General features: G+C 67.7%; 792 protein-coding genes, 14 tRNA genes, 1 other RNA gene, 12 pseudogenes and 2 riboswitches (2 of these 821 only partly in view). Of the genes and pseudogenes, 576 read left to right on the top strand and 243 right to left on the bottom strand.

Annotation, left to right across the window (positions count from 1 at the left end; all coding sequences use genetic code 11):
- From BQ7391_RS04205 to BQ7391_RS04250, 10 genes are all read right to left on the bottom strand, one after another.
- Positions 1-253 carry the start of a VirB4-like conjugal transfer ATPase, CD1110 family gene (locus tag BQ7391_RS04205; RefSeq protein ID WP_235858616.1) on the bottom strand. 2,141 nt of this gene lie to the left of the window's left edge, so only the first 253 of its 2,394 coding nucleotides appear in the window; the start codon lies at positions 251-253; its stop codon lies beyond the left edge, outside the window.
- 40 nt (positions 254-293) lie between these two features.
- Positions 294-704 (bottom strand): PrgI family protein, encoded by a 411-nt coding sequence (locus BQ7391_RS04210; protein ID WP_075279436.1) that lies wholly within the window; start codon positions 702-704, stop codon positions 294-296.
- 9 nt (positions 705-713) lie between these two features.
- Positions 714-929, bottom strand: coding sequence for a hypothetical protein (locus BQ7391_RS04215; protein WP_075279437.1), 216 nt, complete (start codon positions 927-929; stop codon positions 714-716).
- Positions 930-1,086: 157 nt separating this feature from the next.
- The gene (locus BQ7391_RS04220; RefSeq protein ID WP_075279438.1) at positions 1,087-2,862 is read right to left on the bottom strand and encodes a VirD4-like conjugal transfer protein, CD1115 family; all 1,776 of its coding nucleotides are present in this window, start codon (positions 2,860-2,862) and stop codon (positions 1,087-1,089) included.
- A complete protein-coding gene (locus BQ7391_RS04225) occupies positions 2,859-3,401 on the bottom strand; it encodes a hypothetical protein (protein ID WP_075279439.1) in 543 nt (180 codons plus the stop codon). Before BQ7391_RS04225 ends, BQ7391_RS04220 begins: the two co-directional genes overlap by 4 nt.
- A gap of 212 nt (positions 3,402-3,613) precedes the next feature.
- A complete protein-coding gene (locus tag BQ7391_RS04230; RefSeq protein ID WP_075279440.1) occupies positions 3,614-4,360 on the bottom strand; it encodes an ATP-binding protein in 747 nt (248 codons plus the stop codon).
- A gap of 115 nt (positions 4,361-4,475) precedes the next feature.
- Positions 4,476-4,808 carry a helix-turn-helix domain-containing protein gene (locus BQ7391_RS04235; RefSeq protein ID WP_075279441.1) on the bottom strand — a complete coding sequence of 111 codons (333 nt, stop codon included), beginning with the start codon at positions 4,806-4,808 and terminating at the stop codon, positions 4,476-4,478.
- On the bottom strand, positions 4,805-5,050 hold the full coding sequence (locus BQ7391_RS04240) for a helix-turn-helix domain-containing protein (RefSeq protein WP_075279442.1): 246 nt from the start codon (positions 5,048-5,050) through the stop codon (positions 4,805-4,807). The genes BQ7391_RS04235 and BQ7391_RS04240 overlap by 4 nt, the downstream gene beginning before the upstream one ends.
- Before the next feature lie 91 nt (positions 5,051-5,141).
- The gene (locus BQ7391_RS12325) at positions 5,142-5,396 is read right to left on the bottom strand and encodes a helix-turn-helix domain-containing protein (RefSeq protein WP_075279443.1); all 255 of its coding nucleotides are present in this window, start codon (positions 5,394-5,396) and stop codon (positions 5,142-5,144) included.
- A 416-nt stretch (positions 5,397-5,812) separates the two neighbouring features.
- Positions 5,813-5,889, bottom strand: a tRNA-Met gene (locus tag BQ7391_RS04250).
- Positions 5,890-6,196: 307 nt separating this feature from the next.
- Between BQ7391_RS04250 and BQ7391_RS04255 the strand changes: the two genes are divergently transcribed.
- Complete coding sequence (locus tag BQ7391_RS04255) at positions 6,197-7,711, top strand: ATP-binding protein (protein WP_075279444.1); 1,515 nt, start codon at positions 6,197-6,199, stop codon at positions 7,709-7,711.
- A 1,056-nt stretch (positions 7,712-8,767) separates the two neighbouring features.
- Here BQ7391_RS04255 and BQ7391_RS04260 read toward each other — a convergent pair.
- Positions 8,768-8,844 (bottom strand) — tRNA-Met (locus BQ7391_RS04260).
- A gap of 284 nt (positions 8,845-9,128) precedes the next feature.
- Here BQ7391_RS04260 and BQ7391_RS04265 point away from each other — a divergent pair.
- The gene (locus BQ7391_RS04265) at positions 9,129-9,887 is read left to right on the top strand and encodes an SDR family NAD(P)-dependent oxidoreductase (RefSeq protein ID WP_075279445.1); all 759 of its coding nucleotides are present in this window, start codon (positions 9,129-9,131) and stop codon (positions 9,885-9,887) included.
- Between the two features lie 105 nt (positions 9,888-9,992).
- Here BQ7391_RS04265 and BQ7391_RS12660 read toward each other — a convergent pair whose 3' ends face one another.
- Positions 9,993-11,669 (bottom strand): LPXTG cell wall anchor domain-containing protein, encoded by a 1,677-nt coding sequence (locus tag BQ7391_RS12660; RefSeq protein ID WP_075279446.1) that lies wholly within the window; start codon positions 11,667-11,669, stop codon positions 9,993-9,995.
- A 589-nt stretch (positions 11,670-12,258) separates the two neighbouring features.
- On the opposite strand from BQ7391_RS12660, the gene BQ7391_RS04275 reads away from it, so the two are divergent.
- Positions 12,259-13,536, top strand: coding sequence for an ammonium transporter (locus tag BQ7391_RS04275; protein ID WP_075279447.1), 1,278 nt, complete (start codon positions 12,259-12,261; stop codon positions 13,534-13,536).
- A gap of 13 nt (positions 13,537-13,549) precedes the next feature.
- Positions 13,550-13,888 (top strand): P-II family nitrogen regulator, encoded by a 339-nt coding sequence (locus BQ7391_RS04280; protein ID WP_075279448.1) that lies wholly within the window; start codon positions 13,550-13,552, stop codon positions 13,886-13,888.
- Between the two features lie 237 nt (positions 13,889-14,125).
- On the opposite strand, the gene BQ7391_RS04285 is transcribed toward BQ7391_RS04280, so the two are convergent.
- Entirely contained in the window at positions 14,126-15,205 is a 1,080-nt protein-coding gene (locus tag BQ7391_RS04285; RefSeq protein ID WP_075279449.1) for a hypothetical protein, read from the bottom strand.
- 512 nt (positions 15,206-15,717) lie between these two features.
- Entirely contained in the window at positions 15,718-16,980 is a 1,263-nt protein-coding gene (locus tag BQ7391_RS04290; protein WP_235858617.1) for a Wadjet anti-phage system protein JetD domain-containing protein, read from the bottom strand.
- Positions 16,981-17,141: 161 nt separating this feature from the next.
- Here BQ7391_RS04290 and BQ7391_RS04295 point away from each other — a divergent pair, with 161 nt between their 5' ends.
- The 3 genes from BQ7391_RS04295 to BQ7391_RS04305 all read left to right on the top strand — a co-directional run bounded on the left by BQ7391_RS04295 (position 17,142) and on the right by BQ7391_RS04305 (position 19,718).
- Positions 17,142-17,894 carry a DUF4190 domain-containing protein gene (locus tag BQ7391_RS04295; RefSeq protein ID WP_075279450.1) on the top strand — a complete coding sequence of 251 codons (753 nt, stop codon included), beginning with the start codon at positions 17,142-17,144 and terminating at the stop codon, positions 17,892-17,894.
- Between the two features lie 8 nt (positions 17,895-17,902).
- Entirely contained in the window at positions 17,903-18,322 is a 420-nt protein-coding gene (locus tag BQ7391_RS04300) for a transcriptional regulator (protein WP_075279451.1), read from the top strand.
- A 127-nt stretch (positions 18,323-18,449) separates the two neighbouring features.
- A complete protein-coding gene (locus BQ7391_RS04305; protein WP_075279452.1) occupies positions 18,450-19,718 on the top strand; it encodes a protein kinase domain-containing protein in 1,269 nt (422 codons plus the stop codon).
- A 22-nt stretch (positions 19,719-19,740) separates the two neighbouring features.
- Here BQ7391_RS04305 and BQ7391_RS04310 read toward each other — a convergent pair whose 3' ends face one another.
- Together BQ7391_RS04310 and BQ7391_RS04315 are read right to left on the bottom strand one after the other, a co-directional pair.
- Positions 19,741-20,880 (bottom strand): hypothetical protein, encoded by a 1,140-nt coding sequence (locus tag BQ7391_RS04310; RefSeq protein WP_075279453.1) that lies wholly within the window; start codon positions 20,878-20,880, stop codon positions 19,741-19,743.
- A 31-nt stretch (positions 20,881-20,911) separates the two neighbouring features.
- On the bottom strand, positions 20,912-21,526 hold the full coding sequence (locus BQ7391_RS04315) for an HAD family hydrolase (RefSeq protein WP_075279454.1): 615 nt from the start codon (positions 21,524-21,526) through the stop codon (positions 20,912-20,914).
- A 363-nt stretch (positions 21,527-21,889) separates the two neighbouring features.
- On the opposite strand from BQ7391_RS04315, the gene BQ7391_RS04320 reads away from it, so the two are divergent.
- The 6 genes from BQ7391_RS04320 (at position 21,890) to BQ7391_RS04345 (ending at position 27,155) form a co-directional block, all read left to right on the top strand.
- Entirely contained in the window at positions 21,890-23,419 is a 1,530-nt protein-coding gene (locus BQ7391_RS04320) for a MutH/Sau3AI family endonuclease (protein WP_159437348.1), read from the top strand.
- A 72-nt stretch (positions 23,420-23,491) separates the two neighbouring features.
- On the top strand, positions 23,492-24,769 hold the full coding sequence (gene dcm / locus BQ7391_RS04325) for a DNA (cytosine-5-)-methyltransferase (protein WP_075279455.1): 1,278 nt from the start codon (positions 23,492-23,494) through the stop codon (positions 24,767-24,769).
- A 56-nt stretch (positions 24,770-24,825) separates the two neighbouring features.
- Complete coding sequence (locus tag BQ7391_RS04330) at positions 24,826-25,188, top strand: arsenate reductase family protein (protein ID WP_075279456.1); 363 nt, start codon at positions 24,826-24,828, stop codon at positions 25,186-25,188.
- Positions 25,189-25,402: 214 nt separating this feature from the next.
- Entirely contained in the window at positions 25,403-26,065 is a 663-nt protein-coding gene (locus BQ7391_RS04335; protein ID WP_328586761.1) for a copper homeostasis protein CutC, read from the top strand.
- Positions 26,066-26,067: 2 nt separating this feature from the next.
- Complete coding sequence (locus BQ7391_RS04340) at positions 26,068-26,748, top strand: pentapeptide repeat-containing protein (RefSeq protein ID WP_235858618.1); 681 nt, start codon at positions 26,068-26,070, stop codon at positions 26,746-26,748.
- Entirely contained in the window at positions 26,739-27,155 is a 417-nt protein-coding gene (locus BQ7391_RS04345) for a PaaI family thioesterase (RefSeq protein WP_075279457.1), read from the top strand. Before BQ7391_RS04340 ends, BQ7391_RS04345 begins: the two co-directional genes overlap by 10 nt.
- Before the next feature lie 36 nt (positions 27,156-27,191).
- Here the strand turns inward: BQ7391_RS04345 and BQ7391_RS04350 are convergent, their stop codons facing one another.
- From BQ7391_RS04350 to BQ7391_RS04360, 3 genes are all read right to left on the bottom strand, one after another.
- Positions 27,192-28,385, bottom strand: coding sequence for a diphosphate--fructose-6-phosphate 1-phosphotransferase (locus BQ7391_RS04350; RefSeq protein ID WP_075279458.1), 1,194 nt, complete (start codon positions 28,383-28,385; stop codon positions 27,192-27,194).
- Positions 28,386-28,750: 365 nt separating this feature from the next.
- Positions 28,751-30,040, bottom strand: a complete 1,290-nt coding sequence (gene eno / locus BQ7391_RS04355) for a phosphopyruvate hydratase (RefSeq protein WP_075279459.1) — start codon at positions 30,038-30,040, stop codon at positions 28,751-28,753.
- 128 nt (positions 30,041-30,168) lie between these two features.
- A complete protein-coding gene (locus BQ7391_RS04360; protein ID WP_075279460.1) occupies positions 30,169-31,107 on the bottom strand; it encodes a 3-hydroxyacyl-CoA dehydrogenase in 939 nt (312 codons plus the stop codon).
- Positions 31,108-31,293: 186 nt separating this feature from the next.
- On the opposite strand from BQ7391_RS04360, the gene BQ7391_RS04365 reads away from it, so the two are divergent.
- Positions 31,294-32,715 (top strand): amidophosphoribosyltransferase, encoded by a 1,422-nt coding sequence (locus BQ7391_RS04365; RefSeq protein ID WP_075279461.1) that lies wholly within the window; start codon positions 31,294-31,296, stop codon positions 32,713-32,715.
- 125 nt (positions 32,716-32,840) lie between these two features.
- Complete coding sequence (locus BQ7391_RS04370) at positions 32,841-33,437, top strand: nitroreductase family protein (RefSeq protein WP_075279462.1); 597 nt, start codon at positions 32,841-32,843, stop codon at positions 33,435-33,437.
- Positions 33,438-33,450: 13 nt separating this feature from the next.
- Here BQ7391_RS04370 and amrS read toward each other — a convergent pair whose 3' ends face one another.
- Both amrS and amrA read right to left on the bottom strand, forming a co-directional pair.
- Positions 33,451-34,335 (bottom strand): AmmeMemoRadiSam system radical SAM enzyme, encoded by an 885-nt coding sequence (gene amrS / locus BQ7391_RS04375; protein ID WP_075279463.1) that lies wholly within the window; start codon positions 34,333-34,335, stop codon positions 33,451-33,453.
- A complete protein-coding gene (gene amrA, locus BQ7391_RS04380) occupies positions 34,332-35,762 on the bottom strand; it encodes an AmmeMemoRadiSam system protein A (RefSeq protein ID WP_075279464.1) in 1,431 nt (476 codons plus the stop codon). Before amrA ends, amrS begins: the two co-directional genes overlap by 4 nt.
- Before the next feature lie 123 nt (positions 35,763-35,885).
- Between amrA and BQ7391_RS04385 the strand changes: the two genes are divergently transcribed.
- Positions 35,886-36,593: a YdcF family protein gene (locus BQ7391_RS04385; RefSeq protein ID WP_075279465.1), complete on the top strand. Its 708-nt coding sequence runs from the start codon at positions 35,886-35,888 to the stop codon at positions 36,591-36,593.
- Between the two features lie 108 nt (positions 36,594-36,701).
- Here BQ7391_RS04385 and BQ7391_RS04390 read toward each other — a convergent pair whose 3' ends face one another.
- Positions 36,702-37,910 carry an NADP-dependent isocitrate dehydrogenase gene (locus tag BQ7391_RS04390; RefSeq protein ID WP_075279466.1) on the bottom strand — a complete coding sequence of 403 codons (1,209 nt, stop codon included), beginning with the start codon at positions 37,908-37,910 and terminating at the stop codon, positions 36,702-36,704.
- 124 nt (positions 37,911-38,034) lie between these two features.
- Positions 38,035-39,810, bottom strand: a complete 1,776-nt coding sequence (locus BQ7391_RS04395; protein ID WP_075279467.1) for a DUF3825 domain-containing protein — start codon at positions 39,808-39,810, stop codon at positions 38,035-38,037.
- 187 nt (positions 39,811-39,997) lie between these two features.
- On the opposite strand from BQ7391_RS04395, the gene BQ7391_RS04400 reads away from it, so the two are divergent.
- A complete protein-coding gene (locus BQ7391_RS04400) occupies positions 39,998-40,900 on the top strand; it encodes a glycerophosphodiester phosphodiesterase family protein (protein WP_083662094.1) in 903 nt (300 codons plus the stop codon).
- Here the strand turns inward: BQ7391_RS04400 and trmB are convergent.
- The 3 genes from trmB to BQ7391_RS04415 all read right to left on the bottom strand — a co-directional run bounded on the left by trmB (position 40,897) and on the right by BQ7391_RS04415 (position 44,181).
- On the bottom strand, positions 40,897-41,748 hold the full coding sequence (gene trmB / locus BQ7391_RS04405; RefSeq protein ID WP_075279468.1) for a tRNA (guanine(46)-N(7))-methyltransferase TrmB: 852 nt from the start codon (positions 41,746-41,748) through the stop codon (positions 40,897-40,899). The genes BQ7391_RS04400 and trmB overlap by 4 nt on opposite strands.
- Positions 41,749-41,798: 50 nt before the next feature.
- A complete protein-coding gene (gene yfbR / locus BQ7391_RS04410; RefSeq protein WP_075279469.1) occupies positions 41,799-42,401 on the bottom strand; it encodes a 5'-deoxynucleotidase in 603 nt (200 codons plus the stop codon).
- A 112-nt stretch (positions 42,402-42,513) separates the two neighbouring features.
- Entirely contained in the window at positions 42,514-44,181 is a 1,668-nt protein-coding gene (locus BQ7391_RS04415) for a putative manganese-dependent inorganic diphosphatase (protein WP_075279470.1), read from the bottom strand.
- Between the two features lie 359 nt (positions 44,182-44,540).
- Between BQ7391_RS04415 and ettA the strand changes: the two genes are divergently transcribed.
- The 6 genes from ettA to BQ7391_RS04445 all read left to right on the top strand — a co-directional run bounded on the left by ettA (position 44,541) and on the right by BQ7391_RS04445 (position 51,931).
- Positions 44,541-46,220 carry an energy-dependent translational throttle protein EttA gene (gene ettA / locus BQ7391_RS04420; protein WP_075279471.1) on the top strand — a complete coding sequence of 560 codons (1,680 nt, stop codon included), beginning with the start codon at positions 44,541-44,543 and terminating at the stop codon, positions 46,218-46,220.
- Positions 46,221-46,327: 107 nt separating this feature from the next.
- Positions 46,328-47,020 (top strand): hypothetical protein, encoded by a 693-nt coding sequence (locus BQ7391_RS04425; protein ID WP_075279472.1) that lies wholly within the window; start codon positions 46,328-46,330, stop codon positions 47,018-47,020.
- 235 nt (positions 47,021-47,255) lie between these two features.
- Positions 47,256-48,224: an L-lactate dehydrogenase gene (locus BQ7391_RS04430; protein ID WP_075279473.1), complete on the top strand. Its 969-nt coding sequence runs from the start codon at positions 47,256-47,258 to the stop codon at positions 48,222-48,224.
- Positions 48,225-48,455: 231 nt separating this feature from the next.
- Positions 48,456-49,208 (top strand): ABC transporter ATP-binding protein, encoded by a 753-nt coding sequence (locus tag BQ7391_RS04435; RefSeq protein WP_075279474.1) that lies wholly within the window; start codon positions 48,456-48,458, stop codon positions 49,206-49,208.
- Positions 49,208-51,007 (top strand): putative ABC transporter permease subunit, encoded by a 1,800-nt coding sequence (locus BQ7391_RS04440; protein ID WP_075279475.1) that lies wholly within the window; start codon positions 49,208-49,210, stop codon positions 51,005-51,007. Before BQ7391_RS04435 ends, BQ7391_RS04440 begins: the two co-directional genes overlap by 1 nt.
- Before the next feature lie 51 nt (positions 51,008-51,058).
- The gene (locus BQ7391_RS04445) at positions 51,059-51,931 is read left to right on the top strand and encodes a CPBP family intramembrane glutamic endopeptidase (protein WP_075279476.1); all 873 of its coding nucleotides are present in this window, start codon (positions 51,059-51,061) and stop codon (positions 51,929-51,931) included.
- Between the two features lie 3 nt (positions 51,932-51,934).
- Here the strand turns inward: BQ7391_RS04445 and BQ7391_RS04450 are convergent, their stop codons facing one another.
- Positions 51,935-52,939, bottom strand: a complete 1,005-nt coding sequence (locus tag BQ7391_RS04450) for an asparaginase (protein WP_075279477.1) — start codon at positions 52,937-52,939, stop codon at positions 51,935-51,937.
- Positions 52,940-52,942: 3 nt separating this feature from the next.
- Positions 52,943-53,776: a Cof-type HAD-IIB family hydrolase gene (locus BQ7391_RS12330; RefSeq protein ID WP_075279478.1), complete on the bottom strand. Its 834-nt coding sequence runs from the start codon at positions 53,774-53,776 to the stop codon at positions 52,943-52,945.
- A 276-nt stretch (positions 53,777-54,052) separates the two neighbouring features.
- Here BQ7391_RS12330 and BQ7391_RS12335 point away from each other — a divergent pair, with 276 nt between their 5' ends.
- Positions 54,053-54,979, top strand: a complete 927-nt coding sequence (locus tag BQ7391_RS12335; RefSeq protein ID WP_075279479.1) for a hypothetical protein — start codon at positions 54,053-54,055, stop codon at positions 54,977-54,979.
- An 80-nt stretch (positions 54,980-55,059) separates the two neighbouring features.
- On the opposite strand, the gene BQ7391_RS04465 is transcribed toward BQ7391_RS12335, so the two are convergent.
- Together BQ7391_RS04465 and BQ7391_RS04470 are read right to left on the bottom strand one after the other, a co-directional pair.
- Complete coding sequence (locus BQ7391_RS04465; RefSeq protein WP_075279480.1) at positions 55,060-56,541, bottom strand: DUF1846 domain-containing protein; 1,482 nt, start codon at positions 56,539-56,541, stop codon at positions 55,060-55,062.
- An 82-nt stretch (positions 56,542-56,623) separates the two neighbouring features.
- Entirely contained in the window at positions 56,624-57,001 is a 378-nt protein-coding gene (locus BQ7391_RS04470) for a hypothetical protein (protein ID WP_075279481.1), read from the bottom strand.
- A 203-nt stretch (positions 57,002-57,204) separates the two neighbouring features.
- Between BQ7391_RS04470 and BQ7391_RS04475 the strand changes: the two genes are divergently transcribed.
- From BQ7391_RS04475 to BQ7391_RS04490, 4 genes are read left to right on the top strand one after another with little or no spacing between them, the layout of a single operon-like run.
- Entirely contained in the window at positions 57,205-58,593 is a 1,389-nt protein-coding gene (locus BQ7391_RS04475; protein ID WP_075279482.1) for an alpha/beta hydrolase-fold protein, read from the top strand.
- Entirely contained in the window at positions 58,594-59,820 is a 1,227-nt protein-coding gene (locus tag BQ7391_RS04480; RefSeq protein WP_075279483.1) for an ATP-grasp domain-containing protein, read from the top strand.
- Positions 59,795-60,274 (top strand): GNAT family N-acetyltransferase, encoded by a 480-nt coding sequence (locus BQ7391_RS04485; protein WP_075279484.1) that lies wholly within the window; start codon positions 59,795-59,797, stop codon positions 60,272-60,274. The genes BQ7391_RS04480 and BQ7391_RS04485 overlap by 26 nt, the downstream gene beginning before the upstream one ends.
- A complete protein-coding gene (locus BQ7391_RS04490; RefSeq protein ID WP_235858619.1) occupies positions 60,271-60,780 on the top strand; it encodes a pyridoxamine 5'-phosphate oxidase family protein in 510 nt (169 codons plus the stop codon). The genes BQ7391_RS04485 and BQ7391_RS04490 overlap by 4 nt, the downstream gene beginning before the upstream one ends.
- 115 nt (positions 60,781-60,895) lie before the next feature.
- On the opposite strand, the gene epsC is transcribed toward BQ7391_RS04490, so the two are convergent.
- The 5 genes from epsC to BQ7391_RS04515 all read right to left on the bottom strand — a co-directional run bounded on the left by epsC (position 60,896) and on the right by BQ7391_RS04515 (position 65,449).
- Positions 60,896-61,546 (bottom strand): serine O-acetyltransferase EpsC, encoded by a 651-nt coding sequence (gene epsC / locus BQ7391_RS04495; protein WP_075279485.1) that lies wholly within the window; start codon positions 61,544-61,546, stop codon positions 60,896-60,898.
- Positions 61,546-62,457 (bottom strand): cysteine synthase A, encoded by a 912-nt coding sequence (gene cysK, locus BQ7391_RS04500; protein WP_075279486.1) that lies wholly within the window; start codon positions 62,455-62,457, stop codon positions 61,546-61,548. Before cysK ends, epsC begins: the two co-directional genes overlap by 1 nt.
- 177 nt (positions 62,458-62,634) lie before the next feature.
- The gene (pth2, locus tag BQ7391_RS04505; protein ID WP_075279487.1) at positions 62,635-63,069 is read right to left on the bottom strand and encodes an aminoacyl-tRNA hydrolase; all 435 of its coding nucleotides are present in this window, start codon (positions 63,067-63,069) and stop codon (positions 62,635-62,637) included.
- Between the two features lie 51 nt (positions 63,070-63,120).
- A complete protein-coding gene (locus BQ7391_RS04510) occupies positions 63,121-64,299 on the bottom strand; it encodes a cation diffusion facilitator family transporter (RefSeq protein ID WP_075279488.1) in 1,179 nt (392 codons plus the stop codon).
- A gap of 49 nt (positions 64,300-64,348) precedes the next feature.
- Positions 64,349-65,449 (bottom strand): acyltransferase family protein, encoded by a 1,101-nt coding sequence (locus BQ7391_RS04515; RefSeq protein ID WP_075279489.1) that lies wholly within the window; start codon positions 65,447-65,449, stop codon positions 64,349-64,351.
- A gap of 214 nt (positions 65,450-65,663) precedes the next feature.
- Here BQ7391_RS04515 and BQ7391_RS04520 point away from each other — a divergent pair, with 214 nt between their 5' ends.
- The 4 genes from BQ7391_RS04520 (at position 65,664) to BQ7391_RS04535 (ending at position 70,903) form a co-directional block, all read left to right on the top strand.
- Positions 65,664-66,104: a prepilin peptidase gene (locus BQ7391_RS04520; RefSeq protein ID WP_075279490.1), complete on the top strand. Its 441-nt coding sequence runs from the start codon at positions 65,664-65,666 to the stop codon at positions 66,102-66,104.
- A 454-nt stretch (positions 66,105-66,558) separates the two neighbouring features.
- Complete coding sequence (locus BQ7391_RS04525) at positions 66,559-67,428, top strand: methylenetetrahydrofolate reductase (protein WP_075279491.1); 870 nt, start codon at positions 66,559-66,561, stop codon at positions 67,426-67,428.
- A 3-nt stretch (positions 67,429-67,431) separates the two neighbouring features.
- Positions 67,432-68,142 (top strand): vitamin B12 dependent-methionine synthase activation domain-containing protein, encoded by a 711-nt coding sequence (locus BQ7391_RS04530; RefSeq protein ID WP_075279492.1) that lies wholly within the window; start codon positions 67,432-67,434, stop codon positions 68,140-68,142.
- Positions 68,143-68,467: 325 nt separating this feature from the next.
- Positions 68,468-70,903: a homocysteine S-methyltransferase family protein gene (locus tag BQ7391_RS04535; protein WP_075279493.1), complete on the top strand. Its 2,436-nt coding sequence runs from the start codon at positions 68,468-68,470 to the stop codon at positions 70,901-70,903.
- Positions 70,904-70,937: 34 nt separating this feature from the next.
- Here BQ7391_RS04535 and BQ7391_RS04540 read toward each other — a convergent pair whose 3' ends face one another.
- Positions 70,938-71,483, bottom strand: a complete 546-nt coding sequence (locus BQ7391_RS04540; RefSeq protein ID WP_075279494.1) for a TetR/AcrR family transcriptional regulator — start codon at positions 71,481-71,483, stop codon at positions 70,938-70,940.
- 185 nt (positions 71,484-71,668) lie between these two features.
- Here BQ7391_RS04540 and BQ7391_RS04545 point away from each other — a divergent pair, with 185 nt between their 5' ends.
- A complete protein-coding gene (locus BQ7391_RS04545) occupies positions 71,669-72,370 on the top strand; it encodes an ABC transporter ATP-binding protein (protein WP_075279495.1) in 702 nt (233 codons plus the stop codon).
- 15 nt (positions 72,371-72,385) lie between these two features.
- Positions 72,386-76,363 (top strand): FtsX-like permease family protein, encoded by a 3,978-nt coding sequence (locus tag BQ7391_RS04550; protein ID WP_235858620.1) that lies wholly within the window; start codon positions 72,386-72,388, stop codon positions 76,361-76,363.
- Between the two features lie 72 nt (positions 76,364-76,435).
- On the opposite strand, the gene BQ7391_RS04555 is transcribed toward BQ7391_RS04550, so the two are convergent.
- From BQ7391_RS04555 to BQ7391_RS04565, 3 genes are all read right to left on the bottom strand, one after another.
- The gene (locus BQ7391_RS04555; RefSeq protein WP_075279496.1) at positions 76,436-77,209 is read right to left on the bottom strand and encodes an amino acid ABC transporter ATP-binding protein; all 774 of its coding nucleotides are present in this window, start codon (positions 77,207-77,209) and stop codon (positions 76,436-76,438) included.
- Positions 77,202-77,855: an amino acid ABC transporter permease gene (locus tag BQ7391_RS04560; protein ID WP_075279497.1), complete on the bottom strand. Its 654-nt coding sequence runs from the start codon at positions 77,853-77,855 to the stop codon at positions 77,202-77,204. The genes BQ7391_RS04555 and BQ7391_RS04560 overlap by 8 nt, the downstream gene beginning before the upstream one ends.
- 75 nt (positions 77,856-77,930) lie before the next feature.
- A complete protein-coding gene (locus BQ7391_RS04565) occupies positions 77,931-78,794 on the bottom strand; it encodes a transporter substrate-binding domain-containing protein (protein ID WP_328586764.1) in 864 nt (287 codons plus the stop codon).
- Positions 78,795-79,098: 304 nt separating this feature from the next.
- Between BQ7391_RS04565 and BQ7391_RS04570 the strand changes: the two genes are divergently transcribed.
- The 9 genes from BQ7391_RS04570 (at position 79,099) to BQ7391_RS04610 (ending at position 87,570) form a co-directional block, all read left to right on the top strand.
- A complete protein-coding gene (locus tag BQ7391_RS04570; protein ID WP_075279498.1) occupies positions 79,099-79,671 on the top strand; it encodes a manganese efflux pump MntP in 573 nt (190 codons plus the stop codon).
- A 237-nt stretch (positions 79,672-79,908) separates the two neighbouring features.
- Positions 79,909-80,823 (top strand): GntR family transcriptional regulator YhfZ, encoded by a 915-nt coding sequence (gene yhfZ, locus BQ7391_RS04575; protein WP_075279499.1) that lies wholly within the window; start codon positions 79,909-79,911, stop codon positions 80,821-80,823.
- Between the two features lie 45 nt (positions 80,824-80,868).
- Entirely contained in the window at positions 80,869-81,243 is a 375-nt protein-coding gene (locus tag BQ7391_RS04580; protein WP_075279500.1) for a PRD domain-containing protein, read from the top strand.
- Between the two features lie 18 nt (positions 81,244-81,261).
- A complete protein-coding gene (locus BQ7391_RS04585) occupies positions 81,262-81,615 on the top strand; it encodes a DUF2620 family protein (protein ID WP_075279501.1) in 354 nt (117 codons plus the stop codon).
- A 62-nt stretch (positions 81,616-81,677) separates the two neighbouring features.
- Positions 81,678-83,009, top strand: coding sequence for a YhfT family protein (locus tag BQ7391_RS04590; RefSeq protein WP_075279502.1), 1,332 nt, complete (start codon positions 81,678-81,680; stop codon positions 83,007-83,009).
- A 91-nt stretch (positions 83,010-83,100) separates the two neighbouring features.
- The gene (locus BQ7391_RS04595) at positions 83,101-84,021 is read left to right on the top strand and encodes a phosphotriesterase family protein (RefSeq protein ID WP_075279503.1); all 921 of its coding nucleotides are present in this window, start codon (positions 83,101-83,103) and stop codon (positions 84,019-84,021) included.
- Complete coding sequence (locus tag BQ7391_RS04600; protein ID WP_075279504.1) at positions 84,018-85,124, top strand: aminotransferase class V-fold PLP-dependent enzyme; 1,107 nt, start codon at positions 84,018-84,020, stop codon at positions 85,122-85,124. Before BQ7391_RS04595 ends, BQ7391_RS04600 begins: the two co-directional genes overlap by 4 nt.
- Positions 85,125-85,159: 35 nt before the next feature.
- On the top strand, positions 85,160-86,320 hold the full coding sequence (locus BQ7391_RS04605; protein ID WP_075279505.1) for an alanine racemase: 1,161 nt from the start codon (positions 85,160-85,162) through the stop codon (positions 86,318-86,320).
- A gap of 20 nt (positions 86,321-86,340) precedes the next feature.
- On the top strand, positions 86,341-87,570 hold the full coding sequence (locus tag BQ7391_RS04610) for a phosphopentomutase (protein WP_200799577.1): 1,230 nt from the start codon (positions 86,341-86,343) through the stop codon (positions 87,568-87,570).
- 162 nt (positions 87,571-87,732) lie between these two features.
- Here BQ7391_RS04610 and yihA read toward each other — a convergent pair whose 3' ends face one another.
- Positions 87,733-88,323: a ribosome biogenesis GTP-binding protein YihA/YsxC gene (gene yihA / locus BQ7391_RS04615; protein WP_075279507.1), complete on the bottom strand. Its 591-nt coding sequence runs from the start codon at positions 88,321-88,323 to the stop codon at positions 87,733-87,735.
- Between the two features lie 307 nt (positions 88,324-88,630).
- Between yihA and BQ7391_RS04620 the strand changes: the two genes are divergently transcribed.
- Positions 88,631-89,446 carry a fructosamine kinase family protein gene (locus BQ7391_RS04620; RefSeq protein ID WP_075279508.1) on the top strand — a complete coding sequence of 272 codons (816 nt, stop codon included), beginning with the start codon at positions 88,631-88,633 and terminating at the stop codon, positions 89,444-89,446.
- A 100-nt stretch (positions 89,447-89,546) separates the two neighbouring features.
- On the opposite strand, the gene BQ7391_RS04625 is transcribed toward BQ7391_RS04620, so the two are convergent.
- The 3 genes from BQ7391_RS04625 to BQ7391_RS04635 all read right to left on the bottom strand — a co-directional run bounded on the left by BQ7391_RS04625 (position 89,547) and on the right by BQ7391_RS04635 (position 94,374).
- Positions 89,547-90,743: an MFS transporter gene (locus tag BQ7391_RS04625; protein WP_075279509.1), complete on the bottom strand. Its 1,197-nt coding sequence runs from the start codon at positions 90,741-90,743 to the stop codon at positions 89,547-89,549.
- 71 nt (positions 90,744-90,814) lie between these two features.
- Positions 90,815-92,059 (bottom strand): ATP-binding protein, encoded by a 1,245-nt coding sequence (locus BQ7391_RS04630; protein WP_075279510.1) that lies wholly within the window; start codon positions 92,057-92,059, stop codon positions 90,815-90,817.
- 194 nt (positions 92,060-92,253) lie between these two features.
- Positions 92,254-94,374, bottom strand: coding sequence for a HelD family protein (locus BQ7391_RS04635; protein WP_075279511.1), 2,121 nt, complete (start codon positions 94,372-94,374; stop codon positions 92,254-92,256).
- A gap of 302 nt (positions 94,375-94,676) precedes the next feature.
- On the opposite strand from BQ7391_RS04635, the gene BQ7391_RS04640 reads away from it, so the two are divergent.
- Complete coding sequence (locus tag BQ7391_RS04640) at positions 94,677-96,470, top strand: DUF2264 domain-containing protein (protein ID WP_075279512.1); 1,794 nt, start codon at positions 94,677-94,679, stop codon at positions 96,468-96,470.
- Positions 96,471-96,593: 123 nt separating this feature from the next.
- Here the strand turns inward: BQ7391_RS04640 and BQ7391_RS04645 are convergent, their stop codons facing one another.
- Both BQ7391_RS04645 and BQ7391_RS04650 read right to left on the bottom strand, forming a co-directional pair.
- Positions 96,594-97,604: a LacI family DNA-binding transcriptional regulator gene (locus tag BQ7391_RS04645; RefSeq protein WP_075279513.1), complete on the bottom strand. Its 1,011-nt coding sequence runs from the start codon at positions 97,602-97,604 to the stop codon at positions 96,594-96,596.
- 239 nt (positions 97,605-97,843) lie between these two features.
- Positions 97,844-98,485: an RpiB/LacA/LacB family sugar-phosphate isomerase gene (locus tag BQ7391_RS04650; RefSeq protein ID WP_075279514.1), complete on the bottom strand. Its 642-nt coding sequence runs from the start codon at positions 98,483-98,485 to the stop codon at positions 97,844-97,846.
- A gap of 268 nt (positions 98,486-98,753) precedes the next feature.
- Here BQ7391_RS04650 and BQ7391_RS04655 point away from each other — a divergent pair, with 268 nt between their 5' ends.
- The 6 genes from BQ7391_RS04655 to BQ7391_RS04680 all read left to right on the top strand — a co-directional run bounded on the left by BQ7391_RS04655 (position 98,754) and on the right by BQ7391_RS04680 (position 107,394).
- Positions 98,754-99,941, top strand: a complete 1,188-nt coding sequence (locus BQ7391_RS04655; protein WP_075279515.1) for a glycoside hydrolase family 88 protein — start codon at positions 98,754-98,756, stop codon at positions 99,939-99,941.
- 9 nt (positions 99,942-99,950) lie between these two features.
- Complete coding sequence (locus tag BQ7391_RS04660; RefSeq protein ID WP_075279516.1) at positions 99,951-100,445, top strand: PTS sugar transporter subunit IIB; 495 nt, start codon at positions 99,951-99,953, stop codon at positions 100,443-100,445.
- A gap of 70 nt (positions 100,446-100,515) precedes the next feature.
- Positions 100,516-101,304 carry a PTS mannose/fructose/sorbose/N-acetylgalactosamine transporter subunit IIC gene (locus BQ7391_RS04665; RefSeq protein ID WP_075279517.1) on the top strand — a complete coding sequence of 263 codons (789 nt, stop codon included), beginning with the start codon at positions 100,516-100,518 and terminating at the stop codon, positions 101,302-101,304.
- Positions 101,291-102,115, top strand: a complete 825-nt coding sequence (locus tag BQ7391_RS04670) for a PTS system mannose/fructose/sorbose family transporter subunit IID (RefSeq protein WP_075279518.1) — start codon at positions 101,291-101,293, stop codon at positions 102,113-102,115. Before BQ7391_RS04665 ends, BQ7391_RS04670 begins: the two co-directional genes overlap by 14 nt.
- A 245-nt stretch (positions 102,116-102,360) precedes the next feature.
- Entirely contained in the window at positions 102,361-105,402 is a 3,042-nt protein-coding gene (locus BQ7391_RS04675) for a polysaccharide lyase family 8 super-sandwich domain-containing protein (RefSeq protein ID WP_075279519.1), read from the top strand.
- A gap of 12 nt (positions 105,403-105,414) precedes the next feature.
- Positions 105,415-107,394, top strand: a complete 1,980-nt coding sequence (locus BQ7391_RS04680; RefSeq protein WP_075279520.1) for a heparinase II/III domain-containing protein — start codon at positions 105,415-105,417, stop codon at positions 107,392-107,394.
- A 248-nt stretch (positions 107,395-107,642) separates the two neighbouring features.
- Here the strand turns inward: BQ7391_RS04680 and BQ7391_RS04685 are convergent, their stop codons facing one another.
- Positions 107,643-108,443: a hypothetical protein gene (locus BQ7391_RS04685; RefSeq protein WP_075279521.1), complete on the bottom strand. Its 801-nt coding sequence runs from the start codon at positions 108,441-108,443 to the stop codon at positions 107,643-107,645.
- Positions 108,444-108,527: 84 nt separating this feature from the next.
- Positions 108,528-109,361 carry a gluconate 5-dehydrogenase gene (locus BQ7391_RS04690; RefSeq protein WP_083662102.1) on the bottom strand — a complete coding sequence of 278 codons (834 nt, stop codon included), beginning with the start codon at positions 109,359-109,361 and terminating at the stop codon, positions 108,528-108,530.
- Between the two features lie 275 nt (positions 109,362-109,636).
- Between BQ7391_RS04690 and BQ7391_RS04695 the strand changes: the two genes are divergently transcribed.
- Positions 109,637-110,638, top strand: coding sequence for a DUF362 domain-containing protein (locus BQ7391_RS04695; RefSeq protein ID WP_075279522.1), 1,002 nt, complete (start codon positions 109,637-109,639; stop codon positions 110,636-110,638).
- Positions 110,639-110,767: 129 nt separating this feature from the next.
- Here BQ7391_RS04695 and BQ7391_RS04700 read toward each other — a convergent pair whose 3' ends face one another.
- On the bottom strand, positions 110,768-113,359 hold the full coding sequence (locus BQ7391_RS04700; RefSeq protein ID WP_075279523.1) for a DEAD/DEAH box helicase: 2,592 nt from the start codon (positions 113,357-113,359) through the stop codon (positions 110,768-110,770).
- Positions 113,360-113,556: 197 nt separating this feature from the next.
- On the opposite strand from BQ7391_RS04700, the gene BQ7391_RS04705 reads away from it, so the two are divergent.
- Genes BQ7391_RS04705 through BQ7391_RS04740 form a run of 8 tightly spaced genes read left to right on the top strand, consistent with a single transcriptional unit; the run spans position 113,557 to position 119,479 of the window.
- Positions 113,557-113,961 carry a PTS sugar transporter subunit IIA gene (locus tag BQ7391_RS04705; RefSeq protein ID WP_075279524.1) on the top strand — a complete coding sequence of 135 codons (405 nt, stop codon included), beginning with the start codon at positions 113,557-113,559 and terminating at the stop codon, positions 113,959-113,961.
- Between the two features lie 3 nt (positions 113,962-113,964).
- Entirely contained in the window at positions 113,965-114,837 is an 873-nt protein-coding gene (locus BQ7391_RS04710; protein ID WP_075279525.1) for a sugar phosphate isomerase/epimerase family protein, read from the top strand.
- 3 nt (positions 114,838-114,840) lie between these two features.
- Positions 114,841-115,314 (top strand): PTS sugar transporter subunit IIB, encoded by a 474-nt coding sequence (locus BQ7391_RS04715; RefSeq protein WP_075279526.1) that lies wholly within the window; start codon positions 114,841-114,843, stop codon positions 115,312-115,314.
- A gap of 52 nt (positions 115,315-115,366) precedes the next feature.
- On the top strand, positions 115,367-116,146 hold the full coding sequence (locus BQ7391_RS04720; RefSeq protein ID WP_075279527.1) for a PTS mannose/fructose/sorbose/N-acetylgalactosamine transporter subunit IIC: 780 nt from the start codon (positions 115,367-115,369) through the stop codon (positions 116,144-116,146).
- Positions 116,127-116,951, top strand: a complete 825-nt coding sequence (locus BQ7391_RS04725; protein WP_200799579.1) for a PTS system mannose/fructose/sorbose family transporter subunit IID — start codon at positions 116,127-116,129, stop codon at positions 116,949-116,951. The genes BQ7391_RS04720 and BQ7391_RS04725 overlap by 20 nt, the downstream gene beginning before the upstream one ends.
- A gap of 10 nt (positions 116,952-116,961) precedes the next feature.
- Positions 116,962-117,660 (top strand): transaldolase family protein, encoded by a 699-nt coding sequence (locus BQ7391_RS04730; RefSeq protein ID WP_075279529.1) that lies wholly within the window; start codon positions 116,962-116,964, stop codon positions 117,658-117,660.
- Between the two features lie 60 nt (positions 117,661-117,720).
- On the top strand, positions 117,721-118,341 hold the full coding sequence (locus BQ7391_RS04735; protein ID WP_075279530.1) for a transaldolase family protein: 621 nt from the start codon (positions 117,721-117,723) through the stop codon (positions 118,339-118,341).
- 34 nt (positions 118,342-118,375) lie between these two features.
- A complete protein-coding gene (locus BQ7391_RS04740; protein WP_075279531.1) occupies positions 118,376-119,479 on the top strand; it encodes a glycerol dehydrogenase in 1,104 nt (367 codons plus the stop codon).
- A 49-nt stretch (positions 119,480-119,528) separates the two neighbouring features.
- On the opposite strand, the gene BQ7391_RS04745 is transcribed toward BQ7391_RS04740, so the two are convergent.
- Positions 119,529-120,284: a GntR family transcriptional regulator gene (locus tag BQ7391_RS04745; protein WP_129583912.1), complete on the bottom strand. Its 756-nt coding sequence runs from the start codon at positions 120,282-120,284 to the stop codon at positions 119,529-119,531.
- A gap of 395 nt (positions 120,285-120,679) precedes the next feature.
- Between BQ7391_RS04745 and BQ7391_RS04750 the strand changes: the two genes are divergently transcribed.
- Together BQ7391_RS04750 and BQ7391_RS04755 are read left to right on the top strand one after the other, a co-directional pair.
- The gene (locus tag BQ7391_RS04750; protein WP_075279533.1) at positions 120,680-121,195 is read left to right on the top strand and encodes a nitroreductase family protein; all 516 of its coding nucleotides are present in this window, start codon (positions 120,680-120,682) and stop codon (positions 121,193-121,195) included.
- Between the two features lie 220 nt (positions 121,196-121,415).
- The gene (locus BQ7391_RS04755) at positions 121,416-122,954 is read left to right on the top strand and encodes a polysaccharide deacetylase family protein (protein WP_083662105.1); all 1,539 of its coding nucleotides are present in this window, start codon (positions 121,416-121,418) and stop codon (positions 122,952-122,954) included.
- Between the two features lie 143 nt (positions 122,955-123,097).
- Here BQ7391_RS04755 and pyrE read toward each other — a convergent pair whose 3' ends face one another.
- Complete coding sequence (pyrE, locus tag BQ7391_RS04760) at positions 123,098-123,760, bottom strand: orotate phosphoribosyltransferase (RefSeq protein WP_075279534.1); 663 nt, start codon at positions 123,758-123,760, stop codon at positions 123,098-123,100.
- 122 nt (positions 123,761-123,882) lie between these two features.
- Between pyrE and asnS the strand changes: the two genes are divergently transcribed.
- On the top strand, positions 123,883-125,286 hold the full coding sequence (gene asnS / locus BQ7391_RS04765; protein ID WP_075279535.1) for an asparagine--tRNA ligase: 1,404 nt from the start codon (positions 123,883-123,885) through the stop codon (positions 125,284-125,286).
- 139 nt (positions 125,287-125,425) lie between these two features.
- Positions 125,426-126,625, top strand: a complete 1,200-nt coding sequence (locus tag BQ7391_RS04770) for a CapA family protein (protein WP_075279536.1) — start codon at positions 125,426-125,428, stop codon at positions 126,623-126,625.
- Between the two features lie 91 nt (positions 126,626-126,716).
- Here the strand turns inward: BQ7391_RS04770 and glpK are convergent, their stop codons facing one another.
- On the bottom strand, positions 126,717-128,213 hold the full coding sequence (gene glpK / locus BQ7391_RS04775) for a glycerol kinase GlpK (RefSeq protein WP_075279537.1): 1,497 nt from the start codon (positions 128,211-128,213) through the stop codon (positions 126,717-126,719).
- 148 nt (positions 128,214-128,361) lie between these two features.
- Between glpK and BQ7391_RS04780 the strand changes: the two genes are divergently transcribed.
- The 4 genes from BQ7391_RS04780 (at position 128,362) to BQ7391_RS04795 (ending at position 131,498) form a co-directional block, all read left to right on the top strand.
- Positions 128,362-128,616, top strand: a complete 255-nt coding sequence (locus BQ7391_RS04780) for a hypothetical protein (protein WP_075279538.1) — start codon at positions 128,362-128,364, stop codon at positions 128,614-128,616.
- A gap of 112 nt (positions 128,617-128,728) precedes the next feature.
- Entirely contained in the window at positions 128,729-129,346 is a 618-nt protein-coding gene (locus tag BQ7391_RS04785) for a TetR/AcrR family transcriptional regulator (RefSeq protein WP_075279539.1), read from the top strand.
- Between the two features lie 125 nt (positions 129,347-129,471).
- Complete coding sequence (locus BQ7391_RS04790; protein WP_129583913.1) at positions 129,472-130,398, top strand: lipocalin family protein; 927 nt, start codon at positions 129,472-129,474, stop codon at positions 130,396-130,398.
- A 131-nt stretch (positions 130,399-130,529) separates the two neighbouring features.
- Positions 130,530-131,498 carry a type I phosphomannose isomerase catalytic subunit gene (locus tag BQ7391_RS04795; RefSeq protein WP_075279541.1) on the top strand — a complete coding sequence of 323 codons (969 nt, stop codon included), beginning with the start codon at positions 130,530-130,532 and terminating at the stop codon, positions 131,496-131,498.
- Positions 131,499-131,604: 106 nt separating this feature from the next.
- Here BQ7391_RS04795 and mscL read toward each other — a convergent pair whose 3' ends face one another.
- From mscL to BQ7391_RS04810, 3 genes are all read right to left on the bottom strand, one after another.
- Positions 131,605-132,081: a large conductance mechanosensitive channel protein MscL gene (gene mscL / locus BQ7391_RS04800; protein ID WP_075279542.1), complete on the bottom strand. Its 477-nt coding sequence runs from the start codon at positions 132,079-132,081 to the stop codon at positions 131,605-131,607.
- A 60-nt stretch (positions 132,082-132,141) separates the two neighbouring features.
- Entirely contained in the window at positions 132,142-132,615 is a 474-nt protein-coding gene (dtd, locus tag BQ7391_RS04805; RefSeq protein WP_075279543.1) for a D-aminoacyl-tRNA deacylase, read from the bottom strand.
- A 93-nt stretch (positions 132,616-132,708) separates the two neighbouring features.
- Positions 132,709-134,253: a carboxypeptidase M32 gene (locus BQ7391_RS04810; protein ID WP_075279544.1), complete on the bottom strand. Its 1,545-nt coding sequence runs from the start codon at positions 134,251-134,253 to the stop codon at positions 132,709-132,711.
- A 180-nt stretch (positions 134,254-134,433) separates the two neighbouring features.
- On the opposite strand from BQ7391_RS04810, the gene BQ7391_RS04815 reads away from it, so the two are divergent.
- Together BQ7391_RS04815 and BQ7391_RS04820 are read left to right on the top strand one after the other, a co-directional pair.
- Positions 134,434-135,405 (top strand): ROK family protein, encoded by a 972-nt coding sequence (locus BQ7391_RS04815; protein WP_075279545.1) that lies wholly within the window; start codon positions 134,434-134,436, stop codon positions 135,403-135,405.
- 127 nt (positions 135,406-135,532) lie between these two features.
- Positions 135,533-135,991: a PTS sugar transporter subunit IIA gene (locus BQ7391_RS04820; protein ID WP_075279546.1), complete on the top strand. Its 459-nt coding sequence runs from the start codon at positions 135,533-135,535 to the stop codon at positions 135,989-135,991.
- Between the two features lie 145 nt (positions 135,992-136,136).
- Here BQ7391_RS04820 and BQ7391_RS04825 read toward each other — a convergent pair whose 3' ends face one another.
- On the bottom strand, positions 136,137-136,988 hold the full coding sequence (locus BQ7391_RS04825) for a class II fructose-bisphosphate aldolase (RefSeq protein WP_075279547.1): 852 nt from the start codon (positions 136,986-136,988) through the stop codon (positions 136,137-136,139).
- 423 nt (positions 136,989-137,411) lie between these two features.
- On the opposite strand from BQ7391_RS04825, the gene BQ7391_RS04830 reads away from it, so the two are divergent.
- The 7 genes from BQ7391_RS04830 (at position 137,412) to BQ7391_RS04860 (ending at position 143,545) form a co-directional block, all read left to right on the top strand.
- Entirely contained in the window at positions 137,412-138,179 is a 768-nt protein-coding gene (locus BQ7391_RS04830) for a DeoR/GlpR family DNA-binding transcription regulator (protein WP_075279548.1), read from the top strand.
- A 44-nt stretch (positions 138,180-138,223) separates the two neighbouring features.
- Positions 138,224-139,039: an HAD family hydrolase gene (locus tag BQ7391_RS04835; RefSeq protein ID WP_075279549.1), complete on the top strand. Its 816-nt coding sequence runs from the start codon at positions 138,224-138,226 to the stop codon at positions 139,037-139,039.
- A 207-nt stretch (positions 139,040-139,246) separates the two neighbouring features.
- The gene (locus BQ7391_RS04840) at positions 139,247-139,969 is read left to right on the top strand and encodes a response regulator transcription factor (protein WP_075279550.1); all 723 of its coding nucleotides are present in this window, start codon (positions 139,247-139,249) and stop codon (positions 139,967-139,969) included.
- Positions 139,970-140,141: 172 nt separating this feature from the next.
- A complete protein-coding gene (locus BQ7391_RS04845) occupies positions 140,142-141,116 on the top strand; it encodes an ABC transporter ATP-binding protein (protein ID WP_075279551.1) in 975 nt (324 codons plus the stop codon).
- Positions 141,113-141,886, top strand: coding sequence for a hypothetical protein (locus tag BQ7391_RS04850; protein WP_075279552.1), 774 nt, complete (start codon positions 141,113-141,115; stop codon positions 141,884-141,886). Before BQ7391_RS04845 ends, BQ7391_RS04850 begins: the two co-directional genes overlap by 4 nt.
- A gap of 20 nt (positions 141,887-141,906) precedes the next feature.
- Positions 141,907-142,671, top strand: coding sequence for a hypothetical protein (locus BQ7391_RS04855; protein WP_075279553.1), 765 nt, complete (start codon positions 141,907-141,909; stop codon positions 142,669-142,671).
- Positions 142,672-142,699: 28 nt separating this feature from the next.
- Positions 142,700-143,545: a sensor histidine kinase gene (locus BQ7391_RS04860; protein ID WP_075279554.1), complete on the top strand. Its 846-nt coding sequence runs from the start codon at positions 142,700-142,702 to the stop codon at positions 143,543-143,545.
- 202 nt (positions 143,546-143,747) lie between these two features.
- Here the strand turns inward: BQ7391_RS04860 and BQ7391_RS04865 are convergent, their stop codons facing one another.
- Positions 143,748-144,683: a 1-phosphofructokinase family hexose kinase gene (locus BQ7391_RS04865; protein WP_075279555.1), complete on the bottom strand. Its 936-nt coding sequence runs from the start codon at positions 144,681-144,683 to the stop codon at positions 143,748-143,750.
- A 106-nt stretch (positions 144,684-144,789) separates the two neighbouring features.
- Between BQ7391_RS04865 and BQ7391_RS04870 the strand changes: the two genes are divergently transcribed.
- A complete protein-coding gene (locus BQ7391_RS04870; RefSeq protein ID WP_075279556.1) occupies positions 144,790-145,263 on the top strand; it encodes a PTS sugar transporter subunit IIB in 474 nt (157 codons plus the stop codon).
- A 150-nt stretch (positions 145,264-145,413) separates the two neighbouring features.
- On the opposite strand, the gene lacB is transcribed toward BQ7391_RS04870, so the two are convergent.
- From lacB to BQ7391_RS04885, 3 genes are all read right to left on the bottom strand, one after another.
- Positions 145,414-145,935, bottom strand: coding sequence for a galactose-6-phosphate isomerase subunit LacB (gene lacB / locus BQ7391_RS04875; protein ID WP_075279557.1), 522 nt, complete (start codon positions 145,933-145,935; stop codon positions 145,414-145,416).
- A 36-nt stretch (positions 145,936-145,971) separates the two neighbouring features.
- On the bottom strand, positions 145,972-146,400 hold the full coding sequence (lacA, locus tag BQ7391_RS04880) for a galactose-6-phosphate isomerase subunit LacA (protein ID WP_075279558.1): 429 nt from the start codon (positions 146,398-146,400) through the stop codon (positions 145,972-145,974).
- A 256-nt stretch (positions 146,401-146,656) separates the two neighbouring features.
- Entirely contained in the window at positions 146,657-147,421 is a 765-nt protein-coding gene (locus BQ7391_RS04885) for a DeoR/GlpR family DNA-binding transcription regulator (RefSeq protein WP_075279559.1), read from the bottom strand.
- Between the two features lie 303 nt (positions 147,422-147,724).
- Here BQ7391_RS04885 and BQ7391_RS04890 point away from each other — a divergent pair, with 303 nt between their 5' ends.
- The 20 genes from BQ7391_RS04890 (at position 147,725) to BQ7391_RS04985 (ending at position 170,008) form a co-directional block, all read left to right on the top strand.
- On the top strand, positions 147,725-148,165 hold the full coding sequence (locus BQ7391_RS04890) for a PTS sugar transporter subunit IIA (RefSeq protein ID WP_075279560.1): 441 nt from the start codon (positions 147,725-147,727) through the stop codon (positions 148,163-148,165).
- Between the two features lie 86 nt (positions 148,166-148,251).
- Positions 148,252-148,740, top strand: a complete 489-nt coding sequence (locus BQ7391_RS04895; RefSeq protein WP_075279561.1) for a PTS sugar transporter subunit IIB — start codon at positions 148,252-148,254, stop codon at positions 148,738-148,740.
- Between the two features lie 69 nt (positions 148,741-148,809).
- Complete coding sequence (locus BQ7391_RS04900; RefSeq protein ID WP_075279562.1) at positions 148,810-149,619, top strand: PTS mannose/fructose/sorbose/N-acetylgalactosamine transporter subunit IIC; 810 nt, start codon at positions 148,810-148,812, stop codon at positions 149,617-149,619.
- Positions 149,619-150,452, top strand: a complete 834-nt coding sequence (locus BQ7391_RS04905; RefSeq protein ID WP_075279563.1) for a PTS system mannose/fructose/sorbose family transporter subunit IID — start codon at positions 149,619-149,621, stop codon at positions 150,450-150,452. Before BQ7391_RS04900 ends, BQ7391_RS04905 begins: the two co-directional genes overlap by 1 nt.
- Positions 150,453-150,522: 70 nt before the next feature.
- Positions 150,523-152,022, top strand: coding sequence for a sulfatase (locus BQ7391_RS04910; RefSeq protein WP_075279564.1), 1,500 nt, complete (start codon positions 150,523-150,525; stop codon positions 152,020-152,022).
- 64 nt (positions 152,023-152,086) lie between these two features.
- Positions 152,087-153,208 (top strand): radical SAM/SPASM domain-containing protein, encoded by a 1,122-nt coding sequence (locus tag BQ7391_RS04915; RefSeq protein WP_075279565.1) that lies wholly within the window; start codon positions 152,087-152,089, stop codon positions 153,206-153,208.
- A 51-nt stretch (positions 153,209-153,259) separates the two neighbouring features.
- Positions 153,260-154,747, top strand: coding sequence for an arylsulfatase (locus BQ7391_RS04920; RefSeq protein WP_075279566.1), 1,488 nt, complete (start codon positions 153,260-153,262; stop codon positions 154,745-154,747).
- Between the two features lie 30 nt (positions 154,748-154,777).
- Entirely contained in the window at positions 154,778-155,416 is a 639-nt protein-coding gene (locus BQ7391_RS04925) for a hypothetical protein (protein WP_075279567.1), read from the top strand.
- Positions 155,417-155,458: 42 nt separating this feature from the next.
- Positions 155,459-156,247, top strand: coding sequence for a sulfite exporter TauE/SafE family protein (locus BQ7391_RS04930; protein WP_075279568.1), 789 nt, complete (start codon positions 155,459-155,461; stop codon positions 156,245-156,247).
- Between the two features lie 90 nt (positions 156,248-156,337).
- Positions 156,338-157,144, top strand: coding sequence for a MurR/RpiR family transcriptional regulator (locus BQ7391_RS04935; RefSeq protein WP_075279569.1), 807 nt, complete (start codon positions 156,338-156,340; stop codon positions 157,142-157,144).
- Positions 157,145-157,313: 169 nt separating this feature from the next.
- Positions 157,314-158,702, top strand: coding sequence for a sulfatase family protein (locus tag BQ7391_RS04940; RefSeq protein ID WP_075279570.1), 1,389 nt, complete (start codon positions 157,314-157,316; stop codon positions 158,700-158,702).
- 54 nt (positions 158,703-158,756) lie between these two features.
- Positions 158,757-159,683, top strand: coding sequence for a PTS sugar transporter subunit IIAB (locus BQ7391_RS04945; protein WP_075279571.1), 927 nt, complete (start codon positions 158,757-158,759; stop codon positions 159,681-159,683).
- Positions 159,684-159,696: 13 nt separating this feature from the next.
- Positions 159,697-160,521 (top strand): PTS mannose/fructose/sorbose/N-acetylgalactosamine transporter subunit IIC, encoded by an 825-nt coding sequence (locus BQ7391_RS04950; RefSeq protein WP_075279572.1) that lies wholly within the window; start codon positions 159,697-159,699, stop codon positions 160,519-160,521.
- 1 nt (position 160,522) lies between these two features.
- Complete coding sequence (locus BQ7391_RS04955; protein ID WP_075279573.1) at positions 160,523-161,374, top strand: PTS system mannose/fructose/sorbose family transporter subunit IID; 852 nt, start codon at positions 160,523-160,525, stop codon at positions 161,372-161,374.
- A gap of 8 nt (positions 161,375-161,382) precedes the next feature.
- Positions 161,383-162,921 (top strand): DUF3604 domain-containing protein, encoded by a 1,539-nt coding sequence (locus tag BQ7391_RS04960; RefSeq protein ID WP_075279574.1) that lies wholly within the window; start codon positions 161,383-161,385, stop codon positions 162,919-162,921.
- A gap of 147 nt (positions 162,922-163,068) precedes the next feature.
- A complete protein-coding gene (locus tag BQ7391_RS04965) occupies positions 163,069-164,373 on the top strand; it encodes a lipase family protein (RefSeq protein WP_083662109.1) in 1,305 nt (434 codons plus the stop codon).
- 393 nt (positions 164,374-164,766) lie between these two features.
- Entirely contained in the window at positions 164,767-165,846 is a 1,080-nt protein-coding gene (gene pheS, locus BQ7391_RS04970) for a phenylalanine--tRNA ligase subunit alpha (protein WP_075279575.1), read from the top strand.
- A gap of 151 nt (positions 165,847-165,997) precedes the next feature.
- Positions 165,998-168,466, top strand: coding sequence for a phenylalanine--tRNA ligase subunit beta (gene pheT, locus BQ7391_RS04975; protein ID WP_075279576.1), 2,469 nt, complete (start codon positions 165,998-166,000; stop codon positions 168,464-168,466).
- A 138-nt stretch (positions 168,467-168,604) separates the two neighbouring features.
- Positions 168,605-169,327: a YARHG domain-containing protein gene (locus BQ7391_RS04980; protein WP_075279577.1), complete on the top strand. Its 723-nt coding sequence runs from the start codon at positions 168,605-168,607 to the stop codon at positions 169,325-169,327.
- A gap of 15 nt (positions 169,328-169,342) precedes the next feature.
- On the top strand, positions 169,343-170,008 hold the full coding sequence (locus BQ7391_RS04985; protein WP_075279578.1) for a hypothetical protein: 666 nt from the start codon (positions 169,343-169,345) through the stop codon (positions 170,006-170,008).
- A gap of 141 nt (positions 170,009-170,149) precedes the next feature.
- On the opposite strand, the gene BQ7391_RS04990 is transcribed toward BQ7391_RS04985, so the two are convergent.
- The 12 genes from BQ7391_RS04990 to BQ7391_RS05045 all read right to left on the bottom strand — a co-directional run bounded on the left by BQ7391_RS04990 (position 170,150) and on the right by BQ7391_RS05045 (position 187,997).
- Positions 170,150-171,625, bottom strand: coding sequence for a sulfatase (locus tag BQ7391_RS04990; protein WP_075279579.1), 1,476 nt, complete (start codon positions 171,623-171,625; stop codon positions 170,150-170,152).
- 33 nt (positions 171,626-171,658) lie between these two features.
- Positions 171,659-173,452 carry a sulfatase gene (locus BQ7391_RS04995; RefSeq protein WP_075279580.1) on the bottom strand — a complete coding sequence of 598 codons (1,794 nt, stop codon included), beginning with the start codon at positions 173,450-173,452 and terminating at the stop codon, positions 171,659-171,661.
- A gap of 41 nt (positions 173,453-173,493) precedes the next feature.
- Complete coding sequence (locus BQ7391_RS05000) at positions 173,494-174,978, bottom strand: sulfatase family protein (protein WP_075279581.1); 1,485 nt, start codon at positions 174,976-174,978, stop codon at positions 173,494-173,496.
- Between the two features lie 105 nt (positions 174,979-175,083).
- Complete coding sequence (locus BQ7391_RS05005) at positions 175,084-176,478, bottom strand: MFS transporter (protein WP_075279582.1); 1,395 nt, start codon at positions 176,476-176,478, stop codon at positions 175,084-175,086.
- Positions 176,479-176,518: 40 nt separating this feature from the next.
- A complete protein-coding gene (locus tag BQ7391_RS05010; protein WP_075279583.1) occupies positions 176,519-178,990 on the bottom strand; it encodes a glycoside hydrolase family 3 N-terminal domain-containing protein in 2,472 nt (823 codons plus the stop codon).
- A 192-nt stretch (positions 178,991-179,182) separates the two neighbouring features.
- On the bottom strand, positions 179,183-180,238 hold the full coding sequence (locus tag BQ7391_RS05015; protein ID WP_075279584.1) for a LacI family DNA-binding transcriptional regulator: 1,056 nt from the start codon (positions 180,236-180,238) through the stop codon (positions 179,183-179,185).
- Positions 180,239-180,568: 330 nt separating this feature from the next.
- A complete protein-coding gene (locus tag BQ7391_RS05020) occupies positions 180,569-181,834 on the bottom strand; it encodes a glucose-6-phosphate isomerase (RefSeq protein WP_075279585.1) in 1,266 nt (421 codons plus the stop codon).
- Between the two features lie 218 nt (positions 181,835-182,052).
- The gene (locus BQ7391_RS05025) at positions 182,053-183,549 is read right to left on the bottom strand and encodes a lactate racemase domain-containing protein (RefSeq protein WP_075279586.1); all 1,497 of its coding nucleotides are present in this window, start codon (positions 183,547-183,549) and stop codon (positions 182,053-182,055) included.
- Positions 183,550-183,621: 72 nt separating this feature from the next.
- Positions 183,622-184,458, bottom strand: a complete 837-nt coding sequence (locus tag BQ7391_RS05030) for a triose-phosphate isomerase (RefSeq protein WP_075279587.1) — start codon at positions 184,456-184,458, stop codon at positions 183,622-183,624.
- Between the two features lie 37 nt (positions 184,459-184,495).
- On the bottom strand, positions 184,496-185,662 hold the full coding sequence (locus tag BQ7391_RS05035) for a diphosphate--fructose-6-phosphate 1-phosphotransferase (protein ID WP_075279588.1): 1,167 nt from the start codon (positions 185,660-185,662) through the stop codon (positions 184,496-184,498).
- A gap of 2 nt (positions 185,663-185,664) precedes the next feature.
- Positions 185,665-186,822 (bottom strand): class II fructose-bisphosphate aldolase, encoded by a 1,158-nt coding sequence (locus BQ7391_RS05040; protein WP_075279589.1) that lies wholly within the window; start codon positions 186,820-186,822, stop codon positions 185,665-185,667.
- A gap of 116 nt (positions 186,823-186,938) precedes the next feature.
- On the bottom strand, positions 186,939-187,997 hold the full coding sequence (locus BQ7391_RS05045) for a LacI family DNA-binding transcriptional regulator (protein ID WP_075279590.1): 1,059 nt from the start codon (positions 187,995-187,997) through the stop codon (positions 186,939-186,941).
- Between the two features lie 407 nt (positions 187,998-188,404).
- Here BQ7391_RS05045 and BQ7391_RS05050 point away from each other — a divergent pair, with 407 nt between their 5' ends.
- From BQ7391_RS05050 to BQ7391_RS05075, 6 genes are all read left to right on the top strand, one after another.
- Positions 188,405-189,184 carry an ABC transporter permease gene (locus BQ7391_RS05050; protein WP_075279591.1) on the top strand — a complete coding sequence of 260 codons (780 nt, stop codon included), beginning with the start codon at positions 188,405-188,407 and terminating at the stop codon, positions 189,182-189,184.
- On the top strand, positions 189,160-189,951 hold the full coding sequence (locus BQ7391_RS05055; RefSeq protein WP_075279592.1) for an ABC transporter ATP-binding protein: 792 nt from the start codon (positions 189,160-189,162) through the stop codon (positions 189,949-189,951). The genes BQ7391_RS05050 and BQ7391_RS05055 overlap by 25 nt, the downstream gene beginning before the upstream one ends.
- A gap of 103 nt (positions 189,952-190,054) precedes the next feature.
- Positions 190,055-191,149, top strand: coding sequence for an ABC transporter substrate-binding protein (locus BQ7391_RS05060; protein ID WP_083662112.1), 1,095 nt, complete (start codon positions 190,055-190,057; stop codon positions 191,147-191,149).
- Positions 191,150-191,277: 128 nt separating this feature from the next.
- Entirely contained in the window at positions 191,278-192,093 is an 816-nt protein-coding gene (locus BQ7391_RS05065; protein WP_075279593.1) for a sugar phosphate isomerase family, read from the top strand.
- Positions 192,094-192,105: 12 nt separating this feature from the next.
- The gene (nagA, locus tag BQ7391_RS05070) at positions 192,106-193,269 is read left to right on the top strand and encodes an N-acetylglucosamine-6-phosphate deacetylase (RefSeq protein ID WP_075279594.1); all 1,164 of its coding nucleotides are present in this window, start codon (positions 192,106-192,108) and stop codon (positions 193,267-193,269) included.
- Positions 193,270-193,412: 143 nt separating this feature from the next.
- On the top strand, positions 193,413-194,744 hold the full coding sequence (locus tag BQ7391_RS05075; RefSeq protein ID WP_075279595.1) for an alpha-amylase family glycosyl hydrolase: 1,332 nt from the start codon (positions 193,413-193,415) through the stop codon (positions 194,742-194,744).
- Positions 194,745-194,876: 132 nt separating this feature from the next.
- Here BQ7391_RS05075 and ucpA read toward each other — a convergent pair whose 3' ends face one another.
- A complete protein-coding gene (gene ucpA / locus BQ7391_RS05080; protein WP_075279596.1) occupies positions 194,877-195,668 on the bottom strand; it encodes an SDR family oxidoreductase UcpA in 792 nt (263 codons plus the stop codon).
- 185 nt (positions 195,669-195,853) lie between these two features.
- Between ucpA and BQ7391_RS12735 the strand changes: the two are divergent.
- Together BQ7391_RS12735 and BQ7391_RS05085 are read left to right on the top strand one after the other, a co-directional pair.
- Positions 195,854-195,919, top strand: a pseudogene (locus BQ7391_RS12735) (zinc-ribbon domain-containing protein); the annotation flags it as partial.
- Between the two features lie 102 nt (positions 195,920-196,021).
- The gene (locus BQ7391_RS05085; RefSeq protein WP_235858621.1) at positions 196,022-196,969 is read left to right on the top strand and encodes a tetratricopeptide repeat protein; all 948 of its coding nucleotides are present in this window, start codon (positions 196,022-196,024) and stop codon (positions 196,967-196,969) included.
- A gap of 473 nt (positions 196,970-197,442) precedes the next feature.
- On the opposite strand, the gene pyk is transcribed toward BQ7391_RS05085, so the two are convergent.
- The 3 genes from pyk to BQ7391_RS05100 all read right to left on the bottom strand — a co-directional run bounded on the left by pyk (position 197,443) and on the right by BQ7391_RS05100 (position 201,865).
- The gene (gene pyk, locus BQ7391_RS05090) at positions 197,443-198,891 is read right to left on the bottom strand and encodes a pyruvate kinase (protein ID WP_075279598.1); all 1,449 of its coding nucleotides are present in this window, start codon (positions 198,889-198,891) and stop codon (positions 197,443-197,445) included.
- A gap of 48 nt (positions 198,892-198,939) precedes the next feature.
- Entirely contained in the window at positions 198,940-199,941 is a 1,002-nt protein-coding gene (locus BQ7391_RS05095; protein ID WP_075279599.1) for a 2-hydroxyacid dehydrogenase, read from the bottom strand.
- Positions 199,942-200,083: 142 nt separating this feature from the next.
- Complete coding sequence (locus BQ7391_RS05100) at positions 200,084-201,865, bottom strand: sigma-54-dependent transcriptional regulator (protein WP_159437349.1); 1,782 nt, start codon at positions 201,863-201,865, stop codon at positions 200,084-200,086.
- A gap of 131 nt (positions 201,866-201,996) precedes the next feature.
- Between BQ7391_RS05100 and BQ7391_RS05105 the strand changes: the two genes are divergently transcribed.
- The 11 genes from BQ7391_RS05105 to BQ7391_RS05155 all read left to right on the top strand — a co-directional run bounded on the left by BQ7391_RS05105 (position 201,997) and on the right by BQ7391_RS05155 (position 215,777).
- Positions 201,997-203,244: a four-carbon acid sugar kinase family protein gene (locus BQ7391_RS05105; RefSeq protein ID WP_075279601.1), complete on the top strand. Its 1,248-nt coding sequence runs from the start codon at positions 201,997-201,999 to the stop codon at positions 203,242-203,244.
- Complete coding sequence (locus BQ7391_RS05110; protein ID WP_075279602.1) at positions 203,237-204,391, top strand: iron-containing alcohol dehydrogenase; 1,155 nt, start codon at positions 203,237-203,239, stop codon at positions 204,389-204,391. The genes BQ7391_RS05105 and BQ7391_RS05110 overlap by 8 nt, the downstream gene beginning before the upstream one ends.
- A gap of 27 nt (positions 204,392-204,418) precedes the next feature.
- On the top strand, positions 204,419-205,315 hold the full coding sequence (gene dapA, locus BQ7391_RS05115; RefSeq protein WP_200799580.1) for a 4-hydroxy-tetrahydrodipicolinate synthase: 897 nt from the start codon (positions 204,419-204,421) through the stop codon (positions 205,313-205,315).
- Positions 205,316-206,371 carry a 4-hydroxythreonine-4-phosphate dehydrogenase PdxA gene (gene pdxA, locus BQ7391_RS05120; protein WP_075279604.1) on the top strand — a complete coding sequence of 352 codons (1,056 nt, stop codon included), beginning with the start codon at positions 205,316-205,318 and terminating at the stop codon, positions 206,369-206,371.
- A 150-nt stretch (positions 206,372-206,521) separates the two neighbouring features.
- Positions 206,522-207,781, top strand: a complete 1,260-nt coding sequence (locus tag BQ7391_RS05125) for an SLC13 family permease (RefSeq protein ID WP_200799581.1) — start codon at positions 206,522-206,524, stop codon at positions 207,779-207,781.
- Positions 207,782-207,904: 123 nt separating this feature from the next.
- Positions 207,905-208,660: an SDR family NAD(P)-dependent oxidoreductase gene (locus BQ7391_RS05130; RefSeq protein WP_200799582.1), complete on the top strand. Its 756-nt coding sequence runs from the start codon at positions 207,905-207,907 to the stop codon at positions 208,658-208,660.
- A gap of 12 nt (positions 208,661-208,672) precedes the next feature.
- Complete coding sequence (locus tag BQ7391_RS05135) at positions 208,673-209,860, top strand: sialidase family protein (RefSeq protein WP_075279613.1); 1,188 nt, start codon at positions 208,673-208,675, stop codon at positions 209,858-209,860.
- On the top strand, positions 209,857-210,345 hold the full coding sequence (locus BQ7391_RS05140; protein WP_075279615.1) for a NanQ anomerase/TabA/YiaL family protein: 489 nt from the start codon (positions 209,857-209,859) through the stop codon (positions 210,343-210,345). The genes BQ7391_RS05135 and BQ7391_RS05140 overlap by 4 nt, the downstream gene beginning before the upstream one ends.
- Positions 210,346-210,419: 74 nt before the next feature.
- Positions 210,420-211,607 carry an MFS transporter gene (locus BQ7391_RS05145; RefSeq protein WP_075279617.1) on the top strand — a complete coding sequence of 396 codons (1,188 nt, stop codon included), beginning with the start codon at positions 210,420-210,422 and terminating at the stop codon, positions 211,605-211,607.
- A gap of 140 nt (positions 211,608-211,747) precedes the next feature.
- A complete protein-coding gene (locus BQ7391_RS05150) occupies positions 211,748-214,423 on the top strand; it encodes a cation-translocating P-type ATPase (RefSeq protein ID WP_075279618.1) in 2,676 nt (891 codons plus the stop codon).
- A 337-nt stretch (positions 214,424-214,760) separates the two neighbouring features.
- Positions 214,761-215,777, top strand: a complete 1,017-nt coding sequence (locus BQ7391_RS05155; protein WP_075279619.1) for a hypothetical protein — start codon at positions 214,761-214,763, stop codon at positions 215,775-215,777.
- A 74-nt stretch (positions 215,778-215,851) separates the two neighbouring features.
- Here the strand turns inward: BQ7391_RS05155 and BQ7391_RS05160 are convergent, their stop codons facing one another.
- Entirely contained in the window at positions 215,852-217,162 is a 1,311-nt protein-coding gene (locus BQ7391_RS05160) for a GntP family permease (protein ID WP_075279620.1), read from the bottom strand.
- 184 nt (positions 217,163-217,346) lie between these two features.
- Between BQ7391_RS05160 and rsgA the strand changes: the two genes are divergently transcribed.
- From rsgA to BQ7391_RS05245, 17 genes are all read left to right on the top strand, one after another.
- Positions 217,347-218,546: a ribosome small subunit-dependent GTPase A gene (gene rsgA, locus BQ7391_RS05165; RefSeq protein WP_083662114.1), complete on the top strand. Its 1,200-nt coding sequence runs from the start codon at positions 217,347-217,349 to the stop codon at positions 218,544-218,546.
- A 338-nt stretch (positions 218,547-218,884) separates the two neighbouring features.
- Positions 218,885-219,595: a CpaB family protein gene (locus BQ7391_RS05170; RefSeq protein ID WP_200799583.1), complete on the top strand. Its 711-nt coding sequence runs from the start codon at positions 218,885-218,887 to the stop codon at positions 219,593-219,595.
- On the top strand, positions 219,592-220,842 hold the full coding sequence (locus BQ7391_RS05175; RefSeq protein WP_075279623.1) for a nucleotide-binding protein: 1,251 nt from the start codon (positions 219,592-219,594) through the stop codon (positions 220,840-220,842). Before BQ7391_RS05170 ends, BQ7391_RS05175 begins: the two co-directional genes overlap by 4 nt.
- A complete protein-coding gene (locus BQ7391_RS05180) occupies positions 220,843-222,177 on the top strand; it encodes a TadA family conjugal transfer-associated ATPase (RefSeq protein ID WP_075279625.1) in 1,335 nt (444 codons plus the stop codon).
- Positions 222,144-223,085, top strand: a complete 942-nt coding sequence (locus BQ7391_RS05185; protein WP_075279626.1) for a type II secretion system F family protein — start codon at positions 222,144-222,146, stop codon at positions 223,083-223,085. Before BQ7391_RS05180 ends, BQ7391_RS05185 begins: the two co-directional genes overlap by 34 nt.
- A gap of 196 nt (positions 223,086-223,281) precedes the next feature.
- Positions 223,282-223,728 (top strand): type II secretion system F family protein, encoded by a 447-nt coding sequence (locus BQ7391_RS05190; protein WP_235858623.1) that lies wholly within the window; start codon positions 223,282-223,284, stop codon positions 223,726-223,728.
- 29 nt (positions 223,729-223,757) lie between these two features.
- Positions 223,758-223,955, top strand: a complete 198-nt coding sequence (locus BQ7391_RS05195; protein ID WP_075279627.1) for a Flp family type IVb pilin — start codon at positions 223,758-223,760, stop codon at positions 223,953-223,955.
- Positions 223,952-224,383 carry a hypothetical protein gene (locus BQ7391_RS12340; RefSeq protein ID WP_075279628.1) on the top strand — a complete coding sequence of 144 codons (432 nt, stop codon included), beginning with the start codon at positions 223,952-223,954 and terminating at the stop codon, positions 224,381-224,383. The genes BQ7391_RS05195 and BQ7391_RS12340 overlap by 4 nt, the downstream gene beginning before the upstream one ends.
- Positions 224,383-224,577, top strand: a complete 195-nt coding sequence (locus BQ7391_RS05205) for a hypothetical protein (RefSeq protein ID WP_129583917.1) — start codon at positions 224,383-224,385, stop codon at positions 224,575-224,577. Before BQ7391_RS12340 ends, BQ7391_RS05205 begins: the two co-directional genes overlap by 1 nt.
- 1 nt (position 224,578) lies before the next feature.
- On the top strand, positions 224,579-225,097 hold the full coding sequence (locus BQ7391_RS05210) for a TadE/TadG family type IV pilus assembly protein (protein WP_075279629.1): 519 nt from the start codon (positions 224,579-224,581) through the stop codon (positions 225,095-225,097).
- 25 nt (positions 225,098-225,122) lie between these two features.
- Entirely contained in the window at positions 225,123-227,084 is a 1,962-nt protein-coding gene (locus BQ7391_RS05215) for a hypothetical protein (protein ID WP_235858624.1), read from the top strand.
- Positions 227,084-227,560 carry a hypothetical protein gene (locus BQ7391_RS12345; protein ID WP_075279631.1) on the top strand — a complete coding sequence of 159 codons (477 nt, stop codon included), beginning with the start codon at positions 227,084-227,086 and terminating at the stop codon, positions 227,558-227,560. Before BQ7391_RS05215 ends, BQ7391_RS12345 begins: the two co-directional genes overlap by 1 nt.
- A complete protein-coding gene (locus BQ7391_RS05225; RefSeq protein ID WP_200799584.1) occupies positions 227,561-227,917 on the top strand; it encodes a DUF192 domain-containing protein in 357 nt (118 codons plus the stop codon).
- A gap of 14 nt (positions 227,918-227,931) precedes the next feature.
- Positions 227,932-228,468 carry an FHA domain-containing protein gene (locus BQ7391_RS05230; RefSeq protein WP_075279632.1) on the top strand — a complete coding sequence of 179 codons (537 nt, stop codon included), beginning with the start codon at positions 227,932-227,934 and terminating at the stop codon, positions 228,466-228,468.
- A 4-nt stretch (positions 228,469-228,472) separates the two neighbouring features.
- Positions 228,473-229,048 carry an MPN domain-containing protein gene (locus BQ7391_RS05235; protein ID WP_075279633.1) on the top strand — a complete coding sequence of 192 codons (576 nt, stop codon included), beginning with the start codon at positions 228,473-228,475 and terminating at the stop codon, positions 229,046-229,048.
- Positions 229,032-229,283: a hypothetical protein gene (locus BQ7391_RS05240; RefSeq protein ID WP_075279634.1), complete on the top strand. Its 252-nt coding sequence runs from the start codon at positions 229,032-229,034 to the stop codon at positions 229,281-229,283. The genes BQ7391_RS05235 and BQ7391_RS05240 overlap by 17 nt, the downstream gene beginning before the upstream one ends.
- A gap of 97 nt (positions 229,284-229,380) precedes the next feature.
- Positions 229,381-229,456, top strand: a tRNA-Phe gene (locus BQ7391_RS05245).
- 78 nt (positions 229,457-229,534) lie between these two features.
- Here the strand turns inward: BQ7391_RS05245 and BQ7391_RS05250 are convergent.
- Positions 229,535-229,879 carry an acylphosphatase gene (locus tag BQ7391_RS05250; protein ID WP_083662116.1) on the bottom strand — a complete coding sequence of 115 codons (345 nt, stop codon included), beginning with the start codon at positions 229,877-229,879 and terminating at the stop codon, positions 229,535-229,537.
- A gap of 120 nt (positions 229,880-229,999) precedes the next feature.
- On the opposite strand from BQ7391_RS05250, the gene BQ7391_RS05255 reads away from it, so the two are divergent.
- The 7 genes and pseudogenes from BQ7391_RS05255 (at position 230,000) to BQ7391_RS05280 (ending at position 236,869) form a co-directional block, all read left to right on the top strand.
- Positions 230,000-232,009, top strand: coding sequence for a subtype A tannase (locus BQ7391_RS05255; RefSeq protein WP_075279635.1), 2,010 nt, complete (start codon positions 230,000-230,002; stop codon positions 232,007-232,009).
- 119 nt (positions 232,010-232,128) lie between these two features.
- Positions 232,129-232,527 (top strand): annotated as a pseudogene (locus tag BQ7391_RS12665) (branched-chain amino acid transport system II carrier protein); the annotation flags it as partial.
- 157 nt (positions 232,528-232,684) lie between these two features.
- Positions 232,685-233,440: a branched-chain amino acid transport system II carrier protein gene (locus tag BQ7391_RS12670; RefSeq protein ID WP_268874297.1), complete on the top strand. Its 756-nt coding sequence runs from the start codon at positions 232,685-232,687 to the stop codon at positions 233,438-233,440.
- Positions 233,441-233,465: 25 nt separating this feature from the next.
- Positions 233,466-234,167 (top strand): peptidylprolyl isomerase, encoded by a 702-nt coding sequence (locus BQ7391_RS05265; RefSeq protein WP_075279636.1) that lies wholly within the window; start codon positions 233,466-233,468, stop codon positions 234,165-234,167.
- Between the two features lie 244 nt (positions 234,168-234,411).
- Positions 234,412-234,912, top strand: coding sequence for a CarD family transcriptional regulator (locus tag BQ7391_RS05270; protein ID WP_075279637.1), 501 nt, complete (start codon positions 234,412-234,414; stop codon positions 234,910-234,912).
- Positions 234,913-235,051: 139 nt separating this feature from the next.
- The gene (locus BQ7391_RS05275; RefSeq protein WP_075279638.1) at positions 235,052-235,354 is read left to right on the top strand and encodes an ACT domain-containing protein; all 303 of its coding nucleotides are present in this window, start codon (positions 235,052-235,054) and stop codon (positions 235,352-235,354) included.
- A 60-nt stretch (positions 235,355-235,414) separates the two neighbouring features.
- The gene (locus BQ7391_RS05280) at positions 235,415-236,869 is read left to right on the top strand and encodes a citrate synthase (protein WP_075279639.1); all 1,455 of its coding nucleotides are present in this window, start codon (positions 235,415-235,417) and stop codon (positions 236,867-236,869) included.
- A 101-nt stretch (positions 236,870-236,970) separates the two neighbouring features.
- Here the strand turns inward: BQ7391_RS05280 and BQ7391_RS05285 are convergent, their stop codons facing one another.
- Positions 236,971-239,223: a KUP/HAK/KT family potassium transporter gene (locus BQ7391_RS05285; protein ID WP_075279640.1), complete on the bottom strand. Its 2,253-nt coding sequence runs from the start codon at positions 239,221-239,223 to the stop codon at positions 236,971-236,973.
- 114 nt (positions 239,224-239,337) lie between these two features.
- Here BQ7391_RS05285 and BQ7391_RS05290 point away from each other — a divergent pair, with 114 nt between their 5' ends.
- Both BQ7391_RS05290 and BQ7391_RS05295 read left to right on the top strand, forming a co-directional pair.
- Positions 239,338-240,867, top strand: coding sequence for a S10 family peptidase (locus BQ7391_RS05290; RefSeq protein ID WP_075279641.1), 1,530 nt, complete (start codon positions 239,338-239,340; stop codon positions 240,865-240,867).
- A gap of 313 nt (positions 240,868-241,180) precedes the next feature.
- Positions 241,181-243,352 (top strand): THUMP domain-containing protein, encoded by a 2,172-nt coding sequence (locus BQ7391_RS05295; RefSeq protein ID WP_075279642.1) that lies wholly within the window; start codon positions 241,181-241,183, stop codon positions 243,350-243,352.
- 185 nt (positions 243,353-243,537) lie between these two features.
- Here the strand turns inward: BQ7391_RS05295 and BQ7391_RS05300 are convergent, their stop codons facing one another.
- Positions 243,538-244,812: an ISL3 family transposase gene (locus BQ7391_RS05300; protein ID WP_075279643.1), complete on the bottom strand. Its 1,275-nt coding sequence runs from the start codon at positions 244,810-244,812 to the stop codon at positions 243,538-243,540.
- Between the two features lie 279 nt (positions 244,813-245,091).
- On the opposite strand from BQ7391_RS05300, the gene BQ7391_RS05305 reads away from it, so the two are divergent.
- The 6 genes from BQ7391_RS05305 (at position 245,092) to BQ7391_RS05335 (ending at position 252,485) form a co-directional block, all read left to right on the top strand.
- The gene (locus tag BQ7391_RS05305) at positions 245,092-246,813 is read left to right on the top strand and encodes a phospho-sugar mutase (RefSeq protein WP_075279644.1); all 1,722 of its coding nucleotides are present in this window, start codon (positions 245,092-245,094) and stop codon (positions 246,811-246,813) included.
- Positions 246,814-247,460: 647 nt separating this feature from the next.
- Complete coding sequence (locus BQ7391_RS12155; RefSeq protein WP_075279646.1) at positions 247,461-248,297, top strand: DUF8171 family membrane protein; 837 nt, start codon at positions 247,461-247,463, stop codon at positions 248,295-248,297.
- A 10-nt stretch (positions 248,298-248,307) separates the two neighbouring features.
- Entirely contained in the window at positions 248,308-250,032 is a 1,725-nt protein-coding gene (locus tag BQ7391_RS05320) for an ABC transporter ATP-binding protein (protein WP_075279647.1), read from the top strand.
- The gene (locus BQ7391_RS05325; protein ID WP_075280895.1) at positions 250,029-250,862 is read left to right on the top strand and encodes an energy-coupling factor transporter transmembrane component T family protein; all 834 of its coding nucleotides are present in this window, start codon (positions 250,029-250,031) and stop codon (positions 250,860-250,862) included. The genes BQ7391_RS05320 and BQ7391_RS05325 overlap by 4 nt, the downstream gene beginning before the upstream one ends.
- Positions 250,863-251,657 (top strand): PHP-associated domain-containing protein, encoded by a 795-nt coding sequence (locus BQ7391_RS05330; protein ID WP_075279648.1) that lies wholly within the window; start codon positions 250,863-250,865, stop codon positions 251,655-251,657.
- 9 nt (positions 251,658-251,666) lie between these two features.
- Positions 251,667-252,485, top strand: a complete 819-nt coding sequence (locus tag BQ7391_RS05335; protein ID WP_075279649.1) for a MurR/RpiR family transcriptional regulator — start codon at positions 251,667-251,669, stop codon at positions 252,483-252,485.
- An 11-nt stretch (positions 252,486-252,496) separates the two neighbouring features.
- Here the strand turns inward: BQ7391_RS05335 and BQ7391_RS05340 are convergent, their stop codons facing one another.
- Together BQ7391_RS05340 and BQ7391_RS05345 are read right to left on the bottom strand one after the other, a co-directional pair.
- Positions 252,497-253,654, bottom strand: coding sequence for a cysteine peptidase family C39 domain-containing protein (locus tag BQ7391_RS05340; RefSeq protein ID WP_235858625.1), 1,158 nt, complete (start codon positions 253,652-253,654; stop codon positions 252,497-252,499).
- A gap of 208 nt (positions 253,655-253,862) precedes the next feature.
- Positions 253,863-256,112 (bottom strand): transglycosylase domain-containing protein, encoded by a 2,250-nt coding sequence (locus tag BQ7391_RS05345; RefSeq protein ID WP_075279650.1) that lies wholly within the window; start codon positions 256,110-256,112, stop codon positions 253,863-253,865.
- 260 nt (positions 256,113-256,372) lie between these two features.
- Between BQ7391_RS05345 and tyrS the strand changes: the two genes are divergently transcribed.
- The 4 genes from tyrS to lgt all read left to right on the top strand — a co-directional run bounded on the left by tyrS (position 256,373) and on the right by lgt (position 261,466).
- Positions 256,373-257,590, top strand: a complete 1,218-nt coding sequence (gene tyrS, locus BQ7391_RS05350) for a tyrosine--tRNA ligase (protein WP_075279651.1) — start codon at positions 256,373-256,375, stop codon at positions 257,588-257,590.
- A 190-nt stretch (positions 257,591-257,780) separates the two neighbouring features.
- A complete protein-coding gene (locus BQ7391_RS05355) occupies positions 257,781-260,315 on the top strand; it encodes a U32 family peptidase (protein WP_075279652.1) in 2,535 nt (844 codons plus the stop codon).
- A 75-nt stretch (positions 260,316-260,390) separates the two neighbouring features.
- Complete coding sequence (locus BQ7391_RS05360; RefSeq protein ID WP_075279653.1) at positions 260,391-260,627, top strand: NifU family protein; 237 nt, start codon at positions 260,391-260,393, stop codon at positions 260,625-260,627.
- A 17-nt stretch (positions 260,628-260,644) separates the two neighbouring features.
- Positions 260,645-261,466, top strand: coding sequence for a prolipoprotein diacylglyceryl transferase (gene lgt, locus BQ7391_RS05365; RefSeq protein ID WP_075279654.1), 822 nt, complete (start codon positions 260,645-260,647; stop codon positions 261,464-261,466).
- A 90-nt stretch (positions 261,467-261,556) separates the two neighbouring features.
- Here the strand turns inward: lgt and BQ7391_RS05370 are convergent, their stop codons facing one another.
- The 4 genes from BQ7391_RS05370 to BQ7391_RS05385 form a co-directional block, all read right to left on the bottom strand.
- Positions 261,557-262,762 carry a putative ABC transporter permease gene (locus tag BQ7391_RS05370; protein ID WP_075279655.1) on the bottom strand — a complete coding sequence of 402 codons (1,206 nt, stop codon included), beginning with the start codon at positions 262,760-262,762 and terminating at the stop codon, positions 261,557-261,559.
- Between the two features lie 145 nt (positions 262,763-262,907).
- Positions 262,908-263,660: a polyphosphate--glucose phosphotransferase gene (gene ppgK, locus BQ7391_RS05375; RefSeq protein ID WP_075279656.1), complete on the bottom strand. Its 753-nt coding sequence runs from the start codon at positions 263,658-263,660 to the stop codon at positions 262,908-262,910.
- Between the two features lie 146 nt (positions 263,661-263,806).
- Positions 263,807-264,205: a pyridoxamine 5'-phosphate oxidase family protein gene (locus tag BQ7391_RS05380; RefSeq protein ID WP_075279657.1), complete on the bottom strand. Its 399-nt coding sequence runs from the start codon at positions 264,203-264,205 to the stop codon at positions 263,807-263,809.
- Between the two features lie 200 nt (positions 264,206-264,405).
- Complete coding sequence (locus BQ7391_RS05385) at positions 264,406-264,678, bottom strand: GNAT family N-acetyltransferase (protein WP_075279658.1); 273 nt, start codon at positions 264,676-264,678, stop codon at positions 264,406-264,408.
- Positions 264,679-264,775: 97 nt separating this feature from the next.
- Here BQ7391_RS05385 and BQ7391_RS05390 point away from each other — a divergent pair, with 97 nt between their 5' ends.
- Positions 264,776-265,762: a CorA family divalent cation transporter gene (locus tag BQ7391_RS05390; RefSeq protein ID WP_075279659.1), complete on the top strand. Its 987-nt coding sequence runs from the start codon at positions 264,776-264,778 to the stop codon at positions 265,760-265,762.
- A 61-nt stretch (positions 265,763-265,823) separates the two neighbouring features.
- Positions 265,824-266,138, top strand: coding sequence for a DUF1648 domain-containing protein (locus BQ7391_RS05395; RefSeq protein WP_075279660.1), 315 nt, complete (start codon positions 265,824-265,826; stop codon positions 266,136-266,138).
- Between the two features lie 57 nt (positions 266,139-266,195).
- On the opposite strand, the gene BQ7391_RS05400 is transcribed toward BQ7391_RS05395, so the two are convergent.
- Positions 266,196-267,698: an ATP-binding cassette domain-containing protein gene (locus BQ7391_RS05400; protein ID WP_328586765.1), complete on the bottom strand. Its 1,503-nt coding sequence runs from the start codon at positions 267,696-267,698 to the stop codon at positions 266,196-266,198.
- A 517-nt stretch (positions 267,699-268,215) separates the two neighbouring features.
- Here BQ7391_RS05400 and BQ7391_RS05405 point away from each other — a divergent pair.
- Positions 268,216-270,219, top strand: a complete 2,004-nt coding sequence (locus BQ7391_RS05405; protein WP_075279662.1) for an elongation factor G — start codon at positions 268,216-268,218, stop codon at positions 270,217-270,219.
- Positions 270,220-270,234: 15 nt separating this feature from the next.
- The gene (locus BQ7391_RS05410; protein ID WP_075279663.1) at positions 270,235-270,714 is read left to right on the top strand and encodes a GNAT family N-acetyltransferase; all 480 of its coding nucleotides are present in this window, start codon (positions 270,235-270,237) and stop codon (positions 270,712-270,714) included.
- 69 nt (positions 270,715-270,783) lie between these two features.
- Here the strand turns inward: BQ7391_RS05410 and BQ7391_RS05415 are convergent, their stop codons facing one another.
- A complete protein-coding gene (locus tag BQ7391_RS05415) occupies positions 270,784-271,779 on the bottom strand; it encodes a VanZ family protein (RefSeq protein ID WP_075279664.1) in 996 nt (331 codons plus the stop codon).
- Between the two features lie 251 nt (positions 271,780-272,030).
- Between BQ7391_RS05415 and BQ7391_RS05420 the strand changes: the two genes are divergently transcribed.
- A complete protein-coding gene (locus BQ7391_RS05420) occupies positions 272,031-273,230 on the top strand; it encodes an MFS transporter (protein WP_075279665.1) in 1,200 nt (399 codons plus the stop codon).
- A gap of 317 nt (positions 273,231-273,547) precedes the next feature.
- Here the strand turns inward: BQ7391_RS05420 and BQ7391_RS05425 are convergent, their stop codons facing one another.
- A complete protein-coding gene (locus BQ7391_RS05425) occupies positions 273,548-274,633 on the bottom strand; it encodes an IS110 family RNA-guided transposase (RefSeq protein ID WP_075278793.1) in 1,086 nt (361 codons plus the stop codon).
- Positions 274,634-274,947: 314 nt separating this feature from the next.
- Here BQ7391_RS05425 and BQ7391_RS05430 point away from each other — a divergent pair, with 314 nt between their 5' ends.
- The 4 genes from BQ7391_RS05430 (at position 274,948) to BQ7391_RS05445 (ending at position 278,168) form a co-directional block, all read left to right on the top strand.
- Complete coding sequence (locus tag BQ7391_RS05430) at positions 274,948-275,391, top strand: hypothetical protein (RefSeq protein WP_075279666.1); 444 nt, start codon at positions 274,948-274,950, stop codon at positions 275,389-275,391.
- Positions 275,388-276,338, top strand: a complete 951-nt coding sequence (locus tag BQ7391_RS05435; RefSeq protein WP_083662120.1) for a GNAT family N-acetyltransferase — start codon at positions 275,388-275,390, stop codon at positions 276,336-276,338. The genes BQ7391_RS05430 and BQ7391_RS05435 overlap by 4 nt, the downstream gene beginning before the upstream one ends.
- Before the next feature lie 48 nt (positions 276,339-276,386).
- Positions 276,387-276,950, top strand: coding sequence for a GNAT family N-acetyltransferase (locus BQ7391_RS05440; RefSeq protein WP_200799586.1), 564 nt, complete (start codon positions 276,387-276,389; stop codon positions 276,948-276,950).
- A 72-nt stretch (positions 276,951-277,022) separates the two neighbouring features.
- Positions 277,023-278,168, top strand: a complete 1,146-nt coding sequence (locus BQ7391_RS05445) for a winged helix DNA-binding domain-containing protein (protein WP_075279669.1) — start codon at positions 277,023-277,025, stop codon at positions 278,166-278,168.
- Positions 278,169-278,172: 4 nt separating this feature from the next.
- Here the strand turns inward: BQ7391_RS05445 and BQ7391_RS05450 are convergent, their stop codons facing one another.
- Together BQ7391_RS05450 and BQ7391_RS05455 are read right to left on the bottom strand one after the other, a co-directional pair.
- Complete coding sequence (locus BQ7391_RS05450) at positions 278,173-278,709, bottom strand: hypothetical protein (RefSeq protein WP_075279670.1); 537 nt, start codon at positions 278,707-278,709, stop codon at positions 278,173-278,175.
- A 2-nt stretch (positions 278,710-278,711) separates the two neighbouring features.
- Positions 278,712-279,335, bottom strand: a complete 624-nt coding sequence (locus BQ7391_RS05455) for a TetR/AcrR family transcriptional regulator (RefSeq protein ID WP_075279671.1) — start codon at positions 279,333-279,335, stop codon at positions 278,712-278,714.
- Positions 279,336-279,476: 141 nt separating this feature from the next.
- Here BQ7391_RS05455 and BQ7391_RS05460 point away from each other — a divergent pair, with 141 nt between their 5' ends.
- On the top strand, positions 279,477-280,079 hold the full coding sequence (locus BQ7391_RS05460; protein WP_075279672.1) for a TetR/AcrR family transcriptional regulator: 603 nt from the start codon (positions 279,477-279,479) through the stop codon (positions 280,077-280,079).
- A gap of 75 nt (positions 280,080-280,154) precedes the next feature.
- A complete protein-coding gene (locus BQ7391_RS05465; protein ID WP_075279673.1) occupies positions 280,155-280,796 on the top strand; it encodes a class I SAM-dependent methyltransferase in 642 nt (213 codons plus the stop codon).
- Here the strand turns inward: BQ7391_RS05465 and BQ7391_RS12740 are convergent.
- On the bottom strand, positions 280,759-281,007 hold the full coding sequence (locus tag BQ7391_RS12740; protein WP_075279674.1) for a type II toxin-antitoxin system RelB/DinJ family antitoxin: 249 nt from the start codon (positions 281,005-281,007) through the stop codon (positions 280,759-280,761). The genes BQ7391_RS05465 and BQ7391_RS12740 overlap by 38 nt on opposite strands.
- A gap of 444 nt (positions 281,008-281,451) precedes the next feature.
- Between BQ7391_RS12740 and BQ7391_RS05475 the strand changes: the two genes are divergently transcribed.
- Positions 281,452-281,868 (top strand): TipAS antibiotic-recognition domain-containing protein, encoded by a 417-nt coding sequence (locus BQ7391_RS05475; protein WP_075279675.1) that lies wholly within the window; start codon positions 281,452-281,454, stop codon positions 281,866-281,868.
- A gap of 17 nt (positions 281,869-281,885) precedes the next feature.
- Positions 281,886-282,389, top strand: coding sequence for a GNAT family N-acetyltransferase (locus BQ7391_RS05480; protein WP_075279676.1), 504 nt, complete (start codon positions 281,886-281,888; stop codon positions 282,387-282,389).
- A 21-nt stretch (positions 282,390-282,410) separates the two neighbouring features.
- Here the strand turns inward: BQ7391_RS05480 and BQ7391_RS05485 are convergent, their stop codons facing one another.
- Together BQ7391_RS05485 and BQ7391_RS05490 are read right to left on the bottom strand one after the other, a co-directional pair.
- Positions 282,411-283,196: a helix-turn-helix domain-containing protein gene (locus BQ7391_RS05485; RefSeq protein ID WP_075279677.1), complete on the bottom strand. Its 786-nt coding sequence runs from the start codon at positions 283,194-283,196 to the stop codon at positions 282,411-282,413.
- A 110-nt stretch (positions 283,197-283,306) separates the two neighbouring features.
- Positions 283,307-283,657: a DUF2200 domain-containing protein gene (locus BQ7391_RS05490; RefSeq protein WP_075279678.1), complete on the bottom strand. Its 351-nt coding sequence runs from the start codon at positions 283,655-283,657 to the stop codon at positions 283,307-283,309.
- 143 nt (positions 283,658-283,800) lie between these two features.
- Between BQ7391_RS05490 and BQ7391_RS05495 the strand changes: the two genes are divergently transcribed.
- A complete protein-coding gene (locus BQ7391_RS05495; protein WP_075279679.1) occupies positions 283,801-284,721 on the top strand; it encodes a GrpB family protein in 921 nt (306 codons plus the stop codon).
- Here BQ7391_RS05495 and BQ7391_RS05500 read toward each other — a convergent pair.
- From BQ7391_RS05500 to BQ7391_RS05515, 4 genes are all read right to left on the bottom strand, one after another.
- Positions 284,718-285,254, bottom strand: coding sequence for an AAA family ATPase (locus BQ7391_RS05500; RefSeq protein WP_075279680.1), 537 nt, complete (start codon positions 285,252-285,254; stop codon positions 284,718-284,720). The genes BQ7391_RS05495 and BQ7391_RS05500 overlap by 4 nt on opposite strands.
- 12 nt (positions 285,255-285,266) lie before the next feature.
- Complete coding sequence (locus BQ7391_RS05505; RefSeq protein ID WP_075279681.1) at positions 285,267-285,716, bottom strand: zinc ribbon domain-containing protein; 450 nt, start codon at positions 285,714-285,716, stop codon at positions 285,267-285,269.
- Between the two features lie 193 nt (positions 285,717-285,909).
- Entirely contained in the window at positions 285,910-286,482 is a 573-nt protein-coding gene (locus BQ7391_RS05510) for a hypothetical protein (protein ID WP_129583918.1), read from the bottom strand.
- Positions 286,483-286,487: 5 nt separating this feature from the next.
- Complete coding sequence (locus BQ7391_RS05515) at positions 286,488-286,697, bottom strand: helix-turn-helix transcriptional regulator (RefSeq protein WP_075279683.1); 210 nt, start codon at positions 286,695-286,697, stop codon at positions 286,488-286,490.
- Between the two features lie 196 nt (positions 286,698-286,893).
- Here BQ7391_RS05515 and BQ7391_RS05520 point away from each other — a divergent pair, with 196 nt between their 5' ends.
- The 3 genes from BQ7391_RS05520 to BQ7391_RS05530 all read left to right on the top strand — a co-directional run bounded on the left by BQ7391_RS05520 (position 286,894) and on the right by BQ7391_RS05530 (position 288,797).
- Positions 286,894-287,397, top strand: coding sequence for a GyrI-like domain-containing protein (locus BQ7391_RS05520; RefSeq protein WP_075279684.1), 504 nt, complete (start codon positions 286,894-286,896; stop codon positions 287,395-287,397).
- A 56-nt stretch (positions 287,398-287,453) separates the two neighbouring features.
- Entirely contained in the window at positions 287,454-287,981 is a 528-nt protein-coding gene (locus BQ7391_RS05525; RefSeq protein ID WP_075279685.1) for a YcxB family protein, read from the top strand.
- 126 nt (positions 287,982-288,107) lie between these two features.
- Positions 288,108-288,797 carry a hypothetical protein gene (locus BQ7391_RS05530; protein ID WP_075279686.1) on the top strand — a complete coding sequence of 230 codons (690 nt, stop codon included), beginning with the start codon at positions 288,108-288,110 and terminating at the stop codon, positions 288,795-288,797.
- A gap of 103 nt (positions 288,798-288,900) precedes the next feature.
- Here BQ7391_RS05530 and BQ7391_RS05535 read toward each other — a convergent pair whose 3' ends face one another.
- Positions 288,901-289,869: a calcium/sodium antiporter gene (locus BQ7391_RS05535; protein WP_083662123.1), complete on the bottom strand. Its 969-nt coding sequence runs from the start codon at positions 289,867-289,869 to the stop codon at positions 288,901-288,903.
- A gap of 172 nt (positions 289,870-290,041) precedes the next feature.
- Positions 290,042-290,102, top strand: a riboswitch (guanidine-III (ykkC-III) riboswitch).
- Between the two features lie 17 nt (positions 290,103-290,119).
- Between BQ7391_RS05535 and BQ7391_RS05540 the strand changes: the two genes are divergently transcribed.
- Positions 290,120-290,443, top strand: coding sequence for a DMT family transporter (locus tag BQ7391_RS05540; RefSeq protein WP_075279687.1), 324 nt, complete (start codon positions 290,120-290,122; stop codon positions 290,441-290,443).
- A gap of 104 nt (positions 290,444-290,547) precedes the next feature.
- Positions 290,548-291,462 (top strand): ketopantoate reductase family protein, encoded by a 915-nt coding sequence (locus BQ7391_RS05545; protein WP_075279688.1) that lies wholly within the window; start codon positions 290,548-290,550, stop codon positions 291,460-291,462.
- 268 nt (positions 291,463-291,730) lie between these two features.
- On the opposite strand, the gene BQ7391_RS05550 is transcribed toward BQ7391_RS05545, so the two are convergent.
- From BQ7391_RS05550 to BQ7391_RS05560, 3 genes are all read right to left on the bottom strand, one after another.
- Positions 291,731-292,459, bottom strand: a complete 729-nt coding sequence (locus BQ7391_RS05550) for a nitroreductase family protein (RefSeq protein WP_075279689.1) — start codon at positions 292,457-292,459, stop codon at positions 291,731-291,733.
- Complete coding sequence (locus BQ7391_RS05555) at positions 292,440-292,871, bottom strand: ArsR/SmtB family transcription factor (protein WP_075279690.1); 432 nt, start codon at positions 292,869-292,871, stop codon at positions 292,440-292,442. The genes BQ7391_RS05550 and BQ7391_RS05555 overlap by 20 nt, the downstream gene beginning before the upstream one ends.
- A gap of 116 nt (positions 292,872-292,987) precedes the next feature.
- Positions 292,988-296,746: a DUF7601 domain-containing protein gene (locus tag BQ7391_RS05560; RefSeq protein ID WP_075279691.1), complete on the bottom strand. Its 3,759-nt coding sequence runs from the start codon at positions 296,744-296,746 to the stop codon at positions 292,988-292,990.
- Between the two features lie 204 nt (positions 296,747-296,950).
- On the opposite strand from BQ7391_RS05560, the gene BQ7391_RS05565 reads away from it, so the two are divergent.
- The 4 genes from BQ7391_RS05565 to BQ7391_RS05580 all read left to right on the top strand — a co-directional run bounded on the left by BQ7391_RS05565 (position 296,951) and on the right by BQ7391_RS05580 (position 300,356).
- A complete protein-coding gene (locus BQ7391_RS05565; RefSeq protein ID WP_075279692.1) occupies positions 296,951-297,280 on the top strand; it encodes a winged helix-turn-helix domain-containing protein in 330 nt (109 codons plus the stop codon).
- Positions 297,281-297,502: 222 nt separating this feature from the next.
- Positions 297,503-297,976, top strand: a complete 474-nt coding sequence (locus tag BQ7391_RS05570) for a DUF4430 domain-containing protein (RefSeq protein ID WP_075279693.1) — start codon at positions 297,503-297,505, stop codon at positions 297,974-297,976.
- An 8-nt stretch (positions 297,977-297,984) separates the two neighbouring features.
- Complete coding sequence (locus tag BQ7391_RS05575; protein ID WP_075279694.1) at positions 297,985-298,860, top strand: energy-coupling factor transporter transmembrane component T family protein; 876 nt, start codon at positions 297,985-297,987, stop codon at positions 298,858-298,860.
- Positions 298,857-300,356: an ABC transporter ATP-binding protein gene (locus BQ7391_RS05580; protein ID WP_075279695.1), complete on the top strand. Its 1,500-nt coding sequence runs from the start codon at positions 298,857-298,859 to the stop codon at positions 300,354-300,356. Before BQ7391_RS05575 ends, BQ7391_RS05580 begins: the two co-directional genes overlap by 4 nt.
- Before the next feature lie 14 nt (positions 300,357-300,370).
- Here BQ7391_RS05580 and BQ7391_RS05585 read toward each other — a convergent pair whose 3' ends face one another.
- On the bottom strand, positions 300,371-300,808 hold the full coding sequence (locus BQ7391_RS05585; RefSeq protein WP_075279696.1) for a hypothetical protein: 438 nt from the start codon (positions 300,806-300,808) through the stop codon (positions 300,371-300,373).
- A gap of 57 nt (positions 300,809-300,865) precedes the next feature.
- Between BQ7391_RS05585 and BQ7391_RS05590 the strand changes: the two genes are divergently transcribed.
- A complete protein-coding gene (locus tag BQ7391_RS05590; protein WP_235858627.1) occupies positions 300,866-301,576 on the top strand; it encodes an ECF transporter S component in 711 nt (236 codons plus the stop codon).
- A gap of 240 nt (positions 301,577-301,816) precedes the next feature.
- A complete protein-coding gene (locus tag BQ7391_RS05595) occupies positions 301,817-302,614 on the top strand; it encodes a YebC/PmpR family DNA-binding transcriptional regulator (protein ID WP_075279697.1) in 798 nt (265 codons plus the stop codon).
- Between the two features lie 159 nt (positions 302,615-302,773).
- Here BQ7391_RS05595 and BQ7391_RS05600 read toward each other — a convergent pair whose 3' ends face one another.
- Positions 302,774-303,034: a hypothetical protein gene (locus BQ7391_RS05600; protein WP_075279698.1), complete on the bottom strand. Its 261-nt coding sequence runs from the start codon at positions 303,032-303,034 to the stop codon at positions 302,774-302,776.
- A 99-nt stretch (positions 303,035-303,133) separates the two neighbouring features.
- Between BQ7391_RS05600 and BQ7391_RS05605 the strand changes: the two genes are divergently transcribed.
- The 11 genes from BQ7391_RS05605 (at position 303,134) to BQ7391_RS05655 (ending at position 316,179) form a co-directional block, all read left to right on the top strand.
- A complete protein-coding gene (locus tag BQ7391_RS05605) occupies positions 303,134-304,420 on the top strand; it encodes an aspartate aminotransferase type Ic (RefSeq protein WP_075279699.1) in 1,287 nt (428 codons plus the stop codon).
- A gap of 279 nt (positions 304,421-304,699) precedes the next feature.
- On the top strand, positions 304,700-305,509 hold the full coding sequence (locus BQ7391_RS05610) for a tetratricopeptide repeat protein (protein ID WP_075279700.1): 810 nt from the start codon (positions 304,700-304,702) through the stop codon (positions 305,507-305,509).
- Between the two features lie 23 nt (positions 305,510-305,532).
- On the top strand, positions 305,533-305,859 hold the full coding sequence (locus tag BQ7391_RS05615) for an STAS domain-containing protein (RefSeq protein WP_075279701.1): 327 nt from the start codon (positions 305,533-305,535) through the stop codon (positions 305,857-305,859).
- Positions 305,860-305,895: 36 nt separating this feature from the next.
- Positions 305,896-306,561, top strand: coding sequence for a Sec-independent protein translocase subunit TatA/TatB (locus BQ7391_RS12675; RefSeq protein WP_075279702.1), 666 nt, complete (start codon positions 305,896-305,898; stop codon positions 306,559-306,561).
- 4 nt (positions 306,562-306,565) lie between these two features.
- A complete protein-coding gene (gene tatC / locus BQ7391_RS05625; RefSeq protein ID WP_075279703.1) occupies positions 306,566-307,354 on the top strand; it encodes a twin-arginine translocase subunit TatC in 789 nt (262 codons plus the stop codon).
- Positions 307,355-307,363: 9 nt separating this feature from the next.
- Positions 307,364-309,868, top strand: a complete 2,505-nt coding sequence (locus BQ7391_RS05630) for a DNA topoisomerase I (protein WP_075279704.1) — start codon at positions 307,364-307,366, stop codon at positions 309,866-309,868.
- 164 nt (positions 309,869-310,032) lie between these two features.
- The gene (locus BQ7391_RS05635) at positions 310,033-311,865 is read left to right on the top strand and encodes a glycoside hydrolase family 2 protein (RefSeq protein ID WP_075279705.1); all 1,833 of its coding nucleotides are present in this window, start codon (positions 310,033-310,035) and stop codon (positions 311,863-311,865) included.
- Between the two features lie 73 nt (positions 311,866-311,938).
- On the top strand, positions 311,939-312,562 hold the full coding sequence (locus BQ7391_RS05640) for a flavodoxin family protein (RefSeq protein WP_075279706.1): 624 nt from the start codon (positions 311,939-311,941) through the stop codon (positions 312,560-312,562).
- A 343-nt stretch (positions 312,563-312,905) separates the two neighbouring features.
- Positions 312,906-313,523, top strand: a complete 618-nt coding sequence (tmk, locus tag BQ7391_RS05645; RefSeq protein ID WP_075279707.1) for a dTMP kinase — start codon at positions 312,906-312,908, stop codon at positions 313,521-313,523.
- A complete protein-coding gene (locus BQ7391_RS05650) occupies positions 313,520-314,683 on the top strand; it encodes a DNA polymerase III subunit (protein WP_075279708.1) in 1,164 nt (387 codons plus the stop codon). The genes tmk and BQ7391_RS05650 overlap by 4 nt, the downstream gene beginning before the upstream one ends.
- Positions 314,662-316,179, top strand: coding sequence for a PSP1 domain-containing protein (locus tag BQ7391_RS05655; RefSeq protein ID WP_075279709.1), 1,518 nt, complete (start codon positions 314,662-314,664; stop codon positions 316,177-316,179). The genes BQ7391_RS05650 and BQ7391_RS05655 overlap by 22 nt, the downstream gene beginning before the upstream one ends.
- A gap of 218 nt (positions 316,180-316,397) precedes the next feature.
- Here the strand turns inward: BQ7391_RS05655 and BQ7391_RS05660 are convergent, their stop codons facing one another.
- On the bottom strand, positions 316,398-316,850 hold the full coding sequence (locus BQ7391_RS05660; protein WP_075279710.1) for a hypothetical protein: 453 nt from the start codon (positions 316,848-316,850) through the stop codon (positions 316,398-316,400).
- A 78-nt stretch (positions 316,851-316,928) separates the two neighbouring features.
- The gene (locus tag BQ7391_RS05665; RefSeq protein ID WP_075279711.1) at positions 316,929-318,212 is read right to left on the bottom strand and encodes a PASTA domain-containing protein; all 1,284 of its coding nucleotides are present in this window, start codon (positions 318,210-318,212) and stop codon (positions 316,929-316,931) included.
- An 86-nt stretch (positions 318,213-318,298) separates the two neighbouring features.
- On the opposite strand from BQ7391_RS05665, the gene BQ7391_RS12350 reads away from it, so the two are divergent.
- Complete coding sequence (locus BQ7391_RS12350) at positions 318,299-318,436, top strand: hypothetical protein (protein WP_159437350.1); 138 nt, start codon at positions 318,299-318,301, stop codon at positions 318,434-318,436.
- A 113-nt stretch (positions 318,437-318,549) separates the two neighbouring features.
- On the opposite strand, the gene BQ7391_RS05670 is transcribed toward BQ7391_RS12350, so the two are convergent.
- On the bottom strand, positions 318,550-321,135 hold the full coding sequence (locus BQ7391_RS05670; protein ID WP_075279712.1) for a transglutaminase domain-containing protein: 2,586 nt from the start codon (positions 321,133-321,135) through the stop codon (positions 318,550-318,552).
- Between the two features lie 236 nt (positions 321,136-321,371).
- Between BQ7391_RS05670 and BQ7391_RS05675 the strand changes: the two genes are divergently transcribed.
- The 9 genes from BQ7391_RS05675 to BQ7391_RS05715 all read left to right on the top strand — a co-directional run bounded on the left by BQ7391_RS05675 (position 321,372) and on the right by BQ7391_RS05715 (position 328,635).
- The gene (locus tag BQ7391_RS05675) at positions 321,372-321,800 is read left to right on the top strand and encodes a 6-pyruvoyl trahydropterin synthase family protein (RefSeq protein WP_075279713.1); all 429 of its coding nucleotides are present in this window, start codon (positions 321,372-321,374) and stop codon (positions 321,798-321,800) included.
- Positions 321,801-321,877: 77 nt separating this feature from the next.
- Complete coding sequence (locus BQ7391_RS05680) at positions 321,878-322,921, top strand: glycoside hydrolase family 5 protein (RefSeq protein WP_075279714.1); 1,044 nt, start codon at positions 321,878-321,880, stop codon at positions 322,919-322,921.
- Positions 322,921-323,778 carry a 16S rRNA (cytidine(1402)-2'-O)-methyltransferase gene (gene rsmI / locus BQ7391_RS05685; RefSeq protein WP_075279715.1) on the top strand — a complete coding sequence of 286 codons (858 nt, stop codon included), beginning with the start codon at positions 322,921-322,923 and terminating at the stop codon, positions 323,776-323,778. The genes BQ7391_RS05680 and rsmI overlap by 1 nt, the downstream gene beginning before the upstream one ends.
- Before the next feature lie 103 nt (positions 323,779-323,881).
- Positions 323,882-324,154, top strand: coding sequence for an AbrB/MazE/SpoVT family DNA-binding domain-containing protein (locus BQ7391_RS05690; RefSeq protein WP_075279716.1), 273 nt, complete (start codon positions 323,882-323,884; stop codon positions 324,152-324,154).
- Positions 324,147-324,575 carry a PIN domain-containing protein gene (locus BQ7391_RS05695; RefSeq protein ID WP_083662125.1) on the top strand — a complete coding sequence of 143 codons (429 nt, stop codon included), beginning with the start codon at positions 324,147-324,149 and terminating at the stop codon, positions 324,573-324,575. Before BQ7391_RS05690 ends, BQ7391_RS05695 begins: the two co-directional genes overlap by 8 nt.
- Positions 324,576-324,709: 134 nt before the next feature.
- Complete coding sequence (gene metG / locus BQ7391_RS05700) at positions 324,710-326,317, top strand: methionine--tRNA ligase (protein WP_075279718.1); 1,608 nt, start codon at positions 324,710-324,712, stop codon at positions 326,315-326,317.
- A 6-nt stretch (positions 326,318-326,323) separates the two neighbouring features.
- Positions 326,324-327,184 (top strand): 16S rRNA (adenine(1518)-N(6)/adenine(1519)-N(6))-dimethyltransferase RsmA, encoded by an 861-nt coding sequence (rsmA, locus tag BQ7391_RS05705; protein ID WP_075279719.1) that lies wholly within the window; start codon positions 326,324-326,326, stop codon positions 327,182-327,184.
- A gap of 3 nt (positions 327,185-327,187) precedes the next feature.
- Positions 327,188-328,198: a TatD family hydrolase gene (locus tag BQ7391_RS05710; RefSeq protein WP_075279720.1), complete on the top strand. Its 1,011-nt coding sequence runs from the start codon at positions 327,188-327,190 to the stop codon at positions 328,196-328,198.
- A gap of 5 nt (positions 328,199-328,203) precedes the next feature.
- The gene (locus BQ7391_RS05715; RefSeq protein ID WP_075279721.1) at positions 328,204-328,635 is read left to right on the top strand and encodes a hypothetical protein; all 432 of its coding nucleotides are present in this window, start codon (positions 328,204-328,206) and stop codon (positions 328,633-328,635) included.
- 37 nt (positions 328,636-328,672) lie between these two features.
- Here the strand turns inward: BQ7391_RS05715 and BQ7391_RS05720 are convergent, their stop codons facing one another.
- Positions 328,673-329,317 (bottom strand): hypothetical protein, encoded by a 645-nt coding sequence (locus tag BQ7391_RS05720; protein ID WP_075279722.1) that lies wholly within the window; start codon positions 329,315-329,317, stop codon positions 328,673-328,675.
- Positions 329,318-329,588: 271 nt separating this feature from the next.
- Between BQ7391_RS05720 and BQ7391_RS05725 the strand changes: the two genes are divergently transcribed.
- From BQ7391_RS05725 to BQ7391_RS12745, 15 genes are all read left to right on the top strand, one after another.
- Entirely contained in the window at positions 329,589-330,320 is a 732-nt protein-coding gene (locus BQ7391_RS05725; protein WP_075279723.1) for a ComF family protein, read from the top strand.
- A gap of 499 nt (positions 330,321-330,819) precedes the next feature.
- The gene (locus BQ7391_RS05730; protein WP_075279724.1) at positions 330,820-331,776 is read left to right on the top strand and encodes a substrate-binding periplasmic protein; all 957 of its coding nucleotides are present in this window, start codon (positions 330,820-330,822) and stop codon (positions 331,774-331,776) included.
- A 128-nt stretch (positions 331,777-331,904) separates the two neighbouring features.
- Positions 331,905-332,498 carry a ribosome hibernation-promoting factor, HPF/YfiA family gene (hpf, locus tag BQ7391_RS05735; RefSeq protein ID WP_075279725.1) on the top strand — a complete coding sequence of 198 codons (594 nt, stop codon included), beginning with the start codon at positions 331,905-331,907 and terminating at the stop codon, positions 332,496-332,498.
- Complete coding sequence (locus BQ7391_RS05740) at positions 332,488-333,534, top strand: DegV family protein (RefSeq protein ID WP_075279726.1); 1,047 nt, start codon at positions 332,488-332,490, stop codon at positions 333,532-333,534. The genes hpf and BQ7391_RS05740 overlap by 11 nt, the downstream gene beginning before the upstream one ends.
- 102 nt (positions 333,535-333,636) lie before the next feature.
- On the top strand, positions 333,637-334,698 hold the full coding sequence (locus tag BQ7391_RS05745; protein WP_075279727.1) for an NAD(P)-dependent oxidoreductase: 1,062 nt from the start codon (positions 333,637-333,639) through the stop codon (positions 334,696-334,698).
- Positions 334,699-334,758: 60 nt separating this feature from the next.
- A complete protein-coding gene (locus BQ7391_RS05750) occupies positions 334,759-335,541 on the top strand; it encodes an NYN domain-containing protein (protein ID WP_075279728.1) in 783 nt (260 codons plus the stop codon).
- Positions 335,542-335,572: 31 nt separating this feature from the next.
- Positions 335,573-336,136: a hypothetical protein gene (locus BQ7391_RS05755; protein ID WP_075279729.1), complete on the top strand. Its 564-nt coding sequence runs from the start codon at positions 335,573-335,575 to the stop codon at positions 336,134-336,136.
- A gap of 102 nt (positions 336,137-336,238) precedes the next feature.
- Positions 336,239-337,150, top strand: coding sequence for a hypothetical protein (locus BQ7391_RS05760; protein WP_083662126.1), 912 nt, complete (start codon positions 336,239-336,241; stop codon positions 337,148-337,150).
- A gap of 10 nt (positions 337,151-337,160) precedes the next feature.
- Entirely contained in the window at positions 337,161-338,351 is a 1,191-nt protein-coding gene (locus tag BQ7391_RS05765; RefSeq protein ID WP_075279730.1) for a purine-nucleoside phosphorylase, read from the top strand.
- A gap of 118 nt (positions 338,352-338,469) precedes the next feature.
- Positions 338,470-338,545, top strand: a tRNA-Thr gene (locus BQ7391_RS05770).
- Positions 338,546-338,742: 197 nt separating this feature from the next.
- Positions 338,743-338,949 (top strand): helix-turn-helix domain-containing protein, encoded by a 207-nt coding sequence (locus tag BQ7391_RS05775; protein ID WP_075279731.1) that lies wholly within the window; start codon positions 338,743-338,745, stop codon positions 338,947-338,949.
- Between the two features lie 216 nt (positions 338,950-339,165).
- Positions 339,166-340,215 (top strand): inorganic phosphate transporter, encoded by a 1,050-nt coding sequence (locus BQ7391_RS05780; RefSeq protein WP_075279732.1) that lies wholly within the window; start codon positions 339,166-339,168, stop codon positions 340,213-340,215.
- A 43-nt stretch (positions 340,216-340,258) separates the two neighbouring features.
- A complete protein-coding gene (locus BQ7391_RS05785) occupies positions 340,259-340,885 on the top strand; it encodes a DUF47 domain-containing protein (RefSeq protein ID WP_075279733.1) in 627 nt (208 codons plus the stop codon).
- A 127-nt stretch (positions 340,886-341,012) separates the two neighbouring features.
- Positions 341,013-341,147: a 4Fe-4S binding protein gene (locus tag BQ7391_RS05790; protein WP_083662255.1), complete on the top strand. Its 135-nt coding sequence runs from the start codon at positions 341,013-341,015 to the stop codon at positions 341,145-341,147.
- Between the two features lie 259 nt (positions 341,148-341,406).
- Positions 341,407-341,595, top strand: coding sequence for a hypothetical protein (locus BQ7391_RS12745; protein ID WP_408033462.1), 189 nt, complete (start codon positions 341,407-341,409; stop codon positions 341,593-341,595).
- On the opposite strand, the pseudogene BQ7391_RS12680 reads toward BQ7391_RS12745, so the two are convergent.
- Positions 341,502-341,753 (bottom strand): annotated as a pseudogene (locus tag BQ7391_RS12680) (helix-turn-helix transcriptional regulator); the annotation flags it as partial. The gene BQ7391_RS12745 and the pseudogene BQ7391_RS12680 sit on opposite strands and share 94 nt — an antisense overlap.
- Positions 341,754-341,812: 59 nt before the next feature.
- Between BQ7391_RS12680 and BQ7391_RS05800 the strand changes: the two are divergent.
- Positions 341,813-342,442: an HAD family hydrolase gene (locus BQ7391_RS05800; RefSeq protein WP_075279734.1), complete on the top strand. Its 630-nt coding sequence runs from the start codon at positions 341,813-341,815 to the stop codon at positions 342,440-342,442.
- 88 nt (positions 342,443-342,530) lie between these two features.
- On the opposite strand, the gene BQ7391_RS05805 is transcribed toward BQ7391_RS05800, so the two are convergent.
- Complete coding sequence (locus tag BQ7391_RS05805) at positions 342,531-343,586, bottom strand: threonine aldolase family protein (RefSeq protein WP_075279735.1); 1,056 nt, start codon at positions 343,584-343,586, stop codon at positions 342,531-342,533.
- Between the two features lie 131 nt (positions 343,587-343,717).
- Here BQ7391_RS05805 and BQ7391_RS05810 point away from each other — a divergent pair, with 131 nt between their 5' ends.
- On the top strand, positions 343,718-344,764 hold the full coding sequence (locus BQ7391_RS05810; protein WP_075279736.1) for a branched-chain amino acid aminotransferase: 1,047 nt from the start codon (positions 343,718-343,720) through the stop codon (positions 344,762-344,764).
- Between the two features lie 282 nt (positions 344,765-345,046).
- On the opposite strand, the gene BQ7391_RS05815 is transcribed toward BQ7391_RS05810, so the two are convergent.
- Complete coding sequence (locus tag BQ7391_RS05815) at positions 345,047-346,291, bottom strand: hypothetical protein (RefSeq protein ID WP_075279737.1); 1,245 nt, start codon at positions 346,289-346,291, stop codon at positions 345,047-345,049.
- A 377-nt stretch (positions 346,292-346,668) separates the two neighbouring features.
- Here BQ7391_RS05815 and hisS point away from each other — a divergent pair, with 377 nt between their 5' ends.
- Entirely contained in the window at positions 346,669-347,985 is a 1,317-nt protein-coding gene (gene hisS / locus BQ7391_RS05820) for a histidine--tRNA ligase (protein ID WP_075279738.1), read from the top strand.
- Positions 347,986-348,196: 211 nt separating this feature from the next.
- Here the strand turns inward: hisS and BQ7391_RS05825 are convergent, their stop codons facing one another.
- From BQ7391_RS05825 to BQ7391_RS05835, 3 genes are read right to left on the bottom strand one after another with little or no spacing between them, the layout of a single operon-like run.
- The gene (locus tag BQ7391_RS05825) at positions 348,197-349,450 is read right to left on the bottom strand and encodes an ABC transporter permease (RefSeq protein WP_075279739.1); all 1,254 of its coding nucleotides are present in this window, start codon (positions 349,448-349,450) and stop codon (positions 348,197-348,199) included.
- Positions 349,447-350,247 carry an ABC transporter ATP-binding protein gene (locus BQ7391_RS05830; RefSeq protein ID WP_083662128.1) on the bottom strand — a complete coding sequence of 267 codons (801 nt, stop codon included), beginning with the start codon at positions 350,245-350,247 and terminating at the stop codon, positions 349,447-349,449. Before BQ7391_RS05830 ends, BQ7391_RS05825 begins: the two co-directional genes overlap by 4 nt.
- A 2-nt stretch (positions 350,248-350,249) precedes the next feature.
- A complete protein-coding gene (locus BQ7391_RS05835) occupies positions 350,250-351,581 on the bottom strand; it encodes an efflux RND transporter periplasmic adaptor subunit (protein WP_075279740.1) in 1,332 nt (443 codons plus the stop codon).
- 252 nt (positions 351,582-351,833) lie between these two features.
- Here BQ7391_RS05835 and BQ7391_RS05840 point away from each other — a divergent pair, with 252 nt between their 5' ends.
- The 5 genes from BQ7391_RS05840 (at position 351,834) to BQ7391_RS05860 (ending at position 358,199) form a co-directional block, all read left to right on the top strand.
- Positions 351,834-352,517 (top strand): RluA family pseudouridine synthase, encoded by a 684-nt coding sequence (locus BQ7391_RS05840; protein ID WP_235858628.1) that lies wholly within the window; start codon positions 351,834-351,836, stop codon positions 352,515-352,517.
- 267 nt (positions 352,518-352,784) lie between these two features.
- Positions 352,785-354,404 carry a 4Fe-4S dicluster domain-containing protein gene (locus BQ7391_RS05845; RefSeq protein WP_075279741.1) on the top strand — a complete coding sequence of 540 codons (1,620 nt, stop codon included), beginning with the start codon at positions 352,785-352,787 and terminating at the stop codon, positions 354,402-354,404.
- A gap of 89 nt (positions 354,405-354,493) precedes the next feature.
- Entirely contained in the window at positions 354,494-355,549 is a 1,056-nt protein-coding gene (locus tag BQ7391_RS05850; RefSeq protein WP_075279742.1) for a nucleoid-associated protein, read from the top strand.
- A gap of 357 nt (positions 355,550-355,906) precedes the next feature.
- Positions 355,907-357,124 (top strand): coiled-coil domain-containing protein, encoded by a 1,218-nt coding sequence (locus BQ7391_RS05855; protein ID WP_129583919.1) that lies wholly within the window; start codon positions 355,907-355,909, stop codon positions 357,122-357,124.
- Positions 357,125-357,251: 127 nt separating this feature from the next.
- Positions 357,252-358,199 (top strand): polysaccharide deacetylase family protein, encoded by a 948-nt coding sequence (locus BQ7391_RS05860; RefSeq protein WP_075279744.1) that lies wholly within the window; start codon positions 357,252-357,254, stop codon positions 358,197-358,199.
- Positions 358,200-358,469: 270 nt separating this feature from the next.
- On the opposite strand, the gene BQ7391_RS05865 is transcribed toward BQ7391_RS05860, so the two are convergent.
- The 3 genes from BQ7391_RS05865 to BQ7391_RS05875 are packed head-to-tail and all read right to left on the bottom strand — an operon-like array spanning position 358,470 to position 362,988.
- Positions 358,470-360,275: an ABC transporter ATP-binding protein gene (locus BQ7391_RS05865; RefSeq protein ID WP_075279745.1), complete on the bottom strand. Its 1,806-nt coding sequence runs from the start codon at positions 360,273-360,275 to the stop codon at positions 358,470-358,472.
- Positions 360,275-362,524, bottom strand: a complete 2,250-nt coding sequence (locus tag BQ7391_RS05870) for an ABC transporter ATP-binding protein (protein ID WP_075279746.1) — start codon at positions 362,522-362,524, stop codon at positions 360,275-360,277. The genes BQ7391_RS05865 and BQ7391_RS05870 overlap by 1 nt, the downstream gene beginning before the upstream one ends.
- Positions 362,521-362,988: a MarR family transcriptional regulator gene (locus tag BQ7391_RS05875; protein ID WP_075279747.1), complete on the bottom strand. Its 468-nt coding sequence runs from the start codon at positions 362,986-362,988 to the stop codon at positions 362,521-362,523. Before BQ7391_RS05875 ends, BQ7391_RS05870 begins: the two co-directional genes overlap by 4 nt.
- A 429-nt stretch (positions 362,989-363,417) precedes the next feature.
- On the opposite strand from BQ7391_RS05875, the gene nadA reads away from it, so the two are divergent.
- The 6 genes from nadA (at position 363,418) to BQ7391_RS05905 (ending at position 369,856) form a co-directional block, all read left to right on the top strand.
- Positions 363,418-364,347 carry a quinolinate synthase NadA gene (nadA, locus tag BQ7391_RS05880; RefSeq protein WP_075279748.1) on the top strand — a complete coding sequence of 310 codons (930 nt, stop codon included), beginning with the start codon at positions 363,418-363,420 and terminating at the stop codon, positions 364,345-364,347.
- On the top strand, positions 364,347-365,690 hold the full coding sequence (locus tag BQ7391_RS05885; RefSeq protein WP_083662129.1) for an L-aspartate oxidase: 1,344 nt from the start codon (positions 364,347-364,349) through the stop codon (positions 365,688-365,690). Before nadA ends, BQ7391_RS05885 begins: the two co-directional genes overlap by 1 nt.
- Before the next feature lie 12 nt (positions 365,691-365,702).
- Entirely contained in the window at positions 365,703-366,557 is an 855-nt protein-coding gene (nadC, locus tag BQ7391_RS05890; RefSeq protein WP_075279750.1) for a carboxylating nicotinate-nucleotide diphosphorylase, read from the top strand.
- A complete protein-coding gene (locus tag BQ7391_RS05895; protein ID WP_235858629.1) occupies positions 366,554-367,108 on the top strand; it encodes a transcription repressor NadR in 555 nt (184 codons plus the stop codon). Before nadC ends, BQ7391_RS05895 begins: the two co-directional genes overlap by 4 nt.
- Before the next feature lie 246 nt (positions 367,109-367,354).
- Positions 367,355-368,293 carry a hypothetical protein gene (locus tag BQ7391_RS05900; RefSeq protein ID WP_075279751.1) on the top strand — a complete coding sequence of 313 codons (939 nt, stop codon included), beginning with the start codon at positions 367,355-367,357 and terminating at the stop codon, positions 368,291-368,293.
- 39 nt (positions 368,294-368,332) lie between these two features.
- Positions 368,333-369,856 (top strand): alpha-amylase, encoded by a 1,524-nt coding sequence (locus BQ7391_RS05905; protein WP_075279752.1) that lies wholly within the window; start codon positions 368,333-368,335, stop codon positions 369,854-369,856.
- Between the two features lie 176 nt (positions 369,857-370,032).
- On the opposite strand, the gene BQ7391_RS05910 is transcribed toward BQ7391_RS05905, so the two are convergent.
- The 3 genes from BQ7391_RS05910 to BQ7391_RS05920 all read right to left on the bottom strand — a co-directional run bounded on the left by BQ7391_RS05910 (position 370,033) and on the right by BQ7391_RS05920 (position 373,494).
- On the bottom strand, positions 370,033-371,454 hold the full coding sequence (locus BQ7391_RS05910; RefSeq protein ID WP_075279753.1) for a Sapep family Mn(2+)-dependent dipeptidase: 1,422 nt from the start codon (positions 371,452-371,454) through the stop codon (positions 370,033-370,035).
- 236 nt (positions 371,455-371,690) lie between these two features.
- The gene (gene trhA / locus BQ7391_RS05915) at positions 371,691-372,377 is read right to left on the bottom strand and encodes a PAQR family membrane homeostasis protein TrhA (protein WP_075279754.1); all 687 of its coding nucleotides are present in this window, start codon (positions 372,375-372,377) and stop codon (positions 371,691-371,693) included.
- A 241-nt stretch (positions 372,378-372,618) separates the two neighbouring features.
- Positions 372,619-373,494: an ROK family protein gene (locus tag BQ7391_RS05920; protein ID WP_075279755.1), complete on the bottom strand. Its 876-nt coding sequence runs from the start codon at positions 373,492-373,494 to the stop codon at positions 372,619-372,621.
- 438 nt (positions 373,495-373,932) lie between these two features.
- Between BQ7391_RS05920 and BQ7391_RS05925 the strand changes: the two genes are divergently transcribed.
- Entirely contained in the window at positions 373,933-374,490 is a 558-nt protein-coding gene (locus BQ7391_RS05925; RefSeq protein WP_075279756.1) for a hypothetical protein, read from the top strand.
- Between the two features lie 17 nt (positions 374,491-374,507).
- On the opposite strand, the gene BQ7391_RS05930 is transcribed toward BQ7391_RS05925, so the two are convergent.
- Positions 374,508-375,275 carry a GntR family transcriptional regulator gene (locus BQ7391_RS05930; RefSeq protein WP_075279757.1) on the bottom strand — a complete coding sequence of 256 codons (768 nt, stop codon included), beginning with the start codon at positions 375,273-375,275 and terminating at the stop codon, positions 374,508-374,510.
- A gap of 317 nt (positions 375,276-375,592) precedes the next feature.
- Here BQ7391_RS05930 and BQ7391_RS05935 point away from each other — a divergent pair, with 317 nt between their 5' ends.
- The 7 genes from BQ7391_RS05935 (at position 375,593) to BQ7391_RS05965 (ending at position 382,252) form a co-directional block, all read left to right on the top strand.
- Positions 375,593-376,993 carry a glycoside hydrolase family 1 protein gene (locus BQ7391_RS05935; RefSeq protein ID WP_075279758.1) on the top strand — a complete coding sequence of 467 codons (1,401 nt, stop codon included), beginning with the start codon at positions 375,593-375,595 and terminating at the stop codon, positions 376,991-376,993.
- A gap of 132 nt (positions 376,994-377,125) precedes the next feature.
- Positions 377,126-378,508, top strand: a complete 1,383-nt coding sequence (locus BQ7391_RS05940) for a PTS sugar transporter subunit IIC (RefSeq protein WP_075279759.1) — start codon at positions 377,126-377,128, stop codon at positions 378,506-378,508.
- Between the two features lie 151 nt (positions 378,509-378,659).
- The gene (locus BQ7391_RS05945) at positions 378,660-378,959 is read left to right on the top strand and encodes a PTS sugar transporter subunit IIB (RefSeq protein WP_408033463.1); all 300 of its coding nucleotides are present in this window, start codon (positions 378,660-378,662) and stop codon (positions 378,957-378,959) included.
- Between the two features lie 34 nt (positions 378,960-378,993).
- The gene (locus BQ7391_RS05950) at positions 378,994-379,329 is read left to right on the top strand and encodes a PTS sugar transporter subunit IIA (RefSeq protein ID WP_075279760.1); all 336 of its coding nucleotides are present in this window, start codon (positions 378,994-378,996) and stop codon (positions 379,327-379,329) included.
- A gap of 125 nt (positions 379,330-379,454) precedes the next feature.
- Positions 379,455-380,858 carry a 6-phospho-beta-glucosidase gene (locus BQ7391_RS05955; protein WP_075279761.1) on the top strand — a complete coding sequence of 468 codons (1,404 nt, stop codon included), beginning with the start codon at positions 379,455-379,457 and terminating at the stop codon, positions 380,856-380,858.
- 150 nt (positions 380,859-381,008) lie between these two features.
- Positions 381,009-381,494 carry a hypothetical protein gene (locus tag BQ7391_RS05960; protein ID WP_075279762.1) on the top strand — a complete coding sequence of 162 codons (486 nt, stop codon included), beginning with the start codon at positions 381,009-381,011 and terminating at the stop codon, positions 381,492-381,494.
- 149 nt (positions 381,495-381,643) lie between these two features.
- Complete coding sequence (locus BQ7391_RS05965; RefSeq protein WP_075279763.1) at positions 381,644-382,252, top strand: hypothetical protein; 609 nt, start codon at positions 381,644-381,646, stop codon at positions 382,250-382,252.
- Positions 382,253-382,434: 182 nt separating this feature from the next.
- On the opposite strand, the gene BQ7391_RS12685 is transcribed toward BQ7391_RS05965, so the two are convergent.
- The gene (locus tag BQ7391_RS12685; RefSeq protein WP_075279764.1) at positions 382,435-386,034 is read right to left on the bottom strand and encodes a LamG-like jellyroll fold domain-containing protein; all 3,600 of its coding nucleotides are present in this window, start codon (positions 386,032-386,034) and stop codon (positions 382,435-382,437) included.
- 258 nt (positions 386,035-386,292) lie between these two features.
- Here BQ7391_RS12685 and BQ7391_RS05975 point away from each other — a divergent pair, with 258 nt between their 5' ends.
- From BQ7391_RS05975 to BQ7391_RS06005, 7 genes are all read left to right on the top strand, one after another.
- Complete coding sequence (locus BQ7391_RS05975; protein ID WP_075279765.1) at positions 386,293-387,318, top strand: macro domain-containing protein; 1,026 nt, start codon at positions 386,293-386,295, stop codon at positions 387,316-387,318.
- Positions 387,319-387,432: 114 nt separating this feature from the next.
- Complete coding sequence (locus tag BQ7391_RS05980) at positions 387,433-388,077, top strand: vWA domain-containing protein (RefSeq protein WP_075279766.1); 645 nt, start codon at positions 387,433-387,435, stop codon at positions 388,075-388,077.
- A 203-nt stretch (positions 388,078-388,280) separates the two neighbouring features.
- Positions 388,281-388,649: a YccF domain-containing protein gene (locus tag BQ7391_RS05985; RefSeq protein ID WP_075279767.1), complete on the top strand. Its 369-nt coding sequence runs from the start codon at positions 388,281-388,283 to the stop codon at positions 388,647-388,649.
- A gap of 272 nt (positions 388,650-388,921) precedes the next feature.
- Positions 388,922-389,671, top strand: a complete 750-nt coding sequence (locus BQ7391_RS05990; protein WP_075279768.1) for a methionine ABC transporter ATP-binding protein — start codon at positions 388,922-388,924, stop codon at positions 389,669-389,671.
- The gene (locus BQ7391_RS05995; protein ID WP_075279769.1) at positions 389,664-390,344 is read left to right on the top strand and encodes a methionine ABC transporter permease; all 681 of its coding nucleotides are present in this window, start codon (positions 389,664-389,666) and stop codon (positions 390,342-390,344) included. Before BQ7391_RS05990 ends, BQ7391_RS05995 begins: the two co-directional genes overlap by 8 nt.
- A 61-nt stretch (positions 390,345-390,405) precedes the next feature.
- Positions 390,406-391,245: a MetQ/NlpA family ABC transporter substrate-binding protein gene (locus tag BQ7391_RS06000; protein ID WP_075279770.1), complete on the top strand. Its 840-nt coding sequence runs from the start codon at positions 390,406-390,408 to the stop codon at positions 391,243-391,245.
- A gap of 135 nt (positions 391,246-391,380) precedes the next feature.
- Entirely contained in the window at positions 391,381-391,995 is a 615-nt protein-coding gene (locus tag BQ7391_RS06005; protein WP_235858630.1) for a DUF1349 domain-containing protein, read from the top strand.
- Between the two features lie 125 nt (positions 391,996-392,120).
- Here the strand turns inward: BQ7391_RS06005 and BQ7391_RS06010 are convergent, their stop codons facing one another.
- A complete protein-coding gene (locus tag BQ7391_RS06010; RefSeq protein ID WP_075279771.1) occupies positions 392,121-392,636 on the bottom strand; it encodes a nitroreductase family protein in 516 nt (171 codons plus the stop codon).
- Positions 392,637-392,817: 181 nt separating this feature from the next.
- Here BQ7391_RS06010 and BQ7391_RS12820 point away from each other — a divergent pair.
- The 4 genes and pseudogenes from BQ7391_RS12820 to BQ7391_RS06025 all read left to right on the top strand — a co-directional run.
- Positions 392,818-392,916: pseudogene (locus tag BQ7391_RS12820) on the top strand (maltose acetyltransferase domain-containing protein); the annotation flags it as partial.
- 240 nt (positions 392,917-393,156) lie between these two features.
- Positions 393,157-393,262 (top strand): annotated as a pseudogene (locus BQ7391_RS12825) (DapH/DapD/GlmU-related protein); the annotation flags it as partial.
- Between the two features lie 113 nt (positions 393,263-393,375).
- Complete coding sequence (locus tag BQ7391_RS06020) at positions 393,376-394,062, top strand: HAD family hydrolase (protein ID WP_075279773.1); 687 nt, start codon at positions 393,376-393,378, stop codon at positions 394,060-394,062.
- A gap of 298 nt (positions 394,063-394,360) precedes the next feature.
- Positions 394,361-395,419, top strand: coding sequence for a hypothetical protein (locus BQ7391_RS06025; protein WP_075279774.1), 1,059 nt, complete (start codon positions 394,361-394,363; stop codon positions 395,417-395,419).
- A gap of 168 nt (positions 395,420-395,587) precedes the next feature.
- Here BQ7391_RS06025 and BQ7391_RS06030 read toward each other — a convergent pair whose 3' ends face one another.
- Positions 395,588-396,154 (bottom strand): TetR/AcrR family transcriptional regulator, encoded by a 567-nt coding sequence (locus BQ7391_RS06030; protein ID WP_075279775.1) that lies wholly within the window; start codon positions 396,152-396,154, stop codon positions 395,588-395,590.
- A 223-nt stretch (positions 396,155-396,377) separates the two neighbouring features.
- Here BQ7391_RS06030 and BQ7391_RS06035 point away from each other — a divergent pair, with 223 nt between their 5' ends.
- The gene (locus tag BQ7391_RS06035; protein ID WP_075279776.1) at positions 396,378-398,306 is read left to right on the top strand and encodes an oxidoreductase; all 1,929 of its coding nucleotides are present in this window, start codon (positions 396,378-396,380) and stop codon (positions 398,304-398,306) included.
- 98 nt (positions 398,307-398,404) lie between these two features.
- Here the strand turns inward: BQ7391_RS06035 and BQ7391_RS06040 are convergent, their stop codons facing one another.
- Positions 398,405-399,853, bottom strand: a complete 1,449-nt coding sequence (locus tag BQ7391_RS06040) for a C69 family dipeptidase (protein ID WP_075279777.1) — start codon at positions 399,851-399,853, stop codon at positions 398,405-398,407.
- A gap of 431 nt (positions 399,854-400,284) precedes the next feature.
- On the opposite strand from BQ7391_RS06040, the gene BQ7391_RS06045 reads away from it, so the two are divergent.
- The 3 genes from BQ7391_RS06045 (at position 400,285) to BQ7391_RS06055 (ending at position 403,089) form a co-directional block, all read left to right on the top strand.
- The gene (locus BQ7391_RS06045; RefSeq protein ID WP_075279778.1) at positions 400,285-401,313 is read left to right on the top strand and encodes a 3-deoxy-7-phosphoheptulonate synthase; all 1,029 of its coding nucleotides are present in this window, start codon (positions 400,285-400,287) and stop codon (positions 401,311-401,313) included.
- A gap of 172 nt (positions 401,314-401,485) precedes the next feature.
- Positions 401,486-401,986: an RNA polymerase sigma factor gene (locus BQ7391_RS06050; protein WP_075279779.1), complete on the top strand. Its 501-nt coding sequence runs from the start codon at positions 401,486-401,488 to the stop codon at positions 401,984-401,986.
- A complete protein-coding gene (locus BQ7391_RS06055) occupies positions 401,983-403,089 on the top strand; it encodes a DUF4179 domain-containing protein (protein ID WP_075279780.1) in 1,107 nt (368 codons plus the stop codon). The genes BQ7391_RS06050 and BQ7391_RS06055 overlap by 4 nt, the downstream gene beginning before the upstream one ends.
- A gap of 9 nt (positions 403,090-403,098) precedes the next feature.
- Here the strand turns inward: BQ7391_RS06055 and pflA are convergent, their stop codons facing one another.
- From pflA to BQ7391_RS06100, 9 genes are all read right to left on the bottom strand, one after another.
- On the bottom strand, positions 403,099-403,941 hold the full coding sequence (gene pflA / locus BQ7391_RS06060; RefSeq protein WP_075279781.1) for a pyruvate formate-lyase-activating protein: 843 nt from the start codon (positions 403,939-403,941) through the stop codon (positions 403,099-403,101).
- A gap of 149 nt (positions 403,942-404,090) precedes the next feature.
- Positions 404,091-404,339, bottom strand: a complete 249-nt coding sequence (grcA3, locus tag BQ7391_RS06065) for an autonomous glycyl radical cofactor GrcA3 (RefSeq protein ID WP_075279782.1) — start codon at positions 404,337-404,339, stop codon at positions 404,091-404,093.
- 150 nt (positions 404,340-404,489) lie between these two features.
- Positions 404,490-406,580: a formate C-acetyltransferase gene (gene pflB, locus BQ7391_RS06070; protein ID WP_075279783.1), complete on the bottom strand. Its 2,091-nt coding sequence runs from the start codon at positions 406,578-406,580 to the stop codon at positions 404,490-404,492.
- A 517-nt stretch (positions 406,581-407,097) separates the two neighbouring features.
- A complete protein-coding gene (locus tag BQ7391_RS06075) occupies positions 407,098-407,598 on the bottom strand; it encodes a GtrA family protein (protein ID WP_075279784.1) in 501 nt (166 codons plus the stop codon).
- Between the two features lie 42 nt (positions 407,599-407,640).
- Positions 407,641-410,145 (bottom strand): glycoside hydrolase family 3 C-terminal domain-containing protein, encoded by a 2,505-nt coding sequence (locus BQ7391_RS06080; protein ID WP_083662130.1) that lies wholly within the window; start codon positions 410,143-410,145, stop codon positions 407,641-407,643.
- Positions 410,146-410,387: 242 nt separating this feature from the next.
- A complete protein-coding gene (locus BQ7391_RS06085; RefSeq protein WP_075279786.1) occupies positions 410,388-411,323 on the bottom strand; it encodes a PNPOx family protein in 936 nt (311 codons plus the stop codon).
- Positions 411,324-411,506: 183 nt separating this feature from the next.
- Complete coding sequence (locus BQ7391_RS06090) at positions 411,507-412,157, bottom strand: DedA family protein (protein WP_075279787.1); 651 nt, start codon at positions 412,155-412,157, stop codon at positions 411,507-411,509.
- Between the two features lie 141 nt (positions 412,158-412,298).
- On the bottom strand, positions 412,299-414,779 hold the full coding sequence (locus BQ7391_RS06095; protein ID WP_075279788.1) for a thioester domain-containing protein: 2,481 nt from the start codon (positions 414,777-414,779) through the stop codon (positions 412,299-412,301).
- A 303-nt stretch (positions 414,780-415,082) separates the two neighbouring features.
- Complete coding sequence (locus tag BQ7391_RS06100; RefSeq protein WP_075279789.1) at positions 415,083-416,318, bottom strand: iron-containing alcohol dehydrogenase; 1,236 nt, start codon at positions 416,316-416,318, stop codon at positions 415,083-415,085.
- Positions 416,319-416,472: 154 nt separating this feature from the next.
- On the opposite strand from BQ7391_RS06100, the gene BQ7391_RS06105 reads away from it, so the two are divergent.
- On the top strand, positions 416,473-416,676 hold the full coding sequence (locus BQ7391_RS06105; protein WP_075279790.1) for a hypothetical protein: 204 nt from the start codon (positions 416,473-416,475) through the stop codon (positions 416,674-416,676).
- A 42-nt stretch (positions 416,677-416,718) separates the two neighbouring features.
- Here BQ7391_RS06105 and BQ7391_RS06110 read toward each other — a convergent pair whose 3' ends face one another.
- Both BQ7391_RS06110 and BQ7391_RS12750 read right to left on the bottom strand, forming a co-directional pair.
- On the bottom strand, positions 416,719-417,804 hold the full coding sequence (locus tag BQ7391_RS06110; RefSeq protein WP_075279791.1) for a GNAT family N-acetyltransferase: 1,086 nt from the start codon (positions 417,802-417,804) through the stop codon (positions 416,719-416,721).
- A 373-nt stretch (positions 417,805-418,177) separates the two neighbouring features.
- Positions 418,178-419,137, bottom strand: a pseudogene (locus tag BQ7391_RS12750) (IS1096 element passenger TnpR family protein); the annotation flags it as partial.
- 309 nt (positions 419,138-419,446) lie between these two features.
- On the opposite strand from BQ7391_RS12750, the gene BQ7391_RS06125 reads away from it, so the two are divergent.
- The 3 genes from BQ7391_RS06125 (at position 419,447) to BQ7391_RS06135 (ending at position 424,093) form a co-directional block, all read left to right on the top strand.
- Entirely contained in the window at positions 419,447-419,782 is a 336-nt protein-coding gene (locus BQ7391_RS06125; protein WP_075279793.1) for a metal-sensing transcriptional repressor, read from the top strand.
- A 90-nt stretch (positions 419,783-419,872) separates the two neighbouring features.
- Positions 419,873-422,458: a heavy metal translocating P-type ATPase gene (locus tag BQ7391_RS06130; RefSeq protein WP_075279794.1), complete on the top strand. Its 2,586-nt coding sequence runs from the start codon at positions 419,873-419,875 to the stop codon at positions 422,456-422,458.
- Positions 422,459-422,851: 393 nt separating this feature from the next.
- Positions 422,852-424,093, top strand: coding sequence for an MFS transporter (locus BQ7391_RS06135; protein ID WP_075279795.1), 1,242 nt, complete (start codon positions 422,852-422,854; stop codon positions 424,091-424,093).
- Here the strand turns inward: BQ7391_RS06135 and BQ7391_RS11965 are convergent.
- Positions 423,985-424,563, bottom strand: a complete 579-nt coding sequence (locus tag BQ7391_RS11965; protein ID WP_200799587.1) for a P-loop NTPase family protein — start codon at positions 424,561-424,563, stop codon at positions 423,985-423,987. The genes BQ7391_RS06135 and BQ7391_RS11965 overlap by 109 nt on opposite strands.
- A gap of 81 nt (positions 424,564-424,644) precedes the next feature.
- Here BQ7391_RS11965 and BQ7391_RS06145 point away from each other — a divergent pair, with 81 nt between their 5' ends.
- Together BQ7391_RS06145 and BQ7391_RS06150 are read left to right on the top strand one after the other, a co-directional pair.
- Positions 424,645-424,926 carry a type II toxin-antitoxin system RelB/DinJ family antitoxin gene (locus tag BQ7391_RS06145; protein ID WP_075279797.1) on the top strand — a complete coding sequence of 94 codons (282 nt, stop codon included), beginning with the start codon at positions 424,645-424,647 and terminating at the stop codon, positions 424,924-424,926.
- Positions 424,919-425,350 (top strand): type II toxin-antitoxin system VapC family toxin, encoded by a 432-nt coding sequence (locus BQ7391_RS06150; RefSeq protein WP_075279798.1) that lies wholly within the window; start codon positions 424,919-424,921, stop codon positions 425,348-425,350. The genes BQ7391_RS06145 and BQ7391_RS06150 overlap by 8 nt, the downstream gene beginning before the upstream one ends.
- A gap of 139 nt (positions 425,351-425,489) precedes the next feature.
- Here BQ7391_RS06150 and BQ7391_RS06155 read toward each other — a convergent pair whose 3' ends face one another.
- From BQ7391_RS06155 to BQ7391_RS06165, 3 genes are read right to left on the bottom strand one after another with little or no spacing between them, the layout of a single operon-like run.
- Positions 425,490-426,218, bottom strand: a complete 729-nt coding sequence (locus BQ7391_RS06155) for an ABC-2 transporter permease (RefSeq protein ID WP_075279799.1) — start codon at positions 426,216-426,218, stop codon at positions 425,490-425,492.
- Positions 426,218-427,135, bottom strand: a complete 918-nt coding sequence (locus tag BQ7391_RS06160) for an ABC transporter ATP-binding protein (RefSeq protein WP_075279800.1) — start codon at positions 427,133-427,135, stop codon at positions 426,218-426,220. Before BQ7391_RS06160 ends, BQ7391_RS06155 begins: the two co-directional genes overlap by 1 nt.
- Positions 427,135-427,512, bottom strand: coding sequence for a GntR family transcriptional regulator (locus BQ7391_RS06165; protein ID WP_075279801.1), 378 nt, complete (start codon positions 427,510-427,512; stop codon positions 427,135-427,137). The genes BQ7391_RS06160 and BQ7391_RS06165 overlap by 1 nt, the downstream gene beginning before the upstream one ends.
- 309 nt (positions 427,513-427,821) lie before the next feature.
- Here BQ7391_RS06165 and BQ7391_RS06170 point away from each other — a divergent pair, with 309 nt between their 5' ends.
- The 3 genes from BQ7391_RS06170 to BQ7391_RS06180 all read left to right on the top strand — a co-directional run bounded on the left by BQ7391_RS06170 (position 427,822) and on the right by BQ7391_RS06180 (position 430,633).
- Complete coding sequence (locus tag BQ7391_RS06170; RefSeq protein WP_075279802.1) at positions 427,822-428,115, top strand: DUF6796 family protein; 294 nt, start codon at positions 427,822-427,824, stop codon at positions 428,113-428,115.
- A 207-nt stretch (positions 428,116-428,322) separates the two neighbouring features.
- Positions 428,323-428,886, top strand: a complete 564-nt coding sequence (ahpC, locus tag BQ7391_RS06175; protein ID WP_075279803.1) for an alkyl hydroperoxide reductase subunit C — start codon at positions 428,323-428,325, stop codon at positions 428,884-428,886.
- Between the two features lie 64 nt (positions 428,887-428,950).
- Positions 428,951-430,633 (top strand): FAD-dependent oxidoreductase, encoded by a 1,683-nt coding sequence (locus BQ7391_RS06180; protein ID WP_075279804.1) that lies wholly within the window; start codon positions 428,951-428,953, stop codon positions 430,631-430,633.
- A 208-nt stretch (positions 430,634-430,841) separates the two neighbouring features.
- Here the strand turns inward: BQ7391_RS06180 and BQ7391_RS06185 are convergent, their stop codons facing one another.
- On the bottom strand, positions 430,842-432,116 hold the full coding sequence (locus BQ7391_RS06185; protein ID WP_075279805.1) for an ATP-binding protein: 1,275 nt from the start codon (positions 432,114-432,116) through the stop codon (positions 430,842-430,844).
- A gap of 244 nt (positions 432,117-432,360) precedes the next feature.
- Positions 432,361-433,329, bottom strand: coding sequence for a helix-turn-helix domain-containing protein (locus tag BQ7391_RS06190; RefSeq protein WP_075279806.1), 969 nt, complete (start codon positions 433,327-433,329; stop codon positions 432,361-432,363).
- Between the two features lie 118 nt (positions 433,330-433,447).
- Here BQ7391_RS06190 and BQ7391_RS06195 point away from each other — a divergent pair, with 118 nt between their 5' ends.
- The 5 genes from BQ7391_RS06195 (at position 433,448) to BQ7391_RS06215 (ending at position 439,209) form a co-directional block, all read left to right on the top strand.
- Positions 433,448-435,340, top strand: a complete 1,893-nt coding sequence (locus BQ7391_RS06195; protein ID WP_075279807.1) for an ABC transporter ATP-binding protein — start codon at positions 433,448-433,450, stop codon at positions 435,338-435,340.
- Position 435,341: 1 nt separating this feature from the next.
- Positions 435,342-437,108, top strand: coding sequence for an ABC transporter ATP-binding protein (locus BQ7391_RS06200; RefSeq protein ID WP_200799588.1), 1,767 nt, complete (start codon positions 435,342-435,344; stop codon positions 437,106-437,108).
- 171 nt (positions 437,109-437,279) lie between these two features.
- Positions 437,280-437,477 (top strand): hypothetical protein, encoded by a 198-nt coding sequence (locus BQ7391_RS06205; protein ID WP_075279808.1) that lies wholly within the window; start codon positions 437,280-437,282, stop codon positions 437,475-437,477.
- Positions 437,478-437,485: 8 nt separating this feature from the next.
- Complete coding sequence (locus BQ7391_RS06210; protein WP_075279809.1) at positions 437,486-437,989, top strand: NUDIX hydrolase; 504 nt, start codon at positions 437,486-437,488, stop codon at positions 437,987-437,989.
- 68 nt (positions 437,990-438,057) lie between these two features.
- On the top strand, positions 438,058-439,209 hold the full coding sequence (locus BQ7391_RS06215; RefSeq protein ID WP_075279810.1) for an aldo/keto reductase: 1,152 nt from the start codon (positions 438,058-438,060) through the stop codon (positions 439,207-439,209).
- A gap of 28 nt (positions 439,210-439,237) precedes the next feature.
- Here BQ7391_RS06215 and BQ7391_RS06220 read toward each other — a convergent pair whose 3' ends face one another.
- On the bottom strand, positions 439,238-439,879 hold the full coding sequence (locus BQ7391_RS06220) for a TetR/AcrR family transcriptional regulator (protein ID WP_075279811.1): 642 nt from the start codon (positions 439,877-439,879) through the stop codon (positions 439,238-439,240).
- A gap of 165 nt (positions 439,880-440,044) precedes the next feature.
- Between BQ7391_RS06220 and BQ7391_RS06225 the strand changes: the two genes are divergently transcribed.
- Genes BQ7391_RS06225 through BQ7391_RS06240 form a run of 4 tightly spaced genes read left to right on the top strand, consistent with a single transcriptional unit; the run spans position 440,045 to position 442,261 of the window.
- Positions 440,045-441,226: an iron-containing alcohol dehydrogenase gene (locus BQ7391_RS06225; RefSeq protein ID WP_075279812.1), complete on the top strand. Its 1,182-nt coding sequence runs from the start codon at positions 440,045-440,047 to the stop codon at positions 441,224-441,226.
- Positions 441,227-441,235: 9 nt separating this feature from the next.
- Positions 441,236-441,406 (top strand): hypothetical protein, encoded by a 171-nt coding sequence (locus BQ7391_RS12355; protein WP_159437351.1) that lies wholly within the window; start codon positions 441,236-441,238, stop codon positions 441,404-441,406.
- On the top strand, positions 441,403-441,900 hold the full coding sequence (locus BQ7391_RS06235) for a cyclophilin-like fold protein (protein WP_083662131.1): 498 nt from the start codon (positions 441,403-441,405) through the stop codon (positions 441,898-441,900). The genes BQ7391_RS12355 and BQ7391_RS06235 overlap by 4 nt, the downstream gene beginning before the upstream one ends.
- Positions 441,901-441,937: 37 nt before the next feature.
- Positions 441,938-442,261, top strand: coding sequence for a twin-arginine translocation signal domain-containing protein (locus BQ7391_RS06240; RefSeq protein WP_075279813.1), 324 nt, complete (start codon positions 441,938-441,940; stop codon positions 442,259-442,261).
- Positions 442,262-442,307: 46 nt separating this feature from the next.
- On the opposite strand, the gene BQ7391_RS06245 is transcribed toward BQ7391_RS06240, so the two are convergent.
- Positions 442,308-443,192, bottom strand: coding sequence for a LysR family transcriptional regulator (locus BQ7391_RS06245; RefSeq protein WP_075279814.1), 885 nt, complete (start codon positions 443,190-443,192; stop codon positions 442,308-442,310).
- Positions 443,193-443,321: 129 nt separating this feature from the next.
- On the opposite strand from BQ7391_RS06245, the gene BQ7391_RS06250 reads away from it, so the two are divergent.
- The 8 genes from BQ7391_RS06250 (at position 443,322) to BQ7391_RS06285 (ending at position 452,822) form a co-directional block, all read left to right on the top strand.
- The gene (locus tag BQ7391_RS06250; RefSeq protein ID WP_075279815.1) at positions 443,322-443,699 is read left to right on the top strand and encodes a cyclophilin-like fold protein; all 378 of its coding nucleotides are present in this window, start codon (positions 443,322-443,324) and stop codon (positions 443,697-443,699) included.
- 9 nt (positions 443,700-443,708) lie between these two features.
- A complete protein-coding gene (locus tag BQ7391_RS06255; RefSeq protein ID WP_075279816.1) occupies positions 443,709-444,725 on the top strand; it encodes an aldo/keto reductase in 1,017 nt (338 codons plus the stop codon).
- A gap of 61 nt (positions 444,726-444,786) precedes the next feature.
- Positions 444,787-445,515, top strand: coding sequence for a carboxymuconolactone decarboxylase family protein (locus tag BQ7391_RS06260; protein ID WP_075279817.1), 729 nt, complete (start codon positions 444,787-444,789; stop codon positions 445,513-445,515).
- Between the two features lie 27 nt (positions 445,516-445,542).
- On the top strand, positions 445,543-445,965 hold the full coding sequence (locus BQ7391_RS06265; protein ID WP_075279818.1) for a cupin domain-containing protein: 423 nt from the start codon (positions 445,543-445,545) through the stop codon (positions 445,963-445,965).
- Positions 445,966-446,731: 766 nt separating this feature from the next.
- Positions 446,732-448,063 carry an InlB B-repeat-containing protein gene (locus BQ7391_RS06270; protein WP_075279819.1) on the top strand — a complete coding sequence of 444 codons (1,332 nt, stop codon included), beginning with the start codon at positions 446,732-446,734 and terminating at the stop codon, positions 448,061-448,063.
- Positions 448,064-448,149: 86 nt separating this feature from the next.
- Complete coding sequence (locus BQ7391_RS06275) at positions 448,150-449,211, top strand: InlB B-repeat-containing protein (protein WP_075279820.1); 1,062 nt, start codon at positions 448,150-448,152, stop codon at positions 449,209-449,211.
- A gap of 206 nt (positions 449,212-449,417) precedes the next feature.
- Positions 449,418-451,511 carry an NAD-dependent DNA ligase LigA gene (gene ligA / locus BQ7391_RS06280; RefSeq protein WP_129583989.1) on the top strand — a complete coding sequence of 698 codons (2,094 nt, stop codon included), beginning with the start codon at positions 449,418-449,420 and terminating at the stop codon, positions 451,509-451,511.
- 123 nt (positions 451,512-451,634) lie between these two features.
- Positions 451,635-452,822, top strand: a complete 1,188-nt coding sequence (locus BQ7391_RS06285; RefSeq protein WP_075279822.1) for a MurR/RpiR family transcriptional regulator — start codon at positions 451,635-451,637, stop codon at positions 452,820-452,822.
- Positions 452,823-452,890: 68 nt separating this feature from the next.
- Here BQ7391_RS06285 and BQ7391_RS12755 read toward each other — a convergent pair.
- Positions 452,891-453,247 (bottom strand): annotated as a pseudogene (locus BQ7391_RS12755) (transposase); the annotation flags it as partial.
- A 229-nt stretch (positions 453,248-453,476) separates the two neighbouring features.
- Here BQ7391_RS12755 and BQ7391_RS06295 point away from each other — a divergent pair.
- Positions 453,477-454,316 (top strand): histidinol-phosphatase HisJ family protein, encoded by an 840-nt coding sequence (locus BQ7391_RS06295; protein WP_075279824.1) that lies wholly within the window; start codon positions 453,477-453,479, stop codon positions 454,314-454,316.
- 63 nt (positions 454,317-454,379) lie between these two features.
- On the opposite strand, the gene BQ7391_RS06300 is transcribed toward BQ7391_RS06295, so the two are convergent.
- Complete coding sequence (locus BQ7391_RS06300) at positions 454,380-455,282, bottom strand: AraC family transcriptional regulator (protein ID WP_235858632.1); 903 nt, start codon at positions 455,280-455,282, stop codon at positions 454,380-454,382.
- Positions 455,283-455,662: 380 nt separating this feature from the next.
- Here BQ7391_RS06300 and BQ7391_RS06305 point away from each other — a divergent pair, with 380 nt between their 5' ends.
- The 5 genes from BQ7391_RS06305 to BQ7391_RS06325 all read left to right on the top strand — a co-directional run bounded on the left by BQ7391_RS06305 (position 455,663) and on the right by BQ7391_RS06325 (position 462,171).
- Complete coding sequence (locus BQ7391_RS06305) at positions 455,663-456,778, top strand: ABC transporter ATP-binding protein (RefSeq protein WP_075279825.1); 1,116 nt, start codon at positions 455,663-455,665, stop codon at positions 456,776-456,778.
- An 18-nt stretch (positions 456,779-456,796) separates the two neighbouring features.
- Positions 456,797-458,086: an ABC transporter substrate-binding protein gene (locus tag BQ7391_RS06310; protein ID WP_075279826.1), complete on the top strand. Its 1,290-nt coding sequence runs from the start codon at positions 456,797-456,799 to the stop codon at positions 458,084-458,086.
- Positions 458,087-458,098: 12 nt separating this feature from the next.
- Complete coding sequence (locus tag BQ7391_RS06315) at positions 458,099-458,968, top strand: carbohydrate ABC transporter permease (RefSeq protein WP_075279827.1); 870 nt, start codon at positions 458,099-458,101, stop codon at positions 458,966-458,968.
- Positions 458,968-459,825, top strand: a complete 858-nt coding sequence (locus BQ7391_RS06320) for a carbohydrate ABC transporter permease (RefSeq protein WP_075279828.1) — start codon at positions 458,968-458,970, stop codon at positions 459,823-459,825. Before BQ7391_RS06315 ends, BQ7391_RS06320 begins: the two co-directional genes overlap by 1 nt.
- Before the next feature lie 153 nt (positions 459,826-459,978).
- Positions 459,979-462,171: an alpha-galactosidase gene (locus BQ7391_RS06325; RefSeq protein WP_075279829.1), complete on the top strand. Its 2,193-nt coding sequence runs from the start codon at positions 459,979-459,981 to the stop codon at positions 462,169-462,171.
- Positions 462,172-462,392: 221 nt separating this feature from the next.
- Here BQ7391_RS06325 and BQ7391_RS06330 read toward each other — a convergent pair whose 3' ends face one another.
- The 4 genes from BQ7391_RS06330 to BQ7391_RS06345 form a co-directional block, all read right to left on the bottom strand.
- On the bottom strand, positions 462,393-464,084 hold the full coding sequence (locus tag BQ7391_RS06330) for a glycoside hydrolase family 13 protein (RefSeq protein ID WP_075279830.1): 1,692 nt from the start codon (positions 464,082-464,084) through the stop codon (positions 462,393-462,395).
- A 130-nt stretch (positions 464,085-464,214) separates the two neighbouring features.
- Positions 464,215-466,479: a glycogen/starch/alpha-glucan phosphorylase gene (locus BQ7391_RS06335; protein ID WP_075279831.1), complete on the bottom strand. Its 2,265-nt coding sequence runs from the start codon at positions 466,477-466,479 to the stop codon at positions 464,215-464,217.
- Between the two features lie 71 nt (positions 466,480-466,550).
- Entirely contained in the window at positions 466,551-468,107 is a 1,557-nt protein-coding gene (malQ, locus tag BQ7391_RS06340; RefSeq protein WP_083662132.1) for a 4-alpha-glucanotransferase, read from the bottom strand.
- Positions 468,108-468,151: 44 nt separating this feature from the next.
- Positions 468,152-469,156, bottom strand: coding sequence for a LacI family DNA-binding transcriptional regulator (locus BQ7391_RS06345; protein ID WP_075279832.1), 1,005 nt, complete (start codon positions 469,154-469,156; stop codon positions 468,152-468,154).
- Between the two features lie 531 nt (positions 469,157-469,687).
- On the opposite strand from BQ7391_RS06345, the gene BQ7391_RS06350 reads away from it, so the two are divergent.
- Entirely contained in the window at positions 469,688-471,259 is a 1,572-nt protein-coding gene (locus BQ7391_RS06350; RefSeq protein WP_075279833.1) for a UDP-glucose--hexose-1-phosphate uridylyltransferase, read from the top strand.
- A gap of 46 nt (positions 471,260-471,305) precedes the next feature.
- Positions 471,306-472,553 carry a galactokinase gene (locus tag BQ7391_RS06355; protein WP_075279834.1) on the top strand — a complete coding sequence of 416 codons (1,248 nt, stop codon included), beginning with the start codon at positions 471,306-471,308 and terminating at the stop codon, positions 472,551-472,553.
- A gap of 135 nt (positions 472,554-472,688) precedes the next feature.
- Here BQ7391_RS06355 and BQ7391_RS06360 read toward each other — a convergent pair whose 3' ends face one another.
- Together BQ7391_RS06360 and BQ7391_RS06365 are read right to left on the bottom strand one after the other, a co-directional pair.
- Positions 472,689-473,330: a metallophosphoesterase family protein gene (locus BQ7391_RS06360; RefSeq protein WP_075279835.1), complete on the bottom strand. Its 642-nt coding sequence runs from the start codon at positions 473,328-473,330 to the stop codon at positions 472,689-472,691.
- Between the two features lie 10 nt (positions 473,331-473,340).
- Complete coding sequence (locus BQ7391_RS06365; protein WP_075279836.1) at positions 473,341-475,302, bottom strand: BMP family ABC transporter substrate-binding protein; 1,962 nt, start codon at positions 475,300-475,302, stop codon at positions 473,341-473,343.
- A gap of 439 nt (positions 475,303-475,741) precedes the next feature.
- On the opposite strand from BQ7391_RS06365, the gene gltB reads away from it, so the two are divergent.
- From gltB to BQ7391_RS06380, 3 genes are read left to right on the top strand one after another with little or no spacing between them, the layout of a single operon-like run.
- Entirely contained in the window at positions 475,742-480,334 is a 4,593-nt protein-coding gene (gltB, locus tag BQ7391_RS06370) for a glutamate synthase large subunit (RefSeq protein ID WP_075279837.1), read from the top strand.
- Between the two features lies 1 nt (position 480,335).
- A complete protein-coding gene (locus BQ7391_RS06375; protein ID WP_075279838.1) occupies positions 480,336-481,805 on the top strand; it encodes a glutamate synthase subunit beta in 1,470 nt (489 codons plus the stop codon).
- Between the two features lie 2 nt (positions 481,806-481,807).
- Entirely contained in the window at positions 481,808-482,077 is a 270-nt protein-coding gene (locus tag BQ7391_RS06380) for a hypothetical protein (RefSeq protein ID WP_075279839.1), read from the top strand.
- 210 nt (positions 482,078-482,287) lie between these two features.
- Here BQ7391_RS06380 and BQ7391_RS06385 read toward each other — a convergent pair whose 3' ends face one another.
- Positions 482,288-483,220, bottom strand: a complete 933-nt coding sequence (locus BQ7391_RS06385) for a zinc dependent phospholipase C family protein (RefSeq protein ID WP_075279840.1) — start codon at positions 483,218-483,220, stop codon at positions 482,288-482,290.
- Positions 483,221-483,361: 141 nt separating this feature from the next.
- Here BQ7391_RS06385 and BQ7391_RS06390 point away from each other — a divergent pair, with 141 nt between their 5' ends.
- Positions 483,362-483,880, top strand: a complete 519-nt coding sequence (locus BQ7391_RS06390) for an HdeD family acid-resistance protein (RefSeq protein WP_075279841.1) — start codon at positions 483,362-483,364, stop codon at positions 483,878-483,880.
- An 8-nt stretch (positions 483,881-483,888) separates the two neighbouring features.
- On the opposite strand, the gene rnhA is transcribed toward BQ7391_RS06390, so the two are convergent.
- Both rnhA and polA read right to left on the bottom strand, forming a co-directional pair.
- The gene (gene rnhA, locus BQ7391_RS06395) at positions 483,889-484,365 is read right to left on the bottom strand and encodes a ribonuclease HI (RefSeq protein WP_075280912.1); all 477 of its coding nucleotides are present in this window, start codon (positions 484,363-484,365) and stop codon (positions 483,889-483,891) included.
- A gap of 89 nt (positions 484,366-484,454) precedes the next feature.
- Positions 484,455-487,145 (bottom strand): DNA polymerase I, encoded by a 2,691-nt coding sequence (gene polA, locus BQ7391_RS06400; protein ID WP_075279842.1) that lies wholly within the window; start codon positions 487,143-487,145, stop codon positions 484,455-484,457.
- A gap of 327 nt (positions 487,146-487,472) precedes the next feature.
- Here polA and BQ7391_RS06405 point away from each other — a divergent pair, with 327 nt between their 5' ends.
- Entirely contained in the window at positions 487,473-489,563 is a 2,091-nt protein-coding gene (locus BQ7391_RS06405) for a glutamine synthetase III family protein (protein ID WP_075279843.1), read from the top strand.
- Between the two features lie 242 nt (positions 489,564-489,805).
- On the opposite strand, the gene BQ7391_RS06410 is transcribed toward BQ7391_RS06405, so the two are convergent.
- The gene (locus BQ7391_RS06410) at positions 489,806-490,540 is read right to left on the bottom strand and encodes an HAD family hydrolase (RefSeq protein WP_075279844.1); all 735 of its coding nucleotides are present in this window, start codon (positions 490,538-490,540) and stop codon (positions 489,806-489,808) included.
- Positions 490,541-490,819: 279 nt separating this feature from the next.
- Here BQ7391_RS06410 and rpsA point away from each other — a divergent pair, with 279 nt between their 5' ends.
- The 15 genes from rpsA (at position 490,820) to BQ7391_RS06485 (ending at position 506,244) form a co-directional block, all read left to right on the top strand.
- A complete protein-coding gene (rpsA, locus tag BQ7391_RS06415) occupies positions 490,820-491,992 on the top strand; it encodes a 30S ribosomal protein S1 (RefSeq protein ID WP_075279845.1) in 1,173 nt (390 codons plus the stop codon).
- 510 nt (positions 491,993-492,502) lie between these two features.
- Positions 492,503-494,146 carry an ABC transporter substrate-binding protein gene (locus BQ7391_RS06420; RefSeq protein WP_075279846.1) on the top strand — a complete coding sequence of 548 codons (1,644 nt, stop codon included), beginning with the start codon at positions 492,503-492,505 and terminating at the stop codon, positions 494,144-494,146.
- Between the two features lie 123 nt (positions 494,147-494,269).
- Entirely contained in the window at positions 494,270-495,205 is a 936-nt protein-coding gene (locus BQ7391_RS06425) for an ABC transporter permease (protein WP_075279847.1), read from the top strand.
- On the top strand, positions 495,205-496,173 hold the full coding sequence (locus BQ7391_RS06430; protein ID WP_083662134.1) for an ABC transporter permease: 969 nt from the start codon (positions 495,205-495,207) through the stop codon (positions 496,171-496,173). Before BQ7391_RS06425 ends, BQ7391_RS06430 begins: the two co-directional genes overlap by 1 nt.
- A gap of 13 nt (positions 496,174-496,186) precedes the next feature.
- Entirely contained in the window at positions 496,187-497,266 is a 1,080-nt protein-coding gene (locus BQ7391_RS06435) for an ABC transporter ATP-binding protein (RefSeq protein WP_075279848.1), read from the top strand.
- 19 nt (positions 497,267-497,285) lie between these two features.
- Positions 497,286-498,341, top strand: a complete 1,056-nt coding sequence (locus BQ7391_RS06440; protein ID WP_075280914.1) for an ABC transporter ATP-binding protein — start codon at positions 497,286-497,288, stop codon at positions 498,339-498,341.
- A 168-nt stretch (positions 498,342-498,509) separates the two neighbouring features.
- Complete coding sequence (gene pepT, locus BQ7391_RS06445; RefSeq protein WP_075279849.1) at positions 498,510-499,760, top strand: peptidase T; 1,251 nt, start codon at positions 498,510-498,512, stop codon at positions 499,758-499,760.
- 57 nt (positions 499,761-499,817) lie between these two features.
- A complete protein-coding gene (locus BQ7391_RS06450; RefSeq protein ID WP_075279850.1) occupies positions 499,818-500,873 on the top strand; it encodes a M20/M25/M40 family metallo-hydrolase in 1,056 nt (351 codons plus the stop codon).
- A gap of 269 nt (positions 500,874-501,142) precedes the next feature.
- Complete coding sequence (locus BQ7391_RS06455) at positions 501,143-501,553, top strand: hypothetical protein (protein WP_075279851.1); 411 nt, start codon at positions 501,143-501,145, stop codon at positions 501,551-501,553.
- A gap of 284 nt (positions 501,554-501,837) precedes the next feature.
- The gene (locus BQ7391_RS06460) at positions 501,838-502,884 is read left to right on the top strand and encodes an ABC transporter substrate-binding protein (RefSeq protein WP_075279852.1); all 1,047 of its coding nucleotides are present in this window, start codon (positions 501,838-501,840) and stop codon (positions 502,882-502,884) included.
- A gap of 6 nt (positions 502,885-502,890) precedes the next feature.
- Complete coding sequence (locus BQ7391_RS06465) at positions 502,891-503,682, top strand: ABC transporter permease (protein ID WP_075279853.1); 792 nt, start codon at positions 502,891-502,893, stop codon at positions 503,680-503,682.
- Positions 503,679-504,296 (top strand): ATP-binding cassette domain-containing protein, encoded by a 618-nt coding sequence (locus BQ7391_RS06470; RefSeq protein WP_075279854.1) that lies wholly within the window; start codon positions 503,679-503,681, stop codon positions 504,294-504,296. Before BQ7391_RS06465 ends, BQ7391_RS06470 begins: the two co-directional genes overlap by 4 nt.
- A 283-nt stretch (positions 504,297-504,579) precedes the next feature.
- Complete coding sequence (locus BQ7391_RS12360) at positions 504,580-504,762, top strand: hypothetical protein (RefSeq protein ID WP_075279855.1); 183 nt, start codon at positions 504,580-504,582, stop codon at positions 504,760-504,762.
- Between the two features lie 110 nt (positions 504,763-504,872).
- On the top strand, positions 504,873-505,562 hold the full coding sequence (gene coaE, locus BQ7391_RS06480; protein ID WP_075279856.1) for a dephospho-CoA kinase: 690 nt from the start codon (positions 504,873-504,875) through the stop codon (positions 505,560-505,562).
- Positions 505,546-506,244 (top strand): lytic transglycosylase domain-containing protein, encoded by a 699-nt coding sequence (locus BQ7391_RS06485; protein WP_235858633.1) that lies wholly within the window; start codon positions 505,546-505,548, stop codon positions 506,242-506,244. Before coaE ends, BQ7391_RS06485 begins: the two co-directional genes overlap by 17 nt.
- 35 nt (positions 506,245-506,279) lie before the next feature.
- On the opposite strand, the gene BQ7391_RS06490 is transcribed toward BQ7391_RS06485, so the two are convergent.
- Positions 506,280-508,625: a tetratricopeptide repeat protein gene (locus BQ7391_RS06490; protein WP_075279858.1), complete on the bottom strand. Its 2,346-nt coding sequence runs from the start codon at positions 508,623-508,625 to the stop codon at positions 506,280-506,282.
- Positions 508,626-508,785: 160 nt separating this feature from the next.
- Between BQ7391_RS06490 and uvrB the strand changes: the two genes are divergently transcribed.
- From uvrB to BQ7391_RS06505, 3 genes are read left to right on the top strand one after another with little or no spacing between them, the layout of a single operon-like run.
- The gene (uvrB, locus tag BQ7391_RS06495) at positions 508,786-511,020 is read left to right on the top strand and encodes an excinuclease ABC subunit UvrB (protein WP_075279859.1); all 2,235 of its coding nucleotides are present in this window, start codon (positions 508,786-508,788) and stop codon (positions 511,018-511,020) included.
- Positions 511,021-511,059: 39 nt separating this feature from the next.
- Positions 511,060-512,271, top strand: coding sequence for an Mbeg1-like protein (locus BQ7391_RS06500; protein WP_075279860.1), 1,212 nt, complete (start codon positions 511,060-511,062; stop codon positions 512,269-512,271).
- A 1-nt stretch (position 512,272) separates the two neighbouring features.
- Complete coding sequence (locus BQ7391_RS06505) at positions 512,273-512,557, top strand: PTS sugar transporter subunit IIB (RefSeq protein WP_075279861.1); 285 nt, start codon at positions 512,273-512,275, stop codon at positions 512,555-512,557.
- A gap of 5 nt (positions 512,558-512,562) precedes the next feature.
- Here BQ7391_RS06505 and BQ7391_RS12365 read toward each other — a convergent pair whose 3' ends face one another.
- The 4 genes from BQ7391_RS12365 to BQ7391_RS06520 form a co-directional block, all read right to left on the bottom strand.
- Positions 512,563-512,715, bottom strand: a complete 153-nt coding sequence (locus BQ7391_RS12365) for a hypothetical protein (protein WP_159437352.1) — start codon at positions 512,713-512,715, stop codon at positions 512,563-512,565.
- 164 nt (positions 512,716-512,879) lie between these two features.
- On the bottom strand, positions 512,880-514,541 hold the full coding sequence (locus tag BQ7391_RS06510; protein ID WP_075279862.1) for an NAD(P)/FAD-dependent oxidoreductase: 1,662 nt from the start codon (positions 514,539-514,541) through the stop codon (positions 512,880-512,882).
- A gap of 195 nt (positions 514,542-514,736) precedes the next feature.
- Positions 514,737-515,969 (bottom strand): FAD-dependent oxidoreductase, encoded by a 1,233-nt coding sequence (locus tag BQ7391_RS06515; protein WP_075279863.1) that lies wholly within the window; start codon positions 515,967-515,969, stop codon positions 514,737-514,739.
- Position 515,970: 1 nt separating this feature from the next.
- Entirely contained in the window at positions 515,971-516,852 is an 882-nt protein-coding gene (locus BQ7391_RS06520) for an Mrp/NBP35 family ATP-binding protein (RefSeq protein ID WP_075279864.1), read from the bottom strand.
- Positions 516,853-516,989: 137 nt separating this feature from the next.
- On the opposite strand from BQ7391_RS06520, the gene BQ7391_RS06525 reads away from it, so the two are divergent.
- The 4 genes from BQ7391_RS06525 to ybaK all read left to right on the top strand — a co-directional run bounded on the left by BQ7391_RS06525 (position 516,990) and on the right by ybaK (position 522,057).
- A complete protein-coding gene (locus tag BQ7391_RS06525) occupies positions 516,990-517,454 on the top strand; it encodes a NanQ anomerase/TabA/YiaL family protein (protein WP_075279865.1) in 465 nt (154 codons plus the stop codon).
- Positions 517,447-518,547, top strand: a complete 1,101-nt coding sequence (locus tag BQ7391_RS06530; protein WP_075279866.1) for an MBL fold metallo-hydrolase — start codon at positions 517,447-517,449, stop codon at positions 518,545-518,547. Before BQ7391_RS06525 ends, BQ7391_RS06530 begins: the two co-directional genes overlap by 8 nt.
- 128 nt (positions 518,548-518,675) lie before the next feature.
- Positions 518,676-521,549, top strand: coding sequence for an excinuclease ABC subunit UvrA (gene uvrA, locus BQ7391_RS06535; RefSeq protein WP_075279867.1), 2,874 nt, complete (start codon positions 518,676-518,678; stop codon positions 521,547-521,549).
- Positions 521,550-521,556: 7 nt separating this feature from the next.
- Positions 521,557-522,057, top strand: coding sequence for a Cys-tRNA(Pro) deacylase (gene ybaK, locus BQ7391_RS06540; RefSeq protein ID WP_075279868.1), 501 nt, complete (start codon positions 521,557-521,559; stop codon positions 522,055-522,057).
- A gap of 41 nt (positions 522,058-522,098) precedes the next feature.
- Here ybaK and BQ7391_RS06545 read toward each other — a convergent pair whose 3' ends face one another.
- On the bottom strand, positions 522,099-522,545 hold the full coding sequence (locus BQ7391_RS06545) for a hypothetical protein (RefSeq protein WP_075279869.1): 447 nt from the start codon (positions 522,543-522,545) through the stop codon (positions 522,099-522,101).
- Between the two features lie 417 nt (positions 522,546-522,962).
- Here BQ7391_RS06545 and hisG point away from each other — a divergent pair, with 417 nt between their 5' ends.
- The 8 genes from hisG to hisF all read left to right on the top strand — a co-directional run bounded on the left by hisG (position 522,963) and on the right by hisF (position 531,477).
- Entirely contained in the window at positions 522,963-524,633 is a 1,671-nt protein-coding gene (gene hisG, locus BQ7391_RS06550; protein WP_075279870.1) for an ATP phosphoribosyltransferase, read from the top strand.
- Entirely contained in the window at positions 524,630-526,003 is a 1,374-nt protein-coding gene (gene hisD, locus BQ7391_RS06555; protein WP_075279871.1) for a histidinol dehydrogenase, read from the top strand. Before hisG ends, hisD begins: the two co-directional genes overlap by 4 nt.
- Position 526,004: 1 nt before the next feature.
- On the top strand, positions 526,005-527,096 hold the full coding sequence (hisC, locus tag BQ7391_RS06560; protein WP_075279872.1) for a histidinol-phosphate transaminase: 1,092 nt from the start codon (positions 526,005-526,007) through the stop codon (positions 527,094-527,096).
- Positions 527,093-527,680 carry an imidazoleglycerol-phosphate dehydratase HisB gene (gene hisB / locus BQ7391_RS06565; RefSeq protein ID WP_075279873.1) on the top strand — a complete coding sequence of 196 codons (588 nt, stop codon included), beginning with the start codon at positions 527,093-527,095 and terminating at the stop codon, positions 527,678-527,680. Before hisC ends, hisB begins: the two co-directional genes overlap by 4 nt.
- A complete protein-coding gene (hisH, locus tag BQ7391_RS06570; RefSeq protein WP_075279874.1) occupies positions 527,680-528,327 on the top strand; it encodes an imidazole glycerol phosphate synthase subunit HisH in 648 nt (215 codons plus the stop codon). The genes hisB and hisH overlap by 1 nt, the downstream gene beginning before the upstream one ends.
- The gene (locus BQ7391_RS06575) at positions 528,324-529,073 is read left to right on the top strand and encodes a 1-(5-phosphoribosyl)-5-[(5-phosphoribosylamino)methylideneamino]imidazole-4-carboxamide isomerase (protein WP_075279875.1); all 750 of its coding nucleotides are present in this window, start codon (positions 528,324-528,326) and stop codon (positions 529,071-529,073) included. The genes hisH and BQ7391_RS06575 overlap by 4 nt, the downstream gene beginning before the upstream one ends.
- 86 nt (positions 529,074-529,159) lie before the next feature.
- Positions 529,160-530,347, top strand: coding sequence for an aldo/keto reductase (locus BQ7391_RS06580; protein WP_075279876.1), 1,188 nt, complete (start codon positions 529,160-529,162; stop codon positions 530,345-530,347).
- A gap of 362 nt (positions 530,348-530,709) precedes the next feature.
- On the top strand, positions 530,710-531,477 hold the full coding sequence (gene hisF, locus BQ7391_RS06585; RefSeq protein WP_075279877.1) for an imidazole glycerol phosphate synthase subunit HisF: 768 nt from the start codon (positions 530,710-530,712) through the stop codon (positions 531,475-531,477).
- Here the strand turns inward: hisF and BQ7391_RS06590 are convergent.
- Complete coding sequence (locus tag BQ7391_RS06590; protein ID WP_075279878.1) at positions 531,474-533,027, bottom strand: FAD-binding protein; 1,554 nt, start codon at positions 533,025-533,027, stop codon at positions 531,474-531,476. The two genes, hisF and BQ7391_RS06590, sit on opposite strands and share 4 nt — an antisense overlap.
- Before the next feature lie 53 nt (positions 533,028-533,080).
- Between BQ7391_RS06590 and hisI the strand changes: the two genes are divergently transcribed.
- From hisI to BQ7391_RS06775, 37 genes are all read left to right on the top strand, one after another.
- Positions 533,081-533,455: a phosphoribosyl-AMP cyclohydrolase gene (gene hisI / locus BQ7391_RS06595; RefSeq protein ID WP_317416467.1), complete on the top strand. Its 375-nt coding sequence runs from the start codon at positions 533,081-533,083 to the stop codon at positions 533,453-533,455.
- Positions 533,456-533,524: 69 nt separating this feature from the next.
- On the top strand, positions 533,525-533,842 hold the full coding sequence (gene hisE, locus BQ7391_RS06600) for a phosphoribosyl-ATP diphosphatase (RefSeq protein WP_075279879.1): 318 nt from the start codon (positions 533,525-533,527) through the stop codon (positions 533,840-533,842).
- A gap of 152 nt (positions 533,843-533,994) precedes the next feature.
- Positions 533,995-535,263 (top strand): coiled-coil domain-containing protein, encoded by a 1,269-nt coding sequence (locus BQ7391_RS06605; RefSeq protein WP_075279880.1) that lies wholly within the window; start codon positions 533,995-533,997, stop codon positions 535,261-535,263.
- Positions 535,264-535,381: 118 nt separating this feature from the next.
- Positions 535,382-537,316, top strand: a complete 1,935-nt coding sequence (gene murJ, locus BQ7391_RS06610; RefSeq protein WP_235858634.1) for a murein biosynthesis integral membrane protein MurJ — start codon at positions 535,382-535,384, stop codon at positions 537,314-537,316.
- 27 nt (positions 537,317-537,343) lie between these two features.
- On the top strand, positions 537,344-538,537 hold the full coding sequence (locus BQ7391_RS06615; RefSeq protein ID WP_075279881.1) for a DegT/DnrJ/EryC1/StrS family aminotransferase: 1,194 nt from the start codon (positions 537,344-537,346) through the stop codon (positions 538,535-538,537).
- Positions 538,538-538,712: 175 nt separating this feature from the next.
- Entirely contained in the window at positions 538,713-539,960 is a 1,248-nt protein-coding gene (locus BQ7391_RS06620; RefSeq protein WP_075279882.1) for a carboxylate--amine ligase, read from the top strand.
- 125 nt (positions 539,961-540,085) lie between these two features.
- Positions 540,086-541,096, top strand: coding sequence for a lipid II:glycine glycyltransferase FemX (locus tag BQ7391_RS06625; RefSeq protein WP_075279883.1), 1,011 nt, complete (start codon positions 540,086-540,088; stop codon positions 541,094-541,096).
- 2 nt (positions 541,097-541,098) lie between these two features.
- Positions 541,099-543,027 (top strand): excinuclease ABC subunit UvrC, encoded by a 1,929-nt coding sequence (uvrC, locus tag BQ7391_RS06630; protein WP_075279884.1) that lies wholly within the window; start codon positions 541,099-541,101, stop codon positions 543,025-543,027.
- Between the two features lie 1,021 nt (positions 543,028-544,048).
- Positions 544,049-545,659, top strand: a complete 1,611-nt coding sequence (locus tag BQ7391_RS06635) for an ABC transporter substrate-binding protein (protein ID WP_075279885.1) — start codon at positions 544,049-544,051, stop codon at positions 545,657-545,659.
- A 116-nt stretch (positions 545,660-545,775) separates the two neighbouring features.
- Positions 545,776-546,741 (top strand): ABC transporter permease, encoded by a 966-nt coding sequence (locus BQ7391_RS06640; RefSeq protein ID WP_075279886.1) that lies wholly within the window; start codon positions 545,776-545,778, stop codon positions 546,739-546,741.
- Positions 546,742-546,746: 5 nt separating this feature from the next.
- Positions 546,747-548,768: a dipeptide/oligopeptide/nickel ABC transporter permease/ATP-binding protein gene (locus BQ7391_RS06645; RefSeq protein WP_075279887.1), complete on the top strand. Its 2,022-nt coding sequence runs from the start codon at positions 546,747-546,749 to the stop codon at positions 548,766-548,768.
- Entirely contained in the window at positions 548,769-549,593 is an 825-nt protein-coding gene (locus tag BQ7391_RS06650) for an ABC transporter ATP-binding protein (protein ID WP_075279888.1), read from the top strand.
- A 150-nt stretch (positions 549,594-549,743) separates the two neighbouring features.
- Positions 549,744-550,670: a dihydrodipicolinate synthase family protein gene (locus BQ7391_RS06655; protein WP_075279889.1), complete on the top strand. Its 927-nt coding sequence runs from the start codon at positions 549,744-549,746 to the stop codon at positions 550,668-550,670.
- A gap of 11 nt (positions 550,671-550,681) precedes the next feature.
- Positions 550,682-551,641, top strand: coding sequence for an ROK family protein (locus BQ7391_RS06660; RefSeq protein ID WP_075279890.1), 960 nt, complete (start codon positions 550,682-550,684; stop codon positions 551,639-551,641).
- A 104-nt stretch (positions 551,642-551,745) separates the two neighbouring features.
- Complete coding sequence (locus BQ7391_RS06665) at positions 551,746-552,432, top strand: N-acetylmannosamine-6-phosphate 2-epimerase (RefSeq protein ID WP_075279891.1); 687 nt, start codon at positions 551,746-551,748, stop codon at positions 552,430-552,432.
- A 500-nt stretch (positions 552,433-552,932) separates the two neighbouring features.
- Complete coding sequence (locus BQ7391_RS06670; RefSeq protein WP_083662138.1) at positions 552,933-554,015, top strand: Gfo/Idh/MocA family protein; 1,083 nt, start codon at positions 552,933-552,935, stop codon at positions 554,013-554,015.
- A 2-nt stretch (positions 554,016-554,017) separates the two neighbouring features.
- On the top strand, positions 554,018-554,767 hold the full coding sequence (locus BQ7391_RS06675; protein WP_075279892.1) for a DeoR/GlpR family DNA-binding transcription regulator: 750 nt from the start codon (positions 554,018-554,020) through the stop codon (positions 554,765-554,767).
- Positions 554,764-555,666 (top strand): 1-phosphofructokinase, encoded by a 903-nt coding sequence (gene pfkB / locus BQ7391_RS06680; RefSeq protein WP_075279893.1) that lies wholly within the window; start codon positions 554,764-554,766, stop codon positions 555,664-555,666. Before BQ7391_RS06675 ends, pfkB begins: the two co-directional genes overlap by 4 nt.
- 274 nt (positions 555,667-555,940) lie before the next feature.
- Positions 555,941-557,917 (top strand): PTS fructose transporter subunit IIABC, encoded by a 1,977-nt coding sequence (locus BQ7391_RS06685; RefSeq protein ID WP_075279894.1) that lies wholly within the window; start codon positions 555,941-555,943, stop codon positions 557,915-557,917.
- A 416-nt stretch (positions 557,918-558,333) separates the two neighbouring features.
- Positions 558,334-559,260: an RNase adapter RapZ gene (gene rapZ / locus BQ7391_RS06690; protein WP_075279895.1), complete on the top strand. Its 927-nt coding sequence runs from the start codon at positions 558,334-558,336 to the stop codon at positions 559,258-559,260.
- Position 559,261: 1 nt separating this feature from the next.
- Positions 559,262-560,248 carry a DNA-binding protein WhiA gene (whiA, locus tag BQ7391_RS06695; protein WP_075279896.1) on the top strand — a complete coding sequence of 329 codons (987 nt, stop codon included), beginning with the start codon at positions 559,262-559,264 and terminating at the stop codon, positions 560,246-560,248.
- A gap of 158 nt (positions 560,249-560,406) precedes the next feature.
- The gene (gene gap, locus BQ7391_RS06700; protein WP_075279897.1) at positions 560,407-561,432 is read left to right on the top strand and encodes a type I glyceraldehyde-3-phosphate dehydrogenase; all 1,026 of its coding nucleotides are present in this window, start codon (positions 560,407-560,409) and stop codon (positions 561,430-561,432) included.
- A 97-nt stretch (positions 561,433-561,529) separates the two neighbouring features.
- Positions 561,530-562,720 carry a phosphoglycerate kinase gene (locus tag BQ7391_RS06705; protein ID WP_075279898.1) on the top strand — a complete coding sequence of 397 codons (1,191 nt, stop codon included), beginning with the start codon at positions 561,530-561,532 and terminating at the stop codon, positions 562,718-562,720.
- Positions 562,713-563,480: a triose-phosphate isomerase gene (gene tpiA / locus BQ7391_RS06710; RefSeq protein WP_075279899.1), complete on the top strand. Its 768-nt coding sequence runs from the start codon at positions 562,713-562,715 to the stop codon at positions 563,478-563,480. Before BQ7391_RS06705 ends, tpiA begins: the two co-directional genes overlap by 8 nt.
- Positions 563,481-563,585: 105 nt before the next feature.
- Positions 563,586-563,837 carry a preprotein translocase subunit SecG gene (secG, locus tag BQ7391_RS06715; RefSeq protein WP_075279900.1) on the top strand — a complete coding sequence of 84 codons (252 nt, stop codon included), beginning with the start codon at positions 563,586-563,588 and terminating at the stop codon, positions 563,835-563,837.
- 339 nt (positions 563,838-564,176) lie between these two features.
- Positions 564,177-564,267 (top strand) — tRNA-Leu (locus BQ7391_RS06720).
- Positions 564,268-564,367: 100 nt separating this feature from the next.
- Positions 564,368-566,656: a SpoIIE family protein phosphatase gene (locus BQ7391_RS06725; protein ID WP_075279901.1), complete on the top strand. Its 2,289-nt coding sequence runs from the start codon at positions 564,368-564,370 to the stop codon at positions 566,654-566,656.
- A 41-nt stretch (positions 566,657-566,697) separates the two neighbouring features.
- Positions 566,698-567,459 (top strand): anti-sigma factor antagonist, encoded by a 762-nt coding sequence (locus tag BQ7391_RS06730; protein WP_235858635.1) that lies wholly within the window; start codon positions 566,698-566,700, stop codon positions 567,457-567,459.
- Between the two features lie 102 nt (positions 567,460-567,561).
- Positions 567,562-567,637: transfer RNA gene (locus tag BQ7391_RS06735), tRNA-Gly, on the top strand.
- 41 nt (positions 567,638-567,678) lie between these two features.
- A tRNA-Cys gene (locus BQ7391_RS06740) sits at positions 567,679-567,752 on the top strand.
- 150 nt (positions 567,753-567,902) lie between these two features.
- A tRNA-Gly gene (locus BQ7391_RS06745) sits at positions 567,903-567,978 on the top strand.
- 81 nt (positions 567,979-568,059) lie between these two features.
- Entirely contained in the window at positions 568,060-569,040 is a 981-nt protein-coding gene (locus BQ7391_RS06750) for a putative ABC transporter permease (protein WP_075279903.1), read from the top strand.
- Complete coding sequence (locus BQ7391_RS06755; RefSeq protein WP_075279904.1) at positions 569,037-570,272, top strand: cysteine desulfurase family protein; 1,236 nt, start codon at positions 569,037-569,039, stop codon at positions 570,270-570,272. The genes BQ7391_RS06750 and BQ7391_RS06755 overlap by 4 nt, the downstream gene beginning before the upstream one ends.
- Positions 570,272-571,348 (top strand): tRNA 2-thiouridine(34) synthase MnmA, encoded by a 1,077-nt coding sequence (gene mnmA / locus BQ7391_RS06760; protein ID WP_075279905.1) that lies wholly within the window; start codon positions 570,272-570,274, stop codon positions 571,346-571,348. The genes BQ7391_RS06755 and mnmA overlap by 1 nt, the downstream gene beginning before the upstream one ends.
- An 84-nt stretch (positions 571,349-571,432) precedes the next feature.
- Complete coding sequence (locus BQ7391_RS06765; RefSeq protein ID WP_075279906.1) at positions 571,433-571,912, top strand: YbaK/EbsC family protein; 480 nt, start codon at positions 571,433-571,435, stop codon at positions 571,910-571,912.
- A gap of 128 nt (positions 571,913-572,040) precedes the next feature.
- Positions 572,041-573,534 (top strand): lysylphosphatidylglycerol synthase transmembrane domain-containing protein, encoded by a 1,494-nt coding sequence (locus BQ7391_RS06770; protein WP_075279907.1) that lies wholly within the window; start codon positions 572,041-572,043, stop codon positions 573,532-573,534.
- A gap of 156 nt (positions 573,535-573,690) precedes the next feature.
- Positions 573,691-573,765, top strand: a tRNA-Val gene (locus BQ7391_RS06775).
- A 399-nt stretch (positions 573,766-574,164) separates the two neighbouring features.
- On the opposite strand, the gene BQ7391_RS06780 is transcribed toward BQ7391_RS06775, so the two are convergent.
- A complete protein-coding gene (locus tag BQ7391_RS06780) occupies positions 574,165-576,279 on the bottom strand; it encodes an LTA synthase family protein (RefSeq protein WP_075279908.1) in 2,115 nt (704 codons plus the stop codon).
- Positions 576,280-576,447: 168 nt separating this feature from the next.
- Here BQ7391_RS06780 and BQ7391_RS06785 point away from each other — a divergent pair.
- A pseudogene (locus tag BQ7391_RS06785) lies at positions 576,448-576,753 on the top strand (peptide chain release factor-like protein); the annotation flags it as partial.
- A 49-nt stretch (positions 576,754-576,802) separates the two neighbouring features.
- Here BQ7391_RS06785 and BQ7391_RS06790 read toward each other — a convergent pair.
- Positions 576,803-577,129, bottom strand: coding sequence for an HIRAN domain-containing protein (locus BQ7391_RS06790; protein ID WP_075279910.1), 327 nt, complete (start codon positions 577,127-577,129; stop codon positions 576,803-576,805).
- A gap of 103 nt (positions 577,130-577,232) precedes the next feature.
- The gene (locus BQ7391_RS12370) at positions 577,233-577,697 is read right to left on the bottom strand and encodes a hypothetical protein (RefSeq protein WP_075279911.1); all 465 of its coding nucleotides are present in this window, start codon (positions 577,695-577,697) and stop codon (positions 577,233-577,235) included.
- Between the two features lie 309 nt (positions 577,698-578,006).
- On the opposite strand from BQ7391_RS12370, the gene BQ7391_RS06800 reads away from it, so the two are divergent.
- The 9 genes from BQ7391_RS06800 to BQ7391_RS06840 all read left to right on the top strand — a co-directional run bounded on the left by BQ7391_RS06800 (position 578,007) and on the right by BQ7391_RS06840 (position 586,802).
- Positions 578,007-578,369 carry an Asp23/Gls24 family envelope stress response protein gene (locus tag BQ7391_RS06800; RefSeq protein WP_075279912.1) on the top strand — a complete coding sequence of 121 codons (363 nt, stop codon included), beginning with the start codon at positions 578,007-578,009 and terminating at the stop codon, positions 578,367-578,369.
- Position 578,370: 1 nt separating this feature from the next.
- Positions 578,371-578,973 (top strand): transcription antitermination factor NusB, encoded by a 603-nt coding sequence (nusB, locus tag BQ7391_RS06805; protein WP_075279913.1) that lies wholly within the window; start codon positions 578,371-578,373, stop codon positions 578,971-578,973.
- A complete protein-coding gene (locus tag BQ7391_RS06810; RefSeq protein ID WP_075279914.1) occupies positions 578,973-579,281 on the top strand; it encodes an exodeoxyribonuclease VII small subunit in 309 nt (102 codons plus the stop codon). Before nusB ends, BQ7391_RS06810 begins: the two co-directional genes overlap by 1 nt.
- A 1-nt stretch (position 579,282) precedes the next feature.
- Positions 579,283-580,056, top strand: coding sequence for a TlyA family RNA methyltransferase (locus BQ7391_RS06815; protein WP_075279915.1), 774 nt, complete (start codon positions 579,283-579,285; stop codon positions 580,054-580,056).
- A gap of 30 nt (positions 580,057-580,086) precedes the next feature.
- Complete coding sequence (locus BQ7391_RS06820) at positions 580,087-580,944, top strand: NAD(+)/NADH kinase (protein WP_075279916.1); 858 nt, start codon at positions 580,087-580,089, stop codon at positions 580,942-580,944.
- Positions 580,945-580,996: 52 nt separating this feature from the next.
- Entirely contained in the window at positions 580,997-582,646 is a 1,650-nt protein-coding gene (gene recN, locus BQ7391_RS06825; RefSeq protein ID WP_075279917.1) for a DNA repair protein RecN, read from the top strand.
- 184 nt (positions 582,647-582,830) lie between these two features.
- Positions 582,831-583,745, top strand: a complete 915-nt coding sequence (locus BQ7391_RS06830) for a TIGR02452 family protein (RefSeq protein ID WP_075279918.1) — start codon at positions 582,831-582,833, stop codon at positions 583,743-583,745.
- A 490-nt stretch (positions 583,746-584,235) separates the two neighbouring features.
- Positions 584,236-585,885 (top strand): CTP synthase, encoded by a 1,650-nt coding sequence (locus BQ7391_RS06835; protein ID WP_075279919.1) that lies wholly within the window; start codon positions 584,236-584,238, stop codon positions 585,883-585,885.
- A gap of 20 nt (positions 585,886-585,905) precedes the next feature.
- The gene (locus tag BQ7391_RS06840) at positions 585,906-586,802 is read left to right on the top strand and encodes a site-specific tyrosine recombinase (protein ID WP_075279920.1); all 897 of its coding nucleotides are present in this window, start codon (positions 585,906-585,908) and stop codon (positions 586,800-586,802) included.
- Between the two features lie 83 nt (positions 586,803-586,885).
- Here BQ7391_RS06840 and BQ7391_RS12375 read toward each other — a convergent pair whose 3' ends face one another.
- On the bottom strand, positions 586,886-587,548 hold the full coding sequence (locus BQ7391_RS12375) for a hypothetical protein (RefSeq protein ID WP_075279921.1): 663 nt from the start codon (positions 587,546-587,548) through the stop codon (positions 586,886-586,888).
- Positions 587,549-587,633: 85 nt separating this feature from the next.
- Here BQ7391_RS12375 and BQ7391_RS06850 point away from each other — a divergent pair, with 85 nt between their 5' ends.
- Entirely contained in the window at positions 587,634-590,078 is a 2,445-nt protein-coding gene (locus tag BQ7391_RS06850; protein ID WP_129583922.1) for a tetratricopeptide repeat protein, read from the top strand.
- Here the strand turns inward: BQ7391_RS06850 and BQ7391_RS12170 are convergent.
- Positions 590,075-590,704 carry a hypothetical protein gene (locus BQ7391_RS12170; protein ID WP_075279923.1) on the bottom strand — a complete coding sequence of 210 codons (630 nt, stop codon included), beginning with the start codon at positions 590,702-590,704 and terminating at the stop codon, positions 590,075-590,077. The genes BQ7391_RS06850 and BQ7391_RS12170 overlap by 4 nt on opposite strands.
- Positions 590,705-591,234: 530 nt before the next feature.
- Here BQ7391_RS12170 and BQ7391_RS06860 point away from each other — a divergent pair.
- The 20 genes from BQ7391_RS06860 (at position 591,235) to BQ7391_RS06955 (ending at position 612,959) form a co-directional block, all read left to right on the top strand.
- Positions 591,235-591,696: a division/cell wall cluster transcriptional repressor MraZ gene (locus tag BQ7391_RS06860; protein WP_075279924.1), complete on the top strand. Its 462-nt coding sequence runs from the start codon at positions 591,235-591,237 to the stop codon at positions 591,694-591,696.
- 19 nt (positions 591,697-591,715) lie between these two features.
- Positions 591,716-592,678: a 16S rRNA (cytosine(1402)-N(4))-methyltransferase RsmH gene (gene rsmH, locus BQ7391_RS06865; protein WP_075279925.1), complete on the top strand. Its 963-nt coding sequence runs from the start codon at positions 591,716-591,718 to the stop codon at positions 592,676-592,678.
- A gap of 246 nt (positions 592,679-592,924) precedes the next feature.
- Complete coding sequence (locus tag BQ7391_RS06870; protein ID WP_075279926.1) at positions 592,925-593,443, top strand: cell division protein FtsL; 519 nt, start codon at positions 592,925-592,927, stop codon at positions 593,441-593,443.
- 11 nt (positions 593,444-593,454) lie between these two features.
- Positions 593,455-595,239, top strand: coding sequence for a peptidoglycan D,D-transpeptidase FtsI family protein (locus BQ7391_RS06875; protein WP_075279927.1), 1,785 nt, complete (start codon positions 593,455-593,457; stop codon positions 595,237-595,239).
- A gap of 48 nt (positions 595,240-595,287) precedes the next feature.
- Positions 595,288-596,727 (top strand): UDP-N-acetylmuramoyl-tripeptide--D-alanyl-D-alanine ligase, encoded by a 1,440-nt coding sequence (locus BQ7391_RS06880; protein WP_075279928.1) that lies wholly within the window; start codon positions 595,288-595,290, stop codon positions 596,725-596,727.
- Positions 596,724-597,755, top strand: a complete 1,032-nt coding sequence (gene mraY, locus BQ7391_RS06885) for a phospho-N-acetylmuramoyl-pentapeptide-transferase (protein ID WP_075279929.1) — start codon at positions 596,724-596,726, stop codon at positions 597,753-597,755. Before BQ7391_RS06880 ends, mraY begins: the two co-directional genes overlap by 4 nt.
- A gap of 3 nt (positions 597,756-597,758) precedes the next feature.
- Positions 597,759-599,204, top strand: coding sequence for a UDP-N-acetylmuramoyl-L-alanine--D-glutamate ligase (gene murD / locus BQ7391_RS06890; RefSeq protein ID WP_235858636.1), 1,446 nt, complete (start codon positions 597,759-597,761; stop codon positions 599,202-599,204).
- 1 nt (position 599,205) lies between these two features.
- A complete protein-coding gene (locus BQ7391_RS06895; RefSeq protein ID WP_075279930.1) occupies positions 599,206-600,684 on the top strand; it encodes an FtsW/RodA/SpoVE family cell cycle protein in 1,479 nt (492 codons plus the stop codon).
- A gap of 8 nt (positions 600,685-600,692) precedes the next feature.
- A complete protein-coding gene (locus tag BQ7391_RS06900; protein ID WP_075279931.1) occupies positions 600,693-601,820 on the top strand; it encodes a UDP-N-acetylglucosamine--N-acetylmuramyl-(pentapeptide) pyrophosphoryl-undecaprenol N-acetylglucosamine transferase in 1,128 nt (375 codons plus the stop codon).
- 341 nt (positions 601,821-602,161) lie between these two features.
- Complete coding sequence (gene murC / locus BQ7391_RS06905; RefSeq protein WP_075279932.1) at positions 602,162-603,574, top strand: UDP-N-acetylmuramate--L-alanine ligase; 1,413 nt, start codon at positions 602,162-602,164, stop codon at positions 603,572-603,574.
- Positions 603,571-604,485 (top strand): UDP-N-acetylmuramate dehydrogenase, encoded by a 915-nt coding sequence (murB, locus tag BQ7391_RS06910; protein WP_075279933.1) that lies wholly within the window; start codon positions 603,571-603,573, stop codon positions 604,483-604,485. Before murC ends, murB begins: the two co-directional genes overlap by 4 nt.
- A gap of 225 nt (positions 604,486-604,710) precedes the next feature.
- Positions 604,711-605,787 (top strand): cell division protein FtsQ/DivIB, encoded by a 1,077-nt coding sequence (locus BQ7391_RS06915; RefSeq protein ID WP_075279934.1) that lies wholly within the window; start codon positions 604,711-604,713, stop codon positions 605,785-605,787.
- A gap of 227 nt (positions 605,788-606,014) precedes the next feature.
- A complete protein-coding gene (gene ftsZ / locus BQ7391_RS06920) occupies positions 606,015-607,142 on the top strand; it encodes a cell division protein FtsZ (RefSeq protein WP_200799591.1) in 1,128 nt (375 codons plus the stop codon).
- 35 nt (positions 607,143-607,177) lie between these two features.
- A complete protein-coding gene (locus BQ7391_RS06925; RefSeq protein WP_328586766.1) occupies positions 607,178-607,993 on the top strand; it encodes a purine nucleoside phosphorylase YfiH/LACC1 family protein in 816 nt (271 codons plus the stop codon).
- A complete protein-coding gene (locus BQ7391_RS06930; protein WP_075280922.1) occupies positions 607,990-608,721 on the top strand; it encodes a YggS family pyridoxal phosphate-dependent enzyme in 732 nt (243 codons plus the stop codon). Before BQ7391_RS06925 ends, BQ7391_RS06930 begins: the two co-directional genes overlap by 4 nt.
- A gap of 48 nt (positions 608,722-608,769) precedes the next feature.
- Positions 608,770-609,447, top strand: a complete 678-nt coding sequence (locus BQ7391_RS06935) for a cell division protein SepF (RefSeq protein WP_075279936.1) — start codon at positions 608,770-608,772, stop codon at positions 609,445-609,447.
- Positions 609,448-609,457: 10 nt separating this feature from the next.
- On the top strand, positions 609,458-610,270 hold the full coding sequence (proC, locus tag BQ7391_RS06940; RefSeq protein ID WP_075279937.1) for a pyrroline-5-carboxylate reductase: 813 nt from the start codon (positions 609,458-609,460) through the stop codon (positions 610,268-610,270).
- A gap of 58 nt (positions 610,271-610,328) precedes the next feature.
- Positions 610,329-610,598: a YggT family protein gene (locus BQ7391_RS06945; protein ID WP_075279938.1), complete on the top strand. Its 270-nt coding sequence runs from the start codon at positions 610,329-610,331 to the stop codon at positions 610,596-610,598.
- Between the two features lie 58 nt (positions 610,599-610,656).
- Entirely contained in the window at positions 610,657-611,322 is a 666-nt protein-coding gene (locus tag BQ7391_RS06950; protein WP_075279939.1) for a DivIVA domain-containing protein, read from the top strand.
- 533 nt (positions 611,323-611,855) lie between these two features.
- Positions 611,856-612,959: a hypothetical protein gene (locus BQ7391_RS06955; RefSeq protein WP_075279940.1), complete on the top strand. Its 1,104-nt coding sequence runs from the start codon at positions 611,856-611,858 to the stop codon at positions 612,957-612,959.
- Between the two features lie 235 nt (positions 612,960-613,194).
- Here BQ7391_RS06955 and BQ7391_RS06960 read toward each other — a convergent pair whose 3' ends face one another.
- The 3 genes from BQ7391_RS06960 to rnpB form a co-directional block, all read right to left on the bottom strand.
- Positions 613,195-614,142, bottom strand: coding sequence for a TIGR03915 family putative DNA repair protein (locus BQ7391_RS06960; protein ID WP_075279941.1), 948 nt, complete (start codon positions 614,140-614,142; stop codon positions 613,195-613,197).
- A gap of 10 nt (positions 614,143-614,152) precedes the next feature.
- Positions 614,153-615,580, bottom strand: a complete 1,428-nt coding sequence (locus BQ7391_RS06965; protein ID WP_075279942.1) for a putative DNA modification/repair radical SAM protein — start codon at positions 615,578-615,580, stop codon at positions 614,153-614,155.
- Positions 615,581-615,696: 116 nt separating this feature from the next.
- Positions 615,697-616,059: RNase P RNA component class A (gene rnpB, locus BQ7391_RS06970), an RNA gene on the bottom strand.
- Between the two features lie 127 nt (positions 616,060-616,186).
- Here rnpB and BQ7391_RS06975 point away from each other — a divergent pair.
- Both BQ7391_RS06975 and BQ7391_RS06980 read left to right on the top strand, forming a co-directional pair.
- Positions 616,187-616,726, top strand: coding sequence for a PTS sugar transporter subunit IIA (locus BQ7391_RS06975; RefSeq protein WP_075280923.1), 540 nt, complete (start codon positions 616,187-616,189; stop codon positions 616,724-616,726).
- Positions 616,723-617,382, top strand: coding sequence for an IMPACT family protein (locus BQ7391_RS06980; RefSeq protein ID WP_075279943.1), 660 nt, complete (start codon positions 616,723-616,725; stop codon positions 617,380-617,382). Before BQ7391_RS06975 ends, BQ7391_RS06980 begins: the two co-directional genes overlap by 4 nt.
- A gap of 138 nt (positions 617,383-617,520) precedes the next feature.
- On the opposite strand, the gene BQ7391_RS06985 is transcribed toward BQ7391_RS06980, so the two are convergent.
- Positions 617,521-618,963: a C1 family peptidase gene (locus BQ7391_RS06985; RefSeq protein ID WP_075279944.1), complete on the bottom strand. Its 1,443-nt coding sequence runs from the start codon at positions 618,961-618,963 to the stop codon at positions 617,521-617,523.
- An 11-nt stretch (positions 618,964-618,974) separates the two neighbouring features.
- On the bottom strand, positions 618,975-620,333 hold the full coding sequence (locus BQ7391_RS06990) for a C1 family peptidase (RefSeq protein ID WP_075279945.1): 1,359 nt from the start codon (positions 620,331-620,333) through the stop codon (positions 618,975-618,977).
- A gap of 275 nt (positions 620,334-620,608) precedes the next feature.
- Between BQ7391_RS06990 and BQ7391_RS06995 the strand changes: the two genes are divergently transcribed.
- From BQ7391_RS06995 to BQ7391_RS07010, 4 genes are all read left to right on the top strand, one after another.
- Positions 620,609-622,003 carry a CCA tRNA nucleotidyltransferase gene (locus tag BQ7391_RS06995; RefSeq protein WP_075279946.1) on the top strand — a complete coding sequence of 465 codons (1,395 nt, stop codon included), beginning with the start codon at positions 620,609-620,611 and terminating at the stop codon, positions 622,001-622,003.
- 128 nt (positions 622,004-622,131) lie between these two features.
- A tRNA-Gln gene (locus tag BQ7391_RS07000) sits at positions 622,132-622,205 on the top strand.
- A 29-nt stretch (positions 622,206-622,234) separates the two neighbouring features.
- Positions 622,235-622,311, top strand: a tRNA-Glu gene (locus BQ7391_RS07005).
- 3 nt (positions 622,312-622,314) lie between these two features.
- A tRNA-Glu gene (locus BQ7391_RS07010) sits at positions 622,315-622,391 on the top strand.
- 153 nt (positions 622,392-622,544) lie between these two features.
- Here BQ7391_RS07010 and BQ7391_RS07015 read toward each other — a convergent pair.
- Positions 622,545-624,494, bottom strand: a complete 1,950-nt coding sequence (locus BQ7391_RS07015) for a BglG family transcription antiterminator (protein ID WP_159437353.1) — start codon at positions 624,492-624,494, stop codon at positions 622,545-622,547.
- A 138-nt stretch (positions 624,495-624,632) separates the two neighbouring features.
- Between BQ7391_RS07015 and BQ7391_RS07020 the strand changes: the two genes are divergently transcribed.
- Genes BQ7391_RS07020 through BQ7391_RS07040 form a run of 5 tightly spaced genes read left to right on the top strand, consistent with a single transcriptional unit; the run spans position 624,633 to position 627,932 of the window.
- Positions 624,633-625,097 carry a PTS sugar transporter subunit IIA gene (locus tag BQ7391_RS07020; protein WP_159437354.1) on the top strand — a complete coding sequence of 155 codons (465 nt, stop codon included), beginning with the start codon at positions 624,633-624,635 and terminating at the stop codon, positions 625,095-625,097.
- A 28-nt stretch (positions 625,098-625,125) separates the two neighbouring features.
- Positions 625,126-626,460 (top strand): PTS galactitol transporter subunit IIC, encoded by a 1,335-nt coding sequence (locus tag BQ7391_RS07025; protein WP_075279948.1) that lies wholly within the window; start codon positions 625,126-625,128, stop codon positions 626,458-626,460.
- 56 nt (positions 626,461-626,516) lie between these two features.
- Positions 626,517-626,807: a PTS sugar transporter subunit IIB gene (locus BQ7391_RS07030; RefSeq protein ID WP_075279949.1), complete on the top strand. Its 291-nt coding sequence runs from the start codon at positions 626,517-626,519 to the stop codon at positions 626,805-626,807.
- Positions 626,808-626,814: 7 nt separating this feature from the next.
- Positions 626,815-627,339: a YjbQ family protein gene (locus tag BQ7391_RS07035; RefSeq protein WP_075279950.1), complete on the top strand. Its 525-nt coding sequence runs from the start codon at positions 626,815-626,817 to the stop codon at positions 627,337-627,339.
- Positions 627,336-627,932, top strand: coding sequence for a KpsF/GutQ family sugar-phosphate isomerase (locus tag BQ7391_RS07040; RefSeq protein WP_075279951.1), 597 nt, complete (start codon positions 627,336-627,338; stop codon positions 627,930-627,932). Before BQ7391_RS07035 ends, BQ7391_RS07040 begins: the two co-directional genes overlap by 4 nt.
- A gap of 401 nt (positions 627,933-628,333) precedes the next feature.
- Here BQ7391_RS07040 and sdaAA read toward each other — a convergent pair whose 3' ends face one another.
- On the bottom strand, positions 628,334-629,941 hold the full coding sequence (gene sdaAA, locus BQ7391_RS07045; protein ID WP_075279952.1) for an L-serine ammonia-lyase, iron-sulfur-dependent, subunit alpha: 1,608 nt from the start codon (positions 629,939-629,941) through the stop codon (positions 628,334-628,336).
- A 250-nt stretch (positions 629,942-630,191) separates the two neighbouring features.
- Between sdaAA and BQ7391_RS07050 the strand changes: the two genes are divergently transcribed.
- The 3 genes from BQ7391_RS07050 (at position 630,192) to pcp (ending at position 632,685) form a co-directional block, all read left to right on the top strand.
- Positions 630,192-630,983 (top strand): DUF969 domain-containing protein, encoded by a 792-nt coding sequence (locus BQ7391_RS07050; RefSeq protein ID WP_075279953.1) that lies wholly within the window; start codon positions 630,192-630,194, stop codon positions 630,981-630,983.
- Complete coding sequence (locus BQ7391_RS07055; RefSeq protein ID WP_200799592.1) at positions 630,980-631,942, top strand: DUF979 domain-containing protein; 963 nt, start codon at positions 630,980-630,982, stop codon at positions 631,940-631,942. Before BQ7391_RS07050 ends, BQ7391_RS07055 begins: the two co-directional genes overlap by 4 nt.
- Before the next feature lie 98 nt (positions 631,943-632,040).
- Positions 632,041-632,685: a pyroglutamyl-peptidase I gene (gene pcp, locus BQ7391_RS07060; RefSeq protein WP_075279954.1), complete on the top strand. Its 645-nt coding sequence runs from the start codon at positions 632,041-632,043 to the stop codon at positions 632,683-632,685.
- Positions 632,686-632,963: 278 nt separating this feature from the next.
- On the opposite strand, the gene gltX is transcribed toward pcp, so the two are convergent.
- The 3 genes from gltX to BQ7391_RS07075 all read right to left on the bottom strand — a co-directional run bounded on the left by gltX (position 632,964) and on the right by BQ7391_RS07075 (position 639,747).
- The gene (gene gltX / locus BQ7391_RS07065; RefSeq protein WP_075279955.1) at positions 632,964-634,442 is read right to left on the bottom strand and encodes a glutamate--tRNA ligase; all 1,479 of its coding nucleotides are present in this window, start codon (positions 634,440-634,442) and stop codon (positions 632,964-632,966) included.
- A gap of 488 nt (positions 634,443-634,930) precedes the next feature.
- Positions 634,931-637,156, bottom strand: coding sequence for a YhgE/Pip domain-containing protein (locus BQ7391_RS07070; RefSeq protein ID WP_075279956.1), 2,226 nt, complete (start codon positions 637,154-637,156; stop codon positions 634,931-634,933).
- Positions 637,153-639,747 carry a YhgE/Pip domain-containing protein gene (locus BQ7391_RS07075; RefSeq protein ID WP_075279957.1) on the bottom strand — a complete coding sequence of 865 codons (2,595 nt, stop codon included), beginning with the start codon at positions 639,745-639,747 and terminating at the stop codon, positions 637,153-637,155. The genes BQ7391_RS07070 and BQ7391_RS07075 overlap by 4 nt, the downstream gene beginning before the upstream one ends.
- A 284-nt stretch (positions 639,748-640,031) precedes the next feature.
- Between BQ7391_RS07075 and BQ7391_RS07080 the strand changes: the two genes are divergently transcribed.
- The 3 genes from BQ7391_RS07080 to BQ7391_RS07090 all read left to right on the top strand — a co-directional run bounded on the left by BQ7391_RS07080 (position 640,032) and on the right by BQ7391_RS07090 (position 642,998).
- Positions 640,032-640,667, top strand: coding sequence for a TetR/AcrR family transcriptional regulator (locus BQ7391_RS07080; RefSeq protein ID WP_075279958.1), 636 nt, complete (start codon positions 640,032-640,034; stop codon positions 640,665-640,667).
- Positions 640,668-641,036: 369 nt separating this feature from the next.
- Complete coding sequence (gene metK / locus BQ7391_RS07085) at positions 641,037-642,320, top strand: methionine adenosyltransferase (protein ID WP_075279959.1); 1,284 nt, start codon at positions 641,037-641,039, stop codon at positions 642,318-642,320.
- 150 nt (positions 642,321-642,470) lie between these two features.
- The gene (locus BQ7391_RS07090) at positions 642,471-642,998 is read left to right on the top strand and encodes a hypothetical protein (RefSeq protein WP_075279960.1); all 528 of its coding nucleotides are present in this window, start codon (positions 642,471-642,473) and stop codon (positions 642,996-642,998) included.
- Between the two features lie 95 nt (positions 642,999-643,093).
- On the opposite strand, the gene BQ7391_RS07095 is transcribed toward BQ7391_RS07090, so the two are convergent.
- Entirely contained in the window at positions 643,094-645,337 is a 2,244-nt protein-coding gene (locus BQ7391_RS07095) for an endolysin-like domain-containing protein (RefSeq protein ID WP_075279961.1), read from the bottom strand.
- Between the two features lie 170 nt (positions 645,338-645,507).
- On the opposite strand from BQ7391_RS07095, the gene BQ7391_RS07100 reads away from it, so the two are divergent.
- From BQ7391_RS07100 to BQ7391_RS07165, 14 genes are all read left to right on the top strand, one after another.
- Positions 645,508-646,608, top strand: coding sequence for a glycosyltransferase family 2 protein (locus BQ7391_RS07100; protein WP_075279962.1), 1,101 nt, complete (start codon positions 645,508-645,510; stop codon positions 646,606-646,608).
- A gap of 18 nt (positions 646,609-646,626) precedes the next feature.
- Positions 646,627-647,763: a glycosyltransferase family 2 protein gene (locus BQ7391_RS07105; protein WP_075279963.1), complete on the top strand. Its 1,137-nt coding sequence runs from the start codon at positions 646,627-646,629 to the stop codon at positions 647,761-647,763.
- On the top strand, positions 647,760-648,857 hold the full coding sequence (locus BQ7391_RS07110; RefSeq protein WP_075279964.1) for a glycosyltransferase family 2 protein: 1,098 nt from the start codon (positions 647,760-647,762) through the stop codon (positions 648,855-648,857). The genes BQ7391_RS07105 and BQ7391_RS07110 overlap by 4 nt, the downstream gene beginning before the upstream one ends.
- A gap of 130 nt (positions 648,858-648,987) precedes the next feature.
- Complete coding sequence (locus tag BQ7391_RS07115) at positions 648,988-649,191, top strand: cold-shock protein (RefSeq protein WP_075279965.1); 204 nt, start codon at positions 648,988-648,990, stop codon at positions 649,189-649,191.
- A gap of 262 nt (positions 649,192-649,453) precedes the next feature.
- Complete coding sequence (locus tag BQ7391_RS07120; protein WP_075279029.1) at positions 649,454-650,572, top strand: IS1249 family transposase; 1,119 nt, start codon at positions 649,454-649,456, stop codon at positions 650,570-650,572.
- A 119-nt stretch (positions 650,573-650,691) separates the two neighbouring features.
- The gene (locus BQ7391_RS07125; protein ID WP_075279966.1) at positions 650,692-651,093 is read left to right on the top strand and encodes a GtrA family protein; all 402 of its coding nucleotides are present in this window, start codon (positions 650,692-650,694) and stop codon (positions 651,091-651,093) included.
- A 67-nt stretch (positions 651,094-651,160) separates the two neighbouring features.
- Positions 651,161-652,063, top strand: coding sequence for a glucose-1-phosphate thymidylyltransferase RfbA (gene rfbA, locus BQ7391_RS07130; protein WP_075279967.1), 903 nt, complete (start codon positions 651,161-651,163; stop codon positions 652,061-652,063).
- 9 nt (positions 652,064-652,072) lie between these two features.
- On the top strand, positions 652,073-653,020 hold the full coding sequence (locus BQ7391_RS07135; protein WP_075279968.1) for a glycosyltransferase family 2 protein: 948 nt from the start codon (positions 652,073-652,075) through the stop codon (positions 653,018-653,020).
- Entirely contained in the window at positions 653,017-654,852 is a 1,836-nt protein-coding gene (locus BQ7391_RS07140) for a hypothetical protein (RefSeq protein WP_075279969.1), read from the top strand. The genes BQ7391_RS07135 and BQ7391_RS07140 overlap by 4 nt, the downstream gene beginning before the upstream one ends.
- A 52-nt stretch (positions 654,853-654,904) precedes the next feature.
- Complete coding sequence (rfbB, locus tag BQ7391_RS07145) at positions 654,905-655,924, top strand: dTDP-glucose 4,6-dehydratase (protein ID WP_075279970.1); 1,020 nt, start codon at positions 654,905-654,907, stop codon at positions 655,922-655,924.
- An 8-nt stretch (positions 655,925-655,932) separates the two neighbouring features.
- Positions 655,933-657,393: a sugar nucleotide-binding protein gene (locus tag BQ7391_RS07150; protein WP_075279971.1), complete on the top strand. Its 1,461-nt coding sequence runs from the start codon at positions 655,933-655,935 to the stop codon at positions 657,391-657,393.
- Positions 657,393-657,809 (top strand): DMT family transporter, encoded by a 417-nt coding sequence (locus BQ7391_RS07155; protein ID WP_235858638.1) that lies wholly within the window; start codon positions 657,393-657,395, stop codon positions 657,807-657,809. The genes BQ7391_RS07150 and BQ7391_RS07155 overlap by 1 nt, the downstream gene beginning before the upstream one ends.
- Positions 657,806-658,159 carry a DMT family transporter gene (locus BQ7391_RS07160; protein ID WP_075279972.1) on the top strand — a complete coding sequence of 118 codons (354 nt, stop codon included), beginning with the start codon at positions 657,806-657,808 and terminating at the stop codon, positions 658,157-658,159. Before BQ7391_RS07155 ends, BQ7391_RS07160 begins: the two co-directional genes overlap by 4 nt.
- A 26-nt stretch (positions 658,160-658,185) precedes the next feature.
- On the top strand, positions 658,186-659,121 hold the full coding sequence (locus BQ7391_RS07165; RefSeq protein WP_075279973.1) for a glycosyltransferase family 2 protein: 936 nt from the start codon (positions 658,186-658,188) through the stop codon (positions 659,119-659,121).
- Positions 659,122-659,301: 180 nt separating this feature from the next.
- Here BQ7391_RS07165 and BQ7391_RS07170 read toward each other — a convergent pair whose 3' ends face one another.
- Positions 659,302-660,450, bottom strand: a complete 1,149-nt coding sequence (locus tag BQ7391_RS07170; protein WP_075279974.1) for a sugar-transfer associated ATP-grasp domain-containing protein — start codon at positions 660,448-660,450, stop codon at positions 659,302-659,304.
- Positions 660,451-660,574: 124 nt separating this feature from the next.
- Here BQ7391_RS07170 and BQ7391_RS07175 point away from each other — a divergent pair, with 124 nt between their 5' ends.
- Entirely contained in the window at positions 660,575-662,029 is a 1,455-nt protein-coding gene (locus BQ7391_RS07175) for a lipopolysaccharide biosynthesis protein (RefSeq protein ID WP_159437355.1), read from the top strand.
- Here the strand turns inward: BQ7391_RS07175 and BQ7391_RS07180 are convergent.
- The gene (locus tag BQ7391_RS07180) at positions 662,026-664,515 is read right to left on the bottom strand and encodes a YfhO family protein (RefSeq protein ID WP_075279975.1); all 2,490 of its coding nucleotides are present in this window, start codon (positions 664,513-664,515) and stop codon (positions 662,026-662,028) included. The genes BQ7391_RS07175 and BQ7391_RS07180 overlap by 4 nt on opposite strands.
- Before the next feature lie 113 nt (positions 664,516-664,628).
- Between BQ7391_RS07180 and BQ7391_RS07185 the strand changes: the two genes are divergently transcribed.
- Positions 664,629-665,741 carry a DegT/DnrJ/EryC1/StrS family aminotransferase gene (locus tag BQ7391_RS07185; protein ID WP_075279976.1) on the top strand — a complete coding sequence of 371 codons (1,113 nt, stop codon included), beginning with the start codon at positions 664,629-664,631 and terminating at the stop codon, positions 665,739-665,741.
- A gap of 7 nt (positions 665,742-665,748) precedes the next feature.
- Positions 665,749-666,717, top strand: coding sequence for a glycosyltransferase family 2 protein (locus BQ7391_RS07190; RefSeq protein ID WP_075279977.1), 969 nt, complete (start codon positions 665,749-665,751; stop codon positions 666,715-666,717).
- A 13-nt stretch (positions 666,718-666,730) separates the two neighbouring features.
- Here the strand turns inward: BQ7391_RS07190 and BQ7391_RS07195 are convergent, their stop codons facing one another.
- A complete protein-coding gene (locus BQ7391_RS07195; protein ID WP_075279978.1) occupies positions 666,731-667,753 on the bottom strand; it encodes a glycosyltransferase family 2 protein in 1,023 nt (340 codons plus the stop codon).
- A 110-nt stretch (positions 667,754-667,863) separates the two neighbouring features.
- Here BQ7391_RS07195 and BQ7391_RS07200 point away from each other — a divergent pair, with 110 nt between their 5' ends.
- Complete coding sequence (locus BQ7391_RS07200) at positions 667,864-668,769, top strand: glycosyltransferase family 2 protein (protein ID WP_075279979.1); 906 nt, start codon at positions 667,864-667,866, stop codon at positions 668,767-668,769.
- Positions 668,770-668,781: 12 nt separating this feature from the next.
- On the opposite strand, the gene BQ7391_RS07205 is transcribed toward BQ7391_RS07200, so the two are convergent.
- Positions 668,782-669,126 (bottom strand): DUF2304 domain-containing protein, encoded by a 345-nt coding sequence (locus tag BQ7391_RS07205; RefSeq protein ID WP_075279980.1) that lies wholly within the window; start codon positions 669,124-669,126, stop codon positions 668,782-668,784.
- A gap of 5 nt (positions 669,127-669,131) precedes the next feature.
- Positions 669,132-669,812, bottom strand: coding sequence for a glycosyltransferase family 2 protein (locus BQ7391_RS07210; RefSeq protein WP_075279981.1), 681 nt, complete (start codon positions 669,810-669,812; stop codon positions 669,132-669,134).
- 193 nt (positions 669,813-670,005) lie between these two features.
- Between BQ7391_RS07210 and BQ7391_RS07215 the strand changes: the two genes are divergently transcribed.
- The 13 genes from BQ7391_RS07215 (at position 670,006) to BQ7391_RS07275 (ending at position 686,980) form a co-directional block, all read left to right on the top strand.
- Positions 670,006-671,358 carry a coiled-coil domain-containing protein gene (locus tag BQ7391_RS07215; protein WP_075279982.1) on the top strand — a complete coding sequence of 451 codons (1,353 nt, stop codon included), beginning with the start codon at positions 670,006-670,008 and terminating at the stop codon, positions 671,356-671,358.
- 362 nt (positions 671,359-671,720) lie between these two features.
- Positions 671,721-674,297: a L,D-transpeptidase gene (locus tag BQ7391_RS07220; protein WP_129583927.1), complete on the top strand. Its 2,577-nt coding sequence runs from the start codon at positions 671,721-671,723 to the stop codon at positions 674,295-674,297.
- Positions 674,298-674,420: 123 nt separating this feature from the next.
- Complete coding sequence (locus tag BQ7391_RS07225) at positions 674,421-675,401, top strand: ATP-grasp domain-containing protein (protein WP_075279984.1); 981 nt, start codon at positions 674,421-674,423, stop codon at positions 675,399-675,401.
- Positions 675,402-675,409: 8 nt separating this feature from the next.
- Positions 675,410-676,768 carry a sodium/glutamate symporter gene (locus BQ7391_RS07230; protein ID WP_075279985.1) on the top strand — a complete coding sequence of 453 codons (1,359 nt, stop codon included), beginning with the start codon at positions 675,410-675,412 and terminating at the stop codon, positions 676,766-676,768.
- 22 nt (positions 676,769-676,790) lie between these two features.
- Positions 676,791-678,068: an ATP-grasp domain-containing protein gene (locus BQ7391_RS07235; protein WP_075279986.1), complete on the top strand. Its 1,278-nt coding sequence runs from the start codon at positions 676,791-676,793 to the stop codon at positions 678,066-678,068.
- 1 nt (position 678,069) lies between these two features.
- A complete protein-coding gene (gene rffA / locus BQ7391_RS07240) occupies positions 678,070-679,203 on the top strand; it encodes a dTDP-4-amino-4,6-dideoxygalactose transaminase (protein ID WP_075279987.1) in 1,134 nt (377 codons plus the stop codon).
- 675 nt (positions 679,204-679,878) lie between these two features.
- Positions 679,879-681,657: a phosphotransferase gene (locus tag BQ7391_RS07245; RefSeq protein ID WP_075279988.1), complete on the top strand. Its 1,779-nt coding sequence runs from the start codon at positions 679,879-679,881 to the stop codon at positions 681,655-681,657.
- Positions 681,654-682,595, top strand: coding sequence for a DMT family transporter (locus tag BQ7391_RS07250; protein WP_075279989.1), 942 nt, complete (start codon positions 681,654-681,656; stop codon positions 682,593-682,595). Before BQ7391_RS07245 ends, BQ7391_RS07250 begins: the two co-directional genes overlap by 4 nt.
- Positions 682,596-682,647: 52 nt before the next feature.
- Positions 682,648-683,559, top strand: a complete 912-nt coding sequence (locus BQ7391_RS07255; RefSeq protein ID WP_235858639.1) for a glycosyltransferase family A protein — start codon at positions 682,648-682,650, stop codon at positions 683,557-683,559.
- A 108-nt stretch (positions 683,560-683,667) separates the two neighbouring features.
- Complete coding sequence (locus tag BQ7391_RS07260; RefSeq protein ID WP_235858640.1) at positions 683,668-684,399, top strand: glycosyltransferase family 2 protein; 732 nt, start codon at positions 683,668-683,670, stop codon at positions 684,397-684,399.
- Between the two features lie 5 nt (positions 684,400-684,404).
- Complete coding sequence (locus tag BQ7391_RS07265) at positions 684,405-684,767, top strand: DUF2304 domain-containing protein (RefSeq protein WP_075279992.1); 363 nt, start codon at positions 684,405-684,407, stop codon at positions 684,765-684,767.
- The gene (locus BQ7391_RS07270; protein WP_075279993.1) at positions 684,764-685,933 is read left to right on the top strand and encodes a glycosyltransferase; all 1,170 of its coding nucleotides are present in this window, start codon (positions 684,764-684,766) and stop codon (positions 685,931-685,933) included. The genes BQ7391_RS07265 and BQ7391_RS07270 overlap by 4 nt, the downstream gene beginning before the upstream one ends.
- Before the next feature lie 30 nt (positions 685,934-685,963).
- The gene (locus BQ7391_RS07275) at positions 685,964-686,980 is read left to right on the top strand and encodes a glycosyltransferase family 2 protein (protein WP_075279994.1); all 1,017 of its coding nucleotides are present in this window, start codon (positions 685,964-685,966) and stop codon (positions 686,978-686,980) included.
- A 30-nt stretch (positions 686,981-687,010) separates the two neighbouring features.
- On the opposite strand, the gene BQ7391_RS07280 is transcribed toward BQ7391_RS07275, so the two are convergent.
- Genes BQ7391_RS07280 through BQ7391_RS07295 form a run of 4 tightly spaced genes read right to left on the bottom strand, consistent with a single transcriptional unit; the run spans position 687,011 to position 691,457 of the window.
- Positions 687,011-688,057: a hypothetical protein gene (locus BQ7391_RS07280; RefSeq protein WP_129583928.1), complete on the bottom strand. Its 1,047-nt coding sequence runs from the start codon at positions 688,055-688,057 to the stop codon at positions 687,011-687,013.
- On the bottom strand, positions 688,050-689,483 hold the full coding sequence (locus tag BQ7391_RS07285; RefSeq protein ID WP_075279996.1) for an oligosaccharide flippase family protein: 1,434 nt from the start codon (positions 689,481-689,483) through the stop codon (positions 688,050-688,052). The genes BQ7391_RS07280 and BQ7391_RS07285 overlap by 8 nt, the downstream gene beginning before the upstream one ends.
- Before the next feature lie 53 nt (positions 689,484-689,536).
- Positions 689,537-690,517 carry a glycosyltransferase family 2 protein gene (locus BQ7391_RS07290; protein WP_075279997.1) on the bottom strand — a complete coding sequence of 327 codons (981 nt, stop codon included), beginning with the start codon at positions 690,515-690,517 and terminating at the stop codon, positions 689,537-689,539.
- A 25-nt stretch (positions 690,518-690,542) separates the two neighbouring features.
- Complete coding sequence (locus tag BQ7391_RS07295) at positions 690,543-691,457, bottom strand: hypothetical protein (protein ID WP_075279998.1); 915 nt, start codon at positions 691,455-691,457, stop codon at positions 690,543-690,545.
- 402 nt (positions 691,458-691,859) lie between these two features.
- Here BQ7391_RS07295 and BQ7391_RS07300 point away from each other — a divergent pair, with 402 nt between their 5' ends.
- From BQ7391_RS07300 to BQ7391_RS07310, 3 genes are all read left to right on the top strand, one after another.
- Complete coding sequence (locus tag BQ7391_RS07300; protein WP_075279999.1) at positions 691,860-692,468, top strand: hypothetical protein; 609 nt, start codon at positions 691,860-691,862, stop codon at positions 692,466-692,468.
- The gene (locus BQ7391_RS12760) at positions 692,404-692,976 is read left to right on the top strand and encodes a DDE-type integrase/transposase/recombinase (RefSeq protein WP_083662151.1); all 573 of its coding nucleotides are present in this window, start codon (positions 692,404-692,406) and stop codon (positions 692,974-692,976) included. The genes BQ7391_RS07300 and BQ7391_RS12760 overlap by 65 nt, the downstream gene beginning before the upstream one ends.
- Before the next feature lie 200 nt (positions 692,977-693,176).
- Positions 693,177-693,932: an ATP-binding protein gene (locus BQ7391_RS07310; protein WP_075280001.1), complete on the top strand. Its 756-nt coding sequence runs from the start codon at positions 693,177-693,179 to the stop codon at positions 693,930-693,932.
- On the opposite strand, the gene BQ7391_RS07315 is transcribed toward BQ7391_RS07310, so the two are convergent.
- A complete protein-coding gene (locus BQ7391_RS07315; RefSeq protein ID WP_075280002.1) occupies positions 693,907-695,046 on the bottom strand; it encodes an ISL3 family transposase in 1,140 nt (379 codons plus the stop codon). The genes BQ7391_RS07310 and BQ7391_RS07315 overlap by 26 nt on opposite strands.
- A gap of 313 nt (positions 695,047-695,359) precedes the next feature.
- On the opposite strand from BQ7391_RS07315, the gene BQ7391_RS07320 reads away from it, so the two are divergent.
- Positions 695,360-697,810, top strand: a complete 2,451-nt coding sequence (locus BQ7391_RS07320; RefSeq protein WP_083662152.1) for a glycosyltransferase family 2 protein — start codon at positions 695,360-695,362, stop codon at positions 697,808-697,810.
- 218 nt (positions 697,811-698,028) lie between these two features.
- Here BQ7391_RS07320 and istA (BQ7391_RS07325) read toward each other — a convergent pair whose 3' ends face one another.
- Positions 698,029-700,338, bottom strand: coding sequence for an IS21 family transposase (istA, locus tag BQ7391_RS07325; RefSeq protein ID WP_075280004.1), 2,310 nt, complete (start codon positions 700,336-700,338; stop codon positions 698,029-698,031).
- A 150-nt stretch (positions 700,339-700,488) separates the two neighbouring features.
- Positions 700,489-702,561 (bottom strand): DUF2142 domain-containing protein, encoded by a 2,073-nt coding sequence (locus BQ7391_RS07330; RefSeq protein ID WP_075280005.1) that lies wholly within the window; start codon positions 702,559-702,561, stop codon positions 700,489-700,491.
- Positions 702,562-702,823: 262 nt separating this feature from the next.
- On the opposite strand from BQ7391_RS07330, the gene BQ7391_RS07335 reads away from it, so the two are divergent.
- The 5 genes from BQ7391_RS07335 to BQ7391_RS12765 all read left to right on the top strand — a co-directional run bounded on the left by BQ7391_RS07335 (position 702,824) and on the right by BQ7391_RS12765 (position 713,886).
- The gene (locus tag BQ7391_RS07335; RefSeq protein ID WP_075280006.1) at positions 702,824-706,537 is read left to right on the top strand and encodes a CotH kinase family protein; all 3,714 of its coding nucleotides are present in this window, start codon (positions 702,824-702,826) and stop codon (positions 706,535-706,537) included.
- A gap of 312 nt (positions 706,538-706,849) precedes the next feature.
- Positions 706,850-708,679: a glucosaminidase domain-containing protein gene (locus BQ7391_RS12490; RefSeq protein WP_075280007.1), complete on the top strand. Its 1,830-nt coding sequence runs from the start codon at positions 706,850-706,852 to the stop codon at positions 708,677-708,679.
- 40 nt (positions 708,680-708,719) lie between these two features.
- The gene (locus tag BQ7391_RS07345) at positions 708,720-711,248 is read left to right on the top strand and encodes an N-acetylmuramoyl-L-alanine amidase (protein ID WP_129583929.1); all 2,529 of its coding nucleotides are present in this window, start codon (positions 708,720-708,722) and stop codon (positions 711,246-711,248) included.
- 208 nt (positions 711,249-711,456) lie between these two features.
- A complete protein-coding gene (locus BQ7391_RS07350) occupies positions 711,457-713,319 on the top strand; it encodes a glycosyltransferase (protein ID WP_075280009.1) in 1,863 nt (620 codons plus the stop codon).
- A gap of 108 nt (positions 713,320-713,427) precedes the next feature.
- Positions 713,428-713,886: a leucine zipper domain-containing protein gene (locus BQ7391_RS12765; protein WP_075280010.1), complete on the top strand. Its 459-nt coding sequence runs from the start codon at positions 713,428-713,430 to the stop codon at positions 713,884-713,886.
- Here the strand turns inward: BQ7391_RS12765 and BQ7391_RS07360 are convergent.
- Together BQ7391_RS07360 and istB (BQ7391_RS07365) are read right to left on the bottom strand one after the other, a co-directional pair.
- Positions 713,798-714,112: pseudogene (locus tag BQ7391_RS07360) on the bottom strand (transposase); the annotation flags it as partial. The gene BQ7391_RS12765 and the pseudogene BQ7391_RS07360 sit on opposite strands and share 89 nt — an antisense overlap.
- Positions 714,113-714,386: 274 nt before the next feature.
- Positions 714,387-715,127: an IS21-like element helper ATPase IstB gene (istB, locus tag BQ7391_RS07365; RefSeq protein ID WP_075280011.1), complete on the bottom strand. Its 741-nt coding sequence runs from the start codon at positions 715,125-715,127 to the stop codon at positions 714,387-714,389.
- A gap of 1,035 nt (positions 715,128-716,162) precedes the next feature.
- Here istB (BQ7391_RS07365) and istA (BQ7391_RS12770) point away from each other — a divergent pair.
- Positions 716,163-717,278, top strand: a pseudogene (gene istA / locus BQ7391_RS12770) (IS21 family transposase); the annotation flags it as partial.
- A gap of 379 nt (positions 717,279-717,657) precedes the next feature.
- Positions 717,658-718,422 carry an IS21-like element helper ATPase IstB gene (gene istB / locus BQ7391_RS07380; protein ID WP_075280013.1) on the top strand — a complete coding sequence of 255 codons (765 nt, stop codon included), beginning with the start codon at positions 717,658-717,660 and terminating at the stop codon, positions 718,420-718,422.
- 89 nt (positions 718,423-718,511) lie between these two features.
- On the opposite strand, the gene BQ7391_RS12175 is transcribed toward istB (BQ7391_RS07380), so the two are convergent.
- Positions 718,512-719,120: a transposase gene (locus BQ7391_RS12175; protein WP_129583930.1), complete on the bottom strand. Its 609-nt coding sequence runs from the start codon at positions 719,118-719,120 to the stop codon at positions 718,512-718,514.
- 158 nt (positions 719,121-719,278) lie between these two features.
- On the opposite strand from BQ7391_RS12175, the pseudogene BQ7391_RS12775 reads away from it, so the two are divergent.
- Positions 719,279-719,491 (top strand): annotated as a pseudogene (locus BQ7391_RS12775) (integrase core domain-containing protein); the annotation flags it as partial.
- Here the strand turns inward: BQ7391_RS12775 and BQ7391_RS07400 are convergent.
- The 3 genes from BQ7391_RS07400 to BQ7391_RS07410 form a co-directional block, all read right to left on the bottom strand.
- A complete protein-coding gene (locus BQ7391_RS07400; protein ID WP_075280017.1) occupies positions 719,488-721,374 on the bottom strand; it encodes a glycosyltransferase family 2 protein in 1,887 nt (628 codons plus the stop codon). The pseudogene BQ7391_RS12775 and the gene BQ7391_RS07400 sit on opposite strands and share 4 nt — an antisense overlap.
- 285 nt (positions 721,375-721,659) lie before the next feature.
- Positions 721,660-723,756, bottom strand: a complete 2,097-nt coding sequence (locus tag BQ7391_RS07405) for a DUF6541 family protein (protein ID WP_075280018.1) — start codon at positions 723,754-723,756, stop codon at positions 721,660-721,662.
- 273 nt (positions 723,757-724,029) lie between these two features.
- Positions 724,030-725,223, bottom strand: coding sequence for a hypothetical protein (locus BQ7391_RS07410; RefSeq protein ID WP_075280019.1), 1,194 nt, complete (start codon positions 725,221-725,223; stop codon positions 724,030-724,032).
- Positions 725,224-725,366: 143 nt separating this feature from the next.
- Here BQ7391_RS07410 and BQ7391_RS07415 point away from each other — a divergent pair, with 143 nt between their 5' ends.
- From BQ7391_RS07415 to BQ7391_RS07440, 6 genes are all read left to right on the top strand, one after another.
- Positions 725,367-726,320: a hypothetical protein gene (locus BQ7391_RS07415; RefSeq protein WP_075280020.1), complete on the top strand. Its 954-nt coding sequence runs from the start codon at positions 725,367-725,369 to the stop codon at positions 726,318-726,320.
- A gap of 105 nt (positions 726,321-726,425) precedes the next feature.
- On the top strand, positions 726,426-726,992 hold the full coding sequence (locus tag BQ7391_RS07420; RefSeq protein ID WP_075280021.1) for a DUF4869 domain-containing protein: 567 nt from the start codon (positions 726,426-726,428) through the stop codon (positions 726,990-726,992).
- Between the two features lie 35 nt (positions 726,993-727,027).
- Positions 727,028-727,966 carry a hypothetical protein gene (locus BQ7391_RS07425; RefSeq protein ID WP_200799593.1) on the top strand — a complete coding sequence of 313 codons (939 nt, stop codon included), beginning with the start codon at positions 727,028-727,030 and terminating at the stop codon, positions 727,964-727,966.
- Positions 727,967-728,155: 189 nt separating this feature from the next.
- A complete protein-coding gene (locus BQ7391_RS07430) occupies positions 728,156-728,626 on the top strand; it encodes a MarR family winged helix-turn-helix transcriptional regulator (RefSeq protein WP_075280023.1) in 471 nt (156 codons plus the stop codon).
- Positions 728,623-730,416 (top strand): ABC transporter ATP-binding protein, encoded by a 1,794-nt coding sequence (locus BQ7391_RS07435; RefSeq protein WP_075280024.1) that lies wholly within the window; start codon positions 728,623-728,625, stop codon positions 730,414-730,416. The genes BQ7391_RS07430 and BQ7391_RS07435 overlap by 4 nt, the downstream gene beginning before the upstream one ends.
- Entirely contained in the window at positions 730,409-732,292 is a 1,884-nt protein-coding gene (locus BQ7391_RS07440) for an ABC transporter ATP-binding protein (protein ID WP_083662156.1), read from the top strand. Before BQ7391_RS07435 ends, BQ7391_RS07440 begins: the two co-directional genes overlap by 8 nt.
- Positions 732,293-732,340: 48 nt before the next feature.
- On the opposite strand, the gene BQ7391_RS07445 is transcribed toward BQ7391_RS07440, so the two are convergent.
- The 3 genes from BQ7391_RS07445 to BQ7391_RS07455 all read right to left on the bottom strand — a co-directional run bounded on the left by BQ7391_RS07445 (position 732,341) and on the right by BQ7391_RS07455 (position 733,771).
- On the bottom strand, positions 732,341-732,811 hold the full coding sequence (locus BQ7391_RS07445) for a type II TA system antitoxin MqsA family protein (protein WP_075280025.1): 471 nt from the start codon (positions 732,809-732,811) through the stop codon (positions 732,341-732,343).
- Positions 732,812-732,822: 11 nt separating this feature from the next.
- A complete protein-coding gene (locus tag BQ7391_RS07450; RefSeq protein WP_075280026.1) occupies positions 732,823-733,161 on the bottom strand; it encodes a type II toxin-antitoxin system MqsR family toxin in 339 nt (112 codons plus the stop codon).
- 379 nt (positions 733,162-733,540) lie between these two features.
- Positions 733,541-733,771 carry an FmdB family zinc ribbon protein gene (locus BQ7391_RS07455; RefSeq protein ID WP_075280027.1) on the bottom strand — a complete coding sequence of 77 codons (231 nt, stop codon included), beginning with the start codon at positions 733,769-733,771 and terminating at the stop codon, positions 733,541-733,543.
- A 447-nt stretch (positions 733,772-734,218) separates the two neighbouring features.
- On the opposite strand from BQ7391_RS07455, the gene BQ7391_RS07460 reads away from it, so the two are divergent.
- The gene (locus BQ7391_RS07460) at positions 734,219-735,577 is read left to right on the top strand and encodes a thiamine diphosphokinase (RefSeq protein WP_075280028.1); all 1,359 of its coding nucleotides are present in this window, start codon (positions 734,219-734,221) and stop codon (positions 735,575-735,577) included.
- Between the two features lie 101 nt (positions 735,578-735,678).
- Positions 735,679-735,867 (top strand): 50S ribosomal protein L28, encoded by a 189-nt coding sequence (rpmB, locus tag BQ7391_RS07465; RefSeq protein ID WP_072371255.1) that lies wholly within the window; start codon positions 735,679-735,681, stop codon positions 735,865-735,867.
- Positions 735,868-736,211: 344 nt separating this feature from the next.
- On the opposite strand, the gene BQ7391_RS07470 is transcribed toward rpmB, so the two are convergent.
- The gene (locus BQ7391_RS07470; protein ID WP_075280029.1) at positions 736,212-737,363 is read right to left on the bottom strand and encodes an amidohydrolase; all 1,152 of its coding nucleotides are present in this window, start codon (positions 737,361-737,363) and stop codon (positions 736,212-736,214) included.
- Between the two features lie 77 nt (positions 737,364-737,440).
- Positions 737,441-737,611, top strand: a riboswitch (Lysine riboswitch).
- A gap of 6 nt (positions 737,612-737,617) precedes the next feature.
- Here BQ7391_RS07470 and BQ7391_RS07475 point away from each other — a divergent pair.
- The 18 genes from BQ7391_RS07475 (at position 737,618) to ffh (ending at position 757,204) form a co-directional block, all read left to right on the top strand.
- Positions 737,618-738,922 carry a diaminopimelate decarboxylase family protein gene (locus BQ7391_RS07475; RefSeq protein WP_075280030.1) on the top strand — a complete coding sequence of 435 codons (1,305 nt, stop codon included), beginning with the start codon at positions 737,618-737,620 and terminating at the stop codon, positions 738,920-738,922.
- On the top strand, positions 738,913-739,803 hold the full coding sequence (gene dapA / locus BQ7391_RS07480; protein ID WP_075280031.1) for a 4-hydroxy-tetrahydrodipicolinate synthase: 891 nt from the start codon (positions 738,913-738,915) through the stop codon (positions 739,801-739,803). The genes BQ7391_RS07475 and dapA (BQ7391_RS07480) overlap by 10 nt, the downstream gene beginning before the upstream one ends.
- Complete coding sequence (gene dapB / locus BQ7391_RS07485; protein WP_075280032.1) at positions 739,796-740,515, top strand: 4-hydroxy-tetrahydrodipicolinate reductase; 720 nt, start codon at positions 739,796-739,798, stop codon at positions 740,513-740,515. The genes dapA (BQ7391_RS07480) and dapB overlap by 8 nt, the downstream gene beginning before the upstream one ends.
- Before the next feature lie 499 nt (positions 740,516-741,014).
- A complete protein-coding gene (gene dapD / locus BQ7391_RS07490; RefSeq protein WP_075280033.1) occupies positions 741,015-741,716 on the top strand; it encodes a 2,3,4,5-tetrahydropyridine-2,6-dicarboxylate N-acetyltransferase in 702 nt (233 codons plus the stop codon).
- Between the two features lie 305 nt (positions 741,717-742,021).
- Complete coding sequence (locus tag BQ7391_RS07495) at positions 742,022-742,369, top strand: Asp23/Gls24 family envelope stress response protein (protein WP_075280034.1); 348 nt, start codon at positions 742,022-742,024, stop codon at positions 742,367-742,369.
- Positions 742,370-742,403: 34 nt separating this feature from the next.
- Positions 742,404-744,074: a DAK2 domain-containing protein gene (locus BQ7391_RS07500; protein ID WP_075280035.1), complete on the top strand. Its 1,671-nt coding sequence runs from the start codon at positions 742,404-742,406 to the stop codon at positions 744,072-744,074.
- 5 nt (positions 744,075-744,079) lie between these two features.
- Positions 744,080-746,242: an ATP-dependent DNA helicase RecG gene (locus tag BQ7391_RS07505; protein WP_075280036.1), complete on the top strand. Its 2,163-nt coding sequence runs from the start codon at positions 744,080-744,082 to the stop codon at positions 746,240-746,242.
- Entirely contained in the window at positions 746,239-746,856 is a 618-nt protein-coding gene (locus BQ7391_RS07510) for an RsmD family RNA methyltransferase (RefSeq protein ID WP_075280037.1), read from the top strand. The genes BQ7391_RS07505 and BQ7391_RS07510 overlap by 4 nt, the downstream gene beginning before the upstream one ends.
- Before the next feature lie 2 nt (positions 746,857-746,858).
- Positions 746,859-747,368 (top strand): pantetheine-phosphate adenylyltransferase, encoded by a 510-nt coding sequence (gene coaD / locus BQ7391_RS07515; RefSeq protein WP_075280038.1) that lies wholly within the window; start codon positions 746,859-746,861, stop codon positions 747,366-747,368.
- A 142-nt stretch (positions 747,369-747,510) separates the two neighbouring features.
- Complete coding sequence (locus BQ7391_RS07520) at positions 747,511-748,008, top strand: ATP synthase subunit B family protein (RefSeq protein WP_075280039.1); 498 nt, start codon at positions 747,511-747,513, stop codon at positions 748,006-748,008.
- Between the two features lie 2 nt (positions 748,009-748,010).
- The gene (locus BQ7391_RS07525; protein WP_075280040.1) at positions 748,011-748,601 is read left to right on the top strand and encodes a YceD family protein; all 591 of its coding nucleotides are present in this window, start codon (positions 748,011-748,013) and stop codon (positions 748,599-748,601) included.
- A gap of 123 nt (positions 748,602-748,724) precedes the next feature.
- The gene (gene rpmF, locus BQ7391_RS07530; RefSeq protein ID WP_075280041.1) at positions 748,725-748,904 is read left to right on the top strand and encodes a 50S ribosomal protein L32; all 180 of its coding nucleotides are present in this window, start codon (positions 748,725-748,727) and stop codon (positions 748,902-748,904) included.
- A gap of 404 nt (positions 748,905-749,308) precedes the next feature.
- Entirely contained in the window at positions 749,309-750,298 is a 990-nt protein-coding gene (plsX, locus tag BQ7391_RS07535; RefSeq protein ID WP_075280042.1) for a phosphate acyltransferase PlsX, read from the top strand.
- 68 nt (positions 750,299-750,366) lie between these two features.
- Complete coding sequence (locus BQ7391_RS07540; protein WP_075280043.1) at positions 750,367-750,606, top strand: acyl carrier protein; 240 nt, start codon at positions 750,367-750,369, stop codon at positions 750,604-750,606.
- A 12-nt stretch (positions 750,607-750,618) separates the two neighbouring features.
- Positions 750,619-751,347 (top strand): ribonuclease III, encoded by a 729-nt coding sequence (gene rnc, locus BQ7391_RS07545; RefSeq protein WP_075280044.1) that lies wholly within the window; start codon positions 750,619-750,621, stop codon positions 751,345-751,347.
- A gap of 16 nt (positions 751,348-751,363) precedes the next feature.
- Positions 751,364-754,903: a chromosome segregation protein SMC gene (gene smc, locus BQ7391_RS07550; RefSeq protein WP_075280045.1), complete on the top strand. Its 3,540-nt coding sequence runs from the start codon at positions 751,364-751,366 to the stop codon at positions 754,901-754,903.
- Positions 754,904-755,803: a signal recognition particle-docking protein FtsY gene (gene ftsY, locus BQ7391_RS07555; protein WP_075280046.1), complete on the top strand. Its 900-nt coding sequence runs from the start codon at positions 754,904-754,906 to the stop codon at positions 755,801-755,803.
- A gap of 9 nt (positions 755,804-755,812) precedes the next feature.
- Positions 755,813-757,204 (top strand): signal recognition particle protein, encoded by a 1,392-nt coding sequence (gene ffh / locus BQ7391_RS07560; protein WP_075280929.1) that lies wholly within the window; start codon positions 755,813-755,815, stop codon positions 757,202-757,204.
- Between the two features lie 96 nt (positions 757,205-757,300).
- On the opposite strand, the gene BQ7391_RS07565 is transcribed toward ffh, so the two are convergent.
- Positions 757,301-758,830 (bottom strand): L,D-transpeptidase family protein, encoded by a 1,530-nt coding sequence (locus tag BQ7391_RS07565; protein ID WP_083662157.1) that lies wholly within the window; start codon positions 758,828-758,830, stop codon positions 757,301-757,303.
- Between the two features lie 123 nt (positions 758,831-758,953).
- On the opposite strand from BQ7391_RS07565, the gene BQ7391_RS07570 reads away from it, so the two are divergent.
- Positions 758,954-759,769 (top strand): TrmH family RNA methyltransferase, encoded by an 816-nt coding sequence (locus tag BQ7391_RS07570; protein ID WP_075280048.1) that lies wholly within the window; start codon positions 758,954-758,956, stop codon positions 759,767-759,769.
- Positions 759,770-760,183: 414 nt separating this feature from the next.
- On the opposite strand, the gene BQ7391_RS07575 is transcribed toward BQ7391_RS07570, so the two are convergent.
- The 3 genes from BQ7391_RS07575 to BQ7391_RS07585 form a co-directional block, all read right to left on the bottom strand.
- Complete coding sequence (locus BQ7391_RS07575; RefSeq protein WP_075280049.1) at positions 760,184-761,164, bottom strand: hypothetical protein; 981 nt, start codon at positions 761,162-761,164, stop codon at positions 760,184-760,186.
- Between the two features lie 860 nt (positions 761,165-762,024).
- Positions 762,025-763,929 carry an ATP-dependent zinc metalloprotease FtsH gene (gene ftsH, locus BQ7391_RS07580; RefSeq protein ID WP_075280050.1) on the bottom strand — a complete coding sequence of 635 codons (1,905 nt, stop codon included), beginning with the start codon at positions 763,927-763,929 and terminating at the stop codon, positions 762,025-762,027.
- A gap of 148 nt (positions 763,930-764,077) precedes the next feature.
- Positions 764,078-765,970, bottom strand: coding sequence for a fructose-1,6-bisphosphatase (locus BQ7391_RS07585; protein WP_075280051.1), 1,893 nt, complete (start codon positions 765,968-765,970; stop codon positions 764,078-764,080).
- 846 nt (positions 765,971-766,816) lie between these two features.
- Here BQ7391_RS07585 and ileS point away from each other — a divergent pair.
- The 4 genes from ileS (at position 766,817) to BQ7391_RS07605 (ending at position 772,586) form a co-directional block, all read left to right on the top strand.
- Positions 766,817-769,594: an isoleucine--tRNA ligase gene (gene ileS / locus BQ7391_RS07590; protein ID WP_216628542.1), complete on the top strand. Its 2,778-nt coding sequence runs from the start codon at positions 766,817-766,819 to the stop codon at positions 769,592-769,594.
- Between the two features lie 3 nt (positions 769,595-769,597).
- Positions 769,598-770,098, top strand: coding sequence for a signal peptidase II (lspA, locus tag BQ7391_RS07595; protein ID WP_075280053.1), 501 nt, complete (start codon positions 769,598-769,600; stop codon positions 770,096-770,098).
- A 112-nt stretch (positions 770,099-770,210) separates the two neighbouring features.
- Positions 770,211-771,239, top strand: coding sequence for an RluA family pseudouridine synthase (locus BQ7391_RS07600; RefSeq protein ID WP_075280054.1), 1,029 nt, complete (start codon positions 770,211-770,213; stop codon positions 771,237-771,239).
- Between the two features lie 51 nt (positions 771,240-771,290).
- On the top strand, positions 771,291-772,586 hold the full coding sequence (locus BQ7391_RS07605) for a glycosyltransferase family 2 protein (RefSeq protein ID WP_075280930.1): 1,296 nt from the start codon (positions 771,291-771,293) through the stop codon (positions 772,584-772,586).
- 110 nt (positions 772,587-772,696) lie between these two features.
- Here the strand turns inward: BQ7391_RS07605 and BQ7391_RS07610 are convergent, their stop codons facing one another.
- Positions 772,697-773,971: an ISL3 family transposase gene (locus BQ7391_RS07610; protein ID WP_075279643.1), complete on the bottom strand. Its 1,275-nt coding sequence runs from the start codon at positions 773,969-773,971 to the stop codon at positions 772,697-772,699.
- 337 nt (positions 773,972-774,308) lie between these two features.
- Between BQ7391_RS07610 and BQ7391_RS07615 the strand changes: the two genes are divergently transcribed.
- Both BQ7391_RS07615 and BQ7391_RS07620 read left to right on the top strand, forming a co-directional pair.
- Positions 774,309-775,346: an ABC transporter transmembrane domain-containing protein gene (locus BQ7391_RS07615; protein ID WP_075280055.1), complete on the top strand. Its 1,038-nt coding sequence runs from the start codon at positions 774,309-774,311 to the stop codon at positions 775,344-775,346.
- Entirely contained in the window at positions 775,339-776,946 is a 1,608-nt protein-coding gene (locus BQ7391_RS07620) for an ATP-binding cassette domain-containing protein (protein ID WP_075280056.1), read from the top strand. The genes BQ7391_RS07615 and BQ7391_RS07620 overlap by 8 nt, the downstream gene beginning before the upstream one ends.
- Positions 776,947-777,130: 184 nt before the next feature.
- On the opposite strand, the gene BQ7391_RS07625 is transcribed toward BQ7391_RS07620, so the two are convergent.
- The gene (locus tag BQ7391_RS07625; protein WP_075280057.1) at positions 777,131-777,952 is read right to left on the bottom strand and encodes a helix-turn-helix transcriptional regulator; all 822 of its coding nucleotides are present in this window, start codon (positions 777,950-777,952) and stop codon (positions 777,131-777,133) included.
- Positions 777,953-778,121: 169 nt separating this feature from the next.
- Here BQ7391_RS07625 and BQ7391_RS07630 point away from each other — a divergent pair, with 169 nt between their 5' ends.
- The 26 genes from BQ7391_RS07630 to holA all read left to right on the top strand — a co-directional run bounded on the left by BQ7391_RS07630 (position 778,122) and on the right by holA (position 808,660).
- Positions 778,122-779,633, top strand: a complete 1,512-nt coding sequence (locus BQ7391_RS07630) for an IMP dehydrogenase (protein WP_075280058.1) — start codon at positions 778,122-778,124, stop codon at positions 779,631-779,633.
- A gap of 154 nt (positions 779,634-779,787) precedes the next feature.
- Complete coding sequence (gene leuS, locus BQ7391_RS07635; protein ID WP_075280059.1) at positions 779,788-782,349, top strand: leucine--tRNA ligase; 2,562 nt, start codon at positions 779,788-779,790, stop codon at positions 782,347-782,349.
- Positions 782,350-782,550: 201 nt separating this feature from the next.
- Entirely contained in the window at positions 782,551-783,057 is a 507-nt protein-coding gene (locus tag BQ7391_RS07640) for a ribosome maturation factor RimP (RefSeq protein WP_075280060.1), read from the top strand.
- Positions 783,058-783,067: 10 nt separating this feature from the next.
- Positions 783,068-784,312: a transcription termination factor NusA gene (gene nusA / locus BQ7391_RS07645; RefSeq protein ID WP_075280061.1), complete on the top strand. Its 1,245-nt coding sequence runs from the start codon at positions 783,068-783,070 to the stop codon at positions 784,310-784,312.
- Between the two features lie 58 nt (positions 784,313-784,370).
- Positions 784,371-787,001, top strand: coding sequence for a translation initiation factor IF-2 (gene infB, locus BQ7391_RS07650; protein WP_075280062.1), 2,631 nt, complete (start codon positions 784,371-784,373; stop codon positions 786,999-787,001).
- Between the two features lie 51 nt (positions 787,002-787,052).
- Positions 787,053-787,466, top strand: coding sequence for a 30S ribosome-binding factor RbfA (gene rbfA, locus BQ7391_RS07655; protein WP_075280063.1), 414 nt, complete (start codon positions 787,053-787,055; stop codon positions 787,464-787,466).
- A 9-nt stretch (positions 787,467-787,475) separates the two neighbouring features.
- A complete protein-coding gene (locus BQ7391_RS07660; RefSeq protein ID WP_083662160.1) occupies positions 787,476-788,522 on the top strand; it encodes a DHH family phosphoesterase in 1,047 nt (348 codons plus the stop codon).
- A 2-nt stretch (positions 788,523-788,524) separates the two neighbouring features.
- Complete coding sequence (gene truB, locus BQ7391_RS12710) at positions 788,525-790,696, top strand: tRNA pseudouridine(55) synthase TruB (protein ID WP_075280064.1); 2,172 nt, start codon at positions 788,525-788,527, stop codon at positions 790,694-790,696.
- Positions 790,693-792,534 (top strand): DNA primase, encoded by a 1,842-nt coding sequence (dnaG, locus tag BQ7391_RS07670; RefSeq protein WP_075280065.1) that lies wholly within the window; start codon positions 790,693-790,695, stop codon positions 792,532-792,534. The genes truB and dnaG overlap by 4 nt, the downstream gene beginning before the upstream one ends.
- A gap of 44 nt (positions 792,535-792,578) precedes the next feature.
- A complete protein-coding gene (gene rpoD / locus BQ7391_RS07675; RefSeq protein WP_075280066.1) occupies positions 792,579-793,934 on the top strand; it encodes an RNA polymerase sigma factor RpoD in 1,356 nt (451 codons plus the stop codon).
- Positions 793,935-794,464: 530 nt separating this feature from the next.
- Positions 794,465-794,539, top strand: a tRNA-Asn gene (locus BQ7391_RS07680).
- 131 nt (positions 794,540-794,670) lie between these two features.
- Positions 794,671-795,495 carry an ABC transporter permease gene (locus tag BQ7391_RS07685; protein ID WP_235858643.1) on the top strand — a complete coding sequence of 275 codons (825 nt, stop codon included), beginning with the start codon at positions 794,671-794,673 and terminating at the stop codon, positions 795,493-795,495.
- 12 nt (positions 795,496-795,507) lie between these two features.
- Positions 795,508-796,263, top strand: coding sequence for an ABC transporter ATP-binding protein (locus tag BQ7391_RS07690; RefSeq protein WP_075280068.1), 756 nt, complete (start codon positions 795,508-795,510; stop codon positions 796,261-796,263).
- Positions 796,264-796,435: 172 nt separating this feature from the next.
- Positions 796,436-796,987 carry a bifunctional pyr operon transcriptional regulator/uracil phosphoribosyltransferase PyrR gene (pyrR, locus tag BQ7391_RS07695; RefSeq protein WP_075280069.1) on the top strand — a complete coding sequence of 184 codons (552 nt, stop codon included), beginning with the start codon at positions 796,436-796,438 and terminating at the stop codon, positions 796,985-796,987.
- 19 nt (positions 796,988-797,006) lie between these two features.
- Positions 797,007-797,942, top strand: a complete 936-nt coding sequence (locus tag BQ7391_RS07700; RefSeq protein WP_075280070.1) for an aspartate carbamoyltransferase catalytic subunit — start codon at positions 797,007-797,009, stop codon at positions 797,940-797,942.
- Positions 797,926-799,239, top strand: a complete 1,314-nt coding sequence (locus BQ7391_RS07705; protein ID WP_075280071.1) for a dihydroorotase — start codon at positions 797,926-797,928, stop codon at positions 799,237-799,239. Before BQ7391_RS07700 ends, BQ7391_RS07705 begins: the two co-directional genes overlap by 17 nt.
- Entirely contained in the window at positions 799,236-800,024 is a 789-nt protein-coding gene (locus tag BQ7391_RS07710; protein ID WP_075280072.1) for a dihydroorotate dehydrogenase electron transfer subunit, read from the top strand. Before BQ7391_RS07705 ends, BQ7391_RS07710 begins: the two co-directional genes overlap by 4 nt.
- Complete coding sequence (locus tag BQ7391_RS07715) at positions 800,024-800,968, top strand: dihydroorotate dehydrogenase (protein ID WP_235858644.1); 945 nt, start codon at positions 800,024-800,026, stop codon at positions 800,966-800,968. The genes BQ7391_RS07710 and BQ7391_RS07715 overlap by 1 nt, the downstream gene beginning before the upstream one ends.
- Positions 800,962-801,684, top strand: coding sequence for an orotidine-5'-phosphate decarboxylase (gene pyrF, locus BQ7391_RS07720; protein ID WP_075280073.1), 723 nt, complete (start codon positions 800,962-800,964; stop codon positions 801,682-801,684). Before BQ7391_RS07715 ends, pyrF begins: the two co-directional genes overlap by 7 nt.
- 196 nt (positions 801,685-801,880) lie before the next feature.
- Positions 801,881-802,189: an integration host factor, actinobacterial type gene (gene mihF, locus BQ7391_RS07725; protein ID WP_075280074.1), complete on the top strand. Its 309-nt coding sequence runs from the start codon at positions 801,881-801,883 to the stop codon at positions 802,187-802,189.
- Entirely contained in the window at positions 802,190-802,795 is a 606-nt protein-coding gene (gmk, locus tag BQ7391_RS07730; protein ID WP_075280075.1) for a guanylate kinase, read from the top strand.
- Positions 802,770-803,054, top strand: coding sequence for a DNA-directed RNA polymerase subunit omega (locus tag BQ7391_RS07735; protein ID WP_075280076.1), 285 nt, complete (start codon positions 802,770-802,772; stop codon positions 803,052-803,054). Before gmk ends, BQ7391_RS07735 begins: the two co-directional genes overlap by 26 nt.
- A 7-nt stretch (positions 803,055-803,061) precedes the next feature.
- The gene (gene thiI / locus BQ7391_RS07740; RefSeq protein WP_075280077.1) at positions 803,062-804,309 is read left to right on the top strand and encodes a tRNA uracil 4-sulfurtransferase ThiI; all 1,248 of its coding nucleotides are present in this window, start codon (positions 803,062-803,064) and stop codon (positions 804,307-804,309) included.
- Positions 804,310-804,506: 197 nt separating this feature from the next.
- Entirely contained in the window at positions 804,507-805,211 is a 705-nt protein-coding gene (locus tag BQ7391_RS07745; RefSeq protein ID WP_075280078.1) for a ComEA family DNA-binding protein, read from the top strand.
- Positions 805,204-807,543 carry a ComEC/Rec2 family competence protein gene (locus tag BQ7391_RS07750; protein ID WP_075280079.1) on the top strand — a complete coding sequence of 780 codons (2,340 nt, stop codon included), beginning with the start codon at positions 805,204-805,206 and terminating at the stop codon, positions 807,541-807,543. Before BQ7391_RS07745 ends, BQ7391_RS07750 begins: the two co-directional genes overlap by 8 nt.
- Positions 807,544-807,697: 154 nt before the next feature.
- A complete protein-coding gene (gene holA, locus BQ7391_RS07755; RefSeq protein WP_075280080.1) occupies positions 807,698-808,660 on the top strand; it encodes a DNA polymerase III subunit delta in 963 nt (320 codons plus the stop codon).
- Between the two features lie 158 nt (positions 808,661-808,818).
- On the opposite strand, the gene BQ7391_RS07760 is transcribed toward holA, so the two are convergent.
- Positions 808,819-809,496 carry a GntR family transcriptional regulator gene (locus BQ7391_RS07760; RefSeq protein ID WP_075280081.1) on the bottom strand — a complete coding sequence of 226 codons (678 nt, stop codon included), beginning with the start codon at positions 809,494-809,496 and terminating at the stop codon, positions 808,819-808,821.
- 279 nt (positions 809,497-809,775) lie between these two features.
- Between BQ7391_RS07760 and BQ7391_RS07765 the strand changes: the two genes are divergently transcribed.
- From BQ7391_RS07765 to BQ7391_RS07795, 7 genes are all read left to right on the top strand, one after another.
- Positions 809,776-811,389 (top strand): mannitol dehydrogenase family protein, encoded by a 1,614-nt coding sequence (locus tag BQ7391_RS07765; RefSeq protein WP_075280082.1) that lies wholly within the window; start codon positions 809,776-809,778, stop codon positions 811,387-811,389.
- 45 nt (positions 811,390-811,434) lie between these two features.
- Entirely contained in the window at positions 811,435-812,517 is a 1,083-nt protein-coding gene (uxuA, locus tag BQ7391_RS07770) for a mannonate dehydratase (protein WP_075280083.1), read from the top strand.
- 166 nt (positions 812,518-812,683) lie between these two features.
- Entirely contained in the window at positions 812,684-814,099 is a 1,416-nt protein-coding gene (gene uxaC / locus BQ7391_RS07775) for a glucuronate isomerase (RefSeq protein ID WP_075280084.1), read from the top strand.
- A gap of 203 nt (positions 814,100-814,302) precedes the next feature.
- On the top strand, positions 814,303-815,343 hold the full coding sequence (locus BQ7391_RS07780; RefSeq protein ID WP_075280085.1) for a sugar kinase: 1,041 nt from the start codon (positions 814,303-814,305) through the stop codon (positions 815,341-815,343).
- Positions 815,344-815,444: 101 nt separating this feature from the next.
- Positions 815,445-816,086, top strand: coding sequence for a bifunctional 4-hydroxy-2-oxoglutarate aldolase/2-dehydro-3-deoxy-phosphogluconate aldolase (gene eda, locus BQ7391_RS07785; protein ID WP_235858645.1), 642 nt, complete (start codon positions 815,445-815,447; stop codon positions 816,084-816,086).
- A gap of 297 nt (positions 816,087-816,383) precedes the next feature.
- On the top strand, positions 816,384-818,348 hold the full coding sequence (locus tag BQ7391_RS07790; RefSeq protein WP_075280086.1) for a glycoside hydrolase family 2 protein: 1,965 nt from the start codon (positions 816,384-816,386) through the stop codon (positions 818,346-818,348).
- 558 nt (positions 818,349-818,906) lie between these two features.
- Positions 818,907-819,860 carry a hypothetical protein gene (locus BQ7391_RS07795; RefSeq protein WP_129583934.1) on the top strand — a complete coding sequence of 318 codons (954 nt, stop codon included), beginning with the start codon at positions 818,907-818,909 and terminating at the stop codon, positions 819,858-819,860.
- A gap of 183 nt (positions 819,861-820,043) precedes the next feature.
- On the opposite strand, the gene BQ7391_RS07800 is transcribed toward BQ7391_RS07795, so the two are convergent.
- On the bottom strand, positions 820,044-820,613 hold the full coding sequence (locus BQ7391_RS07800) for a TetR/AcrR family transcriptional regulator (RefSeq protein WP_075280088.1): 570 nt from the start codon (positions 820,611-820,613) through the stop codon (positions 820,044-820,046).
- Between the two features lie 161 nt (positions 820,614-820,774).
- Between BQ7391_RS07800 and BQ7391_RS07805 the strand changes: the two genes are divergently transcribed.
- From BQ7391_RS07805 to BQ7391_RS07820, 4 genes are all read left to right on the top strand, one after another.
- Complete coding sequence (locus BQ7391_RS07805) at positions 820,775-823,726, top strand: glycoside hydrolase family 3 N-terminal domain-containing protein (protein ID WP_075280089.1); 2,952 nt, start codon at positions 820,775-820,777, stop codon at positions 823,724-823,726.
- A 514-nt stretch (positions 823,727-824,240) separates the two neighbouring features.
- The gene (locus BQ7391_RS07810; protein WP_083662161.1) at positions 824,241-827,486 is read left to right on the top strand and encodes a glycoside hydrolase family 3 C-terminal domain-containing protein; all 3,246 of its coding nucleotides are present in this window, start codon (positions 824,241-824,243) and stop codon (positions 827,484-827,486) included.
- A gap of 4 nt (positions 827,487-827,490) precedes the next feature.
- Positions 827,491-827,940 carry a hypothetical protein gene (locus BQ7391_RS07815; RefSeq protein ID WP_075280090.1) on the top strand — a complete coding sequence of 150 codons (450 nt, stop codon included), beginning with the start codon at positions 827,491-827,493 and terminating at the stop codon, positions 827,938-827,940.
- 387 nt (positions 827,941-828,327) lie between these two features.
- Entirely contained in the window at positions 828,328-829,932 is a 1,605-nt protein-coding gene (locus BQ7391_RS07820; RefSeq protein ID WP_075280091.1) for an MFS transporter, read from the top strand.
- A 263-nt stretch (positions 829,933-830,195) separates the two neighbouring features.
- Here the strand turns inward: BQ7391_RS07820 and BQ7391_RS07825 are convergent, their stop codons facing one another.
- Positions 830,196-831,227: a type IV toxin-antitoxin system AbiEi family antitoxin domain-containing protein gene (locus tag BQ7391_RS07825; RefSeq protein ID WP_075280092.1), complete on the bottom strand. Its 1,032-nt coding sequence runs from the start codon at positions 831,225-831,227 to the stop codon at positions 830,196-830,198.
- 384 nt (positions 831,228-831,611) lie between these two features.
- Positions 831,612-831,875, bottom strand: coding sequence for a 30S ribosomal protein S20 (gene rpsT / locus BQ7391_RS07830; protein ID WP_075280093.1), 264 nt, complete (start codon positions 831,873-831,875; stop codon positions 831,612-831,614).
- Positions 831,876-831,983: 108 nt separating this feature from the next.
- Between rpsT and lepA the strand changes: the two genes are divergently transcribed.
- From lepA to BQ7391_RS07910, 17 genes and pseudogenes are all read left to right on the top strand, one after another.
- Complete coding sequence (gene lepA / locus BQ7391_RS07835; RefSeq protein WP_075280094.1) at positions 831,984-833,795, top strand: translation elongation factor 4; 1,812 nt, start codon at positions 831,984-831,986, stop codon at positions 833,793-833,795.
- Complete coding sequence (locus tag BQ7391_RS07840) at positions 833,792-834,805, top strand: tRNA dihydrouridine synthase (protein WP_235858646.1); 1,014 nt, start codon at positions 833,792-833,794, stop codon at positions 834,803-834,805. The genes lepA and BQ7391_RS07840 overlap by 4 nt, the downstream gene beginning before the upstream one ends.
- A 19-nt stretch (positions 834,806-834,824) precedes the next feature.
- Complete coding sequence (locus tag BQ7391_RS07845; RefSeq protein ID WP_235858647.1) at positions 834,825-836,072, top strand: coproporphyrinogen-III oxidase family protein; 1,248 nt, start codon at positions 834,825-834,827, stop codon at positions 836,070-836,072.
- A 785-nt stretch (positions 836,073-836,857) separates the two neighbouring features.
- Complete coding sequence (locus tag BQ7391_RS07850) at positions 836,858-837,472, top strand: transcription termination/antitermination NusG family protein (protein WP_159437357.1); 615 nt, start codon at positions 836,858-836,860, stop codon at positions 837,470-837,472.
- On the top strand, positions 837,473-838,159 hold the full coding sequence (locus tag BQ7391_RS07855; protein ID WP_075280097.1) for a sugar transferase: 687 nt from the start codon (positions 837,473-837,475) through the stop codon (positions 838,157-838,159).
- Complete coding sequence (locus BQ7391_RS07860) at positions 838,160-838,948, top strand: sugar transferase (protein ID WP_075280098.1); 789 nt, start codon at positions 838,160-838,162, stop codon at positions 838,946-838,948.
- Entirely contained in the window at positions 838,945-840,060 is a 1,116-nt protein-coding gene (locus BQ7391_RS07865; RefSeq protein ID WP_075280099.1) for a glycosyltransferase, read from the top strand. The genes BQ7391_RS07860 and BQ7391_RS07865 overlap by 4 nt, the downstream gene beginning before the upstream one ends.
- Positions 840,060-841,166 carry a glycosyltransferase family 1 protein gene (locus BQ7391_RS07870; protein ID WP_075280100.1) on the top strand — a complete coding sequence of 369 codons (1,107 nt, stop codon included), beginning with the start codon at positions 840,060-840,062 and terminating at the stop codon, positions 841,164-841,166. Before BQ7391_RS07865 ends, BQ7391_RS07870 begins: the two co-directional genes overlap by 1 nt.
- Entirely contained in the window at positions 841,167-842,198 is a 1,032-nt protein-coding gene (locus tag BQ7391_RS07875; protein ID WP_075280101.1) for a glycosyltransferase family 2 protein, read from the top strand. It begins immediately after the preceding gene.
- Positions 842,188-843,588 (top strand): hypothetical protein, encoded by a 1,401-nt coding sequence (locus BQ7391_RS07880; RefSeq protein ID WP_129583935.1) that lies wholly within the window; start codon positions 842,188-842,190, stop codon positions 843,586-843,588. Before BQ7391_RS07875 ends, BQ7391_RS07880 begins: the two co-directional genes overlap by 11 nt.
- Before the next feature lie 5 nt (positions 843,589-843,593).
- Positions 843,594-844,712, top strand: a complete 1,119-nt coding sequence (locus BQ7391_RS07885; RefSeq protein WP_075280103.1) for a polysaccharide pyruvyl transferase family protein — start codon at positions 843,594-843,596, stop codon at positions 844,710-844,712.
- A 50-nt stretch (positions 844,713-844,762) separates the two neighbouring features.
- Positions 844,763-846,256, top strand: a complete 1,494-nt coding sequence (locus BQ7391_RS07890) for a lipopolysaccharide biosynthesis protein (protein WP_129583936.1) — start codon at positions 844,763-844,765, stop codon at positions 846,254-846,256.
- 9 nt (positions 846,257-846,265) lie between these two features.
- Positions 846,266-847,330 carry a Coenzyme F420 hydrogenase/dehydrogenase, beta subunit C-terminal domain gene (locus BQ7391_RS07895; RefSeq protein WP_075280105.1) on the top strand — a complete coding sequence of 355 codons (1,065 nt, stop codon included), beginning with the start codon at positions 846,266-846,268 and terminating at the stop codon, positions 847,328-847,330.
- Positions 847,320-847,658, top strand: a pseudogene (locus BQ7391_RS12780) (Coenzyme F420 hydrogenase/dehydrogenase, beta subunit C-terminal domain); the annotation flags it as partial. The gene BQ7391_RS07895 and the pseudogene BQ7391_RS12780, both read left to right, overlap by 11 nt.
- Positions 847,659-847,776: 118 nt before the next feature.
- Positions 847,777-847,944: a hypothetical protein gene (locus tag BQ7391_RS12630; RefSeq protein WP_235858648.1), complete on the top strand. Its 168-nt coding sequence runs from the start codon at positions 847,777-847,779 to the stop codon at positions 847,942-847,944.
- 4 nt (positions 847,945-847,948) lie between these two features.
- Positions 847,949-848,335, top strand: a complete 387-nt coding sequence (locus tag BQ7391_RS12000; RefSeq protein ID WP_083662163.1) for a 4Fe-4S binding protein — start codon at positions 847,949-847,951, stop codon at positions 848,333-848,335.
- Between the two features lie 700 nt (positions 848,336-849,035).
- The gene (locus tag BQ7391_RS07910) at positions 849,036-849,584 is read left to right on the top strand and encodes a hypothetical protein (RefSeq protein WP_200799594.1); all 549 of its coding nucleotides are present in this window, start codon (positions 849,036-849,038) and stop codon (positions 849,582-849,584) included.
- 259 nt (positions 849,585-849,843) lie between these two features.
- Here BQ7391_RS07910 and BQ7391_RS07915 read toward each other — a convergent pair whose 3' ends face one another.
- Complete coding sequence (locus tag BQ7391_RS07915; RefSeq protein ID WP_075280108.1) at positions 849,844-852,048, bottom strand: leucine-rich repeat domain-containing protein; 2,205 nt, start codon at positions 852,046-852,048, stop codon at positions 849,844-849,846.
- A 229-nt stretch (positions 852,049-852,277) separates the two neighbouring features.
- On the opposite strand from BQ7391_RS07915, the gene BQ7391_RS07920 reads away from it, so the two are divergent.
- The 4 genes from BQ7391_RS07920 (at position 852,278) to BQ7391_RS12785 (ending at position 855,254) form a co-directional block, all read left to right on the top strand.
- A complete protein-coding gene (locus BQ7391_RS07920) occupies positions 852,278-852,583 on the top strand; it encodes a hypothetical protein (protein ID WP_075280109.1) in 306 nt (101 codons plus the stop codon).
- Positions 852,584-852,642: 59 nt separating this feature from the next.
- Positions 852,643-853,203 carry a Panacea domain-containing protein gene (locus tag BQ7391_RS07925; RefSeq protein ID WP_083662164.1) on the top strand — a complete coding sequence of 187 codons (561 nt, stop codon included), beginning with the start codon at positions 852,643-852,645 and terminating at the stop codon, positions 853,201-853,203.
- 1,046 nt (positions 853,204-854,249) lie between these two features.
- Positions 854,250-854,810 carry a VanZ family protein gene (locus tag BQ7391_RS07940; protein ID WP_075280113.1) on the top strand — a complete coding sequence of 187 codons (561 nt, stop codon included), beginning with the start codon at positions 854,250-854,252 and terminating at the stop codon, positions 854,808-854,810.
- A gap of 93 nt (positions 854,811-854,903) precedes the next feature.
- A complete protein-coding gene (locus tag BQ7391_RS12785) occupies positions 854,904-855,254 on the top strand; it encodes an AAA family ATPase (protein ID WP_075280114.1) in 351 nt (116 codons plus the stop codon).
- 371 nt (positions 855,255-855,625) lie between these two features.
- Here the strand turns inward: BQ7391_RS12785 and BQ7391_RS07950 are convergent, their stop codons facing one another.
- The 3 genes from BQ7391_RS07950 to BQ7391_RS07960 form a co-directional block, all read right to left on the bottom strand.
- The gene (locus tag BQ7391_RS07950; protein WP_075280115.1) at positions 855,626-855,862 is read right to left on the bottom strand and encodes a DUF2442 domain-containing protein; all 237 of its coding nucleotides are present in this window, start codon (positions 855,860-855,862) and stop codon (positions 855,626-855,628) included.
- Positions 855,863-855,872: 10 nt separating this feature from the next.
- Positions 855,873-856,070, bottom strand: a complete 198-nt coding sequence (locus BQ7391_RS07955) for a DUF4160 domain-containing protein (protein ID WP_200799595.1) — start codon at positions 856,068-856,070, stop codon at positions 855,873-855,875.
- A 239-nt stretch (positions 856,071-856,309) separates the two neighbouring features.
- Positions 856,310-856,858, bottom strand: coding sequence for an NADPH-dependent FMN reductase (locus BQ7391_RS07960; protein WP_075280116.1), 549 nt, complete (start codon positions 856,856-856,858; stop codon positions 856,310-856,312).
- Positions 856,859-857,292: 434 nt separating this feature from the next.
- Between BQ7391_RS07960 and BQ7391_RS07965 the strand changes: the two genes are divergently transcribed.
- The 26 genes from BQ7391_RS07965 to hflX all read left to right on the top strand — a co-directional run bounded on the left by BQ7391_RS07965 (position 857,293) and on the right by hflX (position 884,440).
- Positions 857,293-857,763 (top strand): deoxycytidylate deaminase, encoded by a 471-nt coding sequence (locus BQ7391_RS07965; protein ID WP_075280117.1) that lies wholly within the window; start codon positions 857,293-857,295, stop codon positions 857,761-857,763.
- 206 nt (positions 857,764-857,969) lie between these two features.
- Positions 857,970-859,073: a DnaJ domain-containing protein gene (locus BQ7391_RS07970; RefSeq protein ID WP_075280118.1), complete on the top strand. Its 1,104-nt coding sequence runs from the start codon at positions 857,970-857,972 to the stop codon at positions 859,071-859,073.
- A 102-nt stretch (positions 859,074-859,175) separates the two neighbouring features.
- The gene (gene dnaJ / locus BQ7391_RS07975; RefSeq protein WP_129583937.1) at positions 859,176-860,390 is read left to right on the top strand and encodes a molecular chaperone DnaJ; all 1,215 of its coding nucleotides are present in this window, start codon (positions 859,176-859,178) and stop codon (positions 860,388-860,390) included.
- Positions 860,387-861,682 carry a MiaB/RimO family radical SAM methylthiotransferase gene (locus BQ7391_RS07980; RefSeq protein WP_075280120.1) on the top strand — a complete coding sequence of 432 codons (1,296 nt, stop codon included), beginning with the start codon at positions 860,387-860,389 and terminating at the stop codon, positions 861,680-861,682. The genes dnaJ and BQ7391_RS07980 overlap by 4 nt, the downstream gene beginning before the upstream one ends.
- Positions 861,683-861,747: 65 nt before the next feature.
- Entirely contained in the window at positions 861,748-862,722 is a 975-nt protein-coding gene (locus BQ7391_RS07985; RefSeq protein WP_075280121.1) for a PhoH family protein, read from the top strand.
- Positions 862,712-863,224 carry an rRNA maturation RNase YbeY gene (ybeY, locus tag BQ7391_RS07990; RefSeq protein WP_075280122.1) on the top strand — a complete coding sequence of 171 codons (513 nt, stop codon included), beginning with the start codon at positions 862,712-862,714 and terminating at the stop codon, positions 863,222-863,224. The genes BQ7391_RS07985 and ybeY overlap by 11 nt, the downstream gene beginning before the upstream one ends.
- Positions 863,221-863,598, top strand: coding sequence for a diacylglycerol kinase family protein (locus BQ7391_RS07995; protein WP_075280123.1), 378 nt, complete (start codon positions 863,221-863,223; stop codon positions 863,596-863,598). The genes ybeY and BQ7391_RS07995 overlap by 4 nt, the downstream gene beginning before the upstream one ends.
- Before the next feature lie 32 nt (positions 863,599-863,630).
- Complete coding sequence (gene era / locus BQ7391_RS08000) at positions 863,631-864,554, top strand: GTPase Era (protein WP_075280124.1); 924 nt, start codon at positions 863,631-863,633, stop codon at positions 864,552-864,554.
- 2 nt (positions 864,555-864,556) lie between these two features.
- A complete protein-coding gene (gene recO / locus BQ7391_RS08005; protein WP_075280125.1) occupies positions 864,557-865,309 on the top strand; it encodes a DNA repair protein RecO in 753 nt (250 codons plus the stop codon).
- Positions 865,310-865,433: 124 nt separating this feature from the next.
- A complete protein-coding gene (locus tag BQ7391_RS08010; protein ID WP_129583938.1) occupies positions 865,434-866,162 on the top strand; it encodes a gamma-glutamyl-gamma-aminobutyrate hydrolase family protein in 729 nt (242 codons plus the stop codon).
- 774 nt (positions 866,163-866,936) lie between these two features.
- Positions 866,937-867,215: a 30S ribosomal protein S15 gene (rpsO, locus tag BQ7391_RS08015; protein ID WP_075280126.1), complete on the top strand. Its 279-nt coding sequence runs from the start codon at positions 866,937-866,939 to the stop codon at positions 867,213-867,215.
- Positions 867,216-867,345: 130 nt separating this feature from the next.
- A complete protein-coding gene (locus BQ7391_RS08020; protein WP_075280127.1) occupies positions 867,346-869,574 on the top strand; it encodes a polyribonucleotide nucleotidyltransferase in 2,229 nt (742 codons plus the stop codon).
- 316 nt (positions 869,575-869,890) lie between these two features.
- Positions 869,891-871,555 carry a ribonuclease J gene (locus BQ7391_RS08025; RefSeq protein WP_075280128.1) on the top strand — a complete coding sequence of 555 codons (1,665 nt, stop codon included), beginning with the start codon at positions 869,891-869,893 and terminating at the stop codon, positions 871,553-871,555.
- Between the two features lie 4 nt (positions 871,556-871,559).
- Positions 871,560-872,462 (top strand): DNA translocase FtsK 4TM domain-containing protein, encoded by a 903-nt coding sequence (locus BQ7391_RS08030; protein WP_075280129.1) that lies wholly within the window; start codon positions 871,560-871,562, stop codon positions 872,460-872,462.
- A gap of 46 nt (positions 872,463-872,508) precedes the next feature.
- Positions 872,509-873,006 carry a YajQ family cyclic di-GMP-binding protein gene (locus BQ7391_RS08035; RefSeq protein ID WP_075280130.1) on the top strand — a complete coding sequence of 166 codons (498 nt, stop codon included), beginning with the start codon at positions 872,509-872,511 and terminating at the stop codon, positions 873,004-873,006.
- 13 nt (positions 873,007-873,019) lie between these two features.
- Positions 873,020-874,342, top strand: coding sequence for a 30S ribosomal protein S12 methylthiotransferase RimO (rimO, locus tag BQ7391_RS08040; protein ID WP_075280131.1), 1,323 nt, complete (start codon positions 873,020-873,022; stop codon positions 874,340-874,342).
- Positions 874,343-874,345: 3 nt separating this feature from the next.
- On the top strand, positions 874,346-874,942 hold the full coding sequence (gene pgsA / locus BQ7391_RS08045; RefSeq protein WP_075280132.1) for a CDP-diacylglycerol--glycerol-3-phosphate 3-phosphatidyltransferase: 597 nt from the start codon (positions 874,346-874,348) through the stop codon (positions 874,940-874,942).
- The gene (locus BQ7391_RS08050; protein ID WP_083662165.1) at positions 874,939-875,469 is read left to right on the top strand and encodes a CinA family protein; all 531 of its coding nucleotides are present in this window, start codon (positions 874,939-874,941) and stop codon (positions 875,467-875,469) included. Before pgsA ends, BQ7391_RS08050 begins: the two co-directional genes overlap by 4 nt.
- A 208-nt stretch (positions 875,470-875,677) precedes the next feature.
- Positions 875,678-876,784, top strand: coding sequence for a recombinase RecA (recA, locus tag BQ7391_RS08055; protein ID WP_075280133.1), 1,107 nt, complete (start codon positions 875,678-875,680; stop codon positions 876,782-876,784).
- On the top strand, positions 876,781-877,440 hold the full coding sequence (locus BQ7391_RS08060; RefSeq protein WP_075280134.1) for a regulatory protein RecX: 660 nt from the start codon (positions 876,781-876,783) through the stop codon (positions 877,438-877,440). The genes recA and BQ7391_RS08060 overlap by 4 nt, the downstream gene beginning before the upstream one ends.
- A gap of 259 nt (positions 877,441-877,699) precedes the next feature.
- On the top strand, positions 877,700-879,250 hold the full coding sequence (gene rny / locus BQ7391_RS08065) for a ribonuclease Y (protein WP_075280135.1): 1,551 nt from the start codon (positions 877,700-877,702) through the stop codon (positions 879,248-879,250).
- A 3-nt stretch (positions 879,251-879,253) separates the two neighbouring features.
- Positions 879,254-880,348, top strand: a complete 1,095-nt coding sequence (locus BQ7391_RS08070) for an ATP-binding protein (protein WP_075280136.1) — start codon at positions 879,254-879,256, stop codon at positions 880,346-880,348.
- A 97-nt stretch (positions 880,349-880,445) separates the two neighbouring features.
- Positions 880,446-880,751, top strand: coding sequence for a stage V sporulation protein S (locus BQ7391_RS08075; protein WP_075280137.1), 306 nt, complete (start codon positions 880,446-880,448; stop codon positions 880,749-880,751).
- A complete protein-coding gene (gene miaB / locus BQ7391_RS08080; protein ID WP_075280138.1) occupies positions 880,748-882,118 on the top strand; it encodes a tRNA (N6-isopentenyl adenosine(37)-C2)-methylthiotransferase MiaB in 1,371 nt (456 codons plus the stop codon). Before BQ7391_RS08075 ends, miaB begins: the two co-directional genes overlap by 4 nt.
- The gene (gene miaA / locus BQ7391_RS08085; protein ID WP_075280139.1) at positions 882,115-883,059 is read left to right on the top strand and encodes a tRNA (adenosine(37)-N6)-dimethylallyltransferase MiaA; all 945 of its coding nucleotides are present in this window, start codon (positions 882,115-882,117) and stop codon (positions 883,057-883,059) included. Before miaB ends, miaA begins: the two co-directional genes overlap by 4 nt.
- Positions 883,046-884,440 carry a GTPase HflX gene (gene hflX / locus BQ7391_RS08090; RefSeq protein WP_083662267.1) on the top strand — a complete coding sequence of 465 codons (1,395 nt, stop codon included), beginning with the start codon at positions 883,046-883,048 and terminating at the stop codon, positions 884,438-884,440. The genes miaA and hflX overlap by 14 nt, the downstream gene beginning before the upstream one ends.
- Here the strand turns inward: hflX and BQ7391_RS08095 are convergent.
- Entirely contained in the window at positions 884,330-885,091 is a 762-nt protein-coding gene (locus BQ7391_RS08095; RefSeq protein ID WP_075280140.1) for a heparan-alpha-glucosaminide N-acetyltransferase, read from the bottom strand. The two genes, hflX and BQ7391_RS08095, sit on opposite strands and share 111 nt — an antisense overlap.
- Positions 885,092-885,748, bottom strand: coding sequence for a transcriptional repressor LexA (lexA, locus tag BQ7391_RS08100; RefSeq protein WP_075280141.1), 657 nt, complete (start codon positions 885,746-885,748; stop codon positions 885,092-885,094).
- A 196-nt stretch (positions 885,749-885,944) separates the two neighbouring features.
- On the opposite strand from lexA, the gene BQ7391_RS08105 reads away from it, so the two are divergent.
- From BQ7391_RS08105 to BQ7391_RS08130, 6 genes are all read left to right on the top strand, one after another.
- Positions 885,945-886,382 carry a LysM peptidoglycan-binding domain-containing protein gene (locus BQ7391_RS08105; protein ID WP_075280142.1) on the top strand — a complete coding sequence of 146 codons (438 nt, stop codon included), beginning with the start codon at positions 885,945-885,947 and terminating at the stop codon, positions 886,380-886,382.
- Positions 886,383-886,480: 98 nt separating this feature from the next.
- Positions 886,481-886,930: a transcriptional regulator NrdR gene (gene nrdR / locus BQ7391_RS08110; protein WP_075280143.1), complete on the top strand. Its 450-nt coding sequence runs from the start codon at positions 886,481-886,483 to the stop codon at positions 886,928-886,930.
- A complete protein-coding gene (gene dut, locus BQ7391_RS08115) occupies positions 886,923-887,369 on the top strand; it encodes a dUTP diphosphatase (RefSeq protein WP_075280144.1) in 447 nt (148 codons plus the stop codon). The genes nrdR and dut overlap by 8 nt, the downstream gene beginning before the upstream one ends.
- A gap of 81 nt (positions 887,370-887,450) precedes the next feature.
- Positions 887,451-888,764, top strand: coding sequence for an NCS2 family permease (locus tag BQ7391_RS08120; protein WP_075280145.1), 1,314 nt, complete (start codon positions 887,451-887,453; stop codon positions 888,762-888,764).
- Between the two features lie 76 nt (positions 888,765-888,840).
- On the top strand, positions 888,841-890,115 hold the full coding sequence (locus tag BQ7391_RS08125; protein WP_075280146.1) for a uracil-xanthine permease family protein: 1,275 nt from the start codon (positions 888,841-888,843) through the stop codon (positions 890,113-890,115).
- 139 nt (positions 890,116-890,254) lie between these two features.
- The gene (locus BQ7391_RS08130; protein ID WP_075280147.1) at positions 890,255-891,202 is read left to right on the top strand and encodes an NAD(P)/FAD-dependent oxidoreductase; all 948 of its coding nucleotides are present in this window, start codon (positions 890,255-890,257) and stop codon (positions 891,200-891,202) included.
- Between the two features lie 141 nt (positions 891,203-891,343).
- On the opposite strand, the gene BQ7391_RS08135 is transcribed toward BQ7391_RS08130, so the two are convergent.
- From BQ7391_RS08135 to serC, 9 genes are all read right to left on the bottom strand, one after another.
- Complete coding sequence (locus tag BQ7391_RS08135) at positions 891,344-892,924, bottom strand: ClC family H(+)/Cl(-) exchange transporter (protein WP_075280148.1); 1,581 nt, start codon at positions 892,922-892,924, stop codon at positions 891,344-891,346.
- Positions 892,925-892,931: 7 nt separating this feature from the next.
- On the bottom strand, positions 892,932-893,465 hold the full coding sequence (locus tag BQ7391_RS08140; RefSeq protein ID WP_075280149.1) for an adenine phosphoribosyltransferase: 534 nt from the start codon (positions 893,463-893,465) through the stop codon (positions 892,932-892,934).
- A 31-nt stretch (positions 893,466-893,496) separates the two neighbouring features.
- The gene (ftsR, locus tag BQ7391_RS08145; protein ID WP_075280150.1) at positions 893,497-894,237 is read right to left on the bottom strand and encodes a transcriptional regulator FtsR; all 741 of its coding nucleotides are present in this window, start codon (positions 894,235-894,237) and stop codon (positions 893,497-893,499) included.
- Between the two features lie 6 nt (positions 894,238-894,243).
- The gene (locus BQ7391_RS08150) at positions 894,244-894,669 is read right to left on the bottom strand and encodes an FHA domain-containing protein (RefSeq protein ID WP_075280151.1); all 426 of its coding nucleotides are present in this window, start codon (positions 894,667-894,669) and stop codon (positions 894,244-894,246) included.
- 43 nt (positions 894,670-894,712) lie between these two features.
- Entirely contained in the window at positions 894,713-895,093 is a 381-nt protein-coding gene (locus tag BQ7391_RS08155) for a Rid family detoxifying hydrolase (RefSeq protein WP_075280152.1), read from the bottom strand.
- A gap of 48 nt (positions 895,094-895,141) precedes the next feature.
- Positions 895,142-895,972: a hypothetical protein gene (locus BQ7391_RS08160; RefSeq protein WP_159437358.1), complete on the bottom strand. Its 831-nt coding sequence runs from the start codon at positions 895,970-895,972 to the stop codon at positions 895,142-895,144.
- A gap of 11 nt (positions 895,973-895,983) precedes the next feature.
- Positions 895,984-896,706, bottom strand: coding sequence for a CDP-alcohol phosphatidyltransferase family protein (locus BQ7391_RS08165; protein WP_235858649.1), 723 nt, complete (start codon positions 896,704-896,706; stop codon positions 895,984-895,986).
- A 109-nt stretch (positions 896,707-896,815) separates the two neighbouring features.
- Positions 896,816-897,988 carry a 3-phosphoglycerate dehydrogenase family protein gene (locus tag BQ7391_RS08170; RefSeq protein ID WP_075280155.1) on the bottom strand — a complete coding sequence of 391 codons (1,173 nt, stop codon included), beginning with the start codon at positions 897,986-897,988 and terminating at the stop codon, positions 896,816-896,818.
- Between the two features lie 141 nt (positions 897,989-898,129).
- Positions 898,130-899,206 (bottom strand): 3-phosphoserine/phosphohydroxythreonine transaminase, encoded by a 1,077-nt coding sequence (gene serC, locus BQ7391_RS08175; protein WP_075280939.1) that lies wholly within the window; start codon positions 899,204-899,206, stop codon positions 898,130-898,132.
- Positions 899,207-899,462: 256 nt separating this feature from the next.
- Here serC and BQ7391_RS08180 point away from each other — a divergent pair, with 256 nt between their 5' ends.
- Together BQ7391_RS08180 and BQ7391_RS12385 are read left to right on the top strand one after the other, a co-directional pair.
- Positions 899,463-901,061 carry a BCCT family transporter gene (locus tag BQ7391_RS08180; protein ID WP_216628540.1) on the top strand — a complete coding sequence of 533 codons (1,599 nt, stop codon included), beginning with the start codon at positions 899,463-899,465 and terminating at the stop codon, positions 901,059-901,061.
- A 124-nt stretch (positions 901,062-901,185) separates the two neighbouring features.
- Positions 901,186-903,240, top strand: coding sequence for a hypothetical protein (locus BQ7391_RS12385; protein ID WP_075280157.1), 2,055 nt, complete (start codon positions 901,186-901,188; stop codon positions 903,238-903,240).
- A gap of 382 nt (positions 903,241-903,622) precedes the next feature.
- Here the strand turns inward: BQ7391_RS12385 and BQ7391_RS08190 are convergent.
- Positions 903,623-903,699 (bottom strand) — tRNA-Pro (locus tag BQ7391_RS08190).
- Positions 903,700-903,857: 158 nt separating this feature from the next.
- On the opposite strand from BQ7391_RS08190, the gene BQ7391_RS08195 reads away from it, so the two are divergent.
- Positions 903,858-904,616, top strand: coding sequence for an SDR family NAD(P)-dependent oxidoreductase (locus BQ7391_RS08195; protein WP_075280158.1), 759 nt, complete (start codon positions 903,858-903,860; stop codon positions 904,614-904,616).
- A gap of 74 nt (positions 904,617-904,690) precedes the next feature.
- Here BQ7391_RS08195 and BQ7391_RS08200 read toward each other — a convergent pair whose 3' ends face one another.
- Positions 904,691-905,539, bottom strand: coding sequence for a DUF3737 family protein (locus tag BQ7391_RS08200; RefSeq protein ID WP_075280159.1), 849 nt, complete (start codon positions 905,537-905,539; stop codon positions 904,691-904,693).
- A gap of 312 nt (positions 905,540-905,851) precedes the next feature.
- The gene (locus BQ7391_RS08205; RefSeq protein ID WP_129583939.1) at positions 905,852-906,409 is read right to left on the bottom strand and encodes a cysteine hydrolase family protein; all 558 of its coding nucleotides are present in this window, start codon (positions 906,407-906,409) and stop codon (positions 905,852-905,854) included.
- 53 nt (positions 906,410-906,462) lie between these two features.
- Here BQ7391_RS08205 and BQ7391_RS08210 point away from each other — a divergent pair, with 53 nt between their 5' ends.
- Together BQ7391_RS08210 and bilS are read left to right on the top strand one after the other, a co-directional pair.
- Positions 906,463-906,777, top strand: coding sequence for an MGMT family protein (locus BQ7391_RS08210; protein WP_075280161.1), 315 nt, complete (start codon positions 906,463-906,465; stop codon positions 906,775-906,777).
- Between the two features lie 46 nt (positions 906,778-906,823).
- The gene (gene bilS / locus BQ7391_RS08215) at positions 906,824-907,297 is read left to right on the top strand and encodes a flavodoxin family protein BilS (protein ID WP_075280162.1); all 474 of its coding nucleotides are present in this window, start codon (positions 906,824-906,826) and stop codon (positions 907,295-907,297) included.
- 3 nt (positions 907,298-907,300) lie between these two features.
- On the opposite strand, the gene BQ7391_RS08220 is transcribed toward bilS, so the two are convergent.
- The 15 genes from BQ7391_RS08220 to BQ7391_RS08295 all read right to left on the bottom strand — a co-directional run.
- The gene (locus BQ7391_RS08220; protein WP_075280163.1) at positions 907,301-909,109 is read right to left on the bottom strand and encodes an ABC-F family ATP-binding cassette domain-containing protein; all 1,809 of its coding nucleotides are present in this window, start codon (positions 909,107-909,109) and stop codon (positions 907,301-907,303) included.
- Positions 909,110-909,422: 313 nt separating this feature from the next.
- Positions 909,423-910,259 carry a deoxyribonuclease IV gene (locus tag BQ7391_RS08225; RefSeq protein WP_075280164.1) on the bottom strand — a complete coding sequence of 279 codons (837 nt, stop codon included), beginning with the start codon at positions 910,257-910,259 and terminating at the stop codon, positions 909,423-909,425.
- A 37-nt stretch (positions 910,260-910,296) separates the two neighbouring features.
- Entirely contained in the window at positions 910,297-911,502 is a 1,206-nt protein-coding gene (gene coaBC / locus BQ7391_RS08230) for a bifunctional phosphopantothenoylcysteine decarboxylase/phosphopantothenate--cysteine ligase CoaBC (protein WP_075280165.1), read from the bottom strand.
- Complete coding sequence (locus tag BQ7391_RS08235) at positions 911,499-912,221, bottom strand: zinc ribbon domain-containing protein (RefSeq protein WP_075280166.1); 723 nt, start codon at positions 912,219-912,221, stop codon at positions 911,499-911,501. The genes coaBC and BQ7391_RS08235 overlap by 4 nt, the downstream gene beginning before the upstream one ends.
- 12 nt (positions 912,222-912,233) lie before the next feature.
- On the bottom strand, positions 912,234-913,424 hold the full coding sequence (locus tag BQ7391_RS08240) for a cysteine desulfurase family protein (protein ID WP_075280167.1): 1,191 nt from the start codon (positions 913,422-913,424) through the stop codon (positions 912,234-912,236).
- A gap of 5 nt (positions 913,425-913,429) precedes the next feature.
- The gene (gene rpe, locus BQ7391_RS08245; protein ID WP_075280168.1) at positions 913,430-914,110 is read right to left on the bottom strand and encodes a ribulose-phosphate 3-epimerase; all 681 of its coding nucleotides are present in this window, start codon (positions 914,108-914,110) and stop codon (positions 913,430-913,432) included.
- Entirely contained in the window at positions 914,107-915,147 is a 1,041-nt protein-coding gene (locus BQ7391_RS08250) for an NAD(P)H-dependent glycerol-3-phosphate dehydrogenase (RefSeq protein ID WP_075280169.1), read from the bottom strand. The genes rpe and BQ7391_RS08250 overlap by 4 nt, the downstream gene beginning before the upstream one ends.
- On the bottom strand, positions 915,144-915,845 hold the full coding sequence (locus BQ7391_RS08255) for a glycerol-3-phosphate acyltransferase (protein ID WP_075280170.1): 702 nt from the start codon (positions 915,843-915,845) through the stop codon (positions 915,144-915,146). Before BQ7391_RS08255 ends, BQ7391_RS08250 begins: the two co-directional genes overlap by 4 nt.
- On the bottom strand, positions 915,845-917,176 hold the full coding sequence (gene der, locus BQ7391_RS08260) for a ribosome biogenesis GTPase Der (protein ID WP_075280171.1): 1,332 nt from the start codon (positions 917,174-917,176) through the stop codon (positions 915,845-915,847). Before der ends, BQ7391_RS08255 begins: the two co-directional genes overlap by 1 nt.
- A 155-nt stretch (positions 917,177-917,331) precedes the next feature.
- The gene (locus tag BQ7391_RS08265; RefSeq protein WP_075280172.1) at positions 917,332-918,717 is read right to left on the bottom strand and encodes a DUF512 domain-containing protein; all 1,386 of its coding nucleotides are present in this window, start codon (positions 918,715-918,717) and stop codon (positions 917,332-917,334) included.
- Positions 918,718-918,861: 144 nt separating this feature from the next.
- Positions 918,862-919,707: a 4-hydroxy-3-methylbut-2-enyl diphosphate reductase gene (ispH, locus tag BQ7391_RS08270; RefSeq protein ID WP_075280173.1), complete on the bottom strand. Its 846-nt coding sequence runs from the start codon at positions 919,705-919,707 to the stop codon at positions 918,862-918,864.
- Entirely contained in the window at positions 919,707-920,444 is a 738-nt protein-coding gene (locus BQ7391_RS12500) for a lysophospholipid acyltransferase family protein (RefSeq protein WP_200799596.1), read from the bottom strand. The genes ispH and BQ7391_RS12500 overlap by 1 nt, the downstream gene beginning before the upstream one ends.
- Entirely contained in the window at positions 920,441-922,000 is a 1,560-nt protein-coding gene (cmk, locus tag BQ7391_RS12635) for a (d)CMP kinase (RefSeq protein WP_235858650.1), read from the bottom strand. The genes BQ7391_RS12500 and cmk overlap by 4 nt, the downstream gene beginning before the upstream one ends.
- The gene (gene scpB / locus BQ7391_RS08290) at positions 921,993-922,664 is read right to left on the bottom strand and encodes an SMC-Scp complex subunit ScpB (protein WP_200799631.1); all 672 of its coding nucleotides are present in this window, start codon (positions 922,662-922,664) and stop codon (positions 921,993-921,995) included. The genes cmk and scpB overlap by 8 nt, the downstream gene beginning before the upstream one ends.
- Before the next feature lie 60 nt (positions 922,665-922,724).
- A protein-coding gene (locus BQ7391_RS08295; protein ID WP_075280176.1) for a segregation and condensation protein A crosses the window boundary here: on the bottom strand, positions 922,725-922,746 show its end. 785 nt of this gene lie beyond the right edge of the window; 22 of the gene's 807 nt are visible here — the last part of the coding sequence; the start codon falls outside the window, past its right edge — the gene reads right to left on this strand; its stop codon occupies positions 922,725-922,727.

The raw sequence follows: 922,746 nt of genomic DNA on the forward strand, positions 1-922,746 counted from the left end.
CGAAGTAGTCCCAGAGCTGGCAGTAGGCGGAGAACATCGCCCGCTGCGTCTCCTCGCGCGCGGACTGGTAGCTGATGTCGGGCAGCTCCAGGCTCATCGAGAACAGCCCCTCCTCGACCTCGCAGATGCCGTCGGGGAACATGGCCTCGTACCCGATGGCCGAGTACACGTCCCTGGCGGCCGCGCGGGCGCGGCGGCGGTCCTCCCCGGCGCGCGAGAGCTCGCGCTCCTGGCGGCGGACGCGCCGGCCCACCGACTCCCTCGACGGCCGGCGCGGCGTCGGCCTGCTGTGCTTACCCCTCGGTTCCCTGGCTCGGCGCATGCGCCTCGGCCCCCTTCCTTCCCATCCTCCGCGCGTAGGCGCGGTCCCTCCGCTCGGGCGCGGGGCCCGAGGCCGGCAGCGCGACCGGCCGGTAGAGCAGCGGCCCCCGCCTGCGGGCGTGCGCCGCCCACAGCGGGACGAACCGCTCCGGCGGCAGCCCGTGCGGCCGCCAGAACCCCAGCAGCCAGAAGGGCAGCGAGCACGCCATGACCGGCAGGGTCGCGTCCGAGGGCGCCACCCCCAGCAGCAGGTTCAGCGCCGCCGCGGAGGCAACCGAGGCGGCGAGGCCCCCGGACACGCACGCGAGCGTGCGGGCGCTCATCTTCCCGGCGATCTTCTCGTGGTACTCGGTGATGTCCTTGTGGACCGACACGCTCAGCACGGCCGCCCCCTACGCCGGGAGCCAGCTCGTGTCGAGCATGCCGAAGTAGACGGCGGCCGCGACGATGATCGCGCCGCCCGCGATGGTGGAGATCGCGCTCGCGATCTGGGCGCCGCCCTGCTGCTCGCGGATGGCGAGGCCGAGCGACACGGCGCCCCACACGATGAGGAACCCGCCGAGGAACGTTACGCACCCCGACACGAGCCCGATGATCTCGTTGAGCATGTGCCCCCTCTCTGCGCGCCGGCGGGGCGGGCCGCCCGCGCGCGTGGTAGAATCCGCCCGGGAGCGCCCGCCGCTCCCGAGTGCTCTGGCGGCGGCCGCACCGGGGAGGGTGGAAGCTCCCCGGTGCCCAGGCGCCCAGGCGCGGCCGCCGCGCCCCTCACCCGCGCCCCCCGCGCCGGCGCCGCCCGTCGCGCGCGGGGTCGTACTTGTCGTCCAGGAAGGGCCGCGCGCCCGCGATCAGCACGACGGCGCGCCGCCGGTCGAGCCGGGCGACCTCCGCGGCCTGGATCAGGTCGCGCTCCGCTATCTGGTAGTTGCTCGTCGAGCTCCTCGAGGCGCCGTGCGTCTCGTTGAGCGTGAGCGCAGTAACCGTCTCCTTGCCGACCGACTCCGCGATCTCGCGGGCGGTCTCGGTGGACTTGCCGCCGAGGAACAGCAGCGTGTCGCAGCAGTCGACGATGGTCTGGGCGGCGTCGCCGTAGGCGGCCTTGAGCTGGGACATGGACTGGACGACGGGCGATATGGACATGTTGCGGCTGCGCACCACGGCGATGGACTTCTCCACGTCGGGCATGCGGCCGATGTTGGCGAACTCGTCGAGCAGGAAGCTCACCGGCGTCGGGAGCGAGCCCCCGTGCGCCTCGAGCGCGCGGTCGCACAGCAGGTCGACCGCCTGCCACATCATCACCGCGTGCAGGAACGAGTAGGTCCGGTTGGTGTCGGACATGACGCAGAAGACCGCCCGGCGCGCGCCGGGCTCGCCCATGAGGCGCAGCGACATGTCGTCGGCGGAGAGCAGGGCGCGCATCTCGTCCACCGCCAGCGGCGCGAGCCGCGCGTTGCACGAGACGATGATCGACTTGAGGGTCTTGCCCGCCGCGGCGCGGAACGCCCGGTAGCGCCCGAGCGCGAAGTCGGCCTCGGGCGGCACGGGGTCGGCGACCCTGACCCAGGAGACCCCGCCGTCGGCGAAGTCGCGCGGCGAGCGCGCGGCGCCCCCGCGGGGCCCGACGCAGCGCAGCCCGGTCTCGATCTCGCGGAACAGCAGGTCGAGCGGGCTCAGGTAGGCCTCGTCGTCGTCGCGCGCCTCGGCGAGCGACAGCAGCGTGAGCACGCCCGGGAGGCTGCGGTCGCGCTCCGGGCAGTGGTAGACGAGGTAGGCGACGAGCGCCGTGTAGAGCAGCTTCTCCGCCGCGGGCCAGAACGGGTCCGAGGCGCGCTCGCGGTCGCCGGTGGTGTTCTCCACGAGGCAGTCGGCGAAGCGCACGATGTCGGCCTCGCGCTCGAGGTAGGCGATGGGGTTGTAGCGGTCGCTGCGCGAGGGGTCCACGGTGTCGAAGACCCTAACCTCGTAGCCCTCCGCCTCGAGCGCCGCGCGGGAGCCCGCCGCGACCGTCCCCTTGGGGTCGGTGACGAAGTAGGACCCGTGGGCCTGCATCACGTTCGGGGCTATGAAGCCGCGGCTCTTGCCCGAGCCGCTGCCGCCCACGACGAGCACGTTGCGGTTGCGCTCCCAGCGCGGGTCGTGGTCGGGCCGCTCGAAGGCGAGCGAGCAGCGCCTGGTGAGTATCACGTTGGCGCGCGGGTCCCTCGCGTCGGCGAAGCGCCTCATCTCGGCGGGCGTCGCCCAGCGGGCGCTGCCGTGCTCCTCGCCCCTGCGGTAGTTGCCGCGCCTGGCCTGGCGCCACGCCCACGCGGACCAGACCCCGCACGCGGCGGCGACGCCGGCCGCGACGGGCCCGGCCGAGGGGTCGGGCGAGAGGCCGCGGGACAGGAGGTGCCCGGGCAGCTGCGAGAGCGCCGCGGAGGCGGCGCCGACGGGGTCCCCGCCCGCGGAGGCGAGGCACGAGGCGTACGCGTTCGTCGCGAGGAAGGCGGCGGCGGAGAGGGCCGCCGCGGCGGCGACGCCCGCCCCGGAGACGGGGCGCGTCATCGGGCCACCGTCCTCTCGGCGACCTCGAGCGCGCGCTCGCGCTGCCCGCGCGAGGCCTCGATGGCCGCCGCGGCGTCGCGGGCCTGGGCGGCGCGCTCCTCGAGCGGGCGCGCGTCGCGGGAGCCCCCTCCGGTGCCGCCCCCGCCGATCTCGCGCGCCTTGGCGGCGAGCTCGTCGAAGGCGCGCGACACGCGGCCGGCGTCGGCGACGGGGAACAGCAGGTACTCCCTGCCGGCCTCGCCGTCGGAGAAGAACTCGTGGCGGACCTGGGCGGCGGTGAGCTTCGCGTCGATCGCGGCCCTCACCTGCCCGTACCCCTCGAGCTCCCTGAAGTCCTCCATGTCGAGGCGCGCCCAGGGGGCGCCGGCCGCCTCGCCGGGGGCCTCGGGGCCTCCCGACGCGCGGTCACGCGCGCGCTCCAGGGACGCGGCGAGGCGCAGGGCCATGCGGCGCGCAGCGACGTCGCCCGACAGCCCGGCGACGCGCGACGCCCACTCGACCAGGACCTCGCCGCTCTCGTCCCCGAAGTCGCTCGGCATGCCCGACCCCCTCTCGTCACGGCGGCGCCGGCGGCGCCGCACCCTCGCGGGGCGCGGCGCGCCTTCCCGGCCCGGCACGCATCTCGTAGGGTTTAGCCGCCTCGCGCGCCGCGTCCCCGACCGGATTTATACGGCCGGGCCCGGTGCCGCGGGGCGGCCGCGGGAGGGCGTCGCGTCTCCAGGGGACCCTAGGGGACCGTGTCGCGGAACCTTCACGCGCGCGAGCGGCGGTCGGGCCCGCGCAGGGCCACGACGGCGCACGTCTCGCGGATGCGCGACACGACGGCCTCGGCGGTCTCCGCCTCGCCGCAGCGTGACAGGCGGGCCTCGAGGGAGGCGAGGGCGTACTGGGAGGTGAAGACCGTGGGCCTGAGCGAGCCGTAGCGGTCGTTGACGATGCGGTAGAGCGTCATGGCGGACCACTGCGACGCCGACTCCTTGCCCAGGTCGTCGAGGACGAGCAGGTCGCAGCCCGTGTAGCGGCGTATGGCCGCGTCCGTGGAGCCGGAGCCGCCGTAGGTCTCCTGGATCGCCGAGAACATCTCGATCGCCGTCGTCATGACCACGCGGCCGCCCGCCTCGGCGACCGAGCGCGCCACGGCGCTCGCCAGGTAGGTCTTGCCCGTGCCGGTCCTGCCCTGGATGTAGAGCCCGTCGCCCCCGGCGGGGAACGACGCCGCGAACCGGGCGGCGCGGGGCTCGGAGAGCTCGGCGGCGAGGTAGCGCGGCGGTATGCCGGAGTGCAGGATCTTGGAGCGCATCGCTGCGGCCGCGGCCTCCTCGACCTCGCGCCTCGCCTCGGCCTCCGCGCGCCTCTCGCCCTCGCACCCGCAGGGCTCGTGCCCCACGACGAGCTCCCTCGACCCGACCCTCACGCGCTTCGGCGCGAGCTCCCGCCCGCACCACGCGCACCTGAAGGTCCTCGGCTCGGGCCTCGCGCCCCTCGATCCAGCGCCCACGGCCGCCCCTTTCCTCTCAGCCCCTTTGCCTATCCCTTTGGTATCGGGTGACGTCCCGTCAGGGGTCTCCCTGCCGCCCCGTCACCCCGCGGGCCCGCCCCGCCCTGACGTCCCGTCAGGGCAGCCCGGCCCTGCGCTCCGCTATCCGGGCGGCGTCGACGCGGTAGCGCTTCGCGCCCCTGCGCGTCCTGCCGACCTCGACGACGTAGCCCCGCCCCGTGAGCGCGGCGAACGACCGGTAGACCTCGCGCTCGCTCACGCCCAGCACCTCGGCGGTCCGGGCCTTGCTCTCGTAGAACTCCCCGGACCCCTCGCGGCAGAACGACCAGACGCGGGCGAAGACCAGAAGCGCCACGCCCGCGAGGTCGAGCTCCCGCCACATCCACCTCCTCACCACCACGAAGACCTCGGACTCGTCGAGGTCGGCGTACGACGGCGGCCGGCTCACCTGCCTCCCGCGATCCCCTCGGTGTTGCGCTCCAGCCATGTACGCAAGTCCTCCCGGTGAATGAACGCCCCGCGCTGCTGCCCGGGGAACCGGCGGAAGGGGAGCGGGTCCTCCCTCCTCGTCGCGAGCTCGCGGATCCTCCTCACGTGGACGTGCAGCAGGCGGGCCGTCTCGGCCAGGCTGTAGTACTCCTTGGGCGGGACGCTCGAGCTCGAGGCCATCCGGCATTGTTCGCACATCATCTGCGCCTCTTTCCTGCGCGCGCGTGCCCTCGGCACGCTCGGCGCGCCGTCTGAGGCCTTTCCCTCCCCACTAGGTCCGGCCCGGTCACGACTAGTTTGACCGAGGCCCCAGGGCCTCCAGGGCCCTGTCCAGCGCGGCGCGGCTCACGCGGATGGCGCGGCCGAGGTGGACCGCCGGGATCGTGCCCTCGCGGATGAGGCGGTACACGAGCGGCCGCGAGATCCCGAGGTACCTCTGGACGTCGGAGACGCTCAGCCACGTGGGCGACGCCCCCTCGGTCTCGCCGGGCCGCGTGCCCTCGTCTCCGGGGCGCGCCTGGGCGCCCTGCTGCTGCAATCCCTTCATGCGGGACCTCCCGTCAATCTCGTGCCTGCTGGGGCAACGCCGTGGTCTTTCGCGCCGCCCCGTCACGGCACGAGTTATACGGGCGGCCGCGCCGCCCGGCAATCGGGCGCGGGCGCCCATCGGTCCGCAGGGGACCCTAGGGGACCGAGTCGCGAAACGGACACGGCGCGGCGGGTTGGCCCCTCGGGGAGCCCCCGTGCCGCGCCGTGCGCTCGCGTGCGCCCTCGGTAAGCCGAGCATGCTGGAGATTCCCCCCTGATTCCCCCCGGCGGGCCGGTCGGGGAGACGTCTGGAGGTTGCGTTTCGAATGTGGGAGGGAGGCCCCGCCCGCCGTTCCGCGGGACGCGCGATGGGAGGGCGGCGGAGCCGAGATAACAAAAAAGGTCAGAAGCGATTAGGCTTCTGACCTGGGCTTTTGGTCGCGGGGGCCGGATTCGAACCGACGACCTTCGGGTTATGAGCCCGACGAGCTACCAGACTGCTCCACCCCGCAATGTATGTAGTTCACATGTATTTTAGTGCCTGTGAACTTGGCACTTCCGCAGGGTTATGAGCCCGACGCAACATTGTCGGGTTTGAAGGTTCGGAAAGTGGATGGTGGACTCATGGTGCGTTGCGGTGCAAGCTTTAGGCCTCTTCTGTCCCTCGTCCCTCTGAGCTTGTTCAAGATGTAGAATACTGTGGAAGTTGCTCAAGATACTTGGGAAGTTACTGTGTAAGTCTAACTTCCTAAGTTCCACAGTAGCCCAAGTTGAGTTATCTGGCTGGAACGGTATTTGCGAAGCCATTGGAGATGAGATATGCCGGCTATAACAAGCGACGAGGAGCTGGCCCGCGCGATAGACCGCATGAGGGCGGCGGGTACAGACGTCGCAGAGTACGAGCTCAAGGCATCAGTTGACGATCTGCCCAAAAGTACCGCGGAGACAATGTCGGCGTTCGCAAACACCGCGGGCGGGACGATAATCTTGGGCGTGCGCGAGTCTCGTGGGTTCCACCCGGCAAAGGGGTTCGTTCCAAAAACCATCCAGGCCAAGTGCGCGCAGACGGCTCGCGAAGAGGTCTCACCGCCCATCGCGTCCGATATTCGCGTCCTGATGTTTGAGGGCGCGCCCGTAGTCGTTGCGAACATCCCTGAGGCATCCGCCAGACAAAAGCCCTGCTACGTCCGCAGACTGGGCCAGCGCAACGGCTCGTACATCCGCACCGGAGACGGTGACCACAAGATGACACCATACGAGATAGACCGCTTCATCGAAAATCAGCTCAGGAGCGCTCGAAACGACGTAGCAATAGTGCGCGAGGCAACCATTGACGACCTCGACGCCGAGCTTCTCTCCAGCTGGCTGGCAGCGGAGCGCAGCTCCTCGTTTGGGAGGGCGGATGCGGTCGACGATTGCACGCTGCTTGCTAACCGCCGAGTGATTGCCGCCGATGAGGACGGGACGCTTCGGCCTACGCTCGCGGGACTCATGGCGCTCGGAAACTTTCCCCAAAAGTACTTCCCAAGGATGAACGTCGTGTTCTCGTGCTACCCGCAAAGCGAGAAGGGCGTCCTGTCACCGCAGGGGAAGCGGTTCGAAGACATCGCCAATCTCGATGGACCCATACCCCAGATGATCGTTGACGCTTTGCGGGCGGTCTCTCGCAACATCAAGCACGGGGCCATCGTCAAGGGCGCTCTCAGGGAGGACGTCCCCGATTATCCGCTCGATGCCATACGTGAGGCCGTGGCGAACGCGCTCATGCATCGGGACTACTCTTTCGACGGCCAGGGCGAGCCCGTTATGATTGACCTTTACCCGGACCGTCTTGAGATCAGCAACCCCGGTGGCCTCTACGGGTCGCTCACGGTTGACCAGCTCGGACAACGTGGCGGAACTGCGTCGCGCAACCAGGCCCTGTCGCGAATACTCGAAGAGGTCCCGTATACCGACATAGACGGTCGGCGCGGGCACGTCGTCGAGAACCGGGGTACGGGGTATCCCATCATCCGCAGTGCGCTCGCTGATGCCCTCATGGACAAGCCCATCATAGACAACGGGCTCGACGGGTTCCGCATCATCTTCCGACACCGCAGCATGACAGAGCAGGAGAGTACAAGTTACACCAGGGGCAACGTTCGTGAGGCGGTCCTCGACTTCATCTCGGCGAGGGAGAGCGTGAGCACCTCCGAGATTGCGCGTGCGGCCGGTGTTTCTAACAAGACGGCGCGCGGTTACATCAACGAACTCATTGCTGAGGGCATCGTGGAAGGTCTCGGCTCTCAGAACAGCCCCAAGAGGAGATATCGTCTGGCGGGCAAGAGGGGCTGACTATAACAGTTAGAGGGCAGTGGCTACTGTGGAAGCTACTTAGGAAGCCTGCTTCCACACTTCCACAGTAGCCCGGGTATTCCTCCAGCGGTCGAACCGCGTGTCAAGCCGTTCGCCACGTGGTTGTCCTTGATTTGGGGCTAAAGGACAAAATGCGTGCCCAGTCAGTCCCTGTCCGTGCGGTATGGCTCGGCATGATGAAGCCCTGACCACACGATGGCGTCTCCCCATCGAGGAACGGTTCCTTCGAGTTTCTCTTGGGGGCAAGCCTCTCATAGACGGCCTTGGTTGAGGTGTCCGTGGGCATCGTGCGCAGCATCTCCGAAGTGGGCAGCGCCTTCGCGAGGCCGTCTCCCCGTTGGACATCACGACCTCAGGGGCCGCCATGCGGCCCATTGGCGATGCCCGTGCACGAGAGTTCTCGGAGCGCGTGAGGTGCCACCCCAGGACGTGATCGTCGTCCGAGGCGATGAGCACCGCCGCCCTTCTTCCGAGATGAATGCCGTCTACATAGATGACCCTTCTGGGGCGCTCCGCCTTGGGCGGCATCGGCCAAGTCTCCCAGAAGCGGGCGGCCTTCCTCCTGAAGGCTCTCCCGCTGCCAGGATGTCGGTCTGGCACCTGCATGTGAGGGGCCGGCCGAGGAGGGCTTCCAGCAGCTTCGCCGCGTTGTCTATCCTCCGTATCGAGCTCGCGCCGCACGAGGCGCGCCTCCACTGCGCCCCGCCCGCGCCCGTCTTGCCGATCTTGGCCATCTTTTTGCCACATGCGGGACAGTGTGGTGCAGCCATGCGGGACCTCGCTGTTTCGGCAGCTCGTATGCCGAAAGCAGGATGCTCTGGCTGCTCAAACGCAGGGAACGTTACACACATTCTGCCCAGGTGGAAAGTTGGGGGGCACTACTTGGGACGCTTGTAATCGGGGTTCTACCCGCATGGATGTTGCGGGGGCTCACACACTTTTTGTCCTATAAGCCTTCTTGTCCCATGGGCCCGAATGTTTCGCGGGCGCGAACAAAAAGCCCGGAGATCGCATGACCTCCGGGCTGACTTCGCATGGTCGCGGGGGCAGGATTTGAACCTACGACCTTCGGGTTATGAGCCCGACGAGCTACCAGACTGCTCCACCCCGCAATTGGGTGCACCGCGTGTGTGCAAGAAATAACTATATCGACCACCTATCCATGCCGCAAGGAGCAAACGGAATTGTGTCTGTATCTCCACAACTACTCCACCGAAGAGAATCGACGATGGATGGGGGCGGGGAGATCAACGCTCTTTGGACTGGATGCAAATTGCGGCCAACCCTGACACGTTCACCGATTGCGTCGTCGCCTTACGGCGAAAGGGCGCGGCTCCGGGGCATCGGGCTGGATATGGTGCTCAACGCCATGTATAAGCTCAGCGAAAGGAGCGCAATGAACCGTCTCGCAGACAAGGTTGCCATTGTCACCGGGGCAAACTCTGGCGTGGGGGCCGCCGTTTCTAGGCTCTTTGCCGCAGAGGGCGCCAAGGTGGTCATGAGCGCGCGTCGCGCCGAAGCCCTTGAGGAGGTCGCCGCGCAGATTGCCGAGTTCGGCGGCGAGACCCTCGTCGTTCCCACGGACATCTCCAAGCCGGATGATCCCGAGAGCCTCATGTCCGCTGCGATGGAGAGGTACGGGAGGATTGACGTTCTGGTCAACAACGCAGGCGTGCTCGAGAGCGGCCTCAAGCCCATCGATCGCTACACCGACGAGGACCTCGACCGCATCGTCGAGACCAACCAGAAGGGAACCATGCGCTGCATGCGTGCGGCTACCAGGCGCATGACGGCCGGCGCCTCCATCGTCAACGTGGCCTCCATTGCGGGGGAGCGCGGCTGCGGCGGAGCGGCGTACGTAAGCTCCAAGGCGGCCGTCATCGGGGTTACCAAGCACACCGCGCTGCGCTTCCAGGTGGCGGGCATCCGGTGCAACGCGGTGTGCCCGGGCAACATCACGACGCCCATGACCGCGGGTCTGGACCCAGCAACGCTCGACCAGGACATGATCGGAGCAATGGCGCTGCATTCCAACATGCGGACTCAGTCCTGCACGCCCGAGGACGTGGCGAACATCGTGCTCTTTCTCGCGAGTGACGAGTCGCGCGCCATCACCGGGCAGATCATCGTGAGCGACTTCGGGAGCATGCTCTAGGAATCTTTTTATGACAGTTGACCCTGTCACCTTTGTCATAACAAAGCACTGGGCGCCTCGCGGCGGAGAGGCCGCGAGGCGCCCGAGGGGGCCGTGCGATCGGGGCTAGGAGCGGCGGCGACGGAGCGCTGTGGCCGCGATCGTGGCGAGAATCCCGGAGCCGCCGAGCAGGGCGGGAGCCACGAGGGTGGCATCCCCGGTCTTCGGGAGCGCGCTCTTTGCGCGAGCGGGACGTGAGGCCGAGGCGCTCTTGCCCCCGTCGTTCCCCGAGCTCTTGTCGACGACCTTCGACGGGTCATCGCCCGAGCCCTTGCCGGTTCCGGGGTTGTCTCCGGTGCCGGGGTTGTCGGGCTTGGCCGGGGGCTCGCCGGGGTTGTCGGGCTTGTTCGGCTCGCCGGGGCTATCGGGTTCGTCCGGCTTTCCCGGCTCGTCAGTTCCGCCTCCACCCGGCTCGTTCGTGTCGGGCTTTGCCTCCCAGAGGGCGGTGAGGGTCTCGTCCGGCCGGTCCGTGGTGAGCGTCACCGTGTCTCCGGGCTGGTGGACGGTTCCGTCCGTGGCCCTCCAGCCCCTGAACGCGTACCCCTCGCGCACGGGCGCGGCCGCGGCGACGAGGTCCTTCTCGGTGTGCGACCTACCGGTGCCCCAGTCGATGCCGAACGTCGAGCGCTCGGTCTCGGGCGTGGTCGCCCCGCCGGCCGCGTCGTAAGAGAGCGAGCAGGTCTTGTCCCAGACGGCGTAGAGCGTGGGGTCCGAACAGGTCGAGTCCCCCTCGTCGTCTTGCAGCTCATAGGCGTTCACGTATCGTCCGGACTCGCCTAGGGGGGACTCGTCCTGCGAGGGGGTGCTGGCAGATCCGCGATACATCGCGCGCCGGTCTCCTCCGGCGAAGAAAGAGGCGTCTCTCCAGAAGAGGAACGCATATCCCTCGCGCACGGGGATGGTGTCCGTGACGTCGAAGTTGACGCTGGTGGGAGGGTCGACGCTTCCGTCCACCCAGACGCGGTCCGGACCGACCACCTTGGTCGCGACGGAGGTGGGCTGGCCGTCGATGGTGCCGCCCGCGGCGTCGTAGCGCATCGTGGCGAGATAGCGATAGGGGGGCTCGGGGATGACGGTGACCTTGTATCCCACGTTCATCACGGTGGTTGCGGTGTCGCCGTCATCTGCCCTGCCCGTGAGGGTGATCTTGAAGTAGGCGTAGACCGGCGTGTCGTCGGGCGTGACCTTTACGCCCTCAAAGCTGAAGGAGATGTTGCCGCTGGGGTTGGGAGAGCTCGCCCTGGTGAAGAGGTAGCCGGAGCCGGGGTAGCTTCCCGCGGGATAGTACGTGGATCTGACCGACTGTCCATAGGGCGCCGCCGACACGTTGGTCACCCGATAGGTCTTGGTGAGCGCCTTGCCCCCCAGGCCACCATAGTTCTGCTTCGTGAATCGCGTGATGGCCGGGATTGACTTGTCAGATATCTCGGAATCCTCGACGACGACGATCTCGCCGTAGTCCCCTGGCCTCGGGTAGGTGTTGCCGGGGGAGTCGAGGCTCCCGTCAGCAGAGTCGTTGGGGTTGATGCGCAGGATGCTATCGGCATTGCCGTCCGCGGGAAAGATACTCGCGGGGACGTGCGACCATTCGGAGTCCTCGGGCTCCAGCTCGACGATGTTCTCGCACTCTTCTTTCTCCCCATCCTCCATCTTTGCAATCGCAGGGGCGGCGGGGAGCGCCGCCGCGAGCAAGAGCGCTAGAGTCAGGGTGGTCGCTCCGAAGCGGGGCGGTATACGAGCCATCTGTGCTCCTTCCTGGTTGGGGTAAGCCCCCACAGGTTAGGGGATGACGCAGCGTCCCCGGCAAGGGGGTCTCGTCGAGATGGGTGAGGCGGAAAAGAGTGCCGCCCCCGCATGTGAGCGATGCGGGGGCGGCTGGGCGCCCCTCCGAGGGAGCTACTCGGTCGAGGTGGGGCGCCAGGACGATGCGGCTGTCGTCACGCTACCCGTGGGGGTGAGGAGACGCGAGACGACCGGGGAGTTGCCGCGTGTCCGATGGAGAGTCGGAGGTGCCTCTGCCATGCCGGGCGCATGGGGACGAGCCCCATCCAGCCACGTCCGACGGCAACCACCCTATCTCGTGACGCTGCGTCTCCGTCAAGGGGGATTCAAGAAAAGGGCGCGAGAGGCCGTGAGCGGTGTGGAGGCGCGCGTCGGCGCGCACCGCGTTGGGTTTCGGCCGGGTTTCGGGCGGTCGACCCCGCGTTTCTCGGCGGCTACCAACGTTTCCTTTTCGGCGCCGCATCGTTAATGACGCGGCCTCCCTCCCCGTGCGCCTCCTCCGGGATGGCAACATCTGCCGGGTAGCGTCCGCACGACTGAGGAGGCCGTTATGTACGATACGGGATCTACCGCCTTTATGCTCGTCTGCACCATGCTCGTCCTGTTCATGACCCCGGGTCTCGCATTCTTCTACGGGGGGCTCGCTCGTCGCAAGAACGTCGTGAACACGATGCTCATGTGCTTCGTCGTGATTGGCGTCGTTGGAATCGCCTGGGTTCTCGCGGGCTGGTCGTTTGCCTATGGGGGAGACGGCTCACTCTCGTGGTTCGGTGGGTTCGACCAGATGGGGCTTGCAGGCCTCGTCACCAACATGCTCGCGGAGGCAGGGTCCGTGCCCGCTGACACGGTCTATCCCACGCTCCTGGACGTCTGCTTTCAGATGGCGTTTGCCATGATCACCGCGGCGATCGTCACGGGGTCCGTCGCCGGACGCATGCGGTTCGGCGCGATCGTTGCCTTCATCGCCGTCTGGTCCCTCGTGGTGTACGCGCCGCTCGCGCACATGGTCTGGGGCGGGGAGGGCTCGCTTATCGGCGACGTCATCGGCGCGCTGGACTTTGCCGGCGGCGACGTGGTCCACATCAGCTCCGGCGTGACGGGGCTCATCCTGTGCCTCTTCCTCGGAGGGCGGAAGGGATTCGGCCTCAAGAGCTACCGGCCGCACAACGTGCCGTTCGTCGCGCTGGGGGCGGGCCTTCTTTGGCTCGGGTGGTTTGGCTTCAACGGCGGCTCCGAGTTCGCCGCGGATGAGGTCGCGGCGCTGGCGATTCTCAACACCGTTGTCTCCAGCGCGGCAGGCCTTGTCTCCTGGCTCGTGACCGAGCGCGTTGCAACCGGCAAGCCGACGCTCGTGGGTGCCTGCACTGGCCTTGTGGCCGGTCTTGTGGTGGTGACGCCGGGAGCCGGCTTTGTGGAGCCGTGGGCGGCGGTCGTGATGGGCATCATTGTCGCACCTGTCTGCTACCTGGCAATCTCCAAGCTGAAGGCACGCATCGGCTATGATGACGCGCTCGACGCCTTTGGCTGCCACGGAGTGGGTGGCATCCTCGGCGGCGTCCTCACGGGCCTCTTCTGCGTGCCGGAGCTCTCCTGGACTGAGGCGGGAGGCCTGCTCTACACCGGTGACGCCTCGCTGCTCGTGAGCCAGGTGGTTGGAATCCTGGTCACGCTTGCGATCGTCATCGTGCTCGACCTCGTGCTCGTGGCCGTTGTCCGTGCGGCGTTTGGCGGCAGCCTGCGCGTGAGCGAGCACGACGAGGCGCTTGGACTCGATGTGTCCGCGCACGGCGAGAGCGCCTACCCCGCCTTCACTGGACTCGACGCATAGGGAGCGTGCAAACATGAAGAAGGTAACGGCCATCATCCGTCCCGAGAAGCTCGAGGAGCTCAAGGACGCGCTAAACGAGAAGGGCATCCACGGCATGACCGTCTACGAGGTCATGGGCTGCGGAAGCCAGCACGGCTGGACCGAGTACTATCGCGGCAAGGAGGTCATGCTCAACATGATCCCCAAGGTGAAGGTTGAGCTCGTTGTCAATAACGCGCAGGTCGAGGACCTGATTGGGCTCGTCTGTGACGTTGCCCGCACCGGCGAGGTGGGCGACGGCAAGATCTTCGTCTACCCGGTTGAGGAGTGCGTGCGCATCCGCACCGGCGAGCGCGGCGTCAAGGCCGTGTAGGGCGCGCAGCGGGTCCGGCGCGCTGCGTAAATCCGGGTCGTGGCAATTTCCCCGCCGCCGGCGTTGCGCGGATGGGGGTTATGGCAGCCCGCACTTCTCGCCGCCTGCGGTTCTTCTCGCCAGCGTTGTCCAAAGTAGGGTTGTGGCAGCGAGATTTCTGCCACAACCCCAATCTGGACAACGCCCCGCGGCGCCAGATTGCCATAACCCCGATTCCCGCAACGCGCCGAGTTGACCCTACCCAAGGCCGTATGCCTCGACGGGCACGACGTCCCATCCACCGTCGGAGGTCTTGGGTGCGGCGGCGGGGGAGTCCTTCTCTCCGTGCGCACGCTCGCGGGCGCGGCCGTCCCAGCGGACGCCGTCGATGTGCTCGAGCTCCTCGTAGAGCGCGGCCCGCCGCGCCCGCCGCCACTCTGTCACCTTGCGGGTCACGCGGTGTCGGGGCAGCCCGAGCTCTTGTCGGAGGATTTCTGCGAGCCCGTCCATGTAGTCGAGGTCACGATACTGAACCTTCGTTACCACGTGCTCCGAGAGTCCGATGGCCGTGAGCTCGGTGCTCCGCGCCGCGTCGCGCGCGTGCGCCTGCTCGGTCGCGTGGTCTCGGCCGTCGTACTCGACTGCGGCGATGCGCGGCGCGCCTCCCGCCTCGTCCGCGCGCCCGCGGAGCAGGATGTCGGGCTTTCTTACCCCCGATTCCATCCGGTCGTGTATGCGCCGCACCTCGAGGGGCTCGTTCATCGAAAGCACCTCGAGCCCGTATCCCCCAAGCGACGGCCTCAGGCCCAGGCGGAGTGAAAGCTTGGTCTCGCGGGGCGAGCCCGAGCGCACGCAGGCGTGACGCAGCGCGCGGCGCACCCGCTGGGTTCCGTGCTCCGGCCCGAGGGCTCCGAGGTGCTCGAGGATGCGCTCGGGGGTGGTGAGGGGAGACTTCCGCTGGAACATGCCCTTCTCTGACGTGGGGTCGATGGCGTAGATGCCAAGGAACTCAGAGAGCAGGTAGATGAGCTCGAGGTCCGTGAGCCGTGGCGCCATCGCCACGGGGAGGTGCTCGGGCGAGATGCACCGCACTCCCGGGGCGAGCTCAAAGGCCGATCCGGACGGGAGGTCGGGGGAGGCGTGGGTGTGGACCAGCGACCTTCTCATGCGTGGCGCCTCGCGCGAGACGAGCAGGTGAAGGGGCTTGCTCGCGCGGGCCAGCTCTGGGATGGCGTCGATGAGCCGCTCGATTTCCGCGTTGTCCGGTACCCGCTCGGGAACGTTGCCGTCACAGCGTTCCCCCTTTTCGAGACGCCAGCGCAGTCGTCTGCTGCGCATCGCCTCAAGGGCCGTGGTATGTGTCAGTAGGATGCTCATGGCTCGAGGCTAGGGCATCGCATCTGGGATGGGCTCGAGATCCGAAGAAAGTTGTTCCCGCTTCTGACGGGATGCTGTCGCGATGCTGACGAGAAGGACTGTTTGTGCAGGTCAGTTAACTTGACATAAGTGATAAGCATGAAAAAGTGAACTATATTTTATGGAGGGGATGTGCGGAGGGCGCTGGGGCGGGCGGGTCGTTTGCGATATCGGGGCTATGGCAATCTGACGCCGCGGGGCGTTGTCCAGATTGGGGTTGTGGCAGAAAACGCGCTGCCATGACCCCGTTTTCCGCAACAGTGCCGAGAAGAACCGCAGGTGGCGAGAAGTGCGGGCTGCCATAACCCCCATCCGCGCAACGTCAGCGGCGGGGAAACTGCCACGACCCGGATTTACGCAGCGGGTCCGGCCGGCGCGCCCAACCCGCAGCGGATCCAACCCGCGGCGCGCCCAACCCGCAGCGCGCCAAGCGCCTACAGATCCGCTGCCGTGACGATCTCCTGCGGGATGAGGCGGGCGCCCTCTATCACGGCTCGCAGATAGGAGGTCTCCTTCGGCTTGAGGGCGGGTTCCAGAAGCTCGAGCCCCTCAACGCGCACGCCTCCCTGGTCCGTCTCCTCGTTCTCCAGCGGATCGGGGAAGCGCTTCATCGCGCGCCTCAGCATGAGGCGGTATGCGGGGACGAACGGCTCGACCTCAAAGCACCCGTCGGCCACTGAGGCGAGCTTGGCCAGGATGGAGAGGCCGGCGCGGTCTATGTCGCCCCAGTAGAGCACGCGCACGTCCTCGGCGCCGAGCGAGGCGATAAGGTCGGGCAGTTTGTGCGGGTCATCAACGATGTACCCGTTGCCGAAGACCACGCCGTGGACCCGCTCGTCGAGGATGCGCTTTCGCCCGTCCAAGAACATCGCGTTTCTCATGTTGACCCAGGGGTCAAGGTTCTCGGAGACAACGAGTCGCAGGTGGCGGTGGTGCTTGGGGATGTGGTGCATGAGCTCGAGCTTGGTCTGCGGGCGCGTGACCACCGCGTCCGAGAGGCCCATGAGGTGCAGCAGCTTGCGGCCGTCCGAGTCGAGCGCCAGGAACTTCTCATCACCGAAGAGGTGGTACGAGAGCTCGCGCGTGCTGAGGGTGCCGTCGCCGATGGAGGCGGACCCGGCAAGCGCGGCGTCGAGCGCGCGGAGCTCGCGCTCGAAGCGGACGTATGCCTCGGGGGTGCTGAGCAGCCAGCCGTTGATCCACAGGCGAGGGTCGAGGTCGATGATCTTCCGGCGGATGTCCTCGAGCTCGGGAGTCTGCTTGCGCACGGTGTCAAGCCCCGCAAGGCTGCGGGCGGGGCGCCGCGCGGGAGGCCTGGGCCGCTCCGCGCGGGCTATGGCCTGTGGCCGGCTTTCCGGCCGCGTCTCCGGTCGCGCGTTCTTCTCGTCCTTGCTGTTCGCGTGCTTGGCCGGGCCGAGTGTCGGCGTGCCGCCGGCAAGAAGAACATAGCCCTCGCCGCCCTTCTCCCGCTCGAGCACGTGAAGGTCGAGCAGGTCCTTGAGCGTGGGCTCGCCCGCCCCGTACTTGGTGAGAACGCCCATTACGTCCTCCCTGCCCAGTGGGTTCTTGCGCAGGCGGACGAGACCGCTCGCGATGCCGCCCGAGACGCTGCGCTGCTGGACGGGCAGCTCTTTGCTGAGGAGCTTTGCCAGGGAGACGATCGCGTCATGCTCCTGCTCGGTGAGTTTCTGTGCCATCGGTGCCTCTCTTCGGGGGTTGCTCAGTACAGCATACCGTTACGGGCGGCATGGGCGTGCGGGCGGCTATTAGCTCGCAGCTAATGAATTTGCCGAGGCCCTTTCCAATAATGGACGCGTCGAACGTCGATTGCGCCTCAGGGCGCGGAAAGGGGCAAGACATGAGTGAGCAGAGGACGGGTCTCCCCACGTCAGGGACGGCCATTGCGGGGTTGGTCATCGGCATTCTGGCCGTGGTTTCCTCCTGGATGCCCATCATCAACAATCTCTCTTTCGTGCTGGCCGTCATCGGCCTGGTTCTTGCCGTCGTGGGACTGGTGGCCACCATGCGCGGAAAGAAGGCGGGCAAGGGCCTTGCCGTTGCGGCGCTTGTCACCAACCTGGTTGCGGCAGGCATGGTGCTCGCCACGCAGAGCGCCATGAGTGCGGCCATCGATGAGGCAACGAGCGCGCCCGAGGTCTCCTCCGTGTCATCTTCGGGGGGCGCGTCTGAGGATCAGGCCGCGCCGTCCGATGATGCCGCGGGGGCCCAGGACGAGGCGCAGCCCGCGACTGACCTTGAGCCGGGCGCTTCCGTCGAGCTGGCGAACGGGCTCTCCGTCTCCGTGGACTCCGTTGAGGCGGGCCTTGCCAACTATGACGGTTCCGAGGTTGTGGCCGTGCGCGTGACCTATGTCAACAATGGCAGCGAGCAGACAAGCTACAACACCTATGACTGGAAGGGCGAGGATGCTAGCGGCGCGCAGGAGTATGCCACCTACTACAGCGAGGCGGAGGACGACCTTGGGTCCGGCACGCTCGCCGCAGGTGGCACCAAGTCCGGTACCATCTATTTTGAGGGCGGCACGGTGAAGGCGCTCTACTTTGGGAACATGCTGAGCGACGAGCCCTCGGCAAGCTGGACCATAGGGTAAGAGGAATCATGGCGGAACGACTGACGGAGGAGCTGCTCGACGAGCTCCTCTCCACCTCCGACCTCGAGGGCTATCTCGAGGAGCGCGCGCCGAGCGGCCGCACGCTCTCCGAGTACCTCACGCAGCTTCTTGCCGAGAAGGGGCTCGAGCGCTCGCGCGTCGTGCGCATGGCCAACCTCAACGACACCTTCGGCTACCAGATCTTCCAGGGCACGCGCCACCCGAGCAGGGACAAGGTCCTGCAGATCGCCTTCGCCATGGCCCTCACGCTGCGCGAGACCAACCGCGCGCTCAAGGCTGCGGGGGCGAACGAGCTCTACTGCAAGGATCGCCGCGACGCGATCATCATCTTCTGCCTCGATCGTGGCTGCTCGCTTCAGAAGGTGAACGAGGAGCTGTACCGCTTTGGGGAGCGGACCATCTGCTAGGGGCTGTGATTCGGAGGCGTTGTCGATTGGGGGCCGTGGCGGGATTCGGGCTGCCACGACCCCTGATTGCGCGGCGGCCCCGCGAGGCGGACGCCGATTCGTCCGGGCCCTCTGCTAGGATTGCCACATGGAGACATGCGAAGACACCCTTGAAGACGACCTGGCCCGCTACCTCGATTCACTCGAGCGCGAGGACTCGTATCGTGTCGACGCCGTGCTCAAGGAGGGGCCGCTCGAGGTCACGGAGCGCGTCTTCTTTGTGGGGAGGAGCGGTGCCGAGCTGGGCCCTTTCGTGCGAAAGTACCTGAGCGCCGAGTGTGGTCTAGGTAGTGCGTACGCGGCGCTGCACGCGGCGCAGCGTCGCGGCGTGAGCCTGCCGCACCTCCCGCGCATTGTGGAATGCTATCGCCATGGCGAGAAGAACGTGGTGGTGATGGAGTGCGTGCGCGGGGAGACGCTCTCCGAGCGCGTTGTCCGGGCGCGGACCCCCGGCGAGCGGCTGGACCTTCTTTCCTGCATCTTCCCGGACCTGTGCGACGCCGTGAGCGAGCTTCACGAGCGGCTTGACCCTCCGGTAATCCATCGCGACCTCAAGCCGGAGAACGTCATGGTGTCAGGCTCCGGGGTCACCCTCATCGACCTAGGGATTGCCCGCTTGTTCAGGAAGGATGGAGAGCAGGATACCACGCACTTTGGCACGCGTGCCTACGCGCCGCCCGAGCAGTTCGGCTTTGGGCAGACGGACGTGCGGAGCGACGTGTACGCCCTCGGCATGCTGCTTTTCTTCTGCCTCGTGGGCCGTGAGCCCATGCCACGCGACCGCGAGGATGGCTTCGTCGCGGCGGGCGTGCCGGAGGCTCTGCGCGCGGTGGTCCGCCATGCGACGGAGCTCGACCCGGCGGCGCGCTACGGCAGCGCCCGCGAGCTCGGGGACGCCTTTCTCGCCGCGCTGTCCCAAGTGGGGGACACGTCAACGGGCGAGAGGGACGCCCTCCCGCCGACCTCCTTCGACTATCCGCGCGAGGCGCGCCTACGTGCGCCCTCTGGTCTCGCGAGCCTGCTCGTGCGCGTGCCGAGATGGGCCGGCGTGGTCTGGAACACGGCGGTGCTTCTCGTCTGCGCGGTGTTCGTCATGGGCTGCGTGATGGCGGTTGTCGAGCCCACGCCGGAGAACGCCGCCTGGCCCGCGTGGTACCTGCTGTGGAGCTACTTCGCCTTTATGGTCCCGGAGCTCGTCATCGTGGCCTACCTGCTGCTGGACCGCCGGCCGGTGCGCAGGGCCATCCCACCGCTGGCGCGCCTCACCGTGGGCCGCGAGCTGCGCGTGGCGCTCATCGCCATGCTGGCGCTTCTCGCCGCGTGGATCGTTGCCACGGCGGTGATGCAGGCCGGGTAGCAGCCCGCCGCCGTCTCGCCCGCTAGCTCGCCTCAAAGGTGAGGTAGACGTACGAGCTGCTGTACTCGTCGTACTCCTCCTCCGGGTCTGTCTCGTAGCTCACGGTGCCGGAGAGGCCGCCCGCCGCGTCAAAGCGCACGATGAGGTCGTCGTAGTACGAGCCGGCGCTAAACTGCTCCACGAACTCCTCGGGGAAGGCGGGCTCGGCCGCAAGCAGGCCGTCCGCGGCAAGCGGCACGTCGAGGTCGGCGACCATCCCCGAGAGGCTCGCGAAGTCACGCTCCGCCCGCGCGAGGTTCTCCTCCGGCGTAAGCGAGAGGTCGAAGTCCGTGTGATAGTCCAGCGTCTCCACCACGCCGTCCTCGTTCACGCTCACGCACAGGCTGGACGTCTCCGGGTCGCCGATGTCAAGCGTGTAGCCAAAGATGCGGTAGCCGTAGCTCTGGTAGCCCTCCTGAGGGTCGTCCGCGGAGACGTAGCCGCAGCCCCCGTCCTCAAACGCGGCCGCGACGGCATCGATGGTTTCTGCGGCGGCCTGCTGCGCCTCGGACATGGCCGACGCCGACGCGAAGAAGCGCGGGACAAACACAATCACGAGCGCAATCACCGGGGCGAGAAACACCGCGAGGCGTCGCGGCGCGAGCCTGGGCATGGGCAGGCGGTAGCCCTCCGCGATGCGCCGGGCTGCCTCGTGCAGGGTGTGCATGAGGTGCCAGATGCCGAAGAGCCCGAGCGCGCCGGCGGCCACTTGTGCGGTCTCGCCGATGCCCTCGAGGTTCCTGTCGCCCCGCCCCTCGCCAACTGCCTGCGCCACGCGGCCCGCCGAGGCGAGGCCGAGGGCGGCGTTGAGCTCGCCGGGCGTGCTCGCGTCCACGTGCGGGGTGAGCGCCGCGCGCTCGACGGCGGCCCACTCGTCGGAGCCGGCGAGCGAGCGCGAGCGCACCAGCAAGACCATGGAGATGACCAGGTAGACGACAACGATGGGAAGCAGCGCGAAGATGCCTGCGTCGTAGGTGCCCCGCGACTCCAGGGCGATGTCGTCGATCATGATGAGTACCACCCACGCCGCGAGCGTGGGGAAGATCGCGAGGAGGAAGTAGCCTCCCAGCTTGGGCCAGAGGTAGAGGCGCCGGATGAGGCGTACGTCTGAGTCGGTGAACATGGGGCTCCCTGGTCCTTCTTGCCGAGCGCGCCTAGCTGAGCAGGCGCACGTTGGCCTCGAGCTCGGCGATGTTGTCCTGGTAGTGGAACGCGTGCATGCCCGCCGCCCGTGCGCCCTCGCAGTTGTCCGCGTTGTCGTCAACGAAGAGGCACTCCGCCGGGTCGAGCCGATAGCGGAGGCAGAGCAGGCGGAAGATCGCCGGGTCCGGCTTCATGATGCGCTCCTTGGCCGAGACCACGCAGCCGTCGAGGTATGGCGTGACGGGCGCGTGCCCGAGCTGGTCCATGATGCGGGTGTTAGCGTTGGAGAGCACGTAGATGCCGTAGCCCTCGCGCTTGAGGCGGATGCCGAGCTCGTTGGTGGCGGCAATGGGCTCGGAGTGCTCCGGCCAATGGTCGAAGCACTCGTTGAGGTTGGGGTGCAGGCGCTCGGGCAGGTGGGCGAGCGCGTAGCGTCGCATGGTCTCGTGGCTGATGGTGCCGGAATCCAAAAGCGACCACATCGTGGTGCCAAAAAGCGCGCCGTCGAGCAGCTCCGCGTCCTCGGGCGTGTCCGTAAAAAGGCCTGCGAAGCGCGGCCCGTCAAAGGTCATGAGCACGTTGCCCATGTCAAAGATGATGTTTCTGATGGGTCTGCCGCTGGCCATGGGCGCCTCCCGTCGGTCGGTTGCAGAAAGTATAGCGCTGGGCGGGACGGGGGCGGATGGGCGCTCCGCAATCGGCGCCGTTGTGGCCCCGTGGGGCCCTCTCATTGGTCGCCGGACCAAACAATTCTGCGGCCCTCGCACGAGGGGTCATTTTGGGCGCGTTTCCGACGCGCAACCCCGTCCTTTTGCGAGCCTTTTCTCCCAAACCCATTCAACCCCGCCGTATGCGGGGCGCTGGCGCTGAAAATAATCGCTATGAATCGACGGGAGAGCTCGCTTGGAATCTCGCATGTAGGCGCGTTCGAGTAAACTTTCTCCGTCTGCAAGTTCCTGTTGCGCCCACATGGATTTGGGGTGAGCTCCGTGGAGAAGAACGCAAACAGCAAGCACTGTTTTTCTCGCGAGGAAATAGTTCGAAAGTTTGAGAGCTGTAGGGGCAAGACCCTTGGAGAGATTGACAAGACTGGCGTCTTTACGGGAAAGCCCAAGAACAAGGGCGTGGCAGGAGCGGTCATTGAACAGTCGGTGCTGGGCTACCCGCCTGACGTTCGGCAGGAGCCTGATATAAAAATTGATGGTATTCCGTACGAGGTGAAGACAACGGGTCTCGTTTTTGGCGCAAAGAGCGAAGGCGGGGGCCGGCAGCGTCGTTCAAAGCCCGGGCCTTCCGGGTTGGACAAGTGCGAGCTGAGAGACCTTGAGGCCAAGGAGCCCATGTCTGTTACAGCGGTCTCGGTTGACGAGATTTGGAAAGAGGAGTTCACTAGCTCGGCGTTTTGGCATAAGCTCGAGCACATGCTCATTGCCTATTATCTCTATAACGATGGAAAAGCAAAGAAAGTTGATGACGCTCTTGAGTACGAGCGCTTCCCGTTTATTGACTATGAGCTGCACGACTGGAACGACGACGACCGTGAGGTTCTCAGGTCAGACTGGCAGATCGTGCGGGACTTTGTGGCGCGCGTTCATCAGGAGGGGCTTGACCCAGACGAGGAGTACCCCAAGATAAGCCATGAGCTCAACAGAAAGCTTATGTATACGGACACATCTCCGAAATGGCCCAACAAGCCGCGCTGGAGACTCAAGCGCTCCACTGTGACGTCAATGGTCAAGGAGCACTTTGCCCACGCGGAGCTAGAGCGGCTTCCGGTGCTCCTTTCCAGCTATGCCGACATTGAGCGCGTGTGCCAGGACATTCGCCGTGACTACGGTGGGACGACCGTGGCGGAGCTTGCGAGGGAACTTCACTTTGGGGGTTCGCTTGCGGGCAAGAGCGTAAACGAAGGCCTGCTTGTCCGCATGTTTGGCGGCAGTGAGAAGAAGATTTCGCGCATCGACACCTTTGCCAAGGCGGGCATTCAGTGCAAGAGCATGACGCTGGCCAGCGGCGCCGTGCGGCTTTCCGAGGATATGAAGTTTGCAAGGATTGACTTCGATGAAGTGATGAACGAGGACGTTTCCTGGGAGGATTCTGCCGCCAAGGAGTGCTTTGAGGGCAGGTTTCTCTGCGCCGTCTTTTCCGAGCCTTCTCGGGAGGCCCCACTCTCTGAGAATGTCTTCGAAGGCTTCAAGTGGCTCGTCCTTGACGACGAGGTGGTCGACGAGGCCCGTATGGTGTGGGAAGAGGTACGTCGCCTCATAGTCGAAGACGAGCTTAAAGACATCCCCGTTCTAAGGAAAGATGGCGCGCAGATAGTGAACCAGAACGGTGTCCCGAGGTCGGCGCCCAATTTTCCCAAGTCAAAGGATGCAAAGGCGGTCTTTGTGAGGGGAGACAGCTCCGACTCGTCAAGAAAGCCGCTTGTCATTAATGACGTGAGGATGTATCTCCAGTACTTCTGGTTGAGGAAGCAGTGGGTGGCGGACCGCCTGGCACAGGAGCAATACCTCTAGAGATCTTGATCTTGTCGCCTCGATCGGCTATGATGATCTGGCAACAGCGACACAGAAAGCGAATGGAGAAACGTGTCGTCACAGAAGACTATTAGAGTGGCCGAGCTCTTTGCGGGTGTCGGCGGGTTCAGGCTGGGCCTTGAGGGATACCATAACCCCAACGAGCCGCAAATGGAGCTGCCTGCGGCGGGCCCCTACGAAACTGTCTGGGCGAATCAATGGGAGCCTCCCGGAACCGAGGCCAAGCAGTTCGCGGCGCGTTGCTATCGCGCACGTTTTGGCGAAGACGCCGTGGTAAACGAGGATATTCACGTTGTTCTCGACAAATTCGAGCACGGGGAAATCGAGATTCCCGACGTGGACATGGTGGTGGGAGGCTTTCCCTGCCAGGACTACTCCGTCGCCAAGCCGCTTTCCCAAGCGGGCGGTATCGAGGGCAAGAAAGGCGTGCTCTGGTGGGACATCTACAGGTTCCTTCAGCACAAGCGACCCCGATACGTGCTGCTCGAGAATGTCGATCGCCTGCTCAAGAGCCCGGCATCTCAGCGTGGGCGTGATTTCGCAATTATCCTCTCCTGCTTCAATGACCTGGGCTACTCCGTTGAGTGGCGTGTGGTGAACAGCGCAGAGTACGGTTTTCCGCAGCGCCGCAAGCGCACCTATATCCTCGCTCGATTCGTGGGGGAGGAGTGGGACCTTGGGCAACAGATTGCGCGAGGGCTCATGGCGCGGGCTTTTCCCATTGAGGAGCCAAATTCGTCCGTGATTTCTTACGTTGAGATTCCGGATGATCCCTACATTGCCACGCGAGACTTCAACAAGGGTGGCAAGCTGTCCCCGTTCATGGACGCGGGTGTCATGCAGGATGGCCGTGCGGCAAGCTGCAAGATTGTGGAGGCATACGAGGGGCCACGTCGTACGCTTGGTGACGTGCTTGTTCCCGATGCAGAGGTGCCCGAGGAGTTCTATATCGAGCTGGACAAGCTGTCTCAATGGGAGTATCTCAAGGGCGCAAAACGCGAGAAGCGCGTCAACAAGAAGACGGGTTTCGAATACATGTACTCTGAGGGGTCCATGGCGTTCCCGGACGCGCTTGATCGTCCTTCTCGCACGATTCTGACGGGCGAGGGAGGGCGTGGTGCCTCTCGGTTTAAGCATGTGATTAAGACGGCGGATGGTCGGTATCGCCGCCTGGTGCCTGACGAGCTTGACCAGCTCCAGGGGTTCCCGCGCGGGTGGACCAATACGGGTATGACTGACGGGCACCGGGCCTTCTGCATGGGCAACGCACTTGTGGTAGGAATTCCCCACGCAATTGGTCAGGTGCTTGCCGAGCTCGATGGGGCGTAAATCCGCCCTCTGCGCGTGCTACACTGGCGCCACGGCAACGGACGGGAGGAAACACCATGGCTGACGTGCTCTTTGTTGAGTATCCCAAGTGCAGCACCTGCAAGCGGGCCAAGGCGTGGCTGGACGCGCACGGCGTGAGCTACGCGGACCGGCACATCGTCGAGGACAACCCCACGGCAGACGAGCTCGCCGCCTGGCAGGCTCGCTCGGGCCTTCCCGTTCGCCGCTTCTTCAACACGAGCGGTCGGCTCTACCGCGAGCGCAACGTGAAGGCGCTGCTCGACGCGGGCATGGCGGACGCCGACGCCTTTGCGCTTCTCGCCGAGGACGGCATGATGGTCAAGCGCCCCATCGTGGTGGGGGAGGACTTCGTGCTCGTGGGCTTTCGCGAGGCGGAGTGGGAGGCCGCGCTGCTGTAGCAGCCTCGTTCGAACACCCGACTTCTGGTTGCGCCAGAATCACAAACCAGGGCCCCGGGAAGGGTCCTGGCTTCTTATCTGGGCTGTTTGCCTACGGTTCTTCTGGGCGGTCCTCGGGAATTCCGGTTACCTCTTAGCTATCAAAGAGAGGCGGAGCCAGTTTTGTCGGGTGTTCGTGGCATACTGGCGAGAAGGGCAACGAGGGGAGAAACCCATGCTGACAAGGGAGTTCTGCGCCGAGAACATGGAGCACGTTCCGGTTGCGGTCGCCGCGGGTGCGGCGCGCATTGAACTGTGCGACAACCTCGCCGTGGGCGGCACCACGCCGAGCTACGGCGTTATTCGCGCGGCCGTCGCGTTCGCGCGCGAGAAGAGCGTTGACGTCATGTGCATGATTCGCCCGCGCGGCGGCAGCTTCGAGCACACTCCCGCCGAGGCCGTCATGATGCGCGAGGACCTTATCATGGCCAAGAGCCTAGGGATCACCGGTGTGGTCTTCGGCTGCCTGCGCGGCGGCCGTTTGGACACCGAGCTTACTTCAGAGCTGATTCGTCTTGCCCACGAGGACACCCCCGAGGCCCCTGGCCGTGTGGCCGTGACCTTCCACATGGCCTTTGACGCACTGGCGCCGGAGGATCAGCTCCCCGTTATAGACTGGCTCGCCGCACGGGGCGTGGAGCGCATCCTCACGCACGGCGGTGCTGCCGGCACGCCCATCGCGGACAACCTTGACCGCCTGCGCGCCTACGTGGACCGCGCGGCCGGGCGCATCATCATTCTCCCGGGTGGTGGCATCACCTGGGAGAACGCCGAGGAAGTCGCCGCCGCGCTGGGCGTCTCCGAGGTGCATGGGACCAAGATCGTCAAGGTGGGCTGACCGTGGCTCGACCGAGGCAGGTGAAGGGCTTCGCTCAGGTCACGCCGGACCTTGGCGAGCATATGGGGCATGACGTCCTTCTCGCCAGCTTGGCGTCCGGTGAGGCGCGCGTGCGGGGAACGGCGTTTTCCGGGCTACAGCTTGACGGCGTCTCCGCCGTCGGCGCCGCCTTTGAGAACGTGGCGTTTCGCGGCTGCGTCATTGAGGGCGTGGACTTCTCAGGCTGCACGTTCACGGACGTTCAGTTTCTGAGTTGCCGCTTCATCTCCTGCACGATGGCGCGCTCGTGGCTCAACCGGGTGGACTTCCGGTCGTGCTCGGCACCGGGCATGAGCTTTGGCAAGGGTCGGCTCACCGGTGTCCTCATGGCGGACTCCCAGTTTGACTACTGTGACCTCTCGGAGGCCTCCGTGAGCCACCTGCGCGCGGGAGCAACGAGCCTTTCCGAGCTCAACCTGTTCCTCACCAAGCTCTCTCACGTGGAGCTCGGTGACTGCGACCTCACGTGGGCGACGGTCTATCGCTCGAGTCTCTCGGGCATCGACCTCTCCACGTGCGACATATCGGGAATACGCGTGTCCGGGGACTTTCGCGATCTGCGCGGCGTCGTGGTGAGCGCCCCGCAGGCGGTGCAGCTGGCAGGGCTTCTGGGCGTGACGGTGAAGGAGGAAGAATGGCTTTGATTGGTGAGGATGCCTCACTCGAGGAAGTGCAGCGGGTCTTCAGAAACGACCGCTTTGCGACGGACGCGTGTGGCTGCCGCGTGGTTGAGGCCTCGCGGGGGCATGCGGTGTGCGAGTTCGACATCACGCCCGGCCACCGAAACGAGAAGGGCGGCGTCATGGGCGGCGCCATCTTCACGGTGGCGGACCTCGCCCTTGCCGTGGCGTCCAACGTGGGCGAGCCGGTGACGGTGTCCGTGAGCAGCTCGATTGAGTTCATGAGCGCCGCAAAGGGCGAGAGGCTCATCGCCACGGCGGACGTGGACAAGAACGGGCGCACGCTGGGGTTCTACAACTGCCTCGTCACGGACGAGCTGGGCACGCCCGTGGCGCGCGTGACCCAGACGGCGATGCACCTGCGCCAGTAGGGGCTGCCGGGGGGCGCGGGGCGCCCCCCGACGGGCCTAGTCGAGCGAGGCGAGCTGGGCGGGGAGCTCGCCGATGAGCGGGCGAATGTAGGCGCGCAGCTCGTCGCCGATGCCCATGCCGTCGGCAGAGATCCACTCGCTCGGGATGTTGCGCACCTGGTTGGCCACGGCGGCAACGTCGATGAGCTTGGTGCGGGACTCGTACGGGTCGTTGGAGACGCGCTCGATGGCGCACATCTTTGCGGTCTCGCCGGCAAAGGCGGCCTCGACGGCGGCATAGCCCACGTCGTAGGCCTCGTTGAGGTCGGTCCTGCTGGCGACGTAGCTCGCGCAGCGCTGGAGCGTGGAGAGCTCGACGGCGCGGGTCTTGCAGCCGATGCGCTCCTTGGTGAGGGCGGCGAGGTAGCGGCTGGCGCCCGAGAGCATGGCGAGGTGCCCGAACTCATCGGTCCCCACTCCCGGCGCGGCCGCACGCTCGCAGATGAGCTTGCCGTCTGGCGTGCGGACGCCCTCGCTCACGCCCACCATCACGGTGTTCTTCTTCTCGAGCGCCTGGATGAGGCGCTCGATGAGGGCATCCTCGTCGAGCGGGACCTCGGGAAGGAGCACGAGGTCGGGCTCGACGAAGGCAAGGGCGCTCGAGGCGGTGAGCCAGCCGGCGTCGCGCCCCATGATCTCGACGAAGGTGACGCTCTTGAGGTTGTAGACGTCGGCGTCGTAGGCAAGCTCGTTCATGGCGGTCGCCACGAAGCGCGCGGCGCTGCCGTAGCCGGGGGTGTGGTCGGTTCCCACGAGGTCGTTGTCGATGGTCTTGGGCACGCCGATGAAGCGGATGTCGCTCCCGGTGCTCTGGCCATAGGCGGCGAGCTTGGAGATGGTGTCCATGGAGTCGTTGCCGCCGATGTAGAGGACCGCGGAGGCCCCTAGCTGCTCAAAGCGCTCGAAGAGCTGCTGGTAGACGACATCATCCGTTCCGGGCGCGGGGAGCTTGAAGCGGCAGCTCCCGAGCCAGCTCGCCGGGGTGTTACGAAGAAGCTCGAGGTCGACCCTGCTGACGAATGCCTCGTCGAGGCGCACGGAGCGGCCGTCGAGGAATCCCTGGATGCCATAGCGCATGCCCTCGACGCGCGCTCCCTCGAGGATGCCTGCGGCAATCACGCCGGCGAGGCTCGCGTTGATGGCGGCGGTGGGCCCGCCCGACTGTCCTACCAGCACGCATCTCTCGGCCATTTGGGGTGCTCCCTTCGTCGTTTGCGCTGCTGTAAGCATACCTCAGGGTTCGGGTGGGGCAGGCCGGTGTGCAAAAGAGCGGATAGTGCGAAAATCGACGGCAGTCTCATGCAGTCAGCGGCATAGTGTGAAGCTCTGCGGGGACCTCCGTGGGTAGAGGCCTGACGATGACCTGCGGTTATGTGATGTCAAACCGTTTGCTCCGCTGGAAATCCCAGGATATGGGCGAGAGGGGCTTCACACTAAGCCGCTGATTGCAGGGGAAGACGGGATTATTTCACACTATCCGCTTGATTGCAGAAGGGCGCGCCCTCGGATGGTCCGAGGGCGCGCCCAGAGTTTGACGGTCTGTTCCCGCTCGGCGTTTATGCGAGGTTGTAGAATGCCGCCTTCTGCAGGTACTCGGCGCTCGCGCCGAGGGAGTCCTCGATACGGAGCAGCTGGTTGTACTTGGCCACGCGGTCGGTGCGGGCGGGGGCCCCGGTCTTGATCTGGCCGGCGTTGGTGGCTACCGCGAGGTCGGCAATCGTGGTGTCCTCGGTCTCGCCGGAGCGATGGGAGACCACGGCGGTATAGCCGGCGCGCTTGGCCATCTCGATGGCGTCGAGCGTCTCCGTGAGGCTGCCGATCTGGTTGACCTTGATGAGGATGGCGTTGGCGGCGCCCACCTCGATGCCCTTCTTGAGGCGCTCGGTGTTGGTGACGAAGAGGTCGTCGCCCACGAGCTGGACCTTCTTGCCGAGGCGCTCCGTGAGCTTGACCCAGCCGTCCCAGTCCTCCTCGGCCAGGCCGTCCTCGATGGAGATGATGGGATACTTCTCGACGAGCTCGGCCCAGTAGTCGACCATCTCGTCGGACGTGAGCGTGCGGCCCTCGCCCTTGAGCTCGTACATGCCGGTCTCCTTGTTGTAGCACTCGGAGGTGGCGGGGTCCATGGCGAACATGAAGTCCTCGCCCGGCTTGAAGCCGGCTGCCTCAACGGCCTCCATCAGGTAGACGAAGGGCTCGGCGTTGGTCTTGAGGTCGGGGGCAAAGCCGCCCTCGTCGCCCACGCCGGTGGAGAGTCCGGCCGTCTTGAGGGTGTCCTTGAGCGTGTGGTAGACCTGCGCGCACCAGCGAAGGCCGGTCGCGAAGTCCGGGGCGCCCACGGGCATGATCATGAACTCCTGGAAGTCGACGTTGTTGTCCGCGTGGACACCGCCGTTCAGGATGTTCATCATCGGGACGGGGAGGGTGTGCGCGTTGGGGCCGCCCAGGTAGGCGTAGAGCGGCAGCCCCGCGGAGGCCGCGGCGGCACGCGCGATGGCAAGCGAGCAGCCGAGGATTGCGTTGGCACCCAGGCGACCCTTGTTGGGGGTACCGTCGGCGGCGATCATGGCCTCGTCGGCGCCGCGCTGGTCGGTGGCCTCGCGGCCCACAAGCACGGCGGCGAGCTCGTCGTTGACGTGTGCCACCGCCTGGGTGACGCCCTTGCCCAGATAGCGGTCCTTGTCTCCGTCGCGCAGCTCGACGGCCTCGAACTCGCCGGTGGACGCACCGGACGGGACGATGGCGCGTCCGAGGGAGCCGTCCTCGAGCGTGACCTCCACCTCGACGGTGGGGTTGCCGCGGGAGTCGAGCACCTCGCGACCATATACCTTTGCGATCTTGCTCATGGCGAACCTTTCTGTTTGACTGAGCTAACTTGTTTTGAAGTATACCCAATCTAACAATTGGCATACCGAGACGAAGAAGGCTCATGAAAAAGGGACGACACGTCGTGACGCGCCGCCCCCGGACCGTGCTAGCGATAGTCGTAGAAGCCCTTGCCGGCGGCGCGACCGGTCTCGCCGCGGTCGATCTTCTCCTTCAGCAGCGCGGCGATGCGGCCCTTGATGGTGGTGGGGTCGGCTGCCGCAGGGTCGAGCAGCGTGATGTTGTAGGCGGTGGTCAGCCCGACGATGTCGAGGATCTGGAACGGGCCCGCCGGCGCGCCGGTGCCGAGCCTCCAGGCGAGGTCGATGTCCTCGACCGAGCCCACCTCACCGGCCCAGAGCGCCTGTGCGGCGGTGAGGAAGGGCACGAGCATGCTGTTCAGCAGGTAGCCGGGCTGCTCCTTCATGACCTTGAGGGGCACCATGCGGATGCCCGCGGCAAACTCGACCACCTCGTCGAAGTGCGCCATGTCCGTTCCGGGGTGCGGCATGACCTCGGCGGTGGGGTTCTTCCAGATCTCATTGGCAAAGTGCAGCGCGAGGTACTTGTCGGGACGGCCGGTGTGCTCGGCAAAGGCGCTCGGAAGGAGCGTGGAGGAGTTGGTCACCACGATGGTCCGCTCGGGCATGATGGGGGCAACGGCGGTGTAGAACTCGATCTTCTGCTGGGGGTTCTCGGCGATGCACTCGATCACGAGGTCGGCGTCGGAGAAGGCCTCCTCATAGCTCGTGGTGAGGCGGATCCCCTCGTAGGCGGCCTCGACGCGCGCCTTGGCGGTCTCGCAGGTCTCGGGCGTGACGTCCTCGCGGGGGAGAAGGCCGTAGGCGTAGGCGGCGGGGTTGGTCTTCATGGCCTCGAGCGTGGCGAGGTAGACCTCGCGCAGGTGGTCGAGCTTGGGTTGGCAGCGCTCGATGGAGCCCTCCGAGCGGAGCCAGATGGTGACGTCACACCCGCTGTACGCGCACTGGAAGGCGATCTGGCTTCCGAGCACGCCGCCTCCGGCGACGACGACCTTGGTGAACTTCATGGGAGAGTCCTTTCCGTTGGGCGCGGCGGGGGTCGCCGCGCGGATGCCTTCCTCCTACCCAGAAGCCTGTAACTATTTCACGCACGTTCTTCTCGCGTTCCTCGTCGGCGCGTGCCGGACGATATACTGTGACAGTTGGCAGGACGCGGGCTGCGCGGGGGCGGCGCCGCAGACGGGGAGGTACTCATGGGAGCGTTCTTTGGCGCGGTCTCGCATCGCGACGTTGCACTCGACGTGTTCTTTGGCGTCGACTATCACTCGCACCTCGGCACGCGTCGTGCCGGCATGGTGTCGTGCCGCGAGGGGGGCGGCTTCAACCGGCAGATCCACTCGATTGAGAACACGCCGTTCCGCACCAAGTTCGAGCATGACCTGCCCGACCTCTCGGGCACCTGCGCCATGGGCTGCATTTCGGACAACGACCCGCAGCCGCTGCTCGTCCGCTCCCACCTTGGCGTCTACGCCATCTCCACGGTGGGCGCCGTCGCCAATCAGGATGCGCTCGTGGCGCGCTTCGAGGAGGCCGGCCACCAGTTCGGCGCCATGGGGTCGGGCGCGGTCAACGTCAACGAGCTCGTGGCCGCGCTCATTAACTCGCAGGGGAGCATCGTCGAGGGCATCCGCTACGCGCAGGACGAGATCGAGGGCTCGCTCACGCTGCTCGTCATGACCGAGGACGGCACGCTCATCGCCGCGCGCGACAAGATGGGCCGCCTGCCGGTGCTCATCGGCAAGGACGAAGACGGCTACTGCGTGACCTTCGAGTCCTTCGCCTACGGCAAGCTCGGCTATGTCGATGCGTACGAGCTCGGCTCGGCCGAGATCGTACGCATCACGGCGGACGGCTACGAGACGCTCTCCGAGCCGCGCGACGAGATGCGCATCTGCGCGTTCCTCTGGGTCTACTACGGCTATCCCAACTCAAACTACGAGGGCGTCAACGTCGAGTGCATGCGCTATCGCAACGGCGCCATCATGGCCCGCGACGAGCGCGAGGCGGGCCTGCTCCCCGAGGTCGACTATGTCGCCGGCATGCCCGACTCGGGCCTGCCGCACGGCATCGGCTACGCCAACGAGTCCGGCGTTCCGCTCGCGCGCCCCTTCGTCAAGTACACGCCCACCTGGCCGCGCTCCTTCATGCCCGCAAACCAGGAGGTCCGCAACCGCGTGGCAAAGATGAAGCAGATCCCGGTGCCCGAGCTCATCCGCGACAAGCGCCTGCTGCTCGTGGACGACTCCATCGTCCGCGGCACCCAGATGCGCGAGACGATCGACTTCCTGCGCGACACGGGGGCCTCCGAGGTCCACATGCGCTCGGCCTGCCCGCCCATCATGTACGGCTGCAAGTACCTCTCGTTCTCCCGCAGCCGCTCCGAGTACGAGCTCATCGCGCGCCGCAAGGTCCGCGAGCTCGAGGGGGACGAGGGCGAGAAGCACCTCGACGAGTACGCGGACGGCCGCTCCGAGCGCGGGCGCTGCCTGCTGCGCTCCATCTGCGAGGAGATGGGCTTCGACTCGCTGGAGTACCAGAGCCTCGACGGCATGCTCGAGGCCATCGGCATCGACCGCAAGAAGGTCTGCACCTACTGCTGGAACGGCAAGGAATAGGCTTCGAGGGATGGCCCGAGCCCGAACGCTGGACCCGGGCCTCTTCTCTCGAGCTATATGTGATTAGATTGGTAGCAATTTGGGAACGAGAGGGATAACGACACCCCGTGACCCTAAGGAGCCCCATGAGCTACCTTGACATCATCAACCGTCGCCGCAGCGTCTACGCGCTGAGCGATCGGCTTCCCATCTCCGAGGACGAGCTCGTCCGCACCGTGGAGGACGTCGTCGTGGCGACGCCCTCTCCCTTCAACGTGCAGAGCGGCCGCGCGGTGGTCCTTCTCGGCGCGCAGCATCGCGCGCTCTGGGATGAGATAGTGCGCCCAACCCTCGAGGCCATCGTGCCTGCGGAGTCCTTCGCCCCGACGGCCGAGAAGCTCGCCGGCTTTGCCGCCGGTGCGGGCACGGTGCTCTTCTTTGAGAACCGCCCCGCCGTCGAGGACCTCAAGGTTCGGTTCCCCACCTACGCCGCCGCCTTTGACGGCTTTGCCGAGCACGCGCTGGGCATGATCGAGGTCAACGTCTGGAACGCGCTTGCCGAGAAGGGCGTTGGCGCAAGCCTCCAACACTACAACCCGCTCATCGACGATGCGGTCAAGGCCCGCTGGGGCATCCCCGCGCAGTGGGCGCTCGCCTCGCAGATGGTCTTCGGCGGTATTGCCGCGCCGATGGCCCCGATCGATAAGCTCCCCGCGTCCGAGCGAGTCCGCGTGATTCGCTAGCGCCGACGAGACGCTAGCAGTTGCCCACGTAGACGTGGGCGAGATGGCGGCGTGAGACGTCGGCCAGCCTCCGCACGGTCGAGACGGGGGTGGGCCCTCGGTCCGTGAGCCGCCAGCACGGGAAGAAGCGCGTGACGTGGTGGGTCACCGTCTCCCGCCCGTGGCCACCGTCGAGGCTGGAAAGCCAGCAAGAGAGCTCGTCCATCTCGTCGTCCCCGTCGTTCATGCCGGGGATGACGAGCGTGGTCACCTCCAGGTGACAGGCGGGGTCCGCTGCGAGCCGCTCGATTGTGGCCCGGACGCACGAGAGCGAGCCCGGCACTGCCCCGCAGGCATCGTAGAAGGCGTCCGAGAATCCCTTGAGGTCGATGTTCGCCGCGTCGACGAGCCCCTCGAGCTCGTCGAGCACGCGTCGCCCCACGCATCCGTTGGAGACGACCACGTTGACGAGGCCCGCCTCGTGCGCCAGCCGGGCGCAGTCGCGGACGTACTCCCAACAGACGAGCGGCTCGTTGTAGGTGTAGGCGATGCCGGAGACGCGCGGGTCGCGTCGGCGGGCCTCGACGGCGAGCGCAACCAGCTCGCTCGGCATGACCTCGCGCCAGCCCACGTCCTTCTCGCCCGCCTGGGAGATCTCCCAGTTCTGGCAGAAGGGGCAGCGCAGGTTACAGCCGTAGCCCCCGACGGAGACCACGTACGTTCCCGGCCTGAAGCGCGCGAGCGGCTTCTTCTCGATGGGATCGAGCGCAATGGAGGTCAAGCGCCCGTAGCCCTCCGGCGCGACCGTGCCGCCGCGGTTGCGCCGCGCGCGGCACGCGCCGAGCGCCCCCGGGGCCAGGCGGCAGCGGCGCGGGCAGGCGGTGCAGACGAGCGCCCCGCCCTTCTCGCCCGCGCTCACCGGTGGCGCTCCACGACGAAGCGCTCTATGGAGACGCCCTCCTCCGAGAGCGCGATCCCGCCCTTGCGCGCGGCAATGCGCAGCTGCTCCTCGACCGTGTCCACACCGTCGAGGTCTGGGAGGAGAAGGCCGCGCCTCCCGCCCGGCGCGCTCACGATCACGCCATAGCGGCGCGGATCCAGCCCCGTGCGGCCCTCAACGGGCTCCGGGTCCCCGAGGACGTCGACGTCGTAGACGAGATCGGGGAGCTCCTCGGCCGTGACGGGCGGGAAGCGGGGGTCGTGGAGGCCGGCCGAGACCGCGTTGGCCACGATTTCCTCCGCGAGGCTCGCACGCGTGGGGGCAATGGTGCCGATGCAGCCTCTTAGCCGACCGCTCTTGGTGAGGGAGACGAAGGCCCCGGCGCGGCGCGAGAGCAGCTCCGGGGGAAGGCCGTCCGGGACGGGCAGGCTCCGCCCCGTGCCAACGCGGTGTTCGAGCGAGGCGCGGGCGAGCGCCACGTACGCGTCCTCCCCGGCTCGACGGCGCTCCATGTCGGCGGCATGCCAGGCCTCGTACGCCTTTCCGAAGGCGCGGTCGGGGTCGGACCCCTCGGGTCCAGAGGGCAGGAGGCACGCGACGCCGTACCCCACGCCGAAGGGCCCCTCGTACGAGAGCAGCTCGGCGGTGACGGGCGTGCCGTCGAGCGCGCCGGCCATGATCTGGAAGGAGCGTAGGCCGCACTCGGCAGCGCGCTCGCACAGGCCCGGGTCCGCCGTCATCAGCGAGAGGAAGTCCCCGTTCCCGAGGGCCTTGCAGACGAGCTTGTCGAAGACGGGGCCGTCCGGCGAGAAGCCGTATGGGCCGTCCGCCGTCAGCTTGTGCGAGAGGTCGCCGGAGGCCACGTAGGCCACGCGGCGGCCCAGACGACCCGCCGCCCGTGCGATCAGCTGTCCCATGCGGTAGTGCTGCAACGGCGAGAGGCCGGAGATGCCCATGCGGACGACGCGGTAGGAGGAGGGCTCTTGGCCTGTGGCCCGCAGGTCGTCGTATGCGGCCTGGATGAAGTGGAGCGGAACGAGGACGCCCCAGTCGAGGTCCCGCTCGCGCTCTCCGGCGGTGCCGGCGGGCAGCTCCTCCTCCCGCGCGAGGCGACAGAGCTCGGTGACGAGCTCCTCGTCATAGTTGACGCGCGAGCCATCTGCGCTGTCCCCGAACTGCGAGAACGTCCCCCGTGCGCCAGGACCGGGAGCGATGTGGAGGTAGTCGAGGTACATGCTCGTATGCGGGCTCGAGATGACGATTGTGTCCGGCCCAAGGGCGGCGACGCGCCGAGCGACCTCGCGATAGGCATCCACGGTGGGCTGGATCTCCCGCTCGCGCCCGTGCCCCACGCCGGGGACGATGAGGGGCGGGTGCGGTACGGCTACGGCGATGACGACGGGCATGTGGGCCCCCTCTCGTCAGGTGACAGTAACGTCAGGTTTGTTTGCCGCGGGCTGAGCCTAGTACCATTGTGCCCATGGATGCCCGGACGGCGGGCACCAATGGGCGAGCGGGGGTGAAGCGGCATGGTTGTGGCGCTGACGGCGCTGGGAATCATCTTTCTGGCATACGGGGCGCTCATGGCGGCGCTCTATCCGGCGGGAGGGTTCTTTCTGGTGTGGGTGGCGCTGGGAGCCGCCCTGCTCGTCGCCTCCCGGGTGGAGCGGGCTCGCTTTGCGATCTGCGCCACGTTTGTGGTGGGCGCGATCGTCGTGGGCGGGCTCTCGGCGCTCATAGCCACCACGGCGGCAGTGACGCCGCCCGCGGGGGTGGACTGTCTCGTGGTGCTGGGCGCCGGGCTCAGGCCCGACGGCTATCCCAGCGAGACCCTGCGATTTCGGCTTGAGGCGGCGCTCGCGTATCTGGACGAGAACCCCGGGACCTCCTGCATCGTCTCTGGCGGGCAGGGCTTTGGAGAGCCCCTGACCGAGGCGGACGCCATGGCGGAGTATCTGGAGGCGCGCGGACTGGATGGTGCGCGCATCACGAAGGAGGGGCGGTCGGGCACCACGGTGGAGAACGTCCGCAACTCCTCCGCTCTTCTTGCCCCGGACGCGACGGTCGCGATTGTCACCAACGACTTTCACCTCTACCGCGCGCTGCGCATTGCCAAGAAGAACGGGCTGCCCGATGCCTATGGCCTGGCGGCCCGTACGAACCCGCTCTACCTGCCCCAGGCCACCCTGCGAGAGTGCGCCGCCATCGTGAAGGAGGCGCTCACCGGCAACATGTGATCGGCCCGACGGGACTTGACAAAGGTGACAGGGTCAACTGTCATGAGTTTTCATGACAGTTGACCCTGTCACCTTTGTCAACCTTTGTCAGGACCCGACGGGCCGCCTTTAGGCCTCGGCGTCGAGGGTCTCGCGGATGGCGAGGATGAACTCGCGCGTGCCGAGCGTCTCGGGGCTCTCGAGCGAGGTGATGCGGGCGAGGTCGCCGGTCATGCGGCCGGACTCGATCGTGTGGATCGTGGCTTCCTCGAGGCGGTTGGCAAAGTCCACGAGCTCGGGCAGCTCGTCCAGCTCGCCCCGCTTGCGCAGGGCGCCCGTCCAGGCGAAGATCGTGGCAACGGAGTTGGTGGACGTGGGCTCGCCCTTGAGGTGCTTGTAGTAGTGGCGCTGGACGGTGCCGTGGGCCGCCTCGTACTCAAAGTAGCCGTGCGGCGAGACGAGCACCGAGGTCATCATTGCCAGGCTGCCGAAGGCCGAGGAGAGCATGTCGCTCATGACGTCTCCGTCGTAGTTCTTGCAGGCCCAGATGAAGCCGCCCTCGGACTTGACCACGCGGGCCACGGCGTCGTCGATCAGCGTGTAGAAGTACTCGATGCCCGCGGCCTCGAACTTGGTACGGAACTCGGCCTCGTAGATGTCGGCGAAGATGTCCTTGAAGCGGTGGTCGTAGGTCTTGGAGATCGTGTCCTTGGTGGCAAACCAGAGGTCCTGGCCCGTGGAGAGCGCGTACTCAAAGCAGCTGCGCGCGAAGCTCTCGATGGAGGCGTCGAGGTTGTGCTGGCCCTGGACCACGCCGGGGCCGTCGAAGACGTGGACGAGCTCGCGGCGCTCGGTGCCGTCCTCGGCGGTGTAGACCAGCTCCACCTTGCCCGGGCCGTCGATGCGCATCTCGGAGTTCTTGTAGACGTCGCCATAGGCGTGACGCGCGATGGTGATGGGCTTCTTCCAGCAGCTCACCACGGGGTCGATTCCGCGCACCACGATGGGGGCGCGGAAGACCGTGCCGTCCAGGATGGCGCGAATCGTGCCGTTGGGGCTCTTCCACATCTGCTTCAGGCCGTACTCCTCCACGCGCGCGGCGTTGGGGGTGATGGTGGCGCACTTGACCGCGACGCCCAGGCGCTTGGTGGCCTCGGCGGACTCAACGGTGACCTGGTCGTCGGTCTTGTCGCGGTTCTCAAGGCCGAGGTCGTAGTACTCGGTCTTGAGGTCGACGTACGGGCAGATGAGCTCATCCTTGATGATCTGCCAGATGATGCGGGTCATCTCGTCGCCGTCCATCTCGACGAGCGGGGTCTTCATCTCGATCTTGGCCATGCGTGCCTCCGGGGTCGTGGGTGCTCACGGGGAAGAATGTAGCACGGCGCTTGGGGCCGCCGCCCCAAGCGCCGTCAGTTTGAGACGCGTTGGACACACGAGGGGGACGAAAGGGGCAGCCTCCTCATCCCCTGAGCCATGCCGGCAGCTCTGCGCTGACCACGCGGGCACAGGCATAGCCGTCGGAGAGCGAGAGCGTGGCTATTCGCTCGTAGCCGGATTCCGTCGGGAGCAGGGCGAGCGCGGACCCTCCGTCGGGGACGAGAAGGACGGTCCTGTTCGAGACGGGGTCATAGGCGGGCGTCGCCGCGCGCGGGCAGCGCATGACGAGCGCGGCACCGGAAAAGTCGGGTGCCGGGACGCTCCGGTCGAAGGCGGCCTCCGCGAGGGCGGTGAGGTAGAGCGCCGGCTCGCCCGCTCCCGCGGTGGAAAACTCAGCCAGCTGCCAGGGGATGTCGCCCTCGAGCGGGGAGAGGAGGGCGTAGATGGGCGCCCCGTCGCCCGTGAGCAGGCCCGTGTCAAAGGAGGCGGCCGCGCCGTCAGGGGAGACGGCGACCTTCCCCTCGGAGACGATGCGTGCGACCGTCATCGTGAGGTAGTCCCTGAGGACGGCCAGTCCCTCACCCCAGGGCTCCGGCGCCGCGAGCGCGGCCAGGGCGGAAAGCGCCTCGTCCCAGGGCCCGAGGGCGACGGTCGAGGTGAGGGCCCGCAGCGGGTCCACGCCGTCGGGCGCGGCCTCGGCGAAGGCGCTCCACGGCCCGCAGGCCGCGGCGCTGAGCCCCTCGAGGCCCACCTCCTCCGCCGTCCCGGCCTCGACCTCGGTGAGCGCCCAGCGCTTCCCGGCGACCGGGCGGACGGAGCGGCGCAGCGTGACGCGCACGGGCGTCACGCCGTCGGCCTGCAGGTATCGAAGGGCAAAGGAGACGTTGCTCCGCGTGCCTTCGAGCGCGCCGGTGGAGCGGGCGGCGCGGAAGTCCTCCTCGAGCACGGCGAGCGGGTCCACGTTGGGCGGGAGCACCTGGTAGAGGAGGCTGAGCTGCTCGTCCGAGCAGCGAATGTCCGCATGGAAGTCCCGTGGGAGGTCGGGCCGGACGCGCGGGGCGACGTCGGGCAGGGCGATGGCGTCGGGGGAGGGGGCCTCGGGCACGTAGGTGATGGTGAACGAGATGGGGGGCTCGTGCCCGGGCTCGACGGGCGCCCCCGGCCCGTCGACGTCGGCGCCGGACGCCTCCTCCCCAGACGGTGCCACATCACTCGGGGCTACCTCCGCGGGGCCCTCCTCCGCGCGGGCCGCGCCGGGCTCCGACACGGCCTCTGCCTCGGGCTCCGACGCGGCCTCTGCCCCGGGCTCCGGCGCGGCCTCTGCCTCGGGCTCCGGCGCGGCCTCTGGGGTCTCCCCGACGGAGCTCGTCGGCTTTCCCTCGTGCGCGGCCACCTCCGCGGGCGCGGCCCCGCCCGCGGCCTCCGTGCCGTCGGGCACCACGGCTTCGACGACGGCGTCGCCGTCCTTCTCGTCTTTTTCGTCCTTCTTGGCAGGCGGCTCGATGTGCCGCGGCCTCACGGGTTTGAGCGCCTTCGCGCCACGCTTGCGCTTCCAGGGCTTTCCGCTCGCCGCGGCCTTGTCCCCGGCGTCCTGGGTGCGCTCGAGCGCCCGGTCGTACTCCTCGCACGCGAGGACAGTGGCGTACACGTAGCCCTTCTTGAACACCGTGAGCTTGATGAACTCGGGGAGCTGCTCGCAGAGCTCGCGCATGTCGGCGCAGCCGAGGTCCGCGGGCGCAAGCCCGTCCGCGACGAGCGCCTCCTCGGCGCGTGGCAGGAGCGTCTGGCGGTTCACGCCAAGCTCGCGCGAGAGCAGCTGATATAGGTACACGCGGTTACCGGGGGTTATCTTTGCCATGGTGCCTCCTCGAGTTGCTCGCCGGGTGGCGTGAAGTTGCGAGCACACTACGTTACTACCCATTCAGCCCCCGCGCCCGGCGCGTTTTGCGAGCGGTCCCGCAACGTCGCCCGCCGTCAGCCGAGACGGCGTCCGCCCCCGGTGGTCGGGCTGCTACCATCGGGGGAAAGCGAACGAGGGGGTACCCATGAGGGCACGAGACGTTCTGGGGGCGATGGGAATCGCAGCCGGCGCCGCAGTCGGCGTCGCGGCGGGCGCGTGCGCGCTCGTGGCCCCGCGCCGCAGCGACGAGGGGCTCGAGGAGCGCTGGGCGGAGGTCTGCCGCTATCGCTACGCCCATCGCGGGCTGCACGCGGAGGGCATCCCCGAGAACTCGCTTGCCGCCTTCGCCAAGGCTCGGGAGCTGGGGTTTGGCGTCGAGCTTGACGTCCACCTCACGCTCGACGGGGCGCTCGTCGTGATTCACGACTCGAATCTCGGGCGCGTCTGCGGACGATCGGGCGTGGTCGAGCAGCTGACGCTCTCCGAGCTCGGCGAGTGCCGGCTCATGGGGACGGACGAAGGCATCCCGACCCTTGACGAGGTGCTGAGGCTTTTTGACGCCGCGGGCGACGCCGCCTCGCCCGCGCCCCCGGTGATCGTCGAGCTCAAGACCGCCGACGGCAGCGCGTCCCTTCTCGCCGAGCGCACGATGGCCTGCATCGACTGCTATGACCTCCGCTTTTGCGTGGAGAGCTTCGACCCGCGCGTGCTCGGGTGGCTGCGGGCCCGGCGTCCGGACGTCCTGCGCGGCCAGCTCGCGCGGAGCTTCCTGGACGACAGGGACCTCAGCCTGGCGCGTCGCCTCGGCGCGACGGCGCTTCTTGGAAACGTGACGGCGCGGCCGGACTTCATCGCCTGCCGGTTCCGCGACCGGGGCCTCCCCGCGGTCCGTCTGGCCTGCGGCCGGCTTGGCGCGCATCTCGTCACCTGGACGATTCACTCCGAGCGCGAGATGCTGGAGAGCGAGGCCGAGGGCGCCCCGGTGATCTTCGAGGGGTTCATTCCCGACCCTCGCTCCACGATCGGCGGGGAGGAGCGTCCCGACTAGCGGCCCGCGGAGCGCGATGAGAGCCGCTCGGCGCGGTTCCTGAGGTTGGCGACCGTCGCCTGCATGCCGTGCGGCGCGTAGGAGATCTCCTCGAGCGAGGCGAGGTCTTGGGGGAGGTAGGCGGCAAGCGAGAGCTCCGCCGTCTGCTCGGCATGCTCCGGCGCGGGGCCGGGAACGACGGCGAGCGATAGGACCTTGGCCCCCTGCGCGCTCAGGCGCTCCTCGTACTCGCTCGTGGGCTCGTCGGGGAAGTCCGCCCGTGCGTCGCGCGACTCACGCACGATGCGGTAGCCGGCGAGCGGCACCTGCGTGAGCATGAAGTCGAAGAGCGGCTGGCTGTCGGTCTTGAAGGAGACCTCGCCGCCGGTGACGAGCACGTCGCGGAAGTCCATGAGGCGCTCCATGCTTGCCATGCGAAGGTGCGCGTCGCGCTTTCGGGGGAAGGGTGTGGGGAAGTTGAGGTAAATGCGCGCGAGCTCGCCGGGCGAGAAGAACTCGCGGATGCACATCCCGGTGCCGGGGACCACCACCACGTTTGGGAGGCCGCTCTCGCAGACGCGCTGGGCCGCGTATGCCACGCAGATGGGCTCGGCGTCCATGGCGACGAAGAGCACGTCAGGCTCGCGGCGCGCCGCCTCGACGGCGAACGCCCCCTTCCCGCAGCCGAGGTCGAGGCGGACCTCGCGGTAGCGCCCGGCCTCCGCACCGGCGCCGATGCCGCGCCAGCAGGCCTCGGCCCACCGGCCGCGCCAGCGCTCCGGCGTGAGCTCAATGGCGTCCGAGTAGCGCTCGAGGCGCTCCTCGAGGACGAAGTTCTTGGGAAGCCTCGCGTGAAGGGCGTGGGGCATGGGTTCTCCGTTTCATGAAGCGATGCGAGGGGGCAGGCCCCTCGCGTCATCTACAGCAGCTCGTCGAGGGTGGCCCCGTAGGAGGGAAGGAACTCGGACACGAAGTCCGCGACCTCGGGCAGCTCCGCGGCAATCTCGTCAACGGCGGCTCGGCAGGTGCGCTCCGCGCTCGCGAACTCCATGTTGCCGGCGCGGCGCTCGTCGACGCACTTGATGAGCGCGGAGATCTTGTCGGCGGCCTTCACGAGCCGGCGGAGGTACGTCTCGTCCTCCCCCGCGGTGCCCGGCATCCAGAGGACGTCCTCGAAGTGCGGGCGCAGGTCGTCGGGGAGCGTCTCCAGAAGCTGGCGCTCCGCCCCCCGCTCGACGGCGCCGTATGCGCTTCTGATGGTCCCGTCGTGGTACTTCACGGGAGTGGGCATGTCGCCGGTGATGATTTCGGATGCGTCATGGTAGAGCGCAACGAGGGCGGCTCGCTCGGCGTTGAGGGAGCGGCCGTGGCGCACGTTGGCCAGCACGCAGAGCATGTGCGCTATGAGCGCCACCTCGAGCGTGTGCTCGGAGAGGTTCTCGGGGCGCGAGCTGCGCATGAGGGCCCAGCGCTCGATGTACTTCATGCGCGAGAGCAGCGCGAGGAAGTGGGACTCTGCCATGACGGCTCCTCGGTTCGTCCTTCGTCCTGTGTCGCAGCAATGATATACCGCCCGCCGGACGGGAATCCGACGGGCGGTGGGGCGTGCCGGTGGCACGTGCCTTGGCGGAGCGCTAGTCGGCATCCTCCTGGATGCTCTGGAGCGTGGCCATGAGTGCGGGGATGACCTGCTTCTTGCGGCTGACCACGCCGGGCAGGCGCGCCATGCCGTTCTCGGGGTCGGTGTCAAAGGCGCGCGCGACGATGTTCTCGGCGCCCTCGCCGTACCACAGCATCTCGCTCGACGAGCTCTTGACGTCGGTAAAGAGGTAGAAGACGAGCGGCAGCTCCTCGAGCGCGGCGGCCTCGCGCAGGTAGGGGCCCACGAGCTCCTCGGCCGCCTTGCGGCTCTTCTCGGTCATGTAGCTGCCCTGGCCCACGCCAAACTTGACGTTGCCGCGGCTGAAGATCTTGAAGTCCGCCCCAAAGACCTCCTCCGCCGTGCGCCCGGTGAGGTCGGCGCCCGCCTCGAACATCTCGTCGGCGTAGACGTTGATATCGACGTCAGCGATCTTGGCGAGCGCAGCGGCGGTGTCGCGGTCGATCTGTGTGCAGGTGGGCGAGCGGAAGGCCAGCGTGTCAGAGAGGATGGCCGAGAGCATGAGCCCCGCGACGTCCTTGGGGATCTCCACGCCGTTCTCGCGATACATCATGTAGACGATGGTGCAGGTGCAGCCCACGGGCATGTTGCGGAAGTAGGCCGGGCCCTCGGTCTCGATGGAGCCGATGCGGTGGTGGTCGATGATCTCCATGATCTCAGCCTGCTCGAGGCCCTCGACGGACTGCGACCGCTCGTTGTGGTCCACCAGGATGACGTGCTTCTTCTTGGCGGCAAGGAGGTTCGGCGAGCTCACGAGGCCCACGTAGTGGCCGTTCTCGTCGATGACGGGGAAGTAGCGGTGGCGCGAGTGGGCCATCATCTTGCGCGCGTCGTCGACGGAGGTGTTGACGCTCACCTTGAGGATGCCCTCGGAGAGCATCTTGGCGCGCACGGGGATGGACATGGAGATGATGCGCGCCGCCGCATAGGTGTCGTACGGGGTGGTGATGATGGCGCAGCCGTGGCGCTCGGCGGACGAGATGACCTTGCTCGAGATGTGCGCGCTGCAGCAGACCACAAGGCAGCTCGCCTCGCTCTCGACGGCGAACTGCTGGGTCTCGTACCGGTTGGTCACAAGCACGATGTCGCCGGGCTTGACGGTGTCCTCCATCATCTCGGGCGTGGTGCCCACGCGGACGCAGCCGCTGGCGACGCGGCCCGTGGGGTCGCCGAGGATCATCTCGCCCTTGAGGGTGTCGACGATGTTGGCGTAGCAGGTGCGCGACTCGCCGATCACGCTCATGTCGAAGACGTCCATGTTGGCGTTGGCGATGTCCTTGACGGCGATGAGGCCCTCGAGGTTGTTCTCGTCGTCGGTGACGCAGAGGGTGTCGGTCTTTGCCTCGCGCATGAGGTTCCACGCCGCGAAGAGGCTCATCTCGCCATCGATGCCGCCCTGCCGCTGAATCTCGGTGTCCTTGATCTGCGGGGTGACGGAGGTGATGAGCTCCGGCTCGGCAAAGCCGAAGTGGTTGAGGACGAAGGCCGTCTCGCGGTTGATGGCGCCTGCGCGGCGCGGCTGGTAGATGTCCGTGTGCTCGACGGCATTCTTGAGGTGCGCGTACGCGATGGCCGAGCAGATGCTGTCCGTGTCCGGATGCAGGTGGCCGATGACGTTGACCTTGCGGATACCTTCTGGCATGTGCCTTCCTTCCCCCTGGTGCTTCCTCGTCTGATTGTGCCACGTACGAGGTCGTATATGGGAGCTCGGCTTGCGAACGGCAGAAAAACCGCGTGGCCGGACGTTCTTCTCGGCGCGTCGAGGCCGGTCGTTCGGCCGCCGCGGCCGCCGTCCGTCCCCACCTGCTGCGGATTGGGGGGTGTGGCAACTTCCGTCCGGGGACGTCGCGGCCTATCCGCGTGACGGCTGCCCCCGCGCCGTCCCCCGGGCCTTCCCGTGACGGATTTCTCCTGCAGGGAGTGCGTTCTTCTTCTCGGCGGGAGGGGGCTGGGATAGACTCGATGTGACGTCAGGCCCCGCACAGAGAGGCGAGAAACCCCATGGCAGAGTTTGTGTACCAGCTGATCCGAGCCCGCAAGGCCGTCCACGACAAGGTCATCCTGGACGACGTCACGGTGGGCGTCTACCCTGGCGCCAAGATCGGCGTGGTGGGCCCCAACGGCGCGGGCAAGTCCACGCTGCTCAAGGTCATGGCCGGCCTCGAGGACGTCTCCAACGGCGAGGCCATGCTGAGCCCCGGCTACACCGTGGGCATCCTCCAGCAGGAGCCCCCGCTCGACGAGGACAAGACCGTCCGCGAGAACATAGAGCAGGCCTTCGGCGACCTGCTGGCAAAGATCGAGCGCTTCAACCAGGTGAGCGCCGAGATGGCAGACCCCGACGCGGACTTCGACGCCCTTATGGCCGAGATGGGCCAGCTCCAGGACGAGATTGACGCCGCCAACGGCTGGGACCTGGACTCCCAGCTCTCGCAGGCGATGGACGCCCTGCAGTGCCCGGACCCGGACGCGTCGGTGAGCATCCTCTCCGGCGGCGAGCGCCGCCGCGTGGCGCTGTGCAAGCTGCTGCTTGAGGCCCCTGACCTGCTGCTCCTCGACGAGCCCACCAACCACCTGGACGCCGAGTCCGTGCTCTGGCTCGAGCAGTTCCTGCACCGCTATCCCGGCGCCGTCATGGCCGTCACGCACGACCGCTACTTCCTCGACGACGTGGCCGAGTGGATCTGCGAGGTGGACCGCGGCCAGCTCTACCCCTACGAGGGCAACTACTCCACCTACCTGGAGAAGAAGGCCGCACGCCTGGAGGCGCAGAGCCAGCAGGACGCCCGCCGCGCCAAGAAGATGAAGGCCGAGCTCGAGTGGGTCCGCAGCTCCCCCAAGGCGCGTCAGGCCAAGAGCCGCGCCCGCCTCGAGCGCTACGAGCAGATGGAGGCCGAGGCCCGCGCCTCCAAGCGCGTGGACTTCACCGACATCCACATCCCCGTGGGCCCGCGCCTGGGCGCCAAGGTGCTCGAGGCCGAGCACCTCTGCAAGAGCTTCGGCGACCGCGTGCTCATCGACGACCTCAGCTTCTCGCTCCCGCGCAACGGCATCGTGGGCGTGATCGGCCCCAACGGCGTGGGCAAGTCCACGCTTTTCAAGATGATCGTGGGGCTTGAGGGGCCCACGTCGGGCACCCTCGAGGTGGGGGAGACCGTCAAGCTCTCCTACGTCGACCAGATGCGGCAGGGCCTGGATGCCGAGAAGAGCCTCTGGGAGGTCGTCTCCGACGGCAACGACTACATCCGCGTGGGCGACTCCGAGATTCCGAGCCGCGCCTACGTGGCGGCCTTCGGCTTCAAGGGCGGCGATCAGCAGAAGCGCGCCGGTGTGCTCTCCGGCGGCGAGCGCAACCGCCTCAACCTCGCGCTCACGCTCAAGCAGGGCGGAAACCTCCTGCTCCTGGACGAGCCGACCAACGACCTCGACGTCGAGACGCTGGAGTCCCTGGAGGAGGCGCTCGAGGAGTTCCCCGGCTGCTCCGTGGTGATCTCCCACGACCGCTGGTTCCTCGATCGCGTGGCCACGCACATCCTGGCCTGGGAGGGCGACGACGAGAACCCCGGCCGCTGGCACTGGTTCGAGGGCAACTTCGAGTCCTACCAGGCGGACCGCGAGAAGCGCCTCGGCGCGGACGCCTCCAAGCCGCACCGCCTGCACCGCAAGCTCACGCGCGACTAGGGATTTGTGACCCCTCCCATTTTTTCGAACGGTTCCCTTACGGTCGCCTGACGTGACACGACTACGGTTGTGTCACGTCAGGCGACCGTCTCGTGAAAGGGAACCGTATGCTTGAAGGCGTGTCCTACTCCGTCCACATGGACCTCGAGGGGTTCCGTGACCTCTTCCGCGCCCAGCAGATTCGTTACACCCGAAAGCTCGGGATTCTCTGTGCCGTGCTTTTTGGGTTCATGACCATCGCTTCCGTCTTTGCGTGTCTCTTTGCCCCCTCCGTCGAGATGGTCGGGGGCACGCTGCTCTTCGTGGCGCTTCTCGTGTTTGGCGTCGTGATGGCGGTGCGTCCGCCGCTTCTGCTCGCAACGCGCGCGGGCCTGGTGCGGAGGTGGTTTGCGCAGCGAGGCGCCGCCAGCGCGGGCGACGATCAGCTCGGGCAGCTCGTTGCCGACTATACGGTGACCCTCTCCGCGTTTGGCTTCACGGAGGCCTCGAGGACCGCAACGCTCAACATACCCTGGTTTGCCCTCGACGCTCGCCCGGTTGCGGGCGACAACGGGACCTACTTCGTGCTGGCAAAGGGCAAGGAGGCCTCCCTTGCCTACAACCTCATGGGAATCAACTGGGCCTTCCGCGACGAGGACGCCTCGGGCGTGCTCTTTCTCCCGCGCGAGCTTGTCGAGAAGAACCCGGGGCTCGTGGACGAGGCGTCCTCCGCAATCAAGGACGCCCGCCGGCGCTACCTTGGTCGCGGAAAGCGGGCCATCGAGGACAAGCAGCTCGCCTCGTGGCTGGCGGCGAAGTAGGAGGCCTCGTCTCGGGCCTACGGCGGCCTGTCGGGGCGGAGCGGGGAGGCACCATCGCTGGAGGGCCTGTTCTCGCCGGGCCGTCGCTTGAGCAGGCGCACTTCTTGGTGAACGGCGTCGTTTTTCTGAAACACTAACGTCACAGAACGTCCACAACCGGTTAGAATGGAGGGGCGCCCCAGGGCGCCCCTTTTTTTGAGCAACGGCGCGCCGCGCCAGGACGATAGGAGCATCAATGCACACGGGCGACATCAGGACACGTAAGGCCGTCATCATCGGCGCGGGGCGCGTGGGCAGTCATGTGGCGCTCTGCCTCATGTTCCAGCACCTTGTGAACGAGATCGTCTTTCTCGACGTCAACCGGGATGCCGCGCGCGCCCAGGCGCTCGACCTCGACGACCTGGCCTCCGGCCTCGGAGACTCGTTCACCATCCGCGTGGGCGAGTACGCGGACTGCCGTGACGCCCACTTCGTGATCCTCACCGCCGGCCGCAGCCGCCGTCCCGGCGAGACGCGCCTGCAGATGCTCGACGGCACCATCAAGGTGCTCGACGGCATCGTGGGCCCGCTGCGCGACTCCGGCTTCCATGGCATCCTGATCAGCGTCTCCAACCCGGCCGACATCGTGGTCGAGTACCTCTACCGCAACCTCGGCCTGCCGCGCAACCAGGTCTTTGGCACCGGCACCGCGCTCGACTCGGCACGCCTGCGCCGTGTGCTATCCGAGACCATCGACGTCTCGAACCGCCAGATCCAGGCCATCTGCATGGGCGAGCACGGCGACTCGATGTTCATCCCCACCTCGCGCATCTCCGTCGAGGGCATCGGCCTGCGCGAGTACCTCTCGCTGCGCGACGACGTGGTGGACTCCATCGACTTCGGCGACGTCATGCGCCGCGTGCGCGAGTCCGGCGCCGCGATCATCTCCGGCAAGGGCTGCACGGAGTTTGGCATCGCCTCGATCGTGGCCGACCTCGTGACCTCGATCCTGCACAACGAGAAGCGCGTGGTCCCGCTCTCCGCTCACCTCGACGGCGAGTACGGCGAGTCCGGAATCTCCGCCGGCGTCCCGTGCGTCATCGGAAGCACCGGCGTCGACTCCGTGCTGGAGATTGACCTCTCCTACGACGAGCGCCGCGCGATGCGCAAGTCCTGCGCGGTCATCCGCGACTACTGCGAGAAGGTCATGCCGGCGCAGGAGTAGCCGCCTCAGGGGGCCGGTCCTCGCCCGCCGCTTGCCACTGCGAGCGGCGGGCTTTTGCTGACAAAATCCCCCGGCACCCTGACAAAATCCCCCGGGTCCTTTGTCATTTCTGACATAATCCCCCGGCGCCTTGTCACCTTACTGAAACGTCACGCATGGCTTGCCGGGGGGGGGTTCTCCTAGCGTAGAATTGCGCGCGAGACCGTTTTGTCCCCAAGAGACGGGAGACCCATGATCAGGATCGACCACGTGTCCAAGTCATATGACGGCGGCGCCACCAACGCGGTGCGCGACCTCACCCTCGAGATACAGTCCGGCGAAATCTTCGGCCTGCTCGGCCCCAACGGAGCGGGCAAGTCAACGCTGCTCAACATGCTTGCCGGCGTGCTGGCGCCTAGCTCGGGCACCATCGAGCTCGACGGCGTCAACGTGGCGACAGACCCGCTCGCCGCCAAGCGCAACCTCTGCTACGTGAGCGACTCGCCCGATCACCTGCTGCGCCTCAAGGGCCACGAGTTCCTTCGCTTCATCGCCGACGTCTACGAGGTCCCGGATGCAGAGCGCGGGCCGCGCATCGACGAGCTTGCGCGCGAGTATGGCATGGAGGGGGAGCTGGACAACCAGATCCAGTCCTACTCCCACGGCATGCGCCAGAAGATGATGATCATGGGCGCGCTTCTGCCCGACCCTGCCATCTGGATTCTCGATGAGCCGATGACGGGCCTTGACCCGAAGGCGTCGTGGCTGCTCAAGCAGTCCATGCGCCGCCATGCGGACGCGGGCAAGACCGTGCTCTTCTCCACGCACGTGCTCGACGTGGCCGAGAAGGTCGTGGACCGCGTGGGCGTGATCGCCCACGGCGAGCTGCTCTTCGTGGGCACCGTCGACGAGATGCGCGAGCACTTCAAGAGCAACGGATCGCTCGAGGAGATGTTCCTGGAGCTCACGTCCGACAACTCCCCGCTCTCTGGGGAGGCCGAGTGATGGCGCGCGCGGCGACGGCGGCCCAGGGCTTCTCCTGGCGGCAGTTCCGCGTGATGCTGCGCGTGATCATGCGCGGGGAGCAGCACCTGGACAGCACCGGCATGGGCATCGGCGGCGACGAAGGCTCGGCACGCAAGGGCTTCTGGGGCGGGCTTGGCTCGGGAGTCCGCAAGGTGGCGATGGGCTTTCTCTTCCTGCTGCTCGCCGCAGTGTTCTTCATGATGGGCTACATGATGGGCGAGGTCGGAGTCACGCCGTACGTGGCGTTAAGCCTCTGCGTGGTGTGCCTCGTGGGCCTCACGGTCCTCACGGGCCTCTACCAGGCGGTGAACGTCCTCTACTTTGTTCGCGACCTCGGCTACTACCTCACGCTGCCCATCTCGGCCACCACGGTCATGTGGGCGAAGCTCGCCCACTTCCTGGGGATGTCGCTCCTCGGCGATCTCATCATCCTGCCGGTGGGGCTGGGATGCCTTTTCGCCGTCGGGGCGGCGCCCGTCACGTGGGTCGTCATGACGGTGGCCTTTTTGCTGAGCGCCGTGGCAGTGAACCTTGCGCTTGTGATCATCTGCGTGCCCATCATGCGCTTCTCGCGCCTGGCGCACGACAAGGACCGCTTCTCGCGCGTCTTCGGCGCGCTCATCATCGTGTTTGCGCTTGCGGTCGGCGTGGGCAGCCAGTTTGCTTTCCAGGGTGACGGCCTGGCGTCGCTGGCGTCCGGCTCCGAGAGGCTGCTCTCGGGAGGCGCCCCCGCGGTCGTGATGGGCGTTCTCTGTCCGCCGTCGCTGTTTGCGCGTGCGGCAATCGAGGGGGACGCCCCGGGGGTGGCGGGAGCCCTTCTCGCCATGCTCGCGAGCGTGGCAGTCTACGCCCTCGTGCTCTCCGCTCTTGCGCGTCGCTGGTACTTCGAGGGCGTGCAGGCGCTTCAGGGAGCCGGCGGGAAGCGCGGCCGTCGCGTAGAGGGCGCTGAGCTCGCCCGGGCAACGCGGACGCGGGGGGCACTTGTCGCCAACCTCAGCCGCGACTGGAAGACGATGGCGCGCGTGCCGGTCTTCTTCAACCAGTTTGTTCTGAGCTCGCTGCTCATGCCCCTCTACTTCGTCGTGATCATGGTGGCGAGCGGCGTCGTGGGCTTCTCCCAGGCGTCGGACGCGGGCATTGAGCCGATGGCCGTGCTTGGAATGGCGCGTGAGCTCACGGCGCTTCTCACCTTTGACAACCCGGCGCTCGCATGGTGCGCCGTGGGCGTGCTGGTCTTTGGGCTCTTCCTGGGCTTCTCGTCCTACTCGTTCACGATGGGCGTGAGCCGCGACGGCGAGGACTTCTTCTTCATGCGGGGCCTTCCCATGGACTGGAGCGCGTACCTGGCGTCGAAGTTCGTGGTGCCGTTCGCGCTCTCCACGGTGCCGATGCTGGTGCTCATCGTGGTGGCGCTGGTGGTGCTGGGCGTGCCGGCGGCCGCCGGGCTCTACCTCATCGGCGTCTACCTGGGCGCCACGATCGCCCTCGGCCTGCTGTCGCTTGGCCTGGGCGCGCTCTTCCCTCGTCTCACCTGGGACAACGAGGCGCAGCTCGTCAAGGGCGGCGGTGCCACGCTGATGGTCTTCGCGGGCCTCATCGTGGGCGCGGCCGTCATGGCGCTGCCCGCGCTCACGCTGCTCGGCGCGGTGCTGTGGGGGGTCCTGGCGGTGCCCGTGGCGCTCTGCTTGGCGCTGGCGATTTTCGTTGTGGAGTGCGCCGCCCTCGCGTGGTGGGTGCTCGGCCCCTGCGCGCGCAGCCTCTCTCGCCGTGAGCGATAATGTGACCGTCTGATTCTGCCCCGCTTTCCGCTCGTCCGGAGGAGGCCGCGTATGGAGATCGGTATTCCTGGCGAGGATGGGGAGCCGCCGGCGCCGCGTCACGGTGCGGGATACGTGGCAAGGTGGCTGCTTGCCGCCGCGGCGACGGCCCCTGCCTACCTCCTCGCGCAGGTGCTTGCCTCCCTGGTGGCGGGCATCGCCCTGCTGACGACCGACGTTGACGCGCTGATGCTTGCTGCGACGCTGGCGGGCCTTGCCCTCGCCGTGCCGTGGTGGCTCCACCTGAGGCCGCGCTCGCTCCTGCGTCGCGAGGGGGCGCGTCCCTCTCGCCCTGCGCAAGGAGCTCTGCTCGTCTGCGCGCTGCTTGCGCTTGGCGTGGTCCTGCAGGTGACGATCTCGTGCGTGCTCTCCCTGGTGCTGCCGCTCTTTCCCGGAGTGATGGACGGCTATCTCGAGCTCATGGAGCTCGCTGGAATCTCAGATGCGATGAGCCCCGCGGCGCTCGTCGAAGTCGCCGTAATCGCGCCCATTGCGGAGGAGTCCCTCTGTCGCGGCGTTACCCTCGAGTTCTCGCTGCGTGCGTTCTGCCCGGGGCGGCCGCCCGCATCTCGCGCCGAGGTTCCGGCCGCGCGCTTCTGGGCGGCCAACGTCATCCAGGCGCTGGTTTTTGGCGTCATGCACCTCAACGTCGTGCAGGGCGTCTACGCCTTCGCCCTTGGCCTGCTGCTGGGCTGGGTCTTCCGGCGCACAGGGCGGCTGCGCGCCGCCGTCCTGCTCCACATGGCCGTCAACGCCTCCTCTGCGCTCATGGACTCCCTCGGCCTGCTGTTGGACGGGCTCCTCGTTCCCACGGTTCTGGTCGGCGGGCTCGCGACCGTGGCGCTGGTGCGGGCGGCCGCGCGGCTGACCGGCGACTCCGCCTAGGCGCTAGCGCGGCATGCGATCGTGGTTGACCTCCTGGTAGAAGAGGCGTGAGAGCTCGGCGGGCTCGCGGGTCTGGCCGAGCGCCCACATCGTCTTGGCGACGAGGGCCTCGGTGGTCATGTCGTCGCCCTTGAGGATGCCGTCCTTCTCGGCGTAGGCGTGGCCGACCTCGTAGACGCCGAGGTCGAGGCCCTCCTCCGGCACCTGTGTGGTGACCACGAGGGCGCGTCCGGAGTCGACCCAGTCGAAGATTGCGTCCTGGTAGGACCCGTCGTACGCCGGGATGCCGCCGATGCCAAAGGTCTCGAGGATGACGGCGTCGTAGTCGGGCTTGAGGAGGCCGAAGATCGTGGGCTTGAGCTCCGGAGTGAGCTTGAGCACGATGACGCGCTCGTTGAGGGCGTCGTAGAAGCGCGGGCCTCCGTGGTCGCGGCGCGCCGGCCCCATCCCCGCCGGGCGAACGATGCTGCCGCCGCGGACATACGCGAGTGACGGGAAGTTCATGCTCGAGAACGCGTTGAAGCTCATCGTGCGCTGCTTGCGGGCGCGCGTGCCGCAGATGACCTTGCCGCCGAAGACCACGGACACGTCGCGGGAGGCCGGGTCGCAGGCGTAGAGGACGCTGTGGTAGAGGTTGAGCTTGGCGTCGGTGAAGGGGTTCGCCATCGGCTGCTGGGAGCCGGTGAGGACGATCGGCCTGTCGCTGTCCTGGATGAGGTAGGAGAGGGCGGCGGCGGTGTAGGCCATGGTGTCGGTGCCGTGGAGGATCACGAAGCCGTCATAGCGGTCGTAGCCGTCTCGGATGACCCGGGCGATGCTCAGCCAGTCGCGCGGGCGCATGTTGGTGCTGTCGATGTTCATGGGCTGAACGAAGTCGAGGTCGCAGAGGGTGTCGATGAGCGGCACGCGTGCGGCGAGCTCCTTGCCGGTGAGGGTGGGGGCAAGGCCCGCCCCGTCCTCGGTCGATGCGATCGTGCCGCCGGTGGCGATGATGAGGATGCGCTTCATGGCCTATTCCTCGTTTTCGAGCAGGAACCTGCGGATGGCCTCCGCGCAGCCGTCGTGGTCGTTGTCGGCGACGACGGCATCCGCCACGGCCCGCGCGCTCTCGTTGGCGTTGCCCATTGCGATGCCGAGGCCTGCGGCGCGGAGCATCCCAAGGTCGTTGTCCGCGTCGCCGACGGCGATCGTGGCGTCTCGGGGGATGCCAAGCAGCTCGGCGAGCGCGAGGAGCCCGGTGCCCTTGTTCACGCCGGCGGGGGAGAACTCGAGGCTGGAGACCTCTGAGTTGGCGAGCTCAACCGGGAGGTCGGCCACGCGCTCGCGCACGCTCTGGCGCAGCTCCGGGGTTGCGCAGTGGAAAATGAACTTCTGATAGGTGACGGACGGGTCGAGGAGCTGCGCTCGAATGTCCTTGACCGGCGAGGCGGTGGCTCGGTAGAGCCCCCGATAGATGCCCATGTTGTACCGGTCCATGGAGCTGAGGTGCGAGTCCTGGCAGAAGAACCCGTGACCGGAGAACGCGTCGATCATCGCGTCATCGCCGCCAAGCGCCTCGAGCGCCCGGGCGATGACGTCGTGCTCGAGCGGAGAGGCGGAGAGCACCCGGCGCTCCACGAGGTCGTAGAGGATGGTCCCGTTGCAGCAGATGGCGTAGCGGACGTCGCCGATGCTCTCGAGGTCAAGCTCGACCATCTTGGGGCAGCGGCCCGTGCAGATGGCGACGGCCTTGCCGGCGTCGAGCGCCTCGGCGATGGCCGTGCGTGAGGAGGCGAGGACCTCCTTTTTGCTGCTGAGCAGCGTGCCGTCCATATCGAAGGCTATGAGCTGGTAGTTCACGTCCATCCTCTCTCCATGACCGACCGGACTAGGATACCGCGAGAGATGATGAGGTATGGGGAAGATTGCCTTTGGGCTCCTGGAATCTCGGTTTTTGGAGAAGCTGGATTTAGCCGATGACGCATAACCCGACAAATTTGTCTCATTTTCATCAAAACTGTCGGGTTGTGCGGCGCACGCCCTTCTGCAAAAGAGTGCGTTTTGATGATGCCGCATAACATATAGTAATAGTTTATAATAACCCAATAGATATAGACGAATATATAAAGGACAAACTACACTATGATAACCATTGTTAGTGAGAGCGCTCTTGAAATACTGTCGGACGATGCGATGCTGTCGAGGCTGGGAGATCCATGTCAGGCCTCGAACCTCGAGTGGTCTACCTTCTCCTGGTCGGATGTCAGGGAACTCGGTGGCCTCATCGCGTTTGACCAGAGGCGCCCGATCCACGTGCTCGTGGGTAAGCCTGCTGACCGCGTTCACTCTGATCGAGTGGTGAGTCATGTATGGTCGGGACCCATTCCGCCCGGCTCGCTCTATCACCTGGCTCCGGGGGTGCTCATTGCCTCTCCCGGCTTCTGCTATCTCATGGCGTCGGGATCACTGAGCAAGCCGAGGGCCATCTCGATTGGGATGGAATGCGTGGGGCTCTATGGAAGGCGGCACGATGCCCGCGGCTTCAGCGATCGCAATCAGCTGATGACCAAGGCAGAGCTTGTTGACTATCTCAAGGGTGCGAAAGGATGCTATGGATGTCGAAACGCGCTCAGGTTCTTGCCCTACGTGCTGGAGCGGTCGAGGTCTCCGATGGAGACTGCCATGGTCCTCGTCCTAACGATTCCGAGCAGAGAGGGAGGGTTCGGGCTTCCTCGACCTGAGCTCAACATGACCATCAGGCCTCGTCCCAACGAGTTTTCCCTGAGCCAGCGCTCCCACTATGAGGTTGATGCCTGTTGGGAGAGACAGCGTCTCGTGCTTGAGTACAACAGCTATTCCGACCATCTGTCCAGGGAGGCCTTGGACAGGGACGCCATGAAGGCCAACTCGCTTAGGAGCCTGGGCTGGAAGGTCCTAGTCGTCACGCGCGCGCAGTTAGAGGGCGACGCCCTGAGCGTACTGGCATATCAGGTGGCGCGAGGGCTCGGGATAAAAAGGCGACATCCTAAGGCTGAGGAACGAGACAGGCTGCTCGAAGAGCTCCTCTAGAATGATTCGGGTCGCATAACCCGACAAAATGCACGTAAAGGCGCGGAAAGTGTCAGGGTATGCGACCCGGGGTTACTTCGTTACCGGTGATAGTACGTCTGACGCTCGTACTTGGGCTCGCAGCAGACGTTGATGCCAAGGTTGCGATAGGTGCGCATGTCCGCCTCGGAGATGATGACTGAGAAATAGGCGTCGCAGCCCGCGAGCTGCTCGAGCGCGTCGACGGTGGCTTCCGCCTGGTCGTTGGTCGCCGAGGAGAGCGAGAGGGCGATGAGCATCTCGTCGGAGTGCAGGCGAGGGTTGTGGCTGCGCAGATGATCGGTCTTGAGGTGGCAGATGGGCACGAGCGCCTCCTCGCTCACCACATAGGTCTTCTTGGGGATGCCCGCCATGTGCTTGGCGGCGTTGAGCAACAGCGATGCCGCCGCGCCCATCAGCTCGGACGTCTTGCCGGTCACGAGCTTGCCGTCAGGCAGGACCATCGCTGCGGCGGGGCCTCCCGTCTCCTTCTCCTTGGCAAGTGCCGCCTGGTGGGCGGGCGAGTAGTCGCAGGTGACGTCGACCTGGCGCATGAGCAGTTCAATCTTCTCCAGAGCCTCGGCCCCCTGGCCGGTACGGCGCATCTCCTCGGCGGTTGCGAAGTGGCGGCGCACAATCTCGTTCTTGGCGGCCTCCTGACAGACCTCGTCGTCGGAGATGCACAGGCCCACCATGTTGACGCCCATGTCGGTGGGAGACTGGTAGGGACTCTCACCGGCGATCTTCTCCATCATGGCCTTGAGCACGGGGAAGGTCTCGACGTCGCGGTTGTAGTTGACCGTCACCTCGCCGTAGGCCTCGAGATGCCACGGGTCGATGATGTTGCGGTCGTCGAGGTCCGCCGTGGCGGCCTCGTAGGCGACGTTCACGGGATGTTTGAGCGGAAGGTTCCAGACGGGGAAGGTCTCGTACTTGGCATAGCCGGCGCGCACGCCGCGCTTGTTCTCGTGATAGAGCTGGGAGAGGCAGGTGGCGAGCTTGCCCGAGCCGGGGCCGGGGGCCGTCACCACGACGAGCGGTCGACTGGTCTCGATGTAGTCGTTCTTGCCGAAGCCCTCGTCGGACACGATGTGGTTAACGTCGGAGGGGTAGCCGTCGATGAGGTAGTGGCGCCATACGGATACGCCCATGCCCTCGAGTCGGCTCTGGAACGCCTCGGCATGCGGCTGCCCGGTGAAGTGCGTGATGCAGATGCCGCCCACCATGAGGCCGCGCGCGCGGAATGAGTCCATGAGGCGCAGCGCGTCCTCCTCGTAGGTGATGCCGATGTCGGAGCGGCGCTTGGCGTTCTCGATGTTGTCCGCATTGATGACGATGATCGCCTCGGCCTCGTCGCGCAGGCTCTCGAGCATGCGGATCTTGGAGTCGGGCTCAAAGCCCGGCAGCACGCGGCTCGCGTGATAGTCGTCGAAGAGCTTGCCGCCGAACTCGAGGTAGAGCTTGCCGCCGAACTGCCCGATGCGCTTGCGAATCTTCTCCGCCTGAAGGGAGATGTACTTGTCGTTGTCAAATCCGATGCGCATCTGCGGGGGTCCTTTCTGCTCTTATGGGCGGTGAGCCAACAAGAAAGGGTAGCACGCCTTTCCCCCGCGACCGTCTCAGAACCTACGCGGTGAGAAAAACGAGCATCTCTACCACGGTTCCCACCGCGAGAAAGCTCACGGCGGCCACGCTCACGGCGGCCCCCCAGGGCAGGCCGACCTCGTGCCAGAACGACCGGAAGGTGTCGTCCTCGTGCGGGGTCATGATGCCGTCCGGGCGGTCGCGCCCGGAGACGAGAAGGCCGCAGCCCCCGGTGACGAGGCAGAGCGACCCCACCACAAAGAGCAGCTTTCGGGCCCAGTCGAGCCCCGTGCGCCAGTCGAGGCCGTGGGCGAGGAAGGCAAAGACGAAGGCGACGATCCCGAGCCCAAGCGCGGCGATGGCGCCGAGCCGAAGCGATTTCACGACGCCCGAGAGCGCCTTCCTCTTTCCGTTGCCCATGGGTCCTCCCTCTGCCATATTAGGGTCGCTGCCAGCGAGCCTGCGGGCACGAAGCATTGTGTTCCAGATGTGCGCGGGGCGCAAATCACAGGCCCCATCATTTCCATTTCGTTCAGGCCTTACGCGCGAAATACACAGGCGCGGCCCATAAGCGCTAGAATACGGCTTTGCTTTTGATAGTCCGTACTCATAGGGGAGTAACTATGGACAAGAAGATGGTCGTTCGCCACAGCGAGGTTCTCGGAGAGGATCTCGATGTCATCGTGTATGGTACCGCCGGTCAGCCCGTCATGGCGTTCGCCCCGCTCGGGCAGCGCCCGGAGAGCCTCGAGGAGGTCGGGCTTGTCGACGAGCTCTCCGACTACCTCGACGCCGGCGTGATTCAGCTCTTCAGCGTCAGCAACGTTGACGGCGAGTCCTGGGGCTCCGATGGCTACGCCGTCGAGCGCGCCGCCCGCCAGGAGGCGTACTATCAGGCGGTCTGCGAGGAGATCGTCCCGCTCGTCGCCGAGGTGAGCGGCTCGGGCGCCCGTCCGCTGGCCCTGGGCTTCGACCTGGGCGCCACCCACGCCGCGGTCTTCGCGCTGCGCCGCCCGGACCTCTTCCAGGGCTGCGTCTGCCTGTCGGGCGCCTATGACGCCAGCCGCTACTTCGGCGACTGGATGGATGCCACGCTCTACGACAACACGCCGTGCGCGTTCCTTCCCAACATGCCGACCGACCACCCCTACATCGCGCTCTACAACCAGCGCCAGCTGCTGTTCTGCTGCGGCCAGGAGGGGAGCGAGGCAGACAGCCTGCGCACCACGCGCGAGATAGATGCCCAGCTCCAGCGCCTGGGCGTCGAGGCCTGGTGCGACTACTGGGGCGGCGACGTCTCGCACACCTGGTTCTGGTGGAAGAAGCAGATCCGCTACTTCATGCCGATCGTGCTCGAGGACGTGGAGAAGACCACGGCAGCCGAGAAGGCCGCTGCCAAGAAGAAGGCGCCTGCCCGCAGGCGCGCCGCCGCGAAGAAGCCGGCCGCCAAGAAGGCCGTCGCGAAGGCTGCCGAGAAGGACGATGCGGTGACGGAGGAGAAGCCGGCCGCCAAGAAGCCTGCCGCGAAGAGGGCAGCCACCGCCAAGGCCACGGCTGGTGCCGCCGTCAAGTCCGCCGCGGAGGAGAAGCCGGCCGCAGCCAAGAGGCCGGCAGCGAAGAAGGCTGCGGCTGCGGAGAAGTCCGAGCCCGCCAAGAAGCCGACCGCCGCAAAGGCGGCCAAGGCCGCCGAGCCCGCCGAGCCCGCCGAGGAGAAGCCCGCCGCCAAGCCTGCCGCCAAGAAGACCGCCGCCAAGGCGACGACGAAGGCCGCGGCCGCCAAGGCCACGGCGACCAAGACCGCCGCCAAGGCGACGACGACCGCGAAGGCCGCCACGACCAAGGCGCCGGCCGCGAAGTCCTCCACGGCGACCAAGACCGCCACGACCAAGGCTGCCACGACCAAGGCCGCCGCCACGAAGAAGACCGCCGCCGAGGCGCCCGCGGCCAAGAAGCCGGCCGCCAAGAGGACGACGCGCTCGACCGCGAAGAAGCAGGACACGAGCGCCGAGTAGATGAACTTCGTCTTTGTCTCTCCGCAGTTCCCCGAGGTCTACTGGAAGTTCTGCGCCGCGCTCCGTCGCAACGGGGCGCGCGCCCTCGGGATTGGGGACACGCCCTACGACGCCCTGGCCCCCGAGGTCAGGGCGTCGCTCGATGAGTACTACTGGGTGTCGGACCTCGGCAACTACGACGAGGTCTTTCGTGCCGTGGCGTTCTTCTCGTTCAAGTACGGCAAGGTGGACTGGGTGGAGTCCAACAATGAGCACTGGCTCGCCCAGGACGCGCGCCTGCGCGAGGACTTCAACGTCCGCACGGGACCGCTTCCCGCTCAGGTCGCCACATGGCAGAGCAAGGCCGCCCAGAAGCCGCTCTACGCCGCGGCAGGGGTCCCGACGGCCCGGCAGACGCGTCTCACCACCTTCGACGAGACGCGCTGGTTCATCGGTGAGATGGGGCACTTCCCCGTCTTCGCCAAGCCGGAGGTCGGCGTGGGGTCGGCGGGGGCGCGCCTGCTCGCGAGCGACGGCGACCTACGCGACCTCATAGCCGAGCACGGGGACGTTCCGTACGTGGTCGAGCAGTACGTCGAGGGCGACATCTGCTCCTACGACGCCCTCCTCAACAGTCGGGGCGAGCCCCTGCTCGAGAACCAGGAGGAGTTCCCGCCCTCGATGGCCGACGTCGCCCAGCGTCAGCTCGACCTGAGCTACCGCTCCCTGCCGAGCGTCGACCCCGCGCTCGCCCGTGCGGGCCGCGCGCTCGCTCGATCGTTCGGACTTGCGAGCCGCTTCGTCCACATGGAGTTCTTCCGCCTCTCCCACGATCGCCCCGGCCTGGGCGGCGCCGGGGACTACGTGGGGCTCGAGGTGAACGTCCGGCCGCCCGGGGGCTCGACCCCCGAGATGATCTGCCACGCGCATGGCATCGACGTCTACCAGGCGTGGGCGGACATGGTGTGTCATGACGAGGTGCGCTGCGAGCCGTCGGCAGATCCCGCCGTCTGCGTCTACGCGGGCAGGCGAGACGTCCACCGCTACCTGCGGACGCACGACGAGGTCATGGAGCGATGGGGAGGCGCCATCGTCTCGTGCGGGCGCGTTCCCGCCGCGCTCTCGGATGACCTAGGAGACCAGCAGTACACGGCGCGCTTCGGGACCTCGGAAGAGGCTGACGAGTTCGTCGCGTACGTCCAGGAGAGGAGGCACTTTGGCCATGATGGTCCGAAGGGCGAAAGATGAGGACCTGCCCGGCGTGACGAGACTGCTGCGGCAGGTGCTGGAGGTCCATGCCGCGGGGCGTCCCGACCTCTTTCGAGCGGGCACTCGCAAGTACACGGACGAGGAGCTGCTGGCTATCTTTGCCGACGACGGGCGCCCGGTCTTCGTGGCAGTGGAGGAGGATGCGGCGCCGGGGGAGGTGCTCGGCCACGCGTTCTGCGAGGTCCAGGACTTTCGCTCGAGCAACAACATGCAGCCGATCCTCTCGCTTTACGTGGATGACATCTGCGTGGACGAGCGGGCGCGCGGGAGGCACGTGGGGACGGCGCTCTATCGGCGCGTCGTCGAGCACGCGCGCGAGCTCGGGTGTCACAACCTGACGCTCAACGTGTGGTCGTGCAACCCCGGGGCGCGCGCGTTCTATGACGCGATGGGGCTCGTCCCGCAGAAGACGTGCCTGGAGCAGGTGCTGTGACGGCCCCGCGGGAGATGCGGCGCGCCCGCCGCGAGGTGTCTGACCTGGCGGAGCTGAGGTCGATCGTCGACCGGGCGCGGGTCCTGCGCGTCGGCTCTGCGGACGACGAGGGGCCCTTCGTCGTGCCCATGAGCTTTGGCTACGAGGTGCTGGGCGAGAAGGACGACGGCCCGCGCTGGGTCTTCTGGATGCACTCTGCGGGAGAGGGGCGCAAGGCCGAGGCGTGGGCGGCCGACCCGACGGTCGCGCTCGAGCTCGACGTGCCCGCGGGCGTGATCGAGGGCGACTTCGCCTGCGCGTACTCGTATGCGTACGAGAGCGTCATGGCGGTCGGTGCCATCTCGTGCGTGACGGGGGCGGAGGAGAAGGTCCACGGGCTCGCGCGCATCATGGAGCACATGGCGCCCGGGGCGCCCGTCTCGTTCTCCGAGGCGGCGCTCGAGCGCACCGCCGTTTGGCGTGTCGACGTCTCGCGCCTCACCGGAAAACGCCGCGACATGGCCTGATAGGAGAGCAGCCCTGTAGAGGGGGGCGTGCGAAGGGGACAGGCACTTTTGCACGGTCCTGCCGTGCAAAAGTGCCTGTCCCCTTTGCACGCCCCCTTCGCACGCTGTCGCTGCGCTACTTCTCCACGAGCCAGCTCTTGCCGGAGTCGTCGGTGACGCAGACCACGTCGGCGAAGAGCGGGCACTCGCGCGTGCGCACCACGCGGGCGGGGTTGCCCACGACGGTGGTATGCGGCGGGACGTCGTCCACCACCACCGAGCCGGCACCCACGCGGGCGCCGTCGCCCACCGTGATGGTGCCGAGGAGGATGGACCCGGCCCCGATGAGCACGCCGTCACCCAGGGTGGGGTGGCGCTTGCCGCCGTGCTTGCCGGTCATGCCGAGCGTCGCGCCATGATACATGAGGCAATCGTCACCGATGACGGCGGTCCCGCCGATGACCACGCCGACGCCGTGGTCGATGGTGAATCGTCGGCCTATCCGCGCGGCGGGATGGATGTCGGCGCCGTACTTGATGCGGGAGCGCATGGCGAGCCAGAGCGCGAGCGAGCGATGCCCCCGCTCGTAGAGCCAGTGCTGGATGCGATAGGCGCGCACGATGCGATAGCCCGCCGAGAAGCGCGTGATGTCGGAGACGCTGTCGGCAGACGGGTCGCGCGCGAGGGCCGCCTCGGCGTCCTCTCGGATCGTGGCGCGCAGACCAAGCCGCGCGTCCTTCTCGCCTTGGGCCGGGGTGCTCGCGGTGACCATGGCAACGGCGTCCATCAGAGGTCCATCGAGAGATAGCGCTCGCCCGTGTCGGGCAGGACGGCGACGATCGTCTTGCCCGCCATGTCAGGCCGCTCGGCGAGCGAGAGGGCGGCCGCGACGGCGGCGCCCGAGGAGATGCCCACGAGGACGCCGAGCTCTCGGGCGAGCCGCTTCATCGTGGTGACGGCGTCGTCAGAGGCAACGGGAACGATCTCGTCAACGACCGAGCGGTCGAAGTTGCCGGGGACGAAGTTGGCGCCGATTCCCTGGATCTTGTGGGGGCCTGCCGCGCCGCCGGCGAGCACCTGCGACTCGGCGGGCTCCACCGCGACGGCGCGAAGGCCGGGGTTCTTCTCCTTGAGGAAGCGAGCGGAGCCCGAGATGGTGCCGCCCGTTCCCACGCCGGCAACGAGGACGTCAACGGAGCCCTCCGTATCGGCCCAGATCTCGGGCCCGGTGGCCTCGTAGTGGGCGCGGGGGTTGGCGGGGTTGTCGAACTGCCCCGCGATGATTGAGTTGGGGGTGGCCGCCGCGAGCTCCTCGGCACGGGCGACGGCGCCGGCCATGCCCTCCGGGCCGGGCGTCAGCACGACTTCGGCGCCATAGGCAGCGGCGAGGCGGCGGCGCTCGACGCTCATGGTCTCCGGCATGGTGAGGATGAGGTGATAGCCGCGGGCGGCGGCGACCATGGCGAGGCCGACGCCGGTGTTGCCGCTCGTGGGCTCGATGATGGTGCCCCCGGGCGCGAGGCGTCCCTCGCGCTCCGCGGCGTCGACCATGGCGCGGGCGACGCGGTCCTTCGCGGAGCCGCCGGGATTGGCGGCCTCGAGCTTTCCGAGGATGGTGACGGGGCTGCTGGTGAGGTCGGAGAGGTCCACCAGGGGGGTGGAGCCAACGAGGGCCTCGACGGTGCGTGCGTGACGCATGGGTGCCTCCTTCGCGATATGTGCTGGCTGCGAGGTGCCGCCGGATGGCGATGTGCTCGCACCGCTAAGGGTGGCACGTATAAACCCTCCGCGCAAGTAGGAATTACGCTTCGGAAACATGCCCGCGTCGCGCCACGTCCGCTGGCGCACCCGGTAAACCGTGCGCAGGCGGCGCGATCAGTAGAGAGGGAGCTCGCCGGTCAGGGGGTCGATCGTCTCAGCGGGGAGCGGCTCGAAGGCGAGGCAGGTGTAGGTGGGCTCGCCGTGGAACTCCGTGTGGCCGGCGTCGCGGACGAGCGCGACGGCGAGGCCGAGCTCGCGGCCGCGCGCGGCGAGGTCGAGCAGCTCCTCCTCGGAGTCCACATAGACGCATACCTTGGCAACGCCGGCGTCGAACCAGTCCGTGAGCGGGCTGCGGTCCGCGTCCGCATGCTCGAGCCAGGCCCATCCGTCCGTCGCTCGGAGCTGGCCGGCGCGGCCCTCGCGCACGAGCGCCATGAGGGTCGCCTCGACGCACGCGTGCCCGGCCTGCGCGGCGATCTTCCCCTTGCGCATCTTGAGGTCGCGGCGCATGACGATCATCTGCTTCGAGAGGTAGCTGCTGGATGGCATGTTGGTTCCAATCTGTGGGACCTGACAGACGACCCTGTCACCATTGTCAGGTTACTGGCGGGAGGAGACGTAGGACTCGTCGACGGTGATCTTGCAGACGGCGCGCGGGTAGTGGTCGCGCACGAGCTCGGAGACGCGGGCGCGCAGCTCGGAGGCGCTGAGCGCGCAGTCGGTGGGCCTGACGCAGTCAAAGATCACGTTGGTGTGCGTGGGGCCGGGGACGCAGCGCAGGTCGTGGATCGAGAGCCGCTCGTCGATGTCCTTCACGGCGAGGTCGATCCAGTGGCGCATGTCACGCACCTGCGGGTCGTTGGTGACGATGGGGTCGAAGTGGAGCGTCATCACGAGCCCCTCGTCGTCCTTGAAGTCCTGCTCGATGTTGTCAAGAAGGTCGTGCTGGTCAAGCGGGTTTCCCTCGGCCGCCATCTCCACGTGCGCGCTCGCGAACTGGCGGCCGGGGCCGTAGTCGTGGACCATGAGGTCATGCGTCCCGAGCACTCCGGGATAGCTCATGATCTTGTCGCGGATGTGCTCGACGTAGGCGGGGTCGGGGACCTTGCCCAGAAGCGGGCTCACGGCCTCCCGGACAAGCTGGATGCCGCTCCAGAGGATGAACCCGCCCACGGCCAGGCCCGCCCAGCCGTCGAGGTCGATGCCGACGAGCTGCGAGACGACGGCGGATGCGAGGACCGCCGCCGTGGCGATGACGTCGTTTCTCGAGTCCACGGCCGTGGCCTCGAGGGTCTCCGAGGAGATGGCGCGCCCGAGGCGCCGGTTGAACGTCGCCATCCAGAGCTTGACCGCCATGGAGCCCACGAGCACGATGACCACGGCGGGCCCGAACTCGGTGGGCTCGGGGCTCATGATCTTCTCGACGGAGGAGCCGACCAGGTTGATGCCGATGGCGCACACCAGGACGGCGACGACGAGGCCCGCCAGGTACTCGTAGCGGCCGTGGCCGTAGGGATGGTCCTCGTCTGCGGGGCGACTCGCGAGCTTGAAGCCGAGCAGGCTCACCACGTTGCTCGAGGCGTCGGAGAGGTTGTTGACCGCGTCTGCGACGATGGAGACCGAGCCGGACACAAGCCCGACGGCGCCCTTTCCCATGCAGAGCAGGAGGTTGCAGACGATGCAGGTCATGCTTGCCACGAGCCCGTAGCGCGTGCGCACCGCCGGGTCCCCCGTGTCACCCGCGTTGGGGACAAACGTCCGTATCAGCCAGCTCGTCATGCCAACTCCCCCTGCCATCTTCTTCGGCAAGGGAGAAGTATACCCACATTCAGCGTATGCGAGCTGCCCTGAGCAGGGGAATCCTCACAAGCTGGTCGAAGGCGAGAAGGGCGGCGAGAAGGACGAGGCTCCAGGCGACGCCCGTGGCGAGAAAGGCCGCCTCGCCGTGATCGAGCGCCGCGAGGCAGAGGTCCCAGCCGAAGGAGCGCCAGAGCGGGGAGAGAAGCGCCTGAGCGACGTAGAAGCCGAGGATGGAGGAGGCGAGCCGGCGGAGGAGCGCGGACAGGCGCGGGGGCATGCGATCGTCGGAGCGCGCGGAGGCGACGGCGACCGAGCAGGCGGCGAGCGCGAAGGAGAGGGCCGAGGTCGACTTGAACGAGAGCGCCACGAGAAGGTCCGTGTTGCCCGCGAGGGCCGCCGCGGCCTCCGCGCCGACGGCCAGTGCCGAGCAGCAGGCGAGCGCGGCCCCGGGTCGGGGGAGCCTGCGCTCGGCGAGCGCGCCGCCCACGAGAAACGCCACGAGATAGCTGGCGGCGCTCATGAGCTTGCGCCACTCGAGGAGGTCGCGGACCTCGTCACCCGGGGAGACGAATGCGATGTAGGCGTTGACCGCAAAGACGCAGGCCGCGAGCGCGCAGACGACGGCGATGGGGTGGCGCACGCGCCCCCAGGCCCATCCGATGAGGGGCGTGGCGAGCACGATGACCAGGTAGACCCAGATGAACTCGAGCCAGGAGAAGATCCAGAGCGGGCTCTCGAGCGAGATGCCCTCTATGGGGACGACCCAGGCGTCGATTGCAAGGGCCCCCAGGACGTAGAGGGCGACGGTCAGGAGGATGGCGACCGAGCGCCGCGCGGCCGCCCTCGCCTGCTCGCGCCAGTAGCCTGGCTCTCCCGAGCGCGCCGCCGCGCGCGGCACGAGGAAGAAGCCCGAGATGAGGAAGAAGACATGGTTTCCGTATGAGCCGAGGAGGTTGACGCACCCGAGCGTCGCGAGCGTGCCGGGGCTCGTCACCCAGACGTCCCAGGCGTCCACCGTCGCGGCGGAGAACCATGGCTGGAAGGTGTGAAAGACGGCGATGCCGAGAATTGCCACGAGCCTGAGCGCCTCAATGCGCGCGTTGCGAGGGGCCTGGGCGTTCTCGGTCATGGGGTCCTTTCGTCGTGGTGGGGTCAAGTATACGTCCGCGACCCCGGTTGCACGAATCTGCCACGAATCCGACGGAGGGCGTCGTTTCTGAAAGAGGGGCAGGTGAGAGAGCGAGAAGGGCCGTCTCGCGGGCATCTCGCCCCTCGCGCGGGAGCCCCTCCCGGTCGCCCCGCCCCCTAGAATGCCGCCAGAGACGGCGGAGAGGGGAGAGACGGTGGATCTTGTCGTTGTTGCCACGTGGGTGGTCGCCCGAGCCGCGCTCGCGGTGGCGCTTGGACTGGCGGCGATTGAGGACCTTGCGCGGAGGGTCATCCCGGACGGGTGCTCGGTCGCGGTGGCGGCGTCGGGGGCCGTGGCTGCCGCGGCGCGGGCGGCGGCGGGCGAGGAGGCCGGCGCGCTCGTGGCAGACGCGCTCGCGGGGGCGCTCGCGACGCTCGGCGTGATGCTCGGCGCGGCGCTCGCCTCGTGGCGGGCGCGGGGGACCCCCGGCGTCGGCGGAGGGGACGTCAAGCTGCTCGGCGCGGTCGGGGTGTGGCTCGGGCCTGCGTGGGGGCTCGCCGCCGTCGCGCTCTCCTGCGGGGGGGGCTCTTATATACATCTTACGCCGCCGGCGAAAAGAGAGGGGGGGGTGGTGGGGGGTGGCCCGGTAATTTAAAAAAAAAAAAATATAGTAGAGTGGGCAGACAGGAGGCTAGAAGGGTGAGGACGAAGTGGTGCCCCTCGCGCCGGGAATCGCGGCGGCGACCCTGGGAATCGTCCTTCTCGGCCTGCCGTGGTGAGGCCTTGCCGGCGTCCGCTCGCCGCACGTCTGACGGCAAAGCCCGACGTAGGGGGCCCGCGGACTGCCGTCTGCGACTTTCTGCGCGCACATCGGGCTCGCGAGGGTTATATCTAAGGTGTCACCGCCCGCGCCATCGTGCCGGGCGCGCGACGCATTCGGGCACGACGGCCCCCGACCGTCGTGCCTGGGAGGTCCCCGCGGCGGGGCGGCGCGAATGGCCCGCCCCGCCGCTGAGCGGAGGACCCGCTGGGGCGTCACGGGCGCGGGGCGTCGTCCGAACGCCGCTTCCCGGAGCCGCTAGAATGAGGGGACGAGGAGAGGGGACACCATGAAGATCATCGACAGGCTATCCGCGCGGCAGACGTTCTCGTTCGAGATTTTCCCGCCCAAGGGGGAGCTTTCCCTGGAGACCGCCTACGAGGTGGCGGGCGAGATGGCGCGGGACTGCCCGGACTGGATCTCGGTCACGTACTCCGCCGGCGGCTCGGGCAACTCGGCGAACACCGTGCCCATCGCCGCCTCGATAGAGCGCGACCTCGGCGTCACCGCCCTCGCGCACCTCACCTGCCTCGGCTCGACGAGCGATGACGTGGACGCCTACGTCGACTCGCTCGGGGAGGCCGGGATCGAGAACGTGCTCGCCCTGCGCGGCGACCGCGCCCCCGGGCGCGAGGCGCGCGACTTCGGCCACGCGTCCGACCTTATCGCCTACCTGCGCGACCGCGGGTCCGAGCTCTGCATCGGCGCCGCGTGCTACCCCGAGGGGCACGTCGAGTCCCCCACGGAGGAGGAGAGCTTCCACGCGCTCTGCCTCAAGCAGGAGGCCGGCGCCGACTACTTGGTCTCCCAGCTCTTCTTTGACAACGAGGACTTCTATCGCTTCCGCGAGAAGTGCCTGCGCTACCGCGTGCGCCTTCCCATCGTGGCGGGCATCATGCCGTTCACGAGCGTGAAGCAGATCCAGCGCATGGCGTTCACCTGCGGCGCGTCCATCCCGGCCAAGGTCGTGAAGCGGCTCGTGCTCGCCGGGGACGACCCCGCCGACCAGGCGCGCGCCGGCGTTGAGTACGCCTGCGAGCAGCTGACGGACCTCGCCGCCAACGGGGTGGACGGCCTGCACGTCTACAGCATGAACAAGCCGTCCGTGGCGCACGCGGCCCGCGAGGCGCTCCTCGCCTGCGGCTACCTCGAGGCGTAGCGCGTGGCGACGGTCGAGTCCTACGACGTCAGGTCGGTCGACCGTGGCGAGGTGCTGCGCTACCTCGGCTACGCTGGCCAGCCGATCACGCCCGAGCTGGACGCGCGCATCGACGAGGTCGTCGCGCGCTGCCTCGCCACTTGTCGTCCGCGTGGCGCATGGCGCGTCTTCGACGTCGCGGCGCGCGGAGAGAGGGGCGGCGTCCCCGTCATCTCGCTCGCGGGCACCTCGCTCGAGCTCGCGGGGCACTCCATCGCCGAGCACCTGGACGGGGCCGTGGCGGTGGGTGCGCTCGCCGTGACCGTGGGGATGGGAGTCGAGGCCGAGCTGCGCCGCCTCTCGCTCACGGACCCGCTCGCGCAGGTGGTCTTCGATGCGGCGGGGACGGCCGCCGTGGAGCGCGCGGCCGACGGAGCCGAGGCGGGCGTCGTTGCCGATGCCGCCTCGCGCGGGCTCTTCTGCGGCTCGCGCTTCTCGCCGGGCTACGGCGACCTGCCGCTTGCGACCCAGCCCGTCCTTCTCGCCGCGCTCGACGCCCAGCGCGCCCTGGGCATCACGCTGTCCCGGGAGCTCCTGATGTCACCCACCAAGAGCGTGACCGCGGTGGTGGGGCTCTTCGAGCAGCCGCGCGGCACCGCGCATGCCAGCTGCGCGGGCTGTCCCTGTCGGGACTTCTGCGTGCTGCTGCGCGCCGGGAGCACCTGCCGCGGCTGAGCGCGCGACGTGCGGAGGGGGCGCGTTGCGAGGGGTGGGGTTGTGGCGCCCGCCGGCGCGCGGGGGTTGCGAAAAACGGGGTTATGGCAATCGGTGCGTGGCGTCACCTGGGCGTTCTTATAGGCATGTTGCGGGATTTGGGGTAATGGCAGCGCGATTGCCGCCACAACCCCGATTGGGGCAACGCCCCCGGGCCGTGAATTGCCACGACCCAATTATCCGCAACGGGCGCGCGTTTCCTCACCGGAAACCATCGGCTGCTAGGATGCTGTCGATAAGAACGTGCGATAAGAACGACCGAGAAGAACGTGCGCAAGGAGGCGCCATGACCAACGACGACACCCTCGCGGCGGCTCTCGCCGGGGACGGCTTTCTGCTCTTTGACGGGGCCATGGGCACCCAGCTGCAGGAGCGCGGGCTTGCCGCCGGGGAGCTGCCGGAGCTTCTGTGCCTCGAGCGCCCGGAGGTGGTGACGCAGATCCACGCCGCCTACGTGGCGGCCGGCTCCGACGTGGTGACCACCAACACCTTTGGCGCCAACGTGGAGAAGCTCGGCTCCGCGGCCACGGTCGAGGAGGTCTTCTCGGCGGCCGTCGCCTGCGCCCGCGCGGCGCGCCCGCGCTACGTGGCGGCCGACATCGGCCCCACGGGGCAGCTCCTCGCGCCGATGGGGACCCTCTCCTTCGATGACGCCTACGAGCTCTTTGCCCGCCAGGTGCGCGCCGCCCAGGCGGCGGGCGCGGACCTCTTCATCATAGAGACGATGGCCGACCTCGCCGAGGCCAAGGCCGCCCTGCTCGCCGTGCGGGAGAACTCGGACCTTCCGGCATTTGTCACGATGACCTTCCAGGAGGACGGGCGGACGTTTCTTGGCACCACGCCGGAGGTCGCGGCGCTCACGCTCTCCTCGCTTGGCGCCGCGGCCGTGGGCATCAACTGTTCGCTCGGGCCGGCGGAGGTGGCCCCGCTCGCGTCACGCATGCTGCCGTGGGCGAGCTGCCCCGTGATGGTCCAGGCCAACGCCGGCCTGCCGCGCGTGGTGGACGGCCAGACGGTCTTTGACATCGGTCCGGAGGAGTACGCCGCCGCCGTCGCCGGCATGCTGGACGCGGGCGTCACCATCGTGGGCGGCTGCTGCGGCACCACGCCGGCGCACGTCGCGGCCGAGCGCGCGCTGCTCGCCGCCCGCGTGCCCGCGCGGCGCGAGCTGCCCGACCGCTTTGCGGTGTGCGGGCCCCAGGGCCTCTGCGCGCTCGCGCCCGGCCAGGTGGGCGTCATCGGCGAGCGCATCAACCCCACGGGAAAGCGCAAGATGAAGGAGGCGCTGCGCAGCGGCAACCACGACCACGTGCTCGGCGAGGCCATCGCCCAGGAGGCGGCCGGCGCCCAGATCCTGGACGTCAACGCCGGCCTGCCCGAGATCGACGAGCGCTCCGTCATGCGACGGCTCGTGGACGAGCTCCAGGGGGTGACCACGCTCCCGCTGCAGATCGACTCGGCGGACCCCGCGGTCATCGAGGCCGCCGTGCGCAGCTACCCGGGCAAGCCGCTCATCAACTCCACCAACGGCCGAGCGGACGTGCTCTCCGCCGTGGTGCCCATCGCCGCGCGCTACGGCTGCGCGCTCGTGGGGCTCACCCTGGACGAGGACGGCATCCCGCCCACGGCCGAGGGACGCGTGGCCGTTGCCCGCAAGATCGTGGCCGCCACGGACGCGGCGGGCATCCCGCGCCACGACGTCGCGATCGACTGCCTGGCCATGGCCGCGTCCACCGACCAGTCCGCCCCGCGCGCGATCCTCGATGCCATCCGCGGCGTCAAGGAGGGGCTGCCGGGCGTGCGCTGCGTGCTCGGCGTCTCAAACATAAGCTTCGGCCTGCCGTTCCGCCCGCTCGTCAACGCGACCTTCCTCGCCGCGGCGCTCTCGGCCGGCCTCGACCTTGCGATCATCAACCCGGAGAGCCGGCGCATGATGGATGTCGTGGAATCCTGGCGCGTGCTCTCCGGCGAGGACGAGCAGGCGCGCTTCTATGTGGAGCACTACGCGGGCCGCTCGGACGCCCCCGTCGCCTCGGGGCAGGGCGAGAAGGGCGCCCCGCTCACGGCCGCTCCCGACGCGAGCCTGCCTGACGACCCCGTGGGGCGCGTGCGCGCGCTCGTGCTTGCGGGCCGCGGCGGTCCCGTCCCGGACGCGGTGCGCGAGGTTCTTCTCGCGCATGACGCGCTCTTCGTCATCAACGAGGCCATCATCCCGGCGCTCGACGAGGTGGGGCGGCGCTTTGAGGCGGGGACGTTCTTCCTGCCGCAGCTCATGGCATCGGCCGAGGCGGCCAAGGCGGGCTTTGAGGTGGTGCGCGCGGCAAGCGAGAGGGACGGCGCGCCCGCGGGCGACAAGGGCACCGTGGTGGTGTGCACCGTCAGGGGGGACATCCACGACATCGGCAAGAACATCGTGCGCATGCTGCTCGAGAACTACGGCTTCGACGTCATCGACCTCGGGCGCGATGTAGCGCCCGAGACGGTGGCCGACGTCGTGGTGGAGCGGCATGTGCGCCTGGTGGGGCTCTCCGCGCTCATGACGTCTACGGTGCCGGCCATGGCCGAGACCATCGAGCTCCTGCGCGAGCGCGCCCCGTGGTGCAGGGTCGTCGTGGGCGGCGCGGTGCTCACGCCGGAGTACGCCCAGATGGTGGGCGCCGACTTCTATGCGAAGGACGCCACGGAGACCGCCCGCATCGCCGGAGAGGTCCTCGGCCGCTAGCTCGCGCCGTCCGCGCCCCGGACCACGCGGCCCCTCACGTGACGATGCGTACCACGAGCTGGATGAGCTGGTCGATGGGCATGGGATCGTCCTCCGAGGTCCAGGTGCGTATTGTGGAGACGATCCCCGAGAGGTAGAACTCCCTGACGATTCGCTCCGCCTGCTCGCCGAGGGGTTCCTCCGGCAGGAAGAACCGGTCCACGAGCGGGCTGATGATCTCCTTCAGCCGCTGGGTGAACGCCGGATCGCCGTGGTCTCCCAGGAGGACCCGTGTGTACTCGCGGGACTTCTCGGCAAGGCGGAGGATGAGGCTCATGTGCTGCGAGAAGTCGAGCCGGTCGCCCTGGAGCAGGCGCTTGTTGACCAGATGGTCGATAACGCCGAGCACCTGCCCCTCGATCTCCTCGAGTAGCTCGTAGACGTCGTGATAGTAAAGGTAGAACGTGGCGCGGTTGTAGCCCGCGCGGTCCGTGATCTCCCGCACGGAGATCTTCTCGATGGGGCGCTCGCGGTAGAGCTCCCAGAACGCCTGGCGGAGGTTTGCCCGCGTCTGTTCGGTGACCTGCGGCTGCTTTCTCATGGCATCCCTTCGACGGGTCGGTTGGGGCCGTCCTCCCTCTGGTCCGTTCAGCTTCCCCGATGCTTCGTGGAGGCGCGAAGAAGACTCGACACTTGCGCGGCCGGTGTCGAGCCGAGGTTCTGCTCGCCGACTGCGGCAAGTATACTTCCGTTTAGACAACACGCTGTCGAGTAATCGGAGATGGCATGCCATACATCGAGTTCAGCGACGTCGTGCGCAGCTACGGCGAGGGCGGTGCCAAGATCAACGCCCTCGACGGGGCGAGCTTCGTCGTGGAGAAGGGCGAGCTCGCCGTCATCCTGGGAGCGTCCGGCGCGGGAAAGACCACGGCCCTCAACATCCTGGGCGGCATGGACTCCGCCACGTCCGGGAAGGTCGTGGTGGGAGGGCGCGACATCAGCGCCGCGGGAGAGAACGACCTCGTGATGTACCGGCGCGCCGACGTGGGCTTTGTCTTCCAGTTCTACAACCTCGTGCCCAACCTCACGGCGCTGGAGAACGTGGAGCTGGCGGCGCAGATCTGCCCCGACTCGCTCGACGCGGCGCAGACGCTCGAGAAGGTCGGCCTGGCGGAGCGCCTGGACAACTTCCCGGCCCAGCTCTCCGGCGGAGAGCAGCAGCGCGTCTCCATCGCGCGCGCCATAGCCAAGAACCCCAAGCTCCTGCTCTGCGACGAGCCCACAGGAGCGCTCGACTACGTCACCGGCAAGCAGATCCTGCAGCTCCTGCAGGACACCTGCCGGCGCGACGGCATCACGGTCATCATCGTCACGCACAACGCGGCGCTCGCCGACATGGCCGACCGCCTCATCCGCTTCAAGAGCGGTCGGGTGACGGACATGACCGTGAACCCCGACCCCAGGCCCATCGCCGAGATCGAGTGGTAGCGGGGCGAGAGGGACGTGGCGGCACGGGGCGGCATATCCACTGCGTTTTCCAAGGACGTCCTGCGCACGGTGCGCGGGAGCCTGAAGCGCTTCGTGGCCCTCGCCACGATCACCGCGCTTGGCGTGACCATGCTCGTGGGCCTGCGCGCGGCATGCGTGGACCTACGCAACTCCGCCGACGCCTTCTTTGACGATCAAGGCCTCTTTGACGTGCGGGTGCAGTCGACCCTCGGGCTCACGGACGAGGACGTGGACGCGCTCTCGCGTCTCGACGGCGTGGAGGCCGTCGAGGGGGGCTACGCCGAGACGTGCTACACGACGGTGGGCACCACCTCGGAGAAGGTGGACGTCAAGGCGCTTTCCGCCTCGGGAATGAACGAGCCGCTCGTGCTCGAGGGTCGCCTGCCCGAGTCCGCAGGCGAGGTGGCGGTGACCGCGCGCTACCTCAAGGACTCCGGCCTCTCCGTCGGGGACTCGGTGAGCTTTCACGGCGCCGACGACGGCGAGGAGTCCGGCGAGGATGAGTCCGCGCTCGACTCCGGCTCGACTGAGGTCTTCGAGCGCGGGGACTACACGATCGTGGGGTCCGTGCTCGACCCGATGGAGATCAACGCGGGCGAGGGGACGATGTCCTTCCGCTCGAGTGGAGGCTCGCAGTACTCCTTCTTCGTGACGGGGGACGACGTCGTCGATCCGAGCGTCTATACCGTGGCGTACGTCATGGTCGAGGGAGCCGCCGACCCGCTCTGCTACTCGGCGGAGTACGAGGGCATCGTGGACGAGGTGCTCCAGAGCGTCGAGGATGCGCGCGCCGAGCGCGAGCGCGCCCGCGGGGAGCAGGTTCGCTCCGACGCCGCCGAGGAGGTGGACGACGCGGAGGCCGAGGCCCTCGAGGAGCTGGCCGAAGCCGAGCAGGAGCTCGTGGATGGGCAGGCGGAGCTCGACGAGGGGCGTGCCGAGGTCGCGGACGGCCAGCGCGAGCTCGACGAGCAGCGCGCGGACGCCCTCTCGCAGCTCGAGGACGCCCAGGATACGATCGACGAGAACCTCCGCGCGCTCGAGGAGGGCGCCGCGGAGTACGAGGACGGCCTCGCCGCGTATGAGCAGGGCCTCGCCGCGTACGAGGCGGCGCTTCCGGGCGCTGAGCAGCAGCTTCGAGACGGCCAGGCCCAGCTCGACGCCGTGCGCGCGAACATCTCCGGCGTCGAGGTCGCCGAGGGGGTCACGATAGGCGACCTCGAGGAGCAGCGCGACCAGGCCCAGGCGGCCGTGGACTCGCTCCCAGGGACCATCGCGTCGATTGACGCCACCGCCGAGGGCGTGGCGTCAGGACTCGAGCAGATATCGGAGGCACTCAAGGGCCTTCTGGGAACGGACTTCGGGATCGGGGGGCTTGCGACGGAGGCGCGCGACGCATGGGCGGCCGTGGCGGCCGTCGACCCGAGCGACGACGCGGCCGTCAGCGCCGCCGTGGGCGGGTACGCCGAGGTGCTCTCCCGGGCTTCGAAGACGCTCTCCACCCTCTCGGGGCTCCTCGGGGCCCAGATAGACCAGCTGGGCGTGAAGATCGCCGACCTCGACGGCCAGATCGAGGAGCTCGGCCGTGCCATCGAGGAGAACGAGGGGAAGCTCGCGGACCTCACGAGCAGGATCGAGGAGCTTCAGGAGTCTGACCCCGAGTCTCCCGACCTCGAGGGGCTTCTCAATCAGAAGATGGAGCTCGAGGGGACGCTCGGGGAGCAGCGGAAGAGCCGCGAGGACCTCCAGGGCCAGCGCGACGCCCTCCAGGGCCAGCTCGACTCCTACGTCGGATACCAGACGAGCCTCGACCAGCTCATCTCCTTCGGAAGCGATGAGTCTGCGGACGGCCAGGGCGCCACGGCCCTGGCGAGCGGCCGCGTGCGGGCGCAGGCGGGCCTTGCCCAGGCCCAGGAGGGGCTCGACCGGCTCAACCCCGCGATCGAGCAGGCGAGGAGTGCCGTCGAGGCGGAGCTTGCCGCGCGGCAGGCGGCCATCGACCAGGGCTGGCAGGAGCTCCGGGACGCCTATGGCGAGCTCGAGAGCGCCCGCGTCCTTCTCGTCCAGAGCGCGGAGCAGATAGCCGACGGGCGGGCCCAGCTTGCGGAGGGCCAGGCCGAGCTCGATCGCCAGCGCGCCGATGCCCTGGCACAGCTCGCCGACGCCCAGCGTCAGCTTGACGACGCCCTTGCGGAGATCGCCGATGGCCAGGCCGAGCTCGACGAGGGGCGCGCCACCTTCGAGCAGGAGCGCGACGACGCCCTCGCCGAGATTGCGGACGCCCGCGAGGAGATCGCGGACCTCCCCGACGCCACGTGGTACGTGCAGGACCGCTCGAGCCTCTCGAGCTACGCGAGCGTGGACTCCGACGCCTCCTCGATCGAGGCCATCGGAACCGTCATCCCCATCGTGTTCTTCGTGGTGGCCGTGCTCATCAGCCTCACCACCATGACGCGCATGGTGGAGGAGGAGCGCGGGCTCATCGGCGTCTACAAGGCGCTCGGGTACGGCCGCGGGAGCATCCTCTCGAAGTATGCCCTCTACGCGCTGGCCGCGTGCCTCGTCGGAGGCGTCGTGGGCAACGCGCTCGGCTTCGTGGTGCTGCCGGCCATCATCTTCACGATCTTCTCGACCATGTACGCGCTGCCGGGGTTTGCCTACGGCTTCGACGCCGCATGGGCGCTCGCGGCGTTTGCGCTCTTTGCCGCGGGCATCGTGGGCGCGACGCTTCTCACCTGCTGGCGGGAGCTCCATGAGTCACCCGCCTCGCTCATGCGCCCCAAGGCGCCCAGGGCCGGCTCGCGCATCCTGCTCGAGCATGTGGGGCCCGTGTGGCACCGGCTCGGCTTCCTCAGCAAGGTCACGGCGCGCAACCTCTTCCGCTACAAACGCCGCCTCCTCATGACGGTCTTTGGCATCGCGGGGTGCGTGGCGCTGCTCATCACGGGCTTCGGCATCCGCGACACCGTGCTCTCGCTCTCCCCGCGCCAGTACGGCGACGGCGGCGTGAACCTCTACGACCTCATGGCCGTGACCTCGGCGGACGACCTCGACTCTGCCATGGCCGACCTTGAGGGGAGCCCCGAGGTCGAGGACGTGCTGCGCGTCTACATCGACAGCCTCACCGTGAGCTATGGCGACTCCAAGGAGAGCGTCTCGCTCATCGTGGTCCCGGATGACGTCGACCTGTCGGGCTACGTGCGGCTCGTGGACGAGTCCGGGCAGCCCATGGCGCTCCCGGAGGACGGGGCCGTTATCACCAAGAACGCCGAGCAGGTCATGGGCTTCTCGCTCGGTGACGAGCTTCATCTCCAGGACTCCACTCTCGCCGAGGGGACAGCGCCCGTGAGCGGCATCGCGATGAGCTATCTGGGCAACACGCTCTACATGACCGAGAGCGCCTACGAGGCCGCCTTCGGCGCGCCCTGCGAGCAGAACGGCGTGCTCGCGCACCTCTCAGGGGGCGCCGACGAGCAGATTGCCTTCTCCGAGGGGCTTACCGAGGACGGGCGCTACCTCTCGGTGGTCTCCACGCAGAAGCTCGTGAATGACTTCTCGAGCGCGTTCACGCTCATCAACACCGTGGTCTACGTGGTCATCGTGCTGGCGGCGGCGCTCTCGTTCACGGTGGTCTTCACGCTCTCCAACACCAACATCTCCGAGCGCGAGCGCGAGCTCGCCACCATCAAGGTGCTTGGCTTCAGGCGGCCCGAGGTGCATCGCTACATCAACAAGGAGACGCTCATCCTCACGGGGATCGGCATCGTCTGCGGCATGCCGCTTGGCTACTTCCTCGCGCGGTCCCTCACGTGGATCTTGCGCATGCCGTCGCTCTACTTCGACGTAGTCGTGGACCCGCTCACGTACGTGATCTCCGCGGTGCTGGCGTTCGTGTTCACGCTGCTGGTGAACCTCATCACGGACCGCTCGCTCGACCGCATCGACATGGTTGGCGCCCTCAAGTCCGCCGAGTGACCTAGCGTGCAAAGGGGCCGTGCCAAGGGGGCAGCGTGCGAAAGTGACTGTCCCCTTGGCACGGCTGCCGGGTTACCCCTCTCGCTGGGCGAGAAACGCCTTCGTGCGCTCCTCTCGCGGATGATCGATGACCTGCTCGGCCGGGCCCTGCTCAACGATCACTCCACCGTCCATGAAGACGATGCGATCGGCGACCTCGCGCGCGAAGCCCATCTCGTGCGTGACGATGACCATGGTCATGTTCTCTGCCGCAAGCTCTTTGATGACGCGCAGGACCTCGGCCGTGAGCTCGGGGTCGAGCGCGCTCGTGGGCTCGTCGAAGTAGACGATGTCGGGGTGCATGGCGAGGGCGCGGGCGATGCTCGCGCGCTGCTGCTGGCCGCCGGAGAGCTGGCAGGGCACCTTGTCCTCGTTGCCGGCGAGCCCCATTTTGGCAAGAAGCGCCCGCGCCTCCTCCTCCGCCTCGGATCGGTCGCGCTTCTGCACGCACACGGGCGCGTCCATGACGTTGCGCAGCACCGAGAAGTGCGGAAACAGGTTGTAGTTCTGGAAAACCAGGCCAAAGCGCTGGCGTGCCTGGGCGAGCACGTTCTTGTCGCCATATGCGCCCCCGCGGGCCACGGCGACGTCCTCGTAGGAGAGGTCGCCGTCATCCAGGCGCTCGAGCAGCGTGAGGCAGCGCAGCAGCGTGGACTTTCCGCCACCGGAGGGGCCGATGATGGCCACGACCTCGCCGTGGTTGACGGAGAGCGAGATATCGCGCAGGACCTCCACGTCGCCGAAGCTCTTGCGGGCGTGCTCGAGGGAGACCACCGAGCGCGCCTCGTTCTTCTCGGCTTTAGTCATGGTAGTAGCTCAGCTTTCTCTCGATCTGCCCGGCCACGAAGTCGACGAGCAGGTTAAAGATCCAGTAGAAGGCCGCCGCGATGGCGAAGGGGAGCATGCTCACCTGACTCGCCACGAGCTGCTTGGCCACGGTGAACATCTCGATGACGCCGATCGAGAAGGCGAGCGAGGTGTCCTTGACGAGCGTGATGACCTCGTTGGTCATGGATGGCATGATGCGCTTGATTACCTGGGGAAGCACGATGCGCACGAACGTCTGCGCCTTGGAGTAGCCCAAGACCTGGGCCGCCTCGTGCTGGCCGCGCGGGATGGACTGGATTCCGGAACGGTAGATCTCGGCGAAGTATGCGGCGTAGTTGACGATGAAGGCCACGATCGTGGCATACCACTTGCTGTCGGTGGTGAGGCTGATGCCAAAGACGTAGTACGGAACGAAGTAGATGGCGAACATCTGAAGCATGAGCGGGGTGCCGCGCATGATGGAGATGTAGAAGCGGGCGAGAAGCGCGAGCGGCTTCACGCGGCTCATGCGCGCGAAGGCGACGAGCATGCCGAGGGGCAGCGACCCCAGCAGGGTGAAGGCGAATATCTGAAGGCTGACGAGAAACCCCTCGGCGAGCATCCCTGTCATGGTAAGCGTGTCCACGCTGCTCCTTTCATGGAAATGAGTCAAAAGGGGATAGACCCCTTTTGACTCATTGGGAGGACCTGTCGGGCCGGCCTACTCCAGGCACCAGTTCTCGTAGGAGATACCGTCCTCGCTGTACTTCTCACAGAGCTCCTGGATGAATCCGTCCTCATCCATGGCACGCAGCGACTCGTTGACCGCCTCGGCCGTGGCGTCGTCGCCCTTCTTGAAGCCGACGGCGTAGTGCTCCTCGGAGAGGAACTCGTCGAGCTGGACGTATGCGTCAGGCTTGGCGGCGAGCTGATACGCGGAGATGGAAAGGTCGCAGGCAACGGCGTCGACGGCGCCGGACTCGAGCTGCATGAAGGCCGTGTTGTAGTCCCCGATGGTCTCGAGGCTGGCAAAGGTGGCGGCGAGGTCCGCCTGCGTGGCGTCGTCTCCGGCAAGCACGTTATATGCGGCGGAGTCGACCTGCGTGATCACGGCCTTGCCGGCGAGGTCGTCGAAGCTGGCGATGCCGGAGTCAGCGCGCGCGACGATGACCTGGCCGTTGATCATGTACGGCTCGGAGAAGGTGTAGTCGTCCTCGCGGCCCTCCATGGTGAAGCCGTTCCAGATGCAGTTGATGGCGCCGCTGTCGAGAAGCGTGTCCTTGGCGTCCCAGTCGATGGCCTCGAGCTGGACCTCCCAGCCGTTGCGGCTGGCGACCTCCTGGGCGAGCTCGAGGTCAAAGCCGGTGTACTCGCCGTCGTCGCCGACGTAGCCGTAGGGCGGATAGGAGGAGTCGAAGCCCACGATGAGGGTACCGGTGTCCGCGGCGCCGGTGCCGGCGCCCTCGGCAGAGGGCGACGAAGCGTCATCGGAGCTGGCGGGGGTGCCGCCGCAGCCGGCAAGCGCGGCGAGGGACAGGGCGGAGAGCGAGGTAAGAACGAACGACCTTCTGTTCATGGCAGTCATGGTGATTCCTCCCGGTTTGGTGCTCCCGGCTGGGCCGGTACTTTACCCTACTAAAGCAGAGACGAATATACGCTTTAGCGTGATGGAGTACAAGGACGACGCTCGTCGGTTTTCAGGCTGGTAACAGAGCTGCTGTGGTATGATGGCGCCTCACGAGGGAGTAGTGGCACGTCGTGCGCGGCGTGTGGTGCGTCAACATGCTGGCCGCAGGGCCTGGCGCGCCTTAATCAACGAGACTCGCGACGAGGGTGAGGGGCCCTCGTCGCGAGTCTCTTTCTTTGTCGCTGGGACGAGAGGGGACCTCATGGGAATTGTCGAGCTGCTTCTCATAGCCGTAGGGCTGTCCATGGATGCGTTTGCCGTCTCCATCTGTCGGGGCCTGGGTATGCGAAGGCTCAACCTGCGGACCGCCGCCGTGCTTGCTCTCTTCTTCGGCGGCTTTCAGGCGTTGATGCCGCTCATTGGCTGGGCGCTCGGAAGCCAGTTCATGTGGCTCATCGAGCCGGTGGACCACTGGGTGGCGTTTGTCCTGCTCGCGTTCATTGGCGGCAAGATGCTCTGGGAGGCCTTCCACGAGGAGGACGACTGCTGCGGCTGCGAGGACACGAGTGGGATTGACCTGAAGGAGTTCGTCGTGCTTGCGGTGGCCACCTCGATTGATGCGCTAGCGGCGGGCATCTCGTTCGCGGCGCTTGCCGTGGACATCGTCCCGACGGTCTCCCTTATCGGCGTCATCACGTTTTGCCTCTCGTTTGCCGGCGTCGCGGTTGGTCACTACTTCGGGGCGCGCTACGAGAAGCCCGCGAGCATCGTGGGCGGCGTCGTGCTCATCCTCATCGGTCTCAAGGTCCTCCTCGAGCACCTGGGGATTCTGTAAATTGGGGACAGTCCCCAATTTACAGGTTTGCGAGTTGGGGGGCTGGCATCAACTCGTAGATATCGGAATATGACGGCATCGCGTAATCGCGGGCGCGCAACGTTTACGGTCGGAATACGACCGCTCGCCGCGCACGAAGGAGTTGGACGCATGAACCGACGCCCGAAAGTGAGAGCATAGTCCTAGTCAACGAATATACAAAAAAATGTATATTCAATCAACCGAAAAGAGGAAAAGATGCGGGGGATATACAGCAAGGGCGGCATGGTGACGCAGCGCGTTGCCCTTGAGCTCTGCGGCGTTGCCCCGGGCGAGCGTATCCCCACCGTTTCGGAGCTTGAAAAGAGCTGTGAGGCGTCTCGCGGGAATATTCAGAAGGCCTTGTCTTATCTCAAGGAACAGGGCGTAGTATCGCTTGAGTCGCATGGCCAGAATGGAACCACGCTTACCTCAATAGACTATCTATCCCTTGCCCGCTCCTGCGGTCGAGATCATCTTGTGGGCGTCATGCCGCTTCCCTACACAGCGCGTTATGAAGGTCTTGCAACGAGCCTTTTCACCCTGCTCAACACGCGTGGCCTGCGCGCGTTTATTACCTTTCTGCGTGGCTCGGAAGCCCGCGTCCAAGCCCTGTTCGACGGCTTTGCCAACTATGCGGTCATGAGTCGCATGGCCTTCGATGACTATGCTGCACACGGCTATCCCATTGAGGTGGCCCTCGAGTGCTCTCCGCTGACCTACGTTGGCCGTCACGTGCTCCTGCTGCGTGATGGGGAGCGGACCGATTGGACGGGTGCTCGCGTGGGCATCGATGAATCCTCGGTGGACCAATGCGGACTTACGCGTCGCTACTTTGCCAAGGCTGACGTCGAGTACGTTCCCGTTCAGTACACCCACATCGTCGACATGCTGCGCGCGGGCGTGCTCGATACAGGCATCTGGAATGAGGATGACGTGCACATTCGCGCCTCGGGCTTGTCTATGCGTCCGCTGGACGACGGGAATGTGCGGGATTCTAACACGCGTGCCGTGGTGGTGATAAGGACGGATGACTCGTTGACCCGGAGCCTCATCGCTGACCTCCTGCCTCGCGAGCGTGTTGAAGAGATTCAGCGGGAAGTTATGGACGGCAAACTGATGGCGCGTTACTAGCCATTGAGACATGCAAGGAATGGCCACTGGATCGAGAGGGGAACCGTGGGAACGGATGAGCTAGACGAGAGGATTGAGCTTTTGTACCAGAGCGGATTCTGCGATGAGGCGGGTCGGGACGGCCTTCGTCGGGCCGTTGACGCTCTGGTGCGAGAGTGCGGCGTCAAACGTGATGACGAGGTGCTCGGAATGTTGGTCACGCATGTGGCGGCGGCCCTCAAGCGCGTGCGCGAAGGTGAGGCCATAACGCCGCTTTCGCCCGAGATTGTGGAGGAGGTTCGTTCGAGTCCGGCGTACGCCGAGGCCAAGCGCATCCGGGACGAGCTCATTGATGCTCTGGGCTTTGAGCTTCCGGAGGCCGAGAAGGACTTTGTGTTGGTTCATGTTGGTGGCTTGCTCCTGTTGCAGGCCAACGAGTAGAGAGGTAAGGGAGAGACGATGAGAATTGCGGTTGGGGGGCTCAACAAGAACCAGATGGAGGCGGCCATCAAGGCGGCGGCCCCGGATGCGGAGGTGACGGTCACCAATGACATGACCGGTGCCCAGCTCATCAAACAGGGTAAGGTCGACTACTACTTTGGCGCGTGCGAAAGCGGCGGCGGCGCAGCCATCTCTATTCTCATTGGGTTGGTTGGCTACCCGAAGTGCTGCACCGTATGCAAGAACGGCAGTAAGCCAAACCCGGACGAGATCAAGAAGTTCGTGGACGAGGGCAAGGTGGTTTTTGGGATGACGACCGGGGCCATCGACCGCACGGTCCCGCTACTCATTGACGCGTTGCGCAACAAATAGCGGTCCTTATGCGGGATTGGGGCCCGCCGGACTGAATAGGCAGAAAAGAAGAGGAGTACACAATGGAAATTAGCGTTCTGAGCGTGCTGGTCGTGGGGGCCTTGTGCGCGATTACGGCGCTGCTGTCCAACGTTGGGGCAGCCGTGTTCAATGATGGCGTCAGGCCGTTTGTGCCCGAGTTTCTCGAGGGCCGCATGCCGCGCCCCGAGTATGCGCTTGCGGTCTTTGGTATGTGCATCGGTTTTATTGCTTCGGTGGGTATTGGCAATGCGCTTGCCACAAACCTGCTGAACCCGTGGCTGCTGTTCCTTGCTACTGACATCATCGGCGCGATTTGCCCCAAGAAGTGGCTTGCGGCCGTGGCGGGCGCCGCTTGGGGCGTGCTGTGCCTAGTGGGTATCAGCGGAATCAATGCGGTGCTTACGTTCATGCCCGTCGATCTTATCGGCGCTCTTGGCCAGCTCGGCACCTATATCGTAACTGGTTTCGCGCTTTTCCCGGTGGTGGCCATCATCATGCAGTTCGGCTGGCAGCGCGGTATCATCACGGCGGTCCTCGCCGTTGTCGCCCGCGTTTTTGGCCCCATGCTGACCTTCGGCCCCACGCAGGCTTCAATCAGCGCTGACGCGTGGACGCTGCTCGTGGGCGTCATCATGCTCGTGGCCTTCGCCGTGCAGAAGGACCTCAAGGACAAGGATCGCGCCTCTGACGATCTTGAGGGCAACCTCTTCTCTGAGCGCGTGGGTCGCATTCGAAAGAACGTCCCGTTTCTCATGATTGCCGGAGGCCTGATTGCCGTTGCCTGCAACCTGCACTTCTTCGCCGGTTCCGACGTTTCGATGTTCAGCCTCTCCGAGGCCTATTACTCTGCGGGATCCGGTGCCGAGGCCCTCATCCAGACGGCTGCCGTCAACGAGCTTTTCCGCGGCATCAGCTTCATTCCGCTCATTGCAGTGACCGCTATCACGACGGGCGTCTATGGCGTTGCTGGCTTTACTTTTGTCTATGTTGCGGGCTACCTGTCCCCCAACCCCATTGTCGCTGCCGCCCTGGGAGCTGTCATCATCTTCGTTGAGGTCATGGCACTTGGGGTTATCGGCAAGCAGCTCGGACGCTTCCCGAGCCTTCGTGACGCGGCTGATAACATCCGTTCCGCGATGAGCAGCTGCGTTGAGTTTGCCCTGCTTTTCGGTTCGCTCAACGCCGTGATTGTCATGGGCACCCAGATTGCCAACCCGACGCTTGCCTTCGCCATCGCCGCCGCAATTTACTACGTGAACGAGGTCACCGGACGCAAGATCATGCGCATGGCCATCGGACCCGTATTTGCCGTGGCCACGGGCATCATCCTCAACCTGCTCTACGTGCTCGGCCTCGTGGCCATTGTCGCCTAGCCGACTCCATCCAGCTGGGATTGGGTTCTATCTCACATGTTTCCAGCCCGAGGTTAGTTGATGGCCCCGGGCTGGGAAAGAAGGGCAAGTCATGATTCAGACGGTTCTTGGACCCATTGCGTCCTCAGAGCTTGGCGTTGTCATGTCGCACGAGCACCTCAGCGTTGATTTGAGCAGCGTGCGAGGCGATGACGACTCATCTTTCACCTGCTCAGGTCTTGTGCTGTCGGAAATGGAGCGCCTGCGCTCCGCAGGGGCGAACAGCGTCATTGAAGTGAGCTGCATAGATATGGGCCGCGACGTTTTGGCCCTCCAGGAGATTTCGCGCAGAAGCGGACTGAACATCGTCTGCGCAACGGGATTCTACCTCGAGCAGTATCACCCGTCGTGGCTGGCTGATGCCACGGTGGAGAAGATCGAGGAGGTCCTTGCGAGTGAGTTCTCAGAGGGCGTCGGGGAGACCGGCGTGCGCCCGGGCGTTATCGGAGAGATTGCGGGAGAGCAGAATGAGATTACCGATTCCGAGCGCCGGGTCATGGTTGCCTCCGCGCACGTTGCCGCACAGGTGGGTTGTGCGGTGACGACGCACTGTCAGCTCGGTCAGATGGCCCTCGAGCAGGCTGAGCTGCTCGTGGAGGCTGGTATGAGGCCCGAGAAGGTCGTGCTCGGCCACCTCGACCTGGCTGATGATCTTGATTACTATCGTCGCGTGCTCGCCACTGGAGTCAATATCGGCTTCGACACCTGCGGCAAGGTTGCCTATCTTACGGATGAGAGGAGAGCTGCTAACCTGGCCGTGCTCGCCTCCGAGGGGTATGCGGGGCAGATTGTGCTCTCTGCAGATATTTCTCGCCAGTCATACATGCACGCCAAGGGCGGCTTCGGCTATACCGCCGTGCTGGACCGCGTGCTGCCGATGGCGCGTGAGCTCGGTCTTGCTGACGGGGCGGCTCAAGCGATGCTCGTGGACAACCCTGCGCGCATCTTTGATATCGAGGGAGGCCTGGCGTGAGGACCTACCCCCTGTACTCGAGGACGATTGAGGAGGCCCGTGCACTCCAATTCAAGGTCGTTGATGCCGCGACGCGCACCTTTACGGGTGATGAGCTGCTGAGCCTGGGTGATTTGGGTGTACATGCGGGAACCAACAGACCTTTGCAGACCATCCGGGTCGAGCACGTCTTTGCCAAGGCCTTCGATGCCGAGGACGCGGTGCTCGTTCGTGGTGCGGGAACAGGAGCGCTGCGATGGGCGCTTGCGGCTGCGCTGCGTCCGGGCGAGACGGTGCTTGTGCACGAAGCGCCCGTCTATCCCACCACCAAAGTGACGTTGGACACGATGGGCTGTTCCATCGTGACCGCCGACTTTAACAGCGATGCGGCGATTGAGCTCGTGTGTGCTGAGCGCGTGTCTGACATTCGAGCCGTGCTTGTCCAGCACTCGCGCCAAAAGCCCGATGACTCCTACGATCTCGGTCACGTGATTGAACAGATTCGAGCCGCCCTCGGGGATATCACAATCGTGACGGATGACAACTACGCCGCAGCCAAGGTGCGCGCTATCGGTTGCCAGCTCGGTGCTGACATGGCCACCTTCTCCTGCTTCAAGGTCTTGGGTCCGGAGGGCGTGGGCGTGGTAATCGGCCGTAGGGAGCCCATCGAGCGTATTCGTGAAATGCAGTATTCAGGTGGCAGCCAGGTGCAAGGCTACGAGGCCATGGCGGCTCTGCGCGGGTTGGTTTACGCGCCGGTCGCGTTAGCCATTGCGGGAGCAACGTGTCATGAGGTTGTCGAGCGCCTCTGTTCTGGCGAGCTTGCTCATGTGCGTGGAGCCTACGTGGCAAACGCGGAGAGCAAGGCGGTGTTGGTCGAGTTTGACGAAGACGTGGCGGATCGCATCCTTGCGCTCGCGCCCGCCCACGGCGCGGCGCCCCATCCGGTTGGGTGCGAGAGCCGCTATGAGTTCGCTCCGATGTTCTATCGGATTAGCGCGACCTTCCGCGCTCAGAATCCCTCTTGGCAGCGTCGCATGATTCGCATCAACGTCATGCGTTCGGGACCCGATACCGTGATTCGGATTCTTAGGGAACTGATTGAGGAAGTCTACGCAGCGTAGCGTTCTCTCGCTACGCATCCGGCAAGGGAGATCACATGTTTCTGGACAGACTGCTTGAGACAAATCGGGCACTCGCCGAGCTTGCCCTCTCCTGGGTGGGTGACGGTACCATCCTGCCCGACACCTACCTCATCGATCTTGATGCCCTGCGCGAGAACGCACGGGCGATGAAAGGCGAGGCGGACGCGCGAGGCATCACTCTTTACTTCATGCTCAAGCAGCTGGGGAGAAACCCGGTCGTGGCGCGTTGTCTGGTCGAGCTGGGTTTTGCAGGGGCCGTGTGCGTTGACTTCCGCGAGGCGCTCGTCATGGTCGACAACAAAATCCCCCTCGGCAATGTGGGACATCTTGTTCAGACTCCGCGCTCGGCCCTGCGTCGCATTGTTGGGGCGCATCCCGACATCATGACGGTCTACTCAGTGGAGAAGGCCGCTGAGATTGGCGCCGTAGCCCGCGAGCTGGGGCTTGTTCAGCCCATCATGCTGCGAGTAATCGGCGAGGGGGACCTCCTCTACTCGGGTCAGTACGGTGGCTTCAGGCTGCGTGAGCTTGAGCAAGTCGCCTCGGAGATGGAGGCCATAGAGGGGGTTCGTCTGGCCGGTGTCTGCTCGTTCCCCTGCCTGCTCTATTCCGAGAAGGACGGCGACATCGTGGAACTCTCTAATGCGGGGACAGTTCGTGCCGCGGCATCTCTGCTTGAGGCTCGTGGTCATCGTGGCCTCCAGCTCAACATGCCCTCTGCAAGCTGCTGCCACTCTATTCCCCTCGTTGCGCGTCTCGGGGGCACGCACATGGAGCCTGGTCATGGGCTTACGGGCACGACGCCCTATCATGCCGCTCATCCGGATGCCCAAGAGCGCGTGGCCTACGCGTACACAAGCGAGGTGAGCCACAACTTAGATGGCCGCGCGTACTGCTATGCCGGCGGTCACTACCGGCGCAGCCATCTGGCGAACGCCCTCGTTGGCTCCTCTGTTGATGAGGGGCGTCACGTGCGGGTGACGCCGCCTACCGACGAGAGCATCGACTATCACTTTGAACTTTCAGAACCGTGCCGGGTGAGCGATCCCGTTCTCATGTGCTTCAGAACGCAGCTCTTTGTGACGCGCAGCGAGGTAGCCGTGGTGAGCGGTCTCTCCTCGGGCAGCCCCGTGCTCGAGGGAATCTTCGACACGCAGGGGCACCGGCTGAGGTAGCAGCACAGAGAGGAGGCATGGTGGAGCGCGGAAAGTTTGTCATCATCGTGCTGGACGGCTTTGGCGTGGGGCAGATGCCCGATGTGGCCGAGGTCCGCCCTGAGGACCTGGGGGCCAATACCTGCGCGCACATTTTCGAGCGTATGCCCAGCCTGAGGCTTCCCAACCTGGCGGCACTGGGGCTGGCGAACGCAGTGGGGCAAGAGTTCCCGGGGCTGCCGGCGGCGCCGGACGCGACCTGGGGACGGGCCACCCTCACGCACCAGGGGGCGGACACATTCTACGGGCATCAGGAGATTATGGGGACCAAGCCGCCTGTTCCGCTTACGGAGCCCATACAGGTGGCAGTTGACGACATCGCGCTCGCGCTTGAGCGCGCGGGCTTCTCAACGCGGCTGTACACCTCGGAGACCTCAGGTCTGCGCTTCGTAATCGTCAACGAGTCATGCACCGTTGCCGACAATGTGGAGTGTGACCCGGGGCAGGCATTCAACGTGACGGCCGCCCTCGATGACATGGACTTCGAGACCGAGCTTGCGATCGGTCGCATCGTGCGCGGCATCGCGCGGACGCCAAGGGTCATCACCTTCGGCGGGCGTGGTGTGCATCTGGACAACCTGCTCGCGGCAGTGGAGGAGCACGATGGCTTCATTGGCGTGAACGCGCCGGCCTCCGGGGTCTACAACAACGACTACCACTGCATCCATATGGGTTACGGCGTGGACGAGCGGGTGCAGGTACCCTATATCCTCGGCTCTCGAGGCATAGACGTCCACCTGCTTGGAAAGGTTGCCGACGTCTGCGCCAACCGCTTCGGCGAGTCGGAGTCCATTGTTGACACGCGGGAGGTGCTCGAGCGCACCCTTGACCTCGTACAGGCTCCGGGTTCGGGCTTCATCTGCGCTAATGTGCAGGAGACCGACCTTATGGGGCATCGTGAGAACGTGGCGGGCTATGCCGAGAAGCTTCGTGTGGCCGACGAGCTCATCGGGCGGATTCGCGCGGCGCTCGCGCCCCGGGACGTGCTCGTGGTCATGGCAGACCACGGCAACGATCCTACGATTGGCCATCCACACCATACGCGCGAGTACGTTCCGCTGCTCATAGCGCGCGACGGTGCGCCTTCTGGCAGCGTGGGTACGCGCTCGACGCTTTCGGATGTGGGCGCGACGGCGGCGGACTACTTCGGTGCCCCTGCACCGCAGAACGGCACGAGCTTTCTGGGCCGCGTCATGATTTCTGCGTCATGAGACAAGGGGCGCCCGGCGCGCCATTGGGGGTGGCGCGCCGGACTGAAAAGAAGAGGCGTACCCGAAGAACGCGAGGCTCTGCGGAGACGTCCTGATGCGATAATAGCCAATTTTTGATTTTCTGGCATCTCGGCCTTATGTAAATTGGGGACAGTCCCCAATTTACAGGCAGGCGTCGGCGATGCGGCGACGCAGATCGTCGACGCCCTGGCCGGTCTCCGAGGAGGTCACGACTACCTGGTCGCGCTCGATGTCGAGCTGTCGTGCGATAGAGGCCGCCTGCTGAGCCTGCTTTGATCGTCCGAGCTTGTCGGCCTTGGTGAGCGCTACCACGAAGGGAAGGCCGCTCTCGCGCAGGAAGCCCACCATCTCGTGGTCGAGCCGCTGGGCGTCATGCCTGATGTCAACGAGCGCAATCACGAGGTTGAAGCTGCGCTCCTGCGCAAAGTAACCGGAGATGAGGTCCGCCCAGCGCTGCTTCTCCTTCTGGGACACCTTGGCAAAGCCGTAGCCGGGCAGGTCGACGAACCGGATGCCGTCAACCTCGAAGAAGTTGATGTTCGCCGTCTTTCCCGGCGTGCTTGAGACCTTGACGAGTCCCTTGCGGTTAAAGAGCTTGTTGAGCAGGGAGGACTTGCCTACGTTGGAGCGCCCGGCAACCGCGACCTCGGGGGTGGTCGACTCGGGAAGCTGTGCCACGGTGCCATAGGAGGCCTCGAAGCGCGCGGTCTGATAGTTGATGCTGCCGGCCATGGTGGTCCTTTCTCGATGCGGTGCAATGACCCATTGTACTTTGAGCCAGACGACGTCGGGCTGTGCAGTCAGGGGGATAGTGCGAAGAAACGCGGCTCCCGCATGCAATCAGGGGGATAGTGCGAAGGTGTTTCGCCCTCTCGCGGAGTAGTGGTTGGAGGAGCAACTGGCCTTTTGTGAAGGAGTGCGTCCTCCTCGGATGCCAAATGGGCCGAGAGGCCATAGAATGGCTTCGCACTATCCCGGCGATTGCATGCGGGAGCCGCGTTTCTTCGCACTATCCCCCTGACTGCATGGAGGAGGCCGCATGGGAGATGAAGCCTTTGTCAAGACGGCTGGCTTTGGCGATAACCTGCCGGGTGAGGCAGCCGCCCTACGCTGGCTCGCAGAGGCGGAGCCGCTCGGTGGCCTCCGCGTCGTACGCGTGCTGAGCGTGACGGAGGAAGAGCTCGTTGAGGAGCGCGTCGAGACGGGCGCCCCCTCGGCGTCGGCTGCCCGCAGGATCGGTGCGGCACTCGCGCGGACGCATGCGGCCGGCGCGCCCTGGCTCGGCTGCGCTCCAGCTGGATGGTCGGGCGACCCGTGGTGCGGCCGGGCGCGCACCCCCTACGTTGCGCGCGAGGACGCGTCGGACGCCTGGGGATCGTTCTTTGCCGAACATCGAATTATGAACTATGTGCGTGTCCTCGTCGATCGAGGGGACTTCAACGATGGGGAGGCTGCGGTGCTGGAGCGGGTGGCCGGACGGCTCTTCGCGGGGGAGTTCGATGCTCCGCAACCCGCGCTCGTGCGCTCGTCGGGCCTCCCGTGCGCCCGCCTGCACGGCGACCTCTGGGCGGGAAACGTGCTCTGGGATGCAGTGCGCACCGCCCCCACCGGGGGCGTCCTCATCGATCCGATGGCCTATGGCGGCCATGCCGAGACCGACCTCGCGATGCTCGCGCTCTTCGGCTACCCGTTCCTCGACGAGGTGATCGCGGGATACGACGAGGTGTCGCCCCTCGCGGATGGCTGGCGGGAGCGGGTGGGAATCCACCAGCTCGCACCGCTGCTCCTGCACTGCGTGCTCTTCGGTGGCTGGTATCTCGCCGAGACCATGACGGTGGCGCGACGCTACGCATGATGTCATGGCCGGGGATGGCGCGCGTCCTGCCTGACGGGGACCGCATGCGCCCACCTGGCGAGAAGAGCCTCGCGCAGGGTGAGTGCGGGGCCCGCTTTGCCTATGCGCGCTCGCGCCGCGCGAGCGCGCAGGTGCCGATGACGGTCTGGGCCACGAGCGCGACGCCGGCGCAGGCCCAGAGCGCGAGGTAGCCGCCGGCGCCGATGGCAATCTGCCCGAGCACGGACCCTACGCCGCCGCCCGCAAAGACGCCGAGGCCGATGAGCCCCGTGCAGAGTCCCGTCTGGGATGGGTCGACGTCCATGGAGAGCGAGACGAGCGTGGGCTGGACGAGGATGTATCCGAGTCCCAGGCAGGCCGCGGCACCGAGCGCGGGGGCCCACGATCCGGTCAGCGTGGACGCGGCGAGGAAGATGACGGCGCAGAGCCCCGAGACCTCGCCCGCCTGAATCACGCGGAGCAGCCCTCCGCGCGCGGCGATACGGCCCGAGATGGTCCCGCCCACGAGGCACGCGACGCCATAGAACATCATGAGAAGGCCGGAGGCGGTGGAGGATAGTCCGCAGCGCTCTGAGAGAAACGTCCCCATGAAACCATAGACGCCGAGGTAGATGATGCCGGTCGAACATGCGGTGAGATAGATCGCGCGTCCCTGTCGGAAGAAGAGGCGCGCTGCGCGCTCGAGGAAGTCCCGAGCCTCGCCCAGGGGCGAGCGCTGCTCCTCGACCGCGGGGAGGGCCTCGGAGATTCCGCGCAGGCGCAGCAGGCAGAGCCAGGCGAGCAGGCCGAGCACGCCAAAAGAGGCAAAGGCCGCCCGCCAGCCCACGAGGTCCGTGATGAGGCCGCCAAGTCCCGCGGAGAGCCCCTGCCCAGTAAAGGTGATGCCCATGAGAAGGCCGACGGCGCCGGCGCGCTCCTCGGCTGGGACGACGTCGCCGACGAGCGCCTGCGAGACCGAGATGATGCCGGCGGCAAAGCAGCCGGTGAGGATTCGCGCCGCCACGAGAGCCTCGAGCGTCGGCGCCGCGGCACACACGACCGTGCTTATCGCCAGCCCCAGGACGATGACGCGCAGAAGCCTCTGGCGACCGACGCGGTCCCCGATGGCGCCGCAAACCGGCTGAAGCATTCCGTAGGGAACGAGGTACGCCGTGAGCACCACGGCGGCGACGGACGGCGCTACGGCGAGCGTCTGGGCTATGGCGGGCAGCGCCGGCGAGACGAACCAGTTGTCCGCAGCCGAGACCAGTCCGCAGAATCCCAGCGTGATGACAACACTTCTCTGATTGACCGTCATGGGTGCCCCCTCCCGCGCTCCTTTTTCGACAGTCAACCATAACGCAAGCTGACGCCAGCGGCACATCGCGCTCAGGACGTGCGGAGCAGCGCGTCTACAAGGGCGTTGTCCTCTGGGTCGGGCGACCCCAACGGCAGGCCGCATGCCTCGAAGAAGTGGCTGCCGGCGAACTGCCGCGCGCGGAAGGTGCCGTGCGCGCCGTCGTCGAGATAGCGGACGCGTGAGAGGCAGTCGGTCGTGGCGCAGTAGAGCACGCCATGGCGCTCGGCGTAGGTGAGGTAGGTCTCGTTGTCCGACCAAAGGGTCACGCCAGCCATGTTCTCAAGCTCGTAGGCCACGGCGTATTCGCGCCATGCGATGCCCCGGGCGCGCGCATAGCGGTCGAGCAGCGATGCCATCCTCGTCACGCGGCCGAGGGTCGCGGGCGCGTCGATGAGCTGGGCGTCCACGGCGGGAGGAAAGAGCGCGCGCGACGCCAGCACGTCGAGGGCGGAATCGCGATCCTCCCCGTCGAGGAGGACGGCGGGCACCGATAGCTTGATCGACTCGTCAGGAAAGAGCTCGATGGCGGAGTGTGGGACCACCGTCTCGTCACGTGCCGGGATGCGAAAGACGAGGCTGTCGTGCGCGTGCTGGACGCGGCAGTCGAGCCCCTGGCGCTCAAAGGCGCGGCGCATGGCGCGGGCGTGCTCGCCGTCCCTCTCGCGTGAGAAGGAGTCGCCGGTCATGCGACCCATGCGGAAGAGGTAGAGGTTGAAGAGCGGCAATCCGTCACCGCCCATGGGGTAGTGGACGGTTCGCTTGCAGAACATTCGGACCTCGAGACGCCGGCGCGTGGCCTTGTCGTAGAGGTCGACGAGCGCAGTGCCGGCAGCGGGCCCCGAGGTCGAGCCCTCGCGGATCTCAACGACGCCGTCCGCCACGTAGGGAGGAAAGTCGCCCTCGAAGACCTGAACGAGAATGACCCCCTGCTCAGGTGCGACCGGGTTGGCCACGAAGCGCGCGTCAAAGCGCGGGGCGGGGGAGACGTGGCGCCGGCAGAGTTCGCCGATAATCTGGCTGACGTCTGCCTTGGGGCGCGGTATCGGGCAGACGCCCTTCTCGGCATCCGAGATGCCAATGACGAGCCAGCCTCCTCGCGAGTTGGCGAACGACGCCACCACCTTCGGGACCTTTCGTCGCACGCTTGGCGAGAAGGACTGCTTGAACTCTAGGGCAAAGCCCTCATCGTAGTCCGCGAGCTGCGCGAGGTCGGCGTACTCCACGTCCGCGAGCTCCTTGGGCATGCCCTGCCTATCATGAAACGGGCTGAACATGGGGTCTCCTAGGGGGACGGCGCCATTCCGCTGATGAAGCTGGTTATCGACAGCGTAGCACGTTCTTGGGGATGGCCCCGCAGAGGGCGTGCAAAGGGGGCGGGCGTGCAAAGGGGACAGGCACTTTTGCACGCTGAGTTCATAGCGTGCAAAAGTGCCTGTCCCCTTTGCACGCCCTCTGCGGGGCGCTTCGGCTAGCCGAGCAATGGCGTGAGCGGACCCTGGGCGAGCACGGTCACGCGGTGCATCGCGCGGGAGAGCGCGGTGTAGAGGCGCCGGCGCGCGAGCGGAGTGTCCGGATAGACCTCTGCCTGCGCGTCGGGCACGATCACGTGATCGAACTCCAGCCCCTTGGCTACGCGCAGGGAGAGCAGCACCACGCCCTCGGCAGGCAGGTCGGAGTTTTTGCCCAGCACGCAGACGGCATCGCCGAGCTGCTTCGCAAGCCAGCTCACGCGAGCGTCCGACTCGGCGATGACGGCCGTGAGGCCCTCGGCGGGCTCAGCCACGGCCGCGCGAAGCGCCTCGAGGTAGGCGTCCTTCTCGTCAAACGCCCGGACGTCGGGCTTGACGCCGGCGCGCTGCACGGAGGTGAGGCGCCTGCGCTCGTCTGGCTCCAGAAGGCCGCAGAAGAGCTCCGTGATCTCCGGCGAGGAGCGGTAGCTCGTGAGCAGGCGGCACTCGTCCACGCTGCCATGGCTTTCGCGGAAGATCTCTGCGATCTGCGGGAACGTTGCCGTGCCCTCCATGATGGCCTGGTGCTCGTCCCCCAGAAGCAGGAAGTGCGCGCGCGAGAAGTGCCGCGAGAGCACCATGAGCTGGGCCTCGGTGTAGTCCTGGACCTCGTCCACCATAACGAAGCGCGCGGACTTGTCACCCGTGCCGGTGAAGAGCAGCCGCAGGTAGAGCCACTCGGTCGCGGACAGGGCGCGCTGGTCGAGCAGGCGCATGCCGATACGGTCGAAGCGGATCCACGAGAGGCGCTCGATCTCATCGTGCGCACCCGCGTAGCGCTGCTCCACGAGGCGGCGCGCGTAGGCGGTGACCTCGTCGTCATCGTCGGGGGAGATGGTCTCGCCGAAGACCTCGACCTGCTGCTCGACGTCCATCTCGAGCATCTCCTCCTGGATCTCGTCGCTCTTCGAGAGCTGCGTGAAGCGCCGCTCCAGCCGGTCGTGGAGCTCGTCCTTCACGAGTGCGGTGAAGCGCGGTCCGATGGGGAATTGCGAGAACTTCTCCGCGGCGCCCTGGACCTGGCCCGCCTTGAGGAGAACCTCCCCCGCAAAGCGAATCTCGCGGAGGTCGTCCGGCTCGAGCGCGAGATCGGCCACGGCCTCGTCAAGGCGGCGTAGGGACTCGGGCGCGGTGTCCACCCCGAGGTCGCGCTCGCCCGCGCCCTGCGCCTCGACGAATGCGCGCCAGGTGAACGTTTGCGGGTTGGCCTCGCCCATGGAGGGCAGGACCGTGTCGATGTAGTGCTCGAAGACGTCGTTGGGCGTGAAGAGCCAGACCTGGTCAGGCGAGAGGGTCTTGCGCTCCTGGTAGAGCAGGTATGCGATGCGCTGCAGCAGCACGGACGTCTTTCCGGAGCCCGCGATGCCGTTGACCAGCAGCACGGGCACGTCCTCGTGGCGCACGACCTCGTTCTGCTCGCGTTGGATCGTGGCCGTGATGGCCTGGAGCTTCTCGGTGTGGTGCTTCTTGAGAGCGCCCAGCAGGAGCGAGTCCTGGATCGCGATGGTGGTGTCGAAGTAGGAGTTGAGCTGGTCGCGCACGATGTCGAACTGCCGGCGAAGCGTCAGGTTCACGGTGCGGACCTTGCCGTCCACCTCGTAGCTGGTGGGGCCCATCTCCTGGTTGTAGTAGGTCTCGGCAACGGGGGAGCGCCAGTCCACCACGAGCGGGCGGCTGCGCTCGTCGGTCATGCCCGCGGTGCCGATGTAGACGTCGCGCGGGGGGCGACCCGGGCGCATCTCGAGCGTGACCTTGGCAAAGTAGGGCTGCATGAGCAGCAGCATCACGCGGCGGAGCTTGTCCACGTTGAAGTCGTGGTACTGGTTGTAGGCGTCGATGACGGAGTTCAGCGTCTCGATGGCGGCGAGCGTCTCGATGGTCTCGTCAGCGCCTCCGAAGTCCAGGCGCACCTCCTCGCTCATGGCGATGAGGTCCTGCTTGGCGCCCTGGTGGTTGGACTCCAGGTCCTGGGATATGTCGTCGCGAATCTTGAGGAGCTTGGCGTAGAGATCCGTGAGGTGGGCCTGCTCCTGCTGGAAGATCGGGTCATCGCCGTGGGTGACGTCGACGCTCTCGGGCATTGCGCTCCCTCCGTTGCGCGGAATAACGAGCTATCAATGATACGCCATCGCGCGTGACGCGCGTCAGCCGGCCGTGCAAAGGGGACCGTGCAAAGGGGACAGTCACTTTTGCACGGGCGGACCGTGCAAAAGTGACTGTCCCCTTTGCACGGTCCCCTTTGCACGAGGCTCGGCGAGCGGCGGGCGACAAGGTGCGCGCGGTCCCAGTCGGGCTCCGTCCGGCGGTAAGCGCGCCAGGATGATTCTGTCGTGCTATCGTGTCACTAAACGTTTACGAAAACCGAGACGCGGGAGGAGCAGACATGACGCGGCGCCATCGGGACTTGAGCACGCGCGACGATCTGATCGCATGGCTGCGCGGCCTTCTTCCAGATCCGTATGCCTATCCTGCGACCTCGGGATCGACCTACGACGAGGACGTCCGGCGCTTCGAGTGGGTGGCACGCCCGCTCTGGGCGGTCTTCTCGCTCCTCGCCTCGGGGGAATATGACGAGGAGCTCGTGGAGCCGTACATCCGTCGAGTCAAGGACGGCCTCGACCCCGAGGGCCCGCTTGCCTTCCCGGAGCCCACGCTCCCGCGTCGCCAGATCATCGTGGAGATGGAGGTGTTCGGCTACGGGCTTCTCGTGTGTCCCGAGGGGCTCCTCTCGCGCCTTACCCTCGCGGAGCGTGACCGCCTGGTCGCCTGGCTTAACCTCGCCAACGGGGTGGACCTTCCGTGGGGCGGCTGGTTCTGCTCCCGCGTGCTCGTAAACGCGGGGCTCGCCGCGGCCGGCCTGCCGTACGACGCCGAGCGGCTTGCCCTTGACCTGCGCTCGATCGAGTCGATGTATGCGGGCGACGGGTGGTACGAGAACGGCCGGCCGTTCCAGCGCGATCACTACATCGGCCTCTCCTTCCACTTTGTCCTCCTGCTGCTGCGCCGGTTTGCGCCCGAGGCGTGCCCGCTGCCGGATGAGGAGGCGCGCGCCGCCGCCTTCGAGCGGGACTACGTTTCGTGGTTTGACCAGCAGGGCCGCTCGGTCCCGTTTGGGCGCAGCATCTTCTATCGCTTCGGTCACGGCTGCTTCTGGGCGGCGGAGGCCCTCACGGGGACGCACTCCCTGGACCTCGGCGAGGTGAAGCGCCTGCTCATGCAGCACCTACGCTGGTGGCATGCGCATCTGGTCCCGACGTCCGGCCCGCTTGCGCCCGGATACGGCTACCCCAACCTCTCCCTCGTGGAGAACTACTGCTCGCCCGCCTCCCCCGCGCGAGCCCTTCGCTCGCTCGTGGTGCTGGCGCTCCCGGCCTCAGACGAGTTCTGGTCCATCGCCGAGCGCGAGCCCGTGCGCGAGCCCGTGCGCGCGGAGCCAGGGCCCGGCGTCCTCGCCGTGAGCGGGCCTCACCACAGCTACCTGCTCTCCGCCACGCAGTTTGGCGGGCCCACGGTCTCGGGCGGGATGTCGCGATATGGCAAGCTCTGCTATTCGTCCGCCTTTGGGTGGAACATCTCGCGCGATGTCTGCGGTCTCTCCTACTTTGCCGTCGACTCGTGCCTGGCGCTCTCCATAGCGGGGCTTGACCAATATGTCTCGCGCGATCGCGTTGACATGGGGGAGGTGCGCGAGGGCTTCGCTCACACCCTCTGGCGCTACGCGTCCATCGCACAGGTGGAGACCTGGCTCATCCCGGTGAACGAGTCTACGCACGTGCGCATCCACCATGTTGAGTCGTCAAGCTCTCTTGACGTCTGCGAGGGTGCGTTCCCGCTCTTCGGCTGGAACCCCAAGGAGGATGTTCCCGAGGAGGAGCGCGACGGCGCCGTGCTGCTCTCGCGCGTGTCCGAGGCAGGCCGTCTCTGGCGCTCGGGCATCGTGGACGCGCGAGCGTGTGACGACACCCTCGAGCGCTCCGTCGAGGAGGCTGGGCTTGCCGACATCATGCATGGCGTCCTGTGGAGCGACCGCGACGCGGATGTTGTGCTTCAGGACCCCAACACCAACATCTATAGCTGCGAGCGGAGTGCCGTCCCGGTGCTGAGGGCGCGGATTACCGCAGGGACCACGTGGCTTGCCTGCGTGGTCTGCGGCGAGCCGGGGTATCCGGCTAAGTAGCCGGGGACGGCACCCGGGAACAGCGCGCGCCCAAGGAAATCGTGCGTCTCCTCATCAGGTGGAACGCGTGACTCGACTGGCTTGAGTGCGTTACGGGCCCTTTGACCGTCGAACAACAGCTCGCTACATCGTGGTGGAGCGCCACCGGACGTTGCAGTCAAGCTCCTGGTGGACGGTCTTCTTCTCGTCGCTTTCCAGCAGCTCGAGCAGGATGCGGGCGGCCTCGCGCCCCTCCTCGAAGGCGGGCTGCTCGATGGCGGTGACGCTCGGCGAGGCAACGCTCGTCCAGTCGAAGTTGTCAAAGCCCACGAGGCCCACCTTGTTGGGCATGAGCGGATAGAACTCGCGCATGGCCACGTAGATTTCTGGCAGGGCCCAGCAGTTGGGGGCAAAGACGAGGGTTGGGGTCTCGCCGTCGATGTTGGCGCGAAGGAACTGGAGGAGGGCCTCCGAGTCGATCTCTCCCGGGGCTATCTCGAACTGGGTGAAGCCGGTCCCCTCCTTCTCGAGCGCGTCGACAAAGCCGGAGAAGCGCTCGATGCGCGAGCTCAGGAGCTGCGGGGCGGCGGCGACCAGCAGGAAGCGGCGGTAGCCGCGCTCCACGCAGGACTTCACCGTGCGGTAGGTGGCCTCGTAGTTGTCCGTCTTCACCCAGCTCGAGGTGTAGTCGTAGTACTTGGAGTCAAAGAAGACGAGCTTCTTGCCCGCGGCCTCGATGTCGTCCGCGACGGTCTTGAACTGGGAGGTGGGCTGCACGATGAAGCCGTCCACGCCAAGCGCGAGCAGGCGGTCGATGTAGGCGCGCTCGCCGTCGGCGCTGTAGTTGGACGAGCAGCAGAGCAGGCGGTAGCCGGCCTTGTCCACCACCGAGCCGATTCCCTTGACGATGCGGTTGGAGAACTCGTTGGTCACGTCGCCGATGATGACGCCGATGAGCTTAGAGCTCTTGGCGTTCATGCCGCGCGCGAGGGGGTTGGGCTCGTAGCCGGTCTTCTCAATCGCCCTCTTGATGCGCTTCTGGGTGTCCTCGGACATGCGCTCGGTCTTGCCGTTGAGATAGAACGAGACGGTGGTCTTCGACGTCTCCGCCATCTCGGCGATGTCCTTGATGGTGATGCGTCTCTTCTGCGCCATGATGCTCTTCGCGCTCCCCACTACGTCCGGCCCGGGATGTTTAGTAAACATAGTTTACTCAATTCGCGGCAGCTGGGAACGCAAATATGCCCCCAACAAAACGCTTACATATCAGTTGGCGTGGGCGTGATGCGCGGGGCACAAAAAGGCGGGCGACCCGAGGGCCGCCCGCGGCAGGGCGCAGAAGGGCGAGAAGAACCCGCGTCTTCCGCATGTAAGATCGCGCTTTCGGCGCTGGCCTAGAGACCCAGGATCTCCTTGACCTTGGCGACGATGGCCTCGTCGGTGGCGTTGGCGAAGAAGTACTCCTGGAAGTGCTCGCCGGAGAGGGCGCCCTTCACGAGCTCGGGGTCAAGCGCGTCGAGGATCTCAGTCAGCGGCTTGAAGGCCGCGGCGCGCACGCCGTCAAGGATCTTCTTGTTGCGCTGCTCGGGAACCACGCGGTCGGCGGGGTAGCCGTTGCCGGAGCCAAAGCCAAAGAGCTTCTCGAAGGTGTACTCGAGGTTGAGCTCCTGGCCCCAGCCGTTCTTGAGGGCAAACGGCATGGCCACGGCGTTGCCGTCGTTGACCTGGGCGAAGGTGTAGGCGTCAAGCGGGTCGGCCACGTGGCCGCACAGCACGCCCGGGAAGCTGTTGCAGGCGAGCATGGCGCCCTCGCCGGTGCCGCAGCCGGTGACCACGTAGTCGGCGGCGCCGGAGTTGATGAGGACGGCGGCGAGGATGCCGTTCTGCACGTAGGTGAGGGGGTTGGAGCCCTCCTCGGCATACATGCCGTAGTTGAACACGGTGTGGCCCATGGGCTCGACGACCTTCTTGAGGGCGGCCTCGATCATGGGGTTCTTGGCGTTCTGGCTGTTCTCGTTGATGAGGGCGATTTTCATGGGTCTCAAATCCTTCCTTCCGCGGTCCGGTGCGCTCCCTGAGAGGAAACGTAATCAGAACCAGAGTAAGAGCAAAACTAGTTTTGTCAACAGTTACGGCCGAGAGACCCGCTCACCGAGAAACACGGACCGTTTACGTGATTAAAAACCTGACCGTCTTGTTCCCCTAGCTGCCATCTTCTATAAACGGTGGCGAAATAAACCGGTTTATAATAAACTGGACCGGAAAGAAGCGGGGAGTGGAACGAGGCAGGAAGGGACGGTAGGGATGGCTCACGTGAACACGGAGAAGATTGCCGATCGCGAGCGGTGGCTCTCGGTCGAGCCCCTGACCAAGGAGGAGGTCGATCGCGGCCTGGCCTGCTGCCTCGCCCAGATTGACGCCAACATGGAGGCCTTCGGCACGAGGTTTCCCTGGTCTGCCACCAAGGGCCTCGAGTACCCGGTCATTGACTGCATCGAGTGGACCGACGGCTTCTGGACCGGCCTTCTCTGGCTCGCCTACGAGGTGACGGGGGACGAGAAGTACCGCGACCGCGCCCTCGAGAACGTCCAGAGCTTCAAGCACCGCGTCGAGAACCGCATCGAGCTCGATCACCATGACCTCGGCTTCCTCTATGTGCCCTCCTGCGTGGCGGCCTATCGCCTCACCGGCAGCGAGGACGCCCGCACCGCCGCCCTTCTCGCCGCCGACAAGCTCATGGAGCGCTGGCAGCCCAAGGGCAAGTTCCTGCAGGCCTGGGGTCCCATGGACAGCCCCGAGCACTACCGCTTCATCATTGACTGCATGCTCAACCTGCCGATTCTCTACTTTGCCTCCGAGGAGACCGGCGACACGCACTACCGTGACGTCTCCCGCATGCACTTCGACACGACGGTGAACAACATCATCCGCGAGGACGGCAGCGCCTTCCACACGTTCTATATGAACCCCGAGACCGGCGGCCCCGACCACGGCGCCACCCGTCAGGGCTACTCCGACGACTCCGCGTGGGCCCGTGGCCAAGCCTGGGGCATCTACGGTATCCCGCTGAACATGCGTCACCTGAACGACCGCAAGTACCTCGACACCTGGCGCGCGATGGCGAACTACTTCATCAACCGCCTTCCCGAGGACTCCATCTGCTACTGGGACCTCATCTTCGGCGACGGCTCCGGCCAGTCCCGCGACTCCAGCGCCGCCGCCGCGGCCGCCTGCGGGTTCATGGAGGTCGCGCCCATGCTTCCCGTTGACGACCCCGACGCGCCCGTCTATGCCGGCGTCACCGCGCAGATGATGCGCTCCCTCATCAACTCGTACACCTCCGAGGACCACGCGCCCCTGCGCCCCATCCTCTATCACGGCGTCTACAGCTGGCACTCCGGCAAGGGCGTCGACGAGGGCAACATCTGGGGCGACTACTACTTCATGGAAGCCCTGGTTCGCAGCGCCAAGAGCTGGAACCCGTACTGGTAGGAGGAAGAAATGGCAACACCCAACATCGTTATGACCCGCATCGACGAGCGTCTCGTCCACGGTCAGGGCCAGCTCTGGATCAAGTCCCTGGGAGTCAACACCGTCATCGTGGCCAACGACGAGGCGGCTGGCGACAAGATGGCCCAGACCCTCATGAAGACGGTCATCCCCGGCAACATCGCCATGCGCTTCTTCACGCTGCAGAAGACGATTGACATCATCCACAAGGCCGCTCCCGCGCAGCGCATCTTCCTGCTCGTGAAGAACCCGGCCGACGCGCTCACCCTCGTCGAGGGCGGCGTGCCCGTGACCGAGATCAACGTCGGCAACATCCACAACGCCGACGGCAAGGAGAAGGTCACTCGCTCCATCTTCGTTGGCGCCGAGGACAAGGCCGCCATTCTCGCCATGGCCGACAAGGGCGTCAAGTTCAACACCAAGACCACCCCGTCCGGCGCTGACGGCGCGGCCGAGGTCGACATCGTGGAGTTCTGCAGGAAGTAGCCCCTGCTGAGCATACCGCCCGCCAAGGGGAGGGCGGAACGTAGTGTCAGGTAGGAAAAAAGGAGGGAACGTGGAGATCTCGTTCATCCAGGCCATTCTGATTGGCCTCTGGACAGCAGTCTGCTGGAGCGGCATGCTGTTCGGAATCTACACCAACCGCAGCCTCGTGCTGGCGTTCGGTGTGGGCGTCATCCTCGGCGACATCCCGACGGCGCTTGGCGTCGGCGCGGTGGCCGAGCTCGCATTCATGGGCTTTGGCGTCGGTGCCGGCGGCACCGTCCCGCCCAACGCCATCGGCCCCGGCATCGTGGGCACCCTGATGGCCATCACCACCGAGGGCGTCACCCCGGAGAGCGCGCTTGCCCTCTCCATCCCGTTCGCGGTTGCCATTCAGTTCCTGCAGACCGCCATCTACACGGCCTGCTCCGGTAACCAGGAGGCCGCTGCCCGCGCCCTCGCCGCCAACAAGCTTGGCAAGTACCGCTTCGTCTGCAACATCACCGTGATCCTGTTCGCCGTGGGCGGCTTCCTGCTCGGCTTCTTCGCCGCCTTCGCGATGCCGGCCCTCCAGGTCGTCATCGAGGCCATCCCCGAGTGGCTCACCTCGGGCCTCTCCGTCGCCGGCGGCATGCTGCCCGCCATCGGCTTCGCGATGATCATGAGCGTCATGCTCACCAAGGAGTTCATCCCCTTCGCGCTGCTCGGCTACATCTGCGCCGGCTACCTCGGGATCCCGACGGTCGGCATCGCCATGGTTGGCCTCGTGTTCGCCCTCAAGCACTACTTTGAAGTGAAGAAGCAGGAGGAGCTCGCTCCCGCTGCCGCCACCGAGGAGGTCAGCCACGATGACTGGATCTAACGAGAAGAAGCTCGTCAAGGGCGATTACACCAAGACGATGATTCGTGCCTGGCTGCTGCAGAACGGCTTCAACTACAGCAACTACCAGGGCAATGGCTACTCCTATGTCGTCTATCCCGCTCTCAAGAAGATTCACGGCAGCAACAAGGAGGCCCTGTGCAAGGACCTCGCCGATAACTGCGAGTTCTACAACACGAACCCGAACCTGCTGCCGTTTGTGACGTCGCTTCACCTGGCCATGGCCGACGAGGGCGTCCCCTACAGCGAGATCCGTGGTCTCAAGATGGCTCTCATGGGCCCGCTTGCCGGCATCGGCGACTCGCTCTCCCAGTTCTGCCTTGCCCCGCTCTACTCGACGATCTTCTCGTCGCTTGCCATGCAGGGCATGGCCTTCGCGCCGGTGGGCTTCTTCCTCGCCATCAACGCGACGCTGCTCGCCATCAAGTACGTGATGATGAACCTGGGCCACAAGCTCGGCACCTCCGTCATCGACACGCTGTCCAAGTCCATGGGCCTCATCTCCGAGTGCGCCAGCATGGTCGGCGTCACGGTCATCACCGGCCTCGCCGCCACGTTCGTCAAGATGAACGTGAACATCGAGTTCGCGGCTGGAGCCGCCGAGGAGGGCGTCAAGCAGTCCACCGTGAGCATCCAGGGCATGCTCGACAACATCGCCCCGAAGCTGCTCCCGATGCTGTATCTGCTCCTCATGTACTACCTCATCAAGAAGCGCAACTGGAACACCTACCAGCTCGTCATCCTGACGATCATCGTCGGCGTGGTGCTTTCCGTCTGCGGCATCCTCGTCTAGTCGGCTAGCCGAGAACTTGACAAGGGGGGCGCTTCGCCGCTGGTGCGGGGCGTCCCCCTTGGCATACCGATGAAGTGCCTGTTGACTGTCGGAAAGGGAGCAGAGGAGCCCCTCCGACACGAAATGAAGGGGAGAGTATGGAGCAAGTTCCATTTAGGGTCGGCTGGCGACCCAGCCTATGCCGTGCGGGAGCAGTTGGCCTGCTGACGCTTTCTCTTGCGGGTGCCGGAGTTGCGCTCGCGCCTGTGACCGCCCTTGCCGAGGGAGAGGCGGAGGGCATCGTCGAGACCTACGGAGTCGAGCAGAGCATGTCTCTGACCACGCGTCAGTTCCGCTTTGCTGACGACGGGGGCCAGGATGCGGACTCGCTTGTCTGGGAGAGCTCTGATGAGGCGGTTGCCACGGTAAACGAGGAGGGCCTCGTCACCGCTGTTGCGCCGGGCACGGCGACCATTACCGCCTCTGGCGAGTCGGGGGTTGTTTCCACGACTGAGGTTACCGTTGCCGAGCCTGAATACAGCGCGGATTATGATCTTATGCAGGACCGCTGGCTGCGCCGCATCGTGGGTTCCACGCCGAGCGAGGGTCCGCTCGACATGTCCGATGACGCCCTGGTGAGCTATGCCAACAAGCAGCTTGCCGACGCGCAGGGCAACTGGAACACGGTCGAGAGGGACGAGGACGGTAACGCCACGTGCTGGGAGAGAATCGCCTCTGACAGCGATTCGGCGAACTTCACCTCGCAGCTCAAGAAGCTCCGACCGCTCGTCATCGCCTTTGGCATGAACCTCGAGGGCAACGACCTCTACCAGAATCGTGCGCTCTACGAGGACATCATGAGCGTGCTTGACTACTTTGTGAGCCCGAGTGGAATGGACTACGGCTCTCAGAGTAAGGATTGGACGGAGTTTAACAGCACTGGCGTGGTCAGCAACTGGTGGGACTGGCAGATTGGCTGCCCGGGCCGCCTTGCCGACATGCTCATCGTCATGTCTGACTACTGTGACTACGAGACGATCGATCCGGTCGTTGATGCGGTCGGCAAGTACTGCCAGGAGCCCGAGAAGCAGCTCAATGCGGCGAGCGGCTGGGTCACCTCGACCGGCTCCAACCGCACCGACATCGCCAATGCCATGATGGGCATGGCGATCGTATCTCATGACGGCGCCGAGAAGCTTGTTCTTGTCGACGAGCAGGTTCCCACGGTACTGCAGGAGGTCACCACCGGTGATGGCATCTACGCCGACGGCTCCATCGTGCAGCACACCGCACAGGCCTATACCGGCAGCTATGGCAACGAGCTCATCAAGGGCGTTGCCAAGATCACGGCTATCCTCGCAGACACCGAGTGGGCGTTCGATGATCCGGGAATCTACAACCTCTATAATGCCGTGTCCACGGGTTACATCCCGCTTATGCATGGCTCTGAGATGATGTCGATGGTCAACGGCCGCGCTGCCGCGCGCGTCCAGGACACCGCCCCCTACAGCTCTGAGAAGTACTGGGGCAACGAGACCATCGCTAACCTGCTCAACATCGCTCAGTCCGCCCCGGAGCCCTACAAGACAGAGTTCCTCTCCGTCATTAAGGGCTGGCTGCTCGACGCCGGCGACTTCTACTTCGACAACGCGCGCGACTTCGATGCGATGCTTCTCGCCAAGGACCTCCTCAATGATCCTAGCATCGCGGCGACGACCTACGAGGGAATGCGCGTATTCGGCTCGATGGACCGCGTCGTCCAACAGACTGGCGACTATGCGGCGGGTCTCAGCATGTACTCCACGCGCATCTATAACTACGAGTGCATGAATGGCGAGAACAAGCATGGCTGGCACCAGGGCGATGGCGTGCTCTATGTCTATACTGACGATGACGCTTATGACATCGGCTACTGGGCGACGGTTGACCCCTATCGACTGCCGGGCACCACGGTCGACACCCGAGAGCTTCCGGGCGATTTGGACATCCCCATGTACTCCACCCAGGATTGGGTTGGCGGAGTGACCGATGGCAGCAACGGCGCCGCCGGCATGAGCTTCGACACCTCTAACCTCGTCGATGCGGAGAAGAACAACCTTGGCATGGATCTTGTCGCCAAGAAGTCCTACTTCTTCCTCGACGGCAAGATTGTCGAGCTGGGGGCTGGCATCAACGGAACAACCAACGCCACGATTGAGACCACGGTCGAGAACCGCATGATGGCCTCGGCTGACGCTGCCGTGACCATTGATGGCACCGCTTGGAGTGGCGAGAAGACCGTTGAGCTGGAGGATGGCGGCTACGTGACGCTTGCCGGCACTACCGAGAACTCCGCAATGGGCTATTACTTCATCGACGGCACGACCGTTGAGGTGTCCAAGGAGACCCGGTCGGGCTCCTATGCCGAAATCAACGACTCGTTTCCGTATGACGAGGAGTTCACGCGCTCCTACTTCAAGCTTGGCATCAATCACGGCAAGTCCGTTGAGAACGGCACCTACGGCTTCATCGTGATGCCCGGCGCCTCGACCGACTCCATGGCTGCCTATTCCGCCAACCCCACGGTCGAGGTTCTCTCTAACACGCCTGAGGTGCAGGCGGTTCGTGATAGAGCCACCGGTGCCATCGCTGCCAACGTGTGGGCCGAGGGCGGAGCAACTGTTGGCGGAATCACCGTCAACGGCCCTGCCTCTATCTATGCCGTCGAGCAGGATGGTGTCCTCAAGGTCTACGTGAGCGATCCGACCCACCTCTCCAGCAGCGTGACCGTCAAGGTCGATAACGTTGCCGGCACCGTCTCCCTTGACGATACCGTGACCGATAATCTTGATGGCACCTATACGGCGGGCGTTGGCGGGACGGCCGGTGCCACGCACGCTTTCGAGGTTCGGCTTGCCGAGCGGGTGAGCACCGACGACCTCGAGGCCGCCATTGACCGGGCGAATTCGCTCAACGCGTCCGACTATACCCCTGAGTCTTGGGCCGCCCTCCAGGCCGCCCTCGCTCAGGCAAACGCTGCCCTTGCCTCGGGCGATCAGGCTTCCGTTGACAGCGCCCTCGCAGCGCTGAATAACGCTATCTCCGCCCTCAAGCCCGCGGCGGGCACGGAGCCGGGCGGCAGCGATGACTCCGGAACCAGCAACAGGCCTGCCGGGACGACGGGCTCTGGTAAGAACGATGGCAAGCCGAGCCACGAGAAGGTCCCCGAGACGGGGGACGCGGCCATCTCCGTAGCGCCGGTTGCGGCCGTGGGTGCCGCCGCCCTCGCTACCGCCCTGGTGGCCCGCAAGGCCGGTAAGCGCGAGTAGTAGGGAGAAGCTATGAACCTTGGGGCAATTCGCGAGAGGCTGCGGAAGACCGCTGCGCTCATGCGCGTGGGGGAGATGGGCGAGCGCCTTGCGGGGCGCGACCTCAGCGTTCTTCTCGCCCGCGCTGACGAAGTCATGGCGGACACCTACACCTTCTCAAAGACGTGGGACATGGAGCGCTGCCGCGTGCCCTTCACGCTGCCGGCCGGCGCCTATGACTGGAACGTCGTCAACAACGACGACGAAGAGTGGTGCTTCATGCTCAACCGCATGGATTACCTCGAGGACCTCGCACTCGTCTCGCTGGTGAGGGGTGACGCGTCCTATGCCGAGAAGGCGGCCCGGCTCATTGAGTCCTGGGTGGACGCGCACCCCTCGATCGTGCCCGAGCTCTCCACGCGCACGCTCGACACAGGCATCCGCATCCGCTCGATGGTGTGCGTGCTTCCGGCCCTCGACGCGATGGGCGTTCTCACGGACGAGCTGCTGGAGAAGGCCGTCCGCAGCGTACGCGACCAGATCGCCTCTCTGCGCGAGCGCTACCTTCCCAAATACGAGACCAGCAACTGGGGCAGCATCCAGACGCTCGCGGTCCTCACGGTCCTCGCCACGCTCGAGGACGACCCCACCTCCGACTCCGATTGGGTCTGGGCGCAGGAGCGCGCCGAGTCCCAGATGACAGCGCAGGTCTACCCCGACGGCATCGACTGGGAGCAGTCCACGATGTACCACGTCGAGGTGCTGCTGTACTCGCTGCGTGCCCTTCATGTCCTGGAGGCGCAGGGCGCCCCGGTTCCGCGCGGCCTGCGCTCCGCGGCAGAGCGGCTCTCTCGTGCCCTCGCGGCGCAGATGATGCCCAATGGCTGCATTGATGCACAGGGCGACTCCGACCGCACCGACGTCCGGGGCCTCATGGCCCTGTGCGCGGGCGTGCTCGGTGACGGCGCGCTTGCCGTTGCCTCCGGCCGAACCAGGCTCGACGCGAGCGACGTCTTTGCCTTTGGCTGCGACGTCGAGGACGCCCTCGCCGCATGCGCGGCGCAGGCTGGCGAGACCCTCCCGCTCACCTTTGACGGCGAGGACTCCGGCCTCTTTGTGGCGCGCTCGTCCTGGGGTGCGGACGCCAGCCTCACCGAGTTCTCCTCCGGGCCCCTGGGCTCCGGCCACGGGCACTCGGACAACCTGCACGTGACCGCCGTCTATCACGGCGCGCCCGTGCTCGTTGACGGTGGGCGCTACACCTATCGCGAGGACTCTCCGGAGCGCCCGTACCTCAAGGGGCCGCTCGCCCATAACGTCCCGCTGCTGGACGGTCGCTCGAGCTGCGTGCCCGAGGGCAGCTGGGGGTACTCCGACTTTGGATACCCGCTCAAGACCTACGCGCGCCACGCGGGCGACGCCCACTACTTCGAGGGCGCCCTCGTGGGGCATGGGCCGCTGCACGTCCTCGTGCGCAAGCTCGTGGCGCTGGACTGCGGCATCTGGGTCTGCGCGGACGAGGCCCTGGCGGAAGGGGGGCACGAGCTTGTCTCGCGGTTCCACTTTGATCCTGAGGCGCGCGTGGAGGCTGCGGATGCGGGCTGCCGCGTCATCTGCCCCGCCGGCGAGCTGACGCTCGGCTCAACGGGCGCGCTCTCCTGTGGTCGCGAGGACATCTCGCTCGACTACAACGCCCTGAGCGAGGCGGACCTCGTCGAGGCCCGCTCCGCGCTCTCCGGGAGGGGCGGCCAGCTTTGGTGGCTATCCTCGGCGGACGTGCGCGTGAGCCCCGCCCAGGTGCTCCGCGGCGGCTCCGAGCCCGTCGACCCGGCGCTTGCCGAGGCTGTGCGCTTTGAGCTTCCCGGCGGGGAGTTCTACACCGTGGCCTTCTTCCATGGAGAGGCCTACACCGGCGTGAAGGCGTTCGCCCTCGAGGGCGTCTCCTTCCACGCCAAGACCGTCGTCGTCCACGGCGTCGGTGACGCGCGCGATCTCACCGTCCTCCGCGCCTAGCTGCCAGTTGGTGCTGCCGGTNCAATCCACAAAGGAGAAGAAAGGGCGCGGGGCTTTTTGTGAGACTCCTCCCCCCCCTCGAGTTCAGCCTGTTTTTTTTTTTTAAAGGTAAAAAAGAAGGGGGGGGGGGGGGGGAAAAGGTGGGTTTTGGGACGAGAGGGGGGGGGGGGGGGGGGGAGGCAGGAGAGGGGGGGGCCGGGGGGGGGGCCCGGGGGGGCCCGCCTCTGTTAATTGGGGACTGTCCCCAATTAACAGGTCAGGGTGCCCATGACGATGAGCTGGGTAAGGGCGGGGAACTCCGCTGGGTCATCGGCCTTCACCATGTCGGAGAGACGGATCCACTCGATGTCGCGACCATCCTCGCCAAGTGAGAAGCGCTGCGGCACGCCGGTCTTCTCCAGCTGCACGGTGAGCTCGAGGCCGTCCGAGCAGGTGAGCCTGGCCTGCCGCCACCAGGTGTCGTGCGGGAAGTCCGCGCGCAGGACGAGCACGGCCTCCTCGGCGTGGACCGGACGGCCAAAGTCCACCTGGAGCCAGGCGTCGTCGCGGCCGTTGATGCCCCAGGACTCGTAGGGCCAGCGTCCGTGGTGGATGCTCTGCCAGGTGCCGTCAATCGCGTTGCGCGCGATGAAGCGCGGATTGGTGGCGCCGGAGTTGGTGGTTGCGTGCGGGTAGACGCCCTCGGCGCCCTCGAGGTCATGCGCGTTGAGGGCGAGGTTGCGCCAGCTCTTGCGCTCGCGGGGGTCGAGCACGCGGGCATAGCCCCAGTGGGTGTCGCCGAGGAAGGCGTGGCTGGGGTACGAGTCGCGGGCGGGCCCAAAGGGGACCGGGAACTCGAGGTGCCCTTCGGTCAGATAGACGACGCTTGGGGGCAGGGACTCGTCGAGCATGACCTCGAGCTCGACGTTCTTCTCGTCCGAGGTGAGGACGAGGACGTCACCGGGCTGGTACTCGGCATAGCGGGTGTCGAGCTGCGCGAGGTCGGTGTCGGTCGAGGTCCCGCGCACGGCGCCGTCGGCACCGACGAGACTAAGGGTGAGCTGGGGCATTGCGACTCCTTCCTTAAATCGGGAAGCGCCGCAGGACGCGTTTGCGATCCTGCGGCGCTGGGAGATGACATCGGCTCAAAGCCCTTACTGGGGCTGCTTGCCGATGTAGGCGAGGATGCCGCCGTCGACGTAGATGACCTGGCCGTTGACGAAGCTGGAGGCGTCGGAGGCGAGGAAGACGGCGGTGCCCATGAGGTCGATCGGGGTGCCCCAGCGGGCGGCGGGAGTCTTGGCAACGATGAACTGGTCGAACGGGTGACGAGAGCCGTCGGGCTGGATCTCGCGCAGGGGCGCGGTCTGCGGCGTGGCGATGTAGCCCGGCCCGATGCCGTTGCACTGGATGTTGTGCTCGCCGAACTCGGAGCAGATGTTGCGGGTGAGCATCTTGAGGCCACCCTTGGCGGCGGCGTAGCCCGCGACGGTCTCACGGCCGAGCTCGCTCATCATGGAGCAGATGTTGATGATCTTGCCGTGGCCCTTCTCGATCATGCCGGGCAGCACGGCCTTGGAGACGATGAAGGGTGCGTTGAGGTCGACGTCCACGACCTGGCGGAAGTCCTCGGCGCTCATCTCGAGCATGGGGATGCGCTTGATGATGCCGGCGTTGTTGACGAGGATGTCCGGCGTGGTGCCGAAGTCGGCCTTGATGTCGGCGACGAGCTTCTCGACCTGCTCGACGTTGGTGACGTCGGCAACGTAGCCCTTGGCCTCGATCCCCTCGGCGGCATAGGCCTTCTCGCCCATCTCGGCCTTCTCGGCGTTGATGTCGTTGAAGGCGATCTTGGCGCCGGCCTTGGCGAGCGCGGTGGCGATGGCGAAGCCGATGCCGTAGGAGGCGCCGGTGACCAGGGCGACCTTGCCATCAAGACGGAAGCTGTCCATGCTGAACGTGCTGGGATCTGCATACTGCTCTGCCATGTGTCCTCCTTGTCGGATGGCCTTCTGTTGATTCTCAGTTAAGGACAGTAAACCGGTTTTGTCAACAGTAAAGGAAAAGTAGCTCCCGTGAGCGGTTGAGTTCAAATAATCTCTACAGTTCCCCTGCATTTTTCAAGATAATTGGGTGTGGTCAGTAAGTAAACCGATTTTCTATGGTTACCCAGGCGGCGCCGAGCCTCCCAGCGAATCACAAGTTACGCAACGTTTCCAAATCATATAATGAGAGACAAGGAGTGCTCAAAGAAGGAGGCATCATGTCCGAGAAGAACCCGCGGCCCGGCACCGGCGGCGAGCGCCGCGTCCCCTATGGGGACCGCACCGGGAACGAGTCGATCGTCTACTTCACGCGCGACCTCTCTGCGTCCGGGCTGAGGCGTGCCTACGAGCAGGTGAGCGCGCACATTGGCGGCAGGGTGGCCGTGAAGCTGCACACCGGGGAGCAGCACGGCCCCAACATCATCCCGCGCCCGTGGGTGGCCGAGCTGCTCGAGAGCGACCTCCCGGACGCCACTATCGTGGAGACCAACAGCTACTATGCCGGAGACCGCGACTCCACCGAGAAGCATCGCAGGACGCTCGAGGTCAACGGCTGGACGTTCGCACCGGTTGACATCATGGACGAGGAGGGTGCCGCTCTCTTCCCCGTGGAGGGCGGGAAGTGGTTCGACGAGGTGCACATGGGGTCACACCTCGCCGACTACGATTCCCTGCTCGTGCTCACGCACTTCAAGGGACACACCAAGGGCGGCTTTGGCGGCTCGGCAAAGAACATCGGCATCGGCTGCGCCGACGGCAAGATCGGCAAGCGGGAGATTCACACCACACCCGGCTCGGACGACATGTGGGACATCTCGAACGAGGAGTTCATGGAGCGCATGACGGAGTCCGCCAAGGCGGTCTGCGACCACTTCGGCGACAAGATCGCCTTCGTCAACGTGATGCGCAACATGTCCGTCTCCTGCGACTGCGAGGGCACGGCGGCCGAGCCCGTCGTGACCCCCAACGTGGGCATACTGGCCTCCACGGACATCCTGGCGATTGACCAGGCGTGCGTCGACCTCGTCTATGCGATGGGGGAGGAGGACCGCCACGCCCTGGTGGAGCGCATGGAGACCCGTCATGGGCTGCGCCAGCTCTCCTATATGAAGGAGCTTGGGATGGGCAACTGGCGCTACGTTCTTGTGGACCTCGACAACGGCGGGGCGCGCATCCTGCCCGAGGACGCCGTGGCGCACGTGACGCCGTTCGAGGGGTAGGACGCCGAGGCCCTTTCGTGCCGGGCCCCCGCCGTGCCTGTCTGGGCGCGGCCGGGGCCCGGCTTGTCGTTGGCAGAGATGCCGCTCGTCGGGGTGCCCGTCCGTTGCGTCCGACCGCCAGTTCCGGCCTTACTCGTCGTCCACGAAGCCCACTCGGTAAGCGGAAAAGACCGCGGCGCCCTCGTCCTGCGTGGCGTCGAGGTCCACGTCTCCCCAGATGCCGAAGTCACGCTCGTCGTCAGAGTCGCGGATTATCTGACGCACGTGCCAGACGTGCGCAGACCTCTCGTCCTTCTCGTCAACAAGGAAGTACGCGGAGCTGCGGGCGTCGGCGTCCAGCAGGATCTCCTCGTGCTCCTCGAAGAAGCGGTCAAGCGCGCGCTGCCACACGGGCGCGCGCCAGCCCCACTCGGCGTCGAGCTTGCCGAGCTCGTCCACCGCCTCGTGCGCCGCCAGCCGCACGCGTGCGAAGAGCGCGTTGCGCACGAGCAGCATGAGGCCGCGCCGGTCGCGCACGACCTCGTCCGCCGCGGGCGGTGCGGCGTCGAGTCCCTCCGACGACCCCTCTCCGGCGGCTGCCCACTCGTCCACGAGGGAGGAGTCAACCGTGCGCACCACAAGGCCGAGCCACGCGATGATGTCACGCAGGCGCTCGTCGCGCTTCTCGATCGGCACCGTGCGGTCGAGCGCACGGAACGCCTCGGAGAGATAGCGCAGCAAGAGTCCCTCGGAGCGCGCGACGTTGTAGCGACCCACGTATTCCTTGAAGTCGCTCGCGGTCTCTACCATGTCGCGCAGGACGGACTTGGGGGAGAGCGCAAAGTCGCGCGCCCACGGCACCTGCTCGCAGTACTGCTCGAAGGCGGGCTCCAGCACCTCCTCGAGCGGCTTTGGGTAGGTGACCTCCTGAAGTCGCTCCATGCGCTCGTCGTAGTCTATGCCCTCGGCCTTCATCTCGCTCATCGCGCGGTCGCGCGCAACGCGCTGCTGCGCGCGAAGGATCTGCCACGGGTCCTCAAGCGTGGCCTCGGCCATTGAGATGACGTCGAGCGCGTAGGTCTCAGACTCCGGATCAAGAAGCTCGAGCGCCGCCAGCAGAAATGGCGACAAGGGCTGGTCAAGCGCAAAGTCGTCCGGCAGGTCAACGGTCGTGGACCACGACGCGCTCCCGTCGGGCAGCTCCTCGCGCGTGACCACTCCGGCGTCCTGCAGCGTGGCGAAGATCTCGTCTGCGCGTGTGGCGAGCGCGGCCTTCTCCGCCTCGGGCTGCGCCGACTCCTCCACAAGGCGGTGCACGCGCGCCCAGGCGTCCCCGCCCTGCTCGACCTCGGCGAGCACCATCGAGTGCGTGACCTTCATGCGAGGGCGCAGCGGCTCTGGCACGGCGGCGATCAGGCGCTCGAAGGTCTGCTTGTTCCAGCCCACGAACCCCTCGGGCGGCTTCTTGGTCTTGATCTTGCGCGCCTTCTTGGGGTCGCCCCCGGCCTTGCGCAGGGCCCGCGCGTTCTCTATGTCGTACTCGGTGGCCTCGGCGATGACGTGGCCCTCGGTGTCAAAGCCGGCACGTCCCGCACGGCCCACAATCTGGTGGAACTCGCGCGCGTTGAGGTGGCGCATGCGTCGGCCGTCAAACTTGGAGAGGGCGGTGAGCACCACGGTGTGGATGGGCACGTTGATGCCCACGCCGAGCGTGTCCGTTCCGCAGATGACCGGCAGCAGGCCCTGCTGAGCGAGCCTCTCCACGAGCAGGCGATAGCGCGGCAGCATGCCCGCATGGTGCACGCCCACGCCACAGCCCAGCAGGCGCTGGAGCGTCTTGCCGAAGGTCGTGGTGAAGCGCGTGCCCTTGATGGCCTGCTTCACGGCGTCGCGCTGCTCCTTGGTGGAGACTCCGTAGCTCGCCAGGCTCTGCGCGCTCGCAAGGGCGGCGTCCTGCGAGAAGTGCACGATGTAGAGCGGCGCCTCGCCGGCGCGCAGCGCCAGCTCGACGGTCCCCTCGAGCGCCGTGTCCACGAACTCGTAGGAGAGCGGCACGGGGCGCGGCGCGTCGGCAATCGTGTCAACGGTGCGGCCGCCGGTGTGCTCAGAGAGCGCGCCGGCAATGGCGGTGGTGTCGCCCAGCGTGGCGCTCATGAGCAGGAACTGCGCGTGGGGAAGCGTGAGCAGCGGCACCTGCCATGCCCAGCCGCGGTCGGGGTCCGCGTAGAAGTGGAACTCGTCCATGGCCACGCAGCCCACGTCGCACGCATCTCCTTCGCGAAGCGCTTGGTTGGCCAGGATCTCCGCGGTGCAGCAGATGATGGGCGCGCCCGCGTTAATTGACGCGTCGCCGGTGATCATGCCCACGTTCTCGCGACCGAAGAGCTCGACGAGGTCAAAGAACTTCTCGCTCACCAGCGCCTTGATGGGGGCGGTGTAGTAGGCGCGCCGATCCGTGCACACGCTCATGAAGCACATCCCCAGCGCGACCATTGACTTGCCCGAGCCCGTGGGTGTGCCCAGAATCAGGTGGTCTCCCGCCGCAAGCGACAGCAGGGCCTCCTCCTGGTGGGGCCAGAGCTCGATCCCGCGCGACCCCACCCAGCCCAGGAAGAGGTCGAGCGCCTCCTCGGCGGGGATGTTGGGGTAGGTCTCCTCGTCCGGCCACGGTATGAGGCGTCCCAGCGAACCTGCGGCGTTGGGCCCCTCGTCGACGGACTCGGTTGTGGGGAATGCGGGCATGCGGCCTCCTTGATAGACGGACCACCATTCTAGCGTGCGGCGAAGGTTGCCTTCTCGGCTTGTTCGTCCATTCAAGACCGGTGAAAGGTGGGTATTCCGCGCCAAGCGGTTGGCATTTGTCATAAATCCCATTTGTATTTACAATGTCATGTGACGTTATATCATCACACATAATCAATTCAGGCGAGGAGGTAGAAATGGCGAGAATCGTACTTGCGTCTCACGGCCGTCTGGCGGACGGCATGAGGAACACTCTGAGCTTCATCCTCGGCGATCTTCCCAACGTATCGACAATCTGTGCCTATGTTGACCAGGACGTTTCGCTGCGCAGCCAGATTGACCAAACATTTGCCAAGTTCTCCCCGGAGGACGTAGTCGTTGTGGTGACGGACATCTTCGGCGGGAGCGTGAACAACGAGTTCATGGGGCTGCTCGGAGAGAAGGACTTCATTCTCGTGGCAGGAATGAACATGCCGATGCTCGTCGAGTTGGTCTCCGAGGACGCTCCCACCGTCGAAGGGATTCAAAGAGTTGTCGATCGGGGGAAGCAGTCGATCCTCGTCTGCAACGGGTTGGTCTCCGGCGAGGCCGAGGAGTTCTAGGTCATGGACGTCCAGTCTCTCTATCCCATGAACATCTGCTATCGCTACTTCGACCTCGAGGGGTTCTTTGCCAGCTGCGCGCGTCTTGGTCTGCACTCGGCCGAGTTGTGGCTCTGTCCGCAGCACATTCTGGTCAACGGTCAGTTCTCCGAGGGCCCTGAGCGCCTTCTTCGCCTCATGGACGCCTACGGCGTGCACCTCGAGTGCCTCTGCGGGGAGCAGAACAACCCAAAGCCCAACAACATGGCCGCCCGCGGAGAGCTTCTTGTGAGCAATACGTTGTCCTACTTCGAGAAGGTCATAGACCTCGCGCAGGAGACCGGTTGTCCGAAGGTACTCGTCACCCCGGGGTGGAACTACTATGACGAGCCTGTCGAGCACGCGCGCGAGCGGAGCGTCATCATGCTGCGCCGGCTTGCCGACTATGCCGCCGAGCGAGGAATTGACCTCGTGCTTGAGAGCATTTGGACTAAGTCGTCCGAGATCGGCCCCGACATCTCCTCACTCGCGCTGATCAAGGAATGGGTCAATCGGGACAACCTCCTCGTGACCATTGACTTTGGCGCCATGTCGGCGGCGGGCGAGACGGTGGACGACTGGTTCGAGGCCTTTGGCGACGACGTGGCCCACTGCCACTTCGTCGACGGCACCCCGACCGGCCACATGCCTTGGGGTCACGGGGAGCTCGACATGCTCGAAAGCCTGCGCGCCTTTGAGCGGCACGGGTATCGCGGCGGATTCTCGCTCGAGTACGTCCATCCCATGAGCTTTCGCGACCCCGAGTCCTACGTCCGGGAGACCAGGGAGCTCTATGAGGGCTGCCTTGCCCAGCTAGCACACGAGATAAACAGCCAGCCAGAGAAGGAAGAGAGGTAGCACATGATTAAGCTTTGTCGCGTTGACCATCGGCTCCTGCACGGCCAGGTCGCGTTCTCCTGGTGCCACGCGCTGGGGGCGGACGCCATTCTCGTCGCCTCGGACGCGGCGGCGAGCGACCCCATTCGCATGAAGACCATGCGCTTGGCCAAGCCGGTGGGCATGAAGCTCGTGATCAAGAGTATCGACGATTCCGTTGCAGCCATAAAAAGCGGCGTGACCGACAAGTACAAGCTCCTTGTCGTGACCGGGAGCGTGGCGGATGGCGCCCGCCTCGTCGAGGAGTGTGGCATCCCCTCGCTCAACCTCGGCGGCACCGAGAAGACGGAGCAGACCACCAAGAGCCTGGGAATCGCCGTTCACGTCACCGACCAGGAACGCGAGATTCTGCGAGGACTTGTCGAAAAGGGCGTCGAGGTCGAGGTCAGACAGGTGGCAAAGGACAAGAAGGCGGTGCTGTCCGCGGCCGATCTCTAGTCGCGGGCCAAGAGGATTCTCCGTACGACAAACCAAGCAAGGAGGGAAACACATGGCACTGCAAGCTTTTCTCATTGGCCTCATAGTGTTCGTGGGCAAGGCTGACTACTTTGTTGGCACCGCGATGCTGGGGCGACCGCTCGTTCTCGGCGCGCTCGTCGGACTTGCGCTGGGAGACGTTTCCACGGGGGTCATGATTGGCTTCCAGCTCGAGCTCGTCTTCATGGGCATGCAGGCTATCGGAGCTTCGATTCCGCCTGACATGATTGTGGGCTCGGTGCTTGGCACGGCCTTTGCAATCACGACGGGCAACGGTATCGACACTGCCGTCACCATTGCCATGCCCGCGGCGGTTCTCTCGGCCTTCGTGGTCAACCTCTTCTACGGTGTCATCACCCCGATCATGGCCCGCTCTGCGGACAAGTTCGCAGCCGAGGACAACGACAGGGGAATCTCCGCGGTCTTCCTGGCTAACGGCTTCCTGTTTGACGTGACCTTCGGCGTCATCGGCTTTGTGGCCTTCATGTTCGGAGGGGACGCGGTGTCCGCCTTGGTCAACAGCATTCCCGCTTGGCTTACGACGGGCATAACCATTGCCACGGGCATCCTTCCCGCCCTCGGCTTCGCGCAGCTGGTGACCATGATCGTCTCCAAGGAGACCGCGGTCTTCCTGCTGCTCGGCTTCCTGCTTGCCGCATACCTCGGCGTGCCCGTCCTCGGCATCGTCTGCTTTGCTGTCGTGCTCGTCGGCGTGCTGATGATGGCTCACATTTTCATTCCCAGCCAGGGCTCTGCTCTCGAGACGGAGGTTGATGATGACAACGAGTTCTAGCGAGAAGAAGCTCACCAAGAAGGAGCTCAACAGCCTCTTCTGGAGGTCGTTCACCACTTCTCACGCATGGCACTTCGAGCGTCAGCAGCACATGGCGTTCTGCTGGTCCATGATCCCGGCGATTAAGAAGCTCTACGACAACCGCGAGGACCGCATCGCTGCCTACCAGCGCCACCTCGAGTTCTACAACTGCCAGACCACCATGCAGCCCCTGATCGGTGGCATCGTCGCGGCCATGGAGGAGGAGAACGCCAACAACGAGGGCTTCGACACCTCGTCGATCAGCTCGATGAAGGTTGCGCTCATGGGGCCGCTCGCCGGCATTGGCGACTCCCTTATTGCCGGAACCCTGCGCATAATCGCGACCGGCATCGTCGGCGGCCTCTGCATGAGCGGCTCGATTCTCGGTCCGATTCTGTTCCTGGCGATTTACAACGTGATCACCATCGCCCTGCGCTATCTCGGCGTGAAGTACGGCTACGGCCTTGGCAGCAACATAATCTCCAAGGTCTCCGACACGAGCGTCATGCAGAAGCTCACGACCGCGCTGTCTGTCGTCGGCCTCATGGTCATTGGCGCCATGGTCGCGACGAACGTCGTGGTGAGTACGCCGCTTGCCTTTGATCTCAACGGCACTGCGTTCTCCCTGCAGGAGACCTTCGATTCGATTTTCCCGTGCCTGCTTCCCGCCGCCGCCTTCGCAGGGCTGTATGTCCTGAACAAGAAGGGCGTGAACATCCTCGTGCAGATTATTGGAATCATGGTCCTGGGCGTTGTCCTCGGAGCTCTTGGGATTCTTGGATAAGGGGGAGACGATGCTTGAGTTTTGTCTTGACACTGGCGACTTCGAAATGGTGAAATCTGCCAGCAAGATTTACCCCATCAACTGCTACAGCATGAACCCCTCCATTGCGGTCAGGTGCCTCGAGGGCACCGGGAGGACCTTCATTCAGAACGCCCTCGACATTCGTGGCGTCATCGGGAGCGAGACCCCCTTCTTCCTTGAGGCCATGGGCGATACCGCCGAGGAACTCGTCGAGGACGCCCAGGCAATGGTCAAGGCCGTACCCGGCAACACGTTCGTGAAGATCCCGGCGTGCTCCGAGGGCTTCAGGGCGATCTCCCTGCTGCGCGATCTGGGGATTCGCACATCCTGCACGGCGGTCTATACCTTCAACCAGGCCATGCTCGCAGCCGTCGCGGGCGCCTCCTACGTCGCGGTGTACGTGAGTCGCCTCGACAAGAATGGTGGCGACGGCATTGATGTCGTGAGGCGCATCAAGGAGGCGTTCGTCTCCCACGGCATCGACTGCGTGGTAAGTGCCGCCTCGCTGAAGACCCCGCTCGACCTTCAGAGGGCCATTGAGGCAGGCGCCGAGAACGTTACCGTTGACCTGCCGATGCTTGACGCCATGGCCGTTCACCCCATGACTCAGGGAACGCTTGACACTTTCAAGTCCGACTGGGAGGGACTGTTCGGCAAGGGCGCAAGAATAGCCAACATGGTTGAGTAGCGCGCAGCCTCGGCCTCCGCCGCTTGTCGGCGGGGGCCTCTCTGCCGATTGGAGGTGACCATGATTGAGTTCTGCCTCGTAAGTATGAGTCTGGACGAGGTGAGGGTCGCCACGGAGACCTACCCCTGCAATTGCTTCGCCGACAATCCGACCGTTGCCGTTCAGGGAATCGGGGATTCGGGGGAGGGCTTCCTAGTGCGTTCGCGCGCTCTTCGGGAGCTGGTTGGGCCCGAGGCCAAGCTCTACCTCGAGGTTATGGGCGACACGTGTGAGGAGATGGTTGCCGATGCGCATAGGATTGTTGCCGAGGTCCCCGGGAACACGCTCGTGAAGATTCCGGCGTGCCCAGAGGGCTACCGGGCCATACGTGAGCTCTCCGAGGCTGGCATACGCTCCTCCTGCACGGCGGTCTTTGACGTTGAGCAGGCGCTTCTCGCCGAGGCGGCGGGCGCCGTCTGCGTTGCGGTCTACGTGAGCCGCCTTGACCGGGCGGGGTGCGGCGGCATGGGGGTCGTGCACGACATAGTGACCGCCTTCAGGGAGATTGATGCGCGAGCAATGGTGTGCGCCGCCTCGCTCAAGACGCCACGCGACATTGAGCGTGCGCTGCTTGCCGGGGCCGAGAACGTTACCGTTGACCTCGCGCTTCTCCGCCAGTTGGCGATGAGCTCGCTTGCGTGAGCTGATTTGTTGAATCGAACCGAAGGGAGCCTGCATGAGGGCTTGGGGATCGGTGGGGCACTACCTTCAGGGCCCCGGAATCATAGAGCATGCGGCTCGCTACGCGAGCCTGTTCGGAACGAGGCACCTCTTCGTCGTGGACGCGTTCGTTCGGCAGATGCTGGGAGATGCGCTTTTCTCCGAATACGGGGACCTTGGTGCGTTCTCCTATGACCTCGTGACCTTCGAAGGGGAGATCAGCAGGGGGAACATTGAGCGCGTTCGCCGCAAGGCCGGCGCCGGCCATGACGTGATCGTGGCACTTGGTGGCGGAAAGGTAATCGACGTCGCGAAGATGCTTGCGGCGGACGGAGCGGCGCTAGTGGTGTGCCCGACGATTGCGGCGACTGACGCCCCGACAAGTGCGATGTCGATTCTCTACAGCGACGAGGGCGAGATGAACGATATCGTCATTCACGTCAAAAACCCGGACCTCGTGCTTGTGGACACGCGGGTGATTGCGAATGCCCCCGTCAGGTTCCTTTCTGCGGGTATTGGTGATGCGCTCTCGACGTACTACGAGGGCGTCTCGAACGAGCGGACGGGACACGCGAACTACGTGTGGTGCCACACTGAGAGTGGCGTGGCCACGCTCGCCGGCAGGGCCGTGGCCCGCGCCTGCGTCGAGACGCTGTTTCGAGATGGCCCTGCTGCCGTGAGTGCAAATGCGGTGGGAATTGTCACGCCCGCCCTTGAGAACGTGGTGGAGGCGAACGTTCTTCTCAGTGGCATAGGGTTCGAGAACGTCGGGTGCTCTCTTGCCCACGGGTTGGGCAACGCCATGACCGTGGTGCCGAACGGCGAGAGGTCAATGCACGGCGAGCGCGTGGGCTTCTCGACCCTGAGCCTGCTCATAGCCGAAGACTACCCCTCGGAGGAGATTGAGCGTGTGGCGCGCCTGTGCGTGGATTGTGGTGTTCCGGTGACGTTTGAGGGGCTGCGCCTCGATCCGTCGGAAGACGACCTTGAAAAGATTGCCCGAGCGGCCCTGGAGGCGGAGTCTTGGGGGGCGAGCCCGGTGCGCCTTGGCGTGAGGGATGTCGTGGACGTCCTTCGTGCCACTGATGCCCTTGGACGTCGAATGGGGGACGTCACGTAACACTCTGAACGTGGGCGGGGCTCATTGGGTGATGGGCCCCGTACTCTCTCTACGAAGTGACGACACGACCGTCGGGGGAGATGACGAACCTGAACGAGGCGCGATCCCCTCGCATTACCGACTTGGAGTAGTGGAGGGGCACCCCGTCGGAGTTCCTCGTGATTTTGTGGAGAATGTAAAGTGGTGATCCGACGAAACACGAGAGGAGTCGAGCCTCGTTCTCACGAGCGGTCGAGACGTCGAGAACTAGCTCCTCGTTTCCAAGCACGCACTGGTAAGTGCTGGTGAGAAGGTTGTAGAGACTCATGTCCTCACCAAGGTCCTCGAGGAAGTCGGGGAAGAGCTGGGCGGAGACGTAGACATAGTCGATGGCGATTGGAATGGACTCCTCGTATATGAGGCGCTCGACCATGGAGACGCGCGAGCCTTCGGGAATCTCCAGAGCCTTGGCAAGTCGCCCCGTTGCATTGAGCGCCTTCCTGCTGAGGACTCGCCGGGGGCTTTTCCCCCCGACTTCGGAGAAGGCGTGGTAGCCGAAGTAGTTGGGAGAACCCTTCCTGATTAGGCGCTTAGGGGCGGAGACGAACGTTCCGCGGCCGCGAAGCCGGTAGATAAGGCCCTCGTCGACGAGGTTTTGGACTGCGCGGCGCACGGTTATACGGCTGACGCTGAACTGCTCGCAGAGTTCCTGCTCCGTAGGAAGCCGTCCCCCTATCTCAAGTTCCCCCGAGATTATTTTCTGACGAATGCTGTTCTCCACTTGGGCGTAGAGAAGGTCAGGGCGCACGCTATTATCTACCGACACTTGTTCCCCCGTGGTCAAGCAGGCAATACTTTTACATCAGATTATATGACGACATGATACAAATAAGAATTACTCCAAGAGACTGAGCCGTTTTTCACATTTCGTTTATCAACGCTGCCCAGCCGCGTGAGCGTCTCAGCCTGCCAATCGTGTCGCATAACCGTCCAGTTGCGACGAAGCTGCCGCGGCGTGCGCGCGGCGGCATACCATGAAGCCAACGGGGGTGCCCTCGCCCGCGGACGCAGATGCGATGCGCCGCTCCTCCCCTTCCTTCCCGGCCCCGTTCGGCGAGGGCATCCCTCTCTCCCCGCAGGGGACCGCCGCCGGCCGGCCCCCCCGCGGCGGATTGCCTCGCGCGGCGTATACTTTCCGAGACCACGTGAGGAGGGACCCCCATGACCGACTTCCAGCAGCTCGCGCACGACCGCTACTCCTGCAGGTCCTTCTCGGACCGCCCGGTGGAGGGCGAGAAGATCGACGCGCTCGTCGACGTCGCGCTCGCCGCCCCGACCGCCGTCGACAGGCAGCCCTGGCGCATGTGGGTCGTCGAGACCCCGGAGGCGGTCGCGCGCCTCGCGGCGCACACGCGGTTCGACTTTGGCGCGCGGGTCATCCTCGTTCTCGGCGCGCTGCCGGATGAGGCCTGGGTCCGCAAGTACGACGTCCGCAACTTCGCCGACGTCGACGCCTCCATCGTGGGGACGCACGTCATGCTTGCCGCCCACGACCTCGGCCTCGGCACCACCTGGGTGGGGCACTTCGACGCCCCGGCCGTGAAGGGGGAGTTTCCGGAGATGGAGCCCTACGACCTTGTGGCGCTCTTCCCGCTGGGCTATCCCGCCGAGGACGCGGAGCCCGCGCCGATGCACTTCAAGCGACGCCCCGCGGATGAGCTCGTGATCCGAATCTAAAGCGTGCAAAAGGGACAGTCACTTTTGCACGCATACGGTGCGCTCGCCGGCATGGTGCCCTGAGACGCGCTTCTTGCGAGTTGTGCACCTCTGGTTGCATGACGGTTCCGTCACGGTTGCCCGCGTCGCGAACTGATACCCTTGAGCATGCGCGGAGCCGCATCGGAAGCGGTAAACACAATATAGAGTCGAGACCTTCCCCGCGCAGACGGATGGCATCATGACCAGCAGAAACAACCCCCGGCGTCCGCACCGACGCACGCGCAGCCCGCAGGCGTCCAACCCCTACATGCACCCGATTGACCTTCCCCGCGCGACGCCCTCGCGTTCTGACGAGGACCCGCGCGAAGCGCGGCCCCAGTCCCGCTCGGCACATCAGACGGACTACGATTCCTACGACGACCCCTATGTGGGCTCCTATGCAGGGCAAGACAACGACCCCGATGAATCGGACTACGGCGACCCCTACGGGGACGCTGGGTCCTATCGCCGCACCGGGCACGGCCGGCAGGCGCCCATGCCGCGCCAGCGCGCCCCGCGCAGCCGCTACAAGAAGCGGCGCGAGGGGAGGGGCGTCACCATCGTGGCCCTTCTCGTCGTCGTGGCGATCGTGGGCGGCGGCGTGTGGCTGTGGCTCAACCGGACGGTCAACGTGAGCGTCAACGGCGAGCGCGCCGACGTCCGCGTGGGGTCCACGCTCGAGGAGATCGTGAAGAGCGAGGAGCTCTCGCCCAAGCCGGGCAACCTCGTCTCCGTGAGCGGGAACGTCATCACGGAGGGCGGCGGTGACGCGTTTTCGGCCACGGTCAACGGCGCGCAGCTGGACGCCGCCGGCCGCGACGCGTTCCGTGCGGAGGGCAACGAGGAGATCACCTTCGGGGACGGCGCGGACGTGACCGAGGCCTCGCACGAGGAGGAGCGTGAGATCCAGCCCCTGCTCGAGCCGCCCGACTCGGTGGGCTCGGTGACCTTTGTCTCCCAGTACGGCAAGACGGGCAGGCAGAAGTTCGTGGTTGGCGACACCTCGGGAGAGTCGGTTCCCGGAGACGTCGTCGAGCCCGCGCAGAACGTGAAGCTCATGAGCATCAACCCAAAGGCGGACGACGGCCGCAAGCTCATCGCGCTCACCTTCGATGACGGCCCGAGCAAGTACACCCAGCAATACCTCGACATCCTCACGGAGCACGGCATCCACGCCACGTTCTTCTGCCTCGGCTCCGCGGCGGCCAACAACCCCGACCTCGTCAAGGCGATCAAGGACCAGGGCTCGCAGGTCGCGTCCCACACCATGAACCACCAGCAGCTCACGGCCGTCGATCAGACGACGCTGCAGTCGGAGATCACGGAGGCGTTCTCCGCCATCTCCGGCGCGGGCGGCGGGGACACCTCGGTCATCCGCCCGCCCTACGGCTCCTTTGACACGTCGACGTGGCTGGCCTCGGGCGGCACGCTCTCGGCCTCGGTGATCTGGAACCTGGACAGCCTGGACTGGGAGCTGCCCGGAGCGGACGTCATCGTGAACAACTGCACGAGCGGCGCCTTTTCCGGCAGCATCATCCTCATGCACGACGGTGGCGGCAACCGCGACCAGGACCTCGAGGCGCTGCCCCGCATCATCGAGCAGCTTCAGGGGGAGGGCTACGAGTTCGTGACCGTGGCGGAGCTCATGGCGTCCGACAGCCGCATCCCCGCCGAGGTTGCCGCCGGCAACGCCCACATCCCCGAGGGCTACACCTGGGCGACCGAGCTTGCCGAGTAGCGGGGCGGGCGCCCCGGGCGGGGCATCGAGCAAAAGCCGGGTGGTAAAAACAGGCCCCCTGCCTGCGGAAAGTAAAGAAACCGCAGGCAGGGGGCTCGTTTTTATGCGGGGTCGTCGCGTGCCGGGCCGTGCGCCCGACCGGGCTACTTCACGCCGTACTGCTCGTAGTAGGCGTCGATCGCGGCCTTGAGCTCCGGCGTGATGACGGTGCCGTCAAGGGCCTCGACCACATCGGCCATGGAGACGATGCTCGCCACGGGGAAGCCGTACTTCTCCTGGATCTCCTGCTGGGCGGTCACGACCCCGCCCTTGCCGACCTCCATGCGGTTGAGGCTCACGATGAGGCCCTTGATCTCAACGCTTGCGGCGCCGGTGACCTTGGGATAGGTCTCGTCGATGGACTTGCCCGAGGTGGTGACGTCCTCGATCATGACCACACGGTCGCCGTCGGCGAGCTTGGTGCCGAGCAGTCCGCCCTTGTCGGCGCCGTGGTCCTTCTCCTCCTTGCGGTCCGAGCAGTAGCGGACCTCCTTGCCGTAGAGGTCGTGAAGGGCGATCGCGGTGGTCACGGCCAGCGGGATGCCCTTGTACGCCGGCCCAAAGAGCACGTCGAAGTCCAGGCCAAAGTTGTCGTTGATGGCGTGCGCGTAGTACTCGCCCAGGCGCTTGAGCTGGGAGCCCGTCACGTAGGCGCCCGCGTTCATGAAGAACGGGGACTTCCGGCCGCTCTTGAGGGTGAAGTCGCCGAACTTCAGGACGTTTGACTCCACCATGAAGTCGATGAACTCACGCTTGTAGGCTTCCATGTGTGCTCCTTCCGGGGGCGGTCGTTCTTGTCGTTGCCCTGATTCTAGCCGAGACCACGTCCTCTCGATGCGCTAGAGTTAGGGGCTGGAAAACAGGCGAGAAGAACCTCGGAGGAACGCCCGTGGAACGTACCCACATCTCTCAGCTCTTCGCCGACATGGACGAGCTCGGCGGGACCACCGTCACCGTTGCCGGCTGGGTCCGCTCGGTCCGCGACATGAAGAACTTCGGCTTCGTGATGCTGAACGACGGCTCGTGCTTCAAGGACCTGCAGGTCGTCATGAACCGCGAGAAGCTTGCCAACTACGACGAGATCGCCGCCACGGGCGTGGGCTCGGCCCTCGTGGTCACGGGCACGCTCGCGCTCACGCCGGACCGCCCGCAGCCCTTCGAGCTCCAGGCGGCCGAGATTCGCGTGGAAGGTGCCTCGGCGCCGGACTACCCCATGCAGAAGAAGCGCCAGACCCGCGAGTTCCTGCGCACCCAGCAGCACCTGCGCAGCCGCACCAACCTCTTCCGCGCCGTCTTCCGCGTGCGCTCCGTGGCGGCCTTCGCCATCCACCGCTTCTTCCAGGAGCGCGGCTTCGTCTACGTGAACACGCCGATCATCACCACCTCCGACGCCGAGGGCGCGGGCGAGATGTTCCGCGTGACCACGCTTGACGTGGAGAACCCCCCGCGCACCGAGTCTGGCGCCATCGACTGGTCGCAGGACTTTTTCGGACACGCGGCCAACCTCACCGTCTCCGGCCAGCTCCAGGCCGAGAACTTCGCGCTCTCCTTCGGGGACGTCTACACCTTCGGCCCCACGTTCCGCGCCGAGAACTCCAACACGCGACGTCATGCCGCCGAGTTCTGGATGGTCGAGCCCGAGATGGCCTTCTGCGACCTTGCGGGCGACATGGCGTGCGTCGAGGAGATGCTCAAGTACGTGATCAACTACGTGATGGAGACCTGCCCCGACGAGATGGAGTTCTTCAACAAGTTCGTGGACAAGGGCCTCATCGAGCGTCTCAACCACGTGGCGACCTCGGACTTTGCGCACGTCACCTACACCGAGGCCATCCAGATTCTGCAGGAGGCCGCGGCGGCGGGACACGTCTTCGAGTATCCCGTGGAGTGGGGCTGCGACCTGCAGACCGAGCACGAGCGCTACCTTACCGAGGAGCACTTCAAGCGCCCGACCTTCGTGACGGACTACCCGGCCCAGATCAAGGCGTTCTACATGCGCCTCAACGATGACGGCAAGACCGTGGCGGCCGTGGACTGCCTCGTGCCGGGCATCGGCGAGATCGTGGGCGGCTCACAGCGCGAGGAGCGCCTGGAGGTGCTCGAGCGCCGCATCGCGGAGCTCGGCATGGAGCCCGAGCAGTACAAGTACTACCTCGACCTGCGTCGCTATGGCGGCTGCGAGCACGCCGGCTTTGGCCTGGGCTTCGAGCGCATGGTCATGTACCTCACCGGCGTGGACAACATCCGCGACGTCATCCCGCACCCGCGTACCGTGGGCAACGCCGACTTCTAAGTGGGACTCCGGGGCCGGCCGCGTGCCGGCCCCGTTGCTGTTTTGAGGGCCTGCGCCGACGCGGACCGCTGCGCGGGCACGGGGCCGTCGTCAGGCCCGACCTCGGCTATGCTAGGAGCGGCCGACCTGAGGAGGCACCATGCACGAGCGACGCGCACCCATCGCAGGACGCCTTCTGACACGGCGCGGGTTTCTCGCCGTGTCGGCGGCGGGCGCCGGCATGCTGGCAGGCTGCACAGGAACGCCCGCTGCCTCGCAGGAGGGCGAGCTGCGTCCCGCGCAGACCCTTCTCGACGACCCCGCCCCCGAACGCTCCGAGGTCACCATCCTCATGATCGGCGACGTTCTCGTGCACGAGGGGGTCTGGAGGAGCGGCGAGCGCGAGGACGGCACGCGCGACTACGAGCACCTCTTCGCACACGTCGCCGACCTCGTCGCGGAGGCGGACGTGGCGATCGTGGACCAGGAGACCATCCTCGGCGGAACGGGCCTCGGCCTCTCGAGCTACCCGGCCTTCAACAGCCCTCAGGAGATCGGCTCCGCTGAGGCCGCCGCCGGCTTTGACGTGGTGCTCCACGCCAATAACCACGCTCTTGACAAGGGGATGGGAGGCATCGAGGCCGAGCTTGCGTTCTGGCGCTCGGAGCATCCCGAGGTTGCGGTCACGGGCATGGCGGACAGCGAGGAGGCCGCGGACGAGATTGCCCTCCTCGAGCGGGGCGACCGTCGCATTGCGGTGCTCTCCTACACGTACGGGACGAACGGCATCCCCCTCCCGGCCGACGCGCCCTGGGCGGTGAGGATGCTCGATGAAGCCCAGGTCGAGAAGGACTTCTCCTTGGCATGGGAGCGTGGGGCCGACGCCGTGGTGGTCTGTCCCCACTGGGGGACGGAGTATGCGGCTGGCCCGGATGACGACCAGCGGCGATGGGCGGAGCGCTTCGTGGAGCTGGGGGCGGACGTCATTCTCGGCTGCCATCCGCACGTTCTGCAGCCCGTCGAGGAGCTCGTCGCCCCGGACGGTCGCGTGGTCCCCGTGTTCTGGTCCCTGGGGAACTTCGTCTCCGGCCAGGCGCGCAAGGACACCATGGTCGGCGGCCTCGCGCAGGTGACGCTCGCCTTCGAGGGGGACGCTCGGCGCGTCGCCTCATGGCAGATCACGCCGCTCGTCACGCATCGGGCCTCGGGGGTCGACTACACCACCTACCCGCTCGCCGACTATACCGAGGAGCTTGCGGAGGTCAACCACGTTCGCACCGTGTCCGGGCAGACGGACTTCTCGCGCCAATGGTGCGTCGACTTCTGCGCCGAGCGGCTCGGTGACGCGTTCCAGGCCTGATGCCGGCCCTCCTGACGGCCGGTTCTGACAATGGTGACAGGGTCGTCTGTCATAAAAACATGACATACGACCCTGTCACCACTGTCAGGAGCTACAGCACGCGGCGTACGGCGTCGTGCCAGCCGGCGAGCAGGCTGTCCACGCGTTCGGGGTCCATCGCGCGGCGGAAGACGTCGTCTGCCGCGCGCAGGCCGCGCAGCTCGTCGGTGCCTCCCCAGAAGCCCGTGTAGAGCCCGGCGAGAAATGCGGCGCCGAGCGAGGTGGTCTCGGTGTTTGCGGGGCGACGCAGCTCGCAGCCGAGGAGGTCGGCCTGGAACTGCATGAGGAAGTCGTTCGCCGCCGCGCCGCCGTCCACGTTGAGCACGGAGAGCGGGCCTCCCGCGTCCGCCGCCATGGCGTCCGCGAGGTCGCGAATCTGGTAGGCGAGCGCCTCGAGGGCGGCCCGTGCCAGGTGGGCACGCCCGGTGCCGCGCGTGAGGCCGAGGATGGCGCCTCGGGCCTCCGGCTGCCACCACGGTGCGCCGAGGCCCGTGAAGGCGGGGACCACGTAGACGCCGCCCGTGTCGGGGACGCTTCGGGCGAGCGCCTCGGTCTCGGCGGCGGTGCGAATGATTCCCAGCTCGTCGCGCAGCCACTGAATGAGCGCGCCCGCCACGAAGACCGAGCCCTCGAGGGCGTACTGCGTGCACGGGGCGTCCGGCGCCGCCGCGGCGATGGTGGTCACCAGGCCATGCGCGCTCGAGCGGGCCTGCCCGCCGGTGTTGAGGAGCATGAAGCAGCCGGTCCCGTAGGTGTTCTTTGCCTGGCCAGGCTCGAAGCAGCATTGGCCGAAGAGGGCTGCCTGCTGGTCTCCGGCCACCCCCGTGATGGGGACGCCCGCCGGGAGCCCCGGGTAGCTCGTCTCGCCGAAGAGGCCGGAGCTGGGACGGACCTCCGGCAGCAGGCAGGTGGGGATGTCAAAGAGCGCGAGCAGGTCCTCGTCCCAGCGTCCCTCGTGGATGTTGTAGAGCATCGTGCGTGACGCGTTGGTGGGGTCGGTCGCATGCACGAGCCCGCCGGTGAGCGTCCAGACGAGCCAGGTGTCCACGGTGCCGAAGAGCAGGTCCCCGGACCGCGCGCGGTCCCTCGCGCCTGGCACGTGGTCCAAGATCCACGCTATCTTGCTTGCGGAGAAGTACGGGTCGGGGAGCAGCCCGGTCTTCTCGCGCACCATGGCGCTGACCTCGTCGGACCCACAGATGCGCTCGACCATCTCCGCCGTGCGGCGGCACTGCCAGACGATGGCGTTCGATATCGGGACGCCCGTCGAGCGGTCCCACACGATCGTGGTCTCGCGCTGGTTGTCAATCCCGATGGCGTCGATGTCCTCGGAGGTGAGGCCGTGCCTCGCCACGAGTTCGGAGAGCGTCCCCAGCTGGGAGAAGAGAATCTCCTGCGGGTTGTGCTCCACCCAGCCGGGCCGCGGGTAAATCTGCTGGAACGGCCGCTGGGCGACGTCCACCATGCGGCCGCCGCGGTCGACGAGCGCCGCGCGCGAGGACGTGGTCCCCTGGTCGAGTGCAATGACATAGCTTCTGCCCGTGCCCATGCTGCTCCCCCCCGTCTGCCTCACTCAAGTATCTATCAGTCTGCCAACCTGCGACTTTACGGTCCGCTGACCGGCCCAGCGCAACCGCTCGCGTTGCGCTACCATTCCGGGAGGCATGTTCGCCGCCGCGCCGCCAGAGGAGGGGCCGATGGGATTTCGCTGTGCCGACTGTGTGTTCAGCTCGTTTACGCACCATGAGCGCTCGGGCCTGTACCAGGGGGCCTGCAGCCGCGGCTACACGCTGACCGACCCGCATGTCCACACGAGTCCCGAGGACCACTTCGCCGCTGACCCGCGCGACCTCGTCCCCACCGTCGACCCCTTCGGGGAGGAGTACCTCCGCACCTCCTATGTCTGCGAGCGCTTCGAGCGCCCGGGCATGCCCCACGGCACCCGCCAATAGCTCGCGGTCGCGGGCGGCGACCCATTCGGCAGTTTCCCTCGGGGCCGGCTTATCGGATAATCTGACTCACGGAAACTGGCCGAGCTCGTTTTTCGGGGGAACGGGGGCTGCCATGACACGGGAGCGGGACGAGCGCGCAAGTGCTGGGACGAGGGAGAATCTCATCCGGGCAGCACTGCGGGAGTTTGCTACGAGGGGCTATGACGAGTCGTCGGTGCGGGAGATCTGCGCCGCCGCGGGAGTGACCACGGGCGCCCTCTACTTCTTCTTCAAGAACAAGGAGAACCTCTTCAGGGAGGCGATCTCGCCTGTCATGGAGCCGCTCGAGGACCTCATTCGGAGCGTGGGCTCAGACCGGGTGAGCAAGCTCGTCATCGAGGGGCGGGCGCCCGAGGAGGGGCTTCCTGCCCGCGCGCGGAGGTTCCTCGAGCTCTGCGAGGAGCGGCGCGACGTGATCGACGTGCTCAAGAAGAACCGCACGAGCGCGGTCGCAGAGAAGATGAGGGGCGAGCACATCGCCGCCCTCTCGGAGACGATTCGGTCCTTCCTGCGCACGAGCGGCGCGCCGGAGATGGCGGGGGATGACCTCGTTGTGAAGTGGCTCGCCAACATCGCCCTTCGCTCGATCCTCGTGGTGGTCGAGCAGGAGGAGAGTCCCGAGGAGGCCCTCAAGCACCTCCGCATCGTCTCCGAGTTCATCTCGGCGGGCGTGCTCTCCCTGCGCGGCTGACGTTGCCCCCGTGCCATAACGGCCGGCATCTCCGCCTTCTCGTCATGAAATGCATCCTGATGGGGTAACATTTCAGACGGACTTCAGTTTCCGAACGCGCGAGACGAGGAGGCACTATGCGGCGCATGAGAATCGCCACCCTCGCCATCGCGGCAGCGCTCGCCGCGATGCTCGGGGCCTGTGGCGGAGGGGCGACAGACGGCGTGGACATCCCCTCGCTCGAGTCCCTCGAGGCGGGCTTCGTCGGCACCTGGGAGATCGAGTCGGCCACGTCGACGGACGGAGACATCACTGCGGATGACATCGAGGCCATGAACGACCTCGGCATGAACGTGACCGTTGACCTCGGCGACGACGGGACGATGCTCATCGACGTCTTCGGCGACCAGACCACGGGCACGTGGGAGATCAAGGACGAGAACACCCTCACGCTCTCCGTCGAGGGCGAGCCCCTCGACGCGCCAGTTGAGGACGGCATGCTCACGCTCTCCTACGAGGGCCAGACCATGACCTTCGAGAAGGTTGACGAGGAGCCCAACCTTGACCGCGACCCCTCAGAGAACGCGGGCGGCGTCACGGACATGGAAGACACGGTGGAGAGCCAGATCGAGGACGTCGACGACGTCTCGGACCTGGGCTCGGAGATGGACGAGCTCTTCTCCCCGGAGTCCGACCTCGCGATGACCGCGTACGCGGAGGGCGTCACCGTCGACGCGCCCCTCGACGTGACGGTTGCCGACGACGAGACCGCGCTCATCAAGATCACGGGCGTGGGGACCGACTACGAGGGCGACACGGGCTATCTCGTGACCGTGGAGAACCGTACGGGCGCGAACTTCGTGGCCATGAACTTCGAGACCTCCGTCGACGGCCAGTACGTCGACGACTACGCCACGCTCGTCAGGCCGGTCCCGGCGGGGGAGAGCCGCTCGGCGTTCTTCTTCTTCGACGCCCAGGCCGTGAGCGTCTCGGCGGACTCCTCCTGCACCGCCACGATCGTGCTCTTCGACGAGTCGCTCAATCCCGTAGGGATGTACGACCTCGCCATCTAGGGCCTCTCGTCCTTAGGGGCTTAAGCTGGCGAGGCTGACGGTCTCGTCGTTCGACGAACGGCGGGGTATGATAGGGCCGGGGCGCCGAAAGGGCGTCCCGGCCCAGTCGTGAGCGCGGAAACGGGGGAACCATGCCAGACACCACGAGAGACCTGATCTTCCCGACGCCGATCTTCCACGAGAAGATTTGGGGCGGGCGCAAGCTTGCCGATGACTTCGGCTACGAGATTCCCGACGGCCCCATCGGCGAGTGCTGGGCCATCAGCGCCCACCCCAACGGTGACTGCGCGATCAGCGGGGGCGCCTGGGACGGCATGCGCCTCTCCGAGCTCTGGGACCAGCACCGCGAGCTCTTTGGCGACGTGGGGGGCGATCGCTTCCCGCTGCTTATCAAGATCATCGATGCCAAGGACAACCTCTCCGTCCAGGTGCACCCCGACGACGCCTATGCCGCCGAGCACGAGAACGGCAGCCTCGGCAAGCGCGAGTGCTGGTACGTGCTCGCGGCGGACGAGGGGACCCAGATCGTCATCGGCCAGCGCGCGCACGACCGCGCCGAGCTCGCGGGCATGATTGACGAGGGCCGCTGGGACGACATGCTCAACCTCGTGCCCTGTCACGTGGGCGACTTCTTCCCCATCGAGCCGGGCACCGTCCACGCCATTCAGGGCGGCACGCTCATCCTGGAGACCCAGCAGTCCTCCGACGTCACCTATCGCGTCTACGACTACGACCGCGTGGGCGATGACGGCAAGCCGCGCGAGCTGCACATCCAGCAGAGCCTCGACGTGGTCGACTACGCGGCGCAGGCGCCCGCGTCCGGCGAGGTCACCGCGCCTGAGGTCGACGGCGTGACCGAGCTCATGGAGTGCCCCAACTTCGTCGTGGACCGCGTCCGCGTGGCCGGCGAGAAGGACGTGGCGCAGCCCTGGCCGTTCCTGTGCGTGAGCGTGATCGAGGGCTCCGGCACCGTGTGCGCCTCCGAGGCGGGCGTCACGCACGAGATTGCGCGCGGCACGCACTTCGTGGCCCCCGCCGGCTGCGGCGAGCTGTCCTTCGTGGGCGACATGACCCTCGTGACCTCCCACCTGCCGAAGTAGGCCCGCGACTCCTGACAAAGGTGACGGGGGAAACTGTCAGAAGCGCCGCCCGGCGGAGTGCCGGGCGGCGCTTTTCATGACAGTTTCCCCTGTCACCTTTGTCAGGTTAGGCTTCGATCTTCTCGCCGCAGTGCGGGCAGCGGGTGGCGCCGGCCTTGACCTCCTCGAGGCAGTACGGGCAGTGCGGGGCGGCGGCCTCCTCGGCAGCCTCCTCGTCGGCCTCCTTCTTGGCAAGGGCGTCCATTCGCTCGCGCATGCCGTTAAGTGCTTTGACCAGGCAGAAGACAACGAAGGCGATGATCAGGAAGTTGATTACGGCGGAGATGAAGGCGCCGAGGTCGATGAACTGGTCGGTGCCGGGAACGGCCCAGCGCAGCCCGTTGATGACCTCGGTCGCGCCGTCTGAGGCACCTCCGGTGATGGTGCTCGTGGAGGTGGTCACGAGGGTGATCAGCGGGTTGATGAGGTTGCTTACGAGCGAGTTGACGATGGCGGTGAACGCGCCGCCGACGATGATGCCGACGGCCATGTCCATCACGTTGCCGCGGGCGATGAACTCCTTGAACTCATCAACGATCTTCATAGGGCCCCTTTCTGCCGAGATGGAAACCAAGAAATTGTATCAGCGTGACCCTGCGTCGCATCAATTATTGGTTGAGCCCCACCCGAGCTCGTCAGTGTCGAGAAGAACGGTGAAGGGTCCGTCGTTCACCAGGCTCACGCGCATGTCGGCGCCGAAGACCCCTCGTCCCACTCTGCCGGCCCCGAGGTCCTCCTCCGCGAGCTCGCAGAAGCGCTCATACAGACGCTCTGCGAGGTCGGGCCCCGCGGCTCCCGTGAACGATGGCCGGTTGCCGCGACGGGCGTCGGCGTAGAGCGTGAACTGGCTCACCACGAGGACCGAGCCCGCGGTGTCCGCGAGCGAGCGGTTGGTCTTGCCCGCGTCATCCGCGCAGATGCGCAGTGCGGCGACCTTGCGCCACAGCCTCTCGGCGAGCGTCTCGTCGTCGCTCGGCGCGACGCCCAGAAGTATGAGATATCCGGCTCCGCAGCTGCCCACCACGGACCCTTCAACCTCGACCTGCGCGCACTCGACCCGCTGAATCAGCGCCCTCATTCCCACATCCCCCGTCTGCTAATTGGGGACAGTCCCCAATTAGCACAAGTTCTTGATATCAAACGTATCTGTAAATTGGGGACTGTCCCCAATTTACAGACGGTAGAGCGCGGAGAACTTATCCGTGAGGTAGTCCGTGTAGTAGGCGGGCGAGAAGGGCTCGCCGCACGCGGCCTCGATGAGCTCGCCGGAGTCCTTGGAGCGGCCCCAGCGCCAGATGTTGTCGCGCAGCCACGCGCGGATGGGCGCAAGGTCGCCAGAGGCGCACGCTGCGTCGAAGTCAATGCCGTCGCGTACCATCGCGGCCTTGAGCTGCGAGCCGAAGGCGGACCCGAGAGCGTATGTGGGGAAGTACCCGAACGAGCCGCCCGACCAGTGGGTGTCCTGGAGTGCGCCGCGCGCGTCGTCGGGGACGTCCACGCCAAGGTATGCGCGGTACTTCTCGGCCCAGAGGCCCGGGACGTCCGCGGCGTGGGCCTCGCCCGAGAAGAGCAGCTGCTCGATCTCATAGCGCACGAGGATGTGAAGGGGATAGGTGAGCTCGTCGGCCTCGGTGCGGACGAGGCCCGGCTCGGCGCAGTTCTCGGCAAGGTAGAGCTGGTGCGCTGTCACGCGTCCGAACTGGCCGGGGAAGTGGCGGCGCAGCACCTCGAGGAGCGGCTCGGCAAAGGCCTCGGAGCGCCCCACGAGGTTCTCGAAAAAGCGGCTCTGCGCCTCGTGCATGCCCATCGAGGTGCCGCCCGCAAGCGAGGTCCCGGCGTAGGCGGCGTCGACGTTTTGCTCGTAGAGGGCGTGGCCGCCCTCGTGCAGGATCGAGAACACGTTGGAGAGCACGTTGTCGGCATAGGCATGCCCGGTCACGATGACAAAGTCGCGCGAGAGACCGTTCGTGAAGGGGTGCTCGGTTCGTCCGATCCAGAGCGCGTCCATATCGAGGCCCTCGAGTCGCACGAGGTCGTCGGCGAGGCGCCACTGGCGCTCCTCGTCAAAGGTCCCGTCCACGCAGGCGTGGCTCGGCTTGTGGCGGCTTGCCATGCAGTCGGCAAGAAGCGGCACCACGCAGTCCTTCACCTGGGAGAAGAAGCGGTCGTAGAAGGCGCGGTCGGTCCCGCGCTCGTACTCGTTCAGCCAGACGTCATACGGGTCCTTCTCGGCATCCTTGCAGGCGGCCATGCGCCTGAGCGCGTCGACGATGCGGTCGACGTAGGGCTCGAAGGACGCCCAGTCGTTGGCAGCCTTGGCCCGGCGCCAGACGTCGTTGGCCTCCACGGTGAGTCGGCTGAACGCGGCCTGCTCCTCGACGGGGACGTCCACGAGCGAGGCGCGGTCGCGCTTGAGGACGCGCACCTGCGCCATGCGGGTCTCGCCCAGAAGCTCGGGCTGCTGCTCAAGGCGGTCGAGCAGCGGTCCCACCGCGGGGTCGCAGAGCGCGCGCGTGGCCATCTCCTGAAGCTGCGCCACCGCCTCGGCACGCTGCGCTGTGGCACGCGGAGGGTCGATCACCTGGCCAAGAGAGTCGATCTCGCCCATGGCGTAGCCGAGCGAGAAGAGCGTGCGCTCGAGGGCGTCGAGGGCCTCCATGTCCGCTCGGGGGTTGGGGAGGGCGGCGTTGAGCTGCGTGTTGTCTGTGAGTGCCATAATCGCTCCTCGTGGGTTGTCGCGGGATGTGCGGCCAGCGGCCTCCCCCACAGTCTACCCGTCCTACCGGTCATGTCAGAAGTGGTGCAATCTGCGCCCAAAACGACCATGACACGAGAGGAAGGCCGTATCATCTGTGGTACGGAAAATGACGCGACCCCGTGGGGCAAGGAGGCACCAATGGAAGCGGTTCTTGGTATTGACGTTGGCGGGACGAGCATCAAGGCGGGGCTCTTCACCCCGTCTGGCGAGCTTCTCGAGGAGCGCAAGATCCCCACTCCCGAGCTTGTGACCGAGGAGGCCTACGGGGTCGTGACCAGCGGTATCGAGAAGATCCTCGCTGCCCACGACGCCACGCCGTCCGACGTCGTTGCCTGCGGCCTGGACATTCCCGGCCCTGTGGCCGATGACGGAACGGTGGGCGTGCTCGCCAACATCAAGCTCGACCCCGAGGGCATGGTGGGCGCGCTGACCGCCGCCTTCCCCAACGCGACGGTCGCCTTCATCAACGACGCCAACGCGGCTGCGCTCGGCGAGATGTGGGCGGGCGTGGCGCAGCAGGTCTCGAGCTACGTGCTCATTGCTCTGGGCACGGGCGTGGGGGCGGGCGTCGTCGCAAACGGCAAGCTCGTCGCGGGCGCCTTCGGTGCCGGCGGCGAGATCGGCCACATCACGGTCAATCGCGAGGAGACCCTGACCTGCGGCTGCGGTCGTCGTGGCTGCCTCGAGCAGTACGCCTCCGCAAAGGGCATCGTCCGCCTCTACCTCGAGGAGTGCGAGCGTCGCGGCGTGACGCCCGTGCACGTTGAGCACGCTACCGACACCCTCTCCGTCTTCCGCGCGCTGGCGGGCGGCGACGAGTGCGCCCGCGTGGCGGTACACAAGATGTGCGACTACCTTGCCCAGGCCATGGCGCAGATCTCCTGCGTGGCGGACCCCGCGATGTACCTCATCGGCGGCGGCGTGGCGGGGGCCTTCGCGACCTTTGCGCCCGAGCTGCGCAAGCTCTTCGCCGAGTACGCCTTCCCGGCGAGCAGGGAGGCCCGCATCGAGGCGGCGAGCCTCGGCAACCAGGCGGCCATGTACGGATGCGCGTACGAGGCGCTCCGCCTGCGCCGGGAGGCCCTGCGCCTCGACGTTGACGCGTCGTAGGGGTGGTGCTGACTATAACTGCCTTGACGGTGGTATCCTAGTCTTGTTGCTTTGCATGCGAGCCGCCCCCCGTCGGAAAACGGCGCGAAGGGCGATAAGAACGTTTACTTGCGAGTGAGGAGTCACCATGAGCGATTTTGTCTCTGCGTCTCACGTTGTTCTCGGCTGCTCGGCCTCCACGGTCGACGACGTCCTCAAGCTCCTTTCCGAGCAGGCGGTCTCCTTCGGCATCGCCTCCGACGCCGAGGCGCTCTACGAGGCCTTCAAGGCGCGCGAGGCCGAGGGTACGACGGGCATGATGGGCGGCTTCGCCATCCCGCACGCCAAGAGCGACGCGGTCACGCAGTCCGCCATCATCGTCGACAAGTTCGACGAGGGGGTTGCCTGGCCGTCCATGGACGACATGCCGATCACCTGCGCCATTGCGCTGCTCACCCCCGCCTCCGAGGCGGGCACCACGCACCTCCAGCTCCTTTCCAAGGTCGCCGTGCTCCTCATGAACGAGGACTTCCGCACGAGCGTCCAGGCTGCCGACGACCCCGCCAAGATCGTGGAGCTTATCAGCGCGGGAATCGCCGCCGAGTAGCCACCTGACAAAGGTGACAGGGTAGTTTGTCAGAATCGAGCCCGGCGCCAGTGCGTCGGGCTCTCCATTTTGGATGCCTCATCTAATAGGGCCGCCCTCCGAAGAGGACGGCCCCGACTGAGAGCTGCCTTGTTACCGAGCGACCTTACGCCTTGTTGACGGAGCCGAGGTTGGTCATGCGGACCTTGACGAGGTTGGTGATCTCCTCCATGCCCGGCTTGTTGGCCTTCTTGGGGTCAAAGACGCCGGGGTTCTCGGCCATGAAGCCCATGAAGCCGCGCATGAACGCCTGGCGGAGCTCCGTGGCGTAGTTGACCTTGCAGATGCCGTTCTTGACGGCCTCGGCGACCTGGTCGTCGGGCACGCCGGAGGTGCCATGGAGCACGAGCGGCACGTCCACGACGGAGCGGATGGCCTTGACCACGTCCTGCTCGATGTGCGGGGTCTCGGTATAGACGCCGTGCGCGGTGCCGACGCCGATGGCGAGCGACGTGCAGCCGGTGCGCTCGACGAACTCGCGGGCCTCGTCCGGGTCGGTGTAGGGGTTCTCGCCCTCCACGGCCGGGCCGTCATCCTCCTTGCCGCCAACCTTGCCGAGCTCCGCCTCGACGGGGATGTTGAGGGGCTTGGCAACCTTGGTCACGGAGGCGGTGAGGGCGATGTTGTCCTCGAAGGAATCGTGGCTGCCGTCGATCATGACGGAGGTGTAGCCTGCCTTCATGGCCTGGACAGCGCGGTCGAAGCCGTCGCCGTGATCGAGGTGAATGGCCACGGGGACGCTCGCCTGCTCGGCGGCCACGCGGCACATGGCGGCAAAGTAGTCGAGGTTGGCGTACTTCACGGTGCCCGGGGTGGTCTGCATGATGACGGGGGAGCGCAGCTCCTCGGCGGCCTTCACGACGGCCATGACGAACTCGAGGCTCTCGACGTTGAACGCGCCGACGGCGTAGTGGCCGGCCTGGGCGTCGAGCAGCATCTCCTTGGTGGTGACGAGCATCCGAACTCCCTTCCTTGGAGTGACTGACGCCGATATTGTACGTAGGGATGCGAGCTCGTGTATGGCTAGGCTGCCGCGGGCGGCCGCGCGAGCTCGGCAAAAGGGAAACCAAATGCAAGACCTGAGGCCGCGTTTGTAGTGTATTCCTAGAGGGGGAGCGTGAGTACACTACATTTGCATTTTTGGTAAAGCAGCAGCTCAGAACGTTGTTCGATTCGTAGTGTACTTGGGATGTTCTCCGGAAACCACACTACAAACGAGAGGCGACCTCCCGAGCGGCCCAGTCGGCCGCGCCCATGGCCTCCCTTTTCAAAACGAAAGAAAAAGCAATGTGATAGATTGCCTATAAAGAAAGAATCGGAAACACAATTCGCACATATTCGCGCAAGGTGCGGCACGGGCAACCAAGAAGGGCGAACGACCATGGCGATGTCATCCGAGGAGCGGCGCGCGGCAATCCTCTCCATGCTCGACCGGGCCACTTCCGTACAGGTGACGCAGCTCGCCGAAGCATTCGGTGTCAGTCGCGTGACGGCCCGCGCCGACCTCGACGTCCTGGCGCGCGACGGCAAGCTGCGTCGAACGCATGGCGGGGCCGTCTCGCTCTCCAAGTCGCTCACCGTCTCCGTGCAGGAGCGGCGCATCAACGTGAACGCTGAGGCCAAGCGCGCGATCGCACGGCTCGCCGCGCCGCTGGTGGAAGACGGAGACTCTGTGCTCGTGGATTCGGGCACCACGGCCCTCGAGCTCGTTCGTGCCATCTCGGGCCGCACGGGTGTGACCGTGGTGACCGATGACTTCACGATCGCGGACTACGTGGACCGCTCCGCCCCCTCGCTCGACGTCATCATGCTCGGGGGGAGCCTGCGCAAGGGCCACCGCTACACGGCGGGCCCGCTTGCCATGCGGACCCTCGAGGTGCTTCATCCTCGCAAGGCCTTCGTCACGCCCACCTCCTACGTTCCCGGACGGGGGCTCATGACCAACAACCAGGATATGGCCGAGCTCAAGCGGGCGTTCCTGACCTGCGCGGACAGGACGTTCGTGCTCATGGACCAGAGCAAGGTCGGTGCTCCGGGCCTGCTCTGGTTTGGCACCCTCCGTGGGGTCGAGGCGGTGGTCATGGACGCCGATCCCGATGGCCTGGTCTCCGAGGACGCCGCCGAGCAGGGGTGTCGCGTTCTATACTGACTGCAGTTCCAGACGGGGCAGGCCCCGGGCGAAGGGAGAAGAACGTGGCCGTGAAGCTCATCCTCACTGACATCGACGGGACCATCCTCCCGCGGGGGCGCCGGCGTGTCTCCGAGCGCACCGTCTCGGCCTTCCACGCCGCGCTCGCGGCGGGAATCGCCGTGGGGCCCGCGAGTGGTCGCGGCTACTCGTGGATCCCCGACTTCTTCGGCGGGGACGCCGCCTGCTGCGCCACCGCGCTTGCGACCAACGGCATGCAGGTCTACCTCGGAGCCGAGAAGGCCATGGAGCGGACGCTCGCGGCGGACGCCCTCGAGGCGGTGCGCGCGATCGTGGCGGAGACCCCGCGCGCGGGCCTGGTCTGCTTCGACGACGCGACCCCGCTTCTGGTGGAGGGCTCCGTCGAGGACCTGGCATCTCACTTTCCCGCCTATGCCGAGTGCTGTCGCGTGACCCGCGCGCTGCCGGACTTCCCCGTGATAAAGGCCAACGTCTTCACTGGGGCGGGGGAGCGCGCCGCCGCGGCGTTGGTGGCGCGCCTCAATGCCGAGGTAACGGCTCTCGACGTCGATCGCGCCATGCCGACCTACTCCAACATCATGCCCCGCGGCTGGAACAAGGGCACTGCGGTGGCATGGATGGCCGAGCGCCTGGGCGTGGGCCTTGATGAGGTCGTGGTCTTCGGCGATGCGGACAACGACCTTTCCATGTTCTCCGCGGTGCCCAACTCCGTCGCGGTGTCGGGCGCAACGGGCGAGGCTGCGAACGCCGCGCGCTGGCACATCGGCGCCTGCGAGGACGACTCTGTCGCGGCCGCCATCGAGGGTCTGGCCGCCGGCGAGTGGCCGTTTGTGGGATAGGGCCCTTCGCGCCCCTCGCTTTCTCCGGGTACGTACACCCCCCCTCCGGGTACGTACGAACTTTCTGGTTTGATGTTCTTCCCGACAGCTTCTCCACCTGCGGCGCGTTCATTGCAAGCTGCCAAACAAATAATTGAATCTCGTACGCATCCGGACGAGGAGTGTACGCATCCGAGGAGGGGCGGCTTCCAAGGCTATACTCGTGCCATGGAGACGGGACCTGACACCTTCCGCGTCCTCGTGGTGGAGGACGACGCCGCGCTCTCCGAGGTGGTCTGCACCTTCCTCGGGGACGAGGGCTACGCGTGCACGCCGGCGTTCTCCGGAACGGAGGCGCTCCTGCTGGCAGAGTGCGCAACCGAGAAGGACGAGCGCTTCGACCTGGTCATCTTGGACCTCATGCTGCCCGGCGTCCCCGGGGAGGAGCTCATCGGCCGCCTGCGCGCCGCCGGCGTAGGGGCTCCCGTGATCGTGACCTCGGCGCGCTCTGCCGTGACAGATCGCGTGGGGCTGCTCCGCCTGGGCGCGAGCGACTACCTGACGAAGCCCTTCGACCTCGACGAGCTGCTTGCGCGTGCCGAGGTCCAGCTGCGCGACCGTGCTCGCGCGGCGGGGCGAGAAGGGCGGGCCGTCGCAACCCTGCGCTTCGGCCACTGGGAGCTCGACCCCGTCGCACGGACGTTTGCCGTGGACGGCGAGGCCCTACGCCTCACGCGCACGGAGTTCGACATCCTTGCCGCGATGATGCGCGAGCCGAGTCGTGTCTTCACCAGACAGGCCCTCTTCGAGCTCGTGCGCAACGAGGAGGCCCTGACGGAGGAGCGCACCATCTCCACGCACGTAAGCAACCTGCGCTCCAAACTTCGCCCAACCGGCACCGACTCCTACATCCAGACCGTCTGGGGCATCGGCTTCAAGCTCCAGGCGTAGCCTGCGTCGGCATGCGAGGGGGACAGTCACTTTTGCACGCTGGAAACGCGTGCAAAAGTGACTGTCCCCCTCGCACGCCGACGCAGGTTTCTTGTCAAAGCCTTGTAGGTCTCTGAAGGGTTTCCCCGAACTTCCCGGGTAATCTTTGGATAACCCGAGGAAGGGAGGTCCCATGAACGCCATAGAGACGAGCCGCCTCTCCAAGTCCTTCTCGCACGGGACGGTGCGAGCGGTGCGCGACGTGAGCCTCGCCGTGCCGGCCGGCTCGGTCTTTGGGATCGTGGGCAAGAATGGCGCGGGCAAGTCCACCCTGCTCAAGCTCATCTCCGGACTCATGCGGCAGGAGGCGGGGACCGTGAGCGTGCTCGGCAGACGGCTGCGTCCCTGCGAGTCCGACTCGCGGCTCGGCGTGCTCGTGGAGGCGCCCGCGGTCTATGGCAGGCTCGACGCCTTCGAGAACCTCATGAACCGGGCGCTGGTGCTCGGCCTGCCCGACCCGAAGAAGGCGTGCCGAGAAGTACTTGAGCTCGTGGGCCTCGACGCGCGCGCCGCAGGAGACGGGCGCCGCCGCCTGCTCTGGCCGCGCGGCTCCTACGTGGACGACCTCTCAACCGGGCAGCGCCAGCGCCTCGGCGTCGCCCTCGCGCTCATCGGCCATCCCGAGGTGCTGCTGCTCGACGAGCCGCTCACGGGCATCGACCCCACCGGAGTGGCGGACCTGCGCGCGCTGCTCGTCCGCCTCAACCGAGAGCGGGGCATCACCATCGTGGTGAGCTCGCACGTCCTTGCCGACCTCGAGCGCATGTGCACGCACTACGGCATCATGCGTGACGGAGCCCTCGTGCGCACGCTCACGGCCGAGGGGCTCGCCGACGCCTGCGCCACCTACCTCACGCTGCGCGTCGACGCGCCAGAGCGCGCGGTGGCCGTGCTCGCGGAGGAGCTGCCGGGCCTCACGGTGCGCGTGCTGCCGGACGGCGCCCTGCGCGTGACGGCGCCGGGCGGCGGGGAGCCTGACCGCGCGGTGCTGGCGCAGGTGCTCCTGGCCGCGGGCATCGCCGTGACGGAGCTTGCCGCCAGCACGCCCGACGTCGAGGCGGAGCTCGTTCGCCTCATCGACGATGCGGCTACCGAGAAGGGCAGGTGAGCGCCATGACAGCCCTCGCCAACCAGCTGCGCTCCGCGTTCTTTCTTGCCTCGCGCGATGCCTACGTGAAGGGCGCCTTCGTGCTGCCGGCGTTGCTCGCCGTGTCGACCATCCTGCTGGTGCTGCTCTTCCCTGATGCCAACATGCACGTGATGTTTGAGTCGGGCCTCCTCGGCATCGTCCGCACGGGTGCCCTCTTCGGCACCTGCCTCGCCATGGCGGGGATCGTCACGCACGACGTCTCGTCGGGCGGCCTGCGCGCGGCCGTCCTCGCGGAGCGCGGTCGAGGGGGATACGTGGCCTCCCGGGTGATCCTGGCGCTGGTGCTCGCGGTTCTTCTCGGCGTGTGGTCGGTGCTGCTGGGCATGGCGCCGCTTCTTGGCCCTCGCGTGGTCTTCGAGGGGATGCCTGCGGGCGAGCTGGCGCTCCGCGTGGCGGCCCACGTCCTGGTGGGCTGGACGTACGCCGTCTTTGGCATGCTCCTCCTCTGGCTCGCTCGAAGCCCCCGTGGCTTTGCCTCAGCGTTCTTCGCGGCGGTCATCCTGGGCGCGGGGGTGCTCAACGCGCTGCTCCTCGTGCCGGTGGCGGTGCTCATCCCGCTCTCCCAGGAGCTCGCCTTCGGGGCGATCCAGCTGATCGTGCCCATCTTGCCGAGCAGCCTGCTCGGCGACGCCTTCGTGGCCGACGCCCGCCTCGTCGTGCTGCCCATCGCCTACGTCATCGTCTTCTGGGCGCTCTCGCGCCGCGTGATGGCGCGGGCCCCGCTCTAGACCAAAAAGGAGGTCCCACCATGGCAAACCAGCTTCGCGCCGCGCTCTATGCGCTCGTGCGCAACTACCGGACGTGGGTCGCGCTCGCTCTCGTCGTGCTCGGCAAGGCGTATGCCGCCTGGAGCGTGACGCAGGGGGTGACCTACGGCCTGCAGGACTCGGTCTTCCGCGACAAGGCGCTCCTGCTCGTCGTCCTCTTCGCGGGAGCGGGGGTTGCGGCGTTCGACCAGCGCGGAGGGGCCCTTCGCTCGGCGTGCTGCACAGAGCGTGGCCGCACGGGCTATGTGGCCTCGCGCTTCGTGGCGGTGGCCGCGCTCGCCCTGGGGCTGCTCGCGGCGGCAGTGGCGCTGGACGTCATCGCTGGCGCGCTGGTGCCGGGCGCGTCCGTCATCGCAGCGTCACCGGCCATGGGGGCCCCGATGCGCGTGGTCGCCGGCGTGCTCACGTACCTCACGGTCGCGGAGATCGGCTTCGCCGCAGGGCTCGTCACGAGGGGGTGGAGCGCCATCGCCACGGCAGGGGTTGTGGTCGTGGCATACCTCGCGCTCTGCGTGATCGTGCTGATCGGCGTCGTGCCGGCGGGCTCGCCCACGCCTTTTGGGGTGACGCTCTCCGAGGCCATCGGCTTCGCGCTGCCGCTCGAGGGCCTCAAGGCGGACGTGATGTTCACGCCGACCGCCCTGCTCATCCCGCCCGACCCCCTGCGCGCCATCCTGGTGCCGATCGTGTGGGTTGGCGCGCTCTTCGCGCTGGCGCGCTTTGCGATGGCGAGAAGGACGGTGTGACGTGGAAAGGGGATTGTCCCTTTTCCACATGAGGGGACGTCGGAATCGCGACCTCTCGCGGCTTGCGGAGCTGCTCGACGGCGCGGCGGCAAACCCCGCGCCGCGAGCGCGCCTTGAGTCCTTCGACCCGGCGGTCGCGGCGCTCGCGCGTGCGGTGGACCGCCATCTGGACGCGGACCTCGAGCGCGACCTCGAGCGCCGTCGCGCCGACGAGCGCTTCCGCGAGCAGCTCGCCGCACTCAGCCACGACATCCGCACCCCGCTCGCGGGCGCGCAGGGCTACCTGCAGCTCGCCCGGCGCGCGGAGGACCCCGAGCGTGCCGCTCGCTACCTCGAGGGTGCCGAGAAGCGCCTTGCGGCAATGCGCGTGCTCGTGGACGACCTCTTCTCGTACGCCCGTGCCGCGGACCCGTCCTGGGAGCCTGAGCTCGATGCCTGCGATCTTCCCGCGGCAATGATGGAGGCGCTCGCGGCCCGATACGGGGCCTTTGCCGCTCGTGGCTGGGAGCCTGAGGTTCACGTGGGGGAGTGCGTGCCGGTGCTCGCGGCGCCGGATGCGCTCGCGCGCGTGATGGCCAACCTGCTTGAGAACGCGCTGGCGCACGGCTGCGGGGCTCCGCGCGTCCGAGCGGAGGGCACGGGGCTCACGATAGAGAACCCCGTGGCGCCCGCCGACGCCGCCCGGCTCGACGCCGCCCGGCTCACGGAGCGTTTCTATCAGGGGGACCCTGCGCGCAACTCCGGCGGCACGGGCCTCGGCCTCGCCGTCGCCCGCGCGCTCACGGAGGCGATGGGAGGAACGCTCGCGGTGGGCGTCACCGCCGGCGCGCGCCCCTCCTTCTCGGCACGTCTTGAGCTTCGCCCGGCTCCGTAGCGGCCCGCCTCGCGCAGGGAGCGGCTTTCCGGTGGCTTTCGGGTCGGGAGCGTCCGCGGCTTGGTGGTAACCATGGCGCATCGTGCCATTCTGGCATCGTCTCAACAGAAGATCGCCCGGCGAGAAGAACGATCTGTAGAGACGTTCTTCTCGCCGGGCGGCCAGTGCGGTTCGGATGGATGCCCGTATATCCGGGATTGTCCTACGCGACCTTCTCGACGCTCGTGCCCGCGCGCAGCTCGTCGGCCACGGCCATGTCGAAGTGGCCGGTCGAGGGCGTGAGGCAGTTGGCGCTTGCGCAGGCCATGGCAAACGCGAGCTGATCTTCCACGGCCATCCCGCGCGCCATGGCGACGGCGAAGGCGCCCACCATCGTGTCGCCGGAGCCCACGGGGTTCACCACGTCGATCTTGGGCGCGCGGCCGCGGAAGACGCCCTCGGGGCAGGCCATCACGGAGCCGTCGCCGCCAAGGGAGACCACGACCTTCTCGATGCCGTAGGTCTCGTGCACCTCGCGCGCGGCGGCGTAGATCTCGTCGATAGACTCCGGCTTGCGGCCGAGGATCGCCTGGATCTCGTCCGTGTTGGGCTTGATCATCGCGGGCCGCGCGGGAAGGCTGCCCACGAGAAGCGCTCCCGAGGTGTCTAGGATCGCCGGCTTGCCCGCCGCGCGCACGATCTCCACCAGCTCGCGGTAGATGGCGTCGCCGCATCCCGCGGGCACGGAGCCGTTGAAGGTCACCACGTCGGCGCGCGCCGCGATCTCACCCACCTTTGCGCGCACGGCGATGACCTCGTCGGCCGTCACGGGGCGGCCGGGCTCGAGGAACTCCGTCGAGCGGCCGTCGGGCTCCAGGACGTTGATGCAGCAGCGCGTCTCGGCGGCCACGTGCACGAAGTCGTGCTCGATGCCATCGGCGTCCAGAAGCTCGCAGAGGAGCCGCCCGTTGTTGCCGCCCACAAAGCCCGTGGCCACGATCTTCTCTCCGCAGGTGGCAACCGCGCGGGCGGCGTTCAGGCCCTTGCCGCCGGCGTTGTCTATGCACGTCTCGACGCGCATGACGGTGCCGTCGACGAGCGGGCAGGAGAGCTGGTAGGCCTTGTCGATTGAGCTGTTGAGCGTGACGGTAGAGATCATGGCGTCTCCTTTTGAGTCGATGTGGGGCGTGCGCTCAGTGCATCTTATCCCGTTGCGGGCGAGTAAGATAGAAACCACTGGGGTACCACCGGAAGAAAGGTCGGAAATGTCGGGGGCCGACGGCGCGCTCGTGCGCATTGACAGTCGCCTCGTGCACGGGCAGGTGGTGGCCGCGTGGGTTCGCGCGATCGGAGCGCGCCGCATCGTCGTGGCCAACGACGAGGCCGCCGGAAACCCCATGCGGCAGCGCGTGATGCGCATGGCCGTCCCCCAGGGGGTCGAGGTGCTCTTTGAGACCGTGTCTGAGGCGGCGGACACGCTCCGGGCCCTGGGCTGCGGCCCGACGCTCGCCGTGGTGGAGACTCCCGCGGACGCCCTCGCGCTCGTGGAGGCGGGGGTGCGGCCGACGGTAGTCAACGTGGGCAACCTGCACATGGCCGCGGGAAAGCGGCGGGTCGCCCCGGCCGTGGCCGTGGATGACGGGGACCGCGCCGCACTGCGCGCCCTCCGAGAGCGCGGCGTTGAGGTCGTGGTGCGCCGCACCCCTCTCGCGCCCGAGGGCTCGCTTGACTGGCTCTAGCCCGTCCTGGGAGGTGAGTCGCGCGGGGCGCTCGCCTATGCCCGTCCTTCTCACCTTGCGCCGGTCCATCTGGCCTAGTCTGCCGTAAGGCCGATCGGGCGGCGCGCCGCTGCAGGTACGCCGCCCGATCGGCCGGAATTGCGTCTGGACCTAGTCGTGATACTCGCCGCGGTCCCACTTCTCGAGGAACTCGTCGAAGAAGTGGGGGTCCGCCTGAGCCTCGGCGTCGCAGCCCGCCTCGATGGCGTCGATCTTGGCGACGAGGGCGTCGCGCTCGGGAGTGGGCTGATAGCTCGCGGCGAGGAAGGCGTCGACGATGTCGGCGATGAGGAACTCGCCGGTAATCTTGCCGCCAAAGCCGATGACGTTGGCGTTCAGGCACTCGCGGGCGTGCACGGCGGTGGACATGTCGCGGACGAGCGCGCAGCGGGCGCCCGGGACCTTGTTCACGGCGTTGGTGATGCCCACGCCCGTGCCGCACATGACAACGCCGGCGTCTGCCTCGCCAGAGGCGACCTTCTCGCCCACGGCCTTGCCGTAGATGGGGTAGTGGGTGCGCGCGTGGTCGTAGGTGCCGCAGTCGATGACGGTGTGGCCGCAGGCCTTGAGATGGTCGGAGATGGCCATCTTCTCGTTGGTGACGATGTGATCGCAGCCAATCGCGATGATCATGGTGTCCTCCTTGGGTGTCGGGTTCCGGCGCTGGCGCTAGGCCATCTTGTTGAGCATGTCCACGCGAATCTGGTGACGTCCGCCGGCATAGGGCTCCGAGAGGAACTCGCGCACGATCCCGCGGGCGATCTCGTCGCCCACGACGGCCGACCCCATGGTGATGAGGCGCGCGTTGTTGTGCTGGCGCGTCATGAAGGCGGAGCGCTCGTCGGAGCACTCGCAGGCGACCATGCCCTTGACCTTGCAGGCGGCCATGTATGAGCCGTCGCCGTAGCGGTCGAAGGCAAAGCCGAGGCTGTCGGGGTTCTCAAGGAGGTCGCGCGCGACGGCGAGAGTGGAGTCCACAAGATCTGCCGCGGGCTCCTCGCTCTTGTCCACGACCTCGTGCCCGAGCTCGACGAGGTAGGCCTTGACCGTCTCCTTGAGCGGCATGCCCTCAGCGTCAGATCCGATGACGATTCTCATAGTTGTCCTTTCCCCAGGGTGGCCTGCAAAGGTGAACCTACGAGAAGTGTACTCGATTTGGGGGAATTCAAACAGATTCGAACAAATTGGCACAATGCGCGTACGAGCGCCCGCGCAAGTGGTGTCGCGACGGCCCCGCACGGCGGCCCTGCGGGGGTCTGGCGACGGACGGGGCGAGAAGAACGTCGCGACGGCCCCGCACGGCAGCTCCGCGGGGGCGTCGCGACGGACGCGCCCATCTCGTCATGCGTCGGTGCTAGAGCAACACCCGCGCGTACGTGCGAAGATCCTTGAGCTCCTCGGGGTCAACGCCGTCATCGCAGATCACGGTGTCATTGGGCTTCAGCGAGTAGAAGGAGTAGAACCCGCGGGAGCCGATCTTGCTGCTGTCGGCGAGCACGAAGCACTCCGTGGCGTGGTCAAAGACGGTGCTGTAGAGCCGGCCCGCGTCGAGCGTGCTCGTGAAGAGCTGACCGTCGCGCAGGGCGTCGACGCCGATGAAGGCCTTGTCAAAGCCCAGCGAGGCGAGGGCGTTCTCCGTGATGGGGCCCATGAAGGTGCCCGACCTCGGGCGATAGGTGCCGCCGAGCATGATGATCTCGCGGATGTCCCCGTCGACGAAGAGGTTGAAGATCGGCAGGCTGTTGGTCACGATGCGCAGCGGAATGACGGGCAGGAACTGGGCCGCCATCTCGACCGTGGTGCTCGAGCCGAGAAAGATCGTGTCGTCCTCGCTCACGAGAGACGCCGCCGCCTTGGCGATCTTGGTCTTTTCCTCGATGTGGAGAAGCTGGCGCTCGAGATGGGCGGACTCGCGGATGAGCGCGCGGTCGCGCACGCCCTCGGACGTCTTGGCCCCGCCCCTGAGGCGCTCGATGCGCCCCTCCTCGGAGAGCTCCTCGAGGTCGCGCCGAACGGTCATGTCCGAGACGCCGAGCGTGGTGGCTATCTCGTGTACCGAGACGGTGCCGCGCACGCGACACATCTCAACGATTCGGTCCTGTCGCTCGGCCTTGAGCATGGTTCACCGTCCTCCGCGTCAGCTGTTAATGAACACTATACCCGGCAAATCGCACATCGTTGGGACAGCGTGACAACTCTTGATAACTTGCAACGTTTCTTGCCAAACCACACGTCATGGTGACGGTCACCGACATTTCGCTACCGTCTGCCCCTATTCTTTCAAAGATACAGTAGCTCGAGTACACATTTTCCGAACAAATGGCTAGTATTGTTTCGAACAGAAACGAACAAATTGAATCCAAATCTGTTCTGTTATGAAAAATAGCGGCTGATGCGGCTGCGCCAAGGGAGAGGAATCACCATGAGGGTAGGCGTCATCGTTGCGAGCCACGGCGAGTTTGCGAGGGCGGCACTCGGAAGCGTTGAGATGGTTGCCGGTCCTCAGCAGGACGTGCGTGCGCTCGCGCTGACGGCCGACAAGTCGGCCGAGACGTTCGAGGCGGAGTTCGCTCAGGCGTACGCGGAGCTCAAGGCCGAGTGCGACCTCATCGTCACCATCTGCGACATCCACGGCGGCACGCCGTTCAACGTCATCTCGCGCAGCATCCTCAAGGGCATGGACATGGTCGCCTTTACCGGCCTCAGCCTGCCCGTCCTTATCGAGCTCCTGCTCTCCCGCGACCAGGCCTCCGACGCTGACGAGATTCGCGGGCTCATCGAGGCGGCCCACGCCCAGACCCTCGCCGAGATCCAGGTCGAGATGGCCCAGGGGAGCTCGGACGAGGATGACCTCGACCTCTAGACCTCGGTCAGCTGCCCGCGCGCGGGGATGGGACCGCCCGCGGGCTTCAAGAACGGCACGTTAGGCACAGAGAAAGGGAGAAGAACATGGCACTCAAGCTCGTTGACATCGACGACCGCCTCATCCACGGCCAGCTGGCGTCCACCTGGATTCCGGACAACGGCATCGAGTCCGTGATCATCGTCGACGACAAGGTCGCCAACGACCCGGTGCAGAAGTCCGTCGCCGGTCTTGCCGTCCCCAAGGTCAAGGTCTCGGTCTTCGGCGTCGACAAGTTCATTGACGTCCTCAAGAAGACCACCCTCAAGAAGGTGACGATGGTTCTGTTCACCAACCCCGTCGACGCCCTCAAGATGCACGAGAACGGCCTGCCGTTCGACTATCTCAACGTCTCCGGCATGCGCTACAACGACCAGCGCACGCGCCTGCACAAGAACATGTCCGTGACCCCCGAGGAGCGCGAGGCCTTCGAGAAGCTCATCGCCATGGGCGTTGAGTGCTGGATGCAGCCCACCACGCGCGACCCCAAGGTCTCCGTCTCCGAGCTGCTCGCCGGCGCGCACGCGGAGGCGTAACGAGGCAATGTCGGCGCGGAGAGGGCGCGCCGTCAGCACAAGCGACGACTGTCGTCAGAAGGAGGAGAAATGATCCAAGCACTGCTGCTTGCCATCTGGGCGGGTCTTTGTACCTGGGACCAGTTTGGCCCGCACCTCGGATTCAGAAAGCCGCTGCTCGCCTCGGTGGGCGTCGGCATCATCCTTGGTGACATGCCCACGGCCATCATGATCGGTGCCACGATGGAGCTCATGTGGCTCGGCGTCAACAACATCGGCGCCTACGTGCCGCCCGACGTCATCTCCGGCACGATCGTGGGCGCTGCCCTCGGCATCATGTCCGGCGGCGACACCGCGAGCGCCATCGCCCTGGCCGTTGCCATCGGCATCCCCACCGCCACGCTCGTCCAGCAGCTCAACATCCTCGTGATGACCACCAACATCACGTTCCTGCACGGCGCCGACAAGGCGGCCGAGAGCGGCGAGTTCAAGTCCGTCAACAAGTACTTCTGGGCCGGCGCCGTCTGCTTCTTCCTGACCCGCGCCATCCCGGTGTTCATCGCCACGGGCATCGGCTCGGTCGTGGTCGAGAGCATCATGGGCTTCCTGCAGAACCAGGTGCCCTGGGTCCTCTCCGCCTTCTCGACCGCGGGCGGCATGATGCCCGCCGTCGGCCTCGCGATGCTGCTCACCATGATGATGAAGAAGAACATGTGGATCTTCCTCATCTGCGGCTTTGTGCTCGCGGCCTTCCTCAAGGTCCCGACGATCGGCATCGCCCTCGTGGCCGCCGCTGCCGCGGGCTTCTATGACTTCGTCGTCGAGGGAACCAAGAAGTCCCAGGCCACCGCAGCCGTCGACGCCCCTGTCAGCGACGAGGACGAGGAGTATGATCTCTAATGGGTAAGATTTCCAAGAAGACGCTCAACCGGGTTCTCCTGAGGACCCAGGGCTGCCAGTTCGCCCACAACTACGAGCGCATGCAGTCTCTCTCGCTCACCTACTGCGTCTCCCCGGTCCTCGAGGAGCTCTACAAGGACGCCCCCAAGGAGCAGCGCGTCAAGGCGATGCAGCGCTACCTCGAGTACTTCAACACGCACCCCATCGCGATCCCGTTCATCCTCGGCATCGCCACGGCGGTTGAGGAGAACACCGACGAGGACCACAAGGACACCGTCACCGCGATCAAGACCTCGCTCATGGGCCCCTTCGCCGGCATCGGCGACTCGCTGCTCAACCTCACGTGGTTCCCGATCGCGGGCTCCATCGGCGCCTCCCTGTGCGTCGACAACGGCAGCCTCATCGGCCCGCTCGTGATGTTCCTGCTCATCAACCTCCTGTACTGGCCGCTCAAGTACTTCGGCCTGCACAAGGGCTACGAGTCCGGCATGGCGCTCGTCGACAAGTTCGGCGTCGAGGTCTTCGACCGCCTCGGCGACGCCGCCAACGTCCTCGGCGTCATGGTCACCGGCGGCCTCATCGCCACGACGGTCAAGCTCAAGACCGCCATCGAGTTCTCCTTCGGCGAGGGCGACCCGCTCGTGCTCCAGACCCAGCTCGACTCCGTCCTGCCGTGCCTGCTGCCGATCATCGTGACCTTCATCTGCTACCGACTCCTGAAGAAGGGGCAGGGCAAGAACTCCGCCCAGATCATCCTCGGCATCATCGCCGTGTGCCTGGCGCTCTTCGCCCTCAACTACTACATCCCCGGCTTCCCGAAGATCATCTCGTAGGAAGCGCCCTTTCTCGGCGCCCCGCCCACCCCTCTGGGCGGGGCGCCTCGTATCAATTTTCGGAGGACCCATGAGAACCGTACTCGTCCTGATGGATACGCTGCGCCGGGACGCGCTCGGGTGCTACAACCCCGGAGGCAGCGCGCGAACCCCGAACCTCGACGCCTTCTCGAGCGAGGCGGTCACCTTCGACAACCACTGGATCGGCTCGGCGCCCTGCATGCCGGCCCGACGCGACATCATGTGCGGGCGCTACAACTTCCTCGAGCGTCCCTGGGGCCCGATCGAGCCCTTTGACGTGACGCTCGTGGACTGCCTGCGCGCCGGGGGCGTCCGCACGCACATCTCAACGGACCACTGCCACTACGCGCGCACCGGCGGCGAGGGCTACCTGCAGCTCTTCAACACCTTCGAGTTCTTCCGCGGCCAGGAGGGCGACCCGTGGGTGAGCCGCATCGACGAGCCGGACAACATGCCCGAGACCTTCTATGGCCGCGTGCGCGAGCAGTACCAGAAGAACCGCCTCAGGTGGCCCAGCGAGGAGGACATGCCCTCCCCGAGGACCTTCCGCTCCGCGTGCGAGTTCATCGACCAGAACGAGGGGAAGGACGACTTCTTCCTCATGGTCGAGGCCTTCGACCCGCATGAGCCCTTCGACGTGCCCGACCGCTACATGGACGAGTACGGCGGCTCCGAGGGGCTTGACCGCGACTACTTTGAGATCCCGCCCTACAAGCGCGTCTCCGACACCGACATCCCCGAGAGCGCCGTCGACTACGTGCAGCGCCGCTACAAGGCGCTCGTCACGATGACCGACCACTGGTTCGGAACCCTCGTCGACAAGCTCAAGGAGAAGGGCATGTACGAGGGAACGACCGTCATCGTGACCACGGACCACGGCTACTTCCTCGGGAGCCGCGACTACCTGGGCAAGAACTACATGCACATGTACAACGAGATGGCCCACCTGCCGCTGATCGTGAAGTTCCCCCACGGGGAGCGCGCGGGCGAGCTGGCCCACCAGCTCACCCAGGCCATCGACATCATGCCCACCGTGCTCGAGGCCCACGGACGCCCCGTGCCCGAGACCGTCATGGGAACCTCGCTCATGCCGCTTGCCACGGACGCCGCGGCGCGGACCCGCGAGTACGCCCTCTACGGCGTCCACGCCATGACGGTCAACGTGACCGACGGCCGCCACACCTACTTCCGCGCGCCCGTGCCGGGCAACCAGCCCTGCTACGAGTACGCGGCGATTCCCCACACCATCCGTAAGAAGATGGGCGTCGACTGCGTGGACCAGATCGAGATGGGCCGCTTCCTCTCGTGGACGGACTATCCCGTCTACAGGTTCCCGTGCCGCAAGCCCGCCAACATCGACCAGCGCGAGGACTGCCTCGAGGAGGTCCACGACTCGATGCTGTTCGACCTGAAGGAGGACTACGGCCAGACCCACAATCTCGTGGGGGAGGACGCCGACGCGGAGGCGCGCATGATCGGGCTGCTCAGGCGCGGCCTCGAGGAGCACGGCGCCCCCGCAGAGCAGTTCGCCCGCCTCGGCCTTGCGTAAACCTGACAAAGGTGACAGGGTGTTTTGTCAGGTTTTCTAGTCCGCGGACGGGACGGGGAGAGACGTGAAGTACATCAGCTTCCTCATAAAGCCGGCGTCGAGCGCATGCGACATGCGCTGCTCGTACTGCTTCTACCGTGACGTCGCGGACCATCGCGCGCACGCGGTGAGGGAGCTCATGTCGGAGGAGACCGTGCGCGCGCTCGTGGACCGGGCCCTCGGGCTCGGTTCCGACGCGCAGGTGACCTTCGCCTTCCAGGGCGGCGAGCCCACGCTCGCGGGGCTCGACTTCTTCCGCTCGTTTACCGCCTACGTTGACGAGCGCCGCACCGGACAGACCGTGAGCTACGCGCTTCAGACCAACGGCCACTCCCTCACGCCCGAGTGGGCGGCCTTCTTCCGGGAGCACGGCTTTCTCGTGGGGGTCTCCGTCGACGCCTACCGAGAGCTCCACGACAGCCTTCGGGGCGACATCAGGCTGGAGCCCACGCACGCGCGCGTCATGGAGTCCGTCCGGATGCTCCGCGAGGCGGGCGTCGAGTTCAACGTGCTCACGGTGCTCTCGGCGCAGCTCGCCCGGCACCCGCAGCGGGTGTTCAAGTTCTACCAGCGCGAGAAGATCGACTACGTGCAGCTCATCCCGTGCCTGGCGGGCTTCGACGGGGAGGGGGAGGAGTACGCCCTCACCCCGCGCGCGTTCTTCTCGTTCTACCGCACGTTCTTCGACCTTTGGCTGCGCGAGGCACGCGCCGGGCGCGCCTTCTCGGTGGGGCTCTTCGACAACGTGATGCAGCTCTCGCTGGGCCAGTGGCCCCAGGCCTGCGGGATGCTCGGCCGATGCGCCCCCCAGTTCGTCGTTGAGAGCAACGGCGACGTCTATCCCTGCGACTTCTATGCCCTCGACGAGTACCGCTGCGGCAACATCAGGGAGGACTCGCTCGAGGAGATGGCCTCCTGCGCGGTCATGCGCGGGTTTCTGGCAGAGCCGCGCCGGGAGTGCGCGGCCTGCGCCGACTGCCCGTTCGAGGGGATCTGCCATCGGAACTGCAAGCGCCTCAACGCCTCGTACTATGACGAGACGTACTGCGGCTACCGGGAGTTTCTCGAGCACGCGTACAAGCCTCTCGCCGAGATGGCCCGCGCGCTCGTGCGCCAGCGAATTGGGGACAGTCCCCAATTCACATAAAACGTTTCTGCAAATCGGGGACTGTCCCCAATTCACAGACAGGGAGGACTGATGGCAGGCATTTCTGATGACGGCCTCGAGAGCCGTCGTCCCAACGTCGTCTTGATCATGTGCGACCAGTTCAGGGGGGACTGCCTCGGCTTCGACGGCCATCCTGACGTGAAGACGCCCTATCTTGACACGCTCGCCGCGCAGGGAACCTACTTCGAGAACGCGCACGCGGCGTGCCCGAGCTGCATCCCGGCGCGCGCGTCGCTGCTCACGGGCACCATGCCCGCAACCAACGGTCGCGTTGGCTATCAGGATGGCGTCCCCTGGCGCTACGAGCACATGATGCCGGAGGAGTTCTCGGCCGCCGGGTACCAGACGGCACTGGTGGGCAAGATGCACGTGCACCCTCCGCGCCTGGCGTGCGGCTTCCAGCACCTGCGCCTGCACGACGGCTACATAGGCCACTACCGCAAGGCAAACCTCCCGCACTGGATGCATCAGGACGTCTCTGACGACTACCTGCGCTTCCTCCGCTCCGAGCTGGGCCCCGAGGCGGATGTCAACGGCACGGGCGTGGAGAACAACTCCTGGATCGCGCGCCCTTGGGTCTACGAGGAGCGCCTCCACCCCACCAACTGGGTCGTCGACGAGTCCATCCGCTTCCTCGAGACGCGCGACCGCACCCGCCCGTTCTTCCTCATGGCGAGCTTCGTCCGCCCGCACCCGCCCTTCGACGCCCCTGCGGCCTACTACCAGCCGTACCTCGACCGCGAGCTGCGCGAGCCGGCGCATGGGGACTGGGAGGACGCGGAGGCGACCGCGCGCGACGGCATGGTCATCGACAGCGCGCACGGCTGCCGCGACGCCACGCTGCGCCACGAGGCCATGGCGGGCTACTACGGCTGCATCACGCATCTCGACCACCAGATCGGCCGGCTCATCACGGCGCTCGAGAACGACGAGACCTACGAGAACACCGTGGTGCTCTTCACCGCGGACCACGGCGAGATGCTCTTCGACCACAGCTCGTTCCGCAAGGTGCTGCCCTACGAGGGGAGCACGCGCATCCCCTTCATCGTGCGCGTGGGCTCCAAGGTGCTGCCCGACGGACGGCCCCGGCCCCGACGCTCGGACGCGGTGGTGGAGCTCATGGACGTCATGCCCACCCTGCTCGACCTCGTGGGCGCAGAGGTGCCCGAGACCGTCGAGGGCTCGTCTCTCAGGGGGGAGATCACGGGCGAGAAGAACCTCGAGCGCGCGTACCTCCACGGCGAGCACTCCGGAAGCCACGAGCAGTCCAACCAGTGGATCTTGACCGGTCACGACAAGTACGTCTGGTTCACCCAGACGGGCGTGGAGCGCTACTTCGATCTCAATGCCGATCCGCGCGAGGAGCATGACCTCGCCCACGACCCGGCCCATGCCGAGCGCGTCGCGGAGCTCCGTGCCATACTCATGGACGAGCTGCGCGGCCGCGAGGAGGGCTACGTCGAGAACGGCGAGCTCGTCGTGGGCAGGACGCCCAGGACCGTGCTGGGGAGAGACTAGGGCGCCTGACGGCGTCGGGAGGAGAGGCGCATGGACCTCAGGCTGATAGGAATCATCGTGGTGGCGCTCTGCGTCATTTCGCTCGTCTATACCGAGGTCCAGAAGCGCCTCATCTTCTCGAGGTACGAGAAGCTCTTCGAGAAGGGCGACTTCGACGGCTGCCTGCGCGTTCTCGACGGGCCGGTCGTGAAGATCGTCTACCCGCGCTACAACCAGCTCTACATGCGCCTCAACGCGCAGATGTGCCTCGCTGACGCAGATGCCTCGCGGCGCACCATCGACGAGATGCTCGAGCTGAGCTCGAGCGACAAGCAGCGACTCGTGCTGCTCCTGCGCGCCTTCAACTTCTTCGTCGAGCAGGAGGACTACGAGCGCGCGGGCGAGCTGCTCGAGGAGCTGCGCGAGAAGGCCTCGCCCGAGCAGCTCGCCGGGTGCGAGCGCACCTACGCGATCTTCGCCGAGAAGAGCGCTGCCTACGTCGACCAGATGGAGGCCGAGCTTAAGGACGCCACGGGGCCGGAGCGCACCACGCTGCTCTACCTGCTCTCCGTCCAGTATGAGAACAAGGGTGACGTCAAGCGTGCGAACGAGTATCTTGAGCAGGTCAGAAACGTCTTCGAGGCCGCGGTCGGCCCCGATGCGGGCACGGACGACGGGGGAAGGGGCTAGGCGGCTCCCGTCGTCCGCGTTCCCGTCCTAAGGAGGGCTTCCATGCAGGTGCTCGTTCTTCTCGTCAGCTTCTTCGCATGTACCGTCGGTGCCATCTGCGGCATCGGCGGCGGCATCATCATCAAGCCGGTGCTCGACGCCACGGGCGTGGCGGACGTCGCCACGATCAACTTCCTCTCGGGCTGCACGGTGCTCTCGATGACGCTCTACTCCGTCCTCAAGGCAAAGCTCTCCGGAACCTCCACGATCGATCCCAAGACCGACACGCCGCTCGCCATCGGCGCCGCGGTGGGCGGCCTTGCGGGCAAGGAGCTCTTCTCCCTTGTGGCTGGGCTCTTCCCCGATCCCAACACCGCGGGTGCCGTGCAGGCGGGGGCGCTGCTGGTGATTACGCTGGGAACGCTCGTCTACACCATCTACAAGGAGAAGATTCCCACCCTTCAGGTGACGTCCGCCGTGGCGTGCCTCGCCATCGGCTTCGTCCTGGGCGTGTGCTCCTCGTTCCTCGGCATCGGAGGCGGCCCCATCAACCTGGTGGTGCTCTTCTACTTCTTCACCATGGCGACCAAGCGCGCCGCGTCGAGCTCGCTCTACATCATCCTGTTCTCCCAGGCCACGAGCACCGCGAGCTCCATCGTCACCGGGGGCTACGTGGGCGTGGACCTGGCGCTGCTGGCGGCAATGGTGGTCTGCGGCATCCTCGGCGGCATCGTGGGCCGCAAGGTCAACGCCAAGATCGACGACAAGACCGTGGACAAGCTCTTCATGGGCCTCATGGTGCTGATCATCCTCATCAACGCGTACAACATCTGGAAGTTCGCGCTGGCTTAGTGCGCCCCGCGACGCGCGAGAGCTCGACGTTTGCGCCGCGCCGCCCACCGTGCGACGATACATCTTAGTATCGAATGAGGCGGGGGGCACATGGCAGACGGACCAATCGAGCGGCTCAGGGCGCGCCTTGGGGACTTCACCCCCTCGGAGGAGGCGGCCGCGCGCTACTTCATCGAGCACCCGACCTCGGTGGTCAACAAGACCATCGCCGCGGTGGCCCGCGAGGCGGGCCTCAGCTCGACTGCCATCATGCGCATGTGCCAGCGGATCGGCTATAGCGGCTACGCGGAGTTTCGCTTCTGCATGAACCGTCAGCTCCTCTCGCACGGGGCGGATGCGGACAGGGGCGCGGACGAGGGCAGGGATCTCTCTTCCCACGACAACCTTGCCAACGCCTACTCCGCCTATCTCAGAAAGACGACGGACGGACTGGACAAGGCGCAGCTCGCGCGGTTCGCGCGCCTCATCCTGAACGCGCGCCGCATCAGCATCTGGGGCGCCAACCGCACCTACGAGAGCGTCAAGCAGCTCTCGCTGCGGCTCTTCCGCATCGGCATCTTCAACCAGACCACCTCGGACGAGCAGGTCATGGATGACATCTCGACGATCCTTGGGCCGGGGGACCTCTGCATCGTCATGTCCATGAACGGGCGCGGGAGCAAGTCGTACGGAACGCTCATGTCGTCTCTCGTGGAGCGCGGCTGCGACGTGCTGCTCGTGACGATGAACCCCAAGCTCCCCTTCATCAAGAACGCCTCTGAGGCCGTGGTCCTTCCCTGGATCAGCAGCGACTACGCGGCGGGCCTCCTCGAGGACCAGATCGTCGTGTTCATGTACGTGGAGTGCCTGCTCAACGAGATCGCGCACCTGCTCGACGGGGGAGAGGGCCGGGCATAGGGACGATAGGGCCCTAGTCTGAAATTAATTCCAGATTCACATAACGTTCACGGAATAAATTCTACCATTGAGCGGAATACGTTCCACTCTTGGGTGGAATATGTTCCGAAGCCCCTAACATGGACGCCCAGCGTGCACCATCTCGTCCTGCGCGACCGAAGGAGCCAACGTGAACGTTCTCTACCTGCACACCCATGACACGGGGCGCGTGGTCTCCCCCTACGGCTACGCCGTCGAGACCCCTCGCATCCAGGAGTTCTGCGAGGACGCGATGCTCTTCCAGCGGGCGTTCTGCGTGGCGCCCACGTGCTCCCCGAGTCGTGCGGGGCTGCTCACGGGCACCTACCCGCATCAGAACGGCATGCTCGGCCTCGCGCAGCGCGGGTTTCGCATCGACGGGTCGCGCCATCTTGCGCGCCTGCTCGCGCATGAGGGCTTCCTCAGCGTGCTCTGCGGCGTCCAGCACGAGGTGGGCTACTACACCGACCATCAGCTCGCCCCGGAGGCCCTCGGCTACGAGATGGACCTCACCACCGACGCCTCGGGGTATGCCGAGAAGGACCTCGTGGTGTGGGACCGCAGGAACGCCGAGCGCCTGGCGGGGTGGCTCAGGTCCTACGACGGAGAGCGGCCGTTCTTCGTCTCGTTCGGCCAGCATGCGACGCACCGGGCGTGGCCTGACGCCGACCCCGGCGTCGCAGACTACGCCCAGCCGCCGGTGAACATCCCCAACAACGAGGTTACGCGCGCCGACTACGCGTGCTTCAAGAAGAGCGTCTCCATGGCCGACGCCAACTACGGGCTTGTGCTCGACGCGCTGCGCGAGAGCGGTCGCTTCGAGGACACCATCGTCGTGCTCACCACGGACCACGGGCTTGCCTACCCGTTCGAGAAGTGCACGCTGCTCGACGCGGGCACGGGGGTGCTGCTCGCCATGCGCGTGCCGGGCTCCCGCGCGCAGGGCCGCAGCTTCGACGGCCTCGTCTCGCACATCGACGTGGTGCCGACCCTCCTAGACCTGCTCGGCATCGAGCCGCCCGACTATCTCGAGGGCGCCAGCCACGCGGGCATCTTCCGCGGCGAGCAGGATTCGGGCGACGGCGCGGTATTCGCGGAGATCAACTTCCACACCTCCTACGAGCCCGTGCGCTCCGTTCGCACCGACCGCTACAAGTACCTGCGCTTCTTTGATGCGGAATGGCTGCGCCTCAACCAGTCGAACATCGACGGCTCGATCGTGAAGAACTACTACGAGGAGAATCTCGGCCTCGCCGACGTCACCAAGGACGCCGAGTGCCTCTACGACCTGGCCTACGACGTGTTTGAGACCAACAACGTGGCGGAGGACCCCCGCTACGCGGACGTGCTCGACGAGATGCGCGCGCGGCTCGACGACTTCATGCGCCGCACCGGCGACCCGCTGCTCGAGGGTCCGATTCAGGTTCGTCCCGAGTGGAAGGTGAACCGCCGCGAGTGCGTGGCGGCGGGGTCCAAGGACCCGGCGGACTACGAGAGTCTTGGCGAGCGCTTCTCGGTGCGCGAGCGGGGCATGGCCTAGGGGCCATCGGCTGCCGCGCGGCGGCCGTGTTGGATACGAGAGAGGGAGGACCGCTTGAACGCAATCGTTTTGGTGGGTCACGGAGCGCTGCCCGAGGCAATGAGGGGCTCCGTGGAGATGATCGTGGGGGAGCGTGAGGACATACGCACGGTGTGCCTCTCCCCGGACGACGGCAAGGAGGACCTCGAGCGCAAGCTCGCGGCGCTCGACGAGGAGCTCTCGGGCTGCGAGTCGGTCCGCGTGATCGCCGACCTCATGGGCGGCTCGCCCTGCAACGCCGCGCTCGAGCACTACGCGAGCGACGAGCGCGTGAGCGTGGTGTCGGGCATGAACCTCGCCATGGTGATCTCCGCCGCCATGGAGGAGGCCGACGCGGCGGGCATCGTCTCGACCGGCCACGAGGCCATCCACGACGTCAAGGCGCTCGCCGCGGGGACCGAGAAGCCCTATGCGCCCGCCCGCAGGGTCGCCGCGCCGGCGGTCTCCTCGGACGAGCCCCAGAAGATCGTGGGCGTGCGCGTCGACGCGCGCGGCATCCACGGCCAGGTGGCGACGGCATGGGTGCCGCGCACCGGCGCCACTCGCATCGTGGTGATCGACGACGTGGCGGTGCGCGACGAGACGCAGAAGATGGCCCTCAAGATGGCCAAGCCCGCCTCGGTCAAGCTCTCGATCCTCTCGACCAAGAAGGCCGTGGAGCGCCTGTCCGACGAGCGCTCCTACCCGGGGGACCGCGTGCTCGCGGTGATGATGCGCGTTGAGACCCTGGCCGCCCTCGACGAGCTCGGCTGGCACTTCGACCTCGTCGACCTGGGCAACGTCCCCAACCGCTCGGACACGAGGACCTACGTCAAGTGCGTGAACCTCACCGAGCGCGAGGCGCAGGTCGTGCGCGACCTTGCCAAGAAGGGCACCGCTTTCACGGCACGCCAGGTCCCCGCAGACCCGCAGATCGACTTCGTCGAGATAGTCAGCAAGTAAGCAAGGAGGAAGCATGGAACTTTGGCAGGCGGCCCTCATCGGCCTCTTCGCGTACCTGGGCAGAAACCAGGTGCCCTGGCTCTGTGGCACCACCGGCGGCTGGTACGGCATCGGACGCCCCCTCGTGGCCGGCCTCATCTGCGGCGTCATCCTGGGCGACGTCACGGCGGGCGTGCTGTGCGGCGTTGCCGTGCAGGCCATCTTCATCGGCCAGATCACCCCGGGAGGCGCGGTTCCCTCTGACCTCAACCTCGCGGCCTACATCGGCATCCCGCTCGCCATCGTTGCCGGCGGCAGCGCCGAGATGGCCGTCGCGCTGGCCATTCCCGTGGGCGCCCTCGGCGTGGCGCTTCACAACTTCACGATGACCTTCAACGCCATCTGGCCCCACCGTGCCGACAAGTGCGCCGTCGCCGGCGACGCCCGCGGCATCCGCGTGGCCAACCTCTGCGGCCAGCTCATCGAGTTCGCCGAGCGCTTCTTCATCGTGACCTTGGCCTGCTACCTCGGCTCGGGCTTCGCTGAGGGTCTCTTCGCCGCCCTGCCGCAGGTGGTCATCGACTGGCTCGCCATCGGCGGCAAGATGCTGCCCGCGCTGGGCTTCGCCATCCTGCTTAACCAGATCGTCCAGGAGAAGTGGATGATCGCCCTGTTCGTCCTGGGCTGGGTGCTCGTCTCGTCCTTCTCCCTCACCACGACCTCGCTTGTGTTCATTGCCCTGGCGTTCGCCCTCATCTACGTGATGGCGCGCTACAACGGTGGCGGCGCCCAGGCGGCGTCCGCGCTCGAGGCGACGGCGATCATTGAGGACGAAGACGGAAACTACGAGGAGCGATAACATGACCGAGCAGACTCATTCCGGTGCCGCGGGCGTCAAGCACGAGGTCCACCTCAGCAAGCGTGACGTCTCCACGGCCGCATGGCGCTGGGCGTTCTTCTGCCTTGCGTCCCAGAACTACGAGCGCATGATGGGCACGCCCTTCTGCCACAGCCTCTCCGGCTCGCTCGAGAAGCTCTACGAGGGCGACAGGGAGGGCCTGTCCCGCGCGCTGCAGCGCAACATGACCTTCTTCAACACCGAGCCGCAGCTCGGCGCCATCATCCCGGGCATCTGCCTGGCCCTCGAGGAGGAGAAGGCCAACGACCCCTCCTTCGACGACGAGATTATCCAGAGCACCAAGAACGCCCTTATGGGGCCCTTCGCCGGCATCGGCGACTCCATCCTGGTGGGCACGATCAACCCGATCCTGCTCTCCATCGGCATCGGCCTCTCCGCCGGCGGCAACCCCCTCGGCCCGATCGTCTTTCTCGCCCTGTGGTGCGGCATCGTCATCCCGCTCAAGTACTTCCTCTTCGTCAAGGGCTACGACCTCGGCGCGGACGCGGTGAAGCTGCTCACCAACGTGGAGCTCAAGGACAAGATCACCACCGCCCTCACCATCGTCGGCCTGATCGTCATCGGCGGCGTGGCGGCGACCACCATCAGCGCCCCCGTGGCGTTCACCTACACCTCGGGGGACATGGTCATCAACCTCCAGGAGATTCTGGACAAGATCATGCCCAACCTCGTGCCGCTGGTGATCGCGCTCGTGAGCTACCTGCTCGTCTCCAAGAAGGGGTGGTCCGCCAACAAGCTGATCGTCGCCATCCTGATCTTCGCCGCGGTCATGGTCGTCACCGGAATCATGTAGGGGGCGCGATGAACTACAAGAGCTACATCACCGACCTCCACCTCAACCTCCACCCCGGCCAGATCGACGAGCTCGAGGCGTGGTTCGAGCACTGCGAGCGCGTGAGCGACTTCTTCACGCTGGCCTACTACCCCTACCAGATGGTAGAGCTGCCCGGGGGCTTCGGCACCGAGCGCGAGATGGACCGCGACCTCATGCGCGAGCAGTGGCAGCGCATCCTCGCGTTCCTGGAGCGGCGGGAGCGCGAGGACGGGTTCGTCTGCTTCCCGGGATTCGAGTGGCAGGGAACCGGCGAGGACGGCGACCACAACGTCTACTTCAAGACGTCGGGCCAGATCGAGCTCCCGGCTCGCTACCAGGAGCTCGTCGAGACCTACCGCGGTCAGGACGCAATCGGGATTCCGCACCACCTCGCGTACTCGCTGGGCAACCGCGGCAAGAACTGGGACACCCACGACGAGTCCTTCTCGCCCGTGGCGGAGATCTTCTCCCACCACGGCAGCTCGGAGCGCGATGCCACCTCCGTTCCCATGGAGCGTCACATCCACATGGGCCCGCGCGTGGACGGGACGAGCGTCGTCGCCGGGCTCAAGCGCGGCAAGCACTTCGGCCTCATATGCTCGGGCGACAACCACGAGGTCCCCGCCATGGTCAAGTACGGCCGCGCGGGAGTCTGGGCGGACGAGTACGGCAAGGACGCCATCTGGGACGCGCTGACCTCGCGCCGCACGTTCGGGTTCACGGGCTCGCGCATCGACGTGTGGACGGAGGCGGAGGGCCACCCGCTGGGGTCGGTCTTCTCGACCACATCCGACGAGGTCGAGCTCAAGGTTCGCGCGCACGCCAACTCCAAGGTCGAGCGCATCGAGCTCTACCGCGACGGCGACCTCGACGACGTGCACGTGGTCCGCTGGCGCGCGCCCGAGCCGTCCTCGGACGGCACCGTTCGCTTCAAGTTCCGCGTGGAGTTCGGCTGGGGCCCCAACGTCAGGTACTTCCCCGAGGCGACCGAGAGGACCTGGGAGGGCACGCTCTCCACGACGGGCTCGGTGGTCTCCGTGGAGCCGGTCTTCAGCAGCTTCGACAACCGCCACGAGATCGTCGACGAGAAGAGCGTGAGCTTCGTGGCCAAGTCGCAGAAGGTCGGAGGAACGCACTGGGTGCGCGACAGCTCCATGCGTACCGAGGGCTACGTCTTTGAGATCCAGGCGCCGCTCGACGGCACCGTGACCATGGAGGTCTGCGGAGAGCGCTTCGTATGGCCGGTCGAGAAGATCCTCGCGGGCAGCTTCCTCGAGGTCTTCGAGGACGAGGCCAAGGAGCTGATCCGAGGGACGGCAGGAATCGAGGAGTACTACCGCAGCGACGCGTGGTACCACAACGCCTACAAGGTGAAGGTGTACCAGGGCTTTGCCTCAGACCTCTATGAGGTGGAGGACTCCTTCGCGGTCCGGCCGGGAGCCGAGGAGGCGAGCTGGTTCGTGAAGGTCGTCCAGGCGGACGGCCAGACGGCCTGGGCATCCCCGATCTGGATCTCGCGCGCATAGGCGGGCGGGCTCAGCCCTCATGTCGCGGCGGGGCGTCACCCAGCGGACGCCCCGCCGCCTTTCTAACGGTTTCGTCACGTTGCCCGCCGCGCCTCACCTGCTCCGCGTCGCCGGGTATCATGGTCAAAAGGGCGGACGGAGGTGACGATGCGGCTGCGCGGCGAGGGACGGAGACGCACGAGGCGGCGGCGGAGCCTGCTGTTCGTCCTGCTTGTCACGGTCGTCCTTCTCGACAGCGCGACGCTTGCCGGGGCCGCGGTTCTGCACGCGCGCCGCATCGAGCAGGCAACGGGGACCAACGCGGTCATAGCGCCGGAGGTCAGCGCGGTAGAGCGGCCGCCCTCGTTCACGACGGACATCGAGTACGCCGCCCTGTTCTCGGGCGACGGACACCAGGTCTCCTCCCAGGTCGCCTGGGACGACGAGTGGTTCTTCCAGGACCCGACGGTCTACAACGCCGAGCTCGCGCACACCTGCGCGGTCCTCTCCGCCGTCGCCAACGCCGAGAGCGCCTACTATCAGCAGGGCTCGAGCGTGCCCGCCTTTGCGGAGAACGCGTTTGCGAGCCTGGGCTTCGACGAGGTGTCGACGGCCTCCTACCGATATCGCAGCGAGGTGCTCGACGAGCTGAGGGGGCTTCTCGACGGAACGGACGTCGTGGCCTACACGCTGGCCACGAAGCGCCTGCGCTCGCGGGAGACCGGCGCCGAGAAGGAGCTCTGCGTCGTGGTGGTGCGCGGGTCATATGGATCCGAGTGGCTCTCCAACATCCGCATCGAGGGCACCTCTGACGTGGCGGGCGAGCTGGGGGATGCCGACCACCTGGGCTTCACGCTCGCCGCCGCCGAGATCGTCCTCGACCTCGAGGCGCGTGCCGCCGCGGTGGACCCCGGGGTGGAGCGAAGCTACCTCTTCTGCGGCCACAGCCGCGGGGGCGCCGTGGCAAACCTGCTCGCGAGCTACGCGGACGGTGCCTCGGGCGCGCATGGCGCGATCCCCTCCGCCGGGGACGTTCGCGCGTACACCTTTGCCACCCCCAACTGCACCTCGGCCGAAGACGCGCGGGACGCCACCTACGACAACATCTTCAACGTGCTCAACCCCTCGGACCTGGTCCCTCAGCTGCCGCTCGCGGAGTGGGGCTACCGCCGCTACGGCCGGGACGTGTGGCTTCCCGCTGAGGGGCAGACCGCGTTCGAAAGCTCGTATGACGCCATGCGCGACTCATACGAGCGCAGCATGGGGGCGGAGTGTCCCTACGACCCCTCCGACCGGGGGACGGTGGACGAGATGATCGACGAGCTGGGGGACGAGGTGTCGAGCTTCGACAAGCTCACGTCCCCTGCCGGCCTGCTCACGCTGACCCGTCTCTTCCTCGGCGCTGACGCGGGGCGCCTCCTTGCCAGCCACTATCCCAACACCTACATTGCCTGGCTCGACGCCCTGCGCTGAGATGTGTGCTACCATGTCACGCTAGGCGATGACGGAGAGGTCTGGGCGTCGCGTTGCCAGCGGACAAGAGATGGGGGTCACCGGCTGAGAGCCCCCTCCAAGGCAGAGGCCCGGAGTTCACTCCACCAGCCGCGACCTGAACGGTCGTGCGGCGTGCAGAGGGGACAGTCACTTTTGCACGCTCGGGCGGTCACGCACGGCACGTGCAAAAGTGGCTGTCCCCTCCGCACGCTCAGTAGGGAAGCCGTAGGCCCCACGGAACGGGGCGTGAAGAGCGGGCGCTCGGGGGAGACAACCCGTCGCGCCAACCGAGGTGGTACCGCGGATCATTCCGTCCTTGGGCAGCAGCACGGCTGCCAGAGGGCGGTTTTTTAGTAGAGAAGGGATTGCACGATGTCGATGTCCGACGACCTCAAGGCGATCGAGGCCCAGTTCCAGGAGGGCCTGGCCGCCGCCGAGACCATGGAGGCCCTCGAGGCCCTGCGCGTGAGCTACCTGGGCAAGAAGGGCCAGCTCACGGCCATCATGCGTTCGATGGGCAAGGTGCCGCCCGAGGAGCGCCCGGCCATGGGTCAGCTTGCCAACACCGTCCGCGCCACCGTGGACGCCGCGCTCAAGGCGCGCAGGGAGGAGCTCTCCGCCGCGCTGCTGGAGCAGAAGATGGCCTCCGACGCCGTTGACGTCACGCTGCCGGGACGCCGCCTCTCCCAGGGCACCCAGCACCTCATCAGCCAGATCCGCGAGGAGATCGAGGACATCTTCGTGGGGCTCGGCTACACCGTCGAGGACGGCCCCTACGTGGAGAGCACCTGGTACAACTTCACCGCGCTCAACGCCCCGGAGGACCACCCCAGCCGCTCGGCCAAGGACACCTTCTACGTGGTGGACAACGCGCCCGGCACGATGCTCCACGCCGAGGAGACCAACGTCCAGGGCGAGTCCGACATCCTGCTGCGCACCCAGACCTCAGGTGTCCAGGTGCACGTCATGGAGAGCAAGAAGCCGCCCATCTACATGATCTGCCCGGGCACGGTCTTCCGCCCGGACACCGCCGATGCCAACCACCTCCCGCAGTTCACGCAGGTCGAGGGTCTCGTCGTGGACGAGGGCATCACCTTCGGCGACCTCAAGGGCACGCTTGACTACTTCACGCGCGAGATCTTTGGCAAGGACCGCGCCACGCGCTACCGCCCGCACTTCTTCCCGTTCACCGAGCCCAGCTGCGAGGTCGACGTCTCCTGCGGCGTCTGCGGCGGCAAGGGCTGCCGCTTCTGCAAGAACACCGGCTGGCTGGAGATCCTGGGCGCCGGCATGGTGGACCCCAACGTCTTCGGGTTCTGCGGCATCGACCCCGAGAAGTACACCGGCTTCGCCTTTGGCATCGGCGTCGAGCGCGTGGCCGCCCTGCGCTACGACCTGCCCGACCTGCGCATGCTCATGACCGGCGACATGCGCTTCCTCTCGCAGTTCTAGGGCTTCCTCTGGCACCCCATCTGGCGGCTCATTCGTCGCTTGCGTACCTAAGTACGCGTCGCTCCTCTTTCACCGCCATCTGGGGCACCAGAGAAACCCCTAGAACTACGAGAAAGTGTTTTTACTAAATCGCGCGAGAAGGAGAAGAGAAATGCGCGTCTCATATGAGTGGCTCAAGAGCATGGTCGACGTGCCGGCAGACCCCGCCGAGCTCGTGGCCGAGTTCACCCGCACCGGCACCGAGGTCGAGGCGGTGGAGAAGGTCGGCGCCAACCTCGAGCACGTGGTCACGGCCCAGGTCGTGAGCAAGAAGCCTCACCCCGACTCCGACCACATGTGGCTCTGCCAGGTCAGCGTGGGCGACAAGAACGTGGACGCGAACGGCAACCCCGTCCCCCTGCAGATCGTCTGCGGCGCCCAGAACTTCAACGAGGGCGACCACATCGTGTGCGCCATGATCGGCGCGGTGCTGCCCGGCGACTTCAAGATCAAGAAGAGCAAGCTGCGCGGCGTCGAGTCCTGCGGCATGAACTGCTCGGCCCGTGAGCTGGGCCTGGGCGCTGACCACGAGGGCATCATGATCCTGCCCGAGGACGCGCCGGTGGGCATGGACTTCACCGACTACCTCGGCATGTCCGACACCGTGATCGACTGCGAAATCACGCCCAACCGCCCCGACTGCCTCTCCATGACCGGCATGGCGGTGGAGGTCGCGGCCATCCTCGACGAGGACACCCACATCGAGCTTCCCGCCGTGAAGGCCGAGCAGGGCCCGAATGCCGCCGACCTCGTCGACGTGACGATCGACGACCCCGAGCTCTGCCCGCGCTACACCGCGCGCGTGGTCCGCGGCGTCAAGATTGGCCCCTCGCCCGAGTGGCTCGCCCGGCGCGTGGCCGCCGCCGGCGGGCGTTCGATCAACAACGTCGTGGACGTGACCAACTACGTGATGTACCTCACGGGCCAGCCGCTTCACGCCTTTGACCTGGGCAAGCTCACGGAGCGTGACGGCAAGCGCCACATCGTGGTCCGCGCCGCGGCGGACGGCGAGAAGCTCGTGACGCTCGATGGCCAGGAGCGCGAGCTCACGCACGACATGTGCCTCATCACCGACGACGGCCACACGCCGATCGCGCTCGCCGGCGTCATGGGCGGGCTCGACTCCGAGATCACGGAGGAGACCGTGGACGTCCTTCTCGAGAGCGCGAACTTCTCGAGCGGCCACACCTCCCGCACCTCGCGCAACCTCGACCTCATGAGCGAGGCCTCCATCCGCTACGAGCGCAAGGTCGATGGCTCCAACTGCGCCAACGTCGCCGAGATCGCGGCAGCGCTCTTCGAGGAGTGCTGCGGCGCCGAGGTCTGCCCGGGCATCGTGGACGTCTACCCCGGCGAGGCGGACGACGCCCCGGCGCGCATCGAGTTTCGCCCGTATCGCGCCCGCGCGCTCGCCGGCGCCCCCATCACCAACTCGTTCATGATGTCCCGACTCGAGCGCCTTGGCTGCACGGTCGAGAAGAACGACATCGAGCACTACGTCGTGACCGCTCCCACCAACCGGCCTGACCTGACCCGTGAGGTCGACCTCATCGAGGAGGTCGTGCGCCTCTGGGGCGAGGGCGACATCGAGGCCACCCTGCCCGCCGCCAAGAACCACGCCGGCGGCCTCACCGTCGAGCAGCGCCGCGTCCGCAAGATCGGCGCCGTGCTGCGCGCCTGCGGGCTCTCGGAGACCTCCACGTACAACTTCGCCGCGCCCGATGACCTCGCTCGCCTGGGCATCCCCGAGACCGGCCGCGGCGTGCCCGTGAGAATCATCCGCCCGCTCGTGGCCGAGCAGTCCGAGATGCGCCGCTCCATGCTGCCGGGCCTCCTTCGCTCCGTTGCGTACAACCTCGACCACGGCGTCTCCAACGTCGCGCTCTACGAGATCGGCCGCGTCTTCTTTGGCCACGAGAGCCGGAGCCTCCCCGACGAGCCGAGCTACGTCTGCGGCGTCCTGGCGGGCAAGCGCTCCGACGACGCGTGGAACCAGCGCTTCGACGAGTACGACTTCTTCGACGCCAAGGGCGTGGTCGAGGAGCTGCTCGACGCCCTGCGCCTCACGAAGGTCCGCTTCAAGGTGGCCGATCCCGAGCAGTACCCGTGGCTCCAGCCCGGCCGCGCGGCCGAGGTCACGGCCGGCGGTGGCCAGGTCATCGGCTGGGTCGGCAACGTCCACCCGCGCGGCCTCAAGGCCATGGGCGTGGACGTGCCCGTGGTGGCCTTCGAGCTCTCCCAGGCGGCGCTCCTGCGCCTCGCGGCCGATCAGCTGCCCTACGAGGACGTGCCCACGCTGCCCGGCGTGGACGTGGACCTTGCCATCGTGGTCGACGAGTCCGTGACCTGCGAGACCCTGATGCAGCGCATCTCCTCTGCCGGCGGCAAGCTGCTCTCCGACGTCCGCCTCTTCGACGTCTACCGCGACGACGAGCGCGTGGGCAGGGGCAAGAAGTCCATGGCCTTCTCGCTCACCTACCGCGCGGCCGACCGCACCCTCACCTCCGAGGAGGTGGAGAAGGCCCACTCCAAGCTCGTGACCAAGGTCTGCAAGTCCACCGGAGGCGAGGTCCGCTCCTAGTGCAAAAGGGACAGTCACTTTTGCACGCCTTGACATAGGTGACAGGGTCATCTGTCATGAATGCGGCCGGGCGCATCGCGTCCGGCCGCGCTGCGTTAGGGTTACACTGTCAGGGTGACGCTGTTGCAAGGAGGGCCTATGTTCTGCTCAAACTGCGGCGCCGAGATCTCCGACGGCGCGAAGTTCTGCGACTCGTGCGGCACTCCCGTCGGCACGGGCGATGCCGACAAGACGGCCGTCGTCATGTCGGCGGTCGCCCTCGTTGCGGTGGTCGCGCTCGTCGTGGTGGTGGCGAACCCCTTCGGCGGCTCGCGGAACGAGCCGGCTCAGAGCGCTCAGGAGCAGCCCGTGGACGACTCGGCCCCCGCGGGGGAGGAGTCCGAGGCCTCTGACGAGGGGGCCGAGAAGGACGAGGCGGCCGATGCGGCGGAGGCGGACTCCGAGGACGAGGCGAGCGCCGATGACGCGTCGGAGGACGCCGCCGGCACGCAGCAGAACAACGTGGTCGTGGTTGTCGAGGGCAACGACCGGGCGCCCGCCCCGCCCGCATCGACGGTCGTGCACGTGAGCGACGACTACATCCTCCCGTACAGCGCCACGTACGAGTACTCGACGAGCGAGATCTCCCACCTGAGCGACTGGGAGCTCTACCTCGCGAGGAACGAAATCTATGCCCGCCATGGCCGCGAGTTCAGGAACGACGACCTCGTCCGCTACTTCGGTGACAAGTCCTGGTACACCCCGATCTACTCGCCTGATGACTTCGACGCGCGCGTCGACTCGTTCCTGAGCTACACCGAGCAGCGCAACGCTGCGACGATTCTCGCGCTTGAGCAGGCGCGCGGGTCCGCGTACATCTAGCCCCGGAGGGGACCCATGCCAAGCTGGAACATCCATACGGCGCACGTGGAGCGGCTCCTCCGGGAGGAGGGCGCCGAGTCGCTGGGCGTCCGCGATGCCAACGCGTTTCTCCTGGGCAACCTCGCTCCGGACATCTACGTCGGCTACATGGTCCCCGACACCACGTACCGCATCGACTACAAGCTCACGCACCAGGCCCTGCGCGAGCACATACCCCTGCCCGGCTACGACGAGTTCTGGAACTTCTACGTCGCGCGCCAGGAGCGGGTGAGCGACCTCACGCTCGGCGCGTGGGCGCATCTCGTGACCGACCACGTCTACAATGCCCATACGCGTCGCTATCTTGAGCTCATCGGGGTTAAGCCCGGCGAGCGGGCGCGCATCGGCAAGCAGGCGGACTTCGCGCTCTTTGGCAGCACGCTCGACATCTCGATGGTCCCGAGCGTCGACGAGGCCCTTCTCGCCCAGTGTGCCGCGTTTCCGCCGTACTCGATCCTCGAGCGCGACGCCCGCGCCGCGGCCAACGTCGCACGGCGCATCGTCGAGAAGAACCGCGATGAGCACGTGAGCGGCGTGCCCGTCTATCAGCTGCTCAGCTCGGAGTTCTTCGAAACGGCCCGTCAGGAGGCGCATGACACCATCGTGCGCGGCCTGCGCTCGTTTGCCAGCCATCGAGGCTAGCCCTGGCACAAGGGAGGCGCGCCCCCTGCGTGGTCCTTCTCGCGGCTTCGCAGAGGGCGAGAAGGACGTGAAGCAGGGGGCGCTCCTGAGGGGTATCGACCGATGCCGTTACCCTCATCGGAGCTGTCGCATGGCTGCCGCTCAGCCGCTCAGTCCGAGGCGCTTGAACTCTTCGGGTGGTGCCACGCAGGTGGACATCTCCTCGCGCAGGGCATCAACAAGCCGTGCCTCTAGGACGGGGTCCTCGATCTGGCGCTCGCCTTGGCGAACGTCCCAAAGCGAGCTGCCAAAGGCATGCGAGTTCATGATGGACGAGGCAGGCATCTTGAGATAGGGAATCCCGTGCGAGTGACGATCTCCCGCAACGAGCTTCGCCTGCATGAGCGAGTCCCTGGAGAAGAACTCGCGCATGTGCGTGGGCATGAGCGTGCACTCAACGAGTGGCTCGTTGTCCGGCTCCCGTGCGGCGCGCATATAGACGTAGCTGCCATCTGTGATGCACACGTGGTTCCCATGGGCGCCGAACAGCGCATATGCGCAGGTTGGATTGTCTTTCTCTATGGTCGGCAGCAGGGAGCGCCCGTCCATCTCGGTCTCCGGATCGACCTTGAACCAATCCAGGAGGGTAGGGGCTATGTCGACGGTCCGGCAGAGCGCGGCGCGACGCTCTCCTTCTGCGGCGCCGGGGACATGCATGAAAAACGGCAGGTGAACGATCTCCTGGTGCATCGGCCAGAAGTTCTTGCCCAGGTAGTCGTGCTCGCCGAGAAGGAATCCGTGGTCGGTGTTGACGATAAGCAGCGTGTCCCGCCATAGGTCATGGCGGTCAAAGACGTCAAGGACGCGGCCGAGGCGCTCGTCGCACAGGCTCACCAGGGCAGCGTACTCGCGACGCATCTCGCCGACCTCGTCCTCGTTGCTCGCGGTTTCGACCTGGGCATATGCTGGCCAGTTGGCCTGGACGCGTTTGGGAAGCTGGTAGAGCGAGCGAAGTCTTTCGGGCACATCGAACGGCTCATGCGGGTCGAAGCTCTCGATGTGGAGCAGCCAGTTGTCTCGATCGGCATGCTCCTCGATAAAGGATATGCCGGCATCGAACGTGCGCGTCGATGACATGTCTGTCTCGGATGCCTGACGCCGACGATTTGCCTCGTGCTGGAACAGCGCCTTCTCGGACATCTGATTGACCGGCTGCTTGGAGTGGGACGAGCGCTCTGGGAGGGCGTCTATGATGTCGCGTGCCGCCCATCGGTCTCCCTCCTGGCCGCGAAAGCCCTCCCACGAGCTGTAGCGGTTGTGATAGGTTGCCCCTCCGTCCTCCCAGTAGTGGGAGTGGTCCGTGACGAGGTGCGTGTACACGCCCGCTCGGTCGAGCGCGCGAAAGCACGACCCGTCGAATGGCTCCAAGGGGCCCCAGCTGCGGTGCAAGAAGTTGTACATGCCGGTGTGAAGCTCTCGGCGCGCGGGCATGCAGGGCATCGAGCCGCCGTAGAACCGATCGAACGTGCAGCAGCGTGCGGCAAGTCGGTCAAAGTTGGGTGTCCTGACCCAATCGTTCCCATAGGGGGAGAGGTAGCTTCTCGTCAGCGTGTCGAACATCACCATGACGGCTCTCATAGCGACTCCTTTCTCCAAAAGGCTTCGAAGAACCTAGCGCTGCCGGGCGAGTATCCTGGTGAAGTAGCCCGCCATGCGCCACTGCTCGGGCGTGAGAATCTCGCGCATGTAGGACCGCACGTCCTCGGCACGCACCGCCTTGGTGCCGGCCTCGTGCATCTTTTCCTCGAATCCTGCGCGGACGTCGTCCCGACGCGAGTCGTCCACCATGCCCATCAGCGCATGCATCACGTTCTTCGCCCCCTGCTCCCACTCCCAGCCCTCCATGAACCTGGGATCGCGCTCCTCCTCGAGCGCCGCCCGGGCGTCGAGAATGACCTGAGCCGTCACGTGGGAGGGGTCGGCGGGCAGGCCGAGGCGCTCGTGCTGCTCGGCGGGGGCGTCGTTGGCGTTCATGAGCCGCACCATGGCGGAGGACATGCGCACCTCGAGCGTAACGTCGTCGAGCTCGTGCTCCTGGTCCGGGTCATTCAGCACGTCGAACAGCTTCGAGCCATAGATGCTCGCGTTGAAGTGCGGGGGGTTGGCGGGAATCATCATGACCGGGCAGCCCTTGGTGAACGAGAAGGGCGCGCGCAGCGTCGCGCGGGAAAGCTCACGAGCGCTGAAGAGGCTGCGCATGTGGGCGGGCATGAGGGTGTACTCGAACGTGGGCCCGTTGTCCATGTGGACGGGGGCCCGCAGATAGACGTAGCGACCATCCGTTATGCAGGTATAGTTGCCATGCATTCCAAAGAGTCCGTACTCACGCACCGGCTCGTCGCGCTCGATCACGGGCGTGAGAGGATGGCCTTCCATGCTCTCGGGAAGCGGGAGGCCAAAATAGTCAAGGATTGTTGCCGGAAGGTCGATGGTCTGCACGAGCGCCTTGCGGCGCTGTCCGGCAATCCCGCTGCGGGGGTCCCAGATGAAGAGCGGTGTGTGGGAAATCTCCTCGTAGAGGGGCATGATGCCCTTACCCCACCACCCGTGCTCGCCGAGCAGGAAGCCGTGGTCGGTGTTCACGATGAGCAGGGTGTCGTCCCAGAGGTCGTATTCGTCCATCTTGTCGAGGATGCGGCCGAGGTAGGCATCGCACATCGACACGAGGGCAGCATACTCGCAGCGAACGTGGTTCGCTGTCTTGCCGTCCTCCGTTACAACGTCGTAAGGAGGCCAATCGGCGAGGGGCCCATCGTACTCATGTGGATACAGGTCCTTGTACGCCTTCTGCGTGAAGAACGGCTCATGTGGGTCGAAGGTCTCAATCTGTACGAACCAGTTGTCCTTGTCATGGTTGGCGTCGATGAACTCGATGCCGCCGGAGAAGGTCATCGCCTGGGGCATGCGGTCCTCATGATCGGCGATGTAGGACCGGTTCATGGCGTCGTGGCGCGTCATGCGGCGCTTCAGGGGGACCTGGGGCTGCTTGTCGGCGAACACGGTATCCTCCGCCCTGACGCCCAGAAGGGCCTTCCAGGGATCGCCCTCCTGGCCGCGCACGCACTCCCAGCTCTCGTATCTGGTGTGGTAGGTCGCACCGCCATCCTCCCAGTAGTGCTGGTGGTCGGAGACGAGATGGCTGTAGATGTCGTTCTCGCGCAGAATCTGCGGCATCGAGTCGTCAAAGGGCTCGAGCGGGCCCCAGCTTCGGTGGAGGAAGTTGTAGCGCCCCGTGTGGAGCTCGCGCCGGGCGGGCATGCAGGGCAGGCTGCCAACATAGGAGCTGTCGAACGTTATCGCGTGCCGGGCGAGGCGCGTGAAGTTTGGCGTCTGCACCCAGTCGCAGCCATAGGGCTCGAGGAAGTTCCTCGCCAGCGTGTCGTACATGACCATGATTGCCTTCATGGGGCATCCCTCCAATGTTGGGTTTGTGTTCCAGCCGACGCCTAGAACCTGGAGTCCATCTTCTCGGGCACTCGGTCGCCCGTCTCTATGAGGTGGCGGAGCAGGCGTTCCCGCAGGCGCGTGACGTGGTCGCGGTAGTCGGGATTGGCAATCTGGTTCCTCGTCTCAAGAGGGTCCTTCTCGAGGTCGTAGAGCTCGTCACTCTCTTCCATGCGCCACACGTACTTGAGGTCTCCCATGCGTACCATGTGGGCCTTGAGGTGTGCCGGGCCCTCCTCGTGCTGGATGGACTGGCGGGGCCAGTAGGGGAATGGCGGCTCGTGATAGGGCTCCATCGCCTGAGTCTCGCCCGGGAGCCGGCCTCCCTCGCAGAACACGGCATCATGGGGCGCCTCGCCATGCGAGATCGCGCCGACCAGGGAGACGCCGAACTGGTCGTATGGAAGCTCGATCCCCGCGATCTCCGCGGTGGTGGCGGGGAGGTCGACGAGCTCGACGAGCTCCTTGTGCAGCCCCGCCTGGACCGTGATGTCAGCCGAGGGCTTGACGATGAGCGGCACTCGCGTGAGCGGGTCCTCGAAGGTGTTCTGCGCCTTCTCGACGATGCCGTAGTCCCCAGTGTAGTCGCCGTGGTCGCTAAACACGAAGAGGCTCGTGTCATCGTACAGCCCCCGCTCGCGGAGCTTGTCCACGAGCCGTCCGAGCTGAAGGTCGAAGAAGCCGACCATGCCGAGATATGTCGCGCGGAGCTCGTCCCACTGCGGCTCCCCCCAACCTGAGAGCCCCTGTCGCTCGCGGAGCTTTGACAGCATCTCAGGCTTTCCGTCGAGTGCCTCCACGTCGGGACGACGGGAGGGCATCCGCTCCCTTTTGACCTCCGCGAGGCGGGAGTCCTCGCAGACATAGGGGGGATGCGGGTTCATGAGGGTGCAGTAGATGAAGAGTGGCCGGTCGCCCTCATAGCGATCGAGGAAGTCGATGACGGCGCTCACGCAGTTCGCGTCGTATCCGTGAGCGAGCGACCCATCCGGGAGTGTGCCCAGATAGAACGAGTAGGGAGATTCAAATCCTCGCATGACGGGGGAAGGCTCTGCGGAGGAGCGTCCCGCCCCGAATGCCGCGGGCCCCGGACTCCTCTGGTCGTGGACGTGGTCCTCGAGGTCAATTCCGTTGAAGTAGTGATCGCAGTAGGGCTCCTTGCTCCGGCTCCCGGGGATGAAGTCGTTTCTTCCCGCCCACACGACCTCATACCCTGCGTCCTTCATGGTCTGCAAGATGTCCGGATCATCTGCTCTCATCATGTGCTGCATGGTGCGATGGCCCTGCGTGTGCGGGTACCATCCCGTGAGAAAGCTGCACCGAGAGGGCGTGCAGACGGGATTCTGGCAGTACGCCTCGGAGAATGCCGCGCCCTCCCGTGCCAGGGCGTCCATATGGGGAGTCGAGACTGCCTCATTGCCGAAGCAGCCTACGGAGTCCGCACGAAGCTGATCGGCTACGAACCAGATGATGTGTCGTAGTAACATGCTGTTCTTCTGCACCTCCCACTTATCCAGTGGACATGGGTGTCGATGGCAAAGGAATGCGGGGCGACGTTCGAATGAACGAGACGTCGCCCCGCCCAAGGCGAGTTATTCCGAGCGAGCCTCAATGCGGCGCTCCTGGAGCTTGGCGCCGATTTCGGCGGCCCGTTCATCGGTAAGGCCATAGAAGCGGATAAAGATGAACGAGATAAGGTTGAAGACGCAGGGGACACCCCAGCGGAGTGCCACGATGGCGCCCAGCACCTCCGGGGTCTGCGCCTGGTTGGCGACGTAGCCCAACGCCCCGATGATCATCACGGGAATTGAACCGCCGAGCGCCTGGCCGAGTTGGTTCATCAGCTGGACCGAGGCCTGCGTGAGGCCGTTGGAGCGGACGCCCGTGGTGTACTCGCCATAGTCGACCACGTCGGGGATCATCGACCATGCGAACACGATGACGATTCTCGAGGTGAAGGAGTACGAGGACATCGCGACGGTGATCAGGGCGAGCTCGGGGCTGGGGACGAACAGCATCAGGAGGTTGGGGAGGATGGTAAGGGCGACAAAGACCTGGAAGGAGCGCTTCTTGCCCCAGACCCTCGTGAAGAACGGCACGGTGATGGTGCCGATGATTCCGACTATGACGCCGACGCTCGAGACGGTGGCAACCCAGTCCTTGTGACCGAGCACGTAGGTGAAGTAGTACATGTTCATCGTGTTCTGCAGGGTGAAGCAGGTCATCTCGGTGCAAAACGCGCCGATGAGCAGGAGCATCTCCTTGTTCTTGAAGGTCTTGGCGATGTCTCGGACCACGTCGCCGGCCGACTTCCTCTCGCTCTTGTCGCCCGTCGTCTCTTCGCGGGCAAGCTCGTAAGTGTCGTAGTTCTTGGAGCCCATGGTGCAGATCCAGAACACGACGCACGTCGCAATGCCCATCACGATGCCGTAGTTCGACCAGCCTGCCGTGCCGCCGCCGAGCAGGTCGACGAGGGGCAGTGCCATGGCGGACATGAATTGCGGAATGGCCGCCATGCCCTGCTTGAACGTCTGGACCGTCGCGCGCTGCTTCGGGTCGGCCGACATCAGGTTGGCGATGGAGTTGTTCGGGATGACGACGAACGACGAGGCGACGACGTAGAAGATGTACGCGGCGCACGCATAGAGCACCTTCGCGTTGGGGTCGAGGTCAGGCGTTGAGAAGACCATGAAGATGGAGAGCCCCATGACCGGAGCGCCGAACATCACGAACGGGCGAAACTTGCCGAACTTGGTGACCACGCGGTCAGCGAGCGCCCCGATGAAGGGGTCGATGACCGCGTCGACGATCTTTGAGCCCAGCATGAGGGCGGAGACAATCGCCGGGGCAAGCCCGAAGATGTCCGTGTAGAAGAAGCTGAGGTACGCGCCCATGAAGATGAACGGGATGTTCGCGCCGATGCCGCCGAACCCGTACAAGATCATGTCGACGAGCCGCGCCTTCTTGAGCTGAACCTGTTCTGCCATTACCATTCCTTTCTTTCCTCTTCCCGTTGTTGATGTGCTGCTATTCCGTCGTTGTCGTCGCGCAATATGCGCGCCTGCCCATGACGTCGACTGCCTCGCCAACCAGTTCGACCGCGCCCTCCAGGGGGAGGTCATGGGCACTGGTTCCCACCATGACCCTGAGCCTGCCCGGCTCCACCACGAAGCGCATGTCCTCGTTGTAGTAGGCGAGCTGCGACAGGTCGACCTCGAAGGTCACTCGGCGCTCCGCCCCAGGGGCAAGCTCGAGACGGGCGAACGCGGCGAGCTGCTTGTTTGGACGCGTCACGTGAGCCCCGTCGAATCGGGTGTAGAGCTGCACCACCTCGGCGCCGGGGAGAGACCCCGTGTTCGTCACGCGACAGCTCGCACGGAGCCTCCCGTCACACGGGAGCTCGCTGTCGGAGAGCTCAAGGTCAGACACCTTGAAGGTGGTGTAGGAGAGGCCGTGGCCGAAGGGGTAGAGCGGGCCGTCCTGGCAGTCGACGTAGCCTCCCGAGAAGATCGCGGACAAGACCGTTGCGTCAGCTCCGTCCGTGTAGCCACTTCCCGTCCTGTGGTTGTAGTAGATGGGAACCTGTCCCGTGCGGCGCGGTATGGTCACGGGAAGCTTGCCCGAGGGGTTGAGCTCACCGCAGAGGGCGCGCGCGATGACGTCTCCGGCGTGCTGGCCGGGCATCCAGGCCTCGACTATGGCACCGACGTGCTCGGCCGCCCAGGAGGAGGAGAAGACGCCCGGGCCGTAAAGCACCACGACGACCGGGGTTCCCGTGGCAGCCACCGCCTCGAGCAGCTGCTCCTGGACGCCGGGAAGCTCGAGCGATGAGCGGTCCTTCCCCTCGCCCCCGGTCGTGTTGAACCAGCCGCAGTTTCCTCCGAGCGCCATCACCGCGACGTCGGCGCCCCGCGCCGCCTCGACTGCCTCAGCAAAGCCCTCCGTGCTGCTACCGACGATTGTGCAGCCCTCCGCGTAGGCGACGCTATAGCGTTTGGCGAGCTCCTCGAAAAGCGTCGTCGCCCCCATGCCGCGCAGCACCTGGCCCATGTCCTCGAGGGCATCGAGGGCATCGGGGGAGATGACGCTTGACATGGATGCGAAGGCGCTCGGGGGCCGCTTCTCCGGGCACTTGTCCTCAGACGCTTCGCCCCTGCTCCTTGCCGCCTCGTCGTCGCCGATGCCACCGAACGAGCCGGCGTCGCCACCCTCGAGCCCCTTGAGCATCTCGATGTAGGCCGGATAGGTGTAGCCGCTCACCGGGTAGCGCAGGCTCTTGGCGTGAGGGCCGATGAGTGCGACCTTCGCCGTCTTCTGGATCGGCAAGGTCCCGTCGTTTTTGAGCAGGACGACGGACTTCTCTGCAATCTCACGGCTGAGCGCCTGCTTACCGGAATTGGTCATGGACGCGCGGACTGCATCCACGTCGACATACGGATGGTCGAACAGACCGTAGGCAAACTTGATGGTGAGGATGCGCCGCACGGACTCGTCGATGCACTTCTCATCGAGTTTTCCTGCCCGTACATACTCTGGAAGCTGACGGAAGCCGGCGCCGACGGGGATCTCCGTGTCACAGCCCGCCTTCTTGGCAAGATATGCCGCCTCGCCATGGCTGCTTGCCACATGGTAGAAGTTCCAGAGGCGCATGACCGCGCCGCCGTCGGACGTGAGCATGCCCTTGAAGCCCATGGTCTCACGCAGGAGCGTCTTTGAGATCTTGGGGTTTGCGAGCACGTTCAGCCCGTCGATCTCTCCGTAGTTGGCCATGACGCCACTGACGTCAGCGAGCTTTGCGGCCGCCTCGAAGGGCGTGGCGAACACCTCGTAGAGCTCGCGGTCGTTGATGCGCGCCGCGGCGCAGTTGAGGCCGCCCTGCGTCTCGGAATACCCGAGGAAGTGCTTGGCGATGCAGGCCGTGCCGTCCTTGTCCTCTCCCTGCATGCCCCGAACGTAGCTCACGCCCATCTGGGTGACGAGATAGGGGTCCTCGCCGAAGGTCTCGTAGGTGCGCCCCCAGCGGGGGTCGCGTGACACGTCAATTACCGGACTCATTGAGGAGCTGATGCCCACCGCGCGCGCCTCCTGCCCAATGACGGAGGACATTTTCTCGGCCAGGGCGGGCTCCCATGTGGCTGCCACGTTCATCATCGACGGGAAGAGGGTTCCCCCTGCCGCGGGATAGCCGCAGAGGTCCTCGCTCTGCAGCGCCACCGGGATGCCGAGGCGCGTCTCCTCGACGAAGTAGCGCTGAATCTCGTTTGACAGCTCCGCTATGGCGACGGGGTCGGCGAGGCCCACCATCGAGTACTGCGTGAACCTGCCGTGCCCGTCCGGGAATCGCTTCCTGAGTGCGTCGTGGTCGACCTTGCCCTTGCGAACGACGCTGTAGGGGAGGTCTCCGCACAGCTGCGCGACCTTCTCCTCAAGCGTCATGCGCCCCAGCAGGTCTTCGACGCGCTCCTCGACCGAGGCGTTGGCGTCCTTGTACTTCTCCATCACGCTCCTTTCTGGCGTCGTCGAGCGACGCTCTTGGCGAACGAACCACGGAATTTAATCGATTAAGCTGACGATGCGGGACCACCTTTCCTCTGTGACAGCCTTCCTGGACGCTTTGTGATTCGAAACGAAATTGATGTTGTTTAATCGATTAAACAACGGATGAGACAAAGAAGAAGGAGTGCCAGACGATCAGTTATCGTGCAGATGCAGGAGGTAGGACTGTGCTGCTGGAATCGGCAGCAGCTTCGCCGCGGCGGGGCCGCCATTGATTTGACGTACGAGCTGCTCGACGCAGGCCTTGCCAGCCTGGTAGTTGGGCATTACGCAATAGCAGTTAGCACTGAAAGCGCTGTAGAGATCATTGGCAAGGTCAGCGTAGAGCGACAGCGTGAACCCGGTGGCAACCCTGACGATTCCTGACCATCCTGCCCAGCTGCAGACGATGAGGTCACCGTCATTAACCAATCTTGAGAGGGGCAGCTCAATCAGCCGAGCGTGGGCGGAGGAGGGTTCGCCGACATGATCGTCATAGGGGTCCCTGTCGAAGGATGTCAGCGCCTCGGCGCCAATTGGCGCGACTATTGTCAGGGGTGGCTCGATGCCTGCGTCTCGGCACGCGTCGATGACCCCCTGCTCTCGAAGCGACTCCTGCCTGGATTCGAATGCAGGGCGGATGTACGCAACACGGCCGGAGCGTTTTGAAATGAGAAGCGAGGTGGCCTCGCGCGCCCCGGCTCGATAGTCGAAGTCAACCGAACCGAGGGAAGGATTGTTGAGCTGGCAGTCGAGCGCGACGAATGGAATGCCGTCGCGCTCGACCGTCTCGATATCATCCTGGTTGGGCCCGACGTTGTCTGCTCCAACGTAAATTACGCCGTCGACTTGGCGCTCGAGAAAAACGTTGAGATAGTCAGCCATGCCGTTCTCTCCACTACCCGTGTGGCAGAGGAGAAGACGATATCCCATGCTTGAGGCAGTCTGGGACATGCCCTGAAGCGCCAGGGCGTAGCGCGGCGTGGCGAGGTTCTTGTCGATGGCGACGCCAATGGTCTTGGTCTCGCGCCGACGAAGCGACTTGGCGGTCTTGTCGGGCACGTATCCGAGTTCGCGCGCCGCTAGGAGCACCCGCTCGCGGGTCTCCTTGGACACGCTGCGCTTGGCCGTTCCGGAAAGCACGTAGGAGACGGTCGCGGCGGTCACGCCGGCGCGAGCGGCAACGTCCTTTCCGGTAACGCGCTTTACCATGACCGACTCCGGTTCTGTTGATGAATGGAGGCATGCAGCGCTCGCGCTCAAGGGACAAGGCGAACTAATCGACGAGTGATTAATCGATTAAACACATCGTAGCGAAACCACGAGGGGCGGCAATGGGGGAGGGGCGTCTTTGCCGTGGGCGGTCAAAAAAATGCCGTCAGCGTTATGGCATTTGACGCGCGTCGCAGCGATTCTCAAGAAGCCTTGCGGGGTGCCCACCGGGATGTGCGACGACTCAAAGCGTTCCCGGCATCCGGCCAACCGAGAGCGAAAAACCGGCGCTCGGGCGTGATCTCGTCCTGCCCGAGCGCCGACTTCGCCCTACTTTCCGAGCGCCTCGAACATGAGGCGCTTGTACGCCTCCACGCCGGGCTGGTCGAAGGGGTTCACGCCCAGCAGGCTTCCCGAGGCGTAGCAGGAGAAGGCAAACCAATAGAACAGCATGCCGAAATGCTCCTCGTCAATGCGGTCGAGCTCGAGCGTCAGCACGGGGAGAACCTCGGCGTGCGCTGCCCGCGTCGCGGCAAAGCTCGCCTTGTTGATGTCCCAGAAGTCCTTCCCGCTGAGATAGTCGAAGGAGTCGGCTACGTCGGTGCCTCCGAGCACGAGGCTGTCACCCGCTCCGGGCGTCAAAAGGTCGATGAAGGTCTCGAAGAGCTGATGGGTGCCGTCCTGTGCGTACTGCCCCAGCGAGTGCAGCTCCTCGGAGCACTCGAGCGAGGACGGGAAGATTCCCTTGCCGTCCTTTCCCTCGCTCTCGGCGAACAGCTGCTCCCACCACTTGGAGAACCAGCGGAAGCGAGGCTCGAAGAAGCCGAGGAGCTCGGTGCGATATCCGCGATCCCAGAGCATGTTGCGCAGGCAGGCGTAGCGCCAGGCGGAGTTCGTGGTGACGTCGGAGGTGCCTCGACACACCTCCTGCATTTTCCTGGCTCCGGAGACGAGCGCGCGTATATCGGCCCCCGCGACGGCGAGCGGCAGTAGATGCACCTCAGTGAGCGCGGTATAGCGTCCGCCGACGTTGGTAGCAAACGGCACGAAGGTGTAGCCCTCCGCGCGACAGAGCCTCTCGAGCGAGGAGCCCATGGTTCCCGTGCAGACAATGCGGCGAGACGCCTCCTCGCGCCCGTATCGATTGACGAGATACTGCCGCAAAAGCCGGAATGATGATCCGGGCTCGAGTGTCTCGAAGTTCTTGGCGATGCAGTCGATGACCACGTCGTGCCCCTCAAGGTCTTTGATGACTCGGTTGAGTTCGTGGGCAGACAAGGTATTTCCCGCGTAGACGATGCGAGCGCCATGGGGATGCAAGGCTTCTACGACGGCGCGCGCGGAGTTGTTTGACCCACCGACGCCAATGATGACGAAGGTGTCGCATAGTGCGCGAAGGTGCGTGGCGAGCTGCTCCGTGCGAGCAAGGACCTCGGGGCCGGCCCACTCGTCAACGTCAAGCCAGCCCTGCGAATCGGCATAGCGCCCCTCTCCCGCCTGACAGCGCGCAAGCACTTCTGCGTTCGATTCTGCGTAGGCGGCGAGCTTGTCGGGGGAGACGTACTTCTCGGCAAACCTGGTATTCAGATTGAGCAAAACAGCTCCCGTTCTCTAATGATGCAGCATGTTCCATCGACGCCACGACCCTCTCCGTTCGAGGAGGGGTCGGGTGAGAATGGCGACACGGCAATTCCGAAACGCTTTGTCTTTTTCCAGGAAGGCTCACGTTTTCGGTGGGCGAGCTCATGCGCTCGCCCGTCGAGTGGGACTGCGGCGCCTGGGCAGCATCGATCTTTGCCCAGGCGCCGGGATACCTAGCAGCCGCAGGGGTGCGCGGGGGCGTCGTCGCGGAAGTGGCTGTTCTGGGACGGGTCCTTCATGCAGAGGTGCGGCACGGCGCGGTTGTAGGCGTGCGGCAGCGCCAGGATGTTGGGGTTGCCGTCGGTGAACTTGCGCGTGGCGTCCGCGATGGCCTCTTCGAAGGTCGGGCGGGTCTTGAGGCCCATGGTGCGGGCGATGCCGGGCTTCTGCGCGCCCACGATGTAGGTGGCACTGAGGTACTTCTCGGCAAGGTTTCCGCAGGTCATCATGCTGAAGCCGTGGAACGGGTGGAAGGCGTTGGCAAAGCGGTACTTGCGGATGTACTCCTCGTTGGTGGCGAAGTACTCACCGTACTTGATCATCTCATCGAGGGTGTTCATCTTGTCGGACTGCCAGAGCTCCCACTGCTCGCGCAGGTAGGGCCAGCGCTCGTCGTGGAACCAGCCGTTGCAGTAGCTGGCGATGACAAAGACGCAGTGGTCGGAGAGGATGCGCTTGTGGCGGATGACCTGGGCGGAGACGGCCTGCATCATCTGGATGGGGTTGGTGCCCATGCCGTCGCCGTAGTGGAAGTTGGTGGGCATGCCCATGACCACGATGTCGTACTTCTTCTCGGCCCAGTGCACGTAGGTGCGCTTGTCGGCGAGCTTCCAGGAGACGGGCTGCATCTCGGCGGCGTAGCCGGAGAAGATGGCGATCTGGCGGCTCCAGGTGTCGAGCACGGCGTCGCAGCAGAAGAACTTCTTGCCCATCTTCTCTTCCATGAACATGCCCTGCTGGTCGAACTTGTCGCGCATGAGGGAGGAGGTGGAAACGGGGACGAAGTCCGGGCGGCTCATGACGCGCGGCACGTGGTGGGCGCTGATGGAGCGCCAGTGGGTGATGCCGGTGGCGCAGTGCTTGTAGCCGCCCGAGTAGCCGCCGTAGGGGTTGCCCTGCGTGTGGCCGATGAGGATGGCGATGTCGGCGTCATAGACGTACTTGTTCATGATCACGTGGTCGCCCTGCGGGGTGAAGCCGAGGTCGACGAGGTGGTCATAGTCCTCGGAGTCGTGGCTCGTGATCTGGCCCGTGCCCTCGAACTCGTTGTAGAGGTCCTCGCCCAGGATGAGCTTGGCCTCGGCGGTGGAGGTGCGGGGGTGCAGGCCGTTGGAGAAGAGCAGGAGCACGTCGTCGTGGGAGACGCCGTTGGCGAAGAGCTCGTCGAGGCAGGCGCGGATGGCCACCTTGCGGTGCGCGGTGGGCTGCGTGCCGCCCTTCACGATGTCGGGGATGACGATGACGACCTTGGCGCCGGGGTGCGCGAGGTCGGCGAGCGGCTCCATGCCGATGGGGTTGCGGATGCTCTCGAGCGTGGCGCTGTAGAGGCTGTCCCAGTCCTGCGGCAGGCACTCGGGGTCCTTGACGGTCTCGCCGGTGATGAAGACGTCGGTGCTGTCGGGCAGCTCGGCGCCGAGCATGCCGTTTCCGTACTCAAAGTCCAGATGCATGAGGTTTCCTTTCTGTGGGACGGACGTGAGGGGGCGTGCAAAAGTGACTGTCCCCTTTGCACGCTTTGCACATCACCTGAGGTAGAGGTCGACGATCTGGGCGTACTCGTCGGGGTAGAAGCCGATCTCGCCGGTGAAGCGCGTGAGGGCGATGAGGCCGCCGTCGATCTCGGGGATGCCGGCAAGCATCTCGGCGTTGTCGGCCTTGAGGCCGCCGCCGTAGACCACGTCGACTCCGGGAACGACGTCCTTGATGAGGCGGGCGACCTTGGTGATGTAGGGCGCGTCGGCGGGCGTCTTGCCGGGGCCGATGCTCCAGACGGGCTCGTAGGCGATGCGCACGCCGGAGAGGTCCGCGCCCTCGAGGCCCTGGGTCACCTGCGCGGTGAGGACGGCCTCCCAGTCGTCGACCTCCTCCTCGCGCTCGCCCATGCAGAAGAGCACCTTGAGGCCGGCCGCCTGGGCGGCGCGGACCTCGCGGGAGAGGATGCGGCTCACGGCGGCCTCGACGTCGGCCGCGTCCGCCTCGACCTCGCCCAGGATTGCGCGGAGGTTCATGCGCTCCTCGCAGTGGCCGATGAGGGCCCACCCGCAGCCGAGCTGGGCGACGGAGTTGCCGGTGCGCAGCGTGGTGAAGGCGCCGAAGTTGCCGCCCGGGGCGGTGTCGGCCACGTGGACGCCCTGGCAGCCGATCCCGAGCGGGCTGCCCTCGGCGCCGGCGCAGGCGCCCACGAGGTGTGCCTCCGGGAGAAACGCCGCAAACTCCGCGACGTCGGCGTACTTCTCGGCAACGCCCCTGATGGACGAGGTAACGGTCTCGCCCCAGCGCGCGGGCTCGGCGAGGCGGTTGACGCCGCCGAGCTCGGGGGTGATGTCAAAGCGCTTGAGGTTGAGGAAGATGTGCTTCATGAAGGCTCCAATCTCTTTGCTTCCTGCCCGTCCCGCGTCACACGAAGCTCGCGAAGCAGGGGAGGGCAGGGCCCAGCAGCGGGCGGCACCAGCGCCGGAAGGCGTCGGTCACGCCGTTGCCGCGCTCGTTGATGTACTCGTCGGGCATCGTGCGCTCGTCAAGCATCACCTGCTCGATGGGGATGCGGATGAGGCGCGCCTCGTAGGGCTCGCTGGAGACGCGCTCGATGCCCACCATCTTGCCGGAGTCGCCCTCGAGCACGGCGCGGGTGGCCTCGCGCCCGCAGTCGATGGCCTCCTCCCGGTCGACGGGGCTCTGCCAGGCGATGGAGGCGCGGCCGATGAGGCCGGGCTTCTCGGAGCGCGCCTTGTAGCCCAGCTCGGAGATCACGAGCTTGGCGAGGTGCGCGGAGACGTCGCCGAAGTACGTTGCCCTGCCCACGGTCATGAGTGGCGGGGCAACGGGAGTCCCGTCGGCCGCGTGCAGGCCCTCGCTCACCACCACGACGCCCGAGCCCTTCTCGTCGATGAGACGCTGGGCGTCGTCGAGGAACGCGCGCTCGTCGAAATTGCGTTCGGGCAGGTAGATGAGATCGGGGCCGCCGGTGCCGGACTCGTCGGCAAAGCAGCTCGCGGCTGTGACCCAGCCGGCGTTTCTGCCCATGGCCTCCACGATGACGATGTGGATGGGCAGCCCGCGCACGTCGCAGCAGATGGCCGACGTCGTCGCCGCCATGTAGCGCGCGGCGCTCGCAAAGCCGGGCGCGTGGTCGGTCACCGCGATGTCGTTGTCCATGGTCTTGGGGATGCCCACCACGTCGATGGGCACGCCCTCCTCATGGCAGGCGCGCCAGATCTTGCCGCAGGTGTCCATCGTCCCGTTGCCGCCGGTGCAGAGGAGCCAGCGGATGCCCTGCCGGTCGAGCGCGTGCGCAAGCTCGCGGTAGTCCTCGTCCTCGAGGGGCTTGCGGCTCGTGCCGATGGCCGATGAGGGCGAGAAGGGCAGCAGGTCGAGCTTCTCGCGCGGCACCTGGCCAAAGTCGACGAGGTCGCCGTCGGTGATGCCGCCCACGCCGCCGAGCGCGCCGAGCACCCGGCCGACGCCCGGCGTGCCCAGGGCCTCATCGACGGCGCCGTAGAGCGACGCGTTGATGACGGCGGTGGGGCCGCCGCCGTGGACGACGAGCAGGCCGTCTGCCGCCATGGCTAGATCCCCGCCTTCTCGTAACGCTCGGCCATCTCCTCGAGCGTGACGAGCTCGGTGTCAGGCGCGTGGCCGTAGCTGCCGAACTCGACGATAAGGGTGGCCACGGCCTCCTTCACGCCGGCCTCGATGACCTCGACCAGCGCCGCGCGGTCGTCATCCTCGACCACGCCGTACATGACGGTGTCGTAGACGGCGGGGAGGAAGACGCGCGGGTCCGGGTTTTCGGGGTGCTCCTTGAGCAGCTGGTAGACGCCGCCGATCGACGGGCTCTCCTGGAGCTCCGGGCGCTTGGCGAAGAGCTCGCGCATGTTGCGGGTCACCGCGAGGCGGATGTCGGTGTCCACGTTGATCTTGTTGATGCCGGCGGGGATCGCGGCCTTGAGCTCGTCGAGGCTGATGCCGTAGGCGTTCTGGATGTTGCCGCCGAGGGCATTGATCTCACGCACGATGTAGGCGGGAACGGTCGAGGAGCCGTGGCTCACGAGCGCGCAGTCGAGCCCCTCGTGGGCGAGGCACTCGCGGATGGCGATGGGGATCTCGCGGCGGAGCTTGACGTCTTTGCCCTTGGAGGGGCCGTGCATGGTGCCGTAGCTGATGGCGAGGGCGTCGACCTTGGTGTTGCGGACGAACTCGACCGCGGTGAGCGGGTTGGTGTAGGTGCTCGACGCGGCGAAGACGTGGTCCTCGACGCCGGCGAGCACGCCGAGCTCGCCCTCGACGGAGACGCCGCGCGGGTGCGCGTACTTGACGACCTCGCGCGTGAGCTCCATGTTCTCCTCGAGCGGAAGCGACGAGCCGTCGATCATGACGGAGGTGTAGCCGCCGGCGATGGCCGCCTTCACGCTCTCCATGTCACGGCCGTGGTCGAGGTGCAGGACCACGGGGACGGGGCTGTTCTCGCCGTACTTCTTGACGGCGTCGCCGATGTTCCTGGCGCCGACGATCTTGTCCTCGACCGTGCCGTTGGCAAAGTCCGCGCGCCCTCCCATGAAGGCGTTGGCGAGGTCGGCGCCCTGCAGGATGGCGGCGCTCCTCAGCATCTCGTGGACCTCGATCACGGCCTTTGCCTGGCAGACGGCGTTGACGTTGAACGCGCCCTGGGCGTAGCCGCCCCTGCGCGCGGCGTCCAGGACGGGCTTGAGCGGAACGAGTGCCATGTGACCATCTCCTTGTTCGTGCCCGGGTCTTCCGGGCGCTGACAGATTGCGGTGCTGACAGTGCTTCTCGCGGTGGTGCGTATGTTCTGCGCGCGCCGGCGGCAGCCCTCCTTCCGCTAGTGCCGTCGGGGCTCGATCTTGGGCTCGATGACGTTGGTGAGCTTGATGATGCGTGCGGAGGGGGCCCCGCCGCGCATGAGTGAGATGATCTCTTCCGCGCAGGCGACGCCCGTCTCGTAGTTGGGAAGGCGCGTGTAGAAGTTGGCGGCAAGCCAGTTCTCGCCGTTGTTGGCGAGCTCGGCGTAGACGATGTTGCGGCCGGAGTCGATCTTCCGGAAGAAGTGGGTCCAGGTGGCCCAGCTGGTGATGATCGCGTCGCCGTCACGCGTCTCGGAGAGGATGCCCGAGGCCATCTCGAGGAGCCGGGCGGTGAGCCTGATGCCGTCCTCGGTGTTGCCCACCGTGTAGCGCTCGTCCCAGACGTCGATGTTGCTGAGGTCGATGGGGGCGAAGCGGACCTCGAGCTGCACGCCGGACGCCTGGCAGATGTCGCGCACGCCCTGCTCGCGCAGGCGCTCCTGGGCGGTGTCGATCTGGGGCCTCAGGTAGAGGACGCGACGGCAGCCCCGCTCCACGACGCGCGAGGTGACGAGGCGGGCACCGCCGCGGTAGTCGAGGTCGACGGTGCTGTAGGCGTCCGCCTGGCGCTGGCAGTCAAAGACCACGAGCGGCGCGCGCTCCTCCTGGAGGACCTTGAGGCTCTCCTCGTCGGGCCCCTCGTTCTCGATGCCGATGAAGATGATGCCGCCCACGCGGCCGGCGAGGTAGGCGCTCGCGTAGTCGGCGTGTCCGAGGCGGTCGACCTTGTTGCCGAGGAGAAGGACGTTGTAGTCGTCCTGCTCGAGCCGCGTCTGGATGCCGTAGGCCATCTGGCTGAAGCGGGGGACGGCGAGGTTCCTCCTCAGGACGACGCCCACGCAGGGGATGTTGCGGCTCCTCAGGGTGCGCGCGTGCGCGTTGGGCATGTAGTTGAGCTTGCGCGCCGCCTGGAGCACCCGCTCGCGGGTCTCCAGCCGGATGGACTGGCCGGGGGTGTTGTTGATGACGTAGGAGACGGTTGCCGCCGTAACCCCGGCTTCCTGTGCGACGTCCTTGAGCGTGGTTCGCCTGCCCATCTCGCCTCCTATCGTCATTCTCGCTTTTTCGATTAAGCGAGATACTATCTGTTTACCATGGCCTGCAATGGAAAGCCTCAGAAACTTCGAGAAAAACGTTCGCGGTCAAAAAGCTGCCGTTTACCGAGTTAGAAGCTCGGATAGGTCTTGAACGGTACCAAATTCACTGCAAGCGGTATGCATGAGAACTTAAGTCTAGGAATTCCTGAAAGCCTGTGTTTACATGTCCATAACTTAATCGTTTGAGTAGCAAAACGACTCATTTGCACTTCGTTTCTCCCCGTTCTTCTTGTCTGCAGCTCTTGCTCCGATAGCACCGCCGCGTACGCTCATCTGCCAGATGCTCCCGTCATCCCACGCACTTCGGAAAGGAGGGGGATGGCGGGATCGAACGAAGGAGGCCGTCATTGAAAGAGAAGAAAGTACCCATCTGGAGCAAGGTGCCAAGCTGGGCTTGGGCACTGATCTCCCTGGCGCTGGCCGTGGCCCTGTGGCTTGCCGCATCGGGCACGTGGCCTGCCGTCTTCGCGTCTCCTGAGAAGGTCCTCGCGGCCTTCCTCGAGCGTGCGGAGAGCGGCCTGCTCTGGGAGCACGTCTGGGCGTCGGTCTCCCGCGTCCTCACCGGCTTCGGCATCGCCTTCGTGGTGTCCATCCCGGTGGCGTTCCTCATGGCGTGGTACGACCCGTTCCGCCACGTCGTTGAGCCGTGGATCCAGTTCATCCGCAACATCCCGCCGCTGGCCTACGTCTTCCTGATCATCGCCGCCCTCGGCATCGGCCAGACCTCCAAGATCACGGTCATCTTCATCGCCGCGTTCCTCGTCATGGTCATCACCATCTACCAGGGCGTCAAGGGCGTGGACGTCACGCTCATCAAGGCGGCGCGCGTGCTCGGCGCCACCCAGAAGGACATCTTCTTCAAGGTCACCATCCCCGCCTCCACCCCGTTCATCCTCGTCGCGGCGCGCCTGGGCCTCTCCACCTCGCTCACCACGCTCATGGCGTCCGAGATCGTCGGCGGCGACAAGGGCATCGGCATGATGATCCAGCAGGCGAGCGGCTACTACCAGATGGACGTCGTGCTTCTGGGCATCATCCTGCTCGGCATCATCGGCATCTGCTTCGAGAAGATCGTCCGGTTCCTTGAGAGGAGGTTCACGGGATGGCAGGAAACGATTCAGCAGTAAAGGTCCACATCGAGAACGTGGTCAAGAAGTTCAACACCCGCAAGGGCGAGGTGGTCGCCCTCAACGGCGCCAACTTCGACATCCACGAGAACGAGTTCGTGTGCGTCGTCGGGCCGTCCGGCTGCGGCAAGTCCACGCTCCTGAACATCATCGGTGGCCTCGAGGAGCCCACCGAGGGCCGCGTCCTGGTGGACGGCCAGGAGGTCACGGGCCCCGGTCCCGACCGCGGCATCGTCTTCCAGCAGTACGCGCTCTTCCCCTGGCTCACGGTGCTCGAGAACGTCAAGTTCGGCCTCAAGCTCCAGGGCAAGTCCGACAAGGAGGCCGAGGAGATCGCGCTCAAGTACATCAAGCTCGTCGAGCTCCAGGACTTCGTGCACTCCTATCCCAAGGAGCTCTCGGGCGGCATGAAGCAGCGCGTGGCCATCGCGCGCGCCTATGCGGTCAACCCCAAGGTCCTGCTCATGGACGAGCCCTTCGGCGCCCTTGACGCCCAGACCCGCACCCAGCTCCAGTCCGAGCTGCTCGAGACCTGGGAGAAGGAGCAGAAGACCTGCTTCTTCATCACGCACGACGTCGAGGAGGCCATCATCCTCGCCCAGCGCGTCGTCATCATGTACGCCCGCCCGGGCCGCGTGAAGGAGATCGTGGACATCGACATCCCGTATCCCCGCACGCAGGAGACCAAGATGAGCCCGCGCTTCCTCGAGCTCAAGAACCACATCTGGAGCCAGGTCTACCAGGAGTACCTGTCCGTCCGCAAGTAGCGTTCCAGCAGGCTTTCGTTCCAGCAGGCTTTTCACGGGGGTGCGCCCCCGCAACACGGGAGGGCGGCGAGAAGGACTCGCCGTCGGAAGGAAAGGAAACGCAATGAAGAAGCTCGACATGAACCAGCTCACCCGCCGCTCGTTCCTCAAGGTCGCCGGTGCCGCCGGCGTCGTGGGCTCGGGCCTCGTCCTCGCCGGCTGCAACGGCGGGACAAAGGAGCCCGAGGCCGACAGCACCTCCGACGACGCCTCCGAGGAGCCTGCCGGCAGCGAGTACGAGCCCGTCACCGTGCACGTGGCCTTCATGCCCAACCTGGGCTCCGCCGCCACGCTCTTCTCGGCCATCGACCAGGGCTACTTCGACGAGGTCGGCATCACCGTCGAGACCGAGCAGTTCCAGGCCGGCCCGGCCGAGATCACGGCCATGCAGTCCGGCTCCGTCGACATCTCCCAGATCGGTCACGGCGCCCACTCCCTCTGCATCCAGGGCCAGGCCAAGATCTTCGCCTTCGACCAGCTCTCCCAGGCCGACTGCGTCGTCGCCAACAAGTCCCACGGCATCGAGACGGGCGCCGACCTCGCTGGCAAGACGGTGGGCGTCGCCTCCGGCACTTCCTCTGAGATCATCCTCCAGTACGTGCTCAAGGACGCCGGCCTCACCACCGACGACATCAACACCGTCGAGATGGACGTCTCCGGCATGACGACGGCCCTCATCTCCGGCCAGATCGACGCCGCCGCCACCTGGTCGCCCAACACCGTCACCCTCGAGGAGCAGCTCGGCGACGACTACCTCGTCCTCGGCACCAACACCGACTACTCCGACGAGGTCGCCTTCCCCGGCTCCTACGTCTGCCTGCCCGAGTACGCCGAGGAGAACCACGACGTCCTCGTCCGCTTTGGCGCCGCCCTGGACAAGGGCAAGGTCTACCGCAACGAGCACATCGACGACGTGGCCAAGCTCCTTGCCTCCGAGCTCGGCGTCCCCGAGGACACGCTCCTTCAGTCCACGGGCGAGGGCGACTGGGCCGGCGCGGTCGACGCCATCGGCAACATCGACGTCATCACCGGCTACTACGAGGCCCAGCAGAAGGTCTTCCTGGACGGCGGTCAGATCGAGGTCGAGGTGCCGGTCGAGGACTACGTCCTGGTCGACGTCATCACCGAGTCCGACGAGCTCTATGAGACCATCAAGTAGTACGCTCTGAGGTGATCGGAACCTGAGGGCCCCTACCGGTCCCCCCAACTTACGGCCTCTCCGCAGCGGGGTGTCCCTCCCCATCCGCGCGGGGAGGCCGTTTCGCTCATGCGAGACAAGGAGGAAGCATGGACTACTATCACATCTCCGCCGAGGACCTCGGTCGCGACGCGCGCGTCCCGCTCGTCTGCGCCGCCGACTCCGCCGAGGTGTTCTTCGACCTCGCCCTCGAGATGGTGAGCACCATCCGCGAGCACAACGCCCGTGGCGAGAAGACCGTCTTCATCTGCCCGGTGGGCCCGGTGGGCCACTATCCCTACTTCGTGAAAATGGTCAACGACCAGCGCATCTCCCTCAAGGACTGCTGGTTCATCAACATGGACGAGTACCTGGACGACAACGACGAGTGGATCGACGCCGCAAACCCGCTCTCCTTCCGCGGCTTCATGGCGCGCAACGTCTACGACAGGATCGACCCCGAGCTCGTGATGCCCGAGGAGCAGCGCATCTTCCCCGACCCGCACGACCCCGGCCACATCGGCCGCGTGATCGACGAGCTCGGCGGTGTGGACATCGCCTTCGGCGGCATCGGCATCACGGGGCACCTCGCCTTCAACGAGCCCCAGCCGGAGCTCACCTGCGAGGAGTTCGCCGCGCTCGAGACCCGCGCCCTCGACATCCACCCCGAGACCCGCGCCACCAACTCCGTGGGCGACCTCGGCGGCGCGCTCGAGGACATGCCGCACCGCTGCGTGACCATCGGCATGCGCGAGATCCTGGGCGCCCGCAAGGTCCGCCTCGGCGTGTTCCGCGACTGGCATCGCGGCGTCGTGCGCCGCGCCGCCTACGGCGAGCCCACCGCCGCCTTCCCGGCCACGCTCCTGCAGGGTCACCCCGACGCCAAGATCTACGTGAACGACGTGGCCCGTCACCAGGCGTACTAGGGAGGCGCGCCCATGCTGTCAAGCTGCTACATCACCGGCGCGCGCGTGCTCGCGGGAGACGAGCTCGCACGCCTCAACGTCACCGTCGAGGACGGCGTGGTCACCGACCTCTCCTCGGCCTATGACAACGAGAAGAACCTTCCGGTCGTCGACGCGAGCGGGCTTCTCGCCCTGCCGGGCTTCATCGACGTGCACACGCACGGCGCCGCGGGCTTTGACGTGAACGCCGCAGACGTCGAGGGCCTGCGCACCATCGGCCGCTTCTTCGCCTCCCAGGGCACCACGGGCTGGCTCTGCTCAATCCTCACGGACACGCCGGAGCAGACGCTCTGGTGCATCGAGCAGGCCCGCCAGGTCATCGAGGGCGGTCCCTACGACGGCGCCGCGCTCCTCGGCATCCACTTGGAGGGGCCGTGCCTCTCGAGCGAGTACAAGGGCGCCATGCCCGAGCACCTGCTCATGCACGAGGCCACGGCTGACCTCTTCCGCCAGTACCAGGAGGCCGCCGGCGGGCACGTCCTCTACACCACGCTCGCCCCGGAGGTCCCGGGCGTGCCCGAGCTCATCCCGCAGCTCGAGGCCCTGGGCATCACCTGCGCCATCGGGCACAGCGGGGCGGGCTACGACCTCTCCTGGGCGTGCGTGAACGCGGGTGCCAAGGCCGCCACGCACGTGGGCAACGCGATGCGCCTCTTCCACCAGCACGAGCCCGCGATCTTTGGCGTGGCGCTCGAGAGCGACATCTACGCGGAGACCATCTGCGACGGCCGTCACCTCGTGCCGGGAACGGTGCGCCTCTACGTCAAGACCAAGGGGTGGGACCGCCTGCTCGGCATCACGGACTCCATCATGGCCGCCGGCCTGCCGGACGGCAACTACAAGCTCGGCGTCAACGACGTCGTGGTGGAGGACGGCGACGCCAAGCTTGCCTCCACCGGCGTGCGCGCCGGCTCCACCCTCACGCAGGCCACCGCGCTGCGCAACTTCATGAAGTTCACCGGGGCGCCGGTGGAGAAGGCCGCCAAGCCGCTCTCCGAGAACCCCGCGCGCCTCTTCGGCTGGACGGACCGCGGCCGCATCGCCGTCGGCGCGCATGCCGACCTCGTGCTCATGGACGACGCATACGACGTCGTTCGCACGATCGTGGGCGGACGCACCGTCTACGAGCGCGCGTAGCGCCGGCGTTCATCTGCTGCGTGCGGGGCGGTGCCGGCGATGGCGCCGCCCCGCCGCTTGTCCCAGTCAAAAACAGGCGAATGGAACCTCGCTAGAATGGTGAGGGTCCGCCGGCGACCGCGCCGTTGATGGGAGGAGCCCCTATGAGCTGGTATGAGCCGTCCTTTGTCTATCAGATTTACCCGCTGGGCCTCTGCGGGGCACCGCACGAGAACGACGGCGTGCTCGAGCATCGCCTGCTCAGGCTCATCGACGACGGCTGGGTTGACCACATGGCCAAGCTGGGCGTGACGTGCCTGCTGCTGAACCCCGTCTTCGAGTCGGACGCACACGGCTATGACACGCGTGACTACACCAAGGTAGACTGCCGCCTGGGTACGAACGATGACCTGCGCGCAGTCGTGGATGCCTGCCATGCCGCCGGCATCAAGGTTCTTCTCGACGGCGTTTTCAACCACGTGGGGCGCGGCTTCTGGGCGTTCCAGGACGTGCTCCGGCGCCGTGGCGAAAGCCCGTACGTCGGCTGGTTCGAGATCGACCTCAACGGAAACAACTGCTTCAACGACGGCCTCTCCTATAGCTGCTGGGAGGGCGCGCAGAACCTGGTGAAGCTCAACCACTGGAACGGCGAGCTCAACGACTACCTGGCCGACGTCATCCGCGGCTGGGTGCGCGAGTTTGACATTGACGGCCTGCGTCTGGACGTGGCGTACTGCCTCGACCAGGGCTACCTGCGCTCGCTGCGCAACCTCGCCAACCAGATAGGCCAGGAGCGCGGGCAGAAGTTCCCGCTCGTGGGCGAGACCATGTTTGGCGACTACAACCAGTGGATGGGCGACGACCTCTGCGACTCCGTGACCAACTACGAGGCATACAAGGGCCTGTGGTCCTCCATGAACGCGGCAAACATGCATGAGATCGCCTACGCGCTGGAGCGCCAGAGCGGCAGCCACCCGTGGGACCTCTACACGGGTCGCCACATGCTCGACTTCGTGGACAACCACGACGTGCCGCGCATCGCCACCAAGCTAGGCGACAAGAACCAGCTGGTCCCGCTGTATGGCCTGCTCTTTGCCATGTCCGGCGTTCCGGCGGTCTACTACGGCAGCGAGTGGGGCATCGAGGGCGAGCAGCTCCCCGGCGACCACGAGCTGCGCCCCGCGCTCGACGCGCCGGAGTGGAACGAGCTTACAGACTGGATCGCCGCCCTCGCCAAGGCGCGCGCGGGCTCAGAGGCGCTGGTGTGGGGCGACTACACGCAGCTCCAGTGCCAGCCGCAGCAGCTGGTCTTCCAGCGTCGCAGCGAGGGCGAGCGCGTGATCGTGGCCATCAACGCGAGCGGCGAGCCGGCGACGGTGCACTTCGACGCGCAGTGCGGCCGCGCCGTTGACCTCATCACCGGAGAGGAGCACGACTTCGGCGGCGGCTCCGAGCTCAGGCCCTACTCCGCGTGCTACTGGCGTTGCGAACGGTAGGGGAGTAATCCCCAGCGGTAAGGGCGTCTCAACAGCGTGAGGCCCCGCTGAGTTCCCGAAAGGCGTTTCTCGTAGAGCACGCCTGGAGGGAACTCAGCGGGGCCTCACATCTCGCGGGAGGAGACGCCCGCCCTACTGGCCCATCGACGAGGTCTCGGGCAGGGTGGAGCCGCCGTCGATGACGACCTGCGTGCCCGTGAGGTAGCTCGACTCGCTGGAGGCGAGAAACGCGCAGAGCTCACCGCACTCCTCGGGCGTGCCGAGGCGGCCGAGGGGCACCGCGGAGGCGATGGCCGCGATGGCGCGCTCGGGGTCGTCCGGGTCTGACTGCTGCGCCATGCCATCGACGAGCGGCGTGCGCACGTAGCCGGGGCAGATGCAGTTCACGCGCACGTTCTTGGGCGCGAGCTCGCGCGCGAGGGCCTTGGTGAAGCCGACGAGCGCCGCCTTGGTGGTGGCATAGGCGACCTCGCCGGGATCGGCGACCATGTCGCCGGTGACCGAGCTCGTGATTACGATGGCGCCGCCGCCGGCGTCGATGATGGCGGGCGCCACGGCCTTGCAGGCGTTCCAGACGCCCTTGACGTTGACGTCTATGTGGCTGTCCCGCCAGGAGTCGTCCGCGGAGAGGAAGTCGCCGAGAACGCAGATGCCGGCGTTGCAGTCGAGCACGTCGATATGGCCGTATGCGTCGATCGCCGCCTGGGCGAGGCGCTGGCAGTCCGCGTAGCTGGACACGTCGCAGCGCACCCCGATAGCATCGAAGCCCGCGTCACGCAGCTCCTGGGCGAGCGCCATCACGTCCTCGCCGCGCGCTGCGAGGACCACCTTGGCGCCGTGCCGCGCAAAGATGCGGGCTATCCCCTCGCCGATTCCCTTGGACGCCCCCGTGACAATGGCGACCTTTCCATCAAGCTTGCCCATGCGACCTCCTCGTTCGTTGGGTGATGGCTTGTGCCATGCACCATGGTCACCCACTGGGGCGGCGTTTTCAATGGGGCGCTGCGGCCGAGGCCGATCGAGGAGGTTCGACTTTGCGTCACCCCGTGGGCGCGAATGCTGAATTGGATGCATAATGGATGAAATGACCGAGGGATTGTCGGGCCGATATGTTCTGCACCAATTGCGGGTGTGAGCTTTCCGATGACGTCAAGTTCTGCACCAACTGCGGGGCAGAGGTTCGACAGAGGGGGAGCGACGCCTGCCCGCCCACTCCGGCGGTGCCGCCCGCGCCGCAGCCGCCCGCGCCTGCGCCCGCGAGGAGGCGAAGGAGCGTTGTGCCCGTCGTCGTTGCCGTCATCGTGGCCGTTGCGGTGGGAGGCGTGGGAACGTATGCGCTGCTCACCCATTTGGCCGACCAGACGACAGCGCCCTCCGAGCCCGCCGCCCAGACGGACGAGCCCGAGGCTTCGGCAGAGGAGGGGCCGGCGGAGCGGGAGGGCTTCCCGGAGGAGGGCGAGGACACCTCCGGGTCCAACGCGGGGCCGCAGCCCGAGGAGGCGGCCGTGGATGACCCCGCCGCCCTCGTGGAGGAGGGTGAGGAGCTCCTCGCGCGGTGCGAGCAGGACGGCGACCAGTCCGCCGGCGCCGATGCCGTCGCGGCGTTCGCGAGGGCGTCGATCCTCGGCAACACCGAGGCGGACTACTACCTGGCGTACTGCTACTACTACAGCTGCGGCGTCACGCGCGACTACGGCCGAGCGTACGCTCATGCCCTCGTTGCGGCCGAGGCTGGCGACGCCCGCGCCCAGGCCCTCGTCGCTCGCTGCCTCTATGACGGAAGCGGCGTCGACCAGGATCGCGAGGCATGCTTCCAGTGGGCAAAGCGTGCGGCCGAGCAGGGGGACCCCTCCGGGCAGAGCCTGATGGGCAATTGCTACAAGCACGGCTACGGCGTGGAGAAGGACCTCGACCAGATGATCTACTGGTACAACCTCTCGGCCGAGGCCGACAACGAGGCGGGTCTCGTGAACATGGGAGCCTGCTACCACATGGGCCTCGGCGTCCCCAAGGACGTTCCCCTCGCCGTCGAGTACTACACGCGCTCCGCCGAGAAGGGCAACTCTCTGGCGCAGTTCTACCTTGCCGAGTGCTACTACGACGGGGATGGCGTCGCGCGCGACATCGACCGCGCGAGGGACTACGCCGAGCAGGCGCTCAACAACGTCCGAGATCCCCGCGCCGCCGCCGACGCGAGCGCCTTCCTCGACGAGCACGGCCTGTAGGGGTTCGGGCCAATCGGGTGTCATGCGGCCGCATCGCTCATAGTGCCGCCGCGGGTCCAGTCATGTCATCCGAGCAGGGGGCTTTTCTGCAAGAACGGGGCAGTGGCAGTCTGGGCCACTCTCGGGCGTTGCGCCGATTGGAGTCGTGGTAATCCGGGTCTCTCGGGCGTTGCGCCGATTGGGGTCGTGGCAATCGCCGATTTGCGTCAACAGGGCGTTTCTCGCCATGCGTTGTGGGAACGGGGGTTATGGCAGGCCGATTGCTGCCATAACCCCCTTCTAGGCAACGCCGGAAGCGGCAGGATTGCCACAGCCCCGATTAGCGCAACAGGCGAGAAGAACCTCGAGCCCCAAAACCCCAGCCGACAAGGGCATCTCGACAGCGAGAGGCCCCGGGGGTTCCGGAGAGAAGTTCCGCGCAGCGCACTTCTCGAAGGAACGCCCGGGGCCTCATGGCTCGCGGGAAGAGGTCCCTACTGGACCTGGGCCACCATCGCGACGTTGGTGGAGGTGGTGTAGTCGCCAAGGCGCGGCGAGGTCTGCGGGTCACCGGCGGTGATGACGACGATGTCACCCGTGTCGACGAGGCCGTTCTGCTTCGCCGTGGTCAGCGCGTTGTAGAGCGTGCTCGAGAGCGAGCCCTGCTCGGTGGTGCGGTAGGCGTACACACCCCAGTAGAAGCAGGTGCGACGGATGGTCTGCTCGCGCGGCGAGGTAGCGAACAGCGGCATCTTCGGACGGAACGTGGAGATGAGGCGCGCGGAGCGGCCGGAGTTCGTGGGGGCGAGGATGCACTTCGCGTTCACGCGGTCCGCCATCTCGAGCGCCGCGAAGCCGGTGGCGCCGTTGACGTTGCGAACGCCGCCGCGGTCGTGGTACTCCTTGCGCTCGGGCAGGTACTTCTCGGTCTCCTTGCAGATCTCGGACATGGTCTTCACGGCCTCGATCGGGTACTTGCCCGCGGCGGTCTCGCCGGAGAGCATGACGCAGTCGGTGCCGTCGTAGATGGCGTTGGCGACGTCGGTGATCTCGGCGCGCGTGGGGCGCGGGTTGCGCTGCATGGAGTCGAGCATCTGCGTGGCGGTGATGACCGGCTTGTAGTGCTGGTTGCACTTCTTGATGATGGTCTTCTGGATGTGCGGGACCTGCGCGGCGGGAACCTCGACGCCGAGGTCGCCGCGGGCGACCATGCAGCCGTCGGCCTCGTGGAGGATCTCATCGAAGTTCTTGACGCCGAGGGCGCTCTCGATCTTGGGGAAGACGAGGACGTCGGGCGTGCCCATCTCGACGCAGATCTTGCGAATCTCCTGGACGGCCTTGCCGTCGCGGATGAAGGACGCGGCGATGGCGTCGATGCCAAGCTCGCAGCCGAACATGATGTCGGCGCGGTCCTGCGGGGTGACGGAGGGCAGGTTGATGTTGAGGTTGGGGAAGTTCACGCCCTTGTGCTCGCCCAGCTCGCCGCCGTTGGTGATCTTGCAGGTGATGTCGGTGCCCTCGACGCTCATGACCTCGAGCCCGATGAGGCCGTCGTCGATGAGGATGACCGTGCCCTCCTCGACCTCGGAGGGGAGCGGCTTGTAGTCGAGCGAGAAGCGCTCGGCGGTGCCGACGACGTCGTCATCGGTGGTCACGATGCAGGTCTTGCCCGTCTCGAGGGTGACCTTCTTGCCGTCCTGGAGCAGGCCGGTGCGGACCTCGGGGCCCTTGGTGTCGAGCATGATGGCCACGGGGATGCCGAGCTCGCGGGAGAGGGCACGGACGCGCTCGATGTTCTTGCGGTGGTACTCGTGGCTACCGTGGGAGAAGTTGAAGCGCGCGACGTTCATGCCGTGAAGGATGAGCTGACGCAGCACCTCCTCGTCCTCGGTAGCGGGTCCCATCGTGCAGACGATCTTGGTCTTCTTCTTGTTGAACGCCATGTGTACCTCTCTCTTGTGTGTGCGATGGCCTGAGCCAACTGACCGATGTTAGCAGACGACGCTGCGTTCAACGAAGTCAGTGCCGCTGGCGAATGCGCGCGCGTTGTCGAGCGTGACGCGCGCGATCTCGCCGAGGGCCTCGTGAGTGAAGAACGCCTGATGGCTCGTCATGACGACGTTGGGGAAGGAGCAGAGGCGCGCGGTGATGGAATCAATGACCTGACCAGCGCGGTTCTGGTAGACGTTCGGCCCCTCCTCGTCGTAGACGTCGATGCCCGCGGCGCCGATCTTGCCGGAGAGGATGCCGCGGATGAGCGCCTGAGTGTCCACGAGGCCGCCGCGCCCGGTGTTCACGAAAATCACACCATCCTTCATCTTGGCGATGGACTCGTCGTTGATCATGTGACGGCTCTCGTCGTTGAGGAAGGCGTGGAGCGAGATGAGGTCGCTCCGGCGATAGAGCTCGTCGTAGTCCACGTACTCATCGATGACGCCCGCGTCAACGAGGCCCTGGTTGGGGTAGAGGTCGCTTCCGAGCACCTTCATGCCGAAGCCCTTGCAGATGCGGCAGAGCGCGGCACCGATGCGGCCGGTGCCGATGATGCCGGCGGTCTTGCCGTGGAGCGTCTCGCCGACGAGGCCGTCAAGCGAGAAGTCGTTCTCGCGGACGCGGATGTAGCCCTTGCAGATGCGGCGGTTGGCGGCCAGCGCGAGCGCCATGGCGTGCTCGGCGATGGCCTCGGGGGAGTAGGCGGGGACGCGCGTGACCTTGATTCCCAGCTCCTTGGCCTTGTCCACGTTGACGGCATCGAAGCCCGCGCAGCGCATGAGCAGGAGCTTCACGTCGAGGCCGGCGAGGATCTCGAGGGTCATGGCGCCGCAGTCGGCGTTGACAAAGGCGCAGACGGCGTCATAGCCCTTGGCGAGGGCGGCGGTCATGGGCGTGAGGTTGGTCTCGGTGAAGTCGATCTTGATCTCGGGGTAGTCCTTGAGCTCCCTCGTGAAGGAGTCTCTGTCGTAGCTGGCGGTTCCATAGAAAAGTATGTTCATGGGGAGTCCTTTCACGGCGCGCATGTGCACGCGCGACACGTATCCTACGCCCTCTCAGTTTAGTACAGGCAAGCGTCGCGTAAGCCGTGTGTTTGGCGCTCCAGAGAACGTTCTCATGCAGGTGAAGCCGGATATCGTTGCGTCACGCGCACGGCCCGTCTTTGAGGATTCTCCAGATTGTGGTTCGGCTCACGCCGAGCGTGCGCGCCGCCTCCGTCTGATTGCCGCCGTACTTCTCCACCACCATGCGCACGATGTCGCGCTCTATCTCGCGCAGCGGGCGCAGGAGGTCGATGCTCGAGGTCTCGCTCGGCGTGTCGAGGGACGAGAAGCGCGTGGCGCCCTCTCGGTCGAGAGCCTCGCGCACGTCGCGCGCCCACATGACCCCCTCCTCGGTCGTCGCGCTCGCACGTTGGAGGACCTGTCGGAGCTCGATGTAGTTGCGAGGCCAGGGGTGCCCGAGCAAGAGGTCCATCGCCTCGTCGGTGACGAGGGGAGGGACGGTTCCGGCGTGGCGGGCCTCCGAGTCGAGGAAGAGGCCTATGGCGCGGCGGAGGTCGCGCCGCCTCCTGAGGGGCGGCGCCGTGAGCACGTGGCAGCGAAGATACTCGACGAAGAGCGAGATGACCGACCCCTCGGTGGCGTCCTCGGAGTCGTTTGCGGAGACGATCACCCGGTCGCGCTCGCAGATCCCGGTCTGGCGCATAACGTCGACCAGTCGACGGGCCGCGTCATCGTCGAGGGCGTGGACCGCCTTGACCCAGAGCGTCTCTCCCGAGCCGTAGAGCGGCGAGTTGGGAGAGTCCATGAGGTAGCCCCAGCTCCGATCCGTGAGGAGCGGGCAGTCAATGGTGACGAGAGGGCGTGAGGTCCAGGGGCCGGTGAGATAGACGAGCTCCGCGATGCGAGCCTTGCCCGTCCCGACCTCCCCCTCAAGGGCGATCGGCCTGCCGGCGCGCAGGGCGCCCGAGATCTGCGCGGAGAGCTCTTCGCCCGCCCCCACGGCATGGAAGACGCTCTCGTGATAGGAGCGTTCGACGGCGTCGCGATTCCGGCGCTCGATGCCCGCGAGGCTCTCGTTGCTTGGGGCGCTCGAGGTCATGATGCTGAAGGAAAGATAGGCCTCCCCATCCTGCTCGAAGGTGGACTTGCTGATTCGATACGTCCTTCTCCCGCGTTGGAGCGCCAGGTGCTCGTCCTTCTCCCCGCCAAGGTGCTCCCGGAGATATCCGAGCAGCTCGGGACGGCGCTCGGTGAGGTTGGTGTAGACGAGTCGGCCGGAGCCCGAGAAGAGCGCGACCCTCGGGGGGAGGCTGCGGACGAGCTGCCAGAGCACGTGGTTCTGCGTTCGGACCTCTCGCGTCTGCTGGCAGAGGTCAAGAGCGCGCCTCAGTGCGTCCGAGACGCTGCGAGCCCCTGACGAGAGCAGGTGTGCCGTCATGCCCCGCTCGGCGCAGGCGTCCCGCGAGAAGGAGTCGCAGAGGATGACCTCATAGTCTCCGCTGGCGACGTCTTCGAGAACGATGGGCAGCTCATCCTCGAAGGAGACGCCGTAGACGTCGAGGTCAAAATCCGAGAAGTCGGCCACTTCGCTGACCGCGCGCAGCGCGTTGGAAAAGCCAATCACCGCGGTGCGCCCGCCCTGCGGGTTGTGCCGGGCGAGCGCCTCGAGGAGGTCGGTCGCCGAGACATCGATTTCTATCACGGGCAGGGAGAGCTCGTCCTCGAGCATCTGCGCGGTTCCGCCACGTGAGATGACCACGTCAAAGTCCGAGTCGATGCTGCCGAGCGCTGCGGCAAGCCCCTTTGAGAGATCGCCCTCGTGGACGGTCACCTCGAGCTCCGGATAGTCGGGAGCCACCTCGCGCGCGACGTCGACAAGGTCGTGATAGGGGGAGATCAGGAGCGCTCTGAAGTCAGCCATGACATAACCGTTCATATATGAAACATCACGATAGGAAAAGACGTTTCATATTGTAACGATTCTCCGGCCCAGAGGGGCATGATGCGCGCGGCGAGAAGAACCACCATGGGCGTAGCGAAGGAAGGGGCTCTATGACGCGGGTCATGCTCATAGCGGACGACATGACGGGCGCGCTCGACGCGGGCGCGTGCCTGCTGCCGGCGGACGTTATCGTGGCGACGTCTCCCAAGGGGGCGGAGCCCCTCCTTGCCGAGGTCCGGCCCGCGGTGCTCTGCGTCAATGCCGAGACGAGGCACCTTGACGCCTCGCCGGCTGCAGAGCGCGTGGCATCTCTCGTGGGGCGCGCGAGGCGGGAGGGCGTCCGATGCGTGGTCAAGAAGACGGACTCGGCCCTTCGGGGAAACATCGGGGCGGAGCTTGCCGCCGCGTGGAGGGCGAGCGGGTACGAGCGCCTGCACTTCATTCCCGCCCTTCCCGAGATGGGCCGCGTCACGCGGGGCGGCGTCCATTATGTCGACGGCGTGCCCGTGAGCGAGGGTCGTTTCGGAAAAGACCCCTTTGAGCCCGTTGCGTGCTCGAACGTATCAAGGCTCATTGGCCTGCAGACGGACGTCCCCGTCACAGCCGTCTCCGAGGGGGAGCCCGTTCCAGGGGAGGCGCGGGGCATCGTTGTCTACGACGCTACGTCGCTCGATAGAATGCTCGCGCGCGTCCGAGAGCTTGAGGAGGGAGGCGAGCTTGGCGTCATAGCCGGGTGCTCCGGCGTCATGCGTGCCCTCGCCCGCGTGCTTGACCTACGCCCTCGCCTGGAGAGGGGGCTCCCAAGCTCAGGAAACCTGCTCGTTGTCTGCGGCAGCGTGAACGGGACCTCCCGCGGGCAGTGCGCCTACGCCGCGAGCCGCGGAGCCGCAGTCCTGCCGATCGCCGAGCGCGAGAAGTGCGATGACTCCTGGCTTGAGAGCGACTCGGGTCGCGATTTCGTCTCGCGGGCCGCCCGCAGCTGGGCGACGGCCCCCCTCACGGTGATTGACGGATCGGGCCTTGAGGACCTCACGCGGCTCGTCCCGGATGGCGCCGAGGTCCGCCAGGTGGTTGCCGACCACATTGGCGCGCTCCTCGTCCGCATTTGCGAGTCCGGCGCAGGAGGCCGCGTGCTCGTTACGGGCGGCGACATCCTCGCGAGCTTCCTCGCCCAGGCGCATGCCGACCGCCTGAGGCCGCTCGGCCAGCCCGTTCCCGGCATCGTGTGCTTCGAGCTGGAAATGGCAGGTGGGGAGGTCGTCGTCGCCTCAAAGTCGGGCGGTTTCGGAAGCAGGTCTCTGTTCGTCGACATGGCGGGCCTTCCCAAAGAAGAAGCAAAGGAGTGTGCCCATGCTTAGCAAGTATTCCCTGAGACTCCCCAAGGTTGTCTACGGGGGCGAGAACCCCACCGATGAGCTCGCGGCGGCTCTGCGCCGCGAGGGCGCCAAGAGCGTCGTCGTGTTCACGGACGCGGCTCTGCACAAGCTCGGCCTGGTGAACCCGGTGCTCGAGGCCATCGAGTCCGTCGGCGCAACGTTCGAGATCATCGACGACATCCCCGCCGAGCCCACCTATGGCCAGGTCCAGAACGTGGTCGACCAGGTCAAGAGCGCCTCTGCGGACGCCATCGTGGCGGTGGGCGGCGGCTCGGTCATGGACGCGGCCAAGCTCGCCGCCGTCTGCGCCACGGACGCCTACACCGTGCACGATCTTCTCGCCGACCCCTCCCGTGCCGCCAAGCAGCTCACGACCTTCATGGTCCCCACCACGGCCGGCACCGGCGCCGAGGCCACGCCCAACGCCATTGTGGCTGTGCCCGAGGACGAGCTCAAGGTCGGCATCGTGAACGACGCGATGATCGCCGACTACGTGGTCCTGGACGCCCGCATGATAAAGAATCTTCCGCGCCCGATCGCGGCGTCCACGGGCATCGACGCCCTCTGCCACGCCATCGAGTGCTACACGTCCACGAAGGCCAACCCCTTCTCCGACGTCTTTGCCCTCGAGGCCTTTGACCTCATCATCAACAACATCGAGGCCGCCTGCGACGACCCCGAGGCCATGGACGCCAAGCGCGCCATGCAGATCGCGAGCTTCTACGCCGGCATCGCCATCACGGCCTCCGGCACCACGGCCGTCCACGCCCTGTCCTACCCGCTCGGCGGCAAGTACCACGTGGCGCACGGCGTCTCCAACGCCATCCTGCTGAGCCCCGTGATGCACTTCAACGAGCCGGCAATCCGCGAGCGCCTCGCCGTCGCGTACGACCGCGCCATCCGCGGCGACGCCACCACGGTCGAGGAGAAGTCCGCCGCCGTCATCGAGCGCATGGACGCCATCGTGAGCCACCTCGACATCCCCAAGAAGCTCGACGAGCTCGGCGTGACCGGGGTCGACGTCGACCAGCTTGCGGCCGCGGGCATGACCGTCCAGCGCCTGCTTGTGAACAACATGCGCGAGGTCACGCTCGAGGACGCCAAAGTCATCTACGCGCAGGTCCTCTAGCGGGACAGGACAGGGAGGCACATCAGAATGATTGAGCTCAAGGGAATCGTCGTCCCCATCGTCACCCCGATGAACGAGGACGAGACCATCAACCTCGATGAGCTGCGTCGTCAGGTCGACCGCCAGATCGATGCGGGCATCCACGGCATCTTCCCGTTCGGCACCAACGGCGAGGGCTACATCCTCAACGGCGACGAGAAGAAGCTCGTCCTCGAGACCGTCATCGACCAGGTGGCCGGACGCGCGCCCGTCTACGCCGGAACCGGCTGCATCTCCACCAAGGAGACTATCGAGCAGTGCAAGACGGCGGAGGCCGCGGGTGCCGACATCCTCTCCGTCATCACGCCGTCCTTCGCCAAGGCGAGCCAGCATGAGCTGATCGTCCACTACACCACCGTTGCCGAGGCCGTGCCCAACATGCCGATCGTCCTCTACAACATCCCGGCGCGCACCGGCAACGCGCTCGAGCCCGAGACCATCGTCGAGCTTGCCAAGATCGACAACATCGTGGGCGCCAAGGACTCCTCCGGCAACTGGGACAACCTCTCCGCCTACATCGACCTCACCAAGGACATGGACTTCGGCGTGCTCTCCGGCAACGACGCCCTCATCCTCAAGGCGCTGCGCCGTGGTGCGAGGGGTGCCATCGCCGGCTGCGCCAACGTCTACCCCAAGAACATGGTGGGCATCTACGAGAACTGGGCCAAGGGCGACGACGAGGCTGCCGAGGCCTGCCAGGCCGCCGTGGCGCCGCTGCGCGACTGCTTCAAGTACGGCAACCCCAACACCGTGGTGAAGACCGCCGTCAACCTTCTCGGCTATCCCGTCGGCACGTGCCGCGCGCCCTTCAACTATCTGCCCGACGAAGGTCTCGAGGTGCTGCGCGCGACTCTTGAGTCCGATCACAAGAGGGGAGTGCGCTAGATGAGCGAGAAGAACCGTCCCATCGTCGCCATCACCATGGGCGACCCGGCCGGCAACGGCCCGGAGATCACGGTGAAGGCGCTCTCCGATCCCGCACTCTACGAGCGCTGCCGCCCCATCGTGGTCGGAGACGCAAAGATGATCGAGCAGGCCAAGGGCTTCGTGAACCACCCGGAGATCGAGGTCAATCCCGTCTCGGACGTCGCGGACGCCAAGTTCAGGGCGGGTACGATCGACGTCTACCACCTCGACCTCATCGAGGACGTGGCCTCCTTCAAGTTGGGCGAGGTCTCCGCCGAGGGCGGCAACGCCGCCTTCCAGAGCGTCAGGCGCACGATCGAGCTGGCCATGGAGGGGAAGGTCGACGCCACCGTCACCAACGCCCTCAACAAGGAGTCCATGAACCTGGCTCTCGCGCCCCAGGGCATGCACTTCGATGGCCACACGGAGATCTACGCCACCTACACCGGCACCAAGAAGTACTCGATGATGCTCGCACACCATGACTTCCGTGTGGTGCACGTGTCCACGCACTGCTCGCTTCGCGAGGCGTGCGACCGCGTGAAGACCCCACGTGTCCTCGAGGTCATCAAGCTGGGATGGCAGGCGTGTCGCGACCTCGGCATCGAGAGCCCCAAGGTCGCCGTCGCCGGCCTCAACCCGCACTCCGGCGAGCACGGCCTCTTCGGCACCGAGGAGATCGACGAGATCATCCCCGCCATCGAGCTCGCCCGCGCGGAGGGCATCGACGCCGTGGGCCCCTGCCCGCCCGACAGCGTCTTCTCCGAGATGCATGGCGGCTGGTACGACATCGTCGTCTGCATGTATCACGACCAGGGACACATACCCACCAAGACGCTTGGCTTCGTGTTTGATCGCGAGGCGGGCTCCTGGAAGGCCGTCGAGGGCGTGAACGTCACGCTCGGCCTCCCCATCATCAGGACATCGGTCGATCACGGCACGGGCTTCGCGCTTGCGGGGAAGGGAACCGCCAATGCGCTCTCGCTCGTGAACGCCATCGACTATGCGCTGCGCATGGCAAGGGGAAAGGAGTAGAGAGCCGTACGCGGCTGCGGGGCCTCGGGTTTGGCGACTGTCGGCCCCGCAGGAGGTACGAGGACTGCTGTTTGGCCAACGACAGCCCTCCTGTTTGATTCTTGCACATTCACCCTGGTCTGAAAGGGGCTTGAGAAAATGACTCCGCAAATGATTCTGGCACTGGGGGTGCTCATCTTCATGATCGTTCTGATCATGGCAGACGTGCTCCCGTTTGGAGCGCCGCCGCTGCTCGCAAGCCTTCTGCTGGTCGTCTTCCAGCTCTATCCCGCAGATGCTGATCCCATTGCATATGCGTTCGCCGGATTCACTGATTCCAACGTCTGGATGATCGCGTTTTTCATGGTGGTGTTGGCCGCGTTCCAAAAGACGAGCTTCACCGCGCGCGTCCGAAGCCAGATGTTCAGGCTCGCCGAGCGTGGTGGGTTCAAGGGCTACCTGCTCCTCGTTCTTCTCGTCATGGTTGCCTGCGCGCTGACCGGCGGCCACTCCACGGGATTCTACGTTCTCATCCTTGGTCTGGTGGCGACCATTCCGTATGACAAGAAGCTGCCTACCTCCAAGCTCGTCATGCCCCTTGGATTTGCCTGCTTCCACCCCGTCAACTTTGCGGTGAACTTCGGTTTGTGCGTCGGCATCCTCAACTCCGCGGGCTTTGCGACGGACGGCGTGTCGATGACCCCGTTCATCATCACCACGCTCATCGGATGCGTCGGCTACTTCATCTGGTCCTTCGTTGGTTACCGTCTGCTTCCCGACCATGCGATTGCCGTTCAGCAGGAGCAGTCCGATGAGGTCGTTGCGAGCGATCTTCCCCAATGGAAAGAACTCGTCACGGTTGCCTGCCTCGCTGCTTCCGTCGTCGGCATGATGTTTGCCAAGCAGCTCGGTGATGTGGCGTACATCCTTCCCGGCATCTTCGCTTTCCTGCTCCTTGGCATCAAGGTCGTTGACTGGCAGGAGATGCGCAATAGCCTGTTCTCTCCCGTCGTTCTCATGATGTGCTGTGTCATTCCTGTGGCAAACGCGCTCTCTGACTCCGGTTTCACCGCGCTGGTTGGCAACATGGTCGCCGACGCCGCCTCGAGCATGCCCCCGTTCTGGCTCACCTTCGTGTTCTGCCTGCTGACGAGCGCTTGCGCCACGTTTACTGGCGCCAACTTCGCCTCGGCGTACATCTTCGTCCCCATCGTCATTGCTGCGTGCCTTGCCCTCGGCGTCAACCCCGTTGGTCCCGCTGCCGCTTCGACCATGGCCGCTTTTGCGGGCGGGTTCCTTCCCATTGACGGCCTTCCGGCGCTTGTATACGGCTGGGGTAACTACTCGATGAAGGAGTTCTGGAAGTTCACGATTCCGATGTGGATTATCAACTGCCTGTTCCTTGCCATCGGAGCGATGGTCGCGTTCTAGTTCATCCGGGCAGCATCGATCAGCACGCATTCTGCGCGGTCCTTCTTGCATCGTCGCAGATGGCGAGGGGGACCGCGCGCAGAATGCGTGCAATACGAGTCATCGCCTGTAGAAGGGAGCACCATGAATGAGAAAATGCTTCGGGGAAAAGTCGTTGCCGTGACAGGTGCCTCTCGTGGGATTGGCCGCCAAGTTGCGTTGACGCTCGCTGGTGAGGGCGCGGACCTGGTCATCAACGGCACGAACCTCGATCGTCTGGACGATGTCAGATCTGAGGTCGAAGCATGTGGCCAGAGATGCGTTATTGCAGAGGGAGACGTCTCGCTTCCCGAGACGTCCGAACGGCTCGCCCAGATTGCGAGAGACGAGTACGGGAGGATTGACGTTCTTGTCAATAACGCCGGGATCAACGATCGGACCAAGACGCCTCAGCTAACCAATGAGGGTTGGCTGCGGGTCATCAATGTCAACCTCAACGGAACCTACTATATGTGCCACGCGGTTCTTCCGCAGATGGTCGAGCAGGGGTCTGGCTGCATCGTCAACATCACCTCCGCCAACGGAGTAACCCCGCATCCAAACGCCGCGCCCTCGTATGGCGCATCAAAGGCGGGTATTACCTATCTGACGCGACACTTCGCGCTCGAGTACGCCCCCCACGGTATTCGTGTGAACGCGGTGCAATGCGGACCCATCTCCTCGGAGATGACCGATCAGTGGACGCCGGAGTACCGTGAGCAGGCGCTGGCTAAGGTTCCTCTGCATCGACTTGGCACTCCCGAGGAGGTCGCTTGGGGCGTGCTGTTCTGCTGTAGCGAGATGAGCGGATTCATGACGGGCGCGAGCATCAACATGAGCGGCGGAAAGTTGATGCAGTAAGGTATGGGATCAATGGAATTCAAGACTCTCCCGGGCCTCACGCCCGACGGACAGATCTACTTTGACGAGGAGATGGCGTTCCTTGAGGCCATGCTCCCGCCCGGTCCCTGGGCCACCGCTCATGGGCCGGGGCTCGTCGAGACCCCCGCAGGCACGCTGCTGTGCTGCTGGTTTGCCGGAACCTTCGAGGGCGATACGGACGTCAACATCGTGGTCTCGCGCCTTGAGAAGGGCTCTGACCAGTGGGGCGAGCCTGCGATGATCTCGACCGACAACGAGTTTTCCAATCAGAACCCGTCGCTGTTTCTCGCGGCCAAGAATGAGATCTGGTGTCTGTATACCTCCCAGCGCGGCCGCGAGCCGGGCAAGGACAACATGCAGTACACCTCGGTCATCAAGCGCCAGATCTCCCGCGATGACGGGCGCACCTGGAGCGCTCCCGAGGTCGTGCTTCCCGAGGAGGGCACGTTTGCGCGTCAGCCCATCCAAGTCCTCTCCAACGGGCGCTGGATCTACGGCCTGTGGCTCTGCTCCGATGGCGCGAGCGGACTTGCCGGCGACCCAAGCGCCTTCGCGGTCTCTGATGACGCGGGCGCCACATGGCGGCGCGTCGACGTGCCGGCCTCTTCCGGGCGCGTGCACCCGAGCGTGGTCGAGCTCGAGGACGGGCACCTCGTCGCCTTTATGCGCAGCCGCGAGGCGGACTGGATCTATCGCAGCGAGTCAGCCGACTACGGCGACACCTGGAGCGCGCCTGAGCCCACGCCGCTGCCCAACAACAACTCCGGCATCGCCGTGGCCAAGCTGGCGAGCGGCCGCATCGCCATCGCGTACAACCACAACTCCGCGCCGGGCACCTACGGCAAGACGGGGGCGTGGCCGGCGCTGCGCAACCCCGTCTCCCTCGCGCTCTCCGAGGACGGCGGCCTCACGTTCCCGCTCATCCGCAACGTGGAGCGCGGCGAGGGGTACGTGGGCGAGGAGAACAAGTTCAACAACCGCCAGTACGAGTACCCCTGCATCATGCAGGCGTCTGACGGCATGATTCACGTCGCGTACGCCTACCAGACCCGACGCGGGGTCAAGTGGGTCACGCTCTCCGAGGAGGACGTCATGGGCAGGGTCCGTGGCGCGGGCACCTACAACCCGACCTCGGGCGAGGGCGCCCGCAGGGGCGAGGCGGGAGGCGCGACGCATTGATCTACGACGGACTTGACGCCATCGGGCTCTATCGCGGCCTTACTCGCGGCCTTGACGTGCTCATCGACTGGCTGGGCAAGAACGATCCCGTCGACCTGCCGCTCGGCATCACCCAGATCGACGGCAACCGCGTCTACGCCAACGTCATGGACGCGAGCACCAAGTACGAGAAGGACGCCCGCTTCGAGACGCACCGCAAGTACATGGACGTCCAGATTGACCTCGAGGGCGCCGAGTGCTTCAAGACCACCCCGGGCGCGGTCGTGCCCGCCGGCGTCTTCGACGAGGCCATCGACAAGGGCTACTGCCACGCCGCGGAGGGCAACGACGACCTCTTCGAGGGATGCCTTGCCGGTGGGCGCTTCGTCGTCTTCATGATCGGCGAGCCGCACATGCCCAACCTTGTGCTTCCGGGCGCGGAGCCCGGCCCAGTCAAGAAGGCCTGCTTCAAGGTCGTGGGCGACCAGTTCTGGGACGAGGTCTAGCATGTGACAGGGGGACGGAGCGGTGACATCTCCTCCGTCCCCCTGTCACGCGGTCGGGTTGAGGGGGTAAGGGAATGCTGGTGACGCGCGACGGTGCGGTCCTTCTCGCCGCGACGTTCTGCTACCTCGCGAGCACGATGCTCGCGAACCCGCTCGTCGCGGGCTTTGCGGGGACGCTCGGCGCCACCGCCGCGATGATGGGCGTGCTCACCGCGCTCATGAACGCGTGCTCGCTCGTCGTGCGACCCGTCGCCGGCAACCTCTCTGACCGCCTCCCCAAGCGCCATCTCGCCGCCGCGGGGGCCGCCCTCATGCTCGTGACCGCGCTCGGGCAGGCGCTGGCGCCTAACACCGTGCTTCTCGCCGCCATGCGGCTTGCCAACGGGGCGGGGTACTCGCTCTGCTCGGTGTGCATGTCCACGTGGTTTGCCGAGACGCTCCCACCCGCGCGGCTGGGGCAGGGCATGGGGATCTTCGGCCTCATGAACGCCCTCGGCATGGCGGTGGGACCAGCCCTCGGAATTGCCGTCTCCGACGCGCTGGGCTATCGTCTCGCGCTCGGCCTCTCCGCCATCTTTGCGGCGCTCTCGCTGGCGGGGATTCTCCTCGTCCGCAATGGGGGAGCCGTGCGGGGAGGGCAGGACGCCCATGCCGAGAAGGACGCGCTTCCCCGGGTCCGCCTGCTCGATCGACGTGCGGTTCCGTCGGCTGTCGTGGTGGCGCTCTTCACGGTCCCGTACATGGCCACGCAGGCGTTTCTCGTGAGCTATGCGGAGGCGCGGGGGCTCGACGTCCCCACGGGGGCGTTCTTCACGGTCTACGCCGCGTCGCTCATGGTCCTGCGGGTCCTTCTCGGCCGTGCGTTCGACCGGGTGGGGTTCGTGCCCTTTGTGGTGGCGTCGGGGGTCTCCGCCGCGGCCTCGCTCGTTCTTCTCGCCACCATGACCGATGCCGTCGGGCTGCTGCTCGCTGCCCCCTTCATGGCGGGCGGCTACGGCGTCATGTGCTCGGTCTGTCAGTCCACTGCCGTCCGTGCGGTGGGGCCCGAGCATGTGGGTCTTGCCAACAGCACGTACTACATGGGGTTTGACGTTGGCATGACGCTTGGGCCCGTGATTGGCGGGGCGCTCTTCGGTGCGGTCGACCTCGCGTGGTTCTACCCCGCGCTCATGCTCACGATACCTGCGGCGTGGCTAGTCTGCGCCCTCTCGCAGAGACGCGCGGCAGGTGGAGGTGACGACGGAAGGAAGACTGAATCGTAAGTCCGCCGTCGGGTAGAATAGGCCTCGTGTTTCTTGTCCATGCGTCCGGCATGGCAGCCTTGATGGGCCCTTGCCCCTTCCTGGGGAATTATGATCGGGCATCAATCTGCCGGGCGCCGAATTCCCAGGAGGGGAACTGAATGAAGGAGTACCTAGAGTCCAAGGACAAGGTCCTGGGCGAACTCTCCTCAAACGAGGAGAGCGGTCTCAGTGCGGCGGAGGCCTCGAGCCGCCTGTCGCAGTACGGGCCTAACGAGCTGGAGAAGGAGGAGAAGACCCCGCTCTGGAAGCGCTTCTTCGAGCAGATGGCCGACCCGATGGTCATCATGCTCATCGTGGCGGCCGTCATCTCCGCCGTGACCGGCATGGTCCAGGGCGAGCCCGAGTGGGCGGACGTCATCATCATCATGGCGGTCGTCATCATCAACTCCGTGCTCGGCGTGGTCCAGGAGGCCAAGTCCGAGCAGGCCCTCGAGGCGCTGCAGCAGATGAGCGCCGCGCAGTCCAAGGTCATCCGCGACGGCAAGATGGAGCACCTGCCGTCCGCCGAGCTCGTGCCCGGCGACATCGTGCTCCTTGAGGCCGGCGACTCCGTGCCCGCGGACTGCCGCATCCTCGAGAGCGCCTCGATGAAGATCGAGGAGGCCGCCCTCACCGGCGAGTCCGTCCCGGTGGAGAAGCACGTCGAGGCCATCGCGCTGGCCGCCGACGCCGACGACGTGTCCCTGGGCGACCGCAAGAACATGTGCTACATGGGCTCCACCGTGGTCTACGGCCGCGGCAAGGCCGTCGTGGCGGGCACCGGCATGAAGACCGAGATGGGCAAGATCGCCGGCGCCCTCACCACCGCCAAGAAGGAGCTCACGCCGCTCCAGATGAAGCTCAACGAGCTTTCCGGCATCCTCACCAAGCTGGTCCTGGCCATCTGCGTGATCATCTTTGCGGTGGACATCGTGCGCCACTTCGGCGAGCTGGGCTCCCACCCCGAGATGATCCTCGACACCTTCATGGTGGCCGTCTCCCTGGCCGTGGCCGCCATCCCCGAGGGCCTCGTGGCCGTGGTCACCATCGTGCTCTCCATGGGCGTGACCAAGATGGCCAAGCGCCAGGCCATCATCCGCAAGATGACCGCCGTGGAGACGCTGGGCTGCACGCAGGTCATCTGCTCGGACAAGACCGGTACGCTCACCCAGAACAAGATGACCGTTGTGAAGCACGTGGCCGCCGCGCCCGAGGAGAAGCTGCTCGCCGGCATGGCCCTCTGCTCCGACGCCAAGTGGGATGCCGAGAAGGGCGAGTCCCAGGGCGAGCCCACCGAGGCCGCGCTGGTCAACGACGCCGCCAAGGCGGGCATGACCGGGCTCGACGTGGAGCACCCGCGCGTGGGCGAGGCCCCGTTCGACTCCAGCCGCAAGATGATGTCCGTGGTGGTCGAGGAGGCCGACGGCTCCTACGAGCAGTACACCAAGGGCGCCCCCGACGTGGTCCTGGGCCTGTGCACCAAGGTCTATGACGGCGAGAAGGTCGTCCCGATGACCGAGGCGCGCCGCGCCGAGCTGCTCGCCGCCAACAAGGCGATGGCCGACGAGGCCCTGCGCGTGCTCGCGCTGGCGAGCCGCACCTGGGACGCCGTGCCCGCCGACTGCTCGCCCGAGGCGCTCGAGCACGACCTCACCTTCTGCGGCCTCTCCGGCATGATCGACCCCGAGCGCCCCGAGGTGGCCGCGGCCATCAGCGAGGCCCAGGGCGCCGGCGTGCGCACCGTCATGATCACGGGCGACCACATCGACACCGCCTTCGCCATCGCCAAGAACCTCGGCATCGCGTCCGACCGCAGCCAGGCCATCACCGGCGCCGAGCTCGACAAGATGTCCGAGGACGAGCTCGACCGCAACATCGAGCGCTACTGCGTCTACGCGCGCGTCCAGCCCGAGCACAAGACGCGCATCGTCGAGGCGTGGAAGTCCAAGAACAAGATCGTGGCCATGACCGGTGACGGCGTGAACGACGCGCCCTCCATCAAGCGCGCCGACATCGGCGTGGGCATGGGCATCACCGGCACCGACGTCACCAAGAACGTGGCCGACATGGTCCTTGCGGACGACAACTTCGCCACGATCATCAGCGCGGTCGAGGAGGGCCGCCGGATCTACGACAACATCCGCAAGGTCATCCAGTTCCTGCTCTCGGCCAACATCGCCGAGGTGCTCTCGGTCTTTGTGGCCACCCTCGTGGGCTTCACGATCTTCCAGCCGGTGCAGCTGCTCTGGATCAACCTCATCACGGACTGCTTCCCGGCGCTCGCGCTCGGCATGGAGGACGCCGAGGGTAACGTCATGAAGCGCAAGCCGCGCAACGCCTCCGACGGCGTCTTCGCGGGCGGCATGGGCCTCGACATCGCGGTCCAGGGCGTCATCATCACGGTGCTCGTGCTGGCGAGCTTCTTCGTGGGCGTCTACTTTGACATGGGCTACATCGACATCGCGGACATGATCGCCGGCACCGCCGACGAAGAGGGCGTCACCATGGCGTTCATCACGCTGTCCATGGTGGAGATCTTCCACTGCTTCAACATGCGCAGCCGCCGCGCGTCGCTCTTCTCCATGAAGAAGCAGAACAAGTGGCTGTGGGGCGCCGCCCTGCTGGCCCTCATCCTCACCGTCGTGGTGGTGGAGGTGCCGTTCCTGGCCGAGATGTTCGGCTTCATGGAGCTGCCGATCGAGGCGCTTGCCTGGGCCATCGGCCTGGCGTTCCTGATCATCCCGATCATGGAGGTCTACAAGGCCGTCATGCGTGGCATCGAGAAGAACCAGTAGTCCCTCTCGGCATGCGCGCGTCCGCGGGGACGGGGCTTCGGCCCCGTCCCCGTTTTCTGTGGTCCGGGCCCGGCTCGGGCGGGTCGTCTCCGCGGCCTGATCCGCCCGTTCTTCTCGCCCGGCGGTCTACCTCGGTGATTCAGGTATTTATTACATGGAAAACCATGTAGCAACTCGGGTCAAATGTCGGAAATGGCCCTTCCGAGGCGGGTTGCTACATGGTTTTGAAGTAGGTAAATCATCGAACTACTTTCGTGAGGTCCGGACTGACCGCCAAACCTGTCTGTGATAGAGTGTCATCAGGCGACCCCCATCGCTCCCAAGCGAGGGGAGTGGTATGCCGGTCATCCTTTCTCACAGCTCCGCCCTTGAGCTCCTGCGCGCCGTTCCGCCGCAGGTGAGGATGTATCCGCACGTGGCGGAGCCGCTGCGGCTTGCGGACATCTCAACTGATTCCCGCGAGCTCCGCCCCCTCGACATGCGCTCGTTTGGCATCCGAAGGGACCCCGTCCACGTTCTCGTGTCGAGGTCCGCCCGTGAGATTCAGTCATCCGGCGTGAAGACGCATCACTTCGGCCTCGCCGTCATGCCGGGCGGCCTGCTGCTGGAGCTCTCCCCGGGTGTGTATGCCGCCGGGCCCGAGCTCTGCTTCATTCAGATGGCGCGGAAGTCCTCCCTCGTGGGCGCCGTCGTGCTGGGCTGCGAGCTCTGCGGCCGATACTCGCACTTCTCTGAGATGGTCTCCGGATACTACGAGCGCCCGCCGCTCACGTCCGTCGAGAAGATCGGGGAGGCCGTGAGCGCCCTTCCCGGGCTCTATGGCGTCAGCCGTGCGCGCGAGGCCCTGCGCTGGGTGCGTGACGGCGCCCGCTCGCCGATGGAGACGGCGCTGTCGGCGGAGCTCTTCCTGCCCGGGCGGCACAAGGGCCTCGCCTTCGTGAGGCCCGAGCTCAACTACGAGGTGCAGCTCGACGAGGCCGCGGCGGCCATCACGGGGACGAAGAGCTGCTCGATAGACGTTGCCTGGCCGGGCGTTCGTCGCGGCGTGGAGTACGACAGCCTGGAGTTTCACCTCGATTCCGAGAAGGACCTGCGTCGCAAGGAGGCGCTCGAGCACATGGGATGGACGATAAACACCATCAAGCTCGACCAGATGGCAGACCATGCGGCCCTCATGCGCGCGGTCGCGCTCTTCGAGGGCGCCGTCCCGCGCCAGCCGGGCGGTCCCGCCTCTGAGGAGGAGGTGGCGGAGCTGCACCAGCGGCTCCTGCGCGCAACGCGGTGCGGGATGGGGCTCGAGCGGGCGCTCTTTGGCGTGCCGGTTTCGCGCGACGCGGTGAGGGTGCACGTGTAGGGCCTGGCGGCACGCGGTTGCAGGGAGTCAGAAGGCAGTTCTCCCTGGCGGGGGCTTGACGGAGACCTCCGTCCCTACGCCACGCCCGCGAGACCGAGGGCCATGCCCAGCAGCGACACCGCGATCGGCAGCAGCGCGCACGAGACGAGCACGTAGCGGTACGTGTCACGGACCTCGGTCTTGGCGGCCTGGTTTGCGGCGAGCATCGCCGAGGTGTGGGGCAGCAGCGTGGCCGGCCCCACGGACGCCATGCAGAGCACGCGGTGCATCATCGCCGGGTCGAGTCCGGTGGCCAGCAGCGTCTGCGCCATGCTGCCGAGGTAGATGTTGAGCGCCCCGATGGCCGAGCCCGTGATGCCGGCGATGGCGAAGATCGTGATGAAGCCCTGCCAGAGGGGGTTCAGGCTCGTGGACATAAGCGCCTCGATGATGCCCTGGTAGGCGGGCGATGCCACCACCACACCACCAAAGCCCATGATGGCCGCCACGGAGACGAGCGAGCTCAGGCCGCTCGTGCAGGACTCGCCGATGACACGCTTGACGTTTGCCAGCCGCCTGCGGTAGAGCAGGCACGCGGCGATTACCGAGGCGAGCATCGAGACGGTCACGGCGTCGGTGGCCTGCATGCCCGCCGCACGCTGCAGCACGAAGACCAGCACGACGAGAAGCGCGATCGGCGCGAAGCACGCCCAGACGGGCGGGGTGTCGGCATCGTCCGGACGGGCGAGCGCCTCCCCGGGGCTGGGGGAGAAGTGCTCCCCGCGCCGGCGGCAGCGGCCGATCTCCCGCTGCAGGTAGGCGTAGGAGAGCGCGAACATCACAACGGAGCAGATGACGCCGAGAAGCGCGCCCGCGTAGGCGTCCGTCCCGAGGAAGCTCGCGGGGATGAGGTTCTGCGTGGAGGGGATGCCCGGCATCATGACCATGCCGAGCGTGGCGGGGCAGACCATGATGGCGGCCACGACGAGCTTCTTGGGGATGTCCGCGCGCTCGAAGAGCTCGGCCGCGATGGGGTAGACCGAGAACGCGATGATGAACGCGCTGATGCCGCCGTAGGAGAGCACGAGGCCGGTGACCATGATCACGAGCAGCGCGTGCTTCTCGCCCACGAGGCGCAGCATGCTGCTGGCGATGCCCGCCGAGGCCCCGGAGTCGCCCATGACGCGCCCGAAGACGGACCCGAGGGCGAAGAGCAGGAACCAGCTGCCCACGAAGGCCGCCATGTCGCCCATATAGCTCTCGTTGATGGCGGAAAGGACGTCCATCCCGTTGGCGAGGATGACGATGAGCGAGGCGACGAGCGAGACCACCACCATGTGCCAGCCGCGCCAGATGAGGGCGACGATGGCGATGACGGCGAGGACGAGTCCGGCGATGCCGAGCATGGGGGCTCCAATCCGCTGGGCCTTCCGAGGCGGTGTCAGTGTATGCCGCCCGTGGCGTCAACGCCTCGCCGACGACGTATCGTCGCTGACGCGTTACATGCTGGAAGCGGCGCGATAACAACGGGGGCGTCCCGCGTCAGCCTGGCGCTATACTGGCTGCGGACAGGACGACGGAAGGGCGCGTGTGGCACGACGGTCACCCAAATCACCCAGGAGAAGGCGCGGGGGCGGCGCGACGGCAGGTGCCCCCTCGCTGCCGGCGCTCTCATCCCTGACCGAGCTTCCCGCCTTCGGGGAGCTCTCCTGCTCCGAGCGCCAGCGCTCCGCCTTCGGCGCCGCCCGAGACCGGGCCGTGGCGGCGGGGGCCGAGAAGGACGAGCTCGTCATGGGCTGCGTCGTGCGCCTTGACCGGGGCTTTCCCGCCGTGCTCTGCGAGGACGCCGTCTTTCGCGCCGAGTTCTCGGCGCGGCTCACCAAGGGCGGGCTCGCGGGAAGGGCGGAGTCCCGCGCCGCGGTGGGGGACTGGGTCTGCGCACGACGGCCGCACGGCCACGACATGGGCCTCATCGAGGAGATCCTCCCGCGCGAGAGCGACATCGCCCGCTGGCGCGGCGGCGCGCGGGGCGAGCGCCAGACGCTTGCCGCCAACGTCGACCTCGTGCTGGTGGTGCAGCAGCTCGGCGAGCGACCCGTGTCCTGCGAGCGGCTCGCCCGCTCGGCGGTGATCGCGCGCGACTGCGGCGCCGATGTCGCCGTCGTGCTCACGAAGGCAGACCGTGCCTCGGACGACGTCCTCGCGCGTGACGTCGCGGCCGTGCGCGAGGTGCTCGGGGAGGCGTGCCCGCTCGCGCTCACGTCCTCGGCCGAGCGGGAAGACGAGGTCGGGCGCGTGTCCGCGTGCGCGCGGGCGCTGGGCGTGCCCTGGGGGGTCGACGCCGTGCGGTCGCTCGTTCCGGAGGGCGTGGTGGCGATCGTGCTGGGGGAGTCCGGCGCGGGCAAGTCCACGCTGCTCAACGCCCTTCTCGGCCGCGAGGTGCTGGAGACGGGCGCCGTGCGCGCCGCAGACGACATGGGTCGCCACACCACGGTCGCGCGCCGGATGGTGTCGCTCCCGGGCGCGGGCGTGATCGTCGACGAGCCAGGCCTCAGGAGCCTTCCGATCGTCGGCCACGAGCGCGGACTCGCCATGGTCTTCCCCGAGGTCTCCGAGGCCGCCCGAGGCTGTCGCTTCCGCGACTGCACCCACACCCACGAGCCGGGGTGCGAGGTCCTGGGGAGGCGGGCCTCCGGGGAGATTTCGCCTGCGAGGGCAGACGCCTACGTGGCGCTTGCCTCGGAGATGCGCGAGAGCGCGGCATCGCTCGACCCGGACGTCGTGCTGTAGAGGACCCAGCTGCCCCGAGGGGCTGCCCTTGACGCGATGGGGGAGCTCTCGGCGCGGCCGCCACGTCCCCAAAACACCGCGAGGCGAGAAGAACGACGATGTGGATGAAATCTCGCCAAATTGAGGACGCCGTGTGAAGGCGTCTTTTTGTACGCCGGTTCGAATAACTTATGTCAACCAAACTGCGCTGCGGATTGATGCGCTTCGGTCAGCTGGCCGTCAGCGAATGGTATGACGCCGGACGAGGTATCTCCGAACGAGGGGGTGGGCTGGCCCCATGGGGCGGAGAATCCCCTCACACGCCTTGGCTCGAAGTTGAGGACGGGAAGGGGGTTCGGATGAGGCGACGGTTCAGATTGATGGTCTCGGGTGCCTGCGCGCTCGTTGCGGCGCTGGTTTGCGGGGTCTATGGGCAGCACGTTCGCGACGAGGCGGAGCGCGTGAGAACGGAGGCGCTCGAGCGCTACGGAGGCGAGGTCGTGAGCCTCCTCGTTGCCCCGAACGGCCTCGAGGCGGGGGAGGTTGTCGACAGGCAGAACGTCGTCGAGCGGGACTGGCTCGCCGACCTCGCCCCAGAGGGGGCGGTCGTCGGTATCGACGCGGTGCTGGGCGAGGAGGTGACGGTCCCGGCCGCGGCGGGGGCTCCGCTCACCGAGCTCAACTTCCGCGACAGCGAGGACGCGATCGACGTCCCCTCGGGGCGCGTCGCCCTGTCGATTCCGGTGACGGAGGACCTGGGGCTGCCATCCTCCGCCGCCGAGGGAACGACGCTTGCCGCCTATGAGGTCACCGACTCGGGGGTGAGCCTTCTTGCGGCCGACCTCACCGTGCTTCGCGCGCCCGGCGAGCATGCGTCGGTGGGCTCGCGCGGCGCGGTCACGCTCTCGGTGTCCCCTGACAGCGTGGCGAGCATCCTCGCGGCGAGCGCGGAGGGGAGCCTGCGTCTCGCCCTCCCTGCCGACGACGCGGAGGGGCTCGGGACGGGGGCGGAGGTCGTTCGGCCGGAGGCCGGGGCTGAGCAGGAGAAGTCCGCCGCGGAGGCGGCATGAGCGAGTGGGTCGCCGTGTGCGACGAGAGGGACTACGAGCTGATGGGCCGCGTCGCGCGTTCCTTGGACGCCTCGGCGGAGATGGAGCTCGTCGGAACCCCTGATGCGCTGAGAAGAACGGTGTTCGAGGCGGTCCCCGGCGAGCTGGGCGTGATCGTCGGCCAGGTTGACGGTGGCGTGTCCGACGTGAACCTTGCCGCCGCGATCGCCCACGACGGGAACGCCCGACGGGTCGTGCTCGCGCGCCATGGGGTCTCGGGCTCGCTGCGCTCCCGTGCGGCCCGCGCTGGGATAGACGACGTCGTGGACCTCGACGAGGGCGACGGCGGTCCGGGAGATGGCACGTCTGCGGGCGATGGGGGTCGCTCGGCGCAGAGCTCTGATTGCCCTCCCGGGCCGTCCGCGCGCCTGTCTCCCGGGAGAGGGGGCGCCGCGGTGCTGACGTTTTGCTCGGGTCGCGGCGGTGTCGGGAAGACTTCGATCGTGGCCGCCTTCGCCGCCCAGGCGCAGCGGTGGGGGATGAGGACCCGCATGCTCGACCTCGACCTCTCCTGCGGGAACCTGTTCAGCTGCTTCGGCCTGCCGAGGGGCACCGACCTCTCCCGGCTGGTCGAGGGCGGGGACCTCGAGGGGTCCGGGGCGGGGTCGTGCGTCACGGTGACGCCCCTGCTGGGGCTTGCGGGGCCCTGCGAGAGGCCGGAGTCCGCCGAGCTCGTCTCGCCTCATGTCGCCGAGCTCGTCTCTGGGCTCGCGAGGGGGTGTGACCTCCTGCTCGTTGACACGTCGACGACGCTCACCGATGCGGTGGCACAGGCTGCCCAGCTTGCGGACCGGCTCGTCATCGTCTCTGACGACCGGCCGGGGGGCACGGCGGCGCTCGCGCGCGTGGGCGGCCTTGCGGTGAGGCTTGGCGTCGCCCGAACGCGCATCGCTCGCCTCGAGAACAGGGCGAGCCCGCGGAGGGGGACCGACCTCGCCCTGGGACGTGCCGAGGTCGGCCTTGAGGTCGCGCGGGTGTATCGGGCCTTTGACGGAGGGGGCGAGGCTGCGGACCTCCTTGACGAGGGGCTCGCGCTCGAGCTCCCCGATTCGGGAGGGCCCTTCGCGGAGTCGGTCGCCATCTCGCTCGCGCAGCTGCTTGCGGAGCTTGGGAGGCTGCCGACGTGCGAGGAGGCGGCGCGCGCCGCGGAGGGGTCGACGACGCGCCGTCGGCCGGTCCTGTTTGGTCTGTGGAGGGAGGCGAGATAGATGTCACTCCTTGAGAGGGTTCGTGCCGTCGGGCCCGAAGCCGGCCTAGGGGGTTCCGAGGCAAGGGACCTGAGGGAGGCCCGCCGCGGCCTCAAGGCGGCGCTCGTCGAGCGGCTCGGCCTCGCCGTCATCGCGGGGATGCTCTCGTGGGAGGACCCCGGGAGGGCGCGCGACGAGCTGGGCGTGGCGCTCGACGCGATTCTCAACACGCAGGACTTTGGCTCCCTTGGCCCCGACGAGCACTCCCTGCTCTCGCGGCAGATACTGGACGAGGTCTGCGGGCTTGGGCCCATCCAGCCGCTGCTGGAGGATGACGAGATAACCGAGGTCATGATCAATGGCTGCGACGCGCTGTTCTACGAGCGCGAGGGGGAGCTCCACGCGGCCGACACCGTCTTCGACTCCCCCGAGCAGATCATGATCGTCCTCGATCGCATCCTCGCGCCTCTCGGGAGGCGCCTCGACCGAGCGAGCCCCCTCGTGAGCGCCCGACTCGCCAACGGCGACCGCGTGAACGCCGTGGCGTCCCCCGCCGCGATCGACGGCCCGGCGGTCACCATCCGCAAGTTCTCCGACCGCATCCGCACGCTGGGGCGCCTGGTGGAGCTGGGGTCCGTGCCGGGATGGTATGCGACGCTCCTCTCCTGGGCGGTGAGGGCACGCGCCTCGATCGCCGTTGCCGGCAGCACGGGATCGGGCAAGACGACGCTGCTCAACGCGCTCTCCTGCGAGATACCCCGCGGGGAGAGGATCGTGACGATCGAGGACTCGGCGGAGCTTCGCTTTGACGCCCATCCCAACGTGGTGCGCCTCGAGGCACAGGATGCCTCCATCGAGGGCGTGGGAGAGGTGACGATCAGGGACCTCGTGAAGAACTCCCTGCGCATGAGGCCCGATCGCATCGTCGTGGGGGAGGTGCGCGGCGAGGAGTGCGTTGACATGCTGAACGCCCTCAACACGGGGCATGACGGCTCGCTCACCACGCTCCACGCCGGCAGCGCCGAGGAGGCGGTCCTTCGCCTCATCCTCATGGCCAGGTTTGGGATGGACCTGCCGACGGCCCTCATCGAGGAGCAGATAGCCACCGCCATCGACCTCGTCGTCATGATGAGGCGCCTCGTTGACGGAAGGCGCGTCGTGACGTCGATGACGGAGGTTTCGCGCGGGGAGGACGGGGGCGCCCTGCTTGAGGAGTGCGTTCTCTTCGACCGGTCCGACCACTCGTGGCGCCTCGTTCGGGAGCCGGCGTTCGTGGGAAGGGCAATCGATGACGGGGTGCTGGACGAGGGGGAGGTGAGCAGATGGAGGGAGTGCTTGTCCTCGGGGTCGCGCTGATGACATTCCTGGCGACGCTCGTCCTCGTGCCGGGAGGGGGCGAGGGGGACGTCTGGTCCCCTGGCCGTCTTGCGCGGCGCGCAGGTCACCGCGCGGCACGGCTCATGAGGCGCCTCGGCGAATCGGCGATGGTCTCCCTGCTGGTCGGGACGGACGTTGGACGGAGGCTCGCGCTCGAGGCGAGCTCCTCGCGCGCGGCGATTGCGCTCGGCGTCGGCCCCGAGGGCTCGCTTGCCGCGCTCCTCTGCGCGGGGGCGCTCGTCTGCGCGCTCTTCGGGCTGCTCCTCGCCTCCCCGCTCGCGTGTCCCGTGGCGGGGCTCGCGCTGGTCGGAATGTGCGTGTCGCGCGACGCCGCGAGGGGGAGGCGCCTCAGGCGCGAGGTCCTCGGCGCCATGCCGGGCATCTACCGCACGCTCGCCGTTGCCATGGGCTCTGGCCAGACGCTCGCCCAGGCGGTCGAGTACGTGGGGGCGCACGAGCGCGGCCCGGCCTCGGCGGCGTTTGCCCGCATGTCGCTCCGCCTTCGATGCGGGATGGGTACCGAGGAGGCAGTCGAGGCGCTTTCGGGAGAGCTGGACGTGCCGGGTGCCGAGCTGCTCGCGACGGCCCTCGTCATCTCCCATCGGACGGGCAGTCCCCTTCGAGACCTCCTGGTCAGGTCGGCTCGACTGGCCGAGCGCCAGGGCGAGTTCGAGCGGCTGCTCTCGGTGAAGACCGCCCAGGTGCGGCTCTCCGTGAGAATCGTCTGCCTCCTGCCCGCGATTATGGTCGGGGTGCTGACGCTGCTTTCCCCGGACTTTCAGAGAGGGCTTCTCACGCCCGCCGGAATCGGGTGCACCTGCGCGGCCATGGCGCTCGACGGGCTCGCGCTCGCGATCATCCGCCGGATGATGAGGGGGGTGCTGTGACATGGCCCCCGAAGACCTTGCTGCCCCGGCGGTCGCCGCTGCGCTCTGCGCCGCCGCCGTGTTGGCGCTTCCGGACGGGGCGACGGTCCGGCGGCGAGGGAGACGCCCGGGGTTCCTCGGGCGAGTCGAGGACCTCGTTCGGTCGATTCCTCCTGTGCGCCGCGCCCGGTTGGCGGGCACGAGGGCGCGAAGGAGGGTGGAGTGCCTCGCCGAGCTCCCGGTCCTTCTCGACGTGGTGACGCTCGGCCTCTCGGCAGGGCTCTCCTTCGACTCGTCACTGGAGCTGTACTGCGAGCGGTGCGCGAACGAGCTCGCGCGGTCTCTCGAGGGTGCGATGCTCAGCTGGCGCATCGGCGTCGCGGAGAGGGAAGAGGCGCTGCTCTCGCTTGCGGAGGAGCTCGACCTCGCGCCGCTCGGCCGTTTCGCCGCGGTCGTGGGAGAGTCGCTCGCCTTTGGCGCGCCGCTCGCCGCCGCGCTCGAGCGACAGGCGCGGGCGATGCGCGACGAGCAGCGCTCCCAAGTCGAGGAGGAGATCGAGAAGGTCCCGGTGAAGATGCTCGTCCCTCTGGGGACGCTCATCGTCCCCGCGATGTTCCTGGCGATACTGGGCCCGCTCCTCGGGTCCGCGGTGGTGGTCGGCTAGCGCCGAGCTCTAGGAGAAAGGAGAGGGAAATGATCAGAAGAGGTAGGGAGCGGGGCGTGGTCGCACGCGCGCGTGCGCTCGTGCGAGACGAGGCGGGGCAGGGGACGACCGAGTACGCGATCCTGGTGGGGGTCCTCGTGGTCCTGGCCATCGTCGCGATCATAGCGTTCCGTGACCGGGTGGCAGAGCTATGGGACGCCATCGCAAGTGGGATCAACTCGCTGTGAGGCGTTCCCGCGCCGGCAGGGCGGCGGCCCTCGTGGCCCTGGCGTGCGCGCTGGGGGCGACCGCCCTGCTGTGGGCAGGGGCGGGCGGCCCTTCCGTGGGGGAGGCCGCTCGGGAGAGTGCGTCCGAGGATGCCAAGGGGGCGCTGCCCCCGAGCTCCGACATCCCGGCGGAGGCGCGGGTGACGAGGTATGAGAGCGGGCGGTCCGTCGTGGACGAAGGGGCGAGTGTGCTGGAGGGCTATCGGTCGCGCGGGGACTGCGTCCTCGCCCACGCGGGATACATCGATCTGGCGGGGAGGGTATGGGCATGCGTTGTGCAGGGAGCGGGTTGGGCGGAGGTGTGCGTGGTTCAGGAGGGCGCGCACGGCGGGTGCGAGGTCGTCTCGTGGCGCATGGACGCAGGCGACGTCGATGCCGGGAGTCGCTGATGCGGTCGAGCTCCGGCCAGTCGACCCTCGAGTACATGCTCGTCCTTCTCGCCTTCATGGCCATGGTCTGCGCGCTCGCGCTCGTCTGGCATGCGGCGCGTGACGGGAGGCTGCTCGCGCTCGCCACGGGGGCGGCGTCACATGGGACGGACCAGGGGGCGGTCGCGCTCCTCAAAGACGTGGCGGCGTTCTGAGATGGGGCGCGAGCTCTCGAGAAGCGGCCAGTCGACGGTGGAGGCGGCGCTGCTCATTCCCGTGACGCTCACCGTCGTTGCGCTTCTCGTGCAGCCGGCCTGCGTCCTGTACACGAGGTCGGTGATGTCGGCTGCGGCCTACGAGCTCGCCCGCGTGGTCTCCACGAGCCGAGGGTCTGCCGACGAGGTGCGAGCGTACGCGCTAAGGAGGCTCGCGGCGGTTCCCGAGGTGCCGCTGTTCCACGAGGGCGGTCCCGACGCGTGGGAGGTCGTCGCGGGGGGCCCGGACGACGCGGGGCACGTGAGCGTGTCGGTCGAGGGGCGCGTGAGGCCGCTTCCGATCCTCGGGGCGATTGTGTCCGCGCTGGGAACGGCGGAGGGCGGCACGGTGGTCGTGCGGGTCGAGGTGAGCTGCGACCTGCGGGCGAGCTGGATTGGGGGGAGCTATGACGAATGGGTTGGCATCTGGGGCTGGGCCACGGCCGGGACTCGCGCCCGTCCTCGGTCTCTTCAGGGATGACGAAGGGGGGTTCACGACCGTCGCGGTGGCGGTCTCCCTCGTCCTCAGCCTGTCCCTCGTCTTCGCGGCGGCGAGCGCCACATGGGTGGCCGGGCGTTCCTCGGAGGTGCAGCGCGTGGCGGACGCCTGCGCCCTCGCGGGGGAGAACACGGTCGCGGCCTTCTCGACGGTCGTCCAGGTCATTGACGTGTGCGTGCTTAGCATGGGGCTCGCGGGCGTCATCGTGCTCGGGGCGGGGCTCGTGGTCTCGTGCGTGCCCGGCCTTTCCGCCGCGGGGGCTGAGGTCACGTCTGCGGGTGGGAGGATTTTGGAGGCCCGGAGGTCGTTCGCGTCGAGCGCGGGGGAGGGAATCGAGCGTCTCGAGACGACGCTCCCGCTGCTGATCGTGGCCAACTCGGCGTCATGCGTCGAGGCGAACGAGGCGGGTGGCGTCTCGTACACGGGATGCGCGATTCCGTTTCCCACCGAGTCGCGCTCGGATTTCTCTGCTCTTGAGGCCGATGTCGACGAGGATGAGCTCGTTGAGCTCTCCGGCCAGATGCAGGAGGTCTCCGACGAGGTCGACGTGGCGCAGAGACGCGCCGACGAGGCGAAGGAGCGAGCGTGGCGGGCGGACTGCGTTACCGAGCCCTATTGCCTGTGGGAGCGCGCGGCCTCCCTCGCGGGGCTTGGAATTGGGGAGAACCCTGACTATCCGACGGTGGACGGCTGGACCTTCGGGGTCCCGCTTCTGAGGGCGCGTGCCTACTATGCCGCGCGCTTGGCCTCTGCCCACGTTGGGGGCTCCGGGGCGGAGGAGATGACGGATTCCGCCTGCCGGCGCGCGTTCTACGAGTACGCCCTCGAGGAGGTGCGGTCTGGCTCATATGAGGAGCACGCTGACGGAACGGTGAGCGTCGACCTCCCGAGCCTCCCGAGAAACGCCGAGCAGACGCGCGGGACCAGGCTCTACACCGACGCCATGTGGCCGTGCAGCGTCGAGGGGGGCGTGCGCACGCTGCACTCGTCCACGCTCTGCCCGGGCGCCGGGGGCGCGCCGTCCGGAAGCGCGTCGCTCGCGGACGCTGAGGCGGGGTCTGTCGCCACGTGTGACCAGTGCCGCATGGACATCGGTGACATGGGGCGCGTCGCCTCGGCGTCGACGTCCATTGCCAACGGGTTCGAGCATCACTGGCGCATCATCGTCGAGGCGTCGAGGGACTACGAGGCGGCGCGGCGCGACGAGGCTGCGGCGGAGGCGCGACTGCGGGGTCTTGCTGAGCAGGGGGAGGGAGCGTTCGAGCGCGCGCTCGAGGAGCTCTCCGTCGCCCGGCCCACGCTCTGCCCTCCCGGCGCATGGGGGTGCGTCGCAGTGGTCGCGCGCTCGGGTTCGAGCGTTCCCCCGGAGCTGACCGCGTCGTTCCTCTCGTCCGCGGAGCTTCCCGAAGGCGTCGCCGTGTCCGCGGCAGCGCTCGCCCCGGATGATGCCACGGCGGAGAACAACGTGCTCTCGAGCTTCTTTGACTCCCTTGGGGCGAGCGAATCGGCCCTCGGCGGCGCGCTCGACGGCGTGACGGAGCTCTGGGGGAGACTGCTCGTGGGCTACGGCTCGGCGTACGAGAGCGTGGGGAGCGCCGGGTCGGAGTTCCTCGGCGGGCTCGATGGGGTGCTCGGCGGGAGCGTGGGCTCCTGGCTGCGGGAGCGTCTCGAGCGGGTGCTGCGCGCCGCGGGCTTCGAGCCCGTTGACATGCGCCTGAGAAAGCCTGTGCTCACCAACACGCAGGACGTGCTCGACCAGGCGGGTCTCGAGCGAATCTCGACGGTTCGCTCGCTCGTGAACGCCCTGCCCGACTCGGGGTCCGCCTTCGACCTCGCCCGTGCGGCCGGCCTCTGGCTCGTGGACGCTGTCGGGGAGGACGAGTTCACCCTCGCCGAGATTCCCGTCCCGGGGACCGGCCTCTCCATCCCGCTCACCATAGACCTCTCGAGGATGGGAGGTGGCTCGTGATGCCCGGGCGTGCGCGCCGGGGGCTGGCGGCGCGTGGCCAGATGACCGTAGAGCTTGCGGTCGTCGTGCCCGCGGCCATCGTCGTGGCGCTCATCGTGCTCAACCTCATGTGGTTCGTCGAGGCATGCGCCGCGTTCGACCAGGCCGCGCTCGACGCCGTCGTGGCGCACGGGGTCTCGCCCGCGGGGGAGCAGGAGGGCTCTGCCGCCGTCGCGCAGGTCACGGCCGCGCTCGAGCGGGCGATGGGCAGGGAGGGCACCTGCGAGGTGGAGGTGAGCGCCCAGGTGGTGTCGGGCGGGGGAGAGGCTGCCCCTCTCGTTGTCTCCCCCTTTCTCACGCGCTACACCTGCACGCTCGTCTACCGACCGTGGCCGCGGCTTCTGCGGATGCCCGGCGTGACGTACGAGGCGCCCCTCGCGCTCCGGCATGAGCGGGAGCTCGTCGTCGACCGCTACCGGCCAGGGGTGGTGGTCTGAGTGGGCGTCGTGAGGGTGCGCTCTGACGAGAGGCCTTGGCTCTGCCACGAGCTTGTGGTGCTCTCGACGTGGGCAGAGAGGCTTCGAGGGCTGCTCGGGACGGACGAGGGTGCGGCGCCGGTGATGCTCCTTCGATGCGGCTCCGTCCACACGTTTGGCATGAGCTACCCAATCGATGTCGCGTTTGTCGGCGAGCGGGGGGAGGTTCTCGAGGTCCGCAGAGGGGTCGGCCCGGGGGAGTTCCTGTCGAGCCCCGGCGCCGAGTGCACGATCGAGCGCCCGGCGAATGGGGGACGGTGGGTCGAGGAGGGGGAGCATCTGTGGGTCGTCTCGCTCTCCGTGCCACCCGCCACATAGCGAAGGAGGAGACGATGGGACTGACGAGAGGCGCGCGGGGGAGCTACGAGACCAAGTCGTGCCCCCGCTGTGGCGCCGAGCTCTACGCGGACATGGGCGTCTGCTACGGATGCCTCTATGACTTCACCAGGGACGCGGGGCATGCCCCCGGAGCCCTGCCGTCACTCGCGGGGGCGGCGCCCTCGCCTGACGATCTCGGAGGCGACACGGAGGACCTCTCCGTCGCGGCGTCGCTCGCGCAGCGGAGAGGGGCGGAGGTCGGGGTCGTTGTCCGCACGGCGTCGGTCGACCTCTGGATCCCCGTCTCCGGGTGCGGGACGTCTGTGGGGAGAGACCCGTCGAACGACGTCGTGCTCCATTCGCTCGCCGTCTCGCGACGCCACCTGCACATGGCCCCGACGCCGGATGGCATGGAGGTCGAGGACCTGGGCTCCAAGAACCCCGCCACGTATCGGGGGAGGGACGTCTCCGGTCGCATCGTCGTCCCCTACGGGGACGAGATAGACCTCTGCGGATGCCGCCTCGTCATGACCGGGCCCGAGGCATCGTAGCGACATGTCGGAAGAGGCGCCGTGGCGCGACGAGGGAACACGCAGGGAAGTTGACTTCGGACGAGTCGGCGGCAAGTCGTATCGGGCGCTCGTGAGGCATGCGGTCGGCGAGCGCGCCGCGGATGCCGTCCTCGAGGGCATCAGGAGGATGCTGCGTCATCGCAGCGGAACGCCATACGAGGACCTCTACGTCCACGACATGCGGGACGGCTTGCTCGTGGGAAGCGTCGTAAAGGCCCGGGCGCCAAAGAGGGTCGAGTTCACGGAGGGGCTGGCGAGGGCGACCTCGGCGGCCGTGGACGATGGGGCCAAGATCGTCATCGTCCACAACCATCCCGACAGCTTTCCTCCGTCTGCGGCAGACATACGCAGCCTCATCGCAAACCGCGCGCGGCGCGGCATCATCGCCTGCCACGACGGGAGCCTGTACGTCTTCGAGGTGGTCGGCAATCCCGTGCCCGGGTATAGTATTGATGATGCAACAATTCGGATGCTCTCGCAGCTGCGTGGCGGGAACGAGCCTGATTTGCTGAGGGGTTACGAGGAGAGTCTGGGGGTGCGAGTTGAGCATCTACGCTGAGGTTAACCGCAGGTTCCACGAACTGTATTGCGGTGATGATGACCGCAACGAGTTCATCGAGATTCTCGAGAAGATGCCGCCGGAAGACCAAGGGCTCTGGCGGATGGAGGCGGAGTTCGAATTCTCCTATCGCGCCGGTCGAGGCGGCAGGCCCGGTTATGCAGAGGATGCCGAGCGCGCCATCATGGAGCGCTTCGCCGACGAGGAGGCGGCGCGCTCGGAAAGGGCGGCGTAGCCCCGTTCTTCTCGCCCGCCCCTCTCTCCTGTGGAGGCGCTGGAAAAAAGTCTTTGACATGCCGGGCGAGTTTGGTATAGTAATTCCCGCACCAAATGGCTGGGTAGCTCAGTTGGTAGAGCAGGGGACTGAAAATCCCCGTGTCAGGGGTTCGACTCCCTTCCCCGCCACCAGAACTTTCGCAGGTCGGAGGCCATGTGTCTCCGACCTGCTTTACTATCGGCACAAACCTCGCGCGAGGGGGTCACCCCCTAGTAGCGCACCTCGAAATCGGTCTCGTCGGGGACGAGGGGGATGTCCTCGCGCTCGTCGACCGTGTAGCTGATGGGGTAGCGCCGATACGCCTCGAGCATGCGCGAGAAGAACGCGCCGACGTGCGCGGCGGAGCCCTGGATCTCCGCCGTGACCGACCCGTCGCGCTCGTTTCTCACCCAGCCCGTGAGGGAGAGCTCGCGGGCGACGCCCATCGAGGTCCAGCGGAAGCCCACGCCCTGGACCTGCCCCACGAAGCGCAGGCGCAGCCTGCGGGCGTCATCGGGGAGCGGGGCGGCCGGGGCCTTCTCGGTCTGCTCCGACCTGCGTCTGAAGTTGAACATGACGCCTCCTCCCTGCCGTGGCTGTTCTGAATTGGTGTTCGCCCACGACGCGCGGCCGCGCCGTCGGGCCGTTGCTTACAATAGTAGCCGCGAACGAACGCCCGCGCACAAGGAGGAACGATGGGCTGTACAAGAAGAGAGTTTCTCGCGCTGGCCTCGGCATCTGCCGCCGTTGGCCTTGCCGCCTGCACCCCCGAGGCGCAGCCGTCCGAGCCCGCCGCCCCGGAGGAGCCCGGCGAGAAGAACCCCGACGTCGACCTCTCTAAGTTCGAGTCGCTCTCCATCGACGCCTCGAAGTGGCACTACGACGAGGACAACGACGTCTACTACCAGCTCGGTCTCACCTACTGCCTCTCCCCGGCGACCGAGACCTACGAGTCGCTCGCGATCTTCGTTCCCGGCGCCTACTTCACCGCCGAGAAGAAGGGCGACACCTACGCCTGCGCCGTGAACGAGAAGGCCGTGGTGGGCAGCTTCACCCCCGCGACCGCGCCCATCCTCATGCCCATCAACACCGGCACGCTCTCGGCCCAGATGAGCCCCACGGTGTATGGCTACGAGGGGCTCGCCCCCTACCTTGAGGCCGGCTGCATCTATGTCTACGCGGGCTTCCGCGGCCGCTCCGCCGGGTACGACACCGCCTCGGGCTCCGACGAGCTCTTTCCGGGCGGCTCCCCTTGGCCGGTCGTCGACCTCAAGGCGGCCGTCCGCTACCTGCGCTACAACGCCGGCGCCCTTCCGTGCGACGCGAGCCGCATCTTTGTCTTTGGGTTCTCGGCCGGCGGCGGCGTGAGCGCCGTGCTCGGCTCCTCGGGCGACGCGGCTGAGTTCGCACCCTACCTCGACTCCATCGGCGCCGTCACGCACGACGCCGAGGGCAACGCGGTCTCCGACGCCATCGCGGGAAGCGCCTCGTGGTGCCCCCTCACCTCCTTCGACGTTGCCGACGCCGCCTACGAGTGGGGGGCCGGCCAGTACGCGAGCGCCGACACCCGCGCGGAGGGTACCTGGACCCGCGCCCTCTCCCAGGACCTCGCCGCCGCCTACGGCGCCTGGGTGAACGAGATGGACCTGCGCTCCGCGGAGGACGAGCAGCTCACGCTCGACGAGACGGAGGCGGGCATCTTTGCGATGGGCTCCTACGCGAGCGCCCTTCTCGGCAACATCGACGACGCCGCGACCTACTTCGTGCAGAACACGGCGTTCCCGTACACCTATACCCCGCAGCGCCTCGAGGAGCCCACGTTCCCTGGTGACCCTAACCTCGTGGCGACCCGCGCCTCAGAGGCTGCGGCTCAGTCCGCCACGTCGACGCCACAGGCCGAGGCGCAGGCGGACGGCACGGGAGAGGCCCCTGCGGACGGCGGGGCCGGGTCGGACCCCGAGGCTGAGGCCGAAGCCGGCGCTGACGAGACGGCTGATGCCGCTTCCGCGACGTCGTCCACGAGCGCCGCGAGCGCGCTCACGGGCGTGGCGCAGGTCCAGTCGACGATCTACGACTCTGCCCAGAATTACTTTGCGGCCCTCAACAACGAGGGCTGGTGGATCAACTACAACCACCGCTCCCAGAGCGTCTCGGTGGCGAGCCTGCGCGACTTCTCCGTCAACCTGCGCCCGGCGAGCCTGCAGGCGTCCCCCTTCGACCTTCCCAACCGCAGCTCCCGCACCAACCAGCTCTTTGGCATCGGCGAGGAGTCGACCCTGCACTTCGACGCCATAGCGGCCGAGCTCGTCGCGGCCAACGTCGACGCGTACGCCGCGTGCGAGGGGTGGAGCTCCGAGTACGAGGCCGCTTGGGAGGAGGACCTCGAGAAGGTTGACGCGCTCGAGACCGACATGGCCACGCGCGTGTCGATGATGAACCCGCTCTTCTGGCTGAGCGGCCACTATGCGGGCTACGGCCAGGCGTCCGTCGCCCCGCACTGGCGCGTCAATGAGGGCCTCTTCGACACCGACGCCCCGCTCGGGACCGCCGCTAACATCGTCTTCGCGCTGCGCATGTACGACGGTGTCGCCGACGTCTCCTACACTCCCGTCTGGGGCCAGGGGCACGTCCTCGCCGAGAGGGCGGGCTCTGCGACGTCCAACCTCGTCGAGTGGGTCGTCTCCTGCTGCACGGCAGCGCAGTGATGGCACAGGACTCGCAGGTGGCCTCCACGCCTGTCGTCGCGCGGGGCGAGAGGGACGGTCTGCCCGTTCGCTCGCTTGCCCCGCGTCAGACCCTGTCCGTGGGCATCACGCTCTTCTCGATGTTCTTCGGTGCCGGCAACCTCATCCTGCCGCCGCTCCTCGGTGTCCAGGCGGGCTCGGAGGGGCTGCCGGCGATTCTCGGCTTCTTCGTCACGGGCGTGGGCCTCCCGGTGCTCGGCATCGTTGCCGTCGCGCTCTCCGGCACCCTGCGCGACCTCGCGACACGGGTTCACCCGACCTTCGCCCGGGTCTTCGTCGCCCTCGTCTACCTTTCCATCGGCCCCTGCCTCGCCATCCCGCGCACGGCGTCGACGGCCTTCGAGATGCTCGCCCCGCTGCTTCCCGAGGGGGCGTCGCCAGAGCTTGCCCGCCTGGCGTTCTCCGTGGCGTTCTTCGCCGTCGCGTACGTGCTCGCCCTGCGCCCCGGACGGCTGACGCGCCTGCTCGGGCGCGTCACCGGGCCCGCGCTGATCGCGCTGATCGTCGTGGTGGTGGCAGGTGGCGCAGACGTTCCTGACCTGCGTGTTGCAGATCGGGCAGACCACGAAGTCGCGGTCGATGGGGGCGCCGCACTTGGGGCAGATGCCGTAGTGGGAGAGCTGGTGCGCCCCGGCCGTGGCGGGCTTCCTCACGGGCTACCAGACGATGGACCTTCTCGCCTCGCTCACCTTCGGCATCGTGATAGCGACGAACGTCCGCGCCCTCGGCGTCAGCGCACCTCGCGACGTCACGCGAGCGGTGTGCGGCGCCGGTGTGATAGCTGGCGTCCTCATGATGGCGGTCTACGGAGGTCTCTGCGTGGTGGGATACGAGCTCTCCGCCGATCTCGCGACGGTCACGAACGGCGCCGTCGTCATCACCGCCTCGGCCTCGGCGCACTTTGGCATCGCGGGGACTGCGATCGTGGCGGCCATCTTCCTGCTCGCGTGCCTGAACGTCTGCATTGGCCTCATCAGCTGCTGCGGCTCCTACTTCGCCGAGGAGCTTCCGAGCGTCTCGTACCGGGCGTGCGCGCTCGCCTTCGCGGTCTTCTCGTGCGCGGTCTCAAACCTTGGGCTCGACGCGATCATCTCGTTCTCCGCCACCCTGCTCGGCGCGCTCTACCCGCCCGCCATCGTGCTCGTGGCCATGGGGCTGCTGCGCCGCCGCTGTGACGCCGTGCCGGCGGTCTGGCCCTGGACGGTCGGCGTTACGGTGGCGGTGAGCGTGGCCGAGGCCCTGCGCGACGCCCTCGCGCCTGCCCTCGCGCTTCCGCTCGACGCGCTGCCGCTCGCGGGCATGGGCCTGGGGTGGGTGCTTCCCGCCCTGCTTGCGGCCGCGCTCTCGTCCGCGCTGTCCGTCCTGCTCCGGCGTCGCCATGCGCGCGCCTGACCCGGTCCCTCGTGAAAGGCTGACCATGACAAGACCAAGAAGATGCGTCCCCGTCCTTCTCGCCCTCGTCGCCGCGCTTGCGGTCTGTGCGCTCGTGCTGCTGCCCGGCTGCTCGTCGGGGGACTCCCCCGCGGGGGAGGGAGCCTCCGAGGCCCAGGGCTCAGCCAGCCAGGGGGCCGCAGGCCAGGACGACGCCTCCTCCGACCTCGATCCCGATGACCCCTACGCGACGGGCGTCCATCATGCCACCATCGAAGTCGAGGGCTACGGCACCATAGAGGTCGCCCTCAACGCCAACGTTGCGCCCATCACGGTATCCAACTTCTGCCACCTGGCGGAGCAGGGCTTCTATGACGGGCTCACGTTCCATCGCATCATTGAGGGCTTCATGATCCAGGGAGGCGACCCGTCGGGCGACGGCACGGGCGGCTCCGACGAGACCATCAAGGGCGAGTTCTCGGCCAATGGGGTGGGCAACAACATCCCGCACGTCCGCGGCACCATCTCTATGGCCCGCTCGTCCGACTACGACTCGGCGAGCTCACAGTTCTTCATCGTCCAGGACACCTCAGACTCGCTTGACGGGCAGTATGCCGCCTTCGGCAACGTGACCTCGGGCATGGAGGTCGTCGACGCCATCTGCGCGAACACGCCCGTGGAGGACTCGAACGGGACCGTCGCCCCTGAGAACCAGCCCAAGATCGCCAAGATCTCCATCGTCGACTAGGCAGGTCGTGCCTGGGCGGCGGGCTGTGGGCAGATGATGGCCAACAGGGCCGTTTATCTGGCTAAAGCCCGCCGCCCTCGCTCTTCTCACGCCGTCTATTCCGAGCATAGGCCTCCGGTAAGGAGAGTGTAAAAAATAAACTAATCTACTGATATATACGTAGTAATGCAATAGTATTTCCGCAAACGGTACAAAAAAGCATCTTTTCGTGCTATACTCCTAAGAACACGAAAGGAGCATGCATATGTATGCCGTTGGAGACTACATCGTTCATCCCGGTCAGGGCGTCTGTCAGGTGAAGGATGTGACGGAGAGTCCCAATGCGCTCTACCAGCTGCTGCCTATCGGACAGCGGCATCCCGTCCACATCAGCTTCCCCGTGGCGAGCGAGGACCGTCTGCGCCCGGTGCTCACGCGCGACGAGGCGGAGAAGATCATCGACGACTATCCCCGCATGCAGCTCGATGACTTTGCCGCCCGCAGCATATCCCTCGAGGAGGAGCATTTCAGAAACGAGATTCGCACCGGGACGTGCCGTGACTCGGTGAGGATCGTGAAGACCTTCCGCGCGCGGATCGAGGGCCTCTCGCAGCGCAACAAGAAGCCCCCTGTGGCCTATGAGCGCATTCTCAAGCAGGCGGAGGAGCGCTCCCGACTGGAGATGTCCGTGGCGCTCGGGTGCGCGCCCGAGGACGTTGCCGCCCTCTTCGAGCGTCGCTCGGAGGACGTCGCGGCTCAGAACTAGCCCGCCGGTCGCGGCCCGCCCTTCTCGCCGCGCGCCGCCGCGGAGCGTTTCCGTTTGCGGTCAACCTCATGTGTTCGCTGTGAGGTCCCATGAGTCGCTCCTACAATGAGAGGACGCAACGACGTCTCGAGGAGGACACATGACGACTGACAGCACCGCGACCGACCAGGCCGTCGGTGGGCGCGCCATCATCACCGTTCTTGGCAGCGACCGTCCGGGCATCGTCGCGGCCGTGGCGGGCGCGCTCTCCGAGCGTGAGGCGAACATCTTGGACATCTCGCAGACGATCCTCCAGGGGACCTTCACGATGACGATGCTTGTCGACCTTGCCGGCGCGGAGTTCTCGGAGCTCAAGTCGACCCTCGACGCCCTTGCGGAGCGCCTTGGCGTCCAGATCAACCTCCAGCGCGAGGAGGTCTTCAAGTTCATGTACCGCCTGTAGCGGAAGCCGAGCTAGGGGCAGGCCCTCGTGGCCCCGGCTCACGGAAAGAGAGGTCTGCCCATGATTCGCATTCCCAAGGGGGCCGGATGGCCCGTCCTCACCCCGCGCGAGACGTCCGCCTTCGAGCACGTGGCGGACGTCTACCCCATGCCGTCCGCGGGCGTGGAGCTCACACGCGACTCCGAGCGCCTCTACCACGGATACGAGTCCGTGGACGTGGTCCCCTCCGAGCTCTATGAGAAGTACGACGTCAAGCGTGGCCTGCGCAACGCTGACGGGTCGGGCGTGCTCGTGGGCCTCACGACCATTTCCAACGTGCACGGCTACAACCGGACCGACCATGGCGTCGAGCCCGATGACGGCGACCTGATCTATCGCGGCTACAGCGTGGGCGACCTCGTCGAGGCGGCGCAGCGCGAGGACCGCTTTGGCTACGAGGAAGTTGCGTACCTGCTGCTCACGGGCTCGCTGCCCACCCGTGCCGAGCTCGACGACTTCAGGGCGCGCATTGACTCGCGCAAGCAGCTCCCCGAGGGCTACCTGCACATCTTCCCGCGTGCAACGTACAGCCACAACATCATGAACGTCCTGCAGCGCGCGACGCTGCTCCTCTACGCGTTCGACCCCAACCCGGACGACACCTCGCCCGAGCATGAGATCGACGTCGCGCTCTCGCTGCTCGGTCGTTGGCCGCGCACGGCCGCCGTCGCGCACGCCGCCCATGTGGCCGAGCAGAACGACGAGCGCCTCATGGTCCCGCCCATCCGCGAGGGCTACTCGATGGCCGAGACCGTGCTCGACGTCCTGCGCAGCGACGAGGGCTTCTCGCACGAGGAGGCCATGCTGCTCGACGTCATGCTCATCCTGCACGCCGAGCACGGCGGCGGGAACAACTCCACCTTTACCACGCGCGTGCTCTCGTCCTCGGGGACCGACGCCTATTCCGCCTATGCGGCCGCCATCGGCTCGCTCAAGGGTCCCAAGCACGGCGGTGCCAACTACAAGGCCGGCGACATGATCGAGGACGTTGCGGACCACGTGCGCGACTGGTCCAACGATGACGAGGTGGCGGACTACCTCGCCAAGATCCTGCGCAAGGAGGCCTTCGACGGCGCCGGCCTGCTCTATGGCCTCGGTCACGCGGTCTACACCAAGACCGACCCGCGCGCCGAGATTATCCGCGGCTACGCGCGCCGTCTCGCGGAGGAGAAGGGGCAGGTCGAGAAGCTGGACCTCATCGCCAGCATCGAGCGCCTTGGTCCCGAGGTCATGCGTGACGTCCGCGGCATCAACAAGCCCATCAGCACCAACATCGACATGTACACGGGCTTCGTCTACTCGATGCTCGGCATTCCGCAGGACCTCTTCACGCCGATCTTCGCGATGGCGCGTCTTGCCGGCTGGGCCGCTCACCGCATGGAGGAGCTCTACGGGGCCGGCCGCATCATCCGGCCTGCCTACAACTCCGTCATGCCCAACTCGGGCGAGTACGTGCCGCTTGCGGAGCGCGGCTGAGGCCCTGGCCTTTCCGCAACATGAGAAGGCCCCCGGTCTCGCTGGAGACCGGAGGCCTTCTCGTCAGCTCATGGGGCTGACGCGCTCGTGCCGAAGCACGCTCACTCAGTGCCCTCGGGCTCGTCCTCCTCCTCGTCGAGGCGAAGCGGCTTGAAGGCGGCGGTGTCGCCGCCCACGAGGGCCTTCTCGGCCTCCTCCTGAGTCGCCTCGCGGTCCTTGCGCATCTGGACGGAGAAGATGTCCTCGTCCTCGTCGCTCTCGTCGGAGTCGGGCGCGAGGACGGGCTGCTGGCCGGTGTGGCCAAGCTCGTCACGCTCGATGCGGGTGAGCCTGTGCTGGCGCTTGGTCTTGGAGAAGAGCGGCACGTGCTCGAAGATGAGGCTCGAGTTCTCGAGGCCGTACCAGCGGGCGGGAGAACCGCAGAGGCCGCGGATGAAGTACTTGAGCTCGATGCAGCCGCGGTTGATGCCGGAGAGGTCGGTCTCGGGCGAAAGGGTCTTGCGGATGAGGCAGAACTTGAAGTCGCCCACCACGCTCGGCTCGAGGTAGATCGAGTACTTGTGGTTCTGCGGAGCGAGCTGGCCGCGCTCTACGAGGTTGGCGACGATCTGGTAGAGATACGTGTTCACGCGCTGGTTGACCTTGAAGCCCAGGCGCAGCTGCACCTTGAAGAGGAAGTCGGTGCCAAAGTCGTCGACGATGTACTCGTGCGTGAAGGGCTCGTCGGTCACCTGGACGTTGAGGAAGTAGTAGGCGCGGGCGCGCTTGGGCTGCTTGTCCAGAATCGAGTAGAGGATGTCGCGGTCGAGCTTGTCAAAGGAGGAGTCGTTGGTGAGGAAGACCAGGTTGTCGGCGAGCAGCGGGTACTCGCTGTCGTGGCTGAGGTCGAAGATCTGGTCGAGGTACTTGTTCACGGGCAGGTAGACCGTCTGGGTGCGCTCGATGGCAGTGCCGCGGCGCCACACGTACATGACAAGGAAGATCGCGGCCGCGATGATCACGGTCACGTATCCGCCGTGGAAGAACTTCGTCAGGCTCGAGAAGAAGAACATGAACTCGATGGCGCCGAAGAAGACGGCAAACGGCACGGCGAGCGCCGGCTTGTGGCGGATGCGCGAGAGGTACGTGAAGAGCAGCACCGTGGTCATGAGCATCGTTACGGTGATGGCCAGGCCGTAGGCGGCCTCCATGTGCGCGGAGGTCTGGAAGAGCAGCACGACGCAGATGCAGGCGATCCACATGACGTTGTTGACCATGGGGATGTAGATCTGGCCCTTGGTCTCGGACGGGTAGTTGATGCGCATGTGCGGCATGAGGTCGAGTCGCACCGCCTCGGAGACGATGGAGAAAGACCCCGTGATGAGGGCCTGGGAGGCGATGATCGCCGCAAACGTGGAGAGAACGATCGCGAAGACGCGGAAGTCCTCGGGGAGCATCTGGAAGAAGGGGTTGAGGTCATCGATGGCGGCAAGCTCGGCCGAGCCGTTGCTCGCGAGGATCCAGGCGCCCTGGCCCAGGTAGTTGAGGATGAGGCAGACCTTCACGAACGGCCAGCTGGCATAGATGTTGGGCTTGCCCACGTGGCCCATGTCGGAGTAGAGGGCCTCGGCGCCGGTGGTGCAGAGGAAGACGTTGCCGAGGACCATGACGCCGGCGGCATTGAGGTTGCCGTCAAAGAGGAACGTGATGCCGCGCACCGGGTTGAGCGCGCGCAGCACGCCGAAGTTCTCGAAGATGTGCGGCAGGCCGGCGAGCGCGAGGAACAGGAACCAGAGCGTCATGATCGGGCCGAAGGCCTTTCCGATCTTGGAGGTGCCCGCCTTCTGGAGGAAGAAGAGCACGCACAGGATGCAGATGACCACGGCAACTACGATCTGCTGGTTGTCTCCGATGATGTCATAGAAGAAGTCGACGGTCCTCAGGCCCTCGATGGCGGTGGTGACGGTCACGGCGGGGGTGAGGATGCCGTCGGCGAGAAGTGCCGCCCCGCCGATCATGGCGGGGATGATGAGCCAGCGCCCGCAGCGCTTGACGAGGCTGTAGAGCGCGAAGATGCCGCCCTCGTTGTGGTTGTCCGCCTTCATTGCCACGAGCACGTACTTGACCGTGGTGATGAGGGTGAGCGTCCAGATGATGAGGGAGAGCGCCCCAAGGACGACGTTCTCGGACATGGTGGCGAGTCCGCCGTTGCCGGAGATGATCGCCTTAAGGGTGTACATCGGGCTCGTGCCGATGTCGCCGTAGACGACGCCGAGGGTGACGAGCAGCATGCCGGCCGACAGGGGGATGCCGGCGCCCTTTGTCCTCTGGCGGACCGCGACTGCGGTGTCGGAAGGACTGTGCTTTGCGTTCATGTGACTCCAAACTCAGGGCCGATGATTCGCGGCCTCTCGGCCGTCCCCATAGTGTAGCGCTTGCCAGCGGGGCTAGAATGTCCCCGTCGGTCTACGTTGAAGGAGATGAGGTCCATGGCGGAGGAGAAGAGCGAGGCGGCTGCCCCGGAGCAGCCGACTGGTCAGGGCACGGGTTCGGTGAGGGGCGTGTACGCGAGCATCCCGGCGGACCGCGCGACGGGAGTCCCTGAGCCCGCCTCGGCGCGGCTCACCTGGACGGACGGAGAGCGGAGCATCGACTACGAGGCCCGCGCCTCCCATCTTGACGTGCGCGACGACGCGGGCGTCCTTCTCGGCAGGATGTTCTCGGTCTCCTACGTGGCAGTGGACGGTGAGGGGCGCGCGAATGCCTCGCGCCCGGTGACCTTCGCGTACAACGGTGGGCCGGGGTCGAGCTCGGTGCCCATCAACCTGGGCGGCATCGGCCCGCGTCGCGTGGCGACCGACGGCGTCTCCCACCTGCGCGCGGATGCCCCCATCGAGGACAACCCGCATACGCTGCTCGCCGAGTCCGACGTGGTGTTCCTGGACGCCCTCGGCACCGGATGGTCGGTCCTCGCGGAGGACGCCGACCCCAAGAAGGTCTTCTGCACGGACGGCGATGCCGACGCCTTCGCGCGTGCCATCTGCGCATGGCTCACGGAGAATGGCCGATGGTCGAGCCCGCTCTATCTCTTCGGCGAGTCCTACGGCACCGTGCGCAACTCCGTCCTCATGCGCCTGCTCGGCGAGCGCGGCGTGCAGCTGACGGGCGTGGTCATGCTCTCGGCGGTCTTCAACATAGCCGGGCTCCTCAATCCGGGGGATGACCTCTACTACCTGGGCATGATGCCTACCTTCGCGGCCACCGCGCAGTTCTTTGGCAGGGCCGGTGCGGGCGTGGACGAGGATGAGTGGTTCTCCCGCGCCATGGACTTCACCGAGAGGGAGCTCGCCCCGGCGCTCCTGCGCGGCGACCGCCTCGGCGAGGCCGAGGAGCGCGCCGTGGCCGAGCGCATGGCGGCGTTCATCGGCCTGAGCGCCGAGCACATCCTCGCCCATCACCTGCGCGTCGACCTGCTCGACTTCCGTACGCACCTGCTTGCGGACGAGGGTCGCGTCTGCGGCCGGCTGGACACGCGCTTCTCGAGCGACGCCCCCTCCCCGATGCAGTCCTATGACATGTGGCTTGCCGGCGAGGACCCCGCCGACGACGCGGTCGAGGGCGCCTGGGTGCGCGCGTTCCGCCGCCTCTGCGCGGACGACCTGGGATACGCGGGCCCGGCGCGCTACCTCTCCAATAACTACGACAAGGTGAACGCCGGCTGGGACTGGGGTCACGAGGAGCCCGGCCTGGGCAGGGTCGCCACCCCCAACGTCTCGCTCGACATCGCGGTGGCGATGCGGCGCAACCCCACGCTCAAGCTCGCCATTCTCGGCGGACGCTACGACGCTGCCACCACGTGGTGGAACGTCGTGCATGACATGAGCTGCCAGTTCCTCTCTCCCGCGCTCAAGAGCCGCGTGAGCTGGCACCTCTACGGGTGCGGCCACATGGCCTACGTCGACGAGCCCACGCTTGAGGCGATGGGCCACGACCTGCACGAGTTCTACGAGAGGCGCTAGGTCGTAAGGCCGCGCCGCACGCGTCCGGCGCTCGGGCAGCTTGCCGCCAGGGGCGCGGCAAGAACTCGCGGCGACGCGTGCGGCGCGGTGACCGGCGGCTTCCGCCGTAGGCCGTCAACGACGTGGGGATTGAGGCTCTTCTCGCCCCGTGCGCCAAATCTGGCTGCGCGCTTGGCCGTCACTGCCCCGTCCGGGGTCGAAACGGCCAATGTGCCGCAGCCAGATTTGATGTGGCCGCCGCCCCATCACCGAAGGCGGGGCGCGTTCGTGGGAAAATGGGCGGACATGATGGCGACGGGCGAGAGGTGACCCGATGGAGTTTGTTGCGACGTGCCCCAAGGGCTTCGAGCGGCTGCTGGCCGATGAGCTGATTGAGCTGGGGACCCCCCAGGTCCGGCCCCTGGCGGGCCAGGTGTCCTTTGGAGGGGAGCTCGTCGACGCGTATCGCGCCTGCCTGTGGTCGCGCCTCGCGTCGCGCGTGCTGCTCGTGCTCGCGCGCGTCGGGGCGCGTGATGCGGACGAGCTCTACGAGGGCGTGTCTTCCGTCGCATGGGAGGACCATCTCGCTCCCGGGGCCACCTTCGCGGTGGACGCCCACGGGACCAACGCCGAGCTGAGAAACACCCAGTTCGTCGCGCTTCGCGCCAAGGATGCCGTCGTCGACCGCGTGTTCGCGGCGACGAGCGCGCGCCCGCTGACCGACACGGCTCGCCCGGACCTCACGGTCTCCGTCCGCCTGGGAGGGCAGCGGGCCACCATCTCCCTTGACCTTGCGGGCGATCCGCTCTTCCGGCGCGGGTATGACTCTCGGACCGACGCGCGCGTGGCGCCCCTTCGTCCGGACTATGCCGCGGCCCTGCTTGCCGCCGGGGGGTGGGGGCGTCGCGCCCGCCGCGGGGAGGCGGCGCTCGTCGCGCTCTGGCCGGGGCAGGGGAGCGTGCTCGCGGAGGCGGCGCAGGTGGCGCCGAGCGCCGCCTGGCAGGGCCTGCTCGTCGAGGCGGACGCCCGGGCGGAGAGGGGCGAGAAGAACGCGTGCTCGCTTCTGGCCTGCGATTCCCGTCCGGGCGCGGCCGCGGCGTGCCGCCAGGTTCTCCGCGTCGCCGGCCTCCCCGTCGAGCCCACGCTCTGTTCGCCCTCCGAGGCGGCGTCGCGCTCGGGGGAGGCGCTCGTCGTCTGCGATCTCTCGTGGGTCGCGGATACGGCCCTTGCGACGGAGGCCTCGGCCCTTGCCGACCTCTCCGCGCTCGCCGGACATCCCGTCACGGTGCTCTCGCGCAGGGCCTCGGTCGATGCGGCGCTGCGCCGCGAGCCCGTGGCAGTGGCTGAGGCGATCGTCGGGCGCGACCCGGCAAGCATCCGTGCCTTCGACGTCGCGCCCGGGGTTCGGGGGCCGGCCGAGGTGGAGCTGTCGGGCGGCGAGGGTGTGCCTGTGCTCGTGCCCGCTTCGGAGCAGTTCGCGCGCCGCCTCGCGAAGGTCGCTCGGCTTCGGGCTCGATGGGCGCGGCGCGAGGACGTGACGTGCTACCGTGTCTACGACGCCGACCTGCCCGACTATGCCGTGGCGATCGAGCTCTACGAGGGATCCGAGACGCCTGGCCGGTGGCTCCAGGTATCTGAGTACGCCGCGCCTCGCGGCGTGGACCCCGAGCTCGCCCATCGCCGCCTGCTCGACGTCCTCGCGATCGCGCCCCGCGTGCTCGGCGTGGCGCCGGAGGACGTGAGCGTCCGCGTTCGAACCCGTGCCCGCGGCGGGTCGCAGTACGCCAACGAGTCGCGCCCGTCCGGGCGCGGGCCGCGGCGAGACCGTCCCTCTCGTCGGGCGGGGCGCGTGGAGCTTCCGGCGGGCTCGCACCTCGTGGACGAGGGCGGGCTTACCTTCGAGGTCAACTTCGACGCGCGCCATGACTGCGGCATCTTCCTGGACCACCGCGAGACGCGCTCGCGCATCCGCGAGATGATGAAAGAGACCAAGGGCTCCAAGCGCTTCCTCAACCTGTTCGCCTACACGGGCACCGCGACCTGCTATGCGGCGGACGGCGGCGCCAAGCACACCACGACCGTGGACCTCTCGCGCCCCTCCCTGGACTGGGCGCGGCGCAACATGGCCCGCAACGGCTTCGAGGGGCGAGAGCACGAGTTCGTGCAGGCGGACGTGCTCGCGTGGGTGACGGAGCAGCGCCACACCAAGAACCGCTGGGACCTGATCTTCTGCGACGTGCCCACGTTCTCTAACTCGGCGCGCATGCGCAAGGCGTCCTTCGACGTGCAGCGCGATCACGCGGAGCTCATCATTGGCGTGTCGCGCCTGCTCGTCCGCGGCGGCCGGGCGATTTTCTCGTGCAACCTGCGCAACTTCAGGCCGGACCTGGAGAAGCTCGAGCGTGCGGGCGTAAGGCTCACGGACATCACCTCCGAGACCATCCCCGAGGACTTCTCGCGCAACAGGAAGGTCCATCACGCCTATCTTGTGGAGCGAGCCCAGTAGCCCCGGGAAGCTCCGTTCGTAGTGTGTTTCATGGAGGGCACCCCAAGTATGGCCAAGGGTTAACTTCCGCAAAAGAGCAGGTAGATGGCTCGGTTCGTTTGTAGTGTATTTTGCAGGTGGCTGTCCAAATACACTACAAATCAGGCTGCAGCCACAGCACGCCTCTTTTTGGCTCTTCCGCGTTTCTAGTGGGTAGCACATGCCGACGCGGGCCGGGCCGAGAAATCCAGCCTCCCCAGCCTGAGGAAGATCATCGTTGTGAAGTAGCCGACGTTCCTGAAGCCCCTGGACGCCCTCTTGAGCGACTGTATGATCGAGTTCATGCCCTCCAGGAAGCCGTTCGAGGACCTCGCGGAGAACCAGTTGAGAACGCCCTCCCGCTCGTCGCGGATCGTCCGCGCCGCCGCCTTCATCAGGGGCACGTTCGAGTGCATGATCCAGGAGATCGCCCGGTCGAGCTCGGCTGCGGCCTCCTCCCTGGTCGCGCACGAGTAGACCGCGCGGACCGCCTCCACCATCGCGCAGGCGCGCGCCGTGAGCAGGTGCTCGGAGGCGAGCGACGCCCTCGTCTCGGCCTGCCGCCCGGTGAGGTTCTCCGGGCGCTTGAGCCAGACGTACTTGGTGCCCCTGAGCAGGCGCCTCTTCTCCTCGCAGCTCCTCGCCTCGGCGTTCCTGGTCCTGTCGAGGGCCCTCGTCAGCAGCTGCATGACGTGGAAGCGGTCCACGGTCTGGGCGGCGCCCGGCATGGCGTCGGCGCAGCCCAGCGAGTAGGAGCTCGCCATGTCGCGCGTCACCTCGGAGATCGCGGACCTGTCGCCGCCGCGCTCCTCGAGCTGGTCGCAGAGCCTGCCGGCCGCGCCGCGGTCCCTGCCCTCGGTGACGGCGACCACGCGCCGGCCGTCGACGTCGGCCATCACGGATATGTAGCGCTGGCCGCGGGCGCGGGCCGTGTCGTCGATGCCGACCCTCGTCACGTCCGAGTAGTCGGCGCCGGCCCTCGCCTCGGCGACCGCGCGGCCGAGCATCGCCCATATCCTCGAGTCGGACTCGCGGACCCGGCGCGCGATCTCCGTCACGGTCGCGCCGGACATCGCCATCACGAGCACCTGCGCCTCGAACAGGGCGGTGAAGTGGGAGTTCGGGCGCACCTCCCAGGGCATGCGGACGGTCCTGGGGCCGTGCTCGGGGCAGTCGGCCCGGGGCACGCGGCAGTGCACGACGGTGCGGAACTGCCAGATGTCGAGGTGGCGCCAGGTGCGCTCGCGGGCGTCGTAGACCCCGCAGCGGGCGCCGCACTCGGGGCACCTCACCGCCCTGCCGGGGACCCTGCCCACGCGTATGTGCAGCTCCTCGTCGCCGGACTCGGGCGACTCGAACCAGACGTCCTCGACCCGCCATTCCTCCCCGAGCCCCATCGAGTGCTCGAAGAGCCTCGCCAGCATCACCGCCTGAGCGTCCATGTGGGAGCCCCTCTCCTCCGCCCGTCGGCAGAATGGTACCGCTCGGGGTACCCGCGGTCACGGGGGACGGGGCGTGCTACCCACCAAAAGCTTCGATGAGCCCTCTTTTTGCCCATTGCGGACTCTCGGGCGGGATGCGGACGATGCCATCCGCCGCCCGTCGTCGCCCGCCCGCGTAGAGCCTCCGCATCGCACCCTCTCGCGCGAGTAGAATCTACCTACACGTGTGGGTAAGGCGCGGGTCCTTCCGCGCCCCGATCGAAAGTGGGGGAACACGCTATGGACGCTAGCATCGAGGCCACGGTCAAGGCCTGGCAGGACAACGTCACCGATCCCGACCTCGCGGCCGAGCTCGCCGAGCTCGTCAAGGACGGCAACGAGGACAAGCTCTTCGACGCCTTCTATCGCGACCTCGCCTTCGGCACGGCAGGCCTGCGCGGCACGCTCGGCGTCGGCACCAACCGCATGAACGTCTACGTGGTCGCACAGGCCACCCAGGGCGTCGCCGACTACCTGAACGCCCACTACGAGAACCCCACGCTCGCCCTCGCGCGCGACTCGCGCAACAAGGGCGAGGACTTCCAGAAGGTCGCCGCTGGCGTGCTTGCCGCCAATGGCATCCACGTCTACGTGTACCCGCGCATCGAGCCCGTCCCCACGCTGTCCTTTGCGGTGCGCCACCTCGGCACCTCTGCGGGCATCGTGCTCACGGCCTCCCACAACCCGGCGCCCTATAACGGCTACAAGGTCTACAACGACAACGGTGGCCAGATCACCGACGAGGCGGCGGCGGAGATCTCGGCAAACATCGCCAAGGCCGACCCGTTCAACGTCAAGATCATGGACTTCGACGAGGGCCTCGAGAAGGGCCTCATCGAGTGGACGCCCGAGGAGGTCCTCGACGCCTTCATCGAGAACATCAAGAAGGTCTCCGTGCCCGGCTTCAAGGCCTCCGATGACTACTCCGTGGTCTACACCCCGCTCAACGGCACTGGCATGGAGCTTGTGACCCGCATCCTCAAGGAGATCGGCGTCGAGAAGGTCTCCGTGGTGCCCGAGCAGTCCAAGCCGGACGGCAACTTCCCCACCTGCACCTATCCCAACCCCGAGTTCCGTGAGGCGCTCGAGCTTGCCCTCAAGCTCGCCGAGGAGGTCAAGCCCAACCTCGTCGTGGCCACCGACCCCGACGCCGACCGCATGGGCACCGCCATCCCGCACGACGGCGACTACGTCCTGCTCTCCGGCAACGAAATGGGCGTCCTGCTCATGGACTGGCTCGCCACGATGGCCAAGGACCGCGGCGAGGACGTTGCGGCCAAGGTGGCCGTGTCCACGATCGTCTCCTCCTCCATGCCTGATGCCCTTGCGCGCGACTGGGGCTTTGAGATGAGGCGGGTCCTCACTGGCTTCAAGTACATCGGCGACCAGATTGACCAGCTCAAGGACGAGGGCGAGGAGGACCGCTTCCTCATGGGCTTCGAGGAGTCCTACGGCTACCTCGTGGGCACGCACGCCCGCGACAAGGACGCCATCGTCGCCACGATGCTCTGCGTCGAGATGGCGTCCTACTACGCCGAGAAGGGCATGGACCTGTACGAGGCCATGGACGCCCTGTACCAGAAGTATGGCTACTACCTCAACGGGACGGTCAACGCGTCCTTCCCGGGTGCGGCGGGCGCCGAGAAGATGGCTGGCATCATGGATGGCCTGCGCACCAACCCGCCCGCCGAGATCGCCGGCTACAAGGTCATCGGCGTGACGGACTACGCCACCGGCCCCGAGATGCCGCGCGTCTCGGGCCTCCAGAAGGAGGCCGCGCAGGTGCTGCCGCCCGCAAACGTCATCGAGTTCCGCCTTGAGGACGACAACAAGGTCATCTTCCGCCCGTCCGGCACCGAGCCCAAGGTCAAGGCGTACCTCTTCTCCAAGGGCGCCACGCGTGCGGAGTCCGAGGCCGTGCGCGCTAAGCTCGAGGCCGCGTCCAAGGAGATTCTGTCGTAGGGTCGTTACATACGCTCGTAGCCGAGGAGGCCCTGCCGATCAACGGAGGCGGGGCCTCCTGCCGCTTACAGAGCCCAGGTCCACGAGTTCCTCCCGGCAGTCCTGGCCGCTCGCCTGCGTTGCGGAGATGAGGGTTGTGGCACTCTGACGCCTCACGGCGTTGTCAGACCCGGGGTTATGGCAGAAAAGGGAGTGCCATAACCCCCGATTCGTAAACACGGGCGAGAAGAACCCCAGCTCGCCCTTCTCGCTCATTGCCATAACCCCATATCCGACAACCACTCAAGGCGCCGGATTGTCACAACCCTCATTTCGACAACGTCATCGAACGACAGAGCGCCACAAGCCCCGATTCCCCAGCTCACGCACGTACGGGGGGAGGGGCAAGGGGCGAGAAGAACACGTGTGGGAAGAAAGGCGAAAAGGTCGCTTGCCGAGTTGTAACCGCTGGGTAAAGCCAGTAAGAGGCCGTTTTTCTCGTTGTGTCGCCCGTGGAGGGGTTGGAGCCGGCGAATGTCGTGATTATTTTCATGGATAGAGGATGCGAAAGCTTATTTTCATCTTACAGATGACTAACCGTAGCAGGGGTTTCTCCTCGTTAATGTGCAAGGTGCCGGCGCAGACACCCATTCGAGGAGAGGAAGCCCATGTCTGTCACGAGGGGAAGCTACACCCAATCCCAGAAGCTCATGACCTTTGTGCTGTCAATGTCTCTTTACGGGCTCGCTACGCTCATCTCCGAGCTCATTCCTTCCGTTCAGGTTGGTATCGTAGAGTTTTCCGTCGAGTTCTTCCTGTTCATCCCGCTCGCCATCGCTATGCTGTTCGATCCGCTCTCGGCCGCCCTCGGCGCCGCTACCGGCGAGCTCGTATTCTCGGAGATCATGCTCGGCCAGTTTGGCGGCATCGGAGAGCTCGAGAAGTTCCTCACCGTCACCATCGCCCTTTACGTCGCGGGCACTCTGGTAAAGGATCCGCGCAACATGAAGGCCGTCGCGCTCGTGTCCTTCGGCTGCACCGCGCTCCAGCTCGCCATGAGCGCCGGCGTGGATATCTGCAAGGTCGCCTTTGCCGTCGAGGAGTTCGAGGCCGTTCCGGGCCTTCCCGAGTCCGTCTACTTCACCGAGGGCTTCGCGTTTGCGAACGACCTGCTCTTTTCCGGCATCCTGTTCTGCATGCTACCGACTATGTTCCTCGTCCCGCGCCTTTACGGCAAGATTGAGCCGTTGCTCGGCATGAAGCCGCGCACCCCCGAGAATGCCCCCGCGGCTCCCTCCGCCGGGCTTGTCATCGCCGCTGTTGCGTGCTTCGCCGTGGCCGTGGCCGTGGCTTGCTTCTCCGAGGCAGGCTTCTCCCTTATCGAGTGGGAGGCCGAGTGGGCCGAGAGCGAGACGGCAATCTTCACCGGCATTGTTGTGTCGGCGGTGGTTGCCCTTGTCGCCGCCTTCTGGGCGCACCGCAACGCTCAGCTCAGGTCCGCGTAGGGGGCGTCTCGTGTCCGCAGTCACGCTCAGAGACGTTACCTTCACCTATCCTGGCGCGACCGCACCAACCCTCCGTCACGTCAACCTCGATGTGGCGGAGGGCGAGTTTCTTGCCATCATGGGCGCGAACGGGTGCGGCAAGTCTACGCTGTGCAAGACCATGAACGGGCTTATCCCGCAGTTCATCGTCGGTGACCTCGAGGGGGAGGTCACGGTGGCGGGCGTCGATGCCTCCACGGCAGAGATCGGCGAGCTCGCTCAGCACATCGGCTACGTCTACCAGGACTTTGAGAACCAGCTCGTCCGGCCCATGGCCATAGACGAGGCGTCCTTCTCGTGCCTGAACTTCGCCTATGACGACTACGTCGAGCGCGGCATGCGCGCGCTCGAGCTCTGTGGCCTCGCAGACCGCGCGGAGTCCTACATCTGGCAGCTATCCGGCGGACAGAAGCACCTGCTCGCGCTCGCCGGTGCCATTGCGCTCGAGCCCGACGTCATCGTGCTTGACGAGCCGGTAGCCCAGCTCGATCCCTATCACGCCGAACAGACTTACCGGGTCCTGCGCGAGCTCAACGAGAAGTACGGCAAGACGATCATCGTCATCGAGCACCACACCGACTTCATCGCCGAGTACTGTACGACGGCCTGCCTCATGGCTGACGGCGCTATCGCCTGGAAGCTCCCTGCGCACGAGGCGCTGCGTCGCATTGACGATCTTGCTGCGAGTGACGTCCACCCGCCGCAGATTGCCCTTGCCGCCCGCGAGCTCGTGCGCGCGGGCGCACTTTCTGCGGACATGCCGCTCCCCACTACGGTTGACGAGGGTGCCACGGCGTTCTGGGGCATTCCGTTTGTCCCGCGCGAGCGCGAGCACGCTCCTGTCCTCGCTCCCGAGCCCGCCGTCTCCTTCCGGGGTGTCGACGTGAGCTACCGCAGCGTCAAGGGCGACCCCCACCAGGTGTTCCACGGCCTCGACTTGGACATCCACCGCGGCGAGAAGGTCGCGCTCGTGGGTGCCAACGGCGCCGGCAAGTCTACCCTCATGAAGCTCATGTGCGGTCTTGTCAAGCCCCAGGCAGGCGAGGTCCTGCTCGAGGGCGCGCGCACGCGCGACATCGGCCCCGACGAGCTCTCCGACAGGGTCAGCCTCGTCTACCAGAACCCCGAGCAGATGTTCATCAAGGACTCAATCCGCGCGGACGTGGAGTTTGCCATGCGGGCCCGCGGCGTCGAGGACGCCGCCGAGCGTGCTGCTGCCCTGCTCGAGCGCTTTCGTCTCACCGAGTTCGCCGAGCAGGACGGTCGCCTGCTCTCGGGCGGGCAGATGCGCCGCGCATCACTCGCCGTGGGCATCGCGCTCGACCCGCCGATTCTTCTGCTCGACGAGCCCACCGCCAACCTTGACATCGGCACGCGCCAGGAGATTACGCGCCTCGTTGCGGACCTTTCCGGAGTTACGGATACCGTGGTCATCGCCACGCACGACATGCAGCTCGTCTGCCAGTTCGCTGGGCGTGTCATCGTGCTCACCGGCGGCGAGGTCATCGGCGACGCCGCGCCTGACGAGGTCTTCATGGATGAGGACGTGGTCAAGCGCTCAGGCATCCGTCCGCCGGAGATCTTCCAGATGGGTCGCGCGCTCGACTGCCGCGCCGCCTGCTACACACTTGACGAGTTTCTTGCCTGCTTTCCCGCGTGGTGCGAGAAGAATACGAAAGAGGTGAGGTGCGCATGATCGAGAAGATCTCCGAGAGCGTCCTGGACAAGGTCTCCGTCGACTTTCTGCGCGACCAGGTGCTCAAGAACGCATACGGTAACGATGACACGCCCATAGCGGCGCTCGACCCGCGCGTACTGCTGCTCTGGTACCTCTTCTTCGGCATCGTCCCGTGGTTCCTGAACGACGTCATCGTCCTTCTCGGATTCTTTATCCTGACGGTTGTCACCACGCGCGTGGCCCGCGTGGCGCCACTCGTGCTCTTTGTCTTCGCGCTCGGCATCTTTTCGCAGACGGGCTACACGTTCATCGTGTCGCTCTTCTTTGAGGGCGATCTGGACACGCTGCTCTCGCTGCTCGTTCTGACGCTCAAGGTGGCCACATGCTCGCTCGCGAGCATCACGGTCTTCTCTGGGCTCGACCCGGACAGGCTCTCCAATGGCCTTCTCTGGTTTGGCGTGCCCGAGCGCCTGTCCTTCTCGATTGCCTTCGCCTATCGCGTTCTGCCGATTCTCATGGAGGAGCTGCAGAACATCCTGCTGTCATATCGTCTGCGTGGACGCGCCCCGGCGCACGACACGCTTGCGGGTAAAGTCCGCTGGCTTATCTACCAGGTGAGGATTGTCATCCAGTCGTTCTACCCGCTCATGCTCAATACGGCCAAGCGCTCGCGCACCACGGTGGAGGCCCTTGAGCTCAAGGGGTACCGCTATGCGTCGACCAACCTCAAGGTGCTTAAGATCAAACTCTCCTCGTTGCACGCAGGCAGACGTGAGGCCGTCTTTGTGGCGATCTCGGTCGCCTGGGTCGTCCTTTGCTTCGTCGTTTCAAAGATTGTGGGACTCTAGATGGACATCGACTTTCACACGCACGGCAAGCTTGCAAAGTACCTGGCCTTTTCGCCCGATTACACGGACTGGCTCTTCAGTGAGGCGATAAGCGCGGGGCTCGACGCCCTGTGCCTCACGGAGCACTTCAATACGCAGGGCTTCCACGACGTCTACTCCGATGTTGCCCGTCGCTTCTCGCGAATTGGTGACGCCTATGACGTGAACGGGCTGCTCGTCTTCCCAGGGATGGAGATTGACGTTGCCGAGGGCGGTCACACGCTCGCCCTCGGGTCCATGGAGGAGGTTCTCAGTCTCAACGCTTGGCTCGAGCCGCACAAGGCCAAGGGGCAGTTCCTGCCCTTTGACGAGTTGGCCGATGAGGTGCACCGCCGCGGTATGCGCTTTGGCGCCGCCCACCCCTTCCGCGCGCCGGGCCACCTGCCGGAGCTCTCTGACGAGCAGCTTGCCAAGTTCGACTTCCTCGACCTCAACGGCAAGGACCTCGCGCGTGACCGAGAGCGCTCCGAGCGCCTCACCGGCGCGCTCGGCGAGCGGCTGGGCATCCCCGTGATCTCTGGCAGCGACACGCACCAGGCCTTCCAGTACGGCTGCGTGGTCACGCGCATGGCGCGCCGCTGCACGACCTTCGACGCCCTCTTCGCACAGGTCGAGGCAGGGGAGTACCAGATCGTTCTCGCCGAGGACGCCGCCTTCCGCGTGAAGACCGCGGGCTACCTCAAGCGTGCCCTCAAGGAGATTGACCGCCTCGGCGGCGACTACGTTGCCACGATCCTTGCCGGCCAGGCGCTCTAGGGGGCGGGAATGGCACCGGAGTCGCTCTTTCGACAGGATGTGAGCTACACCGAGGCAGAGCGCCTCATCATGGACTTTGTCTCGGCACGGCCTGCCGAGTTTCTCGTCATGTCAATCCAGCAGGTCTCCTCGCGCCTCAACATCTCGGACGCCACGGTGTCGCGCTTCGCGCGACACGCGGGATTCAGGGACTTCAAGGAGCTCAAGACGGCGGTGGCGTCTGCGACGCTCGGGCCTGCCGAGAAGATTCAGGCGAGTATCGAGGAAGCCGGTTCGCCGCGTGCCTTCTTAGCGGAGCAGCGGAAGAACATCGAGCATACTGCGGAGACGCTTGACGAGGAGGCGTTCGCCGCCGCGGCAAACGCCCTTGCGTCGTCGTCGCGCGTGCTGCTCCTCGGCAAGGGGGCCGCGCGCTCGCTTGCCGAGCTTCTTAGGTTCCGTCTCGCACGCTTTGGGAAGGAGGCGGTTGTGTTGGAGGCGGGCTCGGACGTCATGGAGGGCCTTGTTCGCGCCAACGCCGAGACCGTCCTTCTCGCCTTTGGCTTCGAGCGTGTTCCGGCTGAGGTCGAGGTGGCGCTTGCGCACCTTCGTTCCGTCTCAGGGAGATCGATCCTGTTCACCGGCCGGAGCCTGCGCGAGTCAGGCGCTGACGTCGAGCTCGTGGCGTATCGTGGCGAGCCCCGCGGATATCACTCCATGGCGAGTGCGGTCGCGCTAATCGACGCGCTCGTCGTGGCGGTGGCGGGTCGCATGGGAACGGGGGCGCTTGAGCGGCTCGAGCTGCTCAAGGGCCTTAAGCGAGGAAATGAAGCGAGGCTTCCGCGCTAGGTGCAGGACGGCTACTCGTCCGTGGTCGTGGCGGCGTCCTCGGCGGTGCCGTTTTCGGAGTCGGCGTCGTCATCGGACTTGGGCAGGCTCAGCGCGTGGATGGTGTCGGTGCTGGCGGCGAGGGTTGCCGCGGCCCATGGGTGGGCGCTCACGTCAGGGGAGGTGGGGTCGTAAACGGTGATGGAGCCGTCCTCGTTCTCAGAGACGAGGAGAATCCAGTGGGCAGTGCTGGTGATCGAGCCGGCCTTGGTCTCGAGGAGGACGTAGGTCCCGGCGTCAAGCGCCTGGGACAGGTTGTCGGCGTTTGACGTGTAGCTCCTGTAGGAGAGCCCGAGTCCCTCCGCGGAGCTCTCGAGGAAGCTCGCCGCCATAGCGGAGTCGCCCGTTGCGGCATTGGCTTCGCTCGCCTGCTGCGCGAGGTCGGCGGGGGACTTGTCGTTATTGCCGGTGAGGCCCATGTAGGCCATGGAGAGCGCCGTGGGCCCGGAGCCCGTGATGGCGAGCGCGCGGCCTGCGTAGTCGACGTTGCCCCAGCGAGCGTCCCAGCACCAGAGCTGTGGCGCCTCGCCCTGCGTCACGGTGTCCCCGTAGGGCTGTGCGGTCTTTTCGGCATCGGGGTAGGCGGCAACGAAGTCGATGGCCTCGGGGACGCTGAGTGCGAGCTCGAGCAGGCCCGTGTCCGCGTAGCGGTCGGCGGTGGCGGCGATGCCGGCGAGCTTCTCGTCTCGGTTGAGCTCCGTCGCAAACTGCTGCGTGAGCTCCTCGGAGACTCCGGCGGCGACGCGCGAGTCAACCTGGTTGGCGCTCTGTGCGGGGTCAGACGAGCAGCCGCGGACGCAGCTGGATACGCCCACGATCACCAGGACGAGGAGGACCACGGCAAGCGCGCCCAGGATGAGGAGCTGGCGGTCGATGCCGAAGACGCGGTTCCTGCCGCCCTGGAAGTTGATGCTGCGGGACCTGAGCGGGTAGCCTCCTCGGCCGCCCCGGCCGCGATGCCCCGGCCCCCTCATGCCGCCCCCGCGCGAGCGGGTTCCCGTGGGGCCGTGATAGGCGGTCTGACTGGGGACGCGTGCCCTGCTGTCCCCGGCTCCGGAGTACTGGCGAGAGGAGCCGTTCATAGATGAGCCGCCCGAGCGGGGGCGGCGGTCGCGATCGGTGCGAGTCATTGTCCCTCCAGGGGATGTGCGCATGAGCGAGAGTAACCCTTATCGCATGATAGGCAGGCACGGGCTGCAATCTGTATGCCGGGAGACAACAATTCGGGGAGCGGTATGTGTTACGTGCAGTTTGGTCTGACCTCAAGTTTGAGTTGAGTCGACTGGGACGATCGACCGGGACGAAAAAGGGGACCGGATGGCTCCGGTCCCCTCGTGATTACGCTGGCGGTTCGGGGGATACCCCGCTGCCCCCCTCGCCCGTTTCGCCTCCTCCGCCGGTCTCGCCACCGGTGCCAGAATCACCGCCGCTGCCGGAATTGCCGCCGGTGCCAGAATCGCCGCCGGTGTTAGTGTTTCCGTTTCCGGGGTTGGGATCGGGCGGGGTCGAGGGCGTGTCCGGTGTCGTGGGGACGACGGGCGTCGTGGGAGCGGTCGTCTCGCTCGACTCGTCGTAGCCGGCATCCTCCTCGTACTCCTCTTCCTCCTCGTCCCAGTCCTCCTCGTTGGAGGCCTGGTTGGTTCCGACGAAGGTCCAGGAGCTGTTGTCCTTGTAGGTGGCGTTGTGGTCGGAGGTGGGGAACTCCTCGCGGGCCACGCCCTCGAGGACGGCGTTCATGTACGCGGTCCAGATGGGCAGCGGTAGCGTGGCGGTGGTGCCATTGGCGCCCTGATAGCGAATCGTGCTGTTGTTGTCCTGGTGCCCGCACCAGACGACGGTCGTGAGCTGCGGGGTGTAGCCGCAGAACCAGAGGTCGCCGTAGTTCTCGGTCGTGCCGGTCTTGCCCGCCACCGGCTGGTTGAACGTCGCGTTGTTGCGCACGTAGGTGGCCGAGCCCTTGGTGACGACGCCCTCGAGGACGCCGGTCAGGTCCTCGATGATGGCGGAGTCGACGATCTGCTCGGAGCTGTCCTGGTGCTCGTAGACGACGTTGCCGTTGCGGTCCTCGATGCGCGTGATCGCGATGGCATCGCGGTGCACACCGCCGTTGGCGAAGACGGAGTAGACCTCAGCCATCTCGAGCGGGGTGACCTCCTGGGTGCCGAGCGTGAGCGCGGCCACGGGGCTGATCTGGGAGTCGATGCCGAGCATGTGCGCCGTCTCGATGATCGTGTCGTTCCCGATGGTCTGGGCGACCTGGGCGTAGCCGGTGTTGGACGAGTAGGCCGTGGCGTCGGCGAGGGTAATCGTGCCGAGCTGGTCGTTGTTGATGTTGCTTGGGGCCCAGGTCGGCGTGATCTGGATGGGGGAGTTGCAGTTGATGCGCACGGTGGGGCTCATGCCCTCGAGCATGGCGGCGCACAGGGTGATGGCCTTGAAGCTCGAGCCGGGCTGACGGGGGTTGGTGGCGAGGTTGACCGAGCTCTGGCCGGCCTCGGTGTCGTTGCCGTAGTTCTGGCCGCCGACCATGGCCACGATGTGCCCGTTGGAGTTGTCCACCGAGACGAGGGCGCCCCTCAGCTGCTCGTCCCCGGAGGAGGCGACGCGCTCGCTCACGGCCTGCTCGGCGGCCTGCTGACGGGCGGGCTCGATCGTGGTGTAGACCTTGAGGCCGCCCTGCATGATGGTCTCGGAGGAGAAGTCCTGCAGGAGAAGGTTGCGGACGTAGTCGGTGAAGTAGGGGTAGGTGCCGATGGAGTCGGTCAGCTCGCCGGGGTTCAGGACGAGCGGCTCGGCGCAGGCGGCGTCGTACTCCTCCTGGGAGATGTCGCCCGCCTCGAGCATGCGCGAGAGGACGAGGTTGCGGCGCGAGACGCAGCTGTCGGGCTTGGTGAAGGGGTCGTAGAGCGAGGGGGCGTTGGGCAGGCCCACGAGGACCGCCGCCTCGGAGAGGGTGAGCTCGCTCGCGTGCTTGTTGAAGTAGGTGATGGACGCAGCCTCGATGCCATATGCCCCGTTGCCATAGTAGATGGTGTTGAGGTACATGTTGATGATCTGCTCTTTGGTGTACTCCTTCTCCAGCTGGATGGCGATGTACGCCTCGCGCACCTTGCGCTTGAGCGACTGCTCGAACTGCTCGTCGGAGAGGACGGTGTTTCGGACGAGCTGCTGGGTGATCGTGGAGCCGCCGCCGGCGTCGCCAGACCCCGTGATCTGGCCCACGACGGCGCGCAGGACGCCCTGCGGGTCGACGCCGTTGTGCTCGTAGAAGCGCTTGTCCTCGGTGTCGATGAGGCCCTTGATGACGTAGTCGGAGATCTCGTCCAGCGTGACGGAGCGACGGTTCTGGAGGTAGTACGAGGCTATCTCGTTGCCGTCCGCGTCATAGACGCGCGTCGGCTCGGCGAGAAGGTAGGCGTCGGCAGAGGTGTAGTCGGGCAAGTCCTCGAGCCATGTGCTCACCACGCCACCGAGCGAGAGTGCGAGCGTCACGCAGAGCAGCGCGATGAAGCCGAGTACGCCCGCGATGCCAAACCCCACGAAGTGCGTGCGGGAGTGCGTGCGTGCTCTTCGGGTTCTGATCCCCATCTAGTCCTCCTGTCGGGGAGACCGGTCCATAACTGTCCAACATTATAGGAGGTTGTCGGCATAGGTCTGTCGAGGGCGTTGTTCCATCGCGCGCGAGAGCGGGCGCTCGTCGCCCTTCTCGCCGCGCCGCCCGCTCGGGGCGCCGTCAGGAAAATCGGCCCTGTCCTGCCACTTTTCTGGACCTCTGCGCTATGCTAATACCTTATGCGGCCGTGTTGACGGCCGCTTGGTAAAGCGAAGGACCTATGGAGGACAGAGATTTGCTGCCAGTTGACGAGCAACTCAAGGTGATCACCTCCGGCACGATGCAGATCGTGCCGCTCGACGAGCTCAAGAAGAAGCTCGAGAAGGGCACCCCCCTCAACATCAAGCTGGGCGTTGACCCCACCTCGCCCGACCTGCACCTCGGCCATGCCGTGCCGCTGCGCAAGATGCGACAGTTCCAGGACCTGGGCCACAACGTGACGCTCATCATCGGCAACGGCACCGCCCTCATCGGCGACCCGTCCGGTCGCGACTCCACCCGCCCGCCGCTCACCGAGGAGCAGGTGGAGGCAAACGCCAAGACCTACGTCGAGCAGGCCATGAAGGTGCTCGACCCCGAGAGGACCCAGATTGTCCACAACGGCGACTGGCTGAAGGGCCTCAACCTCGCCGAGATGCTCAAGCTCATGAGCCAGTTCAACGTGGCTCGCATCCTCGAGCGCGAGGACTTCCACAACCGCTACGCCGAGGGCAAGTCCATCGCTCTCCACGAGTTCATCTACCCGGTGCTGCAGGCCTACGACTCGGTTGTCGTCAAGGCCGACCTCGAGATGGGCGGCAACGACCAGATCTTCAACCTGCTCGCCGGCCGCGACCTCATGCGCGCCATGGGCATGGAGCCGCAGGTGGCCCTCACGATGCCGCTTCTGGTGGGCACCGACGGCCACAAGAAGATGTCCAAGAGCTACGGCAACTACGTGGGCCTCACCGACGAGCCGGCGGACATGTACGGCAAGGTCATGTCCATCACCGACGAGCTGGTGCCGCTCTACTGGCGTCTCTGCTCCACCGCGGACATGGACAAGCTCGACGCCATCGATGCCGCCTTCGCGGACGGCTCCGCCGATCCGTACGCGCTCAAGCGCGAGCTGGCCGCAAACATCGTGGACCTCTATCACGGCGAGGGCGCCGGCGCCGCCGCGAGCAACGCCTTTGATGCGCAGTTCAAGCGCGCCGAGGCCCCCGAGGACATGCCGGAGTTCCCCGTGAGCGTGGCCGAGGTCAACGACGAGGGCAAGGTCTACCTGGGCAAGCTGCTCGTCGAGGTGGGCATCGCCAAGTCCGCCGGAGAGGCGCGCCGCCTCGTGGACGGCGGCGGCGTCAAGATCAACGGCGAGGCCGTGGCGCCCAAGTGCTACAACGTCGAGGCGTCGCTCTTCTCGGCCGGAACGACGGTCCAGTCCGGCAAGAAGCGCTGGGCGCGTCTGGTGTAGGGCCCAAGATAGGTGATGCGCGGGCGGGGTCGCGGCTGCGGCTCCGCCCGTGTCTATGAGCCCGGGAAAAATAATCCGCCCCCTGGGCGCGCGGGTCGGCGTTTTCCCAGTTGGCATTCTGGCGAGGGTCCCAGAGGGCGGATTAATTCTGGCGGGTGCGGTCGAGACAACGCGCAAGGACGGGGGGACGATGGCAAAGGGGACCACGTTTCTGGAGGCCCACGGCGTGCCGGAGCTGCTGGCGCCCGCCGGCGGCCCCGAGCCGTTCAACGCCGCGCTCGCCGCGGGGGCGGATGCGATCTACTGCGGACTGGGCAATGACTTCAACGCCCGTCGTGGCGCGCACAACTTCGACGACGAGTCGTTCGCCGCAGCGTGCCGTCGGGCCCACCTCGCCGGGGCGCGCGTCTACGTGACCGTGAACGTTGCCGTTTCCACCGAGGAGATGCCGCGCGTGCTCGAGCTCGTGCGCCGCGCGTGGGGGCTCGGCGCAGACGCCTTCATCATCCAGGACTGGGGCCTCATGGCGGAGATTCGCCGCCGGTGGCCGGAGGTGGAGACCCACGTCTCCACGCAGGCAAACGTGCACGACGCGCGCGGCGTGGCGTGGTGCCGAGACGTCTGGGGGGCAGACCGCGTGACCCTCTCGCGCGAGCTCTCGCTGGCGGAGATCGCGCGTATCGCGGAGGAGGGCGTGGAGCTGGAGTGCTTCGGCCACGGCGCGCTCTGCTTCTGCTACTCGGGCGTGTGCCTCATGAGCTCGCTCAATGGCGGGCGCTCCGCCAACCGGGGCCTCTGCGCCCAGCCCTGCCGCCTGCCGTATGACCTCATCGACGAGGACGGCGGCGTGATGGAGATCCCGGGCGTGGCCACGCAGGGCCTTCCGGAGAAGAGCCGCGGGGTGGGCGGCACGCGCCTGCTCTGCCCCAAGGACTACTGCACCGTGGACCACCTCGCCGGGATGCGCGACGCCGGCGTGGGCTCGCTCAAGGTGGAGGGTCGCATGAAGGCCCCCGACTACGTGCTCTCCGTCGTGGGGGCCTACCGTGACGCGCTCGACGCCCTGGCGGCGGGGGAGGACTCCGAGGCCGCTGCGGCCGCGCGGCATCGCCGCCTCAAGCGGGCCTTCAATCGCGACTTTACGGACAGCTACCTCTGGGGTCGCTCCGACAACGACATGATGAGCTACGAGCGATCCAACAATCGGGGCGAGGTCGTGGGCGAGGTCGTGGGCTCGCGCCAGCTCGAGGACGCGGTGGTGCGCCGCGGGGGCGGGAACGGCGGGCGCGAGCGGATGCGCCGCCTCACGCGCGCGGACGTGGAGGTGCGTCTGACGGCGCCGGTGGACGAGGGCGACCTCCTGGAGCTTCGCCCGGTGGACGACCCCACGCAGTTCCTCACCGCCCCCGCGCCCTCGGATGCCGCGGCGGGGGAGACCATCACCTGCCGCGCGGCGCGCCCCATGCCCGCGGGCTCCGTCGTGCGCCTCATCCGCTCGCAGCGCGCGCTCGACGAGGCGGCTCGCGTGGCGGACAAGGACGTGGTGCGCCGCCGCCCGGTGCGCGTCCGCGTGACGGCGCGACTCGGCGAGCCCTTCTCCGTCGAGCTCTCGTGCGCGGACGGCGCAGCCTCCGCCCGCGCGGAGGGCTTCGTCGTTGAGGCCGCCCGCACGCGCGAGGTCACCGACCAGGAGCTGGTGGAGCACGTCGGCCGTATGGGCCAGAGCCCGTTTGAGCCCGTGGAGTGGGATGTGGTGCTCGACCCCGGCTGCGGCATGTCCTTCTCAGCCGTCCACAAGGTCCGCGCCGAGGCGTGCGCTCTTCTGGAGGAGGCTCTTCTCTCGCCGTATGCGAGCAGGGCGGCGTGCAAAGGGGACAGTCACTTTTGCACGCCCGTGCCGGCGCGTGCAAAAGTGACTGTCCCCTTTGCACGCCCTTGCGTGTGCGCGCTTGTGACCACGCCGGAATGCGCCGAGGCCGCGCGCGCCGGCGGAGCCACGCGCGTCTACGCCCCCGCCGACGACCTCGCTGAGGGCGAATGGCCCGAGGGAGTCATCCCCTGGCTGGACGAGATTTGCCGCGAGGGGGACCACGCGCGCCTCGACCGATGGGTGAGGCCCGGAGACCCCGTGGCGGTGGGCAACGTCTCGGAGCTCGCGCTTGCCGCCGAGCTCGGGTCCGCGCCCGAGATCCGCTCCTGCATCCCGGTGCACAACGAGTCCTGCCTGGCGGCCCTGGAGGATGCGGGCGCAGCGGGAGTCTGGCTCTCCCCGGAGCTCACGCTCGACGAGGTCTGCGCGCTCGCCCGCGCGTCGCGCGTTCCCGTTGGCCTTTCTGTCCTCGGCCGTGAGCGTGTGATGACGAGCGAGCACTGCGTGCTTCAGGCGCTCGGGCGCTGCGTCCACGACTGCCGTCGCTGCGCGCTGCGCCGCCGCAGGCTTTCCCTGCGAGACATCGACGGCCGCGAGCTTCCCGTCCGCACGGACGTCAACGGCCGATCGCGCATCTGGTTTGGCCAGCTGCTCGACGCGACGCCGCAGGTGGACGCTCTTCTCGCCGCCGGCGTGTCGCGCCTGCTGGTGGACGCCCAGCTCATGGATGAGGAGGAGGTCGCCACAGCCGTGCGACGCGTCGTGCGGGCGGCGGAGGCGGCTCGCGCCGGCCGCAAGCCTGCCCGCCGTCTGCCCGGCGCCACTTCCGGGCATCTTTTCTCCGGCATTGGGTAACATGGTCTTCGGACGCAAGCACAAGCTGCCTCCCGGGCCCCAGGCGCCGGGCGAGGCATGAGGAAAGGACACCCCATGGCCGTTGATCGAGCCCTTCTCGACGCAACCCTCGACGTCATCCGCCAGAGCCTCCAGGCCGACGGCGGCGACGTCGCTCTCATCGACTGTACCGACGACGGCGTGGTCACCCTGGAGATGCAGGGCGCCTGTGCCGGCTGCCCGCTCTCCTCGCTCGACATGTCCGAGGGCATCGAGCGCATCCTGCGCGAGCACGTCCCCGGCGTGACGCGCGTCCAGCCCGCCGCATTCTAGTACGGGGCGAGAAGAACGTGTTCCTGAACGACCTTTATCACATGCTGGATCCGGTGGCATTTACGCTGGGTCCGCTCACCGTTCGCTGGTACGGCATCGCGTACCTGCTCGGCTTCATCTGCGCTGGCGTCGTGATGTACCGGACGGCGCGCCGCTGGGGGCTCGGGCTCTCGGTCGATGACGTCTTCTCCATCGTGATCGGGGTGGTCTTCGGCATCATCATCGGAGCGCGCCTGTTCTACGTGATCTTCTACGTCTGGGGCGCTGGGCTCTCGCTCTCGAGCCCCCTCGAGATCTTTGCCACCTGGGAGGGCGGCATGAGCTTTCACGGCGGCCTGGTGGGCGCGGTCGTGGGTGGTGCCTTGGTGTGCCGCCACTACGGCATCTCCGTGCCGACGGTGTGCGACCTCGGCGTGATCGGCGCCCCGATCGGCCTCTTCTTCGGCCGCTGTGCCAACTTCGTGAACGGCGAGCTCTGGGGCAGGGAGACGGACCTCCCCTGGGGCGTCATGTTCGAGACGGGCGGCGGCGTGTATCGCCACCCCTCCCAGCTCTATGAGGCTATCCTCGAGGGGCTTGTGATCTTCCTCGTGCTCTACCTGATGTCGCGCCGCATGCCGCCTCGTCCGCAGGGCACCTTCATGGGGATGTTCCTCGTCCTCTACGGCGTGTTCCGCTTCCTCGTGGAGTTCGTCCGCGTGCCCGACGCGCAGCTCGGCTACCTCTTCGGGCCCATCACGATGGGCCAGCTCCTGAGCCTTCCGCTCGTCCTTCTGGGCATCGTGGTCCTTGTTGCGGCCCATCGCCTCAACCGCCCGCAGGTGGGCTATCTGGCATAAGCAACACGACCTGACAAAGGCGACGGGGCCGTCTGTCATGACAGACGGCCCCGTCGCCTTTGTGCCTTTGTCGGGCTATCAGCGAGGAGGCTATGCCGCGCGGGCGCTGTTCTCCGGCGTGATCTCCATGCTCTGGAAGCGGTGCTGCATGTAGGCGTTGTCATAGTGCTCGGCGTAGAACTCCTCCACGGGAGAGCTCGGCGCAAGGCCGCTCTCGCGCTGGTACCAGCACTCGAGGGACTGCAGCGTCATGACGCCGTTCACCAGCATGAGAACCGCGCAGAGCGTGGTGAAGGAGTAGCGCGCCTGCCAGGGGATGAGGTTGATGAGCTTCAGGAGCCACGGCAGGCAGAACTTGATCCACACAAAGCCGAGCGCGCCCCACATGCACATGAAGAGGGTGCTCGTACGGCCGGCAAAGAGGACCGCGATGGGGTCCGGAAAGAGCCCGAAAATCGTGAAGCCCGAGTAGTCCCATGCCACGGCGCCAAATCCAACCTGCATGAACCAGGAGACCGCCGCCTCGAAGAGCCCGCCGATCACGGCGGACACGAGGAAGATCACGACGGGGTTGGCCTTGTAGAAGCGGTTGAGCGCGATGGTCATGAGCACGGCGCCAAACCCGTAGATGGGGGAGAAGGGCCCATAGAGCATGCCGGCGCGGTCCTGGTAGACTCCGGGGTCCACCACGACCATGTGATACACGGTCTCGATGATGAGCCCGAGCACGCAGCAGACCACGAAGACCCAGAACAGGTTGAAGAAGTCGAGCTCAATGAAGCCGCGGTCGCCCTTGGCGCGTCCGAGCGTGCCGTCCTTGGCGGCCTCCTCGGTCTCCATGTCACGGAGCTTTCGCTGCAGGCGGCGCTCGGTGATGAGCGTGGGGTCGATGGTGGCGGAGATGACGAGAAGGATCACGAGCCGCACCCCGTCGTAGATGAGGTTGTCGCCAAAGCCGTTGAGCATGATCTCGAGGATGAGGTTAACGATGCCCACGCCGATGAGCGCGTAGGCGATTTGCGCCACGTGCCGGCGCCGGTCGCGCAGCACGAGCACGCCAAAGAGGATGTACCCCGCGGCTCCAACGGCGAGCGTCACCACCTGTATGATCGTGAGGGTCATCGTGAGCGTGACGTCGTGGCTCTCGCGGAAGAGGCTGACGCCGTACTGGGCGAGCGGGATGGCGATCAGCGCCACCAGGGCGAGCACCGCTGTCGCCGTGACGAGGCAGTAGATGCCGTAGATCTTGAGCAGCAGGGGTATCTTTCGCTTTTCCACGGGGGTGGCGTCTGGCATGGGGAGTCCCTTTCTGGGAGCCGGGGCGCTGCCCCGGGGCGAGTGGTGCCCACAGTCTACCCGCAGAGAGCGACAAGAAACAACCGGCGAGAAGAACGCCGGGCAGGACGTTCTTCTCGCCGGTCTGGGGCATTGTCGACGACGGCTACCTGCGTTCCGCAGCGAACGATGCCGCGCCGACGATGCCGGCGTCGTTGAGGAGCTTGGCGGGGTAGACGGGCGTATCGACCTCGATGTACGGGAAGTACTTCTCATGCTTCTTGCTCACGCCGCCGCCGATGACGAAGGCCTCGGGGCTGAGGTAGAACTCGAGGAGGCGCAGGTACTTGGTGAGGCGCTTGCCCCACTTCTTCCAGCTGAGGTCCTCGCGCTGGCGGGCGGAGTCGGCCGCCAGCTTCTCGGCGTCCTCTCCGTTCTTGCCCATCGCGATGTGGCCAAGCTCGGAGTTGGGGATGAGCTTGCCGTCCATGACGAGCGCGGTCCCGATGCCGGTGCCCAGTGTGACGGCTATGACGAGGCCCTTGCTGCCGCGCGCGGCGCCGTAGCGCGCCTCGGCGAGGCCGGCGGCGTCGGCGTCGTTGACCACGCGGACGGGACGGTGGCAGGCCTCGGAGAGCTTGGCCGTAATGTCGACGCCGATCCAGGACTTGTCGAGGTTGGCCATGTAGCCGATGGGCCTGCCGGGATGGATCGGGGCGGGGAAGGCCACGCCTACGGGGACGGACGGGTCTACACGGAAGTTGTCGAGCAGCTCGCAGCACACGCGCGCGACGGCATCGGGCGTGGATGCCTCGGGCGTGGGGATGCGCAGGCGCTCCGCCGCGAAGCAGCCCTTCTCAAGGTCGACGGGCGCGCCCTTGATTCCCGACCCGCCGATGTCAATGCCAAATGCGTCCATGATGTCCCCCTTTGCCGAGTTGCCAATATGAAAATGTTAGGCGTATGTAAGAGGGGGGAGGGCCAAGCGCCGGCTATGCGGCCGCATTTGCTCGGGGAGTGTGGCGGGGGCGGAGCGGTGACGACCCCTCCGCCCCCGCCAGGCTGCTACCAGCGGATGACGTAGGGGTCCTTGGTAAACGAGCAGAACGTGGCGATGCCGTTCTCCAGCGCAAAGACCGCGCAGTTGCCGTCGTCGGCAGCGTACATGGGCCGCAGCTCTGGGTACTCGGCGAGCACTGCCTCGCGCGCCTCTAGGCGGTCGTCGAGCACTGCGTCGGCCTCGATGCGCAGCCACGAGCCGTCCTCGCCCATAGCGCAGATCGCCACGCGCGGGTGGGCGAGCATCTGCTCAAAGACCGGCTTCACGCGCCCGGTCTGGACGTAGAGCCTGCCCTCGAACTTGGCGATGGTGCCAAAGGGGCGCACCTGCGGGTTGCCGGCCTCGTCAACGGTTGCCAGATAGTAGGTGGAGCTTGCCTTGAGGTAGGAGAGGACGTCGTCCATGGGTGCTCCCTTCGCTGCGCGGAAACGGTCGTTGGCGCTACTTTACTCCGCTGCGGGGACGGCGAGTCGCCGCTTGCGGCAGATCATCGCGGCAAGCAGGACGAGGGCGAGAAACCGGCGTGACCGCCATGGCGGCCATGGGCTCATGGCCTGCGAGCGCCCCGACGAGAGCGGCGGCCGCAGCGAGGGCGGCGACGGGGCTAGGCGAGAAGCTCGGCGTGCTCCGGGTGCTTCTCGAACCAGCTCACGGCGTAGGAGCACGTGGGGCGCGCGCAGTAGCCGCTCGCGGCGATGCTCGCCACGGCGCGACGCATGAGCTGGCCCGCGAGGCCCTGCCCGCGCAGGCTCTCGTCCACGAAGGTGTGGTTGATCTCCACGATGCCGGGCTCCACCACGGGGAAGGTCACCTCGGCCAGAACGTTCCACTGCTCGTCGAGCACCTGCACGCGGTCGCGCTCCATGATCCAGTTCATGCTTCCTCCTTCAGTTGCGGTCTACGGCCTTATTGTCTCACACGACAACGGGTAGAACCTCCAACGAGAACAGTTGGCGGCAGTGGTCGGAGGCGCAATGGCACGGGCTTGGCACATCGCAAACGGGCATCTCGCGACGGGCGAGAAGGACGGTGGGCACGTCGTCATTCTCCTGCGCCTGGAGGAGGCGCAGGCGCGCGCCCTCTCCCACACGCAGCGCGAGGTGCTCGATCAGCTCGAGCACGCCGCGATGCCGTTTCTTGAGCGCACCTCCACCGGGGCGGCGGGCCTCGTGGTCACGCCCAGCGGGCGGAGGCGCTTCGGCTTCATTCTCAACCCCGATGAGCTGGTGCTCATTGATGATGGGGACGTCTGTGCCATCGCGCTCGGACGTGCTGTGGAAGACCGGGCGCGCGTCGAGGGGCCCGCTGGGGCGTTCTGTGTGCTTCTCCGCGAGCTGCTGCGCGACCACCCCGTGCGCATCTCTCGCATGCATGAGGACTTTGAGCTCATGGAGCAGCGGGTCCTCGAGGGTCGCGAGCGCCCGGATAGGCGCAAGATGATGGCGGACTCGCGCCGCATGCTGGGGCTCGACACGTTCTACCAAGGCATGTCTGATCTCGTTGCGGAGCTTGCCGAGGACGACTCCGGTCTCGTGGCGCCCGCGGACCGCGCGAGACTCCGCTCGCTCGAGCGCCTGTTGGGTAGGCTTGCCACGCGCCTTGAGTCTCTGCAGGACTATAGCCTGCAGGTGCACAGCCTCTACCAGGAGTCCATCGACGTGCGGCAGAACAACGTCATGCAGTGGCTCACCGTGGTGACCACGATCGTGATGCCGCTCACCTTTGTCACCGGGTGGTACGGCATGAACTTCCCGCATATGGCGCTTTTTGACGTGCCATGGGGCTACGCCGCGGCAATCATGGTGTGCGTTGTGATCGTGGTCGTTGAAGTGGCGTTCTTCTGGCATCGCGGCTGGCTGAGCTTTGTCGAGTGGCGTCACGACGACGGCAGCCGCAGCGACCAGCGCGCTGGCCGCATCTCCCGCAGGCGGTGTCGCAAGGGCGGCGAGCAGCGGGGTTGATAGGCGCCCGCGGGAGGGGTATACCATCACGTAACGTGAGGGCGCGTTCGAGGAGGCTGGCATGTCTGGTCTTGACTACGCGGTGCGCGACAAGGTCCTGTGGATGGCGCTTCTCGCCCTGTGCTTGGTGAGTGCGGCCATCTACGTATTCTGGGCGCTCCCGGCGATGCCGGACACGGTGCCCGTGCACTGGGGAGTGGGCGGCGTGGCGGACGGCTGGGACAGCAAGGGCTCCACGGTCTTCATGGGCGTGGTCACGCTCGCGTCGGCGCTCTTCTCGTCCACGTACCCCGCGGTCACGTTGGTGGCGCTTCTGGGCGGCACGGCGCTCGTCGCGCTCTACAGCTTCCTCCTCTGGAAGGGTGCCATCCGCTGACTGTTAATTGGGGACAGTCCCCAATTAACAGTCAGCGAGTTGGTGCCTGTCCCCAGCTCACAGCTCGCGGAGGCGGCCGTCGCGGATCTCCCAGGTGCGCGAGGTGCATGCGGAGAGGAACCGCCGGTCGTGGCTCACCAGCACGAGGGCGCCGGGGTAGGCGGCGAGCGCGCGCTCGAGGGCCTCGGTCGAGTGCAGGTCCAGGTGGTTGGTCGGCTCGTCCATGACGATGAGCGCGGGGTGGCGCAAGATCCCCTCGGCGAGCATGAGCTTGCGAAGCTCCCCCGGACTCGTGCGACCGCCCTCGAGGATGCGGTCCGGGTCCGAGTTGAGCTGCGCCACGCAGGAGAGCACGCGCCCGCGGTCGGCGGGCGTCAGGCTCGCCACGCGTCCCACCATGGCGTCGCGCGCCTCAGCCGGAAGCTCCTGCGGGATGTCCAGCACCTCCACGCCCTGCCCGACGTCCGCCGCCTTGGCGAGAAGAGCGCGCAGATGCGCGAGGAGCGTGGACTTTCCGGCGCCGTTGGGCCCGACGACGCCCACGTGGTCGCGGTTCCCCACCCAGAGCTCGGGAACCCGGAGCGTCCCCTCCGGTCCGCAGGGGATGGTCGTGGCGGGGACGTGCAGCACGGTGCGCCGGCGCGAGGGCTCCGCGTCCACCCAGAGGTCGCCGTCGTAGCGCTTGGCCACGCGCGCTGCGGCCAGGCGCTCCTGCGCGGCGGCCACCCGCGCGTTCATCTGGGATGAGAGGCGTCCGGCCTGCCCGTCCTTGCCGGTGAAGATGGCGAGGTCGATGCGCCCGCGCGCGTCGCGGTCGCGCGGGTCCAGGCCGCGCTTGCTGCGCCGCGCGTCGGCGCGGGCGGCCTCGCGGGCTCGCGCGTCCTTCTCGGCAGTGAGGCGCGCGAGCTCGCGCTTGGCGCTCGCCCGCTCCGCGACGGCCGTCGCGCGTTCGAGCTCCGCCTGACCGTGCGCCGCGCTGTAGCCGCCCGGTCGCACGACGACGCCGGAGGGCTCGAAGGACGCGCAGCGCTCGGCGAGAAGGTCCACGAGGTCGCGGTCGTGGCTCACGAGAATCCCGATGCCGCGGAAGCGCGCGAGGGTGCCCGCAAGCTGCTCGCGCGCGTCGGCGTCGAGGTGGTTGGTGGGCTCGTCGGCAACGAGCACGTCCGGGCGGCCCCAGAGGGCCACGGCCACCTGCAGCTTCTTGCGCTCGCCAAAGGAGAGCTCGTCAAAGCGCCAGGGCATGTCGTCCTCTATCCGGAAGGCCTCGCGGAGCTCCCGGGCAGCTCGTCCGTAGTCGAGCGCAAAGTCCACGAGCCCCTCCGGCGGCTCGTCGGCGTCCTGCGCCACATAGGCGCAGACAAGCCCGCGCGTGACCGAGCCCGCGTCAGGCTCGATGAGTCCGCACGCAATCTTGGCCAGCGTGGTCTTGCCGCAGCCGTTGTCGCCCAGAAGCGCGGTCCAGCCGGTGGGGAAGGTGATGGTGACGTTGTCGAGAACGGCCTCGCGGGCCGCAGGGTAGGCGTAGCGCACGCCGGAGAGCACAAGCTGCATAGACATCTCTTCTCCGTGCAAAAGGGACAGGCACTTTTGCACATCGGGGTTTCTTGGTTGAGGATGTCTAGCGAATGCCCACGCTTCCCGTGCCTCTCTCCGGTCCGATGGCGGCGCCACCCGCGCTGCGAGGCCCATTCCCCGCTCGGCCGATGTCGCCAGTATGCGCCCGGATCGAGAGCCGGTCAAGGCCGACCTGCCATGGTGTCGTAGCGCGTCAGGGCGGCGGGGTACGGACGGGGGTACGGCCCTGCTGTCTGAACAATTCCGGAATTTGGCTGTTCGTTGGGGGTGTCTCGGAGCGTTTTCCCAGCTATTGAATTACTTGCGGACAAAGAATCCCCCCGCTGCGCTCTCTGCACCGCACAATCTCGAGATTGTGCGGAATGGGGGGCGGGCGCGGCAGACGCGGGAAGCCGGACGAGAAGAACGAGGGGGCGAGAAGTGCCTTCCGGTCGGCGCCGCGAGGGCCGCGCGCGCTTGCCGTAAGATGTCGGGGATGGCAGCGTGGGATGGGGGTTGTATGAGGCAGGCGGTCGTGGGACTCCTTGCGCATGTGGACGCGGGCAAGACCACGCTCGCGGAGGCGATGCTTGCGGCATCGGGCGCCATCCGCGTTCCCGGGAGCGTGGACGACGGGAGTACCCACCTCGACACCGACGCGATGGAGCGCGAGCGCGGCATCACGATCTTCTCGGCGACGGCGTCGCTCGAGTGGGACGGTGCGCGCCTCATGCTCGTGGACGCGCCCGGCCACGTTGACTTCTCCGCCGAGGCCGAACGAACCGTCGCCGCGCTCGACGCCGCGATCCTGGTGGTGGGCGCGGGCGACGGCGTCCAGGGTCACACCGAGACGCTCTGGGACCTGCTCGAGCGCAACGCCGTGCCGACCTTCGTGTTCGTGAGCAAGTGCGACCTGGAGAACCCGGGGCGAGGCGCCCTTCTCGCCGAGCTCTCGGCGCGGCTCTCGCCCGGCTGCCTTGATGCCACCGCGCTGCTCGCGGGTGACCCGTCGGTCACGGAGGAGGCTGCCGCGAGCGACGAGGCGGCGCTCGAGGAGTATCTGGCAAGCGGGGAGCTCACAACGGGGACGCTCGCTCGCCTGGTTGCCTCGCGCGCGGTCTTTCCCGTCTTCTTTGGCGCCGCGCCGCGCGGTGCGGGCGTGCCCGAGCTGCTCGACGGGCTCGCGGCGCTGCTGCCGGAGCGCTCCTGGCCCCGGGAGTTCGCTGCGCGCGTGTACCGCGTGTCGCGCTCGGCGCGTGGCGAGCGGCTCGCATGGTTGAAGGTAACGGGCGGCGTCCTGCGCGCGAAGATGCAGCTCTCCGGCAGCGACCGGGGCGTTCCGTGGCAGGAGAAGGTCAACGAGGTCCGCCTCTACCAGGGTGCGAGCTTCGAGACCGTGACCGAGGTGCCTGCGGGGCGCATCTGCGCAGTCACCGGGCTCTCGCACGTCATCCCCGGGAGCCCCCTTGGCGCGGAGCCCGCCGCCGGGCGCCCGCTGCTCGCGCCCGTGCTCTCCTACCAGGTGGTGCCCGAGCCCGGCGCGGACGTCTCCGCCCTGGTGCGGGCGCTGCGCGAGCTCGCGGACGAGGACCCCATGCTCGGTGTGACCTGGCACGAGCGTCTCCAGGAGGTTCACGTCCAGCTCATGGGCGAGGTTCAGCAGGACGTGGTGCGCGAGCTGCTGCGCTCCCGATATGGCTTCGACGTCGGCTTCGGGCCCGGCGGCATCCTCTACAAGGAGACTCTGACGGCGCCCGCAGAGGGCGTGGGCCACTTCGAGCCGCTTCGCCACTACGCTGAGGCGCGCCTCTTGATCGATCCGCTGCCCCGCGGCGCGGGCGTGGAGTTTGGCACGCGCTGCTCCACGGACGACCTCGACCTCAACTGGCAGCGCCTCATCCTCACCAATGCGATGGAGCGTGACCACCTGGGCGTTCTTATCGGCGCCCCGCTTACCGACGTGCGCGTGACCCTGCTTGCCGGCAGGGCTCATCCCAAGCACACCGAGGGCGGGGACTTTCGCCAGGCAACCTACCGCGCCGTCCGCCAGGCGCTCATGGGCGCGCGCGAGCGCGGGGAGTGCCTGCTGCTGGAGCCGTGGTACCGCTTTCGCCTGACGGTGCCGGCCGACCGCGTGGGCCGCGCGCTCACCGACCTTACGCGCATGGCGGCGGAGTTTGGGGCTCCGGAGCCCTCGGGCGACCTGGCGAGAATAACCGGCGAGGTCCCGGCGTCCGAGGTGGGGGAGTACGCGCTCGAGGTCGCGCGCTACACCGGGGGCCGTGGGCGGATTTCGCTCGAGCTCGCCGGGTATCGGCCGTGTCATAACGCAGACGAGGTCATCGCCACCGCATCATATGACCCTGAGGCGGACCTTCCCAACACGCCCGACTCGGTGTTCTGCAGCCACGGCGCCGGTCGCACGGTCAAGTGGCCTGAGGTGCCCGCGCACGCCCACACCGTCGCGGACCCGGCGCGCCTGCGCCCGTATCGGGCCGCCGACGCCGCGTTCTTCTCACGCTGACGAGAAAGGGGCACGATGGAAGACAAGCCGCGGTTCAGGGCCGCCGTCCGTGCGGACGTGCCGCTGATCTTCACGTTCATCCGCGAGCTCGCGGACTACGAGGGCATGCTCGACGAGGTCGTTGCTGACGAGGCGACGCTCGAGGAGTGGCTCTTCGACAGGCGCGCCGCAGAGGTGGTCTTTGCGCTGGAGGAGGGGCGCGAGGTGGGCTTTGCGCTCTTCTTCCACAACTTCTCGACCTTTCTTGGCCGCTCGGGCGTCTACCTGGAGGACCTCTACGTGCGCCCCGAGCACCGCGGCAAGGGCTACGGCAAGGCCCTGCTCAAGCGGCTCGCGCGCATCGCCCTCGAGCGCGGGTGCGGGCGGCTGGAATGGTGGTGCCTGAACTGGAACCGCCCGAGCATCGACTTCTACCTCTCGATGGGCGCCGAGCCCATGAGCGACTGGACGGTCTACCGCGTCGCGGGCGAGGCACTCGCGGAGCTTGCGCGCTGAGACCGGCGGCCGAGGCGCCCCCTGTCACGCCGCGGGCTGACGGGGCGGAGCCCGCCCCCGCCGCGATCCCTAGATGAGGTCGTACGGCATCTCGCGTGCGAAGAGATAGAAGAGGGCGAACGCAGGCCAGAGAATCGGGAGGAAGAAGTACGCCGCCCCGAGGGCGACGACGCGCGCCGCGTAGAACGCCGCGCGCCGCATGCCGGAGCGCTCCTGCGTCTCGGAGCTCATGCGCACGAAGGACCCTCCCGGCGTCGACCCGGCGTGCCGCCACGGCGCCACCAGCTCGACCCAGAGGAACGACGCGTACAGCACGAGGTCCATGGCGTGGGAGCGCACGCCATCGGGGGCGCCGAGCAGCGACAGGGCGAGGCCGATCGCGCCGCCGACCACGAGCGAGAGAAGCGTCACGAGGAGCGTGTCCAGCCAGAACGCGACGCAGCGGCGGATGAAGCCGGGCTCATGCGTGACCTCGCCCTCCTCGGCGAGCGCGCCCGGCGGCAGGACCCGGGCGAGCGCCGCCGCGCAGAGCCAACCGAGCGCTGCGCCGGAGGTGTTATAGATGAGGTCGTCGACGTCGGCCGTGCGGTAGGCGTACGGGTAGATCCCGAAGAGCCCCGTGCCCTGCGCGACCTCGATGCAGAGGGAGGCGAGAAGTCCCACGACGACGGACCGCCAGAACCCCCAGCGCAGCAGGCGTCCCGCGATGAAGCCGAGCGGCATGAAGAGCACCACGTTGAAGGCGATCTGCGGAATCGTGCTGATGCCCTCACGGCGGAAGTCGCCCACAAACGCCAGCGGGTCGAGCTGCCACGCCACGCCGTAGGTGATGCCGAGGCCGCGCTCGCCGCTCGGCAGCGGCCAGAGCGTGAAGCAGCCGAGGCCGAGCACGTAGAGCACCGCGAGATAGGTGGAGACCACCGTGCCGGCGCGCAGCCGCCCGTCGCGGTGGTACACCCAGGCGAGGATCGGCAGCGTCAGCAGGAGCGACGCCAGCGGCCACAGCGTGAGCGCCAGCAGGAAGTTCTCCGTGTAGCCGGAGAGAAAGCGTCTGATGAGGTTCATGTCTTCCGTTCTTCTCGTCTCGTCGGTCGTGCCCGGCCCATTGTGAGGGAAGGGCTCGTGTCGCGCCATCGATGCAACTAACGGTTTCGCAAGGTGCGGCGCGCAGGACGGCGGCGCGGACCTGACAGATTGCCCTGTCACCTTTGTCAGGTCAGCGGGCGTCCCCGCTCCCTTGCCCGGCTCCCGAGCGATGGCTATCATGTCTTGGAAACGTTTCCAAGCCGGACACGCCGAAGGGGGCGGAGCCGTCCATGTCCATCGTGCTTCTCATTGTCATCTACATCGCCTTCGTGGGTCTGGGCATCCCCGACTCGCTCTTCGGCGCGGCATGGCCGGCCATGCACCCCGACCTCGGCGTCCCGGTCTCGTGGGGCAGCGCGGTCACGATGGTCACCTGCTGCGGGACCATCGTCTCCAGCCTCTCCTCCGCGGCGCTCATCGGCCGCTTCGGCACCGGGCGCGTCACGGCGGCCTCCACGGCGCTCACCGCCGCGGCGCTCGCCGGCTTTGCCGTTGCACCGGGCTTTCCGTGGCTCTGCCTGCTGGCGATCCCCCTCGGCCTCGGCGCGGGCGCCATCGATACGGCGCTCAACAACTACGTTGCCCTGCACTACAAGGCAACGCACATGAACTTCCTCCACTGCGCCTACGGCGTGGGCATTACGGTGAGCCCGTTTCTCATGTCGCTCGCGCTCTCGGGCGGCACGTGGCGCGACGGCTACCTCGAGGCGGCGGCCGTCCAGGCTGCGATCATGGCGGCCACGATCGCGATCCTGCCGCTCTGGTCCCGCGTCGGCCATGAGGAGCCGGCGGGCGAGAAGGGCGACGACCCCGCGCCCCGCGCCGCGAGCCCGCTCGCGCTCGTCCGACGCCGCGACATTCGCCTGGCCTGCCTCGTCTTCATGGCGTCCGTCGCCATCGAGGGCGTCTGCAACACCTGGTGCGCGAGCTATCTCGTGAGCGCGCGCGGCATGGCGGCCGGCGCCGCCGCCGGCATGGTGACGGTCTACTACGTGGGCGTGACGGCGGGGCGCTTCCTCTCCGGCGTGCTGGCCAACCGGCTTACCAGCAAGCAGCTCGTGGGGCTGGGGCAGGCGGTCACCTTCGTGGCCGTGCTCGTGCTTCTCGCCCCGCTGCCGCTGGCCGCCGCGCCGGTGGGCCTCTTCCTCGTGGGCTTTGGCAACAGCCCGCTCTACCCCAACATGCTCCACCTCACGCCCCGCCTCTTTGGGCGCGATCTCTCGCAGGCGGCGATCGGCGTGCAGATGGCGGCCTCCTACGTGGGCTCCCTCACGCTGCCGCCGCTCTTTGGCCTTCTCGCGGAGCACGTGGGCTTCTGGCTCTTCCCGGTGGCGCTGCTCGTGCTGTCCGTGGTCGTTCTCGCCGCGTTCCTCGGCCTCATGGCGCTCAAGGGGTGGAGGCCGCGCCGGCCGGGCGACGGGCGCGCGTAGCTGCGGGCGCCTCGCCGGGGCCTCGCTCTGCGCCGCTGATATGTAGATCAACCTGTCAAGAGGCAAGACCGTCCCGGCCCGCGGAGGTGCGGGTTGGGACGGTTTCGCTATGCTCCGATCCGGGGCGGCGGCGCGGCGGAGAGCCGGAAGGCTTCAGCGATCTCCAGTCTGACATCCGCGCGTCGTGGCGCATTCCGATCTGTCCGGCGCGGGGCACCCGCTTTCTAGGATCGCGCGTCGCCAGGGGCTGCGCATAGCGGCATCGCGGTTCTCCCCATCGCCCGCCCGGCGCCTGCGCCCCGGGGGTCGGCGGTTTGTCAGCCCTCGCAGTTGGCGAGGGCCCAGACGAAGCCGGCGAGCTCGCGCGCGACGGCGACGTTGGCCTTCGCGGGGCGCACGCCCCTCCTCCTCAGCCGCTCCGCCTTCGAGTGGAGCCTCCGGTTGGCCTCCGCCGCGACGCGAGCGGCCTCCGGGCCTATCCCCCGGCGCGCGGCGACCTCGGTCGGCAGCAGGGGGCTCCATCTGCGCGCGTGGTGCCAGGCGGCCTCGACGAGCAGCGTCCGGACGTGGGCGTTGCCCGTCCGCGTGATCGGCCCCCGCGCGACCGAGCCGCCCGACGAGCCCTCCGAGGGCACGAGGCCGAGGTAGGACATGAACGAGGGGGCCGTCGGGAAGCGCGAGAAGTCGCCGATCTCGGCGGCCACGGAGAAGGCGGTGACGGTGGAGATGCCGCGCACGGCCGAGAGCCGGGAGACGACGGGGCGCCACTCGTCGGTCGCGGCGAGCGCGGCGATGGCGGCGTCGAGCCGGTCGCGCCGCTGCTCGCAGGCGACGACCTGCTGCAGGTACTCCGAGAGCACGAGCCCCTCGGTCGAAAGCGGCAGCTCGATGGAGCGCAGCCAGTCGCGGTGGGCTGCGGTCCAGGCGCTCTTCCCCGGGTAGACGAGCCCCTTCCTCAGCAGCATCTTGGAGAGCCTGTGGCGTGCCGCCATGAGGTCGTCCCGGGCGTCGGCGCGGGCTCGGGCGAGGTCGCGGGCGGCCTCCTGCCCGGGCGTCGGGCACCACACCTCGACGACGTTGCCGACCGCGAGCATGCGCGCCAGGAACACGGCGTCGCGCCTGTCAGTCTTCACGCGGTCCCCGGCCGGCCGGAGCATCTTGCTCACCGCGCCCACCACGCACGGCAGACCGAGGGCGTCGAGGGAGCGCTTGAGGTCGAAGCCGGTGGGGCCGGACTCGTAGACGGCCCGCGCGGGCTGCGGCAGGGCCGCCGCCCACGCGGCGACGGCGGCCGCGTCGTAGCCGAACGAGCTCTCCTCGACCTCCCCGGTCTCCGGGACGAAGGCCGCCGCGGCGATCGAGCGGGCGTGTACGTCGAGGCCGACGCTGGTACGATAGATCATGGCTGGGACCTCCTATGACTTGTGGCGGGCCTGTCTCACGACTCGAGCCTAACCCACGTCGCCGCTGGCGCGGCCCTTGGTTCATAGAGAGAGGTCCCAGTCGCTCTCTACATATCTTCTAGGCCAAGACGGTCGGCGGGCTCTTCTCGAAGCCGCTTGACCGGACTCGCCCTGGTCCAAAGAATCAAGACAATGCGCGAGCTTGCCGCATCAGTCGCGCTATGCTTCTCGTGAAGGCGGACGGCGAGAAGGACGGTGGGACATGGCCGACATGCGATGCGCTGGGCCGGGCGTCCCGTGCGAGGTGAGCTGACGTGCGCATCTACAAGGGCAATCCCGAGCTTGTCTTTCGCGGGAAGGTGACGCCGTGGTACGGCGCGCTTTCTGGTCTCGTGGCCGCGGCGGCGGCGATTCTGGCGCTGCAGCCCGGGATGCCGGCCGGCGTGCCGGCGGCGCTGCTCGTCGCTGGCGCCGTCGTGCTGTGGCCGGCAGTGGTTCGCAACCGTGTGGAGCTCTATGCCGACAGACTTGAGATCGTCTTTGGCTGGGCGCGCACGATCATCCCGTACGAGCACGTGACGGGCGTGCGCCCCTACACGGGCTCGTCTGAGCAGTTCACCGGCAACAAGTGCACGGCGGCGCTCGACGGCGTCTTCATCAAGGCGCCGCGGGACGGCGACGCCGCGGTCTCGGTGATCGGCAACGACAACCTGATGGGCGAGCTGCGCCGGCGGGCGGGGCTCGGCGAGCAGCCATGAGGTGCACGTCAGTCTATCGCTCCCCGCTGGGGGAGATGCTGCTTGCGAGCGACGGCTCCGCGCTCACCGGGCTCTGGTTCGAGGGGCAGCGCCGCTTCGCCGCGGGCTTGGCGCCAGACGCTCGCGCCCGCGACGGCCTGGCCGTCTTCGATGAGGCGCGCTCATGGCTGGACGCCTACTTCACGGGCGGCCGCCCCGATGCCGTGCCACCGCTCGCGCTCGTGGGCACATCGTTCCAGCGCGCCGTCTGGGACGAGCTGCGCCTCGTGGGGAGCGGCCAGACCGTCACCTACGGGGAGCTGGCGGCTCGCGTGGGCCGGCTTCTGGGCCGCGCCACCTCGCCGCGGGCGGTGGGCTCGGCGGTGGGGCGCAACCCGGTCTCTGTGATCGTGGGCTGCCATCGCGTGCTCGGCGCTCACGGCGCGCTCACCGGCTACGCGGGCGGCCTCTGGCGCAAGCGGGCCCTTCTCGCCCTGGAGCGCGAGGGCCTGGTCGTCGCCGAGGCCCCCGAGCGCCCCGCGGCCCTGGTGCGCGCGCTCGCCGACGTCTGGGAGCGCTCGGTCCGCGCGACGCACGACTTCCTTCTGCCCGGCGAGGTGGGACGGATGCGGCCCATGGTGCCCGACGCAATCGGTCACGCGCCGCTTCTTCTCGTCGCGCGCCGGGCGGACGCGCCGATCGGGTTTCTGGGCATGGACGGGGACTTCGTGGAGATGCTCTTCGTGGACCCCGCGGAGCGTGGGAGCGGCGTGGGGCGGCTGCTCATGGAGCGGGCGGTGGAGCTGCTCGGAGCGCGCGAGGTCTCGGTGAACGAGCAGAACCCGCAGGCGGTGGGGTTCTACGAGCACCTGGGCTTCTCGGCGTATCGCCGCACGTCCACGGACGATGGCGGCCGCCCCTACCCGCTGCTCTACATGAGGCTTGCCCCAGCGGCCCGCGGGAGGTGAGCGCTCGCGGCTCGCCTGGGCCGGGCGGCCGTCGAGAGAGGGGGCATCGTGGAAGAGGGACGGATGGAGACCAAGAGGCTGGTGCTCCGCCGCGTGCGCCCGGAGGACGACGCGCCGGCGCTTCTTGCCATGCTCTCCGACGAGCGGGTGACGCGCTTCCTGCCCCTGTTCTCGCTGCGAGACGAGGGCGAGGCGCGTGAGTTTGCCGACCGTCGCCTGGCCGACCCGCTGAGCCGCGTGGTCTGCCGCCGAGAAGAGCCCGACGAGGTGATCGGCTACGTCACGCTCGCGGAGGACGACGCGCACGACCTGGGATACGCCCTGCGCCGCGACTGCTGGGGGCGTGGGTACGCGCGCGAGGCGGCGTATGCCGCGATAGGGTGCGCCCGGGCGGCGGGCCTCGCCTTCCTCACCGCGACGCACGACGAGCTCAACCCCGCGAGCGGGGCCGTCATGCGCGCGTGCGGGCTCACGTATCGCTACTCGTACCGGGAGCTCTGGCAGCCCAAGAACTACGAGGTCACGTTCAGGATGCATCAGGTGGACCTCGTGCCGGGCGCGCCCGGGTACCGTGGCTACTGGGAGCGCCACCCGCGGCACTGGGTGGGCTGATCCGCGCGCGGGACCGCGCCGTCGCGTCCAGCCGTCGCGCTACCATGGGAGCATGACGAGAGAGGAGGCCCCATGACCGCGCCCGCGCGACCCGACCTCACCCGCGGCGAGCTTCTCGCCGTCACGCTCGACCGCCAGCACCTCCTGCGCCGCGACGCGTCATGCGTGCAGGTGGCATCCGACCTGCTGGGCCTCCAGGCGCAGTTCTCGACCGGCCCGCGCGACGCCCTGCGCGCCCGAGCCAGCGACTTCTCGCCGCAGGGCTGGGACCGCGGCCTGGTCAAGATCTGGTCGCACCGCGGCACCATCCACGTGGTGCCCGCCCGCGAGCTGTGGCTGCACCTCTCCGCGCGCGACAACCGCGGCCCGCTCGCCGACCTCTGGGACGGCTGGGGGATCCCGGTCGGGGAGGCCGAGCGCTGGGCGGACCTCATCCGCGCCGAGGTCTCGTCCGGCCCGCGCGGACGCGAGGAGCTCAAGGAGGCGTGCCGCGCGGCGGGCATGTCTGATTGGCTGCTGGAGCGCGTGTTCAACGGCTGGGGCGGACTGCTCAAGGAGATGTGCGACCGCGGGATGCTCGTCTATGAGGCGGGAACGGCCAAGCGCTTCGCCGCCGTTCCGGAGGCTCCCGAGTGGCCCCCGCGCGACGAGGCGCGCGCCGAGCTCGTGCGCCGCTACTTCGAGCGCTACGGCCCCGCAACCATGCAGGACTGCGCGGCCTTCCTGGGCTACCGCGCCTCGGAGGTGGCGTCGCTCGTCCGTCGCTCGGCGCTGCCGCTGCGCGAGCTCACCTGCCGGGGCGCCACGCTCTCCTACCTCGGCGAGCTGCCCTCCCCGACGGAGGCGCGCGTGCCCGGATGCGTGCTGCTCGCCCCCTTCGACCAGCTCGTGCTCGGGTACCGCGACCGCTCGCGCCTCATCGACGCATCCGACCTGCCGCGCGTCACCAACCGGGCGGGCATCGTCTTCGCGGCGGTCCTCTACCGCGGTCGCGCCCGCGCCCGCTGGAGGAGGGAGGGGAGGCGCGTGACGGTCACGGAGTTCCGCCCGCTCTCGGACACGGCGCGCGCCGCAATCGCGGGTCGCGTGAGGAGGTTCTTCTCGCCGGAGCGTATGGAGGTTAGCTTTAGGGGCGAGAAGGACGTGCCGGCCCCGCGCCCCTTTGACACGGACGGCCTCCCGAGCGAGCTGCGTGCGCGCGGGGGAGCGGAGGGGTAGCGGCTCAGCCCCGCAGGTGCTCGAGCACCGGCTGCAGGTACTCGCGCCGCGTGCCGTCAAAGCCCTCGCGCATGGCGTCGAGCGCGAAGGCGACGCGCGGGTCGGTCCTGGCCGCCTTGGCCTGCATGCGGAAGAACGCCCGCATGGCCAGCCTGTCGAGCGCGCACAGGCGGTCGAAGTCAAAGCCGCCCTGGCAGTAGAAGCGCGCGAGGTCGGGGTAGCGGTCCTGCGGGAACGCCTGGTCGAAGGCGGCGTTAGTCTCGCTCTTTGGCCACTCGTCGCTCGGCATGGGGTAGGCCCCCACGCCCACGACCACGTAGCGGCGCTCGGGGCGCCCGTCCATGAGGTCGCGCAGCCAGCGCGCGCCCTTGAGCCCTCCCGCGTGGAACCAGCTGAGAAAGACGAGCGTCCCCGCGCTGTCCACGGAGGACGAGGCGCGCTCGTCGAACGGGACGGCCCTGGTCCCGAGGGACTCCGCGAGCCAGCGCGCGTACCTCTCGGTGAACCCGGTCTGCGAGCAGTAGACGACGGCGGTGCTCATGCTCACTCCTTCGCTCGGTGCTGGGCGAGAAACGCCTTGAGGTGCCGCTCCACGAGGCCGCGCGCCTGCGGCCAGGGCATGCCCTCGCAGAGCGCGAGGAACACAGGCCCGTGGAACTGGCGGGCCGCGAGGTCGACGTCGCAGGGGGAGAAGAGGCCTGCGTCGACGAGGCGCGAGAAGATCGCGCGCTGCAGCTCGAGCGGCCGCTCCATGAAAACGGTGCGGTAGAGCTCGTCGCAGCGGGGGTCCGCGTGGCGCGCCCCCTCGAGCACGTGGCGCAGGCACGTGATGCCGGCGTCCGCGAAGAGGGGCTCGTAGCTGGCGAGAACCACCTCGGCGAGCGCGGGCCCGTCCGCGAGGTAGGCGCTCGCGTCGTCGGTGGGGTGGGCGAGGGCGCGGCGGGAGCGCAGTGCCTGCGTCAGACGGTCGAGCTGGTGGGCCACCGCCGCGTCGAAGATGGCCTGCTTGCCGGGGAAGTGGCTGTAGAGCGAGGCCTCGCGCAGGCCTACCGCGGCCGAGACGTCGCGCATCGTTGCCGCGGCATAGCCCTTCTCGGCAAACACCTCGAGGGCGCGCTCGCAGATGAGGCGCTTGGTATCGCGCGTTGGCCCGGACGGTCGTCCCATGCTGCCTCCCGTGGTCGTCAAAACCTAGTATACGATAGGTTTACGAGAAGGCAAGGCAACGTGACGGCAGTGACTCCGTCGAGACATCTATTGACCAATGTTCAATAGAGTGCTAGACTCCGAAACGAGGGGGTGGCGCGCATGACAAGAACCGTGAAGGAGCCCGAGGAGCGCAGGCGCGAGCTCTTAGCCTGTGCGATGCGACTCTTCGCCGAGCAGGGCTACGACAACGTGTCCGTGCGCGCGGTGGCGCGGGCTGCGGGAGTGGCGCCCGGCCTCGCGTACCACTACTTCGACTCCAAGCAGGCGCTCTTCTCCGCCGCGATCGAGGACTACGCGCGCCGCTGCGCGGAGCGCGTGTGCGAGGCCCTTGACGAGCGGGGACCCTCGCTCGACGAGAAGCTCGGGCGTGCGCTCGAGGCGGGCGCCGCGCACGGCGGCTTCCCCTACGCCGCCTTCTTCCACGCTGAGGGCGCCGGCGCGCTGCACGACCGGCTCTCGCTCGCCATGTGCGAGGCGGTGCGGCCGCACCTGCGCGCCGCGCTCGAGCTCGACGCGGCGGAGCGGGGGGCGTCTGCCGCGGACGCGGATCAGCTCGCGGCCATCATGACCTATGGGTGCGTGGGGCTCGCGAGCGGTCCGGGCATGCCGGACGAGACCGCGCTCGCCGCAGCGCGTCGCTACCTGCGGGCGCTTCTCGCTGAGTTTCGCGCGACGGGCGCCGCCAGCACCGGCCCAAGATAGGAAAACCGCCCCGGCCTGGTCCGGGGCTCTTTTCGAGACGCTGTATTGAACATTGCTCAACAAGAGGAGACGGAAATGGACGAGAAGAAAGCCGAGCTTCTGCGCGGCCGCTCGCGCGCCGCGTTCGACGCGCAGGCCGCGACCTACGACGAGGGCATGGAAGGCGACCATGCCCGACGTCTCTACCAGCACGTTGTTGGTGAGGTGACGTGCGCCGTGGCGGGCATGCCGGCCCCGCGCGTGCTCGACCTCGGCTGCGGAACGGGCGCCCTGGCAGCGCGCCTGCTCGACGCGATCCCGGGCTGCTCCCTCACGGGGGTGGACCTCTCGCAGCGCATGGTCGAGGTGGCCCGCGCGCGGCTGGCGGGACGAGCCGAGGTCCTTCTCGGCGACGCGGAGCGCCTGCCCTTCCACGACGCCGCGTTTGACGTGGTGGTCTGCAACGACTCGTTCCACCACTACCCGGACCCGGAGAGGGCCGCGTTCCAGGCGTGGCGGGTGCTCGCGGCGGGAGGCGCTCTCGTGATGGGTGACGTCTGGCAGCCCGCGCCGGCCCGCGCGCTCATGAACGCGTGGATGCCGCGCTCGCGCGAGGGCGACGTCCGCATCTACTCCGAGGCAGAGCTGCGCGACGTCCTGGGCACGTGGTTCAGCCGGGTGAGCTGGCGCCGCGTGGGCGTCACCGCCTGCGTGGCGGTGGCACGCAAGGACGCGTGACGCGCGGGCCTAGCATCTCGGCGACGTACTCCGCCTCGGTAGGGGTGCGCTTGCGAACGGCAAAGGGGAAGCAGCTCTCCTTGGCAAGGCGCTTCGTGAAGACGGTGAGCGCCGAGGCGGGCGTGAGCCCGAGCTCCTCCGCGGGTGCGTCGAAGGCGCGCTTGAGGTTGGCATCAACGTGATTGCCAAGAGATGCGGCTGATGCTGTCATAATGCTTGCGATCAAATGACTTGTAAGTTGCGGGATACGGGGTGCACCGCATGCGTCCTCTGCGCAAAGCGTCTGGAGGTCGATTCTTTCGAACGCGCTGCCGGTGAGCCCCGAAGCTGCGACGTGCCCAACGGCTGGGCTGCCGCGGCGATTCCGGCTTGGTCGCGCGTCATAGTGAGCGCGCACACAGGAGCGAGATGGCTCTCATTAAGCGAGCGCGGAAAAATAACCCGCCCTCGGCGGCGGTCGCTCAAATCTCAACTGGGCAAACGTCGCCTTCACAAATCCAAAGGCGGATTAATGTCTGCACTCCATGCCAAGCCCCTCCGTCACGCCAGGCCTCACAATGTCTTCAGGAAGCGCAGCGAGGGCATGGACGAGGCATCAGGGGACGGCGTTCGCCACAAGGAGGCTGCGCTGACCCCAGAAGAAAGGAATGAGGGCATGGGCAAATACGAGGCGCTTAAGCGCAACGCAATCGAGGAGAACGAGCGCATGTACGGCCGCGAGGCACGAGCGCGCTACGGGGACGATGCGGTGGACGCTGCAAACGAGCGGCTGGCCTCGCTCTCCCGCGACGAGTGGGATGAGAGGGATCGGCTCGAGCAGGCCATCAAGGATCAGCTGCGCGCTGCCATGGCGACGGGTGACCCGGCGGGTGACGCTGCCCGTGAGCTTGCGCAGATGCACGAGAGCTGGATTCGCCTGCACTGGGGAGAGGGGCATTACTCGCGCGAGGCGCATTGCGGTCTCGCGCAGATGTATCTTGCGGACGAGCGCTTCCGCGTCTACTACGACACGGCGGCGGGCGAGGGCGCGACGGAGTTCCTGGTCGCCGCGCTCGAGTCCTACCTGGCGTAGCCGGCGGGAGGGGCCTCATGGGCGAGAAGACTACACGTCTCGCGCTTAGGCTCGCGCCGCTCTCCTCGCGCGACGCGGCCGCGGCGGCGGAGCTCTTCCGCGAGACGGTGCACGCGGTCAACGCGCGCGACTACACGTCCGAGCAGCTGGACGCGTGGGCTCCGGGCGGGGCGGTCCCAGCGCATCGCTTGGTCGAGCTCCTGCTCAGGCAGGGCGCGCTCGGCGCCTGGGACGGCAGCGCCCTCGTGGGCCTTGGCAGCCTCGAGGGCGCGGACCTTCTCGACATGCTCTACGTGCACAAGGACTACCAGGGCCGGGGCGTGGCGCGCCTGCTCGCGGGGGCGCTCGAGCGCGAGGCGCGGGACCGCGGCGCACATGCGGTCCGAACCTTCGCGTCCATCACGGCGCGTCCGTTTTTCGAGCGCCGGAGCTACGTCGTGCTGCGCGAGAACGCCGTCGTGCGCGCGGGCATGCAACTTACGAACTTCCTCATGGTGAAGGACCTGCACCTCGAGCGATAGCCCGACCCGATGCTTCTCTCGCTACTCGTTCAGCTTGCCCGCCACGAGGATCGGCACGAAGAAGGCCGCGCAGCCGAGAAGCCCGACCGTGGCGTTGGGCAGGACGTCCCCGAGCGCAAGCTCGATCGCGGGGATCAGCACCGCCGCCGCGGCGGCCGACCAGCGGGCCGCGTGGCAGATGACGGGCCAGTTGCCGTTGTGGACGCGCATGAGGCAGCCGAGGTTCATGCGGAAGGGGCCCTGCGTCACGAAGGAGATGCGGTTCTCGTCGTAGTATCCGGGCAGGGTCTCGTGGCAGAAGAACGAGAACCACGCCAGCGCCACGAGCATGAGGAGGCCTCCGGCGACGGCCGGGTCGGCGAGGCCCGAGAGGAGCTGGTCAAGATTGCGCGAGAAGACCACGCGCGCGGTGAGCAGGCCCCAGACGGCGACCGTCGCCGCAAAGGCGGCGCACCGCAGCGCCCGCTGCCGCCCGGTGAGCGCCGCGCGCGAGAGGTCGAGCGAGGCGGCGATGAGGCGGTCGGCCTCGGCGCGCCCCAGGCGCTCCTCGTGCGGGGCCTCCTCGCAGGCCATGAGCTCGGAGATGGAGAGGCCGAGGGCCCCGGCGAGCGGCACGAGCAGCGGAACGCTCGGCAGGCTGAGGCCGCGCTCCCACTTGCTCACGGTCTTGTCGCTCACGTAGAGGCGCTCGGCGAGCTGTCGCTGCGTGAGGCCGCGCTCGGCGCGGACGCGGGCGACAAACGCGCCGAGGGTGGCGGCGTCGAGCTGCGGGGCCTTTGGCTCGCGCGGTTCCGGGCTGTCTGTCATGTGGTCTCCTTCCAGGGTCGGAACATGGCCACGATGCTGGCCCGAGGCTCGCGACGCGTCAATCGACCGTTGGGCGAGTTGGCGTCTACCTGCGAAAACGCATGCGGCAGCTACGAGCGCAGGATCTTCTCCATGGCGCGCCCGCGGGCGAGCTCGTCGACGAGCTTGTCAAGGTAGCGGGCGTTCTGCTCCACGGGGTTGGCGATGGCGGCAACGTCCACGCCGCAGACCTTGCCGGTGATGAGCGCCCTGTTGGGGTTGAGCGCCGGCGCCTCCGAGAAGAACGTCTCGTAGTCCACGCCCGCGGCAATCTGGCGCTCCAGGCCGTCGGCGTCGTAGCCGGTGAGCCAGCAGGTCACCTCGTCGACCTCCTCGCGCGTGCGGCCCTTGCGCTCGGCCTTCTGGACGAGCAGCGGGTAGACCTTGGCGAGCGACATCTTCGCAATGGGCGTGCGCGGCATGGGGGACTCCTTCGCGTGGCGTGGGAGTGGGCGTGGGACCAGTGTAGCGTGCGGGCGTTGCCGCGGGGGCGGGCGGGGCCTGGAGGAGGCGCATAATTGGCTGCGCGCGGGACTGTGCATCGTCGACAGAGAGAGGTACCCCCATGCCCCAGCACGTCACCGTCGTTGACTACGACCCGTCCTGGCCGCAGCGCTTTTGGGAGGAGCGCGACCGGCTTTGCGGCGCGCTTGGCGAGGCGGCGCTCGCGATCTGGCACATCGGGAGCACGTCGGTGCCGGGCCTTGCCGCCAAGCCGGTCGTGGACGTGCTCGTGGCGGCGCGCAGCCTCGAGGAGGTCGACGCCGTGGAGCCGCGCATGCGCGAGCTGGGCTACGAGTGCCTCGGCGAGTTCGGCATCCCGGGGCGGCGCTACTTTCGCAAGGGCGGCGACGAGCGCACGCACCAGGTCCACGTCTTTGACGCGGGCGACCGAGAGAATATCGCCCGTCACCTTGCGCTCTGCGACTACCTGCGCTCCCACGAGGACGCGCGTGACGAGTACGCTGCCCTCAAGCGCTCCCTCGCGCGACGCTTTCCGTACGACATCGAGGGATACTGCGACGGCAAGGACCGCTTCGTGCGCGCGCTGGAGGCTCGGGCGCTCGCGTGTTACGACGACTCCTGGGACCGCCTCTACCTTGCTGCCCGGCGCGTGCAGCGCCCCCGCGAGATCTCCCCGCTCGTGGAGGCGGGCTCCGTCGCGGCGGCGCTGCTCACGGAGGCCGGCAACGTCTACGTGGGCGTCTGCATCGACACGGCGTGCTCGCTCGGGATGTGCGCGGAGCGCTCGGCGATCGCGGCCATGGTCACGGCGGGGGAGTCGCGGATACGAAGAATCGTCGCCGTCATGCCGGGCGGAGGTGCCGGGACGCCATGCGGGGCGTGCCGAGAGCTCATGATGCAGCTCGACCCCGCGGCTCGGGAGGTCGAGGTGCTTCTCGACTACGAGTCCCGGCGCGTGGCCCGGCTCGGCGAGCTGGTGCCGGGGTGGTGGGCGGACGCGCGCATGGCGCCGGAGGCCTAGCGCCCCCGCCGCGCGACGCCCGCGACGAGCTCCGCCACCTCTCGTGGCGTGCGCCCGGTGGTGTCCACGAGCTCGGAGCCGAGCTCCCGGTAGAGCGGCAGGTAGGCGAGGGCGCGCTCCACGGCGCCCGCGTCGCGCAGCCCGGCGGTCACGTCCCTCTCGACGCGTGCGCGCAGCGCCCCCTCGCCCGCCACGAGCGACGTCCAGCGCACCCGCGCACCGCACTCGGCGAGCGGAAGGCGCCCGAGGATCGTCTCGACGATCGCGCGCTCGTGCATCACCCAGCACAGGATCACGTTCTCGTAGGCGCTGCAGCGCAGGAAGTTGCCGAGCGCGTGACAGATGTTGTCGAGCACCACCGCCTTGGTCTCGGGCGTCACCTGAAAGGGGTCCGCCTGCCAGCACCAGTCCCCGTCGAGAAGGACCGAGCGCGGCAGCATGCGGTTGAGCTCGCGGCAGGCCGTCGACTTGCCGACGCCCATCGGCCCGCCGACGAGGTAGAGGGTCTTGCGCGCGGCGATGAGGTGGCTCATCTTCCGCCCGCCCTACGCGTCGCGCCAGCGCTCGAGGGTGGGCAGCACCGCGCCCAGAAGCGACGCGCTCTCGTCCACGGTCCAGCCCATCGCCTCGGCCATGCGCGGCGCGCAGTCCTCGATCATCTCGTCCATCGTGGTCTCGTAGGTGTAGGCGCCGCCGTCGTAGCACCAGCGGCAGAAGTCGGGGTTCTCGGCGCCGTCCGCGTCGTGGCCGAGCTGGTCGGGGCCGGTGAACATCATGCCGCAGCTCTGGCAGTAGCGCTCGGGCATCTCCAGCAGCTCGGTCACGGGGACGCCCAGCTCGCGCGCGATGAGCTTGGTCATGTCGACCCCGGGCGTGGTCTCACCGCGCTCCCAGCGACTCACCGCCTGGCGGGTGATGTAGAGCCTGCGCGCCAGCTCCTCCTGGGTGAGCCCGCGCTCGCGGCGCAGGCGGGGCAGCACGTCCTTGATGGCCATGGGGCCTCCCTTCGGCTTGGTTGCTGGCACCAGTATCGCCGCACGAAGGCCCCGGTCCAAGCAACGCTCTGTTGCGCGGCGCTCGGATTTGCCTAGCCCGATTTGCCTAGTCCGACTCCTCGCACGGAACGGGGCGCCGAAGCGTGCGAAAGGATCGGGCCAAGGCGCCCCGGGCCAAGCGCCCGCGCCAGCCCTACTCGAGCCCCGCGTCTCCCTCGGCTCCCGCGTGGAAGCGCACCCGGTACGAGAGCTTGATGGCGAGCAGCGCCAGCGAGAGAAACACCAGCGTCGCGGCCACGGCCGCCATCGCCTCGAAGCTCACGAGCGCACCGGCGAAGATCGCCACCACGGCGAGCGCGGGGATGGCCCGCACGAACGTCCGCGCCACCTCGCGCTCCATGTGGGCCGTGAGCTCGTCGTTCTCGCGCGCGTAGTAGCGGCGGAGCTCCCGCTCGTCTGCGAGCGCGCGCCTGAGCGCCGCGACTTGGCGGACGCTGACGACGCCCGCGACGCAGAAGAGGCCCATGAGGGCGCCGCTCAGAAAGCTGGACGAGAGCGTGCTGCCGCGCAGGGCGGGCAGGCTCTCGGTCACCGCGAGGACGCTCAGGGCGACGATCGAGGCGCAGATGACGGCCGCCGAGGCGCTCTCGCGGGCCAAGCGGCGCCGCGCGTCGGCGCGCAGCGCGTCGAGGGAGCGTCCGGGCGCGGGGTCCTTCTCGCCGGGGAAGAGGTCGAGGCCGCGGCGCAGGGTGTCAAGCTTGCTCATGCTGATCACAACTCCTCGTCTATCTCGGAAAAGTCGAAGACCTCCTCGATGGTGAGCCCAAAGTACCGGGCTATCTTGTGGGCGAGCGGCAGCGATGCCGTGTACCTGCCCACCTCGATGGAGGTGATGGTCTGACGCGTGGTGCCCACGGCGTCGGCAAGCTCGGCCTGGGAGAGCCTCCGCTCCCGACGCAGCTCTCTGATCCTCGTTCGCACGGCATCGCCTCCCGGGGTCGTGGATGTGAAGATGACAAGCGCGCTTTGCAAATCAAGCATAGTATGCTTTGCACAAAATGACAAGTATGCTTTGCATACGCCGGCGAACGGTGACAAAAGCGACGCGGGCGAGAAGGACCTGCAACCCGGGGAGCTGCGCTACCATGGGGGACGACGCCCGGAAGGGGGAGGTCCCATGGAGTACCGGATTCAGGAGATGCCGGCGTTCAGGTTCGCCGGCGTGGCGGCGCGGGTGCCCATGCAGTTCGAGGGCGAGAACCCGGCGATCGCGCGGCTGGCGGGGAGCATCACGGAGGAGCAGCGCGCCGAGATGCATCGCCTCATGGACCTTGACCCGCGCGAGGTGGTGAACGTCTCGTGGGACTCCGACACTGACTTCCAGCGCGAGGAGGGCGAGCTCACGCACCTGATCGGCGTGCTCACCACGCGTCCCGCGGCCGAGGTCGGCGCGGGGCTCGCGACGCTCGAGGCGGCGGCTGGCACGTGGGCAGTCTTCCCGAGCGACGGCCCCTTCCCCGAGGCCATGCAGCAGGCGACGGCGGACATCTACGGCACGTGGCTCGCGACGGCACCTTACGAGCTCGACGGCTTCAGGATGTTCTCGTTCAGCCGCATCCGCGACGACGGCACGGCATACAGCGAGGTCTGGGTGCCCGTCAGACCCCGCTCCGGTCAGTAGGCGAGGGGCGTAGAGCCCGTGGGCTAAACTACGGCTATCAGTGTCGGGAGGTGTCTATGGTCTCCTATCAGATGGACCTGAACGACGAGCGGCGAGCCGTGGCGATCGAAGTTGCGCTGGCGAGCCCCGGCAACGTGCGCCGGCGTCGCATCGGCGGGCCCGTCCTCGTCGTCCTGGGGGCGCTGCTCGTCGCGATCGGGGCGCTGCTGCTCGGCTCGGGGTCGGACGTCCTCGGCGTCGCCTACCTCGTCCTCGGGGCCGCGGCGATCGTGCTCGGCGCGCGGGCGCGGGCGTTTCAGCGCTTCGTGCTCAGGCGCGCGGAGACGCTCGTCGACGAGGCCTTCCGCTCGGGGGAGGTTCGCTACTCCTTCGACGAGGACGGCGTGACCGTCGACTCGCAGGTCGGTCACGGCGTGAGCTACTGGCCCTCCTTCACGGAGTGGGGGACCATGGGGGACTACCTCTACCTCAGACGCGGGGACAACAAGCTGGTGCTCGTGGACGGCGGCGAGCTCGCCCCGGAGGAGCTCGAGGAGGTCAGGACGCTCGTTGAGCGCCACGTCGGGAGTCGCCGGGACGCCTGAGGGCAACCCTTTGCGCGCTCGCCGGCAACGGTCCTTGCAGGGGGGTCGCGGGACTATAATCCTTCCACCATATTCGGCCATGGGCGCGCCCTGGAGCGAGGCGCTGTGGTTGGGGGGGGGGTTGTCATGGAGGGCTTCATCGGCATCGCCGTCGCGGGGATCACGGCCCTTCTCGGTGCGTACATGATCGTGACGGGGGACTGTCGCCTTCTGCATGGCTACCACTACGCCACCACCCCCGAGTCGGAGCGGCCCCGCCTTGCGCGAGAGACGGGGGCCTGGATGGTGGTCCTGGCCGTGGCCATCGCGCTCATGATTCCGAGCGCCCTGCCGGACTGGGCAACGGTCGTTGGTGTGGTTCTGCTCGTGGTGGGGATTGCGGGGACGCTGGTGACCATCGCCCGACACAACGGCGGTCTTGTCACCTCGGCCTCTGGGTCGGGCCTGGTCGGCCTGGGACCGCGCGCCTCGATGGCGGTCTGCGTTGCGGTGGGCGCGCTGCTCTCGCTCATGGGCGTCATACCGGGCGCGCATATGATCGTGACCGGGGACGTGAGCCTGCTGCACGGCTACCACTACGCCAACGTGGCGCTGGCGGATGTTCCGGCGCTCGCGACCGGCGAGGGCCTGGCCATGGTGGGCCTTGGGGCGTCGGCTCTGATCTTCATGATCGGGATAGGTGGGCGGAGTGCGCTCCGACCTGCCTCGCGCTGGGCCAAGGTGCTCATGGTCGCGGGCGGCGCGCTCTTTGCCGCGAGCATCGTGGCCATGCTGCTGCTCATCGTCCACTTCAACGGCTCGCTCATGGGAGCATAGCGCGACGTGACCGCCCGCGGGAGCCTTGCGGGTGGGCGGTCCCGTCGCCCACGCCGCCCGGGCTCCCTGTGACGGCGATGCGCCTCACGTCCCTCGGCGCCCGCTACCTCAGCACGGACGCCGCGATGTAGGCGGCGTAGAGCACCACGAAGATCACGCCGTTCACGCGGCTCATCTCGTGGCGCCTGCCCACGTAGCAGAAGCCCACGAGCGCAAGCGAGAACGCCGCCACGAGCGCGAGGTCCAGGTTGTATGCCGCGTCATAGGGGATGGACGAGAAGAGAGCGGGCCCGCCCATCACGAGCAGCAGGTTGGCGATGTTGGAGCCGGTGACGTTGCCCACGGCGATGTCGGAGTTGCCGCGCAGCGCGGCCACGACGCTCGTCACGAGCTCGGGCAGGCAGGTTCCGAGCGCCACCACGGTGATGCCGATGACGCGCTCGGAGATGCCGGCAGCGCTGGCGACGAGCGTGGCGTTGTCAACCACGAGGTCGGCGCCCACCTTGAGCATGACGGCGCCCACGACGACGAGCCACACCGCCCAGGCGACGCTCGGCTTCTTCGCGGGGGCCCCTGCCCCGGCGCCCTCCCGCGAGCCCGCGTCCTTCTCGTCCGCGCCCTCCTTCAGGCCCATCTGCGTGGTCCGCACGAGAAACGCCGCGAAGGCCAGGAGCAGCACGACTCCCTCGAACCGCGTGACCTCGCCTCCGGTGTTGGCGAGCAGCGCGAGCAGCGCGCAGGCCGCCACGCTCACCGGGATCTCGAAGCGAATGGTGCCGCGCGAGAGCGCGACGGGGGCGATGACGGCGGAGAGGCCGAGGATGAGCAGCAGGTTGGCGAGGCAGCTGCCCACAACGTTGCCGAAGGCCATGTCGGCGTGGCCCGCGGCGGCCGAGGTGATGCTCACGACGAGCTCGGGCAGGGAGGTTCCGATGGCGACGACGGTGAGCCCCGCCACGCGCTCGGGCATGCCGAAGCGCGCGGCGAGCCGGCACGCGCCGTCCACGAGGAGGTTGGCGCCGCCCACGAGCAGGCCAAAGCCGACGACAATTGCGAGAAGGCTCAGAAGCACGACGATCCTTTCGGGTCCGGGGATACCACATCTAGTATTCCTGAGGGAAAACCGCCCAAGATGCGGTCGCCCTCCGACTCCCAAGCGAATCCACAGATGCGCGTCTACGCGCGCTCACCCGGCGGGCACCGCCAGGCTGCGCCACCTCCACGCGCGCAGCGTGCTACACTGCCCTGTGGCCTACCGGGCCCCTGACGAGGGCAGCCGTACCAGGAACGCAAAGACGGCGCATCTACCGAAGGAGGCTTTCATGGACTGGGTCGTGCTCGTGTGCTCCGGGATGCTTGAGGCTGTGTGGGCGCTGGCGCTCGACCGCGCGGAGGGCTTCACCAGGCTCCTGCCGTCGGTCGTCTTCGTGGCGGCGCTCGTGGCGAGCATGCTCGGCCTCAGCCATGCCGTGCGCACCATCCCCATCGGGACCGCGTACGCCGTCTGGGTTGGGATCGGGGCGGCGGTCACGGTGGGCTACGGCATCGCCACCGGGGCGGAGCCCTTCTCGTGGGCCAAGGTCCTGCTGCTCGCGGGGCTCGTCGGCTGCGTGGTGGGGCTCAAGCTCGTAGGCGAGTCCCACTAGCTCGGGCAGAGGCCCGAAGACCCTTCTCGCGCTAAACTGTGACAGGGGGACGGAGGTGTGACAAACCCTCCGTCCCCCTGTCACAACGGGGGCGGGAGGCGCACATGGCAATCGAGAGCGTGGCGATCATCGGGCGCGGCGCGGTGGGGATGCTCTACGGCTCCATCGCCGAGAGGAACCTCGGGCCGGGCGCCGTCGAGTTCGTGATGGACGACGAGCGCTTTGCCCGTCACGCGGGGGAGGTGCCGACCGTCAACGGGGAGCCGCTGCGCGTGCACACCCTTGCCGCGAGCGAGGCCGACCCCGTCGACCTGGTGATCCTCGCCACCAAGGCGACCGGCCTCGACCGGGCGCTCGACACCATGGAGCGGCTCGTGGGCCCGCGCACGGCAATCGCCTCGCTGCTCAACGGCATCACGAGCGAGGAGCGCGTGGCGGAGCGCTTTGGCTGGGGGCGCACCGTGCTCTCTGTCGCGCAGGGCATGGACGCCGTCTTCATCGGCGGCGAGATGACCTACACGCATCCCGGCGAGATCCGCTTCGGAGCCGCCCCGGGGACGGACCCGGGCGTGGTGGACGACGTCGCGGACCTCTACGGGCGCGCCGGCATCCCGCACGTGGTCGAGGCGGGCATCCGCCGCCGCATGTGGGTGAAGCTCATGCTCAACGTCGGGATAAACCAGACCTGCATGGCCTTCGGTGGCACGTACGGGACCGCGAGCGAGCCGGGAAGCGAGCAGAACCGCTGCTTCGTCGCCGCCATGCGCGAGGCGCTGGCCGTGGCGCGCGCCGAGGGGGTCGACGTCACGGAGGCCGACCTCGTGCAGATGGCCGACCTCGTCGCGGGCCTCGAGCCCGACGGCCTGCCGTCCATGGCGCAGGACCGCATCAACCGCAAGCCGACCGAGGTGGAGGAGTTCTCCGGCACCGTCATCCGGCTCGCCGAGAGGCACGGCATCCTCGTCCCCACCAACCGCTGGCTCTACGGGCGCATCCACGAGATCGAGGCGGGCTTCTAGCCAGAGGGCCGCCGCGCTCTTCTCGCCAGGCGTTGGCTCGGGTGGGCAACTTCGGCGGCACCTCGAAATTAACGCACACAATTTGTTTTCGTTTCATATATATGCAGTTGGCAAAAAGGCAAAAGTCAAACTTTGCGCGTTATTTCCAGCGAGAAGAGCGAGAAGCGCGAGAAAAGCCGCGCTGCCCGCCAGGGACCCGACGTGTCGCGAAGTGGCACCGATGGGCGTCTGCGGCCCGCGCCCCGGAGGGTCCGTGCGCGGCGCCCCGCTACCGCTCGAACGCCCAGTCACGCGAGACCGCATTGGCGCCCAGCTCGAAGTGCAGGCGGGCGATGCCGAGGTCGACCCTCCCGCAGGAGAGCGCGGGCAGCGCGCGGGCGCGCACCGTGCGTCCGTCCTCGAGCAGCTCGAAGCGGAAGCGCTGCTGGTTCAGGGCCGTCGGGGCCAGGCGGGCGGCCTCGACGCCCGCGGTGAACCACGCGGGCGCCTCGCCGCTCACGCGGCAGAGCCGCTCGACCGGCTTGACCGGGTGCGCGGAGCCCGGCTTCTCGCCGTATCCCAGCGCCACGGCCAGCGCGTACTTCTCGCCCGCCCCCACGCGAGCGGGGCTCCTCCTGCGGTCGTAGGTGAGCGCCACCCAGCAGGAGTCCACGCCCAGGGCGCGCGCCAGCAGCACGACCTTCTCTCCGGCGTAGCCCACGGCCTCGTCCAGCCCGGGGACGGCCGGGCCCACGAGGGCGAGGTGGTTGCGCACGTTGCGGAAGCTGCCGTAGTGGGCGAGCGTGCCGTCGAAGGCGCCCGGGGCGTCGAGGCAGAGCTGCATGCTGAGACCCGCGCGCTCGTTCTCCGCCGCCATCTGGGCCTCCAGGGCCTCGCGCACCGCGCCCTCGATCGGGCGGTCGGTGAAGGCGCGCACGGAGTGGCGGCCGCGCATGAGCTCGGCGAGGGCGCCGGCGTCGAGTGCGGCGACGCGGGCGTCAAAGGGCGTCGTGGTCATCTGGGCGTTCCTCTCGGTCGGATACGTCTTTTCCGTCTCGGCGGGAGCATCCCTCTCCGCGCGCCTCGAGCGCCACCATGGCGCGAACGAAGCGCTCCGCGTCGCTTGTCACGCGCGCGAGCTCGCCCCAGCGGTCGAGCCGGGTGCTCGCGTGGTAGAAGCTGCGCGTCCCCACCCGGTAGCTCTCCGCCAGCCCGGCCTCGCGCAGGACCTTGAGGTGGTGGGAGGTCGCGGGGCGCGAGAGCCCCGCGCGCTCGGCGAGCTCGCCCACGCGGGCGCCGCCGAAGCTCTCGAGTAGCGCCATGAAGATGAGCTGGCGGTTCTCGTTGCCCAACGCCACAAGCAGGTCGCGGCACGAGTCAAACTCGCGCGCGAGCTCGCGCATGGAGCGGGCGATGAGCTCCTGGTCCACGCTGCCCCCCAACGGCTCGCAAGGCCGAACGGATGTCGTGAGGGATTATCCCCGCGGCCGGACCGTGCGTAACCATCGGTAAAGAAAGGCGAGACGAACGGCGCGGGGTGGCGGACTCAGCGCCCTCCGCGTCTTCTGACAATCGCGATGCCGGAGGCCGCAAGCGCCGTCCCGCACGCCCCCGCGGCGAGAAGGACCGCAAGGGAGCTCGTTGCGTCGCCGGACTCGGGGAGGGGCTCGGCGTCCGTCTGGCCGTCGGTCACCTCGCCCGCGGGGGTGGGCGTCGGATCGGGCTCCGGGCCCGGCGTCGGGTCGGGGCCGGGGTCGGGCCCGGGCGCTGGCTCTGAGCCCCTCTCGCGCACGTGAACGAAGTAGGCGGCGCTCACGGCGTCCCCGCCCGCAATGGCGCCCTCGGCGGAGGTCGCCTCCCTGCCCGAGGCCACCTCCTCGGCGCTCCCCGCGTAGATGGCGTATCCGTCGGCAATGAGCGCGTCGGCGTCAACCTCGCTCACCGCGTAGGAGGCCCCCTCGGGGAGCCCGGAGACGAGCACGCCCGAACCGCCCGTGAGCCCCTCGACGCGGGCCACGCCGTCGGTCCCTCCCCCCACGCGCGAGAACACGATTCGCTCCTCGCTGACCTGGTCTCCCGCGTGGCGCGTCGCCTCGAAGGCGAGCGCGTCCTCGTCGGGGTGCGCCGCGAAGAGGCCTCGCACGACCACTTCGAACGAGACCGCGCGGTCGGGCTCGGCGTCGTTGCCGGCCATCACGCTGGCGATCCCCAGGTCGCCCGCGCTCCACGCGTTGGTGAAGGAGGCGAGCGCCTCCCCATCAGCCTCGACCGCTCCCTCGCCGCCCGTTTGCAGGGAGAGGTAGCCGGAGCCCGAGTAGTCGTCCTCCCGCACGAGGTAGCGCGTCCCGGCGGGAAGCCCCTCGACCACGAGCTCCTGGCCGCCAGCGAGCCTTGCCGAGAAGGACCCGCCCCCGTCGAGCGCGGCCGTCGCCGCGGAGTCGCCCACGCGATAGGTGACCTGGCCGGAGAGGGGCTCCCCGTCCTCGTCCCTGAGCGTGACGGAGAAGGAGAAGCTCGCTCCCGCCGGCCCGCCGTCGACGTCCTTGCGAACGCGCAGAGACCCCGTCCTGACCCCAAGGGGCACGACGAGCGCGCCGTTGTTCCCGAGGCTCGACACGAGGTGGACGCCCCCGGACTCGGGGGCCTCCACGGAGAGGCGCTCCACGTAGGGCGCGCTCGCGGTGGCGTTGGGGTCCTTGCCCACGGACCCGAGGGCCTCCGCGGCGATGCGGCGCGGGGTCCCGGCGAGCGCGACGCACTGCCCGTCCCTGACGGCAAAGTGCCTCGGGGCGTCCTCGTCGTCGACCGCCATCACATAGGGGGCGTACGCCCGCTCGACGCGTGCCGGGACCGTGTCGTCGGGGGAGGGGAAGCTCGCCGAGTACACGGTCCTCTCGAAGTAGTACGTCCTGCCGGCCACGGGCATCGTGGTGAGCGGGACGTAGGCGTCGCCCCGGCGCTCGAACAGGGGCGTGTCCCTCGTGAAGGCGTAGTAGGGGTTGGCCTGGGACGCCCAGGCGCCTCCCGTCGCGCCCGCCTCGGCGGAGTCTCCCGACCCAGTGAACGCGCTCGCATAGACGAGACGGCCCGCGAGCCCGTTGCTCGCTGGGCTCTCGCCGAGCGCGCCCTCGAGCTCCGCGTCGCTCACGACCTCGCCGGCCTCCATGCGCTTGAGCAGCGTCGAGAGGGCGGGCGTCGGCTCCACCTGGTAGGCGAGGCGGATCGGGGTGGTCTCGAGCGCGTGGTCGAGACTCATGGTGGCGGAGCCGTCCTCCCGCACGCTCACGTCTGCGCGCAGGGCGGGCACGGCCTCCACGGGGACGGAGAGCAGGAGCTCCTGGCGACCCGTCGCGAGGTCGGTCTCCACCATCACGACGAAGTCGTACAGGGTGACGTCGCCGCCGTCGTACTGGCTTCGGTAGTTGCCGATATAGAAGTAGGTCTCGCAGACCGCGGCGGCACCCGCCGCCTGGGCGGCCTCGATGCGGGCGCGCACGCTCTCGGGGGCGCGATCCTTCCAGTCTCCGTCCGTCGCGGCGTCGACCTCCTCCTGCGTGGCGAAGGTGTACGAGCGGCCCTGCGAGGGGACCATCCCGTGCGCCCCGTTGACGTACCAGGAGGCGTGGTTGGAGAAGTCGTCATCGCTCGCATAGGAGAACTGCCCGTCGGCGAGGGCCTGGTAGAAGAGGTCGTATGTCTCGTTGCCCAGTCCGTAGCGCGCGTTCATGGCCTCCACGAGGTAGCTGAACTCGTGGGTGGCGTCGGGGTGGTAGGGGTCCTCCAGGCTGATCTTCACCGCCTGCGCGGCGAGCGCGCCGCTGAGCAGGTGAGAGCCGTAAACGATGCCGTCAACGCGCGCGACCCGCATGCCCGCGCCTACCCGGTCGGAGAGCTGGACGCGGCTGCCGCCCGGCATGTCCTCGTCCGGCCCTCCCGAGGCAGGAGCGGCGTACGAGATGCCGAGCGAGCGACCCACCGCCGAGCCGAGCGCCCAGGTGAGCGCCCGGGCGCTGCGGGCGGGAAGGTAGTCGTCGACGGGGGAGAGCGCGAGCGGGTCACCTGCCGGGACCAGGCCGTCCTTTGTGGGGAGCGTCACGCTTGCGGCGACGAGCCCGCCCGCGCCCGAGCCAAAGAGGTCGAGCGTCACGCTCTGCTCGCCCGCGGCTGCCGCGTCCGCGTATGCCTGGGCCGCGCCCCTGAGGTTGTCGCGCAGGTCCTGGCCGGCGGCCGCCCCCGAGCCCGGCAGCTCGTGGGCCGCCTGCTCGAGCGGGGTCTCCAGCAGGTAGGCCGCCGTCTCGCTCGTGTCGAGGCCAACGGTGCAGAGGCTGAGCTCGCCTCCGGCGCCGCCCCAGGCATCGCTCACGCGGCCCGCCTCGTAGCGCATGGTGAGCAGCGTGGCGAGGAGCGCGTCGGTGCCGTAGCCGGTCTGCCGGCTCCCGGGGAGGGGCCCGAGAAACCCGGTGCCGTCCCCCTCGTAGGAGGGAGGGTCGAAGAGGCTCGTGCTCGCCATGGGCGGCGTCTCGATCCCCATGGCAACGAGGACCGGCTCGCGCGACCCGGAGCCCTGGTCCACGGCCGCGCCGACGAGCTCGTCCGCGGCGACGTGCACGGCCCGCTGCAGGTAGGATCCGCTGCCGAGCGCGGCGTTCTCGGTGCCCGAGCCGCTCGTCGAGGAGGCGACGACCTCAAGCGACCCGGGGGCGCCGCCCGTCCCCGGGGAGAAGCGCACGTAGTGTCCCTCTGCGTCGGGCTCGTAGACGTCAAGCGGCATGAGGGTGACGACGTCGGAGCTGTATCCGACCACGCCGACGCGCGTCGGGACGGGCGCCCCGTCGTTTTGCCCCATGAGGCGCGCGATGGAGGCGTTGAGCGCGTCGGCGAGGTAGGCCGCCTGGGGCCGCCCGCCGTAGGGCAGGTCGGAGAGGACGCGGTTCGTGCTCACGACGAAGATGACGTCATGGGCGGGACCGCCCTCCTCGCGAACGGAGACGGCTGAAGAGAGCGCAGAGAGTCCCACCACGAATCCGTGCTGCTCGTCCTCGAGCGTGACGTCGAGCCCGGCGTTGCGGGCCTCCTGGGAGCTCGCGTAGACGGACTTGTCGACCCAGATGCGTCCCGCCTGGTCGGTTGAGTAGCCCCCTTCGGATCCGTCCCCGAAGACCGAGGTCCACCGAGAGGAGGTGTCCGGGTCGACGACCTTAGAGACGGGCTGGCCCAGGGCGTGGCGGGGGCCGAGGCAAGCGAGGAGGGCTGCGAGCGCCACGCTGGCGAGAAGGGCTGCGGTGCGGCGGGGGTTGCGCGACATGCGGGCTCGATTCTGTGGGAGGGGGCACAAATGCCCCTTCTCTACCCGCATGGGATGTGGTTCATTCATGAGGAGGGAGACGGGCCCGCCGACGGTGCCGGCGGCTCGGCGGCTCGTCCGCGACCCCTAACCCCGGCGCGCCGGCAGGCGCACCTCGAAGACCGACCCCCTGCCCGGCGAGCTCTGCACGTCGATTGAGCCGCGGTGCAGCTCGATGATGCGCGCGGCGAGCGCCGGCTCGAGGTGGGCCGCGTGGTGCTCGACGCCGATGCGCTCGTGGTGGTGCGCGGCACCGAGGAGGTCTGCCTGCCGCCCAAGGAGTTCCGGCTGCTCCAGTTCCTCCTGCAGGGCCCGGGGCGCACCTACACGCGTATGCAGCTTCTTGACGAGATATGGGGCTGGGACACCGAGGGCGCCGAGCGCACCGTGGACGTGCACGTCAACCGCCTGCGCACGCGCTTCGCGGGCTGGGGGGAGCTCTCCATCGAGACGATCCGCGGCCTGGGGTACCGGGCCGTGGTGCCGGGGGAGTGAGCCCCGCGGCCCGCCGCGCTTCTCGTCGGTCCAAGCTGCTACACTGAGGTCCCCAACCGCATAGAGGGCACGGTTCGAAGAGCTGCTACGCCTAGTAGATGAAAAAAGGATTCCGGTTTGACTCCGGATCAGCACACGGCTGTGTCGAGGAAGGCGACCGCGCGGGTCGTCGGTCCTGCCTTGCCCTCACGACGCCCCCCAAGGGGGAGAGAGCGAGGCATCATGTCCAAGAAGAACAGCACTGTCGAGAAGAACCTGCTCACGCGCCTCGGCGCCGCCTTCGCGGCGCTCGTGCTTGCCGTGGGCCTGGCCGCGTGCGGCGCCGCGCCCGCCACGGACGGCTCCGCGGCCTCCGGCGCAGATGAGTCCCAGGAGCAGCAGGCAACCATCTCCGTCACCGTGGAGATTGACGCCACGGCTGGCGAGGGCGGGTCGACCACCGCTGACGTCGACCTTCCCGAGGGAGCCACGGTCTACGACGCGCTGGTCGCAACCGGCGCCGACGTCAACGCCACCGACTCCGACTACGGCATGTACGTCCAGGGCATCAACGGCCTCGCCGGAGGGGACTTCGGCGACATGAGCGGCTGGATGTTCGAGGTCAACGGTGAGATGGCCGAGGTCGGCTGCTCCCAGTACGAGCTCAAGGCCGGCGACGTGGTGACCTGGACCTACGTGACCGAGTTCACCGAGTAGCCCCTGCGATGGCGCGTCCGCGCTCCACAGCCTTTGACGCCTGCCACGCGGCCGTCCCCGCGATGCTCTTTGCGGGGGTGGCCGCGCTCTCGATGCTGGCGGTCCATCCCGTCCTCGTGACGTTCTCGCTTTCGGGCGCGCTGGCCTTCTCGCTGGTCGCCCGAGGCGCGGCGGCCACGGTGCGCGGGCTCGCCTGGCAGCTGCCGCTGCTCGTGCTCGTGTGCCTGCTCAACCCGTTCTTCTCGGCCTCCGGGTCCACGCTGCTCCTCAAGGTGGGGCCTCGGAGCGTCTACCTGGAGAGCCTTGCGTACGGCGCCACGATGGGGGCCCTTCTGGTCGCGACGGTCCTGTGGTTCGAGGACGCCGCGGCGGTTCTCACGCAGGATCGCCTGCTCGCGCTCGCAGGTAGGCGCGCTCGCTCGGTGCCGCTCGTGGCGTCCATGGCGGCCCAGCTCGTGCCGCAGATGCTGGGCAGGGCTCGCGCGGTGCGCGCGGCGGCGCGCGCCTGCACGGCGGCGGGCCCGCGCCCGCCCGCGCGCGACGAGCTGCTCCGCACGTCGACGATGCTGCTCTCCTGGTCGCTCGAGGACTCCCTCGAGCGGGCTGACGCCATGCGGGCGCGGGGCTGGGAGTCCGGCAGCCCGCGGACGCGCTACCGGCCCGAGCGGTTCCGCGCGCGCGATGCCGTGGCGGCAGCAGGGATCGCGGCCCTTCTCGCCCTGGGCGCGGCGGGCGCGTGGGCGGCCTGCTCCTCCTGGGAGTTCTACCCGAGGATGTCCGGGCTCGCTCCCTGGTGGTGCTACCTGCCGTTTGCCCTGCTCGCCCTGCTGCCCGCCGTCGCGGAGCTCGCGGCGAGGTGGGCCGAGCGAGGGGATGCGGGATGAGCGCGCTCGAGTTCCGCGACGTGACGTTCTCGTACCCCGGCGGCGCGGACGTCCTGCGCGGCATCTCCCTCGATGTGCCCGAGGGCGCCTTTGCCCTGCTCGTGGGCGCAACGGGGTCAGGAAAGTCCACGATGCTGCGTCTCGTCAAGCCTGAGATCGCCCCTGCCGGCGAGCTCTCCGGCGCGGTGCGCGCCTTCGGGGAGGACGTGCGCTCGCTGGGGCCGCTCGCCTCCGCGCGCGCCGTGGGCTACGTCTTCCAGAGCCCGGACGCGCAGGTCGTCTGCGAGACCGTCTGGCACGAGATGGCCTTCGGCCTGGAGAACCTCGGAGTCCCGGAGCCGGAGACGCGCCGGCGCGTGGCGGAGACATGCTCGTTCTTTGGCATGGGGCCGTGGTTCCGCGAGCGCACGGCGGAGCTCTCTGGCGGGCAGCGCCAGCTTCTCGCCCTCGCTTCGACGCTCGCCATGCGGCCGCGCCTGCTTCTGCTTGACGAGCCTACGAGCATGCTCGACCCCCTTGCCGAGAAGGACTTCCTCGCGATGCTCTTCCGCGTGAACCGCGAGCTGGGCGTCACCGTGGTGGTGGCCACCCACGCGCCCGAGGCGATGCTTGACTACGCGACGTGCGCGTTCGAGCTCGCGGAGGGGCGCGTGCGGGAGGTCCCGCTGGAGGAGGTGGCTCGTCCCGAGCCGCTGCGCGCCGCCCAACGTCAAGCCCGCCCACGGGGTCCTGGCGCTCCCGGCGCAGGGTGCGGGGCAGGGAGCGCCAAAAGCCCGCGGGCAGATTCGCTGCAAGGGGGATGCGCGCCCGACGGGCCCTCGGGAGGGCGCTTCGAAGAGAGGGGCCTGATCGTCGCAGACGACCTCTGGTTCCGCTATGACCGCGACGGACGGTGGGTCCTGCGCGAGCTGGACCTCGATCTGGGCGCGGGCGAGGTTCGTGCCGTGGTGGGCGCCAACGGGTGCGGCAAGTCGACGCTGCTTGCGGCGATGGCGGGGGTCGTGCGCCCTCGGCGGGGGCGGGTGCGCAACGCCGCCGCGACGAGCCAGGCGCTGCTGCCGCAAAGCCCCAAGGCGCTCCTCTCCCGCGAGACGGTGCGCGACGAGCTCATGGAGTGGTCGCACGCTGGCGGGTATGGCGCGCGGGAGGTGGGGGCGTCCCTCGCCGAGCTCGGTCTCGACGCTGCCGCCGACCGGCATCCCTACGACCTCTCCGGAGGCCAGCAGCAGCTGCTGGCGCTCGAGAAGCTGCTGCTCGTGCGCCCGCGCCTGCTGCTGCTCGACGAGCCGACCAAGGGGCTCGACCGCTCGGCGCGCGAGCGGGTGGCCGCCCGCGTGGCCCGGGCGCGCAACGAGGGCGCCACGGTCCTTCTCGCCACGCACGACATGGCCTTCGTGCGCGCCGTGGCGGACCGCGTCTCCCTCATGTTTGACGGCGGCATCGCCGTGACCGAACCCACCGAGGAGTTCTTCAAAAACTCCTGGCTGTATCGCTGAATGCTCGGCTCGCCCTAGAACAGCAGGAACGGGTCGCTCTCCACGAGGTCGTCCTCGTCGATGTCCTCGAAGGAGACGTCGTCGTGGTCGCCGTCGTGCTCGTGGTCGTGCTCGTCGTCGCCCCAGGCATAGGCGTTCGCGAAGTCGCTCTCCTCGTCCACGACGGGCAGCGCGCTCGTGACGCTGCACAGTCCGTCCATCGCCGGTACGATCTTCTGCCACTGGCAGATCACGGGCTCCGTCGGCGCCGCCTCGAGCTCCGCGAGGGAGTCGAGATAGATCTCGTGCGCCCCGTCGAGCAGGTCGGAGTTCTTGCGGACCTCGTGGAAGTGCGTGGCGAACTTCTCCATAGCCTCGTCGGCGCTCGCTGCCTCGACGACGCAGGGCATGAGGCAGTAGTTGTCCTTGCTGTCGGCGTCGTCGTTGTAGCTGAAGTTCCCGATGTACAGCATGGTGCCTCCTCGCTCGCGGGCGCCCTCCCGGCGGGTGCCTATGGCACACTGATACCCATGATGGAAGGAAAGCAGACAGCCACGCCCGCCCACCGGCTCCCTGCGGTCGCCGAGGCGCTCGCCCTCGCGGCCGTCCCCGCGACGCTCGTCGCCCTCGCCGCGGCGGGGGTGCGCGCGACGGCCGGTCTCACCCTTCTCGTCGCGCTCGCCGCCCTCGCCGTCGCCCTTGCTGGCTTTGAGGCATCGCGTCCGCCGCTGCGCCAGCTCATGCCCACGGCGGTCCTCGCCGCGCTCGCCGCTGCGGGACGCGTGCTCTTTGCCCCGCTTCCCGACGTCAAGCCCGTCTCGGCCGTCGCCATCGTGGCCGGGGCCGCGCTCGGTCGCAGGAGCGGCTTTGTGGTCGGCGCGCTCGCCGCGCTGCTCTCCAACTTCTTCTTCGGACAGGGCCCGTGGACGCCCTGGCAGATGTATGCGTGGGGCCTCGTTGGCTACATCGGGGGCGTCCTCGGCGAGAGGGGCCTGCTCGCGCACGATGCCGTGCTGTACGGCTGGGGCCTTCTCTCGGGACTGGTCTATGGCCTCATCCTGAACGGATATCACGTGCTTGGCTACGTCCAGCCCCTCACCTGGCCGGCAGCGCTCGCGGCCTGCGTGGCCAGCCTGCCGCTCGACGTCACGCACGGCGTGGCGACGGTCGCGTTTCTCGCTGCGATCTGGCTGCCGTGGGGGAGGGCGATCCGCCGCGTGGTGGCGAAGTACGACCTCTGACGGCCCGGCGTTCTTCTCGCCCATCGTTGCCCCGCGCGATCCCGGCGAGCATGCCTCCGCGCACGGAGTCGCGACCTTGGCGTGAAGAGCCGTGCGCAGAGGCGTGCTCGCGCCAAGTGGGATCGCGCCCCTTTACAACTCACGCCGTCTCCGCTATCGTAGGCACGTTTCATGCCGTGAATCATCGTCGAGGGCTTCGCGCGCGGGGGCAGCCGCCTGCGGGGCAAGAAGGAGATGCACATGTCCGGACACTCTAAGTGGGCAACCACCAAGCACAAGAAGGCCGCCATCGACGCCAAGCGCTCGTCGCTCTTCTCCAAGCTCTCCCGCAACATCACCGTTGCGGCCAAGCTCGGCGGCGACCCCAACCCGGACAACAACGCGACGCTTGCCGCCGCCGTGGCCCGCGCGCGCATGGTCTCAATGCCCAACGCCAAGATCAAGGCCGCCATCGACAAGGCCTTCGGCTCCGGCGCCGACGCCGCCAACTACGCCGAGATCACCTACGAGGGCTACGGTCCCGCCGGCGTTGCCGTCTACGTTGACTGCCTGACCGACAACAAGAACCGCACCGCCGCTGACGTGCGCTCCGCCTTCTCCCACTCCGGCGGCTCGCTCGGCACCTCCGGCTCCGTCGCGTTCCAGTTCGAGCGCAAGGGCTCCATCGCCGTGGAGAAGGTCATCAAGTCCGAGGACAAGAAGGTCGCCGACAAGGAGAACGCCGTCGACGAGGACGAGTTCATGATGGCCGTTGCCGAGGCCGGCGGCGAGGACTACGAGGACGCCGGCGAGGAGTGGATCGTCTGGACCGCGTACGACAAGATGCAGGACGTGGCAAAGGGTCTCGAGGAGCAGGGCATCGAGGTCAAGGGCTCCGAGCTCACCATGGTCCCGACCACCCCGACGCAGGTCTCCGTGGCTGACGCCAAGAAGGTCCAGCGCCTCGTCGACCGCCTGGACGAGCTGGAGGACGTCCAGAACGTCTACCACACCATGGACATGACCGACGAGATCGTCGCCGCCCTCGAGGAGGAGTAGGCGCTCGTCACATACGCACCTGGGGGCGCACCCGTTCTTCTCTCCGGCTCACTGCGCTGCGCGCAGAAATCGCCGGGCGAGAAGAACGGGTGCGCTCGTGCGTGCGGGGCGAATGTCGCCAACCGCAACGATTTGGGCTGTGGGTACGATTCGGGCGCGTCACTCCACGGTGCCGTAGTAGCTGCCCCAGCCGTGGCCGGAGAGGATGGAGTTGATCTGATCGCAGAGTCGGGTGCGCGTGAAGCTGCCAGAGGGGAGGAGCTCGATTACCTCGACGAGGTCGTCATTGAGGTCAAAGGCGTCCGCGCGCACGAGGATGTCGATCTTCGAGACCGCGGCGCGCGCCGAGACGCCCGGCGCAAAAAGCGCGTCAACAAGTCGCTGCAGCTCGCCGTAGTCCTCCGACCGCACCTCGAACATGGCGCCCTCCCTGTAAGCGTTCCCTTTCGTGGAGAACATGGTAGCAGCCCGGGGGCGTTTTGCATCTATACTCTCACTGGACCCTATGGAGGAGGAACCATGCCCAACGCCTATCAGAAAATGACCGACGCCCAGCTCGACGCCGCGATCGCGGAACTCGAGCGCCAGGCGGCCGACCTGCGCGCGCTCAACCTCAAGCTCGACATGGCCCGCGGCAAGCCGAGCCCCGAGCAGACCGCGCTCTCCAAGCCCATGCTCGACCTGCTGAGCGCAGACTCTGACCTCTCCGACCAGGGCGTCGACGCCGACAACTACGGCGCGCCCGACGGCCTGCCCTCGGCGCGCGCCCTCGCGGCCGAGCTCCTCGGCGTGGACGCGGCCAACGTCTCCGTCATGGGGTCCTCGAGCCTGAACATCATGTATGACTGCGTGGAGCACGGCTACGTCCACGGCATCGGCGGCGAGAGGCCCTGGTGCCAGCAGGGCGAGGTCAAGTTCCTCTGCCCGGCGCCCGGCTACGACCGCCACTTCACCGTGACGGAGAGCTTTGGCATCAAGAACGTCCCCGTCCCCATGCGCGAGGACGGCCCCGACATGGACGTCGTCCGCGAGTACGTCGAGAAGGACGCCACGGTCAAGGGCATCTGGTGCGTGCCCAAGTACGCCAACCCCACCGGCATCACCTACTCAGACGACGTGGTGCGCGCCTTTGCCGCGCTCAAGCCCGCCGCGCCCGACTTCCGCATCTTCTGGGACAACGCCTACGTCGTCCACACCTTCGAGGGAGAGGGCGACGAGCTCCTCAACATCTTCGACGCGCTTGCCGAGGCGGGGGCCGAGAACCTCGTCTACGAGTTTGCCTCCACGGCCAAGGTGACCTTCCCCAGCTCCGGCATGGCCTGGGTTACGGCGTCCCCGGCCGACATGGCAGAGCTGCGCCGCGCCTTCGCGGCCATGCGCGTCTCCCCGGAGAAGATCTCCCAGCTCGCGCACGTCCGCTTCCTGAAGGACGCCGCCGGCGTGGCCGAGCACATGAAGAGGCACGCCGCCCTCGTGGCCCCGCGCTTCGCGCTCGTCGAGGAGAAGCTCACTGCCGGCCTTGGCGCGCTCGACTGCGCCGCGTGGACGCACCCCAAGGGCGGCTACTTCGTCTCCTTCGAGGGCCCGGAGGGTTCGGCGAAGGCCGTCGTCTCGCTCGCCAAGGAGCTCGGCGTCACGCTCACGCCCGCCGGCGCCCCCTGGCCCTACGGCAACGACCCGCGCGACACCAACATCCGCATCGCGCCCACGTACCCGACGCTCGACGAGCTCGGCCAGGCGCTCGACGTCTTCGTCGTGGCGGTCAAGCTGGTGTCTGCGCGCCTCGCGCGCTCCGAGCGCGGCTAGGTATCCAGAATTAATCCGCCCTGTGGGGCGCATGCCTGACGTTTTCCCAGTTGGCAAACAGGCGACAGCGCTACAGGGCGGATTAATTTCGAGGGGCGCACTGAGACGCTTGCGTGCGCCCGGAGGCGCACGGCGCCGTGCCCGGCGGAACTCTTGACAAAGTTCTGTTATTATCGCCGCGCATGCGTCGCCTCGTCCTGAGGCGACGCCGCGTGGCCTATGCTAGCAATTTGCGGGCTCGACGCCCGTGCGGACGAGCAGGGGAAAGGTGTCACGATAATGGCGGGAAAGACTGTGGCCAAGGCAGGCAGGCAGGAGGGCCCCAGGCAGGCGCCCAAGAAGCGCGAGCGCAAGCCGGGCGAGCTCTCCCGCTTCCAGAAGGTCGTCATCGTCCTCTTCATCGTCGTCTTCGCCCTTTCCACGCTGGCAGGCGCGCTCGCCTCGGTCTTCCAGGGCCAGCAGACCCAGACCGCCGACCAGAGCCAGGAGGACGTGACCATCGAGTCGCTCGACGAGGACTACCAGCCCGTCATCTCCGACCTCGAGGCCAAGGTCGCCGAGAACGCCGAGGACACCGCATCGCTTCTCGCCCTCGGCCGCTACTACTTCTCGTGGGGCGCGAGCGTGGCCCAGCTCGCCCAGGTCGACTCCGAGACCTCGCACGCCAACGAGCTGCTCGGCAAGGCCGTCGAGTACTACGACAGGTACCTCGAGCTCGAGGACTCGGATGCCGCCCGCGTGGACCGCGCCCTGTGCTTCTACTACGAGGGCGACACCACGACCGCGCTCAACGATCTCGAGGAGATCACCCAGAGCTCCCCGGACTACGCGCCCGCCTGGGCCAACCTCGGCATGCTCTACGAGGTGCGCGGGGACACCGACAGCGCCAAGTCCGCCTACCAGAAGGCGGCCGAGCTCGACCCTGATGACGAGTACAACGCGAAGACCTTCGCCGAGCAGCGCCTCGACGCCATCGCCCAGTCCGAGGCCGACGCCGAGGCGCAGGAGTCGCTCGGCACCGGCGACATCACCTCGACCACCGGCAGCATCGGCGACGACCTCTCGAGCGTCACCGGTACGGGACTCTAGGCCGGGCCAGAAAAGGAGAAGACATGAGCCTTTCGATAACCGTCACCAACGACGTCCGCGACGGCGTCGAGGAGAGCGTCGTCCTCGTGGACGGCGAGGTGGACGTCTCGAACGCCGACCAGCTGCGCGACGCGATTGACGCGCGGCTCGAGGCGGGGACGGCGCGGGTCGTCGTCGACCTCTCGGACGTGCCGTACATCGACTCCACCGGCATCGGCGTCCTCGTGGGCGCCGCCCATCGCGCGGGCGAGAAGAACGTTCGCCTCGAGGTCGCCCGTCCGCAGAGAAACGTCGCTCGCGTGCTCGGCCTGCTGGGCGTGGGTGCCGACCTCAACATCCGCGAGTCGTAGGCCCGCGGCGGGCCTCAGAGGGGAAAGGAACCAAGCGTGTTTGGCATCGGAGAAGGTGAGCTCCTCCTCATCGTCCTCTTTGCGTTCATGATCTTCGGCCCGGACAAGCTCCCGGGCATGGGCAGGACGCTCGGGCGCGCGCTGCGCCAGTTTAGAAACGCCCAGGAGGGATTCACCGAGGTCGTTCAGACCAACATCGTGGACCCCGCCGCCGAGGCGATCAGCGACACCCCCAAGAAGCCCAACCGCAATCGCGCGGCCGAGCTCGAGGAGGACGCCGACATCGAGGCTCCCGAGGGCGAGGGCGCCCCGGCGCCGCGCCGCGCGGAGACCTTCGCCGAGCGCAAGAAGCGCCTCGCCGCCGAGAAGGCCGCCCGCGAGGAGGCCGAGAGGGCAGCGGCGGCAGCACCTGTGGCAGATGACGAGGACTCCGACGCCGTCGAGGGAGCGTCGGCGCAGCCGGCGCCCGACGGCGCAGAGGGCTCCACGGCCCCGACCAAGCCGGCTAGCAAGCCGTCGGCAGCCGACCTCTACGCCATGCACCGTCCTTCTCGCCCCGCGACGCCCGCTGACGGCGGAGCTGGGGTCTCCCCCAGCGCGAGTCACGAAGTGAGCGAGGAGCGCAGCGACGAGCGCCGAGCGGCTGGGGGAGACCCCAGCTCCGCCGTCAGCTCCGTCAACGACGACGAGAAGGAGGCGTAGAGCGATGCCGATCGGTCCCGCACGCATGCCCATCATGGATCACCTGGGCGAGCTGAGGCGCCGCGTCACCATCATCGTGGTCGCGGTCATCGCCTGCGCGCTCATCGTCTACATGGCCACCCCCACGCTGATCGAGCTCATGATGGGCCAGATCGAGGAGGCCATGCGCGGCCAGGAGCTCGTCGTCATCTCGGTGCTCGGCGGCTTCACCATCCGATTCAAGGTCGCCCTGTTCTTCTCGGTGATCATCTGCTGCCCGATCATCATCTGGGAGATCATGGCCTTCTTCCTGCCGGCGCTCAAGCCCAAGGAGCGCAAGTGGGTCGTGCCGACCGTCGCCGCCATGGTGGCGCTCTTCTTCCTGGGCATGATCTTCTGCTTCTTCGTCATCCAGCCGGCAGCCTTCGGATGGCTGCTCGACCAGTCCTTCGAGATCGGCGCCATCATGCCCAACGCCGAGGACTACCTCGACATCTACATGCTGCTGGAGATCGGCTTCGGCATCGCCTTCCAGCTGCCGCTGGTGATCTTCTACCTCTCCGTCTTCCACCTCGTGCCGTACAAGACCTTCCGGGCGCAGTGGCGCTTCGTCTACGTGGGGCTCATGGTGCTCTCCGCCGTGGTCACGCCGGACGCCTCGCCCATGACGATGGTCCTCATGTTCGCCGCCCTCATCGGTCTCTACGAGGTCGCCTTGGCCGTGGCGCGCGTCATCATCGTGGCGCGCGACGGCAGGGAAGCCCTCAAGTGGTCGCGCGACGACTACGAGCAGCACGCCTTTGACAAGCAGTAAGGAATGCCCTTGAAGCTTATCGTCACCGAGAAGAACGACGCCGCCCAGCAGATTGCCCGCCTGCTCTCCGAGTCGGGCAAGCCTACGGCAGACAAGGTCTACAACACCCCGGTATACCGCTTTCGCATGGGCGGGGAGGACTGCGTGACCATCGGCCTGCGCGGGCACATCCTGAAGGTGGACTTTCCGGTGCAGCTGACCTTCAACGAGCAGGACGGCTGGCAGGGCCTCACGGCCGACGGGGAGCTCATCCCCGCCGACGTGCCGGACGGCCTCGCGCGCCCGCCGTACAAGTCGCGCCGCAAGCCCTTCCTCGCGGACGGCGTGGACCTCAAGGGCTGGAAGATCGCCAGCCTTCCGTACCTCGTGTGGGCCCCCATCGAGAAGCTCCCCGCCGAGAAGGAGATCATCCGCGCCCTCAAGAACCTCGCCAAGAAGGCCGACAGCGTGGTCATCGGCACGGATTTCGACCGCGAGGGCGAGCTCATCGGATCGGACGCCCTGCGCCAGGTCCGCGAGGTCGCGCCGGACGTGCCCGTCTCGCGCGCCCGGTACTCCGCCTTCACCAAGGCGGAGATCGACCACGCCTTCGCGAACCTCGTGAGCCTCGACCAGGACCTCGCCGACGCCGGCGAGTCCCGCCAGTACATCGACCTCATATGGGGCGCCGTCCTCACCCGCTATCTCACGGCGGCGCGCTGGAGCGGGCTTGGCAACGTACGCTCGGCCGGCCGCGTCCAGACGCCCACGCTCGCCCTCGTGGTGGAGCGCGAGCGCGAGCGGCTCGCCTTCAAGCCGGAGGACTACTGGCAGATCCAGGGGCAGGGCGAGAAGGACGGCGCGGACTTCCGCATCACGCACGCGACCGGCCGCTTCTGGGAGAAGGACGCCGCCGACGCCGCGTACGGCCGCGTGGCGGACGCCACCGAGGGGCGCGTCACGGCCGTCGAGCGAAAGAGCCGCACGCAGCGCCCTCCCGCGCCGTTCAACACCACCTCGCTCCAGGCTGCCGCCGCGGCCGAGGGCATCAGCCCGGCGCGCACGATGCGCCTTGCCGAGAGCCTCTACATGGACGGCCTCATCTCGTATCCGCGTGTGGACAACACCGTCTACCCATCCTCGCTCGACCTGCGCGACTGCGTGCGCACGCTCTCCAAGGTCCCGCAGTACGCCGGCACCTGCCAGGCGCTGCTCTCCCAGGGCAAGCTCACCGCCACGCGCGGCAAGCAGGAGACCACCGATCACCCGCCGATCTATCCCACGGCGGCCGCCTCGCCGGATGCGCTCCAGCCCGCAGCTTGGAAGCTCTACAACCTCATCGCGCGGCGCTTCCTGGCCACGCTCATGGGCCCGGCCACGATCGAGGGCACCAAGGTCTCGATTGACGTTGCGGGGGAGCCCTTCACGGTCTCGGGCTCCGTGCTCGCAAGCCCCGGATTCCGCGCGATCTACCCCTACGGCCTCAAGAAGGACGACCAGCTCCCGGCCCTTGCCGAGGGCGACGTGGTGGGCGTCTCGCAGATGGAGCTTCTGGCCAAGCAGACCGAACCGCCCGCACGCTACAGCCAGGGCAAGCTCATCCAGGAGATGGAGAAGCGCGGCCTTGGGACCAAGTCCACGCGCGCGAGCATCATCGACACCCTCTACGAGCGCAAGTACTTCCGCGGCGACCCGGTGGAGCCGAGTCAGCTCGGCATGGCGATCATCGATGCCCTGACGCAGTACGCGCCGCGCATCACCTCGCCGGACATGACGGCCGAGCTCGAGGACGACATGACCAAGGTGGCCGACGGCGCCCAGACGCAGGAGCAGGTCGTGAACCACTCGCGGGCGCTTCTCGCCGGCCTCATGGACGCCCTGGTGGAGCACACCGACGATCTCTCCGAGCAGATCGCCGACGCCGTGACGGCCGACGCCAAGATCGGCGTCTGCCCCAAGTGCGGCAAGGACCTCGTGGTGAAGACCTCCGCCAAGACCCGCGGCAGCTTCGTGGGCTGCATGGGCTGGCCAGACTGCGACGTCACCTACCCGCTGCCGCAGGGCAAGATCATCGCCCTCGAGGGCGAGGCGGCCGTGTGCCCGGAGTGCGGCGCGCCGCGCGTGAAGGTGCAGCCGTTCCGCAGCCGCGCCTACGAGGTCTGCGTGAACCCGGCCTGCGCCACCAACCGCGAGCCCGACGTCGACGTGGGCGCGTGCCCCGCGTGCGCCGCAGCCGGCCGCGAGGGGCGCCTGGTGGCGCACAAGTCCGAGAAGAGCGGGAAGCGCTTCATCCGCTGCACCAACTATGACGAGTGTGGGACCAGCTATCCGCTCCCCGCGCGCGGCGCGCTCGAGGCCACGGGCGAGGCCTGCCCGGACTGCGGCGCCCCCATGGTCGTGGTGACCACGGCGCGGGGGCCCTGGAAGCTCTGTCCCAACATGGACTGCCCGGGACGCGAGAAGAAGGCCGCGTCGCCGCGGCGCGGCGGGCGGCGCGCCGGGGGCGCCCGCGGGTCCAGAAAGAAGTCCTCGTGAGCGCGGGGCCGAGGTCCTTCTCGGCCCCGCGTCCTTATCGGCTTGCGCTCGCCTTCACGCGCCGCGGTCGCCCCTCTCTCTGCACTCCCTAGGCATCCCGCGCGGGGACGTCTCGCGCGGACCGGGCCGGCGTGCGAGAATGAGTGGAGTCGAAAGGGGCGAGGATGCTGGACCTGAGGCGCGTGCTTAAGAGCAAGCCCAAGCCGCCGGAGGACGTGAGGCTCACGCCGCTCTGGACGCCGTGGGGCGAGAAGATCGCGGCGGGCGAGGGGGACCTCGAGCCACCGTCCCACCCGCGACCGCTTCTGGCACGCGACGCATGGTCGTCGCTCAACGGCATCTGGGAGTGCGCCTTCGCCCCCGCGGCGAACTCCGCCTCGGCCTGGAGGGCGGCCCCCGTCCCAGACGGGCCCTGGATGCCCATCCGCGTGCCCTTCTCGCCCGAGGCGCCGCTTTCCGGCGTGGGCCGCCAGCTCCGCCCGGACGAGCTCCTCTGGTACCGTCGCGTCTTCGACGCTGCGCCGCTTTGCCCCGAAGATCGCCTCATCCTGCATCTCGACGCTGTCGACTGGGCCTGCGCGGTGTACGTGAACGGCGTCCGCGTGGCCGAGCACACGGGCGGTTACCTGCCCTTCTCCGCAGACGTCACGGACGCGCTGCGCGCCGGCGAGAAGAACGAGCTCCTCGCGTGCGTCCACGACCCGTCCGATGCCGGCACGCAGCTCCGCGGCAAGCAGCGCCTCGCGCGGGGCGGCATCTGGTACACGGCCCAGAGCGGCATATGGCGCGACGTCTGGTACGAGGTCGTTCCCGCCGCGCACGTGACGACGCTCGCCTCGGACGCGCGTCCTGCCGACGGCCGGGTCCTGCTCGCCGTCGGCGTGGTGGGGGAGGGGGCGGTGACGGCCCGCATCCTGGACGGGGGCTCGGAGGTCGCCCGTGCGTCGGCGCCCGCCCGCGACGGTCGCTGCGAGCTCGCCCTCGACGTTCCCGCCCCGCGCCTCTGGAGCCCCGCCGACCCGCACCTCTACGACGTCGAGGTCTCCTTCGGCGCCGACCGCGTCCGCAGCTACTGCGCCTTCCGCTCGGTTGAGGTGCGCGCGGATGCGCGCGGCGTCCCTCGCGTGCACCTCAACGGCGAGCCCCTCTTCCTGCGCGGCGTGCTCGACCAGGGCTACTGGCCGGACGGCCTCATGACGCCACCCTCGGAGGCGGCCCTTGAGCATGACGTCCGCGCGGCCCGCGAGCTGGGCTTCAATCTGCTGCGCATGCACATCAAGGTCGAGCAGCCGCGCTTCTATGCGCTGTGCGACCGGCTTGGCATGCTCGTCTGGCAGGACATGGTCTCCGGCGGCGGACCCTACAGCGCGCTTCACACGAGCTACGTGCCCACGCTCCTGCGCGCGAGCTGGACGCGTCGCACCGACGAGGGGCCGCGCGCCCGCCGGCGCCTCTCCGCGGCGGACCCGGCCTACCGCCGCGAGTGGCTTGACGCCTGCTCCGGCACGGTGGGCCTGCTCGCCGGCCACCCCAGCGTGGTCGGCTGGACGCTCTTCAACGAGGGCTGGGGACAGTTTGACGCGCGCGCCGCGTGCGACGCCGTGCGCGCCCTCGACCCCACGCGTCCCGTGAGCGCCACGAGCGGCTGGTACGACCGCGCCTGCGGCGACCTCTTCAGCGTGCACAACTACTTCCGCCCGCTCGAGGTCTGGCCCGACCGCGCACGTCCCCCGCGCGCCTTCGTGGTCTCCGAGTTCGGCGGCGTGAGCTGGGCCGTCCCCGGGCACGTCTCGCTGGGGACGTCATACGGCTACGAGGCGGCCTCCGGGGCGGCCGACTTCGCGCGCGAGGTGCGCGGGCTCATCTCCCGGGCTGACGCGCTTGAGGCAGAGGGCCTCGCCGGCTACGTCTATACGCAGCTCTCGGACGTGGAGGAGGAGACCAACGGCCTTCTCACCTACGACCGCCGCGTGAACAAGCTCCTCGCCGCAACCTGACAAAGGTGACAGGGTCATCTGTCATAATCGCGCGCCATGCTTTTTGGTGACCAAGACGACGAGAGGGGAAGCCATGAAGGTATTGATGGTAAACGGGAGCCCGCACGAGCACGGCTGCACGGACCGCGCGCTCCAGGAGGTGGCGGGCGCACTCGAGGCCGAGGGCATGCAGACAGAGATCTTCTGGATCGGCCCGCGCCCGGTGGGCGGGTGCACGGCCTGCGGCGCGTGCGGGAAGCTCGGCCGCTGCGCCTTCGGGGACGGCGGCGTCAACGAGTTTGCGGCCAAGGCCGCCGATGCCGACGGGTTCGTCTTCGGCGCGCCGACGCACTACGCGCACGCCGGGGCGTCGCTGCTCGGCTTCATGGACCGGCTCTTCTACTCGGCGGGCGCGGCGTTTGCCCATAAGCCCGCCGCCGCGGTCACCTCTGCCCGACGCGCCGGCACCACCACGGCGCTTGCGGACATAGAGAAGTTCTTCACCATCTCGCAGATGCCCATTGTGAGCAGCCGCTACTGGAACATGGTCCACGGCAACAGCGCCGAGGAGGCCTCGCAGGACGCCGAGGGCCTCTGGACCATGCGCCAGCTCGGACGCAACATGGCATGGCTGCTGAGGTGCATCGAGGCCGGCCGCGAGGCAGGCGTCCCCGCGCCGGCGGGCGAGCCCGGCGTGCGGACGAACTTCATCCGCTAGGCGCGGCGCGCTCACGCCGCGAGGGGGTGGGAGCGCGCCCTGAGCGCCCTCGTCCGTTTGTAGTGTATTTCATCGCGGGGCCCCAGAGTATAAAACGGTTCACAATCTGATTAATCGCAGGTAGATGGGCCGTGCAAAAAGTAGTGTACTTCGAGTTCGTTGAGGGAAGTACACTCAAAGCGGAGCCTCTCGCGCTGAGGGGCGCTCGAGGGCCGTTCCGGGACCCCAAAGGGGGCAAAACGGCCGGACAGGCGCTCCGCGCGTGGTTTTCTCGCGGCCCGAGCGGGGCGCAACCTCCGAGGCGCTACCATGGAAAGGCTAGGCAACCGAGGAGGGGAGGCGCATGGCGCGGGGCATCTTCATCACGCTCGAGGGGGCTGACGGCAGCGGAAAGTCGACGCAGGCAGAGCTGCTGGCGGAGGTCCTTCTTGCCCGCGGGCGAGAGGTCGTGCGCCTGCGCGAGCCGGGTGGCACCCCCATCTCCGAGAAGATTCGCGCGCTCCTCCTGGACCCGGCGAATGCCGAGATGTCCCCGGAGTGCGAGCTCCTGCTCTACGAGGCCAGCCGCGCGCAGCTCACGCGCCAGGTGATTGAGCCGGCGCTCGCACGCGGCGCCGTCGTCCTGTGCGACCGCTACTACGACTCCACCTATGCCTACCAGGCCGGAGGCCGCGGGCTGGACGAGACGCTCGTCCGCCAGGCCAACGTCCTCGGCAGCTGCGGGCGCGTGCCCGACCGCACGCTCGTGCTCGACCTCGACCCTGCGCTCGGCTACGCGCGCGCCACGGCCGCCGGCGCCGACCGCATGGAGGCCGAAGGCCTTGCCTTCCAGGAGCGCGTCCGCGCGGCCTACCTGCGCCTTGCGTTCGAGGAGCCGGCGCGCGTGCGCGTGGTGGACGCCGCGGGCGAGAAGGACGCCGTCACGGCCCGCCTCATCGCCGCGCTCGAGGACCTGCTGTGAGCGCCGCACCCGCACAAGGCGCTGCCGCGCCCCCTCCCGCCGCGCTCGACGCCCTCGCCGACCAGCCGCGCGTGCGCGACCTGCTTGCCACCGCGGTGGCGGAGGGCCGCCTCTCCCACGCCTACCTCTTCGTGGGTGCGCCCGGCTCCGGCAAGCACGAGGCGGCCGAGGCGCTCGCCGAGTGCGTGATCTGCCCCCATGGCGGGGACGCCGCCTGCGACGAGTGCCGCCGTGTGCGCCATCGCACGCACCCGGACGTCCGCTGGCTCAGGCCGGGGAGCGCCACGGGCTACCTCGTGGCCCAGGTCCGCGAGGTCATCGAGGACGCGAGCCTCGCCCCCGTGCGTGCCCGAGCAAAGGTCTACGTGCTCGAGCGCGCCGAGCTCCTGCGCGGAACGGCGGCAAACGCACTGCTCAAGACCCTCGAGGAGCCGCCCGAGGGCGTGATGTTCGTGCTTTGCGCCCGCACGACGGCCTCGATGCTCCCCACCATCGTCTCGCGCTGCCAGCAGGTGCCCTTCCGCGCGGTCTCGCCGGACGAGGGCGTGGACGCCGTCATGCGCTCCTGCGCCGCCACGCGCGAGGAGGCTCGCGTGGCACTCGCCGTGGCGGGCACGCCCGCGCGCGCGACGGAGTTCTTGCAATCGACGGCCCGCCGTCAGGTGCGTCGCCTCGTGGTGAGCACGCTCGACGCGCTTGCCCGCGACGACTCGTGGGACGTGCTCCTGGCTGCTCGCGAGCTCGTGGCCGCGGTGGCCGTGCCGCTTGCCGACGTCAAGGAGGCCCAGGAGGCCGCCCTCCAGGAGACCCAGGACTTCCTCACCGCCGCCGCGCTCAAGCAGGTGGAGGACGCCAACAAGCGCGAGCTCACTGCGCGGGAGCGTTCGGGTATGATGGAGGCCCTAACCGCGGCCGAGTCCGTCCTGCGCGACGTGCTCCTCCGCTGCGAGGGGGTCGGCCAGCCCATCGTCAACGAGGACGCGGCCGCCACCGTGGACCGCATCGCCGCCGGCTGCGACACCGCCGGCGCGCTCAGGGCGCTCGGGGCCGTGGCGCGCGCCGCGGACGACCTCGCCCACAACGTATCGCCGCAGCTGACCCTCGAGGTCATGCTGCTTTCCGTCAAGGAGGCACTCGCATGCCCACCGTCATCCCGGTGAAGTTCACCTATGCCGCCCGCGACCTCTGGTTCAGCCCGGCCGGCACCGGCGCCCAGGAGGGCGACCACGTCATCTGCCAGACCGAGCGCGGCCGCGAGATCGGCCTCGCCACCGCGGACGCCCGCGAGGTGAGCGAGGAGGAGCTCGCCGCCACGATCGGCCACGCCACCCTGCGCGACGTGGTGCGCATCGCCACCGAGGACGACCTCGCGCGCGCCGAGCGCCTAGCCCGGCGCGGCGAGGACTCCATGCCCGCCTTCCGCCGCCACGTCAAGGAGTCCGGGCTGGACATGAAGCCCGTGGGAGTGGAGTACCTCTTCGACGGAGAGAAGGCCGTCTGCTACTTTGCCGCCGAGGAGCGCGTGGACTTCCGCCAGCTCGTGCGCGACCTCTCGCGCGAGTTCCACGTCCGGATTGACATGCGTCAGATTGGCGTGCGCGAGGAGGCCGCCATCGTGGGCGGCTACGGCCACTGCGGCCAAGAGCTCTGCTGCCGCCGCTTTGCCACGGGCTTCGACCCGGTCTCCATCCGCATGGCCAAGGAGCAGGACCTGCCCCTCAACTCCACCAAGATCTCAGGCGCGTGCGGCCGCCTCATGTGCTGCCTGCGCTACGAGTTCGAGGCGTACCGCGACTTCAAGGGGCGCGCGCCCAAGCGCAACGCCGTGATTGACACCCCGCTCGGCAAGGGCAAGATCGTGGAGTACGACACGCCCAAGGAGCAGATCGTCCTGCGCCTGGAGAGCGGCAAGCAGATCCGCGTGGCGCTTGCGGACATGACGGCCTCCGAGGCCGCGCACAAGAAGAGCGAGGAGCTCGGCTGCCCGTGCCGCCCGGACACCGTCACGCGCGAGGTTCTGGACCGCCTGGAGTCCCCGGACGTGCAGATGGCCCTCGCCGAGCTTGACCGAAAGATGGGTGTGCTGCCCGAGCAGGGGCCGGACGCCTCTGACATCTTCGTCGAGCCCAAGCGCAAGCGCCGCCGGCCCTCCAACGGGGCCCCGGCCGGAGAGAAGGGCCCGCAGGGCGATAAGAACGCGCGGCGCGAGGCCTCAGGCGCCCCCTCCGGTGACGAGGCGCCCGCGCGCCGGCGCCGCAAGCGCCGCCCGGGCGATGGTGGGGGAGCGGCGGCCCCGGCCCCCGCGCACATGGCGCCCGAGGCGGGGGCGGGCTCTGCGCCCGCGCGCCGTCGCCGTCACCACCAGGCGGCGGAGGGCGCCGCGGAGGCGGGTGCTTCCGCAGGCGGCCAGCAGCCCGTCAAGCGCACCCGCCGGCCCGGCGACAAGGGCGGCCAGGCCGAGAAGGGCTCGCAGCCGCGCGGCATGCAGCCCTCGCGCAAGAAGCGCGCCCAGCAGCAGGGCAAGGCCGGCGAGCAGCACGGGCCGCAGGCCGCGCGCCCGCAGGGGGGCGATGACGCCTCCAAGCCGCGTCGCCGCCGTCGCCGCGGCGGTCGCGGGCGCGGTGGCGCCGGCGCCGACGGCGGCGCGCCCGCGTAGAGTTGCCGAACTTCTGTACATTGCGGGGCCCCGAGCGCAGATGCACTCGGGGCCCCATCGCGTTTTCGCAGGTAACGGGCTTGCAGGTTCTTCTCGCCCCGTCGAGCTGTGGCGCAATGTACAGAAGTTTAGGCACTGTCTGTCGCGTCGCCGCATCCCATGAGCAGCAGCGACGTGGCGAGCGCAGTCCTGAGGAGCCTCATCAGGACCTCCGCCCCCTATATGAGCCTGAGCATCAAGAGCACAACAATAAGCAGCGGAAGTGCCCAGACAGCTCCGAAGAAGCCGGGGAGCATGTCGCGGTGCTCCTCCTGCACCGACGGGTCGAGGCGCAGCTGGTCTATGAAAAAGAGAACGAGGCTCGCCGCCCAGAGCCCGCAGAAGCCGATTCCCAGCCAGAAAGGCGCTTGGTAGCTCCAGGAGAGCGCGTGCGCGATTCCGTACGTCACGCTAAACGCGAGCGGGGCCAGGATGAGGTTGATGAGGGAGGCGTCTCGCACGAGCCGGTTGACTCCCGGATGGTTCTTGCGGGCGGAGAGCTCCCACAGGAGCACGCCCACGAGGAGGGGGAGGCCATAGAAGGGGGAGAGGACTACGACGACGCCAAAGAAGCTCGACACGAGCTCAAGCGGGCTGGGGCACGTCTCTGGCGAGAGACTGGAGGGGAACATGGGGCCTCCTTGGGGCTGGACCTGGAGCGAGCGCGGGCCAAATGAGGAGCTGATGCGACCAGCTGAGCAATCTGATGGCTAGTTGCCCTCAGAATCTACGGTGTGGGCTGTCCCTTCAACAGGACCCGAGTACTCTACGCGGATAGTAGTTCCAACAGGGACGCTCTCTCCGGGCTGAATTGAGGTTGAGAGTACAGTCGGAGTGTCCCATCCGGCCCGATCAGAAAGCTCCCACCCGTCGACGCGTGGACTCGGAATAAGCCCTGAAAGCGTGATAACACTGCTTGCTTCCACAGGGCCCATACCTATGACGTTTGGCATAATGACCTCATCTGCCACCGTGAGCTCAATGAGCGTGTCGGGTGTAACCCAGGCGCCTGGCGCGGGAGAAACGCCAATGACCCTGTTGTTTTCAAAACCTACTCCGTTGCCGACGGCTGAGACGTTGGTGAAGCCTGCTGCGGCAAGCTTGGATCGCGCTTGCTGCTCAGAGTGGTTGGTCGTTAGTTCGAGCGGTATCTGCAAGACTCCCGTTACGGTGACGATGACCTCCGCCTTCCAGGGGATTGCATCGTATTCATGACGCAGGGCGCCGTTGGGGTCGAGAACCCCTAAGACATTCTTTGTGCGTAGCTCATGGGTGGATTGGTTGATGACTGTTCCCGCTGCTCCACGTGCCGATCCCTGGCGAACGATGGGAAGAAAGTCCGCCTCGACGAGCGCCTCCCACGCCTGCTGCAGGTCCATGCCCACGACGTTGGGCGCCTCGCCGAACTCGGTCTCCACCACGGCGGGCGGCCGCGAGCCGAGATGCGATGCCGCCGTCACCGCTACGGCGATGACCATCGCCGCCGCCAGGAACGCGGCCGCGAGGCGCGCGGCGCGCCGGCGGCGCGGGGCGGCGTCCTCGCGCTCGAGGAGGTCGGCGAGCTCCTCGCGGGAGTGCACGCCGAGCATCCGGTAGCCCGTCGCGCGGGCGGCGCGCACGGTGCCCTCCGCCAGGTGGAGCTCGTCGGCGATCTGCGCGGTTGAGCGCCCGGAGCAAGCGAGCGAGAGCACGGACGCCTGCGTCTCGGAGAGCCCGTGGGAACGAAGCGCGGGCCGCCAGTCCCTCTCGCCCGCGTTCTTGTCGGCGCTCTTCTCGGCGTACTTTCTGACAAGCTCGGCGGCGCCGCTGACGCCGAGCTTCTGGTACGCGCGCTGACGGAGGCTCCCCACGGTGGAGGCGCTGATACCCATCTCGCGCGCGGCGGCCGCCGCCGTCATGCCGGCGAGCGCCGAGCGCGCCGCGTCGGCCTCGCGCTCGGTGAGCCCGCGCTCGCGGAAGTCCCGCTCCGCCTCGTGCGACGCCGTGGGAATCATGCCGCCTCCTCTCCGCAGCCGATTACCGGAAGCGTACACGAGCGCGCGACGACTTCTCCGAGCTGCCGGAGCGCCTCGCGCGCCGCATGTTCGCCAACCCGGAGCTGCTGCCGCTCGCCGTCCTTATTGACGCGCGAGCGGAGACGCCCGTGGGGCTCTTTGCGCGCGGCGGCTACGCCGTGGGCACCGTGGAGCTCGTCCTGCGCCTCGCCGCACTGGCGTAGCAGCGGGGGCAATCAGCGCCGAAGCCCCCTCGCTCCCCGCTCCCGCCCCATCCCCCAAACTTCTGTACATGGAGCGGGGAGCGAGGGGGCTTCGGCGCTGATTGCCCCCGCTGCTACGCCAGTGCGGCGAGGCGCAGGACGAGCTCCACGGTGCCCACGGCGTAGCCGCCGCGCGCAAAGAGCCCCACGGGCGTCTCCGCTCGCGCGTCAATAAGGACGGCGAGCGGCAGCAGCTCCGGGTTGGCGAACATGCGGCGCGCGAGGCGCTCCGGCAGCTCGGAGAAGTCGTCGCGCGCGAGGGTCACGGGCACGCCGGCCGCATCCAGCGCCGCGAGCGCGCGGGCGAGGGTGGGATCGCCCGTCGCGTCCTCGCGGGTCACGAGCGTGAGGGAGAGCCCCGCCGCCGCGACGGCCCCCGCCGCACCCGCGAGCTCGTTCAGCAGGTGCTCCGTCGGCTCCTCCGCCGGCTCCAGGAACGCCAGGAGCGCAAGGCCGTCGCGCTCGCCGAGCAGCGGCGCCGCGTCGGGGAGCGGGATGCGCTGGAGCATGTCCTCGGGGCGGGGCGCACGCCGCCGCGCGCGGACCTCGGTGGGGCCGTCCACGGCAAAGACGAGCTCGGCGGCCTGCTGGTTGCCGTTGGGCAGGCGCGTCGTGGTGGTAAGGCGGTAGGTCCCGGCCGGCACCTCGAGGGCGTCCGGGTCGCAATCCCAGAGGTCGAGCTGGTGGAACCCCCAGAGCTCCTGCCCGCCCACCTGCATGGCGCGTCCCAGGCGCGCGAGGCCCCAATCGGTGCCGTAGACAAGGGGCGTCCCGTCCGCGACCACGCGCAAGGGGCACGTGCGCTCGCTTGCGGCCTCGCCCTCGACGCAGGACCAGCGCCCGTCCGCGAGCACCTCGGCGCGCCCGTCGGCGGGCGCCAGGCGCGCGGGCACCCCGAGGCTGCGGCACGCCGCCACGAAGAGCGTGCGCAGCGTCACCTCGGAGGCCTCGCCGGACGCAAGGGCGCCTGCGGGCGTGCCCACGAGCTTGGCCAGGTGCTCGGCGGGCGAGAAGGACATGCGCTCGCAAAGCCACGCCCACGCGGCGCGCGGGTCGTCAGCAATGAGGCGGGCGAGCTCCTCCGGCAGCGCCTCCGGAAAGGCCGGCCGCCAGGCGCTCAGGTGCTCGAGGCCGATTCGCGGGCAGAGGACGTAGCGCTCCCATGCCTCGCGATCCTGACAAACGACCCGGTCACCTTTGTCATCATGACAAACGCCCCCGGCACCTTTGTCAGGAAGGTGGCCCTCCAGGAGGGCGGGGTCGGCGTCCAGGTAGTCCTTCTCGGCGAGCGTGGCGAGAAGCGCCAGGCGCTCCGGCTCCGCGCCCGCGGTGAGAAACGAGAAGATCTCGCCCGCGTGCCCGCGCGCGGTCTCGAGGATGTGAGCCACGAGCGCGGCGTCATCCGCCGGGCGCAACTCTGCCGCGCGGGCGGCGAGCTCGGCCGAACGCTCACGCATCCGTCCCACGCGCTCGCGGCGGCACTCGTCGGCGGCCGCCTTGCGCGCCCGGCCGCGCTCCGCGGCCTCGGGCGAGAGCGCCTGCGAGGGCGCGGGGTGGTCCTCGGGCGCGCGCACGTCAACGTCACGCCAGGGGCCGTCCGCCGCCCCGCACGGCGCTGGGGCCGGCGCGAGCACGAGCCCCACCTCGGCGACCTCCGCCGTGTCCACGTCCTTCTCGGCCATGAGCGAGCCGGCCGAGGCGTGCACGCGCACGCTCCCCAGACCCAGCTCCACCGAGCAACGGCCCTCGTCGTCCGCCGTGAGCACGGAGAGCGGGCGCCACCCGGCCATGTTGAGCACCTCGAAGGCCACGGTGGCACCGGAGGCCGGCGCGCCTTCGGGGCGCGACACGCGTACGGAGAGGCGCGTGGTGTCGGCGTAGCTCCCGGTCACGTTGACGAGCACGGTGCAGCCCGCGCGGCCCACCACGTCCTCGGGCCTGCAGCCAAAGTCAGAGAAGAGCCGCGTGGCCACCATGGGCGCGCGTCCGGAGGCGGCGGTGAACCAGCCGCGGTCGAGCGCCTCCTCGGGCTCGCAGGCGCCGAGGTAGTGCCAGCGGCCGCCCGCCCAGGCCTCCACCCAGGCGTGGTTGTCGTCGCAGTGCGCCCACCAGGGCACGTAGAGCTGCCGGGCGGGGATGCCCACCGCGCGCAGGGCCGTCACGAGGAGCGTGGACTCCTCGCCGCAGCGCCCGGCCGCGGCCGCGATGACGCCGGGCGCCCCGAGGGTGCGGCCGTCCGTGGTCTGGTAGGTGGCCATCTCGGCGCACCAGTAGTTGACCTCGATGGCGGCGCGCTCGGGATCGAGCCCGGCCACGCGCGGGGCGAGCTCCCCCCAGAGCGCCCCCCGGCAGTCCTGGAGCGGCTCGTTGTTGACGCGCGCCGTGGCAACGTAGTGGACGAAGAGGTCCTCCGGCAGGCCTGCCGCCGGCCCCTCGCGGAGCATGAGGGCGTGGCGCGCGAAGGCGAGAAGGACCTCGAGCGGCGCGTCCACGGCGTCCGTGAGCGGCAGCGTGGCCAGGTGGTAGCGCAGGAGCGTGGCCTCGTCGGGCGAAAGCGTGGGGAAGAGCGCCTCGGCCTCCATGGCCCGCTCTCCCAGAAGGGCGCGGCGGGCGTCGAGGCGGCGGGCGGCATAGGTGGCGAGCTGCTCGGAAAGCGGCATGGGGCCTCCTTGGGTCGGTGCGCGGCGGTGCGACCGACTATGGTACGCCGCCGCCGACGCTGCGTCACGCGGGGGAGGGCCTGGCGGCGCGGACTCCCTGTCGAGTGACGGTTTTTGGACGAAAGATCGCCCTCGGGGGGTCTCGTCCGTCCAAAACCCGTCACTCTGTCTATAGTGCGTGAGGCACGGGGCCGCGGCAGGCCGCCGGCCGCCAGGGACACGACGGGAGGACACCCATGTACGGACTCAAGAGCGAGGCGAGCTTCGACTCCGCCCACTTCCTCGCGGACTACTACGGCAAGTGCGAGAACCTCCACGGGCACCGCTGGCGCGTCGTGGCGTACCTGCGCGCGCCCGAGCTCGGATCGGAGGGGACCCAGCGCGACATGGTCATGGACTTCGGCGTCTTCAAGCGCGCCCTGCGCGAGCTCGCCGAGGAGTTCGACCACACCTTCCTCGTGGAGGAGGGGACGCTGCACCCGGCCACGATCGAGGTGCTCGAGGGCGAGGGCTTCTCGCTCAAGCTGCTGCCCTTCCGCACCACGGCCGAGAACCTCGCCCGGCACTTCTGCGAGCGCCTGTGCGAGCGCGGCCTTCCGTGCGCGCAGGTGGACGTCTACGAGACGCCGCTCAATTGCGCCACATATGTCCGGGACGGGGTGTAGGATTCAGCCTATACTCAGGGAAGGGGGATGCGGAAAGCGCGATGCGGCCCCGCGGCCGCGGGAGGCGAAGGTGTGACATGGGCAATCGTTCCCTGCACGGAGTCAACCTCACCGGATGGCTGACGCTCGAGTCGTGGGTCACCCCCGAGCTCTTCGCCGGCGCCGGCGCGCTGGACGAGGAGTCGCTCGTCACGGCGCTCGGGGAGCGGCGCTACGCCGACTGCGTCCGCGCGCACCGGCGCGAGTTCGTGACGCGCGACGAGTTCGTCAAGATCGCCGCGCGCGGGTTCAACGCTGTGCGCCTCCCCGTCCCCTGGTACGTCTACGGGGACGATGGACCCGAGCCCGGCCCGTACGTCGGCTGCATCGAGCTCGTCGACCAGGCGCTCGACTGGGCGGAGGAGATCGGCCTCAAGGTCATCTTTGCGCTGGCGATAAACCCGGGCGCGCCGCACACGGACAACGGGACCTCCCCCGACAACGCCGACTGCCACATCGCGCGCGAGGAGATGCTCGACGTGGTGTACGCCCTCTCCAGGCGCTACGCCTCGCGCATGGGCTTCTTCGGGATCGAGCTCGCCGACGACCCGGTGGTCCAGGTCCGCCGCGGCCTCATGCTCACCGACGGCGTCCCCATACACCGCCTGCGCAACTACTACCGCGAGGCCTACGAGCTCGTGCGCCACGCCGCGGGCGAGGACCCCGTGGTCATCATGCCCGACGCCGCCTTCCCCGGCGGGTGGGGCCGCTTCATGGCCCAGCGCCACTACAAGAACGTCTGGCTCGACTGCCATCTTGATCGCACGAGCGTCCGCGTGGATGTCTCCGGCCCCGCCGGCGTGCGCCGGCTCGTGGCCGCGCTCGAGAGGCGCGTCCACGACGCCCGCCGCTCCGGCATGCAGGTCATGGTGGGCAAGTGGTCGTCGTCGCTGCCCATCGCCGACTCCCAGATGACGCCCGAGGGCCGCATCGCGCTCGAGCGCGTCTACACCTCTGAGCAGATCGGCGCGTACGAGAAGTGCCCGGCCTGGTTCTTCAACACCTGGAAGACCTCCGGCAAGCTCGCGAGCTGGGACGCTCGCGTGGCGCTCGCCACCTTCGAGCGCGGGATGATCGTCTGATGCCGGGAGTTCTGAGCGTCGTCGGCACCCCCATCGGCAACCTCGAGGACGCGTCGCCCCGCGTGCGGCGGGTGCTCGGGGAGGCAGACGCGGTGCTCTGCGAGGACACGCGCGTGACGGGCCGGCTTATGAGCGCCTTCGGCATCTCCGCGCGCCTCGAGCGCTGCGACGAGAACGTCATGGACGCCCGGATCGCAGGCGTGCTGGAGCGCGTCGCCGCAGGCGAGCGCGTTGCCTTCGTCTCAGACGCCGGCATGCCGGGCGTGTCCGACCCGGGGCAGCGCCTCGTGGACGCCGCGCTCGACGCGGGGCTGCCCGTCGAGGTGATTCCGGGTCCGAGCGCCGTGACCTGTGCGCTCGTTGCGTCGGGCCTCGCGAGCGAGCACTTCTTCTTCGAGGGGTTCCTGCCGCGGAAGCGCGGGGCGCAGCTCGCTCGCCTGGCTGAGCTGGCGCTGGTCCCGGGGACGCTCGTCGTCTACGAGAGCCCGCGCAGGGTCGCGGAGACCCTCGCCAACGTCGCCGAGGCGATGCCGCGCCGGCGCGCGGCGCTCGTGCGCGAGCTCACCAAGCTGCACGAGGAGGTCGTGCGCGGAGAGGCCGCGGAGCTCGCGGAGCTGATCGCGGCGCGCGACGAGCTCCGCGGCGAGTGCGTCATCGTGATCTCGGCCCCAACCGAGGAGGAGCTCGCGGCGCGGCGCGCCGCCGCCGCGGGCTCCGAGCGGACGCTCGCGGAGGAGATCGCCGCCGGACTCGAGGCGGGGGAGCCCAAGAGCGCGCTTGCCAAGCGGCTTGCAAAGTCCTTCTCGCTTCCGCGCGCAGAGGTCTACGACGCCGTGGTGGCCGCCGCGTCCGCGTGACGATGAGGGCGGGTTCCGCCGTCACGCTGGGTCAATACTCCCAGTATGAGAGGGCGTTATAACGGTTATAATCCAAGAAAGACATGAGGAGGGAAGGGGAGTCATGCCAATCGCGACGGTATCCAAGGTGGGCAACGGTCGGGCGGTGTTCATTCCGGCAAGCGTTACCGACGAGGCCTTCGCCCTCGGCAACAAGGTTGAGATCGAGTACGTGGGGGAGGGGACACTCCTCATACGCTCGGCGGTCGATGACAGGAAGCTCCGGCAGGAGGCCCTCGGGCGGCTGCTCGATATTGTGGGGGAGCAGCCCGAGGTTCTCTGGGAAGATGACTCTCGTGCCGCAGACCGGGAGCTGATCGGGGGCAGGTATGCGTAGGGTGATGATTGACACCAACGTGCTCATCGATCTTGTCTCCTCGAGCCGGCCGGCTCATGAGGACACCGTCGATGCCGTTCGGGCGCTGTGCGCCGCGGATGGCTTTGGGGGCTGCGTCCTCTCGTCCTCGCTCAAGGACGTCTACTACGTCTACCGTCGGCACTATGGGGACGAGCCGGCGGCACGCGCGGCCGTTCGCGAGCTGCGTCGCATGTTCGCGCTCGTCAACCTCACGACGGCGGTGGTCGACGGCGCGCTTGATTCTGACGAGCCGGATTTCGAGGACGGCCTCCTGCGGGCCGCCGGCGAGCAGTCCCGGTGCGACTACCTGCTCACGCGGGACGCCCCGGGGTTTTCCGCGGCGTCGTTCGAGAAGGTCGACGCCCCCGGGCTGCTCGAGGTCTTGTCTCGTGCCGTGTAGGCAGGGCCTCGATTCACGTAAGCCGGGCATGGGGGCTGGCACGCCCTCGCCCCATGCGTGGCGAGAAGGACGCGCGGGCCGGCAAAGAGTACAATCGACCCCGCATGCCACATTCCGTCATGAGGAGTCGTCATATGGCAGAGAAGCCGTCCTACTTCGTCACCACCCCCATCTACTACGTCAACGCCGCCCCGCACCTGGGAACCGCCTACTGCACCCTGCTCGCGGACGTCCAGGCGCGCTTCCGCCGCGCGGCAGGCTATGACGTCAAGTTCCTGACCGGCATGGACGAGCACGGCGAGAAGGTCGCCGAGGCCGCCGCCGACCACGGCATGACGCCGCAGGAGTGGTGCGACTCCCAGGCCCCGCTCTTCCAGGACCTCTGGAGCGAGCTCGAGGTCTCCAACGACGACTTCATCCGCACCACCGAGCCCCGCCAGCATCACGCGGTCCAGTACCTGTGGGACCGCATGCTGGAGAGCGGCTACCTCTACAAGGGCTCCTACGACGGCTGGTACTGCGTGCCGGAGGAGACCTACTTCACCGAGACCCAGGTCGAGAAGGCAGACGAGGAGCGCGGCACCAAGGGCGAGCACCTCTGCCCGGACTGCGGCCGCCCGCTCGAGCGCGTCCAGGAGGAGTCCTACTTCTTCAAGCTCTCCGCCTTCCAGGACCGGCTCCTCGCGCTCTATGACGAGCACCCCGACTTCGTGCAGCCGGACTTCCGCATGAACGAGGTCCGCAGCTTCGTAGAGGGCGGGCTCACGGACACCTCGGTCTCCCGCACGACCTTCGACTGGGGCATCAAGGTGCCCTTCGACGACAAGCACGTCACCTACGTGTGGTTCGACGCCCTGCTCAACTACATGACCGCCGTGGGCTACAGCCTGGACGACCCGGAGTCGCGCGCCGAGCTCGCGCGCCGCTGGCCCGCCCAGTGCCACCTCATCGGCAAGGACATCATCCGCTTCCACTGCATCCTCTGGCCCGCCATGCTCATGGCCATCGACGAGGCCCTGCCCGAGCACGTCTTCGTGCACGGCTTCCTCACGGTGCGCAACCCCGAGACCGGCCAGGCCGAGAAGATGTCCAAGTCCCGCGGCAACGCGATCGCCCCGCGCGACGTCATCAACCTGCTGGGCGTGGAGGGCTACCGCTACTACTTCATGACCGACGTCGTCCACGGCGACGACTCCGCCATCTCCTTCGAGCGCATGGAGCAGGTCTACAACGCCGACCTCGCCAACAGCTGGGGCAACCTGGTGAGCCGCGCCCTCAACATGAGCGCCAAGTACTTCGACGGCAAGACGCCGGAGCTGGCCGAGGGCTGGGCCGAGAAGGACGGCGCGCTCCGCGGCGTTGCCGAGGGCATCTACGACCGCTACGCGAGCCGCATGGAGGTCTTCGACTACGCCGGCGCCAAGGACGTGGTCATGGAGCTCGTTCACGCCGCCAACCACTTCATCGAGGACTCCGCGCCCTGGGCCGTGGCCAAGGACCCGGAGCGTGCCGGCGAGCTCGCGGACATCATCGTGAGCCTGCTCGAGTCCATCCGCATCAGCGCGCACCTGCTCGCGCCGTTCATGCCCGAGACCTCGGCCGAGGTCCTGCGCCGCATGTCGCTCGAGGGTGAGGCGGACACCGACGACCTGCGCGCGGCCTGCGCCTGGGGCGGGCTTGCCGGCGGCGTGGCCGTGACCAAGGGCGACGCGCTCTTCCCGCGCCTCGACATCAAGAAGTAGGCTGGCGTGGGCGGATCTCCCCTTGCAAGCCCCGGCGCCACGCGCGCCCTGCTCGAGGCCTATGGGCTTGCGACCAAGCACAGCCTGGGCCAGAACTTCTTGGTCAGCAACCACGTGATCGAGAAGATCATGGGTCTGGCGGAGCTTGGGCGGCAAGATCGCGTGCTCGAGGTGGGCCCCGGCATCGGCACGCTCACGCTGGCGCTCCTCGCCGAGGCCGGGCGCGTGGTCTCCATCGAGATGGACCGCGAGCTCGAGCCGGTGCTCTCCGCGCACGCCGCGGCGCACCCGAACTTCTCGTACCTCATGGGAGACGCGCTGCGCGTGACGCCGGATCAGGTCGCGGCGGCCGCGGGCGGCGAGCCCGACGTTCTTGTCGCCAACCTGCCCTACAACGTGGCGGCCACGGTGATCCTGTGCTACCTGCAGGAGGTGCCGACCCTGCGCCGCCTCGTGGTGATGGTGCAGGCCGAGGTGGCCGACCGCATCTGCGCGGCGCCCGGCAACCGCACCTACGGCGCCTACACGGCCAAGCTCGCGCTTCTCGGCCGGGTGACCGGGCGCTTTGAGGTGGGGCCGGGAAACTTCATGCCGCCCCCGCATGTGGACTCCGCCGTGGTGCGCATCGATCGCCTCGACGAGCGCCTTCCTCCAGAGCGCTACGAGCAGGTAGCGGCCGTGATCGATGCCGCGTTCGCGCAGCGCCGCAAGACCATCCGCAACTCCATGTCCGCCTCGGGCTACTCGCGTGACGCGCTCGACGCCGCCTTCGCCGAGTGCGGAATCGCGCCCACCTGCCGCGCCGAGACCCTCGCGCCGGCGGACTTCGCCCTTCTCGCGTCAGCACTCTCCCAACGTCAGGAGTAACCCATGGCCCAGAACGTCGCGCTCGATGACCTCACGCTCGCCGACGGCGAGCTCTTCCACAACCGCAAGGGGGAGGCGTGCCCGCTGCCGGCCCCGCTCGCCCCGCTCGCGGACACCCACGGCCACCTCACGAGCTTCCGTGCTCACGACCCGGCGATGGCGATCGCGCGCGCCGCGCTCGCTGGCGTGCGGCTGCTCGTGGTGCCGCTTGACCCTATCGATGACGTCCCCGGGAAGTGGGAGAGCGTCCCCGCCCTCCTGTCCTGGATCGACGAGCAGGTGGAGCTTGCGCGCGCGTGCCTTGCGGAGTGCGCGGAGCACGGCTTCGTGCCGCCCGCCTTCGAGGGCTACGACGCCCCCGAGCTCGTCGACAACGTGCGCATCGTGGCCGGCGCGCACCCCTATGGCGCCGCCCAGCTCGACGACGGCGCCATGTCCCGCCTGCGCGAGCTGCTCAAGAGCCCGCGCTGCGCGGGCGTGGGAGAGATCGGCCTCGACTACGGCCCCAACAGCAAGATCGCCTACCCCATCCAGGAGGAGGCATTCCGCCGCCAGCTCCGCGTGGCACACGAGCTGGGCCTGCCCGTCCAGCTCCACATCCGCGACGCCGTGGGTGACATCCGCTGCGGCGCGCACCGCGACGCAGCGCGGATCCTGCGCGAGGAGGGGGTTCCCGAGACGGGCTGCGACCTTCACTGCTTCACCTCGGACCTCAGGGTGATGGAGATGTTCACGAGCCTCGGCTGCCACATCGCCTTCGGCGGCGCGGCCACGTTCTCTCGTTCCGACGAGATACGCAAGGCGGCCACGTTCTGCGCCGAGCGCTTCCTCCTCTCCGAGACCGACAGCCCCTACATGGCTCCGGTGCCCCTGCGCGGCGAGGAGTGCGAGCCCGCCATGGTGGCCTTCACCGCCGCCCTCGTGGCCGACGTGCGCGAGGCGGGCGGGCGCGGCAGCCGCCAGGCGTCCTATGACGCGCTCTGGGGCAACGCCTGCGCCCTCTTCGGGAGGTAGCCGTCATGCCCGCCTCGCTCGTCGTCGTCCTTCTCGTCATCCTGGCGTGCTGCGTCGCCATGGTCGCCCTCTTCGTGGCCGCGTGGCGTCGGACGCTGGCCGAGGTCGATGCCTCGGGGCTCGCCTATCGCATGCGCTGCGAGAGGTGCGGGGCGGAGTTCGACCTCGCCCCGCGTGACTTCGCGCGTCCCGGGATGCGTCGCGCCCGCTCGACCACGCGGACGCGCGCCAAGGGCGTGGCGCTGGTGAGCCAGCCCCGCTACCACTACGTTGCCAAGCGCCTTGCCTGTCCCGCGTGCGGCGAGAAGACCTGGTGCGAGAACCTCAACGCCAACGAGGCCCAGGACGCGGTCACTCCTATTGCGCTGCGTAACTTCGGCGGCGCGCTCCTGATCATGGTGGTCGTGGGGTTCGTGCTGAGGGCGGTCTTCGCGTAGGGCTTCTGGACGCTCGCGCGTCCTGCCCGCGCCCGGCTCATGCGGTGGCCTCCGGCCCCGTGCCGATCCGACGGGCGAGCCGGTAGCCCCACCTCGGCACGGGGGGACGCGCGAGGATGACCCCCGCCTCGGCGCCCGAGAGGATCGCCATGATGAGCCGGTCGACGGCCTCGGACCTCTGGCGTCTCCAGATGCCCATGCGCGGGGTCCCCGCCGTGGGGAGGACTAGCCCGCCGCCGCCCACGGCCACGCCGCCCATCCAGCGCGCACCGCTCGCCGAGCAGGCCTGCCCGATCGCATCGAGGGAGGGGAGCGCTCGCTCGGGCTCGTAGAGCCCCGTGACGGAGAGGGCATAGACGCGCATGCCGGGCGCGAGGCCGCCTCCCGAGCCCTCGAGCAGGTCGATGAGGCACGCGGGCGGCTCGTCCGCGCGGGACTCGCATCCCAGGACGACGGCGCCCTGCCCGGGGCGCGGGGCCTTCGTCACCTCGGGGGGCTCCACGCCCGCCATGCGGGCGTACACGGGAAGGGCCTCGGCGAGGTCCGCGAGCAGGTGGTCCGCAGCGGACCGTGCGCCCCAGGCGCCCGCGTTGACAAGCGCCACCCGGAGCGGAGTCCGAGGGGCGGCAGGCGTCGGCGCGGGGCCGTCGCCCCCATCGCCCCGCACGTCCTTCTCGCGCACGTTCCCTCCCTCCCGCGCGCTGCCGCGCTTGCTCGCGCAAACTCCGCTGGCAGATTCTGCCTCCAGCATAGTCCATTTGCGTTTGCGCAGCTAGGAGGCCCGTGTCCGCAGCGTGCCCCGAGCGAGTCGCTCGAGTTTGCTCGTGCAAACGCGAGGGGGGACGGGCGGGAGAGAAAGGCGTGCGAGAAGGGCGTTCGAGAAGGACGTGCGTGCCCGCGGCGTGCTACACTGCCCCCACCGAGCGACCCCCATCCGACCGGAAGGGGGTCGCATGTTGTTTCTCGCCATGGCCCGCGCGGCCGGCGACGCGGTTGCGGAGCTGGTCAGCCCCACGCGGTGCGTGGGCTGCGAGCAGCCGGGGGAGCTCGTCTGCGAGGAGTGCCGCGCGTCGCTGCCGTGGGTCGAGCAGCGACTGGCGTGCCCGGTCTGCGGCGCGCCGTACGGTTTTCTCACCTGCACGGAGTGCCGGGGGGACTGGCCCGCGCGTGCGACCGTGGCCGCGCTCGGCTTCCGGGGGACGCCCGCGCGCATGGTCACCTGCCTCAAGGACGCGCACGAGCTGCGACTCGCGCCCGTGATGGCGGCCGCCATGCTCTGCGCGCTCGAGGAGGCGTCCGCCTGGCCCGGCGCCGACGGCGCCCCGCGCTTCGACGTCGCGGCGACCGACGCGGTCTGTTTCGTGCCGGCCACCGCGGAGGCGTTCGGGCGGCGCGGCTTCGACCACATGGAGCTCGTCGCGCGGCCCCTCGCGGCCCAGCTGGGGCTGCCGCTCGCCGACGTGCTCGTACGCGGCGCCGCCCGCGACCAGCGCGCGCTCGGCCGGGAGGAGCGCGCGGGCAACCTCGCGGGCACCATGCGGGCGGTGGGCGACGTCTCGGGCGCGCGGCTGCTGCTGCTTGACGACGTGGCGACGACGGGCGCCTCGATCGCCGAGGCGGTGCGCTCGCTCGAGGGTCGGGGCGCGGCGTCGGTCACGGCCTGCGTGCTCGCGCGCGTCTGGTGACCAGGGCGCCCCGTGGGCGGCCTCGAGGCCTGTCGCCTCGCCCCCGCGCGGCGGCCATGAGGGGGAGCCGACGCCCGCGCGCCCCTCCATCACGCCCCCCCGCGTGGGCGGCGCTACCTGCCGTCCGCCCCACTCGGGGTCGCGCCGCTCGCGAGCGGCGGTTATACTGGCAGAGTCTCAACCCAGGTCTGTGGTTGCGGGCGGGCGCCCCCCTGGGGCGGGCGCTGCGGCGCCGGGTCCGCCCAAGTCCATGCCAGACGAGGGCAAAGGGATCCACGTAAGCTCGGGCGTGCGCGCCCGAGCGATCATGGCTCGTCCTAGAGGTAAGTCGCACCGCCCGTTATACGCATGAGGCATCCGGCCTCGCGGGCGAGAGGGGCAACAGTGGAGGCGCCGCGGCGCCGCAAGCGACGTCCCCGGTGCGCGGGTGTGGGGTCAAAGACCAGGTCAGCTGGGTGAGACGATCGAGACCGTACCGAGAGGGACAAGAGGGCAGGCCATGAAGCGCAACCGTACGAACACCATCATCTCCGTCGTGGGCGCGGCGCTCTCGCTCGCCCTTCTCGCCGGGTGCTCCGGCGTTCCCACCGAGGTGACCGACGCCCTCGGCGGGGCGGGGGAGGCGCTCTCGGGCGTGGGGCAGGCAATAGGCGGCGCAGTCGACGGCCTGCTCGACGAGACGTCCGTCGCGGAGGCGCGCGAGCAGCGTCGCGCGGACCTGACGCCTGCCCTGTCCGACGCCGACCTCAAGACCCCCGGCACCCTCACGGTGGGCATCGAGGCAGCGGAGTCCGCCCCGCTCGCCTTCTCGGCGACCGACGGCTCGCTCGTGGGGATTGACGTCGACACTGCGTACGCCCTCGCCGACGAGCTCGGCATGGCAAACGTCGAGATCGTCTCGGTCCAGAACGCCTCCGCGGCACTGGCCTCCAACTGCGACGTGGTCATGGGCGTCGAGGCGGGCAGCGCGACGGACGTGACCGTGCTCGGCAGCTACGCTCAGTCCGCGCTCGGCGTCTTTGCCGCCACCGAGGTGACGGCGCCGATCGCCGCGGCGGACCTCTCGGGCAAGACGGTGGGCGTCCAGGCCAACTCCGTCTCACAGTCCACGCTCGCCTCGCTCGGCCTCGGCGCCGTGGAGCAGACCTTCTCCAACCTCAACGAGGCCTTCGACGCGCTCGCCTCGGGTTCCGTCGACTACGTCGTCTGCGACGCCTATGCGGGAGCGTACCTCTCGTGCACCTACGATGCCGGCTTCTTCGCCGGCACGCTTGACGCGCCCGTCGCCGTGGGCGTGGGCGTCTCGTCGAGCGCCTCGCAGGGGCTCCAGTCCTCCGTCCAGGCCGCGCTCGACGCGATTCAGGGCAACGGTGTGGCAGACATCGCCAAGACCCGCTGGATCGGCGTCTTTCCGGCGCTCACCGAGGCCTCGCGCCTCTCCGGGGTCGCCGTCTAGCGGGCCCGCTCGCCCCGTCCGCGCGTCCGTCGGCGCCCGACGCAACGCGCGCGACGCTTTTGGGTATAGGAGTCGTAAGGACGCCGGCGCCCATCCGCCCCGTCCATGGCAATCGTAAGGAGGCAAGCATGGTTGACATCAAGATCTCTGGTCGCAAGGTAGGTGTCTCCGACTCCCTGCGCGCTCAGGTGGAGGAGAAGGTCGGCAACGCCCTCAAGGTGTTCGACATCAAGCCGATGACCTGCGATGTCGTCCTTCGCGTTGACAAGAACCCCTCCAACCCCGAGCGGAAGACCTGCGAGGTCACCGTCTTCGTCCGTGACAACGTGGTCCGCGTCGTCGCCAGCTCCGACGACATGTACGCCGCCATCGACGAGGCGGCCGACAAGGTCACCCGCCAGCTCCGCAAGTACAAGACGCGCGTCATCGACCGCCGTCAGCGCGTCGCCGCCGCCAAGACGGGCACCGTCACCCAGGAGGACCTCGCCGCCCTCATCGAGCCCACCGAGGACGAGACCGAGGACGACCAGCTCGTCCGCGAGAAGTACGTCGACCTCCTGCCCATGACCGAGGAGGAGGCGCTCGTCCAGACCGACCTCATCGGCCACGATTTCTATGTGTTCACCAATGCCACCACCGGGCTTGTCAACGTCATCTATCATCGAAAGAATGGCGGTTACGGAATCATCAAGCCCAAGATTGAGGAAGAGAATGAGCAGTAGCACTGAGTCCGCGGCGGTCACGGCCGCCGAGAACGAGGTCGACACCAACGCCCAGGCGTCGCGGGAGGCCGCGCGCCTGGGCCGCGCGTATCACGCGCGCGGGAACGTCAACCTCATCGTTGACTCCTGCGCCGACTTTGCGCCCGAGGTGGCGCGTGCCCTCGGCGTGGAGGTCATCCCGTTTCCCTACGTGATGTCGGACGGCGAGCACGCCGACGACCTGTGGGAGACCATGAGCGCGCACGACTTCTACGAGCGCATGCGCGCCGGCGAGCACGTCACCACCTCGGCCGTCACGCCCGGCCACTACCTCGAGGTCTTCGAGCGCGCCGCAGCCGAGGGCACCCCGACGGTCTACCTGGCCTTCACGCGCGGCCTCTCCTCGAGCGTGGACGCCGCGCGCCAGGCGGCGGACATGGTCCGCGAGGCGCACCCGGACTTCCAGATCTACGTCGTCGACAACGTCTGCCCGTCTGCCGCGGCCGAGCTTCTCGCCATCGAGGCCGTGCGACAGGTCGCCAACGGCCTCACCGCGGCCGAGCTGGTGGCCTGGGCCGAGGAGGCGCGCTACTACGTCCACGGCTACTTCACGCTCGACTCCTTCGACGCGCTCGCCCGCGGCGGGCGCATCCCGCCGGCGGCGGCCACGGTGGGCGGCAAGCTCGACATCAAGCCCGAGCTCTCCTATGACACCAACGGCGCCCTCACGCTGCGCGGCATGTGCCGCGGCCGCAAGAAGGCCCTGCGCGCCATCATCGCGGACTTCAGGGCCAACTACCTCGGCGCCGAGGGCGGGGACGAGAAGCTCCCCATGGCCATCGTCTCGGCGGACGCCGAGAAGGACGCGCTCTGGCTCGCCGACCAGGTCCGCAAGGAGCCCGGCTGCTCCGACGTCCCCATCATCTACAGCTCTGTGGGCCCCGTCATCGGCGCCCACGTGGGGCCCGGCATGGTCGCGCTGCTCTTCTGGGGCAAGGACCGCCGCGAGTCCCTCTCGTTTACGGACCGCATCGCCCGCAAGGTCCGCGGGCAGTAGGCAGGCCCCGGGCTGACAAAGGTGACAGGGTCGTTTGTCAGGTTTTCCGACTTGGCAAACCTGACAAACGACCCTGTCACCTTTGTCAGCCCGCCTTGGCGCATGAGGAAAGGAACACCCTTGCAGATCAGGAAGATCGCCTTCATCGGGACCGGCATCATGGGCGCGCCCATCGCCGGCCACATCATGGACGCCGGCTACGACGTCACCGTCCACAACCGCACGCGCGAGAAGGCCGAGGCCCTTCTCGCCCGCGGCGCGCACTGGGCGGACAGCCCCGCCGAGGCCGCGGCAGACGCCGACGTCGTCTTCACGATGCTCGGCTACCCCACGGACGTCGAGGACGTCTACCTCGCCACCGACGGGCTCATCCGCACCGCCAAGAAGGGCGCCTGGCTCATCGACCTCACGACGAGCTCGCCCGAGCTCGCGCGCGACATCCACGACGCTGCCGAGGTCGAGGACAAGCATGCCTTCGACTGCCCCGTCACGGGCGGCGAGCAGGGCGCGATCGACGGCACTCTCACGCTCATCGTCGGCGCTGCAGAGAAGGACGTGGAGGGCGTGCTGCCCGTGCTCGAGTCCTTCTCGTCCCGCCGCTTCTACTTCGACCAGCCGGGCGGCGGCCAGACCGCCAAGCTCTGCAACCAGGTGAGCCTCGTCTCGTGCATGGTCGGCTATGCCGATGCCCTCGCGCTCGCCCAGCAGTCCGGCATCGATCCGGAGCTCATGCTCGAGGTGCTCGCCAACGGCACCGGCGGCTCCGGCGCCTCCAGGACGCTCGCGCCCAAGTCGCTCGCGGGCGACTACAAGCCGGGCTTCCTCGTCGAGCACCTGCGCAAGGACGTCGCGCTGGCGCTGCGCCGCTCGGAGGACCTGGACATCACGCTGCCCGGCGCGGAGACCGCCTTCACGCTGCTCGACATGCTCTGCCAGATCGGCGGGTCGCGCATGGGCACGCAGGCGCTCACGCTGCTCTACCAGGAGGAGGAGACCTGCAAGGCGGCCGGGCTCGATTGGTCGCTCCTTGACCAGGGCGAGGACGAGGGAGACGGCCACGAGTGCTCCTGCGGCCACGACCACGGCGACGGCCACGAGTGCTGCGGCGGGCACCACCACGACCACGGCGACGGCCACGAGTGCCACTGCCATCACCACGAGTAATATCAAACATATCTGCAAATTGGGGACTGTCCCCAATTCACATAAGGAGAACCACTAGTTTTGAGTGCGACTGACACCCCCCAGAGCTCCATCGCGGTGCTCATCGACTACGAGAACCTCGCCCTCGGCACCGGCAGGCGCAAGCGCAACGGCCACCAGGAGCCGGGCCCGCTCCCCGACGTGAAGCTCATACTCGAGCGCCTTGTCGACAAGGGGCGCATCACGGCCAAGCGCGCCTACTGCGACTGGCAGCGCTTCACCGATGCCATCACGCCCCTCCACGAGCTCGGAATCGAGCTCATAGAGATTCCCGACCGCGCCTACACCGGCAAGAACTCCGCTGACATCCGCCTCGCGGTGGACGCGATGGAGATCTGCCTCACCAAGGACCACATCGACACCTTCGCCATCCTGTCCGGCGACTCGGACTTCTCGCCGCTCGTCGCCAAGCTCAAGGAGTTCGGCAAGACCGTGATCGGCGTGGGCATGAAGGAGGCCACGAGCACCCTTCTGGCCGAGGTCTGCGACGAGTTCATCTTCTACGAGGACATCACGCGCGGCCCGGGCATCCCCGACTTCCAGGGCAAGGTCCCCAAGGAGCGGGAGAAGTGCTACCAGCTGCTCTTCGAGACCATCGACGCGCTGCAGCGCGAAAGCGACTCGTTCATCCTCGCCTCGCGCCTCAAGGACACCATGAAGCGCAAGCGCCCGCAGTTCTCGGAGGCGTCGTACGGCTACCGCTCGTTCACGGCGCTTCTGCGCGAGGCGTCCAAGCTCGGGTTCATAGACATCCACCAGGACCCCAAGAGCGGCACGGCCGTGGTCGACGGGTTCAGCGAGTAGGTTCGGCTTTACAAGCAAGGGAGTTGGGAACATGGCAGATACCGCAGCTACCGAGGTCTCCGGCCTCGTTGAGGAGCTCTCCGGCGCGAGCAGGCGCCGCCGCCAGGAGGTCGCACACACGCTCGCGCTCGTGGCGCGCAGCAGGCCCGAGACGCTTCTCCCGCACGTCGACGCGCTCGTGGACGCGCTCTTCCGCCCCGAGGCGCAGACGCGCTGGGAGGTGCTCGACGCCCTCTCCGCCATCGCCGAGAAGGACCCGGACAGCGTGACGGGCGCCTTCGACGGAGCCGAGGCGTCGCTCTTCGACGACGGGTCGGCCACGGTGCGGCTTGCCGCCTTCGTCTTCCTGTGCCGCCTCGGCGCGAGCTCGCCCGAGCGCTCCGACGAGGTGTGGCCCCTCATCGACGAGGCCATCCAGTGCTATCACGGTGACGCCGAGTACCGCGACATGCTCGCCGCGCTGCTCGCCCTCGCCCAGGGGAACGCCTCCGACGCCACGAGAAAGGCGCTCGCCGCGCGCGTGAAGTTCGACTCCGAGAGCGGCTCTGGCTACATCAAGTCCTTCTCGGCGGAGATCGTTCAGGCTCTTTCATAGCTTGTGGGGGCCGCGAGGAGCGCGGCCGCGCGGGAGTAGAATCAGACGAATTGATTGTGGTGGCCGCGCCCGGGCGGGCGCGGCCGAGGTGAGGGGAGACCCATGGCAGACAAGAACAGCACCGCGGGCGAGAAGAACTCGCCGCTCTCGACCGCAGACGGGAAGGGTCGGGGGCTCGGCACGCCGGCGTGGGTGGCCATCTGCGTGGTGGTGCTCGTGGTGGGCGTGCTCTGCGGCCACTTCCTGCTCGGCGGCGCCGGAGCGGGCGCGTCTGCCGGCGTGGCGCTTGCGGGCAAGACGACGCTCTCCGAGCAGGAGCTTGACAGCACCATCGCCACCTATACCTACAACGGCCAGACGACGGGCATCACCGCGCGCGAGGTCATCGAGCAGAACTCGAGCGTCGAGGACGCCGCCAACGAGGACGGCACCTACAACGTGCCCACGGCTAACGACGTCGTGACCTACGCGCAGAACGCGGTGGTCCTGGCCGACGCCGCGGCGCAGGGCGCCACGGTCTCGGACGACGAGGTGTCGGCCTTCGCCGAGCAGATGTTCGGCACGAGCGACTACGCCACCATCGCGAGCAACTACGGCATCGACGAGGAGATCGCCAAGGCGACCATCGCCGACTCCGCGACGATGTCCAAGCTGCGCGACTCGGTGGTCTCCACGCCGCTGCCCGACGCGCCGACGGCGCCTACCGAGCCCGAGGAGGGCGCGGAGGACACCCCGACGGCCGACTATGCGAGCTACATCATCGAGCTTCTCGGCGACGAGTGGGACTCCGAGGCGGGCACCTGGGCACGCCAGGACGGCGACTACTACGCCACGCTCTCGAGCTACGAGATCACCAACGACTCCGCCACCTACGCCGCGGCGGAGGCGGCCTATCAGGTGGCGTCGAACAACTACTCCGAGGTGGCCACGCAGGTGAGCGAGGAGTGGGTCGCCTACACGAGGAACCTGCTTTCCAACGCCACCGTCCAGGTGGGCTCGCTCGTGGCCTCCTAGCGGGGCGCGCGTGCGCGTCTGCGTGAGCGCCTGCCTGCTCGGCGAGCCCGTCCGCTACGATGGGGGAGCCAAGCCGACGGGCGAGGTCATGGAACTTGCGTCAAAGACCGAGGCCTGCCGCGTCTGCCCCGAGCGCGCGGCGGGCCTCCCGTGTCCCCGGCCTCCGGCCGAGCGGGTTGGGGGGCGCGTCCTTCTCGCCACGGGCGAGGACGTGACGGGGGCGTTCGCCCGCGGCGCCGAGGCCTGCGCCGCCTCGGTCGCCCGCTTTGGGGCGACGCTCGCCGTGCTCAAGGCAAAGAGCCCGTCGTGCGGCGTCGGACTCGTCTACGATGGAACCTACTCTGGAAGACTTGTTCCGGGCCGGGGCGTCCTTGCCGACCGGCTCGCGAGGGAGGGGATCTGCATGGTCACCGAGGACACCGTCCGCGCCTGCAAGCCGAGCGTGGAGCATCCCGTCGCCATCGTGCTCGGAAGCGGGCTGGGGCATCTGGGGACGCTCGTGCGCCCGGTCCGGCGCATCGACTACCAGGACATCGACGGCTTCCCGGCCACGGCGCGCCCCGTGCCGGGGCATCGCTTCGAGGCAACGGTGGGCACGATCGACGGCGTCCCCGTGGTGGTCTATCCCGGGCGCATCCACCTCTACCAGGGCTACTCCGCCGCCGAGGTGACCTCGCTCGTGCGCCATGCGCACCATCTGGGCTGCCGCGACATCGTCTTCGCCTGCGCGACGGGCGCCGTGCCCGGCCAGGCGCACGTGGGACTGGGCATCCTCACGGACCAGGTCAACCTCACCGGCCGCAACCCGCTCGCCGAGTGGGACGGCCTGCGCGACGTGGACAGCCCCTTCGTTGACATGAACGACGCGTACTCTCCCTACCTGCGCACCATCGCCCGCGGCGTGGCCGACGACCTCGGCATCGCCGTGGAGGAGGGCGTCTATGCGGGCGTGCTCGGCCCCTGCTTCGAGACTCCGGCCGAGGTGGCGGCGCTGCGCGCGCTCGGCGTCTCCTACGTGGGCATGTCCACGGTGCTCGAGGTCATCATGGCCCGCGCCCTCGGGATGAGCGTGCTTGGCCTCACGCTTGCCGCAAACGAGTCTGGCGCCCCCTCGGTGAGCCACGACAGCGTCCTCGCGACGGCGGGGGAGTATGCCGAGGACTTCGAGCGCCTCGTGCGCGGCGTGCTGCGCCTGCTGTAGGGCCACGCGGCGCCGGGCGGCGGGCCGGGGCGCGGAAGGGGGATGCTGCGTCGCAGGGCGAGAAAAACGGGGGTTGCGCCGCGACCGCGCATCTCGTATAGTACTTATCTGCTGATACGCCAGCTTAGCTCAGTTGGTAGAGCACCGCTCTCGTAAAGCGGGGGTCACCAGTTCGAGTCTGGTAGCTGGCTCCAGCGTAATCTCGCAGCCCGGAGGCCATGTGGCCCCGGGCTGCTTTCTTATCTCAAGGTGGTTCAATGTGAAAAATATTGTTTGAAAATTATCATAGAGAATATTAGTGACTACATGTAATAGAATAAGTACATGACGGATTAGAGTGGAAGAGGACATGAGGGACGGACCCAGGCCGATATGAGAGGACGGGATCGCGATGCCCATCGTGATGAGGCTCGACAGGATGCTCGCGCAGCGAAAGATCACCTCCAAGGAGCTCGCCGCCCGCGTGGGGGTCTCCGAGGTGACCGTGTCCTGCATCAAGCGGGGGAGGGTCCAAGGCATACGGTTTGCGCAGCTCGAGGCATTCTGCCAGGTGCTTCGCTGCAAGCCGGGGGACCTCATCGACTACGTCGAACCCTAGGGCATGCTCGGGCGGCGCTCCGTGTCCGCACGCGTCACGCATGGACGGAGGACCTTCGCGTCGCGTATTGTAAGCTCTCTGTAAGCAACGGCGAACGGAGGCCGCCTTTGGCCGCTTTTCGCGCTATTTGGGACGACCTTACGCTATCCTTATCAAGCGTTAACAAAGCTGTGACAAATGGCCGCCTTGGTGGCCGGTGAGGAAGCGAGCACGCCCTTGATTAGCTTTGAACAGTTTCTCGGCGTCCTGTCGAGCAATCCCTTCCTGATCATCGTCATGGTCCTCGTCATGGGCACTATCTTCGTCAACGGTGCCACTGATGCGGCCAACGCCATCGCCGAGCCCGTCGGAACTCGTTCCATCGACGTGGACTCGGCGATTTTTATGAGCGTCATCTGCAACTTCGTCGGCCTCGTCGCCATGTCGTTCATCTCCACCGCCGTCGCGGACACCATCTCCGGCATGGTCGACTTCGGCGGGGACTCCCATGCGGCGCTGATTGCGCTGGCCGCGGCCACGGTGGGCATCGTTACCTGGGGCCTCGGAGCCTGGGCCTTCGGCATCCCCACCTCGGAGAGCCATGCCCTCATCGCCGGCCTCACGGGCGCCGCACTTGCGGTCTCCGGCGGCCTTGACGGCGTGAACGGCGCCGAGTGGATTAAGGTCGTCTATGGCCTCGCGCTCTCCACCGTGCTCGGCTTTCTCGCCGGCTGGGCGATCTCCAAGATCATCCCCATCGCGTGCAAGAACGCCGACCGGCGGACGGCTAACAACTTCTTCGGTCGCATGCAGGTGCTCGGCGCTGCGGGCGTGGCCCTCATGCACGGCGCGCAGGACGGCCAGAAGTTCATGTCCACCGCCATGCTCGCCATCGCGCTCTCGCTCAACATGACGGTCGGCGACATGGGCGGCTTCCCCCTCTGGATCATGGTCCTCTGTGCCGCGGTCATGGCCATCGGTACGGCCGTCGGCGGCAAAAAGATCATCAAGAAGGTCGGCATGGAGATGGTGCGCCTGGACAAGTACCAGGGGTTTGCCGCCTCCGTCTCGGCCACGGCGAGCCTGCTCATCGCCACGCTGACGGGCCTTCCCGTCTCCACCACGCACACCAAGACCGCCGCGATCATGGGCGCCGGCGCAGCCAAGGACCCCAAGTCCGTCAACTGGGGCGTCGCCAAGGAGATGGTCCTCACCTGGGTGTTCACGTTCCCGGGCTGCGGCATCATCGGCTTCATCCTCGCCAAGCTCTTCCTGGTCCTGTTCTAAGCGCCGAGCGCGCGTTCTTCTCGCCACAGACAAAGGAGTTGCCATGCCCCGCATCAAGAAGGAAGACGAGTTCTACACCATGCTCAAGGAGTTCGCCGCCCTCATCACCGAGGCCGCGAACGCGTACAATGCCATCATCGCGGAGTTCCCCGAGTCGATGAGCAGCATCCCGCAGATGAAGGTCTACGAGTCCACCTGCGACGAGCGCGTGAAGGCCATCATGGCCAAGCTCTACACCTCCTTCATCACGCCGATCGACCGCGAGGACATCTCCTCCCTCGCCCTCGCCATGGACGACGTCGTTGACTCCATGTACGGCGTGGCGGTCCGCCTTGACCTCTTCAACCTCTCCGACCTGCGCCTCGAGGCCAAGCAGATCTCCGAGCTCACCGTGCACGCGGTGACCGAGATGCAGGAGATGATCAACCACCTGCCCGACTACAAGAAGGACCGCATCGTCCTGGAGAAGGCCATCGAGATCGGCACCGTCGAGGACGAGGGCGACACCGTCTATCAGAAAGCGCTGCGCCGCCTCTTCTCCGACGAGGAGGACGCGAGCGGCAAGTACGCGGTCAGCTGGCTGCGCATCTTCGACCGCATGGAGCTCTGCCTCGACGCGTGCGATCGCGTCTCCGGCATCGTTCGCGACATCATCATGAAGGACGCGTAGCGAGAAGAACGTCTCGCGTGTGGGGCCGCCCCGCCTGCCGGCCTCCGGGTTTCACACGAGAGTGCGCTGCGCGGAACTCTCGCTTAGAAACCCGGAGGCCGGCAGGCGGGGCGGCTTCATCCCGAGCATGTTCGTGGGGACGCTGCCCGAGGACAAGCGCCCGAGCGCCTGCATCGGCTGCGGGAGCTGCGCGGCGGTCTGCCCGCAGCAGATCGACATCCCCGGCACGCTGGCCGGGTTCGCGGAGAGGTTCGCGGGCTAGCGGCGTGCGGCGCGCATCGCGCGGCAAGAATGATGACGGGGCGGCGCCGCCCCGCGAGGGGTGCTCGTTGAGATAGCGGAGCAGGTCATAGACGTTGACGAGCTCGAGATGCCTGGTAAGGCGCCAGGAGGCGACGAGGGCGATAAGCCATGCCCCAAAGACGGCGCAATGGAGATACGCCCATCCTTGCGTGGAGAAGACGGGGCTCAGATTCCATGCGCTGCCGGTGACGCTGACTTCGACGAACAGCGAGAAGAGCATGTTGGCCGTGAAGAGCGCGGCCAACGCCCGCGCCCTCTCGTCGGCGCGGCGCCTGATTTCCGGAACGTCGTCGCCGACGAGGGCGTCGACGGTGGTGCCGAGCTCGTTCGCCATGACCTTGAGGCTGACGATGTCGGGCAGCGTCTTGTTGCGCTCCCAGTTTGAGACGGTCTGGCGACTCACGTGACAGAGCTCGGCAAGCTGGTCCTGGCGCATGCCGGCGGCCTCGCGGTGCTCTCGTACGCGCGTGCCCACATCCATGGTCCCTCGCTTTCCTCGGCTGCTGACAGCGTATCCGTTGGGTGGGCGGCGTGGGTGCCGCATCGTGTCAAAATGCTTTGACATGCAGGTCAGCGGGGGTCTGGTACACTGACGGGGACTGCAGCCGTCCCCTTGGAGGAGCAATGCCACGACCCGAGAGCCTCGACGCCGTGCTCTTTGACTTTGACGGAACGCTCTGCAACACCGAGATCGAGAACCTCTACCTGGCGCAGGACATCCTGCGTCAGATGGGCGCGGAGGTCTCGCGCGAGGAGCTCGAGGTGCTCACGGGCGGGGAGGACCGCGTGACGGTTCCGCCCATCCTCGAGCGCCATCACGTGGCGGGGACCATCGACGACTACGAGCGCCTGCGTGACGACTGCTACCGAACGTATGCCGAGGCTTCGCTCTCGGTGGAGCCGGGGGCGACCGAGCTGCTGGACGACCTGCGGGCGCGCGGCGTCAAGGTTGGGCTCGTGTCGATGACGGTCTCGCGCTGCATCCTCACGGCGCTCGCGCGGCTGGGGATCCTGAGCCGCTTCGACGCCATCGTCTGCGGGGACATGGTCGAGAACCGCAAGCCGGCGCCCGACCCGTACCTGCGCGCGATGGAGCTTCTGGGCGTGCGCCCGTCGGCCTGCGTGGCCGTGGAGGACTCGCCGACGGGCATCGCCTCGGCGAAGGCGGCCGGCTGCTATGTCATAGCCTATACCGGATGCGACATCGTCCAAGACGTGAGCGCCGCCGACGAGGTCATCAATTCTTTCTGCTAATCCTGACAAAGGCGACAGGGCAAGTTGTCATGAATTCCTTCATGACAACTTGCCCTGTCGCCTTTGTCAACCTTTGTCAGAAAGACCTCTACAGGGTTGCAGCAAACGCCAGGAGCTCGTCGACGTCCTTCTCGCCGGTGGCCCAGGAGCACACGAAGCGCGTCACCACGCGGCCGTCGCCCAGATCGTAGAAGGTCTCGGCGCCGCACGCCGCCTCGAAGGCGTCGCGCTGCTCGGCGCTCGTGACAAAGAACTGCTGGTTGGAGGGTGCCTCGCCGTAGGGCGTGAAGCCCAGGCGCACGAGCCCGTCGCGCAGGCGCAGCGCACACTCGTTGGCGTTTCTCGCCAGGCGCCAGTAGAGCGCCTCGCCGCCGTCCGCCGGACGGGCGAAGGCCGCCTCGAACTGCACGCCCAGCAGGCGCCCCTTGGCGAGCAGGCCTCCGCGCTCCTTCTGCAGGTAGGGGAAGGCCTCGCGCAGGCGCGGGTGCGAGATGACCATGGCCTCGCCCATGAGCAGGCCGTTCTTGGTGCCTCCGATGTAGAAGGCGCCGCAGCGCGCGGCGATGTGCTCCAGCGTGAGGCCGCCGGCGGCCGGTGAGGTGAGGGCCGACCCCAGGCGCGCCCCGTCGAGAAAGACCGGCAGGCCGCGGTCGTCCGCCCAGTCGCAGATGGCGTCGAAGCGCGCGAGGTCCCACACGCCGCCGAGCTCGGTGGTGTTTGAGATGTAGACGCAGCCGGGGCGCGTCATGTGGCGGCCCGTGGAGGTCTGGAAGCGCCAGACGCGCTCTGCGGCCTCCGGCGTGAGGAAGCCGTCGCGGTCGTCCGTGGGCAGCACGGTGCGCCCGCAGGCGGCCACGGCGCCCGTCTCGTGCACGTTGATGTGGGCGTCCGGCGTGCAGACGGCGCCCTCCCAGTCGCGCAGGAGCCCCGTCACGCCGATCACGTTGGCCGACGTCCCGCCGACGCAGAACTCCACGTCCACGTCGTCGCGCCCGCACGCGGCGCGGACGAGCTCACGGGCGCGCTCGCAGTGGGCGTCTCCCTCCTCGGTGTAGCCGGGCGTCTGCTCGTCGTTGGTGGCCACGAGCGCGGCCAGGACCTCGGGCGCAGCGCCCTCTGAGTAGTCGTTGCGGAACATGCGCATGGTGGGCCTCGGCTCTCTCGGCAAGGGGTTGGTGTCCCCGCAATGTTACAACCTCCGCAACCTGTCGTTCTTCTCGCCCTGAATGGGTTTATCGTTTGCGCAGCACACAATCCCGGCACGAGGGGGCAATCATGGCAGTGGAGAAGAAGGACATCGACTGGGGCAGCCTCGGCTTTGCCTATCAGCCCACCGACTACAGCTACGTCTGCAACTATCACGACGGCACCTGGGAGGAGGGCGGCCTCACCACCGACCACACCCTCACGCTCTCCGAGTGCGCGGGCATCTTCCACTACTGCCAGGAGGTCTTCGAGGGCCTCAAGGCCTACACCACCAAGGACGGTGACATCGTCTGCTTCCGCCCTGACCTCAACGCCTCCCGCATGGCCGACTCCGCTCGCCGCATCGTGATGCCGCCGTTCCCGGAGGACAAGTTCGTCGAGGCGGTCAAGATGGTCGTCAAGGCCAACGAGGCATGGGTGCCGCCCTTTGGCTCGGGCGCCACGCTCTACGTCCGCCCGTTCATGGTCGCCACCGGCAACGTCATCGGCGTCAAGCCGGCCGACGAGTACCAGTTCCGCATCCTCGTGACGCCCGTGGGCCCCTACTACTCCGGCGGCGTCAAGCCGGTCGCCGTGAAGGTCCCCGAGTACGACCGTGCCGCCCCGCACGGCACCGGCGCCATCAAGGCCGGACTCAACTATGCGATGTCCCTCTACCCGAGCGTCCAGGCGCATGCCGAGGGCTTCGCGGACAACATGTTCCTCGACCCGCAGACCCACACCTACGTGGAGGAGTCCGGCGGCGCCAACTTCATGTTCGTGGACCGCGAGGGCACGATCGTGGTGCCGCAGTCCGCCACCGACTCCATCCTGCCCTCCATCACGCGCCGCAGCCTCGTGCAGGTGGCGCGCGAGATGCTCGGCATGACCGTGGTGGAGCGCCCGGTCACCTTCGAGGAGGTCGCGAGCGGCGCCTTCGTGGAGTGCGGCATGTGCGGTACCGCGGCCGTGATCTCCCCGGTGGGCAAGGTCGTCAACGGTGACGTCGAGGTCGTCTTCGGCGAGGGCGGCATGGAGCACGTCGGTCCCGTCATGGCGAAGCTGCGCGAGACGCTCACCGGCATCCAGGCCGGCGAGGTCGAGGGCCCCGAGGGCTGGGTCGTCAAGATCGCCTAGCGCCAGGCGAGAAGAACCTGTCGTCCGTCAGCCGCCCCTGCCCGCCTGGGTGGGGGCGGCCGCTTGCGCCGGCCCTCGCCCCGCCCTGGAGCGGGTCGGCTCCGGGTACGTACACCACCCGCCCGGGTACGTACGCGACTTCCCTGTTGAGGCATTGACCCGTGCGACAAATCCGCAGGTAGGCATGGTGGCGAAAGTGTATCAAACTCACAACTTAGTACGCACCCGGCGTGGGGTTGTACGTACCCGGACGGGAGGTGTACGTACCCGGAGGCTTGTAGCCTACTCCAGGTGAATGACGCCCTCCGCCTCGTCGACGCTGGCCGTGAGGTCGAAGAGGGCCGCGAAGTCCTCGACCGGCATTGCCACGGCGTCAGAGAGGCCCGCCTCCTCGGCGCTGCAGCTCACCGTGCTGATGCGGCCGTTGAGCTCCAGGCGCGCGACCTTCCTGTTGTTCTCCATGCCGACGTATTCCATGTGGCCCCGCACGTCGCCGACCTCCCACGAGAACCCGGTTGCGTCCTTCTCGTAGCTTCCGCCCGCGAGCTGGGCCACCTGCTGGACGAGCCACGAGCCGCTTTCGTCCCGGTCGCGCGGGTCCGTGCCGTCCATGTTGACGCGCACGAGGTAGCAGCCCTGCTCGTCGCTCCAGTGGGCGACGACGCCCCCGCCGGCGGAGATGTGGTCGCGCTGGTAGGGGTTGGTGGCGTCTCCCCAGGAGGTCTCGCCCAGGCCAAACGGGACCTCCTCGCCGCGCACCGCGATGCGGTCGATGGTGGTGCGGTGCAGCGCCTCCAGGAGGCGCTCGGGCAGCGTGGCGTCGGCCGGCGCCACGCCGTCGGCGATGAGCTGGGCATAGGCGCTTGCGAGCGTCTCGAGGTCCTCCTCGGCGTCAAGCTCGCCGTAGAGCGCGACGTCCCCCAGCTGCTTCCAGCCCGTGGGATCGCCGTCCTCCGCCGAGAAAGTGCCGTCGAACCAGCGGATGGCCACGCTCGTGGAGGCGTTCTCGCGGACCCACTCGGCGGGGTTGTACGAAAGCTCGGGCTCGTAGAGGGCGTCGACCTCCTCGAGCAGCGCGAGCGCCTCCTCGAGCTGGGCATAGTTGCGCACGTAGAGCTCTGGCCAGTCGGGCAAGAAGATGATGCCCGACTCGCCCTGACCGGCAATCCGCTCCGAGAGCTCCGTGACGACGTCGTCGTGGTAGAGGTCCCTGACTGCGGAGGGGTAGTCGCAAGACACGCGCGGCTTGGGCCCGGAGGGGAACTTGCCGCTCACGGGCTCGGTTATCTCGCCAGAGGCGGTGAAGGTGAGGTCGCGCTCGGTCGAGCGCAGCGTGTAGACGACCTTCTGCGGAACCTCGCGCACCTCCTCGGACGCCACGACCTCGAAGCCCTCGTTGGGGCACTGGAGCGCGGCGTAGTCAAGCACCTCTGCCTCGCTCGGCGCGGGCGAGTCGATGGGGACGCCGCAGGCGGCAAGGCAGCAGGTGACGAGCAGGGCGAGAAGAGCGGAGCGCGCGCGTCCCATGGGCGCCTCCTTACAGGGCGGTGGCGTGGCCACATTGTAGCAGCGGGGCCGGACGGCACGTCCTTCTCGCGGCGCGTACGGGCTGGGCGCTGCGGTTTTCGGGGTCGTGGCAGTCTGGCGCGACGGGGCGTAGCGGAAAATGGGGTTGTGGCAGGGCTGGGGCTGCCACGACCCCGCTTCTCGCAACGTGACATCACAAAAGCCCAGATGGCTGTTCTGGCGCGCTGCCACAACCCATTTTTAGGCAACGCCCCGCGAGCGGAGATTGCCATAGCCCCGCCCTCTGCAACGCCCTCGGCGGGGCGTGCGAGAAGAACGGGCCGCCCGTGGGGGTATACTGAACGATTGGAAAACCGGCGCGAGAAGGGAATCGCACGATGGCACAGAAGGTTCAGGGTACCGAGGACCTCTACGGCGGCTACATGCGCGCCTGGCAGCGCATGCAGGACGTGGCGCGCGAGCTCTTTGGCGCGTACGGCTTCGACATGATCGAGACGCCGGCCATCGAGCAGGTCGACACCTTCGTGCACGGTATCGGCGAGTCCACGGACGTGGTGCGCAAGGAGATGTTCCGCGTTGTCTCGGGAGCGCTCTTCGGCGACCTGCTGGAGAAGGGCTCCGAGGCTCACCTCAAGCCGCGCCAGCGCATGGCCATGCGCCCCGAGGGCACGGCCGGCGTGGTGCGCTCTGTGGTGGAGAACAACCTCGTGCCGCAGGGCGCGGCACCGGCCAAGCTCTGGTACGCGGAGGCGATGTTCCGCGGCGAGCGTCCGCAGAAGGGGCGCCTGCGCCAGTTCCACCAGGTGGGCGTCGAGTGGCTCGGCGCGAGCGACCCGGCGGCCGATGCCGAGTGCGTCATCATGCTCATGGAGTACTTCGAGCGCCTGGGCTTTGCCCGCGAGAGCCTGCGCCTCGTGATCAACTCGATGGGTGACGCCGCGTGCCGTCCCGCCTACCGCGACAAGGTCCGCGCGTTCATCCTCGACCACGCGGGCGAGATGTGCGAGGACTGCCTCGAGCGCGCCCAGATCAACCCCCTGCGCGCCTTCGACTGCAAGAACGACCACTGCCGCGAGGTCATGAAGGGCGCGCCGCTCGCCCCGGACAACCTCTGCGACGAGTGCGCCGCCCACTACGCCGCCGTGAAGCGTTACCTGGACGCGGCTGGGGTGTCCTACGTGGAGGACCCCACGCTCGTGCGCGGCCTGGACTACTACACCCGCACGGTCTTCGAGGTCGAGGCCGTGGGCGCTGGCGTGGGCGCCATCGGCGGCGGCGGCCGCTATGACGGCCTGGTGGAGCTCGAGGGCGGCAAGCCCACGCCGGGCCTCGGCTTTGCGGTGGGCTTCGAGCGCATCGCGCTCGCCCTCGCGGCGGCCGGCGTCGAGATGGGCGGCGAGGAGCCGAGCTGCGTCTACGTTGCCACGACCGGCGGCGAGGCGGAGCGCCTGGCGGCCTTCGACGCGTGCCTGGCGCTTCGCGCGGCAGGCGTGCGCACCGAGGCCGACTACCAGGGCCGCTCGCTCAAGTCCCAGTTCAAGCAGGCCGACAAGCTGCGCGCGCGCCTGTGCGTGGTGCTCGGCGGCGACGAGGTCGCCGCAGGCGTGGCGACGCTGCGCGACATGTCGACGCACGAGCAGTCCCAGGTGCCCATGGCGGAGCTGGCCGGGGCCGTGAGGGCCCGCCTCGGGTAGGGCGTCGGGCGCCGCGGGTTTGTAGTGTGCTTCCCGGGGGTCACCTTAAGTACGACCTAATTGATAACAATTCTTCTACCAGCGCATTTGCCGATTCCCTTTTTGTAGTGTACTTCGGCTCGTGCCAGGAGACTGCACTACAAAGTCGGGGGGAGGCGTAAAGCCGGGCCGCCGCGCCACATAGGCCTGACGCCAGCGGCATGGCGACGACCTACTGGTAGCGCAGGGCCTCGACGGGGTCCATCCTGGCGCCGCGGCGCGCCGGGTACCAGCCGAAGACGACGCCGATCCCCACGCAGATGACCGTCGCCACAACGACGGTCGCGGGGGAGATGACGGGCACGAGCTCCCCGCTCCCGCCCATCATCGAGCTCAAGGCCGAGCCCGCCACGCTTGCGAGCAGCCACGCCCCGCCGTAGCCCACGCCCACGCCGATGACGCCCCCCACGATGCAGATGGTCACGCTCTCCAGCAGGAACTGCCCCGTGATGTCACCGCGCCGGGCTCCGAGCGCCTTGCGCAGGCCTATCTCCCGGATGCGCTCGGTGACGTTGGTGAGCATCATGTTCATGATGCCGATGCCGCCCACCAGAAGCGAGATGCTCGCCACTGCGAGCGCGAGCATGCGGAAGGTCGCCGTCGTGGCGTCGAGCTGGTCGATGAGCGCCTGCGCCGTCTGGACGTAGACGTAGCCCTCGTCGCTCGAGAAGGAGGTCTGCCCCTCCTCGGGGTAGGGGATGTCGTAGCGCTGGTAGAGATAGCTCTCGGTGTTGGCGGCCACGGCGTACATGTCCGACCCCTCGCGCGCAAAGCCGAGGATCTGCCAGGAGCTGTATCCGCCCTGTCCGATGAGGCGCGTGACGGCGGTCGACGCCGGCATGTAGGCGATGTCGCTCTGGTAGGGCGTGTCGGTCTTGATCGCGCCCACGACGGTGTACTGCGACGACCCGATGCGCACGGTCTTCCCCACGCAGTCCGCGTCGGGGGAGCCGAAGAGGTTCTGCACCGAGGACCCGCCGAGCACGACGACCATCGCGCCGTCCTCCTCTTCCTCCTCGGTGAAGAGCCTGCCCTGCGTGGCGGCAAGCCCCATGCCCTGGAAATAGGCCGGCTCGCATGCGGTGATGTTCAGGTACTCCACCTCGGCGGTGCTCGACGAGGCCGGGCCTCCTGCGTAGGTGTAGCCGGTGACGAACTCGTAGTCACCCGCGAGCGCCTGTCCCATCTCCTCGATGTCGCCCTGGTCGAGCGGCTGGTTGCCGGGAGGCCAGCAGGTGATGCTGACCGTGCGGGACATGTTGAGGCCGAGCTGGCCCACGAGCTGGGCCTTCACGCCGTCGATGAGGGCCGTCATGGCGATGACGGACGCGATGCCGATGACGATGCCCAGGATGGTGAGGAGGCTTCGCGCCCGGTTGGCGAGAAGCGCGGACGAGGTCTCGTAGGCGAGGTCGCGGAACTTCATAGGCAGGGCACCCCCAGGAGCCGTGAGCGGTTCTTCTGAGCGGCGGACGAGGTCGGGGAGGGGCCGGCGGCCGCGCCCTCCTCGACTCGCGCGAGGCCCGCGAGGTAGGCGCGCTCCTCCTCGTCCGAGAAGAGCCTGCCGTCGCGGATGTGCACGGTGCGGTCTGCCCAGGCGGCGACCTCCGGGTCGTGCGTGATGAGGATGATGGTCTTGCCGCGGCGCTGCATGCGCTGGAAGGTGCGCATGACCATCTCTCCGGTGGCGGTGTCGAGGTTGCCGGTCGGCTCGTCGGCGAGGATGATGGCCGGGTCGTTGACGAGCGCCCGCGCGATGGCCACGCGCTGCATCTGGCCGCCGGAGAGCTCGTTGGACCGGTGGAGGTAGTGCTCCTCCGGCAGGCCGACCGAGCGCAGGGCGCGCCAGGCGGCGAGCTCGCGGTCGCGCACGGGGCGGTCGGAGTAGACGAGCGGCAGCATCACGTTGCGCAGCACCGTGGCGCGCGGCAGCAGGTTGAACGATTGGAAGACGAAGCCGAGCCTGCTGGAGCGGACGTGCGCGAGGTCGTCCTCGGAGAGCTCGGAGACCTCCACGCCCTCGAGCCGGTAGGAGCCGGCCGTCGGTCGGTCGAGGCAGCCGAGGGTGTTCATGAGCGTGGACTTGCCGGAGCCCGACGGGCCCATGATGGCGAGGAACTCGCCGCGTGCCACCTGGAGGGAGACGCCGCGCAGTGCGGTGGTATGGCCGGCGGCCGTCTCGTAGATGCGCCAGAGGCCGCGGACGTCGATGACGGCGGACATGGCTAGGCCGCCGGGGCGTCGGCCGTCGCCGCGCCCGCCCCGTCGAGCTCGGAGGCCCCGATCGCCGCGGCGTCCCCGACGGACGTCGGGTCGACGGAGAACGGGTCGAGCACCACGAGGTCGCCCTCGGAAACGTCGCCCTCGATCACGGCCGTGGTGTCGCTCTGCGCGGGCACGCTCACGTCACGCCGCTCCACCGCCTCGGTCTCGGGGTCGCCCATCACGTAGACGTAGTACGAGACGCCGTCGTCGGTCATGAGCGCGGAGACGGGCACGGTGAGCGCGTCGGGCACGCTCTGCATGAGGATCTCCACGCTCGCCGTCATGCCGGGCTTGAGCTCGGGCGCGGGCTCGGGGATGAGAAGCTCGACGTCATAGGTGACCACCCCGCCGGAGCCGCCGTAGGGGTCTGCCGTCGCCGTGGTGGAGATGCGGGTCACCTGCGCGTCGAGCATGGCGCCCGGGAGCGCCGAGAAGGTCACGCGCGCCGCCTGCCCCACGGCGATGCGAGAGATGTCGACCTCGTTCACCTGCACCTTGACGGTCATCTGGGAGAGGTCGGCGATCTGCACGAGCGGGCCCGAGCCGCCGCCCTCGGCGCCGGAAGACGTCGTCCCGCCCGTGCCGACGGACGCGCCCGTGACGGCGTTCAGCGCCACGACGGAGCCGGACGCCGGCGCCTTGACGGTGCGTCCGGCCGCCGTGGCGACGGCGTCGTCGTAGGCGTCCTGGGCGATCTCCAGGTTGAGGCGCGAGGTCTCCAGCTCGATGAGCTTGGCGTTGGCGGCGTCCCACGCCTCGTCCGCGCCCTCCTCGCGGGCGGCGTAGTAGAGCTCGTTGTAGGCCTTCTGCACGGCGTCGTTCTCGGCGCGCTTGGTCCTGAGGTCGAGCTCGGCCTGCTTGACGGCGCGGTCGAGCTCGTCGTTCCTGATGGTGAGAAGGACCTGCCCCTCCGCCACGGCGTCGTCGAGCGCCACGTCCACGGAAGCGATGACGCCGTCGGCCTCGGGCGTCACCACGACGGAGGTGAGCGGCTGGGCCGTTCCCGTGGCCTGCACCGACTCGGAGAACTCCCCGCGCATGAGCGGGATCGTCTGAAGCGGGGCCTCCTCTGCGGGCTGGCTCGACGTCGAGGTCAGGACCGCCCAGGCGATGCCCGCCGCCAGCACGACGCCGCCCACGACGCCCGCCGCTATGGCCTTCTTGCGCCGCCTCGCCCGGCGGTGCCGCTGGAGGCTCTCGAGGGCGAGGCGCTCCTCGACGTCCTCCTCGGCCTCGGGGGCGACATCCGTCTCCGAGTGGGGGAGCTTCATCTTGAGGTCGTCGCGCGTCATGGTGGGGACCGCCTCTCTCGGCAGGCTGAAGGCCGGCTGAACGGATGGGCCGAGCGTAGACCATCGGCGTGCGCCGCGCCATCCCAAACGGGGCGACCGAGGGGACGAGGGGCGGCAAAAGAGCAGGTGAGCGGTAGAGCTTACGATACTGTCACACTTGGGGCGCCCTTGGGCCCCGCGTGCGCCCGCGGGGCGTCACGCCCGCCCGGAGCCCCGCACGGGTATGCTGGTAGGGACGAAGGGGAGGCAGGCGTGGACGGCGTGCGCATCATCTACGAGGACGAGGCCCTCCTCGCCTGCGACAAGCCGGCGGGGATGCTCGTGCACGGGGACGGCACCGGGGCTCGCGCGCTCACGGACGCCGTGGCGGAGCACCTTGCGGCAAGGGGGCGCCCGGAGGCGCGGCCGCAGGCCGTGCAGCGCCTCGACATGGGGACCACGGGGCTCGTGCTCTTCTCGCTCGACCGCGCCACGCAGGCGGAGCTCGACCGTCAGGTGGCGGGCCACGACATGCGCAAGACCTACCTCGCGGTGGTGCGCGGGGCGTTCCCGGGAGGGGAGCGCCTGATAGACCGACCCATCGGGCGTGACCGCCACGACGCCCGGCGCATGCGCGCCTGCCGGCCGGGACAGGGCAAGCCCGCCGAGACGCGCGTGCGGCGCGTGGCGAGCGCGGGCGGCCGCTCGCTGCTCCGGGTGGAGCTCCTCACCGGCAGGCGCCACCAGATTCGCGTGCACCTCGCCTCGATGGGGTTCCCCATTGTGGGCGACGAGCTCTATGGCGGGGCGAGAAGCGCGGAGGGCCTGCTGCTGCACGCCTGGCGCGAGGAGGTGGTCCATCCCGTGACCGGGAGACTCCTGCGCCTCGAGACCGCCTGGCCCGAGCGCCTCTGGCCGGTCCCGCCCCCGGGGGCGCGCGTCTGGCACGCCGTCTGAGCGGAGATGCCGCGAACCCCCGCCCAGGAGAGGCACAGGGGTTCGCGACGGCTCCTCTCGTCAGGCCGCCCCTCGGCTCCGCGCGCCGGCCCCGCGGGGGAGAGGCGACGGTTCGCTCCAGCGCCGGCGCCGCGGCGGCGGGGATCCTCCGCGCCGGCCGCCGCCCCCTTCGGCGAGAAGCCGCCAACGTGTGCGATACTAAACTGCTAGAGGCGCCTCTGAGGGGAAGCGCCGGACAGTGAGAAGAGAGCCGGGAGAGGGGCAACGATGGCCGACACCATGCGTGGCGTGTACACCAACCTGACCGAGATCCGTCGCAAGGTCTTCAGCTCCGTGGCGAGCGTCGCCTACGACATGAAGGATGACGACGAGAAGACCACCCGCCGCAAGATCCGCGACCTGCCGTACGACATCATCCCCGGCGACGTGGCAACGTACCGCGAGTCGGTCTTCCTCGAGCGCGCCATCGTCGAGCAGCGCATCCGCCTGGCCATGGGCCTGCCGCTGCAGAGCGTCGACAAGCGCGAGAGCCTGACGGACGGCCTCGCAGACGCCTCCGTCGCCGAGACCTACTACGAGCCGCCCCTGATCAACGTCATCAAGTTCGCCTGCAACGCCTGCGCTGACAACACCTATCGCGTGACCGACGGCTGCCAGGGCTGCCTCGCGCACCCCTGCCGCGAGATCTGCCCCAAGGGCGCCATCTCCTTCAAGGACAAGAAGGCCTACATCGACCAGGAGAAGTGCATCCACTGCGGCATGTGCTTCAACACCTGCCCCTATCACGCCATCCAGCACCAGGTGCGCCCGTGCGCGGACGCCTGCGGCATGCACGCGATCGGGTCCGACGACAACGGCCGTGCCCAGATCGACTACGAGAAGTGCGTCTCCTGCGGCCAGTGCCTCATCAACTGCCCCTTCGGCGCCATTGCCGACAAGAGCCAGATCTTCCAGGTCATCCAGGCCATCAACCGTGGCGACGAGGTCATCGCCGCCGTCGCCCCCGCCTTCGTCGGCCAGTTCGGCGGCAAGGGCAACGTGGACAAGCTCCGCCAGGCCTTCACGACGCTCGGCTTCTCGGGCATGGAGGAGGTTGCCATCGGCGCCGACCTCTGCACCGTCCAGGAGGCCGAGGACTTCGTCGAGGAGGTGCCCGAGAAGATCCCGTTCATGGGAACCTCGTGCTGCCCGGCCTGGTCGGTCATGGCCAAGACCGAGTTCCCGGACCACGCCGACTGCATCTCGATGGCCCTCACGCCCATGACGCTCACCGCCCGCCTCATCCGCAAGCAGCACCCCGAGGCCAAGATCGTCTTCGTGGGGCCGTGCTCCGCCAAGAAGCTCGAGGCCATGCGCAAGTCCGTCCGCTCCGAGGTCGACTTCGTGCTCACCTTCGAGGAGATGATGGGCATGATGAAGGCGTGCGGCATCGACGAGTACACCAAGCTCGAGGGCGAGGGTAGCTCGGACTTCGGCGTGGCGTCGGCCGACGGCCGCGGCTTCGCCGTCGCTGGCGGCGTCGCCAGCGCGGTGGTCAACGCCATCAAGCGCCGCTACCCGGACCGCGAGGTCAACGTGGTCAACGCTGAGGGCCTCGAGGAGTGCCGCAAGATGATGAAGGACGCCGTCAAGGGAAAGTACCCCGGCTACCTGATCGAGGGCATGGCCTGCCCGGGCGGCTGCGTCGCCGGCGCCGGCACGCTCCAGGCCATCAACCGCACCGCTGCGGCCGTCAAGCGCTATGCGAAGAAGTCGCCGCGCAAGAACGCGACCGAGAACGCCTATCGCATGCTCATACCGGCGCTCGAGCGCGACGCCGACGGCAAGAAGATGACCGGCGAGCAGGCCCTCGCCGAGACCATCGAGGCCAAGCGCCCCAAGGAGTAACCTGACAAAGGTGACAGGGCCAACTGTCATGCTTTCACGCGGCCGCGGCGGGTCACCCGCCGCGGCGCGCTCTTGAACGAGGGGAACACATGCTCAAGGTAGACCGCGCCATACTTCACGTCTTCGACTTCGAGTCCGGGTCGACGTACCTCTCTGAGCGCCCGCTCGACCTCACGGTCCGCGCGACGCGCTCCTACGTCCAGCGCCACCTGCGCAAGATCTCGTCCAACGCGGAGAGCCGCCACGGCGAGTTCGCGCCCGACTCGGGCTTTGCCGGGGAGCTCCAGCGCTACCTCGCCGGCGAGCGGGAGTTCGTGGAGTTCTCGGTCGAGATCGCCCGGTGGTTCTGGGAGGAGCTGCGCCGCACGGAGGACCTCGAGCAGTGCGACCTGCTCGTCGCGGACTTCTGCGACACCGATGCCGGCGGCGTGGACGGCGCCTCAACGGACGCCGAGGTGGACGCCGCCTTCGACGGGCCGGCGGGCCGGCGGTTCTTCTCGATACTGCTGCTGCCGCGCCGGCAGGCCTTCGTGCACGAGGTAGGCGGCGACTCCAACGACATCGCGCGCGTGGACGCCACGCTGCCCAACCCCTCGCAGAAGGTGGCCTCCTACGTGCTGGTGGACGCCGAGACGGGCGCCATCGACTTCCACGACAAGGAGCGCTCCGTGGGCGGGACGAGCGTCTCGCTCATTCCGGAGCGGTTCCTGCAGTGCTCGAGCGAGGCCTCCAGCCACGAGGTGATCGACGAGGTCAACGTCATCGTGCGTGACGTCGCCGAGGAGTTCGGCCTCACGCCGGCCGTCGAGGTCTCGCGCGCGAAGGCCGTCGTGGCGCGCGCCGCCGAGGTCGAGGAGTCCTTCACGCCGGCCGAGGTGGGGCGCGAGGTCTTCCAGGATCGTCCCGACCTGCAGGAGCGCTTCGAGGAGCGCGTCCGAGAGGCGTCCCTGCCCGAGGAGGCGCCCGTGCGTCGGGGCGTGGCCAACCGCCTCACGCGCAGCCACAAGATCCGCACGGACACGGGAGTGGAGATAACCTTCCCCTCCGACCTGGCCACCAAGCCCGGCTACCTGGACTTCTCCACGGACGCCGAGGGCCGCATCACCATCACCGTGGGCAACGTGGCGAGCATCGAGAACCGCTAGGCGAGAAGGGCGAGAAGAACCGCCCACTCGCGGGCCGTTGCGGAACGCGGGCCTGTGGCAATGGCTGCGGTGCCGGCGTTGCGCCGTTTGGGGTCGTGGCAGGAATCGGGCTGCCATGACCCCCTTTCTTGCAACGCGGGCGAGAAGAACCCCAGCTCGTCCTTCTCGCCCGCTGCCACGACCCCGATTTGCGCAACGCATGAGCGGCCGCCGCTGCCAAACCCCCCCCTGCGCAACGCCCCGCATCCCGCCCGCGCGCCCCGCTTTGGCCCCGTGTGCATCTCGTGGCCCCGGGGGATAACGGATAGAATGGTGGAGCGTTCCTCTGCACCTTATTCGTACCCAAGGAGGCACTTCATGCCCCGAACGCATATCAGCATGGGCGACGCCGGCATCACGCCCCGCAGCGTCACGCGCCGGGACGCCCTCAGGCTCTTCATGGGGGCGGGCATCTGCGCCACGTTCTTCCCCGCCGTCGCGCGGGCCGAGACCACCCAGGAGAAGCTCGACGCGGCGCAGATGAGCTTCGAGGACGCCCAGGCCGAGCTCGACCGCATCGGCCAGGAGACCGCCGAGGTCGCCGGGCGCCTCTCCGAGACCCAGGTCCAGATCAGCGAGCTCAACGCGCAGATCGACCAGACGCAGGCCGACATCGAGTCAAAGCAGGGCGAGATCGACGAGCGCCAGGCCCAGATCGAGGAGAAGCAGAAGCGGCTTGGCGAGCGCATGACGTCCGCCTACAAGTCGGGCACGCAGGGCACGCTCGACCTCATCCTCTCGGCGACGAGCTTCGACGAGCTCACGAGCAGCATCTTCTACCTCGACAAGGTGAGCGAGTCCGAGCGCGAGATGATCGATGAGGTCAAGACCCTCAAGGCGGAGCTCGAGACGAGCAAGGCCGAGCTCGAGGGGCAGAAGGCCGAGCTCGAGGCGCAGCGCGCCGACCTCGAGGAGCTTCAGGCCCAGCAGCAGGAGGAGCTCGCGGAGACGCGTGCCAAGCAGCAGGAGGCCCAGAGCCTCGTCGACGGCCTGTCCGCCGAGGTCCAGGAGCTCATGCAGCAGCGCGACGAGGAGATCCTCGCCGCCCAGCGCGCGGCCGAGGAGGCCCGCCGCCAGGAGGAGGAGCGCAGGCGCCAGGAGGAGGAGCTCAACCAGGGCGGCGGCTCCAACTGGGTGGGGGACACTCCCACCAACGGGTCGGGCTCGCTTCAGGCCGTGCTCAACGCCGCCTATGCGGTGGGCTCGCCTGGCACGGGCCTGTGCGCCGCCTGGGTCACCGACGTCTTCCAGTACGCCGGCCTCGGCTCGTTCTGGGGCAACGCCGATGACATGTACTACAGCTGGTGCCACACCGCCACGTCGCAGATCCAGCCCGGCATGATCATCGCCGTGAACTCGTCCCCGGCGAGCGCAGCTGGCCTCATCTACGGGCATATCGGCATCTACATGGGCAATGGCATCGTCCGCCACAACGTGGGCTTCATCCAGAACATGAGCCTCTCGTCCTGGGTGAGCTACTACAGCGCGCTCGCCACGCCGCTGTGCGGCTGGCTCGGTGGCATCGTGCTCTCGTAGGGCAGCCCTGCGTCCCGTGGGGCGGGCCTGCGCGCCGGTGCCCTCAACCGCGGATTCAAAGGTGACCGGCGTCGCGGAGTTCTCGTACAATGACCTGCCGACAAGACGGGCAACTGCGAGGAGAGCCATGGCGGGCAGGGCAGGAAGGCGGCCGAGCGCACAGGACCAGCGGCGTCACGCACGGGGACTCCTCGTGGTGACGATGGCGCTCGTCGTGACGCTTCTCGGCGGCGTGGGCGCGCTGAGCGCGCTCGTGGCGACCGGGGCATCAGGGGAGACCGGCTCCCAGGCGCGGGAGCTCCCCACGGTCGTCGAGCCCGCTGCCCCCGAGCCGGAACCCGAGCCAGAGTCGGAACCCGAGCCCGACGCCGCGGAGGACGACGCGCGCGCCGCGGAGCTCGCGCTCGACCCGGGCCGACAGACGGACTGGAGCTACGAGTCAAACGGCGAGAAGATCGTCTACCTGACCTTCGATGACGGCCCCTCCAAGAACACCGGTCGCGTGCTCGACATCCTCGACCAGTACGGCGCCAAGGCCACGTTCTTCGTGACCGGTCACGAGCCCGACTATCGCGGCTCGATCAAGGACGCCTACGAGCGTGGCCACAGCATCGGCCTGCACTCGATGACGCACGACTACGACAAGATCTACGTCTCCGAGGAGGCGTTCTTCTCGGACCTGGAGCAGGTGGGGGAGGTCGTGAGGGAGCAGATCGGATTCGTGCCCTACCTTACGCGCTTCCCGGGCGGCGCCTCCAACACGATTTCGGCAAACTACTGCACGGGCATCATGTCCGCGCTCGTGGAGGACCTCCCCGCCCGCGGGTACCAGTTCTATGACTGGAACGTGACCTCGGCTGACGCCTCCGGCAACAACGTCCCCGCGGAGACCATCGTGCAGTCCTCCTGCGTGGAGGGATACACCAACGTCATGCTGCTCTTCCACGATGCGGGGACGAAGGCCACCACCGTCGATGCCCTGCCGCAGATCATCGAGTTCTACCGGGATCGCGGCTACGAGTTCCGCGCCATCGACCGCGAGAGCTTCGTCTGCCACCACGGAGTCAACAACTAGGGGTCGCGGGCCTTCTCGCCCGTCCTTCTCGCCCTTCGAGCATGTCCCTGCGCACACTTCGGCCGAGCATGCCCAGGCGCACGGTTCTTGGTCCTCTAGGCAAGAATCTGTGAGCGGAGGCATGCTCGGCCACTCTGTGCGACGGGGCATGCCGGACGCAGGCGGATAACGCCCCCGGGGCGCGACCGCGTGCCGCCGGGCATGCCCCGGCGCTCGGACTCCCGCCTCGGGCGAGAAGGACCGTGCACCTAGGCATGCCCGCGCCCGCCGCTACGCGGCGTGGTCGAACTGAGAGTTGTAGAGCTCCGCGTAGAAGCCGCCGCGGGCGAGCAGCTCCTCGTGGGTGCCCTTCTCCACGACGTCCCCGTCGCGCAGCACCAAGATCACGTCGGCGTTGCGTATGGTCGAGAGACGGTGCGCGATCACAAAGCTCGTGCGCCCGCGCATGAGCTCGTCCATCGCGCGCTGGATGAGCTCCTCGGTGCGCGTGTCCACGTTTGAGGTGGCCTCGTCGAGGATGAGCGCCGGACGGTCGGCCAGCACGGCGCGCGCGATGGTCACGAGCTGGCGCTGCCCCTGGCTGAGGTTGGTGCCCTCCTCGTTGATCACGAAGTCATAGCCGCCCGCGAGCGTGTGGATGAAGTGGTCGCAGCGCGCCGCGCGGGCCGCGGCCTCCACCTCCTCGTCGGTGGCGTCGGGCCGTCCGTAGCGGATGTTCTCGCGGATGGTGCCGTTGAAGAGCCACGTGTCCTGCAGCACCATGGCGAACTCCTCGCGCAGCGCGGCGCGGTCCCACTGGCGCACGTCGACGCCGTCGACGCGCAGCGAGCCCTCGTCCACGTCCCAGAAGCGCTGGAGCAGCTTGATGAGGGTCGTCTTGCCGGCTCCGGTGGGCCCCACGATGGCCACGGTCTGCCCCGGCTCCGCCACGCAGGAGAAGTCGTGGATGACGGTCTGGCCCGGCACGTAGCCAAAGCGCACGTGGTCGAAGACGACGCGGCCCTCGCGACGGGCGGGCACCTGCGGCGCCTCGGGCTCGGTCTCCTCGGGCGCAGAGAGGAACTCGAGGACGCGCTCGGTGGCGGCCGCCATGGACTGCATCGTGTTGGAGACGTTGGCCAGCTGCTGGATCGGCTGCGTGAAGTTGCGCACGTACTGGATGAAGCTCTGGATGTCGCCGGGGCCCGCGGCGCCGTTGAGGCAGAGCCCCGCGCCCACCACCACGACGCCCACGTATCCCATGTTGCCCACGAGGCTCATGAGCGGCATCATCAGGCCGGAGAGGAACTGGCTGCGCCACGCGCTCGTGAACAGGCGGTCGTTCTCCCGCTCGAACTCCTCGACGCAGGCGTCGGCACGGTCGAAGACCTGAATGACGCCCTGTCCCGCGAAGTCCTCCTCCACGATGCCGTTCACCGACCCCAGGACCTGCTGCTGCTCGCGGAAGTAGCGCTGCGAGAAGTGCACGACCACGCCCACGATGAGCACGGAGGCCGGCAGCGTGAGCACCGTCACGCCCGTGAGCGGCAGGCTGATGGAGAACATCATCACGAGCACGCCCACGACCTGCGTGACGGAGGTGATGAGCTGCGTGATGGACTGGTTGAGCGACTGGCCGAGCGTGTCCACGTCGTTGGTGATGCGGCTGAGGACGTCCCCCTTGCTGTGCTCGTTGAAGTAGCCCATGGGGACCACCGCGATCTTCTCGGCAATCTCGGTGCGCATGCGGTGGCAGACCTTCTGGGTGACCCCGGTCATGAGCCAGCCCTGGACGAGGTTGCAGGCGGAGCTCGCCAGGTAGATGCCCAGAAGCCCCAGCAGCGTTGTCCCGATCCAGGCAAAGTCAACGGACCCGGTGCCCTGGACCGTGGCCACGAGGCCCTCGAAGAGCTTGGTGGTCACGGTGCCCAGCACGCGCGGGCCCACGATGTTGAACACCACGGACCCCACGGCGAAGAGCAGGGCGAGAAGGACGGCGAACTTGTGCCTCCCCACGTACCCCAGCAGCCTCAGCATGGTCCCCTTGAAGTCCTTGGGCTTCTCGCCGCTTCCGCGGCCCCTTCCGACGGGCGGCATCAGCGCTCGCCTCCCTTCGTGTCGTCAGCGTGCAAAAGTGACTGTCCCCCTTGCACGTCCAGCCCGAGCTCCTCGGCGGAGAGCTGGCTCTGGGCGATCTCCAGATACTCGGGGCAGCTGCGCAGCAGCTCCTCGTGGGTTCCGCGGCCGACCACGTGTCCCTCGTCGAGCACGAGGATCTCGTCGGCGTGCATGATCGTGGCGATGCGCTGGCCCACCACCACGACAGCCGCGTCCGTGACCGTGCGCGCGAGCTCGGCGCGAAGCCGCGCGTCAGTGGCGTAGTCGAGCGCGGAGAAGGAGTCGTCGAAGACGATGACCTCCGGCCGCTTGGCGAGGGCGCGCGCGATGGCGAGGCGCTGGCGCTGCCCTCCGGAGACGTTGGTGCCGCCCTGGGAGATGGGCGCGTCGTAGCCCTCGGCGCGCTCCTCGATGAACTCCTCGGCCTGGGCGACGCGCGCGGCGGCGCGCATGTCGTCGTCCGTCACCTCGTCCCCCGCGAACTTGAGGTTCGTCTCAACGGTCCCCGAGAAGAGCATGCCCTGCTGCGGGACGTAGCCGATGCGCCGGCGCAGCTCCGAGAGGCCCCAGTCGCGCACGTCAACGCCGTCGAGCAGCACGGCGCCGCCGGTGACGTCGTAGAGGCGCGGGATGAGCTGCACGAGCGTGGACTTGCCCGAGCCCGTGGAGCCGATGATGCCGGTCATGTGGCCGGGGTGCGTGGTGAAGCTCACGCCCTGGATCACGTCCTTGCGGGCGTCGGGGTACTGGAAGCTCACGTTGCGGAAGGTGAGCTCGCCGCGCGGCGCGCCCTCGGCGGGGAGCTTGGGGTTCGCCGGGTCGGTCACGGAGAGCGGGCAGGAGATGACCTCGTCCACGCGCTCGGCGGCCACCTCGGCGCGCGGCAGGATCACCGAGACCATGGTGAGGATCATGAACGCCATGACGATCTGCATGGTGTAGGAGATGAAGGCCATCATGTCGCCCACCTGCATGACGCCGTCGGCCACGCCGTGGGAGCCAAACCACACGATCATCACCGTGACGCAGTTCATGACGAACATCAGCAGGGGCATCATGAAGCTCATCGCGCGGTTGGTGAAGAGCTGCGTGCCCATGAGCTCGGTGCTGGCCGTGTCGAAGCGCGCGAGCTCGTGGCCCTGACGGCCGAAGGCGCGGATGGGCATGATGCCGTCGAGCATCTCGCGCGCCACGAGGTTCACGCGGTCCACGAGCTGCTGCATCCTCTTGAACTTGGGCAGGGTGAGGCCCATGAGCGCGCCGACGACGGCGCAGACGGCGATCACGGCGACGCCGATGGTCCACTCGAGCCCCGTTGAGGTGGCGAGCACGCGCGTGACCGCCACCACGCCCATGATGGGGGCGAGAAGGACGAGGCGCATGAACATCGTCGTGGCCATCTGGATCTGCTGGATGTCGTTGGTGCAGCGCGTGATGAGCGAGGCCTGGGAGAATCGGTTGACCTCCGCGGGGGAGAAGCGCATGACCTGGGCGAAGGTCTGCCGACGCAGGTCGCGTGCGATGGTGGCGGCGGTGTGGGAGGCGACGGCGCCCGTGAGGACCGTGGCCACGAGGCTCACGAGGCACAGGCCGAACATCTCGAGCGCGGTCCTGCCGAGATAGGCGTTCTGGACGTCGGCGGCGGAGATGCCCTGCGCGGCGTACTCGGCGCTCACGTAGGAGATGGCTCGCTGGGTGACGAGCGAGCCGCCCATGCTGCCCATCTGCTCACCGAGCGCCTCGGCGGCGTTCGCGAGCTGGTCGCGAGCAACGAGGCCCGCGTCCACGGCGGCGTGGAGGGAGTCGAGCGTGAGGGTGGCGCCGGCGGGGATGGCGGTGTCGTTCCCGAGCGCGGAGGCGTCAACGCCCTGCTCGAGCGCGAGGGCGGCGACCTCGGGGAGCTCCATCGCCCGCGCGAGGTCCGAGCCCGCGTCCTTCTCGGCGTCCGTTCCCTGGAAGTCGCGGATGCCGGCGTCGTCCGCCGGGGCAAAGGCCGCCTCCACGAGCGCGACGTCCTCGTCGCTCATGAAGAGCTCGAGGTCGTCGAGCGAGCTCGCGCGGATGGCGTCCGGCACGGGGCTCTCGATGCCGCCCTGCTGGATCCCCACGTCGACGATCTCCGACATGAGGGAGGGGAGCGCCAGGTCCGCGTTGGCGGAGACTACGAGCAGCGCCGCCACGGCGGCAAGCGCAAGGAGGTGGTTCTTGAAGAGCCTGAGAATCCTCATTCAGCGACCTCCCCCGTGACCGCCTCGACGAGGATGTCGCGCGAGCGCCGCACGATGCGCACGAGCTCCGCCGCGTCACTCGGCCCGAGGGACTCCAGGTAGCGCGCGACGGCCTGCGTGCGCTCCTGCCTGATGGAGTCCGCGCGCCGGCGCCCCTCGTCGGTGAGCGCCACCCTGACGCAGCGACGGTCCTCGCTCGAGTGCGTGCGCGTGACGAGCCCCTTCTCCTCGAGGGATCGAAGGATGTTGGCCGTGCGCGCGCTCGAGACCTGTGCGAAGGACCCGAGCGAGCCGGGCGTGAGCGGCTCTTCTGAGCGGAAAAGCGTCATGAGCACGGCGGTCTCCCCGCGCGTGGCGTTGAGCGCCTTGGGTCCCACGGCGCGCCCGAGCTGGCCGAGCTCCTGGAGGAGCTCCTGGGCGAGCTCGGCGTAGCTCGGCGCGAAGGAGGGTTCGTAGTCGTCCATCTCACTCCCTACTACTAGAAGATACTTACGGTGTTAGGTGATACCCGCCGAGCGTGCCCTCCGTGCCGCACGTCCTTCTCGCCACGCGTTCTCCACAACGCGACACGGTGAGAAGGGCGCTTGGGGGGCGTCGTCGAGCATGTCGCGGCGCACGGTCCTGGCCTGGTGCCATGGCAACGTGCTAGCTTGCCGCTCAGCATGCCCCCGCGCACGGTTTTGGCCTCCACGAAGGGAAAACCGTGCGCTCAGGCATGCCGGAGCGCTCTGTGCGCGGGAGCATGCTCGGGCCCATCTTGCCGAGCTTCCGGCCGCGCCGGGACCCGCCCGGGCATGCCGGGACGCACGGAACGGCGCGTCTTCCGCCTGGCTGTCTTGTCACCTGTTAAGTAAGCTGTATACTGTCATGGTTTGCCGACGAGGGGAGCGGACATGCTCACAGACGAGCTGCGCGCCGAGGTCGCGAGCCTCAAGGAGAGGCGCGACGCCGTGATTCTGGCCCACTACTACGTTCCGCCCGAGGTCCAGGAGCTGGCCGACCACGTGGGCGACTCCTTCGCCCTCGCCAAGCTCGCGGCCACGCTGCCGTGCGGCACGCTGGTCTTTGCCGGCGTGAGCTTCATGGCCGAGAGCGCCAAGCTTCTCTCGCCGGACAAGACCGTCCTCATGCCGGACCCGGCCGCCGACTGCCCGATGGCCCACATGGTCCGTCGCGAGACGGTGGACGCCGCGCGAGAGCGCTACGGCGACGACCTGGCGGTGGCCTGCTACGTCAACTCCACGGCGGAGGTGAAGTCGTGGTCCGACGTCTGCGTCACCTCCTCAAACGCCGTGAGCATCGTGCGCGCGCTCCCGCAGCGCAACGTCCTCTTTGTGCCCGACCGCCATCTCGGCAGCTACGTGGCGGACCAGGTGGGCGAGAAGAACGTCATATTGAACGACGGCTGCTGCCCCATCCACCGCGACATCGCCGCAAGCGAGGTCCGCGCCCTCAAGGCGGGGTTCCCGAGCGCGCCGGTGCTCGCGCATCCCGAGTGCGGCCCCGAGGCGATGGCGCTCGCGGACTTCGCCGGATCGACCTCGCAGATCATCGAGGCCGCCGTGGCGGGGTCGGCGCGCGACTACATCATCCTCACCGTGGACGGCGTCCGCGGCGAGCTGGAGCGCCGGACGGCCGGCACCGGCAAGCGCTTCCATTTTCCGGCCACGCGCCCGGCCTGCCCGGACATGGACCGCATCACGGCGGAGCGGCTCGTCGCCTGCCTGCGCGACGGCTCCGGCGAGGTGGGCCTTCCGCCCTCCGAGGTGGCCGACGGCGCCCGCGCCGCGCTCACGCGCATGCTCGAGCTGGGGGCCCGCTGATGTCCCCGCGTCTGCAAGTTGGGGACAGTCCCCAATTAGCACAAACATTTGATGAGGTCGTCGACTGCGACGTGGTCATCGTCGGCTGCGGCGTGGCCGGCCTCTACTGCGCGCTCAGCCTCCCGGAGGCGCTCTCGGTGGTCCTGCTCTCCAAGGAGGCGGTGGACCACTGCGACTCCATGCTCGCCCAGGGCGGCATCTGCGTCCTGCACGACCCGGGCGACTACGAGTCCTTCTTCGAGGACACGCTGCGCGCGGGCCACTACGAGAACCGCCTGGAGAGCGTGGACCTCATGATCCGCGCGAGCCGCCCCATCATCGACGACCTCATCAAGCGCGGCGTCCGCTTCGCCCGCAGGCCGGACGGCGAGCTGGACTACACCCGCGAGGGGGCGCACTCCCGCCCGCGCATCGTCTATCACGAGGACGTCACGGGGGAGGAGATCACCACCCGCCTCCTCGCCTGCGTGCGCGGGCTGCCGCACGCCCGCATCCTCGAGCACACCTGCATGACGGACATCCTCGAGGGCTTCGAGGGCAGCGGCACGCGCGTGTGCCGCGGCGTCGTGGCCACGGGGCCGGGAGGCGAGAGGACCGAGATTCGCGCGGACGCCACGGTCTTCGCAACCGGCGGCGTGGGCGGCCTCTACTCGCGCTCCACGAACTTCTCGTGCCTCACGGGGGACGGCTGCCGCATAGCCGCCGAGCACGGGGTCCTCCTGGAGCACATGGACTACGTCCAGATTCACCCGACGACCCTGTGGAGCGAGAAGCCCGGGCGCGCCTTCCTCATCTCCGAGTCGGCGCGCGGGGAGGGCGCGATCCTGCTGAACGACGCCGGGGAACGCTTCACCGACGAGCTGCAGCCGCGCGACGTCGTCTCCGCGGCCATCTTCGCCGAGATGCGCCGGACCGGCGCCGAGCACGTCTGGCTCTCCTTCGAGCGGGTGCCGCGCGATGTCATAGAGGGGCACTTCACGCACATCCTGGAGCGCTGCCTCGAGGAGGGCTACGATATTCGCGAGCGGCCGATTCCGGTGGTGCCCGCCCAGCACTACTTCATGGGCGGCATCCACGTGGACTCGGACTCCCAGTCCACGCTTCCGCACCTCTTTGCCTGCGGCGAGACCTGCTGCAACGGGGTGCACGGCAAGAACCGGCTGGCCTCCAACAGCCTGCTGGAGTCGCTCGTCTTCGCGCAGCGGGCGGCCGACAAGATCATGCGCGACCGCTTTGCCGAGGACACCGCGGCACAGCTCGCCGCGGCGGCTCGCATACGCTCCCGCTTCGTGGCGGGCTCGCGCGACGTGACCGACATGACGCTGCTCACCGGCGCCGTGTGAGAGGAGATCTCCATGACCGACCCGATGATCCAGATGCAGATGGACGACCACATCCGCGCTGCCCTGCGCGAGGACATGCCCTTCGGCGACGTCTCCACCGCCGCGGTGATGCCCGGGCCGCGCCCCGGACGAGTCCGGCTCATCGCCAAGGCGGAGGGCGTGATCGCTGGCCTCGCGGTCTTCTCGCGCGTCTTTGCGCTGCTCGACCCCGCGACGCGCGTCATCGCCGACGTGGCGGACGGGGAGCGCGTGAGCGCGGGCCAGCACGTGGCCACTGTGGAGGGCGACGTGCGCGTGCTTCTGGAGGGCGAGCGCACCGCCCTCAACTACCTGCAGCGCATGAGCGGCATCGCCACCTATACGGCCGGCATCGCCGCCGCGCTCGAGGGCGCGGCCACCACGCTCGTCTGCACGCGCAAGACCACGCCCGGCATGCGCCTCTTCGAGCGCGAGGCGGTGCGCCTGGGCGGCGGCAGCCTGCACCGCTACGGCCTCTCGGACGGCGTGCTGCTCAAGGACAACCACATCGACGCCGCGGGCGGCGTGGCCGAGGCCGTTGCCATGGCCCGCGCCACCGCGCCCTTCGTGGACAAGGTCGAGGTGGAGTGCGAGAGCCTCGAGATGGTCCGCGAGGCCGTGGAGGCGGGCGCCGACATCATCATGCTGGACAACATGTCCCACGACGACATGGCCGCCGCCATCGCCCTCATCGACGGGCGCGTCCAGACCGAGGCCTCGGGCAACGTGGATGCCGCCAACGTGGGGCGCTACGTCGACCTGGGCGTGGACTTCGTCTCCTGCGGCGCGCTCACGCACTCCGCGCCGATCCTCGACCTCTCGCTCAAGCACCTGGAGGTCCTGGGGTGAGCGCCGGCTCCGGGGACGCCCGTCGCGAGAAGATCATGGGGGCCCTGCGCGGGTCCGAGAGCCCGCTCTCCGGGGCGGCGCTCGCCGAGAGGTGCGGCGTGAGCCGCCAGGTGGTGGTCACCGACATCGCGCTCCTGCGAACGCGGGGCGAGAAGATCGTCTCCACCAACCGCGGCTACGTCCTTATCGCCGACGGCGCGCCGCCGCGGCCCGCCCGCCTGTTCAAGTGCCGCCACACCGCGGAGCAGACCGCCGACGAGCTCACCTGCGTCGTGGACCTGGGCGGGCGTGTGGAGGACGTCTTTGTGAATCATCGCGTCTACGGCAAGGTGTCCTCCGAGCTGGGCATCTCCAGCCGTCGCGACGTCGAGCGCTTCATGGCCGAGCTGGCCTCGGGCGTGTCCGCCCCGCTCATGGAGGTCACGAGCGGCTATCACTTCCATCACGTGAGCGCCGGAAGCGAGGAGGCGCTCGACGAGGTCGAGCGCGCCCTCTCCGAGCGCGGCTACCTCGCCGAGCCCACCGACTACGAGGCGGCGACCTTCTCCTGACGTGCCTCGAGCGTCCGGGGCGCGGCGAGCATGCCCTGGCGCACGGATGCGGGCGCCGACGGGCAAAGTCCGTGCCAGCGGGCATGCTCGGCTGACCCGCGCGTCAGTCCGCCCACCTCCCGCGCCCTTCTCGCGCATCCTCCTCCGCCGCTCACAGGCGAGAGGGACCATGGCAGGGCGCGGGGCCCTCCATGACGTTTGGGTATACTCCCTACGTTCAGGCAACCGTCAGAGAGGTGGCAGCGCATGGAGGATCTCGAGCCCTCGATTCCCCGCACGCCGGCGCAGGCCGTGCTTCGCATGGTCTCCATCCTCATGGGCATCATCGGCCTGCTCGTTCTTCTCGGCGGCATCGCGGTGCTCGTGGGGAACGTCATGGGGCTGCTCCCGGGCGGCGACATCTGGACCGCGGCCACCTTCGGCGTCATGATCGTCGTCGCGGCGGGCCTGCTCATCCTCACCGCGGCGCTGGGTATCGTCGCCTCCAACAACTCCGCCCGCGTCGAGCCCTACCGCTTCCTGTGCTACCTCGTCGGGCTCGCCGTGCTGGTTGCCATCGTCTGGGGCTGGGGCGTGGGGTCGTTCATCCTGTTCAACCCCATCGTGCTCACGACCACGATCGTCTACGTGCTCATCTGCTCGCGCCTTGCCGACAGGGTAAAGGAGGAGCACGACAACGGCGTCCGCGGCGAGACCTTCCTGCGCTCGCGCCACCAGCGCGTCCTGCACCTGCTCTCCGAGCTGATCATCCTCAAGGGCGTGGTGACGATCGTGGTGATTGCGGTGCTGGCCGCCGCGCTCGTCGTGTACGGCGAGGGGGAGCGCGCCGTCATCTCGGGCGTTCCGGTGACCGTCTCCGACACGCTCTATGCCCTGCTCGCCGTCGGCGGGCTCTCGTCGGGCGTCAGCGTGCTCGCGGGCGGGCTTGGCATCCGGGGGTCCAACCGGCCGCAGAAGATCGTGCCCTTCCTCGTGCTCGCGTCGATCGTCTGCGCCTTCGGCCTCGTTCGGGTCGTGGGCATGTTCCTCGAGCACGGCATCCTCGGCGTCCCCTTTGACGCCGTCTTTGACCTGCTGTTCATGAGCGTGTGCGTGTACCTGGCCATCCGCGTGCTGCGCCAGCCCACGCCCGAGGAGCTTGCCGCCGCCGCGGGCGTTGCGCTCGTCTCGGGCCAAGAGGAGTGATCGCGCCGATTCTCCGCAGATTTGCCAGAAAGGACTCTCATGACCAACGGGACCATGCTCCAGGGCTTCTCTTGGTACCTTCCCGCCGACGGATCGCACTGGCGTCGTATCGCCGAGCAGGCCGCAGACTTTGCCTACCAGGGCATCACCGCCGTCTGGCTGCCTCCCGCCTACAAGGCAGAGAAGGGCGCCGAGGACGTGGGCTATGGCGTCTATGACACCTATGACCTGGGCGAGTTCGACCAGAAGGGGAGCGTCCGCACCAAGTACGGCACCCGTGCCGAGTACGAGGCCGCCGTGCGCGCGCTGCAGGCAAGCGGCATCCAGGCGCTCGCGGACATTGTGCTCAACCAGCGTCTCGGGGCGGACGGCTGCGAGGACGTGGTCGCTCGCGAGGTGCAGTCCAACAACCGCGAGGTCGTGCTTGGGAACGCGCAGACCATCTCCGCGTGGACGCGCTTCGACTTCCCCGGCCGTGCGGGCGCGTACTCGGACTTCACCTGGGACTGGACGTGCTTCCACGGCGTGGACTGGGACGATCACGCCAAGCGCAAGGCCATCTTCCTCTTTGACGGCAAGCACTGGGACAGCGCCGTGGACCGCACCGAGAACGCCAACTACGACTACCTCATGGGTGCGGACGTGGACGTGAACGACCCGCGCGTCTTCGACGAGCTCGTGCGCTGGGGCTGCTGGTACGTGGACGCCTGCGGGCTGGACGGATTTCGCCTGGACGCGCTCAAGCACATCGACCGCGGCTTCTACCTGCGCTGGCTCGACGCCGTGCGCAAGCACGCCGGCAAGGAGCTCTTCACGGTGGGGGAGTACTGGGGCCGCACGGCGGACGAGCTCGCGGCCTACCTCGGCGAGGAGAAGGCGCTCTCGCTCTTTGACGTGCCGCTGCACTACAACCTCTACGCGGCGTCATGCTCCAACGGCGGCGTGGACCTCTCGAGGATCTTCTCGGGGACGCTCGTGGAGCGCGACCCGGTGCACGCCGTGACCTTCGCCGAGAACCACGACACGCAGCCCGGCCAGGCGCTGCAGTCCTTTGTCCAGACGTGGTTCAAGCCCGCCGCATACGCCCTCATCCTGCTGCGCGAGGCCGGCTATCCCTGCGTCTTCTATGGCGACCTCTACGGCATGCCCAACGACGGCAACATCCCCGCGGTGCTCGAGCTGCCGCTGCTCATGGAGATCCGTCGCCGCTTTGCCTACGGCGCGCAGCACGACTTCCTGGACGCTCCGGACGTGATCGGCTGGACGCGCGAGGGCGATGCCGAGCACGAGGGTAGCGGCGTGGCGGTGGTCCTCACCGACCGCGACGGCGGCGAGAAGCGCATGTTCGTGGGCGCGGGCCACGCCGGCGAGACCTGGGCCTGCGTGGTGGGCGAGCAGGACGACGTCGTGGTGGGCGACGACGGCTGGGCCACCTTCCGCACGCTCGGCGGGCGCCTCTCGGTCTACCTGCCGGAGAAGACGGCCGATGCGCTGGAGAACGACCGCCAGCTCCACCGCATCGGCCGCGAGATCGCGGAGGACACCGAGGAGATGCGCGTGTAGGGACGCGTAGCCCGGGATTTCCGGACATCTCGGTTTACGCGTTCAAAACCTGAAACTATCGGACGCGCAATCCGGGATTTCCCCTCCAAATGATCAAGAATCCCGGCTTGCGCGTCCTTCTCGCCATGCGCAAGCCGGGATTTCCGGAAAACATGAGCTACGCGTTCTCTGCGTGCCTACAGCTCGAGCTCCATCAGGCGGGCGATCGCCACGATGTAGATCTTGAGCGCGCGGCGCAGGGCCTCCTCGGAGACCGCCTCGTCGGGGCCGTGCTCGCTGCCCACCCAGGCGGGTTTGTCGGGGTCGAAGTCGCCGGGCCCGAAGGCGCAGGCGCGGGCGAAGTGGCGGGCGTACGTGCCGCCGCCGATCGTGAACGCCTGGGCGTCCGGCTTCCCGGCGTACTCGGCGTAGGTGGCGAGAAGCGCCTGGATCTCCGGGCTGTCGGGGCTGATGTAGAACGGCGCGTCGCCGGAGGTCTGCTCAAAGGCACAGCCGTGCGCGGCGGCGAGCTCGCTCAGGCGCGCGGTGATGGCCTCGCCGGTCGTGGTGGTGGGGTAGCGCGAGTCCACGGTCTGCACGAAGCGGCCGTCGACGGTGCGGATGGTGCCGGCGACGCAGGTGAGCTCGCCGAACTTGTCGTCGGCGGCGGCGATGCCGGAGGCGCGGCCGTAGGCGTCCTCGGTGAGGGTCACCAGGAGCTCGAGGAAGTCCCGCTCGCCCGCGCCCGCGAGGCCCTGCGCCAGCAGGTAGCGCGCGAGCACGCCGATGGCGTTCACGGTGCCGGCCGGCATCGAGGCGTGGCCGCCGATGCCCGTGGCCGTGATGCGCACGAGCCCCTCGCCGGCCGGCTCGACGGCGATGCGCTCCGCCGCGGGCAGCGACGCCGCGTCCGCGCGCACGAGGGCCGTGGCCTGGCCGCAGATGGCGTTGGGGACGGTGCCGCCGTCGAGCTCCACGATCTTCTCGCCGGCCACCTGGCCTGAGGTGAAGCGTCCCTGGTAGAGGCCCTTCTCGCCGCAGATCAGCGGGAAGTCGGCGTCGGGGGAGAAGCAGAAGAGCGGCTCGGGGTAGCGCTCGAGGTAGTACGGCACGTCGCCCATGCCGGTCTCCTCGTTGTTGCCGATGATGCAGCGCAGCGTGTACGGCAGCTCCTGGCCAGCGTCGACGAGGCGCTGGAAGAAGTGCGCCGCGTAGAGCGAGAGCACGAAGGGGCCCTTGTCGTCCTGCACGCCGCGCCCGACGAGGTAGCCGTCCTTGCGCGTGACCTCGAGCGCGGGGAAGTTCCAGCCAAGGCCCAGCGGCACGATGTCGGTGTGGGCGATCGTGGCGATGTGGCGCTCGGGCCCGGAGGCGCCGGGGACGTCGGCAAAGCCCAGGTAGCCGTCGACGTCCGTGACCGTAAGGCCCAGGCGCTCGGCCATCTGCTCGGCCTCGACGAGCGCGCCGTTGGAGGCGGGGCCCCAGGGCTTGCCAGGCTCGGCGGCGGAGAGGTCCTCCACGGACTCGTGCCGCACGAGGCGGTCGATGTCGGCGACGACGTCCTCCCACACCTCGTCCACGTAGGCGTCCACCTGCTGCTTGAACTGCTCGTCCACCATGTGCCCTCCTTGCGTCCTGCGCCGCGGCGCGTGCGTTCTTCTCGCCGTCCATCTTAGCGCGGGTCTCGCCCGGGAATGACGGCGGGCGTCGGGGACCATCGCGCGCCGAAACAGAGCGTCCGGACAAAAACCTCCCCGCGCGGGGGCGTTTTTGTCCGGACGCTCTGTCTGGGCGAGGGGGGCATGCCGGGGCGTGCCCGGCGAGAAGAACGGGCGAGAAGAACGGGCGGGGCGCCCTACACCACGAAGAGCAGCGCCGAGAGCGTGATGCAGACGCTGCCGGCGAGCGTGAACAGGTGGAAGACGAAGTGCAGGTAGGGGACCTTCTTGACGGCGTAGAAGACCGCCCCCACGGTGTAGCTCAGCCCTCCCGCCAGAAGCAGCCAGAACGCGGGCGGCGGCAGGAGCTCCCAGAGGTCGCCCACGCGAAAGACCACGAGCCAGCCCATGAGCACGTAGACGGCCGCGGTGAGCCAGGCCGGCTGGCGCTCGCGCAGCAGGCACTCGGCAACGATCCCCACTGCAGCCACGACCCACACCGCCACGCACAGCTCGAGCCCGCCGCGACCGGAGAGCGTGATCAGCGAGAAGGGCGCGTAGCTGCCGGCTATGAGCAGGTAGATGCCGCAGTGGTCGAGCACGCGGAAGACCGCCTTGGCCTTCTCGGGCGCGAGCGCGTGGTAGAGCGTGGAGAAGAGGTACTCCACGATGAGCGAGATCCCCATGATGAGGGCCGCCGCCAGCCGCACCCCGCCGCCGTGCGAGACGGAGACCACGATGAGCAGCACGAGTGCCGCGATGGCGAGAAGGACCCCCACGCCGTGGCTCACCGAGTTGGCGATTTCCTCGCCGAGCGAGTAGAGCCGCTTGCGCACGCTTCTCTCGCCTGGCACGTCCTGCCTTGTGTCGGTTGCCTCTGACATGTCTCTCCCTCCGTCGGGGCGCCGGGGTGCCCGCAGGTTGGCGCGGCCGGCCGTCCGCCGGATGCGACGACCCATGCCAACGAAGCATACCCTTCCAGGGGCGGGAAGAGGCCCCTGCGGGGAAATCTACTCCTATCGGTAACCATGCTGAAGCCGCCGCGGGTCCCTTCCCGCACGAAAAAGGCGCCGTCCCGTGCTGGGACGGCGCCCGACGGCAGCCTACGGAACAGGGGCGCAAGGCCTACTCGCCGGCCGCGGCCCGCCGCCCCAGCTCGACGCAGCCGAGCACTCCCTGGTTGTCGTTCAGACTCGGGGCGACGATGTAGGAGTCGATGTCCTCGAGCTCGGGCGCGGTGATGTAGCCGCCCAGGTAGTCGAGGGTCTTCTCGCGCACGAGCGGGTAGAGCTGCTCCTGGTGCATGACTCCGCCGCCCAGGATGATGCGGCGCGGCGAGTAGCACAGCACGAGGTTGTGGCACATCTGGGCGAGATAGCTCGCCTCGAGCTCCCAGACCTCGGGGCGGTCGGCGAGCTCGGTTCCCTTGGCCCCCCAGCGCCGCTCGATGGACGGCCCGGCCGCCAGGCCCTCGAGGCAGCTGTCGTGGCTCGGGCAGACGCAGGGACCCTCGTCGCCCGGCATGCGGTTGAGCAGCATGTGGCCGGCCTCGGGGTGGAGCATGCCGTGCAGGAGGCGTCCGCCGCACATGACCCCGGCGCCGACCCCCGTGCCGATGGTCACGTAGACGAGGTCTGCGATTCCGCGGGACTCGCCGAACGTGGCCTCGCCGAGGCACGCCACGTTGACGTCGGTGTCGTAGCCCACGGGCACCCCGAGCGCGTCGACGAAGGCCGCGCGAAGGGCGTACCCGCGCCAGGGGAGCTTGGGGGTCTCGAGGATCGTGCCGAAGGAGGGGCTCTCGGGGTCCACGCAGGTGGGCCCGAAGGCGCCGATGCCCAGGGCGTCGACCCCACGCTCCCCAAACCAGCTGGTGAGCGAGGGAACGGACTCCTCGGGCGTGGTGGTGGGGAAGGACTCCCGCTCCAAGATCTCGCCCTGCTCGGTGGCCACGGCGCAGACCATCTTGGTCCCGCCCGCTTCGAGTGCTCCGATGCGCATGCTGTCTCCTATCAGTCGCCCGGCCCTCCGGGCGACTGCGGGCCGTTGCCGACGCTCACAATATACCTCTCGGGAGCCGCGCATGTGGCATCGGTCTCACATCGCCCCGCGAGAAGGCCGGGCCAGGGCCGCCGGCGCGCGGGTCTGCGCCGCGAGCGGCGCCTCGAGGCAGCCCGCGCCGCCCGGACTCGAGGCGCCCGTCGAAGGACGTCCCGTCCCCGGGCCCGTGCGGCCCTCAGCAGACGCGTCGGCCGGCCTGCGCCTCGCCCGCGCCTCGCGGTGCCGCGTCGCGCTAAGATGGGAAAAGGACCTATGCCAGTCGCGCCGCGATTTGAGGAGGGGCTCACATGGTGCTTCCGTTTTCGAGGAAGGGCGTCACGTATCCCATGCGTGGCTCGGTGTACTACGCCAACCTTGCCGTCATCTCGGTGCTTCTCTTTGGGCAGCGTCATCCTCTACGCCGTGGGGCAGGGCGGTACCGACGTGCCCACCCAGGTGAGGGCCGCCGGCGCATACGCCCTCCCCGTCTCGATCTATCTGCTCGGCGCGCTCATCGGAATCATCTTCGTGCGTCGCGCCAGCGTGACCGTGCCCTCCGCCGCCCAGGTCGCCAGTCGCGCGGCGAGCGTGGTCAGCCTCGTGACGCTGCTCGCCGCCATGGTCCCCTACCTGATGCCGGAGGTCCCCCAGGGGATGACGCTGCCCGCGACGCTCTTCTGGAGCGTGTTCGGGCTGCCGATCGTGTCGTTTGCGCTCGGCTTCGTCTATGCGTTCGCCTGGGCACCGATCACGGGGAGCGCCGCTGACCTCTTCGCCCGCGAGGCGGAGGAGCGTCGCGTGGCCCGCGAGGCGGAGGAGGAGCGGGCGGCCATGAAGGCCAGCTCCGAGGCTCGCGCCCAGCGTCGGGCCGCTCGGGCCCGCCGCGCGGAGGAGAAGCGCGCCAAGAAGGCAGGCAAGCCGGCGGGCAAGAAGAAGGGCAAGCTGGGCTCCCGCTGACCCCCCCCCGGCGCGCCTCAGAGGACGCTGATGTCTCGAATCTCCCCGCGGCTGCCCTCGTAGCGAGAGACCGAATACTCGAACGGCGTGCCGTCGTCAAGAAACCCCGCCTGCGCAATCTCGAGCATGGGAATGCCCGGCGTTGTGCTGAGCCTCTTGGCCTCCTCCTCGGTTGCGGGCACGGCGCGAATGATTCTGTGGAAGCTCGAGATCTTGAGACCCAGCGCGTTGCGGAGGTAGGCGTAGACCGAACCATAGAGATGGGCGCGCCTGAGCCCGGGGATGAGGTCGAGGGGCATGTAGGTGTACTCGGTGACCATGGGCTCTTCGTCCAGGCAGCGCACGCGGCAGATGCGATAGGTAAAGTCCTCGCGGCTGATGCTCAGGTGTCTGGCAACGTCCTGCGGCGGGTTGACGATCGAGAAGTCGTAGACCACGGAGCTTATCTCCTTTCCCGTGGCCCTGTGCTTCTCGGTGAAGCCGGCGGCTCGGTCCGACTGCGAGAACATGAAGGAGTCGACCTCGGGGTCAGCCCCGGCGTCGACGGGTCCCAGGCCTGTCTGCTCGAGAAGCTCGGTGGTGTTCTTCACGTAGGTTCCCGACCCGCGACGACTGGAGATGAGGCCCCGCTCGGTGAGCAGCTCGATGGCGCGCTTGATGGTGATCTTGCTCACTCCGTAGGCCTCGCAGAGCTCGACCACGGTAGGGAGCTTCGCATTAGGCTTCAGGGCGCCCGATTCGATGCTGCGCTGGATGTCTGACGCGATGGACTGGTACTTCAGCATGGTGGCTCCCTTCTTGGGGTGGAGGGCGGAGAGACTGTCCGTGAACGGTAGAAATCGAGCCGCCAACGGTGCTTCTCGCCGGGTCGTTATTCTATATCTGCCGGCTTTTTGCCGGTTGGTGTTGCGCTGAGGTCAACTAAACCGCAGGTCAACGTGGCTTCTTCCTCAACTTCCCTTTCTTATTTCCTAAGTGTAGCGCGACTATTCACTCAGAAATAATCCTCAACAGAACAATTAGAGCGCTATAATCTAAATAACAAAGCGTGATAAAAAAACCGCATCACGCTTGAATCAGCAGTAGCGAGAACGGAGGGCACATGTCAGGTCCAACTCTGCCCGAGAACTTCTTCTTCGGGGCGGCGATGTCCGGTCCGCAGACGGAGGGAGGATGGAACGTAGGCGGCAAGCTCGAGAACGTGTGGGACACCTGGTCCAACGAGGACATCGAGGCGTTCCACAACCGCGTGGGCTCCTACGTGGGCAACGACTTCATGCACCACTACAAGGAGGACCTTGCCATCCTCAAGGGCCTCGGGCTCGACAGCTTCCGCACGTCGATCCAGTGGAGCCGCCTGCTCGACGCGGACGGCAGCATCAACCCCGAGGGCGCGGCCTGGTACCACGAGCTCTTCCGCGCGGCGCGCGAGGAGGGGCTCGAGCCCTTCGTGACCCTCTACCACTTCGACCTCCCCACCTATCTCTTCCGCCGCGGCGGCTGGGAGAGCCGCGAGACCTGCGAGGCGTACGCGAACTACGTCGAGAAGGCGCTCCACGAGTTCGGCAAGGAGGTCCGGTACTGGTTCACGTTCAACGAGCCGAGCGTCGAGCCCGAGAACCGCTACTGGCACGGCGGCTGGTACCCGCAGCACCACAGCTTCCGCGAGGCCGTGGTGGCGCAGTACAACATCTCGGTCGCGCACGCGCTCGGCGTCGCCCGCTACCGCGCGGCGCGCGAGGAGGGCGCGCTCCGTCCGGACGCGCGGATCGGCATCGTGTGCAACTTCAGCCCCTCCTACACCAAGGAGGACCCGAGCGAGGCCGACCTCGAGGCGCTGCGCATGAACGACGGCCTCACCACGCGCTGGTGGCTCGACCTCGCGACCAAGGGCAGCCTGCCCGCGGACGTGCTCGAGACCCTCGCCCGCCTCGGGACGCCCGTCCCGGCGCGCCCCGGCGACGAGGAGGTCCTGCGCTCGGGCGTCGTGGACTGGCTCGGCTGCAACTACTACCAGCCCTGCCGCGTGCAGGCGCCGAGCCGCGACCGCGACGAGTGGGGCAACCCGCTCTTCGCCGAGCCCTACGTCTGGCCCGAGCGCGTCATGAACGAGAGCCGCGGCTGGGAGATCTACCCCAAGGGCATCTACGACTTCGGCATGAAGTGCCGCGACGAGTACCCCGACCTCGAGTGGTTCGTGTCCGAGAACGGCATCGGCATCGAGGGCGAGTACAAGAACCGCGACGAGAGCGGCCAGATCCAGGACGACTACCGCGTCGACTTCGTGCGCGACCACCTCGCCTGGATCGCCCGCGCGATCGACGACGGCGCCAAGTGCAAGGGCTACCACTACTGGGGCCTCATCGACAACTGGTCCTGGGCGAACGCCTTCAAGAACCGCTATGGCTTCGTCGAGGTCGACCTCATGGAGAACTACGACCGCAGGCCCAAGAAGTCCGCGGCGTGGCTCAGGGAGGTTGTCGCGACACACGTGGTGAAGTAGGTCCTCGGGCCGGACCGGGGGGGAACGGTCCCGGGCTCCCTCCCCTCGGTTCGGCCATCGGATACGCGTCCCCTGGAGAGGGGCGCGATGGCACGGCTGATGTTTCCAACAGTTCAGTTAGGAGTGAAAGACATGGCCAACGGACAAAGCTTCCTCGACAAGTTCGCGGAAGTCTCCGCCAAGGTCGGCAACCAGGTGCACCTGCGCAGCCTGCGCGATGGCTTCGCCACCATCATGCCGATCTTCATCCTCGCCGGCATCGCGGCGCTGCTCAACAACGTTGTCTTCACGTTCCTGTGGAGCGCGGACCCGAGCAGCCCCGGGCTCTTCCCGAACGCCGACGTGCTCGCCACGGCCCAGTACTGGGGCAACTCGCTCACGCAGGGCGCGCTCTCCATCTCGGCCATCCTGCTGTGCGCCATGGTGGGCTACAGCTTCGCGAACAACAAGCGCTTCGACAACCCCGTCTCGTGCGTGGTGGTGGCGCTCGCGGTCTTCTTCATCATGATGCCGCAGACGGTGGCTGCCAACCTTGCTGCGTCATCGCCGCTCTACGTGGCCGAAGAGGTGACCACCGCTCAGGTCTCGAGCGCGTTCATCACCAACTACACGGGCACCAACGGCATGTTCACCGCCATCATCATCGGCCTGTTTGCGCCCACGCTCTTCATCAAGGTCTCGGGCGTCGAGAAGCTGCGCATCAAGATGCCCGAGGGCGTGCCGCCCGCGGTCGAGAAGTCCTTCAACGTCCTGATCCCGATGCTGCTCACCCTGGGCGCCTTCGGCGTGCTCTCGATGGTTCTCCACGCAGGCTTCCAGACTGACGTCACTGCTCTCATCAACACCTTCATCCAGACCCCGCTGCGAGCCCTCACCACCAACCCGATCGGCCTCGTGGTGATCTACTCGCTCGGCGTGTTCCTGTTCACCCTCGGCATCCACCAGTCCACCATCAACGGCGTGCTCGTCGAGCCCGTCCTCACGGTCGTGCTCGTCGAGGCCACGAGCGTGTACAGCTCCGGCGGCATCGACGCCGTGATCGCCCGTCCGGACCTGTGGCTCAACATGAACACCATCAACGTCTACGCGCTCATGGGAGGCTCGGGCTGCACGCTGGCGCTGCTCGTCGCAACGTTCATCTGGGGCAAGTGGCGCCCCTCCCGCGAGGTTGCCAAGCTCGGCATCCTGCCCGCCATCTTCAACATCAACGAGCCGGTCATCTACGGCTACCCGATAGTGTTCAACATCCCGCTCATGGTTCCGTTCGTGCTCAACACCATCATCGGCATCCTCGTCGGCTACTTCGCCACGGTCATCGGCCTCGTCAGCCCCACCTGCATCCAGGTGCCCTGGACCACCCCGATCATCGCCTCGGGCATCCTGTCCACGGGCGGCGACATCCGCGCGGGCATTCTCCAGATCGTGCTGCTGGTAATCTTCACGCTGATCTACCTGCCCTTCATGAAGGCATCGGAGACCGCGCAGCGCAAGCAGTTCGAGATAGCTCAGGAGTAGTCGCGTAGTTCCCCCCGCCCCCTGCGGACGGGCCATGCCAGCTCGTCCGCAGAGGGCGCCCCCCGGAGGGGCCCCATGCCAAGAAGCGGTGACCGTCATCTGGCGGTCGTCGGATGCAACGGACCGGTATGCCGGTCGGAAAGGACAGATCATGAAGATCATGCTGTGCTGCAACGCGGGCATGTCCACGAGCCTGCTCGTCCAGAAGATGCAGAAGGAGGCCGCGAGCCGCGGCGAGGAGGTCGCAATCGAGGCGCGCCCGATGAACGAGGCCATGGACCACATCAGCGAGGCCGACGTCATCCTCCTTGGGCCCCAGATCGGCTACGCGAGGGGCGACTTCGAGAAGGCCGTCGAGGGGCGCATCCCCGTCGCCGTCATCCCGATGGTCGACTACGGCCGCATGAACGCCGCCAAGATTCTCGACGACGTCAAGAAGATGCTCGGCTAGCCGCGAGCACCCGACCGCAGAGAGGAGAGGTCTGATGGACGAAGAGATGGAGATGATCTGCTTCCAGATCATCAGCTGCGTGGGCACCGCCAAGTCCTGCTACGTCAACTCGATCGCCAAGGCCGAGGAGGGTGACTTCGAGGCCGCCGAGGAGCTCATCAAGCAGGGTGACGAGGCATACGCCGCCGGGCATGACGTTCACATGCAGCTTCTGACCTCCGAGGCCAACGGCGAGCGCAAGGGCACCCCGCTGCTGCTCCTGCACGCCGAGGACCAGATGGCGAGCGCCGAGACCTGCAAGCTCATGGCGCAGAACTTCGCCAAGGTCTACCGCGAGCTTCTCGAGCTCAGGGGCGTGGCGAGCGCGTAGCGCGAGGCCGCGCCGGCGCCTGGGAGCCGGGCACAACCGCATGTTCATCGCACGTTGAAGGGCGCTGCCGGAGACGGTGGCGCCCTTCTGAGAAGGGGAGCGTTTCAGACAGAAGGGAGCCAGGCATGGCCAAGAAGAACGAGAGCGCACAGGGAAGCCGCCCGATCAAGATCGCCACCATCGGAGGAGGATCGAGCTACACTCCCGAGCTCGTCGAGGGCTTCATCAAGCGCTACGACTCCTGTCCGGTGCGCGAGCTGTGGCTCGTCGACGTCCCCGAGGGCGAGGAGAAGCTCGAGATCGTGGGAGGGCTCGCCCAGCGCATGGTCGAGGCGGCGGGCCTGCCCATGGAGGTCCACCTCACGCTTGACCGTCGCGAGGCGCTTGTCGGCGCAGACTTCGTGACCACGCAGTTCCGCGTGGGACAGCTCGACGCGCGCATCAAGGACGAGCGCATCGCCCTCAAGCACGGCCTCATCGGCCAGGAGACCAACGGCGCCGCGGGCATGTTCAAGGCCCTGCGCACCATCCCGGTGATCTTCGACATCATCCGTGACATGGAGGAGCTCTGCCCCGACGCCTGGCTCGTCAACTTCACCAACCCGGTGGGCATCGTGACCGAGGCCGTCCTGCGCCACACCAGCTGGAGAAGGATTATCGGCCTGTGCAACTGTCCGATATCCATGCGCTTCGGCATCGCCAGGTGGATGGACGTCGACCCCGACCGCGTGCGCATGGAGCTCTCAGGCCTCAACCACCACTTCTTCGTGACCGACGTCTACATCGACGGGAAGAGCCGCTTCGAGGAGGTGCTCGAGCGCTACTGCGAGCTGCCGGTTGAGGAGCTGGGCACCATGAAGAACATCATGGCCATCCCCTGGTCCAAGCGTCTCATCCGCGGCCTACGCGCCATTCCGGTGAGCTACCTCAACTACTACTTCTCCACGCGTGAGGAGCTCGAGCAGCTCGAGAAGGACTATCAGGCCCACGGCGTGCGCGCAGAGGTGGTCAAGCAGGTCGAAGCCGAGCTCTTCGAGCTCTACAAGGACGCCGAGCTGCACGTCAAGCCCAGGCAGCTCGAGGAGCGCGGCGGCGCCCACTACTCCGACGCGGCCTGCTCCGTGATCGACTCCATCGTGAACGACCGCGGCGACATCCAGTACGTCGACGTCCAGAACAAGGGTGCCGTCACGAGCCTGCCCTACGAGAGCGCCGTGGAGTGCGCGTGCGTCATTACCGGTGACGGTCCCAAACCCATCGCAGTGGGAGAGCTCTCTCCGGCCATCAACGGCACGATTCAGATGATCAAGAGCTTCGAGCGCATGGTCGCCGAGGCCGCAGTGACCGGAAGCAAGGACGTTGCCGTGGCGGCCCTGGTCGCCAACAAGCTCTGCGACTCCGACGCGGTTGCCAACGAGGTCTTTGATGAGCTCTGCGAGGCACACAGGGACTATCTGCCGCAGTTCTACAACGAGGATGGATCGCCAAGGGAGGCTCTACGGCGCAGCCAGGCCTGCGCCCTGGTCTAGCGAGCCGCGCGCTCAGCGCTGGTCGACCTGAGATGGCTCGTGCCGCAGCTTGACGACCGGTCTCATGCGCCGCGGGTATAATGCTCACGTTGCACGCTGTCGTTGCGCCGTGGGGACAGCATAGCCCGACGCGCGTCGAGAGAGGACGTCGTGAAGAAGTCTACGTTCATTGGTAACTTTGTCGCCTGGGTCATCGTGGCGGCGCTGGGCATAGCGTTTCTCGCGTGGTATCACATGACCGACTTCGAGGTCGTCTCTGCGGCCATCGGTGACTCCGCGCTCGTGCAGCTGGGGGTCGTGCTCGCCTCGCCGCTGCTGCTCTATGCGATTGGCGTGCTCATCGGCCTTCTGCTCGTGAGGTTCAAGCGCATCAGGATGGGGGGCGTCGCCCGGACGGTCTGCCTCGTGCTGGCGCTGCTCGCCCTCGCGTTCGTGCTGCTCGCCGGGGTGCCCGCGCTTGCGCCGGACACCGCGGGGACGCTCATGATCCCGACGGTGGTGGTCGTCTACGTCACGATGGTGGCGCCGATCATGGTCATGTTCTTCGGGTTCCTCTACGCGCTGGGCCTCGCGCCGGCAGACGCCTCCAAGCGCGGGCCGCTCTCCCGGCACCTGCCGGACGAGCGCGCGGAGTAGCCGCCGGGCGTTGCGTCGGCGGCCCGCTTGACGAGACCTTCCCTGACGAGGGCGGGTCAAGCGGGCGTTGAGGGGCGCCTCTCTATGCCGGTTATAATTTGAAGTTCTGATTTTCGCCCGTGACCGTCCTTCTCGCGGAGAGGAAACGCATGGAGTTCGTCATTCTCTATCTGCTCGTCAACATCGCTGCCGGCGCCGCGGCGTGCTTCTTCGGAAAGAAGCTCTTCTACGTGCTGCTCGGCGTGCTCGTGTTCATCGGCGTCTTCAACGTGGCGCTGGGCTCCACGGACGCCTCGCCCGTGTCGCTCGCGATCGGCGCGGTGCTCGGCGTGGTGGCCGCGCTGCTCTCCAAGTACGCCTACAAGGCGGGCGTCTTCATCGTCGGTCTGCTGGCCGGCGCGGCGCTCGGCTTCATCGTCACCATGCTGCTGCCCCAGGAGGCGACCGACTACCTCGGCATCATCATGGCCGTGGCGGGCGTCCTGCTCGGTCTTGCGGCCGTGCACTGGGCCGATGCCGCCGTGCGCTTCGGCACCGCCTGGGCGGGCTCGTCCTTCCTCGTGCCCAACGTGCTCGCCACTGTGCTGGCCTTCGGGCAGCTCGCCGCGTGCGCGGTGCCCGGCGACGCGCTCGCGACCTTCGACTCCCTCACGGCCTTCGTTGGCGGGGACTTCGCCGCGGCCTATGCGACCCCCATTCTCGTGGGCACCATCGCGCTCACCATCGTGGGCTCGATCGTCCAGACGCGCACGGAGTAGCGAGCGAGGCGGGGCGGGAAAGCCGTCGCTGCCTCGACCCCGCCGTACCCCAGCACTAGCGAGACAGAGAATCCGGACAGAAATCGCCTCCTAGGAGGTCGATTCTGTCCGGATTCTCTGTCTCGGTGAATCTGGGGAGTGATGCGTGGGGGGCGGGGCCGTCGCCCCGCCCCTGCGTCACGCTAGTCGACGAGGTCGGCGTCGTCCTCGTCGTAGATGATCACGTCGTCGCTGGCATGGCGACGGCTGATGCCCGAGAGGATGCCGGCGCCGCCGAGGGAGAGGGCGCCGAGCGCGCCCACCACGGAGTCGATCATCGACGTGGCGTCGCCGGTGTCGGGGACGGCAGAGCCGGAGCCCGCGCCGGAGCTCGGCCTCTTGCCGGTGCCGCCGGTGGAGCCGGTGCCGCTGCCGGTGCCAGAGCCGTTGCCAGGGCCGGTGCCGCTGCCGGTGCCAGAGCCGGTGCCGGTGCCAGAGTTCCTCACGAGCGCGTTGCGGGCGGCGTCGAGCGCGGCGAGCGCGTCGGAGACGTCCTTCTCGCTGGCGCTCTGGTTGGCGAGAACCGCGTTGGCCTGCGAGAGGGCGGCGGCGAAGGCGGCCCAGGAGCTGGCGGTGTAGTCGCCCTGGCTGAGCGAGGCGGCCTCGCCCACCTTGTTCTGGAGCTCGGTCTTGTCGACCGCCGGGATGACCTCGTCGGCGACAAAGGCCCAGGTGCCGCTCACGATGACGTTGCCCTCCGCGAGGAAGCCGTCCTCGTGGTCCCATCCGCCGAAGGTCCAGGTGCCGGCGACGCCGTCCTTCTCGCCCTTGACGGTCTCGCCCTTGGCGGGGGAGGCGGGAAGGGTCACGGAGGAGCCCTTCTCCACGGTCATGTCCTCGGGCAGCGCGGCGCCCTCGGGGGCGAGGCTGCCGGCCCAGGCGAAGCTCACCGTGACGGTGTCGGGCTCGGCGTTGGGGTCGAGCGGGAAGCCGGCGGCGATGGCCTTGATCTCGTCCTCGGACGGGGCCTTGGAGAGGATGGCCGCGCGGGCGATCTTGGTGCCGGGCTTGGTGAAGAGCTGCGCCCCGCCGCCGGTGTAGACGTCGGCGCCGACGTAGTAGTTCCGGCAGTTCTCGGGCGGGACCTCGAGGCCGCCCTTGGCGTCGGCCTCCTCGCAGAGCCTGCCGTCGATGTACATGCGGACCTTGCCGCAGCTGTAGACGCCGAGGGCGTGGTGCCAGACGTCGGCGGTCACCGCTCCGGCCGGCTTGGGCGTGCCGGAGCCGTTGGAGTTGAACCAGAAGGCCATCTTGCCGTGCGTGTCGCTGTTGCCGGCGATCTCCAGGCCGTCGCCGGAGCTCTGCTGGTTGGAGATGAAGCACTGGTCGGAGTCGAGGTCGTGTGCCATGAAGATGCACTCGAGGGCGTGCTCGTTGCCGAGGTAGGTGTAGTCGTCCTGGTCGAACGCAAAGCCGAAGGCGCTCCTGCCGTCGCACTCGAAGACGTTCTGGCCCATGGCCTCGTCGTAAGCGATGACGGCGGTCGCGGCGAGCTCGGGGTGGACGGCCTCGTGCCCGGCGGCGTCCGCGATGCCGGCGGCGCGCTCGACGGCGGCGAAGTCGACGTCGAGGAGCTTCTCCGGCGCAGGCGGGAGCAGGCGGGCGGCGTAGGCGGTCCTGACCTGCTCGGCCGTCATGGCGTAGGGGAAGAGGCGCGCGAAGGCGACGCGGGTGCCGGCCTTGGCACAGATCTCCGGCATGTTGGAGGTGCTCACGTCGGAGCAGACGTAGTAGCGGTCGGGGCTCGGCACGGTCATCTTGCCGGCGCTCGCCTGGTCGGCTTGCTCGCCGTTGACGTAGAGCGTGACGTTCGTGCCGTCATAGGTGGCGACGGCGTGGACCCACTCGTCGGTGTTGACGGGGGTGCCAAGGATTCGCCTGGCCTGGTCGTTGTTGTACCAGAACTCGATCTTGCCGTTCTCCACCTCGAAGCCGGCGCCGGCGCTCTGCTGGTTGGAGAAGAGGCACTGGTCGGTCTGGCTGTCGACGAGCTTGAAGTAGCACTCGTGCGTGGAGGCGCCGACGAACTGGTCGTAGTCGGTGGCGGAGAGGCGGTAGCCCCAGCCGGTGGAGCCGTTGGCCTCGAGCGCCTTAAAGCCGATCTCCTCGTCCTCTACGAGCCCCATGCCCTGCTCGCGGTTGGGCGTGTGGCCCATGGCGTCCTCGGTCACGCCTTCGCGGTAGTCGATGTCGAGGATCGCGCGCGGGGTCACGGGCGCGGAGCCGGTGGTGAAGGCGGCCGAGACGATGGCCGGGGAGGTGGAGTTGGGCGCCGGCTCGGTGCTGCCGGCCCAGGTGCCGGAGCCCTCGGAGCCCGCCTCCTTGTTCCAGGAGGTCTGGGCGTAGACGCTCATGGTGTAGGTGGTGTCGGCGACGAGCCCCTTGAAGGCGACGGCCCAGGAGTTGCGGATGTACGCGGCGGGACGGTAGTAGTCTCCGAAGATGCGCTTGGTGACGGTCGAGCCGTCCTCGGCCTCGGCGACGAGCTTGTACTCGTGGACCATGTCATCGCCGCGCTCGGAGCCGGGTTGGGCGGCGGGGAAGTGCACCTTGGCGGAGGTGTTGGTGACCTCGTCGACGGTGACCTCGGCGCCCGCGGGCCAGGTGGGGGCGGCGGTGGACTCGCGCGCGGTGGTGTAGGCGGTCATGTCGCTGGGGTCGATGACCCACGGCTCGTACAGGTAGACGACGCCCTCGCCCTCGGCGCGGGAGCGCACGAGCGAGATGCGGTAGGCGCGCACGGTGTCGTCCTCCATGAAGTCGAGAAGGACGACCTGCGACGCCTCCTGACGGCTGGTGCCCGGGGTGAAGACGTCGGCCGTCTGCGGCGGCACGGAGGCGCCGTTGCCGGAGTCGGGGTCGACCTTGCCGGTCTCGTTCTCGTAGTAGGCACCGATCGTGGAGTCCTGGATGGCGGTGAACCCGAGGTCCTGGCTGATGGAGCGCTCGTCCTCCAGCGTGGCGTGGCTGTGTCCGGAGACCTGGATCAGGTTGGGGTACTGGGCCATGAGCTTCTGGAAGTCGTTGGCCTCGCCCTGGCCGAAGTTGCCGTGCCACTCGGGCGAGGTGTAGGAGGACCCGCGCATCTGGTGGTGGGTCAGCACGAGGAACGGCACGCCGTCATCGCAGCCCTGCTCCTCGAGCTGCTGCTTGAACCAGTCGTAGTTGGGGCGGTAGTCGCCGTCGCTCGCACCGATGGGGCCCATCGTGATGACGCGCACGCCGTTCACGTCCACGACCTTGTTCGCCGCCTGGCCGGTGCGGTCCTCAAAGACGGAGCGCGCGAGGGTGACGCCCCAGTTGTACGTCTCGTGGTTGCCCTGGCAGAGGATCATCTGCGTGTGTCCCGTGCCGTCGGCGTAGCCCGCGTTGTGCGCGCCGCCGTCGTTGATGAGGGCCATGAGGCGCTCGTACTGGTCGTTGCTGCCGTTGTCGGTGAGGTCGCCCACCAGACAGAACGCGTCGAGCTGCGGGTCGATCTCATAGATCGTGTCGAAGGCAAACTGCAGCTTCTTGTCGGCGTCGCGTGGCTCGGCACCCGTGTTGTTGTTGACGTGCAGGTCGGACCCAATGAGAAGGCGCGCCCTTACGCCCTCGCGCGAGAGGCCCGTCTCGTCGGCCCATGCGATTCCCGGCTGAGCGGTCCCCGTCGCCACGAGGCCCAGGCCCGCGGTCATCACCAGCCTGAGGAAGCCGCGGCGGGAGACCCCGCCCGTCGTACCCTGCTCCGTGCCCTGTTCCATGCGTCCCCCTTTGGTCGCGTCCCATGGACAAAACTCACCTCATTTTTGAGCGCGTCCGTAAGCTGCCCTTCTCGCCCTGGTCTTCTGTGGGTCAGGGTTCCTCGGCTCTCGTTAGGGCTGGTCCCGCGTGGGCAATCCTTCCGTAAGGACGCTTGACTATTCGCGCCCCTCGCGCACCACCTCGCCCAAGGGGGGCGGGGTATAGTGTCGAGTGAGGGGTCGCGATGCCCAACGCCCGCTCTGCGAGGGAGGACCGCCATGCCGTTTTCCATCGTTCGCGACGATATCGCGCGCGTGAGCGCGGACGTGCTTGTCAACGCTGCCAACGAGCGGCTCATGGAGGGCGGCGGCGTGTGCGGGGCCATCTTTGCCGGCGCGGGGCGTGACCGCATGTCGGAGGCGTGCGCGCGGATCGGCGGCTGCCCCGCGGGCAAGGCCGTGACCACGCCGGGGTTCGACCTTCCCTGTCGTTGGGTCGTCCATGCCGTCGGGCCCGTCTGGCGGGGTGGCGCGCGGGGCGAGAAGGACCTGCTCCGCAGCTGCTACCGGAGCGCCTTCTCCGAGGCTGCGCGTCTTGGCGCCTCCTCCGTCGCGTTCCCGCTCATCTCCGCCGGCGTCTTCGGCTACCCCGTGCACGAGGCCCTCGACGTCGCGCGCGCCGAGGCGCAGGCCTTTCTCGACGCGCATCCTGACGTGGATGCCACGCTCGTCGTCTTCTCGCGCGACGTGGTCGCGGAGAGCGTGGCGCTCATCGGCGAGCTGTGCGAGTTCGTCGACGACGCGTACGTTGACGCGAGCCCCTTCCTGCGCGACCGCCGGAGGGAGCTCGAGGCCCTCGGTGCCCCGCTGCCATCCGCGGCGGCGGGGCGGGAGTGCGTGGCATGCGCGCCCATGGCGTCCGCCCCCGCCTCGGACGAGCTCGCCGAACGGCTGTCGCACCTCGACGCGTCCTTCTCGCAGGCGCTTCTCGCCCTGATTGACGAGCGCGGGCTCACCGACGCCCAGGTCTATCGGCGGGCCAACCTGAGCCGGCAGCTCTTCTCCAAGATCCGGTCCCGAGCGGACTACCGGCCGACCAAGCCCACTGCGGTGGCCCTCGCCCTGGCGCTCGAGCTCACGCTCCCTCAGACGCGGGAGCTTCTCGCCCGCGCCGGCCTCGCGCTCTCGCACAGCAGCAAGTTCGACGTGATCGTGGAGTTCTACCTCATGCGCGGCGTCCATGACGTCATGGCCGTGAACGAGGCCCTCTTCGCCTTCGATCAGCCGCTGCTCGGCTCCCAGTAGGCCGCCGGGGCGTGGGCCGTCGGCGAGCGAATGTCGCCTCGTGGTTTACCTCTCGTGTTGCCGCTGAGCGTAACCTCCCAGTCGTAGGGCATGACCACGACGAAGGAGGTAGCAATGCGTACGGAAATCGTCTTCATCCTGGATGCGAGCGGCTCGATGGCGGGGCTCGAGGCCGATACCGTCGGTGGCTTCAACAGCCTCATCGAGAAGAACCGAGAGGAGCCGGGCGAGGCCACGGTCTCCACGATTCTCTTCTCGGACGGCTCACGCGTCCTGCACGACCGGCTGGACATCCGCGAGGTCCCCGCGCTCACGCGCGCCGACTATCGCTGCTGCGGCTGCACGGCCCTGCTCGACGCCGTGGGTGGCGCCATCGGGCACGTCGACCTTGTCCAGCGCGTGCAGCCAAGGGGTCACGCGGCGAACAGGGTGCTCTTCGTCATCACCACGGACGGCATGGAAAACGCAAGCCGACGCTTCACGTATCCGCAGGTCAAGAAGATGATCGAGCAACATCGTGAGCGGGGTTGGGAGTTCCTCTTCATCGGGGCGAACATCGATGCGGCCGCAGAGGCGTCTCACCTCGGCATTGCGAGCGAGCGCGCGGCGGACTACGTGGCGGACGGGCGCGGCACCGAGGTGCTCTACAGCGCGATGGCGATGGCGGTGGCGAACGTGCGCTCCGGCGCTCCTGGCTCGGCGATGGGCGACTCGTGGCGCGCGGGCCTTGACGCCGACGTGAGGGCGCGGAGGAGATAGCAGCACGCATTCTGCGCGACTCCCCAGACGCCATCTGGGGAGTCGTCCTCGTCCGGTCGCAGAGTGCATGCTGTGACGCCCTCTTGCGGTATCGTCGCCGCGCGGGGGAGCGGTGCGGCGCCGATAATTCGTGGAGGGTGACTGGCGTCGGTGCCTGACGGGTAGGAATTCGAGCATCGAGAAGGACGTTCGATAGGAGCGACATGGGCTGCCTCAGCGTGGTCTTCAACATCATCTGGATCCTCACCGGAGGCTGGGTCACGGCACTCGGGTTCTTCCTCACCGGCGTGATCTGCTACGTCACGATCGTCGGCATCCCGCTCGGTCGGCAGGCGTTCAAGATGGCCTCCCTCACGCTCGCGCCCTTCGGCAGGACGATCGAGTACGGGGGCGGTGCCCCGTCGCTCGTGGCCAACGTGGTCTGGGTGCTGCTCGGCGGCTGGTGGTCGGCGCTCTGCTACCTCGCCGAGGGCGCCCTCTTCTGCGTCACGATCGTGGGCATCCCGTTTGGCCTGCAGCTCTTCAAGATGGCGAAGCTCGTCCTGCTGCCGTTTGGCGCCACGGTGAGGTAGGGGGCTGCGACCTTCGCGCCCGCAATCCCGTAACACTTTTCTAGATTGTTACGTCTTTCTCGCCCCCGCGCGCGGGCTGATAAGGTAACCCGCATGAACATTGCTGCCGCACATATTTCGATGATGGCCATGGTGGTCATGGAGATGCCCAAGCCCGGGCACTCTGACGCGCCGTGCCGCGAGGTCGGGCGCTAGGAGACCGGGCGCCCTCGCGGGCCGCCTCCGGCGGGAGGCCGCCCAGACCCATCCCACTCATCGAGCGGAGCTCTCGCATGATCCAGATCAAGAACCTCTGCAAGTCCTACGGCGCGCAGCCAGATGCGCCGCACGCCCTCGACGACGTCTCCATAGACATTGCCGACGGCGACATCGTGGGCATCATCGGCATGAGCGGCGCCGGCAAGTCCACGCTCGTGCGCTGCATCAACCTGCTCGAGCAGCCCACCTCAGGCCAGATCCTCGTGGACGGCCAGGACGTCACCGGGCTCACCGGCGCGGCGCTTCGCGCGTACCGCCGTCGCGTGGCGATGATCTTCCAGAGCTTCGGGCTTCTGTCCCAGAAGACCGTGCTCGCCAACGCGTGCTTCCCGTACCTGGCCGCAACGGGGCGCGTGACCTCCCAGAACCGCGAGCGCGCCCTCCAGCTCCTGGACCTCGTGGGCATGGCCGACCGCGCCGACTCCTACCCGAGCCAGCTCTCCGGCGGCCAGCAGCAGCGCGTGGCCATCGCCCGCGCCCTCGCGTGCGAGCCGGAGTACATCCTGTGCGACGAGGCCACGAGCGCCCTCGACCCCGCGAGTACCAACACCGTCCTCAAGCTCCTGCGCCAGATCAACCGCGAGACCGGCGTCACCATCATCGTGATCACGCACTCGATGGGCGTGGTCCAGAAGATCTGCAAGAACGTCGTGGTGCTCGAGCGCGGGCATGTCGTGGAGCGGGGGAGCGTCGCCGACGTCTTTGCCACCCCGCAGTCGCAGGCCGCCAAGGTTCTTCTCGAGAGGGTTGATTGGGATGCCTAGCCTTTCAGAGTTCTTTGCCGAGTATGGCGAGCTGCTGCTCCAGGGCACCGGAGAGACGGTCGTCATGCTGCTCGTGCCCACGCTCATCTCGTACGTCCTGGGCATCGCCCTCGGCGTGGTGCTCTACCTCACGGCGCCGGGGTCGCTGCGCCCCGTGCGCGTGCTCAACGCCGTGCTCGGCTGGGCGGTCAACATCTGCCGCTCCTTCCCGTTCATCGTGCTCATGGTGTCGATCATCCCGCTCACGCGCCTCATCATGGGCACGGGCTCGGGCATCCTGGGCACCATCCCGCCGCTCGTGCTCTCCGCCACGCCCTTCATCGCGCGCATGGTCGAGCAGTCGCTCGCCGAGGTCCCGCACGAGAGCGTCGAGGCCGTGGAGGCCTGTGGCGCCTCGGTGCCCCGCGTGGTCTTCTCGGCGCTTCTGCCCGAGGCCCTGCCGTCCCTGGTGCGCGGCGTCGCCGTGGTGCTCATCGCGGTCCTCGGCTACACCGCCATCGCGGGGGCCGTGGGGGCGGGCGGCCTGGGCGACATCGCCATCCGCTACGGCTACTACCGCTACCAGTCCGACGTCATGATCGCCGCGGTGGTCATTCTCGTGGTCATCGTGCAGCTGATCCAGAGCGCGTGCGATTTTCTGGCCCGCCGCGTCGACCATCGCTCCAACGGCTAGTCCATCAATTTTTTGTGTTAATTGGGGACAGTCCCCAATTTACAGAGTGAGGAGAAGAACCATGAAGTTCGCTAGTTCTAACATTTCCCGCCGCTCCCTTCTTGCCACGCTCGCGCTCGCTGCCGCCGGCTCGCTCGCGGCATGCGGCGCCGAGGGGCACGCGCACGAGCACGGGACGCTCCGGATCGGCGCCTCTCCAAGCCCGCATGCGGAGATTCTCAACGACTTTGCCGCCCCGCGCCTCAAGGAGAGGGGGATCGAGCTCGATGTCATCGAGTACACCGACTACCTCAAGCCCAACGAGGACGCGATCTCCGGGGAGCTTGACGCGAACTACTTCCAGCACATCAACTACCTCAACAACTACAACGAGGAGAACGGGTCCGACCTCGTGAACGTCGGGGCCATCCACTACGAGCCGTTCGGCATCTTCCCCGGCCGTTCGAGCGACCTCGATGACATCGCCGAGGGCGCCACGATCTCCGTGCCCAACGACCCGACCAACGAGGGTCGCGCGCTGCTCCTGCTCCAGGACCTTGGCCTCATCACGATCGACGAGGCCGCTGGCGTTACCGCCACGGTGAACGACATCACGGACAACCCCCGCGGCATCAAGATCGCGGAGCAGGAGGCCGCGGTCCTGCCCTCGACGCTCGCGGATGTGGACTTTGCCGTCATCAACGGCAACTACGCCATCGACGCGGGCCTCTCGCTCGCCGACGCCGTGGCGACCGAGAACGCCGACTCCACGGCCGTGCCCGAGCAGTACGTCAACATCATCGCCACGCGTCCCGAGCTGAAGGACGACGAATGCATCGCCGCGCTCGTCGAGGTCCTCAAGGGCGATGACTTCGCGGCGTATCTCCAGGAGGCCTTCGGCGACTCAGTCCAGGCCTTCTAGATGCGTGACAGGGGGGACGTGACAGGGGGACGGAGGTCTTGTCAGCGCTCCGTCCCCCTGTCACCCCATTGCCTCCTGCGAGCGATGCGATCTTTCGTACAATCTTTCTAAAGGCATGAGATTCGGGAGGCGACCATGGCGGCGATGGACCTGAATGACTTCACCTGGACGCGCGAGCCAGCGGCCTGTATGGCGCACGACGGGGCGCTCGAGATCACCACGCTCCCGCACACCGACCTCTGGCAGCGCACCTACTACCACTTCCGCAATGACAACGCGCCCGTCTTCCAGGCGCGCACGGACGAGAGGTACTTCAGCTTCACGGTGGGCACGGACTTCTCGCAGAGCCACCACCGCTTCGACCAGTGCGGGATTGTGATGTACCTGGACTCCGAGAACTGGCTCAAGGCATCCGTCGAGTATGAGAACGAGCGCTTTCAGCACCTCGGGAGCGTGGTCACCAACGGAGGCTGGTCCGACTGGGCAACGACGGAGATCACCGCCGACGAGCGGCGGATGTGGTATCGGCTCTCCCGTCGCGAGGATGACTTCCGCATAGAGTGCTCTCGCGACGGCGTGATCTTCTCGCAGATGCGCGTCTGCCACCTGGCCGCGGCGACGGACGCGGTGAGCTTTGGCGTCTACGCCTGCTCTCCCGAGGACTCGTCGTTCACGGCGCGCTTTGACCGCTTCGACTACGGTCCGTGCGTCTGGGCCGCCCATGATGGCCAGCAGCCGGACGAGGGGTAGGGCCAGATTTCGGCGTCCCGCCGTACCCTCTGGCGCGAGGCGCGCACCGTCTCTCCCGCCCTGCGGTCGCCTTAGACACGTGACATGGGGACGGAGCGCTGACAAGACCTCCGTCCCCATGTCACCTACCGGTACGTCACCGTCTCCGAAAGCGGCCTGCGGCTCTCGTGGTTGGGCAGCGGGCCCGTGCCCTCGGCGGCGTAGCCGAGGTCGAGCAGCATGAGGAGCTCCTCGTTCTCGGGCAGGCAAAGGCGCTCCTTGGCAACCTCAGGGTCAAAGCGGTTGAGCCAGCAGCTGTCGACGCCCGCGTCGCACGCGGCCAAGACCATGTGCGTGGCCACGATCGCGGCGTCCTCGATGCCGGAGTCGCGCGCGTCGCCGGGGTAGAGGTAGACGTTCGTGGTGTCGAAGGCCACGGCCAGGACCGTGGGCGCACCGTAGCGGCAAGGCGTGAGCTCGTCCACGATGGCGAGCGCCTCGGCGCTCTGGAGCACGTAGACGTGCTGCTCCTGCAGGTTCTTGGCGGTGGGGGCAAGACGACCCGCCTCGAGGATCCGCTCGAGCGCCTCGGGCTCCACCTGACGGGTCTCGTCGTACTTCTTGCACGAGTAGCGCTTGGCGATGACGTCCCTGAACTCCATCTCGGTCACTCCTCCTTGGTCGTGGCTCACCTGTCTTCCTGCGCCAATGATACGCCTGCCGTTACGTCGCCCGCAGTGCGCTGTACAATGGCCGCGCCGGACACGCCAAGAAGAACGGACCCCCATGACCGCGCTCGACCTCATGCGCTCAGACGCGCCGTATGCCGTGAGCTACCTCGACATGCCCAACGACCTGCAGCCGCGCGCGCAGCGTCTCTGCTGGCGCTTCAACCAGCTTGACCCGGCGGACACCGAGTCGCGAGCCCAGATCCTGAAGGAGCTCTTTGGCACGTGGCACCCGCGCGCAAACGTCAAGCCCACGTTCCGCTGCGACTACGGCTTCAACATCCACTTCCACGGCTTTGCGCTCGTGAACTACAACTGCGCATTTCTGGACACCTCGCCCATCAACATCGGCGAGGGCACGTTCATCGCGCCCGGCTGCGTGCTCGCGTGCGCGGGGCACGCCGTACACCCCGCCCAGCGTGCGGAGGGCATCCAGACCTCGGCGCCCATCACGCTGGGCAACAACGTCTGGCTGGGCGCCAACGTGACCGTCTGCGGCGGCGTCACCATAGGCGACGGGAGCGTGATCGGGGCGGGAAGCGTGGTCACGCGCGACGTGCCTGCCGGCGTGATCGCGGCCGGCGTGCCCTGCCGCGTGCTGCGCGAGGTGTCGGAGCGCGACCTCGTGGATCCGATATCGCCGGCTGGCGCCGAGGGGGAGGGGAGGTAGGCCGTGGACCTCAGGGTTGACCGCAGGGGCTGCGAGAGCGTGGTTCTGGACTTCGACGGGACGATGTGCCTGCTCTTCCAGAACCATGACCTCGCGGCGACGAGGCACAGGATGCATGAGGAGCTCGGGCGGTTCTCGATTGACTTCGACGAGGCGCTGGATGCGTTCGATGCCTTCGACGCCGTGCTGGCGCAGACCGCTGATCGCCTTGAGACGCGTGCGGAGGCCCTGCTCAAGGCAGATGAGATCCTCTCCGATGCCGAGGTTGCGGCCGCCGGGACGGGCCCTGCGGTCACGGGCGTGGCCGAGGCCGTCGACTTCTGGCGGGGCGCGGGGTATCGGGTCGGCGTGGCAACCAACAACTCCGCCCGCGCGGTCGACGCCTTCCTCAGTCGCATGTCCATCGGACAGCTTCCGGTGGTGGGCCGGGACGACGCGCACCCGGAGCGCCTGAAGCCCAGCACATGGAGCGTCGATCGCGTCCTCGAGCTGATGGGTGGCCGCCCGGAGGCGACCGTCTTCGTGGGTGACACGCGGCGGGACTACGAGACATCGCTGCGGGCGGGCTGCGCTTTTCTCGGCATGGTCCCGACGGAGCGCAAGCGCGTGCGGCTCAGCGCGGCCCTGGACGAGGACCTGATGGCGCGGGACTACCCCGAGCTGCTGAGGCGGTTCTTCGGTCGGTCGTAACCGGGCATGCCCCGGCGTCCAGACAGAGCCAATCGACAGAATGACGCCCCCGAGGGCACGCTTTTGTCGATTGGCTCTGTTTCGGCGAGGAGGGGCCAGCGAGAAGGGACGGCGTCGCGCAAGGCGAGAGGGGCCGACGGCGCGTCGACGGCGGTATGCGTTGCGTCGAGAAAGCGCGCTCGAATTCCCATGCTGTCCGGAAACGTACCAGAGACCCCGCGTTCTTTTTGTCGAGTCGCGGATGCGCCCTCGTCCGGGGGAACAATGGAGGTCCGGTGGCCCGGACGAGGGAGGGACGATGGGCGAGGCAGTGAGACGACGAATCGATGCGCTGCTGGACGCGGCGGAGCGCGGGGAGAGCTCCCTGGTGCCGCCGGGCGAGAAGGACCGCAAGGCGCTCCTGCGCCGCGGGCTCGAGCTGACGCAGCCGCTTTCCGGACAGTTCGTCCGCAGAGGGACCTGGAGACGGCTCAACCCCGCGGAGCGGTCGCTCTGGCTCATGCGGGGGCTTGCCGCGCGCCATCCGGACTGGCGCTTCTGCGAGGCGTCGGCCGCGGTTGCGTATGGCCTTCCGGTGACGTGGGGGCTGCTCACGCACGTGTGGGTGACGGCGGGGCGGGGCTCGCATGACAAGTCCGTTCCGGGCGTCATCCGACGCTGTGTGAGCGATCCCGAGGGTCCTGCGCTCGCCCAAGGGCTTCCCGTGACGTCGTTCTGGAGGACCGTCTTCGACTGTCTCGTGGCGTTTCCTCCTCCTGACGCACTGGCAGTCGTTGATCGGGCGCTCCGATTGAGCCAGGCGTCTGCACACCAGGTCGTCGACTACCTGTGCTCGGCGCACCGTGGCCGACGCGGGGTGCGCGGGGCGACGCGCGTCGCCGCCCTCGCCGACGCGCGCGCCGAGAGCGGAGGGGAGTCAATCGCCCGCTGGACGATGTTCGAGGCCGGTTTTGAGCCTCCTGAGCTGCAGGTGTGGATTGAGGATCCGGTTGAGCCGGGAACGTGGTTCCGCGTCGACTTCCTCTGGCTGCTTCCTGATGGGTCCGTCATCATCGGAGAGATGGACGGCAGGCAGAAGACCGAGCGTCCCGAGCTCATGGGTGGCCGCAGCACGGTACGAGTGCTGCAGGACGAGCGCCTGCGCGAGTCTCACCTCTCGGCGCTTCGCCCCGCGGTCGTGCGATTTGGCTACGACGTGGCGCGCGACCCCGTCCTTCTCGGCTCCCTGCTTGACTCGTTCGGCGTTCCGAGGCGATCGGGCGACCCGACGGACCCGCCCCCGTTCACGACCAGGCGTGCGGAGCTGATGCAGCTTGGCGGCTGGAGGGTGCTGGCGACGGAGCTCGTGGCTGCGTAGGCTGCTCCCGAGCATGCCTTGGCGCCCAGACAGAGCGAATCGACAAAATGACGTCCCCGAGGGCACGCTTTTGTCGATTGGCTCTGTTTCGGCGAGTAGGACGCGCTGGCGAGAAGAGCGTGCTGGCGAGAACGAGAAGGACGCGCGGGCAAGAACGGCGCGCCAGGCCTATCTCACGCGCCACTCCTCGGGGACCTCGAAGATCGCCTCGAGGCTGGCGAGAAGGTCCTCGCGCCAGCTGGTGGCGCCGCGCCGGATGCACCAGAGGAGCTCGTAGCCGCTGAACATGTGCGACGCGGCCTCGTAGAGCCGCTCGGCTGGCGCGAGGTTGCGCACCTGGCCTGCCTCCTGCGCGCGGCGGATGATGTCCACCGCGACCTCGGTGAGGTAGGGGCGCATGTCGAAGGTGTGGCGGTCCTCCTGCAGGTTGGCGATCATGGCCTGGCTGAAAAGGCCTGCCCCCAGCTTGGAGCTCTCCTGGTAGAGGGTGTCAAAGCACGTGACGAGCTGCTCCCAGTAGTTGCCCGACCCCGCCACGGCGAGCAGCCGCTGCGAGAGGCGGATCGTGATGTCGTCGTAGACCTCCAGCACGAGCTCCTCCTTGGAGGGCACGTAGCGATAGAAGGTGGGCTTGGTTATCTCGCACGCGTCGCAGATGTCCTGGACGGTCACGTTCTCGTAGCCGCGCTCCTGGAAGAGCCGGAGCGCCTGAGCGGAGATGATGGTGCGGTTCATGCGTCTTCCTCGCGTCGTGGGGGCCGGTCACGCGGCGGGTCGTTCGACCTACTTTACACCGCGGCCGTTCGCGGCCGCCCTCGAGAAGACGGCCGCGGCGCGAAACGCGACGCCCGCCGAAAAGCCGTCCTCGCCGCGCCCCGCTCGCCCCTCGAGGTGTAGCTTTAACTCGGGTAACGAAAGGCGTTACCGTGGTAAAACCGAGGGGAAAGCGAGAGGACGCATGGCAAACAGGCTGTTCGAGAAGACCCAGATCGGGAACATGCGGCTCAAGAACCGCATCGTCATGGGCCCGATGGGCACGACCGGTGAGGCGGACGGCGCCTACACCATGGACGGCGTCTACTACTTCGAGGAGCGTGCCAAGGGCGGCTGCGGCCTCATCATCACCGGCGCCAACGTGGTCTCCACCAAGTACGAGCCGCGCCCCTGCACCGAGCTCAGCAACTTCCACCACGTGGAGCGCCTCAACATGCTCATCGACCGCTGCCACCACTGGGGCGCCAAGGTGTGCGTGCAGCTCTCCCCGGGCCTCGGCCGCCAGCAGTTCACCGACCCCTTCACGCCGCCGTACTCCGCCGGCGCGTGCCCCTCGTTCTGGTTCCCGAGCCTCATCTGCAAGCCCTTCGCCAAGGAGGACATCGCCTACCTGGTGGAGCGCGTGGGCTACTCCGCCTCGCTGGCCGTGGCCGCCGGCGCCGACGCGCTCGAGCTGCATGCCTACGGCGGCTACCTGCTCGACCAGTTCCAGTCCACGATGTGGAACGACCGCACGGACGAGTACGGCGGCTCGCTCGAGAACCGCATGCGCTTCACGCTCGAGTGCATCGAGGCGATCAAGAAGAACGTCCCGGCGGGCTTCCCCGTCCAGGTGAAGTTCACGCCGTACCACGGCGTTCCCGGTGGCCGAGAGCTCGACGAGGGCGTCGAGATGGCCAAGATCCTCGAGGGCGCAGGCGTGGACGCGCTCCACGTTGACGTGGGCTGCTACGAGGCGTGGTACAAGGCCATCTCCACGGTCTACGCCCCCGAGGGGCACCAGCTGCGCGTGGTCCGCGCCATCAAGGACGCCGTGAGCGTGCCGGTCTTCGGGCAGGGCAAGCTCTTCGATCCGGCCCGCGCCGAGGCCGCCGTGGAGGACGGCACCCTCGACTACGTGGTGCTGGCGCACCAGACGCTCGCCGACCCGGAGTGGGCCAACAAGGTCCGCGAGGGCCGCGTCGACGACATCCGCCCCTGCATCGGCTGCAACGAGTGCCTGCTGGCCGGCTTCTCCGGCAAGCACTACTACTGCGCCGTGAACCCGCAGTGCTACGCCGAGCGCGACTACGCGCTGCCCGCCCCCGTCGAAGACCTCGACGACATGCGCAGCGTCCTCGTGGTCGGCGGCGGCCCCGGTGGCATGGAGGCCGCCATCGCCGCGGCCGAGCGCGGCTACGACGTCGAGCTCTGGGAGAAGAGCTCGCGGCTCGGCGGCAACCTCTGGGCCGCCGGCTCGCCCACGTTCAAGCACGACGTGCTGCGCCTCATCGACTACATGAGGACGCAGGTCAACAAGCTCGGCGTGCGCGTGGTCTACAACAAGGACGCCAGCGCGGCCGAGATCGCGGCCTACGGCGCCGACAAGGTCGTCCTGGCATGCGGCTCCCACTCCGTCGTGCCGCCCATCCCGGGCATCGAGCGCGCCGAGGTCTCCGACGGCTACCTGCTGGGGACGCGCGAGCCCGGCAAGGACGTCGTGGTCATCGGCGGCGGCCTCGTGGGCTGCGAGACCGCGGCGTTCATGGCCGAGAAGGCCGAGAACGTGACCATCGTCGAGATGCTCGACGACGTCCTGCTCACGGCCGGCCACTGCCTGAACAACGACCAGGCGCTCAAGGCTATGCTCGAGGAGCGCGGCGTCAACAAGGCGTGCGGCGCCAAGGTGACGCAGGTCACCGATGACGCCGTCGTCTACGAGAAGGACGGGCAGACCGTGAGCGTCCCGGCCGACACCGTGATCATCGCGGCGGGCTACCGCTCCAACAACGAGCTCGAGGACCAGCTCGATGGCCTCGTCGATGACCTGTCCGTGGTGGGCGATGCCGTGGCGCCGCGCAAGATCCTCACCGCGGTCCACGAGGGCTATCACGCCATCCGCGTGATGGAGTAGGCCCGGGACGCCTCTCGATGCGGCAGGCGGTGGGGCGAGAAGGACCAGCGTCAGGCCCTTCTCGCCCCGCCGCATCTTTCTCCGGGACGGCCTGCCGGCTAGCTGTCGCTGCGGGAGAAGCCGTTTCTCATGCGCATGCTCGCCTCGAAGAGGACCTTGTCGAGAAGGGCCTCGGTCTGCCGGCGGCACTCGTCGGCGATAGCCTGGTTGCATGCGACGAGGTCACCGCCCTCGGCGTCGCACGCGCGCACGAGCGCGGCACAGCGGGAGGTGAGCGCCTGCTGGTAGCGCTCCACGTGCGGGAGGCACGACCCGTAGGCGGCGTCGGCGAGCGCCCCGACGATGCGGTTTGCCCAGTAGAAGTTCTCGCTGGTCACGCGTGTGGTGGTGTCCTCGAGGTAGGCCGGGGTCTCGTCGACGTTGGCGTAGAGCGGCACGAGCGCGTTGAAGGCGTTGCTGCCGTAGGCGACCCACTGCAGCGCCGCGCGCTCCGGAGCCACGTGGGGGCGCAGCTGAAGCACGGCCAGCTGGCTGTTCCGGTTGATGCCGATGGGGCGGTAGAGGCCCGCCCGCTCGCCTCCGGCATAGGGGTCGTATGGCGTGCCCTGGTAGTGGAGCGAGAGCACGTACTTGACGTCCTCGACGGTGAGCTTGCGCTCCGGCTCGCGGCACCAGGGGATGGCGTCGCTCTCGGGGCCGAAGTCGGCGGCCGGCGCGGCGGTGTCCCAGGGGCCGGCGTGCGGGTTGAGGGCGCGCTGGATGGCCCAGGCGCGCGGCGTGTTGTAGACGTGGTCGGAGTCGGAATGGCTGCCGAAGGCGTCGCGCGGGCTGAAGTGCCCGGCCGAGACGCCGATCGTCAGGTCCAGGTGGTTGGCCGCCATCCACTCGCGCAGGTCGGCGGAGCAGAGGTGCTCCTCCTGCCTGCCGAACGCGTCCTCGAGGTCGAAGTCGTCGATGCCGAGCTGGTTGGGCATCGTGACGTAGCAGTCGTCCGGCACGCGGCGGGCGATCCAGTGGTGGCCGCCCACGGTCTCCATCCACCAGATCTCGTCCGCGTCAGAGAACGCGATGCCGTTCATCTCGTAGGTGCCGTATCGCTCGAGCAGCGCGCCCATGCGCAGCACGCCGTCTCGGGCGCTCGTCATGTAGGGGAGGACGAGCGTGACCATGTCCTCCTCGCCGATGCCGCCGGGCGTGCCGGCCTCCTTGTCGTAGCGCACGAGCGGGTCTGCGGCGAGCACGCGCTCGTTGGTGGTGAGGGTCTCAGTTGCGCTCATTCCCACGTTGCGGGCGCTGAAGCCGGCCTCCTCCCAGAGGCCCTCCCTGAGGTCGGCGTTGGGGACGGCGGTGTAGCGGACGCCGTCCTCGGGCAGTTCGATCTCCAGGTGCGAAATCACGCTCCTGTAGACGTCTCCGGCCTTGGGGGCGGGACGGGAGACGAAGCGCTTGGGGCAGAACTCGCCGTTGGGTGAGTCCTCGTTGCGGGCCACGATTGTGGAGCCGTCGTAGCTCGCCTTCTTGCCGATGAGAATGGTGGTGCAGGGCATGGCGCCTCCTCGGGGACGAGTTTCTTCCGGGTCCCATGGTAGCGTCTCGCAGCGCCGAGCCGGCTCTCGGCGTGCAGTTGGGCGGATAGTGTGAAAGAACGCCGCGCTCACCTGCAATCACCGGGATAGTGCGAAGCGATTTTGGCCTCGAATGGCCTTTTTGCTGCGTCGCATCTAATTAGATTCAATATATTTCCTGCTCGTGGGAGATGCGATACGTGACTCATGTGCGAGGGGGCTTCGCACTATCCCGGTGATTGCATGGGCCGGCGGCATTTCTTCGCACTACCCCCCTGATTGCATCTCCGAGGGGCCATGACGACGTCGCGCGAAGGGCATCATTGTGTAACGAACTCGCTCCATGCGTTGCCTTGGGGGCGTCCGAGCGCAATAATTCGTTGGCGTTCGCCCAATCGTGAGAGGAAGCCCGCATGTCGATGAAGTTCAAGCGCCTTCTGCCCATCCCCAAGGACATCCGCGCCGAGATGCCGCTCTCGGCCGAGATGGCCGAGCGAAAGGCGGGCTTCGACGCGGCGGTCTCCGCGATTCTGCGCGGCGAGGACGAGCGCCTGCTGCTCATCATCGGCCCGTGCTCGGCGGACCGCGAGGACTCGGTGCTGGACTACGTCACCCGCCTGGCCAAGCTCGCAGAGACGGTCGAGGACCGCATCCTCGTCATCCCGCGCGTCTACACCAACAAGCCGCGCACCAAGGGCATCGGCTACAAGGGGCTGCTCCACAACCCCGACCCCGAGTCCGGCGACGACCTGCTCGAGGGCGTCAAGGCCATCCGCCGCATGCACGTGCGCGTGGTCGAGGAGACGGGCCTCTTCACCGCCGACGAGATGCTCTATCCCACCAACTACCAGTACCTCATCGACCTTCTGGCCTACATCGCGGTGGGCGCGCGCTCCGTGGAGAACCAGGAGCACCGCCTCGTGGCCTCCGGCGTCCCCATGCCCGTGGGCATGAAGAACCCCACCGGCGGCTCCACCGACGTCATGCTCAACTCCATCTACGCCGCGCAGCAGCGCCAGACCTTCATCTTCCGCAACTGGGAGGTCAACACCACGGGCAACCCCCTCGCGCACGCGGTGCTGCGCGGCTACGTGGGTCTCGACGGCATCAACTACCCCAACTACCACTACGAGTACCTCGAGCGCCTGGCGGAGAAGTACACCGCCGACAAGTTCCAGAACCCGGCTGCCGTCATCGACTGCAACCACGACAACTCGGGCAAGCGGCCCCTGGAGCAGATTCGCATCTGCCACGAGGTGCTCGACTCCATGCACCGCGCGCCCGAGATCCGCCGCCTCGTGCGCGGCTTCATGGTGGAGTCCTATCTCGAGGACGGAAACCAGCCCGTGGGCGGGACCGTCTACGGCAAGTCCATCACCGACGCCTGCCTCGGCTGGGAGAAGACCGAGCGCCTGGTGAAGGAGATCGCGGAGCGCGCGTAGCGCCTCGTGCCCGAATATGCCCGAAGGGGGCGCGGTCGGTCTTGTGGCCGGCCGCGCCCCATCTGTCTGGCTTCGCTTGCCCCGGAAACTTGAGGCAGCCTGAAACAATCCGCCCTCTCCAGGCGTATCTCGTGCGAGGGACCAAGGTGGAAGACACGAGAGAGGGGGATGCGTGCAGGACGATGAGTTTCGACAAGCGGTCGAGAAGAACCGCGACCTCGTGTTCCGCATCGCGTACACCTATCTGCGCGACGCGGCCGACGCGGATGACGTGACGCAGGACGTCTTTATCAAGCTCCTGCGGCATGAGGGTGACTTTGCGAGCGAGGCGCATCAGCGCAACTGGCTCGTGCGGGTGTGCGTGAACGAGTGCCGGTCGCTCTTCCGGCGGCCGTGGCGTCGCGTCGAGGACATCGAGCGGTACGCAAACTCGCTTCAGATGCCGAGCCGCGGGCACGTCGAGCTGCTCACGAGCGTGATGCGTCTGCCCGAGAAGTACCGCGTCCCGCTGGTGCTGCACTACTACGCGGGATTCTCGACCGGCGAAGTTGCGAGCATGCTACGCGTGCCTGCCGCGACGGTGCGCACGAGGCTCGCGCGGGCGCGGGCTCGCCTGCGGAAGATGCTGGAAGCCGACGGTATTCCCCATAGGGAGATGGAGGTCGTGCAATGAGGAAGAATGAGCTGCATGAGGCGATGGAGCGCATGCACGCCGCCGAGGACACCTACGAGCGCGTGATGGAGCGAGCGTCGGCGGGATGTCGGCGAGGCAGGGGGCCGTTGCCCGCGGCTGCGGTGATCGGCGTGGCGGTGGCGGGGGTGCTCGCCACCGGGGGCGTCGCCTATGCCGTGGCCGGCGGAGACTTCTTCGACAGGGTGTGGGGCGATCACGGCACCGACGGGAGGGTCGAGTGGAGCTACATGGGCAACAACTACTCCCAGGAGTATGGCTCGCTCGACCCCGCGGCCGTTTCCGATGACCTTGCCTCCTCCGTGGAGGCCGTGGGGCTCTCCGTCACGGGCAACGGCTACACGCTCACCATAGAGGACATGCTCGTCGACGAGAACGGCTGTGGTGTGGCAAGCTTCACGCTGGAGAACCCGGACGGGCTCCAGAACAACCCGGAGTACGGCCTGCCAGTGGAGTTTGTGCCCGCCGATGACGCCCCCCTCGACTCTCTCGGCATGTTTTCGACCGGCGAGGGCGTCTCCGGGCTCATTGACGCGAGGTGGGTCTATGACCAGGAGCTCTCCACGGATACCGCCGCCCGAGGAACCGTGTACTTCTCGACCTTTGGATCGCTCGACAACGTGCTCTCTGGCGTCTTCTGGTCGCTCTCGTGGCACACGGGTGAGGTTGACGAAAACGGAACCGTGCCTCCCGACTACGCCAACCTGGAGGAGTGCTCGGATGCCTTCGTCCCTAGCAAGGTCGTGGGTGCGCGCGAGTTCGCCGGAGAAGACGGAAGCGTTGCCACGGTGAGCCCCTTCAGCATTCACGTTGACGCCGCGTGGAAGGCGGGAGGGGAGTCTGGCACGGACAAGGTCGTGCTGCACCTGGCAGACGGCAGCACGTATGTGGTCGTGTCCGACGGCGATGAGTCCGCAGACATGAACTACTACACCGCCAACCTACTTGAGGATAGGACCGTAAAGTACACGTTCACACGTCTGGTCAACGTCTCCGACGTCGTGAGCGTCGAGATCTCGGGGGCCGTGGGCGACCCGCTCAGCGGGGAGGAGACCCACGCGGCCACGCTCGTGCCTGCCGCGTAGCTTCCGGGCCTAGCCCCGCCGTTCGGGGCGTCGTCCTCCCCGGCGCTCCGAACGGCGCCGCGCGAAGGCGCGCAGCGCAACCTCGCGCAGCTCCTTTGCACGCGCGGCCTCCATGGCCTTCACGCCCTCGAGCGGGTAGGGGATGCCGAGCTTCTCGTACTTGGACTTGCCGAGCGTGTGGTAGGGGAGGAAGTCGAGCCCCACGACGTTGTCCCACTCGCCGATGATGCGGCCCACGGCGGCGCACTCCTCCTCGGAGTCCGTGAGGCCGGGGACGATGACGTGGCGGACGAGCATGGGTATGCCGCGGCGCGCCAGCTCGTCGCCGAGCTCGAGCGCGTGGCTCGCGGGCATGCCACAGAGCCGCTCGTGCAGGACGGGGTCCGAGGTCTTGATGTCCAGAAGAACCATGTCGGTGGCGTCGAGAAGCCGCGAGAAGCGCTCTGCGTGCGCTGCGGAGAAGGTGGCGGCAGAGGTGTCCAGACAGGTGTGGATGCGCCCCGCAGGCGCCTTGTGCGCCTCCTCGAAGAGGGCGGCCACGAAGTTCGGCTGGGCCATGGGCTCGCCGCCCGTGACGGTGAGGCCGCCCGACCTGTAGAACGGGCGGTTGCGCTCGAAGCGCTCGAGCACCTCCGCCACGGTGACGTCGGTGCCGGGGCCGGTGCCGTCGGCGCGGCCGAACTCCCAGGTGTCGGGGTTGTGGCAGTACTGGCAGCGCATCGGGCAGCCCTGGCAGAACACCACGAGCCGCGTGCCGGGCCCGTCGACGGTCCCGAAGCTCTCGATCGAGTGCAGCCTTCCTGTGACGGCCAGGTTATCCGCGCCGCCCTTCTCGCCGGTTCGAACGCTCACATCCGCACCTTCCACCCAGACACGTTATGAAACCATGATAGACAGAAGCGGGCCGGGAGATTGCGGAGCAGAGTTCCTGAGCGCCGAAAGGCGCGAGGCACTCTGCAGAGCAATCTCCCGGCCCGCCCTACGGACAGGTCAGGTTGACCTTACATCGCCTCGTGGAAGGTTCGGGAGATGACGTCGTCCTGCTGCTTCTTGGTGAGGGAGTTGAACTTCACCGCGTAGCCGGAGACGCGGATGGTCAGCTGCGGGTACTTCTCGGGGTGGGCCTGGGCGTCAAGCAGGGTCTCCTTGGTGAAGACGTTGACGTTGAGGTGGTGGCCGCCCTCCTCGACGTAGCCATCAATCATGCTGACGAGATTGTCGATCTGCTCGGCGGAAGAGATTGCGCTCATGATGGAATCCTTTCTCGTGCGGGTCGCCCCGGAGCGGGGCGACCCTCCTGTAACCACAGTGTACCCGATAACTGACACCTAATCAGTGACATTTATCGAATCCGCCCGCACGAATCTGCGAATTGGGGACTGTCCCCAATTCGCAGGGGCCTAGCAGCAGCCGCAGTCGGGGGCGGGGTTCTCGATCTGGATGTCCACGCCGAGGGCGTCGAGGTCGAGCTCGTCGAACATGACGGCATCGCTCTTGCCGAGGGCGTTCGGCACGATGGAGAACGTGTTGGAGATGCCGTCCTGGGCGTCCTTGAACGGGAGCTTGGCGACGGAGGCGAGCGACGCCACGGCGCCGTGGGTGTCACGACGGTGCATCGGGTTGGCGCCCGGGGCGAAGGGCTCGCCGGCACGACGGCCGTCGGGCGTGTTGCCGGTGGCGTTGCCGTAGACGACGTTCGAGGTGATCGTGAGGATCGAGGTCGTGGGGACGGAGTTGCGGTAGGTGTCGGTCTCGCGCACGAACTTCATGAAGACCTCGACGACGTCGTGGGCGATCCGGTCGACGCGGTCGTCGTCGTTGCCGTACTTGGGGAAGTCGCCCTCGACCTCGTAGTCGGTGACGAGGCCCGTCTCGTCGCGGATGACCTTGACCTTGGCGTACTTGATCGCGGAGAGGGAGTCGGCCACGACGGAGAGGCCGGCGATGCCCGTGGCGAACCAGCGGTGCACGTGCTCGTCGTGCAGGGCCATCTGCAGGCGCTCGTAGCAGTACTTGTCGTGCATGTAGTGGATGATGTTGAGCGCGTTGACGTAGACGCCGGCGAGCCAGCCCATCATGTCGCGGTACTTGGACACGACGTCGTCGTAGTCGAGGTAGTCGCCCTCGACCGGGCGGAACTTCGGGCCAACCTGCTCGCCGGTCTTCTCGTCGCGGCCGCCGTTGATGGCGTAGAGGAGGCACTTGGCGAGGTTGGCGCGGGCGCCGAAGAACTGCATCTCCTTGCCGATGCGCATGGAGGAGACGCAGCAGGCGATCGCGTAGTCGTCGCCGTGGTAGACGCGCATGAGGTCGTCGTTCTCGTACTGGATGGAGCTCGTGGTGATGGAGATCTTTGCGCAGTAGCGCTTGAAGGCCTCGGGAAGGCGCGTGGACCAGAGCACCGTGAGGTTGGGCTCGGGGCTGGTGCCCATGTTCTCGAGGGTGTGGAGGTAGCGGAAGGCGGTCTTGGTGACCATGGAGCGGCCGTCGACGCCCATGCCGCCGAGCGACTCGGTGACCCACTGCGGGTCGCCCGAGAAGAGCTCGTTGTACTCGGGGGTGCGGGCGAACTTCACCATGCGGAGCTTCATGACGAGGTGGTCGATGATCTCCTGGGCCTCGGACTCGGTGATGACGCCGGCCTTGAGGTCACGCTCGGCGTAGATGTCGAGGAACGTGGAGTTGCGGCCGATGGACATTGCGGCGCCGTTCTGCTCCTTGACCGCGGCGAGGTAGCCGAAGTAGAGCCACTGGACGGCCTCCTGGAAGTTCTTGGCCGGCTTGGAGATGTCGAAGCCGTAGATCTTGCCGAGCTGGTTGAGCTCCTGGAGGGCGCGAATCTGCTCCGCGAGCTCCTCGCGGTGGCGGATCGTGGCCTCGTTCATGGTCTTCTGGGTGCCGGCGTGCTCGGCCTTCTTCTCCTCGATGAGGCGGTCGACGCCGTAGAGGGCGACGCGGCGGTAGTCGCCGATGATGCGGCCGCGGCCGTAGGCGTCGGGCAGGCCGGTGATGATGTGGCTGTGGCGGCAGGCACGCATCTCGGGGGTGTACGCGTCAAAGACGCCGGCGTTGTGGGTCTTGCGGTAGTTCGTGTAGATGTTCACGATCTCCGGGTCGACCTCGTAGCCGTTCTGCTTGCAGGCGGCCACGGCCATGCGGATGCCGCCGTTGACCATGAGGGCGCGCTTGAGCGGCTTCTCGGTCTGAAGGCCGACGATCTTCTCGAGGGGCTGGTCGATGTAGCCCGCGGGGTGGGAGATGATCGTGGAGACGAGGTCAGTGTCCATGTCGAGGACGCCGCCCGCCTCGCGCTCCTTGGCGAAGAGGCCCATGACCTCGTCCCAGAGCTTGGTGGTGTTCTCGGTGGGTTCGGCGAGGAAGGACTCGTCGCCGTCGTAGGGGGTGTAGTTCTTCTGGATGAAGTCACGAACGTCGATCTCGTGCTCCCAGTTGCCGCCGACAAAGCCGGCCCAGGCCTCCTGCTGACTCACTGCTCACGCTCCTTTATCTAAGGTTGGGCGCGTTACGCCCGCCGCGGGATAACGGCACTCTTCAAACTACCAGATATGAGAACTTGATGGAGCTGAGAAAAGTTAGGTGAAGGTTACATCTGGCAAAACACACATACGTGCGGAGCGGGCAGGGGACGCGGCGCCGGCCGGTCCAGGCGCCCGGGAATCGGACGAGCCGCAGGGTTTGCCCGTCAAGCGTCCGAGTCTGGATGACTGTCGCCCGCCGCGCGTGGGAGGCTCTTCCGAGCCGCGCCGTCTTGAGGCCAGCGCTCGGGTAAGAAGAGCCCGCGGCGCAGAGAGCCCGTGATGCCGCAAGGGCGGCTCCGCCATCGTGTCGCGGTGGCGGGCCCTTCTCGGTGCGCTGTCGCGGGGATGGCGAGAAGAACGGGCGCTCCCGGCCTCCCGAGGGCGCCCGCCCGTGGCGCCCCGCCACAGAAGAGCGCCCCGACCTCGGGGTGGCCGGGGCGCCGGGATGCGGAGCGCGTCCTTTGCGGGGCTACTTGCTCGGCATGATCCAGAACTTGAGGAGCGGGAAACTCACGATGACGGCGAGCAGCGTGTTCACGACGGAGGCGACGGTGCCGGAGAGGCCGGCGTCCCAGCCGAAGGTGGTCTGGCAGAAGCTCATCACGTAGCCGGGGAGGATGAGGTTCACCACGACGATGACCACGGCGAGGATGGCGTACTTCCACGCGGCGTCCTTGAAGGAGGCGTCGGACTTGAAGACCCACTTCATCTGGACGAAGAAGTTGACGACCTGCGCCACGACCTCGGCGATGAGGAAGGTCACGAAGCCGCCTAGGCCGTTGGAGCTCGGCTCGGTGTAGTTGAAGATGAGGAACTGGAAGGGCTGGGTCATCTGCATCGCGTTGATGAAGATGGCGGTGCCGATCCACGTGAAGACGAAGCGGGAGATAGTGGAGACGTTCGAGAGGATGTTGAACTTGATGAACTCCCAGATTCCCTGGTGCTCCTCGGTCCAAGTCTTGAAGCTCATGGCGGGTCCTTTCTGTGACGTTCTGGCGGTCGTTGACGGGGCTTAGCAGGCGCGCGATGCGGACGCGATCTTCTTGGCGAGCGCGTTGTTGCGCACGAGGTTCATGACGAAGGCGAAGAGGATGGGCGCGAGCACCCACAGCGCCCACAGCAGGATGCCCACGCCGACGCCCCAGCCGAGCGCGACCGAGAGGGCGAGAAGGGCGATGCCCGCCCAGCCGTAGCCCTTGACCTCTCGGACGAGGGCGTCGACGAGGCCCATGTCCACCATGCCGTTGGTCATCTTGGCAAGGGCGCGCAGCGGCATGTTCCAGATGAAGAGCACGTTGAGGTTGGGGTGGCCGGACTTGTCAGCGGCGTTCTTCAGGGTGCGCAGGACGAGCCACACGACCCAGAAGATGAGGGAGCGACCGTGGTTGAGGTCGCGGAAGCACATGTTGCGCTCGATCTTGGCCTCGTTGCTCGGGATGGCATGGCCGAGGAGGGCGGCGAAGTGCGCGTCGTCCACGCGGAGCACGTCGGCGGAGTCGTAGGGCGCCACGTCGACGCCGGCGTAGGGGTTGGGGGCGCCGGTTCCGGCGAGCCGGAGCTCCGCGGTGAGGCGGACGTCATCGGAGGCGGCGGCGACGCGCAGCTCGTAGGTGCCCGCCTCGACCTCCCAGCGGTTGGTCTTGACGTTGAAGTAGCTGAAGGCGCGCTCGGAGAGCGGGATGGTGACGACCTTGGACTCTCCGGGGGCGAGCTCGACCTTGGCGAAGCCCCTGAGCTCCTGCTCCGGCCGGAAGACCTCGTGGTCGGGCTTGGCCACGTAGAGCTGGGCCACCTCGGCGCCTGCCACGGCGCCGGTGTTGGTGACGGTGAAGCTCGCCGCGTCCGCCGTTGCCTTGAGGTCCGAGTAGGCGAAGGAGGTGTACGAGAGGCCGAAGCCGAAGGGGAACGCCACCGGCACCTTGGCGGTGTCAAAGTAGCGATAGCCCACGTAGAGCCCCTCGCGGTACTCGGCGCTCTTATCCTCGGAGGGGAAGTTGGCGGAGGAGGGGACGTCCTCGAGGCGCACCGGCCAGGTCTCGGCGAGCTTGCCGGAGGGGCAGACGGCGCCGGTGACCACGTCGAGCGCGGCGCCCGCGCCCGCCTGGCCGCCGAGCGCGCAGTAGAGCACGGCGCGCGCGTCCTGGACCCAGTCGGTCTCCACGCAGGAGCCGGCGGAGAGCAGCACGACGACGTTGGGGTTGACCTCGGCGACGGCGTGGGCGAGCTCGACCTGGTTCTCGTTCAGGCGCATGGTGAGGCGCTCGGCGCCCTCGGACTCGGCGATCTCGTCGAGGCCGAGGCAGAGCAAGATGACGTCGGCGTGGCGCGCGAGGTCGAGGGCCGCGGCGCGCTTGGAGGCGTTCTCGCCGCCGTGGCGCTCGAAGCCGGGCTCGTAGCCCACGAGGTCGAGGCTGGTCTCGCCGATGAGGTCGAGCAGGCTGTCGACCTTGGTGCAGTTGACGGCGGAGGAGCCGGCGCCCTGGTAGCGCGGGGTCTTGGCGAAGTCGCCGATGAGCGCGACCTTGGCGTGCGCGGGGAGCGGCAGGATGGGGCCGTCGTTCTTGAGCAGGACGCAGCCGGCCGCGGCGGCCTCGCGGGCGAGCGCGTGGTGCGCGTCGGCGTCGAAGGAGGCCGGCGCCGCCTCGACGGCAGGGGTCACCTTGAGCGCGAGGTCGATGACCTCGTCCACGCGCGCGTCGACGTCGGCCTCGGTGATGGTGCCCGCCTCGACGGCGGCGATGAGCTCTCGGGTGGAGCCGAGGCCCGGGGCCGGCATCTCGAAGGTCGAGCCCGCCGCCACGCCGGCGGCGTGGTCGTTGGAGCCGCCCCAGTCGGTGACGACGGAGCCGTCGAAGCCCCACTCGTCGCGCAGGATCTCCTGGAGCAGGTGCTCGTTCTCGTTGGCGTAGACGCCGTTCACGAGGTTGTACGAGCTCATGATGGTCATGGGGTCGGCCTCGCGGACCACGGTCTCAAAGCCGGCGAGGTAGATCTCGCGCAGGGTGCGCTCGTCGAGGATGGAGTCGGACGCCTGGCGGCGCGCCTCCTGGCTGTTGACGGCGTAGTGCTTGGGGCAGGCGCCGATGCCGTTGGACTGGACGCCCCGGACGAAGGCCGCGGCCATCTTGCCGGAGACGAGCGGGTCCTCCGAGAAGTACTCGAAGTTGCGGCCGCAGAGCGGGTTGCGCTTGATGCAGAGGCCGGGGGCGAGCAGCGTCCCCACCTTCTGGACGGCGGCCTCCTGGCCCATCGCGGCGCCGACGCGCTCCTCGAGCTCGGTGTCCCACGTGTTCGCCATCGTCACGGCGGTGGGGAAGCACGTGGCGGGCTCAGAGCCGTTGAGGCCGAGGTGATCGGCTGCGCCGGCCTGGTGACGCACGCCCGAGGGGCCGTCCGAGAACTCGATGGCCGGGATGCCGGCGCGCTCGTTCGGCCAGCTCCCAAAGGTGGTGCCGCCCTGGAGCAGCGCGCACTTCTCGGCGAGCGAGAGCTTCCTGATGATGTCCTCGTGTTTCATGTCTCTCCCCTTCGACAGGCTCGGCATCATCTCAAATATATTGAGGCCGAGCCCTTCCCCGGGCGCACTGACACGATTGGCGCGTCTGCAGACACGATTGGCGCTCGCCCCCACGCCACTAGCGTAGACGCGCGAGGCGAGAAGGGCGGGCGACGTGGCACGAGCGGTCGAATGGGCGGCACAAGCTGCACGCGTGCCAGGGGGACGGAGGGGATGGCACCGCTCCGTCCCCCTGGCGTCCCTCAGCGCCTGTCCTTCTCGGCGCGGCGCTTGTCGTTGATGATCTTGACGTGCTCGTCGGTGATGAGCTCGACGCCGTTCTCCTTGGCCCAGGCCACGCAGCCGTTGAGGACGGTCTTGAGGAACGGGCGCGGCACCTTGACGAAGTTCCTGAGCGCCTCGTCGGTGAACTTGACCGTGTCGTCCGCGCGGTTGGCCGCGTAGCGGATGGACTCGATGTCGACCTCCTTGGGGGCGGGGACGGGCTCGGCGATGGGCTTCGTGAGCTTGGGGAAGCGCGTGTACCAGAAGTTGGTGGAGTCGCGGTAGCCGTAGTCCACGGGCACGGGCGGGAAGCTGCTCTTGCTGACGCCGTTCACGATGGCGTCGTAGTAGCGCTCCTTCATGAGGATCTTGTCGATGTGCAGGATGAAGTGGGCGCCGTACCTGGACGTGATGCCGTTGAAGTCGTTGTAGGGGCCGGGGTGGCCGTCGTCGATGTCCTCGACGCGGAACCTGTCCGCGCCCTCGAGCTCCGCGGCCCAGGTGCACTCGAAGACCTGGAACGCGGTCTTGATCACGGGCGGGCGCAGCGGGTCAGTGGGGTCGGCCTGGCCGGGCTCCATCTCAAACCTGAGCCCTCCCATCTTCTCGGCGGAGGGGCCGGGGAATCCCAGACGCACGGCCTCCTTGAAGCTCTCGCGGTCATCGGGGATGAAGTTCAGGGCGCACTTGTGGGTGCGGAGCAGGTTCGCGCAGGTGTTGGACGTGTTGCGGCACTCCAGGAGCATCGCGTAGCGGTCCTTGCCGGCGATGTAGTACGGGAAGCAGAGCGAGTACGAGCCGATGTTGAGGGAGCCGTCGGGGTTCATCGTGGAGACGCACACCGTTGGCATGGGGAAGAAGGCCGACGTCTGGTAGAAGTTGTCGACGATCCTCAGGTCCTTGAAGCTGCTCACGATCTTGTTCCTCCTTCTGTCTGTGACAGGGGGACGGAGCGGTGACAATGCCTCCGTCCCCCTGTCACAGGTCGTGTCCCGGGGTGGGGAGACGGGGCAGATGAAGACGGCGGCTCCCGGACTGACCTCGTGGGTGCGTCCGGGAGCCGCCCAGGCTTGGCGGTGCGTGCGGGGATGCGGGCTCTACCTCTGCTGGCCCTCGCCGTCCTTCTGCTCGCGCAGGGCAGGGATGATGCGCTTGACGACCCAGAAGATCACGGCCACGACGACGATGGCGATGATCACGTACTTGACGATGTCGGAGACCCACTCCGCCTGGGCGGTCACGGTCTCCCAGGCGCTGCCGGCCGCGGCGCCGAGCGAGCAAAGCACGCTGTTCCAGACGGCAGATCCGACGAGCGTGTAGAGCGAGAAGCGCACGACGCCCATCTTGGCGGTTCCGGCGGGGATGGAGATGAGACTGCGCACGACGGGGATGCAGCGGCAGATGAGCACGGTCACCTGGCCCTTGCGGTCGAACCAGTCGACGGCGCTCGAGATGTCCTCGGGCTTGAAGCCCAGAAGGCGCATCGGACGCGTGCCGAAGAACGTCATGAGGCGCTCGCGAGAGAGGAGGCGCCCGACTCCGTAGAGGATGTAGGCGCCGGTGATCGAGCCGATGGTGGCCGCGATGATGACGCCGGGGAGCGTGAGGTCGGTCGTCGTGGTGAAGAAGCCAGAGAGGGGCAAGATCAGCTCGGACGGGATGGGCGGGAACACGTTCTCGAAGAAGATGAGAAACCAGACGCCGATGTATCCGAACTGGCTGATGAGGTTGGTGAAGACGTCCTCCATGGGGCTCCTTCTGCTCGACGGCACAAACGAGAACATTATCCCAGTCCCCGGGCGGTCCGGTGGAATAATCAGCGATTGCACAGAACTGCGGCGCCCCGGCCGTTCGCCGCGCCCCGGCCGCGGTCGGCCGGGGCGCCGGGGTTACCTCAGGCGAAGGCGCCAACGAAGCAGGGGCATGGCGACGCAGGCCGTGCCGAGAAGGACGACGAGCGCCGCGGGGAACGCGTCCTCGCCGGTGCCGGGCAGGCCCTCCGGGGACTCGGGGGTCGTCGCGGCCGTCTGCGTCACCGCGTCCTCGTCGTGCGCCTCGAGCCCCTCGCCCCCTCCGTTGCGGTAGAGGTCGACGCGCGCGGCGTTGTCGAGAGAGGTCCCCTCGACGTACGACTCCGTGGCGCGCATGCGAACGATGGCGGGGGAGAGGCCGTCGCCATGAGATGCCGCAAGGTCGTCGAGGTCGTCGTGCGCGTCCTTGAGGTCGTCACGGTCCCAGTCGCCCGTCCGGGTGGTGAAGCCCGCCTCGACGCGCCCGTACTCGAGGCGGATGCCGGTCACGACCTCCCCGTCGCCGAGCCCGAGTTCGGAGACCGCGAGCTCAACGGCCTCGTCGGCGGGCACGTCGGCGCGCCAGAGCCTCCATCCCTCGTAGCCGAGCTGCCTTCCCTCGCCCTCGAGCCACGGGTTGTCGTGCCCGTCTGAGCGCGTGGCGTTGGCGCCGCTCGCGTCGACGTGGGCGGGGTCGGTGAGGTTGGTCTGGTACCAGACGTTCATGAGGCCGTCGTAGTCCCCGCTCGCGCGCGGGGTGACGATTGACGAGAGCTCGGCGAGGCCCTCTGCCGCGGCATCAATCCGGTCGGTCACGGTGAGCTCGTCAGCCCAGGTCGAGCTCGTGCTCCTGAAGTCGATCCCGTACTCGTACGACCCGTCATCGGAGACGGTGACCCCGGCCCGGTTGGCCCCGTCGCCGTTGGCCTCCGTGCGCGTCGCGACGGGGTCGGCGATCTCCTGCCGCTTGTCGATCTGCCCGGACACCTCGATGGGGTCGTCCCGCATGACGACGGTCTGCACCTCCCCCGTCTCCTCGACGGTGAAGGTGACGGTCTCCGCCTGGTCATAGTTTCGGGGCGTCATCTCCTCCGTCAGCGTGTAGGTGCCCGGCTCGAGGCGCTCGATGCGGTGCGGCTCGGTTCCCGAGACCCACATCTCGATGAGATTTCCCTCCTCATCGCGCACGGTGAGCGTCGCTCCGGGCACCTCGTCCTCTCCGGTCGCGGAGCGCTTGGAGACGTCGACCCTGGTGTAGTCGTTCTCCAGCCTCGCGGTGGCGTGGGCGCCCCCGACGAGCCAGCTTCCGGATACGAGCCCGGCCTCGTCGACGTGGACGGTCCGCACCGTCTCATCGAGCAGGTGCCCGGGAACGGGCCTGGTCTCCACGAGGTGCCAGTCGCCCGGTGCCAGCCCCTCGACTCTCAGAGTCCCGTCATCGCCCACGACAAGCGTTCGGACGCTCGTCGCCGATGCGGGGTCGTCGCCCTCGTCGGCGTCCCACCAGGCGAACTCGGTCCCGGGGAGGGTCGTCTCCTCGCTTCCCAGCTCCGACTTCGTCACGACGAGCGAGTTCTTCTCGTTCGCCGCCTCGACGGTCACCGTGACGACGGAGGTCTGCTCGCCGCCCGTCGACACCGTGAACTCATGGGGCGTCCCGTCGAGGACGTATCCGTCCGGCGCCTTCGTCTCCACGAAGGCATAGGTGGCGGCGCCCGACCCGAGGGGCAGCCCGCTTGTGCGCGCCGTGCCGTCGGCGCCCGTGGTCACATGCGCCACGACCTGTCCGTCTGCCGCCTGGACGGTCCCGTCGGGGGCGACGACGTCCCCCCTTGCGACGACGTCGAACTCCGCTCCCGCCAGGGCCTCCCCGCTCGCCGCGTCACGCTTGACGAGCGTCGCGGAGGCGCTGCGCTCGATAACGAGCATGTTCTGCACGTTGGCGCGCGGGGCGTGGTAGACGCGGACCGCCTCGTTCCAGGGGCCGTCCTCGCCGGCGCGCGCCTGCGCCTCGAGGTACAGGTCGAGCGCCGCCTGCCTGACCTCGACGCTGGTGGGGCCGCGGTCGGCGAAGCTGTAGCCACCGCCGCCCTCCCAGGCGCCCACCGGGACGTAGCACTCCACGCCGGGCTCGATGTAGCCCTGCTGCATGTACACCGCGAGCGCCGTGGCGGTGCGCGCCCCGAGCTCGCTCAGCTGGTGGCCGGCGATGGCGCTGGTGCCCGGGAAGCCGTGGTAGGCGATGTAGGCGAGCGCGCCGGTGGCGTACTCCCATCCCGCGTCGTAGGAGAGCGTCTCCGGGTTCACTCGCCCGAGGTTCATGCAGTACCCCACGGCGACGGTGGTGCCCGTGCCGTCCATGACGTCGAAGTAGTGGGTGCCGGCGTCAAAGCCGTCTTCGTTGCTGGGCGACGCCACGCTGCGCACGGTTACGGCGTCTCCGATGGCGAGCGCCTCCCGCGGCGCCGCCCCGCACGCAACGCAGAGCAGGAGAAGGAGCGCCGCGACGAGGGTGGCGAGCCTCGCGACGCCCGTCACCCCCTCGCGACGATGTCCGATGGCTGTCCTGAACTGCTCCATGCAGGCTCCTCTCGATCGATTTCCGATGGGTCGGGCGAGCGTACCAAGGGGCGTCGAGAGGTTGTCTTCCCGTCCTCTGACGGGCCGCTGACGGGGCAGGTGAGGGCGCACGCCAACGGAGGTCGGTTTCGGAACCTATCGGCAGGCGCGTCCTTCTCGCCTGCGGGCGGAAGGCGCTCACAGTCTCTGCAGACGGGGGAGTCTTTTTTGCAAGGATTTGTATCGTCACAGCTCAAGGCCATAGAAAAGGGCCCTCCGCCCCGTTTGTCGGGACGGAGGGCCGCGACGCGTCGCCCTTCTTGCCTACAGCGCGGACTCGTAGATCTGCCGCGCGTCCTCCATCGTCAGGCGTCGGAACTCGCCGAAGACGGGGCCCTTGTTCTTCTCCAGGGTGCCGAGGAGCGCAGGAATCTGCCCTCTCGTGACGCCGAGCTCCGAGAGCGTCCTCGGCATGCCGAGCGAGACGAAGAAGCCCTGCAGCTCGTCAATCGTCGCGCCCACGGCGTCGGCGACGGCCTCCTCGGCCGTCACGTCCACGGCGTCCTCGGTGGGGTCGACGGGCTCAATCCCAAAGACGTCGCGGCCGAACGCGAGGAAGCGGTCCGGGTTCTCGCGCCATACGTGGCGCATCCAGGCGGGCACGATGACGGCGAGCCCCGCTCCGTGCGTGATGCGGGCGTCATGGGCGGAGAGCTCGTGCTCGAGGGCGTGGCTCTCCCAGCCGCCCGCGCGGCCGCCGGCGACGCTGCTCCTGCCGAGGCCGGCGATGTCGTTGTGCGCGAGCATGCCCGCCCACATGATGTTGGCGCGGGCGTCGTAGTCGGCGGGGTCGGCGAGCGCGCGCGGCGCCTCCTCCACGAGCGAGCGCACGATCGCGCACGCGATGCCGTCGGTCACCGGGACCGGCCCCGCGGAGGAGAAGTACCGCTCGATGACGTGGGCGATCATGTCGGTGACCCCGGCGGCGGTCTGGTAGGAGGGGAGGGTGAAGGTGAGCTCGGGGTCCATGATCGAGACGGCGGGGCGATGGAGCTCGCTCGAGAGCCCTCGCTTGAGGCGAAGCTCGTCGTTGGTGATGACGCAGCTCGCCGAGGCCTCGGACCCGGCGGCGGGGATGGTGAGGACGCAGGCGACGGGCGGCTTGCCCTCGGCGACGGGCTCGGCGGCCCTCGAGAAGAGGTCCCAGACGTCGCCCTGATAGGGGACGCCGAGCGCGATCGCCTTGGCGGTGTCGATGACCGACCCGCCGCCGACGGCGAGGATGACGTCCGCCCCGATGTCGCGGGCCCGCTCGACGCCCGCGCGCACGAGGCCGACCTCGGGATTGGGCCGGACGCCGGAGAGCTCCTCGTGGGCGATTCCCTCCGCGTCGAGCGAGGCAAGCACTCTGCCGAGCGTGCCGGTGCGCACGGCCGAGCCCTGGCCGTAAACCACGAGCGCGCGGCGTCTTCCGAGGGCCCCGAGCTCCGCACCGACGCGATCGGTGACTCCCCGGCCAAAGACGAACTTGGTGGGGCAGAGGAACGTGAAGTCGTTCATGACGGTCCTTTCGACGGAATGTCGAGAAGAGCTTAGCGCTTGCGCCCCGCTCCCGCCGAGCTTGCCGTTTCCTGCCGCGCGGCTTACGCGCGCGTTACGCGGCGCATCTATCGTAAGGGCAGCGTACAGGTTCCGTAGGAGGAGGCTGAGGGGCATGGCTGAGGCGCTGCTCGGCAGGAACGCGTCGTACCTGCGAAGGCTCGGGGCGCTCACGGCCCTTCTCTGCGGCACCGGAGCGGTGCTGGGGCTCGGGCTGCTTCTTGTCTCGCCGTCCGCCGACGTGCTCGCCGCCACCGCCGCGAGCGCCCTCGTCGCGGGGTGCGGCGCCGCGCTGAGCCGTGCGGAGCGGGGTGCCTGACCCCCCGTCGCCTCCTTCTTGCCGGCCCCCGGGGCGCGCCGCCTAGGAAAGAAGCTCGCGGACGATCCCGCGCGTGATTTCGTAGACCCCGGGCGCCTTGGAGGCGCGGGGGCCCGCCACGTTGAGCGTCAGCTCTCGGCCGATGCCCTCGAGCCATTCCCGCGCCCGCGACACCTCCCCGGCGCCCTCGATCACGAGCACGGGGCGCCCGTACGCGCGGGCGAAGTCGACCGTGGCCTCGGTGCCGCTCTTGGGCTCGAGCCCACCCGGGGATACGATGAGGGTCGCGTGGGAGTCGCGCACGTTCCATGCCGTGCGCTGGATGTACCCGGCGCTCGGCGTCTCCCTGAGCTCGGGGTAGGGGCCGATCAGGCCGGGGGCCTCGGGGCAGTCCTCCGCGAGGCCGCCCGCCGGGCACCAGCCGCACAGGGCGACCCCCATCTCGCGGGCGGCGTCGAGCGCGCCGCGGTCCGCCCCGGTCTGTCCACCCGAGCGGACGAGTGCCACCAGGGACAGGCTCTCCACTATGTCGCGCTTCTCGGCCTGCTGCTCGTCGATGAGGCCGCGGTGAGCGTGGCCCATGCGGGTCCAGCGCTCGCGGCTGAGCACGTTGACGTGGGTGCGCGCAGCGTCGCCGAGGAGCGGCCGGGGCAGCGACTCGATGATGCGGTCGGGGACGAAGCCGAGCTTCTCCTGCACGCGCCGACTCTGCTCGTTGCCCTCGTAGTAGCTTGCCCAGACCGCGTCGAGGCGCAGGTCGGAGAAGGCGTGCTCGAGCAGGGCTGCCGCCGCCTCGGGAACGATGCCCTGCCCCCAGAGGGGCCGGCCGACCCAGTAGCCCAGCTCTGCCTCCCGGCTCGACCGGGCGAGGTCGGACGTCGCGCCAAACATGAGGGCGATCGCGCCGACGGGCAGGTCCCCTGCGCGCCGCTTGAGCACGATGGCGTAGCTCTCCGGCATGGCGAGCACCTCGCGAATCACCCGGCGGCTCTCCTCGACGCTCTCGTGCGCGGCCCATCCGGCGCGCGGGCCGACGTCGGGGTCGCGCGCGTAGCGGAAGAGCGCATCGGCGTCGGACTCCCTCCAAGGTCGCAGGGTCAGGCGCGTGGTCTCGAGGTGCTGTGTCATGGCTGCCTCCAATCGGCTCACCACAGCATCGCACATCTGCCGCCTTCGCGCTCGTAGAGTTGGCCGCCCCGTGCGGGCGCCCTCCTCGTGGGGGCTGGGCCTCAGCCCGAGGGCGGGGCGGCCTCGGGCTGAGGCCCAGCCCCCACGAGGAGGGCTCGCCCTCGGAGCCCCTCGCGTCGAGACGCTCCTGCCAATGCGCGCGATGTTCCTCGAAGCCCATGAGCTTCCTTCGCGCGCTCGAGAGCGCGAAGGGCTCGAAGCCCCGTTCCCCTGCATCCGCGAGCGCCTTGAGCTGGCTCGCCTCGTTCAGGAGGAGCCCCTCCGTGAATTCGACAAGCTCCTCGGCGCTGAGCATCCAGTCGCCAGGAGCGTCGCCGATGCCGTCGAGCAGCTGGGGGCCTGCCGCGGCGAGGCCGTCCACGACGTCGAGGACCTCGATGTCGTGGCGCCATGGGCATCCGGTCCCATAGCAGTACGTCACCGCCTGCCACCTGCGAGTGAGCAGGTCGCCCAGAAGCGTCTCCGAGGCCTCCTCGTGCAGGAACGCGTGACGGCGCGACTCCACCCTCGGCACCTCGCCGAGGACCTCCGGCTCCCCGATGAGGTGGTTCTTTCCCCCGTGCCTGAGCTCGAACCCAAAGGGATGCGTGTCGAGCCAGCAGAAGCAGCGCTGTATCACGATGTGCAGGTCGAGGAAGGTGAGGCCTGCCGGGACGAGGATCTTCCTCCAGCACGCGACACTCCTGCCGTAGGGCCCGCCCGCCCTGAGGGGCAGACGAACCATGAGGAGGAAGGCCCTCCCATCGCCCGCCGCGCGATGATAGGACGCGGGCGGGTCGGCGAGCATGGTCGGGCCCAGGGGCGCGGGATGTCCCGCGGCGGGCCTGCCCGAGAGGGCGTAGGCGATCTCGTCCATCGTGAGGGGTCCGGCGCCGTCGACGATCTCGTGGGCGAGGAGCTCGGGCTCCGCGTCCCGTATGTCGTCGAGGCTCGCCCCGATGTGCGGGCCCAGGGCGATCTGCAGGAACTTGAGCAGCCCCCGCGCCTCCCGCACGCCCTCCTCGGTGAATGAGACGCTCGCGTCGTCGGGGAGGCGGTGGATGAGGCCGCACTCCGCGAGGCGCTGGAGCGAGCCGAACGCGTGGACGCGCTGCGACACCACGGCGTCGCCGCCAGAGCGCTCGTAGTCGGGGTTCAGATAGAGCAGCGCGAGGGTGAAGATGTCGCTCAGGCGGGCGTTCAGCGTCGCGGGCCTGCCGCCGCGAGCGTATTCGGGCGCGCGTCCGTACCCGTAGTCGCCCTCGAAGCCGAAGTCGTCGTAGTGGCAGTGCATCGAAGCTCCCTTCTCCCGTGGGAGACGAGCCTAGCAGCCCTGGTCGCAGCGGTGTCTGCCCGCCTGCGGGCCGGTTGCTGACGGCGCAGGTGGCGGCGTCAGCCCGGCTTGCGACAGGCCGGGCGCAATCGGCGGGCGGCGCCCTTCTCGCCCCGGGCGCGCGGGGGGCGGGGCCTCGGCCGCGTCGCGGCGTCGGATTCGCAACGATTCGCCACCAATCGCCGACCCGCTGTTTGACAGGTACCCCCATGGGGTATAGAGTACATCGAAACGGAAACCCCTAGGGGGTATCTGGCAGGGAGGGAAGACATGACCGAGGGAAGCGTCGAAAAGGGCGTCGAGCGACGCGCCTGCCCACATTGCGGCGAGCTTAAGCACACGCCGCGATCGCCGGAGCTCAAGGCGAGCGTCGCACGGCGCATCAACCGCGCGGTGGGGCAGCTGAACGGCATCCGGGTGATGGTGGAGGAGGACCGCTACTGCGGCGACGTCCTCACGCAGCTCGCCGCCGTCGAGTCGGCGGTGAAGGCCATCTCGCGCGAGGTCATGCGCGACCACCTCGAGACCTGCGTCGTCGAGCGCATCCAGGCTGGCGACACCGAGGTCACCGACGAGGTCATGGACCTCTTCAAGAAGTTCATGTGAGCTGCGAGTTGGGGACAGTCCCCAATTCACATAAAACATTTCTGTCAATTGGGGACTGTCCCCAATTGACACATCAGGGAAGGGGCCTCGATGAGGGAGACCTTTGACATAACGGGCATGACCTGCGCGGCGTGCTCGTCGCGCGTGCAGAAGGCGGCGGGCGAGGTGCCCGGAGTGGCCTGCGCCAACGTGAACCTGCTCAAGAACTCGATGGAGCTCGACTACGACGGCTCTCCCGAGACGGCCGCCGCCGTGGTGGAGGCCATCGAGAAGTCCGGCTACGGGGCCGCCCGTCGCATGCCGGCCGGCGAGAGGCGCGCCGCGCCAGCCGAGCGTCCCGGCGCGGCCGCCGAGAGGGCGACCCGCGAGAAGCGCGACCAGCTGATCGTCTCCGCGGTCTTCTCGGTCCCGCTCTTCTACGTGGCAATGGGCCCGATGTTCGGCTGGCCGCAGCCGCCCGCGCTCGCGGGCGAGGCCAACCTCGTGGCGCTCGGGCTCACGCAGCTCCTGCTGTGCGCTCCGATCCTCCTTGTGAACCGCCACTACTTCATAACCGGCTTCAGGACGCTGGCGCGCCGTGCGCCCAACATGGACTCGCTCATCGCACTGGGCTCGTCGGCGTCTACCGCCTGGAGCATCGCGCAGCTCTACCGTATGGCATGGGCCGCGGGAGCGGGCGACGTGGCCACGCTCCACGACGCCGCCCACAGCCTCTACTTTGACTCCGCGGGCATGATTCTCACCCTCATCACGCTGGGCAAGTTCTTCGAGGCCCGCGCCAAGGGTCGCACCACGGACGCCATCGCCGCGCTCATGGACCTCGCGCCCAGGACCGCCACGGTCGTGCGCGACGGCAAGGAGACGGAGGTCCCCACCGAGGACGTGCGGGTGGGGGAGCGCGTGATCGTTCGCGCCGGCGAGTCCGTGCCGGTGGACGGCGTGGTGGTCGAGGGCTCGGCGGCGGTGGACGAGTCCGCCATCACGGGCGAGAGCGTGCCCGTGGAGAAGGGACTTGGCGACCGCGTGACCGGCGCCACGGTCTCCACGCGCGGCTGGTTCGCGATGGAGGCCCGGGCCGTTGGCGACGACACCACGCTTGCCGGCATCATCCGCCTCGTCGACGAGGCAACGAGCTCCAAGGCCCCCATCGAGCGCATGGCGGACAAGATCGCCGGCGTCTTCGTTCCCGTGGTCATCGCAATAGCGGCGGTGACGTTCGCGGCGTGGCTCGCGCTCGCGGGCGACGTGGCAACGGCGCTCACGCACGCAATCTCGATTCTGGTGATCTCCTGCCCGTGCGCGCTCGGCCTGGCCACGCCCACGGCGATCATGGTGGGCACGGGCCGCGGCGCCGCCAACGGCATCCTCATCAAGTCCGCGGAGGCGCTCGAGACCGCCTGCGGCGTGGACGCCGTCGTGCTGGACAAGACCGGCACCGTGACGGCGGGAAAGCCGCACGTGACGGACGTCCTTCTCGCTTCGGGCGTGTCTGAGGACGAGCTGCTGCGCGTGGCCTCGTGCCTCGAGCGCAAGAGCGAGCACCCGCTGGCCGGCGCCGTCTGCGCCTATGCGGACGAGAAGGGCGCGGATGCCGAGAAGGACGTGCGCGTCGAGAGGTTCGAGCAGGTCGCGGGCGGCGGCCTCTCCGCAACGGTGGACGGCTCGCCCGCGCTCGCCGGCAACGCGCGCCTCATGGCCGCGCATGGCGTGGAGCTCGGCGAGCTCGCGGACGCGGCCGAGGCGCTCGCGGACGGCGGCAAGACCCCGCTGTTCTTCTCGGCGGGGGGACGTGCCCTGGGCATGATCGCCGTGGCCGACCCCGTCAAGCCCACGAGCGCCTCTGCCATCGCGCGCCTCCGCGCGATGGGCGCCCGGACGGTCCTTCTCACCGGCGACCAGGAGCGCACCGCCGCCGCCGTGGGGCGCCAGGTGGGCGTCGACGAGGTCATCGCCGGCGTGCTTCCCGCGCAGAAGGAGGCCAAGGTCCGCGAGCTGCAGGACGCCGGGCGCACCGTCGCCATGGTGGGAGACGGCATCAACGACGCGCCGGCGCTCGCGCGCGCGGACGTGGGCATCGCCATCGGCGCCGGCACGGACGTCGCCATCTCCTCGGCCGACGTGGTGCTCATGCACTCCGACCCGGCCGACGTGGCGACCGCCATGGAGCTCTCCCGCGCCACGATGCGCAACATCAAGCAGAACCTCTTCTGGGCGCTCTTCTACAACGCCATCTGCATCCCCGTGGCGGCGGGCGTGCTCTCGCCCTGGGGCGTGACGCTCAACCCGATGATCGGCGCGGCCGCCATGGGCTTCAGTTCCGTCTTCGTGGTGAGCAACGCGCTGCGCCTGCGCACCTGGAGGCCGAGCGGTCGCGCGGCATCCGAGGCAACCCCGGCCACCCGGGTGGCCGTGTCCGTTGAGAGCGTCGCCGGCGCGCCCGCGCCCGCGACCGAGAGAAGGGAACCAACCATGACCAAGACCCTGAACGTCACCGGCATGATGTGCCAGCACTGCGTCGCGCACGTGAAGAAGGCGCTCGAGGGCGTTGACGGCGTGAGCTCCGTGGACGTGAATCTCGAGGCCGGCACCGCGACCGTCGAGGCTACCGAGGGCGTTGCCGATGGCGCGCTCGTGGCCGCCGTCGTCGACGCCGGCTACGAGGCCGCCGTGGCGTAGCTGGACGGGAGGCGAGGCCTCGGGGCGGGCGCCGGGCTGCGGGGGACGCAGCCCGGCGCCCCACCTAAGCGGCGTGGCGCGCACCGATCGGGGCGGACGCCCCGTCATCCCTCCGGGCGACCGGCAACCTCGCGCGCCGCGGTCTTTTGGACGCCGCCGCGGCAGACGTGAGCGACGTCGGCGTGGGCGTCCCTCTCGGGACAAGGGCAGGGCGCGTCCAAGGCGGCTGGGGCGGGGGAGGAAACCGCTGGTGGCGCACGTGAAATGCAGCCAGGGGTTGGTGGTGGCAACCGCTGGACTCCCGTATCGTGACGTTTGGGCGAAAGGGCCGCCTCGCGCGGCTTTCTTTCAGGACAATATACATACCAACTGCATGTATGAAAGGGGAAGCTGATGACGCAGACGTCGGGCAGGCGGGGTGCGCGCCTCTTCTCGCCGGGGTTCGTGGCCATCATGGTCGCCCAGGTCTTCTCGCTGCTGGGGATGGAGATCCTGCAGTTCGTGATTCCGCTCCACCTGCTCAACCTCACGGGCTCGGGCACGCTCTACGGGACGGTCATCGCGCTCGGCAACGTGCCGTACCTGCTGCTCGCGCCCATCGGCGGCGTGGTTGCCGACCGCACGCGCAAGCGCGCCGTGATGGCGGCGTGCGACCTCGCGCTCGCCGCGGCGCTTCTCGGCTACCTGGCGCTCTCCGGGTCCACGCAGCTCGTCCCCCTCACCGCCGCCGTGCTGATGGTCGCCTTCGCGGCGCAGGCCATCTACCAGCCCTGCGTGCAGTCCTCGGTTCCGCGCGTGGTGGCGCCCGAGCGCCTGGAGCAGGCCGTCGCGGTGACCAACCAGGTGAGCATGCTCACGGGCATCGGAGGGCCGGTGCTCGGCGGGCTCGTCTTCGGGTTCTTTGGGCTGGCGCCCATCGTGGTGGTCTCGGCGGCGTGCTTCGTGGCGGCGGGCGTTCTGGTGCTCGCGTTCGTGCGGGTGCCCTACGAGCCTCCCGAGCGCACGGCGGGGCCCCTCGCCACGGTCCGAAACGACCTCGCGGAGGCCCTGCGTTTCCTGCGCTCGCGTCCCGTGATGTGGCGCATCATCATCGCGGCAACGCTCGTCAACCTGTTCGGGTCCTCCTTCTTCAACGTGGGCTCGTCCTATATCGTCACCGAGACGCTGGGCCTCTCCAACCAGCTGCTCGGGGTTCTCCAGGGCACCCTTGCGGTGGGCGGCCTCGTCGGCGGCGCCGTGGTGGCGCTGCGTCCGGGCGGGCTGGGCATCAAGAGCTCGCCGGCGCTTCTCGGCTGCACGGCAGCGGGCCTCGCTGCCATAGCGGCCGTGCTCGCCGCGCCGCTGCCCGCGCTCGGGGCCTACGCGGGGATGCTCGCTGCCTATCTCGCGTCGATGGCCTTCTGCATGGCGCTCTCCATCGTCGCCATGTCGTACCTGCAGCTCAAGGCGCCAGAGACGCTGGTTGGCAAGGTCATGGCGCTCACGGTCATGCTCGCGAACTTCGCGGCGCCCGCCGGGCAGGTGGTCTACGGGCTGGCCTTCGACCGCGTGCCGGCCTGGTCGGTCGCGCTCGTCGCCGCCGTGGCGACGGCGGCGGTCGCAGCGTGGCTCTCCCGCTCCATCCGCGAGAGGTAGGCGGCTATCTCGGCGCGCGAGCTGAGCTCGCCGAGCTGGCAGGTTGCCGGGCGCCTCTCGAGGGCCTCGCGGACCAGAGGCTCCTTCTTCTCCCGGAACTCCATGACGTAGCGCTCGAACTCCGGGTCGAGCTCCGTCTCCTTCCAGGGGAGGTCCTCTCGCGGCCCTCCGATGCGAGAGCGGACGGCGTCGAGGCACTCCTGCGTGGGCAGGCTGAGGAGAAAGACGGTGTCGGCCCTCTCCAGGCGCTCCGGAAGCGTGCGCAGGTAGGTTCCGTCGATGATCCAGCGTGGCCGAGCTACGAGGCTTGCGTGCGCCGCGTCGAATCCTTCCGGCGCAACGTGGCCGCCGTCGGGCAGGTGCCAGACCATGTCGAGGTAATGCAGGGGGAGGCCGGTTATGTCGCGCAGCGCCCTCCCGAGGGTGGACTTCCCCGCGCCCGAGCTACCAACGATGGCGATGCGCTCCATGTGCCCCTCCCGCCTTGAAACCGAATATGTGTTCTGCTATAGTGTAGACGTGTAGACAGAGAAAAGCAACGGGGGTGGGAAATGGCTACGGCGGTTGTCTCGGGCCGGGTTGATGAGCGGGTGCGGCAGCGCGCGGATGCCTACATAAAGGCCGCGGGACTAACCCCGGCGGACGTCATTCGGGTGGTCTGGGAGAACATCGCGCGGACGGGCGAGGTCCCGGACGAGGGGGAGGCGCAGGGCGAGACCCCCGACGCGTTCGAGGACTTCATGGCGTTCAGGGCAAGCCTGCCCAAGGCAACGTGGCTCGCGGACCTGACGGACGAGCAGATGAAGGACATGATTGCGAGCCGCTATGCGTAGCTACAACAGCAGGCGCCTCCTCTTTGACACCAATGTCGTTCTTGATGCCGTTTGTCCCGAGCGTCCCCAGTCCAAGGAGGCATGTGAGGTTCTTCGCTTCTGCAACGGAGAAGGCGACATGGGAATTGTGGCCGTGAGCTCGCTCAAGGATGCGTACTACATCCTCTGCAGGCAGTATGGGGAGTCCTGCGCGCGGACCTCAATCAAGAAGCTCACGGAGCTGCTGACCATCGCGCCGATAGGCGCGGAGGAGTGTGATCTCTCTCTGCACGGGAACGAGCCCGACTTTGAGGACGGGCTCATCCGAGCCTGTGCGGAGCTCAATGACGTTGACTTCATCCTCACGCGGGACGCCCGCGCCTTCGCAAGGTCAAAGGTGCGGGCGGTCACGTGTGCGGAGTATCTGAAGATCCGGGGATGCTAGCTGGAAGGAGCCCACCCAAAGTTACATGGCGTCAGTCTCGGCGGTCGTGCCACCTCTTGCGGCGCCGGTTGCGCAGCGAGATCGCAACGAGCAGAAGCACGACGACGAAGAGGATCGTGAGGTCCATGGTCGTCACCCCCTAGAGCTCTCGGCGCTCGTAGAGGCGCAGGGAGACCGCGGCGGAGACGGCCAGCACGAGCGCGGACGCCGCGAGAAGGACGCCCATGCTCGCCGCCACGCCCGCCGGCGTCTCGATGAAGGCGAGCAGGCTGGTGAGGGCGTCGGTGCCCACGATTCCGCCGTCGAGCAGGCCGCTGTTTCCGATCAGCGAGACGGGGAGCACGAAGAAGACGAGCACCATGATGAGCGGGAGGTACTGCGTGGCCTTGGACTGCCCGAAGCGGAAGTAGAGCGGCGTGACCACGCCAGCGACGAACGACCCCATGAAGATGCAGAAGAATGAGGAGAAGAGCGTGGCGAGGACGTCCTCGAAGCGGTAAGCGAGCACCGCGGAGAGCCCCATGGGAAGGTCGACGAACGTGGCAAGGGCGGTCACCAGCCCCGCGCCCACGAGCCCCGCCGCGAGGCCCACGAGCCCGAGCGTCACGATCACGCCGTAGCGGGCGAGCACGACGTCGCGGCGGGAGAGCGGCATGGTGAGGCGGAAGAGCCCCCAGTTGTTCTGCTCGTCGTAGCCTGCGGCGCTCATGGCGCCCGTCATGAAGCACATGCAGGTCAGGATCGCGGGGGCGGCGATGATGGACTGCATGCCGCAGCAGACGAACAGGGAGACGAGAAAGCCGAGGAGCAGGAGCTGACGCACGTAGCTTGCGAAGATGGTCATCTCGACGAGGTAGGCGCGCTTCATTATCGGACACCGCCCTTCAGGGTGAGCGTGAGGTAGTCGTCTATGGTCATGCGGTCGCAGGGGATCTCGGGGAACCGGCGGGCAAAGTCGTAGCGGTCGGGGACGAGCACGTCGATGCCGTACTCGTGGCGCAGGTAGCGCAGCTCGCTCTCGGGCACCATCCCGGAGGCGGCCACGCGCTCGAAGTCCGCGACGCGGCAGCGGGCGACGCCCATCTCGTCGGTGATGGCGTCCTTGGGCAGGTCAAAGACGATGCGTCCCTCGTCGATGCAGATCACCCGGTCGGCGATGCGCTCGAGGTCGCTCGTGATGTGGCTGCTCATGAGGACGGCGCGGCCGGGCTCGGCCACGAAGTCGCGCAGGCGGTCGAGGACCTCGTCGCGCGCCATGGGGTCGAGCCCCGCCGTGGCTTCGTCGAGGATCAGGACGTGGGCGTCGTGGCTGAGGGCGCAGGCCAGGCTGAGCTTCATGCCCATGCCGCGAGAGAGGTCCTTAACGCACTTCTCGACGGGGAGGTCGAAGGTGTCGATGAGCCTTGAGAAGCGGTGGGCGTTCCAGCGGTCGTAGGCGCGCGCGTAGATCGTGCCCACGTCGCGCACGCGCAGGTGGCCGGGCAGCGAGACCGTGTCGAAGACCACGCCGACGCGCTCCTTGGCGTGCGCCCCCTCCGGGCGGGAGAGCAGCTCGCTGGGCGTGCCGAGCACGCTCGACGTGCCGCCGTCGGTTGCGATGAGGCCGAGAAGGGCCTTGATGGTGGTGGACTTGCCGGCACCGTTCTTGCCGACGAAGCCAACGATCTCGCCCTCGCGGACGTCGAGGTCGACGCCCTCCAGTGAGAAGCCCTCGTAGTGCTTGGTAAGCCCGCGCGCGCTGACGAGCGGCGCGTCGGTGGTGGTGTCTGAGGTGTGAGTGTTCATCAGTCGTCACTTTCCATGAGTAGGTTGAACATCTCCTTGAGCTCCCCGTCGGAGAGCCCGGCGGCCCGGCCGTCTGCGATGGCGCGCGTGAGCAGGGACTCGACGCCGCGCATCCGCTCCTCGCGGATGAGCTCCATGTTGCCGCCGGCGACGAAGCTCCCCTTTCCCTGCACCGTCTCGATGAACCCGGCCGCCTCGAGGTCCGTGTAGGCGCGCTTGGTGGTGATGACGCTCACGCGCAGCGAGCTCGCGAGGGTTCGGATGGACGGCAGCTGCTCGCCCTCGGCCAGCTCGCCCGCGAGGATCGCGGCCTTGACCTGGTCGGTAATCTGCTCGTAGATGGGCTTGTTGCTCGCGTTCGAGATGATGATTTCCACGTGACTCGGTTCCTTCCTCCCGGCCCGGCGGGGCGTCCCCCGTCGGGGAGCCGCACCTCGGGCGTCCCCGGTGCGCGGCAGGGGTCGCACGGACGTCTTCGCGCTTCCCCTACGGGTATAGTGTGTATACCCGATAACTACAGTATATACTCACCTATACACAGTGCAAGGAAGAATCGAGACTTTTTTGAGCGGGGCGTGGCGGGGCCTTCGCAAGCGTTTGGCGCGCGCTTTCCGCGGGAATCTCAGTGGATGGCTAAAATATTAGGTTAAGCTAAATTATAAGAGCAGCCTAGTCTGGAGGTTGAGATGGCGTCCCCGGTTCCCTTTCTCGCAGTCGGCCTTCTCGGCTCGCTCGTCATGTTCGCGGGCGACATGCTGCTGTACTACACGCCGGGCGCCTACAACATGGACGGCACCCTGCGCCCCTACGCCCAGATCATGCGAGACCTTCCCGAGGGGCGCGTGAGACTGGGAGGTCTTCTGGGCCCCGTCGCCGCGTTCCTCTACGTCATGGGCTTCGTGGGGCTGCCGATGCTCGCGACGGGGGAGTTCCCCTGGCTGATGTGGGCGGTGGCCGCGCTTCTGGCCTTCGCGTCGTGACCATTCTCTCGAGGTTGGCGAGACGGTGAGGTCCTCCCGACCTTTCGGCCCAAAAAGAAAACTATGGCTAACTTGTGTAGAAATCGCTCAGCACGCGTCAAAAGTAAGAACTATCTAACTTGTGGGGACAATTGGAGTACCGGGGGAGATAGCTCAGACACCCCACGTCCGTCGCCCGTCCGGCGACCCGATCGCAAAGGAGCAACCATGTCCCTCATCGGCAAGGAGATCTCGGACTTCTCCGTCCAGGCGTACCAGGACAACGACTTCCACACCGTCACCAAGGCAGACGTGCTCGGCCGCTGGAGCCTGTTCTTCTTCTACCCGGCCGACTTCACCTTCGTGTGCCCCACCGAGCTGGAGGACCTCGCCAACCTTTACGACGAGTTTCAGGCTGCGGGCTGCGAGGTGTACTCCGTCTCCACGGACACACACTTCACCCACAAGGCGTGGCACGAGACCTCCGAGCGCATCGCCAAGGTCCGCTACCCCATGCTCGCCGACCCCACGCACGCGCTCTGCCGCGACTTCGAGGTGCTCATCGAGGCGGACGGCCTTGCCGAGCGTGGCGCCTTCATCGTGGACCCCGAGGGGCGTGTCCAGGTCTATCAGGTGAACGCCGGGGGCGTCGGCCGCAACGCCGACGAGCTGCTGCGCCTGCTCAAGGCGGCCCAGTTCGTGGCGGAGCACGGCGACCAGGTGTGTCCCGCAAAGTGGCAGCCGGGTGCCGAGACGCTCAAGCCGAGCCTCGACCTGGTGGGGCAGCTGTAACGGGTGCTGACGTCGCGGCCGCAGCCGGCATCCGGCTGCGGCCGCTTTTTCATAGGGAGGACTCATGGGCGAGAAGTACGACGAGGCGAGGCTCTATGACGCCGTGATCATCGGTGGCGGACCTGCGGGGCTCACGGCCGCGCTCTATCTGGCGCGCGCCCGCTACCGCGTGCTCGTGGTGGAGAGGGACCGCTTCGGCGGGCAGATCACCATCACGGCGAGCGTGGTCAACTACCCCGGCGTGCTCAGCGCGAGCGGATCCGAGCTCACCGAGACGATGCGCCGCCAGGCCGAGGCCTTCGGTGCCGAGTTCATGCTCGCCGAGGTCACGGGGCTTGACCTCGCGGGTGACGTCAAGCGCGTGAGCACCACGAGGGGAGAGGTCTCGTGCTTCGCGGTCCTTCTCGCCACGGGGGCGAGCCCACGGCGCCTGGGATTTGCGGGCGAGGACGAGTTTCGTGGTCGAGGCGTGGCCTACTGCGCCACGTGCGACGGCGAGTTCTTCACCGGCAGGGAGGTCTTCGTGGTGGGAGGCGGCTTCGCGGCTGCCGAGGAGAGCGTCTTTCTCACAAAGTACGCGCGTCACGTGACGGTGCTCGTTCGCGGGAGCGACTTCTCCTGCGCGCCTGCAGCTGCCGAGGAGGTCAAGCGGCACCCTAAGGTCGACGTGCTCTACAATACCGAGGTCGTCGAGGCGGGTGGAGACAACGCGCTGCGCCACCTGCGCTATCGCAACAACCTGACGGGGGAGGAGACCGAGTTCCGCGCGCCGGAGGGCGAGAGCCTCGGCGTCTTCGTCTTCGTTGGTTACGCGCCGGCGACCGAGCTCGTCCGCGGAATAGCCGAGCTCGACGAACACGGCTACGTGCTCACCGACGAGCGCCAGATGACGTCTGCCGACGGGCTCTTCGCAGCCGGCGACGTCTGCGTCAAGACCCTGCGCCAGGTTGCCACGGCCGTGGGGCAGGCCGCCCAGACCGCGACGGACATGGAGCGCTACCTCAAGGCCGCTCAGGAGCGTACGGGCCTCGTGCCGCAGGCGCCGGCGTCGCGTCCGGCCCCCGCCGCTCGCGACGCAGGTCCCGCCGAGCTGGCCGCGGCGGTCGCAGAGACGGCGTCGCTCTTCTCGCCCGACGTGCTGGCCCAGCTCGACACGGTCTTCTCGCGCATGGAGCGCCCGCTCGAGCTGCACCTGCTGCTTGACGACCGTCCCGTCGCCATCGAGCTGAAGGGGTATATGGACGAGCTTGCTGCGCTGACAAATAAGCTTACGGTCACCGTCGCGGATGCGGCGGAGCGCGCCGCGGCCAACCCCGCCGAGCTCCCCTGCGTGCAGGTGCGCACGGCTGACGGCACGCCCACGGGCCTTGCCTTCCATGGCGTGCCGGGCGGTCACGAGTTCACGAGCTTCGTGCTCGGCCTCTACAACGCCGCCGGGCCCGGACAGCCCATCGATGCGGTGGATCGCTCGGCGGCAGAGGCCGTTGCCGAGAAGGTCGACATACGCGTGCTCGTCTCGCTCTCGTGCACCATGTGCCCGGAGACGGTGCTCTCCGCCCAGCGCATCGCCTCGCTCAACCCGCGTGTCACGGCCGAGGCGTTTGACGTCGCGCACTTCCCGGAGCTGCGCGACCGCTACAACGCCATGAGCGTGCCGTGCGTGGTCATCCGCCACGCCGACGGCCACGAGCACGTGACCTTTGGCAAGAAGAACCTAGCCCAGCTGCTCGAGGAGATTGCCCGGTAGCCGACGCCCTGGTCATTCGATGCCGCCCCGGTGGCATGGCCGCCATCGGGGCGGCCTCTTCGACAGTGGAACTGGCGGCAGGAAGACGCTGGGCCTCGCGCATGCGGCGCGCCTCTCCGGAAGCGCTGGCACCGCCGGCCCAGCGACCGGTCCCGGCTTTAGGTTCGGAAGGCCCGGGATTGGTCGAGGATTCCGCGCCTATGCTCAATCAGGAGCCGCACTCGCCTAAGAGAAACTTCCATGCCGGCATCACCTCAATAGAGATGCCATCCGCGTCGATGACCTCCTCTTCTTCCTTGGTGACGATGAGGAATCGAGTGACGGAGGAATCCACTTTTGCCAGGCGAACGAGGTTGCCGACTTCTCGCTCCCGCGCCTCTCCTGCAATCGAGTAGGCGACTTGGATGGCAATTCCAGCCTCGGGGAGGTAGAAATCGACGTCAATGCCGGTCCTTGATGACTTGAGGTAGCGAAGGTCTTCGCCGAACCGGTCGCAGAGCGCAACGGCAATCTCGTTTTCCAGCAGCGCCGTCTCGCGATTGACAAGAAAGAGGCCGAGCAGACCGTTGTCTGAGTAATAGTACTTGGGGCTTCCCTCGCGCTCGACGAACGCCGCCGTGGCGTTGCTGATGCTGAACAGGAGGTACGCCTCCTTCGCATATTCGAGATAGGAGATGAGCGTATCCTTTGAGATGGAGAACCCGATGCCCTTCAGGGCGTTGTGCAGCGTCGAGTACGAGACCTCGTTGCGAACGGTCTCGGCGACCTTTTTCATGAGCACGCGCAGCGCGTTGACGTTGCGCACCTTGTAGTGTGCTGCAATATCGCCGAGGAGTACCTTTTGGTAGACGTTCTCCACATACGCGCGCTGTGGTGTGTAGCGCAGTGACTCGGGGAACCCACCCTGACGGTAGAATTCGTCAAAGTGACGGGCGATGCGTCCGATTTCACGCGTCGTGTAGAGTGCGGAGCCGGTGTGGTCCTGATGTTTGGCGTCGAGATACTCGTCAAAGCGATAAGGGCTTACCTGCAGGGAGAAGAACCTCCCGCCGAGCTCTGAGGCGATTTGACCGCTGAGCATCGTGGCGTTGCTTCCGGTAATATGCACGCGCTCGCCGGCATCAGCAAGCCGACGCGCAAACCGTTCCCAGTGCTGGATGTTCTGGATTTCGTCGAAGAAGTAGTAGCCACGCTCGTCGCTGAGCTCGCTTTGGACGAGTGGGATGTCCTGGAAGTCGGTGGAGACAAAGTCAACGAGGCGTTCGTCCTCGAAGTTGATATATATGATGCGCTCCCAGGCGATGCCACTGCTGACGAGATTGCGGACCATGTCATACAGCAAGGTCGACTTTCCCGCGCGGCGGAGCCCCGTGATGACGTAGTTTGCCTCCGGGTCGAGCGTGTAGCGCCTTGGAACGATATGGGCGTTTCGGATGATCTCATGTTGGTCGAAGATGACGCGTTTAAGAAGGTCGTGGTTCATCTGTTCCGCTCATTCTGTCGAATACACTTAGCTAAAGTATAATGAATTCGTCGAATATACTCGACAACATTAGTAAAAAATCACCCACTGTATCGGACGGGCTGACAGGAATTAACGCCTCGCTCAGCGGGAGATGGAATGCGCCGGCCTCAAGGACATCGTGCTCGCGAAGCGCAGGAACGTGTCTTGCGCGTCGGGTAAGAAGGGACGGTGACGAGCGTCGTCGTATCGTGCGAACGAGATGTCAGGCGTCATCGACACGGGTGGCAGTCATGCGATTTGTGGCCCGCCATTGACTGGGAGACATGCCGCAGACACGCGCAAAGGCTGCTGAGAAGCTCGTGGGGGAGCGGTAGCCCACGGCGTGGGCGGCCTCTTCGACAGTGGAGCCGACGGCAAGAAGGCGCTGGGCCTCGCGCATGCGCCGCGCCGTAAGATAGGCTGCCCATGAGCTGCCCGTCGTTTGGCGGAAGAGCCGCTTGAACGTGGTGAGGCCCATTCCGGCCGCCGCCGCGGCCTCCTCCTGGCTCGCCCCGTCGCGCAGGCGCGCGTTGGCTAGCTCAAGGGCGGCGAGGATGCCGGTGCGAGCGCCCCGGTCGGCGGGAAGCGCGGCTGCCGCCGTCTCGACGAGTGCCCCGAGCAGCAGCTTCGACGCGCCCTCGTAGATGAGTGGCGTTCCGGTGCCCGCGCGGTCGGCACGTCCGATCTCGTCCAGGGCCAGCAGCACGCCCGGTGCCCAGCCCAGGCTGCCGCGCATGTCGGTGAGAAGCGCCGACACCTCCTCGACCGAGCCCCACCCCAGATCCGCGAACGCGTCCCGGAGTGCCCCGTCAAAGTACTCGACCTCCGTGTACGCAAAGTGTGCTCCGGCGGGGACGGGTGTGGTGACCCAACCCTCGCGCGTCTCGATGTAGGCGATGGCGGCAGGCCCGTCCCCGCCCGCCGCGGGCGCGCGCACGGTGAGGTAGCGTCGGGTGTCGATGCCAAAGAGCGTGTCCACGAGCATCGTGAAGTCGCAGGTCGCCACCGTGAAACCGTCGCCTGCCCACGCGTGGTACCAGCCTTGGGCCCGTACGCCGTCGCCCACGAAGAGCGTGCCCGCGCACGGCGTGCCCGGCTCTGGGAGCAGACCCATGCGCTCGAGCTCAGCGGCCTGGAAGAGCTCGGCCTCTCCGCCTGGTCGCTCGGCTCTTCTCGCGGTCGTTTTTGCCATGTCCGGCGCCTCCTGGAAGCTTGCACGTACAGAATGACTGTAAACCTATTCTAACTTGCTGCGACGACCGGGTGGCATGCCGGGCCTCTCCAGGCGGTCGCAGCGGAAAGGGGGCCACATGTCCAACGGCGAGAAGGACGCGGTCGAGGGGCGGCCGCCAAGGCAGCAGTCCTGGATGACGCGCGTCATCGGCTTCACCGGGGGCGGGAGGTGGCTCATCTACCTCTCCATGGCGCTCTCGGCGCTGTCCTCGACGTGCTCGTTCGTGCCGTTCGTTGCCGTGTACCTCGTGGTGGCGGACGTCATCGCGGTCTACCCGGACTTCGCGGCGCTCGACGCGGCGCGCATGGCGGGCCTCGGCTGGATGGCCCTCGGGGGCGTGGCGGGCACCATCGGCCTCTACCTCGCGGCGCTTCTCTGCGCGCACTCGGCGGCCTTCGATGCCGAGTACAACCTCAAGCTCCAGGTCGTCGAGCACCTGGGGCGCATCCCGCTGGGGCGGCTCGAGGAGCTGGGCACGGGGCGCGTGAACAAGGTCATGGACGAGAGCGTCGGCGCCATCGAGGGGTTCCTCGCCCACTCGCTGCCCGACATGGCGGCGGCGTTCACGGCGCCGGTGGCGATCGTGGCGCTGCTCTTCGTCTTCGACTGGCGCTTCGGCCTCGCGGCGGTGGCGTGCGTGGTCGCGGCGTTCGGCGTCGAGGCGGCAGGCTTCTCCAACAAGGCCATTACGGAGAAGATGAGGCGCCACCTGGTCAACCAGGAGCTCATGACGAACGCCACGGTGGAGTACGTGCGCGGCATGCCGGTGGTCAAGACCTTCGGGCAGACGGCGGAGTCCTTCGGCCGCCTCTCGGCCGCGGTCCGCGCCTACACGGACCTCGCCCTCGACGTGGCGCTCTTCTGGCAGAGCCTCATGCCCGCCTTCACGGCCATCATCAACAACGCCTACCTGTTCGTGCTGCCGGTGGGCATCGTGCTCGGCGCGGGGCTCTCCGGCGGCGCGTTCCGCCCGTTCGCGCTCGACTTCATCTTCTACCTCCTGTTCGTACCCTCCATCGCTGGCGCGCTCAACAAGATGATGTACATCTCGGAGGACAGCATGATCATCTCCTCCCACCTCTCGCGCATCGACGAGGTGCTCGGCATCCCGGCTCTGCCCGTGCCGTCCCCGGCTGCCGCGCGCGTTCCGGAGCGCTTTGACGTGGTGCTCGACGACGTGTCCTTCTCGTACGACGCGGGCGAGAAGGGCGCTGGCGAGAAGGGCGGCGCGCCCGTGGCTCCCCTTGCCCTCGAGAACGTGAGCATCACCGTTCCCGCCGGCACCACCTGCGCCATCGTGGGCCCGTCCGGTGCGGGCAAGTCCACCGTGGCCAGCCTCGTGGCCCGCTTCTGGGACGTGGGCGCGGGCGCCGTGCGCATCGGCGGCGTCGACGTGCGCGACATCGACCCCGACGACCTCATGGGCTGCGTGAGCCTCGTCTTCCAGGGCGTCCACCTCTTCCGGGCGAGCATGCTCGAGAACATCCGCATGGCACGTCCGGGCGCCACGCGCGAGGAGGTCGTCGCGGCGGCGCGCGCCGCGCAGGCCGACGCCTTCATCCGGGCGCTGCCGCAGGGCTACGACACCGTCTACGGCAGCGAGGGCGTGCACCTCTCCGGCGGCGAGGCGCAGCGCGTCTCCATCGCCCGCGCCATCCTCGCCGACCGGCCCATCGTGGTGCTCGACGAGGCCACGGCGTTCTCGGACCCGGAGAACGAGCACCTCATCCAGAAGGCGTTCGAGCGCCTCATGGCGGGCAGGACCGTGATCATGATCGCGCACCGGCTCTCGACCGTGGCGGGCGCGGACCAGATCGTGGTCGTGGACGGCGGCCGCGTGGCGGAGCGGGGCCGGCACGAGGACCTGCTCGCCGCGCACGGAACCTACGCGCGCATGTGGGAGCGCTACACGCAGGCCCTCTCGTGGGGCATCGGGTCGGAAGCGCCGAACGGAAGGGAGGTGGCTTAAGATGGCTGCCCCGGACAGGATCCCGCGCCTCCAGCGCGCGCTCGCCCTCACGGACCAGGGCTACCGCGGCCTCAAGCGCGCCATCGCGGCGTGCACCCTCACCAACCTCGCCCTCATGGTGCCCTTCGCCATCACGGTCATGGCGTTCGGGGTGGTGCTCATGCGGCTCACGGGGCAGGACGTCGACTGGCGGGCCCTCTGGGGCCTCTTCGCCGCGGGCGTCGCAGGCCTCGTCGCCGTGTTCCTCTGCGCGCGCAACGACTACCGGCGCACGTACGTGACGGCGTACCGCGAGACCGAGGCCACGCGCATGGGCCTCGCCGAGCACCTGCGGCGGCTCCCCATGTCCTTCTTCAACCAGCGCGACCTCTCCGAGCTCACCGAGAACCTCATGGGGGACGTCTCCAGCCGCGAGTCGCTCATGTCGAGCACCATCCCGCAGCTCGTCGCCAGCTGCGTCTCCACGGCGGTCGTGTGCGTCATGCTCGCCTTCTTCGAGTGGCGCCTCGCCCTCTGCGTGTTCTCGACGCTGCCGGCGGCGCTCGTCATCGTGCTCGCCGCCCGCGGGCACGAGAGGCGGCTCTTCGCGCGGCAGACCGGCGCGCGCCTCGCGGCGTCCGCCCGCCTCATGGACTACGTCGGGGGCATCCGAGACATCCGCGCGTGCCGGCAGGCGGGCGCGCGGTCCGCGCCCATGCGCGCCGCGCTCGGGGCCCTGCGCGACATAGCGATGCGGGTGGAGCTCTCCGTGGACGTGTGCGTCTCGGCGGCCACGACGGTGCTCCAGGCGGGCGTCGGGCTCACGGTCTTCGTGGGCACGGCGCTGCTCGCGGCGGGCGAGGTCGACTTCCTGACCCTCCTCATGTTCCTGCTCATCGCCTCGCGCGTGTACGGGCCCATCACCTCGATTCTCTCGCAGCTGCCGAACCTCCTCCAGCTATCGGGGCGCACGGCGCGCCTCAGGGCCCTCGCCGACGAGCCGGTCGCGACGGGTTCGGGTGACGCCGCGGGGCTGGGCGAGAAGGGCGTCGAGCTTGCCGACGTGCGCTTCTCGTATGCCGAGGGCGGCGGCGAGGTCCTGCGCGGCGTCTCCCTCCGCATGGAGCCGGGTACCGTCACGGCGCTCGTGGGCCCCTCCGGGTCGGGCAAGTCAACCGTGGCCAAGCTCGTCGCACGGTTCTTCTCGCCGACGTCCGGAGCGGTCCTGGCGGGCGGAGTGGACTTGGCCGGGCTCGACGAGGAGTCGTGGCTCAGGAACGTGTCCGTGGTATTCCAGGACGTGACGCTCTTCGACGACACGGTCATGGAGAACATCCGCATGGGGCGCGCCGGCGCCACCGACGAGGAGGTGCGCGCCGCGGCCCGGGCCGCCCACTGCGAGGAGTTCGTTGGGCGGCTGCCGGAGGGCTGGGGCACGCGCCTTGGTGAGAACGGCGCGCGCCTCTCCGGCGGCGAGCGCCAGCGCGTCTCCATCGCCCGGGCGCTCCTCAAGGACGCGCCGATCGTGCTCCTGGACGAGGCGACGAGCTCGCTCGACCCCGAGAACGAGACGCTCGTGCAGGACGCCGTGAGCAGGCTCTGCGCCGGCAGGACGGTGCTCGTGATCGCGCACCGCCTGCGCACCGTGGCAGGCGCCGATCAGATCGTGGTTCTGGACGGCGGCCGCGTGGTCGAGCGGGGGACCCATGCCGAGCTCATGGCGGCGGGAGGCCTCTACGCACGGCTCGTGGGCATCCAGCGGGAGAGCCTCGGCTGGTCGCTCTCCTGACGGCAGGCGGCGGGGGCCATCGCCCCCCGTCGCCGCTTTGTCGCGAGCGCCGGGACGCCGACGGAGCGTCGCGCGCCAAGGCTCACGCCGCCGAGTTGTCCGCGTGCGGCGGCGCGCTGGCCGTCGGACGGATATACTTGGCTCCATGCAACTGAGGTGGACGGAGGTCCCATGCCCGAGCTTCTTGGCGCGTTTCTCGCCGTCTTTCTGGTGGCGGTGGTGGTGGCGCTCGTCATCTCCTTCGTGGTGAACGTGATAGCGGGGGCGCTCAGCCTGCTGCCGCTCGTTCTGGTTGCTGTGATTGTCTGGTTTCTTGTCCGTGGCGGAAGGATTCGCATCGAGTTCCCGGACCGCCACGACCGTCGCTAGGGGAGGGCATGGCAACGCCCGAGTTCATCGTGCGCCTGCGCGAGAAGATCGGACACGACCCGCTGTGGCTTGTCGGCGTGACCGCCTACGTCGAGGACGCCGACGGCCGTGTGCTCCTGGGCCGCCGGGCCGACACGGGGGAGTGGGCGCTCGTCTACGGCATCAACGAGCCGGGCGAGGAGCCGGCGGTCACGGTGGTGCGCGAGGTCAGGGAGGAGACCGGGGTTGACGTGGAGCCGCGGGCGCTCGTGCGCGTGAGGGCGTCGCGTCACCTCACGGTCTACGCAAACGGCGACCAGACGCAGTACCTGGACCTCATGTTCTCCTGCCGGCTTGCGGAGGGAGGCTGCGCGGAGCCGCGCGTGGCAGACGACGAGAGCCTGGAGGTGGGCTGGTTCGCCCCGGACGCGCTTCCGGAGCCGCTCGCCGCCTCGACGCGGGAGCGCCTCGGGGCGCTTGCCGCATGGCGCGAGGCCGGCTCGGCCGCGGCGCTCTTCTCGCTGGACGCGTGAGCGCCGCCGCGGTCCTGCGGCTCCCTCCGCTGCGCTACCATGGGGAAACGAGCGAGAGGGGAGCTGGCATGCGCTATCGGGAGCTGGGCCGCACGGGCCTCAGGGTGAGCGAGATCGGCTTCGGCGGCGAGTGGATGGACGGCACGCCGCAGGAGGCGCGCGCCGTGGTCGAGGCCGCGGACGCCGCGGGCGTGAACATCCTCGACTGCTGGATGCCCGACCCGACGCGCCGCTCCAACCTCGGCGACGCCCTGCTCGACCTGGGCCTGCGCGAGCGCTGGGTCATCCAGGGGCACCTTGGCTCCACGTGGCAGGGCGGGCAGTACGTGCGCACGCGCGAGCTCTCCGCGGTGAAGCCCGCCTTCGAGGACCTTCTCGCGCGCTTCCACACCGATTACATGGACCTCGGCATGATCCACTACGTGGACCGCGTCGACGACTTCGAGGCCGTCATGTCCGGTCCCTTCATCGACTACGTCCGCGAGCTGCGTGCCTCCGGCACCGTCCGCCACGTGGGCCTCTCCACGCACAACCCCGAGGTCGCGCGCCTGGCCGTGCTTGATCCCGAGGTGGAGATGATCCTCTTCTCCGTGAACCCGGCCTTTGACATGATGCCCGCGACCGACGACCTCGAAGCCTACTTCGACGAGCGCGGCGAGTCGGCCGCCATGGACGGCATGACCCCCGAGCGCGCAGAGCTCTACGCCCTCGCCGAGGAGACGGGCACGGGCATCACGGTCATGAAGGGATATATGGGCGGCCGGCTCTTCGACGCGGCGCAGTCGCCCTTCGGCGTGGCACTCACGCCCGTGCAGTGCCTCCACTACGCGCTCACGCGCCCGGCGGTGGCGAGCGTGATGGTGGGGTTCTCCACGCCGGGGCACGTCGCCGAGGCCGTGTCCTACGAGGGCGCCTCGGCTGCCGAGAAGGACTACGCGAGCGTCCTCGCCGGGGCCCCGCGCCACGCCTACCTGGGCAGCTGCACCTACTGCGGCCACTGCGCGCCGTGCCCCAAGGGGATCGACATCGCCTCCGTGAACAAGTTCTTCGACCTGGCGAGCGCCTACGACGAGGTGCCGGACTCCCTGCGCGAGCACTACCGCGCCCTCGGCGCCACGGCCGAGGCGTGCATCGCGTGCCGCGCGTGCGAGGGCCGATGCCCGTTCGGCGTGCGCGTGGCCGAGCGCATGGCGGCCGCCGCGGAGCTCTTCGGCTGCTAGGCGGCGCGGCCCCTCTCGCCGTGCGGGGCTAGCGGGCGTAGTGCGCGATGCACATCCCGATGAAGTCGCGCATCTCGGCGCGGAAGTCCAGCTGCGGGCGCTCGTGGCCGATCGTCTCGAGCGCCTCGGCGACAAGCGGGTTCTTCCAGCACGCGCTCACGAAGCCCACGGCGTGGTAGTAGATGGCAAGCAGAAGCGGCTCCACGCGCTCGGGCGCCATGTCAATGATCTGCGGCAGGCGCTCGCGCATGTCGGCCACGCGGTCGTAGTAGGCGCGCTTGAAGTCCGCGAGACGCTCCACGCTTACGTTGGTCTCGATGATCGTGGAGAGCAGGTCGCCGAGGCGGAAGTACTCCTGGTGCGCGTTGGCGATCCCCGCCCACACCTCGGCGATGACGTCGGGCGCGAGCCCGCAGCCCTCGGGCAGCGCGGCGAGGAGCGCGTCGAAGTAGGCGTCGAGCTCGTCTGCCGTGAGCAGCAGGAAGACCTCCTCCTTGGTGCACACGTACTTGTAGAGGTTGGCGCGCGACCACCCCAGCTCGTCGGCGATGGTGGTGAGTGTGATCTCGTGGTAGGGGCGCGTGGCAAACTGGCGCCGCACCGCGTCCTTGATCTGATCGAGGCGCTGCTCCTTCTGCTCGGCGCTGCGCGCCCGTATGAACTCGGCCATGGGACCCTCCGTGCTTCTCGGTACGTGAAGTATAGCGCAGCCGGAATATAAATTAGCAAACTTGTGTCAATTGGTCCTTTACAAGTTACGTGACGTCACGTAACCTATAGGGCAACCGGGACGGGGACCGCCCCTTCCCACACGCTTTCGGCGAGAGGAACGGACATGCTCGGCAACTTCACCTACCACAACCCAACCAAGCTCATCTTTGGCCAGGACGCCATGGATGCCCTCGCGGCGGAGCTCGAGGCCTACGGCCCGAACGTCCAGCTCGTCTACGGAGGCGGGTCCATCAAGCGGAACGGGATCTACGACCAGGTCGTGGCAGCGCTTGCCGCGGCGGGCAAGAACGTGGTGGAGGACGCGGGCGTCATGCCCAACCCCACGGTCGAGAAGCTCTACGAGGGAGCGCGCATCGCGCGCGAGAACCACGTGGACCTCATCCTGGCCGTGGGCGGCGGGTCGTGCATCGACTACGCCAAGGCCGTGGCCGTCTCGGCCAACCTGCCCGAGGGCGTGGACCCCTGGCAGAAGTACTGGGTGGACTTTGACGAGCCGGCGGTCGACCTCGACGTCATCCCCGTCGGCTCGGTGCTCACGATGGTGGGCACCGGCTCGGAGATGAACTGCGGGTCGGTCATCACCAACCACGGGGCCAAGATGAAGGTCGGCCACGTCTTCGCCGACGCCCGCGTCTTCCCGCGCTTCGCCGTGCTCAACCCCGAGTTCACCTACACGCTGCCGCGCTACCAGATGGTCGCGGGCATCTTCGACATCATGAGCCACATCACCGAGCAGTACTTCTCGGGCACCGACGACAGCACGAGCGACTACCTGGCAGAGGGCCTCATGCGCAGCCTCGTCCGCGCGAGCCGCGTCGCCGTCAAGAACCCGGAGGACTACGAGGCCCGCTCCAACATCATGTGGTGCGCCACCTGGGCGCTCAACACCCTCATCGCGCAGGGCAAGTCCACGGACTGGGAGGTCCACATGCTCGGCCAGGCCGTGGGCGCCCACACCGACGCCACGCACGGCATGACGCTCTCGGCCGTGGCGCTGCCGTACTACCGCCTCGTCATGCCGTACGGCCTGGAGAAGTTCGCGCGCTTTGCGACCAGCGTGTGGGGCGTCTCGCCGGAGGGGCGCACCACCGAGGAGCTCGCGGTGGCGGGTCTCGACGCGATGGAGGCGTGGATGCGCGAGATCGGCTGCGTGATGAGCATCTCCGAGCTCGGCGCCGACGAGTCCATGCTCGAGGGCCTGGCCGACTCCACCCTCATCATGCAGGGCGGCTACCACGTCCTGACGCGCGACGAGGTCATCTCGATCTTCCGCGCCAGCCTGTAGCGCGAAAGCGTGCAAAAGGGACAGGCACTTTTGCACGCTTTTGCGCCATTCCCCGAGGAGGGCAAGGTCGGCTACGAGCGCGTCAAGCCGGTCCTCTTTGAGTTCCCCACCTACAGCTACCTGCGCACCGGTGACGTCATCGGGCCGTGCGCGGACTTTGCAAGGGAGGTACGGGCATGATGACCCGTCGTAACTTCCTCTCCGTGGCGGCCGCGCTGGGAGCCGGCGCGCTCCTGGGCGGCTGCTCGGGGGAGGGGAACGGCGCGGGGTCGACGGCGGGTGCCCCGGTCAGCGCCCCAGTGGAGGAGGATGCCACGGCAGACGGGAGAACCATAACCGTGACCTGCGGGGAAGCGACGGTCACCTATCAGCTCAACGACAGCGCGGCGGCCGACGCGCTTCTCTCCCAGCTGCCGCTGACGCTGGAGGTCGAGGACTTCTCGGACAACGAGAAGGTCTTTTACCCGCCCGAGGGGCTTGACGTGGCGGGCGCGCCGCTCGCCGAGTCCGGCGAGGCAGGGACGCTCGCGTACTACGAGCCGTGGGGCGACGTGGTGATGTTCTACGGGCCCTTCTCGCCCAGCGGAGCGCTCTACGAGCTGGGGCGGGCGGTGGATGGTGCGGGCGCGATCTCTGGGCTCTCCGGCGCGATCGAGGTCGCGCTGGTGGAGTAGGCGACGGGCGTCGCCCGCAGAGAGAGGGGAGAAGGAAATGCTGACGAGAAGGAACCTGCTTCAGGCCGCCGCGATGGCGGCGGCGACGATGCTCGCGGGGTGCTCCGAAGCGCAAGACGGAGGCTTGGACGGAAACGCTGCGGCAAACGGCCAGACGGCACCGGTCGAGGACACCGCTGCGGGGGATGCGCCCGCCGCGTCCGGCTCGGTCCTCGTGGCGTACTTCTCTGCCACCGGCAACACCGAGGAGATCGCGGGCAAGCTCTCGTCCGGGCGCGGGGACTTCCTCTCGCGTGTGTTCACCCTGAGGCGGGTGGGGGCGTGGCGGCCTCGGCCCGACGTTCTTCTCGCCTGCGCATGACGCGTCTCAGCCCCGAGCCAAACGCGCGCCTCGGCGTGCCGCCCCGTCACGTCTCCCGGAGGCTCTCCAGGAACAGGCGCACCGCGCGCGAGGGAGTGGCGGTGCGCTTCCACACCACGTCGATGATCGAGACCGCGGGCGGGTAGAGCAGGCGGAAGGAGAGGCCGCTGCCCGGCCCGGCCGGCGTGAGCCCCTCGAGGGTGAGCATGCGGCCCACGCCCTCCTGTACGAGCAGCGCGGCGTTGAAGGAGAGGTTGTAGGTCGCCGCGACCTCGACGTCGTCCCCCTCGTCTCCGAACCAGGCGGCGAGCGGCCCCGCGAGGCGCTCTCCGGTCCACGAGCGCTCGGGCATGACGAGCGGCCCCGCGGCGAGGTCGGCGGGCGAGATCACCTCGCGCGCGGCGAGCGGGTCGTCCTCGCGCACGACGACGCCCCATGCGTCGCTGAGCGGCAGCCTCAGGTGGGAATAGCGCTCGTCCTCGGGGTAGGACATGAGTACCGCGAGGTCATCGAGCCCGTGCTCCAGGCGCTCGACGAGGTCGGTCGCCACCGCGCTGTGCAGGTGGAAGCGGACGTCGGGATAGCGCTCGCGGAAGGCCCGCACGCGCTGGGCGATGAGACGCATGCTCGCGCTCTCGCCGGCGCCGATGTGGATGTCGCCCGCCACGATGTCGTCGTCATGCGAGAAGTCCGCCGAGGTCTGGTCTGCCAGCCCCACGATCTCCTGGGCGCGGCGACGCAGGTAGAGGCCCTTCTCGGTTGGACGCACGCTGCGGCTGCGGCGCTCGAGCAGCTCGCATCCGAGCTCGCGCTCGAGGCCGGCGATCTGGCGCGAGAGCGCCGGCTGCGTGACGTGCAGCTCCTCGGCGGCGCGCGACATGGTCCCGCACTCGCAGACGGCGAGGTAGTAGCGAAGCGCCCTGAGCTCCATGGCTTCCCCCAGACGGGTTGTGTCATATAAGCAAAATGCATATCTCGATATAGATTATAAGCAATTGTATTCTCTCTCGCCCGGGTCCACACTGGAGACGTACGAAGTGGGGCGGCGAGGGGAGGTGCCGTGGGAAGGCGGATTGCCGTGCGCCTGGGCGACGTCACCGTGCACGCCACGCTCAACGAAACCCCCGCCGCCCGCGCGCTCGCCGAGCGGCTCCCGCTGGCCCTGCGCATGTGCGCCTCGACCGTGGGGTGCTGCGGCGCGCTGCCCTTCTCGCTGCCCGCCGACCCCGCGCTCGTGCACCGGGGCTGGACGGACGGGGACCTCAACTACAACCCGTCCGGCGGCTGGCTCGCCATCTTCTTCGACGACGAGAGGAACTCCATGCGCTACGGAGACCAGCTCACCATCGGACGCGTCGATGGTCCGCTCGAGGTGCTGCGCGCGCTCGACGGGCGGCTCGACGCCCTTCTCTCCCTAGAGGCGGGGCAAACGGACTAGGAGGTTTCTATGAAATACGCGAAACTCGGACACTCCGGCATCGAGGTATCCAGGGTCTGCCTGGGCGGCATGAGCTTTGGGGCCCCGTCCGCCGACTTCCACCAGTGGACCGTCGGCCCCGACGAGACCCGCGCGGTGATCGGCCGCGCGCTCGAGCTGGGCGTCAACTTCATCGACACGGCCAACTGCTACGCCCACGGAACGAGCGAGGAGTACATCGGCGCGGCCCTGCGCGAGCTGGGCGTGGCGCGCGAGAGGGTCGTGCTTGCGAGCAAGGTCTTCTTCAACGAGGGCGGGCTCTCGCGCGAGGCCATCGAGCGCGAGATCGACGGGACGCTCAGGCGTCTGGGCACCGACTACCTCGACCTCTATATCATCCACCGCTTCGACTACGCCACGCCCATGGAGGAGACCATGGAGGCCCTCGACGGCCTCGTGCGCGCGGGCAAGGTTCGTGCGCTCGGCGCGAGCGCGATGTACGCCTACCAGTTCCACAACCTGCAGCTCGTTGCCGAGAGGAACGGCTGGACGCGCTTCACGAGCATGCAGAACCACTACAACCTGCTCTACCGAGAGGACGAGCGCGAGCTGATTCCGGTGTGCCGCCAGTACGACGTGGCGCTCACGCCCTACAGCCCCATGGCGTCCGGGCACCTGTGCCGTCCCACCTGGGACTCCTCGAGCATGCGCAGCACCACCGACGCGACCATGCGCAACAAGTACGACGCGGCTGAGGCGCAGGACATGCCGATCGTCTCTCGCGTGGCCGAGGTCTCCGAGCGCCGCGGCGTCCCCATGGCGAGCGTGGCGCTGGCGTGGCACTGGGCGCGCGGGGTGACCGCGCCGATCGTGGGCTGCTCGCGCCCGGAGCGCGTGGATGACGCCGTCGCCGCGCTCGATGTGGGGCTCACGGACGAGGAGGTCTCCTATCTCGAGGAGCCCTACACCGCCCACGAGCTCGTGGGGCCGGCGGCGCGCCCCGGCGAGCGGCCGCTCGCCGGCACGACGAACCCCAACGCAAAGTAGACGCTCCCGCGCCCGGCGCCAGGTCCGGCGCCGGGCGCACGGGCGGGAAAGGAGAAGAGGCATGGCAGACTATCAGGGCGTCGCGGGACTCGGGCGGACCGACCCCGAGTTCGCCGAGCGATTCGCGTACTTTGCGGGCGAGGAGGTGCCCGGCGAGGGCGCGGCGGAGCTGCCGCCCCGCGAGCGCTACCTCGTGGTGCTCGCCGCGCTTCTCGGCTGCCAGGGGCTGGACGAGTTTCGCCTCATGGCAGCCGAGGCGCTCGATGCGGGCGTCACGCCGGTCGAGCTCAAGGAGGTCGTCTACCAGGCATGCGCCTATCTGGGCATCGGGAGGGTGCGGCCGTTCATCGACGCCGCGAACGAGCTTCTCGCCGCGCGCGGCGTGGAGCTCCCGCTTGCGCCCCAGGCGACCACCACGCTCGAGACCCGCTGCGCCGCCGGCAACCAGAAGCAGGTTGACTACTTCGGAGAGGGCATGCGCGAGAGCTGGGAGAGCGGTCCCGCGGAGCGCGCGCACGTCAACCGCTGGCTCGCCGAGAACTGCTTCGGCGACTACTACACGCGCGGCGGCCTCTCCGACCTTGACCGCGAGATGGTCACGTTCTGCTACATCGCGGCACAGGGCGGCTGCGAGCCGCAGGCGACGGCCCACGCGGGCGGCAACATGAACCTCGGGCGCACCAAGGACTTCCTGTACCGCGTGGTGTCGCAGATGCTGCCCTACATCGGCTACCCGCGCAGCCTGAACGCGCTTTCCTGCATCGACAGCGCGGCGGCTGCGCGCGCATAGCGACCCATCGGCCAAAGGAGAAGAGCCATGGCAGAAAACGACGACTTCACCCCCATGTTCGGCAAGGGCGCTCCCAACGAGGCCTTCGCCCAGTACTTCATCGGCAACTCCTTCCTCAACCCGCTCACGAGCGCCGCGGAGTGCGGCGTGGGCCTCGCCAACGTGACCTTCGAGCCGGGCTGCCGGAACAACTGGCACGTCCACCACGCCACCAAGGGCGGAGGGCAGATCCTCATCGTGACCGACGGGCGCGGCTGGTACCAGGAGTGGGGCAAGGAGCCGCGGATGCTCACCCCCGGCGACGTGGTGGTGATTCCCGCCGGCGTGAAGCACTGGCACGGCGCCGCCGCCGACAGCTGGTTCAGCCACATCGCCTTCGAGGCACCGGGCGAGGGATGCTCCAACGAGTGGCTCGAGCCCGTGGACGACGCCTCCTACCCGCAGGCGTAGCCGGTTTTTGAGGCATTCCGAAGGGCGTCTTCATTTGTGGTGTACTTTGTGAGGGGTCTCCGAAGTACACCACAATTATTTTGAAGACAAATCCGCAGCTAGATTGATTGATGCGTTTGTAGTGTACTTCACCTTCCCATTGCGAAATACACTACGAATGTGGGATGCCGCGGCGAGGTGGGTTGAGGGGGCGCTGGGGGGCGCTGCCCACTCCTCGGGATGCCTTCACGTGCCTTGCTAGGCCCCTTCGCTACGTGCTCCGGCGCCGCCTTGCCGGTGAGATGAGGCGCCGCTTTGCTTTCGAGGCCTTCAGCGCTCGCGTCATGCCTACACCAGCCCCCTCCGGGACGCGCTCGTCATGGGGGCGTTCCGCCCCGGGCGTCGATCCCGGCCTGCCGACGCCTCCCGGCGCTCCGAGCTCGACGCCCTCCGGTACGGCGGTGCCCACGCAGAGCGCGAGGGGTCACCTTCTTGTTCCCATGCTCGACGATGAGTCCTTCCCCCATACCTGTCCTCCATGGGCGGGCAGAGGTGCCAGCCATTCCGGAATCAACTTAGAAAAATACCTTTGACCAGCATATTGTTCGCCTATACCCCCTCCTCATAATACTGTGTAGCAACAGTGAAAATAAGACCCCCCAGAGCAAAATTAAGCAACTAATAAGGAGAAGTTGCTCAACTAATATCGACTGAGTTCTGGTATAAGCCGACGGCTCCGTCGGGCCCATGCCGGAGTACTCGCGTAGCTAGGAGAAGGGACCTGGGGATGGATTTCAAGAGCAAGGGGAGGCTCGCCGCGACCGCTGGCCTCACTGCCGTGCTCGCGCTGAGCCCGATTGCGATGCCCGTCGTGACGGCGCTGGCCGAGGGCACTGACGATGTCGAGGCTTCTGCTCGAATTGCCAACGAGCTGACAGTTACGGTGAACTTCTACTCTTCTTCGGATGCGACCAAGCTCGTCTTCACCTACACATACAAATATCAAAACAACTGGTTCGGCGGCTCCCAGCCCGATAACAGGCCGAAGCTCCAGGATGCCCTCGACGCGCTCTATGAGGAGCATCCGGAGTATGAGGACGTGGAGGCTTGGCAGCTCAACAACACCTATGATCTCAGCTCCCTGTGGGATGACCCCAACCAGCTCCTTGGTGACAAGGCTAGCTTTGGCGCGGGGGACAGGGTGTACAACGTCCATCCTTACGAGGAGCAGAAGATCTCTTACACCGTCGTGGACGAGGACGACCCCTCGATCGTGTACGGGACGGTCGACACTGTCGTGGGCGCCAACATGTTCGAGGCAATGGAGGACCTTGCCGATCCCACGAAGACGGACTACCGCTTTGACTACTACTCATGGGGCGACTATCCCGACAATGCGTTCGGCAGCACGACCTACGCCTCGCCGACCCAGACGACGATTCTCGCTCACTTCACCTTCCTGAAGGACGTCGCCACGGTTACCTTTGACTACAACGCTCCGGAGCTTACGAATGATAGTAGGGAGGTAAAGGTCGGGGATGTCGTTAAGAAGCCCGAGGACCCGACGCGCGACGGTTACACCTTCGAGGGCTGGTACAGCGACGCGGCCTGCACCGCACCCTACGACTTTGAGACCCCCATCTCCGGACACAGGACGATCTACGCCAAGTGGGCTCAGAACGAGGCGCCGATCGACCCCGAGGACCCCATCGACAAGACCCACAAGGTAACCTTCGACGACTGCATCGAGATCACCGAGAACGCCGTCGTCGAGGTTGAGGACGGCGCTGCCGTCGCTAGGCCGAACGACCCCGTCTGCGAGGGATGGACGTTCCTCGGTTGGTACTCCGACGTGGCCCTCACGCAGGCCTGGGACTTCTCCGCGCCCGTGACCGATGACATGACGCTCTGGGCCAAGTGGACCAAGAACGGCGCTGGCGACCCGGGTGTCATCGGAGGCAACGATTCCACGTCGGCCGCACCCGATGCCGCGGGCGAGAAGCACGGCAATGACGAGGCGCTTCCCCAGACCGGTGACGCGACCGTTGCCGCCTCCGGAATCGCCGGAGTCGGTGCCGCCGTCGCAGGCCTCGGCGTGATGGTCAGGCGTCGCCGCTAGGTTAACCCGCGCGGGGCGCGCCGTCTGCGCGCCGGGTGCCCCGCGCCACTTCCGTGCACGCGTATCGAAGAAGGGAACGAGCAAGTATGGAACGTAAGGCCAGAAGAACCCTCGCAGTTACCGCCGGGCTCACCGCCCTGCTGGCGCTGAGCCCTGTCGCCCTGCCCGTCGCCACCGCGCTCGCGGAGGAGGGGACCGCTCCCGCGGCTCCCACCGCCGAGACGCAGGCCGCCGAGGACAGGTCGTTCCTCGGCTGGCACTATGGCAACTCTGAGGACCTCCACCTCTATGTTGACCTGTTCCTCCCGTGGGGCGTCTGCGACCGCTGCGGTGCTCCCTATTGGGATGGGTGCGAGCCCGGGGGCGACGAGGATCCCGAGCAGCAGGAGGGCTTCGTCACCTTCCAGTGCACCGACCCCGAGAGCGGGGCCTCGACGTTCGAGGATGAGTTCGGCCCCATCGTCGACGGCAAGATGACGATTTCCGAGGTTCCCGCCCCCACCGAGTACGAGGGGTACGACTTCGTCGGCTGGTCCGTCTGTGGCGGCGAGCCCGTGTCCGAGAAGCAGCTGGTGGGGACGCAGGTCAGCCCCTACACTGTCATCAAGGCGGTGTACGGGCCCTCGGCGCCTGTGACCGTGACCCACAATGTGACCTTCGACGACCAGGTCGAGAGCACCGACAACATCGTCGTCGAGGTCGTGGACGGCGAGACCGTCGCCAGGCCGAGCGAGGACCCGACGCTCGAGGACCACACGTTCGGCGGGTGGTACACGGAGCCTGAGTGCCTCACGGAGTACGACTTTGCTACGCCCGTGACGTCGGACATCACGCTCTACGCCAAGTGGGTCCCGAGCGAGGAGCCCACCGATCCCGAGGAGCCCGGCACCGGCCCGGAGGAGCCCACTGACCCGGAGGAGCCCACAGACCCGGAGGAGCCTACCGATCCGGATCAGCCGGGGGACGCTGCCGGGCAGCCGGGCGACGACGCCCCGACCGCTCCGTCCTCTGACGACGCCGCAAAGAATGCCGGCTCCAAGGGCGACGAGCTCCCGCAGACGGGTGACGCGACCGTCGCCGTCTCCGGCATCGCCGCCCTCGGCGCGGCGACCGTCGGGCTCGGCGCGTTCCTGCGTCGCCGCCGCTAGCGAGCGCAGGCCGGTCACGGTGCGCCCCCGACCCCACCTGGGGTCGGGGGCGCTCTGTTTCGCGCCGAGCGCCCCGCGCGCCGGTTCTGGGCGCCTCGCAGATCGCTCCCTGCGCTACTATTGATGGCCGGACCGCTCGCGGAGGGAGACAGATGGCAGACGAGAAGAACGGGCAGGCTCAGCAGGGGACGCTCTTCGGGGGCGCGATGGCCCCGGCGCCCGCGGCGACTCCGCGCGCGCGGCACGCAGAGCTCAATCGCGTCCTCAGCCATGCCGCGTACGCCTACTACGCGCTTGACCGACCCGAGATGTCCGACGCAGAGTTCGATCGCGCCCTCCAGGAGCTTCTCGCCCTGGAGGAGGGCCATCCCGAGCTCGTGACGCCCGAGTCGTACACCCAGCGCGTGGGCGGCTACGTGTCCGAGCAGTTCGAGCCGGTCGCGCACGCCGCGCGCATGTACTCGATGGACGACGCGATGGACCTCGCCGAGCTTGACGAGTGGCTCGCCCGTACGGACGAGGCGCTCGGAGCTACGCCTGAGCGCCCGGTCGCCTACACCTGCGAGCTCAAGATCGACGGGCTCGGCGTGGCGCTCACCTACCGGGACGCGCAGTTCGTCCGCGCCGCCACGCGCGGCGACGGCACGACGGGGGAGAACGTCACCGCCAACGTCCTCACGATCGGCGATATCCCGCGCGCCCTCGCGCCTGCCGGCCTGGAGCGCCTCGCCGGCGGCGGCCTCGGCCGCTCCGTCGAGGTCCGCGGCGAAGTCTACATGCCGCGCCACTCCTTCGCGCGCCTGAACGAGGATGCCGATGCCGCGGGCACCGCGCCCTTTGCCAACCCAAGAAACGCCGCCGCGGGCAGCCTTCGCCAGAAGGACCCCAAGGTCACGGCCCATCGCGACCTCGAGACCTTCATCTACGCCGTGGCGGACGAGGCGCCCATCGACGTCCACACCCAGCACGACTTCCTCCAGTGGCTCGTCGACTGCGGCTTCTCCGTGAATCCCCACTTCAAGCGCTGCACCTCCGCCGCCGAGGTCCGCGCCTACTGCGAGGACGCCCTTGCGCACCGCGACGACCTCGACTACGACATCGACGGCGTGGTCGTGAAGGTCGACTCCTTTGCCTCCCAGGAGGCGCTCGGCTTCACGGCGCGCGCCCCGCGCTGGGCCATCGCGTTCAAGTTCCCTCCGGAGGAGAAGCGCACCGTCCTGCGCGAGATTCGCGTGCAGGTGGGCCGCACCGGCGTGCTCACGCCCGTCGCCGAGTTCGACCCCGTGACCGTTGCCGGCTCCACGATCGCCCGCGCGACCCTGCACAACGTGGACGAGATCGCCCGCAAGAACGTCCGCGTGGGGGACACGATCGTAGTCCACAAGGCCGGTGACGTCATCCCCGAGGTCGTGGGCCCGGTGCTGGAGCTCCGTCCCGAGGGCGCGCCCGAGTTCCGCATGCCCGAGACCTGCCCCTCCTGCGGCAGCCCCGTCGTGCACGAGGAGGGGGAGGTCGCCTATCGCTGCGTCTCCATCGACTGTCCCGCGCAGGCCACCGAGCGCCTCATCCACTGGGGCAGCCGCACCGCCATGGACATTGACGGCCTCGGCGACGAGATCGTCTCCCGCATGGTGGAGCAGGGCCTTCTCGCCGACGTGGCCGACTTCTACGACAGGCTCACCGAGGAGGCGCTTGCCGAGGTCTGGACCGGCCGCCAGGCCGTGGACGGCTCCGACATCGTGATCGGCCCTGTCATTGCGGCAAAGATCATGGCGCAGGTCACGGAGTCCAAGGGCCGCGGCCTCGCGCGCGTCCTCTTTGGCCTGGGCATCCGCCACGTGGGCGCCACGGTGGCGCGTCAGCTTGCGGGGCACTTCGGAAGCATGCAGGCGCTCTCCGCCGCCACCGAGGAGGACATCGCCCAGGTGGACGGCATCGGACCCAAGATCGCAGCCAGCGTGCGCGAGTTCTTCTCCATCGAGAAGAACGTGGCCGTGGTGGAGCGCCTGCGAGAGGCGGGCGTAGTCCTGGAGGAGGAGCGCCGCGAGCCAGAGCGCCCGCAGACGCTTTCCGGCCTCACCTTCGTGCTCACCGGGACGCTCGAGCGCCGCACGCGAGACGAGGCGAAGGCCGCGCTTCAGGCCCTCGGGGCCAAGGTCACGGGTTCGGTCTCCAAGAGGACGAGCTACGTTGTGGCGGGGGCGGCGGCCGGGTCCAAGCTCGCCAAGGCGGAGAGCCTTGGCGTGCCGGTGCTCGACGAGGACGCCCTCGAGCGCGTGCTCGAGACCGGCGAGCTGTAGCGGCGCCCCGTGCCACGGGGACGGAGGTATTGTCACCGCTCCGTCCCCGTGGCACGGGCGGGCCGCCAGGGACGGGGCGTCCGCAGCCCCTCCGGCTCCTGCGTCCCTGCGAGGAGGTGTTCGATGAACGTTCTCACGCGCATCAGGATGGGGGAGGGCCTCTCGGACGGCGAGCGCGCCCTCGCCCAGGCTCTTCTCGCCGACCCGGAGCGCGCCCTAGGGGAGAGCGCCAAGCAGCTCGTCCGCCGGGCTCACGTCTCGCAGGCGACGGTCTATCGCCTCTGCGAGAAGCTCGGGTGCTCGGGGCTCTCGGACCTTCGGGTCCGGATCGCGTCAGCGCTCCCGGCCTTCCGAGGGGAGAGCGCGGGCGTCGACGTTAACTTTCCCGTCCGCGCGGGGCAGGGCGGCCGCGAGGTGATGGGTGCCATCGAGCGCGACCTCGCCCAGACGCTTGCGGCGACGGCGAACGTGCTCGACCCCTGCGAGCTCGACCGCGCGGCGGCGCTCGTGCTGTCCGCGGGCCGCGTCTTCGTGCTCGCCACGGCGGGCAACGTGGCGTTTGCCCAGAACTTTCGCTTCCAGATGGCCGAGATAGGCCGCGTGGTCGTCGTCCCTGTGGACGAGTACGAGCAGCGTCTCGTCGCGTCGTCGGCGGGCGAGGGGGACGTGGTGATCCTGGTCTCGTTCGGCGGCCGCGGGTTCGTGGCCCCGTCGGCCGCCGAGCTGCTCTCGCGGCGCGGCGTGCCGGTGGTGCTCGTTGCATCTGCGGGGGCCACCCCTCTCGACCACCTTGCGGAGGTCAAGCTGGCGCTCTCTCCCCAGGAGGACCACGTGCGCAAGGTCTCCCCGTTCGCCACGGGGGCGTCCCTGCTCTACGTGCTCGACGCGCTCTTCGCACGCGTCTTCGTCGAGGACTTCGACGGCAACCTCGTGACACGGGGACGGAGGAGTTGTCACCGCTCCGTCCCCGCGGCACGCGCGCGCACCCGCGAGACGATTCCGCGGGACACCCCGGTGATGCGCTCGATCTGCCGCACGGAAATGCGGCAGGACAGCAGCTTCCTCAGCGCCTCGTCGCGCCTTGGCCTGGGCAGCGACACGACCTCCCTCGGGTGCATGCCGCCCAGCAGCGATCGCGCGAGGAGCGTTGCCTCCTCGTCCCTGAGCGGCCGTCGGTCGTCGTCGACGTCGATGCACCGCTCGCCCGTCCCCGCCTCGCCGTGGAGCTGCTCGAACGCGTCGACGCCCCCGAGAAGGGAGAGCACCGTCTCGCAGCTCGTCAGGCCAACCGGCTCCGAGAGCCCCAGGTAGGCCCGATAGCTGCTCCAGCGATAGTCGCACGTTCTGCTCAGCCCGCCTGCAACAGGGTTGCGGTGGATGTAGCGCACGACCGTGAGCAGGTAGGCGTCCGTCTCAACGGGCTCGCTCCTGAACCTGCCCTGGAACAGGTGGCCCGTGCGGTCGTGACGCCTGTTGAAGTAGAGCGCGTAGTCGGAGCCGACGGAGCGCATGGTCGCGGAGAGCTCGTTGAGGGGCATCCTCAGGAGGAGGTGCACGTGGTTGTTCATGAGGCACCAGGCGAGGGTCTCCCCGTCTCGCGATGCGAGCTCGTCGCGCAGCGCCGAGAGGAAGTACGTTCGGTCGGCGTCGTCCTCGAAGATGTCCTGCCTGCCGACCCCGCGACAGACGACGTGGTAGATCTCTGACTCTGCCTGCTTCCTCGGCGTGCGCGCCATGGGCCCTCCTCAGAATATGAAGTATGCGGTGTGTAGCTTGTTCCCAGCCAGGGGGCGCCGCAATCCGAGGGCCGCGCCAGGGGGACGGAGCGGTGACAACTCCTCCGTCCCCCTGACACGCCCCTCCCGTCGAGAGGGGCAGGGGATGCCCCCGGGCGAGAAAAACCTCCAAAGTGGGTGCGCTCGCCTCCCCCTGCTGGTATCCTCGCCCAATGGGAAAGGAGACCGCATGCTTGCCGACTACCACGTCCACACCAGCTTCTCGGATGACTCGGCCTACCCGCTGCGTCAGGTGGCGCTCGACGCCGTGAGGCTCAATCTCGACGAGATCTGCTTCACCGAGCACGTCGACTATGGGGTAAAGCCCGAGTGGAACCAGCCGGAGGGGGCCCGCTTCGAGGACGGTCGCCCGGTCACCAACTGCCCGTACGCCCCGTACCTCGACGAGCTCGAGCGCACGCGAGAGGAGCTCGGTGATCGCATCACGCTGCGCGCGGGCCTCGAGCTCGGCGTCCAGACCTCGACGGTCGGACGGAACCACGCCCTCGTGAGGACGCTCGGAGACCGTCTCGACTTCGTCATCTGCTCCATCCATCAGGTGGGCGACCTCGAGTTCTGGAACGGGGACTTCCAGCGCGGTCGCTCGCAGGAGGAGATCAACTGCGCCTACTACGAGGAGCTGCTCGGCGTCGTGGAGTGCTTCCGAGACTACTCGGTCCTCGGGCACCTCGACCTCATCCGCCGCTACGACCCGTTCGGCGACTATCCCTTCGAGTGCGTGCGGGACGTCGTGGCCGAGATCTTGCGCCGCGTCATCGACGACGGCAAGGGCATCGAGGTCAACACCTCGGGCATGCGCTACGGGCTCGGCGACTTCCAGCCCTCCCGCCAGGTCCTCGAGCTCTATCGCGACCTCGGGGGGACGGTCGTCACCGTGGGCTCGGACTCACACCGGCCCGAGCACCTGGGCTCCTACCTGCGCCTCGCCTACCGCGAGCTCAGGGAGCTGGGCTTCTCGAGCGTCTGGACCTTCGAGCGGGGGGAGGCATCCCCGCGACGGCTCCCCTGACGGCCGAGGGGGGGTGTGACAGGGGGACGGAGCGGTGACAACTCCCCCGTCCCCCCGTCACCGTCACCCTGTCACGCGGGCGTTCTCGCGCCTCCAGTCGCGCGGGGGCATCCCGAAGACCCCCTTGAAGGCGCGCGAGAAGTGCAGCTGGTTGGGATAGCCCACGGCGCGTCCGACCTCGCTCACGGGAAGGGCCGTGAGCTTGAGGAGCTCCGTGGCCTTGGACATGCGGTAGCCGATGAGGTACTGCTGAGGCGACTTGCCCGTCGCCTGCTTGAACACCTTGCCGAAGTAGCTCCGGTTAAGGCCGGTCCTCCTGGCAATGTCCTCGACAGAGATGTCCGACTGGTAGTTCTCCTTCACGAAGTCGATGGCCTCGCGGATGTAGAAGCCCTGGATCTTGCTCGGCGCCTGCTCGGCCTCGCGCGCGACGGAGCGAAGGAGGTAGTCGAAGAAGAGGTAGGTGTGCCCGATGAGGTGCAGGGCGGAGGCGTCACGGTTTGAGATGAGGTGGCGCATCTCCTCGACCATCCTGTCGCGCAGCTCGCTCGAGAGCGAGCGGTAGACGGGGGAGGAATCGGTGAGTCCGGCCTGCTCGAGCTCGTCTCTCACGTGGATGCCGTCGAACTCCACCCAAATGTACTCCCAGGGGTCGTCGAGGTCCGCCACGTAGGTGTTCACCTGGTTGGGGAAGATAAGGAAACCCTCGCCCTCGGAGAGGCGGTGGTCGCTCTTGACGCCCCCCTCGTCGCTCGACATGAGCAGCCCACGCCCGGAGATGATGTAGTGGAAGAGGAAGTGGCTGCGTCGCGCGGGACCGAAGGCGTGGCCCGGCTCGCAGGCCTCGCGCCCGTACTGGTAGGGCATGAGGTCGACGTAGTGGGCGTTCGGGAAGGTCGAGAACTCGAGCTCGTTGGTCGGCATCATCGCCTCCGGTGTCCTGGTCTCGGAGCGTGGGATCCGCATCGAAAAGCCTAAGTCGCATTATGTATGGTTTGGCGCACTTTGTATATATCTAAAACGTCAATTAGTCGCATTACGATAAATTCGATTTTGAAAAACTGGAATCGATTCCCGATGTGGAAATAATCTCATAATGCAATCTACCTGCGGATATAAAAAGTGGTCTTACCGTTTGCCCGAAAAACACCTCCGTTCGGCGAAACGGTGAATAAATCATGAAGGGAATTATACGGCGATTTAACTGGGAAAACACAAATTTTGGTACTATATATACCATATATGATACATTTTAGCGTAAAAGTGGCAACCTAAAATTAGCTCAACGTAAGGTGGGGCCCGGGCCGTCGGCGTGCGGCGGTCGGGCAGGGAGAAAGGTTGCGCACATGGCGAGCCTCACACTTGAGCACGTAGGCAAGAAGTACCCCAACGGCTATGAGGGGGTGAAGGACTTCAACCTTGAGATCGCTGACAAGGAGTTCATCATCTTCGTCGGCCCGTCCGGCTGCGGCAAGTCCACGACGCTGCGCATGATCGCCGGCCTCGAGGACATCACCTCCGGCACCCTCAAGATCGACGGTCGCGTGGTCAACGACGTCGAGCCCAAGGACCGCGACATCGCGATGGTCTTCCAGACCTACGCCCTCTACCCGCACATGACCGTCTACGAGAACATGGCGTTCCCGCTCAAGCTCCGCAAGGTCGACGCCAACGAGATCGACAAGGCCGTCCGCGAGGCCGCCCGCATCCTCGACCTCGAGAAGCTCCTCGACCGCAAGCCGTCCGCCCTCTCCGGCGGCCAGCGCCAGCGCGTCGCCATGGGCCGCGCCATCGTCCGCGCCCCCAAGGTCTACCTGATGGACGAGCCGCTCTCCAACCTCGACGCCAAGCTCCGCGTCCAGATGCGCGCCGAGATCTCCAAGCTGCACGACCGCCTCGGCGCCACGATCATCTACGTCACGCATGACCAGACCGAGGCCATGACGCTCGGCACCCGCATCGTCGTCATGAAGGACGGCGTCATGCAGCAGGTGGACACCCCCACCAAGCTCTACAACGAGCCCTGCAACCTGTTCGTGGCCGGCTTCATCGGCTCCCCGCAGATGAACTTCATCGACGTCCAGGTGAGCGAGAAGGGCGCTGGCGTGGCCCTCGCCTTCGGCGCCAACACGATCACCCTCACCGGCCCCAAGGCCGACGCTCTCAAGAAGGGCGGCTACGTGGGCAAGGTCGTCGTCATGGGCATCCGCCCGGAGGACGTCGTCGAGGAGCACGAGTACGCCGAAGGCCGCTCCCTCTCCGAGGCCTTCCCGGCCAACGTCACGGTCTATGAGCTCCTGGGCTCCGAGGCCATGATCTACGCCGACGTCGACGGCGGCCAGATCTCCGCGCACCTCTCCGCCTCGAGCACCGTCCGCACCGGTTCCAAGATCAACTGTGCCGTGGACCTCGCCAAGATTCACCTGTTCGACAAGCAGACCGAGCTGGCCATCGCCCACTAGGGAAGGAGGGCCTCACCCATGCAGAAAAGAGCACTCACACGTCGCTCGTTCCTCGGGCTCTCGGGCGCGGTCGCCGCGGGGCTTGCGCTCACGGGCTGCGAGGGGCAGCGTTCCGACGGAAAGACAGAGATCGAGTTCGTCTCGTACAAGCGCGAGGCCGTGAGCATCTTCGAGTCCCTCATGGCCGAGTTCAACGAGAACAACGACCACATCTATCTCAATTTCACGAGCCCCAACGACGCCGTCACCATCATGAAGACGCGCTTCGTCCGCGAGGACTACCCCGACGTCGTGGCCATCGGCGGCGACGCCTCCTACGCCGACTTCGTCGACTCCAACATCCTGGCCGACGTCTCCGGGTACCCCGGCATGGAGAAGGTCCTGCCGGCCTACCAGGAGATCATGAAGAGCGTCACCTACGTCCCCATGGACGGTATCTACGGCGTCCCCTACATCGCCAACGCCGCGGGCATGCTCTACAACAAGGACATGTTCGCTGAGAAGGGCTGGGAGCTGCCGGAGACCTGGGACGAGTTCATCGCGCTCTGCGACGAGATCAAGGCCGAGGGCGAGGTGCTGCCGCTCTACCTCGGCTTCCTCGACACCTGGACGATCCTCTCGCCGTGGAACTCCATGCTCGTGGAGCTCGTTCCCTCCGACCACATCCGCAAGGTCAACGCGGGCGAGGCGAAGTTCGCCGACTACTACCGCGAGCCCGCCGAGAAGCTCCTCAAGCTCCTCGACTACGCTGAGGACGGCCCCATGGCCTACAGCTACGAGGACGCCTGCACCGCCTTTGCGCGCGGCCAGTCCGCGATGTTCCCCTGCGGCTCCTTCGCCGTCCCGCAGATCCTCTCCGCCAACCCGGAGATGAACATCGGCCTCTTTGCCATGCCGGCGTGCGACAACCCTGACGACCGCATCATCGTCTCCGGCGTGGACCTCTGCTGGAACATGCTGGCCGCCAAGGAGGAGCACCGCGATCAGATCTACGAGGTCATCGACTTCCTCAACGAGCCGGAGAACCTCCAGACCTACTGCGACGACCAGAAGGCCATTCCCTGCATCGAGGGCGACTTCACGCTCGACCCGCTGTTCGACGACATCCAGGACTTCCTGGACGAGGGCAAGGTCATCGACTACCCCGACCACTCGTACCCCTCGGGCATGGCCTGCGACGCCCAGCTCCAGGCGTTCCTCCTCGACAAGGACGTCGACGCGTTCCTCGCCAACTGGGACAACCTCTGGCAGCGCTACAACAAGACCGTCATCCGCAAGTACGCCGAGTACATGGCGAATCAGGGATAAGGAGGGAAGCACATGGCAAGCGCCGCTGTATCAAAGGCGGGATCTGACAGGAACCGCACCTTCCTCGCGATCCTGATCCCTGTCCTCATCCTGTTCATTGCGTTCAACACGATTCCGCTGCTCACGGGCTTCTTCTATAGCTTCACGGACTCCAAGGGCTATGGCGCCTTCGAGATCGTGGGCCTGCAGAACTACATCGACCTCTTCCAGGACGCCCGCGTGGGCAACTCGTACCTGTTCACGTTCAAGATCTCCGTCGTCTCGACGATCCTCGTCAACGTGATCTCGCTCATGCTGGCCATCGGCCTCTCGAGCAAGATCAAGTTCAAGAGCGCACTGCGCGGCATCTACTTCGTGCCCCGCATCCTCGGCGGCCTCGTCGTCGGCTACGTGTTCAGCTACTTCTTCACCTACATCGTCCCCGCCCTCACCGGCACGACCTCGATGCTGGCGAGCAAGGAGTGGGCGTGGGTGGCCATCGTCGTGGTCCTCGTCTGGCAGGCCTGCGCGCAGACCACGATCATCTACATCACCGGCCTCTCCTCCGTCCCCGAGGACGTCTACGAGGCGGGTGCGCTCGACGGCGCGACCGGCTGGGACAAGTTCCGCTACCTGACCTTCCCGCTCATCATGCCGTCCATCACCACGAACATGGTCCTCGTCATGAAGGACATGCTCATGACCTTCGACCAGATCGTGGCAATGACCTCCGGCGGCCCGGCGCAGTCCACCGAGTCCATCTCGTACCTCATCTACCAGAACGGCCTCAACAACAGCCAGTTCGGCTTCCAGTGCGCCAACGCCGTCATCTTCTTCATCGTCATCGCCGTGATCTCCATCGCCCAGACCAAGTTCCTGAACAGTAAGGAGGAGCAGCTCTAATGGCTAACAACACTGTTCCTGCCAAGGTCAAGGAGCGGGTCAACTGGCCCATCACCATCCTGCTCATCATCGGCCTCATCACCATCATCTTCCCGCTCTACATGGCCGTGGTCATCGCCTTCAAGGACCCCTCCGAGATGACCAACGACATCGCGGGCATCCTGTCGCTGCCCTCCACGTGGTCCCTTGACAACTTCATCGAGGCCATCCAGGTCACCGACTTCTTCAACTCGTTCCTGAACTCGCTCATCATCACCGTGGCGGCCGTCGTGATCTCCGTCCTGGTCCACAGCCTCGCCGCCTACGCGATCGGGCGCAACATGGACTCCAAGAAGCTCTTCAAGGCGTCCTACTACTTCATCGTGGCCGGCATGTACGTGCCCTTCGCCATCCTGATGATGCCGCTCGTCAAGCAGACCGCCATCCTGCACCTGGACAACATGGTCGGCGTCATGGTCCTCTACGTCGTGTTCTACATGCCGATGAACATGATGCTCTACACGGGCTACCTGAGGAACATCCCCACGGCCCTCGAGGAGGCCGCCCGCGTGGACGGCGCCTCCACCTGGACCACCTACTGGAAGGTCATCTTCCCGCTCATGAAGCCCATGCACGCCACCGTCGCCGTCATCACCGGCCTCGCCGTGTGGAACGACGTCATGACCCCGCTCGTCATCATGGGCGGCTCCGGCGTCAACACCCTGCCGCTCGCGCAGATGAACTTCCAGACGGCCTTTGCCACGAACTACAACCTGGCCTTCGCGTCCTACCTGCTCGCCATGCTCCCGATGATCATCTTCTACATCGTGGCGCAGAAGCAGATCATCGGCGGCGTCACCAACGGTGCCGTCAAGTAGCTTGGGCTCCGCTGCATTGCGCGTCCCCTGAGTTCGTCCCCCTGGCGCCCGGAATCCATCCATTTTGTGATGGGTTCCGGGCGTCCCCCGGCGGCGTTTCGATGCGCTACACTCTGCCCGAACCTCCAGCCAAGAGAGAAAGCGAGGCGCTGCATGTCCTTCTCGTACGATGCCCCCGAGCGCATCTTCACGCTCTCGACCGAGCGGACCACCTACCAGATGCGGGTCGACGAACACGGCTACCTGCTCCATCTCTACTATGGCGCCAGGACGTCCGCCAACACGTCCTACCTCATCACCTACGCGGACCGCAGCGGCATGTGCGGCTGCCCGCACGATGTGGCGGACCGCACCTACTCCCTCGACGTCCTCCCGCAGGAGTTCCCCTTCCAGGGCGAGGGCGACATGAGAAGCCCGCTGCTCATGGTGCGCGGCGCGGACGGGACCTTCGGATGCGACCTGCGCTACAAGTCCCACGAGATCCGCGCGGGCAAGTACGGCCTGCCCGGCCTTCCCGCCGTCTATGACGAGGGCGAGAAGGACGGTGCGCAGACCCTCTCGATCACGCTCGCCGACGAGCGGCTCGGCCTCGAGGTCGAGCTCCTCTACGGTGTCATGCCCGCCTATGACGTCATCACCCGTGCCGCGGTCGTCAGAAACGTCGGCTCCGGCCGCATAACGGTGGAGAAGCTCCAGTCCGCCTGCCTTGACATGGTGACCGGCGACTTCGACGTCATCACCTTCGACGGCCGTCACGCGATGGAGCGCCGCCCCTCTCGCCACGCGGTGGGCAACGGCTCCTTCAGCGTGGGCAGCCGTCGCGGCATGTCCTCCAACCAGTACAACCCCGTCATGGTCCTCTGTGACGGCGACGCCACGGAGACCGCGGGCCGCGCCTGGTCCATGAGCTTCGTCTACAGCGGCAGCTTCCTCGCCGAGGTCGAGCGCGACCAGTACGAGCAGACCCGCATGCAGATGGGCCTGGCCTCCGACCTCTTCTCCTACCCGCTCGAGCCCGGCGAGAAGATCGTGGCCCCCGAGGTCATCATGACCTACTCCGGCGCGGGCCTCGAGAAGATCTCCCACAACCTGCACCGCTGCATCCGCGAGCGCGTGTGCCGCGGCCCCTGGCGAGACTCCCCGCGCCCCGTGCTCATCAACTCCTGGGAGGCCTGCTACTTCGACTTCACGGGCGACAAGCTCGTGGAGCTGGCCAGGAAGGCGGCCGACCTCGGGCTCGACATGCTCGTCATGGACGACGGCTGGTTCGGCGCGCGCTGCGACGACCACCGCGGCCTCGGCGACTGGAAGCCCAACATGGAGAAGCTCGGCGGCTCCGTGGCCGACCTCGCGCGCCGCGTGAACGAGGTGGGCCTCGGCTTCGGCATCTGGGTCGAGCCCGAGATGGTCAACGAGGACTCCGACCTCTTCCGCGCGCACCCGGACTGGGCGCTCGCCATACCGGGCAAGCCGCCCGTGCTCGGCCGCGACCAGCTGGTGCTCGACCTCTCCCGCGACGACGTGCGCGACAACCTCTTCGAGCAGCTCTGCGCCGTGCTCGACCAGGGAGGCATCGAGTACGTCAAGTGGGACTACAACCGCTCGATCGTGGACGTGCACTCCCGCGTGGCCACCGACCAGGGCAAGGTCCTCTACGACTACATGCTCGGCCTCTACGACCTGCTCGAGCGCGTCCGCACGCGCTATCCCGACCTCCTCATCGAGGGATGCTCCGCAGGCGGCGGCCGCTTTGACGCCGGCATGCTCTACTACACGCCGCAGATCTGGACCTCGGACAACACCGACGCCCGCAACCGCCTGGAGATCCAGTACGGCACCTCCTTCGGGTACCCGTGCTCGGCGGTGGGAGCCCACGTCTCAGCCTGCCCCAACGAGATCACGGGCCGCACCGTGCCGCTGGGCGCGCGCGGCACCGTCGCCATGGCCGGCGGCGCGTTCGGCTACGAGCTCGACCTCATGGAGCTCAACGACCGCGCCTGCGAGCACATCCGCACGCAGGTCAAGACCTACCGTGGCATCGAGCACCTCGTGCGTGAGGGCCTCTTCTACCGTCTGAGCGACCCCAAGTACGCTGACGTGGCATCGTGGGAGTTCGTCTCCGAGGACGGGTCGGAGGCGCTCGTCTGCGCCGTGGTCACGCGCGTCGACGGCTACGCCAAGGCCAACTACGTGGTCCCGCGCGGCCTCACGCCGGGCGCCACGTACCGCATGGTGAGCAACGGCCTCGAGTTCTCGGCCGACGCCCTCATGGACATGGGCCTGCCGCTCACCGTTCCCAACTCGCCGTACGAGAACTTCATGTACCGGTTCGAGCGGGTCGAGTAGCGGCTCGCACGCATCGGCTCCTGACAAAGGTGACGGGGTCGCTTGTCATGAGAAGCATGACAAGCGACCCCGTCACCTTTGTCAGGAGCGTCCTTCTCGGCACGCGCGGCCCGCTATTTCAGGAAATCCACCGTTACGCGCGCATCGGGCGAGAAGGGCGGGCCCCCGGACGAACGGGGGAGGTGTCGTCCGGGGGCCGGAAGGAGGCGGTGCCTGACGCGCTAACGCACGACCCAGGCGGTGGCGTCGCAGGGGAGCCTGCCGTCCACGAGCGCGGCGCTGGCGAGAAGGACCTCGCCGGCGGGCAGCGCCACGGCGGCGGCGCCGAAGTTGGTCACGCTCGTGAGCACCCGGCCGCCCGCGGCGGGGCGGCGGTAGGCGATGACCTGGTCGTCGTAGCCGTCCGCCCAGGCGAACGAGGTGTCGCCGGTGGCCACGAGCAGCTCGGCGCGCGCGGCGAGCGCGCGGCGGTAGAACTTGAGCATGGAGTCCTTCTCGGTCTCCTCAACGTCGACGGCGAACTGGGCGAACCACTCGGGCTGGGGAAGGTGCGCGGGCGCGTGGTCGGCGGGCGCGGAGAAGCCAAAGTCACCGGACTCGTCGACGGCCTTCCAGGGCAGCGGCACGCGGCAGCCGTCGCGGCCCTTGATGGCGTCGCCGTGGCTCGTCATGGCTGCCTCGGGGTCCTCGAGCGCGCCCCAGGGGATGTCCGCAACCTCAAAGAGTCCCAGCTCCTCGCCCTGGTAGAGATAGACCGAGCCAGGAAGGCCCAGCTCCATGAGAAGCGCGGCGCGGGCGCGGCGGGTTCCGAGGTCGCGGTCCTCGTAGTAGGTCTTGCCGTCGCGGAGCAGCCAGTCGTTCACGAGCTGGTGATGCACCGCGGAGCGGACCTGCGGCAGGCCGTAGCGCGTGGGGTGGCGCGGCATGTCGTGGTTGGAGAGGACCCAGGTGGTGGTGGAGCCGGAGCGCTCGGCCGCGGCGAGGCCCTCCTCTATGGCCAGGCGCAGCTCGTCGGCAAACCAGCCCGCCTTGGAGAGCTCGAAGTTGAAGACCTGCCCCAGCTCCTCGGGGGAGGCGTACATCCACTGGTGCTCGGGGACGACCCACGCCTCGGCAACGGCAAAGCGCGCGGGCTCGTACTCGTTGAAGACCTGGCGCCACTCGCGGTAGATCTCGTGGACCTCGGGGCGGTCCCACAGGGGGTTCTCGTCTCTGGGCTCGCCCTGGTCGGGATCGTCGGGCCACTCGTCGAGCGGGCGGCTCTCGAGGTCCTTTGCCAGCGCGTGCGCCACGTCGATGCGGAAGCCGTCCGCCCCGCGGTCGCTCCAGAAGCGCAGCGTCCTCTTGAAGTCCTCGCGCACCTCGGGGTTCCTCCAGTTGAGGTCCGCCTGCTCCACGGCAAAGAGGTGCAGGTACCACTCGCCGTCGCCCACCGGCTCCCAGCCGGGCCCGCCAAAGGTGGACCTCCAGCCGTTGGGGGGCAGCTCGCCGTTCTCCCCGCGACCGGGGCGGAAGATGTAGCGGTCGCGCTCCGGGGAGCCGGGGCCTGCGGCCAGTGCCGCCTTGAACCACTCGTGCTCGGTGGAGGTGTGGTTGGGGACGATGTCCACGATCACCTTGATGCCCGCGGCGTGCGCGGCGGCGGCCATCTCGCCAAAGTCCTCGAGCGTCCCCAGACGCGGGTCCACGTTGCGGTAGTCCGCCACGTCGTAGCCGCCGTCGGCGAGCGGGGAGGGGTAGAACGGGGAGAGCCAGATCGCGTTGATCCCCAGGGAGCGCAGGTAGTCCATGTGGGCGGTGATGCCCTTGATGTCGCCGAGGCCGTCGCCGTTGGCGTCGTAGAAGCTGCGCGGGTACACCTGGTAGACCACCGCCTGCTTCCACCACTCCACGTTTCCGTTGATGAGCGTCATGCCAATCTCCTTTCCTGAGGGCGCACAAAGGGGACAGGCGTGCAAAGGGGACAGGCACTTTTGCACGCGGGTCGAGCGTGCAAAAGTGCCTGTCCCCTTTGCACGCCTGTCCCCTTTGTGCGCTTGCACATCAGCTGAGGTGCCAGATGTCACGGTCGTACTCGCGGATGGTGCGGTCTGACGAGAAGAACCCGGATTTCGCGACGTTCACGAGGACCTTCTCGCCCCAGGAGGCGCGGTCCTCGTAGTCGGCGAGGCAGCGCTCCTTCACCGTCACGTAGTCGCGCGCGTCGAGCAGTGCCATGAAGTAGTCCTTGGCGACGAAGTCCCGGTAGACGCGGGTGATGCAGCCCGCGTCGCCGCGCGCGAGCAGCTCGGGCGAGCAGATGAAGTCGAGGACCTCGGCGAGCTCGCCGTCTGCCTGCCAGACGTCCCACGGGCGGTAGTCGCCCCGGTCGTAGAGGCCGATGACGTCCTCGGAGGAGCGGCCGAAGAGGTAGATGTTCTCGCGTCCCACGAGCTCCGCGATCTCCACGTTGGCGCCGTCGAGCGTTCCCAGCGTGAGGGCGCCGTTTGCCATGAACTTCATGTTTGAGGTGCCGCTCGCCTCCTTGGACGCAAGGGAGATCTGCTCGGAGACGTCCGCGGCGGGAATGAGGTGCTCGGCTGCCGTGACGTTGTAGTTCTCCACGAAGACGAGGCGAAGCCACGGGGCGACCTCAGGATCCTCGGCGATGAGGCGCCCAAGGGCCAGGAGCAGGGCGATCGTGTCCTTGGCCAAGGTGTATGCCGGTGCGGCCTTTGCGCCAAAGACCATCGTCAGCGGTCGATCGGGAACGTTTCCACGCTTGATCTGCAGATACTTCCAGATGGCGTAGAGGGCGTTCATCTGCTGTCGCTTGTACTGATGCATGCGCTTGACCTGGATGTCAAAGATGGAGTGCGGGTCAACCTCGACGTTCTTCTCGGCGCTCAGCCATGCGGCGAGACGCCCCTTGTTGCCCTCCTTGACCTCCAGAAGTCGCTGGACAAAGTCGGCGTCCCCGCGCAGGGAGAGAAGGTCCTCCAGCCTGGCGGCGTCGCGCGTCCAGCCGCTTCCGATGGCGTCGGTCAAGAGCGAGGCCAGCTCAGGGTTGCAGCCCATGAGCCAACGTCGGAAGGTGATGCCGTTGGTCTTGTTGGAGAACTTCTCGGGGTAGAGCTCGGCGAAGGGGCGCATCTCGGACTCCACGAGAATCTGGGTGTGGAGCGCCGCCACCCCGTTCACGGCGTGCGAGAAGTGCACGTCCATGTTGGCCATGTGCACCACGTCGCTGGGGTCGATCACGGCCACGCGCTCGTCGCTCGTGCGCCTGCGGGCGAGCTCGTCCAGCTGGCGGATCACGGGCACGATGCCGGGCGCCACCTGCTCGATGTAGCCCATGGGCCAGGTCTCGAGCGCCTCGGCGAGGATCGTGTGGTTGGTATAGCCGCACGTGCGCTCCACGATGTCCGCGGCGTCCTCGAACTCGATGCCGCGCTCCATGAGCAGGCGCACCAGCTCGGGGATGACCATCGAGGGGTGGGTGTCGTTGATGTGGACCGCCACGTGACGGTCGAGCTCCTCGGGCGCAAGGCCGCGCTCCTCGAGCTCCGCGAGGATGAGCTGGGCACCTGCGGACACCATGAAGTACTGCTGGTAGACGCGCAGGAGCCTGCCGGCCTCGTCGGAGTCGTCGGGGTAGAGGAAGCTCGTGAGGCCGTGGGCCACGTCGCCCTTGTCGAACGCGATGCCGTGCTCGGGCGCCGGAGACGGCTCCTCTACGTCAAAGAGGTGCAGGCGGTTGACCACGCCGTTCTCGTAGCCGGGGACCCCGATGTCGTACATGCGCGCCGTGAGCGGTCCAAAGCCAAAGGGCACCGAGAAGGACGCGCCGGTGTCGATGAGCCAGGACTCGGGCTCGATCCAGGGGTTGGGCTCCTCGTGCTGCACGCCCTCGGAGAGGTCCTGCCGGAAGAGGCCGTAGTGGTAGTTCAGGCCCACGCCGTCCCCGGGAAGCCCCAGCGAGGCGATGGAGTCGAGGAAGCACGCGGCAAGGCGCCCGAGGCCGCCGTTGCCGAGCGAGGGCTCGGGCTCGCAGTCCTCCACCGCGGCGAGCGTGGTGCCGTGGGCGGAAAGGACGCGCTCGACCTCGTCAGCCAGGCCGAGGTTCACGAGGTTGGCGCGGAGGAGCCGTCCTACCAGGAACTCAGCGGAGAAGTAGTAGAGCTTGCGGTCGCCCGCCGCCGGCCGCATGCCCGTCTCCAGGTCGCGAACCATGCGCAGCAGGGCGCAGAACAACTGCGCGTTCGTGGCCTCATCGAGCGTAGTGCCCAACTCGGCGAGCGTCTGGTCCAGGTTCTTCTCGATGTCCATCGTGTTCCTCCTTGCCCTTGTCTCGGCCGTTCTGTCAGCTCCGCTCTTCCGGGGAGTCTCCTGCGCGCACGTCACCAGAGACCACCGGTCCCGCCGACGGGGATGACATCCCTGCGCGCGTACTCGTCGGGGACAACCTTGATGGGAGGCAGGCGGCGGTAGAGCTCCATCTGTCGATGCACGCGCTCGGCGAGCCTGCGGCTCGCAAAGCCCGGGCGCGCCCGCCAGGCCCAGTTGTCTCCGAGCGTGGAGGGCGTGTTGATCCGCGCCTCGCTGCCCAGTCCCAGCAGGTCCTGCATCTGCACCACGGCGGTGTCCGCGGCGCTCGCCCAGATGGCGCGCATCATGCCCCAGCCCTCTCCCTCGGCCGGGTCGAGGTGAAGATACTCGCGGGCGAGGGCGACGTCGTCGGCCGGCGCCGTCTCGAGCCAGCCGAGCGCGGTGTCGTTGTCGTGCGTGCCCACGTAGGCGATGCAGTTGGTGGGGTAGGCGAAGGGCAGGTACGTGGCGCCCGAGCCGTCGCGCGTGTCGAAGGCGAACTCGAGGACCTTCATCCCGGGGAAGCCCGAATCCTCGAGCAGGCGATGCACCGAGGGGGTGAGGTAGCCGAGGTCCTCTGCCACGATGTCGCAGCGCCCGAGACGCTGCTCCAGCACGCGGAAGAGGTCGATCCCGGGGCCGTTGCGCCAGCGCCCGCCCGCCGCCGTCACGGCGCCCGCGGGGATGGCGAAGTAGGAGTCGAATCCGCGGAAGTGGTCGATGCGCAGGATGTCGTAGAGCCTCAGCTGGAAGGCGATGCGCCGGCACCACCAGTCGTAGCCGTCCGCCTTCATGCGGTCCCAGGCAAAGAGCGGGTTGCCCCAGAGCTGGCCGATGTCGGAGAAGCCGTCGGGCGGGACGCCGGCGATCTCGACGGGCCTGAGGTCCGCGTCGAGCTGGAACTGCTCGGGGTGGCTCCAGACGTCCGCGCTGTCCTCGGCCACGTAGAAGGGGAGGTCGCCCATGATGCGCACGCCCGCGGCGCGCGCGTAGCCGTGCAGGCGGCCCCACTGCGAGAAGAACAGGTACTGGACGCCCTGCCAGAAGGCGATGTCCTCGGCGAGCTCCTCGCGCGCCCGGGCAAGCGCGCTCGCGCAGCGCAGGCGCAGGCCGTCGGGCCAGGTGTGCCAGGGGGCGCCGCGATGCCGGTCCTTGAGGGCCATGAAGAGGGCGTAGTCGTCGAGCCAGGCTGCCTCCCGCTCGCAGAAGCGGGCGAGCTCGGCCGGGCGCGCCTCCCGGAGGCGGCCCACTGCTCGTCGCAGCACGCCGAAGCGGCCCCGGTAGAGGGCGCCGTAGTCGACGCGCTCGGGGTCGTGGCCCCAGTCAACGGCCGCGTATTCCTCGTGCTCGAGCAGCCCCTCGGATGCGAGGTCGTCGAGGTCGATGAGATAGGGGTTTCCGGCGTAGGTGGAGAACGACTGGTACGGCGAGTCCCCGTAGCTGGTTGGCACGATGGGGAGCACCTGCCAGATTGACACGCCGGCGCGCGCCAGGAAGTCGACGAAGCCGCGCGCCTCGCCGCCGATCGTGCCCACTCCCCAGGGGGAGGGGAGCGAAGTGATGGGCATGAGGATGCCCGACGTTCTCATGCGTCCTCCTTTCTTGGCGGGAGCTGGCCCGCCACCGTCTCGGGTCAGAGGGAGCGGACGCTCTCTCGTTCGACGAGCTCGAAGTCCACGAGCTCGTGGCTTGCCGGGGAACCGTCGCGCATGGCGTCCAGCAAGATCCGCGCGGCGCGCTCGGCGAGGCGCGCGGCATCCTGGCGGACCGTCGTGATCCGGGGGATGGCGTACTGCGAGAAGGCCGTGTCGTCGAAGCCGACGAGCGATACGTCTTCGGGTACGCTGAGCCCCCGGTCGGCGATGGCGCGCAGCGCGCCGAAGGCGACGACGTCGCCGAGCGCGAAGATGGCGGTGAGGTCCTCCGAGCGCTCGAGGAGCCGGAGCGTCGCCTCGTGGCCGCCCCGCTCGATGAAGTCGCAGGGCTCGTAGTCCCGCTCGTAGTCGAGCTCGATGCCGTGCTCGCGGAGGGCCTGCTCGGCGCCACGCAGACGCAGCTCTCCGATCTGCCCGCTCGTGCGGTTGCCGCCCACGATGCCGACCCTGCGGTGCCCACGCTCAAGCAGGTGCGCCACGGCGCTTCTCGCCGCCGCGACGTTGTCGATGGTGACGCTCGAGAGGTTGGCGAAGCCGAGCTGCTCCGCGTTCGCCGTAACCAGAACGCTCGGCGCCTCGATCTCATGGAAGGACGCGCGGAAGCTCTCGAGCTCGCCCCCGAGGAACACCATGCCCTTGGGGTGACGAGCCTGCTGGTAGTCGATGGCGGCGCGGACCTCGTCGACCTCGCCGGTGAGGTAGGTGACGACGATCTCCTCCTCCTCGCGCGCGAGCGCGGCCTGAAGGGGGCCGAGGATATCGTCGAACATGCGGTTTCCGACGCCCATCACGAAGACGGCAACGGGCGTCTGGGAGCGCATCTTAAGGTAGCGGGCGTTGGAGTTGGGCTCGTAGCCGCACTCGTCCATCACGGCGAGGATGCGCTTGCGCGCTCGGTCGCTGACGTTAGGCTGGCCGTTGATGACGCGGGAGACCGTCCCGACCCCGTACCCGGAGCGCTCCGCGATGTCTCTGATGTCCATGGGTCACCTCGTCTCTTGCCCCGTCATGATCTCTCGGTCGGAGCTGTCTTGGAAACGTTTCCAAACCATTCTAGCAGGAAGGGAAGAGGAGGGAGGCTCATGGGTTGGAAACGTTTCCAAAACGGCTTGAGCGCAACTATAGCGCACCCCGCGCCGCCGGGGGAGAAGAACCCAACATTTCCGTTTGCGGGCAAATTCCCACCGTTCGCCGTCCTTCTCGCCACGGCGTCCCTCTCGCTTGGCAGCTCCTTCTTGCCTGCAGGCTGGGAATCCGTCGCGAATCCCCCGCACAGCCGGTCTGCGGGGCCGTGGCGACGTTTCGGCGCGGAAAGGTGTCGCGAGACCCCCGCGCAGTTGCCCTGCGGGGCCGTGGCGACGCCTCGGCGAGAGGGGCCGTGCGCCGCGGCATGCTCGCCACCGGGCGCGCCGCTCACGGGAGTGGGCCACGGTTGCCCCGGACTGCGATATCGTTTCCATAGCTATGTTTGGCAGGGTTCGGGGGGAGCCCACGGAGAAGGGAGCCCAGAAATAATGGACGACTATCAGGCAGGCGCCGTCGAGAGGGGCGTGGCGCAGCTCGTCGCCTACGCCCTCGACCGGGGCCTCATCGGGCAGGATGACGTCACCTATGCCGCCAACCTCATGCTCGACGCGCTCTCCTACGAGCCGGAGGGCTCGTACGTTCCTCGGGAGGCCGTCGGGGAGGTCGTCACGTCCGGGGAGCTGCCGCCGCTTGAGGAGATTCTCGCCGGCCTGCTCGACGATGCCGTGGCCCGCGGCGTGTGCGATCCGGGCATTGCGAGCCGCGACCTTTTGGACACGCGCCTCATGGGCTGCGTGACGCCGCGCCCGAGCGAGGTCACCCGCGCCTTCCGGGAGCGCTACGAGGAGTCCCCCAAGAGCGCGACCGACTATTTCTACCAGCTTGCGCTCGACTCCGACTACATCCGCTCCTACCGCATCGCGCGCGACCGCAAATGGGTCACCTCCACGCGCTACGGCGACCTTGACATCACGATCAACCTCTCGAAGCCCGAGAAGGACCCCAAGGCCATTGCCGCCGCGCTTACCAAGAAGAGCGACCACGAGCCCTACCCGCGCTGCCAGCTCTGCCCCGAGAACCTCGGCTATGCCGGCAGGCTTGACCATCCCGCGCGCGAGACCATCCGCCTCATTCCGCTCACGCTCGCGGGCGAGCCGTGGTACCTGCAGTACAGCCCCTACGTCTACTACAACGAGCACTGCATCGTGCTCTCCGAGAAGCACGTGCCCATGCAGATCAGCCGTGCCACGTTCCAGCGGCTCCTTGAGTTCGTGACGATGTTCCCGCACTACACCGTCGGCTCCAATGCGGACCTGCCCATCGTGGGCGGCTCAATCCTCACCCACGAGCACTACCAGGGCGGCTGCTACGAGTTCGCCATGGCGCGCGCGGGCGTGCGCGAGGAGGTCTCGTTCCCGGGCTTCGAGGACGTGCGCGCCGGCGTGGTCGACTGGCCGATGTCCGTGATTCGCCTGGACTCTGACGACCCGGAGCGCCTCGTGGAGCTGGCGGACAAGGTCCTCGTTGCCTGGCGCGGCTACTCCGACGCCTCCGTGGGCGTGCTCGCCGAGACGGACGGCACCCCGCACAACACCATCACGCCCATCGCGCGTCGCCGCGGCGACTCCTTCGAGCTCGACCTCGTCCTGCGCAACAACCGCACCACCGACGAGTATCCGCTTGGCATCTTCCACCCGCACCAGGAGCTGCACCACATCAAGAAGGAGAACATCGGCCTCATCGAGGTCATGGGTCTCGCGGTGCTGCCGGCGCGCCTGCTCGGCGAGATGGACCGCCTGAAGCAGGTTATCCTGGCGGGCGAGGACCCGGCCGCGGTGCCCGAGGTGGCGAGCCACGCGCCGTGGGCGTCCGAGGTTCTGGGGCGGCATCCCGAGTTTGCGCCGGAGAACGTCGCAAGCGCGGACCCCGCGGCGCTCGATGCCGTCATAGAGGAGGAGATCGGCCAGGTCTTCGCGCAGGTGCTCGAGCACTGCGCGGTCTTTGCCGACGACGAGGAGGGAAGGGCGGCGCTCGCGTGCTTCGTCGCGAGCGTGCGCTAGGTGGAAAAGTGCCTGTCACTTTTCCACGCATGAGAGGAGATCACCTATGGGCATTCCCACGACTGACGCGCTGACCGCGGTCTACGGCGAGGATGCGGCGCGTGCCGCCGAGCGCCTCGGCGCGCTTGCCGTCCGCTACGACGAGGCCTTCGGCGCCGGCGACCCCGAGTTCTTTACCGCCTCCGGCCGCACGGAGATCATCGGCAACCACACCGACCACAACGGCGGCAAGATTCTGGCCGCCTCAATCACGATGGACAGCATCGGTGCCGCCCAGCGCACGGACGACGGCATCGTCACCATCTGGAGCGAGGGCTACCCCGATGCCATCGTCGTGGACACGGCCGCGATCGACCAGATCCCGCACGGCGGCGGCTCCACCACGCTCGTCGCCGGCATGCTCGAGGCAACGGCCAAGCGCGGCTTCAAGATCGGCGGCTTCAACGCCGTGTGCTCCTCCGAGGTCATCCCGTCCGCCGGCGTGAGCTCCTCGGCGTCCTTCGAGATGCTCGTCTGCGAGATCGTGAACCACCTCTACAACGACGACGCCATCGAGCGCGCCGACTACGCCCGCATCGGCCAGTACGCCGAGAACGTCTGGTGGGACAAGGCGTCCGGCCTCATGGACCAGATGGCGTGCGCCGTGGGCGGCACGATCCTCCTGGACTTCTCGGACGGCGTGAAGTACGAGAAGGTCGACTTCGGCTTTGATGAGCTTGACCACGACCTCGTGATCGTAAACACCGGCAAGGGCCACGCCGACCTCTCCGCCGAGTACTCCTCCGTCCCCAACGAGATGCACGCCGTGGCCGCGGCGCTCGGCGTCAAGAACCTCTGCGACACGACCGAGGACGCGGTTCTCTCCAACCTCGCCGAGCTGCGCGAGAAGTGCGGCGACCGCGCGGTGATGCGCGCCCTGCACTACTTCGAGGAGGTCAGGCGCGTTGAGGCCGCCGAGGCGGCGATCAATGCCGGCGACAAGGCAAAGGTCCTCGACATCATCACCGCCTCAGGCCGCTCCTCCTGGGAGTGGCTGCAGAACGCCGTGGTGCCCGGGATGCCCGAGGAGGAGCCCATCCCGATGGCGCTCGCCCTCACCGAGCTCTACCTGCGCAAGATCGGCGCCGGCGCGTTCCGCCTGCACGGCGGCGGCTTCGCGGGCGTCATCATGTGCGTGACGCCTAAGGCCGAGACCGCAGGCTACGTGGACTACATGGCCAGCTACTTCGGGCGCGAGAACGTCTACCTCACCAACATCCGCCAGACGGGTGCCGCCTGTCTCGGCAAGGCGTAGGGCGCGTCGTTCTTCTCGCCAGCGCGTCTTTGGGCGGCGGCGCGGCTTCGGCTGCGTCGCCGCCCCCGTGATGCGGTCCTGCAAACCGCCTCCCCGCGGCGGCGAGAAGTTCGGCGGCGGAGCGGGACCCCCCCCTCACACGCTCTCGGGTCGGAAGAGGCCGCCGCGCTGGGCGATGTCCTCGTCGGGAATCTCGATGACGTACGACCCGAAGGCGTTCACGATCGTGGTCCCGCACGCATGCTCGCGCACGCGCTCGATGCGCCCGTAGTTGAGGTGCACGTGGCCGTGGACCAGGTAGCGCGGGCGCGTGCGCTCGAGGAGCCGGTTGAAGGCCTCGAAGCCGCGATGGGGGAGGTCCTCGAGGTCGCCGTACCCGCGCGCGGGAGCGTGCGTCACGATCAGGTCGACCCCGCCCGTCGCCTGGGCGAGCAGCGTCAGACGCGCTGCCTGCCTGCCCATCTCCGCCTCGGTGAAGCCGTGGACGCTGTCGTTGTAGCGGATGGAGCCGCCGAGCCCCATGATGCGCAGGCCGTGAAAGTCGCGGATGTTGCCGTCGATGGAGACGCAGCCCTCGGGGGCGTGCCGGTCGTAGGCGGTGTCGTGGTTGCCCTGTACGTAGAGGAGCGGCACGTTGGCGAGGGTCACGATGTGCTCGAGGTACACCGCGGGCAGGTCGCCGCAGGAGACGACGAGGTCCACGCCGGAGACGCGCTCGGCGTCCCAGTGGTCGTAGAGCCAGCCCTCCTCAACGTCGGCTATGAAGAGGATCCTCACGCCCCACCCCCTAGCGACTCGTGTCCTTGAGCAGCACCGTCGAGGGGTCGACCGGGATGACGCCCGCCGCCTCCACCTCAACGAGGCCATCGCGGTCCAGCTCGCGCTGCTCCGGCAGGCGGCCCACCACGTTCTCGTTGAGCCAGCGCATGCGCACGATCTGCTCGCTCGTGAGGCGGCCGGCCTCCGGGCCCTGGACGATGTCGCCGCCCTGGGCGCGCAGCTCGCCCGTGAAGGGGTGGACGCGCCCGGAGAGCACCGACTGGCGCAGCACGTCCACGAGCATGCGCTGCCCGCGGGGGAGATTCTCGGAGAGCCGCACGTCGAGCACGCCGGCCGACATGCCCCACCAGTAGTTGAGCGACTGCCCCTGGATCTTCTCGCCCTCCTTCTTCCACGTGTCGTTGCGGATGGAGCGCACGAGCATCTCGTAGTAGCGGCCCCACATCCAGATGGGCTCGGCGAGGTGGGTCTCGGCGCCGTCGTCCTCCACGCGGTAGAGCCCCCAGGACTCCTTGGGCGCGAGCGGGTTGGCGTAGTCGCGTCCCGAGATGATGTGGACGCCCTCCTCTCGCAGCTCGCGGCGCCAGTCATAGTCCTTGGCCGAGAACCACTTGAGGTAGACCGTGGCGTAGGGGTCGACCATCTGGGCGCCGATGGCGAACGCGTTGATTTCCGCGACGGTCGAGAAGACCGGGCTCTCGGCGACATATCCCACCTTATGGTGCCCCGCCAGGCTCGCCGCGAGCGCGCCGAGCAGGAACTTGGCCTCGTACATGCGCCCATAGAAGCCGCGCACCGCGCTGTGCGAGAGGCTCACGGAGCAGTTGAGGTAGGCCGGCCCCGGGTGCTCCGCGGCGGCGCGCAGGGTCTGGCGCATCTGGGCCGCGGCACACGTGACCACGAGGTCGACGCCCTGCGCCACGGCGTCGTCCACGGCCTGGTCGAACGCGGCGTCCGAGCTTCGGTCGGTGTAGGCGGAGGTGGCGACGGTCGAGCCGAGCGCCTCCTCGAGCTTCAGGCGACCGCGCTCGTGGAGCGAGATCCAGCCCGAGGAGAGGGGGTTGCGGTCGTAGACGAAGGCCACGCGGAAGGGCTTGGCGAGCACGGCCTTCTTGGCGAGGTTCTTGAGCTTGGGCAGCGGCGCCGTGCGCTCCGCGCTCGGGTCCTCGAGGTAGGCGCGGGCGCCCGTGCCCTGCGTGACCACGAACTCGCCCCAGATCTTCTCGACCTGGGCGTCTACGTCCTTGGGGGAGAGGCCGCGGACGTGCTCGAAGCCGAAGATGGTTATGTAGTGCTCGAGGGCGTCGCCCACCTGCAGGTCGAGCCCGTCGCCGCCGTGGGCGCGGAAGGACGCCGAGAAGCTGTCGAAGAGGGCGCGCAGGTCGCGCACGACGTCCTCGGGCCACGGGGTCTCGAGGTCGCGGCCCAGCAGCGCCGCGAGGCGCGCGTAGAAGCCCTCCTCGGAGGAGGTGATGCCATAGATGGGGCAGACGCGATAGAAGCGCGTGAACTCGTGGTAGACGCGCAGGCCCTTCTCGTCGGAGGGCATGGGCGTCACGCGCGTGATGTTGGCGAGGATCGTGGGCATGCCCAGATACCGCGAGACCGAGACGCGCTTGTTCCCCTCCTGCACGTAGAAGCGCTGCAGGTATTCGTAGACGACGATCGGGTCGCGCAGCCCCTCAGCGCGCTGGGAGTCGATGAGGTCGCTCCACTTCATGGCGAACTCGGACTCCGGCTCGGCGATGGGGTAGAAGCTGCTGGAGAACATGTTCTGTCGGCCGCGCGTCTTGGTGCCCGCGATGAGCGAGAGGTCGACCTCGGCGAGCCCGATGGGCACCTCTCCCTGGTAGCCCTGGTTCTTGAGGATGTCGTCCAGCGCGGGAGGGTACGGGTAGTGGCCGTCCGAGACGTCGCGCTCGACCTGCTTGAGACCGAGCTTGCGAGCCTTAGCGTAGTCCTCGAGCATGGGACCGCCTTTCCTCGGCGTGGAATCGATTCCCCCTCCATTCATGGTAGCGCGTCTTTGGCTTTGCGGCGGCGCCATTCTTCGTCGCGGCGGATCTTGGGGCGCTGGCGCGTTTGCTCGTGCAAACTCGGGGCAAAGATGGGCCCCCGCTGGGCGGGTCGGCGCGTCTCTGCAGCTCAAGAGCATGCACGGCTCCTCTTGCCCCGTTGGGCTCCCGGCGTTTGCTCGTGCAAACGCCGGGAGGGACGAGCTCGCCCGTGCGCCCGACGCCTCGTCCCGCGTGTGACCGGCCCAGATTTCCCGCCCGTTTCCGGTGTAGGTCCCGCGTATGGCGAGCGAGAAACGCCTGCGTGGCGAGAGCGTAGCAAGTCGGTCTCGTTTTTCTCGCCTGGCGCGGGCGCGCCGTAGACTCCCCTTGAAGTCAAACGAGGGGAGTCCCATGAACCGCGGTCTTTATCGCGAGAGCTTCGAGCATGACGCCTGCGGCATCGGCGCCATCGCGCACCTGCACGGAAAGCGCAGCCACCAGACGCTCGACGACGCGCTCTCGGTGCTCGTGAACCTGGAGCATCGTGGCGGAAAGGGCCTCGAGCGCAACACCGGAGACGGCGCGGGCGTGCTCTTCCAGGTGCCGCACCGCTTCTTCCGCAAGGAGGCCCAGAAGGAGGGGCAGCTCCTGCCCGGAGAGGGAGACTACGGCGTTGCCATGCTGTTCCTGCCGCACGACGACCCTGCCGGCGTGACGGCGGCGCGCCAGGTCTTCGAGCGCGGCTGCGCGGAGTGCGGCGTCCCGCTCATGTTCTGGCGCGAGGTCCCCGTTGACCCGCACGACCTGGGCTCCACGGCGCGCGCCTGCATGCCCACCATCTACCAGGCGTTCCTGCGCCGGCCGGAGGGCGTCGCCCGCGGGCAGGACTTCGAGCGGCGCCTCTACGTGTGCCGGCGCACCATCGAGCGCGCGGCCGACGCCACCCCTGCGCTCGAGGGCAAGATCTTCTACGTCTGCAGCATGTCCAGCCGCACGATCGTCTACAAGGGCATGCTCGTGGCCACGCAGATGCGCCGCTTCTACCTGGACCTGGGCGACGCGGCGGTGGAGACGGCGCTCGCCCTCGTGCACTCCCGCTACTCCACCAACACCACGCCGTCCTGGGAGCGAGCCCACCCCAACCGCTATCTCATCCACAACGGCGAGATCAACACCCTGCGCGGCAACGTGAGCTGGATTCGCGCGCGCGAGCCCAGGCTCTACTCGCCCGTGCTGGGTGCGGACCTCGAGCGCGTGATGCCGATCATCAACCGCGAGGGCTCTGACTCCGCGATCCTGGACAACGTGCTCGAGTTTCTCGTCATGAACGGGCGGCCCCTCGATCGCGCGGTCACGCTCATGATGCCCGAGCCCTGGGACAAGAACCCCGCCCTCGGCGAGAGGCGCCGCGCCTACGACTGCTACCAGTCCATGCTCATGGAGCCCTGGGACGGCCCCGCCGCGATTGTCTTCACCGACGGGCGCACGCTCGGCGCCGCGCTCGACCGCAACGGCCTGCGCCCCGCACGCTACTACGTGACGCGCGACGACCGGCTGATCCTCGCCTCCGAGGTGGGGACCATCGACGTCGACCCCGCGAACATCCTGCGCTCCGGCTGCCTCGGTCCCGGCGAGATGCTCGAGGTGGACCCCGCGCAGGGGCGCGTCGTCTGGAACGACGAGATTCGTGACCGCCTGGCGGGCGAGAAGCCCTATCGCGACTGGATCGACGGGGAGACGATCGAGCTCGGGGACCTGCCCGTGCCCGACATGGCAGATGGCCCCGTCGCCCCCGTCGGGCCAGGCGGCCCCCTCGCCCCGCAACTCGCCGCGTACGGCTGGCACTTTGACGACGTGGACGAGGTCGTGCGCCCGATGGCCGAGAAGGGCGCGGTGCCGCTGGCCTCGATGGGCGTGGACGCGCCGCTTGCGTGCCTCTCCACCAAGACGCGCTCGTTCTTCGACTACTTCCACCAGCTCTTCGCGCAGGTCACCAACCCGCCGATCGACGCGCTGCGCGAGAGCATGGTCACGAGCACGACGCTCTACCTCGGCAACCACGGGAACCTTCTCGAGGACTGCCGCGACTCCTGCCGCCTCGTGCGCCTGCCCGGCCCCATCCTCTCCGAGGAGGACTTCCGGCGGATCTGCGCGATTGACCGCGCGGGCTTTGCCGTGGCGCGCCTCAGCGCGACCTATCCCGTCGACGCGGGCCCGCATGCGCTGGCCGACGCCCTGGACGCCCTTGCGGAGCAGGCCGAGAAGGACGTGCGCTCCGGGGCCAACATCGTGGTGGTCTCAGACCGCGCCGGCTCCGGCGAGGCGCCGATCCCGTCCCTGCTCGCCCTCGGATGCGTGCACAACCACCTCATTCGCTGCGGCCTGCGCACGCGCGCGGACCTCGTGGTGGAGACGGGCGACGCCCTCTGCGCCCACGACTTCGCGTGCCTCGTGGGCTACTCGGCGAGCGGCATCCACCCCTATCTGGCGCACGACTGCATCCGCGACCTGTGCGGGCGCGGCGAGCTCTCGCTCGCCCCGGAGGAGGCCTGCGCCAACTACGACCGTGCGGTCACGGCGGGCATCGTCTCCATCATGTCCAAGATGGGCATCTCCACGATGCAGGGGTATCACTCCGCCCAGATCTTCGAGGTTCTGGGCCTCTCCGACGAGCTCGTCGAGAAGTGCTTCACCTTCACCGCCACGCGCGTGGGCGGCCTCGCGGCGGACGACCTCCAGCGCGAGCTCGACGCGCGCCACGCCGCCGCGACGGCGCTCGCGGCGTCGCCGGCGCCCGGGCAGCTCCCCACGCTCGGCCTCACCAAGTGGCGCCCGTCCGGCGAGGAGCACCTCATCGACCCCAAGGCCATCTACCTGCTGCAGCGCGCCTGCCGCGAGGGGGACTACGGCCTTTTCAAGGAGTACTCCGCCTGGGTGCACCGAGCCGGCCGCGCCGTCACCCTGCGCGACCTCATGGGCTTCCTGCCCGCCGGGGATCCCGTGCCGCTTGAGGAGGTGGAGCCCGCGAGCCAGATCGTGCGACGCTTCAACACCGGCGCGATGAGCTACGGATCGATCTCCCGCGAGCAGCACGAGTGTCTCGCCGTGGCCATGAACCGCCTGCACGGCCGCTCCAACAGCGGCGAGGGAGGGGAGGACCCGGCGCGCGAGACGCCGCGCGCGAACGGGGACTCCGCGCGCTCCGCGATCAAGCAGGTCGCGTCCGGGCGCTTCGGGGTGACGAGCCGCTACCTGGTCTCGGCGACCGAGATCCAGATCAAGATGGCGCAGGGCGCCAAGCCCGGCGAGGGCGGCCACCTGCCCGGCAAGAAGGTCTACCCGTGGATCGCCGAGGTGCGCCAGTCCACGCCCGGCGTGAGCCTCATCTCGCCGCCGCCGCACCACGACATCTACTCGATCGAGGACCTCGCCGAGCTGATATTCGACCTCAAGTGCGCCAACCCCGGCGCCCGCGTCTCGGTGAAGCTCTGCGCCCTCGCGGGCGTGGGCACCATCGCCACGGGCGTCGCCAAGGGCGGGGCCGACAAGATCCTCGTCTCCGGGCACAACGGTGGCACCGGCGCCGCCCCGCGAGACTCCATCTACCACGCAGGCATCCCGTTCGAGATCGGCCTTGCCGAGACGCAGCAGACGCTCCTGCGCAACGGCCTGCGCTCTCGCGTGGTGCTCGAGACCGACGGCAAGCTCATGAGCGGCCGCGACGTGGCGATGGCGGCGCTTCTCGGCGCCGAGGAGTTCGGCTTCGCCACGATGCCGCTCATCGCCTGCGGCTGCCTCATGCAGCGCGACTGCCAGCGCGACACCTGCCCGGCGGGCGTGGCCACGCAGGACTGCCGCCTGCGCGCACGCTTCTCGGGGCGCCCCGAGCACGTGGTGAACTTCATGACCTTCGTGGCCGAGGAGCTGCGCGAGATCATGGCGTCGCTGGGCTTCCGCACGGTGGACGAGATGGTGGGCCGCGCGGACTGTCTCGTGCAGGTGCCGGTCGCCGGGGAGGCCAGCTGGAAGGCCAACTGCCTGGACCTCTCCGACCTTCTCGCCCCCGGGGTCTGCGAGTTCGGTCGGCAGATCGCCGGTGCCGACGCGCCGCGCTTCCTGCCCGAGATGGCCGCCGACCTGGAGCTCGGCCGAACGCTCGACGCCACGCTGCTCGTGCCCTACACCGAGCGCGCCCGCGCGCACCTCGAGCCGATCCACCTGCGCGCGGACATCGACAACGTCAACCGCTGCGTGGGCACGATGCTCGGCAGCCGCGTGACGGCGGCGCACCCCGACGGCCTCCCGGAGGGCTCGGTCACGGTGGACTGCGAGGGGTCGGCGGGCCAGAGCTTCGGCGCCTTCCTGCCGGCGGGCGTCACGCTCAACGTGGCGGGAGACGCCAACGACTACTTCGGCAAGGGCCTCTCGGGCGGCGTGCTCTCCGTGCGCCCTGCCGACGGCGCCACCTACAAGTTCGACGAGAACGTCATCGTGGGCAACGTGGCCCTCTACGGCGCCACGGGCGGCCGGGCCTTCGTGAACGGCCTCGCCGGCCAGCGCTTCTGCGTGCGCAACTCCGGCGCCACGGTGGTGGTGGAGGGCGTCGGCGCGCACGGCTGCGAGTACATGACGGGCGGCACCGTGGTCGTGCTCGGCGAGGTGGGGCCCAACTTCGCGGCCGGCATGTCGGGGGGCGTGGCCTACGTCTACGACCGCTTCGGCACGCTCGCGCGACGCTGCAACCGCGAGCTCGTGAACCTGGAGGAGCCGGGCGAGAAGGACCTTGAGCTCGTGCGCTCGCTCGTGGAGGAGCACGTGCGCCGCACGGCGAGCCCCCGAGGCATCAAGCTCCTCTACCAGTTCAACGAGGCTCGGCACAGCTTTGTGAAGGTGATTCCGCGCGACTACGAGCGGGTCCTCGGCCTGATGGCCGAGGCGGAGGCCGCGGGCGCGTCCCGCGAGGCGGCGCTCGAGCGCGCGTTCGACGTCATGAGGGAGGGCTAGCATGGGAAGGCCTGGTGCGTACCTGACGGTTGACCGCGAGACCGAGCCGCTGCGGCCGGTCGCCGAGCGCGTGCGCGACTACGAGGAGCTCCACGGCGAGCTGTCCGAACTCGCCCGCCGCGCGCAGGCGAGCCGCTGCATGATGTGCGGCGTGGCGTTCTGCCAGGCCGGCTTTGGCTTTGGCGGCGCGCGCCCGAGCGGCTGTCCGCTCCACAACCTCATCCCCGAGTGGAACGACCTCGTCTACCGGGGGCTCTGGCGCGAGGCCGCCGACCGGCTGGCGCTCACCTCGCCGCTCCCGGAGTTCACGAGCCGCGTGTGCCCCGCGCTCTGCGAGGCCGCCTGCAACCTGGGCTGCCATGGCGAGCCCGAGACGATTCACGACAACGAGCGCGCGATCTCCGACTGGGAGTGGGCGCACGGCGGCCCCCGGCGCTTCCCGCCGGCGGCGCCTGGCGCCCCGCGCGTGGCCGTGGTGGGCTCCGGGCCTGCCGGGCTCGCCTGCGCCTGGGAGCTCGCCCGGCGCGGCGCCCGCGTGACGGTCGTGGAGCGCGCCGACCGTGCGGGGGGCCTGCTCACCTACGGCATCCCCAACATGAAGCTCCCCAAGGACGTGGTCGCGCGCCGCGTGACGCTCATGGAGGAGCTGGGAATCGAGTTTCGCCTCAGCACGGACGCCGCCGAGAGGGACGTGGCATCGGCGGTGCTCGCAGAGAGCGACGCGGTGGTCGTGGCCGCCGGCGCGCGCCGACCGCGGGGGCTCGCCGCGGCGGGCTTCGAGGAGGGCCTCGCCTCGGGCGGCGTGGCCTGGGCCGTGGACTACCTCACGGCATCCACCCGGGCGCTTCTCGACGGCGGCGAGCCGGCGGTGAGCGCCGAGGGCCTCGACGCGGTGGTCATCGGCGGCGGCGACACGGGCAACGACTGCCTGGGCACCGCCGTGCGGCAGGGCGCGCGCTCGGTGCGGCAGCTCGAGTTCCTCCCGCGTCCCGCCGAGCCGGGCCCGGGCGCCACGCGCTGGCCCGAGTGGCCTTCCACCCTCAAGACCGACTACGGGCAGCAGGAGGCCATCGGGCTCATGGGTGGCGAGATGCGCTCGTGGGGCGTCGACACGCTCGAGGTCCTTCTCGATGAGGGGGGCTCGGTGCGCGGCCTGCGGGTCGTCGACCTCGACTGGTCCTCCGGCAGCCCCGAGCGCGTGCCGGGCAGCGAGCGCGAGATCGCCGCGCAGCTCGTGCTCGTGGCCTGCGGCTTCACGGGGCCGGAGCGAGGCGTGCTGGACGCGCTGGGCGTGCGCGTGGGGGAGCGGGGGCTGCCCGTCTCCGAGGGGGGCGCCCACCGTGCGGCGGCGACGGTGGAGACGCCCGTCTTTCTCGCCGGTGACGTGCGGACCGGGTCCTCGCTCGTGGTGAGCGCCATCGCCGACTCCATGGCCTGCGCGGCAGAGGTCGCGGCCGAGCTGGGGCTCTAGCCATGGACGGTCCGGTCGGCATCATGTTCGTCCGGGGGTCGACGACGGTCGTTGCGGCCTCCGCGGACCCGGCTCCGGACGTCGAGGAGTCCCCGGCGCGCGAGGCCGACACCCTCGTCTGGCTCGAGGACGGGGAGGAGCGGCCCTTCGCTCCGTCGCAGGAGCGCCGCCGCCCCTGGCTCGAGGAGTCGGCGACGTGGGGCGAGGGCTCCCGAGCCGCCCGCCCCGCCGACGATGGTCCCGAGCCGCCCGACACCCTCGTCTGGATCTAGGGGGCTCCCCGGCCGCCCTCCAGCGGCCGCGCGTCGTCCCCGGTTGCGCGCCGACCACGGCGCCCCTCGAGTTTGCTCGTGCAAGCGCGAGGGGCGCCGTGGCGACAGATTCGTGTTTGTGCTGCTCAGGGGCCCGACGGCACTTCTCGCCACGTCGCATGCCGGCGCGCTTGCACGAGCAAACGCGAAGAGGGGGCAGGGCCGCAGGCGTCAGTCGTCCGTCCCCGGCCGCCCCGCGTAGTCCAGGCCGCCGACGAGCCTCCTGAAGCCTTCGCGGTCCCCGCGCACGTAGGCCTCGGCGAGCGCGGGGTAGGAGAGCCGCGCCTCATCGAAGAGGTCAGCCAGGCTCTCGGTGCGAACGCGCCCCGTGAAGGGGTCGCGCCAGGGGAGGCAGTCGAGGTTGGCCGCGGGGCAGTCCTCGCAGCGTCGCACGTAGTGTGCCGCCGCCGCTGCCCAGGAGTGCCCGCGCGCGAGCCGCTCGAGGGCGCCGACCGCGCGTGCGCGCGGAGATTCGGCGGGGTCGATGAGTCGGTAGGCGCGCTCGAGGTCTCGCACGCTGCCGGCGTACTCCCGCGCACCCAGCCCGATCCCGAAGACGGCGAGCGAGAGCTGGGAGACGAGCGCCCCGCCCACGCGCTCGATCCGCTCGGTCCGCATGAGGTTTCCCGCGGCGGGCCGCTCGAGCACGGTGGCGCCGCGCTTCTCCCAGAGGATCCAGCTGTCGATGTCCGACTCGATCACGGCGTGCACGTCGCGCGCGACGGAGGCGAGCGTGCGGTCCACCTCGGCGAGGGCGCGCTGCTGGGAGACGACGAGGGGGTGCGCCGCGCGGTCGAGCGCGTAGTGGCCGAGAAAGCCGAGCGCGAAGGCGCGTCCGACGCCCTCGTCGGAGGCGGGCAGGCGGCTCACGCCGTCGCGCAGCGCCCAGAACGCGCGCGTGACGCAGCCTCCCTGGATGAGCCGCGCGAGGCGGTGGCAGGCGCGCGCCGTGGCGGGGAGGGTCGAGAACCGGGCGAGGAGGGGGTCAGGCCCCTGGTTGGCGAGCAGGAAGGCGAGCTTTTCCTCCTCGCCGCTCACGATGCCGTCGGGCAGGCTCGCGATGACGTCCTCGCCGAATATGTGGTGCGTGATGAGCGCGGGCATGGCCCCTCCTCGCGTCGCTTCCGAGAGATCCCACGTGGCTAGTGTATCGCGCCGGCGGGGCGTACCGCGTTGACGCGCGGGGCAAGAGGGTAGAAAGACGTCATGCGACGGAGAGTCCGTCGCCCAACCAAAGGTGGCATCATGGCTAACTCGTTCCAGCGCGCCCGCACGACGGTGATTCTCATGGGAATCGCCTCGCTTCTCACCGGCGTGGTGATTCTTCTCAACCCGGCCGGCGTGGCGCTCTTCCTCACGGCCCTCTTCGGCGGGGTGCTCGCCATCGCGGGCGCGGTCACGCTCGTGGGCTACGCCCGCGCCCGCGACGTCTCGACGCAGTCCGACCTCTTCGTCGGCCTCGTCGAGCTGGTCTTCGGCGCGATTCTCTGGTTCTGGCCCGGAATGTTCGTGAACTGGCTCGTGGTGATCGTGGGCGTGTTCATCCTTTTCTCCGGCCTCGGAGACTTCGCGGAGGCGCGCTCGCTCGCCGCCCTCGGCGCGCCGGCGGCAGGCATGGGGACGGTGCTCGCCGTCCTCACGGTCATCTTTGGCGTGCTCGTGGTGGCCTCGCCGTTCGCCCTCGTCGACCTCATGTTCTCCATTGCCGGCTTCGGCCTCGTCTTCAACGGCGTGACCGAGCTCGTGGCGGCGTTCAGGATGTAGCGTCGCCGCTACTCCTCGAAGCCGGCGTCCTCCAGAAGGCCCGTCCCGTCGGCGGCGGCCGTCGCCAGCTCGTCGCAGCGCTCGTTCTCGGGATGCCCGGCATGGCCCTTGACCCAGGCCCAGGTGACCTCGTGCGGGTCGCAGGCGGTCAGCAGCCGCTTCCAGAGGTCGACGTTCTTCACCGGCTGCTTGCTCGCGGTCTTCCATCCGCGGCGGAGCCAGCCGCCGATCCAGTTCTTGTTGAACGCGTTGCAGACGTACTGGGAGTCCGTCGTTATCGTGACCGCGCACGGCCGGCGCAGCGCCTCGAGCGCCGCGATCGCGCCCATGAGCTCCATGCGGTTGTTCGTCGTGCGGCGATACCCTGCGGAGAGCTCGCGCTCGTAGGCACGCCCGTCCGGGCCTGTGTAGCGAAGGACCGCGCCGTAGCCGCCCGGGCCCGGGTTGCCGCGCGACGAGCCGTCCGACCAGGCCTCAACGCGCATGAGGCCGCCTTCCGCGCCGGTCGCGCTGCCGGCCGGGGCGTCCACGACCCTCTCGCCCGCGGACGCCGCGAACTCGCTCCAGCTCGCCATCACTTGGCCTCCGCCCAGTTGCTGCCGTAGGAGACCTCGGCCAGGAGCGGCACGCGCAGCTCGACCACGCCCTCCATCGTCTCGCGGACGAGGGCGCTCACGGCCTCGACCTCGGCCTCGGGGACCTCGAGGTCAAGCTCGTCGTGAATCTGCAGCACGAGCTTGGACGCGAGGCCCTCCTCGTGGAGGCGCCTCTCCACGCGCACCATAGCGATCTTGATGATGTCCGCCGCGGTGCCCTGCATCGGGTGGTTCATCGCCGTGCGCTCGCCGAAGGCGATGAGCTGGCGGTTGCGCTGCTGGAACTCGCGGATGTGCCGCCGGCGGCCGTAGAGCGTCTCGGCGTACCCGCGCTCGTGGGCGATGCGCACGGCCTCGTCGAGGAAGGCGCGCACGCCGGGGTAGGCCTCGAAGTAGCGGTCGATCATCTCCTGCGCCTCGGCGCGCGGAATCTTGAGCGAGCTTGCAAGGCCAAAGGCCTGCTGGCCGTAGACGATGCCAAAGTTCACCGCCTTGGCGCGGCTGCGCAGCTGCGGGGTGACCTCCTCCACGGGCACGCCGAAGACGCGCGCGGCGGTGGCGGCGTGGAAGTCAGCGCCCTCGCAGAAGGCGGCGACGAGGTGCTCGTCTCCGGAGAGGTGCGCGAGCAGCCTGAGCTCGATCTGCGAGTAGTCGCAGGCGAGAAACACGCTTCCCTCCGGCACCGTGAACGCCTGCCGCACGCGGTGGCCGAGCTCCGAGCGGGTGGGGATGTTCTGCAGGTTGGGGTCCGAGCTCGAGAGGCGACCGGTGGCCGTCACCGTCTGGTTGAGCGTGGTGTGGATGCGGCCGTCGCCCGCCACGAGCGCGGGGAGCGCGTCGAGGTAGGTGCTCTTGATCTTGGATCGCTCGCGGTAGTCCAGGACCTCGGCCACGATTCTGTGCTCGTTCGCCAGGTCGCCGAGGACCTTCGCGTTGGTGGAGTAGAAGCCGCGCTTGGTGCGCTTGAGGCCGAAGGTGGGAAGCCCGAGCACGTCGAAGAGCACGTGGGAGAGCTGCTGCGGGGAGTCGATGTTGAAGTCCTCCCCGGCGGCGGCGTGGATCTTCTCGACCATGCCCTCGATCTCCGCGCCGAGCTCGGCGGACTGGGCGGCGAGGACGCTCGTGTCCACGCCGAGGCCCACGCGCTCCATCTCGGCGAGCACCGGCAGAAGGGGCATCTCCATGTCGCGGAAGAGCCCCGTGGCGCCGTCGCGCTCCATGCGCTCGGAGAGCACCGGCACGAGCAGGCGCGCGCGCACCGCGTCGAGCGCCGCCTCGGGGAGCTCGTCGCTCGCGGCGGGAAGGGTCTCGGCGAGGTACGCCTCGGCGAGCTCCGCGGGTCCGAAGGAGCCGCGATCGGAGTCGAGCAGGTAGGCGGCCACGGAGACGTCGAAGATGCGGGCGGGGTCGACCTCGCTGGGGGAGAGGAGCTCGGGCTTGGAGGAGTCGGCGGGGGAGAGCGCGTGGATGAGCGCCTTGACGTCGCCGGCGGCCACGTGCCCCTCGCGCAGGAGCCGTGCGAGCGCCCCGTCGGCCACGTCGCCCTCGAGACGGAGGAGCCGCTCGCCGTCGTAGGCCCACAGGACGTGCGCGAGGCCGAAGAGCGCCCCGTCGACGCGGTCGTCGTCGAGCGCCACGCCGACCCAGCCGTCCCGCACGGCTGCTTCGAGCGCCGCGAGCGCGTCGTCGGCGACGAGCGGGGCGGGCAGCTCCACGCTGGCGGGGGCGGGCTCGCTTCTCTCGCCCAGCGTCTGGCGCGCGGCGGCGACGGCGTCCTCGCCGGCAAGCCGGACGAGGCGCGAGGTCATGCCCGTGAAGCCGAGCGCCGAGAACGCGCGGGCGACCTCGGTCGGGTCGAAGGTGGGGAAGCGCGCGTCGGCGAGGTCGAGCTCGATTGGCGCGTCGGTGCGGATCGTGGCCACGCGGCGGCTCACCAGCGCGTCGTCGATGTGGGCGCGCAGGTTCTCCCCCATCTTGCCCTTGACCTCGTCCGCGTGCGCGATGACCTCGTCGAGGCTGCCGTACTGCACGATGAGGGCGGCCGCCTTCTTGGGGCCGATGCCCGGCACGCCGGGGATGTTGTCCGAGGTGTCGCCCTTGAGGCCGTAGAAGTCGGGCACGAGCTCGGGCGTGATGCCGTGGTAGAGGTCCTCCACCGTGGCGGGGTCCATTATCACCACGTCCGTCACGCCCTTCTTGGTGGAGACGACCTTCACGTGGTCCGTGGTGAGCTGGTACATGTCGCGGTCCCCGGTGAAGAGGAGCATGGTGTAGCCCGCCGCCTCGCCGCGGCGCGCCAGCGTGCCGAGGATGTCGTCGCCCTCCCAGCCCTCGAGCTCGGCGACCGGCACGTCGAGCGCGCCGAGGAGCTCCTTCACCATGGGGAACTGCTCGTGAAGCGCCGGGTCCATCGGCGGCCGCTGGGCCTTGTACTGGGGAAGCATCTCCATGCGGACGCGCGGCTTGCCCTTGTCGAAGGCGCAGATCACGCCGTCGGGGCGGAAGGTGTCAACGAGCTTGATGAACATGTTGAAGAAGCCGAAGAGCGCGTTCGTGGCGCGTCCGTCCGGCGCGCTCATGGGCTGGCGAATCGCATGGAACGCGCGGTGCATGAGGGAGTTGCCGTCGATGACGGCGATGGTGCGGGTATCGGGCATGTCCTCGGGCATAGGAGTCCTCTCGTCTTGGTAGTCGTCCCATTGTAGGCGAGAAGGACGGGCGGGGCCGGCGGGCCGGGGACCGTGCGAGGGGTGGCGTGCGAGGGGGCCGTGCGAAGGGGACAGGCACTTTTGCACGCCAACCGTGCAAAAGTGCCTGTCCCCTTCGCACGGCCCCCTCGCACGCCACCCCTCGCACGTGGCCGCTCGTTACCGGGTCGCCCCACGGCGGCAACCAAACGTCACCGCGAGCTTCACGCAGGGGCAACGGTCGTGAAATAATAACCGCCTAGAGTATTCCGCCGTAAGCCACAACGCCGACGACGAAAAGGGGCGCACATGGGCAAGGACAAGGTCTCACAGGAGTACGGGAGCCTGCTCTTCACGGACGCCGTGATGCAGGAGCGGCTTCCCAAGCCGACGTACAAGGAGCTTCGCCAGGTCATCGATGACGGTAAGCCGCTCGACCTCGACATCGCCAACGAGGTCGCGCACGCGATGAAGGAGTGGGCGCTCGAGAAGGGCGCAACGCACTTCGCCCACTGGTTCCAGCCGCTCACGGGCATCACCTCCGAGAAGCACGACAGCTTCCTCACGCCCATCGACGACGGCACGATTCTCATGTCCTTCTCGGGCAAGGAGCTCGTCCAGGGCGAGCCCGACGCCTCCTCCTTCCCCTCCGGCGGCCTGCGCGCGACCTTCGAGGCGCGCGGCTACACCGCCTGGGACCCCACGAGCCCGGCCTTCATCAAGGACGAGGTCCTGTGCATCCCCACGGCGTTCGTCTCCTACAACGGCGAGGCGCTCGACAAGAAGACGCCGCTCCTGCGCTCGCAGGTGGCCCTCGAGGAGCAGGCGAAGCGCGTGCTCAAGCTCTTCGGCCGCGAGCCCAAGCGCGTCTTCACCACGATCGGCCCGGAGCAGGAGTACTTCCTCATCAAGGAGGAGGACTACGAGAAGCGGCCCGACCTCATCTACTGCGGACGCACGCTCTTCGGCTGCGAGCCGGTCAAGGGCCAGGAGCTCGAGGAGCACTACTTCGGCGCCATCAGGCCCACGGTGAACGAGTTCATGAAGGAGGTCGACGACGAGCTCTGGAAGCTCGGCGTGCCGGTCAAGACCAAGCACAACGAGGTCGCCCCCAGCCAGCATGAGCTTGCGCCGATCTTCGAGCAGGGGTCGCTCGCCATTGACGACAACCTCCTCACGATGGAGAAGCTCAAGCTGCTGGCCACGCGCCACGGCCTGGCCTGCCTCGAGCACGAGAAGCCCTTCGAGTACGTGAACGGATCGGGCAAGCACAACAACTGGTCCATCTGCGCCGACGGCAAGAACCTCCTGGAGCCCGGCGCGGTGCCGAGCGAGAACCTGCAGTTCCTCGTCTTCCTTGCCGCGCTCGTGGCCGCCGTCGACGAGCACGCCGACCTGCTGCGCATGAGCGTCGCCTCCGCCGGCAACGACCACCGTCTCGGCGCCAACGAGGCGCCGCCGGCGATCATCTCGGTCTTCCTCGGCGACCAGCTCCACGAGATCGTGGAGGCGCTCATCCACAAGGAGGAGCCGGAGGTCCACGAGGCCGAGCGCATGGACCTCGGCGTCCCCGCGCTGCCCGACCTCCTGCGCGACACCACGGACCGCAACCGCACCTCGCCCTTCGCCTTCACGGGCAACAAGTTCGAGTTCCGCATGTGCGGCAGCCAGCAGAACCTGGCCGACCCCAACGTGGTCCTCAACACCGCCGTGGCCGAGCAGTGCGACCGCTTTGCCACCAAGCTCGAGGGCAAGACGGGCGACGAGTTCACCAACCTCGCCCTGCGCTGGGTGCGCCACACCCTGCGCGACCACCAGCGCGTGCTCTTCGAGGGCAACGGGTACTCCGAGGAGTGGGAGGCCGAGGCCGAGCGCCGTGGCCTTCCCAACCTCAAGACCACGCCGGACACCCTCTCCTGCATCACCGCGCCCGAGACCGTGGCCTTCTACGCCAAGTACCACGTCCTGAACGAGGCCGAGCTTCACGCGCGCTACGTCTCCAAGGCCGAGCAGTACGCCAAGCTCCTCAACATCGAGGCCAACACCATGGTCTACATGGCGCGCCACCTCTACCTGCCCGCCCTGTTTGACTACTCCGGCGACATCGCCACGAGCGTGGCCACCAAGGCCGAGATCGGCATCGAGAGCCCGGTCGAGAAGGAGCTCGTGCGCACGCTCACCGACGGCATCTCCGCCATCCACGAGGCCGCGGCAGACCTCGAGGCCAACAACTCCGCGGCCCACGAGGTGGAGGACCCGCTCGAGCAGTGCTTCGCCTACCGCGACAACGTCCTGCCCTCGATGGCGCACCTGCGCGAGTGCGTAGACGCCATGGAGAAGGTCTGCGGCGAGGACTACTGGCCCGTGCCCACCTACAACCAGATGCTCTTCTGGGTGTAGCCCGCGCGTGACAGGGGTGACAGGGGGACGGAGGCTTTGTCACGCCTCCGTCCCCCTGTCACGTGTGAGGCGGCCACTCGCTCGTTTATGGGGTGCTTTTTCGTCGAACCTGTAGGTACACTACAAACGGAGAACCCAATCTAGCTGGGAAAACCTTCTGAATAACTTGTGGTGTACATCGATGTCCGGCGAAAAAGCACCCCATAAACGAGGGCGGAGGAGGGCGAGCCCAAGTCCCGCGCCTAACCGTCAGAGTCCAGGCGCGCGATGAGGTCGGGCAGCTCGCGCGCGAGCTCGGCCATCGACCCGCGCCAGACGGCTCGCTTGGGGCGGGCGTGCCCCACGTAGGCGGTTCGCAGGCCGCAGTCGGCGCGCGGCAGGTCGCGCACGGCGTCGTTGCCGACCATGAGGCACTCCTCGAGGCGCACGCCCAGCTGGTTGGCAAACTCCTGGTAGTAGCGGGCGCTCGGCTTGCAGCGCGTGGAGTTGGAGATGGTGGAGACGAGGGCGAAGTCGTCCACGTGGACGCCCGCCCACTCCATCCGGGCGCGGTCGCAGGCGAGGGAGAACGTCGGGTTTGTGGCCAGGGCGCAGACGAGGCCCTCGTCCCACACGGCGTCAATGGCCTCGCGCGCGCCCTCGACGGGGCGAGCCGCCACGATGCCGCCGGCAAAGCCGGGCACGACCTCGCGCTCATAGTAGTCGATGAGGTCGTGGATGACGGGATCGTCGAGCGGGATGCCGGAGGCCGCCTGGAACGTCTGGTTGAAGAGCTGCTCGTTGGTGAGGGAGTCTGCGCGGTCCTGCGCGTCGATGGCGAGCAGGCTCCGCACGAAGGGGACGCCGAGCGCGGCCGGGCTCGTGCGCGCGGCCTCGCCGAGCAGGCGCGAGGCCCCCGCGACGTAGCGAACGATGAAGGCGGTGAGGTTGAGGCGCAGCAGCGTGTCGTCGAGGTCGAAGAGCACGGCTCGTATCACGGTGGCCTCCCTGGTCGGATTCGGGGACGTTGCGTCGCCTCCGGTGCGAGCGACGTCCCCGCGGATTTCCTGTAAGAAAATTACTAGATACCCAAGAGTTCCGCTTGAAATACACACTCAGATAACGCTACTCTAGTCCACGTGTGGGCACAGGGGCCCGCACAACCGTATCTGTCGGCCCCCGAGAGCATGTAAGTTTCCACGTAGACGCCACGATTCTAGGCACTGCAGGCAGCGACCATGACGACCGGGGCCCCGTTGTTCGAAAGGGGTCCACCTTTGAGTGAGATTCAGAACTCGTCCATCTTCTCCCTGGATGACATCTCAGACGAGGAGATGAACAACCTCATCGACGGCACCGTGACCGACTTCGATGAGGGCGATCTTGTCACCGGCACCGTCGTCAAGATCGAGCGCGATGAGGTTCTGCTTGACATCGGCTACAAGTCCGAGGGCGTCATCCCGTCCCGCGAGCTCTCCATCCGCAAGGACATCAACCCGGCCGAGGTCGTCGCCATGGGTGACGAGATCGAGGCGCTCGTTCTCCAGAAGGAGGACAAGGAGGGCCGTCTCGTCCTGTCCAAGAAGCGTGCCGAGTACGAGCGCGCCTGGAACGCCGTCGAGGAGAAGTTCAACTCCGGCGAGACCGTCGAGGGCGAGGTCATCGAGGTCGTCAAGGGCGGCCTGATTCTCGACATCGGCCTGCGCGGCTTCCTGCCCGCCTCCCTCGTCGACCTCCGTCGCGTCAAGGACCTCAACGCCTACCTCGGCACCCGCATCGAGGCTCGCGTCATCGAGATGGACCGCAACCGCAACAACGTCGTCCTCTCCCGTCGCGTGGTCCTCGAGGAGGCCCGCAAGGCCGAGCGCCAGGAGATCCTCTCCAAGCTGCAGGTCGGCATGCGCCTCAAGGGCACCGTCTCCTCGATCGTCGACTTCGGCGCCTTCGTCGACCTCGGCGGTATCGACGGCCTCGTGCACATCTCTGAGCTTTCCTGGAACCACGTCAACCACCCCTCCGAGGTCGTCAAGGTCGGCCAGGAGGTCGAGGTCCAGGTGCTCGACGTCGATCTCAACCGCGAGCGCATCTCCCTCGGCCTCAAGCAGACCACCGAGGACCCCTGGCGCTCCCTCGTCAAGAAGTACCCGGTCGATGCCATCGTCGAGGGCACCGTCACCAAGCTCGTCACCTTCGGCGCGTTCGTCGACCTCGGCGAGGGCGTGGAGGGCCTCGTGCACATCTCCGAGATGGCCAAGCAGCACGTCGACCAGCCGTCCCAGGTCTGCACCGTGGGCGACACCGTCCAGGTGAAGGTCATGGAGATTGACCTCGACCGTCGTCGCATCTCCCTCTCCATGAAGGCCGCGGCCGAGACCCTCGGTACCGAGGTCGAGGTCAAGCCGCTCCCCGAGAGCGACAAGCCTGCCGAGAAGGACGAGGACGCCGAGTAGCGCCTCCCTCTCTCACGGAGCCTCAGCAAGGGCCGCCCCACGGGGCGGCCCTTTTTTCGGTCGGGGCGAGTCTCCCTTTGTTTTCCGGCTTGAAGCCCGCGCGCTGCGGAATCGGTCGTCGGGTACGGTGACTGCAGCTGGAAGGCGAGCTGGCGCCCGCGCGCTGCGGAATCGGGGGTCGTGGCAATTTCCGGGCAGGCCGCGTTGTCGCATTGGGGGTCATGGCAATCGGAGCGGAGCGTCAACTGGGCGTTCTTCTCGCCCCGTTGCGGGATTAGGGGTTATGGCAGCCCGATTGCTGCCACGACCCCAGATTGGGCAACGCCAAAGTCGTCGGGATTGCCACAACCCCGGATGGGACAACGGCCGGGTGGGCTCAAGGAGGGGGCGAGCGGACTTTAGCAAAGTAAATCGTACGTTAAGGTTTCATGGGACTGACAGTTGGCCTCCCATAATGAAGATGCCGCGCGCCGAAGGAGGGCGCGCCACGTAACCAAGGGAGGAATGTCAATGAGCGACAAGATCACCCGTCGCGGCTTCGTGAAGGGCGCTGCCCTCGCGGGTGCCGCCACCGCCACCGCGGCCCTCGCCGGATGCGGCGGGGAGGAGGCCCCCGCCACCAACGAGGACGGCTCCGTCAAGAAGATCCTGCGCTTCGGCCAGTCCAACCCCAAGCTCGGCCTGGACATGCAGATCTCCACGAACTCCGGCTCCTCCTCGGTTGCCGACTGCATCTTCGAGGCCCCGCTGCGCTGGACCGAGGACAACGAGCTCGTCCCGTGCCTGCTCACCGAGATCCCCACGTTCGAGGATGACGGCGTGACCCTGCACTGCACCCTCAAGGAGGGCATCACGTGCCACGACGGCTCCACGCTCACGGCCAACGACGTCAAGTTCTCCTTCGAGCGCATGTTCAAGCCCGAGACCGCGGCCAAGTCCACCTACATGTATGACATGATCAAGGGCGCCAAGGCCATGCTCAACGGCGAGGCCACCGAGCTCGAGGGCCTGACCGTCGAGGACGACACCCACTTCACCTTCGTCCTCGAGTACCCGATGGTCTCCTTCATCAACAACCTCGGCATCAACTACGCGGACATCTTCCCGCAGGCCGCCGTCGAGAAGGTCGAGTCCGAGGGCCGCAAGTGGGGCTGGGGCACCGACTGCGTGGGCACCGGCAAGTACAAGATCGTCTCCAACGACGACACCACCGAGGTCGTCATGGAGAAGTTCGCCGAGTACCACGACGGCGAGCCCGCCCTCGACGAGGTCCACATCATCTACTACGACGACAACAACACCAAGCTCCTCGCCTTCAAGAACGGTGACATCGACTGGTGCGACCTCGAGGCCACGCTGCTCAAGCAGTACCAGGAGGACCCGGAGGTCAAGGACCAGATCACGCTTTACGAGACGCTCGGCGTGCACTTCGTGAACCTCAACCTGCGCGACGACATGGGCCTCACCGACCCGCGCGTCCGCGAGGCGCTCTCCATCTCCATCGACCGCCAGGCCCTCGTGGACACCGTCCTCGCCGGCGCCGGCGTGCCCGCCATGGGCTGGCTCGCCCCGCAGACGCCGGGTCACGACTCCGATGCCGAGATCCCGTATGACCCCGAACGCGCCAAGGAGCTCATCAAGGAGGCCGGCGCCGAGGGCCTTCAGCTCGAGGCCAAGATTCGCGCGAACCTCTACGAGACGTACATGACCGTCGTCCAGAGCTACTGGAAGGAGATTGGCGTCGACCTCAAGCTCACCATCGAGGACAACGGCGTCTGGTCCTCCGACTGGGCCGACGGCAACTGCCAGATCACGGCCGTGGGCTGGTTCCCGCTCTACGCCGACGGCGACAACCACCTCTACACGTACTTCCTCTCCGACAACGCCAAGGGCAAGTCCTCGTTCTACAACAGCCCCGAGTTCGACCAGCTCGTCACCGAGGCGCGCCAGGAGCAGGACCAGGACGTCCGCGCCGACCTCTACAAGCAGGCCGACAACCTGGTCACCCGCGTCGACTTTGCGACGATTCCGCTGTACTGGCCGAAGAACTCCTTCGTCGCCAAGTCCTACGTCAAGAACGCCAAGGTCGGCAACCTGATCTACCACATGTTCGACATCGACATCGACACGTCCGACCCGAACTACTCGGCCTAGTCGAAGTCCCGAGAGAGGGCACCCCGGCACGGCTCTTCCGCGTGCCGGGGCGTCCCACGTTGCGGCGCGCGCATCCGGCAGGAGAGGGGGCGGCGCGCCCGAGCGAGAAGAAAGGAGCAGGCGGTGAGAAGCTTTCTCATCAAGAGGGTCCTGCTGGCGATCGGCGTGGTCTTCGCGATTTCCGCGATCACGTTCTTCGTCCTGAACATCGTGCCGGGCGACCCGGTGCGCATCATGGTGGGCGAGATGGCCGATGACGCCACGGTGGAGCGCATCCGCGAGCAGATGGGTCTGAACGACCCCGTAGAGGTGCAGTACGCGCGATGGCTCACCAACATGCTGCAGGGCGACTTCGGAACCTCCTACACGCAGAGCAAGCCCGTCGTGACCCTCATGGGCCAGGCCTTCCTCACCACGGCCCGCCTCGCTGGCCTCGCCTACGTCTTCGCGCTCGTGCTCGGACTCGTCATCGGCGTCGTGGCGGCGGTCAACCACGGCAAGTGGATCGACCGCGCGCTCATGGCCCTCTCGATTCTGGGTATCTCCGCCCCGGTCTTCTGGGTGGCCGTGATCTTCCAGATCGTCTTCGCGCTCACGCTCAAGTGGTTCCCGCTCTCGGGCATCAAGACCTGGCAGGCGTTCGTGCTGCCGGTGATCGCGCTCGGCGTGCGCTACGCCGCCTCGATCGCCCGCGTCACGCGCACGAGCATGCTCGACGTCCTCTCGCAGGACTTCATGCGCACGGCCGAGGCCAAGGGCGTGCGCAAGTGGACGGTCATCATCGCCCACGGCCTGAGGAACGCCCTCATCCCCATCATCACGATTGCCGGCACGCAGCTCGGCGAGATCCTCACCGGCTCGATCCTCATTGAGTCGATCTTCATGATGCCGGGCATGGGCAAGCTCCTGCTTGACGCCATCAACTCGCGCGACCTGCCCCTCATCCAGGGCGGCGTCATGTACATCGCGATCATCTGCGTGGCCGTCTACCTCATTGTGGACATCCTCTACGCGGTCGTTGACCCGCGCATCAGACTGGGGAAGGAGGCGGCTGAGTAATGGCCCTTCTCACAAGCGACAAGAACAACCCCAAGGTTCAGAGGGCCATGGACGTGGCCGAGCGGGCGTCGCAGGCCCAGGTCCCCACCGGGCGCCCCGAGGACGAGGGTCCCGTGAAGCGCCGCGCCTCGAGCTACTGGGCCGTGAGCTGGAACATCTTCAAGAAGAACAAGGTCGGAGTCTTCTGCCTCGGCGTCGTTGTCCTTCTCGCCCTCGTGGCGATCCTGGCACCGGTGCTCGCGCCCTATGACCCGGACGTCCAGGAGCTCTCCAACATGCTCCAGGCACCCTCGGCCGCGCACCCCTTCGGCACCGACGAGTTCGGCCGCGACATCCTCTCCCGCGTCATCTACGGCTGCCGCGTCTCGCTCTCCGTGGGCGTGGTCTCGCAGGCCATCGCGCTCGTCATCGGCTTTCTCGCGGGCGTGTGCGCGGGCTACTTCGGCGGCAAGGTCGACGCGGTCATCTCCTTCGTGATCCAGGTCTTCTCGAGCTTCCCCTTCCTGCTCTTCGCCATCGTCGTCATGTACGCGCTGGGCCCGGGCCTCGTGAACCTGTACGTCGCGCTCGGCCTTCTGGGCTGGGCGTCCACGGCGCGCCTCGTGCGCGGCGACGTCATGCGCCTCAAGGGCTCCGAGTACATCCAGAGCTGCATCCTCTCGGGCGGCAAGAGCTGGCGCATCATCATGAAGCACCTGCTGCCCAACTGCGTCTCCACGCTGATCGTCACCACCACGCTCGGCATCCCCTCGGCCATCATGTCCGAGGCGTCGCTCTCCTTCCTCGGCCTCGGCGTCCAGCCGCCGATGTCGAGCTGGGGCCAGATGATCAACGCTGCCCAGCCCTACATCCAGTCGAGCACGTACTACAGCGTCATCCCGGGCATCGCCATCATCATCACCGTCATGGCGTTCAACCTGCTCGGCGACGCCCTGCGTGACGCCCTCGACCCGAAGATGCGCTCCTAGGAGGGGAGGGAACATGTCAGAAACCAACGTCTCCGTCAACGCAGAGCTCCGCGACGTCGCGGAGGAGGTCACCGAGCAGGCGCTCGACCAGGCCGCCCGAGCAGAGGTCCTTCTCGACGTGCGGGACCTCTCGGTGACGCTGTTTACCGAGGACGGGGCGCTGCCCGCCATCCGCAGCCTGTCCTTCGTCATGCGCCGCGGCGAGACGCTCGCCGTCGTGGGCGAGTCGGGCTGCGGCAAGTCCATGACCGCCCTCTCGATCATGGGCCTCCTGCCCCAGCCGCCGGCCAAGATCGTGGGCGGCAAGATTCTGCTCGAGGGGGCGGACCTCGCGGCGCTCACGCGTGACGAGATGCGCACCTACCGCGGCAGCAAGATCGGCATGATCTTCCAGGAGCCCATGACCTCGCTCAACCCGGTCATGACGGCGGGGCGCCAGATTCGCGAGGGCATCCTCGTGCACAACCCTAAGATGCCCAAGAAGGACGCCGACGCGCGTGCCCTCGAGATGATCAAGCTCGTGGGGATTCCCGCGCCGGAGAAGGTCTTCAGGAGCTATCCGCACGAGCTTTCGGGCGGCATGCGCCAACGCGTGATGATCGCCATGGCCCTGGCCTGCCAGCCGTCGCTGCTCATCTGCGACGAGCCCACCACGGCGCTCGACGTGACCATCCAGGCGCAGATCCTGCAGCTCATCGACCGCATGCGCGAGGAGCTCGGGACCGCGGTCATGCTCATCACGCACGACATGGGCGTCGTCTCCGAGATGGCGGACTGGGTTGCCGTCATGTACGCGGGGCACCTCGTGGAGTACACGCTCGCATCCGAGCTCTTCACCAACCCCAAGCACCCGTACTCGATCGGCCTCATCAACTCCATCCCCTCGCTCGATGACGCGGTGGAGAAGCTCTACGCCATTCCGGGCAACGTCCCCATGCTCGACGAGCTGCCCACGGGCTGTCCATTCCACCCGCGGTGCCCGTACGCCAAGGACGTGTGTCGCTCCGAGTGCCCACACGTGGCGCCGCTTGACGGCAACGAGAACCACACCGTGGCCTGCTGGATGTTCGACTCAGAGAAGTGGGGTGAGTAGCGTGGGCAGAAACGCCGACATGAACGACGTCGTGCTCAAGGTGGAGCACCTCACCAAGCGCTATCCCGTCAAGAAGGGCGTCTTCGGCAGGACCGGAGCCTACGTGCACGCCCTCGAGGACGTCTCCTTTGAGGTGCACCGCGGCGAGACCTTCGCCATCGTAGGCGAGTCCGGCTGCGGCAAGTCCACCACGGGCAAGTGCGTCCTGCGCCTGACCGAGCCCACCGAGGGCACGGTCACGCTCGACGGCGAGGACTTCACCTCGCTCAAGGGGGAGGACCTCACGAGAGCGCGGCAGAAGATGAAGCTCATCTTCCAGGACCCGTACTCCTCGCTCAACCCGCGCATGACGGTGGCCGACATCATCGCCGAGCCGATCGACATCGCAAAGACCTACAAGACCCGCACCGAGCGCGACGCGCGCGTCGAGCAGATCATGCAGGCCGTTGGCCTGGACCTCGCGTACAAGTACCGCTACCCGCACGAGTTCTCCGGCGGCCAGCGCCAGCGCATCGGCATCGCGCGCGCCATCGTCCTCAAGCCCGAGGTCGTGGTCTGCGACGAGCCGGTCTCCGCCCTCGACGTCTCGGTCCAGGCAAAGGTCATCAACCTGCTCGAGGAGCTGCAGGAGGAGTTCGGCCTCTCCTACATCTTCATCAGCCACGACCTCTCGGTGGTCAAGCACATCTCCGACACCGTGATGGTCATGTACCTCGGCCACACGATGGAGCTCGCCAGCAAGGACGAGCTCTTCGACAACCCGCTGCATCCCTACACTAAGGCGCTGCTCGACGTCATCCCGCGCATCCGCCACGAGCGCATCCAGGACAAGAAGATCCTCGAGGGAGACGTCCCCAGCCCCACCAACCCGCCCCAGGGCTGCGTCTTCCACACGCGCTGCCCGCAGTGCATGCGGGTCTGCGGCGAGCGGGCGCCCGAGATGCATGAGGTCATGCCCGGCCACCGCTGCGCCTGCCACCTCTTTGACGAGGGGCTCACCGCCGAGGAGCGCCAGCCCGTCATGGCCGCCGCCCTCGCCGAGGCGGAGGCAGCGCTCTCCGGGGCGCAATCATGACAAAGGTGACAGGGTCATCTGTCAGGTTCTGAGCGTTTGTAGTGGGTGACAGGTTTTGGACGGACGGGGCGCCCTCGGGGGCCTCATCCGTTCGAAGCCTGTCACTCTTTGCGAGGGACCTTTGTGGGAGAATCGCGTTCGAACGGACCATCGTCGATTGGAGTCCCCATGTCCGACGTGCTTGACCGCTTCATCCGCTACTGTGAGGTGCCCTCGCAGTCCAACCCCCAGACGGCCGACCACGTGCCGTCGACCGAGTCCCAGTTCAAGATCGCCGAGGTCGTGGCCGCGGACCTGCGCGCGCTCGGCGCCGAGGACGTGACCGTTGACGAGCACGCCTACGTGACGGCCCACTGGCCCGCGAGCGCCGGCGCCGAGAGCCTGCCCACGCTCGGCCTCTGCTGCCATCTGGACACCGCCTGGCAGTCCTACGGCGACCCGGTGCGCCCGCGCGTCGTGCGCTACGAGGGCGGCGAGCTCGCCCTGGGCACCGGGCGCGACGGCCGCCCCGTGACCCTGAGCCCCCAGATGAACCCCGAGCTCGAGCGCATGGCAGGGGAGGAGCTCGTGGTCACGGACGGCACGTCGCTGCTCGGCGGGGACGACAAGGCCGGTGTGGCCGAGTGCGTGGCCCTTCTCGCCCGCCTGAGGGACGACCCGAGCCTGCCGCACCCGCGCCTCGCGCTCGCCTTCGTCCCCGACGAGGAGATCGGCCACGGCGCGGCTCTGCTGGACCTCGAGCGCTTTGGCGCGGCGTACGGCTACACCATCGATGGCGGCCCCTTCGGCGAGTTCTGCTACGAGACCTTCAACGCCGTGGAGGCCTTCGTCCGTGCGCACGGCGTCTCCGTCCACACGGGCACGGCCAAGGGCAAGATGGTCAACGCCTCTGAGGCGCTCGTCCGCTTCCATCAGCTTCTGCCCGCCGCCGAGCGCCCGGAGTTCACCGAGGGCTACGACGGCTTCTTCTACCTCGAGCGCATCGAGGGCTCATGCGAGGAGGCGTCCTCGGACTACATCATCCGCGACCACGACTGGTCGCAGGTGGAGCGGCGCGAGAAGATCATGCGCGACGCCGCCGCGCTCGTGAACGCGCAGATGGGCGCGGACGTCGTCTCCGTTGAGTTCAAGGACCAGTATCGCAACCTCGCCGAGGTGATCTGCCGCCCGGAGTATGCCCACCTCATCGAGAACGCCCGCGCGGCGTATGCCGCGGTGGGGCAGGAGATGTTCTGCGTGCCCATGCGCGGAGGCACCGACGGCTCGCAGCTCTCCTTCCGCGGCTTCCCGTGCGCGAACCTCTCCGCCGGCTACTACAACGCCCACGGCGTTCGCGAGTTCGTGCCGGTGCGCGAGCTCGAGCGCATGGTGGACGTGCTGCAGGGACTCGTGGCGCTCTACGCGCGCCCGCAGGCGTAGAATAGCGCGACGAGAAGGGAAGGGCGGGCCCGCGCCCGCCATGACGAAGGAGGAGCCTTGAGCTACGAGATCGACCCCCAGTACCTGATCGACACCCTCCACGAGTGCGTCGAGGTGGAGAGCCCCGTGGGCTACTACCCCGAGGTCCACGCGTGGCTGCGCGACACGCTTGCCGACCTGGGCTACGAGATGACCGTCGACAACAAGGCGACGGCCTACGTCCGCGTGCCCGGGAAGAGCGGCGAGAAGACCGTGTGCATCGGCGCCCACCTCGACACCATCGGCCTCGTGGTGCGCGGCTTCAACGATGACGGAACCCTGCGCGTCCGCCAGCTCGGCGGCATCAACTACGCGAGCATCGAGGGCGAGACCTGCCTCGTCCACTGCCGCGACGGCCGCACCGTGGCCGGTCAGGTCATCTGCAACCACCACTCCGTCCACGTGTGGGCCGAGGCCAAGACCGACGCGCGCACCGAGGACACCATGTCCGTGAGCCTGATCGCCGACGTCAAGTCGCCGGAGGACGCCCGCGCGCTCGGCGTGACCGAGGGGGCCATGGTCGGCATCGACCCGCACTTCGAGGCCTTCGACAACGGCTACGTCGTGAGCCGCCACATCGACGACAAGGCGAGCGCCGCCGTCCTTCTCGACGTCCTGCGCTGGCTCAAGGAGACCGGCGAGAAGCCCGCGTACGACACGCTCTTCGCCTTTCCCATCTACGAGGAGATCGGCCACGGCGCCTCCTGGGTGCCGGCCGAGGTCTCCGAGTACGTGGCCGTGGACATCACGCTCATCGGCCCCGACTACGCGGGCACCGACGAGCACTCCGTGGCCGTCATCTGCTCCGACGCCAAGGGCCCCTACGACTGGGACCTCACCAACACGCTGATCGCCTGCGCCGGTGCGGCCTGCACCGAGGGCCGCTGGACCACGCAGGTCTGCTTCCACTACTCCACGGACGCCAACGGCGCCTACACCCACAGCAACGACCTGCGCAGCGGCGCCTTCGGCATGGCGTGCCTCAACACCCACGGCCGCGAGCGCTGCCACGTGGACGCCCTCGTGGAGACCGAGCGCCTGGCGCGCGCGTACGTGATGGGCGAGGGCCGCTAGGCCCTTCTCGCCAGACCCCCGGGCGGGCGCCCGGTCTCCGGGTGCGTACGCCCCCTTCCCGGGTACGTACGAAATGCAAGTGTTGATATGAGAGCCCCAGGCCTCTGACCTGGGGCTCTCTCATGTCGATAAGAACCTGAGGGCCGTGCGGGCGTACGTGCCCGGAAGGGGCGTGTACGTAACCGGAGGGGCGCGCCATCGGCCGCCATGTGTAGAGGCTGCCAGGAATGGGTATCAGCAAAGGGTCGATATGCGACCAAGGGGGAGAGATGGCATCAGGTGACTGGCAGCGCAGGCTCGCGGACTGGCTGAGGGGTCGGCAGGGGCCGGATGACCTCGCCACCTTCTGCGTGAACGTGGCGATCGTGGTGGTGGTCGTGAACCTCTTCGCGCGCACGTCGTGGCTTGGCTGGGTGGCGCTCGCGCTCGTCGTCTACGCGATGTTCCGCATCCAGTCCAAGAACCTCGGCAGCCGCGCCCGTGAGAACGAGGCGTTCCTGAACGCGCTCGGCCCCGTGCGCCCCTGGGTCCAGAACCCCCGCGCCGCCTGGGCCGAGCTCAGGTCCTACAAGCACGCCCGCTGCAGCTCGTGCAAGCAGAAGGTCCGCGTGCCGCGCGGCAAGGGCAAGCTCCGCGTCACCTGCCCCAGGTGCGGGGCCAAGTTCGAGGTGCGCTCGTAGGCGCTGCCCCGGCTCGGCGCCCCTCGTCCTTCTCGCCGCGAACTTCTGTACTTTGTTGGTGAGAAGAACAAGCCGCTGTAACGTTATCCCTGTTCAGGCGATATGGGCAGGGGCCGCACTCATGAGTGCGGCCCCCAATGTACAGAAGTTCGCGGGCTTGGCGCGGGCTTGTTGCGGGCTTGACGCGAACTTGCGGAAGATGCCGCCCGCCTAATCGCTTTCCTTCTCGTCCCCTCACCGTGCTATCGTTGTCCCGTCTAAAACGGTGAGCGGGGAGGTCTCATATGCTTGACAGAAGGAAGTTCCTGGAGGTCGCCGGCGCGGGAGCGGCGGCGCTGGCCCTTGCGGCCTGCAACGGCGCGCCCTCCGACGCGCAGGGGGACGCGGAGCCCGCGGCCGACGAGCCGCAGGAGGCCCCGGCCGATCCCGTCGCGGTGCGCACCGTGGCCCTCAAGGGCCCCACGGCCATGGGGCTCGTGCGCTTCATGAGCGAGGCCGAGGCGGGAAACGCGGCGGACAACGACTACACGTTCCAGATCATGGCGTCGCCGGACGAGGTCACGCCGCTCATCGCCAAGGGCGAGGTCGACATCGCCGCCGTGCCCGCCAACCTGGCGGCGACGCTCTACAACAAGAACGACGGCAGCGTGCGCGCCATCGCCATCAACACCCTCGGCGTGCTCTACATCTGCGAGCTCGGCGATACCGTCCACAGCGTTGAGGACCTGCGCGGCAAGACGGTCATCTCCTCCGGCAAGGGCTCCACGACCGAGTACGGCCTCGCGTACGTGCTCGAGAAGAACGGCCTTGCCGTGGGGGAGGACGTGACCATCGAGTGGAAGAGCGAGCATGCCGAGTGCGTGGCCGCGCTCGCCGCCTCCTCGGGAGACGCGGTGGCGCTGCTGCCGCAGCCCTTCGTCACCACGGCGCAGGCCCAGAACGACCAGATCCGCGTGGCGCTCGACCTCACCGAGGAGTGGGACCGCGTCCAGACCGGAGACGAGAGGAGCTCCATGGTCACGGGCGTGGCCATCGTCCGCTCCGAGTTCGCGGACGCAAGTCCCGCGGCCGTGGACGCCTTCCTCGCGCACTACGCCGAGTCCGTCGACTTCGTGAACGAGAACGTGGACGAGGCCGCGGAGCTCGTGGGCTCCTATGACATCGTGCCCGCCCAAGTGGCCAAGAAGGCCATTCCGGAGTGCAACATCGTCTGCGTCACGGGGGAGGAGATGAAGGGGCGGCTCTCCGGCTACCTCCAGGCCCTCGCGGACCAGAACCCCGAGGCCGTGGGCGGTGCCGTCCCCGGCGACGACTTCTACTACGGTGCGTAGCGCCTGATGCAGGGCGAGAAGAACCTCGGGTCCCAGGGGGGCGGGCGGTTCCGCGCGTGGGCCTCCCGCCTTGCCGCCGTGGCCTTCTGGCTCGCTGTCTGGGAGCTCGCCGCGCGCGCCATCGACCTCAAGATCATCCTCGTGGGCCCCTCGCAGGTGCTCGTGCGCCTCGCCGAGCTCGTGGCGACGGGGGAGTTCTGGGCGTCGGTGGCGCTCTCCTTCGGGCGGATCGCCCTCGGCTTTCTGGCGGCGCTTCTCCTCGGCGCCGCGCTCGCCGCGCTCGCGAGCCGCTGGCGCGCCGTGCGAGAGCTCGTTGCCCCCGTGATGGGTGCCGTGAAGGCGGTGCCGGTGGCGTCCTTCGTCATCCTCGTGCTGCTGTGGGTCTCCTCGCGCGAGCTCTCCATCGTGATCGCCTTCCTCATGGCGCTGCCGGTCGTCTACACCAACGTGCTCGAGGGCATCGAGCAGACCGACCCCACCCTCGTCGAGATGGCCGAGGTCTTTGGCATCAGGGGCTGGGAGCGCGTGCGGCTCGTCTATGCCTCGCAGGTGCTGCCGTACGCGCGCGCCGCCATCTCGCTCGGGCTCGGCCTCTCGTGGAAGGCGGGCATCGCGGCCGAGGTCATCGGCCTTCCCGACTTCACCATCGGCGAGCATCTCTACGACGCCAAGGTCTACCTCGACACGCCGAGCCTCTTCGCGTGGACCGTCGCCATCGTGGCGCTCTCCGCGCTCGTGGAATGGGTCGTCTCGCACGGGATGGCGGCGGCGCAGGCGCGCTGGGAGGCGAGGCCATGACGGGTGGGTTCGCGCTTAGGAGGGTTGACAAGGCGTACGGGGACCTCGTCGTCCTCTCTGGCGTCACGGCGGAGTTCGCTCCCGCGCGTGCGCATGTGCTGATGGGGCCCTCGGGGGCGGGCAAGACCACGCTCTTGCGCCTGCTTATGGGGCTCGAGGAACCTGACGTGGGACTCGTGGAACGCCCGGGGAGCGCGCGTCTTGCCGCCACGTTCCAGGAGGACCGGCTGCTGGACGGCCTCACGGCCACGGCGAACATCCGCGCACCCCATGGCAGGATGCGCGGAGCCGAGCTCGCGGCGTTTCTCGCCCGCGAGCGCGCGGCGCTCGCCTCCGTGGGCCTGCCCGTGGACGCCCGTCCCGTGCGCGAGCTCTCCGGGGGGCAGCGCCGCCGCGTGTCCATCCTGCGCTGTGCGCTCGCGGACGCCGACGCGCTCTTCTTCGACGAGCCGCTCAAGGGCATGGACGACGCGACGGTGGGGCGCGTGATGGCGTTCCTGCTGCCGGAGATGGAGGGGCGCACCGTCTTCTGGGTCACGCATGACGAGCGCGAGCTCGCATGGTTCCCGCGCGCGGAGCGCTGGCACGTGGCGGGCGGTACCACGCGCCGATGAGGAGGGGCGGGTTACGGAAACGTTCCCAGAAAGCCGAGGCGGATGTGTGTGACCATCTTGTCCGGTAATCAAGGTGACGCAACGTACTCGTGGGACGAGAACGGCAGCGATCGCATGGCGCGCGTGGGCGGCGCTCCTGGCGGCGCTCGCCCCGCCAAAAGCGCCGCCGGGCGAGGTGCCTGCGAGTTCGCAGTATGAGAAATCAAACGATAGGAACGTTCTCCAGATAAGCCCCTGAGGGAGGGGCCATAGGGTCGGAGCAGCTCAATGAGGGGAGGCCGTTATGAACTTCTCGTCGGTAATGGAGGAGGCGGAGGGCAGGCACTACGAGGTGCGCTTCTCGTCCACGCAGCGCTGGGCGGTCGCCGCGATCGTCCTTCTTGCCCTCACGATCGCCTATCTGGCGTGCGAGGTCGTCATCACGGTGCTTTCGGTGGTGGAGCCCAGACTCACGGGGGTTGCGTAGGGAGGTCAGGTCGTCCTCTGGAGATGGGCGGGTTTTTTCCGTCGTGGGCCCGAGCAATCCTGTGGGCGTGCAAAGATATCCTTCTGTCCATCGCCGACGAAGGGGGACGCATGCACGTCATCTATCTGGCCGGGGGCATCGCCTCGGGCAAGTCGACCATAGCCCGTACCATGCGCGAGTGCGGAGCCACGCTCATCGACCTCGACGAGCTCTCCCGCGAGGCGCTCGCGCCCGGGTCGCGCATCCTGCCGGACATCTGCCGCGAGTTCGGCGACGACGTGGTGCGCCCGGACGGCACGGTGAACCGCCGCCTGCTCGCGTCGCGCGCCTTCGCGAGCATGGAGCGCTCCGTCACGCTGGAGGAAATCGAGCTTCCGCTCATCGACGAGCTCCTGCGCGCCCGCGTCGCCGAGCTTCGCGCGGAGGAGGATGCCGCCCGCGCCGAGGCCGAGAAGAACGGCGATCCCGCGCCCTCCGAGCGCGTCGTGGTGGTGGAGGTCCCGCTTCTCGACCGCATGCGCGGCTCCTTCGACCTGGCGGACGAGATCGTGTGCGTGGTCTGCCCGCTCAACGCCCGCCGCTTCCGCGCCATCCAGCGCGGCATGGACCGGGGGGACTTCGAGCGCCGGCGCGACCAGCAGCCGAGCGAGGCGTACCTGCGTGCCCACAGCTCGCACGTCTTCAACAACATCCGCACGGCGGACGTGATGGCCCAGGAGGTTCGCGACTGGTGGAAGGGTCGCGAGGAGGCCGGCTGGGCGCCCGTCTCCAAGGGGGCACGGCATGAGGCGCGGCCCTAGGCCCACGCCGAGAAGGGCATCGAGCCGCGCGTCCCGTCGCCACGCCGCCCCAACCCCGCAGCCCACGCGGAGGTGGGCCGCGCCGCGGCCCGCCCGCGCCCGCCGGGCGCGAAGCGGGGTCTCCCGTCGTATGGTCGTGCTCGGCGTCGTCCTCGCGGCGCTCGTGGCGCTGCTGGCGATGGCGGCCGTCCCCACCTCGCCCCTGAGGCGGCTCCTCCTGGGGACCCACTATCCCGAGGCGGTGAAGGTCGCCGCCGAGGACTATGGCCTCGACCCGGCGCTCGTCTGCGCGGTCATCAAGTGCGAGTCAAACTGGGACGAGGACGTGGTTTCTCACGCTGGCGCGATCGGCCTCATGCAGGTCATGCCTGACACGGCCTCCCACCTTGCGGAGATGGGGCTCGTCGACGCGGGCTCGTACAGCCCGACCGACCTCACTGACCCGCTCGTCAACATCGAGTACGGATGCGCGTACCTCGCGTACCTGCACGAGAGCCTCTCCTCCACGGAGGAGGTCGTCGCGGCGTACAACGCCGGCCTCGGCGCCGTCCAAGGCTGGCTCGCGGACGGCGGGAGCATCCCGGAGGATATCGAGTACGCGGAGACGCGCGCCTACGTTGAGCGTGTCATGAACGCGTACGAGGGGTATAGGGAGAGCTATCCGGACGGTATCGCGGAGTAGCCCCGCCCCGCCGTCGCCCGCCCGTCTTCTCGCCCCTAGGGCCGCATGAGCGAACGGTGCACGCCGACGAGGGCGTCGTCACGGCAGAGCTCCAGAAGCGCCCCCGTCAGCGGGCGCGCCACCGAGAAGATCCCCGCATCCGTGCAGGCGGCCACGGCGTCGCGCAGCTCCGCGCGGAGGGCGCCGACCGACCCGGCGGGAAGGCCCCCCTCCTCGAGCGCGGGGATGACCTGCTCGTCGGCGAGGGGGGCGAGCTTGGGGCCCTCCGTCGCTATGAGGTCGCCCAGCTCCTGGCGCGCCTGGTCGGCAATCTCTCCGTGGAGGTCGATCGCTCGCTGGTAGCAGGCGACGGAGAGGTCGGCCCTGCCCAGCTTCCACTCCATGAAGGCAAGCCGATAGAAGCAGATTGACATGTCTCGCGCCGTGGCGGAGTAGGAGATCGCGGAGATCAGAAGGTCTGCCGCCTCGAAGATGCGCGCCCGCCCCTCGAGGCAGCGCACCTTGCAGAGCGCGGCGTCGGGCGTCGCGGGCGCCACGCGCATGAGCTCCTCCGCGTGGGCGAGCGCCTCGTCGTGACGTCCGAGCATGCCGAGGATGCGCGCCGCGAGCGAGTGGGCGGCGTAGTACTCATCCGGGACGAGCCGGACCCTGCGACCCCCGTCGTCGGCGGTGCGGTTGTAGCGGACGCGCTCGGCGACGGAGTTGAAGTAGCGGTAGACCGAGTCGTTGTCGTCCAGGTAGATTCCCATCTCGGTGATGGGGGAGAGGGCGCCCTCGAGCTGCTCGAGCGCGGCGGAGAGCTCCTCGCGGGTCGGGGAGTCGGCGTCGACTGCCCGGCGCGCGGCTCGGGTCGCGTCCGCGAGCGGGCCGCCGTCCACGAAGAGCAGGGCGAGCCCGTGGCGGTCGGACACGTCCATCGCGCCCTCGACGAGCGCCTTCGCCGCACGCTCGCAGGCCTCGGCAACGGTGACGTCGCCGGTTTGCTCGCGCAGCGCGACGAGGCGCGAGACCGCCGTCGCCGTCGTGTCGCCGAGCTCGTGCACCACGCCGTTCCATGCGCTCGCGCGACCGGCCTTCTCCATGATGCCAAGGTCGCTCACGCGCCGAGCGCCGCAGGCCCGCGCGACGGGCCCGGGGGCGGGGGTGTCGTCGAGCTCGACCTCACGGTAGCGCCCCCGTGGGAACACCTCCTCGCCCCCGAGGTCCAGAAGCGGACTCACGGGAGAGAGCCAGCCTGACCCCGACGTCGCCACGCTGAGGCCCGGGACGTCGGAGAGGTCCCCCTCCGCGGAGCGCTCGTCGCGCGCCAGCGCGGCGAGAAGGTCGAGCGCGTCGTGCGTCAGGTCGAGGGAGAGGAGCGTCTCCTCTCGGCCGAACTCGTGGCAGTTGACGACCGCGCGGGAGCCCGCGGGCAGGGAGGCGAGTGCCATGCGCCCCACGAGGACGGCGAGCCTGAGGGCGTAGGCGCGCGCCAGCGCCGCGCGGCGGGCGCCGTCGTCCGAGAAGGGCGCGAAGCACGCGGGCCTCGGCACGGCAACGTCCGTCACCACGAGCCGGCGCGCGACGTTGCACTGGAATGAGGCCTCGATGCGGAAGGGGGCGGGCAGGTTCTCGAGGCGGTCCGAGAGGGCAAGGCGGCTCGCCCACTCGCCCCCGACGACGGCCCCGTCGGAGAGAAACTCCATGGCGGGTCCCTTGTCGCCCTGGGCTGGCCGGAGGTCCGCCACGCGCGAGAGGGCCCTCGCGACGCGCCGCTCGGGCGCCATGCCCTCTGGCCAGCCGCCGCGCTCGAGGTCCTCGTTCACGTTGAGGGAGGCCTCGATCGAGAGCAGGCGGTCGCGGCCCTCCCCCGAGAGCTCCCCCTCGCGCGGCGTGAGCCACCAGCGGCCGTTGCGCCTCAGCTTGGTGGCGCTGACGGCGGGCGCGCCCTCCCATGACATGAGGCCCGCGCGCTCGAGCAGCTCGGGCAAGATCTCGGAGCCCGCGCGACCGTGCCCGTGCGCCACGAGGTCGCGCAGCGCCGCCAGCGCGTCGTCCGCATGGAGGAGCAGGCCGTCGAGCTCCGCCTTCGTCGCGTTCTGGGGCAGGGGAGGCCCGTCCTTCTCGGCCCCTCCGTCGCCCTGGGCGGCGATGGGCGCGACCGGCCTTGCCCCGAGGTCCCTCTCGGTACGGCGCCTCCGGCGCTCCGCGGCCAGGTAGGCGGCGAGGACCGCGATGGCGACCCCGGCTCCGCCCAGGCGGGCGACCACGCGCGCGCCGTCGGGGCCTCCCTCGGCCACGACCAGGCAGAGCGCCACCACGACAACGGCAGCGAACGCGATGGCGAGGGCGCGGCGCCAGCCCCTTCCCCTCGGATCGTCCCTTCGCTCGTCCTGTGGCATGCGCCCTCCTCTCGTGGTTCTCCCGTCCCATCGTATCCCGTTCCCGCGCGAAGTCCCATGTGGGATTCGAGAACTCTACCCCAAAGAGAAAACAAGAACAAGTGTTTGGAGAGCGGGTTCTGGGGTACACTGTCTGAAGGTCAGCTGGGAAGGGGGAGGCATGGCGCAGGACGATCCCGAGCGCTTCGGCGGGGAGCTCGTAAGGTTTGGCAGGGAGTCCGGCGGCGAGGCGCTCGCCGTGGTTTCCGAGTTCGAGCCGGCGGGCGACCAGCCGCAGGCGATCGAGAAGCTCGCCGACGGCGTGGAGCGGGGCCTGCGCTATCAGACGCTCATGGGCGTCACGGGCTCGGGCAAGACCTTCACCATGGCCAAGACCATCGAGCGGCTCAATCGCCCCACGCTCATCATGGAGCCCAACAAGACCCTCGCCGCGCAGGTGGCGAGCGAGATGAGGGAGCTCTTCCCCAACAACGCCGTCGTGTACTTCGTCTCCTACTACGACTACTACCAGCCAGAGGCCTACGTCCCGCAGACGGACACCTACATCGAGAAGGACGCCTCGATCAACGAGGAGGTCGAGAAGCTCCGCCACCAGGCCACCTCGAGCCTGCTCTCCAGGCGCGACGTCATCGTGGTCGCCTCCGTGAGCTGCATCTACGGCATCGGCAGCCCGCAGGACTACGCGGGGCTCGCCCCCAGCGTGAGCAAGGACGAGCCCCTGGAGCGCGACGACCTCATCCGGGCCCTCATCGACATCCAGTACGACCGCAACGACTACGACCTCTCGCGCGGCACCTTCCGCGTGCGCGGGGACACCGTGGACGTGTTCCCGCCCTATGCGGAGAACCCGCTGCGCATCTCGTTTTTCGGCGACGAGGTGGAGCTCATCGCCGAGGTGGACAGCCTCTCCGGCGAGATCGTTCGGGAGTACGACGCCATTCCCATCTGGCCGGCCTCCCACTACGTGACCGAGCGCCCCAAGATCACGCACGCCCTCGAGACCATAAACGAGGAGCTCGAGACGCGCGTGGCCGAGCTCAAGGCCAACGACATGCTGCTCGAGGCCCAGCGCCTCGCCCAGCGCACGAGCTATGACCTCGAGATGCTCGAGACCATGGGCTACTGCAACGGGATCGAGAACTACTCGCGCCACCTGGACGGGCGCAAGCCCGGCGAGCCGCCCTACACGCTCATCGACTACTTCCCCAAGGACATGCTCTGCATCATCGACGAGTCCCACGTCACGGTGCCTCAGATTCGCGGCATGCACGAGGGGGACCGCTCGCGCAAGGTGACGCTTGTGGACCACGGCTTCCGCCTGCCCTCGGCGCTCGATAACCGCCCGCTGCGCTTCGACGAGTTCGAGGAGCGCGTCCCGCAGTTCATCTACGTCTCCGCGACGCCCGGGGACTACGAGGAGTCCGTGACCCAGCAGGAGGTCGAGCAGATCATCCGCCCCACGGGCCTTCTCGACCCCAAGATCGACGTGCGCCCCGTGCGCGGGCAGATCGATGACCTCATCGCCGAGATCAAGGCCCGCGTGGCCAAGAGGGAGCGCGTGCTCGTGACCACGCTCACCAAGCGCATGGCCGAGGACCTCACCGACCATCTCCTCGACGAGGGCGTCCGCGTGAACTACATGCACTCCGACACCGCCACGCTCGACCGCGTCGAGATCATCCGCGACCTTCGCGTGGGCAAGATCGACGTGCTCGTGGGCATCAACCTCCTGCGCGAGGGCCTCGACATCCCCGAGGTCTCGCTCGTGGCAATCCTTGACGCGGACAAGGAGGGCTTTCTGCGCAACCGGCGCTCCCTCATCCAGACGATGGGCCGCGCGGCGAGGAACGCCCAGGGCGAGGTCATCATGTACGCCGACACCATCACCGACTCCATGCGGGAGGCCATCGGCGAGACCCGGCGCCGCCGCCAGATCCAGGAGGCCTTCAACGAGGAGCACGGCATCGTGCCGCGCACGGTCAAGAAGTCGATCACCGACGTCTCGTCGTTCATCTCGGAGGCCGAGGCCACGCTCGAGGGCAAGACGCGCGACCGTCACGGCACCGGCGGTCACGGCGCCTTCGAGACGCTCTCGGACGTCCCCGCCGCCGAGCCGGCAGACGACGGGGCGGCGGCCGACTCCATAGCCGCGGAGCTCGCGCTGCTCTCGGAGCACGAGGTCACCGACGTCCTCGATGCGCTCGAGGAGGAGATGGCCGTGGCCTCGGAGGCCATGGACTTCGAGACGGCCGCCCGCATCCGCGACCAGATCGTCGCCATCCGCACGCGCGTGGAGGGAAGCTCCGCCGACGCCGTCATCGCCCGGCTCAAGTCCGGGGCGCGCAAGGGCTCGGCCCACGCGACGCGCCGGCGCTACCGGCCGCACAAGAAGTGACTCGAGGGGCAGCCCTTCGTATCGCTGAAGGAGGATTCGATGTCGTCGCTCTTCTCGCCGGACGAAAAGAACGTCTTCGGGTACCTCGCTCGCGAGTTCGAGACGCTTGACGAGCGCCCGCTCGGCGACGTGGACAGCCTGGCGCTCGCGTGCGCCTCGTACTACCGCCTCCCTCCCGAGGCCGCGTCGGCATGGGGCGCCGAGGGCATGCCCGTGACCGACCTGCTCCGCGCCGACTGGGTCTCCGGGATGACGGAGGGCCTCTGGGACCCTGACGGCCTCTCGCGCCTGCTCGTCTGCATGGCGGCGAGCCCCCGCCTGCGCGGGGCTCGCGTCTGCCACTACGTCGAGGACTTCGACGAGGCGGCCGAGAAGCAGTTCTCCGCCTGCACGCTGCTCCTTCCCTCGGGCGGCGCCTACGTCTCCTTTCGTGGGACCGACAACACGCTGGTGGGCTGGCGAGAGGACTTCAACATGGCCTTCGAGACCGGCGTGCCCTCGCAGCGTGCCGCGACGGACTATCTTGAGCGCGTCGCGGGCCTGGTGGAGGGCCCGCTCTACGTGGGAGGGCACTCCAAGGGCGGCAACCTTGCCGTCTACGCGGCCTGCACCTGCTCGGACGCGGTCTCCTCGCGGCTCGTTCGCGTCTTCTCTCATGATGGGCCGGGGTTTACCGCAGAGACGCTCGCCTCCGATGGCTGGCGCGCCCGCGCGGGCCTCGTGTCGAAGACGGTGCCGCGCTCCTCGCTCATCGGCATGCTCTTCGAGCAGCAGGAGGACTACGCCGTCGTCGACTCCTCGGTCGTGGGGGTCTCCCAGCACGACCCGTTCTCATGGGTCGTCGAGGGCTCGGACTTCGTCCGGCTCGGGGGGCTCGGACGCGGCGCGGGCTTCGTGGACGGAACGCTCAACGAGTGGATATCCAGCATGACGCGCGAGGAGCGGGAGGGCTTCGTCGACACGCTCTTCTCGGTGCTCTCCGCGGGCGGGGAGGACACGTTCGCGGCCCTGAGCGACAACTGGCAGACCTCGGTCCCCGCGATGCTTCGCGAGCTCGGTGGCCTCGAGCCCGACCGCCGCGACCACATCATGCGGGCGCTCGCGATGCTGTTTCGCTCGGCCATTCCCGAGCTCGAGCTCCCGCAGCTGCCCCAGATGCCCGACTTCTCGCTGCCGCAGTTCCCCGACCTCGACGCCCTGTTCGCGGGTAGAATGGAGGGGGGAGAGGAGCCCAGGGAAGCGGAGGTCTGACATGGCGGCGAAGATCGTGGTGGCATGTGGCTCGGGCGTGGCGACCTCCGAGATGGTCGCGGCCAAGATCAGGCGCCTTCTCGCGGACGAGGGCGTCGACGCGGAGGTCGTGGCCGTCGACATCGTCCACGCGGAGGCGGCGCTCGCCGGGGCCGACGCCTTCGTGCCCGTGGTCAGGCCGGAGCGCGAGTACGACGTCCCCACCGTGAGCGGCGTCGCCTTCCTCACGGGCATGAACCAGGATAAGGAGCTCGCCCGCCTCCTGGAGCTCGTGCGCGGGGAGTAGCCCGGCTACCTCATGAGGAGCATCTCGGCCTCTCTGAGCACCTCGTCGGTGAACGTGCAGCCCGTGAGCGAGAAGCCCATGTGCTCGTAGAACCCGATGGCCCGCGCGTTGTCCTCGAGGTCTCCCCCCGTCATTGGACGAATTTCGATCGAGTCCACCTCACACCCCCAATCCCGGCGGCAGCCGCCGCCGAAGGATGCGCCCCGTCTTGAGAAGACCGTGGCGGAAGCCTCCGTGCCGTTGCCCGCGCCGCCCCGAGGTCCTTCTCGCGCGACTTCTGCGCAGCAGTGAGCAGCGAGAAGGACCTCGGGGCGGCGCGGGCCTACCGCGAGGCGTACGCCGCCACGACCTTCTCGGCGGCGAGGATGCCGTCCGTGGCGGCGCTCATGATGCCGCCCGCATAGCCTGCGCCCTCTCCGACGGGCCAGAGGCCGCGCACGCCCACGCTCTGCCCGTCGTCCCCGCGCGTGACGCGCACGGGCGAGCTCGATCGCGTCTCCACCCCCGTGAGCACGGCGTCGGCGGCGTCGAAGCCGCGAAGCCTGCGCCCGAGCATCGGGATCGCCGCGCGCAGCGTCTCCGTCACGTACCCCGGAAGACACGGCCCCACCTCGCCCCAGGCCACGCCGCGCGGGTAGGTGGGGGTGACGCGGCCTCCCGCCGAGGATGGCGTGTCGGCGAGGAAGTCCCCCACGAGCTGGGCGGGCGCGACGAATCCGCCGCCGCCCGCCGCGAAGGCCGCGCGCTCGCAGGCGCGCTGGAGCGCGATGCCGGCGAGAACGTCGTCGCCGGGGAGGTCCTCCGGGAAGACGTTGGCGAGAAGCCCCGAGTTGGCGTTGGTGCCGGCGCGGTCCGAGAGGCTCATGCCGTTGGTGCAGACGCCGCCCGGCTCGCTTGCGGCGGAGACCACGTAGCCGCCGGGGCACATGCAGAAGGAAAAGGCGCTCCGGCCAGAGGGCAGGTGGCAGGAGAGCTTGTAGGGGGCGGCGCCGAGGGCGGGATGTCCTGCCGCGGCGCCAAAGAGCGCGCGGTCGATGTCTGTCTGGAGGTGCTCGATGCGCACGCCCATGGCGAAGGTCTTGCGCTCCATGGGCACGTCGCGCTCGCGCAGGAGCTCGAAGACGTCGCGGGCGGAGTGCCCGCAGGCGAGGACGACGCAGCTCGTGTGTATGCGCTCCTCGCGCCCCGCACCGTCCGCGCCCGCGGACACGAGCGTCACGGAACGGACCTCGCCGCCCGCGACCTCGAGGTCCGTCATGCGGCAGCGGCAGCGGACCTCGCCGCCCGCCTCCTCGATTTGCCGCACGATCTCGGTTACCACGGAGGGAAGGACGTCGCTTCCCACATGGGGCTTGGCGTCCCAGAGGATGTCCGCCCCCGCGCCCGCCGCGACAAACGTCTCCAGGATGAGGCGATGCGCTGCGCTCCTGGTGCCGGTGTTGAGCTTGCCGTCGGAGAAGGTCCCCGCGCCGCCCACGCCAAACTGGATGTTGCTCTCGGGGTCGAGCTCGCCGGTCTCGTCGTGGCGGCGCACGGCCTCGGTGCGGCGGGCCGCGTCGTCGCCGCGCTCAACGAGCAGCGGCTCGAGTCCCGCGCGGGCGAGCGAGAGCGCGCAGAAGAGCCCCGCGCACCCGGCGCCCACGACCACGGGCCGGGCCGCCGGGTGCGCGACGGGGGCGGGAAAGCCGTAGGGGGTCTCCTCCACGACGCGCACGCTCTTGTCGGCGCGCCTCCTGGAGAGGCGGGAGAGCAGGGCGCGCTCCGCCCCCGCGCCGCCCGCGAGCTCGGCGCGAAGCGTGAACGTGAGCTGGACGTCCCCCCGCTTCCGGGCGTCGATGGATCGCCGGCGCCGCTCGACGGGGCCGAGGTCCCCCTCGCTCACGCGGAGTCGGCGCGCGAGGGCGCGACGGCACGCGGCGAGCTCGCGGGCGTCTGTGCCGTCGAGCGCCGAGAGCGGTATGCGGATTCCGGAGACCTCGAGCATGGGCGTCCTTTCGAGCGCGGTGCCCGTCGACTGCGGGCCTTCAGCCGATTGTAGGTGTTTCTTCGACGGGGCCTCAAGTGCTGCCCATGCGGAAACATTTGGCTACCTGCGGATTTGTCGCGGAGGGGCCCCAACATCCGAGGGGCCAGCGAGGGGCGCCGCCCATCTCCGCAGGGGGGCGACCGCCGGGGTGCGTCAGGCGCGCCGCCTGGCGGCCGCGGCGGCGGCGAGCCCGGCGACGAGGCCGCTCTTCCACGCCCAGGCGAGGTTGAAGCCACCGCAGGCACCGTCGACGTCAAGCGCCTCGCCGCATGCGAAGAGCCCGGGCAGCCCGCGCGCCTCGAGCGTCTCCGGCGCCCACTGCGCCGTGGCAAGCCCGCCGCGCGTCACCTGCGCGCGCTCGGGCTCGGCCGGGCCGCTCACGACAAAGCGAAGGTCGCGCGCCCGCCCGACGTCGTCTCCCAGCGCGCGGGCGATGACGGGGTCGACGATCCCCGCGCAGCCCCCGGCCGCGCGCGCGAGACGCTGCGCACGGTCCGGGTCCATGCCACAGGTGAGGTCGAGCGAGATGACGTCTCCCGCCCGCGCCGAGCGAGAGAGGTCGAAGGTCACTATTCCCGAGAGGCCGTATGGCCGAAAGAGCGCCTCGCCCTCCTCGCGCGCCATCTCTGCGCCGTCCCGCAGCAGCCGGGCGGTCACGTGCGCGCGCCTGCCGTCGAGCTCCGCGAGCGAGACGCGCGCCTCTGCGGGCTCGCAGGCGAGCGAGCAGAGCACGGGCTCGAGGGGCACGAGCTCAAGGCCGAGGCGGTCGGCCGAGCGCGCGAGCGCGGGGCCGCCGCCGGCGGAGAGCACCGCGCATGAGGACATAACCTGACATTTTCCGCCCATTTTGGGGTCGATTTGGCAGGTTATGCGGCAGCGTCCCCCGCACACCGACACGCCCGCGACCTCGCGGGCGGGCGCAAGCGTCACGCCGGCCCGCCGCGCCCGGGCAAGAAGGACCTCGCGCACGGAGGCCGCCTGCCGGGAGAGCGGGTAGAGCCTCCCGCCCTCCTCCTCGGCCCAGGCGAGGCCGCAGCCCTCGAAGAACGCGAGGACGTCCCCGCCGAAGTCAGGCCCGCAGACCGCCTCGACAAACGCGGGGTCGTTGTAGCTCCCCCATGCCGGGGCGGGGCCGCAGAGCCGCGCGTTCATGAAGTTGCAGCGGCCGTTCCCGGTGGCGAGGATCGTGCGCCCGCAGGTGGGGTCGCGCTCGAGCACCACGACCGACGCGCCCGCCTCCGCGGCCGCGATGGCGGCCACGAGCCCTGAGGCGCCGCCGCCGACCACGGCCACGTCGTAGGCGTCCGCAACGCGCACGGCGGCCGCGGCCGCGAGGGCCTCCTCGCGCGCCCGTGACCGCGGGACCCTTCTCGCCTGGCGAGCCAAGCTACGCGTCCTGGGGACGGTCGCGCAGGGCGTCCACGAACTCCGCCACGCTGACCACGGTGTCCACGGCCTCGGAGAGCGTGCCCGCGGGGAGCTCGTCCTCGAAGGTGCCGGCGTCGCACGCCGCGGCGATCTTCGGGTCGATCGGCAGCTGGCCCAGGGCCTCGATCCCGAAGGCCTCGGCGGTCTCCTTGAGGCGCGAGGGGCCGAAGGGGTAGATCTTCTCGCCGCATCCCGGGCACTCGACGTAGGCCATGTTCTCCACCAGGCCGAGCACGGGGACCTGCATCATGTTGGCCATGTTGACGGCCTTGCCCACGACCATCTGGACGAGGTCCTGCGGCGAGCTCACGATGACGATGCCGTCCACCGGCAGCGACTGGAAGACGGTCAGGGGCACGTCGCCCGTCCCCGGGGGCATGTCCACGAGCAGGTAGTCGAGCTCGCCCCAGGCGCAGTCCTCCCAGAACTGCTTGATGGCGCCGGCCACCACGGGGCCGCGCCAGATGACGGGGTCGGTCTCGTGCTCGAGCACGAGGTTGGCGCTCATGACCTCGATGCCGCCCTTGGTGAGGACGGGGACGATGAGCTCGTCAACGCCGCGCGCCCGCGCGCCGGAGAGCCCGAGCATCTTGGGGATGGAGGGGCCGGTGACGTCCGCGTCCAGGATGCCGACCTTGGCGCCGCGCCGCGCGAGCTCGACGGCGAGCGTGCCGCAGACGAGCGACTTGCCCACGCCGCCCTTGCCCGAGACCACGCCGATCACGTGGCGGACGTTTGAGTAGTCGTTCTGCTTGAAGAACTCCGGGCCCTGGGGCTGCTTCTGTCCGTGCAGCACCTCGTCGACCTCCTGGCGGAGCCGCTCCTGATCGCTCTGTTCCATGGGATTCCTCTCCTCGGCGCCGCTTGGCGGCGCGCGTGTTCGACGTCTCGATTCTACCCAAGAGGCGGCCGCGAATGCCTCATACTAGGAAGAACAGGCGCCCCGCACGTCGGGGCCGGCGCAAGGAGGGAGACACCATGATCTTCTCGTCAATCGAGCACGTGCGGGACAACGACCTCTCCGCGGCGCGCTTTGCCAAGGCGCTCGCGTTCCTCGCCCGGGAGGACCTCGCCGCGCTCGCGCCCGGCCGCCACGAGATCGACGGCGACGAGGTCTTCGCCAACGTCCAGGAGCTCGTGACCGTCCCGGCGGGGGAGAAGAGCTACGAGGCCCATCGTCGCTACGCCGACATCCACTACGTGGTCAGCGGGACCGAGCTCATCTGCGTCGCGCCGGTCGGCGAGTGCGAGCCGGTGGGGGAGTTCTCAGAGGCGGACGACTTCGGCCTCTTCACCCCCGGCGACCGCGAGGCGAGCGCCGTCCTGCGCGCGGGCGACCTCGTGGTGACGCCCCCGTGCGACGCCCACAAGCCCGGATGCTGCCCGGCGGGCGCGGAGCCGGCGCCGCTCAGGAAGATCTGCGTGAAGGTGCTCGTTGACTAGCGGGTCGGCCGGCGCGCCGACGTCCGTCCCGCGCGGCGACGACTGGGGATGCGGCTGCGGGCCGAACTGCTTCACGCTCGACGGCGACGGATTCACCTGCCGCCGGGTGCTCGACGAGCCGGAGGTCTGGCGCGTGGAGCTGCTCATGCACGACACCTTCCTGCCCTCGGTCAACGCCTTCGTGGTGCTCGACGGCGGTGACGCGCTCGTGGTGGACGCCGGCACGCCGGACGAGTTCAACGACACCAGGCTCATGCGGGCGCTCGTGGGGCTCGGGGTGGACCCCGCGCGCACCACGCTCTTCTGCACGCACGCGCACATCGACCACACCGGCCTCGCCCGCGAGCTCTCCGAGGCGGGCGCGAGCGTGCTCGTGCCCGAGGGCGTGCTCGCCGACATGCGACGCTTCGCCGTGCCCGCCTGGCGTGACGGGATGGTCGCGCGCATGCGCGCCGAGGGCGCCGGCGACGCCGAGGCGGCCGAGCTCGCTGACGTGATCTGGGACCACGTCCTCAACTTCGAGAGCGAGGGGATAGGCTTTTCCGTCGTGGCCGCGGGCGACGCGGTCTGCTGCGGCCGCTGGTCGTTCGAGGTCGTCCCGGCGCCCGGCCACACCGTCGGGCAGTGCGTGCTCTGGGAGCCCGCGCGGCGCGTGGCGTTTCTCGGCGACGCCGTGCTCTTCCTCTGCTCGACGTGCATCGGCTTCTGGGACGAGGGTGAGGACCCCATAGGCGCGCAGCTCGCCACGCTCGACCGGCTGGCCGCGCTCGGGGTCGAGCACGCCTTCATGGGGCACGGCCTCCAGGAGGGTCCGCTCGACGAGCGGTGCCGCGCCAACGCCGCGCACCACGAGCGCCGCAGCGCCCGCGCGCTCGCGGCCATCCGCGAGGCGCCGGGACGGACGGGCTTCGAGCTGGTGAGCGCCATGGGCTGGCGCGCGCCCTTCGACCGCTGGTCGGAGACGCCGGCCCTGACGCGGTGGTTCCTCGTGTCCGAGAGCATCGCTCACCTCGACCACCTCGTGGCCACCGGTTCCGCGCGCCGCGAGAGGGACGGCGAGGGAGTAAGCCGCTACTATCCCTCCGAGGCATAGGCCCCCCTGCACGCCCCGCACGAACACGTGTTGCACGATCCGTGGAGGCGGGGGCAGCCTGCGGACCAAGGAGACGCCGCTCGTCTAGACTGTGATGCGTCAAATTCTCTTGAGTGCAGGAGGGGCGCATGGCCCAGGACTCCATCGTCATCCGCGGCGCGCGCGAGCACAACCTCGCCGACGTCGACGTCGACATCCCACGCGACAAGCTCGTCGTCATCACCGGCCTTTCCGGCTCGGGCAAGTCGAGCCTCGCCTTTGACACCATCTACGCCGAGGGGCAGCGCCGCTACGTTGAGTCGCTCTCCAGCTACGCGCGCCAGTTCCTGGGGCAGATGGACAAGCCGGACCTCGACAGCATCGACGGCCTCTCCCCGGCCGTCTCCATCGACCAGAAGACCACGTCGAGAAACCCCCGCTCCACGGTGGGCACCGTGACAGAGATCTACGACTACCTGCGCCTGCTCTTCGCGCGCGTGGGCACGCCGCACTGTCCCGAGTGCGGGCGCGTGATCGAGCGCCAGACCACCGACCAGGTGGCGGACAAGGTCCTCGAGCGCGCCCAGGGCCGTCGCGCCCTCGTGCTCGCCCCCGTGGTCTTCGACCGCAAGGGGGAGTACACCAAGCTCTTCGAGGACCTGCGCCGGGAGGGCTTCTCGCGCGTGCGCATCGACGGCGAGGTGCGCGAGCTCGGCGACGAGGAGATTCGCCTGGAGAAGAAGAACCGCCACAGCATCGAGGTGGTGGTCGACCGCATCGTGGTCCGCGAGAACAGCCTCGGGCGCATCGCCGAGGCCGTCGAGCAGGCAACGCGCCTCGCGCAGGGCCGCGTGGGCTTCTACCTCATGCCCGACCGCGACGAGCCGGAGCGCCTGCCCGGCGAGCTGCTGAGCTACTCGCTCGCCCTGGCCTGCCCCGAGCACGGCCACTCGATGGACGACCTCCAGCCGCGCGACTTCTCGTTCAACGCCCCCTACGGCGCCTGCCCGGACTGCGACGGTCTGGGCTTCCGCAAGGTCGTGGACGCCGAGGCCCTGATCGAGGACCCCTCGCTCTCCGTGGCGGGCGGCGTCTTTGGCGGCCTCTTCGGCCACTCAAACTACTACCCGCAGGTGCTCGCCGCCGTCTGCCGCCACCTCGGCGTGTCCGAGGAGACGCCGTGGGCCGACCTTCCCAAGAAGGTGCAGTCCGCCCTTCTCGACGGCCTGGGCGCCACCAAGGTCCGCGTGGACTATCTCACGCGGGACGGCCGCAACACCCACTGGTTCACCACCTTCGCCGGCGTGCGCAAGATCCTCTTCGACAAGTACCAGGAGACCACGTCGGAGACCATGCGCACGCATCTCGAGAAGTACATTCGCGAGGTCCCGTGCTCCACGTGCCACGGCGCGCGTCTCAAGCCGGAGATCCTCGCCGTCACGGTGGGCGAGAAGAACATCTGGGAGGTCTGCGAGCTCTCCTGTCGCGAGGCGCTCGCGTTCTTCGAGGGCCTCGAGCTCACGGAGCGGCAGCTCTTCATCGCCGGTCCCGTGGTGAAGGAGATTCTCGCGCGCCTGCGCTTCCTCGTGAACGTGGGCCTCGACTACCTCACGCTCAGCCGGGCGGCGGCCACGCTCTCGGGCGGCGAGGCCCAGCGCATCCGCCTTGCCACGCAGATCGGCGCCGGCCTCATGGGCGTGCTCTACATCCTGGACGAGCCCTCGATCGGCCTGCACCAGCGCGACAACAACCGTCTCATCGAGACCCTCAAGCGCCTGCGAGACCAGGGCAACACCGTCATCGTGGTCGAGCACGACGAGGACACCATCCGCGCGGCCGACTACGTCATAGACATGGGCCCCGGCGCGGGCGAGCTCGGCGGGCGCGTGGTCGCCGCCGGCACGCCCGACCAGATAGCGGCGTGCAGGGACTCCATCACGGGCGCCTACCTCACGGGGCAGCGGCAGATTCGCCTGCCCGAGAAGCGTCGCAACCCGCGCCGCGGCGCCATCAAGGTGACGGGGGCCTCCGCGAACAACCTGCGCAACGTCACCGCCAAGGTGGAGCTGGGCACGCTGACGGTGGTCACGGGCGTCTCGGGCTCCGGCAAGAGCTCGCTCGTCACGGACACGCTCGCGCCGGCGCTCACCAACGCCGTGCATCGCTCCAAGCGCGTCGTGGGGCCGTACAGGAAGCTCGAGGGCGTGGACAAGATCGACAAGGTCATCGACATCGACCAGTCCCCGATCGGCCGCACGCCGCGCTCCAACCCGGCGACCTACATCGGCCTGTGGGACGACCTGCGGGCGCTCTTCGCCTCGCTTCCCGAGAGCCGCGCGCGCGGCTACAGCCCCGGGCGCTTCTCGTTCAACGTCCCCGGCGGCCGCTGCGAGGCGTGCAAGGGCGACGGCCAGATCAAGATCGAGATGAACTTCCTGCCGGACGTCTACGTGCCCTGCGAGGTCTGCCACGGAAAGCGCTACAACCGCGAGACGCTCGAGGTCCTCTACCACGGCAAGTCCATCTCGGACGTGCTGGACATGACGGTCCACGAGGCGCTGGCCTTCTTCGCCAACATCCCGCGCATCAAGAACAAGCTCCAGACCCTCTATGACGTGGGCCTGGGCTACATCCACCTCGGCCAGCCCGCCACCACGCTCTCCGGCGGCGAGGCCCAGCGCGTGAAGCTCGCCAAGGAGCTCCACCGCCAGCAGACCGGCAAGACCTTCTACATCCTCGACGAGCCCACCACGGGCCTGCACTTCGAGGACGTGCGCCAGCTCGTCGACGTGCTCGAGAAGCTCGTGGACGCCGGCAACACGGTGCTCGTGATCGAGCACAACCTCGACGTCATCAAGATGGCCGACCGCGTGCTCGACATGGGCCCGGAGGGCGGTGACGGGGGCGGCACCGTGGTGGCCTACGGCACGCCCGAGCAGGTCGCCGAGGTGCCCGAGAGCTACACGGGGCAGTTCCTGCGCCAGGTCCTGGCGCGCGACCGCGCCCGCCAGGGGAGGGCGTAGGCCGGCCGTGGCGCGCAGGGAGAAGTTCCAGAAGACCAACGCCATGCGGGAGCTCGAGGCCGCCGGCGTTCCCTTCTCGTACGAGACCTACGAGGTCGACGAGACGGACACGTCGAGCGAGCTTGGCCTGCACATCGCCCGGATGCTCGGCGAGGACCCCGCGGCGAGCTTCAAGACGCTCGTCTGCGTGGCGCCGGCGGGCGGGCACGTGGTCTGCTGCATCCCCGTGGCAGACGAGCTCGACCTCAAGAAGGCCGCCGTGGCCGCGGGCGAGAAGAGCCTCGCGCTCATGCACGTCCGCGACCTCGAGCCCACGACGGGCTACGTCCGCGGCGGGTGCTCGCCGGTGGGCATGAAGCGGAGGTTTCCCACCCTCATCGACGAGACGGCCCAGCTCTTCGACGAGATCCACGTCTCGGGCGGCAGGCGCGGCCTGAGCCTCGTCCTCGCCCCCGACGACCTCGCCGGCTTCTGCGAGGCGTCGTTCGCCGACATCGTGCGCGGCTAGCGGGGCGCTCGGCCCGGGGCCGGCCCCGGGCCGGCGTGGTGCTAGCCTCCCACGACCACCTCGTCGCAGCGGTTGACGATGAGCTGGACGGCCGGCCCGCCGGGGCAGCCGACCTCGCGGGCGTACCACCCGAGCCCCCCGGCAGGGCCCGCGAGCGCGTCGGCGAGCTCGTCCCAGGCGGGCTCGCACCCCGGGATGCCCCGCTCGTCCCCGCCGTCCCCCTCGTCGAGGAAGTGCTCGAGGAACGCGCGCTCCGCCGTCCGCGCCGCCCCCTCGTCCGCGTCGCCGGCATCGGGGACGTCCTCGAGCGCGTGCTCGAGGGTCCGCATCATGACGATCCTCCTCACGTCACGGGCGAATGCGGGGTCCGCCGCCCGCTCCGGGTCGGCCGCTATCACGATCGCGTCCGCCGGGTAGTCGCGCTCGTCCTCCCTCTGCCGGTCCTCGAACCTCACGCCCACGCGCGCCCTTCTCCAGTACAGCCCCATCGCGTGCTCCCTTCCTCGTTCCGTTGGGTCGGGCGAGCATAGCAGGCGGGGGGCCGCCCGTGTCTTCCCGGCCTCTGCCGGCCCGCTGACGCCGCAGCTCGAAGCCTCCGCGCCGGGCGTCGCGGCGGCTCGCCTCTCGGCGGGCGGCGGGCTTCCCGCCGCGGGCGGCGCGGCGTGGGGAGACGCCCCGGGGGCGGCGTCGAATTCGCCGCGTCTCTGGTCGGCGCGTCCCTCTCGCCCCGGCGACGGCCGCGCGCCGCCCGGCGCGGCCGAGGGCTTTTGAAAGCAGACTGTAACGGCTTGCCCGAAGCCGACCGCCCCGCGCGGCGCCTGTGCGACACTCTCCCCGCGGACGGCCGGCGTTGCCCGGCCCGGCCCCCAGACGACCGGCGCCCCGCGCGCCCGAAAGGATATGACGTGACAGCAGCTACGCCCCGTGGGTTCAGAGACATCCTCCCGAGGGAGGCGCTCGCGCGCGAGCGCATAACCGGCGTCGTGAGGGAGTGCTTCTCCGCGCACGGATACCTCCCGGTGGAGACCCCGCTGCTCGAGGACCGCCGCGCGATAGAGCGGGGCGCCCGCGTCAAGGACTCCGCGTTCCAGCTCTTCGACTCCGACGGCAGCCTCCTCATGCTGCGCCCCGACCTGACGCTTCCTGTGGCGCGCCTCGTCGCCGGGCGCGTCTCGGCCGGGGAGCTGCCCGCGCGCTTCCGCTACGCGGCCCCGGTGGTCCGCGAGGAGCCGAGCCTGCGCGGCCAGCCCCGCCAGTTCACCCAGCTCGGCGTCGAGCTCGTGGGGGAGGACGGCGCCGCCTCCGAGGTCGAGGTCGTGCGCCTGCTCGCCGAGGCGCTCGGCGCCCTCGAGGTTCCCGACTGGCGCATCGTCTTCGGCTCGGTCACGCCGCTCACGTCCCTGCTCGACGCCTGCGCGCCCACGCCGGACTTCCGCGAGGAGGTCCTCGCGCTCGTGCACGACTCCGACCTCGTGACCCTCGACGAGCTCATCTCCTCGACCGAGGGCCTCGCCCCCGCCGCCGCGCGCGCCCTGCGCGAGGTCTGCCGCATGGGGGGCGGGGCGGAGGTCATCGGCCGGCTCGACGCCCTTCTCGCCGAGGCGGGCGTCGATCCCGCGTCGCGGGGCACCGCCGAGCTCAGCGCGCTCGCCGGCTCGCTCGCCGACCTCTTCGAGCAGGGCCGGCTCTCCTTCGACTTCTCGATCATCAACTCCTTCGACTACTACACCGGCATCATCTTCAAGGGCTACGCCGAGGGCATCGCCGCGAGCCTCGCCTCGGGCGGCCGCTACGACGCGGTCCTCGCCAACCTGGGTCGCCCGGGCCTTGTCGCCTGCGGCTTCGCGCTCTCGCTCGAGCGGCTCCAGGAGGTGCTCGGGGAGCCGGGCGAGTCGGGCGTCGTGACGCCGGGCGTGCGCGTGGCCGCCCGACCCATCCGCATCGCCGTCCCCAAGGGGTCGCTGTTCAAGGAGACCGTGGCCGCGCTCGCTGCGGCGGGCCTTCCCACCGCCGAGCTCGCGGACCCGGGGCGCAAGCTCGTGGTCCGCGAGGGCGACGTCGAGTACGTCATCGTGCGCGCCCAGGACGCACCGGCATTCGTGGGGCACGGCGGTGCCGACTGCGGAATCTGCGGCAAGGACTCGCTCATCGAGGCCGACCTCGACCTGCTGCAGCTCGTCGACCTCGGCTACGGCGGCTGCCGCTTCGTGGTGGCCGAGCCCCGCTCCCGCGCCGGGGAGGCGGAGCGCAACTATGCCTGGCGCGGCACCGTGCGCGTGGCCACCAAGTACCCGCGCATCACGCAGGGCTACTACGACTCCATCGGCCAGCAGGTGGACATCGTGACGCTCCACGGCAACATCGAGCTCGGGCCCATCGTGGGCATGGCGGACCGGATCGTCGACATCACGGCCACGGGCACCACGCTCGCCGAGAACGACCTCGTGGTCGTGGACGAGGTCATGGAGTGCACGGCGCGCTTCTTCGCCGGGCCCGCCGCATACCGCTGCGACAAGAGGATTCGCGACCTCGCTCGTCGTCTCGCCGAGGTCGCAGAGAGGGGGAGCGCGTCATGAGAATGGTGAAGCTCGAGGGGGGCCGGCGCCTCACGCAGGATGACCTCAACCGCACCGGGGCCCTGCCCGCCGACGTCGTCGCGTCGGCGGAGAGGATCGTGGAGGACGTGCGCGCCCGCGGCGACGCGGCCGTGCGCGAGCTGTGCCTGCGCTTCGACGGGGCCTGCCCCGAGGACTTTCGCGTTCCCGACGAGCTGGTCCGCAGCGCGCCGGGGCTCGTGCCCGAGGAGTTCCTCGCCGCGCTCTCACGCGCCCGGGACCAGATCCGGGACTTCCACGAGCGCGAGCGCGAGCAGTCCTGGTTCACCACGCGCGCTGACGGCACCATGCTCGGCGTGAAGGTGACGCCCGTGGCCTCCGCCGCGGTCTACGTGCCCGGCGGGCGCGCGCAGTACCCCTCCACCGTCCTCATGGACACCATCCCGGCCAAGGTGGCCGGCGTGGGGCGCGTGGTCATGGTGACGCCGCCGCAGGCCGACGGCACGCTCTCCGCCTACACGCTCGCCGCCGCGGCGCTCGCCGGCGTGGACGAGGTCTACGCAGTGGGGGGCGCGCAGGCCATCGCCGCCGTCGCGTACGGCACCGAGACCATCCCCGCGGTCGAGAAGATCGTGGGCCCCGGCAACGCCTACGTGGCGGCCGCCAAGCGACTCGTCTCCGGCGACGTGGGAATCGACATGGTGGCGGGCCCCTCCGAGGTGTGCGTCCTCGCGGACGCCTCGGCGGACCCCGTGGTCGTTGCCGCCGACCTCATGGCCCAGGCCGAGCACGACCCGATGGCGAGCTGCTACCTCGTGACCTGCGACGAGGGCCTGCCCGAGCGCGTGCTCGAGGCGGTGGAGACGCTCGTCGCGCAGAGCCCGCGCGAGGGGATAACCCGCACGAGCCTGGACGAGCGCGGCGTCATCGTGGTCTGCGAGGCGACGGATGCCGCCGTCGACGCCGTCAACGTGATCGCGCCCGAGCACCTGGAGCTCCACTGCGAGGACGCCATGGCCCTTCTCGGCCGCGTGCGCAACGCCGGGGCCATCTTCGTGGGCCCCTGGAGCTCCGAGCCCCTGGGCGACTACGTGGCCGGCCCCAACCACACGCTGCCCACGGGCGGCACCGCGCGCTGGGCCAACCCGCTCGGCGTCTACGACTTCCAGAAGCGCTCGAGCGTGATCTGCTACACGCCCGAGGGGCTTCTCGCCGACGCCCCGGCAACCCAGACGATCGCCCAGGCCGAGGGCCTCTGGGCCCACGCGCTCTCCGTGGGCTTGCGCCGGCGCATCGCCGAGGGCGGCGCGTTCGACGCGTCCGACGTCCACCGCGTCGCCTGGCCGGAGACGCTGCGGGGGGACGGCCCCTTCGTGTCGCTGGAGGGCTGAGATGGGCGAGAGGGACCCTGACGTGACGGCCCGCCTGCGGCCCGCGCTGCGCGACTTCGAGCCATACGACCCGGCCTTCTCGCCCTGCCGCGTCAACCTCTCGGCCAACGAGAACACGCACGAGCTGCCGGCCGAGGTGCGCGCGGCGATCGGCGAGGCGCTTCTCGCCACGCCGCTCAACCGCTATCCGGACCCGATGGCAAACGCCCTGAGGGACGCCGTCGCGGCGCGCCACGGCGTGGCCCGCGAGGCCGTCTGCGTGGGCAACGGTGGAGACGAGCTGCTCTTCAACCTGCTCTTCGCCTTCGGGGGGCCGGGCCGGACGCTCGTCACGTGCCCGCCGGACTTTGCCGAGTACGCCAACTTCGCCGCGATGTGCGAGACCCCCGTCGCGCGCGTTCCGCGCGACCCGGAGGACTTCTCGATAGACGCCGACGCCCTTCTCGCCGCCGCGCGCGACGCCGCGCTCGTGATCTTGACCTCCCCCAACAACCCCACGGGCGACCTCGTGGACCACGCGCTCGTGCGGCGCCTGATCGACGAGACGGGCGCCCTCGTGCTCCTGGACGAGGCCTATGTCGAGTTCGCTCCCGAGGGATCGAGCCTCGTCGACTGGGTCGCCGCGTGCCCGCGCCTCATCGTCCTGCGCACGCTCTCCAAGGCCTTCGGCCTCGCCGGCCTGCGCGTGGGATACGTCGTGGCCGACCCCGCCGTCATAGCCGCGCTCGCCGCCGTGCGTCAGATATACTCGGTTGACGTGCTCGCGCAGGCCGCGGCCCTCGCCGCGCTCGCCCGCCGCGAGGCGCTCGCCCCCGTGGTGGACGACATCGTGGCGGAGCGCGCCCGCCTCTCGGCGGGGCTCTCGGAGCTGCCCGGCGTGCGCGCGTGGCCGTCCGCGGCCAACTTCGTGCTCGTCCGCGTGCCGCGCGCCGCCGAGGTGCGCCGGCGCCTGCGCGACGAGTTCTCGGTCCTCGTGCGCGACTTCAGCGCCGTGCCGGGGCTCGAGGGGTGCCTCAGGATCTCCGTGGGCACGCGCGAGGAGAACGACGTCCTTCTCGACGCGCTCGCGACGCTAGTGAGGGAGGAAGCATGACCAGGACCGCCAAGGCCGTCCGCGCCACCGCAGAGACTGACATCGGCCTGTCCGTCGACCTCGACGGGACGGGCGCATACGACATCGAGACGGGCGTGGGCTTCTTCGACCACATGCTCGCCGCCTTCTCGCGCCACTCGCTCGTGGACCTCACGGTCCGCGTGAAGGGCGACACCGAGGTCGACGACCACCACACCGTCGAGGACACGGGCATCGTGCTCGGCCAGGCCCTGCGCGAGGCGCTCGGCGACAAGCGCGGCATCCGCCGCTTCGGCTCGGTCACGGTGCCGCTCGACGAGGCGCTCGTCATGGCGGCCGTGGACGTGTCCGGCCGCGGCGAGCTCTTCTGGGACGTGCCGATCGGGCCCGCCAAGGTGGGAACCTTCGACACCGAGCTCGGGCGCGAGTTCTTCTGCGGCCTCGCCCGCGAGGCGGGCGTGACGCTGCACCTGCGGCTCGTCTGCGGCGAGAACGCGCACCACATCCTCGAGGCGACGTTCAAGGCCGCGGCGCGCGCCCTGCGCGAGGCCGTCGAGGCCGACCCGCGCGTCGAGGGCGTGCCCTCCACCAAGGGGAGCCTGTGATGGCGCGCCCGATCGCGGTGGTCGACTACCACAAGGGAAACCTCAGCTCGGTGGAGCGCGGCCTCGTCGACGCGGGGGGAGAGGTGCTCGTCACCGACGACCCCGCGCTCATCCGGGACGCCTCGGGCGTGGTGCTCCCGGGCGTGGGGAGCTTCGGAGACGCGATGGAGTTCCTGCGCGGGAGCGGGGAGGCCGACGCGGTCCTCGACGCCCTCGCCCGCGGGGTGCCGTTCCTGGGCATCTGCCTCGGCCTGCAGCTCCTCTTCGAGCGCGGCGACGAGACGGCGGACGGCTCGTGGGCGGACGGGCTCGGCGTGCTCTCCGGCTCGGCCACGCGCCTCGAGTCGACCCGCCTCAAGGTGCCGCACGTGGGCTGGGACCAGGTCAACCTCACCCCGCTCGGCGGCGCGTGCCGGCTCTTCCGCGGCGTGCCCGACGGGGCCAACGTCTACTTCACGCACTCCTTCGCGCTCGCCGACGACGTCGACGCGGGCGTGGTGACCGCCCGCACCCACTACGTGAGGAGCTTCGCCTCGGCCGTGTGGCGCGACAACGTCTACGGCGTGCAGTTCCACCCCGAGAAGTCCTCCGCCGTGGGCGCGACGATCCTGTCCAACTTCGTTGACGTGGTGCGAGGTGGCAGATGATCCTCTTTCCCGCCATCGACCTCGTGGGCGGCCGCGTCGTGCGCCTCGCGCGCGGCGAGCGCGCCCACATGGACGTCTACTCGGACGACCCCGTCGCGGTGGCGGAGTCCTTCCGCGACGCCGGCGCGGCATGGGTCCACGTGGTGGACCTCTCCGCCACGCTCGAGGAGGACGAGGCGGCCCGCGCCGCGAACGATGCTGCGATCCGCGCGATCTGCGCGGTGCCGGGCATCTCCGTCGACGCGGGCGGCGGCGTGCGCGACCTCGCCGCCGTGGAGCGGCTCGCGGGCCTGGGCGCGCGAAGGATCGCCATCGGCACCGCCCTCGTGCGCGACCCGGCCTTCGCCGCCGAGGCCGCGCGGCGGTTCGGCGACCTCGTCGTCGCCGACGTGGCCGCCCGCGCCGGCGAGGTGCGCGTGAACGGCTGGCGCGAGGGGGCCGCGCTCTCCGCCGACGAGCTGGTGGCGCGCCTCGCGGGGCTCGGCTACCGCCATCTGGTGTTCACCGACGTCGCGCGCGACGGCATGCGCTGCGGCGTGGACGCGGCCGCCTACGCCCACGTGGCCGAGGTGGCGGGATTTCCCGTGGTGGCCTCGGGCGGCATCGCCTCGCTTGACGACCTGCGCGCGCTCGTTGCCCTCGGCCCGGGCGTCGTCGAGGGAGCCATCTGCGGCCGCGCCCTCTACGAGGGGTCCTTCTCGCTCGGGGACGCGCTCGCGGCGTGCCGCCCGCGCGGCGCGGCCTGAGGGAGCGCCGCCAGAGCCGCGCGGGCAGGTCTGACGCGAGGGGACGGGGCAGGGTCCGAGGCGTGCCAGAGGGAGGGGAGAGGAACGTGCAGTACCGCATCAACCCGAGAAACGGCGACCGCATCTCCGCCCTCGGCCTCGGCTGCATGCGCTTTCCCGGGCCGCCGGGGCGCCCGGACCCCCGCCAGGCCCGTGCCGTCATCGCGCGAGCCGTCGAGCGAGGCGTCAACTACCTGGACACGGCCTACCTCTACCCGGGCAACGAGGCCTGCGTGGGCGCCGCGCTCGAGGGGCTGGGGCTGCGCGATGACGTCTTTCTGGCGACCAAGCTCCCGCATGGCTCCGTCCGCGGCGCGGCCGACCTCGACCGCATCTTCGAGGAGCAGCTCAGGCGCCTGCGCACGGACCGCGTGGACTACTACCTCATCCACAACGTCACGAGCCCCTCCCAGTGGGAGCGCCTGCGCGCCGCGGGGGCGGGGGGCTGGCTCGCCCGTCAGCGCGCCGCGGGGCGCATCCGCCAGGTCGGCTTCTCCTATCACGGCAGCTCCGGCGACTTCCCCGTCCTTCTCGACGCGTACGACTGGGACTTCTGCCAGATCCAGTACAACTACGCGGGCGAGAGGTACCAGGCGGGCACCGCGGGGCTCCGTGCCGCGGCCGACCGCGGCCTCGCGGTCTTCGTGATGGAGCCCCTGCTGGGAGGCCGGCTCGCGGACAGGCTGCCCCCGCGCGCCCGCCGCATCCTCGACGCCGCCTCCGAGCCCGGGCTTGGCTCGCCCGCCGCCTGGGGCCTCTCGTGGGTGTGGGACCACCCCGAGGTGACGATGCTCCTGTCCGGCATGGCGTCGCCCGGTCAGGTGGACGAGAACGCCTCCGTCGCCGAGCGCGCCCTGCCGGGCGCGATGACGCCCCGGCAGCACGAGGTCGTCGCCCGCGTGGTGGCCGAGTTCGAGCGCTCGAACCGCGTTCCCTGCACCGGGTGCAACTACTGCATGCCGTGCCCGCGGGGCATCAACATCCCGGGGTGCTTCTCGGCCTACAACGCGAGCTTTGCCCACAGCTGGTTCACGGGCCTCTCCCAGTACTTCACGGCGAGCGCCGTGCGCACGGAGAGCCCCAAGCTCGTGAGCAACTGCGTCCGCTGCGGCGCGTGCGCCCGGAGGTGCCCCCAGCACATCGACATCCCCGCGCGCCTGGCGGAGGTCGGGCGCCGGTTCCAGCCGGGGCCGGTGGGCTGGGCCCTGAGGCTCGCGACTCATCGCCGGGGGTGATGGGGCCCGTTCCCGTCCCCTCGGTCCCGCCCCCGGCTCGTCCCCTGGTCCTTATCGATAAAAAATTTATTACATGGAACTCCAGTACATAAATCAATTACGTAACAAGGTTATTCGAGATAACGAGAAGGACCCGGTGGGTGACGACCAAATTCCCCACGGGATTTCCCGTACATAAATGAGTGAATCGACCGGGAGAGGATTGGGAAGAGGGTCCCGGGGTCACGGAACCCTCTCGGTGATGGCTCGCTGGACCTCAGCCATGTAACAAGCTGGGACCGAGTGGGCCGCATGACCCAGCGTCGCCCGGGCCGACCGCTATGATGGACGGGACCGAAGCCGCGAAGACCGGAGGAGGGGCCGTGCTCACCAAGAGAGTCATACCCTGCCTGGACGTGAAGGACGGGCGCGTGGTGAAGGGGGTCAACTTCGTCGACCTGCGCGACGCCGGCGACCCGGTGGAGCTTGCGCGCGTCTACGACAAGGAGGGCGCCGACGAGGTCGTCTTCCTGGACATCACCGCCACCTCGGACGATCGCGCGACCAAGATCGACCTCGCGAGCCGCGCCTCGGCCGAGCTGCGGATCCCCTACACCGTGGGCGGCGGCTTTCGCGACGTGGCGTCCTGCCGCGAGATGATCGCCGCCGGCGCCGACAAGGTCTCGCTCAACTCCGCCGCCGTCAAGGACCCCGCGCTCATCACCTCCGCGGCTACGGCCTTCGGCTCCCAGGCGGTTATCTGCGCGATCGACGCCAAGCGCGTGGGCCGCGAGGACCGCTGGGAGGTCTACCTCGCGGGCGGGCGCGTCGCCACGGGCATCGACGCCGTGGCTTGGGCGGAGGAGGCGGCTCGGCGCGGCGCGGGGGAGATCTTGCTCACGAGCATGGACCGCGACGGCACCAAGGACGGCTTCGACCTGGCGCTCACCCGAGCGGTGGCGCGCGCGGTGCCGATTCCCGTCATAGCCTCGGGCGGCGTGGGCACGCTCGAGCACTTCGCCGAGGGGATTCTCGAGGGCGAGGCCGATGCCGTGCTCGCCGCGAGCGTCTTCCACTTTGGGACCTTCACCATCCGCCAGGTCAAGGAGTACATGGCGAGCCAGGGAATCCCCGTGAGGCTGGACTTCTAGGCGAGCGGCCCTGCGACCGGGAGCCCGTCTGCGCCCAGTCGCACCACGAGCGGCCGCGCCTGCGCGGGGTCCTCTTCGGGGAAGTCCGCGCGGAAGTGCGCGCCTCGGCTCTCCGTGCGCGCGAGCATCGCGGTGGCGAGGGCGCGGGCGGAGAGGGTGGCGTTCGCCACGCGCGAGGACCCGGCCCGCGCGTTCCTCTCGTCGAGCTCGTCGAGGAGGCGGAGCGTCTCGCGAAGCCCCTCGTCCGTGCGCCCCAGCAGGCAGCGCTCGCCCATGGCGCGCCGCAGGGCGAGAAGGGCCTCGCCCTCGCGTTCCGGCGCGATGCGAGAGGGCCGTCCCTTCTCGCCCTCGCATGTCCTCCCCGCGGCCCACTCCGCTGCCGCAAGCCCGGCGGCGTGGCCGAAGACGAGGCCGTTGGCGCTCGAGAGGCCCCCGATGCGGTCGGCGCCGTGCATGCCGCCGGTTGCCTCTCCGCAGGCGAAGAGCCCGGGCACGCCGGTCGCGCCGCGCTCGTCGACGAGGATGCCGCCGTTGGAGGCGTGCGCGTACGGGACGATGCGCACGCCCTCGTCCGGGCGGCGGCCGAACGTGCCCTCAAACCACGAGAAGTACGTCTGCATGAACTCGGGAAGGCGCGCCGGGAGGTCGTAGGACACCGCGGCGCCCCGCGGGCCGGCGGCCGCGACGGCGAGGTCGACCGCGCGGTCCGGCAGGCTCGCCGTGAAGGGCCCGTGCCCGCCGCGCGCGTCGAGCAGCCGCTCTGCGCTCGCCGCGCCGAGCCCCTCGACGTGTGCGTAGCGGAAGGTCCGCTCGTTGAAGACGACGTCTCTCACCGGCTCCACGAGGCCCGGCATGATTTGGATGAACTCCACGTTCACGAGGCCGCCGCCATGGCGCAGGGCCACGGCGGCGGCCGTGCCCAGCACGTCGGGCATGGTGAGCGTGCGCGAGAAGAGCCCGCCGAAGCCGCCCGTGGCGAGCACGACGGCACCGGCTCCGAGCGCGCGCGCCTCGCCGCGCTCATCGCGGAGGAGCGCCCCCCGGACCCGACCGTCCCGCTCGACAAGGTCGAGAAGCTCGCGGTGGGGGAGCGTCACAACGCCGGCGCGCCCAAGCGCCTCCCCGGTTGCGGCCCTATACGACGCGCGGCCGAGACCGTGCCAGCTGCGGTGCGCGCGGTCGAAGCAGGGGATGAAGTCGCGCTCGTCGGGGTTGTCCGCCTCGAGGAGCCTGACGCCGCGCTGCCTGAGGCGCGCTACCGCGGGCCCGACGCCGCGCACGAGGGCGCGCGCGAGCCCGGGCAGCGCCATGCCCCTGCCCACCTCCAGGATCGCCCCGACGAGGCCGTCCTCGTCCTTCTCGCCGTCCGGGCCGACGAGGCCGAGGCCCCAGGTGCCGGGGAAGAAGCTCGAGCCGGAGAACGTCGCCCCGGCGCTCGCGAGCCCCACGCTGGCGCCCGAGGCGGCCGCGGCGAGCGCGGCCTCGCAGCCAGCGATGCCCGCGCCCACGACGAGGACGTCGAATACGTGACTGTTACATGCTGCGCACATGGGGCGGCTCCCTTGCCCCCGCGCGCTATACTGGGCGTGCGAGAGGAGGCGTCGTGTCCGAGATTTCCGTCGATTATACCTACGCGGGCGAGCCGCTCGAGGCGGTTGCGCCCGGCGCGGCAAACGTCCGGTTTGACGACCGCGGGCTCGTTCCCGCCGTCGTCCAGCAGGAGGGCACCGGCGAGGTGCTCATGGTGGCGTGGATGAGCGAGGAGTCACTGCGCCTCACGCTGGAGACCGGCACCACGTGGTTCTGGAGCCGCAGCCGCCAGGAGCTCTGGAACAAGGGCGCCACCAGCGGCAACGTCCAGCGCGTGCGGCGCGTGCTCGTGGACTGCGACGCGGACACGCTGCTCGTGGAGGTGGACTCGCCGGGCCCCGCCTGCCACACGGGGCACCGCAGCTGCTTCTACCGCGCGCTTGCCTAGGGGCGTGCCCCGGGTAGGCAAAACGAGGCAAACGAACCTGACGTCAGTGGCGTGAGTCGAGGAGGGGCCATGGGTGAGAGGACCGCCGGCGTGCGGGATGGGAACATCGGGGAGACGATCGAGGGCCTCGCGCGCGTCATCCACGGGCGCCGAGATGCCTCCCCGGAGTCCTCCTACACGGCGCGCCTGCTGCAGGGCAAAGAGGACAGCCTCCTCAAGAAGGTGACCGAGGAGGCGACCGAGGTCGTCATGGCCTGCAAGGACCGCGACCACGACCATATCCGCTACGAGGCGGCGGACCTCGTCTACCATCTGCTCGTCACGCTCGAGCGCTACGGCGTCAGCGTGGAGGAGCTCGCCGGCGAGCTCGACGCCCGTCACCGCTGAGGTGCGCCCGGGACGCCCTCTTTCCCGATTCATCTCTGTGGAGCCGAGGTGGAATGGCCCCCACTCGCCTGTGGTACTGCTAGTATGACGAACAGGCATGGTCTCAAGACGCACGGGCCATGATGAAGGAAAGAACACGTAAGGAGCGTCCTATGTCACTTCGCACGCGCGGCGCGTCCGTCGCCTCCGCAATCGTGCTGACCCTTGGGCTCGGGCTCGCCCCGATGCCGGCCCTGGCCGCCACGTCCGCCGAGCTCCAGGCCGAGCTCGACCAGGCCGAGGCGCAGCTTCACTCGCTCTACTCCTCCGCCGAGCAGGCCAACAACGACCTCGTGAGCGTCACCAACGACCTCAACGAGACCAACGCCCAGATCGATCAGCTCGAGACCGACATCGCCGACCAGCAGGTCCAGCTCGCCGACACGCAGAAGCAGCTCGGCAACCTCATCGCCATGCAGTACAAGGGCGGCGAGGCCGACCTGCTCACCCTGCTGCTCAACTCCGCTGACTTCAACGAGCTCATCACCAACGTCCACTACGCGAGCTCGATCGCGGACCAGAAGCAGGAGGCCATCGACCAGATCAAGACGCTGACCACCTCGCTCGAGGAGAGCCGCGCCAGCCTGGAGGAGCAGAAGACCCAGCAGGAGCAGCTCGTCTCCGACCAGCAGGCCAAGACCGACGAGGTGAACGCCGCCGCGGCGGACGCGCAGGCCTACTACGACCAGCTCTCCGACGAGGTCAAGCAGGCCATTGCCGCCGAGGAGGAGGCTGCGCGCCGGGCCGCCGAGGAGGAGGCCCGCCAGGCCGCCGAGGAGGCGCAGCGCCTCGCCGAGCAGGAGGCCGCCGAGCAGGGGCAGCAGGACCAGGGAGGCTCCGAGGAGGGCGGCTCCTCCAGCAACGGAGGCTCCTCCAATGACGGCGGGTCCACCAACAACGGCGGCTCGTCCGACAACGGTGGCTCCTCCAACGGCGGGGGGTCCTCCAACGGCGGCGGCTCGGGGAGCGGCTCCTCCTCCGGCGGCTCCACGCCCACCGGCTCCGCGAGCGCCATGGTGGCCCGCGCCTACAGCATCATCGGCTCCGGCTACAGCTGGAGCGGCTACGTCTGGACCGGCAGCCCCTCCAGCTCGTACTTCACCTGCTCGGGCGTCGTTGACTACGCGCTCGGCCTGCCCACCAACTCAAACAGCCCCGAGACCCTCTACTCGCAGGTCGTCTCGCGCGGCACCTACACCACCGACGCGGGATCGCTCAAGTACGGCGACCTCGTCTTCTATCGCTACGGCGGGCGTGCGCCCGGCCACGTGGGCATCTACGTCGGCAACGGCTGCGTGATCGACTCCGTCCCGGGCGGCGGCGTCCAGGTGCGCAGCATGTACTTCGTCAGCGGCTTCATGGGAGGCGGCTCCATCGTCTAGCGAGCCCACCTGCCCGGAGAGCACGTGCGGGAGAGACAGCGGCCCCGAGGCGCCTTCGAAGCCTCGGGGCCGTACGTATGGGGCACCCCGCAGGGCGGGTGCCGAGAAGGACGGTCACATGGAGCACGAGACAACCGACACCCCCGCGCGCGGCGCGCACTTCTCGTCTGACGGAGCCCCCGGGCGCCCTCTCCGGCCACGTCACGCTGTGGCGCCTCAGCCGGCCTCGCCCGATGACACGATGATCTACGTCGCGGCCGCCCGCGCCGGGCGCGTCCCGTCACGGCCGGAGCCCGGTCGTCCGGCTCATGCCGCGCAGGGGGAGACGTCCGCCTTCGCCCCGCTCGGCCGCCACGCGGCCCGCCCCGCCGCCGGGCCCGAGCCCGCCGCCCCGTCCGAGGGCGGCGAGGCCGAGGCCACGGGCATCCTGCGCGCAGGGTCCCCCGGCGGGGGAGAGGACGAGGTGGCGAGCGAGGAGGCCGTAGGCCGCTCTGCCGCGATGATGAGCGGCCTCGTCATCATCAGCCGCATCACGGGCTTCATGCGCACCTGGGCCCAGGCGATCGGGCTCGGCGCAACCATGACGGCGAGCGCCTTCACCGTGGCCAACAACCTCCCGAACCAGCTCTACGAGCTCGTGATGGGCGGCATGCTCGTGACCGCGTTCCTGCCGGTCTACGTCTCGGCCAAGAAGCGCGCCGGACGCGAGGGGGCAACGGCCTACGCCTCCAACCTCCTCTCGCTCGTCGTACTGCTCATGGGCGTCCTCGCGGTTGCCGCCTTCGCCTTTGCCGAGCAGGTCATCTGGACGCAGTCGTTCAGTGCGAGCGAGGAGTTCGATGCCGGCCTCTCGGTCTACTTCTTCCGGTTCTTCGCCGTCTCCATCGTGCTCTACGCCCTCTCTTCCATCATCTCGGGCGTGCTCAACGCCGAGCGCGACTACCTCTGGAGCACCGCCGCGCCCATCGCCAACAACGTGGTGACCACGGCGTCCTTCCTCGCCTATGGCCTGCTTGTGGACAAGGACCCCCAGCTCGCCCTGCTCACGCTCGCCGTGGGCAGCCCGCTCGGCGTGCTCTCGCAGGTCCTCATGCAGGTGCCGGCACTCCTGCGCCACGGCGTGCGCCTGCGCCTGAGGATCGACCTGCACGACCCGTGCCTGCGCGAGACCGTCTCCATCGGCGCCCCCACGCTCATCGTGACGCTCGTCTCCTTCGCCACCACCTCGATCCAAACGAACTGCGCCCTCTCGGCGACGGCGAGCGGCGCCTCCATCGCCTACTACGCGCGCATGTGGTACATGCTGCCGTACTCCGTCTTCGCGATCCCCATCACCACGGCCATGTTCACCGAGCTCTCCACCTCGGTCGCCCGCGACGACCTTCCGAGCTTCGTGCGCGGCCTTGCGAGCGGAACGGGCAAGATCCTCTTCATGCTCGTCCCCTTCGCCATGTACCTCGTGGTCTTCTCGCCGTGCCTCGCGCGGCTGCTCGGGGGCGGCAGCATGGACGCCCAGGCCGTGGGTGACCTCGCCGCGTACATAGCGTGGCTCTCCGTCTCGCTGCCGGGCTACGGCCTCGCCACCTATCTCCAGAAGGCCTGCTCGGCCCTGCGGCGCATGATTCTCTTTGCGGTGGCGGAGTGCATCGCGGGCACGATCCAGATCGTGCTCTGCCTCTGGCTCACGCCCGTCTTCGGCCTCAACTTCGTGGGCTTCAGCTCCACGTTCTTCTTCGTCTCCATCGACCTCGTCATCCTGCTCTTCCTGCGTCGCGAGCTCGGCCGCATCGGGATGCGCGACATGGTCGTCGCCTTCCTGCGCGCGTTCTCCCTCGGCGCGGCGGGCGCCGTCGTGGGCGGCGCCATCCTCCTCGGGCTGCAGGCGCTCGTGGGTCCGCTCGGCTCCGGGATAGCCCAGGCGCTCGCCTACGCGGTCGCCGGCGGCGTCCCCGCCCTCGTGGTGACCTTCGGGCTCGCGGCGGCCCTGCGCCTGCCCGAGGCGTCGTTCGTGACCGGCATGCTCTCGCGCCTCTCTCGTCGGCGCGCCGCCTAGCCCCGACCCGTTCCGAAAGGAGCCCCCATGGCCCGCATCCCCGCAGAGGACGCCCTCGCCCGCGCGCTCGCGGAGCGCACCGGCACGAGGCCCGAGGACTGGTTCTGCGTCTTCAAGGCCCGCTACGGCATGCAGGCCGCCCTCGCAGCGCTGCGCCCCGCGACGGGGGAGGGCTCGGCCGTGACGCAGCTCTTCACCTGCCTCACGGCCGTCGTCCCCATCGTGGCCGCCGGACTCGCCCCCGTCTACCGTGACGTCTCCGCCCGCACGGCCTCGCTCGACCCGGAGCGGCTCGACCCGCCCGCCGGCACGCGCGCCGTGATGCTCCAGCACACCTACGGCATCGTCGATGACGCCGAGTCCGAGGAGCTCTCCCGGCGCGCCCACGCCGCGGGGGCCCTCGTCGTCGAGGACAGCGCCCACTGCGTCTGCCGCATGGCGAGAGACGCGTCGGGGGAGCCCGTCGCGGACGTCTCGGTCCACTCGTTCGGCGTCGAGAAGATCCTGCCCACGCACTTCGGCGGCGCCGTGTGGGTGAACCCCGCGAGCCCGCTCCCCGAGCTCGCGCGCGCCGTCCGCGACGCCCTCGCCGCGCTTCCGGCGCCGCCCGCGCGCCTGGATGCCCTTGCCCGGCGCTACCGCACCGAGAACCGCGTCCTCGCGCACCTGCCCGCAGGCGTCTCCGCGCCCCTGCGCCGCGCGCTCGTCTCCTCCGGCGCGATGGAGCCGGCCGTGAGCGAGGAGGAGCGCCGGGGCGCCCCCGCGCGCGGGCCGGTCCGCGCCTCCGCGTGGGTGTGCGAGCGCGCCCTCGCCGCGCTCGCCGGCCTCGACGAGGCCGAGGCCCTGCGGCGCGAGACGGTCGAGGCGTACCGCGCGGCGCTTGCCGGCGTCGACGGGGCCGACGCGCTCCCCGCCGCCCTCGAGGGCCCCTCACAGCCGCTCCTGCGCTACCCGCTCCTCGCGCCGGACACGGGCGCGGCGGATCGCGTCGTCGCGGGGGTCTGCGCCGCCGGGCTCTTCGCGGAGGCGTGGTACCGTCCCGAGCTCGGACCGGGCGTCCTCGACGCCGCCGCGTTCCGCGTCCCCGCGGACCGCTCCGGCCTTCCGGTCCACGAGCGGCTCGTCGCCACCTGCGCGGCCCTTCCCGCCGACGTCGGCGCCTCGGGCGCCCGCCGGGCCGCCGGCGCCGTCCGCGCCGCGATTGGAGGGCTCGCCGATTAACGCGCAAAATCTGGTGCCATAATCTATATTCCCAGATAGGTTTTTCGCGCTTGTCGAATTATGCGCGTTATTACCGGGCGGGCTTGCCCGACGTCGCGCCCCGCGCGACCTACGCCGTGCCCGCCGCTGCTCTCCCACCGTTCTTCTCGCCAGCTCATCCCCAGGAGGTTCTGACATGGATCGCATCACAGAAGAGGAGCTCGCAGGCCGCCTCACGCCCATCGTGCTCGGCGGGGACATCCTCGCGTACTCGTACGCGCGCTGCTTCCACGAGGCCTACGGCGTCATCACGACGGTCTACTCCGGCGTGGACGTCAAGGTGACATCCTCGAGCCGCTTCGTCGACTACCACGTCGAGCCCGCCATGTCCGAGGGCGAGGACGCGATCGTGGCGCTTCTGCGCGACCTCGGCGCGCGCCTTTCGGGCGAGGGGAGGGTCGCCCTGCTGCTCGGCAGCGCCGACTGGCACGTGCGGATCATCTCGCGCCACAAGGAGGAGCTCGAGCAGTGGTTCGTCGTGCCGTACAACGACTTCGCCCTGCTCGACGACATCACGCAGAAGGGCCGGTTCTACGAGCTCTGCGAGGAGCTCGGCATGGCGTACCCCAAGACGTGGTCGTTCGACTGCGCGCGCGGCGAGCTGCCACTCGACCCGAGGGAGCTCCCGTACCCGCTCGTGGCCAAGCCCTCCAACTCGGCCCGCTACGACCTCATGGACTTCCCGGGCAAGGAGAAGGTGTACGAGGTGCACGACCCCGCCGACCTCACGCGCATCTTCGGCCTGCTCCGCGACGCGGGCTACGACCGCGAGCTCGTGGTGCAGGACTTCGTCCCCGGCGAGGATGACGCCATCCGCTCGCTCACCACCTACTCCGACGCCTCGGGCCGCCTGGTTGCGGTCTCGGGCGGGCGCGTCGTGCTCCAGGATCACTCGCCGGCCCGCATCGGCAACCCCGTGTGCATCCTGCTCGAGCGGTGCGACCAGCTCGTCGAGGACGCGCGCCGCTTCTGCGAGCGCGTGGGCTACCGGGGCTTCGCCAACTTCGACGCGAAGTACGACGAGCGCGACGGCACCTACAAGTTCTTCGAGGTGAACGTGCGACCCGGCGCCAACACCTGGTACATGGCGCTCGGCGGGGTGAACTTCGCCCGCCTCATCGTGGAGGACTACGTGCTCGGCCGCGAGCTTCCCTACGAGGAGGCATACCGCGACACGCTCTACACCCTCGTGCCCGCGCGCGTGGTCCGCGACTTCGTCTCCGACGACGGCCTGCGCGAGCGCGCCCTCGGACTCATCCGCGAGGGAAGGGCCGCGTCGCCTTTCGACTACGCGCCCGACACGATCGCCCACCGGTTCTGGGCGCACCTGCGCTCCGCGCGCCAGCACGAGAAGTTCGAGCGCTACCTCGGCAGGCGCCGCTAGGCGGGGCCTGGCGCCGGTGGCGGCCGCTGGGGGTTTCGCGGAGTCGGGCCGCCGGGCACGCCCGGTCGCGAAGGCTGGGTTAGGATGATGGGGAGTAAACGGACCGGGGAACGGAGCGTCGCCAGATGCAGGTGAGAGAGCTTACGCGCGAGGAGTACGAGCAGGCACTGACGGGGGTCGACCCCAATCCGCCGGTCGAGCAGCTCGGCGTCTGGCAGGACTACGAGTCCACGATCCCCGGCCGCTCCCACTGGGGCTGCGTCGCGCTCGAGGAGGGCGGCCGCACGCTTGCCGTGGCCTCGTTCCAGCAGTACGAGACCCACGGCTACCGCTACCTGCGCGGCCATCACGCCCCGGTCTGGGCCGAGGCGCCCTCGGCCGAGCAGGAGTCCGCCGCCCTCTCCGCACTCGCCGACTACGTGCGCGCGCGGGACAAGAGGCAGGTCTTCGCCCGCCTCGCCGTGGCCAACGAGCTGCCCGAGACGAGCCCCTGCCTCTCCACGGTGCCCTACGACACCACGGTGGTCATCGACCTCACCGGCGGCGACGAGGCCATCCTCTCCCGCATGAAGCCGCGCGGCCGCCGCGACGTCCGCAAGGCCCTGCGCGAGAGCCCCGCGACCTGCGCGGACGAGACGGAGCTCGCCCTCGCCTCCTTCGAGGAGTACTACGACGTCATGCGCGAGACCGGAGAGCGCGACGGCTTCACCCCGGCCGCCATCTCCGACTACGAGGACATGATTCGCATCCTCGGGCCCGAGCACTGCCGGGTCTTCGCCGGGCGTCACGAGGGCCGGGTGGTCACGTGGTCCATCGTGACCATCTCGGGCAACCGCGCCACGCGCTACTACGGAGCCTCGCGCAGCGACACCATGCGCCTGCACGTGACCGACAAGCTCGTGTACTTCGAGTGCTGCGAGCTGGGCTCGCGCGGGCTTGAGGAATACGACCTCATGGGCATCGGCAGCGAGTTCTCCCCCTCGATCATGGGCCTCAACGAGTTCAAGACGAAGTTCGCCAAGGACGGCGTGCGCTCCGTGGCCCCCGACCGCGACCTGCCGCTCAAGAGGGCGTTCTACCGCACGCTCGTGGGCGTGCGCGACGTGCGCGACCGCCTGCGCGGCGGGCGGGAGTAGCCGTGGGCGAGCCCACGCTCGCCGAGCAGGTCGCCCTGGTCCCCACGGACCCCGGCTGCTACCTCTGGAAGGACGGCAAGGGCGAGGTCGTCTACGTGGGAAAGGCCAAGAACCTGCGCGCCCGCATGCGCCAGTACGTGACGCTGCAGGACGACCGCGAGAAGATCCCGCTCATGATGCAGGTCGTGCGCTCCTTCGACTACGTCGTGGTGGGCTCCGAGCACGAGGCGCTCGTGCTCGAGCGCAACCTCATCGCTCAGTACCACCCCTACTTCAACGTCGACTTCAAGGACGACAAGTCCTACCCCTACATCGCCATCACCGAGTCCGACGTCTTTCCGGCCATCAAGTACACGCGCGAGAGGCACCGCAAGGGGACGCGCTACTTCGGCCCCTACACCGACGCGCGCGCCGCCCGCGAGACCATCGACACCCTGCGCAAGGTGATCCCCATCTGCATGGCCACCTGCGTCGAGTGGAAGCGCGCCCGCCGCCTGCTCGAGAAGTGCCCCGAGCAGGCCTCGGTCGCCAACCTCATGCTCGCCGAGCGGTGCCGCCCCTGCTTCGACTATCACGTGGGGCGCGGCCCCGGCGTCTGCGCCGGCATGATCGATACCGTGGAGTATGCCCGCCACGTGCGCCAGGTGGAGAACTTCCTGAGGGGCAACCGCTCGCAGGTGGTGGGGGAGCTCACCGAGCAGATGCGCGAGGCGGCGGCTGACCTCGACTTCGAGCGCGCCGGCCGCCTCAAGGCGCGCCTCGACGGGCTCGACGCGCTCGACGACCGCCAGCAGGTGGTGTTCTCGTCCGGCGTGAACGCGGACCTCATCGGCTTCTACCGCGAGGAGACCATCAGCTGCGCGTGCGTCTTCGCCGTGCGGGAGGGCCGCACCGTTCGCTCCGTCGAGTTCGTGCTCGACAAGGGCCTCGACACGGGGGAGGAGGAGCTCGTCTCCGGCTTCCTCAAGCGCTACTACGACGAGACGGCCGACGTGCCCGCCGAGGTGGACCTGCCTGCGGAGCTCGAGGACGCGGAGCTCATCGAGGGGTGGCTCGCCGAGAAGCGCGGGCACTCCGTGCGCCTGAGGCGACCGCAGCGCGGCGAGAAGCGCCGCCTGCTCGACATGGCCTCCGCGAACGCCCGGCACGCGCTCATGCGCTACATGGTGCGCACCGGCTACGCCGACGACCGCACGAACAAGGCGCTCCTGCAGCTCGAGAGCGCGCTCGCCCTCGACGCGCCCCCGATGCGCATCGAGTGCTTCGACATCTCGACGCTTCACGGCCACTTCACCGTGGCCTCGATGGTGGTCTTCACCAACGGCCGCCCGGACAAGTCCCAGTACCGCCGCTTCAAGATCCAGACCCCGCTCACCGAGGCCAACGACTTCGTCTCCATGTCAGAGGTCCTGGGCAGGCGCTACTCCCCGGAGCGCATGGCCGACGAGCGCTTTGGCAGCCGCCCCGACCTGCTCGTCGTGGACGGCGGCAAGCCACAGCTCACGGCCGCCATGGAGCAGCTCGCCGAGCTCGGGCTCGACATCCCGGTCTGCGGGCTCGCCAAGTCCGACGAGGAGATCTTCGTCCCCTGGGACGAGACGCCCGTCGTGCTGCCCTCCGGGTCGCCCTCGCTCTACCTCATCAAGCAGGTGCGCGACGAGTCCCACCGCTTCGCCATCACCTTCCACCGCGAGCTGCGCGACAAGGCCATGACGCGCTCGGTGATCGATGACGTCCCCGGCGTGGGCCCCAAGCGCAAGCGGGCGCTCATGCGCCGCTTCGGCTCGATCAGGAGGATGCGCGGGGCAACGGTGGAGGAGCTCGCCGCGACCCCCGGCATCCCCGCCGAGGTGGCCACTGCCGTCTGGCAGGCGCTGCGCGCCTGGGACGAGAGGGACGGGCTCGAGGGCTCCGGGGCGGGAGCGGACTAGCCCTCCTGCCGCCCGGTCCTTCTCGCGACGCCTCCCCGCACCCGGGTGCCGCGCCACGTCGGGCATCGCCCGACACGCAGTTCCGCATCTGAGCGCGTCACGGGACGCGTTGCCGCGGCGAGAAGAACTACGGCCTGCGGAGCCGTGGTCCTCGCGCCCGCGACTGACGCTCATTTCCGGAACTGAGTGCGCCATGGGGCGCAACGCCGTGGCGAGAAGTACCGCGGCCTGCGGAATCATGGCTCACGCAACCGCGACGGACGCTCAATTCCGGAACTGAGTGCGGGCGGGTACTCATTTCCGGAACTGAGCGCGGGCCCCCACCCAGTTCCGCATCTGAGTGCGCCATGGGACGCGTCGCCGCGGCGAGAGGGCCCTCGGCCCGCGGAATCGTGACTCTTGCGCGCGCGTTCCCCACTCATTTCCGGAACTGAGCGCGGGTGGATGCTCAGTTCCGCATCTGAGTGCCACCCGGCGCCCGACGAGACGGCGAGAAGGACCTCGGCCCGCGGAATCATGGCTCACGCACCCGAGGCTGACGCTCATTTCCGGAACTGAGTGCGGGCGGGCGCTCAGAACCGGAACTGAGTGGTGTCCGATGCGTACTTCCGGAACTGAGTGCGTCGCGGCGAAGTCCGGCCCGGGGCGGGGTGGGGGCGGGCGATGGCGCGCATATGATATGGAATCGATACCGCTTCGCGCATGATACAAGTGGTTCTACATTGTGATGCCAGTTGGCGAGAAGAACCTTTGGCTGTCATTCATGAATCAGGTCGAAATAATTGATTCACCAGCTATTTGTTTGAAGTTGATTGGATCTTATCGCATAGAAAACAGAAGCGAAATAGGGTCCAACCAGAATACCAATACACAATAAGCTTACGGAAGGATTACCGTCTGGGGTACCAAAACGCACCGTCGGCCGTTTGCTTCAGGAAGATTACGCCCGCATTTCGTAGTGTTGAAAGGCAAAGGGACGGCTGCCCAAGACGGGGCGGCCGCAGGAGGAAAGGGAGAGAACATGAAGAAGCTCATGAACAGCGCCGTGTCGCGTCGCACGTTCCTCGGCGGGGCGGCGGCGGCCGGCGCTCTCGGCCTGGCGGCCTGCAGCGGCGGCGGGGACACCACCACGACCGACGACACCCAGGGCGATGCCTCCGCCACCGGCGGCAACACCATCTCCGCGGGCTCCGCGTACGCGCCCTCCGAGTACAACCCCACGAAGACCTCCTCGGCCTTCTGCCTGGGCTCCAACTGGCACGTCCTCGAGGGCCTCTACGGCACCGACCCGCACGACTACTCCACCTTCCCCGAGCTCGCCACCGGCGACCCGGAGCAGGTCGACGAGACCCACTTCACCATCTCCGTCCGCGAGGGCGCCGCGTTCTCCAACGGCAACCCCGTGACCACCGCCGACATCGTCGAGTCCTTCGACCGCACCAAGGCCGACGCCACCTACTCCGCGTTCCTCGCCCCGATCGACGCGCTCGAGGCCACCGATGACACCACCATCACCGTGACCACGGCCATCGCCAACTTCTCGCTGCTCAAGGAGCGCCTGGCGCTCGTCCGCGTCTTCCCCGCCGGCACCACCGACGACGAGCTCTCGAGCCAGCCCGTCGGCTCCGGCCCCTGGATGTATGACGCCATCACGGACAACACCGTCGACCTCGTCCCGAACCCCAACTACAACGGCTCCTATCCCGCCGAGGACGCCGGCCTGCACTACGACATCCTCGTCGACGCCACCGCGCGCATGACCGCCCAGCAGCAGGGGACCACGCTCGTCATGGAGTCCGTCACCGCCGACGCCATCGACATGATCGAGTCCGCGGGCTGCAAGGTCGACAAGGTCCAGGGCTTCGGCACCCGCTTCATCATGTTCAACACCACGAAGGCGCCGTGGGACAACAAGGCCGCCCGTCAGGCCATCATGTACGCCCTCAACACCGACCAGATGATCGAGAACATCTTCAGCGGCCTCGCCGCGGCGGCCTCGTCCTACATCCCGGTCGACTTCCCCAACTACCAGGAGGCCGCGACGGTCTACACCTACGATCAGGAGAAGGCCAAGAGCATGCTGAGCGACGCCGGCGTGACGCCGGGCGACCTCGTGATCCGCACGACGGACAACACGCAGGCCGAGCAGATGGGCATCCAGGCCCAGCAGGACCTCGCCGCCCTCGGCTTCAACGCCACCGTCACCACCGACACCTCGGCGGCCACCTACGCGGCCATCGACGGGGGCTCCGACAACTTCGACATCCTGATCGCCCCCGGCGACCCGTCCTGCTGGGGCGCCGACCCCGACCTGCTCCTCAACTGGTGGTACGGCGACAACGTCTGGCAGCAGACCCGCACCGGCTGGGGCTCCTCCGCTGAGTTCGCCCAGATTCGCGAGCTCATGACCGCGGCCCTCGGCCAGTCCGGCGACGAGCAGCAGGCCACCTGGAAGCAGGTCTACGACCTCATCGCCGACAACTGCGTCCTGTACCCGCTCATCCACGTCCAGACCGTGACCGCGTCCTGGGCCGACGCCGCCACCAGCCCCAGCGGCATCGCCATCGAGGGCTTCGAGGGCATCGGTACCACGGGCATGAACTTCATCGGCTGCAAGACCGTGAGCGCGTAGCCTCTTCCGAAGGCCTCTCCCCACGGAAGGGTGGGGGCATAAGGACGTTCGAGGGGCCCGGGCGCGGATGAGCTCGGGCCCCTCTGCTCACCAAAGGCATAGAGAGAGGAGAGGGTATGAACAACCTTCTGCGCCTCATCGGCCGGCGTCTCATCGCGCTGCCGATCATGGCCCTGGGCGTCACCCTGCTCGTGTTCTTCCTCATGTCCTTCACCGACCCCTCCATCCCGGCGCGCACCGTCCTCGGCGAGGGCGCGTCCCCGGAGGCCGTCGAGGAGTACATGGACGAGCATGGAATGAACGACCCGTGGCCCGTCCGCTACGTGGACTACATCGCCGGCCTCTGCCAGGGCGACCTCGGCACCTACGGCAGCCGCCAGACCCCGGTGGCCACGGCCATCGCCTCGGCGCTGCCCATCACGATGCAGCTCACGTTCTTCGGCCTGCTTCTCGCTGCGATCTTCTCGTTCACGCTTGGCGTCGTTTCGGCGCTCTATAGGGACAAGTGGCCGGACCAGGTGATACGAGTGATATCCATCGCAGGAATCGCGACGCCGTCCTTCTGGCTTGCGGTCCTGCTCATCCTCGCGGTCACGCTGGGCGGCCTCACGCGCGTCTTCCCGTCCTCGGGCGCGCTTCCCGACCTCTTCGCCAACCCCGCCGGCTACTTCGGCCGCATGATCATGCCCGCCATCGCGCTGGCGTTCCCGGTCATCGGCCAGATGACGCGCATCGTGCGCACCGCGATGGTCGAGGAGCTCGACAAGGACTATGTTCAGACGGCCCGCGGCAGCGGCATCCCCGAGAACGTGGTCATCGCGAAGAACGTGCTGCGCAACGCGCTCATCACCCCGATCACCACGCTCGGCCTCAAGATTGGCTACCTCATGGGCGGCGCCGTGGTCATCGAGGTCATCTTCGCGCTCCCCGGCATGGGCACGCTCATCCAGCAGGGCATCACCGGCGGCGAGATCATGCTCGTTCAGGGCGTCGTCGTGGTCGTGGCTCTGGCCTTCGTCATCATCAACATCGTGGTTGACATGCTCTACCTGCTGATCAACCCGCGCATTAGGACGGTGTAGGCCACATGACTAAGATCAGGGAAAAGCAGACCGAGAAGCTCGAGAGCGCCGCCTCCAAGGGCCTCAAGCTCGGCGGCCTCAAGAAGATGAGCATCTCGAGCAAGATCTCTCTCGTCCTCCTCATACTGGTCGCGCTCTCCGCCATCCTGGCGCCGGTCATCGCCCCGCATGACCCGCTCGAGATCGGCATGGCCTACCAGCCGCCCTCGGCGGAGCACGTCTTCGGCACGGACAACACCGGACGCGACATCCTCTCCCGCATGCTCTACGGCGGCCAGTACTCGCTCGTGATCGGCTTTGGCGCGACGCTGTTCGCGCTCGTCCTCGGCTCGATCATCGGCGCCGTCGCCGCGGTCGCGCGCAAGGCGGTCTCAGAGGTCATCATGCGCGTGCTCGACGTCATCATGTCGATCCCCGGCATCGCGCTCGCCGCCATCCTGGTGCTCATCCTGGGCAACTCCGTCCCGGCCATCATCTTCTCCATCGGCTTCATGTACACGCCGCAGATCGCGCGCATCGTCCGCGCCAACGTGGTGTCTGAGTACGGCGAGGACTACGTCCGCGCGGTCATCGTCTCCGGAGCCCGCGCCCCGTGGATTCTCATGAGGCACGTCCTGCGCAACTGCATCGCGCCGATCATGGTCTTCACGGTCACGCTCGTCGCCGACGCCATCATCTTCGAGGCGTCGCTCACCTTCATCGGCGCCGGCATCGCCGAGCCCACGCCCACGTGGGGCAACATCCTCTCGTCCGCGCGTGACGGCGTCCTGCTTGGCCGCTGGTGGCAGGCGCTCTTCCCGGGCATCGCGATCATGGTCACGTGCCTCGCCCTCAACATCCTCTCCGAGGGCCTGACCGATGCGATGGCCGCCGCCCCGTCCGCGCCCGTGAGCAACGAGAACGCCGAGAGCCGCCGCGAGGCCGACCTCCTCGTCGCCGACCCGGTCCGCGCCTACAAGGAGCAGGCCGACTCCCTCGCCCGCCGTCTCGGGGCGCTCCGCGAGGTCGAGCTCGCGCGCACCGACCGCCGCGTCCCCGACTACTCCGTGGAGCCGATCCTCCAGGTCAAGAACCTCTCGATCGGGTTCCCGCGCCACGGTGACGTCCACGTGGTGGACAACGTCTCCTTCGACGTGCGCCCGGGCCAGTGCATGGCTCTCGTCGGCGAGTCCGGCTGCGGCAAGTCCATCACCACCAAGACCATCATGAACCTCCTGCCCGACAGCGCCCGCATCCAGGGCCAGATCCTCTACAAGGGCAAGGACCTGCTCAAGCTCTCCAAGGAGGAGCACCGCAAGCTGCTGGGCCACGAGCTTGCGATGGTCTACCAGGACTCCCTGTCCTCGCTCAACCCGTCGATGCTCATCTCCGCCCAGATGAAGCAGCTCACGAGCCGTGGCGGCACCCGCAGCGCCGAGGAGCTCCTCGAACTCGTCGGCCTCGACCCCAAGCGCACGCTCGAGAGCTACCCGCACGAGCTTTCCGGCGGCCAGTGCCAGCGCGTCATCATCGCCATGGCCCTCACGAGGAACCCCTCGCTCGTCATCTGCGACGAGCCCACCACGGCGCTCGACGTCACGGTCCAGAAGCAGGTCATCAAGCTGCTGAACGACCTCCAGAAGCAGCTCGGCTTCGCCATGATCTTCGTGTCCCACGACCTCGCGCTCGTGGCCGAGGTCGCCTCCGAGATCACGGTCATGTACGCCGGCCAGGTCATCGAGTCCGCCCCCACCAAGGAGCTCCTCACCAACCCGATCCACGAGTACACGCAGGGCCTGCTCGGCGCCGTCCTCTCGATCGAGGCGCACGACGGCAGCCGCCTGCACCAGGTTCCCGGCTCCGTCCCGAGTCCCGCGGACTTCCCCAAGGGCGACCGCTTCGCCCCGCGCTCGAGCCACCCCACGGTCGGCCTCGACGTCCATCCCATCCTCAAGCCCGTTCCCGGAGCCGCCCATCACCTCGTATCGGAGATCCCTGACGAGGAGCTCGCGAAGAACGGTCTCGTCTCTCGACTGGAGGTGAGGTAGATGGCGGACAAGACCTCTGGGCAGACCCCCATCATCTTCCTGGATAACATCTCGGTCACGTTCAAGTCCCGCACGGGCTCGCTCTTCCACCCCAACCTCGTGCACGCCGTGAACGGCCTCACGCTCAAGCTCATGCCGGGCGAGACAATCGGCATCGTGGGAGAGTCCGGCTGCGGCAAGTCCACGACCGCTAACGTCATGTGCGGCCTGCAGTCGCCCACGGACGGCCGGGTCTACTTCAAGGGCGACGACGTCACCAAGCGCACCGCCGAGCTCCGCAAGAAGATCGGCCGCGTGGTCTCCGTCGTCTTCCAGAACCCGGCCACGGCCCTGAACCCGCGCATGTCCGTCCACGACCAGCTGCTGGACCCGCTGATCGTCCACAAGGTCGGCTCCGACGACGAGCGCGAGGCGCGCATCAACGAGCTGCTCGGCATCGTCGGCCTGCCGTCCTCGGCGATGTATGCCCTCCCGGGCCAGCTCTCCGGAGGCCAGCGCCAGCGCGTCGCCATCGCCCGCGCCCTCTCCCTCCAGCCGGACGTCATCATCGCCGACGAGCCCACGTCGGCCCTCGACGTCTCCGTCCGCGCGCAGATTCTGAACCTGCTCACGGACCTCAAGAAGGAGCTCGGCCTGGCCATGGTCTTCATCAGCCACGACATCCAGACGGAGCGCTACATCTCCGACCGCATCGTCGTCATGAACCACGGCCAGATCATGGAGGAGGGCCCGGCACGGCAGATCTTCGAGGACCCGCACGACGCGTACACCAAGACGCTTCTCGGCGCGGCCCCGTCGCTGCTGCACCCCAACCTCGGTCAGTAGTCCCCAAGGCCCTGCGGCGGGCGCGCCTTCGGGCGCGCCCGCTTTGCGAATCGGCGAGTGGCGCGTTCCTCTCGTCGCTTCTGCCCTAGCATCTGAGCCCCCTGTCCCGCACGGGGCGGAGCGTCCCGCCCCACACAAGAAAGGACCAGCATGGCAGACCTTAAGATCACGGGCGTCGTCCCTCCCGTCGTCGTCCCCGACACCCCCGACCACGAGCTCGACGTTCCCTCCTTCGAGCGCCTCATCGACCGCATGATCGACGCAGGCGTCGACGGCCTCTTCTTCCTCGGCTCCTCTGGCGAGGTCGTCTTCTCCACTGACGCGCGCCGCCGCCAGATCATCTCCGAGGCCGTCCGCATCGTCGACCACCGCGTGCCCGTGCTCGTGGGCATCATCGACACCGAGACCGAGCGCGTCATCGAGCACGGCAAGGTCGCCCAGGAGCTTGGCGCCGACGCCCTCGTGGCCACCGCCCCGTTCTACGCCCTCGGTGGCATGGCCGAGGTCGAGGAGCACTTCCGCATCCTCCACGAGGAGCTCGACCTGCCCATCTTCGCCTATGACATTCCCGTGTGCGTGCACACCAAGCTCCCGTGGCCGCTGCTTGTCAAGCTCGGCAAGGAGGGCGTGCTCGCCGGCGTCAAGGACTCCTCCGGCGACGACATCTCATTCCGCTACCTCTGCCAGGAGAACGAGAAGGCCGGTCACCCGCTCTCGCTGCTCACCGGTCACGAGATCGTGGTCGACGGCGCGTACCTCTCCGGCGCCGACGGCTCCGTCCCGGGCCTTGCCAACGTCGAGCCCGAAGGCTACGTCCGCATGTGGAAGGCCGCGCAGGCCGGCGACTGGGCCACGGTCAAGGCCGAGCAGGACCGCCTGAACGAGATCTCCCACATCTTCGACGTCACCTCCGGCGTGCAGGGCTATGCCGGCGGCGTGGGCGCCTTCAAGACCGCGCTCTGGCTCCTCGGCGTCTTTGACTCCAACACCATGCCGCGCCCGGTCAAGGCCCTCGAGGGCGACAACGTCGAGGCCATCAGGAAGGTCCTCGTGGACACCGGGCTTCTCGAGGGCTAGGGGGGAGAGCCATGAGCCAGACCATCATTGCCGTCGACATCGGCGGCACCAAGATCGCCTGCGGTCTCGTCACCCTCGGTGGCGACGCGCCCGCGATCTCCAAGGTCGAGAAGGTCCCCACGGATGCCATGAAGGGCGGCGAGCACGTGCTCGCCACGGTGCTCGCCCAGGTGAAGGCCGCCATCGGGCGCGCCGACGAGCCCCCCGTGGGCGTCGGCATCTCCTCGGCGGGCGTGGTGAACCCGCGCAACGGCGACATCACCTTTGCCAACGAGCTCATGCCCGGCTGGGGCGGCACCCACCTCGGCGCCGAGGTCACCGCCGCGACCGGCCTGCCGTGCCGCGTCCTCAACGACGTCCACGCCCATGCCCTGGGCGAGGCGCGCTGGGGCGGCGGCCGCGACAAGAAGAGCTGCCTCGTCGCGGCGGTCGGCACCGGCATTGGCGGCGCCTTCGTCGAGTGGGGCAAGATCATGCTCGGCGCCCATGACGAGGCCGGCCACATCGGGCACGTCTGCTGCCCGGCGGCCGCGGGGGTGCCGTGCAGCTGCGGGGCGACGGGCCATCTCGAGCCCATCGCCGCGGGTCCGGGCATCATCGCCGAGTACGTCCGCTTGGGCGGGGACGAGGCGCTCCCTGACGGCACGCCGATAGACGGAGCTGAGATCGACCGCCGCGCCGCCGCGGGCGACAAGGCCGCCAAGGCCGCCGAGGCCCGCGCGGGCCGCGCCCTGGGCGAGGTCCTGGGCAGCATGTGCAACATGCTCGACCCTGACGTCGTGATCCTCTCCGGCTCCGTCGCGCAGTGCGGCCCCGACTGGTCCGATGCCATGGCCGAGGCCTTCAAGGGCCAGGCCATGCCGCCCGTTGCCACCACGCCCATCGTGGGCGGCGAGCTCGGCGGCGACGCGCCGCTGGTCGGCGCCGCGGAGAACTTCGTGCAGTCCGGCTACGCCGAGATCTCCGACTAGCCCCGCGGGGCGTGCAAAAGGGACAGTCACTTTTGCACGCCCCCCCTGCTAACGGTCAGTCGTGCAAAAGTGACTGTCCCTTTTGCACGCCCGGAGGAGGAACCATGCCCATCTCACCGCTCGTCCAGTCCCTCAAGGGGAAGCTCATCGTCTCCGTCCAGGCCTATCCCGGCGAGCCGCTGCGCCACCCCGAGACCATGGCCCAGATGTCGCGCGCCTGCGAGCTCGGCGGCGCCGCCGCCATCCGCTGCCAGGGACTCTCCGACATCGCCGCCATCAAGGGCCGCGTGGAGATCCCCGTCATCGGCCTGTGGAAGGAGGGCCACGAGGGCGTCTACATCACGCCCACGCTGCGCCACGCCATGGCGTGCGTGAACGCCGGTGCCGACGTGGTGGCCCTCGACGCCACCGACCGCCCGCGCCCGGACGGCCGCACCTTCGAGGAGACCGTCGAGGCCATCCGCTCCCAGAGCGACGTCCTCATCATGGCCGACTGCATGACCATCGAGGACATCCGCCGCGCCGTCGCCTGCGGCTGCGACCTCGTCTCCACGACGCTCTCGCACAACAAGGCCGCCATCGACACCACGCTCGAGGACGGCCCTGACGTGCCGCTGCTCAAGCAGGCGACCTCGGAGTTCCCCGACTACCCGATCATCTGCGAGGGCCACGTTCACACCCCGGCCGACGCCAAGACCGCCATCGACGCGGGAGCCTGGGCCGTCGTCGTGGGCACCGGCATCACGCACCCCACCTCGCTCACCAGCTGGTTCCGCGCCGCGATCGAGTAGGGGAGAGAGCACCATCGCTCCGGGCCGACGCGGGCCCCGGACTCGTCCGGGGCCCGCTTTCTTTGTCGGCGTTCCCGTTCTTCTCGCCATGCGGGCATCTGAGCCTGCCGCCGAGTCGGCGGCCGAGCCGTGCGGGGCCAGCATGCGCAGCCCGCGATGTTCGCAAACTCCCGATTCCGCGTTCGCGCGAGAACGCGTAGCCTGGGTTTTGCCGCCAATCTGACCCCTTTTCTGAGCTTACGCGTCGGGTAGTTCCAAGTTTGTCATGCGTAACCGCGGATGTCCGGATATCCGAGCTCGCGCGTTCTTCTCGCCCCGCGCGGTGCCTGCTGACGCCGCGGGTCATCCAAGCATGCGTGAAAATGCTCAGAAATGCGAACTTATGACCGTTCGTGGACAATGTCATACCGCTTACCGCTAGAATGCGTAGAATTGCACACAAATGGAAGAAATTGCGTAAAAATGAAAATCACAGAGCAGGACCAGAACGGAGGAGACCCATGCCAGACACCGAGAAGAACGCGCCGCTCGACTCGGCAGCCGCCGCGTCCGCGGCCTTCGCCGCCGTCGAGAGCCGCCCGTTCCCCGACGACGTCTTCACCGCGCCCGAGCTCCGCTGGGCCGTGATCGGCTGCGGCGTCATCGCCAACCAGATGGCGACCTCGCTCGCGCTCGCCGGCCGCCACCTGCGCGGCGTTGCCAATCGCACGCGCGAGAAGGCCGTCGCCTTTGCCGAGAAGCACCACGTGGAGCGCGTCTACGACACGGCCGAGGACCTCTACGCGGACCCGGACGTCGACGCCGTCTACGTCACCACGCCGCACAACACGCACATCCGCTACCTGCGCGGCGCGCTCGCCGCGGGCAAGCACGTGCTCTGCGAGAAGTCCATCACCCTCAACTCCGCCGAGCTCGCCGAGGCCCGCGCCCTCGCCGCGGCAAACGGCGTCGTGCTCATGGACGCCACCACGATCCTGCACATGCCACTCTACCGCGAGCTGCGCCGCCGCGCGGACGCGGGGGAGTTCGGCCGCATGAACCTCGCGCAGGTCAGCTTTGGCTCCTACAAGGAGTACGGCGACCTCACCAACCGCTTCTACAACCGGGGGCTCGCCGGCGGCGCGATGCTCGACATCGGGGTCTACGCGCTCAGCATCATGCGCCTCTTCATGGCGAGCCAGCCCGAGGAGGTGGTATCGCTCGGCAACCTCGCCTCCACGGGCGTGGACGAGGCGGGCGGCATCGTCTGCCGCAACGCCGAGGGCCAGCTCGGCGTCATCTCGCTCACGCTCCACTCTAAGCAGCCCAAGCGCGCGGTCATCTCCTTCGACCGCTGCTACGTGGAGGTGACGGAGTACCCGCGCGCGGATGCCGCGACGATCGTATGGACCGCCGACGGCCACCGCGAGGCCGTGCGCGCCGGCGTCGAGGGCTATGCCCTCTGCTACGAGATGGCCGACCTCGAGCGCGCCGTCGCGGGCGACGCCCGGGCCGCTGCCCTCATCGACACCGCGTCCGACGTGATGGACCTCATGACGCGCCTGCGCGCCGACTGGGGCGTCACCTATCCCGAGGAGGAGTAGCCATGCTGGCAGAGGAGCGCCACGCGCGCATCGTGGAGATGGTCCGCAGGCAGGGGACCGCCACCGTGGCGGAGCTGGCCTCGGCCCTGGACATCTCCGAGTCCACCATCCGCCGCGACCTGGACAAGCTCGACCAGGCCCATCGCCTGGTCAAGGTCCACGGCGGCGCCACCACGCTCGAGTCCGCCCACCTCACGCGCGACCTCACGCTCGAGGAGCGCCACGGCCTGCACGCCGAGGAGAAGCGCGCCGTCTGCGCCTACGCGGCCACGCTCGTGGGGCCGGACGACCTCGTCTACCTCGACGCCGGCTCCACCGTGGAGGAGCTCATCGGGCATCTCGTCGAGCGTGACGCGCGCTACGTCACGGACTCGCTCTCCCACGCCATGAAGCTCGCCGCGCGCGGCTTCCGCGTCACGGTGCTCGGCGGCGAGCTCAAGAGCGCCACGGAGTCGCTCGTGGGGCCGGATACCATCGCCGCGCTCTCGCGCTACCACTTCACGATCGGATTCTGGGGCGTTAACGGCATCACCCCCGAGCACGGATTCACCTCGCCGGAGAGCAACGAGGCGCTGATCAAGCAGCTCACGATGGAGCGCACGGCGCGCCGCTACGTGCTCGCGGACGCCACGAAGTTCGACAACACGAGCCTCGTGGGGTTCGGCGCCTTCGACTCCGCCACGATCGTCACCTGCGGGGACGTCCCCGAGAAGTACCGGAGCTTCGATAACGTTGTGGAGGTAGCCCGATGATCTGCACCGTCACGTTCAACCCGTCGCTCGACTACATCGTCCGCGTGGACGACATGCGCCTGGGCGTCATCAACCGCACCACCTACGAGAAGATCCTGCCCGGCGGAAAGGGCGTGAACGTCTCCATCGTGCTCGGCAACCTCGGGCACGCGAGCCGCGCGCTCGGCTTCGTGGCGGGCTTCACGGGCGACGAGCTCTGCCGCCTGTGTACCGAGGCGGGCGTCGAGACCGACTTCATCCGCGTGGCGGAGGGCATGACGCGCATCAACGCCAAGGTCAAGAGCAACGAGGAGACCGAGCTCAACGGCCAGGGGCCCGTCATCACCGCCCGGGACGTCGAGGCGCTCTTCTCCAAGGTCGACGCCCTCGGCGAGGGCGACACGCTCGTCATCTCGGGCTCCGTGCCCGCCGCGCTGCCGCACGACATGTACGAGCGCATCATGGAGCGTCTCCAGGGCCGCGGCGTGCGGACCGTCGTGGACGCCGAGCGCGACCTGCTCACGCGCGTGCTGCCGTACTGCCCCTTCCTCGTGAAGCCCAACAACCACGAGCTCGGGGACATCTTCGGCGTGACGCTGCGCACGCGCGACGAGGTCGTGCCGTACGCCAAGGAGCTCCAGGAGATGGGCGCCGCTAACGTGCTCGTCTCGATGGCGGGGGAGGGCGGCGTGCTCGTGGCCGAGACGGGCGAGGTCTTCCAGAGCCCGGCCGCCAAGGGCACCGTGGTCAACTCCGTGGGGGCGGGCGACTCCTCCGTCGCCGGGTTCCTCGCGGGCCTGATGGAGACCGGCAGCTACGAGGCCGCCTTCCGCATGGCGCTCGCGACGGGGTCTGCCAGCGCGTTCTCGGACCACCTGGCCACGAGGCCGGAGGTGGAGGCGCTGCTCGCGGCGTCGTGATCGTCCGCCCTCGGGCCCGGCGAGAAGGACCTCGGCGCTCGGACAGCTTCGCCGCGCGGAGGGCGCGCGGCTGCAGAACTCGCGGCGAGGCCCTTCTCGCCGGGCCCGAGGGCATCCAGCGGCACGGGCGTTCTTCTCGCCTGCCGCAGGGCTCGTGGCCAGGTGGTCCGGGAGCGCTCGTGCGGGCGCGACGCATCGCCCATCGGGCGGCGCGCAGCCGCCTTGGAACAACGGAAAAAACGATGGTGAAGGCAAGCTACGAAAGGATGGGACTATGAGAATCACGGATCTGCTCAAGCCCGAGTCAATCGGGATCGGGGGTGCGCCGGCATCCAAGGACGAGGCCATCGACGAGCTCGTCGACCTCATGGCGAAGGGCGGCAACGTCGCCGACAAGGCGGGCTATGCCGCGGCCGTGCGGGAGCGCGAGGCGCAGTTCTCCACGGGCCTCGGCGACGGCATCGCCATCCCGCACGCCAAGACGGCCGCCGTCTCCGCGCCCGGCCTCGCGGCCATGACCGTGCCCGCGGGCGTGGACTACCAGTCGCTCGACGGGGAGCCGGCGACGCTGCTCTTCCTCATCGCGGCGCCCGAGGGGGAGGCCAACACGCACCTCGAGGTGCTGAGCCGCCTCTCCACGCTGCTTCTCGACGCCGACTTCTGCGCGGCCCTGCGCGCGGCGAGGACGCCCGCGGAGTTCCGTGCCCTCGTGGACGCCGAGGAGGACAAGCACCGCGCCGCCGAGGAGGTCAAGGCCGCCGGCGCCGCCGCGCGCGACGCCGCGGGCTACGACGTGCTCGCGATCACGGCCTGCCCCACGGGCATCGCGCACACCTACATGGCCGCCGAGGCCCTCGAGAAGAAGGCCGCCGAGCTCGGCATCAAGATCAAGGTCGAGACCCAGGGCTCGGGCGGCGCCAAGAACGTCATCACCGAGAAGGACGTCGAGGGCGCCAAGGGAGTCATCATCGCGGCCGACAAGAACATCGACCTCGCCCGCTTCGACGGCATGCCCGTCTACAGCTGCCCGGTCACCCGCGGCATCAACGAGCCCGAGGTCCTTCTCGGCATCGTCATGGACGGCAAGGCCCCCGTCTACCACCACGCCGGCGGCTCCTCCGACGCGGCCGCGGCGGGCGCGTCGGGCGAGGGCGTCGGCCACAAGGTCTACAAGGACCTCATGAACGGCGTCTCCCACATGCTGCCGTTCGTGATCGGCGGCGGCATCCTCACCGCCATCGCGTTTCTCGTGGACCAGCCGGGCCTCGGCACCGCCGCCTACGGCTCCTCGATCCCGGCCGCCGCACTCTTCAAGACCATCGGAAGCGAGGCCTTCGGGTTCATGCTGCCGATCCTCGCCGGCTACATCGCCATGTCCATCGCCGACAGGCCCGGCCTCGCCCCCGGATTCGTGGGCGGCATCTTCGCCAAGGTCGGCTACGACTTCGCCTACCTCGGCACGCTCGACGCCACGAGCCTCGTCTCCGGCGGCTTCATCGCGGCCCTCTTCGCGGGCTTCGCGGCAGGCTACATGACGCTCGGCATCGAGCGGCTCTGCGACCGGCTCCCGGCGTCGCTCGAGGGCATCAAGCCCATGCTCATCTACCCGGTCCTCGGCGTACTCGCCATCGGCGTGGTCATGCTCGCCCTGAACCCGCTCTTCGCGCTCATCAACACCGGCCTCAACGGCTTCCTGCGCGGCCTCGGCACGAACAACATCGTCCTTCTCGGCCTCGTGCTCGGCGGCATGATGTCCGTCGACATGGGCGGCCCCTTCAACAAGGCGGCCTACGTCTTCGGCACCGCCGCGCTCGATCCGGCGAGCGGTCTCGGCACCACCGGCCAGATCATGATGGCCTCCGTCATGGTGGGCGGCATGGTCCCGCCGCTGGCGATCGCCCTCTCCACCACGATCTTCAAGAACCGCTGGACTAAGGCCGACCGCAACGCCGGCATCGTGAACTACATCATGGGCCTCTCGTTCATCACCGAGGGCGCCATCCCCTTCGCCGCCGCCGACCCCGGCCACGTGCTGCCCTCCTGCATCATCGGCTCCGCCGTGGCGGGCGGCCTCTCGGCGCTCTTCGGCTGCGCAAGCCCCGCCCCGCACGGAGGCGCGTGGGTGACCCCGGTCATCGGCAACGGCCTCCTGTGGCTCGTCGCCGCGCTCGCGGGCGCCGTCGTGGCCTGCCTCATCCTGTCGCTCTGGAAGAAGCCGCTCCCGCCCGAGGAGTCCGGCCTCAAGAGGTAGCGCCGCCGGCTTCGCTGCGCCCCGGGGGACTGCCCCGGGGCGCACTCCCTTCGAGCATGCCCCCGCGCACGGTTTCCCGCTTTCGGGCCGCGATTCCGTGCACGGGGGCATGCTCGCGCGTTCCGTGCAGAGAGGCATGTTCGGCGGCTCGTCCTTCTCGCCCTGCGACCTCTCGCGATTGCCCCGAGCATGCTATGTGGCACGGCTTCATCGAGCATGCCCCCGCGCACGGTCTCCGGCTCCCCACGCCGCGATTCCGTGCAGAGAGGCATGCTCGGCCGCGCGCCCTTCTCGCCCCGCGCTCTTTTGGGCCGGCCCGGCGATGCCCCGTCCGGGCATGCCGTGCGGCATGCCCGACCCTGCTGCCGTATACTGGCGAGAAGAACGGCGAGAAGGACCTCGAGGAGGGGAGTGCCATGGGTGCGACCGGCCAGCAGATGCGCGCGGCCGAGGGGCGCGACCGCGTGCCCGACGTCGTGGTGGTCACGGGGATGTCGGGCTCGGGGCGCACCCAGGCGCTTCATGTCTTCGAGGACATGGGCTACTTCTGCATCGACAACCTCCCGCCCCGCCTGCTCCTGCAGCTCGCGGAGCTCGTGGGCATCAACGCCGGGGTGGGGCGCCACCTCGCCGTGACCTGCGACCTGCGCAGCCAGGGCCTCTTCGACGAGTTCTCCGATTCGGTCAAGCAGCTGCGCGAGCACGAGCTCACCTGCAGCGTGGTCTTCCTCGACACCGACGACGACGTCCTCATGCGCCGCTACGACGAGAACCGGCGCCGCCACCCGCTCGCCGGGCCGGGGGAGTCCATCGCGGGCGCCATCGCGCGCGAGCGAGCGCAGCTCGGCAGCGTGCGCGACGCCGCCGACCTCGTCATCGACACGAGCCGCACGAGCACCAAGGAGCTGCGCGCCCGCCTGCGCCGGGCGTTCTCGGAGCTCACGGACCAACAGCTCATGGAGGTGTCGGTCTTCTCCTTCGGCTTCAAGCACGGCATGCCGGTCGAGGCCGACCTCATGATCGACGTCCGCTTCCTGCCGAACCCCTTCTATGACCCCGAGATGCGCCCCCTCACGGGCAAGGACCGGCTCGTCGCCGACTTCGTGCTCGGCAACCCCACCACCGAGAGGTTCCTCGAGGCCTGGTACCGCCTGCTCGACGTGGCGATGCCCGGCTACGTCGCCGAGGGCAAGAGCCACCTCTCCATCGCGGTGGGCTGCACGGGCGGCCAGCACCGGAGCGTCGCCATTGCCGCGGCCACGGCCTCCTACCTCGAGCGCGGGGGCTACCATGTGACGCTCTCGCACCGCGACCTCGCGCTCGCCAACGTGAGGACGAGCTAGGATGTCGTTCACCGCCCAGGTCAAAGACGAGCTTTCCCGCGTCGAGGGCACGCCCTCCGCCGAGCTCGCCCAGCTCTCGGCGCTCATCCGCGTGTGCGGCACGCTCTCGTTCAGGGGGGTCGGGCGCTACTCCATCCGCATCGCCACGGAGACGGGCGCCGTCGCACGGACGATCATCAAGCTCACGCACAAGCTCTTCGACCTGGAGACGCCGCTCACGGTGCGCCGCTCGGTCCTGCACAAGACGAGGAACTACCTGATTGAGATGCCCGAGCAGGACGAGCTCGCCGAGGACCTCGTGAGGCTCGGGATCCTCGTCCCGGGGCGCGGGCTCGCGACGGGCGTGCCGGTCGCGCTGCTGCGCACGCGCGAGGCGCGGGCGGCCTTCGTGCGCGGCGCGTTCATGGCGGGCGGCTTCATCGCGGACCCGCGCGGAGACTTCCACCTGGAGATTGCCGTGACGGGGGAGGACTTCGCCCGCGGGCTCGTGTCGCTCGTCGGGTCCTTCGGGGTCTCGGCGCGCCTGAACCGCCGGCGGGGCGCCTTCGCGCTCTATCTCAAGAGCTTTGACGACGTGATCTCGCTTCTGCGCGCCATGGGGGCGCAGCGGATGGCCCGGGTGGTCGAGCTCGCCCGCGCGCAGAAGTCCGTCAAGAACGACGTCAACCGCCGCGTCAACGCCGAGATGGCCAACCAGGCCCGCTCGACGGGGGCGGCCGCCTCGCAGCTCGACCTCATCGACCGCGCCGAGAGGGGCGTGGGGCTCGCGGCGCTGCCGCCGGCGCTGCGCGCCTTCTGCCGCGCGCGGCGGGAGCACCCGGAGCTCTCGCTCGCCGCGCTCGGCGCCGAGCTCGACCCTCCGGCGTCGAAGTCGGCCATGTACCACCGCGTCCTCAGGCTCCAGCAGATCGTCGAGGATGCCGAGGTGCGGCGGGGCGACGGCCCGTCAGGCCCAGTCGCGCGGGAACCATCCCACGTCGACGGATAAAATCTGAGCGCCTGCGGCTTAAATTGGCGTGCCCCCCAGTTTTAGCGATACGCACCGTCGCGCGTGGGGTACACTATCGGTTGGCAGGGGCGTCACGCCCATGTTGGTGCTTTGGTCCGCCGAGGAGAAGCCCCGGCGGCCCCGTGAAAGGAGAAAGCATGGCAGTTAAGGTTGCAATCAACGGCTTTGGTCGCATCGGCCGTCTGGCTTTCCGTCAGATGTTCGGTCACGAGGGCTCCGAGATCGTCGCCATCAACGACCTCACCTCCCCCGACATGCTCGCGTACCTTCTGAAGTACGACACCACGCAGGGCAACTACGCTCGCGACCACAAGGTCGAGGCCGGCGAGGACTCCATCACCGTTGACGGCAAGAAGATCACCATCTACAAGGAGGCCGACGCCTCCAAGCTCCCCTGGGGCGAGCTCGGCGTCGACGTCGTCCTCGAGTGCACCGGCTTCTACACCTCCAAGGCCAAGGCCCAGGCCCACATCGACGCCGGCGCCAAGAAGGTCGTCATCTCCGCTCCCGCGGGCAACGACCTCCCCACGATCGTCTACAACGTCAACCACGAGCAGCTGACCGCCGATGACAACATCATCTCCGCGGCCTCCTGCACCACCAACTGCCTCGCCCCGATGGCCAAGGGCCTCAACGACTTCGCGCCCATCGTCTCCGGCATCATGACCACCATCCACGCCTACACCGGCGACCAGATGCCGCTCGACGGCCCGCAGCGCAAGGGCAACAAGCGCCGCAGCCGCGCCTGCGCGCAGAACATCGTCCCCAACTCCACGGGTGCCGCCAAGGCCATCGGCCTGGTCCTCCCGGAGCTCAACGGCAAGCTGATCGGCGCCGCCCAGCGCGTTCCCACGCCCACCGGCTCCATCACCAACCTCTACTGCGTGGTTGACAAGGTCGTCACCAAGGACGAGGTCAACGCCGCTATGAAGGCCTATGCCGAGACCATCCCCGAGACCTTCGCCTACAACGAGGACGACATCGTCTCCTCCGACATCATCGGCGAGACCCACGGCTCGATCTTCGACGCCACCCAGACCATGGTCCAGGACCTCGGCAACGGCCAGAGCCTCGTTCAGGTCACCTCTTGGTACGACAACGAGAACTCCTACACCTCCCAGATGGTCCGCACCATCAAGTACTTCGAGAAGTTCGTCGCGTAGCCAACGCTTCGCATCGGCTTTTCGCAGGGGGTGCGGTCGCAGCTCACGGGGCCGCGGCCGCGCCCCTTTCTCGTAGGAACCAGACAAAGGAGTGAGCATGGCCTTCACCAAGAAGACCGTCCGCGACGCCGACGTCGCGGGCAAGCGCGTCCTCATGCGCGTGGACTTCAACGTCCCCCTGAAGGACGGCGTCGTCACGGACGACACCCGCGTCCGCGCCGCGATCCCCACGATCGAGTACCTTAAAGAGCAGGGCGCCAAGATCATCCTCATGAGCCACCTCGGCCGCCCCAAGGGCGACGGCCCCGAGCCCCAGTTCTCCCTGAAGCCCGCCGCCGACAAGCTCGCCGAGCTTACCGGCTATGACGTGAAGTTCGTCGACGACACCTACGGCGAGAAGGCCAAGGCCGCCGTGGACGCGCTCCAGGACGGCGAGATCCTCGTCCTCGAGAACGTCCGCTTCGACAAGCGCGAGAAGAAGAACGACCCCGAGATCGCCAAGACGCTCGCCTCCTACGGCGACGTCTTCGTGCTCGACGCCTTCGGTACCGCGCACCGCGCCCAGGGCTCCGTGGTCGGCCCCGCCGCGTATCTTCCCGCCTACGCCGGCTTCCTGCTGGAGAAGGAGGTCGACACCCTGACCGGCATCTTCGCCGAGCCCGAGCGTCCCTTCGTCGCCATCGTCGGCGGTTCCAAGGTTTCCTCCAAGATCGGCGTCCTCGATCACCTGATCGACTCCGCCGACACCCTCATCATCGGCGGCGGCATGGCCTACACCTTCTTCCTGGCCAAGGGCTACACCGTGGGCACCTCCCTCAAGGAGGAGGACTGGGTCGAGCGCGCTGGCGAGATGCTCAAGAAGGCCGAGGACAAGGGCGTCAAGATCCTGCTCCCGATCGACAACGTCGTCGCCGACCACTTTGGCGAGGACGCCGAGGGCGAGGTCGTCGACTCCGACAAGATCCCCGACGACCGTATGGGCATGGACATCGGCCCCAAGACGCGCGAGCTCTACGCCGACGCCATCAAGGCCGCCAAGACGGTGTTCTGGAACGGCCCGATGGGCGTCTTCGAGATGGACCAGTTCGCCGCCGGCACCGAGGCCGTCGCCCGCGCCGTGGCCGACTCCGACTGCACCTCGATCATCGGCGGCGGCGACTCCGTCGCGGCCATCAACAAGTTCGGCCTGGCCGACAAGATGAGCTGGATCTCCACCGGCGGTGGCGCTTCCATGGAGCTCGTCGAGGGCAAGGCCCTTCCCGGAGTGGAGGCGCTTCTCGATGCGTAAGAGGATGATCGCTGGCAACTGGAAGATGAACAAGACCTACAGCGAGGGCGTCGTCCTCGCCCAGGGCCTTGCCGACGAGCTTGCCGACGGCACCGGCGACGTCGACGTCGTCGTCTGCCCGCCCGCCGTCGACCTCAAGGGCGTCTCCGAGGTCATCGAGCAGGCGTCCGCCCCGTTTGCGCTCGGCGCCCAGAACGTCTACTGGGAGGAGTCCGGCGCCTACACCGGCGAGACCGCTCCCAACATGCTCGAGGCCGTGGGCGCGACCTACTGCATCATCGGCCACTCCGAGCGTCGCGACTACTTTGGCGAGACGGACGAGGACGTGAACAAGAAGGCCCGTGCCCTCATGGCTCACGGCATCGTGCCCATCTCCTGCTGCGGCGAGTCCCTCGAGGTCCGCGAGGCTGGCAAGCACGTCGAGTTCGTCGTCGACCAGATCAAGAAGGACACCGAGGGCCTGGAGATCACCGACCCCTCCAAGTACGTGATCGCCTACGAGCCCATCTGGGCCATCGGCACCGGCAAGACCGCCACGGCCGATGACGCCCAGGAGGTCTGCGGCGCCATCCGCGCCACCCTCGTCGAGGTCTTCGGCGAGGAGGTCGCCTCCGGCATCCGCGTGCTCTACGGCGGCTCCGCCAAGCCCGAGAACATCGCCGGCTTCCTCGAGAAGGAGGATGTCGACGGCGCGCTCGTCGGCGGCGCCTCCCTCAAGGCCGACAGCTTCGCGGCCATGGTCAAGAGCGCGATGGCGTAGCGCCTCGTCTCTCCTGACAGATGTGGACTCTGGGGTCCGGACCTCGTCCGGGCCCCTTTGTGTTACCATGACCAGTTGTTATGCATCTGTCCTGAAGGAGCCTCAGTGAACCCGCTCAACATCATCCTGACCGTCCTGCTGTTCCTCTCCGGAGCCCTCACCGTCATTCTCGTCCTCATGCACTCGGGAAAGGGCACGGGCGTCTCCGACATGATCGCCTCCTCGCTCTACAACTCCGGCACCGGCTCGGGCGTTCTCGAGAAGAACCTCAACCGCCTGACGGTCATCACCGCGACCGTCTTCATCGTGAGCATTCTCGTGATGGCGCTCACGTTCCCCACGGGAACGCTCGGCTAGTCCTTCTCGCACGACATAGGGAGTACCTCTCGGCGGCGGCCTTCGGGTCGCCGCCTTTTTGCTGGCGCACGGGCGGGGAGGGGACGCACTCGTGAGTGCCCTCCGCAGGTGCGGCCGCACCTGCGTCGAATACGCGTCGAGTGCGGCCCAAAGGGCGAGAAATACCTGCGAGTGCGCCCAGCGGCACGCCCCAGAGGCCGCACTTGCGAGTGCCCTCCGCAGGCGCGGATCAAGGGGCGCCGACCTATGCCGAACCCGCTCCGAAAAAAACTCAGATTGGGGCTTGCATCATCTGGGCGACTCGTGCATACTATCCCTTGCGCGAAAGCGCAGTGACAAGTCGGAGTGGCGGAATTGGCAGACGCGCTAGCTTGAGGTGCTAGTGACTGACTAAAAGGTCGTGCGGGTTCAAGTCCCGCCTCCGACACCACGAAGGTGCACGGGCCCCGAAAGGGGCCCGTTTTCGTATGCGGCCTCGCGTCGCTCCCGCGTGCTACGCTAGTGCGGAGAGTCGTGACGGAGGGGGTCTCATGGCCAGGGGCGAGCTCAGCACAACGCATGTCGGGGGGATCGGCGAGGGGAGCCTCGCCGGCGCCCTCTCGAAGCTCCTTCAGCTCACGTGCGAGGCCGTGCTCGTCTTCGACGGCTCCGGAAGGGTCCTTCTCGCCAACGACGAGGCCGTGGAGCTTCTCGGCGCCGGAGAGGGGCTCGTGGGCGTCGACGTTCGCACGCTCGTCGAGCGGGAGGGGAGGCAGGCCGCCGAGGGCCCCTTCGAGGTCGGCGCGCTCGGCATCCCGGCGGACGGCTCGGTGGCGCTCGCCTCGCTCAGGTCGGCGGACGGCAGGCCGCACTCCGTTCGCGTGCGCTGCGACGCCGTGCGGGCGCCGGGGGAGACCTACCTGCTCGTCGCGATGCCCGTGGACGCCGACGCCCTCGCCGACCGCGAGGGCGCCCGCGCGATGGCGGACCTCCGCCGCGCCAACCACCGTCTCTCGGGCACGCTCAACATCGTGCTCGACACGATAGACTCCGGGGACATCGCCACCCTCTTCGAGCGCACGCTCGAGGAGCTCACCGACACCATGGAGGCCGACGGCACGCTCGTGTACCTCTCGGAGGCGGACGGCTTTCACCTGCGCGGCATCTCGAGCGGGCTGCTCGGCGAGCGCCTCGCCCGCTTCATGCCGTTCGGCAGGAGCGTGGAGCGGCTCGCCATCCGAGAGGGGAGGGCGGTGCGCCTTCGCGTGTGCGCCCCCACCAACGCCTCGCTGCGCCAGGGCAGGCTCACGAAGCGCGAGGTGCTGAACGAGGAGACGGGCGAGGTGCTCCGGATGCGGGTCGACACCGTGCCGCCGTTCACGAGCTTCATCGTGGTGCCCGTGTGGTTCGGCGGCAGGGTCATCTCGATCATCGAGGTGGGGTGGCGTCGCCTGCACCCGCTGCTCAAGGACGACGCGCGCCTGCTCGACTCGGTTGCCCGCTATCTCTCCATCCAGCTCGCGGGAGCCTTCGCCACCCTGCGGGCGCGCCGGGCGGACCGGCTCGCCTCGCTCGCGACCGAGCTACGCGAGGAGCTGCTCACGTCGGCCTCGGAGGGGTCGGGCGAGGGCGCGCTCGGCCGTATCCGCGACGTCTTCTCAGAGGCGGGAGACGAGCTCGACGCCGCGGTGGTGCCGGTGCGCGAGAACGACCGTCAGCACGTCGTGATAGCGGACCTGCCGCTCACGGGGTCGCGCGAGCTTCCCGTCGACCTCGACGCCCTCGCCGAGCCCTATCGCGCGGGGGACGTCGCCGTGGTGCCGGTGCGCCCCGACTCCAATCTCTTCTCGCTGCTGCGCGACATGGGGGAGCCGTGCGTCGGGGCCCTCGTGGACCTCGGCGAGCTCTCGGGCGAGCGGAGGTGCCTGCTCGTGCTTCGTCCGGACGGAGCCGAGCCCCTTGACGAGACCGAGCTCGACTTCCTCGCGGGCCTCGCCGCCGACGCCCGCGACATCGCCCGGGGGGAGGAGGCGCGCGAGCAGGACAAGCGCATCTCGCAGGCGCTTCAGACCGGAATGAGAAACGAGCTCCAGTCGGTCGAGGGCCTCACCTCGCAGGCCGTCTACTCCTCCGCGACCAAGGCGGCCTCGGTCGGCGGCGACTTCTACGACCTCATCCGCCTTCCGGGGCACCGCGCCTGCGTCATCATGGGCGACGTCTCGGGCAAGGGGGTCGAGGCCGCCTCGGTCGCCGCCGCGGTCAAGACCGCGCTCGGCGCCTACGCGTGGGAGGGCCTCGCCCCCGCGCGGATGGTGCGCTCTCTGAACGAGTTCCTTCTCGGCTTCTCGCGCCTCGAGACCTTCGCCACGCTCTTCGTGGGCATCCTCGACCTCGACGAGGCGACGATCAGGTACTGCTCGGCCGGGCATCCCCCCGCCGTGCTCGTGCACGCGGGGGCCGACGAGGTCTCGATCCTCGACGTGCAGTCCGGCGTGGTGGGCGCGTTCCACGACATCAGCTACCAGGACGGCCTCGTCGAGCTCGTCCCCGGCGACGTCCTGCTGCTGTATACCGACGGCACGACGGAGGCGCGCGACCCACGGGGTGCCTTCTTCGGCGAGGACGGGCTGCGCGAGGCCGTCATGCGCGAGTCCTCCCCCGATAAGCCCTATGACGGCTTCGTGGACCGCCTGCTTGCGGACCTCGAGGGATTCACGGGGCAGAACCTGGAGGACGACGTGGCGATGCTCGCGCTGCGCTTCGACGGGCTCGGCGCGCGCGCCGGGTCGGCCGCGCCCCGGGAGGGCGCGTCGGCCGACCGCTCGAACTCGGGGCGTTAGGACGCTCCCATGCGGGGAATAATCCCCGCATGGGAGCTCCTGTGGACATAGCCATCTTCAACGTGGAGGGCGACCTTGACGTGAGGTCGGTCCCTGCAACGCGCCGCCGCCTCGACGCCCTCGTCGCGCAGGGCACGAGGCGCATCTTCATGAACATGGGCGACGTCAGCTACGTCGACTCGGCGGGGATGGGCTTCATCCTTGGCGAGCTGCGGCGCATTCGCCGGATGGGCGGCCTGCTCTCGCTCTCCAACGTCTCTCCGCAGCTCTATCGCGCGCTCAGCCTCATGCGGATCGTCGAGTTCGTGCCCGTATCCCGCGCCGGCGCGCGCCACGAGGTCGCGGCGCTCGACCCGTCGGTGCTGCCGCGGTGGCGCACGACCTTCCGCGTGGGTCCCGACGAGCTCTCCGCAGCCCGCGAGCGCCTCGGCGAGCTCCTCTCGCGCCTCCCGCTCACGGGGGACGCCCTCTTCGACATGGGGCTCGCCTGCGGCGAGGCGCTCGGCAACGCGGTCGACCACACCTGCGCCGACGGGGTGCTCGCCACGGTCGCGGCCTACCCGGACCGCGTGTGCGTGGAGGTGAGCGACTGCGGCTGCGGGTTCGAGCTGGCGGACGGGGACGAGCCCCCCGAGGCCGCTCCCGAGGACGAGCGAGGGCGCGGCATACGGCTCATGCGGATGCTCGCCGACTCCGTGAGCATCACCCGCAAGCGGACGGGGGAGGGGACGGTCGTGCGGCTCGTCAAGCTGCTTGACTCCTCGGGTTCCTCTCCCGAGGGCGCGCCGCCCCTTGCGGGGTGACCCGCCTGCCGTGCCGACCATAGGGGTTCACAATTCCTCCACGGATTGAAACTTGACCCCTTGCGCCAGCTGGCCCGGCCCCGTATAGTAATCCCTGCGCTTGCGGGCTTAGCGCAGTTGGTAGCGCGCCACCTTGCCAAGGTGGAGGTCGCGGGTTCGAACCCCGTAGCCCGCTCCATGCGAGCTCAGAAGGCCGGTCTTGATCGGCCTTTTTCATACGGCGAAGTGGCCAAGTGGTAAGGCACGGGCCTGCAAAGCCCTGACCCCCGGTTCGAATCCGGGCTTCGCCTCCAGGACGTGACGGGCACCCTCCGGGGTGCCCTTTTCGTATGCAGGCCTCCCGCCTTCTCCTCGCGCGGGCGAGAAGGACGGGCGGCCGAAAAACTTTTCTGGGATAGCCCTTGCAATCTGCGGGGCGGAGGAATATCATTACTCCTCGCGTCGCGGGCTTAGCGCAGTTGGTAGCGCGCCACCTTGCCAAGGTGGAGGTCGCGGGTTCGAACCCCGTAGCCCGCTCCATGGGTATGAGAGGGCCGGTCATGTGACCGGCCCTTTTGCTATCCTGTTCACTCGGACGTCTAAGCCTGAGGGGACCTCTGCATGCTCTTCACCATCGCGCTTCTCATCTTCCTGTTCGCCGTCGCCCAGGGCTTCGTGCGGACGGTCGTGTACTTCTGGGAGTGGCTGTCGCGCGGTCGCAAGCTGGGCGACGAGGAGGTCGAGCTCGCCGAGGAGGCGCTCGAGGAGTCCGAGGACGCGCTCGAGCGCGAGCTCGCCCGGGCGTCCCGCCAGCGCGGGCTCGGCCGCGTCTTCGCGCGGTGGCGCGCCTCCGGCGCCGCGGTCGACGAGTACCTCGACCACCTGCAGCTCGGCTGGTACCAGGTCATCTTCATCTTCTTCGTGGGCAGTATGGCGGGCCTGCTCATCGAGGAGGCCTTCATGCTCCTCACGGCGGGCCTCACCGAGAGCCGCGTGGGGCTCGTGTGGGGGCCCTTCTCGCCGCTCTACGGGGTGGGGGCGGTCCTGCTCACCGTGCTCTGCTTCGGCATGCGTCGCCGTGGGGCGCGCGCCTGGCAGGTGTTTCTCGTCTCCGCCCTCGTGGGCGGCGTGCTCGAGCAGCTGACCGGCTGGGCCATGTCCGAGCTCTTCGATGCCGAGTCCTGGACGTACCTCCACCTGCCCGACCACATCACGCAGTGGGTGGCGTGGCGCTTCGTCGCCATGTGGGGCCTGCTCGGGCTCGTGTGGTCGCGCGCCGTCATGCCTCGCCTGCTCTACCAGATCGGCATGCCGGTCGCGCGCCGCCAGGTGGTGTTCGTCGCGCTCGTGGCTGTCTACCTCGTCGCCGACATCGCGATGACGCTCGTGTGCTTCGAGCGCAAGACGGAGCGCGACGCGGGCGTGCCTCCCGCCAACGCCTTCGAGCGATGGGTGGACACCAACTACTCCGACGAGTTCATCTCGGCTCGCTTCCAGAACCTCAAGATTGGCGGCGAGCGCGACCTCGTGGACGAGAACGGCAACCTGGTGCTCGACGAGAACGGCAACACCATGACCGAGGCGGAGGGAGGGGCTCGATGACGCAGGTCCCCGCCGAGCGCGTCCCCGCGCGGGGCGCGTATCTCGACTACGCGGCGGCGACGCCGCTCGACCCCGAGGTGCTCGAGGCCATGGGGCCCTACCTCACGGGACGCTTCTACAACCCGTCTGCTCCCTACGAGCTCGCGCGCGGGGTGCGCGACGACGTCGAGCGCGCCCGCGCCACCGTGGCGCGGCTCATCGGCGCGCGTCCCGACAACCTCGTCTTCACGGCTGGGGCGACAGAGGCGAACAATCTCGCCTTCGCGGCGGTCGAGGGGCATGTGGTCGTGGACGCCATCGAGCACGAGAGCGTGCTCGCCTGCGCCGGGACCCACGCGCGCCGCACCGTTCGCGTGGGGCGCGACGGCCTCGTGGACCCCTCCGCCGTGGCGCGCGCGATCAGGCCGGACACCGAACTCGTCTCGATAGAGCTCGCAAACGGGGAGATCGGCTGCGTGCAGCCGGTGCGCGAGATCTCCCGCGCCGTGGCCGAAGAGCGCGCGCGGCGCCTCGAGGCAGGCGAGCGCACGCCCATCTACCTGCACACCGACGCGTCCCAGGCGGCGGGGTGCCTCTCGGTCAACGTGAGCTCGCTCGGCGTCGACCTGCTCACGCTCTCCGCCGCGAAGATCTACGGCCCCAAGCAGGTGGGCGCCCTCTGGGCCGCGGACGACGTGCGGCTGCGCCCGCTCGTCTACGGGGGCGGGCAGGAGGGCGGCGTGCGCTCCGGCACGGAGAACGTCGCGGGGGTCGTGGGCCTCGCGCGGGCGATGGAGCTCGCCTGCGAGCGCCGCGCGCGGGAGGCTCGGCGCCTCGCCGCGCTGCGCGAGCGGCTGCGCGCGGGACTGCTCGAGCGCCTGCCGTGGACGGTGGTCTCCGGCCCGCGCAACGCCAGGAGGCGCCTTCCGGGCCTCCTGCACGTCGCCTTCGCGGGGATCGAGGCGCGCCGCCTCGTGATCGCCCTCGAGCGGGAGGGCGTCTCGGTGGGCACGGGCTCGGCGTGCGCCGCGAGCCGCATGCGCGTCTCGCACGTGCTCGAGGCCATTGGGATGCCGCGGCCGCTCGCCGAGGGGAGCCTGCGCCTGACGCTGGGCCTCCCCACCACCGAGGACGAGGTTGACCGCGCCGTGCTCGCCATCGAGCGCGCGGTGCGCTCGGAGATGGCCCGCCTCGGGCTCGACGACGCTGTCCAGGCAGCCCGCGCGGCCGAGCTCGTGGCGGGGTGGCGCTGATGGGGGGAGCCTGCCCGGCGCCGGCGCCCGGCGCCCGCGTCTACTGCGGCCTCTCCGGCGGCGTTGACTCCGCCCTCGCCGCGGCGCTGCTCGTGGAGGCCGGCTACGACGTCACGGCCGTCTACATGCGCAACTGGTCGCGCGACCTGCCTGGCTTCAGGTGCCCCTGGGCCCAGGAGCTCGCCGACGCGGAGCGCGTGGCGGTGACGCTGGGGATCGACCTCGAGGTCTGGGACTGCGAGGCGGAGTACAAGGCCACCGTGGTGGACTACCTCGTCGACGCCTACGCGCGCGGCCGCACGCCCAACCCGGACGTCATGTGCAACCAGACGATCAAGTTCGGGACGTTCCTCGAGCGCGCCCTCTCCGAGGGTGCCGACTTCGTCGCCACGGGCCACTACGGTCGCGTGGCGCGCGGCGAGGACGGCCGCGTGAGCCTGCTGCGCGCGCTCGACGAGCACAAGGACCAGACGTACTTCCTCTGGCGCGTGGGCGCCGACGCCCTCGCGCGAGCGCTCCTGCCGGTGGGCGAGGTCCGCGACAAGGCCGAGGTGCGCCGCATGTGCGCCGAGCGCGGCCTGGGGGTGGAGAACAAGCCGGACTCCGACGGCATCTGCTTCGTGGGCCCGGTGGGCATTCGCACGTTCCTGCTCGACGCGCTGGAGCGCCGCGCCGGGGACGTGGTGGAGTGGGAGACCGGGCGCGTGCTCGGCCGCCACGACGGCGCGTTCCTCTTCACCGTGGGGCAGCGGCGCGGACTCGACCTCGGGGGCGGGCCGGCCCGCTACGTGGTGGGCACGGACGTCGAGAAGAACGTGGTGTACGTGACGGCGGACCATGACAGCCCGGCGCTCTTCTGCCGCGAGGTCGAGCTCGACGACGTCCGCTGGGTCTCCGGCGAGCCCCCCGCTCCGGGACGCTACCTCGTGCGCACGCGCCATACGGGCGAGCTTCGCGAGGCGGAGCTCGCGGGCGGCGTGTTGCGCTTTGACGAACCGGTGCGCCGCGTGGCCCCCGGCCAGTCAGCGGTGCTCTACGATGGTCTCCGCTGCCTCGGCGGCGGCATCGTCTGCTAATCGGGGACAGTCCCCAATTTGCAGAATTATTTGATATCACGTGTTTTGGGGCGGGAGCCGTCCCCGATTGGCGGAGGGGGAGCCATGTCCATAGAGAGGGCCCGTGCGCATCTCGCGCAGTTCGGCGCCGAGGGGCGCATTCGGGAGTTCGAGGAGTCGAGCGCCACGGTCGAGCTCGCGGCCGCGGCGGTGGGCACGGAGCCCGCGCGCATCGCCAAGACGCTCAGCTTCATGGTGGGGGAGACGCCCACGCTCATCCTCTTCGCGGGGGACGCACGCGTCAACAACCAGGCGTTCAAGGCCGCGTTCCACACCAAGCCCAAGATGCTCTCGCGCGACCAGGCGGCGGAGCTCGTCGGGCACGAGGTGGGCGGCGTGTGCCCCTTCGGCGTGGAGCCGGGCGTTGACGTGTTCCTCGACGAGTCGCTCAGGCGCTTCGAGTCCGTGTGGCCCGCGGCCGGCAGCTCGAACTCCGCCATCGAGCTCACGCTCGACGAGCTCGAGCGCTTCTCCGGCGCGCGCGGCTGGGTCGACGTCGCAAAGGGCTGGCGCGAGGGGGAGTAGGGCGGCGCGACGGAACGCGTAGCAGTTCTCTGTTGTCCGCCGCCCGCCGGCCGGCGAGCGGTCGTCCTTCTCGCCGCCGCGCTACACTAGACTGACGAACCGTCCGCTGGCCCGTGGGGAGCTTCCGAGTGGCAGAAGATCAGAACAACGCCGAATCCGCGCGCGTGCCGGCCCCCGCGGCCGAGTCCAAGGCGGCCCCGGCCTCGGCGCCCAAGGGTGCGCGGGGGGCTGCCAAGCGGGTCTCCATGAAGGTCTCGGCCGTCCGCACCGTGGCGGCGGAGGACCGCGAGGCGGACAAGAAGTCGCTGGGCCAGGTTCGCAAGACCGTCGTCTTCCTGGGCTTCGTCGCCATCGCGTATGCGCTCTACCTCGTCCTCAGCGGGCAGGTCGACGAGTTCGTGACGTCTCTCGCGGGCGTGGACCTCGCCTGGATCGTGGCGGGCGTGGCCTGCTTCATGCTCTACTACGTCTTCGGCGTGCTCGCCTACGTGCTCTCCATCATCGCCGACCCGGATAACCCCGTGGGCATCCGCGACCTCATGAGCGTCGAGGCCTCCGGCGTCTTCTTCATGCGCCTCACGCCCAACAGCGCGGGCGCCCCGCCGGCCCAGATCTACCGCCTCACGCGCGCCGGCCTCTCGGTCGGCGAGGCGAGCGCCCTCAACTTCACGCGCACCGTGCTCTACGAGGCTGGCGAGGGCGTCTTTGCCGCCATAATGCTCCTCTTCTGCGGAACCTACTTCTATGAGACGTTCGGCGACGTCACCCTCATCGGCGTCTTCCTCTTCGGCTTCAAGGTGGTGCAGGTGGGCGCCATGCTCTTCCTGTGCCTGTTCCCCAGGCCGGTGGTGGCCATCGGCAACTGGGCGCTCCGCTTCGCCAACCGCCGCGGCTGGCTCAAGGACGAGAAGTACGAGCAGTGGTACGAGATGGTCAACACCCAGGTGGTCAAGTTCTCGTCCGCCTTCAAGCGCTCCGCCAAGAATGTGCGGGAGATGCTGCTCACGATGCTCGTGACGCTCCTTCAGCTCGGCTGCATGTACGCTCTGCCGTGGTTCGTGCTGCGCTCCTTCGGCGAGCCGGCGGACTTCCTGATCTGCCTCGCCTCGGGCTCTATGCTCGAGCTCCTCATCAATGCCGTGCCGCTCCCGGGCGGCGCGGGCGGCGCCGAGGTGGGCTTCGCCATCCTCTTCAAGGGGATGTACGGGGTGCACACCACGGCCGGCTTCGTCATCTGGCGTGCGGTCGAGTATCTGCTCCCGGTCCTTATCGCCGCCCCGTGCATGGGCATGCGCTCCACGAGCGGCGAGTCCATCAACCGGCGCTGGACGCGTACCTGGAAGCGCTTCCGCGAGTTCGTGGGCGGCAGGCCGGGCACGGGCGGCAAGCGCGTCGCGCGCGGCGGCGTCACCGTAAGGCCGGGCGCCAAGAGGGCCGTCGTCTCCGGAGGGCCCTCGGCCGCCGCGGCGGGGTCCGACATAGAGGCGCGCATCGCCGCCGGCAAGGCGGCCGCCGCGCGTCGCCGCGCCGCCGAGAAGGGCGACGCGAAGAAGGCCGCTCCCACGAGCGCGGGCTCCGAGATCACCGTCAAGATCAAGCGCAGGCCGACGGCGAAGAAGTAGGCCTGTCGCATCTCGTGCGCGGACGGTCGTCCGGCCAGGGCGCGATAGGAACTTTCGGCCCGGGCGAAAAAAGTCAAAAATGGGGGTTGCGCTCCGACTGAGTTCCTTGCTAATATATCCCTCGCGCTGCGGTCCCCAACGCAGTGGAACACATAAGGGCGTTTAGCTCAGGGGGAGAGCGCTTCCCTGACACGGAAGAGGTCACAAGTTCAAATCTTGTAACGCCCACCAAATTCTCGCAGCTCAGAGCATGTCGGCTCTGAGCTGTTTTCATGTCTGCCCCGAGCGCTCGCCGCGGTAGGGACTCAGGGGGCGGGGCTTGCTGGACAACAGACGCGCCGGGGGAGCGGTCGGATGCTTCTGCGGGGGGCGACAAGCAGGCGGAATGGCCGCGCGTTGTCGAATCGGGGGTCGTGGCAATTCCCGGTCCCGCGGCGTTGTCGCGTTGGGGGTTGTGGCAGTCGCGGCTTGGCCTCAACTGGGCGTTCTTCTCGCCCCGTTGCGGAATCTGGGGTCGTGGCAGGGCGAATTCTGCCACGACCCCAGATTCGACAGCGCCGCGGCGGCCCGGATTGCCACGACCCCCGATTCGACAGCGCCGGCCGGTGACGGTACGGCCGCGCGCCGGAGCTACTCCAGCTTGCTCGCGAACTCCAGGTAGCTCATCTGCGCGAGGTCGTCGTAGACGCTCGGCAGGGCGTCGGTCTCGTCGAGCGGGGTCCACGCGCCGCTCGCGTCGCGCGCGCCGAGCAGGCTCAGGGCGGGCATCTCCTCCCAGGCGACGAGCTGGGCCTTCTGGTAGTCCGTGAGGGGCGCGCCGATCTTCTCGGCGAGAAGGGACCCCAGGTAGCAGACGCTCGTCGCCTCCTCGTCAAGCCCTCCCGCGCCGGCGATGTCATAGTTTGCCCAGACAAAGTACGTCGTCTCGTGGACCCGAAGGTTGTGTGCCAGCTCGTCGGACTCGTCCGGGTACACCGCGTCGTTCACGATGGAGGAGAGCGCCGGCTGGTGGTCGCCGAAGAACAGCACGACCACGGGCCGGTCGAGCTCCTCCAGCGCGGAGAGGAGCCCCTCGAGCGCCCGCTCGGACTCGGCGATGCAGCCCAGGTACTCGGAGAGGCGCCCGTTGTCGTAGTCGCTCACGCCGTCGACGTGGTACTGCTCCACCTCGCCGATGTTGTTCTGGTCGTAGCTCGAGTGGTTCTGCATGGTGACGTCGAAGATGAGCTGCGGCCCCGCGTGCTCGTCGAGCAGGCGCAGGATGCGGTCGTAGGTCTCGGCGTCGGACACGCCGCTGTGGTACCACTCCGCGCCGGGGAAGTCGTCGATGGTGAGAAACTCGTCGAAGCCGAGGGCCTCGTAGACGCGGTCGCGATTCCAGTTGGTGGCGTAGTTGGGGTGCATCGCCGTGGTGCGGTAGCCGAGCTCCGAGAACTGCCTGGCGAGGCTCGGCGCCACCGAGAGGTCGTAGAGCGAGTACGGGTACTTGCCGTCGCCGACGTAGGCGAGCGGGATGCCCGTGAGGAACTCGAACTCGGAGTTGCAGGTTCCCCCGCCCAGGACGGAGACGGCGAGGTCCCCCGAGAGGACGCGCCCCGGAATCTGGCCCAGGTAGCCGAGCCCCTCGTAGCCCCAGCTGTCCCCGTCCAGGCACGAGAGGTCGGAGAAGGTCTCGTTCATGATGCAGATGACGGTCGGGCGGCTCTCGTCGAACTGCGCCGCGGCGGCCGAGCGCTCGCCCCCGGAGCCCCTCGTCTCGTCGTACGCTGCGACGTAGCTCGCCTCGAGGTCCCGGGCAGCGGCGGCGGAGTAGCCCTCGGGCTCCTCGACGGGCAGGTCCTGGGCCACGGCGACAAAGGACGTGAGGAAGCCCTGCCTGCGGTAGTAGGTGAGCGTGTACCAGTACTCCATGCCCACGCCGAGGTCGTCAAAGTAGCTCGGCAGCGTGGCGCCCGCCCAGAGGGCGACGAAGGCGAGGCATGCGGCCGCGAGGTTGGCGGCGGCGGAGCGCGCGCGGGCGGCGCGCCCCTCGGCCGGGATGGGGAGCACGAGGGCACAGAGCGCGAGCGAGACGAGCAGGCACGTGAGGCCGAGAAGGACCCTGCCGTCGACGGAGTAGACGTAGCTGCCGCTCACGGCGGCGGCGGTCCCCAGCACGAAGAGGTCGTTGGGGAGGATCGCCGACGCCTTGAAGCTCGCGACGAAGAACTGCGTGAGCCCGATGAACGCGCAGGTCCCCACGCCGAGCGCGATGCCCGAGCCCCTCCGCTGGAAGAGGAAGTACAGGAACGTGAGCGCGCCGAGGACGAGTAGCGCCTCGATGAGGGCGAACCTCGGCTCCACGGCGAGTCCGCCCTCGGCGTAGGGGAGCTCCATGGCAAGAAACCCGAGCGCCACGCCGGCCGCTATCGCCAGGATGGCGAGAAGGGCGCGCGGCAGCCGGCGAGGGATGCCGGCCATGGCGGCGCGGACGTCGAGCGCGGCGAGGATCGGGTCTCGCAGGAGCGCGGCCGCCCCGGCGACGAGCGCCGCCGCGCAGAGGGAGAGAAGCTCCGGCGCGCCGCCCAGGTAGAGGCCGCCCCAGCACCAGACGATTGCGGCGATGAGCATGAGCGCGGGCGCGGCGAGCCAGCAGAAGGCGCTCGGGCGGGGGAGGCCGCCCTTCGCGAGGGAGCGGCGGACGAAGAGCACCGACCCGGCCGTGAGGGCGCAGAGGGCGACGAGCGGGATGAGAGCGAGGGGCATCCTGACCCTTTCATGACGCGAGGCTTACGTGGCCATCATGATACGGCATGCGGCTGTGCGTCCTGTGACGCCCCCGGGCTCTGATACCATGCACTCATGGAGACGGGCAGGCTCACATACCGCGACTACGCCGCCTTCGCGCGGCAGAGCGCCGAGCAGATCGCACGCGACTGCGAGGTCCAGGTCTTTCATGCCTCGGGCCCGGGCGGGCAGGGCGTCAACACCTCCGACTCCGCCGTGCGGATGCGCCACCTGCCCACCGGGATCGTCGTGGTGTCCCGAGAGGAGCGCAGCCAGCTCCAGAACCGCCGCCGCTGCGTAGAGAAGATCATCGAGGTCTGCCGCCGGCGCTCCCGCCCGCCGCGCCCGCGCAAGAAGACGCGCGTCTCCGCGGCGCAGAAGCGCCGCCGGCTGGAGGCAAAGCGCGCCCGCGGGCAGGTGAAGCAGCTGCGCCGCCGCGTGGAGGGGGAGTAGCCGGCCGCGGCTCGCCCCTGCGTGCGCCGGGCGCCGGAGCCTCCGCCCCCTATCTCGCGTCGCGCACGTAGATGCCCACCATGAGCTGGTGCCAGGGGCTGCGCGTGGGGTCGGCCTTGAGGACGCGGCACTCGAGCACGTCCGCGTGGCCGTAATAGGCGAGCGTGGAGACGAGGCCGCTCTCGTCGGCGGGGACGTAGCCCAGCTTGGTGCCCCTCCAGCTGATGGCCACGGCCTCGGGGTCGTGCGGGTTGTCGCGCTCCGGCGCGAGGTCGAGCCCCATCCCGGAGGAGAGCTCGCCTATGACGCTGGCCCCGTCCCAATACTGGAACCCGGCGACGTAGAACGTTGAGACATGACGTGACGGCTCGTACATGGTGGCCTCCCAGCCTCTCTTCTCCTGCCGGCGGCGTCCCCGTCGGCTGCTGGGGCCAGAGTAGGGGAGGGACCGGACAATAATGGGGCCGGGGCGGTCGCGGCTATCGCACGCGCCGAAGCCAGCGGCGGACGTCCGCCCCCGCCGACACGAGCAGCACGGCGGCCGCGACGGCCATGACGGCGGAGAGCGCCCAGAGGTCGAGGGCCGCGTCGAAGGGGACGAGCTGCACGGGGAGGAGCGCCTGCCCGCCGTGCTCGGGGTCCAGCCCAAGCATCGTCACCACGCAGGTGCCGACGGCGGCGAAGACCGCGAAGACCGAGCAGAACCCGAGGCCGGCGCGGCTCATGGCGTCGGCCCTCCGGGCCGCCCCGTCGCGCGACGCCTCGTCGGCGGCGCTCGAGACCCTGCGGACATCCGCCCGCATGACGAGGTAGGCCGCGCAGGCGACGAGCGCGATGACCAGGTAGATGAGGGCAAAGACGCCGACGCACGGGTTCGCTAGGCCGAGCGCGCACGACCCGCAGAGGAGGGCGAACGCCGCCCAGAACGACCTTGACTGCTCCATGGGGTCCGCACCCTCCCGTCCTTCTCGCCCGCTTCTCAGAGTATCTCACTTCCCGGGGCGTCGCCGCGCCTCGCGCCAGCGGATAAAGGGTGCAAAAGGGACAGGCACTTTTGCACGATGGTGCAAAAGGGACAGGCACTTTTGCACGACTCGATGGCCCCCGATCGGCGCGACGCTTTCCGGGTCGCTGCCGCCGGCACCCGGGCGACCGAGTGTCACGCTTTCGCGCAGCGGGCTGGTCGCGGCTCGCTCCGCCGCGGCCAGAGGGTATACTGTTTGGGACGCAACCGTTCGACAAGGGGGTCCTCAATGGCCGAAAGCGAGCTTCACGTCTCTGGCATCGGCATCTCCAAGGATGTCGTCTCCACCATCGTCTCCATCGCCGCCCGCCGCGTCGAGGGCGTCGCCTCCGTGGGGGGCAACGACATCGCCTCGAGCCTCATCTCCGTCTTCACCAGCAGGAGCGTGGCTCCCGAGAAGGCCGTCGAGTCGACGGTCGAGGGCGACGACCTGCACCTCACCGTGCACCTCGCCGTGTTCTACGGCTACCCCTTCACCAAGCTCGCCGCCGACGTCCGCCAGGCGGTCGCCGACGCGGTGACCGAGCAGATTGGCGTCGGCGTCTCTGCCGTCGACGTGTGCATTGACAGCCTCGTCTTCCCCAAGGAGTAACTTGAGCACTCACTTTGGCGGGCGCACCCTCGCCCGCAGCCAGGCCCTCCAGCTGCTGTTCCAGGCGGAGGCCAACTCCCGCGCGGTCCTCTCGGTCCTCGACGGCGACTACGCCCTCTCCGAGGGGCCGCTCGACGACTACGCCCGTCGGCTCGCCCTCGGCGCCGACGAGGCGCGCCCCGAGATTGACGCCGTCATCTCGGCCCGCTCTGCGAGCTGGTCGATCAGCCGCATGAACGGCGTGGACAGGAACCTCCTGCGCCTCGCGATCTACGAGATGCTCTACGTCGACGATGTCGACGTGGCCATCACCATCGACGAGTGCGTCGAGCTCGCCAAGGCGTACGGGACCGACGAGTCCTCGCGCTTCGTGAACGGCCTTCTCGGCCGCGTGGCCGACGACCTCGAGGCCGGCGTGGACGTCATCGCGGCAGCCCGCGCCGAGGCGGAGCGACGCGAGGAGGAGGCCCGCGCCGAGGCGGAGCGACGCGAGGAGGAGGCCCGCGCCGCGCAGGCAGCAGCCGCCGGGGACGAGCCCGCTGACGCCGAAGCCGCCACCCCCGCGCCCTCCGACGGGGAGGACGCCCCCGCGGGAGACGCGTGATGGCCCGCGTTGACGTCTCTCGCTACCAGACGTTCGGCGACATCACCGAGCGCCTGGATGACATCGTCGCGCAGGTGCGCGACAAGGACGTCTCCCTCGAGCACTCGCTCGACCTCTTCGACGAGGCCATCGCGCTCGGCTCCAAGGCCGTGAGCCTCGTCGACGCCACCGACTTCTCCCCCGAGGAGGAGGCGCGCCTCGTCGAGGAGCATCGCTCCGCGCAGGGCGGCGCCGATGACGCCGAGGGAGAGGGGGGCGCCGCCGAGAAGGGCGGCGACCCCGAGGCAACCGCCCCCGACGAGGAGTAGCGTGCCGCGCCGTCGCCTCGACGAGGAGCTCGTCGAGCAGGGGTTCTTCTCCACGACCGACGAGGCCCTCCGCGCCGTGATGGCGGGCGAGGTCTCCACGAGCGACCGGCGCATGACGTCGGCCGGAGAGCGCGTGCGGCCCGGCATTCCCCTGCACGTGCGCGGCAGGTCGCGCTACGTGAGCCGCGGCGGCCTCAAGCTCGAGCGCGGCCTCGAGGCCTTCGGGGTGGACCCCGCGGGCCTCGCCTGCCTGGACGTGGGATGCTCGACGGGCGGCTTCACGGACTGCCTGCTCAAGCGCGGCGCCGCATCGGTCATCGCCGTCGACGTGGGGTACGCGCAGTTCTCGTGGGACCTCCGCCAGGACCCCCGGGTCCGCCTGCTCGAGCGAACCAACATCGTGGACGTGCCCCCCATCGTGGGCGAGGACGCGGTCGACCTGGCCGTCTGCGACGTCTCGTTCACCTCGGTCCTCGCCGTGCTGCCGGCCGTGCTCGGGCTCCTGCGCCCGGGCGGGACCTTCCTCACGCTGGTGAAGCCCCAGTTCGAGGCCCTGCGCGACGACGTGGGGGAGGGAGGCGTCGTGCGCGACCCGACCGTTCGTCGCGCGGCGCTCGAGCGGGTGCGCGCGGCGTTCGAGGCGGCGGGCCTCGCGGTGCGCGGCTCGTGCGAGAGCCCCATCACCGGCCACAAGGGCAACGTGGAGTACCTCCTCTGCGGCTCGCTCCCCTCGGGGCGCGCCGCCGGACGGGCTCCGGGGGATGCTACACTCTGAGTCGTCGACCGAGAAGGAGGAGGCAGGCGCGTGAAGGTCCTCATCGTTCCCAACTTCTCTCGCGCGGACGCCCTCGAGGGCGCCCGCGCGCTCGAGGGGTGGCTGCTCGACCAGGGCGTGGACGTGCTCTGGGCGCACGACAAGAAGCTCTTCCCGGGAGTCGATGACTCGGCCGAGGGCTGCGACCTCGTGGTCTCCCTCGGCGGCGACGGTACCCTCCTGCGCGCCGCGCGGATCGTCGGGTACGAGGGCGTCCCCATCGTGGGCATCTCCTACGGCCACCTCGGCTTTCTTACGGCCGCGGGCCCCGAGGACCTCGTGGCGACGGTCGAGGACGCGCTCGCGGGCGAGCTTCACGTCTCGCGCCGGGCGACGCTCGACGTCGAGTGCGAGTTCGAGCGCGCGGACGGGAGCACCTACGTGCGTCACGGATTCGCCCTGAACGACCTCGCCGTCGCGCGCGGCGGCGCCGGCAACATGATCGAGTTCGACGTCTCCGTCTCCGGGAAGCACATCGACCGGCTGCGCGGGGACGGCTTCGTGGTCTCTACCGCCACGGGCTCCACCGGCTACGCGCTCGCCTCCGGCGGGCCCATCGTGACTCCCGAGTTCACGGGCATGGTGTGCGTGCCCATCGCGCCGCACACCATCATGGCGCGCGCCTTCCTCACCTCGCCCTCGGACGTGGTCGAGATAGAGATGAGCCCCGAGAGGCCGTCCATGCGCCACTTCTTCGTCGACGGTCAGCCCATCGCGCGCGAGAAGCACAGCCGCGGCGTGCGCGCCACGGTGCGGCGCGGCCGCGGCGACGTCGTCCTGCTCGACCGCAGCGCGCAGAGCTTCTACGACTCGGTCTCGCGCGTGTTCTACGGGCAGGTGGGGAAGTGAGGCCGCGCGGGGGCGGCCCGGCGTACGGCGAGAAGGACGGGCGGGCAGGAAGATGATCGACGAGCTCCACGTTCGCAACGTCGCGCTCATCCGCGACGCCTCCATAGAGCCGGCGGCCGGGCTCACGGTCCTCACCGGCGAGACGGGCGCGGGCAAGACCGCGCTGCTCTCGTCGATCAAGCTCCTCGTGGGCGAGCGCGCCGACGCGGGCATGGTCCGCGAGGGGGCGCCCGCGCTCGAGGTCGAGGGCAGGCTCTTCCTTCCGGGCGACGACGAGGACGGCACCGTGGTGCGACGGCGCGTTGGCGCGGACGGCCGCGGCCGCGTGGACGTGGACGGGCACATGGCGAGCGTGCGCGAGCTCGCCCGGCGCGTTGGCGCGACGGTGGACCTCTGCGGCCAGCACGAGCACCAGCGCCTGCTCTCCGTGCAGACGCACGTCGACATGCTCGACTCGTGGGCGGGCGCCCCGGCGGGCGATGCCCTCGGGGCCTATCGCGAGGCGCTCTCCGCCGCCGAGGCCGCCGCATCCGAGCTCGAGCGCGTCCGCGAGATGGGCCGCGCCACGGGCGAGCGGCTCGACGAGGCGGCCTTCGTGCTGCGTCGCATCGACGAGGTGGACCCGCGGGAGGGCGAGCTCGAGGAGCTCGAGGCGCGCCTCCCGCGCGCGGAGCACGGCGAGGCCCTCATGGAGGCCGCCTCCGGGGCCCGTGAGCTCCTCTCCGGCGATGGAGGGGCCTGCGACGCGCTCGGAGATGCCGTGCGCGCCCTCTCCGACGCCGCGCGCTTTGACCCGGCGCTCGGCTCGTGGGCCAAGGTCCTCGAGAGCTCTCTCATCGACGTCGAGGATGTGGCCTCCGAGCTGCGCGACTACGCAGACGGGCTGGACTTCGACCCCGAGGAGCTTGAGCGGCTGCAGGGGCGGCTCGCCCGGCTCGAGGGGCTGCGGCGCGCATACGGCCCGAGCATGGCCGACGTGCTGCGCCGCCGCGACGAGGCGCGCGAGGTCGTCGAGGCGGCGAGCGACGGCGGCGAGCTCGAGCGCCGCGCCGCCGAGGAGCTCCGCCGCAGGGAGGCCGCCCTCGCCGAGGCCGCAGACGCCCTCGACGCCGTGCGTGCCGAGGCCGCCCCGCGCCTGGCGCGCGCCGTGTCCGAGCAGATGGCGTTTCTCGAGATGGGATCAGCGGAGCTCGTGGTGTCCCAGGAGCGGCTGCCGCGCGCCGAGTGGACGCGCTCCGGGGCCTCCCGCGTGGAGTTTCTCTACCGGCCGGGCGCGGGGCTCACCGCGCGGCCGCTGCGCAAGATCGCCTCGGGCGGCGAGGTCAGCCGCGTGATGCTCGCCTGCAAGGTGGTCCTCGGCGAGGCTGACGACTGCGAGACCCTCGTCTTCGACGAGGTGGACGCCGGGGTGGGCGGCGCCACGGCCGTGGCGCTCGCGAGCGTGCTCGCCCGCCTCGCGGCCACCCACCAGGTCATCGTGGTCACGCACCTCGCGCAGGTCGCCGTGGCGGCCGAGCGGCACTACCTTGTGCGAAAGTCGGAGGGGGAGTCGGGCGTGCCCGAGACCTCGCTCGTCGAGATCTCCGGCGAGGACCGCGTGGCCGAGGTGTCCCGCATGCTCTCCGGCGACACGGGCGAGGCCAGCCGCGACCTCGCGCGGGAGATGCTGGAGCGCCGCGCCGAGAGGGGGGACGGGGCCTGAGACGACGACGGGGGTGCTGACAAAGGTGACAGGGTCAACTGTCATGAAAGGTTCATGACAGTTGACCCTGTCACCTTTGTCAGCCTCCGTCAGCCGCCCATGCCGGCGCTTCTCGCCCCGCGTTCTGGGCTTCTGCGCCTCGTCTTTGTGCGAGAATGACCGCAGGGCGATGAAAGGAGCACCCATGGCAGAGGGGAACGCCCGGCGCGACGCCCGCGGGGGCGGGCGCGCCGCGGAGGCGAAGCGTCACACGAGCGAGATGGCCCGGCGCTTTGCGTCGGAGATCGAGCGCGCCGTCGCCGACACGCGCGTCTACGACGGCGCCCCGAGGGCGTCGGTCGAGGGCCGGGTGCCCGTCGTCACCGTGGCGGAGGAGGACTCCGTCGCTGCCGTCCTCGCGCGCGGGCGTGGCCTGGCGTCCGCCTGCGACCTCGCCGTCCTGGACTTCGCCTCGTTCACCTACCCCGGCGGGGGCTACGACCGGGGGACCATGGCGCAGGAGGAGTCCCTCTGCGCCGAGAGCTTCCTCTACAACGTGCTCACCGAGAAGCGCGCCTGGTACGCCGAGAACCGCCGCCGCAACATCAACTGCGACCTCTACCGCAACCGCGCCCTCGTGGTGCCGCGCGTGCGCTTCGAGCGCGACGGCTTCCACTCGTACGCAGACGTCATCGTGGCGGCGGCCCCCAACGCGCGTCGCGCCCGCGAGGAGTACCGCGTGGGCGACGCGGCCCTTCTCTCTGCCCTGCGCGATCGCGTCCGCCTGGTGATGGCCATCGCGGATGACCTCGGGCATGACAAGCTCGTCCTGGGCGCCTTCGGCTGCGGGGTCTTCGGCTGGGACGCCGCGACGGTGGCGGAGGCCTTCCGTGCCGAGCTCGCCGGCGGGGCGCACGTAGCCTCCGAGGTGACCTTCGCGATCCCGCGTGGCCGTGCGGACGAGAACCTCGAGGTCTTCCAGCACGCGCTGGCAACCTTCCCCGAGCCCAACCCCGAGCCGTACCGCACCCGCGCCGAGCGGGCCGCCGAGGCGGCGCGCGCCCGCGCCGCGGGGCCCGCCGAGGACGAGGGCGAGGACGACTGGAGGCAGTACCTCTAGCCGTACGGCGGTCTCGGGAATCCCCGCGCCCCGAAGACGGGGACGAACGACGGGAGGGCCGCCGAGGCGCCCGCGCTCGGCGAGGAGCCCTCTCGGCATGCCTCGGTGTCGGCTCCCACTCTGACGCCTCTGGCCAGCTCCCCCGCCATCCCGTCCCCCTCCCTCCGCCCCCAGGAGCGCAGCGCGCGTTGCGCTCCTGGGGGCGGAGGGAGGGGGACGGGATGGCGGTGTATTTAATATAGTCGGACGATCACCACCGAGTCCTAGATGTATAGGAGCCAGCGTCAGCTGTGAATAAGAGAAGAGCCAGGCCCCCAGGAGCGCAGCGCGCGTTGCGCTCCGCCGCCATCGGGGCCCGCCCCAGCGTTTCCCTTCCGTGTCGCTTTGTTTCGCGTGTGCGTCGACTTCGGCGAGTGGCCGTGGTGCCGCTGCGGCGTCGCGCTATCATGGAATCCCGTGGAAACGAAACGGTTCTCTACGGGAGGTCCCCATGGCAAAGCACATATTCGTGACCGGCGGCGTGGTATCGTCCCTGGGAAAGGGCATCACGGCGGCATCGCTCGGCCGCCTGCTCAAGTCCCGCGGGTATCGCGTGATGATGCAGAAGGCAGACCCCTACCTCAACGTCGACCCGGGGACGATGAGCCCCTTCCAGCACGGAGAGGTCTTCGTCACCGAGGACGGCTACGAGTCCGACCTCGACCTCGGCCACTACGAGCGCTTCATCGACGAGAACCTCACGCGCAACTCCAACTTCACCACGGGGGCCATCTACCAGGACCTCATCAGCCGCGAGCGCGCCGGCGACTTCCTCGGCGGTACCGTGCAGGTCATCCCGCACGTGACGGACGCCATCAAGGAGCGCTTCCTCCGCGTGGAGGAGCAGACGGGCGCCGACGTGGTCATCACCGAGCTCGGCGGCACCATCGGCGATATCGAGAGCCAGGCCTTCGTCGAAGCCATCCGGCAGTTCCGAAACGAGAAGGGCCGCGACGACTGCATCCTCATCCACGTGAGCCTCGTGCCCTACATCGCCGCCGCGCACGAGGTCAAGACCAAGCCCACGCAGCACAGCGTGCGGGAGCTGCGCTCCTTCGGCCTGCAGCCCGACTTCATCGTCTGCCGCTCCGACCACGAGGTGGACGCCTCCATTCGCGCCAAGATCGCGAGCTTCTGCGACGTCCCAGCCGACCACGTCTTCGAGAACTCCGACTGCCCCTCGATCTACGACGTGCCGGCGCATCTCGCGGAGCAGGGCTTTGACCTCAAGGTCTGCGAGCGGCTGGGGCTCGACCCCCGCGAGAGCCACATGGAGGGCTGGTACGACTTCACGGGGGCCATGCACGCGGCCAACGCCCGCGAGGACGTCACGCGCATCTGCGTGGTGGGCAAGTACACCCAGCTCCCGGACGCCTACCTCTCCGTGATCGAGGCGCTCCACCACTCCGGCGTGCTCTTCGGCCGCCATGTGGACATCCGCCTCGTGGACGGCGAGGCGCTCGACGACCAGAACGTCGACGAGGTGCTCGGCGACGCCGACGGCATCCTCGTGCCCGGCGGCTTTGGCCTGCGCGGCATCGAGGGCAAGATCTGCGCCGTCCGCCGCGCCCGCGAGGGGCGCGTGCCCTACCTCGGCGTCTGCCTCGGCCTGCAGGTCGCCGTCTGCGAGTTCGCGCGGGACGTCTGCGGCCTCGAAGACGCGAGCTCGGCGGAGTTCGACCCCGCGACGCCGCATCCCGTGATCGACCTCATGCCCGACCAGGCGAAGGTCACCGAGAAGGGCGCCACCATGCGTCTTGGCGCCTACCCGTGCAAGGTGCTCTCTGGTACGCTTGCGGGGGAGGCGTATGGGGAGCCGCTCGTCTACGAGCGTCACCGCCATCGCTTTGAGGTGAGCAACGCCTATCGCGACCAGCTCGTCGCGGCGGGGCTCGTGGTCTCGGGCCTTTCGCCGGACGGCCGGCTCGTGGAGATGGTGGAGCTTCCCGAGGACGTTCACCCCTGGTTCGTGGCGAGCCAGGCGCATCCCGAGTTCAAGAGCCGCCCGGACCGCCCCGCCCCGCTCTTCAGGGAGTTCGTGCGCGCCGCGATCGCGCATCACGAGGGGTGCGGCCGCCGAGACGTGGTGCCGCTCTCCTAGACGAGAAGGACGGAGGAGCCGTGGACCTCGCGCACGCTCTCGAGGAGTACCTGGGATACCTCGCCGTCGAGCGGGGCAGCTCGGAGAACACCATCGCGTCCTACGGCCGCGACCTCGCCCGCTATGTGGCCTGGCTCGCCGAGCGCGGCGTCACCGACCCCGAGGACGTGACGCGCCAGCTCATCGAGGAGCACGTGGGGGCGCTCGTGGACGTGGGCCTCGCCCCCTCCTCGGTGGAGCGAGCCGTCTCAGCGATCAAGGGGCTCCATCGCTTCATGGTCGCCGACGAGCTCTGCTCCGCCTTCCCCACGGCTGACCTCCCTCTGCCCGCGAAGCCGGCGCGCCTGCCGGACGTGATCTCGGTGGAGGCCGCCGCTCGCCTGCTCGACCAGCCCTTCCCCCAGACGCCCTCTGGGCTGCGTGACCGCGCCATCCTCGAGACCCTCTATGGCTGCGGCCTGCGCGCGAGCGAGCTCTGTGGGCTCGACCTGCGCTCCGTCGTCCTGGACGAGGCGCTCCTCCGGGTTCACGGCAAGGGGGGAAAGGAGCGCGTGGTGCCCGTCATGGGGACGGCCGCCGCGGCGCTCTCGGCCTATCTCGGGCAGGGGCGCGGCGAGCTCGTGGGGCGCCGCTCCACGCAGGCGGTCTTCCTCAACGTGCGCGGCGGGCGCCTCTCGAGGCAGTCGGTCCACGCGATCGTGGAGCGCTACGGGCGCGTGGCGGGCATCGAGGGGCTCCACCCCCACACCCTGCGACACAGCTACGCCACGCACCTCCTTGAGGGCGGGGCCGACCTGCGTGCCGTGCAGGAGCTGCTCGGGCATGCCAACATCGCGACGACGCAGCTCTACACCCACGTCGACCGCTCCCACATCAGGCGCGTGTACCTCGCCGCGCACCCCCGCGCGAGGGAGTAGGGCGGCTAGGCTTGGCATGCCGGGCGCCCTCCTTCCTGCTTTTGGTCGAGCATGCCCCCGCGCACGGAATGTGGGCTGGAGTCCTACATTCCGTGCGCGGGGGCATGCTCGTGGTATGGGACGCCGGCCGCGGAGAGGGCGTCCGCCCAGATGTCGCGGCTGATGGTGAGCCCCTCGCCGGGCATGTCGGCGGCCGCCACCTCGATGCCAGTGTCGGCGTCCACGAAGGCGGCCCTGAATCCCCAGTCCTCCTGTCCGTCAAAGAGCTGCAGGTAGCCGCAGGCAACCATGATCGTGTAGAGGTCGGCCGCGGCGTCGTTGTCGTCCGTGAAGCAGGGGCGCGCGGTGACGGTGATGGCCCGGAGGTCGTCGGACACGTCGACGGCGTCGGCGCAGTCCCGCTCGAGGAGCGACGCGGTCTCCTCCGCAAGCGTCTCCTCCCACTTCCGCACCTGTGCCTCGAGCTGTCCCGCCGTGAAGGTGAGGATGACGTCGTCTCCCTCTGCGACGGCGTCCAGGGCGTCCTCGCTCGCCTCGTTGGCGTACTGCTCGAGGACGTCCTCCTGCGAGAGGGCGCAGAGGCGGAGGAACGACGCGGGGAAGCGCACGGAGGCGGCTTCCTCCGCGGGCTCGGGTTCGGGCTCGGCGGGTGCGGGGTCGACCGGCTCGTGCCCCCCGTCGGCGCAGCCGCAGAGGGCGGCGAGAAGGGCGCCGGAGAGCGCGAGTGCGGAGCGTCGGCTGAGCATGGGAAAGCCTCTCATGAGGGCTTTGATAGATGAAATTATAGTAGCATGATGCTCAGCTAAGCTCGGGGACGTGAGAGGTGGCGGTATGGGCCGCTCGAAAGATCGACCGATTCCAATGCTGGCGGGCGTGGTGCTGATCGCTGCCGGCGTGCTTTTCCTGGGGTACGCCTTCTTCCAGTACTCCTCCATCGCGAACGACCCATCCTATGCCGGGGTGGGCTGGCGCGACGCCTACGAGATGCGCGACACCGCACGGGGGATGCTCCTGGGCCTCTCGCTCGTCGTGCTGGGGATCTTGGTCGTGGCGCTGCGGCTGCGCGACCGCCTGCGGGCGCCGCGGGTGCCCCGGGAGGCCGAGAAGGGCGCGGCGGCCGCGTCTGCGTCGCACCCGGCTGCCGCGCCGACGAGACCCGATCCGAAGCCCGCTCCCGCCCCCGCGCCGAAGACCGCTCCCTCCCCGAAGCGCCCCGACGGCGGCGTCTCGCCGCTCGAGCAGGTGCTCCCGCGCTCGGATGACGCGCTCGCGACGCTGCGCTACTTCATCGTGGACGCCCCCGACCAGCTGCTCGGCGACCAGTGCGAGCTCGTGCGGCGCACGGGGCTGGCGGACTGGACGGGCGAGCCGCGGTGCGGCGCCCGCAGGCTCGCCCGCTGCGGCCGCTGGTGGCTCGTGCCCACGGGGGAGGGGCCGAAGCCGTCGGGCATGGACCGCATTTGGGCGATCGAGGCGGCGCTCAACCTCGGGCGGGACGCTGCCAGGCTGGCCGAGCCGCCCGCCACGCTGGACGAGCGGCTGCGCGTCCTTCTCGCCGGCGTCTCCCGCCTGGAGCCCGTCCGGCACCCGGGCAGCCGCTTTCTCGCCGACGCCACCGAGGGCGCCGACCCCGGGGGCGAGTGGGCCGCACGCGTGGCCTTTGCCGACGCCCTGGAGAACCTGCCGGTGCCGTTCCGCATGGTCGCGGACTTCAGGCTCAACGTCTCCGATGGGCTGCTCGGGGTGAGGGCGGCCGTGCCCCGGCCGGCAGCTTTCTCGTTCATGCCGGAGGCGGAGCGAATCCAGCTCGCCCGCGCCTATGCGTACGACCTCGCGCTGCTCGTCGCGCGGACGGCGTTTGCCGCCTCGCCGGCAATCCGTCGCGTGACCGTGAACTGTCATGAGGACGAGAGCGTGGACTGCGTCCTCTCCGCGGATTTCGAGCGCTCCTCGCTCGAGCGCGCGGCCGCCGCCCCGCGTGAGGGCGGCCTGCCCAATTCCTCCGCCGAGCTGCGCTACCGTCCCGCTGCGGACGGCTGGCTCGCCCCCGTCGCTCCGCTGACGTCATTCGTCGACCGTCATCTGCGCCCTGCCGAGCGGTATCGCCCGGTGGAGCTCTCCGACGAGCCCTGCCCCGAGGCAGTCGTGCGCGCCTGCGGCGCCCATCTGCGCTCCGAGCTCGGCATTGCGGAGAGCGTGGTTCGCTGGGACGCGTGGGAGCGCCTCGCGGACGACTTCGGCGGGCTCGGAGACACGACGGAGGGTGCGGTGGAGGCCCTCTCCGAGCTGCGCGCGTCCGCCTCGGACGCCTCGATCATCGAGGCCTGCGAGCGTACGACGCTCGCCCTGGTCTCGGGCGAGCTCGACGTGGAGGACGCCGACGGCCTCATCGAGTGCTTCGTTCACGGCTCGGCGCTCGAGCGCGCCGTGCGTCAGGCGGGGCCCCTCGTCTCTGCGGCTGGCGAGCCTGACCACGCGGAGCTCTCGAGGGTGGCGGGCCTGCTCGAGGACGCGCTGGCGCCCGTTGAGGCGCTCGACGCCTATCGCGACGACGAGCGGACGGTCCACCGCTACTTCCGCTCCGCTCCCGAGCGCGTGACCTACAACCTCGACTGCGCTGACGGTCGTGCCGTGCGCCTCGTCCCGGATGCCTATTTCCTCGCGCACCAGTACGCATCGGTCCTCGAGCGGAGGCTCGCGCTCCCCGGCAGCCTCGATCGCGCGCTCGCCCATGCCGAGCGCGCCGCGGAGCTCGCGCCGTGCACGGTCGAGGCGACGATTGCCCGCGCGGACTGCCTGGGCGACCTGGGGAGGGCCGACGAGGCGGTGCGCGCGGTGTCCGGCGCTGCGGCGCGCTGCTCGACCGTCGACGGCCTCTCCCTTTGCCTCTACCGCCTCGCCGCGCTGGTCTACGACCTCGGCATGGTGGAGGCGTCCGTCGCCTGCTACCGCCGCTGCATCGAGCTGGGCCGCGCGCAGGCCGAGCCCGCCCGCCGCGAGCTCGCCGTGCTTGTCGAGCACGAGCACGAGGCGCTGGCCGCGAGCCGCCTCGACCCGGCGACGCTCACGGGGAAGCGCCTCACGCGCGCTCTCGAGGGGGCCGGTCTGCCTGCGGGTGGCACGGGACCGCTCTCCGATCGCCTGCGGGCGGCAGCGGCGGCGTGCACGGATGCCGGGATCTTCTCGGTGGCCCGTCCGCTGCTCCAGGCGTACCTGCAGGCGGCCGACCGGCGTGACGACGCGCTCGCCGACGTGCTTGCGTCGCTGAGCGCCTAGGCTCCCGCCGAGACGGCCTCGTCCCAGCTCTCGCGGCTGTAGGAGAGCTCCTCGACGGGCAGCGCGGCGCGCGCGACCTCCGCGCCCGTCTCGGCGTCCACGAGGGCGACCTCGACCGCCCAGTCGCCCTGCCAGTCGGACTCCGGGTCGAGAATCTGCAGGAAGCCGCAGGCGGCGACGAGCCGGTAGAGGTCGGCGTCCGCGCGCTCGGCGAAGGAGGGGCGCGCGGTGACGGTCACGGCTTCGTGCCCCTCCGCCACCTCGACGGAGGCGACGTCGTCGCCTGCCCCCAGCGAGTCGAGGCTCTTGTCGAGCTCGTCCTCCCACATGGCGCGCAGCTGTCCGTACCAGTGGTCGGTGACGTAGAGCTCGAGCGAGCCGTCATCAAGGACGCTCGTGCCAATCCCCCCGTCGGAGTAGTCGGCGTAGCCCAGCGCCGCCTCGTCGGCCGTGTTGCCGGTGAACGCGAGGTAGGAGGCCGGGACGGTGATGCGCAGCTGCACTGGCTGCGTCTGCGCGCCGGGATCCGGGCTCTGCCTGGGCCCCGGCTTGCCCCCGGCGCAGCCGGCGAGCGAGGCGATCCCCCCTGCGGACAGGGCGAGAAGCGTGCGGCGGGTGATGGACATGGGGCAGCTCCCTGGGTTTGTCCGACAGGTGGCGGATTGATGAGAATCTAAACAAAAGTATATCCCCTGGACACCCCTCATCCCTCCAGCATGCCCTCGCGCACGGTTCTAGCCGTGGGGGAGGACGTCTCTTTGCTTCGGGGCGTGATCGGAGGGATCGCGCAGAGGCGCGCGGGAGACGGCGGCCGACGGCATGGGACGGCGCCCCACCGGCGTGGGATGGTCCCACACCGCCGACGAGCTGCGCTTTTGGCATGAAGAGCATCTTGGAGGGCCTCTGAGCTGCGCCTTCACGGCACCCACACACTATGTTTCCCCCAAAGGCGAACAGGCGACGGGTCGCTTGTGGTCGAAGGGGCCTGGCCGCACCACATCTTGGGCTCTGCGGTGTCGGCACAGGCCGTTCACGAGCTGGATTCAACCAGAGGTGTGTCGCATCGTGTTTTCTAGTGTCGCAAAGTGGGGTGAATGGCGTATAGTGTTCCCACGCTCCGTTCGGGGCAGGCTTCTCGTCTTGAAGGGAGGGTGACATGCTCGCCGGGTCGTATCCGATGTCCGTGGATGCCAAGGCACGCGTCACCCTGCCGGCCGTCTTCCGCAAGCAGCTCGTGGATGGCGACAAGAAGACGATATACCTGCTTCCGATGAAGGAGTGCGTGAACGGCTTCACCCCTGCGGGCCTCGAGCAGTTCATAGACGGGCTCTTCATCGAGCGCGGCGAGAACCGCTTCGATCCCCGCAGCCGCAGGGACGTTCAGCTCAAGACCAGGCTCTGGGCGAGCGCGGTGGAGGTCGACATCGACTCCGCAGGCCGCGTCGCCCTCGGCAAGCTTGACGGTACCAAGCCCGGTACGCGCGAGCGGCTCGGTCTCACGGCTGACGTCACGGTCGTGGGCGCCGGGGACCACTTCGAGGTGTGGAACACCGAGCAGTGGAACGCGACGCAGGAGAGCTTCGAGGACGAGCTCGACGCGCTCCTCTATCACGACTAGGCGAAGGGGGGTGAGGGTCTTGACAGGAGAATATCGGCACGTACCCGTGATGCTTGACGAGGTCCTCGCCGAGCTCGACCCGCGGCCGGGAGAGGTGGTCTGCGACTGCACCCTCGGCGGGGCCGGGCACTCGGTGGAGCTTGCGAGGCGCGTCGCCCCCGACGGCCTGTCCCTGGGAATCGACCAGGACGACATGGCCCTGACGGCGGCGTCCGAGCGCCTCTCCCGCGAGGTCCCGGAGGCGAGCGTGCGCCTTCTCAGGGGCAACTTCGGAGACCTTGACGACCTGCTCGTCGAGGCCGAGGTCCCCGGGGTGGACTGCTTCCTCTTCGACCTCGGCGTCTCGTCGCCGCAGCTCGACATCCCGGAGAGGGGCTTCTCGTACCACGAGGACGCCCCGCTCGACATGCGCATGAATTCGGGGAACCACACCCTAACCGCAGCCGAGGTCGTGAACACCTACAACGAAGCTGACCTCACCCGAATCCTTCGCGTCTACGGTGACGAGCGCTTTGCGTCGCGTATCGCCCGCCGCATCGTCGAGCGCCGCTCCAAGGCGCCCGTCGAGACGACCCTCCAGCTCGTGGAGATCGTCAAGGAGGCGATACCGGCCGCGGCGCGCAGGCACGGCGGCCACCCCGCGCGCAAGACCTTCCAGGCCCTGCGCATCGAGGTGAACCACGAGCTCGACGTCCTCGACCGCGGCCTCAGGGCGGCGGTCCGCTGGGCGAACCCGGGTGGCAGGATCTGCGTCATCTCCTACCACTCGCTCGAGGACCGCATCGTGAAGCACGTCTTCTCCGAGCTCTCCCAGGGGTGCACCTGCCCGCCGGACCTCCCGGTGTGCGTGTGCGGTCACGTGCCGATAGTCGACGTCAGGACGAGGAGGCCCCTCGTCGCCTCGGACGAGGAGGTCGCGGCCAACCCACGGTCGCGCAGCGCCCTCATGCGCGTGGCGGTCAAGCTCGACGTCACCGACTGAGGGCCCCAGAGCGGCGTAGCCGGCGCGAGCCGTCTACCGAGAGACGCACCACAACCGCATCAGAACGCAGCTCAAACGCACCACCTTCGAACCATCAACGAACTATCAACTCACTATCAATGAACACTTAAGGTCGCTCAACCAACTCTCGAGGAAATAGTCTCAATCAACCCTCAAGTTCCCAGCGTACCTGCCATCTATGTAGTCATCGCGGCAAGAGCCGCTCACGTCACGAGAAGGACGACGATGAGGTACCAGGGATCTGTGGCATACGACATGGGAGCCGAGCCCAGGAGGCGCGAGCGGGTCTCGCAGGAGCCGCGCCGCTCCTTCGAGGTCGTCCCCGGCGGCGGCCTCGACGCGCGCGCCCGCCGCGGCGTGAGCCCCCAGTTCGTCGCCCGCGTCCGCGCCGCCCTCGCCGTCGCCGCGCTCGTGATCGCGCTCGGCCTCGTCCGCGTGGTGCTCTCGTCCGCGACGGTCTCGCTCCTCGAGCAGAACACCGCCCTCGCGGAGGAGATCGAGACGGCGCAGGCGCTCTCGACCGACCTCAGGATCGAGCGCTCCGTCCTCTCGAGCAACGCGCGCATCAGCCGCATCGCGACCCAGAACTACGGCATGGTGCTCCCCTCGGAGCGCCTCACGGTCGACCTCGACGCCACGGCCTCCTCCCAGGGCGACGCCACCGACGAGGGCGGGCAGGCCGCCTCTGATGGGGAAGCTGCGCAGCCGGCCGATGCCACGGGCGGGAACGCCGCCGTGGATTAGACTGTCTTGACGTGAGAGACAGGGATCGACAGAGCCGCCGCAGGCGGAGGAACCACCCGGAGGCCTCGTATGACGAGGCCTCTCGTGCGCGATATCGCGTGAGGGCGTCGCGCCCGGGCGGCTCGGGCTCGGGCGGAGGCTCGCACGGCTTCGTCGTCGTGCGGCGCACGCTCATGGTCCTGTTCGCCGCGGTGGCGGCGCGCCTCGCCTTCCTCCAGGTGTTCGGCGCGGGAGAGTATGCCGCGCGCGCCGAGAGCCAGCGCACCAACCGCATCACGCTCCACGCGCGCCGCGGGACCATCTACGACCGCAACGGCAACGTCCTCGCCATGAGCGAGGAGTGCAGCACCGTCTACGCCAACCCCGAGGAGGTGTCCGACCCCTCGGGGGTGGCGGCCGCGCTCGTCAGTCACCTCGGCGGCGAGAAGCAGGACTACATGAAGCTGCTCACCCAGGACACCACCTTCGTCTATCTGCAGCGCCAGGTCGACCAGGAGACCGCCGACGCCCTCAAGGCCGAGCTCTCCGAGAAGGACCTCGCGGGCGTCTACTACCTCGCCGACACCAAGCGCGTCTACCCCTACGGCAACGTGGGCGCGCAGGTGCTCGGCTACGTGGGCGTGGACGGCAAGGGCCTCTCGGGCATCGAGCAGCAGTACGACGACATCCTCACGGGCACCGACGGGGAGATGCTCGTCGAGACCGGCCTCTACGGCACCCCCATCGCGGGCGGCGCCTCCCAGGTGACCGAGGCCGAGGACGGGACCGACCTCGTGCTCGCGATCGACATCGACCTCCAGCAGGCGTGCGAGGAGATCATCGCGAAGGGGGTCTCGGACTACTCCGCCGAGTCGGGGTCGGTCATGGTGTGCGACCCGCGCACGGGCGAGGTGCTCGCCGCCTGCTCGACGCCGCTTCCCGACTTCTCCGACCTCACCGACTCCTCCTCGCTCAACCTCAAGCTCGTCTCGAGCTCCTTCGAGCCCGGCTCGGTCTTCAAGGTCATTACGACCGCCATCGGCATCGACGACGGGCTCTTCTCGACGGACACCGTCTACTCGGTCCCGCCCTCCTACACCGTGGGCTCCGACACGGTGCGCGATGACGACCTGCGCGACTACGAGATGGAGATGGACGTGCGCGAGATGATGCGCCGCTCGTCCAACACCGCGATGGCCCTTCTCGCCGAGGAGGTCATCGGCGCCAAGGCCTTCTCCGAGGGGGTCGACCGCTGGGGGATCGGCCACAAGACGGGGATCGACTTTCCCGGCGAGGCCGAGGGCATCGTGAAGACGCTCGAGGAGTACGACGGCTCCACGCTCGGCTCCATGGCCTTCGGGCAGGGCGTGGCCGTCCCGCTCGTGCAGATCGTGCGGGCGTACGGCGCCGTCGCCAACGGGGGCGTTCCGTGCACCCCGCACTTCCTCGTGGAGCGGGGGGACGAGGAGGTGGAGTGGCCCGAGGGCGAGGCAGTATGCTCCGCCGAGACCGCCGCCGCCGAGACGGACCTGCTCCTTACGGTGGTGCGGGAGGGCACCGCCGAGAACGCGCAGATCGAGGGGTATGACATCGCGGCCAAGACGGGCACCGGCGAGCAGGCGGGGGAGTCGGGCGGCTACGAGGAGGGCAAGTTCGTGGCGTCCCTGTGCGGCTTCGTCAACGCGGCGGACCCCGAGGCGCTCGTCTACGTGGGCCTGAACGGCCTGCCCTACCTCGCGGCAGAGACCTCCGCCCACGTCTTTCGCGACGTGATGGAGCAGACCGTCCAGATCATGGGAATCGTTCCGGTCTCGTAGAATGGGTGACGGGGGAGAGGCCCCCGAACGTACGCAAGGGAGTGCACGATGCTACGCATGACCGTCTCCGACATCGCCCGGGCGACCGGCGCCGCCGTCCTTCTCGAGGGCGCGCGCGACGTCGCGGGCGAGGTCGTCGTCGACTCGCGCGAGGCGAGGGAGGGGGGCCTCTTCGTCGCCTTCTCCGGAGAGCGCGCCGACGGCAACGCCTACCTCGCCTCAGCCGCCCGCGCGGGCTCCGCCGCGGTCGTGGCGACCGCCGAGCCCCCGGCCGAGGCGCTCGAGGCGGCCCGCGCTGCGGGCTGTGCCGTCCTGCGCGCCGAGGGGGACGACGGCGAGGAGTTCCTCCTGCGCCTGGCCGGCGCCTGGCGCGACCTCCACCCCGGTTGGCTTGTTCTGGCCGTCACGGGCTCGGTGGGGAAGACCACCACGAAGGAGATGGTCGCCGCCGGCGCCGCCGCGCAGCGCCGCACCCACGCCACGCGCGGCAACCTCAACAGCCTCATCGGCCTGCCGCTCACCGTCCTGGCCGCGCCGGAGGACGCCGAGGTCGTGGTCCTGGAGCTCGGCATGAACCACCCGCATGAGATCGACCGGCTCGCGGCCGCGTGCCGCCCCGCGCTCGCCGCGATCACCAACGTGGGGACGAGCCACATCGGCATCCTCGGTAGCCGCGAGAACATCGCCCGCGCCAAGGCCGAGGTCGTCTCCGGCATGCGCGCCCACGACGGCGTCGGCCCCGCGCTCGCCCTTGCGAGCTCGGGCGACTTCACGCCCTTCATCGCCGACGGCTTCGCCCGTCCCGCGGGAGTCGACGTCGTGACCGTGGGGTCGGGCGAGAAGGACCTCGTGCGCGCCTCGCTCGTCTCGACTGACGAGTCGGGTCGCGCCCGCTTCACCGTGACGTGCGCCGACGGCTGGTCCCGGACGGTCGCGCTGTCCCTGCCGGGCGCCAAGCTCGTCGACGACTTCCTGCTCGCGCTCGCGCTCCTGTGGCGCGCCGGCCTCGACCGCGACGTCGCGGTGGAGGCCATCTGTCGCATGGAGCCCACGAGCATGCGCCTCGACGTCGTCCGCGCCCCCTCGGGCGCGCGCGTGATCGACGACTCCTACAACGCTGCGCCCGCCTCGATGGCCTCCTCGCTCGACGTGCTCGCCAGCATGGCGTGCGAGGGCCGGCGCATCGCCGTGCTCGGCGAGATGGGCGAGCTCGGTGACGAGGCGGCGCGCCTCCACGGCTACGTGGGCGCCTACGCCGCCGCCAGGGGGGTCGACGTGCTCGTGCTCGTCGGGGGCGAGCTCGCCGACGAGATGGCCGAGGCCGCCCGCACGATGGGCCTCTCCGAGGACGCCGTGGAGCGCCTCGCCACGGTCGAGGACGCCGTCCGCGTCATCGGCCCCGTCCTTGCCGAGGGCGACCTCGTGCTCGTGAAGGCGAGCCGCGCCGCCGGCCTCGACAACTTCGTGAAAGGGGTGCTTGCCTCGTGATCGGGAATCCCTCATATCCCACCTACCAGGTCTTTCTCGCCATCGGCATCGCGGCGCTCGTGACCTGCGCGCTCATGCCGCTCTTCATCCGCCTCATGCGCCACGAGGGGGTCGGCCAGCAGATCCGCGCCGACGGCCCGCAGCGCCACCTCGTGAAGCAGGGCACCCCCACGATGGGTGGCATCATCATCCTCGTGGGCGTGCTCGCCGCCTGCGGGCTCGTCGCGCAGTGGACCCCGGCGCTCGTGCTCGCCGTCGTGGTGACGCTGGTCACGGGCTCGCTCGGCCTGCTTGACGACATCGAGTCGGTCGCCCACGGCCGCTCGCTCGGGCTCACGCCGTCCCAGAAGATGGTCGGCCTCGTCCTCATCTCGGTGGCGTTCTGCCTCGTGGCGGTCAACGTCTGCGGCGTCGCCCCCGAGATCCGCTTCCCGGGCGGGCTCTCGCTCGACCTCGGCGTGCTCTCCACCACCTTCCCCGTGGGCGGCGCCGAGGTGACGGTGCCCTGGCTGTACCTCGTCTTCGTCTTCCTGCTCATGGCGGGCCTCTCCAACGCCGTCAACCTCACGGACGGCCTCGACGGGCTCGCCGGCGGCTGCACGATGGTGGTCATGCTCTTCATGGCGATGGTCGCGTACCGCTACAACGAGCTCGACCTCGCTATCTTCGCCGGCTCCATCGCGGGCGCCTGCGTGGGCTTCCTCTGGCACAACTGCTACCCCGCCTCGATCTTCATGGGGGACACGGGCTCGCTCGCCCTCGGCGCCGCGCTCGCGTCGCTCGCGGTCCTCACCAAGACGGAGGTCACCTCGCTCATTATGGGCGGCCTGTTCGTCTGCGAGGCGCTCTCCGTCATGATCCAGGTCACGAGCTTCAAGCTCACCGGCCGTCGGGTCTTCCTGATGACGCCGATCCACCACCACTTCGAGCAGATGGGGTGGGCTGAGAACAAGGTCGTCATCCGCTTCTGGATCGTCTCCGCGGCCTTCGCCGCGCTCGGCTTCGCCCTGTACTTCCAGCTCGGCTAGGGGATGAGTGAGCTCATGGGTCCCACCACTCAGTCACATCTCGGCGACGTCGCCGTGCTCGGCCTCGGCCGCACCGGCGAGGCGGCCGCCCGCTACCTCGCCTCGCTCGTCCCGGGCCGCGTGCGCTCGGTGACGCTGTTCGGCGGTGCCGCGTCCGAGGAGGGCGAGCGCACCCGCGCGCTCGAGGCCGAGGGCGTGCGATGCGTCCTCGGGACCGAGGAGGTCTCCGGTCGCTACGACCTCGTCGTGGCGTCCCCGGGCATCCCCGTCGACTCCGCCTTCTTCCGCTCCGCGGCCGCGTGCGCGGCCGAGGTCGTGGGCGAGCCCGAGCTCGCCTGGCGCGAGAGCCCCGAGCGGTGGGTCGCCATCACGGGCACCAACGGCAAGACGACCACGACCTCGCTCGCGACGCACCTGCTTGGCGAGGCCGGCCTGCCTGCGGAGGCGGTGGGAAACATCGGCACCCCGCCGACCGAGGCGGTGCCCGCGCGTCCGGAGGGCGGGTGGTTCGTCGCCGAGCTCTCGAGCTTCCAGCTCGCCACGACGCGCCTCCTGCACCCGCGCGTCGCCGTGCTGCTCAACGTCACGCCCGACCACCTCGAGTGGCACCACACGATGGAGGCCTACGCCGCAGCGAAGGAGCGCGCCTTCGCCAACCTCGGCGCGGGCGACCTCGCGGTGGTCTCCGTCGACGACGGGCCCTGTCGGGCCGTCGCGTCGCGCTGCGAGGCGCGCGGCCTGCGCGTCTGCCGGCTCTCCGTGCACGGGGAGCCCGCCGGCCCCTGCGCCGCCTTCCTGCGCGGCGGCGAGCTCGTGGTGCGCCTCGACGGCGTCGAGCGCGCGCTCTGCCGGGCGGCGGACCTCAGGATCGTCGGCCTGCACAACGCCGAGAACGCTCTGGCCGCCTCGGCCGTCGCGCTCGAGCTCGGCGTCTTAGCCGAGGACGTGGCCCGCGGCCTCAGGTCCTTCTCGCCGATCGAGCACCGGCTCGAGCCCGCGGGCACCGTGGCCGGCGTGAGCTACGTCAACGACTCCAAGGCCACCAACACCGACGCCGTCGAGAAGGCGCTCACGGGGTTCGCCCCCGGCTCGGTGGTGCTGCTGCTCGGCGGCCATGACAAGATGACCGACCTCGCCTCGCTCGCCGCCGCGGTGCGCGCGCGGTGCCGCGCGGCCGTCTGCTACGGCGAGGCGGGCCCCAGGATCGCCGCCGCCCTCGAGGCCGCCGGGGCCGGCGAGAAGGACGCCGAGAAGGACGGGGCGCCCCTGGAGGTCGTCCGCGCCCCGCACCTGCGCGAGGCCTTCGCCGAGGCCGCCCGGCTCGCCCGCCCGGGCGATGTCGTGCTGCTCTCGCCCGCGTGCTCGTCGTTCGACGAGTTCTCCAACATGGCCGAGCGCGGCCGCCTGTTCAAGGCGCTCGTCGCCGAGCTCGCCGAGAGGGGGGCCTAGCGTGGCCGGCACGGCGCGGGCCGCATCGGCGCCGCGCGGCACGACGGCCCGCCGGACGTCGGGGCGGGACGGCTTTTTCGGAGTCCCCGAGCGCTTCATGCGCCCCCGGGTGGTCTTCATCGCCGTCACGGCCGTGATCGTGGCCTTCGGCCTGCTCATGGTCTACTCCGCCTCCTCGGTCACGGCGCTCGCCGACTTCGGGGACGCGGCCTACTACCTCAAGCGCCAGCTGCTCTTCGCGGCGGTGGGGGTGGCCGTCGCGGTGTTTCTCGCCTGGAGCGACTACCACCTCTGGAGCGACCGGCTCATCAACCTCATCTGGGTCGTGACGGTGGGGCTGCTCCTGCTCGTCTTCATCACGGCGGGAGACGCCTACGGCGCCACGCGCTGGATCGCCGTCGGGGGCTTCCAGCTTCAGCCCTCGGAGTTCGCCAAGATCACGATCGTCCTCGTCGCGGCGAGCCTCGCGCAGCGCTACTTCGAGGAGGGCACGATCGACTGGTGGACCTTCGTGAAGCTCATGGCCATCGGCGTGGGCGTGCCGGTCGTGCTCATCGTCCTGCAGCCCGACAAGGGCTCCACGATGGTGCTCGGCATCACCATCGTCACGATGGGCTACCTCGCGGGCGTCCCCAAGCGGATCCTCGCCGCCTTTCTCGTCCTGGGCGTCCTGGGCTTTCTGGGGCTCTCGCTGAAAGACGACTACTCGCGACAGCGCCTGCTCACGATGCTCAACCCCGAGTCCGACCCCTACGGGGCCGGCTACCAGCTCCTCCAGGGCTTCTATGCCTTCGGGTCGGGCGGCCTGTTCGGCGTGGGGATAGGCTTCTCCAAGCAGAAGTACTCCTACCTCCCCATGGCGCACAACGACTTCATCTTCGCCGTCATCGGCGAGGAGTGCGGGCTCGTCGGCACGCTCGGCCTGCTCGCGGGCTTCGCGCTCTTCGCGTGGGCGGGGTTCAGGATCGCGCTGCATGCGCCCGACCTCGCCGGCAGGCTCATCGCGGCGGGCTGCACCACGCTCGTCGTGATCCAGATGCTGCTCAACGTCGCGGGCGTCATCGGCATCTTCCCGCTCTCGGGAAAGCCCATCCCCTTCGTCTCGTACGGCGGCTCGTCGGTCATCGCGAGCCTCATGCTCGCGGGCATGGTCGTCTCGGTCTCCGTGCACTCGCGCCTGCCCGAGACCGCCCACGACGGGGCGCGCCGCTCGCTCAGGGTGACGGAGGGCGACGCCGCCGACGCGGGCCTCTCGCTCGTGGGGGAGCCGCTCCCGCGCTCGGCCCGGGGCGTCGACGCCGGGCGCGCGCCGCGGCTCACGGTCATGGACGGGGGCGCGCGGGGCCGCGCCGCCGGGCGCGGGCGTGGTCGCCCGGCGGGCAGGGTGACGACCGACGCGCGCGGCAGGAGAAGGGTCGACCTCGGTCCCGACGCGGCGGAGCGCCTTCGCGGCCGCCGCGGACCGAGGGGGAGACGATAGGAGGAGACATGTCCGAACGCGCCCTCGAGGTCGCCATCGCCGCAGGCGGGACGGCCGGGCACATCAACCCGGCGCTCGCGCTCGCCGAGGAGCTGCGCGACCGCGGACACCACGTGAGGTTCTTCGGGCAGCAGGCCAAGCTCGAGGGGCGGCTCGTGCCCGAGGCGGGCTTCGAGCTCGTGCCGGTGGTGGTGAGCGGGTTCGACCGCTCCCGCCCCTGGACGCTCGCGAGCTCGCTCTACCGCATGAGGCGCGCCCAGTCGCAGATCGCGCGGCGCTTCTCGGAGGGGGGAGCGCCCGACGTGGCGGTGGGGTTCGGCGCCTACGTGGAGATGGCCCTGCTCAACTGCTGCCACCGCATGGGCGTCCCCTACGTGCTGCACGAGCAGAACTCCGTGCCCGGGCTCGCCAACAAGGCGCTCGCCCCGCACGCGGCGAGCGTGTGCATCTCGGTGCCCGCCGCGCGCGCGGCCTTCGAGCGCGAGGGGAGGCGCGCGCCCGCGGTGGTGCTCACCGGCAACCCCGTGCGCAGGAGCGTGGTCTTTGCGAGCCGCGAGGAGGGGCGCGCCGCCTTTGGGGTGGGGCCCGGCGAGACGATGCTGCTCGTCTTCGGCGGCTCGCTCGGGGCGGCGCACATCAACGAGGGCGTCTGCCGCCTCAAGCGGGAGCTCCTCTCGCGCGACGGGCTCGTCGTCGTGCACTCCACGGGGGCCGACGGCTTCGACGAGACGGTCTCGGCCCTCGCGCTCACGCCCGAGGAGCAGCTGCGCTGGCGCGTGATGCCCTACATCTCCAACATGGGGCAGGCGCTCGCGGCGGCCGACCTCGTGCTCTCCCGCGCCGGGGCCTCCTCGATAGCCGAGATAGCGGCGCTCGCCGTGCCGAGCCTGCTCGTGCCCTACCCGCACGCCACGGCCGACCACCAGACCACCAACGCCCGCTTCCTCACGGACGCCGGCGCCGCCGTCCTTCTCGCCGACGCGCGCATCGACGAGCCCGTCTTCGCCGAGGAGCTCCTCGGCCTCGTTGACGACCCCGCCCGCCGCGACGCCATGAGGGCCGCCGCCCGCGGCCTCGGGCAGGCCCGCGCCGCCGCCGCGCTTGCCGACCAGGTGGAGGCCGCCGCCCGCGCATGATGCCGCCCGCGCCCCGCGCGACGGGCCCGCGGAGCCGCCGCGCGGGGCCGTCGCGACAGTCCGGCCCCAGGAGGCGTCGCCAAACCCCCGCAGATCCGCCGCGCGGGGGCTTGGCGACAGCCCGCCCCCTGCCGCGAGGCGTCGCGAATCCCCGTGGCCTCGCCCGTCCGTCCCGGCGAGGCGAGAAGGACGGGCGATGAGGGCCGGCGAGAAGGACGGGCGCCGCCGCGCCCCGCAGACGGAGTGAAGAGTGGCGTACGCCGGTCGTTGAGGGCCGCCCATCGGCTACAGTAGAGGGCTGTAGAGGACACGACCTTTCCATGAGCACGGAGGGTTTTCTGATGGCAGAGATCGAGAACGTCACGAGCGCCCACTTCATCGGGATCGGGGGCGCCGGAATGAGCGGCATCGCGCTCGTGCTGCACGAGCGCGGCTGCCGCGTCACCGGCAGCGACCTCAAGAGCTCCCACTACGTGCGCGAGCTCGACGCCGCCGGCATCGACGTGCGCGTCGGGCACGCGGCGGCGACCATCGACGAGGTCGCGCCGCAGGTCGTGGTCACCTCGACGGCCATCCCCGACACCAACCCCGAGGTCATGCGCGCCCACGAGCTGGGCATCCCCATCTGGCCGCGCGCCAAGATGCTCTCCTGGCTCTCCGGCACCCAGCGCACCGTCGCCGTCGCCGGCACGCATGGCAAGACGACCACCTCCTCGATGGTCGCCACGATGCTCGACAAGATGGGGCTCGACCCGTCGTTTCTCATCGGGGGCGTCGTGGAGGGCTATGACACCAACGGCCGCAACGGCGCGGGCGAGCACTTCGTGTGCGAGGCGGACGAGTCCGACGGCTCCTTCCTCTACCTCAACCCCAGCGTCGTGGTGGTCACCAACATCGAGGCGGACCACCTCGACCACTACGGCACCCTCGAGAACCTCGAGCAGACCTTCTGCACCTTCATGGGCCTCGTGGGGGAGGAGGGGACGGTCGTGGTGAACGGCGACGTCGCGCACGTCGTCGAGCTCGCCCGCTCGACCGGCCGCCGCGTGGTGACCTACGGCTTCGACCCATCGTGCGACTTCGTGTGCGTGCCCGGCGAGGCGCGCCACCGCCTGGAGAGCACCTTCTCGGTTCGGCTGCCCTCCGGCGACGAGGTCGCGGTGACCATCAGCGCGAACCCCGGCAGGCACAACATGGCCAACGCCACCGCCGCGATCGCCGTGGCCTCGGTCCTCTCGCTCGACGAGCGCGAGGCGGCCGCCGCGCTCTCCCAGTTCAAGGGCGCGCGCCGTCGCTTCACGCACGTGGGCGACGTCGCCGGCGTGACCGTCGTGGACGACTACGGCCACCATCCCACCGAGGTGGCGGCCACCCTCTCCGCCGCCGCGGACCTGCCGTTCGAGCGCATCGTCTGCGTCTTCCAGCCGCACCGCTACTCGCGCACCCAGAACCTCGCCGAGGAGTTCGGCTCCGCCTTCGACCACGCCGACGTCCTGCGCGTCATGGACGTCTTCTCCGCCGGGGAGATGCCCATCCCCGGCGTCTCCGGCAAGACGATCGTCTCCTCGGTGCAGCGCAACGGCCACGTCGGCGACGTGGCGTACGTGCCCAACCGCCGCCAGCTCGTGGAGGACCTCTGCGAGCTCGTCCGCCCCGGCGACCTGCTCGTCACCCAGGGCGCGGGCGACGTCACCACGCTCGGCCCCGCCTTCATCGAGGCCATGCGCGAGCGAGAGGGCGGTCGCGCCTCGTGAGCGTCTTCAACGCGTACATGACCCTCTCGGGCGCGATCGACGCCGACGTCCTGCGCGACGAGCGCCTCTCGCGCCACACCACCTATCGCATCGGCGGGCCGGCGGCGCTGTTCGTCGCCGCGCACAGCTACGCCGCCCTCGCGCGGACGGTGGCGGTCCTCGCCGCCGAGCACGTCGACTGGGTCATCATCGGGAAGGGCTCCAACCTGCTCGTGTCCGACCGGGGCTACGACGGCTGCGTCATCACGCTCGACGACGAGTTCTCCCGCATCGCCATCGGTGACGACGGCTCCGTCACCGTGGGTGCCGGAGCGGCGCTCTCCAAGGTGGTCAACGAGGCCCTCAAGGCGGGCCTCTCCGGCCTCGAGTTCTGCGTGGGCATCCCCGGCACCGCGGGCGGCGCCATCTCCATGGACGCCGGGACGCGCCACGAGTGGATCGGGCGGCGCGTCCGCGACCTCGTGGTCCTGCGCCCGGGGGAGGGCCTGCACCGCTACCAGGGGTCCGACGTCGAGTGGGGCTACCGCTCGACCTCGATCCCCACCTCCGAGATCATCCTCGAGGCGACGCTCGCGCTCGAGCCCGGCTCGCGCGCCGAGATCACCGCCGACATGGAGGAGCGCCTGCGCCGCCGTCGCGAGGCCCAGCCGCTCGGCGCCCCGAGCTGCGGCTCGGTCTTCCGAAACCCGCCCGAGCGCTCGGCGGGCATCCTCGTTGAGTCGTGCGGCCTCAAGGGGGCCTCCTGCGGTGGCGCGCAGATCTCGCCCGAGCACGCCAACTTCATCGTGAACCGCGGGGGCGCCACGGCGGCCGACGTCATCGCGCTCATCGGCCGCGCGCACGACGAGGTGCTCGCCCGCTATGGGGTGGACCTCGCGTGCGAGGTCAAGCTCCTCGGCTTCGGGGCATAAGGGCGAAGATGGCAAGGAACCCCGGCATGCGGCCGACGCCGCGTCAGAAGTCCCCCCTCTCGTCGTCCTCCCCCCGCGCGGCCGCATGCCGGGGTTCCTTGCCATCTTCGCCCTTATGCCCCGAAGCGGGCCAGAGTTTATTAGGAGACCCCCCCCAAGGCGTCCCGGAGGGAGGCGTCCCCCGCGGGCTCCCCCCGCCCCGCCTTCCTCGACCGCGCCGTCGCCATGACGCGCCAGGCAGGCTCGGGCTCGCCAAGCGCGGCGTCCGGGCGCGAGCGGCGCCAGCGCCACCAGCGCGGGCAGGCCCTGCGCGTCGTTCTCATGGTCGCGGGCGGCCTCGTCGCGCTCGCCCTCGTGGGCCTCGTCGCGCTCTTCATCCTCAGGGACTCCCCGGTCTTCCTCATCGAGTCGGTCGAGGCCGAGCCGACCGAGCACGTCACCCAGACCGACATCCAGAACCTCGTCAGCGTCCCCGTGGGCTCGACCCTGCTCAACGTCGACACCGACGCCGTGGAGGCCGCCCTCAAGAAGGACCCCTGGGTCGCCGACGTGACCTTCGAGCGGGTCTTCCCCCACACCCTGCGGATCGAGATCGTCGAGCAGCAGGTCGAGGCGCTCGTGGTCATGAACACCGGCTCGATCGCCTGGTACCTCGGCGACGCTGACATCTGGATCCAGCCCACCAAGATCGAGGCCTCCGAGGGCCAGTCCGTGAACGACGCGGCGCTCGCGCAGGCGCTCGCCGACGGCTGCCTGCTCATCACCGACGTCCCGGCGACGGTCTCCCCGGTCGCGGGCTCCGTCGCCACCGACGAGGTCCTCGACGCGGTCGCGGCCTTCAGGCGGGGCTTCTCGGAGGAGTTCCTCTCCCAGGTGGTGAGCTTCTCGGCCGCCTCGACGGACAGCATCACCTGCACCCTCAGGAACGGCGTCGAGATCTTGCTGGGGTCGCCGACCGACATCGCGGCGAAGGAGACCGTCATCACCCAGACGCTCGAGCAGCACCCCGGCGCGGTCACCTACATCAACGTCCGCGTGGTCACGGACCCCGCCGTGAGGCCGACCGTGCGCCTCGTGGACTCCGAGAACGTCGAGGCGGGCGACGGCGTCTCCGCGTCGGGCGCCGACGAGGGGCAGGCCGCGACCGACTCCTCGCAGGGGTCGAGCGACGCCTCGCAGGGAGACGCCTCGCAGGGGGCGGACTCGGGCGGGGAGGGGTCCCAGGGCGCGGGCGACGGCTCCTCGGACGGCGGCGGGGACGCCGAGGGTTCCGCCGACGCGACGGCCGAGGGCGACGCCTGACCCTTCGCTGAAAAGTCTCAAGGGTGAGCGGCGGGCCCGCTACCTGCGAACTCCATGATTTCACCAAACTGTTTGACGCGAGACCCTCAAGTGTGTCAATATACGTCGCTTTCGCTAAAGCGTCGACGTTAACCTGAGCTTTAGGGTTTCTGCCAGCGCCGAGGCGACCGGCAGGAAGAAAAATCGAAAGCAGAACGCAGCACGAAAGGCCCTTCGAGGAGGACACGATGATCAAGGACACCGACACCCTCAACAACTACCTCGCCGTGATCAAGGTCGTGGGCGTGGGCGGCGGCGGTACCAACGCCGTGAACCGCATGATCGAGGAGGGCATTCGCGGTGTCGAGTTCGTCGCCGTGAACACCGACGCGCAGGCGCTCGCCATCTCCGACGCCGACATCAAGGTCCACATTGGCACCGACATCACCAAGGGCCTCGGCGCCGGCGCCAACCCCGAGGTCGGCAAGGAGGCGGCCGAGGACTCCCGCGACGAGATCAAAGCCGCGCTCGCCGGCTCCGACATGGTCTTCATCACCGCCGGAGAGGGCGGCGGCACCGGCACGGGCGCGGCGCCCGTCGTGGCCGACATCGCCAAGAACGACGTGGGCGCGCTCACGGTCGGCGTCGTCACCAAGCCCTTCACCTTCGAGGGCCGCAAGCGCTACAACTCCGCCGTCGAGGGCATCCGCAACCTCTCCGAGAACGTCGACACGCTCATCGTGATCCCCAACGACCGCCTGCTCGACCTCTCCGAGAAGAAGACCACTATGCTCGAGGCCTTCCGCATGGCCGACGACGTCCTGTGCCAGGGCACCCAGGGCATCACCGACCTCATCACGGTCCCCGGCCTCATCAACCTCGACTTCGCGGACGTCTGCACCATCATGAGGGGCTCCGGCACCGCCATGATGGGCATCGGCACCGCCTCCGGCGACAATCGCGCCACCGACGCGGCCGAGGAGGCCATCTCCAGCCGCCTGCTCGAGAGCTCCATCGACGGCGCTACGCGCGTCCTTCTCTCCATCGCCGGCAACAAGGACCTCGGCATCCAGGAGATCAACGACGCCGCCGACCTCGTCGCCAAGAACGTCGACCCGGAGGCCACGATCATCTTCGGCACCGTCGTCGACGAGTCCCTCGGGGACCAGGTGCGCGTGACCGTCATCGCCACGGGCTTCAGCGACTCCAACGTCCAGCAGACCCTCCCCACGATGACCGTCTCCCGCCCGTCCTCGCGCGAGCGCCAGGCCGCCCCGGCCCCCGCTCCCGCGCCGGCGAGCCGCCCGTCGTCCTCCTCGTCCAACAACGACAAGGAGTTCGACATCCCCGACTTCCTGAAGCGCAGCCGCATCTAGCGATGCCCTCCCTCGAGAGACATCGCTCGGGCGACGTGACCCTGCTGACCGACCCGTCGGTCCCGGGCAGGGTCACGTTCGCGTTCACCGAGCGCGCGGGCGGGGTCTCGGAGCCCCCGTACGCCTCGCTCAACCTCGGCGACCGCTGCGGTGACGACCCCGCGCGCGTGGCGGAGAACCGCCGCCGCGCGCTTGCCGCGCTCGGCGCCGAGGACCTGCTCGAGAGGCTCGTGTGCCCGCATCAGGTGCACGGGGACCGCGTGGTGACGGTGCGCTCCGCCGAGCCCGCGGCGCTCGAGGCCGCCCGCGCCGAGGCGCTCTCCGGCGCCGACGCCGTGGTGTGCGTCGCCGACGAGGTGCCGGTCCTCATGTGCTTCGCCGACTGCGTGCCCGTGGTGCTCGTCGCGCCGGGCGGCTTCGCCGTCGTCCACTCGGGCTGGCGCGGCACGCTCGCGCGCGTTGCCGCCAGGGCGGCGCGCGAGCTCGTCGAGGCGGCGGGCTGCGGCGCGGGCGAGCTTCTCGCCTACGTGGGGCCGCACATCGGGGCGGGGGACTACGAGGTCTCCGAGGAGCTCCTCGGGACCTTCGCGGGCGAGTTCGGCGAGGGGGTCGCCCGCGCGCCGCGAAACCTCGACCTCGCCTTCGCCGTGACCTCCGCGCTCGCCGACGCGGGCGTGGCGGCGGATAGGGTGGCCGTGTGCGACGCATCGACGGCGCGCGCGACCGACCGGTTCTTCTCGTATCGCGCCGAGGGCGGCGCCTGCGGCCGGCATGCCGCCGTCGCCCTCATGGGGAGGCGCCCCGCAGGCTGGCCTGCCGCGGGCGCCATGGAAGAGGGGTGGTGCAGATGAGCGAGCGCGACGAGTCATACGCCCGCTTCCTTGAGACGCGCCGCCGGGAGATCTGCGACATGATCGGCGCCGCGGCCGCCCGCGCGGGACGCGACGCCGCGGGGGTCTCCGCGATCGCGGTCTCCAAGACGGTCGGCTTCGACGAGGTCCTTCTCGCCCGCCGCGCCGGGTGGGACGCCTTCGGCGAGAACCGTCCCCAGGAGCTCGTCCGCAAGCTCGAGGCGGCCGCGGCGTCGCCCGAGATGGCGGGCGCGCGCTTCGACATGATCGGCAACCTGCAGAAGAACAAGATCAACCAGGTGATCGGGCGCGTCGCGCTGATCCACTCGATCTCGTCGGCCCACCTCGCCGAGGCGGTGTCCACGCGCTGCGAGGCGCGCGGGATCGTGGCCGACGTCCTGCTCGAGGCCAACGTGTCGGGGGAGGCCTCGAAGTCGGGCTTCTCCCCGGACGAGCTGCGCGCCGCCGCCGAGGGCGTGGTGGCGCTCCCCGGGATTCGCGTCCTGGGGCTCATGACGATGGCCCCCGCGGGCGACGCCGACGCGGCGCGCCGGACGTTCTCGGGCCTGCGCGAGCTCGCCTCCGAGCTGCGCGACCGCACGGGGCTCCCCCTGCCGGAGCTCTCCTGCGGCATGAGCGACGACTTCGAGATCGCGGTGGAGGAGGGCTCGACCCTCGTCCGCCTCGGCAGGTGCGTGTTCGACCAGGGCTATGCCCTGAGAGACTAGCTGGGCCGCGCGCCGGTGCGCCGGCGCGTCGCATGGAAGGAGAAGAACATGGGCTTCCTCGACTCGATCAGGGACCGTCTGCGTGGCGGCTCGGATGACGACTACTACGAGGACGACTACTACGACGAGGGCTACGAGGACGACGGCTACTCCGGTGCCCAGGAGCCCCGCCGCCGCGACGTGGGGTCGAGCCCGCGCCTGCTCGGCAACACGCCGCGCCCCGAGGCGGAGAGCGTCTCGGTCTACACGCGCTCCGGCCGCCCCGTGAGCGCCGAGCGCCCGGCGAGCGCGGCGTCGCGGCCCGCTCCGAGCACCTATGCGGCTCCGTCGCCCGTCGAGCCGTCCTATCAGCCGAGCTACCACTCGGACGCCACCTCGGTGATGCGCCCGACCTCCTCGGCGACGCCCGGCGACGTGGGGCTCAAGCCGGTCTCGCGCGTCAGCTCGGGCAAGCTGCCCCCCTACGTCCTCAAGCCGGTCTCCTACGACGACGTCCAGACGGTCGTGCGCCGCGTGCGCACCAACCAGCCGGTCGTCATCGTGTTCCGCAACACGAACATCGAGACCGCCAAGCGCATCCTCGACTTCTGCTTCGGCCTCTCCTTCGGCCTCGGCGGCGAGGTCCGCGAACTCGGCGACCGCGTCTTCGTCGTGCTGCCGGCCGACGTCGACCTCTCGCAGTCGGACCTCGACAAGCTGGTCGCCGACGGCGACCTCGTTCGGTAGGGGAGGCGCCATGGGCAAGCTGGGCGTGACCGTCGGCATCGTCGGCGGCGGGTCCATGGGCGGCGCCATCGCCCGGGGCCTCGTGGAGTCGGGGAAGCTCGACGCCTCCGCCGTGCGCGTGGCGGATAGCGACCCGGCCCGCGTCGAGGAGCTCGCCTCCTGCGGGATCGCGGGGTGCGCGGACGCCTCCGACCTGCTCTCGAGCGGTCCCGACGTCGTCATACTCGCAGTGAAGCCGCAGGTCATCGGCGACGTCATGGCCGACATCGCCGAGGCTGCCGCGGACAGGCTCGTCATCTCGATCGCCGCCGGGGTGGGCACCGCCGCCATCGCCGCGGCGCTCCCCGGCTCGAGGGTGGTGCGCGTGATGCCCAACCTCCCCGTCCAGGTCCGCTCCGGGGCCACGACGGTGTGCGCCGGGCCGCGCGCCACGGCGGACGACGTCGAGCTCGCCCGCGAGCTCTTCTCGGCGCTCGGCACCGCGTGCGTCGTGCGCGAGGACCAGCTCGATGCCGCCGGGGCGGTGGTGGGAACCGCGCCCGCGTTCTTCTCGCTCTTCGTCGACGCGCTCACCCGAGCCGGCGTGAGGACGGGCCTCCCCGCTGCGGCATGCCGCGAGCTCCTCGAGACCACGATGCGCGGCTGCGCGGAGCAGCTCCTCTCCGAGGGGGTTCACCCGCGCGCGTACATGGAGCGGGTGACCTCGCCGGGGGGCACCACCGCCGCCGCGCTGCGAGAGCTCGAGCCGCTGCTCGTGGAGGGGTCGGAGGAGGCCGTCGACGCGGCGCTCGCGCGGACGCGAGAGCTTGCGGGAGACCGATAGGAACGGCCGATTGCGGGTACCATCACGAGAGTGACGTCTCGGATCCGAAAGGCAGGGAATGGGGCTCTACAGCATCGCGGTTCTTCTTCAACGGCTGATTGACATCTACGGCTGGGTCATCGTGATCTGGTGCATTCTGTCGTGGGTGCCGCGCACGGGATCGGGGCTCTTCGAGGACATTCGCGGTGCCCTCGGCATGCTCGTCGAGCCCTACCTCGGCCTCTTCCGTCGGTTCATACCGCCGGTCATGGGGGTCGACTTCTCTCCGATTGTGGCGATATTGGCACTCAGCCTCATCGAGAGGCTGCTCTTCGCCATCATTTTGTAGACTGGTACGGTACGGACACGCGGGACAGCCCGCGTCCTGCGAAGCGAAAGGGAACAAGATGGCAATCACACCAGCAGACATCGAGCAGCAGACCTTCTCTCCCTCCAAGCACGGATATGACACCGAGGAGGTCGACGCCTTCCTCGAGCAGCTCTCCGCCGAGGTCGACGCGATGCTCCAGAAGATCGCCGACCTCAAGGGCCGCCTGACCTCCACCGAGCAGCAGCTCTCCGCCGCGCAGGCGCAGATCGCGAGCATGGAGGAGCACGGCTCCGCCACCGTTGCCGCCCCCGTGGTCGCCGCGCCCGCAGATGCCATCACCGCCTCCGAGCGCCAGATCTCCCAGGTGCTCATCGTGGCGCAGCAGTCCGCTGACAAGCTCGTCGCCGACGCCCGCGACAACGCGGAGAAGATCCGCAACGACGCCGACGCCAAGGCCCGCGAGGTCATCCGCCAGGCGCTCGCCGAGAAGCAGAACGAGCTCGACGAGATCGACCGCCTCAAGGCCTCCCGCGAGGAGTTCCGCTCCGAGTACAAGAAGCTCCTCCAGCACTTCATGGACGACGCCGAGGCCGTCTTCCCGGCCCAGGTCGCGCTCTCGAGCGCGCCGAACGGCTCCGCCGGCACCACCCACGCCGACGTCGCCGCGCCGGCCCGCGTCGCCGCGCCCGTGGCCCCCTCGACCCCGGCAGTGAGCCTCGCCGACTTCGGCGACCTCGACTAGGCCCTCGTCCCATAGCCTTCTCGCGGCCCCGCGCCCCTCTGGGTGCGGGGCCGCTTCGTCTCCGCGCCGTATCGGCGTTGCGGCGAGCATGCCTGGGCGCACGGATTTCGCCCTCTGCGGGACGGAACCGTGCGCCCTGGCATGCTCAGCCGACACGTGCGCCCAGGCATGCTCGCGAGGTCCCGCGCGCCCTTCTCGCCTCCCGTCTCTGGTGCCGAGCATGCCCTCATGCACAGATTGCCTCACGACCCGCATAGCGAGAAGAACGTGTGCCGCGGCATGCTCGCTCCTCCTGCCCGCCGTCCACCGCTCGCCGGATGACCCTGGCGAGGATGCCATCCTGCACGGTTTCGTCGAGCATGCCCCGGCGCACGGTTCCGGTCCTCGGAGGCCCAAATCCGTGCGCCGGGGCATGCTCGAGCATGAAGGCGGCATGGAGGCGGCCGCCATGACCGCCGCCCGCCGAAAGCCCTCGTCCGGGAGAGCGCCTTCGTGGGAGAATTGCGGCCCTTTACACCGGAGAGGGGGCAGGCATGAGCAGGAAGGTCGACGAGCGAATCGGGGCCGAGCTGGCACGAGCCGAGGCGGAGGGCTCATGCCTTGTTCCGGCGACGCGGGCGGACCGCACCGCGCTCATGCGGCGCGTCAGGCGGCGCCGGACCGCGGACGAGGACCGCATCATATCCCCGGCCCCCGGGATCTACGCGCGCTGGGCCCACTGGCGCTCGCTCAAGCCCCCGCAGCGCGCCCTCGGCATCATCCGCGGGCTCGCGGCGCTTCACCCCGACTGGGTTTTCTGCGGTCCCTCCGCCGCGCTCGTCCGGGGCATCTCCGTCTCCTGGGCATCGCTTCGAAGGACGCATGTGGTCTGCGGCTCGCGCGACGGCAAGAGGCTCGCCGCGCGCATCGTCCGACACCAGATCGACCCGGGCGACGTCGAGGTGGTGTCCGGCGTTCGCGTGACCTCGCTCGCGCGCACCGCGTTCGACTGCATGCGCGACGCGAGCTTCCCTGATGCCCTCGCCGTCGCGGACTCCGTGCTCCGGCTGAGCGGGATGTCGCGCGGCGCGCTCCGACGGCTGCTGCGCCGCTCCTTCTCGGGTCACCGCGGCATAGCGCGCACGCTTGCCACCTGCGACTGGGCCGACACCCGCGCGGAGAACGGCGGGGAGTCCGTGGCCCGGGCCATCATGATCGAGCGCGGGGTGGCGCTCCCGACCATCCAGGTCCGCCTTGCCGACCCGCTTGAGGAGGACGGCTGGTTCAGGATTGACTTCACATGGCTCGGTGAGGACGGGAGGCCCGTCGCGGGGGAGCTCGACGGCCTGGTCAAGTACGTCGACCCCGCGTTTATGGGCGGCCTCGACCTCATGGCGGTCATCTCCGGCGAGCGCCGTCGCGAGGCTCGCATCACGGCCTACGATATGCGCGTGGCGCGCTTCTCGCTCGGTGAGGTGGAGAACGAGGCGAGCTTCTGGCGCTGGGTGCGCCTCTACGGCATCCCCTTCGGGCCCCCGCCCGAGCGACGTCACGGCGTCCCCGTGCGCGCGCTGGCGGGAGGGTGGAGTCCCTCATGCGGGGCCGGGGAGATGAGCCTCGGCGGATGGCGGCTCGAGTACCAGGTGGTCGCCGCCTGACGTCCGCCCGCGCCGGCCGAGCATGCCTCCGCGCACGTCTCTGGCCCCTCGCGGCCCGAAACCGTGCGCCCGGGCATGCTCGGCCGATGTGGGCGCCGGGGCATGCTCGGTCGACGCGGGACGGCGCGGGCGAGAAGGGCGCGCCCTCGCGACCATGCCCCCGCGCACGGACCGCCCCAGCATGCCCCCGCGCACGGACCGCCCCAGCATGCCCCCGCGCACGGTTTCGGGCCGCTCAGAGAGCGATTCCGTGCGCCGCGGCATGCTCGGGACACTCGGGGGAGGCCGCCCTCTCGCCGCCCCCGGCGTAGCGGGCCGGCACGTGTGCCCCGGCGTTGTCCGAGCGGGGGTCGAGCTCCGTCATGCGGCCGCGCAGCCGGACGGGGACGAACTTCGTCCGCAGGTCGTAGCCGCGCTCCTCCACCTCGCGCCCCGGGAGCGAGACGTGGTCGTAGAAGCGCTTCCAGAGGGCGCGGACGTAGCGCTCGTCGTCTGCGAGGTCGTCCTCGCCGAGCGCGGCCAGCCTCTGCGCCAGGCCCTCGTCGAGGCGCACCACGGCGCAGCGGGCGGCGCGCGCCTCGTGGAAGGCGGCCACGCGGTGGGCGGGGTCCACGAGACAGAAGCGCTCCGTCCCCATTCGCCGGGCGAAGTGGGGAGCCGCGAGGGGCACGACGTCCGCCGCGGGCTCGATCGCGGCGACCCACGACCCGTCCGCCCTTCTCGAGAAGCGCGCGAACTGCCGCGCGTGCTCGACCTCGGAGAGCACACGCCGCGCGAGGTCGTCCACGGCGAGGACCCGCTTGTCCGTGGCGCGGGCGTGCAGCTCGTGCGGTCGGGAGAAGCCGAGCCTCAGGTAGCGGTGGACCGCCTCGGGCGCGGAGGGGTCGTCGGAGGCGCAGGCGAGAAGGGCGCGCCGCGCGCACTCGCGGCCCGTCTTGCGCCGGAAGCCCTTGAGCACCCGCTCGGAGAGCCTGACCACGCCCCCGTCCGCGGCGTCGAGCGGGCCGAGCGCCACCTGCCCCAGGCGCGGCTGCACGGCGTCCGCCCGGCAGAGCTCGAGCGACCCCTCGCCCACGTGGGCGAGGTAGCCGACCCCCACCGAGGCCACGACGCCCTCGGCCCCCGGCGCGCAGGCGAGAAGGACGCCGTAGCGCCGCGCGGCCTCGGCGACTGCCCCCACCATGCGCTCGACCTCAGAAGAGGCGCATCTGGGCGCCCTCGAGCTCGGCGCGTCTCCTGTTGTAGGCGCTCCCTCGCGCATCGTTCACCAGCCTCTCGCGTATGAGCCCCTCGTCGAGCGGGCTTCCCTCGTCCCGAACGCCGCCGCACGTGAGGAAGTGCCGCGCCCTCCTGAGCGTCACGCGCAGCGCGCGCAGGTCGTCGAAGGTCACGGGCCCGCGTGCCCGGGCGGCCACGATGCGCCGGGCGCCCACGGGCCCCACGCCCGGCACGCGCAGCAGCAGCTCGAGCGGCGCGTCCATCACCTCGACGGGAAAGCGGTCGATGTGCCTCAGGGCCCACGCGAGCTTGGGGTCCACCTCGAGGTCGAGCCAGGGCTCCTCCTCCGTGACGAGCTCCCCCGGCTCGAAGGCGTAGTAGCGCATGAGCCAGTCGGCCTGGTAGAGACGGTGCTCGCGGCGCAGGGGCACGGGCGTGCCGGGATCGGGGAGCCGCGCGTCGTCCATGAGCGGAATGTAGGCCGAGAAGAACACGCGCCTCAGGTCGAAGCGGTCGTAGAGCGCCTTGGAGAGGGAGAGGACGTGCCGGTCATCCTCGGGCGTGGCGCCTACGATGAGCTGGGTGGACTGGCCGGCCGGGGCAAAGGCGCGCCCGCGCCACGGACAAGCGGGTCCTCGCCGTGGACGACCTCGCGCGGCGTGTGCTCTCCGAGGTCGAGCACGCGCGGCAGTTCGCGCGCTTCTCGAGAAGGGCGGACGGGTCGTGGGGCGCGCCCTTCTCGCCTGCGCCTCCGACGACCCCTCCGCGCCCGCCGCGTTGCCGCCTGCGAGCAGGAGCCGCTCCTCGTCCTCGCGCCTCGAGCGGATCTGCGCCATGGGGCGCAGCACGGCGTCGCGGCTCTTCTCGGGGCAGAGCGCCTCGAGGGAGGTCGCGCTCGGGAGCTCTATGTTCACCGAGAGGCGGTCCGCCAGCCGCCCGAGCGCGTCGACGAGCTCGGGGGACGTCCCGGGGATGACCTTGGCGTGCACGTAGCCGTTGAAGCGCAGGTCCTCGCGCAGGATGCGCAGGCAGGCGACCATGCGCTCGGTCGTGGCGTCCGCCGTTCCCAGGACGCCGGAGGAGAGGAAGAGGCCCTCCACGTAGTTCCTCTTGTAGAAGTCCACCGTGAGCTCGGCAAGCTCGCGCGGGGCGAACGTCGCCCGCGCGCAGGAGGCGGAGCTGCGGTTGACGCAGTAGGCGCAGTCATGGGCGCAGGCGTTGGAGAGCAGCACCTTGAGCAGGGTCACGCAGCGCCCGTCCGGCGTGAAGGCGTGGCAGCAGCCCGCCGGCTGCGTGGCGCCGAGCCTGTCCTGGCGCGGCGCGCGCATGGCGCCCGAGGAGGTGCACGCCGCGTCGTAGCGCGCGGCCTCGGCGAGTATGCCAAGCTTATCGAGTGCGTCCATTCGCCCTCCTTCTCCCGAACATCTGTTTGAGAGTAGGGTAGCACAGGGTCCGGACACATGTTCTCATTCTGGGAGGCCGGATGAGCCGGCGGCGTCAGGCCAATTTGGCGCACGGTACGCGAGGTGGGCCTGTAAGCCGGGTTCTGTCGTGGGCGGCCATTTATCTACTGCGGACGTCGCCGTCCGCCTCTAGCGCGCAACCCGAGCGCAGTGCGGGCCACACCATGGCGCTCCTATTTGCGTTTGCTCCGGATGGGGCTTGCCAAGCCGTCGCGTTGCCGCGGCGCTGGTGGTCTCTTACACCACCGTTTCAGCTTTTCCCTTTGCGCGGCCCGAGGGCCGGCCAGTTGGAGTCTTCTTTTCTGCGGCGCTTTCCGTCGGGTTACCCCGCCCGGCCGTTAGCCGGCATCCTGCCCTATGGAGCCCGGACTTTCCTCATGACGCCCTCACGGGCGCCCCGCGGTCGCCTGGCCCACCTCGCGTTCGATGATTCTAGCATGATTCGAACGGTTTTCTGTGGACATGAGGTGGACTACAATACATTGGGCCAGAATGCGAGCGCGCGGCGCCGACCGGCGGCGCGCCTTCGACGAAAGGTTTCTGCACGTGGGTCTGCTCGAAGTCATCGGCGCCGGTCGCGCCGCAAAGCCCGCCCCGGTCGCGGCGGCGGACGATCCCGGGGTGGTGAGCGCGCCCGTCTCGGGCTGCGTCGTCTCGCTCGACCGGGTGGGGGACCCGGTCTTCGCGCAGGGCATGCTCGGCGCCGGGGTCGGCATCAGGCCGCGCGAGGCGGCCGATGGCCCCGCCGTGGCGTTCTCGCCGGTCTCGGGCACGGTCATGGCCGACGTCAAGACGCGTCACGCCCTGCTCATCAGGACGGACGCCGGCGCCGAGGTGCTCCTGCACGTGGGGGTGGACTCCGTGCGCCTGCACGGGAAGGGCTTCCGCCTCTTCGTGGGCAAGGGCGACCAGGTGCGCGCGGGCGACCCGCTGATCTCCTTCGACCGCGGACTGCTGGAGAGAAGCGGCCTCGACGACACCGTGATCGTCACCGTCACCAACTCCGAGTCCTTCTCGCGGGTCGAGTCCGCCGCAGACGACACGCTCGTATCCGCCGGCAGCGCGGTGCTGCGCACGGACCGATGACGCTCGGGAGGGACGCGACGCCCGGGGGCTATCGCACGCTGCGCGGCGGCGCCGAGGCCAAAGGCGAGGTCGAGGACCGGCGCAGCCGCTTCATCGCCCAGCTCGCCCACGTGGGGGGAGAGGGGGACGCCGAGGCCTTCATCGCCGAGGTTCGCTCCCGCCACCATGACGCCCGGCACAACGTCCCCGCATGGATTCTCGCCGACGGGCGCGAGCGCTGCTCTGACGACGGCGAGCCCAGCCGCACCTCCGGCATGCCCACCCTCGAGGTGCTGCGCGGCGCCGGCCTCGCAGACGTCTGCTGCGTCGTCACGCGCTACTTCGGCGGCACGCTCCTCGGGCCCGGCGGGCTCGTGCGCGCCTACACGGCCGCCGCGCAGGCCGCCGTCGCCGCCGCCGAGAGGGATGGCGCCATCGTGGAGATGACGCTCGTGACCCCGGTGACGGCACAGCTTCCCTACGCCCTCTACGACCGCGTGACACGGCTCGTCTCCGACTGCGGCGGCAAGGTCGCGGACCAGCTCTTTGCCGAGGACGTGCGGCTCTCCTGCGTCTTTCGCGCCGGGGACGAGGAGCGCTTCCTCGCCGCGGCCCGCGAGCTCGCCAGCGGCGAGGACCTGGCGCGCGCGGGCGAGCCGCGCTTCGCCGAGTTCTAGCGTGCAAAAGGGACAGGCACTTTTGCACGGTCCCTTTTGCGCGGCACCAGAGTTCGGAGAAGCGTGGCTCCCCGTGCAAAGCGTGCAAAAGTGCCTGTCCCTTTCGCACGGGTGAATCCAACGCGCAGGCTCAGAGCCCTACAGCCGAGGAGCCATCGCCATGCCGATGGTGGTCCAGGGTTCGACCTCCTCGACGGGCGCGTTGTCCCAGAGGTCGAGGACCTCGGCCGGGACGAACTCGCGACGCACGACGACCTCGCCGCCGTAGGTGCGCAACCACTCGGCGCTCGCCACGAGGTAGCCCTTCTTGCAGGCGTCCTCGCCCCAGCTGTTCTCGATCCGCCAGGCCACGGGGCGCCCGTCGTCGCCGAGCTCGACGCCCTGGAACGTCATGGCGTGGGTGTTGCGGGTCTCGTGCGCGTCGATCATCTCGGAGCGGCCCATGGAGAGGTCAACGCCGAAGAGCCCCTCGTAGTCCATCGTGTCGCACGCGAGCACGCCGGGGAAGTCCTCGATCCTGCGCGGGAACTGCTGCGCCACGTCGCAGGCCATCTCGCAGGGGACGCCCGCGCGCAGCGACGCCACGGCGGCGTCCTCGAGCACCTCGATGCCCACGTTGAGCATCCTGAGCGCCCGTCCCCCGGCCATGGTGTCCGAGAAGCGCCGGTGGAACGCGTGGCCGAAGGGACGGCCCTCGCCGGGCATGTGCACGAGCTGAACGTAGTCGTCGGGGTCGAAGGGCACGTAGCGCTCGGCGAACTCGCGGGGGGTGATGCCGCGGTCAACGAGGAGGCGGCGCGTCTTGCCGTCGGGCGCGGGCCCGCCCTCCTGCTCCACGAGCATGGAGGCGTGCACGCGGCACTTCTCGCCCACGGGGACCTCGACGTCGATCGTGGCGGGCGGCTCGCCGAGGCAGACGCAGAGCACGCGATGGCAGTCGGCGACCATGCCCTCCTTGGCGGCCCGCAGCTCGCCCGTGCCGGCGCCGGCGGCGGCCATGCGCCGCAGCTCCATGGCGCTCTTGCGGAAGAGGCGATCGAGCTGGGCGTTCATCTGGTCGGCGTCCTTGGTGCAGGCGCTCTCGGGCATGGCGTCCTTGGGCACGAGGCCCCACTTCTTGATGATGTTCATCGCGGCGGGGTAGTAGTTGCCGTCGCCCATCGAGTGCTCGAGCAGGTCGGAGACCTCGCGCGAGTCAGACGGGAGCGCGGCGGTCTCGATGACGTACTCGAGGCCCACGTTGAACTTCTCGAGCTTGTCGTAGAAGAAGCCGAAGGCCTGGGAGAACTCGAAGTCGTCCACGTCGAGGAGCTCCATCGTGGCCGCGCGGGCCACGTTGAACGCGGAGAACATCCAGCAGCGGCCGGAGTGGCGCTGGTTGGTGACCTTGCCCGTGCGCAGGCGGCTCACGCGGAACGTGTCGTGGTAGGTGCGCATGCGCGAGACGTCGCGCGCGGCGGCGTGGACGTTCATCGAGGTCACGGCGTTTCTCGCCACGCGGTTCGCGCGGTCTGCCGAGAAGGACGCGGCGAGCTCGTCGGAGGTTGCGGGCGCGATGGCGCCGGCGGAGTAGTCGGTCATGTCTGCCTCCCTTAGCGCACGCGCGCGAGCGAGCCCATGGGGTCCCACGGCGCCAGCACGCGGGGCTCCTCGGTCTCGTAGGCGGCGCGCTCCTCGTCCGTCAGGTGCCTCTTGTCAACGACGACCTGGTAGACGTACTCGTCAAACCATGCGTCGGAGAGGGTGTCGAAGCCGTCGCGGCCGTGGTCGGCACCCCAGCTGTTCTCCACCTTCCAGAGCGTGGGGCGGCCGGCCTCGTCCAGGTTCACGCCCTCGAGGACCATGGCGTGGGTCATGAGCGACTCGCCGTAGCCCAGGCGCTCGGCGCGGTCCATGCAGCCCTCCACCGGGAAGCCGAGAAGGCCGTCCACGTCCAGCGCGGCCGTGTCCATGATGCCCTCCTCGCGCAGGTAGCTCTGGCCCACGTCGCAGCCGAACCACACGGGCAGGTCCTCGCGCAGCTGGGCCACGGCGCACTCCTTGAGGCGCTGGATGGGGAGGTTGAGGTAGCGCACGCCGCCGTCCTCAACCACGTTGCCCAGGCGGCTCACGGTGTAGGTGTGGCCGAAGGGCTTGTCGGCGGTGGGGGCGGAGATGAGGCTCACGTAGTCGTCGACGTCCATGCCCACGGCCTCGTCGAAGAACGCGGCGGGCGTGAAGGTGCCGGAGAGCGCCAGCCTGCCGTCCTTGTCGCGCAGGCGGACGCCGAAGCTTGCGGGCGGCTCTCCGAGGCAGGTCACGAGGAGGTGGTAGACGTCGCCCATCATCTCCTTCTTCATGGCAGCGAGGTCGTCAGGCGCGACGCCGGCGGCGTGGCTCTCGCGCAGCCTCTTGGCGGCGCCGCGCAGGTAGCGCGTGAGGTAGGAGTCCATCTCGCGGGTGTTGCGCGAGCAGGCGGTCTCGGGCATGGCCTCCTTGGGCACCACGCCGTACTTCTTGACGAGGCTCTTGAACATGTCCCACTGCCCGCCGTCGCCGATGGGGTCGGCGAGCAGGTAGCTCACGAGGCGGCCGTCCAGCGGCTCGTCCAGCGTGTCGAGGACGTTCTCGAAGAACCAGTTGCTCTTCTCGAGCTTGTCCCAGAAGAGGGGGTATGCCTGGCTCAGCTCGAAGGTCTTGAGGTTGTACTTCTTGATGATGCGGTAGCGCATGGTGTTGAGGCTCGCGAACATCCAGCAGCGGCCCGAGCGCTCCTGGTTGCAGCGCTCGCCCTGCGTGACCTCGACGTCGAAGGTCAGGGCGTTTCTCGCGACCCCCTCGGGCACGCGCGCGGCGGCGCGGATGCCGACGGAGCTCACGGCGTTCTTGGCGACGACGTTGGCGCGCTCGGAGAAGAACTCCTCGCGGGCGGCCGCCAGGTCGTCGGCGGTGACGGATGCCATCTCGTCCATGGGGCGGTACCTCCCATTCGTTGGCTCGGATTGGATCGGCATCGAGCATAGCACTCGGGCGCCGGCGCCGTTGCGGCGGGGCGGGCACTCCGGGTGCGTACGCGATTTGAGGTCCGATATCGTCTCCCCAGCGGGAAATCCGCAGGTCGGGGCCGCGGCGGGCATGACATCAACACGGAAACCTCGTACGTACCCGGACGTGGCGCGTACGCACCCGGGGGCGCCCGGCCGAGCTGCTAGAATGTGGCGAGAAGAACCATGGGTGGAGGGGTCATATGGCTACGGACATCGAGGGCCGCCTCGCGCGCGAGCTGCCCGCATACGCCCGGCGCGTCGTCGACGCGCTCGAGGCCGCCGGCTACGAGGCGTGGGTCGTCGGCGGCTGGGTCCGCGACGCCCTTCTCGGCGCGCCCGGCCACGACGTCGACGTGACCACCTCGGCCCCCTGGCAGAAGGCGGCGGCGGTGCTGCGCGCGGCGGGGATCGCCGTGCACGAGACCGGCACCGCCCACGGGACGGTCACAGCCGTCGTGGGCGGCCGGCCCGTCGAGACCACCACCTACCGCGTGGAGGGCGCCTACAGCGACCGCCGCCATCCCGACGAGGTGCACTTCGTCACGGACGTCCGCGAGGACCTCGCGCGGCGCGACTTCACCGTCAACGCGATGGCGTTTCATCCGGAGCGCGGCCTGCTCGACCCCTTCGGCGGCGAGAGGGACCTCGCGGCGCGCGTCATCCGCGCGGTGGGGGAGCCGCGCAGGCGCTTCGAGGAGGACGCCCTGCGCGTGCTGAGGGCCGTGCGCTTCGCCTGCCGGCTCAGCGCCGCGATCGAGCCGGCCACGCAGGCGGCGCTCGAGGCGTGCGCGCCCGAGCTTGACCAGATCGCGTCCGAGCGCATCGGCCAGGAGCTCGACGGGATCCTCGCCACGGGGCGCGTCGCCTGGGCGCTGCGCCACGAGTTCGCCGTGCTCGCCGCGGCGGTCCCCGAGCTCGCGCCAATGGAGGGCTTCGACCAGAGGAGCCCCTATCACGCTCATGACGTGCTCGAGCACACGGCGCGCGTCTGCGCGGGCGTGGAGGAGTTCGCGGGCGGGCGCCCGCTGCCGGCCCTGCGCTGGGCGGCGCTTTTGCACGACGTTGCCAAGCCGGCGTGCTGGAGCGAGGACGTCTCGGGGCGCGGACACTTCTTCGGCCATCCCGAGGAGGGCGCCCGCACGGCGCGCCGCGTGATGGGGCGGCTGGCGGTTCCCGGGGAGGTGACGCGCGCCGCCGCGGCGCTCGTGCTGCTTCACGACTTCGAGATCCGCGCGACGGCCCCCTCCATGCGTCGGATGCTCTCCGAGCTGGAGGCGGCGGCGCCGGGGCAGGCGCGGCCGCTCGCCTTTGCCCTTCTGGACCTCAAGCGCGCCGACGCGGTGGCCAAGGCCCCCAAGTGCATGGGCTACGCGGTGGAGCTTGACGCCATGACGGCGGTCCTGCGCGCGGAGCTCTCCGCCGGGGCGGTGTGGCGCGTGCGCGACCTGGCCGTGGGCGGGGCGGACGTGATCCGCGAGCGCGGGGTGGAGCCCGGGCCCGGCGTGGGCATGGTGCTCGCGCAGCTGCTCGAGGCCGTCAAGGCGGATGAGGTCCCCAACAGGCGCGACGATCTTCTCGCCTGGCTGAGGTGGTAGGTGCCGAGGGGCGACACCCTCGTGCGAGGCTGCTCTAGAGCACAAGTTCTCCAAAATTCTCGCTTGCATGACGTGAGGGGATGCCGTATAGTGTTTCTCCGCGCTGAGAGGCGCACGAAGTGGCAAATTGGGACTTCGTCTAGTGGTAGGACAGCGGATTCTGGTTCCGTCAACGGGAGTTCGACTCTCTCAGTCCCAGCCATTTGCCGCTTGCCTCACAATCGCATATGTGGCCCGTTCGTCTAGCGGTTCAGGACGCCGCCCTCTCAAGGCGGAGATCACCAGTTCGAATCTGGTACGGGCTACCAAACGGCCCGTTCGTCTAGCGGTTCAGGACGCCGCCCTCTCAAGGCGGAGATCACCAGTTCGAATCTGGTACGGGCTACCAAACGTTCAGGGTCGGTCCTTCGGGTCCGGCCCTTTTTCGTTGTCGAGGTCATGGGTCACGCCGTCCCGAGCATGCCGTGGCGCACGGAAACCCCGCGTTCGAGGGGCGGTTCCGTGCCATGGGGCATGCTCGGGCGTGGTGCACACGCTTTGTTTATTTTCCGCGGATGATATGTTCTAGCCTCTCGATGGCATCTTCGTAGGAAGAGCTTTCAATTAATGATGAGGCGTTGAGGGGGTCAGCAAGCGCAGAGAGAAGATCGCCATAAAGGTTCATGAAGGATTCTCGCTCATATGGGGCCATTCCTAGGAGCAGGACGAGATTCACCTTCTGCTTGCCCCACGAGATTGGCTGTCTACTGATGATGAGATACAGGAATGGCTGTACTGCCAGAGGGCGAAGCGTGTGGGGAATGGCGACAAGGTTGTTAAAGGAGGTTGGAGATAGACGTTCGCGCTCGAGCACATCGTCCTCAAAGCCATCCTCAACAAGTCCCTTGCGCTCACAGTCTGAGGCGAGTAGCTTGACTACTTCCTCTCGCGTCTTGACGGGTGGATCAAATTGGATGAGATCTGGGAGGATAAAGCGGCGAAGGGTAGAAGTCGTTGAATCTCCTCGTCGCGTATTGAAGATGTCCTCAACACAGTTTTTCAGCGCGTGTTCGTCCGAATCACTCATCATCGGCCCAACGACAAACAAACGGATGTCTGGTGCAGCTTCAACGGGAGCCACGCTGACTATGAGGTCACAATCTATCTGATCAGGAACATAATCGGAGACCGCCTCAGCAAGTACGACTTCTCCGCGGATTCCGAGTGTCTCGTCAACGCGTTTCGTAAGAGTGCTTCCGAGCCCCTGGTAATCAAGGTAGAGTACTACACAACGTATCCGCCCACTTTTTTGCGGGCTTTGAGATAGGTACCCCCCGACGTGAAAGGCGAGAAACGCGATTTCGTCCTCGCTTACGGCGTAACCCGAAGATCCCTCGATGATTCCTGCTGCCCTGACGGCCATATCGTAAATTAACGGGTAGTCAGACTTGACTTTATCCAACAACGGGTTGGGCACTTCCATACCGAGCTCCGCCCGGCGCAGAAGTAGGTTGACGTGCGCTGCGAGACGCCTAATGAACTCTTCCGAAAAGTCATCTAGGCAATAGGTCCACGAGAGACGCTCTGCTATCTCACGTGCAATGCGTAGGTCGCTTGGGGTTACAAGCTCAAGTTCCTCAGGTTTGTTTTGCCCTCTGCGTGTGTTGGTTTCGACGATGAGGGAGACGTAGGTGCGTTCCGCAGTGTTTATCTCGATGCCAAGTACTTTCCCGACCAAAGAGCAGATTTCGTTGGCGGCATGCTGAGAGGCGTCGGATGCTCCGGTCCAACTGAGATCCGTATCACTGATGGCCGACCCAAGAGATATCCTGCTTGCCATAATCTGAAGGTGAATCACGAGGTTATCGAGGCCGAAGTCACTGCAAGCGAGCTCGTTTTTGTCCAGGACGTCTTTAACAAGCCTGTTAGTTTCGGTTGGGTCGAGGGTATTTCCCGCGGGGAGATTTGCAACAGGTGACGGGAAGTCGGCGAGGGGGTGCTCTCGCATGATGTGCCTGATGAGTCTTCGTTTGTCTCGCTCGGCTCCCTCAATCCAAACAAACTCGCGCCGCCTGGCAAGGTGAAGGCCTCTTTCGGAGAGCCGCGGGCGTAGTGACCTAAAGAGCGCTGAGAGAGAGGAGTCAGAGACGTGGAGAACCTCGGCAAGGTCATAGACGCTTTGGGCACCTGGACGAGAAAGCAGCATCATGAGCAGCCGGTTGTCACGCTTGGCCACGGGCGTGATACGGGCTGAAGGCATGGCGTACTCGCCGGCGTTCGCCATAAGACGATAGCCCCTGTGGGACGACTCGATTATCTGACGGCTCTTGTTTGCTCTGCGTACGTAGGAACGTACGGTCCTCGTTGTTACCTGGAACGCTTCCGCTAAAGCTTGCGCCTCGACCCAGTCGCCTTGTTTACGAAGCACCGTGAGCAAGGCATCGATCGTCATTTGCATGCCTGCACCGCCTTTCGTGCTGGCCATTACAGCAAGTTCTTGCCCGCTCGTCAAACCGCCTCCTTCCTCCAAAGCGGAAGTGTTGGTAACGAAGTCACGTTTCCGCATAGAGGGAAGTCTCTCAGTTTTCTTTTTCCTGGTGGTTCGTGAGAAAACGCTTTCGGAGGGAGCCTGTGTGGAAGAGGAGAGGAGGTGAACAACGTGCTGTTCAACGAGAAACTTGCCAGATTTCATGTGAGAGCGGATTCGGCGAGGCAGGCTATCTGCCTTGGCTCGCGTATGCTGCTTGAAGCAGGTGATGTGAAGGGTGAGTTCGAGCGACGTGTGCTTGAGCGCGAGGTACTGTTTCCTACAGGGCTCGATGTCCAACCAGTTGGGGTGGCGATTCCCCACACCGACTCTATTTACGTTAACCACTCACAGATGGCCTTTGTGTCCCTTCGGCGACCGGTGGAGTTTCGCTATATGGCGGATAAGGATCGGATTGTCAGGGTGGGGATGGTGTTCGTTCTCGCAATGGCTCATTCTCACGAACAGGTCGATACTCTGAGCGCGCTTATGGGGCTTTTTGCGCGAGAGGAGACGGTTTCCGAGCTGTATGAATGTGCATCGTCAGTTGAGCTGGCTGCACTTTTACAACGTAACGGAATCAGCTAACAGTTTGTTTCTTGAGAAGGGAAATGCAATGATTGATGCGATCTTGCAGTGGGTTATCGGATTGGGCGGAACAATCCTTGTCCCGGCAATCCTCATCATCCTCGGTCTCGTTGTTCGTCTCAAGCCATCTCGTGCGATTCAGGCTGGACTTACTGTTGCCGTTGGCATGATTGGCGTCAACGCCATCATTGGCATACTTACCTCGGCTCTCGCCCCCGCAGTGCAGGCAATGGTAGAGAACTTCAATCTCTCCCTTAACATTATCGACATGGGAAGCGGTACGGCAGGCCCCCTGTCCTTCTCGACGACACTCGGTGTCCTGATTATTCCTATTGCCATAGTAATCAACCTTGCGCTTGTTTGGATGGGTCTGACCAAGACGCTAAACGTTGACGTCTGGAATCTTTGGCAGCCTGCTATGGTGGGAGTTATGGTCTGGGCGGTTACAGGCGATTATCTACTCGCAGTCTGCTCCATGGTTCCGTTTTTCCTGCTTGAGCTGTTGCTGGCGGATATTTTCCAGCCAATGATCTCGAGATTCTTCGGACTTCCCGGTATCGCCATTACGCATGTTATGGCACTTGCTGGCTTGGTTCTTGCAGTGCCACTTAACTGGGTTTTTGAGCACATTCCCGGTATTGGCAAGATTGACGTTAGCTCAGAGACGATTCAGAGGCGATTTGGGTTCCTTGGAAACCCCATGTTTATTGGATTTGTTATCGGCTGCATCATCGGCGTGCTTGCTAGGTTTGACTTTGCTGGCGTCGTGAACCTGGGCCTTCAGACTGCTGCGGTTCTTATGCTGCTTCCCAAGATGATTTCAATGTTCATGGAAGGGCTTACTCCGATTGCTGAGGCAACCCAGCAGTTTACTGAGAAGCACCTTCACGGGGCAGACGTTAACATCGGCATGGACGCCGCCCTTACCGTCGGCAACCCAGATGTTCTTGCCGTCTCCATCGTTATGATTCCGATTACGCTTTTCATTGGCGTTGTCCTTCCTGGAAACCAGGTCCTTCCCGTTGGTGATTTGCCGACGCTCGTCTTTGCGCTGTGCCTCATGGTTGCAGCGTTCCGCGGGAACTTCGTGCGCTCCATCATCGGCTGCTCGATATATACCGTAACGATGCTCTATCTGGCCACCTGGATTGCCCCTGCCCTTACGGGTGCGTACCAAATTGCCGGATATGCGGTTGAGGGCCTCGCATCTTTTGTCTCCGCCGGGCTGTGGCCCAACGCTCTTGGCCTCGCTGCCGCTCAGTATGGTGGCTATGTTGGCGTTGCGGTGCTCTCTGTCATTGTGCTCGTTCTGCTCTTCTACGTTAACAAGGTGCTTCGTCGTCCTTCCAATCAGAATGTATAATTAAATTAGAACACTTATGACGGTGAATTAGAAATAGAGGGAAGTTGTATTTAAATATGAAAACAATTCTTATTATGTGCGGAGCTGGACACGCGACCTCGACTGTCGTGCGCTCTAAAGTTGGCCGATGGCTCGAATCGGAGGGCCTGGAGGGGACGGTTCAGATTAAGCAATCTGCAGTGACGCGCGAAGTCGAGAACATCTCAAATGGTGTCTATGACGTTGTGGTGTCCACCACGCAGGTCCCCGACTCAATCAAGAGCAAGGTCATCAACGGCATTGCCCTCCTTACCGGTGCAGGAACCGATTCTGTGTTTGCGCAGATCAAAGCTGAGCTGGAGAAGTGAGAGCAACATGATTGTGAGACATGCAAGGATTGATGTCCACTCGTGCGCGGGACGCCCCTCGTATCATAATGTCACCGATGATGTCAGGCTCATCGTGTCAGAGAGTGGTATTCGTGACGGCATTTGTGTCGTGGCTTCCGCTCATACCACCTGCTCGGTCTTCTTCGAAGAGTTTATGCATGACCGAAATTTCTACGGCGATGAGTTTTTGCACGTTGATCTTAACGAGGTGCTAGATCGGGTCGTTCCGCGTCAGACTACTGAGGGCCAATATCATAGTCCTGGCCCCGAGCACCTTGCATATGGCATGGCGAAGGCCGATCCCGACTATCCAGCACAGGAATGGACCATGCTCAATACCGACGGCCATCTTAGGAGCGATTTGCTTGGTGCGTCTGAGACGTTTCCCATCAAGGGCGGAGAGCTTCTGGTGGGGGCTGTGGGCTCCATCTACTTTGTCGACTTTGATCAGACGCGCGAGCGCGACCGGCATATCAATGTAGTCGTGCTTGGAAGTGGGGAGGGAGTATGAGTACCGAGACAGTGAGAAGCGTTATGCAAGCAGAGAGCGCAGAGCTTGAAAAGCTTGCGGAAAGCATCGATTCCCGGGCCATCAAACGCTTTGAGGGGATGATTCGCGACGAGGACCGCTGCATTTTCTTTACGGGATGCGGAACCTCGGCTATGGCGGCACGAAAGTGCGTTCATACGCTCCAGGTAATCGGCAGACGCGCTTTCTACCTCAATCCAAGCGATGCGGTGCACGGAGGTCTGGGCGCAATACGGGATGAAGATGTTGTCATCGTCATTTCTAAGGGCGGGGAGACCAAGGAGCTCTCGGCATTTATTCCTTGCCTTCGGGAGAAAGGCGCTACGATTGTTGTGGTCGGCGAGAAGGAGGAATCGTCCATTGGTAAGATGGCGAGCCTCTTCATCCGAGTAAAGATTGACCGCGAGCCCGACTCCTTTAATATGCTGGCGACCGCCAGCACGCTTGCGGTAATTTCACTGTTTGACGGCATTGCCATTTCGCTCATGCGTGAGAGTGGCTTCTCTCGGGAGGCGTTTTTAGCTAACCATCCCAGCGGGGATGTGGGAGCGCGTCTTGCGGAGGGGCGTGAATAATCGAGCGCAGGGTTGTGGCGGACAGACCACTTTACCTATGGGACGGTGTGCTGGTGAGATTGTTATTCTTGCCAGCACGCCGTTTGTTTCCGAGCATGCCGTGGCGCACGGAAACCCCGCGTTCGAGGGGCGGTTCCGTGCCACGGGGCATGCTCGGGCATTCCGTGCTGGGAGGCATGTTCGCGAGGTCCTTCCCTCGCGTCCTTCTCGCCAGCAGTGGTCGCGACCATGCCATGGCGCACGCTTCTTTCGAGCATGCCTGGACGCACGGAATCGTGACGAGTTCGAGCCCGCCTGTGCCATGGGGCATGCTCGCCAGGAGGCGGGGCATCAGGCGGGCGCGAGAAGGGCAGGCGAGAAGGGCGGGCGAGAAGGACCTCGCGTCGCCGCTGCCCCGCGGGCTACTGCCCGCAGGCCCCGCATGCCGCGCACGCGGCGCGGGCCGTGGGCGTTGCGGCAAGGCCGCCGCGCGCGGTCTCGCGCAGGCGCGAGGGCAGGGCGTGGCCGACCTCGGCCATGGCGGCGACGACCTCGTCAAACGGCACGAGCGAGCGCACGCCGGAGAGCGCGAGCTGCGCCGAGGAGATGGCGGCCGCGACGCCGATGGCGTTTCTCGCCTGGCAGGGCACCTCGACGAGGCCCCCCACCGGGTCGCAGACGAGCCCCAGCAGGTTGGAGATGGCAAGCGAGCTCGCCGTCAACGCCTGCTCGGGCGTGCCGCCGAGCAGCTCGACCACAGCCGCCGCCGCCATCGCGGCGGCGGAGCCCACCTCGGCCTGGCAGCCGCCCTCGGCCCCGGCCACGCACGCGTGCGTCTGGATGTTGAGGCCGACGGCGGCGGCGCACCAGAGGGCGGACGCCACGGCGTCGTCATCCGCGCCCACGGCGTCCGCGACGGCGAGGACGCTGCCCGGCACCACGCCGGCCGAGCCCGCCGTGGGGGCGGCCACGATGACGCCCATCGCGGCGGAGCGCTCGAGCACGGCCATCGCGCGGGCCACGGCGTCGGTCTGCACCGGCCCCATGAGCGAGCCGGACCAGCGCGCGGAGCCGGCATCCAGGAGCTGGGCCTCGCCGCCGATGAAGCCGCCGAGCGAGCGGGCCGGCGCCGCGATGGGCGCCGTCGTCTCCTCGCGCATGACCTCGATCACGCGGCGCATGGACGCCTCGGCGCGCTCCTCTCCCGTGAGGCCGCGCTCGCGCAGCGCCATCACGCCGCCGATGGAGAGGCCTCGGTCGGCGCAGGCCTCCAGGAGCTGCGCGCCGTCGTCGAAGAGCTCGGCGGCCGTGACGCCGGGGGAGACCGTGGAGGCCGAGCCGGGAACCGATATGAAGGTGGCGAAGCTCACGTCGCGGATGCGGCGGATCATGGGCAGCACCGAGTCGTCCGGCGCGCCGTCCGTCTCGAAGACCGAGTACGCGCGCCCGCCCTGCTCGGTGCGGTACGTGCGGCAGAAGGCGATGTTGACCTCCGCCATCGCGAGCAGGTGGGTGAGGGAGGCGAGGATGCCGGGGGCGTCTCTGTGCGAGACGAAGAGCGTGGCATAGGCGCCCGTGATGTCCACGCCCACGCCGTTGATGCGGCTGATGCGCATCTTGCCGCCGCCGAGGCTCTCGCCGCGGACCTGGCAGCGCGCCCCGGACTCGCCCTCAAGGTCGATGTCGACGGTGTTGGGGTGGACGGAGGTGTCGTCGCCCGCCTCGACGAACTCGAAGGCCAGGCCCGCCTCGCGCGCGAGGTCGAAGGCGTCGCGGATGCGCTCGTCGTCGGTGTCCAGCCCGAGCACGCCCGCCACGAGCGCGCGGTCCGTGCCGTGCCCGCGGTAGGTGTGCGCGAAGGAGTTCCACAGCGTGAAGCGCACGCGGGAGACGCGGCCCCCCATGAGCGAGGCGGCCACGCGGGCGCAGCGCAGGGCGCCGGCCGTATGGGACGAGGAGGGTCCCACCATGACGGGGCCGAGCACCTCGAAGGCCGAGGTCGTGGCGAGGGTCTGCGGCTTTGCTGCCATGGGGGCTCCTTCCGGGCGCGTGGCCCTGCGCGGGATGCGGCGACCGCGCTGGGGCGCCGTCGCCGCGCCCCGCGTCGGGCGCTCTTCTCAGCACCAAGCATACCGCGTCCGCCACGGCGGGTGCGCCCGCGCGCCGCGCCCCTGTGACGCCCCCGTTTCGTGATGTTTCCGTTTGCGCACGTTCTTCTCGGTGCGAGCGCGACTTGGATACGATAGCCAAGTTGGATTGTCTCTCGAAGAAGGAGGACCGATGGATCCCGCAGAGCTCCTCAAGCTCCTGGGAATCGTCATCGTCGTCGTGGGCTTCGCGCTGAAGCTCGACTCCATCCTCATCATCATGGTGGCCGCGATCGCGACCGCCGTGGTGGGCGGCATGGACCCGGTGGCGTTCTTGGACACCCTTGGCACGAGCTTCGTCTCCAACCGGAGCATGTGCATCTTCATCATGACGTTCGTGCTCACGGGTACGCTTGAGCGAAACGGCCTGCGCCAGGCGGCGGCAGCGCTCATTCGCAAGCTCAAGAACGCCACGTCGGGCATCATCATCTCCGCCTACGGCGTCGTGCGCGTCCTCTTTGCCGCCTTCAACATCAACTTCGGCGGCGTGGCCGGCTTCATCCGCCCGGTCATCATGCCCATGGCCCAGGCGGCCGTTGAGCGCGACGGCAAGAAGATCGGCGACGGTCACCTCGAGGAGCTCAAGGGCATGTCCTCGGGCATGGACAACGTTGCGTGGTTCTTCGGTCAGGTGCTCTTCGTTGGCGGCTCGGGCGGCCTGCTCGTCCAGGGCACGCTCGCGGGCCTCGGCTACGACGTGAGCCTGCTCGACCTCGCCATGGTGCAGGTGCCCGTGGCCGTGGTCGCCATGCTCGCCGCAATCGTCTACTACAACGTTATCGACCGTCGCCTCACCAAGCGCCGCGCACGCGTCATCAAGGCAACCGGGTCGGCCTCCTACGAGGAGGGCTCCGCCGAGACCGGGGCCGAGGGCGCCGGCACGGCCGCGCCCGCCGACGCCGAGAAGGGCGGTGAGGCAAAGTGACGGAGTTCATCCAGTTCTTCCAGAGCGCCGACGTGACGCTCTCTGACAAGCTCCTCGAGGTCGCCTACATCGTCATGGGACTCATCGCCGTCTACGCGGGCATCCGCAACGCGCAGGACGAGACCAACCCCAAGCGCATGGGCACGGCCCTGTTCTGGGTGGTCTGCGGCATGCTGTTCATCGTCGGCCGCTGGGTGCCGAGCACCGTCGCGGGCGCGATGGTCGTCATCATGGTCATCCCCGCCATCTGCAAGCAGGTTGGCCGCGGCACGGGCGACGAGCCCACTCAGGAGGAGATGGAGGGCAACTACGAGAAGATCGGCATGAAGCTCTTCGTGCCCGCGCTCTCGCTGGGCGTCATGGCTCTCATCTTCGCCCTCTTCACCAACATCAGCTCGCTCGTCGGCCTCACCTTCGGCGTCGTGGTGGGCGGCCTCATGCTCTTCGCGTTCTCGCACAAGAACACGCCCAAGGTGTTCCTTAACGACACGCGCCGCATGCTTGACGCGGTGGGCCCGCTCTCGATGCTGCCGATCCTGCTCGCCGCCCTCGGCTCCATCTTCACCGCCGCTGGCGTGGGAGACGTCATCTCCCACATCGTCTCCGGCGTGATTCCGCAGGGCAACCTGGTGGTGGGCATCATCGTCTACGCCATCGGCATGGCCGTCTTCACCATGGTCATGGGCAATGCCTACGGCGCCATCACGGTGCTCACGGTGGGCATCGGCGCGCCGTTCGTCCTCTCGCTCGGCGCCGACCCCGCCCTCATCGGCTCGGTGGCGCTCACCTGCGGCTTCTGCGGCACGCTCATGACGCCCATGGCGGCCAACTTCAACATCCTGCCGGTGGCCATCCTCGAGATGAAGGACTCCTACGGCGTCATCAAGAAGCAGATCCCCATCGCGCTGTTCATGCTCGCCGCGCAGATCGTCTACATGATCGTCATGACCGCCCTCTAGCGCATAACCTGACAGAGGTGACAGGGTAAATTGTCATCATGACAGTTGACCCTGTCACCTTTGTCAGAAACCACCCGACCTGGAAGGAAGCGATACGCATGAAGGTACTGGTGACGGGCTTCGAGCCCTTCGACGGCGCGTCCATCAACCCCGCGCTCGAGGCGGTGCGCCGCCTGCCGGCAAGGATCGCCGGCGCGGACGTGGTCACCGTGCAGATCCCCGTGGTCTTTGAGAAGGACGCCGCCGCCGTGGACGCAGCCATCGACGCCGAGCGGCCCGACGTGGTGCTCTGCATCGGCCAGGCCGGCGGGCGCAGCCACATCACGCCCGAGTTCGTGGGCATCAACTTCGCGAACGCCCGCATTCCTGACAACGAGGGCAACCAGCCCGTCGGCGCGCTCGTGGAGGGCGCCCCGGACGCCTACTTCGCCACGGTCCCCGTCTTCGCGATGGTCGACGCCGCGCGGGCCGCGGGCGTGCCGGCCGCAGTCTCCTACACGGCGGGCACCTTCTGCTGCAACGAGGTCCTCTACCGGCTGCTGCACTCGCTCGCGACGCGCCACCCCGGCGTCCGCGGCGGCTTCGTCCACGTGCCGTACGCCACCGAGCAGGCGGTCTCCATGGGCGAGGGCACCGCGTCCATGAGCGTCGACATGATGGTCGCTGGCCTCACGGCCATGATCGAGGCCGCGGTCACCGGCTCCGATGACGCCGTCTCGGCGGGGGAGGGCACCGAGCAGTAGGCCCTCCTCGCCTCTTGCGCCACGCGCTATTCCGATTAATCAGCAGTCCCGACCTGCGCATGCCGAGAAGGACGCGCAGGTCGGGATTTCTGGTCATAAGGACGCATGGTCACAGGCTGCGCGCGCCTCTCAAGCCCCTCTCGCGTGCGCAGGCTCCCGTTCTCGGCAGCCCCTGATGGGGCGCGTGCCCGGCTAGAAGAGCGGACGGGCCCCGGACGTCCCGTACGGGGATCGTCCGGGGCCCGCCCGGCAGCTCGAGGAGGCAGCTCCCTCTTGGCCTACAGCGCCATCGCGCGGGCGCGGTCGATGCGGGCGAGGCAGTCCTCGCGGCCCACGAGCGCCATCGTCTCGCCGAGAGGAGGCGACACCATGTTGCCGCACACGGCCACGCGTACGGCCTGGAAGACCAGGCGCTTCTTCAGGTCGAGCGTCTCGGGCAGCGGCTCCAGAGCGGCGTCGATCACGGCCGGCTCCCAGGCTTCCAGTCCGGCGAGCGCGTCGCGCGCGGCGTCCAGAACGGCGCCCATGCCCTCCTTGGCGAGGCCCTTGGCCACGCTCTTCTCGTCGTAGGTGAGGGTCTCGGCGGTGGCGAAGACGGGCGCCGTCACCGTGACCACGTCCGCGGGGAACTTCGTGCGCGGCTTCACGATGGCCGCGAGCGCGTCAACCCAGGCCTCGTCGGCCTCGAAGTCCCCGCCGATGACGCCGGCCTCGTGGAGCTCCGGCAGCATGACCTCGTCGGCGAACTCCTGGTCGCTCATCGAGCGGATGTACTCCGCCTGGATCCAGTCGAGCTTCTTGGGGTCGAAGGTCGCCGGGTTCTTGGAGACGTGGTCGAGCGAGAACTGCGAGGCGAGGACGTCTCGCGGGATGATCGTGGTCTCGCCGTCGAGCGACCAGCCGAGAAGCGCGAGGTAGTTCACGAAGGCGTCGGAGAGGTAGCCTGCGTCGCGGTACTCCTCCACGTTGGTGGCGCCGTGGCGCTTGGAGAGCTTCTTGCCGTCGGCGCCCAGGATCATGGAGATGTGCGCGAAGGTGGGCACCGGCGCGCCCAGGGCCTCGTAGACGATGACCTGGCGCGGGGTGTTGGAGAGGTGGTCGTCGCCGCGGATGACGTGGGTGATGCCCATCGCGGCGTCGTCCACCACGGTGGCAAAGTTGTAGGTGGGGGTGCCGTCGGTGCGCTGGATCACGAAGTCGTCGAGCTCGCGGGCCGCAAAGGTCACGTCGCCGTGGACGGCGTCGCGCACCACCACGTCGCCGCGGTCCTCGGGCACCTTGATGCGCAGGACGTAGGGCTCGCCGGCGTCGATCCGGCGACGGGCCTCGGCGGGGTCGAGGTCGCGGCAGCGACGCTGGTAGCCCTGGAAGGGGTCCTTGCGAGCCTGCGCGGCCTCGCGGTCGGCGGCTAGCTGCTCGGGCGTGCAGAAGCAGGGGTATGCCTTCCCCTCGTCCCACAGGCGCTGCGCTGCGTCGCGATACATCTGGGCTCGCTCGGTCTGCTTGTAGGGGCCGAAGTCGCCGCCCACCTCCGGGCCCTCGTCCCAGTCGAGGCCCAGCCAGCGCATGGCGCGCAGGATGATCTGGGTGTTCTCCTCGGTTGAGCGCGTGGGGTCGGTGTCGTCGATGCGCAGGATGAAGGTGCCGTGGTTGGCGCGGGCGAAGGCCCAGTTGTAGATTGCGGTGCGCGCGCCGCCAACGTGGAGCTTTCCGGTGGGGGAGGGCGCAAAGCGCACGCGAACGGGGGTCTCTGACATGAGGTTCCTCTCCGTGAGACAATCGTCACATACGCCATCAGTATAGCGCGCTCGACTTTCTGGCCGAGGCCGGGACGGCCCTTGGGGGAAATCTGCTGCCGTGCCCGGGAGGGAAGCGTGCCGTCGCGTGCAATCAGGCGGATAGTGTGAAATTCGGGGCTCGTTCCCTGCAGTCAGGGGGATAGTGTGAAGCGATTCTCAGGGCAGCCCGAGTATCCGCCTCAGCCGCAACAGGCATTTTGCTGGAGATGCGACGTCAATCGTGACGATGACCCCCGAAAACGCTTCGCACTATCCCCCTGATTGCATTGTTGGGGCCGCTTTTTTCACACTATCCGCCTGATTGCGGACCCTACTCTCAGCTTGCCCAATGCCGAGTGACGCGCTTCGAACGGACCGCACCTCCCGAGGGGCTTTGTCCGTTCAAAACGCGTCGCTCGTGCGGAGGCCCGCGCCTCCGCGCCCGGCGCCTCCGTGACGCAGGGCGCTCACATGAGGCGGGTCTCCTCCAGGCGCTCCTCGAGCCGCTCGTTGAGGCGGATCACCGGACGGCGGAGCACCAGGCCCAGGAGCAGGGCGGGAACGAGGTAGGCAAGAAGGACCGCCAGCTCGCGCCAGATGTCGCCCTCCCAGACGCCGAACATCGCCGCGCGCATGGCGTTCTCGCTGTGGACGAAGGGCAGCCACGCGTAGACGGCCTGGAAGGCGGGAGGCAGCATCTGGGGCGGGAAGGTGCCGCCCGATCCCGCCACCTGGATCACCATGAGCACCACGGCCACTGCCTTGCCCACGTCGCCGAAGGACGCGGTGAGCGAGAAGATCAGGTTCACGTACACGAGCGAGGATGTGAGGCACGCGAGGAGGAGCAGCCACGGATGCTCGCACTGCACACCCAGGTAGAAGAGGTCGCCGCCGCAAATGAGCGCCGCCTGGGCGAGCCCCACCGCGCAGAACAGCAGGAGCCTCCCCACGTAGGCCTGCGCGTGCGAGCAGCCGGTCTCGGCAAGCGCCTCGGCCGAGGGGGTGGCCCGCACGAGCGCGCAGAGCACGACGCCCCCGATCCAGATGGCGAGCGTGGTGTAGAACGGGGCCATGGCAGACCCGTTGTTCTCCACGGGAAAGATGGCCGTGCGCTCCACGTCGACCGGCGCCGCGACGAAGTCCGCGAGCTCGGAGGGGTCGGCGGCGAGCACCCTGCGGACCTGCTCGACGTCTCCGCTGGTCAGTGCCGCGGAGAGGCGCTCGCGCAGGTCGCCCAGCCGCCCCGCGCTCTTCTCAATGGCGTCCGCCGTCTCGTCGAGCGAGGTCTGCGCGTCGCCGAGCGTTCCCTCGGCTCCCCGCGCGGCGTCGCGCGCGGCGCAGAGCGCCGCCGAGAGGCTCCCCTGCACGGCGTCTGCCTGCGTCGCAGCGTCGCCGACCTGCGTCGCGAGCTCCTCGAGCACGCCGCGCACGTCGGCGTCGTAGGACCCGCGCACCTCGTCGATCGCCGCGCGCGCCTCGCCGACGAGCCCTGCGAGCTCCTGGCGCGCCGCCCCGGCGTCGGCCACGCCCGCGTCGAGGTCGGACATGGTGCGCTGGAGGCCCTGCGAGAGGTCGCGCATCTCGTCGGCCGCCTGCGTCACGCGCTCGGCGAGCCCCTGCACGCGCTCGCGCGCCGCCGCCACCCGGTCGCGCGCCGCCCCCTCGGGGAGCGTCTCCTCGAGCTGGCCCATAAGCGCGGCCTGCTCCCCGAGCGCGGACGCGAGCGCGTCGAGCGAGGAGGCCTGCCCGTCCGCGGCGGCGCGCGCGTCGTCGAGCAGGCCGCGGACGCGCGCCGACTGCGCCTCCGCCGCAGAGAGCGCGTCGTCAATGGCGTCGTCGACCCCGTCGAGGCCCGCCCCGGCGGACGCGAGCGCCCCCTCGACGGACGTCGCCGCGCCGTCGATCGCAGAGCCCGCGCCCGCGAGCCCGGAGGCCGTCTCGCGCAGCGCGTCGCCCGCCCCGGCGGCGGGGGAGAGCGCCGACTCCGCCGCGTCCGCGCCGCTGCCGAGGAGCCCACGCGTCGAGGCGAGAAGCTCGGAGAACCCGCGCACGTCGTCGGCCGTGCCGGCGAGCGAGTCCTCCGCGTCAGCCACGGCGGAGCCGAGCCGCGCGGCGAGCGAGGTGACGCCGTCGTCGTCGAGCGCGCGAGAGAGCTCGTCGAGCACGCCCGCCCCCACGCTCGCGACCGACCGCGCGAAGCTCGCGTCGATGTCCGCCTGCGCGGCGGCCGACGCCTTGTCCGTCACGATCGTGGCGATGGCGTTCTCCTTCTCGTTCTGGTAGAAGCTCACCCGCGGCCGCCCGGAGGTCCCCGAGAGCACGCCCATCATGTCGCGCGAGAAGTCCTCCGGGATCACGATCGCGGCGAAGTACTCGCCGGACCGCACTCCCTCGACGGCATCGTCGGCCGAGGTGACCTCGTATCCGATCGACTCGGACGCGCGCAGGTCGGACACCACGCGCTCGCCCATGTTGACCCTCACGGGAAGGAGGCGCCCCTCGTAGCCGGCGTCCTCGTTCGCCACGGCCACGCGGAGGTTCCTCGTGTTGCCGTAGGGGTCCCAGCTGCCGGCGATGTTGAACCACGCGTAGAACGACGGCACGGCCACTATTCCCGCAAACACGACGAGCGCGATCGCGCTCGAGACCGCGTGCCGAGCGTCGCGGCGCAGGAACGCCCAGATCCTCCTCATCGCACATCGCCCCCTCTCATGTCCTCGACGAGCCCCACGAGCTCGTCGGTCCCCATCCTCTCGAGCTCGCTCATGCGGGCGAGCCGGTCGTGTGCGTACTCGACGCCGATGAGGTACGCGCTCGCGGCCACGAGCGAGAGCACCCACAGCACGAGCAGCGCGAACTTCGCGGGCGTCACAAAGAGCAGGGCGAGAAGGACCAGCGGCACGGCCAGCAGCGCCGCCACGCCCCGCCGCACGAGCCGCGGGTACGCGAGCTCGAAGCGCGCGGCCCGCGCGAGGAAGGCCTCCCTATGGCCCGGCGAGGTGGCGAGCGCGTCCACGACGGACGCCAGGAACCCCTCGTCCTTCTCGCCCCATGCGGCGGGGTGGTCGGCGATGAGGAGGTCCGTCTGGGCCATGCGCCGGTCGAAGAGGGCGTTCACGCCCGCCAGCCTGCGGCGCGCGGCCACGCCGAGCAGCAGCGCCGGCAGCGCGAAGGCGAGAAGGACCAGCAGGTTGCGGACGTAGTAGCCGTCATAGAAGCCCGCGACGGCCTCGCGCATGGCGTTGATGCCGTAGGTGAAGGGCAGCCACGGCCCGAGCGCGCGGAAGAAGTCGGGCTGCATCTGGATGGGATAGAGCCCCGAGGCGCCGGGGATCTGCAGGACCACGAGCAGCACGCCGAGGGCCTTTCCCACGTGCTTCAAGGCTACCGCCAGCGCGTAGACGACGAACACGTAGACGAGCGACTCCACCATCCCCGCCAGCACGAAGGCCGCGGGCGAGACGCACTGGATGCCGAGCGCCACGTCGCCCACGCAGCAGACGAGCGCCTGCACCTGCCCGAGCAGGGCGAGCAGCAGCCAGCGGCCGAAGAACGCCTGGGTGGGCGTCACCTCGGCGACGCCGAGGCCCTCGCGGTCGACCTCGAGCTTGTAGACGGCCACGAGGACGAACCCGCCCACCCAGAGGGCGAGGTTGGTGTAGAAGGGCGCCACCCCCGAGCCGTAGTTGGCGACGGGGAAGACGGGCTCGCTCGCCATCTCGACGGGGGCTCCGAGCGCCGACCCCGTGGACGCGGGGTCGAGTGCGAGCAGGCCGCTCACGGCGGCGGAGTCGGAGGCCCCCGCTACGGCCGCGAGGTCGTCGGCGAGGCCGCCCGCCGTGCCCGCGGCGTCGCGCAGGCCCGATGCGGCCCGCCCGAGCGTGGCGTCGCACTGGGCGAGAAGGGCGTCGAGCTGCGCCAGCGTGCCGTCAGCCTGCCCCGTCATCGGGCCGAGCGCGGAGACGCCGCCGGCCACGCGCCCGCCGGCGTCCGCGAGCTCGTCGAGCGCGGCGGAGAGCTGGGGCGAGGCGTCCTGCGCCACCTGGGAGCGGAGCCCCTCCAGCGAGGAGGCGCCCGCCTGCATCGCGTCGTTCACCTCCCCGGCGAGGTTGCCCATCGCGTCAGCGCCGGAGGCGACCTCCCGGGAGGCGGCCTCCAGCTCGTCGAGCTCGGCGGCCTGGTCGGCGGAGAGCCGCTCGAGGTCGGAGAGGGCGGAGCGCAGGCCCTCGACCACGCGGTCGCGAAGCGCGGCCGCCGCCCCGTCCGAGGGGCCCGCCGCGGAGAGCTCGTCCAGGGCGGACTCGAGCGTCCCCAGCATGCCGCCCACGGTGCCGTTGGCGGCGCGGATCTGCGAGATGGCCGCCTGGGCGCGCCCCTGCGCCCAGCCCACGTCCCCGGCGATGGCGCCGATGTCGTGGCTCGCGGTCGAAGAGAGGTCGGCGAGCGCGCTCGCGCCCGTCCCGAGCGCGGAGGAGAGGTCGCCCGCGAGGGTCCGCGCCCGCCCGCGCGCCTGGCCGAGCGTCCCGAGCGCCGCGTCGAGCGACCCGGCGAGCGAGCTTGCGGCCCCGCCGGCGTCCGCCACGGCGGCGCGGGCGTCGCCTACGGCCTCGCGCGCGGCCGCGACATCGCCGCGTGCCGCCTCGAGCACGCCCGCGAGCCCGTCGAGGCGACCGCCGACGTCGCGCAGGTCTGCCGCCGCGCCCTCTGACGCGGCGTCGGCGGCGCCCGTCGCTCCGCGCACGGCGCCCTGGAGCCGCTCGGTCACCGTCTCTCCCGCCACGCTGACGAACTCCTGGGCTATCTGGGTCTCGAGCGTGGTGGCGCCGGTGTCCGTGACCTTGGGCGCCACGGCGTTCGCCTTCTCGTTGACGTAGTAGCCCACGCGCGCGGGCTCGGTGCGCCCGTCGAGCACGCCCGCGAGCGTGGAGGTGAAGTCCTCGGGGATGACGAAGGCCGCGAAGTAGCGCCCCGAGCGCACGCCCTCGAGCGCGTCCTCCTCGCTGTCGACGAACGTCCATCCCAGCTGGTCGTTCTCCTCGAGGCGCTGGCGGACCATGTCGCCCGCGTCCGTGAACCCCATCCCGGGGACGTCCGCCCCCCGGTCGAGCTCGGCCACCGCCACGGGAACCGTGCCCGTGTTCTCGTACGGGTCCCAGTTTGCCAGGATGTTGAGCCACGCGTAGACGGAGGGTATGACGCAGACCCCCACGGCGATCACAATCGCGGCGGGGCTCGCGAGGAGCCTCCTCAGGTCGCGGATGAATATTCGGATGGCGGTGCGCATGCTTGACGATCCCCTCTGGTCCTCCGGGCGGTTCTGTCCAGCCGAGTGACGGGCTTCGGACAGACGAGGCCGTTTCCGCGGCCCCATCCGTCCAAACCCCGTCACCCGGCGTCGGTCGGGCCGTCGGGCCCGCCTACCCTCTCGTTTCCCTTTCGGCCGAAACTATACACTCGCGTTCAATATTTTTGAACTGCACTCAAAAATAGAGACCAGATGATAGGATTCTGCTAACGAGAGGCGCACCCGGGGGGAGGCTCGGGACGACGTCGCGAGGGGAGGCGCGCATGGAGATCAGGGGAGGCCGGGCGGAGGCGAGGACCCGCAAGAGCGCGGTGACGCGCGAGAAGATCATGGAGGCCGCGGCGGAGCTCATGGTGGAGCGCGGCGGGACGGACTTCCAGATGATGGAGGTCTCGTCCCGCTGCGAGATGTCGAAGGGCTCGCTCTACTACTACTTTGCGGACAAGGGGGAGCTCGTCCGCGCCGTGATGGACCGCTCGGTCGAGGCGCTCGTCGACGCGGTGGAGCGGGTCGTCGCCGACGCCCCCTCGGCGGCCGACTCCATCCTCGGGCTCGTTCGCGCGCTCGCAGAGGCCCTGAGGCCCGGCGGCCCCCTCATGCTCGCGATGCTCGGCTCCGGGACGAGCGCGACGGGGGCGCCCGCCGTGGAGGGGCCGCGGCTCGCGCGCGTCCTCGCCATCCTCACGGCCCAGCTCGAGCGCGCCAAGGGGGAGGGGCTCGTCCGCGAGGACGCCGACAGCCGCCTCTGCGCGGCCGCCGTGGCAGGCGCCTTCCTGGTGTTCGAGCACGTGGCCCCCGACGGGGCGCCCAAGAGCGTCGAGGCGCTCACCCAAAGGATTCTGGACCTCGCGCTCTTCGGTGTGGGCACGGAGCGCGGCCGCGCCGTCTTTCTCGGCTGACCCACGGGCGCGACGGCCGGTGTCGCTGCCATGCCGCCGCCGAGCATGCCTCGGCGCACGGCTTCTCGTCTTCAGCGACCGATTCCGTGCATATGGGCATGCTGGTACATACGGCATGCTCGAAGGCGAGGAGGGCGCCCGCTTCTCGCCTCTCGCGCCTGCCGAGCATGCCTCCGCGCGCGGTTCCGCATGGCGAGAAGAACCGGCGAGAAGAGCCCGCCACCCTCCTGCCCGCGCCGGAACGTGTGGTTGCCGTGCTGACGTGCGGGCGCGGCGTCGGCGCCGCGGCATTTGGGTATCATCACTAGGCATTTGTATCGGGAGGGGCGGAATGGCAACGGCCGCCCCGAAAGCGAAAGAAGGACCGACATGTCTTCACCCCATCGTTCCACCTCGTCCCGCAGCTACCTCTTCACCTCGGAGAGCGTGACGGAGGGCCACCCGGACAAGATCTGCGACCAGGTCTCAGACGCCATCCTCGACGCGCTTCTCGCCAAGGAGGCTGAGCTCCAGGAGGCCGGCTACGTCTCGCCCTCGGGCGTGGCGGCCAACGTGGACAACGTCCGCTGCGCGTGCGAGACCTTCGTGACCACGGGCACCGTGATCATCGCCGGCGAGATTCGCACCGAGGCCTACCTCGACGTGCAGAAGATCGCCCGCGACGTCATCCGCCGCATCGGCTACACGCGCGCCAAGTTCGGCTTCGACGCCGACACCTGCGGCGTCCTCAACCTCATCCACGAGCAGAGCCCCGACATCGCCGCCGGCGTCGACGAGTCCTTCGACGCCCAGGCCGGCCGCACGACCGACCCCATCGACCTCGTGGGCGCGGGCGACCAGGGCATGATGTTCGGCTACGCCACCGACGAGACCCCCGTCCTCATGCCCATGCCGCACTACCTCGCGAGCCGCATGGCGGAGCGCCTCACGGAGGTCCGCCGCAACGGCCAGGTGCCGTACCTGCGGCCGGACGGCAAGACCCAGGTGACCGTCCGCTACGAGGACGACCGTCCTGCGGAGGTCACGGCCATCGTGGTCTCCACCCAGCACGACGCCGCCATCGAGGACATGGCCACCGTCAAGGCGGACATGGTCGACTACGTGATCGCGCCCGTGATGGACACCGTGGGCATCGAGTGGCACAACGCCGACGTCTACGTGAACCCCACCGGCCGCTTCGTGGTGGGCGGCCCCATGGGCGACACCGGCCTCACCGGGCGCAAGATCATCGTGGACACCTACGGCGGCATGGGACGCCACGGCGGCGGGTGCTTCTCCGGAAAGGACTGCACCAAGGTGGACCGCTCGGCCGCCTACGCCGCGCGCTGGGTGGCCAAGAACGTGGTGGCCGCGGGCCTCGCGCACCGCTGCGAGATCGAGCTGGCCTACGCCATCGGCGTCTCCCACCCGCTTTCCGTGATGGTGGACACCTTCGGCACGGGGGAGGTCGACGACGCCGCGATCGAGGCCGCCGTGGAGAGGGTCTTCGACCTGCGACCGGGCGCCATCATCCGCGACCTCGACCTGCGCCGCCCCATCTACGAGAAGACCGCCGCCTACGGCCACTTCGGCCGGGAGCTCCCCGAGTTCACCTGGGAGCGCACGGACCGCGTGGAGGAGCTCCGCGCCGCGGTGGAGGAGCTCGGGGCCTAGCGTCGCGCGACAAGGCGAGAAGGACGGGCCGCCACGGGGCCGGGGAGCGATTCCCCGGCCCCGTTCTCATGCGGTGCGGCGGCCCCTCGCCCTGTCTCCCGCCGTCTCGCATGCTAAGATGCACGGGAGACATCGCACGAAAGGAGCCACATGAGCGACACCGACATCTCCCTCGCCATGCGCGTCGACGACCTCTCGCTCATCGAGTGCGTCTTCCACGCCGCGCCCGTCGCGGAGCGCACCGGCGAGAGCCGCCTCGCCATCACCAACCCGGACAAGCGCTTCAGCCTGGACGTCAAGAACCGCCAGAACGTCCTCAGGGCCATGGTGGGCGTCCAGTTTGGCATCGCCGACCCGTCCGCGCCCGCGGGAGAGCAGGGCGAGCGCCCCGAGTTCCTGCACTTCGGCGCGCTCGTCGGCGTGGTCGTGACCTCGCCCATCATGGGGGACGCCGCGATAGCCGCGCGCCACATGGCCGGCAGCGAGGAGTCCGCCGCCGCGCAGCGCGACAAGAAGATGGAGCACGCCATGCGCCTCGAGGCCATCAAGGCAGGCTACGCCTTCGCCACGAGCAAGCTCGCTGAGATGTCCGCGATGTCGCCCATGGGCACCGTGATGCTGCCCCTCATCGACGCGGACGAGATCCTCATAGACATCGAGAAGAACGACGCTCGATAGCGGTCGCGGAAAGCTCGGAAGACGATCGGAGCGGGGCGCCGGCGGAGGAAGTCGCCGGCGCCCCGCCCCATGTCACGAGCCTGCGGTGCCCGTCCCTACGCCCTCAGGCGCAGGATGCCGCTCCACGGATAGTCGTAGTAGCTGCGGATGCGGATCTCCTCGCCCGTCTGGTCTCCAGGCTCGCCGCCAACCGCCCCGTTGAACTCGTTTGCCCAGGCCTCCACGAGCTTCCCGTCGCCGAGGTAGACCGCGGCGTGGTGCCCCTCCGCGAGGAGGATGTCGCCGTACTGCAGGTCGGAGAGGTTGGGGATCCACTCGAACTCCGTGCTCGTGAGCGCGGCGCGCATGTCGCGCGTGCTCCATGCCCAAGCGGTGTCGATGCCGGCCTTCTGGAGCGCGGCGATGGTGAGCGCCGAGCAGTCGTAGTCGCCGTACTCGCCCTCGCGGTAGAGCTGGTCGTAGCCGTGGGAGTCGTCGAGCGCGATCTCCGCCATCCATTTGGCGTAGGCGCTCACCACCTTGGAGCGCGCCTCGTCGAGGACGAGCTGCCCGTCGTTGTTGGCAACGTAGTAGCGGGCTGTGTAGTCGTCGCCCAGGCACCAGATGGGGGCATTGCGAAGCACGTAGCCCTGGCCCGCCACGCCATAGCCCGACGTGCCGTCGGGAAGGTCGAAGAAGCCCGTGACGGCGCCGAAGAAGCCCGCGAAGCCGTCAATCTCGCCGATCCAGTAGCGCTGCAGCGTCCCGCCGTCGTAGAGCCCGGTCACGAGCCAGCCGGCGGTCTGCACCATGTCGCCGTCGTTGCTGGCGAGAAGGACGTGGTCGCCCCAGGGCATCTTGCCGCGCAGGACGTAGCCCTGGTTGCCGAGGCCGAAGTAGGTCTTCCCGCCCACGGCGAAGAAGCCACTCCGGGCGGCGTGGGAGACCGGATCGATGTAGTAGCGCTGAAGCCCGCCGCCGTCGTATGCGCCCGTGACGAGCCAGCCGCCTCCGTCCTTCGTCGAGGCGAGCACGCCATCGTTGTTCGCGAGGTAGACCAGGCCTCTGCCCGTGTCGTACTTCCCGCGCACGACGTAGCCCTCGGGCCGCGCGTATGCGTACCACCCCGCGCCGGCGTCCTCCGCGCTCGTGGGGTCAACGAGGCGGCCTGCGGCCATGCGTGCCGAGGAGTCAAACCAGTAGCGCTGGAGGCCCTGGCCAAAGGCGTCCGTCACCACCCACCGCGACTGGGCGAGCGCGCCGTCGTTGTCAGCGTAGCGGCCCTTTGCCGCGTCAGTTCCGGCGCCCCTGAGGACGTAGCCCTCTCTCTCGAGGCCGAAGTACGTGGACGCGCCCACCATGAACTCGCCGAGCTTGGCGGCGCCCCTCTCGATGTAATAGCGCTGGAGGCTGCCGCCATCATATGTTCCCGTGACGAGCCAGCCGTCCTTCTCCACGCGCCCGTCGTTGTTCGCCAGGGCGACGGTGCCATCCGCGTCCACGGTCTTTCCCCGGGCGACGTAGCCACGGGTGGTGGTGTAGTGCGCCCAGCCGCCGGACTCCGCGTAGCCCACGTGCGCGGCGTGGTCGCTCTCTATGTAGTAGCGCTGCAGCTCCCCGCCCGTGAACTCCCCCGTCACGTGCCAGCCGGGGGAGAGGAGGACGCCGTCGTTGTCCGCGACGTAGATGAGCCCGTCGATGACGTCTGAGATGCCTCGCAGCACCCAGCCCTCATCGGCGAGCGCGTAGCCGCACGTTCCGTCGCCAACGTGGAAAAGCCCCTCCGTGAACTTCTCGCCGTTCAGCACCCAGTAGCGCTGCAGGCCCTCTCCGTCATGGTCGTCCACGACCCACCCGGTGTAGAGCCTCTCCGTGCCGTCTTCGTTGAGCGTGCCGTCCCAGTAGTGGTTTCCGCTCCAGCCCCTGACGGGGGTTGACGGCTGCAAGGGCTCGGGCTCGGTTGGGAGTGCGGGCGCGGAGGGGAGCGGGTTTGAGGCGATGGTGTCGGCATCCGGGATGGGGGAGGCCTCGGTCGTTGCGCTCTCGCCGCTGTCTGTCTTTGGAGGGGTTTCCGGCGCCGTCGTCGCGTCGTCCCCGTTCTGGGCGAGCGTCTCATCAGCGGGGTCGTCTGGCGTCTCGTTGCTCTGCCGCGGGGCTTCAGGGCCAGAGACGTCGGTGTCCGAGACGGGCGCATTCTCATCATCCGGCGTCGCGGCTTCCTCGACCGAAAGCTCAGCCGCAGCATTCTGGGTTTGGAACGTGGCCTCCAGCTCGTCAGCAATCGCGCCATGAGCGGGCAAGGCGGCGAGGGCGAGCCCGAGCCCGGCCGTGACCGCGACCGCCCTGAGTCGATGGTGCATGGGAACCTCCCTGCTTCAGGTGTAAAACCTCAGATAGTTTACTATTTTCAAATCAGGGAAGAGGCGGGGAGACAGTATGCGCTTGCGACCCAAATGAGGAATGCGCGAGAAGAACCGCTATGATGGAAAGACTGCAGAACAGCCCAACGCAAACCTTGGAGGAAGACCGCATGCGCAACGACTCCCAGGCGCTCGTCTCCGTCATTGTGCCCATCTACAACGTCGAGAAGTACCTCGATCAGTGCCTCGACAGCATCGAGGCCCAGACGCACCGGAACATCGAGGTCCTCTGCATCAACGACGGCAGCACGGACGGCTCGCGGGCCATCATGGCCGCGCATGCGGAGAAGGACCCGCGCGTCCGCGTGATCGACAAAGAGAACGGTGGCTACGGTCAGGGCTGCAACCGCGGTCTCAGCCTCGCCAAGGGCGAGTGGGTCTCCATCATCGAGCCGGACGACTGGATCGACCCCACCATGTACGAGGACATGCTCGCCTTCGCCTCGAGCTTCGACGAGACCATTGACATCGTCAAGACCCCGTGGACGGACATCTGCGACTGGGACAACCCCAAGAAGCAGCATCCGCACAGGTGCAGTATGAAGGGCAAGATTCAGACCTCGGAGCGCCCGTTCACGCTGTCGGAGAACCCTCTGCTCATCGAGCATCACCCGTCCATCTGGTCGGCCATCTACCGCCGTGGCTTCCTCGAGGAAAAGAAGATCCGCTTCCCGGAGTACCCCGGCGCGGGTTGGGCCGACAACCCCTTCCTGGTTGAGACCATGTGCCAGGGCGAGGCGATCGTCTACCTCGACCATGCCTACTACAACTACCGCCGCGACCTGCCTGGGTCCACGCGGCATCATAAGACTGCCGAGGCGGTGGAGCGCCCCTTCGACCGCTGGGACGACATGCTCGATATTATCGAGAGGCTCGGCATCACGGATGAGCGCATTCTCGCCGGCCACTATGTGCGCGGCTTCAACTACGCCCACGGGGCACGTTACGACGACGGCATGAAGAACCCGCTTGTGGTCAAGCGAGTCCACGAGATGGTGGCCAAGATGGACCCCGGCATCGTGGAGCGCTCGGAGCGGATCTCCCCGTTCAATAAGAAGTTCTTTGCCGAGCAGCGGGGCCTTCCGTACGGCAAGTCGCGCCTCGCGTACCTCATGGAGGAGCTGCGCTTCTCCCTCAGGACGGAGGGCCCGCTCTTCGTGCTGGAGAGCGCCTTTAACCACTTCACTGGGCGCTATATGCCCGAGGACTAGGCGGGACGGAGGGATCTCATGACGCGTGGGTCAGGGGCTGCCGCGCCGGCGCCCGAGGTCTCGGTCCTCGTCCCCATCTACAACGTTGAACGCTACCTCGAGAGGTGTCTCACGTCCCTCGTCGGGCAGACCTACGACGACTTCGAGGCCATCTGCATAAACGACGGCTCCACGGACGGATCGCGCGCCATCATCCAGCGCTTCCTCGACGCCGATTCGCGTTTTCGCGTGATCGACAAGGAGAACTCCGGTTATGGCGCCTCCATGAACCGCGGACTCGATGCTGCGCGCGGGCGCTATGTGGCGATTCTCGAGTCGGATGACTTTTTCGAGCCCGATGCCCTCGCCGTCCTCCACGAGGCTGCCGAGATGAATCAGGCCGAGGTCGTGAAGGCCAACTTCTATCTCTACTGGTCCCGTCCGGAGGAACGGCGCGAGCTCTTCCGCGTGGTGGATGAGGTCGAGGCCGGCCATGTGCTCCGACCGCTCGACGACCTTGCCGTCTTCTTTCGCAAGCCCTCCATCTGGTCGGCGCTCTATCGTCGAGACTTCCTCGTTGATGACGGCATCCGCTTCCTCGAGACGCCCGGCGCCTCCTATCAGGACTCCGGCTTCAACTTCAAGGTCTGGGCCTCTGCTCGGCGCGTCGCATTCCTCGCCGCGCCGGTCCTCAACTACCGCCAGGATAACGAGGGCTCTTCGGTCAACAACCCGGGCAAGGTCTTCTGCGTCTGCGACGAGTACGCCTCCATGGAGGAGTTCGTTCGCGCTCGAGGCTCCGCCGACGAGCGACGGCTCCTTGCCATCCTGCAGCGCATGAAGCTCGACAGCTACCTCTGGAACTACGATCGCCTCGCCCCGGAGCTGCGCCCGGCGTTCGTCGCTCGTGCTGCGGAGGAGTTCTCTGGTGCCCTCGAGAGGGGAGAGGTCGACCTCGCGCTCTTTGAGCCTGCAGCGGAGGCGGACCTGCGCGCGATGGTAGCGGACCCTGCGGCGTTCTGCGTTGAGCGCGATGCCGCTGCGTCCGCGGGTGCCGCGGGCGCCCTTAGGCGCTACCTGCGCATGGGAGGGCCCGCCCTCGTGGCACGTGTCCTCTGGTTCAGACTCTTCGGACGCTCTGAGCGAAGGATCGACGCCCAGGGGGCCGCGCTGTGAGCCGCCTCAGCGTCATCGTCCCCGTCTACAACGTCGAGCGCTGGGTGGACCGATGCCTCGAGTCGCTCTCCATGCAGGAGTTTCGCGACTTTGAGGTCATCTGCGTGAACGACGGCTCCACTGACGGCTCTCGCGAGCGGCTGGCCGCATGGGAGGCCAAAGACCACCGGATTCGTGTGATTGACCAAGCCAACCAAGGGCCCTCCGCCGCGCGCAACGCTGGTATCCATGCGGCGCGTGGGGACTACGTGAGCTTTCTCGACGCGGACGACCGCTACCTCCCGGGCGCGTGCGGGCGCATCGTCAGTGCCCTCGACGAGTCCGGCTCTGACGTCCTCGTCTTTGGTGGTCGCTGTTACCCGGACGACGCCCCCTGCCCCGAGTGGCTCTCCGAGTCGCTCCACCCGCGCGACGTCACCTACGACTCCTTCAGCATGGACCTCCTGCTCAAGGAGGCCTCGCGCCCCTTCGTCTGGAAGCTCGCCCTCAGGAGAAGCTTCCTCCTTGAGAGTGGCGTCATTCTCGACGAGGGCCTGCGCTTCGGCGAGGACCAGCTCTTCTGCTTTTCCGTCTACCCGCGCTCGCTGCGTACCACGCTCATATCCGATGAGCTCTACGAGTACCAAATCGTGCGTGAGGGCTCGCTCATGAGTGGCCTGCGCGCGGACTTTGGCGCCAAGATGCTTGAGCACAACAAGGTGGTCGAGCGCATCCTTGCGGACTGGAGCGCGGGAGGGTTCCTGGACGACCATGCGGCCGACCTCGTGTCCTTCTCCCTCGACTTCTCGCTCTACGACGCGCTCAAGCTGGACGATGCCGCATATCGGTCCGTGGCCGAGGGGCTTCGGGAGATTCTCTCCCGCTACTGGACAGAGGCTGATATCGCAGCGATGTGCCTGCCACGTACGACGCGCCGCATGGCGCTTGATGCCTGCTACCGTGCGAACATGCCCATGCGGGAGAGAAGGGCGCTCGCGCTCGAGCATCGTCTTCGAGAGCGTGGCGTCCGATCCTTCCTTAGGCGCGTGCTGCAGAAGGCAGGGCTATGCCGAACTCGTGCGCCGCATCGGGCGAACCCCCGCACGCGGGCCTAATTCGGCGCTGAGCGGTTTTCTCGGAAATCGGAGGCGGTTTCGGGGTAAGATATCCCTCGTGGCCAAACGGTCACGGTATCGCGCGCAAGCGCAGCTTTTGCCCCGCGGGGCAGAGAAAGAAAGGCACGACATGGCTCAGGGTACTGTCAAGTGGTTCAATCCGGACAAGGGCTACGGCTTCATCTCCCGTGAGGATGGGGACGACCTGTTCGTTCACTACTCCGAGATCCAGATGGACGGCTTCAAGACGCTGGACGAGGGCCAGGCTGTCGAGTTCGACGTCACGACCGGCCAGAACGGCAAGCTCCAGGCCTCCAACGTCCGCAAGCTCTAAGCTCGGGACACGGCGACTTGGGAGGGGCCCGCTTAGACGGGCCCCTCTTTTTGTGCCACGTGCCACGGGGACGGAGGGATATAGGACAAAATGTGTGTCCGTTTCAGGGGCATCGACGCAGGTCGATGCCCCTTTTTCTCGGCCTTAAATCCATGTGGCGAATTTAACCACTCGGACAGAAAGTGTGTCCGTTCGCAACTCGTTTCCGCAGGTCGATGACGGAAAATCCGACCGTTAAACCCGGCGGAATCGAGGTTCGCGGATGAAGGCGGTCAGGTGCCCCTCCTGCGGGGCGGCGATGAAGAGGAACGGGAAGACGAGCGCAGGCGCGCAGAGGTGGAGGTGTGGCTCCTGCGGCGCCTCCACGACGCTCTCCTACGACGACACGGCCGCGAGGCTCGGTGAGTTCCTGGCGTGGCTGACCTCGAAGGACACCCAGCTCTCGATGCCCGGCCAGGGGCGCACGTTCAGGAGGAGGACCGCCGGGTTCTGGCGGGTGTGGCCCATGCCCGAGCCGACCGGGGAGGTCCGCAGGGTGCTCTTCGTCGACGGGATATGGCTCGCCCGCGACCTCGTGGTCCTGATCGCGCACGACGGGAGCTTCGTCGTGTCGTGGTACATGGCGCAGTCGGAGACCTCGAGGGCGTGGGAGGCCCTGATGGCGCCGATCCCGGCCCCGGACGTGGTGGTGTGCGACGGCGGGACGGGCTTCGAGAGGGCCAGGCGCCGCGCGTGGCCGAGGACGCGCGTGCAGAGGTGCCTCTTCCACGCGTTCTGCCAGGTGAGGCGCTACACCACCTCGCGCCCGAGGCTCCAGGCGGGCAGGGAGCTCTACGCGCTCGCGCTCGAGCTGATGCACCTCGAGACGCTCCGCCAGGCCGACTGGTGGGTTGAGCGCTACCTGCAGTGGTGCGAGTTCTGGGCCGACTTCCTCGAGGACGTCTCGTACGTCGACGGGAGGCGCCAGTTCACCCACGAGAGGCTCAGGAAGGCCCGCTCCTCGCTCTCGCGGCTCGTCTCGCGGGGGACCCTCTTCACCTACCTGGACCCCGCACTGACGGCGGAGGGGCCGCTGCCGCGCACCAACAACGCGATCGAGGGAGGGGTCAACGCGCAGCTCCGGGACATGCTCAGGAACCATCGCGGCATGTCGACCATGCGGCGCGTGAAGGCGGTCTTCTGGTGGTGCTACCTGCACACAGAGAGCCCGAGGGACGCGCGCGGAATCCTCGCCTCCATGCCAACGGACGACGACATCGACCTGCTCTACAGGACCTACTCGGCATCACCCAAGCGCGACGACGGGGGCCCGGAGTGGGGCGACCGGGTAGTCTGGGAGGAGCTCCACCACAAGGACCCGTATACCTTCTGGCTGGACTAGGACAGGCGTTCCGCCGAGACACACATTTTGTCCTATAACCCGGGACGGAGGAGTTGTCACCGCTCCGTCCCCGTGGCATGCTCTTCCATGTTGTGCAGGAGTGCTTCCGGAGAAGAACCATGAGTCTCAGGTCCCTTGTTGAACAGTTTCTCAAGTTCGGCGTCGTGGGTGCGATTGCCTTTGTCATCGACTACGGCATCCTCATGTTGCTGTCTCAGGTCGTCGGCTGGGATCCCGTCCTCTCGTCCGCGATTTCGTTCACGATCTCAGTGGTCTTCAACTACGTTGCCTCGATGCGCTACGTGTTCACGCGCCGCGAGGACCTCTCTCGCGAGCGGGAGTTCGTCATCTTTGTGGTTCTTTCCATCATTGGCCTCGTGATTAACTCCGCCTGCATCTGGGCGGGGACCCAGGCGTTTGGCGACGGCGCCCTCGCGGTGACGGCTACCAAGGTGGTGGCCACCATCATCGTGGCACTCTGGAACTTCTGGAGCAGAAAGCGCTGGCTCGAGGCCAAGTAGGTTCCATCCGTCACTCTTGTCGTATGATGTGCAGGTAGCAGAGAAGAACTCGCTGGAGGGAGACTCCATGAAGGGCATCATCCTCGCGGGCGGCTCGGGCACCCGGCTCTACCCGCTGACCACGGTCACGAGCAAGCAGCTCCTGCCCGTCTACGACAAGCCGATGGTCTACTACCCGCTCTCCACGCTCATGCTCGCGGGGATCAGGGACATACTCATCATCTCCACCCCGGCGGACCTCCCCAACTTCGAGCGCCTGCTCGGCGACGGCTCCGACTTCGGGATCTCGCTCTCCTACGCCGTGCAGCCCGAGCCCAACGGCCTGGCGCAGGCCTTCGTCATCGGGCGCGAGTTCGTGGGCGGCGACCCCTGCGCCCTCGTCCTGGGGGACAACATCTTCTACGGCAACGGCCTCGGCCGGCACCTGAGGCGCGCGGCGAGGAACGCGGAGGCGGGCCGTGCCACGGTCTTCGGCTACCGCGTGGACGACCCCGAGCGCTTCGGCGTCGTGGAGTTCGACGAGGACTACAACGCGATTTCGATAGAGGAGAAGCCCGCCCACCCCAAGAGCAGCTATGCCGTGACGGGCCTCTACTTCTACGACGGGCGCGTGTGCGACTACGCGGCGCGCGTGGAGCCCTCCGAGCGCGGCGAGTACGAGATCACCGACCTCAACCGCATGTACCTCGAGGACGGCTCTCTCGACGTGGTGACGCTCGGGCGCGGCTACGCGTGGCTGGACACCGGCACCATGGAGAGCCTCTTCGAGGCCTCCCAGTTCGTGCGCACCGTGGAGACGGCCCAGGACCTGCCGGTCTCGGTCCCCGAGGAGATCGCCTACGAGAACGGCTGGGTCACCCGCGAGCGCCTGCTGGAGTGCGCCGAGCGCTACGGCAAGTCCAACTACGGCGCGCATCTGCGCACCGTGGCCGAGGGCAAGATCGCGCCGGACAGGCCGTACAAGGACTAGGGAGCTCGAGTGGAACGAGGGTCTCTCTGCGTAGTGGTTCCTTGCCATAATGAGGAGCAGTCTCTTCCCGTCCTGTTCAAGCGGATGGGAACGGTAGAACCTGCTCTTTCGAGGTGGCTGGACGAGCCAATCCAGTATGTTTTCGTCGATGACGGCTCCACGGATGACACACTTTCCATTCTCCGTAGCGAGCACGCAAAGCGCCCGTCGGTCCATTACGTCTCCTTTTCCCGCAACTTTGGAAAGGAGGCGGGGCTTGCTGCCGGTCTGAGGAAAGCCTTGGACCTTGGTTCTCAGTTCATCTCTGTTATGGACGCTGATCTTCAGGACCCCCCGGAGCTTCTTGGGGAGATGTTTGCGAGACTCGAGGACGGGTTTGACGTCGCGGCGGCCTATCGGACGACACGCGCGGGGGAGCCTCCCATACGCAGCTGGTTCGCCGAGCGGTTCTACGGGATTATCAACCGAATCTCGGACGTCGAGATCAAGAGCGGGGCCCGCGACTTCCGCCTCATGACGAGGAGGGTTGTCACGGCGATTCTCTCCCTACCGGAGAACTCGCGCTTCTCCAAGGGGATTTTCTCATGGGTCGGATTCAGGACTGCCTGGATTCCCTACGAGAACATCGAGCGCGAACGCGGTGAGTCCAGCTGGAGCTTCTTTTCGCTTGCCCGATACGCGCTCGAGGGCATCGTTGCCTTCTCTACCGTGCCACTCGAGCTCATTTCCATCCTCGGTCTGTTGACCTGCCTCCTTGCCATGCTCTTCCTCGTGTTCGTCCTTGTTCGCGCCTTGGCGTTTGGCGACCCGGTCGCGGGATGGCCCTCGCTGATGTGCGTGATTCTGCTTCTCGGGGGCGCCATTCTCTTTGGCGTCGGCCTGGTGGGACTTTATCTCTCTAAGGTTTACTCGGAGGTAAAGAGAAGGCCGCTTTACGTGATAGCGGAGGAGGCATGACCGTTCGTCGCTCGGAGGTCCTTGCCCTCGCCCTGCGGGTTCTGACCGTTGTCTACTTGGCCTTTCTGGTTCTGCTTATTTGGAACTTCCTACCGTTCGGGGATGATATCGCCTTCCATCTCCAGCGCCTTGATGCCCTGTCGCAGGAGTTTCGCCTGGGCGTCGACCTATCGGACTTCCCCTTCAGGGTGTATACGACGACGCTTGACGGCTATGGCTATGGGTCCCCGCTCTTCTACGGGGATATCTTCCTCTACCCGTTTGCCCTCCTGTCCTCGCTTGGCGTCTCCGTCTATACGGCGTACAGGCTGCTGCTCATTGCCATGCTGCTGGGCAGCTACCTCTCGCTTCGTCTGCTGATGCGCGAGGTGACAAGCTCGACGAAGGCCCTGGGCTTCTCCTTGGGACTTTTCTACGCGGTCCTGTCGACCACGCTCTATGGGGAGGTGGTCGGATCGTGTGTTGGCAGGGGGCTCGTCTGGATTTTCGCGCCGCTCGCCATCGCCGGGTTCTATCGCGTCCTCTTCACCGACCGTCCGCGCGGGTGGGTCCTGCTGGCTGTCGGCGCCGGGGGAACGCTCCTGGCGCACCCGCTTAACATCGTCTTGCTGCTCGTGGTCCTGTTCCTCATGCTCGCGGTCAGCTTCAGGCGTGTGAACAGGCGTGCTGCGACCCAAATTCTCCTCTCCGCCGCGGTCGCGATTCTCGCCACGCTCTGGTACACCCTTCCGATGCTCGAGCAGATGCTCTCCGAGAGCTTCTTTGTGACCAGCTCTGCGGTGGACAACGGAAAGACGATCCTGAGCGACTTCACCGTCCCCCTCTCCGGCATTGTCCTGCCCTCTCAGCTCAGGACGACCCTTCTTTCGCTTATGGGCATCGATGCCCCACAGAGGCTCTATAAGGCGGGGCTCCTCATCGCCCTTCTGGCGCTTGTCGCCTTTGCCCTGCGCTGGCGGGTGGGACAGGGAAGGGGGAGGGGTTCCTTCTGCGCATCCCTTGTCCTTGTGGCAGCTCTTGCCGTATGGTTCCAGACTCCATTGTTCCCGCATGACCTGCTCCAGGGAGTCCTTGGAGTATTGCAGTTCCCGTGGCGCATTTACGTGTTTGCGGAGCTCTCGATTGCCCTGCTTCTGGCGATTGCCTATGACGGTCCTGCCCCGCAGCTGGCGGGGGAGGAGGCGGCGTTGGAGCCTGCGCCCCGACCCGCAGGAGTCGCCCTGCCGACCGTGCTGGGCTGCCTGGTTCTGCTCCTTGCCGTCGTGTTTGTTGGGTTGGACCTGCGCGGGCAGATTGAGAGCGGTGTCGTGGACGGTTCTCCACTTCCGCTCTCGGAGCGCCTCCCGTACTCCTCCCTCGACGTCGGCTCTGGAGAGTACGTTCCCGCAAATGTGTTCTCGACGGAGTCCCCTTACTATGACCCTGACAGAGGCTGGTTCTATGTTGACGCGTACCTGGCGGACAGGGGATGCGTGGCAACGGCCTCCGACCCATCGATCGAGCTGGAGGCTTGGCGGGATGGTCGCTCCACCTACGTCTCCTACTCGGGGGCGGAGGCGGGGGATACTGTCTCGGTGCCCCTGCTCATGTATCAGGGATACGCGGCGGTCAACGCGGAGACGGGGGAGGCCCTGCCGGTTTCCGAGGGCAAGGACGGCTTCGTCGAGGTTGGCGTGAACGATGCCTCCGGGACCATACGCGTCTGGTATGCCGGCACGACCATACAGCACGTTGCCAACGCGGTCTCACTTCTCTCGCTTGTGGTCGTGGCTGCCGTATGCGCGGCTCGGCGCGGCCATGGTGGTAGCGTGAGCAACATGCTCATGGGATAGAATCGTCAGAACATGCGTTGAGGCAGGCTCTCCAAAAGGAGGAGGAAAGAACATGGCCGAGACCTTCGAGCCCAAGAACATCATCGTCACCGGCGGCTGCGGCTTCATCGGCAGCAACTTCGTGCACTACGTCGTCAACAACTGCCCCGGTGTGCACGTGACCGTGCTCGACAAGCTCACCTACGCCGGCAACCCCGAGAACATCGCGGGCCTGCCGGCCGAGCGCGTGGAGCTCGTGGTCGGCGACATCTGCGACGCCGAGCTCCTGGACCGCCTGGTCCCCGGCCACGACGCCATCGTCCACTACGCCGCGGAGTCCCACAACGACAACTCCATCGCGGACCCGGAGCCGTTCCTGCGCACCAACGTGGAGGGCACCTACCGCCTGCTCGAGGCCTGCCGCAGGCACGGCGTGCGCTACCACCACGTGAGCACGGACGAGGTCTACGGCGACCTCGCGCTCGACGACCCGGCCCGCTTCACCGAGGAGACCCCGTACCACCCCAGCTCCCCGTACTCCTCCACCAAGGCGGCCTCGGACATGCTCGTCCGCGCCTGGGTGAGGACCTACGGCCTGCGCGCCACGATCTCCAACTGCTCCAACAACTACGGCCCCTACCAGCACGTGGAGAAGTTCATCCCGCGGCAGATCACCAACATCATCGACGGCGTCCGGCCCAAGCTCTACGGCGACGGCAGGAACGTCCGCGACTGGATCCACACCGAGGACCACAGCTCCGCCGTGTGGACCATCCTCACCAAGGGGCGCATCGGCGAGACCTACCTCATCGGCGCGGACGGCGAGAGGGACAACATCACGGTGCTCCGCGCCATCCTGCGCGCCATGGGCAGGGACGAGGACGACTTCGACTGGGTGCGCGACCGCCCCGGCCACGACCGCCGCTACGCGATCGACTCCGCCAAGCTCCGCCGCGAGCTCGGCTGGGAGCCCAGGCACACCGACTTCTCCGAGGGCCTCGACGCCACCATCGCGTGGTACCGCGAGCACGAGGAATGGTGGCGCCCGGCCAAGGCGGCCACCGAGGCCAAGTACGCCAAGCAGGGCCAGTAGGGGGACGCATGGAGTTCGAGAAGGAGCTGAGCGCGGTCGAGACCGGCATCGAGGGGCTCGTCGTCGTCGAGCTGACGGTCCACGGCGACTCGCGGGGCTGGTTCAAGGAGAACTGGCAGCGCGCCAAGATGGTCGGGGGCCTCGGCCTGCCGGACCACCGCTGGGTCCAGAACAACGTGAGCTACAACCTCGAGCGCGGCGTCACGCGCGGCATCCACGCCGAGCCCTGGGACAAGTTCGTCTCGGTCGCCGCGGGGTCGGTCTTCGGCGCGTGGGTGGACCTGCGCGCCGGCAGCCCCACCTACGGGAGGGCCTACACGACGACCCTCGACCCCTCGCGCGCGATCCTGGTCCCGCGCGGCGTCGGCAACTCCTACCAGGCGCTCGAGGACGGCACCGCCTACACCTACCTGGTGGACGCCCACTGGTCCGCGGAGCTCAAGAGGACCTACACCTTCGTCAACCTCGCCGACCCCGAGCTCGCCATACCGTGGCCCATCCCGCTCGGGGAGTGCGAGCTCTCGGAGGCCGACAGGCACCACCCGCTCCTGAGGGACGTGGAGCCCATGCAGCCCAGGCGCACGCTGGTGACGGGCTGCAACGGGCAGCTCGGCCGCGCGGTGCGCGAGGCCGCCGAGGCGCGCCCGGACGCCGGCACGTTCGACTACTGCGACATCGACACCTTCGACTTCTCCGACCCCGCGCAGTACGGCCGCTACGACTGGTCGCTCTACGGCGCCGTGATCAACTGCGGCGCCTACACCGCCGTGGACGCCGCGGAGACCCCGGAGGGCCGCGCCGCCTGCTGGAAGGCAAACGCGACCGGCCCCGCGCTGCTGTCCAGGGTATGCGCCGAGCACGGCATCACGCTCGTGCACGTCAGCTCGGACTACGTCTTCGACGGGACGAGGGAGGTCCACGACGAGGGCGAGCCCCTCAGCCCCCTCTCCGTCTACGGCCAGTCCAAGGCGGCGGGGGACCTCGCCGTGTCGACGTGCCCGCGGCACTACGTGCTGCGCAGCTCGTGGGTCATCGGCGACGGGAGGAACTTCGTGAGGACCATGTGGGGGCTCTCCGACCGCGTGGCCGCCGGCGAGCTGCCGCGCGTGACCGTGGTGGACGATCAGGAGGGCAGGCTCACCTTCGCCGACCAGATGGCCGCCGCGATCCTCCACCTGCTGGACTCGGGCGCCCCCTACGGCACCTACGACATGACCGGCTCCGGCGCCGTGCGCACCTGGGCGGACATAGCGCGCGCCACCTTCGACGCAGCCAACGGCAACGGCGGGGCCGTCGTGCCCGTCCCCACGGCCGAGTACTACGCGGGCGCGACGGGCCCCGTCGCCCCGCGCCCCGCGCACTCCGCGCTCGACCTCTCCAAGATCGAGGCGACGGGCTTCCACCCCCGCGACTGGGAGGAGGAGCTCGCGGAGTACCTCGGCAGGCTCAAGGAGGAGCTCAGGGGATAGTGGAAGTCCGCACGAATACCAAGAGGCAGGGGGGCGGCGAGGGCAAGGCGCTTGTCGCCCTTCACGTGATGCTCGCCGTCTACTCGCTCTCGAGCGTCTGCGCCAAGCTCGCGGCGGGCTTCGACTTCATGAGCCTGGGCTTCATTGCCTGCTACGGCGGCATGATAGCCCTCCTCGGCGCCTATGCCATCGGGTGGCAGCAGGTCATCAAGCGCCTGCCGCTCACCTACGCATATGCCAACAAGGCGGTCACGGTGCTCTGGGGCATCGTGTGGGGAGTGCTTCTCTTCCATGAGCGGGTGTCCCCCCTGAAGGTCCTCGGCGCCCTCATCGTCCTTGCGGGCGTCGTGCTCTTCTCGCTCGCCGAGAGGGACGAGAACGGCCCGCAGGGCAAGAGGGGCGGTGACGCCCAGTGAGCGGCACTGTCCTCGCATTCGCCGCGCTCAACCTCCTCGGCGTGCTCGTGAGCGCGGTCTCACAGGTCATGCTCAAGAAGAGCGCCACGCGCGAGCATGGGTCGGTGGTGGGGGAGTACCTGAACCCGCTCGTCATCTTCGCGTACGTGCTCTTCGTTGGCGCGACGCTGCTCTCCGTGCTCTCGTACCGGGGCATCCCGCTCTCCATGGGCCCCATCCTCGACGCCACGGGCTACCTTTGGGTGACCCTCTTCGGCGTTACCATCTTTCATGAGCGCATGAGCGGGCGCAAGGCCATTGCCCTCGCGCTCATCGTGTGCGGCATCGTCGTGTATGCTCTTGGGGCATAGAACCAAGGCTCCCTGAAAGGTCTCACATGCTCGTCTCCATCGTCATCCCGTGCTACAACTCCGAGAACTCGATTCGTCAGGTCGTTGACCTCACACTCGCGGAGTTCGAGCGCCTGCCGGGCTACGAATGCGAGTTCGTCCTCGTTGACGACTGCTCTCCTGACGGCACCTATGCGGAGATCCGTCGCCTCGCCGAGGAACATCCTAGCGTGCACGGCATCACGCTCATGCGCAACTTCGGCCAGCACAACGGCATCATGTGCGGCCTCAACCACGCGAGGGGCGACCTCGTCATGGGCATGGACGACGACCTCCAGACCCACCCCTCGCAGATTCCCGCCCTCATCCGCAAGATGGAGGAGGGCTATGACGTGGTCTACGGCGTCTACCGACAGTCGGCCAACGGACCCATCAAGAACTTCACGAGCTGGCTCAATCGCGTGACCGCTCAGAAGCTCCTCGAGCGTCCCAGGGACATCGAGACGAGCAACTTCTGGCTCATCACCCGCGCCGTGCGCGACCAGGTCATCCAGTACCGCAACTACAACCCGTACGTGGAGGCGCTGTTCGGCCGGATGACCAACCGCATCGGCAACGTGACGATCGAGCACCACGCCCGCGAGCAGGGGAGCTCCAACTACACCCTCGGCAAGCTCGCCAAGCTCTGGCTCTCGTACTTCAACTACACCGTGCTGCCGCTGCGCATGGTTTCGTGCATCGGCGTCATCTCGGCCGCGGCGGGCTTCCTCTATGCCATCTTCGTGCTCGTGCGGCGCATCGTGGTGCCGGACGTGCCGGCCGGCTGGTCCTCGATCATCTGCATACTGCTCTTCTTCTTCGGGCTCATCCTGCTCACGCTCGGCATCATCGGCGAGTACGTGGGCAACCTCGTCCTGCCCGCCAATGGCACGCCGCAGTTCATCGTCCGGGAGACCACGGACGAGGCCGGGGAAGAGTCCTAGGGCAGGCTTCTCTCCCTTGGGGCTGAGTGACGGCTTTAGGACGGATGGGGCTTCCAAGCTGGCCCCATCCGTCCGAAAGCCGTCACTCACTGCAATGGGACAGTTGCCATCGCGACGTTCTTTGGGCCTCCTCGCCAGTCAATGGCGGGGAGGCCCAAAGAGGTAAGGTCGGGTGGTTGACTACCGCACGATCGCGTTTCTTCTCGTGCGGCCCGCCTCGTCAAGCGCGTCGATGGCTGCGAGCTTCTCGCGATAGTACGGCGCAAGCGTCTCGTCCTTCCAGATTGGGTGGAAGAGCTGCAGGTACTTGATCCCGGAATGGGAGTTTATCTCCATGATCTTCGGCCCCTTGTCGGTGATGCAGGCGTCGAAGCCCAGATACTCGCAGGCGCCCACCTTGAGGGAGAGCCGTCGCATCATCTCCTTGGCCTCGTCCCAGTAGGGGAGCGTGCCCTCGGCGAGGATGCCGCTCGTGGGGTGGCATGGGGAGTCCACCACGCGGTTGGCAAAGACGAGCTTGCCGTTGCCGAACTCGCCGGTCTCGAGGTCAATCTGAACGTTGTAGGCGCCGATCTGGTCCTCGGTGGGCGGGACGTAGTTCGCACCGTTGCCCTCGTTTGCACCCTCGAGAGCGAAGCGGAGGTAGCCGATCGTGGGCGTGGGGGCAACGCCCGTGGGATTGATCACGAGAGCGCGGATGGTGTGGATGAGCGGGTTGATGGCGGCGAGGCTCGCCTCGGGGTGGATGAACTCGGTGAAGACGTAGTTGGGGTTGTTCTCCACAAAGTCCCGCACGCCCGCCTCGGTCACCTCCTCGCCGTCGAGTCGGTAGGATCCGTCACGCCACTCGAGCTTGTGGAAGCCGCTCGCCTCGGTTCCGTTGCTCGGCTTGCAGGCAAAGGCCCCCTCACGGTGCAGGCAGGCGAGAAGGCCGTCTATCCCGGGGGCATAGTCGCTCCCGGCAAGGGGAAGGAGCCCCTCGGGGCGGCTGTAGTAGAAGTAGGTGGGCACGTAGCGTGCGAGGTCCGAGTCCTGGACGAGGGCGTTCAGCGTTAGCTTGTCGTTGATCCAGATGCGCTCCCAGCCGTTGAGCGGCCAGAGCCGCCAGTAGTCGTAGTCGGAGAGGTAGTCATCGAGGCTGTCCTCGTTGAGTCCATAGGCGTAGGCGGACTCGGCGCAGAAGCCGTGAGCGTGCGACCAGGCAAGGTAGTCGGGGTCGTACATCCCGCTTGCCTTCTCGCGCTCCAGGATGTCGAGGTACTCTCGCGCAAAGCGCTCGGTGAACCCATCGGCGAGAAGGGCGTCCAGGGACAAGGGCTTATCGTTCATGTTGACTCCTAGGGGATGGATGCGTAGGTGCTCGTATCTGCGAATTCCTAGTATACAATACGCCTTTGAGCCAAACAGACGTGCGCGGCGGTACGGGAGGCCGCGTGTTGGGGAGGGTGTCCGCGTGCCGACGAGCGACTTCAAGATGTCAACGATAAGGTCCCTGTTCTGGAAGCTCTTCGAACAGGGTGGGACTGCGGTCGTGACGCTCCTCATCCAGGTCGTTCTCGCGCGCCTCCTCTCCCCGGACGAGTTCGGTATGCTCGCCATCATGCTCGTCTTCGTGAACATTGGCAACGTCATCGTCCAAAGCGGCCTCAACACCGCTATCATCCAGGCTCCGGATGCCACGGAGCGAGACTACTCGACCGTGTTCTGGATGAGCCTCACCACCTCTGTGGTGCTCTATGCGATCGTCTTTTGCGCCGCGCCCGCGGTTGCCGACTTCTATGCCATGCCGGCGGCCGTGACCCCGCTGCGCGCGCTCGTCCTCGTGCTCGTCATCAATGCGTACAACTCCATCCAAGAGGCCATCGTCGCTCGCAACCTCGAGTTCCACAAGACCTTCCGCGCCACCATCACGGCGGGCGTGGTCTCCGGGGCAACAGGCATAGGGGTCGCGCTCGCAGGGGGAGGAATCTGGGCCCTCGTGCTCCAGCAGCTCGTTCAGCAGGGATGCAAGTGCCTCGTGCTGGCGCTGCAGGTCCCCTGGAAGCCCCGCCTCGTCTTCGAGCGGGATCGAGCAGTGACTCTCTTCCGTTTTGGGTGGAAGCTCCTCGCTTCCGGCCTGCTCGACCAGGGCTACCAGAGCCTCTCAGACCTCATGATCGGCAAGGTGTTCACCAGCTCCGACCTCGGCTACGTTTCACAGGGCAAAAGATATCCGAATGCCGTTGGCATGCTTCTCGATGGCGCCATCCAGCCCGTCATGCTCTCCGCAGTTGCTCATGCGCAGAGCGACCTCACGCTTGTCAAGCGCCTGGCCCGCCGTGCGCTCAAGACGAGCACCTTTCTCGTGGCCCCTGCCATGGCGCTCTTTGCGGCCGCGGCGGAGCCCATCGTGAGACTCGTCCTCGGCGAAGCCTGGGTGCCCTGTGTTCCGTTCCTGCAGATGTACTGCTTCGTCTACGCGCTTCTTCCCATCCACACGACCAACCTCCAAGTGCTCAACGGCATGGGAAGGAGCGACCTTTTCCTTAGGCTCGAGGTCATCAAGAAGATCGTGGGCGTGGTCATCCTCGCCTTTACGGTTTTTGTTCTGCGCGATCTTGGCCTCATCGTCGCCGGGTATATGGTCTCGGGCATCCTGAGCACATTCATCAACGCCTCGCCGAACAGGCGCGTCATCGGCTATGCATACCACGAGCAGGTGAGGGACATTCTGCCCGCGTTCGCTATGGCCGCCGTGGCAGCCGCCATGACGCTTGTGGTGCCCCTGGCGGGCTTCTCTGACCTCCCGACCATCCTCTTGCAGGTCGTCGTAATGGTGCTGGCCTATCTTGGCATCGCTCAGCTCTTCAGGGTCGAGGAGCTCACCTACCTGCTGTCCACGCTCAAGGACCTGACGGGCAGACGCTAGTCTAGGGACTCTCTACGAGCGCGCCCTGCCGCCACCCTGGCGCCGACGACGCATGACGCGGCAGTCAAGGCGATTCCGGCGACGCTGAGCATGGCGCCCTGCCGGAGTCCCGGAAGCGAAAAGCTCACCTCCAGGGCGTGCGTCCCCTCAGGGACCTCAAATCCGATGAAACCGAGATTTGCCCGGAAGGTCTCGACCTCCTCCCCGTCGATTCGGACGCTCCAGCCGGAGCTGTAGGGGAGGGAGAGGCAAGAGACGGTGGCGGCGGATGACTCGACGGTGCCGATAATCCGGTCCGTCCCGTCGAGCTCCAAGCGAGATGACAGCTCAGCCGGCCTCTGCTCCCCGGAGGGGGTGGCAAGGTCGTCAGACACGATTATGGCATTCAGGGCGGCGATGTGCCTAGCGGTGTCCGTGGGAAGGGCCTGGAGGTCACCCTCGCTCATGATGGTCTCACGGGTGAAGAGCAGGGGCGTGGCACCCTCGTTGTGATAGATGTAGACGCTCCCCACCTGCTTGACAAGAGTGAAGCGGCTGTCCGCGATGGGATCCTTGGAGAGCAGATATCTGACCCCAAGTTGGGAGAGCAGGGAGTATCCGTCGACATCGGCCCTGAAGTCCTGAACGGCGCTGTCGCCGTTGTAGGCGTCGGGCCAGAGCGTCCGATAGAACTCGACGACATCCCCGTCGGTCGTGGAGTTATACGTGTTCACGCCCCAGTACCCCTGCACTAGTGCGTCGTTGTACGAGCAGGAGTCAACGTAGGTTTTCTCGATGCGGTAGAGTCCGTCGTCACTCTGTCGGATCCACGCCAGAGCGTCGAGCGTGTCCTGCGCGGCTTCCGCCTCGCGGGAGGGGAAGTCATCGCTGGCGCAGGTGGCGCGGACCTGCGTGACATAGAATCCGTCGAGCACGCACCCCGCCACGGCAAGCCCCGCGAGGACGACGCAGCTGACAGAATGCCGGGCCAACGTATGGCATGGTTCACCTTGCGACGAGGAGAGGAGCGCGATGGCACAGAACGCAGCCGTGATGATGAGGCATGCAAGGCAAAGCCACTTCCCGTTGACCGAGTTGACGGCCGACCAGATGAGAATCGCGACGGTGGGAATGACGCCGGCAAGCAGCGCAGCGCGGGACGCCCTTCCGGCCTGGACGCGCTTCTCCCACCCCATGGCCAAGGCTGTGCAGACGGGCACCGCCAGGACGAAGCTGCTGCGATACTTGGGTTCGACGAACACGTTGAATAGCGCGGGAAGGAACTCGTTGAAGCAGTACAGGGCTATGAGGACGCTTGCGATGACAACGAGGGCACGGTCCTTTCGGCTGCAGTCCCTCGCTACCCAGTGGAAGAACTGAAGCAGAAGGACGAGGGCCAGCGGTCCGAAGCCGAGAACGATCAGCTCATAGCAGTTGACGTAGGGGAAGCTCTCAGTGGGGGGCACGAGCTCTGCCGGAATGGCGGCGCCACTCGAGATGAGCCCGCTCCCTAGGAAACGGCTGAGGACCATGGGGACCCATCGCAGTGGGACGAAGCCGAGGAGGAACGAGCCAGCGCGCTCGGTGATCGACGACTGCGCCCCCGACGTGACCCGGGAGGTCTCCCCGAGAAGATAGCTCGCGTACGGAACGAGCGCGACGCCCGCGAGCAGCACCCCGCAGAGGACGGGAAGGCAGAGCCTGAGCGTGCCCATGACGACCCGCCTCGTCCCGTGCTCCCCGTCTGCGGCGTGGACGAGGCGGAGCAGGCAGTAGAGGGCGGCTCCGAGCAGGGACATGAAGCCGCAGTACGCGCTCCAACCAACGCTGACCGCCGAGACGAGCGCAACGCAGCAGAAGCGCGGGGCGCTCCAGAGCTCCATCAGGCGCTCAAACTGGAGGATGCCGACGGCAAAGACCGCGTAGACGCTGCCGAGCCAGTAGTGCTGGCCCCAGAGCAGGAGGAAGCCCCCGAAGGCAAAGAAGGACGCCCCGACGATGCGGCCGAACGGGGTCTCGCAGTAGCGCTTGAGCAGGAGATCGAACGCAAGACCCGAGACCACGATTTTGAGAATCTGGACGAGCGCGAGGGCGAGCGAGAGACGCCCGCTTCCCAGGAGGAGCCCCAAGGGGATAAGAGCAACGTTGAAGGGGTCGAGCAGCCACGACTGGTAGCTCGTCGCGGCAGCCCCCAGGCCGTACTCGAAGTTCCATGCGCCCAGGCTGCCGCTCCTTATCCCCTCGATGAGGTTGGTGTAGAACGGGACGTACACCTCGTAGGTATCCGACCCAGCGTCAAGATAGGCGAAGGCGGACCGTCCCAGCAGAAAGCTCCCGTATATGGCGATGGAGCCTATGAGGAGAATGCCTAGGAGGACGATGACCTCCTGCCCCCTTACGCTCTGCGAGGCAGCGGTGAGGGGGCGGAGTCGTTTGGCAATCAGGAGGCCCAAGGCAATCGCGGCGAGGGCGCAGAGGGCGAGGACGCAGAGGTTGAATCGGTTCATAATGCTCCCAGCATATGCTTTTAGGGCCACACTCATCTTATGCGATAGAATTGGGGCCGCGGAACGGGGATAATGATTCCCGCACAATCACGCGAGCGTGAGGAGCCTGCCCTATGCACAAGACGCCCATCTGGGTCACCCATTCCTCTATGCCCTCCCTGGAGGAGTACACGGAGGAGATCTCCCGGCTCTGGGAGACGCACATGCTCACCAACATGGGCGAGAAGCACCGTCAGCTGGAGTCCGACCTCGAGCGCTACCTCCAGGTGGATGACATCGCCCTCTTCACCAACGGTCACAACGCGCTCGAGTGCGTCTTCGAGGCGATGGGCCTTAGGGGCAAGGTCATCACCACGCCCTTCACCTTCGCCTCCACCACGCATGCCATCGTGCGCAAGGGTCTCACGCCCGTCTTCGCGGACATCAAGGAGGACGACTTCACCATCGACCCAGCCTCCGTCGAGCGTCTCATCGATGACGAGACCTGTGCCATCGTGCCCGTCCACGTCTACGGCAACCTCTGCGACGTGGACGCCATCCAGCGCATCGCGGACGAGCACGGCCTCAAGGTGATCTACGACGCGGCGCACGCGTTCGGCGTCTTCAGGGACGGGGTCTCCGCGGCAACGTATGGCGACGCGTCAATGTTCAGCTTTCACGCTACCAAGGTCTTCAACACCATCGAGGGCGGCGCGGTCTGCTTCCACGACCACGCGCTCAAGAGCCTCCTCGACCAGTGGAAGAACTTCGGCATCACGGGCACCGAGTCCGTGGAGTACGTGGGCGGCAACGCCAAGATGAACGAGTTCTGCGCCGCCATGGGCATCTGCAACCTGCGCCACGTTGACGAGGAGATCGAGAAGCGCCGTCACGTGGCGGAGCGCTACTGGGAGCGCCTGGAGGGCGTGTCCGGCGTGCGGGTCTTCCGCCCGCGGGGGGACGTGCGCTACAACTACGCCTACCTGCCCGTCACGTTTGACGCGCGGGCGTTCGGCGCCACGCGCGACGACGTCTACGCCGCCCTCATGGCCAGTGACATCCACCCGCGCAAGTACTTCTACCCGCTCGTGAGCGACTACGAGTGCTACGAGGGCCGCTTCGACTCCTCCCAGACGCCCGTCGCCAAGCGCGCGGCAAGCGAGGTGCTCACGCTCCCCATGTACGCGGACCTCGCGCCTGAGGACGTGGACTGGATCTGCGACATCGTCCTTTCTTGCGGGAGGTAGCGGGGGGATGCAGGGGCCACTTGTCAGCGTTCTCGTCTCCACGTACAACCACGAGGGCTACATCGAGGAGTGCCTGAGGAGCATCCTTTCCCAGAAGGTCAGCTTCGAGTATGAGGTGCTGGTCGGCGAGGACTGCTCCCCAGACGGAACAGCCGAGGTCCTCAGGCGGATTCGCCCGGAGTTCCCCGAAAACTTCCAGTTCATCCTGCGCGAGAAGAACCTCGGTGCCGTGAGGAACGGGGAGGACCTCTACGCCCGGGCGCGAGGGAAGTACCTGGTCGACCTCGAGGGCGATGACTTCTTCCTCTATGAGGGCAAGCTCCAGGCGCAGGTGGACTACCTCGAGTCGCATCCGGAATGCTCCGCCACCTACACGCACTGTGTGGTGGTTGGGGAGGACTCGGTCCCCAACGGCGAGCGATACCCAGACTGCCCGAGCGAGACGTACGACTTCAGGGACTGCTTCTACAGCCGCCTCCCCGGGCAGAGCGGGACGCTCATGTGCCGGCGGGAGCAGTACGTCGACGCGCGCTCGACCTTCATGGAGATGCGCAAGTTCGATTTCTATCCCGGCGACAGGAGAAACGCCTTCCTCTTCCTTTGCATGGGGGCAGTCCACGTGTTCTGCGAGCCGTGGTCGGCCTATCGCCACGTGAAGAGGAAGGGGTCGACCAGCTACTCCTCCACGGTCACGTTTGACGACGCCTATGCCAGGAACGAGATAGGGTATGGGAGGACGCTCGTCGCATACGCAGAGCGATATGCCTCCGAGGAGGCCCTCCGGTGCGCCAAGATGACCTACTACCGCCTTCTTCTCAAGTGGGGCGCGGACCGCCGGAGCTCCGCACGTCTGCGCGATGCGCTCCGGGAGGTCATGCGGGAGCCCTCGGGGAGGCTTGGCTTTCTGCTGGCTCCGCTCAAATGGTATACGGTCCTCGCCCTCCGCAAGCTCCGGGGGGTCCCCGTCGACCTCTAGGCCTTGGCGGCGCCTACCACTTGATGTCTATTCCCAGCCTGGAAATGAGGAACCGGTATGCGGAGAGGGATACCGGCATGAGGCCGGCACGGTAGAGCCCCTGCGCAAGCCAGAGCTTCCTGAACGCCCCTCCGGCGTTCCTCACGTACGAGAGGCGAAGATAGGGGGAGCGCGACCATGAGGGGAAGAACTCGTCGAGATACCTCGTCATCTCGTCGATGACGCCCCGGATGTCGTTCGTCGGGTCGCAGGAGAGCCTGAAGACGAACGAGACCCCTAAGTGGAGAAACGCCATGAGGTCGAGCATGGGGAGAAGCTCGGGGCGGCCAGCCTCGTAGTGCCGCCTTATCTCAAGGAAGGCGTCCAGGACTGGCCTCACCTGCGCCATGCCCATGGAGTTCATGGCGGAGTCCGATCGGACCATGTAATGGACGAGCGGCCTCGGGGCAAATGCGACGACGCCCCTCATGTCGAGGTAAGCGAGGAGGTGGAAGGCGACGTCCTCGGCCACGGAGGGAGGGTTGTCCAGGTCTCGCATGGACTTGAGCACGCTGGCCCTGAAGCACTTGTTCCACGGGGCGGTGTTGAGGCCCACAAGGCGGCCCGGGTCGCGTTCTATGCTGAAGGAGGGGGAGGCCCCACAGAGCTCGCGGGAGAGGACCCTGCCGGTTCCCAGCTCCGTGCGCTCAAAACCACAGACGGCAATGTCCGCGTCTGCGGTGCGCGCGGTCTGATAGAGCGTCTCGGCAAGGTCTGGCTCCGCGTAGTCGTCACCATCGAGAAAGCCGATGTACTCGCCGCGCGCCACGGCTATGCCGTCCCAGCGCCCCCTCCAGGTGCCCTCGTTCTCCTTGTCGATGACGACGATCTTGTCGCTATGACGCCGCTGATACTCCCTGAGGATGCCTAGGCAGTTGTCGGGTGATCCGTCGTTAATGCATATGATTTCGATTTGGTCGAGCGTCTGGGCAAGGAGGGAGTCAAGGCACTTCGGGAGGTACCTCTCGACCTTGTAACAGGGGACGATGAAGCTCAAGAGGATATCCTGCCCTGGTGCGGTCACGTTGGTCTCCAGTCGATTTGCCCATATGCCAAGCCGTTTTGGATAAGATGGGAAGGCACGGTCGTTCGTCTGGGAGATTTTACATGAAACAGGTCCACCCCATTGTCGCGGTGATAATGTCCACCTACAACGGAGCCCGATTCCTCGTCGAGCAGATTGAGAGTGTGCTTGCACAGAGTGACGTCCAAGTGAGGCTCTACGTGAGGGATGATGGCTCCACCGATGAGACGCTGCAAATTCTCGAGGGGTTCGAGCGCGAGGGAAGGCTGACGCTCGAGCGTGGCGAGAACATGGGCGTCGTCCCCTCGTTCATCCGTGCGCTCTCCATGGTCCCCTCGGACATCGAGTTCATTGCTCTCTGTGACCAGGATGATGTCTGGCATAGGGACAAGCTCACGCGTGCGGTGCGCGAGCTCAGTAAGAGGGGCCAGGATGTCCCCCTCCTCTATTGCAGCGAGTACATGTTCTGCGATTCTGACATGCAGCCTCTTGGGAGGTCCCACCTCAACCGTATCGGGGTTAATTTTGAGACGCTTCTCTACGAGACGATGGTGTCAGGGAACACCACCGTCATCAACAGGAGACTAGCGGAGCTGGCGATTGCCGCGGGGTCAGAGGGCGTCTACGGTCACGACTGGTGGCTGGGCCTCATCGCTGCGGGACTGGGAGAGCTCATATTCGACGACTTCATCTCCCTCGATTATCGTCGCACGGGGGGCACGGTCAGCCCTACGGGGGCATCGCCCGTCACGCTCCTGCTCTATCGGGTAAGGAAGTTTCTTGCCGGGGGGGACCTCGTGAAGATTACCGGGCAGCTGCAACGATATTACCAGTGCTTTGGGGGGGATCTGCCCGAAGAAAGAAGGAGACTGATTGAGCGCTTCCTGCAGGGCGGCCGCCTCCGCAAGGCGCTCGCCCCGGTTCGTCTCCGTCAGAAGCCCTTGGAGGAAGTCGCCCTCAGGGTCCTCTTCCTGGCCGGGGCCATCTAGGGAGTGCCTATCTCACCTCTCGTCCTTCTCGTGCTGCGAGAGGGCGATTTCCTGGGTGAGCTCATTGACCTTGCTTTTGAGGCGTGAGATCTCAGCGGAGTTGGAGAACACCTTCCACAGAAGCAGGACGATAATGGCCAGGTAGACGAAGTTGCTGGCAGACATGAAGCCGAGCGCGTACGCCAGGCTGATGGCAATTCCCGGGAAGAGGGCGAGAAGCACAAAGATCGCCGCGAGCACGACCCAGAACACGGCGTCCTCGACGAGGATCTTCTCCTTCTTGACCTTGCGGCCAACGAGGGCGAGCGCGGCAACGGCTCCGAGGACGAGAAGAACGCGGAGATAGACGGGAAGCATCGGACCTACCTTAGTACGCAGGACATGATGATGGAGAGGCACGTTCTCGCCATGTACCCGATGGCGTTGCCCATGTTGAGGTAGCTCTCGCCACCCTGCCTCTCCTGCATCTGGGCCGGCACCTCAATCACCTTGAACCCCTTGCGGGCGGCGAGCGCGATGGTGTCGGGCTCGGGGGCGCAGTCGAAGGAGGTAGCAAACCGGTCGATCATGCGCGAGCTGTACATGCGCATCCCCGAGGTCGGGTCGGTGATCGTTGTGTGGGCGGTCATTCGTATAAGCAGCGAGATAATCTTGGACCCAACGCCGCGCAGGCCGCCGACCTTTTCGCCGCTCAGAACGCGCGAGGCTATGACAATGTCTGCTCCCTCGCGCTCAAGGGACTCGGCCATCGTGGGTATGAAGGAGGGCAGGTGCTGGCCATCGGCGTCGTACTGCACTGCCGCGTCGTAGCCGTTTCTCTGGGCATACTTCATGCCCGCCTTGAAACCTGAGGTGAGACCGGTGTTCACGGGGAGGTTGATTCCGTTGAAGCCGCGATCGTAGATAATCTCAGCCGTGCGGTCGCTCGACCCGTCGTTGACAATCACGTAGTCGACGTCAGGGCACGTTGCTCTGAGCGCCTCGACCGTCTTCTCGAGGCAGGCTTCTTCGTTATAGGCGGGAATGATGGCAAGTACCTTCATGTGTCGTCTTTCGATGGTTGTACAGTACTGCGTAGTCTAGCATGCCGAGGCTATGGTGGGATCGGGGGCGGTGTCCATCCGGTATGGGCGAGCGTGCCTGTCCTGTGAAGAAGTCCTCATTAGGCTATGATAAACAAGATTCTACATACTCTGCATGGTCTATTCTTTGATGGGTTTCCTCAGGGAGTGACGAATGAAATTGAGGCGTGGTTCCGTTGCAGTGATGGCAGTTACCCTGGCTCTCTCGTTCGGGGCAGCCATGCTTGTCTTTCCCGGCTCTGCTGTAGCCGCTGACGCACAATCAGATCTTGCTACGGCGGCTGGGAGACTCGAGGAACTGGGCAGCCAGCTTGCAGACCTGCAGAGCCAACTTGCAGTCGCAACCGCCGACTCCGAGGAGCTCGATGCCGCGGCAGATGCCAAGGGCGAGGAGGTCGTCGCCGCCCAGGAGGAGCTGTCGGCGCGTCAGGCGGACCTCTCAGAGGACATGCGGTACAACTACAAAGTGGGATCCTCCTCGATTCTCGAGTTCCTGTTGAGCTCGAGCAGCTTCGAAGATTTCGTCAACAGGACCTATTACGCGGAGAAGATTCTCAGTGACCAAGCCGAGAAGATCGATTCGGTCAAGTCGGCGGCAGACCGACTCGCTCAGGAGCAGAGGGAGCTCGAGGGTAGACAGGCAGAGCAGCAGGCAAAGGTCGACGAGCTGATGGCGCTTGTGGAGGAGTATCAGGGAACGGTCGACGAGGCGGCTGCGGTGTATAACTCCCTTGATGAGCAGGCCCGCGCAGAGCTTGTGTCTGAGCAGGCTCAGAACGAGAACATTGCCACCGCCGTCGAGGCCGCCGAGTCCTCCAGTGCGGACGCGGAGGACCTGAAGCAGGCGGACGCCGATCGTGAGGACACGAAGGAGCCCGAGCCGTCTGAGGGTGGTGAGGGTCAGGACGGTGGGAGCGTAACGAACCCTGGCGACTCCGGGCAAGTGGACAGTGACCCCAACTACAGCGACGGGCCCCTTACGGGGACCCGGACGCGTGATCCCTATCTCGACACGGTCACGTGGGCGGGTGATACCGAATATATCAACGCCCTCGCCTCAAGAGCCGCAAGCATCGGAAGTAGCACGAGTTATTTCATAGCATTTGACAACGAGCTTTGCCGCTTCATCGTATTCCAGCGCTCAGGTGGGAGCTGGCAGGCCGTGAAGCTGTGGAACTGCAATGGTGCCAAAAACACCTACTCGGGCGTCTGGACCGTCGTCCACAAGAAAATTTGCAACTGGGCAGATGAGTACTTTGGGAAGGGGCTCAACGACTGGTCGACCTGCTATATCGAGTCCTATTCCAGTGACAGCTACGGATACCTCCGATACGTGCCCGGAAAGGGGTATGAGGACTGCGCCGCCGTGCATTCCACCGGTGAGACAACGACCGGATGGTCGAACCGCGGGTGCGCCGGTCTTCAGTGGGGGAGTGCCAAGTGGGTTTATGACAACATTCCCATTGGCACGACGCTCTGGGAGTTCCGGTATAGCGACGTTTTCTAGTCCGATTCGAGTTTGATGAAAAGGCGCATCATTGGGTAGTTGAATATGGGCTATAATGCTCATGGCTTTACCCCGTAAACGAAACCTAAACGACAGCCAGGGGTCGAAGGGATTATTCGTGTGCCTAACAGGTGCGTGAGGGGATGGAGCTTGCAATGCCTATGAACAAGAAGCCCTGCGTTGTCGCCGGCCTCATGGCGACGCTAGGACTTGGTGCGACACTTGTCGCCGTGCCATCTGTCGCGCTGGCGGATGAGGTTGCCCCAAATGCCCCACTGTCTGGGCACGAGGTCCTCGCCGAGGATGAGGCCGGTAGAGATCTTGTTACCTTGCCCGGGACGGATTCCTCTGTAGGCGCTGAGGTGCCTGATGAGGCCGATGGCGTGACTGTCGACGAGGACACCCCGGATGTCGTAGAGCCCTCGGACCCCGTCTTGGATACTGATGAAACTGAGGGCACGCTCCAGGAGGGGTCGGATGCGCTTGGCCCTGACGCGAACTCTCCTGCCGAGAATGGGGCCATCGCCCCCACCGACCCGACTGTCGCAACCGATACAGACCTCGTCGAAGAAGACTCTTCCTCAGCGATTGTGGCCGACGATGTCCTCGATGCTTCCGAGACTCCTTCCTCTGATGCTTCGGACGTTGACGTCGAGCTTCCCAAGGTCGGCTGGGACGGGGACTTCTACTGGGATGGCACCACCAACGAGGACGGGACGGCGAGGGAGTACACCGGCTGGGTGGTCGACGACCATGAGGGCCAGGGGCTCCAGCGCTACTGGGTGAAGGAAGGCAAGAAGTTCACCGGTGGCGTGTTCGAGATTGGCGACGGCACCTTTGGCTATGCCCTCAGCAGCTGGGTGCTGCGTGAATCGAAGTGGGTTGGTGACCTCCTTTATATTGCCAATAACGATGGCGTTCTACTTACGGATGGATGGCACGTCGGCGACTTTGGTGACGGACAGCAGCGATACTATGTTGAGAGCGACTCCCACGCGATTCGTAGGGGCTATTCCGACTCTACCGAAAATGGCGGTTGGGCGCACTACACCACCGACGCAGGCTACGTGCTGCGCGGCGCGGGGCGCGGCTCCGACGACGGCCACATGTACTACGCCGACAACGACGGGCGCCTCTACACCTCCGGGTGGCTCGTGACCGACGACTTCGGCCAGGGCCTCCAGCGCTACTGGTTCGAGGGCGACAGGGTCGCCTCCGTGGGCGTCCACCAGACGGGCGCCTCCTCTTGGACCTACGTCACCTCCGAGGGCTACGTCCTGCGCGGGCACCTTCCCGTGGGCAACCTCGTCTACCTCGCCGACAACGACGGCAACCTCGCCGGGGGCGCCGCTGGCGGCTGGGTCGTCTCCGACGACTTCGGCCAGGGCCTCCAGCGCTACTGGATCGACGCCGGGAAGCACGCGGCCGTCGTGGGCTACGACAACGGCTCAAAGGGCGCCGGCAACTGGGCGCACTACACCACCGACGCGGGCTACGTGCTGCGCGGCGCGGGGCGCGGCTCCGACGACGGCCACATGTACTACGCCGACAACGACGGGCGCCTCTACACCTCCGGGTGGCTCGTGACCGACGACTTCGGCCAGGGCCTCCAGCGCTACTGGTTCGAGGGCGACAGGGTCGCCTCCGTGGGCGTCCACCAGACGGGCGCCTCCTCTTGGACCTACGTCACCTCCGAGGGCTACGTCCTGCGCGGGCACCTTCCCGTGGGCAACCTCGTCTACCTCGCCGACAACGACGGCAACCTCGCCGGGGGCGCCGCTGGCGGCTGGGTCGTCTCCGACGACTTCGGCCAGGGCCTCCAGCGCTACTGGATCGACGCCGGGAAGCACGCGGCCGTCGTGGGCTACGACAACGGCTCAAAGGGCGCCGGCAACTGGGCGCACTACACCACCGACGCGGGCTACGTGCTGCGCGGTAGTAAGTTAATGGCTAACGGCTATCTCCTTGCGGACAATGATGGCAAGATTGCTACCGTTGCCGGTGAGTCCGGTTTTGTGGTCTCCTCTGAGTTTGGGAATGGCCTGCAGAGGTATTTCCTCAAAAAGATTGATGGCGTTTACTACGCTCAGACTGGGCGCATCGATTATGGCGGTAGCCACTATTATGGGCTTAAGAACGTCGGCTATGTTCTCAGGGGCAAGTTGCGGTATGGTAATGGGATGCTTCTTGCGGACAACGATGGCGTGCTCGCCTGGACCGAGGGCTGGCTCGTTACGGATAAGTACGACGGGTCGATGCAGCGCTATCGTATCGACAGCGCTCCGGGCGATGGGTTGATGGGAGCCCGTATCGGTTTCTTCACGCTCGACGGGAATGACTACTACGGGCGTGACAATGAAGGCTATGTTGTGCGTGGCCTGTACATCGCCCCGTCTGGGAATGTGTACTATGGCAACAACGACGGAGTTCTCGAAGATGTCCCCGTCTCTCAGGTTGCCCTGAATCTCTGGGCGCGCATCAAGGACGTTTACAGTGCCACCCAGTACCTCATTGCCGTTGACTGCGAGAACTGTCACACCGTCGTCTTCCAGGGTAGCGCCGGCAACTGGAAGCCCATCTTCGACTGGCTCTGCGGCGTCGGGCTTCCCCAGTACAACGGTGGCCAGGGAACCATTCGCGGAACCTATACGATTGGCGGGGACGGCGCCTACTGCAACTGGACGAGCGACCCCGACTACTCCGAGTATGGCAACCCCTACGACTACCAGACGCGCTACTTCGCCAAGGATGACATCAAGTGGTACACCAACTTCTGCCTTGACCTTGGTTTCCACTCCACGATTGGCTGGGATGGCGGGTACAGCGACCCCAACCAAATCGGGAAGAAGATTTCCCACGGCTGCATTCGCCTGCTCGAGGAGAATGCAAAGTGGATCTACTTTAACGCCTCGTATGGGACTACGGTCGTCACCATCTAGCCGATGACCTAAGGGCATGTTGGGCGCGCGATGTCCGAGAATGACTTGGACATCGCGCGCCCTTCCATATGGTTTAAAATGCTAAAGGTCGTTTCGCCTGTTTTTCTGGAGGTCTTCAAAGCCATGGCTACCGTTCTCGTCACCTCGCTCGGCTCCGTCGCGGCCGACATCACCATCAAGACCCTCAAGCGTCTCAACCACCGTGTGGTGGGGACCGACATCAACCCGCGCGAGTACGTTGCCGACGCCCTTGAGGTCGGTGCGTTCTATCGCGCGCCCTATACGATGGACGTCGAGAACTACCTCGCCTTCATCGAGGACGTCTGCGCGCGCGAGCACGTCGACTTCGTCTTTCCCATGACGGATCTCGACATCGACGTCTTCAACGCCAACCGCGAGCGCCTCGCCAAGACGGGCGCCACCTTCTGCATGTCACCCAAGAGCGCGCTCGACACGATCCGCAACAAGAAGACGCTCGCGGAGTTCATCAACGAGCACTGCCCCCAGATCAAGACCATCACCACGCTCAGCCTCACAGAGTGCCAGGACGGCACGCCGTTCGGCTACCCCGTCATCGTGAAGCCCTATGACGGCCGCAGCAGCATCGGCCTCTATCGCATCTACAACGAGTACGACTGGGCGGCCGCCATGGCGGCGATCGAGGAGCCCGAGCGCTACATCGTCCAGCCCTTCGTCGAGGGCCCCATCGTCATGTCAGAGATCGTGCGCAGCCCCGAGAGCGGAAAGACCGTCGTCGTGGTGCGTGAGGAGCTTCTTGAGACGAGCAACTTCTGTGCCATCACCGTGCGCATGTACCACGACGAGGACCTTGAGGCACGCAGCCGCGAGCTCGCCAAGGCGCTCGACATTCGCGGCAGCGTGAACTTCGAGTGGATTCTCGACCCCGAGGGAACCTATCACTTCGTTGAGTGCAACCCACGCTTCTCCGCTGGGGCCGAGTTCACCGTCATGAGCGGCTACGAGCTCATCGACAACCACCTCCGCTGCTTCCAGGGTCGCGACATCGAGGACTACACCTATCGTCACCAGATGATCATCGCCCGCAAGTACGAGGAGTACATCACCAAGATCTTCGAGGACTAGGGGGCATCGTGACCGTCACAGACTTCCTGCTCGACTTCTGCATCATGTCCGGCCTTCTCCTCGTGTCTCACATCATTCGCACGAGGGTAAAGCTCTTTCAGAACCTCTACATCCCCGCCCCGCTCATCGCGGGGTTCCTAGGCCTCTTCCTCGGTCACCAGTTTCTGAACGTCCTGCCGTTCTCCCCGGCCATCTCCGATTACGCAGGAGTGCTCATCTCCGTGGTGTTTGGCACGATGTTCCTGGGGGAGCGTCGCAAGGTCTCCTTTGGCTCCATGGTAAAAAAGGCGGGCGATTCCTTCTTCGTGAACGGTGCGGCGGAGATTGCTCAGTTCGGCCTCTTCATCCTCATTGGCGTGCTGGTGCTCCCACTCGTCTTCCCCGGTATCAACGAGTCCTTCGGCCTCATGCTGCCTGCGGGATTTGCGGGCGGCCACGGCACCGCAGCAGCCATGGGGGGCGTCTTCGCCGAGCACGGCTGGGACGAGGCGACGAGCATAGGTCAGGCATTCGCGACCATCGGACTGCTCGGCGGCATCGTCTTTGGCGTTGCCCTCGTCAACCTTGGCACGAGGAAGGGCTACACTCGCGTGCTCAAGAAGGTCGAGGAGCTCCCTGAGGAGATGCGCATCGGACTCAACCCGCCGGAGAAGCGCGAGTCGCTCGGAGAGGACACGGTGAACTCCATCTCCATGGACTCGCTCACGTGGCACGGCGCTCTCGTCCTCGCAACGACGGGGCTCGCCTACCTCATCAACCACGGGCTCTCCATCGCGCTGCCGCAGATCGCCTTCCCCACGTATGGCATCGCCATCATCTGCGGCATCATGCTCCAGGCGCTGCTGCGCGCGCTCAAGCTGGACACCTACGTTGACAAGCGCCCCATCACGCACATCTGCAGCTGCACGACGGACTATCTCGTGGCCTTTGGCGTCGCCTCTATCAGCATCAACGTCGTCGTTAAGTACGCGGTTCCCATTGCCGTGCTCGCGGTACTCGGCTTTGCCTGCGTGTTCTTCTTCCACTTCGTCATCGCGGGGCACTTCCTCAGGAACTGCTGGTACGAGAGGGGCCTCTTCATCTTCGGCCAGTGCACGGGCGTGCTCGCCACGGGCGTGCTGCTGCTCCGCGTCTCCGACCCCGAGTTCAAGACAGGTGCGCTTGGGGACTTCGGCCTGGTCTGGCTCTTCTTCACCATTGTGGATGCCTTGCTCGTCGCGCTCACGCCGACCCTCCTGCTCGCTGGGTGGGGGCTTCCTGCGGGGGTCGTCATTACGCTTCTTGCCGTCGTGTTCCTACTCTTGAGCTGGAAGATGTTCGGTGTGAGGAAGTTCAACGCGGCCGAGGGCATCCCTACCGAGGAGTAGGGAAGACCAGGAGGGTAAGACGTTGTCTCAACACAAGCTGCTGATTCTCGGCTCGACCTCAGAGTTCTCACCTCTGGTCAATCGTGCTCGCGAGCGGGGGATTGCTACCGTCGCCTGTGACGGCTATCCTAACGGCCCTGCCAAGGCGCTCGCCGACGAGAGCTTCGACGTGAGCGTCTATGACCATGACGCCATCGCGGAGGTCTGCCACAGGACGGGCGCCGACGGCATCATCACGGCGTTCTCTGACAACCTTGCCGAGCAGGCCTCCATCATCGCTGAGAGGGCGGGGCTGCCGTTCTACCTGCCCTCAGCGCGACTTGCCATCCTGCGCGACAAGACGCGCATGAAGTCCATGTTCGACGAGCTGGGGGTGCCCTACCCGAGGACGGCCGTCGTGCGGCGCCAGAGCATCCGTGAGGGCCTGTCTGAGCTCTCCTTTCCCGTGGTGACCAAGCCGCTCAGCGGCTGGGGCTCTCGCGGCGTCTATCTGCTGGACACCCCAGACCAAGTCGTCGAGCGATTCGATGAGGTGGCGGGCTACTCTAGCGCCGACAGCATCATCGTGGAGGAGTACAACGACGGCTACGAGCTCAACATGATGAGCTGGGTCGTGGGTGGCGAGCCCATCGTGCTCGAGGTTGCTGATCGCGAGAAGACCCATGACGTTCCGTTCGCTATTCCTCACGTGAGCAGAATCGTCTATCCGAGCTGTCTCATTGATGTCGTCATCGACGCTGCCCGTGACATCGCCGGCCGCGTCGCGCGCTATGTTGGCCTTGAGAACGGCCCGCTCTGCATGCAGTTCTTCTGGAAGCCCGGTCGTGGGATCCAGGTGTGCGAGTGCGCCGGCCGCGTCTTTGGGACCGAGCACGAGATGCTCGAGTATGCTACCTATGGGCGCCTTACCGTAGAGGACCTGCTCATAGACACGGTCTATGAGCCCGAGCGCCTGGGAGAGAGGCTGGCGGGGCACGACCCGCACCTCGACAGGGTGGCGTGCGGCCTCTTCTTCCATGGGAAGGAGGGGAGAATCGCCAAGATAGAGGGAGTCCCGTCCCCGGAGGCGGACCCACGCGTCATTGACACGCTCATGTACTACGCTGTTGGCGAGGACATCCGGCGGGGCGCCCAGCCCTACGTGATGCGGAGCTATCTCGCCTCCGAAGCACGAGGGGAGCTTGACGAGCTGACCGACAAGATCAACGACTCCTTCTCCGTGTTCTCCGAGGACGGCTCCTCGCTTCTGCTGCATAATGAGCGCATGACCTATGAGACGGCCCCCGAGGGGGATAGATAGCATGATTGATTTCAACGTTCCGCCCTACGTGGGCACCGAGATGGACTACGTCCGCGAGGCCGCCGAGAAGAACCGCAAGATCTGCGGCGATGGCCCCTTCTCCCGCAAGTGCCACGCCTGGATGGAGGAGCGCTTCGGCGCGGAGAAGGTCCTGCTCACCACGAGTGGCACGGCCGCGCTCGAGATGGCCGCCGTGCTCTGCGACCTCAAGCCCGGTGACGAGGTGATTCTCCCAAGCTTCACCTTCTCGTCCACGGCGACGGCCTTCCAGGCGATGGGCGCCACGCTCGTCTTCGTGGACATCCGCCCGGACACCATGAACATCGATGAGGCCAAGATCGAGGACGCCATCACGGAGCGCACTCGCGTTATTGTTCCCGTGCACTATGCCGGCGTGTCCTGCGAGATGGACGAGATTGTTCGCATCGCCCGCAAGCACAACCTCATCGTGGTCGAGGATGCAGCCCAGGGCGTCATGAGCACCTACAAGGGGCGTGCCCTGGGAACCATCGGCACCTTCGGCTGCTACTCGTTCCACGAGACCAAGAACTACTCGATGGGGGAGGGCGGTGCCCTTGTCATCAACGACCCGGCCTACATCGAACGCGCGGAGATCATCCGCGAGAAGGGCACCAACCGCTCGCTCTTCAAGCTTGGCCAGGTGGACAAGTACACGTGGGTCGACCGCGGCAGCTCCTATCTCCAGAGCGACCTCAACGCCGCCTACCTCTGGGCCCAGCTCGAGAGGGCGGACGAGATCAACGATGACCGCCTTGCCACTTGGCATGCGTACTACGAGGCGTTTGAGCCTCTCGCGGAGGCGGGGAAGGTCGAGCTTCCCGTGGTGCCCGAGGGGTGCGTGCACAACGCGCACATGTTCTACCTCAAGGTAAGGGACCTCGAGGAGAGGACCGCCTTCATCGAGCATCTCAAGCAGCATGGCGTCATGGCGGTGTTCCACTACGTGCCGCTGCACAGCTCGCCCGCGGGGCTCAGATTCGGCAGGTTCCATGGGGAGGACGTCTACACCACGAAGGAGAGCGACCGACTGGTGAGGTTGCCGATGTATTATGGGCTTTCGGCTGAGGATTGTGCGTCTGTGGTCGGTGCCGTGAAAGGGTTCTTTGGGGTGTGACGAATGGCGCCATGTCTTTCGGTGGTGTCAATCTTTTCATATCGCTGCTTCGAGAACGTGCCGGATGAGACAAGCTATGCGCACGCAGGGCTATCGCGGATGATGATGGGCATTATGTCGCTATTGCTCACATGTAATCTCAAGGCATAGAGTGTGCGGCAAGAGGATAGTGAGTGGAGCACTTCGCGGTCAACGCGTTATCGAGCGGTCCTCGTTGTGTTGACCATTGCCTTGACTTTGGATTGCATCGAATCGCATTACTGACTGCATATGCCGTGGTTCCGTAGGGACCTCCCTATGATGAGGGTGATAAAGCCCGTTCAAACGGATATGTCCGACGCCGCAGCGCAACTCTATGAATTGTGTATGGATGACGAGGTGGAAGAAGCGACAATAACGTAATCCGTGGAGTGAATATCTCCTGGCATAGGTGTGCAATGAATCGGTAGGAGTGCTGTATCTTGGGTGCGAATCAGGCATTACGCTTCTGAGATAATCGGCTCATACCGCCTCTGTCGCTGGGCATGTCGTCTTGCTTGTAAAACTCTGCACGCTTCTGCCCGGCTTCTACAGTACGCGTTCATTTCAATTTGGCATTCAGTTTTTCTAATCTGATGGTAAAATATGAACACATAATGCGTGATTTGCCGACCAGATTTCCTCTTGGGAGAGACCATGTCGCTCACGAAAAACGAATTCAAGATCCTGAATGCGCTCAGCAAGACGGGCGATACCTTGACGAGGCGCCAAATCGCGCAGGAGACCGGTTTGGCTTTGGGTACGGTAAGCTCCGTTGCCCGCGGACTTGAGGCAGATGGCAAGATGCTCGATGGGCGCATCACCGAAAGGGGCATCTCCGCGCTCGAGCCCTATCGAATCGACAATGCGGTCATCATGGCGGCCGGTCTCTCCAGCCGTTTCGTACCCCTCTCATACGAGCGACCCAAAGGCATGTTGCGTGTTAAGGGCGAGATTCTCATCGAGCGACAGATCGAGCAGCTGCTCGAGCGCGGCATCTCGGACATCACGGTTGTCGTCGGCTATAAGAAAGAGTATTTCTTCTACCTGGTGGCAAAGTATGGCGTCAAGATCGTTGTGAACGATTTGTACGCCGAGCGCAACAATAGTTGGACGCTTTGGCTCGTGCGCGATCGGTTGCGCAATACCTACGTTTGCTCTTCAGATGACTATTTTACGGTCAATCCATTTGAGCGATACGTATACAAAGCCTATTACGCCTCTGTGTATGCACAGGGAGAGACGGCAGAGTGGTGCATTGGGACCGGATCGGGCGGTCGTATCACCAAGCTTTCCATCGGCGGCCGCGATTCATGGATCATGCTCGGGCATGCGTATTTCGATCGCGCATTCTCCGAACGATTCGTGCGACTCCTTGGCGATGTGATCGAGCGTCCCGACACATTCGGCAGACTATGGGAAGATGTCTACGCCGCACATCTCGACCTTTTGGACATGGAGATTCGACGGTACGACGAAGGCGTGATTTGGGAGTTCGATTCGCTTGCGGAGCTCGAAGACTTCGACCCGGACTTCATCTTCAATGTCGATTCGGAGATCTTCGACAACATCGAACGCGTCCTTGGATGCAAGCGGGAGGAGATTACCCACTTCTATCCCATGAGCCAAGGTATCACGAACCTCTCATGCCACTTTGCGGTCGGTGACCATGAATATGTATACCGACATCCCGGTGTGGGAACCGAAAAGCTCATAAATCGCAAAACGGAGGTTGCCGCTAACACGGCGGCGCGGTCAATCGGTGTCGACCGGACATTCATGTACGAGGATGATGAGCGGGGGTGGAAGATCTGCCATTTCATCTCTCATGCCCGCACGCTCGACCCGTCAAGTCCCACGGACGTGAAGCGTGCCATGGAACTTTGCCGCCGCATTCACGAGTCGGATGTGGAACTCGATACGGTATTCGATTTCTTCGAGAACGGTGTTGGCTACGAGAAGGCACTTGCGGAACGCGGCGCCATCGATATCCCGGGTTACTTTGAGTTGCGCGGAAAGGTGGCGCGTCTTAACGAGCTCTCGAAATGCGATGGATACGGCCTGTGCTTTAGTCATAACGACTATCTGCAGTTCAACATCCTCTTCGATGATGAAGGCGAGCTTAGCATCATCGATTGGGAGTATGCGGGAATGTCCGACCCCATGAATGACGTTGCGACGTATGCGGTGTGCAGTGAGGCGGATGAACATCTCGCGGAACAAGCGTTGACTTTTTATCTGGGGAAACGTCCGACGTCGCGCGAGCTGAGGCACTTCTGGTCGCGCGTGGTGCTTGCCGGATGGTGCTGGTATGTATGGGCTCTGGTGAAGGAGGCCGAGGGTGCCGGCGTCGGTGAATGGCTGTATATCTATTACCGGTACGCCGCTCAATATGTGGATGCGGCGCTACGTCGATACGAGGATGTGGCGGAATGATATTCGGTATCGGGGCGGCGATCACGTGGGCGCTCGATACGGTGATTCTCGGTATCGCCCTCGCAACGGCAGTGTTTTCAGCAAGTCCGATGGCCATCGCCCTTGCCTCGTTTACGAGCACGTTCCTGCACGATGCGTGCTCCGCGCTATACACCCTCGTTTACTTGTCGACACGCGGAAAGCTGCGCACCGCCATGCGCACGCTCTTCTCACGCAATGGACTCGTTGTGGCCGGTGCCGCGCTGGTGGGAGCCCCTCTGGGAATGACGGGCTATGTAGTGGCCATCGATAACATCGGACCTGCGTATACTGCTGCGATCTCGGCCTTTTTCCCGGCGTGGGGCGCATTGCTGTCCACCCTTCTGCTCAAGGAACGTATGAAGGGCTATCAATGGGCAGGACTTTCGGTGTGCCTCGTAAGCGTCGCGGCTTTGAGCTGGTCTCCCGCCGCAAATGTGCCGGGTAACTGGGCAATTGGCATCGCGGCCGCACTCGCTTGCGTTTTCGGGTGGGGTACCGAGGCCGTTATTATCGACTGGAAGCTGCGGGACGCCTCGATCGACGATGAGTGCGCGATGCAGATTCGCGAAATCGTATCGGCTCTGACCTACGCCTTGATAATCCTGCCCGTGCTAGGTGGCTGGAGCTGTGCGCTTGATGCGTTGAGAAGCAGTGCGATGCCGTTTATCGCGATAGCGGCATTCTGCGGTACGGTCTCGTATCTCCTGTATTACAAGGCCATCGCGCGGCTTGGCGCCGCACGTGCGATGGCCCTGAACATCACGTATTCAGCTTGGACTATTCCGTTTTCGCTGATTATGCTGGGGGCGATGCCCGACCTGCGCGGCGTGATGTGCGCTCTTCTGATTATCGTTGGGGCCATTGTAGCGGCGACGGATCTGCCCTCGTTGTTTGATACGTCGAACCGGCGTGCATAGGGCGTGCGCAATTTGCATGGTCGGAGGTTTCAGCGAGCGCTGAGCAGCTACAATGGGGAGAACAGCAGCGTTTCATTATGCGCTGCGGCGTCTGCGCGGAAATGCGCCCGCCACGGCGGGATGGGAAGAGTGTCGGGACGGAGTCATGCCTTTTTCTGCAGCTGACCATACGTTTGTGATATGCGCTTACGGTGAGACCAAGTTTCTGTCTGACTGCGCGAGGTCTCTCTGCGAGCAGACGCTGCCAACTCGCATTCTTATCGCAACTAGTACGCCCAACGATTCCATTCGACGTGTAGCCGCTAGCTACAAGCTCAGGCTGTGCATCAACGAAGGGGCCCCGAGCATCGCGCACGACTGGAATTGTGCGCTAGGCCATTGCGAAACGCCTTTGGTTACCATCGCTCACCAAGATGACGTCTATGCGCCTCAATTTGCAGAGCTGGTGCTCGACTACGTGAACCGTGCCGAGCATCCCCTGCTTGCTTTTACGGACTACGGTGAAATCCGTATGGGTTCCCACTCGGGGAGCGATGGCATCGTCGTCGACAACACGAAAATGCTAGCGGTGAAGCGCGCGATGCTCGCTCCGTTGAAGCACCGGAGGGCTTGGCGCAATAGGCCTCTCCGTCGTCGTATGATGTCGCTCGGCTCTCCCATCTGCTGCCCCTCGGTGACATATTGCCTGCCCAATCTGCCCAGTCCCGTGTTTCGCAGCCAGATGCGTGGGGGACTTGATTGGGATGCATGGGAGCGTATCTCGCGCATGCAAGGGGACTTCGTGTACATCCCCCGCATCCTCATGCATCACCGCATCCATCTCGAGTCCGAGACGTCCGCGTTGATTCAGGACAATATCCGATCTCAAGAAGACCTCGAGATGTTCCGTCGCTTTTGGCCGAAACCGGTTGCGCGTGCTCTCAACGGCCTTTACGGATTGAGCCTTCGTAGCAATAGCCTGTGAGCGAGGGGCGCCGTGCGAGCGATTCGATTCGGCCGATTTCCGATTCTTGGTGTTGGTGGGACGTGGGCATATACTTATGTTCATATTCATGCATGATTGAGGTGGATTATGCAACAGGGCAAACGAGATATGTCACGGCCCCGCGTGCTTGTGATTATTCCTGCATACAACGAGCAGGAGAGCATCGTCGATGTCGTCCGCAGCGTTGTTGCGGCTGGATATGACTATATCGTAGTGAATGATGGATCATCCGATGCGACGCTTTCGATTTGTCGCGAGAATGGCATCTCCGTGCTCAACCTTCCGCAGAACCTTGGCATAGGGGGAGCGGTTCAAGCGGGGCACCGTTTCGCACAGACGTTCGGTTACGATATCGACGTTCAGTTCGACGGGGATGGCCAGCATGATGCACGCTTCCTAGATGCGATTGTCGCGCTTGTCGAATCGGGCGCCGATTTGGCGATAGGTTCGCGCTTCTTGGAGGAAACGGGCGGATTTACATCGACATTCATGAGGCGCGTCGGCAAGTCGTGGCTTTCGTGGTGCCTGAGGCACTTCGCCCATATCTCGGTGAGCGATCCGACTTCCGGGTTCCGTGCTTGCGGTAGGCGGGCTATCGACCTATTCGCCGACAACTACCCGATTGATTACCCGGAGCCGGAGTCGATTGCCGTAGCAGCGGGCTTGGGGCTTACGATTCGCGAGATGCCGGTGGTCATGCACGAACGGCAGGGCGGCGTTTCGTCCATCGGGTTCGCAGCGAGTGCTTACTATATGGTGAAAGTGACGCTTGCCATTCTCATTGCCGCTATGGGACATACCGCAAGGAGAGGGAGGTAGGGCTCATGTCCGTCACGCTGCGCATCTGCATTGCCATCTTTTGCATTCTGCTGGCATTCTACGTGATTCGTCTCGTTTCCCGAAGGCGCCTGCTGCTCAAGTACTCCCTACTATGGCTTACGCTCGTAGTGGGCTTGCTCCTGAGTGCCCTGTTCCCGGACTGCGTCATTCTGCTTTCAGGTCTGCTGGGCTTCGAAATGGCAGCAAACTTCATCTTCTTCATCGGCTTGTTCTGTCTTATGGCAATCGCGCTGTCCCTTACGGTTATCGTGAGCAGGCAGTCGCAAAAAATCAGCGTGCTCACGCAACGGTTGGCCATAGTCGAGTATTGCCAAGACAAGCGACAGGATACGCGGGGCGACGCATGAGAATCGCGATGGTGTTTGATGGCTTGGGCATGGGGGGAATTGAGCGGGTCGGTATCCAATACGTCGCGCTTCTGACCCAAGCCGGTCACGAGGTAGATGTCTATAACCTGCAGCCGGAAAAATCAGAACTGCAGGATGAATTTGAAGGTGTCGCGGATGCTGTCTATCCGGGATTTCTCCCGCTATCCTGCGTTCCAGGACAGTATATGCTCATGGTCAAGCGGTGGTGGTGGGGAAAGTACGCCTACCCGCTTGCCTACCTGGTGAGCAAGCTGTGCATGTTGGTGCTTCGGATTGTTCAGCCGAAGAGACGCTACGATGTTGCCATCGCATTTTCTGGCCATATGCGGGACCTGACGTTCGTCGCACATGGTTTCGTGCGGGCAGAAAAGCGCATGGCTTGGGTGCATGGTGCAATTCTTGAGTATCTCGTGCTCTCTCCCACATTCGCAGACCTGTATCGGAAGGTTCGCAACTTATGCGTGCTCTCGACGGATCGACAGGAATTCGTTTTTAGCTCCCATCCGTATCTCTCAGACGACTTGTCGGTCCACCAGCTCTATAACCCCATCGACTTATCCGCTCGCCCGCCCCACGCGGATGCCGTTGCGGCGCTTCGTCGGGCTCATGGGGGTTATATCCTTGTAGTGGGGAGGCTCGACCGCGATAAGGACCCGGCGACCGTCATTCGCGCTCGCAAGATTCTGGAGGAACGTTATGGCAAAACGCCTCATGTCGTTTTGGTTGGAGACGGCTCTCAGCGAGCGGAGCTCGAGGCACTTACTCGTTCGTTGGGACTCGATGATTCCGTGTTCTTCGTCGGGCTGCGCCACGATGTCGAGGATTTCTATGCTTCGGCACAGCTTTTCGTTCACTCCAGTCCATGTGAGGGATTTGGATTTGTGCTGTTGGAAGCCATGAAATATGGAGCGCCGATTGTGGCAACCGATAGCCCTCCCGGTGTAAGTGAAGTTCTTGGTAGCGATAGGTATGGCTTGCGTTGTCGCGTCGGTGATGCCGAAGACATGGCTGCGAAAATCGCAACTATGTTGGATGATGCCGGCTTGCGCGAGCACTACCGTGAGAGCGGATTCAATCGCGTGCGGGACTTTTCGTGTGAAACAATCTCAGTCAAGCTTAACCAGATACTCAAGGACCTTCGATAGACGCGGCATAAAGCAGCGGAAAGGGACGACATGCTGTTCACGGTCATAGTGCCGGCATACAATGCCGCACGTTATCTGGAGGCAGGTCTCCTTTCGCTCGATGCTCAAACGTATCGCGATTTCGAAGTCGTGATTATCGATGATGGGTCGACCGATGAGACGGGGGACATTGCGGAGGAGTTCTCAGCGTCGGCTGGAAACGTTTCTGTCGTGCACAAGGACAATGAAGGAGTGCTCAGGGCGCGTTGCGACGGCATCGCCCGAGCCCAAGGAACCTACACCGTGTTCCTTGATGCGGACGACCGTCTTGCTCCACATGCTCTTGCCTCGCTGGCGGCGCGCATTGCCGAGACAGAATCGGACATCGTTCAGTATGCCTTCTGCCAGGATACCGCGTTCCGCCATCGAATCAAGACGTTTGATCTGCCCGATGGCGAATACCGGGGGAAGGACTTTGCGTACGTGCGACGCCAATTGCTCGCAGGAAAGATGAACAGCATATGGAGCAGGGCGGTTCGAACCAGCCTGCTGCGTGCGGACGGATTTCCCAGCGACCGGTTCAAATCCGTCATGCATGGTGAGGACATTCTCCAATCTCTGTACACGTTTGACCGTGCTGCAAGTGCGACGATTTTTGCGGAGGCGCTGTATTACTATCGACCGAATGACGGTGCTTCGACGGCGTCCTATCGATCGGGTCAGCTGGCAGGTATCGAAGTGGTTTGCCGGGAGCTGTTGGAGGTGGCTCGGCGTTGGGGAAGCGATTACGTCCCGTACGCGATGCAGGGTGCCGCGGTGCAATATGCATATCTGCTTAACATTCTAATCGGCTCAACTGACAAAGACATCTCTACCGAGCTTGAGCGCATTGCAGAGAGCTTTGAGCGCTTGGGCGGCCTTGAGGTGGTACGTGGCGCCGAGGCCATTCGGGTGGACTGTCTCATCATGTTGAAGCTGCTGTGCCGTCGCCGCCTTCGCGTGCTGCGGCGCTTCGCGGGCTCCATCGAATGTGCCCGCCGGCAGACGCGTCGTTTGCTCAGCAGGTAGTCGTCGGGGCGCACAGTTTTCCGTCGGACGCTAGAACATCGCTGTGCGGTCGGGAACTCGTTCGAAGGGGAAACGGTAGAGAAATTCCGGTAACGCTCGCTCGATTGCGATGCGTTCATCACGGTATTCGGGAATGAGAAAGAGCTGCGTGTTATTGAGCGACTGCTCCGGGATCAATTTCGTGCGCGGCGCAACGTGGTCGTCCGCTCGCAGCCCGAGTGTCTTGAGGGTGGACGCCACGGTGTCATCGTATCGATACAGTAGGTCCTCGAAGCTAAGGCGCATGACGTGAGGGAAACTATGAGGGAGCGTTTCCATATCACGCATCCTACGGTAGTAAGCGCAAAATGCATGCACATCGGTGGGGAACGGCACAGGGTTGCCCTGCGGAAGCCATACATATTTATTGAGCAGAAAGACGTCACGCGGGTCGCGCTGAACGACGAACACAAACGCGTTGTCGGAAAAATACGAATCAAGTCGAGAGAGGTTGAAGGGGAGTACGAGCTGGTCGAGAACCAGATGGTGCTCTTCGATGCCAAGATCGATAAAAATATCCTGCAAGAAATGCCGTGCAGCTTGATAGTACTCTTCAGAGGTGGGGAGCGCGATAGCCATCGGTGCGTAGCGTAGCATCTTGGGGAAACTGATCATGCCGCGCGTCAGGCGCGTGCATGCTCGCTTTGCGAGGGATAGAGCGAGCCGGGGCCCCGTGAGACGCTCTTGGTGATACCAATAGGCATCCGATGTGAAATCGACAAGCTCATCCACAAAGGCATAGACGCGGTCCATGAAGGTCTCGGAAAGATTCGCGCGGTAGTTTCCAGGCCACCAAAACTTCGACTCGAAGAGAGCCTCCATGGTCTCGATGAAGGAGTGGATCGCTTCGTCGCTACGGATGGCGTTGTTGTTTCTGAGCAATTTCTCTTCCAAGTCGAAAACGCCATCGGGGCAATGAAGGAAAATGTATTCAAAACTGCCGTGGTTTTCCGTGTAGCCGCGAAACTCGCCTATTAAATCGGTAAGGGCGGATGAGCCCGACCCCATATAACCCGTTGGAATAACCACGTTATTCATGCGTGCCTCCCGACCTGACGTTGGAGAGAAATGGCTTGAGCGAAGGCGCGAGGGAAACGCCCGCGGCGACCGTCATGGCGACCATGATGGCATAGCGTATGATGATGTGGCTTGAAAGCGCCTGCATGGCGAATGCGAACGCAACCATGAACACAAGGCTTCCCCCCAAAAGCGGAATGCGATACGTTGCCCGAACGTCAAGGCGCGTGACGAATGCATAGTTGATGGCAAACAGAATCGCGTAGCTCAAAAGGGTGATGTAGCTGACGGAAAGGTATCCGAGGAAGGGGACGAGTGCGAAATTGAGTCCGATGTTGATGACGGCCGTGATAACGGAGCCGATTGCGATCCAGTGGGCCTTTTTATGGTAATACTCCAGGTCATATAAGAAGAGATAGCAAAACTGGAAGTACATGGCCGCAACGAGCGGGATGGTGATGGTCGTGGTGTCCGCGTAGGAGGCGGGGAGAAACAGGGTTACGACTTCGGGGGCGATGGTAATGAGGCCACATGAAAGATAGACGCCGAGGCAGATGACGACGGCACAATTGCAACGCACGACGTCCCTCTCGCCGTCACGGAGGCGTCGGTAGACCCAAGGAGACCATGCTGCCATGATTTGCGTCATAACGGTATAGGCAAGATTGCCGACAGTGTGTCCCATGCTGTAAATGCCGCCTTTGTCCGCTCCTGCGAGCATGGTCACGATGGTGAGATCGAATTGCGTTAACACCATTTGGGAAAAGAGGTGCGGGATAAGGGGGATGGTGAAGCGCAGCGCAGCACGGACGTAGGAGGTGTTCGGCCGTGCCGGCTCCTTTCCGAAGCACAGATAACATATGAGTACTATTGAAATGACGACGTAGGTCGCATCGAGGCCGATGACGCGTCCCAGCTGGCCGTAACCGTGAAACAGCTGCGCGAGGGCGACTGAGACAACCTGTGCAACGGGACCAACGCAAAGCACGATCCAAAATAGGATGCTGGTTTTGTTTTTGAAGATACAGAAATAGTAGGCGATGTAGTACAGCGCGAGGCATGCCATGCTGGGGAATAGCCAGAAGAATAGGAAGTCGTCAAGAAAGAGCAGCTGCTGGATCTGCTGTTTAAAGGGCAACGCAATCACGAGCGCAGCGAAGACCGCTGCACCGACGAACGCGGCGACCGATCCGATAAAGTCCTTGTGCCTGCTGGGATAATCGATGAGCCCATGGTTGACAAATGCATAGATGGCAAGCGAAACGATGATGCTGGCGGTATTGCGCGTCGAGATGAACGTGGCGGCAATGCCGAGCTCTTCAGGGGAGAGAACGCGTGTGATGAGGGGTACCATCGCCGTGCCCACGATGAGGGAGAGCACGTTCGCAACGGTGTTCCAAAATGCGGTGTTGAGTGTTTTTCGCGTGTCGGCTTCGGTGGGTTTCATGGATTGCGGATGTCTCCAATGCGCGTTGATGAGGGTGTAGCTGGCCGCAAGGGCTACATTAGGGCGGCGAGCGTATAGACGATGCCGTCGCAGTGGATTCTCCTAAGGCGCATCAAAAGCCATACCGACAGGCGGATTTTGAGCGTCTGCCCTCGGGAGGCTCTTAGCGCGATCAGGGGATTCCGGTCAATGTCTGGGAATCGATGGAGCGCGTCGTCGAAGACGAAGGCGCGCTTCTCTCGCATGCGGCGTATTCCGCATCCTCGATTGTGAACGAGCAGCGCGTTTAACATGTTGGCGAGGTAGGTGTATTGCACGACCCACTTCTGTTCCACGGTCAGCTGCTCGAGCGGATGGTCGGCAAGGAGCTCGTCGAATAGCCGCGCGACGAACACCTCGTGGTCTTTCGTGTGGTCGAGAGAGCCCGTGATGGATGCGCGATTGAAAAAGTAATGGTATCCAGCATAGGGAATGACGCGAAAGCTCGGCGAACAGCAGAATAGCGAAGAGCTGAAGTAGATATCCTCTCCGCAGCGCGAACGTGAAAAATGCAGGTCGTGTTCGCGAAGGAATGCCGTTCGAAACAACTTGGCACAGGCGATCGTGTACGTCGTGAGGCTCCAGACGCTATCGGCTGCAAAATGAGGGGTCAGCTTGCCGTCGACATCTCGCGTGTAGCCTCCAACCACGACGTCGACGGGCTGTTCACACATCGCGGTGAGGTAGGTGCCGAGATAATCCGATGAGACGTAGTCGTCGCTGTCCACGAACATGAGATACTCGCCGCGGGCTTCGGCAATGCCGCGGTCTCGCGTTGCGCCAAGGCCGAGATTCTCGCTGTTGACGATATACCGGATGAGGTGTGGATAGCGCGTTGCATAGCTCTGCGCAATGGCGGAGGAGCCATCGGTTCCTTGGTCATCGATGAGGACGATCTCGAAGTCTTGGTAGTTTTGGACGATAAGGCTGTCAAGGCACCGGCCAAGATAGCGTTCTACGTTATATACCGGCACGATAACCGAAATGACAGGCATGGACACACCCCTCTTCGCCTAGCTTCTAGTGCGTGATGCGCGCGATATATCCCGCGTCGTTCGACCAGATGACCTCGAGGTTACCCGAGAGCTTTTCGGCAGCGGTGCGGGACTCAATCGATCCGACGCTCTCAAAAGGCTCACGTGTCAGGACGACGACGTAATCACACTGAACCGTTATCTCCTGTACGGCCTCATCGACGGTGGCGGTTTCCCAAGGACGGATGCCCGGGACGTAGTCTTGGCGAACCAACGCAATCCACCAGTAGCATTGTTCGATATTGCCCAAGAATGCTATCGGTCGGTCCGAAATCTCGGTAAGATGATCGGCCTGCTCGTAGACGGCGAGTGTACCGGGGTCAAACTCGCTGCCAGGTCGTAGATAGGAGTCGTTCCAGGTGTAAATGTCAAAAAAGGGCTGGTAACTTGCAACAACTCCATAGTTCGAGCGAGGCATGAGGTTCGCAAGCCTTTGGTCAAGCTGCGTGACGTTGATGCCGACGAGCGCACATATCGTCGCGACGCATCCAGCGAGGAAGGGCTTAGAGGCTCCGCGTGCGACCTGCAGGACGCCAAAGACAGCGCAGGCCATCATGAGAGGCTCCATCAAATAGTAAAATTTGAAGAAATAGTACGTTGAGATGATGTTGGGAAACGTCAGCAGGAAGCATACGGCTAACGTCGCGACAATGCCGATGAGTACGCCCTGTCGATACCAAGCGACCGCTAGGCATGCAAAGGAGGCGAGGTAGATCGTTGGGGCGAAGAGCGCGTAGCTGGTGATAAGACCGAGCGGCATCCTGCCCAATCCGGCATAGGATGCGGGCGTCGATTCGTTCAGGATGCAGGCACAGAAGAAGGCAACGCCTATCGCCATGGAGACGCCGACGCCGAGGTGGAAAAAGCTATCGACATGGCGAATTGTGTGGAATGGTGTCATCAATGAACCCCCAGAGTCGATTGCAGATTTCCCATTGTACTCAAGCGGGATGCGACGAGAAACGGCTATGTCGGTCGGTTCGGCTTCTGTGGCAAAACTGCGCTATTGGGACTGCGGACATTTTCTTGTACACCCCACACGGTGTAGCTGTGCTCCCTCCTGTGCTCGTCCGGCGTGAGCCACCCGAGCGCCTGCGACGTGGACTCCTCGTGGAACGAGGCTCCGGACAAAATCTCGGAGCAAACTTGGTCCAGGAGGGAGTCCGATGTACACCAAGGAGGAGCGCGAGGGGATTCTCTGGGAGTTCCACCGCAGCGGCATGAGCGTCCCGGAGGCGTGTCGGCTATCGCCACTGTTCCCTGTCGCAACAACCTGTATCGTTGGCTCAGGATGGAGGCCGCGATGGCGGGCGCGCCCGAGCAGATCGACTGGAGGGACTGGGGCGCCGACCTGCCGGAGGAGCCTGCGGAGCGCGCGAGGATGGCCGAGGTCAAGCTGGCGGAGGCACTGGCGGTGTTGGACGTCCTAAAAGCACCAGGCCCGGCCTCTTTGACCGGCGAGGAGAGGCGGCGGGCCGGGGAGCTGGCGCGGGGGAGGTGCCCGCTCGTCAGGCCCGGGGACGCGGCCGAGACGCTCTTGATAACGAAGAGCACCTACCTCGACTATGCCGCGAGGGCCGCTAGGCCCGATCCCAAGGTCGCCCTGCGTGAGCGCGTGCGCGCATCCTTCGAGGCGAGCGGAGGGTCTTACGGATTCGAGTCGGCGGCCGCCGACCCCGGGTCCGGGGAGGGCGCCGGTGTCCTGGCGCGACCTCGAACCGGGGGCGCGTCCACGCCCGTCGCGGCCCCGGGGAAGGTTGTGCGCGCCATCATAGCCGAGGAGGGCCTCGTCGCCCGCAAGGCGGCGCGGATGGCGCGGGAGGCGGTGGTCGAGCTACGCCGGCGAGCTGTCCGAGCGGCCCGCCAGCGCCCCGCCCGCCGAGGACGGCACTCACGACTTCCATGCGTCTGAGCCGTGGCCGCTCGTCGTCACCGACGTCACGGAGGTACGCCTTGACGGCCTCAAGGCGTACCTCTCGCCGGCGATTGACTGCCTCGATGGCTGGCAGGTTTGCTGGAGGCTGTCCCTGCACCCCGACAAGGAACTCATGGTCGGTATGCTCTCCGACCTCGTCGCGGAGGTGGCCCCGACCGAAGAGCGCCCCCTGGTGGTGCACACCGACGGGGGCTCGGCCTGCATGACCGACGACTGGGCGCCGGCGCGCCGGGCGGGGCGCGCCACGCGGTTGATGTCGCGGAAGGCGGGGGCCACGACAACGCCCGCGCCGAGGGGTTCTTCGGCACGCCCGAGTGCGACTTCTTCGAGGGCCGCAACTGGACGGGAGTCGGGTTCGAGGAGTTTGCGACCAAGCTGGACGGGTGCATCGAGTGGTGCCGCAGCGGGAAGCTCAAGAAGTCACTGGGATGGAGGACCATCAGGCGGAGCCGCGAGGAGCTTGGTCACGCGGCGTAGTCGTTAGTCCGAAAAACATCCGAGGTCCCGAGGCGCCCACCGACCTCGGTGCGGACCTCAGGGCGCTGCGTGACGCGGGCGCGTCGCGGCCACCCTCGAGCTCGCCGCTACCAGGGCTGCCGCGGGCGATGCTGTGGTCGCCTACGACGCGCCGGTCGACCTTGCGGGGTACGACCGGGCCGCGGGCAGCTGGAGGGGGCGGCGCCAGTGCCTAGGCCGGCCGACGAGGGACGCGGGGAGTTCCCCTCCCGGGCGAGGTCGCTGTTCATCTCGGAGGCGACGATATCTTGGTTCCTCGAGACCGTCATCTCCGGCCAGCTCGCGGCGTGCTCATCGATGCTCGCCCGCGAGCCGGGGTCGCGCGAGCGCTCAAAGCGCGCGAGGCTGCTGAGGCAGGCTCGCTTCCCGGTGCCCAAGGCCGTCGAGTGCTTCGACTGGTCCCACGCCCGATTCCCGGAGGGCTGGGGCCGCGAGGAGATGCTCTCGCTCGAGTTCGTGGGGCGTGCTGAGGACCTCGTCTTCCACGGCCCCACGGGACGGGGCAAGACGCATGTGGCGACGGCGCTCGGTATCGAGGTGACCCACTGCGGCGTCCCCCTTCGGCTCTTCCAGACGGCGGCGCTTGTACCGCGGCCCGGCAGGGCCAAGCGCGAGGGAACGCTCGACAGGCTGCTGGCGAACGTCGGCAAGGCCCATCTCGTGGTCCTCGACGAGTTCGGTAACGTGCCCTTCGACGTGGAGGGCGCCCGCCTGCTCTACCAGGTCATATCCGGCAGCTACGAGGGGAGGAGCATGGTGCCTGTCACCAGCGTTGAGCTCGGCCGCTGGGGAACGATCTTCGCGGACGACAGGCTCGCCGCCGCGATTGTCGGCCGCGTCGTCCACCAAGGCAGGCTCGTGGGGCTCGACGGTCCCAGCCATGGGCTCGAGGAGTCGCTCATGCTGGGCAGGTCGGGAAGCTAGCGGCGTGCCCGTGCCGGAAACCGAAAAACTTGCGTGGAGAAACCCGAAAGAAGGTCACGCTCTTTTCCGAAAGCGAGACTTGACAAAACACACAGGAGAGCGCCCGGTCGAGCCCGGCGGCCTCCTCCTCCCTCGTCTCGCACGAGTAGACCGCGCGCACCGCCTCGACCATCGCGCACGCGCGCGCCGTCAGCAGGTGCTCGGAGGCGAGCGACGCGCGCTTGGCCGCCTGCCGCTCGGTGAGGTTCTCGGGGCGCTTGAGCCACACGTACTTGGTGCCCCTGAGCAGGCGCCTCTTCTCCTCGCAGCTCTTCGCCTCGGCGCGCCTCGTCCTGTCCAGCGCCCTCGTCAGCAGCTGCGTCACGTGGAAGCGGTCCACGGTCTGGGCCGCGCCCGGCATCGCCTCGGCGCAGCCCAGCGAGTAGGAGCTCGCCATGTCGCGCGTGACCTCGGCGACCGCCGAGCGGTCGCCGCCCCGCGCCTCGAGCTGGTCGCAGAGCCTGCCGGGCGCGCCGCGGTCCCTGCCCTCGGTGACGGCGACCACGCGCCTGCCGTCGACGTCGGCCATCACCGATATGTAGCGCTGGCCCCTGGCGCGGGCCGTGTCGTCGATGCCGACCCCGGTCACGCCGGAGTAGTCGGCGCCCTCGCGCGCCTCGGACACGGCCCTCCCGAGCATCGCCCACACGCGCGAGTCCGACTCGCGCACCTGCGCCGATATGGCGCTGACGGCCATCCCCGACATCGCCATCACGAGGACCTGCGCCTCGAAGAGCGCCGTGAAGTGCGAGTTCGGGCGCACCTCCCAGGGCACCCTCGCGGTCCTGGGGCCGTGCTCCGGGCAGTCGGCGCGGGGCACCCGGCAGTGCACGACGGTGCGGAGCTGCCAGATGTCGAGGTGGCGCCAGGTTCGCTCGCGCGCGTCGTAGACGCCGCAGCGGGCGCCGCACTCCGGGCACGCCACGGCCGCCCCGGGCGCCCTGCCCACGCGGATGTGCAGCTCCTCGTCGCCGGACTCGGGCGACTCGAACCACACGTCCTCGACCCGCCACTCGGGCCCCAGGCCCATCGAGCGCTCGAAGAGCCTCGCCAGCATCCCGGCCTGCGCGTCCATGTGGGCACCTCCCGTCGCCGCCCGACGACAGAATGGTACCGCTCGGGGTCACGCGGTCACGAGGGGCTGGGTGCGCTACCCACTAAAAGTTCCGAAGAGCCTCAATTTGTTCGTTTTGGCTCTCCAGTCGCAATTTGCGGATGCTATCGAGATTACTATTGAGATGGGATGCGTTGATGAATATGGTCGATTATGGGTCTCGGTTGCTACAATTCACATGATGTAACTACTATACGAGACCTCTGGCTATATTGCCTATTCAACTCTCAAGTCACGCCTCGTTCCTATAGGACTTTGAAGATTGGATGCGTCAATGAATAGAGAGTCCTTGTGCCTGTGCAGGTCGAGCGACAAGGTATTTGAGGAAGTGTTGATTGAGGGGCTTCCGGAGGGCCACGTCCTTGCCCCCATTGTCTCCGCGAGCGAGACGGGTACGTCGCTGCCCTTTCGCATATATCCCATGGACGAGCGTCCCGAATACCGGAACTCCCTCCTCTTTGTCTATCCGCTGCTTCCGCTGCGCTCCGCCTCGTTCGTCGTTGGTGAGTATGACGAAGACGGCGGCCTCCTTGAGACCCATTCGTTTGAGCTTGATTACGAGAAGGCCAAGTGGCGCTCACGACTGAACTACAGGGTAAACCGCAGCAGGTGTGTTCGCCTCAAGGAATGTCCGCGAGGAAAATGGCCGGCTGGCAAGGCCCGCATCATTCTCAACACGGCGGCTATCTCGCCCTGGCACATCGTGATTCGCGGTGCCATGAGGATTCCTTCAACGGCGACAGAGGTTCCAAGAGTGGTCTGTTCCGATAAGTGGCTTAATCGCATCGACAGCGACTTCACCCTGTTGAATCCCCTTGACGAGCCGCAATCAAGCTGCGGCTACAGAGATGTTGACTTCTCACTCCGCATACCGTCCGGTAAGAGGACCCTCATCGCCGACGACGTGTTCCTGTCCCTTGTCACAGAGACCCCCTCAATTGGGGTGACGGCATCTCGTAGGTTCTCTGCCAAAAAATGCAAGACCATGGTAAAGGCCAGCGAGCGCCTTTACCTTGACATCGACTGCAATTCCGAATACCAACAGTGGAGGGAGCTGACCCGTGCATCGGCCGAAGAGGTGCGCCGACAGAGCAACGTCAGCTTCCCGATCTCTCCGATGTTCAGCATTGTCGTCCCCCTCTTCAAAACGCCCAGGCGCCTCTTCATGGAGATGGTCGATTCTGTTCGTCGCCAGTCCTATCGGAACTGGGAGCTCATTCTCGTAAACGCCAGCCCTGAGGACTCGGAGTTGAGGCAAAGCATCCAGGAAGTTCTTGCGAACGACCAGAGAATCTCCCTGGTTGAGCTCGAGCGAAACTACGGCATATCACTCAACACCAATGCCGGTATTCGCGCTGCGGGCGGGGACTTCGTGTGTTTCTTCGACCACGATGATCTCCTGGAGCCAGATCTTCTGTTTGAATACGTCAAGGCCATCAACGAGCATCCGGAGACCGATGCGCTCTTCTGCGACGAGGACAAGCTGACTCCCGACGGGTTTCACGTCGATCCCAAGTTCAAGCCGGATTTCAGCCTGGATTACCTGTGTGATAACAACTACATCTGTCATTTGATGACAGTGCGGACGGAGCTTCTCAGATCCCTCCCAGAGAACACGGAGGAGTTCGATGGCGCCCAGGATCACAACCTGATGCTTCGTGTTGCCGAGAGCGCCCGTCACATACATCACGTTCGGAGGATCCTCTACCACTGGCGGATGTCCGAGACGTCCACCGCGGGAAACCCAGATACCAAGCCATATGCGACGCTGGCAGGCATCAGAGCGGTTCAGGCGCACTTCGATCGGGCGGGGATACCGGCGATTGTTGGGAAAAGCCGAAGGAACTTCACGTATGCCATCCGCTATCTCGCTCCGACCGATCGGCCGCTGGTGTCGGCCGTTATCTCGTCTGACTGCGGAAGTGCAATGCTCGGGCGATGCGTGGACGCCCTGAACGCGAGCTGCGACTACCCGAATCTGGAAATCATTGTCGTTAGGACCGGACACTCCAGCGAAGCTTCCAGCCCTTGCAGTCTCGAGTCGCGTTTTGCGGGTAGATATCCCGTTACGGTGGTCGATGTTGACTCTTCCTCCACACCTCAGGAGGCCATGAACAGGGGGGCGGCCTGCGCTCACGGGGAGTTCCTTCTTTTCATGCACGATGACGTATGTGTCGAGGCTCCTTTTGACCTAGGGCATTTGGTGGGTGCCGCGAATCGTTCTGACATCGGCGCCGTGGGATGCAGGCTGTTCTACCCTGACGATTGCCTGCAGCATGCCGGGTATCGAATAGGGAGGGATGGGAGAATAAAGGACTTCTTCAAGGGAATTCCCCGCATGCGCTGGGGGCTGCTCTGCCTTGCGGATTCCCAGCGAAACGTCACCGCCGTCTCCTCTGCTTGCATGATGATCTCGAGCAAGGACTTCTCACGCGTCGGGGGTTTTGACGAAGATCTCTGGGGAGAATTCGGAGACGTCGATCTCTGCCTGAGGCTGGCGGAAGAAGGCCTTCAGACGCTTTTCACCCCGGAAGTGAACGCCGTTCATTGCGAGTGCTCTCCTCATGAGAAGTTTGGACGAAATGCCGTCCTGGCAGCTGCGGAGGTGGAAAATGCCTCTCGATTCTCAGCAAAATGGGGCGATAAGATAGAGGCGAGCGACCCATTTTACGGAGACACGCTTGAGGAGATCATGGCTACCTCATACGAGGCATGTCTTCTCTAAACGATAGATGCGCTAAGCCGGAGATGACCGCATATAAAACTACTGCCCTCTCCGGCTTATGCCTGCTCTATTTCATTTGCGAATTGATTTAGAGCTGAGCATGTTGTAGTTTCAGAGCCGGCATGAGTAGTGCGCCTAGTTGGTACCGTCGTTCTGCATAAGCGGTACCGCCCCTCCGACGAGGCGGTACCGGTGTTCCGCCTACCGGGTACCGGACGTCACTTCCAGTAGTCCTCGTCCTTCCCGGCCCGCAGTCTCGCGGTGTATTCGCGCATGTTCGGCCCCTTGATGTCCAGGAGCCTGGCGTGCTCCACGACCCTGTTCAGGATCGAGTCGGCACACAATTCCGAGTTGATTCTCAGGTACCACTGGTCGGGCTCCAGCTGCGACGCGATGAGAGTTGAGCCACGGCCCTCGCGCGCCTCCAGTATCTCGAAGAGGTCCACCGCGTTGAGCGGGTTCTCGATCGGCGTCGTGAAGAAGTCGTCCAGCATCAGGAGGTCCGGACCCGAGAAGCGGTCGAGCGCGTCGTAGACGCGCCCCTCCGTCCTGGCGACGTTGACCTCCCGGAACATGTCGTTGAGCCTCGCGTGGCGCACCGACATCAGCCGCCGGCACGCCGAGACGCCCAGGGCCTGCGCGACGTAGCTCTTCCCGCCGCCGCTCTCCGAGATGACCACGGGGTTCTCGCGGGCCTCGACCCACGCGCAGGACGCGAGCCTGGCCACGCGGTCGCGCGTCAGGCTGCGGTCGGGCAGGTAGTATATGTCCTCGACGCAGGCGCCCTTGATCTTGAACCTCGCGGAGCGCACGGCCCCCTCTATCTTCCTGCCGTCGCGCGCCTCGATCTCGGCGTCCACGCACGGCTCGACCTTCTCCTCGAAGGCCATGTCGTCGTAGGACTCGTCCTCGCAGACCTCGCGCAGCCTGCGCCCGAAGGCGCCGACCCCCCACTTCGCGAAGAGGGCGAGCCTCTCGTCGCCGAGCACCGGCCTCACCTCCTGTCCCTGCGGTAGTGGCCGGCTCCGCGGACCCTGCCGACGTGCGCGGCGCGGTCCGCTGGCGCCCCCGGCCCTCAGCGCGGCCATCGTGTTCTTCACGCGCGCGTAGGTCGCGGCGCCGCCCAGCTCGTTGACGCGGGCGCACGCGGCCTCGAGCTCGGCTGCGCGGCCCCTGCGCGAGAGCGAGAGTATGTTGGCGCACGGGACGTAGCCCCGCGCCTCGACCGGGTGGGCGTCGAGCACGGCGGCCACCAGCCTCTTCGTCTCGGGGCCCACCTCCCCGGCGCGGCGCTCGAGCCACGCGCGCGTCCACAGCGACTGCGCCTCGAGGTGCGCGGGCGGCATGTGGGCGGGGTCGGTTGAGTACTGGCCCCTCCGGCCGCGCAGCCTCCGGTGCTCGGCGACGACCTCGCCGCCGTCCAGGACGGCGACCGTCGCGGCGCCGAGCCTGACGTCGACGGTCCTGCCGACCGGGCGGTGCGGCACCGAGTGGCGCATGTTGTCGCACTGCACGTGGTAGTCCGGCGACACCTTGCGGCGGCGCCACTCGTACCACTCGAAGGGGGCCGCGGGCAGCGGGTTCAGCGCGGCCCTCTCCTCGCCGAGGAAGGCGTCGTCCCGGCAGCCCTCGCGCCTGGAGAACGGGCGGGCGTTGAGCGCGCCGACGAGGCGGCGCACCTCGGCGTTCAGCCCATCGAAGGACGTGAACCTCTCCTCGGCCAGCGGGGCGAGCACCCACGTCTCGCGCAGGTCGACGGCCTTCTCCGCGGACGCCTTGTCCCTCGGCTTGCGCACGCGCGCCGGGACCACCGCGCAGCCGTGGTGCTCGGCCATCTCGAGGTAGGCGTCGTTGACCTTCACCGGCTCCGACTTGCGACGGCGGTCCGTGGCGGTGGCGCAGTTGTCGGGCACGAGGATGTCGGGGACCCCGCCGGCGGCCCGGAAGGCGTGCACGTGGGCCTGGATCCAGGAGCGCGTCCGCATGTCGGGGAAGCACTCCGCGTAGACCCACGCCGACCAGGGGAGCGACGCGACGAACAGGTACGCGGGCGACCGCCTGCCCGTCACGGGGTCGAAGACCGAGGCGGCGAGCCCGGCCCAGTCGACGGGCATCGTCCTGCCGGGCTCGTGCGCGATGCGGGCGACGAGGTCGTGCGTCCGGGCGTAGTCGCCGACCTTCTTGCAGAACTGCGAGTACTGGTAGAGGCGCTTGCCGCACGGGTTACAATCGAGGTAGCGCGCCCACTGCAGCGCGAGCGTCATCTTCGGCACCCTCGCGAGCTGGTCGCAGACGCGCGCGTAGTCGGGCTCGAGGTACTCTTCGCCGCGCTTTGACCGGCCGTCGGCGAAGAGGCCCGAGACCTCCGCGTCCGTCATCGACTCCAGCCTCTCGGCGCCGATGCGCTCCTCCTCCATCTTCGCGGCGCACCTCGCGACCGTCGCCTTGCTGCAGCCGAGGGACCGAGCGGCCTCGTTCCAGCTCACCCCCTTCAGCAGCTGGCGCATGATTTCCTTCTTCGTGGCCATGCGGGCCCCCCTTCCAACGGGCGAGGGCGCCCGGATGGCGCCCTCCTCGCTGAAAGGTTATCGGGTTCACCGGCCGGTACCGGTTATGCGGAACGCCGGTACCGCTTATGCAGAACGACGGTACCAACTAGGCGCAGTACTCAGCCGGCATCAGATGTAGTTCAGCGTGACAAAGCGGACGATGCATACGACAAGAATGACCGTGCAAATAATGGGGAACGCGGCTTCCCATTTTTGGCGACTTCGGCTGAACGCTCCGGAGATGGTTTTGTTGTTACAGGCAAAGGCGACAAAAGGTACCAGAAGCGGGATATGGTACCTGTATTGCCAATAGTTGACCGTATCAGCGCCAACGGGAGTGATGGTGATATACATGGAGATGGTGACTAAAATAACTGCCAGCAAGGAGACGAACAGAGCCCAGAGAGTTGCTGAGACGCTGGCCGAAGATCTGCTTGCCTTGTTTCCTTCGATGAATCCCGGCAACAAGACATAAAGTATTTGAATAAAATCAATAATGTAACGTTCAAGATTCGATGATGCTTCTGCTCCAAAATAGCCGAGATACCCAAAATTAAGGATAAAGTCCATCCTAAATGGGTTGAGGAATTCGCTAAAGAGGAATCCAAAGAGCATCCCGAGGAACTGAAGTGGGTTGGAAATAATATAGGCAAATTGGCCGGATGCGCTTACGTCCGACCCCCCACGGGAGTCCGTTGCTCCCTCTCCTCCGGTAGACAAGAAGGGCGTAGCAAAAGTGGAGAGCAGAAATAGGCCCAAGAATATGATTCCGGTGAAATAGAGAAGACGCTGCCTGCGACTCGAGAACTTTTGTCTGGGCATGAGAAAGAATAGTCCGAGAATTGGGCAGTAGACCGCCTTAATCATTATTCCAACAGAAACAAGTATCAGACTCAGCGCTATCGTCCTAGGATCCAGGGACGGCGAGTCGCCCCATGCCTCACGCATCAGGAGCGCGCACCCGCATGCAATAAAAGCGATGATCCATGGATCGTAGGAGTAGTTGCTCGCAAGAAAGATGTTGCTTGGAAGAAGTCCAATTACCAGCAACACCAGCTTCTTTGTGGGGGCAACCTTGATGGCAAAAAAGAAGAGCAGGATGTATGTGAACAGGTTGCCAAGGCGTCCCATAACCACGAGTAGGGAAAACGGCACGTGCAGGAGGCGTCCTAGCCAGAGGCCGGCGGCCATGGGGAGATAACCAAGCGCCGTTCTGTCTAAGATGAAGCTATCGGATCCCTCGTCTGCAACTACGTTGGCAGCTAGGTCGGATTCATACCGGCTGTCAAGTTCCTGAGAATAGAGTTCAGTTGTCTGCCCCGTCCAATCCGAGAGGGAGAGGACATCTTCGCCGAGGGCGCGCCGCTGGGCAATCTCAGAGAAGTAGACCTCCGCGGGCGTCATTTTCCCATTGATGATGTATGAGACCTGTGTGGCGTTCTTGAAATGTATCTGGTCGTCCCAAGAAATCCCCGTTGTTGTGGGAAGCACGATACAAAGGTAGGAGCCAAAGAGAAACGCAATGAGCGCAAATAGGGTCTCAAGGGCAATTGAGTGGAATCTGCGGAAGAGCACAATTGCATAGGTAGAGATGAAGACCGCAGTCAAGAGCCCAAATATTGCAAGCAGAGGCGTGTCGATTGCGTTACAGATGACGAGCGAAACGAGCAGGGCTATGAAGACAAGTAGGACTAGCGGCGGCAAATTACGTCGGATGTTACGTGCGGAGAGCGTGCGTGACTGCCGGCAATTGCTCTTGCGCCGTGCATAAAAAAGAAAGACTCCAACCGTAAGAAGATACCCAATCGGGATATAAATGATCAGGCGCTTCTTTGACCAGCATTCAAACGAGAGAACGTCTGACCCCGGCGTCCCGATGACGGTGGCCCCCTCAAGAATAATGGCAGCTACAACGCTAAGGCAAATTACCAAGAGCGCGATTTGGCCGGCAGAGTGCCGAAATGTGCCGTTATGAGAGAAACGCCTTATAGAGCTGACTGACCAGATGAATGCGAGATAGAAGAGCACCTGATAAATGAACAGGAAGAAGAGGCTGCCGAGCGAAAAGTAAGAGGAGATGAATGCTGCCGTACCGATGGCAAGGATCCAATACGCAACTGAAATCGCTCGTAATACTTTGGAATCCGAGTGGGTCACACTTGCGAGATGTTTTGCATGAAAGTGCATCGACACGCCAATCATAGAATAGCCGCCCTTTGTCAAATGAGATACTACAGGTTGGGCAGGCCATTTGCATGCTCGCTGGATGCTCGGCACAAAATGGCCTCTACAGACAGTTAGAGAGATTCATGTGTGGGGCGGGTATTTCTGCTTGTGCTCTCACCCCCGTATTGTTCTTGATTGTCGAGGCGCGCCTCTGCGACCCTTGGTAGAATCGTTTGGCTGACCTTAAGGGAGAGCGCCTTTCTCCGGTGTTCTCACCCAAACCGACCATTGGAGTGTCATGAGAGCTCCCGAGAAGATCGCAGTAGCGGCGTCGCTTGCACTTGCCACCTCGCTCGCCTCGCAGATGGGCGCACCCTCTGTCGCTTCCGCCGAGGAGATCTGCCCGGACTGCGTCCAGGAGTCCACGGAGTGCGACTCCCTTGAGGAGGAGAGGGACATCCTAGAGGACCCGCTTCAGGACTCGGAGGGTGTGGGGCCTTGGGGCGAGGAGGGGCCCTCGGAGGACGGTTCCGAGGAGCCCGAGCTTGGGGATGACGTCACGAACGTTCCAGGCTCTGCCCTCGATGCGGGTGACGAGGGTGATGGCCTAGAGGGTGAGGGGGACGTCCCCTCGGGAGACTCCGTGCTCGTGGATGATGGCATCGAGGGGCCCGGCGAGGCCATCTCCGCTTCTGATGACGTAAAAGGCGAGGTTGCTAACGACTCCCTCCCTGAGACGCCCTCGAATGATTTCGGCGTGACTCAGGGTGATTCCCAGATGTCCGAGGCTTCTGAGGCCCATGATCAGGCCGAGGAGGAGAAGGTCACCCGTCCTGACGGCTGGTATCTCGACGAGGAGGGCTTCTGGCGCTGGAGCCAGGCAAACAAGGACCTGAGCGGCTGGCTCGTGACCGAGTACCTTCCCGGGCATAGCGCGGGATCGGGACTTCAGCGCTACTGGCTCGAGGACGGCAGGCTCGTCCACTTCGACGAGGTCTTCCAGGCTACCACGGACGGCGTGAGCGAGTGGTTCTATGCCACAAACCAGGGCTACGTATCGCGTGGCAAGCTGGTGGCCAAGAGGGCGGACGGGACCTACGTTTACCTCTCCGACAACGAGGGCCGCCTGGAGGACGCCGGATGGCTCGTCACCGGAAAGTACGACGGCGGCACCCTGCAGCGTTACTGGATAGACGCGGACGCCCGTGCCGCCGTGGTGGGCCAGTACTCGTCCGAGGGCGGCTACGGTCACGTGACGGGCGAACAGGGCCATACCGTCAGGGGCACCGCGACGGTTCAGGGCAGGCGCTACATCGCCGACAACGACGGCCGCCTGACGAGGAACACCTGGGTCGTGACGGGTGCCTTCGCGGGCGGTAACCTCGAGCGCTACTGGGCGGGCGAGACCGGTGCTTTTGTGGTTGACACGCTCGTCAACGCAGGTGGCGGCTACTTTGCCTATGCGACCTCCAGCGGCGCGGTGGTGAGGGGCTCTCACCGCGTGGGCAACCTCGTCTACCTTGCGGACAACGACGGCCGGCTCGCTCACTCCGGATGGGTCGTGACCGACGTCTACGGCCAGGGCCTCCAGCGCTATTGGATAGACCCCCAGAAGCACGCCGCGGTTATCGGCTATTCCAAGGCTGGGTATGGGCACTACACGCTTGAGACGGGATACGTGCTTCGCGGCAAGTACGACACGGGCCGCGGGCTCGTCTACGTTGCCGACAACGACGGCAGGCTCGCGGTCTCTCAGGCACCCGGTGCTGATGGCTCTGGATGGCTCATCACTGGCGTCTATGACGGCGGCGCCCTCCAGCGCTACTGGATTGACGGCAAGAGCGGCGCAGCTCGCTCCGGCCTCTTCAACGCTGCCGCGTCTGCCCACTATGGTCTTGCCGGTCAGGGTTACGTGCTCCGCAGCGCCCTGACGACGTCCTACGGATCCGTGTATGCGGACAACGACGGCGTGCTGAAGGAGAGCGGATGGCTCGTGACCGACGCCTTTGGCGCCGGGCTCCAGCGCTATTGGTTTGACGACTGCAGGATGGTCACCCACTCCCTCATCGATGCCAAGGAAGCCGGCTGGTGGGCCTATGCCCGTCCGGAGGGCTATGTGGTGCGCGGCAAGTACGTTGCCGGCGACGGCAGGGTCTATCTCGCCAACAACGACGGCAAGCTCGAGAACCCCGGCTGGCTGATTACCGGTGCCTATGACGGCGGCGGCCTCCAGCGCTACTACATCGATGGGGTCACGCGAGCGGCTAAGACCGGAGTCTTCCAGGTTGGGCCGGAGAGCTACCTGGGCCTCTCGGGCAGGGGGTACGTTCTGAGGGGCACCACGCGCCTTGGCGACCAGTACTATCGTGCGGATAACGACGGCATGCTCGTGCTCTCGTTCTTCTCATCCGTGGGGACGAGGGAGGGGGAAGCTGCTGCGAGCGTGGTCTCCACCTTCGTGGGGGACATGCCCTACCTCTTCCTCCCGTCCCATGCTGACATCAGCAAGGTGTCGCTCGGCTTCAGGCCGTTCGACGGAAGCGAGAGCATCCTGATCTCCTTTGGGGACAGCCCGTTCGTGGAGTACGAGAGCGGCGTCATCCTCGATCTGGGCTCCCTTGCCAAGGGTGCCAACGGCGCGCGCGTGGTGCGCTTCAAGACCTCCGCGGGCGCGCGCGAGCGCACCCTCTCCGTCATGATCTCCGCTAACGTGGGCTCCATGTATCTCATCAGCGACGACCCCATCAACGAGGGCAGGCCCTTCGTGGACGGCAGCCCGGACCACTCCACTAAGGCAAAGGGCACCATGCTCTACGTCCTGCCTGACGGGACGGTCGTCTACAACGGGGAGCTCACCCAGATCAAGGGCAGGGGCAACACCACGTGGGGCAACTCCGCCAAGAAGCCCTACCAGATCAAGCTCGACAAGAAGGCTGACCTCCTTGGCCTGGGCGATGACGAGAAGGCGAAGACCTGGGTGCTCCTTGCCAACGCCAATGACGCCACTCTCGTGCACAACACGCTCGCCTACCAGCTGGCGCAGATGCTCGGCCTCTCCGAGACCCCGCAGTCTGCCGCCATAGACCTCTACTACGACGGTGAGTACCGAGGCTCTTACCTGCTCTGCGAGAAGGTCGAGATCAACGGTGGACGCGTTGACATAGACAAGCTCGAGGATGCCATCGAGGAGGCCAACCCCGGGGTCGACCTTGGGGAGCTGCCCCTCTCCACGGGCAGCAACAAGTACGGAAACACTTTCCAGTACGTGGAGGGGATGAACAGCCCCGAGGACATCTCCGGAGGCTATCTCGTCGAGTTTGACGCCGCATATTACAGGACCGAGCGCTGCTGGTTCATGACCTCCGTCGGGGCATTCGTGGTGAAGGGCCCCGAGAACCTCTCGTATCAGCAGATGCGCTACATCAGCGAGTTTGTTCAGGCAGCCATCAACGCGACCGTCTCCGGGGAAGACGCGAGCAAGTACCTTGACGTTGACTCCTGCACGGCGGTCTGGGCGGTCAATGAGTTCTCCAAGAACATCGACTGGAGCGCCTCGTCCGCCTACTACTACCTTCCCTCCAGCTCCGACGAGACCCTCGACCATGTTCTCTACGCAGGTCCCATCTGGGACTTTGACGCGTCGTTTGGCATTCGGAATGATTTCCCCGAGGCGAGCGACCCCACGGGCGCGTGCTTCCCCAACAACCACTTGCCTGAGGTGTGGTTCACCAAGAACCCCGTCGTCTCAGACGAGGCAGATCGCGTGATTTCACAGGAACTCGCCTCCGCGGTCGAATGGGTGCTCGGAGACGGAGGGGAGGAGAGCGACTATCTCACCCTCGACCAGATGGTCGCTCAAGTCAGGGAGTCCCAGCATATGAACCAGGTTCTCTGGGGGCTCACCTCATTCGGCAATTGCCACGACCCCAGACCCACGTACGAGGAGAACGTCGCATACCTGCGCAGCTGGCTCGAGTCTCGCTTGGCATGGGTGAGGCAGTACTACAAGTAGGGTTCTTTGCCATCCGCGATTCTGGGACGGGGGTATCTATAGGATCTTGACACACAGCTCTGTTGTGGTTCTGTAGACAAGCGATCCTTCGAGGTCGGTCTCGTCCCTTCACCTAAACTTGAGAATTGGTGAAAGGCACAACGGACCTCAATCGAAAGGATGCCGTTCATGATCCTTAGGAGCTCGGTAGTATCAGGTCTTCGTACGGGTGCCGCCGCTTGCGCGTGCGCAGCCGCGCTTTCGCTTCCGGTTGCCGTTGCTCCCGCATTTGCGGATGGTGTTTCCTCTATTACCTCGGAACGAGCCGCGACTATGACGGGCTGGCATCTGGAGGGCGGCGAATACGTCTACTACCGCTCCGACGGAACAAGGGCAACCGACTGGCTCGTGGTCTCCGAACGCCCCGACGGCTCCCGGGGCGGCCTCGAGCGCTACTGGCTTAACCCCGATGGCACCCTCGCCAGGGGAGAGCTCGTTCACGCTGCCGATGGTAGCTATGGCTACGCAAAGCCTGACGGCACCATCGTGAGGGGAAAATGGACAGACCCCAGCACGGGCTATGTGTATCTTGCCAACAACGACGGTCAGCTGGAGAGAACCGGTTGGGTCGTCACGGGCTCCTATACTGGCGGTTACCTTGAGCGCTACTGGGTGGACCCCGTGAGTCACGCCTGCGAACCCGGTCCTTCGACCGAGGGCTGGGCGCACTACACTCTTTCGAACGGGGCCGTCCTCCGCGGAGCCGGATACAACTCCTCGAACGAGAAGATCTACGCCGACAACGACGGTCGCCTCTTCCAGTATGGCTGGCTCGTAACGGGCTCCTATACGTCCGGAGCGCTCGAGAGGTATTGGTTTGAGGACGGCCGCGCCGTGAGCAACACCCTCATCCCCGCCTCCAAGGCCGGTTGGCGTGCATACGCCAAGGACACAGGCGCCGTGGTGCGCGGCAAGTGGACGGACCCCTCTACGGGTTACGTCTACCTCGCCAACAACGACGGCAGACTCGAGAACGCCGGCTGGCTCGTCACTGGCGCTTATACGGGCGGAGCCTTGGAGCGCTATTGGGTTGATGGGGAGACCGGTGCCTGCGTCCCCGGACGCTCTTCCGCGGGATGGGACCACTACACCACCTCCTCCGGTCATGTCCTTCGCACTACTGCCGTTGTCGACGGCAAGCGGCTCGCTGCCAACAACGACGGGCGACTTACGACTGATGGCTGGGTTGTCACCAACAAGTGGGGACAGGGCCAGCAGCGCTACTGGCTCAGGGACGGGGAGGTCGTCTCCGGCGAGCTGATTTACACCGGCTCTACCTATGCCTACGCCAAAGACGACGGGACTATCCTGCGCGGTAAGCTCGCCATGGACGGCGTCATGCTCCTCGCGGACAACGACGGAAGGCTCGCCTGGGGCGAGGGATGGCTCATTACGGGGATGTATGATGGCGGTGGTCTCCAGCGCTACTATCTCGCTAAGTCCGCCTCGGGGGCGTATTGCGGTGCTCGTATCGGTAGCTTCTCCGTGGGAAGCTCGGAGTATTATGGGCGCGAGGACACCGGCTACGTTGTGCGCGGATCTTACGTCACGCCGGACGGCACCAAGCTCTTTGCGGACAACGACGGCGTGCTCGGTCACCGCATTATGGGCACCTCTCAGAACACCGTGGACCAGATGGTCCGCTACTACAACGCTCAGGGAAAGACCTACCCCTCTGCTGCCCTCGGAAGGGGAGGCGCGCCCGACATTCAGACGTTCTGCTCCATCATCTGCGAGGAGGCTGCCGCGGAGGGCGTAAGGGCAGAGATCGTCTTTACCCAGGCCATGCTCGAGACCGGCTGGCTCCAGTTCGGCGGGGACGTGAGCGTAGACCAGTTCAACTTCGCGGGGATCGGTGCTACGGGAGGCGGTGTTCCTGGCAACTCCTTCCCGGACGTCCGCACGGGAATCAGGGCTCAGGTCCAACACCTCAAGGCCTATGCGTCCACAGACCCTCTCAATAATGACTGTGTCGACCCGCGCTTTCACTACGTGACTCGAGGAAGCGCCCCAACCATGGAGCAGCTTGCGGGCAAGTGGGCTGCCAGCACGGGCTACGGGGAGGGACTGAGGAACATTCTCTCTGGGCTTTCACAGTATTAGAATGAGAAGCCGTCGGGCGAGGACGCCCGAAGGAGAAGGGATGAACGTGACTACAAGTAAACGATACATGGGGCCCGTGCTCCTCACCTCGGCTATCACCGGCGCCCTCAGCATGGGGTTTGTTGGCATTGCTCAGGCGAGTGAGTTGGGGGTAGGCAAGGCAGAGGCCGCCGTAAATGCCGGGCTCAACATACCCGTCGTCGCCTCTTCGGTTGACACCGTTCCTACTGCGTCCGACGTGATCAACGCAAACGTTCCGACGATCTCTGGCAACGGGACTGCGGTATCCACGGGTGGCGGACAGCAGACACCCGTCGCTGGGGGCAATCTTGGAGGCGCTCAGAGCAATGGCTTCGAGTCCGAGACCCTTGGCGAAGAGGACGTCGAGCCTGGTTCCTCCGAACCCGGGTCCGAGGTCCCCGGCGAGGAGGTTCCCGGATCCGAGACCACCGAGACCCCCGGCGAGGGGGGCTCCGAGGCCGGCGGAGCCGGGTCCGAGACCGAGGGCGAGGCCCCCGGCGACGGGGGCCCCGGGGCGGACGGCGCCGATGCCGGGACCCCCGGCGCGGAGGGCGCCGGGTCCGACGCCCCCGCGCAGACGGTGACCGAGGCGCCCTCGCTCTCCGCGTCAGTGGCCGCGACCTCCGAGCCCCAGGTTGGCGAGGCCGCGGAGAAGGAGCCCTACCCGGCGACCGGCTGGGTCGTGGAGGACCGCGGCGACGGCCTGCAGCGCTACTACGTGAGCGGCGGCGAGACGCTCAAGGGCCTCTTCGAGGCCGTCATCGACGGCGTCTCGAGCTGGTTCTACGGCCGCGAGGACCTCGGCGGCGCCGTCGTCCGCGGCAAGTGGGACAACGGGCGCGGGCGCGTCTACCTCGCCGACAACGACGGCCGCCTCGCCGAGGTCGCCTGCGGCTCCGGCTGGCTCGTGACCGACGCCTACGACGGCGAGCTGCAGCGCTACTACATCGACGGCGCCGCCCACGCCGCGGTCTCGGGCTACTTCTCCACCGACGCCTACGGCAGGCTCGGCTCCGAGGGCGCGCTCGACCGCGACCACTTCGGCCTCGGCGGCGAGGGCTACGTGCTGCGCGGCGCCGGCAGCGGGGTGCGCTCCGACAGGATCCTCGCCGACAACGACGGCCGCCTCGCCGAGGGCTGGGTCGTCACCGACGTCTTCGGCCAGGGCCTGCAGCGCTACTGGTTCGACTCCGAGGGCGTCATGGCCACGGGGAGGCTCGTGGGGGCTACCGAGGGCGACGCCTCGGGCTGGTACGCCTACGCCCTCTCCGACGGCAGGATCCTGCGCGGTGGCGCTACCGTTGAAGGCAATCGGTATTTGGCTGACAACGACGGTAGACTTTCTACCAACTGCTGGGTCATCACCGGCGCCTTCACCGGCGGGGCTCTGGAGCGTTACTACGCTGGAAGTGACGGCGCCTTCCTCAAGTCGGGTCTTTTCCGCGCCAGTGATGGAACGTGGGCCTACGCCAAGTCCGACACTTCTATCCTCAGGACCCGTCTCAAGGTTGGCGATCTTGTCTACCTTGCGGACAACGACGGCCGACTGGCTGGGCCCGGTTGGGTCCTCTCCGACAAGTATGGCCAGGGTCTCCAGCGATACTGGGTCGATTCCCAGGCTCACGCCGCAAAGGTTGGCTTCTTCGTAGCTAACGATGGTAAGACTTATTACACCACCGAGAATGGGTATGTTCTGAGGGGTGTCAAGAGCTTTGGCTCCTCTGCTGCGGGAAAGATTGTTCAGGTTGCGGACAACGATGGCAAGCTGATCGAGAACTTCGCCTCAAATGCCGGGTGGCTTGTTACCGGTGCCATGACGAACGGAACGCTTCAGCGTTACTACCTCGTTGATACTGACGGTCATCTCTTTGCTCGGGTCGACCTCTTCGAAGCTGATCTTGCCGGTAAGAAGAGCTCCTTCTACGGTAACGCGAGCACTGGCTATGTTTCACGCAACCAGGTTCTTTCAGTCAACGGAAAGACCTATCGAAGCGACAACGACGGTCGTCTCATTGTTGCTGCCGTTCGTGTTTACCTTGATTCCGGCCACGGTGCGAGCGGTTCGTTCGATCCGGGTTCCAGCGGCTCTGGTTATCAGGAGTACAAGCTCACCGAGGAGCTCGTCAACATGATCGCGAGCATCCTTCAGAACAAGTATGGCATTGAGGTCGTCAAGCACGGGAATACCAACTACAGCGACCGGCAGGATGAGGCTTCGGCCAACAACTGCGACTTCCTCGTGTCCATTCACTTCAACGCCGGTGGCGGAACGGGCTCTGAGAGCTACATTCACACCATCCACGCTGCCCCAGGTTCCGAGGAGCTTCAGGATATCATGCACAAGTATCTGGTCGAAGGCCTGGGCCTCGCCGATCGCGGCCAGAAGGAGGAGCAGTTTGCCGTAGTGGGTGGCAAGGTTCCGGGCGTCTTGCTCGAGGTCTGCTTCATCGACAACGCAAATGACATGGCGCAGTATCAGGCTCGCAAGCAGACGCTTGCGGAGAAGCTCGCTGCCGGAATCGCTGAGTTCGCTCAGAAGATCTCCTAACTGAACGAGGTTATTTATACGTGCAGGGCGGACGTTGGGTTGTTTCCCGGCGTCCGCTCGTCTTAAAAGAGTGAGCTCGCTCCTCGCTTCTAGTGGCTGCCCCGTTTCAAAATGGTTTACGATGGGGCAGAATCTCAAGATCATGAGATATGAGTACAGTTCCTTTGCCTGTCTTTCGCGGAGGTAATCCTTGGATAAAACAAAGATCATGAACGTTCTGCTGAGCGATGACCAGCAGTTTGTTCAGTCTCCCACGCTACTTTGTCGCTCTTCCGGTCGATGGTCCCCTTCATCTTCCATAGACGGCGCCTGGCGCTTTGCTGGACCCGCGACGCATGACTTCACCACCTTCTTCAACGCGCTTCCGGTGAGGAAGTGGAGGCGCTACACCGTCGCCGACTCCTTTGGGATTCACCTCGAGGTCAGGGGTGCGGCTTCGACCTATTCCCAGACCAGGGCGGACTCCTTCAGCAGGTACACGGACGTCGTTGAGGGCACCTCGCGCGAGCTTCCCGCCTCCGAGGCATGGCAGTCGTACGACTTTGACCTCGCGTATACCGACTACGACACCATCGTGTCGTTCATGATCTCCTGCGAGGGGGAGGTGGAGCTCAGGAACTGTTACTACTACGCCGAGGTCCCCGAGGGGTCCGTGCGCGACGTGGAGCTTGCCCTCTGCACCACCACGTTCAAGAAGGAGGAGTACATCCTCCGCAACATCGGGCTTATGCGCAAGGACGTCCTGGGCTCGGACAACGCCGTCGCCGGTCACTTCTGGGCCCATGTCGTGGACAACGGGAGGACGCTCGACGCCGAGGCCCTGTCCGACGAGCGCATCAAGGTGCACCCCAACGACAACGTTGGCGGCGCGGGCGGCTTTGCCCGCGGCATGATCGAGTCCATGGAGCAGGAGCCGAGGGCTACGCACGTCCTGCTCATGGACGACGACGTCGTCATATCCCCCGAGAGCATTGTCCGCACCTACAACCTGCTCGCTCTCGTGCGGGAAGAGTATGCCGATGCGTTCGTTGGCGGCTCGATGATGAGCCTTGACGAGCCGACCGACATGTACGAGCGCATGGGGTTCATGAGGTTCGACGGGGTCTGTGACAGGATGCACCCCACCATGCACATGGACGTGCTACATGACGTCGCCTCCGTGGACGACTTTGACGTGCCGAGCTACTTGCCCGGCTGCGCCGACCAGGAACAGCAGTACTTTGCCTGGTGGTACTGCGTCATCCCCATGACCCAGGTCGAGAGGCACGGCCTGCCACTGCCCATCTTCGTGCGCTACGACGACGTGGAGTACAGCCGTCGATGCAAGCCCAGGTTCATGAACATGATAGGCATCTGCGTCTGGCACAGCCCGTTCTTCATGCGCTACAGCGGGGCGTCCGAGCGCTATCAGACCACGCGCAACGCGCTCATCGCTCAGTATGCGAGCGACTTTGCGCCGCTCTCCGACTTTGTGGGCATGCTCTACCACTGGTTCTACATGGAGATTGCGAGGTTCAACTACGCTCACGCCGCACTGCTGATCAAGGGGATGGAGGACTTTCTCAAGGGTCCGGAGTGGATCATGCGACCGTTGGCACAGCAGGCGTTCATGGATGCCAACCGTGCCGCCGAGAAGATGCGTCCGGTCGAGGAGTTGGACGGGGAGCTGCGCGCGCTCGGCGTGAACCTCGACAAGCTCACAGACTGGATTATCTACCGTGACGCCCCGATGTCACCCAGGGAGCGCAGGCTCTCCGAGCTCACCTACAACGGGCATCGCGGGCCGAGGTCTTATATCGTTGAGGGGAAGGTTGCAGTAATCGACGCATTTGACTTTGAGCACGGTCTTGGCAAGCTCCCTCGGGCCGAGACCGTTGTCGCGATTGACATTCCCAACCGTCAGGCGTCCATCCGTCGGCGTAGCCGCACTCGTTTCAAGGAGCTTCACACGCGCTTCCACTCCCTCATCAAGGAGCTGCATGACCGCGAAGATGAGCTCAAAGAGGCGTACTCCAGCGCTTTGCCGCAGATGACGTCTTTCCCCTTCTGGAAGGAGTATCTGGGCATCTAACCCCTAGCTGTTCAGTGCCAAGACGTTGTTTACGCCCCGAGGGTGACAAATAGGGATGGCTGCCGCATGCTGTGAGTTGTTCAGGCTTGCAGCGAAGGGGGCCATCCCATGTCCCAACATCCTAACGCAAGGCTCACGCCGCGCGGCCGAGAGCTGCTGTGCAGCCGGGTCGCCGCCGGCGCGCGCGTCTCCGAGGCGGCGCGCCAGGCGGGCGTGAGCAGGCAGACCGCCTCGAAGTGGCTCGCCAGGGCCCGGCGGGGCGAGCCGATGTCCGACCGGCCGAGCAGGCCTCGCAGGCTCGCGAGGTCCACGCCGCTCGAGACCGAGGCGCGCGTCCTCGGGGCGCGCTCCTCGATGCTCCTGGCCCCGCTCGCCCTCGCCGCCGCGACGGGCGTGCCTGCCCGGACCTGCGCGAGGATCGTGGCGCGCTCCGGCTTGCCGCGGTACCGTCAAGATTCTTGCGCACTTTCAGACAGCCCTATAGGCCCGCCTCCCGGTGCGCCTCCTCCGGCAGCGTCACGTCCAGGTAGCGTCTCGAGCCCCACTCGCTCTCGGCGACGTACTTGAGCCTCTCGGTCACGAGCATGAGGGCGCTCCTCCCGTCCGGGAAGGTGCCCACCACGCGGGTGCGGCGGCGGCGGATCTCGCGGTTGAGGCGCTCGATGGCGTTGTTCGTGCGGATCCCCCGCCGGTGCTCGCGGGGGAACCTGGTGTAGGTCAGCGTCTCGGCGAAGCCCTCCCTGACCACCTTGGCGGCCTCCTTGAGCCTGAGCGACTCCAGCTCCCCGGCGACGGCGAGTAGTAACCCAATTTGGTAACGCCAGTCAGCTGGAATGGTACCGGCGGTCAGCAGCTGTGGTACCGGTGATCGGCTCGAGTGGCATCGCCCCTAGAATCCGTGGGGAGGGCGCCCGAATGGCGGGCGCCGCGACACGGAAAGGGGCTGGTGCCCATGTCCAAGAGAAAGAAGATCCTCCTGATGTGTCTGTGTCAACGATAATTTGCCCTGATTCACAATCCGTTTGGGACACCTTCACGACGGGGAAATCCCCAGCTTCACGATTCCGCTACGACGACCGCATCAGTGCGTGTCGGAGCCTGTAGCTCTCGCCCTCGAAGACGACGAGCTGCCCGTGGTGCGCGACCCGGTCGATGATCGCGGCCGCCATCTGGTCGTCGGTCAGCACCGCCCCCCACCTGGAGAAGTCCACGTTGGTCGTTATGGCCAGCGACCGCCTCTCGTAGCTCGCGTCGATCACCTGGAAGAGGAGGCGCGCGCCGTCCCGGTCGACCGGGACGTAGCCGAACTCGTCGAGCAGGATCAGGTCGGTCCCCTCCGGGGACCTCATGAGCTTTCTCGCCGTGCCGTCCCTCTTCGCCTCCGAGAGGAGCGTCACCAGCTCCGTCGTCGTGAAGTAGCGCACCCTCATTCCCATGGAGCACGCGACCGTCCCCATCGCGACGAGCATGTGCGTCTTCCCGGTCCCGACCGGGCCGAACAGGACGAGGTTCTGAGCCTTCCTCACGAACGCGCACGTCGTCACGTCCTCCCGGGACAGCCTGGGCGGCAGCCTCACTGCCGACCAGTCGTACCCCTCGAAGGTCTTCGGGACCGGGAAGTTCGCGCGCTCGGGCAGGCGCCTCCTCCTGTTCGAGTCGCGGAAGGCGAGCTCGGCCCCCGGCATCCTGGAGATCGCCCCCTTCTCGACGTCCGAGTAGTTCTCCACGACGTCGCCCATGGTGTGGTTGGAGAGCATCACGGCCCTCCCGCAGGCCCTGAGCCTGGCGTCCGAGGCGGAGTCCGCCATGCCACGACGCCTCCTTCCCGAGGAACGCGCGGTCGTACTCGGAGAGGTCCGGTCCCGGGTCGGGCCCGGAGACGCCGGAGAGCAGCCTCAGGGAGAGGACGCGGAGGTCGCTGCGGCCGAGGTCGCCGCCACGCCTCACGAGCTCGAGCATCGACTCGCCCGCGGCCTCGACCCCCTCCTCCCCGGCGACCTCCGAGAGCATCGTCACGCTCCTCGACAGCGACGCCCTGTCGAGCCCGTCCAGGTACTCGACCACCCCGGCGGGCAGCGCCGAGCGCACGCGGGACTCGCGCCAGGCCCCAGGCCGCCGGCCAAGGAGCCTGAGCTCCGCCACGGGGTCGACGTCGACCGTGACGCCCCCGCCGAACCTCCTGCGGCACCTGGCGACGAGCTCGCCCGTCCCCTGGCCGGCGATCGTCACCTCGTGGGCGCCGAGACCGACCGCGACGTCGGCGCCCGCGAGCTCGGGCCCGGCGCCGTAGGAGTGGGCGCCCACGGTGACCTCGCCCCGCTCGTCGCACGGTCTCACGAGCCAGGTCACGCGGGAGAACGGCCTGGAGGGCAGGAGGCGGAGGGCGGCGCGGTCCGACTCGAAGAGCTCGCCCCACGTGCCGTCCCTCCTCCAGTGCCCCCTCTCGCCGAAGCCGTCCGCCACCCCGAGGAGGGACTCGTCGTGCTCCCGCAGGTCGCCGACGCGGGGGACGGGGACGAATGCGTTGGAGCGCACGAAGGCGACCTTGCGCTCGACGTGACCCTTCTCGTGCCCCGCGTCGGGGTCGCGGAACCTCGCCTCGAAGCCGTAGTGGAGCCTGAACCTGCGGAAGAGCTCGGCCTCCCTCACCTCGTCGAGGACCCGGCGCCCCGCCCCGGTCGCGTTGTGTGTTTGATAGCCTCGAAGTTGCGGGTTTGAGCGTCGGACAGTTTCGGGTCTGAGCACGAAATTCTTTCGGCTTTGAGCATGGGCACGCCGACCATCCGCAATCGGCCCAACAATGTCGTTGCTTCGGTTTACGACGTGAGGAGGGCCAGAGAGGAATGATCGGCGTGGACAAGATAGAGGATATACGCAAGAGGGCCAGGGGCGGCGAGTCAATCGCCTCAATCGCGAGGGCGGTCGGCGCGTCGGAGCCGACGGTCAGGAAGTACGCCAGGATGGAGGACCTGTCGCCTGAGCCCCCGAGGCGGCGCGAGCCCGAGAGCGAGGTCCTCGCGCCATACGAGGAGACGATCGACTCCTGGCTCGACGACGACTGCAGGAACTGGCGCAAGCAGCGCCACACGGCGACGAGGGTCTACGTGAGGCTTCGCGACGAGGAGGGCTACACGGGCAGCCACCCCGCCGCGCGGCGCCACGCCAGGCGCCGCCGCGAGGAGATGGCCCGCGAGCGCGAGCGCAGGGACGCCGAGGGGTTCCTGACGCTGGGATGGCTGCCCGGCGAGGTCCAGGTCGACTTCGGCGAGGCGGACCTCGGGGTCCGCGGCGTGGTCACCAGGGGCGAGTACCTGACGGTCACCTTCCCGCACTCCAACGTCGGGCTCACCCAGGTCTTCTGGGGCGAGACGGCCGAGTGCGTCTGCCAGGGGCTCCTCAACGTCTTCGAGTTCGTCGGCGGCGTGCCCAGGAGGGCGGTCTTCGACAACGCCACCGAGGTCGGCAGGCGCGTCGGCGGGGAGGTGAGGACGTCCGAGCTCTTCCGCCGCTTCGCGGCCCACTACGGGCTCGACTACACCCTCGCCAACCCCTACTCGGGCAACGAGAAGGGCAACGTCGAGAACAAGGTCGGCTGCCACAGGAGGAACCTCTTCGTCCCCGTCCCGTCGTTCCACGACGTCCGCGCGCTCGACCGCAGGCTGCTCGAAGACTGCCTCGACCTGAGCGAGGGCAAGCGCCACTACAGGCTCGGCACGCCCGAGTCCGAGCTGTTCGGAGAGGACAGGGAGGCGCTCTCGCCGCTGCCGCCGGCTGCGTTCTCGTGCGTGAGGTGGGAGACCAGGAGGTGCAACAAGCAGGGCACGATCACGGTCGGCGGGGTGCACCGCTACTCGGCCGGCCCCGCCTACGCGCGCCGCGAGGTCGCCGTCGCGCTCGGCGCCTTCGACGTCGCGGTCTGCGACTGCGAGACCGGGGAGGTCGTCGCCGCCTACGAGCGCGAGTGGGGCGAGGCCCCGACCGACGGCTCGGACCCGACGCCGCGGCTGAGGCTCCTGTGCATGAGGCCCGCCGGATGGAGGGACTCGAGCGTGAGGGCGTCGCTGCCCGCCGAGCTCGTCGCCTTCCTCGACTCCGAGGCGCCCGCCGATCTCGCCGCCGACCTCAGGGTGCTGCGCGACGAGAGCGCGGAGCGCGGGTGGGGCGCCGCCGTGGAGGGGATGTCGCGCTCGCTCGCGTCGACCGGAGGCGTCGACCGCGCCTCGGTCGCCCTCTCGGCCGCCAGGGCCGCATCGGGAGACGAGCGCGTCGAGTACGACGAGGAGGTCGACCTGGGCGTCTGCGACGGGGCGCTGAGGCTGCTCGAGGGAGGCGGGCGGCATGCCGCAGACGAGCTCGGAGCGCGGGGCCGCCCAGGCGGCCTTCCGCGGCGCCGCGAGGGCCCTCTTCATATCCGGCGACACGATCGGCGCCTTCCTCGCCTCCGCGACGCCGGGCCAGGTGGCCGCGTGCACGGCGATGCTCGAGTCCGAGATCGCCCGCCGCGACAGGGCGAGGCGGGCGCGCCTGCTCAGGCAGGCGAGGTTCCCCGTTCCCAGGTCGGCCGGGGGCTTCGACCGGCCCGACGTCTCGTTCCCCGACGGCTGGGGCCGCGACGAGATGCTCTCGCTGGCGTTCGTGCGCGACGCGGAGGACCTGGTCTTCTACGGCCAGACGGGGCGCGGCAAGACCCACATGGCCACCGCCCTCGGGATCGCCGCGACCTCGGCGGGCTACCCCGTGAGGTTCTGGCGGACCGCGCAGCTGGTGCCGCGGCTCGGCAAGGCCAAGCGGGAGGGGACGCTCGACCGGCTGCTCGCCGACGTGGCCAAGGCGAGGCTCCTGGTCCCGGGCGAGTTCGGCTACGTGCCCTTCGACGTGGACGGGGCGAGGCTCCTGTACCAGGTCATATCGGACAGCTACGAGAGGAGGAGCGTGATATTCACCACCAACGTCGAGTCCGGCAGGTGGGGCACGGTCTTCGCCGACGACAAGCTCGCGGCGGCCATCGTCGACCGCGTGGTGCACCACGGCAGGCTCGTGGAGTTCGGAGGGCCCAGCCACAGGCTCGAGGAGTCCCTCATGCTGGGAAAGTCGGGAAGGTAGAGACGGCGGCGCGCCCGTGACGAAACCCGAAAAAGTTGCGTGCCAGAACCCGAAAGAAATCTGTGCTCAAAACCGAAAGTCAAGCTTGACTAAACACACGTTGTCGAACACGACGACGGGAGGGACTCCCCCCATGTGGCGGAAGACGTCGGCGAGGCCCTGACACACGCACTCCGACGCGCGCCCCCGGAACACCTGGAACCACGACATGCCGGGGTGCGGGAACGAGACCACGAGGAACAGCATCCGCTCCCTGCCGTCCGCGGTGTCGAATCGGCCTCGCCGAAGTCGGCCTGCGCGGTTCCGGGGGACCACTCGAGGTCGAGGAAGCCCTCGGGGGCTCGGCCCCTCATCTCGAGCTTCCTGTCGTGGACGTACTTCTGGACCAGGGTGTACCCGCCGTCGTAGCCGGCGCGGCGGAGCTCGGCGAGGATCTTCCTCGCGGTGTGGCGCTGCTTCCTCCAGACGTGCCTGTCGGCCTCCAGTATGGAGTCGATCGTCGGCTTGTACGGATCCAGCCTCGACGGCCCCGGGACGACGCCGGCGGGAGGCTCGGGCGAGAAGTCGACCTCGTCGAGGAACTTTCTGACCGTCTTCCTGTCGTGCCCCGTCCTACGGGCTATCTCGGATATGCAGCACCCCTCCGACCACAGCCTTCGCATGTCATCGATTTGCGGCATGCCCGGCATCCTCTCCACGACCCTTCTCCTCATCGCTGGCTTGGACCCCAACGACTCGAGGGTAGGTCGTCTCTAGGTTGTTCGGCATGCCGTCACTAACAAACTGGGGAATTCCCCGCCGTGATTCCGGGTGGAGGCCACTACACCACTTTTCGCGACACTACCGGCTCTTCAGCCCCTGGCAGAACGGCAAGGTGGAGCGGATGAACGGGACGCTCGCGCAGGAGTGGCAGTACGGCAGGGCGTGGGAGAGCGAGGCGGGCAGGGCCTCGGCCCTGCCCGCCCACATCGAGCACTATAATTGGTCCCGTCCGCACAGCGCCTGCGGGGGCCTGCCGCCCATGTCGCGCGTCGCCGGTGTAAACAACCTATTGGCACACAACACCTAGGAACGTGGCAGCTGGCAGTAGGGTGAAGCCTGGTCAAAGTTGGAGCTGTAGTAGGGGTCGCCCGCGGCTCGAGCGGCGGGCCACTTCTCATCGAAGAGCTTGAGATCATCCGCTCTGAAATCGGGCGCTTGTGTTTGGGTGTTGTAGGGGGTTTGTGGTGCCGCCTCATCAACTTCAACTTTAACTAGGGGGGTCGCTACGATGCGAAGACTATGATTCAGGACGCGCCTACAGAGGTCTGCGGCGCCAATCTCCCCCTCGAAGCGCTCGTCAAAGCCACCGAGGACATGGAATAGGTCATGGGATATGCAGAGTCCTTGCAACGAGCAGGCGCTGACATTCTGGAACGCGCGTGCATTGCATTGGTATGCGGGAAAGTCGTCGGGATAGCCTCGATGAAGGGGCATGATGCGCCCTTCAGTTACTGCAACGCCAAAGCACTTGGTACTGCCGTTAGGGTAGAGCAGCTTTGGCGCGGAGATTCCAACGCCGTTAAGCGCACACAGCGCACCGAGCTGCCTAAGCGGTTCCGGCGTAATAAATGAGCAGAGATCGTCAACAAAAACCAGGTTTTTGCCCTTTGCATGGCGGGCTCCGTCATTGTAGTCGCATAACTTATTTCCTTGGGAGGAAATTAGTGTTAAGGAGGCCGGAATTGGGAAACCGTCAAGTGACACACTGCGAAGGGCTTCCCGCAAAACAGGCTTGTTGCCAACAAATATGACATCCGTGCTAGTAGGCAGGTTTGCCTCCAGAAGGGATATAAGGAAGTTCCTGCATACCCTAAAGTCATCAGCGCAAGAGACAACTACCGACGTTGTGGGCGCGCTTCCGTTGAACCAGACGTTATGTAAATTGAATATGCCAGAGGAGACAAGCGCAGCATTCAGCTGCCTTGTCTCAATGTGTGAGAAAACTGAGAGCTTGTTGGCTATACGAGAGTATGGCTTGGAATCTGGATTTGTCGCAGTTGAGGCGGGATGAATTCGCCAGTGGTAGAGGACCTTTTCGATACAGCGGACGCTACGTGCCCGACCAATGCAGCGAAGAACCATATTGTAGTCCTGGGCGCCGTCATATCTTGCATCCGGACGGGACATCGACTCAATGAGCGTCCGTCGTACGGTCATAAGATGAATGATGTAGTTCTTGCAAAGAAGAAGCTCAGGAGAGAACTGCGGCTTGAACATGGGATTGAGGTGCTGAAACGCCTGTGTTTTCTCGTCAAAACTCACCATGTCCTCGTCGCAATAGAGGAAGTCGATGGTAGGGTCATCGTTGAGGGCGGACGCGTACTCGAAGAGGAGGTTGGGCTCTATAAAGTCATCATGGTCGAGGAAACAACAGAAGTCGCCCTTTGAGACAGAAATCCCTCGGTTGGTGTTTTCAGTGATTCCGTAGTTTTCATCGAGGGTAACGACTGTGATGCGTCTGTCTCGCTCTTGGTAAGTGCGCAGCTCATCAGCAAGCTCCAAGAGCTCTGGGCTTGCATTGATCAGAACGAGCTCAAAATTGTCGAAAGTTTGGGCAAGTACCGAGTCCGCCATTGTGCGGAAGTATTCGATTGGTGTCTTATAGAGGGGGACAATGATGCTAAAGAGAGGGCGTATGGCAAGGTCGGCCTGAGCGTCACGCTGCTCCTGGAGCTGTACCTCTGAGGCTTGGTGTGCTCGGAACCACGTCTCGTAGTAGGGGTCGGTCCAGGCGTCAATGGGGTAGCCGTCCGGTCCAAAGGGGCGATGGTAAATTGCCTTCTGAACCTCATCGAGGCTGTCGTAGAGTTTTTTCTCCGGAGACTCGTTCTCGGTAGAAGTGCGAGGTGCACCATTACTGGGCGAGGAATTACTTGTCATGAATGAGACAAACCGACGAAGGATGGACATGACGTGCACTCCAAGTTGTCTGCGACTACATGAACTGGCTATGGCGAAGTATAGATGAGTTCGTTGGCATTCTTTCTTTCGTCTGTACGGAAGTCGATTAGTTTTCGGAGCCGATCCTAGGTTGCGGACATGCGCAGCAACTGATGGGAGAGGCAGCGAGCAGGCAAGCTGTTTATGCAGACCAGCATGCCTGCCGCAAAGGTAGATGTCCATATATGTCCATGCTGGACGGCTGTGTCGACCCCGAATGCACAGCCGACCCCTAGATGCAATAAGGAGCAGCGTCTACCGATCAATCTTGTATAACCCCAGCGCCCCGCTCTCGCAGATGCACGTGAAGCCAGGGGTTTCTGAGGTGATTGAGGAAATACCGGCAAACAGCGACTCGTCGTAGTCGCCACGCAGGTTGATGAAGGCGCTCTTCTCCTCGCCATCTCGTAGGACGATCACGTAGCGCGCGTCGACAGACTCAACGGCAGCCTGAACCTCGGGGTCCGTCGCATAGTCACAGAGCCGCTCACGGATGATCTTGCTCTCTTCGGTCTCGTTCTCGTCTCCGTAGCCACCAACGAAGTTGCGATAATAGACCCTGAGTCCCGTGGTGCCGTAGGCGAGGAAGCTGCCGTCCATGGGGTTGTTGATGACGAGGTCGTCCTCTGGAACAAGGGACTGAATCTTGATTTTATTGAGGAAGAGCTGCTCGCTCACATCGAGCGGCTGATCAACCGAGTATGCGTCCTCGATTCCCTTTCGAAAGTCCCCGAACGTGGTGTGTACGCTCTTGGGCCAGTCTCTGACCTGCTCGTATTTATATGCCTCCTGCTCCTGAAGGGTGTACTTGTGATGCAGCCCGGGGAAGTTGAACTCGGGCATGAAGTTGAGGATGAGAAACGCTGCGGCAGCGGAGGCGGCAATGAGGAGTCTGTTTGGTCTCGCACCCCTTGCACCATTATTGGCAGCAACAAGCTTTACCAGGGTGTCGTAGGCCCACGCCGCCCCGAGCGTGGCAAGCGGGATGCCCGCGATGGCAGCGATGGCTGCGAGCCTCATCGGGTCGGTGTACCAAAACCCCGCGAGCAATTGCTTCAGCTCATCTTGATGGGTGGCGCTGACGAGAAGGATGTAGCAGATTAACATATAGGACGCCAAGAGCCATCGCCGCCCGGGGGTGTGCAGAGCGCGTATGGCGCCCGCGATGACGAGGATTCCCAGAACGATCTGGGCAGCTGTCTCATAGTTGAAACCCATGTTATAGCAGAGCGTGAGTATGTTGATGACTTGCTGGAACAATCTGGAGAAGGGGGGCCAGACATGGGTGACGGTCCCCTCGAACATGGGCAGGTGGTAGCAGAGGACCCAGAATCCGGCGCAGAGCGCCGCGAACGCGACGCTGAGGGCGACCTTGCACAGGGCTCCCCAGCCGCGCGCGCCGCATGCATCGCAGATTCTGGAGATGCAATAGGGGGCAAGAAAAACAATGCACGTGAAGATGGTGTTCGGGTGGCAGAGCGCTAGTCCGACGGCTGAAATTGCAAGTGCGGAGAGCGTGCGCGCGCGCATGGCAGGGGATGGGCCGTTGGAGAGCATGTGGACGAAGAGCGCCATTGCGCTGGGCATGAGCGAAAAGCCGGCTACGTTCGCGTAGACAGGGCCAAACGCGAGGAGGTTCCAGGGGAAGGCGACAAAGGCAAGGGAGGTGAGGGAGCCGCAGTAGTGTGCGGTCCTTGACTCGGGGAAGAGTACTCCCACCAGCGCGAGTACGGAAAGGGGAAAGGCGATGCAGCTAAGCGCGAACATGGACGCATTGATGACAAGCGGTACCGGGCACCCCGTGATTTGGACGACAAGGGCGCAGACGGCGTGCCATGCAGCGGGATAGAAGCCGGTGTTTCCGAGAGGGTCGATTGCCTGGTCGGCCGCCGATAGGTACGGTCCCACATTCAGCGAGGTGAGAGTCCCTGAGTCTGCCATCGACTGGATGAGGTTGAGGTGCTGCGTGACGTCATAGGCTTGGAAGAGGCTATACGGCGTTCCGAGGCGCGAGAGGAACAAGTTGTATCCTAGGGCGATCCCGAGGACGAGGCAGAGGACAAGAGCCCAAGGCTCAACACGCGGGAGCATGAGATTGAGGTTTCGCCTGCGGGTAAGGAGGAGGCCCAGCAGCGGAAGCGAAACGACAACACCGAGGAGCGTCAGCGGGGTGGATGCTATGTGAATGAGCGCGAAAGCCTGCCCCACGATCGCAATGAGCGAAAGGCCTACGATGGGCGCGAGGAGCACCGGCCACGCACCCTTGGCGCCAATCGCGCGCATCGACAGGTACCCGGGGATGAGCAGCACCCCAAGCGTAACGAGCAGCACCAGGGCAAACTCATTCCACATTGCAAATTCACCTCATACTTTTGCGGTCCGATGAAAACGGGCAGCAGATTTCGTATCGTCTGGTCTTTCATCATCAACTATATCGTATGGGGCCGAGGTACCGCGCTTCGCAATCAACGTGCGGGCGCGCTCCCGGAGGGCATGCATTGGGGTGTCGGGGCGGCGTGGCGTACCGCCCCGCCCATTCGCCTGACGCCCATCCCACACCTCTGACTTTGCTGCTTGCCTAGCTTGGCGCGGCGGAGGTTCAATACCCCTCCGCCGCCTCGGCGGTTATGGCTTGCATCGTTTGCAGGGGGTGTAGCCCAGGTTCTGTGCCATAGAGAGCGAGATGGGGTGACAGGACTCGCGGAGGTACTGGCAACCGTATCGGTGGTACTTCTCTCCCGTGTCGGTGATGTAGACGGTTTGCTCGGTCGTCTCCTGCTGGCGCTCGGCCTCGGCCTGGGCCTCCGTCTCGGCCTGTGCTCGCGCTGCCGCTTCGGCCTCAGCCTGGGCCTTTGCCTCGGCCTCGGCGCGTGCGCGCTCCTCCTCTGCGCGCTGCTCGGCGAGGGCCCGCGTCGCCTCCTCGTCAACGGTGACGCGCACCGTCACGAGCACGTCCTCGCGTCTGGTGAACGTTCTGGTCTCGGTGCTTGCGGAGAAGACGGTGTCCCCCTGCGTGAGAACGCTCTCGTCAACGGAGAAGGAGTAGGTGCCCGCCTCGTAGCCGCTGAGCGAGAACGAGGTGCCGGGCGAGGCCGGGATTGTCTCGCTGACGCGGCCCCCATCCTCCAGGGCTCCCGAGACCGTGACGGGAATCGAGCCGTACGACGCGTCCCAGCCCTCGGCCTCGACGGTGAACTCGAGCGTACCGTCCTGAGGGACGAGGACGAGCGCAATGCTGACGTCAACGTCCTCCTCGAGCCTGAGCGTGCAGGTGGCCCGGGGCTCTGTCGGCTCGAAGAGCTCCTCCCCGTGCCTGAGCGAGGACTCCTCCACGGTGAACGAGTAGGTGCCGGTCTCGTAGTCCCCCAAGGTGCTCGTCGTTCCGGGGACGACCTCCAGCGAGTCGCTCACCTCGTCTCCGGACTCCGTGGTTCCCTCGACGCTGATGGCAACGGCGCCGTATTCCTGCCGCCAGGCCGGCGCGTCGACGGAGACCCTGATGACGCCCGGTTGCGGCGGGACATACGTCGAGAGCGCCGCGCAAACAAGGATGCCGAGGGCGCCGAGGGCGACGGAGGCGCGCGGGGCCCTCACGTACTGGCGCGGCACCTTGAAGAGTGCGAGTGCGACAAGCGCGGCAATCCCGACCACCATTCCCGCCCATGGAAGCGCGCGTGCGGCGAGCGCCAGGACGCAGGACGCAATGGCGAGCCAAAATGGCAGCTCGAAGCGCCACCCCTGGGGTGGGACGTACCCCGCTTGGTCGAACTCCTCCTCGGATGGCCCGTCGAAAGGAGCCTTGCCGTGCTTCTCGGTCATGGGATGCCCCCTCCCTGACGCCTGCCGGGACCGTTCGTCGAGGCGGTAACGTGTCAGCTTCCTGTCAGTATACTCAGGACAGGGCGGGGCCCTTTGCTGTTGGGCGGTCGTTCGGCGGACGGTCTCGGAACGGAGGAGCGAGGATGGCTGACTCTGGTCAGGTTGATGCACGGTCTTTGAGGAGGCTGTCGTTTCCCGGTTCGCACGCAGCCGACCCAGAGGGGACGATGTTTCGTCTCTGGAGGGACGTCCGTCCGCTGCGCACCGCAGGGTCCCTCGAGGCGGAGATGGGTTCCCTGACGCCACGGCTCTACGAGCGAAAGACGTTCGAGGCCCCCTATCCCGCCCTGGACGAAGTGCGGGAGGCGCTTTCCCGCGAGGCGGACGAGAAGGTGCGCCCCCTTGCGTTCTGGAGGGCCTGGCAGCTGAGAGACGAGTACGTGAAAGGGCATGTCAGAGAGCGCTATGCGAAGCTCGTCGCCTCCTGGGAGCGAGAGAGGGAGGCCTTTGATGCGCGGGAGGCCCGCATTGCCGAGGAGCGGGATGCTGCGGCCGTGAAAAACTGCGAGCGCAGGCGCGGGCACATTCGAAAGGTGCTCGAGGGGGATGCGGGTGCTATCGGGGAGGGCGCCGAGAGGCTTTCCTCGGAGTGCGCCATCCCTCTTCCATTTACTCTGAGGTACGCCTATGAGGAGGGCGCCGGCAGAATGGCGGCGGAGGTCGATTTGCCGTCCCCGGGAGGGCTGCCCCAGACCACCGTCGAGGTGATGAAGAGCGGGAGGAGTCGGCCGAGGCCCAAAACGCAGAGGGCGGTGCGCGAGGAGTACGCCCGGTACGTCTTCGCGCTTATCGCATATCTCGCTCACGGGCTGTTTGACCTGAGCCCGGCCATCGGGCACGTTGTCATCTCGGGCTATCGGACCGGTGAGGGAGACGGCGGGGAGTGCGTCCTGTCCGTCCTGTTTGACCGGGAGGGGTTCGTTGCGGCCCTGGATGACGTTGCCGATCCCGAGGCGCTCTGCCTTAGCTTCGAGCACCGCTGCCAGATGACGAAGACGAAGGTCATAAAGCCGGTAGAGCCCCTGGAGCGCCTGTAGCGGGATAGTGCCCCGAAAGCGCGGGAGCGCTTGCGGCGGAGATGCCTACCCCGGCGGTTGCTATACTTTGCATCGACGTAATATGCGGACGAGGCGGTCGTACACATGCTGAGCATCCAGTTCGGTCATATGCCGGAGGCGATTTTTGACACGGCGACCTTTTTCAGAAACGTGTACCTCGACGCGTGGCTCGATGACCCCCTTGCCAAGAGGATGATCAAGTCCGTCGACAAGTCGGAGGTTCTCGGCGAGCGCCTCATCAGGAGCAGGGCGCTCGGCCTCATCCCGCCGACGGACCTCTCCGGCGGCGTCAAGACGTTGCTGCTCATCTACAACATGCCCGAGAGGGTGTTCAACGCGTCAACGTGCGGGGACAACTGCGCATACTGGATTCTTGAGATCGCGCGCAGGCAGGACATCACCATCAACCTGAGGCACATCATGAACTTCGGGCGGGGACGCTTCTCGATCAAGGTCCTCAACACGGGTGAGGTCGCGCACTCGATGGCGGAGCTTGTGCCCATGGCCATCGACCATCTGAGGGACGGCATGGAGATTGACAGGGAGCTCGAGCGCACGGACCTGCGCGAGGACCCCATCCTCCGCGTGCCGCCCGGAGCCATGCCGGCCATCCAGCGAGATGATATCGCGTTTGGGGGTGACCGTCTGTGAGGGGGACACATCAGGTCATCGTGCGCAACAATCGCGTGCAGTTCAAGTTTGAAGTATCGCGCAACATCACTATTATCCGGGGTGACAGCGCTACGGGAAAGACCACGCTCATCGGGATGATTGCCGACTACGAGCGCAACGGTGCGGCGAGCGGCATCGAGCTCTTCTGCGACGTCCCGTGCGTCATCCTTGAAGGTCCCCGATGGAAGCGGGACCTCTCCTTCATTCACGGGTCGATTGTCTTTGTCGACGAGGGCAATGCGTTCACGTCCTCGCATGACTTTGCCCGTGCCGTAAGGGACAGTGACAACTACTACGTCATCGCCACGAGGGAGAGCCTCTTCTCGCTCCCGTACAGCGTCAGCGAGGTCTATGGAATCAGGAACAGCGGCAGGAGCTCGTCGAGGTACCCACAGGTATCCCGCCTGTACAGCACCTTCTACCAGATTTATGATCCGAGCCCCTCGGCTCCGTTCATCCCGGAGCTGGTTGTGGTCGAGGACAGCAACGCGGGCTTCGAGTTCTTCTCAGAGCTCTTCTCCCGGGTGGGTATTCCATGCGTTTCTGCGGGAGGGAAGGGCAACGTCTGCCGAACGGTCAAGGACGCTTCCGAGCAGTCAATCTTGGTGATTGCCGACGGGGCGGCGTTTGGCCCGGAGATGGAGGGCGCAACCTCCCTCGGTGCGTACAAGCGGGTGCGGCTGTTCCTGCCCGAGTCGTTCGAGTGGCTCGTCCTAAACTCCGGGCTAATCGGCGGTTCCGATGTTGCCGACGCTCTCGCAAATCCCTCCGACCATATTGAGTCGCGTGACTTCTTCAGCTGGGAGCGATTCTTCACTGCGTTTCTTGTGGGTAAGACTCGCGGCACGTACCTGCAGTACGAGAAGAGGGCGCTCAACCCCGCGTATCTGCAGGACCACGAGATGGGAGCCATCAAGGGCGAGATGCCCAAGGACATAGGCGTCTCCCTCTAGCCCCCGGCGTTCAACGTCACTGTCAGATTAACGCGCACTCGCGCACGTCCTTCTCGGCGCTTGCCCGGCCGGGCGGTCGGGAGGCGTGTGCGAGTGCGCGTTGGTCACCAGGACAGACTCCCTTGACAACCGTCCGAAATCGGACTAGTCTTGCCTTCCGCACGTTGGGAAGCACGACGGAGCGGGGCCATGGAGACAAACAAGCCCGAGGTCACGAGCGTACGAGAGCTCGACGTCCTCTACCAGAAGACCGACAAGATCTACTACGAGCTCGCACGCGGGTGCGGGCTCTCCGAGACCGCGTACTGGATCCTCTACGCGGTCGAGGTCTCGGGCGGGGCGGCCACGCAGGCGCGCATCGCAGAGGAGTTCTCGTACTCGCGGCAGACGGTCAACTCCGCGCTCAAGACGCTTGAGGCGCGCGGCCTCGTCGAGCTCGCCTGCGCGGAGGGCGATCGCCGCGCCAAGGAGGTGAGGCTCACGTCGGAGGGCCGCTCCTTCGCCGACGAGCGCATCGTGCCCGCCATCGAGGCCGAGGACCGCGCGTTCGGCACGCTCCTTCCCGAGGAGCGCGCCGAGTTCCTGCGCCTGGCCGACGCCTACGCGCGCGCCATAGACGACGAGCTCACCAGGCTGAGGGAGAGGGGAGCAACCGAGTGAGCAAGAGACAGAAGGGGCGGGACTACAGCAAGCGCACCTCCGCACGGCTTCTGCTGAGCCTCGTCTCGCCGTACAAGGGGCTTCTTGCAGCCATCTGCGTGGCGGCGATCTGTGACATGACGGGCATGCTGTTCATCCCGACGCAGCTCTCCGCCATGGTGAACGTCGCCGTCAACACGCGCGACATGTCGGCCCTCATGGGGCACGGCGTGGCCATGCTCATCGCCGCCCTCGTGGGGTCGGGGGGATATCTCACGACGGTCTTTCTCGCCTCGCGCCTGTGCGCCAAGGTGGGGCGCGACCTGCGGACGCGGGTCTATGACGCGTCGCTCGCGTTCTCGGGGTCGGACTTCAACGCCTTCGGCACCGGCTCCATGATCACGCGCACGCTCTCGGATGCCAACGTGGTGCAGCAGACGCTGCTCATGTCCATCCTCATGATTTTCCCAGTTCCGCTCGCGTGCGTGATCGCTGTGGCGCTCGCGTTCTCCACGGACGTGGTCATGGGCTGGGTGCTCCTGGCCGTGACGCTCGTGGTCATCGGTATCTGCGCGCTCGCCGTGGCCAAGTCCGCGCCCATCTTCACGCGCCTCCAGGGCTTCATCGACAACATGAACACCCGCCTGCGCGAGTCCATCACCGGCGTGCGCGTGATCCGCGCCTTCGGCAAGGAGGCCCGCGAGCGCGGCCGCCTCGGCGAGACGTTCGAGGACTTCGCCACCAACGCCATCCGCGTGAACTTCGTCTTCGCGCTCACGGACTCCATCACGTTCTTCCTCATGAACGCTGTCGAGGCGGCGATCATGTGGGTCGGCGCGGACCGCGTGGGCGCCCACGCCATGCAGATCGGGTCGATCAGCGCGCTCGTGGAGTACGCGATGCTCATCATGCTGTTCCTCATGATGGCGCAGTTCGCCATCCTCCAGGTGCCGCGTGCCCTGGCGTGCCTCACGCGCGCCGCCGAGGTGCTCTCCCGCGAGCCCGAGATCGAGGACGACGACGCCCCGGCGCGGCTTGCGGCCGCGGCGGGGGAGGGCGTGCCCGGGGACGAGGTGGCGCGCTTCGACCACGCGAGCCTGCGCTTCTCCGACGCCGACGAGGACACCCTGCACGACATCTCGTTCGCCCTGCGCCGCGGCCAGACCACTGCCATCATCGGCAACACGGGCTCGGGCAAGTCCACGGTGGCCAAGCTCCTGCTGCGCTTCAACGACGTCACGGGCGGCAGCCTCGCCTTCGAGGGTGCCGACGTCCGCCGCCTCTCACAGGACGAGCTCCGCCGGCGCATCGCCTACGTGCCGCAGAAGGCGTGGCTCTTCTCGGGCACGGTGGCAGAGAACCTGCGCCACGGTGACGCCTCCGCGAGCAACGAGCGGCTCTGGCACGCGCTCGACGTCGCGCAGGCGGGCTTCGTCCGCGAGCTGCCGGACGGCCTCGCGACGCGCGTGGCGCAGGGCGGCACCAACTTCTCCGGCGGGCAGCGGCAGCGCCTCGCCATCGCCCGCGCGCTCGTGCGCGATGCGGACCTTTACGTCTTCGACGACTCGTTCTCCGCGCTCGACTACAAGACCGACGCCGCGCTGCGCCACGCGCTCGCGGGCGAGCTCGCAGGCGCGGCGACGCTCATCATCGCCCAGCGCGTGAGCACCATCCACGACGCCGACCAGATCGTCGTCCTCAAGGACGGCGAGGTCGTGGGCCTGGGAACCCACGACGAGCTCATGGCCGGCTGCCCCACGTACCGCGCCATCGCAGAGTCCCAGTCCAGGGGGGAGGACGCCCATGCCTAGCAGCGAGAAGAACGTCGAGCTCGACGAGCTTGCCGAGCTCGGGAGGGGGGAGGCACCCTCCGAGCGCCCCGCGGCGCCGGACGCCTCCGACGACGAGCTCGAGGTGCCCGAGGATGCCCTCGGGACCGCCCGTCGCCTGTGGGAGGCCGCCCGCGGCCAGCGCTGGCGTCTCGTCGTGGCGGCCGTGTGCTCGGTCCTCTACGTGGCCGGGTCGCTTGGCGCCACCGCCTACAGCGCCGGACTCATCGACCTGCTCTGGAACAACATCCAGGCCACCTTCGAGACAGGGGCCCCCTTCGTGGTGACGCTCGAGAACGGCGGGCTGCAGATCCTCACGTTCCTCGGCATCTGGACGGCCGCCTGGGGGGCATATACGGTGCAGGTGCTCGTCATGGCGAGCTTCGCGGAGCGGCTGAACCTCGGCCTGCGCCGCCGGATCGGCGAGAAGCTCTCGCGCCTTCCGCTCGCGTACTATGACGCGCACCAGCCCGGGGACACCATCAGCCGCGCCACCAACGACCTCGACAAGGTCTCCGAGGTGCTGCAGCGAGGGCTCCTCCAGCTGCTCATCGCCGTGTGCATGGTCGGCGGCGCCGTCATCCTCATGGCTACCTACGACCTCGTGCTCACGGGCGTGTTCGTGGTCTTCGGGCTCGTCGCGAGCGTGGCGACCAAGCTCGTGACCGCGCGCACCCTCAAGGTCGCCGCCGCCCGCCAGGCCGCCCTCGGGGACCTCACCGGGCGCGTGGAGGAGGCCTACTCCGGGCGGGCCGTCATCAAGGCGTTCGGCCGCGAGGACGCGAGCCTCGCGGAGGTGGCCGAGGCCGCCGAGCGTCTCGCCGAGACGTCGGCCACGGCGGACTTCGTGACCAACGCCATCGCGCCCGCCATCCGACTGCTCATGCGCCTCTGCCAGGTGACCATCGGCCTTCTCGCCGGCGGCATGCTCGTCATGGGGCAGATCTCCGTGGGCGTCTTCCAGGCGTTCTTCCAGTACGTCATGCAGGCGTCCGAGCCGTTCACGCAGCTCGCCCTCACGGTGAACATGCTCCAGGGCGCCCTCGCCGCCGCGGAGCGCGTTTTCGCGTTCCTAGACGAGGACGAGGTCGTTCCCGACCCGGCCAGCCCGGCCGAGCTTCCCGAAGCCGTCGAGGGCCGCGTTGCCTTCGAGCACGTCCGCTTTGGCTACGCGCCGGACCGCCCGCTCATGCGCGACGTCTCGCTCGTGGCCGAGCCCGGGCAGAAGGTGGCCATCGTCGGCGCCACGGGCGCGGGCAAGACGACCCTCATCAACCTGCTCATGCGCTTCTACGAGGTGGATGGCGGCCGCATCACGCTCGACGGCGTGGACACCCGCGACCTCACGCGCGCGGGGCTGCGGCGCCAGTTTGGCATGGTGCTCCAGGACGCATGGCTCTTCGAGGGCACCATCGCGGAGAACATCGCCTACGGCAAGCCCGGGGCGACCCGCGAGGAGGTCGAGGCGGCCGCCCGCGCCGCGCACGTGGACTTCTTCGTGCGCACGCTCCCGCACGGCTACGACACGATGCTCTCCAACGATGCGGAGAACATCTCCCAGGGCCAGCGTCAGCTGCTCACCATCGCGCGCGCCATGCTCACGGACCCCGCCATCCTCATCCTCGACGAGGCGACCTCGAGCGTGGACACCCGCACCGAGCAGGCCATCGTACGTGCGATGGAGGCCATCATGGAGAACCGCACGAGCTTCGTGATCGCGCACCGGCTCTCGACGATCGTGGACGCCGACCTCATCCTCGTGATGGAGAAGGGCACGATTATCGAGCAGGGCACGCACGCGAAGCTTCTCGCCGCGGGCGGGTCGTACGCGGAGCTGTACCGCAGTCAGTTCGCGTAGCGGACGCGCCCCGCCCTCCGGGCGGAGGCGCGGCCGTGGCGCCCGGCGCTACGCCTCCCGGGCCGGGCTCGCGCCCGGGCCGGGAGGAAAGTCGATGACGGGGGTCTTTCTGGGGGTGACGCTGGCGCGGCGCATGAGAAGTGTCGCGGCGCCGGGCACCTGGCCGACGAGGCGCATGAGGTTGTCGGCCATGAGGGTCTGCTGCATGTAGCCCGTCTCCCAGCGGCTCACGGTGGGGGAGGACACGCCGAGCATGACCTCGAACTGCTTCTGGCTCACGCCGAGCGACGTGCGGATGGACCGGATCTCCGCGGGCGAGAGCAGGTCGTGGCGCCGGGCGTACTCCTCGTGGATGCGCCGCGTGAGCTCGACCTCGTCGTTGATGTCAATCATGTACTCGCCGCAGCTATCGCACTGGTTGTGGCGAATGCCCTCGATGAAGAACTCCTCGCCTCGATAGGCCTCGCGCATTGTCTCGCACGTCTCGCGCAGCTCGGCTCCGCATTCAGGACAGAACACGACGGCTCCTCTCAATGGATGTAGCCTTCCCAGTTGGCAGAAAGAACGTTTACAACCACACGCTCGTCACGCTCAATGACGAATTTGACGTACCAAAGCTCATCTGCATGGCGCACTTCTCTGTACACATCGGCCCATAGTCCGGGCACGACCGCAAGCTCGACGCTTTTCGAAAAGTTACGGGGCTCAATAGCGTCAAGAAGCCCGACTATGAACCCCCGCTTGTCGAGGACGTCGTACCTGTTTTCGATGAAGTGCCTGATGCGTCCGCTGATCTGTACCCTACGCTGCTCCGCGAGCCCCTTCGCCTCATCCAGGTCATATGTGGGTTGATGTCGCTCCTGCCTCATCCTGCCTCCTGAGTTTAGCGTGACGCTAAATCTAGCGCAACTGTGCCCTCACCCCAGACTATCGAGCGCGCTGCCAAGTTGGCTCTCGGTTGTCTGACGCGTCGCTGACGCTGCAGGCCAGGGACGATGGCGGGCGATGGGGGAAGGCGGATTTGTCGGTGCGCGGCACGCCTCGGCCGGCGGGCGGTCGCTGCGAGATGCCCGGGGCTGCACTCTCCTGACGGGTGCGTCGTTCTTCTCGCCCCGCGTGCTGGAGTGCCGGGAAACGTGCCAGACCTGGCTCCCCGTCCAACCCGGATAACAAAAAGCGCGCTCGACGAGATTGAGGTCAATCTCGTCGAGCGCGCCGCATGCGTTGGGCCGCTTGGTGTCGCGGGGGCTAGTCGCAGGCCCCGCAGCTCTCGCACTTCTCGCTCTTGGGGGCGCCGCCCTTGTTGCGCTGGTCGGTGTTGTAGAAGCCCGACCCCTTGAAGACGATGCCGGAGGGGTCGAAGACGCGCTCGGCCTCGTGGCCGCAGCTGGGGCAGCTGACCTTGGGGTGAGCGCTCATCGGGTGCTCTACCTCGAACGTCGCGCCGCACTCAGGGCAGTGATAGTCATAGCGTGCCATGGTTTCCTCCATGAAGCTCCAAATGTCCAAACGCATGATACTTTACCCAAACTCGCAGCCCGCATGCCCGACGTTTTGGCCGTACACGCGCTCCGCGCAATCGGGGCCCGCCGTCGGGCGCCGCGCCCTGCAATCAGGCGGATAGTGCGAAGAATCGCTGTCCCTCCCTGCAATCAGGCGGATAGTGGGAAGCGTTTTTGGGCCTGCGAAGCGGATTTGGACGCCAACGCCCCCCTTCCGGACGACAAATTGCCTGTTGGCAACTTTCTCGCTATTTCGCCAGATAGGGAAATCGCTTCGCACTATCCGCCTGATTGCAGGGAGGGAGCGGATTTCTTCGCACTATCCGCCTGATTGCAGGGCTTGGCCCTCGGTCGAGGGCGGCCACGGCGCGCCCAGCTGCTATCATGTGCGCTTGATGACCTGGCGGGAGGCGATGGGGGAGCGATGGAAATCACGGGCGCGATCTTTGACTGTGACGGGACGCTCGTCGACTCGATGGGCATGTGGTCTCACGCGTACGAGTGGCTGTGCGAGCGTCACGGAGTCGAGGGCGTGCCCATGGAGCAGGTGGAGTCGCTCGCCCTGCGTGACGCCTGCGCGTTCTTCCACGACGAGCTCGGGATGGAGGCGTCCGCCGACGACCTCTACGAGGAGGTCTGCGCCCACGTGCGCGACGCCTACGAGCACGAGGTCCCGCTCATGCCGGGCGCCCGGGGGTTCCTCGACGAGCTCGCCGCGGCGGGCGTGCCGATGATACTCGCCTCCTCGACCCCGGTCCGGGAGCTGCGCTGCGCGCTCGCGGCCCATGGGATCGACGGCTACTTCAAGGACGTGGTGAGCACGGAGGACGTGGGCGGGCGCGACAAGGAGTTCCCCGACGTCTATCTCGAGGCGCTTCGCCGCCTGGGCACGCCGCGCGCGTCCACCTGGGTCTTCGAGGACGCACCCTTCGGGGTGCGGACCGCCCGTCGCGCGGGCTTTCCGGTCGTCGGCCTCATGAACGACCACGACGGCCGGCGCGAGGAGGACGTCAGGCCGTGGTGCGACGTGTTCGTCCACGGCTACGCCGAGCTCTCGCTCGCCCTCCTGCGCGACTACGAGCGGCCCGCCCGCGCCGCGGGGGAGCCGCTCCGCGCGCTCGTGGTCGCGGGCTCTCCGGAGCCGAGCTCGCCCGCCCTCGTCTCCCTGCTCGCCGGGGAATCCGGCTACGTCGTCTGCGCGGACGGCGGCGCGGACGTCTGCCGCGCGGCGGGCGTCGTCCCCGACGTCTTCTGCGGCGACGGAGACTCCGCGAGCGGCGCCGCCGCGTCCTGGGCCGCCTCAGCGGCGCGCACGCGCGTGACGTTTCCCTCCGAGAAGTACGCGACCGACCTCGCCCTCGCCCTTGACTGCGCGCGGCACGAGGCGTCCCGCCGCGAGGCCCCGCTCGCCCTCACCGTCACCTGCGCCTCCGGCGGTCGCCCTGACCACGCGCTCGCGGTGGTGGGCCAGCTCGCCGGCTCTGGGGCGGCCTCCGCGCGCATCGTCGAGGACGGCTACGAGATGCGCATCCTCTCCGGGGAGGGGGAGCGCGCGTGGCGGCTCGGCCCGGACGCTGCCGGGCGCACCTTCTCCGCCGTCGCCGTGGCGCCGGGGACGCGCATCGACGAGCGCGGCATGCGCTGGGAGCTCGAGGACAGGCCGATGGGCCTCCTCGACGACCTCGGGATCTCAAACGTGGTCACCAGCCCGGACGCCGAGGTCGTCTGCCGCGAGGGCGCCGTCGCGGCGTTCCTGCTGGGCGCAACAAAAAAGCCACAATAAGTTGGGGTTTCTTGTTGCAGCCGCCACCGCATGTGCTATATTCGTACGGCTATGAAAGATGCGGGCGCGAGAGAGCGCCGCGCCCCCGAGGAGGTACGAGCATGTCCAAGGTCTGTGAGTTCTGCGGCAAGCACGCCGTTGCCGGTCATTCCATCAGCCACTCCCACCGTGTGGTGAACCGCACGTTCAAGCCGAACATCCAGCGCGTCACCGTCGTCGTGGACGGCCACCGTCGCAAGGCCAACGTCTGCTCCCGTTGCCTCAAGTCCGGCAAGATCGCCCGCAGCTAGTCCGCTGCCACATCGAGCAACGCTATGGGAGGTCGCCTCGGCGACCTCCCTTTTTGCGTTCGTGGGGGCGCCCGCGGCGGCCCCGGCCCCGTTGCGGGATCCAGGCTCGTGGCAGCCCCGGGCGCCGGGGCGTTGCGCGGATGGGGGTTGTGGCAGCCCGCACTTCTCGCCACCTGCGGTTTTTCTCGACGCCGTTGCGGAAGGGGGGCCTGTGGCAGCGCCGTTCCCGCCGCAGGCCCCATCCCCGCAACGCGCCCGGCCGCGCCGCTGCCATAGCCCCGCCTTCCGCAGCGGGCGCGCCGCCGCCCGCCAGCGCCGACGCCTGCCGCCCTCTGACGCCCGCGCTACGCCATCTGCAGCAGCCGCCGGTACGCCTCCACCCCCGCGAGCAGCACCCGCTCGTCGAAGTCGAACCCGTCGGAGTGGAGCGCGACTCCCGTGCCCGTGCCCAGCAGGAGGAACACGCCGGGTAGGCATCGCTGGTAGAAGGCGAAGTCCTCGGCGATGAGCAGCGGCTCCTCGATGCGCCCCATCCCCGGCAGCGCCCGCTCCACCAGGGAGAAGAGCGCGGCGTCGTTGTCCACGGGCGGGTACCCCTCGGAAAACGTCACGTCGACCGCGCAGCCCTCGGTCCTGGCCGCCCCCTCGGCGAGCGTGCGCAGCGCCCCCCGCGCGCGGTCGAACATCTCGTCCGAGAACACGCGCAGGCTCCCCTCGGCCCGCGCCTCGCCGGCGATCGCGTTTCTCACCGTCCCCGCCTCGAGCCGGCCGAAGCGCAGCAGGCACGGCTCGCCCCACTCGCGCGAGAGCCGCCCGCACATGGCCTCGGCCGACGGAACGAAGCGCGCCGCCGCGGCGAGTGCGTCCGCGCCCTCCTGCCAGCGCGCGATGTGGCTCGAGCGCCCGTGGAAGCTCACCGTGGCCTCGCTCGAGCGCGCGAGGAGCGGCCCCGGGCGGGAGGCCAGCGCGCCCGCGGGCAGGTCGGGCCAGAGGTGGAATCCGAAGATCCGCGTGACGCCCATGCGCCCGAAGACGCCGCTCTCGCAGACGACCCGCGCGCCGCCCGTGGTCTCCTCGGCGGGCTGGAACACGAGGAGCACGTTTCTCGGCAGGTCCTCGGCGCGCGAGCCCGGCTCGCGGCCCGCCATCACGCGGTCGACCCACGCCGCGGCTCCAAGCGCCATCGCCATGTGCCCGTCGTGCCCGCAGGCGTGCATGCGCCCGGGGCGCTCGCTCGCGTACGGGGCGCCCGTCGCCTCGGCCACGGGAAGGGCGTCCATGTCCGCGCGCAGGGCGACCGTCTCGGGCCGGCCGAGGTCGAAGTACGCGCAGAGCGCGCCGCGGCACGGTTCCCACACCTCGCAGGACAGGGCGTCGAGCACGCCCCGCACGTAGGACGTGGTCTCGGGCAGCTCGAAGTCGAGCTCGGGAATGCGGTGCAGGTCGCGGCGCCAGCGCGTGAGGGCGGCGAGCTCCGCGCTCTTCTCGTCAGGCATGGGTCCTCCAATCGTTACGAGAGTATATCAGCCGCGCGTTTCCGGCCGCGCGCGGGCGGGCTCGTGCTAGAGTGACCTCACTCGATAGAGGCGCGGGCGAGAAGATCCGCGGGGCAGCCGGCAGGCGTCACGACCCCGCGGGGAGGCGAGCCCGCCGAACTCGGCGCTCGGGCGCGGGCGTGGGGTGGGCCTGCGGGAAAGACCCGCAGGACTGTCTGCATGAAACCTGCAGGAGCGCTATCAAGGGAGCTTGCATGAAGCAGCCTTTTGTGACCAAGGACCAGCTCGTCGACATCGCCGAGCGGTATCCCACCCCCTTTCACCTGTACGACGAGGCCGGCATCCGCCGCAACGCGGAGGCGGTGCTCGACGCCTTCTCGTGGAACCCCGGCTTCAGGGAGTACTTCGCCGTCAAGGCCAACCCCAACCCCGCGCTCATCCAGATCTTGCTGGAGTACGGCTGCGGCTGCGACTGCTCAAGCTACACGGAGCTCCTCATTGCACGCGCTCTCGGCGTGCCGGGCGAGAAGATCATGTTCTCGTCCAACGACACGCCGGCCGAGGACTTCCGCCTCGCGCGCGAGCTCGGCGCCATCGTGAACTTCGATGACATCTCGCACATCCCGTTCTTCGAGGAGGAGGCGGGGCCGGTGGGCCCGGTCGCGAGCTGCCGCTTCAACCCCGGCGGGCTCTTCCGCCTGGCCAACGGCATCATGGACAACCCGGGCGAATCCAAGTACGGCATGACCGAGGGGCAGCTCTTCGAGGCGTACCGCATGCTCGTCGAGCGCGGCTGCTCCATGCTGGGGCTGCACGCGTTTCTCGCCAGCAACACGCACGGCAACGACTACTACCCCGCGCTCGCGCGCATCCTCTTTGGGCTCGCGGTGCGCCTGCATGAGGAGACCGGGGCGCACGTGGGCTTTGTCAACCTCTCGGGCGGCGTGGGCATCCCGTACCGCCCGGACGAGGAGCCCTGCGACATCCGCGCCATCGGCGAGGGCGTGCGGCGCGCCTTCGAGGAGGTCCTCGTGCCCGCCGGCATGGGCGACGTGGCCATCTGCGCCGAGATGGGCCGCTTCATGATGGGCCCGTACGGCTGTCTGGTCACGCGCGCCATCCACGAGAAGAACATCTACAAGGACTACCTCGGCGTGGACGCCAGCGCCGTGGACCTCATCCGCCCGGCCATGTACGGTGCCTACCACCATATCACCGTGATGGGGCAGGCCGGCGGCCCGGACAAGTCCTCGTGGCCCGCCGCGCGCACCTACGACGTCACGGGCAGCCTCTGCGAGAACAACGACAAGTTCGCCGTGGACCGGGGGCTTCCTGAGGTCGACCGCGGCGACCTGCTCGTCATCCACGACACCGGGGCCCACGGCCACTCGATGGGCTACAACTACAACGGCCGGCTTCGGTCCGCGGAGGTGCTGCTGCGTGAGGATGGCTCCACCGAGCTCATCCGCCGCGCCGAGACGCCCTCCGACTACTTCGCCACCCTGACCGTCCCCTTTGCACGCCTCGCGTACGGGAGAAAGGAATCGCCATGGACATGACCAACCTGACCGGATCGATCGTCGCGCTGGTGACGCCGTTCGCCGAGGACGGCTCCGTCGACTACCCCGCGCTCGAGCGCCTCGTGGACTTTCACCTGGCAAACGGCACGGACGGCATTCTCGTGCTCGGCACCACCGGCGAGTCCTCCACGATGACCGACGAGGAGGACCTCGAGGTCGCGCGCTGCGTGGTGGAGCGCGTTGGCGGCCGCATCCCCGTGATTGGCGGCGCGGGCTCCAACGCGACCTTCGAGTCCGAGCGCAAGGCCGCCGGCCTCGTCAGGATCGGCGTGGACGGGCTGCTCCTCATCACGCCGTACTACAACAAGTCCAACGAGGAGGGCATCTACCGCCACTTCACCGCCGTCCTCGACAAGGTGGACGTGCCGTGCATCCTCTACAACATCCCCGGCCGCACCGGCTGCTCCATCAGCGAGAAGAACCTCGCCCGCCTGGCGCGGCACCCCAACGCATGGGGCATCAAGGAGGCCTCGGGCTCCATCGGCTACGCGACCATGGCCGCCCAGTACCTCTCCGACGACTTCTGCATGTTCTCCGGCAACGACGACATCGTGGTCCCGCTCATGAGCCTCGGCGCCAAGGGCGTCATCTCCGTGTGGGCCGACGTCGCGCCCGCCACGGTGCACCGGATGTGCGCGGACTTCCTCGCCGGAGACGTCGAGGCCGCCCGCCGCGCGCAGCTGGAGAACCTCGAGCTCATCCACGCCCTCTTCTGCGAGGTCAACCCGATCCCGGTCAAGTGCGCCCTGGCCGAGATGGGCATGATCGGCGAGCACTACCGCCAGCCGCTCTGGACGATCTCCGACGCCGGCCGCGAGCGCCTCGTCGCCGCGATGAGGGGGGTCGGTCTCCTTGGCTAGCGCGATCGTCATCGGCGGCGCGGGCCGCATGGGCCGCCTCGTGCGCGAGGAGCTCCTCGCCCGCGGCTTCGGGCTTCTCGGCTCCTATGACGTGGACAACATCGACGAGCTGGACGACTCCGCGCCCGCGGCGGACGTGGCCGTGGACTTCTCCGCGCCCGCGTCGCTGCCGCACACGCTGGCCTACGCGCGCCGCACGGGCGCGGCGGTGGTCTCCGGCACCACGGGCCTCTCTGAGGGGCAGCTGGGCGAGCTTCGCGCGCTCGGCGAGACGAACCGCGTGATCTGGGCGTCCAACTACTCGCTCGGCGTCGCCGCCCTGCGCCGGGCGACGGCGATGGTGGCGCAGACGCTCGCGGGCTGGGACGTCGAGATCGTGGAGACCCACCACAACCAGAAGGTGGACGCGCCCTCCGGCACGGCGAAGGCGCTGCTCGCGGCCATCGACCCGGAGGGGGAGCGCCGCGTGGTGAACGGGCGCGCCGGCCAGGTGGGCGCGCGCGTCCCCGGCGAGGTCGGCATGCACGCCATCCGCGGCGGCACCGTCGCCGGCACGCACGAGGTGCACTTCTTCGGTCCCGACGAGGAGGTCTGCCTCACGCACCGCGCCACGAGCCGGCAGATCTTCGTCACCGGAGCCGTCGCGGCCGCCGCCCGCCTGCTCGAGCGCCCCGCGGGGTTCTATGACTTCGACGCGCTGATGTTCGCGTGACGCGGTTCTTCTCGCCGGGCGGGTTGAGCGGCCCGGGTCGTCTGGGCGACCCGGGTAGGCCGGGCGGTACTCAGTTCCGCATCTGCGCACGGTGCGGCGCGCAGTTGCGGAACTGAGTACGGCACCGTACACACATCCGGAACTGAGTACCGAGCGGGGGCCTGTCCGGTACGCAGATGCGCATCTGAGTACCATCTCGCGCCGGGGCCGTACGCACATCCGGAACTGAGCATGGTGCCGTACGCACATCCGGAACTGAGCACGGCGCCGTACGCAGATGCGGAACTGAGCACGGCGCTGCACGCAGATGCGGAACTGAGTGCCGCGCCGTGCTCAGACTCGGAAGTGAGTACCCGCCGCTATGGCGGACACCCCACCGCGGCCGCCGTACCGCCGCAGCCGCCAGGCCCAGCCGCGCTCAGGGCGAGAAGAGCCGCGGGCCGCTACCATGAGACAATCAGGCAACGAGGCGGGAACGCCGCCCGGAAGGAGGCGCGCCATGGACGCGCAGGAGATCATCGACTTCATCGCAAACGCCCCCAAGAAGACCCCGGTCAAGGCCTACGTGCGCGCGAGGGAGGGCGCGCGGCTCGACCTCTCGGCCGCCGAGCACGCCTTCGGCGCCGGCGATGCCGTCGTCTTTGGCGACTGGTCTGAGCTCGGCCCCGCGCTCGCGGCGCAGGCCGACAAGATAGACGACCTCGTGGTGGAGGCGGACCGGCGCAACTCCGCGGTGCCGCTTCTCGACCTCAAGGGCGTGAACGCGCGCATCGAGCCGGGCGCCATCATCCGCGACCGCGTGGAGATCGGCGACGGCGCCGTCATCATGATGGGCGCCGTCATCAACATCGGCGCCGTCGTCGGCGAGGGCACCATGATCGACATGGGCGCCGTGCTCGGCGGCCGCGCCATCGTGGGCGCGCGCTGCCACGTGGGCGCCGGGACCGTGCTCGCCGGCGTGGTGGAGCCCGCGAGCGCCACGCCCGTCGTCGTGGAGGACGGCGTCATGATCGGCGCAAACGCGGTGGTCCTCGAGGGCGTGCGCGTGGGTGCGGGCGCCGTCGTGGCGGCCGGCGCCGTCTGCGTGGAGGACGTCCCCTCCGGCGCCGTCGTGGCCGGCGTGCCGGCGCGCGTCATCAAGATGCGCGACGAGCGGACGGACGGCAAGACGGCCCTCGTCGAGGAGCTCCGCCGGCTGTAGCCGCCCGACCCCGCTCGACGCATCGCTCGTAAGGCGTCGCCAAGCCCCCGCACGACTGGTCTGCGGGGGCTTGGCGACGCTTCCTCGCACGAATCTGTCGCCTTGGCCCCGCACAGCTGCCGTGCGGGGGAGACGCGACATATCCGGAGGGGAGATCGCCGCCCCGGCCCCGCTCATCGCCCGCGCGGGGGAGGCGCGACGGATTCCGGGCATGCGGGCCCGCCCCGCCGCCGCGTTCTTCTCGCCCGCGCTATAATCAGGTGGATTCCGATAAGGAGCACTTCCTGCCAGCGAGAGGAGACCGCATGTCTGGTGTCGTTCCGGGAACGCTGAGGGTGTCAAACGACTGCATCGCCGACCTCGCCGGCTACGCCGCGCTCGAGTGCTACGGCGTCGTCGGCATGGCCGAGATTGACGAGCAGGCCGGCGTCGCGCGCCTGCTGCCGTCCTTCCGCCTGAGGAAGGGCATCGACGTCGCCTCCGTGGGCGGCCGCGTCGCCGTTGACCTCCACGTGATCGTGGAGCAGGGCGTCAACATGTCCTCCGTCGTGGGCAACCTCACGAGCTCGGTCAAGTTCCTGCTCAAGCAGATCGCCGAGCTCGAGAACGTTGACGTGAAGGTGCACATCGTGGGACTGCGCAACGCGCGCTAGGCGCCCCCGTCGAGAAGAACCGAGGTACCCCAAGATGATTTCGACCGTCATCCGCACCTGCTTCCCCGTCGCCGCCAAGGTCGTGGCGGACCGCGCGGAGGAGATCAACAAGCTCAACGTGTTCCCGGTCCCCGACGGCGACACCGGCACGAACATGTCCCTCACGCTCAACACCGTGGTCAAGGAGGTCGAGGCCCTTCCCGCGGGCGCCTCGATCGACGACATCGCCAAGGCCATCACGCACGGCTCGCTCATGGGCGCGCGCGGCAACTCGGGCGTCATCACGAGCCAGATCCTGCGCGGCATCGCCGAGGGCCTCTGCGACGCCAAGAACCAGGAGCACCCCACGCCCGCCGACATCGCGCACGCCTGGCGCCGCGGCGTCCGCGTGGCCTTCAAGGCCGTCCGCAAGCCGGTCGAGGGCACCATCCTCACCGTCCTGCGCGACGTCTCGGCCAAGGCCGACCAGCTGGAGAAGCGCCGCGACCTCACCTGCCACGAGATGCTCGACGCCCTCGTCGTCGAGGCCTACGAGTCCGTGGCGCGCACGCCGGAGCTCCTGCCCGTCCTCAAGGAGAACGGCGTCGTGGACTCGGGCGCCTTCGGCTTCGCCACGTTCCTCGAGGCCTTCGTGAACGCCGCGACCGGCAAGGCCGGCGAGCTCACCGACTTCAAGACCACCGTCGACGCCAAGGCCGACGTCTCCGCCAAGGTGCAGATCGAACTCAACGACGACTGGGAGGGCTCGGAGTTCCGCTACTGCAACGAGTTCCTCTTCAAGGCCGAGAAGGACTTCGACGTCGACGCGTCCCTGGCCTACCTCGCCACGCTCGGAGACTGCGAGCTCATCGTGGGCGCCTACCCCGACTTCAAGGTCCACGTGCACTCCAACGAGCCCAACCGCGTGCTCGAGTACATGCTTCAGTTCGGCCAGGTCTATGAGGTCTTCATCCACAACATGGACATGGAGTCCCACGACCGCACCGCCAAGATCGCGGCCGACCAGGCCGGCGAGGCCGAGAGGGACGCGGGCCCGCGCAAGGCCCTCGGCTTCGTGGCCGTGGCCGCCGGCTCGGGCGAGGAGGAGATCCTGCGCTCGCTCGGCGTCGACGTGGTGGTCTCCGGCGGCCAGACGATGAACCCGTCGACGGCCGACATCCTCGCCGCCATCGAGGAGGCCAACGCGGACAACGTCATCGTCCTGCCGGGCAACGGCAACATCCGCATGGCCGCCGAGGCCGCGGCCTCGGCCTGCGAGGGCTCCAAGGTCGCCGTGGTCCCCACCAAGACCGTGCTCCAGGGCTTCTCGGCGATGTTCGTCGTGGACCCGGAGGGCACGCTCGAGGACAACGTCGAGGCGATGACCGAGGCCATCGCCGACGTGCGCGGCGGAGAGGTCACCACCGCCGTGCGCGACTCCCAGGCCGCCGACGGCAGCCCCATCCACGCGGGCGACGTCATGGGCATCCAGGACGACTCCATCGACGTCGTGGGCTCCTCCGTGAAGCAGGTCACGCTCGACCTCATCGCCAAGATGCAGGACGAGGAGGAGGGCGACTCGCTCACCATCCTCGCCGGCCAGGACATGGACGACGAGGCCTTCGAGGCGCTCGTCGCTGCCATCGAGGAGGCGCAGCCCGACCTCGAGGTCGACCCGCACCGCGGTGAGCAGCCCCTCTACCCGGTGATCTTCTCCATAGAGTAGGTCCCTTGGCGGCGCGACCGTCCATACCGTCAGCTGCGGAGAGGGTGCAGAGAACCTGCGCCCTCTCTGACTCTGTGTCGCGCCTGCGCTACGTCTCGGGCGCGCGCGAGGAGGCGCTGCGCCGCCTGGGGATCGCCCGCGTGCGCGACCTCATGCTGCACGTGCCGCACCGCTACCTCGACTTCACGCGCGTGACCGAGATCGCCCGCGCGGACGTGGGGACGGACGCCACGATCGTCGCCACGGTCGACCGCGTCGAGCTCAAGCGGCCGCGCCCCCGCATGCAGATCGTCGAGCTCTCGGTGATCGACGAGACGGGCGTGCTCGTGGCCACCTTCTTCCGCCAGCCCTGGATCGCCGAGCAGGTGCACGTGGGCGACCGCGTCGCCCTCTCCGGCAAGGTGGAGTTCTCCTACGGCTTCAAGCGCATGAAGGCCCCGTTCCACGAGGTCCTGGGCCCCGCCGCCGGGGCGGGCGGCTACGCCCGCGTGCTGCCGGTCCACCCGGTGGGGGAGGGCGTCACCGCCTCGTGGATGCGCCGCATCGTGGCCGCGGCCCTCGCCGACGTGGGCGACGTCTGCGACTGGCTCCCGGCGGGCCTCGTCGCCCGGCGCGGGCTCATGACGCTCGCCCGCGCGCTTCGCGAGGTGCACTTCCCCACGTCCGTCGCGGCGGCGGGGCGCGCCCGGCGGCGCCTTGCCTACGACGAGCTCCTCTGCCTGCAGCTCGCGCTGCTCTGCCGCCAGAGCATGGAGCTCGCCGGCGTGGAGCCGGTCTCGCACGTGACCGCGGGGCCGCACATGGACGCCCTTCTCGCCGCGCTGCCCTTCTCGCTCACCGACGAGCAGCGTGCCGCCGCCGACCAGATCCTGGCCGACATGGCCGCGCCGCGCGTGATGAACAGGCTGCTTCTGGGAGACGTCGGCACCGGCAAGACCGCCGTCGCCGCCGTGGCGCTCGCCGCCGTGGCAGACACCGGGACGCAGGCGGCCGTCATGGCGCCCACCTCCGTCCTCGCCCGGCAGTACGCCGAGAAGCTCGGCCCCGTCCTTGACGAGGCGCGCGTGAGCTGGGCCCTCGTGACCGGCTCCACGCCCGCCGACGAGCGCGCCATCGCCGAGATGGCCGCGGCCCGCGGGGAGCTCACGGTGCTCTTTGGGACGACGGCGCTCCTCTCCGAGGGCATCGAGTTCGCCGCGCTCTCGCTCGCGGTGATCGACGAGCAGCACCGCTTCGGCGTCGACCAGCGCGCGGCGCTCCGGCGCAAGGGGGCGGGCGCGGACCTGCTCGCCATGACGGCCACGCCCATCCCGCGCACGCTCGCGCTCTCGCTCTACGGGGACGTCGAGCTCTCGGAGATCAGGCGCCGCCCGCGCCCCGGCGCCGGCGTCGAGACCCGGCTCGTGACGCCCGACAGCCTCGACCTCGCCTGGGGGGCCATCCGCGAGGCGGCGGCCGCGGGGCGCCAGGCCTACGTGATCTGCCCGCTCGTCGACGACGCGGACGACGGGGCCGAGCTCGACGACGTGCCGGAGGGCCTCACCTCGGCGGCGCCGCGCCTGCGCTCGGCCACCTCCACCCTCGCCGACCTGCGCTCGCACGTCCTGCCGGAGCTCTCGTGCGACCTTCTCACGGGCCGCATGGCGGCGGGCGAGAAGGACCGCGCGATGGAGCGCTTCCGCTCCGGGAAGACGCAGGTGCTCGTCTCAACGACGGTCGTCGAGGTGGGCGTCGACGTGCCCAACGCCACCGTCATGGTGGTGCTCGACGCGGACCGCTTCGGCCTCGCGACCCTGCACCAGCTGCGCGGCCGCGTGGGCCGCGGCGACGTCGCGGGAACCGTCTTCCTCTCGAGCGCCGCGAAGCGCGGCTCCACCGTGAGGAGGCGCCTCTCCGCGCTCGAGCGGACGTCGGACGGCTTCGAGCTGGCGGAGCTCGACCTGCGCCTGCGCCACGAGGGCGAGGTGCTCGGCTATCGCCAGCACGGCGGCGTGACGCTCAGGATCTCCGACCTCGAGGCGGACCGCGACCTCGTCGAGGCCGCGCACGCCGACGCCCGGGCAATCGCCGACGAGGACGCACGCCTGCGCGCGCCCGCCCATCGGGCGATGGCGCTCGAGGTGCGCGACCGCTTCGGCGCCTACTTCGAGGAGCTTGACCGAGCATGAGGATCGTTGGGGGAAAGTGGCGCGGGCGCGCCATCGAGGCGCCTCGGGGGCGCGACGTCACGCGGCCGACGACGGACCGCACGCGCGAGCGCGTGGCGTCGATGGTCCTCTCCGCCATGGGGCTCGACCTCTCGGGCCGCGCGGTGCTCGACGCCTTCGCGGGGTCGGGCGCCATGGGGTTCGAGCTGCTCTCGCGCGGCGCCGCGCGGGCGACCTTCGTGGACCGGGACCGCAGGGCCGTGGCGCTCGTCCGACGCACCGCGGCCTCGCTCGGGGCGCGCCCCGGCGAGTTCTTCTCGCTCGCGGGCGACGTCTGCGCGCTCGCGGGCCGGGGGCTTCCGGGCGCGCCCTTCGACGTCGTCTTCCTCGACCCGCCCTACGCCATGGGGGCCGACGCCGTGAGCGGGCTCGTCTCCGGGCTAGCCGGGACGGGCCAGCTCGCCCCGGGCGCCGTGGTGGTGTACGAGCACGCGGCGCGCACGCCCGGGCTCTCGTGCGCGGGCCTCGACCTCGTCCGCTCGAAGACGCACGGCGTCTCCACGGTGGACCTTATGACCTATGACACCCCGTCCGGGGGCGCGCACGCCCCCGCCGCGGGGCCGGAAGGGGAGTGAGCATGAGCTCTGAGACCATCACCCACGTCGTCGTCCCGGGCACCTTCGACCCGGTGACGCTCGGGCACGTCGACGTCATCCGCCGCGCCCGGAGGCTCTTCCCCCGGGTGACGGTGGCCGTGGCCGCCTCCGTGAACAAGCACGGGCGGGGCACCGCCTTCACCCTCGAGGAGCGCGCCGACATGATCCGCGAGGCCATCTCGCTCGAGGGCATGCCCGCCGACATCGAGGTCATGCCCTTCACCGGGCTTCTCGTCGACTTCTGCAAGGAGCTCGGCGCGGGCGGCGTCGTGAAGGGCCTGCGCGCCATGACCGACTTCGAGTACGAGCTGCAGCAGGCGGACCTCAACTTCCACCTCTCTCCCGACATCGAGTCGGTCTTCGTCATGTCGAGCCCCGAGTACGGCTACGTCTCGTCCTCCATCGTGCGCGAGATCGCGTCGATGGGATCGGACGTGAGCAGCCTCGTCCCCGCCAACGTGGACGCGCGGCTGCGCGCCCACTACGCCTGACGGGCCCGCCCACCGGATCCCTGACGTTCTCGTTGAGCAGGGCGTCCGCTGCCTTCGCCCGTCCCGAATCTGCTACCATACTGTGAGATAGGGCTCGACCATCGGGCTTGGCGCCCGACGAATCACGCGAAAGGAACCATAGATGCAGCCAGGTGAGGAGATCGAGAGCTTGGTCGACGAGCTCGAGCAGATCGTGACCGAGGCTAAGTCCCCGATCATGGACAGCGGGCAGAAGAAGATCGTCGACGCCCAGGACATCTACGAGATCCTGGACGAGATTCGCCGCGTCTTTCCCCAGGAGTTCGCCGACGCGCGCCGTATCCTCAAGGAGGAGCAGGAGACCATCGACCGCGCCCAGCAGCAGGCGAGCTCCATTATCGCCGACGCGCAGCAGCAGGCGATGATCCTCGCGGGCGACCAGGAGATCGTCCGCCTTGCCCAGCAGCAGGCCGACGGCATCCGCGACCAGGCGGCCCAGTACGAGCGCGACACCCGCTACAACGCCGAGGAGTACGCCGACACGGTGCTCGCCCACCTCGAGGAGAACCTCAAGAGCCTCACGAGCTCGGTCACGCGCGTGCGCCAGACGCTCGACGAGAACTCCGGCCCGCGCAACACCACCAACAACGTCCCCTGGTAGCCATGGACCCCATCATCCTTCCCATTGACGAGCGCCTCGCGGCCGCGGGCGACACCTGGTCGCTTGCGGGGCATCTCGACGAGCCCGGCTACGCCGTCGGCGACCACGAGTTCTCGCTTCCCTCCGGCATCGACTACGACGTCGTGCTCACCAACTCCGGCGAGGGCATCCTCGCCACGGGCATCCTGCGCGCCCACGCGGTGGGCACCTGCGACCGCTGCCTCGAGGACGCCGAGTTCGACGTCGACGCCGAGGTGGATGGCTACTACCTCTTCGAGGAGCCCGAGCAGCTCTCCGACGACGAGGACGAGGTGGACTTCGAGCTCGTCTCGGCCGACCGCACGATCGACCTCTCGGGCGCGCTCGTCTCCGCGCTCGTGATGGAGACGCCCTTCGTGGTGCTCTGCCGCGAGGACTGCGCCGGGCTCTGCCCCGTGTGCGGCGCCAATCTCAATGAGGAGGACTGCGGGCACGCCGCGCAGATCGAGGCCCAGCGCGAGGCGGACCGGATTGCGTCCTCGCCCTTCGCGGCGCTCGCCGGCCTCGACCTCGGCGGGGAGCGCCCCTCGGGCTCCGCGCCCGACGCGGAGTGAAGAATTGCTGATGGGGTGTTCTTTGTCCCGCCCAGTCGTGCTATAGTGTCTCTTCGCATGACTGGCGATACGCCATCTCCGTGCGTGCGGAGGGGCAGAGGTTTGTGAACAGGAGAGTCTGACATGGCAGTACCCAAGCAAAAGAAGGGCCGCGGCGCCACCCACACCCGTCGTTCGGCCAACAGCAAGCTCGAGGCCTCGGCCCGTTCCGTGTGCCCCCAGTGCGGCGCCCCCAAGCTCCCGCACCACGTGTGCCCCAACTGCGGTCACTACAAGGACCGCGAGGTCATCGTCACCGAGTAGGCGCGCCAGGCCGATCCATCGGAGCCTTCGGGGCCGTCCCGCCTAGGGACGGCCCCGTTTCGTGTGGCGAGGGGCCCCGGCGGCAGGTTCCTCTCGCCGCGCGCCACGTGCCGGCCTCGGCCCCACGCCCCGCTCGCGCCTCCGCCGAGCATGCCTCCTCGCACGGAGGTGACGGATTCGGGGCCGGGACCGTGCGCCGGGGCATGCTCGGCGGTTCCGTGCGCGGGGGCATGCTCGGACGGGCCGGCGCCTCCTCGAGAGCGGGCTGCCGGTGTCTCGGGCATGCCCGGGCGCACGCTCCTGGCCGTCGCGCGGCTCGCGCGGCGAGAAGAACGCGCGCCTGCTGATTGCGGCATAATGAAGGGGTATGTGACGGGGCGCGACCGCCCCACTAAGGAGGAAGCATGACCACCATCTGCGTCGACGTCATGGGGGCGGACAAGGAGCCGCCCGTCCTTCTCGAGGGCGTCGAGGCCGCGCTCGCCGCCGACCCGGAGCTCGAGGTGCTCGTCGCCGGGGCGGCCGACGTCGTGGAGCCCTTCGCGGCGTCGCACGACCGCGCCCGCGCGCTCGTCACCACCGAGGTCATCGCCATGTCCGAGCATCCCGCAAGCGCCGTGCGCGTGAAGAAGGACGCGAGCATCGTGCGCGCCGCCGCCGCGGTGCGCGCGGGCGAGGCCGACGGCCTCTTCTCGGCCGGCTCCACCGGCGCCGTGCTCACGGCCGCGACCTTCGGCGTGGGCCGCATCAAGGGGATCAAGCGCCCCGCGCTCTCGCTGCCGTTCCCGGGCATCTCGGGCAAGCCGACCGTGTTTCTCGACATGGGCGCCAACGCGGACGTCAAGCCGGAGGTGCTCGTGCAGTTCGCCCACATGGGGCGCGCCTACAGCCGCGCGATCCTCGGGGTGGACGAGCCGCGCGTGGGCCTGCTCTGCAACGGCTCCGAGGACACCAAGGGCTCCGAGATGGCGCTCGCGTACCACGCCGCGCTCGAGGCCGGGGACTGCGGCTTCGCGGGCAACGCCGAGGGCACCGACCTGCTCGCCGGGACCTTCGACGTCATCGTTGCGGACGGCTTCACCGGCAACGTGGCCCTCAAGTCCATCGAGGGCACGGGCAAGTTCGTCATCAAGCGCCTGAAGGCGGCGATGGGCGCCTCGCTCGGCAACAAGATCGGCATGGCGCTGCTCGCCAAGTCGCTCAAGTCGCTCGCCGCCGAGATGTCCGGCGACGAGTACGGCGGCGCCATCCTGCTGGGGCTGCGCGCCCCGGTGGTGAAGGGCCACGGCGCCACGAGCGCCCGCGCCGTCTGCCAGGGCACGCTCGCCGCGGCAGCGGCCGTGCGGGCCGGGCTCACCGACAAGATCGCCGCCGCCTGCGACATCGCGGGCTAGGGCCGGGCGCGCCGACGCGTCCCCGGACGGGTAGAATCACGGGGGAGACCCCTTCGGAAGGAGACACCATGGATCATGAGGCCACGCTCGCAAAGGTCATCGAGGTCGTCGACGACACGCTGCAGCTCGGCGAGGGCGTGCAGCTCACCGAGGACACCAACCTCAAGGAGCTCGGCGCCGACTCGTTCGACCTGCTCGAGCTCGTGACCGCGCTCGAGGACGAGTTCGGCATGACGTTCCAGGACGACGCCGTCGGCAGCATCGTGACGGTCGGCCAGGTCGTCGCCGCCATCGAGGCCGCCAAGTAGGGGGCTCGTTCATTGAAGATGCACCAGCGGGTGGTCGCGGCCGAGGAGGTCTGCGGCCACCACTTCGAGAACCAGGACCTCATCGTGGCCGCGCTCACGCACCCGTCGGCCGCGGAGGGCAAGTCGCACGCCGCGTCCTACGAGCGCCTCGAGTTCCTCGGGGACTCCGTCCTCGGGGCCATCGTCGCCACTGACCTCTACGGACGCTTCCCCGACATGGACGAGGGCGAGCTCACGCAGGCCAAGATCAGCCTCGTCTCGGGCAGGATGCTCTCGAGCGTCGCCGAGAAGATCGGCGTCGCCCCGCTCATCCTCATGGGCGAGTCCGAGAAGGGCACCGGCGCCCGCGGCATGCACTCCGCCCTCGAGAACGTCTACGAGGCCATCGTCGGCGCGCTCTACCTGGACGCCGGCTACGAGACCACGCACGGGTTCGTCATGCGGACGCTCGGGCCCGAGGTGTCCCCGGCGCTCGCGAAGAAGCCCATCAGCCCCAAGTCGCGCCTGCAGGAGGTCGCGCAGCGCGACATGCACTGCGGGCCCGAGTACAAGCTCGTCTCCGAGGACGGCCCCGCTCACGACCCGACCTTCACCTCCGTCGCCATGGTGGGGGGCAGGAGGATCGGGCGCGGGTCCGGGCCCTCCAAGAAGTCCTCGGAGAGCGCCGCCGCGATCGACGCCCTCGTCCGGCTCGGCTATGCCGAGCAGGACGACTTCGAGGGCGCCGGCATCACCAACTAGCACGAAGGCAGGCCCCGTGTACCTCAAGTCGCTCACGCTCAAGGGTTTCAAGTCCTTCGCGGACAAGACGCAGATGGTCTTCGACCCCGGCCTCACCGTGGTCGTGGGCCCCAACGGGTCGGGCAAGTCCAACGTCTCCGACTCCATCCTCTGGGTCCTCGGCGAGCAGAGCGCCAAGCAGCTGCGCGGCCAGGCCATGGAGGACGTCATCTTCTCCGGATCCTCCGCGCGCGGCGCCGTGGGCGTGGCCGAGGTGACGCTCGTGCTGGACAACTCCGACCACACGCTGCCGATCGACTTCTCCGAGGTGGGCATCACGCGCCGGATGTACCGCTCCGGCGAGTCCGAGTACCTCATCAACGGCGCCCCCTCGCGCCTCATGGACGTCCAGGACATCCTGCACGACTCGGGCCTTGGCAAGGACACCCACTCGATCATCTCCCAGGGCAAGCTCGACTCCATCCTCTCGAGCCGCCCCGAGGAGCGCCGCGCCCTCATCGAGGAGGCGGCAGACATCTCCAAGCACCGCCGCCGCAAGGAGCGCAGCCAGCGCAAGCTCGCCTCCATGGACGAGAACCTCTCGCGCGCCAAGCTCCTCTCGCGCGAGATATCCCGCCAGCTCAAGCCCCTCGAGCGGCAGGTCGACAAGGCGAAGCGCGCGCACGACCTCGAGGACGAGCTCAAGGGGCTCAGGGTGCAGCTCGCGGTCGACGACCTGCGCACGCTCCAGGAGGGCTACAACCGGCTCTCCGCGCGCGGGCGCGAGGCCGACGCGGCCATCGAGCTCGCCCAGTACCGCTTCGACGAGAAGAGCGCGGAGCTCGAGAAGCTCCAGTCGCTGCTCGAGCAGAAGGGCCTCTTCGTGGGCGACCTCGGCGAGCAGCGCCGCCGCATGCAGGACCTCCTCGGCCGCATGGACTCCGACATGCGCCTGCTCGAGGAGAAGGGCAAGAACATGGTCTCGCGCCTCTCCGACATGCGGATGCAGCTTTCCGCGATGGAGAAGCAGCGCGCCGACGCCGCCTCAGAGCACGAGCGCCTCGCGGCGGAGCTCTCCGACACCGCGGTCCGCGAGGAGGACCTCAAGCGCCGCGCCGCCGAGCCCGCGTCGGCCTCGCACGAGGCCGTGGAGCGCCGCCGCGCGCTCGACGCGGAGATCGGCCGCATCACCGCCGCCGAGCGCGCCGCCCGCTCCGAGGCCGACCGAGAGACGCTCGCCTACGCGAAGCTCGAGGAGCAGATCTCGAGCGCCGAGGTCGAGGACCAGATGTTCGTCTCGCGCATCGACCAGCTCGACGAGACCGCCCGGACCGCCGAGGAGGCCCTCGAGGAGCGCGCCTCGGCGGCGGAGCGCCTCGAGGGCGAGCTCGCCGCCGCCCGCGAGAGGGCCGACGCGCTCGCGCGCGAGATCGCGGCGCATGACGCCGCGCTCTCCTCCGCGCGCCGCGAGGAGTCCGCCGCCCGCGCCGAGCTCTCCTCGGCCGAGGCCACGCTCGACGCGCTGCGCGCCGTCGACGCGGACGTGGAGTCGTCGAGCCCGCTCGTGGCCGCCCTCGCCGAGCGCGCCGGGGAGCGCGTCGAGTGCCGCCTCGCCGACCTCATCGACGCCGAGCCCTCCGTCGAGGAGCTCGTCGAGCGGCTGCTCGGCGACGACCTCGCGGCCCTCGTGGTCTCCGGCGGCGCGGAAGCGGCGGCGCTCGCCGAGTCCGCCCTCGGCCTCGCGGACGCCGGGGGGCGCGCGACCATCCTCGCCCGCGAGGCCGCCCGCCCGCCGAGGGGCGACGCCGACGCGGCGGGGGAGTCGCTCCTCGCCCGCCTGCGCGTGCCCGACGGCGCGCGCCCGCTGCTCGAGGCCCTTCTCGGCGACGTCCGCCTCGTCGGCGGGGCGGGCGAGGCGGTCCGCGCGCACGAGAAGGACCCCTCCCGCACCTACGTCACCGCCGACGGCGTGACCGTCCTGCCCGACGGCCGCGTGCGCGTTGGCGACGCCCCCTCGAGCGAGGCGGGCGCGCTCGAGCGCAAGCGGCGCATCCGCGAGCTCGACGAGGGCATGGCCTCGCTGCGCGAGGCGCTCGACGCCGCCGGCGAGGCGGTGGGGCGCGCCGAGCGCGAGCTCGCCGCGTCGCGCGAGTCGGCCGCGTCAGCGAAGGGCGAGGTCGCCCGCCTCTCCGCCGAGCTCTCCTCGGCCATCTCCGAGCGCGGCCGCCTCGAGGCCCAGCTCGCGAGCGCGCGCTCCGAGCTCGCCCAGGTGGAGAAGCGGCGCGCCGCGTCGCGCGAGCGCGCCCGCGAGGCGCGCGGGAAGATCGACGGGCACCGCGCGGCGGCGCGCGAGGCCCGCGAGCGCGCGGACGAGCTGGCCGCCGAGCTCTCGGAGCGCTCCGACGCGCACGAGGAGGCCATCCGCGAGCAGGGCAGGGCGAGCCGCGAGCTCTCCGACGCGCGCCTGGAGCTCGCCATGGCGTCCGAGCGCCGGGGCAACCTCGCCACGCGCGAGCGCGAGCTCTCGAGGCGCGTCGCGGAGCTCGACGAGCGGATCGAGGCGACCGAGCGCGGCTCTCGCTCGCTCGAGGTGGTCCGCCTGCGCGTGGACCCGCTCCATGACCGCTACGACGCCATCCGTTCGCGCGCCCTCGAGTGGGCGGCGCGCCTCAGGGACCGCGCGTCGCTCGCCGAGGCCGACTCCGACTCCCTCAAGCGCACGATCGGCGACGCCAAGGCCGCCGTGAGCGCCGCCTCGGAGGAGCTCGAGCGCGCCCGCTCGGCGGCGAACGAGGTCAAGGTCGACCTCGGCAGGCTCGAGGTCCAGGTGGAGACCGCCATCAACGCCATCACGGCGACGGGTGCCGTCCTCGACGACGCGCTTTCCATCCCCGCGCCGGAGGACCGCGACGCCGCGGAGCGTCGCGTCGCCGAGATCGGGCGCCAGCTCGAGTCCATCGGCCCCGTGAACGAGGTCGCCATGGACGAGTACCTGCGGCTCAAGCAGCGTCACGACTACATCTCCGAGCAGGTTGAGGACCTCGAGAGCGCCCGAGCGTCGCTCAAGAAGATCACGGCGGCGATCGAGCGGAAGATGCGCAACCGCTTCCTCGTGGTGTTCGACAAGGTCAACGAGAACTTCTCCGAGATCTTCTCGCTGCTCTTCCCGGGCGGGCAGGCGCACATCGAGATGACCGACCCCGAGAACCCCTCCGAGACGGGCATCGAGATCGTGGCGCAGCCCCGCGGCAAGCGCCTCTCCAAGATGATGCTCATGAGCGGCGGCGAGAAGTCGCTCACGGCCCTTGCGCTGCTCTTCGCGGTCTACAAGGTCCGCACGGTCCCGTTCTACGTCTTCGACGAGGTCGAGGCGGCGCTCGACGACTCCAACCTCTCCAAGCTGCTCGACGCCATCGAGCGGCTCAAGGAGAGCACGCAGCTCATCGTGATCTCCCACCAGCGGCGCACGATGGAGCAGGCGGACGTCCTCTACGGCGTGTCGATGCAGGCCGACGGCGTGAGCCGCGTGGTCTCGCAGCGGCTCGACCGTGCGACAGGAAAGGTGGTAGATGCATAGATGGGCTTTCTCGACAGCCTGAAGAGGGGCCTCCAGCGCTCGCGCGAGGCCATCAACGAGATCTTCTACATGGGCGGCGAGGTCGACGAGGACTTCTGGGAGGACCTCGAGGACACGCTCGTCATGGGCGACATGGGCGCCGAGGTGGCCATGCGCGTGACCGACGACCTGCGCGAGCAGGCGGCCCGCGAGAACCTCTCCCGCGCCGAGCAGCTGCGCGACGCCCTCGCGCGACGCCTTGCGGCCGAGTTCCCCGAGGCGGGGCGCGACCCGTTCTCAGACCTCCCGAGCACGGTGCTGTTCGTGGGCATCAACGGCGCCGGCAAGACGACGACGGTGGGCAAGCTCGCCGGGCGCGCGCGCGAGGCGGGCGTCCCGTGCCTGATCGGCGGGGCGGACACGTTCCGCGCCGCCGCGATCGAGCAGCTCGAGGTCTGGGGCCAGCGCGCGGGCGTCGACGTCATCACCCGCGAGCGCGGGGCCGACCCCGCGAGCGTCTGCTACGACGTGGTGGACGAGGCCGAGCGCCGCGGGGCGCAGCTCACGCTCATCGACACCGCCGGGCGCCTCCACACCTCCGCCGACCTCATGCGCGAGCTCGCCAAGGTCGTGAACGTCACCAGGAAGCGCTCCGCGGCCCCCGTGACGGTGGTGCTCGTCATCGACGCCACGACGGGTCAGAACGGCCTCAACCAGGCGCGCGAGTTCAATGACGCCCTCGAGCTCGACGGCCTCATCGTCACCAAGCTCGACGGCACCGCCAAGGGCGGCATCGCGCTCGCCATCTCCAGCCAGCTCGGCCTGCCCATCTACCGGATCGGCGTGGGCGAGTCCATCGACGACCTCCAGTCCTTTGACGCGCTCGACTTCTGCCGCGCGCTCGTGGGTGAAGGGATGTAAGCCATGGCAGTGTTCAGCTCTCTCTCGGACCGTCTCCAGGACACCTTCGACTCTCTGCGCGGCAAGGGCCGCCTCACGGAGGACGACATCAACGTCGCCATGCGAGAGATCCGCATGGCGCTGCTCGAGGCAGACGTCAACTACCGCGTGGTCAAGGGCTTCGTCGGGCGCTGCAAGGAGAAGTGCCTCGGCGCGGACGTCCTCGACTCGCTCTCGCCGGCGCAAAACGTCGTGCGCATCGTTCTCGACGAGCTCACCGTCCTTCTCGGCTCCACGGACTCCAAGCTCACGCTGGCCCAGAACCGCACGCCCAACGTGATCATGCTCGTGGGCCTGCAGGGCTCGGGCAAGACCACCGCCGCGGCCAAGCTCGCCTACCTGCTCAAGTCCCAGGGCCACAGCCCGCTTCTCGCCGCGTGCGACACGCATCGCCCGGCCGCCGCCGACCAGCTCGCCACCCTCGGCGGCGAGATCGGCGTCTCGGTCTTCCGCGGCGACGGCAAGGACGCCGTGGCCGTGGCCGAGGGGGCCATCCGCGAGGCGGTCGACCACCTGAACGACATCGTGATCGTGGACACGGCCGGCCGCCTCCAGATCGACGAGGAGATGATGCAGGAGGCCGTGGCCATCAAGCAGGCCGTGCGCCCCGACCAGATCCTCATGGTGGTGGACGCCATGACGGGCCAGGACATCGTGAACGTGGTCACGGAGTTCGCCAATCGCGTGGACTTCGACGGCGTCATCATGTCCAAGCTCGACGGCGACGCCCGCGGCGGCGGCGCGCTCTCCGTCCGCGAGGTCACCGGCAAGCCGATCAAGTTCGTCTCGATGGGGGAGAAGCCCGACTCGCTCGAGGTCTTCCATCCCGACCGCATGGCAAAGCGAATCCTCGGCATGGGCGACGTGGTGGGCATCATCGAGCAGGCCCAGAAGGTCGCTGACGAGCAGCAGATCGAGGACGCCGAGCGCATGCTCCGCGAGGGCTTCACGATGGACGACCTCCTCGCGCAGATGCAGCAGATCCGCAAGATGGGCGGCCTCCAGAAGATCATGGGCATGATCCCGGGCATGGAGCGGGCGATGGCACAGGCGCCCGCGGCGGCGGTGGACGACTCGCAGATGACGCGCATCGAGGCCATCATCCGCTCCATGACCCGCGAGGAGCGCCTGCGCCCCAAGATCATCAACGGCCAGCGCCGCCGGCGCATCGCGGCCGGCTCGGGCCGAACCGTGCAGGAGGTCAACCAGCTCATCAAGCAGTGGGACGAGATGAACAAGATGGTCGGCCGCATGAAGGGCATGATGCAGCAGGGCGGCGGTCGCAAGGGCGCCAAGAAGGGGCGTCGCGCCATGCAGCAGATGATGCGCAACATGGGCGGCGGCAACGGGCTTCCGTTCTAGCCTGCATCCCGGACCTGACAAAGGTGACAGGGTCAACTGTCATGATTTTCATGACAGTTGACCCTGTCACCTTTGTCAGGTCGCCTTTGCCGTCGCCTAGTAGTGGACCACCACGCCGTCGCCGACCTTGGTGAGGTCGTAGAGCTCGGCCGCCTTGCCGAGGGGCAGGTTCACGCAGCCGTGGCTGCCGTTGCCCTGGTAGATGGTCCCGCCGAAGTTGCTGCGCCAGTCGGCGTCGTGGAGCGCCACGAGGTTGCCCACGAAGGGGATCCAGTAGTTGACGTGGCTCTCGTAGTCGGGCTCGCCGTCCTCGTCGTAGTCAAGCCCCTTGAGCGTCTGGTCGAGCGCCTTGTAGGAGTTGATGGGGTTGACGCCCGTGGGCGTGTCGTAGCCCTGGGTCGGGTCGCCCGTGACGCATGCCGACTCAAAGATGAGCGAGCCGTCATCGCCGTACATGCGCACGTACTGCTCGGAGATGTCGATGTCGATGTAGCGGTTGCCCCAGTCGCGCCCTCCCTGGTCGGGGGCGAAGCCCGTGCTCTGCTTGAGGGGAATCTCGATGGCCTGGGGCGAGCCGCCCTTGATCGCGGAGACGAGGGCCGTCGTGGTCTCCGCCTCGTTGGTGACGATGCCCCACGACCCGCCAGAGACGCTCACCTGCTTGCCGTCGGGGCGGGTGTAGGTGCGGGTCTTCCCCACGGTGTCGAGCGCGCCGACGTTCTCGTGCACCCACTCGCCAATGGCGTCCTCGTTGAGCGAGACCGAGAGGTCCTCGCCGATCGCCACCCAGCTGGAGACGAGGTCGGGGCTCACGTCGAGCACGAGCTGGCCGCTGATGAGCAGGGTCGTTCCCGCGGAGGCGAGGTAGGTGTTCGCGGCGTCCGCGGCGGCCTGGAGCGCGCTCGCGTCGGAGAGGCACTCGTCGCCGATCTCGACGGTGGGGGAGAGCTCGGAGACGGCCTGCTTCACGCGCTCGCACACGGCCGTCGCGTCGAGCAGGCTCGCTGCGGCGTGCTCGTCGACGACGTAGGCGCCCGCCTCGGCGCTGTAGGAGACCCCAAGCCCGGTGGTCTCCTCGGCGGCGCGGACCCGCTCCTCGACGGCAGGCGTCACGATCTGCGCGAGCTTGTCGGCATCGAAGACGGGGTCGGCCTCGAGCGTGAGGTCGCGCGTGCCGGCGACCTCGAGGGGCCAGGCCCAGGGGTTCACCTGCTCGAGCGCGGCCTGCGCGTACGCGGTCCCGTCGTAGGAGAGGCCGATCTCGGGGGCGGAGACGGTGAGGTCGAGCCCCTGCCCCGTGATGTGGAGGGCATATCCGTCGAGCGACGCGGTCTTCTCGGCCGCGACCTCCTCGACGGAGCGCAGGGAGACGTCGGCCCCGTCGAGCGTGGTTCCCGGCATGAAGTTCGACTGAAAGTAGACGCCCCCCGCCACGTAGGCGCCGGCGAGAAGGACGACGATGACGGCGGGTATGGCCCACAGGAGCCGGCGGCGCGGGCGCTGGGGCGTCGGGCCGTCGGAGACGGGGGTAACGAAGGCGCTCTCGGGGCCGGGGATAAAGCTCGCGCCGGGGGCGGCCCCCTCGGCAGGGCGCGAGTCGGTCTGCTTCTTCATATGGCTAGGCATGCGATGATCCACCCTAGGTAGCTCGTGTGCGGTTCCTGGCGGCCGGCGGCCGTCTCGGCTATCGTACCCTACAGGCGCGACAGATTCCGCTCAGATCGCGTCCCGTCATCAAAAGGGGGAGGAATGGCACACACCGTCCGGCTCGAGGGGCTCGAGGACCCGAGGCTCGACGTCTTCGCCCGGCTCACCGACCATCAGCTCCGCGCGGGGGTCGAGGCGGGGCGCGGGCTCCTCGTCGCAGAGTCGCCGCTCGTCGTCGAGGTGGCGCTGGAAGAGGGGGTGGAGCCGGTCTCGTTCCTCGTCGACGAGCGGCATCTCTCGACCTGCTCGGCACTGCTCGAGCGCGCGGGGGACGTGCCGGCCTTCGTGCTGACCGGCGAGCAGATGGAGCGGCTCTGCGGGTACCGCGTGACGCGCGGCTTCCTCTGCGCGATGCGCCGCCCGCGCCCACTTTCGGTTGAGGCCGCCCTCGAGGGGGCCCGCAGGGTCGTCGTGCTCGAGGACCTCGTGGACGTGACCAACGTGGGAGCGCTCTTCCGCTCCGCCGCCGCGCTCGGGGCGGACGCCGCGATCCTCTCGCCGCGCTGCGCCGACCCCTACGTGCGCCGGGCCGTCCGCGTCTCGATGGGGTGCGTCTTCAAGCTTCCGTGGGCGCGCGCCGACGAGGCCTCCTGGCCCGAGGCCACGCTCGAGGGGCTGCGCGGGCGGGGCTTCTCGGTTCTGGCGCTTGCGCTCGAGGAGGGCGCGCTGCCCCTCGACGACCCGGCGCTTCTCGCGGGCGACCGGCGCGCCCTGCTCTTCGGCAGCGAGGGCTACGGGCTCTCACGCCGGGCGCTTGCCGCCTGCGACCGATCGGTCATCATCCCCATGTCGCGTGGCGTCGACTCGCTGAACGTGGCCGCGAGCTCAGCCGTCGCCTTCTGGCAGCTCTTCAGGTAGGGCCGCGATCTCGGGGCGTTTTTCTCGCTAGCGCGACGTTCTTCTCGGTCGCGGCGCTCTGCCGCACGCCGCGCGTCTCGCCGCTGCGTTGTCCCTTGCGGCGCGCCGTCCTTTCTGGCGCGCTGGCGCCCTCGTTCCGCTGCCTCTTCGCTCTGCCTTAAGTCATGGGCACTCAGCTCCGCATCTGAGTACTGGATGGTGCTCACTTCCGGAACTGCGTACGGCGTGGTACTCATTTCCGCATTTGCGTACCACCCGAAGCCCCCATGGCCTCCAAACCTGGAATTGCGTCTCATCGACGCCGAGAGTCGGCACTCAGTTCCGCATCTGTGTACGGCGTGATACGCATCTCCGGAACTGCGTATCATTTCATGCTCAATTCTGGATTTGCGTACCGTGACCCAAGAGCCGTGACTACGTCGCCGCTTCGCGTGGGAGCTCGCGCGACCCCTCCATGAGGAGGTGGTCGGACCGCCCGGTCCAGGTGAGGCCGTCGATTCGCTCGAGGTCATGCCAGAGGCGCTCGCGCCGCGCCCGCCTCGCCTCCAGCGCCCCCGGCCTGAGCCGCAGCTCCTCGAGCCCGAGGTCGCGGCGGATGTGCGAGACGAGCCAGTCGAGGTAGTCGGGGTCGTCGTAGTGCTCCTTCTCGATCTCGTACGGCTTGACGCCGCAGGCGAGCAGCTCGTTGCGACGATTGGTGTCGCGCCCGGCCTGAATCTCGTCGCGATGATAGCCTCCCTGGTAGTCGAGGGCGCAGCCGCGAAACGGGATGGAGCCCTCCGGCGCGTCCGCTGGAGCGAGCAGCATGATGTCGGGCTTTCTGATGCGCTCGCGCGACGCGGCAAGCGTCGCATCGGCGCGCTCGACGAGGACCGGGTCGTTGAGCGCCACGACCTCGAGGCCGTACCCGCCGAGGCGCGGGGAGAACTCGAGGCGATGGACCGTCTTGCTCCCGCGCGGCGACCCGGAGCGCTCCCGCGCGCGTCCGACGGCGCGCCGAAGCTTCGATGCCCCGCGGGGCGTGCTCGCGCGGTCGAGGTAGTCCAGGATTCGCCTCGTGCTCGTGAGCGGGTCCGATCGCTTGACGAGTCCCTTGCTTGCGCGCGGCTGAATCCCGTAGTGCCCGCAGAGCTCGTCCACGAGGAGAAGGAGCTCGAGGTCGGTGGCATACTCCGCCATCTGGAGCAGGACGAGCTCCGGCGACGCGCAGTGCACCTCGGGGGAGAGCGAGAAGAACGAGCCGGGCGGTTGGAGCGCCTGCGTCTGGTGCGCGACGAGCAGCTCGGAGCGATGTCGCGCCGTCGTTCCGGAGACGATGACGTGATAGGGCGGCCGGAGCGCCGAGAGCGCCTCGACGCGCCCCAGGGCCTCATCGCATCTCCGCAGTTCGGGCATGCGCTCTGGCGGTCGAGCAGACCCTTCTTGCCGGCCCCGCTCTAGGAGTCGCGGCGCGTTCCAGCAGCGGAGAACCTCGAGTGCAGTGGTATGTGAAAGGCAGATGGTCATCATGCATCGAGCGTAGCGCGCTGCGGGTCGTCCCGGCTGGGGATTGTGCGAAAGCTCGCCAGCTTGCTGCCGCGAAGCGTGCGCGACGCTGACCAGACCATCCGTTCGCGCAGGTCATACAACTTGACATAAGACGAGGTACTCGAAGAAGGCGTGCCGCGGCCGACCGCTCCCGGCCACAGTCCGACCGTCCGCCGCCCGTGCGCCACGAAACACGCTCGGGTGCTCAGTTGCAGAAATGAGTACGAAGCGGTGTTCACTTTCGGATTTGCGTGCGGCGCGGTGCGCACATCCGGAAGTGAGTGCCTCCTCAGCGCGCAGCCGGTCGGGTCGGGCGAGAAGAACCTCGGGTTTTGGTTTGCCCGGCGCCGACGCCGGCCCGAGGCGGCACTCATATCCGGAAGTGCGTGCTGCGTCGTACACAGCTCCGGAAATGAGTACCGAGATATGCACAATTCTGGATATGAGTACCACGCTGCGCACAGTTGCGGATGTGCGTGCTGCATTGAATGCGGTTGCGGGCGTGAGTGCCGTGCTGCGGCGCACTCAGTTCCGGAAATGAGTGCCGTTCCGTGCGCAGTTGCGAAAATGAGTACGGCACGGCACGCAGATGCGGAAGTGAGTCCGCGCCATGAGCAGCTCCGAATCCGCGCGCCGTCCCATGAAGAAGCGCCTCCCTCACGCGGCTTCTGCTAAGCAGTGAGCGGTGGGGGAGGCGCCTCGTGCTTGGTGCTCGCGGACAGCGGCCGCTACTCGGCGGGCGGCGTCGGCATCTTGGGGGCGAAGCCGTCGTCGCGGGTGAGGATGTTCATGAACTCGTCGCCCGTGATGGTCTCCTTCTTCTGAAGGTAGTGGGCGATCTCGTGCAGCTTGAAGCGGTTCTCGCGCAGCGTCCTGAGCGCGGTCTGATGCCCCTCCTCTACGAGGCGCTGCACCTCGGCGTCAATCTCTTGGGCGGTGCCCTCGGAGCACGTGAGCTGCTGGCCTCCGCCGAGGTAGCGGCTCGCGGGCTGGCCGAGCTGGACCATGCCGAACTTGTCCGACATGCCGTACTGCGTGACCATGGCACGCGCGAGCTGCGTGGCCTTCTCGATGTCGTTGGAGGCGCCGGTGGTCATCTCGCTGAAGATGAGCTCCTCGGCGGCGCGTCCGCCGCAGAGGACGGCGATCTTGTCCTTGGCCTCCTGCCGCGTGGTGAGGAAGTGCTCGTCCTCCTCGACCTGCATGGTGAAGCCGAGCGCTCCCGAGGTGCGCGGCACGATGGTGATCTTCGAGACGGGGGCCGAGCCCTTCTGCATCGCCGCAACGATGGCGTGGCCGGTCTCGTGGTAGGAGACGACCTCCTTCTCGTGCTGCGAGAGAACGGTGGACTTCTTCTTCTCGCCCGCGATGACCACGTCGACGGACTCCAGCAGGTCCTCCTGCGTGACGCGGCTGCGGCCGAAGCGCACGGCGCGCAGCGCGGCCTCGTTGATGATGTTCGCGAGGTCGGCTCCCGAGGCGCCGGGCGTGGAGCGCGCCACGACGCCGAGGTCGATGCCCGGCTCCATCTTCACGTCGTTGGCGTGGATCTTGAGGATGGCCTCGCGGCCGACGAGGTCGGGAAGCTCCACCGGGATGCGACGGTCGAAGCGGCCCGGACGAAGCAGCGCCTGGTCGAGCGTCTCCGGCCGGTTGGTGGCGGCCAGGACGACGATGCCCTTGTGGTTGTCAAAGCCGTCCATCTCGGAGAGGAGCTGGTTCAGGGTCTGCTCGCGCTCGTCGTTGGAGCTGAGCGAGGAGTCGCGGCGCTTGCCCACGGCGTCGATCTCGTCGATGAAGACGATGCAGGGGGCCTTCTCGCTCGCCTGCTTGAAGAGGTCGCGCACCTTGGCGGCGCCGCGGCCGACGAACATCTCGACGAAGGCCGATCCGGCGATCTGGAAAAACGTGACGCCCGCCTCGCCGGCGACGGCCTTGGCCAGGAGCGTCTTGCCCGTGCCCGGAGGGCCCACGAGCAGCGCGCCGCGGGGGCAGCGGGCGCCGATCTCGTTGTACTTCTCGGGGTTCTTGAGGAAGCTCACGATCTCCTGGAGGGACTCCTTGGCCTCGTCCTGGCCCGCCACGTCCTTGAACGTGACCCCGGTCTCCTCGCCCTTGATCTCCTTGGCGTTGGACTTGCCGAGGCCGCCTCCCATGCCAAAGCCGCCCCCGCCGAAGTTCATCGAGGGGCCGTCGTCGCCCATCGCCTTCTTCATGCGGCGGTTGAGCCACCAGCCGATGCCGAGGAAGATGAGGATCGGCAGGCCGTAGGAGATGAGCAGCATGAGCCACATGTCCCCGGAGGTGTCCGGGATGTTGGCGTTGGCGTCGACGTTGTGCTCGTCGAGCCGCTCGATGAGCGTGCTGTCGCCCGGCCACATCGTGGTCTCGTAGATCTTCTCGCTGTCGCCCTCGCCGGTCGTGAAGGTGAGGGTGTTGTCCCCGGTGTTGAGGTCGACCTTCTTGACCTGGCCCTCGTCGACCATCGTGAGGAACTCGGTGTAGCTCACGTCCTGCACCTGGCGCGCGGTGAGGTTGGTACCGAGCGTCTGGCTGATCGCGAGGTACGCGATGAGCGCGATCAGGATGTAGAGCAGCATCGAGCGCCGACGCTTGTTCTCGTTCATGTCCATGAGTTGCGGCTACCCTTCGTGCGTGTTCTTACTTGGGTCTTCTGATACCCAGATTATCAGCCCTTAGTTCCGGAACAGACAATCTCCCGGTTTGCGCCGCGCCGCACGCACGGGGCCGGGCCCGCGGCCGCCTCTGCCGAAGGTGGCGTCAGGCCCGCGCGCCGGCGTGCTCGGGCAGCTCGCCCGTGCGGTACCCGTCGAGCAGGGCGCGCAGGTCAGAGATCTGCTCGCGGATGTCGGCCCCCGTGTCGGTGTCGTTGATCGTGAGCGGGCGAGGGTTCACCTCGAAGCGGTCGTCGTCGCTCATGATGTCCGTGTTGAGGTCGAGCACGTCGGCGATCGAGCCGAAGGGGCGGTGCGCCTTGATGCGCATGCCGTGCGGGTCTGCGATGAGCGTGTATCCCGCGATGCCCGTCGTCTTGTGGTAGGCCTGGCAGAAGCCGCCGTCGATGACTATGAGGTGGCCGCCGGCCCGCACGGCCTTCTCGCCGTCGGCGGCGTGGACCGGCGTGTGGCCGTTGATGATGTGGCCGCGGTCGGGGTTGACGCCGAACTCCTCGAGGATGCGCCGGCAGACCTCGGGGTTGTCCGTGAGGGCGTAGTAGGGGTCGCGCGGCTCGGCCCAGGTCGAGCGGTCCTTGAAGTAGGTCCGCTCGAAGGTCTTGACCACGCGGCCGGACAGCGGCGAGTAGCGCCCGCACCACAGGTACCACATCCAGTCGAGCGAGACCTCGTCGTGCTCGTGCCAGGCGCGCCGGGCGAGGCGGTCCGCGTAGTCGTAGTAGGCCTTGCCGGCGAGGAGCTGCCCCTGGTGGTTCACGGGGTGGAAGGTCCCGTCCTCGTTCATGGGGACGCATGCGTGGAAGAGCACGTCGTCGTTGTGGACGAGGTAGGCGCTCCCGCGGTCATAGAGGAAGTTCACGTGCGCCTGCAGCTTGTACGAGGTGCGCACGGCCTCGAGGAGGTTGTCCATGACGCGGACCTCGTCATCGGAGAGCGCGTAGGGGTCGCTCGGGTCCAGGGTGGGGAAGTCGCTCGAGACGAGCTCGTACTCGCCGTCTCCCACCACGCACACGCCGCGCGCGGGGTCCACGCGGCCAAGCAGCAGGCGGTCCTCCATGTGCCAGTTGGGATGCCGCGCGATGGTCTGCCCCTCGAGCTTGAAGAGGATGACCGATATGGCCTTCTCGAGCGGCGTCATGGCGTCGTCCGCCGCGTAGGTGGCCTCGGCGAACAGCGCGAGCTCGCGCAGCGAGACGCCGTAGGCGCTCTCGAGGATCTTGAGCGAGTCGTAGCGGATGTTGTTGCGGATCACGGCGGCGAGGCACGTGGCCGAGCCCGCGGCGGCGCCCATCCACACGATGTCGTGGTTGCCCCACTGCAGGTCGACGGAGTGGTACTCCATCAGGCGGTCGAGGATCTTGTCGGCGTGCGCGCCGCGGTCGAAGACGTCCCCCACGAGGTGGAGGTGGTCAACGGCGAGCCGCTTGATGAGCGAGGCGAGGCTCACGATGAAGTCGTCCGCCGAGCCCGTGTCCACGATCGTGTCAATGATGCGCTGGTGGTAGCGCTGGCGCTGCTCGCCCTCGCCGGGGGCGGCGTGGAGGAGCTCGTCGATGATGTAGGCGTACTCCACCGGCATGGCCTTGCGGACCTTCGAGCGCGTGTAGGAGTCGGAGAGGTAGCGCGCCAGGCGCACGAGCCGCATGAGCGTGATGGCGTACCACTCCGCGCTCACGACGCCCGAGGCCTTGAGGCGGCGGAGCTTTCGGTGCGGGTAGTAGATGAGCGTGCAGAGGTCCGCCTGCTCGTCGTGGGTGAGCTCGAAGCGGAACGTGGCCTGCACGCGCTCGCGGATGACGCCCGAGCAGTTGTTGAGGATGTGCTTGAAGGCGTCGTACTCGCCGTGGACGTCGGACACGAAGTGCTCGGTGCCCTTGGGCAGGTTGAGGATGGCCTCGAGGTTGATGATCTCCGTGTAGGCGGACTGCGCGGTGGGGAACTTCTCAGAGAGCAGCTCGAGGTACTTGCGGTCAGGCATGCGGGGTCCCTTCTCGTCGCGTATCCGTTCCATGGTGTGCCGCCGGTATCGATTTCGCACCGCACAATTCGGCGAGTAGAACGCGCTTGTAACGCGGGAGACCCAAATGGCCCCCATCTCCGCCATCCGGCGCGAGGGGCGCCCTTGTCGGGCGCGCGCCGCGGCCGAGCTCGTTTGTAGTGTGGTTTCGAGCGGGTTGGCGAGATACACTACAAACCGTGCAAGCGGTCTAGCAGGCATTTCTCGAGATTATGTTTTGTAGTGTATTTGTGCGGGCGCCGAGAAAGTACACTACAAAACGAGCGCGTGGCGTCTGGAGCCCGTTTCCTCGGCGCTCCGGGCCCCGGCCTCCTGGCGGCGCCCGGGGCATCGCGACGTCCGCATTTCGCGACCGCGCTCCGCGGCGGTGCCAGACGTGCTACCATGCTGCAACAGGCGTTGACGGGGAGAGTACCCGGGGGCGCGCGGCCAAGAGAGAGCGGGGACGGTGGGATCCCGCGGCCGCGTCCCGGCGAAGATCACCCCTGAGCCGCGGCCCCAAAGCATGGCGAGAGGGAAGCTCTTCTCGCCGCGCGAGTAGGCGTCGCCGGAGTGGCCGCCGACACAGGCCAGCCGAGTACGGCGGACATCCGCTCGCTGGGTGGTTCACAAGCGAAGTCGCGTGCGCGCTTCGTCCCAGCAGGAGGGACGGGCGCGTTTTTTCGTGCCCGAGGGCGACGTGCAAAGGGGGCGGCCCCCTTGCACAGAGAGCGTGCAAAAGGGACTGTCCCCTTTGCACGGAAGGAGGATAGCGTGGCGAAGAACGAGTACAAGAAGACGACCAACCTGCCGAGCACGGGCTTTCCCATGCGGGCGAACCTCTCGCAGAACGAGCCCAAGCGGCTTGCCATGTGGGAGGAGAACCACGTCTACGAGCAGATGATCGCCAAGAACGAGGGGCACGAGAAGTTCGTCCTGCACGACGGCCCCCCGTACGCCAACGGCCCGATCCACCTTGGCCACGCGCAGAACAAGATCTCCAAGGACATCATCAACCGTTACTGGTCCATGCGCGGCTACCAGACGCCGTACGTCCCCGGCTGGGACTGCCACGGCCAGCCGATCGAGCACAAGGTCGAGACCATGCTCGGCACGGAGAAGTTCAACCAGCTCCCCACCGAGAAGGTCCGCGAGCTCTGCCGCACGATGGCCGTCGAGCAGGTGGACACCCAGCGCCAGGGCTTCAAGCGCCTGGGCGTCCTCGGCGAGTGGGACAACCCCTACCTCACCTACGTGAACGACTACGACGCCACCGACGTCGAGATCTTCAAGGCCATCTTCGACGCCGGCGCCATCACGCAGGGCTCCAAGCCCGTGCACTGGTGCTCGCACTGCCACACGGCCCTCGCCGAGGCGGAGATCGAGTACGGCGACGAGGTCAGCCCCGCCATCTTCGTGCGCTTTGAGATGACCACGGTGCCCGCGGGCCTCGAGGAGTGGGCCGGGCGCCTGTGGGTGGACATCTGGACCACCACGCCCTGGACGCTTCCCGCCGACGACGCCGTCATCTGTCACCCCGAGGCCACCTACGTGGCGCTCGTCCACGACGGCCGCGCCGAGATCGTGGCCGAGGCGCTGGCCGACCGCCTGGTCGAGAAGTTCGGCTACGGCGAGAAGGTCCTCGTGGCTGGCGCGGACGGCACCCCCTGGCGCGCTACCGGCGAGGCCCTCGCGCACAACCGCTACAAGCAGCCGATCTTCGGTGAGCAGGGCGAGACGGGCGAGTTCATCTACGCCGACTACGTCACCCTGGACGACGGCACGGGCATCGTGCACTGCGCGCCCGGCCACGGCGTGGACGACTACCTCGCCGGCCAGAAGTTCGGCATTCCCACGGTCATGCCGGTCGACGACGACGGCCGCTTCTTCGTGGGCGACGGCATGGGCACGGGCGGCCCGTGGTCCGGCATGGAGGTGAACGAGGCCAACCCCAAGATCATCGAGTGGCTGCACGAGCGCGGCGTGCTCATCCTCCACGAGGACATCTCCCACAGCTACCCGCACTGCTGGCGCTGCAAGGAGCCCGTCATCTTCCGCGCTACGAGCCAGTGGTTCGTCTCGATGGACAAGCCCCTGCGCGGTGGCAAGAGTCTCCGCGAGCAGGCGCTCGAGGAGCTCTCCAAGGTGAAGTTCTACCCGAGCCACGCCATTAAGCGCATCGGCTCGATGGTCGAGGGTCGCCCGGACTGGTGCATCAGCCGCCAGCGCAACTGGGGCGTGCCCATCCCCGCCTTCACCTGTCAGGACTGCGGCGAGACCGTCATGAACGACGACACGCTCGACGCCGTCATTAGGCTCTTCCAGAGCAAGGGCTCCGACGCCTGGTTCACCGACGACCCCGCGAGCTACCTCGGCGACGCCTGCGTCTGCCCCAAGTGCGGCGGGCACCACCTCAAGGCAAACAGGGACATCCTCGACGTGTGGTGGGACTCCGGCGTCTCCCACACCGCCGTCTGCCGCCACCGCGACAACCTCACCTTCCCGGCCGACATGTACCTCGAGGGCTCCGACCAGCACCGCGGCTGGTTCATGAGCTCGCTCATGACCTCCGTGGGCGCCTATGGCGTGGCCCCGTACAAGTCCGTGGTCTCCCAGGGCTTCACGCTCGACGGCCAGGGCCGCAAGATGTCCAAGTCGCTCGGCAACGTCATCGACCCCAATGCCGAGTGCGATACCCGCGGCGCCGACATCCTGCGCCTGTGGGTCACCTCCGTCGACACCTCCAACGACATCCCCTGCGACGGCACGATCCTCGACCACGTGGGCGAGGCCTACCGCCGCTTCCGCAACACGCTGCGCTTCCTGCTGGGCGAGATCGAGGGGCAGTTTGACCCGGCGACCGACGCGGTGCCCGTGGAGGAGCTCCTCCCGTACGACAAGCTCACGCTCGCTCGCCTCTGCCAGGTCCACGACCAGGTGAGCGCCGCCTACGAGTCCTATCGCTTCAACGTGGTCTACCGCACGCTCTACGACTACGTGATCACGGAGCTCTCCAACGGCTACCTCAACGCCACCAAGGACCGCGTCTACTGCGGCGAGAAGAACGGCTTCGAGCGCCGCTCCGCGCTCACCGTCTGGGCGCAGATCCTCTCCATGCTTGTGCACGACCTGCAGCCCATCCTCGTCTACACCACCGACGAGGCCATGAGCTACCTCCCGGAGTCGCTGCGCGACGGCCAGGAGTTCGCCGCCCTTCTCGACTGGTACCAGGCGCCCTGGTCCGCCGAGGAGTACGAGCCTTACCTCGCCGCCTACGACGCCGTCGTTGAGGCCCGCGCCGCCTTCACCAAGGCCTATGAGACCGCCATCGCCGACGGCACGCTTGCCGAGAAGACCACGCAGGCCGCCCGCGCCACGCTGACGGCCCCCGCGGAGCTGCACGCGCTTCTCGCCGGCGAGCTGGGCTGCGACCTTGCCGAGCCGTTCGTCTGCTCCGAGGTCGCGCTCGCCCTGGGCGAGGAGCTCGCCTGCTCCGTCGAGCCCGCCCGCGGCGAGAAGTGCCCGCGCTGCTGGAACTTCCGCGAGCTGGGCGAGGACGGCCTCTGCCCGCGCTGCTCGCACGCCGTGGCCGCGCTCGGGGAGTAGGACTTGGCCGGCCCCGACGCCACGAGCCCCGCCCGCGTGCGGCGGCTGGCGCTCTTCGCGCTGGTTGCCGCCGCGATCGTCGCGCTCGACCAGCTGAGCAAGGTCGCCGCGCGCTCAGCGCTCGTCCCCGGCGAGCCCGTGACGCTCGTCCCGGGCGTGATGGACCTGAGCCTCGTCTACAACACGGGCGCCGCCTTCTCGCTCGGCGAGGGCGGCGGCCCCCTCTTCGTCGTGCTCGCCGCCGCGATACTCGTCGCGGGGCTCGTGGTCGCGTGGCGGCGCGCCGACGTGCCGCTGCCGCTCCTGCTCGCCGTCGCCGCCGTCGCGGGCGGCGGCGTGGGCAACGCGATCGACCGCGTGGCGCTCGGGGCCGTCACGGACTTCTTCAAGACGACGTTCGTCGACTTCGCCGTCTTCAACGTCGCCGACATCTTCGTGACCTGCGGCGTCGTGCTCGCCGTCGTCCTGTACTGGCGCTGGGACCTCGCCCGCGAGCGTGCCTAGCGTGCAAAGGGGACAGGCACTTTTGCACGCCTCGCGCGCCGCGTGCCGCCGGGCCGGCCGTGCTACGATGGCCTGCCAGGAAGAACCCCGCCCGTAGAGAGGAGCCCCGCCCATGCCGCAGCGCATCGTGAACCTGCTCGTGGGGCCGGAGTCGGACGGCATGCGGCTCGACGCGTTTCTCGCCACGGGCGACGGCATGCCCTCGCGCTCGGCGTGCGCCCGGCTGGTGGAGGAGGGCGCCGTCACCATCAACGAGACGCCCGCCACCTCGAAGTCCGAGAAGGTCCTTCTCGGCGACCGCGTGCGCGCGACCCTCGACGAGCCCGAGCCCGAGCTCGCGAGCGGCCTGCTCGCCCCCAACCCCTACATCCCGCTCGACATCCGCTTCGAGGACGATCACCTCATCGTGCTCTCGAAGCAGGCTGGGCTCGTCTGCCACCCGAGCCCCGGCCACGTCGACGACACGCTCGCCAACGCGCTCGTGGCGCACTGCGGCTACGCGCGCCTCGGCATGCTCCAGGGCGAGGAGCGCCCGGGCATCGTGCACCGCCTGGACATGGACACCTCGGGCCTCATGGTCGCCGCGAAGGACGACGTCACGCAGAGGGCCCTGCAGGACCTCATCCGCCTGCGCGTCCTCGACCGCCGCTACGTCACGCTCACGCACGGCTACGTGGCGCACGACGAGGGGACCGTCGTCACCGGCATCGCCCGCTCCACGCGCGACCGCATCCGCATGGCGGTCTCGGACGCGCCCGGCGCCCGCGAGGCCATCACCACCTTCCGCGTGCTCGAGCGCTTCGAGGCGGGGCGGCGCGACGAGGGGTACACGCTCATGGAGTGCCACCTCTACACCGGGCGCACGCACCAGATTCGCGTGCACATGCGCCATATCGGCCACGCCCTCGTGGGCGACCCGCTCTACGGGCGCGGCGACGCCCGGCTGAACCTCGGGCTCTCGCGGCAGTTCCTCCACTCGTGGAGCATCGCCTTCGACCACCCGGCGACGGGGGAGCGCATCAAGATCGCCGACCGTCTGCCGGACGACCTTCTCGCTATACTAGAGGGGCTGAGAGAGCGCTCGATGGGCCGGACCGCGGCGGGGGATGAGATCTGCCCCGCGCTCGGCGCCGGGGCGTAAGGACGCGAGAAGGACCGCGAGCAGACCGCGAGGGGTGTCGCCATGCCCATGATGGAGTTCAACAGACTCGGCCTCACGCCGATCGTCATCTTCAACCTGATCATCTGGCTCTTCTTCACGCTCGCGTACTTCTATCAGATTGTCTACGTGGTCCGCGTGCTGTTCCGCGGGACGGTGACGCTGCCCAAGGCCAAGAGGCAGCACCGCTACGCCTTCTTCATCTCGGCGCACAACGAGGAGGTCGTCATCGGCAACCTCGTGCGCTCCATCCTCGCGCAGGACTACCCGCGCGAGCTCATGGACGTCTTCGTGGTCTGCGACGCCTGCACGGACAGCACGCACGAGGAGGCCGAGAAGGCCGGCGCCATCGTCTGGGACAGGAACGACCTCGCGCGGCGCGGCAAGAGCTGGGCGCTCGACTACGGCTTCGACCGCATCCTCAACGAGTATGGCGACAAGTACGAGGCCTTCGTGGTCCTGGATGCGGACAACCTCGTGTCCAAGGACTTCATCTCGGTGATGAACCAGGCCTTCGACGCCGGCTACCTCGTCTGCACGGGGTACCGCAACTCCAAGAACTTCGACTCCTCCTGGGTGAGCGCCGCCTACGCGCTCTGGTTCATGCGCGAGGCCAAGTTCCTCAACAACGCCCGCATGATGGTCGGCACGAGCTGTGCCATCTCCGGCTCCGGCTGGATGGTCTCCGAGCGCATCGTGCGCGGGATGCACGGCTGGGACTTCCACACGCTCACCGAGGACATCCAGTTCTCCACCTTCTGCTGCGCCAACAACGTGCAGATCGGCTACGCGCCGGCCGAGTTCTTCGACGAGCAGCCCGTCACCTTCAAGGCGTCCTGGACGCAGCGCATGCGCTGGACCAAGGGCTTCTACCAGGTGTTCTTCTCGTATGCGCGCGACCTTGCGAAGGGCATCTCCAAGGGTCGCTTCGCAAGCTACGACATGCTCATGACGGTGGCGCCGGGCATGATCTTGACGCTGCTCTCGTTCTTCGTGAACGCCACCTACCTCATCGTGGGGTCGCTCTCCCACGGCTTCATCGCCACTCAGGGAGAGCTCAACATGTGCGTGGGCTCGCTCATCATGACCTTCGCGTCGATGTACGTCGTGTTCTTCATCCTCGCCATCATCACCACGGTCTCCGAGCGCAAGAAGATTCACGCCAAGAAGAAGTGGCGCGTGGTGGCGAACCTCTTCACGTTTCCGCTCTTCATGATGACCTACATTCCCATCACGGTGGCCGCCCTGTTCAAGAAGGTCGAGTGGGTCCCCACCAAGCACGACATCGCCGTCAACGTTGACGACGTCGTGGGCGGGGGAGCCGCGTAGGGCGCGCGTTCTTCCTGCCGCGGGCCGACCTTTCTGCCCCGAGCCAGGCGCACGGCCAGGACCTGGTCCCGTGCGCGAGGCTCGGGGCTTTTTTTGGCTCTTCCGCGTTTCTAGTGGGTAGCACATGCCGACGCGGGCCGGGCCGAGAAATCCAGCCTCCCCAGCCTGAGGAAGATCATCGTTGTGAAGTAGCCGACGTTCCTGAAGCCCCTGGACGCCCTCTTGAGCGACTGTATGATCGAGTTCATGCCCTCCAGGAAGCCGTTCGAGGACCTCGCGGAGAACCAGTTGAGAACGCCCTCCCGCTCGTCGCGGATCGTCCGCGCCGCCGCCTTCATCAGGGGCACGTTCGAGTGCATGATCCAGGAGATCGCCCGGTCGAGCTCGGCTGCGGCCTCCTCCCTGGTCGCGCACGAGTAGACCGCGCGGACCGCCTCCACCATCGCGCAGGCGCGCGCCGTGAGCAGGTGCTCGGAGGCGAGCGACGCCCTCGTCTCGGCCTGCCGCCCGGTGAGGTTCTCCGGGCGCTTGAGCCAGACGTACTTGGTGCCCCTGAGCAGGCGCCTCTTCTCCTCGCAGCTCCTCGCCTCGGCGTTCCTGGTCCTGTCGAGGGCCCTCGTCAGCAGCTGCATGACGTGGAAGCGGTCCACGGTCTGGGCGGCGCCCGGCATGGCGTCGGCGCAGCCCAGCGAGTAGGAGCTCGCCATGTCGCGCGTCACCTCGGAGATCGCGGACCTGTCGCCGCCGCGCTCCTCGAGCTGGTCGCAGAGCCTGCCGGCCGCGCCGCGGTCCCTGCCCTCGGTGACGGCGACCACGCGCCGGCCGTCGACGTCGGCCATCACGGATATGTAGCGCTGGCCGCGGGCGCGGGCCGTGTCGTCGATGCCGACCCTCGTCACGTCCGAGTAGTCGGCGCCGGCCCTCGCCTCGGCGACCGCGCGGCCGAGCATCGCCCATATCCTCGAGTCGGACTCGCGGACCCGGCGCGCGATCTCCGTCACGGTCGCGCCGGACATCGCCATCACGAGCACCTGCGCCTCGAACAGGGCGGTGAAGTGGGAGTTCGGGCGCACCTCCCAGGGCATGCGGACGGTCCTGGGGCCGTGCTCGGGGCAGTCGGCCCGGGGCACGCGGCAGTGCACGACGGTGCGGAACTGCCAGATGTCGAGGTGGCGCCAGGTGCGCTCGCGGGCGTCGTAGACCCCGCAGCGGGCGCCGCACTCGGGGCACCTCACCGCCCTGCCGGGGACCCTGCCCACGCGTATGTGCAGCTCCTCGTCGCCGGACTCGGGCGACTCGAACCAGACGTCCTCGACCCGCCATTCCTCCCCGAGCCCCATCGAGTGCTCGAAGAGCCTCGCCAGCATCACCGCCTGAGCGTCCATGTGGGAGCCCCTCTCCTCCGCCCGTCGGCAGAATGGTACCGCTCGGGGTACCCGCGGTCACGGGGGACGGGGCGTGCTACCCACCAAAAGCTTCGATGAGCCCTTTTTTTGTTTGCCGCCCCGTGCCCCGAGCCAGGAGCACGCGTTGGCGAGAAGGACCGTGCGCGACGCTCGGACGATGCCCCGGCGCACGCGGGTACGCCGGAATTTCGGCGGGATGGTCACGGAGCTTCGGGCGGGCGGCATCCATGAGCTGCGGCGCTGCCGCGTGGCCCTACGATTGGGCCGTCGCGCCCCTTCCTCCCATGGGGGCGCGACGCAGTCGGAAGGAGCGCCCATGAAGCACCGCACGCAGTTTCCCGTCTTCGAGCTCACGCCACGCTACGTTGGCATCGCGCTCGGCTCCGTCGTGGGCACGACGCTCGCGGCGGCCGCGGCGCTCGTGGCTGGCTCGCTCGTGAGCGACGTTGCCGCCGGGGCGCTGGGCACGACCACGGCCGCGCCTGCGCTTCTCGGCTATCTCGCGCTCTCGCTGGCGGCGCAGCTCGCTACCTTCGGTCTCACCGGCTGGTTGCCCCAGCGCGCCAACCTGCGGCGTGAGGTCGACTCCTCCGAGCGCGCCATCGACCTCGTGCTCCATATGCCGCAGCGCGCCTTCGTGCGGCACGAGGCCGGCCACTACCTCAACCTCGTGAACATGGCTTCCTTCGCGCACGGCTGCATCGTCGTGGCCACGAGCACGTACGTGCCGGGTGCGATGCTCTCGCTCGCCGCCCTGCTCGTTTTTGCCGCGCTCGTCGACCCGACGCTTGCGGGCGTCCTCGCCCTCTGCGCGCTCGTCTACGTCCCGCTCTCCCTGCTTCCGTCGCGTGCCGCGAACCGGCTGCAGACGAGGATGATGCCGATGCGTGAGGCTTGGCTCGACGAGGCCCGCCGCCTGGTGGAGGAGCGCCGCGCCGCCGTTGCCGCGGGTGCCGAGGGCTTCTACGGGCGGCGCTACCGGGAGCGCACCGAGTCCTACCGCAGGTGGCGCCGCGGCTACCTGCTAGCGGACACGCTCTCGACCAGCCTGCCCACCTCGTCTGGCACGCTCGTCCAGGTGATCGCCGTTGCCGCCTGCGCGCTGCTCGTGGCGACGGGGAGGACGGGCGTGGGGACGGTCATTGCCGCCTGGCAGCTCGCGGGCCTGCTCGGCCAGCCGATGTCCTTCCTCTGTGAGATGGCGAGCGTCTTTGCCGCGAACCGAGTGAACGTGGGCCTCCTGCGCGAGCTCGAGCGCGAGGCCGCCGAGCCGAGCGGCTTCGAGCGGCTGAGAAGAACCTCCCGCCCGTGCGCCGTCCCGTCCGCCTCGACCGAAGGAGCAATCCATGCGTAGCGCAAGCCTCACCTCCCGTGCCTACCCCGTCTTCGACCCCAGGCCCGCCAACCTCGCCCGCGCCGTTGGCGTGGCGGCGGCGACCGTTGCCTGCGCGTGTGCGAGCCTTGCGGTGGGAGACGCCATCGACGCGCTCACCGCCGGGGAGGACGTCGGCGCGCGCCTCGTCGCGGTGCTCGCGCTCGCCGCGCTGGCCACGGCCGCCGCGGTCCTTCTCGGCGCGTGGGTGCCGCGCTGGGCGGGCGTCTCGCGAGCCATGGACGCGGCCGCGAGCGCGGCCCGCCAGCTGCTCGCGGCCCCGAGCCGAGCCTTCGCACGGCACGACAAGGGCTACTACGTCAACGTCCTCACGGGCTCCACGGAGGTCTACGGCACCATGTGCGCCGACCTCAACGTCTCGGTGCTCGGCTCAGGCCTGGCGCTCGCGGCGCTCGTGGCGATCGCCGCGGCACAGGACGTCCTTCTCGCCGCGATGCTTCTGGCATACGTGCCCGCCTTCGCGCTCGCGCTACGCCTGCCGGCCCGCCGCCTCGCGCGCCTCCAGGGCGAGGGGATTCCCGCACAGGACGCCTGGCTCGGCGAGTCCAAGCGCATCGTGGAGGAGAAGCGCTCGATCAACGCCGCCGCGGCTGACGCCTTCTTCTCCACGCGCTACCGCGAGCGCTCGGCAGGCTACCTCGACTTCGTGACGCGCTACCGCTTCAACGAGGCCCTGATTGACGAGCTGCCGAGCATCCTCTCCTGCGTGCTGGCGGCTGCGATGATGGCCGCGGAGGTCTGGCGCTGCGCGACGGGCGCGGCCGGCGCGGGTCAGGTCTTCGTTGCGTACCAGATCGCGCAGCTCGCTCAGGCCCCGCTCTCCACGCTGCTCTCAAAGCTCGCCAACGTCCGCGGCAACCGCGTGCACGCGGAGCGCCTGGGCGAGCTGGCCGCGGCTGCCGAGGAGCCGTCGGGTTTCGAGGCGCTCCGGCGCGCGGGTGACGATGACGACGTGATCGCGCGCGTCGACGGCACGCTGTGGGCGACGCCCGAGCGCGGCGAGGAGGGCCGGCGACTCTGGGAGACGCACGACCTCACGATTCGCCGCGGCGAGCTCGTGGTGCTGCGCGGCGCCAACGGCTCGGGCAAGTCCATGCTGCTCGACTTCCTGCGCGGCCTCTCCGACCCGGACGACCTCGACGGCACGGCCGAGCTCGCCCCCGAGCTTGCGCACGCGGCCTACCTCACCTACCCGGTGCCGGTGGTGACGGGCGACCTCGAGTGCAACCTGCTCGGCGGCACGGCCGACCCGGAGGTGGCACGCGTGCTCGACGTCTCGGGCTTTGCGGAGAAGGAGATCGACGGTTCCACGATCAACCTCTCGCTCGGCGAGCGCCAGAAGCTGGGGCTTCTGCGCGCGCTCTCGCGCCCGGAGCCGGTGGTCCTTCTCGACGAGCCGCTCACCAACCTCGACGCGGCCACGAGCGCGAGGCTCTGCGACTACCTGGCGGGGTTGCGCGGGCGCAGGACCGTCGTGGCGATCATGCACTCCGACGACCTTGACGCGGCCGCCGACCAGGTCCTGCGCATCGAGGGAGGGCGCCTCGAGCGCGTGGCGTAGAGCCGGCGCCCCGCCCCGCCCCCGAGGTCGGCTCGCGGGGTGCCCGGAAATTAATCCGCCCTTTGCGGGGCGGACGAAATTGCCAACTGGGAAAACGTCGTCGACGCAATCCAGAGGGCGGATTAATTTCTCGGGGAGGGGCGGCAACGGCGCGCGGGCCCGCGCCGCGCGACCGGACGCCGGCCTATTTGCCGGAGCGGCTCGCCGCGCGCAGCTCGGCCGGAGAGCAGCCGTACTGCTCCCGGAACGCGCGGTAGAAGTTGCTCGTGCCGGCGTATCCCACGCGCCGGGCGACCTCGGCCACCGGCAGGCTCGTCGCCCGCAGGAGCATGGCTGCCCGCTCCATGCGCTGCTCGCGGACGAGCTCCCCGAAGGTCTTGCCGCACCTCTCGTGGATGAGCTCGGAGAGGTAGCTCTGGCTGTAGGAGTAGCGCTCAGCGAGGTCGGCGAGCGTCACGCTCTCCGGCCGGGCGGCGATATCGGACAGGATCACGGCGAGCGTCTCCTCCGCCGAGGCTGGCTCCTCCTCGGGCAGGGCGGGGCTGACCGCCGCCGTGATTGCAAACCCGAGGGCCTCCGCGACCTGCTCCCAGCCGTCGCGGCGCTCGGCGCAGGTCACGGCCTCCTGCGCGAACAGGTCGCTCAGGAGCTCGTGGTCGGGCGACGTCATCCTCACGGTCTGTATGGCGTGCGTGGACGTGAGCACGCGGAAGAGGTGCGAGCGCGGGGCGGCGATGGGCAGGAGGCCCTGGACGAAGCGCTCGGCCCTGAAGTACAGGGCGAGAAACACCGTCTCCCGCTCCCGTCCGGCGGCCGCATCGCCGGCAAGGGCGCCGAGCGGGCAGCTCATGGAGATTAGGTCAAAGCCCTCGGCGCCCAGGCGCTCGCGCGGCTCCCCGCCGCCCGGCCACGCGAGAAGCGCGAGGTTCTCGCCGCGAAGCGGGTCCTTCGCCCGCGTCCGCGCCACGACCGTCTCGATCGCTGCCAGCACGCGCCCGCCGTCCATCGGAGCTCCCTCCCCTCGTCACGTAAAGCATTGTACGTCCCGCCGTGTCCTTCTCGTGAGCTGGAGCTTCTCGGTGGGCGGTCCCTGAAAAACCCGTGAGCGGATGCTACAATGGCTCAAATTCGGCCAGGACAGGCACCGCCGCGGGCGGGGAGAGGAGCCACACCACATGGCAACGTTCTTCGAGGGGGAGTCCCACACCTTTTCTGAGTACCTGCTCGTCCCCGGATACTCCTCGGCGGAGAACATCCCCGCCAACGTGTCCCTCAAGACGCCGCTCGTGAAGTTCCGCCGCGGCGAGGAGCCGGCCATCAGCCTCAACATCCCGATGGTCTCGGCCATCATGCAGTCGGTCTCCGGCGTGGACATGGGCGTGGCGCTCGCCATGGAGGGCGGCATGGCCTTCATCTACGGCAACCAGACGCCCGAGTCCGAGGCCGCCATGGTCAAGGCCGTCAAGGACTTCAAGGCGGGCTTCGTGCAGTCCGACTCCACGCTCACCCCGGCCATGACCATGGAGCAGGTCATGGACCTCAAGGCCAGGACCGGCCACTCCACCATGCCCGTCACCGACGACGGCACCCCGCGCGGCAAGCTCCTCGGCATCGTCACGAGTCGCGACTACCGTCCCACGCGAGACGACCACTCCATGAAGGTCGCCGAGTTCATGACCCCGCGCGAGAAGCTCATCGTGGGCGACAAGGACATCACGCTGAAGAGCGCCAACGACGTCATCTGGGAGCACAAGCTCAACGCCCTGCCCGTGGTGGACGACCACGACCACCTCATGGGCATCGTCTTCCGCAAGGACTACGACCAGCACAAGTCCAACCCCGACGAGCTGCTCGACGCCAACAAGCGCTACATGGTGGGCGCGGGCATCAACACCCGCGACTACGCCGAGCGCGTGCCGCTGCTCGTGGAGGCCGGCGCCGACGTGCTGTGCATCGACTCCTCCGAGGGCTTCTCCGAGTGGCAGAAGCGCACCATCGAGTGGATTCGCGCCAACTACGGCGACTCCGTGCGCGTGGGCGCCGGCAACGTGGTGGACGAGGACGGCTTCCGCTTCCTCGCGGACTGCGGCGCGGACTTCGTGAAGGTCGGCATCGGCGGCGGCTCGATCTGCATCACGCGCGAGACCAAGGGCATCGGCCGCGGCCAGGCCTCCGCGGTCATCGACGTCTGCCGCGCGCGCGACAGGTACTTCGAGGAGACGGGCGTCTACGTGCCCGTGTGCTCCGACGGCGGCATCGTCTACGACTACCACATGACGCTCGCCCTGGCCATGGGCGCCGACTTCATGATGCTCGGCCGCTACTTCGCGCGCTTCGACGAGTCCCCCACCGAGCGCGTCAACGTGAACGGCCAGTACATGAAGGAGTACTGGGGCGAGGGCTCCGCGCGCGCCCGCAACTGGCAGCGCTACGACCAGGGCGGCGCCTCCAAGCTGGGCTTCGTCGAGGGCGTGGACTCCTACGTGCCCTATGCCGGCTCGCTCAAGGAGGGGGTGCGCAACACGCTCTACAAGATCAAGTCCACGATGTGCAACTGCGGCGCCAAGACCATCAAGGAGCTGCAGGAGAAGGCGCGCCTCACGCTCGTGAGCTCGACCTCCATCGTCGAGGGCGGCGCGCACGACGTCGTGGTCAAGGACTCCCAGCACGGCTTCAGCTACCGCTAGCGCACGGCAAGAAGAGCGCGCGTCCCGCGGCCCCGACGCCCCTGCGGCGCCGGGGCCGCGTGCGTAGCGCCCAAAGCCGCAGGTTCTTCTCGCCGGGCGCCCGCGTGCTGCTACAATGGCACGGTTGGAGTATCGCAACGAAGGAGCAGCGCAGATGAGCGACGCCGAGAAGAACTTCGAGGTCCCGGCCTACGACGCCGAGGAGATCGAGACCCGCTGGCAGGCGGCCTGGGACGCCGAGGAGCTCTACAAGACCGAGGAGAGCCCCGAGAAGCCCAAGAAGTACGTGCTGGAGATGTTCCCGTACCCCTCGGGCGACCTTCACATGGGCCACGCGCGCAACTACACGATCGGCGACGCCATGGCGCGCCAGGCCCGCATGCGCGGCTTCGACGTGCTGCATCCGATGGGCTACGACGCCTTCGGCCTGCCCGCGGAGAACGCCGCCATCAAGCACAACACGCAGGCGAGCGTCTGGACGCACCAGAACATCGCGCAGGCGACCAAGACCATGCGCCGCATGGGCTTCTCCTACGACTACGACCGCATGTTCAACACCTGCGACCCCGAGTACTACAAGTGGGGCCAGTGGATCTTCCTCAAGATGTGGGAGAAGGGCCTCGTCTACCGCGACAACTCGCCGGTGAACTGGTGCCCCGGCTGCCAGACGGTCCTTGCCAACGAGCAGGTCGTCGACGGCAGGTGCTGGCGCTGCGGCTCCGTGCCGGAGAAGCGCGCGCTCAGCCAGTGGTACTTCAAGATCACCGACTACGCCCAGGAGCTGCTCGACGACCTCAAGAAGCTCGAGGGCAAGTGGCCCGAGCGCGTCCGCGCGATGCAGGCCAACTGGATCGGCCGCTCCGAGGGCGCCGAGATCGACTTCGCGCTGGCGGACGTCGACGGCGTGACGCCCACGGACACCAAGATCACCGTCTTCACCACGCGCCCGGACACGCTCTTCGGCGTCTCCTTCTTCCTGCTGCCGCCCGAGAGCCCGCTCGCCGCGGAGCTCGTGGCAGGCACCGAGCACGAGGCCGCCTTCCTCGAGCTCAGGGCCGCCGCGGAGAAGGTCTCCTCGGTCGACCGCCAGGGCTCGGAGCGCGAGAAGCACGGCGTCTTCACGGGGCGCTACGTCATCAACCCGGTCAACGGCCGCCCCGCCCCGATCTGGGTCGCCGACTACGTCCTCATGGACTACGGCACCGGCGCCGTCATGGGCGTGCCCTGCGGCGACCAGCGCGACTTCGACTTCGCCAAGAAGTACGGCCTTGAGATCGCCCCGATCATCTGCGAGAAGGACGACCCGCTCTACGAGCGGCTCAAGGACGAGCGCGAGCTCGTGGTGACCTCCGTCGACTGGGACCACGCGATGGAGGCCGAGGGCTACCTCGTGCAGTCCGGCCGGTTCACCGGCATGAAGGGCGGCAAGCACTCCGAGGCCGTCGATGCCATCATCGACTGGCTCGGCGAGCAGGGCCTCGGCCGCAAGACGGTGCAGTTCCGCCTGCGCGACTGGCTCATCAGCCGCCAGCGCTACTGGGGCAACCCCATCCCGATGATCCACTGCGACGACTGCGGCGACGTGCCGGTGCCCTACGAGGACCTGCCCGTCACGCTGCCGGACGCGCTCGACCTCGGCGCGGGGGAGACGCTCGCCGCCTACGCCCCCTTCTACGAGACCACCTGCCCCAAGTGCGGCAAGCCCGCCAAGCGCATCACCGACACCATGGACACCTTCACGTGCTCCAGCTGGTACTACCTGCGCTACTGCGACCCGCACAACGAGGAGCTGCCCTTCTCCCGAGAGGCCGTGGACCGCTGGATGCCGGTGGACAACTACATCGGCGGCATCGAGCACGCCATCCTGCACCTGCTCTACAGCCGCTTCTTCACCAAGGTCCTGCGCGACCTGGGGATGATCGGCATCGACGAGCCCTTTGAGAACCTGCTCTGCCAGGGCATGGTCAAGGACGCCAACGGCGACACCATGTCCAAGTCCAAGGGCAACGTCGTGCCCCCGTCCTCGGTGATCGAGCCCTACGGCGCGGACACCATGCGCCTGGCCATCCTCTTCATCGCCCCTCCCGAGAAGGACTTCAACTGGGACGAGGAGGCCGTCGCCGGCGCCAACCGCTTCATCAAGCGCGCGTGGCGCGTCGTCTGGCTGCTCAGCCAGGGCGCGGCCGCCGGCGCCGTGAGCGCGGGCGACCTCGACGCGGCGGGCAAGGAGCTCTGGCGCACGCTCAACGCCATGGGCATCAAGTGCACCGCCGACTTCGACCGCGGCCAGTTCAACACCGCCATCTCCGCCGTCATGGAGATTACCAACGCGGCTTCCAAGTACGTGAACGACGTTGCCGCGGAGCGGCGCGACCCGGCGCTCAGCTTCGCCGTGGCGCACGCGATCGTGACGATGCTCGCCCCGATCTGCCCGCACTGGGCCGAGGAGCTCTGGCACAAGGCCCTGGCCCAGGAGGGCTCCGTCTATAACGCGGCCTGGCCCGAGTTTGACGCCGAGGCCGCCAAGGCCGACGAGGTGGAGATCGCCGTCCAGATCAAGGGCAAGGTCCGCGGCCGCGTGACGGTCGCCGCCGACGCCACGGACGACGAGGTCGCCGAGGCCGCCAAGGCCGCCGTGGCCGAGCAGCTCGCCGGCAAGGACATCAAGAAGGTCATCGTCATCAAGGGCCGCCTGGTCAACATCGTGGCGGTGTAGGTCCTCGCGCGCTGCCGCCGGGGACGGGGGCGCGGGTCTCCGGTCGCCGCCCACCGATGCTTGATGTGGGCTTCTCGTGGAGGAGCGGTTGACGCGTGCGGCAAAACACCGTAGACTAGCAGCGTATTCGAAGCTGTAACCGTAGGAAGTGGGGTGGAGTTTCTCGCCCCGCTTCCTTTCTGTATGAAGACGGGAGGGGCGATGCCCAAGCAAGGTCTCGAGCAGACGATCATCGACGCGCTGGAGCCCACGGCCGCGGAGCGCGGCATCGACGTCGTTGACGTCGAGGTCGTCGGCGCGAGCAAGGCGCCGTGCGTGCGCGTCCGGATCGACCACGCGGACGAGTCCGCGCCCACCATCACGCTCGACGAGGTGACGGAGGAGACGGAGTGGATCTCGGCCGCGCTCGACGAGCTCGACCCCATCCCGTCGAGCTTCACCCTCGAGGTCTCGAGCCCCGGCATGGCGCGGCCGCTGCGCAAGCCGCGCGACTTCGCGCGCTTCGCCGGCCAGACGGTGACGGCGAGCCTCGTCCCGGGCGAGGGGAGGCGCCGCTACACCGGCACCCTCCTCGGCATCGAGGGGGAGACGGTGGCCCTCGAGGTCGACGGGGAGCGCGTGGAGCTCGCGCTCGGCGATATCAGGAAGTGCACGATCAAGCCCGACTTCGGCGAGGCCGACGCCTCCGCCCCGGGCAGGAGGAAGTAAGGAGAAACCCATGGCCTCTCAGATGATGGAAGCCCTCGAGCTGCTCTGCCAGGAGCGTCACATCGACCAGCTCTACCTGCTCGACCGCCTCGAGCAGTCGCTCGCGAAGAGCTACGCCGACGTGCTTCACCTGCCCTTCGGTGCCCGCGTCACGATCGACCGCCAGACCGGCAAGGTCTACGTCTACGAGCTCGTGCCCAAGGGCGAGGAGGACCCGGAGACCGGCGAGTACGCCGAGTTCGACGAGGTCGACGTGACCCCCGCCGACACGAGCCGCATCGCCGCCCAGCACGCCAAGGCCGAGATCAAGGCCATCGTGCGCAACGCCGCTCGCGTCCAGATCTACGAGGAGTTCTCGCAGCGCGTGGGCGACATCATCACCGGAACGGTCCTGCAGACCACCTCGGACTTCACGATCATCAAGATCCGCGAGGGCGTCGAGGCGGAGCTGCCGCACTTCGACCAGCGCCGCTTCCCCGAGGAGCGCAACGAGCGCCCCGCCGGCGAGCGCTACGCGCACAACCAGCGCATCCGCGCGATCATCATCGACGTGCGCGACCCCAACTCCACGCAGCCCGTGGTCCGCGGGGAGCGCCAGCGCCCGCCCATCGTGGTCTCCCGCACCCACCCGGACCTGCTGCGCCGCCTCTTCGAGCTCGAGGTGCCCGAGGTCTACGACGGCGTCGTCGAGGTCAGGAGCATCGCCCGCGAGCCCGGCGTGCGCTCCAAGGTGGCTGTCTCCTCCAACGACTCGCGCCTCGACCCGGTGGGCGCCTGCGTCGGCCCCAAGGGCAGCCGCGTGCGCACCGTGGTCTCCGAGCTCCGCGGCGAGCGCGTGGACGTGGTCCTCTGGAGCGACGACCCCGCCCGCCGCGTGGCCTCCGCGCTCTCGCCGGCGCGCGTCTCCCGCGTGATCATCGACGAGGAGACGGACTACGCGACCGTCATCGTCCCCGACGACCAGCTCTCGCTCGCCATCGGCAAGGAGGGCCAGAACGCCCGCCTCGCCGCGCGCCTCACGGGCATGCACATCGACATCAAGAACGAGTCGCTCGCCGCCGGCGTCCTGCGCGACCTGCCGCACGCCACCGCAGAGGACGACCTGCTCGACGACGGCGAGGCGCACCGCTGCGAGTTCGTCGGGGCCAACGGCGTCCAGTGCCGCAACATGGCCCGCCCCGGCTCGCGCTTCTGCGGCATCCACGAGGCGATCGCCGGCGCCGAGGTCAGCTCCGACCCCGACTCGCTCATCTAGGGCGCCCGCTACGAATTGACAGACGGGCGCGTGCCCGAAGGTTTGGAAGGTAGGTCACATGGCAAAGACGCGCGTACATGACCTCGCGAAGGAATACGGGATGTCGAGCAAGGAGATGCTCGGGCACCTCGCCGACATGAAGATACCGGCCAAGTCGGCCTCCTCGACGCTCGAGGACGCCTACGTCTCCATCGTGCGCAAGAAGCTCAAGCCCATCCTCGAGGCCCGCGCCGCGGAGATCGAGGCCGCCAAGCGCGCCGAGGAGGAGGCCAAGGCAGAGGAGGCCCGCATCGCCGCCGAGCAGGCCGAGGCGGAGCGCATCGCCGCCGAGGAGCGCCGCGAGCGCGAGCGCGCCGAGGAGGAGCGCCGCCGCGCCGCGGCGGAGGCGGAGCGCAAGGCCAAGGAGGCCGCCAAGGCAGAGGCCGAGCGCAAGGCTCGCGAGGAGGCCGAGAAGAACCGCGTGCGCGACAACGCGCCGAAGTCCGTCCCGTCCTTCTCGTCCCTGCTCGACCAGATCGCGCAGCAGGAGGAGGTCCTCAAGCGCCAGGCCGAGGAGGCCGCGCAGAAGAAGGCCGCCGAGAAGGGCGGCCGCGCCCGCAGGGCAGACGGCGCGCGCCCGGCCGGCAGGCGCGGCCCCGCCCCCGCCCCCGCGGCGCAGCCCGGGCCGAGCGCCCCGGCGTCCGACGACGGCCGCCGTCGCGGGAAGAAGGGCCGCCGCGGCGGGGAGGGCGGCGAGGACCGCTACAGCCGCATGGCGCGCGAGGCCGAGGCCTATAACCGCAGCCGCGTCCTCGAGGAGGCCCGCGTGGCCGTCGAGGAGGCGTCGCGCGAGTCCACCGGACGGCGCAAGCGCCGCAAGGAGCGCCGCCAGAAGCAGGCCGAGCAGGCTGCCGAGCAGCATCGCATCGAGGAGGCCATCGCCAACGACCAGGACCTCTCGCAGCTCGACACCGTGAGGGTCCCGCAGGGCTCCACCGTGGGCGAGCTCGCCGAGCTCCTCGGCGTGCCGGCCAACGACATCATCAAGCGCCTCTTCCTGCTGGGCACCCCGCTCACGCTCACCGAGTCCATGTCCGACGAGCTCATCGAGCTCGTGGCCGACGACCTCGGCCGCGACGTCAAGGTCATGACCAAGGAGGAGGAGAACTCCTTCACGTTCTACGACGACCCCGCCGACCTCAAGCCGCGCCCGCCCGTGGTCACGGTCATGGGCCACGTCGACCACGGCAAGACGTCGCTGCTCGACGCCATCCGCCACACGGGCGTGGCTGAGGGCGAGGCCGGCGGCATCACGCAGGCCATCGGCGCCTCCCAGGTCAAGATCAACGGCCGCACGATCACCTTCATCGACACCCCGGGCCACGAGACCTTCACGGCCATGCGCGCCCGCGGCGCCAAGGTGACCGACATCGTCATCCTGATCGTGGCCGCCGACGACGGCGTCATGCCGCAGACCGTGGAGTCCATCAACCACGCCAAGGCCGCCGGCGTCCCCATCATCGTGGCCGTGAACAAGATCGACAAGCCCGGCGCCAACCCCGACAAGGTGCGCCAGGAGCTCACCGAGTACGGCGTCATCCCCGAGGAGTGGGGCGGGCAGAACATGTTCGTCAACATCTCCGCCAAGCAGAAGATCGGCATCGACGAGCTCCTCGAGACCGTCATCCTCCAGGCGGACGTCCTCGAGCTCAAGGCCAACCCGGACACCTTCGCCTCCGGCAACGTCCTCGAGGCCAAGCTCGACCGCGGCCGCGGCTCGGTTGCCACCGTCCTCGTGACGCGCGGCACCCTGCACATCGGCGACGCGCTCGTGGCCGGCATGGCCTACGGCCGCGTCCGCGCCATGCTCGACCCCAAGGGCAACTCCGTCACCGAGGCCGGCCCCTCCGACGCCGTGGAGATCCTCGGCCTCCAGAGCGTGCCTATGGCCGGCGACGAGTTCCGCGTCTTCCAGGACGACCGCGACGCCCGCGACCTCGCCGACCAGCGCGCCCTCAAGGCCCGCATCGAGGAGCAGAACCGCGTCAAGCACGTCACGCTCGAGAACCTCTTCGACACCATGGCCGACGCGGAGGTCAAGGAGCTCAACCTCATCATCAAGGCCGACGTCCAGGGCTCGATCGAGGCGCTCCAGGACTCGCTCGACAAGATGGACCAGTCCGAGGTCCGCATCAACACGATCCACTCCGCCGTCGGCGCCATCACGGAGACCGACGTCGTCCTCGCGGACGCCTCCAACGCTATCATCATCGGCTTCGGCGTGCGCCCGGAGGCCAAGGCCCGCGCTGCCGCGGAGCGCGACGGCGTGGAGATCCGCACCTACAGCGTCATCTACAAGGCGATCGAGGACATCGACGCCGCCCGCATCGGCATGCTCAAGCCCACCGAGGTCGAGGTCCAGACCGGCACCGCCGAGGTCCGCGACACCTTCAAGGTGCCCAAGGTGGGCATCGCCGCGGGCTGCATGGTCCAGGACGGCGAGATCTCCCGCGACGACCAGGTCAGGCTCGTCCGCGACGGCATCGTCGTCTACGACGGCAAGATCGCGTCGCTGCGCCGCTACAAGGACGACGTCAAGAGCGTGAAGGCCGGATTCGAGTGCGGCATCGGCCTGGAGAACTTCCAGGACGTCAAGCCCGGCGACATCATCGAGGGCTACCGCATCGACCAGGTCGCGCGCACCGAGTAGTCACGGACGGGGCGGGGCCGCGCGGCCCCGCCCCGCTTGGGGGCATAACCAATGAAGCAGAACCAGTACTCGAGAAGGACCAACGCGCTCGCGAGGGAGAAGCTCGCGAGCATCCTGCTCTTCGAGGTGTCCGATCCCGACCTCGCGCTCGTCACCGTCACGGGGGTCGAGGTGTCGGTCGACAAGTCGCTCCTGCGGGCGTTCGTGAGCTGCGACGCCGAGCGCTACGACGAGGTCACCGCCGCGCTCGCGCGCGCCAAGGGCCGCATCCGCTCGCTCTTGGGCCGCTCGCTCGGCTGGCGCGTGACCCCCGAGCTCGACTTCCGCATCGACACCACGACCGACGAGGCCGAGCGCATCGCGCGCGCCCTCGAGGACGTGCCGCCCACCATCGGCGTCGAGAAGGACGAGTTCGGCTACCCGGTCTCCGACGAGCCGGATGGCGAGAAGATCGACGGGGAATAGGGGGTCCGCATGCTGGGGGGATCCATGCCCGCCGAACAGGCCGCGCAGTTCGACGCGATCGCGCGCCTGATCGAGGGGGCGCGCACGGTCGTCGTCTGCGCGCACACCTCGCCCGACGGCGACGCGCTCGGCTCGGGCCTCGCCCTTGCCGAGATCATCGAGCGCACCTGGCCGGGCCGCGAGGTCACGAGCCTGCTCGCCGACGACGACGTCGTCCCGCGCACCTACGAGTTCCTGCCGGGCGCCGACGGCTTCGTGCGCGCCTGCGCCTACGAGGGGTCGCCCGACCTCTTCGTGTGCGTGGACCTCTCGCAGCCGGGCCGGCTCGCCGACGCCCGCGCCGTGCTCGAGCGCTCGGCCCACGTGGCGGTGCTCGACCACCATCCCGGGGGCGAGCCGAGCTGGGACGCCGGGGTCGTGCGCACCGACGCCGCGGCCGCCGGCATCATCGTCGCCGAGTTCGCGCGCCACGTGGGCTGCGAGCTCACGCCGACGATGGCGCAGAACCTGCTCTGCGCCCTCATGACGGACACGGGCTGCTTCCAGTACCAGAACGCCAACGGCGAGGCGTTCTGCGTCGCGAGCTCGCTCGTCGAGGCCGGCGCCTCGCCGTCCGAGGTGTCGCTGCACGTCTACCAGAGCGACCGGCTCGCCTACATCCACCTCTCCGCCACCGTCATGAGCCGCATCACCACCTTCGAGCAGGGCAAGATCGCCTACAGCTACGCCACGTCGGCCGACTTCGCCGCCACGGGCGTGCCCGTCGCGGAGTGCGACGGCCTCGTCGACCTCGTCCGCCGCGTCGACGGCTGCGAGGTGGCCCTCTTCCTGAAGGAGGTCCCCGGCGGCAAGGTCCGCGGGAACCTGCGCGCCAAGTCCGACCGCGACATCTCATCGATCGCCCGCGAGATGGGCGGCGGGGGGCACGCCGCCGCGGCCGGCTTCACCGTGGACGGCGACATCGACGAGGCCCTCGCCGTCGTCCTGCCCAAGCTCCGCGCCCTGTATGCCCGTGCAAAAGGGACAGGCACTTTTGCACGCTCTGCGGAGAGCTGACGTTGGCCCGCCGTCCGAGCGCGTTCTCGGCGCTCATCGCCATAGACAAGCCCGCCGGCATGACGAGCCACGACGTCGTCTCCCGCGTCCGCCGCGCGGTGGGGGAGCGGCGTGTGGGCCACGCCGGCACGCTCGACCCGGCCGCCACCGGCGTCCTCGTGGTGGGCATCGGCCAGGCGACCAAGCTCCTGGGCATGCTCACGCTCGACCGCAAGGGCTACGTCGCCACCTTCCAGCTCGGCGCGGAGACCACGACGGATGACGCCGAGGGCGAGGTCACGCGCACGGCCGAGGTGCCGGACGAGCTTCTCGATGGTCGTGCCTCCCCGCGCGTCGAGGCCCTCGTGGGCTGGCACGACCAGGTGCCTCCCCAGTACTCCGCGGTCTCCGTCAACGGCCGTCGCGCCTACGACGCCGCACGCGCCGGCGAGAGGGTCGAGCTCAAGGCTCGCCGCGTCCGCATCTACGAGGCGGCCCTTATTGGCGTGGACCGCAGGGCGCGCTCCTGGGAGGTCCGCCTCGACGTCTCCAAGGGCACCTACGTGCGCAGCATCGCGCGTGACCTGGGTCGTGAGCTCGGCTGCCTCGCGCACGTGCGCGAGCTCACCCGCACCTTCGCGGGCCCGGTCACGCTTGCCGACTGCGTGAGCCTCGCCGAGCTCGAGGCGGGCGGAGCCGCGCTCGTGCGGGAGCGCTGTCTCGACCCGGCACGCGCGCTCGGGCTCCCGGCGCGCGAGCTCTCTCTCGATGAGCTCGCCGACGTCGCCAACGGCCGGCGCATCGCCTTGGGCACCGCCCGGTGCGGCGTGGTCTCCCGCGAGCCCGCGCAGGGCGAGCGCGTCGCCCTCACGCTGTGCGGCGGGCTTGCGGGCATCTGGCGGCGCGACGGGCGCCATCTCGTCTGCGAGGCAAACTTCCCTCAGGCCATCGAGGGCGTCCGCGAAACGCCCCTGCCCTCCGAGCTCTCTCCCGAGCGCCCGCTTCCCCCGCAGGCGGCGGGGTCGCTCGTCCGCGCTTCGCTCGGCTGCGACGGCGGGCCCAGGTCGCACGCCTGCTGCGACGTCGAGCTCCTGGGCGGCGTCGTCAGGGGGTGGGCGTCCTTCCAGCGAGACCTCACGCTCGTGCCCCCCGAGCGTGGCGAAGACTCGCGCCTCATGCGACGCTTCTCGCCCGGTCGCGACCGCTTCGTGTGCGCCATCGGCGCCTTCGACGGCCTCCATCGCGGCCACCGCGCCCTCATCGCGCGCGCCCGCGCCGAGGCCGACGCCCGCGGCGCGCGCCTCATGGTCGTGACCTTCACGCCGGACCCGGCGCGCGTTCTGGGAGGGGAGGGCGCCCCGCGCGACCTCCTGCTCGCCGGCGAGCGGCCGTCCCTCATCCAGCGGAGCTGGGACGTGGACGCCGTGCTCGTGGTCGACTTCACCCCCGAGGTCGCCGCGCTGCCCTACGAGCGCTTCGTCCGCGACGTGCTGGGTGCCTACTGCGACGTGTCTGCCCTCGTCGTGGGGGAGGACTTCCGCCTGGGCGCGGGCGGCCTCGGCACCGTCGAGGCCCTGCGCGCGCTTGGCGAGAAGGACGGGTTCGACGTGACGGGCGCGCCCCTCATGCGTGACGGAGGCGCCCCGATAACCGCCACCCGCATCCGCGACCTCCTCTCCGAGGGGAGGGTCGAGGAGGCGGCAAGCCTGCTCGGCCGCTGCCACCGCGTCTACGGCTCCGTCGAGCACGGGCGCGGCGAGGGCACGGGGTTCGGTTTCCCCACGGCAAACGTGCGCGTCGAGGAGGGGCTCGCGCTGCCCGCCGAGGGCGTCTACGCCGGCTTCGTGAGCGTTGATGCGGCGTCGGGGGAGCCCGAGCGCCGCGCCTACCCGGCCGCGATCAACGTGGGCAAGCCGAGGTCCTTCTCGCCCGGCGAGGAGGGGGAGAGCTTCCTCGAGGCCACGCTTCTGGGCTTTGGGGGCGACCTCTACGGCCGGGGCGTCTGCGTGACCTTCGTGCGCTGGCTGCGCGCGCCGCGGCGGTTTGACTCGGTGGGGGAGCTCGAGCGCACCGTCCTCTCCAACGTGGACTGGGTGCGCCGAACCCTTGGCGGGGAGGGCATCGTGCTGCAGCGCGTGCCCGACTTCTCGCTCGCCGAGCTGGTCGCCCGCTCGAGGGGGGAGGCGTCGTCGTGATCACGGACGAGGACAAGGAGCGCGTCCGCCAGGCCACCGACTTCGTGCAGCTCGTGGCCGAGACCGTCGAGCTGCGACAGCGCGGACAGGAGTTCTGGGGGTGCTGCCCCTTTCACGGCGAGAAGAGCCCGTCTTTCAAGGTGAACCCGGCGACGGGCCTCTGGCACTGCTTCGGCTGCGGGGACGGCGGCGACGTCTTCTCCTACGTGCAGCGCCGCGAGAACCTCGACTTCCCCGACGCCATCCGCTACCTCGCGGACCGGGCCGGGATCGAGCTCCAGGAGGAGCGGGGCGGCCGGCGCGGCCCCAGGAAGACCCGCCTCATGGAGGCGCTCGGCGCGGCCGAGGAGTACTACCACACGATGCTCATGCGGGGCAGGGGCGCGGGGCCGGACGAGGCGAGGCGCTACTTCGCGGGCCGCGGCTTCGGCTCGGCCGTCTGCCGCCGCTGGGGGCTTGGCTTCGCTCCGGGCCGCGGGCAGCTCGTGGCGCAGCTGCGCGCCAAGGGCTTCACGTCCGCCGAGCTGATCGCGGCAGACCTCGCCCAGGAGCGCTCGGGGCGCGTCATGGACCGCTTCTACGACCGCGTGATGTTCCCCATCCACGACGAGCAGGGGCGCACCATCGCCTTCGGCGGCCGCGTCATCGGGCCCAAGCGCGACAACGTGGCCAAGTACGTCAACACGCGCGACACGGCCGCCTTCAACAAGGGCAAGCACCTCTTCGCCTACGACCGTGCCAAGGAGACGATGGCCGCCACCGGCGAGGCCATCGTCTGCGAGGGCTACACCGACGTCATCGCCATGCACGAGGCCGGCTTCACCAACGCCGTGGCCGCGCTCGGCACGGCCTTTCGCCTGGACCACGTGCGGCTCATGGAGCGCCAGCGCGTGAGCAGGATCGTCTGCATGTTCGACGGGGACGCCGCGGGGCAGCGCGCCGCCGAGCGCGCGGTGCGCTACATCGACAAGACCTCGGCGGCGCTGCTGTGCGTGGTGCTGCCGGACAACCAGGACCCGATGGAGTTCCTCTCCGCCCACGGGGCCGACGCGCTCCGCCCCATCCTGGCCGCCGCGCGCCCGCTCATGGACTTCGTCTTCGAGAAGCGCCTGGCGGGTCTCGACCTCTCCGCGCCGGGGCTGCGCGTCCGCGCCCTCGCGGACATGGCCCAGCTCCTGGCGCCGCTCAAGCACTCCGTCCTTCTCGACGAGTACGCCACGCGGCTCGCGGACACCCTCGGCATGGACGTCGCCGAGACCAAGCGCGCGATTCGCGAGGCCAAGGTCGCGGAGGCCGAGGAGGACCGCCCCCCGGCGCGCGCGGCGGCACGCAGGCCGTCCCGGGCCCAGGCCGGCGCGGCGGGGTATCGCGCCCTATCCGCCGACGACCGCATGCAGGTCGCGGCCGAGCGCGAGCTGCTCGGTGCCATGGCGCAGCGCCCGGAGGCCTTGAGGCCCTATGCCGAGCGCATAGCCGCCCTCTCGTGGTCCGACGCCCGCCACGAGGCGATGGCGTGGGCGATGCTCTCGACGCCGGAGGGGACGAGCCCCGCCGCGGCGGTCGCGGCGGCGAGCTCCGTCGTCCCCGAGGCCCCCTCGATCCTCTCAGGCGGGCGCGTGATGGGCGACGACGAGCTCTCGGACGCCGAGAAGCTCGACTTCATCGTAGACACCGCCGAGCTCTGCTCGTGCCGGAGGCGGATTCGCCAGATACGTGCGGCGCTCAGCTCCTCGTCGCGCCCCGACGAGGAGTCGCAGGCGCTCTTCCGCGAGGCTACCGAGCTTCAGCGTCGGGTGAACGAGTTGGTCAGGACACTATCCTCGGTATCGTCCGAGTAGGTTTCGGGTATAATCTCGAAGTTCATGCGTCGAAGGGGAGATACGTGGCAGGAAGCAAGAAGAAGTCAGACAGCAAGCTCTCCGAGGAGCTGACCCGCGTCCTCGACGAGCTCGCCGGCGGCGCCAAGGCGTCCGCAAGCGTCTCCGAGGACGACATCCAGCTCGCCATCAGGGACATCGACGTCGACTCGGAGGAGCTCTCCGACCTGTACGACGCGCTTCGCGCGAAGGGGGTCGAGATCACGAGCAACGAGTCCTCCGGACAGGAGTTCTCCTCGGGGGACGACACCGAGGACGACTTCGACGACGATGACGTCTCGAGCGACGAGTTCGACGACGAGGAGGGCGAGTCGGAGAGCGCGGCCGAGGCCAAGGCCGTCAAGGAGGCGCTGCGCTCCGTGCCCAAGGCCAAGACCGCCAAGCCCAAGCGCTCCAGCCGCGCCCGCGCCCGCAGGCAGGACACCTCCACGGTCATGCTAACCGGCGACCCGGTGCGCATGTACCTCAAGGAGATCGGCAAGGTCGACCTGCTCACGGCCTCCGAGGAGGTCCACCTCGCCATGAAGATCGAGGCGGGCACCGAGGCCACCGACAAGCTCGAGGCCGCCGAGGCGGGCGAGCTCGAGCTCACCCGCGCCGAGCAGCGCCGACTCATGAGGATCGAGCAGGTGGGCCTCGACGCCAAGCAGCAGCTCATCTCCGCGAACCTGCGCCTCGTGGTCTCCATCGCAAAGCGCTACGTCGGCCGCGGCATGCTCTTCCTCGACCTCATCCAGGAGGGCAACCTCGGCCTCATCCGCGCCGTCGAGAAGTTCGACTACACCAAGGGCTTCAAGTTCTCCACCTACGCCACCTGGTGGATCCGCCAGGCCATCACCCGCGCCATCGCCGACCAGGCGCGCACCATCCGCATCCCGGTCCACATGGTCGAGACCATCAACAAGCTCATCAGGGTGCAGCGCCAGCTCCTGCAGGACCTCGGCCGCGACCCCACCCCCGAGGAGATCGGCGCCGAGATGGGTATGAGCCCGGACCGCGTGCGCGAGATCCAGAAGATCAGCCAGGAGCCCGTCTCCCTGGAGACGCCCATCGGCGAGGAGGAGGACTCCCAGCTCGGCGACTTCATCGAGGACTCCTCGGCCGTGGCGCCCCCTGAGGCCGCCTCCGACTCCATGCTTCGCGAGCAGCTCGACCAGGTGCTCGACGGCCTCGCCGACCGCGAGCGCAAGGTCATCAAGTTCCGCTTCGGCCTCGAGGACGGGCACCCGCGCACGCTCGAGGAGGTCGGGCGCGAGTTCGGCGTCACGCGCGAGCGCATCCGCCAGATCGAGTCCAAGACCCTCGCCAAGCTGCGCCACCCGAGCCGCTCCGGGCGTCTCAAGGACTACATGGAAGACTGACCGTCCTTCTCGCCCCGCCCTGCGGCCCCGCACCCCCACGGTGCGGGGCCGCTTCTCGTGAGGGGCAAGAACGCCGAGCATGCCCCTGCGCACGGTCTCTGCCCCTCTCGGCCCTAATCCGTGCATGTGGGCATGCTCGCCCGCGCCCGAGGTTGCTCTGCGGCGGGGCGCCGGGCTGGGCATCCCGCAGCGGCGTTGCGAAATCAGGGGTCGTGGCAATTCTCGGGTCCGCGGCGTTGCCGCTTTGGGGGTCATGGCAACCGGGCCGGAGCGCCAACAGGGCGTTCTTCTCGCTCTGCTGCGGAATCCGGGGTCGTGGCAGGCCAATTGCTGCCACGACCCAGGATTCCGCAGCGCCTCTGTCGACAGGACTGCCACGACCCTCAAAACGGCAACGCGGGGGAGGGGGCGGGCGAGAAGGACGTCGCGCCCTGGCGCCACCGCCCCTCGCAAAAGAAATCTGAGATTTCCCCTTGCGTCCGGTTTCGGAATCTGTATACTCTTCTCTTGTGCGAACGCGCACACCACATTCCCCGGTGGCGCAGTGGTAGCGCAGCTGACTGTTAATCAGCGTGTCGTAGGTTCGAATCCTACCCGGGGAGCCAGTACATGCGAGGGCCGGCAGACGATGCCGGCCCTTTTCCTATGGCTCCGCTAACCTCTGCCGTTTCTATGACTCCCGACGCCCTGTGTTAGGATTTCAACGCAACAGCCCATCCGCATGCCGGGAGGAACCGTGAGCCACACCATCGAGGCGGCCGACAGGGCCGCGCACGTCACCGGCGCGCTCGCCAAGGACCGCTTCATCCTGCAGCAGCTCGTGACCAAGGACTTCAAGCTGAGGTACCGCCGCTCGGTCCTCGGCGTCATCTGGAGCGTCCTCAACCCGCTGCTCATGATGATGATCATGAGCTTCGTCTTCTCGTACTTCCTGCGCGGCTCCAACGTGGAGAACTACCCCCTCTACCTCATCGTCGGCAACATCACGTTCTCGCTCATGAGCGAGGCCACGAACGGCGGCCTGACGTCCATCATCAGCGCCGCCCCGCTGCTCAAGAAGGTCAAGGTCGACCGCTGGGTGTTCCCGGTCCAGAAGGTCTTCTCCGCGATGATGAACTTCGGGTTCTCGCTCATCGCCGTCGTCGTGGTCATGCTGTTCTTCCAGGTCATGCCCACCTGGCACATCGTCTGGATGATCCCGGCGCTCTTCCTGCTCATGCTCTTCTGCATTGGCATCAGCCTGCTCATCGGCGCCGCCGCGGTCTTCTTCCGCGACATGATCCACCTCTGGAGCGTCGCCCTCACGGCCTGGACCTACCTCACGCCCATCTTCTGGGACCTCTCCCTGCTCACCAACGCCGGCGCCCCCCAGATCGTGGTGTGGGTCGTCAAGGCGAACCCCATGTACAACTACCTCGAGATGATGCGCTGCGCCATCGTGTACCAGTCGAGTCCCACCACGACGGTGCTCCTGCTCGCGGTATTCTGGGCGCTGCTCATGCTCGTCATCGGCTACTTCGTCTTCCGCAAGACCGAGCACAAGTTCATCCTCTTCATCTAGGGCGGTATCCCCATGGCTGACACCACCGGCTCCGAGTACGCGATCGAGGTCAACGACGTCTCGATGATCTTCAACATCGCGAGCGAGCAGCTCAACAACCTCAAGGAGTACTTCATCAAGATCATGAGGCACGAGCTCTTCTTCAAGGAGTTCCGCGCGCTCGACCACGTGAGCTTCAAGGTGCGCCGCGGCGAGGTCGTCGGCCTCGTGGGCACCAACGGCTCCGGCAAGTCCACGATGCTCAAGTGCATCGCCGGCGTGCTCGAGCCCTCGGAGGGCTCGATCGTCGTGCGCGGCAACATCGCCCCGCTCATCGAGCTCGGAGCGGGCTTCGACCCCGAGCTCACCGCCCGGGAGAACATCTACCTCAACGGGTCGCTGCTCGGCTACTCCCGCGAGTTCGTCGACGAGCACCTCCAGGAGATCATCGACTTCGCCGAGCTCCAGGACTTCATGGACATGCCGCTCAAGAACTACTCCTCCGGCATGGTGGCGCGCATCGCCTTCGCCATCGCCACGGTGACCGAGCCGGACCTCCTCATCGTCGACGAGACGCTCTCCGTCGGCGACGTCTTCTTCCAGGAGAAGTGCGAGCGCCGCATCCAGAGCTTCATCGACTCGGGCAACGTCACGGTGCTCTTCGTGTCCCACTCCATGAAGCAGGTGGAGCGCATCTGCGAGCGCGCGATCTGGATCGAGAAGGGCGTCCAGCGGATGGACGGCCCCGTCGAGGAGGTCGTCGAGGCGTACGAGCGGCAGTTCGGGTAGGAGGCCCGCGCGGCAGTGTCCCGGCGCGGCCGAATGGTGTACACTGTGGGGGATTCTTTAAGCCGGTGCGAGACGCCAGCAAGGTCAGGTCCTCCCGGGGACGCTCTCATAGCCTTATCTCGACGCTCGTGCCGGCATACGGCAGGGCGTCTTTTTGTGAGAAGGGAGTCCCATGGAACAGCCACAGCTCAAGGCCCAGATTATGGACGGGCAGGCCATGAGCCGCGCGCTCACCCGCATCGCCCACGAGATCATCGAGAAGAACGAGGGGGCCGAGGGCATCGCGCTCGTGGGCATCGTGCGCCGCGGCGCCGCGCTCGCGCCGCTGCTCGCCGACGAGATCGAGAAGATCGAGGGCACGCGCCCGCCCGTGGGCACGCTCGACGTGAGCTTCTACCGCGACGACGTCCGCCGCAAGATCGCGCCCGTGGAGTTTGGCACGGACATCCCCTTCGGCGTCGACGACCGCGACATCGTCCTCGTCGACGACGTCCTCTACACCGGCCGCACGATCCGCGCCGCGCTCGACGCGCTCATCGACCTCGGCCGCCCGAGAACCGTCCAGCTGGCCGTCATGATCGACCGCGGGCACCGCGAGCTTCCCATCCGCGCCGACTACGTGGGCAAGAACGTCCCCTCCTCGCACGAGGAGGACGTCCGCGTGACCATCGCCCCGTACGACGAGACCAACTCGGTCTCCATCTGGACCAAGCCCACCGAGTAGCACAGGAGGTGCCAACCACATGCTGTCCGTCAAGCACCTGATCGACACGACGAGCCTCACCGCGGACGACATCACACAGATCCTCGACACGGCCCGCTCGTTCTCCGAGGTCAACAAGCGCGCGATCAAGAAGGTCCCCGCGCTGCGCGGCCGCACGATCGTGAACCTCTTCCTCGAGCCGTCCACGCGCACCAAGAGCTCCTTCGAGCTCGCCGAGAAGCGCCTCTCGGCAGACTCCCTCTCCATGGGCGGCGCCACGAGCTCCGTCGTGAAGGGCGAGAGCCTCGCCGACACCATCGAGACCATCGACGCCATGAACGTCGACATGTTCATCTGCCGCGCGAAGCTCGCCGGCACGCCGCAGAAGATCACCGAGCACACCGACGCCATCGTCATCAACGCCGGCGACGGCAAGCACCAGCACCCCACGCAGGCGATGCTCGACCTCTACACCATCCGCGAGAACTTCGGCCACCTCGACGGCCTCAAGGTCGCCATCGTCGGCGACCTCTCCCACAGCCGCGTGTGCGGCAGCCTCGTGCCCGCGCTCAAGACCATGGGCGCCGAGGTCACGCTCGTCGGCCCGCCCACCTTCCAGGTGGACGACCCCGACTACTACGGCGTCCCGCAGACCGCCGACCTCGACGCCGTCATCCCCGAGATGGACGTCGTCTACATGCTGCGCGTCCAGCTCGAGCGAATGGAGGGCGCGGCCATCCCGTCCCGCCGCGAGTACAACCGCCTCTGGGGCCTCGACATGGCCCGCGTGGACAGGATGAAGCCCGAGGCCATCATCTGCCACCCCGGCCCCATGAACCGCGGCATGGAGATCAACGCCGACGTGGCCGACTGCGCGCGCTCGCGCATCCTCGACCAGGTGAACGCCGGCGTCCTCACGCGCATGGCCGAGATGTACCTGCTTCTGGGAGGAGAGAACAATGGCGTATCTGCTTAAGGGTGCCCACGTCGTCGACCCGCAGGTGGGCCTCGACGACGTCCGTGACGTGCTCATCGACGGCGACAGGATCGCCGCGGTGGGGGAGGGCCTGGACGCTCCCGAGGGCGCCGAGGTCATCGACGCCGCCGGCAAGTACCTCGTCCCCGGCCTCGTGGACATGCACGTGCACTTCCGCGACCCCGGCTTCGAGTACAAGGAGACCATCGAGACCGGTGCCCGCGCGGCCACCCACGGCGGCTTCACCGACGTGGCCACGATGCCCAACACCGACCCGGTGACCGACAACGGCGCCGAGGTCCGCTACCAGATCGACCGCTCCCGCCACGCCGGCCTCTGCCACATCCGCCCGATCGGCGCGCTCACGGTGGGCGAGAGGGGCGAGACGCTCGCGGAGATCGGCGACATGGTCATGGAGGGCGCGGTCGCCTTCTCCGACGACGGCCACGGCGTCCAGAGCGCCGGCATGATGCGTACCTGCATGGAGTACGTCTCCCAGTTCGACAAGGTCGTCTCCGCGCACTGCGAGGTCGAGTCGCTCACCACGCACGGCGTCATCAACGAGGGCCGCGCCTCCACGCGCCTCGGCATGTTCGGCTGGCCCGCGCTCGGCGAGGAGCTTGAGATCTACCGCGACATCGAGCTCTGCCGCATGACCGGCTGCGCCCTGCACATCGCCCACATCTCCACCGAGAAGGGCCTCGAGCTCGTCCGCGCCGCCAAGGCCGAGGGCCTGCCAGTGACCTGCGAGGTCACCCCGCACCACCTGTTCCTCTGCGAGGACGACATCACCGACGCCTACGACACCAACCTCAAGATGAACCCGCCGCTGCGCACCGCCGCGGACGCGGCGGCTCTCCGCGAGGGCATCCTCGACGGCTCGATCGACTGCATCGTGACCGACCACGCCCCGCATGCCCCGCACGAGAAGGACTGCGAGTGGGAGATCGCCTTCTTCGGCATCGTGGGCCTGGAGACGTCGCTGCCGCTCATGCTCACCAACCTCGTGCTGCCGGGGAAGATGAGCTGGTCGCGCCTCGTCGAGGTCATGGCCGTGAACCCGCGCCGCTGCCTGCGCCTGCCGGAGATTCGCGTGGAGGCCGGAAGCACCGCCGACCTCACGCTCATCGACCCCGCGGTCGAGGTCACGGTCACCGAGGACTGGCTCCAGAGCCGCTCCAAGAACTCGGCGTGGCTCGGGGCAACCCTCACGGGCGCCGCGTGCGACGTCTTCGTCGCCGGACGCCACACGCTCACGGGCGGCGAGGTCACGCCGGTCAAGCGGGTCCTGCGATGAGCGCCGGGCTTGGCGTCCACGACTTCACCGTCGTCACAAACGAGCGCGTCGCGGACGGTCTCATGCGCATCGTCTTCTCCGCGCCCGAGCTCGCCTCCGCGCTCGCCCCGGGCCAGTTCGTGAACGTCCACGTGCCCGGCGACGCGAGCCAGATCCTGCGCGTCCCGCTGTCCTTCAGCTGCGCGGATGCCGCGGCCGGAACCGTGGAGATCGTCTACGCCGTCGTGGGCGACGGCACGCGCCGCCTCTCAGGGATGGCGGCGGGGGAGACCTCCACGGCCGTCGGGCCCTGCGGAAACCCCTGGCCGGCCGTCGAGGGCGCCCGTCGCGCCTGCGTCGTGGCCGGTGGCGTGGGCGTGACGCCCATCGTCGCGTGCGCCCGCATGCTCGCCGCGTCGGGCGTGGCCTTCGACGCCGTCGTGGGCGCGCAGACCTCGGGCAGGCTTTGGGGCGCGGACGCGCTCGAGGGCCTCGGTGCCGGCACCGTTGCCGTGACCACCGACGACGGAACCGCTGGCCGGCGCGGATTTACCACCGACGCCCTCGCCGACCTTCTCGCCGAGAAGGACTACGACGTCGTCTACACCTGTGGCCCCGAGGTCATGATGGCGGGCGTCGCGCGCCTCTGCCGCGAGGCCGGCGTGGCCTGCCGCGTCTCCATGGAGCGGATGATGTGCTGCGGTTTTGGCGCGTGCGGCACCTGCAACGTGGCCATGGCCGACGGCACCTACAAGTCCTGCTGCAAGGACGGCCCCGTCTTCGACGCAGAGGAGGTGGCGTGGTAATGGCCGAGAAGAACATGGCCGAGAAGAACGCGAGCATGGCCGTCGACCTCGGCGGCGTGCGCATGCAGAACCCCGTCAACACCGCCTCGGGCACCTTCGCCTTCGGCTCGGTCTTTGAGGACTTCTTCGACGTCTCCCGCCTGGGCGCGATCACCCTCAAGGGCTGCTCGGCCGAGCCGTGGCCAGGCAACCCGGCGCCGCGCATGTGCGAGGTGCCGTGCGGCATGATGAACACCGTGGGCCTCGCGAACCCCGGCGTGCGCGGGATGGTGGAGCAGTACGGCGAGTACCTCGCCGGGCTCGAGCGCCGCGGCTGCCGCGTCATCGTGCAGGCGGCCGGGCACGCGGTCGAGGAGTACGTCGCCGCGGTCGAGCTCATCGAGGAGCTCTGCCCGTGGGCGAGCGGCGTGGAGATGAACATCTCCTGCCCCAACATCGCCCGCGGCGGCGTCCTCGTGGGCGGCACGCCCGAGAGCGCCGCCGAGGTCGTGCGCGCGGTGCGCCCGCGCGTTCACCGGCCGCTCCTCGTCAAGATGGCGCCCGTCCGCGTGCCCGAGGTCGCGCGCGCCTGCGAGGCCGAGGGCGCGGACGCCCTCTCGCTCATCAACACGATCAACGGCATGTCCATCGACGTGCGCACCCGCAGAAGCCGCCTCTCCAAGCCCACGGGGGGCGTCTCCGGCCCCGCCATCCACGCCATCGCCGTGCGGATGGTCTGGGAGGCGGCGCAGGCCGTCAAGATCCCCATCAACGGTATGGGCGGCATCGCCACGTGGCAGGACGCCGCCGAGATGATCCTCGCCGGCGCCACCTCGGTCACCGTGGGCACCGCCAACTTCTACGACCCCTCCTGCGCCGCCCGCATCGTGGAGGGCCTCGCCTCCTGGGCGGCCGAGCAGGGCGTCTCGGACATCAACGAGCTGATTGGAGCCTTCGAATGCTGACGTACGAACAGGCAAGCGACAAGATCATCATCGCTCTGGACTGCTCCAAGGAGCGAGCCTTCGAGCTCGCGGAGCTGCTCGCCGGCAAGGCCACGTGGGTCAAGGTGGGCATGACGCTCTTCTACGCGGAGGGCCCCGCCATCGTGGACGCCATGCGCGAGCGAGGGCTGCGCGTCTTCCTCGACCTCAAGGTCCACGACATCCCGTTCCAGGTGCAGGGCGCCGTCCGCGCCGCCTCGCTCACGGGCGCGGACATCCTCTCCATCCACGGCCTCGGCAGCTCCGCGATGATCGCCGCGGCGCGCAAGGGCGCCGAGGAGGCGGCTGAGCAGCGCGGCGGCGACCGCACGCGCCTCGTCGCCATCTCCGTGCTCACGAGCATGGACCAGGCGGCGCTCTCCGAGATCGGCGTGGAGTCGCCGGTCGCCGAGGAGGTCGCGCGCCTCGCGAGCCTCGCCTACGGCTCCGGCGCGGACGGCATCGTCTGCTCGCCGCAGGAGGCCGCCGAGATGCGCGCGCTTCTCGGCCCAGACGCCCTCATCGTCACGCCCGGCGTTCGCCCCGCGGGCGCCGAGGTGGGGGACCAGAAGCGCATCGCCACGCCGGCCGCCGCGATCGAGGCCGGCGCGTCCAAGCTCGTCATCGGCCGCCCGATCACGGGCGCCGACGACCCCGTCGCCACCTTCGACGCCATCTGCGCCGAGCTCATGGCGTAGGCGGCCGCGATGTCCTGAGCTGCGCTTTTGTTGAGCCTGATCGCGACGGCCCGTGGCGTCGCCGTGATGGTTTGCCCCTTGACCTGCACCTTTGGTGAAGAAGGGTTGCAAAAGCGGAGCTAAATGGGCACACTAGATTCTTGCGAAGCCGTCAGGCAGGGCCCTGCGGCTCACCGGATTGAAATGGAGGAACACCATGGCTCTACCCCAGCTTACCGACGAGCAGCGCAAGGCCGCTCTCGAGAAGGCCGCCCAGGCTCGTCACGAGCGCGCGGAGCTCCGCGAGAAGATCAAGAGCGGCAAGGTCGCCCTCGAGGACGTCCTCGACTCCGACGACCCCATCGCCAGCCGTATGAAGGTCTCCACCCTCATCGAGTCGCTCCCCGGCTACGGCAAGGCCAAGGCCTCCAAGATCATGGACGAGCTCGGCATCTCCGCCACCCGTCGCGTCAAGGGCCTCGGCGCCCGCCAGCGCGAGCAGCTCGTCGAGGCTCTCTCCAAGTAGGTGGCGAGAAGAGCTCGGCTCTTCGTCGTATCCGGACCGTCAGGCGTGGGCAAGGGAACGCTCGTCTCGCTCCTTCGCGAGAGGCTCCCGCGCCTGGGCCTGACGGTCTCTGCAACGACGAGGGAGCCACGACCCGGCGAGAAGGACGGCGTCTCCTACCACTTCCTCGATGACGACGAGTTCGAGCGTCGCGTCGAGGCGGGCGAGTTCCTCGAGTGGGCGTGGGTGCACGGGCACCGCTACGGCACGCTGAGGAGCGAGGCCGACCGCCTGCTCTCCGAGGGCCGCTCGGTGGTCCTGGAGATTGACGTGCAGGGCGGCATGAGCGTGCGCGCGGCCCATCCCGACGCCGTGCTCGTCTTCATCGAGCCCCCCAGCATGGAAGAGCTCGAGCGGCGCCTGCGCGGCCGCGGGACCGAGGACGAGGCGTCCGTCGAGCGCCGCCTCGCCAACGCCCGCAGCGAGATGGAGCGCGCCGGAGAGTACGACGCGCGCGTCGTCAACGACGACCTCGAGCGCGCCGTGCGCGAGCTCGCCAGTGTTATTGAACGCTTTGAGACTAACGGAGGTCCCACGAACGATGTCTGTGACCAAGCCCGAGATTGACGCCCTGCTCGATAAGACCGAGCACAACCCCTTCCTGCTCTGCTCGATCGCGTCCAAGCGCGCCTGCGACATCAACAACATGGTGCGCGGCCAGCACCTGCGCGTGACCGCCATCCAGGACTTCGACGACATCACGACCGTCGTCTCGGGCAAGGACCCCGTGTCCGTTGCCATGAAGGAGATCGAGGACGGCACCCTGAGCTTCGTCAAGGAGGACTTCGACGAGGACATCAGGGGCGCCAACACGATCGCACTGTAGGCGCTCCATGACGGAGAGACTCTGCCTCGTCCACTATCACGAGATCGGCCTCAAGGGGAAGAACCGCTCGACCTTCGAGAACCAGCTCGTCACGAATCTCCACCGCGCGCTCAGGGCCTTCGAGCCCTCCAAGATCGCGCGCGTGTCCGGCCATCTCGTGGTCGAGGTGGCGGACGGGCGTGCGAGCGAGGAGCTGGCCGCCGCCATCCGGCGCGTGCCGGGCGTCGCGCGCGTCTCGCTCGCCTACAAGTGCGGCCTTGACGAGGGCGAGTACGTCGCTGCCGCCATCCGCGCCCTCGGCGAGGCGGGGGAGTTCGGGAGCTTCAAGGTCCATGCCCGCAGGTCGTCGACGACCTACGGGCTGCACAGCCTTGAGATGAACCGCCTCGTCGGGGCCGCCCTCTGCGAGGCGTTCCCCGACAAGAAGGTCGACGTCCACAACCCCGACGTCACGGTCGTCGTCCACGTGGTCCAGGGCAGCACCTACGTCTACGCCGCGTCGGCGCCGGGCATAGGCGGACTTCCCGTGGGCACCGCCGGCAAGGTCGTCACGCTGCTCTCGAGCGGGTTCGACTCGCCCGTGGCCACCTGGATGGTGGGGCGGCGCGGCGCCACCTGCATCCCCGTGCACTTCTCGGGGCGGCCCATGACCTCCGACACGAGCGAGTGGCTCTGCCAGGACGTCGTCGAGGCGCTCGCGCCCTCCGGCATCGTCGGCCGCCTCTACGTGGTCCCGTTCGGCGAGCGCCAGCGCGAGATCTCGCTCGCCGTGCCCCAGGGCCTCAGGATCATCATGTACCGTCGCGTCATGATGCAGGTCGCCGAGCGCATCGCCCGCCTCGAGGGCGCCAAGGCGCTCGTCACCGGCGAGTCCCTCGGCCAGGTCGCCTCCCAGACGCTCGAGAACATCGCCGCCGTGAACGAGGCCGTCACCATGCCGGTGCTCCGCCCGCTCATCGGCTCCGACAAGCAGGAGATTATCGCCCGCTCGCACGAGATTGGCACCTATGACATCTCGTGCCAGACGGCGCCCGACTGCTGCACGCTCTTCATGCCGCGCCGGCCCGAGACGCACGCCCGCCTCGAGCAGGTCCTCGAGGCATGGGAGTCCTTCGACCACGAGGCCATGGTCGAGGACCTCGTGAGGTGCGTCGAGTGGCGCGACTTCACCCAGTGCCCCTCGTATCACGCGCCCAGGGGAGGCCTCCGGGAGCATCATGTCGAGCTCTCCCCCTGGATGGGCGGCGAGCGGTAGCGCCCGTCTCGCGAGCGGAGCCCCCGAGGGGGCACCTCATATCAAACTCTGTAGCGGCGCGTCCCGGCTGAGCTGGGGCGCGCCGCCCTCCTGTCAGCGGCGCGTCCGCTTCGTGGCAGCGAGCCGGCGAGAATCCCCGCGTTCTCGGCCCGTGGGCGCCCCCGGTGGGGCACGCTGGGTGCGGGAGGCGATGCGGAATGGCTCAGAGAAGGTCGTCGGCGCCGCTTGGGAGGCTGGCGCGCAGGTACGGGGTCGTGGGGCGGCGCGCGGCAGCGGCGGCGCTCGTGCTCGCGCTGCTCGTCGCGGGGGCCGCGGCCGCGGCCGGGATGGCGGCGACGGGCGGCGTCGAGGTCGTGCGGGAGGAGGGTCCCGCCGCCCCGGCGTCGGGGGGCTCGGCCGAGCCGGGAGCCGAGGGGGAGGCGCGCGGCGACGGCGACGAGGCGGCGGGGGAGGGCGAGGAGGTGGCCGAGGGGGTCGTGGTGGTGCACGTCGACGGCGCGGTCGGCGCGCCGGGGGTCTACGCGCTCGGGGGAGAGCCGCGCGTGAACGACGCCATCGTCGCCGCGGGAGGGCTCGCGGAGGGCGCGGACACCTCCGGGATCAACCTCGCGGCCCGGCTCTCTGACGGGGAGAAGGTCCACGTGCCGCTCGTCGGGGAGGCGCCCCAGGCGGGCGCGGAGCCCGCATCCGACGCGCCCGGGGGGTCGGACGGCCCCGTGAACCTCAACACCGCCACCGTCGAGGAGCTCGACGAGCTCCCCGGCGTCGGGGAGGCCACGGCGCTCGCGATCGTAGAGGACCGCGAGAGGAACGGGCCCTTCTCCTCGCCCGAGGACCTCATGCGGGTCTCGGGGATAGGGGAGAAGAAGTTCGAGAAGCTCGAGGGGCTCGTCTGTGTCTGAGCGCCTCGCGCCGCCGCCGCGCCCGGCGCTTCCCCACGCGTTCTGGGCCCTGCTCGCCGCGCTCGGAGCCATGCGCGCCGCCCTCGCCCTCGCGCCGCCCTCCCTCGCCCTCGCCGCGGGGTCGGCGCTCGCCGGCGCCGCCGCGGCGGCGCTCGCGGCCGTCGGGCGGCGGCGTGGGCCGAGGCTGCTGCCGCTCGTCGCCGTGCTCCTCGCCGCGCTTTCGGCCTCGGGCCTCGCCTGCGCGGCGGAGCTCTCCCGTCAGGAGGCCCTCGCGGGGGCGCTCTCCTCGAGCCCCGTCTCCACGTGGGAGCTCAGGCTCGCGGGCGACATGTCCCGCGGCGCGAGCGCGTGGCGCGGCAGGGCCGTCGCCTCGCGCGAGGGCGCGGCCTCGGGCGAGGTCTGGCTGCTCTCCGAGGAGCCGCTCGGGCGGGAGTCTGCGGTCCGGTGCGTCGGGCGCTTCTCGCCGAACGGGGACGACGACTGGGGCGCGTCCTCGCGCGCCCAGGGGATCGCGGGAACCGTGCGCGTGGTCCGCACCCTTGCCGTCGAGCCCCCGAGCGGCGTCGCCGGGGCGGTCCTGGGGCTTCGCGAGGAGGTGCTCTCGAGCTTCGACGCGGGCTCCTCGGACGCCCGGGCGCTCCTTGCGGGCAGCGTTTGCGGGTCGATGGCGGCGATCTCCGAGCGCGGGCTCGACGACGCGTTCGCGCGCTGCGGCGTCTCGCACCTCGTCGCCGTCTCGGGAGGGCACCTCGTGCTCGTCTGCGCGCTCGTCGCGGTCCCGGTCGGGCGCTCGCGCCTCGGCCCGCCCGGGCGCGCCGCCGTCCTTCTCGCCCTCACGGCGCTCTTCGTCGCGTTCTGCGGGGCCCCTCCCTCGGCCGTGCGGTCCTGGGCCATGTCGCTCGTGGCATCCGCCTCGCGCCTCGCGGGAAGGCGCGCTCACCCCCTGTCGTCCGCGAGCCTGGTGTCGCTCGCGATGGCGCTCGCCGATCCCGGCGTGACGGGGCAGCTTGGGTACCTGCTCTCGGTCTCCTGCGTCTGTGGCATCTGCGCGCTCGGCGGCTACGCGCGCCACCTCGTGCGCGCCCTTCTCCCCGCGCCGCGCCCGCCCTCCGCGACGGCCCCGCTGCCGGCGCGGGCGCTCTCTCGCCTTGCGGGCGACGCCATGGACGCCCTCGCGCTCACGCTCGTCTCGCAGGCGGTCACGATGCCGCTCACCTGCGCCGCGTTCTCCCAGCTCTCGCTCGTGGCGCCGCTTGCCAACGTGCTCCTGGCGCCGCTCTTCTCGCCGTTTCTGGGGGCGGGGCTCGTCGCCGCGTGCCTCGCCTGGGCGCCCCCGCTGCAGGCGCCCGCGCTCCTTGCCGCCGATGCGCTCGGGGGCGTCGTGGCGCGGCTCGTCGACGCGCTCGGGGGGCTCCCGCTCGCCAGCGTGGCGGTGAGCGTCGACGAGGGCCCCGCGCTCGCCGTCATGCTCGGGGCGTGCGGGGCCCTGCTCGTCTGGTGGCCGCCCGTCTCGCGCCGCGGGCTCGCCGCCGCGCTCGGGCTCGTCTCTGCCCTCGGCCTCGCCTGGCTGCTGCGCTGGCGCCTGCTCGCCCCGGCGCGCGTCGTGGTCATGGACGTGGGGCAGGGCGACGCCATCCTCGTCACGGACGGCGCGTCATCGCTGCTCGTGGACACCGGCCCCGGCGACGCCGCCGTGGCGGCGCTCGCGCGCTCCAACGTCACGCACCTTGACGCCGTCCTGCTCACGCACCTGCACGACGACCACGCCGGCGGCCTCGAGGGCGTGCTCGGCGCCGTCTCGGTCGGAAGCGTCATCGTGGGCGAGGGGGTCGACGTGGGCCTGGCGGCGGACGGCCTGCCGGTGGAGCGGGTCGGCTACGGGGACGCCGTCTCCGTCGGCCGCTTCTCGCTCGAGGTGGTCTCGCCCCTCGAGCCGGCCGACGGGTCCGGCAACGAGGGCTCGCTCGAGCTCCTGCTCTCCTTCGACGACGGGGGGAGGAGCCTCACGGCGCTTCTTGCCGCCGACGCCGAGGAGCCCGAGACCTCGGCGGCCGTCGCGCGCGGGGACGTGGGAGACGTCGACCTCCTCAAGGTTGGCCACCACGGGTCCGCCGCGTCCATCGGCGTCGAGACCGCCGCGGCGCTGGACCCCGAGGTGAGCGTCGCGAGCGCGGGGGAGGGCAACCCCTACGGGCACCCCGACCCGGCCTGCGCGGAGGCGCTCGAGCGGGCGGGGTCGCTCTTCCTGTGCACCATCGAGCGCGGGGACGTGACGGTCGAGCCGGGGGAGTCCGGGCCGGTCGTCACCTGCCAGAGGGGAGGCGTGCCGTGAGTGCTACACTGGGGCCGCAATCGTGGCCCAAGGGGGCGCGGGGCGTCGAGGCGCGCTGCCCGTCCGGGAGGTCGGGAACGCCGCCGGGCCCGCTCGCGTCTCCCACGCGTTTCAGGACTACGCGCGGCCGCCCCGGCCGCGAGGGGAGGAGAAGATGGCAGACAAGCCCGCGCTTCTGGCGGCCTATCTCATCGTGGGCCCGGACGAGCTCAAGCGCAAGCAGGCGCTCGCCCGCCTCAAGGCGCGCGTGGACGGGCCCTTCGCGGCCTTCAACCTTGAGGAGCTCGTCGCATCGGGGGACCTCGAGCCGGTGAGCGTGCTCGCCTCGCTCAACACGCTGCCGATGGGCGGAGACCGCCGCGTCGTCGTCATCGAGAACGCGGAGAAGCTGCCCAAGCCCGTCTCCGAGGCCATCGTCGGGTACCTCGACAACCCCAACCCGAGCTGCACCCTCGCGCTCGTGGCCGCGACGCTCGCCAAGACCACGCGCCTCTACAAGGCCGTCGCCAAGGTGGGCCCCCGCACGGTAATCGACTGCGCCGCCAAGAAGGGGCGCGACCTGCCCCCCTACGTGCAGAAGCTCGCGGCCGCCCACGGCGTCTCCATCGCGGCCGACGCGGCGCGCGAGCTCGTGGCGCGCGTCGGAGAGTCCACGACGATGCTCGACACGCAGGTCGCGACCCTCGCGGCGCTGCTCGGCGGCTCGGGGACGATCACCGCCCCCTTCGTCGAGTCCAACGTCGCCCGCGTGGCCGAGGTCAAGCCCTGGGAGTTTCTCGACCGGCTCTCCGCGCGGGACGCCCACCGCGCCCTCGCGCTCTACCGCCTGCTGGACGGCTCCGCGCTCGGGCTGCTCTCGCTCGTGGCGGGGCGCCTGCGCGAGCTCGTCTGCGCCCGCTCGCTCGCGGCGCGCGGGCAGGCCCACGCGCTGGCCTCGGAGCTCAAGAAGCAGGACTGGCAGGTGAGAAACCACGGGAGGTGGGCGCGCGCCTTCGCCGACGGCGAGCTGGAGCGCCTGCTCGGCGCCTGTGCCGAGGCCGAGCGCGCGCTCAAGAGCGGCGCGGAGGCGGACGAGGTCATGTGCGCCCTCATCGCGCGCGTCTGCGGAGCGGCCTGACTCCGCGGGGCGAGAAGGGCGCCGCCCGGAGGCGTCGCGAGACCCCCGCACACCGACTCCGCGGGGCCGAGGCGACAGAGCGTCGCCCGGAGGCGTCGCCAGACCCCCGCACGCCGACTCCGCGGGGCCTTCGCGACGTCCCTTCTCGTTGCGGGGCGCTAGCCCTCCGTGAAGTACTCCGGGTGGGAGACCGAGATGGGGTGGTAGTCGATGTGCGCCTTGCGCAGGTGGCGCGAGGTGAGGTAGGAGGCCTCGTTCGTGTCGTGCGCGGCGATGGCGTCGCGGATCTTGTGGTGCTGGTCCATGACGACGTCCCACTCGACGCCCGAGGTCAGCACCGCGAGCCAGCGGAAGCGCTCGTAGTGGACGTTGCCCATGTTGAGCCAGTCCCAGAGCGGCGCGCGGTCGGCGATGATGAAGAAGGTCTCGTGCATGAGGTTGTCCGACTCGAAGAACGCGAGCTCGTCGGCGGCCACGACGGCCTTCTCCTGCTGAGCGATGATGGCGTCGATGCCGGCGATGTCAGCCTTCGTGGCCTTGGCGCAGCACTCGATGACGACCTGCCGCTCGAGGCACTCGCGGGCGAAGCGCGCGTCCTCGCACGCGCGCATGTCGATCTTCGAGACGTAGGTCCCGCTCTGGGGCACCGTGCTCACGAGCCCCTGCTGCTGGAGGAGCACGAGCGCCTCGCGAACGGGGGTGCGGCCGAGGCCGAGCTCCTCGCACAGGCGCTTGGGGACGAGGCGCTCCCCGGGCTTGTAGCGCGAGAACACGAACGCGCGCCGCAGGGCCTCGTAGGCCTGGGTCTGCAGGGTGGGGGTGTCCTTCTCGTGCATGCTCGTCCTTCTCGCCTCTCTCTGGCCTGCCGCTAACGTCTTATTTTACGGGCTGGAGCACCGTCTCGCCGCCCCGATTCGCGACCGCGACGCAATCTGCAGACCGCGTGGACACTCAAAGCTAAATACCGACCGCTGGCGGATTCCCGGTAAAACCTCGCGGCATCGCGGTTGAGTTGAAGGCGCGCTCAAACTAATATATCAGTTCAAGGGGGAACCAACGGGTCCCGTGCGGCGGGCTGAGCCCAGCGCCGGCGGGCGAGAAGGACGGAGGAGCAGATGGCTACACTCAAGAACTGGCAGGAGAGCCGCGAGGAGCTTGAGGGCAAGGGGGTGCGCCTGCCCCAGTGCGACGTCGACGCCCTGTGCAAGGCGGGCGCCGACCAGCCGGTGTGGATGCACTTCGGCGGCGGCAACCTCTATCGCGCCTTCCACGCCCAGATCGCCCAGGACCTCGCCGACAAGGGCCTGCTGACCCGCGGCGTCGTCGTCGCGGAGACCTTCCGCCCGTTCACGATCGACGAGGTCTACGCCCCCTACGACAACAACATCCTGCAGGTCGTCATGAACGCGGACGGCACGCTCGACGAGCGGGTGCTCGCGGTCACGGCCGGCGCGATCTTCGCGAACGCCGACCGCCCGACCGACTACGCCCTCGCGCGCCGCTACTTCGAGAGCCCCGACCTCCAGCTCGTCACCTTCACCATCACCGAGAAGGGCTACGGCCTCACCGACGCCTCCGGCAAGCTGCTGCCCTACGTCGCGGCCGAGATCGAGGCCGGCCCCGCGCACGCCGCGAGCTCGATGGGCATCGTCTGCGCGCTGCTCGTCGACCGCTTCGAGGCGGGCGCGGCGCCCATCGCCATGGTCTCCACCGACAACTTCTCGCAGAACGGCCGCCGCTTCCAGGAGGCCATCCTCACGATCGCCCGCGGGTGGCTCGAGCACGGCCACGTCACGCAGGACTTCGTGGACTACGTCTCCGACGAGTCGCGCGTGAGCTTCCCCTGGTCGATGATCGACCGCATCACCCCCAACCCCTCGCCCGAGACCGAGGCCGCCCTCAGGGAGCAGGGCTGGGAGGACCTCGACCTCATCAAGACGTCCGGGCCTACCTTCGCCGGCTTCGCCAACACCGAGGCGGCCCACTACCTCGTCATCGAGGACTCGTTCCCCAACGGCCGTCCCGCGCTCGAGGAGGGCGGCGTGATCATGTGCGACCGCGAGACCGCCGAGCGCGCCGACACCATGAAGGTCACCGCCTGCCTGAACCCGCTGCACACCTGCCTCGCCGTCTACGGGTGCCTGCTCGGCTACACGCGCATCTGGCAGGAGATGGAGAATCCCGACCTGGTGGCGCTCATCAGGAGGCTCGGCTACGACGAGGACCTTCCCGTCGTCGTGGACCCCAAGGTCATCGACCCCAAGACCTTCATCGACGAGCTGCTCGCCGAGCGCCTTCCCAACAAGAGCCTGCCGGACGCCCCGCAGCGCATCGCGGCCGACACCTCGCAGAAGGTGCCCATCCGCTACGGCCACACCCTGAACGCCTACCTCGAGGCGGGGCGCGACGTCTCCGGCCTCGTCGCCATCCCCCTCGCGATCGCGGGGTGGCTGCGCTACCTGCTCGCCGTCGACGACAAGGGGGAGGCCTTCGAGCCGAGCCCCGACCCGCTGCTCGCCGACCTCAGGGCCCAGCTCGCCGGCATCTCGCTCGGCGAGACCGACCCCGCCAAGATTCACGAGGCGGTCAGCCCCATCCTGTCCAACGCCGAGATCTTCTCGCTCGACCTCTACGAGGCCGGCCTCGGCGAGAAGATCGAGGGCATGTTCGCGGAGCTCAACGCCGGGCCCGGCGCCGTCGCCGAGACCGTCGGAAAGTACGTCCGCTAGGCAAGCGTAGGACCGGGCGCGCGCCCGGAGAGAGAGGAGAGGGACATGGAGCTCACCTTCCGCTGGTACGGTCCCAACGAGGAGAAGATCACGCTCGAGCAGATCAGCCAGATCCCCGGCTGCAAGGGCATCGTCGGCACGCTCTTCGACATCCCCGCGGGCGAGGTCTGGCCGCGCGAGCGCATCCACGAGCTGCGCGAGATGGTCGAGGCCCACGGGCTCACGCTCAGGGTCATCGAGTCGGTGAACGTCTCCGACGACATCAAGATCGGCACCGAGAAGCGCGACGAGCACATCGAGAACTACAAGGAGACGATCCGCAACCTCGCCGCCGAGGGCGTCAAGGTCATCTGCTACAACTTCATGCCTGTCTTCGACTGGGTGAAGTCCGACCTCGACTACGTCCTGCCCGACGGCTCGCGCACGCTCGCCTTCGTCAAGGCGAACATCCCCGACGACCCGCAGGTCATCATCGACCGCGTGGCCAGCGGCTCGGGCGACTTCACGCTGCCCGGCTGGGAGCCCGAGCGCCTGGCGCAGGTGCGGGCCCTCCTCGACGCCTACCGCGACATCGATGACGACAAGCTGCGCGAGAACCTCGTCTACTTCCTCGAGGCCATCATGCCCACCTGCGAGGAGTGCGACGTCAAGATGGCCATCCACCCGGACGACCCGCCCTACTCGCTCTTCGGCCTGCCCCGCATCATCAAGAACCGCGAGGACCTCGACTGGCTCTGCACCACGGTGGACACGCCCTACAACGGCATCACCCTGTGCTGCGGCTCGATCGCCGAGGAGCCCGGGAACGACATCTACGACATCCTCGCCGAGTTCACGCGCCGCGGCCGCATCCACTTCGTCCACATGCGCAACATCAAGTACATCTCCCCGGACGAGCCCGGCAACAAGGACTTCTACGAGGCGCCGCACCCCAGCCCCTGCGGCTCGCTCGACATGTACAAGATGATGAGGGCCCTGCACGACAACGGCTTCGAGGGCTACATGAGGCCCGACCACGGCCGCATGATCTGGGGCGAGACGGGCCGCCCGGGCTACGGCCTCTACGACCGCGCGCTCGGCATCGCCTACATCAACGGAATGTGGGAGGCAATCGAGAAGGGCGCGTAGGTCCTCTCGGCCCCGCCGCCGCATATGTCCCGCGCTCAGACAGCTTTGCTTCGCAAAGAACTCGCGCGGGACATATGCGGCGGCGGGGCTGGTGGCTCACGCGCCCTTCTCGGTTGCTCCCGCGCGATTCCCACCCTCTGGGTTCTGGGCGAAAGGGGATTCTTCCATGCTTCTGAATGACGACTTCCTGCTGAACACCGAGTGGGCGCGGAGGCTCTTCCACGACCACGCGGAGAAGATGCCGATCATCGACTATCACTGCCACCTCGACCCGAGGCAGATCTACGAGGACGTGCACTTCTCGGACCTCGCCCAGCTCTGGCTCTACGACAACGGCGCCGGCGACCACTACAAGTGGCGCCTCATGCGCGCCAACGGGACGCCCGAGCGCCTCATCACCGGGGACGGGGAGCCCTACGAGAAGTTCCTCGCCTACGTGGACACCATCGAGCGCGCGCCCGGCAACCCGCTCTACGAGTGGAGCCACCTGGAGCTGCGCCGCGCCTTCGGGATCGACCTCACGATTTGCCGCGCCAACGCCGACGAGATCTGGCGCCGCGCGGGCGAGCGCATCGCCGCGGCCGACTTCTCCGCCAAGGGCCTCATCCGTGCCTTCGACGTCCGCTGCGTCTGCACCACCGACGACCCGGCGAGCGACCTCGCCTGGCACAAGCTGCTCGCCGCCGAGGAGGCCGAGAACGGCTTCAAGGTCCTGCCGACCTTCCGCCCCGACGGCCTCATGGGCATCGACAGGCCCGACTTCGCCGCCTACCTCGCGCGCCTCGCGCAGGTCTCCGGCGTGGACGTCACCGACTGGGAGAGCCTGAAGGCCGCCGCCGCCCAGCGCGTCGACTACTTCCACGAGGTCGGCGGGCGCCTCGCGGACCACGGCATGAACTCGTTCTTCTACGCCGGCGCCACCGAGGACGAGGTGGCCGGCATCGTGGCGCGCGCCCTTGCGGGCGAGGCTCCGAGCAAGGCCGAGGTCGACGCCTACCAGAGCGCGCTCACGCTCTTCCTCATGGGCGAGTACGAGCGCCACGGCTGGACGCTCCAGCTGCACGCCAACGTCTTCCGCAACGCCAACTCCCGCGGCTTCGCCGCGCTCGGCGCCGACGCCGGCTTCGACTCCGCCGGTGACCAGCCCGGCCTCGTGGGCCAGCTCGCCCTGCTCCTCGATGCCGCCAACAGCGCCGACGCCCTGCCCAAGACGATCATCTACACGCTCGACGAGTCCCAGTACATGGGCATCGCCACGCTCATCCAGTCCTTCCAGGGCGGCTGCCGCCAGCGCCTGCAGCTCGGCTGCGCCTGGTGGTTCTTCGACCACTTCGCCGGCATGAAGAGCCAGCTCACGATGTACGCTCAGGAGAGCCTGCTCGCCAACTTCACCGGCATGCTCACGGACTCCCGGAGCTTCCTCAGCTATCCGCGCCACGAGTACTTCCGCCGCGTCCTCTGCCACACCGTCGGCGAGTGGGTGGAGATGGGCCGGCTCCCCGAGGACGAGGCCTACCTCGGAGGCCTCGTCGAGGACATCTGCTACAACAACGCGCACGACTACTTCGGCTTCTTCGAGTAGGGGCGCCCGGCGCCCGCCCGTCGCCGCCGCCGGGGCCCCGCAGATTCGCCTTTGCGGGGCCCCGGCGGCGTTTCCTGCCCGGGAGCTGACGGCCCCTGCCGCCCGTCGAATTGCGGCGCCGCTCGCTGGACCGTCGCGGCGGGGGCGGCGCCCAGCGGATAAACTACTCTCATTAGTGATATATCACAGGGCAAGGAGAAACCATGGCAGTTGATGTGACGGGCCGCAGAAAGGTCCTTGCGCTCGGCGAGATCATGTGCCGCCTCTCCGTGGGCGGCGGGGTTCGCCTGGCGGACGCCGCGTCCTTCGACGCGCACTATGGCGGGGCGGAGGCCAACGTCGCCATCTCGCTCGCCAACTTCGGTCACGACGCCGCCTTCGCCACGAAGGTGCCGGAGAACCCGCTCGGCGATGCGGTGGTGCGCCACCTCCGCAGGAACGGCGTCGACGCCTCCCAGGTGCTGCGCGGCGGCGCGCGCCTCGGCACCTACTACCTCGAGATCGGTGCCGCAAACCGAGGGTCGGTGGCCGTCTACGACCGTGCCGGCTCCTCGTTCGCGACGATGGCGTCCTGCGAGTGGGACGTCGACGAGCTCCTCTCGGGCGTGGGGCTCTTCCACGTGACGGGCATCTGCCCGGCGCTCTCCGCGTCCTGGCGCGCGCTCACGCTCGAGCTCGTTCGCGCCGCCGCGGAGCGCGGCATCCCCGTGAGCTACGACGTCAACTTCCGCGGCAAGCTCTGGACGTGGGACGAGTGCATGGACGCCTTCCGCGACGTGCTCCCGCACGTCACCTACCTCGCCGCGAGCTGGGGTGACGTCCAGAGCGCCCTCGGCCTCGAGCGCACGCCCTGGAGCGAGGGGGCCATGGTCGCGGCCTACGACGCCCTCGTCGCCGCCCATCCGGGCGTCCGCGCCATCTACTGCACGCGGCGCGTCGCGCACTCGAGCAGCTCGAACGACCTCACCGGCTACCTCTACACGGCCGACGGCACGGGCGCCGCGGGATCGCTCGCGCGCTCCCGCACCTGGCACGTGGAGCCCATCGTCGACCGCGTGGGCGGTGGCGACGCCTTCGCCGGCGGCGTGCTCCACGGGCTTCTCGCCGAGATGGCGCCTGCCGACGCCATCGAGTTCGCGGCCGCGGCGAGCGTGCTCAAGCACAGCGTGGCGGGCGACGCCAACCGCTTCACGGCCGCCGAGGTCACCGACTTCATGGCCAGCGGCGCCGACGTCAAGCGCTAGCCTGCGAATTGGGGACAGTCCCCAATTCGCAGATATGATTGATATCAAACTGTTGTGCAAATTGGGGACTGTCCCCAATTCGCAGGCGTGAGGGGGAGCCCATGTACATGGACAGCTACTACGAGAAGGTCGAGAGGCTCGCGATCATCCCGGTCGTCGTCCTGGACGACGCCGCCGACGCCAGGCCGCTCGCCGACGCGCTCGTCGCCGGCGGGATGCCCTCGGCCGAGGTGACGTTCCGCACGGCCGCCGCGGCCGACTCCATCCGCGCCATGCGCGACGCGCACCCGGACATGGCGGTGGGCGCGGGCACCGTGCTCTCCGTCGATCAGGTCGACCAGGCCGTCGAGGCGGGCGCCGAGTTCATCGTGAGCCCGGGCTTCGACGAGGAGGTTGTCCGCCACTGCATGGAGCGCGAGCTCCCGGTCTTCCCGGCCTGCGTCACTCCCACCGAGGTCATCGCCGCCCGCAAGCTCGGCATCCACGTGACCAAGTTCTTCCCGGCAGCGCAGTACGGCGGCCTCTCCACCATCAACGCGCTCGCCGCGCCCTTCGTGGGGCACCGCTTCATGCCGACGGGCGGCGTCTCGCCGGCCAACGTGGCTGAGTTCCTCGCGAGCCCTCACGTGATCGCCTGCGGCGGCACCTGGATGGTCAAGGCCAACCTCATCAAGGAGGGACGCTTCGACGAGGTCGAGCGACTCTGCCGCGAGGCCATGGGCATCGTGGCCACGGTGCGGTAGCGCCGCGCGCCCTTCTCGCCACGCGTCGCGCCCCCAGGCGCCGGCGCGCCACACAACGCAGCGACTCGGCCATCCGCCGCAAGGGGTAGGCTCGCCCGCAGGCGGGTGGCCGAGCTTCCGTGCGATGGGGGGGCGGCCTGCGGGCGGGCTCCGGGACACGGCGCCCCGCCCTCCGCTGGGACGGGAAATGCGGCCGGTCAGGGGGCGCGCCGACGCCATGGCCCCGTTATGCGCTAGACTGATATATCAGTTGGAAGTGCCGTACTGGAGCGGCGGGGAGCCGAGGAAAGAGGGAGCATGCGCACGTATACGAACCTGAACGCGGGCTGGACCTTCACCAAGCCGGGGGACGCCCCGATCACGGTGGACGTCCCGCACACCTGGAACAACCTTGACGGCCAGGACGGTGGCAACGACTACTGGCGCGGGACCTGCGCCTACGAGCGCCGCTTCACGGTCCCGGCGTTCGACCCCAAGAGGCAGGTCGTCTACCTCGAGTTCGAGGGCGTCAACGCCACGGCGGACGTCGAGGTCAACGGCATCGCGTGCTGCCATCATGACGGCGGCTACTCCACCTTCCGCACCAACGTCACCGAGCTCGTGAAGCCCGGCGACAACGGCCTGCTCGTCCACGTTGACAACTCCAAGAACGACCGCGTCTACCCCCAGAAGGCCGACTTCACCTTCTACGGCGGCATCTACCGCGACGTCAAGCTCCTCGTGGCCGACGCCACGCACTTCTCGCTCGACTACCACGGCGGCCCCGGCATCGCCGTCACGCCCAAGATCTCCGACGGCGAGAAGGACGCGGACGTGCGCGTGCAGACTTGGGTTGACGGCCCTGACGCCGCCTCCGCCGAGGTCCGCGTGACCCTCGTCGACGCCTCCGGCGCCACGGTGGGGACCGCGACCGGCACCGACGTCACCGTGGCGCTGCCCGACGCGCATCGCTGGGACGGCCTCGACGACCCGTACCTCTACACCGCGAAGGCGCAGCTCGTGGTCGCCGGCTCCGTGGTCGACGAGGTCTCCTGCCGCTTCGGCGTGCGCAGCTTCTCCTACGACGCCAAGGGCGGCTTCTTCCTCAACGGCCGCAGCTACCCGCTGCGCGGCGTGTGCCGCCACCAGGACCGCAAGGCCCTCGGCAACGCCCTCACGGAGAAGGAGCACCGCGAGGACATGGCCCTCGTCCGCGAGATCGGCGCCAACACGCTGCGCCTCGCGCACTACCAGCAGGCCCAGTTCTTCTATGACCTCTGCGACGAGGCCGGCATCGTGGTGTGGGCGGAGATCCCCTACATCTCAGAGCACATGCCCAACGGCCGCGAGAACACCATCTCGCAGATGACCGAGCTCATCACCCAGAGCTACAACCACCCCTCGATCGTGTGCTGGGGCGTCTCCAACGAGATCACCATCTCCACCAAGGACAAGGCGGACATGCTTGACAACCACCGCGTCCTCGACGAGCTCTGCCACAAGCTCGACCCCACCCGCTTCACCACGCTTGCCTGCTACGCCATGTGCGGGCCCTTCAACAAGTCCGCCTTCGTGACCGACGTCGTGAGCTGGAACCTCTACCTCGGCTGGTACGTGCCGGGCCTCTTCCTGAACGACCTCTGGTTCGGCTTCTTCCACCTCGTGCACCCCAACCGCGTCATCGGCATGTCCGAGTACGGCTGCGAGGCCATGCCCAACCTCCACTCCTCGCGGCCGCGCCGCAACGACCACACCGAGGAGTACCAGTGCGTCTATCACGAGTACATGCTCAAGTTCTTCGCCAAGCACCCGTACCTGTGGGCAACGCACGTCTGGAACATGTTCGACTTCGCCGCCGACGCGCGCGACCAGGGCGGCGAGCCCGGCATGAACCACAAGGGCCTTATCACCTTCGACCGAAAGACCAAGAAGGACTCCTTCTACATCTACAAGGCCTGGTGGAGCAGCGAGCCCTTCGTGCACCTGTGCGGCAAGCGCTACGTCGACCGCGCCGAGGAGGCCACGAGCGTCAAGGTCTACTCCAACCAGAAGGAGGTCACGCTCTTCGTCAACGGCTCCAAGCTGGAGACCCGTCGCGAGGACCCCAAGAACCCGCACGTCTTCACGTTCTTCCTCCCGCTCAAGAAGGGCGAGAACAGCATCGAGGTCACGTCCGGCCAGCTCTCCGACTCCGGCACTATCCGCCGCGTCGACACGCCCAACCCCGACTACGTGCTCCAGAAGAAGAGCACCCAGAAGTCCAACTGGGCGGACAACGAGTAGCCCACCCCCGTCCATCCTTCCCGGCAACGCCCCGGCGCCGCGCGCGTCGGGGCGTTGTCGTTCTTCTCGCCGTTCTTCTCGCCAGCCCTTCTCGCCTTGCCCCTCCGGGTACGTACACCTCCTCTCCGGGTACGTACACGCCGTGGGGGCCGTAGGCGCTGTCCCCCTGAAGAACCCGCAGGTAGAGGGTGTTCGAGAAGAACATCAAGTCGTGAACCTCGTACGTACCCGGAGGCGGGGTGTGCGTACCCGGAGGCGGGGTGTACGTACCCGGAGGAGGGCCTGCTCGCCCGGGGGCGCGGCTCCTGCGAGAGGGTGCGCCGCGCCGCGCCGGAGGGAGGGCCTGCTCGCCCGGGGCGCGGCTGGGCGGAGAGGCATCTGGAGAAGCCGTGGCGCCGGATGTCGTCGGGCGAATCTCCCCAAATAAGAAACCGTTGCGCACCGTGGGCCATGAGCTGCGATGGCATGCATCTCGGAGGGGCCTTCTTGCAAGGGGCGTCAGCGTCGTGCGCGCTTGGTGCAAGGGGCCGGGAAGCGTCCCTCGCTAGCATGGGCGCCATGATTACCGTATGTGACATATCGGCACTTGCGCGCTGGGGAGAGGTCGGCCTAGCGCAGCGGCTGGGGGAGCCATGCCCCGAGCCGCCGGACAAGGCATGGTCCCTCGCCTCGGCGGCTGCCCTCGAGAAAATCGACCTGCGCGGCGCACGCATCGAGGCAACGGAGGCACGTCCCCTCCACATCCTCGTGAGCGGGGAGGCCAGCAGGGTGAGGACGCCCGTGGTGCGCTGCCACATCTGGTCGACCGCGCTTCCCCCGGATGCGCTCTGCCAGCTCACCGACGAGGTCCTTCTTGCCTCGCCGGCCTTCTGCCTGCAGCAGATGGCCGCTCGCTCGAGCCTCGCGCGGGCGGTCGCGGTGGGTACCGAGATATGCGGGAGGTACGCGCGCTCCCCGCGGGCCAAGGACGGCTTCCACCGCAGGCCGCCGCTCATGACGCCCGACGAGCTCGTCCGGCGCTTTGCAGACGCCCGCGGCTACGGGACGCGGCGGGCGCGCGAGGCCGTGGCATTTGTCGTGACCGACTCGCGCTCTCCCATGGAGACGGTCGTCGTCCTCCTGTTCACACTGCCCGTCGAGGTGGGCGGCTGCGGGCTGCCCGCGCCGCGGCTCAACGCCGTCGTGGAGATCACCGCCTCGCTGCAGCTTGCCCTTGGGAAGCCCTATCTCGTGGTCGACCTCTGCTGGGAGGAGCTCGGGATCATCCTCGAGTACGAGAGCTACCTCTTCCATCGCACCAGGCAGCAGATCGACTCCGACAGCGCGCGCAACGAGGGGCTCCGGGACCTCGGGTGGATGGTCCGCTCCGTGACGGAGGGGATGCTCGCGGACCCGCAGATGCGCCGTGAGCTCGTCGAGAGGGTTGCCGCCCGCGCCGGAATCCGCCTGCCGAGGGACGAGGGCTACTGGCTGCGCCAGGAGGCGCTCGTGCGGGAGCTGCTCACCCTCTAGCGTTTCCTCTCCGGGTACGTACACGCCCCTTCCGGGTACGTACACGCAACGGGGCTCACGAACCCCTCCCTCTGAAGAATCCGCAGGTAGAAGGCAGGGCGAGAAGAACATCAAGCCGTGAACATCGTACGTACCCGGAGAGGGGTGTACGTACCCGGAGGAGAGGCGAGAAGGTTTTCGCTTTTATTCGCGCTCTTTCATGAGGGGGACGCTCATGTCTGTCCCGCTCGCTCCGAGGGTGATGGCCCGCTCGGCGAGGGCGTCGGCGGGCTCGTCCATGCCGCGCGCCACCCAGAAGTGGAGAAGTGAGATTGCGCCGCCGAGCACAAAGGCGCTCCGTTCCTCCGTGATGTTCAGGCGGCTGCTGTGCTCGAAGGCGATGACGCGGCGCTGGAGTTCGGTGCGGAAGCAGGCGAAGAATGTGATGAGCCCCTCCGCGTCGCTGACGGCGAGAAGTACGTCGCGGTTCTTCTCCATGTGGCGGAAGACCTCCCGCACGAACTGCTCGAGCGTGAGGTCTCGCATGCCGCCTCCGCCTCCTGCCGCCCGCATGCCGTCCAGCATGAGTACGGCAAGGTGGTGCAGTATGTCGACGGTGCCCGAAAAGTAGTGGTAGAAGGTGGGGCGGGAGACCCCGGCGCGGCGCGTGACGTCTGAGACCGTTACCTCGTCCGCGTTCTTCTTGCAAAGGAGGTCGAGGTAGGCGAGGGTGATGTCACGCCTCGTCGCGTTGTCGTCCAGCGAGCACAGCATTCTCGTCTCCGTCCTCCCCACGCTGACTCATGGGCCAATCATATCGCAGCAGGCCACTTGACTCTCGTAGATGACCGCTCGCGACTTTACACTTGTAAACTCCTCACTGCTCCGCCATCCTTAAAGACATCTGATATGTCAGTTTGCGGGGAAGGAGAAGAATGGAAGACAAGAAGCCCCATGGGCCAAAGAAGCCGAGAGTCGCACTTTGGGCAGCCGTGAGCGCGGTTCTGGTGGTGCTTACTGTCGCCGGCGCCGTGGGCACGTATGTGGCGTTTGGTTCGACGCAGGCGATAAACATCGCTCTGCAGATTGACACTTACAAGACAGAGAACGAGAACCCTGACGCGCAGTACTTCACAAGCGAGTTCGACAGCGTCGAGGAGGTCGAGGCCAACGGGCAGGCTGTGGCCGAGGAGGTCGCGGGCGAGGGCATCGTTCTTCTGCGCAACAACAACGACGCCCTTCCGCTCTCCGCAGGCGACGCCGTCTCCACGTTCAGCCACAGCTCCACCGCCATCGGGACGTGCGGCACGGGTTCTGCGGACATCGATACGAGCAAGGCCCCCACATTGTGCGCGGCGCTCGAGGAGGTCGGACTCTCGGTTAACCCCACGCTGTGGGACTTCTATGAGACCGGGGCGGGCTCCGAGTACCCTAGCCAGCCGAGCAAGGGCATGAACGGCCTCGAGGGAGGCCGCTCCGCCTATCATGTGAACGAGGTTCCGGCCGACGTCTACACCGATGACGTCCGCTCCTCGTTCGAGGCCTACGGCGACGTTGCGCTGGTCACGATCAAGCGCGTCTCCGGCGAGATGTTCGATATGCCCAACGACGGCTTCGTCGACGGCACGGATTCGCTGGACCTCACGCAGCAGGAGCGTGACATGTTCCAGATGATCGAGGACGCCGGCTTCGACAAGGTCGTCGTGCTCATCAACTCCACCAACGCCTTCGACTGCTCGTTCCTCGACGAGTATGACGTGGACGCGGCGCTCTGGATCGGCTACACCGGAACCTGGGGCCTCAACGCGGTCGCCGACATCCTCGTGGGCAACGTGAACCCCTCGGGTGGCCTGGTGGACACCTATACCTACGACAACTCCACCGCTCCCGCGATGGTCGACTTCTACACCAACCAGTGGGCCAACGTCGACCAGGAGGACCAGCAGACCTGGTACAACCTCCAGCTTGACGGCAACCAGTACTACACCGTCTACCAGGAGGGCATTTACGTCGGCTACCGCTACTACGAGACGCGCTACGAGGATGTTGTCCTGGGGACCGCGGGCGTGGGCGACTACGACTACGCGAGCACGGTCGCGTATCCCTTCGGCCATGGCCTCAGCTATACCGACTTTGCCTGGAGCGACTACCAGATGACCTACGATCAGGCCACGGACGCCTTTGACGTTTCCGTGACCGTGACCAACGCGGGCGACGCTGCCGGCAAGGACATCGTGCAGGTTTATTTCCAGAGCCCCTACACGGACTACGACCGCGAGCAGGGCATCGAGAAGGCCTCCGTGGAGCTGGCCGGCTTCGCCAAGACCAAGCTTCTCGAGCCCGGCGAGTCGCAGACCGTCAACGTGTCCGTGGACCGCTCGGAGCTTGCGGCCTACGACCGCAACGGCGCCGGCACCTACGTGCTCGACGCCGGGACGTACTACCTCGCTGCGGGCCAGGATGCCCATGCGGCGCTCAACAACATCCTCGCCTCCAAGGGGCGCACCGTGGCCGACGGCATGACCGCCGAGGGCGATGCCGCGTTCGTGGCCACCTACGAGAACCCCGCGCTCGATGCCGAGGCGTTCTCCGTCTCCGAGACCACCGGAGCCGCCATCGAGAACCAGTTTGACACCGCCGAGCTCTCCAACTACGGCACCGACGTGACGTATCTCTCCCGCTCCGACTGGACGGGGACCTGGCCGCGCGAGATGGAGGGCATCACCGCCACGGACCAGATGCTCAAGGAGATTAACCTCTACCAGACGCATGAGGTCTCCACTGATGGCGAGATGCCCGTGACCGGTGCCGACAACGGTCTTACGCTCGCCATGATGATCGGCAGGGACTACGATGACCCGCAGTGGGACGAGCTTCTCGACCAGCTGACCGTGAGCGAGATGGCTACCCTCATCGGCGAGGGCTATCACAACACCGCACTCATCGCCTCGGTCTCCAAGCCCGCCACCGTGGACGACAATGGGCCCCAGGGCTTCACGCAGACGCTCACCGGCGTGGCGGTCTCCCGCACGGCCTATCCCGATGCCAACATCATGGCGGCCACCTACAACGTCGAGCTCATGGGGCGGCTTGGCGAGGCCCTTGGCGAGGACATGCTCTCCCTCGGCGCCTCCGGTCTCTACGGCCCCAACATGAACTGCCACCGCACCGCCTATTCCGGCCGTAATTTCGAGTATTACTCCGAGGACCCGTTCCTCTCCGGCACCATCGCCGCCGCTGAGGTCGCCGGCATCCAGTCCAAGGGCGCCTACGTCTACATCAAGCACTTCGCGCTCAACGACGCCGAGACCAACTGCCGCTGCCTGTCCACCTTCGCCAACGAGCAGGCGATCCGCGAGGTCTACCTCGAGCCGTTCCGCAAGGCTATCGAGGACGGCGGAGCGCACAACGTAATGAACTCGTTCGCTCGGGTGGGCACTACGTGGACCGGCGCCCACGAGGGCCTCATGACCAACGTGCTGCGCGGCGAGTGGGGCATGGACGGCTTTGCCATCACCGACTTCTCGGGCAACTCCGCCTTCGCGGCCTATGGCATCAAGCTCCGCTCCTTTGACGTGGCGCATGGCGTGCTCGCCGGCACGGATATGTGGGACTCCTCCGCAACCCAGTGGACAGACGACCTCAACCAGCTCTACGCCGAGGACCCGAGCATCGTCTCCGCGATGCGCGAGTCGAGCCACCGCATCCTCTACACCGTCGCCAACTCGAGCGCCATGAACGGCATCGACGCCGACACGCGCATCGTCGAGGTCACCCCGTGGTGGCAGATCGCGCTTCCCGCCCTCGTCGTCGTGATTCTCGTCCTGGCCGTCCTCTCCATCGCGCGCCTGGTCAAGGGCGTCAAGATGAAGAAGGCCATGAAGTAGCCCCCCAGCGTGCGTGCGCTTTGCGGGACGGGGTCGCGCCTTCGGGCGCGACCCCATTTTTGGTGACTTCCCGCCCTCGGCGCCGCATCGCTCTGGTGCCCCTCCGGGTACGTACACGCCCCTTCCGGGTACGTACGAGATTCATGTTTTGATGTTCTTCTCGATAGATTATCTACCTGCGGATTTTCTCTGAGAGGCATGGCGTGTGGATGCCGGCGCGTGTACGTACCCGGGAGAGGGGCGTACGCACCCGGAGGAGGGCGCCTCGGTGTCGGCCGAGCCCCGCCACCTACCGCAGGGCGGGAAGAACCGTCCGCTGGCGGGTTGCGAAGACTATTTTCCGCCCTTGCGGTCGTTTTGTGGTTAAACTGATATATCAGTTTCCAGCCGCCCCGTGGAGGGAGGGGGAATTCCCGTACGGGACGCGGAGCGCACGCATTGCGAACGCACGCAGAGAAAGGAAGGGAAGGTACATGCACGACGTAAGGGAAAGCGCACAGAGGGGGGATCTCTCATGAGCAACGAAGCTCGTCCCAAGACGCTGGTGACACGTCGCGGCCTGTTCGGCCTCGGCGCGCTCGGCGCCTCCGTCGCCGTGGGCGCGGGTGGCGTCATGGAGCAGTTCGCCTCCACGCTCGACACCAACCTCGGCACCCAGAGCGAGAAGCTCACGTCCGAGAGCACGGAGAACGAGCCCCTTTACGAGGCGTTCAAGCCCTCCGACGAGGTTCTGAACGAGGACGGCACGGGCAACTCCCACGCCCTCATCCAGAAGGCCATCGACCTCAACCGCAAGCAGGCGGCCGAGGGCGCGGTCCTGCTGAAGAACAGCTCCGAGGAGGGGCGCGGCCTGCCGATCGCCGAGGGCTCCAACGTGACCCTGCTCGGCATCAGGTCCCACATGCCCATGCTCGGCTCGAGCTTCGGCCTCAAGCTCTTCGGCCCCTGCATCACGCTCGAGCAGGCGCTCACGCAGAGCAAGACCGACTTCGCCAACACCATCACCACCAACGTCGACCGCAGCACGGGCGCGATCGCCCCGACCATCTCCGCCTGGTCGGGCGACGAGTTCGACTTCGACGGCGCCGGATTCAACGTCAACCCCACGATGGTCGACGCCTATGAGGCGCTGGGAGAGTCCTTCCCGCACGCCACGTGCGAGATGACGGTCACCGAGTACGACCCGAAGGAGCCCGGCGTCGCCGACATCGAGGGCGTCAACGGCGACTTCCGCTCGAGCTTCGCCGAGTATGGCGACGCCGCGATCGTGGTCATCTCCCGCCCGTCCGCTGAGTCGATCGACTACCTGCCCGGCAGCGTCGTGGCCGGCCTCGGCGTCGACGAGCCGCTTCAGCTCACCGACAACGAGCGCGCCGCGATCGACCTCGCCAAGGAGTGCTCCGGCAACGTCGTGGTGGTCCTCAACACCGCCAACGCCGTCGAGATCAAGGACCTCGCGGACGACCCGGACGTCTCCGCCATCCTGTGGATCGGCTTCCCGGGCTGCTACGGCATGCTCGGCGTCGCCGACGTGCTGAGCGGCAAGGTGAGCCCCTCGGGCGCCCTCACGGACACCTACGCCACGCACAACATGAGCGCCCCCGCCATGCAGAACATGGGCGACTACCACTACGCCAACTCCGACGTCCTCACCCGCAAGGGCGGCATGTTCGGCGACCTGTCCTCGAACTACCTCATCGAGTGCGAGGGCATCTACGTCGGGTACAAGTACTACGAGACCCGCTACTTCGACCAGGTCATGGGCCTGGGCAACGCGACCTCGGCCGCAGGCGCCACCGCGGGCGACACGTGGAACTACGCCGACGAGATGGTCTACCCGTTCGGCTACGGCCTCTCCTACACCACCTTCAGCCAGGAGCCGGTCGGCGAGCCCGAGCTCGAGCTGACCACGCTCGACAACGGCGCCACCACCGCCTACGTGACCTTCAACGTCAACGTCACCAACACCGGCGACACGGCGGGCAAGTCCATCGTCGAGATCTGGGGCCAGGCCCCCTACACCGCGGGCGGCGTGGAGAAGTCCGCGATCCAGCTCCTCAACTTCGAGAAGACCGACGAGCTCGAGCCCGGCGCCTCCCAGCAGGTCTCCGTGAAGGTCGACCTCCAGTACATCGCGAGCTGGGACAGCTCCCACGAGAACGAGGACGGCACCGAGGGCACCTACGTCATCGACCCGGGCACCTATTACTTCGCGCTCGGCAACGGCGCGCACGAGGCCGTGAACAACGTCCTTCTCGCCCAGGGCGTCGACGCCTCCCGACTGGCCGGCACCGGCGACGCCGCCAAGGTCTGGACCATGGCCATCACCGACGCCGAGGTGCCCCGCACCGCGCTCTCGATCTCCAAGAACGGCGCGCAGGTCTCCAACCACCTCGAGACGGCCGACTGGAACTACTTCCAGCCCGGCGAGGTCACCTACCTCTCCCGCTCCGACTGGGAGGGCACCTGGCCTGTCGAGTACGCCGACATGACGCTCGAGAACGAGCAGCTCATCGACTACCTCAACGGCCATTACTACGACGTCAAGACCGACGACGACCTCTCCGGCATCACCTGGGGCGCCGACTCCGACCTCATGATCTGGGACATGGCCGGCAAGACCTATGACGACCCCGCCTGGAACGAGCTGCTCGACAAGATGACCCTCGAGGAGGCGCTCTACCTCGCCACCTTCGGCGGCCCCTCCATCCCCGGCGTCGAGTCGATCGGCCTGCAGGAGCACTACCTCACCGAGAACGCCGGCAACGGCATCGTCATCGCCCTCAACGCCACGCAGGACTCCAACGCCCCGTGGACCATCGGCGCTGACGACCCCAACGGCGCCTGGAACGGCGCGGTCTTCGGCAACGCGCCCCTGACCGCCGCCTCGTTCAACAACTCCCTCTACTTCGAGATGGGCCAGTTCATGGGCGAGGAGTCGCTGTTCACCGGCATCGCGATGCTCTGGGGCCCGGGCCTCAACATCCACCGTCAGCAGTACAACGGCCGCAACGGCGAGTACTACTCCGAGGACCCCGTGCTCTGCGGCAACACCGCCATGGAGTACTCGATGGGCGCCCTCGAGTACGGCCTCATCGCGTCGCCGAAGCACTTCGCCTTCAACGACCAGGAGACCAACCGCTCCGGCGTGGCGCCGTACATGACCGAGCAGCAGGCCCGCGAGGGCGAGCTGCGCGGCTGGCAGATCGCCTTCGAGGCCACCGACTACGACACCGAGGACCGCAACGCCAACATGACGGGCCTCATGACGTCGTTCTCCAAGATCGGCCCGATCGAGTGCACCTGCTCCACCGGCCTCATGACCGACATCCTCAAGAACGAGTGGGGCTTCCGCGGCTACGCTGTCACGGACATCTACGACGACACCGACCTCTGGGCGGCCGTCCTGGTCTCCGGCACCACCTGCTTCGACACCCGCGGCATCTCCGGCTTCTATGACTCCACCACGCTCGAGAACTGCTCGACCTTCGCCAACCAGATCGACGGCGTCTCCATCGGCGTGGACAAGGTCAAGGGCGACGCCACGGTTCAGAAGGCCGTCAAGGAGTCCGCGCACATGATCCTGTACGCAATGACCCAGTCCAACCTCACCAACCGCTACAACAGCACCACGCACATGGAGCCGCAGTTCACCTGGTGGCGCGGCGCGTACATCGGGGCTGCCGCCGCGTTCGGCCTGCTCGCCGTCGGCGCCGCCGCCTCTGCGGCCATGAGCTCCAAGAAGAGTAAGGAGGCGTAGGGGGATGTCCACCACTACCGCTAAGAAGGGGATCGGCTTCTTCATCGAGGCCGTCGCCCTGGTGCTCGCCGTCGTCGGCATCGTCGCCATGGTCGTGAGCGGCAGCATGGGCGTTGGCTACGAGTTCCCCAACATGCCCGTCTACCTCGCCCTCTCGGTCGTCGCGATCGCGCTCGTCGTGGTCTCGATGATGCTCGACGCCAAGAGCGCCGACAAGGGCCCCGGCATCGTGTCCCTGCTCGCCCTGGGCGTCGCCATCTTCATCCTGGCGTATGCCGGAATCCAGGTCGTCGCGTCCCGAGCCCTCAACATCTCGGCGATCTTCTCCTGGAACTCGGGCGACACCACCGGCTGGAGCATGTTCTATGCGGCCGCGGCCTCCGCGGGCTGCATGGTGGTCTCTGCCGTGCTGCTCACCGTGGCCGGCTTCATGCCCACCTTCAAGCGTCGCTAGCGTCTTCATGGCCGGCGCCAGTCGCCGGCCGGCAGACGCCCTGGGCCCCGCGGGTGCTTCTCGCCCGCGGGGCCCTTTTTGGAGCGCCGCGCGCTACCGTTCTTCTCGGCTCGCGGCCGCCCGATGCGCAAAGTACAGAAGTTTCCCTATTCCTACGGCATTTCGCCTGATGTCCGCGTGGGAGGGCCAAAGCTTCTGTACATTGCGCCCGCGCGTGGCGCCGCCCGCGTGCCGGCGCGCCCGGCCCGAACCACCCACGCCGCCGTTTGCGCCGCTCGCGGAAGAGCCCCGATTCTGGGGAACCCGGCGCCCTGTTCGCGCTAAACTGATATATCAGTTAGAGGGGCGAGAAGCCCCAAAGAAGGGCCGCAACATAGGGGAGAGTGTATGGCAGAGAAGACTGCTCAGGCGCCGCAGCACCACGGTGCGGGCGCGACAAACCGGGCGAAGATGTACCAGCTCGTCCTGTTCCCGTTCAACAACGGCGCGACGAACGTGTACTACGTCCTGCTCATGAACTACATCGCGTACTACGCCAACGGCGTCCTGGGCCTGCTCCTGGCCTTCGCCACCACGATGGTCACGGTCACGCGCATCTTCGACGCCGTGATTGACCCGTTCATCGGCGTCTTCATCGACCGCACGGAGACCAAGATCGGCAAGTTCCGCCCGTTCATCATCCTCGGCAACGTGGTCATGGCCGTCTCGTCGCTTCTGCTCTTCTACGGCACGCGCCTCATCCCCGCCGACATGGAGCTGCTGCGGTACGTGGGCTATACCCTCTGCTACATGCTTCTCATGGTCGGCTACGCCATGCAGACCTCCTGCACGCGCTCCGGCCAGACCTGCCTCACCAACGACCCCAACCAGCGTCCGACGTTCACGATGTTCAACACCATCGCCTCGCTCGTGGGCATGGGCGTGACCATGGCCACCGCCTCCATCGTGGGCGGCCAGGTCGGCTTTGGCACCGAGGCCTTCTTCAACTTCCTCATCCCGCTTGTCATCATCCTCTCCGCCGCCCTCACCGCGCTCGCCGTCATCGGTATCGCCGGCAAGGACCGCAAGGAGTACTGGGGCTTCGGCGAGTCTGAGGGCGAGAAGACCCAGCTCAAGGTCAAGGACTACATCGAGATCGTCAAGGGCAACAAGGAGCTCCAGCGCCTCATGGTCGCGGCCTCCGGCACCAAGTTCGCCTTCGCCGTCGCCACCAACACCACGGTCGGCGTCCTGCTCTATGCCTGCATGATGGGCGACTACAACCAGTTCTACCTGCCCATGTACGTGATGGGCTACGTGTTCTCCGCCCCGTTCTTCATCGGCGGCCTGCGCATCAGCCAGAAGTTCGGCCAGAAGAAGACGCTCGTCACCTTCACCTCGGTCGCTCTCATCTGCTACATCGGCGTCGTCGTGCTGCTTGGCATGTGGAACCCCAACGATCCGGCGTTTGGCCTCTCGCTCTGGAGCACCGAGGGCGGCTTCCACCTCACGCTCAACGCGTACACCCTCATCTTTATCGTGCTCTACGGCCTGGGCTACGGCGCGTACTACTCCACCGCGGACATGGCCATCCCGATGGTCGCCGACGTCTCCGACTACGAGATGTTCCGCTCCGGCAACTATGCGCCCGGCGTCGTGGGCACGCTCTTCTCGTTCGTTGACAAGCTCGTGAGCTCGCTTTCCACGACCGTCGTCGGCATCGCCATCACCGCAGTGGGCCTCGCCACGCTGCCTGACACCGACACCCCCTACATGGAGGGCATGAACGCGCTCACGATCGTCCTCTTCTGCATCATCCCCATCGTCGCGTGGATCCTCACCCTCATCGCCATGAAGGGCTACAAGCTCACCGGTCCGCGCATGAAGGAGATCCAGGCCGTCAACGCCTGCCGCAAGGACGCCATCGCCGACGGCATGACCGTCGAGAAGGCCCTCAAGACCTACAAGGACGTCGAGGACATCCCCGCGGAGTACAAGGCCTCGCTCTCGTAGCGCGCCGGCGCGTCAGCGCCACCCAGATAGCGCTTCCTCCTTTTAGGGGTGCCCGGTCACTGCCATGCGCCGGGCACCCTCCTCGTGTCGCGGGGGTGTCGATGCGAACGGCGTCCGGCATGGTGCCCCGCGCCCTCCGCGCCGCGCCTCACTCCCGTCCCCTCGCGGCCGAGTGACTCGTTTCGGACTGATGAGGCTCCTCTGGAGCATTCGTCCGGCCAAAACCCGTCACTCGGCGCAACAGGGGTGCGGATGCGCTCGCCTCATGCTAGCCCGTACGCCTCCACCGGAACGAGGTCGTGGGTGGGGCCGTCCGGAATGGTGACGAGGGGCTCGTGGTCGCGTGGCACGCCGAACGTCTCAAGCAGGCGGTTGAACTCGTACAGGTCTCCGACCTCCTCTGGGGAGAAACGGATGATTTTCGGGCGGTCGATGGTGATGCGGGACTCTCGCCGGCGCTCGCGTCGCAGTGCCATGAGTGGGCTCCTGCCGTTCATCTCCGGGTTCCACACCTTCTCGCCCCCGTCGAGCTCCCCGATGATGACGGTCCCGTCGGGGAGTACCCACATGAAATCGACGCGAAGAACGCGCCTCGGGCTCAGGGGGTCGTGCACGGGGACCTGAAGGTCGGGCATCTGGTACCCCAGCTGGTACATGGTCGCGCGGGCGATGGACTCCATGCCGTTCTCGGGTCGCGGGTCGGCGAACGACGCCGTCATCTTCGCCTGCTTGAAGCCACGGTATCGCGGCCCCATTGAGCTGACGTACGCGACGAGCGCGTCCCCGCTTAGCCCGCCCTTGCGAAGGGCGGAGTCGGCGATCGCGAGTCCCTCGGGAAAGCTATGCCGTCGCATGCAGTCGAAGACCGTTCGCTCCAGCGTGGTTGCGGACACGCCGGACACCGTGACGGAGACCTCGTTGCGCGCATGAGCCGCTGCGATCCTGCCCCCGTGATAGCGGCGCGCGCCGCTCGACGTGACAACCTGCAGCGGCTCATGGAGGCGGTTTGACACGCTGAGGCCGTGCGCGACAGCGGCCGAGGTGCCACAGAAGACCCAGTCCGGATGAAGCTCGCCGAGGGCGCGCATCATGAAGAGCGTCCGCTCGGTTTGGCCGAGCGTGCGCCAAGCCTCTGCCCGCGCATACAGCCGGGGGAGTGGGGAGACAAGCTCGCCCGACTCCACGCGGCGCTCAAGCGCGCGATGGAGCCTCCCCGGATACGACTCGAGGCACGCGCCCCGCCGCTCCGCCTCCCGCATGAAGACGTCGATCTCATGGTCCACGCTTTGCCACACGACCCCTCCCCTCAGCATTTGAGGCGATGATAGGGGAGCGTCGGCCCTAGCTGTCTTCCCGGCCTCTGCCGCGCCGCTGACGCCGCAGGTAGGAGGAGGTGCGGGTGCTGGGGCGACTTCGTGGGCGGCGCGCCCGGGGCGGCGGGCGGCGCTGCGCGCCAAAGGGCCGCCCGCGACGTATCGTTATCCTCGCTTTCGGACTCGCCGTCGCGTGAGTGACGGATTTCGGCCGTTTGAGGCATCCGAAGGGGTCCCGTCCGTCCAAAACCCGTCACTCGGGCAGGGCTTCGGGCGAGAAGGACCGCCGGCCCGCAGGCCCTCTCGGCACGAAAAAGCGGACCCGGGCAGCACCCCGGGTCCGCTCTCGCATCTATGAGGCAGAAGCTACTTGAGGGTGTTCACGAGCTTCTGGACGCCGCTCTTGCGCTGAGCGGCCTGGTTCTTGTGGATGATGCCCTTGGAAGCGGCCTTGTCGAGCAGGCGGCCGGCCTTGTTGGCGGCGTCCTGCGCGGCCTCGACGTCCTTGGCCTCCACGGCAGCGCGGACCTTCTTGACGGCGGTCTTGAGCTCGGAGCGGACCGCGCGGTTGCGCTGACGCGCCTTCTCAGCGGTGATGATGCGCTTCTTCTGAGACTTGATGTTAGCCACGTGCAGTTCCTTTCGGTTCCCAATAATCTGAGGCCTCTGTGCTGAGACACGGCGAGGTCAACTCAGTGAATATAGCATATTGCCCTGGAGTTCGCTATCATTCTCCTCATGTCTACTAACGATACCTCACATATCCGCAACTTCTCGATCGTTGCGCACATTGACCACGGCAAGTCGACCATCTCGGACCGCATCCTCGAGCTCACCCACACGGTGGAGGAGCGCGACATGGAGGCCCAGCTGCTCGACACGATGGACATCGAGCGCGAGCGCGGGATCACGATCAAGTCCAACGCGGTCCGCGTGACCTACGACGCCGATGACGGGGAGACCTACCAGTTCAACCTCATCGACACGCCGGGCCACGTCGACTTCACCTACGAGGTCTCGCGCAGCCTCGCGGCGTGCGAGGGCGCCGTGCTCGTGGTCGACGCCACCCAGGGCGTGGAGGCGCAGACCGTCTCCAACGCCAACCTCGCCATGAACGCCGACCTCGACATCGTCCCGGCCATCAACAAGATCGACCTGCCGAGCGCCGAGCCCGAGCGGGTGCGCCAGGAGATCGAGGACGAGCTCGCCATCCCCGCCGAGGACGCGGTCTGCGTCTCCGGCAAGACGGGCGAGGGCATCCACGACCTCCTCGAGGCCATCGTGTTTCTCGTCTCGCCGCCCAAGGGCGCCTACGACGCGCCGCTCAAGGCCCTCATCCTGGACTCCTACTTCGACGAGTATCGCGGCGTCGTGGCCACGGTGCGCGTCTTCGACGGGCACGTGCGCAAGGGGGACCGGCTCGCCATGATGCAGGCCGGCATATCCTTCCTCGCCGACGGCGTGGGCGTGAAGCGCCCGGCCGAGCAGCTCGTGGACGAGCTCGCGGTGGGGGAGGTCGGCTTCGTCGTCACGGGCCTCAAGGACCCGGAGGCGGTGCGCGTGGGCGACACGCTCACCTACCAGGCAAACCCCTGCGACGAGGCGCTCCCGGGCTACCGCGAGGCCAAGCCGATGGTCTACACCGGCATCTTCCCCATAGACAACAAGGACTACGAGAACCTGCGCGACGCCCTGGAGAAGCTGCGCGTGAACGACCCCTCGCTCACGTGGAGCCCCGAGACCTCGGTGGCGCTCGGCTTCGGCTTCCGGGTGGGCTTCCTCGGCCTGCTCCACATGGAGGTCGTGAAGGAGCGCCTGGAGCGCGAGTTCGGCCTGGGGCTCATCGCCACGAGCCCGAGCGTGGACTACCACGTCTACCGGACTGACGGCGAGATGCTCGAGGTGAGGAGCCCGCAGGACCTGCCCGACGCGACCCGCATCGAGCGCATCGAGGAGCCCTACCTCAAGGCGAAGGTCATCGTGCCGCCCGAGTACACGGGCGCCGTCATGCAGCTCGCCATCGAGCACCGCGGTATCACGCAGGACATGGTGTACCTCTCCGAGAAGTCCGTGGAGATGCACTTCGACGTGCCGCTCGCCGAGCTCATCCTCGACTTCTTCGACCAGCTCAAGAGCCGCACCAAGGGCTACGCGAGCCTGGACTACGAGTTCTCCGACTATCGCGCGAGCGACCTCGTGAAGCTCGACATCCTGCTTTCCGGAGACGAGGTGGACGCCCTCAGCTTCATCGTCCACCGCGACAAGGCCTACGCCATGGCGCGCGGCCTCTGCGACAAGCTCAAGGAGATCATCCCGCGCCAGCAGTTCGAGGTGCCCATCCAGGGCGCCATCGGCAACAAGATCATCGCGAGGAGCACCGTCAAGGCGGTGCGCAAGGACGTGCTGGCCAAGTGCTACGGCGGCGACATCTCGCGCAAGCGCAAGCTCCTGGAGAAGCAGAAGGAGGGCAAGAAGCGCATGAAGCAGATCGGCTCCGTCGAGGTGCCGCAGGAGGCGTTCCTCGCCGTCCTCAAGGTGGACGACCAGTGAGCGAAGCCATGACGGCCGCCGAGGTCCTGGCATCCCACGCCCCCGCCGCCGGCCTCGCCCCCGCGCCCTCCCCCTGGGACGGCGAGCTCGCGGGGAGGCTCCTCATGGCGCCGATGGCGGGCGTCTCCGACGCGGCGTACCGCCTCATGGCGCGCGCGGGCGGCGCGGCGCTGGCCTACTCCGAGATGGTCTCGTGCGCGGGGCTCCACTACGGCGAGAAGAGCTGGGAGCTCGTGGACCCCGACCCGGCCGAGCCGGAGGTCGCGGTGCAGCTCTTCGGCTCCAGGCCCGAGCTCTTCCGCGAGTCCGCGGAGCGCGTGGCGGCGCGCCTGGGCGAGAGGCTCGCGCTCATCGACGTCAACATGGCGTGCCCCGTGCCCAAGGTGACCAAGAAGGGCGAGGGCTCGGCGCTGCTGGAGGACCCCGGGCTCGCCGCGAGGATCGTGCGCGCGTGCCGGGAGGGCGCCCCGGGCGTGCGCGTGACGGTGAAGATCCGCCGCGGCCGCTACGCGGGCCAGGAGGTCGCGCCCGAGTTCGCGCGCGCGATGGAGGCCGCGGGGGCCGCCGCGGTGGCCGTGCACGGCCGCTTTGCCACGCAGATGTACCACGGCGAGGCCGACTGGGGCGCCGTGCGGCGCGTCGTGGACGCCGTGGGCATCCCCGTCATAGCCTCCGGGGACATCCTCTCGCACGACGCCGCGCTGCGCGCGCTCGCGGAGACCGGCGCGACGGCCGTGATGGTCGCCCGCGGGACCTACGGCAACCCGTGGGTCTTCTCGGGCCACGAGCCGAGCGCCGCCGAGAAGGTCGCCGCCTTCGAGTGCCACGTGCGCCTGCTCGAGGTCACGGGCGCCCACCTCAAGCGCGCCCGCAGCCTCGCGGGCTGGTACTTCAAGGGCATGCCCGACGCCGCGCGCTGGAGAAGCGCCGCCATGGGCTGCGTCACGGCGGAGGAGTTCCTCGCCGTAGCCGCCGACGTCCGCGCCCACCTGACAAAGGTGCCGGGGTAGTCCGTCAGGAAATCCGCCCGTGCCGCGCGATCTTGGAGGCCCCATGGTCTCGGCCCTCTACCTGCACATACCCTTCTGCGCGCGCAAGTGCGCGTACTGCGACTTTCCCTCGTGGGCCACGCCCGCGGCAGACCCGCTCATGGCCGCGTACGCCCGCGCCCTTGAGGCGCAGCTCGCCGAGGCGGCCGCGCTCGGGCTCGTCGAGGGCTGCGAGACGGCCTACGTGGGCGGCGGCACCCCAACGCTTCTGGGCGAGAAGGACCTGGGCTCGCTCGTCTCCGCCGTCCGCTCCGCGGCGCCGGGGATAACGGAGCTCAGCTGCGAGGCGAACCCGGACTCCCTCGCGGACGGCGTCATCGACGCCCTACGCGCGGCGGGGGCCACGCGCCTCTCCGTTGGCGTCCAGAGCCTCGACGACGGCGAGCTCGCCGAGCTGGGCCGCCTGCACGACGCCGCGTGCGCGCGGGACCGCGTGGCGGCGGCCGTGGGGTCAGGGCTTGACGTCTCGGTGGACCTCATGTGCGCGACGCCGGGCCAGACGGACGGGGGCTGGCACAGGACGCTCGAGGGCGCGCTCGCCCTCGGCGTGGGCCACGTGAGCGTCTACCCGCTCCAGATCGAGGAGGGGACGGCGCTCGACCGTCGCTACGCGGACGACCCGTGCCCCTGGAACTCCGATGAGGTTCAGGCGGCCCGCATGAGTGACGCTCAAGCGATGCTTGAGGGTTCCGGCCTTGCCCGCTATGAGGTCGCAAGCTATGCCGCCGCAGGTAAAAGGTGCCGTCACAACATGGCCTACTGGACGGGAGCATCCTATCTCGGCCTTGGGACCGGAGCCTCAAGCATGCTCAGCCTCAATGGCTACCTGAGACTTTGTGACGCGGCGCCGCAGCTGCCGAAGCCGCCTGAGGGGACCGTGCGGGCGCGCCTCACCGTCACGACGGGCCGCCGCGCGCTGGCGGCGGACCCGCGGCTGGCGGCGCTCTCCGCGTCGCTTGAGTTCCTGACGGGGGCGCAGGCCGCGGCCGAGGACCTCATGCTCGGGGCGCGCCTCGTGGACGGGCTGGACCCCGCACTCGTCTCGCGCGCCCGCGGCCTCTTCGGGGCGCGCCTCGACGACACGCTGGCAGACCTCCTCTCCCGCGGCCTTCTTGCCGAGAGGGGCGGTCGCCTCGCGCCCACAAAGAGCGGCTGGCTCCTCGGCAACGAGCTTTACGGCGCCCTCTGGGACCTCGCCCGGGGGGAGGTTGCCACCGCGAGCTGCTAGGGCCCGTTCGCCCGCCCGCCGAGCGACGGAAACCGACCAAACACCCCCTCTTAATTCGTCCCGTCGGGCTGAAACGGGTCACTCATACCGTGGAGCGCCCTCCCGCTCGCACCCTCCCATACCACAAGTCTTCAGTTAGCCGAATGTAATATATGTGTCGTGAAATTGGGGGAGGGGGTATCCGCTCAACCAAGGTGTGATAGCATCGACTCCGTGCTTTTCAGATTATGGGAGGGGGTCTGATGTATATGCTTCTAAAATATAGCTGTCTACCTGCTAAAACATCAGACACCACGTCGCTCTCACAAGTATCAAGTTGTAAAATGATAACGGGGGGTATGTTTTCCCATAACGACCTAGGCCTACCGGAGGCACGAACCGACAATCCAACCTGTCCCCACCTCAATCCGTCGAGGTGGGGCGAGCGCCTCGCGACCTCCCGCGCGTCCCGCGGCGCCCTCGAGTGCGGCGTCCACCGCGTAGGGCCCGAGGCGGTGAGCAAGGCCTAGACGCATGACCCCCCCGCAGCTTCCTGTGCACGGCCCACGGCCCCTCCGCGGGCGATGCACAGCAAGCTGACGTCCCGGCTCGTATCCCGGGACGCGCTCGCTGCTACATACCCCGGACCATGGCGCGGTGCATCAGGCGGGCGCCGGTGGCCCGGGGGAGTGAAGAGACTCGCGGTGCCGCTGACGGGCGGCATGGCCGAAGGCGTGGGCGGCCCGCCCGCGCCATGGCCGCGCGCGTCTCTTTTTTCATGTCCGAACGAGGGAGAGCCCGGGGAGGTGACGGGGAGCATGTGGTACGTGGTGCAGGTGACAGGCGGGACCGAGGAGCGCATGGCGGAGCTCATCCAGAGCGTGGTCGCGCCGGGCGTGCTGGAGGAGTGCTTCCTCCCGCGCTACCAGACTGAGATCAAGGTGCGCGGGGAGTTCCGCCCCGTGGAGAAGCCCCTCCTCACGGGGTACCTCTTCGCCGTCACGGACGACCCCGGCCGCCTGTCGCGCGACCTCGTCAGGCTCCCGGAGTTCGCCCGCGTCCTCAAGGTGGGCGGCGCCTACGCCCCGCTCTCGCGCGAGGAGGAGGCCTGGCTCGGCGCCTTCACCGAGCCGGGGCGCCGCTGCGTCCCCATGAGCTACGGCGTGGTGGCGGGCGAGAAAATCGTGGTCACCGAGGGGCCCCTCAAGGGGCACGAGGCCATGATCGCCGAGGTCGACCGCAGGCGCAGCGTTGCGTACCTGCGCTTTGAGATCTGCGGCCGCGAGGTGACCACCCGCGTGGGCCTAGGGCTCGTGGCACGCCTGCCCGAGACCGCCCGCGCGGAGGCGGAGCGCGTGGTGTCGGAGCGGCGCACACGCGCGAGGGCGAGAAGAAGCACCGTGGAAGGAACCTGCAAGTAAATGGATAGGAACGAACTTGTCGTGACCCAGTGCGGAGGCTACGCGCTTGAGCGGGTCGAGGGCGTGGCGGCGGGGCTCGACCCCGAGGCGGCCCGCGCTGCCGGGCGGCTGAGGACGGGACGGTGGGCCTACCGCGCCGTCAAGCGCGCGTTCGACGTCTGCTTCAGCGCGTGCGTGCTCGTGTGCCTCTCGTGGCTCTTCCTCATCGTGGCCATTGCCATCAAGCTGGATGACCCGGAGGGCCCGGTCATCTTCTCGCAGGCCCGCGTCGGGCGCGACGGCCGGGAGTTCCGCATGTACAAGTTCCGCAGCATGTGCGCGGACGCCGAGAGCCGCCTCGCGGAGCTGGCGGGGAGAAACGAGAAGGACGGACCGGTCTTCAAGATGGCGGACGACCCGCGCGTCACGCGCGTGGGCAGGTTCCTGCGCAAAACGCGCCTGACTCCGGTAATAATAGGGACACCGGGCGACGGGGAGCCGACCAAATCCTTATCGCATCTAGAAAATTCCTCGCTTGACCTGCAAAAATGCGAGCGTCGCCCGGGAACTTCCTTGGGTGCACACCACCATTATACCAGCCTGCAATTCTTGTCTTTTACCGTTTTCGGGGGCCCTGAGGGCGCCTCGGGACGGTCTCTCTGCGCCTTTGCGCAGACCCCTTTCGCATCCGTCGGAACGGCGGCATAAATGATGAACAACGTTACGGACAGAGCAGCGAAGGCGGCGGCTGCGGCGGGAGCCGATGCCCTCTTCCCCGTGGAGGTATCCCTCGGGGAGGCGAGTACGGAAGGTTGGGAGAGGACGCCAAAACTAGGGACGGATGCATTTGCCGAGCAGTGCAGGAGCTTGGATCGCAGGCCGCCACTGTACCGCTTCGCGAAGAGGCTGTTCGACCTTGTGTTCAGCGCCTGCGTGATTGTCGTCGGTTTTATACCCGGCTTAGTCCTCTCTCTGGCGATCGTAGCGGATACGAAGGGCTCGCCTATCTACTCTCAAGCCCGTATTGGCCGCGGGGGGCGGACCTTCCGCATCTACAAGTTCCGCACCATGGTCGTCGATTCTGACGACGTCGAAAAGTATCTTGACGAGGCGCAGCTTGCCGAATGGCGTCGTGAGCGCAAAGTCGATAACGACCCGCGTATCACGCCCCTCGGAAGGAAGTTGCGCCGATTGAGCCTCGACGAGGTTCCGAACTTCCTGAACGTGCTCAAGGGCGACATGAGCGTCATCGGCCCGCGCGCCGTCTCGCGCGAGGAGATCGGGTGGTTCGGGGACGACGCCGGGACCGTGCTCTCCGTCCCCGCGGGGATCACGGGGCTGTGGCAGGCGACGCAGAGGAACGACGCCACGTTCGAGAGCGGGGAGCGCCAGCGCATCGAGCTCGAGTACGCGAGGAACGCCGGCTTCGCGATGGACGCGCGCTGCTTCGTCGGCACGTTCGGCGCGATGTTCGGCAAGAGGAGGTCGGGACGATGATCCGCGTCGCCCAGGTCATGGGGTTCATGGACGGTGGCGGGGTCGAGCAGGTAGTCATGAACTACTACCGCCACATCGACCGCTCCCGCCTTCAGTTCGACTTCCTCGTCTGCGAGGGGTCGGGCATGGTGCCCTGTAACGAGATTGAGTCGATGGGTGGCCGCATCTACATGGTCCCGCCGTACAGAGAGCTTCCACGCTACTTGCGAGAGATAGAACGCCTGTTCCGCTCCGAGCGCTGGCCTATCGTCCACAGTCACGTGAATGCCCTGTCCGTATTCCCACTGCGCGCCGCCAAGCGCGCCGGGGTGCCCGTGCGCATCGCGCACAGCCACTCCAGTTCCGGCGGAGGCGAGGGGGAGGCTGCCCGTGACGTGCTCAAATCAATTCTTCGCCGATTCTCTGACGTCTACCCGACGCACCGTTTCGCCTGCGGCGAGCGTGCCGGGAGATGGCTGTTCCGAGACGCGTCCTTCGAGGTCGTTCCCAATGCGGTTGACCTCTCCGAGTTTCGTCCGGACGCGCGTGACGGACTCTCCATGCGCGCAGATCTCGGGATTCCCGAAGACACGTTCGTCGTGGGCCACATAGGGCGGATGGTTCCCCAAAAGAACCATCGAAGGCTCCTCAAAGTATTCGCCTCTGTACTCGAACTGGAATCAAACGCGCTTCTTGTGCTCGCCGGTGACGGAGTGCTCATGGGCGAGATGCGCTCCGAGGCGGAACGGCTCGGAATCTCGGGGCGCGTGCTTTTCCTCGGGCAAAGTCCGGACGCTGCGCGGCTCTACCGGGCGTTCGACGTCTTTTGCCTGCCGAGCGTCTACGAGGGCTTCCCGGTCGTGGCCGTGGAGTGCCAGGCGTCTGGAACTCCCATCTTGGCGTCCGATGCCGTGAGCCCCGAGGTCGCCGTGACCCCGCTCATGGAGTTCGAGGCGCTTGAGGCGGACGACGGAGCCTGGGCGCACCGCCTCCTCGGGATGCGCGGCAGGAGCCTTGCCGAAGGCGAGCTGGAGGGGCTTGCCGCCTACGACATAGGCACGGCGGCTGGCAGGCTGCTGGATAAGTACCTTTCGCTCGCGAAGGGAGTCGAGATGAGGGAGGAGGGCCAGTGATGACGGATCCGATTCGGGTGCTCCAGGTGCTCACCAACCTCGATCGTGGCGGCATGGAGACGATGACCATGAACTTTTACCGTCACATCGACCGCGAGCGCGTGCAGTTCGATTTCCTGCTCCACCGCAGCATGGAGGGGGACTACGAGGAAGAGGCCCGCTCCCTCGGTGCGAACGTGTACCGCGTCCCCCGCCAGAACCCCCTCAACCCCGGGTACTGGCGTGCCCTCGACAGTTTCTTCTTCGAGCATCCCTACAAGGTTGTTCACGCGCAGCTCGACTGCATGAGCGCCCTTCCGCTCGCCGTGGCGAAGCGCCACGGGGTTCCCGTGAGGATCGCCCACTCCCACAACAGTCGCCAGGACCATGACATCAAATATCCGATGAAGATGGTCTGCAAGCGCTTTATCTGCCGCGAGGCGACGGACTTGTTCGCTTGTGGCGTAGACGCAGGCAGGTGGATGTTCGGGACCGATGAGTTCAAAGTGGTGCGGAACGCCATAGACGTGGATGCCTACGCGTTCGATGCGGAACGACGCAGGCGCGTGCGCCGCGAGCTCTGTGTTGGAGATGGTGCCTTGACCATCGGACACGTGGGGAGGTTCGTTTCCGCCAAGAATCACACATTCATCCTTGATGTCTTTGTCGAGACTCTCAAGCTGCGTCCGGACGCCGTTCTTGTCCTCGTAGGCGACGGGGAGCTGCGGGCAGAAATGGAGCGTAAAGCCGAAAAGCTCGGCATTTCCGATAACGTGCATTTCCTGGGAGTGCGCTCAGATGTGGCTGTTCTTATGCAGGCTATGGACGCTTTCCTTATGCCGTCTGTCTATGAAGGTCTGCCTCTCGTACTCGTGGAGGCTCAGGCGGCAGGTTTGCCGTGCGTGATTTCTGATTCCATTCCGAGCGACTGTGATTTGAAGGGGTCGAGGATGGTCAGGCTGCCGCTCTCGGCATCCGTGGTGCAGTGGGCTGACGCCCTAATCAGTGCCTTTGGTGCAACTCAACGTGTCGATGGCGCCGGCATCGTCAAAAGAGCGGGGTTCGACATATGCGAGACGGCGGGTTGGCTGGAATCGTTCTACCTGATGCGGACGGGGGGTGCGTAAGTGAACGCAGAGCCGCTTGTCAGCATAGTAATCCCCACGCTCGACGCTGCTTCCGTCATTCGATGCAGCGTTGCCTCGGCTCTTCGACAGTCCCGTTCGAACATCGAAGTGGTCGTCGTCGACAACGGGTCAAGCGACCGTACGCGCGACGTCGTGCGTGAGTTTTCGCGCGGAGACAGTCGCGTGCGGCTTGTCGATTCTGGCCGCACCGGCGTCTCACATGCCCGAAACGTCGGGATTGCGGAGGCGAGAGGCGACTATATAGCGTTTTGCGACGCCGACGACGAGATGGAGAACGACGCCATCTCCAGTCTTCTTGGCTACGCGCAAGATGCGGATATCGTTGCGGGCGGCATGTCCTTCGATATCGTTGATGCGGAAAGGAGAACCGTCTCGTCTTCTGTGCGCCGGGTCGTATCCCCCGCCAGCGCGCGAGGGAAGGAGTTGGGCGCCTACTTCGAGGGTCTCTGGACCAGCAACTATCTACAAAGCTGCTGTTCAAAGCTATTTTCGCTCGATTTTCTTCGCCGAAGCGGCATGCGGTTCGACGAGAGGCTCAGCTCGTATGAGGACCTATCGTTTGTTCTGGACTGCCTATCGCATGATGCTCGTTTCATGGCAGTTCCCGACATCTGCTACCACTATCTCCGCTCCACTTCTGAGACGAATTCGACGCGCTACAAGCCGGACATGACCGACCAAATGGAAAACGTCGCCGAGCGTGTTGTAACGTTCTATAGGACGGTGCTTGAGAGGGGCGGTGACGCCTCATGCTCCGAGCATATCGTGCAGCTTCTTGTGGTTGCGGTCAACAATGCGCAGAACACGCCCGGAGGTGGAAAAGCTATTCGCGCGGCTATGGCCGACTTGTTTGCGCGCCGCGTCTTCGCGGAGGCTACTTCTACAGCTACGACCTATCCCAACAGGTACTCGAAGCTTGTCTGCTCTCTTGCCTCACGACGATGTTACAGTGCCGTCGAGTTTCTCGCGTGGATCCGCAACCGGGTTAGGAGCGTGCGCGTTGCTTCCTGAATCAAGATTGACCGGGTTCCCTAAAGAGCCTCGTTCTACCTTCGCGAAGGTGCTGGCTTCATTTTTGCTTGGTCTTTCGGTCTCTACGGGTGTGGTCTACCTTTTCATTGTCGGCAACACACCGGTGTACATTGGGTACTGCGTCGCGATCGTCGTAGTCGCATGCCTCCTCCTTTGCCGCTCCTGCGAACTTGTCGAAGCTGTGGCTGCAATCGACAAAAGCATCTTGGCATTTTGCGGAATAGCCGCACTATCGCTTGTCCCCTCGCTCGCCTATGCCTTGTCCGGCGATCTGGGGGCAGACGCCCCCGAAACGGTTATCAAGGGGCTTGTGGTTCTTGCCGCCGGCGTAGTCGTCTACATTGCAGCGGTTTCACTGCGTGAGCAAAGGAGGTCAATTCTCGCCGGCGTTTCAGTCGGAATCTTGATTAATTTTATCTTCTCGTTGGCGGCACAAGCTTCTTTTGAGGCTGGGACCGTTTTCTCGCTCATAACGCTATTTCCTCAGGATGCATTTGTCGTTCCCCTACAGTGGGGGGTTGCTGAGCCGGTGGGCAGCCATGCGATATACACCTTCAGGGCGCAGGGGCTCTTTCTTGAGGCGTCGCACCTAATGGTGTTTCTGATCGCATGGGGGCTTTTGAGCGCGATTTCGGTTAAGCATGCGTTCGCCAAGGCCGCCCTGCTAGTCGGCGTGGTCTACGTTTCGGCGCAGGCCCTCTCGCCCAACGTCGCGGTTCTCTTGTTGGAAGCCGCTCTGTTTCTTGCGGTGAGCAGGGTGGCCAAGAAAGAGAGGTGCGGGTCCGATCGGGAGAAACGCCTTTCCCATGCAACCATTGTGGCGATTTTTGCACTGCTGTTCGCCGCAATTCTTTCCACCTTGATGTTCGGTGATACCATATCTGGACTATTTGCAAACATCGTCGCTTCTCTCGGGGACCTCGATGTCGCATCTTCCACGGACACGGGTACGGCGGCGAGGCTCGATTCGATGTTGACGGCCCTCTCGATTCTGCCCAGCTATCCCCTCGGTGCAGGCTGGAATACCGAGAGCGTCGTCCTCACGGAGAGCCTCGGCAGCTCTACGTTTGCTTCACACAGCTTCGCGTTGCGTCTGCTCCTCGAGGTGGGGCCGTTGGGCCTGCTTGCGTACTGCTGGGCTGTATGGAGGCACGCGGTGGAAGCATACCGCGTATCCAAGCAGGGCAGGTTGGTGGCGATTGCTGTCATCTGCATGGCGATTGCCCAGTTCATGAACGGGATCACGCTACTGCCGTACGTGTGGCTGCTCTTTGGGTTCGCCAAGGGAATCGGGATGGAACACACTGAGGCAGAGGGGCGGCGGGTGGAGTCCCGCCTGCGTGGGCGAACAACGCTTTCAGAAAGGTGACGCTGATGAACGAGACGACTATGAACCGAGGGCGCATCGGTATCCTCACCTTCCTGCATACGCTGAACTACGGGGCTGTGCTCCAGGCATACGCGCTGGAGAGGGTGTTGTGTGACGCGGGCTTCGACGCAGTGCAGATTGACTACAGGAACCCGAAGGTGGAGGCGTTTGAGTACAAGCGGGATGTTTCGCTGAAGGGGCACCTGGCCAACATCGTGCGCAGGCCCATGCTCAGTAAGAAGGAGGAGGCCTTCGAATCATTCCGTCGAGAGCATATCCGTTCGACGGCGCCCCTGTCGCGCGACGGGTTGCCCCTGGTGTGCGAAGCCTTCGATCGAATCGTCGTCGGTAGCGACCAGGTGTGGAACGGCAACGTGACGGGGTTCGACAGCTCCTACTTCCTCGATTTTATCGGAGCTCCGGAGAGGAAGGCGACGTACGCTGTGAGCATCGGGCAGGACGATATTCCCGTGGCGCCCGGCGTGGACTACACTCGCCTCATTGGAGATTTTCCGCTCGTGCTTGTACGGGAGAAGACGGCTGCGGACACGCTCAGGCGCATTTGTCCCGGCAGCAAGGTTGAGGTCGTGCTCGACCCGACCCTCCTGCTTGGTGGGGACGAGTGGCGCAGGCTCTCCGATGCGCGCCCTGTTAGGCCGAACGGCGGCTACGTCTTCGTATATGCCGTTGGGGAGACGAGGAACTCCGTCGCAGCAGCGATGGAGGTTGCAAAGAGAAGGAATCTCGATGTCGTCGTCTTGCAGCAGAACGGTTTCCTGCCGATACGAGGGGCCGTCAACCTGTTTTCCATATCTCCGACGGCCTTCCTCTCCTATATCGCGAACGCCGAGTTCGTCGTCACCTCGTCGTTCCACGGAACGTGTTTCGCCATCCAGTTCGAGCGGGATTTTCTCGTTTCTTATTCAACGGGAGGGACCAAGCGCAACTCGCGTATGGCTGACCTCCTCGCATTGCTTGAGCTTTCCGATAGAGTTTTGGAGGGAAGCGTCAACGAGGCTCCTGTTTCAGACTGGTCAAGCGTTCGGAGGAAGATTGAAGAATCTGGCAGGCGCTCCATAAGACTCTTGCTTGAATCCCTTAATTTGAATGCGGTGAGTTCTTGAGCATGGTGCCGTCAATTAAGAGAGAAGGACAGGGTCGATCCACGGCTTTCATGAGCAACGTATTGAGCTCGCTGCTCCTGCAGGTCGTGAACATCGTCGTTGGTTTCATCGTGCCGCACGCCCTCATCGGCACCTACGGCTCGGGGGTAAACGGCCTTGTTACCTCGCTTACGCAGTTCGTGAGTTACGTGCAGCTCGTCGAGGCGGGAATCTCGTCCGCTGCCGTATTCCAACTCTATGCCCCCCTCGCCCGGGGCGACGACGAGGGGGCGAGCCGCGTGGTGTCGGCCGCTCGTCTCTTCTACTACAAGTCCGGCGTGGCGTTCACGGCGCTCATGCTCGCACTGGCGTGCCTGTACCCGGTCTTCGTCCAAGTCCAGGGGGTCTCCTCGCCCGAGGTCTTCGTGCTGGTGCTCGCGCTCGGCGCTACGGGCTTCCTCGACTTCTTCACGCTCGCCAAGTACAGGGCGCTGCTCACGGCGACGCAGCGCAACTGGGTCATCCAGCTCGCGTCGATCGCCTACAAGGTGCTCTACACCGCGGTCGTGCTCGTCGGCACCTTCGCGGGGGTTTCGGTCGTAACGCTGTTCGTCATCGCGATTCTGCCCATCGTCATCAGGACGGTCATCCTGGTCGTCTACGCAAGGACGAACTATCCGGAGATCGACTTCTCCGCCGACGCCGAGGGCGTCAGGCTCGACCAGCGCTGGGACGCGTTCTTCCTGCAGGTGCTCGGTGCGGTGCAGTCCGGCGCGCCGACCATCATCGCGACGTTCGTGCTGGGCGACCTCTCGCTCGTGAGCGTGTTCTCCGTCTACATGCTCGTGGCTAACGGCCTGCAGAATGCGATCAACTCGCTCAGCCAGGGGACGCAGGCATCATTCGGGGATGTGATCGCACGCGGGCAGAGCGGCGTGCTCAAGCGCTCCTTCCGGGAGTTCCAGGCGCTCACCTACGGTGTTACGGGCGTCACCTGCGGCGTAGGCATCGCCCTTATCGTCCCGTTCGTGCGCCTCTACACCGCCGACATCGCGGACGTGGACTACATCTATCCGCTAATGGGGGTGCTCAGCATGGCGAACGTGCTGCTCTATCACCTCAAGACCCCGCAGGGGCTGCTTGTCATCTCTGCCGGCAGGTACCGCGACACCAGGGTCCAGACGACGCTGCAGACCGTCATCCTGCTTGTCGGCTCCATCGCCCTCGGCGCGGCCTTCGGCATGCCCGGCATCCTTGCGGGCATGCTCCTGTCAAATCTCTATCGCGATATCGACTTAATGTTCTACATCCCGCGTGAGGTCACAAAGACTGCACCGAGTGAGACCCTCAAGTTCATGGTGCTTGCGGTGACGGTCTGCGCGCTCGTCGCCGCGCCGTACTTGGTTGTTCAGCCGCCGTGCGCGGGGTGGCCCGAGTGGGCGCTCTCGGCGTTTCTCCTGGCGCTTTGGGGCGGGTTGCTCACCGTTGCGCTCTACCGCGCGTTCGCCCGGGAGCAGCTGTCGGGTCTGCTCTCGCGCGCCAAGCGGCTCGTGCGCGCGAGATAGGGGGATACCTTGCTCTACACCTGCGACCTGGTCTGCTGGGGTGCCGCGTCCCCGGCCGCCTTCCAGTCCTTCCTGTCCATGCTGGAGCGCCGCTCGGGGAGGCGCGTCACCACATACGCGCACCGCGGGGCCGGGATGCGCTCGCACGGTTCCGAGATCGCGACCTACGCGGACGGCTCGAGGGAGTCCGGGACGACGTCGACGCTCGCGTGGCGGCGCATCTGGTACGACCGCCTCTGCCGAGAGTCCTGCTACCGGTGCGGGCACCACTCGACCGAGCACCCCGGCGACATCATCATCGGCGACTGGTGGGGGCTGAGGCGCTTCATGCCCGAGCTCGATGATCCCTGGGGCGTGTCGTGCGCCGTCGCCAGTACGTCGCGCGGCCTGGCGCTGCTGCGCGACTCGTCCGGCGCGCTCGAGCTCGCGGCTACGCCGATTGCCGACGTCGCGAACCCCGCGCAGCCCATGCTCGAGCATCCGCCCGAGCGAAAGGGGCGCGACGCCTTCTGGCCGGAGCTCTACGCGCACGGCTTCGAGGCGGCCTGCCGCTCCGTGGGCGCGCTTGGTCCGGAGCGGGCGGCGAAGGACCTCGTCAAGAAGGTCGCGGCTGCGTTCAGGGGACACCCCGCGAAGGATCCCGACGGATCGTCCGTGAACAGTGCGTGGGAGGGGGCTCCCAAGGTGGACTTCGATGAGCTGGAGGCGCGCGGCGAGTACCCCGTCGCGTTCGCCGCGAGGAACCGCGACGACGGCGTGCGCCGCCGGAGCTCCTCGGGCGGCGTGTACCACGCGCTCGCATCGCACGTGATAGAAGACTTGGGCGGCGTGGTCTACGGCTGCGCCTTCGACGGGGACCTGCGGGCTGTGCACATCCGCTGCGAGACCGTGGCGGAGGCCGAACGCTGCATGGGGTCCAAGTACTCGCAGAGCGACATGGGGGACTCGATCAGAAGGGTTCGCGAGGACCTGGACTCCGGACGCACCGTCCTCTTCACCGGGACGCCCTGCCAGGTGGCGGCTGTTCGCGCGGCATGCGCGAACCTTGAGGGGGGGTATCCTCATGACCGCTGATATCATATGCCACGGCGTGCCGTCCCCGGGGGTGTTCCAGGGGTGGCTCGCCGAGCTGGAGCGCGCCCGCGGTGCAAGGGTGATTCGCTACGAGCACCGACCGAAGTCCATGGGCTGGGGGCACTTCGAGCGCGTCACGTGGGAGGGCGGCCATGCTGAGCAGGGCACGCGCCTCTCCGAGGCGTGGAAGCGCCTGTTCTACGGCAACCGGATGCTGCGCCCCTCGTGCTGCCGCTGCCCCTACACCGTGGCGGAGGGCCGCCCCGGCGACCTCACCATAGCCGACTCCTGGGGCGTTGGGGCCACGCCGCACGCGCGGGGGGACGACGGGGCCCTCGGCGTGTCGCTCGTGCTCGCCAACGGCCCGGCGGGACTGCGCGCCCTATCGGCGCTCGACGTCGAGTGCGAGCCCGCGACGATGGGCGAGGCGCTGCCCCGGGAACCCCATGCTGGAGCGCCCGTCGACCTTCGAGGGCGACCGCGACGAGCCCTGGCGCGAGCTCTACGGAGGCGGTCTGCTCGCCATGGTCAAGGGCGAGCGCTACCTGGTCTCGCCCGCCCGCGCCCTAGTGTCGCGCGCCAAACGAGCCGTCAAGCGGGTTCTCGAGAGGTGATCGGATGAGTGGGAACTTCACGCCGCGCGGGGGCTTCACGCCGCCGGACAACGCCCCGTACCGCTACCGAGACGGCTCCCAAGTCGATGCGTCCCCCGGCTACCACCCGCACGCCTCGACGCGCTTCCGGAACTGGGGGGCGGAGGTACCGCCCGCCGTCGCCAAGCGCGACCTGCCCGAGCTCTACCGCGACCGCTCGGAGTGCTGCGGCTGCACCGCCTGCGCCGCCGTCTGCCCGCGCGACGCGATAACGATGGAGCCTGACGAGGAGGGATTCGCCTACCCGGTGGTGGACGCCGCTTTCTGTGTTCGATGCGGTCAGTGTGAGAATAGTTGCGTTTTTAAAACTGCCATCGTAGGCCGTTGGACACCTGAGGAAAAGGTTTACTAGTTCGCTCGAATCGATGGCTTACGAACCCATGCGAATCTAACGTCGCTTTGCATTGTGTTGACAGTGTAGGGCGCACTCCAGTGGTGAAAGGCAGTCCATGCAATGAAGTCGCGTAAGGTCGTCGAGTTAGAGATGCTCGAGGTGACATCGGAGCTCGACACCATGAAGCTGTAAGAGAGCGCGAGAGTATTCCATGATGACTGTTCGGAGCCCTTTCGCTCGTGCGAGGCTCCCGCGCATGCGAGCATCGATGGCGCATTTGTACCGGTAGCGTCATCGAGCCGCTGAACCGCGAGATTCGCAGGCTGCCGCGCATGCTCGGCGCCATTCTCGACGGCGAGTTTGCGCTAATGCTCGTCACCTTGGGTCCTCAGGTACGTTGCGGAGAGTGAGCGGGTTCGAATTGCTGATTGGATGTGGCGCTGCTCGACGATTGGCCGGGCTGGGTGGCGCTCCTTGGGACTTTCGGTAGGCGCGCGAGAATAGTGGCGGTATCAGAGGTCGCTGGGCGGCACCGGCATGTCCGCCAAGAAAGCATATTATTAGCATCGCCGATTTGCGGAAGCGGTGCCGCGCCTCCGCAGGCTCTCAAAGACCGACTATGATCGGGCGGCGAAAGAAGCGCGGGTGCGGCTTATCTCAGCAAAGATTATCGGATCCGACGGTAAGCTTGCCAAACCCTACAAGTGAGTGACGTCGGATGTATTCCAGGCTTCCCAGTCTTGTTATTGGTTTTCATGGATGCGACCTCTCGACATTTCGGGAGGTTGTTTGCGGTGGCGGGACTTTGAACCCTAGCGTCAACGACTACGATTGGCTCGGAAGCGGAATCTACTTCTGGGAGCAGAATTACGAGCGTGCCCTACAGTGGGCGAAAGAGCAGGCTACTCGCGGGAGAATTAAGACTCCTGCGGTCATTGGCGCGATAATCGATCTGGGCTACTGTCTCAATTTGACCGATAGTCACTACATTGGGCTCCTTAAGAATGAATACAAAATATTGAAGGAGGAGTTCGAATTCCTCGAGATTGAGACGCCACGGAATCTTGGAAAGATAGATGACCATCTCTTGCGGAAGCTCGACTGCGCGGTGATCGAGCGCCTCCACGACAGAATGGAGCGCCGCAGGAGGGAGGGGAGAGCTGAGGGCGTCGAACCATTTGACTCCGCTCGAGGCCTTTTTTCAGAGGGAGAGAATCTATCCTGGCGCTGGCATCCGCGAGAAGACGCATGTGCAGATTTGCGTTAGGAATCCCAATTGCATCAAGGGGTACTTCTCGCTGCGCCAGGCCTGTGACGAATGGCACATGCCATATGAAGGGACGTGTGGCTATTGGAAGGATGCCTCTTGCTTGCACGTCGTTATTTTGCCGGACCGTCTCGTTATTCTCGAGTTGCCTTATTAGAGCGTGACACGGAAATACCGGGATAATTTTGGCCTTCCCGTCCTTTCTCGCAAGCTTGACAAGCATAAGGTGGACAACAACTTGACGTCAGCGCAGCTGGTGTTATCGGGTTCGATACAGCGTGTTGCGCAGCTTTCGCAGCAGAGGGATGCCCGGGTGAGACCTTCTCATGCCATCTTCGGCCTTCTCGAGCATACCGAGCGCCTTGAGGGTGTCCACGTGATCTGCTCCAAGAAACTCGGCCCTCTCCTCATAGGTGCTCCGAGCAAGCTCGCATGCCTCGCGGTACCTCTTTGTGTTGATGTAGAGCCAGCTAAGCCCGTACTGCGCACCGAGTCGAGCAGTCCTGATTTGCCCCTGCTCCACGGCGTTCCTCCCGTTCGCCCTTTCCTCGAGGCCTCTCAGTCCTTCTATCGTCTTCTTGTACCGACTCTCAGACTCACGTGCCTCCCCGCGCACGCCCGCTTTCATGAGGTTCTGCAAGGTGCCCGCCTGGAGCCACTCGGCGCGGTAATATCTGGCGCAGTCCCTTGTGAACATGGGGATGATGAGCTTGTCCTGGAGCTCTTTCCTCACGCGCAGCGCCTCCCTGAGGTCATCTCGCGCATTGAGGTACTCCCGTCTTCTTATGAAGTGGAGTGCGAGCGCCCACGGCCCTCTGAGCTTATGGGTTTTTGACGACCCCGTTTGGTCGATGGCACCGAGCAGTTTCGTTAGAATTGGGCGGCTGTCGGCATCCTCGGTCTTGTCCTTGCCGGAGTTATCCAAGGCGGTGGGGTAGTTGCTGCAATACCTGATGGCATCGAAGACCCTGCGTGAGTCCTTCTCGTTGTGTGAGAGCTTATATCGGGCGATTGCCTTCTGCCCCTCTTTGATGAAGTAGCCGTATGCCTCCCGTGACATCAACATGCCCTTCTCAGCGTTGTGCAGGGCGGGGAAGGGCCGCTGGTAGGCGAGACCGAGCGAGTTGGTTGCCCTCATTTTCTGCTCGAGGATTCCGGAGAGGTCAAGGTTGGTGTCCTCGCGCTCAGCTATGATGAGGTCCGCGCGACGTCGCGCGTCCTCGGAGAGCGAAATGTCAACCCCATGCCAGCGCCAGTCGTTCAGTCTCAGCGAGCGCTGCGTACACGTTGCTCCAAACTCAACGATGACGTTGAGCAGAAGGACCATTCTCTCCACGTCACCCTGAGTGACGATGCTGAGATTGTCGAGCGCCCCGCTGTCTCGCACTACTGCCCAGAGGTAGATGATGAGGTCGAAGGCCTCCTGCTCCCGATCCTCGTGCCTGAGTTCCACCGCTCTCTCTATGCCGGATTTCAGGGAGTCGTATGGAAGGTTCGTTGGAGTGGCCGATTCCGGGGCTATCTCTAGGTTCTCGGGAGGGCGGGAGGGCCGAATGCGGCGCCCTGCCAGTGGGCCACCTTTTCTCGGATCAATGAGGGGATTGCTGCTTGCGTCGAGCTCCTCGACGCCATCTGGGATGGTGAGCTTGGAGATCGCGTTCCCCGAGCAGTCGAGTGATCTCAGGTCACGCATCCGTGAGAGGTCAAGCGTGGATACAGGGAGCATGCCCATGCGTGAGTCTTTGTCGACATTGCGAAAAACGCCTCTGAAGACGAGGGTCTCAAGCGTGCCAAGGCTCTCGATGTGTCTAGGGTCGACAGATGTTCCCGAGCAGTTGAGGAAACGCACGGGCGAGTCGGTGAGGTCGAGCTTGCTGAGAGATTCGCACTCCGAGCAGTTAACCTCTACGAGGTTTCGGCAGTTTGTGGCAGACAGTCTTGTGAGCTCCTTTAGCCCCATCACGTTGCGGCTCTCGATGGAGGCGCCCTTGCAGATGAGCTCCTGAAGCCGCGCGAAGACCCCCACCCCTTCGAGGGATGCGATGGGATACTCGGTGACCTCGATTCGCGTGATCTGGGTCAGCTCCTCCGCGGTGAACCCGAGGGGCGGGACGCGTGGGTCATCTCTGAACAGCTCCCGGTGCCTGCTTCTGAGGTAGGCACGGAAGTTCGGGTCTGGGAAGTCATCGAACAGGACCTCTTCCCTGCGGCGACGCGAGCTCTCTGTTGTGATGAGCTTCAACTGGACATATGCCCCCCAAAGTCCGACTATAGCGACGAGCGCCGAGATGGAGTCGAGGCCAAACTGCACCAGAGCCAGCGCTAGGCTCGCGCTCGCTTCCTCCGTTATTCCGAGCGGCCCCGCTATGAATTCTCCCGCTGCCCCCAGCAGGGAGGCAATGATGGTGCTGCGAAACACAACTAGGATGGAGAAGATACAGACGATGAGAATCGAACGAATCATGAATTCGGCCCGATCTTCTCGCGGGTTTTGGGTAACGAAAAAATTGTATATCAACAGTTAACTTGATTCCAGCGTGCAACTGTGCTGGGGGTGTGTATGGGACCTGTAGTGGGGACTCCTCTGGCGTAGAAGCGCTCTCGGATGGGGAAAGAAATAGGTATGTGCGCTGACAAAGGAGCTTAAGCGGCTAGGATATGAGGTCTTCTACGGTGGAGTCGACGTTAAGCACATGAGCGAGCTCGGTAAGGCCACCCGCATTCCTCCCGAGAACTTCGAGGCTCTCAAGCACTCCGAGTACGTGGTCCTTCTATATCCAAAGTTGTTGGCCACGAGCTCTCTCATCGAGATTGGATATGCACTTGCGCTTGGAAAGGAGATTGTGATCTTTGCAAAGGAGGGTGAGCGGATGCCCTTGGTTCTGTCTGGGCTGAGCGTCCCGCTTCCCAAAGTCAGGAAGTATGTCGTGCCGAGCATGAAGGAAGCGGCGAAGATGGTGAGGGAGAACGGCTCTTTCGTCTTGGAGGGTGGGGCGTAAGACCGAAAAACAAACATATGTTCTAATCCAAATGGACAGATGCTGGTAATTGAGATACCATGAGCGTCGAGGAAGGAGGGCCTATTATGTGTAGGGCAATAGATGTCGCATCATATATTTTGAACGAGAGAGGGCGTCTGAGCGGGTATCAGCTTCAGAAGCTGCTGTATTACTGCCAGGCATGGTGCCTCGTCACGCAGGATAGGCCACTTTTTCCTGAGGTGATTCGCGCCTGGGAACATGGCCCTGTGGTGTATGAGGTGGCTCGTGCGCATCGTGGCCGCAGGTCCGTCGTTGCGAGAGATATCGAGGGGAACCCGTTGGCCCTTTCGGCCGAAGACCAGGTGCTGGTTGACGCCGTCTTGGAGTCCTACTCTGTGTTGAGTGGAGACGAACTTGAGGCGCTGTCACACAGCGAGCGCCCGTGGAGGGAGTCTTATAACGGTCAGACGGGGATTGCCTCCAACGCTATTCCCAACGAGCTCATCAAGTCGTACTACTCTGATTTGATGTGCGGCGATAGCCATACCGCGGAGAGCCATCATGTTCCGAGGTTTCCCGTCTCTCCCAAGATTGTGGTGAGCGACGATGACTTTAGCTGGCTCGAGTCCATCCTCTGAGGGCGATTTGGTGAGCTGGCCATGGGACAAGATAGTCGCCGTTGAGCAAATTGAAGAGACGCTCGTCTCTGGTTTTTCGTGTGGCGACGAAGCGATGGACGATTGGTTTCTGAACAAGGCTCTGAACTGGTGCTACCTTGGTTTCTGTCAGGTGCATGTGGCAGTCGACGAGAGCGGGGTGGTGGGATTCTTCTCGTTATCACCGACTCAGATTGAGCCTGCGTCCCTATCAAGGAAGATGCGCGACGGCAAGGCGCGTATGGGACATCCGGGCCTTCTTCTCGCCGAATTGCCGTGCGAGGGGATCTTCAGAGGTCCAGTCGGCGCGTCGGCTCCATTCTTCTTGAACACGCCATCTATAAAGCCCATGAGGTGTCCAAGGTAATTGGCGGTCGGCTCATCATCCTGGACGCAAAGACTGACGAATTGTGCGAATGGTACCGGAAGATGGGATTTAGGTCCCTGAACGACAATGCCAGAAGGATGGTGCTTCCCATGAAGGATGCCGCCCTGCTGGTGCGTAGTCTGGGCGAGGGGCACTTTAGGTTTTAGGGTTACGGGCATCGGCATCACTTGAATATGAGGTTGCTGACCAGGCGCTTCTTGTGTTCTTCGGATTATCGTGCGAACCGCCTCCGTTCTTCTCACCCAGCTTCAGTAGGGCGTGCTGCTCCGGTGGGCTTTGCGCTTCGGGGACGGCAGATGCCTGTAGACTGGTCGAGTTTTTGCCGGGAATCGGCAAGCGATGGGGCCGGTATCATACGGCTGCCATCTGCTGCCTCATTTTGTGGCCCTGGCCGTGGGCGTCTTTTGCTCGTGACGGCTCGCGCATGTTTGGGGCGGGCGTAAACTTCTCTAGCAAGGCGCAGACCATCGACGAGTGGATTATCCAAGGGCATGACCTGTCCAGCGACGAAGCAATTCAACGCGTGGTCGCGTTCGCAGAGATGGGCGGGCTTGGCCTGATTGTGGACACGCCTTGGAGTCCGATTATGCGGAAGCCGATTGGACGGCTCGACGCTTGACGGTATGGAGATCGGTGGCTCATGCGAAAGGTATTCAGGTATTTGTTCGGTTCTTCTCGCCTCAGGCGGATTGCGTGGGTTCTCTGTCTGCTCGGGGCCGTTGGCGCTTTCGTTATTACGTTTGTGCTGACGGAGCAGGCGCCGCAGGAGACGACGGCGCTCTCACAGTCCGTCGAGCGAATAGTGACGTCTGGCGCGGCCGGTACGGCCGCGGGTGGCGTCGCAGTTACGGCCGGGGGAGGCAACGTTATAGCGGCACTTCTCTCTGTGGCTAACGTGCGGCGCTGGGCGCATGTACCCGAGTTCTTCGTGCAGGGCATCTTCTTGTTTGGGGCTGCGGCGCTCTGGCCGCAGGCGCGGGGTCGGGCGTCGGGCCTGCGGGTGCGCCTGGGGATGGCGCTTCTCGCGTGCGTGGCGTGCTCACTCTTTGACCAGGTGCATAAGGCGTTTGTCCCGGGCCGGGAGTTTGATGCGCGTGACCTGATCTTCGATGCGATGGGGTATGCGCTTGCTCTACTGGTTGTCGTTGCGGTGGCGGGTGTCCGGCGGCTGTGTCGCCGGCGCGCAGGCGGCGGCGAATAACGCGTACTCGTGCATGCTCTTTATGTTAAAGGCGGCGTGTGGCGCGCCCCGGGGGTGCGGACCATCGATCGCTCCGGCGAGAGACGTCTTCCCGTGGGCGATGACGGCTTTGCGCGCGGCCAGTCCCGGTCCGTACTCGTCGACAAGACCATGCTGATTGCGGACGTTATCGACGGTGGTGCCACGTGCACGCTGCTCTGCCGCCCGCGCCGGTTTGGGAAGACGCTCAACATGACCATGCTGAAGTCCTTCTTCGAGATTCCGACTGGCCGCTTTTCCGGCGAGGCAATGATGGGGGGTCTTTCAGGGTGGAGATATGGGATACGGACGAGGGTGGGTACCGCGCTTATCAGGGGTGCGTTTCCGGTTGTGTGCTTTAGTCTCAACACGGTGAAGCGATCCAGCCGGAGAGAGTCCTACGGCGTAATGGCGCACACTAGTTGAGATGGGGTACGCACGGCAGAAGGCCCGCCGTCCTTCTCATTGACGATATCTGGGGGCGGAGGCCCTTCTCGATAAGATGGGGGAGTGGTGTGACGGGCATCGGTTTGGCGGGTTGAGCGTCTTCAACCCCTGGAGCGTCGTCAACTACCTTGCGTCCGGGCAGGCCGGGGGTGTACCGGGTCAACACCGCCTCGAACGACGTGGCTGGGGATGCCGCGCGCTCTGCGGACGAGGACACGCTCGAGCAGCTCCACACGCTCCTTGGGACCGGTGGCCACATTGTGTCAGCTCGTGCGCTTTTACACGCGTTCTATTCGCGCTCTTTGTTTGGGTTTCCGGCGTCGGCGACTCAGCTGCGCTCCAGCGCAGGCCTAGATTGCCACGCAGTTTTCGTAGAGCTCCTCGGGGGCGATGTCCAGCCCGCACGGCCACATCACGGTGAACCCATCGGACCTGGCGGCTCGGAACTCGGTGGGGTCGGAGGGCTTCTTGAAGATGCTGTCTCCGATGATTTTGGACATGTCATAGGTACCGCGGCGGCCGTCGTCAAACTCAAGATAGAGCGTTGTGTCATCTACCGCCCATGCCTTGCTGACGTTGTATTTCATGGATGATCCCCTAGAGCGGTCTGATGCGGAAGAGCTCCTGCTTGTTGCGGGCGAGCTCCCAGTCTGCCTCAAGCTCGTCTGCGCTGAGGACTGACCATGCCGCGACGAGCTTGCGCTGCTTCGCCGGGAAGTCTCCGTCCATGAGCTCGCCGTCAAAGGTGGAGCACGCCTCTGTGCCCTGGTGCCTTGAGTGAAAGTGTGGCGGCATGTGATCTTGATATTACATGCAAATAACTATCCCCTAGAACATGCTGATTTCCAGCATGCTCCCCGGTCTCTCTGATTAGGCTCACTATACCCATCGCAATGCTCGTTCTTGCGTGGGCCTATTCAATGCTCTCCCTCCCAACGCCATCAGCGGCTGGGTCGTTTGCGAGGGGCGCCCCGCCAGCTGACGGGGCGCCCATGTGCCGCCTACGCGTGCCGCCCGCGCGTTCTTCTCGCCAGCTACCGCACGAACCCCAGGAATGCCTCGGCCTGCCTCCTGAGGTAGGGGAGCGAGTCGCCGAGCTCAAGTCTTCCGTCCACGACCTTGTCAAAGCCGTGGGGGATGGTGAGGCGCGGCTTGTTCATCACGCGCATGTTGAGGAACGAGACGAGCGTCACCAGGTGGTCCTGCGCGCACGCGGTGCCGGAGCCTCCCGCGGAGACGCCGCTCACGGCGAGAGGCTTGCCGTCGAGGACCTGCCCCTGCCCCGCCCCGACCGGGCGGGAGAGCCAGTCGAGCAGGTTCTTGAGGGTGCCGGGGAAGAAGTGGTTGTACTCGGGCGTGAAGACCCAGATGCCGTCCGCGTCGAGCACCTCCCGGCGCACGCGCGACACGGGCTCCGGGGCCGGGACCTCGATGTCCTGGTTGAAGAGCGGGACGTCCGCCCAGTCGAGGATGGCGAACTCTACCTGCGGGTCGACCGTGGACAGCTCTTTGCCGGCGGCCTCGGCGAGCTGGCGGTTGAGGCTTCCCTCGCGCAGGGACCCGACGATGGCTAGGATGCGCACGGCTGTTCCTTCCGTAGGTTAATCTTGAGTCTTCCCAAAACACCCCCCACGCTAGCCAGGGCGGCGGCGCGCTCGTGTTCAGGGGGACTGCGCCATTTGTTTGGCTCCCCGAGCGCCTCTTTGCGGCGTTGCTTGAGTTTGTAGTGTAGTTCACGGACACCCCCTCAAGTAGCTCCTCACCTCTGTGACGACAAAGCCGCTGGTACACGAATTGCTACCAGTCGGGCAGTACTTCGAGAGGCGGCCGTAAACCACACTACAAACGAGCGGGTCGGCCAGATTTCCGGGAAATGGCGCGCTACGGGGGCGATCCGCCTGCGCCGACGACCGTTTCGGCCCTAGCTCGCCCACGGCCCGCCCGTTCTTCCAGCCCCTTGCGCCGGGGCGCGGGATGCGGCATGCTAGCAGCGATAACGCAACGAGAGGGGAGTGCCATGCCGGGCAAGCGCACTGACGTCATCAGCTGGGACGAGTTCTTCATGAAGGCCGCCGTCGCCGCGAGCCTGCGCAGCAAGGACCCCAATACGCAGGTGGGCGCCTGCATCGCGGACACCAACCACCGCATACTCTCCGTCGGCTACAACGGCACGCCCTCGGGTCTGAACGACGACGAGTTTCCCTGGGGCACCAACGACGACCCTCTCTACGACAAGCACAACTACGTCATCCACGCCGAGGCGAACGCCATCCTCAACTACCGCGGCTCGCTCAAGGACATGGCGGGGGCCACGGTCTACGTGACGCTCTTCCCGTGCCACGAGTGCGCCAAGACGCTCGTCCAGGCGGGGATCGGCGAGGTCGTGTACCTGGACGACAAGTACTGCGGCACGCAGGACAACCTCATCTCCAAGAACATCCTCGACCGCTGCGGCGTCTCCTACCGGCAGATCTCTCTCTCCGAGTAGCCCCTCTGCGGGCGGAGCGTCGCGTGGCCCCCGCAGAGGGGCCGTGCGGGGGCCCGGCGACGGAGGCGCCCGCCGCCCCCGCCCGGGCTTGGGCCTCCCCGAGGTTTGTGCGGGGTTGCTGCCGACGCGGCGCCGTCGGAATAGCGCGCGCGGCGCGCGGATATAATGTCTCAGTGCATGCCGCCACCAGCAGGGAGACCCGCCCCATGGCTTCGATGAACGACAAGGACTACTACGCCATCCTCGGCGTCGAGAAGGACGCCTCCACGGAGGAGATCCGAAAGGCGTTCCAGACCAAGGCCCGCAAGCTCCACCCCGACGTCAACAAGGCGCCGGACGCGGAGGAGCGCTTCAAGGAGGTCTCCGAGGCGTACGCCGTCCTCTCCGACCCCGACAAGCGCAAGCGCTATGACGCAATGCGCTCCGGCAACCCCTTCGCGGCGGCCGGCGGCTCCGCGCCCCAGGGCGGCGGCTACGGGTACGATCCCTTCGGCGGGAGCCCCTTCGGCTGGGGGCCCTTCGGCTCCGGGTTCGGCGGGGCGGCCTCGCGCAGGCGCTCGCGCGCCTACAACCCCAAGGCCGGCGCCGACGTCGTCTACGAGCTCACGGTGGACGCCAAGACGGCCGCCGAGGGCACGCGCCGCGGCGTCACCTACCAGCGCTACGCTTCCTGCGGCGTCTGTCACGGGTCGGGCTCCGTCGAGGCAGACCACCCCGAGACCTGCCCGACCTGCGGCGGCTCGGGCCACATCACCGTAGACACGGGGCTCTTCGGCGTCATGATGATGACCTGCCCGGAGTGCGAGGGCACGGGCAAGGTCGTGGCCGACCCCTGCCACGCCTGCGGCGGCACCGGCCGCACGCTCTCGGCGAGCGAGGTCGTGATCGACGTCCCCGCTGGGAGCCACGACGGCGACGAGGTCCGCAAGCCCGGCATGGGCAACGCCGGCACCAACGGCTCCTCGGCGGGCGACTTCGTCTGCCGCGTCTGCGTGCCCGAGGAGCGGCTCACGCGCCGCCAGGCGGGCGGCTTCAACCTCGTGGGCTTCGCCGTGCCGTTCGCGGTGCTCGGCGCGCTCACCAGCACGCTCGCCTCGATGTCCCTCATCATCGTCATACCGCTCGTCGTGGGGATCTACATGGTCGTCCGCGACGGCGTGCGCGCGAGCAGCCGCTGGTGGAGAAACGCCGGTGTGGCCGTCGCCAACGGCGCGTCCAACGGCCTCATGCTCGCGCTCTTCATGGTGATGATGTTCTCGTGCACCTCGGGCCTCGGCCGCGCGGGCTACATGGGGTACCGCTACTGGTAGTTTCAGAAAAGTGATAGCGTTGTGGGAGGCGGGGGCTCGCACCCCGCCTCTTTCAGGGTATAAGTACCTGCGGACAAGAACCGACCAGCTCTGGAGATGCACGTGGAACCAAAGAGGGACTACTACGAGGTGCTCGAGGTGCCTCGTGACGCCGATGCCAAGACGATCAAGCGCGCCTTCCTCAAGAAGGCCCGCAAGCTTCACCCGGACGTCTCCGACGCCCCCGACGCCGAGGAGAGGTTCAAGGAGGTCAACGAGGCCTACTCGGTCCTCTCGGACGACCAGAAGCGCGCCAACTACGACCGCTACGGAGACCCGAACGGCCCGGCGGGCTTCGGCTCGGACTACGTGGACGTCTCCGACATCTTCGGCGGGGGCGGCTTCGGCTTCGGGGACATCTTCGACTCCTTCTTCGGCGGCGGCGCGGGCCGCGCGGGCGCGCAGGCGCGCACGCGCGGGCGCGACATGGGGATACGCCTCACGGTGACCCTCGAGGAGGCCGCGGCCGGCTGCCACAAGACCGTCGCGTACACGCGCCTCGCCCCGTGCGAGGACTGCGGCGGCACGGGGGCGGCCGAGGGCGGCCGCATGCACACGTGCGAGCGCTGCCACGGCACCGGCCGCGTGGTCGAGGTGCAGCGGACGATCTTCGGCCAGATGCAGACGCAGACGACCTGCCCCGCCTGCAACGGCCAGGGCCAGGTCATAGACCACCCCTGCGAGACCTGCGAGGGCCAGGGCCGCACGCCCTCGCGCGAGAAGGTGGAGGTCCAGGTGCCCGCCGGCGTCCACTCCGGCCAGACCCTCACCGTCGAGGGCAAGGGCGAGGCGGGCGTGCGCGGGGACGCCTCGGGCAACCTCGTCGTGAGCATCGAGGTCCAGGAGTCCGACCGCTTCGAGCGGCGCGGCGACGACCTCTTCTGCACCGTGCGCGTCGACTCCCTCCAGGCCATCCTTGGCACCACCGTCACCATCGACGGCATCATGGAGGGCGAGCGCGTGACCGTGGAGGTCCCCGCCGGCTGCCAGTTCGGCCAGCAGGTCGTGGTGGAGCGCAAGGGCATGCCGCGCATGGGCATGATCGCCCGCGGCAACCTCGTGGCCGTGGTCCAGGTGGAGACCCCGCGCGACCTCACCAAGAAGCAGCTGCTCGACGTCGCCGCCATCGTGGCGGAGCGCACGCTCGGCGAGGACGGGGCCGCCGGGCGGGACGCCGAGGAGGCGGAGGGCTTCTCGCAGGCCGCCGAGAACGCGGCCGAGCACTTCGCCAAGGAGCGCTGGCACGCCCCGAAGAACCCCTTCAGGGGCCGCAAGTGACGCCCTCCCCGCGCGGGGGGCGCCCCGGCGTCGCCCTCGTGAACCTCGGCTGCCGCGTCAACCGCGTCGAGCTCGACCGCATGGCGTCCGAGCTCGAGCGGGCGGGCGTCGCGCTGGTGGGGGAGGAGGAGGCCTCCGCGGTGGTGGTGAACACCTGCGCCGTCACCGGCGAGGCGGAGGCCAAGACGAGAAAGGCCGTCCGGCGCGCCGCCGGCCTGCCGCAGGGGCCCCTCGTGGTGGCCACCGGCTGCGTCGCCAACCTGTTCTCCGACGAGCTCTCGGCGCTCGCGCCCAACGTCGTCGTGGAGCGCGAAAAGTCCCGCGTGGCGGCGCGCGTGCTCGAGGGGCTGGGCCTCGCCGCCGGCGCCGGGGGCCGCGCGGAGCCCGCGCCCTGCGACCCGGGCGCGGTGACCCCCACCGGCCGCACGCGGCCCGGCATCAAGATCCAGGACGGCTGCGACAACCGCTGCACCTACTGCATCGTCTGGAGGGCGCGCGGCGCCGCGCGCAGCGAGGCCCCCGGCCGCGTCCTCTCCGAGGTGCGCGCCGCCATGGCGCGCGGGGCGCACGAGGTCGTCCTCACGGGCATCAACCTGGGAAGCTATCGCGCCGCCGACGGGCGCGGGCGCGAGCTGGACCTCCCCGCGCTCCTCGAGCTCCTTCTCGCCGAGACGGGGGTCGAGCGGGTGAGGCTCTCGTCCATCGAGCCGCCCGACGTGACGGGGCGGCTCTGCTCCGTCATGGCCGCCTCGGGCGGGCGCGTGGCGCCCTTCCTGCACGTGTGCCTCCAGTCCGGCTGCGACGAGACGCTGCGCCGCATGGCGCGCGTCTACCGCACGGACCTCTTCCGCCGCGTGGTGGAGACGGCCCGCTCGCACGTCCCCGACATCGCCCTCAGCACGGACCTCATCGTGGGCTTTCCCGGGGAGACCGAGGAGGAGTTCGGGCGGAGCCTCGCCTTCTGCCGCGAGATGCGCTTCTCGTGGATGCACGTCTTCCGCTACTCGCGCCGCCCGGGGACGCCGGCGGCGACGATGCCCGGGCAGGTCCCGGCCGACGTAAGCGCCGAGCGGGGCCGCCGCGCGCGCGAGCTCGCCCGCGATATGCGCCTCGCCGAGGCCACGAGGCTCGTCGGCGCGGAGGACCTCGTCGTTGTGCAGTATCCGGGGCGCGCGGTCTCCGGCGGCCTCTTCGACGTGGCCGTCGACCCGTCGATACCCGTGGACTCCCTCGTGCGGGTGCGCCTCGCGTCGGTGCGCGACGACGCCACCCTCGTGGGGGAGGCGCTCTGAGGCGCCCGTGGCCCCTCCGCCGCGCCATCGGCTATCATCGAGTGAGCCTACCCAACAGGAGGAGCATGGAGCCAACCCAGGTTCGTCTCACAATTCCCGACTCCGTCGACCCGACGGCCGTCATGGGCCCCGCCGACGCGCTGCTGCGCCGCGTCGAGTCGGCCTTCGACGCCATGATCTCCGTGCGGGGCAGCTACGTCACCGTCTCGGGCCCCGCGGACGTCGTCGACCAGGTGACCTCGGTCTTCTCGCGCCTCATCAGGCTCGTCGAGGCGGGGGAGGCTCCCGGCGCCGGCGAGGTGGACGTCATCGTCGACCAGGTCCGCCACGGCGCCGCGCGCGTCGACCTCGGGGGCGACGACATCCTGCTCACGTATCGGGGCCGCGCGATCCGGCCCAAGACGGCAGGCCAGAAGCGCTACGTGGACTCCATCCGCCGCAACACCGTCACGTTTGGCATCGGCCCCGCGGGGACCGGAAAGACCTACCTCGCCATGGCGATGGCCGTGGCCGCGCTCAAGCGCCGCGAGGTCGGCAGGATCGTGCTCGCGCGCCCCGTCGTGGAGGCGGGGGAGTCCCTCGGCTTTCTCCCCGGCACGCTGCAGGAGAAGCTCGACCCCTACGTGCGCCCGCTCTACGACGCGCTCTTCGACATGACGGACATCGAGAAGGGCAACGCCCTCATCGAACAGGGCATCATCGAGATAGCGCCGCTCGCCTACATGCGCGGCCGCACGTTCAACAACGCCTTCGTCATCCTCGACGAGGCCCAGAACACCACGCCCGAGCAGATGAAGATGTTCCTCACGCGCCTGGGCTTCTCGTCCACCTTCGTGGTGACCGGCGACGCCTCGCAGCGCGACCTGCCGGGCGAGGGCGGCCTCGAGTCGGCGCGCCGGGCGCTCGCGGGGCTCGACGACATCGCCTTCGTCGACCTCGACAGAAACGACATCGTCCGCCACGCGCTCGTCGCCCGCATCGTCGACGCCTACGAGGCCGCGGCGCGCGGCGGGCGGGAGGGAGAGCAGCATGCCAGATAACGAGTACGACCTCCTTCTCGAGGACGGCGTCGCGTGCGCGCTGGGCGAGGACGAGATCCGCTCCGCGTGCGACGCCGTGCTCGCCCACGAGGGCGTCGTGCGGCCGTGCGCCGTGTCGGTCTCGGTCGTGGGCGAGGCGCGCATCCGCGAGGTCAACGCCGAGTGGCGCGGCGTGGACGCCCCCACGGACGTCGTGTCCATCGAGTGCGAGCGCCCGGACGACCCGTCGCTTGCGCCCGGCGAGCCCTGCGAGCTCGGGGACATCGTCATAGCGCCGGGCTACATCGGGCGCCAGGCGGCCTCATTCGGCACCACGCCCGCGGACGAGACGCGCCTCATGCTCGTTCACGGCATGCTCCACCTGCTCGGGCACGACCACCTCGACGACGCCTCGGCCGAGGCCATGGAAGCGCTCGAGGAGGACATCCTCGCCGGGATGCCCACCGACGGAACCGTCGACCGCGTGGTCCTCACGCGCCACCGCGAGGAGGACGACGCATGATCCCCGGCTCCAAGAGCGACCACCCCGGCTTCCGGAAGAGCTTCCTCTTCGCGATGCAGGGCTTCCGCACCGCCGTCACCACCGAGCGCAACATCAAGGTGATGCTCGCCGCGGGCGTGTGCGCCGTCGTGGCCGGGCTCGTGGTCGGGCTCGACCTCCTGAGCTGGGCCGTCGTCATCCTATGCTGCGGCGTCGTCATCATGGCCGAGCTCTTCAACACCGCGGTCGAGACCGTGGTGGACCTCGTGTCCCCGGAGTTCCACCCGCTCGCCGGCCGCGCCAAGGACATCGCCGCGGCGGCGGTCTGGGTGCTCTCGACGCTCGTCGCCGTCGTCGGCGTCCTCGTCTTCGTCAACGCAATCTTCTTCGACTAGGGGCCTCGAGCCCCGCCTCTGGAGGTCCTCGCATGAGTAAAGAGCGCGCCGAGAGGAACGTCACGTTCAGGAGCGGCTTCGTCGCCCTGGTGGGGCGCCCCAACGCCGGCAAGTCGACCCTGCTCAACGCCTGCATGGGCGAGAAGGTCGCCATCACGAGCCCCGTGGCGCAGACCACGCGCCGGCGCATGCGCGCCGTCATCAACACGCCGGCCTCGCAGCTCGTGATCATCGACACGCCCGGCCTGCACAAGCCCAAGGACGCCCTGGGCAGCGAGCTCAACAAGAGCGCCCTCGGCGAGCTCGCCGACGCCGACGCCGTCGCCTTCCTCGTGGACGCCACCAAGCCGGTGGGGCGCGGGGACGAGTGGGTGGCCAACCACGTCGCGCGCGCCGAGGCGGGCTACAAGCTCCTCGTGCTCACCAAGGCGGACATCGCCGGCCCCGAGCAGGTGGCGGCGCAGCTCGAGGCGGCGCGCGCCCTGTGCGACTTCGACGACGAGCTCGTGGTCTCCGCGCGGGAGGGCTTCAACGTGGACGCCTTCGTGGGCCTCGTCTCCGAGCACCTGCCGGAGGGGCCGCGGTGGTTCCCCGAGGGCATGGACGTCGACGCCACCCCCGAGGACCTCGTCGCCGAGTTCGTGCGCGAGAAGCTCTTCCTTCACCTGCGCCAGGAGCTGCCGCACTCCGTGGGCGTCCTCTGCGAGAGCATCGAGTACGCCGACGACGGGCACGCCTCCATCGAGGCCACCATCCTCGTGGAGCGCGCGGGGCAGAAGGGGATCGTCCTCGGGAAGGGCGGCCAGATGATCAAGCGCGTGGGGATAGAGGCGCGCCGCGACATCGAGCGCCTCCTCGGCTGCAAGGTCTACCTCGACCTTACGGTGCGCGTCGCCCCCGCCTGGCGCCGCGACGAGCGGGAGATCCGCCGCCTGGGCTACTCCTCGGAGGACTAGGCGTGCCCGGCGGGAGGCGCACCTATCGCGCCCGCGCGGTCGTGCTCGACCGCACCAAGCTCGGCGAGCAGGACCTCATCCTGACGCTGCTCTCCGAGGACGGCTCACAGCTCCGCGCCGTCGCCAAGGGCGCCCGCAAGCCCGGGGGGCGCCTCGCCGCGCGCGCCGAGCTCTTTTCGGAGGACGACTTCCTGCTTGCCAGGGGCCGCTCGCTCGACGTGGTCTCCGAGGCCTCGCTCCTCGAGCCCCACGCCCGCCTGCGCGGCGACTACGAGCGCGTCTCCGCGGCGAGCGCCGTGGCGGAGGTCGCGCGGCTCACCTGCTACGAGGATGCCCCCGACCCCTTCCTGTACCCCATCTGCTCGCGGGCGCTCGCCGCCTGCGAGCAGGCGGCCGACCAGCCGCACCTCGACCTCGTCGTCGCTGCCTACGCCATGAAGGTGCTCGCCCACGGCGGCTGGCGCCCGGAGCTCGCCGGCTGCGCCGCATGCGGCGACGAGGCCATCTCGTACTTCTCGGCGGCCATGGGCGGGGCGCTCTGCTCCTCCTGCGCGCGCGAGGTGGCCGGCGCGCAGGAGCTCTCCCCCTCGCAGCTCGCGTGGCTGCGCGCGCTCATCGGCCTCACGTTCGACGACCTCCTCTCCGCCCCGGTCGACCCCGAGACCGCGGTCTTCCTCCTCGGCGTGGCCCACACGTGGGCGGTGACCCACCTCGACTGCCGCCTGCGCGCGATGGAGTTTGCCCTCTCCGCTTGAGGGCCTGACAATGGTGCCGGGGTCGTCTGTCATGAGCCCTTTCATGACAAACGACCCCGGCACCATTGTCAGGTCGTGGCATAATGGGCGGCCGAGAAAAGCCGTCAGGAGGGGAGTGCCGCCCATGCCCAAGACCGACCGGATGCCCGTCATAGGCGTCGTGCCGCTCGTCGACTACGGTCGCGAGAGCCTGTGGATGCTGCCGGGGTACTTCGACGCCGTGGCCGAGGCGGGCGGCGTTCCCGTGATGCTGCCGCTCACCGCAGACGCCGCCTCCGTCGAGCGCGCGCTCGACGTCGTGGACGCGGTCCTCGTGACCGGAGGGCAGGACGTCGACCCCGCGCGCTACGGATGCGAGGACCGCGCGGCCGCGGCCCTCTGCGGAGAGCTCTGCCGCGAGCGCGACGCCATGGAGGCGCTGCTCGTTCCGGCTGCGCTGGGGCGCGACCTGCCGCTGCTCGGCATCTGTCGCGGCATCCAGGCGCTCAACACGGCGCTCGGCGGCACGCTCTGGCAGGACCTGCCCAAGCAGCATCCCTCCGCGGTTGAGCACCACGGCCAGCCGCCCTACGACCAGCCCACGCACCCGGTCGAGGTGCTGCCAAAGACGCCGCTCGCCGCATGCGTGGGCGCGGGCGAGCTCGCCGTCAACAGCTACCACCACCAGGCCCTGCGCGACGTGGCGCCCGGGCTCGAGGTCATGGCCAGCGCGCCCGACGGCGTGGTCGAGGCCGTGTGGCGCCCGGAGTCGCGCTTCTGCTGGGCGGTCCAGTGGCACCCCGAGTTCATGCACGCCGTGGACGAGCCGAGCCGCAAGATCTTCTCGGCGTTCGTCGCCGCCGCCCGCGCCTAGCGCGGGGCGCGCGGCCAGGGGGGGACGTCCTTCTCGCCGGCCGCGCATCGGGCGGTACTCTCTTCTGAATCTGCGCATCGGCCCGTACCCACTTCCGGATTTGCGTATCTGTCCGGCGGGATGCGGCCTCTGGTGACGCACTCAGTTGCGAATCTGCGTGCCAGACGGCGCTCATCTCCGGGTTTGCGCATCGACTCGTCCGGCTGCGGCTCCGGATGCGGTACTCAAATCCGAATCTGCGCACTGGGTGGTACTCACTTCCGAATCTGCGTGTCCGGCCGTACTCACTTCCGGATTTGCGTGCGCGCCCGGCCAGACGCGGCATTCGGTTTGGTACTCACTTCCGGATTTGCGTGCGGCCCGGTACTCAGTTTCGCATGTGTGTACGGTGCCGTACTCAGTTGCGGAATTGAGTACGGCTCCGCGGCGTTTTCGGTTGCTTGCGGGCCTGTCCGGCCCCGCACGGACGTTTTTCTCGCTTCACGCATGTGCAGCGGTACTCAGTTCCGGATTTGCGCACCGCCTTGTACACGCTCTCGGATGTGAGTACCGCCCCGGCTGCGCAACGTCTCGACTGCGCGACGTGCCTCCCGCTCGTCTGGCGCACCCCGCGCCGACCGCCCGGCGCCCCGCAACCGTGGATTTTCTGCCAAGAAAGACCTGCGCCCCCGGCTGTGCTACACTACCGCAGGTCAGTACCCCGTACCTGGAGGCCCGCCAACTGCCTGACGGCCATCTCGGTTCGGGGCGAATCTATGAGAAAGGTGGTTTGACATGGCAGTTTCGAAGGAGCGCAAGGCTGAGCTCGTCGCGCAGTACGGCGCCAACGACAAGGACTCCGGCTCCGCCGAGGTCCAGGTGGCCCTGCTCACCGAGCGCATCAAGGGCCTGACCGAGCACATGAAGACGCACCCGAAGGACTTCCACACCCGTCGTGGCCTCCTCATGCTCGTCGGCAAGCGTCGTCGCCTGCTGTCCTACATCAAGGCTCGCAACATCGAGGACTACCGCACCCTCATCAGGAGCCTCGGCATCCGCGACAACATCCAGTAGAGCGGTTCTTCGGAGGGGCGCCCGCGGGCGCCCCTTCTTTGGTTTGTCCGCGAGAAGCGCGGACGGGCGGCCATGGGGGCCGCCGAGACGGCCCGTCTGCAATGGGGCAGGCGGAGATAAGGGAAAAGACATGGCAAAGGTTACACACGAGTTCGATCTCTACGGCAAGCACTACGTGCTCGAGACCGGCGAGCTGGCCAAGCAGGCCACCGGCTCCTGCCTCGTCAAGTGCGGCGACTCCACGGTCCTCCTCACCGCGGTGGTGTCCAAGGAGCGCAAGGACTACGACTTCTTCCCGCTGACGGTCGACTTCATCGAGAAGATGTACGCCGTGGGCCGCATCCCCGGCGGCTACCTCAAGCGCGAGGCGCGCCCGTCCGAGAAGGCCACCCTCACGGCCCGCATGATCGACCGGCCCCTCCGCCCGTCCTTCCCGGCCGGCTTCCGCAACGAGGTGCAGGTCGTGGCCACCACGCTCGTCGCCGACCAGATCAATCCCGTCGACACCATCTGCGTCATGGCCGCCTCGGCGGCCCTCACCGTGGGCGGCGTGCCCTTCGAGGGCCCGCTCGCGTGCGTGCGCATCGGCCGCGACCGCGACACCCACGAGTTCATCGTGAACCCCACCTACGAGGAGCGCGACAACTCCGACCTCGACCTCGAGCTCGGCGGTGCCGAGGGCTTCATCTCCATGCTCGAGGCCGGCGCCGAGGAGATCTCCGAGGAGGACATGCTCTCCGCCATGGCCTTCGGCCAGGAGGCCATCGCCGCCTTCTGCGCCGAGCAGCAGAGGTTCTTCGCCAAGGTCCGAGAGGTCAACGGCGAGTTCCCCGTGCGCGAGTACGTCCTCGACGAGCCCGTCGCTGAGGTCCACGACCGCGTCTTCGCCCACTACGGCGAGATGGAGGCCGCCCTCAAGGACGCCGACAAGCTCTCCCGCATCGGCAAGGTGGAGGCCCTCAAGGCCGCCATCAAGGCCGACTTCAGCGAGGAGGAGCAGGCCCAGTGGGGCCGCGCCATCCCCGTTGAGCTCAAGGCGCTCGAGAAGCACGCCATGCGCCTCATGGTCGTCGAGACCGGCGAGCGCGTCGACGGCCGCACGCCCACCGAGGTGCGCCCGCTCATGGTCAAGGGCGACTACCTCCCGCGCGTCCACGGCTCCGGCCTCTTCCAGCGCGGCCAGACCCAGGTGCTCTCCGTCTGCACCCTCGGCATGCTCAACGAGTGGCAGCGCCTCGACACCATCGAGCCCGTCGACGGCAAGCGCTACATCCACCACTACAACTTCCCGCCGTTCTGCACCGGCGAGACCGGCCGCATGGGCAGCCCCAAGCGCCGCGAGATCGGCCACGGCAACCTCGCCGAGCGCGCCCTTCTCCCGGTGATCCCGTCCGAGGACGAGTTCCCCTACACCATCCGCGTGGTCTCCGAGGTCATGGAGTCCAACGGCTCCTCCTCGATGGCCTCCACCTGCGGCTCCACGCTCGCCCTCATGGACGCCGGCGTGCCGCTCAAGCGCCCGGTCTCCGGCGTGGCCATGGGCCTCATCCAGGAGGAGGGCAAGACCGTCGTCCTCACCGACATCCAGGGCCTCGAGGACTTCCTCGGCGACATGGACTTCAAGGTGACCGGCACGACCAAGGGCATCACCGCCATGCAGATGGACAACAAGGCCACCGGCCTCACGCCCGAGATCCTGCGCTCCGCGCTCATGCAGGCGCACGAGGGCCGCATGTTCATCCTCGACGCCATGCTCGACGCCGTGCCCGCCGTCCGCGCCGAGACCAAGGAGTCCGCGCCCCAGATCATCAGCCTGCAGATCCCCACGGACAAGATCCGCGACGTCATCGGCTCCGGCGGCAAGGTCATCCGCGGCATCCAGGAGGACACCGGCGCCACGATCGACATCCAGGAGGACGGCACCGTCTTCATCGCCGGCGTGGGCACCGCGGCCGACGCCGCGGCCGACCGCATCAAGGCGATCGTCAAGGTCCCCGAGGTCGGCGAGGAGTACACCGGCCGCGTCGTGGGCATCCAGCCCTTCGGCGCCTTCGTCGAGCTCCTGCCCGGCAAGGACGGCCTGCTCCACATCTCCCGCGTCGCCCAGGGCCGCGTCGACAAGGTCGAGGACGTCCTCAACATCGGCGACGAGGTCAAGGTCCGCGTCCTCGAGGTCGACGAGAAGGGCAAGATCAGCCTCGACCGCATCGACAAGCCCGAGGCCCCGGCCGGCTCCGGCCACGCCCACGAGGGCGAGAAGGACCGCCCGCGCCGCGAGCACCGCGCGCCGCGCCGCCGTCCCGGCGACAAGGGCGACACCGGCGAGAAGCGCCAGCCGCGCCGCCATCACGGGGCGTAGTCCCGCGCCCTGACTCACCCCCGCGGGATTGCTCAGGCCTCAGACCTTGTTACGGCCGCGTAAACCCCGCACCTGGTCTCTCATGCAACGCCGCACGTCGACGTTCTTATCGTCAGGCTGTATGAGAGAGATACCAGGTGCGGGGTTTGCGCTGCCGCAAGCAAGCCTCCGGGCCCCGCCCGCTCCGTGTAACCATCGTGGAACATGCAAGCGGCGGGTCCTTCTCGGGTAGAATCGGTGGGTATGCGAATTGGCACGGCCCGAGGGGCCGTCTGATATGACCCGACCGACCACCCCCGAAAGGAATCGCCCAGGAATGCCCAAGAAAGACACCGCCCTCAAGATCATCCCGCTGGGAGGCCTCGACGGCATCGGCAAGAACATGACCGCCTTCGAGTACGGCGGCGACATGGTCCTCGTTGACGCCGGCCTGATGTTCCCCGACGAGGGCCAGCCCGGCATCGACCTCATCCTGCCCGACTACACCTACGTCCTGGAGAACGAGGAGAAGCTCCGCGGCATCATCATCACGCACGGGCACGAGGACCACACCGGAGCGCTCCCGTTTCTCCTGCAGGACCTCACCCGCAAGGTCCCCATCTACTCGAGCAAGCTCACGCTCGGCATCATCGAGGGCAAGCTCGCCGAGCACAACATCCGCTCGCCCAAGTTCCGCGAGGTGAGCGACGGCTCCACGATCACGCTCGGGGCCTTCACCATCACGTTCTTCTCGATGACCCACTCCATCCCGGCTGCCTTCGGCGTCTTCATGTCCACGCCGGCGGGCACCGTCATGCACACCGGCGACTTCAAGTTCGACCAGACGCCCATCGACGGGCGCCGGCCCAACTTCCATGCCATCAACAAGTTCGGCGCCTCGGGCGTGGACCTGCTGCTCTCCGACTCCACCAACGCCACGCGCCCGGGCTTCACGCCGTCCGAGGCCGCCGTGGGCCGCGACCTGCGCCACGTCATCAAGAACGCTCCGGGCCGCGTCTTCGTGGCGGCGTTCTCGAGCCACATCCACCGCCTGCAGCAGATCTGCGACGCGAGCGTGGCCGTGGGCCGCAAGGTCGTGGTGACGGGCCGCTCCATGCTCACCAACACCAAGGTGGCGCGCGAGCTCGGCTACCTCTCCATCGACGAGGAGAACATCATCGACGCCTACGACGTCGACCGCATCCCCGACGACAAGATCGTCGTCCTGTGCACCGGAAGCCAGGGCGAGCCGCTCTCCGCCCTCGCGCGCATGGCCAACGGCGAGCACAAGTCCCTGTCCATCCACGAGTCGGACACGGTGATCATCTCCGCCACGCCGATTCCGGGCAACGAGAAGAGCGTCCAGTCGATCGTCAACTCGCTCTCCAAGATCGGGTGCGAGATCTTCGACAAGAGCAAGGGCCTCGTGCACGTCTCCGGCCACGCGAGCCAGGAGGAGCTCAAGCTCATGCTCGCCATGGCCAAGCCCAGGTACTTCATGCCGGTCCACGGCGAGGCGCAGCATCTGCGCGCCCACGCCGAGCTCGGCGTGCAGATGGGCGTGCCGGCCGAGCGCGTCTTCGTGCTCGACAACGGCGACTCGCTCGAGATGGTCCGCCACAAGGTGCGCCGCGGCCGCGCCGTTGAGTCCGGCGTGGTCTACGTCGACGGGGGAACCGTCACCGAGGCCAACCCGATGGTCCTGCGCGACCGCCAGAAGCTCGGCGCCGACGGCGTGGTGAGCTGCACCGTGGTGGTCTCCAAGCGCTCGGGCTCGGTGAGCGCCGTCGAGGTCTTTGGGCGCGGAGTCTCGTCCTCGACCGACGAGCTGCTCGGCGGCGAGGCCCAGAAGCTCGTCCGCGCGCAGGTCGAGAAGCTCGCCAAGTCCGACGGGTCGAGCATCGAGGCCCTGCGGCGCGGCGTGCGCAACACGCTCTCCAACCTGCTCTGGAACAAGACGCACACGCGGCCGATGATCATCCCGGTCGTGATGGAGGTCTAGGCAGATGCCCTCTAAACGCACCTCAAACGCAGCACGCGGCAGGGGGGCGTCCGGGAAGGGGAGGGGCAAGGCCCCCGCGCGGCGCCCCGCCCAGCCCGCACCGGCGCTCACCAAGACCCAGTCAGACATCCTCGGCGTCGTGCTCGCCGTGACGGCGATCGCGATGCTCGTCTCCATCGTCTCGCCGAGCTCCGCGGTGGTGACGAGCGCGGTGCACGACTTCCTCGCGCTCTCCTTCGGCGCCGCGGCCGTGCTCGTGCCGGTGGCCCTCTTCGTCTTTGCCCTGACCTTCTTCCGCGGCGACGAGGGGCCGGTCTCGGGGCGCGTCGCCCTGGGCCTCTCGCTCATCGTGCTCGCCGTCATGGCCATGCTCTCGGTCAACCTCTCCGGCGCGTCCGCAGACCCGTCCGTCGTCTTCGTGCCCGCGACGGCCGAGATCGCCGGCGGCTACGTGGGCGGCGCCGTCGCCTACTGCCTGCTCTGCCTCGTCGGCCAGGTGATCGGGAACGTGCTGCTCGCGGGCGTGGTGCTCGCGGGCGTGGTGGTGTGCGGCTTCTCCATCTCCGACGCCGTCGCCCGGGCGCGCGAGGGCATCGAGGGGATCGCCGACGAGCACCACGCGCGCGTCGAGGCGCGGCGCGCCCAGGCGATCATCGACGCCGCGGCCGACCCCGACTGCGTGCCGGCCGCGGCCGGGCCGCAGGCCTCGCTCTTCGACGAGACCGGCGAGCAGGCCACGACCTTCATCGGCGACCGCAAGACGACGGTCCTCAAGCGCCGCGCGCGGCTCCTCCCCAAGGACGCCCCCGCCGACCCGTCCGGCGCGCCGACCACGCTCATCGACCGCGGGAAGCGCCCGTCCGCGACGCTGTTCGCCTCCGACGCCGAGGCCGACCAGGGGCAGTAGCATCGATGCGGCCCGGCGAGCGCCGGGCCGGGGAAGGAGAGGGGCAATGGCCAAGGAATCGAGCTTCGACGTCGTCTCCGTCGTCGACATGCAGGAGGTCGACAACGCCTGCCAGCAGGCCGCTCGCGAGATATCCCAGCGCTATGACCTCAAGGGCACGGGCGCGACGCTCGAGCTCTCCAAAAAGGACGGCGTCTTCAAGGTCGCGGCGCCCTCCGAGTTCGTGGCGTCCCAGGTGCGCGACATCCTGGGCACCAAGCTCGTCAAGCGCGGCGTCGACCTCACGGCCGTGCGCTGGGCGGACCCCGTCGCCGCCTCCGGCATGAGCGTCCGCCAGACCGGTACGGTCATCCAGGGCATCGACCAGGACACCGCGAAGAGGATCGCGAAGGACATCCGCGACCTCAAGCTCAAGGCCAAGGCGACGGTCGAGGGGGACAAGCTCCGCGTGAGCTCCGCCTCCAAAGACGTCCTCCAGTCCGTCATCGCCGAGCTCAGGCAGCGCGACTACGGTCAGCCGCTCCAGTTCGTCAACTACCGCTAGCGGAGGGGGTCACGTGCGCTTTCTCATCGTCACGCTCGGCTGCGCCAAGAACGAGGTTGACTCCGACCGCATGCGGGCCCTCCTGCTCGCGGACGGCTTCGAGGAGGCCGCCGAGGCGGCCGACGCCGACGTCGCCATCGTCAACACCTGCTCGTTTCTCGCCTCGGCCACCGAGGAGTCGGTCGAGGCCACGCTCGAGCTCGCCGAGGAGCGCTCGGAGGGCGTCCGCGCCTGCCCGATCGTGATGTGCGGCTGCGTGCCCTCCCGCTACGGCGACGCGCTCGCCGACGAGCTCCCCGAGGTCGCCGCCTTCGTGCGCGCCGAGGACGAGGACGGCATCGTGGGCGTGGTCCGCGACGTGCTCGGCCTGCCCCCGGCGGGGGAGGCCGCCCTGCCCGAGACGCTCCGCACCGTCGAGGGGGCGAGCGCCTTCGTCAAGATCTCGGAGGGCTGCGACCGCTTCTGCACCTTCTGCGCGATACCCTACATCAGGGGCCGCTACCACTCCCGCCCGGCCGCCGAGGTCGTCTCCGAGGTGCGCTCCCTCATGGAGGGCGGCGTCCGCGAGGTCGTCCTCATCGGGCAGGACACCGGCGTCTGGGGGTCCGACCTCGGGGAGGGCGAGACGCTCGCGTCGCTCCTGCGGCGCGTCGCCGACGCCGTCCGCCCGTATGCCGGGTGGGTCCGCGTCCTCTACCTGCAGCCCGAGGGCATGACCGACGAGCTGGTCTCCGTCATTCGCGACGTCCCCGAGGTGCTCCCCTACATCGACATCCCCATCCAGCACTGCTCGGCCCGCGTGCTCAGGGCGATGGGCCGCACCGGCTCCCCCGAGGAGCTGCGCGAGCTCTTCTCGCGCCTACGCTCCGAGATTCCCGGCATGGTGCTGCGCACCACCGGCATGGCGGGCTTCCCCGGGGAGACGGACGAGGAGGCCGACGAGCTCTACGAATTCATCTCCGAGCAGGAGTTCGACTACTGCTCCGTCTTCGCCTACTCCCCCGAGGAGGGCACGCGCGCCGCGGCCATGGAGGGCCAGGTGGACGAGGCGGTGAAGCTCGAGCGCACGCAGCGCCTGATCGACCTCACCGAGCAGCTGGGCTTCGCGGCGACCGCGGCCCACGTCGGCGAGCGGGTCAGCGTGATCGTGGACGGGGTCGAGGAGTCCGAGGACGGCCCCGAGCTCATCGGTCACGCGTGGTTCCAGGCCCCCGACTCCGACGGCGCCGTGCACATCCCGTACGGCGAGGCGGCGGTCGGCGACATCGTCACCGTTGACCTCGTCGACTCGTTCTGCTACGAGCTCGTGGGCGAGATAGTCGAGGAGGGGGCATAGGGCATGGCCGGCGAGAAGGACATCTGGACGCCCGCGAACGTCGTCACGTGCGTGAGGATCGCGTTCATTCCCGTCTTCATGGCGGTCGCCTCGGCGGCGCACGGGTATGCGAACGCGCCTTTCGCCGTCGCGGCGTTCCTCATCTACGTCACGCTCTCGCTCACGGACAAGGTCGACGGATATCTCGCCCGCTCCCGCGACGAGATCACCGACTTCGGGAAGTTCCTCGACCCCATCGCGGACAAGCTCCTGGTCTTCTCGGCGCTCCTGCTCCTGCTCTCCGACGGGCGCGTCTCCGTGTGGGTCGTCTTCGTCATCCTCCTGCGCGAGTTCCTCGTGAGCGCCCTTCGCATGGTCGCCGCCTCGAGCGGGGAGGTCATCGCCGCCGACGGCCTCGGGAAGGCGAAGACCGCCGTCACGATGGTGTCGCTCTGCGGCTACTACCTCTCGTACGCGCTCGTCGCCGTCGGCCTCGACGACCTCGGCGTCGTCTCGTTCGTCGCGTGGGCGCTCATGGTCGCCGCCGTCGTGCTCACGGTGGTCTCGGGCGCCCAGTACTTCTGGAATGCCCGCCACGTCGTCTTCGGGAGAGGGGAGTGAGCGGCGTGGGCGCCCCCTCGTGGGAGGGCTGCGTGCTCGACGCCGCCTCCGCGCTCGACGCCGCGCGCGCGTCCGGGGTGACCCTGGGGTGCGCCGAGAGCTGCACGGGCGGGCTCGTCGCCGGGGCGCTCACCGCCGTCGCCGGCTCCTCCGACGTCATGCGGGGAGGCGTGGTGAGCTACGCCATCCCCGTCAAGCACGAGGTGCTCGGCGTCTCATCCGAGGTGCTCGACGAGCCGGGCGTCGGCGCCGTCTCGGGCGCGTGCGCGACGCAGATGGCAGAGGGGGCGCGCCGCGTGCTCGGCTGCGACGTCGCGGTCTCCGTGACCGGGATCGCGGGCCCCGGCGGCGCCGAGCCGGGAAAGCCCGTCGGCACCGTGTGGATGGGGCTTGCGACCCCGCTCGGCGCGCGCGCCGAGCGGTTCCTCTTCCCGGGGGCGAGAGACGAGGTCAGGCGCAGCGCCGTCGCCGCCGCGCTCGCCCTGCTCCGTGAAGGCTGCGTGGAGGCCTCGCGCGCCGGTCGATAGGCGCCGCCCCGCCCCACTTTGGTTACCGGGCCCGCTGCCTCGCCCTTTCCCGTGCCGCCGGCCCCCGCCGTCCGCCAGGCGGCGGCGTCGCGTCCGGGCCGTGTCCGCCCCGCGTCAGCGCTCCTCGCTACAATCTGGGCGACGGTGTTGACTTAGAACGGGTGTTCGGATACCATCGACGGCGGAAGAACGAGGCAAGGGAGCGAGCATGGCCAAGACGAAGGGCGTTTCCAAGGAGATCCACCCCAGGACCACCGGCGAGGAGCGGGACAAGGTCCTCGAGTCCACGACGGCGGAGATAGAGAAGAAGTTCGGCAAGGGCGCCATCATGCGCTTCGGCGACGACGGCCCCAGCCTCGAGGTCGAGGCGATACCCACGGGCTCGCTCGCCCTCGACGCCGCGCTCGGCATCGGCGGCGTCCCGCGCGGCCGCATCGTCGAGATCTACGGGCCCGAGTCGTCGGGAAAGACCACGCTCTCGCTCGAGATTCTCGCCGAGGCGCAGGCCATGGGCGGCGTCGTGGCCTTCATCGACGCCGAGCACGCGCTCGACCCGGGCTATGCCGCGCGCATCGGCGTGGACATCGACGAGGTCCTCATCTCGCAGCCGGACACCGGCGAGCAGGCGCTCGAGATCTGCGACATGCTCGTCCGCTCCGGCGCCATCGACGTCGTCGTCATCGACTCGGTCGCCGCCCTCACGCCGCGGGCCGAGATCGAGGGAGAGATCGGCGACTCCACCGTCGGCCTCCAGGCGCGCCTCATGAGCCAGGCGCTGCGCAAGCTCGCGGGCTCCCTCTCCAAGTCCAACACGACGTGCATCTTCATCAACCAGCTCCGCGAGAAGATCGGCGTGATGTTCGGCAACCCCGAGACCACGCCGGGCGGCCGCGCGCTCAAGTTCTTCTCGTCCGTCCGCATGGACATTCGCCGCATCGACTCCATCAAGTCCAACAACGAGGTCGTGGGCAACCGCGTCCGCGTCAAGGTCGTCAAGAACAAGGTCGCCCCGCCCTTCAAGCAGGCGGAGTTCGACATCATGTACGGCCAGGGGATCTCCAAGGAGGGCTCGATCCTGGACGAGGGCGTGAAGTACGGCGTCGTCACCAAGTCCGGCTCCTGGTTCACCTACGAGACCGAGCAGGGCTCCGAGCGCCTGGGCCAGGGCAGGGAGGCCGCGAAGGAGTTCCTCGCCTCCAACCCCGAGCTCAGGGACGAGATCGACCACAGGGTCCGCGTCGCGTGCGGGCTCGAGCTCGGCGACGAGCGCGTCGGGGAGCCCGTCGACCTGGTCGAGGGGGACATCCTTTCGTGAGCGCGCCCGAGACGGGCGGGGTCGGCTGGGACGTCGTGATGCCCGCGCGCGGGTCCCGGCCCGGGTCGCCCGCCCGCGTCGTCTTTGACTGCCCGGGTATGCCCGCGCGCGCCGTGCCGTCCGCGGTGGGGCGGCGCCTCGCCCGCCTGCTCAGGGAGGGGAAGGCGCCCGAGGCGGGCGAGCGGCTCGACGCCGTCGTCGACGAGCTCGTCGACCAGTGCGCCAGGGAGCGCGTGGAGCAGCTCGTCTCGCGTCGCGACTACTCGGCCGAGGAACTCGGGACGCGGCTCAGGCGCGACGGGTACCCCGGCGACGTGGTCGACCGCCGCGTCTGCCGGGCGCGCGAGTCCGGGGTCGTCGATGACGCGCGCTATGCCGCCTCGTTCGTCCGCTCCAAGGCGCTCGCCGGCTGGGGGAGGACGAAGATCGAGCGCGCGCTCACGGCGCGCGGCGTCTCCCTCGATGCTCTTGGGGACCTCTCCGACGAGCTCCTCTCGGAGGACGACGAGCTGGCCCGCGCGCGCGAGCTCGCCGAGCGGCGCGTGCGGTCGGGGCGCGGCGAGCTCCGCTCGCTCGTGCGCTTCCTCTGCGGCCGCGGCTTCTCGCCCGGCGTCGCCTACCGCGCGGCGCGCACGGCGCTGGGGGACGAGGACTAGTCGCGCCGCGCCTCCCGCGGTCCGCTACCACGCGCTCATTTGACATAACGTTACGCGGAACTTACGATTGAGAGGCTATTGGAGCGTACGCTCACGCTGGCTCGCCAGCTGATGTCTATATTTCGTTCGATACCCGTCGGCCGCTCGCGGCCCACAGCCGAATGCAACTTGACAGCGCCTCCGATGGCGGGTTCCGCGGCAGCGCCGCGGTCTCCAGAACCACGCTTGACCTACATTCGTCGTCCGAGGAGCAGCTAACATGGAAATCCTATTCGCAGTCGTGGGGCTCGTCATAGGCGCGGGCATCGTCTACTTCATCCTATCGGGTCAGAGCAACTCCAAGGTCAAGGCGGCCGAGGCGCAGCTCGAGAGCGCGCGCGTCGACGCCGACCGCGTCCGCGAGGAGGCCGCTCGCCAGGCCGAGAACGCCAAGAAGGAGGCCGTCCTTGAGGCCAAGGAGCAGATCCTCGCCCTCAAGCAGGCCTCCGAGCAGGAGGAGAAGAAGCGCAAGGGCGAGCTCCAGTCGCTCGAGAACCGCATCATGCAGCGCGAGGAGTCGCTCGACCACCGAAACGACGCCCTCGACCGCCGAGAGCACCAGCTCTCGAGCCTCCAGGGCCAGCTGGACCGCCGCAAGAACGACCTCGACGAGATGGAGGTGCGCCAGACCGCCGAGCTCGAGCGCATCGCCGGCCTCTCCTCCGACGAGGCCCACGACGAGCTGCTCGCCCGCGTCCGCGCCGAGGCCGTCCGCGACGAGGCGCAGATCCTGCGCGAGTCCGAGCAGCGCGTCCGCGCCCAGGCCGACAAGACCGCGCGCGAGATCGTCTCGACCGCCATCCAGCGCTGCGCCGCCGACCAGGCCGGCGAGATCACGGTCACGTCGGTCCACATCCCCTCGGACGACCTCAAGGGCCGCATCATCGGCCGCGAGGGACGCAACATCCGCACCTTCGAGCAGGTCTCCGGCGTCTCCCTCGTCATCGACGACACGCCCGAGACCGTCGTGCTCTCGAGCTTCGACCCGGTGCGGCGCGAGACCGCCCGCGTCGCGCTCGAGAACCTGATCGCCGACGGCCGCATCCACCCAGCGCGCATCGAGGAGCTCTACAAGAAGGCCGAGACCCTTGTCGCCGAGCGCGTCCGGGAGGCGGGCGAGCAGGCCGCCTTCGACGCGGGCATCCACGACCTGCACCCTGAGCTCGTGAAGACCCTCGGCGCGCTGCGCTACCGCACCTCGTTCGGCCAGAACGTCCTGTCCCACTCCGCGCAGGTCTCCGCGCTCTGCGGCATCATGGCCTCCGAGCTCGGCGTCGACGAGGTCTCCGCCAAGCGGGCCGGCCTGCTGCACGACCTCGGCAAGGCCATCGACCACGAGGTCGAGGGGCCGCACGCCGTCATCGGCGCCGACCTCGCGCGCCGCTACGGCGAGCGCCCCGACATCGTGCACGCCATCGAGGCGCACCACGCCGACGTCGAGCCCGACACCGTCCTCGACGTCCTCGTCCAGGCCGCCGACGCCATCTCCGCCGCGCGTCCCGGCGCGCGCCGCGAGAGCGCCGAGAGCTACATCAAGCGCCTCGAGAAGCTCGAGGAGATCTCCAACGCCCACGACGGCGTCGAGCGCACCTACGCCATGCAGGCCGGTCGCGAGCTCCACGTCATGGTCGAGCCCGAGAAGGTCTCCGACGCCCAGGCGACGGTGCTCGCGCACGACATCGCCAAGCAGATCGAGGACGAGATGGAGTATCCCGGCCAGGTCCGCGTGGTGGTCATCCGCGAGTCGCGCGCCGTCGACGTGGCGAAGTAGCCCATGGCCGGCGCCCCCGCTGCCCAGGACCTCGTGGGCTTCGTCTCCTCCATGGGCGGCGAGCGCGCCCTTCGCGTCGAGGAGAACCTCGGAGAGGGCTTCGTGCGCCTCCGCGTCGCCGAGGCGGAGCGGCGCCAGGCGAAGCACGACGTCAGGTGCGTCGAGGACGTGGTCATCGAGATGCTGCGCAACGCCCGCGACGCCGGGGCGCGCCACATCTACGTCGCCACCACCCGCGAGGGCTCCCGTCGCGTGACGACGATGCTCGACGACGGGCGGGGCATACCGGCCGACATGCAGGAGCGCGTCTTCGAGGCGCGCGTCACGTCCAAGCTCGAGAGCTTCCACATGGACCGCTGGGGCGTCCACGGCAGGGGGATGGCCCTCTACTCCATCCGGGAGAACGCCGTCTCGGCCGAGGTCGCCTCCTCGGCCCCGGGCAAGGGCGCGGCCATCAGGGTCGTGACCGACGTCTCGTCGCTTCCCGAGCGCGCCGACCAGTCGACCTGGCCATCGGTCGGAACGGATGACGACGGCGAGCAGTCATGCGTGCGCGGGCCCCACAACATCGTGCGCACCTGCTGCGAGTTCGCGCTCGAGGAGCGCGGCGCGTGCGAGGTCTACCTCGGCTCCCCCGCCGAGGTCGCCGCCACCGCGCGCGCCCGCATGCGGCCCTCCGCCGACGCCTCCGAGCTCCTCTTCATGGACGCGCTCTCCGAGCTTCCCGTCCTCGAGCGCCTGAGCGCCGCGGCGGACGCCTCCGAGCTGCTGCGCGTGGCCGCCTCCCTCGGGCTCGAGATGTCCGAGCGCACCGCGCACCGAATCGTCTCCGGCCAGGTGAGGCCCGCGCGGAGCGTCCTCGCCCGCCTCACGCACCGCGGCGACGCCCACCCGCAGCGCCCGCGCGAGGTCGACCTCGCGCGCGACCGGCGCGGGCTCAGGATCGCGCCCGCCGACGTCGACGAGTTCTCCCGGGTGATGGAGCGCGACTTCGCCCTTCTCGCCGACCGCTACTACCTCTCGCTCTCCGCGGACCCCAAGGTCCGGGTCGGGCGCGGCAAGATCACGGTCACCTTCGACCTGGAGGAGAGCGACTGACCACCACCTTCTTCTCAAACGGACCCGTTACCAGTAGAATCGTACGAGCGCGACAAACGCAGCCGCTCTCATGAGCCACGCAGCAGGAGAAAGCAACATGGACTATCTGAAGGTGTCGAGCAAGTCCTCGCCGGCCTCGGTCGCCGGGGCCATCGCCGGACTCGTCAAGGACGGCGTGCCCGTCAACATCCAGTGCGTCGGCGCCGGCGCCGTGAACCAGGCCATCAAGGCGATCGCCATCGCCCGCGGGTTCCTCATCCCCACCGGCATCGACATCTCGTGCGCCCCCACCTTCTCTGACATCGAGATCTCGGGGGAGAGCAGGACCGCCATCAGGATCGCGGTGTACGTCCACCGCCTCCAGGCGCCCTCCGCCGCGAGCGAGGCGGGGGTGGCGTCGTGACGCAGGCCCCCACCGCCCTCGTCGGCAAGACGTACTGCGTCAGGACCTTCGGCTGCCAGATGAACCTGCACGACTCCGAGCGCGTCGCCGGCCTGCTCGACGCCTGCGGCTGCATCTGCGTCGAGAGCCCCGACGACGCTGACATCGTCGTCTTCATGACCTGCTGCGTGCGCGAGAACGCCGACCAGCGCCTCTACGGCCAGGCCTCGGCCATGGTCTCGGCGCCGACGCCGCCCTCGGGCCGCCGCGTCGTCGCCATCGGCGGCTGCATCGCCCAGCGAGACGGCGAGCGCATCCGCGACCACATCGCCTGCGCCGACGTCGTCTTCGGCACGAGCGCGCTCGCCAGCCTCCCGGGGCTGCTCGAGGAGGCGTTTGCCGCGGACGGCCGCGCCGTCGAGGTCGACACGGCCGAGGAGGACCGGCCCTTCTCGACCGACCTGCCGAGCCGTCGCGAGAGCCCCTTCCACGCGTGGGTCCCCATCATGACCGGGTGCAACAACTTCTGCACCTACTGCATCGTCCCCTACGTGCGCGGCCGCGAGAAGAGCCGCACCATGGAGAGCGTCGTCGCCGAGGTCGAGCACCTCGTCGCAGACGGGGTCCGCGAGGTGACGCTGCTCGGCCAGAACGTCAACTCCTACGGGCGCAACCTCTATGGGGAGCCGCGCTTCGCCGAGCTCCTGCGCCGCGTCGCCGCGACGGGGGTCGAGCGCATCCGCTTCACATCCTCCAACCCCAAGGACCTCTCGGACGAGACCATCGCCGCCATGGCGGAGCTCCCGAGCGTCATGCCGCACCTGCACCTCGCCGTGCAGAGCGGCTCCACGCGCGTGCTGCGCGCGATGAACCGAAGCTACACGCGCGAGGAGTACCTGGCGCTCGTCGGGCGGCTGCGCGCCGCGATGCCGAACCTCGCCCTCTCGACCGACATCATCGTCGGTTTTCCCGGCGAGACCGAGGAGGACTTCCTCGACACGCTGTCGCTCGTCCGCGAGGCCGCGTTCTCGTCCGCCTACACGTTCATCTACTCCCCGCGGCCCGGCACGCCGGCCGCCAAGATCGCGGACGACACCCCGCGCGAGGTGATCCAGGACCGCTTCGACCGGCTCGCCGAGCTCGTCGCCCAGCAGGCGCACGACGCCAACCAGGCAGACCTCGGGACGCTCGCGAGCGTGCTCGTCGAGGGCCCCTCCAAGCGCGACGACGGCATCCTCGTCGGGCACAGCGAGAAGAACCAGACCGTGCACTTCCCGGTCCCCGAGGGCGTCGACGCCGCCTCCCTCGTCGGCGCCATCGTCGACGTGCGCGTCGACGAGGCGCGCACGTGGTATCTGCGAGGGACCGTCGAGGGCGACCCGCGATGAGCGCCCCGGGCCCCGTCGTCTGCGTCGTCGGGCCCACGGCCTCAGGCAAGAGCGCCGTCGCCGAGCTCGTCGCCGAGCGCCTCGGCGGGCCCGTCGTCTCCGTCGACGCGATGCAGGTGTACCGCGGCATGGACGTGGGCACCGCGAAGACGCCCGCGGCGGACCGGCGGGCGCCCCTGCTCATGGTCGACGTCGTCGACCCTCTTGAGGACTACTCCGTCAGGCTCTTCCAGCGTGACGCCCGCGCGTGCGTCGACGACGCGCTGCGAAGGGGCGTCACCCCCGTGCTCGCGGGGGGCACGGGCCTCTACCTCGACGCCGTCATCGACGAGATGGAGTTCCCGTCCGGCGAGCGCGGGACGGCCTCGCGCGAGCGCTACGAGGCGCTCGCGGCCGAGCGGGGCGCGGATCGGCTCCACGCCCTGCTCGCGGAGCGCGACCCCGAGAGCGCCGCGCTCATCCACCCCAACAACGTCAGGCGCGTCGTCCGCGCGCTCGAGATGCTCGACGACGGCGTCTCCTACGCCCGCCACCACGAGGGCCTCCGCTGCCGCGCCCCCCACTACGACGCGCGCATCTGGGGCCTCACCATGTCGCGGGAGCGCCTCTACGCCCGCATCGACGAGCGCGTTGACCGCATGGTCTCGCAGGGGCTCGTTGAGGAGGTCGCGGGGCTCGCGAGGCGCGGCCTCACCCCTGGGACGACCGCCGGCCAGGCGATCGGCTACAAGGAGGTCCTCGCCGCGCTCGCCGGGGAGACGACGCTCGACGAGGCGGTGGAGCTCGTGAAGCTCCGGAGCCGGCGCTATGCCAAGCGCCAGCTTTCCTGGCTCAGGCGCGACGGACGCGTGCGATGGGTCGACCTCGACGAGGTCACGCCGGAGGGCGCCGCGCAGGCCATCGTCTCCGAGCTCGGGGGTGAGCCGCGTGCCTCGGTTTAGCCCGCTCTCGACGGCTCCCGTGCCGGAGCGCGCCATCCTCGTCGGCGTCGACCTCGGCAGGTCGGAGTGGTCCTGCGAGGAGTCCCTCGCCGAGCTCGCGCGCCTCGCCGAGACCGATGGCGCCGAGGTCGTCCACACCATGTACCAGCGGCTTGACGCCCCCGTCCCGCGGACGTTCATCGGGCGCGGAAAGGTCGAGGAGCTGTGCTCTCTCGTCCGAGACCTCCGGGCTGACGTCGTCATCTTCGATGACGAGCTCACCCCCTCGCAGCAGGCAAACCTCGAGCGCGCGGTGGGGGAGCCCGTCAAGATCATCGACCGCACCGCGCTCATCCTCGACATCTTCGGCGTTCACGCCAGGACGCACGAGGGGCGTCTCCAGGTCCAGCTCGCCCAGCTCCAGTACGTCCTGCCGCGCCTTCGGGGCATGTGGAGCCACCTTGTGGGCGAGCAGACCAGGGGCGGCATCGGAAGCCGCTTCGGTCAGGGAGAGAGCCAGCTCGAGGTCGACCGCAGGCTCGTGAGGTCGCGCATCTCCACCCTTCGCCGCGAGCTCGAGCGGCTCGAGCGTCGCCGGGGCGTGCAGAGCAAGGCCCGCTGGGACTCCGGGGTCTGGCGGGTCGCCCTCGTCGGCTACACCAACGCCGGCAAGTCGACCCTTCTGAACCTCCTCACGGGCGCGGACGTCTACGCGAAAGACGAGCTCTTCGCGACGCTCGACCCAACGACGCGGTCGCTCGTGCTCGACGAGGGGAGAAAGATCACCCTCACCGATACCGTCGGGTTCATCCAGAAGCTCCCGACGACGCTCGTCGAGTCCTTCAAGTCGACGCTCGCCGAGGTCCGCGCCGCCGACCTCGTCCTTCTTGTCGTCGACGCCTCGGACCCCCACCGCGAGCTCGAGATCGACGCTGTGCGCGCGGTGCTGGAGGACATCGACGCGTCCGGCGTCAGGAGCGTCGTCGTCCTCAACAAGTGCGACCTCCTCGACCAGGAGGGGCTGCGCGAGGCGCTGGCGGCCCACCCCGACGCCGTCGCCATCTCCGCCCGGACCGGCTGGGGCGCGCGGGGCCTGCTCTACAGGATCGCGCGGGAGGCGGCGGAGGGCAGCGTCACCATGAGCGTGCTCGTGCCCTACGACAAGGGCCTCCTCATGAAGATGGTCCACGAGCGGTGCCAGGTCATGCGCGAGAGCTACGTCCAGGGCGGCCTCATGGCCACCGTCAAGGCGGACGAGCGCATGGCGCGCACGCTCGCGCCCTATGAGGTGCTATCCGACGGCGAGCTCGAGGGCTTCGCAGAGAGCGAGAAGGACGGGCTGGTGGACGACGTAGACGACCAGGGCGTGCCGTCCGACGAAGTTGAGCGGGGCGACGCGTAGGCGGCGGGCCCAGCCGGGGTAGCCGCGCTCTGCCCAGGACGACCCCATGGCTACCCCGGCGAGGTAGAGCATGAGGTAGGGGAGGAGCGGGTAGTAGTCCCCCGAGGAGAAGGTGGGGCCGGGCAGCCCCAGCCAGGAGAGCCACTCGGTCCCGTAGGCCCCTTCGGGCAGGATGACGCTCACGGGCCCGATGCCGACCGAGCCCCGCGGAAGGTCGAGCAGCGCGACGAAGGCGACGGCGAGGGCGGCCGCGGCGACGGGCCCGCGCGGGACGAGGCCGCCCGCCGCGAGCGCCCAGGTGACGAGCGTGCAGGCGGCCATGCAGTAGATGATGCCGAACGATATGGGCGTGTCGACCGACGCGACGCTCGTCACGACGAAGATGGCGAGCGCGACGGCCGCATATTGCGCGCCCCTCCTCAGGTTGCTCCTCGAGAGCGGGAACATGCAGCCCGCGACGAAGACGAAGGTCCACGAAATGCTCGCCCTCCAGGCATCTTGGAGGGGAGGGGCAAACCACCCGAGGTCGAAGCCGTAGATGAAGCGCAGGTCATAGCAGAGGTGAAAGAGGACCATCGAAATGACGGAGAGGCCGCGCACCGCGTCGAAGACCCCGATGCGACCGCCCTCCGGCCTGCCCGAGCCGCCCACCTACGAGATGGAGCGGATGAGGGCCGTCACCCTGCCGAGGATGACGGGATCATCGACGTAGATCGGGTCCATGCTGTCGTTTTCCGGCTGCAGCCGCACGCGGTCGCGCTCGCGGTAGAAGGTCTTCACCGTGGCGGAGTCGTCTATGAGGGCGACGACGATCTCCCCGTTGTGCGCGTCGCGCTGCTCCTTCACGACGATGTAGTCGCCGTCGAAGATGCCCGCGTTGATCATGGACTCCCCGCGCACGCGCAGGATGAAGGAGCTCGCGTCACCGACGATCGAGGTGGGGAGGGTGAGCGTCTCCTCGACGTTCTGCTCCGCGAGGATGGGCGTCCCGGCCGCGACGCGCCCGACGAGCGGCAGCGAGATGAGATTGCGGTCGACATCCTGGGAGACGCTCGCCTGCGGGGCCTGGTCGTCCGCGGAGGACGCCTGCTTGTCCACGACCTCGATCGTGCGCGGCTTCTTGGAGTCCCGGCGGATGAGCCCGTGCTCCTCGAGCACCTTGAGGTGCATGTGGACCGTCGAGGGCGAGGCGAGGCCGACGGCGGCACCGATCTCGCGCACCGAGGGCGGATAGCCGTGCTCGGTCGAGTAGGTGCGGATGAAGTCGTAGATGGCGAGCTGACGCTTGCCGAGCTTTCCACGTGCCATGTTGTGCCTCCTTGTCCTCCGTCACCCCATCATATCTGATTTCCGGAAATTCGCAAACATTTGTTCGTCAAATCTCTTGACACGAACAATTGTACCACCATAATTGAGTACAGACGTTCCAGTAATTCCGAAGGGCCGATTATTGTCCGGCCCGTCCGATATAACCGTCCCAGCACACAGAACGAGAGGGGACACCATGAGCCGCAACGCCTGCACCGCCGTCTACGCCTTCGAGGGCACCGCCGCACTCGCCGCGCGCCCCGCGCGCCGCCTCACCCTGGTCGAGGGCGGCCTCAACCGCAAGGGCGCTGCGCCCGCGCCCCGCACGGGACGCCTTGACGCGCTTCAGCTCGTCTTCGCCATCCTCGCGGGCGTCGCCGTCGTGGCCGCCATCGTGCTCGCGTCCGCCCTCTCCGACCTCGCCATCTCCTCCTCTCGCGCCCGGGCCCTCGAGGACGTCGCCACGACGACCGTCACGGTCTCGGAGGGCGACTCCCTCTGGGGCATCGCGGCCGAGCGCCCCGTCGAGGGCGTCGAGACCACCGACCTCGTGCGCTGGATCGCCGACGCCAACGCCCTCGATGGCGCCTCGCTGCGGCCCGGCCAGTCCCTCGTGGTCCCCGCGAGGGGATAGGGGGCCTTCCTTTCCATCGCATTTCAAGACGCCCCGACCCCGGCATCTTTGTGCATTTTGTGATAACTTCACTAGGTGCCGTTTGCCGAGGAGGTTAGATGCGCTGTCCCAAATGCGGTTGCGAGGAGTCGAAGGTCGTCGACTCGAGGCCCTCGGAGAGCAATGACGCCATCAGGCGCCGCCGAGAGTGCACGAGCTGCGGGTTCAGGTTCACCACGTACGAGCGCTGCGAGGAGGTCCCGCTCCTGGTCGTCAAGCGCGACGGCCATAAGGAGCCCTTCGACCGCCAGAAGCTCATGCGCGGCCTCCTCACGGCCACGGTGAAGCGCGACGTCCCCATGAGCGCCCTCACGGGGCTCATCGACAACATCGAGTCCACGCTCCGCGACTCCGGCAAGACGGAGGTCACCTCGGCTGACCTCGGCAGCATGGTGCTCAAGCGCCTCGTCTCCGTCGACAAGGTCGCCTACGTCCGCTTCGCCTCCGTGTATCGCGACTTCAAGGACGTCGACGAGTTCAGCGAGGAGCTGAGGAGCCTTAATGACTGACGACAGGATCGACCTTCCCATCAAGCGGCTCGACCCCACGGTCGAGCTCCCGACCTACGCCTACGAGGGGGACGCCGGCCTCGACCTCAGGGCAAACGAGGACGTGACGCTCGCCCCGCACGAGCGCCGGCTCGTCTCGACGGGCCTGGCCGTCGCCATCCCGGAGGGCTACGCGGGCTTCGTGCAGCCCAGAAGCGGCCTCGCGCTGCGCGAGGGCCTCTCGATGGCGAACACGCCCGGCCTCATCGACGCCCACTACCGCGGCGAGCTCAAGGTCTGCGCCGTCAACCTCGACGACCGCGAGCCCATACGCATCGAGCGCGGCGAGCGCATCGCGCAGCTCGTCATCCAGCGCGTCCCCGTCGTCCGCCTCGTCGAGGTCGACGAGCTCGACGAGACGGACCGCGGAGCCGGCGGCTTCGGCTCGAGCGGCGTCTAGCGCTCCTCGCATCAGGTTCCCCCGCCGCCGGAGCGGCGTCCGAACGCAGTGTACGTGTCACAACGGAAAGGGATGCATTTCATGGAAAAGTTCTTCAAGGCCCAGCAGAGGGGGTCGAGCGTCGGACAGGAGCTTCGCGCCGGCCTGACGACGTTCCTCGCGATGGCGTACATCATCGCGGTGAACCCCTCGCTGCTCACCCAGGCGGGCATTCCCGCGACGGCCGCCGTCACCGCCACCTGCGTCGGCGCCGGCATCATGACGATCTGCATGGGCCTGTTCTCCAACCGCCCGCTCGCCTGCGCCTCCGGCATGGGCGTCAACGCCGTCTTCGCCTTCAGCCTGACCGCCATCGCGGGCGGCGACTGGCACGCCGCGAGCGCCGTCATCTTCGTCGAGGGCGTCGCGATCCTCATCCTGGTCCTCTGCGGCCTGCGCGAGGCCATCATGGACGCGATCCCCGTGTCCCTGCGTCACGCGATCTCCGTCGGCCTCGGCCTGTTCATCGCGATGATCGGCCTCAAGGACGGCGGCATCATCGTCGCCGACGAGTCCACGATGGTCGCCCTCGGCGACGTCTTCAGCCCGACCTTCCTCGTCGGCCTCATCTCCATCATCGCGACGATCGTGCTGTACGCGATGAACGTCAAGGGCTCGCTGCTGCTTGGCATCATCGTCGCCGTCGTCGCCGGCATCCCCCTCGGCGTCACGCAGCTCCCCGCCGGCATCGTGTCCGGCCTTGACTTCTCCTCCTTCGGCGCGCCGTTCCTCGCCGACGAGTCCGGCGTGATGGGCATCGCCAAGGTCGTCACCAACCCCACGCTGCTCGTCTTCGCGTTCTCCCTCATGATGTCCGACTTCTTCGACACCATGGGAACCGCGATGGCCGTGGCCAAGCAGGGCGAGTTCCTCGAGCCCGACGGCCGCGTCCAGAACATCAGGGAGATCCTGATCGTCGACTCCGCCGCAGCGGCGGTGGGCGGCCTGACCGGCGCCTCCTCGATCACCACGTTCGTCGAGTCCGCCTCCGGCGCTGCCGACGGCGGCCGCACCGGCCTCACCTCCGTCACGGCCGGCGTCCTGTTCATCGTCGCCGCGTTCTTCTCGCCGCTCATCTCCATCGTCAACTCCGCCACCACCTGCGGCGCCCTCGTGTTCGTCGGCTTCCTCATGATGAGCGAGGTCGCGGAGATCGACTGGTCCGACCTCCTCGAGGGCCTGCCCGCCTTCCTGATCGTGGCCGGCGTCCCGATGACCTACTCGATCTCCAACGGCATCGGCTTCGGCTTCATCGCGTATGTGATCGTCGCCGCCGTCACCGGCCAGATCAAGAAGGTCAAGCCGCTCATGTGGGTCGCGGCCCTCGCCTTCCTCGTCTACTTCCTCGTCGTCTAGCGCGAGGCGCCCCTCGCGGGCCCGGGCACGGCGCCCGGGCCCGCTTTCTTGTACGCATGTCCCGAAGGGAGGTCTCATGAGCTCTCATGAGCGTGAGGTCATCGGCGTTGACGACCGCGTCTCGGTCGGCCGCGCCATTCCGCTCGGCATCCAGCACATGATGTCGATGTTCGGCTCGACGGTGCTCGTCCCGGTCCTTACCGGGCTCGACCCCAACGTCGCCATCATGTGCTCGGGCATCGGAACGATCTGCTACCTGCTGGTGACCGGCAACAAGATTCCGAGCTACCTCGGCAGCTCGTTTGCCTTCATCAGCCCCATCCTCGCCGTCGGCGCGACCCAGGGCCTTGACGCGGCCATGTCCGGCGTCATCGTCGCCGGCATGGTGTTTCTCGCCGTCGCGGGCATCATCCGCCTCGTGGGCACGGGCTGGCTCGACCGGTTCCTGCCGCCCGTCCTCGTCGCGTCGGTGATGGTCGTCATCGGCGTCGGCCTCTCCGCCACGGCGGCCGACATGGCCTTCATGACCGACCTTTCGGACGGCACGTCCGCGTTCTACGGCGTCGGCGCCATCGTCGCCGCCGTGACGCTGGTCGCCGCCGTCGTCTTCTCGAGCATGGGCGGCATGTTCGGTACCATTCCCGTCCTTCTCGCCATCATCGTCGGGTATCTCGTCTCCATCCCGTTCGGCCTCGTCGACTTCTCGTCCGTCGCGGACGCCGCCTGGATCGGCCTGCCGAGCATCTCGGCGCCGCGCTTCGACTGGGGCGCGGTCGCGCTCATCGCCCCGGTCGCCGTCGTCGTGGTCATCGAGCACATCGGGCACCTGCTCGCGGTCGGCGAGATCGTGGGCAAGGACTACCGCTCCATGCTTCCGCGCTCGCTCGCCGGCGACGGCATCTCCACGATGATCTCCGGCTTCCTCGGCGGCCCCCCGACGACCACCTATGCGGAGAACATCGGCGTCATGAGCGTGACCCGGGTCTACTCAACGCAGATCTTCTGGTACGCGGGCGGCTTCGCCCTCGTCATCGGCGGCTTCTGCCCCAAGCTCGCGGCGCTCATCCAGTCGATCCCAAGCCCGGTCATGGGCGGCGTGTCGCTCCTGCTCTTCGGCCTCATCGCGTCGAACGGCCTGCGCATGCTCGTCTCGAACCGCGTTGACTTCGACGTCAACCGAAACCTCATGATCGCTTCGGTCGTCATCATCCTGGGCGTCGGCATGGAGACCTCCGGCATCGCCATCCCCATCGGCGACTACACGCTCCCCGGCATGGCCACCTCGGCGCTGGCGGGCATCCTGCTCAACCTCATCCTTCCCGGCCGCCCCTCCGCCGAGGCGGGCGACTAGCGCGAGCCGCGCGTCATGGCTCTTCGACGAGAGGGTGGCCCGATATATGTGGGCCACCCTCTCTCATTTAGGCGTTGCAGCGGGGAAGCATGGGGTACCATCAGAGAAAGGCCAAAAGGAGCAGGGGAGGAGCCCTATCATGGACGCAACTCAGAAGGACCTCGTCATCGTGGGAGGGGGGCCGGCCGGCCTCTCGGCCGCCATCTACGCGAGCCGCTCGCTGCTCGATGCGGTGACGCTCGAGCGGGAGGCGCTCGGCGGCCAGGTCATCCTCACGAGCGAGGTCGACAACTACCCGGGCGTCCCGCACGCGGACGGCTACGGCCTCACCGAGGCGATGCGGGAGCAGGCGGCCGGCCTCGGGGCCGACATCAGGATGGAGCCCGTCGACTCGCTCGAGCGGAACGCGGAGACCGGCCGCTTCCAGGTGCGCACGCCGTCAGCTGCGTATGACGCAGCCGCCGTCATCGTCTCAGCGGGCGCCCAGCCGCGCAAGGCCGGCTTCGTGGGCGAGGAGCGCTATGCGGGGCACGGCGTCTCGTACTGCGCCACATGCGACGGGATGTTCTACAGGGGCAAACAGGTGTTCGTAATCGGCGGAGGCAACTCAGCTGCCGAGGAGGCGCTGTTCCTGACGCGATTTGCGAGCAAGGTCACCGTGGTCGTGCGAAAGGACCACCTGAGGGCGCAGGCATCCGTCGTGTCCGAGCTCGAGCGCAGCGAGAAGGTCGAGCTGCGCCTCATGACGAGCATCGTCGAGCTCGGCGGCGGCGAGCTCCCGTCAAGCATCACGTTTCGTGACAACGCCACTGGAGAGACGCACGTCGAGACCTATGAGGAGGGCTCGTTCGGGGTCTTCGTCCTCGTGGGCCGCGTGCCCGAGTCCGGGCTTCTGAGGGGTCTCGTCGAGCTCGACGAGAGTGGCTATGCGGTGACGGACGAGCGCATGGCCACGACGACGCCGGGGCTCTTCGTGGCGGGCGACGTGCGGCGCAAGCCGCTCAGGCAGATCGTCACGGCGGCCTCGGACGGCGCCGTCGCCGCGACGAGCGTCGCCACGTACCTCGGGCATCCCGTCGAGGGGTGACGCCATCTCGCGGTTTTCCCTGCGGCCGCCTCGGACACCACAATCCGAGGCGGCCGCGCTCCTCTCTATCAGAGTGCTCCCACAAACAAAACGATGATAATATATCTTATGTAAAGTAGGGATAACGGGAGGCATCCCCTGTCAGAGGACGCGCTGCGAGGACATGAGTCGGAGCTTGAGGAAGGCGTCGTCGGTCACCGAGGAGTCGACGATGACCAGGAGTCGGTCGAGGGCCTCGATGCGCGTGCTTCCCGTGGGCACCACGTCTCCGCCCGCGCGCTCGATCGTCACGACGCGCATGCCGTCAGGCCACGGCACCTCTTTGACGAGCATGCCCTCCAGGCGGCTTCCAGCCCCCACGAGGATGGTCTGGAGCGACTTGCCGCCCGCCGTCCCCGCGCCCTCCTCTGACGCCCGTTCCGATGACCCGAGGAGCGCCGCGAGCAGGTGCTCGTAGAACGACTCGGTCTCGGTGAGGTTGGCGGTCACGTAGGCCATGACGGACACGATCGAGGCCGAGAGAAGCGCGTCGAGCGACCCGGTGAGCTCGAACACGAGCACGACCGCCGTCACGGGAGCCCTCACGACGCCAGAGAAGAGCCCGGCCACGCCGAGCGCGACGAAGTTCGGGAAGTACTCCCCCGGCACCCCGAGAGCGCCCGCCGCGCGCGAAAAGAGGCCCCCCAGGAGCGCTCCCATGACCACGAGCGGGAGAAGGGTCCCGCCCGGGGCCCCCGAGCCGAAGCACACGGTGGTGAAGAGGTACTTTCCGAGCAGGAGCGCGAGGATGGCGGTGACGCCGAGCCCCGGGGGGGACGCGAGGAGCTCGATGATGGCGTCCCCGCCGCAGAGCAGCTCCGGCCAGGCAAAGGCAACGATGCCGGCGAGCGCGAAGGGCACGGCGAGCCGAGCCAGCGGCAGGCGCGAGCGCACCTTCCCGAAGAGGTCTTGACAGGCGAACATGCCCCGGTTGTGTAGTGCGCCGAGGATTCCCGCCAGGAGCCCGAGGACCACGACGAGGGCGTAGCTCGCATGGGGCAGGTCGGCCCCGAGGGCGAGGCTTATCACGGGGGAGACGCCGATCGCCTGGGAGACCAGGTAGTCGGAGGCGACCGACGAGCACATGACCGAGATGATGAGCGGCGCGGTGAACTCCTTGTGTATCTCCTCGAGCGCAAAGAGGACGCCGGTCAGCGGGGCGTGGAAGGCGGCGGACATCCCGGCGGCGGCGCCGCAGGTGACGAGCAGGCGCTCCTCTCCCCTCCTCCTGCGCAGGGCCCGCGAGACCGCCTTTCCCGACATGCCGCCCAGCTGGACGGACGGGCCCTCGCGCCCGAGCGAGAGCCCGGCGAGGGCGAGCATCGTGCCCTCTGCGAACTTGGCGGGTATGACCCTTCGCCAGGGTGCGTCCATGCGGTCGACGACCTCGGCGTCGATCTGCGGGATGCCGGAGCCGGAGGTGGCGGGCTCCCAGACGATGAGGGCGGAGACGCAGGCGAGAAGAACGGCGAGGACCGCGAACCATGCGGCCATGAGCAGCGGGTTTCCCACGGCTGCGCCCGTGACGAGGCGCAGGAGCCGCTCGGCGTTCGAGAGGACGAGGCGGTAGAGCGTGACCACGCCGCCGGCGACGAGCCCGACGACCAGGCCCTCGAGCACGAGGGCTACCTGGAAGCGCCGAGAGAGGCGCCTGACTATCTCCTGTTGCGGAAGGTCCTCCATCCGGGCGCTAGGAGACCTTGACGAGGGTATAGACCTCGTGGTCGCACGCCTCGGAGATGACCTCGCGCGGCTTGAGGAAGGCGAGCTCGAGGATGAAGGCGAAGCCCTCGACGGCGGCGCCCGACTGCTCGACGAGGCGCGCGGCCGCGATCGCGGTGCCGCCGGTCGCGACGAGGTCGTCGACGACGAGGACGCGGTCCTCGGGGGTCAGCGCGTCGCGGTGGATCTGGATCTCGTCGGTCCCGTACTCGAGGGAGTAGCTCTGGGAGTAGACGGCGCGGGGGAGCTTGCCGGGCTTGCGGGCGGGGACGAACCCGCAGCCGAGGCGGTATGCGACGGGCGCACCGATGAGGAAGCCGCGCGCCTCCGCGCCCACGACCTTGGTGATGCCCCGTCCCTCGAAGTGCCCGGCGATGTCGTCGACGACGGCGCGCAGCGCCTCCGGGTCGTCGAAGAGCGGGGTGATGTCCTTGAAGACGACGCCCGGCTCGGGGTAGTCGGGGATGTCGATGATGCGGCTCGCGAAGTCGAAGTCTGACAAGGCTTCCCTCTCCTCTCGCGGGTGGCCGGGCCTAGCGCTCGGCGCCCTTGTCCTTGAACGGTTCCTTGACGCGCCTCTGGATGAGCTCGTCCCTCACGGCGTTGGTGAGCCCGAGCATGCGGGAGAACGCATGGTTGAAGCGCTGGCGCGTCTCGTCGGTGGGTTCGAGCTCGACGCCGCCGCCCTTCCGGGCGTAGACGACGAGGGCCTGCTCGAACATGGCGGACTCGCGATTGGCGGCGATGACGTACTGTCTGAGGTTCTTCGGCCCGATGCCGAAGTGGCGCAGCTCGTCGCAGACGCGGATGAGGGGGAAGTCGCGCCCGTCGACGAGGTCGCGCCCGTGGGGGGACCTCGTGAGGGTGATGACGCCGGCCTCGGAGAGCTGGCGCACAAAGCTCGCGGTGGCACCGGTGAGCTCGGGCATGCGGTCGATGGGATGGAGCTTGCCGGCGACCTCCTCGTCGTCGACGGGAAGCGCTATGGGTTCCGCGCCCCCGAGCTCGGGGCTCGACGGCTGGCCGCTGTCGGCGCGCTCGAGCTCCTCCTTGATGACCGAGAGCGGGAGGAAGCGGTTCTTCTGGAGGTAGAGGATGGTCTCGAGGCGCCTGACGTCGCGCTGCGAGTAGAGGCGATAGCCGCTCGGCGTGCGCGAGGGGTTGAGAAGGCCCTCGTCCTGCAGGTAGCGCACCTTGGAGACGGAGAGGTCGGGGTACTGCTGCTGCAGCCGCTTGACGACCTTGCCTATGGTCAGGTATCCCGCGTCGGCCATGGGGCCTTACGCCTCCGCGTCGATTCTGCGCGGGCGGCCGTTCACGTGGAACACCATGCGGAACGTGCCGATCTGAATCGTGGAGCCGTCCTTGAGGCTCGCCTTGCTCACGATGGCGCCGTCGACCCAGGTGCCGTTGAGCGAGCCGAGGTCCTCGATGGTGGCGATGCCGAGCGCGCTGTTGGAGAGGTCCATGGTGGCGTGGCGGCGCGAGACCGTCATGTCGTTCAGGAAGACGCTGTTCTTGGGGTCGCGCCCGAGCGTGATCTCGGGGGCGTCGAGCTCGAAGGTCTCGCCGATCTGCGGGCCCTTCACGATGGTGAGCGTCGGGTGCGCGGGCTTTGTCGTCCCCATGAGGTCGGGGATCGTCGAGTCCGCCGCGGGCATGCGGAAGATCTCGGTGGAGCCGGCGCTGGTATTGGTGTTGGGCATGTGTCTCCCCTCGTTTCTGTTCAGAGTACCATCATAGCGCGCTTCACCTGCACGCGACACAGTCCATCTCAATCAGCGCGCCAAGCGGCAGCTCGGACACCCCCACCACGGCCCGGGCGGGGGCCGGGGTCGTGAACCTGCGCGCGTAGACCTCGTTCATGGCCTCCATGTCCTCGAGGCTCGCGAGGTAGACGGTTGTCTGGGCGACGTCGGCGAGCGTGCAGCCCACCTCCTTGAGGATGGACTCGATGATGTCGATGACACGCTCGGTCTGCTCGGAGATGCCGCCCGGGACGAGCGAGCGGTTGTCGTCGGGGGAGATCGGGAGCTGGCCGGAGGCAAAGACGAGCCGCCCGGCGGTCGTGCCCTGCGAGTACGGGCCGATGGCGTCGGGCGCCTCCTGGGCGTTGATCGAGTACTTCACGTCTGCCTCTCCCCTCCCGGGGCGTCGCCCCGATCGCGTGGCGCGCCGCTAGGACGCGAGCCCCCGTGCCCCGACGAAGTCGTCCCCGTCCCTGACGATGCCCCATCCCTCAAGCTCCGCGCGGCCGAGGGCGACGGGGCCCTCGGCGGAGAGCGCGGCGGCCCAGGGGAGGCTGCGGGCGAGCAGCTCGCGGACGGCCTCGACCCCCACCGGGGACACCTCGGCGAAGGACAGGAGGCTTCGCCAGATCGCACGCGACGACGGCGCGGGGACGAGAAGGAGGTAGGCCTCGCAGCCGGCCACGGGGACGCGCGCGAGGAGGGCGGGTATCGCGTCGAGCCGCACCGAGGCGACCTCGCCCGCGCGGGGCAGGCGAGCCTGGGAGAGGTAGTCGGAGACCACGCTCCCGGCGCCCCTCCCGGCGCAGAGCAGGGGCACGAGCATGTCGCTCGCGTCCTCGAGCGCGCAGTCGCGAAGGGGGCCCTCGTCGCCGCCCGCCCCACGCACGAGCTCGAGCCAGGCGACGGCCGCCTCGCCTCGCGGGGTCGGGTCGACGAGCACGTGCTCGTGGTCGCCCGTCCTCAGGACGAGCGGGGCGCCCAGCACGCTGCCGTCCCCCCGTAGCACCGCCTCGAAGGACGCCTCCCCTACCGAGAGGGGCCTGCCGGCGAGCGCGGATCGGGCGAGGTCGGGAGCGGCGTCACCGGAGAGCAGGGCGTAGGTCGTGCCCGTGAGGTCGGCGACGACGGCGCCAAGGAGCGCCTCGTCGAGGTCCTTCTCGCCCTCGCAGGGGTAGGACCGCACGGCGAGAAGCCCGGTTGACTCGTTGGGCAGAAAGCGGGCCCCGAGCAGGAGGTGCTCCTCGTAGAGCGCTCCCATGCGCGCCCCCATCAGCGCTCGCCGCCCTTGCTCGCGCGAATGATCCCGAGGGCGGTGCGGGTGTAGACGACGGCGGTCGCCGCCGAGCAGATGACGCCGGCGTACACGAAGAAGATCCCGAGCGCCGCGGCCTGCCCGTTGAGCCCGGGCAGCCAGGGCGCGCCGGCGATGCCGAGCCCGTCGATCACGGGCATGCCGAGCAGGAGGTCGCAGAAGCCGAACATGAGCAGGGCCGTGGCGACCTTGCCGATGTAGGCGACGTCGATCGGGCGCACGCGGAAGTGCCTGAGGACGAGTCCGCCCACGGCGAGGTAGACGTCGCGGCCGATGACGAAGACGGGGACCCAGACGGGGAGCTCCCCCATGACGAGGAGCCCGAGCACGCCGGTGAAGAGCAGCACGCGGTCCATGATCGGGTCCATGATCTTGCCGAGCCAGCTCACCGTCTGGGTGCGCCGGGCGACCTGGCCGTCGAGAAAGTCGGTCACCGCCGCAACGGCGTAGCAGGTGAGGGCGAGCGCGCGGTTGCCGCCGCCCGTGAACAGCGCGAGGAAGGCGAACGTGAGGGCGAGGCGGCAGAAGGTTATGACATTGGCGACCGTGAGGACCTGGGTGGAGGGGTTCTCCGACGAGCCGACGGGCGCGTTGGCGCGGCCGGTCCTCTGTCGCTCCGCGGCATCGGCGTCCGCGATGTCGCGGAGCAGCGATGTGATGCGGTCGGTTCTCTCTGACACTACTCGCCTCTCGAGCCTGGGCCTGCAGTCCTCAATCGAGATACCCATATTAGCGTACTTTCATTCGCTCGCCCCGGGATGCGCCCGGGGCGAGCGGGCCCAACTGCGGCTAGGGGCGCTCGATGACGCGCACGCGGCGCACGCCGGCGACCTGGGAGAGCTGCTCGCTCACCTCGGGGGTGACGTCGCCCGAGACCTCGATGAGCGTGTAGGCGTTGCCGCCGCGGCTCTTGTTGGTCATGTTCTCGATGTTGAGGCCGGAGGCGGCGAGCGTCGCGGAGAGGAGGCCGATGACGCCCTGGACGTTCTCGTGGAAGATCGCCACGCGCTCGTCGCCCTCGCCCACGGGGCCGAGGTCCACCTGCCCGTAGTTGACGGAGTTCCTGATGTTTCCGTTCTCGAGGTAGTCCTTGAGCTCGTTGGCCGCCATGACGGCGCAGTTGTCCTCGGCCTCGCCGGTCGAGGCGCCGAGGTGCGGCAGCACGATGGCGTTTCTCATGTTGGCGCTCGCGGGGTTGGCGAAGTCGGTGACGTAGCGGCCCACGCGGCCGTCGTCGAGCGCCTCGGCGAGCGCCTGCTCGTCGACGAGCAGGTCGCGGGCGAAGTTGAGCAGCACGGCGCCGCGCGGCATGCGCGCGATCATCTCGGCCGAGATCATCTTGCGCGTTGAGTCGGTGGCCGGGACGTGCAGCGTCACGAAGTCGCAGCGGGAGAGCATCTCGCCGAGGTCCGTGACGTGCTCGATCCTGCGGTCGAGGCTCCAGGCGGCGTTGATGGAGAGGTACGGGTCGTAGCCCATGACCTCGCACCCGAGGTCGATGAGGGAGTTTGCGACCGCGGCGCCGATGGCCCCGAGGCCCACCACGCCGACGCTCTTGCCCGCGAGCTCGCAGCCGCCGAACTGCTTCTTGGCCTTCTCGGCCTTCTTGCCGACCTCGGGGTCGTCGCTGTTCTCTGCCACCCACGCCGCGCCCCCGATGACGTCGCGGCACGCGAGGAGCATGCCGCAGATGACGAGCTCCTTCACCGCGTTGGCGTTCGCCCCGGGCGTGTTGAAGACGACGACGCCCTGCTCGGCGCAGCGCTCGACCGGGATGTTGTTGACGCCGGCCCCCGCGCGGGCGATGGCCAGAAGGCCGTCCGCGAGCTCAAGCTCGTGGAGGTTCGCGGAGCGCACCATGAGGGCGTCGGCGCCCTCCGGCTCGCTCACGAACTCGTAGCCCTCGCCGAGGTGGTCGGTCCCGACCTTGGCGATGTTGTTGAGGCAGCAGATCTTGTACATGGTTCCCTCCGCAAAATGGGGACGTGTTTTTTCGCGCAGAAGACTTGGGACAGGTTTGTGCCTGGCTGATAAGGGGACGCGCCTGCCCAGAAAACCTGTCCCAAATCTTCTGCGCGAAAAAACACGTCCCCATTTTGCAGGTCAGTGAGAGAGCTCGAAGTCCTTCATGAAGCTGACGAGCGCCTCCACGCCCTCGCGCGGCATGGCGTTGTAGATGGAGGCGCGCATGCCGCCCACCGAGCGGTGCCCCTTGAGGTTGACGAGCCCCGCCTTGGCGGCCTCGGCGACGAACTCCGCGTCGAGCTCCTTGTTCCCGGTCACGAACGGCACGTTCATGAGCGAGCGGTCGCTCGGCTCCACGGTGGACGAGAAGAGCTCCGATTCGTCGAGGAAGTCGTAGAGCAGGGCAGCCTTCTCGGCGTTCCTCTCCCCCATCGCGGCGAGCCCGCCGTTCTTCTCGATCCACTTGAAGACCTTGCCGCAGACGTAGATGCCCCAGCAGTTGGGGGTGTTGTAGAGCGAGCCCGCGTCGATCTGCGTCTTGAGGCGCAGCATCGTGGGGACGCCGGGCAGGTCGTCGGGCACGAGGTCCTCGCGGACGATCACGATCTGGACGCCGGCGGGGCCCACGTTCTTCTGGACGCCCGCGTGGATGAGGCCGTAGCGGGTGACGTCCACGGGCCCGGAGAGGAACATCGAGCTCTGGTCTGCCACGAGGACGTGGCCCTTGGTGTTGGGCAGCTCGCCGAACTTGGTGCCGTAGATCGTGTTGTTCTCGCAGATGTAGAGGTAGCTCGCGTCCTCGCGGATGGGCAGGTCGGAGCAGTCGGGGATGTAGGAGAAGTTCTTGTCGGCAGAAGAGGCAACGGCCACGGCGTCGCCGAGAATCTGCGCCTCCTGGAAGGCCTTCTTGGCCCAGTTGCCGGTGATGACGTAGTCCGCCTTGCCGTTGGCGGCGAGGTTCATGAAGACCGTGGAGAAGAGCAGGGAGTCGCCACCCTGGGTGAAGATGACCTTGTAGTTCTCGGGGATGTTCATGAGGGCCCTGAGGTCCGCCTCGGCGTCGTCGATGATCTTCTGGAAGACGGAAGATCGGTGACTCATCTCCATGACGCTCATGCCGCAGCCGGCATAGTCGAGCATCTCGTCCGCGCACTGCCTGAGGACCTCCTCGGGCAGAACGGCGGGGCCAGCGGAGAAGTTGTACACGCGTGCCATGTCGTCCTCCAATGTCTGGTGCAGAAACGTCCTTCCATCTTAGGCACGCCCGCGTCCCGGCGACGCTTCCCGCCACACAGCGTTTGCCCGCACGAAACGCGCGCGACACACGCGTGGCGTCGCCATCGGCTACCTGCGCACTCCATCGCACGCACACGTAACAGATAAGCACTTTGCTATCTTCAAATGTGAATTGCGACGAGTAGCTGCGAGAAAGGGTGGCGTCAGGATGACTCAACGGGGGCTTACGAGCAGGGTGAGGGCGTTTCTGGCGGACACCACGGCGGTCTTCTGGATCTCGCTCGCGCTCTCGGCGGCCATCGTTCTTGCGGGCCTCCTCGTCCCGAATGAGCTTCTGTCGCTCACCACGTGGCTGCGGGACCTCATCTCCGCTCAGCTCGGTTGGTACTACCTGCTGCTGGTCTCGGCCATCCTCTTCTTCTGCCTGTTCCTCATTCTGAGCCCCATCGGACGCATTCACCTGGGGGAGCCCGACTCGGTCCCCGAGCACTCGAGGGGGTCGTGGATCGCGATGCTCTTCTCGGCGGGGATGGGCATCGGCCTCATCTTCTACGGCGCCTACGAACCCCTCTCGCACTATGCCCTCAATGCCCCCGAGGCGGAGGTCGGCTCGCTCGACGCGCTCCGGGACGCCATGAAGTACTCCTTCTTCCACTGGGGCTTCTCGGCGTGGGCGATATACGGCGTCGTCGCGCTCGCTCTTGCCTACTTCACCTTCAGGAAGAAGGAGCGCGCGCTGCTCTCCGTCACGCTGAAGCCGCTCTTCGGGGCTAGGATGGACGGTCCGGCGGGACGCGTCGTCGACGCGACCGCCGAGTTCGCCACGGTCATCTCCGTCGCGGCGAGCCTCGGCTTCGGGGCCATGCAGATTGCGGGTGGGCTCAACTTCCTCTTCGGGGTCCCTCGAACCCCGCTTCTCGAGATCGCCATCGTCGTCGTTGCGACGGCGCTCTACGTGGCGTCCGCCACCTCGGGGGTGAACAGTGGCGTCAAGCTCCTCTCCAACCTCAACATGGTTCTCGCCTCCGCCCTCGTCTGCGCCTGCCTGCTTCTGGGGCCCACCTCCCAGATCATGAACGCGATGGTGTCGGCTGTCGGCGCGTATCTGCAGGACCTTGTTCGAATGAGCTTCCGTGCAGCTGCCTACGACGTCGCGCAACACGCCTGGATAGAGCGCTGGACCGTCTTCTACTGGGCGTGGTGGCTCGCCGGAGCTCCCTTTACCGGCGCGTTCATCGCCCGTGTGTCGCGTGGGAGGACCATTCGCGAGTTTCTCCTCACGGTAATCGTGGTCCCCTCGGTCGTGGGGATGGTCTGGTTCTCGACCATGGGGACCCTATCGACGGGCGCGGAGATCGGCGGGGCGGGCGTATCGGGGCTCGCCGTGGAGGAGGTGCTCTTTGGGACGCTCGCGCAGTACCCGCTCGGACCGGCCCTCTCAATCGTGGCCATCGCGCTCGTTTTCTCGTTCTTTGTCACGAGCGCCGACTCTGCGACCTACGTGATGGGGTCGCTCTCTGAGGGAGGCAGCCTGAGGCCGCATCGGCCCACCCTCGTCGTCTGCGGTCTTCTCGTCTCTCTCATCGCCACGATTCTGCTGCTCGGCGGCGGGCTTGACGCGCTGCAGAACGTCGTCATCATCTTCGCGCTGCCGTTCTCGGTCGTCGTGCTGCTCATGATGGTGGCCCTCTACCGAGAGCTCGATCACGAGCGGAGGATGATGGGCCTGTTCATCACGCCAGACGCCGTCCCTGAGCGCGGGAGGCCGTATCGCTCCTACGAGGACGGTGACCCGAGGCGTGGGTCGACGTCTGGACGGCCTTCTTCAAAATAAAATTGGAGACTAAGACACACATTGTAGGGAATTATTGCAGTACATATTACGTTACGTCATCGTCTGACCGCTCGCGCGCGAGGAGGCGCCGTTCGTCGGTTCTTCTCGCCAGAGGGGCGCCCTTATGCTCGCTATCGGGTCCGCGACGTGCTACCGTGCGCGCACCCAAGACGCCCGAGACGATGCGGAGGTCACGATGGACGTGCGGGATAGCGTGCAGGAAGCGGGGCGCAAGCGTCCCGACGAGAGGCTGGCGGGACGTGCCCGACTCGCGCGGGTCGCCTGCGGCGTGGGACTGGGGCTCGCCCTCGGGCTCGGCGTCGCGATGGCCCCCGTCCCCGTCACGGCGGGGGTGGCCCCCGTCGGCGCCGTCATCGCCCGCGCGGCCGAGGGAACGGGCCTCACGCAGGACGACCCGATCGTGATCGACGCGTCCGAGGAGGCCGAGAACCCCTTCCCCGACAAGCTCACGCCCGAGATGATCGCCGAGAGCACGCACGAGGGCAAGGGCCCCTACCAGAACTACGCCATGTACGCGGAGCTCGAGATGAAGGACGGCTCCGTGGTGAAGATGCCCTTCAAGCCCAACGCGCTCAACATGCCCCCGCTCGAGCCCTTCGTGCAGTATCACGACCAGCTCGCGCACATCCACTTCTACGTGGCCTTCATGCCCGCGAACCTCTCCTACGGGCACGGCTTCACGTTCACCGTGGGACACCTTTCCTATGACGCGTGGGACAGCCCCAACCCGCTCGTCTCGGGCCCCGGCAACGGCTCGTTCCAGCTGCTCCCCACCTCCGTGGTCAGGCACAACGGCAAGGACCTGCCCGCCCAGGGCATCTACTGGCGCATCAACTATCCCGTCGGGGCGACCCAGTACTTCGAGGTGCGCTTCGACGTCCCCGAGGGCGCCACGACGATCGTCGCGGACGGCTACCCCGGGACCCCCGACGCCACGGTCCCGCCCGGGAACCTGTTCCGCAGCTACCGGACGCAGCAGCCCACGAGCGCGATCTTCCACCTCGTCGAGGAGGGGGCGTATCGCGCCGCGCGCGGGCTCGGCTCCAAGGACCCGATCCTGGAGCGCAGCACGGGCGAGCGAGCCTATTCCGAGGCCCCCTTCCCGCCGCTCGACGTCGCCGACCTCGCCGAGCCCACGGTCACGCGCGGGTCGTTCCAGACCGCGTACGGCTCGATGATGCTCTACGGACAGTCCCTCCTCAGCCCCGAGGGCTCGCCGAGCAAGGACTTCGTCTACGACGCCGCGGCCGACCGCTGGGTCTACGGCGAGGTGAAGCCCACCTACGCCGAGCTCACCGCCCGCACGGTTCCGGGCTACGTCCTCGTGGGCGACGACATCGACAAGGCCCCTCATCCCGAGAGCGCCGACGCCAACGACCCGCTCAAGGCGGAGGGCCAGGGCAACCACTACCTCACCATGGCGCGCGACACGTCGGGGAAGGTCTATCGCGAGAAGAACTACTACCTCGTGTATCGCTCGCTCCCCATCCCGGTCAACTTCACGGTCACCGCCGCCGGAACGCCCGTCGAGGGGGCGACCTATGACCTCCTCGCCGTGGTCGACGGCAAGGAGCGGCCCGTCGCGAGCGGCCTTACCTCCGACGGCGCCGGGTCCTTCTCGCCGGCGGCCAAGGCGACGCCCGCCTACGAGGAGCTCCAGGCCGTCGCGGCGCGCGATGACGCCTTCGACGCCGACGCCCGCGCGTGGCGCGACGGCGACGACGCCTACCTCGTGCCGGGCGACTACGTGCTGCGGCCGACGTCCGCGCCGGAGGGCTACGAGGCGAGCGAGCTCCGCTTCACCGTGGCGCCGATCGGCGTGACCGGCTCAGAGGAGGAGGGCTACGCGGTGACGCCGCAGCACTTCGACCTCGCCGCGAGCGTGAAGAGCGCGCCCGAGCCCCAGCCCGAGCCCGGGGTCGACCCCGGCTCTAAGCCGTCGACCGACGCGCCGTCCGGACGCGAGGGAGGCGCGTCCGCGACGGCGCGCGGCGATGCGAAGCCTGCCGGGAGGCGCGTCCGGAAGCGGCCGCTGCCCGACACGGGCGACGCCACGCCGACGAGCGCCGGCGTCGTGGCGACGGTCGGCGCGACGGCCCTCGCGGCCGGGGCGGCGATCACCGCGCGCATGAGCGGAAGGAGGCGGCGGGCCCGCTAGGAGGGGCACGGGCGCGATCAGGGGCGCGGGGGCCATGTCGCCCCCGCGCCCCCTTCGTGCCCTGGATGCTCCCGCGGCGAGTCCCGGCACGCCTCGCCGTCAACGATTCTGGAGTTGTGGCAATCCTGTCGTCGGCGGCGTTGCGGAATGTGGGGTCGTGGCAGAGAACGGCCTGCCACGACCCCACATTCCGCAACAGGGCGAGAAGGACGCCCAGTTGGTGCCCGGCTGCGACTGCCACAACCCCCAACGGGACAACGCCACGGCCATAGAGACTGCCATGACCCCAGTTTACGCAACACGCGCGTGGGACCCTCGGGCGTCCGACAGGTGGCTAGGTACGAAAAGAGGCCAGGGACTGTTCCCTGGCCTCGTCAGTTCCTGGTCGGGTGGACTGGATTCGAACCAGCGACCCCTTGACCCCCAGTCAAGTGCGCTACCAAACTGCGCCACCACCCGGTCGTTGTGCGAGGAAGAACTATAGCACCCTTCCCCCGGCGTGACAAGTACGAATTTGGGCATGTTCTTCTCGCGGCAGCCGCCCGCCGAAGGGGCGTTCCGGCGCCGCTGCGTCGCGTCGTACCATGGGTCCATCATCCCAACGAAAGGAGAAGAACATGCTCAGCCTCGACTTCCACGGCCGCGTCGCCCTCGTCACGGGCGCCTCCTCGGGCCTCGGCGTCGCCTTCGCGCACGCCCTCGCCGAGCAGGGCGCCGACGTCGCCATCCTGGCTCGCCGCGTGGAGCGCCTCGAGCAGGTTGCCGACGAGTGCCGCGCCTTCGGCGTTCGCTGTCTCCCGGTGGCCTGCGACGTCTCGAGCGAGGAGTCCATCAAGGCGGCCGTCGCGCAGGTGAAGGAGGAGTTCGGCCGCATCGACGTGCTCGTCAACAACGCGGGCGTCTGCGAGTACGCGCCGCTCGAGGACCACACGACCGCGCAGTGGGACAAGGTCATCGCCACCGACCTCACGAGCGTCTTCCTCATGACGCGCGAGGTGGCCCCGCTCTTCCGCGAGCAGGGCTACGGCCGCGTGGTCAACATCGCCTCGGTGGGCGCCATCCAGGCGGGCGCCACGCAGATCGGCTACTTCGCCGCCAAAGGCGCCGTCCTGCAGGTCACGCGCGCGCTCGCAGCCGAGCTCGCGCCCTACGGCGTGCTCGTGAACGCCATCGCGCCGGGCGTCTTCGACACCGAGATGACCCATGACGCCCTTGAGGCCGAGGGCTCGCTCGTCCTCAAGAACCGTACCGTCCTCAAGCGCTTCGCCGACCCGGTGGAGCTCGTGCCGCAGATGCTCGTCTTCGCGAGCGAGGCCAACACCTACTGCACCGGCCAGACCATCTACGTCGACGGCGGCCTTACCTCCCAGCTGTAGGCTCCCAGCCGGGCGAGAAGGACGGGCGCGATTCTGGCGCCTGCGGGCCGCCCGTCCTTCTCGGCCATCCCGTCCTACTCGCCCGTGACCTCCACGACGCCCATGGCGCCCTCGATGTCGCGGATGACCTCGCCCACGGCGGGCAGCGTGATGCGGCTTCCCGCGAGCGGGTTCTTGACGCTCACCACGGGGGTCGTGACCTCGGCCCGGACGTGGCTGCGCTCGAAGGCGAGGTCGCACCCCTCCATCCGGCAGTTGACGAGGCGGAGGCCCTCGCAGTAGCAGAGCGGCTGCGTGCCCTGGATGAGGCAGTTCTCGAAGGTGACGTCCTCGCTGTACCAGCCGAGGTACTCGCCGCGCACGACGGAGTCACGCACCACGACGTGGCGCGCGTGCCAGAAGGCATCCTTGGTGTCGAGGTCGCAGCCCTCGAAGACGGCGTCCTCGATGTACTGGAACGAGTACTTGCCCGAGAAGCGCACGTTCCGGAAGAAGAGATGGCTCGAGCGCATCATGAAGTACTCGCTCTCCGCGGTGCAGTCCTCCATCTCGATTCCGCGCGTGGACCAGCCGAACTCAGGGGACACGATGTCGCAGCCGCTCATGCGGACATTGCCGCATTCGCGCAGCGCCTTGATGCCGTGCAGGCGGCTATCCTTGATCGTGACGTCCTCGGAGTACCAGAGCGCGGCACGGCAAAGCTCGGTCATCTCCACGTTGCGGAGCGTGAGGCCGCGGTCATGCCAGAACGGGTAACGCAGGTTCATGAAGGCGCCGTCAACGGTGACGCTCTCGCACTCCTTGAAGGCGCTCTCCCCGTCCGCCGGTCCGTCGAAACGGCAGTTGCGCACGAAGAGGCCCCTCTGTCCGTACAAGGCGCGCTCTTCGTCGAACGTCCGGTTCTCAACGATCTTCTCGTCCATCACATTCCTTTCCAAGCGTGGAAAAGTGACTGTCCCTTTTCCACATCCTGGTGTTCAGTTTAGCGACGCAGCGTCATTATGTACAATTCCCATACCGCATGAGGCGTTATGCGGAAACGGCATGGGTGGGGCGGCGAATATGGTGAGATGCCCCCAACGTCCTTCATGTTTCTTGTCGTGGTGCGTCCCGCTGGGAAGGTGCAGGCGATAATTAATCCGCCCTGTGGCATGAAGGCAAAAGGGCCATCTGGGGAAATGCGATGCGATGGGCATCTGGGGGCGGATTAATTTGCGGGGCGTGCCCGTGCCCCGCTACGCCAGCGCCGCCTCCAGCTCCGCGACGGTCACGAGCTGGGACCCGTAGCACTTCTCGCAGTGCTCGAGCGCACCCTCCTGGGTGCCGCAGAGGAAGGTCATCGTGGCGTCGGTCACCACGACGGAGGCATAGTTGTTGAAGTAGGCGTCGGCCAGGGTGTGCAGGACGCAGATGTTGGTGTCCGCGCCCACGGCGATGACGGTCGTGACGCCCAGCTCGCGCAGAGTGAGGTCGAGGTCGGTCTGGAAGAAGCCGGAGTAGCGACGCTTGGGAATGACGATGTCGCCCTCCCCCACCTCGACCTCGGAGAAGATGCGGGACTCGCCGGCGATGCCGTGCTCCCCCCAGAGCTCGAGCTCGCGGTCGAGGCCGCGGACGTGGGCGTCGTTGCAGAAGATCACCGGGACGCCGGCGGCGTGGCAGGCGGCCACGGCGCGCGCCACGGCGTTGCGGTAGGCGGCGGTCGCGGCGTCGGGGTCGTAGAGCGAGTCCGCGCCCACGGCCTCGATGGCGTCGATGACGAGCAGGGCGGCGGCGTTCTTCTCGAGCTCCATGATGGGGTCCCCCTTCGATTGGTGTAGCCTGAGCATAGCGGATTGGAGGCGCTATGGAGCAGTCGTTCTTCGAGCGCGCCTGGGACGTGGTGCGCCAGATCCCGAAGGGCCGCGTGGCCAGCTATGGCCAGGTGGCGCGTCTCATGGGCGCGCCGAGGTGCGCCCGTCGGGTTGGCTACGCCATGCACGGCAGCCCAGGCGTCGCCGGTGGCGTGCCCTGCCACCGCGTGGTCTTCGCGGACGGCTCCCTCGCGCCCGGCTTCGCCTTCGGGGGTCCAGGCGAGCAGAGGCGCATGCTCGAGGCGGAGGGCGTTGGCTTCCTGCCCAGCGGGCGCGTGGACATGAAAACCTCAAAGTGGGAGGTTTAGAAGCGCGCCTTGGGGTACAAGGTGGCTAGCCAACAGAGGAGGAATCATGACCTGCGCAATCATCTGCAGCTCAAAGACCGGAAACACCGCGAAGCTCGCCCAGCGGGCAAGAGACGTCCTGGGTGACGCGGTCGTCGACTCCGTCGCCGGTGCCGACACGGTCCTTCTCGGCTCCTGGACCGACAAGGGCGGACTTGACCCGGCGCTGTCAGGCTCCCTCGCCGCGCTCGAGGGAAAGCACGTCTTCCTCTTCGGCACCTGCGGCTTCGGCGGCAGCCGGGCGTACTACGACCGCGTGCTCGACCGGTTCCAGTCCGCGTTGCCCGAGGGGGCGGAGGTGATCGGGCGCTTCATGTGCCAGGGCCAGATGCCGCCCGCGGTGCGCGAGCGCTACGTCAGGATGGCGGAGCAGGACCCGAAGAAGTTCGCCCCCATGATCGAGAACTTCGACCGCGCGCTTGGCCACCCCTCCGCCGCCGACCTCGACGCATTCGAGGAGGCCCTCCGCGCCGCACTCTAGAACCTACTCGATCCCCAGTCTCTCGGAGAGCTCGAGCCACTCGTCCTCGAGGGCCTCGCGCTCGGCGAGGCAGGTGTCGAGCGCCTCCTGCGCGGCCATGAGGGCGGCGTAGTCGCTCGCGTCCACGGCGGCCATCTCCGCGCGCAGGCGGTCGGGCTCCTCTGAGGTCTTCTCGAGCTTGCGGCTCACCGCGTCGAAGCGCTTCTTGAGCTCGCGGCGCTCCTGGTTGGTGAGGCCGGTCGCGGCGGGGCGAGAGGGACCGTCCGTGCGCGGCTGGTCGGAGGGGGCAGGTCGCGCGGCCGCGTCCTTCTCGCCCAGCAGGCGCAGGTACTCGTCAACGCCGCCGGGAACGTGGCGCACATGGCCGTCGATGAGCGCGAACTGGTCGTCGGTCACGCGCTCCATGAGGTAGCGGTCGTGGCTGACCACGAGCAGCGTCCCCGGCCAGCTGTCGAGCAGGTCCTCCATCACGGCGAGCATGTCCGTGTCGAGGTCGTTGCCCGGCTCGTCGAGCACGAGCACGTTGGGCTCCTCCAGGATGACGCAGAGAAGCGCCAGCCGGCGGCGCTGCCCGCCGGAGAGGTCCCTGATGAAGTTCTGAAGCTCGCGCTGCTCGAAGCCCAGGCGCTCGATGAGCTGCGTGGGGCTCTGCATCTTGCCGCCCACGAGGTAGCTCCGCTTGTAGCGGCCGAGAACCTCGAGCACCCGCCACCCGTCCTTCTCGCCCAGCGCGTCGAGGTGCTGGCTCATGAAGCCAAAGCGCACTGACGCGCCGATCTTCACGGTGCCGGACGTCGGCTCGAGCGCGCCCGTCATGAGCGCGAGCAGCGTGGACTTGCCCGCGCCGTTGGCGCCGAGGATGCCGTAGCGGTCGCCGGGGCCGATAAGCCAGTCCACGCCGTCGATCACGCGCGGGCCGCCCGGATAGCTGAAGCTCACGCCCTTCATCTCAATGACCTGCTTGCCCAGCCGACTCACGGCGAGGCGCTTGAGCTCGAGCGGGTTTCTGAGCGGCGGGTCGTTGGCGATGAGCGCACGCGCGGCCTCGATGCGAAACTTCGGCTTGCTCGTGCGCGCCTTGGCGCCGTGGGCGAGCCAGTTGAGCTCCTTGCGCAGCGTGTTCTGGCGACGCTCCTCCATGACGGCCGCCTGCCGCTCGCGCTCGACGCGCTGCTGGATGTAGGCGGAGTACCCTCCCTCGAAGGGCTCTACCCTGCGGTCGTGGACCTCCCACATGTGCTCGCAGACCTCGTCGAGAAACCACCGGTCGTGCGTGACCACGAGCAGCGCGCCCTCCCCCGCCGGCCAGCGACGCCTGAGGTGGTCGGCGAGCCACTCGATGGCGGCGAGGTCGAGGTGGTTGGTGGGCTCGTCCATGAGGACGACGTCCCAGGCGTGGCAGAGCACGCGACAGAGGTCCACGCGGCGGCGCTGACCGCCGGAGAGCTCGCCCACGAGGCCGTCGAGGTCGAGGTCGCCCACGAGCTCGTCCAGGATCGCGCGGATGCGGGCGTCCGAGGCCCACGTGTACTCGGGGACGTCGCCGAAGATCGCGCGGCGCACGGGGTCCTTGTCGCCGAGCTGGTCTGCCTGGCCGAGGTAGCCCACGCTGATGCCGCGCCGCCAGGTCACGGTGCCCTCGTCCGGCTCCAGCACGTGGCCCACGATCTCCAGCAGCGTGGACTTTCCGTCCCCGTTGCGGCCGACGATGCCGATGCGCTCGCCCTCGTTGATGCCTATGGTCTGGTCCTCGAGCACGCGCTTGCCGGGCCACTCGTGCCCAACGTGCTCGAGGCCTATGAGGATTCCCATCCCGGGTTCCTTCCTGTCGCGGTCCGGGACCATTATAGGGTCCGCGCGCCCCTCTCGCCCGGGCGACGTGCCGTCCCGCCCTGCGCGCTTTCCGCCGTCCCGCCACGCCGCACCGCTCCGCCGTCCTGCCACGCCGCACTGCTCCGCCGTCCTGCCATAACATTGAAAAACTTATTACATGGAATTCCATGTAGCAACGGGCATCCAGGCGCGAGAATCGGCCTCTGGAGGCCGATTACCCACTTCATTTTCATGTAATAAAAACATCAACCGAATACCTCGCGGCGTGAGCGGCGAGAAGAACGTCCGCCCGTCACTCCCCTGCCGCGAGCCCGCGGAGCAGGGCGATCTCCTCGGCCCAGCCGTCGAGCCCGGGCTGCGGGGTCTCGAGGACCATTGGCAGGCCGGCGAGGCGCGGGCTCGTGACCACTGCGCGGAAGGTCTCGAGACCGAGCGTGCCCGCCCCGATCCTCTCGTGGCGGTCCTTGTGGGATCCGAGCGGGTTTTTGGAGTCGTTGAGGTGCAGGGCCCGCAGGCGGTCGAGGCCGATCACCCGGTCGAACTCGTCGAGCACGCCGTCGAGGTCGCCCACGACGTCGTAGCCGGCGTCGGCCACGTGGCAGGTGTCCAGGCACACGCCGAGAAGCTCGTCGTGCGAGACGCCGTCGATGATGCGCGCAAGCTCCTCGAAGGAGCGCCCGACCTCGGTGCCCTTGCCCGCCATGGTCTCCAGCAGGACTGTCGTGGACTGCCCGGGCACAAGGACCTCGTTCAGGCCCTCGCAGATGAGGCGGATGCCCTCGTCCGCGCCCTGCTTGACGTGGGAGCCGGGGTGGAAGTTGTAGAGGTGGCCGGGCAGTCGCTCCATGCGGGCTAGGTCCTCGCGCATCGCCCGACGCGCGAACTCCACGGTCTCGGGCTTCGCGGAGCAGAGGTTGTAGGTGTACGGCGCGTGCGCGACGAGCGGGCCGATCCCGCGCTCGTGAAGCGTGTCGAGAAACGCGGCGAGGTCGGCGTCCTCGAGCTCTCGCGCGTTGCCGCCGCGCGGGTTGCGCGTGAAGAACGCGAAGGTGGTGGCGCCGATGGAGACGGCGTCGGCCGCCATGGCAGCATAGCCGTTCGCGGTTGAGAGATGGCAGCCTATCAGCAAACCTGTCCCCTTTTCTCTGAGAGAAAAAACACGTCCCTTATTTGCGGACTCGGTCGAGGATGGCGTTGGCGACGTCGGCGAGCGGCATGGTCTCGAGTTGCTCCACGCCGGCGGCGGAGACGAGCGCCACGCGGTTGGTGTCCGCCCCGAAGGTGGACTCGGGGCGGCTCACGTCGTTGGCCACGATGAGGTCGGCCCCTTTGCGGCGGAGCTTCTCCGTGGCGTGGGCGAGGAGGTCGTCGGTCTCGGCGGCAAAGCCCACGACGACGCGCCCGCCCTTGACGGCGCAGAGGTCGGCGAGGATGTCGGCGGTCTCCGTGAGCTCGATCGCCTCCAGGCGCTCGCGCGACTTCTTGAGCTTGTGGTCGGCCGGCGCGGCGGGCGTGTAGTCGGCGACGGCGGCGCTGCAGATGGCGGCGTCGGCGTCCGCGAACGCGGAGAGCATGGCGTCGTGCATCTGCGCGGCGCTCTCGACGTCCACGCGGCGCACGCCGGCGGGCGCGGCAAGCGACGTGGGGCCGGAGACGAGCGTCACGTCGGCGCCGCGACGCGCGGCGGCCGCCGCGATCGCGTAGCCCATCTTGCCCGTGGAGCGATTGGCGATGTAGCGCACGGGGTCGATGGCCTCGTGCGTGGGGCCGGCGTTCACGAGCAGCCGAACGCCGGCGAGGTCGTGCGGGACGAGAAGCGCCAGCGCGGCGGAGACGATCTCGTCCACGCCCGCGAGCTTGCCCTCGCCCACGTCGCCGCAGGCGAGCCGACCGCTGTCGGGGCCCACGAAGCTCACGCCGCGCGTGCGGAGTGTGGCGACGTTCGCCTGCGTGGCGGGGTTCTGCCACATGTGGACGTTCATGCCCGGGGCCACCAGCACGGGGCACGGGCAGGCGAGGATGGTCGTGGTGAGGCAGTCGTCGGCGATCCCGCAGGCCATCTTGGCCATGACGTTGGCCGTGGCCGGCACCACGACGGCGGCGTCGGCCCACTCGGCGAGCTCGATGTGCGGGATGGGCGAGCCGGGGTAGGAGTAGAGCGAGGTCGCCACGGGGGCGCCGGAGAGCGCCTCGAAGGTGGCCGTCCCCACGAAGCGCTCCGCGTCGGCGGTCATCGTCGCGCGGACGTCGCAGCCGGCCTTCTGGAGGCCCCTCAGGACCTCGCACGCCTTGTAGGCAGCTATCCCCCCGCAGACGGCGAGAAGGACGCGCGGCCTGCGGCCCTCGCGCGCCGCGGTCCCCTCCCCGCTCACTCCTGCCCCTCCTCGGACGTGATGAGCATGCGGTGGCAGTACGGGCACTCCGTGATCTCGTCCCCGTGGGAGAGGTCGTGGAACTGGCTGGGCTGGAGCTTCACGCGGCAGACCGAGGGGACGTTGCCGTTGAGCCGCTCGACGGCGAGGCCCCTGAAGCGCTTCCTTGCCGCCTCGTAGGCGGCAAGGTGCTCGGCGGAGAGCTCGGCCGCGGCAGCCTCGCGCGCCCGGGAGAGGGAGACGATCTCCGCCCTGATGCTCTTCGAGCCCTCGTCGAGCGAGGCCTGCGTGGCCGCGCGCTCGGACTCGATGCGCTCCTCGGTGCGCCGGGCGTTTCGCTCCGCGCGCTCGAGCCGCTCGAGCCGCTCGTGCGCGGGGCCGAGCGCGAACTCGCACTTCTCGATCCGCTTGGCGAGCGAGGTGAGCTGGCGCTCGTAGTCGCGGAGCTCCCGGTGCGTGAGGGCTCCGGAGTCCGCCTGGGCCTGGACCTCGGCGGACTTCTCACGGTAGTGCGCGAGCTCGGCCTCGGTCTCCTCGATCTCTATCTGCGCGTCCTTGCGCTGCCCGATGATGCCCGTGAGCTCGGCGGCGACCTTCTTGCGCGCGAGCTCGATGGTTTTGAGGCGGGCCTGCTGCGGCATCTTGGCCAGGCTCGAGGCGAGCTTGAGGAGCCTGAGGTCGAGGTCCTGGAGGGAGAGGAGTGCTGCTGCTTCGGTCATCGGTTCCCCTTGCTATCTGCGCCCGCGACGTCGGTCGCCGGCATGGTCACGTACGATTTCGAGAAGCGCCCTGCCGAGGCGCTCGAGGTCCTGTCCGGCGACGCGCTCGTCAAACGAGACGCGCAGCGACCCGAGGGCGCTCTCGCGCGGGACGCCCATGGCGAGAAGGACGTGGCTCGCGTCGAGCGAGCCGGAGGAGCAGGCCGAGGCTGCGGAGACCTCGAAGCCGGCCTGGTCGAGCTCGAGGACGAGCGTCTCGGAGTCGAGCCCGGGCACCATCACGCTGACGATGCCGGGGAGTCGCGACGAGCCGTCGTAGGGCAGCGTCGTCGTCTCCACGATGCCGCTGCCCGGCGCGCAGAGGGCGCGGACGAGCGCGTCGGCGCGCCGGGAGACGTCGGCGGCGGCCCCGGGCAGCGCCCCGCAGGCCGCTCGGGCGGCCGCTGCGAAGGCGAGCGCGCCGCGCACGTCCTGGGTGCCCGCGCGCATGCCGCGCTCCTGCCCCCCGCCGAACGTGAGCGGCCTCATCGGAGCGCGCCCGCGGACGAGCAGCGCGCCCACGCCGACGGGGCCGCCGAGCTTGTGGGCGGCGACGCTCGCCGCGTCGACCTCGGAGAGGTCGAGCGGAAGGTGCCCGAAGGCCTGGACGGCGTCCGTGTGGAAGAGCGCGCCGGCGGCGTGAGCGGCGCGGGCGAGCGCGCCCACGGGCTGGCAGGCGCCGGTCTCGTTGTTGGCCGCCATCACCGAGACGAGGGCGCAGCTCCCGTCGACGAGCCCCTCGAGCCCCTCGGGCCGCACGACCCCGTCGGCGCCGGCGCCGGCGAGGCGCACCTCGAAGCCGCGGTCGCGCAGGACCGGGGCGAGGTCGAGGACCGAGTCGTGCTCGATCTGGGAGAGCACGACGGTGCGACGGCGCGAGTCGCGGGACCGGGCCCCCTCGGCGAGCCCGAGGACCGCGAGGTTGTTCGACTCGGTGCCGCCCGAGGTGAAGATGACGTCCGACGGCCTGAAGCGGCCGCCCGCGCAGCGCGCGACGTCGGCCCGCGCGCCGTCGAGGGCGCGGGCGGCGGCGCGCCCGAGCGTGTGGAGCGAGTTGGGGTTTGCCCCGGCGATCTCGCTCGCCTCGTAGGCGCGCTCCGCGGCGAGCGACTCCTCGCGCGCGGGCGCCGAGGCGGCGTAGTCGAGATAGGTTGGGCTCGTCACGGCGGCTACGCCCTCCTCGACGTGCCGCTCGTGCCGGACGTGCGGATCGCCGCGATCGCGGCGGCGCGGTCGGCGGCGCCGAAGACGGAGCTGCCCGCCACGAGGACGTTGGCCCCGGCGGCCGCGACTTCGGCGGCGTTTCTCGCCGTGATGCCGCCGTCAACCTCGATCGCGGGGCTCACGCCCTGCTCGTCGCACATGCGGCGCAGGCGGCGGAGCTTGCGCAGGGACGACTCGATGAAGCGCTGGCCGCCGAAGCCCGGGTTCACGGTCATGACGAGGACCATGTCGAGCTCGCAGAGGATGGGCTCGAGCAGGCACACGGGCGTCGCCGGGTTGATGGCGACGGACGCCTTGGCTCCGCGGTCCTTGATGAGCGAGACGAGCCGGTGCGCGTGGGAGGTCGCCTCGTAGTGGAAGGAGACGACGTCCGCGCCCGCGTCGAGGTACCTCTCGACCATCTCGTCGGGGTTGGAGATCATGAGGTGGACGTCGACGGGAAGCTCCGTCGCGGACTTGACGGTGCGCAGGAGGTCGATGCCGAACGAGAGGTTGGGGACGAAGTGGCCGTCCATGACGTCGTAGTGCAGCAGGTCGGCGGTGGAGACGTCGGCGAGCTCGTCGGCGAGGCGGCGGAAGTCGGCGGAGAGGACCGAGGGGGCGACCCTGATCTCATCGTTCATCATGCGTTCTCCTTGTCTTGCGTTGCGATTCCGTAGAACTCCTCGGTGGGGCGCCGCCCAAGGAGGGCGTCCGTCGCCGCGGTCACGTCGAGCCTGCCGTGGAGGACGGCGTGGACCGCCTCGGTGATGGGGACCTCCACCCCGCGTGAGCGCGCGAGCGAGAGCACGCTCTCGGCGGCGCGCGCGCCCTCGACGACCATGTGCGTGCGGGCCTCGTAGGACTCGAGCGTCTCCCCGCCTGCGAGGGCCTCGCCGAAGGTGCGGTTGCGGGAGTGGCGCGAGGTGCAGGTCGCCACGAGGTCCCCCATGCCGGCGAGGCCCATCGGCGTGAGGGGGTCGGCGCCGAGCGCCGCCGCGACGCGGCCGATCTCGGCGAGCCCGCGCGTCATGATGACGGCGAGCGCGTTGTCCCCCGCCCCGAACCCGACCGCCGCGCCGCAGGCGATGGCGACGACGTTCTTGATGGCGCCGCAGATCTCTACGCCCGTGACGTCGCCGGAGACGTACACCCTGAAGCTCTGGCTGACGACGAGCCCCTGGAGGCGGCTCGCGACCTCGGGGGTCTCGGAGGCGAGCACGGCGGCGGAGAGCTTGCCGAGGCAGACCTCCTCGGCATGGTTGGGGCCGGAGAGGACGGCGATCCGCTCGCGGTGGCCGAGCTCGTCCGCGACGACGTCGAGCATGAGCTCGTTCGTGCCGACCTCGACCCCCTTCGTGAGCACGAGCAGGGGCACGTCGTCGGGAACGAGGCCCGCGAGCGAGGCGCACGTCCCCCTCAGGTACGAGGAGGGGACGGCGAGGACGACGACCTCCGCGCCCGCGAGCGCGCACGCGCGGTCGGACGTGGCCACGACGTTTCCCGGGAGCTCGTAGTCGACGAGGTGGCGCGGGTTGCGGCGCGTGGCGCTGATGGCGTCGGCCACGGCGGCGTCACGGCACCAGAGCGCGACCTCTCCGCAGCGCGGCGCGAGAAGCCCGGCCATCGCGGTCCCCCACGAGCCGGACCCGATGACGGCGACGCGCCCGGCGCGGGCGCTCATCGAGCCTCACCGTCGCTCTTCTCGGCCCCCTCGACCCTCTCGCCCGACTTGTGGAACGAGAAGCGGCGCTCCTCGCCGTGGATGAGGCGACGGGCGTTCTCGCGGTGCGACCAGATGACGACCACGGCCGCGACGACGACCGGCGCGATCGAGACCGCGGGGAACCCGAGCAGGGCGCACCACGCGGGAAGCGACGCGGCCGCGGCGAGCGAGCCGAGCGACACGTAGCGCGTGGGCACGGCGAGAAGGACGAAGACGAGCAGCGCGCCCAGCCCGACCGGCCAGAAGAGCCCGAGCGCCGCGCCGAAGCCGACGGCGATCCCCTTGCCCCCGTGGAAGCCGAGGTACGGCGAGAAGACGTGCCCGAGGATGCAGGCGAGGAACATGACCGACATCGCGGTCCCGAAGAGGGTGGTGTGGTCGAGCGAGGCGACGTCGCCGCCCAGGGCGAGCGCGGCGATCGCCCAGCGCGAGACGAGCATCCAGACGAGGCCCTTCAGGACGTCGCATGCGAGCGTCGCGGCCGCGGCGCCCTTGCCCACCGAGCGGGCGACGTTGGTGGTCCCGATGTTGCCCGACCCGACGGTCCTCACGTCGACGTGGCCCATGGCCAGGGCGATCACGAGGCCGAAGGGGATGCCGCAGACGAGGTAGGCGCCGGCGGCGAACAGCGCCGTCCAGAGGGCGAGCTCCCCCATCAGCGATCGCCTCCCTCGGACTTGCGGCGGAACCGGAGCCGCACGGGAGTGCCGACGAGGTCGAAGCGGGCGCGCAGGCGGTTCTCGAGGAACCGCTCGAAGTTGTCGTCGACGAGGTCCGGCGCGTTGCACCAGAAGGAGATGACGGGGGGCTTGGAGCCCGTCTGCGTGGCGTACTGGATCTTGAGGCGCCGGCCGCGCTCCGAGCGGGTGTGGCCGCCCTCGCGGATCTCGGCGAGAAGGTCGTTGAGCTCGGTGGTCCTGAGCTGGGCGGCATGGGCCGCCGCGGCGCGGACGGCGAGCTCGAGGACCTTGTCCGTGGCGCGGCCGGTCAGGGCTGAGACGTTCACGGTGGGGATCCACGGGGCGAAGGCGAGGCGCTTGTCGATGGACGCGACGACGTCGTTCCTCTGCTGCTCGGTCTCCACGAGGTCCCACTTGTTGAGCACGAGCACGAGGCCGCAGCCGCGGTCGATGGCCATGCCGGCGACCTTCTGGTCCTGCTCGGTGACGCCGATCGTGGCGTCCACGACGAGCAGGCACACGTCCGCTCGGTCGATGGCCTGGAGTCCCCGCACGAGGCTGTAGTACTCGACGTCCTCGTGGACCTGCGTCTTCTTGCGCATGCCCGCCGTGTCGACGAGCTTGATGGGCTGCCCCTTCCACTCGATCACGGTGTCGATGGCGTCGCGCGTGGTGCCCGCGACGTCGGACACGATCGAGCGCTTCTTGTTGGCGAGGCGGTTGGCGAGGCTGGACTTGCCCACGTTGGGGCGCCCGACGATGGCCAGGGACAGCATGTCGTCCTCGGGCTCGTCCTCGGTCTGCTCCGGGAAGGCGGCGACGATGTCGTCGAGCAGGTCGCCCGTGCCGTGGCCGTGGCCGGCGGAGAGCGGGCGGGGCTCGCCGACGCCGAGGGCGTAGAAGTCCCAGAGGCCGTCCTGCTCGGTGGCGGGGTCGTCCTTCTTGTTGACGACGAGGAACACGGGCTTGTCGACGCGGCGCAGGACGCGCGCGACCTCCTCGTCCTCGTCGGTCACGCCGGTCGTGCCGTCGACGACGAAGACGATGACGTCGGCCTCCTCGCAGGCCATGAGCGCCTGCTCGCGAATGCGCGGGGCGAAGACGTCCTTGGACTTAGCGGACTCGATGCCGCCGGTGTCGATGAGGGTGAAGTCGCGGCCGTTCCAGTCGGCGTCGTGATACGAGCGGTCGCGCGTGACCCCGCGCGACTCGTGGACGATGGCGTCGCGGCTCACCGCAATGCGGTTGACGAGCGTGGACTTGCCGACGTTGGGCCGGCCGACCACGGCGACTACGGGCTTAGGCATCTGGTCTCCTTGCTATTCCATTGGTGTCGCAAGGATACCACGAGCGGTCGGTTTTGACCCGTGAGCGCGCAAAACCCCCACGCGCGCCAATTACGTCGCGTTCGTCTGCCACATTGAGCACATGTGGCAGACGAACGCGACGTAATTGGCGCGCGCTACGCCAGCCCAAGGACGACGAGAAGGGCGTCGAGGTAGTCGCCGGGGCTCGGGACGCTCACGGTCACGAGGGCGCCTCGGCGGCGGAGCTCCTCGAGGATGTGGTCCTGCGTGTCGCCGTCGAGGGTGAGGCGATCGAAGTTGAACATGACCTCGGGGAGCACGACGAGCGCGCCGGAGAGGTCGTCGGGCATCTGGGCGAGCAGGTCCTCGGAGACGATGAGGCCCGTGACGTTGACGTCGCCGCCGAAGTAGTCGTTTCTGATGGCGCGCGTCGACGCGCGGCCGGCGGGAGAGAGCGCGCGGCAGAAGGCGTCGATGGTCCCGGCCGCCGCCTCGCCGCAGACGAGCTCGAGGCGCAGGCCCCTCTCGGCAAGCGCCCCGTCGACGGCGCAAAGGTCAGCCGCGCGCTCCCGCGCGACGAGCGCCGTCTCGTCGAGGAAGCTCCTGAGCATGCCGATCCCGTCGTAGAACTGCGGGTAGCCGTCGTAGGTCTCGGCGGGAGGGACGGGCAGGCGCGCGTCGACGTAGAACTCGTCGGAGAGCTGGAAGCGCGTGATCCCGAGGGTCTCCCGCGCGCGCCGCTGATAGGGCTCGATGAGGCGCACCACCGCGCGCGACGCCTCGACGTCGTCCGAGTAGGAGCTCTTGAAGCGCCTGCTGTGCTTGGTGTAGCCGAGGGGCACGACGGCGAGCGAGGTGATGCCGCCCCGCCCCTCAACCCAGTCGAGCGTGGCGGCGAGCTCCGCGCCGTCGTTGATGCCCGGGCAGAGCACGATCTGCGCGTGCACCTCGATGCCGCCCTCGAGCAGCCGCTCGAGCACCTCGATGCCGCGGTCGGCGCGGCGGCCGATGAGGTTTCTGCGCACCTCGGGCGTGATGGCGTGGATGGAGACGTTCATCGGCGAGAGCCCGCAGGCGACGATGCGCTCGGCCTCCTCGTCGGAGACGTTGGTGAGCGTGACGAAGTTGCCCTGCAGGAAGGAGAGGCGGTAGTCGTCGTCGCGCAGGGTGAGCGTCGAGCGCGCCTCGGGCGGGAGCATCGCCATGAAGCAGAACTGGCAGGCGTTCACGCAGGTGCGGATGCCGTCGAAGAGGACGTCGGTGAAGTCGATGCCCCAGTCCTGGCCCGGCTCGCGCCAGAGCTCGCAGGGCGTCGTGGTGCCGTCGCTGGGGTCAAAGACCTCGAGCTCGCAGGCGGCCCCGTCGGCCTCCCAGCGCCAGTCGATGAGATCGCGCGGCACGACGCCGTTCACGCGGTCGATGCGCATGCCGGGCTCGATGCCGGCCTCCCAGGCGGGGCTCCCCTCCTCGACGGCGGCGACCCAGGCGCCGAGCGCCCGGTCCCTCGTCGAGGCGTAGTCCGCGCGTCTCTGATCCACCATCGGCTGTCCCCGTTCTTCTCGCCCGATGCATCCCGCGCACCAATAACGTACAAAAACAAGCACAACTATCTCTATGCCCAGTCAAAAAACGCACCGGTACAATTTTGCGCGTAATTTGCCGTGGGCGAGAAGAACGTGCGCTCGCTACCCCTCCACCATGCGCTCGATCGCGGCGCGGACGGCCTCGATCTGACTCGCGGGCGTGCTCGCGCCGGCGGTGATGCCGATGAGCGAGGCCCCCTCGAACCACTCCGGCCTCAGCTCGTCGTCGCCCTCGACGTGATGCGTGCGGGGGCAGCTCGCCGCGGAGATCTCGGCGAGCCGGGTGGTGTTGGCGGAGTTGCGCCCGCCGATGACGACCATCACGTCGGCCTCCCGGGCGAGCGCGTCGGCTGCCGCCTGGTGGCCGGAGGTGGCCTCGCAGATGGTGTTGATGACGCGCACCTCCTCGGCGACGCCGAGCAGGGCCTCGACGACCTCGGCGAGAAGGACCCGGCGCGCCGTCGTCTGCACGACGACGCCGACCTTGCGCGCGTGCGGGAGCGCGGCGGCCTCCTCGGCGGAGCCGACGACGACGGCCCCGGGCGCGTGCGGGAGCGTGGCCTCCACCTCGGGGTGCCCCGCCTCCCCCACCACGACGACCTGATAGCCCTCGCGCGAGAGGCGCTCCGCCGCCTGGTGCACCTTCTTCACGAAAGGGCAGGTGGCGTCGAGGACGCGCGAGCAGAGCTCGCGGGCGCGCGCCTCCTCCTCGGGGACGGTTCCGTGCGTCCTCAGCAGCAGGGTGTCCCCCGCGGCCTCGTCGGGCGAGCTCACGGCGTCGACGCCGCGGGCCGCGAGCCCCGAGACGACGCGGGGGTTGTGGATGAGCGGTCCGAGGGTGTGCACGGCCCCCGAGCGCTCGTCGGCGGCCGCCTCGACCATGTGAAGCGCGCGCTCGACGCCGTAGCAGGCCCCCGCCTCGGCGGCGACGCGGATCTCGGGCGCCATCACTCCACCCCCGGGTGGTCATCGCGCAGGGCGTCGCGCAGCTCGTAGACGCGCGCCATGCCGACGCGCTCCATCTCGGCGAGCTGCTCCTTGCGCTTGCCCGCGGGCAGGTCCGACCACTCGATCGGGTCGCCGACCCTCACGTAGACGGGGCGGCGGAAGCGGAGGCGGCGGGCGCCGACGATCGCGACGGGCTGGACCGGCGCCTTGGCGAGCTGGGCCATGATCGCATAGCCCCCGTGGGACTGCTGCTCCGCGTCGTCGCGGACGCGCGTCCCCTCGGGGTAGATGAGGACGCACTCCCCGCGGGAGAGCATGGCGCGGGCGCGCCGGACGACCTTCATGTCGGCGGTGCCGCGCTCGACGGGAAAGCCGCCCGCACGCGAGAAGAGCCAGGTGGCGGGGAGCAGCTTGTCGAACTCGCTCTTGTAGACGATGCGCACCGGGACGTGGGCGAGCCACATCGTCACCACCACGACGACGGGGTCGAGCATGGACTCGTGGTTCATGATGATCACGCGCCCGCGCGCGTCGCCGAGCAGGCGCTCGGCCCGCTCGATGCGCCACGGCCACAGGAGCTTGGTCACCAGCCACAGGATGCGCACGACGGCGCCGATGAGCAGGCGCCCGGGCAGCGGGTGGTCGCGCAGGTCGTGGTCGTAGTAGTCGTCGAAGGTGTTTCCGGCGAAGGCGCGCATGCGCCCGCCCTTCTCGCCGCGCGCGTCCCTCTCGCTCATGAGCGCCTCCCCTGCTCGCGCGCCGCAAGCTCCGGCGAGAGCGCGATGATGGCGGCGACGACCTCTTCGAAGGAGAGCTCGGAGGAGTCGATGTGGCGCGCGTCGGCGGCCGGGCGCAGCGGGGACGCCTCGCGGCTGGAGTCGTATGCGTCGCGGCGCACGAGGTCGGCGAGGATCGCGCGCTCGGCGTCCGCGTCGACGGCAACGACGTCGCCGGTCGCGAGGTTGCCGCCGCCGCGCTGGACGGCGCGCCGGCGGGCGCGGGCCTCGGGCGAGGCGCTGAGGAAGACCTTGACGTCGGCGGCCGGGAACACCACCGTGCCGATGTCGCGCCCCTCGGCGACGACGTCTCCGCTCGCGCCGAAGGCGCGCTGGAGCTCGACCATGGTCTCGCGGACGCGCGGGTTGGCCGAGACCGGGGAGACCGCGAGCTCGACCTCGGGGGTGCGGATCTGGCTCGTCACGTCACGCCCGTCGAGAAGGACCCGCTGGGCGTCCCCGTCGGCGAGAAACTCGATGCGCGCGCCACGCGCCACGCGCGCCACGGCGTCCTCCTTCTCCGGGTCGACGCCCGCATCGAGGCAGGCGAGGGCGACCGAGCGATACATCGCCCCCGTGTCGAGGTAGGTAAGGCCGCACCGCCGCGCGACCTCGCGCGCGACCGATGACTTTCCCGAGCCCGAGGGCCCGTCGATGGCAACGATCATCGAATCCCCAATCTTCGTTCCTGCCGCCCGGGGCCGCTCCGGGAGGGGCGTCCCGCCGGCCGCTCGCGCAGCGCGCGGGACTCGGCCTCGCTGAGCTCGCGCCACGAGCCCTCGGGGAGCCCCGCGAGCCCGAGAGGGCCGAAGGCGTCCCGATGGAGCGCGAGGACGCGATGCCCCACCGCGAGCAGCATCTTCTTCACCTGGTGCTTGCGGCCCTCGTGGATGGTGATCCCCACGACCGCGTTGGGCTCCCCGCCCCCCGTCCGCCCCGCGGGGCGGGGCGGACGGCGGTATCATGCTCGAGGACGGGCCTGCGGCCCCGGCCGGGGCCGCAGGCCCGTCCTCGAGCATGATACCGCGTCTCAGGCGGTCGAGGTCGCGCTCGGAGGGCGTGCCCGAGACGAGGGTGACGTAGTGCTTCTCGACGTGGCGCGACGGGTGGAGGAGCGCCTGGCCGAGGTCGCCGTCCGTCGTGAAGAGCAGAAGGCCCGTCGTGTCGAGGTCGAGCCGACCCACCGGGAAGAGCCCCGGGTGCTCGCGGGCGGGCACGAGCTCGGCCACGGTGGGACGCCCCTGCGGGTCGCTCATGGTGGTCACGTAGCCGGAGGGCTTGTTGAGCACGATGTCGACCGGGCGAGCCTCGAGCCGGCAGGGCATGCCGTCGACGGTCACGACGTCTCTCTCCGGGTCGACCTTGCTCCCGAGCTCGGTCACGACGACGCCGTTCACGCGCACGCGGCCGGCCGTCATGAGCCGCTCCGAGCCGCGCCTGCTCGCGACGCCGGCGCGCGCGAGGAAGCGCTGGAGGCGCATGGGGTAGACGCCGCTCTCGCGCAGCGGCTCACTCATCGCGCGCGTCCTCGTCCGGGCCGTCGGGATCGCCTTCGGGGCCAAGCAGGTCCGACTCCTCCTCGAGGTCGGCCTCGGTCTCCTCGAGGGTCGAGCCGATGGAGCGCCCCGAGAGCCGCTCGCGGATGAACCTGCGCGACTCCTCGTCCGGGGCGAAGTCCTCGAGCGGGGGCAGGTCGCGGAGGCTTCTCAGCCCAAAGTGCTCGAGGAACAGGCGCGTCGTGCCCCAGAGCTGGGCCTGGCCGCGGTCCCGCTCGCGGCCGACCTCGCGGACGAGGCCCTTCTCCTTGAGCGAGCCTATGACGCCGTCGGAGTTGACGCCGCGGATGGCGCGGACCCCCTCGCGGGTGACGGGCTGGTGGTATGCGATGACGGCGAGCGTCTCGAGGGCGGCCTGCGAGAGCCGGCGGGTGTCCCAGGAGAGGACGTAGTCGGCGACCTCGTCATGGTAGGCGGGGTGGGTGAAGAGCCGCCAGCCGCCCGCGACCTCGCGGAGCTGGAACCCCCGGTTCGCGTCCGCGTACTCGGCCGCGAGCTCCGCGAGCGCGGAGGCGACCTCGCCGGGCTCGGCGCCCGCGGCGCGCGCGAGCTCGGTCGCGGGGACCGAGTCGTCGGAGACGAGGAGCAGCGCCTCGAGCAGCCCCTTGAGCGATCCGGATTCCATGCGTTCGAGCCCGCTCACGAGCCCTCCCTCCGTACGTGACGCCGCGGCGCGGCCGCGCCCCTAGGCGTCGTCTCCATCATCG

Origin of the sequence: Thermophilibacter provencensis (assembly GCF_900128445.1) — a bacterium.
Classification (GTDB): domain Bacteria; phylum Actinomycetota; class Coriobacteriia; order Coriobacteriales; family Atopobiaceae; genus Thermophilibacter; species Thermophilibacter provencensis.

Coding starts and splice junctions, on each gene's coding strand:
- BQ7391_RS04215 (WP_075279437.1), bottom strand. CDS start 929: ATGCTCAACGAGATCATCGGGCTCGTGTCGGGGTGCGTAACGTTCCTC.
- BQ7391_RS04220 (WP_075279438.1), bottom strand. CDS start 2,862: ATGACGCGCCCCGTCTCCGGGGCGGGCGTCGCCGCCGCGGCGGCCCTC.
- BQ7391_RS04225 (WP_075279439.1), bottom strand. CDS start 3,401: ATGCCGAGCGACTTCGGGGACGAGAGCGGCGAGGTCCTGGTCGAGTGG.
- BQ7391_RS04240 (WP_075279442.1), bottom strand. CDS start 5,050: ATGATGTGCGAACAATGCCGGATGGCCTCGAGCTCGAGCGTCCCGCCC.
- BQ7391_RS12325 (WP_075279443.1), bottom strand. CDS start 5,396: ATGAAGGGATTGCAGCAGCAGGGCGCCCAGGCGCGCCCCGGAGACGAG.
- BQ7391_RS04255 (WP_075279444.1), top strand. CDS start 6,197: ATGCCGGCTATAACAAGCGACGAGGAGCTGGCCCGCGCGATAGACCGC.
- BQ7391_RS04265 (WP_075279445.1), top strand. CDS start 9,129: ATGAACCGTCTCGCAGACAAGGTTGCCATTGTCACCGGGGCAAACTCT.
- BQ7391_RS12660 (WP_075279446.1), bottom strand. CDS start 11,669: ATGGCTCGTATACCGCCCCGCTTCGGAGCGACCACCCTGACTCTAGCG.
- BQ7391_RS04275 (WP_075279447.1), top strand. CDS start 12,259: ATGTACGATACGGGATCTACCGCCTTTATGCTCGTCTGCACCATGCTC.
- BQ7391_RS04280 (WP_075279448.1), top strand. CDS start 13,550: ATGAAGAAGGTAACGGCCATCATCCGTCCCGAGAAGCTCGAGGAGCTC.
- BQ7391_RS04285 (WP_075279449.1), bottom strand. CDS start 15,205: ATGCGCAGCAGACGACTGCGCTGGCGTCTCGAAAAGGGGGAACGCTGT.
- BQ7391_RS04290 (WP_235858617.1), bottom strand. CDS start 16,980: ATGGCACAGAAACTCACCGAGCAGGAGCATGACGCGATCGTCTCCCTG.
- BQ7391_RS04295 (WP_075279450.1), top strand. CDS start 17,142: ATGAGTGAGCAGAGGACGGGTCTCCCCACGTCAGGGACGGCCATTGCG.
- BQ7391_RS04300 (WP_075279451.1), top strand. CDS start 17,903: ATGGCGGAACGACTGACGGAGGAGCTGCTCGACGAGCTCCTCTCCACC.
- BQ7391_RS04305 (WP_075279452.1), top strand. CDS start 18,450: ATGGAGACATGCGAAGACACCCTTGAAGACGACCTGGCCCGCTACCTC.
- BQ7391_RS04310 (WP_075279453.1), bottom strand. CDS start 20,880: ATGTTCACCGACTCAGACGTACGCCTCATCCGGCGCCTCTACCTCTGG.
- BQ7391_RS04315 (WP_075279454.1), bottom strand. CDS start 21,526: ATGGCCAGCGGCAGACCCATCAGAAACATCATCTTTGACATGGGCAAC.
- BQ7391_RS04330 (WP_075279456.1), top strand. CDS start 24,826: ATGGCTGACGTGCTCTTTGTTGAGTATCCCAAGTGCAGCACCTGCAAG.
- BQ7391_RS04335 (WP_328586761.1), top strand. CDS start 25,403: ATGCTGACAAGGGAGTTCTGCGCCGAGAACATGGAGCACGTTCCGGTT.
- BQ7391_RS04345 (WP_075279457.1), top strand. CDS start 26,739: ATGGCTTTGATTGGTGAGGATGCCTCACTCGAGGAAGTGCAGCGGGTC.
- BQ7391_RS04350 (WP_075279458.1), bottom strand. CDS start 28,385: ATGGCCGAGAGATGCGTGCTGGTAGGACAGTCGGGCGGGCCCACCGCC.
- eno (WP_075279459.1), bottom strand. CDS start 30,040: ATGAGCAAGATCGCAAAGGTATATGGTCGCGAGGTGCTCGACTCCCGC.
- BQ7391_RS04360 (WP_075279460.1), bottom strand. CDS start 31,107: ATGAAGTTCACCAAGGTCGTCGTCGCCGGAGGCGGCGTGCTCGGAAGC.
- BQ7391_RS04365 (WP_075279461.1), top strand. CDS start 31,294: ATGGGAGCGTTCTTTGGCGCGGTCTCGCATCGCGACGTTGCACTCGAC.
- BQ7391_RS04370 (WP_075279462.1), top strand. CDS start 32,841: ATGAGCTACCTTGACATCATCAACCGTCGCCGCAGCGTCTACGCGCTG.
- amrA (WP_075279464.1), bottom strand. CDS start 35,762: ATGCCCGTCGTCATCGCCGTAGCCGTACCGCACCCGCCCCTCATCGTC.
- BQ7391_RS04385 (WP_075279465.1), top strand. CDS start 35,886: ATGGTTGTGGCGCTGACGGCGCTGGGAATCATCTTTCTGGCATACGGG.
- BQ7391_RS04390 (WP_075279466.1), bottom strand. CDS start 37,910: ATGGCCAAGATCGAGATGAAGACCCCGCTCGTCGAGATGGACGGCGAC.
- BQ7391_RS04395 (WP_075279467.1), bottom strand. CDS start 39,810: ATGGCAAAGATAACCCCCGGTAACCGCGTGTACCTATATCAGCTGCTC.
- BQ7391_RS04400 (WP_083662094.1), top strand. CDS start 39,998: ATGAGGGCACGAGACGTTCTGGGGGCGATGGGAATCGCAGCCGGCGCC.
- trmB (WP_075279468.1), bottom strand. CDS start 41,748: ATGCCCCACGCCCTTCACGCGAGGCTTCCCAAGAACTTCGTCCTCGAG.
- yfbR (WP_075279469.1), bottom strand. CDS start 42,401: ATGGCAGAGTCCCACTTCCTCGCGCTGCTCTCGCGCATGAAGTACATC.
- BQ7391_RS04415 (WP_075279470.1), bottom strand. CDS start 44,181: ATGCCAGAAGGTATCCGCAAGGTCAACGTCATCGGCCACCTGCATCCG.
- ettA (WP_075279471.1), top strand. CDS start 44,541: ATGGCAGAGTTTGTGTACCAGCTGATCCGAGCCCGCAAGGCCGTCCAC.
- BQ7391_RS04425 (WP_075279472.1), top strand. CDS start 46,328: ATGCTTGAAGGCGTGTCCTACTCCGTCCACATGGACCTCGAGGGGTTC.
- BQ7391_RS04430 (WP_075279473.1), top strand. CDS start 47,256: ATGCACACGGGCGACATCAGGACACGTAAGGCCGTCATCATCGGCGCG.
- BQ7391_RS04435 (WP_075279474.1), top strand. CDS start 48,456: ATGATCAGGATCGACCACGTGTCCAAGTCATATGACGGCGGCGCCACC.
- BQ7391_RS04440 (WP_075279475.1), top strand. CDS start 49,208: ATGGCGCGCGCGGCGACGGCGGCCCAGGGCTTCTCCTGGCGGCAGTTC.
- BQ7391_RS04445 (WP_075279476.1), top strand. CDS start 51,059: ATGGAGATCGGTATTCCTGGCGAGGATGGGGAGCCGCCGGCGCCGCGT.
- BQ7391_RS04450 (WP_075279477.1), bottom strand. CDS start 52,939: ATGAAGCGCATCCTCATCATCGCCACCGGCGGCACGATCGCATCGACC.
- BQ7391_RS12330 (WP_075279478.1), bottom strand. CDS start 53,776: ATGGACGTGAACTACCAGCTCATAGCCTTCGATATGGACGGCACGCTG.
- BQ7391_RS12335 (WP_075279479.1), top strand. CDS start 54,053: ATGATAACCATTGTTAGTGAGAGCGCTCTTGAAATACTGTCGGACGAT.
- BQ7391_RS04465 (WP_075279480.1), bottom strand. CDS start 56,541: ATGCGCATCGGATTTGACAACGACAAGTACATCTCCCTTCAGGCGGAG.
- BQ7391_RS04470 (WP_075279481.1), bottom strand. CDS start 57,001: ATGGGCAACGGAAAGAGGAAGGCGCTCTCGGGCGTCGTGAAATCGCTT.
- BQ7391_RS04475 (WP_075279482.1), top strand. CDS start 57,205: ATGGACAAGAAGATGGTCGTTCGCCACAGCGAGGTTCTCGGAGAGGAT.
- BQ7391_RS04480 (WP_075279483.1), top strand. CDS start 58,594: ATGAACTTCGTCTTTGTCTCTCCGCAGTTCCCCGAGGTCTACTGGAAG.
- BQ7391_RS04485 (WP_075279484.1), top strand. CDS start 59,795: ATGATGGTCCGAAGGGCGAAAGATGAGGACCTGCCCGGCGTGACGAGA.
- epsC (WP_075279485.1), bottom strand. CDS start 61,546: ATGGACGCCGTTGCCATGGTCACCGCGAGCACCCCGGCCCAAGGCGAG.
- cysK (WP_075279486.1), bottom strand. CDS start 62,457: ATGCGTCACGCACGCACCGTCGAGGCCCTCGTTGGCTCCACCCCCCTG.
- pth2 (WP_075279487.1), bottom strand. CDS start 63,069: ATGCCATCCAGCAGCTACCTCTCGAAGCAGATGATCGTCATGCGCCGC.
- BQ7391_RS04510 (WP_075279488.1), bottom strand. CDS start 64,299: ATGACGAGCTGGCTGATACGGACGTTTGTCCCCAACGCGGGTGACACG.
- BQ7391_RS04515 (WP_075279489.1), bottom strand. CDS start 65,449: ATGACCGAGAACGCCCAGGCCCCTCGCAACGCGCGCATTGAGGCGCTC.
- BQ7391_RS04525 (WP_075279491.1), top strand. CDS start 66,559: ATGAAGATCATCGACAGGCTATCCGCGCGGCAGACGTTCTCGTTCGAG.
- BQ7391_RS04535 (WP_075279493.1), top strand. CDS start 68,468: ATGACCAACGACGACACCCTCGCGGCGGCTCTCGCCGGGGACGGCTTT.
- BQ7391_RS04540 (WP_075279494.1), bottom strand. CDS start 71,483: ATGAGAAAGCAGCCGCAGGTCACCGAACAGACGCGGGCAAACCTCCGC.
- BQ7391_RS04545 (WP_075279495.1), top strand. CDS start 71,669: ATGCCATACATCGAGTTCAGCGACGTCGTGCGCAGCTACGGCGAGGGC.
- BQ7391_RS04555 (WP_075279496.1), bottom strand. CDS start 77,209: ATGACTAAAGCCGAGAAGAACGAGGCGCGCTCGGTGGTCTCCCTCGAG.
- BQ7391_RS04565 (WP_328586764.1), bottom strand. CDS start 78,794: ATGACTGCCATGAACAGAAGGTCGTTCGTTCTTACCTCGCTCTCCGCC.
- BQ7391_RS04570 (WP_075279498.1), top strand. CDS start 79,099: ATGGGAATTGTCGAGCTGCTTCTCATAGCCGTAGGGCTGTCCATGGAT.
- yhfZ (WP_075279499.1), top strand. CDS start 79,909: ATGCGGGGGATATACAGCAAGGGCGGCATGGTGACGCAGCGCGTTGCC.
- BQ7391_RS04585 (WP_075279501.1), top strand. CDS start 81,262: ATGAGAATTGCGGTTGGGGGGCTCAACAAGAACCAGATGGAGGCGGCC.
- BQ7391_RS04590 (WP_075279502.1), top strand. CDS start 81,678: ATGGAAATTAGCGTTCTGAGCGTGCTGGTCGTGGGGGCCTTGTGCGCG.
- BQ7391_RS04595 (WP_075279503.1), top strand. CDS start 83,101: ATGATTCAGACGGTTCTTGGACCCATTGCGTCCTCAGAGCTTGGCGTT.
- BQ7391_RS04605 (WP_075279505.1), top strand. CDS start 85,160: ATGTTTCTGGACAGACTGCTTGAGACAAATCGGGCACTCGCCGAGCTT.
- yihA (WP_075279507.1), bottom strand. CDS start 88,323: ATGGCCGGCAGCATCAACTATCAGACCGCGCGCTTCGAGGCCTCCTAT.
- BQ7391_RS04620 (WP_075279508.1), top strand. CDS start 88,631: ATGGGAGATGAAGCCTTTGTCAAGACGGCTGGCTTTGGCGATAACCTG.
- BQ7391_RS04625 (WP_075279509.1), bottom strand. CDS start 90,743: ATGACGGTCAATCAGAGAAGTGTTGTCATCACGCTGGGATTCTGCGGA.
- BQ7391_RS04630 (WP_075279510.1), bottom strand. CDS start 92,059: ATGTTCAGCCCGTTTCATGATAGGCAGGGCATGCCCAAGGAGCTCGCG.
- BQ7391_RS04635 (WP_075279511.1), bottom strand. CDS start 94,374: ATGCCCGAGAGCGTCGACGTCACCCACGGCGATGACCCGATCTTCCAG.
- BQ7391_RS04640 (WP_075279512.1), top strand. CDS start 94,677: ATGACGCGGCGCCATCGGGACTTGAGCACGCGCGACGATCTGATCGCA.
- BQ7391_RS04645 (WP_075279513.1), bottom strand. CDS start 97,604: ATGGCGCAGAAGAGACGCATCACCATCAAGGACATCGCCGAGATGGCG.
- BQ7391_RS04650 (WP_075279514.1), bottom strand. CDS start 98,485: ATGAAAATCGCCCTCATCAACGAGAACAGCCAGAACGCCAAGAACCCC.
- BQ7391_RS04655 (WP_075279515.1), top strand. CDS start 98,754: ATGGCTCACGTGAACACGGAGAAGATTGCCGATCGCGAGCGGTGGCTC.
- BQ7391_RS04660 (WP_075279516.1), top strand. CDS start 99,951: ATGGCAACACCCAACATCGTTATGACCCGCATCGACGAGCGTCTCGTC.
- BQ7391_RS04670 (WP_075279518.1), top strand. CDS start 101,291: ATGACTGGATCTAACGAGAAGAAGCTCGTCAAGGGCGATTACACCAAG.
- BQ7391_RS04680 (WP_075279520.1), top strand. CDS start 105,415: ATGAACCTTGGGGCAATTCGCGAGAGGCTGCGGAAGACCGCTGCGCTC.
- BQ7391_RS04685 (WP_075279521.1), bottom strand. CDS start 108,443: ATGCCCCAGCTCACCCTTAGTCTCGTCGGTGCCGACGGCGCCGTGCGC.
- BQ7391_RS04690 (WP_083662102.1), bottom strand. CDS start 109,361: ATGGCAGAGCAGTATGCAGATCCCAGCACGTTCAGCATGGACAGCTTC.
- BQ7391_RS04695 (WP_075279522.1), top strand. CDS start 109,637: ATGTCCGAGAAGAACCCGCGGCCCGGCACCGGCGGCGAGCGCCGCGTC.
- BQ7391_RS04700 (WP_075279523.1), bottom strand. CDS start 113,359: ATGCCCGCATTCCCCACAACCGAGTCCGTCGACGAGGGGCCCAACGCC.
- BQ7391_RS04705 (WP_075279524.1), top strand. CDS start 113,557: ATGGCGAGAATCGTACTTGCGTCTCACGGCCGTCTGGCGGACGGCATG.
- BQ7391_RS04710 (WP_075279525.1), top strand. CDS start 113,965: ATGGACGTCCAGTCTCTCTATCCCATGAACATCTGCTATCGCTACTTC.
- BQ7391_RS04715 (WP_075279526.1), top strand. CDS start 114,841: ATGATTAAGCTTTGTCGCGTTGACCATCGGCTCCTGCACGGCCAGGTC.
- BQ7391_RS04720 (WP_075279527.1), top strand. CDS start 115,367: ATGGCACTGCAAGCTTTTCTCATTGGCCTCATAGTGTTCGTGGGCAAG.
- BQ7391_RS04725 (WP_200799579.1), top strand. CDS start 116,127: ATGATGACAACGAGTTCTAGCGAGAAGAAGCTCACCAAGAAGGAGCTC.
- BQ7391_RS04730 (WP_075279529.1), top strand. CDS start 116,962: ATGCTTGAGTTTTGTCTTGACACTGGCGACTTCGAAATGGTGAAATCT.
- BQ7391_RS04735 (WP_075279530.1), top strand. CDS start 117,721: ATGATTGAGTTCTGCCTCGTAAGTATGAGTCTGGACGAGGTGAGGGTC.
- BQ7391_RS04740 (WP_075279531.1), top strand. CDS start 118,376: ATGAGGGCTTGGGGATCGGTGGGGCACTACCTTCAGGGCCCCGGAATC.
- BQ7391_RS04750 (WP_075279533.1), top strand. CDS start 120,680: ATGACCGACTTCCAGCAGCTCGCGCACGACCGCTACTCCTGCAGGTCC.
- BQ7391_RS04755 (WP_083662105.1), top strand. CDS start 121,416: ATGACCAGCAGAAACAACCCCCGGCGTCCGCACCGACGCACGCGCAGC.
- pyrE (WP_075279534.1), bottom strand. CDS start 123,760: ATGGAAGCCTACAAGCGTGAGTTCATCGACTTCATGGTGGAGTCAAAC.
- BQ7391_RS04770 (WP_075279536.1), top strand. CDS start 125,426: ATGCACGAGCGACGCGCACCCATCGCAGGACGCCTTCTGACACGGCGC.
- glpK (WP_075279537.1), bottom strand. CDS start 128,213: ATGGGCACGGGCAGAAGCTATGTCATTGCACTCGACCAGGGGACCACG.
- BQ7391_RS04780 (WP_075279538.1), top strand. CDS start 128,362: ATGGGATTTCGCTGTGCCGACTGTGTGTTCAGCTCGTTTACGCACCAT.
- BQ7391_RS04785 (WP_075279539.1), top strand. CDS start 128,729: ATGACACGGGAGCGGGACGAGCGCGCAAGTGCTGGGACGAGGGAGAAT.
- BQ7391_RS04790 (WP_129583913.1), top strand. CDS start 129,472: ATGAGAATCGCCACCCTCGCCATCGCGGCAGCGCTCGCCGCGATGCTC.
- BQ7391_RS04795 (WP_075279541.1), top strand. CDS start 130,530: ATGCCAGACACCACGAGAGACCTGATCTTCCCGACGCCGATCTTCCAC.
- mscL (WP_075279542.1), bottom strand. CDS start 132,081: ATGAAGATCGTTGATGAGTTCAAGGAGTTCATCGCCCGCGGCAACGTG.
- dtd (WP_075279543.1), bottom strand. CDS start 132,615: ATGAGGGCGCTGATTCAGCGGGTCGAGTGCGCGCAGGTCGAGGTTGAA.
- BQ7391_RS04810 (WP_075279544.1), bottom strand. CDS start 134,253: ATGGCACTCACAGACAACACGCAGCTCAACGCCGCCCTCCCCAACCCC.
- BQ7391_RS04815 (WP_075279545.1), top strand. CDS start 134,434: ATGGAAGCGGTTCTTGGTATTGACGTTGGCGGGACGAGCATCAAGGCG.
- BQ7391_RS04820 (WP_075279546.1), top strand. CDS start 135,533: ATGAGCGATTTTGTCTCTGCGTCTCACGTTGTTCTCGGCTGCTCGGCC.
- BQ7391_RS04825 (WP_075279547.1), bottom strand. CDS start 136,988: ATGCTCGTCACCACCAAGGAGATGCTGCTCGACGCCCAGGCCGGCCAC.
- BQ7391_RS04830 (WP_075279548.1), top strand. CDS start 137,412: ATGGCGATGTCATCCGAGGAGCGGCGCGCGGCAATCCTCTCCATGCTC.
- BQ7391_RS04840 (WP_075279550.1), top strand. CDS start 139,247: ATGGAGACGGGACCTGACACCTTCCGCGTCCTCGTGGTGGAGGACGAC.
- BQ7391_RS04845 (WP_075279551.1), top strand. CDS start 140,142: ATGAACGCCATAGAGACGAGCCGCCTCTCCAAGTCCTTCTCGCACGGG.
- BQ7391_RS04855 (WP_075279553.1), top strand. CDS start 141,907: ATGGCAAACCAGCTTCGCGCCGCGCTCTATGCGCTCGTGCGCAACTAC.
- BQ7391_RS04860 (WP_075279554.1), top strand. CDS start 142,700: ATGAGGGGACGTCGGAATCGCGACCTCTCGCGGCTTGCGGAGCTGCTC.
- BQ7391_RS04865 (WP_075279555.1), bottom strand. CDS start 144,683: ATGATCTCTACCGTCACGCTCAACAGCTCAATCGACAAGGCCTACCAG.
- BQ7391_RS04870 (WP_075279556.1), top strand. CDS start 144,790: ATGTCGGGGGCCGACGGCGCGCTCGTGCGCATTGACAGTCGCCTCGTG.
- lacB (WP_075279557.1), bottom strand. CDS start 145,935: ATGATCATCGCGATTGGCTGCGATCACATCGTCACCAACGAGAAGATG.
- lacA (WP_075279558.1), bottom strand. CDS start 146,400: ATGAGAATCGTCATCGGATCTGACGCTGAGGGCATGCCGCTCAAGGAG.
- BQ7391_RS04885 (WP_075279559.1), bottom strand. CDS start 147,421: ATGCTCAAGGCCGAGCGACAGGACCGAATCGTTGAGATGTGTCGCGTG.
- BQ7391_RS04890 (WP_075279560.1), top strand. CDS start 147,725: ATGAGGGTAGGCGTCATCGTTGCGAGCCACGGCGAGTTTGCGAGGGCG.
- BQ7391_RS04895 (WP_075279561.1), top strand. CDS start 148,252: ATGGCACTCAAGCTCGTTGACATCGACGACCGCCTCATCCACGGCCAG.
- BQ7391_RS04900 (WP_075279562.1), top strand. CDS start 148,810: ATGATCCAAGCACTGCTGCTTGCCATCTGGGCGGGTCTTTGTACCTGG.
- BQ7391_RS04905 (WP_075279563.1), top strand. CDS start 149,619: ATGGGTAAGATTTCCAAGAAGACGCTCAACCGGGTTCTCCTGAGGACC.
- BQ7391_RS04910 (WP_075279564.1), top strand. CDS start 150,523: ATGAGAACCGTACTCGTCCTGATGGATACGCTGCGCCGGGACGCGCTC.
- BQ7391_RS04920 (WP_075279566.1), top strand. CDS start 153,260: ATGGCAGGCATTTCTGATGACGGCCTCGAGAGCCGTCGTCCCAACGTC.
- BQ7391_RS04925 (WP_075279567.1), top strand. CDS start 154,778: ATGGACCTCAGGCTGATAGGAATCATCGTGGTGGCGCTCTGCGTCATT.
- BQ7391_RS04930 (WP_075279568.1), top strand. CDS start 155,459: ATGCAGGTGCTCGTTCTTCTCGTCAGCTTCTTCGCATGTACCGTCGGT.
- BQ7391_RS04935 (WP_075279569.1), top strand. CDS start 156,338: ATGGCAGACGGACCAATCGAGCGGCTCAGGGCGCGCCTTGGGGACTTC.
- BQ7391_RS04950 (WP_075279572.1), top strand. CDS start 159,697: ATGGAACTTTGGCAGGCGGCCCTCATCGGCCTCTTCGCGTACCTGGGC.
- BQ7391_RS04955 (WP_075279573.1), top strand. CDS start 160,523: ATGACCGAGCAGACTCATTCCGGTGCCGCGGGCGTCAAGCACGAGGTC.
- BQ7391_RS04960 (WP_075279574.1), top strand. CDS start 161,383: ATGAACTACAAGAGCTACATCACCGACCTCCACCTCAACCTCCACCCC.
- BQ7391_RS04965 (WP_083662109.1), top strand. CDS start 163,069: ATGCGGCTGCGCGGCGAGGGACGGAGACGCACGAGGCGGCGGCGGAGC.
- pheS (WP_075279575.1), top strand. CDS start 164,767: ATGTCGATGTCCGACGACCTCAAGGCGATCGAGGCCCAGTTCCAGGAG.
- pheT (WP_075279576.1), top strand. CDS start 165,998: ATGCGCGTCTCATATGAGTGGCTCAAGAGCATGGTCGACGTGCCGGCA.
- BQ7391_RS04980 (WP_075279577.1), top strand. CDS start 168,605: ATGTTCTGCTCAAACTGCGGCGCCGAGATCTCCGACGGCGCGAAGTTC.
- BQ7391_RS04985 (WP_075279578.1), top strand. CDS start 169,343: ATGCCAAGCTGGAACATCCATACGGCGCACGTGGAGCGGCTCCTCCGG.
- BQ7391_RS04990 (WP_075279579.1), bottom strand. CDS start 171,625: ATGAGAGCCGTCATGGTGATGTTCGACACGCTGACGAGAAGCTACCTC.
- BQ7391_RS04995 (WP_075279580.1), bottom strand. CDS start 173,452: ATGAAGGCAATCATGGTCATGTACGACACGCTGGCGAGGAACTTCCTC.
- BQ7391_RS05000 (WP_075279581.1), bottom strand. CDS start 174,978: ATGTTACTACGACACATCATCTGGTTCGTAGCCGATCAGCTTCGTGCG.
- BQ7391_RS05005 (WP_075279582.1), bottom strand. CDS start 176,478: ATGGCAGAACAGGTTCAGCTCAAGAAGGCGCGGCTCGTCGACATGATC.
- BQ7391_RS05010 (WP_075279583.1), bottom strand. CDS start 178,990: ATGGAGAAGTACAAGGACGCCAACGCCTCGGTCGAGGAGCGCGTCGAA.
- BQ7391_RS05015 (WP_075279584.1), bottom strand. CDS start 180,238: ATGGTAAAGCGCGTTACCGGAAAGGACGTTGCCGCTCGCGCCGGCGTG.
- BQ7391_RS05025 (WP_075279586.1), bottom strand. CDS start 183,549: ATGCATCTGGACTTTGAGTACGGAAACGGCATGCTCGGCGCCGAGCTG.
- BQ7391_RS05030 (WP_075279587.1), bottom strand. CDS start 184,458: ATGAAGCACATCTTCCTCAACCTCAAGCGCTTTGACATCACCCCCGAG.
- BQ7391_RS05035 (WP_075279588.1), bottom strand. CDS start 185,662: ATGGCGGCAGACGGCCTGCTCGTCGTCCACGGCGGCGGCCCCACCGCC.
- BQ7391_RS05040 (WP_075279589.1), bottom strand. CDS start 186,822: ATGGCACTCGTTCCGCTCAAGCCCGTCCTGGACGCCGCGCGCAGGGGC.
- BQ7391_RS05045 (WP_075279590.1), bottom strand. CDS start 187,997: ATGGGCAGGCGAACCACGCTCAAGGACGTCGCACAGGAAGCCGGGGTT.
- BQ7391_RS05055 (WP_075279592.1), top strand. CDS start 189,160: ATGGCAGGAAACGATTCAGCAGTAAAGGTCCACATCGAGAACGTGGTC.
- BQ7391_RS05060 (WP_083662112.1), top strand. CDS start 190,055: ATGAAGAAGCTCGACATGAACCAGCTCACCCGCCGCTCGTTCCTCAAG.
- BQ7391_RS05065 (WP_075279593.1), top strand. CDS start 191,278: ATGGACTACTATCACATCTCCGCCGAGGACCTCGGTCGCGACGCGCGC.
- nagA (WP_075279594.1), top strand. CDS start 192,106: ATGCTGTCAAGCTGCTACATCACCGGCGCGCGCGTGCTCGCGGGAGAC.
- BQ7391_RS05075 (WP_075279595.1), top strand. CDS start 193,413: ATGAGCTGGTATGAGCCGTCCTTTGTCTATCAGATTTACCCGCTGGGC.
- ucpA (WP_075279596.1), bottom strand. CDS start 195,668: ATGGGCAAGCTTGATGGAAAGGTCGCCATTGTCACGGGGGCGTCCAAG.
- pyk (WP_075279598.1), bottom strand. CDS start 198,891: ATGGCGTTCAACAAGAAGAAGACCAAGATCGTCTGCACGATGGGACCC.
- BQ7391_RS05095 (WP_075279599.1), bottom strand. CDS start 199,941: ATGAACATACTTTTCTATGGAACCGCCAGCTACGACAGAGACTCCTTC.
- BQ7391_RS05100 (WP_159437349.1), bottom strand. CDS start 201,865: ATGGCTGACTTCAGAGCGCTCCTGATCTCCCCCTATCACGACCTTGTC.
- BQ7391_RS05105 (WP_075279601.1), top strand. CDS start 201,997: ATGACGCGGGTCATGCTCATAGCGGACGACATGACGGGCGCGCTCGAC.
- BQ7391_RS05110 (WP_075279602.1), top strand. CDS start 203,237: ATGCTTAGCAAGTATTCCCTGAGACTCCCCAAGGTTGTCTACGGGGGC.
- dapA (WP_200799580.1), top strand. CDS start 204,419: ATGATTGAGCTCAAGGGAATCGTCGTCCCCATCGTCACCCCGATGAAC.
- pdxA (WP_075279604.1), top strand. CDS start 205,316: ATGAGCGAGAAGAACCGTCCCATCGTCGCCATCACCATGGGCGACCCG.
- BQ7391_RS05125 (WP_200799581.1), top strand. CDS start 206,522: ATGATTCTGGCACTGGGGGTGCTCATCTTCATGATCGTTCTGATCATG.
- BQ7391_RS05130 (WP_200799582.1), top strand. CDS start 207,905: ATGAATGAGAAAATGCTTCGGGGAAAAGTCGTTGCCGTGACAGGTGCC.
- BQ7391_RS05135 (WP_075279613.1), top strand. CDS start 208,673: ATGGAATTCAAGACTCTCCCGGGCCTCACGCCCGACGGACAGATCTAC.
- BQ7391_RS05145 (WP_075279617.1), top strand. CDS start 210,420: ATGCTGGTGACGCGCGACGGTGCGGTCCTTCTCGCCGCGACGTTCTGC.
- BQ7391_RS05150 (WP_075279618.1), top strand. CDS start 211,748: ATGAAGGAGTACCTAGAGTCCAAGGACAAGGTCCTGGGCGAACTCTCC.
- BQ7391_RS05155 (WP_075279619.1), top strand. CDS start 214,761: ATGCCGGTCATCCTTTCTCACAGCTCCGCCCTTGAGCTCCTGCGCGCC.
- BQ7391_RS05160 (WP_075279620.1), bottom strand. CDS start 217,162: ATGCTCGGCATCGCCGGACTCGTCCTCGCCGTCATCGCCATCGTCGCC.
- BQ7391_RS05170 (WP_200799583.1), top strand. CDS start 218,885: ATGAGGCGACGGTTCAGATTGATGGTCTCGGGTGCCTGCGCGCTCGTT.
- BQ7391_RS05175 (WP_075279623.1), top strand. CDS start 219,592: ATGAGCGAGTGGGTCGCCGTGTGCGACGAGAGGGACTACGAGCTGATG.
- BQ7391_RS05180 (WP_075279625.1), top strand. CDS start 220,843: ATGTCACTCCTTGAGAGGGTTCGTGCCGTCGGGCCCGAAGCCGGCCTA.
- BQ7391_RS05185 (WP_075279626.1), top strand. CDS start 222,144: ATGGAGGGAGTGCTTGTCCTCGGGGTCGCGCTGATGACATTCCTGGCG.
- BQ7391_RS05195 (WP_075279627.1), top strand. CDS start 223,758: ATGATCAGAAGAGGTAGGGAGCGGGGCGTGGTCGCACGCGCGCGTGCG.
- BQ7391_RS05205 (WP_129583917.1), top strand. CDS start 224,383: ATGCGGTCGAGCTCCGGCCAGTCGACCCTCGAGTACATGCTCGTCCTT.
- BQ7391_RS05210 (WP_075279629.1), top strand. CDS start 224,579: ATGGGGCGCGAGCTCTCGAGAAGCGGCCAGTCGACGGTGGAGGCGGCG.
- BQ7391_RS12345 (WP_075279631.1), top strand. CDS start 227,084: ATGCCCGGGCGTGCGCGCCGGGGGCTGGCGGCGCGTGGCCAGATGACC.
- BQ7391_RS05230 (WP_075279632.1), top strand. CDS start 227,932: ATGGGACTGACGAGAGGCGCGCGGGGGAGCTACGAGACCAAGTCGTGC.
- BQ7391_RS05235 (WP_075279633.1), top strand. CDS start 228,473: ATGTCGGAAGAGGCGCCGTGGCGCGACGAGGGAACACGCAGGGAAGTT.
- BQ7391_RS05250 (WP_083662116.1), bottom strand. CDS start 229,879: ATGTTCAACTTCAGACGCAGGTCGGAGCAGACCGAGAAGGCCCCGGCC.
- BQ7391_RS05255 (WP_075279635.1), top strand. CDS start 230,000: ATGGGCTGTACAAGAAGAGAGTTTCTCGCGCTGGCCTCGGCATCTGCC.
- BQ7391_RS05265 (WP_075279636.1), top strand. CDS start 233,466: ATGACAAGACCAAGAAGATGCGTCCCCGTCCTTCTCGCCCTCGTCGCC.
- BQ7391_RS05270 (WP_075279637.1), top strand. CDS start 234,412: ATGTATGCCGTTGGAGACTACATCGTTCATCCCGGTCAGGGCGTCTGT.
- BQ7391_RS05275 (WP_075279638.1), top strand. CDS start 235,052: ATGACGACTGACAGCACCGCGACCGACCAGGCCGTCGGTGGGCGCGCC.
- BQ7391_RS05280 (WP_075279639.1), top strand. CDS start 235,415: ATGATTCGCATTCCCAAGGGGGCCGGATGGCCCGTCCTCACCCCGCGC.
- BQ7391_RS05285 (WP_075279640.1), bottom strand. CDS start 239,223: ATGAACGCAAAGCACAGTCCTTCCGACACCGCAGTCGCGGTCCGCCAG.
- BQ7391_RS05290 (WP_075279641.1), top strand. CDS start 239,338: ATGGCGGAGGAGAAGAGCGAGGCGGCTGCCCCGGAGCAGCCGACTGGT.
- BQ7391_RS05295 (WP_075279642.1), top strand. CDS start 241,181: ATGGAGTTTGTTGCGACGTGCCCCAAGGGCTTCGAGCGGCTGCTGGCC.
- BQ7391_RS05300 (WP_075279643.1), bottom strand. CDS start 244,812: ATGGACGCTCAGGCGGTGATGCTGGCGAGGCTCTTCGAGCACTCGATG.
- BQ7391_RS05305 (WP_075279644.1), top strand. CDS start 245,092: ATGGACGCTAGCATCGAGGCCACGGTCAAGGCCTGGCAGGACAACGTC.
- BQ7391_RS12155 (WP_075279646.1), top strand. CDS start 247,461: ATGTCTGTCACGAGGGGAAGCTACACCCAATCCCAGAAGCTCATGACC.
- BQ7391_RS05325 (WP_075280895.1), top strand. CDS start 250,029: ATGATCGAGAAGATCTCCGAGAGCGTCCTGGACAAGGTCTCCGTCGAC.
- BQ7391_RS05330 (WP_075279648.1), top strand. CDS start 250,863: ATGGACATCGACTTTCACACGCACGGCAAGCTTGCAAAGTACCTGGCC.
- BQ7391_RS05335 (WP_075279649.1), top strand. CDS start 251,667: ATGGCACCGGAGTCGCTCTTTCGACAGGATGTGAGCTACACCGAGGCA.
- BQ7391_RS05340 (WP_235858625.1), bottom strand. CDS start 253,654: ATGACTCGCACCGATCGCGACCGCCGCCCCCGCTCGGGCGGCTCATCT.
- BQ7391_RS05345 (WP_075279650.1), bottom strand. CDS start 256,112: ATGGGGATCAGAACCCGAAGAGCACGCACGCACTCCCGCACGCACTTC.
- BQ7391_RS05355 (WP_075279652.1), top strand. CDS start 257,781: ATGGCAAAGGGGACCACGTTTCTGGAGGCCCACGGCGTGCCGGAGCTG.
- BQ7391_RS05360 (WP_075279653.1), top strand. CDS start 260,391: ATGGCCGTTGATCGAGCCCTTCTCGACGCAACCCTCGACGTCATCCGC.
- BQ7391_RS05370 (WP_075279655.1), bottom strand. CDS start 262,762: ATGCCAGACGCCACCCCCGTGGAAAAGCGAAAGATACCCCTGCTGCTC.
- ppgK (WP_075279656.1), bottom strand. CDS start 263,660: ATGGACGCATTTGGCATTGACATCGGCGGGTCGGGAATCAAGGGCGCG.
- BQ7391_RS05380 (WP_075279657.1), bottom strand. CDS start 264,205: ATGGACGACGTCCTCTCCTACCTCAAGGCAAGCTCCACCTACTATCTG.
- BQ7391_RS05385 (WP_075279658.1), bottom strand. CDS start 264,678: ATGAACTGGATCATGGAGCGCGACCGCGTGCAGGTGCTCGACGAGCAG.
- BQ7391_RS05390 (WP_075279659.1), top strand. CDS start 264,776: ATGGCACGGGCTTGGCACATCGCAAACGGGCATCTCGCGACGGGCGAG.
- BQ7391_RS05395 (WP_075279660.1), top strand. CDS start 265,824: ATGTCTGGTCTTGACTACGCGGTGCGCGACAAGGTCCTGTGGATGGCG.
- BQ7391_RS05400 (WP_328586765.1), bottom strand. CDS start 267,698: ATGTCTATGCAGCTTGTGCTCTCCGGCGTGCGCTACGCCTACCCTGCG.
- BQ7391_RS05405 (WP_075279662.1), top strand. CDS start 268,216: ATGAGGCAGGCGGTCGTGGGACTCCTTGCGCATGTGGACGCGGGCAAG.
- BQ7391_RS05410 (WP_075279663.1), top strand. CDS start 270,235: ATGGAAGACAAGCCGCGGTTCAGGGCCGCCGTCCGTGCGGACGTGCCG.
- BQ7391_RS05415 (WP_075279664.1), bottom strand. CDS start 271,779: ATGAACCTCATCAGACGCTTTCTCTCCGGCTACACGGAGAACTTCCTG.
- BQ7391_RS05420 (WP_075279665.1), top strand. CDS start 272,031: ATGTCCATCGTGCTTCTCATTGTCATCTACATCGCCTTCGTGGGTCTG.
- BQ7391_RS05425 (WP_075278793.1), bottom strand. CDS start 274,633: ATGATCTATCGTACCAGCGTCGGCCTCGACGTACACGCCCGCTCGATC.
- BQ7391_RS05435 (WP_083662120.1), top strand. CDS start 275,388: ATGAGGTGCACGTCAGTCTATCGCTCCCCGCTGGGGGAGATGCTGCTT.
- BQ7391_RS05445 (WP_075279669.1), top strand. CDS start 277,023: ATGACCGCGCCCGCGCGACCCGACCTCACCCGCGGCGAGCTTCTCGCC.
- BQ7391_RS05450 (WP_075279670.1), bottom strand. CDS start 278,709: ATGAGCACCGCCGTCGTCTACTGCTCGCAGACCGGGTTCACCGAGAGG.
- BQ7391_RS05455 (WP_075279671.1), bottom strand. CDS start 279,335: ATGGGACGACCGTCCGGGCCAACGCGCGATACCAAGCGCCTCATCTGC.
- BQ7391_RS05460 (WP_075279672.1), top strand. CDS start 279,477: ATGACAAGAACCGTGAAGGAGCCCGAGGAGCGCAGGCGCGAGCTCTTA.
- BQ7391_RS05465 (WP_075279673.1), top strand. CDS start 280,155: ATGGACGAGAAGAAAGCCGAGCTTCTGCGCGGCCGCTCGCGCGCCGCG.
- BQ7391_RS12740 (WP_075279674.1), bottom strand. CDS start 281,007: ATGACAGCATCAGCCGCATCTCTTGGCAATCACGTTGATGCCAACCTC.
- BQ7391_RS05475 (WP_075279675.1), top strand. CDS start 281,452: ATGGGCAAATACGAGGCGCTTAAGCGCAACGCAATCGAGGAGAACGAG.
- BQ7391_RS05480 (WP_075279676.1), top strand. CDS start 281,886: ATGGGCGAGAAGACTACACGTCTCGCGCTTAGGCTCGCGCCGCTCTCC.
- BQ7391_RS05485 (WP_075279677.1), bottom strand. CDS start 283,196: ATGACAGACAGCCCGGAACCGCGCGAGCCAAAGGCCCCGCAGCTCGAC.
- BQ7391_RS05490 (WP_075279678.1), bottom strand. CDS start 283,657: ATGCCGCGCACGCCCATTGCGAAGATGTCGCTCGCCAAGGTCTACCCG.
- BQ7391_RS05495 (WP_075279679.1), top strand. CDS start 283,801: ATGCCCCAGCACGTCACCGTCGTTGACTACGACCCGTCCTGGCCGCAG.
- BQ7391_RS05500 (WP_075279680.1), bottom strand. CDS start 285,254: ATGAGCCACCTCATCGCCGCGCGCAAGACCCTCTACCTCGTCGGCGGG.
- BQ7391_RS05505 (WP_075279681.1), bottom strand. CDS start 285,716: ATGGCCATCAAGGACGTGCTGCCCCGCCTGCGCCGCGAGCGCGGGCTC.
- BQ7391_RS05510 (WP_129583918.1), bottom strand. CDS start 286,482: ATGAGCAAGCTTGACACCCTGCGCCGCGGCCTCGACCTCTTCCCCGGC.
- BQ7391_RS05520 (WP_075279684.1), top strand. CDS start 286,894: ATGGAGTACCGGATTCAGGAGATGCCGGCGTTCAGGTTCGCCGGCGTG.
- BQ7391_RS05525 (WP_075279685.1), top strand. CDS start 287,454: ATGGTCTCCTATCAGATGGACCTGAACGACGAGCGGCGAGCCGTGGCG.
- BQ7391_RS05530 (WP_075279686.1), top strand. CDS start 288,108: ATGGAGGGCTTCATCGGCATCGCCGTCGCGGGGATCACGGCCCTTCTC.
- BQ7391_RS05540 (WP_075279687.1), top strand. CDS start 290,120: ATGGACTGGGTCGTGCTCGTGTGCTCCGGGATGCTTGAGGCTGTGTGG.
- BQ7391_RS05545 (WP_075279688.1), top strand. CDS start 290,548: ATGGCAATCGAGAGCGTGGCGATCATCGGGCGCGGCGCGGTGGGGATG.
- BQ7391_RS05550 (WP_075279689.1), bottom strand. CDS start 292,459: ATGACCACGACGCCCTTTGACGCCCGCGTCGCCGCACTCGACGCCGGC.
- BQ7391_RS05560 (WP_075279691.1), bottom strand. CDS start 296,746: ATGTCGCGCAACCCCCGCCGCACCGCAGCCCTTCTCGCCAGCGTGGCG.
- BQ7391_RS05570 (WP_075279693.1), top strand. CDS start 297,503: ATGTCCAAGAAGAACAGCACTGTCGAGAAGAACCTGCTCACGCGCCTC.
- BQ7391_RS05575 (WP_075279694.1), top strand. CDS start 297,985: ATGGCGCGTCCGCGCTCCACAGCCTTTGACGCCTGCCACGCGGCCGTC.
- BQ7391_RS05580 (WP_075279695.1), top strand. CDS start 298,857: ATGAGCGCGCTCGAGTTCCGCGACGTGACGTTCTCGTACCCCGGCGGC.
- BQ7391_RS05585 (WP_075279696.1), bottom strand. CDS start 300,808: ATGCTGTACATCGGGAACTTCAGCTACAACGACGACGCCGACAGCAAG.
- BQ7391_RS05590 (WP_235858627.1), top strand. CDS start 300,866: ATGATGGAAGGAAAGCAGACAGCCACGCCCGCCCACCGGCTCCCTGCG.
- BQ7391_RS05595 (WP_075279697.1), top strand. CDS start 301,817: ATGTCCGGACACTCTAAGTGGGCAACCACCAAGCACAAGAAGGCCGCC.
- BQ7391_RS05600 (WP_075279698.1), bottom strand. CDS start 303,034: ATGTTCGAGGTGCGGTCGGAGGACTACGGCGAGCTGCAGCGACTTGTT.
- BQ7391_RS05605 (WP_075279699.1), top strand. CDS start 303,134: ATGCCCAACGCCTATCAGAAAATGACCGACGCCCAGCTCGACGCCGCG.
- BQ7391_RS05610 (WP_075279700.1), top strand. CDS start 304,700: ATGGCGGGAAAGACTGTGGCCAAGGCAGGCAGGCAGGAGGGCCCCAGG.
- BQ7391_RS05615 (WP_075279701.1), top strand. CDS start 305,533: ATGAGCCTTTCGATAACCGTCACCAACGACGTCCGCGACGGCGTCGAG.
- tatC (WP_075279703.1), top strand. CDS start 306,566: ATGCCGATCGGTCCCGCACGCATGCCCATCATGGATCACCTGGGCGAG.
- BQ7391_RS05635 (WP_075279705.1), top strand. CDS start 310,033: ATGCTGGACCTGAGGCGCGTGCTTAAGAGCAAGCCCAAGCCGCCGGAG.
- BQ7391_RS05640 (WP_075279706.1), top strand. CDS start 311,939: ATGAAGGTATTGATGGTAAACGGGAGCCCGCACGAGCACGGCTGCACG.
- tmk (WP_075279707.1), top strand. CDS start 312,906: ATGGCGCGGGGCATCTTCATCACGCTCGAGGGGGCTGACGGCAGCGGA.
- BQ7391_RS05655 (WP_075279709.1), top strand. CDS start 314,662: ATGCCCACCGTCATCCCGGTGAAGTTCACCTATGCCGCCCGCGACCTC.
- BQ7391_RS05660 (WP_075279710.1), bottom strand. CDS start 316,850: ATGTTCCCCTCCAGTCTCTCGCCAGAGACGTGCCCCAGCCCGCTTGAG.
- BQ7391_RS05665 (WP_075279711.1), bottom strand. CDS start 318,212: ATGATTCCCACGGCGTCGCACGAGGCGGAGCGGGACTTCCGCGAGCGC.
- BQ7391_RS12350 (WP_159437350.1), top strand. CDS start 318,299: ATGTTCGCCAACCCGGAGCTGCTGCCGCTCGCCGTCCTTATTGACGCG.
- BQ7391_RS05670 (WP_075279712.1), bottom strand. CDS start 321,135: ATGCCGCTTTCCGAGCAGCTCGCCACCTATGCCGCCCGCCGCCTCGAC.
- BQ7391_RS05675 (WP_075279713.1), top strand. CDS start 321,372: ATGTACGGACTCAAGAGCGAGGCGAGCTTCGACTCCGCCCACTTCCTC.
- BQ7391_RS05680 (WP_075279714.1), top strand. CDS start 321,878: ATGGGCAATCGTTCCCTGCACGGAGTCAACCTCACCGGATGGCTGACG.
- rsmI (WP_075279715.1), top strand. CDS start 322,921: ATGCCGGGAGTTCTGAGCGTCGTCGGCACCCCCATCGGCAACCTCGAG.
- BQ7391_RS05690 (WP_075279716.1), top strand. CDS start 323,882: ATGCCAATCGCGACGGTATCCAAGGTGGGCAACGGTCGGGCGGTGTTC.
- BQ7391_RS05695 (WP_083662125.1), top strand. CDS start 324,147: ATGCGTAGGGTGATGATTGACACCAACGTGCTCATCGATCTTGTCTCC.
- metG (WP_075279718.1), top strand. CDS start 324,710: ATGGCAGAGAAGCCGTCCTACTTCGTCACCACCCCCATCTACTACGTC.
- BQ7391_RS05710 (WP_075279720.1), top strand. CDS start 327,188: ATGGCCCAGAACGTCGCGCTCGATGACCTCACGCTCGCCGACGGCGAG.
- BQ7391_RS05715 (WP_075279721.1), top strand. CDS start 328,204: ATGCCCGCCTCGCTCGTCGTCGTCCTTCTCGTCATCCTGGCGTGCTGC.
- BQ7391_RS05725 (WP_075279723.1), top strand. CDS start 329,589: ATGTTGTTTCTCGCCATGGCCCGCGCGGCCGGCGACGCGGTTGCGGAG.
- BQ7391_RS05730 (WP_075279724.1), top strand. CDS start 330,820: ATGAAGCGCAACCGTACGAACACCATCATCTCCGTCGTGGGCGCGGCG.
- hpf (WP_075279725.1), top strand. CDS start 331,905: ATGGTTGACATCAAGATCTCTGGTCGCAAGGTAGGTGTCTCCGACTCC.
- BQ7391_RS05740 (WP_075279726.1), top strand. CDS start 332,488: ATGAGCAGTAGCACTGAGTCCGCGGCGGTCACGGCCGCCGAGAACGAG.
- BQ7391_RS05745 (WP_075279727.1), top strand. CDS start 333,637: ATGAGGAAAGGAACACCCTTGCAGATCAGGAAGATCGCCTTCATCGGG.
- BQ7391_RS05755 (WP_075279729.1), top strand. CDS start 335,573: ATGGCAGATACCGCAGCTACCGAGGTCTCCGGCCTCGTTGAGGAGCTC.
- BQ7391_RS05760 (WP_083662126.1), top strand. CDS start 336,239: ATGGCAGACAAGAACAGCACCGCGGGCGAGAAGAACTCGCCGCTCTCG.
- BQ7391_RS05775 (WP_075279731.1), top strand. CDS start 338,743: ATGCCCATCGTGATGAGGCTCGACAGGATGCTCGCGCAGCGAAAGATC.
- BQ7391_RS05785 (WP_075279733.1), top strand. CDS start 340,259: ATGCCCCGCATCAAGAAGGAAGACGAGTTCTACACCATGCTCAAGGAG.
- BQ7391_RS05790 (WP_083662255.1), top strand. CDS start 341,013: ATGTTCGTGGGGACGCTGCCCGAGGACAAGCGCCCGAGCGCCTGCATC.
- BQ7391_RS12745 (WP_408033462.1), top strand. CDS start 341,407: ATGTTGGCCGTGAAGAGCGCGGCCAACGCCCGCGCCCTCTCGTCGGCG.
- BQ7391_RS05800 (WP_075279734.1), top strand. CDS start 341,813: ATGCCACGACCCGAGAGCCTCGACGCCGTGCTCTTTGACTTTGACGGA.
- BQ7391_RS05805 (WP_075279735.1), bottom strand. CDS start 343,586: ATGCGCATGTTCCGCAACGACTACTCAGAGGGCGCTGCGCCCGAGGTC.
- BQ7391_RS05810 (WP_075279736.1), top strand. CDS start 343,718: ATGGCAGTGGAGAAGAAGGACATCGACTGGGGCAGCCTCGGCTTTGCC.
- BQ7391_RS05815 (WP_075279737.1), bottom strand. CDS start 346,291: ATGGGACGCGCGCGCTCCGCTCTTCTCGCCCTGCTCGTCACCTGCTGC.
- hisS (WP_075279738.1), top strand. CDS start 346,669: ATGGCACAGAAGGTTCAGGGTACCGAGGACCTCTACGGCGGCTACATG.
- BQ7391_RS05825 (WP_075279739.1), bottom strand. CDS start 349,450: ATGAAGTTCCGCGACCTCGCCTACGAGACCTCGTCCGCGCTTCTCGCC.
- BQ7391_RS05830 (WP_083662128.1), bottom strand. CDS start 350,247: ATGTCCGCCGTCATCGACGTCCGCGGCCTCTGGCGCATCTACGAGACG.
- BQ7391_RS05835 (WP_075279740.1), bottom strand. CDS start 351,581: ATGACGCGCGACGACCTCAAGATGAAGCTCCCCCACTCGGAGACGGAT.
- BQ7391_RS05845 (WP_075279741.1), top strand. CDS start 352,785: ATGGCCGACACCATGCGTGGCGTGTACACCAACCTGACCGAGATCCGT.
- BQ7391_RS05850 (WP_075279742.1), top strand. CDS start 354,494: ATGCTCAAGGTAGACCGCGCCATACTTCACGTCTTCGACTTCGAGTCC.
- BQ7391_RS05855 (WP_129583919.1), top strand. CDS start 355,907: ATGCCCCGAACGCATATCAGCATGGGCGACGCCGGCATCACGCCCCGC.
- BQ7391_RS05860 (WP_075279744.1), top strand. CDS start 357,252: ATGGCGGGCAGGGCAGGAAGGCGGCCGAGCGCACAGGACCAGCGGCGT.
- BQ7391_RS05865 (WP_075279745.1), bottom strand. CDS start 360,275: ATGCCGCCCGTCGGAAGGGGCCGCGGAAGCGGCGAGAAGCCCAAGGAC.
- BQ7391_RS05870 (WP_075279746.1), bottom strand. CDS start 362,524: ATGAGGATTCTCAGGCTCTTCAAGAACCACCTCCTTGCGCTTGCCGCC.
- BQ7391_RS05875 (WP_075279747.1), bottom strand. CDS start 362,988: ATGGACGACTACGAACCCTCCTTCGCGCCGAGCTACGCCGAGCTCGCC.
- nadA (WP_075279748.1), top strand. CDS start 363,418: ATGCTCACAGACGAGCTGCGCGCCGAGGTCGCGAGCCTCAAGGAGAGG.
- BQ7391_RS05885 (WP_083662129.1), top strand. CDS start 364,347: ATGTCCCCGCGTCTGCAAGTTGGGGACAGTCCCCAATTAGCACAAACA.
- nadC (WP_075279750.1), top strand. CDS start 365,703: ATGACCGACCCGATGATCCAGATGCAGATGGACGACCACATCCGCGCT.
- BQ7391_RS05900 (WP_075279751.1), top strand. CDS start 367,355: ATGGAGGATCTCGAGCCCTCGATTCCCCGCACGCCGGCGCAGGCCGTG.
- BQ7391_RS05905 (WP_075279752.1), top strand. CDS start 368,333: ATGACCAACGGGACCATGCTCCAGGGCTTCTCTTGGTACCTTCCCGCC.
- BQ7391_RS05910 (WP_075279753.1), bottom strand. CDS start 371,454: ATGGTGGACGAGCAGTTCAAGCAGCAGGTGGACGCCTACGTGGACGAG.
- trhA (WP_075279754.1), bottom strand. CDS start 372,377: ATGTCAGAGGCAACCGACACAAGGCAGGACGTGCCAGGCGAGAGAAGC.
- BQ7391_RS05920 (WP_075279755.1), bottom strand. CDS start 373,494: ATGCGCATCGGAGCACTCGAAGCGGGCGGGACCAAGATGGTCTGCGCC.
- BQ7391_RS05930 (WP_075279757.1), bottom strand. CDS start 375,275: ATGCTGAAGTACCAGTCCATCGCGTCAGACATCCAGCGCAGCATCGAA.
- BQ7391_RS05935 (WP_075279758.1), top strand. CDS start 375,593: ATGTCAGGTCCAACTCTGCCCGAGAACTTCTTCTTCGGGGCGGCGATG.
- BQ7391_RS05940 (WP_075279759.1), top strand. CDS start 377,126: ATGGCCAACGGACAAAGCTTCCTCGACAAGTTCGCGGAAGTCTCCGCC.
- BQ7391_RS05945 (WP_408033463.1), top strand. CDS start 378,660: ATGAAGATCATGCTGTGCTGCAACGCGGGCATGTCCACGAGCCTGCTC.
- BQ7391_RS05950 (WP_075279760.1), top strand. CDS start 378,994: ATGGACGAAGAGATGGAGATGATCTGCTTCCAGATCATCAGCTGCGTG.
- BQ7391_RS05955 (WP_075279761.1), top strand. CDS start 379,455: ATGGCCAAGAAGAACGAGAGCGCACAGGGAAGCCGCCCGATCAAGATC.
- BQ7391_RS05965 (WP_075279763.1), top strand. CDS start 381,644: ATGGAGTTCGTCATTCTCTATCTGCTCGTCAACATCGCTGCCGGCGCC.
- BQ7391_RS12685 (WP_075279764.1), bottom strand. CDS start 386,034: ATGGAACAGGGCACGGAGCAGGGTACGACGGGCGGGGTCTCCCGCCGC.
- BQ7391_RS05975 (WP_075279765.1), top strand. CDS start 386,293: ATGCCGTTTTCCATCGTTCGCGACGATATCGCGCGCGTGAGCGCGGAC.
- BQ7391_RS05980 (WP_075279766.1), top strand. CDS start 387,433: ATGCGTACGGAAATCGTCTTCATCCTGGATGCGAGCGGCTCGATGGCG.
- BQ7391_RS05985 (WP_075279767.1), top strand. CDS start 388,281: ATGGGCTGCCTCAGCGTGGTCTTCAACATCATCTGGATCCTCACCGGA.
- BQ7391_RS05990 (WP_075279768.1), top strand. CDS start 388,922: ATGATCCAGATCAAGAACCTCTGCAAGTCCTACGGCGCGCAGCCAGAT.
- BQ7391_RS05995 (WP_075279769.1), top strand. CDS start 389,664: ATGCCTAGCCTTTCAGAGTTCTTTGCCGAGTATGGCGAGCTGCTGCTC.
- BQ7391_RS06000 (WP_075279770.1), top strand. CDS start 390,406: ATGAAGTTCGCTAGTTCTAACATTTCCCGCCGCTCCCTTCTTGCCACG.
- BQ7391_RS06005 (WP_235858630.1), top strand. CDS start 391,381: ATGGCGGCGATGGACCTGAATGACTTCACCTGGACGCGCGAGCCAGCG.
- BQ7391_RS06010 (WP_075279771.1), bottom strand. CDS start 392,636: ATGGAGTTCAGGGACGTCATCGCCAAGCGCTACTCGTGCAAGAAGTAC.
- BQ7391_RS06025 (WP_075279774.1), top strand. CDS start 394,361: ATGGGCGAGGCAGTGAGACGACGAATCGATGCGCTGCTGGACGCGGCG.
- BQ7391_RS06030 (WP_075279775.1), bottom strand. CDS start 396,154: ATGAACCGCACCATCATCTCCGCTCAGGCGCTCCGGCTCTTCCAGGAG.
- BQ7391_RS06035 (WP_075279776.1), top strand. CDS start 396,378: ATGGCAAACAGGCTGTTCGAGAAGACCCAGATCGGGAACATGCGGCTC.
- BQ7391_RS06040 (WP_075279777.1), bottom strand. CDS start 399,853: ATGCCCTGCACCACCATTCTCATCGGCAAGAAGGCGAGCTACGACGGC.
- BQ7391_RS06045 (WP_075279778.1), top strand. CDS start 400,285: ATGTCGATGAAGTTCAAGCGCCTTCTGCCCATCCCCAAGGACATCCGC.
- BQ7391_RS06055 (WP_075279780.1), top strand. CDS start 401,983: ATGAGGAAGAATGAGCTGCATGAGGCGATGGAGCGCATGCACGCCGCC.
- grcA3 (WP_075279782.1), bottom strand. CDS start 404,339: ATGAGCGCAATCTCTTCCGCCGAGCAGATCGACAATCTCGTCAGCATG.
- BQ7391_RS06075 (WP_075279784.1), bottom strand. CDS start 407,598: ATGAGCTTCAAGACTTGGACCGAGGAGCACCAGGGAATCTGGGAGTTC.
- BQ7391_RS06080 (WP_083662130.1), bottom strand. CDS start 410,145: ATGAAACACGAGGACATCATCAGGAAGCTCTCGCTCGCCGAGAAGTGC.
- BQ7391_RS06090 (WP_075279787.1), bottom strand. CDS start 412,157: ATGGAGGACGTCTTCACCAACCTCATCAGCCAGTTCGGATACATCGGC.
- BQ7391_RS06095 (WP_075279788.1), bottom strand. CDS start 414,779: ATGGAGCAGTTCAGGACAGCCATCGGACATCGTCGCGAGGGGGTGACG.
- BQ7391_RS06100 (WP_075279789.1), bottom strand. CDS start 416,318: ATGAACGACTTCACGTTCCTCTGCCCCACCAAGTTCGTCTTTGGCCGG.
- BQ7391_RS06105 (WP_075279790.1), top strand. CDS start 416,473: ATGGCTGAGGCGCTGCTCGGCAGGAACGCGTCGTACCTGCGAAGGCTC.
- BQ7391_RS06110 (WP_075279791.1), bottom strand. CDS start 417,804: ATGACACAGCACCTCGAGACCACGCGCCTGACCCTGCGACCTTGGAGG.
- BQ7391_RS06125 (WP_075279793.1), top strand. CDS start 419,447: ATGACCGAGGGAAGCGTCGAAAAGGGCGTCGAGCGACGCGCCTGCCCA.
- BQ7391_RS06130 (WP_075279794.1), top strand. CDS start 419,873: ATGAGGGAGACCTTTGACATAACGGGCATGACCTGCGCGGCGTGCTCG.
- BQ7391_RS06135 (WP_075279795.1), top strand. CDS start 422,852: ATGACGCAGACGTCGGGCAGGCGGGGTGCGCGCCTCTTCTCGCCGGGG.
- BQ7391_RS11965 (WP_200799587.1), bottom strand. CDS start 424,563: ATGGAGCGCATCGCCATCGTTGGTAGCTCGGGCGCGGGGAAGTCCACC.
- BQ7391_RS06145 (WP_075279797.1), top strand. CDS start 424,645: ATGGCTACGGCGGTTGTCTCGGGCCGGGTTGATGAGCGGGTGCGGCAG.
- BQ7391_RS06150 (WP_075279798.1), top strand. CDS start 424,919: ATGCGTAGCTACAACAGCAGGCGCCTCCTCTTTGACACCAATGTCGTT.
- BQ7391_RS06155 (WP_075279799.1), bottom strand. CDS start 426,218: ATGAAGCGCGCCTACCTCGTCGAGATGACCATCTTCGCAAGCTACGTG.
- BQ7391_RS06160 (WP_075279800.1), bottom strand. CDS start 427,135: ATGAACACTCACACCTCAGACACCACCACCGACGCGCCGCTCGTCAGC.
- BQ7391_RS06170 (WP_075279802.1), top strand. CDS start 427,822: ATGGCGTCCCCGGTTCCCTTTCTCGCAGTCGGCCTTCTCGGCTCGCTC.
- ahpC (WP_075279803.1), top strand. CDS start 428,323: ATGTCCCTCATCGGCAAGGAGATCTCGGACTTCTCCGTCCAGGCGTAC.
- BQ7391_RS06180 (WP_075279804.1), top strand. CDS start 428,951: ATGGGCGAGAAGTACGACGAGGCGAGGCTCTATGACGCCGTGATCATC.
- BQ7391_RS06185 (WP_075279805.1), bottom strand. CDS start 432,116: ATGAACCACGACCTTCTTAAACGCGTCATCTTCGACCAACATGAGATC.
- BQ7391_RS06190 (WP_075279806.1), bottom strand. CDS start 433,329: ATGGCAAAAACGACCGCGAGAAGAGCCGAGCGACCAGGCGGAGAGGCC.
- BQ7391_RS06195 (WP_075279807.1), top strand. CDS start 433,448: ATGTCCAACGGCGAGAAGGACGCGGTCGAGGGGCGGCCGCCAAGGCAG.
- BQ7391_RS06200 (WP_200799588.1), top strand. CDS start 435,342: ATGGCTGCCCCGGACAGGATCCCGCGCCTCCAGCGCGCGCTCGCCCTC.
- BQ7391_RS06205 (WP_075279808.1), top strand. CDS start 437,280: ATGCCCGAGCTTCTTGGCGCGTTTCTCGCCGTCTTTCTGGTGGCGGTG.
- BQ7391_RS06210 (WP_075279809.1), top strand. CDS start 437,486: ATGGCAACGCCCGAGTTCATCGTGCGCCTGCGCGAGAAGATCGGACAC.
- BQ7391_RS06215 (WP_075279810.1), top strand. CDS start 438,058: ATGCGCTATCGGGAGCTGGGCCGCACGGGCCTCAGGGTGAGCGAGATC.
- BQ7391_RS06220 (WP_075279811.1), bottom strand. CDS start 439,879: ATGGCCGAGTTCATACGGGCGCGCAGCGCCGAGCAGAAGGAGCAGCGC.
- BQ7391_RS06225 (WP_075279812.1), top strand. CDS start 440,045: ATGCTCGGCAACTTCACCTACCACAACCCAACCAAGCTCATCTTTGGC.
- BQ7391_RS06235 (WP_083662131.1), top strand. CDS start 441,403: ATGATGACCCGTCGTAACTTCCTCTCCGTGGCGGCCGCGCTGGGAGCC.
- BQ7391_RS06240 (WP_075279813.1), top strand. CDS start 441,938: ATGCTGACGAGAAGGAACCTGCTTCAGGCCGCCGCGATGGCGGCGGCG.
- BQ7391_RS06245 (WP_075279814.1), bottom strand. CDS start 443,192: ATGGAGCTCAGGGCGCTTCGCTACTACCTCGCCGTCTGCGAGTGCGGG.
- BQ7391_RS06255 (WP_075279816.1), top strand. CDS start 443,709: ATGAAATACGCGAAACTCGGACACTCCGGCATCGAGGTATCCAGGGTC.
- BQ7391_RS06260 (WP_075279817.1), top strand. CDS start 444,787: ATGGCAGACTATCAGGGCGTCGCGGGACTCGGGCGGACCGACCCCGAG.
- BQ7391_RS06265 (WP_075279818.1), top strand. CDS start 445,543: ATGGCAGAAAACGACGACTTCACCCCCATGTTCGGCAAGGGCGCTCCC.
- BQ7391_RS06270 (WP_075279819.1), top strand. CDS start 446,732: ATGGATTTCAAGAGCAAGGGGAGGCTCGCCGCGACCGCTGGCCTCACT.
- BQ7391_RS06275 (WP_075279820.1), top strand. CDS start 448,150: ATGGAACGTAAGGCCAGAAGAACCCTCGCAGTTACCGCCGGGCTCACC.
- ligA (WP_129583989.1), top strand. CDS start 449,418: ATGGCCCCGGCGCCCGCGGCGACTCCGCGCGCGCGGCACGCAGAGCTC.
- BQ7391_RS06285 (WP_075279822.1), top strand. CDS start 451,635: ATGAACGTTCTCACGCGCATCAGGATGGGGGAGGGCCTCTCGGACGGC.
- BQ7391_RS06295 (WP_075279824.1), top strand. CDS start 453,477: ATGCTTGCCGACTACCACGTCCACACCAGCTTCTCGGATGACTCGGCC.
- BQ7391_RS06300 (WP_235858632.1), bottom strand. CDS start 455,282: ATGCGGATCCCACGCTCCGAGACCAGGACACCGGAGGCGATGATGCCG.
- BQ7391_RS06305 (WP_075279825.1), top strand. CDS start 455,663: ATGGCGAGCCTCACACTTGAGCACGTAGGCAAGAAGTACCCCAACGGC.
- BQ7391_RS06310 (WP_075279826.1), top strand. CDS start 456,797: ATGCAGAAAAGAGCACTCACACGTCGCTCGTTCCTCGGGCTCTCGGGC.
- BQ7391_RS06315 (WP_075279827.1), top strand. CDS start 458,099: ATGGCAAGCGCCGCTGTATCAAAGGCGGGATCTGACAGGAACCGCACC.
- BQ7391_RS06320 (WP_075279828.1), top strand. CDS start 458,968: ATGGCTAACAACACTGTTCCTGCCAAGGTCAAGGAGCGGGTCAACTGG.
- BQ7391_RS06325 (WP_075279829.1), top strand. CDS start 459,979: ATGTCCTTCTCGTACGATGCCCCCGAGCGCATCTTCACGCTCTCGACC.
- BQ7391_RS06330 (WP_075279830.1), bottom strand. CDS start 464,084: ATGACGCTCATCAACGGAAACGTGGAGTGGTGGAAGCAGGCGGTGGTC.
- BQ7391_RS06335 (WP_075279831.1), bottom strand. CDS start 466,479: ATGGACATCGAGAAGAACCTGGACCAGACGCTCGCCGAGTTGGGCACT.
- malQ (WP_083662132.1), bottom strand. CDS start 468,107: ATGAGAACGTCGGGCATCCTCATGCCCATCACTTCGCTCCCCTCCCCC.
- BQ7391_RS06345 (WP_075279832.1), bottom strand. CDS start 469,156: ATGGACATCAGAGACATCGCGGAGCGCTCCGGGTACGGGGTCGGGACG.
- BQ7391_RS06350 (WP_075279833.1), top strand. CDS start 469,688: ATGGACGACTATCAGGCAGGCGCCGTCGAGAGGGGCGTGGCGCAGCTC.
- BQ7391_RS06355 (WP_075279834.1), top strand. CDS start 471,306: ATGGGCATTCCCACGACTGACGCGCTGACCGCGGTCTACGGCGAGGAT.
- BQ7391_RS06365 (WP_075279836.1), bottom strand. CDS start 475,302: ATGCTCGAGGACTACGCTAAGGCTCGCAAGCTCGGTCTCAAGCAGGTC.
- gltB (WP_075279837.1), top strand. CDS start 475,742: ATGAACCGCGGTCTTTATCGCGAGAGCTTCGAGCATGACGCCTGCGGC.
- BQ7391_RS06375 (WP_075279838.1), top strand. CDS start 480,336: ATGGGAAGGCCTGGTGCGTACCTGACGGTTGACCGCGAGACCGAGCCG.
- BQ7391_RS06380 (WP_075279839.1), top strand. CDS start 481,808: ATGGACGGTCCGGTCGGCATCATGTTCGTCCGGGGGTCGACGACGGTC.
- BQ7391_RS06385 (WP_075279840.1), bottom strand. CDS start 483,220: ATGCCCGCGCTCATCACGCACCACATATTCGGCGAGGACGTCATCGCG.
- BQ7391_RS06390 (WP_075279841.1), top strand. CDS start 483,362: ATGGCTAACTCGTTCCAGCGCGCCCGCACGACGGTGATTCTCATGGGA.
- rnhA (WP_075280912.1), bottom strand. CDS start 484,365: ATGCGCGTTGAGGCCTGGTCGGACGGCTCGTCGCGCGGCAACCCGGGC.
- polA (WP_075279842.1), bottom strand. CDS start 487,145: ATGCCCGAGGACATGCCCGATACCCGCACCATCGCCGTCATCGACGGC.
- BQ7391_RS06405 (WP_075279843.1), top strand. CDS start 487,473: ATGGGCAAGGACAAGGTCTCACAGGAGTACGGGAGCCTGCTCTTCACG.
- BQ7391_RS06420 (WP_075279846.1), top strand. CDS start 492,503: ATGAGCGACAAGATCACCCGTCGCGGCTTCGTGAAGGGCGCTGCCCTC.
- BQ7391_RS06430 (WP_083662134.1), top strand. CDS start 495,205: ATGGCCCTTCTCACAAGCGACAAGAACAACCCCAAGGTTCAGAGGGCC.
- BQ7391_RS06435 (WP_075279848.1), top strand. CDS start 496,187: ATGTCAGAAACCAACGTCTCCGTCAACGCAGAGCTCCGCGACGTCGCG.
- BQ7391_RS06440 (WP_075280914.1), top strand. CDS start 497,286: ATGAACGACGTCGTGCTCAAGGTGGAGCACCTCACCAAGCGCTATCCC.
- pepT (WP_075279849.1), top strand. CDS start 498,510: ATGTCCGACGTGCTTGACCGCTTCATCCGCTACTGTGAGGTGCCCTCG.
- BQ7391_RS06455 (WP_075279851.1), top strand. CDS start 501,143: ATGGCATCAGGTGACTGGCAGCGCAGGCTCGCGGACTGGCTGAGGGGT.
- BQ7391_RS06460 (WP_075279852.1), top strand. CDS start 501,838: ATGCTTGACAGAAGGAAGTTCCTGGAGGTCGCCGGCGCGGGAGCGGCG.
- BQ7391_RS06465 (WP_075279853.1), top strand. CDS start 502,891: ATGCAGGGCGAGAAGAACCTCGGGTCCCAGGGGGGCGGGCGGTTCCGC.
- BQ7391_RS06470 (WP_075279854.1), top strand. CDS start 503,679: ATGACGGGTGGGTTCGCGCTTAGGAGGGTTGACAAGGCGTACGGGGAC.
- BQ7391_RS12360 (WP_075279855.1), top strand. CDS start 504,580: ATGAACTTCTCGTCGGTAATGGAGGAGGCGGAGGGCAGGCACTACGAG.
- coaE (WP_075279856.1), top strand. CDS start 504,873: ATGCACGTCATCTATCTGGCCGGGGGCATCGCCTCGGGCAAGTCGACC.
- BQ7391_RS06485 (WP_235858633.1), top strand. CDS start 505,546: ATGAGGCGCGGCCCTAGGCCCACGCCGAGAAGGGCATCGAGCCGCGCG.
- BQ7391_RS06490 (WP_075279858.1), bottom strand. CDS start 508,625: ATGCCACAGGACGAGCGAAGGGACGATCCGAGGGGAAGGGGCTGGCGC.
- uvrB (WP_075279859.1), top strand. CDS start 508,786: ATGGCGCAGGACGATCCCGAGCGCTTCGGCGGGGAGCTCGTAAGGTTT.
- BQ7391_RS06500 (WP_075279860.1), top strand. CDS start 511,060: ATGTCGTCGCTCTTCTCGCCGGACGAAAAGAACGTCTTCGGGTACCTC.
- BQ7391_RS06505 (WP_075279861.1), top strand. CDS start 512,273: ATGGCGGCGAAGATCGTGGTGGCATGTGGCTCGGGCGTGGCGACCTCC.
- BQ7391_RS06510 (WP_075279862.1), bottom strand. CDS start 514,541: ATGCTCGAGGTCTCCGGAATCCGCATACCGCTCTCGGCGCTCGACGGC.
- BQ7391_RS06520 (WP_075279864.1), bottom strand. CDS start 516,852: ATGGAACAGAGCGATCAGGAGCGGCTCCGCCAGGAGGTCGACGAGGTG.
- BQ7391_RS06525 (WP_075279865.1), top strand. CDS start 516,990: ATGATCTTCTCGTCAATCGAGCACGTGCGGGACAACGACCTCTCCGCG.
- uvrA (WP_075279867.1), top strand. CDS start 518,676: ATGGCCCAGGACTCCATCGTCATCCGCGGCGCGCGCGAGCACAACCTC.
- BQ7391_RS06545 (WP_075279869.1), bottom strand. CDS start 522,545: ATGGGGCTGTACTGGAGAAGGGCGCGCGTGGGCGTGAGGTTCGAGGAC.
- hisD (WP_075279871.1), top strand. CDS start 524,630: ATGAGAATGGTGAAGCTCGAGGGGGGCCGGCGCCTCACGCAGGATGAC.
- hisC (WP_075279872.1), top strand. CDS start 526,005: ATGGGCGAGAGGGACCCTGACGTGACGGCCCGCCTGCGGCCCGCGCTG.
- hisB (WP_075279873.1), top strand. CDS start 527,093: ATGACCAGGACCGCCAAGGCCGTCCGCGCCACCGCAGAGACTGACATC.
- hisH (WP_075279874.1), top strand. CDS start 527,680: ATGGCGCGCCCGATCGCGGTGGTCGACTACCACAAGGGAAACCTCAGC.
- BQ7391_RS06575 (WP_075279875.1), top strand. CDS start 528,324: ATGATCCTCTTTCCCGCCATCGACCTCGTGGGCGGCCGCGTCGTGCGC.
- BQ7391_RS06590 (WP_075279878.1), bottom strand. CDS start 533,027: ATGTGCGCAGCATGTAACAGTCACGTATTCGACGTCCTCGTCGTGGGC.
- hisE (WP_075279879.1), top strand. CDS start 533,525: ATGGGTGAGAGGACCGCCGGCGTGCGGGATGGGAACATCGGGGAGACG.
- BQ7391_RS06605 (WP_075279880.1), top strand. CDS start 533,995: ATGTCACTTCGCACGCGCGGCGCGTCCGTCGCCTCCGCAATCGTGCTG.
- murJ (WP_235858634.1), top strand. CDS start 535,382: ATGGAGCACGAGACAACCGACACCCCCGCGCGCGGCGCGCACTTCTCG.
- BQ7391_RS06615 (WP_075279881.1), top strand. CDS start 537,344: ATGGCCCGCATCCCCGCAGAGGACGCCCTCGCCCGCGCGCTCGCGGAG.
- BQ7391_RS06620 (WP_075279882.1), top strand. CDS start 538,713: ATGGATCGCATCACAGAAGAGGAGCTCGCAGGCCGCCTCACGCCCATC.
- BQ7391_RS06625 (WP_075279883.1), top strand. CDS start 540,086: ATGCAGGTGAGAGAGCTTACGCGCGAGGAGTACGAGCAGGCACTGACG.
- BQ7391_RS06635 (WP_075279885.1), top strand. CDS start 544,049: ATGAAGAAGCTCATGAACAGCGCCGTGTCGCGTCGCACGTTCCTCGGC.
- BQ7391_RS06640 (WP_075279886.1), top strand. CDS start 545,776: ATGAACAACCTTCTGCGCCTCATCGGCCGGCGTCTCATCGCGCTGCCG.
- BQ7391_RS06645 (WP_075279887.1), top strand. CDS start 546,747: ATGACTAAGATCAGGGAAAAGCAGACCGAGAAGCTCGAGAGCGCCGCC.
- BQ7391_RS06650 (WP_075279888.1), top strand. CDS start 548,769: ATGGCGGACAAGACCTCTGGGCAGACCCCCATCATCTTCCTGGATAAC.
- BQ7391_RS06655 (WP_075279889.1), top strand. CDS start 549,744: ATGGCAGACCTTAAGATCACGGGCGTCGTCCCTCCCGTCGTCGTCCCC.
- BQ7391_RS06660 (WP_075279890.1), top strand. CDS start 550,682: ATGAGCCAGACCATCATTGCCGTCGACATCGGCGGCACCAAGATCGCC.
- BQ7391_RS06665 (WP_075279891.1), top strand. CDS start 551,746: ATGCCCATCTCACCGCTCGTCCAGTCCCTCAAGGGGAAGCTCATCGTC.
- BQ7391_RS06670 (WP_083662138.1), top strand. CDS start 552,933: ATGCCAGACACCGAGAAGAACGCGCCGCTCGACTCGGCAGCCGCCGCG.
- BQ7391_RS06675 (WP_075279892.1), top strand. CDS start 554,018: ATGCTGGCAGAGGAGCGCCACGCGCGCATCGTGGAGATGGTCCGCAGG.
- pfkB (WP_075279893.1), top strand. CDS start 554,764: ATGATCTGCACCGTCACGTTCAACCCGTCGCTCGACTACATCGTCCGC.
- BQ7391_RS06685 (WP_075279894.1), top strand. CDS start 555,941: ATGAGAATCACGGATCTGCTCAAGCCCGAGTCAATCGGGATCGGGGGT.
- rapZ (WP_075279895.1), top strand. CDS start 558,334: ATGGGTGCGACCGGCCAGCAGATGCGCGCGGCCGAGGGGCGCGACCGC.
- whiA (WP_075279896.1), top strand. CDS start 559,262: ATGTCGTTCACCGCCCAGGTCAAAGACGAGCTTTCCCGCGTCGAGGGC.
- gap (WP_075279897.1), top strand. CDS start 560,407: ATGGCAGTTAAGGTTGCAATCAACGGCTTTGGTCGCATCGGCCGTCTG.
- BQ7391_RS06705 (WP_075279898.1), top strand. CDS start 561,530: ATGGCCTTCACCAAGAAGACCGTCCGCGACGCCGACGTCGCGGGCAAG.
- tpiA (WP_075279899.1), top strand. CDS start 562,713: ATGCGTAAGAGGATGATCGCTGGCAACTGGAAGATGAACAAGACCTAC.
- BQ7391_RS06725 (WP_075279901.1), top strand. CDS start 564,368: ATGGCCAGGGGCGAGCTCAGCACAACGCATGTCGGGGGGATCGGCGAG.
- BQ7391_RS06750 (WP_075279903.1), top strand. CDS start 568,060: ATGCTCTTCACCATCGCGCTTCTCATCTTCCTGTTCGCCGTCGCCCAG.
- BQ7391_RS06755 (WP_075279904.1), top strand. CDS start 569,037: ATGACGCAGGTCCCCGCCGAGCGCGTCCCCGCGCGGGGCGCGTATCTC.
- mnmA (WP_075279905.1), top strand. CDS start 570,272: ATGGGGGGAGCCTGCCCGGCGCCGGCGCCCGGCGCCCGCGTCTACTGC.
- BQ7391_RS06765 (WP_075279906.1), top strand. CDS start 571,433: ATGTCCATAGAGAGGGCCCGTGCGCATCTCGCGCAGTTCGGCGCCGAG.
- BQ7391_RS06780 (WP_075279908.1), bottom strand. CDS start 576,279: ATGCCCCTCGCTCTCATCCCGCTCGTCGCCCTCTGCGCCCTCACGGCC.
- BQ7391_RS06790 (WP_075279910.1), bottom strand. CDS start 577,129: ATGTACGAGCCGTCACGTCATGTCTCAACGTTCTACGTCGCCGGGTTC.
- BQ7391_RS12370 (WP_075279911.1), bottom strand. CDS start 577,697: ATGGAGCAGTCAAGGTCGTTCTGGGCGGCGTTCGCCCTCCTCTGCGGG.
- BQ7391_RS06800 (WP_075279912.1), top strand. CDS start 578,007: ATGGCCGAAAGCGAGCTTCACGTCTCTGGCATCGGCATCTCCAAGGAT.
- BQ7391_RS06810 (WP_075279914.1), top strand. CDS start 578,973: ATGGCCCGCGTTGACGTCTCTCGCTACCAGACGTTCGGCGACATCACC.
- recN (WP_075279917.1), top strand. CDS start 580,997: ATGATCGACGAGCTCCACGTTCGCAACGTCGCGCTCATCCGCGACGCC.
- BQ7391_RS06830 (WP_075279918.1), top strand. CDS start 582,831: ATGGCAGAGGGGAACGCCCGGCGCGACGCCCGCGGGGGCGGGCGCGCC.
- BQ7391_RS06835 (WP_075279919.1), top strand. CDS start 584,236: ATGGCAAAGCACATATTCGTGACCGGCGGCGTGGTATCGTCCCTGGGA.
- BQ7391_RS12375 (WP_075279921.1), bottom strand. CDS start 587,548: ATGCTCAGCCGACGCTCCGCACTCGCGCTCTCCGGCGCCCTTCTCGCC.
- BQ7391_RS06850 (WP_129583922.1), top strand. CDS start 587,634: ATGGGCCGCTCGAAAGATCGACCGATTCCAATGCTGGCGGGCGTGGTG.
- BQ7391_RS12170 (WP_075279923.1), bottom strand. CDS start 590,704: ATGTCCATCACCCGCCGCACGCTTCTCGCCCTGTCCGCAGGGGGGATC.
- BQ7391_RS06860 (WP_075279924.1), top strand. CDS start 591,235: ATGCTCGCCGGGTCGTATCCGATGTCCGTGGATGCCAAGGCACGCGTC.
- BQ7391_RS06870 (WP_075279926.1), top strand. CDS start 592,925: ATGAGGTACCAGGGATCTGTGGCATACGACATGGGAGCCGAGCCCAGG.
- BQ7391_RS06880 (WP_075279928.1), top strand. CDS start 595,288: ATGCTACGCATGACCGTCTCCGACATCGCCCGGGCGACCGGCGCCGCC.
- murD (WP_235858636.1), top strand. CDS start 597,759: ATGAGTGAGCTCATGGGTCCCACCACTCAGTCACATCTCGGCGACGTC.
- BQ7391_RS06900 (WP_075279931.1), top strand. CDS start 600,693: ATGTCCGAACGCGCCCTCGAGGTCGCCATCGCCGCAGGCGGGACGGCC.
- murC (WP_075279932.1), top strand. CDS start 602,162: ATGGCAGAGATCGAGAACGTCACGAGCGCCCACTTCATCGGGATCGGG.
- BQ7391_RS06915 (WP_075279934.1), top strand. CDS start 604,711: ATGACGCGCCAGGCAGGCTCGGGCTCGCCAAGCGCGGCGTCCGGGCGC.
- ftsZ (WP_200799591.1), top strand. CDS start 606,015: ATGATCAAGGACACCGACACCCTCAACAACTACCTCGCCGTGATCAAG.
- BQ7391_RS06930 (WP_075280922.1), top strand. CDS start 607,990: ATGAGCGAGCGCGACGAGTCATACGCCCGCTTCCTTGAGACGCGCCGC.
- BQ7391_RS06935 (WP_075279936.1), top strand. CDS start 608,770: ATGGGCTTCCTCGACTCGATCAGGGACCGTCTGCGTGGCGGCTCGGAT.
- proC (WP_075279937.1), top strand. CDS start 609,458: ATGGGCAAGCTGGGCGTGACCGTCGGCATCGTCGGCGGCGGGTCCATG.
- BQ7391_RS06945 (WP_075279938.1), top strand. CDS start 610,329: ATGGGGCTCTACAGCATCGCGGTTCTTCTTCAACGGCTGATTGACATC.
- BQ7391_RS06950 (WP_075279939.1), top strand. CDS start 610,657: ATGGCAATCACACCAGCAGACATCGAGCAGCAGACCTTCTCTCCCTCC.
- BQ7391_RS06955 (WP_075279940.1), top strand. CDS start 611,856: ATGAGCAGGAAGGTCGACGAGCGAATCGGGGCCGAGCTGGCACGAGCC.
- BQ7391_RS06960 (WP_075279941.1), bottom strand. CDS start 614,142: ATGGTGGGGGCAGTCGCCGAGGCCGCGCGGCGCTACGGCGTCCTTCTC.
- BQ7391_RS06965 (WP_075279942.1), bottom strand. CDS start 615,580: ATGGACGCACTCGATAAGCTTGGCATACTCGCCGAGGCCGCGCGCTAC.
- BQ7391_RS06980 (WP_075279943.1), top strand. CDS start 616,723: ATGACGCTCGGGAGGGACGCGACGCCCGGGGGCTATCGCACGCTGCGC.
- BQ7391_RS06985 (WP_075279944.1), bottom strand. CDS start 618,963: ATGACCGACTACTCCGCCGGCGCCATCGCGCCCGCAACCTCCGACGAG.
- BQ7391_RS06990 (WP_075279945.1), bottom strand. CDS start 620,333: ATGGACGAGATGGCATCCGTCACCGCCGACGACCTGGCGGCCGCCCGC.
- BQ7391_RS06995 (WP_075279946.1), top strand. CDS start 620,609: ATGGCTACGGACATCGAGGGCCGCCTCGCGCGCGAGCTGCCCGCATAC.
- BQ7391_RS07025 (WP_075279948.1), top strand. CDS start 625,126: ATGATTGATGCGATCTTGCAGTGGGTTATCGGATTGGGCGGAACAATC.
- BQ7391_RS07030 (WP_075279949.1), top strand. CDS start 626,517: ATGAAAACAATTCTTATTATGTGCGGAGCTGGACACGCGACCTCGACT.
- BQ7391_RS07035 (WP_075279950.1), top strand. CDS start 626,815: ATGATTGTGAGACATGCAAGGATTGATGTCCACTCGTGCGCGGGACGC.
- BQ7391_RS07040 (WP_075279951.1), top strand. CDS start 627,336: ATGAGTACCGAGACAGTGAGAAGCGTTATGCAAGCAGAGAGCGCAGAG.
- sdaAA (WP_075279952.1), bottom strand. CDS start 629,941: ATGGCAGCAAAGCCGCAGACCCTCGCCACGACCTCGGCCTTCGAGGTG.
- BQ7391_RS07050 (WP_075279953.1), top strand. CDS start 630,192: ATGGATCCCGCAGAGCTCCTCAAGCTCCTGGGAATCGTCATCGTCGTC.
- pcp (WP_075279954.1), top strand. CDS start 632,041: ATGAAGGTACTGGTGACGGGCTTCGAGCCCTTCGACGGCGCGTCCATC.
- gltX (WP_075279955.1), bottom strand. CDS start 634,442: ATGTCAGAGACCCCCGTTCGCGTGCGCTTTGCGCCCTCCCCCACCGGA.
- BQ7391_RS07070 (WP_075279956.1), bottom strand. CDS start 637,156: ATGAGGAGGATCTGGGCGTTCCTGCGCCGCGACGCTCGGCACGCGGTC.
- BQ7391_RS07075 (WP_075279957.1), bottom strand. CDS start 639,747: ATGCGCACCGCCATCCGAATATTCATCCGCGACCTGAGGAGGCTCCTC.
- BQ7391_RS07080 (WP_075279958.1), top strand. CDS start 640,032: ATGGAGATCAGGGGAGGCCGGGCGGAGGCGAGGACCCGCAAGAGCGCG.
- metK (WP_075279959.1), top strand. CDS start 641,037: ATGTCTTCACCCCATCGTTCCACCTCGTCCCGCAGCTACCTCTTCACC.
- BQ7391_RS07090 (WP_075279960.1), top strand. CDS start 642,471: ATGAGCGACACCGACATCTCCCTCGCCATGCGCGTCGACGACCTCTCG.
- BQ7391_RS07095 (WP_075279961.1), bottom strand. CDS start 645,337: ATGCACCATCGACTCAGGGCGGTCGCGGTCACGGCCGGGCTCGGGCTC.
- BQ7391_RS07100 (WP_075279962.1), top strand. CDS start 645,508: ATGCGCAACGACTCCCAGGCGCTCGTCTCCGTCATTGTGCCCATCTAC.
- BQ7391_RS07105 (WP_075279963.1), top strand. CDS start 646,627: ATGACGCGTGGGTCAGGGGCTGCCGCGCCGGCGCCCGAGGTCTCGGTC.
- BQ7391_RS07115 (WP_075279965.1), top strand. CDS start 648,988: ATGGCTCAGGGTACTGTCAAGTGGTTCAATCCGGACAAGGGCTACGGC.
- BQ7391_RS07120 (WP_075279029.1), top strand. CDS start 649,454: ATGAAGGCGGTCAGGTGCCCCTCCTGCGGGGCGGCGATGAAGAGGAAC.
- BQ7391_RS07125 (WP_075279966.1), top strand. CDS start 650,692: ATGAGTCTCAGGTCCCTTGTTGAACAGTTTCTCAAGTTCGGCGTCGTG.
- rfbA (WP_075279967.1), top strand. CDS start 651,161: ATGAAGGGCATCATCCTCGCGGGCGGCTCGGGCACCCGGCTCTACCCG.
- BQ7391_RS07140 (WP_075279969.1), top strand. CDS start 653,017: ATGACCGTTCGTCGCTCGGAGGTCCTTGCCCTCGCCCTGCGGGTTCTG.
- rfbB (WP_075279970.1), top strand. CDS start 654,905: ATGGCCGAGACCTTCGAGCCCAAGAACATCATCGTCACCGGCGGCTGC.
- BQ7391_RS07150 (WP_075279971.1), top strand. CDS start 655,933: ATGGAGTTCGAGAAGGAGCTGAGCGCGGTCGAGACCGGCATCGAGGGG.
- BQ7391_RS07165 (WP_075279973.1), top strand. CDS start 658,186: ATGCTCGTCTCCATCGTCATCCCGTGCTACAACTCCGAGAACTCGATT.
- BQ7391_RS07170 (WP_075279974.1), bottom strand. CDS start 660,450: ATGAACGATAAGCCCTTGTCCCTGGACGCCCTTCTCGCCGATGGGTTC.
- BQ7391_RS07180 (WP_075279975.1), bottom strand. CDS start 664,515: ATGAACCGATTCAACCTCTGCGTCCTCGCCCTCTGCGCCCTCGCCGCG.
- BQ7391_RS07185 (WP_075279976.1), top strand. CDS start 664,629: ATGCACAAGACGCCCATCTGGGTCACCCATTCCTCTATGCCCTCCCTG.
- BQ7391_RS07190 (WP_075279977.1), top strand. CDS start 665,749: ATGCAGGGGCCACTTGTCAGCGTTCTCGTCTCCACGTACAACCACGAG.
- BQ7391_RS07200 (WP_075279979.1), top strand. CDS start 667,864: ATGAAACAGGTCCACCCCATTGTCGCGGTGATAATGTCCACCTACAAC.
- BQ7391_RS07205 (WP_075279980.1), bottom strand. CDS start 669,126: ATGCTTCCCGTCTATCTCCGCGTTCTTCTCGTCCTCGGAGCCGTTGCC.
- BQ7391_RS07210 (WP_075279981.1), bottom strand. CDS start 669,812: ATGAAGGTACTTGCCATCATTCCCGCCTATAACGAAGAAGCCTGCCTC.
- BQ7391_RS07215 (WP_075279982.1), top strand. CDS start 670,006: ATGAAATTGAGGCGTGGTTCCGTTGCAGTGATGGCAGTTACCCTGGCT.
- BQ7391_RS07225 (WP_075279984.1), top strand. CDS start 674,421: ATGGCTACCGTTCTCGTCACCTCGCTCGGCTCCGTCGCGGCCGACATC.
- rffA (WP_075279987.1), top strand. CDS start 678,070: ATGATTGATTTCAACGTTCCGCCCTACGTGGGCACCGAGATGGACTAC.
- BQ7391_RS07245 (WP_075279988.1), top strand. CDS start 679,879: ATGTCGCTCACGAAAAACGAATTCAAGATCCTGAATGCGCTCAGCAAG.
- BQ7391_RS07250 (WP_075279989.1), top strand. CDS start 681,654: ATGATATTCGGTATCGGGGCGGCGATCACGTGGGCGCTCGATACGGTG.
- BQ7391_RS07255 (WP_235858639.1), top strand. CDS start 682,648: ATGGGGAGAACAGCAGCGTTTCATTATGCGCTGCGGCGTCTGCGCGGA.
- BQ7391_RS07260 (WP_235858640.1), top strand. CDS start 683,668: ATGCAACAGGGCAAACGAGATATGTCACGGCCCCGCGTGCTTGTGATT.
- BQ7391_RS07265 (WP_075279992.1), top strand. CDS start 684,405: ATGTCCGTCACGCTGCGCATCTGCATTGCCATCTTTTGCATTCTGCTG.
- BQ7391_RS07270 (WP_075279993.1), top strand. CDS start 684,764: ATGAGAATCGCGATGGTGTTTGATGGCTTGGGCATGGGGGGAATTGAG.
- BQ7391_RS07275 (WP_075279994.1), top strand. CDS start 685,964: ATGCTGTTCACGGTCATAGTGCCGGCATACAATGCCGCACGTTATCTG.
- BQ7391_RS07280 (WP_129583928.1), bottom strand. CDS start 688,057: ATGAATAACGTGGTTATTCCAACGGGTTATATGGGGTCGGGCTCATCC.
- BQ7391_RS07285 (WP_075279996.1), bottom strand. CDS start 689,483: ATGAAACCCACCGAAGCCGACACGCGAAAAACACTCAACACCGCATTT.
- BQ7391_RS07290 (WP_075279997.1), bottom strand. CDS start 690,517: ATGCCTGTCATTTCGGTTATCGTGCCGGTATATAACGTAGAACGCTAT.
- BQ7391_RS07295 (WP_075279998.1), bottom strand. CDS start 691,457: ATGACACCATTCCACACAATTCGCCATGTCGATAGCTTTTTCCACCTC.
- BQ7391_RS07300 (WP_075279999.1), top strand. CDS start 691,860: ATGGCGGGCGCGCCCGAGCAGATCGACTGGAGGGACTGGGGCGCCGAC.
- BQ7391_RS07315 (WP_075280002.1), bottom strand. CDS start 695,046: ATGGACGCGCAGGCCGGGATGCTGGCGAGGCTCTTCGAGCGCTCGATG.
- BQ7391_RS07320 (WP_083662152.1), top strand. CDS start 695,360: ATGAATAGAGAGTCCTTGTGCCTGTGCAGGTCGAGCGACAAGGTATTT.
- istA (WP_075280004.1), bottom strand. CDS start 700,338: ATGGCCACGAAGAAGGAAATCATGCGCCAGCTGCTGAAGGGGGTGAGC.
- BQ7391_RS07330 (WP_075280005.1), bottom strand. CDS start 702,561: ATGATTGGCGTGTCGATGCACTTTCATGCAAAACATCTCGCAAGTGTG.
- BQ7391_RS07335 (WP_075280006.1), top strand. CDS start 702,824: ATGAGAGCTCCCGAGAAGATCGCAGTAGCGGCGTCGCTTGCACTTGCC.
- BQ7391_RS12490 (WP_075280007.1), top strand. CDS start 706,850: ATGACGGGCTGGCATCTGGAGGGCGGCGAATACGTCTACTACCGCTCC.
- BQ7391_RS07345 (WP_129583929.1), top strand. CDS start 708,720: ATGAACGTGACTACAAGTAAACGATACATGGGGCCCGTGCTCCTCACC.
- BQ7391_RS07350 (WP_075280009.1), top strand. CDS start 711,457: ATGAACGTTCTGCTGAGCGATGACCAGCAGTTTGTTCAGTCTCCCACG.
- BQ7391_RS12765 (WP_075280010.1), top strand. CDS start 713,428: ATGTCCCAACATCCTAACGCAAGGCTCACGCCGCGCGGCCGAGAGCTG.
- istB (WP_075280011.1), bottom strand. CDS start 715,127: ATGGCGGACTCCGCCTCGGACGCCAGGCTCAGGGCCTGCGGGAGGGCC.
- istB (WP_075280013.1), top strand. CDS start 717,658: ATGCCGCAGACGAGCTCGGAGCGCGGGGCCGCCCAGGCGGCCTTCCGC.
- BQ7391_RS07400 (WP_075280017.1), bottom strand. CDS start 721,374: ATGTCCATCCTTCGTCGGTTTGTCTCATTCATGACAAGTAATTCCTCG.
- BQ7391_RS07405 (WP_075280018.1), bottom strand. CDS start 723,756: ATGTGGAATGAGTTTGCCCTGGTGCTGCTCGTTACGCTTGGGGTGCTG.
- BQ7391_RS07410 (WP_075280019.1), bottom strand. CDS start 725,223: ATGACCGAGAAGCACGGCAAGGCTCCTTTCGACGGGCCATCCGAGGAG.
- BQ7391_RS07415 (WP_075280020.1), top strand. CDS start 725,367: ATGGCTGACTCTGGTCAGGTTGATGCACGGTCTTTGAGGAGGCTGTCG.
- BQ7391_RS07420 (WP_075280021.1), top strand. CDS start 726,426: ATGCTGAGCATCCAGTTCGGTCATATGCCGGAGGCGATTTTTGACACG.
- BQ7391_RS07430 (WP_075280023.1), top strand. CDS start 728,156: ATGGAGACAAACAAGCCCGAGGTCACGAGCGTACGAGAGCTCGACGTC.
- BQ7391_RS07440 (WP_083662156.1), top strand. CDS start 730,409: ATGCCTAGCAGCGAGAAGAACGTCGAGCTCGACGAGCTTGCCGAGCTC.
- BQ7391_RS07450 (WP_075280026.1), bottom strand. CDS start 733,161: ATGAGGCAGGAGCGACATCAACCCACATATGACCTGGATGAGGCGAAG.
- BQ7391_RS07455 (WP_075280027.1), bottom strand. CDS start 733,771: ATGGCACGCTATGACTATCACTGCCCTGAGTGCGGCGCGACGTTCGAG.
- BQ7391_RS07460 (WP_075280028.1), top strand. CDS start 734,219: ATGGAAATCACGGGCGCGATCTTTGACTGTGACGGGACGCTCGTCGAC.
- rpmB (WP_072371255.1), top strand. CDS start 735,679: ATGTCCAAGGTCTGTGAGTTCTGCGGCAAGCACGCCGTTGCCGGTCAT.
- BQ7391_RS07470 (WP_075280029.1), bottom strand. CDS start 737,363: ATGCCTGACGAGAAGAGCGCGGAGCTCGCCGCCCTCACGCGCTGGCGC.
- BQ7391_RS07475 (WP_075280030.1), top strand. CDS start 737,618: ATGAAGCAGCCTTTTGTGACCAAGGACCAGCTCGTCGACATCGCCGAG.
- dapA (WP_075280031.1), top strand. CDS start 738,913: ATGGACATGACCAACCTGACCGGATCGATCGTCGCGCTGGTGACGCCG.
- dapD (WP_075280033.1), top strand. CDS start 741,015: ATGGACGCGCAGGAGATCATCGACTTCATCGCAAACGCCCCCAAGAAG.
- BQ7391_RS07495 (WP_075280034.1), top strand. CDS start 742,022: ATGTCTGGTGTCGTTCCGGGAACGCTGAGGGTGTCAAACGACTGCATC.
- BQ7391_RS07500 (WP_075280035.1), top strand. CDS start 742,404: ATGATTTCGACCGTCATCCGCACCTGCTTCCCCGTCGCCGCCAAGGTC.
- BQ7391_RS07510 (WP_075280037.1), top strand. CDS start 746,239: ATGAGGATCGTTGGGGGAAAGTGGCGCGGGCGCGCCATCGAGGCGCCT.
- coaD (WP_075280038.1), top strand. CDS start 746,859: ATGAGCTCTGAGACCATCACCCACGTCGTCGTCCCGGGCACCTTCGAC.
- BQ7391_RS07520 (WP_075280039.1), top strand. CDS start 747,511: ATGCAGCCAGGTGAGGAGATCGAGAGCTTGGTCGACGAGCTCGAGCAG.
- BQ7391_RS07525 (WP_075280040.1), top strand. CDS start 748,011: ATGGACCCCATCATCCTTCCCATTGACGAGCGCCTCGCGGCCGCGGGC.
- rpmF (WP_075280041.1), top strand. CDS start 748,725: ATGGCAGTACCCAAGCAAAAGAAGGGCCGCGGCGCCACCCACACCCGT.
- plsX (WP_075280042.1), top strand. CDS start 749,309: ATGACCACCATCTGCGTCGACGTCATGGGGGCGGACAAGGAGCCGCCC.
- BQ7391_RS07540 (WP_075280043.1), top strand. CDS start 750,367: ATGGATCATGAGGCCACGCTCGCAAAGGTCATCGAGGTCGTCGACGAC.
- ftsY (WP_075280046.1), top strand. CDS start 754,904: ATGGGCTTTCTCGACAGCCTGAAGAGGGGCCTCCAGCGCTCGCGCGAG.
- BQ7391_RS07565 (WP_083662157.1), bottom strand. CDS start 758,830: ATGCCTAGCCATATGAAGAAGCAGACCGACTCGCGCCCTGCCGAGGGG.
- BQ7391_RS07570 (WP_075280048.1), top strand. CDS start 758,954: ATGGCACACACCGTCCGGCTCGAGGGGCTCGAGGACCCGAGGCTCGAC.
- BQ7391_RS07575 (WP_075280049.1), bottom strand. CDS start 761,164: ATGCCCGAACTGCGGAGATGCGATGAGGCCCTGGGGCGCGTCGAGGCG.
- ftsH (WP_075280050.1), bottom strand. CDS start 763,929: ATGGACATGAACGAGAACAAGCGTCGGCGCTCGATGCTGCTCTACATC.
- BQ7391_RS07585 (WP_075280051.1), bottom strand. CDS start 765,970: ATGCCTGACCGCAAGTACCTCGAGCTGCTCTCTGAGAAGTTCCCCACC.
- ileS (WP_216628542.1), top strand. CDS start 766,817: ATGCGGGCGAACCTCTCGCAGAACGAGCCCAAGCGGCTTGCCATGTGG.
- BQ7391_RS07600 (WP_075280054.1), top strand. CDS start 770,211: ATGCCGCAGCGCATCGTGAACCTGCTCGTGGGGCCGGAGTCGGACGGC.
- BQ7391_RS07605 (WP_075280930.1), top strand. CDS start 771,291: ATGGAGTTCAACAGACTCGGCCTCACGCCGATCGTCATCTTCAACCTG.
- BQ7391_RS07610 (WP_075279643.1), bottom strand. CDS start 773,971: ATGGACGCTCAGGCGGTGATGCTGGCGAGGCTCTTCGAGCACTCGATG.
- BQ7391_RS07615 (WP_075280055.1), top strand. CDS start 774,309: ATGAAGCACCGCACGCAGTTTCCCGTCTTCGAGCTCACGCCACGCTAC.
- BQ7391_RS07620 (WP_075280056.1), top strand. CDS start 775,339: ATGCGTAGCGCAAGCCTCACCTCCCGTGCCTACCCCGTCTTCGACCCC.
- BQ7391_RS07625 (WP_075280057.1), bottom strand. CDS start 777,952: ATGGACGGCGGGCGCGTGCTGGCAGCGATCGAGACGGTCGTGGCGCGG.
- BQ7391_RS07630 (WP_075280058.1), top strand. CDS start 778,122: ATGGCAACGTTCTTCGAGGGGGAGTCCCACACCTTTTCTGAGTACCTG.
- leuS (WP_075280059.1), top strand. CDS start 779,788: ATGAGCGACGCCGAGAAGAACTTCGAGGTCCCGGCCTACGACGCCGAG.
- BQ7391_RS07640 (WP_075280060.1), top strand. CDS start 782,551: ATGCCCAAGCAAGGTCTCGAGCAGACGATCATCGACGCGCTGGAGCCC.
- nusA (WP_075280061.1), top strand. CDS start 783,068: ATGGCCTCTCAGATGATGGAAGCCCTCGAGCTGCTCTGCCAGGAGCGT.
- infB (WP_075280062.1), top strand. CDS start 784,371: ATGGCAAAGACGCGCGTACATGACCTCGCGAAGGAATACGGGATGTCG.
- rbfA (WP_075280063.1), top strand. CDS start 787,053: ATGAAGCAGAACCAGTACTCGAGAAGGACCAACGCGCTCGCGAGGGAG.
- BQ7391_RS07660 (WP_083662160.1), top strand. CDS start 787,476: ATGCTGGGGGGATCCATGCCCGCCGAACAGGCCGCGCAGTTCGACGCG.
- BQ7391_RS07690 (WP_075280068.1), top strand. CDS start 795,508: ATGGCTGACACCACCGGCTCCGAGTACGCGATCGAGGTCAACGACGTC.
- pyrR (WP_075280069.1), top strand. CDS start 796,436: ATGGAACAGCCACAGCTCAAGGCCCAGATTATGGACGGGCAGGCCATG.
- BQ7391_RS07700 (WP_075280070.1), top strand. CDS start 797,007: ATGCTGTCCGTCAAGCACCTGATCGACACGACGAGCCTCACCGCGGAC.
- BQ7391_RS07705 (WP_075280071.1), top strand. CDS start 797,926: ATGGCGTATCTGCTTAAGGGTGCCCACGTCGTCGACCCGCAGGTGGGC.
- BQ7391_RS07710 (WP_075280072.1), top strand. CDS start 799,236: ATGAGCGCCGGGCTTGGCGTCCACGACTTCACCGTCGTCACAAACGAG.
- BQ7391_RS07715 (WP_235858644.1), top strand. CDS start 800,024: ATGGCCGAGAAGAACATGGCCGAGAAGAACGCGAGCATGGCCGTCGAC.
- pyrF (WP_075280073.1), top strand. CDS start 800,962: ATGCTGACGTACGAACAGGCAAGCGACAAGATCATCATCGCTCTGGAC.
- mihF (WP_075280074.1), top strand. CDS start 801,881: ATGGCTCTACCCCAGCTTACCGACGAGCAGCGCAAGGCCGCTCTCGAG.
- BQ7391_RS07735 (WP_075280076.1), top strand. CDS start 802,770: ATGTCTGTGACCAAGCCCGAGATTGACGCCCTGCTCGATAAGACCGAG.
- thiI (WP_075280077.1), top strand. CDS start 803,062: ATGACGGAGAGACTCTGCCTCGTCCACTATCACGAGATCGGCCTCAAG.
- BQ7391_RS07745 (WP_075280078.1), top strand. CDS start 804,507: ATGGCTCAGAGAAGGTCGTCGGCGCCGCTTGGGAGGCTGGCGCGCAGG.
- holA (WP_075280080.1), top strand. CDS start 807,698: ATGGCAGACAAGCCCGCGCTTCTGGCGGCCTATCTCATCGTGGGCCCG.
- BQ7391_RS07760 (WP_075280081.1), bottom strand. CDS start 809,496: ATGCACGAGAAGGACACCCCCACCCTGCAGACCCAGGCCTACGAGGCC.
- BQ7391_RS07765 (WP_075280082.1), top strand. CDS start 809,776: ATGGCTACACTCAAGAACTGGCAGGAGAGCCGCGAGGAGCTTGAGGGC.
- uxuA (WP_075280083.1), top strand. CDS start 811,435: ATGGAGCTCACCTTCCGCTGGTACGGTCCCAACGAGGAGAAGATCACG.
- uxaC (WP_075280084.1), top strand. CDS start 812,684: ATGCTTCTGAATGACGACTTCCTGCTGAACACCGAGTGGGCGCGGAGG.
- BQ7391_RS07780 (WP_075280085.1), top strand. CDS start 814,303: ATGGCAGTTGATGTGACGGGCCGCAGAAAGGTCCTTGCGCTCGGCGAG.
- eda (WP_235858645.1), top strand. CDS start 815,445: ATGTACATGGACAGCTACTACGAGAAGGTCGAGAGGCTCGCGATCATC.
- BQ7391_RS07790 (WP_075280086.1), top strand. CDS start 816,384: ATGCGCACGTATACGAACCTGAACGCGGGCTGGACCTTCACCAAGCCG.
- BQ7391_RS07795 (WP_129583934.1), top strand. CDS start 818,907: ATGATTACCGTATGTGACATATCGGCACTTGCGCGCTGGGGAGAGGTC.
- BQ7391_RS07800 (WP_075280088.1), bottom strand. CDS start 820,613: ATGCTGTGCTCGCTGGACGACAACGCGACGAGGCGTGACATCACCCTC.
- BQ7391_RS07805 (WP_075280089.1), top strand. CDS start 820,775: ATGGAAGACAAGAAGCCCCATGGGCCAAAGAAGCCGAGAGTCGCACTT.
- BQ7391_RS07810 (WP_083662161.1), top strand. CDS start 824,241: ATGAGCAACGAAGCTCGTCCCAAGACGCTGGTGACACGTCGCGGCCTG.
- BQ7391_RS07815 (WP_075280090.1), top strand. CDS start 827,491: ATGTCCACCACTACCGCTAAGAAGGGGATCGGCTTCTTCATCGAGGCC.
- BQ7391_RS07820 (WP_075280091.1), top strand. CDS start 828,328: ATGGCAGAGAAGACTGCTCAGGCGCCGCAGCACCACGGTGCGGGCGCG.
- lepA (WP_075280094.1), top strand. CDS start 831,984: ATGTCTACTAACGATACCTCACATATCCGCAACTTCTCGATCGTTGCG.
- BQ7391_RS07855 (WP_075280097.1), top strand. CDS start 837,473: ATGGATAGGAACGAACTTGTCGTGACCCAGTGCGGAGGCTACGCGCTT.
- BQ7391_RS07860 (WP_075280098.1), top strand. CDS start 838,160: ATGATGAACAACGTTACGGACAGAGCAGCGAAGGCGGCGGCTGCGGCG.
- BQ7391_RS07865 (WP_075280099.1), top strand. CDS start 838,945: ATGATCCGCGTCGCCCAGGTCATGGGGTTCATGGACGGTGGCGGGGTC.
- BQ7391_RS07870 (WP_075280100.1), top strand. CDS start 840,060: ATGACGGATCCGATTCGGGTGCTCCAGGTGCTCACCAACCTCGATCGT.
- BQ7391_RS07885 (WP_075280103.1), top strand. CDS start 843,594: ATGAACGAGACGACTATGAACCGAGGGCGCATCGGTATCCTCACCTTC.
- BQ7391_RS07890 (WP_129583936.1), top strand. CDS start 844,763: ATGAGCAACGTATTGAGCTCGCTGCTCCTGCAGGTCGTGAACATCGTC.
- BQ7391_RS12630 (WP_235858648.1), top strand. CDS start 847,777: ATGCTGGAGCGCCCGTCGACCTTCGAGGGCGACCGCGACGAGCCCTGG.
- BQ7391_RS12000 (WP_083662163.1), top strand. CDS start 847,949: ATGAGTGGGAACTTCACGCCGCGCGGGGGCTTCACGCCGCCGGACAAC.
- BQ7391_RS07910 (WP_200799594.1), top strand. CDS start 849,036: ATGTATTCCAGGCTTCCCAGTCTTGTTATTGGTTTTCATGGATGCGAC.
- BQ7391_RS07915 (WP_075280108.1), bottom strand. CDS start 852,048: ATGATTCGTTCGATTCTCATCGTCTGTATCTTCTCCATCCTAGTTGTG.
- BQ7391_RS07920 (WP_075280109.1), top strand. CDS start 852,278: ATGAGCGAGCTCGGTAAGGCCACCCGCATTCCTCCCGAGAACTTCGAG.
- BQ7391_RS07925 (WP_083662164.1), top strand. CDS start 852,643: ATGAGCGTCGAGGAAGGAGGGCCTATTATGTGTAGGGCAATAGATGTC.
- BQ7391_RS07940 (WP_075280113.1), top strand. CDS start 854,250: ATGCGAAAGGTATTCAGGTATTTGTTCGGTTCTTCTCGCCTCAGGCGG.
- BQ7391_RS07950 (WP_075280115.1), bottom strand. CDS start 855,862: ATGAAATACAACGTCAGCAAGGCATGGGCGGTAGATGACACAACGCTC.
- BQ7391_RS07955 (WP_200799595.1), bottom strand. CDS start 856,070: ATGCCGCCACACTTTCACTCAAGGCACCAGGGCACAGAGGCGTGCTCC.
- BQ7391_RS07965 (WP_075280117.1), top strand. CDS start 857,293: ATGCCGGGCAAGCGCACTGACGTCATCAGCTGGGACGAGTTCTTCATG.
- BQ7391_RS07970 (WP_075280118.1), top strand. CDS start 857,970: ATGGCTTCGATGAACGACAAGGACTACTACGCCATCCTCGGCGTCGAG.
- BQ7391_RS07985 (WP_075280121.1), top strand. CDS start 861,748: ATGGAGCCAACCCAGGTTCGTCTCACAATTCCCGACTCCGTCGACCCG.
- ybeY (WP_075280122.1), top strand. CDS start 862,712: ATGCCAGATAACGAGTACGACCTCCTTCTCGAGGACGGCGTCGCGTGC.
- BQ7391_RS07995 (WP_075280123.1), top strand. CDS start 863,221: ATGATCCCCGGCTCCAAGAGCGACCACCCCGGCTTCCGGAAGAGCTTC.
- era (WP_075280124.1), top strand. CDS start 863,631: ATGAGTAAAGAGCGCGCCGAGAGGAACGTCACGTTCAGGAGCGGCTTC.
- BQ7391_RS08010 (WP_129583938.1), top strand. CDS start 865,434: ATGCCCAAGACCGACCGGATGCCCGTCATAGGCGTCGTGCCGCTCGTC.
- rpsO (WP_075280126.1), top strand. CDS start 866,937: ATGGCAGTTTCGAAGGAGCGCAAGGCTGAGCTCGTCGCGCAGTACGGC.
- BQ7391_RS08020 (WP_075280127.1), top strand. CDS start 867,346: ATGGCAAAGGTTACACACGAGTTCGATCTCTACGGCAAGCACTACGTG.
- BQ7391_RS08025 (WP_075280128.1), top strand. CDS start 869,891: ATGCCCAAGAAAGACACCGCCCTCAAGATCATCCCGCTGGGAGGCCTC.
- BQ7391_RS08030 (WP_075280129.1), top strand. CDS start 871,560: ATGCCCTCTAAACGCACCTCAAACGCAGCACGCGGCAGGGGGGCGTCC.
- BQ7391_RS08035 (WP_075280130.1), top strand. CDS start 872,509: ATGGCCAAGGAATCGAGCTTCGACGTCGTCTCCGTCGTCGACATGCAG.
- pgsA (WP_075280132.1), top strand. CDS start 874,346: ATGGCCGGCGAGAAGGACATCTGGACGCCCGCGAACGTCGTCACGTGC.
- recA (WP_075280133.1), top strand. CDS start 875,678: ATGGCCAAGACGAAGGGCGTTTCCAAGGAGATCCACCCCAGGACCACC.
- rny (WP_075280135.1), top strand. CDS start 877,700: ATGGAAATCCTATTCGCAGTCGTGGGGCTCGTCATAGGCGCGGGCATC.
- BQ7391_RS08070 (WP_075280136.1), top strand. CDS start 879,254: ATGGCCGGCGCCCCCGCTGCCCAGGACCTCGTGGGCTTCGTCTCCTCC.
- BQ7391_RS08075 (WP_075280137.1), top strand. CDS start 880,446: ATGGACTATCTGAAGGTGTCGAGCAAGTCCTCGCCGGCCTCGGTCGCC.
- miaA (WP_075280139.1), top strand. CDS start 882,115: ATGAGCGCCCCGGGCCCCGTCGTCTGCGTCGTCGGGCCCACGGCCTCA.
- lexA (WP_075280141.1), bottom strand. CDS start 885,748: ATGGCACGTGGAAAGCTCGGCAAGCGTCAGCTCGCCATCTACGACTTC.
- BQ7391_RS08105 (WP_075280142.1), top strand. CDS start 885,945: ATGAGCCGCAACGCCTGCACCGCCGTCTACGCCTTCGAGGGCACCGCC.
- nrdR (WP_075280143.1), top strand. CDS start 886,481: ATGCGCTGTCCCAAATGCGGTTGCGAGGAGTCGAAGGTCGTCGACTCG.
- dut (WP_075280144.1), top strand. CDS start 886,923: ATGACTGACGACAGGATCGACCTTCCCATCAAGCGGCTCGACCCCACG.
- BQ7391_RS08120 (WP_075280145.1), top strand. CDS start 887,451: ATGGAAAAGTTCTTCAAGGCCCAGCAGAGGGGGTCGAGCGTCGGACAG.
- BQ7391_RS08125 (WP_075280146.1), top strand. CDS start 888,841: ATGAGCTCTCATGAGCGTGAGGTCATCGGCGTTGACGACCGCGTCTCG.
- BQ7391_RS08130 (WP_075280147.1), top strand. CDS start 890,255: ATGGACGCAACTCAGAAGGACCTCGTCATCGTGGGAGGGGGGCCGGCC.
- BQ7391_RS08135 (WP_075280148.1), bottom strand. CDS start 892,924: ATGGAGGACCTTCCGCAACAGGAGATAGTCAGGCGCCTCTCTCGGCGC.
- ftsR (WP_075280150.1), bottom strand. CDS start 894,237: ATGGCCGACGCGGGATACCTGACCATAGGCAAGGTCGTCAAGCGGCTG.
- BQ7391_RS08150 (WP_075280151.1), bottom strand. CDS start 894,669: ATGCCCAACACCAATACCAGCGCCGGCTCCACCGAGATCTTCCGCATG.
- BQ7391_RS08160 (WP_159437358.1), bottom strand. CDS start 895,972: ATGGGAGCGCTCTACGAGGAGCACCTCCTGCTCGGGGCCCGCTTTCTG.
- BQ7391_RS08170 (WP_075280155.1), bottom strand. CDS start 897,988: ATGTACAAGATCTGCTGCCTCAACAACATCGCCAAGGTCGGGACCGAC.
- serC (WP_075280939.1), bottom strand. CDS start 899,206: ATGGCACGCGTGTACAACTTCTCCGCTGGCCCCGCCGTTCTGCCCGAG.
- BQ7391_RS12385 (WP_075280157.1), top strand. CDS start 901,186: ATGCTCGCTATCGGGTCCGCGACGTGCTACCGTGCGCGCACCCAAGAC.
- BQ7391_RS08195 (WP_075280158.1), top strand. CDS start 903,858: ATGCTCAGCCTCGACTTCCACGGCCGCGTCGCCCTCGTCACGGGCGCC.
- BQ7391_RS08200 (WP_075280159.1), bottom strand. CDS start 905,539: ATGGACGAGAAGATCGTTGAGAACCGGACGTTCGACGAAGAGCGCGCC.
- BQ7391_RS08205 (WP_129583939.1), bottom strand. CDS start 906,409: ATGGAGCTCGAGAAGAACGCCGCCGCCCTGCTCGTCATCGACGCCATC.
- BQ7391_RS08210 (WP_075280161.1), top strand. CDS start 906,463: ATGGAGCAGTCGTTCTTCGAGCGCGCCTGGGACGTGGTGCGCCAGATC.
- bilS (WP_075280162.1), top strand. CDS start 906,824: ATGACCTGCGCAATCATCTGCAGCTCAAAGACCGGAAACACCGCGAAG.
- BQ7391_RS08220 (WP_075280163.1), bottom strand. CDS start 909,109: ATGGGAATCCTCATAGGCCTCGAGCACGTTGGGCACGAGTGGCCCGGC.
- BQ7391_RS08235 (WP_075280166.1), bottom strand. CDS start 912,221: ATGACCGAAGCAGCAGCACTCCTCTCCCTCCAGGACCTCGACCTCAGG.
- rpe (WP_075280168.1), bottom strand. CDS start 914,110: ATGATGAACGATGAGATCAGGGTCGCCCCCTCGGTCCTCTCCGCCGAC.
- BQ7391_RS08250 (WP_075280169.1), bottom strand. CDS start 915,147: ATGAGCGCCCGCGCCGGGCGCGTCGCCGTCATCGGGTCCGGCTCGTGG.
- BQ7391_RS08255 (WP_075280170.1), bottom strand. CDS start 915,845: ATGGGGGAGCTCGCCCTCTGGACGGCGCTGTTCGCCGCCGGCGCCTAC.
- der (WP_075280171.1), bottom strand. CDS start 917,176: ATGCCTAAGCCCGTAGTCGCCGTGGTCGGCCGGCCCAACGTCGGCAAG.
- BQ7391_RS08265 (WP_075280172.1), bottom strand. CDS start 918,717: ATGGTGGATCAGAGACGCGCGGACTACGCCTCGACGAGGGACCGGGCG.
- ispH (WP_075280173.1), bottom strand. CDS start 919,707: ATGGCGCCCGAGATCCGCGTCGCCGCCGAGGCGGGGGCCTGCTACGGC.
- BQ7391_RS12500 (WP_200799596.1), bottom strand. CDS start 920,444: ATGAGCGAGAGGGACGCGCGCGGCGAGAAGGGCGGGCGCATGCGCGCC.
- cmk (WP_235858650.1), bottom strand. CDS start 922,000: ATGAGTGAGCCGCTGCGCGAGAGCGGCGTCTACCCCATGCGCCTCCAG.
- scpB (WP_200799631.1), bottom strand. CDS start 922,664: ATGGAATCCGGATCGCTCAAGGGGCTGCTCGAGGCGCTGCTCCTCGTC.